This window comes from Nostoc piscinale CENA21, assembly GCF_001298445.1.
Classification (GTDB): domain Bacteria; phylum Cyanobacteriota; class Cyanobacteriia; order Cyanobacteriales; family Nostocaceae; genus Nostoc_B; species Nostoc_B piscinale_A.
In genome coordinates this window covers 5,126,900-6,049,645 of sequence record NZ_CP012036.1, presented here as the reverse complement: position 1 = coordinate 6,049,645, position 922,746 = coordinate 5,126,900, and the positions used below count along the sequence as shown (strand labels likewise).

General features: G+C 40.7%; 747 protein-coding genes, 3 tRNA genes, 72 pseudogenes and 1 riboswitch. Of the genes and pseudogenes, 395 read left to right on the top strand and 427 right to left on the bottom strand.

The genetic code is table 11. The features are described from left to right. The first annotated feature begins 171 nt into the window (after positions 1-171). On the top strand, positions 172-1,500 hold the full coding sequence (locus ACX27_RS25845; protein WP_062296637.1) for a hemolysin family protein: 1,329 nt from the start codon (positions 172-174) through the stop codon (positions 1,498-1,500). Positions 1,501-1,596: 96 nt separating this feature from the next. Here ACX27_RS25845 and ACX27_RS32000 read toward each other — a convergent pair whose 3' ends face one another. The 10 genes and pseudogenes from ACX27_RS32000 to ACX27_RS25795 form a co-directional block, all read right to left on the bottom strand. After that, positions 1,597-3,804 (bottom strand): beta strand repeat-containing protein, encoded by a 2,208-nt coding sequence (locus ACX27_RS32000; protein WP_062296634.1) that lies wholly within the window; start codon positions 3,802-3,804, stop codon positions 1,597-1,599. Between the two features lie 556 nt (positions 3,805-4,360). Further along, a complete protein-coding gene (locus ACX27_RS25835) occupies positions 4,361-5,542 on the bottom strand; it encodes an aldo/keto reductase (RefSeq protein ID WP_062296633.1) in 1,182 nt (393 codons plus the stop codon). Between the two features lie 260 nt (positions 5,543-5,802). Next, entirely contained in the window at positions 5,803-6,051 is a 249-nt protein-coding gene (locus ACX27_RS25830; protein WP_062296631.1) for a hypothetical protein, read from the bottom strand. A 730-nt stretch (positions 6,052-6,781) separates the two neighbouring features. Beyond that, positions 6,782-8,005 (bottom strand): HhoA/HhoB/HtrA family serine endopeptidase, encoded by a 1,224-nt coding sequence (locus ACX27_RS25825; RefSeq protein WP_062296629.1) that lies wholly within the window; start codon positions 8,003-8,005, stop codon positions 6,782-6,784. A gap of 461 nt (positions 8,006-8,466) precedes the next feature. After that, a complete protein-coding gene (locus ACX27_RS25820; protein WP_062296627.1) occupies positions 8,467-9,504 on the bottom strand; it encodes an AI-2E family transporter in 1,038 nt (345 codons plus the stop codon). A 100-nt stretch (positions 9,505-9,604) separates the two neighbouring features. Then, positions 9,605-10,243: a lysophospholipid acyltransferase family protein gene (locus ACX27_RS25815; protein ID WP_062296625.1), complete on the bottom strand. Its 639-nt coding sequence runs from the start codon at positions 10,241-10,243 to the stop codon at positions 9,605-9,607. A gap of 211 nt (positions 10,244-10,454) precedes the next feature. Continuing rightward, positions 10,455-11,336, bottom strand: a complete 882-nt coding sequence (gene fabD / locus ACX27_RS25810) for an ACP S-malonyltransferase (protein ID WP_062296623.1) — start codon at positions 11,334-11,336, stop codon at positions 10,455-10,457. A gap of 88 nt (positions 11,337-11,424) precedes the next feature. Beyond that, the gene (locus ACX27_RS25805) at positions 11,425-12,417 is read right to left on the bottom strand and encodes a beta-ketoacyl-ACP synthase 3 (RefSeq protein ID WP_062296622.1); all 993 of its coding nucleotides are present in this window, start codon (positions 12,415-12,417) and stop codon (positions 11,425-11,427) included. A 77-nt stretch (positions 12,418-12,494) separates the two neighbouring features. Then, entirely contained in the window at positions 12,495-13,520 is a 1,026-nt protein-coding gene (gene plsX, locus ACX27_RS25800) for a phosphate acyltransferase PlsX (RefSeq protein ID WP_062296621.1), read from the bottom strand. A gap of 433 nt (positions 13,521-13,953) precedes the next feature. Continuing rightward, a pseudogene (locus ACX27_RS25795) lies at positions 13,954-15,433 on the bottom strand (leucyl aminopeptidase). A 155-nt stretch (positions 15,434-15,588) separates the two neighbouring features. On the opposite strand from ACX27_RS25795, the gene ACX27_RS25790 reads away from it, so the two are divergent. Beyond that, the gene (locus tag ACX27_RS25790; protein WP_062296620.1) at positions 15,589-16,293 is read left to right on the top strand and encodes a Uma2 family endonuclease; all 705 of its coding nucleotides are present in this window, start codon (positions 15,589-15,591) and stop codon (positions 16,291-16,293) included. Between the two features lie 17 nt (positions 16,294-16,310). On the opposite strand, the gene ACX27_RS25785 is transcribed toward ACX27_RS25790, so the two are convergent. The 3 genes from ACX27_RS25785 to ACX27_RS25775 form a co-directional block, all read right to left on the bottom strand. Continuing rightward, positions 16,311-17,462 carry a hypothetical protein gene (locus tag ACX27_RS25785; protein WP_062296619.1) on the bottom strand — a complete coding sequence of 384 codons (1,152 nt, stop codon included), beginning with the start codon at positions 17,460-17,462 and terminating at the stop codon, positions 16,311-16,313. Positions 17,463-17,740: 278 nt separating this feature from the next. Beyond that, positions 17,741-18,568, bottom strand: a complete 828-nt coding sequence (locus tag ACX27_RS25780; protein WP_062296618.1) for an alpha/beta fold hydrolase — start codon at positions 18,566-18,568, stop codon at positions 17,741-17,743. A 342-nt stretch (positions 18,569-18,910) separates the two neighbouring features. After that, positions 18,911-19,636, bottom strand: coding sequence for a lysophospholipid acyltransferase family protein (locus ACX27_RS25775; protein ID WP_062296617.1), 726 nt, complete (start codon positions 19,634-19,636; stop codon positions 18,911-18,913). A gap of 374 nt (positions 19,637-20,010) precedes the next feature. On the opposite strand from ACX27_RS25775, the gene metG reads away from it, so the two are divergent. The 3 genes from metG to lptC all read left to right on the top strand — a co-directional run bounded on the left by metG (position 20,011) and on the right by lptC (position 23,672). Then, positions 20,011-21,612 carry a methionine--tRNA ligase gene (metG, locus tag ACX27_RS25770; protein ID WP_062296616.1) on the top strand — a complete coding sequence of 534 codons (1,602 nt, stop codon included), beginning with the start codon at positions 20,011-20,013 and terminating at the stop codon, positions 21,610-21,612. 171 nt (positions 21,613-21,783) lie between these two features. After that, complete coding sequence (locus tag ACX27_RS25765; RefSeq protein WP_015112605.1) at positions 21,784-22,416, top strand: LabA-like NYN domain-containing protein; 633 nt, start codon at positions 21,784-21,786, stop codon at positions 22,414-22,416. Next, positions 22,413-23,672: an LPS export ABC transporter periplasmic protein LptC gene (gene lptC / locus ACX27_RS25760; RefSeq protein WP_144427530.1), complete on the top strand. Its 1,260-nt coding sequence runs from the start codon at positions 22,413-22,415 to the stop codon at positions 23,670-23,672. Before ACX27_RS25765 ends, lptC begins: the two co-directional genes overlap by 4 nt. An 80-nt stretch (positions 23,673-23,752) precedes the next feature. On the opposite strand, the gene ACX27_RS34435 is transcribed toward lptC, so the two are convergent. Then, a complete protein-coding gene (locus ACX27_RS34435) occupies positions 23,753-24,040 on the bottom strand; it encodes a DUF4279 domain-containing protein (protein WP_256364410.1) in 288 nt (95 codons plus the stop codon). Positions 24,041-24,099: 59 nt separating this feature from the next. Here ACX27_RS34435 and ACX27_RS25750 point away from each other — a divergent pair, with 59 nt between their 5' ends. Next, positions 24,100-25,122, top strand: coding sequence for an IS4 family transposase (locus ACX27_RS25750; RefSeq protein WP_083468653.1), 1,023 nt, complete (start codon positions 24,100-24,102; stop codon positions 25,120-25,122). 57 nt (positions 25,123-25,179) lie between these two features. Here the strand turns inward: ACX27_RS25750 and ACX27_RS25745 are convergent, their stop codons facing one another. The 8 genes from ACX27_RS25745 to ACX27_RS25705 form a co-directional block, all read right to left on the bottom strand. Further along, the gene (locus tag ACX27_RS25745) at positions 25,180-26,430 is read right to left on the bottom strand and encodes a P-loop NTPase fold protein (RefSeq protein WP_062296613.1); all 1,251 of its coding nucleotides are present in this window, start codon (positions 26,428-26,430) and stop codon (positions 25,180-25,182) included. A 226-nt stretch (positions 26,431-26,656) separates the two neighbouring features. Continuing rightward, positions 26,657-26,914 carry a hypothetical protein gene (locus tag ACX27_RS25740; RefSeq protein ID WP_235526384.1) on the bottom strand — a complete coding sequence of 86 codons (258 nt, stop codon included), beginning with the start codon at positions 26,912-26,914 and terminating at the stop codon, positions 26,657-26,659. Continuing rightward, on the bottom strand, positions 26,914-27,096 hold the full coding sequence (locus ACX27_RS25735; protein WP_062296610.1) for a hypothetical protein: 183 nt from the start codon (positions 27,094-27,096) through the stop codon (positions 26,914-26,916). Before ACX27_RS25735 ends, ACX27_RS25740 begins: the two co-directional genes overlap by 1 nt. Next, on the bottom strand, positions 27,096-27,839 hold the full coding sequence (locus ACX27_RS25730) for a M50 family metallopeptidase (RefSeq protein ID WP_062296609.1): 744 nt from the start codon (positions 27,837-27,839) through the stop codon (positions 27,096-27,098). The genes ACX27_RS25735 and ACX27_RS25730 overlap by 1 nt, the downstream gene beginning before the upstream one ends. Before the next feature lie 132 nt (positions 27,840-27,971). After that, positions 27,972-28,802 (bottom strand): FHA domain-containing protein, encoded by an 831-nt coding sequence (locus ACX27_RS25725; RefSeq protein ID WP_062296607.1) that lies wholly within the window; start codon positions 28,800-28,802, stop codon positions 27,972-27,974. 285 nt (positions 28,803-29,087) lie between these two features. Further along, positions 29,088-29,810 carry a 6-phosphogluconolactonase gene (pgl, locus tag ACX27_RS25720; protein WP_062296605.1) on the bottom strand — a complete coding sequence of 241 codons (723 nt, stop codon included), beginning with the start codon at positions 29,808-29,810 and terminating at the stop codon, positions 29,088-29,090. A gap of 217 nt (positions 29,811-30,027) precedes the next feature. Further along, positions 30,028-32,838, bottom strand: coding sequence for a CHAT domain-containing tetratricopeptide repeat protein (locus ACX27_RS25715; RefSeq protein ID WP_062296602.1), 2,811 nt, complete (start codon positions 32,836-32,838; stop codon positions 30,028-30,030). Between the two features lie 676 nt (positions 32,839-33,514). Beyond that, positions 33,515-34,294 (bottom strand): class I SAM-dependent methyltransferase, encoded by a 780-nt coding sequence (locus ACX27_RS25705; RefSeq protein WP_062296598.1) that lies wholly within the window; start codon positions 34,292-34,294, stop codon positions 33,515-33,517. 121 nt (positions 34,295-34,415) lie between these two features. Between ACX27_RS25705 and ACX27_RS25700 the strand changes: the two genes are divergently transcribed. Beyond that, positions 34,416-35,300, top strand: a complete 885-nt coding sequence (locus ACX27_RS25700) for a LysR family transcriptional regulator (protein ID WP_062296596.1) — start codon at positions 34,416-34,418, stop codon at positions 35,298-35,300. 137 nt (positions 35,301-35,437) lie between these two features. On the opposite strand, the gene ACX27_RS25695 is transcribed toward ACX27_RS25700, so the two are convergent. From ACX27_RS25695 to lepB, 5 genes are all read right to left on the bottom strand, one after another. Further along, a complete protein-coding gene (locus ACX27_RS25695; RefSeq protein ID WP_062296593.1) occupies positions 35,438-37,174 on the bottom strand; it encodes a R3H domain-containing nucleic acid-binding protein in 1,737 nt (578 codons plus the stop codon). Positions 37,175-37,214: 40 nt separating this feature from the next. Then, positions 37,215-38,387 carry a circadian clock protein LdpA gene (gene ldpA, locus ACX27_RS25690; RefSeq protein WP_062296591.1) on the bottom strand — a complete coding sequence of 391 codons (1,173 nt, stop codon included), beginning with the start codon at positions 38,385-38,387 and terminating at the stop codon, positions 37,215-37,217. Positions 38,388-38,626: 239 nt separating this feature from the next. Next, positions 38,627-40,462 carry a two-component system response regulator gene (locus tag ACX27_RS25685; RefSeq protein ID WP_062296589.1) on the bottom strand — a complete coding sequence of 612 codons (1,836 nt, stop codon included), beginning with the start codon at positions 40,460-40,462 and terminating at the stop codon, positions 38,627-38,629. Positions 40,463-41,443: 981 nt separating this feature from the next. Beyond that, entirely contained in the window at positions 41,444-42,241 is a 798-nt protein-coding gene (locus ACX27_RS25680) for an MOSC domain-containing protein (RefSeq protein ID WP_062296587.1), read from the bottom strand. A gap of 15 nt (positions 42,242-42,256) precedes the next feature. Beyond that, complete coding sequence (gene lepB / locus ACX27_RS25675) at positions 42,257-42,898, bottom strand: signal peptidase I (protein WP_062296585.1); 642 nt, start codon at positions 42,896-42,898, stop codon at positions 42,257-42,259. Positions 42,899-43,143: 245 nt separating this feature from the next. On the opposite strand from lepB, the gene ACX27_RS25670 reads away from it, so the two are divergent. Then, entirely contained in the window at positions 43,144-44,466 is a 1,323-nt protein-coding gene (locus tag ACX27_RS25670; protein ID WP_062296583.1) for a dihydroorotase, read from the top strand. 1,037 nt (positions 44,467-45,503) lie between these two features. Then, positions 45,504-45,557 (top strand): heterocyst-inhibiting signaling peptide PatS, encoded by a 54-nt coding sequence (patS, locus tag ACX27_RS35875; RefSeq protein ID WP_418006843.1) that lies wholly within the window; start codon positions 45,504-45,506, stop codon positions 45,555-45,557. 299 nt (positions 45,558-45,856) lie between these two features. On the opposite strand, the gene tsaE is transcribed toward patS, so the two are convergent. Beyond that, positions 45,857-46,312, bottom strand: a complete 456-nt coding sequence (gene tsaE, locus ACX27_RS25665) for a tRNA (adenosine(37)-N6)-threonylcarbamoyltransferase complex ATPase subunit type 1 TsaE (protein ID WP_062296582.1) — start codon at positions 46,310-46,312, stop codon at positions 45,857-45,859. Positions 46,313-46,373: 61 nt separating this feature from the next. Next, the gene (locus ACX27_RS25660) at positions 46,374-47,744 is read right to left on the bottom strand and encodes a gluconeogenesis factor YvcK family protein (RefSeq protein ID WP_062296579.1); all 1,371 of its coding nucleotides are present in this window, start codon (positions 47,742-47,744) and stop codon (positions 46,374-46,376) included. Between the two features lie 275 nt (positions 47,745-48,019). Between ACX27_RS25660 and ruvC the strand changes: the two genes are divergently transcribed. The 5 genes and pseudogenes from ruvC (at position 48,020) to mdh (ending at position 52,831) form a co-directional block, all read left to right on the top strand. After that, complete coding sequence (gene ruvC, locus ACX27_RS25655; RefSeq protein ID WP_062298574.1) at positions 48,020-48,511, top strand: crossover junction endodeoxyribonuclease RuvC; 492 nt, start codon at positions 48,020-48,022, stop codon at positions 48,509-48,511. A gap of 283 nt (positions 48,512-48,794) precedes the next feature. Continuing rightward, positions 48,795-49,400, top strand: coding sequence for a DUF3038 domain-containing protein (locus tag ACX27_RS25650; protein WP_062296578.1), 606 nt, complete (start codon positions 48,795-48,797; stop codon positions 49,398-49,400). A gap of 25 nt (positions 49,401-49,425) precedes the next feature. Then, positions 49,426-51,027 carry a DUF4335 domain-containing protein gene (locus tag ACX27_RS25645; protein WP_062296576.1) on the top strand — a complete coding sequence of 534 codons (1,602 nt, stop codon included), beginning with the start codon at positions 49,426-49,428 and terminating at the stop codon, positions 51,025-51,027. A gap of 186 nt (positions 51,028-51,213) precedes the next feature. Beyond that, positions 51,214-51,498 (top strand): YiaA/YiaB family inner membrane protein, encoded by a 285-nt coding sequence (locus ACX27_RS25640; RefSeq protein WP_062296574.1) that lies wholly within the window; start codon positions 51,214-51,216, stop codon positions 51,496-51,498. A 366-nt stretch (positions 51,499-51,864) separates the two neighbouring features. Next, positions 51,865-52,831: pseudogene (mdh, locus tag ACX27_RS25635) on the top strand (malate dehydrogenase). Between the two features lie 66 nt (positions 52,832-52,897). Here mdh and ACX27_RS25630 read toward each other — a convergent pair. From ACX27_RS25630 to ACX27_RS25610, 5 genes are all read right to left on the bottom strand, one after another. Beyond that, positions 52,898-53,230, bottom strand: coding sequence for a DUF5615 family PIN-like protein (locus ACX27_RS25630; protein ID WP_062296572.1), 333 nt, complete (start codon positions 53,228-53,230; stop codon positions 52,898-52,900). Then, positions 53,227-53,451, bottom strand: a complete 225-nt coding sequence (locus ACX27_RS25625) for a DUF433 domain-containing protein (RefSeq protein WP_062296570.1) — start codon at positions 53,449-53,451, stop codon at positions 53,227-53,229. Before ACX27_RS25625 ends, ACX27_RS25630 begins: the two co-directional genes overlap by 4 nt. A 205-nt stretch (positions 53,452-53,656) precedes the next feature. Then, positions 53,657-56,173 carry a DEAD/DEAH box helicase gene (locus ACX27_RS25620; RefSeq protein ID WP_062296568.1) on the bottom strand — a complete coding sequence of 839 codons (2,517 nt, stop codon included), beginning with the start codon at positions 56,171-56,173 and terminating at the stop codon, positions 53,657-53,659. A 334-nt stretch (positions 56,174-56,507) separates the two neighbouring features. After that, entirely contained in the window at positions 56,508-56,816 is a 309-nt protein-coding gene (locus tag ACX27_RS25615) for a hypothetical protein (protein ID WP_062296566.1), read from the bottom strand. Positions 56,817-56,846: 30 nt separating this feature from the next. Beyond that, positions 56,847-57,341: a hypothetical protein gene (locus ACX27_RS25610; RefSeq protein ID WP_062296565.1), complete on the bottom strand. Its 495-nt coding sequence runs from the start codon at positions 57,339-57,341 to the stop codon at positions 56,847-56,849. A 520-nt stretch (positions 57,342-57,861) separates the two neighbouring features. On the opposite strand from ACX27_RS25610, the gene ACX27_RS25605 reads away from it, so the two are divergent. Continuing rightward, complete coding sequence (locus tag ACX27_RS25605) at positions 57,862-58,518, top strand: Nif11-like leader peptide family natural product precursor (protein WP_062296563.1); 657 nt, start codon at positions 57,862-57,864, stop codon at positions 58,516-58,518. Positions 58,519-58,696: 178 nt separating this feature from the next. On the opposite strand, the gene ACX27_RS25600 is transcribed toward ACX27_RS25605, so the two are convergent. The 3 genes from ACX27_RS25600 to ACX27_RS25590 form a co-directional block, all read right to left on the bottom strand. Then, positions 58,697-60,283: a glucose-6-phosphate isomerase gene (locus ACX27_RS25600; RefSeq protein WP_062296561.1), complete on the bottom strand. Its 1,587-nt coding sequence runs from the start codon at positions 60,281-60,283 to the stop codon at positions 58,697-58,699. A gap of 105 nt (positions 60,284-60,388) precedes the next feature. Continuing rightward, entirely contained in the window at positions 60,389-60,646 is a 258-nt protein-coding gene (locus ACX27_RS25595) for a hypothetical protein (protein ID WP_062296559.1), read from the bottom strand. A 203-nt stretch (positions 60,647-60,849) separates the two neighbouring features. Further along, complete coding sequence (locus tag ACX27_RS25590; RefSeq protein ID WP_062296557.1) at positions 60,850-61,047, bottom strand: hypothetical protein; 198 nt, start codon at positions 61,045-61,047, stop codon at positions 60,850-60,852. A 182-nt stretch (positions 61,048-61,229) separates the two neighbouring features. On the opposite strand from ACX27_RS25590, the pseudogene ACX27_RS25585 reads away from it, so the two are divergent. The 5 genes and pseudogenes from ACX27_RS25585 to ACX27_RS25575 all read left to right on the top strand — a co-directional run bounded on the left by ACX27_RS25585 (position 61,230) and on the right by ACX27_RS25575 (position 69,602). Then, positions 61,230-62,362: pseudogene (locus ACX27_RS25585) on the top strand (branched-chain amino acid ABC transporter permease). Continuing rightward, entirely contained in the window at positions 62,352-63,134 is a 783-nt protein-coding gene (locus ACX27_RS25580; protein WP_062296555.1) for an ABC transporter ATP-binding protein, read from the top strand. Before ACX27_RS25585 ends, ACX27_RS25580 begins: the two are co-directional and overlap by 11 nt. A 313-nt stretch (positions 63,135-63,447) precedes the next feature. Further along, the gene (locus ACX27_RS34430; RefSeq protein WP_250635705.1) at positions 63,448-63,906 is read left to right on the top strand and encodes a serine/threonine protein kinase; all 459 of its coding nucleotides are present in this window, start codon (positions 63,448-63,450) and stop codon (positions 63,904-63,906) included. Beyond that, positions 63,854-65,068: an ATP-binding protein gene (locus tag ACX27_RS34700; protein WP_250635678.1), complete on the top strand. Its 1,215-nt coding sequence runs from the start codon at positions 63,854-63,856 to the stop codon at positions 65,066-65,068. The genes ACX27_RS34430 and ACX27_RS34700 overlap by 53 nt, the downstream gene beginning before the upstream one ends. Positions 65,069-65,267: 199 nt before the next feature. Further along, complete coding sequence (locus ACX27_RS25575; RefSeq protein WP_235526383.1) at positions 65,268-69,602, top strand: AAA-like domain-containing protein; 4,335 nt, start codon at positions 65,268-65,270, stop codon at positions 69,600-69,602. A gap of 24 nt (positions 69,603-69,626) precedes the next feature. On the opposite strand, the gene ACX27_RS25570 is transcribed toward ACX27_RS25575, so the two are convergent. Both ACX27_RS25570 and ACX27_RS25565 read right to left on the bottom strand, forming a co-directional pair. Further along, positions 69,627-71,522 (bottom strand): MAC/perforin domain-containing protein, encoded by a 1,896-nt coding sequence (locus ACX27_RS25570; RefSeq protein ID WP_062296553.1) that lies wholly within the window; start codon positions 71,520-71,522, stop codon positions 69,627-69,629. 235 nt (positions 71,523-71,757) lie between these two features. Continuing rightward, positions 71,758-72,147 (bottom strand): aegerolysin family protein, encoded by a 390-nt coding sequence (locus ACX27_RS25565; RefSeq protein WP_062296551.1) that lies wholly within the window; start codon positions 72,145-72,147, stop codon positions 71,758-71,760. A gap of 693 nt (positions 72,148-72,840) precedes the next feature. Between ACX27_RS25565 and ACX27_RS25560 the strand changes: the two genes are divergently transcribed. Next, on the top strand, positions 72,841-73,497 hold the full coding sequence (locus ACX27_RS25560; RefSeq protein ID WP_062296549.1) for an HAD family hydrolase: 657 nt from the start codon (positions 72,841-72,843) through the stop codon (positions 73,495-73,497). A 13-nt stretch (positions 73,498-73,510) separates the two neighbouring features. Here the strand turns inward: ACX27_RS25560 and ACX27_RS25555 are convergent, their stop codons facing one another. Both ACX27_RS25555 and ilvA read right to left on the bottom strand, forming a co-directional pair. Continuing rightward, the gene (locus ACX27_RS25555; protein WP_062296548.1) at positions 73,511-73,882 is read right to left on the bottom strand and encodes a zinc ribbon domain-containing protein; all 372 of its coding nucleotides are present in this window, start codon (positions 73,880-73,882) and stop codon (positions 73,511-73,513) included. Between the two features lie 138 nt (positions 73,883-74,020). Further along, on the bottom strand, positions 74,021-75,532 hold the full coding sequence (gene ilvA / locus ACX27_RS25550) for a threonine ammonia-lyase, biosynthetic (RefSeq protein WP_062296546.1): 1,512 nt from the start codon (positions 75,530-75,532) through the stop codon (positions 74,021-74,023). Positions 75,533-75,562: 30 nt separating this feature from the next. Between ilvA and ACX27_RS32585 the strand changes: the two genes are divergently transcribed. Both ACX27_RS32585 and ACX27_RS25545 read left to right on the top strand, forming a co-directional pair. Then, positions 75,563-75,706: a hypothetical protein gene (locus ACX27_RS32585; protein ID WP_158507421.1), complete on the top strand. Its 144-nt coding sequence runs from the start codon at positions 75,563-75,565 to the stop codon at positions 75,704-75,706. Continuing rightward, on the top strand, positions 75,679-76,503 hold the full coding sequence (locus ACX27_RS25545; protein ID WP_062296545.1) for a M90 family metallopeptidase: 825 nt from the start codon (positions 75,679-75,681) through the stop codon (positions 76,501-76,503). Before ACX27_RS32585 ends, ACX27_RS25545 begins: the two co-directional genes overlap by 28 nt. A 259-nt stretch (positions 76,504-76,762) precedes the next feature. Here ACX27_RS25545 and ACX27_RS25540 read toward each other — a convergent pair whose 3' ends face one another. Together ACX27_RS25540 and ACX27_RS25535 are read right to left on the bottom strand one after the other, a co-directional pair. Next, positions 76,763-77,332: a carboxymuconolactone decarboxylase family protein gene (locus ACX27_RS25540; protein WP_200929867.1), complete on the bottom strand. Its 570-nt coding sequence runs from the start codon at positions 77,330-77,332 to the stop codon at positions 76,763-76,765. A gap of 23 nt (positions 77,333-77,355) precedes the next feature. Beyond that, complete coding sequence (locus ACX27_RS25535) at positions 77,356-77,931, bottom strand: cupin domain-containing protein (protein ID WP_062296544.1); 576 nt, start codon at positions 77,929-77,931, stop codon at positions 77,356-77,358. 441 nt (positions 77,932-78,372) lie between these two features. Here ACX27_RS25535 and hisD point away from each other — a divergent pair, with 441 nt between their 5' ends. Next, positions 78,373-79,662 (top strand): histidinol dehydrogenase, encoded by a 1,290-nt coding sequence (gene hisD / locus ACX27_RS25530; RefSeq protein WP_062296543.1) that lies wholly within the window; start codon positions 78,373-78,375, stop codon positions 79,660-79,662. A 124-nt stretch (positions 79,663-79,786) separates the two neighbouring features. Continuing rightward, positions 79,787-80,539, top strand: a complete 753-nt coding sequence (locus ACX27_RS25525) for a phosphatase PAP2 family protein (RefSeq protein WP_062296542.1) — start codon at positions 79,787-79,789, stop codon at positions 80,537-80,539. A gap of 206 nt (positions 80,540-80,745) precedes the next feature. Here ACX27_RS25525 and ACX27_RS25520 read toward each other — a convergent pair whose 3' ends face one another. Continuing rightward, the gene (locus ACX27_RS25520) at positions 80,746-81,399 is read right to left on the bottom strand and encodes a hypothetical protein (RefSeq protein ID WP_062296541.1); all 654 of its coding nucleotides are present in this window, start codon (positions 81,397-81,399) and stop codon (positions 80,746-80,748) included. 620 nt (positions 81,400-82,019) lie between these two features. Here ACX27_RS25520 and ACX27_RS25515 point away from each other — a divergent pair. The 6 genes from ACX27_RS25515 to ACX27_RS25490 all read left to right on the top strand — a co-directional run bounded on the left by ACX27_RS25515 (position 82,020) and on the right by ACX27_RS25490 (position 86,573). Then, the gene (locus ACX27_RS25515) at positions 82,020-83,477 is read left to right on the top strand and encodes an APC family permease (RefSeq protein WP_062296540.1); all 1,458 of its coding nucleotides are present in this window, start codon (positions 82,020-82,022) and stop codon (positions 83,475-83,477) included. A 48-nt stretch (positions 83,478-83,525) separates the two neighbouring features. Continuing rightward, positions 83,526-84,161, top strand: a complete 636-nt coding sequence (locus tag ACX27_RS25510; protein ID WP_062296539.1) for a cadmium resistance transporter — start codon at positions 83,526-83,528, stop codon at positions 84,159-84,161. A 73-nt stretch (positions 84,162-84,234) separates the two neighbouring features. Beyond that, a complete protein-coding gene (locus tag ACX27_RS25505) occupies positions 84,235-85,071 on the top strand; it encodes a sulfite exporter TauE/SafE family protein (RefSeq protein ID WP_062296536.1) in 837 nt (278 codons plus the stop codon). 1 nt (position 85,072) lies between these two features. Next, the gene (locus ACX27_RS25500) at positions 85,073-85,612 is read left to right on the top strand and encodes a DUF1634 domain-containing protein (RefSeq protein WP_062296534.1); all 540 of its coding nucleotides are present in this window, start codon (positions 85,073-85,075) and stop codon (positions 85,610-85,612) included. Positions 85,613-85,880: 268 nt separating this feature from the next. Further along, a complete protein-coding gene (locus tag ACX27_RS25495) occupies positions 85,881-86,186 on the top strand; it encodes a helix-turn-helix domain-containing protein (protein ID WP_144427528.1) in 306 nt (101 codons plus the stop codon). 3 nt (positions 86,187-86,189) lie between these two features. Beyond that, the gene (locus tag ACX27_RS25490; RefSeq protein WP_144427527.1) at positions 86,190-86,573 is read left to right on the top strand and encodes a transposase; all 384 of its coding nucleotides are present in this window, start codon (positions 86,190-86,192) and stop codon (positions 86,571-86,573) included. Between the two features lie 22 nt (positions 86,574-86,595). Here the strand turns inward: ACX27_RS25490 and ACX27_RS25485 are convergent, their stop codons facing one another. Beyond that, positions 86,596-86,865 (bottom strand): hypothetical protein, encoded by a 270-nt coding sequence (locus ACX27_RS25485; RefSeq protein ID WP_062296532.1) that lies wholly within the window; start codon positions 86,863-86,865, stop codon positions 86,596-86,598. 347 nt (positions 86,866-87,212) lie between these two features. Here ACX27_RS25485 and ACX27_RS25480 point away from each other — a divergent pair, with 347 nt between their 5' ends. Then, positions 87,213-87,491 carry a hypothetical protein gene (locus ACX27_RS25480; protein WP_062298570.1) on the top strand — a complete coding sequence of 93 codons (279 nt, stop codon included), beginning with the start codon at positions 87,213-87,215 and terminating at the stop codon, positions 87,489-87,491. Here ACX27_RS25480 and ACX27_RS25475 read toward each other — a convergent pair. Together ACX27_RS25475 and ACX27_RS25470 are read right to left on the bottom strand one after the other, a co-directional pair. Then, positions 87,488-87,853 carry a Lin0512 family protein gene (locus ACX27_RS25475; RefSeq protein ID WP_062296530.1) on the bottom strand — a complete coding sequence of 122 codons (366 nt, stop codon included), beginning with the start codon at positions 87,851-87,853 and terminating at the stop codon, positions 87,488-87,490. The genes ACX27_RS25480 and ACX27_RS25475 overlap by 4 nt on opposite strands. Before the next feature lie 189 nt (positions 87,854-88,042). Further along, positions 88,043-88,553 (bottom strand): annotated as a pseudogene (locus ACX27_RS25470) (pentapeptide repeat-containing protein). Positions 88,554-88,567: 14 nt separating this feature from the next. Here ACX27_RS25470 and ACX27_RS25465 point away from each other — a divergent pair. After that, entirely contained in the window at positions 88,568-89,113 is a 546-nt protein-coding gene (locus ACX27_RS25465) for a YraN family protein (protein ID WP_062296528.1), read from the top strand. Positions 89,114-89,294: 181 nt separating this feature from the next. Here ACX27_RS25465 and ACX27_RS25460 read toward each other — a convergent pair whose 3' ends face one another. Beyond that, positions 89,295-89,684, bottom strand: a complete 390-nt coding sequence (locus ACX27_RS25460; RefSeq protein ID WP_062296526.1) for a hypothetical protein — start codon at positions 89,682-89,684, stop codon at positions 89,295-89,297. Positions 89,685-89,904: 220 nt separating this feature from the next. Between ACX27_RS25460 and queA the strand changes: the two genes are divergently transcribed. Continuing rightward, positions 89,905-91,059 (top strand): tRNA preQ1(34) S-adenosylmethionine ribosyltransferase-isomerase QueA, encoded by a 1,155-nt coding sequence (queA, locus tag ACX27_RS25455; protein ID WP_062296524.1) that lies wholly within the window; start codon positions 89,905-89,907, stop codon positions 91,057-91,059. Positions 91,060-91,165: 106 nt separating this feature from the next. After that, a complete protein-coding gene (locus ACX27_RS25450; RefSeq protein ID WP_062296522.1) occupies positions 91,166-92,299 on the top strand; it encodes a tetratricopeptide repeat protein in 1,134 nt (377 codons plus the stop codon). Between the two features lie 15 nt (positions 92,300-92,314). On the opposite strand, the gene ACX27_RS25445 is transcribed toward ACX27_RS25450, so the two are convergent. From ACX27_RS25445 to ACX27_RS25425, 5 genes are all read right to left on the bottom strand, one after another. Next, on the bottom strand, positions 92,315-92,854 hold the full coding sequence (locus tag ACX27_RS25445; protein ID WP_062296520.1) for a hypothetical protein: 540 nt from the start codon (positions 92,852-92,854) through the stop codon (positions 92,315-92,317). Next, the gene (locus ACX27_RS25440) at positions 92,851-93,144 is read right to left on the bottom strand and encodes a hypothetical protein (protein ID WP_062296518.1); all 294 of its coding nucleotides are present in this window, start codon (positions 93,142-93,144) and stop codon (positions 92,851-92,853) included. Before ACX27_RS25440 ends, ACX27_RS25445 begins: the two co-directional genes overlap by 4 nt. Then, the gene (locus ACX27_RS25435; protein ID WP_062296516.1) at positions 93,144-93,884 is read right to left on the bottom strand and encodes a TIGR04255 family protein; all 741 of its coding nucleotides are present in this window, start codon (positions 93,882-93,884) and stop codon (positions 93,144-93,146) included. Before ACX27_RS25435 ends, ACX27_RS25440 begins: the two co-directional genes overlap by 1 nt. Positions 93,885-93,978: 94 nt before the next feature. Beyond that, entirely contained in the window at positions 93,979-95,166 is a 1,188-nt protein-coding gene (locus ACX27_RS25430; protein WP_062296515.1) for a GNAT family N-acetyltransferase, read from the bottom strand. 64 nt (positions 95,167-95,230) lie between these two features. Then, on the bottom strand, positions 95,231-95,926 hold the full coding sequence (locus tag ACX27_RS25425) for a RibD family protein (RefSeq protein WP_062296513.1): 696 nt from the start codon (positions 95,924-95,926) through the stop codon (positions 95,231-95,233). Positions 95,927-96,219: 293 nt separating this feature from the next. Between ACX27_RS25425 and ACX27_RS25420 the strand changes: the two genes are divergently transcribed. The 4 genes from ACX27_RS25420 to ACX27_RS25405 all read left to right on the top strand — a co-directional run bounded on the left by ACX27_RS25420 (position 96,220) and on the right by ACX27_RS25405 (position 103,467). Next, positions 96,220-98,199, top strand: a complete 1,980-nt coding sequence (locus ACX27_RS25420; protein WP_062296511.1) for a sensor histidine kinase — start codon at positions 96,220-96,222, stop codon at positions 98,197-98,199. A gap of 413 nt (positions 98,200-98,612) precedes the next feature. Beyond that, positions 98,613-98,897, top strand: coding sequence for an HAD hydrolase-like protein (locus tag ACX27_RS25415; protein ID WP_335337842.1), 285 nt, complete (start codon positions 98,613-98,615; stop codon positions 98,895-98,897). A 241-nt stretch (positions 98,898-99,138) separates the two neighbouring features. Next, complete coding sequence (locus ACX27_RS31265) at positions 99,139-102,645, top strand: CHAT domain-containing protein (protein ID WP_235526380.1); 3,507 nt, start codon at positions 99,139-99,141, stop codon at positions 102,643-102,645. Between the two features lie 267 nt (positions 102,646-102,912). Then, complete coding sequence (locus ACX27_RS25405) at positions 102,913-103,467, top strand: PEP-CTERM sorting domain-containing protein (RefSeq protein WP_062296510.1); 555 nt, start codon at positions 102,913-102,915, stop codon at positions 103,465-103,467. A gap of 79 nt (positions 103,468-103,546) precedes the next feature. On the opposite strand, the gene ACX27_RS25400 is transcribed toward ACX27_RS25405, so the two are convergent. Both ACX27_RS25400 and ACX27_RS25395 read right to left on the bottom strand, forming a co-directional pair. Beyond that, positions 103,547-105,892, bottom strand: coding sequence for a PhoX family protein (locus ACX27_RS25400; protein ID WP_062296508.1), 2,346 nt, complete (start codon positions 105,890-105,892; stop codon positions 103,547-103,549). Positions 105,893-106,246: 354 nt separating this feature from the next. After that, positions 106,247-107,065, bottom strand: a complete 819-nt coding sequence (locus tag ACX27_RS25395) for a DUF928 domain-containing protein (RefSeq protein WP_062296505.1) — start codon at positions 107,063-107,065, stop codon at positions 106,247-106,249. Between the two features lie 383 nt (positions 107,066-107,448). Between ACX27_RS25395 and ACX27_RS25390 the strand changes: the two genes are divergently transcribed. The 3 genes from ACX27_RS25390 to ACX27_RS25380 all read left to right on the top strand — a co-directional run bounded on the left by ACX27_RS25390 (position 107,449) and on the right by ACX27_RS25380 (position 110,384). After that, positions 107,449-109,152 carry a CHASE2 domain-containing protein gene (locus tag ACX27_RS25390; RefSeq protein ID WP_062296504.1) on the top strand — a complete coding sequence of 568 codons (1,704 nt, stop codon included), beginning with the start codon at positions 107,449-107,451 and terminating at the stop codon, positions 109,150-109,152. A gap of 9 nt (positions 109,153-109,161) precedes the next feature. Further along, positions 109,162-109,458, top strand: a complete 297-nt coding sequence (locus ACX27_RS25385; protein WP_062296502.1) for a helix-turn-helix domain-containing protein — start codon at positions 109,162-109,164, stop codon at positions 109,456-109,458. Between the two features lie 164 nt (positions 109,459-109,622). Continuing rightward, the gene (locus ACX27_RS25380) at positions 109,623-110,384 is read left to right on the top strand and encodes a MinD/ParA family ATP-binding protein (RefSeq protein WP_062296500.1); all 762 of its coding nucleotides are present in this window, start codon (positions 109,623-109,625) and stop codon (positions 110,382-110,384) included. A gap of 75 nt (positions 110,385-110,459) precedes the next feature. Here the strand turns inward: ACX27_RS25380 and ACX27_RS31260 are convergent, their stop codons facing one another. The 3 genes from ACX27_RS31260 to ACX27_RS25365 form a co-directional block, all read right to left on the bottom strand. After that, a complete protein-coding gene (locus ACX27_RS31260; RefSeq protein WP_235526379.1) occupies positions 110,460-113,909 on the bottom strand; it encodes a CHAT domain-containing protein in 3,450 nt (1,149 codons plus the stop codon). A gap of 453 nt (positions 113,910-114,362) precedes the next feature. After that, positions 114,363-118,208, bottom strand: coding sequence for a CHAT domain-containing protein (locus tag ACX27_RS25370; protein ID WP_062296498.1), 3,846 nt, complete (start codon positions 118,206-118,208; stop codon positions 114,363-114,365). 94 nt (positions 118,209-118,302) lie between these two features. Further along, positions 118,303-119,013 carry a glycosyltransferase gene (locus ACX27_RS25365; RefSeq protein WP_062296496.1) on the bottom strand — a complete coding sequence of 237 codons (711 nt, stop codon included), beginning with the start codon at positions 119,011-119,013 and terminating at the stop codon, positions 118,303-118,305. A gap of 251 nt (positions 119,014-119,264) precedes the next feature. On the opposite strand from ACX27_RS25365, the gene ACX27_RS34420 reads away from it, so the two are divergent. Then, positions 119,265-120,053, top strand: a complete 789-nt coding sequence (locus tag ACX27_RS34420) for a tetratricopeptide repeat protein (RefSeq protein WP_062296494.1) — start codon at positions 119,265-119,267, stop codon at positions 120,051-120,053. Beyond that, positions 119,983-121,044: a tetratricopeptide repeat protein gene (locus tag ACX27_RS34415; RefSeq protein ID WP_235526378.1), complete on the top strand. Its 1,062-nt coding sequence runs from the start codon at positions 119,983-119,985 to the stop codon at positions 121,042-121,044. Before ACX27_RS34420 ends, ACX27_RS34415 begins: the two co-directional genes overlap by 71 nt. Before the next feature lie 126 nt (positions 121,045-121,170). On the opposite strand, the gene ACX27_RS25350 is transcribed toward ACX27_RS34415, so the two are convergent. Beyond that, a complete protein-coding gene (locus ACX27_RS25350; RefSeq protein WP_062298565.1) occupies positions 121,171-121,491 on the bottom strand; it encodes an ArsR/SmtB family transcription factor in 321 nt (106 codons plus the stop codon). 129 nt (positions 121,492-121,620) lie between these two features. Further along, on the bottom strand, positions 121,621-122,373 hold the full coding sequence (locus ACX27_RS25345; protein WP_062296490.1) for a PAP/fibrillin family protein: 753 nt from the start codon (positions 122,371-122,373) through the stop codon (positions 121,621-121,623). A 138-nt stretch (positions 122,374-122,511) separates the two neighbouring features. Here ACX27_RS25345 and ACX27_RS25340 point away from each other — a divergent pair, with 138 nt between their 5' ends. Together ACX27_RS25340 and ACX27_RS25335 are read left to right on the top strand one after the other, a co-directional pair. Further along, the gene (locus ACX27_RS25340; protein ID WP_062296488.1) at positions 122,512-123,909 is read left to right on the top strand and encodes an aromatic ring-hydroxylating dioxygenase subunit alpha; all 1,398 of its coding nucleotides are present in this window, start codon (positions 122,512-122,514) and stop codon (positions 123,907-123,909) included. Positions 123,910-124,146: 237 nt separating this feature from the next. Beyond that, a pseudogene (locus ACX27_RS25335) lies at positions 124,147-124,299 on the top strand (IS5/IS1182 family transposase); the annotation flags it as partial. 70 nt (positions 124,300-124,369) lie between these two features. On the opposite strand, the gene ACX27_RS25330 reads toward ACX27_RS25335, so the two are convergent. Then, positions 124,370-125,080: a P-loop NTPase family protein gene (locus tag ACX27_RS25330; protein ID WP_062296487.1), complete on the bottom strand. Its 711-nt coding sequence runs from the start codon at positions 125,078-125,080 to the stop codon at positions 124,370-124,372. A 733-nt stretch (positions 125,081-125,813) separates the two neighbouring features. On the opposite strand from ACX27_RS25330, the gene ACX27_RS25325 reads away from it, so the two are divergent. Then, positions 125,814-127,181 carry an NAD-dependent succinate-semialdehyde dehydrogenase gene (locus tag ACX27_RS25325; protein WP_062296485.1) on the top strand — a complete coding sequence of 456 codons (1,368 nt, stop codon included), beginning with the start codon at positions 125,814-125,816 and terminating at the stop codon, positions 127,179-127,181. A gap of 171 nt (positions 127,182-127,352) precedes the next feature. Next, on the top strand, positions 127,353-128,996 hold the full coding sequence (locus tag ACX27_RS25320) for an acetolactate synthase large subunit (protein ID WP_062296483.1): 1,644 nt from the start codon (positions 127,353-127,355) through the stop codon (positions 128,994-128,996). 109 nt (positions 128,997-129,105) lie between these two features. Here the strand turns inward: ACX27_RS25320 and ACX27_RS25315 are convergent, their stop codons facing one another. Then, positions 129,106-129,933 (bottom strand): hypothetical protein, encoded by an 828-nt coding sequence (locus tag ACX27_RS25315; protein ID WP_062296481.1) that lies wholly within the window; start codon positions 129,931-129,933, stop codon positions 129,106-129,108. A gap of 350 nt (positions 129,934-130,283) precedes the next feature. On the opposite strand from ACX27_RS25315, the gene ACX27_RS25310 reads away from it, so the two are divergent. Together ACX27_RS25310 and ACX27_RS25305 are read left to right on the top strand one after the other, a co-directional pair. Continuing rightward, positions 130,284-130,517: a hypothetical protein gene (locus tag ACX27_RS25310; protein WP_062296479.1), complete on the top strand. Its 234-nt coding sequence runs from the start codon at positions 130,284-130,286 to the stop codon at positions 130,515-130,517. Between the two features lie 114 nt (positions 130,518-130,631). After that, complete coding sequence (locus ACX27_RS25305; RefSeq protein ID WP_062296477.1) at positions 130,632-131,777, top strand: serine/threonine-protein kinase; 1,146 nt, start codon at positions 130,632-130,634, stop codon at positions 131,775-131,777. A gap of 257 nt (positions 131,778-132,034) precedes the next feature. On the opposite strand, the gene ACX27_RS25300 is transcribed toward ACX27_RS25305, so the two are convergent. Next, on the bottom strand, positions 132,035-133,927 hold the full coding sequence (locus ACX27_RS25300; RefSeq protein ID WP_062296475.1) for a transketolase: 1,893 nt from the start codon (positions 133,925-133,927) through the stop codon (positions 132,035-132,037). A 507-nt stretch (positions 133,928-134,434) separates the two neighbouring features. On the opposite strand from ACX27_RS25300, the pseudogene polA reads away from it, so the two are divergent. Then, positions 134,435-137,354 (top strand): annotated as a pseudogene (gene polA, locus ACX27_RS25295) (DNA polymerase I). Positions 137,355-137,653: 299 nt separating this feature from the next. Continuing rightward, on the top strand, positions 137,654-138,820 hold the full coding sequence (locus tag ACX27_RS25290; RefSeq protein ID WP_062296473.1) for a pyridoxal phosphate-dependent aminotransferase: 1,167 nt from the start codon (positions 137,654-137,656) through the stop codon (positions 138,818-138,820). Between the two features lie 114 nt (positions 138,821-138,934). Here the strand turns inward: ACX27_RS25290 and ACX27_RS25285 are convergent, their stop codons facing one another. Both ACX27_RS25285 and ACX27_RS25280 read right to left on the bottom strand, forming a co-directional pair. After that, positions 138,935-140,860 (bottom strand): sensor histidine kinase, encoded by a 1,926-nt coding sequence (locus tag ACX27_RS25285; RefSeq protein WP_062296471.1) that lies wholly within the window; start codon positions 140,858-140,860, stop codon positions 138,935-138,937. A gap of 88 nt (positions 140,861-140,948) precedes the next feature. After that, entirely contained in the window at positions 140,949-142,724 is a 1,776-nt protein-coding gene (locus ACX27_RS25280; RefSeq protein WP_062296469.1) for an SWIM zinc finger family protein, read from the bottom strand. A gap of 510 nt (positions 142,725-143,234) precedes the next feature. Between ACX27_RS25280 and lpdA the strand changes: the two genes are divergently transcribed. From lpdA to nifV, 5 genes and pseudogenes are all read left to right on the top strand, one after another. Then, a complete protein-coding gene (gene lpdA / locus ACX27_RS25275) occupies positions 143,235-144,662 on the top strand; it encodes a dihydrolipoyl dehydrogenase (RefSeq protein ID WP_062296467.1) in 1,428 nt (475 codons plus the stop codon). A gap of 165 nt (positions 144,663-144,827) precedes the next feature. Further along, the gene (gene trpC, locus ACX27_RS25270; protein ID WP_062296465.1) at positions 144,828-145,715 is read left to right on the top strand and encodes an indole-3-glycerol phosphate synthase TrpC; all 888 of its coding nucleotides are present in this window, start codon (positions 144,828-144,830) and stop codon (positions 145,713-145,715) included. Positions 145,716-145,928: 213 nt separating this feature from the next. Continuing rightward, a complete protein-coding gene (locus tag ACX27_RS25265; protein WP_062296464.1) occupies positions 145,929-146,180 on the top strand; it encodes a DUF5340 domain-containing protein in 252 nt (83 codons plus the stop codon). A gap of 270 nt (positions 146,181-146,450) precedes the next feature. Further along, positions 146,451-146,957: a phosphate-starvation-inducible PsiE family protein gene (locus ACX27_RS25260; RefSeq protein ID WP_062298563.1), complete on the top strand. Its 507-nt coding sequence runs from the start codon at positions 146,451-146,453 to the stop codon at positions 146,955-146,957. Between the two features lie 185 nt (positions 146,958-147,142). Then, positions 147,143-148,259: pseudogene (gene nifV / locus ACX27_RS25255) on the top strand (homocitrate synthase). 48 nt (positions 148,260-148,307) lie between these two features. Here nifV and ACX27_RS25250 read toward each other — a convergent pair. From ACX27_RS25250 to ACX27_RS25235, 3 genes and pseudogenes are all read right to left on the bottom strand, one after another. Next, the gene (locus tag ACX27_RS25250) at positions 148,308-148,484 is read right to left on the bottom strand and encodes a hypothetical protein (RefSeq protein WP_062296461.1); all 177 of its coding nucleotides are present in this window, start codon (positions 148,482-148,484) and stop codon (positions 148,308-148,310) included. Between the two features lie 286 nt (positions 148,485-148,770). Then, positions 148,771-149,310 (bottom strand): hypothetical protein, encoded by a 540-nt coding sequence (locus tag ACX27_RS25240; RefSeq protein WP_062296458.1) that lies wholly within the window; start codon positions 149,308-149,310, stop codon positions 148,771-148,773. A 222-nt stretch (positions 149,311-149,532) separates the two neighbouring features. After that, positions 149,533-150,889 (bottom strand): annotated as a pseudogene (locus ACX27_RS25235) (helix-hairpin-helix domain-containing protein). Between the two features lie 466 nt (positions 150,890-151,355). Between ACX27_RS25235 and gatA the strand changes: the two are divergent. Beyond that, entirely contained in the window at positions 151,356-152,813 is a 1,458-nt protein-coding gene (gatA, locus tag ACX27_RS25230) for an Asp-tRNA(Asn)/Glu-tRNA(Gln) amidotransferase subunit GatA (RefSeq protein WP_062296457.1), read from the top strand. A gap of 121 nt (positions 152,814-152,934) precedes the next feature. On the opposite strand, the gene ACX27_RS25225 is transcribed toward gatA, so the two are convergent. Then, positions 152,935-153,783, bottom strand: a complete 849-nt coding sequence (locus ACX27_RS25225; protein WP_062296456.1) for a helix-turn-helix domain-containing protein — start codon at positions 153,781-153,783, stop codon at positions 152,935-152,937. Positions 153,784-153,957: 174 nt separating this feature from the next. Between ACX27_RS25225 and ACX27_RS25220 the strand changes: the two genes are divergently transcribed. The 4 genes from ACX27_RS25220 to ACX27_RS25205 all read left to right on the top strand — a co-directional run bounded on the left by ACX27_RS25220 (position 153,958) and on the right by ACX27_RS25205 (position 163,023). After that, positions 153,958-154,842 carry an alpha/beta hydrolase gene (locus tag ACX27_RS25220; protein ID WP_062296455.1) on the top strand — a complete coding sequence of 295 codons (885 nt, stop codon included), beginning with the start codon at positions 153,958-153,960 and terminating at the stop codon, positions 154,840-154,842. Between the two features lie 158 nt (positions 154,843-155,000). Then, entirely contained in the window at positions 155,001-156,059 is a 1,059-nt protein-coding gene (locus ACX27_RS25215; RefSeq protein WP_062298561.1) for a helix-turn-helix domain-containing protein, read from the top strand. A 164-nt stretch (positions 156,060-156,223) separates the two neighbouring features. Beyond that, positions 156,224-157,396 carry an 8-amino-7-oxononanoate synthase gene (bioF, locus tag ACX27_RS25210; protein ID WP_062296453.1) on the top strand — a complete coding sequence of 391 codons (1,173 nt, stop codon included), beginning with the start codon at positions 156,224-156,226 and terminating at the stop codon, positions 157,394-157,396. Between the two features lie 581 nt (positions 157,397-157,977). Beyond that, complete coding sequence (locus tag ACX27_RS25205) at positions 157,978-163,023, top strand: PAS domain S-box protein (protein ID WP_062296451.1); 5,046 nt, start codon at positions 157,978-157,980, stop codon at positions 163,021-163,023. 98 nt (positions 163,024-163,121) lie between these two features. Here the strand turns inward: ACX27_RS25205 and ACX27_RS25200 are convergent, their stop codons facing one another. The 3 genes from ACX27_RS25200 to ACX27_RS25190 all read right to left on the bottom strand — a co-directional run bounded on the left by ACX27_RS25200 (position 163,122) and on the right by ACX27_RS25190 (position 166,483). Next, complete coding sequence (locus tag ACX27_RS25200) at positions 163,122-164,339, bottom strand: ABC transporter permease (protein WP_062296449.1); 1,218 nt, start codon at positions 164,337-164,339, stop codon at positions 163,122-163,124. A gap of 97 nt (positions 164,340-164,436) precedes the next feature. Continuing rightward, positions 164,437-165,903: an efflux RND transporter periplasmic adaptor subunit gene (locus ACX27_RS25195; protein ID WP_062296447.1), complete on the bottom strand. Its 1,467-nt coding sequence runs from the start codon at positions 165,901-165,903 to the stop codon at positions 164,437-164,439. Between the two features lie 217 nt (positions 165,904-166,120). Continuing rightward, on the bottom strand, positions 166,121-166,483 hold the full coding sequence (locus ACX27_RS25190; RefSeq protein WP_062296445.1) for a four-helix bundle copper-binding protein: 363 nt from the start codon (positions 166,481-166,483) through the stop codon (positions 166,121-166,123). 1,195 nt (positions 166,484-167,678) lie between these two features. Between ACX27_RS25190 and ACX27_RS25185 the strand changes: the two genes are divergently transcribed. Beyond that, complete coding sequence (locus ACX27_RS25185; RefSeq protein WP_062296443.1) at positions 167,679-170,270, top strand: GAF domain-containing protein; 2,592 nt, start codon at positions 167,679-167,681, stop codon at positions 170,268-170,270. A gap of 236 nt (positions 170,271-170,506) precedes the next feature. On the opposite strand, the pseudogene ACX27_RS25180 reads toward ACX27_RS25185, so the two are convergent. Next, a pseudogene (locus ACX27_RS25180) lies at positions 170,507-171,081 on the bottom strand (DUF2808 domain-containing protein). Positions 171,082-171,313: 232 nt separating this feature from the next. Here ACX27_RS25180 and ACX27_RS25175 point away from each other — a divergent pair. Further along, positions 171,314-171,806, top strand: a pseudogene (locus ACX27_RS25175) (hypothetical protein). A gap of 182 nt (positions 171,807-171,988) precedes the next feature. Here ACX27_RS25175 and ACX27_RS25170 read toward each other — a convergent pair. The 3 genes from ACX27_RS25170 to ACX27_RS25160 all read right to left on the bottom strand — a co-directional run bounded on the left by ACX27_RS25170 (position 171,989) and on the right by ACX27_RS25160 (position 174,133). Further along, positions 171,989-172,282, bottom strand: a complete 294-nt coding sequence (locus tag ACX27_RS25170; RefSeq protein WP_062296441.1) for a TMEM165/GDT1 family protein — start codon at positions 172,280-172,282, stop codon at positions 171,989-171,991. Between the two features lie 47 nt (positions 172,283-172,329). Beyond that, positions 172,330-172,746: a TMEM165/GDT1 family protein gene (locus ACX27_RS25165; RefSeq protein ID WP_062296439.1), complete on the bottom strand. Its 417-nt coding sequence runs from the start codon at positions 172,744-172,746 to the stop codon at positions 172,330-172,332. Between the two features lie 115 nt (positions 172,747-172,861). Further along, entirely contained in the window at positions 172,862-174,133 is a 1,272-nt protein-coding gene (locus ACX27_RS25160; RefSeq protein ID WP_062296437.1) for a glycosyltransferase, read from the bottom strand. A gap of 142 nt (positions 174,134-174,275) precedes the next feature. Between ACX27_RS25160 and ACX27_RS25155 the strand changes: the two genes are divergently transcribed. After that, the gene (locus ACX27_RS25155) at positions 174,276-174,908 is read left to right on the top strand and encodes a TetR/AcrR family transcriptional regulator (protein ID WP_062296435.1); all 633 of its coding nucleotides are present in this window, start codon (positions 174,276-174,278) and stop codon (positions 174,906-174,908) included. Positions 174,909-174,949: 41 nt separating this feature from the next. On the opposite strand, the gene ACX27_RS25150 is transcribed toward ACX27_RS25155, so the two are convergent. Further along, positions 174,950-175,300, bottom strand: a complete 351-nt coding sequence (locus tag ACX27_RS25150) for a YkgJ family cysteine cluster protein (protein WP_062296433.1) — start codon at positions 175,298-175,300, stop codon at positions 174,950-174,952. Positions 175,301-175,430: 130 nt separating this feature from the next. Between ACX27_RS25150 and psb30 the strand changes: the two genes are divergently transcribed. Further along, positions 175,431-175,565 carry a photosystem II reaction center protein Ycf12/Psb30 gene (gene psb30, locus ACX27_RS25145; RefSeq protein ID WP_062296431.1) on the top strand — a complete coding sequence of 45 codons (135 nt, stop codon included), beginning with the start codon at positions 175,431-175,433 and terminating at the stop codon, positions 175,563-175,565. Positions 175,566-175,610: 45 nt separating this feature from the next. Here psb30 and ACX27_RS25140 read toward each other — a convergent pair whose 3' ends face one another. The 3 genes from ACX27_RS25140 to ACX27_RS25130 all read right to left on the bottom strand — a co-directional run bounded on the left by ACX27_RS25140 (position 175,611) and on the right by ACX27_RS25130 (position 180,220). Further along, positions 175,611-177,746 (bottom strand): single-stranded-DNA-specific exonuclease RecJ, encoded by a 2,136-nt coding sequence (locus tag ACX27_RS25140; RefSeq protein ID WP_062298559.1) that lies wholly within the window; start codon positions 177,744-177,746, stop codon positions 175,611-175,613. Between the two features lie 254 nt (positions 177,747-178,000). After that, a complete protein-coding gene (locus tag ACX27_RS25135) occupies positions 178,001-178,570 on the bottom strand; it encodes a class I SAM-dependent methyltransferase (protein ID WP_235526376.1) in 570 nt (189 codons plus the stop codon). 336 nt (positions 178,571-178,906) lie between these two features. After that, entirely contained in the window at positions 178,907-180,220 is a 1,314-nt protein-coding gene (locus tag ACX27_RS25130) for a TldD/PmbA family protein (RefSeq protein ID WP_062296429.1), read from the bottom strand. Between ACX27_RS25130 and ACX27_RS35010 the strand changes: the two genes are divergently transcribed. Next, on the top strand, positions 180,219-180,347 hold the full coding sequence (locus tag ACX27_RS35010; RefSeq protein ID WP_256364362.1) for a hypothetical protein: 129 nt from the start codon (positions 180,219-180,221) through the stop codon (positions 180,345-180,347). The genes ACX27_RS25130 and ACX27_RS35010 overlap by 2 nt on opposite strands. Before the next feature lie 158 nt (positions 180,348-180,505). Here the strand turns inward: ACX27_RS35010 and ACX27_RS25125 are convergent, their stop codons facing one another. Next, entirely contained in the window at positions 180,506-181,369 is an 864-nt protein-coding gene (locus ACX27_RS25125) for a Tab2/Atab2 family RNA-binding protein (RefSeq protein WP_062296427.1), read from the bottom strand. Between the two features lie 174 nt (positions 181,370-181,543). Between ACX27_RS25125 and ACX27_RS25120 the strand changes: the two genes are divergently transcribed. Both ACX27_RS25120 and ACX27_RS25115 read left to right on the top strand, forming a co-directional pair. After that, complete coding sequence (locus ACX27_RS25120) at positions 181,544-181,930, top strand: hypothetical protein (protein ID WP_062296425.1); 387 nt, start codon at positions 181,544-181,546, stop codon at positions 181,928-181,930. Between the two features lie 230 nt (positions 181,931-182,160). Continuing rightward, positions 182,161-183,204, top strand: coding sequence for a ferritin-like domain-containing protein (locus ACX27_RS25115; protein ID WP_144427526.1), 1,044 nt, complete (start codon positions 182,161-182,163; stop codon positions 183,202-183,204). An 85-nt stretch (positions 183,205-183,289) separates the two neighbouring features. Here ACX27_RS25115 and ACX27_RS25110 read toward each other — a convergent pair whose 3' ends face one another. Further along, positions 183,290-184,867 (bottom strand): hypothetical protein, encoded by a 1,578-nt coding sequence (locus tag ACX27_RS25110; RefSeq protein WP_062296421.1) that lies wholly within the window; start codon positions 184,865-184,867, stop codon positions 183,290-183,292. Positions 184,868-185,117: 250 nt separating this feature from the next. Between ACX27_RS25110 and ACX27_RS25105 the strand changes: the two genes are divergently transcribed. Beyond that, a complete protein-coding gene (locus ACX27_RS25105) occupies positions 185,118-186,737 on the top strand; it encodes an ArnT family glycosyltransferase (RefSeq protein WP_062296420.1) in 1,620 nt (539 codons plus the stop codon). A gap of 105 nt (positions 186,738-186,842) precedes the next feature. Here ACX27_RS25105 and ACX27_RS25100 read toward each other — a convergent pair whose 3' ends face one another. Continuing rightward, positions 186,843-187,211, bottom strand: a complete 369-nt coding sequence (locus ACX27_RS25100; RefSeq protein ID WP_062296418.1) for a hypothetical protein — start codon at positions 187,209-187,211, stop codon at positions 186,843-186,845. 625 nt (positions 187,212-187,836) lie between these two features. Between ACX27_RS25100 and ACX27_RS25095 the strand changes: the two genes are divergently transcribed. Then, positions 187,837-189,735, top strand: a complete 1,899-nt coding sequence (locus ACX27_RS25095; RefSeq protein WP_062296416.1) for a chloride channel protein — start codon at positions 187,837-187,839, stop codon at positions 189,733-189,735. A gap of 58 nt (positions 189,736-189,793) precedes the next feature. Here the strand turns inward: ACX27_RS25095 and ACX27_RS25090 are convergent, their stop codons facing one another. Continuing rightward, positions 189,794-190,189, bottom strand: coding sequence for an AbrB family transcriptional regulator (locus tag ACX27_RS25090; RefSeq protein ID WP_062296414.1), 396 nt, complete (start codon positions 190,187-190,189; stop codon positions 189,794-189,796). 457 nt (positions 190,190-190,646) lie between these two features. Here ACX27_RS25090 and ACX27_RS25085 point away from each other — a divergent pair, with 457 nt between their 5' ends. From ACX27_RS25085 to ACX27_RS25055, 8 genes are all read left to right on the top strand, one after another. Beyond that, positions 190,647-191,090, top strand: coding sequence for an Rrf2 family transcriptional regulator (locus tag ACX27_RS25085; RefSeq protein WP_062296412.1), 444 nt, complete (start codon positions 190,647-190,649; stop codon positions 191,088-191,090). A gap of 64 nt (positions 191,091-191,154) precedes the next feature. Next, entirely contained in the window at positions 191,155-192,114 is a 960-nt protein-coding gene (gene cbiB, locus ACX27_RS25080) for an adenosylcobinamide-phosphate synthase CbiB (protein ID WP_144427597.1), read from the top strand. 46 nt (positions 192,115-192,160) lie between these two features. Then, a complete protein-coding gene (pyrR, locus tag ACX27_RS25075) occupies positions 192,161-192,697 on the top strand; it encodes a bifunctional pyr operon transcriptional regulator/uracil phosphoribosyltransferase PyrR (RefSeq protein ID WP_062296408.1) in 537 nt (178 codons plus the stop codon). Positions 192,698-192,749: 52 nt separating this feature from the next. Then, the gene (locus tag ACX27_RS25070) at positions 192,750-193,409 is read left to right on the top strand and encodes a PAP/fibrillin family protein (RefSeq protein WP_062296406.1); all 660 of its coding nucleotides are present in this window, start codon (positions 192,750-192,752) and stop codon (positions 193,407-193,409) included. 64 nt (positions 193,410-193,473) lie between these two features. Continuing rightward, on the top strand, positions 193,474-193,665 hold the full coding sequence (locus tag ACX27_RS25065; protein ID WP_062296404.1) for a hypothetical protein: 192 nt from the start codon (positions 193,474-193,476) through the stop codon (positions 193,663-193,665). A gap of 407 nt (positions 193,666-194,072) precedes the next feature. After that, on the top strand, positions 194,073-194,267 hold the full coding sequence (locus tag ACX27_RS35870; protein WP_083468836.1) for a response regulator: 195 nt from the start codon (positions 194,073-194,075) through the stop codon (positions 194,265-194,267). A 37-nt stretch (positions 194,268-194,304) separates the two neighbouring features. Further along, positions 194,305-197,193, top strand: a complete 2,889-nt coding sequence (locus tag ACX27_RS25060; protein ID WP_083468835.1) for an AMP-binding protein — start codon at positions 194,305-194,307, stop codon at positions 197,191-197,193. Positions 197,194-197,245: 52 nt separating this feature from the next. Then, complete coding sequence (locus ACX27_RS25055) at positions 197,246-198,580, top strand: lipase family protein (RefSeq protein ID WP_062296402.1); 1,335 nt, start codon at positions 197,246-197,248, stop codon at positions 198,578-198,580. Positions 198,581-198,888: 308 nt separating this feature from the next. Here the strand turns inward: ACX27_RS25055 and ACX27_RS25050 are convergent, their stop codons facing one another. Continuing rightward, positions 198,889-200,781 carry a hybrid sensor histidine kinase/response regulator gene (locus ACX27_RS25050; RefSeq protein WP_062296401.1) on the bottom strand — a complete coding sequence of 631 codons (1,893 nt, stop codon included), beginning with the start codon at positions 200,779-200,781 and terminating at the stop codon, positions 198,889-198,891. Beyond that, positions 200,747-201,244 (bottom strand): response regulator, encoded by a 498-nt coding sequence (locus ACX27_RS25045; RefSeq protein ID WP_083468834.1) that lies wholly within the window; start codon positions 201,242-201,244, stop codon positions 200,747-200,749. The genes ACX27_RS25050 and ACX27_RS25045 overlap by 35 nt, the downstream gene beginning before the upstream one ends. A gap of 118 nt (positions 201,245-201,362) precedes the next feature. On the opposite strand from ACX27_RS25045, the pseudogene ACX27_RS31990 reads away from it, so the two are divergent. The 9 genes and pseudogenes from ACX27_RS31990 to ACX27_RS25000 all read left to right on the top strand — a co-directional run. Next, positions 201,363-202,398, top strand: a pseudogene (locus ACX27_RS31990) (IS630 family transposase); the annotation flags it as partial. A 168-nt stretch (positions 202,399-202,566) separates the two neighbouring features. Then, positions 202,567-202,845 (top strand): M23 family metallopeptidase, encoded by a 279-nt coding sequence (locus ACX27_RS34410; RefSeq protein ID WP_235526695.1) that lies wholly within the window; start codon positions 202,567-202,569, stop codon positions 202,843-202,845. Positions 202,846-202,870: 25 nt separating this feature from the next. Continuing rightward, a complete protein-coding gene (locus ACX27_RS25025) occupies positions 202,871-203,698 on the top strand; it encodes a glycoside hydrolase family 24 protein (protein WP_062296397.1) in 828 nt (275 codons plus the stop codon). Between the two features lie 9 nt (positions 203,699-203,707). Further along, positions 203,708-205,888, top strand: coding sequence for a DNA translocase FtsK (locus ACX27_RS25020; protein ID WP_062296395.1), 2,181 nt, complete (start codon positions 203,708-203,710; stop codon positions 205,886-205,888). Further along, a complete protein-coding gene (locus ACX27_RS25015; RefSeq protein ID WP_062296393.1) occupies positions 205,878-206,342 on the top strand; it encodes a RusA family crossover junction endodeoxyribonuclease in 465 nt (154 codons plus the stop codon). The genes ACX27_RS25020 and ACX27_RS25015 overlap by 11 nt, the downstream gene beginning before the upstream one ends. Before the next feature lie 21 nt (positions 206,343-206,363). Then, positions 206,364-206,843 carry an AAA family ATPase gene (locus ACX27_RS25010; protein ID WP_062296391.1) on the top strand — a complete coding sequence of 160 codons (480 nt, stop codon included), beginning with the start codon at positions 206,364-206,366 and terminating at the stop codon, positions 206,841-206,843. Between the two features lie 271 nt (positions 206,844-207,114). Then, the gene (locus ACX27_RS34405; RefSeq protein WP_235526375.1) at positions 207,115-207,699 is read left to right on the top strand and encodes a hypothetical protein; all 585 of its coding nucleotides are present in this window, start codon (positions 207,115-207,117) and stop codon (positions 207,697-207,699) included. A 68-nt stretch (positions 207,700-207,767) separates the two neighbouring features. Then, positions 207,768-208,379 carry a hypothetical protein gene (locus tag ACX27_RS34400; protein ID WP_235526374.1) on the top strand — a complete coding sequence of 204 codons (612 nt, stop codon included), beginning with the start codon at positions 207,768-207,770 and terminating at the stop codon, positions 208,377-208,379. Positions 208,380-208,650: 271 nt separating this feature from the next. After that, positions 208,651-209,157 carry a hypothetical protein gene (locus tag ACX27_RS25000; RefSeq protein ID WP_062296389.1) on the top strand — a complete coding sequence of 169 codons (507 nt, stop codon included), beginning with the start codon at positions 208,651-208,653 and terminating at the stop codon, positions 209,155-209,157. Positions 209,158-209,248: 91 nt separating this feature from the next. Here the strand turns inward: ACX27_RS25000 and ACX27_RS24995 are convergent, their stop codons facing one another. Beyond that, positions 209,249-209,701, bottom strand: coding sequence for a helix-turn-helix domain-containing protein (locus ACX27_RS24995; protein ID WP_045873776.1), 453 nt, complete (start codon positions 209,699-209,701; stop codon positions 209,249-209,251). A gap of 515 nt (positions 209,702-210,216) precedes the next feature. Between ACX27_RS24995 and ACX27_RS24990 the strand changes: the two genes are divergently transcribed. The 3 genes from ACX27_RS24990 to ACX27_RS34395 all read left to right on the top strand — a co-directional run bounded on the left by ACX27_RS24990 (position 210,217) and on the right by ACX27_RS34395 (position 214,619). After that, entirely contained in the window at positions 210,217-211,401 is a 1,185-nt protein-coding gene (locus tag ACX27_RS24990; protein WP_062296386.1) for a ParB N-terminal domain-containing protein, read from the top strand. Positions 211,402-211,959: 558 nt separating this feature from the next. Then, on the top strand, positions 211,960-214,161 hold the full coding sequence (locus ACX27_RS24985; RefSeq protein WP_062296384.1) for a hypothetical protein: 2,202 nt from the start codon (positions 211,960-211,962) through the stop codon (positions 214,159-214,161). A gap of 122 nt (positions 214,162-214,283) precedes the next feature. Beyond that, on the top strand, positions 214,284-214,619 hold the full coding sequence (locus ACX27_RS34395; protein ID WP_235526373.1) for a hypothetical protein: 336 nt from the start codon (positions 214,284-214,286) through the stop codon (positions 214,617-214,619). Positions 214,620-214,816: 197 nt separating this feature from the next. Here the strand turns inward: ACX27_RS34395 and ACX27_RS24975 are convergent, their stop codons facing one another. Continuing rightward, entirely contained in the window at positions 214,817-215,758 is a 942-nt protein-coding gene (locus ACX27_RS24975; protein ID WP_062296382.1) for an RpnC/YadD family protein, read from the bottom strand. 316 nt (positions 215,759-216,074) lie between these two features. Here ACX27_RS24975 and ACX27_RS24970 point away from each other — a divergent pair, with 316 nt between their 5' ends. Genes ACX27_RS24970 through ACX27_RS24960 form a run of 4 tightly spaced genes read left to right on the top strand, consistent with a single transcriptional unit; the run spans position 216,075 to position 218,490 of the window. Beyond that, positions 216,075-216,983 (top strand): P-loop NTPase family protein, encoded by a 909-nt coding sequence (locus ACX27_RS24970; protein WP_062296380.1) that lies wholly within the window; start codon positions 216,075-216,077, stop codon positions 216,981-216,983. 23 nt (positions 216,984-217,006) lie between these two features. Continuing rightward, the gene (locus ACX27_RS24965; protein WP_235526372.1) at positions 217,007-217,555 is read left to right on the top strand and encodes a hypothetical protein; all 549 of its coding nucleotides are present in this window, start codon (positions 217,007-217,009) and stop codon (positions 217,553-217,555) included. Next, on the top strand, positions 217,482-217,814 hold the full coding sequence (locus tag ACX27_RS34390) for a hypothetical protein (protein ID WP_235526371.1): 333 nt from the start codon (positions 217,482-217,484) through the stop codon (positions 217,812-217,814). Before ACX27_RS24965 ends, ACX27_RS34390 begins: the two co-directional genes overlap by 74 nt. A 55-nt stretch (positions 217,815-217,869) precedes the next feature. After that, entirely contained in the window at positions 217,870-218,490 is a 621-nt protein-coding gene (locus ACX27_RS24960; RefSeq protein ID WP_062296378.1) for a DUF6753 family protein, read from the top strand. A gap of 4 nt (positions 218,491-218,494) precedes the next feature. Here ACX27_RS24960 and ACX27_RS24955 read toward each other — a convergent pair whose 3' ends face one another. Next, positions 218,495-219,283 (bottom strand): response regulator, encoded by a 789-nt coding sequence (locus ACX27_RS24955; RefSeq protein ID WP_062296376.1) that lies wholly within the window; start codon positions 219,281-219,283, stop codon positions 218,495-218,497. Between the two features lie 257 nt (positions 219,284-219,540). Between ACX27_RS24955 and ACX27_RS24950 the strand changes: the two genes are divergently transcribed. Further along, complete coding sequence (locus ACX27_RS24950; RefSeq protein ID WP_062296374.1) at positions 219,541-219,786, top strand: hypothetical protein; 246 nt, start codon at positions 219,541-219,543, stop codon at positions 219,784-219,786. Between the two features lie 460 nt (positions 219,787-220,246). Here the strand turns inward: ACX27_RS24950 and ACX27_RS34385 are convergent, their stop codons facing one another. The 7 genes and pseudogenes from ACX27_RS34385 to ACX27_RS24915 form a co-directional block, all read right to left on the bottom strand. Then, positions 220,247-220,555: a hypothetical protein gene (locus ACX27_RS34385; RefSeq protein WP_062296370.1), complete on the bottom strand. Its 309-nt coding sequence runs from the start codon at positions 220,553-220,555 to the stop codon at positions 220,247-220,249. A 7-nt stretch (positions 220,556-220,562) separates the two neighbouring features. Then, positions 220,563-228,309: pseudogene (locus ACX27_RS24935) on the bottom strand (hypothetical protein). 506 nt (positions 228,310-228,815) lie between these two features. Continuing rightward, positions 228,816-229,172, bottom strand: coding sequence for a hypothetical protein (locus ACX27_RS24930; protein WP_062296368.1), 357 nt, complete (start codon positions 229,170-229,172; stop codon positions 228,816-228,818). Between the two features lie 169 nt (positions 229,173-229,341). Next, on the bottom strand, positions 229,342-230,019 hold the full coding sequence (locus tag ACX27_RS24925) for a hypothetical protein (protein WP_083468833.1): 678 nt from the start codon (positions 230,017-230,019) through the stop codon (positions 229,342-229,344). 476 nt (positions 230,020-230,495) lie between these two features. Beyond that, the gene (locus tag ACX27_RS34375; protein ID WP_235526368.1) at positions 230,496-231,050 is read right to left on the bottom strand and encodes a hypothetical protein; all 555 of its coding nucleotides are present in this window, start codon (positions 231,048-231,050) and stop codon (positions 230,496-230,498) included. Next, positions 231,016-232,005 (bottom strand): relaxase/mobilization nuclease domain-containing protein, encoded by a 990-nt coding sequence (locus tag ACX27_RS34370; RefSeq protein ID WP_235526367.1) that lies wholly within the window; start codon positions 232,003-232,005, stop codon positions 231,016-231,018. The genes ACX27_RS34375 and ACX27_RS34370 overlap by 35 nt, the downstream gene beginning before the upstream one ends. 42 nt (positions 232,006-232,047) lie before the next feature. Next, complete coding sequence (locus tag ACX27_RS24915) at positions 232,048-232,404, bottom strand: plasmid mobilization protein (RefSeq protein WP_062296366.1); 357 nt, start codon at positions 232,402-232,404, stop codon at positions 232,048-232,050. Positions 232,405-232,920: 516 nt separating this feature from the next. On the opposite strand from ACX27_RS24915, the gene ACX27_RS24910 reads away from it, so the two are divergent. Further along, a complete protein-coding gene (locus ACX27_RS24910) occupies positions 232,921-233,499 on the top strand; it encodes a hypothetical protein (RefSeq protein WP_062296364.1) in 579 nt (192 codons plus the stop codon). A gap of 115 nt (positions 233,500-233,614) precedes the next feature. Here ACX27_RS24910 and ACX27_RS35005 read toward each other — a convergent pair whose 3' ends face one another. After that, the gene (locus ACX27_RS35005; protein WP_256364361.1) at positions 233,615-233,737 is read right to left on the bottom strand and encodes a hypothetical protein; all 123 of its coding nucleotides are present in this window, start codon (positions 233,735-233,737) and stop codon (positions 233,615-233,617) included. Positions 233,738-234,363: 626 nt separating this feature from the next. Between ACX27_RS35005 and ACX27_RS24905 the strand changes: the two genes are divergently transcribed. Then, positions 234,364-235,608 carry a ParM/StbA family protein gene (locus ACX27_RS24905; protein WP_062296362.1) on the top strand — a complete coding sequence of 415 codons (1,245 nt, stop codon included), beginning with the start codon at positions 234,364-234,366 and terminating at the stop codon, positions 235,606-235,608. 93 nt (positions 235,609-235,701) lie between these two features. Here ACX27_RS24905 and ACX27_RS24900 read toward each other — a convergent pair whose 3' ends face one another. Both ACX27_RS24900 and ACX27_RS24895 read right to left on the bottom strand, forming a co-directional pair. Next, on the bottom strand, positions 235,702-236,196 hold the full coding sequence (locus ACX27_RS24900) for a hypothetical protein (protein ID WP_235526366.1): 495 nt from the start codon (positions 236,194-236,196) through the stop codon (positions 235,702-235,704). Positions 236,197-236,253: 57 nt separating this feature from the next. Further along, positions 236,254-236,595: a hypothetical protein gene (locus ACX27_RS24895; protein ID WP_011316729.1), complete on the bottom strand. Its 342-nt coding sequence runs from the start codon at positions 236,593-236,595 to the stop codon at positions 236,254-236,256. Between the two features lie 441 nt (positions 236,596-237,036). Between ACX27_RS24895 and ACX27_RS24890 the strand changes: the two genes are divergently transcribed. Further along, positions 237,037-238,149 carry a PEP/pyruvate-binding domain-containing protein gene (locus tag ACX27_RS24890; RefSeq protein WP_200930001.1) on the top strand — a complete coding sequence of 371 codons (1,113 nt, stop codon included), beginning with the start codon at positions 237,037-237,039 and terminating at the stop codon, positions 238,147-238,149. Here the strand turns inward: ACX27_RS24890 and ACX27_RS24885 are convergent. The 4 genes and pseudogenes from ACX27_RS24885 to ACX27_RS34360 all read right to left on the bottom strand — a co-directional run. Next, complete coding sequence (locus ACX27_RS24885) at positions 238,082-238,408, bottom strand: transposase family protein (protein ID WP_062296360.1); 327 nt, start codon at positions 238,406-238,408, stop codon at positions 238,082-238,084. The genes ACX27_RS24890 and ACX27_RS24885 overlap by 68 nt on opposite strands. 160 nt (positions 238,409-238,568) lie before the next feature. Then, positions 238,569-239,862: pseudogene (locus ACX27_RS24875) on the bottom strand (IS4 family transposase); the annotation flags it as partial. Between the two features lie 118 nt (positions 239,863-239,980). Beyond that, positions 239,981-240,268 carry a helix-turn-helix domain-containing protein gene (locus ACX27_RS34365; protein ID WP_256364360.1) on the bottom strand — a complete coding sequence of 96 codons (288 nt, stop codon included), beginning with the start codon at positions 240,266-240,268 and terminating at the stop codon, positions 239,981-239,983. A 743-nt stretch (positions 240,269-241,011) separates the two neighbouring features. Beyond that, positions 241,012-241,245: pseudogene (locus ACX27_RS34360) on the bottom strand (IS4 family transposase); the annotation flags it as partial. Between the two features lie 281 nt (positions 241,246-241,526). Here ACX27_RS34360 and ACX27_RS24860 point away from each other — a divergent pair. The 7 genes and pseudogenes from ACX27_RS24860 to ACX27_RS24830 all read left to right on the top strand — a co-directional run bounded on the left by ACX27_RS24860 (position 241,527) and on the right by ACX27_RS24830 (position 249,723). Further along, the gene (locus ACX27_RS24860; RefSeq protein WP_235526364.1) at positions 241,527-242,036 is read left to right on the top strand and encodes an SRPBCC family protein; all 510 of its coding nucleotides are present in this window, start codon (positions 241,527-241,529) and stop codon (positions 242,034-242,036) included. Between the two features lie 42 nt (positions 242,037-242,078). Continuing rightward, positions 242,079-242,294 (top strand): annotated as a pseudogene (locus ACX27_RS34355) (alcohol dehydrogenase catalytic domain-containing protein); the annotation flags it as partial. A 206-nt stretch (positions 242,295-242,500) separates the two neighbouring features. Beyond that, entirely contained in the window at positions 242,501-243,670 is a 1,170-nt protein-coding gene (locus tag ACX27_RS24850; RefSeq protein WP_062298554.1) for a zinc-dependent alcohol dehydrogenase, read from the top strand. Between the two features lie 529 nt (positions 243,671-244,199). Then, positions 244,200-244,712, top strand: a complete 513-nt coding sequence (fldA, locus tag ACX27_RS24845) for a flavodoxin FldA (protein WP_062296341.1) — start codon at positions 244,200-244,202, stop codon at positions 244,710-244,712. Positions 244,713-244,886: 174 nt separating this feature from the next. Then, positions 244,887-247,064: a response regulator gene (locus ACX27_RS24840; protein WP_062296340.1), complete on the top strand. Its 2,178-nt coding sequence runs from the start codon at positions 244,887-244,889 to the stop codon at positions 247,062-247,064. A 553-nt stretch (positions 247,065-247,617) separates the two neighbouring features. Continuing rightward, positions 247,618-248,001, top strand: a complete 384-nt coding sequence (locus ACX27_RS24835) for a response regulator (RefSeq protein ID WP_011316742.1) — start codon at positions 247,618-247,620, stop codon at positions 247,999-248,001. A gap of 624 nt (positions 248,002-248,625) precedes the next feature. Further along, the gene (locus ACX27_RS24830; protein WP_062296339.1) at positions 248,626-249,723 is read left to right on the top strand and encodes a glycosyltransferase family 4 protein; all 1,098 of its coding nucleotides are present in this window, start codon (positions 248,626-248,628) and stop codon (positions 249,721-249,723) included. A 57-nt stretch (positions 249,724-249,780) separates the two neighbouring features. Here ACX27_RS24830 and ACX27_RS24825 read toward each other — a convergent pair. Further along, positions 249,781-250,801, bottom strand: a pseudogene (locus tag ACX27_RS24825) (IS4 family transposase). A gap of 104 nt (positions 250,802-250,905) precedes the next feature. On the opposite strand from ACX27_RS24825, the gene ACX27_RS35865 reads away from it, so the two are divergent. Continuing rightward, positions 250,906-251,040 carry a group II intron maturase-specific domain-containing protein gene (locus ACX27_RS35865; protein WP_083468830.1) on the top strand — a complete coding sequence of 45 codons (135 nt, stop codon included), beginning with the start codon at positions 250,906-250,908 and terminating at the stop codon, positions 251,038-251,040. 36 nt (positions 251,041-251,076) lie between these two features. Beyond that, complete coding sequence (locus ACX27_RS32575) at positions 251,077-251,229, top strand: hypothetical protein (RefSeq protein ID WP_153228379.1); 153 nt, start codon at positions 251,077-251,079, stop codon at positions 251,227-251,229. A gap of 92 nt (positions 251,230-251,321) precedes the next feature. Here the strand turns inward: ACX27_RS32575 and ACX27_RS24820 are convergent, their stop codons facing one another. The 3 genes from ACX27_RS24820 to ACX27_RS24805 form a co-directional block, all read right to left on the bottom strand. After that, positions 251,322-253,484, bottom strand: coding sequence for a hybrid sensor histidine kinase/response regulator (locus tag ACX27_RS24820; protein WP_011316746.1), 2,163 nt, complete (start codon positions 253,482-253,484; stop codon positions 251,322-251,324). A 760-nt stretch (positions 253,485-254,244) separates the two neighbouring features. After that, positions 254,245-254,490, bottom strand: a complete 246-nt coding sequence (locus tag ACX27_RS24810; RefSeq protein WP_235526363.1) for a hypothetical protein — start codon at positions 254,488-254,490, stop codon at positions 254,245-254,247. Between the two features lie 259 nt (positions 254,491-254,749). Beyond that, positions 254,750-255,649 carry a hypothetical protein gene (locus tag ACX27_RS24805; protein WP_011316748.1) on the bottom strand — a complete coding sequence of 300 codons (900 nt, stop codon included), beginning with the start codon at positions 255,647-255,649 and terminating at the stop codon, positions 254,750-254,752. A 296-nt stretch (positions 255,650-255,945) separates the two neighbouring features. Here ACX27_RS24805 and ACX27_RS24800 point away from each other — a divergent pair, with 296 nt between their 5' ends. The 4 genes from ACX27_RS24800 (at position 255,946) to ACX27_RS24785 (ending at position 259,586) form a co-directional block, all read left to right on the top strand. Continuing rightward, positions 255,946-256,437 (top strand): hypothetical protein, encoded by a 492-nt coding sequence (locus ACX27_RS24800; RefSeq protein WP_011316749.1) that lies wholly within the window; start codon positions 255,946-255,948, stop codon positions 256,435-256,437. Then, complete coding sequence (gene gnd / locus ACX27_RS24795) at positions 256,410-257,465, top strand: phosphogluconate dehydrogenase (NAD(+)-dependent, decarboxylating) (protein WP_235526362.1); 1,056 nt, start codon at positions 256,410-256,412, stop codon at positions 257,463-257,465. Before ACX27_RS24800 ends, gnd begins: the two co-directional genes overlap by 28 nt. 98 nt (positions 257,466-257,563) lie before the next feature. Then, positions 257,564-258,940 carry a glucose-6-phosphate dehydrogenase gene (gene zwf / locus ACX27_RS24790; protein ID WP_062296335.1) on the top strand — a complete coding sequence of 459 codons (1,377 nt, stop codon included), beginning with the start codon at positions 257,564-257,566 and terminating at the stop codon, positions 258,938-258,940. 385 nt (positions 258,941-259,325) lie between these two features. Next, complete coding sequence (locus ACX27_RS24785) at positions 259,326-259,586, top strand: hypothetical protein (protein WP_011316752.1); 261 nt, start codon at positions 259,326-259,328, stop codon at positions 259,584-259,586. Between the two features lie 194 nt (positions 259,587-259,780). On the opposite strand, the gene ACX27_RS24780 is transcribed toward ACX27_RS24785, so the two are convergent. After that, positions 259,781-259,999, bottom strand: coding sequence for a metallothionein (locus tag ACX27_RS24780; protein WP_062296333.1), 219 nt, complete (start codon positions 259,997-259,999; stop codon positions 259,781-259,783). Positions 260,000-260,369: 370 nt separating this feature from the next. Next, positions 260,370-260,501, bottom strand: a complete 132-nt coding sequence (locus tag ACX27_RS35000) for a hypothetical protein (RefSeq protein ID WP_256364359.1) — start codon at positions 260,499-260,501, stop codon at positions 260,370-260,372. A gap of 89 nt (positions 260,502-260,590) precedes the next feature. Between ACX27_RS35000 and ACX27_RS24775 the strand changes: the two are divergent. From ACX27_RS24775 to ACX27_RS24730, 10 genes and pseudogenes are all read left to right on the top strand, one after another. Next, positions 260,591-261,779, top strand: a pseudogene (locus ACX27_RS24775) (NADH:flavin oxidoreductase/NADH oxidase). 537 nt (positions 261,780-262,316) lie between these two features. Beyond that, a complete protein-coding gene (gene groES / locus ACX27_RS24770) occupies positions 262,317-262,667 on the top strand; it encodes a co-chaperone GroES (RefSeq protein ID WP_062296331.1) in 351 nt (116 codons plus the stop codon). Between the two features lie 309 nt (positions 262,668-262,976). Next, positions 262,977-263,447, top strand: coding sequence for an Hsp20/alpha crystallin family protein (locus ACX27_RS24765; protein ID WP_062296329.1), 471 nt, complete (start codon positions 262,977-262,979; stop codon positions 263,445-263,447). 45 nt (positions 263,448-263,492) lie between these two features. Continuing rightward, positions 263,493-264,035: a DsbA family protein gene (locus tag ACX27_RS24760; protein ID WP_062296327.1), complete on the top strand. Its 543-nt coding sequence runs from the start codon at positions 263,493-263,495 to the stop codon at positions 264,033-264,035. A gap of 244 nt (positions 264,036-264,279) precedes the next feature. Further along, a complete protein-coding gene (dnaK, locus tag ACX27_RS24755) occupies positions 264,280-266,169 on the top strand; it encodes a molecular chaperone DnaK (RefSeq protein ID WP_062296324.1) in 1,890 nt (629 codons plus the stop codon). Positions 266,170-266,354: 185 nt separating this feature from the next. Continuing rightward, complete coding sequence (locus tag ACX27_RS24750; protein ID WP_062296322.1) at positions 266,355-267,128, top strand: ChaB family protein; 774 nt, start codon at positions 266,355-266,357, stop codon at positions 267,126-267,128. 32 nt (positions 267,129-267,160) lie between these two features. Then, entirely contained in the window at positions 267,161-267,832 is a 672-nt protein-coding gene (locus ACX27_RS24745; protein WP_011316763.1) for a BON domain-containing protein, read from the top strand. Positions 267,833-267,981: 149 nt separating this feature from the next. Next, the gene (locus ACX27_RS24740; protein ID WP_062296321.1) at positions 267,982-268,821 is read left to right on the top strand and encodes an aldo/keto reductase; all 840 of its coding nucleotides are present in this window, start codon (positions 267,982-267,984) and stop codon (positions 268,819-268,821) included. A 188-nt stretch (positions 268,822-269,009) separates the two neighbouring features. Beyond that, positions 269,010-269,912 carry a YfdX family protein gene (locus ACX27_RS24735; RefSeq protein ID WP_062296319.1) on the top strand — a complete coding sequence of 301 codons (903 nt, stop codon included), beginning with the start codon at positions 269,010-269,012 and terminating at the stop codon, positions 269,910-269,912. Positions 269,913-270,308: 396 nt separating this feature from the next. Then, on the top strand, positions 270,309-271,367 hold the full coding sequence (locus ACX27_RS24730; protein ID WP_418006457.1) for a YfdX family protein: 1,059 nt from the start codon (positions 270,309-270,311) through the stop codon (positions 271,365-271,367). Here the strand turns inward: ACX27_RS24730 and ACX27_RS31980 are convergent. After that, positions 271,357-271,578, bottom strand: coding sequence for a hypothetical protein (locus ACX27_RS31980; protein ID WP_144427525.1), 222 nt, complete (start codon positions 271,576-271,578; stop codon positions 271,357-271,359). The two genes, ACX27_RS24730 and ACX27_RS31980, sit on opposite strands and share 11 nt — an antisense overlap. Before the next feature lie 111 nt (positions 271,579-271,689). On the opposite strand from ACX27_RS31980, the pseudogene ACX27_RS24725 reads away from it, so the two are divergent. From ACX27_RS24725 to ACX27_RS24675, 13 genes and pseudogenes are all read left to right on the top strand, one after another. Then, a pseudogene (locus ACX27_RS24725) lies at positions 271,690-272,698 on the top strand (DnaJ C-terminal domain-containing protein). Further along, the gene (locus tag ACX27_RS24720; RefSeq protein WP_062296317.1) at positions 272,695-273,012 is read left to right on the top strand and encodes a chaperone modulator CbpM; all 318 of its coding nucleotides are present in this window, start codon (positions 272,695-272,697) and stop codon (positions 273,010-273,012) included. Before ACX27_RS24725 ends, ACX27_RS24720 begins: the two are co-directional and overlap by 4 nt. 44 nt (positions 273,013-273,056) lie before the next feature. Next, positions 273,057-275,680: pseudogene (clpB, locus tag ACX27_RS24715) on the top strand (ATP-dependent chaperone ClpB). A gap of 105 nt (positions 275,681-275,785) precedes the next feature. After that, the gene (locus ACX27_RS24710; RefSeq protein ID WP_062296315.1) at positions 275,786-276,346 is read left to right on the top strand and encodes an HdeD family acid-resistance protein; all 561 of its coding nucleotides are present in this window, start codon (positions 275,786-275,788) and stop codon (positions 276,344-276,346) included. A gap of 186 nt (positions 276,347-276,532) precedes the next feature. After that, positions 276,533-277,087, top strand: a complete 555-nt coding sequence (locus ACX27_RS24705) for a general stress protein (RefSeq protein ID WP_011316772.1) — start codon at positions 276,533-276,535, stop codon at positions 277,085-277,087. 192 nt (positions 277,088-277,279) lie between these two features. Next, positions 277,280-277,528 (top strand): annotated as a pseudogene (locus ACX27_RS24700) (transposase); the annotation flags it as partial. A gap of 10 nt (positions 277,529-277,538) precedes the next feature. Next, complete coding sequence (locus ACX27_RS24695; RefSeq protein WP_199313121.1) at positions 277,539-278,489, top strand: 2Fe-2S iron-sulfur cluster-binding protein; 951 nt, start codon at positions 277,539-277,541, stop codon at positions 278,487-278,489. After that, a complete protein-coding gene (locus ACX27_RS24690) occupies positions 278,476-279,468 on the top strand; it encodes an FAD binding domain-containing protein (RefSeq protein ID WP_011316775.1) in 993 nt (330 codons plus the stop codon). Before ACX27_RS24695 ends, ACX27_RS24690 begins: the two co-directional genes overlap by 14 nt. An 18-nt stretch (positions 279,469-279,486) precedes the next feature. Beyond that, positions 279,487-281,271, top strand: a complete 1,785-nt coding sequence (locus ACX27_RS24685) for a xanthine dehydrogenase family protein molybdopterin-binding subunit (protein ID WP_250635677.1) — start codon at positions 279,487-279,489, stop codon at positions 281,269-281,271. Then, on the top strand, positions 281,271-281,777 hold the full coding sequence (locus ACX27_RS34695) for a xanthine dehydrogenase family protein molybdopterin-binding subunit (RefSeq protein ID WP_250635676.1): 507 nt from the start codon (positions 281,271-281,273) through the stop codon (positions 281,775-281,777). The genes ACX27_RS24685 and ACX27_RS34695 overlap by 1 nt, the downstream gene beginning before the upstream one ends. 57 nt (positions 281,778-281,834) lie before the next feature. Continuing rightward, positions 281,835-282,131, top strand: coding sequence for an XdhC family protein (locus tag ACX27_RS34340; protein ID WP_235526358.1), 297 nt, complete (start codon positions 281,835-281,837; stop codon positions 282,129-282,131). Next, positions 282,125-282,997 (top strand): XdhC family protein, encoded by an 873-nt coding sequence (locus ACX27_RS24680; RefSeq protein ID WP_235526357.1) that lies wholly within the window; start codon positions 282,125-282,127, stop codon positions 282,995-282,997. The genes ACX27_RS34340 and ACX27_RS24680 overlap by 7 nt, the downstream gene beginning before the upstream one ends. Further along, the gene (locus ACX27_RS24675) at positions 282,976-283,572 is read left to right on the top strand and encodes a nucleotidyltransferase family protein (RefSeq protein ID WP_041457394.1); all 597 of its coding nucleotides are present in this window, start codon (positions 282,976-282,978) and stop codon (positions 283,570-283,572) included. The genes ACX27_RS24680 and ACX27_RS24675 overlap by 22 nt, the downstream gene beginning before the upstream one ends. Positions 283,573-283,879: 307 nt before the next feature. Here the strand turns inward: ACX27_RS24675 and ACX27_RS24670 are convergent, their stop codons facing one another. From ACX27_RS24670 to ssb, 6 genes and pseudogenes are all read right to left on the bottom strand, one after another. Then, positions 283,880-284,563 carry a ParB/RepB/Spo0J family partition protein gene (locus ACX27_RS24670; RefSeq protein ID WP_235526356.1) on the bottom strand — a complete coding sequence of 228 codons (684 nt, stop codon included), beginning with the start codon at positions 284,561-284,563 and terminating at the stop codon, positions 283,880-283,882. Then, on the bottom strand, positions 284,535-284,867 hold the full coding sequence (locus ACX27_RS34335) for a ParB N-terminal domain-containing protein (RefSeq protein WP_235526355.1): 333 nt from the start codon (positions 284,865-284,867) through the stop codon (positions 284,535-284,537). The genes ACX27_RS24670 and ACX27_RS34335 overlap by 29 nt, the downstream gene beginning before the upstream one ends. 84 nt (positions 284,868-284,951) lie before the next feature. Continuing rightward, a complete protein-coding gene (gene iscB, locus ACX27_RS24665) occupies positions 284,952-286,235 on the bottom strand; it encodes an RNA-guided endonuclease IscB (RefSeq protein ID WP_011316780.1) in 1,284 nt (427 codons plus the stop codon). 207 nt (positions 286,236-286,442) lie between these two features. Then, a pseudogene (locus ACX27_RS24660) lies at positions 286,443-287,238 on the bottom strand (ParA family protein). Between the two features lie 138 nt (positions 287,239-287,376). Continuing rightward, entirely contained in the window at positions 287,377-287,796 is a 420-nt protein-coding gene (locus tag ACX27_RS24655) for a hypothetical protein (protein WP_053458066.1), read from the bottom strand. 73 nt (positions 287,797-287,869) lie between these two features. Further along, the gene (gene ssb, locus ACX27_RS24650) at positions 287,870-288,253 is read right to left on the bottom strand and encodes a single-stranded DNA-binding protein (RefSeq protein WP_062296313.1); all 384 of its coding nucleotides are present in this window, start codon (positions 288,251-288,253) and stop codon (positions 287,870-287,872) included. A gap of 234 nt (positions 288,254-288,487) precedes the next feature. Between ssb and ACX27_RS24645 the strand changes: the two genes are divergently transcribed. Both ACX27_RS24645 and ACX27_RS24640 read left to right on the top strand, forming a co-directional pair. Continuing rightward, entirely contained in the window at positions 288,488-289,663 is a 1,176-nt protein-coding gene (locus tag ACX27_RS24645; protein WP_062296312.1) for a hypothetical protein, read from the top strand. 41 nt (positions 289,664-289,704) lie between these two features. Next, positions 289,705-290,403 (top strand): hypothetical protein, encoded by a 699-nt coding sequence (locus ACX27_RS24640; RefSeq protein WP_062298551.1) that lies wholly within the window; start codon positions 289,705-289,707, stop codon positions 290,401-290,403. Between the two features lie 3 nt (positions 290,404-290,406). Here ACX27_RS24640 and ACX27_RS24635 read toward each other — a convergent pair whose 3' ends face one another. The 26 genes and pseudogenes from ACX27_RS24635 to ACX27_RS24505 form a co-directional block, all read right to left on the bottom strand. Further along, complete coding sequence (locus ACX27_RS24635) at positions 290,407-291,078, bottom strand: hypothetical protein (RefSeq protein ID WP_062296307.1); 672 nt, start codon at positions 291,076-291,078, stop codon at positions 290,407-290,409. Between the two features lie 78 nt (positions 291,079-291,156). After that, complete coding sequence (locus ACX27_RS24630) at positions 291,157-292,032, bottom strand: AAA family ATPase (RefSeq protein ID WP_062296305.1); 876 nt, start codon at positions 292,030-292,032, stop codon at positions 291,157-291,159. Beyond that, the gene (holA, locus tag ACX27_RS24625; protein WP_235526354.1) at positions 292,029-292,925 is read right to left on the bottom strand and encodes a DNA polymerase III subunit delta; all 897 of its coding nucleotides are present in this window, start codon (positions 292,923-292,925) and stop codon (positions 292,029-292,031) included. The genes ACX27_RS24630 and holA overlap by 4 nt, the downstream gene beginning before the upstream one ends. Before the next feature lie 189 nt (positions 292,926-293,114). Continuing rightward, positions 293,115-293,897: a hypothetical protein gene (locus ACX27_RS24620; RefSeq protein WP_062296303.1), complete on the bottom strand. Its 783-nt coding sequence runs from the start codon at positions 293,895-293,897 to the stop codon at positions 293,115-293,117. A gap of 88 nt (positions 293,898-293,985) precedes the next feature. Beyond that, positions 293,986-295,803, bottom strand: a complete 1,818-nt coding sequence (locus tag ACX27_RS24615) for a 3'-5' exonuclease (protein ID WP_062296301.1) — start codon at positions 295,801-295,803, stop codon at positions 293,986-293,988. Between the two features lie 442 nt (positions 295,804-296,245). Beyond that, complete coding sequence (locus ACX27_RS24605) at positions 296,246-297,061, bottom strand: class I SAM-dependent methyltransferase (protein WP_062296296.1); 816 nt, start codon at positions 297,059-297,061, stop codon at positions 296,246-296,248. A 186-nt stretch (positions 297,062-297,247) separates the two neighbouring features. Beyond that, entirely contained in the window at positions 297,248-298,537 is a 1,290-nt protein-coding gene (gene dnaX / locus ACX27_RS24600) for a DNA polymerase III subunit gamma/tau (protein ID WP_062296295.1), read from the bottom strand. 26 nt (positions 298,538-298,563) lie between these two features. Beyond that, positions 298,564-299,682: a DNA polymerase III subunit beta gene (gene dnaN / locus ACX27_RS24595; protein ID WP_235526693.1), complete on the bottom strand. Its 1,119-nt coding sequence runs from the start codon at positions 299,680-299,682 to the stop codon at positions 298,564-298,566. A 50-nt stretch (positions 299,683-299,732) separates the two neighbouring features. Continuing rightward, the gene (locus ACX27_RS34330; protein WP_235526353.1) at positions 299,733-299,936 is read right to left on the bottom strand and encodes a hypothetical protein; all 204 of its coding nucleotides are present in this window, start codon (positions 299,934-299,936) and stop codon (positions 299,733-299,735) included. A 79-nt stretch (positions 299,937-300,015) separates the two neighbouring features. Continuing rightward, positions 300,016-301,008 (bottom strand): DUF5895 domain-containing protein, encoded by a 993-nt coding sequence (locus tag ACX27_RS24590; protein WP_083468828.1) that lies wholly within the window; start codon positions 301,006-301,008, stop codon positions 300,016-300,018. 619 nt (positions 301,009-301,627) lie between these two features. Beyond that, positions 301,628-302,683: a DNA methyltransferase family protein gene (locus tag ACX27_RS24580; protein ID WP_062296291.1), complete on the bottom strand. Its 1,056-nt coding sequence runs from the start codon at positions 302,681-302,683 to the stop codon at positions 301,628-301,630. Further along, positions 302,646-302,993 carry a hypothetical protein gene (locus ACX27_RS24575; protein WP_062296289.1) on the bottom strand — a complete coding sequence of 116 codons (348 nt, stop codon included), beginning with the start codon at positions 302,991-302,993 and terminating at the stop codon, positions 302,646-302,648. Before ACX27_RS24575 ends, ACX27_RS24580 begins: the two co-directional genes overlap by 38 nt. Positions 302,994-303,056: 63 nt before the next feature. Continuing rightward, positions 303,057-303,674, bottom strand: a complete 618-nt coding sequence (locus ACX27_RS24570; protein WP_235526352.1) for a hypothetical protein — start codon at positions 303,672-303,674, stop codon at positions 303,057-303,059. A gap of 44 nt (positions 303,675-303,718) precedes the next feature. Continuing rightward, complete coding sequence (locus ACX27_RS24565) at positions 303,719-304,576, bottom strand: ThiF family adenylyltransferase (RefSeq protein ID WP_062296287.1); 858 nt, start codon at positions 304,574-304,576, stop codon at positions 303,719-303,721. Then, a complete protein-coding gene (locus tag ACX27_RS24560; RefSeq protein WP_062296285.1) occupies positions 304,564-305,160 on the bottom strand; it encodes a Mov34/MPN/PAD-1 family protein in 597 nt (198 codons plus the stop codon). Before ACX27_RS24560 ends, ACX27_RS24565 begins: the two co-directional genes overlap by 13 nt. Positions 305,161-305,162: 2 nt before the next feature. Beyond that, complete coding sequence (locus ACX27_RS24555; RefSeq protein WP_062296282.1) at positions 305,163-305,885, bottom strand: prokaryotic E2 ligase family D protein; 723 nt, start codon at positions 305,883-305,885, stop codon at positions 305,163-305,165. Beyond that, the gene (locus ACX27_RS24550) at positions 305,882-306,610 is read right to left on the bottom strand and encodes a hypothetical protein (RefSeq protein ID WP_062296276.1); all 729 of its coding nucleotides are present in this window, start codon (positions 306,608-306,610) and stop codon (positions 305,882-305,884) included. The genes ACX27_RS24555 and ACX27_RS24550 overlap by 4 nt, the downstream gene beginning before the upstream one ends. A 285-nt stretch (positions 306,611-306,895) precedes the next feature. Then, entirely contained in the window at positions 306,896-307,078 is a 183-nt protein-coding gene (locus tag ACX27_RS34325; RefSeq protein WP_235526351.1) for a hypothetical protein, read from the bottom strand. 5 nt (positions 307,079-307,083) lie between these two features. Continuing rightward, entirely contained in the window at positions 307,084-307,566 is a 483-nt protein-coding gene (locus ACX27_RS24540) for a hypothetical protein (protein WP_062296273.1), read from the bottom strand. A 2-nt stretch (positions 307,567-307,568) separates the two neighbouring features. After that, positions 307,569-308,562: pseudogene (locus ACX27_RS35505) on the bottom strand (bifunctional DNA primase/polymerase). 67 nt (positions 308,563-308,629) lie between these two features. Then, entirely contained in the window at positions 308,630-308,854 is a 225-nt protein-coding gene (locus ACX27_RS24530; RefSeq protein WP_062296271.1) for a hypothetical protein, read from the bottom strand. Between the two features lie 28 nt (positions 308,855-308,882). Next, positions 308,883-309,464: a hypothetical protein gene (locus ACX27_RS24525; RefSeq protein WP_235526349.1), complete on the bottom strand. Its 582-nt coding sequence runs from the start codon at positions 309,462-309,464 to the stop codon at positions 308,883-308,885. A gap of 266 nt (positions 309,465-309,730) precedes the next feature. Beyond that, positions 309,731-312,451, bottom strand: coding sequence for a DEAD/DEAH box helicase (locus ACX27_RS24520; RefSeq protein WP_062296269.1), 2,721 nt, complete (start codon positions 312,449-312,451; stop codon positions 309,731-309,733). 94 nt (positions 312,452-312,545) lie between these two features. Further along, complete coding sequence (locus tag ACX27_RS24515; RefSeq protein ID WP_083468826.1) at positions 312,546-313,379, bottom strand: glycosyltransferase family 2 protein; 834 nt, start codon at positions 313,377-313,379, stop codon at positions 312,546-312,548. Continuing rightward, positions 313,376-314,566, bottom strand: a complete 1,191-nt coding sequence (locus tag ACX27_RS24510) for a bifunctional 5,10-methylenetetrahydrofolate dehydrogenase/5,10-methenyltetrahydrofolate cyclohydrolase (protein WP_062296267.1) — start codon at positions 314,564-314,566, stop codon at positions 313,376-313,378. The genes ACX27_RS24515 and ACX27_RS24510 overlap by 4 nt, the downstream gene beginning before the upstream one ends. Before the next feature lie 63 nt (positions 314,567-314,629). Continuing rightward, complete coding sequence (locus ACX27_RS24505) at positions 314,630-314,872, bottom strand: hypothetical protein (protein WP_062296265.1); 243 nt, start codon at positions 314,870-314,872, stop codon at positions 314,630-314,632. Positions 314,873-314,907: 35 nt separating this feature from the next. Between ACX27_RS24505 and ACX27_RS24500 the strand changes: the two genes are divergently transcribed. Together ACX27_RS24500 and ACX27_RS24495 are read left to right on the top strand one after the other, a co-directional pair. Beyond that, positions 314,908-315,321, top strand: coding sequence for a hypothetical protein (locus tag ACX27_RS24500; RefSeq protein WP_062296263.1), 414 nt, complete (start codon positions 314,908-314,910; stop codon positions 315,319-315,321). A gap of 231 nt (positions 315,322-315,552) precedes the next feature. Continuing rightward, positions 315,553-315,936, top strand: coding sequence for a nuclear transport factor 2 family protein (locus ACX27_RS24495; protein ID WP_062296261.1), 384 nt, complete (start codon positions 315,553-315,555; stop codon positions 315,934-315,936). A gap of 150 nt (positions 315,937-316,086) precedes the next feature. Here the strand turns inward: ACX27_RS24495 and ACX27_RS24490 are convergent, their stop codons facing one another. From ACX27_RS24490 to ACX27_RS24400, 19 genes and pseudogenes are all read right to left on the bottom strand, one after another. Next, complete coding sequence (locus ACX27_RS24490; RefSeq protein ID WP_235526348.1) at positions 316,087-316,914, bottom strand: hypothetical protein; 828 nt, start codon at positions 316,912-316,914, stop codon at positions 316,087-316,089. Between the two features lie 2 nt (positions 316,915-316,916). Then, complete coding sequence (locus ACX27_RS24485) at positions 316,917-317,372, bottom strand: hypothetical protein (RefSeq protein WP_062296258.1); 456 nt, start codon at positions 317,370-317,372, stop codon at positions 316,917-316,919. A 267-nt stretch (positions 317,373-317,639) separates the two neighbouring features. Continuing rightward, on the bottom strand, positions 317,640-318,482 hold the full coding sequence (locus ACX27_RS24480) for a hypothetical protein (protein WP_062296255.1): 843 nt from the start codon (positions 318,480-318,482) through the stop codon (positions 317,640-317,642). 28 nt (positions 318,483-318,510) lie between these two features. After that, complete coding sequence (locus tag ACX27_RS24475) at positions 318,511-319,857, bottom strand: DUF6884 domain-containing protein (RefSeq protein WP_062296252.1); 1,347 nt, start codon at positions 319,855-319,857, stop codon at positions 318,511-318,513. A gap of 151 nt (positions 319,858-320,008) precedes the next feature. Continuing rightward, a complete protein-coding gene (locus ACX27_RS34995; protein WP_256364358.1) occupies positions 320,009-320,131 on the bottom strand; it encodes a hypothetical protein in 123 nt (40 codons plus the stop codon). A gap of 218 nt (positions 320,132-320,349) precedes the next feature. After that, positions 320,350-320,943: a hypothetical protein gene (locus tag ACX27_RS24465; RefSeq protein WP_235526347.1), complete on the bottom strand. Its 594-nt coding sequence runs from the start codon at positions 320,941-320,943 to the stop codon at positions 320,350-320,352. Positions 320,944-321,244: 301 nt separating this feature from the next. Beyond that, positions 321,245-323,757, bottom strand: a pseudogene (locus ACX27_RS24460) (hypothetical protein). 86 nt (positions 323,758-323,843) lie between these two features. Next, positions 323,844-325,610 (bottom strand): type IV secretory system conjugative DNA transfer family protein, encoded by a 1,767-nt coding sequence (locus ACX27_RS24455; RefSeq protein ID WP_062298544.1) that lies wholly within the window; start codon positions 325,608-325,610, stop codon positions 323,844-323,846. 143 nt (positions 325,611-325,753) lie between these two features. Next, positions 325,754-327,166, bottom strand: coding sequence for a hypothetical protein (locus ACX27_RS24450; protein ID WP_062296250.1), 1,413 nt, complete (start codon positions 327,164-327,166; stop codon positions 325,754-325,756). A 6-nt stretch (positions 327,167-327,172) separates the two neighbouring features. Then, positions 327,173-327,997: a hypothetical protein gene (locus ACX27_RS24445; RefSeq protein WP_062296247.1), complete on the bottom strand. Its 825-nt coding sequence runs from the start codon at positions 327,995-327,997 to the stop codon at positions 327,173-327,175. After that, positions 327,994-329,823, bottom strand: a complete 1,830-nt coding sequence (locus ACX27_RS24440; RefSeq protein ID WP_062296245.1) for a TrbI/VirB10 family protein — start codon at positions 329,821-329,823, stop codon at positions 327,994-327,996. Before ACX27_RS24440 ends, ACX27_RS24445 begins: the two co-directional genes overlap by 4 nt. Positions 329,824-329,847: 24 nt before the next feature. Next, positions 329,848-330,625 (bottom strand): annotated as a pseudogene (locus ACX27_RS35500) (hypothetical protein). A gap of 13 nt (positions 330,626-330,638) precedes the next feature. Then, on the bottom strand, positions 330,639-331,790 hold the full coding sequence (locus ACX27_RS24430) for a hypothetical protein (RefSeq protein WP_010993862.1): 1,152 nt from the start codon (positions 331,788-331,790) through the stop codon (positions 330,639-330,641). 70 nt (positions 331,791-331,860) lie between these two features. After that, on the bottom strand, positions 331,861-332,592 hold the full coding sequence (locus ACX27_RS24425) for a hypothetical protein (protein ID WP_062296242.1): 732 nt from the start codon (positions 332,590-332,592) through the stop codon (positions 331,861-331,863). A 204-nt stretch (positions 332,593-332,796) separates the two neighbouring features. After that, complete coding sequence (locus tag ACX27_RS24420) at positions 332,797-335,625, bottom strand: hypothetical protein (protein ID WP_062296240.1); 2,829 nt, start codon at positions 335,623-335,625, stop codon at positions 332,797-332,799. A 42-nt stretch (positions 335,626-335,667) separates the two neighbouring features. Further along, entirely contained in the window at positions 335,668-336,003 is a 336-nt protein-coding gene (locus ACX27_RS24415) for a hypothetical protein (protein ID WP_062296238.1), read from the bottom strand. A gap of 92 nt (positions 336,004-336,095) precedes the next feature. Further along, positions 336,096-336,692, bottom strand: coding sequence for a hypothetical protein (locus ACX27_RS24410; protein ID WP_062296236.1), 597 nt, complete (start codon positions 336,690-336,692; stop codon positions 336,096-336,098). A gap of 373 nt (positions 336,693-337,065) precedes the next feature. After that, positions 337,066-337,632 carry a DUF192 domain-containing protein gene (locus ACX27_RS24405; protein WP_062298543.1) on the bottom strand — a complete coding sequence of 189 codons (567 nt, stop codon included), beginning with the start codon at positions 337,630-337,632 and terminating at the stop codon, positions 337,066-337,068. 124 nt (positions 337,633-337,756) lie between these two features. After that, positions 337,757-339,395: pseudogene (locus ACX27_RS24400) on the bottom strand (AAA family ATPase). Positions 339,396-339,594: 199 nt separating this feature from the next. On the opposite strand from ACX27_RS24400, the gene ACX27_RS24395 reads away from it, so the two are divergent. Next, a complete protein-coding gene (locus ACX27_RS24395) occupies positions 339,595-340,173 on the top strand; it encodes a hypothetical protein (RefSeq protein WP_062296234.1) in 579 nt (192 codons plus the stop codon). A gap of 163 nt (positions 340,174-340,336) precedes the next feature. On the opposite strand, the gene ACX27_RS24390 is transcribed toward ACX27_RS24395, so the two are convergent. Further along, positions 340,337-340,930, bottom strand: coding sequence for a TetR/AcrR family transcriptional regulator (locus ACX27_RS24390; protein ID WP_062296232.1), 594 nt, complete (start codon positions 340,928-340,930; stop codon positions 340,337-340,339). 72 nt (positions 340,931-341,002) lie between these two features. Between ACX27_RS24390 and ACX27_RS24385 the strand changes: the two genes are divergently transcribed. Next, positions 341,003-342,484 (top strand): amidase, encoded by a 1,482-nt coding sequence (locus ACX27_RS24385; RefSeq protein ID WP_062296230.1) that lies wholly within the window; start codon positions 341,003-341,005, stop codon positions 342,482-342,484. Positions 342,485-342,668: 184 nt separating this feature from the next. Here ACX27_RS24385 and ACX27_RS24380 read toward each other — a convergent pair whose 3' ends face one another. After that, positions 342,669-343,229, bottom strand: coding sequence for a carboxymuconolactone decarboxylase family protein (locus ACX27_RS24380; protein WP_062296229.1), 561 nt, complete (start codon positions 343,227-343,229; stop codon positions 342,669-342,671). A 99-nt stretch (positions 343,230-343,328) separates the two neighbouring features. Here ACX27_RS24380 and ACX27_RS24375 point away from each other — a divergent pair, with 99 nt between their 5' ends. Continuing rightward, on the top strand, positions 343,329-343,901 hold the full coding sequence (locus tag ACX27_RS24375) for a TetR/AcrR family transcriptional regulator (protein ID WP_062296227.1): 573 nt from the start codon (positions 343,329-343,331) through the stop codon (positions 343,899-343,901). 129 nt (positions 343,902-344,030) lie between these two features. Here ACX27_RS24375 and ACX27_RS24370 read toward each other — a convergent pair whose 3' ends face one another. Then, complete coding sequence (locus ACX27_RS24370) at positions 344,031-344,753, bottom strand: LuxR C-terminal-related transcriptional regulator (RefSeq protein ID WP_062296225.1); 723 nt, start codon at positions 344,751-344,753, stop codon at positions 344,031-344,033. Between the two features lie 88 nt (positions 344,754-344,841). Between ACX27_RS24370 and ACX27_RS24365 the strand changes: the two genes are divergently transcribed. After that, positions 344,842-345,522 (top strand): DJ-1/PfpI family protein, encoded by a 681-nt coding sequence (locus ACX27_RS24365; protein WP_062296221.1) that lies wholly within the window; start codon positions 344,842-344,844, stop codon positions 345,520-345,522. A 105-nt stretch (positions 345,523-345,627) separates the two neighbouring features. Here ACX27_RS24365 and ACX27_RS24360 read toward each other — a convergent pair whose 3' ends face one another. The 10 genes from ACX27_RS24360 to ACX27_RS24315 all read right to left on the bottom strand — a co-directional run bounded on the left by ACX27_RS24360 (position 345,628) and on the right by ACX27_RS24315 (position 352,899). After that, positions 345,628-345,870, bottom strand: a complete 243-nt coding sequence (locus ACX27_RS24360) for an A1S_2505 family phage non-structural protein (RefSeq protein ID WP_062296220.1) — start codon at positions 345,868-345,870, stop codon at positions 345,628-345,630. Between the two features lie 260 nt (positions 345,871-346,130). Continuing rightward, entirely contained in the window at positions 346,131-346,499 is a 369-nt protein-coding gene (locus ACX27_RS24355) for a hypothetical protein (protein WP_062296218.1), read from the bottom strand. 183 nt (positions 346,500-346,682) lie between these two features. Further along, a complete protein-coding gene (locus ACX27_RS24350; RefSeq protein WP_062296216.1) occupies positions 346,683-347,132 on the bottom strand; it encodes a hypothetical protein in 450 nt (149 codons plus the stop codon). Between the two features lie 425 nt (positions 347,133-347,557). Beyond that, a complete protein-coding gene (locus ACX27_RS24340) occupies positions 347,558-348,160 on the bottom strand; it encodes a siphovirus Gp157 family protein (protein ID WP_062296212.1) in 603 nt (200 codons plus the stop codon). 398 nt (positions 348,161-348,558) lie between these two features. Beyond that, positions 348,559-348,858 (bottom strand): HNH endonuclease, encoded by a 300-nt coding sequence (locus ACX27_RS31220; protein ID WP_071524687.1) that lies wholly within the window; start codon positions 348,856-348,858, stop codon positions 348,559-348,561. A gap of 336 nt (positions 348,859-349,194) precedes the next feature. Then, positions 349,195-349,734 carry a hypothetical protein gene (locus ACX27_RS24335; RefSeq protein WP_062296210.1) on the bottom strand — a complete coding sequence of 180 codons (540 nt, stop codon included), beginning with the start codon at positions 349,732-349,734 and terminating at the stop codon, positions 349,195-349,197. Beyond that, positions 349,731-350,294, bottom strand: coding sequence for a GNAT family protein (locus tag ACX27_RS24330; protein WP_062296208.1), 564 nt, complete (start codon positions 350,292-350,294; stop codon positions 349,731-349,733). Before ACX27_RS24330 ends, ACX27_RS24335 begins: the two co-directional genes overlap by 4 nt. Positions 350,295-350,321: 27 nt before the next feature. Further along, positions 350,322-350,843 carry a hypothetical protein gene (locus ACX27_RS24325; protein ID WP_062296206.1) on the bottom strand — a complete coding sequence of 174 codons (522 nt, stop codon included), beginning with the start codon at positions 350,841-350,843 and terminating at the stop codon, positions 350,322-350,324. 261 nt (positions 350,844-351,104) lie between these two features. Beyond that, positions 351,105-351,575, bottom strand: a complete 471-nt coding sequence (locus ACX27_RS24320; protein WP_083468825.1) for a hypothetical protein — start codon at positions 351,573-351,575, stop codon at positions 351,105-351,107. 358 nt (positions 351,576-351,933) lie between these two features. After that, positions 351,934-352,899 carry a tyrosine-type recombinase/integrase gene (locus tag ACX27_RS24315; protein WP_235526345.1) on the bottom strand — a complete coding sequence of 322 codons (966 nt, stop codon included), beginning with the start codon at positions 352,897-352,899 and terminating at the stop codon, positions 351,934-351,936. 176 nt (positions 352,900-353,075) lie between these two features. Here ACX27_RS24315 and ACX27_RS24310 point away from each other — a divergent pair, with 176 nt between their 5' ends. Further along, on the top strand, positions 353,076-353,567 hold the full coding sequence (locus tag ACX27_RS24310; protein ID WP_062298541.1) for a hypothetical protein: 492 nt from the start codon (positions 353,076-353,078) through the stop codon (positions 353,565-353,567). A gap of 142 nt (positions 353,568-353,709) precedes the next feature. Here the strand turns inward: ACX27_RS24310 and ACX27_RS24305 are convergent, their stop codons facing one another. Both ACX27_RS24305 and ACX27_RS24300 read right to left on the bottom strand, forming a co-directional pair. Then, on the bottom strand, positions 353,710-354,174 hold the full coding sequence (locus ACX27_RS24305; RefSeq protein WP_062296202.1) for a PIN domain-containing protein: 465 nt from the start codon (positions 354,172-354,174) through the stop codon (positions 353,710-353,712). Positions 354,175-354,340: 166 nt separating this feature from the next. Beyond that, a complete protein-coding gene (locus ACX27_RS24300; RefSeq protein WP_062296200.1) occupies positions 354,341-355,429 on the bottom strand; it encodes a helix-turn-helix domain-containing protein in 1,089 nt (362 codons plus the stop codon). Between the two features lie 89 nt (positions 355,430-355,518). Here ACX27_RS24300 and ACX27_RS33050 point away from each other — a divergent pair, with 89 nt between their 5' ends. The 4 genes and pseudogenes from ACX27_RS33050 to ACX27_RS31975 form a co-directional block, all read left to right on the top strand. Then, positions 355,519-356,238: a multiubiquitin domain-containing protein gene (locus tag ACX27_RS33050; RefSeq protein WP_200929866.1), complete on the top strand. Its 720-nt coding sequence runs from the start codon at positions 355,519-355,521 to the stop codon at positions 356,236-356,238. Between the two features lie 9 nt (positions 356,239-356,247). Next, positions 356,248-357,648, top strand: a complete 1,401-nt coding sequence (locus tag ACX27_RS24290; protein WP_062296198.1) for a ThiF family adenylyltransferase — start codon at positions 356,248-356,250, stop codon at positions 357,646-357,648. After that, the gene (locus tag ACX27_RS24285) at positions 357,645-357,989 is read left to right on the top strand and encodes a ubiquitination-like system serine protease family protein (RefSeq protein ID WP_144427524.1); all 345 of its coding nucleotides are present in this window, start codon (positions 357,645-357,647) and stop codon (positions 357,987-357,989) included. The genes ACX27_RS24290 and ACX27_RS24285 overlap by 4 nt, the downstream gene beginning before the upstream one ends. A 368-nt stretch (positions 357,990-358,357) precedes the next feature. Beyond that, positions 358,358-359,390, top strand: a pseudogene (locus tag ACX27_RS31975) (IS630 family transposase); the annotation flags it as partial. A 1-nt stretch (position 359,391) separates the two neighbouring features. Here ACX27_RS31975 and ACX27_RS31970 read toward each other — a convergent pair. From ACX27_RS31970 to ACX27_RS24225, 11 genes and pseudogenes are all read right to left on the bottom strand, one after another. Continuing rightward, positions 359,392-359,484 (bottom strand): annotated as a pseudogene (locus ACX27_RS31970) (short-chain dehydrogenase); the annotation flags it as partial. 181 nt (positions 359,485-359,665) lie between these two features. Continuing rightward, positions 359,666-360,235 carry a diacylglycerol/polyprenol kinase family protein gene (locus tag ACX27_RS24270; protein ID WP_235526343.1) on the bottom strand — a complete coding sequence of 190 codons (570 nt, stop codon included), beginning with the start codon at positions 360,233-360,235 and terminating at the stop codon, positions 359,666-359,668. Positions 360,236-360,491: 256 nt separating this feature from the next. Continuing rightward, entirely contained in the window at positions 360,492-361,460 is a 969-nt protein-coding gene (locus tag ACX27_RS24265; protein ID WP_062296194.1) for an SDR family NAD(P)-dependent oxidoreductase, read from the bottom strand. Next, positions 361,457-363,274, bottom strand: coding sequence for a GlcNAc-transferase family protein (locus ACX27_RS24260; protein ID WP_083468824.1), 1,818 nt, complete (start codon positions 363,272-363,274; stop codon positions 361,457-361,459). The genes ACX27_RS24265 and ACX27_RS24260 overlap by 4 nt, the downstream gene beginning before the upstream one ends. A 25-nt stretch (positions 363,275-363,299) precedes the next feature. Continuing rightward, positions 363,300-363,953: a 2OG-Fe(II) oxygenase gene (locus tag ACX27_RS24255; RefSeq protein ID WP_062296190.1), complete on the bottom strand. Its 654-nt coding sequence runs from the start codon at positions 363,951-363,953 to the stop codon at positions 363,300-363,302. Between the two features lie 56 nt (positions 363,954-364,009). Beyond that, positions 364,010-364,585: a PqqD family peptide modification chaperone gene (locus ACX27_RS24250; protein ID WP_062296188.1), complete on the bottom strand. Its 576-nt coding sequence runs from the start codon at positions 364,583-364,585 to the stop codon at positions 364,010-364,012. Between the two features lie 149 nt (positions 364,586-364,734). Beyond that, entirely contained in the window at positions 364,735-365,238 is a 504-nt protein-coding gene (locus tag ACX27_RS24245; RefSeq protein WP_062296187.1) for a PqqD family protein, read from the bottom strand. A gap of 193 nt (positions 365,239-365,431) precedes the next feature. Further along, on the bottom strand, positions 365,432-365,956 hold the full coding sequence (locus tag ACX27_RS33045; RefSeq protein ID WP_062296185.1) for a PqqD family protein: 525 nt from the start codon (positions 365,954-365,956) through the stop codon (positions 365,432-365,434). Between the two features lie 30 nt (positions 365,957-365,986). Continuing rightward, positions 365,987-366,835, bottom strand: coding sequence for a phosphoenolpyruvate carboxykinase (ATP) (locus ACX27_RS24235; RefSeq protein ID WP_144427523.1), 849 nt, complete (start codon positions 366,833-366,835; stop codon positions 365,987-365,989). 325 nt (positions 366,836-367,160) lie between these two features. Then, the gene (locus ACX27_RS24230) at positions 367,161-368,396 is read right to left on the bottom strand and encodes a nucleotidyltransferase domain-containing protein (protein ID WP_062296181.1); all 1,236 of its coding nucleotides are present in this window, start codon (positions 368,394-368,396) and stop codon (positions 367,161-367,163) included. A 16-nt stretch (positions 368,397-368,412) separates the two neighbouring features. Further along, a complete protein-coding gene (locus ACX27_RS24225; protein WP_200929859.1) occupies positions 368,413-370,998 on the bottom strand; it encodes a penicillin acylase family protein in 2,586 nt (861 codons plus the stop codon). A 249-nt stretch (positions 370,999-371,247) separates the two neighbouring features. On the opposite strand from ACX27_RS24225, the pseudogene ACX27_RS24220 reads away from it, so the two are divergent. Further along, positions 371,248-371,734 (top strand): annotated as a pseudogene (locus tag ACX27_RS24220) (MarR family winged helix-turn-helix transcriptional regulator). A gap of 193 nt (positions 371,735-371,927) precedes the next feature. After that, on the top strand, positions 371,928-375,950 hold the full coding sequence (locus ACX27_RS24215) for a PAS domain S-box protein (protein WP_062296179.1): 4,023 nt from the start codon (positions 371,928-371,930) through the stop codon (positions 375,948-375,950). 125 nt (positions 375,951-376,075) lie between these two features. Here ACX27_RS24215 and cysW read toward each other — a convergent pair whose 3' ends face one another. From cysW to ACX27_RS24200, 3 genes are all read right to left on the bottom strand, one after another. Continuing rightward, positions 376,076-376,942 carry a sulfate ABC transporter permease subunit CysW gene (gene cysW, locus ACX27_RS24210; RefSeq protein WP_062296177.1) on the bottom strand — a complete coding sequence of 289 codons (867 nt, stop codon included), beginning with the start codon at positions 376,940-376,942 and terminating at the stop codon, positions 376,076-376,078. Further along, positions 376,939-377,817, bottom strand: a complete 879-nt coding sequence (gene cysT / locus ACX27_RS24205; protein ID WP_062296175.1) for a sulfate ABC transporter permease subunit CysT — start codon at positions 377,815-377,817, stop codon at positions 376,939-376,941. Before cysT ends, cysW begins: the two co-directional genes overlap by 4 nt. 119 nt (positions 377,818-377,936) lie before the next feature. Next, the gene (locus tag ACX27_RS24200; RefSeq protein ID WP_062296173.1) at positions 377,937-379,073 is read right to left on the bottom strand and encodes a sulfate ABC transporter substrate-binding protein; all 1,137 of its coding nucleotides are present in this window, start codon (positions 379,071-379,073) and stop codon (positions 377,937-377,939) included. A 66-nt stretch (positions 379,074-379,139) separates the two neighbouring features. On the opposite strand from ACX27_RS24200, the gene ACX27_RS24195 reads away from it, so the two are divergent. Then, positions 379,140-379,445 (top strand): hypothetical protein, encoded by a 306-nt coding sequence (locus ACX27_RS24195; RefSeq protein ID WP_062296171.1) that lies wholly within the window; start codon positions 379,140-379,142, stop codon positions 379,443-379,445. Positions 379,446-379,616: 171 nt separating this feature from the next. On the opposite strand, the gene ACX27_RS24190 is transcribed toward ACX27_RS24195, so the two are convergent. Both ACX27_RS24190 and ACX27_RS24185 read right to left on the bottom strand, forming a co-directional pair. Next, complete coding sequence (locus ACX27_RS24190) at positions 379,617-382,442, bottom strand: bifunctional acetate--CoA ligase family protein/GNAT family N-acetyltransferase (protein WP_062296169.1); 2,826 nt, start codon at positions 382,440-382,442, stop codon at positions 379,617-379,619. Positions 382,443-382,662: 220 nt separating this feature from the next. Next, a complete protein-coding gene (locus ACX27_RS24185; protein ID WP_062296167.1) occupies positions 382,663-383,136 on the bottom strand; it encodes a hydrogenase maturation protease in 474 nt (157 codons plus the stop codon). Positions 383,137-383,435: 299 nt separating this feature from the next. Here ACX27_RS24185 and ACX27_RS24180 point away from each other — a divergent pair, with 299 nt between their 5' ends. Beyond that, positions 383,436-383,828, top strand: coding sequence for an Alr5209 family pentapeptide repeat protein (locus tag ACX27_RS24180; RefSeq protein WP_062296165.1), 393 nt, complete (start codon positions 383,436-383,438; stop codon positions 383,826-383,828). Between the two features lie 68 nt (positions 383,829-383,896). Here the strand turns inward: ACX27_RS24180 and ACX27_RS24175 are convergent. From ACX27_RS24175 to ACX27_RS24150, 6 genes and pseudogenes are all read right to left on the bottom strand, one after another. Next, positions 383,897-384,626, bottom strand: a pseudogene (locus ACX27_RS24175) (HAD family hydrolase). 192 nt (positions 384,627-384,818) lie between these two features. After that, positions 384,819-385,838 carry a 30S ribosomal protein S1 gene (locus ACX27_RS24170; protein ID WP_062296163.1) on the bottom strand — a complete coding sequence of 340 codons (1,020 nt, stop codon included), beginning with the start codon at positions 385,836-385,838 and terminating at the stop codon, positions 384,819-384,821. Between the two features lie 306 nt (positions 385,839-386,144). Continuing rightward, positions 386,145-386,240, bottom strand: a pseudogene (locus ACX27_RS24165) (photosystem II reaction center protein T); the annotation flags it as partial. 87 nt (positions 386,241-386,327) lie between these two features. Then, a complete protein-coding gene (gene psbB / locus ACX27_RS24160; RefSeq protein ID WP_062296161.1) occupies positions 386,328-387,857 on the bottom strand; it encodes a photosystem II chlorophyll-binding protein CP47 in 1,530 nt (509 codons plus the stop codon). Between the two features lie 152 nt (positions 387,858-388,009). Continuing rightward, a complete protein-coding gene (locus ACX27_RS24155) occupies positions 388,010-388,258 on the bottom strand; it encodes a hypothetical protein (RefSeq protein WP_144427521.1) in 249 nt (82 codons plus the stop codon). Positions 388,259-388,462: 204 nt separating this feature from the next. Continuing rightward, on the bottom strand, positions 388,463-388,789 hold the full coding sequence (locus ACX27_RS24150; protein ID WP_062296158.1) for a hypothetical protein: 327 nt from the start codon (positions 388,787-388,789) through the stop codon (positions 388,463-388,465). Positions 388,790-389,441: 652 nt separating this feature from the next. Here ACX27_RS24150 and ACX27_RS24145 point away from each other — a divergent pair. Both ACX27_RS24145 and ACX27_RS24140 read left to right on the top strand, forming a co-directional pair. Continuing rightward, entirely contained in the window at positions 389,442-391,094 is a 1,653-nt protein-coding gene (locus ACX27_RS24145) for an ABC transporter substrate-binding protein (RefSeq protein ID WP_062296156.1), read from the top strand. A 151-nt stretch (positions 391,095-391,245) separates the two neighbouring features. Beyond that, positions 391,246-392,270 (top strand): annotated as a pseudogene (locus ACX27_RS24140) (ABC transporter permease). Positions 392,271-392,374: 104 nt separating this feature from the next. Here the strand turns inward: ACX27_RS24140 and ACX27_RS24135 are convergent. Beyond that, complete coding sequence (locus tag ACX27_RS24135; protein WP_062296154.1) at positions 392,375-393,616, bottom strand: molybdopterin molybdotransferase MoeA; 1,242 nt, start codon at positions 393,614-393,616, stop codon at positions 392,375-392,377. A 34-nt stretch (positions 393,617-393,650) separates the two neighbouring features. Further along, positions 393,651-393,902 (bottom strand): hypothetical protein, encoded by a 252-nt coding sequence (locus ACX27_RS24130; protein WP_062296152.1) that lies wholly within the window; start codon positions 393,900-393,902, stop codon positions 393,651-393,653. A gap of 437 nt (positions 393,903-394,339) precedes the next feature. Between ACX27_RS24130 and ACX27_RS24125 the strand changes: the two genes are divergently transcribed. The 4 genes from ACX27_RS24125 (at position 394,340) to ACX27_RS24115 (ending at position 397,601) form a co-directional block, all read left to right on the top strand. Next, the gene (locus ACX27_RS24125) at positions 394,340-394,897 is read left to right on the top strand and encodes an RDD family protein (RefSeq protein ID WP_062296150.1); all 558 of its coding nucleotides are present in this window, start codon (positions 394,340-394,342) and stop codon (positions 394,895-394,897) included. Between the two features lie 44 nt (positions 394,898-394,941). After that, positions 394,942-395,136, top strand: coding sequence for a 50S ribosomal protein L33 (gene rpmG, locus ACX27_RS31205; RefSeq protein WP_083468823.1), 195 nt, complete (start codon positions 394,942-394,944; stop codon positions 395,134-395,136). A gap of 2 nt (positions 395,137-395,138) precedes the next feature. Continuing rightward, entirely contained in the window at positions 395,139-395,354 is a 216-nt protein-coding gene (gene rpsR / locus ACX27_RS24120) for a 30S ribosomal protein S18 (protein WP_062296148.1), read from the top strand. Positions 395,355-395,540: 186 nt separating this feature from the next. Further along, positions 395,541-397,601 carry a ribonuclease catalytic domain-containing protein gene (locus ACX27_RS24115; RefSeq protein ID WP_062296146.1) on the top strand — a complete coding sequence of 687 codons (2,061 nt, stop codon included), beginning with the start codon at positions 395,541-395,543 and terminating at the stop codon, positions 397,599-397,601. 391 nt (positions 397,602-397,992) lie between these two features. On the opposite strand, the gene ACX27_RS31200 is transcribed toward ACX27_RS24115, so the two are convergent. The 6 genes from ACX27_RS31200 to modA all read right to left on the bottom strand — a co-directional run bounded on the left by ACX27_RS31200 (position 397,993) and on the right by modA (position 403,223). Continuing rightward, a complete protein-coding gene (locus tag ACX27_RS31200; RefSeq protein ID WP_083468822.1) occupies positions 397,993-398,940 on the bottom strand; it encodes an IS630 family transposase in 948 nt (315 codons plus the stop codon). 168 nt (positions 398,941-399,108) lie between these two features. Then, positions 399,109-399,882, bottom strand: a complete 774-nt coding sequence (locus ACX27_RS24100) for a cobalt-precorrin-6A reductase (RefSeq protein WP_062296144.1) — start codon at positions 399,880-399,882, stop codon at positions 399,109-399,111. An 18-nt stretch (positions 399,883-399,900) separates the two neighbouring features. After that, entirely contained in the window at positions 399,901-400,320 is a 420-nt protein-coding gene (locus ACX27_RS24095; protein ID WP_062296143.1) for a DUF1636 domain-containing protein, read from the bottom strand. A 22-nt stretch (positions 400,321-400,342) separates the two neighbouring features. After that, positions 400,343-400,501: riboswitch (cobalamin riboswitch) on the bottom strand. A gap of 312 nt (positions 400,502-400,813) precedes the next feature. Continuing rightward, entirely contained in the window at positions 400,814-401,245 is a 432-nt protein-coding gene (locus tag ACX27_RS24090; protein ID WP_062296141.1) for a hypothetical protein, read from the bottom strand. A gap of 289 nt (positions 401,246-401,534) precedes the next feature. Continuing rightward, on the bottom strand, positions 401,535-402,311 hold the full coding sequence (locus ACX27_RS24085) for an MBL fold metallo-hydrolase (RefSeq protein WP_062296139.1): 777 nt from the start codon (positions 402,309-402,311) through the stop codon (positions 401,535-401,537). 117 nt (positions 402,312-402,428) lie between these two features. After that, entirely contained in the window at positions 402,429-403,223 is a 795-nt protein-coding gene (modA, locus tag ACX27_RS24080; protein ID WP_062296137.1) for a molybdate ABC transporter substrate-binding protein, read from the bottom strand. A 100-nt stretch (positions 403,224-403,323) separates the two neighbouring features. Between modA and ACX27_RS24075 the strand changes: the two genes are divergently transcribed. The 3 genes from ACX27_RS24075 (at position 403,324) to ACX27_RS24065 (ending at position 405,912) form a co-directional block, all read left to right on the top strand. Beyond that, positions 403,324-403,773: a TOBE domain-containing protein gene (locus ACX27_RS24075; RefSeq protein WP_062296135.1), complete on the top strand. Its 450-nt coding sequence runs from the start codon at positions 403,324-403,326 to the stop codon at positions 403,771-403,773. A gap of 212 nt (positions 403,774-403,985) precedes the next feature. After that, entirely contained in the window at positions 403,986-405,338 is a 1,353-nt protein-coding gene (locus ACX27_RS24070) for a GTP-binding protein (protein WP_062296133.1), read from the top strand. Positions 405,339-405,633: 295 nt separating this feature from the next. After that, positions 405,634-405,912 carry a Calvin cycle protein CP12 gene (locus ACX27_RS24065; protein ID WP_062296131.1) on the top strand — a complete coding sequence of 93 codons (279 nt, stop codon included), beginning with the start codon at positions 405,634-405,636 and terminating at the stop codon, positions 405,910-405,912. On the opposite strand, the gene ACX27_RS24060 is transcribed toward ACX27_RS24065, so the two are convergent. Further along, positions 405,909-406,727 carry a TlyA family RNA methyltransferase gene (locus tag ACX27_RS24060; RefSeq protein WP_062296129.1) on the bottom strand — a complete coding sequence of 273 codons (819 nt, stop codon included), beginning with the start codon at positions 406,725-406,727 and terminating at the stop codon, positions 405,909-405,911. The two genes, ACX27_RS24065 and ACX27_RS24060, sit on opposite strands and share 4 nt — an antisense overlap. A 132-nt stretch (positions 406,728-406,859) precedes the next feature. Here ACX27_RS24060 and ACX27_RS33040 point away from each other — a divergent pair, with 132 nt between their 5' ends. The 3 genes from ACX27_RS33040 to ACX27_RS33030 are packed head-to-tail and all read left to right on the top strand — an operon-like array spanning position 406,860 to position 408,775. Beyond that, positions 406,860-407,513, top strand: a complete 654-nt coding sequence (locus tag ACX27_RS33040) for a class II glutamine amidotransferase domain-containing protein (RefSeq protein WP_200929858.1) — start codon at positions 406,860-406,862, stop codon at positions 407,511-407,513. After that, positions 407,434-407,991 carry an asparagine synthase-related protein gene (locus ACX27_RS33035; protein WP_200929856.1) on the top strand — a complete coding sequence of 186 codons (558 nt, stop codon included), beginning with the start codon at positions 407,434-407,436 and terminating at the stop codon, positions 407,989-407,991. The genes ACX27_RS33040 and ACX27_RS33035 overlap by 80 nt, the downstream gene beginning before the upstream one ends. Further along, the gene (locus tag ACX27_RS33030; protein WP_200929855.1) at positions 407,951-408,775 is read left to right on the top strand and encodes an asparagine synthase-related protein; all 825 of its coding nucleotides are present in this window, start codon (positions 407,951-407,953) and stop codon (positions 408,773-408,775) included. Before ACX27_RS33035 ends, ACX27_RS33030 begins: the two co-directional genes overlap by 41 nt. Positions 408,776-408,914: 139 nt before the next feature. Here ACX27_RS33030 and ACX27_RS24050 read toward each other — a convergent pair whose 3' ends face one another. The 7 genes from ACX27_RS24050 to ACX27_RS24025 form a co-directional block, all read right to left on the bottom strand. Beyond that, positions 408,915-409,388 (bottom strand): hypothetical protein, encoded by a 474-nt coding sequence (locus ACX27_RS24050; RefSeq protein ID WP_062296127.1) that lies wholly within the window; start codon positions 409,386-409,388, stop codon positions 408,915-408,917. 302 nt (positions 409,389-409,690) lie between these two features. Further along, on the bottom strand, positions 409,691-410,947 hold the full coding sequence (locus tag ACX27_RS24045; RefSeq protein WP_062296125.1) for a sensor histidine kinase: 1,257 nt from the start codon (positions 410,945-410,947) through the stop codon (positions 409,691-409,693). A 240-nt stretch (positions 410,948-411,187) separates the two neighbouring features. Further along, positions 411,188-413,182, bottom strand: coding sequence for an ATP-binding protein (locus tag ACX27_RS24040; protein ID WP_250635704.1), 1,995 nt, complete (start codon positions 413,180-413,182; stop codon positions 411,188-411,190). 83 nt (positions 413,183-413,265) lie between these two features. Continuing rightward, positions 413,266-413,604, bottom strand: coding sequence for an MASE1 domain-containing protein (locus ACX27_RS34690; RefSeq protein ID WP_083468820.1), 339 nt, complete (start codon positions 413,602-413,604; stop codon positions 413,266-413,268). A gap of 287 nt (positions 413,605-413,891) precedes the next feature. Then, positions 413,892-415,247 (bottom strand): (Fe-S)-binding protein, encoded by a 1,356-nt coding sequence (locus tag ACX27_RS24035; protein ID WP_062296118.1) that lies wholly within the window; start codon positions 415,245-415,247, stop codon positions 413,892-413,894. A gap of 102 nt (positions 415,248-415,349) precedes the next feature. Continuing rightward, on the bottom strand, positions 415,350-416,618 hold the full coding sequence (locus ACX27_RS24030) for an FAD-binding oxidoreductase (RefSeq protein ID WP_144427519.1): 1,269 nt from the start codon (positions 416,616-416,618) through the stop codon (positions 415,350-415,352). Between the two features lie 152 nt (positions 416,619-416,770). Beyond that, the gene (locus ACX27_RS24025; protein WP_062296116.1) at positions 416,771-418,111 is read right to left on the bottom strand and encodes an FAD-binding oxidoreductase; all 1,341 of its coding nucleotides are present in this window, start codon (positions 418,109-418,111) and stop codon (positions 416,771-416,773) included. A 171-nt stretch (positions 418,112-418,282) separates the two neighbouring features. Here ACX27_RS24025 and ACX27_RS24020 point away from each other — a divergent pair, with 171 nt between their 5' ends. Then, positions 418,283-418,501, top strand: coding sequence for a hypothetical protein (locus tag ACX27_RS24020; protein ID WP_062298536.1), 219 nt, complete (start codon positions 418,283-418,285; stop codon positions 418,499-418,501). A gap of 152 nt (positions 418,502-418,653) precedes the next feature. On the opposite strand, the gene ACX27_RS24015 is transcribed toward ACX27_RS24020, so the two are convergent. From ACX27_RS24015 to ACX27_RS24000, 4 genes are all read right to left on the bottom strand, one after another. After that, entirely contained in the window at positions 418,654-419,610 is a 957-nt protein-coding gene (locus ACX27_RS24015; protein ID WP_235526342.1) for an ABC transporter permease, read from the bottom strand. Further along, positions 419,586-420,338 carry an ABC transporter ATP-binding protein gene (locus tag ACX27_RS24010; protein WP_062296114.1) on the bottom strand — a complete coding sequence of 251 codons (753 nt, stop codon included), beginning with the start codon at positions 420,336-420,338 and terminating at the stop codon, positions 419,586-419,588. Before ACX27_RS24010 ends, ACX27_RS24015 begins: the two co-directional genes overlap by 25 nt. A gap of 218 nt (positions 420,339-420,556) precedes the next feature. Further along, entirely contained in the window at positions 420,557-421,621 is a 1,065-nt protein-coding gene (locus ACX27_RS24005) for an ABC transporter substrate-binding protein (RefSeq protein ID WP_062296113.1), read from the bottom strand. Positions 421,622-421,651: 30 nt separating this feature from the next. Further along, positions 421,652-422,122, bottom strand: coding sequence for a tetratricopeptide repeat protein (locus ACX27_RS24000; RefSeq protein WP_062296112.1), 471 nt, complete (start codon positions 422,120-422,122; stop codon positions 421,652-421,654). Between the two features lie 578 nt (positions 422,123-422,700). Between ACX27_RS24000 and ACX27_RS23995 the strand changes: the two are divergent. From ACX27_RS23995 to ACX27_RS23950, 10 genes and pseudogenes are all read left to right on the top strand, one after another. Further along, a pseudogene (locus ACX27_RS23995) lies at positions 422,701-423,958 on the top strand (GTP cyclohydrolase II). Between the two features lie 66 nt (positions 423,959-424,024). Continuing rightward, complete coding sequence (locus ACX27_RS23990) at positions 424,025-425,257, top strand: URC4/urg3 family protein (RefSeq protein ID WP_062296111.1); 1,233 nt, start codon at positions 424,025-424,027, stop codon at positions 425,255-425,257. Between the two features lie 743 nt (positions 425,258-426,000). Further along, a complete protein-coding gene (locus tag ACX27_RS23985; protein ID WP_062296110.1) occupies positions 426,001-427,053 on the top strand; it encodes a response regulator in 1,053 nt (350 codons plus the stop codon). A gap of 32 nt (positions 427,054-427,085) precedes the next feature. Next, positions 427,086-427,464, top strand: a pseudogene (locus ACX27_RS23980) (response regulator). Between the two features lie 4 nt (positions 427,465-427,468). Beyond that, complete coding sequence (locus ACX27_RS23975) at positions 427,469-427,966, top strand: chemotaxis protein CheW (RefSeq protein WP_062296108.1); 498 nt, start codon at positions 427,469-427,471, stop codon at positions 427,964-427,966. A 95-nt stretch (positions 427,967-428,061) separates the two neighbouring features. Beyond that, positions 428,062-430,323, top strand: a complete 2,262-nt coding sequence (locus ACX27_RS23970; protein ID WP_418006456.1) for a methyl-accepting chemotaxis protein — start codon at positions 428,062-428,064, stop codon at positions 430,321-430,323. An 81-nt stretch (positions 430,324-430,404) separates the two neighbouring features. Beyond that, positions 430,405-433,392, top strand: coding sequence for a hybrid sensor histidine kinase/response regulator (locus tag ACX27_RS23965; protein WP_062296105.1), 2,988 nt, complete (start codon positions 430,405-430,407; stop codon positions 433,390-433,392). A 773-nt stretch (positions 433,393-434,165) separates the two neighbouring features. Then, positions 434,166-434,459 carry an acyl carrier protein gene (locus tag ACX27_RS23960; protein WP_062296104.1) on the top strand — a complete coding sequence of 98 codons (294 nt, stop codon included), beginning with the start codon at positions 434,166-434,168 and terminating at the stop codon, positions 434,457-434,459. A 236-nt stretch (positions 434,460-434,695) separates the two neighbouring features. After that, on the top strand, positions 434,696-436,588 hold the full coding sequence (locus ACX27_RS23955) for a TubC N-terminal docking domain-related protein (protein WP_062298534.1): 1,893 nt from the start codon (positions 434,696-434,698) through the stop codon (positions 436,586-436,588). A 131-nt stretch (positions 436,589-436,719) separates the two neighbouring features. Next, the gene (locus ACX27_RS23950; protein ID WP_062296102.1) at positions 436,720-437,592 is read left to right on the top strand and encodes an SDR family NAD(P)-dependent oxidoreductase; all 873 of its coding nucleotides are present in this window, start codon (positions 436,720-436,722) and stop codon (positions 437,590-437,592) included. 18 nt (positions 437,593-437,610) lie between these two features. Here the strand turns inward: ACX27_RS23950 and ACX27_RS23945 are convergent, their stop codons facing one another. The 5 genes and pseudogenes from ACX27_RS23945 to ACX27_RS34990 all read right to left on the bottom strand — a co-directional run bounded on the left by ACX27_RS23945 (position 437,611) and on the right by ACX27_RS34990 (position 445,301). Continuing rightward, positions 437,611-439,815, bottom strand: a complete 2,205-nt coding sequence (locus ACX27_RS23945; RefSeq protein WP_062296100.1) for an EAL domain-containing protein — start codon at positions 439,813-439,815, stop codon at positions 437,611-437,613. Positions 439,816-439,969: 154 nt separating this feature from the next. Then, a complete protein-coding gene (locus tag ACX27_RS23940) occupies positions 439,970-441,487 on the bottom strand; it encodes a hybrid sensor histidine kinase/response regulator (RefSeq protein ID WP_062296098.1) in 1,518 nt (505 codons plus the stop codon). A gap of 120 nt (positions 441,488-441,607) precedes the next feature. Further along, positions 441,608-443,300 (bottom strand): annotated as a pseudogene (locus ACX27_RS23935) (PAS domain-containing sensor histidine kinase). A gap of 237 nt (positions 443,301-443,537) precedes the next feature. Continuing rightward, a complete protein-coding gene (locus tag ACX27_RS23930) occupies positions 443,538-445,070 on the bottom strand; it encodes a SagB/ThcOx family dehydrogenase (RefSeq protein WP_062296097.1) in 1,533 nt (510 codons plus the stop codon). Positions 445,071-445,169: 99 nt separating this feature from the next. Next, complete coding sequence (locus ACX27_RS34990) at positions 445,170-445,301, bottom strand: hypothetical protein (RefSeq protein WP_256364357.1); 132 nt, start codon at positions 445,299-445,301, stop codon at positions 445,170-445,172. 74 nt (positions 445,302-445,375) lie between these two features. On the opposite strand from ACX27_RS34990, the gene ACX27_RS23925 reads away from it, so the two are divergent. After that, positions 445,376-445,585: a DUF6887 family protein gene (locus ACX27_RS23925; RefSeq protein ID WP_418006455.1), complete on the top strand. Its 210-nt coding sequence runs from the start codon at positions 445,376-445,378 to the stop codon at positions 445,583-445,585. A gap of 74 nt (positions 445,586-445,659) precedes the next feature. On the opposite strand, the gene ACX27_RS23920 is transcribed toward ACX27_RS23925, so the two are convergent. Beyond that, positions 445,660-446,541, bottom strand: coding sequence for a DUF4349 domain-containing protein (locus tag ACX27_RS23920; protein WP_062296093.1), 882 nt, complete (start codon positions 446,539-446,541; stop codon positions 445,660-445,662). A gap of 184 nt (positions 446,542-446,725) precedes the next feature. Here ACX27_RS23920 and ACX27_RS23915 point away from each other — a divergent pair, with 184 nt between their 5' ends. Beyond that, on the top strand, positions 446,726-447,166 hold the full coding sequence (locus tag ACX27_RS23915; protein ID WP_062296091.1) for a thermonuclease family protein: 441 nt from the start codon (positions 446,726-446,728) through the stop codon (positions 447,164-447,166). A gap of 273 nt (positions 447,167-447,439) precedes the next feature. Further along, positions 447,440-448,435, top strand: coding sequence for a ketol-acid reductoisomerase (gene ilvC / locus ACX27_RS23910; protein ID WP_062296089.1), 996 nt, complete (start codon positions 447,440-447,442; stop codon positions 448,433-448,435). A 164-nt stretch (positions 448,436-448,599) separates the two neighbouring features. On the opposite strand, the gene ACX27_RS23905 is transcribed toward ilvC, so the two are convergent. Continuing rightward, positions 448,600-448,806 carry a hypothetical protein gene (locus ACX27_RS23905; protein WP_062296087.1) on the bottom strand — a complete coding sequence of 69 codons (207 nt, stop codon included), beginning with the start codon at positions 448,804-448,806 and terminating at the stop codon, positions 448,600-448,602. Between the two features lie 763 nt (positions 448,807-449,569). Here ACX27_RS23905 and ACX27_RS23900 point away from each other — a divergent pair. After that, a complete protein-coding gene (locus tag ACX27_RS23900; RefSeq protein ID WP_144427518.1) occupies positions 449,570-450,163 on the top strand; it encodes a hypothetical protein in 594 nt (197 codons plus the stop codon). 119 nt (positions 450,164-450,282) lie between these two features. Here ACX27_RS23900 and ACX27_RS23895 read toward each other — a convergent pair whose 3' ends face one another. After that, a complete protein-coding gene (locus ACX27_RS23895) occupies positions 450,283-451,920 on the bottom strand; it encodes an alpha/beta hydrolase (RefSeq protein ID WP_062296084.1) in 1,638 nt (545 codons plus the stop codon). A gap of 300 nt (positions 451,921-452,220) precedes the next feature. On the opposite strand from ACX27_RS23895, the gene ACX27_RS23890 reads away from it, so the two are divergent. Both ACX27_RS23890 and ACX27_RS23885 read left to right on the top strand, forming a co-directional pair. Further along, positions 452,221-452,427: a hypothetical protein gene (locus ACX27_RS23890; protein ID WP_062296082.1), complete on the top strand. Its 207-nt coding sequence runs from the start codon at positions 452,221-452,223 to the stop codon at positions 452,425-452,427. A gap of 341 nt (positions 452,428-452,768) precedes the next feature. Further along, positions 452,769-453,422 carry a PEP-CTERM sorting domain-containing protein gene (locus ACX27_RS23885; RefSeq protein WP_062296080.1) on the top strand — a complete coding sequence of 218 codons (654 nt, stop codon included), beginning with the start codon at positions 452,769-452,771 and terminating at the stop codon, positions 453,420-453,422. A 101-nt stretch (positions 453,423-453,523) separates the two neighbouring features. Here ACX27_RS23885 and ACX27_RS23880 read toward each other — a convergent pair whose 3' ends face one another. Then, positions 453,524-454,318: an HAD family hydrolase gene (locus ACX27_RS23880; RefSeq protein ID WP_062296078.1), complete on the bottom strand. Its 795-nt coding sequence runs from the start codon at positions 454,316-454,318 to the stop codon at positions 453,524-453,526. 115 nt (positions 454,319-454,433) lie between these two features. Here ACX27_RS23880 and ACX27_RS23875 point away from each other — a divergent pair, with 115 nt between their 5' ends. After that, positions 454,434-455,216 carry a hypothetical protein gene (locus tag ACX27_RS23875; protein ID WP_200929989.1) on the top strand — a complete coding sequence of 261 codons (783 nt, stop codon included), beginning with the start codon at positions 454,434-454,436 and terminating at the stop codon, positions 455,214-455,216. A 176-nt stretch (positions 455,217-455,392) separates the two neighbouring features. On the opposite strand, the gene ACX27_RS23870 is transcribed toward ACX27_RS23875, so the two are convergent. From ACX27_RS23870 to ACX27_RS23860, 3 genes are read right to left on the bottom strand one after another with little or no spacing between them, the layout of a single operon-like run. Further along, positions 455,393-457,573, bottom strand: a complete 2,181-nt coding sequence (locus ACX27_RS23870; RefSeq protein ID WP_062296076.1) for a tetratricopeptide repeat protein — start codon at positions 457,571-457,573, stop codon at positions 455,393-455,395. Positions 457,574-457,630: 57 nt separating this feature from the next. After that, entirely contained in the window at positions 457,631-458,413 is a 783-nt protein-coding gene (locus ACX27_RS23865) for a PP2C family serine/threonine-protein phosphatase (RefSeq protein ID WP_062296074.1), read from the bottom strand. 50 nt (positions 458,414-458,463) lie between these two features. Next, positions 458,464-459,138 (bottom strand): vWA domain-containing protein, encoded by a 675-nt coding sequence (locus ACX27_RS23860; RefSeq protein ID WP_062296072.1) that lies wholly within the window; start codon positions 459,136-459,138, stop codon positions 458,464-458,466. A 908-nt stretch (positions 459,139-460,046) separates the two neighbouring features. Here ACX27_RS23860 and ACX27_RS23855 point away from each other — a divergent pair. Both ACX27_RS23855 and ACX27_RS23850 read left to right on the top strand, forming a co-directional pair. Beyond that, complete coding sequence (locus ACX27_RS23855) at positions 460,047-461,438, top strand: response regulator (RefSeq protein ID WP_062296070.1); 1,392 nt, start codon at positions 460,047-460,049, stop codon at positions 461,436-461,438. Positions 461,439-461,610: 172 nt separating this feature from the next. Further along, on the top strand, positions 461,611-462,591 hold the full coding sequence (locus ACX27_RS23850; protein ID WP_062296068.1) for an aldo/keto reductase: 981 nt from the start codon (positions 461,611-461,613) through the stop codon (positions 462,589-462,591). Positions 462,592-462,760: 169 nt separating this feature from the next. On the opposite strand, the gene ACX27_RS23845 is transcribed toward ACX27_RS23850, so the two are convergent. The 3 genes from ACX27_RS23845 to ACX27_RS23835 all read right to left on the bottom strand — a co-directional run bounded on the left by ACX27_RS23845 (position 462,761) and on the right by ACX27_RS23835 (position 465,726). After that, complete coding sequence (locus ACX27_RS23845; RefSeq protein ID WP_083468819.1) at positions 462,761-463,441, bottom strand: tetratricopeptide repeat protein; 681 nt, start codon at positions 463,439-463,441, stop codon at positions 462,761-462,763. A 26-nt stretch (positions 463,442-463,467) separates the two neighbouring features. Further along, positions 463,468-464,136 (bottom strand): hypothetical protein, encoded by a 669-nt coding sequence (locus ACX27_RS23840; protein ID WP_062296066.1) that lies wholly within the window; start codon positions 464,134-464,136, stop codon positions 463,468-463,470. A gap of 567 nt (positions 464,137-464,703) precedes the next feature. Next, positions 464,704-465,726: a PEP-CTERM sorting domain-containing protein gene (locus ACX27_RS23835; protein WP_062296065.1), complete on the bottom strand. Its 1,023-nt coding sequence runs from the start codon at positions 465,724-465,726 to the stop codon at positions 464,704-464,706. 790 nt (positions 465,727-466,516) lie between these two features. Here ACX27_RS23835 and ACX27_RS23830 point away from each other — a divergent pair. Then, positions 466,517-467,548 carry an aldo/keto reductase gene (locus ACX27_RS23830; protein ID WP_062296063.1) on the top strand — a complete coding sequence of 344 codons (1,032 nt, stop codon included), beginning with the start codon at positions 466,517-466,519 and terminating at the stop codon, positions 467,546-467,548. A gap of 58 nt (positions 467,549-467,606) precedes the next feature. On the opposite strand, the gene ACX27_RS23825 is transcribed toward ACX27_RS23830, so the two are convergent. The 7 genes from ACX27_RS23825 to surE all read right to left on the bottom strand — a co-directional run bounded on the left by ACX27_RS23825 (position 467,607) and on the right by surE (position 474,339). After that, the gene (locus ACX27_RS23825; RefSeq protein WP_062296061.1) at positions 467,607-468,482 is read right to left on the bottom strand and encodes a DUF3352 domain-containing protein; all 876 of its coding nucleotides are present in this window, start codon (positions 468,480-468,482) and stop codon (positions 467,607-467,609) included. Continuing rightward, positions 468,430-469,326, bottom strand: a complete 897-nt coding sequence (locus tag ACX27_RS23820; protein WP_062296060.1) for a DUF3352 domain-containing protein — start codon at positions 469,324-469,326, stop codon at positions 468,430-468,432. Before ACX27_RS23820 ends, ACX27_RS23825 begins: the two co-directional genes overlap by 53 nt. A gap of 28 nt (positions 469,327-469,354) precedes the next feature. Beyond that, the gene (locus tag ACX27_RS23815; RefSeq protein ID WP_062296058.1) at positions 469,355-469,558 is read right to left on the bottom strand and encodes a hypothetical protein; all 204 of its coding nucleotides are present in this window, start codon (positions 469,556-469,558) and stop codon (positions 469,355-469,357) included. A 343-nt stretch (positions 469,559-469,901) separates the two neighbouring features. Continuing rightward, entirely contained in the window at positions 469,902-470,810 is a 909-nt protein-coding gene (locus ACX27_RS23810) for an AAA family ATPase (RefSeq protein WP_062296056.1), read from the bottom strand. A gap of 108 nt (positions 470,811-470,918) precedes the next feature. Next, positions 470,919-471,974 (bottom strand): bifunctional riboflavin kinase/FAD synthetase, encoded by a 1,056-nt coding sequence (locus tag ACX27_RS23805; protein ID WP_062296054.1) that lies wholly within the window; start codon positions 471,972-471,974, stop codon positions 470,919-470,921. Positions 471,975-472,272: 298 nt separating this feature from the next. After that, complete coding sequence (locus ACX27_RS23800; RefSeq protein WP_062296052.1) at positions 472,273-473,157, bottom strand: MBL fold metallo-hydrolase; 885 nt, start codon at positions 473,155-473,157, stop codon at positions 472,273-472,275. 381 nt (positions 473,158-473,538) lie between these two features. Further along, entirely contained in the window at positions 473,539-474,339 is an 801-nt protein-coding gene (gene surE / locus ACX27_RS23795) for a 5'/3'-nucleotidase SurE (RefSeq protein WP_062296051.1), read from the bottom strand. Between the two features lie 343 nt (positions 474,340-474,682). On the opposite strand from surE, the gene pheS reads away from it, so the two are divergent. Next, a complete protein-coding gene (gene pheS / locus ACX27_RS23790; protein WP_062296049.1) occupies positions 474,683-475,675 on the top strand; it encodes a phenylalanine--tRNA ligase subunit alpha in 993 nt (330 codons plus the stop codon). A gap of 123 nt (positions 475,676-475,798) precedes the next feature. Continuing rightward, positions 475,799-476,395 (top strand): Uma2 family endonuclease, encoded by a 597-nt coding sequence (locus ACX27_RS23785; RefSeq protein ID WP_062296047.1) that lies wholly within the window; start codon positions 475,799-475,801, stop codon positions 476,393-476,395. 57 nt (positions 476,396-476,452) lie between these two features. On the opposite strand, the gene ACX27_RS23780 is transcribed toward ACX27_RS23785, so the two are convergent. From ACX27_RS23780 to ACX27_RS23765, 4 genes are read right to left on the bottom strand one after another with little or no spacing between them, the layout of a single operon-like run. Further along, the gene (locus tag ACX27_RS23780) at positions 476,453-476,848 is read right to left on the bottom strand and encodes a hypothetical protein (protein WP_062296045.1); all 396 of its coding nucleotides are present in this window, start codon (positions 476,846-476,848) and stop codon (positions 476,453-476,455) included. Continuing rightward, positions 476,838-477,206 carry a hypothetical protein gene (locus tag ACX27_RS23775; protein ID WP_062296043.1) on the bottom strand — a complete coding sequence of 123 codons (369 nt, stop codon included), beginning with the start codon at positions 477,204-477,206 and terminating at the stop codon, positions 476,838-476,840. Before ACX27_RS23775 ends, ACX27_RS23780 begins: the two co-directional genes overlap by 11 nt. An 18-nt stretch (positions 477,207-477,224) precedes the next feature. Further along, entirely contained in the window at positions 477,225-477,596 is a 372-nt protein-coding gene (locus tag ACX27_RS23770) for an HNH endonuclease (RefSeq protein WP_062296041.1), read from the bottom strand. Between the two features lie 50 nt (positions 477,597-477,646). After that, the gene (locus ACX27_RS23765) at positions 477,647-479,089 is read right to left on the bottom strand and encodes a RecQ family ATP-dependent DNA helicase (protein WP_062296039.1); all 1,443 of its coding nucleotides are present in this window, start codon (positions 479,087-479,089) and stop codon (positions 477,647-477,649) included. A gap of 107 nt (positions 479,090-479,196) precedes the next feature. Between ACX27_RS23765 and ACX27_RS23760 the strand changes: the two genes are divergently transcribed. Beyond that, the gene (locus ACX27_RS23760; RefSeq protein WP_062296037.1) at positions 479,197-479,658 is read left to right on the top strand and encodes a hypothetical protein; all 462 of its coding nucleotides are present in this window, start codon (positions 479,197-479,199) and stop codon (positions 479,656-479,658) included. 307 nt (positions 479,659-479,965) lie between these two features. On the opposite strand, the gene ACX27_RS23755 is transcribed toward ACX27_RS23760, so the two are convergent. Both ACX27_RS23755 and mnmG read right to left on the bottom strand, forming a co-directional pair. Then, entirely contained in the window at positions 479,966-481,330 is a 1,365-nt protein-coding gene (locus ACX27_RS23755) for a hypothetical protein (RefSeq protein WP_335337736.1), read from the bottom strand. Between the two features lie 225 nt (positions 481,331-481,555). Continuing rightward, positions 481,556-483,478, bottom strand: coding sequence for a tRNA uridine-5-carboxymethylaminomethyl(34) synthesis enzyme MnmG (mnmG, locus tag ACX27_RS23750; protein WP_062296034.1), 1,923 nt, complete (start codon positions 483,476-483,478; stop codon positions 481,556-481,558). A 260-nt stretch (positions 483,479-483,738) separates the two neighbouring features. Here mnmG and ACX27_RS23745 point away from each other — a divergent pair, with 260 nt between their 5' ends. Beyond that, positions 483,739-484,584: a D-alanyl-D-alanine carboxypeptidase family protein gene (locus ACX27_RS23745; RefSeq protein ID WP_062296032.1), complete on the top strand. Its 846-nt coding sequence runs from the start codon at positions 483,739-483,741 to the stop codon at positions 484,582-484,584. Positions 484,585-484,673: 89 nt separating this feature from the next. Here the strand turns inward: ACX27_RS23745 and ACX27_RS23740 are convergent, their stop codons facing one another. Further along, on the bottom strand, positions 484,674-485,768 hold the full coding sequence (locus tag ACX27_RS23740; RefSeq protein WP_062296031.1) for a hypothetical protein: 1,095 nt from the start codon (positions 485,766-485,768) through the stop codon (positions 484,674-484,676). 440 nt (positions 485,769-486,208) lie between these two features. On the opposite strand from ACX27_RS23740, the gene ACX27_RS23735 reads away from it, so the two are divergent. The 4 genes and pseudogenes from ACX27_RS23735 to ACX27_RS23720 all read left to right on the top strand — a co-directional run bounded on the left by ACX27_RS23735 (position 486,209) and on the right by ACX27_RS23720 (position 489,882). Further along, positions 486,209-486,868: a Mo-dependent nitrogenase C-terminal domain-containing protein gene (locus ACX27_RS23735; RefSeq protein WP_062296029.1), complete on the top strand. Its 660-nt coding sequence runs from the start codon at positions 486,209-486,211 to the stop codon at positions 486,866-486,868. Between the two features lie 182 nt (positions 486,869-487,050). Next, positions 487,051-488,079, top strand: coding sequence for a GTPase ObgE (gene obgE / locus ACX27_RS23730; protein ID WP_062296027.1), 1,029 nt, complete (start codon positions 487,051-487,053; stop codon positions 488,077-488,079). Positions 488,080-488,162: 83 nt separating this feature from the next. Next, positions 488,163-488,745 (top strand): annotated as a pseudogene (locus ACX27_RS23725) (Uma2 family endonuclease). Positions 488,746-488,862: 117 nt separating this feature from the next. Next, entirely contained in the window at positions 488,863-489,882 is a 1,020-nt protein-coding gene (locus ACX27_RS23720) for a glutathione S-transferase family protein (RefSeq protein WP_062296025.1), read from the top strand. On the opposite strand, the pseudogene ACX27_RS23715 reads toward ACX27_RS23720, so the two are convergent. From ACX27_RS23715 to ACX27_RS23700, 4 genes and pseudogenes are all read right to left on the bottom strand, one after another. Further along, positions 489,866-490,639 (bottom strand): annotated as a pseudogene (locus ACX27_RS23715) (hypothetical protein). The gene ACX27_RS23720 and the pseudogene ACX27_RS23715 overlap by 17 nt on opposite strands. Before the next feature lie 731 nt (positions 490,640-491,370). Then, positions 491,371-494,112, bottom strand: a complete 2,742-nt coding sequence (locus ACX27_RS23710; RefSeq protein WP_062296022.1) for a GAF domain-containing protein — start codon at positions 494,110-494,112, stop codon at positions 491,371-491,373. Between the two features lie 329 nt (positions 494,113-494,441). After that, positions 494,442-494,928 (bottom strand): annotated as a pseudogene (locus tag ACX27_RS23705) (NADAR family protein). A 120-nt stretch (positions 494,929-495,048) separates the two neighbouring features. Continuing rightward, positions 495,049-496,074 carry a Gfo/Idh/MocA family protein gene (locus ACX27_RS23700; protein WP_200929853.1) on the bottom strand — a complete coding sequence of 342 codons (1,026 nt, stop codon included), beginning with the start codon at positions 496,072-496,074 and terminating at the stop codon, positions 495,049-495,051. 271 nt (positions 496,075-496,345) lie between these two features. On the opposite strand from ACX27_RS23700, the gene ACX27_RS23695 reads away from it, so the two are divergent. From ACX27_RS23695 to ACX27_RS23675, 5 genes and pseudogenes are all read left to right on the top strand, one after another. Continuing rightward, a complete protein-coding gene (locus tag ACX27_RS23695; RefSeq protein ID WP_062296021.1) occupies positions 496,346-497,116 on the top strand; it encodes a DUF928 domain-containing protein in 771 nt (256 codons plus the stop codon). 75 nt (positions 497,117-497,191) lie between these two features. After that, positions 497,192-499,424, top strand: a pseudogene (locus ACX27_RS23690) (CHASE2 domain-containing protein). 97 nt (positions 499,425-499,521) lie between these two features. Beyond that, a complete protein-coding gene (locus tag ACX27_RS23685; RefSeq protein ID WP_062296018.1) occupies positions 499,522-500,925 on the top strand; it encodes a folate/biopterin family MFS transporter in 1,404 nt (467 codons plus the stop codon). Positions 500,926-500,966: 41 nt separating this feature from the next. Beyond that, positions 500,967-502,472 (top strand): carotenoid oxygenase family protein, encoded by a 1,506-nt coding sequence (locus tag ACX27_RS23680; protein WP_062296016.1) that lies wholly within the window; start codon positions 500,967-500,969, stop codon positions 502,470-502,472. A 179-nt stretch (positions 502,473-502,651) separates the two neighbouring features. After that, positions 502,652-503,941, top strand: coding sequence for a Glu/Leu/Phe/Val family dehydrogenase (locus ACX27_RS23675; protein WP_062296014.1), 1,290 nt, complete (start codon positions 502,652-502,654; stop codon positions 503,939-503,941). A gap of 317 nt (positions 503,942-504,258) precedes the next feature. On the opposite strand, the gene ACX27_RS23670 is transcribed toward ACX27_RS23675, so the two are convergent. From ACX27_RS23670 to ACX27_RS31950, 3 genes and pseudogenes are all read right to left on the bottom strand, one after another. Continuing rightward, the gene (locus tag ACX27_RS23670; protein ID WP_062296013.1) at positions 504,259-506,514 is read right to left on the bottom strand and encodes a cation:proton antiporter domain-containing protein; all 2,256 of its coding nucleotides are present in this window, start codon (positions 506,512-506,514) and stop codon (positions 504,259-504,261) included. 120 nt (positions 506,515-506,634) lie between these two features. Next, positions 506,635-506,772, bottom strand: a complete 138-nt coding sequence (locus ACX27_RS34295; protein WP_235526341.1) for a hypothetical protein — start codon at positions 506,770-506,772, stop codon at positions 506,635-506,637. 97 nt (positions 506,773-506,869) lie between these two features. After that, positions 506,870-507,902, bottom strand: a pseudogene (locus tag ACX27_RS31950) (IS630 family transposase); the annotation flags it as partial. A gap of 97 nt (positions 507,903-507,999) precedes the next feature. On the opposite strand from ACX27_RS31950, the pseudogene ACX27_RS23650 reads away from it, so the two are divergent. From ACX27_RS23650 to ACX27_RS23640, 3 genes and pseudogenes are all read left to right on the top strand, one after another. Beyond that, a pseudogene (locus ACX27_RS23650) lies at positions 508,000-508,629 on the top strand (SDR family oxidoreductase); the annotation flags it as partial. Between the two features lie 670 nt (positions 508,630-509,299). Further along, positions 509,300-509,899, top strand: coding sequence for a MiaE family protein (locus tag ACX27_RS23645; protein ID WP_062296009.1), 600 nt, complete (start codon positions 509,300-509,302; stop codon positions 509,897-509,899). Between the two features lie 26 nt (positions 509,900-509,925). After that, positions 509,926-510,333 carry a VOC family protein gene (locus tag ACX27_RS23640; RefSeq protein ID WP_062296007.1) on the top strand — a complete coding sequence of 136 codons (408 nt, stop codon included), beginning with the start codon at positions 509,926-509,928 and terminating at the stop codon, positions 510,331-510,333. Positions 510,334-510,548: 215 nt separating this feature from the next. On the opposite strand, the gene ACX27_RS23635 is transcribed toward ACX27_RS23640, so the two are convergent. Continuing rightward, positions 510,549-510,884: a XisI protein gene (locus ACX27_RS23635; protein ID WP_062296005.1), complete on the bottom strand. Its 336-nt coding sequence runs from the start codon at positions 510,882-510,884 to the stop codon at positions 510,549-510,551. 158 nt (positions 510,885-511,042) lie between these two features. Then, a complete protein-coding gene (locus tag ACX27_RS23630; RefSeq protein ID WP_062296004.1) occupies positions 511,043-511,915 on the bottom strand; it encodes a tetratricopeptide repeat protein in 873 nt (290 codons plus the stop codon). A 375-nt stretch (positions 511,916-512,290) separates the two neighbouring features. Here ACX27_RS23630 and ACX27_RS23625 point away from each other — a divergent pair, with 375 nt between their 5' ends. Next, positions 512,291-513,304 carry a hypothetical protein gene (locus ACX27_RS23625; protein WP_062296002.1) on the top strand — a complete coding sequence of 338 codons (1,014 nt, stop codon included), beginning with the start codon at positions 512,291-512,293 and terminating at the stop codon, positions 513,302-513,304. Positions 513,305-513,411: 107 nt separating this feature from the next. On the opposite strand, the gene ACX27_RS23620 is transcribed toward ACX27_RS23625, so the two are convergent. Together ACX27_RS23620 and ACX27_RS23615 are read right to left on the bottom strand one after the other, a co-directional pair. After that, entirely contained in the window at positions 513,412-514,581 is a 1,170-nt protein-coding gene (locus ACX27_RS23620) for a homocysteine biosynthesis protein (protein ID WP_062296000.1), read from the bottom strand. Positions 514,582-514,682: 101 nt separating this feature from the next. Then, entirely contained in the window at positions 514,683-515,387 is a 705-nt protein-coding gene (locus ACX27_RS23615; protein WP_062295998.1) for a Uma2 family endonuclease, read from the bottom strand. Positions 515,388-515,787: 400 nt separating this feature from the next. On the opposite strand from ACX27_RS23615, the gene ACX27_RS23610 reads away from it, so the two are divergent. Then, positions 515,788-516,657, top strand: a complete 870-nt coding sequence (locus ACX27_RS23610) for a DUF5895 domain-containing protein (RefSeq protein ID WP_062295996.1) — start codon at positions 515,788-515,790, stop codon at positions 516,655-516,657. 46 nt (positions 516,658-516,703) lie between these two features. Here ACX27_RS23610 and mltA read toward each other — a convergent pair whose 3' ends face one another. From mltA to ACX27_RS23595, 3 genes are all read right to left on the bottom strand, one after another. Then, positions 516,704-517,948 carry a murein transglycosylase A gene (gene mltA, locus ACX27_RS23605; RefSeq protein WP_062295994.1) on the bottom strand — a complete coding sequence of 415 codons (1,245 nt, stop codon included), beginning with the start codon at positions 517,946-517,948 and terminating at the stop codon, positions 516,704-516,706. Positions 517,949-517,951: 3 nt separating this feature from the next. Further along, positions 517,952-518,206 (bottom strand): hypothetical protein, encoded by a 255-nt coding sequence (locus ACX27_RS23600; RefSeq protein WP_062295992.1) that lies wholly within the window; start codon positions 518,204-518,206, stop codon positions 517,952-517,954. A 650-nt stretch (positions 518,207-518,856) separates the two neighbouring features. Further along, positions 518,857-521,442 carry a M1 family metallopeptidase gene (locus ACX27_RS23595; RefSeq protein ID WP_062295990.1) on the bottom strand — a complete coding sequence of 862 codons (2,586 nt, stop codon included), beginning with the start codon at positions 521,440-521,442 and terminating at the stop codon, positions 518,857-518,859. A gap of 451 nt (positions 521,443-521,893) precedes the next feature. Between ACX27_RS23595 and ACX27_RS23590 the strand changes: the two genes are divergently transcribed. Continuing rightward, positions 521,894-523,582: a DUF3352 domain-containing protein gene (locus tag ACX27_RS23590; protein ID WP_062295988.1), complete on the top strand. Its 1,689-nt coding sequence runs from the start codon at positions 521,894-521,896 to the stop codon at positions 523,580-523,582. Positions 523,583-524,008: 426 nt separating this feature from the next. Here the strand turns inward: ACX27_RS23590 and ACX27_RS23585 are convergent. Next, positions 524,009-526,187, bottom strand: a pseudogene (locus tag ACX27_RS23585) (ATP-binding protein). A 219-nt stretch (positions 526,188-526,406) separates the two neighbouring features. Here ACX27_RS23585 and ACX27_RS23580 point away from each other — a divergent pair. Further along, positions 526,407-526,727: a YkvA family protein gene (locus ACX27_RS23580; RefSeq protein ID WP_062295986.1), complete on the top strand. Its 321-nt coding sequence runs from the start codon at positions 526,407-526,409 to the stop codon at positions 526,725-526,727. 118 nt (positions 526,728-526,845) lie between these two features. On the opposite strand, the gene ACX27_RS34290 is transcribed toward ACX27_RS23580, so the two are convergent. Then, positions 526,846-527,364 carry a hypothetical protein gene (locus ACX27_RS34290; RefSeq protein ID WP_235526340.1) on the bottom strand — a complete coding sequence of 173 codons (519 nt, stop codon included), beginning with the start codon at positions 527,362-527,364 and terminating at the stop codon, positions 526,846-526,848. 58 nt (positions 527,365-527,422) lie between these two features. Further along, positions 527,423-527,851, bottom strand: a complete 429-nt coding sequence (locus tag ACX27_RS34285) for a metallophosphoesterase family protein (RefSeq protein ID WP_235526339.1) — start codon at positions 527,849-527,851, stop codon at positions 527,423-527,425. A 225-nt stretch (positions 527,852-528,076) separates the two neighbouring features. Here ACX27_RS34285 and rppA point away from each other — a divergent pair, with 225 nt between their 5' ends. The 4 genes from rppA (at position 528,077) to ACX27_RS23555 (ending at position 532,280) form a co-directional block, all read left to right on the top strand. Further along, positions 528,077-528,763, top strand: a complete 687-nt coding sequence (gene rppA / locus ACX27_RS23570) for a two-component system response regulator RppA (RefSeq protein ID WP_062295984.1) — start codon at positions 528,077-528,079, stop codon at positions 528,761-528,763. Positions 528,764-528,775: 12 nt separating this feature from the next. Then, the gene (locus tag ACX27_RS23565; protein WP_062295982.1) at positions 528,776-530,053 is read left to right on the top strand and encodes a sensor histidine kinase; all 1,278 of its coding nucleotides are present in this window, start codon (positions 528,776-528,778) and stop codon (positions 530,051-530,053) included. Between the two features lie 188 nt (positions 530,054-530,241). Beyond that, the gene (locus ACX27_RS23560) at positions 530,242-531,600 is read left to right on the top strand and encodes an APC family permease (RefSeq protein ID WP_062295979.1); all 1,359 of its coding nucleotides are present in this window, start codon (positions 530,242-530,244) and stop codon (positions 531,598-531,600) included. A 53-nt stretch (positions 531,601-531,653) separates the two neighbouring features. Beyond that, the gene (locus tag ACX27_RS23555) at positions 531,654-532,280 is read left to right on the top strand and encodes an SAM-dependent methyltransferase (RefSeq protein ID WP_062295977.1); all 627 of its coding nucleotides are present in this window, start codon (positions 531,654-531,656) and stop codon (positions 532,278-532,280) included. 109 nt (positions 532,281-532,389) lie between these two features. Here the strand turns inward: ACX27_RS23555 and ACX27_RS23550 are convergent, their stop codons facing one another. Beyond that, entirely contained in the window at positions 532,390-535,620 is a 3,231-nt protein-coding gene (locus ACX27_RS23550; protein WP_062295975.1) for a glycoside hydrolase family 15 protein, read from the bottom strand. Between the two features lie 339 nt (positions 535,621-535,959). Between ACX27_RS23550 and ACX27_RS34985 the strand changes: the two genes are divergently transcribed. The 6 genes from ACX27_RS34985 to ACX27_RS23530 all read left to right on the top strand — a co-directional run bounded on the left by ACX27_RS34985 (position 535,960) and on the right by ACX27_RS23530 (position 541,458). Continuing rightward, positions 535,960-536,094: a hypothetical protein gene (locus ACX27_RS34985; protein ID WP_256364356.1), complete on the top strand. Its 135-nt coding sequence runs from the start codon at positions 535,960-535,962 to the stop codon at positions 536,092-536,094. Between the two features lie 342 nt (positions 536,095-536,436). Then, positions 536,437-536,709 carry a ribbon-helix-helix domain-containing protein gene (locus ACX27_RS23545; RefSeq protein WP_062295973.1) on the top strand — a complete coding sequence of 91 codons (273 nt, stop codon included), beginning with the start codon at positions 536,437-536,439 and terminating at the stop codon, positions 536,707-536,709. After that, a complete protein-coding gene (locus ACX27_RS23540; protein ID WP_062295971.1) occupies positions 536,709-537,065 on the top strand; it encodes a type II toxin-antitoxin system PemK/MazF family toxin in 357 nt (118 codons plus the stop codon). The genes ACX27_RS23545 and ACX27_RS23540 overlap by 1 nt, the downstream gene beginning before the upstream one ends. A gap of 361 nt (positions 537,066-537,426) precedes the next feature. Further along, positions 537,427-537,549, top strand: a complete 123-nt coding sequence (locus tag ACX27_RS31185) for a type II toxin-antitoxin system RelE family toxin (RefSeq protein WP_144427517.1) — start codon at positions 537,427-537,429, stop codon at positions 537,547-537,549. A 739-nt stretch (positions 537,550-538,288) separates the two neighbouring features. After that, on the top strand, positions 538,289-539,734 hold the full coding sequence (locus ACX27_RS23535) for a glycoside hydrolase 100 family protein (RefSeq protein ID WP_062295970.1): 1,446 nt from the start codon (positions 538,289-538,291) through the stop codon (positions 539,732-539,734). A 308-nt stretch (positions 539,735-540,042) separates the two neighbouring features. After that, complete coding sequence (locus ACX27_RS23530; RefSeq protein WP_062295969.1) at positions 540,043-541,458, top strand: glycoside hydrolase 100 family protein; 1,416 nt, start codon at positions 540,043-540,045, stop codon at positions 541,456-541,458. Between the two features lie 125 nt (positions 541,459-541,583). Here ACX27_RS23530 and ACX27_RS31180 read toward each other — a convergent pair. Continuing rightward, positions 541,584-542,428 (bottom strand): annotated as a pseudogene (locus ACX27_RS31180) (transposase); the annotation flags it as partial. 79 nt (positions 542,429-542,507) lie between these two features. Between ACX27_RS31180 and ACX27_RS23520 the strand changes: the two are divergent. Further along, positions 542,508-543,332, top strand: coding sequence for an NAD-dependent epimerase/dehydratase family protein (locus ACX27_RS23520; RefSeq protein ID WP_062295966.1), 825 nt, complete (start codon positions 542,508-542,510; stop codon positions 543,330-543,332). 165 nt (positions 543,333-543,497) lie between these two features. Here the strand turns inward: ACX27_RS23520 and ACX27_RS23515 are convergent, their stop codons facing one another. Then, entirely contained in the window at positions 543,498-545,087 is a 1,590-nt protein-coding gene (locus ACX27_RS23515; protein ID WP_062295964.1) for a glycoside hydrolase family 57 protein, read from the bottom strand. A gap of 722 nt (positions 545,088-545,809) precedes the next feature. Here ACX27_RS23515 and ACX27_RS23510 point away from each other — a divergent pair. Further along, a complete protein-coding gene (locus ACX27_RS23510; protein ID WP_235526338.1) occupies positions 545,810-546,367 on the top strand; it encodes a DUF2808 domain-containing protein in 558 nt (185 codons plus the stop codon). A gap of 112 nt (positions 546,368-546,479) precedes the next feature. Here the strand turns inward: ACX27_RS23510 and hemW are convergent. Then, a pseudogene (gene hemW / locus ACX27_RS23505) lies at positions 546,480-547,663 on the bottom strand (radical SAM family heme chaperone HemW). Between the two features lie 244 nt (positions 547,664-547,907). Here hemW and ACX27_RS23500 point away from each other — a divergent pair. The 3 genes from ACX27_RS23500 to ACX27_RS23490 all read left to right on the top strand — a co-directional run bounded on the left by ACX27_RS23500 (position 547,908) and on the right by ACX27_RS23490 (position 550,152). Further along, complete coding sequence (locus tag ACX27_RS23500; RefSeq protein WP_062295962.1) at positions 547,908-548,984, top strand: PIN/TRAM domain-containing protein; 1,077 nt, start codon at positions 547,908-547,910, stop codon at positions 548,982-548,984. Positions 548,985-549,151: 167 nt separating this feature from the next. Beyond that, positions 549,152-549,598, top strand: a complete 447-nt coding sequence (locus ACX27_RS31175) for a Tse2 family ADP-ribosyltransferase toxin (RefSeq protein WP_083468931.1) — start codon at positions 549,152-549,154, stop codon at positions 549,596-549,598. Between the two features lie 26 nt (positions 549,599-549,624). Next, positions 549,625-550,152 (top strand): hypothetical protein, encoded by a 528-nt coding sequence (locus tag ACX27_RS23490; RefSeq protein ID WP_062295960.1) that lies wholly within the window; start codon positions 549,625-549,627, stop codon positions 550,150-550,152. 321 nt (positions 550,153-550,473) lie between these two features. On the opposite strand, the gene ACX27_RS23485 is transcribed toward ACX27_RS23490, so the two are convergent. From ACX27_RS23485 to groES (ACX27_RS23465), 6 genes are all read right to left on the bottom strand, one after another. Further along, a complete protein-coding gene (locus ACX27_RS23485) occupies positions 550,474-550,743 on the bottom strand; it encodes a DUF4351 domain-containing protein (RefSeq protein ID WP_418006454.1) in 270 nt (89 codons plus the stop codon). 80 nt (positions 550,744-550,823) lie between these two features. Beyond that, positions 550,824-552,008: a P-loop ATPase, Sll1717 family gene (locus tag ACX27_RS34280; protein WP_235526337.1), complete on the bottom strand. Its 1,185-nt coding sequence runs from the start codon at positions 552,006-552,008 to the stop codon at positions 550,824-550,826. Next, complete coding sequence (locus ACX27_RS34275) at positions 551,974-553,518, bottom strand: KGGVGR-motif variant AAA ATPase (protein WP_235526336.1); 1,545 nt, start codon at positions 553,516-553,518, stop codon at positions 551,974-551,976. Before ACX27_RS34275 ends, ACX27_RS34280 begins: the two co-directional genes overlap by 35 nt. Before the next feature lie 12 nt (positions 553,519-553,530). Then, positions 553,531-553,965, bottom strand: a complete 435-nt coding sequence (locus ACX27_RS23475) for a hypothetical protein (RefSeq protein WP_062295958.1) — start codon at positions 553,963-553,965, stop codon at positions 553,531-553,533. Positions 553,966-554,132: 167 nt separating this feature from the next. Beyond that, entirely contained in the window at positions 554,133-555,770 is a 1,638-nt protein-coding gene (gene groL / locus ACX27_RS23470; RefSeq protein WP_062295956.1) for a chaperonin GroEL, read from the bottom strand. A 49-nt stretch (positions 555,771-555,819) separates the two neighbouring features. Then, positions 555,820-556,131, bottom strand: coding sequence for a co-chaperone GroES (groES, locus tag ACX27_RS23465; RefSeq protein WP_062295954.1), 312 nt, complete (start codon positions 556,129-556,131; stop codon positions 555,820-555,822). Between the two features lie 1,176 nt (positions 556,132-557,307). On the opposite strand from groES (ACX27_RS23465), the gene ACX27_RS23460 reads away from it, so the two are divergent. From ACX27_RS23460 to ACX27_RS23435, 8 genes and pseudogenes are all read left to right on the top strand, one after another. Beyond that, positions 557,308-557,985: a response regulator transcription factor gene (locus ACX27_RS23460; protein WP_015113911.1), complete on the top strand. Its 678-nt coding sequence runs from the start codon at positions 557,308-557,310 to the stop codon at positions 557,983-557,985. Between the two features lie 644 nt (positions 557,986-558,629). Beyond that, positions 558,630-563,083 (top strand): annotated as a pseudogene (locus ACX27_RS23455) (trifunctional serine/threonine-protein kinase/ATP-binding protein/sensor histidine kinase). A 74-nt stretch (positions 563,084-563,157) separates the two neighbouring features. After that, the gene (locus tag ACX27_RS23450; RefSeq protein WP_062295952.1) at positions 563,158-568,947 is read left to right on the top strand and encodes a trifunctional serine/threonine-protein kinase/ATP-binding protein/sensor histidine kinase; all 5,790 of its coding nucleotides are present in this window, start codon (positions 563,158-563,160) and stop codon (positions 568,945-568,947) included. A 231-nt stretch (positions 568,948-569,178) separates the two neighbouring features. Beyond that, positions 569,179-569,752: pseudogene (locus ACX27_RS23445) on the top strand (heme NO-binding domain-containing protein). Beyond that, positions 569,739-571,139, top strand: coding sequence for a PAS domain-containing protein (locus ACX27_RS34270; protein ID WP_235526335.1), 1,401 nt, complete (start codon positions 569,739-569,741; stop codon positions 571,137-571,139). The pseudogene ACX27_RS23445 and the gene ACX27_RS34270 overlap by 14 nt, the downstream one beginning before the upstream one ends. Continuing rightward, positions 571,129-572,112: a GAF domain-containing protein gene (locus ACX27_RS34265; protein WP_235526334.1), complete on the top strand. Its 984-nt coding sequence runs from the start codon at positions 571,129-571,131 to the stop codon at positions 572,110-572,112. Before ACX27_RS34270 ends, ACX27_RS34265 begins: the two co-directional genes overlap by 11 nt. Further along, positions 572,105-573,640, top strand: coding sequence for a response regulator (locus ACX27_RS34260; RefSeq protein ID WP_235526333.1), 1,536 nt, complete (start codon positions 572,105-572,107; stop codon positions 573,638-573,640). The genes ACX27_RS34265 and ACX27_RS34260 overlap by 8 nt, the downstream gene beginning before the upstream one ends. A 42-nt stretch (positions 573,641-573,682) precedes the next feature. Then, positions 573,683-574,123, top strand: a complete 441-nt coding sequence (locus ACX27_RS23435) for a response regulator (protein WP_062295951.1) — start codon at positions 573,683-573,685, stop codon at positions 574,121-574,123. 1 nt (position 574,124) lies between these two features. Here ACX27_RS23435 and ACX27_RS23430 read toward each other — a convergent pair whose 3' ends face one another. Then, a complete protein-coding gene (locus ACX27_RS23430; RefSeq protein WP_200929851.1) occupies positions 574,125-574,796 on the bottom strand; it encodes a glycosyltransferase in 672 nt (223 codons plus the stop codon). 726 nt (positions 574,797-575,522) lie between these two features. Here ACX27_RS23430 and ACX27_RS23425 point away from each other — a divergent pair. Next, positions 575,523-576,883: pseudogene (locus ACX27_RS23425) on the top strand (hypothetical protein). Positions 576,884-576,969: 86 nt separating this feature from the next. On the opposite strand, the gene ACX27_RS23420 reads toward ACX27_RS23425, so the two are convergent. Then, positions 576,970-577,542, bottom strand: coding sequence for a Uma2 family endonuclease (locus ACX27_RS23420; RefSeq protein WP_062295946.1), 573 nt, complete (start codon positions 577,540-577,542; stop codon positions 576,970-576,972). A 196-nt stretch (positions 577,543-577,738) separates the two neighbouring features. Between ACX27_RS23420 and ACX27_RS23415 the strand changes: the two genes are divergently transcribed. Continuing rightward, entirely contained in the window at positions 577,739-578,353 is a 615-nt protein-coding gene (locus ACX27_RS23415; RefSeq protein ID WP_062295944.1) for a hypothetical protein, read from the top strand. A 168-nt stretch (positions 578,354-578,521) separates the two neighbouring features. Here ACX27_RS23415 and ACX27_RS23410 read toward each other — a convergent pair whose 3' ends face one another. The 4 genes from ACX27_RS23410 to ACX27_RS23395 form a co-directional block, all read right to left on the bottom strand. Continuing rightward, positions 578,522-579,946 carry a WGR domain-containing protein gene (locus ACX27_RS23410; RefSeq protein ID WP_062298523.1) on the bottom strand — a complete coding sequence of 475 codons (1,425 nt, stop codon included), beginning with the start codon at positions 579,944-579,946 and terminating at the stop codon, positions 578,522-578,524. 147 nt (positions 579,947-580,093) lie between these two features. Next, positions 580,094-580,645, bottom strand: coding sequence for an alpha/beta hydrolase (locus tag ACX27_RS23405; protein ID WP_062295941.1), 552 nt, complete (start codon positions 580,643-580,645; stop codon positions 580,094-580,096). A 302-nt stretch (positions 580,646-580,947) separates the two neighbouring features. Beyond that, a complete protein-coding gene (locus ACX27_RS23400) occupies positions 580,948-583,026 on the bottom strand; it encodes a cation:proton antiporter domain-containing protein (RefSeq protein ID WP_062295939.1) in 2,079 nt (692 codons plus the stop codon). 257 nt (positions 583,027-583,283) lie between these two features. After that, a complete protein-coding gene (locus ACX27_RS23395) occupies positions 583,284-583,895 on the bottom strand; it encodes a cytochrome c oxidase subunit 3 (protein WP_062295937.1) in 612 nt (203 codons plus the stop codon). A gap of 107 nt (positions 583,896-584,002) precedes the next feature. Here ACX27_RS23395 and ACX27_RS35860 point away from each other — a divergent pair. Then, positions 584,003-584,355, top strand: a pseudogene (locus tag ACX27_RS35860) (four helix bundle protein). Positions 584,356-584,426: 71 nt separating this feature from the next. Here the strand turns inward: ACX27_RS35860 and ctaD are convergent. The 4 genes from ctaD to ACX27_RS23370 form a co-directional block, all read right to left on the bottom strand. After that, positions 584,427-586,097, bottom strand: coding sequence for a cytochrome c oxidase subunit I (ctaD, locus tag ACX27_RS23385; RefSeq protein ID WP_062295935.1), 1,671 nt, complete (start codon positions 586,095-586,097; stop codon positions 584,427-584,429). A gap of 59 nt (positions 586,098-586,156) precedes the next feature. Next, positions 586,157-587,074: a cytochrome c oxidase subunit II gene (locus ACX27_RS23380; RefSeq protein WP_062295934.1), complete on the bottom strand. Its 918-nt coding sequence runs from the start codon at positions 587,072-587,074 to the stop codon at positions 586,157-586,159. Between the two features lie 92 nt (positions 587,075-587,166). Next, on the bottom strand, positions 587,167-587,772 hold the full coding sequence (locus ACX27_RS23375; RefSeq protein ID WP_062295932.1) for a DUF2231 domain-containing protein: 606 nt from the start codon (positions 587,770-587,772) through the stop codon (positions 587,167-587,169). Continuing rightward, a complete protein-coding gene (locus ACX27_RS23370) occupies positions 587,769-588,269 on the bottom strand; it encodes a DUF2231 domain-containing protein (protein ID WP_062295930.1) in 501 nt (166 codons plus the stop codon). The genes ACX27_RS23375 and ACX27_RS23370 overlap by 4 nt, the downstream gene beginning before the upstream one ends. 1,098 nt (positions 588,270-589,367) lie before the next feature. On the opposite strand from ACX27_RS23370, the gene gshA reads away from it, so the two are divergent. The 7 genes and pseudogenes from gshA (at position 589,368) to ACX27_RS23345 (ending at position 595,244) form a co-directional block, all read left to right on the top strand. Next, the gene (gene gshA / locus ACX27_RS23365) at positions 589,368-590,507 is read left to right on the top strand and encodes a glutamate--cysteine ligase (protein ID WP_062295928.1); all 1,140 of its coding nucleotides are present in this window, start codon (positions 589,368-589,370) and stop codon (positions 590,505-590,507) included. A gap of 394 nt (positions 590,508-590,901) precedes the next feature. Then, positions 590,902-591,363 (top strand): tRNA (cytidine(34)-2'-O)-methyltransferase, encoded by a 462-nt coding sequence (locus ACX27_RS23360; protein WP_062295926.1) that lies wholly within the window; start codon positions 590,902-590,904, stop codon positions 591,361-591,363. A 791-nt stretch (positions 591,364-592,154) separates the two neighbouring features. Beyond that, positions 592,155-592,616, top strand: a complete 462-nt coding sequence (locus ACX27_RS35855; RefSeq protein ID WP_418006446.1) for a hypothetical protein — start codon at positions 592,155-592,157, stop codon at positions 592,614-592,616. Continuing rightward, positions 592,579-592,920: a hypothetical protein gene (locus tag ACX27_RS35850; protein WP_418006445.1), complete on the top strand. Its 342-nt coding sequence runs from the start codon at positions 592,579-592,581 to the stop codon at positions 592,918-592,920. Before ACX27_RS35855 ends, ACX27_RS35850 begins: the two co-directional genes overlap by 38 nt. Then, a complete protein-coding gene (locus ACX27_RS23355; protein ID WP_418006443.1) occupies positions 592,862-594,358 on the top strand; it encodes a peptidoglycan DD-metalloendopeptidase family protein in 1,497 nt (498 codons plus the stop codon). The genes ACX27_RS35850 and ACX27_RS23355 overlap by 59 nt, the downstream gene beginning before the upstream one ends. A gap of 245 nt (positions 594,359-594,603) precedes the next feature. Further along, positions 594,604-594,677: transfer RNA gene (locus ACX27_RS23350), tRNA-Met, on the top strand. Positions 594,678-594,808: 131 nt separating this feature from the next. Continuing rightward, positions 594,809-595,244 (top strand): annotated as a pseudogene (locus ACX27_RS23345) (SufE family protein). Between the two features lie 203 nt (positions 595,245-595,447). On the opposite strand, the gene ACX27_RS23340 reads toward ACX27_RS23345, so the two are convergent. Further along, positions 595,448-596,221, bottom strand: a complete 774-nt coding sequence (locus ACX27_RS23340) for a hypothetical protein (protein ID WP_062295924.1) — start codon at positions 596,219-596,221, stop codon at positions 595,448-595,450. A gap of 510 nt (positions 596,222-596,731) precedes the next feature. Next, on the bottom strand, positions 596,732-598,678 hold the full coding sequence (locus tag ACX27_RS23335) for an APC family permease (protein ID WP_062295922.1): 1,947 nt from the start codon (positions 598,676-598,678) through the stop codon (positions 596,732-596,734). A 429-nt stretch (positions 598,679-599,107) separates the two neighbouring features. Here ACX27_RS23335 and ACX27_RS23330 point away from each other — a divergent pair, with 429 nt between their 5' ends. Beyond that, positions 599,108-600,115, top strand: a complete 1,008-nt coding sequence (locus tag ACX27_RS23330; RefSeq protein WP_062295919.1) for a ribonuclease T2 family protein — start codon at positions 599,108-599,110, stop codon at positions 600,113-600,115. 98 nt (positions 600,116-600,213) lie between these two features. On the opposite strand, the gene kdpC is transcribed toward ACX27_RS23330, so the two are convergent. The 4 genes from kdpC to kdpA all read right to left on the bottom strand — a co-directional run bounded on the left by kdpC (position 600,214) and on the right by kdpA (position 605,071). Next, positions 600,214-600,858 carry a K(+)-transporting ATPase subunit C gene (gene kdpC, locus ACX27_RS23325; RefSeq protein WP_062295917.1) on the bottom strand — a complete coding sequence of 215 codons (645 nt, stop codon included), beginning with the start codon at positions 600,856-600,858 and terminating at the stop codon, positions 600,214-600,216. Further along, a complete protein-coding gene (locus ACX27_RS31170) occupies positions 600,858-601,109 on the bottom strand; it encodes a potassium-transporting ATPase subunit F (protein WP_083468930.1) in 252 nt (83 codons plus the stop codon). Before ACX27_RS31170 ends, kdpC begins: the two co-directional genes overlap by 1 nt. A gap of 22 nt (positions 601,110-601,131) precedes the next feature. Then, entirely contained in the window at positions 601,132-603,264 is a 2,133-nt protein-coding gene (gene kdpB, locus ACX27_RS23315; protein WP_062295915.1) for a potassium-transporting ATPase subunit KdpB, read from the bottom strand. 61 nt (positions 603,265-603,325) lie between these two features. Continuing rightward, the gene (gene kdpA / locus ACX27_RS23310) at positions 603,326-605,071 is read right to left on the bottom strand and encodes a potassium-transporting ATPase subunit KdpA (RefSeq protein ID WP_062295913.1); all 1,746 of its coding nucleotides are present in this window, start codon (positions 605,069-605,071) and stop codon (positions 603,326-603,328) included. Positions 605,072-605,479: 408 nt separating this feature from the next. Between kdpA and ACX27_RS23305 the strand changes: the two are divergent. The 4 genes and pseudogenes from ACX27_RS23305 (at position 605,480) to ACX27_RS34240 (ending at position 608,408) form a co-directional block, all read left to right on the top strand. Further along, positions 605,480-606,590: pseudogene (locus tag ACX27_RS23305) on the top strand (sensor histidine kinase). 1 nt (position 606,591) lies between these two features. Beyond that, positions 606,592-607,272 (top strand): response regulator transcription factor, encoded by a 681-nt coding sequence (locus tag ACX27_RS23300; RefSeq protein WP_062295911.1) that lies wholly within the window; start codon positions 606,592-606,594, stop codon positions 607,270-607,272. Positions 607,273-607,516: 244 nt separating this feature from the next. Continuing rightward, positions 607,517-608,044: an SGNH/GDSL hydrolase family protein gene (locus ACX27_RS34245; protein WP_235526331.1), complete on the top strand. Its 528-nt coding sequence runs from the start codon at positions 607,517-607,519 to the stop codon at positions 608,042-608,044. Further along, on the top strand, positions 608,019-608,408 hold the full coding sequence (locus ACX27_RS34240; protein WP_235526330.1) for an SGNH/GDSL hydrolase family protein: 390 nt from the start codon (positions 608,019-608,021) through the stop codon (positions 608,406-608,408). The genes ACX27_RS34245 and ACX27_RS34240 overlap by 26 nt, the downstream gene beginning before the upstream one ends. On the opposite strand, the gene ACX27_RS23290 is transcribed toward ACX27_RS34240, so the two are convergent. After that, entirely contained in the window at positions 608,377-609,222 is an 846-nt protein-coding gene (locus ACX27_RS23290; RefSeq protein WP_062295909.1) for a methyltransferase domain-containing protein, read from the bottom strand. The genes ACX27_RS34240 and ACX27_RS23290 overlap by 32 nt on opposite strands. Positions 609,223-609,367: 145 nt before the next feature. On the opposite strand from ACX27_RS23290, the gene ACX27_RS23285 reads away from it, so the two are divergent. From ACX27_RS23285 to ACX27_RS23275, 3 genes are all read left to right on the top strand, one after another. Continuing rightward, positions 609,368-610,702: a TrkH family potassium uptake protein gene (locus tag ACX27_RS23285; protein WP_062295906.1), complete on the top strand. Its 1,335-nt coding sequence runs from the start codon at positions 609,368-609,370 to the stop codon at positions 610,700-610,702. A 357-nt stretch (positions 610,703-611,059) separates the two neighbouring features. Continuing rightward, positions 611,060-611,755, top strand: coding sequence for a potassium channel family protein (locus tag ACX27_RS23280; RefSeq protein WP_062295904.1), 696 nt, complete (start codon positions 611,060-611,062; stop codon positions 611,753-611,755). An 84-nt stretch (positions 611,756-611,839) separates the two neighbouring features. Next, complete coding sequence (locus ACX27_RS23275; RefSeq protein WP_062295903.1) at positions 611,840-612,223, top strand: DUF4346 domain-containing protein; 384 nt, start codon at positions 611,840-611,842, stop codon at positions 612,221-612,223. A 50-nt stretch (positions 612,224-612,273) separates the two neighbouring features. Here ACX27_RS23275 and psb32 read toward each other — a convergent pair whose 3' ends face one another. After that, the gene (psb32, locus tag ACX27_RS23270) at positions 612,274-613,014 is read right to left on the bottom strand and encodes a photosystem II repair protein Psb32 (RefSeq protein WP_062295902.1); all 741 of its coding nucleotides are present in this window, start codon (positions 613,012-613,014) and stop codon (positions 612,274-612,276) included. Positions 613,015-613,352: 338 nt separating this feature from the next. Between psb32 and ACX27_RS23265 the strand changes: the two genes are divergently transcribed. Next, positions 613,353-614,543 carry an MFS transporter gene (locus ACX27_RS23265; protein WP_062295901.1) on the top strand — a complete coding sequence of 397 codons (1,191 nt, stop codon included), beginning with the start codon at positions 613,353-613,355 and terminating at the stop codon, positions 614,541-614,543. On the opposite strand, the gene ACX27_RS23260 is transcribed toward ACX27_RS23265, so the two are convergent. From ACX27_RS23260 to gyrA, 5 genes are all read right to left on the bottom strand, one after another. Next, positions 614,540-615,217, bottom strand: coding sequence for a Uma2 family endonuclease (locus ACX27_RS23260; RefSeq protein ID WP_062295900.1), 678 nt, complete (start codon positions 615,215-615,217; stop codon positions 614,540-614,542). The genes ACX27_RS23265 and ACX27_RS23260 overlap by 4 nt on opposite strands. A gap of 177 nt (positions 615,218-615,394) precedes the next feature. Further along, positions 615,395-615,583 carry a DUF6887 family protein gene (locus ACX27_RS23255; protein ID WP_062295898.1) on the bottom strand — a complete coding sequence of 63 codons (189 nt, stop codon included), beginning with the start codon at positions 615,581-615,583 and terminating at the stop codon, positions 615,395-615,397. Further along, positions 615,580-615,756 carry a DUF6888 family protein gene (locus ACX27_RS33020; RefSeq protein WP_200929850.1) on the bottom strand — a complete coding sequence of 59 codons (177 nt, stop codon included), beginning with the start codon at positions 615,754-615,756 and terminating at the stop codon, positions 615,580-615,582. The genes ACX27_RS23255 and ACX27_RS33020 overlap by 4 nt, the downstream gene beginning before the upstream one ends. Positions 615,757-615,827: 71 nt before the next feature. Then, on the bottom strand, positions 615,828-617,438 hold the full coding sequence (gene lnt, locus ACX27_RS23245) for an apolipoprotein N-acyltransferase (RefSeq protein ID WP_062295894.1): 1,611 nt from the start codon (positions 617,436-617,438) through the stop codon (positions 615,828-615,830). Next, positions 617,435-620,017 carry a DNA gyrase subunit A gene (gyrA, locus tag ACX27_RS23240; RefSeq protein WP_062295892.1) on the bottom strand — a complete coding sequence of 861 codons (2,583 nt, stop codon included), beginning with the start codon at positions 620,015-620,017 and terminating at the stop codon, positions 617,435-617,437. Before gyrA ends, lnt begins: the two co-directional genes overlap by 4 nt. Positions 620,018-620,453: 436 nt before the next feature. Between gyrA and ACX27_RS23235 the strand changes: the two genes are divergently transcribed. Then, a complete protein-coding gene (locus tag ACX27_RS23235; protein ID WP_062295891.1) occupies positions 620,454-620,666 on the top strand; it encodes a hypothetical protein in 213 nt (70 codons plus the stop codon). A gap of 337 nt (positions 620,667-621,003) precedes the next feature. Here the strand turns inward: ACX27_RS23235 and ACX27_RS23230 are convergent, their stop codons facing one another. Continuing rightward, positions 621,004-622,299 (bottom strand): chloride channel protein, encoded by a 1,296-nt coding sequence (locus ACX27_RS23230; protein WP_062295888.1) that lies wholly within the window; start codon positions 622,297-622,299, stop codon positions 621,004-621,006. Positions 622,300-622,514: 215 nt separating this feature from the next. On the opposite strand from ACX27_RS23230, the gene ACX27_RS23225 reads away from it, so the two are divergent. Next, positions 622,515-623,183, top strand: coding sequence for a glycosyltransferase family 2 protein (locus tag ACX27_RS23225; protein ID WP_062295886.1), 669 nt, complete (start codon positions 622,515-622,517; stop codon positions 623,181-623,183). Between the two features lie 7 nt (positions 623,184-623,190). On the opposite strand, the gene ACX27_RS23220 is transcribed toward ACX27_RS23225, so the two are convergent. Further along, positions 623,191-623,988 carry an FkbM family methyltransferase gene (locus ACX27_RS23220; RefSeq protein WP_062295884.1) on the bottom strand — a complete coding sequence of 266 codons (798 nt, stop codon included), beginning with the start codon at positions 623,986-623,988 and terminating at the stop codon, positions 623,191-623,193. 254 nt (positions 623,989-624,242) lie between these two features. Here ACX27_RS23220 and ACX27_RS23215 point away from each other — a divergent pair. From ACX27_RS23215 to ACX27_RS23205, 3 genes and pseudogenes are all read left to right on the top strand, one after another. Next, positions 624,243-625,566, top strand: a pseudogene (locus ACX27_RS23215) (ABC transporter substrate-binding protein). Positions 625,567-625,986: 420 nt separating this feature from the next. Then, complete coding sequence (locus ACX27_RS23210; RefSeq protein WP_062295882.1) at positions 625,987-626,646, top strand: PEP-CTERM sorting domain-containing protein; 660 nt, start codon at positions 625,987-625,989, stop codon at positions 626,644-626,646. A 465-nt stretch (positions 626,647-627,111) separates the two neighbouring features. Beyond that, positions 627,112-628,263 carry a pyridoxal-phosphate-dependent aminotransferase family protein gene (locus tag ACX27_RS23205; RefSeq protein ID WP_062295880.1) on the top strand — a complete coding sequence of 384 codons (1,152 nt, stop codon included), beginning with the start codon at positions 627,112-627,114 and terminating at the stop codon, positions 628,261-628,263. 181 nt (positions 628,264-628,444) lie between these two features. On the opposite strand, the gene ACX27_RS23200 is transcribed toward ACX27_RS23205, so the two are convergent. The 7 genes and pseudogenes from ACX27_RS23200 to rpsB all read right to left on the bottom strand — a co-directional run bounded on the left by ACX27_RS23200 (position 628,445) and on the right by rpsB (position 635,252). Beyond that, the gene (locus tag ACX27_RS23200) at positions 628,445-628,672 is read right to left on the bottom strand and encodes a DUF2949 domain-containing protein (protein WP_062295877.1); all 228 of its coding nucleotides are present in this window, start codon (positions 628,670-628,672) and stop codon (positions 628,445-628,447) included. A gap of 487 nt (positions 628,673-629,159) precedes the next feature. Next, positions 629,160-629,663: a DUF192 domain-containing protein gene (locus ACX27_RS23195; RefSeq protein WP_062295876.1), complete on the bottom strand. Its 504-nt coding sequence runs from the start codon at positions 629,661-629,663 to the stop codon at positions 629,160-629,162. A gap of 114 nt (positions 629,664-629,777) precedes the next feature. After that, a complete protein-coding gene (gene recG / locus ACX27_RS23190) occupies positions 629,778-632,252 on the bottom strand; it encodes an ATP-dependent DNA helicase RecG (protein WP_062295875.1) in 2,475 nt (824 codons plus the stop codon). A gap of 3 nt (positions 632,253-632,255) precedes the next feature. Continuing rightward, positions 632,256-633,072, bottom strand: a pseudogene (locus ACX27_RS23185) (hypothetical protein). A 110-nt stretch (positions 633,073-633,182) separates the two neighbouring features. After that, positions 633,183-633,347: a hypothetical protein gene (locus ACX27_RS32565; RefSeq protein ID WP_158507418.1), complete on the bottom strand. Its 165-nt coding sequence runs from the start codon at positions 633,345-633,347 to the stop codon at positions 633,183-633,185. A gap of 8 nt (positions 633,348-633,355) precedes the next feature. Then, the gene (tsf, locus tag ACX27_RS23180; protein WP_062295874.1) at positions 633,356-634,300 is read right to left on the bottom strand and encodes a translation elongation factor Ts; all 945 of its coding nucleotides are present in this window, start codon (positions 634,298-634,300) and stop codon (positions 633,356-633,358) included. A 154-nt stretch (positions 634,301-634,454) separates the two neighbouring features. Beyond that, positions 634,455-635,252 carry a 30S ribosomal protein S2 gene (rpsB, locus tag ACX27_RS23175; protein ID WP_062295873.1) on the bottom strand — a complete coding sequence of 266 codons (798 nt, stop codon included), beginning with the start codon at positions 635,250-635,252 and terminating at the stop codon, positions 634,455-634,457. A gap of 192 nt (positions 635,253-635,444) precedes the next feature. Here rpsB and ACX27_RS23170 point away from each other — a divergent pair, with 192 nt between their 5' ends. Next, the gene (locus ACX27_RS23170) at positions 635,445-636,065 is read left to right on the top strand and encodes a Uma2 family endonuclease (RefSeq protein WP_062295871.1); all 621 of its coding nucleotides are present in this window, start codon (positions 635,445-635,447) and stop codon (positions 636,063-636,065) included. Positions 636,066-636,189: 124 nt separating this feature from the next. On the opposite strand, the gene ACX27_RS23165 is transcribed toward ACX27_RS23170, so the two are convergent. From ACX27_RS23165 to ACX27_RS23155, 3 genes are all read right to left on the bottom strand, one after another. Beyond that, on the bottom strand, positions 636,190-637,074 hold the full coding sequence (locus tag ACX27_RS23165) for a hypothetical protein (protein ID WP_062295870.1): 885 nt from the start codon (positions 637,072-637,074) through the stop codon (positions 636,190-636,192). Positions 637,075-637,142: 68 nt separating this feature from the next. After that, positions 637,143-637,736, bottom strand: coding sequence for a DUF1517 domain-containing protein (locus tag ACX27_RS23160; RefSeq protein WP_062295869.1), 594 nt, complete (start codon positions 637,734-637,736; stop codon positions 637,143-637,145). A 224-nt stretch (positions 637,737-637,960) separates the two neighbouring features. After that, positions 637,961-639,526, bottom strand: a complete 1,566-nt coding sequence (locus tag ACX27_RS23155) for a pentapeptide repeat-containing protein (RefSeq protein ID WP_062295868.1) — start codon at positions 639,524-639,526, stop codon at positions 637,961-637,963. Positions 639,527-639,647: 121 nt separating this feature from the next. Between ACX27_RS23155 and ACX27_RS23150 the strand changes: the two genes are divergently transcribed. The 3 genes from ACX27_RS23150 to ACX27_RS23140 all read left to right on the top strand — a co-directional run bounded on the left by ACX27_RS23150 (position 639,648) and on the right by ACX27_RS23140 (position 642,400). Next, on the top strand, positions 639,648-640,487 hold the full coding sequence (locus ACX27_RS23150; RefSeq protein WP_062295866.1) for a prephenate/arogenate dehydrogenase: 840 nt from the start codon (positions 639,648-639,650) through the stop codon (positions 640,485-640,487). A gap of 308 nt (positions 640,488-640,795) precedes the next feature. Further along, positions 640,796-641,605, top strand: a complete 810-nt coding sequence (locus ACX27_RS23145) for a TPM domain-containing protein (RefSeq protein WP_062295865.1) — start codon at positions 640,796-640,798, stop codon at positions 641,603-641,605. Positions 641,606-641,770: 165 nt separating this feature from the next. Further along, entirely contained in the window at positions 641,771-642,400 is a 630-nt protein-coding gene (locus ACX27_RS23140; RefSeq protein ID WP_062295863.1) for a precorrin-8X methylmutase, read from the top strand. A 181-nt stretch (positions 642,401-642,581) separates the two neighbouring features. On the opposite strand, the gene ACX27_RS23135 is transcribed toward ACX27_RS23140, so the two are convergent. Next, positions 642,582-643,265, bottom strand: a complete 684-nt coding sequence (locus ACX27_RS23135) for a hypothetical protein (protein WP_062295862.1) — start codon at positions 643,263-643,265, stop codon at positions 642,582-642,584. A gap of 114 nt (positions 643,266-643,379) precedes the next feature. Next, on the bottom strand, positions 643,380-644,216 hold the full coding sequence (dapB, locus tag ACX27_RS23130) for a 4-hydroxy-tetrahydrodipicolinate reductase (RefSeq protein ID WP_062295860.1): 837 nt from the start codon (positions 644,214-644,216) through the stop codon (positions 643,380-643,382). 358 nt (positions 644,217-644,574) lie between these two features. On the opposite strand from dapB, the gene ACX27_RS23125 reads away from it, so the two are divergent. Continuing rightward, positions 644,575-644,784: a hypothetical protein gene (locus ACX27_RS23125; protein ID WP_062295858.1), complete on the top strand. Its 210-nt coding sequence runs from the start codon at positions 644,575-644,577 to the stop codon at positions 644,782-644,784. A 55-nt stretch (positions 644,785-644,839) separates the two neighbouring features. Here ACX27_RS23125 and ACX27_RS23120 read toward each other — a convergent pair. Further along, a pseudogene (locus tag ACX27_RS23120) lies at positions 644,840-646,481 on the bottom strand (serine/threonine protein kinase). 282 nt (positions 646,482-646,763) lie between these two features. Beyond that, positions 646,764-648,531 (bottom strand): annotated as a pseudogene (gene argS / locus ACX27_RS23115) (arginine--tRNA ligase). A 110-nt stretch (positions 648,532-648,641) separates the two neighbouring features. Here argS and ACX27_RS23110 point away from each other — a divergent pair. Beyond that, positions 648,642-649,349 (top strand): Uma2 family endonuclease, encoded by a 708-nt coding sequence (locus tag ACX27_RS23110; protein ID WP_062295857.1) that lies wholly within the window; start codon positions 648,642-648,644, stop codon positions 649,347-649,349. Positions 649,350-649,494: 145 nt separating this feature from the next. Here ACX27_RS23110 and ACX27_RS23105 read toward each other — a convergent pair. Then, positions 649,495-649,702 (bottom strand): annotated as a pseudogene (locus tag ACX27_RS23105) (glycogen debranching protein). Between the two features lie 566 nt (positions 649,703-650,268). On the opposite strand from ACX27_RS23105, the gene ACX27_RS34230 reads away from it, so the two are divergent. The 3 genes from ACX27_RS34230 (at position 650,269) to ACX27_RS23090 (ending at position 654,769) form a co-directional block, all read left to right on the top strand. Then, positions 650,269-650,490 (top strand): peptidoglycan-binding domain-containing protein, encoded by a 222-nt coding sequence (locus ACX27_RS34230; RefSeq protein WP_062295856.1) that lies wholly within the window; start codon positions 650,269-650,271, stop codon positions 650,488-650,490. Positions 650,491-650,747: 257 nt separating this feature from the next. Further along, positions 650,748-653,264, top strand: a complete 2,517-nt coding sequence (locus ACX27_RS23095) for a hypothetical protein (protein WP_200929848.1) — start codon at positions 650,748-650,750, stop codon at positions 653,262-653,264. Positions 653,265-654,307: 1,043 nt separating this feature from the next. Next, on the top strand, positions 654,308-654,769 hold the full coding sequence (locus ACX27_RS23090; protein ID WP_062295855.1) for a response regulator: 462 nt from the start codon (positions 654,308-654,310) through the stop codon (positions 654,767-654,769). An 83-nt stretch (positions 654,770-654,852) separates the two neighbouring features. Here ACX27_RS23090 and ACX27_RS23085 read toward each other — a convergent pair whose 3' ends face one another. From ACX27_RS23085 to ACX27_RS23075, 3 genes are all read right to left on the bottom strand, one after another. Further along, on the bottom strand, positions 654,853-656,001 hold the full coding sequence (locus ACX27_RS23085; protein WP_062295854.1) for an ATP-binding response regulator: 1,149 nt from the start codon (positions 655,999-656,001) through the stop codon (positions 654,853-654,855). 26 nt (positions 656,002-656,027) lie between these two features. Beyond that, positions 656,028-657,362 carry an ATP-binding response regulator gene (locus ACX27_RS23080; protein WP_062295853.1) on the bottom strand — a complete coding sequence of 445 codons (1,335 nt, stop codon included), beginning with the start codon at positions 657,360-657,362 and terminating at the stop codon, positions 656,028-656,030. Between the two features lie 247 nt (positions 657,363-657,609). Further along, complete coding sequence (locus tag ACX27_RS23075; protein ID WP_062295851.1) at positions 657,610-658,041, bottom strand: response regulator; 432 nt, start codon at positions 658,039-658,041, stop codon at positions 657,610-657,612. 1,090 nt (positions 658,042-659,131) lie between these two features. On the opposite strand from ACX27_RS23075, the gene ACX27_RS23070 reads away from it, so the two are divergent. Then, positions 659,132-659,854 carry a response regulator transcription factor gene (locus ACX27_RS23070; RefSeq protein ID WP_062295850.1) on the top strand — a complete coding sequence of 241 codons (723 nt, stop codon included), beginning with the start codon at positions 659,132-659,134 and terminating at the stop codon, positions 659,852-659,854. A gap of 138 nt (positions 659,855-659,992) precedes the next feature. Here ACX27_RS23070 and ACX27_RS23065 read toward each other — a convergent pair whose 3' ends face one another. Next, complete coding sequence (locus ACX27_RS23065) at positions 659,993-661,330, bottom strand: lipid-A-disaccharide synthase-related protein (protein ID WP_062298519.1); 1,338 nt, start codon at positions 661,328-661,330, stop codon at positions 659,993-659,995. 208 nt (positions 661,331-661,538) lie between these two features. On the opposite strand from ACX27_RS23065, the gene ACX27_RS23060 reads away from it, so the two are divergent. From ACX27_RS23060 to ACX27_RS23045, 4 genes and pseudogenes are all read left to right on the top strand, one after another. Further along, positions 661,539-663,548 carry a BamA/OMP85 family outer membrane protein gene (locus ACX27_RS23060; RefSeq protein WP_062295848.1) on the top strand — a complete coding sequence of 670 codons (2,010 nt, stop codon included), beginning with the start codon at positions 661,539-661,541 and terminating at the stop codon, positions 663,546-663,548. A gap of 209 nt (positions 663,549-663,757) precedes the next feature. Beyond that, a complete protein-coding gene (locus ACX27_RS23055; RefSeq protein WP_062295846.1) occupies positions 663,758-664,177 on the top strand; it encodes an ester cyclase in 420 nt (139 codons plus the stop codon). Between the two features lie 79 nt (positions 664,178-664,256). Further along, a complete protein-coding gene (locus ACX27_RS23050) occupies positions 664,257-665,243 on the top strand; it encodes an ABC transporter substrate-binding protein (protein ID WP_062298517.1) in 987 nt (328 codons plus the stop codon). 9 nt (positions 665,244-665,252) lie between these two features. Then, positions 665,253-667,074: pseudogene (locus ACX27_RS23045) on the top strand (diguanylate cyclase). Here the strand turns inward: ACX27_RS23045 and tftA are convergent. Further along, complete coding sequence (gene tftA, locus ACX27_RS23040; protein WP_062295844.1) at positions 667,057-668,409, bottom strand: hormogonium tapered terminus morphoprotein TftA; 1,353 nt, start codon at positions 668,407-668,409, stop codon at positions 667,057-667,059. The pseudogene ACX27_RS23045 and the gene tftA overlap by 18 nt on opposite strands. A 281-nt stretch (positions 668,410-668,690) precedes the next feature. On the opposite strand from tftA, the pseudogene dnaG reads away from it, so the two are divergent. Further along, positions 668,691-670,605, top strand: a pseudogene (gene dnaG, locus ACX27_RS23035) (DNA primase). Then, positions 670,602-671,567, top strand: coding sequence for an alpha/beta hydrolase (locus ACX27_RS23030; protein ID WP_062295843.1), 966 nt, complete (start codon positions 670,602-670,604; stop codon positions 671,565-671,567). Before dnaG ends, ACX27_RS23030 begins: the two are co-directional and overlap by 4 nt. A 3-nt stretch (positions 671,568-671,570) precedes the next feature. Here the strand turns inward: ACX27_RS23030 and ACX27_RS35845 are convergent. The 5 genes and pseudogenes from ACX27_RS35845 to ACX27_RS31160 form a co-directional block, all read right to left on the bottom strand. Next, a pseudogene (locus ACX27_RS35845) lies at positions 671,571-677,056 on the bottom strand (trifunctional serine/threonine-protein kinase/ATP-binding protein/sensor histidine kinase). A gap of 188 nt (positions 677,057-677,244) precedes the next feature. Further along, on the bottom strand, positions 677,245-677,979 hold the full coding sequence (locus ACX27_RS23010) for a SagB/ThcOx family dehydrogenase (protein ID WP_062295839.1): 735 nt from the start codon (positions 677,977-677,979) through the stop codon (positions 677,245-677,247). Positions 677,980-678,070: 91 nt separating this feature from the next. Beyond that, complete coding sequence (locus ACX27_RS23005) at positions 678,071-679,381, bottom strand: YcaO-like family protein (protein WP_062295838.1); 1,311 nt, start codon at positions 679,379-679,381, stop codon at positions 678,071-678,073. Then, positions 679,374-680,504, bottom strand: coding sequence for a TOMM precursor leader peptide-binding protein (locus ACX27_RS23000; protein WP_062295837.1), 1,131 nt, complete (start codon positions 680,502-680,504; stop codon positions 679,374-679,376). Before ACX27_RS23000 ends, ACX27_RS23005 begins: the two co-directional genes overlap by 8 nt. Before the next feature lie 193 nt (positions 680,505-680,697). Then, complete coding sequence (locus ACX27_RS31160; protein WP_083468815.1) at positions 680,698-681,060, bottom strand: hypothetical protein; 363 nt, start codon at positions 681,058-681,060, stop codon at positions 680,698-680,700. Between the two features lie 762 nt (positions 681,061-681,822). On the opposite strand from ACX27_RS31160, the gene ACX27_RS22990 reads away from it, so the two are divergent. From ACX27_RS22990 to rd, 4 genes are all read left to right on the top strand, one after another. After that, entirely contained in the window at positions 681,823-683,640 is a 1,818-nt protein-coding gene (locus ACX27_RS22990) for an ABC transporter ATP-binding protein (RefSeq protein WP_062295834.1), read from the top strand. Positions 683,641-684,108: 468 nt separating this feature from the next. Beyond that, positions 684,109-685,422, top strand: a complete 1,314-nt coding sequence (locus ACX27_RS22985; protein WP_062295832.1) for an efflux RND transporter periplasmic adaptor subunit — start codon at positions 684,109-684,111, stop codon at positions 685,420-685,422. Positions 685,423-685,499: 77 nt separating this feature from the next. Next, a complete protein-coding gene (locus ACX27_RS22980) occupies positions 685,500-686,240 on the top strand; it encodes an SDR family oxidoreductase (RefSeq protein WP_062295830.1) in 741 nt (246 codons plus the stop codon). Between the two features lie 418 nt (positions 686,241-686,658). Next, entirely contained in the window at positions 686,659-687,372 is a 714-nt protein-coding gene (gene rd / locus ACX27_RS35095) for a rubredoxin (RefSeq protein WP_062295828.1), read from the top strand. A gap of 235 nt (positions 687,373-687,607) precedes the next feature. Here the strand turns inward: rd and ACX27_RS22970 are convergent, their stop codons facing one another. Further along, the gene (locus ACX27_RS22970) at positions 687,608-687,865 is read right to left on the bottom strand and encodes a hypothetical protein (RefSeq protein ID WP_062295826.1); all 258 of its coding nucleotides are present in this window, start codon (positions 687,863-687,865) and stop codon (positions 687,608-687,610) included. Positions 687,866-688,360: 495 nt separating this feature from the next. Between ACX27_RS22970 and ACX27_RS22965 the strand changes: the two genes are divergently transcribed. Together ACX27_RS22965 and ACX27_RS22960 are read left to right on the top strand one after the other, a co-directional pair. After that, positions 688,361-690,190: a tetratricopeptide repeat protein gene (locus tag ACX27_RS22965; protein WP_062295824.1), complete on the top strand. Its 1,830-nt coding sequence runs from the start codon at positions 688,361-688,363 to the stop codon at positions 690,188-690,190. 441 nt (positions 690,191-690,631) lie between these two features. Then, the gene (locus ACX27_RS22960; RefSeq protein ID WP_062295823.1) at positions 690,632-690,916 is read left to right on the top strand and encodes a hypothetical protein; all 285 of its coding nucleotides are present in this window, start codon (positions 690,632-690,634) and stop codon (positions 690,914-690,916) included. Between the two features lie 166 nt (positions 690,917-691,082). Here ACX27_RS22960 and ACX27_RS22955 read toward each other — a convergent pair whose 3' ends face one another. Beyond that, entirely contained in the window at positions 691,083-691,859 is a 777-nt protein-coding gene (locus tag ACX27_RS22955) for an HD domain-containing protein (RefSeq protein ID WP_083468814.1), read from the bottom strand. A gap of 137 nt (positions 691,860-691,996) precedes the next feature. Between ACX27_RS22955 and ACX27_RS22950 the strand changes: the two genes are divergently transcribed. Then, positions 691,997-692,404 carry a phosphomannose isomerase type II C-terminal cupin domain gene (locus ACX27_RS22950; RefSeq protein WP_083468813.1) on the top strand — a complete coding sequence of 136 codons (408 nt, stop codon included), beginning with the start codon at positions 691,997-691,999 and terminating at the stop codon, positions 692,402-692,404. 70 nt (positions 692,405-692,474) lie between these two features. Here the strand turns inward: ACX27_RS22950 and ACX27_RS22945 are convergent, their stop codons facing one another. The 7 genes and pseudogenes from ACX27_RS22945 to dndE all read right to left on the bottom strand — a co-directional run bounded on the left by ACX27_RS22945 (position 692,475) and on the right by dndE (position 698,663). Further along, positions 692,475-693,233, bottom strand: coding sequence for a HEAT repeat domain-containing protein (locus ACX27_RS22945; protein WP_062295821.1), 759 nt, complete (start codon positions 693,231-693,233; stop codon positions 692,475-692,477). 353 nt (positions 693,234-693,586) lie between these two features. Further along, positions 693,587-694,153: a GNAT family N-acetyltransferase gene (locus ACX27_RS22940; RefSeq protein ID WP_062295819.1), complete on the bottom strand. Its 567-nt coding sequence runs from the start codon at positions 694,151-694,153 to the stop codon at positions 693,587-693,589. 1 nt (position 694,154) lies between these two features. Next, a complete protein-coding gene (locus ACX27_RS22935) occupies positions 694,155-694,334 on the bottom strand; it encodes a hypothetical protein (RefSeq protein WP_062295817.1) in 180 nt (59 codons plus the stop codon). 178 nt (positions 694,335-694,512) lie between these two features. Beyond that, the gene (locus ACX27_RS22930; RefSeq protein ID WP_062295815.1) at positions 694,513-694,917 is read right to left on the bottom strand and encodes a hypothetical protein; all 405 of its coding nucleotides are present in this window, start codon (positions 694,915-694,917) and stop codon (positions 694,513-694,515) included. Continuing rightward, positions 694,902-696,413, bottom strand: coding sequence for an AmpG family muropeptide MFS transporter (locus ACX27_RS22925; RefSeq protein ID WP_062295813.1), 1,512 nt, complete (start codon positions 696,411-696,413; stop codon positions 694,902-694,904). Before ACX27_RS22925 ends, ACX27_RS22930 begins: the two co-directional genes overlap by 16 nt. 369 nt (positions 696,414-696,782) lie before the next feature. Further along, positions 696,783-698,244, bottom strand: a pseudogene (locus ACX27_RS22920) (DNA phosphorothioation-associated putative methyltransferase). A 29-nt stretch (positions 698,245-698,273) separates the two neighbouring features. Further along, positions 698,274-698,663 carry a DNA sulfur modification protein DndE gene (gene dndE, locus ACX27_RS22915; protein ID WP_062295811.1) on the bottom strand — a complete coding sequence of 130 codons (390 nt, stop codon included), beginning with the start codon at positions 698,661-698,663 and terminating at the stop codon, positions 698,274-698,276. A gap of 105 nt (positions 698,664-698,768) precedes the next feature. On the opposite strand from dndE, the gene ACX27_RS34970 reads away from it, so the two are divergent. Then, positions 698,769-698,903 (top strand): hypothetical protein, encoded by a 135-nt coding sequence (locus ACX27_RS34970; RefSeq protein WP_256364355.1) that lies wholly within the window; start codon positions 698,769-698,771, stop codon positions 698,901-698,903. 250 nt (positions 698,904-699,153) lie between these two features. Here the strand turns inward: ACX27_RS34970 and psbA are convergent, their stop codons facing one another. Further along, complete coding sequence (psbA, locus tag ACX27_RS22910) at positions 699,154-700,236, bottom strand: photosystem II q(b) protein (RefSeq protein WP_062295808.1); 1,083 nt, start codon at positions 700,234-700,236, stop codon at positions 699,154-699,156. 197 nt (positions 700,237-700,433) lie between these two features. Here psbA and cofG point away from each other — a divergent pair, with 197 nt between their 5' ends. The 6 genes from cofG (at position 700,434) to gshB (ending at position 708,498) form a co-directional block, all read left to right on the top strand. Next, positions 700,434-701,414, top strand: a complete 981-nt coding sequence (gene cofG, locus ACX27_RS22905; protein WP_062295806.1) for a 7,8-didemethyl-8-hydroxy-5-deazariboflavin synthase subunit CofG — start codon at positions 700,434-700,436, stop codon at positions 701,412-701,414. A 155-nt stretch (positions 701,415-701,569) separates the two neighbouring features. Next, positions 701,570-703,306 carry a GTPase HflX gene (hflX, locus tag ACX27_RS22900; RefSeq protein ID WP_083468812.1) on the top strand — a complete coding sequence of 579 codons (1,737 nt, stop codon included), beginning with the start codon at positions 701,570-701,572 and terminating at the stop codon, positions 703,304-703,306. A 253-nt stretch (positions 703,307-703,559) separates the two neighbouring features. Continuing rightward, complete coding sequence (locus tag ACX27_RS22895; RefSeq protein ID WP_062295802.1) at positions 703,560-704,450, top strand: 2OG-Fe(II) oxygenase; 891 nt, start codon at positions 703,560-703,562, stop codon at positions 704,448-704,450. An 807-nt stretch (positions 704,451-705,257) separates the two neighbouring features. Continuing rightward, positions 705,258-706,616, top strand: a complete 1,359-nt coding sequence (locus ACX27_RS22890) for a hypothetical protein (protein ID WP_062295800.1) — start codon at positions 705,258-705,260, stop codon at positions 706,614-706,616. A 514-nt stretch (positions 706,617-707,130) separates the two neighbouring features. Beyond that, complete coding sequence (grxC, locus tag ACX27_RS22885; protein ID WP_062295798.1) at positions 707,131-707,391, top strand: glutaredoxin 3; 261 nt, start codon at positions 707,131-707,133, stop codon at positions 707,389-707,391. Between the two features lie 132 nt (positions 707,392-707,523). Further along, positions 707,524-708,498, top strand: a complete 975-nt coding sequence (gshB, locus tag ACX27_RS22880; protein WP_062295796.1) for a glutathione synthase — start codon at positions 707,524-707,526, stop codon at positions 708,496-708,498. Positions 708,499-708,894: 396 nt separating this feature from the next. Here gshB and ftsZ read toward each other — a convergent pair whose 3' ends face one another. After that, entirely contained in the window at positions 708,895-710,181 is a 1,287-nt protein-coding gene (gene ftsZ, locus ACX27_RS22875; protein WP_062295794.1) for a cell division protein FtsZ, read from the bottom strand. A gap of 884 nt (positions 710,182-711,065) precedes the next feature. Further along, entirely contained in the window at positions 711,066-711,911 is an 846-nt protein-coding gene (locus ACX27_RS22865) for a cell division protein FtsQ/DivIB (protein WP_062295790.1), read from the bottom strand. Positions 711,912-712,763: 852 nt separating this feature from the next. Between ACX27_RS22865 and ACX27_RS22860 the strand changes: the two genes are divergently transcribed. Next, complete coding sequence (locus tag ACX27_RS22860; RefSeq protein ID WP_062295788.1) at positions 712,764-714,095, top strand: P-loop NTPase fold protein; 1,332 nt, start codon at positions 712,764-712,766, stop codon at positions 714,093-714,095. A gap of 109 nt (positions 714,096-714,204) precedes the next feature. Then, positions 714,205-719,230: pseudogene (locus ACX27_RS36000) on the top strand (WD40 domain-containing protein). Positions 719,231-719,256: 26 nt separating this feature from the next. Here ACX27_RS36000 and ACX27_RS22850 read toward each other — a convergent pair. Beyond that, positions 719,257-719,571, bottom strand: coding sequence for a hypothetical protein (locus ACX27_RS22850; protein WP_062295786.1), 315 nt, complete (start codon positions 719,569-719,571; stop codon positions 719,257-719,259). A 619-nt stretch (positions 719,572-720,190) separates the two neighbouring features. Here ACX27_RS22850 and psbO point away from each other — a divergent pair. The 7 genes and pseudogenes from psbO (at position 720,191) to ACX27_RS31155 (ending at position 727,999) form a co-directional block, all read left to right on the top strand. Then, positions 720,191-721,024: a photosystem II manganese-stabilizing polypeptide gene (gene psbO / locus ACX27_RS22845; protein ID WP_062295784.1), complete on the top strand. Its 834-nt coding sequence runs from the start codon at positions 720,191-720,193 to the stop codon at positions 721,022-721,024. 742 nt (positions 721,025-721,766) lie between these two features. Beyond that, positions 721,767-722,543 (top strand): RNA polymerase sigma factor SigF, encoded by a 777-nt coding sequence (locus tag ACX27_RS22840; RefSeq protein ID WP_062295782.1) that lies wholly within the window; start codon positions 721,767-721,769, stop codon positions 722,541-722,543. Positions 722,544-722,707: 164 nt separating this feature from the next. Beyond that, complete coding sequence (locus tag ACX27_RS22835; RefSeq protein ID WP_062295780.1) at positions 722,708-723,586, top strand: hypothetical protein; 879 nt, start codon at positions 722,708-722,710, stop codon at positions 723,584-723,586. Positions 723,587-723,588: 2 nt separating this feature from the next. Beyond that, the gene (locus ACX27_RS22830) at positions 723,589-723,834 is read left to right on the top strand and encodes a hypothetical protein (RefSeq protein ID WP_062295778.1); all 246 of its coding nucleotides are present in this window, start codon (positions 723,589-723,591) and stop codon (positions 723,832-723,834) included. Positions 723,835-724,149: 315 nt separating this feature from the next. After that, positions 724,150-724,533, top strand: a pseudogene (locus ACX27_RS31945) (hypothetical protein); the annotation flags it as partial. A gap of 135 nt (positions 724,534-724,668) precedes the next feature. Then, positions 724,669-727,746 carry a hypothetical protein gene (locus tag ACX27_RS34225; protein WP_235526689.1) on the top strand — a complete coding sequence of 1,026 codons (3,078 nt, stop codon included), beginning with the start codon at positions 724,669-724,671 and terminating at the stop codon, positions 727,744-727,746. 109 nt (positions 727,747-727,855) lie between these two features. Next, positions 727,856-727,999 (top strand): photosystem I reaction center subunit VIII, encoded by a 144-nt coding sequence (locus ACX27_RS31155; protein ID WP_083468811.1) that lies wholly within the window; start codon positions 727,856-727,858, stop codon positions 727,997-727,999. A gap of 304 nt (positions 728,000-728,303) precedes the next feature. Here ACX27_RS31155 and ACX27_RS22820 read toward each other — a convergent pair whose 3' ends face one another. The 6 genes from ACX27_RS22820 to ACX27_RS22800 all read right to left on the bottom strand — a co-directional run bounded on the left by ACX27_RS22820 (position 728,304) and on the right by ACX27_RS22800 (position 730,593). Next, complete coding sequence (locus ACX27_RS22820; RefSeq protein ID WP_062295774.1) at positions 728,304-728,426, bottom strand: photosystem II reaction center protein J; 123 nt, start codon at positions 728,424-728,426, stop codon at positions 728,304-728,306. 73 nt (positions 728,427-728,499) lie between these two features. Continuing rightward, entirely contained in the window at positions 728,500-728,619 is a 120-nt protein-coding gene (locus ACX27_RS31150; RefSeq protein WP_071989460.1) for a photosystem II reaction center protein L, read from the bottom strand. Between the two features lie 9 nt (positions 728,620-728,628). Further along, positions 728,629-728,766 carry a cytochrome b559 subunit beta gene (gene psbF / locus ACX27_RS22815; protein ID WP_015115279.1) on the bottom strand — a complete coding sequence of 46 codons (138 nt, stop codon included), beginning with the start codon at positions 728,764-728,766 and terminating at the stop codon, positions 728,629-728,631. Positions 728,767-728,775: 9 nt separating this feature from the next. After that, positions 728,776-729,024 (bottom strand): cytochrome b559 subunit alpha, encoded by a 249-nt coding sequence (gene psbE / locus ACX27_RS22810; RefSeq protein WP_062295772.1) that lies wholly within the window; start codon positions 729,022-729,024, stop codon positions 728,776-728,778. 120 nt (positions 729,025-729,144) lie between these two features. Next, positions 729,145-730,167 carry a photosynthesis system II assembly factor Ycf48 gene (locus ACX27_RS22805; protein WP_062295770.1) on the bottom strand — a complete coding sequence of 341 codons (1,023 nt, stop codon included), beginning with the start codon at positions 730,165-730,167 and terminating at the stop codon, positions 729,145-729,147. A gap of 90 nt (positions 730,168-730,257) precedes the next feature. Next, positions 730,258-730,593 carry a rubredoxin gene (locus ACX27_RS22800; RefSeq protein ID WP_062295768.1) on the bottom strand — a complete coding sequence of 112 codons (336 nt, stop codon included), beginning with the start codon at positions 730,591-730,593 and terminating at the stop codon, positions 730,258-730,260. A gap of 195 nt (positions 730,594-730,788) precedes the next feature. Here ACX27_RS22800 and ndhC point away from each other — a divergent pair, with 195 nt between their 5' ends. The 4 genes from ndhC to ACX27_RS22780 all read left to right on the top strand — a co-directional run bounded on the left by ndhC (position 730,789) and on the right by ACX27_RS22780 (position 734,399). Then, on the top strand, positions 730,789-731,151 hold the full coding sequence (gene ndhC / locus ACX27_RS22795; protein WP_062295766.1) for a photosynthetic/respiratory NAD(P)H-quinone oxidoreductase subunit C: 363 nt from the start codon (positions 730,789-730,791) through the stop codon (positions 731,149-731,151). After that, positions 731,142-731,876 carry a photosynthetic/respiratory NAD(P)H-quinone oxidoreductase subunit K gene (gene ndhK / locus ACX27_RS22790; protein ID WP_062295764.1) on the top strand — a complete coding sequence of 245 codons (735 nt, stop codon included), beginning with the start codon at positions 731,142-731,144 and terminating at the stop codon, positions 731,874-731,876. The genes ndhC and ndhK overlap by 10 nt, the downstream gene beginning before the upstream one ends. After that, positions 731,869-732,396, top strand: coding sequence for an NAD(P)H-quinone oxidoreductase subunit J (locus ACX27_RS22785; RefSeq protein ID WP_062295762.1), 528 nt, complete (start codon positions 731,869-731,871; stop codon positions 732,394-732,396). The genes ndhK and ACX27_RS22785 overlap by 8 nt, the downstream gene beginning before the upstream one ends. 281 nt (positions 732,397-732,677) lie before the next feature. Beyond that, positions 732,678-734,399: a DUF262 domain-containing protein gene (locus ACX27_RS22780; protein ID WP_062295760.1), complete on the top strand. Its 1,722-nt coding sequence runs from the start codon at positions 732,678-732,680 to the stop codon at positions 734,397-734,399. Between the two features lie 91 nt (positions 734,400-734,490). Here ACX27_RS22780 and ACX27_RS31940 read toward each other — a convergent pair whose 3' ends face one another. Genes ACX27_RS31940 through ACX27_RS22770 form a run of 3 tightly spaced genes read right to left on the bottom strand, consistent with a single transcriptional unit; the run spans position 734,491 to position 735,511 of the window. Then, complete coding sequence (locus tag ACX27_RS31940) at positions 734,491-734,700, bottom strand: hypothetical protein (RefSeq protein ID WP_144427515.1); 210 nt, start codon at positions 734,698-734,700, stop codon at positions 734,491-734,493. Between the two features lie 11 nt (positions 734,701-734,711). Beyond that, entirely contained in the window at positions 734,712-735,104 is a 393-nt protein-coding gene (locus ACX27_RS22775) for a type II toxin-antitoxin system VapC family toxin (protein ID WP_062295758.1), read from the bottom strand. Then, positions 735,104-735,511 carry a type II toxin-antitoxin system Phd/YefM family antitoxin gene (locus ACX27_RS22770; RefSeq protein WP_083468809.1) on the bottom strand — a complete coding sequence of 136 codons (408 nt, stop codon included), beginning with the start codon at positions 735,509-735,511 and terminating at the stop codon, positions 735,104-735,106. The genes ACX27_RS22775 and ACX27_RS22770 overlap by 1 nt, the downstream gene beginning before the upstream one ends. Before the next feature lie 252 nt (positions 735,512-735,763). On the opposite strand from ACX27_RS22770, the gene ACX27_RS22765 reads away from it, so the two are divergent. Next, positions 735,764-735,994, top strand: coding sequence for a hypothetical protein (locus tag ACX27_RS22765; protein ID WP_335337732.1), 231 nt, complete (start codon positions 735,764-735,766; stop codon positions 735,992-735,994). Between the two features lie 7 nt (positions 735,995-736,001). Here the strand turns inward: ACX27_RS22765 and ACX27_RS22760 are convergent, their stop codons facing one another. Continuing rightward, a complete protein-coding gene (locus ACX27_RS22760; protein ID WP_062298514.1) occupies positions 736,002-736,784 on the bottom strand; it encodes a TrmH family RNA methyltransferase in 783 nt (260 codons plus the stop codon). Between the two features lie 84 nt (positions 736,785-736,868). Further along, positions 736,869-736,950, bottom strand: a tRNA-Leu gene (locus tag ACX27_RS22755). A gap of 348 nt (positions 736,951-737,298) precedes the next feature. On the opposite strand from ACX27_RS22755, the gene murA reads away from it, so the two are divergent. Together murA and ACX27_RS22745 are read left to right on the top strand one after the other, a co-directional pair. Next, complete coding sequence (murA, locus tag ACX27_RS22750) at positions 737,299-738,672, top strand: UDP-N-acetylglucosamine 1-carboxyvinyltransferase (protein WP_083468808.1); 1,374 nt, start codon at positions 737,299-737,301, stop codon at positions 738,670-738,672. Between the two features lie 195 nt (positions 738,673-738,867). Beyond that, positions 738,868-739,743 (top strand): M48 family metallopeptidase, encoded by an 876-nt coding sequence (locus tag ACX27_RS22745; RefSeq protein WP_062298513.1) that lies wholly within the window; start codon positions 738,868-738,870, stop codon positions 739,741-739,743. 157 nt (positions 739,744-739,900) lie between these two features. Here the strand turns inward: ACX27_RS22745 and ACX27_RS22740 are convergent. Next, positions 739,901-741,324: pseudogene (locus ACX27_RS22740) on the bottom strand (DUF3370 domain-containing protein). 184 nt (positions 741,325-741,508) lie between these two features. Between ACX27_RS22740 and ACX27_RS22735 the strand changes: the two are divergent. The 6 genes from ACX27_RS22735 to ACX27_RS22710 all read left to right on the top strand — a co-directional run bounded on the left by ACX27_RS22735 (position 741,509) and on the right by ACX27_RS22710 (position 750,187). Beyond that, positions 741,509-743,755 (top strand): ATP-binding protein, encoded by a 2,247-nt coding sequence (locus ACX27_RS22735; RefSeq protein WP_062295753.1) that lies wholly within the window; start codon positions 741,509-741,511, stop codon positions 743,753-743,755. Between the two features lie 5 nt (positions 743,756-743,760). Continuing rightward, positions 743,761-744,210: a response regulator gene (locus ACX27_RS22730; RefSeq protein ID WP_062295751.1), complete on the top strand. Its 450-nt coding sequence runs from the start codon at positions 743,761-743,763 to the stop codon at positions 744,208-744,210. A 2-nt stretch (positions 744,211-744,212) separates the two neighbouring features. Next, entirely contained in the window at positions 744,213-748,376 is a 4,164-nt protein-coding gene (locus ACX27_RS34220; RefSeq protein ID WP_062295749.1) for a PAS domain-containing protein, read from the top strand. Positions 748,377-748,544: 168 nt separating this feature from the next. Beyond that, positions 748,545-748,931, top strand: a complete 387-nt coding sequence (locus ACX27_RS22720) for a hypothetical protein (protein WP_062295747.1) — start codon at positions 748,545-748,547, stop codon at positions 748,929-748,931. After that, positions 748,931-749,263, top strand: coding sequence for a hypothetical protein (locus ACX27_RS22715; protein ID WP_062295745.1), 333 nt, complete (start codon positions 748,931-748,933; stop codon positions 749,261-749,263). Before ACX27_RS22720 ends, ACX27_RS22715 begins: the two co-directional genes overlap by 1 nt. Positions 749,264-749,548: 285 nt before the next feature. After that, complete coding sequence (locus ACX27_RS22710; RefSeq protein ID WP_062295743.1) at positions 749,549-750,187, top strand: histidine phosphatase family protein; 639 nt, start codon at positions 749,549-749,551, stop codon at positions 750,185-750,187. Between the two features lie 184 nt (positions 750,188-750,371). On the opposite strand, the gene ACX27_RS22705 is transcribed toward ACX27_RS22710, so the two are convergent. From ACX27_RS22705 to ACX27_RS22685, 5 genes are all read right to left on the bottom strand, one after another. Then, positions 750,372-750,803 (bottom strand): NUDIX hydrolase, encoded by a 432-nt coding sequence (locus ACX27_RS22705; RefSeq protein ID WP_062295741.1) that lies wholly within the window; start codon positions 750,801-750,803, stop codon positions 750,372-750,374. An 8-nt stretch (positions 750,804-750,811) separates the two neighbouring features. Then, a complete protein-coding gene (locus tag ACX27_RS22700) occupies positions 750,812-751,264 on the bottom strand; it encodes a DUF3531 family protein (protein ID WP_062295739.1) in 453 nt (150 codons plus the stop codon). Positions 751,265-751,394: 130 nt separating this feature from the next. After that, a complete protein-coding gene (locus tag ACX27_RS22695) occupies positions 751,395-752,330 on the bottom strand; it encodes a Sll0314/Alr1548 family TPR repeat-containing protein (protein ID WP_062295738.1) in 936 nt (311 codons plus the stop codon). 173 nt (positions 752,331-752,503) lie between these two features. Continuing rightward, positions 752,504-752,824, bottom strand: a complete 321-nt coding sequence (locus ACX27_RS22690; RefSeq protein WP_235526329.1) for an SRPBCC family protein — start codon at positions 752,822-752,824, stop codon at positions 752,504-752,506. Positions 752,825-753,026: 202 nt separating this feature from the next. Further along, positions 753,027-753,383, bottom strand: coding sequence for a YdhR family protein (locus tag ACX27_RS22685; protein WP_062295736.1), 357 nt, complete (start codon positions 753,381-753,383; stop codon positions 753,027-753,029). Positions 753,384-753,556: 173 nt separating this feature from the next. Between ACX27_RS22685 and ACX27_RS22680 the strand changes: the two genes are divergently transcribed. The 3 genes from ACX27_RS22680 (at position 753,557) to rsmG (ending at position 756,007) form a co-directional block, all read left to right on the top strand. After that, positions 753,557-754,099, top strand: coding sequence for a TetR/AcrR family transcriptional regulator (locus tag ACX27_RS22680; RefSeq protein WP_062295735.1), 543 nt, complete (start codon positions 753,557-753,559; stop codon positions 754,097-754,099). 402 nt (positions 754,100-754,501) lie between these two features. After that, the gene (locus ACX27_RS22675) at positions 754,502-755,176 is read left to right on the top strand and encodes an ABC transporter ATP-binding protein (protein ID WP_062295734.1); all 675 of its coding nucleotides are present in this window, start codon (positions 754,502-754,504) and stop codon (positions 755,174-755,176) included. An 81-nt stretch (positions 755,177-755,257) separates the two neighbouring features. Then, positions 755,258-756,007, top strand: a complete 750-nt coding sequence (gene rsmG, locus ACX27_RS22670; RefSeq protein WP_062295733.1) for a 16S rRNA (guanine(527)-N(7))-methyltransferase RsmG — start codon at positions 755,258-755,260, stop codon at positions 756,005-756,007. Between the two features lie 74 nt (positions 756,008-756,081). On the opposite strand, the gene ACX27_RS22665 is transcribed toward rsmG, so the two are convergent. Both ACX27_RS22665 and ACX27_RS32560 read right to left on the bottom strand, forming a co-directional pair. Beyond that, positions 756,082-757,167 (bottom strand): acyltransferase, encoded by a 1,086-nt coding sequence (locus ACX27_RS22665; protein WP_144427514.1) that lies wholly within the window; start codon positions 757,165-757,167, stop codon positions 756,082-756,084. A 24-nt stretch (positions 757,168-757,191) separates the two neighbouring features. Beyond that, positions 757,192-757,344 carry a hypothetical protein gene (locus ACX27_RS32560; protein ID WP_158507416.1) on the bottom strand — a complete coding sequence of 51 codons (153 nt, stop codon included), beginning with the start codon at positions 757,342-757,344 and terminating at the stop codon, positions 757,192-757,194. Positions 757,345-757,904: 560 nt separating this feature from the next. Between ACX27_RS32560 and ACX27_RS22660 the strand changes: the two genes are divergently transcribed. From ACX27_RS22660 to ctpC, 4 genes are all read left to right on the top strand, one after another. Then, positions 757,905-759,494, top strand: a complete 1,590-nt coding sequence (locus ACX27_RS22660; protein WP_062295730.1) for a LamG domain-containing protein — start codon at positions 757,905-757,907, stop codon at positions 759,492-759,494. Positions 759,495-759,786: 292 nt separating this feature from the next. After that, a complete protein-coding gene (locus ACX27_RS22655; protein ID WP_062295729.1) occupies positions 759,787-760,167 on the top strand; it encodes a hypothetical protein in 381 nt (126 codons plus the stop codon). Positions 760,168-760,436: 269 nt separating this feature from the next. Continuing rightward, positions 760,437-761,663, top strand: a complete 1,227-nt coding sequence (ispG, locus tag ACX27_RS22650) for a (E)-4-hydroxy-3-methylbut-2-enyl-diphosphate synthase (RefSeq protein ID WP_062295723.1) — start codon at positions 760,437-760,439, stop codon at positions 761,661-761,663. 267 nt (positions 761,664-761,930) lie between these two features. Next, positions 761,931-763,217 carry a carboxyl-terminal processing protease CtpC gene (ctpC, locus tag ACX27_RS22645; RefSeq protein WP_062295721.1) on the top strand — a complete coding sequence of 429 codons (1,287 nt, stop codon included), beginning with the start codon at positions 761,931-761,933 and terminating at the stop codon, positions 763,215-763,217. Between the two features lie 4 nt (positions 763,218-763,221). Here ctpC and ACX27_RS22640 read toward each other — a convergent pair whose 3' ends face one another. Together ACX27_RS22640 and ACX27_RS22635 are read right to left on the bottom strand one after the other, a co-directional pair. Then, on the bottom strand, positions 763,222-763,407 hold the full coding sequence (locus ACX27_RS22640) for a hypothetical protein (RefSeq protein WP_062295719.1): 186 nt from the start codon (positions 763,405-763,407) through the stop codon (positions 763,222-763,224). Between the two features lie 2 nt (positions 763,408-763,409). Beyond that, positions 763,410-763,961, bottom strand: a complete 552-nt coding sequence (locus ACX27_RS22635) for a Uma2 family endonuclease (RefSeq protein WP_062295717.1) — start codon at positions 763,959-763,961, stop codon at positions 763,410-763,412. Between the two features lie 201 nt (positions 763,962-764,162). Here ACX27_RS22635 and ACX27_RS22630 point away from each other — a divergent pair, with 201 nt between their 5' ends. Both ACX27_RS22630 and ACX27_RS22625 read left to right on the top strand, forming a co-directional pair. Further along, positions 764,163-764,795 carry a Uma2 family endonuclease gene (locus ACX27_RS22630; protein ID WP_062295715.1) on the top strand — a complete coding sequence of 211 codons (633 nt, stop codon included), beginning with the start codon at positions 764,163-764,165 and terminating at the stop codon, positions 764,793-764,795. 38 nt (positions 764,796-764,833) lie between these two features. Beyond that, a complete protein-coding gene (locus ACX27_RS22625; protein ID WP_235526328.1) occupies positions 764,834-765,592 on the top strand; it encodes an ABC transporter ATP-binding protein in 759 nt (252 codons plus the stop codon). Positions 765,593-765,657: 65 nt separating this feature from the next. Here ACX27_RS22625 and ACX27_RS22620 read toward each other — a convergent pair whose 3' ends face one another. Genes ACX27_RS22620 through ACX27_RS22610 form a run of 3 tightly spaced genes read right to left on the bottom strand, consistent with a single transcriptional unit; the run spans position 765,658 to position 772,813 of the window. Further along, positions 765,658-766,728 carry a hybrid sensor histidine kinase/response regulator gene (locus tag ACX27_RS22620; protein WP_062295713.1) on the bottom strand — a complete coding sequence of 357 codons (1,071 nt, stop codon included), beginning with the start codon at positions 766,726-766,728 and terminating at the stop codon, positions 765,658-765,660. A 12-nt stretch (positions 766,729-766,740) separates the two neighbouring features. After that, positions 766,741-769,050, bottom strand: coding sequence for a PAS domain-containing hybrid sensor histidine kinase/response regulator (locus ACX27_RS22615; RefSeq protein WP_062295712.1), 2,310 nt, complete (start codon positions 769,048-769,050; stop codon positions 766,741-766,743). After that, entirely contained in the window at positions 769,031-772,813 is a 3,783-nt protein-coding gene (locus tag ACX27_RS22610; protein WP_062295711.1) for a PAS domain S-box protein, read from the bottom strand. The genes ACX27_RS22615 and ACX27_RS22610 overlap by 20 nt, the downstream gene beginning before the upstream one ends. A gap of 779 nt (positions 772,814-773,592) precedes the next feature. Here ACX27_RS22610 and ACX27_RS22600 point away from each other — a divergent pair. The 6 genes from ACX27_RS22600 to ACX27_RS22575 all read left to right on the top strand — a co-directional run bounded on the left by ACX27_RS22600 (position 773,593) and on the right by ACX27_RS22575 (position 779,756). Next, the gene (locus tag ACX27_RS22600; protein ID WP_062295709.1) at positions 773,593-773,889 is read left to right on the top strand and encodes a hypothetical protein; all 297 of its coding nucleotides are present in this window, start codon (positions 773,593-773,595) and stop codon (positions 773,887-773,889) included. A 27-nt stretch (positions 773,890-773,916) separates the two neighbouring features. After that, positions 773,917-774,324, top strand: a complete 408-nt coding sequence (locus tag ACX27_RS22595; protein WP_062295708.1) for a hypothetical protein — start codon at positions 773,917-773,919, stop codon at positions 774,322-774,324. 120 nt (positions 774,325-774,444) lie between these two features. Then, complete coding sequence (locus ACX27_RS22590; protein ID WP_083468807.1) at positions 774,445-777,345, top strand: PAS domain S-box protein; 2,901 nt, start codon at positions 774,445-774,447, stop codon at positions 777,343-777,345. Next, positions 777,335-777,673 carry a sensor histidine kinase gene (locus ACX27_RS22585; protein ID WP_062295706.1) on the top strand — a complete coding sequence of 113 codons (339 nt, stop codon included), beginning with the start codon at positions 777,335-777,337 and terminating at the stop codon, positions 777,671-777,673. Before ACX27_RS22590 ends, ACX27_RS22585 begins: the two co-directional genes overlap by 11 nt. A gap of 143 nt (positions 777,674-777,816) precedes the next feature. Then, positions 777,817-778,551, top strand: a complete 735-nt coding sequence (locus ACX27_RS22580) for a response regulator transcription factor (RefSeq protein ID WP_062295704.1) — start codon at positions 777,817-777,819, stop codon at positions 778,549-778,551. A gap of 110 nt (positions 778,552-778,661) precedes the next feature. Further along, positions 778,662-779,756, top strand: coding sequence for a hybrid sensor histidine kinase/response regulator (locus ACX27_RS22575; protein ID WP_062295702.1), 1,095 nt, complete (start codon positions 778,662-778,664; stop codon positions 779,754-779,756). A gap of 31 nt (positions 779,757-779,787) precedes the next feature. Here the strand turns inward: ACX27_RS22575 and ACX27_RS22570 are convergent, their stop codons facing one another. The 4 genes from ACX27_RS22570 to ACX27_RS22555 all read right to left on the bottom strand — a co-directional run bounded on the left by ACX27_RS22570 (position 779,788) and on the right by ACX27_RS22555 (position 783,826). After that, on the bottom strand, positions 779,788-780,057 hold the full coding sequence (locus ACX27_RS22570) for a carboxypeptidase-like regulatory domain-containing protein (RefSeq protein WP_062295700.1): 270 nt from the start codon (positions 780,055-780,057) through the stop codon (positions 779,788-779,790). A 116-nt stretch (positions 780,058-780,173) separates the two neighbouring features. Next, positions 780,174-782,432, bottom strand: coding sequence for a hypothetical protein (locus ACX27_RS22565; protein WP_062295699.1), 2,259 nt, complete (start codon positions 782,430-782,432; stop codon positions 780,174-780,176). Further along, complete coding sequence (locus ACX27_RS22560; protein WP_083468804.1) at positions 782,429-783,256, bottom strand: fimbrial biogenesis chaperone; 828 nt, start codon at positions 783,254-783,256, stop codon at positions 782,429-782,431. The genes ACX27_RS22565 and ACX27_RS22560 overlap by 4 nt, the downstream gene beginning before the upstream one ends. Before the next feature lie 81 nt (positions 783,257-783,337). After that, entirely contained in the window at positions 783,338-783,826 is a 489-nt protein-coding gene (locus tag ACX27_RS22555; protein ID WP_062295698.1) for a hypothetical protein, read from the bottom strand. A gap of 895 nt (positions 783,827-784,721) precedes the next feature. Here ACX27_RS22555 and ACX27_RS22550 point away from each other — a divergent pair. The 10 genes from ACX27_RS22550 to ACX27_RS22505 all read left to right on the top strand — a co-directional run bounded on the left by ACX27_RS22550 (position 784,722) and on the right by ACX27_RS22505 (position 795,740). Then, positions 784,722-786,545: a response regulator gene (locus ACX27_RS22550; protein WP_062295696.1), complete on the top strand. Its 1,824-nt coding sequence runs from the start codon at positions 784,722-784,724 to the stop codon at positions 786,543-786,545. A 17-nt stretch (positions 786,546-786,562) separates the two neighbouring features. Beyond that, positions 786,563-787,312 carry a cache domain-containing protein gene (locus ACX27_RS22545; RefSeq protein ID WP_062295694.1) on the top strand — a complete coding sequence of 250 codons (750 nt, stop codon included), beginning with the start codon at positions 786,563-786,565 and terminating at the stop codon, positions 787,310-787,312. Then, positions 787,275-789,701: a PAS domain S-box protein gene (locus tag ACX27_RS22540; protein ID WP_144427513.1), complete on the top strand. Its 2,427-nt coding sequence runs from the start codon at positions 787,275-787,277 to the stop codon at positions 789,699-789,701. The genes ACX27_RS22545 and ACX27_RS22540 overlap by 38 nt, the downstream gene beginning before the upstream one ends. Beyond that, the gene (locus ACX27_RS22535) at positions 789,698-790,069 is read left to right on the top strand and encodes a response regulator (protein ID WP_062295691.1); all 372 of its coding nucleotides are present in this window, start codon (positions 789,698-789,700) and stop codon (positions 790,067-790,069) included. Before ACX27_RS22540 ends, ACX27_RS22535 begins: the two co-directional genes overlap by 4 nt. A gap of 191 nt (positions 790,070-790,260) precedes the next feature. After that, the gene (locus tag ACX27_RS22530) at positions 790,261-790,665 is read left to right on the top strand and encodes a response regulator (RefSeq protein ID WP_062295689.1); all 405 of its coding nucleotides are present in this window, start codon (positions 790,261-790,263) and stop codon (positions 790,663-790,665) included. Positions 790,666-790,869: 204 nt separating this feature from the next. Then, complete coding sequence (locus ACX27_RS22525) at positions 790,870-792,267, top strand: AAA-like domain-containing protein (RefSeq protein WP_062295688.1); 1,398 nt, start codon at positions 790,870-790,872, stop codon at positions 792,265-792,267. A 433-nt stretch (positions 792,268-792,700) separates the two neighbouring features. Beyond that, a complete protein-coding gene (locus tag ACX27_RS22520) occupies positions 792,701-793,348 on the top strand; it encodes a histidine phosphatase family protein (RefSeq protein ID WP_062295687.1) in 648 nt (215 codons plus the stop codon). A 123-nt stretch (positions 793,349-793,471) separates the two neighbouring features. Then, entirely contained in the window at positions 793,472-794,497 is a 1,026-nt protein-coding gene (locus tag ACX27_RS22515; RefSeq protein ID WP_062295686.1) for a glucokinase, read from the top strand. Positions 794,498-794,540: 43 nt separating this feature from the next. Further along, positions 794,541-795,137, top strand: a complete 597-nt coding sequence (locus tag ACX27_RS22510) for a hypothetical protein (RefSeq protein ID WP_062298509.1) — start codon at positions 794,541-794,543, stop codon at positions 795,135-795,137. A 249-nt stretch (positions 795,138-795,386) separates the two neighbouring features. After that, positions 795,387-795,740, top strand: coding sequence for a DUF6464 family protein (locus tag ACX27_RS22505; RefSeq protein WP_062295685.1), 354 nt, complete (start codon positions 795,387-795,389; stop codon positions 795,738-795,740). 41 nt (positions 795,741-795,781) lie between these two features. On the opposite strand, the gene fmt is transcribed toward ACX27_RS22505, so the two are convergent. Beyond that, positions 795,782-796,786 (bottom strand): methionyl-tRNA formyltransferase, encoded by a 1,005-nt coding sequence (gene fmt, locus ACX27_RS22500; RefSeq protein WP_062295684.1) that lies wholly within the window; start codon positions 796,784-796,786, stop codon positions 795,782-795,784. An 876-nt stretch (positions 796,787-797,662) separates the two neighbouring features. Between fmt and ACX27_RS22495 the strand changes: the two genes are divergently transcribed. Continuing rightward, the gene (locus ACX27_RS22495) at positions 797,663-798,985 is read left to right on the top strand and encodes a hypothetical protein (RefSeq protein WP_062295682.1); all 1,323 of its coding nucleotides are present in this window, start codon (positions 797,663-797,665) and stop codon (positions 798,983-798,985) included. A 226-nt stretch (positions 798,986-799,211) separates the two neighbouring features. On the opposite strand, the gene ACX27_RS22490 is transcribed toward ACX27_RS22495, so the two are convergent. Both ACX27_RS22490 and ACX27_RS22485 read right to left on the bottom strand, forming a co-directional pair. Continuing rightward, the gene (locus ACX27_RS22490) at positions 799,212-799,508 is read right to left on the bottom strand and encodes a hypothetical protein (RefSeq protein ID WP_062295681.1); all 297 of its coding nucleotides are present in this window, start codon (positions 799,506-799,508) and stop codon (positions 799,212-799,214) included. Positions 799,509-799,715: 207 nt separating this feature from the next. Beyond that, entirely contained in the window at positions 799,716-801,443 is a 1,728-nt protein-coding gene (locus tag ACX27_RS22485) for a S8 family peptidase (RefSeq protein ID WP_062295679.1), read from the bottom strand. 566 nt (positions 801,444-802,009) lie between these two features. Here ACX27_RS22485 and ACX27_RS22480 point away from each other — a divergent pair. The 3 genes and pseudogenes from ACX27_RS22480 to ACX27_RS22470 all read left to right on the top strand — a co-directional run bounded on the left by ACX27_RS22480 (position 802,010) and on the right by ACX27_RS22470 (position 803,872). Continuing rightward, on the top strand, positions 802,010-802,534 hold the full coding sequence (locus ACX27_RS22480; RefSeq protein ID WP_062298507.1) for a hypothetical protein: 525 nt from the start codon (positions 802,010-802,012) through the stop codon (positions 802,532-802,534). A gap of 114 nt (positions 802,535-802,648) precedes the next feature. Beyond that, positions 802,649-803,326, top strand: coding sequence for a potassium channel family protein (locus ACX27_RS22475; RefSeq protein ID WP_062295678.1), 678 nt, complete (start codon positions 802,649-802,651; stop codon positions 803,324-803,326). Positions 803,327-803,331: 5 nt separating this feature from the next. Then, positions 803,332-803,872 (top strand): annotated as a pseudogene (locus ACX27_RS22470) (DUF3124 domain-containing protein). Positions 803,873-804,056: 184 nt separating this feature from the next. Here the strand turns inward: ACX27_RS22470 and ACX27_RS22465 are convergent. Further along, entirely contained in the window at positions 804,057-805,610 is a 1,554-nt protein-coding gene (locus tag ACX27_RS22465) for a cation:proton antiporter (RefSeq protein ID WP_062295677.1), read from the bottom strand. Between the two features lie 230 nt (positions 805,611-805,840). Here ACX27_RS22465 and ACX27_RS22460 point away from each other — a divergent pair, with 230 nt between their 5' ends. Further along, positions 805,841-807,298: a glycoside hydrolase family 13 protein gene (locus ACX27_RS22460; protein ID WP_062295676.1), complete on the top strand. Its 1,458-nt coding sequence runs from the start codon at positions 805,841-805,843 to the stop codon at positions 807,296-807,298. Positions 807,299-807,653: 355 nt separating this feature from the next. Here the strand turns inward: ACX27_RS22460 and ACX27_RS22455 are convergent. From ACX27_RS22455 to ACX27_RS22430, 6 genes and pseudogenes are all read right to left on the bottom strand, one after another. Beyond that, positions 807,654-810,645, bottom strand: a pseudogene (locus ACX27_RS22455) (HEAT repeat domain-containing protein). An 81-nt stretch (positions 810,646-810,726) separates the two neighbouring features. Beyond that, positions 810,727-810,993 (bottom strand): hypothetical protein, encoded by a 267-nt coding sequence (locus tag ACX27_RS22450; protein ID WP_144427512.1) that lies wholly within the window; start codon positions 810,991-810,993, stop codon positions 810,727-810,729. 294 nt (positions 810,994-811,287) lie between these two features. After that, positions 811,288-811,674, bottom strand: a complete 387-nt coding sequence (locus ACX27_RS22445) for an endonuclease domain-containing protein (RefSeq protein ID WP_062295673.1) — start codon at positions 811,672-811,674, stop codon at positions 811,288-811,290. A gap of 202 nt (positions 811,675-811,876) precedes the next feature. Beyond that, positions 811,877-812,353: a hypothetical protein gene (locus ACX27_RS22440; protein WP_062295672.1), complete on the bottom strand. Its 477-nt coding sequence runs from the start codon at positions 812,351-812,353 to the stop codon at positions 811,877-811,879. A 328-nt stretch (positions 812,354-812,681) separates the two neighbouring features. Beyond that, entirely contained in the window at positions 812,682-813,287 is a 606-nt protein-coding gene (locus ACX27_RS22435; RefSeq protein ID WP_062295671.1) for a hypothetical protein, read from the bottom strand. Between the two features lie 166 nt (positions 813,288-813,453). Then, complete coding sequence (locus ACX27_RS22430) at positions 813,454-814,542, bottom strand: D-alanine--D-alanine ligase family protein (RefSeq protein ID WP_062295669.1); 1,089 nt, start codon at positions 814,540-814,542, stop codon at positions 813,454-813,456. Between the two features lie 199 nt (positions 814,543-814,741). Between ACX27_RS22430 and ACX27_RS22425 the strand changes: the two genes are divergently transcribed. Beyond that, positions 814,742-815,590, top strand: coding sequence for a lysophospholipid acyltransferase family protein (locus ACX27_RS22425; RefSeq protein ID WP_062295667.1), 849 nt, complete (start codon positions 814,742-814,744; stop codon positions 815,588-815,590). A 23-nt stretch (positions 815,591-815,613) separates the two neighbouring features. Here the strand turns inward: ACX27_RS22425 and ACX27_RS22420 are convergent, their stop codons facing one another. The 3 genes from ACX27_RS22420 to ACX27_RS22410 form a co-directional block, all read right to left on the bottom strand. Beyond that, positions 815,614-816,756 carry a hypothetical protein gene (locus tag ACX27_RS22420; protein ID WP_062295665.1) on the bottom strand — a complete coding sequence of 381 codons (1,143 nt, stop codon included), beginning with the start codon at positions 816,754-816,756 and terminating at the stop codon, positions 815,614-815,616. 107 nt (positions 816,757-816,863) lie between these two features. Beyond that, entirely contained in the window at positions 816,864-817,631 is a 768-nt protein-coding gene (locus ACX27_RS22415; RefSeq protein ID WP_062295663.1) for an RNA ligase family protein, read from the bottom strand. 60 nt (positions 817,632-817,691) lie between these two features. After that, a complete protein-coding gene (locus ACX27_RS22410) occupies positions 817,692-818,714 on the bottom strand; it encodes an AraC family transcriptional regulator (protein ID WP_062295661.1) in 1,023 nt (340 codons plus the stop codon). Positions 818,715-818,852: 138 nt separating this feature from the next. Between ACX27_RS22410 and ACX27_RS22405 the strand changes: the two genes are divergently transcribed. Continuing rightward, positions 818,853-819,428: a cupin domain-containing protein gene (locus tag ACX27_RS22405; RefSeq protein WP_235526327.1), complete on the top strand. Its 576-nt coding sequence runs from the start codon at positions 818,853-818,855 to the stop codon at positions 819,426-819,428. Positions 819,429-819,499: 71 nt separating this feature from the next. Here the strand turns inward: ACX27_RS22405 and ACX27_RS22400 are convergent, their stop codons facing one another. The 5 genes from ACX27_RS22400 to miaB all read right to left on the bottom strand — a co-directional run bounded on the left by ACX27_RS22400 (position 819,500) and on the right by miaB (position 822,778). Next, entirely contained in the window at positions 819,500-819,733 is a 234-nt protein-coding gene (locus ACX27_RS22400) for a hypothetical protein (protein ID WP_062295659.1), read from the bottom strand. 44 nt (positions 819,734-819,777) lie between these two features. Further along, on the bottom strand, positions 819,778-820,650 hold the full coding sequence (locus tag ACX27_RS22395) for a hypothetical protein (RefSeq protein WP_062295657.1): 873 nt from the start codon (positions 820,648-820,650) through the stop codon (positions 819,778-819,780). A 218-nt stretch (positions 820,651-820,868) separates the two neighbouring features. After that, positions 820,869-821,111: a hypothetical protein gene (locus ACX27_RS22390; protein WP_062295655.1), complete on the bottom strand. Its 243-nt coding sequence runs from the start codon at positions 821,109-821,111 to the stop codon at positions 820,869-820,871. Then, positions 821,092-821,373, bottom strand: a complete 282-nt coding sequence (locus ACX27_RS22385) for a BrnT family toxin (RefSeq protein ID WP_062295654.1) — start codon at positions 821,371-821,373, stop codon at positions 821,092-821,094. Before ACX27_RS22385 ends, ACX27_RS22390 begins: the two co-directional genes overlap by 20 nt. A gap of 40 nt (positions 821,374-821,413) precedes the next feature. Further along, a complete protein-coding gene (gene miaB / locus ACX27_RS22380; protein WP_062295652.1) occupies positions 821,414-822,778 on the bottom strand; it encodes a tRNA (N6-isopentenyl adenosine(37)-C2)-methylthiotransferase MiaB in 1,365 nt (454 codons plus the stop codon). A gap of 101 nt (positions 822,779-822,879) precedes the next feature. Between miaB and ACX27_RS22375 the strand changes: the two genes are divergently transcribed. From ACX27_RS22375 to ACX27_RS22360, 4 genes are all read left to right on the top strand, one after another. Further along, positions 822,880-823,626, top strand: coding sequence for a Uma2 family endonuclease (locus ACX27_RS22375; protein WP_062295650.1), 747 nt, complete (start codon positions 822,880-822,882; stop codon positions 823,624-823,626). Between the two features lie 161 nt (positions 823,627-823,787). Next, on the top strand, positions 823,788-824,912 hold the full coding sequence (gene bchI, locus ACX27_RS22370) for a magnesium chelatase ATPase subunit I (protein ID WP_062295649.1): 1,125 nt from the start codon (positions 823,788-823,790) through the stop codon (positions 824,910-824,912). A 67-nt stretch (positions 824,913-824,979) separates the two neighbouring features. Further along, positions 824,980-825,267, top strand: coding sequence for a hypothetical protein (locus ACX27_RS22365; protein ID WP_062295646.1), 288 nt, complete (start codon positions 824,980-824,982; stop codon positions 825,265-825,267). A 516-nt stretch (positions 825,268-825,783) separates the two neighbouring features. Further along, positions 825,784-828,402 carry a GAF domain-containing protein gene (locus ACX27_RS22360; RefSeq protein ID WP_062295644.1) on the top strand — a complete coding sequence of 873 codons (2,619 nt, stop codon included), beginning with the start codon at positions 825,784-825,786 and terminating at the stop codon, positions 828,400-828,402. A 76-nt stretch (positions 828,403-828,478) separates the two neighbouring features. On the opposite strand, the gene ACX27_RS22355 is transcribed toward ACX27_RS22360, so the two are convergent. Then, the gene (locus ACX27_RS22355; RefSeq protein WP_062295643.1) at positions 828,479-829,321 is read right to left on the bottom strand and encodes a fasciclin domain-containing protein; all 843 of its coding nucleotides are present in this window, start codon (positions 829,319-829,321) and stop codon (positions 828,479-828,481) included. A gap of 426 nt (positions 829,322-829,747) precedes the next feature. On the opposite strand from ACX27_RS22355, the gene ACX27_RS22350 reads away from it, so the two are divergent. The 7 genes from ACX27_RS22350 (at position 829,748) to ACX27_RS22330 (ending at position 835,413) form a co-directional block, all read left to right on the top strand. Beyond that, positions 829,748-830,539: a glutathione S-transferase family protein gene (locus tag ACX27_RS22350; protein WP_062295641.1), complete on the top strand. Its 792-nt coding sequence runs from the start codon at positions 829,748-829,750 to the stop codon at positions 830,537-830,539. A 109-nt stretch (positions 830,540-830,648) separates the two neighbouring features. Continuing rightward, positions 830,649-832,388 carry a helicase HerA domain-containing protein gene (locus tag ACX27_RS22345; RefSeq protein ID WP_062295639.1) on the top strand — a complete coding sequence of 580 codons (1,740 nt, stop codon included), beginning with the start codon at positions 830,649-830,651 and terminating at the stop codon, positions 832,386-832,388. Positions 832,389-833,140: 752 nt separating this feature from the next. Further along, positions 833,141-834,124, top strand: coding sequence for an RNA polymerase sigma factor, RpoD/SigA family (locus ACX27_RS22340; RefSeq protein WP_062295637.1), 984 nt, complete (start codon positions 833,141-833,143; stop codon positions 834,122-834,124). A 122-nt stretch (positions 834,125-834,246) separates the two neighbouring features. Continuing rightward, on the top strand, positions 834,247-834,402 hold the full coding sequence (locus ACX27_RS31145) for an element excision factor XisH family protein (protein WP_418006399.1): 156 nt from the start codon (positions 834,247-834,249) through the stop codon (positions 834,400-834,402). After that, a complete protein-coding gene (locus ACX27_RS35830) occupies positions 834,366-834,449 on the top strand; it encodes a hypothetical protein (RefSeq protein WP_418006842.1) in 84 nt (27 codons plus the stop codon). Before ACX27_RS31145 ends, ACX27_RS35830 begins: the two co-directional genes overlap by 37 nt. Then, entirely contained in the window at positions 834,437-834,772 is a 336-nt protein-coding gene (locus tag ACX27_RS22335) for a XisI protein (protein WP_062295635.1), read from the top strand. The genes ACX27_RS35830 and ACX27_RS22335 overlap by 13 nt, the downstream gene beginning before the upstream one ends. Before the next feature lie 41 nt (positions 834,773-834,813). Next, positions 834,814-835,413, top strand: a complete 600-nt coding sequence (locus tag ACX27_RS22330; protein WP_062295633.1) for a hypothetical protein — start codon at positions 834,814-834,816, stop codon at positions 835,411-835,413. Here the strand turns inward: ACX27_RS22330 and ACX27_RS22325 are convergent. Beyond that, the gene (locus ACX27_RS22325; protein ID WP_062295631.1) at positions 835,402-836,085 is read right to left on the bottom strand and encodes a Uma2 family endonuclease; all 684 of its coding nucleotides are present in this window, start codon (positions 836,083-836,085) and stop codon (positions 835,402-835,404) included. The two genes, ACX27_RS22330 and ACX27_RS22325, sit on opposite strands and share 12 nt — an antisense overlap. A 413-nt stretch (positions 836,086-836,498) precedes the next feature. On the opposite strand from ACX27_RS22325, the gene ACX27_RS22320 reads away from it, so the two are divergent. Beyond that, positions 836,499-837,215, top strand: coding sequence for a hypothetical protein (locus ACX27_RS22320; protein WP_062295628.1), 717 nt, complete (start codon positions 836,499-836,501; stop codon positions 837,213-837,215). Between the two features lie 76 nt (positions 837,216-837,291). Here ACX27_RS22320 and cobO read toward each other — a convergent pair whose 3' ends face one another. Further along, positions 837,292-837,987: a cob(I)yrinic acid a,c-diamide adenosyltransferase gene (cobO, locus tag ACX27_RS22315; RefSeq protein WP_062298504.1), complete on the bottom strand. Its 696-nt coding sequence runs from the start codon at positions 837,985-837,987 to the stop codon at positions 837,292-837,294. Positions 837,988-838,555: 568 nt separating this feature from the next. Between cobO and ACX27_RS22310 the strand changes: the two genes are divergently transcribed. Then, positions 838,556-839,047 carry an O-acetyl-ADP-ribose deacetylase gene (locus tag ACX27_RS22310; RefSeq protein WP_083468802.1) on the top strand — a complete coding sequence of 164 codons (492 nt, stop codon included), beginning with the start codon at positions 838,556-838,558 and terminating at the stop codon, positions 839,045-839,047. 172 nt (positions 839,048-839,219) lie between these two features. After that, complete coding sequence (locus ACX27_RS22305; protein WP_062295626.1) at positions 839,220-840,395, top strand: homospermidine biosynthesis protein; 1,176 nt, start codon at positions 839,220-839,222, stop codon at positions 840,393-840,395. A gap of 57 nt (positions 840,396-840,452) precedes the next feature. Here ACX27_RS22305 and ACX27_RS22300 read toward each other — a convergent pair whose 3' ends face one another. The 3 genes from ACX27_RS22300 to ACX27_RS22290 all read right to left on the bottom strand — a co-directional run bounded on the left by ACX27_RS22300 (position 840,453) and on the right by ACX27_RS22290 (position 844,292). Further along, positions 840,453-842,780: an adenylate/guanylate cyclase domain-containing protein gene (locus ACX27_RS22300; RefSeq protein ID WP_062295624.1), complete on the bottom strand. Its 2,328-nt coding sequence runs from the start codon at positions 842,778-842,780 to the stop codon at positions 840,453-840,455. Positions 842,781-842,982: 202 nt separating this feature from the next. Beyond that, positions 842,983-843,885 carry a phosphotransferase gene (locus ACX27_RS22295; RefSeq protein ID WP_062295621.1) on the bottom strand — a complete coding sequence of 301 codons (903 nt, stop codon included), beginning with the start codon at positions 843,883-843,885 and terminating at the stop codon, positions 842,983-842,985. Positions 843,886-843,920: 35 nt separating this feature from the next. Beyond that, a complete protein-coding gene (locus ACX27_RS22290; RefSeq protein ID WP_062298503.1) occupies positions 843,921-844,292 on the bottom strand; it encodes a hypothetical protein in 372 nt (123 codons plus the stop codon). Positions 844,293-844,514: 222 nt separating this feature from the next. Here ACX27_RS22290 and ACX27_RS22285 point away from each other — a divergent pair, with 222 nt between their 5' ends. From ACX27_RS22285 to ACX27_RS22265, 7 genes are all read left to right on the top strand, one after another. Further along, the gene (locus tag ACX27_RS22285) at positions 844,515-845,387 is read left to right on the top strand and encodes a 6-carboxytetrahydropterin synthase (RefSeq protein ID WP_062295618.1); all 873 of its coding nucleotides are present in this window, start codon (positions 844,515-844,517) and stop codon (positions 845,385-845,387) included. A gap of 125 nt (positions 845,388-845,512) precedes the next feature. Beyond that, positions 845,513-846,601, top strand: coding sequence for an NAD(P)H-dependent flavin oxidoreductase (locus ACX27_RS22280; RefSeq protein WP_235526326.1), 1,089 nt, complete (start codon positions 845,513-845,515; stop codon positions 846,599-846,601). 316 nt (positions 846,602-846,917) lie between these two features. Then, positions 846,918-847,631, top strand: coding sequence for a heterocyst differentiation pentapeptide repeat protein HetL (gene hetL / locus ACX27_RS22275; protein WP_062295616.1), 714 nt, complete (start codon positions 846,918-846,920; stop codon positions 847,629-847,631). Between the two features lie 56 nt (positions 847,632-847,687). Then, positions 847,688-847,774 (top strand): IS1/IS1595 family N-terminal zinc-binding domain-containing protein, encoded by an 87-nt coding sequence (locus tag ACX27_RS35825; protein ID WP_418006841.1) that lies wholly within the window; start codon positions 847,688-847,690, stop codon positions 847,772-847,774. Between the two features lie 347 nt (positions 847,775-848,121). Further along, positions 848,122-848,655 carry a phytanoyl-CoA dioxygenase family protein gene (locus ACX27_RS22270; protein WP_235526325.1) on the top strand — a complete coding sequence of 178 codons (534 nt, stop codon included), beginning with the start codon at positions 848,122-848,124 and terminating at the stop codon, positions 848,653-848,655. Positions 848,656-848,662: 7 nt separating this feature from the next. Beyond that, positions 848,663-848,932, top strand: a complete 270-nt coding sequence (locus ACX27_RS34215; RefSeq protein WP_235526324.1) for a phytanoyl-CoA dioxygenase family protein — start codon at positions 848,663-848,665, stop codon at positions 848,930-848,932. 73 nt (positions 848,933-849,005) lie between these two features. Next, on the top strand, positions 849,006-849,995 hold the full coding sequence (locus tag ACX27_RS22265; RefSeq protein WP_062295613.1) for a glycoside hydrolase family 43 protein: 990 nt from the start codon (positions 849,006-849,008) through the stop codon (positions 849,993-849,995). A gap of 63 nt (positions 849,996-850,058) precedes the next feature. Here the strand turns inward: ACX27_RS22265 and ACX27_RS32555 are convergent, their stop codons facing one another. The 24 genes and pseudogenes from ACX27_RS32555 to ACX27_RS22155 all read right to left on the bottom strand — a co-directional run bounded on the left by ACX27_RS32555 (position 850,059) and on the right by ACX27_RS22155 (position 876,187). Continuing rightward, positions 850,059-850,205, bottom strand: coding sequence for a hypothetical protein (locus ACX27_RS32555; protein WP_158507415.1), 147 nt, complete (start codon positions 850,203-850,205; stop codon positions 850,059-850,061). A gap of 134 nt (positions 850,206-850,339) precedes the next feature. After that, positions 850,340-852,586, bottom strand: coding sequence for a family 1 glycosylhydrolase (locus ACX27_RS22260; protein ID WP_062295612.1), 2,247 nt, complete (start codon positions 852,584-852,586; stop codon positions 850,340-850,342). Positions 852,587-852,635: 49 nt separating this feature from the next. Further along, positions 852,636-854,276 (bottom strand): annotated as a pseudogene (gene glf, locus ACX27_RS22255) (UDP-galactopyranose mutase); the annotation flags it as partial. Between the two features lie 25 nt (positions 854,277-854,301). Then, a pseudogene (locus ACX27_RS31140) lies at positions 854,302-855,020 on the bottom strand (IS1 family transposase). Between the two features lie 145 nt (positions 855,021-855,165). After that, positions 855,166-858,372 carry a protein DpdJ gene (dpdJ, locus tag ACX27_RS22245; protein WP_083468801.1) on the bottom strand — a complete coding sequence of 1,069 codons (3,207 nt, stop codon included), beginning with the start codon at positions 858,370-858,372 and terminating at the stop codon, positions 855,166-855,168. Then, positions 858,281-858,928: a hypothetical protein gene (locus ACX27_RS22240; RefSeq protein ID WP_062295608.1), complete on the bottom strand. Its 648-nt coding sequence runs from the start codon at positions 858,926-858,928 to the stop codon at positions 858,281-858,283. The genes dpdJ and ACX27_RS22240 overlap by 92 nt, the downstream gene beginning before the upstream one ends. Before the next feature lie 23 nt (positions 858,929-858,951). Then, positions 858,952-859,431, bottom strand: a complete 480-nt coding sequence (locus ACX27_RS22235; RefSeq protein WP_062295606.1) for a hypothetical protein — start codon at positions 859,429-859,431, stop codon at positions 858,952-858,954. After that, entirely contained in the window at positions 859,400-859,657 is a 258-nt protein-coding gene (locus ACX27_RS22230) for a hypothetical protein (protein WP_062295604.1), read from the bottom strand. Before ACX27_RS22230 ends, ACX27_RS22235 begins: the two co-directional genes overlap by 32 nt. Next, positions 859,648-862,044 carry a protein DpdH gene (dpdH, locus tag ACX27_RS22225; RefSeq protein WP_062295602.1) on the bottom strand — a complete coding sequence of 799 codons (2,397 nt, stop codon included), beginning with the start codon at positions 862,042-862,044 and terminating at the stop codon, positions 859,648-859,650. Before dpdH ends, ACX27_RS22230 begins: the two co-directional genes overlap by 10 nt. A 36-nt stretch (positions 862,045-862,080) precedes the next feature. Next, positions 862,081-862,473, bottom strand: a complete 393-nt coding sequence (locus ACX27_RS22220) for a hypothetical protein (protein WP_062295600.1) — start codon at positions 862,471-862,473, stop codon at positions 862,081-862,083. Between the two features lie 34 nt (positions 862,474-862,507). Further along, complete coding sequence (locus ACX27_RS22215) at positions 862,508-862,735, bottom strand: hypothetical protein (RefSeq protein WP_062295598.1); 228 nt, start codon at positions 862,733-862,735, stop codon at positions 862,508-862,510. Next, entirely contained in the window at positions 862,732-863,466 is a 735-nt protein-coding gene (dpdG, locus tag ACX27_RS22210; RefSeq protein WP_144427511.1) for a protein DpdG, read from the bottom strand. The genes ACX27_RS22215 and dpdG overlap by 4 nt, the downstream gene beginning before the upstream one ends. After that, positions 863,444-863,641, bottom strand: a complete 198-nt coding sequence (locus ACX27_RS22205; protein WP_062295594.1) for a hypothetical protein — start codon at positions 863,639-863,641, stop codon at positions 863,444-863,446. The genes dpdG and ACX27_RS22205 overlap by 23 nt, the downstream gene beginning before the upstream one ends. Further along, positions 863,638-866,172, bottom strand: coding sequence for a protein DpdF (dpdF, locus tag ACX27_RS22200; RefSeq protein ID WP_062295592.1), 2,535 nt, complete (start codon positions 866,170-866,172; stop codon positions 863,638-863,640). Before dpdF ends, ACX27_RS22205 begins: the two co-directional genes overlap by 4 nt. Continuing rightward, complete coding sequence (locus tag ACX27_RS35475) at positions 866,169-866,909, bottom strand: hypothetical protein (RefSeq protein ID WP_335337731.1); 741 nt, start codon at positions 866,907-866,909, stop codon at positions 866,169-866,171. The genes dpdF and ACX27_RS35475 overlap by 4 nt, the downstream gene beginning before the upstream one ends. A 28-nt stretch (positions 866,910-866,937) precedes the next feature. Next, positions 866,938-869,478 carry a protein DpdE gene (gene dpdE, locus ACX27_RS22195; protein ID WP_335337730.1) on the bottom strand — a complete coding sequence of 847 codons (2,541 nt, stop codon included), beginning with the start codon at positions 869,476-869,478 and terminating at the stop codon, positions 866,938-866,940. Positions 869,479-869,889: 411 nt separating this feature from the next. After that, on the bottom strand, positions 869,890-870,717 hold the full coding sequence (locus tag ACX27_RS22190) for a hypothetical protein (RefSeq protein WP_062295591.1): 828 nt from the start codon (positions 870,715-870,717) through the stop codon (positions 869,890-869,892). Between the two features lie 49 nt (positions 870,718-870,766). Then, positions 870,767-872,362 carry a tRNA-guanine transglycosylase DpdA gene (gene dpdA / locus ACX27_RS22185; RefSeq protein ID WP_062295588.1) on the bottom strand — a complete coding sequence of 532 codons (1,596 nt, stop codon included), beginning with the start codon at positions 872,360-872,362 and terminating at the stop codon, positions 870,767-870,769. Between the two features lie 23 nt (positions 872,363-872,385). Then, entirely contained in the window at positions 872,386-872,910 is a 525-nt protein-coding gene (locus ACX27_RS22180; protein ID WP_144427510.1) for a DUF6884 domain-containing protein, read from the bottom strand. Beyond that, positions 872,903-873,046 (bottom strand): annotated as a pseudogene (locus ACX27_RS22175) (6-pyruvoyl trahydropterin synthase family protein); the annotation flags it as partial. The pseudogene ACX27_RS22175 and the gene ACX27_RS22180, both read right to left, overlap by 8 nt. A gap of 707 nt (positions 873,047-873,753) precedes the next feature. Beyond that, complete coding sequence (locus tag ACX27_RS31935) at positions 873,754-874,059, bottom strand: DUF3155 domain-containing protein (protein WP_144427509.1); 306 nt, start codon at positions 874,057-874,059, stop codon at positions 873,754-873,756. After that, positions 874,028-874,318, bottom strand: a complete 291-nt coding sequence (locus ACX27_RS22165) for a GIY-YIG nuclease family protein (RefSeq protein ID WP_017314034.1) — start codon at positions 874,316-874,318, stop codon at positions 874,028-874,030. Before ACX27_RS22165 ends, ACX27_RS31935 begins: the two co-directional genes overlap by 32 nt. A 96-nt stretch (positions 874,319-874,414) precedes the next feature. Further along, on the bottom strand, positions 874,415-875,524 hold the full coding sequence (locus tag ACX27_RS22160; RefSeq protein WP_062295583.1) for a hypothetical protein: 1,110 nt from the start codon (positions 875,522-875,524) through the stop codon (positions 874,415-874,417). 72 nt (positions 875,525-875,596) lie between these two features. After that, positions 875,597-876,187 carry a hypothetical protein gene (locus ACX27_RS22155; RefSeq protein ID WP_062295581.1) on the bottom strand — a complete coding sequence of 197 codons (591 nt, stop codon included), beginning with the start codon at positions 876,185-876,187 and terminating at the stop codon, positions 875,597-875,599. Between the two features lie 307 nt (positions 876,188-876,494). Between ACX27_RS22155 and ACX27_RS22150 the strand changes: the two genes are divergently transcribed. The 13 genes and pseudogenes from ACX27_RS22150 (at position 876,495) to ACX27_RS22100 (ending at position 884,905) form a co-directional block, all read left to right on the top strand. Further along, positions 876,495-877,436, top strand: a complete 942-nt coding sequence (locus tag ACX27_RS22150; protein WP_062295580.1) for a hypothetical protein — start codon at positions 876,495-876,497, stop codon at positions 877,434-877,436. Between the two features lie 20 nt (positions 877,437-877,456). Beyond that, entirely contained in the window at positions 877,457-878,278 is an 822-nt protein-coding gene (locus ACX27_RS22145; protein ID WP_062295578.1) for a hypothetical protein, read from the top strand. Positions 878,279-878,292: 14 nt separating this feature from the next. Then, on the top strand, positions 878,293-878,478 hold the full coding sequence (locus ACX27_RS34210; protein WP_235526322.1) for a hypothetical protein: 186 nt from the start codon (positions 878,293-878,295) through the stop codon (positions 878,476-878,478). Beyond that, a complete protein-coding gene (locus ACX27_RS22140) occupies positions 878,447-879,145 on the top strand; it encodes a hypothetical protein (protein WP_235526321.1) in 699 nt (232 codons plus the stop codon). The genes ACX27_RS34210 and ACX27_RS22140 overlap by 32 nt, the downstream gene beginning before the upstream one ends. A gap of 145 nt (positions 879,146-879,290) precedes the next feature. Next, complete coding sequence (locus ACX27_RS22135) at positions 879,291-880,535, top strand: AAA family ATPase (RefSeq protein WP_062295576.1); 1,245 nt, start codon at positions 879,291-879,293, stop codon at positions 880,533-880,535. A gap of 5 nt (positions 880,536-880,540) precedes the next feature. Next, positions 880,541-881,128 (top strand): HNH endonuclease family protein, encoded by a 588-nt coding sequence (locus ACX27_RS22130; protein ID WP_062295574.1) that lies wholly within the window; start codon positions 880,541-880,543, stop codon positions 881,126-881,128. 391 nt (positions 881,129-881,519) lie between these two features. Continuing rightward, positions 881,520-881,919: pseudogene (locus ACX27_RS22125) on the top strand (hypothetical protein). Positions 881,920-881,941: 22 nt separating this feature from the next. Beyond that, on the top strand, positions 881,942-882,493 hold the full coding sequence (locus tag ACX27_RS22120; protein ID WP_062295572.1) for a hypothetical protein: 552 nt from the start codon (positions 881,942-881,944) through the stop codon (positions 882,491-882,493). Between the two features lie 8 nt (positions 882,494-882,501). Then, a complete protein-coding gene (locus ACX27_RS22115) occupies positions 882,502-882,750 on the top strand; it encodes a hypothetical protein (protein WP_062295570.1) in 249 nt (82 codons plus the stop codon). 2 nt (positions 882,751-882,752) lie between these two features. After that, positions 882,753-882,970, top strand: a pseudogene (locus tag ACX27_RS31135) (hypothetical protein). Between the two features lie 10 nt (positions 882,971-882,980). Further along, positions 882,981-883,823, top strand: a complete 843-nt coding sequence (locus tag ACX27_RS22110) for a phage terminase large subunit family protein (RefSeq protein ID WP_062295568.1) — start codon at positions 882,981-882,983, stop codon at positions 883,821-883,823. Positions 883,824-883,827: 4 nt separating this feature from the next. Further along, positions 883,828-884,394, top strand: coding sequence for a hypothetical protein (locus ACX27_RS22105; protein ID WP_062295566.1), 567 nt, complete (start codon positions 883,828-883,830; stop codon positions 884,392-884,394). A gap of 22 nt (positions 884,395-884,416) precedes the next feature. Further along, entirely contained in the window at positions 884,417-884,905 is a 489-nt protein-coding gene (locus ACX27_RS22100) for a hypothetical protein (RefSeq protein WP_045873784.1), read from the top strand. Here ACX27_RS22100 and ACX27_RS32550 read toward each other — a convergent pair. Genes ACX27_RS32550 through ACX27_RS22090 form a run of 3 tightly spaced genes read right to left on the bottom strand, consistent with a single transcriptional unit; the run spans position 884,889 to position 886,035 of the window. Next, positions 884,889-885,038, bottom strand: coding sequence for a hypothetical protein (locus tag ACX27_RS32550; RefSeq protein WP_158507414.1), 150 nt, complete (start codon positions 885,036-885,038; stop codon positions 884,889-884,891). The genes ACX27_RS22100 and ACX27_RS32550 overlap by 17 nt on opposite strands. 51 nt (positions 885,039-885,089) lie before the next feature. After that, positions 885,090-885,596 carry a transposase gene (locus tag ACX27_RS22095; RefSeq protein WP_144427508.1) on the bottom strand — a complete coding sequence of 169 codons (507 nt, stop codon included), beginning with the start codon at positions 885,594-885,596 and terminating at the stop codon, positions 885,090-885,092. A 49-nt stretch (positions 885,597-885,645) separates the two neighbouring features. Beyond that, on the bottom strand, positions 885,646-886,035 hold the full coding sequence (locus ACX27_RS22090) for a helix-turn-helix domain-containing protein (RefSeq protein ID WP_062292294.1): 390 nt from the start codon (positions 886,033-886,035) through the stop codon (positions 885,646-885,648). A 62-nt stretch (positions 886,036-886,097) separates the two neighbouring features. On the opposite strand from ACX27_RS22090, the gene ACX27_RS22085 reads away from it, so the two are divergent. From ACX27_RS22085 to bioB, 3 genes are all read left to right on the top strand, one after another. After that, entirely contained in the window at positions 886,098-886,973 is an 876-nt protein-coding gene (locus tag ACX27_RS22085) for an SDR family oxidoreductase (RefSeq protein ID WP_062295564.1), read from the top strand. 500 nt (positions 886,974-887,473) lie between these two features. Then, the gene (locus tag ACX27_RS35820; RefSeq protein WP_062295562.1) at positions 887,474-888,238 is read left to right on the top strand and encodes a WGxxGxxG-CTERM domain-containing protein; all 765 of its coding nucleotides are present in this window, start codon (positions 887,474-887,476) and stop codon (positions 888,236-888,238) included. A gap of 447 nt (positions 888,239-888,685) precedes the next feature. After that, a complete protein-coding gene (gene bioB / locus ACX27_RS22075) occupies positions 888,686-889,696 on the top strand; it encodes a biotin synthase BioB (RefSeq protein WP_062295560.1) in 1,011 nt (336 codons plus the stop codon). A gap of 70 nt (positions 889,697-889,766) precedes the next feature. On the opposite strand, the gene petL is transcribed toward bioB, so the two are convergent. The 3 genes from petL to ACX27_RS22060 all read right to left on the bottom strand — a co-directional run bounded on the left by petL (position 889,767) and on the right by ACX27_RS22060 (position 892,465). Next, positions 889,767-889,862 (bottom strand): cytochrome b6-f complex subunit PetL, encoded by a 96-nt coding sequence (gene petL, locus ACX27_RS22070; protein WP_062295558.1) that lies wholly within the window; start codon positions 889,860-889,862, stop codon positions 889,767-889,769. Between the two features lie 152 nt (positions 889,863-890,014). After that, positions 890,015-890,995 (bottom strand): formylglycine-generating enzyme family protein, encoded by a 981-nt coding sequence (locus ACX27_RS22065; protein ID WP_062295556.1) that lies wholly within the window; start codon positions 890,993-890,995, stop codon positions 890,015-890,017. A gap of 96 nt (positions 890,996-891,091) precedes the next feature. Then, on the bottom strand, positions 891,092-892,465 hold the full coding sequence (locus ACX27_RS22060) for a sulfatase (protein ID WP_062295554.1): 1,374 nt from the start codon (positions 892,463-892,465) through the stop codon (positions 891,092-891,094). A gap of 370 nt (positions 892,466-892,835) precedes the next feature. On the opposite strand from ACX27_RS22060, the gene ACX27_RS22055 reads away from it, so the two are divergent. Continuing rightward, on the top strand, positions 892,836-893,552 hold the full coding sequence (locus tag ACX27_RS22055; protein ID WP_062295552.1) for a hypothetical protein: 717 nt from the start codon (positions 892,836-892,838) through the stop codon (positions 893,550-893,552). 174 nt (positions 893,553-893,726) lie between these two features. Next, entirely contained in the window at positions 893,727-894,830 is a 1,104-nt protein-coding gene (gene aroB / locus ACX27_RS22050) for a 3-dehydroquinate synthase (RefSeq protein WP_062295550.1), read from the top strand. A gap of 290 nt (positions 894,831-895,120) precedes the next feature. Here the strand turns inward: aroB and ACX27_RS22045 are convergent, their stop codons facing one another. Together ACX27_RS22045 and ACX27_RS22040 are read right to left on the bottom strand one after the other, a co-directional pair. Next, complete coding sequence (locus ACX27_RS22045) at positions 895,121-895,678, bottom strand: lecithin retinol acyltransferase family protein (protein WP_062295549.1); 558 nt, start codon at positions 895,676-895,678, stop codon at positions 895,121-895,123. 40 nt (positions 895,679-895,718) lie between these two features. Continuing rightward, the gene (locus tag ACX27_RS22040; protein WP_062295547.1) at positions 895,719-896,213 is read right to left on the bottom strand and encodes an SLATT domain-containing protein; all 495 of its coding nucleotides are present in this window, start codon (positions 896,211-896,213) and stop codon (positions 895,719-895,721) included. A gap of 34 nt (positions 896,214-896,247) precedes the next feature. Here ACX27_RS22040 and ACX27_RS22035 point away from each other — a divergent pair, with 34 nt between their 5' ends. The 3 genes from ACX27_RS22035 to ACX27_RS22025 all read left to right on the top strand — a co-directional run bounded on the left by ACX27_RS22035 (position 896,248) and on the right by ACX27_RS22025 (position 898,565). Then, complete coding sequence (locus tag ACX27_RS22035; protein WP_062295545.1) at positions 896,248-896,793, top strand: CPBP family glutamic-type intramembrane protease; 546 nt, start codon at positions 896,248-896,250, stop codon at positions 896,791-896,793. 527 nt (positions 896,794-897,320) lie between these two features. Then, positions 897,321-897,893, top strand: a complete 573-nt coding sequence (locus ACX27_RS22030) for a Uma2 family endonuclease (RefSeq protein ID WP_062295543.1) — start codon at positions 897,321-897,323, stop codon at positions 897,891-897,893. 204 nt (positions 897,894-898,097) lie between these two features. Then, positions 898,098-898,565, top strand: a complete 468-nt coding sequence (locus tag ACX27_RS22025; RefSeq protein WP_083468799.1) for a hypothetical protein — start codon at positions 898,098-898,100, stop codon at positions 898,563-898,565. 271 nt (positions 898,566-898,836) lie between these two features. Here the strand turns inward: ACX27_RS22025 and ACX27_RS22020 are convergent. Further along, a pseudogene (locus ACX27_RS22020) lies at positions 898,837-899,749 on the bottom strand (polysaccharide deacetylase family protein). 920 nt (positions 899,750-900,669) lie between these two features. Further along, positions 900,670-901,039, bottom strand: a pseudogene (locus tag ACX27_RS34205) (EamA family transporter). Between the two features lie 509 nt (positions 901,040-901,548). Here ACX27_RS34205 and ACX27_RS31130 point away from each other — a divergent pair. Continuing rightward, positions 901,549-902,376, top strand: a pseudogene (locus ACX27_RS31130) (ISAs1 family transposase). Between the two features lie 120 nt (positions 902,377-902,496). Here ACX27_RS31130 and ACX27_RS34200 read toward each other — a convergent pair. Next, positions 902,497-902,688, bottom strand: coding sequence for a hypothetical protein (locus tag ACX27_RS34200; RefSeq protein ID WP_235526320.1), 192 nt, complete (start codon positions 902,686-902,688; stop codon positions 902,497-902,499). A 428-nt stretch (positions 902,689-903,116) separates the two neighbouring features. Here ACX27_RS34200 and ACX27_RS33005 point away from each other — a divergent pair, with 428 nt between their 5' ends. The 3 genes from ACX27_RS33005 to ACX27_RS21990 all read left to right on the top strand — a co-directional run bounded on the left by ACX27_RS33005 (position 903,117) and on the right by ACX27_RS21990 (position 906,143). Further along, positions 903,117-903,338, top strand: a complete 222-nt coding sequence (locus tag ACX27_RS33005) for a hypothetical protein (RefSeq protein ID WP_200929847.1) — start codon at positions 903,117-903,119, stop codon at positions 903,336-903,338. Between the two features lie 8 nt (positions 903,339-903,346). Then, positions 903,347-903,703, top strand: coding sequence for a hypothetical protein (locus ACX27_RS33000; RefSeq protein WP_200929842.1), 357 nt, complete (start codon positions 903,347-903,349; stop codon positions 903,701-903,703). Between the two features lie 178 nt (positions 903,704-903,881). After that, positions 903,882-906,143 (top strand): FdhF/YdeP family oxidoreductase, encoded by a 2,262-nt coding sequence (locus ACX27_RS21990; protein WP_062295534.1) that lies wholly within the window; start codon positions 903,882-903,884, stop codon positions 906,141-906,143. 371 nt (positions 906,144-906,514) lie between these two features. On the opposite strand, the gene ACX27_RS32540 is transcribed toward ACX27_RS21990, so the two are convergent. Then, complete coding sequence (locus ACX27_RS32540) at positions 906,515-906,667, bottom strand: hypothetical protein (RefSeq protein ID WP_158507411.1); 153 nt, start codon at positions 906,665-906,667, stop codon at positions 906,515-906,517. A gap of 83 nt (positions 906,668-906,750) precedes the next feature. On the opposite strand from ACX27_RS32540, the gene ACX27_RS21980 reads away from it, so the two are divergent. From ACX27_RS21980 to ACX27_RS31925, 9 genes and pseudogenes are all read left to right on the top strand, one after another. Then, positions 906,751-907,602, top strand: a complete 852-nt coding sequence (locus ACX27_RS21980) for an STAS domain-containing protein (RefSeq protein WP_062298498.1) — start codon at positions 906,751-906,753, stop codon at positions 907,600-907,602. A gap of 17 nt (positions 907,603-907,619) precedes the next feature. Beyond that, a complete protein-coding gene (locus ACX27_RS21975; protein WP_062295531.1) occupies positions 907,620-908,024 on the top strand; it encodes an STAS domain-containing protein in 405 nt (134 codons plus the stop codon). Next, positions 908,011-908,409 carry an anti-sigma regulatory factor gene (locus ACX27_RS21970; RefSeq protein WP_062295528.1) on the top strand — a complete coding sequence of 133 codons (399 nt, stop codon included), beginning with the start codon at positions 908,011-908,013 and terminating at the stop codon, positions 908,407-908,409. Before ACX27_RS21975 ends, ACX27_RS21970 begins: the two co-directional genes overlap by 14 nt. A 1-nt stretch (position 908,410) precedes the next feature. Next, on the top strand, positions 908,411-909,415 hold the full coding sequence (locus tag ACX27_RS21965; protein WP_062295526.1) for an ATP-binding SpoIIE family protein phosphatase: 1,005 nt from the start codon (positions 908,411-908,413) through the stop codon (positions 909,413-909,415). 113 nt (positions 909,416-909,528) lie between these two features. Next, positions 909,529-909,945, top strand: a complete 417-nt coding sequence (locus tag ACX27_RS21960) for a four helix bundle protein (protein WP_062295524.1) — start codon at positions 909,529-909,531, stop codon at positions 909,943-909,945. An 84-nt stretch (positions 909,946-910,029) separates the two neighbouring features. Beyond that, positions 910,030-912,180, top strand: a complete 2,151-nt coding sequence (locus tag ACX27_RS21955) for an ATP-binding protein (RefSeq protein ID WP_062295522.1) — start codon at positions 910,030-910,032, stop codon at positions 912,178-912,180. Continuing rightward, on the top strand, positions 912,173-912,709 hold the full coding sequence (locus ACX27_RS34195) for a response regulator (RefSeq protein WP_235526318.1): 537 nt from the start codon (positions 912,173-912,175) through the stop codon (positions 912,707-912,709). Before ACX27_RS21955 ends, ACX27_RS34195 begins: the two co-directional genes overlap by 8 nt. 17 nt (positions 912,710-912,726) lie before the next feature. Further along, entirely contained in the window at positions 912,727-914,157 is a 1,431-nt protein-coding gene (locus ACX27_RS34190; RefSeq protein ID WP_418006378.1) for a hybrid sensor histidine kinase/response regulator, read from the top strand. 201 nt (positions 914,158-914,358) lie between these two features. Continuing rightward, positions 914,359-915,391, top strand: a pseudogene (locus ACX27_RS31925) (IS630 family transposase); the annotation flags it as partial. A gap of 296 nt (positions 915,392-915,687) precedes the next feature. On the opposite strand, the gene ACX27_RS21935 reads toward ACX27_RS31925, so the two are convergent. Continuing rightward, the gene (locus ACX27_RS21935) at positions 915,688-918,144 is read right to left on the bottom strand and encodes a PAS domain-containing protein (protein ID WP_062295518.1); all 2,457 of its coding nucleotides are present in this window, start codon (positions 918,142-918,144) and stop codon (positions 915,688-915,690) included. A gap of 225 nt (positions 918,145-918,369) precedes the next feature. Here ACX27_RS21935 and ACX27_RS21930 point away from each other — a divergent pair, with 225 nt between their 5' ends. From ACX27_RS21930 to ACX27_RS21920, 3 genes are all read left to right on the top strand, one after another. Beyond that, entirely contained in the window at positions 918,370-918,867 is a 498-nt protein-coding gene (locus ACX27_RS21930; RefSeq protein WP_062295506.1) for a molybdenum cofactor biosynthesis protein MoaE, read from the top strand. 145 nt (positions 918,868-919,012) lie between these two features. Next, positions 919,013-919,309, top strand: a complete 297-nt coding sequence (locus ACX27_RS21925) for an IS5/IS1182 family transposase (protein ID WP_062295504.1) — start codon at positions 919,013-919,015, stop codon at positions 919,307-919,309. 150 nt (positions 919,310-919,459) lie between these two features. After that, positions 919,460-919,533: transfer RNA gene (locus ACX27_RS21920), tRNA-Pro, on the top strand. 877 nt (positions 919,534-920,410) lie between these two features. Here ACX27_RS21920 and cas12k read toward each other — a convergent pair. After that, on the bottom strand, positions 920,411-922,318 hold the full coding sequence (cas12k, locus tag ACX27_RS21915) for a type V CRISPR-associated protein Cas12k (RefSeq protein ID WP_062295502.1): 1,908 nt from the start codon (positions 922,316-922,318) through the stop codon (positions 920,411-920,413). Positions 922,319-922,480: 162 nt separating this feature from the next. Here cas12k and ACX27_RS35470 point away from each other — a divergent pair, with 162 nt between their 5' ends. Beyond that, entirely contained in the window at positions 922,481-922,642 is a 162-nt protein-coding gene (locus tag ACX27_RS35470) for a hypothetical protein (RefSeq protein WP_015115426.1), read from the top strand. The last annotated feature ends 104 nt before the right edge of the window (positions 922,643-922,746 follow it).

Genomic DNA, 922,746 nt, shown 5'->3' with positions numbered 1-922,746 from the left:
GGGTAAATTCCGCGATTAGTAGTACTTTGACCTTCTATCTCCAAGTCTAGATTTCAGTCTTGAGTCTTTCGCCTTTTTTGGTTAAAGCATGTATGTCAGCACTTGAATAACGTTTAATACTAGATACTAGGGGTTAAGCATAGTTCGCTCCCTATAGCGGCAAATCCAAACATGTCCTCCATCACTTCTGAAATTTTAATCATTTTGCTTCTAATTATTGCCAACGGGATCTTCTCGATGTCGGAGATGGCTGTTGTCTCAGCGCGGAAGGTCAGGCTTCAGCAGCTTGCTAATCAAGGAGATGCTAGAGCCAGAGCAGCATTGAAACTAGCAGAGTCTCCCAATAATTTCTTATCTACCGTTCAAGTCGGAATTTCCTTGATTGGTATCCTGACCGGTGCTTTTGGGGGAGCGACAATTGCTAACCGTCTGGCAATCTATGTAAAACTTATCCCCTTTTTAGCTCCCTACAGCGAACCATTATCTTTTGGGATAGTCGTTTTAATTATTACGTATTTATCTTTGATTATTGGGGAATTAGTGCCGAAGCGGTTGGCATTAAACAACCCAGAAAGAATTGCGGCGTTTGTTGCTATACCAATGCGGGCTTTAGCGGCTATAGCTTCTCCAGCAGTACATTTATTAAGTGCTTCTACAGAATTGGTATTGCGGCTTTTAGGAATTACCCCTTCGGAAGAACCACAAGTCACAGAAGAAGAAATTAAAATCTTGATTGAGCAAGGTACAGAAGCCGGAACCTTTGAAGAAGCCGAACAGGATATGGTAGAACGGGTGTTTCGTTTAGGCGATCGCCCTGTTAGTTCTTTTATGACACCCCGCCCTGATATCATCTGGCTAGACTTAGAAGACACCGCCGAAGAAAACCGTCAAAAAATGACTGAAAATGGTTATTCCCGGTATCCAGTTTGTCAGGGAGGCCTTGATAATGTTCTGGGGATCATCCCTGTCACTGATTTACTCGCTCGCAGTTTTCGTAATGAAGCTTTAGATTTAACAGTAGGATTGCGTCAACCTGTATTTGTCCCAGAAAGCACCCGTGGCTTGAAAGTGTTGGAGTTATTCAAGCAAACTATCACCCACATGGCAATTGTGGTGGATGAATACGGCGTAATTCAAGGATTAGTCACTCTTAACGACATTATGAGCGAAATTGTCGGCGATGTTCCCGCCGATCTCGACGAAGATGAACCCCAATATGTGCAGAGAGAAGATGGTTCTTGGCTGTTGGACGGTATGTTACCTGTAGAAAAGTTTTTTGAAATTTTTGAGATGGAAGAATGGGAATCTGACGAACGTGGTAGCTATCAAACATTGGGAGGTTTTGTCATTACCCATTTAGGCCGCATCCCCGCCGCCGCCGATCATTTTGAATGGGAAGGGATGCGGGTTGAGGTGATGGATATGGATGGTAATCGAGTCGATAAGGTTTTAGTTGTGCCAATGATTGATAAAACACAGGCAAATAAAGAAACAGAATAAAGACTAAAATCGGAAATTTTAGTCTTCATGCTTCATTTGAAACCTTGTGATTTGCGCCACAAGGTTTCAAAGCTTAATGATCCAAATTTCTAGGGATTAGGACACATAACTAAAATAGCTGGCTGTCAAGTTTAGTCCTGAAATTCCTTGTGCGATCGCAATCAATTCATCAGTAGCGTTGAAAGTTCCATTACCATTACTATCAAAGTAAATAGATGTTCCTGTGATGCCAGTGATTGGTGATGTTCCCAGGAAGTAAGAACTTGCTGTACCTCTGAGTTGGATTCTATCTTCAGCAACGTTGAAGTCCGTAATCAAAGCGTAATCATTTAGACCAGCATTGGTGTTATTGCCATCGTTGTAGAAAACAGCACTACTGTTACCCAGGATAAATAAATCGCTGTTGTTACCACCAGTAAGACTGTCTCTTGTTGATCTACCAAGCTCACTACCAAAACCATTGAGGGTATCGTTACCATCACCACCCAAAATTGTATCGTTACCACCGCCACCAATTAAGGTATCATTTCCAGTTTCACCATTCAGAGTATTACTGGCACTATTACCTGTGATAGTGTTGGCTAAACTGTTTCCTGTACCATTGATGGCTGACGTACCAGTTAAGGTCAAGTTTTCCAGATTCGCCCCTAGAGTGTAGCTGATAGATGATTGGACTGTATCTGTGCCTTCGTTGAGGTTTTCAGTTACCACATCACCAGTACTATTAACTACATAGTTATCATTACCAGTGCCACCAATTAGCGTATCACTTCCAGTTCCGCCATTCAGGCTGTCGTTACCAGCACCACCATTGAGAATATTGTTACCGCTATTACCTGCGATCGTATTATTTAAGCTATTTCCTGTACCATTGATGGCGGCTGTACCAGTTAAGGTCAAGTTTTCCAGATTCGCACCTAGAGTGTAGCTAATTGAAGAACGCACAGTATCTATTTCTGTGGCTGATGTCGAGGTTTCAATCACTACATCTCCCACACTATCTACTACATAGGTATCGTTTCCTGTACCACCGTTGAGTATATCGTTTCCTGTACCACCATCAAGGGTGTCATTACCTGCACCAGCCTCAATTGTGTCATTACCTGCACCGCCTCTAATATTGTTATCGGCCGGAGTGGCAGAAGTAAAGCGAATCGTGTCGTTACCACTGCCAGCTGTGACATTCAAGAAAAATTCAAAGCCTTGATAAGTGTCGCCACCAGAAACCAGAGTCGCCAAGGTACTACCATTGATAATCAAGGTTCTACCTGTGGTATCTGCGGAGAAATCGGCATCCACAAGAGTATCAACCCCTGCTCCACCATCGACTGTATCTGCTCCGGCTCCTTGAGTAATAATGTCATTACCCGCGCCACCATTGAGTTCATCATTCCCAGCACCACCATTGAGAATATCGTTCAATACTCCACCAAACAGTTGGTCGTTACCACTACCACCTGTGATGTTGAACTGCTCAATGTTGCTGTAAAATGTGCGGTTACCTGTGGTGATATAGGAATTCCCCAATCTAGTGATGTTGGTTGACAAGCTGGAGTAATCAATGACGACAGTATCAATCCCAATTCCGCCATCTACTTCGTCTGCTGTTCCTAATCCCGCACCCAGGATGTCGTCTCCGGCTCCACCATTAAGTTGGTTATTTTCCTGAATTGTCGTGGCTTGACGAATGTTGTCATTACCACTACCAGCAGTGATGTTGCGTAAAAACTCCAAACCTTGATAAGTGTTGCCACCAGAAACGATGGTGGCGAGGGTGCTACCTGTGATAGTTAAGGTTCTACCTGTGGTGTCACCAGAGAAATCGGCATCCACAAGAGTATCGATTCCTGTGCCACCATCGACTGTATCTGCTCCGGCTCCTTTGGTAATTAAATCGTCACCAGCACCACCATTGAGTACATCATTACCCGCGCCACCATTGAGTTCATCATTCCCAGCACCACCGTTGAGAATATCGTTCAATACTCCACCAAACAGTTGGTCGTTACCACTACCACCTGTGATGTTGAACTGCTCAATGTTGCTGTAGAATGTGCGGTTACCTGTGGTGATATAGGAATTCCCCAATCTAGTGATGTTGGTTGACAAGCTGGAGTAATCAATGACGACAGTATCAATCCCAATTCCGCCATCTACTTCGTCTGCTGTTCCTAATCCCGCATCTAGGATGTCGTCTCCAGCTCCACCGTTGAGTTGATCGTTGCCTCCAAGACCTCTAATAATATCGTTGTCTGGAGTGCCTGGAAGTATATTATTACCACTGTCACCCGTAATAATTGCCATAAATCTACGCAGCCTCAGAAGTATATTAAAAAAAAGTTTGACAGCACCGATCTTTTTTCTTGTGTCAAGCAATCAACTAATTAATTTAATTTTTGATGTCTAAATTAATAAGCTTTTTAAACATGAGACAGTAAGCCTAATTTAGCTCTTATTTGTGCTAAATTAAGCATTTGTATGCTTGGCAAAAAACGTTTTAACGCTTGAGTATCTTATCCTTAATATCGGAAAATTTTCAAGTACTTTTGATGGTGCTATTAATACATTGCTCAGAGAAAAATCAATGTTTTATTTTATAAAAAAAATAAAAATAAATTTAATGTAGTGGCTTTCCAGTGTGTCAGTCACAACAAATAAAGAATTGAGAAATGATTAAAAAATATTTAAAATGTAGAGTGCATCATTTTCTGATATGACGAAATGTCTTAAACTGACGCACTCTACTAGGCGCAATTTTAGGATAATTTAGTTTTTGGTGTTACTTTAACTGCCAGTAGAAGAGGATGGACACAGATCAACTCGGATAATTAGTATTTCAGCAAATTATGAAACGCCATATCTATTGTTGTGACAATCGCTTCACTTCCTCTCCACCCAACATTTCATGGGCTTTTGCCAAAATTCGGGGAATTTTCTGGGCGTGCGGACTCAGGATAAGACACTGGCGTAAATCTACTTCGTGGAGTTTATCTGCTTTGTTTCCTGGAAACCAATGACTAGCATTACCCATGAGGTTGTAACGGGTTTTGGCATAGTCTACCAAATCGTAAGCATTGGCTAAATTCCATAACAACAAAATCATTGGGATATTTATACCGCCGGGAGTGTGTTCCCAGGTTGGTAAGTTGATATGCCAAGTTTTTACCCAATCTTCGCCGAGAGAAGCGATCGCTTCTTCTTCTAGTCTCGCTAAAATTGGTGGTAAAATTTCGGAAGATTCATCTAATAACGCTAAAGTCTTCAAATGTTCATCAAAATCTTGGGGTTTGGCTGCACCTAAACTCAAGGTATGCACCTGAGAATGACTCAGACAAAACAAGTCATTAAACACCATCGGACTCAACGGCGCACAAAGATTCACTAATTTTTGTGGTGGGTTATATAGCTTTCCTCCTTTATCAGAAGGACTAATAATAAATACGCCCATATCCAGGCGATTAGCAGCTAAAATAGCAGGCCAATTCCATTGATTAATGTAGTACCAATGCAGATTTACATAATCAAATTGATTGGTATTAATTGCCTGCATAATTAAATCTGTAGCACCGTGAGTAGAAAAGCCAATAAATCTGACTTTGCCCTCAGCTTGTAATTGTTTTGCAACCTCCAAACAACCGCCAGGACGAATGCCATAGTCTAGTAATTCAGCATTATTAATTCCATGCAAACTAAACAGGTCTACATAATCTAACTGAAGATACTTGAGCGATTTTTCAAATGTTTTGCGGAATTCTTTTGCATCAGCTACTGGTGAAACTTTAGTTTGGACAATTAATTGTTTTCGCGGAAACTTGGGCAGAATTTTCCCCAATTGCATTTCCGAGCTACCATAACCACGAGCAGTTTCAATATGATTAATACCGAGTTCGATGGCTCTGTGAATTGTAGCTTCGATGTTTTTCTGGTTATCTGAAGGAATATCTGACCAAGAAACATCTTGCCATTTGAACTGGTATCTCATACCGCCGCAAGAAAACACCGGCATTTGTAATTCTGTGCGTCCAAATCTTCTGTATAGCATTAGTGGATTGTTTGGATTACCCCTTAGATTGTAAAAGGGTTTATTGGTTAGATGTTCCCCAATCGATAGCATCTCAGTAAGTCATAGAAATAAATGATACTAAAAAAATAGACCAACATATTCCAAGGATTTGTTAGTCTAAAGCTCAAATAACCAACTATTTCAGCAATTGCTTATTGTTCTATCTAGTTACAGTATTTGCACCCAGTTTATATTTGCTATTATGCAACTTTATTACAGCTGTAATCACAAACCACTAATTAATATCTTTCGTAGCGACCAGGAACCCAGCGCCGACCGCGTGGTGTTCTTTCCCAGTGCGCTGGAACCCATCTCTGGCGAACAACTTTGCGGACAACAACAGGTTTACGTCCAACAGGTTTAGGTACAACAACAGTTCGGTAGTTATCACGTCTGATAATCACCGGTGCTGCTGATGCTTGGGTTTGCACAGCAAATATTGAGAGTGGTAAAGCTAGTAAAGCTCCAGCAAGAATACGTTTCATCATTTTCACATCTCCTGAAGTTTCCTTTTGTTGAGTTATCTACAGCCTTATTGAAGAATTTGTAAATTACAACCATGAGCAGACCAGAGAAAATACTTTGAAATAACAGTGTTTCCTTTTACGGAATTTCACTTATAATTAAAGTATTTACACCATAATCCTGGTATAAATTTTTTTCAAATTCTCAATAATATTGCTGGTTAACTTTCATATTCAGTTTAGAAAACTCAGCAAAAATTCGGATGTGAAAAAAGTCCTGATTATAAGGTGACTAAAGTCATAAACCAAGATGGTTCATACTAAGTTGCAGTGACTTGAGAGTAGGGATTAGTAATACTATTTCTGCAAGCAACTTGATTCACATCTTGCACCAAGCGACTGAAGTCGCACGCCAGATGCTTCAAGTCGGGGAACCCGCCCAACGCACTGGGTCGGCTACACGAACAAAACCCGCCTGCGCGGGTTCAAAACTCGTGACTTGACGTTAGTCCGCGTGGTGCGCCAAGCGCAGCGCAAGCGCGATAGGCGGACTTGGTTTTTATAGCCGCGAATTCCATTCCTCAGGGCTAGGTGCAAGATATGTGTTGATAAAAAATGATTTACAAACATCTTTCTTCCTTGTCTCCCTCGTCTCCCGTGTCTCTTTCATTCTTATATCAAAACTGCCATCACTCAAAAAAATATGGGAATAAGCCTGCGCCTACCCCCATTTTCAGATATCTGAAATTAGAACTTACGAAGTAGCGTTTTGTAACTCAGCGGTGCGTACTGATAACTGTTGTGTTTGACTACCTCTTTGGATTTTTACTTGTAAAGCTTGACCAAGATTGCTATTCTCCACAAAGTTTTGCAACTGTTCAGCATTGGTAATTGGTTGGCCCTCTATTTGCAGGATGACATCACCACGGCGAATACCAGCTTTAGCGGCTGGGGAATTGGGGACAACTCGCATCACTAAAACTCCGTTCACTTCTGGAATTTCAAATGTAGAATTTGGGTCACTGTTATTTTGTTTCGCTAATTCTGGGGTTAAGGTAACCATCTGCACACCTAAGTAGGGGTGAGCAACTTTACCATCTCTTTCCAGTTGGGTGGCGATCGCTTTAGCTTTATCAATGGGAATCGCAAAACCAATACCCATCGCATCAGCACGAATCGCGGTGTTAATCCCAATTACTTCACCACGTTCATTCAACAAAGGGCCACCAGAGTTACCAGGGTTAATGGCTGCGTCAGTTTGAATGAAGTCTAGGCGTTTATCAGAAATTCCCACTTGGGCGCTAGAACGCTTGAGTGTGCTGACAATGCCTAAAGTCACTGTATTATCAAAACCTAAAGGATTACCAACTGCGATCGCCCAGTCTCCCACTTGTACAGCATTAGAAGAACCCAATGGTGCAACGGGTAAATCTTTCCCAGCGTTAATTTTGACCACCGCTAAATCTGTCACTTCGTCAATACCTTGAACTTTGCCATCAAAGGTACGACCATCCTTGAGGCGGACTGTGACTCTATCGGCTTTATCTACAACGTGGGCATTAGTTAAAATCAAACCACTTTTATCAATAATGAATCCCGAACCTAAACCACGCAGTTGTTCTGGTGGTAATTGTTGAGAATAACCATCACCAAAAAATTGCCGGAAAAATGGGTCTTCCAAAAATGGGTCAACACGGCGACGCGTAATTGTGCGTTCTGTGTCAATTCTCACCACTGCTTGACCGACTCGATTCACCGCCGCCGTCACAAAACTACTATTACCAATAGCCGCAGTCGCTGGTGATTGTTTTTGGGCAATTAGTTCTGGTGTATCATCAACCTTAACTGAACTGGGTGCAGGTTCCGCCAGGGAAGGTAACACCTGCAAAGTGCTAACCGTGAGCAAGACTCCCAAAAATATGGCGAAAATATGGGTACTAAGTCTACGTATAGAACGGGTTATTTTGGACAATCGCATAATCGCAACCTAAATTTAAGAAGCCGAATTTTTGCTTAGTCGTGACAAATATCTCTAAAGTTTTTACAGCTAGGAGGAAATTCCCGTGTACTAACTTTATTGTTACTGCTTGAGATACTCCATAATGGTGCTAAAGCATGGTCTTTGCTACCTGTAATTTAAATTAATTGAAAATTTCCCTCGATAGCTATTACGGACATTTACCCTGTAGAGGTTCGGATATCACTAGGACTTACGCAAAAAAACGAAAAATTAAGGGTTTGGAAGAGGGTGAAGGGTAAGCTGTTAAACATTTAAGAAATCACATTGAGGCCGCAGGGAACAGGGGGCAAGGGAGAGGGCTTCTTCAGCTTTTATTACCATTAACATGATGCAATTTAAATGACGATTAGCTTATAGCTCATTTTTCACAGACCATCTTTGTGCGTAAGCTCTGAATATAAAGGACAAATGATTCTTGACTAAACCTCAGCTTTCATCTCATCAATTTCAAATAAAGATACAATTACTCCCGTAATGGGAATAGAAATAAAAACTCCTAATAAGCCTGCAACTCTGGCACCTACTAATAAGGCAAAAAATACAACAACCGGGTTGAGATTTAGCGCACCTTGCATAATCCGAGGTGCAATTAAATTGTCTTGAATTTGCTGAAGGATAATACAGGCAATAAATACTTTTAATGCCAGCCAAACATTTTGAGATAATACAATTAAAGTAATTGTACTAACACCTAGAGTTGCTCCTATACCTGGAATGATATCTAAAAAGCCTACAATTACAGATAATAATAAAGCAAAAGGAACTTGCAAAATTACAAAGACAATAAAAGTAGTTATTGTTAAAAATAAACTCAATAATAACTGACCGCGAAAGAAACCCAAAAAACTCCTTCTAATGATATTTGTAAATCTTATGCGGCGTTGTTTAGGTACTATTTTTAAAATAAAATTCCACAGTTTCTCGCCATCTAGCAGCATGAAGAACGCTACAACAGCAATTAAAATAAAAGTAACAAAATTAGTTAATAACTGTTGTAAAAAAGCTAGGCTAGTGACTAAACCTGATATAGCTTGATTCCGCAATTGTTCTTCAATTACACTCAAGTCTATTTGCAGGTTGCGGTTCCGAAGAAATTCTTCTAATCTTTCTAAAAAAGGAGCAAGAGAAATTAAAAATCCAGAAATACTATCGATTAGCTGCTGTCCTTGGGATAAAACCGCTATACCAACTGTGATTAATAATCCGCCTAAAATCACAATACTGAGTAAGAAGACAACAATCACAGCTACCCCGTGAGGTAAAAACCGCCGCAACCAATATACAGGATAACTGAGTAAGAAGGCTAAAATTGCAGCAAATGTAAAAATAACAATTACGACTTCAAAGTATGCTAAAAGTTGTACGAAAGCCCAGCCAGCGGCCACTAACAACAAAAAGCGAACTAACGCTGAATTATTCAAGCGATTCCAAAAATTCTTGGCATCAAAGCCTGTCATATAATATTTTAAAAATTAGTTAGTTTAGCGATCGCTAGTAGACATTAGCAACATATAAAAATACAGTGGCGATCGCTACTACCTAAAAGCATATTTCTCATCAACGTCCTAAATCGTGCATGTCGTTGATTACTTGTGTACACTTTTGGGTTACACGCTCTAATTCGTCTTTGTTAGTAGAACTTGGTGGGTCAATTACCTGTCCAATTCTAATAGTTAGGGGAACAGCACGCGGTATTGATGAACCTTTTTCTAAAATTCCTTCGCTTCCCCACAAACTCACAGGTAAAATCGGTGCTTGAGCTTTTGCGGCTAAGAGTGCTGCGCCTTTTTTGGGGTCAGTGATTTTGCCATCAGGTGTGCGAGTCCCTTGTAAAAACACTCCTACAGCCCAACCATTTTCTAAACATTCTAAAGCGGCACGAATGGCATTGCGATCGGCACTACCGCGACTCACCGGGTAAGCACCATACAACTTAATAGCTTGCGCCAAAACCGGAATTTCAAATAACTCTTGTTTCGCCATATATGCTACCGGACGGCGCACACAATTAGAAACAATTGGCGGGTCAAAGTAACTAGCATGATTACTCACAACTACCAAAGGATCTGATTGCGGCACATTTTCGACCCCATAAATCTTCCCGCGAAAGTAAGCATGAAGCATGGGGCTGACAATCGACCATTTGAAAGCGTGGTAAAGCGCCAGACTGATTAACGGTTCACGACTGCGAGACATAGGTCATTTGGGAGTGGTGAGTGGTGAGTGGGAAGTAGGGACTTATCCCATTATTTAGAAGGGGGACAAGGAAGACAAGGGGGATAGAGGTAGTAAACAAATGGGATAACTTCTTTTTTGGAATACCCTTCACAAACTCAAAATTAAAAATTAAAAGTGAGTATATTTTTTACTTTTGCCTTTTAACTTTTGATTTTTTCGTCCCTACTCCCTATTCTGGTAATTCAGCAGCATTACGAACGTTCTTTAAGATTAAATCAGTAACGGTGCGTTTAATTAACCCAGTTAAAACATTGCCAGGGCCAATTTCTATGACTTGTTCAATTTTGTTAGCTGGTAATTGCAGCGAAATTTCTCGCCAACGTACTGAACCAGTCATTTGTTGCGTGAGACGCTGTTTTAAAATTTCTGCGTCAGTGGCGGGTGTAGGTTCGACATTGGACATTACAGGTACAGTCGCAGGCTGAAATTCTACTGTCTCAAGGATTTCTTGGAACTCATTAGCAGCAGCCGACATTAAATGTGAGTGAAACGCCCCAGAAACTTTTAATGGTGTGGCACGTTTGGCTTTAACTTGCGACATTACCGCTTGTACTGCGTCAGGAGTTCCAGAGATGACCACTTGTCCTGGACTGTTATCATTTGCCAAAACTACATCTGGTGTAGCGGCGATAACTGTATCTAATTGTTCGCGGTCAAAGTTCATCAAAGCCGCCATCATTCCACCAGCAGCACTATCCATCAGTTCAGCACGGCTTTTAACTAAACGTAAGCCTGCTGACCACTCAAAAACCCCAGCAACGTAAAGGGCAATGTACTCACCTAAACTATGGCCAGCAACCAAATCTGGTTGATACCCCCGTTCCCGCATCAAATCAGCGAGAATACTTTCCACTACGTAAAGACAAGGCTGAGTATAAAGAGTCTGTCCTAGCTTTTCTTCTTGGTTTTGGCAGATATCGCTAACAGACCAGCCTAAGATTTCTTCAGCTTGAGTAAATTTTGCTTTAGCACCTGGTATATCTAATAAGTCTGTTCCCATTCCCAGTGCTTGGGAACCTTGTCCGGGAAACACCCATACAGTTTTAGTCATTGGTCAATAGTCAATTAAAAAGTCAAAAGGGAAAAAGCAAAAGTAAAAATTTTTACGTTTTTACTGTTTACTTTTTACTTATTAATACTTATCTTCCCCACTGGAAGATGGCTGCACCCCAGGTCAGACCTGCGCCAAAGCCGGATGCAGCAATGATGTCATTGGGTTTGATTTTGCCTTGTTGCACTGCTTCATCTAAGGCGAGAGGAATAGAAGCGGCGGAGGTATTGCCGTAATTGGCAAGGTTACTAATAACTTTTTGTTCGGGAATTTCTAGACGTTGGGCGACAGCATCTAGAATGCGTTGATTAGCTTGATGTAGAACTAGCCAATCTATTTGCTCGACAGTCAAGTTTGCTTCAAACAAAGCTTTATCAATAATTTCTGGCACTTTTTGGACAGCAAAGCGATAGACTTCTTTGCCATTCATGGTGATGGGTTGGTAAGTGCCTTGAGAAATGTTGATGCCTGGGAGTAGTTCTTGGGGAGACGCTGCATAGCCAAGATTGAGCTGATGATTTAGGGTGCCGTCACTTTTAAGGGCAAATCCTAGCAAGCGATCGCTTTCGGCTGCTTGTAATACTACCGCACCTGCCCCATCACCAAATAACACGCAAGTTTTACGGTCTTGCCAATCTACCCAACGAGAGAGGATGTCTGCCCCAATCAACAGTACATTCTGATATACACCTGTGCGGATGTATTGAGCAGCCGTTACCAGCCCAAATACAAAGCCAGAACAAGCGGCGGTTAAGTCAAATGCTACTGCTTTGGTTGCGCCTAACTGCGCTTGGACTTTACAAGCCGTGCCGAACAAATCATCTGGGGTAGATGTTGCCAGCAAAATAAGATCCAGGTCAGTAGCTTGAATGCCGGCGGCGACGATCGCTTTTTCCCCTGCTGCTGCCGCCAATTCAGTCAATGAACCTAACGAAAGTGATACTCGTCGTTGACGAATACCCGTTCTTGTGGTAATCCATTCATCTGATGTTTCAACCAGTGCTGTTAGTGCCTGGTTGTCGAGGGAAGTTTCGGGAACTGCCGAGCCACTTCCTGTAAATGCTATGCCTAACTTTTGCACTCCTGCTCTCCCAAGCTCTCAGCGTTTTCATCATTCATCCTTTTCAGGACAAATCACGGATGACAATTAAACTATGACTAACCGTTCTCACGCTGTAGGATTTCGTACTGCGATTGAAGTCTTTGCAGCACTTGGTTATCAACTGCTTCTTTTGCCATACGTATTGCACTAAAAATTGAAGGTGCTTGTGAACTACCGTGACCGATAAAACAAACTCCAGCCACACCTAACAGTAAAGCACCTCCATGCTCCGCATGATCCATCCGTTGCTTAATTCGCTTGAGATTTGGTTTTAAAAGGGCAGTCCCAATTTGTCCGTGCAAGCCTTGGGGAAGTTCTTCACGTAAGATTTGCAGAATTACTCCTCCCAGAGATTCGGCAAATTTGAGTAACACATTGCCCACAAAGCCATCACAGACAATTACATCAAATTGGCCGGACAGTACATCTCGTCCTTCGGCATTACCAATAAAATTGATACTAGAATTTTCCCGCAGTAGTTGATGGGCGCGGAGTGCTTGCTCATTACCCTTGGTATCTTCTTCGCCAATATTGAGTAAGCCTACCTTTGGTGCATCCATTCCCAAAACATATTGGCTGTAAATTGAACCCATCACAGCAAACTGCTCTAAAAATTTAGGGCGGCAGTCTACATTTGCACCGACATCCAAAATCAATACTGGCTTGCCAGCCATAATCGTGGGGAAAACTGTACCAATTGCTGGGCGATCAATTCCTGGCAATCTTCCTAAACGCAGCAATGCTGATGCCATAGCTGCCCCAGAGTGTCCAGCAGAAAATACAGCGTCTGCCTGTTGATTTTTGACCAAATCCATCGCTACATTAATCGAAGCCTTGCGTTTGCGTCTAACCGCATTTAAAGGCTCTTCATCCATAGCGATCGCTTCTTCAGCAGGAACTATCTCCACCCGCTCCAAAGTAGTTTTTGGCGGCATGACAGCTTTAATTTGTTGGGGATCACCAACTAGCAATACTTTCACACCCAATTCTTCACTGGCGCGTAATGCACCAGCAACGATTTCTTTGGGTGCGTGATCCCCCCCCATTGCGTCAATTGCTATCCGTGCGCTAGTCGATCCCATTGCTTAGAGCTTATAGAAACCTTACAAATTTTACCAGATTGGCTTTGTTAAAAAACCGTAACTTTTTCACTGCCAAATTACTATGTTGAGTGCTAAGTGCTGATTCCAGTAAAAAGTAGTCAGTACTCCGCATTATTTGTCATTATTGCAACATATTTTGGCGGCAAGCCCAAGATAACACGTGAGAAGTTAAAAGTAAAAAGGTGAGCCAGCGCGGTCATGGGGGTTCCCCCCATGACCGACTGGCGTTAGCTTCAGCGTTAGCGACGTTAGGAGCGTCACCCGAAGGGCAAAAGTTAAAAGACAAAGCCTTTTGCCTTTTTATTTTTGATTTTTTTAGGACTTACGCACAGGCCACGGAAAATCGAACCACAGAGACGCAGAGTTCACGGAGAAATCAGAGTTTGAGAGGTTTTTTGCGTAAGTCCTATTTTTATTGCTCAAGTACCCAGTTAACCAACATCCGCACACCGTAGCCAGTTGCGCCAGGGCCGTTGTAGCCATTTTCTTTATCTGCCCAAACTGGCCCTGCAATATCTAGGTGCGCCCAAGGGGTATCTTTGACGAATTGCTTGAGGAATAAAGCAGCAGTGATGGAACCACCAGGACGCGGCCCGGTGTTTTTCATATCGGCAATCCCAGATTTCAAGCCTTCAAAATATTTTTCTTCCATTGGCATCCGCCAAATTTTTTTCGCCGGATGTGCCAGCAGCTGTTTCTAACTGGGAAGCTAAGGCATCATCAGGGGTGTACAAACCGGCGATATCATCACCCAAAGCAATAACGTTCGCACCGGTGAGGGTGGCTAAATCCACGATCGCATCTAAGCCCAATTTGTCTGTATACACCAAAGCATCAGCCAAGGTTAAACGCCCTTCAGCATCGGTGTTATTCACTTCGATTGTTTTGCCGTTAGAAGCTTTGAGGATGTCGCCTGGGTGCATAGCGCGACCGCTAATCATGTTTTCGGTAACGGCGGAAATGAAGTGAACTTCAGCATCGGGTTTGAGTTGAGCGATCGCTTTTGCCGCACCCAAGGTTGCAGCTGCACCACCCATATCAATTTTCATGGTTTCGATGCCGCTACCTGCACCTTTAATATTCAATCCCCCAGAATCAAAGGTTAAACCTTTACCGATAATCGCTAGTTTCTTGGTGGGTGTACCTTCTGGTTTGTAGGTGAGGTGAATGAATTTTGGTGGTAAATCAGAGGCTTGGGCAACGCCTAAGAAAGCACCCATACCCAATTTTTCACAATCTTCTTTTTCCAGGATTTGTAATTGTAAGCCGTAGTCTTTGGCAATTTCTTGGGCAGTCTCGGCCATTGTAATGGGTGTAACTGTATTGGCTGGGGCAGCTACCAACTCTCTAGCTAAAATGACCCCAGATACAATTTGATTGGCACGCTTGAGCGCATCCTCTTGACCTTCAAAGCCTAGCAACTCGATAGTTTCAACTTTTGCTCCTTTATCATCTGGTTCAGATTTAAAGCGTACATCTTGGTATAAAGCTAACTTTACACCTTCAGCGATCGCTTGGGCTGTGGCTGCTGGGTCGTTATTCCACAAGGGAAAGCTAAATCCGAGCGTTTTGCTTTTTTGTTTTTTGGCTACCTTCGCCGCCGCCGCCGCCGCCCGCCGCAGACTATCTATTTTGAGTGCGTCTGGTTTTCCTAAGCCAACCAAAATTACTTTTTTAACTGCACCACCGCCAGCGACACGAGTAAAGACAGTGCTGTTGGCTTTGGCTGTAAATTCTTCTTCGGCAATTACTTCTTTTAAGATGCCAGCGAACTTTTCATTCAAAGTCGCCAGTTCACCTGTTAACTCTACCGCATCTTCAAATAATCCAATTGCCAAACTATCGCCTGCCCACTCCAGCAGAGGCTGATTACTAAGTTTAATTGTTGCCATTTTGGGATTTTGTTTAAAGATTCCTTCTTGTACCAGTATTGCTCAAAATTCTGAAGTGTGAAGAAAAGTCAGAAGTATGAAGTATGAAGTGTGAAAGGGCAAATCACCACTGACTTTTATAATTGAAACATCTCAACCTTCTGTATGGCATGACTATGACCTCAGCCTTGACTCCAAATCAACGCTCAGAAGTGTTCTATCCTAGTTCCGATGGTGAACCAGTGGCAGAAAGCTATGCTCATTTATGTGTATTACTGGCGACACTAGAAATGCTGCGCCAGTATTTAGCAGGACAACAAGCAACAGTCCTTGCCAATCAATTTCTCTACTACGCTCAAGGTTTTCCTAAGTTGCGCGTTGCCCCAGATGTAATGGTAATTTTTAATGTCGCGCCTGGTGGTCGAGATAACTATAAAGTTTGGGAAGAAGGGGAAGTTCCATCTGTGATTTTTGAGATGACTTCGGCAGGGACGAAAAATCACGACCAGGAATTTAAGAAGACTTTATACGAGCAACTTGGTGTTAAAGAATATTGGCTTTTTGACCCCAGAGGCGAATGGGTGCAGGGACAGTTGCGGGGTTATCGGTTGCGGCAAGATTCTTATGAGTTGATTACCGACAATCGCAGTGAACCATTGGGTTTGCGGTTGCAGGTAGAAGGAGAACTGATTAGTTTTTACCGAGAAGATACAGGTGAAAAGTTGTTGAACCCCACAGAACAGGCGCAAGCACTACGTGAAGCACAACAAAGAATAGATGCAGAAGCTTTAGCTCGACAAGAAGCTGAACAGCAGGTAGAGCAATTAAAGCAACGCCTCCGAGAAATGGGTATTGATCCTGAGCAAATTGAACAGGAATAGAGGCTAGGGACTGGAGGCTAGAGGCTAGTGTTGGAATCAGCAGTATTCAATATTGACTCGACTTCAGTGGTGTTAATGTCAAATTTATTGACGATCGCATTAATGATTTCTTGTTCTACTCCTGTTGTTTGCTTGTCCAGTTGAGCAATTCTTTGGCATTGTGCCAATAGTGGGATCGCAAAATCACGGTTGAGTTGATTGAGTAGTGTATCTAAAGGTTGTGGTGATTTGATATTATTGGCGATCGCATTCAGAGAATTGGGGCTGAGGTTCAATGCTTGCAATTCTGGTAAAATTTCTTCCCAGGTTTTTTCGGGATGGCTGGCAAGAATTACATGAACAAGAATTTTATCCATGATGGCTTGTTGAGCGATCGCAGTTTCTAAGTAATTTTCACTTTCGGCTTTCAAGTTTGCCAAAGTTTCTGGTGATGTCAAGGAAACAGATTCATCTAGTTTGGCTTCGTAAAATCGACAAGCTGCATAGCCTAAAGAGTAGCTTAAGGCAGCATTAGAACTAGTGGCGATCGCTGCACCTGCAAACGGCACATTTCGCAGTAACGCCAATCCTGCGGCTTTCAACAAACGATTACCACCCAAACCCAAACCAAAAATTGTCAAAACTTCGCCTTTCCTGGCTGGATCTTTTAAATCTAAGTCGTAAGCGGCGGCAATTTTATACAGCATTTCTGATTGCAATTTCATGGTTGCAGCTAAATCAACTGCTAATAACGCTGCTGCTACCCCTGGTAAAATGCTACTGGCAAATCCAATCCCCCCAGCTTTTGTGGCTGTGTCTAGCATAATGCGGTGAGAAATTTGGCTAGGCGATTCCTGGGGATGCTGTTGCTTGAGTTTTGTAACACTGGCTGCTGCTTTTTCTAGGTCAACATTTTCACTAGCACCAATCAGCCAATTCAGATTTAAAAACCCAGATAGCCTTCTAATCAGCCAATTTTGACTGAGGCGATCAACAACTTGACCAGTAGTTTGAGTTGCTTGTCCAAATAACTTATGTGTTTGTTTAGCTGCGGCTGCACCCACTCCCAAGGCTGTATCAAAAAATGTTTTACCCGTCGTCGCCAAAGAGTCGAATAACGATGATTTCTCTTTAGCGGATGTTTGATTAGTAATTTCTACTTCGGATTGTTTTTGGGGTTGGTTTGTCATTGTTATGCCAGTCGCTCTAGTCTGGTTGTAGCGAAACTAAGGCTAACTTGACATCTTCCAACAAGTACAAGTTGATGGCATATATTCATATCTTGCACCAAGCGACTGAAGTCGCTGCCACACAAACAAAACTCGCCTGTGCGGGTTCAAAACCCTTTATTTTCCGTTAGTCCGCGTAGGCGGACTTTGTTTTTATAGCCGCGAATTCTATTCGTAGGGGCTATATGCTGAGTGTTGAGTAAACATTCTTCCTCTACCCCCTGCCTTCTGCTATAAGCTCAACCTAATTCCTTCACTGGTAATTTGTATACCTTTTGATTCGGAGTTTCCAAAAAGTTGTTGTTTTGCAGAATCTCATAGAGACTGATATCTTTCTCTAGCAAACAGGCGTGACCGCTATTGGGAAGAATTAAAACCTGAGATTTAGGTAAAATAGCAGCTATTCGCCTCACTTCTGTCACAGAAGGTAAAAGCCGATCGCCTGCACCAGCAATTAACAATATCGGCTGAGTGAGGCGGCGTAATTGGTCATTATCCACTGCAAATTCTCGCAATAAAGCCAATCGCCAATTGACTGTTACTGATGGGACAGAACGCATGGTTTTTAAGAGTTCGTGGCGATCGCTTCTGGTCATACGTTCTAAAGATGCCAGAAATGGCAATAAACCCAATGCACCAATATCATACAAAGATTCTGGGACTAAGCATGATAGCTGGGATGCCCAATCTAAAAATGGACGCAGGCGAAAAGCTGAGGCGGGGTTAATCAGAATAATCCGTTTAAATAAATGCGGGGCTTTGGTGGCTACTTTCATCGCTAAACAGCCGCCAAACGATTCTCCACACAAATAAACTGACCTTTGGGAACTTTTCTCTAATTCTGCATGAATTAAGTCCAAGACGTTATTAGTTAACTCTTCCCAAGTCGTTAAGTCTTTTCTGGGGATCGCCAAACAGCGAACATCAAAGCCAGTTTCTAGTCCCGATGTTTGCGATCGCAATAACTCACCAGTCCCATCCATTCCCGGTAAATAAACAAACAGCGGATACTCTGGTTGGACTCGTTTCGGAGTCAGAAAACATGGCTTTAACTCAACTTCTGGCATTGTACAACTTTAATTTTCTTGAGGACTTTTATCGATTTACCTGCATACAATTATTATCTTTTGATACTAATTTTCAAAATGATCCCCATAAACAAACAGCAATTCTCAGTTGCAAATAGCGAGTTTAAGTTTTCAACAGTATTACAGGTAAAAATCTGTTAAAATCATAACTCAGCTAATAAAAACTCACTTAAAGATTAAATCAAATTATCGTAAATATAACTTAATCTTATACAAAGATTCTGTCAGGTCATATTTAGCAATATATATCTAAAATCAGCAAAAAATTACAAGTACAACGCCAGCAAAGTCATCTCCAAAATTCTGTTTTAGTGTTGTATATCAATAACATCCTTGTTGTAGTAAATTTGCAATTTCACTGTGGCAATGTTGGGTTAGCTCAGATATAACTTTTTTGGCTTGTTTGCCATGATATTGACTTTGATGCTCGTTTGTAATCCAATAAGGGCGACCAATGAGTACAGCTACCCGTTGATATATAACTAATGGATGCCATCCGTATTGGTTAAATAAAGGTTCGGAAGGGTCAAATAAACTCAACAGTTTTAGGGGAAAAGCTGTGGTGTTGACTTCTTCTAAAGAGGCGATCGCAATTGGTAAAATTGCTAAATCTGGTACGCCAGCTCGTAACGCTAAATGGGCAAATCCGCGCTGAAATTCTCCCACTGCATCTGCTGGAGTCGATTGCACCATTGGTTCAGCGCCTTCTGGAAAAACGCCTACCATCTGCTTAGACTTTAATAGCATCTGGGACTGGGCAAAAAAGCTTTGCTGACGATTCTCAACTGTCTCTAACGGAAAACAACCTAATTGTCCTGTGACAATTTCGCGCAAAATCGGCACTTGCCCCATGTAGTGATGGCAAGCAAAACGAATCGGATTTGATAACGCTGCCATTAAAATCATGGCATCCATAAAGCTGCGATGATTGCTCACTATTAACAAACTTGCATCACGAGGAATGCGATCCTCGTAATAGCGAAACATTCGTGTGGAAAAAGTTGCTAAAAGTAAGCGAGAAATGTCTAATGGGCTATTTAGACTCATATCTAAATATATTTTTGGGAAAATATCGTAGTTTATCTTGATTTAATTTTTACATTTCTTTACTAATGCTACGACCGTCTTAGGATAGAAATGTCTTATCTATAAAAGCTGATGATTTTTCTATGTTTAGAGCGTTGTACTTTTGGTCACAATCTATGTAAGAAACAACATCAGATAAACCTTATGAAATTCTCATTTCTGTTTTTAGAGCTGAAATTAGCCAAATTTGTACTTATTACAAAACATTTCTGAACTCTAGAAATTTGCTAATATTAAGGTGAACTTTGAAAAAGAGATAGTAATGTAATATAATTGCGTGGTTTTGCCTTCATAACTAAGTATAAAACGTTTTAATAATTTGTTTTTTATTCTGCATGAACCTAGTGGATAAAACAGACCAAACATTTGCACTGACAACACCCCTCTACTATGTAAACGATGTCCCTCATATTGGAAGTGCTTATACAACTATTGCCGCAGACGTAGTGGCTAGATATCAGAGACTCAAGGGACATCGTGTCCTGTTAATTACAGGTACAGATGAACATGGGCAGAAAATTCAACGTTCAGCAGAGTCTTTAGGCAAAGCGCCCCAAGAATTTTGTGATGGGATTGTTCCCAGTTTTGTCACCTTATGGGAGAAATTAAACATTCAATATGATCGCTTTAGTCGCACAACTGCGCCGCGACATGCAGCGATTGTTAAAGAATTTTTTGGGCGCGTTTGGCAAAAAGGTGATATCTACCAAGGGCAGCAAAAAGGCTGGTATTGCGTAGCCTGCGAAGAATTTAAAGAAGAAAGAGAATTATTAGACGGTAAGCGTTGCCCGATTCATACCAATAAAGAAGTTGAGTGGCGAGACGAACAAAATTATTTCTTTCGCTTATCTAAATACCAAACCCAATTAGAAGAGTTTTATCAATCGCACCCAGATTTCATTCAACCCGAAAGCCGTCGCAATGAAGTTTTAAGCTTTGTCAGCCGAGGTTTGCAAGATTTTTCCATCTCCCGGATTAATCTTGACTGGGGTTTTCCTGTTCCGAGTGATCCTAACCAAACTTTATATGTCTGGTTTGATGCGTTGCTGGGTTATGTTACGGCATTATTAGAACCCGATGCTGAACCAACCTTAGCCAACGCTTTAGCAACATGGTGGCCGATTAACTTACATTTAATCGGCAAAGATATTCTGCGTTTTCATGCAGTTTACTGGCCAGCAATGCTAATGTCGGCAGACTTACCGTTACCAAATAGAGTATTTGGGCATGGATTTTTGACCAAAGATGGTCAAAAAATGGGGAAGGCGCTGGGTAATACCCTTGATCCGATCGCTCTAGTTGAGAGATATGGTAGTGATGCGGTTCGTTATTACTTTCTTAAGGAAATCGAATTTGGCAAAGATGGCGACTTTAATGAAAGTAGATTCATCAACGTTTTAAATGCAGATTTGGCAAATGATTTAGGTAATTTGTTAAATCGCTCCTTGAACATGGTGAAGAAATACTGTGCTGGCAATCAAGTGTCAGTTTCAGATGAAACCATTTCTGCGGCAAATCCTTTGAAAACAATTGGCTTACATCTAGGGGAACAGGTACAACAAGCATATCAAGCACTAGCTTTCAACCAAGCCTGCGAAGCTGTTCTGTCATTGGTACAAGCCAGTAATAAGTTTATAGATGAACAAGCACCTTGGTCACTATATAAACAAGGACAGCAGCAGGAAGTAGAAAAAGTGCTTTATGCAGTTTTGGAATCAGTCAGGCTGTCAGCATATCTTCTTTCACCAGTTATCCCCAATATCAGTAGCGAGATTTATCAGCAACTGGGTTTTGGAATCAACTTTAACGAACAAAATCAAACAACAACTGCTGCCCCATTTTCCATTCATTCCCAATGGGGGTTACTATCTAATAAACAACTGTTGGGGAATCCTCAACCAATTTTTAAACGCATAGAACCTCCGAAAAACGATTAGTTTTTTTAATTTCTTTCAGAACATTTTCTAATCTCTCAAATCTCTCAAAAAATTTATCGGGGCTGAACTTAAATCATTAGCCCCGGAAAATTATCATAAAACTCTCTAACTAAAAGTAAAAGTTGGAAATTTGTATCAAAAATATCAAGATAAAAATGAGGTATGACAACAATGTTGAATAATTTAGAAAACGACTCGATATTTACGCCGGAACAAGTTTTAGAGAATCGAGGCCGAGTCGCTATATTTATTGACGGTTCAAATCTATTTTATGCTGCTTTGCAATTAGGAATTGAAATTGATTACACCAAGTTGTTGTGTCGTTTAACAGGTGGATCTCGGCTGTTGCGGGCTTTTTTCTACACTGGTGTCGATAGAACCAACGAAAAGCAGCAAGGTTTTTTGTTGTGGATGCGTCGGAATGGCTATCGTGTCATTGCTAAAGACTTAGTACAACTCCCGGATGGTTCCAAGAAAGCCAACTTAGATGTCGAAATCGCCGTTGATATGATGGCGTTGGTCGATTCCTATGATACTGCGGTGTTGGTGAGTGGGGATGGCGATTTAGCCTATGCCGTCAATTCTGTAAGCTATCGTGGTGTAAGGGTAGAGGTTGTGAGTTTACGCTCGATGACCAGTGATAGTTTAATTAATGTGAGCGATCGCTACATTGATTTAGAAGCTATCAAAGAAGATATCCAAAAAACACCACGCCAAAGTTACCCCTATCGTCCCTTATCGGGAATGGGTTTTTTGGATGACCCAACAGACCATGACGGACATCTAGAAATTCAGGATACATGAAGCAGCAAGGTAGGCAGATAACAAAAATAAATTTTAGATTTCTGGGGGGAATAACACATAAATCCCCCCACTTTCATTACTTAAGTTTTTTGAAGTTCCAATCACTTAAAACCAAATGGTCTTACCTACTTTTGACTCTACTGTTAATGATCAGTTTAGGGGCTTGTGGTAAACCTTTGACAAACTCCAATCAAAATAATCAAGATTCCTCCCCAGAAGATTCTGAAAGTAAATTAACTTTTTTTGATGTCACCCTAGAACAAGCTGATGAAGTTGGGCGACCGCTTTGGACAGTCAAAGCCAAAAAGGCAAGATACACCAAAGAAAAAGAAATAGCTCAAGCCGAAAATCCTTATGGAGAATTATATCAAGATGGCAAAATAGTTTATCAAATTAAAGCCGACTTAGCAGATATTGAACAAGATGGTAAACGGCTATTTCTCAAAGGTAAAATTGTAGCCACAGATCCTACTAATGGTGTAGTTTTACAAGGTAACGAAATGGAATGGCTACCCAAAGAAGGTTTATTGATTGTGCGTAACCAAATCAATGGTAGGCATAAACAGTTACAAGCAATAGCCCAAGAAGCGCGAGTTAAAACCCGTGAACAAATAGCCGAATTTATCGGTAAAGTCGTTGCTAATTCAACTGATCCCCAAATTAAAATGCGGACAGAACATTTAATTTGGCAGGTTAAACAAGAAAAATTAATTGGCGATCGCCCTTTACAATTTGAACGTTATAAAAATAATCAAATTACCGACCGTGGTCGTGGCAATTCTGCCGAATTTAACTTAAAAACTAAAATCGCTACCATCAAACAAAATGCCCAAGCAGATTTATTAGAACCACCAGTACAAATCATTGGTAACTCGATGGTCTGGAATATGAATACAGAAAATATCAAAACAAATTCTCCTGTGAGGGTATTTCACCGGGCGGAAAAAATGACGGTGACTGGTAATCAAGCTGAGATGAAAATCCCCCAAAAAACAGTTTATGTAGTAGGGAATGTCAACGCCGTTGGTCAGCGTCGTCAGTCTTTAAAGTCTCAGAATTTAACTTGGTATCTTGATAAAAAGTTATTAGAAGCACAGGGAAATGTCGTTTATCGCCAAGCCAGTCCAGCCTTAACATTTAATGGAGATACAGCCGTCGGTAATCTGGAAACCGACAACATTGTTGTCAGTGGTGGGAAAACAGGTAATCGTGTCGTGACAGAAATTATTCCCGAATCACCAAAACCGAGGAACTAAAAGTAAAAAGTAAAAAGGAAAAAGTAAAAAGTAAAAAGTAAAAAAGTGTAGGTTGGGTGGAGGAACGTAACCCAACATTCTCAAGACTCCTTCTCATCATAATTAAAGTAAATGTCTAGACTAAGACTCAAACCTCTGTCACTAATTCGCTGAAGCGTTTGCGGTGAAAAATCAAGTCCACGATTCCACTGCTTCAACCATAATCCGCAGAATAAATCAGCATCAAACTTAGTCGTCAGTTTGTGCCATATACCAAGATCCACAGGTAATTGGTCAAATAAAGTATTGATCTGATATTCAAGACTGACACCTGCACATCTTTTAACACGATATACCCCAGAAGTGTTGAATGTTAAGAAAAACCCGATAGAAATCGCCCAAAGTTTGGTAAAATTTGGGCGATAAACATAAATATATCTGTTTGATAGTGATTATAAATAGATTTCCTAAAATTGTCAAAGATATCCTGAGCCAACTGCCAAAAAATGATTATCCAGTCTTGAACAGCCGTCTGTTTGTCGAGTGCTGGCTATCTTATGTATTGGACAACAGCTTAACAAGTATGCGAGATGTGTTTAAGCGGTTAAATAATACAGGATATCCCGTAGATATTTCGACTTTCTCAAAAGCTAATTTGCATCGAAGTCAACAACCATTTCAAGAAATTTATGAAAAATTAAATAAGTTAGTCCAACAGGTAAATAACAAAAAATTACACGATAAATATGCTATTTGTCCAATTGATTCTACAATTATTACTTTGACGAGTAAGTTGTTATGGATTTTAGGATTTCATCAGGTAAAACTGTTTAGTTCGCTGAATTTAGCTACAGGAACACCTGAAGATAATTTCATTAATTTTGGGCATAACCATGATTATAATTTTGGTTCAAAAATGCTCTCAAATTTGCCAACGGATGCTGTGGGGGTAATGGACAGGGGGTTTGCCGGATTTAAATTTATCCAAGAATTAGTCCAGGACAAAAAATACTTTGTTCTCCGGATTAAAAACAATTGGAAACTCGAATTTCAAGAGTCAACTGGCTTAATCAAAATTGGCGCATCTCATGATGCTAATGCCTATAGAGTGGTGAGTTTTTGCGATTTAGAAACTCAAACCGAATTTCGGTTAGTGACTAACTTACCTGCTACGGGAGAAACGGCTGTTAGTGATGATGAAATTCGAGATATTTATCGATTACGCTGGAGCGTTGAATTGTTATGGAAGTTTTTGAAGATGCACTTAAAGTTGGATAAATTAATTACCAAAAACCTCAATGGCATCACTATCCAAATTTATACTAGCCTGATTGCTTATCTGATTTTACAGCTTGTCTCTATTCCTGAACAATGGGGTAATACATTATTAGATAAATTTCGCTATCTTCAGTCTTGTATGTGTCAGAAAATCAGTTATGTTCATTGGTTTGAAGAGATGATGTTATGTTGACATTTTTTGGCTTCTTAGAATCCGTGTAATTATTTATGTAAAGTTTTATATCATCATTCAACATTTCTGAATTGAAGCATATTGTTCAACTTGTTCAAATTCAGAAATACTTAAATATAAATGATTCTCTTCAAGAAAATTTATAATTCCCTCCCGGATTTCTTGTTCAGAATTTCCAAATGAATTATAATACGGCTTGTGAAGGTTACGCAATTTTTCAATAACTTGATTTTTTTCCTCTCTATCATTAAGAATTTTTCCTCTTTTAATAAACTCTATTTCATTAGAACTAGACAGCGATTTTTCTACTGAATTGATTATAATCTCATCAATTTCTAGAGAGTTATATCCTAGCTTATATAATTGTTTTATAAGTTTAATTTGTTCCTCAAAATTGTCGTTATTTTTATATTTTGAAGAGTCTGTTAAAGATAATATACTGTCTATAGTAATGGAAGAATCTTTACGAAACTCCGTATCGATTATTAATAAATTAATAACAACAATATTTTTTATAACTTGATTACGTAAACCAGGCTGCCAATCTTTTATTAAAGGACTAAGTTCATCAATCAGCCATCTAGTTTTACGGAGAACACGAATGTTGTTTGTATGAGTATTTATAAAAACTGATTTTATTACCTCTTTATCAGGATGATCCTTAAAGATAAAATCTAAGTTTTCTTCTACTGTTGGAGCGAGAGTAAATTCTCTATCAATTACTTTTTCTCTATAAGTCTTTAAGATATCTTTAGAATCGTTATCTAGATTATCATCACTATAAATTAAAATTATTTTACATTTTAATTCCTGAACTAGATATTCAACAAAGCCAAGTATTTCATCTAGTTTAAGCTGAGATTTTCTTTCAATATCGTCAATACATATAATTGAATTCTCGTTTACGTTTAAATTAAAAAATATCTCAAGCAATAAATCACCACCCATAGCAAGTAATGAACCTGATAATCCAAAGTCAAGTTTTGGAGTTTTTTCTAATCTTCCAGAGTTACGGTTGATAAATTCAGAAATATTTTGAATTGGTTTAGGTTTGAGATTTTTCTGGTAATTAGCAACTATTCTTGCTTTCAAGTGTTCAATTGAAGAAATACCAAAAACAGAAGCATACAAATAATAGTTTCTTTGATGTTCATCTAAACAACTTCGTACTAGATGGGTTTTTCCAATACCCCATTTTCCTTTGACAGCTAATACTTTATAGTCTTTATTGTTTAAGAATTTATGAATAATATTTTCTGCTTCTCTTCGATTCACCCCAGAATGAAATATATTTGTACTGTCCACCATAAACGCTTGTAACCTGCGGGAATAACTAAAATTACAATTACTTTATTTATTTTAGAATCATTAATTAGAAGTGTATTTGGTTACATAAGAAAAACAACAAAAAAAACATCACACCTTGCGGCTGGTAATTTTGATTACTTACCTATGAAATTAGTAGGCAGATAAATCCAACTTACCAGCAGTGAACTCACTAATTTTCTCTAGATAATATAATCGCCCTACAAAATCATTCTTCATCGGGTAAATTTTCCATCTCTTGTGCAATCAGAGACTGAAAATCTGCATCACAGTGAGTATGCAAATGAACTGTAGCAGCTAGTAATTCTCCCAATATTTCAGCTTGCTGGTTAGTAGTTAAACTGGGTAACTGGAGTTGATTGATTAAAGCTTGAACTTTACTACATTCTGTACCTAATTCAGCAATTAAAGTACTGAGTGTAGAACTTCTAATTGCTAAAGAGCGATCGCTAATCTGCATATTCATTATTCCAATCTTTTGCGGGCTTGTTGGATTGCTTTTTCAAAAGCACGAATCTCTTTTTCCCAATGTTTAATTAAACCTTCGTCTGGTAAATCTTTTTCTGATTCCAGTCTAATCTTTTCTTGATGTTCCTGAATCCTTTGAGTTAAGGAATCAATCGCCTTTTTGTGATGTTTCTTACCCATTACGCTGAACGATAGGCAATGCGGAGACTTTGAATCAAGATAACCAAAGAAGCGATCGCCATCAAGCCGCCCCAAAACCAATAAGGTAAAAGTAAATATCTTTGCATTTGGGCTGTGTCAGATAGCCCCAAATAACCAGCACTATAACTAAATAAATAATCGAGTTGGTGATAAGTACTCACGCAAGCTTGGACACCCAAAAATTGAATAGCAAAACCCTGCATCCAACGTGGCGCTTTTAAAGAAATACCAAGAATAATTAACCCTAATAAGGGAACTGCCAACAAACCAAACCAAGAACGCACCCAAATTAATGTAGATAACAATAGAAAACTACCTAAAATTTTTAAACTCAAAGATGCGGCTTTAAAACTGCGCGAAGCCAGAATCAAAGCTGCACCAGCAATTGGCGGCCCCATTGGCCCAGCCGCAGCGACTAAACCTGGGCCAAGGGGGCCTAGTGATCTGACGATGCTATAAGTAGCTACACCAGAACCATTGCTAAAAATTTCCAACTTGTGAAACTGTCCGCCCAACACCAGCGCCATCAAACCGTGTCCCATTTCGTGAAACCAAGTTGCCAAAATGGTGAACGGGTATAAAATATAGTCGCCGCCGGGAACTTGCCACAACACAGCCGTAGCGATCGCAGCTGCAACTAACCACGTCAACCCCATACGTTCTACCTCTGGTGGGGCTTCTGTCGAGAGCAAAGTTGCAAAATCTTTACTTGGTTCCTTCATGGCGTACTTTCCTGAATGTAATTACCCCAATGAGTGGAGTGTCTTTTCATCCATCCTAATCTAAGGAGGCAGGAGGCAGGAGGCAGCATCATTCTTTCTCTGTTCCCTGTTCCCTGTCCCCTGTTCCCTTTCTTACGTTAGCTGGAAGATAAATGTTACCAAGTCGCCTTTACCGAGGCTGATGCGATCGCCTGGGCGGAGACGGTGTCTGTTGCCTGGTAATAATGGCAAGTTGTTAATATAAGTGCCATTAGAACTACCGACATCTTCGACATAGAAAGCATCTCCCTCAACACGAATATCTGCGTGGATGCGAGAGACAATTTCTGAATTACTAAACCCGGAAACATCAATATCGGGGGGGATGCGGTCATTAGGTTTACCCATGTGAATTACCGAAAGACTTTGGGGTAATTCAATTTCGCGATCGCTTTGAATGTGAACTAACCGCGCTGTTACCTGTTGTAACTGAGTTCTCGCCACACCTGCGGGTGCTTGTACAGGTACAGGTGCGGGTACTGTTGCTTCTGGTTCTGGTGCGGGTGCGGGTTCTGGTGCAGGTTCTGGTTCTGGTTCGGGCGCAGGTGCAGCAGCTACAGGCGGTGGAGATGGAGGTGCGCTTTCTACTGCTGCTGGTGGTGCGACAGGTACAGGTGCAGGTTGTTGATTAATTCCTAGTGCGTCTGGTTGTAACAGATCCAATAGCGGATCTGGTGTCACTAATGGCGGTACTTGCACAGGAACTTCGGGAGCAACTGTAGGAGCAACAGCCGCAGCAGAAACAGGAGCAGGTGCAGCAGCAGCATGGAGATTAAACCCACATTGACCGCAGAAAGCAGCATCAGCCTGTACCGTTGCTCCACAGTTGGGACAGTTACTAGTCGCTGGTAAAGGCGTATAGCAAGCTTCGCACTGGACAGCGCCGTTGGGATTGGGATGATTGCAATTCGGGCAGACGATCATTGATTTAAGCCTTTGTTGAAGATCAGCGTTAGATAGCACTGGTAAGCAGAAAAAACTCCGTAGATGCTTCTGCTTCTACCAATCGGCAGTTTTGCAAGGGGGCGATTCTAGCTTTCGATTTTAACAACTACTCTTGAGGAAATTAAAAGTAAAAAGGCAAAAGTAAAAAGAATAGCGTTTCTTCGTTTTAAGTGCTGGGGGCTAGAGATTAGAGGCTAGTTAGGATCTAACTCATATAATTGGCGCTATCGACTCTTTTGCCTTTTTACTTTTTACTTTTGACTTTTAAGCTGGCAATTCCGCCCCAGCCGCCGCATCTAGTAGCCACCAAAGTTCCCCTTGGGGACGAATTAAGCGAGATGGATAACTAAAGTCATCGGCTTGGGGGGCAAAGACTTTGGCTAAGGCTGGACGTTTATTAGCACCAGCCACTACAAAAATCACGCTACGAGCAGCGTTGATCAAGGGGTAAGTAAAGGTGATGCGGGGATTGCCATCTTTATTACCCACAGTCACTAAGCGATCGCTCACTTTTAATGCTTCGGTGTGGGGAAATAAAGATGCAGTATGGGCATCATCTCCCATACCCAGCAAAATTACATCTAATGATGGAAACTCGCCGGGAGCAGAATGAAAAAATTCTTGTAAATCCTGTTCATGCTTGGCAGCCGATAAAGCTGGATCAGCGTCTAAAGTTGGCATAGCGTGAATATTGGCGGCGGGGATATCAACACGGTCTAACCATGCACGCCGCGCCATTAATTCGTTGCTATCGGGATGATCTGGGGGGACGTAACGCTCATCACCCCAAAAGACGTGAATTTTATCCCAAGGCAAATCTTTTGTAGCGATCGCTTCATATAAAGGCTTGGGTGTACTACCACCAGATAAGGCAATCGTGAATTGCCCCCGTTGAGCAATGGCGGTTTCCAACTTCGATAAAATTAACTCCAGCGATCGCGCTATCAGCGCAGACTGATCTGATAGAACTTCTACCTGTTTATTCATGGCTTGATAATTACATTGCCGGCTTCCAGCAATACGATACCGAACTTATTACAAACCCTCCTTTGAACTTTTGAAACTTTTAACATCATCAGTTAGGTGGGCAAAATTTAACCTAATTCATGGTTATCATCTGTCAGGTTATTTTGTCCGTAGTCAGTTGTACTAACTGGGAAGAGGGGTGTAAGGGTGTAGGGGTGTAGGGGAATCTGAAAACTGACTACTTTTCCCTCAACGCATTCCAATTACCAGAAGGAACAAACGCCGCCCAAAATCTGGGATGCTGATATTCTTGTGTTTTGAGTAAATCTAACTGTGCAGCACGTAAAGCTTCATGTCTTCCTTTACCTGCTTGCAAATTCTGGTAATACTTCGCCATCAAATCTTTTGTTGCTGCATCATCTACCAACCACAGACTTAAAACTTGGGTTTGAGAACCCGCAATTACCAAAGCCCGACGCAAACCATACACACCATCGCCAACTTTGACATCACCTTTACCAGTTTCACAAGCCGACAGCACCACCAACTGATTAGAACGCAAATCTAAACCAGCAACTTCCAGCGCCGTTAAAATCCCATCATCACTGTTTTTCACCTGATTACGTTTGTTGGCACCAGCCAGGGCTAAACCAGAACGTAATAAGGGGTTTTCTACTGCTAAAATCTTTTCTGGATTTGGTTTTTCTGGTAAATCTAATGATGCGTTGATATCTTGGGTGATGTCAGCGATGAAAAAACCGTGAGTCGCCAAGTGGAGAATTACCGGACTGTGTAATTGTTTAACTGCCGTTTCTGTGGCATTTTTGCCTAATATTAATTTGGCATTTGGTAAAACTTTTTTAATGGCGATCGCTTCAGATTTAGTTGCAGATAAGGGTAAAAATTCCAAGGTTGCTAAATCACCAGAGCGTTGATTTGATATGGTTGGTACACTAGGTTTTTTATTAGCAGTGCTAGTTGGATTTTGGTGGTCGTAGTCAATATCTGCCAACACAACCGGAGTCGTAGCATTACTATAATTTGACTGAAAACGTAATAAATCTCGCCCAGTCGTCAGGTAAGAAAATGAATAACGCTGAATCAGGAATTGGTCTTGCTCATCTTTGAGAGCCTCAAAGGGAATTAATGTTAATTGTCCATCAGGAGAGATTAAAATATGCCGCGCATCACCCAACAAAGGACGAATAGGTGCGATTAACTTTTCATCTAACGTGCGAGCCAGTTTTTTAAATCCTCTACCAATGGCTAACGCTGTGCGGAAATCTATCGCTAATTTATCAATTTCTGTGGCTTCACCTAAATCAACCCATGTTGGTTGACCTTGAAAACGCAATACCGCCACCGCATAACGGGGTTTACCAAATTTTTCTGCTTCTGTTGTGGCTTTGACGTTGAATGGTTTATATTGCACAATTTCTAACAAAGCTGCATCTTGAGGTATTTTGGCTTGGACAGCTAATAAATCGACTGGTTGAATTTGCTGACGAAATTCGGCACTTTTAACACTAATTTTGGCTTCTAGTTTTTCCTTTTCTGCTTCCAATTTTCCTATCTGCTCTGTAGGGTTAGCAGTTTGTTGTGTTGATCGAGAAAAAACTAAGGCTGATAATTGCTGTTGTATTTGCAACCATTGAGTGAATAATTTTTGAGTTTCGGGACTTTTATCTAATTTGCTGCGTAATATTTGGATGCTGTCAGCTACAGCATCTAAAACTAGTCCTTTACGACGTAGTACAGTAGTTAAAGCTAAAGATGCGGCGGCTGGATTATTCTGCGCTTCTTGCAGAGCCAGGGAAACAGTAGCGTCAGTTGTCCCAGCAAAAGTCTTAATATAATCTTGTTTATTTTTTTCTGAGCCGACAGCAAAAATTAAATCAAGATTTTTTGCTTGAATATCTAACCCACGACGCTGAAAATCAACAGCATGAACAATATCACCCTTGGCTTGATACAGAGAAGCCAAATTAGTCAAGTTAATGGCCACATCAGGATGTTGTTTTCCTAATACCTTTTCAAAAATGGCTAAAGCGCGGAGATGCAGAACTTCTGCTTGTTCATATTTCCCTTGTGAACTATATAGTGCAGCCAAATTATCTAATTTGTTAGCAACATCAGGATGTGATTTACCTAATATCTTTTCACTAATAGCTAAAGCCCGAAAATACAGAGGTTCAGCTTTGGCAAATTTTCCTTGGGCATTATACGATGCAGCCAAATTATTTAAAGTAATTGCAATATCGGGATGTTCTTTCCCAAAAACCTTTTCGTAAATAGCTAAAGCACGTAGATGCAGTGATTCTCCTTGTTCATATTTTCCCTGTAAATCATAAAATAATCCCAAATTATCTAAGATAGTTGCAAAATCAGGATGTGAGTTACCCAGCAACTTCTCATAAATAGCCAGTGAGCGGAGATACAATGGTTCTGCTTGTTTAAATCTACCTTGTAGACGATACAGTCCAGCTAAATTATTTAAGCTAATAGCGACATCTGGATGTTCTTTACCAAACACCTTTTCATAAATAGCTAAAGCACGCAGATGCAATGGTTCTGCTTGTTCATATTTGCCCAGTTTTCTATACAGTAAGGCTAAATTATCTAAGCTAGTAGCAATTTCACGATGCGAATTACCCAATAATTTTTCTTTAATAGCTAGTGAGCGGAGATACAGAGGTTCTGCTTGTTGATATTCTCCCTGTGCTTGATATAGTGTAGCCAAATTATTTAAATTAGTGGCAACAACTAGATTTTCTTGACCAAGCACTTTTTCTCTAATAGCTAATACACGTTCAGCTAAGGGGATAGCGGTACTATATTTTCCTTCTTGGTATAGCTTGATGACTTGTTGATTTAGTTCTTCAGCTTCCTTTAAGGCTGCTTGTTGCTCTGCGGAATATGTAGGGGTTTGCTGTTGCGACATCCCTTTGACTGGCATACTTAACACTAAGCCCGGTGTCATTCCCGCTACCATTATCCAAGGTGCTAGACACACACCCGCAGCATTAATCGCACTGAAGAACTTTTTCACAATCAACTCACAAGCATTTTGGTTCGGTTATGACATCAATCATGTCCGCCCTAAGAACTTTTTGCAAAGCTGTTGTAAACAAAACTCAAAACCTTTTCTTCATCTTTGCGCCTCTGCGCGGCAGTCGCTACTCTGCGAGAAGCCGCGCCGAGCGCGTCTACAAGTCGGCAGAGCCGCCTTGCCTCTGCGCGAGAAAATTCCACAAAATTTCCTGACACTTCAACCTCAAAGGTTCAATTTTCAACTTCAGAACTTTAACGTTCGAGTAAAAAGGTTTAACTTTCAACTTCCGAACTTCAATGTTCGAGTAAAAAGGTTCAACTTTCAACTTCCGAACTTCAATGTTCGAGTAAAAAGGTTCAACTTTCAACTTCCGAACTTTAATGTTCGAGTAAAAAGGTTCGACTTTCAACTTCCGAACTTCAACGTTCGAGTAAAAAGGCTGAAACTTTTTATTTTATATTTTGTACCAAGCGACTGGAAGTCTCGGCTACACAGGCAAAACCCACAGTTTCACAAGCTCAGTGACCAGCTACGCGGATTAAAATCAAGATTTTTTGTTTGTCTTCACTACAATATTAGGCGATCGCACGTTTGTATAGCCGCGATTTCTAATCCTAGGGCTAGATGCAAGATGTGGTTCATATCATGTCCGCTAGCTTTTACGGTCACGTTACTACACTTTGATAGAGAGAATGCGAATTCTGCGATAGTCTGCCAGCCAAACATGATTTTTGTAAAGTGTAGGCTTGAGGTAGTCTTCAACATCACGAATCACTTCTGCTTGTTCCACCGCCGACAGGTTGGTGAAAAAAGGACGAGCAAACATTTCCAGCCAGTTTTTGATACCTGCTCTCCCATCTGCTAAGACAGTGGGGCGGGGAAATAAGATAGCATGAGTAACTTCAAAACCTTGTTTTTCAAGTAAGTTACTATACTTACTAATGCTAGGAAAATACCAAGGATTGAAAGCTTGGGGGCGAGAAAAACCAGTTTTTTCCAAAGCCATATACAAGGCTTGAACTATGGATTCTACGTTACCTTTACCACCAAATTCAGCTACAAAACGTCCTCCTGGTTTGAGTGCTTGATATGTGGAGGCGATCGCAGCATCTGCTTCTTTGATCCAATGCAAGGTAGCATTAGAAAATACAGCGTCAAATAGTTTGTCTATTTGCAAGTCACGCGCATCAGCAACTTCAAACCGTAAGCTAGGATAATTTTGTCGCGCCTTTTCAATCATTGTGGCGGCGCTATCAATTCCCATCACTTCAGCGCCAGACTCGGCAATTTTGGCAGCAAGTTGTCCAGTTCCACAACCTAAATCTAAAATCAACTCTCCTGGTTTGGGGTTCAGCCATTGCAGCAAATCTTCGCCATATTGCCACACAAAAGCGTGTTTATTTTCATAAAGCAAAGCATTCCAATTATCTTTGGATGGCGAAATCTGATTCATAAATTTTAGTGAAATTCCGTGTGTTGATTGCTTAATATCCACAGTAAAAAAGATTTTTATTAATGTCCAATATATTTTTATACTGTCATTAATATTTAAAAAATATTAGTTACCCTTACCAATGGAATTACGCCATCTGCGCTACTTTGTGACGTTGGCAGAAGAACTACACTTTGGCAAAGCTGCCGAAAAACTGCATATTGCCCAACCTCCCCTCAGTCAACAAATTCGCCAACTAGAGGCAGAATTGGGATTTGAACTGTTTCATCGCACAAAACGCCATGTGCAGTTAACAGCAGCAGGTGAAGTATTTTTGAGGGAAGTGCAGCAAATTCTTCACCAATTACAACAAGCAATTCAAATCGGACAACAAACCAGTCGTGGCGAAGTCGGAAAATTAGTGATTGGCTTTGTCAGTTCTACTGCGTATAATATCTTGCCATTCATACTCAAGAATTATCGCAACTGTGTTCCTGGAGTAAATCTAGAGTTACATGAATTAACTACAGATCAACAACTAAATTGGTTGCAGGAAGGACGGATGGATGTTGGTTTTATTCGTCCTCCTATTGAAAACAATATATTTAGCTGGGAAACGATTTTTCAAGAGTCGCTTGTGGTGGCGTTACCAGAGACCCATATCCTAGCGAAGCAAGCCCAAATTAGTGTGACATCCCTAGCTAATGAAGGGTTTATTTTATTTCCTCGAAAATTAGCACCCGGACTCTACGATTTGATTATCAGTCTTTGTCAGCAATCAGGTTTTAGTCCCAATGTCGTGCAAGAAGCTATTCAGATGCAAACCATTGTCAGTATCGTAGCAGCAGAAATGGGAGTGGCGATCGTCCCAGCATCATTACAACACTTGCAAAGAACAGGAGTAGTTTATAAACACATTGAAGAACCTACTCCAAAAGTAACAATTGCAATGATTTGGCGTAGCAGTGACGCATCTTCAACTGTGCAGAAATTTGTAGATATCGTCAGACACTATAGTAGGGGATAGGTGACAAGTTATACTATTTTAAATTGAAACAAATTAAGGCTTGAAATAAGAGTGTTGAGGTGTCAAGTATTTAAAACTCTGACATCCCAACACTCAAGTTCAACAACTAACTTTTGTGCGTTAATCCTGAATTAAAATTACGCCGGATAAATCCTTAAGCGACGATTAGGTTCTTCGCCAAAACTATGGGATTTGAGGCGATAATGTTCTACCAATTCATGCTGCATTTTGCGGACTTGGGGAGAACGGGGCAGTAACTCTACTGGTTGTCCTTTGGGAATGACAATTTGCTCGACTGCAAGTCTAGCTTCCTCTAGGGCATCAATTTCATCATCGCTGCCACTGTGCAGAAAAAGTTGCAATTCGCGGTCATCAGCAATTTCTGGGTCGTCGATGTTCAACAAGCGCCGCAGTCCACGGGTAATTTGCGGAATGGTGCTGGCTTTAATCATGTGGATAGGCACATGACGGGCTTTGGCCATTTGCCGTAATTTAGCGTGGTTTTTGACATGCGATCGCAATGCCAAAATTGCATCAGCACTGTCGATATCTTTTGTCAAGACCACAGGCAAAGTCAGCACACTAACTACCTGTTCTAATTGGTGGCGACTTACCCCATAAGGATAAACATGCAGTGGCAAATCTTCCCCATTGGGGCCAGCATTCTTCGTGGCGGCAAAATCAATGGTGTCGGAGTAATTAAAGGACTCTTCTAGCAAGCGGTCAAACTCACTCTGCCCAGTTGTCTTTTCCCGTTCTAGGGTTAATGGCGGAAGTGCCACCATCTGTCCCGATGCACGCCAGCCACCAGACTGTCGCCCAGAGGAGAAAGTGTCTTCCCCACTCGCTACATGACCACCACGACCATTCACCACCGATAGCTGTCGAGTCATGACAACTTTGCCGTTGTCATCCACAGTGCGGGTTTGTGGGCTGGGTTGCCGTCCACGCAATAAAGTATCTACTGTGTCAGCAACACTTTCGTGAACTACCCAACGCTGTCGTTCTAACATCTCTACAGCAATTTCAAAGGTAGGCGGAGCTTTACGCTCTAACACCGTTTTTTGCGAACCGCGCCTCCTGGCTTCGTCGTCTCCCAGTGTCACAGCCTGAATACCACCAACCAAATCAGAAAGTGTGGGGTTTTTGATCAGGTTTTCAATTTGGTTCCCATGAGCAGTGCCTACTAACTGCACACCGCGTTCGGCAATGGTACGCGCTGCTAAAGCTTCCAGTTCTGTGCCGATTTCATCAATCACAATCACTTCGGGCATGTGGTTTTCCACTGCCTCAATCATGACTTGATGCTGAAGTTCTGGATGAGCTACTTGCATCCTTCTCGCACGACCAATAGCAGGGTGGGCAACATCGCCATCTCCAGCAATTTCATTGGAGGTGTCGATAATTACTACTCGTTTGTTTAACTCATCTGCCAACACACGGGCAATTTCCCGCAGGGCAGTAGTTTTACCCACACCTGGACGACCTAGCATGAGAATGGATTTACCTGTTTCTACCAAATCGCGGATCATACCGATAGTACCGAATACCGCACGACCAACACGACAGGTTAAGCCAATTATCTTACCATTCCGATTGCGGATAGCACTGATCCGATGCAAAGTTTGCTCAATTCCTGCTCGATTATCTCCGCCAAATGTGCCGACTCGCTGAATGCAATCATCAATTTGTGCTTGAGTTACGGGTGTTTCACTCAGATACTCAGCTTGATTAGGAAAGCGAGCTTCTGGGCGACGACCCAAATCCAAGACTACTTCAACTAAACTATCTCGCTGAGGATGATTTTCTAGTACTTGTCGCAAGTCTTGGGGCAAGATGTCTAATAACTTTTGGAGATCGTCTTTAATCGTCATGCTTTCTATGGTGACGTTTTGAGAGATAACGAACGAGCGATTATCGCTCTTGCTGTGACTTGATCTGGGAAACGAGAGAACGGGCAAGCCCTACAGCTTCCCACAATAAGTCCGGTTCTGATTCCAGGTGGACATTCCCTTGGACACTGGCGTAATTCACCTCCTTATTCTCCAACTGTTCGAGAATTGGCGACAGCAATACACGGGCATAGCTTCCGTATGCGACTCCTGCAATTGAGGCAGAGGGAGACAAGTCAGAGGGGGAAGACAAGGGAGAAGAGTTTTCTTTCACCCCTGTACCCCTGCACCCCTTCACCCCTGCTCTCTTCAGTAGTCCCATTGCCTTTAACTTAGCAACGGTGTAGCTATTTGTGCCACCTGCTAACTGCACATATCCGGGTAGGTTCGCTGCCAAAACTTTTTGTCCTAATTTGACTGCCGCCATAGTGGTACCATCTCCAATATCACCACTCATTGGACGACCATCGGTTTGCCAAATCAAGGTGCGAGGACGTGGGGTAATTAATTCATAAATTGCTTTTAAGTAATCAATCATGCCGTCGCCATCAGGACAACTGATAGCCAATACCTGAAGTTGTTCAGCCCAAGGTGAAATTACTTGCCATAATTTTTGAAATTCTACTAATCTGCCGACTTGTGTATGAATTTCTACGGCATTTACTCCTGTTGAAATCACCATTGGCGCGATCGCCTCTGGTGTTGATATATATGATCTAGTATAAATTATATCGTAAGGACATAATGGTATGCAACGACCACAACCGTAACATTTCTGAGATTCTACCCCAGAAAAATTATCTGGTTTCCGGTTAAATGCGATCGCCTGTGCCGGACAAATTCGCTCACATGGTCTAGAACAGTCAGAGGGACAATAAACGGCATCAAACTCGGCTTTGCGAAAATGAGGGTCTTCACCATCGTTTAAGCTCACCATTAACAAAGGCGAACTATCCTGATAGTTGAAGCCTCGTTCTTGTGCGGCTTTAGTCAGGTTTTTAGCTACTTGCAGTCCGGCTTTTGCTGCGGCTATCACCGCCGGGTCAGCAGCGACATCTATACAGTCAGCGCCCGCCAAAGTGTAGGCTAAAGTCAAACTTCTGACTGCTGGCAGATGTTGGTAGCTGGCTCCACAAATGAGCTTAAACCAGCGACCGTTTTCCAGGGAATGTAAAGGGGCAAACAAATCAGTCACATCTCTATTATGCTTTTATGTAACTGAAAATAGTAGTCTTTAATCAATAAAATTTTTTTTGACACTATTTTGACTTTCTGAGTAACCAGACTCTCACTTTTGATAGCTAATGTCAATCAACTGCTGCTAGAAATTCTCTTGTCACTGAGAACGAATCAATATATTTTCTATTTTAAATCATGTAAATTTTACTGCCCAGGATACAGAAAACACTCCCTACATTGTATAAAAATATATACTTACCACCTGGGCATAGATGCGATAAAATCAATCACTGCTTCTGGTTGTAAAGCTTGAGAAAACAGATAGCCTTGAGCAAAGTCACAATTCAAACTTCTTAATTTTACTATTTGTTCTTGGGTTTCTACGCCTTCAGCAATCACAGTCATATTCATAGATTTAGCAATACTAATTATTGTTGGTACTAGCCCCAGATTATCTTGATAAAACTGCATTCTAGTAATAAAGGACTTATCAATTTTCAATGAATCTAAAGGCAAACTATGAATATAACTGAGAGAAGAATAACCAGTACCAAAATCATCCATAACTAACTTGATGTTGCGCTGCTTAATTTCTTCAATAATGCTTCTCACAACATGAGTATTTTCCATAATGACACTTTCAGTAATTTCTAATTCTAAATTTTTTGGATTAACTTTGGTGTCATTAATGATTTGATCAATTTGAGTAATTAAGTGGGCTTGGGTGAAAAGACGTGCACTTAAGTTGACACTCATCGTTAAGTTTTTAGGGATATCTGGATGCTCTTGCCAAATGCGTAATTGTTGACAAGCTGATTGTAAAACCCAGATATCAAGGTCGTTAATTAAACCTGTTTCTTCTGCTATGGGGATAAACTCTGTGGGAGCCATTAAACCACGAACAGGATGTTGCCAACGGACTAATGCTTCAAATCCTGCAATCTGACCAGTATTTAAGGCAATAATTGGCTGATAGTAAATAATCAGTTCTCCTCTTTCAATAGCTCGCCGCAGATCGTTTTCAATTTCTAAAAGTTGAATTGCTTCTTGGTACATTGCGGGGTCAAAGACTTTATAACTGGCTTTGCCTTGAGCTTTAGCACGATACATTGCGGTGTCAGCATCGCGTAACAAATACTCTGGTTTTTCATAATCTTTACAACCCCAATTAATTCCAATACTAGCATTCATAAATACTTCATATCTAGACAATTTAAATGTCATAGATAGTTCTTGTAACATTAGTTCGGCAACTTGAATAGCAGAATTAATATCGGAAATATTTTCGAGAAGAATGCCAAATTCATCACCACCTAGTCTTGCTAGGGTATCACCAGGATTCAGACATGATTGCAGACGACGAGCGATCGCAATGAGTAATTCATCTCCCACAAGATGACCGAGAGAATCATTGACAACTTTGAAGCGATCGCAATCTAAATATAGGATAGCAAAATGATAGTTTTTATCTTCTCTAGCCAGGTTAAGAGCTTTGCCTAACTGTCTTAAAAACAAAACTCGATTTGGTAGTCCTGTAAGTGCGTCATGTAGAACTATATCCAGTAATTTATCTTGCAGTTGTTGCCGAGAAACAATTTCTCTTTGCAGTTTTTGCAGAGCATTTTCTAACTCCCAAGTCCGAGATTTAACTCTTTGTTCTAGTTCTGTATTGAGTCTTAATATTTCTAATCTTGCTTGTCTCAGTTCTAGTTGATTTTGAACGCGCACTACAACTTCTTCAAACTCAAAGGGTTTAGTAATATAATCTACTCCTCCTAATCTAAAACCTTTAATTTTATCGAAAACATCATCTAAAGCACTAATAAAGATTACGGGAATATCTGCGGTTAAATCCCAGCTCTTAAACCGCCGACAAACTTCATAACCGTCAACTTCCGGCATCATAATATCAAGTAAAATTAGATCCGGTAAAACAGTTTGACAAGCAGTTAAAGCCATTTGCCAGTTTAACGCTTTACGGACGTTATATCCTTTTCTAGCCAGTAGAGAGGATAAAACTCTCAAGTTATCTGCCTTGTCGTCAATTATTAAGATATCTTTTTTATCCGGGTCTAACTGCTGGTGGTTCATTACATCTTGCTTCTCGTCAATTCCATAGTTTTCTCAAACATTTATTCGCTAAATCGTTGAAAACCCGGCACATTTGATTGTAATCTTATCCTTAAAATATTTTTCTTTGGGAGCGCAGATTTGATTTTCTGCCTGGCATGAGTGAGATGACTTAACTGCTATGCTCAAATAGATACCTTACCTATTCCACAAAAATCATCTGGGAATTCAGTAATACTGAGTTTTCTCACTGGTCTAGCAGTTTTATTATTGCTATACTTTATTTTGCAATCAAAGATAAACCAATAGACTTATCATGGCTCTCATTTGCCAGACAAAGGTCTTAATTATAACTAATCTCATGGGTATTGTGGTATAAACATTGATAATGAGGAGATGAAACAATTGGTCAATCTGAAGTTTAGATAGCATGGTTGTTGGATTTTTCCCTAGCTCGCATTATGGATAACTCAAGCAATTTCAGATACATAATTTTGCTCCGGGTTATTACTATGTGCTACGTTCAAAGCGACAAAGGATATTACTATTTTTAGTATAAAGATTTACTTTTGCCAAGTTCTACGCATACATAGAAGAGGCAATTTCATGATCATACTAAGTCCGAAAACTTTGTGATGACAGGATAGTTTAGACTATTTTGGAGTTTGCGATTTTGGATTTTGTCATGGTTGACTGGTAAATTTTTTGAGCGATTCATCTATTGCAATCATCTGTCAATTTGGCTTTACTGTAGTCTAGCTTGGTGATATATCAAAGTTACTATTTAGCCAAAATCAAAAATAGATGAACACTTGTTTACTCAAGTCTCTGAGATCAAAGTTGAATTTAGATATTTTCAGTAGATAGTTTACAAGTCTCGCACTTGCACCTAAAAACCTGATAATATAAATATTCAAATTTTGCTAGCACAATTGCATAATAGCTTAACAGTCATCCAATTATTTATATAAATAAAATTTAAGTTAACTATTTTAAATTTTATTAATTAATGTCAGAAATTATTGCGATTTCATCACCAATTTGTAATAATTTTCCAGATTCTGATGTTGGTAATCTGGTATTCACACTCAAGCGGTAAAAATGATTAAAGTGTGATAAATTTACAGAGTTTGGTAATGTTACTTGTCGCTTTTGGATAAATATTTTTTGAAAATTTGGATAAACTGCTGCTGAGTCAGGATGCCTTGTTGGTACCACACAACGCTGGCATGGGTTGACTCCAAAAAATCGCACATTTCCCACTCGAAAAGCTACCAATTTATCTGGTTCACTAAATAAATTATCTTCCCAAAAGGGTGGCACGCCTGCGATTTCAATGTTGGCACGTATCCGACGACGCATTTCATCGACAGTGACACCAGGAAACCACGAAGCAACTTCTCTTAAAGTTGCTGTACTAATTACCGTTGGGCCAGGAGAATCTGTATCATCAGGAAAACCCATCAGTGAATTTTGAGCGATGGTAAGGGAAAACCCAAAAAAATCACTTAAAGTGGCGGTTAATTTTTCTCTCTCTGTATTTAAATTAAAAACCAATGGTGAATTCTGGTGAGGGATTTTCAGAGAGATCGTTTGATTGCCAGATGGGTTTGGATAATCCGCCCGCAGTAAATGAATTTTGGGATGACGCTTACCATTGACAAATTTACCTTGTGGATCAAAAATTGCGAACTCGCGATCGCCTTTTAATGCGCCACTAGACAAAACCTCGGCTTGTGCCACTTCTACCCCATCGAGTGACTTCATTGGGTAAATTACGATTTTGGCTAGGTACGGCATTTCCAGATGACTTGGCTAGGGGTACAAGGGTGATTTATCAATGCCACCAACATGGTTTAGTGGCCAAAAGCGCAATACAGCCCGACCAATAATATTATCACGGGGTACAACACCCCAACAACGACTGTCATAACTGCTGTTACGGTTATCACCTAACACTAGGTATGAATTTGGCGGTATTGTCTGCGGTTTAGCTAAGAAAGCTGGTTGCTGTCCAGAGGTGCAAACATCAACCACTGTGCGCTGGCTAGAACTTAAATAAGCTTCTTCATCCAGAGGTTTGTTATTAATGTAGACTTTACCATCACGCAGTTCTACTGTTTCTCCAGGTAAACCAATGACACGTTTAATAAACGCATCTTGATATTGTTCGCGTTTGAGTTCGTCAGTTGGTGAAAAAACCACAATATCTCCCCGCTGGGGGTTGGCAAACTTATACTTCAACTTATCAACAATAATCTTGTCTGCTTCCCACTGGTTTTGAGTCCCATGCAAAGTTGGTTCCATAGAACCAGAAGGAATCCAGCGAGCTTCAGCAACAAAAGTACGAATGCCCAGGGCAAGAACGATACTTAATACAACTGTTCTACCTAGCTCGGCAATCCAGGAATTATCGGGTTTTTGATTAGAATTTTGATCAGACACTTGATTTTGCATGAAAGTACTGAAGTAAGGAAAAGTGTAGGAATTAACTAGGTTAGGGAAAGTCTATCTGTTAATTTTAACGAGAATATTAAGTTCTCTAGGTGAGTTTTAGCATCTTTACAGACAGATTTATAAGTTAAAAATAAACTTTTTTTGAATCAGCTGCAAAAATTGATCATAGAAAGGGCAAGCAAGTTTAATCTAAAATCAAAATTTGCAGTCACACATAACTCCTTGAGTAAAATTTTTTTAGCTCCATGCCATCTTCACAAAGTTTATTAATTCGCCGCGCTCGCATTGTCCTACCCAATGGTGAATTCATGATTGGGGATGTACTCACGCGCGATCGCCTCATCCAAGAAGTGGCACCGGAGATTGCTGGTACCATTGTCACCAGAGAGATTGACGCACAAGGGTTAACTTTGTTGCCAGGAGTTATCGACCCGCAAGTGCATTTTCGGGAACCAGGACTAGAACACAAAGAAGATTTATTTACTGCCAGTTGTGCCTGCGCTAAGGGCGGTGTCACTTCGTTTTTAGAAATGCCCAATACCCGCCCCCTAACTACTACTCAAGCGGCACTAGATGATAAACTCCAGAGGGCGGCGAGTAAGTGTGTGGTGAATTATGGCTTTTTTATTGGTGCAACCGCAGAAGTTTTGCCAGATTTACTCACAGCCCAACCAACACCGGGAATTAAGGTTTTCATGGGGTCGATGCACGGTCAGTTACTGGTTGACCAAGATACTGTTCTGGAAACAATTTTCGCCCAAGGCGATCGCTTAATTGCGGTTCATGCTGAAGACCAAGAACGCATTAACCAACGGCGGCAAGAGTTTGCGGGGATTCATGACCCAGCCATTCACTCCCAAATCCAAGATAATCAAGCGGCGCTGTTAGCCACTCAAAAAGCCTTAAATCTTTCTAAAAAATATCAGCGGCGGCTACATATTTTACACATGTCCACAGCCGAAGAAGCTGAGTTGTTACGTCAAGACAAACCGAGTTGGGTGACGGCTGAGGTGACACCACAACATTTGTTATTAAATAGCAGTGCTTATCAAGATATTGGCACTTTAGCGCAAATGAACCCACCGTTGCGATCGCCCCACGATAACGAAGTTCTCTGGCAAGCGTTACGGGATGGTGTGATTGATTTTATCGCCACCGACCATGCACCCCACACCTTAGCTGAAAAAGCCCAAGAATATCCCAATACACCTTCGGGAATGCCCGGTGTGGAGACTTCTTTACCGTTGATGTTAACTGCGGCAATGCAAGGCAAATGTACTGTGGCGCAAGTTGCCAACTGGATGTCTGATGCAGTGGCGCAAGCATATCGTATTCCCAACAAAGGAGCGATCGCACCTGGTTATGATGCTGATTTAGTCTTGGTAGACTTGGATAATTACCGTCCCGTCCGCCGGGAAGACTTGTTAACTAAATGTGGTTGGAGTCCCTTTGAAGGTTGGAACCTCACAGGCTGGCCTGTGATCACAATTGTGGGTGGACAAATTGTCTATGAACAAAATCGCGTTAATACTGACGTGCGTGGTCAAGCTTTAACTTTCTCTTCATAAACATTCAGGAGTGAGGAGTGCTGAGTGCTGAGTTAAAGATTCTCCCCCTGCCTCCTGCCCCCTGCCCCTTGCTTCTGCCTCCTGCCTGCTACTCTAAATAGCCCAACTACGTATAAACACTAGCTTCCAAATTTGGGAGCGAAAAGTTGAGTGTTTATACGATTTTAACTCGTATAAATACTATGGTACTTGGTTAAAAATATTTGGGCTTTGGGAAGATATATCAGTATGAGCATAAGATTTTCTTTTAAAGAATACTTATTCAAATTAATTTATCTCATAACTTCATCATTAGTTACTTTTTGATTGCAGATTCTGTTTTTAAGTTGGGAATACTAGGTCAGTGGATAGATGACAGGATGACTACTGCGATCGTAAATCTTTTAACCTTTCTCAACTAGTCTTTTGTGTTCAACTATCCGGATTTTTCCGCTAAAAAAAGAAGAGAATTAATAGGGTTAAGTAAACGGGCAAATTTCTGTGAAAACTCAGTTTTATACATATATAAATTTTATATGCACTTAATTTGGACGACCTTAAAACCTATTTTTTACACTTCTGATTGATTGTTTTCTCAGCAGTTGGCACAGCAAAAGCCAGAATTAGCAAAGAAAACGGAGTTAGTCTCAAAAAACTAGCATCCCAATTAAACACACTAAAAGAAACAATTTACTTAGTTAATCAAAGGCAGGTACGAAGAAAAACAGAATACAAGTAATACATCCCAGTACTGACTGGCTAACTAAAATTCATCTGCAAATGAGCCTTCTCAGCAAGATGATTCCCTAAACAACTAATTAAAGTCACTTCTTATTTGAATGTAATTACCCTTGAGTGTCCGCACTCAAAAATCTGGTAGTTTGCTAGATGTCACTCTCCAAAGGATTGTTCCATTCAAAAGCTTTGACTCAAGATTTATCGGCACTTACAGCAATCTCATCTGCGAGCATACACCAAAAATTAGCTAAATGCAGACGCTAGTAAATGTCAATCAAGGACAAACCCTTATTGCACAGTATTCCATTGATTTTTGAATAATGAAGGCAGCAATGTTAGTCAATTTCTTCGATGAACGTGGTAGTGGTAGATAGAACGAGTGTACAATTCCTCCTCGGCTATCAATACATTTTTGTCATCTCATCATGATGTGAGGCTAATTTTGGATTGGACAGTTGTCCTTGTAGTTCATTTATGTAGAACCGCATCCAGAAAATTCTCTCACAACCTACAGCAATGAATTATGAATTCTGAGCGGCAAATTTTGCCGCTCAAACTTCTTTTGAGTGGGATTCTCTACACAACTTTTGCCTACCCAATTTTTTTTTTTTGCTTTGATGCTGCATAATCAGGACTGATCGTATAGTCTAGTCTACAAATCTAAATAATTGATTTAGATTTTAGCAATTAATTCGCTAATGTTGCAATGTAATCCTGTAATATCGGCTTGCCGATTACCATTGTCGCCATAGCTTAAACGGACACACAGATAATGCTCTGGCTGGTAAGGCATTCTCTCTGCCCACTCTATCGCTACAATTCCAGGTTCTATTTCAATTCCTTCCCAATAGCTTTCTAAGTTTAAACCTGCTACTTCTGATGGTTCTAAGCGATATAAGTCGAGGTGATAAAGGGGTATGCGCCCTTGAGTGTATTCATTAATCAAAGTAAAAGTGGGGCTGACAATTGATTCAGTAATTCCTAAACCTTGACCAATGCCTTGCACCAAGGTAGTTTTACCTGCACCTAAGTCGCCTTCTAGTAAAATGACAGTGCCGGGAGTTAAAGTTTGACCTAGTTTGATACCTAAATTGAGGGTCGCTTGGACATCTGCAAGAGAAATTTTCATTATTGGTCATTAGTCATTGGTCATTAGTCATTAGTGTATACACATGACTAATGACTAATTCTCACTTTCCATGATGAGCGCCACTGTACCACCGCAACAAGACTTTTGCGAGTTTTTGGGGATTGTGACGGATAACACCAGTTTCATCTTCATACAATACATTAGCTAAAACAACTCGTCGCCCTAGTAACGATACATCTTCTCTGTCGAGGAAAACTGGATGAGAATTTTGTTGGGCATAACGAATGAGCGACTGGGGAGAAGGAGATTTTTTGTGTACCATGACAGCATCAAATAATCGCCTTTGACCACAGGCTGCATCAATAGCTTTGATATGGTCAGCAACAGTATAGCCCTCGGTTTCTCCTGGTTGGGTCATAATATTACAAACGTAGATGCGAGGGGCTTTGGAGGCGGCGATCGCATTGGCAATTTCTGGTACTAGTAAATTAGGAATCAAGCTGGTATACAGACTACCCGGCCCAATAATAATATAGTCAGCTTCTTTAATCGCTTTAATCGCTGCGGGTAAGGCTAGTGGATTAGCGGGTGTGCAACCAATTCTGACAATTTTACCACCAGCTTTCGGAATATTAGATTCTCCTTCGATGCGGCGGCCGTCGGCTAATTCTGCCCACAGGCGCACATCAGTCAGAGTTGCTGGTAAAACTTGTCCCCGCACCGCCAAGACTTTAGAACTCGCTGCCACAGCGCGTTCTAAATCACCAGTGATATCACTCATAGCGGTTAAGAATAAGTTACCAAAACTATGACCAGTCAAGCCATCGCCAGCCCGAAAGCGGTATTGAAACAATTCTGTTAAAAGTTTTTCTTCATCGGCTAATGCTGCTAAACAATTGCGAATATCTCCTGGTGGTAGCACACCAAATTCTTGACGCAACCGCCCAGAAGACCCGCCATCATCAGCCACCGTGACGATCGCACTAATATTAGCACTATAAGTTTTCAGTCCCCGCAGCAAAGTCGAAAGTCCGGTACCACCACCAATGACCACAATTTTCGGCCCGCGATACAAGCGGCGATGGGCTAACAAAACATCAATGAGTTCTGTTTCACCTTGTTGTTTGAAAGCCGCAGTAATGGAACCCACGGTGCGAGTTTGTCCCCAAAGTAGCAAAAGTAAGCCGCACAGCAGCACTAAAGGGCCGCTGATATAGTTGGGTAGGATGTTGGTAATTACTCCCAGAAAACTCCTCAACAACTCCAACAGCCAAAAAATCGGGGTCAACTTCACCCATATAGCTAACCCCAAACTCGCCAAAAATACACCGCCAACGCTAATAAGTAACCAGCGTTTTACTGACAGTCCTGGAGATAACCACTTAAACCACTGGTTAACCCGATGAGATGTGCGGCTGCGCGACTGCTGTTGCAGGGCGTTGAGGGCTTGTCTGAGAAAACCAATTGACATACCTGATTGAAAGCAGTGCTACAAACGAATGAATAAAAGAAAATCTACACTCCCTGGTTTTAACACCAAGTGTGTCATTATTAAGTATTTCAGTGCTTTGAGACTGATAACAGAAGACAGGAGGCAAAATCCAGGCAGGAGGTAAAAGTATTACTATGCCTAACATTCATGCTTTCCAAATGTCCTAACCTCTCTAACTACAGCTAGAAAACCAGTCATCAAAGTTGCCAGTCTTCCCAGTAAAACAATACCCTGGCTTGGTCAAAGTTAGTTTAATGGAAAAACGAATTTTAGGTTTAGATCCTGGATTAGCCATTTTAGGATTTGGCGCAATTACTTGCAAACAAAGCTCTAGCAAAGTACAAGACGCAACAGTAGATATGCTTGACTTTGGGGTAATTACTACCTCGGCAGATGCAGAAATGGCACAGCGCCTGTGTACCTTGTTTGATGATTTACACACCCTGATTAGTGAATTGCAACCAGACTTGGTTGCGATCGAAAAGCTGTTCTTCTATCGTATGTCAAGCACTATTCTTGTAGCACAAGCTCGTGGTGTTGTCATGTTAGTTTTGGGACAACATCGTTTGCCTTATGTAGAATTTACCCCGGCACAAATTAAACAAGCTTTAACAGGCTATGGCAATGCAGATAAATCTGATGTGCAAGCCGCAGTGGCGCGAGAGTTGAATTTAGATAAAATTCCAAGACCAGACGATGCCGCAGATGCGCTGGCTGTAGCTTTAACAGCATCGTTTCAGTTGTAATTATTCATCACAGAGCCATCAATTATTGATTTATACTTCATACGGAAGCAGTGGTTGAGGCTAGAAAAACTTTTACTTAGGTAGATCATTTTCTCCTCTGCTAAGTGTATGGAAAATAAATTTTCATCTTGTAGAGTAAGACAGTGACAACTGCTGTTTACCAAAGTTCAACCAGCTAGAAGCTAGTTCCAGCCAAAATTTATGTATGGGAAACCAACTTAAATCTTAGAGAGTCTGGTTTCAAAATAGGTAACAGCACCAGCCCCTACCAGCCCGATCACCTATGCTAAAAGTTATGCACTCGGCCGCCGACTCAGCCACACCCAATTCTCAGTGGGAGGAGTTAATTAAGCTTCCAACCCCAGACACAGTTCAATGGGACAATATCAAAACTCAGTTGGACTTGGTACTGTTGGCGCTAGAAACCTTAACTGGGATTGGTTCTGAGGCTATGCTCTCGGCGGCAGTTAACCTAAATTTAGAGTCAAGAGTGCCAGACCGCGTAGCTTTATGGCGGCTACGGCAGTCAAATCCCCTACGCAAAGGTCAAGGAGGGCGAAAAAAGCTAGATGTTGAAGAAGCGCGATCGCTTGTTCTAATCATCTGCTATCTCGCCAAACAGCACCAAGAATTAATTCGTCGTGCTGTTGGGTTACTAGAGCAAATGGCGGAAAATAACCGGGAACCTCATCAGGCTGCTTTACTTGGAGATTACATTGATGCTTTTTGCAACACCTACCAAGAGCGAATGGAAGAGGATGACCAAATTTCAACGGAATTACTCACCCACCTAGCACTTAAATTGCTTGTAAACTTATTGTTTTACAGCGCCCCTGGTGGACACCGCCGTCTCTGGCTCGCACTCATCGACCATTCCGCAAAATATTGAAAACGTCTCCTTTGCAGTTTCTGCCATGCCTGTATTAAATTCTGTCATTCGTCGCTACACACCCCCCACTTGCACACTCGAAGTATTGGCACAAAGTTCGCCTTTGTCCCGTTGGATGGGGAAAACTGTGATTAAGCAACTCAGCTTTGAGTTACGCATTGACGATCCACGACTACCAGAAGAACGCAGGGTTGTAATTCGGGGCGATCGCGACCAACTCGAAGCTTTGTGTGATGCCGTCACCAGCTATGTGCAGCAATTCCTCCAACAGTCGCCAGAAAATTTTTCGTTGGGTTTTTCTGGCTTTTCCGATGTAGGTACAACATCTGATGATTCAGCCCCATCGGCTTTATCTACACAGACTTTAAAATCTTTCACCTCTGATATCCCCAAAAGCAAAATATATTTAGAACCGGGGAGTTCTTTAACTCACAAATTATATCTTGGTTCTTTGTCTGCTCAAGCCTCTAGCCCATTGGTGCAACTCAGTTTATTGCAACTTTTTGATTTAGCCTCAGCTTTGGATGAATACTCAGCTGATGTGATGGCTTTACCATCTTTGAATAATAATAATTCTGTTCTCCGCTTCCCGACTTGGGCCCCTGTCGCCGCAGTTTTGGTTTTAAGTGTTGGTTTGTTGCCAATCACTTTACAATACGCCAATTATTATCGGCAAAATCAGCCGACAACAGCTAAGAAAACTACTTCCCAAGAGTCTGATGTGGCTTTAGCACCTGCACCATCAGCTAACTTGAGTACACCACTACCTGGACTGGCATCTCCAGATAATTTACCCACATTGCCACCCATCGACTCTACTCTGCCTCTGCCAACTTCTCGTTTACCAGCGCAACCTGTCATTCCTCCTGGCGCGGGTATTTCTTCGGCTAACTCCACCACCTCGCTCGGTTTACCATCAACATCTGCTAAAACTGGGCTGAATATACCCCAAGCAAGCATTAGCACCAAAAATAATCCCCCAAGTACCACATCAACAATAATTTCTGGCAAATCAATTGCGCTGAACCCTGCACCGTCCATTACTAAGAGTGAAATTACTTTACCTCAAAGGCGGAGTCTACCTCCACGTCTGTCTTCTGGGGCGGATAATTTACCATCTACTACTATCCCGTCAGTTGTTCCACCACCATTGGCAACTATACCCAATAACAACCGTGGTAATAATCTTTCTCCAGAGTACTCACCAACTAATCAGCAACTAGGAGAAAAAATCAGTTCTTCTCTACCACCTTCAGCAGCAGATAACAATCCATTTGTTGATAGATTAGGCGATGTTCCGCAAACTTCTACACCTTCTAATGTGGCTACCAACAGCACAATATTTGATACAACCCAAATCGCAGAAGCTAGAAGTTTCTTTCAGAAGCGTTGGCAACCACCTGCTGGATTGACACAAACATTAGAATACAGCTTGACTGTGGATGTGGATGGTTCTCTGGCACGAATTTTACCTTTGAATAAGCCAGCAAGAGAGTTTATTGATAATACAGGTATACCTGCAATTGGTAAGCCTTTTGTTTCTGGTAATAAATCTGGTCAAAATATCAGAATTCGAGTTGTTTTCAGTCCTGATGGTAAGGTACAAACATTTTCAGAATCTGAATAATTAAATTCTGTAACTTTATGCCATTTATCTAACTGGTACATAGTTTTGTACCAGTTATTCTTTTATTTAGAGACTTTTTAGCTAACTTTTTACAGTCCAGTTATCAAAGTGGTTATTTTATTGTTGTAATTGACTATACCAATTAATAATATCGCTATTAAATTACTGAATTGAGCGGGTGGAAATATGCACCAACTAGGTTCACAAAAAGATAGTACAGCTTGGATTCTTCAAACATGGGCTGCTTTTATCCTGTCTGTTTCTATGACTAGCTTTGGTATTGTTAATTTGCCTGTAGATAACTGGGTTAAAGGCTTTATGAGTATGGGTTTAGCTTTTTCCGTTGGTTCGACTTTTACCTTGGCAAAAACAACCAGAGACTTGCATGAAGCTAAAAGATTAACAGCAAGAATTGACGAGGCGAAGGTGGAGAAATTACTATCACAACATGATTCTTTGAATTTAAAATAATCTTTCTTATCTAGCAGCAGATTTTTTGAGGATTGAGTGTGGGATGTAAAAGGCGTGATAATAAGTAGTTGGACATAATTATTTAGAAGACGCATTTCGACTTCTCCCCAAGGGAGACGCTACGCGAACGCTCAATGCTCAATCAGTGACTACTATATATAATCTAGAAGTCAGAATTGAGAATCATCAATTCTGACTTTTGAATTTTTCCAGAAGTTCTGCGCTAAGATATTGGCAAAATATCAAGGGACAATACTTGCTGTGAAAAGCTGGCGATCGCAGTTCATCCACAAGAGAAATATTTTTGAAAAAGAGATTAAATAATTGATTTTTTGGATTATCTAAAACCTAAATAAAGCATTAATTATGTTTTCCTCTATTTCTTGCCATTTACCGCGTGTCACTATTGTTGGTGCTGGTAGAGTTGGTAGTACTCTCGCCCAACGTATTGCTGAGAAGAATTTAGCAGATGTGGTTTTACTCGATATTGTTGAGGGTATGCCGCAAGGTTTGGCGCTGGATTTAATGGAAGCCAGAGGAATAGAACTGCATAATCGTCAGATTATCGGGACGAATAATTATGCTGATACGGCTAATTCTGAAATTGTAGTGATTACGGCTGGGCTGCCGCGTAAACCCGGAATGAGTCGGGATGATTTGCTGAGAACTAATGCCAAGATTGTCGTCGAAGCGGCAAAAAATGCGATCGCCCATTCGCCCAATGCAATTTTTATCGTTGTCACCAACCCTTTAGATGTGATGACTTATTTAGCTTGGCAAGCTACAGGTTTACCACGCGATCGCATTATGGGTATGGCTGGCGTGTTAGACTCAGCCCGCTTTGAAACTTTCATCGCTTTAGAATTGGGTGTTTTACCTGCCGATGTGAAGGCGATGGTATTAGGAAGCCACGGCGATTTAATGGTTCCATTATCTCGTTATGCCACAGTTAACGGCATTCCCATTACAGAATTATTAGACGCAGCTACCATTGAACGCTTAATAGAAAGAACCCGTAACGGTGGCGCAGAAATTGTAGAATTAATCCAAACAGGTGGGGCATTTTTTTGCCCCAGCATCGGCGACAAGTATGATGGTTGAGTCAATATTATTAAATCAATCGCGGCTGTTACCAATTGCAGCTTATTTAGACGGCGAATATGGTTTAAAGGATGTGGTAATTGGTGTGCCTTGTCGCTTAGGCTGCGGTGGGATTGAAAGTGTTTTAGAATTAAATTTAAGTGAAAGTGAAATAGCAGCGTTGCATACTTCTGCTAAATCTGTGCGAAAAAATATCGAGCGATCGCAAGAAATTTTAGCAGCAAAATTATAATATTGATGAGGTATTGCTGCGCTGATTAAATTTTTAGTACAGACCAAGTTAAGCTGCTGTTTTAAACTATGCCAGCACTAATATACTTTCTAATTCTCTACTTCCAAATTCAATGATTGTGACGAAATTATCTCTCAAAATCTGAACAATTTTTGATGTTGGACTGTTACCGATACGAAGATAAATGAACTTAGGGGGATGACCGTAAAGTAAACTGCGTTGATGGAAGTCAGAGTCTTTGGAAACAATCACAAAACTATGTGCTTTTGCATATTCCCAGATAATCCCATCATCAGTATTCGTTAGTGACAATGTTTTTACGTGTTGAGAATCAGGATACAAGTCGATAATCCTGCCAACAATCTGATCTGAGAGATTTTCATCTAAAAGTAGTTTCACAACGGTGCCACAAATAACTTTTTCTCACGATCAGCAGCAAATGCAAGACAGGCTTTAATATCTTCAGATGTCAGTTCTGAAAAATCTTCTAAAATTTCTGCTTCTGTCATACCTCCTGCAAGATATTCGAGAATATCGTATACAGTGATCCGCATCCCCCGAATACAGGGTTTACCGCTCCTCTTACCTGGTTCGATAGTAATAATATCTTGGTATTTCATGGTTAGACTTCTTCCCTAGAAAAAACAATTTAGACGGGAATTTATTTCACAATTTTATCTCAGCAATAAGATAAATAATATTGCGATCACAAGAAGTTGTCGCAGATAGATTAGTGAATTAAATTTTCAGTGTAAAGTTAAAAATGTGGACATAAAATTCGTAGTAAAGCTAATTCTATAAAAGATTAGCTTTACTACGAATTTTTCAAGTCTCTGCTACTGAAAAAGGTATCAGATATTCTTCTACCAGTAACTCTGGTTTAAGCTTAGATTGAGCTAAAAATTGTTCACATCTAATAACAAGTTGTTCCTCAGAAACTTTTGATTCACAAAGTTCTTTAATAAGAAGACCGATATCAGTAATGAGTTGATTTAATTTATTTAAGGTTAAAGCTTTGGAATCATTAACGACAATAGCTTTTGTTGTATTAATATTAGGATGAACGGAAACAGGTATACATGAATAAGTGGGATACTCTTTTTTGAACCACTCTACGGAAGTCAATAGTTGACCATAGTTATCTTTATTTAAAGGATTATTTTCGTATTTTCTACTTTTAGCTTCAATAACTAAACCTAGCTTATCATCAAGTAACCACAAAACGTCTGGCCCTTTAGCATATATTTTTTCTGGTCTTTCTGCACGAAATCCTAGCATCAAACCTAAGTATTCTAGAGCTTCCTCAAATCTATTAGCAGGAGCTTCTGGAACTAAATCTGAGATAGTTTGTCGAAACCATAACATATAACCTCGTCTATGAAGTTTGTAATTTGATATCTGATCTACAATTGCTTCTGCTTGTCTACCTGGATTAGTTAATGCCACATACGGTGGAATAACTTGAGGGCGTAACAGATTGTAGTTATCTGCATATGCTTGCTGTTGAAGTTGCTGAGACAGATCAGTTTTTTCCCAGTAGTAAGCTGCACGAGCTGCTTGTTGTTTCAACCAGCCTCTATTTTTGATGTCAAGTTCTGCTGAATCCTGCCAATACTTTTCTAGTTTATGGATAGCCTTTTCAAAATACCCATCACGTATCAGTTTAAATACCTTGCGTTCCACAGCAGCCTGAGTCAAAGAATTTTTATCTTCTTCTTCTGATTCGGTAAGCTCGGCTAATGTTTCTGCATGATACTCAATCCAATCTTTTTCTCGATTCAGACATTGCATAATAGTTTCATACAAGTACTCTTTGTTAGTAGCATTTTTACTTATTTCTACTCCCATCTCTAGCTGTGCGCGAGTACTTCTAGTTAAAAATTTGAGACTAGCTGAACGACCAACCCAAGCAGTTAGCTCTTGACCAGTAAGTATTACAACACAGTAGTCACCAGAACCTCGCGCACCTCTTCCCATACCTTGTTCAATACGTTGTGCTAATGTGCTAGTTAGTTCAGAACCTCCAGCGAACGTATTAGCCCGATATTGATCGTACTCACTACTTCCACGAGGTAATCCTGATAAAACTAATAACCTACATGCTGAACCTGGGAGATCAATTCCGTCATAACGATTAGCAAAAACGAAAGGCCCATAAGATGTACCTTCTTGAAGTTTTTTAACATCAATAGCTACTTTCTCAGGTGTATCTGAATGGATGGCAATATTCTGCCACTGTTGTGCAGCTACTTTAGATGGAACGAGAATTACTGTTCCCATCTTGTTTTTAGGTATTTCTTTAACTAGTTCTTGGAGAATATTCGAGACATCCTTTTCAGAGAAAGACATAAGTTCTGGAGCAAGAATCATTCGCTCACTTACACCAGCTAAGGAGTGAGATGTAATTGGCTTAGATATAGAATCAGGATTTGCATCAAATGTTCTTACAATGGCACTATCATCACTGATAGTTGCTGACATAAAAATGCGTCGCGGGCAATCTGCAAAAGTTGGAATTATATCAACAAAAGGAAAGATTGGTGTAATGACGAAAGTATTTTGGTTAATGAGGCAGTGACAATAATTAAAATTATCACGAAGAAATGGCCACACAAATTTGTAATCATCTGCCTTATAACGTAGCAATTCTCTTGCTTGTTCTGATCTAGCTTTCCAACTCCAATAGGGAACTTCTAAAATGCCACTAGCTGGTTTACCGCTAACAATATCATCAAATGTGCCTAATTTTCCTAATTTCTCAAAATCACTGCGGAATATATTTGTAAGAGAAGCGTAATCTTCTTGATTATTAATTCTTTCAAGACGTAGAGTAAAAATATCGCGCATCGTTGAAAAAGCAACGTGGGCATCATCAAGTATGATTGCTGCCACTGAAAGTGCTGGTTTTATGCCACGAACTCCAAATCGGCTAATACCATTGAATAATGCTTGATACGTACAAATTAGAACACTTTTACCAGAAAGGAACTCTTCAGCAAAATTTTTGCCGTAGCCAACTGCTGGAATGTTGTACTCTTTCGCCTTTGCCAAAGTCTGTTCCACCAGTTGATCTGTTGGAGATAAGTAGATTACTGGTTCACGATGTTCATTTAAGATTGACTGAGCAATAAGTAAGGCAACTAAGGTTTTGCCACCACCTGTGTGCAACTTAATTACTAGATCACGTTCATTTCTACGATTGAACCAATCACTTAATACTTCTGCTTGGCTAGTATAGATATCTTTGAAACCAGGAATAGGTGGCAAGCGTCGGAAAATTGCTATTGGATCTATAACAGTCGGTTGAGTTTTGGATTCACGTAATTTCTTGAAATCCGCCATTATACGCTCAAGCCCCTAGCTAAACACTGTAGTTGAATTTTATGTATAACAGTGTAGCTAATCTAGTGTTCGGTTTTTAGTATATATGTACTAAAGATTATTGTCTACGTTGATAAAACTTTAGTTTGCGGTTGATTCAGCCATATTAATAGGATGATGTATTCATTTCCTATTATAAAAAAGTAAGGGCGATCGCTCTTTCTTCTTAATCCCCCCTATCAAAAATAACTCTGCGCTCTCTGCGTCTCTGCGGTAAAAAAAATAGGCAGTGATAATCAATCCCACCGCCTAAAATCAACACCAGTTTAATCTATCGTCACGACATTAATGATTACTAACGTCCATATTCATCAGCCGGATCGCCGTATGGATCTTCACTCGCTGGGCTGTAATTGCTGTATTCATCAGCAGGGTCGCCATAAGGGTCTTGGCTGGCGGGGGTGACATTGCCGTAATACTGTTCAGCAGGGTCGCCGTAAGGGTCTTGGCTGGCTGGGGTAAAATTGCCATAGTCTTGATCTGCGGGGTCGCCATAAGGGTCTTCGCTGGCTGGACGTACCTCTCGGTCTAAATCTTGTTCAACTTCGTTATTATTTGAGCCTGCGAAAAACTCTTTCGCTCTTTGAAAAAAGCCGTCTACCATAATTATTCTCCTGAAGTTTTTTGGTTAAATCTAGTAAGCTGGCGCTTCCTGGGGAGCAATATCTCTTAAATTACGACCTGTAGAGCGCCCGTTATAGCCTTGAAAATCTCGATACTGCTGCGCTTCCGACTCTGGGACGCGAATTCCTTCTTGTGGCGGTGTTACCCAGTGAGCGCGACCTTGGTTATCGCGGTAGTAAACACGCCCATTTTTAGATAGGTAATATTTACCATTTGGCCCTGCTCCTTGGGCATTTTTGCGCTGTTGATAGAGGTAATAAAGAGCAGCAGCACCTGCTAAAATTGCTACTTTTTGTCCAGTAGATAAGCCTCTTTTAGCTTGGGGTTGGTTGGTAGCAGAGGGATAATTTACGTTTCTACCAACTGTGTCATCTACAGGCGGTGGAGGTGATGCTGTGCGGGAGCCATCACCACAGCTACTTAACAAAGGAACTGATAGCAAAGCTGAAAGAAATACAGCCACAGGTAAGGGAGCTTTTTTAGGTTTTTGATATATGGTGTTCATTTATTTTGTGATCACCTTGTATTTTATAAATGCTGTGTTATTGGCAAATATTTGTAATTTTCATGATTAAAATAATGCAGTAATAATTGCAGTATTTACTCCTGCCTTTGAGAGAATCTGCATTCATTCTCTAGAAATATGTTGTTAACTCAATCAAACCTGTTTTGTGTATCTGCTGATGTAGAACAGTTCATACGTTGCAGTTTCGTTTGTATATAAATATACAAATTTATGTTGAGATGATTACTAAGTTTTGCGTATGAAAATTTCAATAATTAGCTAAAAAATTACTTTGCTTTACAATATTCACTGATCAAGAGCGATCGCCTAGCCTCAGAAGATTACAGCAACCGTAAATACAAAGCTAACTTGTTCTAAAACTTACAAAAATTTTATACTTAGCTACTGTGTAACTTCATTTACATAAATTAGTTTGGTTAATACTGTCGATAAACTCAACTTATACTTATTACACTGGTAATTATCCCTAACAGTTATTAAAACTAAAACCAATAACATTATGTATTATCAACTCTGGAATTTATTCTTGAGTGAGGATAAGTATTCCTATTGGAAGGAGAAAGTCAAATTACTGCCAAAGTTTGACCATTTTACATGGCAGAAAATTATTGATTTTTTATCACTAGCAGAGCAGAATTTTTTCCTAACCACTCAACTAGAAAAAATCGATAGCATTGAAGCATTTTTGCTCTTAGCTAAGGAAAATGGTTACAAATTGACTCAAGAAGCACTGGCGTGGTTTGTGATCACTAGAAAACAAATTTGGGATTTATTGGATACTGCACAGAAAATCCCATCTTTAAAAGAACAATTACTAGCTGCTAAAAATCCACAACAGTTTATTAAAATAGCAGCCGAACATCGGTTTCATTTTTCTGTTGAAGAATTGGCATGGCTATTAACTGAAGTTAAATGTTCGCCAGAATTCGTATCTCTCAATAATAGTGTGGGAGAAATTCTCACAGCCTCAAATTACGGCAGAATCGAAATAGGATACTGGATTTGGTTAGCAGAAGATTGGGGAATTGTGCCACCATTCTGTCATTTGCATAAATCTGATAATCTTGTCAGTGAAAATATCCGCAATCCATTTTTCCTGGATCGCTGCTTTTTACCTAAGAGCTACTTTACTCAAAGGTTGATGAGTATGGTGTGAAGGTAGGAGGCAGAAGGCAGGAGGCAGAAGGCAGGAGGTAGGGGTAATAAAGTCTTTAACTCAGCACTCAGAACTTAATACTTAGCAATTTGCTGTACAATTAAGCACCCTGATTGTTGAAAGTGTGACTTCAGATCAGGATGCTTGATTGTAGTTGAGCTAGAAATTCTAGAACAAATTAGCTAACAGAAGCTTTCAAGCTATTTGGTTGAGCAAAATCACCTTGCAACACTACACCCCGTTGATTGGCGTGTAAGTGACGCAGAATTTTGTAAATTGCTTCTATTTCTTCTGTAGCACCCACTTTCTCGGCAATTTCTGACAAGGAAAGGGGTGTTTTTTCACTTTGCAAAACAGTAACTACTTTAGTTTGCAAATCCAGAATAGCAGCGGCGGCTTTTTTACCTGCTTCTACTCCTGGTTGGTGATAAGCGTTAATGTTTACTAAGTTGCCATAAAAACCAACGGCACGGTCATACAAGGCAATTAAAGCGCCGACTGTGCGGGCATTAACTTGAGGAATCGTTATAGTAATTGAATCGCGCTGATTTTCATAAAGGGCTTCCCGTGTTCCTTGGAGGAAACCGGAGAGATAATCGCCAGATGTCACGCCAGGATCTATTTCTGGGGATTGACCTTGACGGTCTTCCAAAACTTCAATCAAAGTAGCAAAGAAGTTTGGTACACCATCACGCAATTGTTGGACGTAAGCGTGTTGGTCTGTGGAACCTTTGTTACCGTAAACGGCAATACCTTGATGGACAATATTACCGTCTAAGTCTTTTTCTTTACCCAAAGATTCCATGACTAGCTGCTGTAAATAGCGGCTGAACAGTGCCAAGCTGTCTTTGTAAGGCAGAACAACCATGTCTTTTTCGCCTTTACCATTGCCAGCGTAGTACCAAGATAATGCCAACAAAGCTGCTGGATTCTTTTTGATATCAGCAACGCGGGTGGCATCATCCATTTCTTTAGCACCATCGAGTATGGCACGTATATCAATGCCTTGCAGTGCTGCTGGTACTAAACCCACTGTAGACATTTCGGAGGTACGACCTCCCACCCAATCGTACATGGGGAATGTGGCTAACCAACCTTCTGACTGGGCAACTTTATCTAAGTTACTGCCAGGACTGGTAATGGCTACAGCATATTGAGCAAAATCGAGATTGTGGCCAGCGTAGGCTTTTTTAACTTCAATCATGCCGTTGCGGGGTTCTGGTGTACCGCCTGATTTGGAGATGACCAAAACTAAGGTGCTGGCAAGGTTATTGCGTAATTGGTTAAGAATGCGGTCAATACCATCGGGATCGGTATTGTCAATAAAGTGAATTTTGAGGGGAGGAAAATCGGCGGTGAGGGCTTCTGCGACAAATTCGGGGCCGAGTGCAGAACCACCAATACCAATGGAGATGATATCAGTGAAGCGATTAGCTTTCGGCGGATGAATTGCGCCGGTTTGGATTTTTTCGGCGAAGGCTTCAATTTGTTCGAGTGTTTGGACAATTTCTTGGGTGAGTTCTGGCGTGGGTGCTAAATCAGGGTTTCGCAGCCAGTAATGTCCAACCATGCGGTTTTCGTCGGGATTGGCGATCGCACCCTTTTCCAATTCCGCCATATTAGCAAATGCTTTGTCAAATTTCGGACGCAATGACTCCACGAAAGCATCATCAAAACGCATCCGGCTTACATCTACGTATAGTCCCAATCCCTCGTGGAAATATAACCAATCTTGGTATCTTTGCCAAAGTGCTATTGCATCCATAGGGAAATCTCAAGTAAGTTGTTTTTCCATGACAAGTTTAATGTAAGCTCAGGTGCATCCCTGCCTAGCCTTATACAGTTTTAAGTGTTGAGCTAATGCTCTCTTCTAAACATCTGGCATAGGTATGACTCGCAGAAACTTGACAATTTCTCCTCTAATCTCAATCCCAATTAAATAATCATCCAAGGTAAAACGGTGAAAAATGCCTTCATGGTCTAGCTGTCGCAGTTCAGGAAGACCATGTAACTGCCACTTTTCTCCAAATTCAAAAAACACAAAATCATACACTCGCTGATAAGCAGCAGGTTCCAAACTCTTCAGATCCATTAAAAAAGACCTGGCATAGCGCATTTCCACACTCACTAGGCATCACCTCTATTGGGGGTTAGGGGTTAGGGGCTGGAGGCTAGTACAACAAGGCAAAAGGCAAAAGTAAAAAGAAAGAATATTGATACCACAACTTTATTTTGCTCCTACACCCATCTCAACTGACAATCGTTGTGCGTAGTCCTGAGCGATAAACTAGTCCCTAGCCTCTAGCCTCTAATCCCTTTTTCATCATTTCATCAGTAAAACATTAAAATTTGTATCGCTTCTTCCTGAGTCAAGATATCCCAAGGTTGCTGCGATCGCTTGACTTTTTGTATGGCTTTGAGCATATAAAAGTCACAATGTAAGGCGTGAACACTCTCCCAGACGCTTTGGAGTTCTTCGTCACCCAATTGCTCGATTAAATGGTGGATTCTTATACGCAGCAAGTTCATATATCAATAAGCTATGTTCCAAAAGTCAAGGCTATTGTTCCCAAAAATTGGCAATGGTGAACGGGAAGAGGTAGTATCTTGTGCATGACAGGGTGTAAGGGTGTGAGGGGACAAGGGAGACAAGGGGACAAGGGAGATAAGGGAAGAGAAAATAACTATTGACTGATGAGTATTAATTAAAGATGGTTGATTATTTAATTTTTTTGGCGATTTCGACGGCAATTTTTGCCCTGTTTGGTCTGGGGCTGAATTTACAGTGGGGCTTTACGGGGTTAATTAACTTTGGTCATATTGCTTTTATGACTTTGGGAGCTTACACAACAGTATTATTAAGTTTAAAAGGCGTTCCTTTAGTCATATCGGCTGTGATTGGCGCGATCATAGCGGCATTGTTGGGTTTGATTATTGGTTTTGCGACTCTGCGCCTGCGCGAAGATTATCTGGCGATTGTCACTATTGGTACAGGGGAACTGATTCGCTTGGTGGTGAATAACCAAGAGTTACCTGTGGGTGATACTTGGGTATCTGGGGCGTTTGGGGTGCAGAGTTATGTTATCCCATTCTCGACAGCACCTAATTTAGTAGTTCGCTTGTTCATGATTGGGTTGCTGACTTTATTGGCGGCTGTAACTTTTTTTATATTGTGGCGATGGATTCGCACCGCCCAAAGATTGTTAGCGGTTGATACTGCTAAAAAAACCAGCAGCAAGCAAGAATTAGTATCGCGTTTAGGTGTGGGTATTGTTTTGGGTTTGTTAACAGCTGCAATTTATATTTCTGGTGTGATTAGTTTGTATAACTACAACCCCAAAGCTGGTTTTATGTTGTTGTCGTTGTTGGTGTTGGCGTTTGTTTTTTGGCGGTTAGAAATCTTAGTGCGATCGCCTTGGGGTCGAGTCTTAAAAGCAATCCGTGAAGATGAAGAAGTACCAAAGGCTTTGGGTAAAAACGTTTTTGGTATAAAATTCAATCTTTGATGTTAGGCGGTGCGATCGCAGGTGTGGCGGGTGCGTTCTTTGCTTGGCAGTTAAGCGCCATTTATCCTGATAATTTCCAGCCACAGCTCACATTCGACGCTTGGATTATGGTGATTTTAGGCGGTTCTGGCAATAACATCGGCACAATTTTAGGTGCAGTCATTTACTTTGCTTACGATGCCATTACCAGAGAAGTTCTGCCCAGAATCATTCCCTTAGATGAAGCGCGGTTGGGTGCATTTCGGATTATGGTCATTGGTTTAATTTTAATGGTGCTAATGATTTGGCGACCTCAAGGTATTTTAGGGAAAAAGGAGGAACTCACCCTTGGTAAATAACCAATCACCGCCACTTCCCTTATTAGCAGCCTCTGGACTTTGCAAAAGCTTTGGCGGTATCAAAGCAGTCAATGAGGCACAAATTGAAGTTCTCAAAGGTAGCATTACTGGGTTGATTGGCCCCAATGGTGCGGGTAAAACCACTTTGTTTAACTTACTCTCCAACTTCATTCGCCCCGATAAAGGAAGAGTCATTTTTGATGGCGAACAAATTCAGCAGTTGCAACCATATCAAATCGCCCAGCAAGGACTAGTGCGGACTTTCCAAGTAGCGCGGACTCTCTCGCGGCTGTCGGTGTTAGAAAATATGCTATTGGCGGCGCAGAAGCAAACAGGTGAAAGTTTTTGGCAAGTGCAACTCCAACCCCACATAGTTGCTAAAGAAGAAAAGGAATTACAAGAAAGGGCAATGTTTTTGTTAGAGTCTGTGGGGTTGGCGCATAAAGCCCAAGACTACGCCGGAGGTTTGTCTGGTGGACAACGCAAGCTATTAGAAATGGGTAGGGCGTTGATGACGAATCCCAAGTTAATTTTGTTGGATGAACCAGCAGCTGGGGTGAATCCGAGGTTAATTGATGATATATGCGATCGCATTGTCAACTGGAACCGCCAAGAAGGTCTGACGTTTTTGATTATTGAACACAACATGGATGTAATTATGTCCTTGTGCGATCGTGTTTGGGTATTGGCTGAAGGGCAGAATTTAGCTGATGGAACTCCCAACGAAATTCAATCTAACCCCCAAGTTTTAGAAGCATATTTAGGTAAATAATCTTTAGTCAGAATTCTGAATTCTGACTAATACCAATACCTCATATTTGGCTCCAAAACCCTTGATTTTATGTTAGTCCGCCTACGCGGACTTTGTTTTTATAGCTGCGAATTCCATTCGTCGGTACTAGATGCTAAATCAATCAATTAAATCCTTTATTTATCGGCGTATATTTGCGGTTAAATATTTTTATCGAACCGTCTTGCTATAAATCTTGTAGATATATGCTTGTAGTATGTCTCTATTTTAACCAAAACAATCAAACTGCTTAAAATCATGATTCAGATAGCAGGATATGACATTTTAGAAAAAAATTCATGAAGGTACAGGTACAGTTGTTTTTCGAGGTAGGAAAAAACGGCAACAACAGCCAGTAATTATTAAACTCCTCAAGTCTGAATATCCTACATTAGAAGAAATTACTCGTTTACGCCACGAATATAAAGTTCTCAAAGACTTTGTGAGTGAGCGCGTTGTCAAAGCTTATAAATTAGAAAAATACCGCAATGCTTTTGCCCTGATTTTAGAAGATTTTAGTGGTCAAGCTTTAAGTCAAATTCTGGTATCTAGGCAATTAACAATTACAGAGTGTTTAAAAATAGCAATTGCTCTGGCAGAAACATTAATCGATTTAGAGCAAGCAGCAATTATTCATAAAGATATTAAGCCCAGTAATATTATCATCAATGTAGAAACACAACAGGTAAAATTGACTGATTTTGGATTATCTTCCCGACTTTTTTTTAGAAAAACCAACTATCAGCAACCCTAACTTATTAGAAGGTACTTTAGCCTACATAGCACCAGAACAAACAGGAAGGATGAATCGCGCGATTGATTATCGTAGTGATTTTTATTCTTTGGGTGTGACTTTATATGAAATGCTGACAGGAACATTACCATTTACAAATCATGATCCACTAGAGTTAGTTCACTGTCACATAGCGAAACAACCTATACCACCCAAGGAATACCAGCAAATTCCTCAAGCTGTTTCGGATATTGTGATGAAACTGTTAGCGAAAAATGCTGAGGATAGATATCAAAGTCCAGAGGGGTTAAAATTTGATTTAGAAACTTGTCTCAGACAGTTGCAAACAAGTGGAGACATTAAAGATTTTACTCCTGGTCAGCGCGATCGCGGTAATCAGTTGTTAATTCCGCAAAAGCTTTACGGTAGAGAAACAGAAGTTAGCACCTTGATGGATGCTTTCTGGCGAGTTAGCCAAGGCGCAACAGAAATGATGCTAGTTTCTGGTTATTCAGGTATTGGTAAAACATCAATTGTCAATGAAGTTCACAAACCTATTGTCGCAGCCAGAGGATATTTTATTGCAGGTAAATTTGATCAGTTTAAACAAGATATTCCTTATGCAGCTTTCATTCAAGCTTTTCAAGAATTAGTTCGTCAACTATTAACAGAAAATGAACAGCAAATAGCCATTTGGAAACAGAAATTATTAGGTGCTTTCGGTGCTAATGGTAAAGTGCTGATTGATGTGATTCCGGAAGTAGAATTAATTGTTGGTTCACAGCCAGATGTTCCTAAACTGGGTACAACTGAAACCGAAAATCGATTTAACCGCGTTTTTCAACAATTTGTCAATGTTTTTTGTCAACCAGAACATCCATTAGTCATTTTTTTAGATGATTTACAATGGGTAGATTCAGCATCATTAAAATTAATTAAACTGTTGATTACAGATGACAGTAGCCGATATTTATTTTTAATCGGTGCATACCGCAATAACGAAGTTAGCCCGACTCATAGATTAATCCAAACGCTACAAAAAATCCGTCAGACAAACACTGTGGTGCATACCATCACTGTAGAGCCTCTATTATTTACTCATGTCCAACAACTCATAGAAGATACATTAAATCAAGGGAGCATAACTAACAAAGTTGCGTTATTAGCGGAGTTAATTTTTTAATAAAACTCAAGGTAATCCTTTTTTCTTAACTCAATTACTCAAGAGTTTATATAGCGAAAATCTCTTAGTATATCATGTAGCCACAGATAGTTGGCACTGGGACATTCAGCAAATTCAGGCTGTTGGGATTACTGACTACAATATTGTCGAATTAATTGCCAGAAATATTCGTAAATTACCATTAGAAACACAGAAACTTTTGCAGTTAGCAGCTTGTATTGGTAATCAATTTAATTTAGAAGTTTTAGCAGCTGTCAATGACAATTCAGAGGTGATCACAGCTAATCATTTATGGAGTGCTTTGCAGGCAGGTTTGATTCTGCCTTTATCTTCCAATTATAAAATTCCATTGGTCTTTGAAGAAAAAGAATCAAATATCTTCAAAGTTAGTAATGTCAAAATTAATTATAAATTCTTACATGACCGAGTACAACAAGCTGCTTATTCTCTAATTCCTGAAACCCGAAGAAAAACAACTCATTTAAGAATCGGACAACTACTCCTCAAGAATACTTCACCAGAAACCCAAAAAGATAATATATTTGCTCTAGTCAATCAATTGAATTTTGGGATTGATTTACTACAAACACAAATCGAAAAATATGAACTAGCGCAACTAAATCTCCTGGCTGGACAAAAAGCTAAATCTGCTACAGCTTACGACGCGGCTGTGAAATACTTAAATATCGGTTTACAACTGCTAAATGCTGATAGTTGGATAAGTAAATATACTTTAACTTTAAGTTTATATCTAGAAACAGCAGAGGCAGAATACATCAATATTAATTTAGACCAAGCCTTATTTTTATGCAATCTAGCCATCAAAAAAATTAGTCATCTGCTTGATGCAGTCAAATTTCATCAACTAAAAATTAAAATTTATTTAGCTAAAAATCAAGTCGATATTGTTTTAGATATTGGTCAACAACTTTTAGAAATGCTGGGTGTTACTTTAGTAAAATCACCGCCAGCAATTGATATTGAGCAGTTATCGCGTCTGTCACTGATGACTGATCAATATAAATTAGCAGCAATGGAAATTTTAATGTTGCTTTGGCCTCCTGCTTGTTTTGCCGAAAGCAGCATCACAATTCCCATTCTGCACACAATGATTGAGCTTTCGAGACAATACGGTAATTCACCTCCATGTATATTTGCTTATGCTGCTTATGGTCAGTTGATGGCTTGGTCAGTACCAGATATTAATTTAGGCTATCAGATGGGCAAGTTAGCTCTGCAACTATTAGATCAATTAAACGCTAAAAAATATAAATCTCAATCTCTGTTAACAGTTGCCATTAGTCTGACTCATCATAAAGAGCATATTCAAGCAACAGTAAATCCTATTTATGAAGCAATTGAAAGTGGTTTAGAAGTTGGAGATATTGAATATGCTTGCCATGCAGCTAACTTTTATTGCGCTCATATCTTTTTTGCCGCTCAACATTTAGATACTGTTGCCCAAACTCAAACTGAATATATAGAGTTTGTTAGCAAATTTGAACAAAATCATCAACTAAGACTTATTAAAACCTGCGCTCAGTTGGTAGAAAATTTACGCAATTCATCCGTAGCGAAAACTCAATTAACTGGTGATATTTTAGACGAGGAAGAATTTATTAATTATGTAAAATCTACTAAAAATACTTTACCACTATTTGATATTTATGCTTATAAAGTATTGCTTTGTTATTTATTTGAAAAATATGACGATTGTTTGCAGTTTGTAGAATTGACATTGCAATATAGTCTATTCATGCAAACAAGTGTGTTATTTAGATATAATAACTGGTTTTATTCTTTAGCCTTATTAGCTAAAGAGCAGAAAAAGTATGAGCGAGAAAAATACATTAAACAAGTAGAGAAAAATCAGGAAATAATGAAATATTGGGCAGAAAATGCCCCGATGAATCATCTACATAAATATCAATTAGTAGAGGCAGAAAAAGCTAGAGTTTTGGAAAAAACATTGTCAGCAATGGAACTTTATGATTTAGCTATTGCTGGGGCTAAAGATAATGGATATCTTCAAGATGAAGCACTCGCTTATGAATTGGCAGCCAAGTTTTATTTAGCGTTGGGAAGACAAGAAATTGCCCGGACTTATATGACTAAAGCCCACTATAGTTATATCTGCTGGGGTGCAATTGCTAAGGTTAAAGATTTAGAAGCAAAATATTCACAGATAATCCTTGTTTCCCAAAAAGAATCAACATTAGCTAAAAATCAGATTTCTAATTCTTCTACTACTAGTAGTAGTTCACAATTATTAGATGTTACAACAATTATTAAAGCTTCTCAAACACTTGCTAGTGAAATTATTTTAAATAATTTACTAGAAAAGTTAATGAATATTGTAATTGAGAATGCTGGCGCTCAAACTGGTTTTTTAATTTTAAAACAGCAAGAACAGCTAGTGATTCAAGCTAAGGGTGTTGTAGATAATTCCAAGGTAGTAGTGTATGAATCTTTCCTGGCAGAAACTAGTCAACAGTTACCTCATTCTTTAATTAATTATGTAGTGAGAACTAGAGAGGATGTGATTTTAACTGATGCAGTTCATGAAGGAATATTTACTACAGATACTTATGTACTACAAAACCAACCTAAATCTGTGTTATGCACACCGATTATTCATCAAGGTGAGCTTTTTGGTTTATTGTATTTGGAAAATAATTTGGCTGTTGGTGCTTTCACCACTGAAAGATTAGAAGTATTGAAAATTTTATCTTCTCAAGCGGCAATTTCGATTCAAAATGCTCAACTTTATCACAATCTCAAGCAAGAAATTCAAGAGCGTCAACAAGCAGAAGAAGCATTGCGGGAGAGTGAGAAAAAGTTAACACAGATTCTGGAAGCTGTTCCAGTGGGTATATTTGTGGTTGATCCCCAAGGAGAAGCTGATTATGCAAATCAAACTGCACGGAAAATTTTAGCTAAGGGGAATGTTGATCAATCTCCAAATACGGAATTAAGTGAGATATTTCAAGTTTATCTCCAAGGTACAGCCAAACATTATCCGATGGAGAAGCAGCCAATTATGAGAGCTTTGCATGGTGAAAGTATTGTGATTGATGATCTGAAAATGGAGCTGGTGAATAAGGTGATTCCTTTGGAGGTGTTAGCAACACCGATTTTTGATAATAAAGGTGAAATTATTTATGCGATCGCAGCTTTTCAAGATATCACACAACGCCAGCAGGCAGAAGCCGAGCGAGCTAAATTCACGCAAGAACTGGCTCAAAAAAATACAGCTTTGCAACAAGCCACAGAGCAATTAGCAGAGTCTAACCGCAACTTAGAAGCTAAAGTGCAGGAGCGCACTAAGGAGTTAAGTCAAACTTTAGAGATTCTCAAAGCTACCCAAGCTGAATTAGTGATTGAAAATGCTTTACTAAGAAGTACAGAACAAACTCTCGCTTATGAATATCAAGTAGGTGGAAGTTTACCCATAGATGCGCCGACTTATGTTGTCCGCCAAGCCGATAGACATCTTTACAAAGCTTTGAAACAAGGAGAGTTTTGTTACATTTTCAATGCTCGACAGATGGGTAAGTCGAGCTTGCGAGTACAAATTATGAAAAGACTACAAGCAGAGAATTTTGCTTGTGCAGCTATGGATATTTCCGAAATTGGAAATCAGCAGCTAACTTTGGAGCAGTGGTATGCGGGTTTTATCTATATGTTAGCCAGCAGTTTAAATATTTTAGCTCAGGTGAATATTCGCACTTGGTGGCGGGAACATGAATTATTATCACCAGTGCAACATTTGAGTAAGTTTATCGATGAAATAGTATTAGAAAATATTCAGCAAAACATAGTGATTTTTATCGATGAAATTGATAGTCTGCTCAACTTGAATTTTGCAATTGATGACTTCTTTATCCTACTGCGAAGTTTTTATAATAAACGAGCTGATCTGCCAAAATATCAACGGCTCACTTTTGTGTTGTTAGGAGTAGCACATCCTTCGCAATTAATTCTCGATAAGAAACGCACTCCTTTTAACATTGGCCAAGCTATTCAATTGAATGGTTTTCAATTGCATGAAGCTCAACCTTTACTACAAGGATTAACAGAACGAGTGGGTAATGCTCAGAATGTTCTGAAAGAAGTATTAGCTTGGACGGGTGGACAACCTTTTCTCACCCAAAAACTCTGTAAACTCATTCGTAATTCCTCAATCAGTATTCCTCAAGGTAGTGAAGCTAGTTGGATAGAAAACTTAGTCCAAACACAAGTGATTGAGAATTGGGAGGCTCAAGACGAACCTGAGCATTTAAAAACTATCCGCGATCGCCTGCTTAATATTGAATCACAAACTCTTGCCCGATTAACGTTATATCGAGAAATTTGGCATCAAGGAAAAATTGTTGCTGTTGATAACCTGGAAGAAAGAGAACTGCTTTTATCAGGTTTAGTAGTCAAGCAGCAAGGAAATCTCCGAATTCATAACCGGATTTATCAATTTGTTTTTAATGCTGATTGGATAGAGCAAATGGTGTGTAAATATACAAAAAAATCTAACTGTTGATCACTTAAATTACTCAATTTTTACCTATCTAACATCAGCTATTTTCAGAAGTACGTTTTCTACCAAAGCTGAACCAATAAACCCATCGCACTGAACAACAATATCCTCATGGAATGTTTTTATTTGAAATCCACTGATTCGATCCCAAAAAATCTTTATCCAAGCATTTGGATCATCTCCCAGTTGGTAAATCACATAGCCTTCTGTACCTGACATAGCCAATACTTGAATTACTTGCTTCGCTGGCACATCTTTTGGTGGGCTAGACTCATGATTTGGGCAACACTGTTCCGCATAATGATATTCTTTAACCTTTAATATTAAATCACAACGATTATTAATTGTGCAGTATAATTGTAATGATTTAGTAATTCTTTGATTTTTGTTATTATTGTGTGTTGCTGCTGTAGATTTATTATAGTACCCAACTTTATTGATTTTCCAGTAACAGCCACTTTGATGACGACCTTTGCCAAAAGAAAACACTCTTTCTTTTTGTTCTTCAGGAGTAGTGAGGCTAGTTTCTCCTTTTAAATAACCATATTCACCGTCATCATTTTTCCATTGAGTTTGTAGTCTCAAATAGTCTCCATCTACTAGTTCCCGCCGTTCAGCTAAATTAAGCTGCTCAATTTTCCATTTGGCACTAACTAATTGAGGATTATTTTGATTAGCAGAAGTTAAACCCTCACCCGGAAAGTAGGTTTCATCTTTTCCTGATTTAGCATCTAGATAAAGGGTTGAGGCTTGACTTTGCAGGATAACTAAATCATTGTTTCTTACAGGTTGATTAAAATCTTCTTGATTAGTTGAAAAAATCTTCCATCTGTATTGTTGTAAGTGATGATCACCGAGATATTGCAATTCAGATTCAGTCTTAGTATATTTAACTTTATCTGAATAGCAGAGATAGCGAGGCTGACCTTTAGCTGCAATACTCATTTCAATTTCATCACCATATCGGATTACTGATTGTGATGGATTATGACCATTATTTATGATGTATTTATCTATTTCATTTTTGAGATATATTTGTTTTTGTTCAATATTTTCATCTTCAGGAAAATATTCTTTTGTTAATAAATTATAGAGAGGAAATAATTCCACTTTTATGGGTGTGGGATTAGTTTTAACAGATTTAGCCCAGTCATGAAAGTTTTGAAATTGCGTCTCACTGCTATAATTTATTTGCTTATATTGATTTTCAATTTTATCACGAAAATCTTGATCTAAAGTTGAGGCGATTGCAATCGAATTGTCAAATTTTAAAATCTCAAAAGTAGATTGGGATTCAGTTTTAACATTGATATGATTGCTTACCATTGAGATGTAGTCTTCTTTTGTAAAAATTAATTTATGATATGCTTGTCCACCATAAAAAACTGTATGGGCATAGTGTGTGCCAAACTCTTGCAGCAGCAAAGATGATTTATGATAAATATTTGCTACTAGTTTTTGGAAATAGCCATTTAATTTTTTAGCCTTAGTTTTATCTAAATGAAGTTTATAATTATTGATAGTTACTTTAGTGTAAATTACAACTTTTTCGTTATACTCTACTTCTTGAGTGATATGTTCATAGGTACTACTGCGGCTATAAGCAAATAATTTTCCTATGGAATCATTAATATTAAAGTTAACATTTTGATGTAAGAAAGATTGAATATCATAAGCAGAAAAAATTACTGCTGTAGTGGTATCTAATGAACCGCTACTTTCGGAAATATGCAGAACTTCAGAGGACTTGATTCCATTACCGTCTAGGATGGGAATAGTAGCTTCTAGATCGAATACCATTCTCAAACCTGAATTATCAAATAAATGTAATGGATCAATTTCTAAAATATTGTAGCCTCTACTAATTACATCCCAATTCTTCAGAGGACTAATATTATTTGTCGTTAATTCTTGGAGTTGCATATTTAAGTTTTTAACCCTCAATAATAGATTGATGATTTATTGCTACGCTAGAAATTAGTCTTGATATTGGTCACAACTAGTTTATGGGTATTAAAAAAAATAATAAGATTTTATCTCTCTTAATTTTGTGGCGGATGTAATTTTAAATACCATTTCTATAAGAGTTAGAGCCAAAACAAAGCCAAGAAATAGGCTATGCTATATACATTGAATTATCTGAGTTAACTATCTTTGCTTAATCTCTTAAATCAATTACTTTTAAGAGGATATTTTCTACCGAACCAGTTCCTATAAAACCATCGGTCTGAACTATGATGTTTTCATGAGATGTTTCTATTTTAAATTTGTTGTTTGAGTTAGTCAGCCAAGGTACATCCCAATAGATTTTTATCCAGGCATTTGGTTCATTTCCAAGTTGATAAATTACATATCCTTCTGTGCCTGATGAAGAAGCTATGCGACCAGATGAAGCAAATGCTTTAATAACTTGTTTTGCTGGTACATCTTTTGGTTGACTCACTTCTTCTGGATACCATCTTCCTGAACGGTGATAAGTTTCTTTAACCTTTAATGGTACATCACAACGATTGTTAATTATACAGTGAAACTGTAATGAACTAGCCATGATATACATCTTTTATGTTGTTGTATTTTTCCGATTAAAAGCACAAAAAATGCAAGAAAGCAGCATTTTGAATACTGAAGTTTGGCTTCTGAATTATTCCCAAAAGTTAATAGCGAAATAAATCCACTACATGATTAGTAATTATTTATGCAAAAATTACTCAATCAGGATATATATGAATTAGATAAATTGCATAATTTAGTTTTTAAAATTCATGCTTGTTTTACTAAATAAAGATTAGTCTAACAGCGTAATTTTATGAAGGCAATCGCAGTTTAGGCTCTTAAGCAAGAAGTTAATCACTATTAATGGCTAATTTGCCAAAGTCAGCGCCAGACTGAGATGCAGGTTTTTGACAACTAAATTTTGACAAGAACCAACTCTGTTAAGTTCGGATAGACTCTTATCTTCGGAAAAACCCATAGCTTATCTTCGGAAATACTTGGCGAGTTCAGGAATTTCTGACATTGAATTATAACTTTAGATTGACAAAAAACGACAGGTGCATAAAAATTAATGCAAAAAATAAGCGATCGCACCCTAGCTCAATTATCAGAATTATGCTTATGGATCTGTCAGTCAAGCAAAATAGAGGCTTCAGCACTACAATCAGATTGTAATTGAGGAACCCTTTGAGCGTGTTAGGCATCCTGACGGTTCTTTTAACTACTTTATACTCAATAAGTAAAAAATATGCTTGCTAATGCTATCTTGTTTGATTTAGACGGAACACTGACAGACCCGAAGTTAGGAATTACTAGTTGTATTCAGTTTGCTTTATCTGAACTTGGTTATCAACCACCGGAGGCTGATGAATTGAATTGGTGTATTGGCCCACCAATTAAAGATAGTTTTTCTCAGCTATTACAGACATCAGATGAAACAATACTTACACAAGCAATTACTTTGTATCGTAGCCGATTTTCCACAATTGGTTTATTTGAAAATACTCTGTATCCGCAGATAATAGAAACTCTAAAAGCAATTCGCGTGGCTGGTTATCAAACTTTTATAGCGACTTCTAAACCTGATATTTATGCAAGGCAAATTATTGAATATTTTGGTTTATCGCCTCTGTTTGATAATGTTTATGGTAGTGAATTTGATGGAACACGGAGTATCAAAGCTGATTTAATTCACTATATTTTAGTTCAGGAAAATCTGTTGCCTGAGAGTACGATTATGGTTGGCGATCGCAAACACGATATCATTGGGGCCAAGGTTAATAATTTAACGACGATTGGCGTGACTTACGGCTATGGAAGTGAGATAGAATTGCAGGCTCATGGTGCAGATTTTATTGTTCATTCACCAGATGAAATTGCGAAATTGCTAATATTAGAACACTAATGTCATCAAACTCTTAAGATGTTGACAAAGCGATGAACAAACAAATCAACAATAAACCAAGTAATAATAGCCAGGTTTGATTGCGTTTTATCCAACTGTGAAAAGTTGTGCCAAAACTGTTGTCTTGACGCTGTTGTTCTTGCTGTAATTGGTATTCGGCAAGATTTTGATAAAGGGTACAGTCTTTGGCGTAGGGACGCTGGGGAAAGTTGCAAGTGTCATCAGCGTGGTAGGTGCAAGTATCACACAGATATTCGTTCCCGGTAGCGCGATGCAAGGGAATACCGGGATGACCAAAAGCTTTGAGTGTTGTTCGGCAATAAGGACAGGTAATAGCCTGACTCTCAACGAGTTGATGGCAACGAGGACAAGATACAGTAGCCACAACTTAACCACAAATAAGTAAACACCCTGATTTTAGCGAAAGTTTCGTTTATCGGTACAAACAGATAACAGGGAAATCTCCTTCTTACTTTTGCTTTTTAACTTTTTACTTTTGCCTTTTTACTTCTGCGTTGTAGTACTATCCCAAAAATAGTTTATATGCCAAATTCTGGCTTTCATCCCAATACTGATAACCAAGGGTATCGAGAAAGGCTTGCCATTCTTCCATTTCGTGGGGCGGTACTTGCATCCCCACAACAATGCGTCCATAGTCTGCGCCATTGTTGCGATAGTGGAACATACTGATATTCCAGTTGGGACTCATAGAACCAACAAACTTCATCAATGCACCGGGACGTTCGGGAAATTCAAACCGATACAGTAATTCATTGTGGGCGAGGAGTGAATGTCCGCCCACCATGTGGCGTAAATGTAATTTTGTCAGTTCGTCATCAGTTAAATCGATGGTTTTAAACCCACAATTTTCAAAGGTTTCTACCATTTTGGCTTTGTCGGCGCGGTTTTGAATCTGCACACCGACAAAAATATGGGCTTCTTTTTCATCGGCGATGCGATAGTTAAACTCAGTTAAGTTGCGTTGACCGATACATTCGCAAAACTTCCGCAAACTACCTTGTTCTTCAGGGATGGCGACTGCAAATATCGCTTCGCGGCGTTCACCCAACTCGGCGCGTTCGGCGACAAACCGCAGACGGTCAAAATTCATATTTGCACCGCAAGCCACAGCAACTAAAGTTTGTCCTTGAATTTGTTCTCGTTCGACGTAGGCTTTGGCAGCTGCGATCGCCAATGCCCCCGCAGGTTCTAAAATAGAACGGGTATCTTCAAAGACATCTTTAATTGCCGCACAGGTATCATCTGTACCCACTAAAATAATTTCATCTACATATTCTTGGCATAGACGGAAGGTTTCTTCCCCAACTTCCCGCACTGCTACCCCATCCGCAAATAAACCAACTTGCGACAGCCGCACCCGTTTTCCGGCTTTTAAAGATTGGTTCATGGCATCCGCATCAACAGGTTCCACACCAATAATTTTAATTTCGGGACGCAACCGTTTAACATACGCCCCAATTCCCGCAATCAAACCACCGCCACCAATAGCCACAAAAATGGCATGAATGGGTTGCTGATATTGTCGTAAAATTTCCATACCGATGGTTCCCTGACCAGCAATTACATCAGGGTCATCAAAAGGATGAATAAAGGTCAAACCTTTTTCGGCTTCTAATTGTCGGGCATAAGCATAAGCATCATCGTAAGTATTGCCATGTAAAACAACTTGTCCACCCCTAGCTTTAACTGCATCTACTTTTACTTGGGGTGTAGTGACAGGCATTACAATAATCGCAGTTGTTCCCAAACGACTAGCAGCTAAAGCCACACCTTGGGCATGATTTCCCGCCGAAGCCGCAATGACACCCTGTGCTAACAAATCTGGCGGTAAGTTTGCCATTTTGTTATATGCACCCCGCAGCTTGAAAGAAAACACCGACTGCATGTCTTCCCGCTTTAATAGCAGTTTGTTATTCAGTCTTTTGGAAAGATTCGGGGCATACTCCAAAGGGCTTTCTTGGGCAACATCATACACACGGGCGGTCAGGATTTGTACCAGATAGTCACAAAACATGGGTGTCAAAGGTTAGCAGATGCCGGATAAATGTTAATTTTACGGCAGTTGTGTACTCAGATTCCCGAATTGTTGAGAAGTCGGCGATATTTTCATTGGTGCGATCGCTATACTAACTATCAGTGGCACAGCATCATACAAAATCAATGGGTGCAGCAATTATTATTTTTCTAATCTTGGGATTGATTGTCACCGCAATTTTTATCAGTTCCATTTTGACCAAACAGCGACGAAATCGGCTTAAAAAGCGTTCTTTTCCGCCACTGTGGAGTGCCGTTATTGAAAATAATCTCCCAATTTACTTACGCCTAACTCCCGAAGAACGCCGACGATTGCAAGGACATATTCAAGTCTTTTTAGCAGAAAAACAATTTATTGGCTGTCAAGGCTTGCAAGTCACAGCAGAAATGAAAATTACGATTGCGGCTGTTGCTTGTTTACTTTTATTAAATGAACGCGGTGAATACTTTCCGAAATTGCGCTCAATTTTGATTTATCCCAGCACTTATTTTGTCAATCAAACTGTGGCTGTAAGTGATTATGTTGTAGAAGAAAGACGCGATGCCAGACTAGGAGAATCTTGGGTAAAAGACCAAGTAATTTTATCTTGGGAACAGGTACAAAGAGACACCCAAAACTGGCGTGATGGACATAATGTTGTGCTGCATGAATTTGCCCATCAATTAGACCAAGAAGATGGTAAAGCTGAAGGTGTACCGATTTTACCCAAAAAATCAGATTATCTTGTTTGGTCACAAGTAATGACAGCACAATATCAACAACTTTGTAGTGATATTCAACAAGATATTAAAACTGTAATTGATAGTTATGGCGCGACTAATCCCGCTGAATTTTTTGCCGTAGCTACAGAGACTTTCTTTGAAAAGCCGCAGCAATTGTTGGAGAAGCATTCACAGCTTTATGAGTTGTTGCAACGCTATTATCAAGTATATCCAGAGCAGTGGATCTAGATATTTAGAGGGGTGCGATCGCTTTAGTTATTAAATGTGGATAAATATCTACATTAAGAGGCTATAGGCGAGTAGAAAAAAAATCTTGGAGGGCTAGGATATTTGAAATATAGTGTATTTACATTTTGCTCCCTAGGAAGCAACAAAAACTCATGCTTTCACCTTACTTGAATAACTAATCAATCTTTATCTGGCTTTTTATTACTTTTTCAGCAAACCCTAATTAGCGATCGCCCCTAGACACGGCTTTCGTGAGGCTTCAAACATCGGCATCTGGCACTGGCACATCGAAAGCATTCAGCAGCATTGCAATGAGACAGTAGCCGCCAATGAGAAACACGAGTTCGCCGATGCCGTCATGTCCGAGTACTTCGATCGCTCGCGCATAAGTCGATGCAGGCAGGATGTGACCGGCAGTCAGCACGCGGGCAACATCGTGGGCGATGGCTTCCTCGTCATTCAATTCGGAAGGACGTTCGCCAGCTGCAAGTGTCGCAATTTGGGAGCGTGAGAGTCCGACTTCCTCTGCGGTAATCTCGTGAGCGTAGAGTTCGTAGCGTGCGCCGAAGGCTGCGCCAACCGTCAGAATTGCTACTTCACGCACCGTCTTTGGTAGGCGTGCTTCGGAAGATAAGGACTTCTGAAATATCAAGGCCGGAATGCCGAACTGAGGAAAGTGCAGCATGGCTGGAAAAGGGCCGATCAATGCACTTTGTGTGTTGAGAACAACGATTCGCTCCTGTGTGCGTGCAACGAGAGCAGCGATCTCGTCGTGTACTTTACGAAGTTCGGGACTTAAGGTTTCTGGGGCTAGAGGCGGAAGGCGCATGGATGTCTCCTCAGGTTCAAGATTTACAATCCATCGACGAACTGACCATCGATTAAGACAAAAGCGACACGGCAGTTCTTGTCAGACCGATTCGCCCAGGCGTGGTTGGTTCCGCGCTGGATGATAATATCACCAGCTCGGACGGTCGTTTCGCCACGATCCACCACCAGTGTCAGCTCACCCTCCAGGACGATTGCGTAGTCGAGGGTCTGAGTGCGGTGCATCAAAGGATGCGGCGCGTCAGTCCTCGACCGTGCCGCCTCTGCCCCCCCCATTTCGCTGAACTTCTCGGTCGCCTCGGCTGTTGTCAGCCCTCGAATCGCGTCGCCTTCTGGCGGAAAATCCATCACGCGAATTCTGGTACCGCCTTTTGGAGGTGCCAACACCAGGCCGCTCTCCGCAGGTTCACCGGACTGGCGATCAATCACAACCGGCATCTCGCGGGTGTTCCACACCTCGAAGAAGGTCGGCCCACCTGGGCCACCGACCTGTTGCACTCGATTGGGTGGGGCATCGGACAGGATGATGGCGTTCCCATCTTGGTCGTGACCCGTCACGATCCGCCTGAAGACTCTGACTGCTTCGTTCGTTGTTGCCATTGATTGTTTTTCCAGTTGTGCTACGACTTAGCGAAAGCGAGCAAAGATTGATTTAGAAAATTATCTTATTGAGAGTATACAGCTTATGTTGAGATGAGGTAGCAAAAAAAGGAAACCACAAGATATAAGGTAACGACACCATTCCTGGAGGCATCCCAATGAATATGGTAGACGGTTCAACCCTTTTGATAACAATTTTTGTACTGGCCTAGCACGACTATATTTTCTATACCTTCAGTAATAGCGATCGCTAATTCATATAGACGCTAACGTTATAACAACTGCTCTCAGGACAAGTCGCTCGGCGACCGAAAGCAGAGGTGCCGAGAGAGGTTGCAATTATTGTAGTATTTACCAGCAACCCCACCGGGCAATCGCCTCATACTCTACACTAATTAATATCCTGACTGCTAACCTGCACTGATTTCAAAGATATTGTCCATGCAGCTACTTAAAACAACTGACACAGATTTTTCCACCGCGTTCCAAGCACTCGTCAATAATCGCCGGGAAGCCACGGTTGATGTTAGTGGTACAGTACGCGGCATTCTGGCTGATGTAAAAGTGCGGGGTGATGCCGCAGTTAAGGAATATACTAGCCGTTTCGACCATTTCAGCCCAGAATCTTTGCATCTGAGTGCCGATTTTATTGCCACCCAAGCCGCCAAATGTCCTGGTGATGTCAAAGCTGCCCTGGAATTAGCCGCCGAACGCATTAGCCGCTTTCACCAAAAACAACTGCCCCAAGATATTGGTTACACCGACGCAACAGGGGTAAAGCTCGGTTTAAATTGGGTTTCTCTCTCTCAAGTTGGTATCTACGTCCCTGGTGGACGCGCCAGCTATCCCAGTTCGGTGTTGATGAATGCTTTACCAGCCAAAATTGCCGGGGTAGAACGCATTGTGATGACAGTACCCATACCACGGGGTGAAATTAACCCGGCTGTGTTAGCGGCGGCGCAGGTGGCTGGCGTAACAGAAATATATAGTATTGGTGGGGCGCAAGCAGTAGCCGCCCTCGCCTACGGTACAGAAACGATTAAACCTGTAGATAAAGTTGTTGGCCCTGGTAATGCTTATGTTGCGGAAGCCAAGCGGCAGGTATTTGGTACTGTGGGTATCGATAGCATCGCTGGCCCCTCGGAAATTTTGGTGGTAGCTGACGATAAAAATAACCCAGAGTGGATAGCTTGGGATTTATTATCGCAAGCAGAACATGACCCCAGCGCCCAATCTATTTTAATTACTGATTCGGAAATTTTCGCCCAGCAAGTTATTACCGCCGTTGAATTAGTTCTTACCAAGCTGTCTACTCAAGCAGTAGCGAGTGCTAGTTGGCAAAATCATGGTGCAGTTATTGTAGTGAGTGATTTGGCAGAAAGTATACCGTTGCTGAATCAATTGGCTCCTGAACACGTCGAGTTATGTGTAGATAACCCACAGTTACTAGCTAGTCAAATTAAATGCGCCGGCAGTTTATTTTTAGGACGTTACACCCCAGAAGCCATTGGTGATTATTTGGGCGGCCCTAACCATGTCTTACCAACTTCCCGTTCGGCGCGGTTTGCTTCTGGTTTGAGTGTGTACGATTTTCTCAAACGCATTACTTATTTAGAATGCAATCAAGCCGCGTTGCAAGAAATTGGTAAAGCTGCGGTGACTTTAGCTGAGGCGGAAGGTTTACCAGCCCATGCTGGTAGTGTGGCTTTACGTTTGCAATCAAAAGTATGAATTATCCCTAAAGGTTAGTTGTTGAGATTGGGTGTAAGGGTGTAAGGGTGTAAAGGGTGTAGGGTTTGATTCACTTACACCCGACACCCCGACACCCCGATTTTTACAAAGGCACAAAGTTGATATGGATGCAGAGAAAAAAACACCTGTTTCTTTTATCAAGAATCTGCTGGTTGCCCGTTGGCGATCGCTTTTACTCCTATTTCTTGGAGTATATTTACCATTGCAGATATTTCAAGTTTTGGCAGTCCAAGTTTGGCAATATCAAGTTGGCTTCCCTTGGGATGTGCCGATTTTGTTAGCAGTTCACTCTACAGCCAACCCCCAGTTAGATACTCTGGCGGTGGTGCTGACTAAGTTAGGCTCGTTTTGGACTGTTCTGCCGATTTTAACTACAATTGCCCTGATATTACTCTGGCAGAAACGCTGGCGATCGCTAGTTTACTTGCTCATCACTGCCTTGGGAAGCGCCTTCATCAACCGCACAGCCAAAGAATTATGGCATCGTCTCCGCCCAGATTTGTGGAAATCTCTTGCACCAGAGTTAGATTTTGCCTTTCCTAGCGGCCATGCCATGACGAGTACTACTCTGGCTATCATCGTGTTGATTTTAGCTTGGCAGAGTTCTTGGCGCTGGTTGGCGTGGATTGTTGGTAGCCTGTATGTATTAACTATTGCCTGGACACGCCTGTATTTAGGTGTTCACTTTCCTAGTGATATTCTCGCAGGTTGGATGGTGGCGATCGCTTGGGGAACTGGTGTGAGTATGATTATTAAACCCCATCTGGTGAAAACTGTACCTGTCCCTGGTGTGCAGCCTGCTGCGGAAACTACTTTACTCCCAGAAGAACAGGAAAAGTTAGCCGCTAATGAGTGAATCTTTTGGTAAAAACTACTAGTGCAAGTCTGCATCAAAGATGTTGACTGCGCTAGAACTTAAAGCTATGGGTGATATCATTCTCAGTAAGACGAAAAATTAAGGGTTTGGGATAGGGTGTACATGTTTAAAACCCTTACACCCATTCTTAACAGATAACTTTTTTGCGGAAGTCCTGACTTTAATGCTACTCCCAACTTTCCTACTCACCCCTTCTTTGTCGGTGCAGTTGCAACATGAGCTTCAACAATTGTCTGCGACACTTTGGGAATAAACCAGTTGACATCACTAGCTGGGAGAATTGTAGCGCCAACTTGATTAAATTCAATTGCCCCAGTATCAGCATTTGTCTTAAGAACTAAGTTTGTTCCATTCGGAACCTTCAGTACAACATCACCCACAAATTCTTGACCAGGACGGTCAGGATTTAACGCTACAGCATTTACATCTGCGGGTAGATAGATACCTTTGCAATTCCATCTATCTTGAGTTGTTGCGCCATCAGCTAAAAAATAAAGTGCTGCTCCTTTTGAATATTCATCATCATCTAAATTTGGTTCTGGCCCGTAGATAGCTATAGTTTTTCCTGTTTGATTGGTACATTGTCCCCAGTCAATTCCTGACTCAAAAGCGTATTTTTGTAATTCTAATTCATTGATTTTTTGGTCAATTTGTTCTGGTGTGTAACCTTCTAATTGCTCTTGTGTTGCTTTGGCAGAAAGAAATTGATCTAGCTCTTTAGTCAGATTTATATAATCAGGATTTTTGCTAACCTTTGGGCGATCAGCTAAAGCAGGTGGAGCGAATACTAAACTTACAAATAATATAACTGTCAGCAAAAAGTATTTAAATCTTTTCATATCTATGTACCCATTTTTACAAAATTGCAGCTTATGACTATCTCAACCATCTTGTCAATATTTTCATCAACTATCAAAGTTAAATTTTTGATGAGAAATACTGAATTTTGAATTTATTAGCTTGTTTTTCTGGCTAATTACTGCATATCAACTAGACAAATTTATCATTCTATTTTTGAGAATCTCATGTTTTGGTACTGTTTCCTAATTTATCTTTATATTTTCTTTAGATATGTCATAACCTCATAACTTCAGGGGCTAAATGGCACTTATTCCGATGATGTTTGTGGGTATTTTTCTGCACAATCAGCAAGAGAATTTCTGCGGCAATTAAAATACAAAATCTCTCATATACCCATGTAGATTTAGGGATTTGCTCAAATTAATAAATGATTAAATTTAATTTTTTTTGTCTACTTGATTGTAGAAAATACATAGGGTAGTATTAAATCTATCTTGAGAAATAAAACTAACGATAGGCGCTGCCCATTGATAGATATATCGATATCTGTAAGTAAAACTTAGGGCTTGTTTCTTAGTATGGTTCAACTAAAAACTCTCTCCTAATTTGTTATAAAAACTATCGTTTATGCGCCATTCGCTAAACTAAAACTTGCAAGATGAACAAGGAAATTTCTTCTCATCAGAGTCTTCATGGTTTAAAGCCAGAATGTCTTTCTTTTACGGAAGTTCTAGCGCAATCTTTTGCGGTAATTGCACCAACAACAATACCCGCATCTAATATTGGCTTAATCGTTGCACTTTCCGGAAGCGGCACCTGGCTCAGTTTTTTGATTGGCTTAATTGGACTATTATTTGTCAGTATTAATATCAATCAATTTGCTAGTCGAACAGCATCTCCAGGTTCACTTTATTCCTACATCACCAAAGGTTTAGGTGCGACAGCAGGAGTAGTTTGTGGCTGGAGTTTAGTACTGGCTTATTTATTCACTGGGATGTCTGTTCTTTGCGGTTTTGCCAATTTTAGTGGTGTTTTAATTGGGCATTTGGGCATTCATCCTTCAAGTATTACATTACTGGCGATCGGTGCAGGAATTTCTTGGTATGCCGCTTATAAAGATATCCAACTTTCTGCTGTCGCTATGCTGTGGATGGAAGGTATATCAATTGTTTTAATTGCTGTGTTGTGCATAATTATCTGGGCGCACAAAGGTTTTGCGTTGGATATGTCCCAGTTAACTTTGACTGGTGCGACTCCAGGTAGCGTAGCTACAGGACTGGTTTTGGTGATGTTTGCGTTCTCTGGCTTTGAAAGTGCGACATCTTTGGGTGATGAAGCCAAAAATCCTCTGCGAACCATCCCAAAATCGGTAATGGGTAGTGTGATTTTAGCTGGGTTGTTTTATATTTGCACAACTTATATAGAAGTGTTGGGATTCAACGGCGCTGGCGTATCTATTACCAACACAGAAGAACCTTTGGGTTTTTTATCCCGACAGGCGGGAGTAGGTTTCTTGGGTGAATTAGTAGGTTTAGGTGCGTTATTTAGCTTCTTTGCTTGCATTTTAGGCAGCATTAACCCCGCCTCTAGAGTCTTCTTTTTGATGGCGCGTCATGGTTTATTTCATTCATCTTTAGGTACGGCGCACTCAGCGAATAAAACACCTCATGTTGCAGTCACAATGTGTTCTTTGATGACATTCCTCGTGCCGGCGGGGATGTCATTATTTAATATCAAATTATTCGAGTGTATGGGATACTTGGGGGCTATTTGTAGCTATGGGTTCTTGAGTGTCTATATCTTGATTTCTATTGCTGCACCTGTTTATCTGTATAAAATCAAGCAACTGCGCCGCCGAGATATCGTGTTTTCTATTCTTGGCGTTGGCTTTATGATGATTCCGGTTTTGGGTAGTGTCGGCATCCCTGGTAGCAGCCTCTTCCCAGTTCCTGAAGCACCTTATGATGCTTTTCCCTATTTATTTTTGATGTACATAGTCGCTACGAGTGGCTGGTTCATTGTCAAAAGAAGACGTTCTCCCCATTTAGTTGCAGGAATGCACCGAGGAATTGAAGAAATTCACGCCCGATTTAGCGATCGCAGCAAAATTCCTTAAGTTTTTGCATCTTTTAATTACAAAAATTCTGAATTGATTTAAATTGATATGAACGGGTTAGTTACCACAATTAGTACCGGGGCATTTGCCTTTAGCGCCACAAATATCGACGATTTAGTGATATTAACGCTATTTTTTTCCCAGATTAACGCCAGGTTTCGCCGTTGGCAAATCATTGCCGGACAGTATCTTGGTTTTACCGCACTGGTAATGGCCAGTCTGCCAGGTTTTTTTGGTGGCTTAATCCTACCACGTCCTTGGATTGGATTATTTGGCTTAGTTCCCATTGCTATTGGCATCAAGTGTTTGTTGAATCAAGCAGAAGATGAATCAGCAGCCGTTGAACCCCAAACAGAAACATCACCAGACACTCTTTTAGCCAAATTATTCAATTTACAAACTTACAGTGTCGCCGCGGTGACGTTTGCTAATGGTACTGACAACATTAGTATTTATGTGCCTTTGTTCGCCAGCGCCAGTTGGGAAAGTTTGTTGGTAATTTTGGGTGTGTTTTTCACCTTGGTGGGATGTTTGTGTTACTTAGCTAATAAATTAACTAACCAAACTGCGATCGCTAACTTATTAACTCGTTATGGGAATAATTTTATGCCTTTTGTTCTCATGGGATTAGGCGCTTTTATCGTTATCGATAGTGGTAGCTTAACGTTATTAAATTTATCTTAAATAAAACCCAATCGGCAGGAGATTCATTCGCAAAATATCTCAAGATTTCCACATATCAATAGAGGTATGAGATTTGAACATACTAGAATTTTCTCTATTAGTTTGGCTTGGCTCATTTAGTGCTGGCTTTGTTGGTGCGTTGACGGGTTTAGGTGGCGGAGTTGTTATTGTCCCCCTATTAACTTCAGTCTTTGGCGTAGATATTCGCTACGCTGTTGGTGCTTCATTGGTGTCTGTGATTGCTACTTCCTTGGGTGCAGCCTCAACATATATCAAAAAAGGCTACACCAACTTGCGCTTAGGGATGTTTTTAGAAGTTGCAACCACAATTGGGGCAATTATTGGTGCGATGATTGCGGTGTTTGTCTCAGTAAAAATGCTAACAATTGTTTTGGCGATCGTCTTGATATATTCTGCATATCTTTCACAACGCCCAAGAATTGAAATTGATCAAAATCAACCCGCAGATCCCTTAGCAAATTATTTCCACCTTAATGGTACTTATCCCACTCCAGATGGCTTGATGTCTTACCAAGTTCATTCAGTACCAGCAGGTTTTAGTGTCATGTTTGTTGCTGGAATATTGTCGGGATTACTGGGTATTGGTTCAGGCGCATTCAAGGTACTAGCAATGGATCAAGCCATGCGTATACCTTTTAAAGTTTCAACCACTACTAGCAATTTTATGATTGGTGTCACCGCTGCCGCATCAGCCGGCGTTTATTTAGCCAGGGGTTACATCGATCCGGGATTATCAATGCCGGTAATGTTAGGAGTATTACCTGGCGCTTTTTTAGGAGCAAAAGTACTCATAGGTGCTAAAACACAAATTTTACGAATTATTTTCAGTCTTGTGCTGGTGGTAATGGCTTTTAAAATGGTCTACAACAGTCTAATAGGGGGGCTGTAAAATGTATAAGTATGAGGTTAATTCTAGTTTTCGTTGGCACTCATCAGCATCACCAGAAGCTGAAGTGGCAGCAATTACCTTACCACCAGCAGAACCAGATTCTGATATTCAACAATTAGAAGAACAACACAATAGCAGTGAGATTAATGCCAGTCATATAGCCAGCAAAACCCCCAGTGAACAGCAATTAGAATATATACTCAGCAATCTTTTAAAGTATGGTGTATTAATAGCTAGTTCTGTTGTTTTGTTAGGCGGCATTTTATATTTAATTCACCACGGTTCAGAGCCTGCGACATATCAAATTTTTCACGGTGAACCATCAGAGTTTCGCTCACCAAATGGTGTAATCAATGCAGTTTTATCTGGTAGCCGTCGCGGAATTATTCAATTAGGATTATTACTATTAATCGCCACCCCAATTTTACGTGTAATTATTTCTTTATTGGCTTTTACTATAAAGCGAGAATTAACTTATATAGTTGTCACTATGTTGGTATTAGCTAGTTTAACTTATAGTTTGGTAGGAGCTTATTTTTAATCCAATCAACTGCTTTTGTAATAAGTCTAAATTTAAATAAATGGAAATATTGTGGTACAGACTATATGTTTGCACCACAATCTCTAGAGAGCTTATAACAGAAGAAAATTATCATAGGATTACTCTCGAAATCCGCTTATACCAATTAAAAATGAAGCTGCATATAATGGGGAGAAGCAAACTTGTTAAGTTAACCCGACCATGAGCCGCCCATTTAAAATTGAGATCGCCGAGAGCGAAGAGGAACTGAAAAAAACGCCTAAAAACAGTGTCGTCAGGAAACCAGAAAGAAAAGTTACAGATGTTGTGGTGGCTCAAAAGTGGGCAAGTTAAGGAACAACGGGAAATAGGGCAACGTTTGGGTAGAGATACATCAACGGTGACAAGATGGTTGCAAAAGTATAGAGCCAGTGGACTGTCTGGCTTGCTAGAAATTAAGAAAGCACCTGGAGCAAACCGAAAAATTAATGATGAGGTACTCGCTGCCCTCAAGCAGGAACTGGAGACAGGGAAAGGTTTTTATAGTTACGGTGAAATGGCCACGAGACAATTTTTGGATTTATGGTGCCATTGAACCATTGACTGGAGACCACAACATTATGAGTACCCAAAACTGGATGGCGAGTGTTTTCAGCAGTTTTTGGACTGGCTCTGTGTGCAATTAGGTGGCGATTACGCTATTTTACAGGTTGACCAAGCCCCTGCTCATACAAGTTCAGCGATTCGTTGGCCGGAGAATATTATTCCTCTGTTTCAACCACCTTCGTCTCCTGAACTTAATCCTATCGAACGACTTTGGCAACTTCTCAAAAAACCACTTAAAAATCAAATTTTCTCTTCTTTACAAACTTTACGCGAGCGCATCCAAGAAATATTTGACCAACTTACATTTGATCAGGTAATTTCTATCTCTTCTTATAACTTTATCCTGGAAGCTCTATTCTATGCAGCTTCATATTAAATTGGTATTAATTGATTTATAATTAAGAATTGAGCAGTTCGTTAATTTGGGGGATGTTTTGCTGAATAGCCTTTGCCAAATAGTTTCTAATTAAGTCAATAGTTTCTACAGAAAAATTGCTACCTAAAAGGACAAAAGCTAAACTAGCAACCCCGATAATTAAGGCTAATACTCTACCAAAACAGCCTGGGTTAATTTCAATAAATCCTAATTTTGATTGACCTAAGACAGAAATCACTAGAAAAACAATACCTAGGGTTAAAAAAATATTTGATAAAGTAAAATTTGCCATTTTAATTTAGTCAATTACCACTTATTCAAATATCTTTATTATAGTCATTATTAATCTAAGTTGCTGTTATAAATACTGACAAAAGTTAGAATTTAATTGGCTGGATACCTCTACCTAAAGATGTGGATGGGGAAGCGATCGCCAACACCAATCCCAATAAATACGGCATATTTTCAATCGGGTAAAGGTAGAGAGGCTATTTTTCTCCTGAATTCTGACTCAGTTCGGCTGAGGCTCACGGCAAAGCCTGAATTCTGGGGTATGTGTTTCAGTCCACATCAGCTATCATGCAATCTGTCTACCCTATTAGTAAACTAGTAGAGTTATTTGGTTATGGGGATGGAAAGATGAGAGTTTGGATTGCTTGCTTTGTACTATTGTTCGCCTTGGCAGAACTGTTTGACTGGTTACAAGAATTTTCTTTACCATTGCCCATTTATATTTTAGGTGGGGCATTTTTAGCCGTTGCTTCTAATTATGACAAAATTGTAGGTTCTTACTTCAGTGATACGTCAATTGCGGCATCACTCGAAACGCCACAACCGCAATTAGATGTATCAACTCAACCCTTAGCCTCGATTTCTCATGGTGTTGAGGATGTGCAGAAATCGGAAAACCAAGCTTAGTCTGTTTCGATAAGGACTGTCACCGCAGCGATCGCAATTAACATATCATCATTTTTATCATTGAGAGAAGGAATTGCCCGTCCCTGAACCACCATTCCGCCAGATTCGACATTAATCGTTTTGCGTCCAAAGGGTAGTACTGCGAGAACCTCATCTGTTCTCACTTGTTCGGGATAAGGTACTGCTACTTGCACTTCTACAATCATCTCATTGGGATCATTCAACCCAGCCACTTCCCAAACTCCTGGTAAAGCATTATGGGCGATCGCATTGCGGACTGCTCTTGCAGCTGCTACAGTTGGTTCCTGTCCATGCTGATCTACACCCATCCCCATCTCAATTACTAAGCGTTTACGCGCCACAGTCACCTCCTGGAAAAGAACTCACCAACCCTTCGGGGTAGGGAACAGGGAACGGGCAACAGGTAACAGTAAGATTAAATTAACTGAACCGTATTGCTCCATAAGGATGTATGTATTTAAAACCCTTACACCCACATACCCTTAAACCCCTAAACCCATTCTCAAAAAAACCTTTCTCCGTAATTCCTGTTAAGGACAAAACAACGTATCACGAGTGTCTCGTCCTGTAGTGGGATTAGTACCTTTAGCTACCTTGCATAATTTTTTTTTGTTCATCTGGACGCAGCAGAACATCAGTAAAATCTGCTCCATCAATAATTGCACCGTCAAATTTGGCATTAGCCGCAAACGCACCTTCTAAAACTGCATTAGTCAGATTTGCTTTAATCAGACGTGCTGAGTCTAACGTGGCATTTGTTAAGTCAGTACTCTGTAAATTTGCTGATTCCAAATTAGCCGCAAAGAAACTCACGCCACGCAAGTTACTATTGCTGAAGTTACTTTGACGGAGATTAGCTTTGGTAAAGCTAGAATCTGTTAAATCACGCCCAGAAAAATCAGCCTCTATCAAGATTTCTTTGTTATATTCGAGTCCTAAAGCTGTGGGGGTATAACTAAAAATGGCTGTGACGCTAAAAACAGCCCACAGCAATAAACTGAGTATGCTTGCCCAAATGCGATCGCTTAACCTAGAATTCATGGTACTTTTCACCAATGGCGAATCATCCTCCATCCCATTATCTCGATATTGGTCAACTAGGTGAAGACTTAGTTACACAATGGTTACAGTCTACAGGTTGGTTGATACTACATCGGCGCTTTTCTTGTCGTTGGGGAGAGATTGATATTATTGCTCAATATCAAGAGGTACAAGGGGGAGAAGAGGGACAAGGGAGACAAGGGGGAGAAGGGGGACAAGGAGAACAAGAGGGACAGCACTCAGCACTTATAACTCAGTACTCTACACTCGCTTTTGTCGAAGTGAAAACCCGCAGTTCAGGAAATTGGGATGCAGGGGGAAGAGACGCTATCACCCCACAAAAACAAGCAAAACTCTGGCGTACAGCAGAAATGTTTTTAGCTCAATATCCAGACAAAGCTGACTATCCCTGTCGTTTTGATGTGGCTATTGTGGGTTATCAGCAAATATCCAAATTACAAACTCAAATTACATCAGCTCAAGATGCTTTATTTAGTGCATCAATAGGGGATAATAAATTTTTTCTGGAAGAATATATTCCAGCAGCCTTTGATTTATAGCGGTAGTCAGATATGTTAGGACAATTTGAAAGCTTAAATGCCAGAATAGTAAGAATTTTACTCCTGCCTTCTGTTATATAAACTCGCTGATTAAAGTGAGGGCGAATAATAATTGCTCACAACTGAAATATGTTTGTCAGCAATTACAGATTCTTTCTAGTCGCCCTCACGATAAACAGTTTCACGCTAAAGTTTCTGGACAGTAGCCTAATCCACGAACAAACTGTTGCCGGAATGCTTCAATTTCTTCTCTCTCTGGGCTACCATGAGAGACGATCGCTACTTGATAGCGGCGCATTACGTCTACTGGATACTGCCCAGCTTCCAAACTCCAAAGTGCCATTTGTACACGCATAGGTGGCTCGTAGCAAATTCCTAATTCATTTAGAAAAGCTCGAAAGTCTCCATCCTGTTGCGCTGAGATTTGACCTTTAAGTTTGATCCTAACCACCCAGCCATCTATTTGATGAATAACTGTAACGAAAGACACAGGTAACTGGGGCGTGGCGTGCAGATGTTGAACGACCCTCAATGTTAGACTGGCATTTGCCAGATAATACAAATATTCCATGTTGGTGCTTGGGATCAAAGCCAATCCTACACTTCTATCATCCTAAATAGATCACTTTCGCGGTAGGGTAGAAGCCCCCGTCTTTGAATGGGGAGTTTTACCCAATTTACAACCCATCATTAGGTATTACCTAATGATGTCCCTTGGAAAACTCTATGAATGAAATGGTGTTTTCCTTAGAAAATATCAAATAAACCCGTAAAAATTAGCATAACCTTCAATGGAGCCAGCAATAACAAAAGAAAATTTTAATAAAGTTACAGATACAGGAGTAGAAGACAGACAGTTAGATTGTTCCTTAACTGGCTATGACTACATACTACCGCCAGAACTAATTGCTCAAAATCCGGTAGTTCCCAGAGATAGTTCTCGCTTATTAGTCATCAACTCTACCGCTACAGGTAACAATTTAGCCCCGCTACACCACATCTTCCGCGATTTGCCAGAACTCCTGCACCCTGGGGATTTGTTGGTGATGAATAATACAAAAGTTATCCCCGCCAGACTGTACGGGAATAAATCTACAGGTGCAGAAATTGAAGTATTACTGTTAGAAGAGAGGCAAAATAACTGTTGGTTAGCTTTAGTCAAACCAGGAAAGCGGTTTAAATTAGGCTCACATATTATTTTCTCTGGTAAAAATTCCTCTACTCCCCAATTAACAGCTACAGTTTTAGAAAATGATGCGGCGACTGGTGGGCGGTTGTTGCAGTTTGATGTACCGCCAGGAAAATCTTTGGTAGAACTGTTAGATAATTTTGGTGAAATTCCTTTACCACCTTATATCACCACCACAGCCGCAGCTGATGAACAATATCAGACAGTCTATGCCAAACAACCAGGTGCGATCGCAGCACCCACGGCTGGGTTACACTTTACTCCAGAATTACTCAAAAAATTGCGCGATCGCAATATCCATCAGGCATTTGTAACGCTGCATGTTGGTGTCGGTACATTTCGCCCTGTGGAAGTGGAAGATGTCACCACCCACGAAATGCACGAAGAATGGATTGAAGTCCCTGCTGTTACAGTCGAACAAATCCGCGCCACGAAAGCTGCTGGAGGCAGAATTATTGCAGTTGGCACAACAGTAGTACGCTCTTTAGAAGGTGCAGCCCAGTCTGGAGAATTACAACCATTTTGTGGCAAAACCAACTTATTTATTTACCCTGGCTATCAATGGCGGGTAGTAGATGGGTTAATTACTAATTTTCACCTGCCGCGTTCGAGTTTGCTGATGCTGGTGAGTGCTTTAATTGGCAGACCAAGATTATTGCAAATATACCAAGAAGCGATCGCCTCTCGATATCGTTTCTACTCCTTTGGTGATGCTATGCTCATTTTGCCAGAAGGGAGAGAAAAGTATGAAGTATGAAATTTTCAGCTTTCATCTCTAGCTTCTAGCCGCTAACCACTGTAATTTTCTCTGCTGTAGTGGGTACTCTGACATATAGAACTCACTACAATACAGGCTGCTATTTATGTATAAACACCATCAAATTCGTCAGTGGTATTGCGGCTTTCCTCAGATGGCGTTTCACCAAGTAATTAATTGGCGGAAATCGCATTTAACAATCATCTCAGCGGCCTCGGCGTTTTTGGTGTTGGCTGCACCATCAATCATGAATTTACCGGGAAGTAAGTTACTAGCAGAGAATGTCATCTCCCAAGATTTGGATGCAGCTATTTTTTACCAAAAAGGAGTAACGTTATATAATCGCAAAGATTTAGACGGTGCGGAATCAGCCTTCCGTCAAGCATTGGAACGTGATCCAAATATTGGGATGGCGCGGAATTATTTGGGGAATATTCTCTTAAGACAAAATCGCCTGGATGCAGCAGTGCAAGAATATGGTGAGGCGATTAGAATGAACCCCAACCAAAGCGAGGTTTATTACAATTTAGGGTTAGCGTTACAACGACAAGGACAGAAAGAAGCTGCTGTTACTGCTTATCGCCAAGCTATAGTTATAGATCCCAAAATAGCAACAGCCCAGTACAACTTGGGTGTATTGTTACATGAACTAGGACAACCACAAGAAGCGATCGCAGCTTATCAACAAGCGGCTAATCTAGATAGCGGTAATGAGAATACCTTTTTTAACTTAGCTATCGCGCTGCAAGAACAAGGAAAATTAGAAGATGCGATCGCAGCTTATCGTCAAGTTATTCAACTCAACCCCAAAAATACTGTCGCTTACAATAATATGGCTGGTTTGCTAGTAGTCCAAGGGCAGACAGCTGAGGCAATAAATGTTTATAAACAAGCTATTCGCCAAAACTCTAAAGATGCCGTAGCTTACCATAACTTAGGCATCACTTTATACAATCAGGGCGAACTCAAAAAAGCAAATGCAGCCTTGAAAAATGCGCTAAATAACTATCGCACACAAGGTAATACCGAACAAACTGCCAAAGTTGAACAACTAATGCAGCAAATTACCCAGCAAATTGCCCAACTGAAATTACAAGAACAACAACAGCGTCAAGCTGGCAAAAAGCCTGCACCAACTGAGAATGTAGCAACACCAGAACAACCCACCCCCGCAACACCGGGCGAAACACCAGCCACACCTGGAGATGTGCCGGTTTCTTTTGGACAACCGAGTAAATAAAATGATAATCTCTCACTAAAAACGTGGAATCGAAGATGGCAAGCCGACCCGCATAAATAATCTTGCGAATGCTTGAGAAAAGTGTTCTAAGTAAGGAGATTTTAATCGCCACCGACAATCTAGGTCTGTGGCGTATTTCAAAATATATTTGTAAGGTAAGCTGTATATTTCTCTAAAATTGACAACCAATGCTTCCCTATTATTGTCAGGATTACTTGGCGATGCAAGTAGATGTAATCCTTCAATTCTACCGGCTAAAACCTCATTCCATTTGCCCTTTTTTGCAAATGCTGGATTAGCTTCCTCAAATTCTGATATCTGATAAATTGTACATACAACTACTTGATTAACTTTATTATTGTCGAGATCACAACTTTGAGTTAAAACAATTAAATCTAATTCGTTGACTTCTACCTCAACTTCTTGAGTTTCATTATCTTTTTTTCCAAAAGTTGTAGGGTCAAATAATGGTACTGGTACAAGACACCCAGGCAGGTAATCACCTTGCATGAGAGTGGGTTCATTAACCTGCACCCAGAAAGGGTCTATCGTCATTCTTCGTCTAAAAGATACGGCAGAGGTTTTTTACGCCCTTTGAACTTGGCACGCATAACTACCCGCTCTGAGCGTTTTGGTGGAACTGGATTGTAATCTACTTCACCAATATTTTTAATATACTCTAAGTATTCTTGGCTATGAGCCAAAATTTGCAAAGCATTTTCCGTTTTCTCTGCTATCTTTCGTCCTTCTGGACTTTGCAACACAGAAGTAGCTCTTGGCTCAAGTACAATTAATCTAGGTAGTGTAGAAGTGTCATTAGGGCGTAAAGGGATTATTCTAGCCATTACTTAATCAACTCCCTTGTTTGTTCTGTAATGCAAGCTTCAAAAGCGTTGTTCTTTTGTTCGTGCATTTGTTCCACAATCTCCCAAAGTTTTATTTCATCTTTTGGAATATCCCGTTCTAGAAATAGGTCTAAATCTAACAATATAGAAATAAAATTAGGTGCTGGAGGAGGAACTAATGCTTGATTGAGAACAAGCATTGTTTCTAGTTGTTCTTGAGGAATTTGTAGCTGCATAAAGTAGCCACTTAATCCTTGCGGCAAATCAGAGGAAACTTCAGGAAATGTCCTTAAATAATTTTTTAAATCACTAACAGGTAGGGGAATATCTAGCCTGTTAATGTACCTCACTGCTAACCGAGTAATGGCTGCTGGATATGTTAAGGATTGATATATACTCCACAGTCGCTTTGCTTCATCTCGAAAAGTTTCCCAGCAGTCGTAGGGAGCAAGCCGACTGAAGGTGAAGCCGTTCAAACGCACTTGAAGAATTTGTTTTTGCTCGTTACTGAAGGCCATATAGCCGATTTGAGATTGACTTGCTGTTGCTCCAACACTAGCACCAGCAGCAGTCATTTCTCCTTGTAATACAAACATTTCCTCACGTTTGGAGTACTCAGTTTGAATGCTTGAATACACCTGCGCCAAAATGTCAAGTTTAACTTCTTGTGGAAGTTGAACTTGTATATCAATCAATGCTTCTGTAACTGGGGCGCGTGAGTAGTGTTTTCGTGCTTGCATACTAATTATCGTAAACTGCCTGTGTCAACAGGGGCAATTTAAATTACAGTGCCTTTACAATAACTTCAGCTGATTGAAAGCAAATTTCGTCTGTTCATTTATCGTGGACTTTCTGACTAAACGGCATTTCCTCATTAATGGAGGCAATTTCCTGCTGTTCTAACTGATTGACTTCTTTGATATATGGAAGTAAAATTTGCGCCAAACGGTGGTTGTAAAAGCGATGTAGGCTGTAATTGGGTGTAGCCGGAAAGCCGCGCCGTTTTTTGTGTCTACCACCTGCACCGGGATCAAATAATTTGATATTGTTGGCGATCGCCCACTCAATTGGTGTGTAATAACAAGCATCAAAATGCAGGCAATCGATTTCTTGAAAACTCCCCCAATAACGCCCATACAATCTATCGTCTTTGTAAAGGCAAAAAGACATCCCCACTGGGTGACGATTATCATGTTCGCTATAGGCGGCAAAAAACACCACCCGATGGCGATAATCGGTGTGTAGCTGTTCAAAAAATTGCTTTGTTAAATACTTGCTGCCCCACCAGCCAAACTTATCACAAGTATCAGCGTAAAATTGGTACATCAAGGGAAACAAAGATTTAGGAATTTCATCACCAGTAATTGGCTGTAGTCTTAAACCCGCCTTTTCCACGGCTTTCCGTTCCCGCTTGATATTCCGGCGCTGATTGGCATTGAAAACTCCTAAGTAATCATCAAAATTATTAAATCCGGTATTTTCCCAAATATAGCTGTGGTGTAACCAAGAACTAAACCCGTTCCGTTCCAGAACTGGTCGCCATTCGGGATCAACATAAAGAAAGTGACACCCAGAAATCCGGTATTTATTGCAAAAACTGTCAATTTCATGCACCATCATGGCGGTGATTTCGTCTTCATCTTCTCCTGGCGCGATTAAGAATCGATAACCTTCAGCCGGGGTAAAGGGAGCCATACCCAAGAGTTTAGGATAATACTGCACACCGATGCGATCGCTTAATTCTGCCCATTGATGATCAAAAACAAATTCACCATAACTATGACCTTTTAAATATAAAGGCGCAGCTGCAATCAAGGTTTTGTCTCGCCACAAAGTTAAGTGATTTGGCAACCAACCAGTTTTGTCTGTAGCACTATGGGAAGTTTCCAAATTTTTTAACCATTGCCATTCCAAGAACGGAGTTTTCAAGGACAGTGCTAAAGCATCCCAGGCACTTTGCGGGACTTCAGCAATTTTGTTAATCCAGGCAACAGAATAGCGCGGCTTAAGTTGTTCCACCATCTTTTTCAAGGATGAAGTATGAAGTGTGAAGTGTGAAATTGATTTGTCATACTTCACACTTTTCTTAGTCTAATGTCCGTTGCACTTGATAGTGTAAAAAGACTTCTTGCTCAACTTGTTTAACTTCCAAAAGTTTGAGCCGAGGAGCCAAATTCGCTAAAAATCCCTGTCCCTCTACTGGTGTGGGTGCTGTAGTTCCACCCAAAATCAACGGGCAGACAGTCAGCCAAAATTCGTCTATTAAATCTGAGTGAACCATAGAAGCTACTAATTGACCACCACCTAAGACCGCTAGGCGTGTTATATCTATAGATGCCAAATGCTGCAAAAAAGCAGCAGTGTCAATTTTTCCAGTTGAGGTTTCAAAAACAAAAATCTGTTCAAAAAATTCTGAGCGTTTTTGCCAAATCGTTGCTCCCACAGTTGTTGTTAATAACCAACGTGGGATAGGCTGGTTAAAAAACTTGATTTCCGGATTAAAATCCGCAGACTGTGTAATCACTATATGAACCGGTTGGGGGCTCTTCCCCGCTTTAATTCGATGTTGCAGCAGTGTTGGATGTGATACGGTAAGTGTCGTACCGTAAGCACGGAGCGTACCAGCACCGAAGAGAACGGCATCAGAGGCAGCGATTTGTGCTTCTAGGTGTGCTTTATCTGCCCCAGAGCCAAATCGAGCAGGCGATCGCCTAATATCTGCTATTTTGCCATCTGCACTCATTGCCAAAACTACTGCGGTATGAGGACGATGTTGCGTCATTGGGTTGGTTTGATAGTCTGAGGATTTTCTTGCTAGTGTGTCGATTGTAAAAAATCTTTGCACAGCAAGCTACCGTTTACCAATTTCATTACTGTACTGTTATGCAACATAAGCCGCGATTACATCTAGCACATAAGAGTTTTGGTATACGATATTTCTTTTTGTACATTCAATGTTTGATACTGTTAGGGATTGTCAATAAACCCCTCCCAACGTAACAAAATGTCTCATTTAGCTAATCTAATTGCATATTGTTTGCTGTTGTGGTTTGCAGATGTGAAGTGAGACACCCGATGGCTAAGTCCAGTCAATCGTCTTTTAGACGTATTTTAGTAACAAGAATTTTGCTGCTGTTTGTCCCAGTGTTATTACTGGGAGAACTTGTGGCTTTAAATAAAGCACGTTCTAGCTTGCTAAAAACTGCACGCCAAAATCTGACAGAAAGTGCAGTTCTTAAAGGAGAAAAAATAGTTAATGAGATTGCTACTCTCAAAACCAGTTTATTAATTGCTAGTAAAACATCGGTATTGCGAACAGGTTCAGAGGCTGAAGTCCAAAACTTTATCAGTCAGATAATTCAAGAATTACCAACCTACGTTGAATGTTTACAATTATCTGATTTGGAAACCGGCAATATCATTGCAAGTAGTTGTGGTGACAAACCCATCAGAGAACCGAAACTACCCTTTGTAGCTGACAGTCAAGTTGAAATCAATCCAGTACTACCACCCAAAGCAGGTACAACTGGCCAAAGAGACACAGAAAATCAGCTGCAAATGGTTCTCTCTGCCCCGGTTTACAATCAAACCGGGCAGTTAAAGTATGCTTTGAGTATGCAGTCATCGCTATACAAGCACACCAAAAATCACCCAGGCTCACTTACCGGTTCTACATTGGTAATTGCTGACGATGGCACAATCTTGGCACACCCCATACCAGAGAGAATTAACAGCAATATTCAAGAATACCCCGATGCCAATAGGTTGCAAAACATTATTCAAAATGCAATGACAGGTCAAAGCAACTCTGTCGACTTATCGTTTCAAGAAGGTAAAGAATTAGTTGCTGGCTATAGTGTAATTAGTAATCCGATCGCCAAACAGCCGCCACAATGGATTATCTTGGCTGTTACCAGTGTAGATAATGCCCTGTTTGGTTTAGAAGAAATTAAATTGATTTTGATAGTGCTAACAGTGGGTTTGATTGGTGCAACTTTGTTAGCATCTTTATACCTAGCTCCTTATCTGGCAGGGCCTGTAGAAGAATTACGAGATTATGTGCTGAACATTCACAGTCATCATGCAGCCCAAACAGTACCACAGACTTTCAAAATTCGGGAGTTTAATCAACTAGCACAAGCAATTGACCAAATGTTTGACAGGCTGAAAGCTTGGGCGGAAGAATTAGAAAGTGCTTGGAAAGAAGCTAAAACAGCCAATCAAATAAAAAGTCAGTTTTTGGCGACAACTTCTCATGAGTTGCGTAACCCCCTGAACATTATTATTAATTGTGTGCGCCTTGTGCGAGAAGATATGTGCGATAACCGCGATGAGGAAATGGAATTTCTCAAACGCGCTGATGAAACCGCCATTCACTTGCTAGGGATTATTAACGATTTACTGGATATTTCTAAAATTGAAGCCGGGAAACTTTCTGTTGTTTCCGTCCCAATGGATTTGCGACAAACACTATTGGAAGTGATTAATATCCAATCAGTGAATGTGCAGCAAAAAGGCTTACAGTTAAAAACAACTTTGGGTGATGAGCCAATTCCAGTCAAGGCAGATGCAGCTAAACTGCGCCAAGTATTAATTAATATTATTGGTAATGCTACTAAGTTTACTGATGAAGGCAGTATTGCGATCGCCGCTATTATTGAACATAACAATAGCCATTCTCAAGTTGTTGTTTCTGTTACCGATACAGGTTTAGGAATTGAACCATCCCAACAACACAAGTTATTTCGTCCCTTTGTAAGGATAGATGGTGGCTCAACACGTAAGTTTGATGGTACAGGATTAGGACTGGCAATTTCTCGCAACTTAATTGAACTGATGGGTGGTAGCATTTCCCTAGAAAGTGCAGGTCTAAATCAGGGAACCACGGTTAAAATTACTTTGCCAATTATAGATAGTGAGAGTGGAGAAAATTTTAAACCTACCTCTGAAGAAGCGGAAATTCCAGAGGTAGATTCTTGTGAACAAACTCAAGCCGCGCAATCTCAGTCAGATAACTATCAACTACCATTAGTAGAAAATCTCTTCAAAAGTTGAGCCTCTGCAACTGAGAAAAAATTCTATAACTATAGTGATATGGCAATCCTATCTGAGTTCTGAAAAAATATTCTTTTTAATAGACGCGAAGCGGCTTCCCGAAGGGTACCGCATAGACGCGGTAGCGGCTTCCTACAGGGTAGGACGCAAAGGACGCAAAGAAGAGAATAAAGAGAATTTCACAAATGATTTAGGATTGCTATAGCAATACCTTTGCCAAAATAAGAGCCTACAAAAATTTTGGCAAAAACTGGCAAAATTACCCATACAAAAACCTTTAGCTGACAAGGGAGCTTGGACTATCAGAACCTTTATACTTTGGGCAATACACTAAAAAATACCTTGCGGGAAACCTGAACGGAATTTTTAGAACTGATTGTTTTTGCCCAGCTTCGGAGAAATAAGAGTTTGGAATATCACTGCTGTTTGATGGTGTTTATGAGAGTGAACTTGATGGAGTGTGGAGTGTCAAAGCTGATTTAATTCACTATATTTTAATGAGAGAAAATCTTTTACCTGAGACTGTGGTGATGGTAGGCGATCGCAAACACGACATAATTAGAGCCAAACACCATCATATTACTACAATTGGTGTGACTTATGGCTATGGAACTGAGCAAGAGTTACAAACTCACGGTGCAGATTTTATAGCTCATTCTCCAGATGAGATTGCCAATTTTATTATATATTCATCCTAAATTAAGTTGTGAAATTTCTCGTTTAAATAATTTGAGTTTTTATGGATTCAGAAGTAATTGAAAAATTTTATATAAAAAAATTCATTTTTTCTTAACTTTTTGAAGTTAACCAATTGGCAATATGCAAAATTTAATATTTAAAAAGCTTTTAAACGCACACTAACTCATGTATACTTTAAACTGTCAGAAAATCAGTTTACATAGAGTTTTAATTTAAAATAAATATGTTATCAGTTTTTTTTTGCATATTAAATTTCAGAAAATCTCAAGCAAATTACCAATAATTTTTCAACAAAATCAGCAAAAATATTTATCTCAAGTCAAAATATTAACTGCTATCAACATTATTTTAGGATTATATTTAATCCCTGCAAAAGTCCAAGCCCAAAACATCACCCCTGCTAAGGATGGTACAGGCACAACTGTTAACCTCCAAGGTAACAATATTGATATCAGTGGTGGTAAGCTCAGTAGCGACAAAGCCAACCTATTCCACAGCTTCAGCAAATTTGGACTAGATGCCAACCAAACAGCCAACTTTTTATCGCAACCATCAATTCAAAACATTTTAGGCAGAGTTACAGGTGGCGAAGCATCGATAATTAACGGCATCATTCGCGTTAGTGGCGGAAACTCCAACTTATATTTAATCAACCCCGCAGGGATTATTTTTGGACAAAACGCCAGTTTAAATGTGCCGGCATCATTTACTGCTACCACAGCCACACGCCTTGGTTTTGGGAATGATAACTGGTTAAATGCTGTGGGCAGCAACAACTATAACCAACTTATTGGTACACCCAATAGTTTTGCTTTTGATGGGAGTGTCGCCAGTGCCATATTCAATCAAGGTAATTTAGCAGTCACATCAGGGAATAATTTAAGTTTATTTGCAGGTACAGTTGCAGGTACAGGTAATCTATCTGCACCAGGGGGTAACATCACTATTGCTACTGTGCCTGGTAGTAGCTTACTGCGTTTGAGTATGCCGGGAAATCCTTTGAGTTTAGAAATTCAACCGCCCAATTCTAGTAATAATAATCTGGCATCGAATTCTTTACCAGCATTGTTAACTGGTGGTGGTGTTGAGAATGCTTCTGGTTTGGTGGTGAATAATGGTGAGGTGCAGTTAATTGGTTCTGGTTTACAGGTTGAAAATGGTGATATGGTTAGCACCGATAACATTGCTATTCATGGTGCTGCTACTATTAATGCTACAGGTAATATCACAACTGGAAATATCTCCACTGCTGACAGAATTAACGGTGTATCAGGTTTGGTTGCGTTAACAGCACGCGGTAGTATCACGACTAGTAATATTGACACTTCAGCATTCACTCGTTTTGGAACTGCTACAGCAGGTGCAGTCACTTTAACGGCAAGAGGTAATATCACAACCAAGAATATTGATACTTCAGCAGCATTAACATTGGGAATAGCTAAATCTGGTGGAGTCACTTTAACATCTGACAGCAATATTACTGTTGAAAGTATTAATACCACAGCTATGAGTTTTGATGCCCAAAATCTTCGGCTTGTCAGTATATCCGATCTACCTGATCAAGCTATTCCACTCTTTGCTCAAGGTGGTGATGTCAATATCTTGGCAAATGGAACTGTTAGGGTAGTGGGAGAAATTTTGAATCGTGGACAGCCTACAGGGAATTCTATTTTTACTAGTGCATTTAATCAGCCTGGCGCTGTCAAAATTCAGCATGATGGAGGAGTAAATAACGTCCCATTTATTGTTGGTAATGTAAGCTTGAATGGTACAGCAGCAGCAATTAATGTTAGTCAGTTTCGTCCTGTGAGTTTTGATCCGATTAGGGGAATATTATTTCTAGATAGTACAAATTCACAAATTTCTTCCACATCAGCAGTTAATACTTTTCCTGTAATACCCTTAGGGGGAACAGCTGATTTTACTCCTAGTCGGATTTCGATTATTTCCCTTAACACACCGCCTACTTTTTCTGGTAATACCAATTTACTAAAAATTCAACCAAATCAGTCTGTTACATTTAATTTGAATTCATTAAATATCAATACAAATGATCTGAATAATGATCATCGCAACATAATTTTTGATAGGATATTATTGGGTTCTCTTAACTTCCAAGATGGAACCCTAGTTACCCCAGGAACAATTCTGAATGCAAATACAGTTTTGGTATACACGCCGCCACAAGGTTCTCTTGGTCAAATTCCAGCTTTTACTATTAGAGCTAGTGACGGTGTTTCTGAGTCTATACCGCAACAAATCAACATCAATATTACTTTGCCACCAATACAACCAATAATTACAAATAACACTCCTAATCTAGACCAAAATAATCTCCCTACTTTAGAAACGAATAATATTTTCAATCCGGAAACAAATAAAATACTGACTGTAGACCTCAATAATTTTGTCAATTTAGAAGAAGATAAGATAGCTACCAGTTTACCAATATCGGAAAAAGATAAACCTCTTCTAGAAGCAGAAGCAGGTGAAGAGATAGATAAGGAGATATCTAAAATTGATACAAGGTTTACTAACCAGTTTGTACAATACTTAGGTACAGACAGACCTGTAATGAAAACTATTAAAGAAGTCCGTGATACTTTAGCAGATATTGAAAAGGCCACAGGTGTGAAACCTGCTTTAATTTACATTTCTTTTATACCGAAAATTCTAAAGAGCGATGTCTTACCAGAGCAAAATCCCACACCACAAGACGACGACATTTTAGAGTTAATCATGGTGACAGGTAAGGGTGTGCCGATTCGGAAAGTAATGAATGTAACGCGATCGCAGGTATTAGCAACGAGTAAATTATTCACCAGCTACGTTACCAATCCTGGTTCGGCGAAAAACTATATTGCGCCTAGCAAACAATTATATAACTGGCTAATTGCTCCACTTAACTTTAAGCTGCAAGCACGGCGAATTAATAATCTAGTTTTTATCACGGATGCGGGCTTGCGATCAATGCCTACAGCAGCTCTCTATGATGGTCAAAAGTATTTAATTGAAAACTACAGTATCAGTTTAATGCCTAGTTTCAGCCTGACTGATACCAAATATGTGGACATTAAAAAAGCGGAAGTGTTAGGGATGGGTGCATCCCAATTCATGAACCTCGACCCGCTACCATCCGTACCGTCAGAGTTAACTACCATCACGCGGAAGCTTTGGTTTGGTAGAACCTTCTTAAATGAAACTTTCACATTCAGAAATCTCAAAGCTCAACGACGACAAAAAGCCTTCGGAATTGTTCACCTAGCTACCCACGGGGAATTCAAATCAGGTGCAACTGGTAACTCTTACATTCAATTGTGGGATAGTCAACTTCAAATGAATCAGATGCGCCAACTCGGCTGGAATAACCCGCCTGTAGAACTAGTGGTGCTGAGTGCTTGTCGTACAGCCTTGGGTGACGAAGACGCAGAATTTGGTTTTGCTGGCTTTGCAGTACAGTCGGGTGCTAAGTCTGCATTGGCGAGTTTATGGTATGTCTCCGATGAAGGTACTTTTGGTTTGATGACCCAATTTTACGAAAAGTTGAAACAAGCTCCTATCAAAGCCGAAGCCCTCCGACGAGCGCAAGTAGCAATGCTTAAAGGTGAGGTGCGGCTAGAAATGGGTAGGCTCAGAACTGCTCGTAGTGATGTACCTCTACCAGAAGTTTTAGCAGAACTTGGTGATAAAAAATTGACTCACCCCTTTTTCTGGTCTGCTTTTACTATGATTGGTAATCCTTGGTAAAAGCAATACCTTTGCCAATTTACGAGGGTGATTAGATTAGATGTCCAAACTCTTATTTCTCCGAAGCTGGGCAAAAACAATTAGTTCTAAAAATTCCGTTCTAGCCAATCAGATTAGGCAAATGTTGATAGCTGAAAATCTTGATTATAAATGTATCTAAACGGCTTAACCTTTTATTCTATTTTTCTTAACCTCTAAAGATAACTTCAAAGTTTATTTAAGTGATATTGCCACAATATTTACTTTTGAGCTTTGGAGCTTAGTCTGATGAAATCAACTCAATACTTAGGCATTGCTAGTTTGGCGATCGCCTTATCTTTAGCAACTGTTGAAGTTAAGCCAACACAGGCAGCAGTATTTAATTATAATTTCACTGCTGATGTGACTTCTGGTGTTAACCCTGGTCAATATAGCGGTTCATTCAGATATGATGACACCAACTTAACTGGTGTGGGTGCAGAAAATCTCGATGTCAGCAATGGATTGCTATCTGTTGTGTTTGATTATCTTGGTACTCGCTATACAGAAGCTGATGATTTTGATTTTCCCGGCGGAATTGCACCCATCGTTAGCTTTAATAATGGCAATTTTGTTGGACTCAGCTACCTAGTAGAAGATCAGTTTTTCATTGGTGATGCTAATAATCTCTCAACTGGTGGTAATCGATTTTATAGTATTGTCAGTGCTGACTTGACATCTGCTATAGAAACAGGCACAGTGACTTACACTAAAGTTCCCGAACCCTTGGCGCTTGTGGGAACAGCGATCGCTACAGCTACAGGATTATGGGTAAATCGTAAGAAAAAAGCGTCAGTAGCATAATAAAGTAGCATAATAAAAAAGTAGGGTGGCTAGAATCATAGCCACCCCAATCAATAAAACTCCTGCTACTGGAACTTATCTAGACAAATCTGCCATTAATTGGGTTTCTGCGTTGAATCCCAATGACCGATGGGCGAGGAACGCCCTGGGGTTGACCTTGAATATTGCTAGGCCAGCTACTACCACGGGGAACAGTACGAGTCTGATTGAACAGTGTGCCATCCAAAGCCAGCATTTCTATTGAGCGGCTAAGAACTGTACCATCATTAATTGGACAATCTTCGCCAGGATGCTGCACAGAAAGAATGAGTGTATCACCCACAAAAGTCGGCCCTGTCATTTCACAACGCACAGGCCCATAGGCAAAAGGCATAACTTTTCCAGCATTGCTTCCACTAGTGGGGATAAAGAACAACCAGTTGTTACCAAAAACACCTGTAAAATTGGAGATATTACCAGTACTTGTGTGATTGATAGTTGTTGGATTACCTGCTGCACCCACGTTGAAACCATTGTGAGTGCTGGTGGACATATCCGTTACACCCCAAACATTAGCTTGATTGTCAAATACCAAGTTATCGACATTGGCAAAACCAGCACCATCATCTGATCCAGCTTCACCACCTTGAGCAAATCTTTGCCATCTAAAGGTGAGTCCTGTACCATCGGCACTGTCTTCAATAATTTTGTACAGTCCGCCCGATTGTTGAGTAGCATCAACAGCAGCACTTAACTTCGCTACTTGGAAAATCCGAGAATCAGGATAACCATCACTTCCAGGCGCACCATCAGTATAAGAAATGAACACCTCTCTAGTGACGGGATGCACTTCTAAATCTTCGGGACGAGCAGTCGGAGTTCCCCCAGCTAAATTGGCTGCAAGGAAAGCATCGCAGAGAACCGCACCTTGGCTAGTGTAGAAATCTCGGAGTGTTCTATTTTGATAATTTGGTAACGCTGTGGCTTCGTTAGTGCGATCGCAATTAAATGCTCCACCATCAACAGTCTGTCCAGCCACACCATTACGTCTAGGTAGTGGTAAACGACCATTAGTTTGCGCTGTACCCAAGGCCGCAAATTCTACAGAAGAAAGTACTGAAGGAGAAATTGGATTGGTGCGAGTATCTAATAATAAAGGTATCCATTCACCTGTACCATCTGGATTGTAACGAGCTACATATAAAGTTCCTCGTTCCCACAAATCGCTGTTGGCTTTACTAGTTGGCGAAGTGACAATATTTGTACTCACAAATTTCCATGTATGTCCACCACGTCTATCATCACCCATATAGGCGACTAATCTATTACGAGCTTCCGCACGTATAGCAATATTTTCATGGCGGAAACGACCCAACCATGAGTGTTTGCGGGGACGGAAATTCGGGTTAGCTGGGTCAATTTCTACCATCCAGCCATATTTTTCACCAACTAAACCAAAGGTCTGGCCAGTTGTACCATTGGTGTAACCTGTTTGAGTACCATTAGGTTGAACTGCTTCTGTTACACCCACAAAAAAGGCTGAACTACCTTGGAAGTTTTCTTCTGCTGTTAAGATGGTTCCCCAAGGTGTTGTTCCACCAGAACAGTTGTAAGCAGTACCGATAATTCTGTTACCTAAGCCATCAGCACTTAGAGGGAAGACTTGGGTTGCAGCGGGGCCAGTACCAATTAAATAATTTTGGTCGCCTTGCTGGTGGCTGAGATTACCCCAACTTGTGACAGTGTTGTAGCTATCAGTTCTTTCACGGTTGATTCCTAAACCAGATAAACCATGAATTCGGCGATTTCTGTTATCTCCTCGAACTACGGTATAACGTCTAGCACTGTTGCGACGAGAAACACGAATAATCGAACCACCTAAGTTATATAAAAATTCTCCCTCTACTTCGATGTTTCTAGTTGTCGGTAAAGAGCGACCAATGACTGTAGGAAAGGTTGTAGTGAGTGCTTGGACATCAGCCGGAGCTTCGGGTGCAAAACCAGAAAAGGGAAAACTCACATACTCATGGTTAACCCATAAATAGCCTTCATCGAGGGTTCTGCCCAGAGGAATGAAACCAGTGTAATCGCAGTTGTAACCGACATAATCATCAGAGTTAGGAAATACGCGATCGCCCCAACTGACGATGATATAACGCTCATATTCTGGCGGTACAATCACATCATCGATAACGTTGTAGCTTGGCAAATTGGGACTGGTAGAAGCTGCAACTACTTGTCCTTGTCCAATTCCTGTTGGTAAAAAACTAGGCTGAGTTTGGTAAATCGGTAAAGGATGCGGTAATCGTACTGGTGTAAAGCTTAGTGGAGTTGTTGTTGCCTCGGCGACACTGGACAAACCTGTTAAAAGTTTGTCTCCCAATACAGCAGCCGCAGTACTGCCACCAAAAAATATGAGAAGTTGTCTTCGACTTAATGTAGACATCAAATTTTCCTCTGTTGTATCAGGAGAAATTTACTAGTAACCAACTCTTTTCAAGGCTGAAGAAATACTCAATTTATGTGAGTTTTTCTAATTTCAAACTTCAGTAAACCTACTTTAAAGCGAAGGTTAACACTGAGATTTTTGTTTAAGTTTCACACTATTTCCCAGATTTTACTTAAGTTAATTATCAATAATTATTAGTAGGTTATATAATGGTTAACTAAAAATTATCACTGTGTTTATAGGAATAATTCTTAACTTTGCTCACAAAAATATTGACAAAAAAAATCCCAGCTTCTTCAAGAAGTCGGGATTTTGACACTTCATCTGGATTAAGTAAACAACTAGCCTATGTTATTGACTAGCTGCTGTTGTAGGATTTAGGGGAACTAAAGGCTGTTTGGACATTGCTTCTAGTCCGACCGATCGCAAAATATCATCCCAATCTCGAACTAAAGTTAAATCATTGGGATGAGCAGCACGTAAATCAGCCAAGGTTTTTAGCGTGTCATGCCAATAACCATTTTCTGCATAGATAATGACACGCTGTTTAGGTGTTGCTGTTTGTAATTTACTCGCTACTGTTGGGGGTACTTCGACACGTTCAATCCAGCCACTAGCAATCGGATCGCCACTGCGATCGCCGTTGGTAGAATCACACAGTAAAGAAAAACGCCATTGATATTTTTTCCCGACTGCCAACCCCGAAAAATCGGTAGGTAAAGTGTAGCTCATAATGCCACTGCTGGCTGTGATCGGCAGAGTTTTATCAAGTAATTCTTCCCCATTTTCATCCCTAAGTAAAAACTCTGCTTGCTGTGCAGAGGTTTGGGGAACATTGACAAAAAATGTTGGGCGATCGCTCACTGTTAATTCTACAGGAACTTGATTAGCCGCACTTTTGGGCGGTTTGGGAGGTAAAACACCACTAATATCTTGCGGGCTGCATTTTCCCCTGGCTGCACCTGCTTCCAGATTGCGCGAACCACGAATTCCTGGCACTTTAAATTTTAATAGAGAGCGGCGACGCGGAAATAATCTGGGTGTGGAACGCGGAATACCGAATTGAGCGATGCTATTAGTAGGCGCTGCAATTGTGGGGATTGTCCCCAGCAACAAATCGGGAATGAGAATTAAACCTAATGTAATTAATAGTAAGTTTTTGTTGAGCATATTTTTTACAATATGTATGTTTTTATGAATGACTATTTTCGGGTATTTAAAGTTTCATTTTGTGAATCTTTGCTGCTTAAATTTAGTTAATTGAGCATTAAGATAGCCTCAGTGAAAACACTATAGCATTTCTCAATCATTCTGAAATAAACAGATAGCCCGATTATTTGAGAAATCAGGCAGATCAATCTATTGTGTTTCTCGAATCAATTTCATTGAGAAATATTAAATAACCAATGACAGAGTGAAGAAAAACAGGTAATTTGGACGCACATTAGCAAAATATTAGTTACAGCAAACAATTATTACATTCCAAATTTCTTGGGAAAATGGGCTATTTTTTAACATTTACACTTTAGCTAATCAAGAAAGAGGTAACGCCAATGGTCGGTCAAAATTCCCAGCGTCGCAATTTCCGTCAAACAGTTATCACCATTGGCGGAACAGTGGTTGTCACCAGTATAGCGATCGCGGGATTAATTATGGGATTGCGAGAACTAGGTAGCTTGCAGGGGATGGAGTTAGCTGCATTTGATTGGTTAATGCGATCGCGTCCCGACGAAGGGATAGACAATCGCTTTTTAATCGTGGGTGTGGATGATACCGATATTCAAACCCGCAAAGAATATCCCATTGAAGACGGCACAATGGCGCAGTTATTAACAAAACTCGCAGAACATGAACCGCGCGTCATTGGCATAGATATTTTGCGGGATGTGAAACAAGGTGCAGCCACAGGTCGGGCAGATTTAATGCAAATATTATCAGAAAACGATAATATAGCAGCAGTTTGCGTTGTTAGCAAAGCTGATTCTCCTGGTATCGCCGCCGCGCCCGGAATTCCTGAAGATAGAGTCGGGGTTGCAGACTTTCCTGTCGATGCTGGTGGTACAGTCCGCCAAGGGATGATTATTTCCGTTCCCAAAGCTTCTAAACTGCCCAAACCCAGCGAACATATCTGCAATATCGCTGACCCTGAAAACCAACTTCCATCGCTGAGTTTTCAAATGGTGGTGCGTTACCTCGCCGCCCAAGGAATTGAACCACAACTGACAAAATCTGGTGAATTACAGTTTGGTTCCACCGTTCTTAAACGCTTGACACCGAAATCTGGCGGCTACCACAACATCGATACATCAGACTACCAAATACTACTTAACTACCGTTCTGCCAAAAACGCCATCAAGCAAGTTTCCCTCAGTGATGTCCTAGCAGATAAAGTTGACCCAGCTTTAATTAAAGACAAAATTGTGATGATTGGCTATACTGCTCAAATTGTGAAAGATACCTTTTACACACCTTATAGCGCAGGTGCAGCCGATAGCCAAAAAATGCCAGGTGTAGTAGTTCACGCCCAAAATGCTAGTCAGATATTAAGTGCAGTTTTAGATAAACGACCTTTATTTTGGTATTGGAACGAGTGGCAAGAGGGGTTGTGGGTATTTGCTTGGTCATTAGTTGGGGGATTTTTAGCTTGGCAAATTCGGAAACCTTGGCTGTTGATATTGGGTGGTGGTGTAGCGATCGCTGTATTGTTAGGTAGTACTTATATCATCTTTCTCCAAGCTGGTTGGATACCTTTAGTGCCACCAGTTTTAGGTTTGTTAGGCAGTGCTGTTGCTGTTGTTTTAATAGACAGATATGCCGCCACAATTGTGAAAACAGTAAAAGGCTTTCTCAAAATTAATATTGACATTGACGAAGACAAAAAAAATCAAGAAGTAGCAGCAATTACCGAAAGTGATTACTTTTTAGAATTACAACAAAAAGCTAAAGATTTGCGAGGGCGAGATAATTATGAAGACTTACCACCTACAATTTTGCCTGCTGTAAATGATCTAGATACTAATCATCTTTTAGCTGACACCATCATTTCTCAACCAACTAATTTTGAACCCACAGAAATAGATTACCTACAACAAGTCCGCGACAGACGCAACCAACTTAATTCTCAAGAAACCTTACTGCCTCAAAACCCAAACAATAACTTAGAAATTACCACCATACCAACCACAATTGAAGAACCAGACGAACTAGAATACCTAGCAGATTTACAACGTCGTAGTAAAAAAATTGAAAGAAAATAAATAATCACCATGAATTACCAAGAACCAGACCAATCATCACCGCAAAATATTCAATTAGATATCCTCGATTTACCAGACGAACAGCGACAACTGATCAATTGGATAACTCGCCAGCAAAAAGTTACTTTAGCAGAAGTAGCAATTCATTTAAATACGACTGAAGAACTAGCACAACAACACCTAAAGACTTTAATTAACCAAGGATTTATTCAACAGCTAGATGATAGTGAATTGATTTACTACCAACCCTACTTCCGGGAAAAAAAGAAAAGTAAACTCAGTCAAAATATCTGGGATAAACTCTAAAACTGTGTAACAATTCTGAAAAATATAGCAATCCTAAATCATTTATAAATATTTCTCTCCCTTGTCTACCCTGCCCTCCTTATCTTTGTTATTCACATATCAACTAGGACTGCTATATATTACTCTGCTGTCTCTGTGGTTCGCCTACAAAAATCACTTTCATCATGTCAAAAATTGTATCTATCCATTCCTTTCGCGGCGGTACAGGTAAATCAAATTCCACCGCTAACCTAGCCGGAATTGTTGCACGTTATGGTTATCGGGTTGGCATTGTGGATACAGATATTCAATCGCCAGGGATTCATGTTTTGTTTGGTTTTGATGAACAGAAAATGAAATATGCCTTGAATGATTATCTTTGGGGACGCTGTAATATTGAAGAATCAGCCTACGATGTTAGCTCAGTTTTAGGGCAAACAGCAGGAAAGAAAGGAAAGATTTATCTTATCCCTTCTAGTATTAAAGCCAGAGACATTACCAAGGTCTTGCGGGAAGGATTTGATTTTAATTTACTTAACGAAGGCTTTCAAAAATTACTAACTGCTTTACAACTAGATTTCCTCTTCATTGATACTCACCCAGGACTCAACGAAGAAACCTTACTTTCAATTGCTATTTCTGATATTTTAGTTTTAATTTTGCGCCCCGATCGCCAAGATTTTCAAGGTACAGCCGTCACCGTAGAAGTAGCTCGTAAACTGGAAGTACCAAATATGTTGTTGTTAATTAATAAAGCACTTCCAGCTTTAGATTTTGATGCCCTCAAACAACAAGTTGAAAAAATCTACAATGCACCTGTAGCTGGAATTTTACCCCTAGCAGAAGAATTAATTCAACTAGCAAGTAGTGATTTATTCTGCTTACGTCATCCAGAACATCCCTTGAGCCAAGTTATGGATAAAGTTGCACGGATGATTATGCAATAAATGAAATGGGTGGGAGGTATGGGAGGATGGTGAAGAAATCTTTCTCCCCACACTCCCAACTCCCCATATCATTCATTACCAAGGATTTCCAATCATCGTAAAAGCCGCCCAAAAATAGGGATGAGTTAACTTTTGATCACCCAATTCTAGTAAAACTGGTGGTAAAGGAACATCACCACGCGCAGTCCGCAGCCTACCCATTTCTAATCTTACTTGGCCTTTCAGCATAGCAACTTGCGATCGCCGCAAGGCCTCAGCTTTAATAGGCGCTTGTTTCAACTTTTCGTAAAATTGGGTCATTAATCCCAGTGTTCCTTCATCGGAAACGTACCACAAGCTCGCCAATGCAGACTTTGTACCAGCTTGCACCGCAAACCCAGCAAAACCTAATTCTGCATCTTCATTACCCAAGGCTGTACGACAAGCACTCAACACCACTAATTCTACTGGTGGGTTATTCCAACCCAATTGGCGAATCTGATCCATTTTTAATTGGGTGTCCCACAATTGAATATAGGAGTTATTCGGCGCACCGGAATTAAATTCGCCGTGAGTGGCTAAGTGAACAATCCCAAAGGCTTTTTGTTGTCGTTGACCTTTCAGATTTGTTAATGTGAAGGCTTCGTTTAAAAAAGCTTTACCAGGCCAAAGCTTTTGCGTGATAGTAGTTAACTCTGAAGGTACAGATGGTAATGGATCTTGGTTCATAAATTGAGATGCACCCATCCCCAAAACTTCAGCTGTTTTAATATCAACGTATGTAGTATCTGTCAGGCTCAAACTTGGCATTAAGCCAACACTATAGTTTTCTATAAGATACTGTTGACCATCATAAAGTGCGGCTATGGGCATAGTTCGTAAGCCTGCATCCATGATAAAAACTAGGTTATTGATTTGTCGTGCTTGCAGGTTAGATTTTAGAGGTGTAATTAGCCAGTTATATAGTTGTTGAGCCGGAGTAAGATAGTTATTTGACAAACTTGGTTGGGTGATATTGTTGGTAAACTGTTTATTCACAGCTAAAACTTGCGATCGCGTCACATTAATTACTTTCCGAATCGGCTCACCCTTACCCGTAACTAAGACTAACTCTAAAACATCATCGGCTTGAGGCGTGAGTTTTTGTTCTGGTAGAATACTCCGCTTGAGTGTTTTCGGCACAAACGAAACGTAAATTAATGCAGGTTTTACACCCGTAGCAGTTTCAATGTTGACTAACATTTCACTAGCTTCTTTAATACCTTTAATTGGTGGTGTGCCTGTACCTAAATATTGGGCGAACTGGTTAGTAAATCTGGCATCAATTTTAGATATTTCTTTATCTACATCTACATTTAGCAAAGACTGATCTTTTTCTAAAATTGGAATACTAGCTGTTTTCTTTTCTTCTGTCTCCGAATCAACTACATTAGTTAGGTCTATATTTAGCGGATTATTGGTTTCAGGATTAAAAGAATTATTCGTATCTACAGGAGGATTATTTGTTCCAGGATTAGGTGAGGGATTATCTGTTCCAGGATTATCGGGATTAGGCGGAGGAATAATTATTGGTTGTCGCGTAATATTAACATTGATTGATTGTGGTGCAGATTCAGAAACACCATCACTTGCTTTAATTGTAAAAGCTTCTACTCGACCCACAGAACCCCTTTGTGGTGTATAAACTAAAATTGTATCTGGATTTAAAATAGCTCCTGATTGAACTTGTGTACCATCTTCCAAGTTTAAAGAACCAGATAATATTTCATCTATAGTTATTTGGTTAACATCATTATTAATATCATTAGTATTAATATTTAATGAACCAAAGGTAAATGTAACAGGACGATTTTGGCGAGTATTAATTATGCTAGCATTACCTGTTAGAATCGGTGGAGTATTAACAGAATTAATAGAAATTAAACTAGGTGTATCTTCTGCCCGTCCACCTAGTGGAAGTACAGGAAAAGTGTGAATTGGTGATGTTGGCGTAATTTGGGAATCGTTACTATCTATGATGTTTTCAATAGTTGGATTTTCATTAAAAAGACTAAGTTGACTGACATTAATAGCTGCTTTTGTCCCATTCAAGTTAGCATCACCTACAATAAATGGAACGTTATTTACGCCTCCATCATGTTGAATAGTGACAGAACCCGATTGAGTAAACGCACTAGTCAAAATAGAATTGCCAGTAGGCTGACCATTATCAGAAATTTCTCCTACTACCCTGACAGTACCATTGGCTAAAAGATTAACATTACCACCTTGGGCAAAGGGGGGTGTATTGGGCAACAAAATACCAGCTTGATTTGGAAGATTTGCATTGATAAACTCAATTTGCTCAACATCAATACTAATCGCACTTGTATTGATACTGCCCACAGTAATGTTACCACCAGCAATTAAATTCACTGCACCTGCATTCGCAGTCCCCAAAATTAAAGCTGCGGAAGTATCAATATTATTAGTTGTAATATTACCGCCTGCTATTAAATTAACCGCGCCTGCCGTAGCACTTTCAAAACGACTGAAAGCTGAAGCATCAATATTATTAGTTGTGATATTACCGTGTGCTGTTATATTAACTGCGCCTGCCAAACCATTAAATCTATCCGCAGTGATGATATCTTTAGTTACAACAACATCACCATTGCTAACAGTCAAACCAGAACCAGTTAACTTCACCTCACCATTCTCTACAACTAAATTATTGGCATTGCCACCGCCACCACCAGTTAATAACGCCGCCAAATCATTTGATGGCAAATTCTCATAAGTGGAATTTAACGGTTGAATTTCCAAACTCAACGGGTTTCCTGCCAGACTGACTTTGAGTAAGCTACTTCCCGGTACAGCCGCAATTGTGACGTTACCCCCTGGTGCTGATAAACTGCCTGTACTTACCACTGTGCCGCCAAATAAACTGAGATTATTCCCTGACGGCACAGCTAAATTACCTTGGTTGAAAATCGCACTAGCAACACTACTATCAAAAGCAAAACTATTAGGTGTACCAATAAGTTGACTGTAGTTGTTTGTGCCAACAGCATTTAACCAGTTATTATTGCCAAAACCGAGACGAGTGGCTGTGGTAGCTGTAAAAGATGCTGGTACATTTAAACTGGCGTTTTGTCCAAAGATAATGCCTACGGGGTTGATTAAATATAAGTTGGAATTGCCACCTGTGACGCGAATTACGCCGTTAATGATGGATGCGTCCCCACCTGTGACTCTGCCTAAGATGTTTTGAATGGATGGTTGCGATAGAAAGTTGGCTGTTTGGTTGGCATCTAGTCCAAATTTGCTGAAGCTGTGGAAGAGGTTGGCTTTGTCGCTGCTGAGGCTACCTCCACTAATATTGATGTTGTTGCCTTGGCTGTTAACTGTTGTGCCTGTGCCATCATTAGCGGGGGTGATGTTTTGCGCTATCGCTGTTTTAGGTGTTAGATATAATCCTGAAATGATGCTCGTAACTGTTAATATTGTGGCTTTACCTAAAGATAGTTGAAAAGCAGACTGATGTTGTTGAAAAATTGTTGACAATTTGATTGTAATTTTATTAAATTTCCTGCTCAAAAAAAAAACTAATAACATATTTATTTTGAGTAATAACTCAATTTAAGTTTCTACTTTGGTGATTTAAATTATACACAGTTAAGTATATACTTATTCAGGCTGTTTAAGTCAAGAATTGCACAAAATCAATAAAATATTCAGATTTATGTGAATTAATCTTAAAATAGCGATATTTTCAGATTGGAGAGGGATTCAGAATTAATTAGTAGAGGATTGAGACCCACAGCTACCGCTATAACTTTCAAGGTTTATCACAGCATAAATGGGCGTTACTGATTAGCAGAGTGTTTTTTGTTTCGCGCTACTCTTACGAGTTCTCCGAAGGAGTACCCGCAAGGTAAGCGCAAAAAATCGATAATTAACTTTGCTAAAAAGGCTTAATTCATCCCGCATTTATGCAACGCCTATAAATGCTGTAATCTACCAAGGATTACCAATCATGGTAAAAGCTGACCAGAAATAAGGATGAGTCAGGCTTTTATCACCAAGTTCTAGTAGGACTGGTGGTAGTGGTAAATCACCATGAGAAGTTTTAAGTTTACCGTTTTCTAGGCGTACTTCTCCTTTGAGCATTGCTATTTGTGCTTGTCGGAGGGCTTCAGCTTTAATTGGGGCTTGTTTTAACTTTTCGTAAAATTCAGTCATTAAGCTAAATGTGCCTTCATCGGAAACATACCATAAACTGGCCAATGCAGATTTAGCACCAGCTTGCACCGCAAAGCCAGCAAAACCTAATTCTGCATCTTCATCACCTAAAGCTGTACGACAAGCACTAAGTACTACTAGTTCTACAGGTGGGTTATTCCAACCAAGTTGACGCATTTGATCCATTCTCAGTTGGCTATCCCACAATTGAATGTAAGAGTTACCGGGCGCACCTTTTCTAAATTCGCCGTGGGTAGCGAGGTGGACAATTCCGTAGGGTGTTTGTTGTCGTTGGGCTTTGAGATTTTTTAAAGTGAAGGCTTCGTTTAAAAAGGCTTTACCTTGCCAAACTTTCTGAGTGATGGTGTTTAATTCTGTGGGGACTGCTGGTAATGGGTCGAGGTTGGTGAATTGCGATGCGCCCATACCCAAAACTTGGGCTTTTTTAATGTCAACATATTGAGTATTAGTTAAGCTGAGGCTGGGCATTAAACCAACACTATAGCGTTCAACTAAATATTGTTGACCATCATACAGTGCTGCTACGGGCAAAGCTCGTAATCCAGTATCCATGAGAAAAACTAAGTTATTAATTTCTCTGGTTTTGAGGCTAGATTCAATGGGTGCAATTAGCCAATTGTATAGTTGTTGCGCTGGTTTGATATAGGTGCGACGCAGGGCGGGATCTGTGACGGCGCTGGTTAATTGACGACTGGCTGCGAGAACTTGCGATCGCGTTACATTTGGTAATACTTGCCGAATGGGTTCACCTTTAGCCGTTACCACCACTAACTCTAGAATGTCGTTATCTTTAGAGAGAATGGGTAATTGAGCAGTTTCTTTAATGCTTGCAGGAACAAATGAAACATAAATTAAGGCAGGTTTAGCACCTGTAGCAGATTCAATCTTAGTCAAAATATCACGCGCCTCAGTGATGCTTTTAATCGGCTGTTTACCCTCTCCTAAGTATGTTCCTACCTGGTCAGTGAACTTTTCATCTATTTTAGATGTGGGATCTTTCACAATTGGTTTTGTTGGATCAGTGATGATCGGTGGGTCTGATGGTAGTGGATCATCAACATTGGTATCTGGAACAACAGTTACATTCACCTGCTGCGGATCAGATTGAGAAACGCCATCACTGCTTCTGACGGTAAAAGCTGGGATGACACCACTCGAATTTGCAGGTGGTGTATATACTAATACTGTACTAGAAGTTAATACGCTACCAGATGTCACGGGTGTACCATCTTGAAAGGTTAAAGTACCAGATGAAATCGCATCAAAAATGATAGTCAAGTTGTCATTATTGACATCACTAGTAATTGGATTTAAAGATCCAAATGTGAAAGTTATTGATTGATTTGGGATTGTGGAAAACAGTGAATTGGTTGTGATAGTCGGTGGTGTATTAATCGAATTAATTGTAATTCCAGCCGGAGTACCAGATGCAGTTCCACCATTTGGTAGAACAGGAAAAGAATTAATTGGTGAAGTAGGCGTGATAGATGTCGTACCAGTATTAATTGCTCCTAATGTCCCATTTGTAGTAGCATTACCAACAATAAATGGGACGTTATTTGGCCCACCATCATGTTGAATCGTAATTGAGCCTGAAGTTATACCCCCAGTAGTGTTAATTGTATCTGGACTATCACCATTAAAAATTCTGCCTGTGCCTCTTACTAAGCCGTAGGCTAAAACATTAACATTTCCACCAGTACCGCCCACCCCTTCTCCAACAAAACCTTGAGTATTGATACTATTAAAAGTAATGTTCTTACCAAATGTGCCGCTAGTCCCTGCTTGGAGTGTGACTGCACCTGCAATTACATCTCCAAAACCTATTGCAGATGTGTCAATATCTCCTGTGGTAATGCTATTTCCGGCTGTAAGATTTACTTGACCTGCTGTACCACTATCTTCGTTGTTAAATGATGTGTCAATATCACCTGTGGTAATGCTACCTCCGGCTATTAAAGTCACAGCACCACTGGTTCCACCGCTAGCAGTAGTAATATCGTTGGTGTTGATATCACCTCCAGCTGTCAGTTCGACTCGCCCACTGATGTTATCGTTATTTTGAGGACTAGTGATATTTTGAGTAGTAATATTACCTGTAGCACTGATAATTACAGGGCCACCATAGTTACTAAATGAAATATCACCTGTGACATTCACATTACCTGGTGAAGATGTGCTGCCTGTTGATGTGAATGAAACTCCACTGGTAACTTCTTGTAAGCTACTTACACCTGCTCGTAAAATCAAAGCTGGCTGACTGCTCAAAATTTGACCATCAGCAGTAGTACTAGAAAGTAAATTATCTGCATCAGTAATCACAATTTCGCCAGTCGTAATGCTCCCACGGGATTCTACTTTTAAAGATGGCCCAGTATAGTTACCAAAAATAACATCTTGGTTAGAACTAAAAATTGGGTCAACTAAACTAATAAAGTTCGCTGCTTGCTGCTGAGAATTGAGAATTGCAAATTTACCACCACTAGCAAAATGCGCGTCTAAAGAAATCTTGCCATCACTAACTAAAGAGAGATTCCCACCACTGATAAAAGTTGTTTGCTTTAAGTGATTAATCGCAAAAATATCAATACCTTGATTGCCTTGAATTGTGAGTTTATTACCAGCAGTAGCCGAGAAATTTTTAGCGACACTATCACGAACTCTGACTGTATCTTTCGCCAGTAAATTTAAGTTATTTGTGGCGGCAAGTTGACTTTCTGGTAGTGTTAAATTGTGGTTGGCAGCGAGGGTGACATTTTTTCCAGATGCTTGATTGACGACAACATCACCATTGTTAACAGTCAAACCAGAGCCAGTTAACTTCACCTCACCATTATCGACAACCAAATTAGTGGCATTGCTACCACCACCACCAGTTAATAATGCCGCCAAATCATTCGATGGCAAATTATCATTAGTGGAATTTAACGGTTGAATTTCCAAACTCAAAGGATTTCCCGCCAAACTGACTTTGAGTAAGCTACTTCCCGGTACAGCCGCAATTGTGACGTTACCCCCTGGTGCTGATAAACTGCCTGTACTTACCACTGTGCCGCCAAATAAACTTAAATTATTTCCTGACGGTACAGCTAAATTACCTTGGTTGAAAATCGCACTAGCAACGTTACTATCAAAAGCAAAACTATTAGGTGTACCAATAAGTTGACTGTAGTTGTTTGTGCCAACAGCATTTAACCAGTTATTATTGCCAAAACCGAGACGAGTGGCTGTGGTAGCTGTAAAAGATGCTGGTACATTTAAACTGGCGTTTTGTCCAAAGATAATGCCTGCGGGGTTGATTAAATATAAGTTGGAATTGCCACCTGTGACGCGAATTATGCCGTTAATGATGGATGCGTCCCCGCCTGTGACTCTGCCTAAGATGTTTTGAATGGATGGTTGCGATAAGAAGTTGGCTGTTTGGTTGGCATCTAGTCCAAATTTACTGAAGCTGTGGAAGAGGTTGGCTTTGTCGCTGCTGAGGCTACCTCCACTAATATTGATGTTGTTGCCTTGGCTGTTAACTGTTGTGCCTGTGCCATCATTAGCGGGGGTGATGTTTTGCGCTATCGCTGTTTTGGGTATAAGGCATAGTAGCAAAGCGATGTTGCTGAGTACTAATGTTTGCTTTTTAGCTTTGGTAATAGCAGGGAAAGTTATCTTGCTACCAGGAATGAGGGCTTTCTTTTGTAAGCTAGGTTGGATTTGCTGTCGGCGTTTTTTGTGCCTTGATAATTGCTAGTTGAGCTTTTTTGATTTGCTCTTGTCTGCGTTGCTGTGATAAGGTTTCAGGATGGGTGCGGTAGTAGTATAAGGGCTGATAGATATGCTCTACTTCAGCAACTTCTGACAGTCGCAGGCATAAATCATAATCTTCTACTGTTGCCAGTGTTTCGTCAATTCCTCCGGCTAATTCCAACACTTCACGGCGAATTAGCCGAAAATGAAATGTTATGAACCGATTTAAGAGTTCTTCACTACTATAAGGTACAAGACAACGATAGCCATAACTGAGAATTGTATTGTTTTCGTCAATGTCTAAATAGTCGGTGTAAACCCAGCCAATATTGGGTTTAGCATCTAATACTGCTGCTGTTTCTGCCAGGGCGGTAGAGGCGAGTAAATCATCACTATCTAGCCAACCAATATATTTACCACAAGTTTCGGCGATCGCAGCTTTTAAAGCTTTGGCTACTCCCAGATTATCTTGGCTGGCTATTACCCGCACGCGGCGATCGCGCTGTTCATATTCACGGGCAATGGCTAGGCTATTATCTGTAGAACCATCATCCCAAATCAGCAGTTCAAAGTCTGGGCGAGTTTGCGATAAAACACTTTCTATAGCTAATTTCAGATAATTGGCGCGGTTGTAAACTGTGATGATGATAGAAATTACTGGCTGCATAAAAATTAGATTTTTTTAATTTATTTATTGAGAGTTTAAAATTTTAGTTATCTTTTGGAACAATAGAATATAGATTAACTTATTAAGTTGCCGACAATTTATAAAAGTTTGCAGTTTCTCCTAGTTAAAGATGTTAATTTTTGCGAATGGTTGCAAAAATAATTTGTTCTAGATGTGTTTGCTAAAGTTGATGCGGACTGCAATTGATTATTGTCAGCAACGTTAAATATTATTGACAAACTTTAAAAAATATGAGAAATTTTCATGCTAATACCCAGCCAGGACGTAGACAAGCTATTAATAACTGGTTAGGTAAAACAGTCAAATCTAGCAGTATTGTCGGGGGACTAACGGCAGTTATGGTATTAGCAAATTCGTTAGTACCGACAAGTTTGTTTGCTGAAGAAAAGTTAGAAATTAAAGACTTTGACTATTGGGCAAATTTTTGTAAGTTGTTGGGAGAGGAAAAGAAATATGATGAAGCGATCGCAGCTTGTAATCAAGGGATTGCAATCAAACCCGACGAACCAGAAATTTGGATTACCCGCACAGAAATTTTACTCAAGCAAGCCAAATATAGTGAAGCGTTGGTGTCAGCCGATCGCACCTTACGCCTGCAACCAAAATATTCTTTAGCTTTAGCGCAAAGATGTGAAGCCTTATTAAATTTAAACAAAACTGCCGAAGCGATCGCTGCTTGTGATTTAGCCTTGCGTTCTGATGGTAACTGGGGCAATCATACAGAAGTTGTAGCCTTGTATAACCGGGCTTTAGGGCAGAGTAAATTAGGGCAATTAGACGCAGCAATTACCTCCTATCAACGTACCTTGGAAATCAATCCTGAAAATTCTTTAGCCTTAGTCGGAAATTGTCAAGCATTATCAAATTTAAGCAGATTCAGCGAAGCGATTGCCGCTTGTGACGCAGCCATTAAAGTTAACAAAAACTGGGGTGAAACTACACCTGCAATTGCTTGGTATACTAAAGGCTTGGCACAGAAAAAAAAACGGGCAATTAGAAGAAGCGATCGCCTCCTTTGATCAAGCCGTGGCGATGAATCCCAAAGATGCAGAGATTTGGTTAGAACATGGTAGAGCATTAGCAGCTATTGGTAAACCAGAACAAGCGGCAGTTTCTTATGAATTCGCTGTCAAACTAAGTCCTAATTATGCTTTAGCTTTAGCCAGTCAAAGTGCCAGTTTCAACAAATTAGGTAAATTTAAAGAAGCACAAGCAGCCGCAGAACAAGCACTCCAAGGTGATAGCCGCTGGGGAGATATTAGTCCCGCCTTAGCTTGGCAAGAACGAGGTATCGCCTTAGCTGGATTAGGAAATTACGAAGAAGGATTAGCCTCAATCGAAAGAGCTATCGCCCTCAATCCCAACTATGCTGAAGCATGGAATAATCGTGCAGCAACTCAATGGTATTTAGGCAGATATTCTGATGCAATTGCTAGTAGCGATCGCGCCACTGAAATTAATCCGAAATATGCTCAAGCATGGTTTAATAAAGGCAGAATCCTTAAAACATTAGACCGCTATTCTGCATCCCTAGCAGCTTATAATAAAGCATTAGAAAATGTAGGCAAATTCACAGATCAATCACTCATAGCAAATATTTGGGCTAACCGCAGTGTGGTTTTATGGCATTTATCAAGAAATCAAGAAGCCTTGGTATCTGCGGATAGAGCAATTGGTATCAATCCTAATTTACCGCAAGGATGGTACAACCGAGGCATAGTTCTATTTAATTTAGCTCGATATGATGAGGCGATTAATGCTTATAACCAAGCTAGTACTTTGGCTCCTATGGATGCAAATATTTTAGCTGGTAAAGGCGTTGCCTTATTAAGATTGGGTAAATTAGAAGATGCTGTCAATACTTTTACTGCTACCTTACAACTTGATCCCAAAAATACTTTAGCATTAGCTAATCAACCCATCGCCCAACAAAAATTGCAAGCACAAAAAGAACAACAATCACAACAAAAACCTAAATTACCAGTTGTACCAGATACTAAAGCGCGTTAGTGATGAGAGTGCTGAGTTATATCTATAGAAAAATTAAGGGTTTAAAGAAGGGTGTAGTTATTCCAAATCTTTACACCCTTATACCCTTACACCCCTACACCCAGTCTTCACAGAACAAATCCTGATCTAATCACAACAAGAACGTACAGGTGATATCAAACTATGCTGACGATAATCTGCTAAATATTGCTCTAAAACACTAAACTGCGGAATATTTAAACCGTAATAAATCCAGCGTCCTTCTTGACGGGAATTAACTAAACGAGCGTCCTTCAATGTTTTGAGGTGAAATGAGAGTTTTGATTGACTTACACTCAAAGCATCGCATAAATCACATACACAAAGTTCTTGCTGTCGCAATAATTCCAATATATTAATCCGTAGCGGATCGGAAAGTGCATGAAAGCCCGCAGCAATTAAATTTGAAACAGTAGAGGGGGTTTGCATGAGCATGAGTGGGAGTAGAACTTAGGGAGTAGACAGTAGGAATATTATTTTTGAAGCTTAGTATTGTAAATTTCAAATATAGCAGTCGTTTTGACTCCTGCCTCCTGTCTCCTGCCTTCATTATGATTGTTATTGCCTTTCACATACTAAAATGGTTCCCTTTTCGCCATAAGTGATTCGCAACTCCTCATCAAGATAGAGAATTTCTAGGCGACCTTTAGGCGATCGCTCCATGATAAACTTAACCTCTCCAGTCTCAGCATTAATTCCTTGTGGTGGAACCAGACCAAACATTAACTTCAAAAAACCCAATATCAAACTGTCTTTAAAACTGCGTTTGACATTTTGACTCTGCTGACCAAAAACTGCAAGCCATTCATCCATTTTAGTTGGGTCTTGTGGTGCTAAAATTCCCCCAGTAAATTTGACTTGTAGCACAGTATCACTAATTGGTTCACACACACCTAAATTTCGCACAACCCCAGATATCTGCGGATAATTTTCATCAGCCGTCGTAAATTCGACAACAATATCGTGACTGCGCTGTTCGCCATTTCCTAATAAAAAAACAGGTTGTGAAACTCGGTCAATTACTAATTTTAGTTTTGTCGGCTGAAACATATTAAACGCCAAACGACCAAGAGTATAGGCAAACTTACCATTTGCCAAACGTTCACCACCAGGAAAATTAGGCGCACTAATTAATACCCAGTTGCTATCTAATAGCTTACCGTTGCGAGTTGGTGCTGGATTCGGGTTGACAAGTCGCAGATTTTCAATCGCAGCAATTACAGTTTCATCCTTAGTGTTGCCACCGCAAGCAGCCAAAGCCTGACGTAACGCTAGTTTCGCCTCTGCACATTCCCTTGTGTCTACTGCCATAGTGTTGAAATTGTTTTGTGCAACTGCTTGTTAATTTAGACCATTGGCTGATTTCATGCTGCTGGCCTGCCATCATCGTTAAAAAATTGTTACATTTTTGGTGAGTAGACAATTATTACTTGACGCATCTCACTCATTATGTCCAACAGCCTGTTAGAGCCATTATCCCCAACAACCACAGAAAATTTATTTGCTGGTGGACTAGACCCAGAACGCTTTGATTGGTTAGAAGTTTGGTATCCTGTCCACTATGTCACCGATTTAGATAAATCCCAGCTAACACGCTTCACCTTACTAGAGCAAGACTTAGTTTTATGGTGGGACAAAAATGAACAAACTTGGCGAGCCTTTGAAGACCAATGTCCACACCGTTTAGCGCCACTTTCCGAAGGCAGAGTCAACGAAGATGGCTGGTTAGAATGTCCTTATCACGGTTGGGCATTTTCGGGAACAGGCAAATGTGAAAGCATTCCCCAACAAGTACCAGGAACAAAAGCCGAAACATCTCCCCGCGCTTGTGCGAAATCACTCCCAACCACAGTAAGCCAAGGGTTATTGTTTGTTTATCCTGGTAAAGCTGAGAATGCTGCGAAAACTCCGGTTCCCATCGTTGATATTTTAGAAGAAGATCCAGATGGCTGGGTTTGCCTAAATACCTTTCGAGACTTACCTTACGATGCTTTGACATTAATGGAAAATGTTCTCGATTCCAGCCACATTCCTTATACTCATCATCGCACTGTTGGCAACCGCGCCAATGTATCGCCTGTAGAATTGGAAATTGTTGAATCAGGCAAATGGGGCTTTAAAGGACTTTGGCAAGAAGGCCCCCGCAAAGGCACTTTAGGCAAACAAGATACCACCTTTATTGCGCCGGGGTTGATGTGGCATGATCTCACCTCCAAGCAATTTGGTAGAACATTAACAGTCGTTTACGCAACTCCTATACGTAAAGGAGAATGTCGTTTATTTGCACGTTTTCCTTTCAAATTTTCATCAAAATTACCAGGATTATTTATTAAACTCACACCTCGCTGGTACTCTCATCTAGGGCAAAATGGGGTACTCGAAGATGACCAGATTTTCTTACATCACCAAGAGCGTTATTTAGAACAAAAAGGTGGCACTGATAACTTTACCAAGGCGTTTTATTTACCAACTAAAGCGGATATTTTTGTATTTCAATTGCGTTCTTGGGTAAAGCAATATTGTGCAGAATCATTTCCCGGAAAAACCTTACCACCGCCACTACCCAAAGAAGCTTTATTAGATAGATACCATTCCCACACGAAACATTGCAGTAGTTGTCGAACTGCCCTAAAAAACCTCCAACGTTTGCGGCTAGGAGTTGTGATAGCAACAGCATTAATTTGGAGTTTATTGTCTTTATCGGTCTTGCTTCCAGGTCATACTTCTAATCTCACCGTGATTATTGCTAACTTAGCTGTATTACTCGGTGGCGGAATTTGGTTTGGCTTAGGCAAGTTAGAAAAACAATTCTATCAAGGACGAGAAATTCCGCCGCGAAATATATAGCAGAAGGCAGGAGGAAAAGTTTTACTATTCATGGCATTCAAACCTACATTCCGCAGGTGTATCAGGTTAAGAGATAATATTTTCTGCAAGGAGCGCCGAGAAACTGGAGAATCCAACGTCGTTCATCGGTAAGATTAGCAATCTGTTTAAGAGGTGATTCGTCAAGAAAAGATAAAGAGCTTTTGAATGAGCGGGACTGGATTTTAATCTAGATTAGGTGGAATAGTTGTAAAAAAAATGAGTAGTCTACCTGAGATTTCCAATCCCCAAAGGAAACCCTATGCCAGCGATTTGAGTGATGCAGAGTGGGAAGTATTGAAACCACTTGTACCAGCACCTAAAGGGTTTGGTCATCCAGTAGAAGTGGATTTTCGTGAGATTCTCAATGCTAGTAAGTCCTAATTAGGGTAAGGCCACAACACTAAAACTACTTGTGTTGTGGATAAATATCGACTCAATTTTAAGCCTGCTTTACTTCTTCATACCAAATGCCAACTTTTTCAAAAGCAGCGTAAGCCAGCTTGAGAAAATGTACGACTCGCTGTTTGCTCAAAATACCAAATTCTTTGTATTCTCTTGCTTCTGAGAAGGTCATTCGAGTTTGGTCAATGATATTTCTTTCTTTGTATGCCAATTTCGGAAAGTCCACAACCCGAACGTTATGCTTCTGTACTAACTGTTGCATATTCGGGTCAGAATCAACGTGTTCCCAGTCGTCACATAGTCCGCAATTCCTGACGAGGACATGGGGAACTTTCTCACCATAACTATTGATTGACTGAACAAATAAATTGAGGCTGTCATAGCCGCCTGTAGTGACAAACCACTTGCAAAAACTAACTCCTTCGGCGCTTCCGAGTTCGAGTAACTGGTTTTTATCAATCCAGTTTTTGACGGCGCGATGGCTTTGGGCGGCGAGATTGACAATTACTGGCTTAGACATTGCCATTTCAAAGATTCTATCGGCTTTGTCGGCTTGGCGTTCATCTTCGGTAAACACAGCATACTGACACATACCCTTATAAACGCCAGCCACGTCAGGATTTGATCTATCCGTCTCTATGGGTACAAAGGGAATTTTCTTATCTAAGCAATATTGAATCATTGTCCTGGTGACTAGCGACTTTCCTACCCCACCTTTTTCACCATCTATTAAATGAATTGTTGGCATAATAGCTACCCCTAATACTGTTTGAACTTATTTAAAATATCTGCTTGTGTTTTGGAAGGTTTTGGTGTCTTCTGCTGCAACTTTTATACCATCTGTTGAGAAATACTGCTGATTTTTCGTGAAATTAACGTTTATCTATAGAGTTTTTTTAGACTTTGTGCCTGTTATGTTACCGATCAGGGTCAAAATTTAAATAATCCTATCATCAAAGACTGACAAGGTTTCGATACAAACTTTTACATTTGGTGGTGGAACAAGCGGCAAAAAATATCAGACTCTACTTTCAGAGTTTTGCGAGTAGCACTTTGATGTTTTCGGTGTTATCTTAAAATCCTGGCTTGATATCAGGTTGTACGCTTGATTATTTAGCGATCGCACCCACAAACATGATCACAATATCTAGTAATTTTTGCCTAGTAATTGAGCAAACAAATCTTATCCATAGCGTCCCTATTTGATATATGAACAACAGAGACAAGGAGGACAAGGCAGACAAGGGAGAGAGATTTTTATCAATTATTTAGGATTGCTGTACAACCTAATTTAATCTTGTCTGTATCTACCTAAAAATACAGTCGATTAGTGTATCTATTGTTATATATTTAATTGCGAAATTGTAATATTAAGCAACCAATTTTGAGCAAGAAGTCTACAATTTGGGTGGTAGCTTCTATAACTAATTTGTGTAAAAATAGGCGGCTACTTCAAGCTGTTTTTTAATGGGGGTCAGGTAATGGCTATCGCCACCATCAATCCCGCCACTGGGGAGACGCTCAAAACTTTTGAGCCACTCAAAGATACAGAAATTGCCGCTAAACTAAATTTGGCAAATCAGGCTTTTGAACAATACCGCAAAACGAGTTTCCCGCAGCGATCGCTCTGGTTGCAAAAGGCTGCGGAAATTTTAGACCAAGAAAAGGCAGACTTTGGCAAAATCATGACGCTGGAAATGGGTAAACCATACAAAGCCGCGATCGCAGAAGTTGAAAAATGTGCTGCTGTTTGTCGCTATTATGCGGAAAACGCTGCTGATTTTTTGGCTGATGTAGCTGTAAAAACAGATGCTAGTCATAGCTTTGTCCGCTATCAGCCGTTGGGGGTAATTTTGGCAGTAATGCCGTGGAATTTTCCATTTTGGCAAGTGTTTCGCTTTGCTGCACCTGCACTGATGGCAGGTAATGTTGGTTTATTAAAACATGCGTCGAATGTACCGCAATCTGCTTTAGCAATTGCCGATATTTTCCAACGGGCTGGTTTTCCTGGAGGTGTATTTCAAACTTTATTAATTGGTGCGGCAAAAGTAGCTGATTTAATTGCTGATGACCGAGTAAAAGCTGCTACGTTAACTGGAAGTGAACCTGCTGGTGCGTCTTTAGCCGCCAACGCCGGGAAACACATTAAAAAAACTGTTTTGGAATTGGGGGGAAGTGATCCGTTTATTGTTTTAGCCAGTGCGGATATAGCAGCCGCAGCCGCTACAGCCACCGCCGCCCGGATGTTAAATAATGGGCAATCTTGTATTGCCGCGAAACGCTTTATTGTGGAAGAAGCGATCGCTGATCAATTCGAGAAGTTATTGTTAGATAAATTCCTGGCTTTAAAAGTCGGCGACCCTATGCAACCAGACACCGATTTAGGGCCACTCGCCACACCAGATATCCTCCAAGAGTTAGATCAGCAAGTACAAGTTGCCAAACAAAGCGGCGGTAAAGTCTTGACTGGTGGACATCCTATATCAGATCGTCCAGGTAACTTTTATCCACCAACAATCATCACAGATATTCCTCTTGACGCGCCAATTGCCCAGGAAGAATTTTTTGGCCCAGTCGCCTTGTTATTTCGAGTGCCAAATATTGATGCAGCGATTAAACTGGCAAATGCTACACCCTTTGGTTTGGGTGCGAGTGCTTGGACAAACAACGACGAAGAACTTTCACGGTTGATTGCCGAAATTGAAGCTGGTGCAGTCTTTATCAATGGTTTAGTTAAATCTGACCCCCGCCTACCCTTTGGCGGCATCAAACGTTCTGGCTATGGCCGAGAATTAAGCATTCAAGGCATACAAGAGTTTGTCAATGTTAAAACTGTTTGGGTGAAGTGATTTGTGATTAGTGAGTAGGGAGTAGGGAGTGGGGAATAGAAAGGCAAAAATCAAAAGGCAAAAGTTAAAAGAAAACTAGTTTTTTACCTTTTTACTTTTTACTTGATGTATCACTACTCCCCACTCCCAACTCCCCATTCCCTACTTTGTGCATCTGATGAGGAACTTAAAATGAATACAGCAGAATTATTAGTAAAGTGTTTAGAAAATGAAGGTGTAGAGTATGTTTTTGGACTGCCGGGTGAGGAAAATTTACACGTTTTAGAAGCAATCAAACACTCTACCATTAAATTTATTACGACTCGTCATGAACAAGGTGCGGCTTTTATGGCCGATGTTTATGGACGTTTAACGGGTAAAGCTGGGGTTTGTCTTTCTACCCTTGGCCCTGGGGCAACAAATTTGATGACTGGTGTGGCTGATGCCAATCTGGATGGTGCGCCGTTAGTGGCAATTACTGGGCAAGTGGGAACCGATAGAATGCACATTGAATCTCATCAATATTTAGATTTGGTGGCGATGTTTGCCCCGGTAACAAAGTGGAATAAACAGATTGTGCGACCGAGTATTACACCAGAAGTAGTCCGCAAAGCCTTCAAGCGATCGCAAACTGAAAAACCCGGTGCAGTGCATATCGATTTACCAGAAAATATCGCTGCGATGTCTGTAGAAGGGAAACCTTTACAGCGCGATAAAATTGAAAAAACCTACGCATCTTTCGCCAGCATTCGCGCCGCCGCCGCGATGATTTCTCAAGCCGTAAATCCACTGATTTTAGTTGGTAATGGTGCAATTCGCGCTCAAGCTAGTGATGCGGTGACACAGTTTGCGACGCAAATGAATATCCCCGTTGCTAATACATTTATGGGGAAAGGTGTAATTCCTTATACTCATCCTTTAGCGTTATGGTCTGTCGGTTTACAGCAACGGGACTTTATTACCTGCGGTTTTGATAATACAGATTTAGTAATTGCGATCGGCTATGATTTGATTGAATTTTCTCCGAAAAAATGGAATCCAGAAAGCAAAATCCCCATTGTACATATTAGTACAGCTGCGGCAGAAATTGATAGTAGTTATGTTTGTAATGTCGAAGTTATTGGTGATATTTCTGATTCTTTGTTTGAAATCTTAAAAGTCGCAGACCGCCAAGGTAAACCAAATCCTTATGCCATTAGTTTACGCGGTGAAATTCGCGCTGATTATGAACAATATGCTAATGATGAAGGTTATCCGATTAAACCGCAAAAATTAATTTACGACTTGCGGCAAGTCATGGGGCCAGATGATATTGTAATTTCCGATGTTGGCGCACATAAAATGTGGATGGCGCGTCATTATCATTGCCATAGTCCCAATACTTGCATTATTTCTAATGGTTTTGCTGCAATGGGGATTGCAATTCCTGGTGCTTTAGCCGCCAAACTGGTATATCCCAAGCGCAAAATTGTCGCCGTGACTGGAGACGGTGGCTTTATGATGAATTCCCAAGAATTAGAAACGGCTTTGCGTGTGGGTACTCCCTTTGTCACCTTAATCTTTAATGATGGTGGCTATGGCTTAATTGAATGGAAGCAAGAAAACCACTTTGGCAAAGGTAATTCATCTTTCGTCCATTTTGGTAATCCCGATTTTGTCAAATTAGCTGAAAGTATGGGTTTAAAAGGCTATCGTGTGGAATCTAGTCTCGATTTAATCCCGATACTTAAAGAAGCCTTAGCACAGGATGTACCAGCAGTTATTGATTGTCCTGTAGATTACAGAGAAAATCGCCGTTTTACTCAAAAAGCCGGTGAATTGAGTTGTGAAGTGTAGTTCTCAGAACTGACGCACAAAGATTGTCTGTTGAGAATGGGTGTAAGGTTTTTCCACATAAACCCTTACACTCTTCTCAAAAACCTGAATTCTGCTGTCAACAAAGTTTTTATGGTTGATATCGATTCATCCTTACCCAATCTTGAGTCGAGCCGACATTGGGATTTTCACCATAGTCATTCGTACCATATATCTGTCCTTGCCGATTAATCCAATAGTAGTTGTGGTTTGTGGGTAACTCCACGATGGGATAACCATAAGGATTTGTCCAAGTTGTCACATTACCCAAGTTCTCACGGAACTGGAAATTTTGATGGTCTATCGACTCATGGCGTTGACGGGTGACTTCATCCCAGGTATGTTGCGACCATTCGCGGTATTCTCGATATCTCTGTCCTTCAACTTGGGAGATTTGGAGGTTCTGCGCCATAACTCCTTGCATTCCAAAGGCGGCTCCGTTGGTGGCGGAAACTTGAGATGCTACTTGGGGCAACCATGAAGCATAATGAGGCCATTGTGGTTGATGGGAGGCGGCACAAGTCATGACCATTGTACAGACGTTGTAGCTATATGCCACACTACATTTAGCTATGCCTTGACAAAAAATACCATTGTGTAAGTATGTGCAATCAAACTCATAAGCAACGGAACATCCCGCAATTGGTTGCGCTGGGCGGGGCTGGCTGATTCTGAGGTCATAAGGCTGCATAGCCATGAGTTTCTCGTACACAAACTGCCCAGGATTATAATTTACAGGCAATCCAGAATTTCCTACCATAATTGTCAAAGCTGCATTGTCTGGAGAAACTAAGACAACAGCAAACTGGCCATCCTCAACCACTCGCCAACCACTCGGCATTGCATAGTTAAAGTAATTTCCATAGCGAATTTCCAGTGAGCCAGGGGTAGAAGAAAAAGGCTGATTATTGTTATACATTTGGCTTGGTGGCAAAGGTTGGCATTAATTATGGATACATCTAGAGTATGGGGTTTTACGTATGAGATTGCAAAAGTTCCTTGAAGAATTGTGGCGTTGTATAAATACGAGATGAATTGTCTCCTGCAACTTTTGACGATGATTTATCAAAATCAAAGCATCTGTTAGAGCTATGTTGATGGCTGCAACTCCTGAGAATACAGAGTTTTTATTCAGTACTCAGCACTTTGCTATAATTTGGTTTATTCTGAAAATAATGTAAGTGATTAAGTTTTTTTTTGATTTAATAGTATTAATTTAAACAAATAGTGTTTAAGTATAAAGCGATCGCCTAGTCCAAACATCAAACTATGAATTATCACATTTGCGGCTTGGAAGCGACTCCCGAATGGCTAAAAATGGAATCAATTGATTACATCGCCGAATGTTTAGAGGTTTGTGAAACTCTAGAAATGGTGGCTGACTTACGAGAAATCTTTCCTCGTCAGACACTACGTTCAGCAAGTATCCAGGTGTGTGAGGCGCAACGTCAAAGGCTGATTAATTGGTTGCAGGTGTTGAATCAACAGGAGAAAGTCGCGTAAAATTCTCCCCAAGGGTAAAATCAGCAGTTATTTGAATTTACATTTAGCAAATATCAACACTCTTCTGTCAAGTAAAAGGGACAATAAAAACAAGTCTCCCTTAGTTCGCAACGCATGAGCTACTGCCTTAATCCTCGGTGTCCGAAACCAGAAAATCCGACTGATGTTAAGTTCTGTACGACTTGTGGTTCCAAGCTTCTCCTCAAAGAACGCTATCGTGCCATTCGTCCAATAGGACAAGGTGGTTTTGGCAGAACCTTTTTGGCTGTCGATGAAGATAAACCCTCAAAACCGCGCTGTGTGATTAAGCAATTTTATCCGCAAGCCCAAGGTACAAACACAGTCAAAAAAGCGGTGGAGTTATTTAACCAAGAAGCTGTGCAGTTGGATGAATTGGGTAAACATCCACAAATTCCAGAACTTTTGGCATATTTTACCCAAGATGATCGGCAGTATTTGGTACAAGAATTTATTAATGGGTTAAATTTAGCGCAGGAGTTGTCCCAAAATGGAACTTTTAGCGAAACGCAGATTTATCAACTATTGCATGATTTATTATTGGTGTTGCAGTTTTGCCATGCTAGACAAGTAATCCACCGTGATATTAAACCAGAAAATATTATTTTACGTGAGAGCGATCGCAAACTTGTTTTAGTCGATTTTGGTGCGGCAAAATCGGCAACGGGTACAGCTTTAAATCATACTGGTACGAGTATTGGTAGTCCTGAATATGTGGCACCAGAACAAATTAGAGGTAGAGCAATTTTTGGCAGTGATATTTATAGCTTGGGAGCTACTTGTATTAACTTGTTAACTGGGCGATCGCCTTTTGATTCTTATGATGCTAATAGTGATACTTGGGCTTGGCAACAATATTTAGCTACTCCTGTGAGTCCTCATTTAAGCCGTATTCTCAATAAAATGCTAGAAAGCATTCCCGCTAGACGTTATCAAACAGTAGATGAAGTTTTACAAGAATTAAATACCCAGTCTGCGCCAACAAATAAACCACATATACCTGTAAAATCCCAGGTACAGTCATCACCAACTTTACCACCTCAAATTGTGAGCAAAACACCAAGCCAAATTGATTTAGAATTAGAAGAATTAAAAACTCAATTTATGGGCGGGAAATCTCAACCAAATCAGGTACAGCCGAAAAATACCACATCGCCACCTACAAGTAACAGCGAAATAGATCAAGAATTAGAAGAATTAAAAGCTAAATACTTGGGTAATAATAACTCACAAAATCCCTGATGAATTTTAATAAAGCAGGACTTACGCAGAATCATGAAAAAACGAACCGCAAAGGACACGAAGTTAAGAGGATTTGATAGGGTTTTTGCGTAAGCCCTATAAAGTTGTTGAATTTTATTTGATGATTTTTTGATTTAGAAGTCCCTGGGCATTAGCTACTGAGGCCGCAACATTCAGTGATAGATTCAACAAAGACAAGGGAGACAAGGAAGCAATCATTCTACCTTGTCTACCCCCTCAATCTTGTCTAATCCCACTCAGAACTTCGTACTCAGTGGATGTTTAACTAGCGATCGCACTGCGGCAATTATGGCATCAGCATCGATTTTGGCGGCGTGGAGTAATTCTTCTGGGGTTCCTGATGTGGGCATTTCACTCACGGCTAATTTGATCAGTTGTAGTTGTGGCCCTTCGTAGGTTGGCATTTCTCCAACACCAGCGAAAGCATCCAGTACCGCCGCACCTAATCCGCCCTCTAGCCAATGATCTTCAACTACAACTAAGTTACCTTCGGTGTCTTGTGCAGCTTGATGTAGGGTTGACACATCAATGGGTTTAACTGAATAAGCATCGATGATGCGGACTGTGATTCCGTCGTTTTTCAGTTGTTCGTAAGCTTTGAGGGCTTCATGTAAAGTAATGCCGGCACCAATGATAGTGGCTTGGTCTTGGTCAGAACTGCGAATCACTTTACTACCACCAATGGAAAATTCTTCTTCCGCACCATAAATGACGGGTGTAGCTTCGCGGGTTGTGCGTAAGTAAACAATACCTTGGCGATCGCTCATTTGCGCTACTAGTTTGGCGGTTTGATTTGCATCGCTGGGATACAATACAGTGCTACTCCACACAGCCCGAAAAGCGGCTAAATCTTCTAATCCCATTTGCGAAGCTCCATCTTGACCGATAGATACACCAGCATGAGAACCCATTAATTTAATGTTGGCGCGAGACACAGCCGCCATCCTGATAAAATCGTAGGCGCGGGTTAAAAAGGCAGCAAAAGTAGAGGCAAAGGGTTTATATTTTCTGACTTGCAAACCCACCGCCGCCGCAATCATTTGTTGTTCGGCAATGTACATTTCAAAGTAGCGTTCGGGAAAAGCTTCGGCGAAATCTTCGACATAAGTGGAATTACTGACCTCAGCGTCAAGGGCAACTACATCTGGTTGAGCATTGCCTAACGCTTTTAAAGCATCGCCATAAGCCCGACGTGTGGCTACTTTTGCGCCTTTTTCATAACTAGGAAGTTGCAGGGGTTGGGCTTTACCCGTAGGAACCGGTTCTTGGGTTTCTGGTTGATGAACTTGGATAATTATCTGACGTTCACCGCCTAATTCGGCAATTGCTTGTTGTTCTTGTTCTGGTTTTAAAGCTTTACCATGCCAACCGCCTAAATCTTCTAAACTAGCTACGCCTTGACCTTTCTTGGTACGGGCGATAATGACTGTCGGGCGATCATTAACTGCGATCGCGGTACTCATGGCATGATCGATTTGGCTAAAATCATGTCCATCAATTTCGATGGCTTGCCAACCAAAGGCTTTGGCACGCTGAGAGTATGCTTGTGTATTCCAGCCTAATTCCGTTTGACCCCGTTGACCCAAGCGGTTGACATCAATAATCGCAATTAAATTATCTAAGGTGTAGTGTGCAGCGTGGTCAAAGGCTTCCCAAACCGAACCTTCGGCGGTTTCACTATCTCCCAGTAGTACCCAGACATGATAAGGAAGTTGGTCGAGATATTTCCCGGCTAAAGCTAACCCCACAGCAATGGGTAAGCCTTGTCCTAGAGAACCAGTTGCCACATCTACCCAAGGTAAAATAGGTGTGGGATGACCTTCTAAACGACTACCCAATTTTCGCAGCGATCGCAATTCTTCATCGTTAATCACACCGGCCGCTTTGTACATAGAATAAAGCAATGGTGCAGCGTGACCTTTAGAAAAAATCAGGCGATCATTATTGGGATTTTCGGGATGCTCAAAATCGTAATGAAAATATTTGGTCAGTAAAACCGCCATCAAATCCGCCGCCGACATAGATGATGTCGGATGACCAGAACCAGCAATTGTTGTGGCGCGAATACTATCAATACGTAACTGTTGGGCTAATTCATACCATTGATGCAATTCTTCTTGTGTAGTCATAATTGTTTTCCTAACTTAAAATAATTGCAATTAAGATTTGGGATGTTGATAAAAAATTTGTGGTCAGTGATGAGATAAAAATAATTAACTGTCGATATAGACGCGGTAGCGGCTTCCCGAAGGGTACGCCAATGATTTTTTCATCAGCAGATCAAACCGCTATCACTCAATTCATTAATAAGATATGATTGCTATTGTCAAAAATCTCTCTATCTGGGTTTACTTTAGAGAGGAGAATTAAAAAACTCTTCTGACTAAGGGAATAACTAATATTTATATCTAGAAGAAGACTGCAAAAATCACTTTACAAGTTAGGAGTTATTATTCAGAATACAATTAAATTCGGCTGAGGATAAATATTGAAATGACAAACAAATCATTGTGGTGGAATAACACAGAAAACGTCAGACAATAATCAAAAACATTTGCGTTCATCTACGGTTAATTTTATCCTCTAATTCTGACTGATAAACTCTTTAATTCCACATTATTCGCTACAATATAAATATGTCTGAAAATTCTGCTGCTTTAACTACAACACGCCCCACCTTCATCTTAGTTGATGGACATTCTTTAGCATTTCGTTCTTATTTTGCTTTCGCCAAAGGACGAGACGGCGGACTGCGAACTAAAACAGGGATACCGACGAGTGTATGCTTTGGCTTTCTCAAATCGTTGCTGGAAGTAATGACAACGCAGCAGCCACAAGCAATGGCTGTCGCATTTGATTTGGGTTTACCGACTTTCCGCCACGAAGCTGATGATACATACAAAGCCGACCGTCCGGGGACACCAGAAGACTTTGTTCCTGATTTAAAAAATCTGCACGAATTACTCGAAGGCTTGAACCTAAAGATTTTTACTGCGCCTGGTTACGAAGCTGATGATGTGTTGGGAACTTTAGCGCAAAAAGCCACGGCGGCTGGTTATAAGGTGAAAATTTTAACAGGCGATCGCGATTTATTTCAACTCATTGACCCAGACAAAGAAATTACCGTTTTAAACTTTAGTCCCGATGCACTAAAACGCGCCACAAATAGTATTACAGAATTTAGTACAGAACAAGTTAAAGAAAAATTAGGCGTATTACCTACACAAATCGTCGATTTTAAAGCTTTGTGTGGTGATAAGTCAGATAATATTCCTGGTGTGAAAGGCATAGGCGAAAAAACGGCAGTTCAGCTATTAAATACTTATGGTTCTTTGGAGAATATTTATGCAGCAATAGCGGAAATTAAAGGTGCAACCCAAAAAAAACTCACCGAAGGTCAAGAGGATGCTAAAAAGTCGCAATATTTAGCACAAATAGTCACCGAAGTACCTCTCGAAGTTAATTTAGATAACTGCAAACTCATAGGATTCGACACAACTATTCTCACTCCGATTTTAGAAAAACTAGAGTTCAATACCTTTTTAAAAAAAAGTCAACGAAATTCAGCAGAAATTTGGTGGTGAAGTCCCAGAAATTCCCGCCAATGTGGAAGCAATAAGCACCGATGATGACGATGCTGATTTATCATTTTTTACTGCTGCTGAAACAGCAGCATACCAACAGCAACCAGTTTCAGAAATTCAGCCACGGATAATTAGTACTGAAGCTAAACTAATTGAATTAGTAAATATATTGCAACAATTTACCGACCCTGCAAACCCAGTGGCTTGGGATACAGAAACCAGTGATTTAGAACCACGAGATGCAGATTTAGTCGGAATTGGTTGTTGTTGGGGAATGCAACCAGATGAATCAGCATATATTCCCCTAGCACACAAAAATGGGGAAAATTTAATTCCGGAAATAGCACTTACAGCACTACGTCCAATTTTAGAAAGTGCTAATTATCCTAAGACCTTTCAAAATGGTAAATTTGACCGCTTAGTATTTCGCTGTCAAGGAATTAATTTAGCAGGAATTGTCTTTGACCCGATGCTGGCTAGTTACGTTTTAAATCCCGATACGAGCCATAATTTAAGTGATTTAGCTTTGCGTTACTTGGGTTTGACTATCCAAAATTATCTTGATTTGGTTCCCAAGGGAAAAACTATTGCTGATATCGATATTGCATCTGTCGCCAATTATTGTTGTTTGCAAGTTCATGCAACATGGCAACTAGTACCAAAATTGCGTGTAGAACTAGATAAGTTTCCAGATTTATCAAAATTATTACTAGAAATAGAACAGCCATTAGAGGCCGTTCTCGCAGAGATGGAATACACAGGTGTACGTATTGATTCTGCTTATTTGCAAGAACTCTCACAACAATTAGAAGTAGATTTAAAAAGAATAGAAGAGAAGGCAACGGAAATTGCTGGCGAAAAATTTAACTTAGGTTCTCCGAAAAAATTAAGCCAAATCTTGTTTGAAAAATTAGGGTTAAGTACGAAATATTCTCGCAAAATTCAAACTGGTTATTCTACCGATGCTGCAACTTTAGAAAAACTATTAGAAGTTGATAACACTGGGTTTGTAGAAGCGATAATTGAGTATCGTACATTGTCTAAATTAAAATCTACTTATGTAGACGCATTGCCAGCATTGGTACGTCAAGATACTCAACGTATACATACAGATTTTAACCAAACTGCAACATCAACTGGCAGGTTATCTTCTTCTAACCCAAATTTGCAAAATATACCTATCAGAACAGCTTTTAGTCGGCAAATTCGCAAAGCATTTTTACCAGAAAAAAATTACTTAATGGTAGCTGCTGACTACTCACAAATTGAGTTGCGAATATTAGCACATTTGAGTCAAGAACCATTGTTAGTACAAGCCTATCAGCAAAACGAAGATATTCACACAGTCACAGCACGATTAGTATTTGAAAAAGAAGATGTTTCCGCAGATGAAAGAAGAATAGCCAAGACAATTAACTTTGGCGTAATTTATGGTATGGGTTCACTGAAATTCTCACGTTCCACGGGAATAGATAAAAATGTTGCTAATGAATTTATTAAGCGATTTAACGAACGATATGCTAAAGTATTTGCATATTTAGAGGGAGTTAAAAAACAAGCGATCGCACAAGGTTATGTTGAAACTATCCTCGGTCGTCGGCGTTATTTTGATTTCCAAACCAATAGTTTACGCAAGTTAAAAAATACCAATCCCGCAGATATTGACTTGAGTAAATTAAAAAATTTAGGTGCTTTTGATGCTGGCTTACTTCGTTCTGCTGCCAACGCACCCATTCAAGGCTCAAGTGCTGATATTATCAAAATTGCAATGGTGAGATTGCATGAAATTTTAAAACAATATCAAGCACGTTTATTATTGCAGGTTCATGACGAATTAGTGTTTGAGGTTCCGCCTCACGAATGGAAAGAATTGCAACCACAAATTAAATCAGTCATGGAAGGTGCAGTAACTTTAACTGTGCCATTACTGGTAGAAGTTCGCGCCGGTGAAAATTGGATGGAGACAAAATAAATGCTGATGGACATTTAATTTGCATCACATGGGCAGGCAAGATGTCTACCTTACAAGAATTTAATCTATTTAGATATGCAAATAAATAGAGACAAGGGAGACGAGGCAAGGAGGACAAGGGAGAGAGATATTTGTAAATCATTTAGGATTGCTATTTACCCTAAGACAGTGTTGAACATCCTGGTGTAGATTAGAACGAAAAATATAAATATGAAAAGGAATTCGCCAAAAGACAAATCTTGGTAGGGTTTCTGGGATATCCTAAGATAAGTGAGAGATTTGCCAAAGAATAAGTAAGAATGAAACTGGCAGCAAGAGTAAGTCAGGTAAAACCTTCTTTAACCTTAGCGATCGCAGCTAAAGCTAAGGCGATGAAGGCAGAAGGTATAGATGTTTGTAGTTTTAGTGCTGGTGAACCGGATTTTGACACCCCAGCACATATTAAAGCCGCAGCAGCAAAGGCTTTGGCAGAAGGTAAAACCAAGTATGGCCCTGCACCTGGAGAACCAAAGTTAAGGGAAGCGATCGCCCAAAAGCTGAAATCTGATAACGGTTTAGATTACAAAGCAGAAAATGTCATCGTCACCAATGGCGGTAAACATTCTTTGTACAACTTGATCATGGCACTCATCGATCCGGGTGATGAGGTAATTATTCCGGCTCCCTATTGGCTGAGTTATCCCGAAATGGTAACTTTAGCAGGTGGTGTCTCCGTGATTGTCAACACCGACGCTTCCACAGGCTATAAAATTACACCGGAACAACTGCGCCAAGCCATCACCCCCAAAACCAAGTTATTTGTCCTCAACTCCCCATCCAACCCCACCGGGATGGTTTACACGCCAGAGGAAATTAAAGCTTTGGCACAGGTAATAGTTGATGCAGATATCTATGTAGTCTCCGATGAGATTTACGAAAAAATTCTCTACGACGGTGCAGAACATCTCAGTATTGGTTCCCTTGGACAAGAAATTTTTGAGCGCACCTTTATTAGTAATGGGTTTGCCAAAGCTTATTCTATGACAGGTTGGCGCTTGGGTTACCTAGCCGGGCCAGTCGAGATTATTAAAGCTACCAATTCCATTCAAGGGCATAGTACATCTAATGTATGTACCTTTGCTCAATATGGTGCGATCGCCGCTTTAGAAGAATCTCAAGACTGTGTAGCTGAAATGTTGCAAGCTTTCACCAAGCGGCGACAAGTCATGCTAGAGCGAATCAACGCCATTCCCGGTTTATATTGTCCCAAACCAGACGGCGCTTTTTATCTGTTCCCCGACATCAGCAAAACCGGACTCAAATCTCTAGAATTTTGCGACGCTTTGATTGAAGAACATCAAGTTGCAGTCATTCCCGGAATTGCTTTTGGTGCAGATAATAACATTCGCCTTTCCTACGCCACCGATTTAGCCACAATCGAAAAAGGCTTGGATAGGTTAGAAAAGTTTGTGCGATCAAGAATTTAATTTAGGGTCATTTGTCATTGGTCATTTGTCATACGACAGATGACCAAATAATTATAAATGTTGTAGGACAAAAACTTTGGTATCGAAACCTATCGTTATTACCTGTAACCTACTTCAAGCCGCCAGCAACCTTTCTTGACTGATGGGAATTATCATCACAAATTCTGTACCTTTACCGACAGTAGAATGACATTCCATTTTCCCCTGATGTTTTTCAGTCACAATCTGATAACTAATAGATAAAGCCAAACCTGTACCTTTGCCAACGGGTTTAGTAGTAAAAAAGGGATTGAATAGTTGTTTTTGTAAATTTTCAGGAATCCCAATCCCATTATCAATAATGCGAATAATGACTTGTTGATTAGCAGTAAGTTCAGTTTTAATGTGAATTTTACCTGTCCGTCTGTCTTGATTTGGTGACAAATGAATAAAAGACTCTTCTATGGCATCAATCGCATTTGTCAGCAAACTAATAAACACCTGATTTAGTTCTCCTGCATAGCATTCTACCAGTGGCAAATCAGTATATTCTTTGATAACTACAATTTCTGGATGGTTGGGTGTCGCTTTGAGTTGGCTTTGTAAAAACATGAGTGTACTATCAATACCTTCATGGATATCAACCAGTTTCATTTCTGCCTCATCTAAACGAGAAAAATTCCGCAAAGACAGTACGATTTGTTTAATTCTGTCAGCGCCAACTTTCATCGAATTAAGTAAATTTGGCAAATCTTCTATCAAAAAATCCAATTCAATAACTTCTGCTTCATCTTGAATTTCTGGTACTGGTTCTGGGTAGTGATGTTGATAAAGTTCTAAAAATCTGAGTAAGTCTGCAATATATTCTTGAGCAGGTTCAATATTACTATAAATAAAACTGATTGGGTTGTTAATTTCGTGGGCTACTCCGGCAACTAGTTGACTTAAACTAGACATTTTTTCAGCTTGAATCAACTGAGCTTGAGTTTGTTTTAATTCTTGTAAGGCCTGTTCTAAATCTTGTGCTTGTTGTTGTAATGTTTTTTGTTGTTGACTCAGCATTACAACTTGAATTTTGGCTTTTTGAGATAGTTGTATTTGTCGCCAAGCAATAATTGTTCCTACCGCCAGCAGTCCACCTAATATTGAAGTTAGTAAGTTCAGTGCTTGGAGTTGAGATTCGATATTTTCTCGCGGTATAACTAAAGCTATTGACCAATTTGCTTGTTTGAGATGAACATAAGCAACATATTTGTAAGTTCCATCAATAGAAATCAGCTCAATTCTTTCCTCTTTGTTTACCATCCGTCGAGCTAGTTCCGCCAAGCTAGAGTCGGTTGAGTTGAGAAAACTAGGAGCAGGTTTTTCTTGCGTTGACATCACTTTCGGATGAATAATTGGTTCTCCCTGAGAGTTAAGTGCAAAGGCGTAACTCAGATTACCGTAACGCAGTTTGTTAACTACTTGAGCAATTCGGTGTACTTTTAAACTACCGTTCATCACCGCTATGGGACGACTTTTAAAATCGTAACTTTGACGGATAGGAGCAGAAATTGCGACAGAAGGAATACCTGTAGTCCGACTGATGAAGGGATCTGATATATTGCTTTCTCCTGCTAATGCTTTTTGAATAAAATCTCGATCATTATTTTTGGTATTGCTTTTACCTACCTCAGTGTTGTAATAATAACCATCAGGTAGTGAGAGTGAAATTTTAAAAAAATCATCAGTGCGCTTCACTTCTGACTGTAACAATGGTTCAATCAATCTCCAATTTAAGGAACGGGCTGCGTCTGTATTCGCAATAGTTTGAATTGTGGTAGAGCAAATTGCTAACCACTGATCAATCTCATCAGTTCCTTGGCGGACTTGTAATAATGCTTTTTCTTGAAGTTGTTGAATAATTAACTTTCTTACTACCAAGTAACTAGTCCAACCAACAATACCTATTGCTAATGTACAAGCAATCAAAATTAGTGGTGTTCTAATATTAGGTATTGGTGTGGTGGAAGTGGTTTGAGATTGGTTAATTTTGATTGCTTTGGGGAATAAATAGGACATATAGGTATGACTGTAAAGCTTTAGTTAGACTCATTACCTATAGTTCCCATAGCATTAAGCTGATAAACATCAATTGATGAACTCAGAATTATTCCATATCTCGTCCTTGCAACATTCCCATCAATTTGCGCTTGCGGGCGTGGATTTCCATTAATTTGGCGCGATAATTTGACCAGTCGGCTTGTTTATTTGACGCAATGTAAGCCGCACGAGCTTTTCTTAGCCAGTCAACTGCGGCATCATAATACTCTGCTTTCCCCGCATTCATAATTGCTTCGGCCAGGCGACAAGCATGAGTAATTACCCAATGAGGGCGAAGGGGAATGGCAGCATCCATCACCCGATGAATAATGTCAGCATAATAGACATTTAAATCATTAGCGATCGCGATCGCATCATCAATTAATCCTTCATATAAGAAAATATCTACTTTGATGGGGGCAGTTTCCCAACCACTATAAACCCGCAGAATTTTCAATAAATCAGGTTTAATTTGCAGCCATTCTTCCCCAGCCAAATCTTGAATATCTTGATATTCTTCTAAAGAAGGATGTGCTTGAAAAGCTAGTTTTTTGGCTTGCAAAGCTGTGGTTTGATCACCTAATTTTTGGGCTAAATCACTTGTCCATAAACCCAAGTCATATTGACAATTTCCCTTTAATTGCAAGCCAATTTGAGCAATATGCAAAGCTTGTTGTAATGCGCCTTGTTCTTGCAGAGTTTTGCCCAAAGCGAATGCTTCTTCCATTGAATTCATTTCGGTTTGGGCAGCTTCTAAGGCTTCTTCTACTCTGCCGAGTCTACCCAGCATAGTTAAATATTGCCGCGTTTGTCCTTCCGCTTCCGCCAAATATAAATATTCTTGATAACGTTCTTGGCGTTCGAGAATTTTCAACCGAATTAAAGCTAAATCATCGGCATAATCAGGAATAGTTGTTTCCCACACTCCCCGTTCACTCATTTTGCCTTGGAGAACTTCTGTGAGTAGCGGGTAATCCCAGCCTTGGCGCAAAGCTTCTAAACTTAAGCCAAAATCCACATCCCATTCATCTTGCCAAACTTCCAAATTTACTTGGATGTCAACTTTTTCTTCGGGAGTCAAGTCAGCAGTCAGAATAGCTTCACACCAAGCATTATTTAATTCCCAGGCAATTTCATCATAATCTGCACCATATTCAGCAACTTCATACCAATTTTCAATACAGGTAGAAGTAATCGCCTCTAAAACTGCGATCGCTTTATTTCCTTCTCCCCGTTCAATCAAGTCTACCGCCGACTGCACCAAACCCAGCAATTCCTCAGCAATGGGATCTTCTTCACAGCCATCCTCAAGGTAGCGCACACCATCGTGAATAATCTGCCGTACTTGCCGCCGAAAAGCACTGGTATCAATCGCATTTTGCCGCAGAGACTTGAGCTTTTTTGTCTTAGGCAAAGGATTTGTCATCCAGGTAACATGACGATCAATTGTCTCAATCAGTTGGGGATGTTCTGCCACTAATTCTTGTACTAGCCTTTGTGTCTGAACGTGATCCAGCCGATCAAGCAATTGCTCTAACGTCGGACGATGCTCAATAATCTCTGGCTGGCGCACACAAACAAGCAGCGTTGCCACAATGTGTTTACACCATCCATCAAAATTGTAGGCACAGGTGCAATTTGCTGAAGTTAAACTATGGCCATCAAAACTGAGGCTGACACGATAAGGTCTAGCTTCACTGCCATCAACTTCTGCGTGTAATAGATTACCACGGCGAATAATAGTATCTACAGCACCAGACTCGAAATAAGCCTCACCCCTTTGGTAAGACTTAGCGTTGGCATAACGACGGATGGTAAATTCACTGATTTTGGGAATAGACATCGGGCAGACGAAGTGCGAAAATCCTATAGGTAAATGAATTTTAGATCCAGGTTGGCTTTTCGGCTCATACCGATTTTGAATTCCCAGTCATAACCATAAGGCTGGTACTGAAATTTCAAACATTACGATACTAGTACAATAAAGCAGCTGATAAAATCTTTACCTCAAAAGTAGTTTATTTCCACAATTGAGTACTAGTATTTTCTAATACTTATTATCTAAGTTTAATTGTCCAATTTATTGCTAAATCAAAGCACAAGCAGCTTACCAAGGTAAAAATAATCAGTTTGTCTCAACCTGAATCAGCTATTATAGCTTTCCAAAAAAATTAGCCATATCAGTATAAAATTCAATAAGTGAATAATGTTTACTAAAATTGTCAATAAAGTTATCTCTTCGCTTGCTAGGGTGAACGATAATAGTTGATTTAGCCATTCCCAACTCTTTCGGGGTTGTCAGAATAGCTAGTCGAGTTGAGAATAATTAGGCGAAGCACACGGGGAAACTAACGTGAGTCATGGATTTGATTACGATTTAGTAATTATTGGCGCTGGTGTAGGCGGACATGGCGCTGCCCTACACGCGGTAAGCTGCGGTCTGAAAACAGCGATTATCGAAGCAGCTGACATGGGTGGAACCTGTGTCAACAGGGGCTGTATTCCATCGAAAGCGTTGCTGGCAGCAGCTGGACGTGTGCGGGAGTTACGTAATGCCCACCACCTCAAGTCACTGGGCATTCAAATTGGTAATGTAGAGTTCGATCGCCAAGCGATCGCTGATCATGCGGGCAATTTAGTCTCAAAAATTCAAGGTGATTTAACTAATAGCCTCAAGCGTCTAGGAGTAGATATCATCCGGGGTTGGGGCAAAATCGCCGGGACACAGAAAATCACTGTCACGGTTGATGGTAGTGAAAAAACAATCACCGCTAAAGATATTATTCTTTCTCCTGGTTCAGTTCCTTTTGTGCCTCCAGGCATTGAAGTTGACGGCAAAACTGTATTTACCAGTGACCAAGGCGTAAAGCTGGAATCTCTACCGCCTTGGGTGGCAATTATTGGTAGCGGCTACATCGGCTTGGAATTTTCTGATGTCTACTCGGCTTTGGGCAGTGAAATCACCATGATTGAAGCCCTAGATCAGTTAATGCCAGGATTTGACCGCGATATTGCCAAACTCGCAGAACGGGTATTAATTACCCCCCGTGATATTGAAACCAAAGTCGGTATCTACGCGAAAAGAGTCATCCCTGGTTCACCAGTGGTAATTGAGTTAGCTGATTTTAAAACCAAAGAAGATTTAGAAGTCCTGGAAGTTGATGCTTGCCTAGTAGCAACAGGACGCATCCCCGCCACCAAAAACCTTGGTTTAGAATCTGTGGGTGTGGAATTAGACAGGCGGAATTTTATCCCCGTAGACGATCGCATGGCAGTATTGAGTGCCGGGGAAGTTGTGCCGCATCTCTGGGCAATTGGTGATGCCAATGGCAAAATGATGCTGGCTCATGCTGCTTCTGCTCAAGGTATTGTAGCTGTAGAAAATATCGTCGGGCGATCGCGCACTGTTGATTATCGCAGTATCCCCGCTGCCGCCTTCACTCACCCAGAAGTTAGCTATGTTGGTTTAACCGAAACTGCTGCTAAAGAATTAGGACAAGCCGAAGGTTTTGAAGTCGGTACAAGTAAGAGTTACTTTAAAGGCAACTCCAAAGCTTTGGCAGAAAACGAAGCCGACGGGATAGCGAAGGTAATTTATCGCAAAGACACAGGCGAAGTTTTAGGTGTTCACATCTTTGGAATGCACGCCTCGGACTTAATTCACGAAGCCTCAGCCGCCGTAGCAAAACGTGAATCTGTCCACACCCTCGCCCATCTAGTCCACGCCCACCCCACCCTCTCGGAAGTTCTAGATGAAGCCTACAAACGGGCTGTAGCCTAATAAAGGCAAAAGTAAAAAGTGAGCCAGCGAGGTCTTGGGGGTTTCCCCCATGAGCGACTGGCGACTCCGAAGGAGGCAAAAGGTAAAAAGTAACAATATTTACTTTTACCTTTTTACTTTTTACTTTTTACTTTTTACTTTTTACTTACTACTCAGCACTCCAATATGCAAATCCGTCGTCGTCAACCAAGCCCAGCCATTGATGTATCTATATTGCGCTATCAAGTCGCTTTGCCAGATGCCAAACCTAACAACATTCTGGAAGAAATTGTCTGGCAAAAAGAAACTGAAGTTGACCAACTGCGGGAAAAACAGCCTTTAATAGAACTGCAAAAGCAAGCACTTTCCGCACCACCAACTCTGGATTTTGTCGCCGCCCTCAAACAAGGTAAGACAAAACCAGCGTTGATTGCGGAAGTTAAAAAGGCTTCACCGAGTAAAGGTGTATTACGAGCAGATTTTGACCCTGTGGCGATCGCTTTATCCTACCAACAAGGTGGCGCTAGTTGTATTTCTGTGTTGACAGATGTGAAATTTTTTCAAGGCAGTTTTGACAACTTGGCGAAAGTCCGGGCCGCAGTTGATTTACCATTATTATGTAAGGATTTTATTATCTATCCTTACCAGATGTACTTAGCTCGTCTCCAGGGTGCCGATGCCGTTTTATTAATTGCGGCGATTTTAACTGATCAATACTTGCGATACTTTATCAAAATTGCCAAAGCCTTAAACATGGCAGCATTGATTGAAGTCCACAGTCTAGAAGAACTAGACCGGGTATTAGCTTTAGATGATGTCTCTGTAGTGGGCATTAACAATCGCAATCTGGAAGATTTCACTGTAGATTTACAGACAACTTGTCAACTTTTACAAGCTAGGGGTGAACAATTACGCGATCGCAATATCGTGGTTGTCAGTGAATCGGGTTTACACACACCTGATGATTTGACTGTTGTTGAACAAGCAGGTGCAACGGCTGTGTTAATTGGCGAATCTCTAGTCAAACAACCAGATCCAGAATTAGCGATCGTTCAAATCTTGCCCAAGCATTAATCTAGATGAAGCTATCTTGCTCTGTTGAAACAGAGCAATGATAGTATGTTATATAAAAAACATATTATTTACCGTAATTCTCCTAGGGTTTGCAAAAAATTTATCGTTAAAAACACCCACGCCTTAACCAAATATTTGTTTTTTGTGTAACAATTCATGGCAAGAGATAAACTCTAACTAACACAAATTATACATTTGTAATATTAAAGCCACATGGAGCAAATTCCTCTACCGTCACCCATCCACTACGAATTAATACTCCAACTTTTAGAAAGACAAACCTTGTCAGCCGTTAATCAAAATCCCGATTTGCGACATCAGGTAAATCAACTCATCATCACCCTCCGCAAAGCAGCAGTCCAGCAAAAACGGCTAGAAGAAATTTGTGAGGTGACATCTGTGCCTGTAGACCACCGTTGGTCGCTCAACCATCATATTGCTGAGAAAGTGGTTGTACCTGACTGACGAAAATGTTCAGCAATTATTATTTGATTTGTAAATATGAGGTTCTTGTCCCCGACTGCTTGAAGAAGTCGGGGATATTGTTTTTAAATTGAAAAACTAAATTTTGTCAATAAAAATACAGTTTAAAAAATAATTTTTTTGCTGTAGATAACATTACAAAATAACTCAAAATCAGGTTAATAAATCACAAGAAATAGTCAAATATTATTAATTTTTTTATTCTTAAATTGCCTATCATGGAGATAAGTAAATCAGGTTTTGGAAGAAATTATGCCAAAGCGTGTAATTAGAGAAGTGAATAGTTGGTTTGAGCGAGAGCGCATTGTTAGTAATTTAGAAAGATTTCAAGATTTTATTATTATCTCACTCTGCCTTGGCTTATTCTGCGTGATGCTGATTCGGCTAGGGGATATGTTCTTTTCCTTTTTACACCCCTTAGATTTACGAGAAATTACATCTGATATACTGTTTATTTTGATTCTGGTTGAGTTATTCCGTCTACTGATTGATTACTTACAAACTCAACAAATATCGGTAGGTGCAGCAGTTGAAATTACCATAGTTTCGGCATTACGAGAAGTAATTTTGCGGGGAGTATTAGAAATCCCACAGAATCAGCTTTTTGGTATTTCGACATTTTTATTGGTTTTAGCTGTAATTTTCATTACCATACCTTTAATTTCTCGCTTATTTGGTCATGTTACTAGCTACAACCATGACACCTTATCAGATACAGAAATAGTCGCAAGTGGAAATGTAGCTGCTGATGAAATATGATGAGCATTACAGTCTGTAAATACCCCTTAGTCAGTAGGAATTAGAGAATATCTGTTTTTAGTTCAGCAACATAAGTATAAATTAAATACTTATTGAATTTTGCAGTCATTTTTATCGAATTCTGATTATATTGACTCAAGCTGGAGCTAAAAAGATAAATCTCTTTTTTTGGAGAAATTTAAGCAATGAATCAGGTTGTCATCAATGACACAACATTACGTGATGGCGAACAAGCAGCAGGTGTCGCTTTTAACTTAGAAGAAAAAATTGCGATCGCCAAATTTCTCGATGCAATTGGTGTACCAGAAATCGAAATTGGGATTGCGGCGATGGGTGAAGCCGAACAACAAGCGATCGCCACAATTGTTGATTTAAATTTGCAAGCTCATCTGTTAGGCTGGAATCGCGCCGTGATTTCTGATATTCAAGCTTCTATCGCTTGCGGTTTAAAGCGTGTGCATATATCTATTCCCGTCTCTGCAATTCAAATTGGTGCAAAATTTCAGGGAAAGTGGCAATTAGTATTACAAAAGCTCCAAGATAGTCTGAACTTTGCTTTAGACCAAGGACTGTTTGTTTCGGTAGGCGGAGAAGATTCTTCCAGAGCTGATGAGCAATTTTTGTTAGATACAGTACTTGCAGCTCAAGAATGGGGTGCATCACGGTTTCGCTTTTGTGACACCGTAGGTATTCTCGACCCATTCACGACTTATGACAAGGTAAAAAAAATTGGTCACATCCTTGTCTATACCTGTGGAAATGCACACTCACAATGATTTTGGTTTAGCTACAGCCAACGCATTAGCAGGTATCAAAGCTGGTGCATTATCTGTCAATACTACAGTCAACGGTTTAGGTGAAAGAGCCGGAAACGCAGCTTTAGAAGAAGTTGTTATGGCGCTAAAACATTTATCTAAGATTGATTTAGATATAGACACCCGACGTTTATTAGAAATCTCGCAACTAGTAGCCACAGCATCCGGTTATGGTTTACCCCCTTGGAAAGCAATAGTGGGAGAAAATACCTTTACTCATGAATCCGGTATTCATGCTCATGGAGTCATGCAAAATCCCCATACCTACGAGCCATTCGCACCCGAAGAAATTGGAAAAGAACGGCGTTTAGTTGTAGGGAAGCATTCTGGTCGTCATTTATTATTGAATGTGCTGCAACAACATGGGATTATTCTCAATAGTGAAGAAACACAATCTGTTTTAAATGCTGTACGACAAGAATCAACCCAGAAAAAGCGCAGCCTGACAACACAAGAGTTGTTATCTTTAGTCGGAGTAAAACAGTAATCAGCTTTTGTTGGGTTTCGCTATTGCTCCACCCAACTTACTATTGTCTTATCCAAAATATCTTGGGTTAGTGTCAATTATTGCTATTGGTGTTGAGTCAATTTGACCAACAGGCGCAGGTTTCATGTCTCGATAATCAAGAAATTGGACAAGAATTAGATAAGCAATAGCCAACAATACAGAAATTGCACCTGTAATAATGGCAACTATTTTAGAACGATTCATCAGTAATCCTATGATGTAGATATTTGTGCTGTTCTCAATATCCACATTGCCACAAGATATGCAAATATTGTTTCTTGTATTTCAAGTTCCCCTCAGACTGGAAGTCTGGGACTATACAAAAAAAGCCTGCACTTCAACAAGCATCGATTTGGTATTACAGCTATTCAAAGATTTTGAGACCCCGAAAAACATTAAAGACGCGGAAGTTCGCGTCTCTAAAACTGTGATATTAACATATAAATAAAATTGAATAATAATTAAGTGTTAAATCGAAATAAAACAGAAATTAAATGGTGCGTTTATAACTTCTCCGCCACTTTTCTAGCTGATCAATCGCAATTGACTTAGTAACGACATTCATTCCGTTACCTCGCCATTCCACTTCTGAATCAGTTGTAAAAACACCACATTCTAATTGATTCAGTTTAATATCCCAATATTCACTAAATCTATTTTTTAAAGTAATGACTTGTTCAAATACTTTGTTTCTGTGTTTGTTGCGTCTTTTTCTTTCGGTCGCTCCTGTTGCTTCTGTATCAATAAATTTCGTTTCGATGAGAAATAGATTACCTTGTAATGTCAGATAAACAAAATCACATTTTCCTAAATCTGTATAATCAGCAATTGGTGATTTTTCAAATAACAACAATTCACAGCAATCAGGAAATAAATTTTTGATATTTAAAAACAAATAAGCTTGCAAAAGTAGTTCCTTATCGTAAGGAAAAACTATTACCCCTTCAAAAAACTGTTTGATATCTTCTTGGGTTTGTGGCTGAATTTTTTTACAATAAGAGACAAATCGATGTAAATCATTTGCAATCATCAAGCTCTAGCTCCTTCACTTAGCAAATCTCCTACTCTCTCTAGCATCAAAAAATACCATTACAACCAAGAAATCATCATCCGCATAAGTCACTAAAAAAACGAATTTATTACAGTATTACTACGGTGTTATACTGTTGACGAAGCAATATTTAAGATATCAAGTAGTTTCAGTGTTTAAAAATCCGGTAATTTTTCTTACCCAAGCTTTTACAATTTCAAATCAACTACCTGTTAATTGTTTTACATGAGCGAGAAATCTGGCATTTTGTAGTGCTAGAACAGTTGAGCGAGAATCTTGCACCCAAAATTGTCGGCCAAACCGGACAAGTTGCCGAGAACTGCCAGCCTGGACAATTCCAATTACCGGGACTTTAGCTTTTTCTTTGTCACCTGATAGTTCTTTTAAAATTGTGCGTAGGCGATCGCGTTCTTCAATTGTGATAGCTTGTTGGGGAGTTAGCTCTACCATCACTAGTTGCACGGTTTCTACTGGTTCGACATCTTCCACAATTAATTGCACTTGTTCATCGCGTCTATCGACTTTACCCCAAACAATTAATCTGGCATCAACTTCTAGTGCAAGGCTTACACGTTCATAAGTTTTAGGAAAGACAACAGCTTCTAATTGTGCAGTTAAATCTTCTATCTGCAAAATCGCCATTGGGTCGCCTTTTTTGGTCATGACTTTTTTTGACATTATTTAACATCACCACCGCACAAAGTAGTGTGTCTTCTTTCTGCTCACCGAGTTGTGATAAATTAATTGGCGCTAAAATCGATGATGAATGTTTAATTGATTTTAGCGGATGATCTGAGACATAAAATCCCAATAATTCTTTTTCCATCTGCAACTTTTTCTGCGGCGGAAAATCTGGAACAGGTTGAGCTTTAGGGGCAGAATCAAAGACATTATTGGTGGTTTTGTTAGTAGATGTAGAAGCAAATCCACCGCCTAATAAATCAAACAAGTTACCTTGACCACTAGCTCTATCTTTAGCGCGGGATTGCGCCCAATCATAAACAAGTTCTAGGTCTTTAATTAATTGGTGACGATTCGGTTCAAGTTTGTCAAAAGCACCACAATAAATCAGTGATTCTAAAGTGCGGCGGTTAACTGCACGCAAGTCAACGCGATCGCAAAAATCAGATAATGATTTAAACGCCCCTTGGTCTTCCCGCGCTTCTAAAATACAAGCGATCGCATTCTGCCCCACATTACGGACAGCAGAAAAACCAAATAAAATCTTGTCACCCACGGGTGTAAAATCTACACCAGAACGGTTAATATCCGGCGGTTCGATTTGAATATTCATACTCAAACAAGTCGAAATATACTTCTGCACCTTGTCTGTATCACCACTGTTAGCCGTTAACAGGGCTGCCATATATTCTAGGGGATAATTCGCTTTTAAATATGCTGTTTGATAAGTGACATAGCCATAAGCAGTAGAGTGGGATTTATTAAAGCAATTAGAAGCAATGAAATTATTTTTAATGACAAAGTTATGGTCTTGTTCTACTCCAATGTCATAGACATTTGACCGACCAACATATTTACGAGTAATTATTTTGACCATCTCTCTTTTCCCCGACGCAAACTTAATAAAAACGAATAATATTACTTTAATGAGCCATCAACAACCAGACTCAAAAGTTTACTTCCCTAACTGCTACTCATCTCCTCTTACACGACAATAACTGAAATTTATAGCTAAGTTAATAGTCTAAGTTTTATAATTTGCAAACATCCAGTTATCAAGTATATATTTGCTGTTTTGAAAAAGTCTGAAGTATGAACAGGGGGCTGTGACTGGGATGCCATGATTGTGGGTGAAAATTATAACTATAGCGGTTCTAACTACCCTGCATTTGCTGACGCAAACGCTCTCCCTGCTCCTTTTCCCCCAGCCTCTTCCGGTCATTGAGCTTGTCGAAGTGCGAGTTTTGCAGACAGTCCCCTGTTCCTCAACTTCATAATTCACACTTCATACTTCCCCGCAATATGTACTAAAATCAATGACTTGAGTTACCAAGAGAGCAGTCATGGCATCCATACGCGAGTTGCACGAACAGCTAGTTAAAAAAGAACGTTCCGCCGTTGAAATTACCCAAGAAGCTTTGGACAAAATTCAAGCTTTAGAGCCGAAATTACACAGTTTCTTGCATGTAACAGCACAACAGGCGTTAGAGCAAGCTCGTGCTGTAGATGCCAAAATTGCTGCGGGTGAAGAAATTGGCTTGTTAGCGGGGATTCCAACTGGTATTAAAGATAATATGTGTACCAAAGGAATTCCTACTACCTGCGGTTCCCGGATTTTGGAAAATTTTGTGCCGCCTTATGAGTCTACAGTGACACAAAAGTTGCTAGATGCTGGGGCTGTCACGGTGGGCAAAACCAATTTAGATGAATTTGCAATGGGTAGTTCAACCGAAAATTCTGCCTACCAAGTTACAGCTAACCCGTGGGATGTAACGCGGGTTCCTGGTGGTTCATCTGGGGGTTCAGCCGCCGCCGTCGCTGGGGGGGAATGTGTTGTTTCCTTGGGTTCTGATACTGGTGGTTCAATTCGCCAACCAGCTTCTTTTTGTGGTGTCGTCGGTTTGAAACCAACCTACGGACTGGTTTCAAGATATGGTTTGGTGGCTTATGCTTCATCTTTGGATCAAATTGGCCCTTTTGGACGCTCTGTAGAAGATACAGCAATTCTGCTCCGAGCGATCGCAGGCTACGACCCCAAAGACTCCACTAGCCTCAAAGTAGACATTCCTGATTATCTGGCTTCCCTCAAACCAGACCTCAAAGCCCGAAAAAAGCTGCGAATTGGGATAATTACAGAAACCTTTGGTGAAGGCTTAGACTCGGTGGTTGAAACAGCTGTTACCAAAGCCATCGACCAATTACAAATGTTAGGCGCTGAAATCCATACAATTTCTTGTCCGCGTTTCCGCTATGGCTTACCCAGTTACTACATCATCGCCCCATCGGAAGCATCAGCCAACCTCGCTCGTTACGATGGCGTGAAATACGGCTTACGCACACCCGATGCAGATAATTTACTGTCAATGTACAAGAGTACCCGTGCTAGTGGCTTTGGTACTGAAGTTAAACGCCGAATCATGATTGGCACTTACGCCCTATCGGCTGGGTATTATGATGCTTACTATCTCAAAGCCCAAAAAGTCCGCACCCTGATCAAACAAGACTTTGAAAACGCCTTTAAAAAAGTTGATGTATTAGTTACTCCGACTGCTCCTACCACAGCATTTAAAGCCGGAGAAAAAACCACAGATCCTTTGAGTATGTACCTAAATGACCTGATGACCATCCCTGTAAATCTAGCTGGCTTACCGGGGATTAGCATACCTTGTGGTTTTGATGACCAAGGTTTACCCATTGGCTTGCAAATCATTGGCAATGTCTTAAGAGAAGACCAAATTCTGCAAGTAGCTTATGCTTATGAGCAAGCAACTAATTGGCATTTACGTCAGCCAGCACTGTAGTAATGAGGTTGTTTGTGAAGAATGGGTATAAGGGTGTGGGGGCTGGAGGGTGTAAGGGTCTTGAAAACCTACTTCACCCTGATACGCCTATACCTTTACACCCTCTCCCAAACCTTTAAAACTATTGACCGTTGACCTTAGGCTGTTGATTGGTGACTTGGGGAGTGAATGTAACTTCCTTGATTTTCCCTGTAGTTCCCAAGGGTGTTGCTGGTTGATTGTTAACAGAAACTAAGACAACACCTGCATTTCCAGAACGCACAGTCAACTGTTTTTTAGCTGTCCAGGTTTTGCGTTGTCCTTTGTTTAAGTTACCCACAAATTCAGTTTTCCCGTCTACTTTCACTTGTAACCAAGATTTACCTTGAAGTTCTAAAGTAACAGCGACAGCTTGACTCAAACTATCTTTTGGGGGTGCAACCACAGTTAGGGGCGTTGGGGGATTTTCGGCTGGTGCTTGAGCAGCTGATGGTAAAGATTCAGTTTTAGGTAATGGTGCAGGTTGAGATAAGGCTGCTGTTGTTTTTTTAGATGTTCCTAAGTTAAGTTTTTTGACAAGAGATTCGGCAGAAAATTGGGGATTAAGTACATACATAAGCCCACCTGCCGCCACTATTAATAAAACGGTGTAAGGAATGAATAGTGGTAAAGAAAATTTACGTTTCGATGCTGCTTTGTGACCAGAAGTTTTTTCAACCATTGAAGGTTGAACTTCAGTAGAAAAAGTTTTGGCTAACGACGCACCATCTAAACCGATGACATCTGCATAACGACGGATAAATCCTTGAATATATACAGGTTCGGGTAATTCATCAAATTTTCCCGCATCTAAAGCCTTTAAGCAAGCAAGGCGAATATTGGTTTTAATTGCTACCTGCTCTAGTTGAATAGACTTCTCTTGTCTGACTTGTTTTAAAGTTTTACTTATTTCTTGCAACTGTTCTTTTTGAACGTCTTCTAAGAGGCTCACGACCTTCTCCTAAAATTAACTTACGTTTACCATTTCACGGAAGAATTACTAAATCTCTGACTCCTGAATACTGATTTCTTTTTCAAGAATCTCTAATTGTTTTTGACTCTATACTCTATACGAAAAGAACGAAAACTGCTATACAAGTAATTTTTAAAGCATAAAATTACCCGTATGAAAATACGTAAGCAGCAATTGTTATTTTTATTCAAGTTTAGGATGTTACTTGTTTTTGGAATAGTTGTCGCGATCGCCTACTGTAGCATCAGTTTATTTCTGTTTTTCCAGCAACCCAAGTTCATCTTTTTTCCCTCCACTGTCATTGAAAAGACACCAGACTCGTTCAATCTGCCTTATCAAGAAGTCTGGCTACCTGTAAAAACTAGCTTGGGAAAGGTGGAAAAAATCCATGCTTGGTGGATTCCAGCCAACCAGCCCGATGCCAAGGTGTTGTTATATCTGCACGGGAATGGCCTGAATATTGGCGCAAATATAGCGCATAGCCAGCGATTTCATCAACTAGGATTTTCGGTATTGTTGATTGATTATCGGGGATATGGTCGCAGCCAAGGCGATTTTCCTAATGAAATGAGAGTTTATCAAGATGCTGCTACAGCTTGGCAATATCTGACGCAGCAACAGCAAATTCCCCCCCAGCAAATTTTTATTTATGGTCATTCTTTGGGTGGTGCGATCGCTATTGATTTAGCTGTGAAACACCCCCAAGCCGCTGGGTTAATCGTAGAAAGTTCTTTTTCATCCATACGCGAGATGATATCTACTCGCAAATGGTTTTCTATATTTCCCATCGATTTAATTTTGACACAGCGTTTTGACTCAATCAAAAAAGTGCCGCAGTTGCAAATGCCAGTTTTATTTATTCATGGTACGGCTGATTCTACTGTACCTGCTTACATGAGCCAAAAACTTTATGATGCTGCCCCTGAACCAAAACAACTAATTTTGGTTCCTAATGCTGACCATAACAATACAGCTGTAACTGCTGGTGGTAAATATCTGCAATGGGTACAATCATTTGTTCAAAAGGCTGGTATGTAATATTACTTAGTTCTTAATCTTGCCTTTATGCCCCTAAACTAGTATACCGAAATAACCAAAAATAGGCAGATTCATACATAAATATCCTGATGTCATATTTGAAGTACCGGATGATTTATACAATTAGACTTGTTGCGGTATGGGGAGCAATTTGTATTATGACTATGGCACCTGCATATTTATTGAAAATTCTAGGAAATCCTACCATTGAAATTTCACAAGCAGAACTGCGATCGCTACTAGGTGAAATTGAGTCTCAACTTCATCGCAGTCAGGTTTATCGTCAAGCCGTGGCTCAATTACAAACATTACTTGGTTCTTCCGAAGAAGCCAAAAATTTATTTAAAGCTGTCGGTAGAGAAGCCATTAGTTTAGTCTTCCAGAACTTTGCACATCACGCAAAAGTTGCAGATAGCAATCAACAAGCGAACACAGAATTAGAAAAATCTAGTGATGTTGCTAATAGTCTTACCAGCAATCATCTCAATCACCCACAAACAAATACAGATATATTATCAACGTCTTTGGTAACGGAAGATAGAAGTAATCTTGTAACCCAAAATCCAGAAAGTTCAGCTAAAAAACATCCCACAGCAAAACTCATGAACTGGCTGCAACCCAATCAAAAAAAAGCGAATGCTGAACTAGCCGAGCAACAATTAGCCGCACAACGTTTAGCAATCATGAGTCAAATTGGTCAACAACTACGCCAAGCCCGTGAAGCTAGAGGTTTTTGTTTGAGAGATTTGAGTATCTTTACTCACTTACCCCTTCATCAAATGGAAGCAGTCGAAAACGGCGATTTAAAGTCATTACCAGAGGATATTTTAGTCAGAGGATTTATCCGGGTGATGGGTAATGCTTTGGGACTGAACGGCACAAATTTGGCTAACTCGTTACCAATGGTGAATACTGTTCCATCCGTTATACCTTCTTGGTCTCAGCCTAAACATAATAATTCCCCTAGTATGGGGTTAGAACTACGACCAATACATTTATATTTAGGCTACACAGCCCTGGTAGCTGGGACAGTAGGAGGGTTATCTGTCATGTCTCAGCCGGGAAAAATTGACACCACTGTTAATCCTGATGTTAGTCCGTCTTCGTCTATTTCCCACTCTAACCAAAATTCCGAAACTAATACTAAACCTGGTATCAAGTCGAGTGCTGCGGGAATTAGTGTCGGTTCAGATATTGCCCCACCGGAAGCATTGTAATGAAGAGTGCTGAGTGGGAGTAGACAAAGTAGAGGGGGTAGACAAGGTAGGAAGATTGCTTCCTTATTTCCTTTGTCCCCCTTGTCTTCCTTGTCCCCCTGCTCCCTGCTCCCCGCCCCCTGCCTACACAGTGATAGTATTATCTTTGTAATTGGAAGTCCTTTATGACACCAGACCCTTATGCTTGGATAGAAGAATCATTAGCAACCATCCATCGGGCGGACTGGTATCGTAAAGTACAAACTTTAAGCGATCGCCCTGGTGCGACGGTGGTTTTGGCGGGGCAAGAGGTGATTAATTTTGCCAGTAATGATTATTTGGGCTTGGCTGGGGATGAAAGATTAATCGCTGCTGCTACAGCCGCTACTAGAGAATTGGGGACTGGTAGTACAGGTTCTCGCTTACTCAGTGGGCATCGACAATTACACAGAGATTTAGAAAAAGCGATCGCATCCCTGAAACAAACCGAAGATGCGATTGTCTTTAGTTCAGGATATCTGGCAAACTTGGGAGCGATCGCAGCTGTCGTTGGGAAACGCGATTTAATTCTCTCTGACCAGTACAATCATTCCAGCCTGAAAAACGGTGCCATTCTTAGTGGGGCAACCATCAGAGAATATCCCCACTGTGATATTTTGGCGTTAAAAACTCAACTCAGCCAACAACGGCAAAACTACCGTCGCTGTTTAATCATTACCGATAGCGTCTTTAGTATGGATGGGGATTTATGCCCTTTGCCAACATTGTTAGCCATAGCTGAAGAATTTAACTGTATGCTACTAGTTGATGAAGCTCACGCAACTGGAGTAATGGGTCAAACTGGCGCTGGGTGTGTAGAATTTTTTGGCTGTACTGGCAAGCAATTGATTCAAATTGGCACTTTAAGCAAAGCTTTAGGTAGTTTAGGCGGTTATGTTGCTGGCGATGCTCACTTAATTGATTTTTTACGCAATCGCGCCCCGACTTGGATTTACACCACCGGACTTTCCCCAGCGGATACAGCCGCAGCCTTAGCCGCAATTTACATTGTCCAACAAGAGCCCCAACGGCGAACGCAATTGTGGGACAATGTCGATTACCTAAAAAATCTTATGCAGCAGCAATTACCCCAACTGAAGTTATTACCAACAGAATCACCCATACTTTGTTTTCAATTACCTAGTCCTACTGATGCACTCCAGGTTGGTAAGCAACTCAAAGATGCAGGTATTTTTGCCCCGGCAATTCGTCCACCCACTGTCCCAACCAGTCGCATTAGAATTTCTGTTATGGCTACCCATCAAACAAAGCATATAGAAGCGTTAATCGCAGCCTTGAAAAATCGGAATTTGGTTTGATGTTTAAATTTCGTAATCAGCAATAAGAGCAAGTATCTCAAAATAGAAATCATCTAGAATTAGGTAATCAAAAATCAGCGACAAATTGATTTTGCTCCAGCAAGATTTTACATCTCATAGCAAGCAAACTGTTGATAAATTATTTAATATTGCTAGAATTTAAGATAAAAAGGAGTCAGAAGACAAAATTCAGAATTCTCCACCCGTAAAGGGATGGAGTTTAAATGAAGAAGGTTTTATTTTGATTTCGCCCACGAGGGACGAGGTTTTTCACCAAGATTCATCACCCAGTTATCTATAATTCATACTGAATTCTGATTTCTGAATTCTTCTTCATAAATGTAGAAGAATGCGTTTGTTTAAACTTACCAAATTAATGTAAGTAAAATATCATAATATTACAATTTTATTTATTTCATTTAGATATACATACAACATTTTTGAAAAATTGACTACTAGCGAAAGACGTTTTTTTCTTCTAAATAAAGGATCTGTCTCTAGATAAATGTCCAAAAATTGCAAACTAGCTTAGGGTATGTATAGCCCTCCGCCACAAGTTTTGGTTGTTTGCAATTGTTTTCATGCCCTACATTCATTATTCGCATTTACTACGTTATGGCTTTGTGGTGGTAATTGTCGCCACAGCACTAGTAATTATGCTCTTGCTTGACCCTATATTAGATATGAAGGGAACGCCATTCCTACTATTTTTTAGTGCAGTAATGGTGAGTGCTTGGTATGGTGGTTTGAAATCAGGACTGTTAGCAACCTTCTTGTCAGCAATATTGAGCGATTACTTTTTTCTTTCCCAGCATTACACAGTCGGGTTAAGTTTATCTAATGGTATAAAAATACTGTTATTTGCTGTACAGGGATTACTAGTTAGTTTTCTGTCTGAAGAATTAAGGCACGCTAAACGTAAAGCAGAAATTAATCTCCAGAAACTAAAAATTAGTGAGGAAAGATTTCGCGTCGCCCTGAGTAATTCAGATATTGTGGTGTTTCAGCAAGACCGCGATTTCCGTTATCAATGGGTTCATAATCTACAGGGTATAGACACAGTTGCAGCCGTGTTGGGCAGAACAGACTATGAACTGTTCCCGACGGTAATAGCACAACAATTGATGAAAATTAAACGCCACGCGGTAGAACAAGGTGTGTCCACCCGTGAGGAAGTTTGTCTGAGTCTTGGGGAAGAAGTGATTTACTATGACTTGCTAGTGGAACCCCTTACAGGTGGTGAAGGTGGTGTAACTTGTGTAGGCGTAAATATTACAGAACGCAAGCAAACAGAACTAGAAAAAGCCAATTTACAAAGCACACTTCAGCAAGCCCTCCAAAAAAAAGAAGAATCTTTAGCTTTACTGAACACTTGGTTAACTACTTCTCCCATAGCACTGGCATTTCTTGATACCGAATTACGCTATGTGTATGTTAATGAAGCGTTAGCAGCTATCAATGGTATACCTGTGAGCCAACATATTGGTCGCACTTTACAAGAAATCTTACCAGAATGGGCGGGGCAATTAGAGCCTGTTTTTCAGCAAGTGATGCAAACGCGCCAACCATTACTGAATCAAGAAATTAGCGGTGAAACTTATCCGTCTGGGGTGTATCGGCAAAGTTTAGTCAGCTACTATCCCGTTAGCTTACCCGATGGAAAATTGCTGGGAGTGGGAGTCACTGGTTTTGATATCACACCACTCAAACAAGCTGAACAAGCATTACGAGACAGCGAAGCCAAGTTTCGCAGTGTGGTTGAGTCCAATATGATTGGGATTGGCTTTTGGGAAAGAGATGGCAAAATCACAGATGCTAATGATGCGTTGCTGAATATGTTAGGTTACAGCCACGAAGATTTAGTTAATGGAGAATTGGACTGGCGAAATTTGACACCTGCTGAGTATCTCCCACTTGATGAACAAGCACTAATACAACTTCAACACAGCTCCTTTTCGATTCCTTATGAAAAAGAATATATCCGCAAAGATGGTACTCGCCTACCAGTGTTAATCGGTAGCAGTCATTTTGAGGAAACTTCAGATAGAGGCGCTTTTTTTGTTATTGATATTAAAGAACGTAAGCAAGCGGAAGAGCAACTGCGTTATATTGCGGAAATTAGTAGTTTACTTTCTACCTCATTAGATTATGAGGAAACTTTACAGCAAATTGCCAAAATATCTGTACCACAATTAGCTGACTGGTGTAGTGTGGAGATTTTGACGGATGATGGTTCACTGCGGCGTTTACCTGTGGCTTATGCAGATCCTTCCCAGGCAGAGTTAGCGCAACAACTCCAAAAGTATGTGCCGAATTTGTCAGGTATACATCCGATCGCTAGAGTACTGCAAACAGGCAAACCAGAATTAATCTCTCAAGTTACTGAGCAGATGTTAGTTGCCTCAACGCAAAACGCTGAACATTTAGAAATTATCCGTCAGCTAGGGGCTAAGTCGGCAATGGTGGTGCCGTTAATCGCCCACAAACGAGTTTTGGGTTGTATTACCTTTGCGATCGCCCAATCAAATCGTTGCTACGATGAAACTGATTTAAACTTAGCCACAGATGTAGCTTATCGCGCTGCCTTAGCAGTGGAAAATGCCCAACTTTATCGCGATAATCATCAAGCGTTAATCAATTATGCCGAATCTCTAGCACTGTTAGATGCACTGTTAGCAGGCGCACCTGTGGCTGTTTGCTTTTTAGATCAAGAACTACGCTATATCAGAATTAATCAGGTTTTAGCTGACATTAACGGTTTCCCTGTGGAAGCCCATCTGGGGCGGAAATTTAACGAGATGTTCCCCAGGATGGCAGCAAGGTTTGAAGCGCAATTACAACAGGTGTTAGAAACTGGCGAACCTCTGCTGAATGTCGAAATTAGCGGGCAAGTACCAGGAAAGCCAGGAATGTATGGCTATTGGCTGGGTAACTATTATCCAGTCCGCAATGCTTTAGATGAAACTGTGGGGATTGGAATTATTTTCTCGGATGTCACAGCCACCAAAGTTGCCGAAATTGCTTTGCGTGAAAGTGAATCGAGATTCCGCGCTATGTTCAACCAAGCCGCAGTGGGTATTGCTTTAGTAGCGTTAAATGGCAGATTTTTGCAAGTGAATCCAGCATTGTGTGACATCACAGGTTACAGCCAAGCCGAATTAATGCAGATGAACTTTCAAGATATCACCCACCCTGATGACTTAGCGGATGATTTAGCCCAGGCTGGGAGAGTTTTAGCTAAGGAAATTCATGGTTATTCCTTAGAAAAACGCTACATTCGCAAAGATGGTTCCCCGATTTGGGTGAATTTGACTTCTTCGGCTGTTTGGGACATTCATGGACAAGCCAAGTATGCAGTCGGCATTATCGAAGATATTAGCGAACGTAAGCAAGCAGAACTAGCACAAAACTTTTTAGTCGAAGCCAGTAGCCTACTAGCAGCCTCCCTAGATTATAAAGTCACTCTCCATAATGTGGCTAATTTGGTAGTACCTACCTTAGCTGATTGGTGCGTTGTTGATGTGCTTGGGGAAGATTACACGATTCAACAAATAGCGATGATTGCTGCTATTCCGGCTAAACATGAAATACTCACAGAACTGCGCCGACGTTATCCGCCCAAATACGAAAACAACAGTCCGTTTCGCGAAACTTTGCTGCGGGGTGAATCAGTCTTTTATCCCGAATTGCCACCTCAAATTCTGGCAGAGATGGCTGAAGACGAGGAGCATTTACAATTACTCCAAAGCCTGGGTATGGGTTCCTTGATAATCATTCCCCTCCATTTGCGTGGGGAAGTATTTGGCGTAATTTCTTTAGTGAGAGGCACATCTAGTTGTGCTTACAATTCAGCAGACTTGGCATTAGCAGAAGATTTAGCCCATCGTGCGGCGGCGGCTATTGATAATGCTAGACTTTACCAAAAAACCCAGCAGGCAAAACAAGCCGCTGAATTAGCAGTCAGTCGTACTGTGCGTTTACAAAGAATCACCGCCGCCCTTTCCGAAGCTATCACCCCGCAACAAGTGGCTGATGTGGTGGTGAATCAGGGAATTGCGGCTTTAGGTGCGAGTGCGGGTTCTGTGAGTTTGTTAGTGGAACATGGCAGTTATTTGAAAGTTGTGCAAGCCACTGGCTATCCAGAATCAGTGCTGGAAGGGTGGAAAAGTTTTCCGGTAACGGCGGCTGCACCTTTAGCGGAAACTGTGCGAACAGGCAAAGCAATTTTCCTTGAAAGTCCAGCCGCCTTAGCAGCTAATTATCCCCACTTAGCCGAATTGCCATCGGTGACAGGAAATTCAGCCTTTGCTTGTGTTCCCTTGAGTGTAGAAAAACAGGTGATTGGGGCATTAGGGTGGAGTTTTGCAACTACCCAAACCTTTTCGGAAGCAGACCAAGGATTTATGTTGACATTGGGGCAGCAATGTGGTCAAGCGATCGCCCGCGCTCAACTCTACGAAGCCGAACGCCTTGCCCGTTCCGAAGCCGAAACCGCCAACCGCATCAAAGATGAATTTCTGGCGGTGCTTTCCCATGAACTGCGAACTCCTCTCAACCCGATTTTGGGCTGGGCAAAATTACTCCGCACCCGCAGAAATGACGAAGCAACAATAGTTCGGGCTTTGGAAACCATTGAACGCAACGCCAAGTTACAAGCCCAACTGATTGAAGATTTATTAGATGTATCGCGGATTTTGCGGGGTAAATTAAGTCTGCATATCCGCACCGTAGATTTAAACAGCACAATTACCGCCGCCTTAGAAACAGTGCGTTTAGCCGCCGAAGCCAAGTCAATTCAACTGCAAACCTCACTGCCTCAGCATAACGTTGAGGTGATGGGTGATGGCGATCGCTTGCAACAAATTGTCTGGAATTTGGTATCCAATGCCGTAAAATTCACACCGTCAGCCGGACGAGTAGAATTGCGTTTAGAACAAGTCGGGATGGAGGCGCAAATTCAAGTCATTGATAACGGTAAGGGCATTACCCCCGAATTTTTACCCTACGTCTTTGAATACTTCCGCCAAGCCGATGGCAAAACTACCAGAGTATTTGGTGGGTTGGGATTAGGACTGGCAATTGTCCGCCATTTAGTAGAACTCCACGGTGGTATAGTCTGGGCAGAAAGTCCAGGTGAAGGACAAGGGGCAACTTTTACCGTGCGGCTACCTCTGCATAAAAGTGCCGATTCCCTTGTGTTGAATCCTGAAACTGCACAGATGGATTTGGCAACCCAAGATTCATTATTGGCGGGAGTGCGAATTTTATTTGTTGATGATCAAGCCGATGTCTTGGAGTTTTTCACCTTTGCCTTAGAACAATATGGGGCAGAAGTCACAGCAGTCGCCTCCGCCGCAGAAGCATTGGAAACCCTAGTTCAGTTACAGCCAGATATTTTACTCAGCGATATTGGAATGCCCATCATGGATGGGTATATGTTGCTACGGCAGATTAGGCAATTACCCTCAGAACAAGGCGGGCAAATCCCAGCAATTGCTCTCACCGCCTATGCGGGCGAAATTGACTACAAACAAGCAATGGCCGCAGGCTTTCAACGACATATCCCCAAACCCGTTGATCCTGTTGACTTAGCAATTGCGATCGCTAAACTGATTCGGCGAAAGTGAGGAGGGCAGGGGGCAGGGAGCGGGGAGACAAGGAGGACAAGGGAGCAATCTTTCTACCCCTTCTACCTTGTCTACCCCCTCTCAGCACTCAGCACTTCCTAAGCACTCCGCAATGCAACAATCGGGTCGAGTTTAGCTGCACGGCGGGCGGGAACGACACCAAAGAATAAACCGATCGCACCAGAGACACCAACAGCGGTAGTAATAGCTACAGGAGAAATACCCGCGTCTAGGGGTGTCAGACTAGCAACGATCATAATTCCGCTGACACCAACGGCAGTTCCTAATAAACCACCAATTGCTGAAACAATCACAGCTTCAATCATAAACTGGAGCAATATATCTTGCTCGGTTGCACCAATCGCTTTTCTGAGTCCGATTTCTTGGGTACGCTCGGTAACGGAAACCAACATGATATTCATGATACCGATACCGCCGACAAATAGAGAGATACCCGCGATCGCCGCCAGCATAATTGTTAATGCACCTGTGATTTGTCCGACAGTTTGCAAAGCATCTTTTTGGGTGCGGATAGTAAAGTCATCTTCACCGATGATTTTGTGGCGTTGGCGCAGCAAATTGGTAATTTGAAAAACGGCTGCATCTACACTATTGGCGTTCTTCGCTGAGGCGACAATATAAGTTAACTCTAATCCATAAGGAGAAGTGCGTCCGACAATGCGATTTGCCATTGTAATCACTGGGATTAAAGCTGCATCATCATAATCCACACCCAAATTTGAACCTTTGGAAACTAATACCCCAATCACGCGAAAACTAGTATTGTTGATGCGTAACTGCTGTCCCACAGGGTTACTATTGGCGAAAAGTCTTTGGGCTAATTTTGACCCCAGTACCACGACTTGGTTACTGCGTTTCATATCAACTTCCGAAAAGAACCGCCCTTTGTCGGTAGTAAAGTCACGCACAGTTAAAAAGCTGGGAGTTGTACCAATAATATTGACATCGGTGTTTTTATTACTTACTGTCACCACCTGCCGACTATTTAACTCTGCCGTTACATCTGCTATGGTTGGCACTTGAGTAGCGATCGCTGTAGCATCTTCTAAAACTAAAGTTTTCGGGGTATCACGGGAAATCCGCTCGGTTTCTTGATTACCGGGAATAACAAATAACACATTCGGCCCCAGAGATTCTAATTCTTTGGCAATGTATCTCTGTCCACCTTCTCCAATGCCAATCATGGCAATTACCGAAGCGTTACCGATTACTATACCCAACATGGTAAGGGCGCTACGTAACTTATTCGCCAGCAGGGTTTTACCTGCCATTTGTACGCTTTCTAAGAAGTTCATAAGTAGTGGAACTTAGTTATAGTAAAGTGCTGAGTGGGGGTAGACAAGGTATAAAGATTACTCCCGTGTCCCCCTTGTCCCCCTTGTCCCCTCCATCTTAATTTTGCTGCTCTTGCGCCTTCTTGATTTTATAGTCCTTGGGTAAGTCCACAAACACGCGATCGCCTGCTTTTACTCCTGACAAAACTTGAGTTTGGTCTTGAATTTGTGCGCCTGTAGTGATTTCCCGGAACTGGGGTTCATTTTGGGCATCGGGAACCAAGACACCAGTTTTACCTTTTTCGGTGACAATGGCTACTGTTGGTAATACTAAGGCGTTGCTGACGCGATCGCCTAAAAAAGTCAAATCGACATTTAATCCAGAACGCAGTTTATCTGTGCCTGTATCCAAAGCTACCCGCACCTGAAATGATGTCACACCTTGTTCCACAACTGCTTCTGGTGCAATCAAGCGTACATGACCTTTAAACACTTGATCAGGATAAGCATCAGCCACAATTTCGACTTCTTGCCCTACTTTCACTCGCCCAATATCAGCTTCGGGGATTTGTGCTAATACTTCCAACCCTTTAGCCACCGCCACAATCGAACTAGAAGTTGCTGACGCACTGCTAGAAGCAGAGGTAGTTGGTGTCACAAATGCACCGATATTCGCATATTTTTGCGTCACAATTCCCGCAAAGGGGGCGCGAATTACCGTTTCTTCCATTTTGACGTTAGCAGCCGCTAACTGTGCTTGTGCAGCTTTAACTGCGGCTTGGCGTTGGGCAATTTCTTCTTTACGTGTACCATTTTCTAATAAAACTAAAGCGGCTCTGGCTTCGGTAACAGCAGCTTCTTTCATGTCAATTTCTTCGCTGCGAGAGCCACTTTCCATCAGTGACAACCGCCGACGTGCTTCTTCTAAATTAGCCTTTGCAGATTTATCTTCACTGATGGCTTGATCTAGTGACTGCTTTTTTTCTGCGCCTTGTTGGTAAAGATATTGGTAACGTTTAACTTGTTCAGTGGTGTAATTTACCCTGGCTTGGGCTGCATCTACTTGGGCTTGCACTTGAGAAATTTCTTGGGGACGATTCCCGGCACGCGCTTGGGCTAATTGGGCTTCGGCTTGTCGCAACCGCGCTCTGGCTTGAGTGATTTCTTGGGGACGATTCCCGGCTAAAGCTTCATCTAACTGCGCTTGGGCTTGGGCTAAGTTAGCCCGATATTGCAGAATTTGGGCTTGTAAATCGCCTATATCCATCCGGGCGATAACTTGATTTTGCTGTACGCGATCGCCTTGTTCCACATATAATTCTGCCAGCACCCCAGGATTTTTCGGACTGATATTCACACTCTGCACAGGTACAACCTTACCACTGGCTGTAATTTTTAAAGTTACATTTTTTGCTTCTACAGGTACAGTTAGTTGTGTAATATCTTGTTCACTGGCTCCCCGATTCACCACATTAAACGTAGTCGCAACACCCACCACAACAGCACCCGTGGCTATCAACCCAACGAGCCAGCGATATGGGTGATAAACTTTACCAATCACGGGAACTTCTATGTAAGTGTTCATAATCACGGTCTAATCTATACTTTGAGGCTAGGGAATCGCTATTGAGAAAGTTGCCAGAGATTAATTAACGTTCCTTAATACTAGTCTCTAGTAATTTTAACCGCCTTCACCTAAATGGGTGAGATGGGAGATTGCTCCAAACAACTTCAAACGCCCAGACTGATACAGTCTGCGTTTGAATAATAGGTTGCAGAGAAACTTCTGCGAAGTAGTGAAATTAAGCAGGCATCATTTGCATAGAACGGCAAGCTTCGGCGCACTTACGGCAGGCTGCGGCACATTCCATCATTTTGGCATCATCACTCATTTGTTCACAAGTCATTGCACAGCGATCGCACATTTCAGCACACAACATACAAGTGCGTCCCATAAATTCGGAACCACCCATCATCATGTTCATACACATCATGCACATTTCAGCGCAATCACGCATCATCCCCATCATGGCCATATCCATGTACCTACCGCCTTTTGTCATGCAGTAAGTCATAGTTTCCATGCACATTTTCTGACACTCCATGCAAGCGTTCATACAGGTTTGCATTTCCGAAGTCATGGATTCAGTCATCATCATCATCATAAGAAAAATCTCCTGATTTTTTGATGCTTTTATAGCGTCCTTTATTGGACTTACCTATAACGTTAATCTGATATTTTTCAGGGGTCAATAGATTTTTTTTGTCATTTTTTTTAAGCCATTAATTCCGATAAATTTACCGGGTTTCTTCAACAATAACCCCTAAAAAAAGTGATGTTTATTAGCCAATAATTAATATCCTGAGCTTTTAAACTCCGGTATTAAACTAGAGATTCTTCCGCAGAGTCAAATTCTAGCTGTAAAGTAAGTCTAGAGGCATATTACAGACCTCAATAATGTTATATTTCTTTAACAAGCAATTAAAAAGTACTTTAAACTTAATAGGAAAATTTCATTTATCCAAAGATAGATTTCTAGCAACTGACAGATATCTAGATTTCTTCAAAAATCAAAGCTATTTTCTATGCTTGATAAATCAAAAATCTCTAATAATCGGATGTAATTTCCCAATTATAGCAACCCTATATAGCAGTACTCTTTAATATGTGGACAACATAGACAAGGAAGACAAGGAAGAGCCATTGCTCGATTAGGGTTCCCCGACTCCCTCAGTAGCGTGACAGGGTAGACAAGGAAGAAAGATGTTTGTAAATCATCTAGAATTGCTATATAAATTCACAGTATTGATAGTTTCCGCCAGCAAACTTATAAGACTTGAGTTTACCTTGTCTACCTTATCTCCCCTGTCTACCTTGTCCAACTAAGTATCATTGCCACTAGGCAATTTGTACAAAATTGAGTCAGACTCAAGAAAATTCTAAAAATTGATAAAATTACATTAATACAGGGAACTACCATCTTTCCAAAAACTGGGGCTGTTAGTTTAGCCAAAACTTTGGGAATTATCAAAATACTAGTCTCATAGATATTGTTTGCCAGATCATTCACAGCTGACGGAATTTAGTCTCATCCACAAAGATTCCGAATTACAGCTGAGTATTCGCTTTCGTATCTTCAGCAAAGAACATGGCCAGAAAAAGAACTATATTTATTTACGCCCAATTTCCATCAAACCGAGGATTGGCAAAGACAGGGGTAATGCAGGATGACGCTAGCTCCACAAGCGATTAAACTGTGGGTAATGTCACTCCTTGTATGGCTTTGAGCTATACATAAATAAAACTAATGACATTGTTAATTATTCCTAAAGTCTAATTCTTGCTATAAAAAACTACTTATGACAGTGCATCAACGTGGTGTTGGGGAGACCGCTGATTTAATTATTGGTGTTCACAACCAAGAAAATCAACAATTACAACCCAATTCAGCTCCTGTGGGTGCTCTTGCCAGAAGAAAAGGAACTATTTCTACTTTTCTTGCTCCTTTAACTCAGGACACTTTTAAACAAGTGGTGACTGAGGTTGAACATAAGCTACAGATTGTACATCAAACCCTGTCAATGTTGGATTCTCACGGGTTTGAGACAATTCTGCAAGAAATGTTGCAGTCAATTACCTTAAAAACTGGGGAATTATTAGGAGCAGACCGGACGACTATATTTTTGTTAGATGAAGAAAAACAAGAATTATGGTCAATCGTAGCTGCGGGAGAAGGCGATCGCTCCTTAGAAATTCGCATTCCAGCCGATAAAGGAATAGCAGGGGAAGTTGCCACTTTAAGACAAGTAGTGAATATTCCCTATGATTTTTATAACGACCCCCGGTCAATCTTTGCCCAAGCACAAGAAAAAGTTACTGGCTACCGTACCTATACAATGCTGGCCTTGCCATTATTAAATGAGCAAGGGCAGTTGGTCGCAGTAGTACAATTACTGAATAAATTAAAGTCTATTCACGATATCAACGCCCCATTAGCAGAGCGGATTGATACAAAAGGTTTTACCCATAGCGACGAACAGTTATTTCAAGAATTTGCGCCTTCAATTCGCCTGATTTTAGAATCTTCGCGCTCTTTTTACATGGCGACGCAAAAACAAAGAGCGGCGGCAGCGTTGATGAAAGCCATCAAATCTTTGAGTCAAAGCAGTCTGGATTTAGAAGATACCCTGAAGCGGGTAATGGATGAAGCCAAGGAATTGATGAACGCCGATCGCAGTACCTTGTGGTTAATCGACCGCGATCGCCATGAATTATGGACGAAAATTACTCAAGATGATGGGACAAAAAGAGAATTACGTGTACCCATCGGTAAAGGTTTTGCGGGGATAGTGGCTGCATCTGGCAAAACCCTAAATATTCCTTTTGATTTGTACGATAATCCCGACTCAGAAACCGCCAAAAAACTTGACCAACAAAATGGCTACCGTACCTGTAGCTTATTGTGTATGCCAGTGTTCAACGCCGATCAACAATTAATTGGTGTTACACAGTTGGTAAATAAAAAGAAATCAGGTGATTTTCCGCCTTATAATCCTGCCACTTGGCCAAAAGCGCCAGAATGCTTCCAAGCCAGCTTTGACCGCAATGACGAAGATTTTATGGAAGCTTTTAATATTCAAGCGGGGGTGGCGCTGCAAAATGCTCAATTGTTTGCCACAGTCAAGCAACAAGAACAAATGCAGCGAGATATTTTGCGGAGTCTTTCTAATGGTGTCATTTCTACCGATAAATCAGGTTGTATTATTGCTGCCAATGAAAGTGCGAAACGCTTGCTAGGTATAGAAGCTGAAGAACGTTTAGAAGGGAAATTAATTGATGAAGCGATCGCCATTAAAGAAGGCGACTTTAGCAAATGGTTTCAAGACGCTTTACACGGAGACGATATCAAACGCCGTCAGCAATATTATCCAGACCGCACACTCATCAGCACTGGTACAGAACAAGAACAACACAGTATTAATTTATCGATTAATTCCATTGCTGATGTCAGTGACCAACAGCAAGTCCGGGGTGCGTTGGTCGTTATGGAAGACATTAGCGATGAGAAACGTCTCAAGAGTACTATGTACCGCTACATGACTCAGGAATTAGCAGAAGAATTACTCAAGTTAGATGATGCCAAATTAGGAGGCGATCGCAAAGAAGTTTCCATTTTGTTCTCTGATATTCGCGGCTACACCACTTTGACAGAAAACCTGGAAGCGGAAGAAGTGGTGAGTATGCTAAATGAATATTTTGAATCAATGGTAGAAGCGGTATTTAAACATAAAGGTACGCTTGATAAATACATTGGTGATGCCATTATGGCTGTGTTTGGTTCACCTCTACCTTTAGAAGAACATGCTTGGATGGCGGTACAAACATCAATAGAAATGCGTCATCGGCTGCACGAATTTAACCAACGTCGTTACGCTGCGAATAAACCCAGAATTAATATTGGTATTGGCATTAATTCCGATACCGTGATTAGTGGCAATATCGGTTCAAGTAAGCGGATGGAATTTACCGCCATTGGTGATGGTGTTAACCTTGGTTCTCGCTTAGAAAGTGTCAGCAAACAATATGGTTGCGATATTATTTTGAGTGACAATACATTTAAACCCTGCCAAGAATATATTTGGGCGCGAGAATTAGATTACATTCGCGTCAAAGGTAGAAACGAACCAGTATCTATCTATGAATTAGTGGGTTTACGTTCTGACCCAATTCCCAGTGAAAAATTGCAAGTTATTGAACACTATCACAAAGGACGTGAGTATTATCTCAAGCGTCAGTTCACTTATGCTAGGGCTGAATTTGCCAAGGTTTTAGCATTTGACAACCAAGATAAAGCCGCAATGTTACATCTTTTGCGTTGTCAGCATTGGCTACAATCACCCCCAACTGATTTTGATTGGGATGACGGCGTTTGGACATTTAATGAAAAGTAAAATTATCTGTGTAATATGATCAGATACACACTATATAGCAGTCCTACATATCAAATAGGATTGCTATTAAATACTGTAGAGACGTTGTATACAACGTCTCTACAATCAGGCATTAATTACATATTCATAAAGAAATGGTATTAAAATCGCTGGTAAATTAAACTGAAATTATCAAGTTTATTTTGTCATTTTTTAATGGGAAGTTACTGAAAAATAAATTGATTTATGATGATTTTCTAGCGCCAGAAACCAGGCCACCAAACAGAGTCACCGCTACTGTAAAACTGTAATCTACCATAACCTAAAAATTGACCGTGGGATTTTTCGCCTGTAGGAAAAGCTGTGACTCCAAACAGATAAACACCACTACTGCGGGGATTTTGCCAAGGTTTTAAGCCAATGGTAATTGTTTTACCTGGAGACACTGGCGGATCAAATGTCAGGGTGACTGTTCTGGTTTTGCGATCGCTTGTTACATTCTGCAATCCTATCTTTTGTCCTTTACCAGAAGCTTACCTTCAAAAGCCACACTATCGTTTAAATCAAAAGTAATATTGTCTACACCTTCGCGCTGATTAATCGTTAGGCTTTGTAATGGTTCGCCGGCATTTTCTGGCAAACTGATTGTAAAGTAATATGTCGCACCCCAGGCGTAAATCTCCTTATAAGTAGTGATGGCACTAACTAACCGGGGTGGTTGTGCAAAATACACTGTGCCATCTTGTAATTGAATGGCGTAACTTGGCAGGAGATAGCCCTTGATTAAGGTTATGCTGGCGATCGCTGCACCCAATAATACTCTAGGACGCATAAATTTTTGGGATGGTTACTTAATTAATATTGTAAGTTGAGTGCGTCTTGCCTGTATTATTTCCATCATCTTCAGTATTAAACAAGCACAACAATAGATGTTTTTATTACATCTTTGTTACTTGTTTGTTTTCCTAGTTAATACTATTTTGCAAAATTTAATTGATATTTGTTGTCAAAGTTACTCTTAAAGTTAGAAACTAAGAGTAAAGGCACAGCAATTATTTCGTATTATGAATACACTTGCTACAGTTGCATTCAAGCGGTCAATTTGGCAACCCGCCATTATGTTGACCTTGGGTTTTTGGTTAAGTGCTAGTCTGATTTTAGATTGGGTAATAATGCCTACTCTTTATTTTTCTGGCATGATGAATGAAGCTAGTTTTACTACAGCAGGCTACGCAATTTTTTTGGAATTTTAATCGCATAGAATTGTTATCTGCGGCGATCGTTTTAACTGGTGTATTGGCTTTGAGTAAAACCAAACACGACTGGCATCCTAACACTATTGTGTTTGCGGTTATGTTGCTCACAGTATCTCTGCTAGAAACTTATTTTTTAACTCCCAATATGTGCGCGGCTGGAGTTCATCTCAATTTGTTTGAAACATCCACAATTCCCGCAGCAATGGATTTATTACATGGTGGTTACTGGATATTGGATGCAGTCAAGCTATTGACTGGCGGAATATTGTTCACTCAATGCTGGCGGATGCAGGCTGAATGATAGGGAATTCGGAGTCGGGAATAGGAAACTCACCTAAATATTGTCTTTGAATTAAAAAACTAATCCCTCGGTGAAAATTGAAGGTGAAAAAACCCCAGCTTTTTAGAAAAACTGGGGTTCTCATTTTTTAGTCAAAATTTACAGCAGGTTGCAACTAAATGAGGTAAATAACCGGAGAATGTTTATTCCGATTCGGCTGATTCTTCATTGTTAAAAAATAATAACCTTGCAGCCAGAATCGCAAAACCTACAGCCGCGATCGCTTTTAATATCCGAGTAGGTAATAACTCGGCAACTGCACCTCCAGCCAATGCACCTAAAAGGCTGGTTAACAATAGTGCGCCTGCTGTACCAAAAAATATCGCCTTTTGAGATTGACCACGGCTAGAAAGTGCGATCGCCGCCAATTGGCTTTTGTCGCCTAATTCTGATAAAAAAACTGTAATAAAACTTAGTCCTAAAAGATGCCAATCCATAATTATTTGGGGAGTAGGGAATAGAGAGTAGGGAGTAGGGATATAAATTAACCTTGAAATACATCCCAAAACAGCATGACGGAAATTAACAGCAACATAACTCCGGCGGATTTTTCTACAGTTTTGGGACTGAGGCGGCTAGATATCCAACTTCCCAACAGTACACCTAGTAAACTTGTGCTGATTAATGCAGCCCCCGATCCTAGAAACACTACCCAAGGTGCTTGAGATTCTGCACTCATTAATAAGGTTGATAGCTGAGTTTTATCACCAATTTCTGCGAGAAATATGGTAATGAATGTTGTGCCGAAAACAACAAACGCTGATTCCCGCTTTTTGGGACTTTCAGTAATTACAGGTTGCAGAGGCTCAATTGTTGCCGTATTCAGATGAGATTTAGCATTTTCTTTTAATTCTGGCAGGTCTTTCGCAGAAATAACCACAGGTGCAGTGTCAAGTTTCACAGGCAGTATTTTTGTTACTAGGAGTTTTTCATATTCTTCTCATTTTCTCAGATTGTTGTCATAAATTGCAACTGTATTGTAAAAAACTATTCGATAAAGGCTGAGAGAGTAGTCATTAAGCCGCTCTAACATTGTTGATTTCCTCAATAACAGCAACTGCATTGGCAATTCCATCTTCGGCTCGGATTTTTTTTCCTAACTCAGATGCACGCTGACGCATGGTTTGATTAGTCACAACCTGTTGAGTAGCTTGTGCAAGTCGTTCAGCTGTGAGTTGTTTCCGAGGAATTGGTTCCGTCCCAACCCCTAATGTGGCTACACGTTTACCCCAAAAGCCCTGATCTCCAAAGAATGGAATAATAATCGTCGGCACACCTGCTCTTAAACCAGCTGCTGTAGTACCTGCACCACCATGATGCACAACAGCTGCAACACGAGAAAATATCCAGGAATGAGGTATGGAGTCAACCAGATAAACGCTGTCTGGCAAATTTTCTTTATACAGACCACCCCAACCAGAAAGCATCACTGCTCGCTGTTGAGTTTTTCTCAGTGCTTGCAAGATAATATCTGCGGTTTGTTCTGGATTTCGGTTGCCCATACTTCCAAACCCAACATATATGGGAGGTTCACCGCCTTCGAGAAATTCTGTTAAGCCTGGGGGTGGATTCCAATTGGGTTCTGTATCCAGAAACCAGTAACCTGTGATATGAGTATTCTGCCAATCTGATGGTTTGGGAATCACCGATGGGCTGAAACCATAGAGAGTTGGATAGCGATGGAGATGGGGAGCATTGTAGGGGCCGAAGAATGAAGCTGCGGGTAAGTTCAACACTTGTTTTCTAGCAGAAGTATCGGCTATACGAGATCCCTGCCACATTATTTGCCTAATCAGATGATGGGATAACCAATTGACTGCACCTCCAAATCTGGCTATGGATTGGGGAAAGAGAACACCAGGAAATGTTTTTGTAGCTGTAAAGGGAAAAACATAGGCAGGAACTAAGGGAATTCCAAATTTTTCAGCCAGTGAAAGACCAAGATACAATCCCCCAACACCTGCCAGCAATAAATCCATACCCTGACAAGCCACTAAACCTGTTTTTACCCAATTGATAGTTACGCTCTGGGTTAACTTTGCGGTGTGGGAGGTAATGGTCAGAAAATTCCCCTTCTCCAACAGCTCACGCATTTCCTGGGTTTCAATGATTTCCTGCACATTACCGGACATCGGATGAAACTCCAATCCATGTGAAGTAACTAGCACTTCAAAGTTTTCGTGGGTCAATAGACGCACAATGTGACCTGCTGCTTTTAAACCTTTTCCTAGAGCAATATAAGGTTGAACATCCCCTCTACTTCCCAAAGCAATGATAGCTATACGCATCAATGACACTCCTATTCTGTGTGACTAGTATTTATTGGGTGGTTAAATAAATGACATTTTTGTCATTTTGATGCTAACGTCATTTTGATGCTAGTGTCAATTTTAAGGTATGCTGAGTTCATAGGTATGTTTATGCTGCAATATGAAGTCATCTCGTCGAGCATCTATAGGTTTAGAAAAACGGGAACGAACACGATCTAATTTGATTGAGGCGGCCTATCGAGTATTTGCTCGCAAAGAAGCAGACGCAGTGACGATTGACGACATCATTGCAGAAGCTAAAGTTGCCAGGGGAACTTTCTATAACTATTTCCAAACCAGGGAGGATGTGTTAAAAGCAGTTGCGGCATCCTTAAGTGACGAGATGAATCAAAAGATTTGGGCGCAGTCTGTGGCGATTGATGACCCAGCTGAACGAATGGCGATCGCTATGCGGCAATTTCTACATCAAGCAAAACAAGATGCTACATGGGGTTGGGTGATTGTCAGGATTGGATTAGTGGCAGCCCCACTCAGTGAAACAATAGAAAGAGGCGTACTGACAGATTTACAGGCTGGTTTACGACTTGGCCGTTTTCGGGTGGATAGTTTGCAGGCTGCAACTGATCTGATTTTGGGAACAGGGTTAATGGCTATGCGTAGCATTTTGGAAGGACATACAGAGCCAGATTACCCTGAGCAGATTGCTAAAATTATTCTCAAAACACTAGGTGTTGCTGATGCTCATTCAATTGCTTTCAAACTTCTAGATCAGCTTCCAGATAACAGTCCGTAGCTACAAAAGATGCTGTAGATTAAAATTAGCTTTACATAAGTTTAAATCCCAATGGCTTTGTCGAAGCGCAGCATTTCTAAAGAGCGATCGCCATATACCCCCTCAATCTGCTGGCGACAGCAATCTATGGCAAAATCATTCAGTTCTTCTGGTTCAATACCATACATATCTTGAAATATCTCGGATTCTACGCGACAGAAGCGCGGACGGTTGGGGTAAATCCGGCATTCTCTTGTAGTATGGTCGAAATTAATACACCAACCATCTTCACCTACCATACTCAGGTACAGTTCCAACTCTTCTGGCGCGAGATATTCGTCTAAGTCGGGACGGTCGTTAGGGTCGAGATTACAGCAGGCTCCACATTGCTTGACACATTGCCAGTTTGCCATTTTGTGTTTTTTCCTATAATTTTGTTAAGTAAATTAAAAATCACACACCGTTCCCGGATATGATCAATTGCGGGTTTTGCAACTGATTGATTATCGAACTTTTTAAGACAATTGGGAGGAAAGAGAAAAAATGTTAGACGGTATTATTAGCACTTTCACCAGCATCAACTGGGAAGTTATTTTCCAACTGCTTTCTGTTGCATTAATTGTCATTGCTGGCCCAGCTGTAATTTTTGTCTTGGCTTTTCGCAACGGCAACCTGTAAGAGTGTAAAGTGCTGAGTTCTGAGTGCTGAGTGAAACATCAGTATTCATGACTCAGCATTTATGTATGATAATGCTTGCAACGCTGCTTGGATAATGGAATCATACTGTGGTTGAGAGACATCAACCTCTATTGCCGCTTCACGACTGGTTCCCAACAAGCCGATTGTGCGTTCTGGCTGCATAACTAGAATTTTACCTTCAGGATTTTTGATTCTGAGTTCTGGGAAAGAATTGTTTTGATAGATGCCACAAGTATACTGCCGTTGATTGTGTTGAAATGTGGCTCGGAGTGGGTTTGGTGACGAGGTGTAGAAGATTTGAGATGAGGCTTTTTTTAATCTCACGCCGACTAATTCTAACTCGATGGTAGTGTTGCCGTTAAAAGTGTTTTCGCGCAACTTGTAAGCAATATCAACTCGCTGTGGTAAGGGATAATAATCACGCCAACGCCAAGCGATCGCCTTAACTATATACTGCTGATCATCAATAGTTTGGGCTAATGTCACTTTAATATGACCTTTACCGACAGTTTGCTGTTCAATAACTTGGACGTTTGGTGTCCAAAAAACTGGGTCGGGGTTATCGATACCGCAAGGATGCAGCGCATTTAATTGCTGGAACAGTTGGTGATTGATTTGGTTAAAGTTAGCTTGAGCATCAATTTTGAGCAGTGGCTTGAGGTGTTGCGGTTCTAGACACTGGTTAGCAAAATCAATTAAACGCGATCGCACCAATTCTAAATTTTCTGCTGGTAAAGAAAATCCTCCCGCCGCTTTGTGTCCGCCGAATTTGCCTAACAAATCTCGACAATATTCCAACGCTTCAAACACATGAAACTCAGGAATTCCCCGCGCCGAACCACGGATATGTCCCGCATCTTCATACGTACCAATAAATACAGGCACACCGTAACGTTCCACCAAGCGAGAGGCGACAATTCCAATTACACCATGATGCCATTCAGGTTGGATAACTACTAATACTCGGTCTTGTGGTAACGATGCGATAAATTCTGATTCTACATAAGCGATCGCTTCTTGTTCAATTTCCTCGCACATTTGCTGACGGCTAGTGTTCGTTTGTTCACACTGCATTGCTCTTGTCAGTGCAACTCCCATATCATCCGTAGTCAGCAAATCAATCACCGTCTGAGGATCACCAATACGTCCAACTGCATTAATTCGGGGGCCAAGACGAAAGCCGATATCCTCTGGTTTGAGTGACTTAGGAGTAGGGAGTGGGGAGTGGGGAGTAAGAACAGAAGACTCGCAGAAATTTTTCTCCCCTGCACCCCTGCACCCCTGCACCCCTGCTTCCCTGGCTTGCACGCCGGCGATTTGAATTAACGCTTGCACACCGGGTAACTTAGATTTTGGTAAATGCTTCAAACCGCGTTTTACCCAACGGCGATTTACACCAGTTAAAGGAGCTAAATCTGCAATGGTTCCCAGGGTGAATAATTCTAGCATTGGCTGAATTAAACCTCTCGTTTCGCCTAGCTGTTGTGCAAGACATACAGCCAAAATATAAGCTACACCGACACCAGCCACACCGCGATAAGGTGAAGATTCAGCGATAAGTTTGGGGTTGAGGATAGCATCGGCTGGGGGTAATTGTTGCGGGATGTCGTGGTGGTCGGTGACAATGACTTTTACGCCGAGTTCTCTGGCTCTAGCGATGGGTTCATAAGCAGAGATACCATTATCAACAGTGAGAATTAGCTTGACACCTTCGCTGTGAAATTCTTCGACAATGCGTTTGTTGATACCGTAACCTTCGTGCATCCGACTAGGGATAGCATAATCTACCTGTGCGCCTAAAGCTCGGAGACTCCGCAATAATAATGCAGTGCTAGTCATACCGTCTGCATCATAGTCGCCACAGATAGCGATTTTACTTTGAGATGCGATCGCCTCTTGCAACAACTCCACACTCATCGCCAAATCAGGAAATTCTTCTAAAGGCGGAGGTAAAACAATTGATTCTGGTTCTAAAAATGCTTGTGCTTGCGCTGGTGTTTCAATACCACGATTAATTAATAACTGGCTGATGATGGGAGAAAGATTGATAGAAACTGCCAGTTTTCCAGCTAAATCTGTTTTTTGTGGGTAAATTTGCCAACGCTGATTCGGTAAGCGCCTGCGAATTTGTGAACGTTCAGGTAAAGGTCGGTTCAGCACAATCAAAGCAAATATAATCGCAAAATCTATATTAGCGACTATTGACATATTAATTGCATCTGCAAAATCTTTCTTTTACGTCAGTCCACTAGTACAACAAGGTAAAAGTAAAAAGTCAAAAATAAAAAATAGTAATACCACAAGCCTTTTAGCAATTCTAGATGGTCTGTTTATTTCCGCCGACCTGTACTAGTGGACTGTTTCAGCTAAAATAGTCCAGTAGCTTATGACAAAGCTTTTTGACTTTTGACTTTTTACTTTTGACTTCCGCACCGCCACAAACGCAACATTTGATTGCTACCTTTGAGAAATTCCCAAGGTACATTGACAACTTCTGCGGAAATTCCCGCATGATTTAAATCATTAAGTAAATTATCTAACAAAGGATATTTTTGAGCATCTTTACCCTGTAATGGATAAATTCTGACTTCTTGAGAGCAAACTCGATAAAGTTCTAAAATTGTTTGCCAATGAAAAGCATAATCCAAGCAGTCACTATAGAGAAACAACAAATTAGCACTTAATACTAAATCAAAGCTGCGATCGCCAAAGGGCAATTTTGGTAATACAGTGTGAATATAGCGTCCTGCTTGGCGACCATTGGGATAATCTGCCAAAAATTTGTCTAATGCACTTTGGCGATATTCAGTTAACTTGGCAATATTTTGATAAAAGTCCCAATTATAGTTATGGGTGACATCAGCCAATCTTTCCATAACATGAGCTAAATCGGCTTGTCCTTTAGCTTGCAAAGTTGTTGCATCGAAATTGAACACAATGTCACAAGCAACAGCATCAATACCCATTTGATGCAGTTCCGCCACAAAGGAAGCTGCACCAGCCGGACAATCTAAAATTTTCGCTGTTTGCCACTGCGATAAATCTAGATCAAAAAAATTTCACATACTCAGATAAAGTACGACCTAGAAATACAATTCTATCCAGTTGGAGAGCATCATTTATGCTAGTGGCAAAGTTCATAATTTTGGTTGTGTATCGCAAAGTGCTAAATGCTGAGTGCTGAGTATAAATTCAGTTACCTCAAAGCTTTGAGTAATGCGGTAGTCAGTTATGTTAGGACAATTTGAAAGCTTGAATGCTACGAACAGTAGGACTTTTCTTTCTGCCTTCTGCCTCCTGCCTCCTGCCTTCTGCTACGCTTAATAATTTCTGCTAGTAGTAGATAGTCCTTCGACTATTAAAGATGGGGTATAACAAGAACCATTCCAATCCGCATCATTACCTAATTCTAAAACTTGTTTGAGGGCAGTGTAAACATTACCTGCAACCATCGTGTCTTTTACACGGCCAGTAACTTGACCGTTCTGTACACGGTAGCCCAAATCAATATTGATCGAAAAGTCTCCCGAAATCCCCCCACTACCGCCTAACATTTGATCAACAATTAGACCATTATCTAATTTACGAATTAAATCTCGTAGTGGAGTTGTACCAGGCTGAATCAAGAAATTAAACAACCCAGGGGAAGGATAGCTACCCAAACCGGGACGAAAACCATTACCAGTGGAACCGCTACCGAGTTGACGGCCTGTGGTGCGATCGCCATAAAAATGCTGTAATATACCATCTTTGACAAACACTAAAGCCTTTGTCGGTGTGCCTTCATCATCAAACGGGCAACTGTAAGGGCCTGCTTCTGGGTCTTGATAAAGTGTCAAACTAGGTGCAACAACTTGTTTACCCATTCGTTCCGCCCAAGGGGAAGCCGCTTCTAAGACACGTTTACCGTTTAAAGCAGCTTGGGCAGTTCCCCACAGCATATCAGCCGCTTTAGAAGTAAACAAAACTGGCACACGACCGCTAGGCGGTGCAACATTTTCTTTTGCCCAGACTAGCCTTTGTAAAATTTGATAAGCTAACTTTTCTGGATCTAAGGTATTGCGTTGGGTTTGACCATCAGAAACGCTCAAAAAATCATCACCCCGCACCCATTCGGCTGACATATAACAGCTGAGGGTAGTATCTGTGTAGTGACAATCTAGACCTTGACTATTCACAAGTCTAGTAGTTTCCACATCACATTCCCAATCACTATTGCATAGCACATCTGGGTAAGTATTGCGGATAATAGCGATCGCTTCTTTGCCCCAATTGACTAAAACTTCTATTGGTACACTTGTCCCTAAATCTGGGTAAGCAGGCTTCGAGTTAGTGACCAACTCGATTGGTTCTGGTTGATTTAGTTCACTCAAAGCCAAAGCCCGTTCCACCATAGCCTGTGGCGACACATCACCATAAGCTACCGTCAGTCCGGGGCGACCATTACGCCATAACCGCAGCGTTGTACCTTCAGATTGACTGGTTTCTAGCTGTTTGAGTCGGTTAGCCTCAAAAAACACTGGACGAGAAAGCGAATGCGACTGATACACCTCAGCGGCTTCGGCTCCCGATTTGATGGCTAGTTCCAGCAGCTGTTCTGCTAGTGTATCGTGTGAGAAATTTTCAGAACCCATGACCCTTGGTGAATTGTGGATTTCGGATTTTGAACTGCAAGCAAACGCAGATAATTATCCCAAATCATTGGTGCATATCCGCGCAAATCAGCAATTTGCTTTTGACAACGGAGATGGACGCAGATAATTATCCCAAATCATGGGCATCTATCAGCGTGTCATCAATGCAGAGAATTCCCCAAAAATCATCGGTATGTATTAGTTTTTACTGAGAGGTTGGAGGCTTGGGAGGGAGACAAGGGAGAATAACTTGCTGACAATTCCAGCACCCAGCACTCAGCACTCTCAAGGCAAATTCATCTCTTGCAACAGCCAAAACCCAGCAAAAGATTCTGCTTGAGGACTTGACTGTATACCAATAAAATGCACTCCATTGGCTGTTTGTTTCGCTTCAGCAAAACCTTGGGTTTCTGCTAAGATTTTGGGATTTTTGATATTTGCCAAAATCCAACTTTCCGTAGCGCCAGTTTCTAAAATCAACCTTGTACCAGCACTATCATCAACTCTTAAAAACGCCAACTCTAAACCAGACATCCAGCCAGCTAAAGGTAAAGCCCTGGGTGAGAAAATTAAAACTCCCGGAATACGCGTTTCTGGGGATAATTGCGCCATTTCTAGGGGGAAAGCTTCACCAAAACCAATATCCCATTCTGGCATTTCTGCTAATTCCGCCGCCGATAAGCTGACAAACCCCCACTGCTGTCCTTCTAAAGCATCAGGTAAACGCTGCGGTAAAGGACTGTCTAAACGCACAGAAGGGTTAGTTCCGCCTTGATAACCCGGTTCTTGAGGATAAACTTCTTCCATTCGCTGTTGTAGCCATTGGTTCAGCAACAAAGTACGCCGACTGGGTTGGGCTGGAATCCCCAAATCTTGGCAAGCTTTCGTAATCATATTGTTCATTTGGCGGCGGAAAAAGCGGACTTTTATAGGTGCTTCTCCGGCTTTGTCAATGGCTTCCTGCAACGCTGTCCGCAACCAGCCCGAATTGACTTGGGTGCTAGGACAATATTGAGCGTAGCGAAATAACGAATCTGTTTGCGTCCGAATATCCAAGGGACTTTCACAGATGACAACTTCCCAAACTTTTTTTTGATTTTCATCCAAAATTGGACGAGAGTAAAAATCGAGTTCCCAAATACTGCCCATGTTATGCCGTCAAAATCTGGCGAGTTTATATTTTGCTTATATCTTGATCATACGAGGCTTAGGGCAGTAGGGAAACTACAAACTCTTATGTACAATAGCTCAAAACTGTGGCGCTTCAATTATGTCAGGTAGATAATTGAGAACAAATCATGACTAACGACCAGTGTGAATTTTATGAGCAAAATGGGTTGCACTTGTGGTCACAGCATTATTGATCGGACGGATAACGTACCATACAAAGGTCATCTGATTAAGGATCAAGATAAAGATGTTATCTTTGAAGGGATTGCGTCTGATGTCAGTTTATACATTGAATCACTGCTTACGGAAAATCAACAAGAGTGGCTTAACCGCTTTCCCTGGTTGCAAGGTAAAGACCATCGTGCCGTAGTTTGGGGAATCATTACTCAGTATTATTTGAAGTATATTCCTCATATCTATGAGTGTGAAAACTGTGGACGCTTATGGATTCAAGAGAACAGGAAGTCTCAAAAATTTCGCAGTTATCTACCTAGCAATCCAGAAATTAAAGGAATATTGCGGTCTGATCAGTTGAGCTAAGTAATTGGACAAAAATATTTACAGTCATTGTGTAATTAATTATGTCTGACTACTTAATGAAGATGAGGTGAAAGCGATCGCTCGGAAAAATTGTCATAACTTAACATTTCAAAAAATTATCCGTAAATAAATCTTGACTATAAATTGCTTTTTTATCAGTAATATCACGGAAGTCTGAATTTTCAAGCTAAAGCTATCTTGTATCGGAAATATACGGTAATTTCCGTGTATTGACTGATTCCTACCAAAATAGTCAAGGCACATCTATGAGTTTCACCACAACTAAGAACACTTCCATTAGTGAATTATTAAGAACTGAAAGTGCAAATAGAGATATTGACTGGCTGAAAGATAGTTTAAATGCAGCAATAGAACTAGAGTTAGCAACTTTACCGCCATATCTTTGCGCGTGGTGGTCGATTAAAGATAACAATGAAACTGCTGCTAAGTTAATTCGTACTGTGCTGATGGAAGAAATGCTGCACATGGGATTAGTTGCTAATATGCTGACAACTATCGGTGGTACACCAAAAATCAACAGTGTGTTACCAAGCTATCCTGGTCATTTACCAGGAGGTGTCAGACCTCAATTAACGGTATATTTAGCAGGTTTAAGTAAAACTTATTTAGACGAAGTTTGTAAACAAATCGAATATCCTGAAAGTGGGCCAATAGCTTTTTTTGCTGGCGAAACTTACCCTACTATTGGCGCTTTTTATGATGCTATTCTGGTGGCATTTCAAGAACTCAAACCAGCAATGTCTGGTGCTAATCAGCTAACTGATAATTCCATCGGCGGACATGAATTATATGCCATCAATACACTAGCTGATGTCGAAAAAGCCATCACAGAAATTAAAGTGCAAGGAGAAGGAACTGCCCTATCACCAGATGCAGAAGGATTTGGTGGTGAACTTGCCCACTACTACAAATTCGATGAAATTTCTCATGGTCGAAAATTAATTCAAGTCGATGGTGTTTGGCGATATGCAGGTGATGTTGTAACCTTTCCTGATACATATCCAATGGCACAAGTTCCTGAAGGTGGTTGGCAAAATCCATCACCAGAAGTCAGCGCATTGTTAAATCAATTTAATAGTGCTTTTAAAGCAGTTTTAGATGAACTCGAACTAGCTTGGACTACTGGCAATCAAGATAAGCTGGGTAGTGCAATTGGATTGATGTTTAGTTTGAAAACACCTGCTATTCAACTTATGCAAATTTCTTTACCTGATGGTAGTGGTAATTATGGCCCAGATTTTCTAATTTATTAACATTTAGATATCAAAATCTGGTAACACACAGTTAAGGCATGATTTTCGTTGGATGGGTGATGAAACCCATCCTTATTTTTTCGGACTATTCACGATGAGAAACTGCGGGTTTTTTCCCGGAATTACGGACATTGACAACCTTACTCAGTAAATCAAACCAAAAAGGCGCACCCATTGAAATGGCAATTCCACTGACAAACCAGCCGGCAACCATTGTGAAATAGTGTTGGATGAGGGGGGTTGTAAATTGATTATTTCCCGTGGCTTTTGGTAGTTGTTGGTTGAGGTTGACTTGGTTCCAGCCAATTGGGAGAGAAATATCTGTCAAAACTTGGTCGGTTGCTTCTTTGAGTTGTTTTAAATTTTGAGATGTATTAGTTTCGACTATTTGACCAGCACTATTGACAATTGCTGTGCGAATAGCTGTATCTTTCGATAATCTGCTGACAATATGAAATGTATCTGCATTGGCAATAATAGCGATCGCAAAACCAATTAGCAACGCTACACCTTTGGCATTGCGCTTGTAAACACCAGAGGCGCGTTCCATTGAGTTATTAAAGGTTTGCTCAATTTCGCGGCGTAATATATTAACGCCGTCCTCTGTTGATTTAGCTTTCAGTTGAGCGCGTTTGGCTAATGTTGCCATGTTACCCACCACAGATGGCGGTAGTTTTTGACTGAACTGTTCTAATCTTTGGCTGAGATATTGAAATGTTTGATATGCTTCACTATCTTTATCTTGAAACTCCTTGATAAACTCTTGTTGAACGTCACTACCAACACTAATTAACTGTACAACTTCGTTAATCCCAGGGCGTAATCCTTTTAAACAAATTGTCTGTTCTATATCATCAAAAGTATCTGCTCTTAAAACTTTTAAACGCTGAAGAGCATTATTTAATAATTCATGCTCTGGCATATCAGCAGCAAAACAGCCGATATATCTATCGACACTTTTAGCCATACGATTGAGGCTAGTCGATAAATCTATTTTATCTTTTTGAAAATCAGTAATAATTAGTTTAAAGCTTTCGGACACAGTTTGATTAAACTCATCACGAGTATTTGCTAAAAACTGCTGAATATGAGCATCAGTATTATCTATCCTGGCTTCTATCCTAGATAAGATAATTTCAAATTCTGCTAATTGCTGATGTGTAAAATTTATCAGTCTTGATTCTGTTAACTTTTGGACTAGTTTGGGTAAGCCTAATGTATCCATCAAGGTTGTCGCAAAGGTTTCTGCGGGGATGTAAGAAGGCGCACTATGTTTCTGCTTTCTCGCCTCATCTTTACCATTTCTCACATATCCAAAAATACTTTTTGTTCTCTTTTCCCCTGGTAGAGAAAATTTATTCAGAATAGAAGATAATAACCAAATAAACTTCCGTGGTAAGGTTGTTAAAAACCCTTTAGCTTCTTGGTTAACACTTTGCAGCAAGGGATGATTATATATATCGTTTACTAGTTGAATGACATTATCATCATCTGATTTACTAACATCACCTGCAATCAGAATTTCAATGGATTTTTTTAAGTGAACAGCTCGCCATTGCAAGATTGTAGTAATTAGTTCCTGGATTTCTGAAGCCAATAAGCTTAATATTAAGTAAATAAATACTAATCCAATTGTTATATCTAGTATGAAAGGTAGATTCATCGACTGTTTCCCAACGAATAATACACACCTGGTTGGTAACAGTTGTATCATTTTTATCAATTAATGAGTGTTAAATAAAATGAAAAATAATAGTAGGGTTGCTCAAAAAATTTATCGCTAATCAGAGAAAATTGAGTTAACCTGGGAATCTAGTAATTGTAAAGACAAATGTTGTAACAGGGTGCAACATTAGAGATGCGCTTTGGTCTCTATGCAGTCAAACTAGCAAGTAAAATGATGATCGTAGAATATGCAACAAGGAAGCTTTATTTGGGGTCATCGAGAAAAGCAGCATCGGGCGCTGGAAAAATGGATTGATCGCGTTTGGATATTAGTATTGCTGTTGGCGGCGGTGCTACTATTTAGTATCAATCTGGGAAGCTTACCGCTGCGAGATTGGGATGAAGGAACTATAGCTCAAATTTCTCGTGAAATTTGGAATGCACCCGCTGGTTCTCTACGTTGGCTTTATCTCACTTTAGGCGGCGAACCCTACTATAACAAGCCACCTCTAGCTCATTGGTTAATTGCGGGAACTTACGCTGTTGTCGGTGTGAATGAGTGGACAACTCGTTTACCAGGAGCAATTTTAACAGCTTTGTCTGTGCCGTTGCTTTACTGTGTTGGGCGAGAAATCTTTCGTCAACGTTGGGCGGCGGTTTACAGTGCTTTAATTTATCTGACAATGCTACCGGTGGTACGTTATGGCAGATTAGCCATGAGTGATGGCGTAGTAGTCTGCTTTTTGCTAGTGATGATGCTGTGTGTATTGCGATCGCGCCGTGATTTACGCTATTGCTTGGGAGTGGGGATTAGTTTTGGTTTGATTTGCCTCACACAAGGGTTTTTCGGCGTTTTCCTGGGTGCGATCGCCATGATATTTTTATTTTGGGATACCCCCAGGTTGCTAACAAGTTACTATTTCTGGACAGGTATCTTGATCGGTATTTTTCCTGCGGTGGGTTGGTATGTTGCCCAAATCCGGCACTATGGTTATGCTGTTGTGGAAGCAGGCTTACAAAATCAATCTCGTAGCCAAGTTGATACATTTCTCATCAACAGTTATCAAGTACCTTGGTATTACATGATTGAGCTTTTGAAGTGGACATGGCCTTGGTTACTATTTTTACCACAAACTGGGCGTTACGTTTGGGAAAATCGCAATCTTAGTTGGGCGAAATTAATTCAGGTGTGGTGTGGCTTTTACTTGCTAAGTATTTCTTTGTTAGATACCAAATTACCTTGGTATATTTTGCCAATTTACCCAGCTTTAGCTTTAGCCTTTGGGGCGCTATTAGCTGAGACAGAAAACTTACCTTTACTGTCATCTTACCCCCGGAGTTGGGTAGTGGGATTGTCTGTACTGGCGGTTCTGGCTTCTGCTAGTAGTATGTATTTTAGTTGGGGTATACCACCCAAAACTGATTTACAACTGATTTTTGCCGCAATTGCTATCACCATGATTTTGGCAGCAATTTTAGCAGAACGTGGTGATGGACAATTTTTAAGGATTTTATTTTGGGGAAGTTATATTGCGTTATTTTTATTAGTGAAATCTAACTATTGGGCTTGGGAATTATCCGAAGCTTATCCAGTTAAACCAGTGGCAACGATGATATCCCGTGTGAATCCTGCTGTCAAAAAGATTTATACATCGTTTCCTTACCATCGTTCGTCTTTAGATTTTTATAGTGATCGCACTATTATTCCAGCTAAGGCGGACGAACTACAATATTATTGGCAATACAGCAGCAAACCCTACTTTTTACTCAATGGTACAGCACTAAAGAACCTCCAGTTAAAATCAATGAAAATCATCGATCAAGCTGAAGGTTGGAAATTAGTGACAAAAGAAACACCAAGGTTATGAAGTGTGAAATTGTCGGAATTCATACTTCATAACAATTAAATATGAAGCTGCATCTATAAATTCTGTAGAGACGTTGTATACAACGTCTCTACAACAACTAGTTGCTTAGTCTTGAATTCTTTCGTTTTTCGGCAATGCCAACTCATCGTGGTTGGTATTTTGCTGCATAATGGCGATCGCACTAAATAAAACCGCGCCGCCAAGTGCTAGAGTAAGCAAAGGTCGTCTTAGTGGTAGAAAATCCCGGACAATTCTGGCCAAGGGGCTACTTTGGCGACGCAATGCCGAAGCTAAAAGTATATGCTTAAAAGTAAAAGGATCGCGGACATAATGACCGCTTCGACAGACGACTAATCTTTCCTGGCAATAGGGACAGGTAAATAAACCTATGTAAGCCTTGATTGGTTTGGGTCTAGCATTTCTTTGGCAAATTGGGCAAGTAACATAATGATTATCAAATATGGGTGTGTTCATTTACCTTGTCCGCCTAGTCCATCTACTTGCTCGATAAAGATAGGTATATTGAATTTCTGCGTTACGCAATAGTAGTTTTGCTAGTTGAAGATGACGACCTGAAGCCAGTGATTTGGGATTAACTCTGAACACGGGGGTACAGAAGTTGAGGATTTTAAATGGAGGATTTTGGATACTTTCTGCCCAGCAGCGACGACAGATGAACCAAAAAAATCTAAAATCGGCAATCTCAAATCGAAAATCGGCACAGTCAATCATCCTTTAAGTGTTCTACTAGGGATAACTCAATGGTCGCAACACGAGTATAGCTAGATTTGAGAGAGGATGGCTGCTATTTGCTGCTCACTTATGGTACATCTAGTCAATATATTAATAATGTATTTTATCTAAAAAAAATAGCGAAACCTCTAATTTGTACCATACCAGCGATCGCTGACCATTGAATATTAATTTTCTCTCATCTGGCTGTTCTCCTGCAAAACTTTCACCCAATACATTTTTTAATCAAAGCTTGATAAATTCAGCTAATCTCACTTACTTGTCTGGTTGATAAATAATGGCTCACAATGAGAAATAACAGATAATAATTTAAATTTTTTCTTACATTTACCCCAACAACCGTTCAATGACTCTCTTGCCTCCCACCAACGTCAGGAAGGTAACGGAACAACCTGCACTTCCTTCACCTTCTCACCGCTTAACACATCTCATTAACCGTTTTCAACCCACACCGGAAACAGTTGTGCTGTTTTTAGCCATATTAATTGGTGGTGGTACTGGCATGGGTGTAGTGACATTCCACTATTTAATTGAGCTAATTCACCATCTGATGTTAGAAGACTTGATGAGTGTAATTGGTGCTTGGGGCGGCTGGACTTTAGCCTGTGTCCCCATTTTGGGTGGATTAGTTGTCGGATTAATGCGCTGGCGCACCCAAGATTTTGGCCCTGGTTTATCAACTTTAATCGCCGCCTCCCAAGGAACAGCAATTAAGCGCCCCTTAAGGCCAGTCACTAAAATGATTGCCGCATCTGTTTCTTTGGGAAGTGGGGCTTCTTTGGGGCCAGAAGGGCCGAGTGTGGAAATTGGCGCTAACTTTGGGATGTTGTTGTCTCTCATTCTCCAAGTCTCCCAAGAACGTCAGCGTTTGCTGTTAAGTGCTGGTGCAGCCGCCGGTTTAGCCGCCGGATTTAATGCACCGATCGCCGGGGTATTTTTTGCATTAGAAGTAGTTATGGGGGCCACATCTTTTGCCACTTCGGCGGTGAGTGTGGTGTTACTCGCTGCGGTTGTGGCGGCCTTAATTGCCCAAATTGGCTTAGGGGCGCAACCTGCCTTTAATTTACCTGCATACCAAGTCCGTAGCCCTTTTGAATTGCCTTTGTATCTCGGCTTGGGTTTGGGCGCTAGTTTAATTTCTTTGTTTTACACCGAATTAATTCGGTTAGCCAAAGCTGGCTTTGCTGGCACAATTCCTGGCTTGGAATTTTTTCAAAGTATCCCCAAATCAATTCACCCAATTATTGGGGGAGTAATTTTAGGCCTAGTGGCTTTGCAATTTCCCCAAATTTTAGGCATTGGTTATGGCACTGTCCAAGCCATGTTGCAAGATGTGGAATTTTCCTTAAATCTCTTGCTGGCTTTGCTGGTAGTGAAATTATTAATGACAGCCATTAGTGCCGGGAGTGGTTTTGTGGGTGGTTTATTTGCCCCAGCCATGTTTTTAGGCGCTTCTTTCGGCTCGGCTTATGCCAAAATTTTATGTCTCATTGTCCCAGGAATTGACGCATATATGGCCGCACCCCCAGCTTATGCAATGGTAGGGATGGCTGCTGTCTTGGCTGCTAGTGTGAGAGCGCCATTAACTGCGATTATTATGCTGTTTGAATTAACTCGTGATTACCGCATTGTTTTACCTTTAATGGCTGCGGTGGGTTTAAGTGTGTGGTTGATAGATCAAATTAAACCAAATGTTAACTCTAACTCGAAACTGCAACAATTTGGTTTAGCCGATTTAAAAGATGAGCAAGCAGAAATTGTGCAGGAAATTTTAGTGGAAGATGCTGTACTTTCCTGCCCAAAAAAATTACCTGCAACTTTAGGATTGTTAGAAGCCGCGATGGAAATGACCCGCGATCGCACACGCAGTGCTTTAGTAATTAATGAAGCCGAGCAATTAGTCGGGATTATTTCTTTAGAAGATATTAATCGCGCTCTGATTCGCTGGCAAAATTACCAAAATTCTGCCACAGAAAATACTGGTGAATTATCCAATCAAACTCTCATGGATATTTGCACCACGGAAATTCTCTATGCTTGGCGGGATGAACCTTTATCTGAAGCTTTAGATCGGATGGCTTTGCGTGGTTTGCATCAGTTACCAGTGGTAGCTAGAGACAACCAAGAGCGGATTTTGGGTTTATTAGAAAAAGAGCAAATTGCCTTAACCTGCAATTTAGCCGCCACCCGCAAAACACTCCACAAATATATTTTTAGTCAAAAGTCAATGGTCAATGATCAATAGTTAATCGTCATGATTTATATTGACTTTTGACTCTTGACTTTGCACTCTTGACTATTTATTATGCTGAGGCTTCGATTTCCTCAATACCTTCTCTATCTTCTGGATCTACTTGACGTAGGCGAATGTGCTTCTTCCCTAAAGTGATCAGAAACTCGTCACCTGGCTTGAGATTCATCTGTTTTGTGTAAGCAGAACCAATCAGTAAGTTACCGTTGGATTGCACACTAATCCGATAGCTGGCACTGCGTCCGCCACGTCCATTTGCATTTGGCGCACTATCTAATTGAATGCCTTCAGCATCAATGAGAGCATTCAAAAATTTCATCATATTGACACGCTCTATACCATTTTTGGTCACGGTATAGTAGCCGCACTCCTTAGCTTTTTCTTCTTTGCTAAGGTTCTCTAGCTCTTTAACTTTTCTGAGCAGATCCTCCCCAACTAGGGGTTCAATTTTTTTTCTGTTTAGGCATCAACTTAGGTTGAAAATGAATGGTTGAAGTAGTTGAATCGATTTTATTTTAGCTGAGGTTGAGTTGATAGGAACAAAATTCATTCGTTTTTATATCAACCTAGCCAAGTATATTACAATCCTAGCCAGAATTGTTGCACAATTATCAATAATGTCAAGACAATCTATTGTTTAGATATCGACTAATGCTGATGGCTATATATAGTTTGGAAAAAACTGCTAAACTATAATTGTTTAAGTTTTTTAAACTAAGACAAAAAAAGTTTATCTACTCAGTCAGCTTGCTTCTGGGAACATAAGATGATAAGCAACCCTGATTTTTAGTCAATAATCCATAGTCCACAGTCAAAGGCAAAATTTATTTATTAGTAATTTTCTAACTTGTGACTATTGACCATTGAGCATTCACTATTGACTTTTGACTCTTGACTAAAAAATAATGAAACTAACTACCAAAGGACATTACAGTGTCAAAGCATTGCTAGATTTAAGCTTACAACCAGATTATGGGCCAGTATCTGTCAGAGCGATCGCTCAACGCCAAGATATTCCTGCACCATACCTGGAAAAATTACTAATAGAAATGCGCCGTTCGGGGTTAGTTAAATCAATTCGGGGCAGCATTGGTGGTTACCAACTAGCAAGAGAACCCAAAGAAATCTCTATTGGACAAATATTAGAAGCCGTCGGCGAAACCATTACCCATATTCCCGACCGTCACCCAACACCAATACAAGCAGAAGATTGGGTAACGTACACTCTCTGGCAAAGACTCAACCAAAAACTGAAAGAAGCTTTATACAGCATTACCTTGGCTGATCTTTATTACGATGCCCGCAGTTGGCAAGCATCTTTAGGGGAAGAAGCAAATTTTGTGGTTTAGTCAATGGTCATTTGTTATTAGCAACACTCCAGACAAATGACTAATGACAAAGGACAAAGGACAAATGACATTAATCATCGCCGCAATTTTAGATTTCTTAATAGGTGATCCTTGGGGTTGGCCGCATCCAGTCCAAGTCATGGGATGGATAATTTCTCGCTTCACAAAATTTGCATTATCGATATGTCAAAATTCCATAACACAAAGAATCGCGGGAATTGTCCTGGCGATAATTTTAATTATTGGTAGTGGCGGCATCAGCTGGTTAATTATTCGAGTTGCCCAATGGTTACATCCAATATTGGCAATAGTGATAGAAAGTATTATCCTGGCTAGTTGTTTTGCCTTGAGAAGTTTACGAACCGCCGCCACCGATGTTTTACAGCCTTTAATTGCGGGTAATTTATCCCAGGCGCGTCAAGCTTTAAGTAATTATGTTGGTCGAGATACCCAAAACTTATCAGAAGCAGAAATTTTGCGTGCTGTGTTAGAAACAGTCACCGAAAATGCCACCGATGGAGTCATGGCTCCACTGTTTTATGCTGTTGTTGGTGCTTGCGTGCCAAATGTAGGTGCAGTTCCTTTGGCTTTAGCATATAAAGCCAGCAGTACCTTAGATTCAATGGTGGGTTATAAAGAAGCGCCTTACACTTATATCGGTTGGTTTAGCGCCCGGTTAGAAGATTATTTAACTTGGCTACCTTGTCGCTTAACTGTAATTACCTTGGCACTGTTATCGGGTAAGTTATTGCATGTTTGGCGGATATGTCGCAGAGATGCCGTTTTAGATCCCAGTCCTAATTCTGGCTGGAGTGAATGTGCTTATGCGGCAATTTTGGGCGTGCAGATGGGTGGGATAAATTGGTATCGGGGTGTGGCGAAAGCAAAACCCTTGTTAGGCGATGCCATTTACCCAATTACGCCGACTAGCATTGATCAAGCTTTGCAACTAACGCGCTACAGCTTTTTATTGTGGTTAGGAATAGCGATCGCTATACTATTCTTGCTGCCAAACAGGTCATGATAGAAGTAATCAGTCAATTGACTATTGACTATTAACCAAACTTTTTATGTGTGCAAAAGTAGTTGAAATTCTCTCATCAGAAGATTTACGGCGTACCTTAACCCGCTTGGCTTCCCAAATTGTCGAGCGATCGCGCGATTTATCGCAATTGGTACTTATGGGTATTTACACTAGAGGCGTACCCTTGGCAGAATTACTAGCACGGCAAATTGAAACCCTAGAAGGTGTAAGCGTACCAGTAGGAGCCTTAGATATTACTTTTTATCGAGATGACCTGGACAAAATTGGCTTGCGGACTCCTGCTAAAACCAACATTCCTTTTGATTTGACTGGAAAAACCGTCGTCTTGGTAGATGATGTCATTTTCAAAGGTAGAACCATTCGCGCTGCTTTAAACGCTGTGACTGAGTATGGTAGACCGGAAATTATTCGTTTGGCAGTGTTAGTAGACCGGGGTCATCGAGAACTACCAATTCACGCAGATTTTGTTGGCAAGCAATTACCCACCGCTAAAGAAGAAGTCGTCAAAGTGTATTTACAAGATTTAGATGGACGAGATGCAGTGGAGTTAATTGGAGATTAACTCCGTTCTGTACTGTGGAGTCGAAGTATCAAGTAAAGGAAGGTTTTAACCCTTGACTAATCAACTCTTACCAAAAGAAAAATTGCAAGCATCACTCCATAACATCCAAACCAACAGTGATGGCTCTCCCATAACCAATTTGCAGCTAGACAAAACTACAGCCGCAGAAATTGAACAATTAACCACAGAACTAGAAAGTGTTAATCCTTCCCCTCATCCGCTTGTATCTGCTATTTCTTTACTAGATGGCACTTGGCAATTGCAATACTCCACCGCCAGAGAAATTCGTTCTTTGGCTTCCTTACCACTAGGCTTAAAGGTAGGTAGAGTTTATCAAGTGATTGATGTTGCTAATCAAAGATTTTTCAATTTAGCTCAAGTTAAACATTCTCTGGGGCTAGTATCTGGATATGTAAGAGTCACAGCTAATTTCGAGCCTGTAATCGAAGATTCATCACCTGTAGCCAACAAACGCATCAACGTCTACTTTGATAAACGCTACCTATCAGTTGAGAAGATTATTGGTATTGACACTCCGCAACTCAATCCATTTAAGGTGATTCCGGCTAACAATCCTGCTGGTAGAGTTGCCACCCTTGATATTACTTACTTAGATGAAACCTTAAGAATTGGACGTGGTGGTGATGGTAGTTTGTTTATTCTGACTAAATCTGAGCATTTACCAGAAGACTCAGGTGAGGGAATTTTGTAGAAGCGATCGCATTTTTGCCTGTAAATAGTTTGATAAAACAAAGGTAGAGTTTGAGCTACTACTAATGACTACTACCAAAATTCATTTAGTTGTTGGCATTCATCAGATGATTCTGTTGGTGTTTTACACAGAGATTGATTGCTGGCAGTTTCGGTTGATTAGTCCTGGTGGTGCAGTTTTTGGTGAGCGCAAACTTTACTTTACACCCGAAGCGGCGGAGAAAGCAGGGCGGGAGTGGATTCAACAAGGTTATTAATCCAGAAACCCAACACTAAGCTGTTCCACATTTAATTTGCATGATTAGGGCTGGCAAGATGCCTACCCCACAAAAGTTTGATTTAATTTGGTTATGCAATTTAGATGTTTTTCAGCTTAATGGGATGTTGGCACTCCCCTGACTTGACTAAAGTCGCACGGGCCGCTTTGTTCGGTGTCATGTTAACTAAATGTTTATAACATAATATTACATATCTATTAATTAAAAATTAAGAAGACTGGGTATAAACACGGAGAATGGAACAATAATGTATTAAAAATAATTCTCTTATGAAAAATTTTTATATGACGAAAGATACATTAATTGAGCCAATTCGTGTCATAACTGTTGACGATCATGAAATCCTGCGATAAGGTAGCAAATTTCTCTTACTCGCCTTTGATGACATTGAATTAGTAGGAGAAGCGCGTAATGGAGATGAAGCTGTACATATGTGCGAACAATTGCATCCACATGGGGTGCTGATGGATTTGATGATGGTAGGGATGAATGGAGCAGAAACCACAAGAGCTATCCGCAAAAAATACTCAACAATTCAGGTGTTAATTTTGACCAGTTTTTTTCATATATGCCCACAATAACGAAAATATACTTGAAATTTATAATTGCTAAAAATTTATGTCTAACTTTTCGACTTGGATAGAGCTGCTGAATTACAGAGCAATACATCAGCCTGACAAAATAGCTTATATATTTGTTCAAGAAGGAGAACAAGAAACACTCAGTTTATCCTATCAGCAGTTAGATACAATATCACGGGCGATCGCCTCTAAGTTACAATCTTTGGGATTAACGGGTGAACGAGCTTTACTGCTTTATCCACCAGGACTAGAATTTATTGCTGCCTTCTTTGGATGTTTATACGCTGGTGTGATAGCTGTACCAGCTTATCCGCCTCGACCAAATCAGAAAATGACAAGGTTATCAGCGATCGTATCCGATGCCTCGGCAAAGGTAGCACTGACAACTGACTCTCTCTTAAAAGATATCAACAAGAGCTTTGTCCAAGACTCAAAACTAAACACACTGCACATTCTACATACAGATAATATAGATAACCGTCAAGCCTATCACTGGCAGAAACCAGAAATTAATAGCGATACTTTAGCTTTTCTACAATACACTTCTGGTTCTACAGGCACACCAAAAGGAGTAATGGTCAGCCACCAAAACTTGCTCCACAATTGTGAGTACATGAAGCAAGCGTTTGCCTTCACGCCAGAGAGTGTAGCTGCTTCGTGGCTACCTAGCTTTCATGATATGGGGCTAATCTTGGGGATTCTTGAACCCCTGTATGTGGGTGTGCCAGTAATCTTGATGTCACCGTCAGCATTTGTTCAGCAACCAATTCGATGGCTAGAGGTGATTTCACGTTACAAAGCCACTCATTCTGGTGGTCCTAACTTTGCCTATGAACTCTGCATCAACAAGATTACACAGGAACAATTAGAACCCCTCGATCTCAGCACTTGGCGTTTTGCTTACAATGGTGCAGAACCTGTCCGTCGTCATACTTTAGAACGATTTGCTGAAAAATTCCAACCATGTGGTTTCCGTTCTAAATTCTTATATCCCTGTTATGGAATGGCTGAAGCCACATTGATGATTTCCGGAGGATTAGGCGATGCAGAACCCATTTACTGTACTGTGAAAGCAGATAAATTAGCACAAAATCAAATTGTAGAAGCATTATCCAATACCCAAGATGTTAGGCATTTAGTAGGGTGTGGGCGTTCATGGCTCGATACTAAAATTGTCATTGTTGACCCAGAATCCCTAACGCCATGCCTTCCTCATCAAGTCGGGGAGATTTGGATATCGGGACGCAGCGTAACTCAAGGTTATTGGCAGCGGACAGAGCAAACTGAGCAAACTTTTAAAGCACAATTACGAGACACGAAAGAAGAAACGTTTCTGCGTACTGGAGATTTGGGATTTTTAAAGGATGGTGAATTATTTATTACTGGACGGCTCAAAGATGTAATTATTATTAGAGGCCGCAACCATTATCCACAAGATATTGAATTGACAGTGCAACAGAGCCATCCAGCTTTACGATCTGATTGTGGTGCTGCATTTACCGTAGAAGTAGATGGAGCAGACAAACTAGTTGTAGTTCAAGAAGTGCATCGCCATTATCTGCGGGAACTGAATCTCAATGAGATAGTTGGAGCCATCTATGAAGCAGTGTCAGAGCAGCATGAGTTACAAGTTTATACGGTGTTGCTGCTGAAGACAGCAAGCATTTTAAAGACATCTAGCGGTAAGATACAACGCCAAGCTTGCAAAAAAGGATTTTTAGAGAGAAATCTCAATGTCGTGGGAGAGTGGCGACAGAATAATCACGAAATTAGACCTCATCTTTTAGCTAATAAAAATCATATCCATGAGCAATTATTGTCCCCAAAAACAACTCAAACTAAAGAAGCTATACAAGCTTGGTTAATAAATAAATTATCAGATTTGCTCAAAGTTACTTCCCAAGAAATAGATGTTCAAAGATCCTTGACACGTTATGGTCTAGATTCTCTAGCAATAGTGAACCTAGCGGGTGAACTAGAGCAATGGCTAGGACGCAGAATTTCTAGCACTGTAGCATATGAGCATCCCACCATCGTAGCTCTAGCTAACTATTTAGCTAACACAACAGTTGTTAATTCCGAGCTACCCAAGTGTTTAATTCCCCTTCAAACACATGGAACAAAACCACCTTTGTTTTGTATTCATCCACTTGCTGGAGTGGTCTTTCCCTATTATGAATTAGCGCGACTCATTAACGCAGAACAACCATTTTACGCGCTGCAATCAGTAGGAATTGATGGACAAGAGCAACCATTAAACAAGATTGAAGATATGGCATCTCGCTATATTCAGGCTTTGCGTGCGATTCAGCCGCATGGCCCATATTTTATAGGAGGTTGGTCTTTTGGAGCTTACGTTGCTTTGGAAATTGCCACTCAACTTCAAAAGCAAGGACAACAGGTAGCCAAAGTCATTTTGCTAGATACGCCACCGCTTTCTCCTGACAAAACTATTAACTTTTTCAATTTATTAAAATTTTTCCTGACCTCATCATTACAACATAGCTGGCCATACATCTATGATTACTTTTATCTCTGCTTTGCTAAAGATAAATCTCAGCACTCAATGGATTTTTGGCATCTGATGAGTCTGATTAATCCCCAATCAATCGCTAAGGTTGTAGAACATGAGTCAAAATTAATGAAGTTTCGCCAACCAGTATTACAGAGAATTTTGCAAATAATTCAGGCTAACAGTGAAGCTTTAATTAATTACAACCCAAAGTTATATCCAGGTAAAATGACATTATTTTATACCAAATCCCAATTTGGCAATCACGATCAAGACCCCACTAGAGGCTGGCTTGATTTAGCTGCACAAGGATTAGAGATATATCAGATTCCCGGTCATCACTTCAATTTATTAAGATTACCTCATGTAGAAGTATTAGCCCAAAAGCTCACAGCTTGTCTAGATGAAGTTTAAATATAAGTAGTAGCAATTTTGCTATTCTCATTCTCTAAAGTGGTTCAAAAACATGAAAAATCCAACTATAACTCAAAAATTACAATCTGGTTTTAGTTTTAATGAAGCTATATTAATGGCAAAATTTTGTAAGCAAATTTATCATATTTTCCAGCAAGATGATGGCTCTGTAGATGATACTGAAATTGAAGGAATTTATAACTCAATTCACGGTAATCAAGGTTGGGAATTTGCTCACAGTATTCGTAATGACGAAACAAATGTTCGTGGTTTTATCTTGAAAAAAAAAGATGCTGATCAATATGCTGTCGTTTTTCGAGGTTCTATTCTTACTGACCGTGGTAGTTTAGAGCTTACAGATATTGCCACCGATATAAAGTGGGATTTAGTGAAATACGCTAGTATGACAGATCCTAGAATTAAAGTTGTCCAAGGATTATTCATAGCATTTGAGTCAGTTGCAGATGAAATAAAATTATTTTTTAGAACTTTAGCAGGTCAGTTAAAACATAGAGATTTTCAGCAATTGCATCAATTGAGTCCCGAAAGACAATTGGCTTGCGTAACAGCGATCGCTAATGCTGGCACAATTAGATTAGGAATTGATTTTGAGCAAAAAGTCAAGCCACTAATCAAAGAAGCATTATCAGATGGCGAAATTGGTAACGATCAAGAACTCGAACACATTTTAGCCATTGAACAGGAAGCTTTGCTAGAACTAAAAGCTGTGACTGAGCCTTTAGAAGTTTACGTCACAGGCCATAGCCTGGGAGGAGGAGTAGCTCACTTATGTGCCTTAGCGTTGCGGCGACACATCCAAGATTTATATCTAAAGATAAAAGTATATTCGATCGCCTCACCGAAATTAGGTAATGATTCCTTCGCCAAATACTACAATCAGCAAATAGGTGAAGGAATGAGTTATAGGATAGAAAACTGGTTTGATCCTGTACCTAACCTACCTCTACCTGTTCCATTTCCTTTAAATATATTTGCGGGCAATGGTCTGAGAATTGGGGAACTTTATCTAGGTAACTGTGTCCCGGTTGGGGAAGCGCATGGGGTAATTGGTTTAGGTTCTCAAAGTGTTTCTCTTGATTTTGGCGGTGCTTTAGAATTTTTGGGCGGTATTCCTTTCCCTCATAGTTTTGATACTTATATCACTTTGCTCTCAGAAGACCAACAACGCTGGCAAGGCTTTTGGCGACCAATTCAAGATATTTTGGGAGTTTTTATTAGGGGACTTATTCAAGATCATAAAGCTGAAATGCAGGCTTATTTTCAAGAGGAAATTCAGGCTTTGCAAATAGAACTTAACGAAATTAAGAGTGAAATCAAAGCCTTACAAAAGTCGGAAAATAACAGCAAAGTTTATCATCAACAATAACAATAATTACTTTCTCTAACATTTGATACAGATTTAAACCCTAAAATCCTGGCTACATCTAATATCAATTTGAAAAAAGAATGCGACAGATAGAAATCAGGAAAATCTGGCTGGAGCTAGATTTCTTAATTGCGTTAGCGAAGCGGTAGCGAGGCTGCGATAGCGAAGAACGAGCGTCGCGTCATTGCGAATTGCGAATTGGTATTAGTCCGCAAGAGACAAATACTTGAATAGTCTATTTGGGATAGTTATCAAATTCTAACCAATTCTGACTTCTGGATTCTGTATTCTGAATTCTTACTTGAACTTTAGTTTTTATCTTTGATAAAACTAATCGCTTCTAATAACTGATTAGCTGTATAAGGTTTCGACAAAAAAGCTTTAATTCCCATATCATAAGCGGCATTCACCTTATCACTAGAAATCAGTCCACTGATAGCAATAATTTTGACCTCTGGGTTAATTTTTTGCAACGTGCGAATAGTAGTCAGTCCATCCATAGAAGGCATTAGCATATCAGTTAATACCAAAGAAATTTCATCTCGATGTTCCGCATATAAAGCGATCGCCTCAATACCATCGCTGGCGGTAATGGCTTTGTAGTTATAACTTTCGAGAGATGTTTTGGTAATATCCCGAATCGCAGCTTCATCATCAACAATCAAAATTAATTCTCCATTACCACCAGGAAATACTACTTCTACTTCTTCTACAGTTTCCGTGATTTCCTGTGCTGGTAAATAGATTTTAAATTGACTACCTTGTCCTTGTTCACTGTGGACATTGATAAAACCACCGTGGTTTTTCACAATTCCGAGTACTGTCGAAAGTCCTAGTCCCGTGCCTTTACCCAGTTCTTTAGTCGTAAAAAATGGCTCAAATATGCGGTCTAATATTTCTGCGGAAATACCCAAACCAGTGTCAATTACAGAAATAACTATATATGGGCCAACTTTAGAATCAAGGTGCATATTGGCATAATTTTTATCTACTAAGAAATTTTCGGCAGTAATTTTTAATGTTCCCCCATTTGGCATCGCATCACGGGCATTAACACACAAATTCATTAGCACCTGATGTAGTTGAGTTGCATCACCAGATATAACCCACAGGTTTTGCGCTACTAGAGTTGTAATTTCAATAGTTTTGGGAAAGGTTTCTTTGACAATTTGCTGAATTTCGATGATTAAATGCTTGAATTGCAAAAGGCTACGTTCTCCCTCCATTCCCCGCGTAAAAGATAAGACTTGTTTGACTAAATTTGCACCACGTTTAGCGTTAGTTATTAATATTGGTAATAATCTCTGAGAACGCTCATCTTGTAATTGTGCTTCTAAAAGTTGGGCTGTCATCAAAATTGGTGCCAAAACATTATTTAGGTCGTGAGCAATACCACTAGCTAATGTGCCGATACTTTCTAACCTTTGCGCCCGCAGAAATTGGGCTTCTAGTTGTTGTTTTTGCGTAATGTCTGTATTGACGACTAAAATTGCTTGGGGTTGGTGTGCAAAATCAGGTACTAATGTCCAACGACTTTCGACAATAATTTTTTGATTAGCTGCTGTGATTTGCTGTAATTCTCCTTGCCAAGAGCCATGTTTCATTAATAACCGCAGTACTTCTTGCAACTGAAACAAATTTTTCTCTTGCCACAATTCTGGTGTTTTTTTACCAATTACTTCGTCTTTTTGCCAACCGTATAAAGTTTCAGCAGCTTTGTTCCAAAACAAAATTTTGTCGTCTAAATCGCGGACAAAAATTGCATCGGTGGCGACATCAAGTAAGGCGGCTTGTTCACGGATTTTTTGTTCTGTTTGTTTGCGTTCAATAGCGTAGCGAATGGAACGTTCTAACAAAGGTGCTGTTAACTGACTTTTTTCTAAATAATCGGCTGCACCGGCTTTCATGGCTTCGATATCAATTTCTTTATCGCCTTGACCTGTGAGTAAAATAATTGGTGCAGTACAACCATTAGCGACGGCTGCGCGTAAAAGTTCGAGTCCGTTGTGGATGCCTAAACGATAATCTACTAGATATATATCATGTTGATTTTGGGCGATCGCCTGTTGTGCATCTGCATAATTATCTATCCATGACAACTCACAAATTGCTACTTGAAATTCCCCGAACCAATCACGAGTCAAAATATAATCATCTTCGTCATCATCAATGAGTAGAACTCTGATTGGGTTTTTCTTCATTTTCTCCTCCCACTACTCCTAGTGGTAATTCCACAGTTTCAAACCAGTATTTCCCAAAGGTTTCAATTAGTTCTACTAAGGCAGAAAATGTCATCGGTTTGACTATGTAAGAATTAGCACCCAAACTGTAAGTGTGATGGATATTTTCTTCTGCCTTTGAGGTTGTCAGAACAATAACCGGAATTGTTTTTAGTTCAGGATCGGTTTTAATTTCTTTCAGCACCTCCAAGCCGTTTTTTTTGGGCATATTCAAGTCCAATAAAATCAAGCTAGGACGTGGCGCAACTGTGTTGTCAGCATAGTGGCCACGACGATGGAGATAGTCCATCAATTCTTCACCATTGCTGACTGTATGTAAATCGATGTGCAATTGACTCACCGTGATTGCCTCACGGATTAACATACTGTCATCTTCGTCATCATCAGCCATTAAGATAGTCACGGTTGCTTGCCGACCCTTCACTCTGAATTTTCTCCTGAGATATAGGAATCATATTTGATTTTTGAAAAAAAACAAGAGATAATACGGAGACAGGTAATAAGTATAAGGAAGAACAATGCTGAATCAGCACTTGCAGCAGGCGATCGCTGAACTAGAGGAATTTATAGTTCAAAATATAAATGCCCGTGAAGCGAGAAAAGGATTAGCAGTAAAGCTGGTTTATCAAGGTTACTTATATGAGGAAATCAAGAAAATTCTTGGTGTTTCACTTGGTTCAATAACAGGTTGGAAACAAGTATATGAGGAGAATGGTGTTGATGGTCTAAGACTAAATTATAAAGGAAGAAAAAGCTATTTGAGTAATGAGCAGCGAGAGGAAGTATTGAGTTGGCTTCAAACAAAGGATTATTGGGAAATAGGAGAATTAGAGTATAAACTAGCTTTTGAATACGATGTAGTTTACGAAACGAAAAAAAAGTTACTACGATTTGTTTAAAGCAGCAGGAATAAGTTGGAAAAAAAACACGAAAAGTTAACCCAAAAGCCGACCCAGATGCTGTTGATGCAAAAAAAAAGAGATTGAAACATTGTTGGAAAACAACCGGAGCGAAATTGAAACAGGTAAATTAAGAGTGCTACTGATTGATGAATGTCATTTAATGTGGGGAGACTTAAGTGGTTATATATGGGGTAAAACAGACCAAGAAATTATGGTTCCGGTGGTCAATGAACGAGAGAAACAAACATATTATGGAGCCATTGACTATCTTCAAGGAGAATTAATACTTAAAACTTATGATGCTGGAAATTCCCAAAATACGATTGATTATCTACGTTATTTGCTAGATGAGTCTCCTAATCAGCAATTATTAATTTTTTGGGATGGTGCTAGTTACCATCGTTCTCAAGAAATTAAGAATTTTTTGGATGAACTGAATAAAGGACTTTCAACTGACCAGTGGAAAATACACTGCGTTCGTTTTGCTCCTAATTGTCCAACACAAAACCCTATTGAGGATGTTTGGTTGCAAGCCAAAACCTGGGTTCGACGTTTTTGTGCTTTGCTCCCTTCATTTTCTCATTTAAAATGGATGTTTGAATGGTTTATCCGTCACACTACCTTTGATTTTCCCACTCTTCAGATGTACGGAGCTTTTTCAAAAATCAAATATTAGTCCTATAGAACTGTTGTTAGTAATAAGGTTTTAAATAACGGTCGAATTGCCTTTCCTACTGCGGCTGGTACTCCTGTAACTAGTGAGTTTGGTTGGCGGACACATCCCATTACAGGCGATCGCAAGTTTCACAGGGGAATTGATTTTGGTGCAGCCAAGGGTACGCCAATTTATGCGGTTGATGCTGGCCGAGTAGTTTTTGCGGGTGACAAGGATGGTTACGGCAAAGCAGTTGTTATTCAGCATCAGGGAAGTTTATCTACTCTCTACGGTCATGCCAGTCAGCTGTATGTACGGCAGGGACAACAAGTTGTTCGTGGGCAGATGATTGCAGCAGTAGGTAGTACGGGGTTTTCGACGGGGCCGCATTTACATTTTGAGGTTCACGTTGATGGTGTAGCGCAGAACCCCCGTCCTTATTTACAAGAATATTTAGCTAATCGTTGAAGTCATTTAACTATTGGCAAGAGCAATGCAAATTGTACCGATTTTTATATCAGGTGTGGTTGGTGCAGCCTGCTCTGTTGCATTTTCCTATGGAGTAGCTTCACTGCCATGTGGATTGGTATCCAAGGGTGCGGATACTGTCTGTCAAGTGCGTAGTTTCGGTAAGGCAGTTGATAGTTGGAAATTTGGGTTTATTGTTGGTGGTTTAGTAGGGTTGGTTTTTAGTCCTCGTCATCAATTTATATCCCGTTTTCAACCCATTCATTTGTCAACTGCTTCTTTAATTACTTTAGGCATTTATTTCTCAATTTCTCAAGGTAATAGTGTTTCTTCATTGTCGTCAAATAGTTTAAGAAGCAGAGTTAATACAAGTTCTTACTCATCACATCTTTATTCACCACGTTTGAGTGCTTTTTTAGCAACAATTCGTTGGGCAGAAACAGGAACCAGCGAGTCAGAAAGTTATCGCAAGTTAGTATTTAACGGAACTTTTAATGATTTTTCTACGCACCCGTTAAAGAAACAGTGCGCTCCTATTAATGGTAAAAATGTTTGTTCGACTGCGGCTGGTGCTTATCAAATGTTGGATATAAGTTGGTATGACCTTCAGCCAAAGTTAAACTTAAAAGATTTTAGTCCAGCTTCTCAGGACAAGATGGCAATTGAATATATTCGTCGTAATAATGCTTTAAGTGACATTGAAGCAGGAAGGTTTGATACTGCTGTATGCAAAGTAGGTAGAATTTGGGCTTCGTTTCCTTGTAATAATTACAATCAAAATGCGAAATCAATTGTTCAACTAAGAACTTATTATCAGCAACATTTACAAAAGTTTGAAATTTCTAGAAAGTGAAACTTAGTAATGTTACTACCATACAATGACAATAATACTAATCCTGAATTTCAAAAACAACAGCTTTGGACTGCAATTGTACAGGCTAAACAAGATGGTTTAGACAATGAAGAGATTATAGAGAATGTACGGGAAGCTTTACCGGACGCAATGGTTTTTTATGCTGAAACTGTTTTAAAGCAGATTGACTTTAAAGCAAAATTATCACGTTCAGTTGTTGAATTTAACTTAGAATTTTTATTTCAGGTAATATATGAATCAGTAATTGCAGGTACAAACGATGATGAAATATTATCAATATGTGCAGAACACTGTACTTTAAATCAGTACGAATTTGTACGTTATGCGCTTGAGTATATTCACCTCAATCGAATGCCATCACAGTGGGAGCAAAATAACGTATATCAAAAAATGATTGAGATAGTTAGCATCTCGCCAATTGAAGCTTTATTTGAACATATTGAGTCTATAAAAAATATTTATCTCAAGCAGATTGGCTATGAAGTAGTGCAGCACAATCTTTATAATTTATTTTTAAATAATAAATCAATTACTTATTTTACTGATTTAGCTAACAAATCTAAAGATAGATTTATTAAAAACTATTGCTACCGAACGGCAGTGCTTGTTGCCCGTGCTACAGGTAAAGCAATAGATTTAAAGCAGGCTGTAGATGGCTCAATTATTTTAAATGAAACTAAATGTTTAAATAGTGAAATTGCTAATAATGAGATTGCTAGCTCAAATGTTTTAACTATGGGACAAGCAGGAGAACTATTAGTTGATACTTTAGAAGATTTTAATATTAATGCTAAGTATGTTGATGCCAAAAATGGCCCTACTTTTAACCGTATTAGGGTAAAACTCGGACGAGGTGTTAGTTATAAAAAAGTAGAAGACATAGGTAATGACTTAGTACAGCAGCTTGGTGAAGAATTAGGCTTGAAAGTTGCGCCAATGGTGAGTGTAGTGCCTGGGGGAGTTGTATTTGACATACCCAGATTAGACAGACAATTTGCTTATTTCCGTGATTACTTTACTTTTGAGGGCGAACCTGACATTTATTCGGTGTCTATCCCCGGTGGTGTTGATGTTGATGGCACTTATGTCGAAATTCCCCTTTATAGCGATAACGTGACCCATATCTTGGGTGGTGGGCGGACGCGGGGTGGAAAGTCGCAGTTTGAGAAAGCCGCAATCTTATACTTAGTGCGACGATATCCCCCTTCTGTTGTTCGATTGGCACTTTCAGATGTTAAGCGCGTGACCTTTGGTAAATTTGATGGACTTCCCCATCTTGTTGCCCCAGTTGCGCGTGATGCAGAGTCTACCGCTAACTTACTCGATTACTTGGTCGAAGAAATGGAATTGCGTTACCAGGAATTTGAGCGCCACAGCAGTATTGAAACAATCGCACAGTACAATTCACGGTTCGCACCTGATTGTGTCATGCCACGAGTGATTTGTCTAATTGACGAGTGTTTTGACCTACTTTCCGATGATAACTACTGCGATCGCATTGAGACTGCGCTGATGAAGTTGCTTGCAAAAGCGGGTGGTGCAGGGATTCATGTATTGTTATATACTCAGCGACCTGACAAAAACGTGATAGACCCGTTGATTCGCTCAAACTTTCCAGCGAAGACAGCCTTTGTTACAACCCGCCCTGAAGATAGTTGTATTATCCTGGGGGACGATAAAGATAAGCGTGCAGTTTATTTGCTGGGATACGGTGATTTCTTGTACAAGACGACTGAAGTTTTACGACTCCAAGCTTTATATGTAGCTGATGATGAAGACCCTGAATACTTCCAGCAATTACTCTTGGAAGCAAAAAACCAGAACGATCCTTATACAGCATGGAAATATGGGTTAGACTTTGATGAATTTATTGCTAGTCTGTATGGCGAGAATAGTAGTAATGATAATGGTAAATCTAAAGCCACTACTGCTACTAAAACTAAGCAATCTAAGACTGATTTTGAGGGCAGTTTTAGTTTTAAGGTGCAGCTTGACGAAGAAGCAAGAAACTCAATTATGAATTTGCATCAAAAGGGCTATCAACTTGATGAAATCGTCAAAGCAGTATTCAATTTGTCCCGCCAAGATGGTAGGTCATACAAGAAATTTAGAAACGTTGTCGAAGAATTTTTAAATAACCTTAAAGGTGGCGGTGAAGATGATATTTGAACTAACCATGCCTTTACCCCCTTGTATGAACGAAATTATTAACCAGGCACGGTCAAGTTGGCAAGCTAGTGCTGAACTTAAGAAGTACTGGACAAACTTAATTGGTGAATTTGTTAGACAATGTGAATTTTGTTTGGATAGTACAGTGTGGATTGAGTTCCATTGGTATCTCAAAAATTTTGCACGAGATAGTGATAATGTAGCTGCTGCCGCTAAATTTATTATGGATGGGCTAGTTACAGGACGAGCAATTCGTAACGATAACCTGACAGTTATCCAATCACCCGTTGTTCATTATTATCATCGCAGTAGTGGTGATGATGGTGTGCTATTAAGACTTTCACAATCACCTGATTTTTTATTAGATAATTTTATTGTATCTAACAAATTTTCTAGAAAAAGTTTAGAAAGACACAATCAAAAAATCACACATTTAATCTCAAACCAATTATAGTTTCTCTAAAGGATAATAGTAATGTTACGTTATAAAGAATATACTTGGTTGATTGGTAAACTAAATGTAGGCAAGAATGTTAATTTATGGGGTAAACAAGGTATTGGTAAAACTTTTACTGTTAAAAACTGTTTGCTCAAAGATATTGCTTTAAAATCTGTTTATCTTAATCTTGAATATCCTTTTAGTGTAGCTCATCTATTTGATGTTATTCCTATGAGTTTTAATTTGTACTACCAGCAGGATTGGCAAAATATAGTAAGCGAATTATCTAATGGATTAAATAGACTACTTGTGATTGATAATTTTGATAGATTGCACTTTGTGAGCGATAATTTTAGCAATGATTTATTGAGATTACAACAGTTGGCTCAACTAGAAAATTTTTCTTTACTATTAATATCTCGGCTGCCGCTAAGATGTTTTCATTTTACGGGTTTTGCTAACTGTTTTGAAGAATTGGAATTAAACGAAACTAATACTTGGACTTTTGGAAAGTAGATATGGGATTTCTAGATATTGTTTTTTGGTGATATTCCAATTCGGTTAGATTGTTGTTTTAAGCAACAAAGCAAGTTCGACTCTTGCTATCACCATTGGGAATGAAACTACTACTGAGACTGAAAATTAACGAGTACATATCTATTAAATAGTTGTGGAATTGTTAATAGAGTAAGGGGTAGGTTAGTGGTGTAGTTCTCAGCAAATCCCAATTTGTGCCGGGGCGAGAGTAATTAAAAACCTTGTGACCTGCATTTTGGAGGGATAAATTATGTTGAAGAAATTTGCGTTTAATGGCTTGAGAAACCTTAATGCTGCTTTTGGAATGGTGTCTTTGACTGCTATTGCTTTAGGCACTGTAGCAACTTTTTCTGGTTTGGGCTTATTGTGTTTAGCTAAGGGCGGATTCCCAATCGTCGAGAAAGAACGCTCTGAACAAATTGCCTCTATTGGCACTGGTGCTATCGTATTGGGCTTTACCGGAATTATTCTTGCTTCCTTGGGTGGTGCTTTCTTCAGCACTGTTGAAGAATCGGAGGAAACTAATTCGAGTAGAGAAATTGCAAAAAAAGATGACATAAAACCGCTTGTATTAACAAAAGCTGAGAACTCTGAAAAATCTGATTGTTTGCCTTCAATTTACACTTACATGGTGATGAATTTTGAAAGACATTCTGATTCAAAGTTCTTGGTTGTTTGTAGATTTGAGGAAGAACCATATCGAAAATTCGTACTTTACGAAGAACTACGTTCTCACCAAATTGACGACTTGGCAGTAATCTATGATGAAACCGATCCAGACCGATTAATTGGACAAACTTCTCCTCATATCAGCCTTTACCTTGTGAAGCTTTAGAGGAGCATTTAGATATACACCGACGCTATATTAATGCAGTTAATAGCGAAGAATTTAGTTCTTGCTATTTGCGAGTATGTGCTGGGTGTAAGTTACTGCATGGTGCCAATAATATTGTTTGTGGGATTCATCCACATGGATGGTTTGAAAATGGTTGCTGTCCAGATAAACAATGGGATGAACGTAAGGCGTTGTTCCCATTTGAAGATGATGCTGTTGTCGAAAATTTAAATAGAGAAATATCGTCCAATCAAGCGAATATTTACAAATTTTACGGCAATCTTATCTTGTGGGATGAATACGCTAACCGTAGGTTTTCTTTTTCCTATTCCGGTATCTTGCTTAAACATTCTGACAGACTGCTTGAGCTTGATATGGAAGCAAAACTTCTTTCTTACATCCAGTATTTCCGTACTCGAAATGTAGTGGTCTTTGACTATGTAGCATCAGGACGAGTTTTAGAGTTTGCAAAGGAACTCAAGGGCATAGCTCAAATCGAAGTTGATGGAGATGAAATATCTATCTTTTTTGATATATATGCGCCCTGTCATCGCTTTCGTCGTGATGGTGTATCGCTGCATCCCTACTCAACTTTCGTTCCTCAAGAACTTAGATATAACTACAACTTGGTTAGCTACGTTAACTACCTTAAGAGTAAAAAATCTGGAGTGCTGGGATGAATAAGGAAGTTTCTCAAAGCTGCAAGTACAAGTCGGTAAAATCGCATTTTTGCAATTTCTGTATTTTGAATTAATAATCTCTAGAATTCAACATCTGCAAATTTTGGAAAACTTAGTTCATCTAATTGCTTAAAAAGGCAATTTATCCTCCTTCCTCCTGCTATTGGTTGGGATACGTATAAAAGCTTTCACTCAGTACGGGGGTTTCCCCCGCTACTGGGTGGTAAGCCGCTAAACACCGCCCATCAGTAATTCATGGAGGAACTACGCTATGTCTGCTTTTGCAATATCGCCTTTTGTGCAATCTGTTAACGATGTTTTGTTTCCAATCGAGTTGTTTTTGATGGTCTTCCCAATCTTGTATGCGATCTTTGTCCCTGCTCAATCAGTATCACTTCAAGTTAGTAATAGCATTGGGGTGATTTCTGAAGAGTTGCCAGTTTTGGAAACTTATGGGGATTTGACTGGTGTTGATGCTGTTTCTGATCGGGAAGAATTATCCAAACCAGAATCTTCGATTATTGAAACTGCGCCGCCAGTTGTTGAAACTGGGGTTGCGGATGAAGCTAGACAGCTTGTGCTGGTAGACGTTAAGGAAGAAAGGAAGAAGCTTTTGGATTTAGGCGCGCGGAAGTTGCGACAGTTCTGCAAAGAACGCCGAATTCAAGGCTATTCTACCGTCTACAACCGTAAAAAACTCGATGGACTCGTTGACTTTCTGATCGCGCAACAAGTGACCTCTGCTCAAGTGGTCGAGTGTGTGGAAATGCTTGCTTAGAATTAAAATTTGGTGAAAAGCCTCGGTAAAAACTGGGATTGCAAAACTATTCCCTTGGGATAGGATAATACTTGCTTGATGACTCTTTCTATTAAGGTTGAGCTTCTAAAATGCGTCCTATACTTCTTGGCGATAGTGTTGGTAAACCTCTCCTAGCGGCTTCTTCTGCTACCTGCATATGGTAGTGGTGCTTTGAGCGACTAGGTTTTCGGTTCTTGCTCCATTCGCTGATTTCGACAATTTTGCTTGCCTCTGTACTTTTGCACTTCTTAGGTCTGCCTACGTTGACACCCAATACTTCATTAGCTTTTGCGATCGCTGACTCCTGGGTTTCTGACAAGATGGTACTTGATGTCCATCTTTTCTTCCACTTTGCTATTGAGTTTTCGGTTACACCAATCTCTTGGGCTAAAGCTACATATTTTTTGCCTTCGTTTAGCCCTAGCAGAATTTTCGCTCTTTTGCTAACTTCATCGCTGCTCGTTGCCGCTATGTGTTCTAGTGCTTGTTTTTCAAGGGAATTTAATATCTGAAGATGAGGCATCTAAAAATTTACCCCTCTTTACTGTACAATTTTGCCAAATGGAATGAAGCCTGATATACTCTTTTTGTAGCGTTCATTTTTTCTAAAAACCCACCCAAAGCCCTGTTTGCACCAGGGCTTTGAGGAGAAAACAAGCCCACCTGTTAGTAAAACAAGGCGGAACATTGTTTTGTCAATTTAATTAACTAGAGACATCATATCATGAGTTTAACCAGTTTTACAAACCTTTCTTTAGGTAGATGTATTTTTCCCAAAAATAACATCATAAAATCTCTCTTCAATCGCGCTGGTTTTAAATGGGTCAATAATAATATTTCTCTCCTGGAAAAATTTTATTTAAGAGATTGTTTGATAAGTAATTATTCATTATTTACATAAGTTAATTATTTTTTAATAATATTACTTCACTGTAGAAAGTGCCATAAGTTCTGCTGCTTAAGTTTTCCTGCTTTCTGCTGAGGCTTTTCAAAATTGAACTTATCTTTTTTAGGCAATTTGTGACCCGGAGTATCAATATGTCTGAGGTGCATAGTCCGGCAATTGTATATATTTCTCCTGCGGAGTTGGTAGTTCATCCGAAGCTGATAGAAATATACGGTGAAAATGAGAACCGTCCCGCTTTGGAAAAAAGTATCTCAGAAAAAGGGATTTTGGAATCCTTAAAGGTATCTGCACGCACTGGTGTAAATGTCGTCTTGGCAGGCAAGTGTCGTTTGCAGATAGCCCGCCAGTTGGGAATTTCTGCTGTGAAAGTAGAATTTGTCGAGTCTAGTTCGCCTGAAGAAGATTTAAAATTAGTGCTTGACTTTAATCTCCACCGGGAAGGCGGGAAGACTCATTATCAGAAATTTCACGAGGGGCAGTACTGGGAGAGCGTACTTCGTCCCCAAGCGAAAGAAAGACAACGGGAAAGCGCTCGTCGTTTGAATGAATCGAAGTATTCAAATTTGAACACTTCGATAGATGAGAATAAAATTCAATTAAATAAGGGTAAACCTGTGATTCAGGAGGTATCAGAGAATCTAAGGATAAGTGTTGGCAGTTATCACAAGGGTAAGAAAGTATTTGAATATATTTCTCAATTACGTAATTTGCAAAAATATAAGGCAGTTGTGGCACTGGAGGCGGAATTTAACCGAAGTATTGATGCAGCCTACAAGTTCGTTTGCAATCAAGATATCTGTGACCAGGTTATAGACCTGATTGAAGCAGACGAGATAGGTAGTATAAGTGATGGTATCGCTTGGATGCGGAATGGCGATCGCAATCCGTTTCGGCGTTTCCAAATTGGTCAAGTATATCAATTTAAGGAAAGACTGCGGACAGAGTTAGAAATCGTGGGGCGTGTTATTGGTATAACTAATGAATTTGTTGTGTTTGGATTAAGGAATTTAGTAAATATGAACCTAGAAATCGTGAATCTACGTCCGCGACAGATTGATGCAGAGTTGCAAGATGAACCATCTGCTGAACAGAGAGAAAGAATACTTCACTTAATGGAAAAGTTTAGTGATGTTTTCCCAGTTCAGGTATCTTTAGCTGAGTTGTTAAAACTCCCAAATTTAACTGATAAAGAGGAGGTTTTATTGCGGATGTATGAGTCTGACGTATTTGAAAAAACTTGGGAGGACTATAAGAGCCAAATGCAAGCAATGGAAATGTCTACAAATAGAAAAAAGGATAATATTCGTGCTGCATAGGTAGCTGTGAGCAGTTAATCTAGCAGAGAATTTATCCCACAATTTAACGTTACCTAATAGATTAGCATCTCAATACTGATTGCAGTACGAGTTCATATTTTGGGTGCTGAACTCGTATGGATATATTTGACTGTTTTTTGTTGTTAAATTCTTTGGTGGAGAGTAATTTCATCTTCACCTATTGTACTAACCTCTGCCAGTTTTTGGTGACACTTTTAGGTGTTACTAGCTTTGCATTCTTATTCCAAAACTATTTTCTAGATTTAGTCACAACTTCGCTAGAACTGACCTATTTAAATAGCTCTCAAAAAAAAGTTGGGTAGCCGCATTGTTGTTGGTGAAGCGTGTTGGACTAAATCTTAGCCTAAGCCTACGTATGTCTAAGCCTAAACAAGTGTAACCTCTGTTTGCTTTCAAACCATGAGACGATTACCAGTCGCCTCCAACAAGCGGATAACCAACCGCTTCTTAATAAAACAAAAATTTCAAATTTAGGCTAACACATTTTGACCAACAGCGAGGCTACCTGATGCACTAAAACCATCAGGACAGTCACTCATGTTCCAAGAAGATTTCGGGGCAGATGTTGATAACAGGCCCCAATTAAGTCTTTCACAGCCTTTAAAAAAGAAAATCAAACCCCACCTGCCCGCAGAATCATTGGGTAAACGCTACGTAGAGCGTTTTTGGCATCCATTTGGGGCGATAGTTGCCCCTTCTTTAGTGGAAGGTGCAAAACCAGCATGGCGCACTATCGACCATTACCTGCAACCTTCCCAACTGTGGAAGCTGCACCAAGATAAGTCAAAATTAGTAGGTCTGCGTTTTGACAACACAACCCGTTACGCCACAATAGATTTAGACTTTTGTGGCGACTACCATAACATTGAATCCATAAATCGCATCAAAGCGGCACTAGAGGAAATCGGCATAGTCGATATCGTCATTCTCCAGTCCAGCTTTAGTGGTGGTTATCACTTGATTTTAAACTTTGCATCTCCCCTGCCTACCTTTGCCGTAGCCTGCGCCTTAGAAATTACCTTGAGAAATGCAGGCTTTATTCTGCGTCAAGGACACCTAGAAATCTTCCCCAACACTAAACCATATAGTGCCAAACAAATAACCAACTACAAAGCCATCCGTTGTCCCATGCAACCAGGTAGTGGGTCATTTTTACTTGATGATGATCTACAACCAATTAGCGACTCAGTTTCTATCTTCCTTGACTATTGCGATCGCGCAGCAAGTCGGCAAGATTTAACCAAATTAAAACGGATAGCGAACAAAGCCAAAAAACAAATTGCACAGGAGAGATATCGTAAGCAAGAGTCTGCTGATGCTGCACAGTGGCGTGCCAACTGGGAAGAAACAATTGCGATCGGTTGGACAGGACAAGGACAAACAAACACCCTCCTACAAATCTTTGCAGGCTACGGAATCGTCTTTCTAGACTTAAGAGGCGATAAATTAGTCGAATTTTGCCTTTCTACCGCAATTAATGCCCCTGGCTATAAGCAATATTGCCGACACCAATATGAAATCGAAGCTAGAGTACGGCATTGGGTAGAATGCACAATTCGTAACAAATGGTACAGTGCCTACGTTAGTTATCCCGAACGGCTGTTGGGTACATTCGCCAACACATTTGCAGAAGCCATAGCAGGTGTTAGCAGGATCGATCAACCTAAAGATAACGTAATTCCATTTGACCGTCGCCATCAGCAGAACTGGGAACGCAGCCAACAAGCCCAAAGACGCATCCAGATAGTAGTAACAGCAATAGAGTGGAGTAGTGGGTTACCAGCAGGGGCTACTGAACGGGCAAAAGCTATACGTGCTGAGTATAAACGCCGTTTTAACAAAACTGTCTCTCAAGAGACACTACAAAAGCACTTACATTTGTGGCATCCCACACGCTACATTTTAGACCCTTGGGCAGAAAATAGCTTAAACCCTTATCAATCAAGTGAGAACGGGCAATTTTATGAAATTCAAAGCTCATTTGTAAAACAGGATACTCAAAATCCTTATGGAGTAGGTAGTTACGTTCATTCTTTCTATATGAAGGTTTTTTGCAAGTTTTTACCTTCTGCTGCTACAGCCCTCCAAGGGCTGGCGTCAGCAGAGAACGTTGAACAACCCGATGTTTCTCAGTCAGACTCAGCTGTCATCCAGCCTGCGGAAAATCTTGAATTTATAAATTATTCTAATACTGCTGAAATTAATTTAAATAAAACCAGTAATCAATTAGAAAATTCAGTTCATACAAATATTTTACAATCAAATCAATTCAATTCTGATCGGGATTTTATATACCTGTGTAGCTCCGGCACGTTGTCAAAAGTTGATAATCAAAACTTATCTAACACGCAGGATAACGGGCTGGGTGTAGTTTCGATACCTGCTGCGGTTCCACTAGAACAACCACTCCAAAACCCTAACAACGGCTTGCACGGTGCATCTGTTGGTGACGAGACTGCTGATGTTTCCTACCGCATTGAGGAACTCAAGCGAGTGACAAAACTACGGCTAATGGCTTTAACCCAAGCTATGGCTAAGGTGCGCCAATACTGCGTAATCACAGGACATATTCTTAGCACTCAAGAACGCGATCGCTTAGAGCAACGTGCCAAAATGCAATTCTACCTCGATTCCGGTAACGAAACTCTAATTGCAGAAGCTAAGGAGTGGGAGACTGCCAATCCTGGGTGTCTACCGTTTTCCTTGGAGTTGGAGAGCGAAAAATTTTGGAAAAGATGAGGGACATCAGGCGGTAAGATGTTTGGTATTTTAGATTTTAACTGCACAAAAAGAGGTGATTCAGCTTTACAGAAGTTATTATATTTGTGAGTAAAATTGGGTACAAAAATATAGAAGGATATATGAAAGATATCTTAATGGAAAAACTGTTTAATCAAGCAGTTGAACCAATCTTCCAAGCCAATAATTTAACTAAATATTCAGCACTCAAACAAAGAGAGGATGAATTTAAATCACTGTTTAATATTGAATTAACAGAATACGTGGACTCGAAAAGAGGATTTAATTTTTCTCTATTTATCAAAACAGAATTCAGGAGTCAGGAGCCAGAATTCAGAATGAATTTTGTGCGACTGGCGGATGAATCAAGGGGTTTAAGACCCCCACTAAATCGAAGATTTAGTGGTCTTCAATCAGTGGGGGATTCAGACCCACCACTGATTGATTCTGACTCCTGAGTTCTGACTTTTGAATTCTTCTTCAACCGCGACTTTTTAAGTGAAGATTGCTTGCCATACAGGGATGCTATTCGGCAAAAATATGGAGAGCGGGCAGCGAATTTGATTGGGGAATTAATTTGTATTTGAAAGCAAAACAGTTAGCTGGTAGTTAGAATTTTATGCCTGTACGGTCAGCGTTCCATTCAACTTTAACACTATGTATCTGTATTTTCTTGACTTAATTGTTGCCCAAACTCAGATATTGAACCTGTAGTTACGGCTTTTTCTAACAATTGATTCAATAACTCAATGTCATATAATTCATTTAGTTTTTCTACTAATTCAGTAGGAACATCTTTAAATCGAATTGTTAGGATTTGAGCAATATATTTCTGGGTAGCTTTTGCTATACCTATGCGTTCTACGCTTGTTATGTATGTCATTTTCTGTTCAGCCTCAAAACGCTCTAATTCGGCTTGAAAATTTAAGTCTAACTCCGGTGGTAGAGTCATTAATCTATCTAGCAACCGGAAGATTTGCTGGATTTTATCTCTACTATAGCCTAACTCATACATTCGTTTAATTAAGCTCAACTTCCATTGCAATCGGCCTGCTAAATCTTGAGTTGTGGCTTGTGTCCGCAGGTGCGCCATCACCAGTACAGCAAAAGGACTATCACTTTGTTCCAATTCTGACCAACGAGATTCATAGTCCAGTAGTTTCACAATGGGAAACTGAAGACTCAAGCGACATCCCCAACGACCATAACTATATTCTTGTGGTCGCCAGTTGGCTTGATTATCTCCTAGAATTGCCAAGCTAACAACTTCTTGGTTATAACGATCAAAGATTCTGTAGTGGTAAGAAAACATCCGTTTAGGGAAGTTGGTATCTACTTGGCTTTGGATTTCCAGATGAATAAGCAACCAAGTTTCCTTTCCATCTTTTAGCCAAACTTTGATTAGCTTATCGACAAATTGCTTACCAATTTCAGATTCTCTCACCAACTGCTGAAGTTCTTTCTCAAGGAATTCATAGCCCCGTTCCCAATCAATTTCTGCTTGAATCTCTGGAAAAAAGAATGCAAGAAACGCTTCAAAATATTGTTCTACACCTTCCTTCCAAGCACCATCATAATCAGCTCGTACTTCACTCATAGATTATTTTCGTTCAAAATATCATAATGCCTTTTTTGAAAGTCAAGTTACTTTAAACGACATAAAATTTATGACTAATTTACATATCAACAAATGTTGGTTTAATGTGGAATTTTGTTGCTTGGCTTTTTGAGCGAGAGGTTGCATACTCAAAGTAGTTTATTCAAAATAAATTAGGAGAATTTTATTGAGCAATATAGTTGCTGACTTCTCTATTTTATTAATTAATTTATTGATTTTTGTTTACAAATTTAAAAATTTTAGATTGACATTAATCTAATACAACAAAGTTTATTTACTTTGCGGAAAAAATATTATGCCCCAAAAAAATAAAGAACAACCAGCCATGTCAAATAATACTTCCTCTAATACTAATGGTAAGCCTCAAAAGCGACTGATAATTATAACAGGTGATAAAGGTGGCGTAGGTAAAAGTACCTTTGCACGAGTAATATTTCAACTTTACATTAATAAAAATTTACCCTGTGTTGCTTATGAGGCTGACTTAAGGAATCCTCAGATAGAAAGATATTTTCAAAAAGATTACCGCCCTATAATACGTTATATTGATATTTTTCATAGAGGTGGTGCTGACGATTTATTAATTAATCTAGATGAGAGTGATTGTCCTATCACATTATTAGACTTGCCAGCACAATCTGGAGGTTTCTTTGAAAGTTATGTCAAAGAGCTTGCATTTTTTGAAGTTCTGAAAACTGAAATTAATTGTCGAGTAACAATGGTTTCAGTGATTAGTAGAGTTCTTGACTCTATAAATGTTTTAGAAAAACTTCGTGAACTTTGTAAAGACCAAGTAGATTATATTGTAGTCAAAAATCTATTTCATGGTGAAGAAGAAAAATTTGAGCGATATAATGATTCTTCTCTACGTCAAAATCTGCTTGCAGAAGGTCTGATAGAACTTGTAATGCCAGATTTATTCTACAAGTCTTATGACTTTCTTGACCGCCATGCTTTAACCTTTAATGAAGGACAGACTCATAAAGAAACAAATATTGTAATTAAGTCAAGAATTAAATCTTGGCTTGCTGAGTTTGAAGCGCAAATTAAGCCAGCATTTAATTTATTGGGTTTTGATATACAACCAGATGACTGTTACTATCCAGCAGTTGTGGAAAAGTCTAAAGAGCTTAGAGAAAACGAAGAAAAAGAGAAAGCTAAAAACCAAGATGCAAATTTACCATCTCAAGATATAGCTGCTTAATTGAATAAGTTGCTTGATTTATTATGTTTAAAAAGCGTTTTGTAATTACATCGGGTGATGCTCGTGTGGGTAAGTCCACAGTTTCTAGGCTTTTGCTGGAATTGTACTTGAAAAGTAAATGCAATGCGCGTGTTTTCTACCACGGTTATCGTAACAAGCTATCGATGTATAAAACAAAAGGTTTTGAAATAAACCATTTGGGATTGTCTAGGGGCGATTCGGATAGATTATTACTTGACTTAGAAATGTTTCCAAATATTGATGTAGTTTTGACGGATATGCCAGGTCAAAACCACCAAGAGTTCAAGTTTTTTGATAAAGATGTTTCACTGATAGGAAATCTTAACCATCTCGGATATCGTGTTACTTTCTTGCACCCGATATCACATCGTAAAGACTGTGTTGAAGATTATCTTCAGGATTTATACCAGCATTTTGGTAGTCAAGTTGACTATGTTGTTATCAAAAATTATTACTTTGGCAAGCAATTTCGATACTATGAAGGTAGTAGATTCCAAGCTGATATTAAAAAAATTAAATGGCTTGGAGCTAGTTTTGGGCGGGTTGCATAACGACTTTTACCAGTTGCTTGAGGATACTGGTTTACCCTATGCTCAACTTATTGAAACTAACTCGCCTCTTAATACTATTCAGCGTTCAATAGTATTCAACTGGATAGAGAATTTTAATAATTCTATTGTTTCTAATGAGATTGCTTTGAATTATTTAGGATTAGGTAATCACTGTACAGAACTAGCTTCTGTAGGTACAAATCAACAAAATACTTCCAATTTTGATGTAACTGAAAATATTGAATCTGAAGAATGGTAAGTATTAGCTTTACCAAGTTGACAGTGAGGTTTTCAATTAACTGTTTAAACAACCTATGACCAATATTGCAAAAGTTGTTGAAAAAGTTATTGCAGAATATTCTGAAGAAAAGAAAGCAGAGGTCACTGATTGGATACTTAAATTAGGTGTTCGACCTGATGACCCCTTGTTTAACCTATACGCGGAACTAGGTACAACCCAATTTGCGTTGCAGCAGCTACCTGGTAGGCTTGACTCGCTTGTGGTGGGTTGGGCTGACATGGTGGACGATAAGTTAAATAGTGCTTCTAAGGTGGCAATACAGCAACAAAAAAATGCGATCGCCCAAGCCGCTAAGGATTTAATTAAGATGACTAAGCAAGCTGGTGGCGCATTGCCTCTCTTGGGCATAAGTAATTGGCGATTGGCACAAGTAGCGGGAGTGTTGGGTTTTGTACTGGCTTTGGGATCTGCAATTGGTGTTTTTACATACAAGACTATTGCTGGAAGTGTAACTTTTCAGCAGGCGGCTTCTGGATCTGCCATTTTACAACCCGAAGATAAAAAGCTTCTGGATTGGGCTAAGTCCAATGAAGGTAAGGTAGCACGTAGTATTTATGTTAGAAACGCTGCCATTATTAAAACTTGCCGTCGGCAGAAGAAGTATTCAGGTGGCTGCATAATTGCAGTTGATTAATTTTCTAAGCAACCCAGCCTTTGTATCCCTTATTACTCGTTTTAGTTGTATCCTTTTGACTATTTTGGTTGGTTTTGACTCTTGTATGGGTTTCTTGAGTAACTTCTTCTTCGATTTTCATGTCTGCAAAGCTGAGGATTCCCAGGCGCATAGCTTCGCGGATAGCGTTTAATCTATCTTTGACTCCTAACTTGATAAATGAATTATGTAAATATGACCTGACTGTACCTTCGGAAACATACATGACATTGGCAATTTCATTATTTTTCATACCACCAGCCGCTAATTTGAGAACTGTAATTTCTTTATTAGAGAAATCACTTAACAAATCTAGTGAATCTCTATCGGCTGTGTCATTTGACCTCAGATTATCAATCAAAATGCGATTAATAGTTGGGTCAATCCATGATTCGTTATTGTATGCAGCCATTACTGCTTCAATGAATCTTTCTCCTACTTCTTCTCTGGCATTATTTTTACAGTAGTAGCAGTCTGCGCCATTATTAATTGCTGCGTTAATAGTGTCTCTGCTGCTATTTGCAGTCATCACCACTATTTTAATTGATGTGTGTTTGCATTTAATTAAACTTATGACATCAGTGCCATTGATATCAGGTAAATCAATATTTATCACCACGATATCTGGCTTTTGTTGGTCAACAATTTCTATTCCTTTTTTTCCGGTTTTAGCAAGGCCACATACCTGGATTTTACCAGTTTCAGATAATATCGCTGCCGCGCCAACCCTAGATATGTTCTCATTTTCAATGATGACAACATTAATAGGTTTCATATTACACACTGATTTGTTTAGTATTGTCCCTGATAATAATACTTATAGCACTTACTTTTTACTGTTTTTTAATCTTTACAGTTACTATAAATTAATCAGCTTATTTAAAAACTTTATTATCGTTTTTAAAAAATTTACAAAGTGATGAGGGTAGTTTGTGTAGTTTTCATTAAGCAATCTATTTACTGGATTATTGTATTGATAAAATTGAATTTTAATATGTTTAAGTGAATTTATATAGTAATAAATGATTTTTTATGAATATCAATCAAATTTTAGGATGGATAGAAAGTATTGTTGTTTGGTCTTTAATAGTAATGCTATGTTTGGTCGGGTTAGGTAGATTACCTATTAACCCGACGAGTTTGTTTGATTTTACTGCGTCTTTTTATTATTTTTCTGTTGCGGTTGTTATTTGCCCCAAAACTCCCTTGAGTTTTAATAAAAAGCTAGTTTTGGGGTTTATAGCTTTTTCGTATGGTGTGTGTTTTGGGTTGATTTAATCTATCTCTTGAGCAGCATCCTGGTTTTTGAATTGTTGTTGGTTCTGTTCGCAGCGTGCTTGTTGCTCATCGAACAGAGCCTTAAAACGTTCAAATTCATTATGGGTAAGGTTATTGATGATGATAGAGTAATTCTCTGAGCTATTATTACGAGATGCTAGCAGTGCTTCTTGGCTTGCTTCTGAATCAGAAGAATTTCTATCAAGGCAAAGAGTTTGTGAATTTTCTTCTGATTTTAGACTTGCAGTATATGTCTCACTTTTATAAAGGATACTTTGTGTCTCTTTATCTGGTTTTCCAAATATATTTAAGCGGTCTAAAATTACAGGGATAACAAATTGTTGAATTTGGAAATTAGCGATAATAGATTGTAATTTATCGTGTTGACTATCTTCTACTAGGTTGCCATTATTGCCATCATTTTTATCTGTAAAGTTTTTTTAGAACGTCTGTTTCAATTCTATTTTTTTTTAGACTGGCTTACTTCGGGTTGTAAAGATGACTCTTGACTAACTGGATTAACAAAATTGATAGGTTCAATTTCTGTGGAACTTAACTTGACTTCCTCTTGTGCTATTTCACTGATTCTATTCATTTCTGAATTTAACTTTAACACAGCCTCTTGTCGTTCCTCAGCAGTTGGAGGATTTTTTGCATATTCTTCAAATTTCTCATCAGGTATATTAAGCTGTGCGATCAATTCTCTGAGGAGACAAGCTTGCATTGCTGGAGTTAAACCTTCTACTGGAAACTCGATTAGTTCTTTCATAGTAAAATCACCTTTCTACTAAATCTTTTTTGATATCTTTGAGTGCATTATTGATGCGCTCGCTCATAACTTGAAAATCTTGTAATGTTTCATCACTAATGTTACTTACTTGAGTTTTTCCTTGTTTGACATATAGCAAGATATTATCCTTTTTATCTTTAACTAAATAAGTCTGGTTTTGAGTCTGAGTAGCAATCTGATATTTTTCTGTTTGGACTGTCATAATGCCATTAATATCTTCTTGTCCAATTGTCTTAACTACACGTTGAGCAAGACTGGTCATCTCATTAACTTTTTCTAATTCTTTAATGTCTTGTTCCATTGCCTTAAAAGCATTCTCAAGACTAATATTTTCTTGAATGTATAAATTAGTTACCTCCTGAATTCTATTGAGATATGTGTCTGATTTACCGAGTTTTTCAGCTGCTATATACCAGTCTTGGAGATTTTGCACTGTATTAGCTTTCATCCGCTCGATAATGCTATCCATCGCTCCAAACTGCTGTATTTTGGGTTGAGTAGGTGATGCGAGTGCTTGGTCAATATTTGGTTGTTGGCTTTGTTGTGATGAAAAAATGTTCTTGTCTTTAGCAATTAATGAGTTATCTGATACTTGTGTATTGGTAGAAATAATATCGCTACTAACTTTGGTGTTTTCTACAGGATTAAATACTGCATATCCTTGGGAAGTTTGTTCTATTTTGTACCCTTTTTCTTGAAGATAATTTTGAACTAATTGGTCAGTTCCTTGTGCATTTCCAACTAGAAAATAGCTTTTCGCCGCTATTGCCTTATCAAGTAAGGGTTTATAGTGATTTTCAAATGTTTGGGCAATTTGCTCGCTTGTTACTCCACGCCACGGGCCAGATCCGGACACCATAATGATGTCTTCTTTTGAGTAATTTCCTGTGTTGGCGCGTTCCCCCCATGCTTGCTCGTAATTTCGTGTACTTGAAGGTGTACCGGGAGGTGCAGCTGATTTACCGATAAACTGGGTAGCTAATTGGGCCATCGCAATGTCTTTTTTCATGTGTTCAGCGACGGCGGCGTTTATAGGTTCGAGTTGGGAGAGTGGATTTGTGGGCCGCAGAGCAGTCTGTTGGGACTTGTCGTGCTGGGTTTGTACTGTAGTTTGTTGTATTTTTGCAACTACATATATATACGCTTCGCTAAGGGCTTGAATAAATGCGGATTCTTTACCCTTACCCTCCCACTGTTGATCCTGGGCATTAGTAATGCTTGTACAATTCTCTAACCAATCGGCTCCCCCGCGTTTGGCGATCGCCTCAGTTAGCCGGGGGTGTTGTTCGAGTTTAGCTTGAAGCACTTCTACCATTAGCTGGTATTCATCAACTGATGGATGTAACTGCCTTTGGTGATTAAATGCGTGTTCGGCGGATGCGTATGCTACCCCTTTAGGTTTTTGGACATGGGTTTCTAATCCATACTGCCCAGCAGGGGCTTCTGGATCATTGTTGACTGAAACTTGGTAATTGTTTTGCAGCTTGCCTTGTTCTTTAGCGAGTGCAGTGGCAAGGCTGAGTGCTACTCCCAGCCCATCTTTGGAGTCGGGGCTGATATTTACTGGTGTTGCAGGTTGTTTTTGGATGCTTGGGAACGGAACAATTTTGCCATTGACATAATCTCCTAGTGGCTCCATGAATAAGCCATATACCTGACTCTTACTCGCTTGAGTTTGGGTAAGTTCTTTTGGTGAATGCTTCTCCCATCTCGCCCAGGCTTGCTGGTAACTTGGGTCTTGAATCATTTGGGTGGTAATTTTGTATTGCTTACCTACCCGAAAAGCAACTTGCTCGCCGTTTTTACCTTGGGCGATCGCAATATCTCCCTCTTTAATACCATAAGTTTTTTGGTAGTCTACACCTCTGGTAGTGTGTATCCTACCGTGTCCGCGCATAGCATTGATAGTTGTATCAACTGGTACTGTGGCAGCTTGTCCGTGCAGATGCAGCGGATAAACCATTGGTACTGGTTTTCCAGATATAGTCGGGTTGTCTGGAATTTGAGGATTAGCAGCGCGTGCCGCAGTAGAATTCCCGATGGCGATAATTTCTTCAACAGTTGGTTGGTTTGAAGAGTTTGAGGGTATGTTTTGGGTGACTTCTCTGAGGTTGGTATAACTGCGCTCTACTTTAATTTCTCCCCCTGGTGTCCACTCGTTAGCTTTAATGGTGAGGTCGTTGTTGCTTTGGACTACCGCACGCGGAGGTTGGTTTGAGGTGAGGAAGTTCTCAAATTTTTGGCGAACGCTGTTTTCTCTGCCCAGGTCATTTTTAATTGACCAGATGTTGATAGACCATTTGCCAGCCTCAGTATTCAGTGCAGCGTGTTCGTTTTTGCAGTTAAAGCGGGTTACTGTACCCGACTCAAGTTTAAACTCTTGGTATGGTGCGTCCTGATTCTCTTCCCTAGTCCATGCCATTTGTTCCTTAGCAGCACGATAGCCCCAGTCAGAATTTCCGATATTAATGCTGCGGGCTTCCGTCGCGGCGTAGGAGTCATCGCGGTGATAGTTAATCCCAGCACCGGGGTTCTCGGAATAACTTACCAGCACAATCTCAGCGTCAGGATATACTTGTTTGACAAGTTCCATCAAAGAGTCGTCCTGCACCCCTGGCTTAAAGTCTTTATCCTTCAAATCCCATTTTGCACCGACCCAGGCGACTTGTCTCAGTGGTGCATAGTTGGATTTATCATTTTCAAGTATGGGTTTGAGGTGGGTTTCAAGATGCGATCGCAGCTGGTCTACTTTTTCCTCGCTTACCTTACCCAATATTTCGATAGCTTTAGTTGGATCGGCTTGACGCGAGTTGGGTAGTAATATTGGTTGATTCTTAGCTTCTGCTTGTATATCCGTTATTACTTGTATCTCAACCGCGTTTTGATAGACTTGTGAAATTCCTGCAACTGTGGCGTTAGTATTCAATTGAATATTACTTATATTCTTTTCTGGTAAAGCTTTAGCAGGAACAATTGGTACTGGAGAATCTTTTTGATAGAGTTCTTTTGGACGGTTAGGAAGTGCTTTTAGAGCTTTTTGGTAATCACTATTTTCTGGAATTTGGTTTAATTTTAAGAGACTACCTTCAGTTGCAACTTTTTGATTTAACTCTGCACTAAGCTGTTCGTAGCGGTCAAAACCATCAACTTCACCAATATTAATAGCTTTTCCAAGCAAAGTATTTAATTCTTCGGTTATTTTCTCACTAATCTCATTTTTATTAAAAATGAATGTAGCTGTGTTACTCTCAATAAAATAATCGTTTTCAGTAGACTTTGATTCTAACCAAGTCGCTACAGCGATCGCGTCTTGTGCGGGAACTACTAACCCAAGAGCTTCTTGAGTTTCTGCCTGCGCTCCATCGGGGGAACTATATTGTTGATTTGGATTATAAAAATATACAGTTTGTTGGGGAATAATTGGAGTGGGTTGCGAGGGTGTATCTGCACTTTTGATATGACCACCAGCACGGTTAATAAAGGTTTGTCTTAATTCGCTGCTGATAGTAGTTTCATCAAGTACGAATACAGTCATTCCTTTTTTGGCTTCTAACCGAGCTTGTGATCTAGGAAGCTGTTCGTATGATACTCCTACTTTTTCAAGATACTTTTTGGTTTTTTCGGTTAGATTTTCATCAACTGCTAATCCTAAAAGCCCTACTAATTTTTGCTCTTTATCTTGGAACATGATTGTAGGGCGTTCGTTGATTTTACCGAGTATTTGGTTGCGTTTGTCCTGCTGCTCGTTTTTGACAGGCTTTTCATTACTTATAAGCTGACTGCGTTTAACCCATTTGTCAGGATATTGTACTGTTTCTGAATTAATAATTATTTTACAGGTACTTTCATTACTGGTAATCTGTACAGGGATAGTAGTTCGTTGTTGGTTTGGGCGAATAATACCCGTATCAATTAATTTTTGTACAGTGCTAGTTTCTTTCCTTTGCCACTGTTTTTGTATATTCCCTTTATTTAAATCAGCTTCGAGACGTTCATTATGCTGACCAATAATACCGAGTGATTGGTCGCCAATTTTAGCAATATAAACGTGCTTTTTATCAAATGCACGAACCAAAGTTTCTTGAAATGCTTGGTTGTTAATCTCCTGTTTCTTGTATTTTGGATTCGTAATATTAATTCGTAACAGATTGTTCTGAGATGTTTCTGCTATAGCATAGGCATTTTGTCCAGTGATGATAGTTTGAATTTTAAGCTGTAAATGTTGCCCATTCCCAGGCTTTTCTGCTAGCCAGCCTTCGGCAATACCTTCTTTGATTGATTCTTTATCAATATTGCCTAGTTTTTCAGGTTTATTACTATTTTGAAGATAGATAGTATAGTCTTCCCGAATCAGGTCAACCTTTTCGATTGTTAACATTACAGGTTCATTATTAAACCTTTGGGAATTTCCAAACTTGTTAACTTCGCCTACTTTAAAAGTTAGTTCTGGTAATCCGGGTACTTTGGTTGTAACAGAGGTGGTGTATACTTCACCTTTTTCAATACTGCCAATAGCAATAGTGCCAATTGGTAGCCGGGCGTTACTTTGTTCAATATTTCCAAATGTTTCGTAATTACCCTCTTGATTCTGGATTTCAATTACGCTTTTTCCATCTTCAGCTAGATTAAATCGAATACTCTGAGGTTGATTTTTATTAAAAAACTCATTATCTCGGTCAAACCCAGTGATACTAAAATCGGTAAACTTGAGTGTATCTAACTGACTAATAATCTCTTGAGGAAAGGCAGCAAAGGCGAAATTAGAAACTTTATTTTGGCGATCGCTACTTTTATCATTACCAGTCTCACGAGTAGTTGATACTGCCCAGGTGGCAGCTGCCATTGCTAGCTTTTGGTCTTCTGGAATCGAATTATAAAATTCCTCTGCTACTTCGTAAGCTTTTTGGTAAAGAAGTTTAATTTGACCTTCGCTTAGTTCAGGCTGGAATGATATTTTGTTAGATTTTACTTCTTGTCCAAGTATAATTCCTATCTCTTCGAGTTTATTTTCTTGCTCCCTCGCCAGCGTTCCTAATTTTCTAAAATGGGGTTTACCATTCTTGGTTTCATCGTTAATTTGAGCATAAACTAAATATTTATGCGGGCGGTTATTATTGCGTTTATCTTCGGGTATTTCTGATACTTTTATCGTAATTGTGTTAGCTTTCCAGATAAATTCATTATCATACTGTAGAAGATTAGTTATACTTACTTGATTACCATTAGCAAGGGTAATATTTGCAGATGGCCCTTTTTCAGTTTCTTTTTGTTTAGATAGCTCACTTGCTCGGTTGAATGATTTATCGAATTCTTTTTTGATGAGGGTAGCTCTTAATCGCTGTTCTTGAGAAAATTCAACCCCTTTAAATAAAGCTTGAAATTGAACGATTTCACGCGATTCGAGGCGAGCTTTTTCAAAATACTGATTGGTTTGAGCAATTACTAACTCAACAGGTGAATATCCCGTCGGTTGAATTATATTGTCAATATAGACATCTTTCTTCTTATCCTTAATATAGTTGACTTCACGGTGAAGAATCCGACTATTATTGCGAATAATTTCAATTTCGGGTTTTTTGGCACTCTTAAAAAGGTCAACTGCAATTTGATTTTGAAATGCTGCCTCGGCAATCATTTCACGGTACATTTGGGTATTAATGTTCATAGCCACTAGTGTATTGGTGGGTTCTTGTCGAACAGTTTTGATGAACTCTTCCATGTAACTGCGATACTTGCTCGGAATCTCCTTCCCTTCAATACCCTTGGATTTTGCCCAGGCTTCTGTTTTGAATAAATCTTCGTAGTGTTTGGCTACCTGCTGTACGTACTCAATTGAGTCTTTTTCACTACCAAAATTTTTGAGAATCGTAATTTCTGACTCTAACGCCTTCAATTGCGGTAAGGTGATTGTTGATAACACCCACACTAATGCCATCGCTCATGTGGATGGCGATTTCCTCAAATTCTGGCTGACTGCCATCTTCTTGGTAAAAAGATTGTTTTTTAAGTTTGACAGTTGGAGCGTAAGCGTTTTCAGGAAAGTTGCGCTCTTTTGCTTCGATGGTGAGGTTGGGATACTTGGTTGCCCGCTCGAAGCCGATACAATCACCATCGTAGTCGCGTGCTTGACGCTCTTGTTCGGACTCTTGAGGAAGAATATCTAATTCATAACCAGCTGATTTTAGTTCTAAAATATACTGATTAAATTTGTTGGTAAACTCGATTTTATCTCTAGTTTCGAGCTTACTGATACTTTGATTTAAGTAGTTTTCAATACCTTCTAACTGGATATTTTTTCCTTGAGCTTCTGACAGGATAGATTTAATTTGCTCATTGAGGCGGTTGTAAATGCGATCGCTTGTTTCATCCGAGACAGCGATCGCACCAGCGAGAGGTTGGCTATCAGGCCCCAGGATATCTTCTACAATTTTGTTAGTTGAGACGCACAGACCATTTGAGTTGAGGAAAGGGGAGCGGAAGTTGAGAACTTCTTCCCCGTCTTGATAATGCGGTATGGAAATTTCCCCATTTTGCAGGTCTTTGGAGGGGATGACCATTGCTCGCTCAAACGTTAAGGTCTTGCCGATGGCGATTTCTTTCCACTCGTTTTGGACGAACCGGGCGAGTTCGCGCTGTACTTTCTCAGTTTCGAGAAGTTGCCTCTCTCCTTGCAGGTCAGCTTTGATGAGTTTGTAAATAAACGAGTCAGTAGCAATGCGATCGCGCAAAGTTTCTAATTCTTCTGCTATTGTTGGATCTTCTGCTGCTTGTTCTTCTAGTGTGGTTGCTTGTTCTTCAAGAAAAGCTTTCCGCTTCTCGTACTTTTCGCAGTAAAGTTGTGCAAGTTGCCGAGGATCATCCTGTGCTTCTTTAAGCTTTTTGGCTTCAAGTTCTAGCTGTTCAGTAAAGTCTTTCAGTCCGTTAGGGAATGAAGCGAGTAACTGCGATATAGCTGTCTTGCCGAGTTCAGATTGTGATTTTTCACCTAGCCAGATATTTTGTCGGTACAATCCAGGTTGAATTTGAGGCTTTGTTGGGCTATTAGGATTGTCTTTATCAGTTCCCTTGAACGCGGATAAGGGAAGAATGAGGTCAATTTTAGTTGAGTTATTCGAGTTTTGATAATTGAGGATTTGCTCAAGGTTAGTAGGGCGCAGTGTACCTTTACCAAAGCGGTATTTGTTGTCATCTCCGTCTCGATCGGTCCAACCGAAGCGGTGCTGAATTACTCGATATTTATCACCTTTTTGATGCTTGGTTAATTCGTGATACAGTTCTTTTGATATTTGTCCGTAACAGTCTCCTGTTAGCCGATATGCTTGGTCATTACTGATAATGCCGCCATTTTCACCATTATTATCATCAACTATTAGGATGTTTAACTCTTTATTGACAGCATTTCTACATGAACCAAGAAAGATAGACCCGTAAGCACCTCTATCTTTGTTATCAGGGCATAATTGCCTAATTGTATCTAGGCATTCTTCGGGGCCATATAATAACCGAGTTTTTGATGATAATAATAATTTATGACCTTCAGGATGATTAGTTAATTGTTCCACATTAGACTTTTCGTCCATATGCCCAAACGAAAAGTTTATCCCAGGAAAGAAATGTTCTAGTAGAGTATTATTAAGTTCTTCTTTTAACAGCGAATCTGGATTATTTGTATTACCATCTGTATGAATCCATTGATTTAATCTAGTGTCAAAATGTTTAGCTTGAATTGTCATATATGAACAATTAAACTTATAAAATTAAATATAAATTTTTCCTTTTTGGCACTAAAATACCCGTAAAATTAAATTTTACTTTCTTTTTATCGGTAATCTATTCAACAAATTTCTAATTTATACTAACAATTTATTAGTGTTTAAAAGTACTTGTTCATAGAAACTTTACTTAGTTTATTCCTAATAAAGCCCTATTGAACCTAACGCCATAACTTAAGTATGCCAAAAAAGATACTGAGTTATTGATTACTTCTTGCTTAATGCTAAATCAGTAGTAACATTCTTCATGTTTGCCATTGTGGTTATGTTTGCAGTTTGAGACGAAAAGCTAAATTCGTGTGGCAGCACCTTGATAATTTTATGCCTCCCAAATTTTTTACTCTACTGTCGTTATTCAATTTTGAGTGTCTCCTTTGTTCTAGCTATTATTTTTATTTAAAGTAACTAGAACAAAAATCAAACTGCCTAAAAGCTTGATTTATCAGTAATCTTATATTGAGCAAGGTTCAAGTAGGATTTTTATATAAAATACATAATCTTGTATAGTGCTGTAGACGTTCTGCGTAATATTTAGCTTTAAATTGGTTCTCTAATTCTTCCAATTTAGATGTTTCTATAGGTTCTAAACCTAAGTAATTATGATACGCCTCATTAGCTTCATTAAGAACAGCATAAGATTGATATGACGCTTCGTTTTTCACCATAAACTCTATCAAGCTTTCTATAGTTTCACCCTGCCAAGAGTCTGAAATATTATCTTGAAATCTTCCTTTTTTAGCCGATGTGGCATCACTCCATAAATCACCAAAAGGTATATCTTGATTTTTAAATTGTTTGAGCCATTCTCTAAAACTTATGGTCATTTTTCACTTCTCCCTAGTCGATTTAGCCTGTTGGCATACCCATCAGAGCGATTTGATTGTAATCGTCACGTTGTACTGGTAGATAAAGCAGCTTTACACATAATCCTGAAATACAGGATTTATATTTTGTGGCAGTAATGAAGTAAATTTTCCCATTTTGCTGGTTTTATTAGTCGATGGATATAATTTCATCGATGTTGAAAACTTCAACTGTAGCATTTGGACTGTTCATATCTGTAGTTTGTTCGAGTAGACGTGTTGCTTCCTCAAGCAATGCGCTTGCGTTCTGAAGCAGTGTTCGCACCTGGGTTAACTTGTTTCGCCGTTCGATACCAAGTTGTGCTTCTATATACCGCGCATCATTATGATGGCTGAGGTGAATTACCCGTACTTGTTGTTCTTTTTCTGAAGGTGCAAATATTGCGTTTTCGGCGGTCAGTTTATAGTATGAGTACGTACCACTGGGGCGTTTAACATTGTAGATGTGGAGTTCGCAACTAGGTGGTGCGATGTACTGTCCGTCGAAGTTAGTAAGTCCAGTACGAATATTATCTAATGTGGTGGCGATCGCCTCGACGGCGGAGACAATACCTAACGATTCTGGTGACTGTGGGCAACCGCGCCTCATCAGCATCATAATGGCAGCAGAACGACGAGTCAGGCGAATTTGTTCTTGATACTGGCGCATTTGTTCTTCCCGGATACGAACAAGTTCGAGTTCTTCATCAGGGGTTAGTTCAAGCGCACTCCCACAAGTTTTGTAATTTAAGCAGTCGCCAGGATCTATGCCTGGGTGCTGCATCATACTGGCACAGTCAAATCCAATTCCACATTTTTTCTTAGGCATCGGTTATCGCTTTTTGTTCTAGTTACTTTTATAATTTTATATAGCTAGAACAAAGAGGCTTATGGGCGAGATAAACGATGTTAGAATTTTTGCGCCTGAGCAAGATATTGCGTCGTGACAGTCGTTGTTTGAGAATATGGAAGCGCAGGGACTGGTTGAAATTATCCAAAAACCAGATAAATTTTATGAAGTCAGGGGAAGTGAGAAACTTAAACGAGGGTATTTCAAGATTAAGCTGTTGCGCTCTGGTTTATAAAAACATAACATAACTCATGACTTAGAACCAGAAAACAACCTCGAAATCTATTATGACTCGGATGTACAAATTTTGGCACTAATACGTAGTGGAATTGCTTAAAACATCAACCTAGATGTATTAATGCTTTCTACGAAGTATTCAAATTTGAACACTTCGTATTTCATATATCAACAATAGGAATTCTCAGTAGATTAAATTCTCTCTAGTAGCAGGTTTACTACTGCTCAATACCTGTTTGCGATCGCTGTTGATTGATTAATGCTTGTTGGGTAAAGAAACGTAAACTTTCAATTTGCTCAATTTCGTTTGTGGTTAGTCGAGTTGGTATCTCTTCGTACCAGGTTCTCTGACTGTAGCAGGTTTGCATCACAGGAGTATTATCCCCATGACGGTAAACACTCAGAGTAGTGCTATCTAAGCTGGCACTCAACTCCCGTCCTTTGATACGGAAGTTATTGGTAACAAGCATATAGTCGGTGATTATAGAAGGCAAATGTTTGAGAGTAGAAGGGAGAAGGGTAACAGAAGCAGGAATAAGGGAAGATTGCTCTTCCAGGATTTGTTGAGCAGTGGATAGACAGTTCTCTTCTGAAATATCCTGTTGTGGGTGCTGTTCCTTCAGATGCGGCTGTACTTTTTTCTTAACCTTATTTGCTTCCGACGTGGGTTTATCTTCTAATTTTGGTTGTATTGTCGAAATTTGATCTGGATAATTACTATTTAGTACTTTTGTCCTCTCAAGTTTTTTTGGAGTTACTATCGGTATCACCATTGCTATCACTTGTACTGCTATTAGTAGGTTTATCACTATATAAGTAATCATTGTTACTTAAAATTATGCTATTTATGCGAGCAATTGCTTTGGCTTTAGCTTGTTGAATTACTTCTTTATCTTTATCTGGGTCATACATGATTCCATATTCAGATCGCAGTTTGTTCCAGCTATAGGGTTTGTATACTTGATAACCAGCAATTTTTACATTATTATGAGTGTAGCTAAAGCCTAGTAGTTCTTCCCCCTGCATCTTAGGCAATACTCCAATGTTATTTTCCTCCAGGCGTTGAATAAACGTAGAGACGGTGGGACTGTCCTTAATGGCTTCTCCTATTGCTTGGCGAATAATTTCCTTACTTGTTGGGGTTTTGTGCTGACTGTTGACTGCTCTAATGCTTTTTGATCGGTTGGGGCTGGTAAGTGTAATTATTCCGTACTCTTGCTCTAACTTAGAGGCTACAGCTTCATTTGTTGTTGGAGTTACTTCCAATCCTAGTTCCGCCGCGATGCGTCTAGTTGAAACTTGGGAGTTGAAATAATCATAGGAATCATTAACTAAGCTGCCATCTAACCGAATCCGGGAGGCGATTATATGCAGGTGTTCGTGGTTGCGATCGTGGTGGCGTACCGCAACAAACTGACTGGTAGCTGCTACAGATGATTCTTCTTTGGGCAAGTATCCCATATCCTTGAGATATTCTCTTGCTACATAACTGTACTGACTGTTGGATAAATGCTCGTGGTAGTTCGGGCGGTGTGCGATTGAGATGATGAGGTGAGCGCACTGCCGTTTAACCGCTTTGTTGGTGTACTTGATGGTGAGAAACTGCTGGTTAAATTCATCTGGCTTTGTTCCCATCATATTAGTATCGACAATCGCAGCATCATCTTTCCCCAAGACATACTTGAGCGTGTCGAGAAAATTAGGTTTTTTGTAGATGACGGGAATCAAATTGAGACAGTTGAAAGTGGGGGCTATAGAACTTGTAATGCCTTATTTATCTTGGCTTGAGGGTGATTTATCGGGAACGTCTAGGTTAAATGCAGCTGCGATGGTCTGATCTACAAGTGCGATCGCCTTATTAACAGTATCCAAAATTTGCTGGTTGTTTGTTTCTTTCGCTAAGTGAGATAACATCATCAGTTCGCTTTTAAGGTTTCCAGCAGTAGCGCGGATAGTTACCAAATCAGCGGGCGGTTTTGCCGTTAGTACCCGCCTTAATCCACAGGAACGTAAATACTCAGATGCAGTTACCCCTGTGGCGATCGCTTTTTCCTCAATGGTAGTTTTCTCTTCCTTAAAGAGGTATACCTTGATAGATTTAGTTCGCTTTACGGGGTCATTTACCATACATTAGTCATCAAAAAGTAAATATAAAACAGAAGTAATATTTATTAGAACTACATGATAAACGATTGTATTGAATATATTGCCAATTAATCTAATTTATTGCGAATATTTTAAGAATAAAATAACCCCATTGAACATACCTTGTTTTAGTTCTGGATTGTGCGACAACAGTAATGATTTATTGTGGAACGGGACTGATGTAAATTCATATGCAGTGAGGGTTGTAGAGTTTTGTTCTAAGACGATTGATATTTGAAGTAATGCTGAAATAGTTGGGTCAATTTGCCCTCAGAATACCTCAATCATGGGAATTGTAAGAGTTTATTTATCAGTTAACAACATATTTTTATTTAAAAAACGAGACTTAATTTTCAATTGATTGGGGTAATTAGTGTGTGAATTGGGGTAGTTAGGAGTAAATACGGGGGTAAGTTCTCCTACAGTGTGGTTAAAGTAAGAGTAATGACAAATAGCTTATTGAGAAGCTTGGTTTGCAGATTATATAGAAGTAAGAGTATGGCAAGAGCGAGTAAGCCTGCTGATTCTGTTGAGTTGGCGCGAATCATGCGGAGTAAGGATACAGAGGATGGGATAGTAATTAGCTATCTCCAGTCGAAGAAGCGAGGGCAAACTGAGTTAGTATGTGAGGCGCTCCGGGCTTATTACCTACCGTTTGCGCTATCGGCTGCCGGAGTATCTGGTATGGAATTGCAGTCGGCTCTGCATGATGCGATCGCGCAACTTGAAGCCCAGATAATTAAGATGAAACGGACATTTGGGATGGAGGGTTTGCCTCAGGTAGTTCTTGTTAATCCTCATAGTGGAATTTTCTCGCAGGGTGTGATTGGCTTACAACCAACAATTGGAACTAATGCTGTGGGAGTAACTCCTGTTTCAACTAATTTGGTTCCCCCTTCGGTTTCTTTTTTTGATTCCACTAAGCCAAGTCCTGACTCGCTACCTGTTACGGCAGAATCAGTAGGGTCAAATATTTTGGAACAAGATTCTGAAGATGATGGGTTCTTTAATGATGATGAGGATGACCCGATTGCTAAGGCAGAAATAGAAGTTGATGCAGGATTTCGTCTGGAGTAAAGGGATTATCAGGAATGGCTGTTAGGTGTTAGAGAAAAGCGTATTCTTTGCCTACGTTTGTGATACTTATGTAATTCCCTCCTTTGTCCTGTTTGTTGTTGTGGGCAGTATTTTTTTAGATTGCGATCGCTACGCCCGCCGCAGGCATCGCGTTAGGCACTGTTGCTAAGAAGTGCTTTGTGAAGAGGTACAAAGCACATTGAGAAGAAGTTTTTGCCCAAGCACCTGCATTATTCAAAGTTTCGATTAAACCATTTCGTCGTACACTTGTTCAAAGCTTGTGATCGAGTGCATTAACAGTATTTGACCGAACTGGAGAGGCGATCGCATTCTAACTCCGGAGATGCAATTGCCTTCATGATATTTCATTTGTAAAAGTTGCAATCAACAATTTTGCAGCAAAGCAAATTTGTAATAAACCCCATTGGACATACCTTGTTATTGTACAAGACTGCCCAATTGTGGTGCTTTTAGTGAGGTAAATGTGGGGATGATTGAGGTAATACTGGGTGCAATAATCACAATTACATTGTTTATTTGACAAGCCAAAGACAAATATTATTTTGTAATTCAACTTTTAGTTGATACAGAATTAGGGTGTGATTGGGGTAATTTGTTCATGATACAGGACGTAATTTAACCAGCATGTGTTGAAGAAATTTTTAATACATTGATTTACTTAGAATCTACAGTTTCGGTTTGGTATTAGTGTTATAGAAGAAAATGATCGTAATAGTTTTTTCTCTACTTACTTTGTATGTGAAAAACCTGTTAACCCCTGTAAAGAAAATGTTTTGCCATACAGCATTATTCCTATTTCAGTTAAATTAGGAACTATAGTAAAAATTAATAAAATATAAAGATATGCCCAAAACTAAGGAGAAAACAGACGTAAAAAAGATAGTAATTACGATTGATATGGGTGCAAGTAAAACTAAGGCTATCGTTCAGGAGTATCCAGAAGGAAAGCCAGTTGTTTTACTTTTAGATTCAGAAATAGCGGATGTTGCTAAAGCCTCCGTTGAAAGCATCCAACCTGAAGGTAGTCCTGAATCTCATGCTTGGGTAGGGATAGGCGATGAGTATTTCGCCTTGGGAGAACTTGCTCGTCGTCGGTTTGGGGGTATATCGCAACTGAGGGAGCTAAAGTACGAATTGGCAGTCCCCAAAATTTGCGGTGCGTTTTGGCTGGCTAAAGAGAAGTTGAACCTGGGTAATGATGTTGCCGCTTACTTGAGTGTCCTGCTGCCGCCGGGTGAAGTGCAAGATAAGGAACAGTTACAAATTCGGTTGAAGGATACGTTTCGGGGGTTTGATACACCAGCAGGTAAGATGCGGGTGAAAATGCTTCGTTATGATGCAGCTTCTGAGGGTAGTGGAATATTTTTCCACCGTAGGCGAACCCTTGGCGATCGTGTACCTGTTTCGATGTACGTAATGCTTGGTTATCGCAACGCGAGTATTTTCACCTTTCGGAGTGGTTCGATTGGCGCAGGAATAACCAGCAATTTTGGTATGTCTTGGTTAGTAAATAATTTGATTTCCAAAACATCGGGACTGAGCCCTGATAATTCCAATATTATTGAGGTACTGATAGAAGCTGGAGCCAGTTGTGACCCCCAGGTGATGCAAAAACTCTCACGCAAGCGCAAAGGTGATGAGATTCAACTTGATGGAGAGTCGATGTCCAAAGCTTTATTACTTGCTAGAGACGAATATTGGCGTGCGATCGCCAGGTGGTTGCGCTCAAAGATGGATGAGGATATTGAAGAACTAGTATTTTGCGGAGGAACTGCGGATTACATTCGTCCTGAAATAGATGCTTACTTCCAGAAAGAGGGGATGAAAGTATCCTGGCACGCTAATATTTTTATACCTGATGAAATATCTTCTGGTATGGGCAATCGGATGGCGGATGTTTGGGCTTTTCACCAGCACATGATTATTCAGTTTGATAAGTTAACTGGTTATATACGCTCTGAGGTTATACCGTTAAATAAATCTGTTGAAGGTAATACAAATAATACAGGTGAAGAAGTCAAACGTAGGTATAACTTTACGCCTTGTGAGCGGCCTAGTACCTTTATTGCTGTAAACGAGAATGTTTGATAGGTTCAGGCAAAAATAAATGTAGTAAAAAAAAGAATCAGCTAGAGTGAAGTGCTGCATAAAACAGTACTTTCTAACTGATTCTTTGAAATTTTAGTATGGCTGTTGCTCTAGCATTTGGGAGCAATCAACGTGAGAATTGGTAATTTCTGGAATGTGCTGAATTACAGAGTTAATTTGCTCCATGTCTGCATATTGTTGTTCTCGTCTTTTGCGGAGTTCCCATGATTTACGGTTATAAGCTAACAAGTCTTCCAAACTCATGTTGAATTTGTATTTGGCGAAATTCAATAATTGTTCTGTGGTGTAACGACAATCTTCAGGACGACCAAAACAAATTTCAAACTGAAGCTTAAAAGCTTTCCAATCGAAATTGTCAGACCCCAGTTGCCGTTGTGATTCGCATCCGTAAAGGTCACGGATTGAATAGAAAATTGTGTTGTATTTACGCACGTCGAATGATTCAATCTTGAATTGCTCCATTGTTGAATCATCGACTGTAGCAGCTTGAGCTTTAGTAGATTTATTAGCAGCCATAGTTTTTTCCTTGATGAATGCTTCGCTTTTAGCTGCGTCAGCATTAGTCAAAAAATAAATCCCACTCCGTATGAGCGAGATTTTCTGTAAAACTCAGATTATTTGTGATTATTTTGCTAATAAACGTTCGCGTTGTAGCCAAGTACGTTTGTTGACTTCGAGTAGTTCTTCTAAGCCTTTGTTGAAGTGCTTAATGGAATAGTCAACCATTTGTTGTACACTGTATTTGGGGTTTTCGACTGAGCCGAATGTAGCAATAAATCTTGTTTTAAAAGCATCCCATTGTGTTTTATTCCAGTTAGTCTGTGACTGTGCTTGGATAGTTTTACCCCAGGTTTCTTGTAGCCCGTAGTAGACTGCTTTAAACTTACGCTCGTTGTAGTCAGCAATTTTGTAAATACCCATTGCGTTATCATCAATTAAACTAACTTTTTTGGTTTTAGTAGCCATAATTTTTATCTCCTATGTGAGAGTTACTTCTTAAGGATTTGAGCGTTAGCTATAGTGCTTTCTCTTCTTTATTTGAACGTAAGTCCGTGTAAAAAATAACAATCGCCTCGGCTACTATCCTGTTTTCAAAAATTTTCAAATAGCTCTGGTTGTGTCACTATCGCGGTAGCAGCAGCTAGTGAGCGATACCTTCTCCTGTCGGAGACGCTCCGCGTAGCTTGCTTCCCCGCAGGGGTACGGCACACTTCTCTACGAGAGGCTACGCCAACGTGAACGCCGCATAACAACGCCCATGCACACCGATGCCGAGAGTCGATCGGTTATGATACAAAGGCGATCTGCGGCGGGTGATGGACATCGTTAGGTGCTTGAAGTCATATTTAGGAGTTGCATACAAAAATGAAAACTTAGTACTTTACAGCGACAAGTCTTGATGGCTTCATTGCGACTGAGAAAGATGGCGATACGAAAGAACAGGAGATTGAGACTGAACGGCAGAATAGGCAAGCACTGACAGATGAGCAGATTTTGCAGCTTGAGCGCATCGGTGGAAAGATTGAAGAACATTTCGGACACCCCCAGGACATCGAATGGTGTTTGGTGGATGACACATTTCATATTGTCCAGAGTCGCCCCATCACTACTTTATACCCGATCCCGGAAGCGAACGATCGCCAAAATCACGTTTATGTATCTGTCGGTCATCAACAAATGATGACTGATCCCATCAAACCATTGGGATTATCTTTATGGCAGTTAACAGCTGCTCGACCCAAGTATAAAGCGGGTGGACGGTTGTTTGTTGATGTCACCCATGATTTGGCTTCACCTGTGAGAAGAACAATTGTGGTAGACGTTTTGGGAAAATCCGATCCGCTTATCAGGGACGCACTTATGACCATACTAGATCGGGGAGATTTCATAAAATTGTTACCAGATGACAAGCAAGAACAAAGTTCCGGTAACAGCAATAAGGGTGCATCGTCTTTGGTTTTTCAAACGCTGACCGAATACGATCCGGCGATCGTTCCCGATTTGATTGGGCGTAGTCAAACATCGATAGACGAGTTAAAACAGAACATCCAGACGAAATCAGGAGCGGATCTGATTGATTTTATTCTGGAAGATATCCAGAAATTAAAGAAGAGCTTGTCTGATCCACAAAGTTTTGGTGTGATTATGACTGCGATGAATGCGTCATCCTGGATAAATGAAAAAATGAACGAATGGTTAGGTGAGAAAAATGCAGCAGACATACTTTCTCAATCTGCGCCAAACAATATTACTTCGTCTATGGGTCTAGAACTATTGGATGTCGCAGATGTGATTTGTCCTTATGCTGAAGTAATTGATTATTTACAACATGTAAAAGATGATAGGTTTTTGGATGAACTGGTTAAGTTTGATGGTGGAAAGGAAACTCAAGATGCTATCTATGCTTATCTCAACAAATACGGAATGCGATGTGCCGGAGAAATCGATATTACTAAAACTTGTTTTCATCTTTTTGCTGTTGAGTCAGTTCTCGTTTCAGTTTTCTTTTATGAGGTGTAGTGATGTTTTCGCCACCTTGAAATCCTTTATTACCTGAAAAAGGTTGAGATTTATCAAATTTTTGCTGAGATTGACGAAACAATTTTATATCTGCTGTTGGCCCAGGAACACCTACTTCTACCTCAACAATATCTTTTCCTTCTGGCATCCCAATCATTTGGCTTTTCAAAGTATGTTGTCTTTTCTTACCAGAAAAATATTTTTGTTGTTCTTTTTGGTCAGAATGTCTATATATTGGCTGTTCTAGGCTATCGAACAATAGCCTAAAATTAGTTAATACTTCTTGAACAAATAGTAAATCGCTCTTATTATTTGAGACTTGTTCTAATAAACTAGAGGGTAAAATATCTCTCAGAATTGCTATCCAGTCGCATCCGTGAGAGGTTAAGATAATTGCACTTTTGTCAAGGGGGTGCGAAAAAAGGGGCTAGATTCAGCTTGGTGACTGGTTTTCGTAGAGCTTTGACTATACCTAAATCTTGGTTTTCTTTGGCAGCAAAGTATTTAACCGGGTCATCAGCCTTACCTTTGTCATGGGCAACACTAAAATGATAAAGTCCACGATAAATCATTTCCAAAGAAATGCGGTCAAATGGCAGAGATAATTCGTCGGCAACAGCATCACCCAAATCAACTAACACGGCATAAAATAACCAAGTAGCCCAGATTTGTAACTTGATACCATTAATAGAACCAGTCCATAAATAAGATAAACCAAGTAATCTTTTTACAGTGTGAAAAGCCTCTTCAATTCTCCATCTACGGCGGTATAAATCAGCGACAGCATAGGGAGGTAAAATATGTGGGTCAAGGACAGAAGTAATATAAGAATAAGTAGTCTGCTCAATTTTTTATTTCAATTAAGCGTAAAGTAAGAACAGGCGCACCACGCCTGACAGTGCCAAGTTGAATTAATCGGTCTTTAACTCCATAATCATAACTCAAAATTTTTAAATATTTAATAGAGGCTTTAGCTTTTAGACGAGTAATGAAATGAACTTCTTGGTCAATAAGTTGTTGGAAAAATTGAAAGTGATAAAAGCCTCTATCAAGTAGTAATAAAGTTTTCGGCTGTAGTAAATTTAGTAATGGTATTTCAAAATTAGTCTCTGATGCAGCAGGATTAGTGTGAAACCAAACTTCTATTGGTAAACGAGTGACCAAATCAATAACTGTACAAATTCTTCCCGCCAACTGACCTATTTTAGCATCTTCTAGGCTTTTGAGTTTACGGAACAATGCTTCTAATGTAGAGCCATCAACTATCCAGATTCGTTCAAAATTATTCAGTGCAAATTTAACACTATCGGGTAGTGGTCGTTTAAGTCTTTGCTGCCAATTGATTTGTAACTGGGGTAATAAGTCTTTAAAAACTCGTTCAAATAGTTCTGCCGGAAATACTAAAAATCTTTGAGAAAGAGATTGTTGAGCCACCTTAGTTGCTTGGCACCATAATACATCTTCTCTTGCTAAAAGTTTTGTTAATTCCTGTACTCCTGGAACTTGCCGCCATAATAAAGTTAATACGGCTGCTACCATCATGGATAGATTAATAATTCTATCTCGTAATCCTAATTGCTTGTAGTATTTCTCTTGAGCAAAAATAGCAGGAGTTAACAAAGCTTTTAATTGCTGAGAAATTACTTCATTATCTATAGTAGGAGTATTATGTTTGCGTGCGTGGTCAGAGTTCTGTTTTTGTCGCTTGGGCATGGCGGTAGACCAAACTTTTCATCACATTATTTAATAATTGAATCTACCTAATAATCTTACTCACTTCTCACAAAATTATTCTGTCGTAATAATACGTTTTTCTTGAAGATTAGCCCTGTTAAATACTTTCTTGATAATGATAATCAAAATGAAGGGGAAGGAGGCGAGCGACGCTCGCCTCCTTCCCACCCCTAACTACGATTATCATTATCATAAATAATTTTTTGAGTATTTTAGCTGATTGACAAAATGTTCTTTTTCTTAACCTATCACGGATGATCCAGTCGTGAAATGTATCATTGGCTTCCGTTTTTGAAACCCCAAACAACATTCCTAATACTTGAAATGTCGGCATCTGTCTTAAATAAAATAAGCATAAACAAACTTGTTCTTGGATTGATAACAATTCTTTGCGACCTCCACCAGCCGCATTAATTCTTATTTTTCGGCTTTCTTGCTGAATTTTAATTTCCTGTTGACGTTTGCTCGCACAATTTAGTAGTGATTGTAATTGTTCGTAACTAATCCCTAAAATTTGTTTTGTTCTTAATGGATACTTTTGGATATAATAAAAAAACCATAACTAAGTTTGAAAAATGGTATACACTCAATTCAACGTTTTACCATTTTTCTTTTCCTAAGTTAATATTTCGGACAAGTCTATTAAACTCAAACCTGAATTTACTGAAGTGCAGGAATCACAATCATGAAAAAGATTTACCAGACTAAAACCGCAACCATGACACCAAGCCGTTTTGCTAGAAGAGGAATCTCATGAACGATTTAATAAAACCACCTGATTGCCAAACGACAATGCAGCTACAAGACGGTCGTATCCTTGCCTGATTGTCTGCCCCAAACTACACTAATCATTAACAGATTAATACGTCCCTAATTAGTTCGAGCTATAACCACATAAACAACTTCGGTGAAGGAAAAATTTATGGCTCTGCTAGACTAGCTATAAAAAATTAATACTTGATATCAGGTTAAATCCTTACATTGTCTGGGATTCAAGAGGAACAAAGTAAATTTTTATTAAATCTTTGATTCTATTTTAGACAAACCTTGTTATATCAATCGTTTTAGCCATTTTTTAGTGTTAATTTATCAACCCAAGCCTGGGAGAGCCAAATTTATTTCTAGCTAGCTCCTAATAATTGGAAACCAAATTTCTTCAATATTGATGTATTTTAAAGATAAAAATCGCTGAATTCTCTTCCTTCTACTTTCAAAGAGTATTGGCAAAGGTAAAGCAGTAGCCAATGATTCTATGCTGACAGTTTTAATAGATTGTAATAAATTAATCAGGAGTTTTAGTAATAAATATTCGGTGCGTCCCAATTCTCGCTTGAGGTGTGTTTCATAGAATTCAGGTACTATTATCATTAAACAGAGCTTATTGCGAATGAATGCTATTTTTGTTTTACCATAAGTTGCTACACTGATTGCCCTATATCCATTTCAGGGTATTTCGTCCCCCCTTAAGAACTGCCAATTACTACTTTTGTCGTATCAATTTATTGAAAACCTAAGACTATTGAAAGAATATAAGTAATTTTTTTTTTTAACTATAACTCTAAGCAATAGAAGAGTTAGAACAAATCAATTTGTCCCAACTTTGATAATTAAAAGACATATAGCAAGCACAAGAGGCAATGGTCATGAGTACGGTCATGAACCAACGGGTCAAAGTTGAAAAGACTTTAACCATTAACAAACCAGTAGAGGAACTTTATCACTTTTGGCGTAACTTTGATAACTTGCCACGGTTCATCAAGTATCTCAAAGAGGTGAGGGTACACGACGAAAAGCGATCGCACTGGATTAGCAAAGGATTCTTAAATGAAAGCGTTGAGTGGGATGTAGTCATTACCGAAGACCGAGAAAACGAATTGATTGCCTGGACTTCGGTTGAAGGCGCAGCAATTGAAACCTCTGGTCGCGTCCACTTCAAGCCAGCACCTGGGAATCGTGGTACTGAGGTAAAAACAGTCCGAGAATTTACCCCGCCTGGGGGTGAAATTGGGGCTGCGTTGGCGAAGCCCGTCATAGACATCGCTAAATTATTTGGCGAAGACCCAGAACTGCAAATTAAAGAAGATTTACGCGGCTTCAGAATGCTGATGGAAGCAGGCGAGATTGCCACAACAGAAGGTCAACCGCGAGGTTAATAAATATTGCTATGAAATGTTTGTTGGTACGGCACTAACGATGTGCGGGTGGAAACAGTGCCAGACCCAAAAATAATTAACCCCCGCGATGCCATCCTCAAAGTTACATCAGCAACCATCTGCGGTTCTGACTTGCATATCTACAATGGCTACATCCCGACGATGGAACCGGGTGACATTATTGGTCACGAGTTTATGGGAGAAATCGTTGATATTGGCAATGAAGTCAAGAAATTGAAAAAAGGCGATCGCGTATTGAAGGGCGAAGTCGATCCATCTGCTGTGTTCACGCATCACTTACCCCTAACAGAAGCCAAGCATGGCTTCGAGCTGTTCAACCAAAGAAAAGAGCACTGCATAAAAGTTAGGTTACAGCCTTGAGTTGGGGACTGAGAGGAGCAGAGGAGACAAGGAAAATAACCACTGACAACTGACCACTAACTACCGACAAAGGACTAATGGCTATGAAAGCAGTTTGCTGGAACGGTGCCAACGATGTACGGGTGGAAACAGTACCCGATCCAAAAATCATTAATCCGCGTGATGCTGTTATTAAAATCACGACAACAGCAATTTGCGGTTCTGATTTACACCTTTATAACGGCTACGTCCCCACAATGGAAAAGGGCGATATCCTGGGTCATGAAATGATGGGGGAAGTCGTTGAAATAGGCAGTGCCGTCAAAAATTTAAATATAGGCGATCGCGTGGTTGTACCATTCCCTATCGCCTGTGGTAACTGCTGGTACTGTCAACATGACTTCTGGTCATTGTGCGATAATTCTAACCCAAACGCTTGGTTAGCAGAAAAATTCATGGGTTATTCACCCTCTGGTATTTTTGGCTACTCTCATATGCTAGGTGGCTACGCTGGTGGTCAAGCTGAATATGCCCGTGTTCCCTTTGCCGATACTGGTTTGTTTAAGATTCCTGATGGACTAACAGACGAACAAGTAGTGTTTCTAACAGATATCTTCCCCACCGGATATATGGCGGCAGATAACTGTAATATTCAGCCCGGTGATATTGTCGCAGTCTGGGGGTGTGGCCCAGTCGCACAATTCACAATAAGAAGTGCTTATCTACTTGGTGCTGAACGAGTCATCGCTATCGATCGAATTCCCGAACGCCTACAGATGGCTAAAGATCAAGGCAAGGCAGAAATCCTTAACTATGAGGAAGTAAATGTTAGTGAAGCCCTCAAAGAAATGACAGGTGGACGCGGCCCAGATGCTTGTATTGATGCTGTGGGGTTGGAAGCACACGGCACGGGTCTAGAAGGAGTATACGACGAAGTCAAGCAAGCAGTGCGTCTGGAAACAGACCGCCCCCATGTGCTGCGGCAAGTGATGATGGACTGTCGCAAAGGCGGTCACGTGTCAATTCCTGGTGTTTATGTCGGCGTTGTAGACAAAATACCTATGGGTGCTGCCATGAACAAAGCCTTAGTATTCAAAATGGGACAAACGCACGTTCATAAGTACTTAAACACATTACTCGATCACATTCAAAATGGCAGGATCGATCCATCATTCGTGATCACCCATCGTCTACCGTTAGATGAAGCACCCCGAGGTTACGAAATTTTCAAAGACAAGAAGGAAAACTGTATCAAAGTTGTACTCAAACCATAAGGCAGGAGAAAAGACACGGAGAGTGGGAGAGAGAGAAAGAAACAAGTGTATTCAGAGCTATTCAGGTAGTAAAAATTACTAAAACTTTCTCTTTGCTCCCTCTGCTTCTCCTACTCCCCAAGATGAAGTCAAAACTAAAAAGGTGAGCCACTGCGGTGGACGGGAGCACCTGCATAAAGCAAGTGGCGTTAGCGACGTTAGGAGCGTCACCCGAAGCGCAAAAGGCAAAAGAGAACTGATGGAGTCTTGAAATTTAATTCTTAATTCTTAATTCTTTTCTTTTTACTTTTACCTTTTGACTTACTAGCCCCTGCTCCTCACTCATCACTAATTTGGCGATTGGCATTTGTTCAACTTGTCCTGAATCCAAACTCTCAATTTTTTATCTTAATCTTTGAAGGAGGTTGCTAACGATGGCAAAAATCGTTGGTTAGGAAATAATTTTTAGTACATATTTTTTAGTCAGCATTCAAGCCACCTACTTTCAATTTAACCAGCCATCAAGCACACTGCTGTAAAAGGAGTACAAATGTCTAATATTGGTTTATTTTTTGGTACTCAAACAGGCAATACCCAAACTGAATCAGAAATAATTCAGAAGGAGTTTGGTGGTGATAGCGTTGTAACGTTAAATGATGTTTCACAAGCTGAACCAAGTGATTTTAATAACTACGACTATATCATTGTTGGTTGTCCTACTTGGAATGTTGGAGAATTGCAAAGTGATTGGGAAGATTTTTATGATGAGTTAGATAACATTGACTTCACGGGCAAAAAAGTTGCTTATTTTGGTCCTGGAGACCAGGTTGGTTATCCAGATACATTTCAAGATGCACTCGGTATTCTAGAGGAAAAAATTTCAGAAAATGGTGCTGAAACAGTTGGCTATTGGCCTACAGAAGGTTATGAATTCAGCGAGTCTAAAGCTGTTCGTGATGGTAAATTTGTAGGTCTTGCCCTTGATGAAGATAATCAATCCGATTTAACAGAGGAAAGAATCAAAGCTTGGGTTACACAATTGAAGCTAGAGTTTGGTTTGTAAAGCTTTATTCACTAAAATGCTTGTTACCTAATTAGGTAAATTTGAGAATTCTTTGCCCGTCTCAAAGATGAAACTGCGCGAGAGAAATTACTGAAAACCATTCTCTAAAACATAACTTGCTTGCTTCGGGTTGCCTTTGAAATACTTGGCTCAATTGCCTGAAAAATAGGTTTTATGAAACTGCTTATCGTTGAGAATGATCGAGATACGGCGGCTGCTCTCACCACTTCTTTGGTAGCACAGCAGTTTACAGTTGATACCGCTAGTGATAGTCGATCGGCACTAGAGTTAGCTGAGGCAACAGAGTATGACCTGATCGTGCTAGATGTCATGCTACCCGATGAGAATGGAATTCGTCTGTGTCGCCAACTAAGGACACAGAATCAGCAAGAGCCTATTTTGCTGCTCACAAGGAAGGTTAATCCGGCAGATAGAATAGCAGGCTTTGAGGCAGGAGCAGATGACTATATTACCAAACCCTATGAGCTATCAGAACTGCTAGCTCGGATTCGGGCATTACTGCGACGAGGCAGCACAGTATTAACCAAAGTACTCTGCTGGGGTCAGTTGCAGCTCGATCCGAATAATTGCGAAGTCATGTGTCAAGGCAAAGGCTTACATCTCACGCCTAAAGAATACAAACTGCTGGAGCTATTTTTGCGACATCCGCGGCGGATTTTTGACCGAAGGACTCTGCTTGATCGCATCTGTTCGATTGATGAATGTCCCGGTGAAGAAGCTATAACAACTCAAATTCGCGGGTTGCGGCGCAAACTCCAGATGGCTGGGCTGAATTCCGATCCAATTGAAACATTGTATGGGCTGGGGTATCGGCTGAAATCTGTGCCAGAAGAGCGGGAGCAGGGGTCGGAGCAAGGACACGGGGATACGGAGACGCGGGGACGTGGGGATACGGAGACACGGGGACAAGGGGACACGGGGAATATATTTGATAGGCTCTCCGCGTTACCCTTTGGGGCGACCAGTCGCCACAAGTCTTTGCCTTCTGGGTTCGGAAGTGACGCTCCTAACGTCGCTAACGCTGCGCTAACGGACTCGACGGGAAATGGAGCCACTCCCCTCAAGTCGGGAAACCCGCCTACAGGGGTGGCTCCCCAAGTGGAGAATGCGACATCCAAGACTCCGACTTCTTCACCGCAAAGCGGCTCAGTCCAAGGTGCTGGTTCACCGCATCTCCCCATCTCTGCGTTTTCCTCATCCTACCTGCTGAATGCAAATCGATATGATGCAGAGGCGGAGGCAGTGGCGGCAATTCAGCAGATGTGGCAGGATTCTCAGGAGCGATTGCAGGGCCAACTAGCAAAGCTGGAGGAGGCGATCGCCCACCTCTTTACTAATAGTCTCACGCTTGACGGACGGCAGTTCGCCCAGACCATCGCCCATCGGCTGATTGGCTCTTTGGGGGCATTTGGTATGCCGCAAGCAGCAGAACTTGCCCGCCAGATCGAACGCACCTTGAAAACACCAACGGCTGCTGTGCAATCAGAGGAAGCGGTTCAACTAAAATCGCTGCTTGGGCAACTGAGGCAAGTTATCCAGCAGTTGCCCACTTTTACTACAACAGCGCCCACTCCAGTGCTGAAGTCTAGCGATCGCGTGGTTTTGTTGATTGATGATGATACTGACTTGATTGAGCGAATGCAGGCAAATGCTTCAAACTGGAGCATTCACCTGGAAACCGTCACTGACCTTACCCTCGCCCGCCAACGCCTTCAGTACCTCACACCCGATGCCATCATATTGGATCTTACCTTTCCCAATACCACCGAAAGCGGCTTGACCCTACTGGCACAGTTGAAGCACCAATTTTCCACTATTCCTGTGCTGGTGCTGACAGGACTTGGCGATTTAACCAAGCGTGTGGAAGTCACCCGTTTAGGAGCCAACGCCTTTTTGCAAAAGCCTGCCACGCCTACCGAAGTGTTTCAAGCCGTCAGCCAACTCCTCCACCGGATTGACACTATCAATGCCAGACTGCTGATTGTGGATGACGATCCGGCATTGTTGTCCATATTAGAAGCCCAACTGCAACCGTGGGGCTTTCAGGTCACAACCTTGGCAGATTCAAGCCAGTTTTGGCAATACTTGGAAGCCACCACTCCCGATCTGCTATTGCTGGATGTTGCTATGCCGGGGTTTAGCGGCATTGAACTATGCCAGGTAGTCAAGAGCGATCCGCGTTGGAGTCGGCTACCTGTGTTGTTGTTATCGGCTCATGCCGATGCTGATACCCTGTACCGGGCCCTAGCAGCGGGGGCAGATGACTATATCTTAAAACCAATCGTAGAAGCCGATTTGATTCAGCGAATTTTAAATTTCAATTCCTGGTAGGGATTTAAAATAAGCGACTTCCAAATAAAAAAATAACCAATCACTGTGTTAGCAGGGGAGCCAGTGCTGTGGTGTTAGCGTAGCGGTAGCGACGCAGGAGCGTCGGCAGTCCGATCTTGGGGGTTTCCCCCAGGAGGAACTGCCGAAAGGGTTTCCCGACTTGAGCAAACTGGCGTGAGCAGGGGGAGTAAGAAAAATAGAATTATGAATAAATTGGATAATTTATTTCTTGGAAATTCCTAATTAGTAATTGATACTTCATCCCTTAGAGCTGATTCGTAAAGAAAATCTTAAGGGTACTTAACTCATTACTAGGTCTGAGTTTCAGCGAATAAGCGCTTTATTAACTTAAATGCCTAAAACCCTTACTAGACAAGTAGTTTACTTTAGTTTACAAATTAGCTCTCAAGGGATTGATTCAAATAATGATGCTAGCGGCAATGCTACGCGAACGTACTTTGTTATTTTCCATCAATCAATTTAGAGAGAAGTTGGATCGCATGAAACCAGATTAAATCTGACGCCCCTTCATTACGAATAACGAATTGGTATTATGTCCTCTTATACAAATCGATGCATCCTGGTGATTGACGACGAACCTGACCTGTGCAGCATTGTCAAGTTCACGCTAGAACGCCTCAAAAGCTGGAAAATCCTCACAGCTGAGTCTGCACAGGCAGGACTGATGCAGGCAGAAACGCAGCAACCAGACGTGATTTTGCTCGATCTGAGCCTGTGTGGTCAATATAGACTGACTATGCTGCAATCTTTGAAAACTAATCCGACTACGCAGTCGATTCCGGTTATCTTGTTTACCGCCACAGACCCGTCAGACGATTCGCTGGGATTTGACCCCTCTGAATTTGCTGGAGTGATCCTGAAGCCGTTCAATGTCTTGCAGCTTGGCGAGCAGATTATTGAGCAACTGGGGTGGTGAGGTTAGAGTGCAATGCCTTTTTTAGGCTTTGTTGCATGAAACAGAAAAAAGACACACCAACTATTAGCAGAGTTAATGATTATTTTTCCACTTTGTAGCTATCTGGTTTGCTTAATTGAATCATGCGATTAAGTGCAGTACATTGCAGAAATAACTTAACAGCTTGATTGTCAAAAAAGCGCCGTCTTAGCTTACTGCTAAAAATAATTTAATTCATCCCTCTATTATGCAACACCAATATTTAGATGCGTTCGCGCTGTTCTGCTTTTTGGGAGAAGGCTTGCTGGCGTTGTGCTAACACCATTTCTGCTTCTGAAAACGCAACTGTTTTGTAAATTAACTAAGTATTTTTGTATATAAATATGGTAACTGCCAATTACTACTTTTGAAGTATCAATTTATTGGAAACCTAAGACTATTGAAAGAATATAAGTAATTTTTTTTTTAACTATAACTCTAAGCAATAGAAAAGTTAGGAAAATCAATTTGTCCCAAGTTTGATAATTAAAAGACATATAGGGGTAGTGTTACGGAAGCTGCGGTCAAGGGCAAGCGCACACTGTAAAACCCTTTTTAAAAGAAAGACTTTCTTGAAATTCTAGTCTTAAGTTTTTAGGAGTTTCTATGCGGATTGCTCAAATTGCTCCTCTTTGGGAGAGAGTTCCACCTCTTGGTTATGGTGGAACAGAATTAGTCGTGGGCTTATTGACCGATGAATTAGTTCGGCGAGGGCATGAAGTAACGCTATTTGCATCGGGAGATTCAATAACTTTGGCAAAGCTGCAATCAGTTCATCCTTATGCTTTGAAACTAGATTCAAGCATCAAAGAGTGTAACATCTATGAAATGTTGGAACTGGCTTTGGTATATGAGCAAGCCCAAACCTTTGACATAATTCATTCACATATGGGCTGGAGTGCGTTGCCCTATGCAAATTTAGTAAAGACACCGACAGTTACCACATTACATGGTATCTTTACCCCTGATAACGAAAAGATGTTTCAATATGCCAAAAAGCAGCCCTATGTAAGTATTTCCAATTCCCAACGTGAATCTAGGCTAGGGTTGAATTATGTAGCAACTGTCTACAATGGCATTGATATCAGTAGTCATAAGTTTCATCCTCAGCCGGACGAACCACCTTATCTGGCTTTTTTGGGAAGAATTTCACCAGAAAAAGGAACAGACTTAGCAATACAGATTGCAAAAGAGGCTGGTTGGCGTTTAAAGATGGCAGCTAAGGTGGATGTCGTTGATATAGAGTATTTTGAGCGAGAAATTCAGCCCTTAATTGATGGTCAGCAAATTCAGTATTTGGGTGAAGCTAACCATGTTCAAAAGAATGCTTTGATGGGGGGTGCAGTAGCAACTTTATTTACGATTACTTGGCGAGAACCCTTTGGTTTGGTAATGACAGAATCAATGGCAGCAGGAACACCAGTCATCGCCATGAATTTAGGTTCAGTTCCTGAAGTAATTGTTCACGGAAAAACTGGCTTTATTTGTAATAGTATTTCTGAATGTGTTAATGCCGTTAACAAAGTGGCAAAACTAGATCGTCATGCTTGTCGTCAACATGTGGAGAATTGTTTTAACGTACAAAAAATGGTAGATAGCTATGAAGAAGTTTATTGGCAGATTCTGGCAGAGCGCATGACTCAAAATAAAAAAGTTATGCATTTCGGCGATTTTAAACATAAACATCAAATCCAGAAATGTTGAATCTTAATACGAAACTTTACATATCTAGTTACACTAGCTCTAAAAAGCCTAAAATAGTCAATAAAACATAATCTCCTCAAACCAATGAACATAAATGTTCTGACACATACAAGATTGTAAATAGCGGAGTTTATCTAATAGCGTATGTCCCCATTGTTATGGGATAGATGACATCTGTAAAATTAGATAGACTATTAAAGTAACGTAAATTTGTATAGTGATACCATTGACATTCTTAGTAATTAATTTGTCAAGTTTTAAGTGCATCTTTAAAAACTTCCATAACAATTCAACTCCCCAACGTAATCGATAAATATCCCTAATTTCATCATCACTAACTGCGGCATCTCCCGATGCTGGTAAATTAGTCACTAAGCGAAACTTAGTTTTCGTGTCTAAATCACAAAAATTAATGACTCTATAAGCTTGAGCATCATCAGATGTACCGACTTTGACTAATCCAGTTGAGTTCTGAAATTCTAGTTTCCAATTGTTTTTTATCCGCAACACAAAATATTTATTTTCTTGTACTAATTCTTGGATAAATTTTAATCCAGCGAAACCCCTATCTATTGCCACCAACAGAATTTAGCGAGAGATTAGACATCATTTTTGAGCCAAATTTATAATCATGGTCATTACCAAAGTTGATGAAATTATCTGATGGACTTCCTGTGGATAGATTTAAGGAACTGAACAGCTTTACTTGATGATGACCTAGTACCCATAACAACTTACTTGTCAGAGTAATAATTGTTGAATCGATGGGACAAATAGCATATTTATCATGTAGTTTTTTATGACTTTTGTGCTGTAATAGTTCACTTGATTTCTGATAGATTTCTTGAAAAGGTTTTTGTGTGCGATGAGAACTTGCTTTGGAAAAAGTAGAAATATCTAAATCAAATCCTGTGTTATTTAATCTTTTAAATAAATCTCGCATACTGGTTAAACTGTTATCCAGGGCATACGATAGCCAGCACTTAAAGAATAGACGACTGTTCAATATAGAATAATCGTTTTTTGGTAGATTTTTCAGGATGTCTTTGACAATTTTGGGAAATGAATTTATAATCACAATTAAACTAATATCTTTTAATCATTCGCCCAAAAATACTATATTTTGGGCTATTTTTATCTAACTTTTCTTAACATTCAACATTTCTGACAGGATACATTTTTATGATTTGTATATTTTATTTTTTGGAAGTCCCTAACCCAATATTAAGAGGATGGAGAAATTTCTACCGAAATGCGGTCAGTTCTAGGACGTTCTCTTACGTTGATCATAAAGTGTTCAGAATGCTCATTAAATGAGCATATCGAAAACACCGAAACAAAGGCAAGAAATGGGTGATTAAGAAATACTTCCAACCAAATAACAATTGGAAGTTTTACGACATCGTAGTTGATGCAGCGATCGCCCTTGGTGCGACCGAGCAAGAACGGTGCGAGACAATGAGGTTGAGCCGAGATAGCTGTTCTGGGGTCAACGGCTTAGAGTGATTTTCGTGTAGAATCAATAATATTCGCTCTTGATGCCACGTATTAGCCCAAAAATTTAGCGCGACTGACTATATTATTGATGTGACGAATGGCTAAGTAGAGCGAACCAAGTCAGAAATGGCTTGTGCTAACGTTAATGGTTCGATTGGTTTGAATATATGCCGATCAAAACCAGCTTTTAGTGCCTGTTGCTGATTTATTTCACCAGCATAAGCTGTAAAAGCGATGGCTTTTATTTGTCTATATTGCGGCCATAAATTTCTGAGTTGCTGTATCAACATATAACCATCAATATTAGGCATCCCAATATCACTCAGTAAAACATCAAAATTAGACTGGTTAAGTATGGTTAGTGCCTCTTGTGCTGAACAAGCGGCAGTGACGCTGGCTCCATGCTGCTCTAGCACAAACGCAACCAATTCCCTAGTATCAGGCTCATCATCCACTACTAAAACTTTGACACCACTCAAATCAATGGATAAATCAGACAATTTACTATCCTGAGTTGTTGTCGGCTGGGGAGACATTAATGGTAATCGGATGATAAAAGTAGCTCCTTGGTCAACACCTGGACTTTGCGCCTCGATTGTGCCACTATGCAGTTCTACTAAGTGGCGTGCGATCGCCAAACCTAATCCTAGCCCACCGAACTTTCTAGTGATGGAGCCATCTTCTTGGCGGAAGTAGTCAAAAATATAAGCTAGAAAGTCAGGAGCAATACCTTTGCCTGTATCGCTAACAGTAATTTGAACCACATTGCCTAGCTGCTCTAAATGGATGTTCACCTGTCCGCCCGGAGGGGTAAATTTGACGGCGTTGGAGAGCAGATTCCAAATCACCTGTTGCAAACGAGTTGCATCACCTCTAACCTGACCAATATTTGGTTCAAGTGCTGCTTGCAGAGTGATTGACTTGGCTTGGGCTGCCAGCTGTACCGTTTCCATTGCCCCCATAATCGTAGCTGTAAGGTCTACCGGACTGCAATTCAGGTTAAGTTTGCCTCGCAAAATGCGTGAAACATCCAACAAATCTTCTATCAGTTCTGATTGCAATTGAGCATTGCGGTGAATAGTTGCCAGTCCTTCTTCTATCTTAGCTTCAGAGAGCTTGCGTTTTAAAAGAAGACTAGACCAACCTAAGATCGGATTTAGCGGTGAGCGTAACTCATGTGAAAGCACCGCTAAAAACTCATCTTTTACTCGGTTTGCGGCTTGGGCTTCTTCTCGTGATTGGCGTAACTCTGCTTCTGCCAGTTTATGATTTGTAATATCTATCAGTATCCCATCCCATGCGTTGCCTTCTGTCGTTGGCACGGCACGGGAACTACCAACAATCCATTTGAGTTTACCTGATGGAGTAATAATCCGTCCTTCCCACCGCCAGGGTAAAAAATTCTCTACAGCATGAGTGACTGAAGATTTAAACGAGTCTACATCTTCTGGATGAATTAATTGCACAAAGGCATTGCCGTCTTGAACAATTGTTTGTGCCTCCAATTCCAATAGTTCATAACAGCCGGAACTGAAAAAAGTAAATCGATAAGGATGATCTGGGCAGGGTGAGTAACGATATACTATCCCAGGCACATTTGCTACCAGTGCCTCAAACTGAGCTTGAGTGTAATTGAGCTTTGCACGAATTGCTTGCTCTTGACGTACAGCATTCTCTGCCTTTTGATGCCAATAATTAAGACTTTGCAGAGCAGAAGCACTAAAACCTGCTAAACGGCTCATCAGCCGATGATCCTCACCATCAAAGCGTCGTGTTTCCTGATGGGACACAATCCAAAGAGTGCCTAATGGTTGATTATTGATGTATAGCGGAATTAGCAATCCCTCAACAATCGGGAACAGTGGATGATGTAAGTAAGTAAAATAGCGTTCTGGATAAGTATAAAGTTGTACTTGTTTAGCAGAAAGTGTCGTGCCACAGGGACTAAAATTACCGGGAGTCGTGGTTTGTTCTAAAAACTCCAATGCGCCTGCAATTGCTACCCAGCGAAATCTAGATTCGCCATTGGATTGTGTTTCCAGTAAGCTAATTCCGGCTGAATCAGCTTGACATAATTCCAGTCCAATCCGCACTAGAGTTTTGAGTAGTAATTGCGGTTCATCACTCAGGTGTTGGGATAGTGTGTGGAGGGCTTGGTTTTCATCAGCTAAGTCTGCCTGTCTTGTTGGACGACCAGCTAGTTCCTCTGTAATCAAAACTTCCGTTTCTGTGGCTGCTGGAGTAGTGTTTTGAGATAAACGCATACTCTAAATATAGGTAGGATTTCAAAATCACAGCCATCTTTCCTATTTTTAACAGTTAACAAAAAAATTTATGAGTCTTCCTTTACATATGTATATATGTAAAGAGACTTATCACTCACTGTTCGCGTAATCGATTCAGGAAATAAAGAATTGAGCCAAATGGCTAAAAGCTTTGTCATACATGAATGAAACGCATTAAGCATTGGGATATCTAGACTTTGGAGACTTAGACAATCAATACTGCGATCGCTCTCAACAAATCTAGATTCCTGACAATATGTTTTGTGAAAGTTGGTATGCAAGAGACTTATCCCCCAGTTTAAAATATCAAAGCTAGACATAGCAATACTTTCAAGTACTTTTCGGGAATTAATTATTTCCTATTTGGATTACGCGAACGGTGAGTTATCAGTAAAGGATTTAATATTTCATCTTTCAAAATTATTTAATATCTTGCAAAAAGAACGCTTGTATAGCAGCAAAGAAAAAATGGTCGCTAAGAGCAACTGTCCCATTTTCGATGATTGGGGCGACTACAGTGAGCAAGCTGTATCAACGCAAAATCAAGCTAGGACAACTCTACTGTCCCATTTTTAGTCAAAAGTGGGACAGTTAAACCCTTCAAATATCAGAGTAGGCTGAATTGATACTAATTGTTGAAATGCTTGTTATGCCTGGCTTTCAACACCACCAATTTCCTTAGCGACCAAAATTTCTCCATTGCTATACAAAGGCGAAGTTATGGCTCTTTTGTGCAATATTACTTGCCAAAATTGTTAAGCAATGTTTCGCCAACAGTGTCTTCGCTAGTTCCACGCCCGTTTGGATCAACATTTAGCATCAGCAAAAGTATGAAGAGCAACAGTTTGACAATCCAATGACTGATAGCAACTCCCAAAATGATGCAGATCAGCCCGATGACTACTACTAAAACGCGCCACGCGTCGTCAGAGATAGTTTTCAAGCCCCGGCAAGAGATGACTACACCAATCGTAACTAGAGCCAAGCCTATTATTGTCTCTTGCATCATCTCTTCCAGTTCTCGATAACTGAAGGCATAGAGACAATACCATCGGATGGATTGCAGAATGACCTCAGGCAGGAAGTGATACTAATTTATAATTCGTAATGACGCTCTCTACGAGATGCTAAAAGCGAACGCGGGCTTGCTACCGCTACGCTAATGTAATTCGTAATTAAGACATATCGAAAAAGGTTTGATAAAGGCTGTTTACTCATAGTCTTTAAGGATGGGAGACTTTCCTTTAACTTGAGGTAGGAGCCAGCCAGAGGGCTAAGTTTCGCACATAGGCTTTAATATGTTCAAGGGCTTGTGGGTTTTGCTTCATCCCATCTCCAGGGGGTTCGGTTACAAAGCTAGGTGCGCCCATATCAACATCCCAATTGTAGTCGGCGAAATGGTGGAAGCTTGATTCAGCGATCGCACGTCCTAAAATATTTCCTTGTTCATCCTGGGTACTTTCAAAAGCAACTACTAAGTTGAAGTCCCGACCGGAGACTGAGCTTGTACCCAAGGCAATTACTCGTGCATTCTTCTCGTTTGCAGGCACACCTACGGCTCCTTCATGGGGATGAGCCGGAAAGAATTCAATCTCCTCAGAAGGTGATGTAGGATTCTTGAGTAAGTCATGAATGGGTTCTATGAAAGTAATTTTCTCATAGTCACCATTTAACCCAGAATGGAAGTTGGGCCAGGAAATATACTTAGTGTAGATGTCATCAGGGTAGTGGTGCGAGGGATCGGGATCGGGATTCTTACTGTGAAAGTAATGGGCTGCGCCGACACCACCAAGATTGCAAACCGAACAACCTACATCTTGATGGTCACGGCTGACCAATAAACCGCCGCCGCGCTGACGGAAGGCACTGATGCTCTGACACTCTTTTGGAGTTATGCCATCCCCTACATCCACAGCAAACAGCCACAGTTCATCAAAATCTGAATTATCCAGCGTACTTAAAACTGGATCGTTTTTTTCAGCAGTATTTTCTCGATCCCTTGCTGTTACCTGGTACAGGGGTTCCCCAGTGTCACTTTTCAACGAAGCTAAATAGTCCTTTAGCAAAGAAAATCGCCCAATAGACCAATCATCTTCATTGGTGGGAATTGTTGTCTGTAACAGAATTTGAATCGGTTTAGTCATGATCTCACTCCCTAGGGTTCCTCTTGCAGCATGAGCTAATTACTAGATCAACATGGGAATTGTAGCGACATAATCTAAGCAAAAAATGAGGACGTTTAAAGAGCAATGCTTTTGTAAAAGCAGAGATAAGTGTTTCTAAACGCAATTTAGTATCAGTATCTGCTCAGATTTTCCTTAGATTTGCCAACTAACGTTAGGGCAGATTCGTTAAGAAGATAAGGAAATGGGAAAAATTGGACAAATCCTAGATTCAGGCTTGGTTAACTGATTCGTCTTTGTAGAGAGGTATAAGACCTATGGTTAACAAAATTGTAACCACATTTGAACAAGACCATAACCGACCAGAATCAAAAGAATTTTATTGGAAACATTTTCTCTATAGTCTAGTTTGGCTGACGGTGCTAATGCTGGGATTTGGAGGATTGGGATGGACTCTCTGGCTCGATCGCCATTTCTCGACGATTGCAATACCGATGTTCATTTTGGCAATTGCCACAGTCCGTGCCTGCATACTCACTGGCTTTCCCGTCTGGGCGGGATTGTTATCTCTCACATTCGGTTCTGCATGGATTCTAACTGGAGCATCGATATCAAGCGGATTATTGGGCTGGGCAATAGCGATCGCTCTATTCTGGATTGGCATTTTTACCCTGGATATGGCATTAGACCAGTCTGTCGAACATTTGTTGTTAATAGAGTTTAGCCGAACTGAAGTTTTTTCAATTCTAACAGCCATCTGCGGTACTGGCGCTATTGCGGGATGGATACTCCCAATTTTTCTCACTTGAATACAGGGCATGTTATGGAACTGGGAATGATAGGACTAGGACGAATGGGAGCTAACATGGCACACCGTTTAACCCAGGCTGGACATACCGTCATTGGCTACACTCGTCAGCCACAAAAAGCAGAGGTGCTGGTTCAGGAAGGAGCGATCGCTCGTGGTGTAACATCATTCGTTGAACTCATCGAAGCACTCACGCCACCCCGCACCGTCTGGCTGATGCTACCCGCCGCGACAGTAGATGCTACCCTACAGACTCTCATCCCGTTTCTAGACGCTGACGACATTATCATTGATGGTGGCAATTCTTACTACATTGATGATATTCGTCGTGCAGATCAATTAAAAGTCAAAGGAATTGAATACATTGATTGTGGAACTAGCGGTGGCATTTGGGGGGCAGAACGCGGCTACTGTCTCATGATTGGTGGTGCATTGGCGGTGGTGAAATATCTTGACCCCATCTTTGCAGCGCTGGCTCCTGGTGTATCAGCTGCACCGCGCACCCCTGGTCGTGAGTTAATGGGGGGAACAGCTGAACAGGGCTATTTGCATTGTGGCTCTCACGGTGCAGGGCACTTTGTCAAAATGGTTCACAACGGCATTGAATACGGCATCATGGCAGCTTATGCCGAAGGGTTGAACATTCTTCACCATGCTAATATTGGGAAACAATTGCATCAAGTCGATGCAGAAACGGCTCCCTTACGAAATCCTGAATTTTACCAATACGACTTTAATCTTGCAGATATAGCAGAGGTATGGCGCAGGGGCAGCGTGATTAGCTCTTGGTTACTTGATTTAATAGCTATGGCGCTCGTCAAAGATCCCGACTTAACCGACTTTGGGGGACGCGTATCCGACTCTGGAGAAGGTCGATGGACACTAATGGCAGCCATTGAAGAAGCAGTTCCAACTCCCGTCCTTAGTACAGCTCTTTACACACGATTTAGCTCTCGCGGTCAATCAGAATTTGCAAATAAACTCATCTCTGCGTTGCGCTACGAGTTTGGTGGGCATTTGGAAAAATGACACGGGGACACGGGGATTTTAATCAGCTTTTTTCCTCTGTGCCCTTCTACCCCCCTGCTCTCCTGCTTCCTCTGTCCGCGTCGATATGGAGGTTAATCATGGCAGCTTTACTCTCTGATGCCCTGGTATTTTTTGGGATCACAAGTGATTTAGCCTACAAAAAAATCTTTCCTGCCTTACAGGCGATGATTCAGCGCGGTCATTTTGACATTCCAATTATTGGAGTGGGTAGGCGAGATTGGAGCATCGAACAATTACAATCTTATGTGCGTAAGAGCCTGGAGGAACAGGTAGGCGTTGATGAGGCAGCTTTCCAGAAACTGTGTTCATTACTTTACTATATTTTTGGTGATTATAGCGATCGCGCCACCTATGATAAATTATGCCAGGTACTCCAAATAGCTGAAGCTCCTCTGTATTACTTAGCCATTCCTCCCAGTTTGTTTGCGACGGTTGTCGAAGGGTTAGGTCAATCAAGTTGTGTAAAGAATGGTCGCGTTATGGTAGAAAAACCCTTTGGACGCGATCTAGAATCGGCTAGAATACTGAACTGCATTCTGCACTCTGTCTTTCCCGAAAGTCATATTTTTCGGATTGACCATTACTTGGGAAAAGAACCAGTCCAAAACCTTCTCTACACTCGCTTCGCCAATTCATTACTCGAACCTATTTGGCATCGCGTCAGTATTGCCAGCATCCAAATCACGATGGCTGAAAAATTTGGCATAGATGGACGGGGACAGTTTTATGAAGAGACAGGCGCTATTCGGGATGTGGTGCAAAATCATCTACTTCAGGTGACGGCGTGTTTAATGATGGATCCGCCCATCAACGAGCAGCATGAAGCCATCCGAGATGAAAGAGCGCGATTGCTCAAATCCATAGATCCAATCGAACCCTCAAATGTAGTGCGCGGGCAGTACAAGGGCTATCGCCAGGAACCTGGTGTAGCTCCTGATTCCAAGGTCGAAACCTTCGCGGCGGTTAAGCTCAACATTGATACTTGGCGCTGGGCTAGCGTTCCAATTTACATTCGTGCAGGCAAATGTTTACCGAGTACAACTACTGAAGTTGTGGTCAGGCTCAAGCGTCCGCCGCAGGATGTTTTTGGCGAGCGTGCCTTTGGATTAGCAAATTATTTCTACTTTCGTCTTAGTCCAAATGTGCTGACTGCGATCGGCATTCGCTCTAAAACCCCAGGCGACGGAATGGTGGGTAGCGAAGTCGGACTAGTCGCTCAAGTCGAGCATAGCAATGAGATGAATCCCTACGAGCGGCTTTTTGAAGATGCCATGAAAGGCGACTCCATGTTATTTGCTCGCCAGGATGAAGTAGAAGCACAGTGGCAAATTGTTGCTCCTATCCTAGATCGAGCAACCCCTGTTTACGAATACGCACCTCATACCTGGGGGCCTCCTTTAGCGGATCACATGATTCCCCCAGATGGCGGTTGGCATAATCCTAATGAGACGTGATATCTTCCTATACTGTACTTGAAGAGTTGGTATTGGTTTTCAAGTTTACTCATTAATGCATCTCTCCCATGTCTCAAATCGCAATTATAGAAGCCTTCGCCGAACTAAATTTCCGGCAGTCCCATTTTTTTCATCACCTCTAGCAGCAGAACAACATCATCGATTCGTTCTGAAATTATTCGTTGGGGTATGTGTGCCATTTTTCACTCTTACCACCTAAAGTTACTTCACAACAAGTTTTTTGCTGGGACAAGGCTTGGCGAGTGCCTGTTTTCGGAAAGCTTGCTTCTTCACATATCCCCTATTTCATCAAATTCATTCTCTATTACGCGAACGGTGAGTATTAGATAGTCTTCATAGCGGTAGTAATAAAAATCTCACAGACTTGAGCGATGAGGAAAGGTGGTTTGCCCGTGAATACTTCCCGACGCTGATTGACGAAGCCGAATCATCGCCTGAAGATGCCTTAAATCACATAGCTGAGGTGGCTACAGTCCTTACTATGACCAAGTTCCGGCGAATTGTGGATTTCTCCACGCCTCAAGTTAAAGCTGACTTACTGATGATTATCTTGCGTTGTCTGCCCACTGAAGTTTACTCAGACTTTGCCCCACTGCAAGCTGTAACTAACCCGACAGTGACCTGATAAAATTTATCGGTTTTCATTTCTACTGACCTATCAGTAGTAAAAGATGCTCTGCTTCATGATTGTGTACTTAATCATTAGGTAAGCGTCCGGTTCACTATGTCTTGTCACGCTTTTTGAACCCCAGAAAGAGCGTGAGTGCATTAAAATTATCCACTGAATTTTTGATTCAGTGGTGCTTCTAGGTCGTGAGTTCAAGCTACCACTGATTGTAACTGCGAATTGTGAATGGGAAAAAGCGAATTGGATTGACAATCACAGCCTGTGTGACCACAGCCTTGCCCATTGGGATGATTATTGGCACATTCTTCTCCACAGTAAGCTTTACCATCTTTGATGACAGCATCAGTCAGAGAAACAACGCATAGGCAAGATGGACAAGCACATTTCATTTGAGTAACGGTTGTAGTCATGGATAACATCAAATTTGTTTTGAAGTCATATTATTGAATTGTTTAATAAATAACCATCTGTCTCAAGTAACTATTAAGCTGCTTCAATAGCTATAATTTATACAACCTGATTTTTAACGGCTCTAGGAAATAAGATGCGTTCCCCCTGGACTACCTCCTACCTTCTGCCTCCCAGCATCTCCTCAGATTTTCCTTAGATTTACCAACTAGCGTTAGTGTTCAAGTTCAGCAAACAATGTCTATGTTATGGAACTGGGTGGGAGCCAACATGCCACTCTAATTTAGGCTGGGTCATACATCGGCGCACCGCAAGGTTCTACCTATGTCCGTCCCGGTGATGTTTTAATCTTATATGGTCGCTTTGCTGCGTTCAGTGAGCTTGATTCACAACAAGCGGGAATTTTGGGAGAATATGCTCACAAAGATGCGATGGGCTATGCCCCAACCTAGGCGATCGCAAATCAGCAGAGACTCCTTTGAGAACACGATCGTCAAGATTCATAAATACCAGTTTCCACCTATCAGTCTGCCAAAAAAAAGTTGAAAGTCAAACGTTAAGTGTGAGTTCATAAAGCACCGAAAAATCAAATCATGACTACACAGAACATAACAACTTTGTCATCATCTCCAGCCCAGACCGAATTAAAAACCCCAGGTTATCAAGGCTGTCAATCAAGGAGTCTGCACGACTCGGAAATACCCGAAGTGGATTTGTTTACTCCACTAATAATTCGAGATATCACCTTGCCAAGTCGCGTGGCGATGTCACCAATGTGTCAATACTCAGCAGAGAATGGATTTGCTAACGATTGGCACTTCGTCCACTTAGGGAGTCGGGCTGTGGGAGGAACTGGTCTGATTATGGTTGAAGCGACAGCCGTAACACCCCAAGGACGGATTACACCTGGCGACCTTGGGCTTTGGGACGACAAGCAAATCGAGCCACTAACTCGCATTGTGCGCTTCCTTCGCCAACAGGGATCTGTTACAGGGATTCAATTAGCCCATGCTGGAAGGAAGGCAAGTTGCAATGTTCCTTGGTTGGGCGGTACGCCACTGACACCTGAACAAGGAGGTTGGCAGCCTGTCGCACCTAGCCCAATTCCTTTTCAAGAGAACGCTCCTGTACCGATATCCCTCGATGAGTGTGGTATTCAAGAAGCGATCTTCGCGTTCGTTGCAGCAGCGCAGCGTGCCCTGCAAGTAGGTTTTCAAATTATTGAAATCCACGCAGCACATGGATACTTATTGCATTCTTTTCTTTCACCACTCAGTAATCGCCGAACAGATCGTTACGGCGGTTCGTTGGAGAACCGAATGCGTTTATTACTGGAGGTAGTAAGGCGAGTACGAAATGTTTTGCCCAACGGGATGCCACTTTTTTGTACGCATCTCCGCTACCGACTGGGTAGAAGGAGGTTGGGATCTCCAGCAATCAATCATATTGTCCCGTGAACTAAAGACTCTAGGCGTTGATTTGATCGATGTTTCAACAGGAGGTTTAGTACCCCATGCCAGAATTCCTGTGGAGAAAGGCTATCAAGTCCCTTTTGCTGCCAAAATCCGAGAAGAGGCTGGGATCATGACAGGATCTGTGGGGCTGATAAATGAGGCTGAGTATGCCGACCAAATAATTACTCGTGGGTGTGCAGATTTGGTTCTCATCGGTCGAGAATTACTCCGCAATCCATACTGGTCGATTTATGCCCGTTGTAGCTTGGATGAAGAACCTAATTGGCCTGTGCCTTACGGTTATGCAGTTAAACGACAGAGAAGGTGAAAAATTTGGCGTTGCACAACAGTGGGATCAACTAGAGGCGTAAGTCCTAAAACAGCTTAACGCTTGCTTTCAATGGCGATCGCAGTTTCCAGGAAGGCATATTTAGGCGCTTAACCATTGTTAATCTTGGTATTTGACAAAAAAGCGGAAGTAGCCCCCGCCCATTTTTCGATGCCGTTCCATCTATTTACTGAGTCTACAGCAGCAAATCACATTTGCGGTGCTTTGCAACTCAGCCGATCTCTGCAACTATTCAGTACATTCCACCATCGTACTCAATTAAGCTGAACCTCAACAGAAATTCTTGCACGCCCGGTTTTTGCCATACAACTGTTTTGCAACTTCCATGATTTCCTCAAAAAGTCCTTGGATTTTTTGGTTAAGGTAATAAGCACTGAGCAGTACCAATCAATATTTTTGACAAAAAAGGTAGGAGACATACTGCGGGGTACAGAAGAAAGATGACAAAAACTTTAGTTGTGGGTTTAAAGCCCACTCACTAATGTACCTACTGCCTCCTGCCCTCTCAAATAGCCTATGGCAGCCGTATCGCTGAGTATTTCGACAGTAAAACCATTGGGCAATGTCTACGACGGGCTACGCCTACGCATCTTTATTAAGGTCGCGCAAGCGAAAGAAAAAACTGCTGGGGGAATTTTATTGCCCGACACCGCCAAAGAAAAGCCACAGATTGGAGAAGTGGTGCAAGTCGGCCCGGGGAAGCGTAATGAGGATGGATCTCGTCAGCCAATGGAAGTGAAAATTGGCGAGCGAGTTCTCTATTCCAGATATGCCGGAACCGACATTAAACTCGGTAGCGAAGAATACGTGTTGTTGTCTGAAAAAGATGTCCTGGCGATCGTGGAGGATGTGGCATCCAAGACTTGAACTTCCTCACCAAGTGGAGCAACTTCGGAGAGTTTCCCCCGTTGAGCGAACTGGCGTGACTAAGAAAGGTTAAAGGGAAGTGATTTGTTTTTCCCCTTACAATTTTGCCTTGTCCCAATCCCCAATCATCATAATTTCCTCAGAAAGTCCTTAGATTTCTTTTTTATAGTGTAAACAGAGTTCAGCACTGGCATGAGAGCAACGCTGTTTCAGCGACTGACAAAACCCAGTCTAATGCAGAATTCTAAACACCCAAATATAGATCATCAGAAGACTTAACAAGTATAGATGATCAGGAGACTTAAAATTATGGCACTCGTTCGTTGGGAACCTTTCCGAGAAGTTGAAAGTTTGCAGCGGCAGTTAAACCGCTTGTTTGATGACATAGCACCGACAGGTCGTAGAGGAGAGGAAGGCATTGCCTTTATTCCCTCTGCTGAGATAGAAGAAACCCGTGATGCAGTTCATCTCAAGGTAGAAGTTCCTGGTGTAGACGCTGAAGACCTAGATGTGCAGGTATCGCCAGAGGCAGTATCTATTTCCGGTGAGCGCAAGTCAGAAATCAAAACGGAAGAAAGAGGCATCACCCGCACCGAATTTCGCTATGGCAGGTTCCAGCGCGTAATTCCGTTGCCTACCCGTGTCCAGCACGATCAGGTGCAAGCAGAATACAAAGATGGCATTCTCAAGCTGAGGCTGCCCAAGGCTGAAGAAGATAGGAACAAGGTTGTGAAAGTAAACTTAGGTGACGGGCACAGGGGCAACGGGCAAGGGCAGTGACGCAATGTTTTCCAAAGCACTCCCTTAAGAGCAGGAGGTGACAACATGATCACAACAGCAATGGGCGAACTTAGCCTCCCAGTTAGCGAACGCGACCATATCCGAGGGACAAAAAACGCACCCGTCACCCTCGTGAAATACGGCGACTATGAGTGTCCCTATTGCGGTCGTGCCCATTTCATCGTCAAAGAACTACAGCAGTTGACCGGGGATCTCATGCGCTTTGTCTACCGCCACTTCCCGTTAACTAGCGTGCATCCCCACGCCGAGCAGGCAGCAGAAGCAGCAGAGGCAGCCGGGGCGCAAGGTAAGTTCTGGGAGATGCACAACCATCTCTTTGAACATCAACAGGCGCTCGATCGCAAACATCTAATAAAATATGCCGCTAACCTCGGTCTTGATGTGCCTCGGTTTAGTCACGAACTCGCCGAGCACGCCCACGTAGCCAAGATACGCGAAGACTTACTCAGCGGAATCCAGAGCGGGGTCAACGGCACGCCGACTTTTTTCATCAACGGTGTGCGCCACGATGGCTCTTACGACCTCCGCTCATTGTTAGCCGCGATTCAAAACGCAGCCGAATCCTGAGTGCTAAGGAGCCAGAGGGCAGAAGGTTCAAGGATAGATTCTTCCCTCTGCCAAAAGGTCACAAGCCCACGCCAGTTTGCTCAAGTCGGGAAATCCTTACTTTCAGAAGCCGTTGTTAAATCCCCCTAAATTTATTTATGGGGATTCCCGTTCTGCCCTCTGCCTTCTTAATACCATTTATTCAACTTGTCCTGAATCCAAACTCTCAATTTTTTATCTCAATCTTTGAAGGAGGTTGCTAACGATGGCAAAAATCGTTGGTATTGATTTAGGAACTACCAACTCCTGTATAGCTGTAATAGAGGGCGGACAACCCGTCGTCATTCCGAACACAGAAGGCGGTCGCACAACTCCGTCTGTGGTTGCCTACACCAAGAAAGGCGAAAAACTTGTCGGGCAAATTGCCAAGCGCCAGGGTGTAATGAACCCAGAAAACACCTTTTATTCTGTGAAGCGGTTCATCGGGCGCAGGTATGATGAAGTCACCCAAGAGGCAAAACAAGTTACTTACAAAGTGGTACGTGACAGTAATGGCAATGTCAAGCTACACTGTCCCGCTCTGAACAAAGAATTTTCACCCGAAGAAATCTCGGCTGAGGTAGTCCGCAAGCTGATAGATGATGCCAGCACATATCTGGGGGAACCAGTGAGGCAAGCGGTAATTACCACCCCTGCCTATTTCAATGACTCTCAGAGGCAGGCCACCAAAGATGCCGGTAGAATTGCCGGGATTGAAGTTCTGCGAATTATCAACGAGCCAACGGCTGCTGCCCTCGCTTACGGACTTGACAAGAAAACTAACGAAACTATCTTGGTATTTGACTTAGGCGGTGGGACGTTTGATGTGTCTATCCTAGAAGTGGGTGATGGTGTGTTTGAAGTGAAAGCTACCAGTGGCGACACCCACTTGGGCGGTGATGACTTTGATAAGAGAATCGTAGACTGGCTAGCAACCGAATTCCAGCGTAACGAAGGCATCGACCTCCGTAAAGACAAACAAGCCCTGCAACGCCTCACCGAAGCAGCAGAAAAAGCCAAAATTGAACTGTCAAGCGCAACACAGACGAATATTAACTTACCTTTTATTACCGCAACCCCGGAAGGCCCGAAACATCTAGATATGACCTTAACGCGGGTACAGTTCGAGCAAATGTGCGCCGACTTGTTCGATCGTAGCCGCATTCCTGTCGAACAAGCTCTGCGCGATGCTAAACTGAGTCCCGCAGATATTGACGAAGTAATCCTAGTGGGTGGTGCAACTCGAATGCCGGCTGTCCAGCAACTGGTACGGCAGATAATAGGCAAAGACCCACACCAGGGTGTCAACCCGGATGAAGTCGTAGCAGTGGGTGCAGCGATTCAGGCGGGTGTGCTTGGGGGTGAGGTAAAAGACGTACTGCTCCTAGATGTCACGCCGTTGTCGCTGGGTGTTGAAACTCTAGGTGGTGTGACGACCAAGATTATTCCGCGCAATACCACTGTCCCAGTGAAGAAGTCTGAGGTGTTCTCAACGGCGGCTGATGCACAAACGAACGTAGAAATCCATGTTCTGCAAGGCGAACGCGAAATGGCATCCGACAACAAGAGCCTGGGAACCTTCCGACTAGATGGGATTCCTCCAGCTCCCAGAGGTATGCCACAGATCGAAGTTACCTTTGACATTGATGCTAACGGGATTCTGTCAGCAACTGCCAGAGAAAAAGCCACAGGTAAAGAACAGTCTATTAGCATCACAGGTGCGTCTACCCTCGATAAATCTGAAGTCGAGCGGATGGTGAAAGAAGCCGATCGCAATGCGGAAGAAGACCGTAGGCGGCGCGAACAAATTGATACCAAAAACATGGCAGATTCTGTTGCCTATCAAGCCGAGAAACAACTTCAGGATTTGGGCGACAAAGTGCCACCAGCAGACAAGTCCCGCGTGGAAGGCTTAATTCGAGACTTGCGTCAGGCAATTGAGCAGAACAACATCGATCGCATGAAGTCCCTCACCAACGAAATTCAACAAGCCCTGATGCAAATCGGCACTGCGGTCTACTCACAAGCAGGTGCATCTCCAAACGGTGGTACTTCTACAGACCGTCAAGGCGGCGGTGAAGATGTCATCGATGCAGACTTTGTGGAACAAAAGTAACAAGACGCAGTGAACAGTCCGTTGCTTTGGTTCCCAGAGTTAAAGGAACTGCTTTAGCGAGCCTGCGTGCGTCACCCAGAGGGTGACGCAGTGAAATTATCAAATACTCTCTTCCTATCCCCGCGTCCTTAAATCTGCGCCACATTTCGTGATGTTATCTAGTTTTTTAATTTGGAGTAATTTTTATGACTTCTACATCTGAAAAAACCGCCCTCAAAAGTGTCTCTGCTATCTTCAAAGATGAGAAGAAGATGCAAGAAGTGGTTGAGCGTCTAATTGATCGCAGCGTTCCCAAAGATAACATTTCGATTATTGGTCGCGACTTCCACGCCGAAACTCGTATCTCCGGATTTGTGACTAAACAAGATGTGATCTTGGATGGACTCGCCACCGGAGCGATTTTCGGATCGCTGTTTGGTTCTTTGTTGGCTTTACTTACGGGTGTGGGTGTGTTGTTCATTCCCTTTTTGGGAACTGTAGTAGCAGCAGGCCCTTTGGGAGCAGCATTATTAGGAGCGGCAGGCGGTGCTTTATATGGTTCCTTGGGAGCAGGCATTGGATCTGCCTTAATCGCAATGGGTATGCCGGAGGACAAAGCTACTATTTACGAAACACGCCTGAAAGCAGGTGAGTTTTTACTGGTCGCGGAAGTTCCACAAGAACAAGCAGACGAAGTTGTCTCACTGTTAGAAAGTGCGGGTGCGGAAGAAGTCGCTATCACTGACATGAAGATTCCCCGTCAACCAAAAGGTGAACTGGCAGATAATGAGCAGATTTCACCAGAAATTAGAGCAAATCTGTCGGACGACGCACAAAAAACTTTTGTTGATACCTACAATCGGTCGTTCAGAGAAGCCAATGGAAAAGATAATGCCTTGACGAAGGCTTGGGATCGGGTCAAACAGGTGTTCGATCGCGACGAAAAAGGCACTTATTCCAGGTCTAAAGTCAGATCGTAAATTTCCAGAGGTAGCTCAAAGGAGAAACAACCATGACAACTGCAACCGCAACCCGAACTGACGAGGAAATCCAAAAGGATGTGCTGAATGAGTTGAAGTGGGATCCCCGCGTCCAGTCTACCGAAATCGGCGTGGCCGTCAAAAACGGTGTTGTTACGCTCACAGGCTGGGTCGATTCCTTTTACAAGCGCTGGGCTGCCGAAGAAGCTGCCCACCGCGTCCGTGGCGTACTGGCTGTGGCCAACGACATCGAGGTTCGGCTGCCGGTCTCTGCCGAGCGCACTGACGCCGACATTGCCGCAGCCGCCATTCATGCGCTGGAGTGGGATGCCGGCGTGTCCATCGATAATCTCGACGTCACGGTCTCCAAGGGCTGGGTCACGCTCAGGGGTGTGGTCGAGTGGGAGTACCAGAAGCGCGATGCCGAGCGGGTTGTCCGCCGCCTGAAAGGCGTCAAGGGGGTGACCAACTTGCTCACCATCAAGCCCCGCGTGTCGCCGTCGGAACTCAAGCAGAAAATTGAGCAGGCGCTGGTGCGCAGCGCGGAGACCGACGCGCTGCGGATCACGGTCGAGGTGGAGGGGAGCAAGGTCATCCTGAGGGGGGCGGTGCGCTCCTGGGCTGAGAAGCAAGAGGCGGAGCGGGCAGCGTGGTCGGCACCAGGAATCACCTCAGTGGAAAACCGGATCACGATCTCGCCCTAAGCCTGACCGACATCAGGAACGAGCCTGAGGATGGAGAGTGAGGATCGCATCGGCGCGTTCGCGCAGCGTACACAGAGTGTAATCGCGTAGTGTACACGAAGTGTAATTGCTAACTTGCAAAAGAAAAGAATCTAATCAGGAGAACAAGCATGGAACAGCGTCGGTTTGGTTCCACAAAGCGTGAGGTCGCGGTGATCGGTCAAGGGACTTGGTACATCGATCGCTGCGATCGCGCCTCCGCAATCGCCACGCTGCGTCGAGGTCTCGATCTCGGCATGACCCATATTGATACCGCCGAGATGTACGGCATCGCCGAGGAAGTGGTCGCCGAGGCGATCTTCGGGCGACGCGATGAGGTCTTCCTGGTCTCCAAGGTACTTCCCGAGAATGCCTCTCGGCGCGGGACGATGGCGGCTTGCGAGAAGTCGCTTGCTCGCCTCAAAACTGATCGACTGGACTGCTACCTCTTGCACTGGCGCAGTCAGCACCCGTTGGAGGACACAATTGCCGCCTTCGAGCAGCTTCAGCACGAGGGGAAGATTCTCTCCTGGGGAGTGAGCAACTTCGATCTGCCCGACCTTGAAGAGGCCCGGGCGATCGCCGACGAGGGTCGTTTCGTCTGCAACCAGGTTCTTTACCATTTGAAAGAGCGCGCGATCGAGCATGCCGTGATTCCTTGGTGTGAGAAGCATGGCGTCGCTGTGGTCGCCTACAGCCCGTTCGGTCACGGGCACTTCCCAGATCCGCACACGACGGGAGGCCGCGTGCTGCAGGAAATCGCCGCCGCGCACAACGCGACCCCTCGCCAGGTTGCGCTTTGGTTCCTAGTGCGGCGGCCCTCGCTCTTCGCAATCCCCAAGGCCTCTAGCCCCGATCACGCAGCCGAAAACGCCGGGGCTGGGGATCTCCAGTTGACCGAAGCCGAGCTCGATCGGATCGATAAAGCTTTCCCGCCCGGTCCCCGTCCCCACGTGCTTCCAATGCTGTAGCTCGCCTGCAATCAACGAAGAGGCAAGGGAGCAGTCCGAGTGGAGCAGGGGAGAAGCCTCTGGTACAAGACCAAAGGAAAAACTAATGGGCTAGTGAAGGCTTAGAAGTAGATCGAACAATTGTTTGATCGCGATGAAAAAAACACCTATTCCAAACCCAAAACAAATTAACAAACAAGGAGAAGATTATGAACTCTACGACATTGAATCAGCCCAATCCTCAATCTCAGCAGGAGATTGAACAGGAGAGGCAAAAGGCAACGAATGAGGCTCAAAGTTCCCTAGATCAGGACGCAATCGCCGCGCTCGAAGAAACTCGCAATGCAATCAACGCCATTGACCAGGGAAATACTCAAGAAGCACTTCAAGCTCTGGAACGGGCAACTGGAAAACTTGATATTCTCCTGGCACGCTACCCTGAACTGGCTCTGGTTCCTGTGTCAACTCAGATAACCATTATCGATCTTGCCCCTCGGGATTTTGATTTGATTGAGCCAATTCGCGATGAAGCTAAGAGGGCTGTGAATGAGGAAGATTTTCCGACTGGGCGTGCACTGTTGCACAACCTAGTGAGCGAGATTCGCACATCAACCGTCAATCTGCCACTTGAGACGTATCCTGATGCCATGAAGGAGTCCGCCCGATTGTTGCATCAAGGGAGAAACGATGAAGCCAGAGCGGTAATGCAACTGGCACTCTCAACTCTGGTGGTGACAGAACAATCTCGACCCATTCCACTGATTAATGCCCTTACTGAACTAGCTGCTGCAATGGCTTTAGCCGCTCAGGGACAGGATCAACAGAATCAGGACCAGCAAAATCGGGACCAAGTACTGCGGTTGCTGGAAGATGCTCGCACCCAACTCAAGCTGGCGAGAGAACTGGGCTATGCTAGACGCGATCCCGAGTACAAAGAACTTGACCGGGCAATCAGAGACATTGAGCGGCAAATCAGGGCAAAGGAGAAAACAGAAAGTCCATTTGCCAAACTCCGGGAAAAGTTCTTTAGTTTCTTCAACCGGGTGTCCAGAGTCAACAGACCATCTCATGAAAGTCAGCAAACCCAAAGTCAGCAAACAGCTAATGCTTGATTGGGTTTAAACCTATCAAGGTGAGGGTTAGCCATGCTGTAACCCCGATCAACAGTGGCAACTTGCAAAACACCGATTTGGATAAGGTTTCCAAATCGGCAACAATTCTCTACAGCACGCTTGTGACCAAAGAAAGGGTATAAGGGTGTGGGGGTGTGGGGGAGCCACTGCGGTGGTGTTAGCGTAGCGGTAGCGACGCAGGAGCGTCGGCAGTCCGGTCTTGGGGGTTCTCCCCCAATCCCCACTTCGTGGGGGCCCCGAGTCCCCCAGAAGGAACTGCTGAAAGGGTTTCCCGGCATAAAGCACCTGGCGTCGGGTTAAGCGCGTTGTAGCGACTGGCATCAAGTGGCGTTGTAGGGGAAAACCTGAATAATCCTTAGACCCAAAAAGGTACAGATGTTTGATCGCGACGAAAAAGGCATCTATCCCAGGCGCAAAGCAAGTTTACAAACCAGGAGAATGATCGTGAACCAATATCACAGATTCTTTAGAAGGCTGCAAGTCCTGTTAGTGGGTATTCTTTTCTCCACGCTTTTATTCATCGCTCCCGTTCATGCAGTTAGCTCTGCTGCGGTATCTCCTGAAAGATTGAATCAGCTTGATACTAGTCTTCAGCAGGAGATTGAAAAGGAGAGGCAACAGGCAACAGCTGAGGCTGAAAGTAAACTGGATCGAGAAGCGATCGCCGCAATTGAAGAAACTAAAAAAGCGATCGCTGCCATTGAGCGGGGAAAGACTCAAGAAGCAATTGCTGCCCTAGAACGAGCAACTGGAAAAATTGACATTCTAGTAGCACAATACCCTAAACTAGCTCTAATTCCGATGGCGGCTCAGGTAGCGATCGTCGATTTTGCCCCTCAGGATTTTAATTTGGTTGACCGAATTCGCAAACAAGTTAAGTCTGCTGTAAATGCAGAAGATTTTCCGGCGGCTCGCGAACTGTTGAACAACTTGATGAGCGAGATTCGCACAGCAATCGTCAATCTGCCATTAGAGAGATATCCAGATGCTACCAAGCAGGCAGCTCGGTTGTTGAACGAAGGCAAAATTGATGAAGCCAAAGGCGTGCTGCAACTTGCGCTCTCAACTTTAGTGGTCACAGAACAAGCTCGACCCCTGCCGCTAATCAAAGCCCATACCGATCTAGTGACTGCGGTTACTTTAGCACAGAAGGATCGCGACGCAGCACAGAGGTTGCTAGAAGATGCTCGTGCCCAACTCAAGTTAGCTCAAGAACTAGGATATGCCAGAGGCGATCGCGAGTATGCAGCATTTGACAAAGCAATTCAAAATCTAGAGCGGCAAGTTAAGGCACGTGAGAACACAGCAGGCGCATTTGCCAAGCTTCAAGAACAATTCTCTAGTTTCTTCAACCGAGTATCCGAAGTCGTTAAACCAGATGATTCCTCAAATAGGGCAGAAGCCAGAAATGAAAGGGAAAAGGTTAAAGGGTAAAGGGAAATGGCACTAAGAAAAGCGTAAATCCTTGGTATTCCTGGCTTTTGGGTGTGGGGTGTAGGGTGTGGGGAATTAAGAAGATGTTGAACTCCTTGACGCAGTTGCATTCAATTATCTGAAACACTACACCCAACACTCTACCCCCAACACCCTGCCCTGACAAGGTTTCACCTTTTCTTCGTGCCATTCGGGTAAAGGGTAAAGGCATAATAAATTACATTAATATTACTTTCTTGCCCTTTTCCCCTTACCCTTTCCCCCTTACCCCTCATCTTCCTCATGCCCCTGCCCCCCATCGCGTTAATCTCAAGAGGTGCTGATGGTTGCAGCAACCGATTTCAAAGATTATTACCAAATTCTCGGTGTCAGTAAGAACGCCACTCCGGAGGATATCAAAAAAGCCTATCGGAAATTGGCACGGAAATATCACCCGGACTTAAATCCTAACGATAAGCAAGCCGAAGCGCGGTTCAAAGAAATTAACGAAGCTAATGAAGTGCTGTCTGACCCAGAAAAACGCCAGAAGTATGACCAGTATGGTCAGTACTGGCAACAGGCTGCGGCGGGTACACCTCCACCCAGAGGGGCGGGTACACAAGGTTATGATTTTAGCCAGTATGGCAACTTTAATGATTTCATTGATGAATTGCTGGGAGGGTTAGGTCGCAGTGGCGGTCGTACAAGGCAGCGCACAGCTAATTATCGCACTACAACAAGACCAGAAGGATTCCGGGGATACGCCGACTTTGGCTATGGAGAAGACCCTTTCGTCCGCTTCACTGATGTTCCCGCACAGGATACAGAAGCGGCGATCGCTCTCACTTTTTCTGAAGCGTTTCACGGTACACAGAAGCGGCTACAAATTGATGGAGAAACTATCACTGTTCGCATTCCGCCGGGAGTAAAATCGGGAAGCCGCATTCGAGTCAAAGGCAAAGGACAGATGAGTCCTTTTAACCAGCAACGCGCTGATTTGTATCTGACAATTGAATTATTGCCCCATCCTTTCTTCAAATTTGAGGGCGACAATCTTGCTTGCGAAGTACCTGTCAGCCCAGAGGAAGCTGTACTTGGCGCACAAATAGATGTTCCTACGCCCGATGGCAAGGTAACGATGACGATTCCGGCCGGTGTGGATTCCGGCCAAGCACTCCGACTACGTGGCAAGGGCTGGGCGCGATCCAAAAGGTAATCGTACCGCTTTGATCGTGCGGTTAAAAATTGTGACACCCAAAGATTTGAGTCCCCAAGAAAGAGAGTGCTATGAAAAATTGCGGCAGGTCAGTAGTTTTAATTCCCGTCAAGGCTTAACGGAGGTGCGGTTATGAGTTCTAACCTGAGTTTGTCTTGCGTGGTGTGGTCAGAAACAGGCGATCGCCTCTATAGTTTCGAGCAAGCCGCCTACCTCACCCAAACCTCGGTTTTATTACTAGAACGATTTGTCCGCCTGGGACTAATTGAACCTGTAGGAATCATGCTGCGCCGACAGGATATCTTTCGCGTTGTGCAGATTCAAAGGTTGCACCGCGATCTGAACTTGAATTGGGTCGGAGCAGCAATGGTGCTAGATATGGTAACTGAAATTGACCAACTCAAGGCGCAACTGCGTGCCTACCGTGCTGAATTAAAAATTCGTAATTAAGAGCGTTAACAAAATAATTTATTTCTCAGCTAAGGGGCACGATTATGCAACCAACCAATCCCGAGCAATTTACCGAAAAAGCCTGGGAAGCCCTTGTTCGTACTCCCGAAATTGCCAAGCAGTTTCAGCATCAGCAGATTGAGAGCGAACATTTGATGCTAGCGCTACTGGAACAGGAAGGACTCGCCAGTTCTATTTTCAACAAAGCCGGGGTAAATGTTCAAAAACTACACGAGCGCACTATCGACTTCATCAACCGTCAGCCCAAAGTATCGGGGGCTAGCAGTGGTTCGGTATACATCGGACACAGTTTAGAGAGGCTGCTCGATCGCGCCGAACAATACCGCAAAGAGTTTGGTGATGAATATATTTCTATTGAACATTTAATACTTGCCTTTGCCAAAGACGATCGCTTTGGTAAAGGGTTGTTTCAAGAATTTGGACTGGATGAAAAAAAAACTCCGCAACATCATTCAACAGATTCGAGGGAGTCAAAAAAGTGACAGATCAAAACCCAGAAGTTAAATATGAAGCGCTAGAAAAATACGGACGCAATTTAACCCAATTGGCACGTGAAGGCATACTCGACCCAGTGATTGGACGAGATGAAGAAATTCGCCGCACGATTCAAATCCTTTCTCGTCGGACTAAAAATAATCCCGTGCTGATTGGTGAACCCGGTGTCGGTAAAACAGCAATTGTAGAAGGATTAGCGCAGCGCATTGTCAGTGGTGATGTCCCGGAATCATTGCGCGATCGCAAACTAATAGCTTTAGACATGGGTGCGTTAATTGCCGGAGCCAAATACCGGGGAGAATTTGAAGAACGCCTGAAAGCTGTCTTAAAAGAAATCCAAGAAGCACAGGGACAAATCGTCTTGTTTATTGACGAAATTCACACTGTAGTTGGTGCGGGTACAACGCAAGGATCGATGGATGCTAGCAACTTGCTCAAGCCGATGCTCGCTCGCGGCGAACTGCGCTGTATTGGTGCCACCACGCTAGATGAATACCGCAAGTACATTGAAAAAGATGCGGCTTTGGAACGTCGTTTTCAGCAGGTGTATGTCGATCAGCCCAGTGTGGAAGATACCATCTCAATTCTGCGCGGTTTGAAAGAGCGCTACGAGTTACACCACGGTGTGAAGATTTCTGATAGTGCGTTAGTTGCAGCAGCTACTCTGTCTGCGAGATATATTAGCGATCGCTTCCTACCCGACAAAGCTATTGATTTGGTGGATGAAGCTGCGGCTAAACTAAAAATGGAAATTACTTCCAAACCAGAAGAATTAGACGAAATTGATCGCAAAATTCTGCAACTGGAAATGGAGCGGCTGTCACTGCAAAAAGAAACAGACAGTGCTTCCAGAGAGCGTTTAGAACGGCTGGAGAGAGAACTTGCAGAGTTAAAAGAACGCCAAGATGCCCTCAATGCTCAATGGCAAGCAGAGAAGCAAATCATCGATCGCATTCGCCAAATTAGACAAGAGATTGAGCGTGTCAACGTAGAAATTCAGCAAGCCGAACGCGATTACGACCTCAACCGGGCAGCAGAACTGAAATACAGCAAACTCACTGAGCTGCAACGACAACTAGAAGAAGCCGAAGCGCGACTAGCTCAAATCCAGACTAGCGGTAAATCTCTGTTGCGCGAAGAAGTCACCGAAGCTGACATTGACGAAATTATCTCCAAGTGGACGGGTATTCCGGTGAGCAGACTGGTTGAATCGGAAATGCAAAAACTTTTGCATCTGGAAGAAGAGCTACATAAACGTGTGATTGGTCAGGACGAAGCTGTAAGAGCTGTTGCTGATGCAATTCAACGTTCCCGTGCTGGGTTGGCAGACCCGAATCGTCCCATTGCTAGCTTTATTTTCTTAGGCCCGACCGGGGTGGGAAAAACAGAACTGGCAAAAGCTTTAGCGGTATATCTGTTTGATACCGAAGATGCACTGGTGCGGATCGATATGTCCGAATACATGGAGAAACACACTGTTGCCCGTCTCATCGGTGCGCCTCCAGGTTACGTGGGCTATGAAGAAGGCGGACAACTCACCGAAGCGATTCGCCGCCGACCTTATTCTGTAATTCTGTTTGACGAAATTGAGAAAGCTCATCCTGATGTATTCAACGTCCTGCTGCAAATCCTGGATGATGGTCGCCTAACTGATTCTCAGGGACGCACAGTAGATTTTAAAAATACGATCGCGATTATGACCAGCAATATTGGTTCAATATACATTTTGGATGTGGCAGGAGACGATAGCAAGTACGAACAAATGCGCGATCGCGTCATGGAAGCAGTGCGAGAAAGTTTCCGCCCCGAATTCCTCAACCGCATTGATGAAATCATTATCTTCCATAGCTTGCGGAAGGACGAGTTGCGCGAAATTGTCAAACTACAAGTGCAGCGTTTAGAGGAGCGACTGCGCGAGCGTAAACTCTCGCTCAAAATCTCCGACGAGGCTCTCAATTGGATTGTTCAGGTCGGTTATGACCCAGTTTACGGTGCTCGTCCCCTGAAGCGGGCGATTCAGCGAGAACTAGAAACTCCGATTGCCAAAGCGATTCTACGCGGCGAGTTCCACGAAGGCGACACAATCTACGTCCATGTGGAACACGAACGACTGGTGTTGAAGCGCTTATCACCTGAACTGGTCAATGCTTAGAGGGGGCAGAGGAGTACAAGGGAGAGATAACTCTTGGAAAGACTTGGGTTAATCGCGTCTCTCTTTCAAAATTTAACAACATATCAAAACATTTTTTGAAAAGCTATGACTTCTGAAGATTTTAGAGAAACCAGAACAAATTCAGCATTGCCAATTGTCTTAGGTGTTTTGATGATTCTGCTGGGAATTGCAGCGATCGCAGAACCATTTATTGCCACTATTGCCATCACAATCGTATTCTCCTGGACTTTAATTATTGCTGGCATCGTCCGAATTGTTCATGCATTTCAATCACGTCACAAACGAGGCTTCTGGACAACACTAGTAGTTGGTGTTCTATACGTAATTGGTGGGATTCTGCTGCTTAGCAACATCTTTGGTGCTGCGCTCTCTCTCACCTTAGCTTTTGGATTGATCATTTTTATTGAGGGTGTATTGGAGGTGATTGCAGCATTTCAAATGCGTCGAGATCCAAACTGGGGTTGGGTACTATTTAGCGGGATCATGGCTATTATTCTAGGGATTTTGATTCTAGCTCAATGGCCTGTCAGCACAGTTTGGGTATTGGGAGTATTTGTAGGGATTAATTTTTTGTTGACGGGTGTTTGGATGATCATGCTTTCATTAGCTTCTCGTAGTCTTCCTGACCATAGGGCAAGAGTTTAAAGCAGTTATCAGTTATCAAAGTTTGAGTTGGGGTCTAAATCTCCAACTCAAACGTAGCACGCAATAGTGGTGAGGAACTTTGACTCCCAACTGAAAAACAGTTTACTGTTAACTATTTACTAATTTGTTGAAATAACTTTCGGTTTTATTGGTGAGCTAGTGCTGCCTCACTGAAATAAGGATAATATGATTACAACAGATAACAAGCACGCTGTTGGAGTATTTACTAACCGTAAAGCAGTGGAGCAATCAGTTAATGAATTGAAAGCCTCAAGCTTTCCAATGGAAAAAGTTGCGATTTTTGCAAAATTTGCAGATCGCATAAATCCTATTGGCGAAGTATCAGTCAGTTCGCGTATCAACAATCAAAGTGTAGATACAACTGGAGCAGTTGGTGACGCTTTAACTGCAAGTTTTTGGGGAAGCGTATTAGTTGGTCTTAGCAGTTTGGTACTTCCTGGCGGTATTGGAGTAATAATTGCAGTCGGTTCGGTTGGAACAGCATTCATTATCAGTGTAGCGGGTGTTGCAGTTAGTACTATAGCCACAAATCATTTAGTAAAGGTGCTAGCTAGTTTAGGTATTCCTGAAGACCGAGCTAGACGTTATTGCGATCGCATCCAGTGCTGTGAATATTTACTAGTACTAAAAGGCAAAGATGAGGAGATTCAAAATGCTGAAGTCATTTTGAAGAAGCATGATATTAACTATTGGGGTATCTATGAGCTACCACAGGTTTAAATAAGCCTTCTTGGGTGGCCGCCGAGATACGGATACCGTTGGCGAAATATTGCTTAACAAAAAAACGGTGGATTTACCGTGTATCACTTGGAGAAGATAGATATCCCTTTCCGTGTATTACACGGGAGAAAAAAATTAAGTTAGCTGCTTCAATAATCAATAAACCAGAAGGAATACCTGTGGAGGCATTATATGTGCTTACATCCCGAAGAACTTCCTCCTATTCCTGATGAAACGGTACGTGTAGCCAAAGCCGCGTTCCCCAAAGGTAATTTATATATGCGACTGCGTGATGAACTTGGAGTCTTTTATAAGGATGAAGATTTCGCATCACTGTATCCACAACGGGGTCAGCCAGCGCAAGCACCTTGGCGGTTGGCGATGATACTGGTGATGCAATATCTAGAGAATTTATCTGATAGACAAGCAACTCTTGCAGTGTAAGGGCGGATTGAGCAAAGGTGCTTCTGCGCCTTTGGTGGGTGCAGACCGTGAGAAGAGTCGGCGCGAAAAACAAACACTTGTCCAGGGCTTGTTCGAGAATGTTGCAAGGAGAATCATGGACGACAATCAAGAACGACAAGACTTCGATCTAACCGAAAGCGATGAGCAACTCAGCGCGGACGAAAAAACACTACTCGACGAACTCGGTATTGTCGGTGCTGCTCGCCGAAAATTCTTGGAGCAAAACATGGCTGCGGCACTCGGCACCTTCGCCTTCCACCTGCTGGCTAAAGAGGAGGTCTTTGCCACGCTCGCCGCTTCGCCCGACGCAGTGTTCGCTTCGACCGCTGGGGTGGAAAACGCCGTTAAGGTCTTGTTGAAAATCAACGGCTCTACTCAACGCCTGGAAGTGGATTCGCGCACGGTGCTGCTCGATGCCCTACGCGAAAGACTTGGATTGACCGGCACCAAAAAAGGGTGCGATCAAGGACAGTGCGGTGCTTGTACAGTGATCGTTGACGGACGCCGCGTGCTTTCGTGTCTGACACTTGCCGCGAGCTGCGAGGGAAAAGAGGTGACGACTATCGAAGGGCTGGCTGACGCCGACAATCTTCATCCGATGCAGGCGGCGTTCATCAAACACGACGGCTTCCAGTGCGGCTACTGCACGCCGGGGCAGATATGTTCGGCAGTGGCGCTTTTGCAGGAAGCCAAAAACGGCGACGTGAGTCACGTCACTAACAATTTGCGGACGAGTCCCCAGAATTTAGAACTCTCTGATGAAGAAATCAGAGAACGCATGAGCGGCAACATTTGCCGTTGCGGCGCTTATCCAGGAATCGTTGCGGCAATCAAAGAAGTTCATTCCGGGCGCGAAACAGCCCAGACCAGGCATTTTGCAAGCGATGAAGAAATTGCCATTGCATTCAATGAGGGCAAAGCCGATGAAATCGTTTAAATATTCTAGCGCAACCGACGCAGCAAGCGCCGTTGGCACCGTTTCCGCTAATCAAACGGCACAGTTTCTCGCAGGCGGGACAAATTTGATTGATTTGATGAAAGAATACGTCGAGCGTCCCAGCGAACTTGTTGACATCTTAGGTTTGAATCTGGCGGAAATTCGATCGACCTCGAACGGAATTTCTATCGGCGCGTTAGCCAAAAATACTGATACGGCTAACCATGCGCTCGTCCGGCAAAATTACCCGCTTCTGTCAATGGCGATTTTAGCTGGTGCCACCGTACAGCTTCGCAATATGGCGACCAACGGGGGAAATTTAATGCAGCGCACCCGTTGCCAGTATTTTTACGACATCGCTATGCCGTGTAACAAACGCGAGCCTGGCAGCGGATGCGGAGCGCTTCAGGGACTCAATCGCATTCATGCCATTTTTGGCTACAGCGATAAATGCGTGGCAACTTACCCAGGCGATATGGCGAATGCGCTTTATGCGCTTGACGCGGTTGTGAAGGTTCGGGGCACGAACGGGCGAGAACGCACAATCCCGATCCAGGATTTTCATCGCTTGCCGGGCGACACGCCGGAAAAAGATAACAATCTTCAGCATGGGGAATTGATCGTTGCCATCGAAATGCCGAGGAATAACTTCGCCGACAAGTCTTATTACCTAAAAGTTCGCGATCGCACTTCATATGCTTTCGCACTGCTTGCCGTTGCTGCTGCTTTAGAAACAAGAGGCAACAACATCAAACAGGCACGCGTTGTTTTGGGAAGCGTCGCGCATAAACCTTGGCGTTCAGGCGAAGCGGAAAGAGTTTTGATCGGAAAACCAGCGACGGAAGAAACTTTTCGGGCTGCTGCCGAAGTGGCTTTCAAAGATGCGAAACCGCTTGAACATAACGGTTATAAAGTCGAACTCGGAAAACGCGCCATTGTTCTCGCTTTGCAGCGAGCGATGTCGGGCGGTGTTGCGTAAGTAGGGAGAATAAAAGAAATGGCAAGATACATCGGAAAAGAAATGAGCCGCGTAGACGGCATCGCCAAAGTGACGGGCAAGGCAAAATACGCCGCAGAATTTCAGGTTTCCAATCTCGCTTACGGTTTTATCGTGCTGGGAACCGTAGCAAAGGGCACGATTAAATCAATCGACACGGGTGAGGCTGAACGCGCTGCGGGCGTAATTCGTGTCTTCACGCACCTGAACACACCAAAGCTCGATCCGAAGTTTTCTATGGTGCAGGCTCCGTCGCGCGCTACCGATGAGCAAGACAAGTCGTTTCGGGCGCTCCAGTCCGACAAAATCTTCTTCAATATGCAGCCTGTGGCACTCGTCGTTGCTGAGACATACGAGCAGGCGCGTTATGCGGCACGTCTGGTCAAAGTCTCCTACAACACAGAGCCGCACACGACCGACACCGAGGCGGTGCGAGCGATCGCGCGCGTCCCCACCCAAGCGCCGCCTCTAAAGCCGCGCGGTAATCCCGAAGAGACGATGCGTACAGCGGCGATTGAGACTCAGCCGTTAGTTGTTGAACATACTTTAACGCGCGGTAATCCGGAAGAGACGATGCGTACAGCGGCTGTGAAGGTAGAGGCCGAGTACCGCATTCCTATCGAGCACCACAACCCTATAGAGCCGCACGCGGCCATCGCGGTCTGGCAAGGCGACAAGCTCACGATCTTCGACAAGACGCAGGGGGTCTATGGCGTGCGTGCACATTTGGCTTCGAGCTTCGGCGTGCCTGAGGAAAACGTGAGCGTGCTTTCACCCTTCGTCGGCGGGGCTTTCGGATCGTCGCTGCGCCCGAACTATTATCCGGCGCTGACAGCGATGGCGGCCCGGGAACTCAAACGCCCAGTCAAGGTCGTTTATACGCGCACACAAATGTTCACTGGCCACGGCTATCGTCCGTACACGATTCAGAAGGTCGCGCTCGGCGCAGAGCGATCGGGAAAGCTCTCCACGATGATTCATGAAGTCGTACACAACACCTCCAACATCGAGGAGTTCTCAGACGAAACCACACTTTTCACGCGCCAGGTCTACGCCTGCCCGAACCTCTACGCGCCGCTGAAGATTACCAACACTGACCTCCCCACCCCGACCTGGATGCGTGCACCGGGGGCCGTTAGCGGTATGTTTGCGCTCGAATGCGCGATGGACGAGCTGGCCTACGCGCTCAAGATCGACCCGCTCGAACTACGGCTGATCAACTACGCCGAAGTAGACCCCGAGAGCGGCAAGCCATTTTCGAGTAAGGCGTTGCGGGAGTGCTATCGGCTCGGCGCGGAAAAATTCGGTTGGAAGAAGCGCCAGTTTGAGCCGCGCTCAATGCGCGACGGACGCCTACTCGTCGGTTGGGGTATGGCAACCGGCGTCTGGGGCGCTTTCCAGATGCCTGCTGCCGCCCTCATCACGCTGCGGGTGGATGGCACGGCGCAAGTTGCTAGTGCGACCAGTGACATCGGCCCCGGCACCTACACCGTGATGACCATGATCGCTGCTGAGTATCTGGGGCTGAAGTTGGAGCAGGTGAAATTTGAACTCGGCGACACGAAGTTCCCTCGCTCACCGTCGCAGGGGGGATCTTGGACGACGGCGAGCGTCGGCTCGGCCGTGCGCGGCGCGGCTCTGGCCATCGGCACGAAGTTGCTCGCACTCGCAAACCAGGAACCGAATTCTCCGCTCAAGGGGGCAGCCGCCGCCGATGTCGAGATGCTCGACGGGAGACTGCGACTAAAAGCGACCCGTCGCGTTTCGTCAATATCTCTGGAGTGATGAAGCGTAATGGTCTCACCGCAATCACGGAAACATTCGAGTCGCGTCCCTCAGAGGAGCGCGAGAAGTATGCGACGTTGGCGCACGGCGCGCAGTTCATTGAAGTGAAGGTCGATCCAGATGTGGGGACTGTCCACGTTACGCGGGCCATTGAAGTGACTGCCAGCGGCAAGATCATGAATCCGAAGGCCTCGCACAGCCAGGAAGTTGGCGGCGTTGTCTGGGGCATCGGCATGGCACTGCAAGAGGCGACTGAAATCGACCATCGTTACGGGCGGATCATGAACCCGAATTTGCAGCACTACCATGTGCCGGTTAATGCCGATATCTTGGAGATCGAAACGATCTTTGTTGAGGAGGACGATAAAATCGTCAATCCGCTCGGTGTTAAAGGCATGGGCGAACTCGGTATGGTCGGAATTCCGGCAGCGATCGCCAATGCGGTTTTTCACGCGACCGGCAAGCGAATCAGAGATTTGCCCATCACGCCTGACAAACTCTTGTAGAATTTGCTGCCGCAAATTTAGCGCTATTACATAGTTTCGTAAGTGAGCAATAACTATATGAACGAGTTACAGCATATCCTGCAAGCATTTGTACATACCCAAAAGTCAGCACAGCGTAGTGCTTTAGCAATGGTAGTACAAACAAGTGGCTCGGTTTATCGCCGACCAGGGGCGAGGATGTTACTGGTTGAAGATGGACAAATGATTAGTGCGATTAGCGGTGGCTGTTTGGAAGGTGATGTTTTTGAACGGGCGCAATCGCTGATGTTTGGCGGTGGTGAACCGATAGTAGTAAGATATGACACTACATCGGATGAAGACATTGTATTTGGCTTTGGGTTGGGKTGGTGGTGAGCGTTGTCGATGTTTTGATTGAATCTTTAGGTGATGAAACTGCTGCCAGCCAAATGTCTTTCATTCAAGATTGTTTGCAGTCTGGGCAAGTGGGAGCGATCGCTACTGTCTTTAAAATAGAGGGAGCGTCAGATATTACAGTTGGTTCTCGAATGATGCTGAAATCAGATGGCACTGTCATCAATCACGTTGCTAATATTTTCATTGCTCAAAAGATAGAAATAGACACTCACCAAGCACTGAGAAAAAAACAAACTTGCGTACAATCATATACTTTACCTCAAGGACGCGTTGATGTGTTGATTGAAGTAATTCATCCATTAGTACCACTGCTCGTATTTGGTTCTGGATATGATACGATTCCCGTGGTGCATTTGGCGAAACATCTGGGTTGGCACGTTACCGTAATTGACGATCGACCAGGGTATTTGAGGGGCGATCGCTTTCCTCAAGTTGACCAAATTCTCTGGTGCGAACTCAATGATTCCCACTCATACAAACATTTGCTGACACCGCAAACTGTAGCAGTTGTCATGACACACCGCTATCTAAGCGACCTAGCATTTCTCAAGACTCTGATTCCGTCCCAGGTGCGTTACCTGGGAGTGTTAGGCCCAAAACGCCGGATGCAAAAATTGTGGGATGATCTGTCTGAAGAAAATATCATTACCACATCTGCACAAGAACAACGAATTTATAACCCTGTAGGACTAGACATTGCTGCGGAAACACCCCAAGAAATCGCCCTGTCCATCGTGGCAGAAATTCAAGCTGTAATTGGCGGAGGTAGGGGTAGTTTCTTGCGCGATCGCCCAGGCTCGATCCACTCTCTCTTAGAGCAACCATGTCTAACATTGGCATTATAATTTTGGCAGCAGGCGCTTCTACAAGGCTTGGTCAGCCTAAACAGATCCTAGCTTACCAAGGTAAATCACTAATTCGACATATCACGGAAGCGGCGATTAATTCTCAGTGTCGGCCAGTTGTTGTTGTGTTGGGTGCTTACGTCGAAACTATTGAGCCGCATCTGAGAAATTTAGATATCCACATTGTTTATAATCAAAAATGGTCAACTGGTATGGCCAGTTCCATTCGATGTGGACTAAATGCTATTGAGGCGATCGCATCTGAGATTGAAGCGATCGTACTGATGTTATGCGATCAACCGTTTGTTTCCTCCGACCTGATTAATCAACTTGTTACAAGATATCAAGCTACAAATTCGATGATAGTTGCTTCGGAATACGCGGGTATCCTTGGTGTTCCTACTATATTTCACAAAACGTTATTTTCAGAACTAGCTCTTCTTCAGGATGATATCGGTGCTAGAAAAATCATTCGTCAGCATTATTCAAACTGTTCAAGCATTTATTTTGCTGAGGGAGTTATTGATGTAGATACTCTTGAGGATTATGAACAACTTCACAAGCATCATCGTTAACAAGTTAAGCTTTAGGGCTATTAGTCAATAAGCAAAAGTATGCAATAGACTAGCATGAATGCTCATACGACTGTAAGGGATGTAGTCAGAAGTGGGTAGTTGCCCCGGCATACATCTATGCCAAGCGGACAGTTAATGGTTAAGCGTTGAGTACTAGCCAACAACTAGTTTTGACCACACCCGTTTTCAAAAATACTATTAAATCGAGATTTTCACAGTTCTGATTATATTAGTCTTTATAGCTCAGTTAACATACTCTCTAACGATTACTTAATCTATAAGTTGACTTCTAGCCATCCAGTACCTTTTACAAAGAGTTCTCCGAGACTAGACTACCTTGCTGTAAAGAAGGATCATCTTTGTTTTCTTCTTCTAGAAGTGCTTCAATTTGAGCAAAAAGCTTATTAATTTTTTTTAGCTTTTTCTCATCATTCCAAATTTTACTTTTTCTAAGTGCTTTGTATATTTTGTCAGCTTTTTCTTTTTGCTCTTGGTTATGAGATGATGGCTTATTTTCTGACTGTTGCTGAAGAATATTTACTACTAGAATCCTAATTTCAGATAGTGATAAACCTTCTGCGATCGCTTTATTTAAAACTTTCTGTCTTTCATCATCATTTTTTATCCGGTTGATTTCCTTAGCTTTTGTGTATTCAATTTCGCCTTTTTGCAATGCAGTTTGGATATCCAAATGGAGTTTGAGTAAAGGAAGACGATTAGCTACAAATGACTGCCAAGTAATTTTTCCTAACTTCGAGAATACATCTTGTATGATTCGTCCTTCTTCACTAACCATAACGTTATGGTTAGAATTACCTTTGCTTTCATTATTCATGTCATAGAGCAGTTTGACCACTGTCTCTTGGTCAATATCGAGTTCTTCAGCTAGTAATTCGAGAATTCCGATAGTTTCCTCGTAAGCATTGAGGTCTTCCCTTTGGAGGTTTTCAACTAAGCGTAGTTTACGAGCTTTTTTTCTCGTCGCACTCAATAATGACTACGGGTATTTCCTCAAGTTTTGCTATTTCACAAGCTTTGAGACGGCGTTCACCAGCGACCAGTTCGTACTTGTCTTCCTGAATCTTTCTAACGACAATGGGTTCTAGTAACCCTACTTCCTTGATACTGTCAGCGAGTGATTTGAGTTTTATGGGGTCAAAATAGCGACGGGGCTGACTTGGCGGAAGGATAATTTGAGATAAAGGTAAAGTGGAATCAGATAAAGATTGTTCTTCTTCATCTCCAAATAAATTATCAAGTCCAGTAAGTTTTTCTAGTTCGCGTTTTTGGCTCATACAAAATCCTCGGTAAGCGGGAAACTCAGAGGCTTTAGCCCTGAGAGGGAAGCGACAGGAGCGAATTTATTCGCTGAGGTCTTTTTAACTTGAATAACTGTAACCATCTTTTTTGTGAATTGATTTACAGAACTTATAGTTTATTCCTTGAATCAATCCTCTCTGAGCAGAGATATTAAAGCTACCTGTAGAACGTACAGCTACACGTCCAATGTATTCACCAATTTTTTTTCCATTGGTGACAACAGCTTTAACAATATCACCTGTCTGAAAACCTTTGATAAATTTCAGTTTGGGAACATATCTATTAGGAAATCCAAATTTGTCAGTTCTACACATCTGCCTTGTTCCGTGCCCATTAGCGGTAATTAACAACGGTTTGATACCTTTGATAATTAATATTGGAGTTGATTGACCAACACAAGCAGCGTCTAACCAATGAGTTTTTTGTAATTGTTGATTAGTTCTATTGAACTTCGTTAATCCACCAGAACCGCACTCAACGGGTAAGTCAGTTGATTTTAAAACCTCTAGAAGTTTGTATCTAGTGGCATTGACTGCTGCTGCATCAGCTAATGGTTTCTTGGCTTGTGCCAAAATTTTCTGTAATCTAGTGGGATCTTTTTTGAGAAAGTCTTTAATATCTTTAGTCCCTTTTTTGACGTTACATTTTTCGCAACTCAAAGTAAGGTTAGTGATTGAATTAGAACCTCCCTTTGAGCGTGAGTGAATGTGTTCAATCTGTAAAGGTATATCTTTGATACCACAATAGGCGCATTGTCTGTTCCATTTTTCTAGAAGAAATTCTCTGGTTTCATATCCAGCTAACGTACCTTGTTGATATTCCTTACCTTCGATTTCAGGATTACGCATTAATTGCATATCAAACTTGACTAATTCGGTACTAATCGCTGTGATTGGTGCGAATTTGCGTAATCTGTTTACCCATGTTTCAACATTGTGAACCCGACTCATAAGGCTAGGAGCTAACCATCCTTCTGATCTAGTTCTGTTGAGAAATCTGGGTTTTCTGTATCGTGTTTTGCGATTCCTCCTAGTACGTCTTAGTTGCCTTCTGGAAATCAAAGCATCTCTGATAGCGAAGCCTCTATGCTTTAAATCAGCAGCAAAAACTACTTCACCTGTGGAATCATTGACTAATGCTATTCCCGTTATTTTAGCTCCAGGGTCTAGCTTAATTCTCAAGTCAGATACAGATGCATCTGCTCTAGATTCTTTCAGAATAATTGTGAAAGGAAAACGCCGAAATACTGCTGCTTTTTTGTTTCGTAATAACTGTCTAGCTTGCGCCGAATGAATTGGGTCTAAGGGTCTTTTTTCGGTATCTAAAACAAATACTTTGGACATTAGTCCCTCCTTGCGGGTAATGTTAGCTTCGTCAATGTTTTAAGAGCTTTTTACACTTGCAACACTGTTTCAGTGACTTTAAAACTGTTTAATTGCAAATGACAGAGCGGAAAACTAGCTTCGCATTCTCCGGTGTCGTGACTCAAAAAACGTAGTCAGTTAAGACTTAGACTGGTCAGTACAGCTTGCTTGATTTCTCTTACAAGCTCAGTGGCTTTGTCCCTGAGTTACTGACAGTTGAGTAATATATTTTGTAATTTCTTCGAGTATGCTAACTGCGGGGTGGTTTTTCTTGTGGAGTGCAAGTGGTAGATGTGCTTGGGTTGCGTCAGGAAAAGCTGTTGATTTAGGAATGGGGGCAGTAACGTGTATCCGTCCTTCAACCTGTTGTTTAATTTCTTCCAGTATTCCTGTGTCTTGAAGATTACGATTATCGTATTTGGTTGGAATTATACAGGCAATTTGTAATTTCTGGTGTCCTCCTTTTTTAAGTCGGGCAATTGTTTCTAGCAGTTGGTTGGTGCCAAGATAGCACTTATATTGCGTTTCAACAGGAATAATAACGTGTGAAGCGGCTACTAAGCTCATAATGCTTAGGATTCCTAGAGAAGGCGGGCAATCAATCAAAATATAATCATACTGGTCAAGTACATTTGATAGCACAAACTTGAGCCGTTGGCGGTTGTCGATGGTCAAGTCATGAAAAAATTTTTTGCTCCGTACCTGCCAATTGGATATTTGTTGGTACAAGGTGCATCCCGTGAATAGGTTTTTCCCATATATACAGGGGAGTTTCTTCAGCGATCGCACCATAGATAGTTTGTTCAGTTTGCAGCTTGACTTCCCCTAATCCCATAAAAGCTGTTAGTGATGCTTGTGGGTCCATATCCACAAGCAGTACACGGTGTTTTTTAGCAAGGTGGTATCCAAGATTGTGTGTAATAGTCGTCTTAGCTGCACCACCTGACTGATTGAAAGTGGCAATTATTTTGGTTGATGACATATATTAATGAAGCGATTTTGTGAACCCATGTCAGCGATTCTACCAAACAGTGGATTTTTATTTTGGATTTTTGAAAAAAAATAACGCTAGTTCAAACCAGTAAACCTGTCTGGACTAGCATTATTCAGTTAGTTGGTTCTAAAATGGGGGTTCTTCGTCTAGGTCTTCATTTGTCGAAGTAACGTTATCTTCGAGTAGTTCCTTGGCAAAATCGGGAGTTTCGGGCGAGTGAGAATTTTTGCTAACTTGGGTGAGTTCGTTAATCGGTTGTGCTGAGATAAAGTTTCTAATTACGAATGTGGCAATCTTTTCTTTGTACTCACCCCTGTTATCTACCACTAAATCAAGATATCCTTCTGCTGTACCATGTACGCCTTCCCCTTGTTCGTTGATGACGACAGCAGGTGCGCCTTTGGAACGGAATGGTATCTCGTCAGTAACGACTCCTTCCTTGGAACGGTAGTAGAATTCAGCAATCCCAAAAGCAATCAAGGAACCTTCTTTGTCGTGGGTTGTGTTCACTGATTTAAGATTAATAGTTGCAGTATTATGAATCATGGTCGTTTAATTTGTAGATTGATTAGATGGTTAATCGCCTACGATTTATACTGTATAGGCGATTTGTGATTTTCTAGAAATTTGCGTTAGCTACAGCCTGTGTTTCGTTTGGTACAGAAGTAGATGTAGATTCTTCCTTACGGGGTGAACCTAGTAATTCGATGGTGTTGATTGTGATTACAGGCTTTTGCCGCATAGTGCCAGAATTTTTATCAGCCCAACGATCAAATCCAAATTCACCAGTAATTGCAATCTGAGTCCCTTTACGAACGTAATTTCCAATCACTTCTGCTTGATTTCCCCAAGCGACTAAATCAAACCAAAGGGCTTGTTCACTTCTGTAAGGCGGTCTTACTGCAATAGAGATTGAAGCTTTAACTGCGCCCGACTCGAAATATTTCAGATCGGGTTCTTGTCCACATCTGCCAACTAGCATGACTTTGTTGATATAGTTCATAACGCGAGAATTGATATATTTCTTTTATTGCTGCGTCAGCATTAGTTCTTTTAGGATTTATCATTTTGACGAATTGTTTTATTTAAAGCACACTTTTTGCTTCATACTTGTGAGTTATTTTTTATCCCTGTTTCTCATAGCATTGCGGTTTTTACTAAGGAACGACAAGTTATCTTGTGCTATGGTGGTATCGCGATATCGTCGTATGTATCTAAAAATTATAAGTAATGACTTATGCTTGAATATCTTCTCCTGAAGCGAGTAAGTATTTGTAAGCTGATGCTCTTGGCTTTGATGTGGATACAGTTCGATGAAGACAGCCAAAATCAGCTAACTCCTGACTACTCTTCACCTTTGCAAGTAGAAAATCTTACGTGGTTAGCAGAGACATCTGTTGGAGAAGAGGTTGAGCATTTTTGTGATGTTTCTAATACCGCTAGGATAGGCGTTTGGGAAGAAATTTTAGAACTGAAGTTAGTAGATTTAATTCCTGATTTGCCGACTTGTTTGCACGATGCCTCATGGTTTGCTCTACTGGCAATTACTATGATGTTGGTGGATAAAGAATTAGACGGGATATGCGTACACCCACAAGATGAGTTTTTTGCCCGGACTATTGCGCTTGAAAGTTTGGCAGATTTGGGTGATTCTTACTTAGCCAAAGGTCATCCTTATTTAGATTTTCCTTTATCGTTAGAAGACGCTAAATCATTACTGCCAGTTAATAGAAAGCAGGAGCTAGAAATCAAATTAGAGAAATTCCTTATTGATACTTATGAAGACGATTTTAATGATGAAGCACCGGATATTAGTGAATTTTCATCCATTTATTTGAAAGATATTTTAAAAGAGTTTTTTGTTGAATCTGACTGGCAAGATGATATCAATCAAGAGGCAGTTGCACAACTTCAAGAAAAGTATGGTTCACAGTATTCAGAAGGTGCGTTCTCTCCTGAAACTAAGGAACACGAACGCTGGGGCAAAACGCTTGTTTTTCTCAAACAGTTTATAGGTCTGGATTCTAATTTTATCGAAAGCCAAAGCGATTTATTCCTTGATGAATCTCAAGCAGCTGATTTACCTGATTACTTTTGTATCAAGTTTCATTTAGAACGTTGGCAAGACCGAACAGTTGTTTTATCCCAGTTGGTTCATACTTTAGTTCATTTTTTACTGGTAGGACAAAATTATCATCCCAGTCATATACAAGATTTGATGGCTATCCCAACTTCATCACGGGCTATATCCAGCCTACAAGGTTGTTTAGGTGTAGCTGCTTACAGAAGTGGTTATTACATGGCTACTTCAAATATTCCCGAATCAGAAATTGGGCGGAACTGGTTGCTACAAAGAGCTTTCCCTAACCTTCTTGAGTTTTATCAAACAGGTCGTTTGAATGGAAAACAATAATTAATATTCTGCTGTTGGTTAATAAAGACAAATTTATATTTATGAAAAAATATTTATTTATAGGATTATTATTCTTACTGGTTGGATGTTCATCTCCAGAAAAAGAAAATAAAGTTTCAGCTATAGAATCGAATCCTTCACCTACACCTTCATTATCCTCAGCTAATGTTAATAATGCTACGTCGTCACTAAATCCAGAAGTGTTACCTGATTTATCAAATAAAGAGAAGCTTGGAGAAGTTAGTGCAGAGAACGACTTAATTGACTCGTTTTATTTTGATGGTAATGGTGTAAAAGTGAGTTTGACTGTAGCGGCTGATAAAGCTTGTTTTGTCTACGTGCGGCGCAGTACTCCAGACCGAGTTGGTGAGGTTGAAATTGAGTCACTACGGCGCGAAAAGTTAGGTCTATGGCGTTCGTATAACACCCAGCGTCTTCTAACTCAACCTGCGGGCAATAGACTAAGTGTCTATTCATCAAGTGAAGAACTTTCTTCTACTTATGAAAATCCTGCCATATCACCAGAAATTCTTGTAGCAGCAAAAGAATTGAAGGAGCGTGAAAAATCATTTAAATTACTTTTGCGTCAGGACTTGAGGGCAAGTGATTCAGCAAGACGAATTTATGTCAATCAGTGTCAGAAATTAGGCAATTTTTATTACAAGGAAGAACTTCCTCCTCTCACGGACAAAGAGAGGAAGGAATTTGGGAGGAGTGTTGAAAAAAGTACTAACAATTAGTTATTAAAACAGTGACAATTGCTCCATCTTAGTATTACTTTCAGTTGAATTTGCTGTAACAGGGTGTTTATTGTTATTTGAAGACTTCTTACCCCATCCGTCTTTCGCCGCGTGTTTGGCTACACGAGAACGAATATCAACAGCCAGGGTTTCATAATCAGAGCGAATTTTGTCATACGAAACCGGAGTTGTACCAATCTTCTCCCAGAGGTTTTCGTAGTTAAAATTCTTGAAAGGTCTGTGTCTGACAAGGGCATCATAACTTGCCCAGAGGTAAACATCTGTCCATTGGGATGATAGCGGCACTTCAAAAGCAATTGGCATCATCAATGCAACAACTTCGCTACTAGAGGCGAGTTTACCTACTTCTCCCTTGTCTATCTCTTGTAAAGCTGCATCTAATCTATCAACTGCGATCGCGCGCCAAACCCAAGTGGGAATTGACTGTTGCCAGCCGTTCTGCTGAGTAACAATTGGCCCGGCGATGTACTGAACAATTTCACGGCTTGCTCCTGCTAGATCGAGTAGGCTGGCTGTTACAGTTTTGTTAATTCCTTGGCTGGTTAGTAGTTGAAGTATCTTTCTAGTGCTAGGGTTTAATATTTCGCTAGTTTTTTGGTTTTTACTGTTGCGGATGGTTTCTTCGACATCGAATAAGCTGTGCTGCTGGTTCATATCTTTTATGTGTAAACTAATACTGCCAGCTAGAAATACTTCTAACTGGCAGTGCTTTTTGATAATGAGTGGGTTTTGTTATGGCAGAAGTAGGGTATCCCAAACACTTCTGGGCGTAACGTGATGCAGCAATTGCTTTCTTGCTTGAGTGAATTTAGCTAGTAGCTTAGTGCTTTTTAATTTCTGCCACCAGTTGTATTGCAGATAGGTAAGCAACCATAACTGTGTTTGGTGATTCCAGCTTGAGATGGAGTTACTCAAACTGAGTGCCTTGAGGATATCGTCAGGAGGTACTTCCAGTTGACTTGTGATTTCTGTTGAGACGGAAGCTAACATTTGAATATTGGCGATCGCTTGACCAGGACTGCCCAAACTGATAGCTAGTATTTTTTCTGTTGCCTCAATCTGTTGGTCTTTAAGGACAGAAATAACCTCCTCGTCAGTTAACCTTTGGAAAGGTATGATTTGACATCTACTCTTGATAGTGGGTAATAGCTTTTGAGGATAGGATGATATCAGAATAAACGTTCCAGTTTTAGGTTCTTCCAGCGTCTTGAGAAGTTTGTTAGCGGCAGTAGAGTTGAGCATATCTGCTTCATAGATAATCACCACCTTTTGCTTGCCCTCGACTGCACTAGTTGAGAGAAATTCAATTACCTGGCGCACCTGTTCTACTCGGATAGCAGGTACACCTTTCTGCTGGGAGGTGTTTTCGATATAAGTTGGTTTGATTTGTAAGATGTCTAGATGTTTAGATTCTCCTGCGATCGCGGAGCGACTTCCTCTTGAGAGTATTGCATTTGCGAATGCCAGAGCAGTTTTTCCTTTGCCCACTCCCTCAACTTCGCTGCTAAATAGGTATGCGGGAGCAATTTGATTACGTTCGATTGCTTCAGTTAGTAGAAGTTTGGCAGTATGCTGTCCGATGATTTCTGTAAATAAATCGTTTTTCATATTGTGCAAATTTCGATAATTCGGCTAGTTAAATTGTTAGTACCGCTTTTGAGTTCCGTTTCGAGTTGTAAAAGTAAGGTAAGGCTGTTTTTTAGTTTTTGAACGCCTACAAACTTGATTTCATCTTTGAGGTAATACAATCTTTTAGGGTTTTTCAATTCGGCTATTTCTGCAATATTCATGTCAGATAATTTAGCTTCTACACCAGCTTTAGTTATTAGCCAAGTGCGAAAATTTGACGTAAGAGTTGCTACTATTTTGAGTGGATGTTCATTACTATCTAGTAGTTTATCCACCTGCGCTATTGCCAAGTTTGAATGATTCCTTAACATAGCCATAGTAAGCTTTTGGTAGTCAGTATTGTGATTACTAACTAATTGTTTTATCTCCTCAATGGAAATAATTTTTTCACTTGCATAGACAGCAAGTTTAGCAAATTCGCTATCGGCTCGTGCAGTGTTATTACCAATTGCTTCGACTAGAAAATCAGTCACATCTGGTGTAAGTTTAACTTGATGGATAGCTGCATACTTCTCTATCAAATTAACTATCCCCTTTTTATCCCAGCAAGGAACGAGAGGAAACTCTTCTTGTTGAGCATATTTTAGGATCGTTTTTACTACTGTCCTGCGAGAATCTGGCTTTTTATTACCAGTAATTAAAAGAATGTTACTTGCAGGTATTCGAGAAAGCTGATTTTCAAGTTCTTGGTTATTATCCTCATTGGATAAACTTCCAATTAAATGCTCGCTATCTGTATGAACAATTTTATTACTCTCTCCAAAGGGTAACGTCATAACCTCAGTAAAAACCTTGGTAGCAATATTTTTCTCATTTCCAGATAGCTTGATGTAGTTGAAATCTTTCCATTCAGCATGGACATTTTGATTCACTAAATGGTTAATTTTTTTGATTGAGCGAATAGGTATCTTCGCCGTAGTATAGGTATACTGGCATCACAGATTAGATAAACATCTAATTATCATGCGTTAGTTATAAGCAGTGGTTAAAAAAAGAAGAGTTAGTATTAACTCTTTCTACTTGTTTGGTATTTATTATGTAGTGACCAGTAAATACCTTACTTAAGTTTGTGCTGGTTGTACGAAATTTTGAATTGAGTCTTTCTCAATATGGTTCTCTACTGGTTTATTACCCAAGTATTTGCGCCAAGAATCTAACTGTTGAAGATACTCTATCACTCCGCTAGAACCAGCTACCTCGTATAGTTTAATAGCTGTTTCCCATTCCTTTAAGCTGGCTTGTTTCTCTGAGAGAATTTTGACTATAGCTTCGGGAAGTTTAGTGTCTTTACCAGTATCTAAATTTAGGTGTGGGGTGTTTTCTAGTAATATTTTTTGTCCAGATATAGTAACACCATCATCTTTTATATTTGTAGTATGAATTTGAACACTAGTCTCTGATAAAGGAAGAGTATATTGAAGAAATTTTTTAACTTTTTTGGTTTTAGTATTTCTCCTTTTTGGTTTAATGGTAACAGGGTTGTTTGGTTCTGGAACTTCGTAACATTGGGGGAGTTCTAAAGAGAGTTGACCTGTTAAGTGCCATGATGCACTTCGTTTTTCTGGTGGGGTAATGCGATAAGAAAACTCAGCTGTTTTCCTGGGGTCGCCAGACTTTCTTAGTTTGACCCACATGTTGTAGCTGATAATTCCTTGGATGTAAGTTTTTGGGTCTAATATTACTGGGTTTGTGTTTTCCCACCACTCAATTTGAACTACGCGATCGCCATCCAATTCGTAGATAGTTCTAACTCTGGCATTAGGATGAGACGAAAGGAATGAGTTTACCCAAGCCCTTTGCTTTTTATTAAGCCTGGGCTTGCGAGAAGAGGATTTATTTTTCATTAGTTACAGACAAATCAGAATGTATGAATTTGAAAAACCTTTATATTTAGTGCCTTCAAAATTTACCTAAAATCTCAACTTTGTTCATTTAGAAAAGAGATAACTGACGCTTGTTACTTTCTAGTGTTGCAGGAGCAGCTATTTTGAGAATTTCTTCTCGCCTTTTCTCAATCAAGTGAAGATAGTATTGACGTGAATAATTCTCATTACTACTGATATTAGTTATGCCGCTAATTCCGTAATAGTAAGTGACTACATCTCCAGGTTTCCCTAGTTTAAGGATTTCTTTTTCGCCCTCTTTAATTTTGCGTGTGATTGCAAGTTTTTCTTTTGGATATTCCCTTGAGAAAATCTGGGATTTGATGTGTACATAATAATCTTCTGCTGCTGATACATTTTGAATTAGCAGGGTTAAATACTCAATAGAAAATTCTTTCTCCAGTTGAGAGCGATCGCGGTTGCGCCAGTTGCCTTTAGTGATAATTTTCCTGTCTGGAAGCCATAAAAGGTAATTTTTGGTTCCTCGTTCGGGGATAAACATAGCGTCGGCGATAAACTCTAGCTTGACAGTTATCCCTTTAGGCAATTGAGATTGAAGTAAACTACGTACCTCTTCTGGGTTGGGATGTGTGAAAAACACTCCATCAGTGTCAACTTCCACAGGAGTACCACCGTGCCGAGTGATAATTTCAATCATTAGCTTGAGTATTTTTCGACTGTAGGCTGTAACTAATGCAGCAGCCTCCATATCATTGAAGGCGAGTTCAGAGGTTCCTAAGAATCCAAACTCGGAGTTAGCTAAAACCTTGACGGATTCTCTTTTTTCCTTAGCAGCAACATCTCCAGCAGATGCAAGTTGTTCCAACCTAAATTTTTCATTCACCAAATATTGCAGAATACTTAGCCCAATACGTTCTGTATCTTTAATTGAGCAAATACCCTTGTCTAGCATTGCCCAAGGATGCATTGAGCTAATATCTGCATATCCAACCCTTCTATACAGTCCAGGAATAGAGTAAGCCATCCCTCCTTGGAATTTGTACTTGCGATCGGGTTTTGGTTTATAGCCTGGATAATGATGCTTAAATATTCGCTCCCATTTAGTACCATTACCAGCAAGTGTTAGCTGCTGGAGGTTCATTTCCGGTACAATTAGTGCTTCGTAATAGTATGAGGGTACAAGTCTATTCGCAATTAGCCGGGTGTCTTCAAGGTCGTAGACAAGATACTCTTTTAGGCGTTTCCATCCCTTACTGTTGGGGCCATCTTTCCAACAACCGAGGATTTCTTCATAGGGAAGAACTAGCCTAGTGTTCTGGCGCAGTCCCATGTCCAATACAGCTTTTTTGAGCGATCTGCCGTTAGTTAGCTTTTTGGCTATGAAATCCCACCTCAGAACGCAGATATAAATGTCTACGTGTTGGCTATTTCGGATGAATACCTCCTGAATTTTTAGTGGCTCACCCCGTACTTGGGCGGTACGAATAGTCCGAGATTTAGATGCAACTTGAAATGGGTGTTTTATACCGTGCAAGTTGCATCGAGTAATAATAAATGGAATATCAAATGCCATCCCGTTATATGTGAAAATCACATCTGGATTTCTTTTACTGAGATGGTTGATAAATTTGGTCAGTATTTTAGCTTCTGAGATATCCATGAAAATAGTAGAATATCCCCTTGAATCCATACAGCCAATAGCATAAATCCGGCTTTCAAATGGGTTTATTCCTGCCGTTTCGATATCAACAAATATTTGTGAAAGTTCCTGATACGGCTTGAGTTGTATTTTGGGCTGCCAAGGTTTTATTGGAGTAGGGTCTTTCCAATAAATGTTTAGTTTGTCTTCATCGACAACGATTATCCCTCTAGATTTCTTCACAAAATCTCTGTGGTTATAATTCATTAATTAGAAATTTTTCTAATGGTAAATGAGGTTTTTTTTTGAGTCAAGGATGTATTGTGATGCTTGAGGATATTGCTCTCACGGGCGCGTTTTTCGCTCCCGCAAAATATGCAAGAAACACATTCCAATTCAAAACCAAACTCTTAACTTCTAACTCAGCACTCAGCACTCAGTACTGTCTGCTTTTTTCGCACCCTCTCATACCAATTCACGAAAATCTTGATACAGATGTAAGCCCTGAAAGCTTTGCTGCATCTAAGTTTTTTAATTGCGTAGCGCAGCGTAAAGCCTGCGGCATAGCTTCTCTACGAGACGCTACGCGAACGCTTAGAGCGAGCCTGCGAGCGTCATTGCGAATTGTGAATTGGTATCAGGCATTTGTGCAATTCTTCTAACTTCTCACGGTTGGGGTTGTTCTGCCGCGTTATCCGACCTCAACAGTTTAGCTATCTTTGCGGGCAACATGAACAGCAGAAAGGAACGAGAGTTGTACGCTATCTCCAAATTTTTCTAGCTTCTCCCGCAATCCGGCAAATAGTAACTCTTTTGCTTGTGGCTCTAGTCTTCTCAAGGTACTCAAAAGCTTGAAGTAGTCATCAATGCTATAGGTAACTTCACACGCAGTTTGCTCGACAACCAACTCTTTGAAACAATTGGAGTCTAAAATTTCTTGTCCAAACCCCCTCAAAATCTCCGCTTGAATCTCTGCACCTTCATATCGAACAAAGGAAGGTGCATAAGCTTGATACACTTCCTTAATCGCTTGGTAAACTTCGTATTTCGGTTCTGGGGTCAGATTCCATAGCAGGATAAGAGAACCGTTATCGCACATTGCCTCTGCTGCCTTGATATATCTAATCTCTGGCGGTATCCAGTGAAAAGCATTGGCTGATAGAACGGCATTGAACTGTTTTGCTTCTAGTTCCCACTCCTCAAATGATGTATTGCAAATTGTAACTTTTGGATATTGAGCGCAGTTGTGTTGTGCCAAATGACAAAAATCCTGATTTGGCTCAAGACACCTCATGGAAAAACCAAATCCAGCAAAAGCCACTGTCGCATTTCCTGGGCCACAACCAACCTCAAGAATCGATGCATCTGAGTCAAGTTGGGCTAAAGCGATAGACCGATCAATTAGTTCCTTTGGATAGTGCGGTCTTGCGTTGTAATAAACATCAGCAACAGGGGAATACCAAGTCCTTCGCTGTTCCAAATCCATAGAAGCTCTGGCATTTATTTCTTGTCTAGAGTCTTGCATAAGCTAGGGAGTTTCAGCGATGAAAGTCCAATTTTATTTTAGAATCAGCAAGGGGTCTGTCAAAATTATTGTTTTTATTAAGGTTATTGTGAGTATTTTAACTGATTGACAAAAGATACTTTATTTTAACTCTCACGAATGTACTATTGGTGATAGGGTTATAACTATGTATAACCCTGTTTAAAGTTAAGCTTGCTGTAATTGTTTTTGTTGCAGCTTTTGGACAGCTTCTACCCAAGCAGGTGCCTTTTTACCATTAATAGGTGTCAGCTTTTGCCAGTGTTCTTGTAACTGCGCTTGTGTTAAGTGGGGTAACTGTTCTTTCGCCCAGTTAATCGCATCTTGTGCAGTTTTCCAATCTTTCCAGGGTTGTGATTGGTGACTACCCTTGTTGGTTGGCACTATCTCGATAAGTGTAGCTTCCAACCAAAGATGCGCGTCTTCATCCCGCATGAGACTTTGGCGTGCCATTAAAATTGCGATCGCGTTTCGGATCTGGTCGATATTCCACAACTGCGAGATACTTACTAATTCCTCCCAGGTGTCCTCTTCTAGCTGCGTAAGATGTCTGCCATTGAGATTAGTTTTGCACACAAGTAAGTCTTTGAGGAAACTGACAAGACTTGTATGGATGGCAGTTGGCTGTTTACCAGATTCAATCCAATCTTGGAGAATGCCTAAATTGCCCGTAATTTCTCCTTTGCTGATATTTTCACAGACGGTGAGTAAATCGTATTCGGGAATAGTGCCTGATAGTTCCCAAACCCAGTTAGAGGTGATTTCCTCTTCACCTAGTAAGGTTAACTGGTCTAATAGTTTGAGTGAGTCGCGCAGATGTCCCTTGTTTGCTTTAGCTACGGCGGTAACTGCTGATGGCGCAATGTTGATACTTTCTTGGTGAGATATTTGTTTTAGATAGCTTGCAACTAGCGAGACAGGAACTCTCTTAAAGTCAAACTTTTGGCAACGGGAGACAATGGTTTCTGGAACTTTGTGTAACTCGGTTGTGCAGAAGATAAATACTACATGACGGGGAGGGCTTTCAATGGTTTTGAGGAGTGCTTGCCACGATTGGCTGCTTAGGGCATGACATTCATCAATAATGAATGTTTTGAATCTACCCTCCACTGGTGCAAACTGGATAGTGGATATAAGCTCTCGGATCAGTTCTACCCCACTATTGCTTGCTGCATCCAGTTCGGTTACATCAACAGAAGAAGATGCTGTAATTCCCTTACATGAATTGCATTCTCCACAGGGCTTAGTTGTCGGCTCATTGCTTGACTGACAGTTAAGAGATTTAGCGATGATGCGGGCGGTACTGGTTTTGCCCGTACCTTTGGGGCCACTAAATAGGTAAGCAGGTGCAATCTTTTGGAGTGCGATCGCATTTATGAGAGTGCGAACGATATGTTCTTGCCCAATAACTTCACTAAGAGTCTGGGGACGGTATTTGAGATGTAGTGGTTGGTACATAGTTTTAATGATAAAAGGTGTTTTATTTACTCCTTACCAACTGCACTGATAAGGAGTTTAATTTTTAAGCAGTCGCCACTTCTTTTTTTCGTTCGTGACGACCGTGAGGTTGACTTACCTTTAGTAGTATCTTTCGCTACTAAAGATGGTGGTTCTATTTGAGAATTTTCATTATCATCTGTTGCCTGTGCTACATCTGTTACTTCTTCAGTACTAGACTCAGGTTGAGTGCTGGCTTCTGTCTTTGTACTTTGGTTATTTATTTTTTCAAACCCTTGCTTAATTTCTACAGGCATTACCAGATACAGCTGATTGAGCAGTCCTCCCATTGGGCAGATAATGACTGGTTGCGTAGGTTTGTTACACCGCACCACGATTTCATCAGTACTAATGTGCTTTAATCCTTCGAGAAGGTAGTCGATATTTAATCCAATACTGATGTTTTCTGAATGACTAGTTGCTGGTTTCATCAATACCGAGTCAACTGCATCCCCGATATCAGTCGCTTCGGTGTAAAGTGTTGCCTGTGTAGCTTCCAATTCCCAGAGAATTTTGACAACCTTTTGCTTGCGTTCAGCTAGATAACTTACCCGCTTCAGTGCGCTCTCAAATCCCTTGCGTTCTAATGTAAATTCATACTCAAATGTTTTGGGAATCAAACTATTGATTTTGGGGTATTCTCCCTCTAAAAGTCGGGAAATGACCTTTGTATTAGGAAGACTAAACTCAATAGTTTTATTTGATAGAAGAATATTGCACACGCTTGTATCGGCACTTTGAGAGAGAATTTTGTTTAACTCGCCAAGTGACTTACCTGGAACAGTAAAGTCAATTGGTTCAGAATATTCGCTATCAAGTGTTCCTGTGACTAGTGCTAATTTGTGACCATTTGTACTAGCAGCTTGCCACTTATTGGTATCAATTTTGAAGTTGACACCAGTTAAAACTAACTTTGTTTCGTCACCATTGGTGCAATACAGTGTCCCTTCAAGTGCAGCTTGGAGTTTCTTGGCACTTAAATTTACTTCTATTGGATTTTCTCCCTTGGGAAGAGTTGGAAACTCGTCAGGTTTTCCGCCAATCAGACGGCATTTACCGCTATTGTGAGTAATTATGCAGGCTTGGTTTTCTACCTCTAACGTAATTTCTCCTCTGACATTGTTAATAGTGTCAGTTAATAGTTTGGCTGGTAGTGCTACCTGACTGATGTTTCTACATTAGCGGTCGTTGTAGTATGAATTGTGAGGTTAAGGTTTGTTCCTGTTGCTGATACTATCCCATCGTCATTTGCTATCAGTAAGATATTTCCTAAAATTGGGTCAGTGGGCTTAGGACTAATTGCGAAATAAGCGGTTTCTAGAATTTCTGCGAGTTTAGATTGTTCAATGCTTAGTTTCATTTGTTATTTTGCTTTTAGTAGATGATGTTTGAACGGGCGCTATTTCTAGCACCCTTTTCGGTTAAATGAGATAGTTTTTTTAGTAGGGCAATTCTTCCATCTCGGTACTGTATGCTGTATAAGCCTGACCTGCTGTACTAGGAGGAAGTGCTGCTACTGGCATATCAGCTGCACCTACCAGGCGATTATGTTCTGCTACAACAGTTGATGTTTTACCGATGCGGTGAGAGAATTCGGGGTTTGCCTGCATTGTTGTTTGGATATCGATTTCTTTGCCTTCTGAGAAGAATTCGAGAAAATCGCTTCCATCGGGGTTTGGTGATTTGTAGGAAGTGACAACTGCTACCCAAGATTTATCTCTTTGGTTGACTGCTTCTTTAGGTTCAAGAGACGGCGTAAAGGTAGGTTGAAATACACCGAGGCGATGAAACTCTGCACGTTTTTCAGCAACAGTTGCATTAGTAAATCGGGCGAATGCAACCTCTAGTTCTCGTTGGAACTGTTTATAAGCCTCGCCAAATTTTGATGACGCAACGCCTTTAATTGATAAGACAATTGGTACTGAGTGCAGGTTATGATTATTTTCATCAACAAGCTGCAACAAATAAAACCGTCTCAATACTGCGGCATCTTTGCCAAGTGCTTGGTACATTTCGTACCCATCAGGTGATTCGTACACTCCTACAATTTTGCCATCATCGCGTTGCTCAATATATCTGGGAGAAACATCAAGAATGTGCATCCTGGGCGATTGCAGCAATACTCCCATTTCTGGCGTGCCACTAGAGAAGGTGTGCTTGTGTGTAGGTTCTTGTCCTTGCCAGTTAATTGCTGCTAAGTATTTATCTTTGATAAACAACCCGACTTTTTCTGCTTCCATGTGATTGATTACTTGGCAGATGCAGATATTACTAATCGGCGCATTGTACTCAGGATTTGCAAATTTAGAAATAGCTAATTTACGCTTTTGTATGTTTGTATTATTCTGAACTGTTTGTTCAGGGGATTCAGACTGGGATACTGTGCTTTCTTCAGTAGCAGAATTAGTAGGCTTTGTTTGACTTTTTGGCATAATTTTAATTAATGAAAATCAATATTTAATGCGTAAAGCAAAAAGTCGTTGTAAAAAATCAAAGTCGTCTGTTATTAAGACGACTTGAAAAAATGATTGATACTTAGTTATTTAGATAGACTTTTCATCACACTCTCCCCTTAAGCCTGTAAAGCTATCAATGCAATTATCTTCCTGAATAATTTCAGTTTTAGTATTTATAAGTGTCTGGTATATTTGCTGAAGACTGATGATAATTTGTCTAAGAACAGATGTGTTTTCAGTTGTGAAAGTCAGTGACACAGATGCCATGCTTGAATTATGAATTGCGACTGTTTGTTATTCAGGAGATCCGTAAGTAGTTATTTGACTGTCTTTACCAGGAATAAATCTATAAGAAGCAATAGTTTCAATTGCCATATTTATCTCCTTGTTCTTTGGGATTTGATTTCAAGCATTTTGTTACTAAGTTTGGTGATATTACTGACCTTCCAACCAGCAAGCTTGCACTTATTAAGTGCTACTTCTAACTCTTGCTGTGTAAGGATTTTATATCTCATATATTGTCCCCATATAGGGAAAATATACGTGACATATTTAGTTTTATCAATTTGGCAGTATGCCATGCGCTTGTAGTACACTATGGTTTAATGAGTTTAATGATTCTGGTAGCTACGTTCGTAGGATTATTTGAACTCAAAAAGGCATCTTTATCTACCATTTCTACATAGCTATTATTGGCTTTTAGCCAGCCTTTGAAGGTTTTGTACTTACGATTGAAGAAAACCGATTCAGGTATAACTGAAACTAATACGCCACCCGTTACGAGTAACTTCCAAGCCTGGTAAATATGTTGGACAAGTTCACAAAATGGAGGATTCATGATACAGGCATTGTATAAATGACTGGGGTTAAACTCCAGAAAGTTTTTCCCTACGAGATTAAATCCTTTGAGTTCTAGAATTTGTCGTAAATCGTAATTAATCTCAACCACCTCTAGTTGAACATTAGGGTAGGTATTAGTGATATACTCAGCAATATTTCCACTACCAGCACTAGGCTCTAAAATTTGCCAATTTGGTTTAATATCTGCCAGTTGAACAAGCCGTTGACAGACTGGTTTAGGAGTAGGGAAGAAATCTCCATCTTTCATGCCAATGATTTCTAACTCAAGCTTATTGAGTAGTTGCTTGGTAGTATCAATTGCTTCAGGTTTTACTACCCGTTGAATTTCCGTTATTGCGGATATAATTTCGCTTGGTGTATGTAATCCGGCGCGACTTAAAGACTTTACCCAGTCTTGGTAATATTCGCCTGCCAATTTTTCGTGGACTTTCTGAATTGTTTCTCCCATTTGGGAAATTCTAAATAGGGCTTCTACTTGCGATTTGTGAGATATACCGCGTAGTATTGGCGGGATATTTCCTGTTTCCCACATTTGTGCGATCGCAAATAACCAAGACTGGATGCTTTCAAGTTCAATTCCTTCTTGGATTATCCCTTGAGCTATAGTTTTACGACGCTTTGTTACCCTTTGATTTCCAATAGCAGGATTTTTCTTTTGGTCGATTGTTGACTGCATAGAAGCAGCTAAATTACGGAGGAATTCTGCTTTTTCTAAGTTAGGAATATTGAAAATATCTGCTATGGGTGAATTATCATCGTTGTAGGGTAGATTTAGCAGAGATAGTTGCATTGCTTGATTCCTTTAAATCTTTGACGGCGCATTCAAGAATTAGGGAGGTTGGCACATTCCAAGCTTTTACCTCCCATTCAGTAACTAATCTTTCTGAATGACGGATAACTGCACTACTACATTTGTTTTTTTTGACAAGCCAATCTCTAAACTTTTCTGCTTGTTCTTTGGTATCGAACCCGAAGTAGCTGGTTTTTCTATTTTCCAAGGGGTCGGTAATAGTTGCTACCCGACGCGAGAGAATATTGAGCGTCCAACCACTGTTAGGAGTGAGTTCGATTTTCGTGATATTTAATTCTGTTGAATTCATATTTCAACTTCAGGAATTGCTGCTAAATATTCCATAGTTGATATTTCTTTTGCTAGCCATTTATCATGTGCTTCTTGAGAAGTCATTTTGTGGGTTAAAAGTTTTTTTCTCCTTATCATCTTCTACAAAAGGAGTGAGTGTTTCTTCTAGCCGGGCTTTGAAATTCAAATGTTTATCTTCAGAATAAGTAAACTGATAAATACTATCAGTGTTAACGAACAAGTAAACCAGGCTAATTTGCTCCAATGGTATTCCAGTTTGTTCGTATAGGAGAAATAACCTCAGTTGAGTTTGCCATTTGCTCTCAAGAATTTCAAATTTAGGATGTTTTTGAATTGTCCAGTCAAACCCAACTACTTGATTTTCACCGTAGATAATGAGATCGCACTCGCTGTAGAGAAGAATATCGTGGTATAAATATTGAAGTTGTGCGTTCCATTGTTTGTTGCCAGGAATATTTAGAAAAGGTTTTACCTTATCGACCCAGTTATTAATTTGAGGGTATGCCTTCAATAAAGCTTCGACTGGTAGCCCTAACCCAATTTGTTGCATAATGAGGTGAAACTGAGCACCAACAACTTCAGATTCACTTTTAACCGTTAAATTACGATAACTTATTGTTGATAAACATTCTGGATTCTGTTCAACTAGTTCAAGTGTTTTGTAATTAAAACGATTCATAAAAATATATCCCAAATTTAGTTTTTGGGATATATTTGCGTAAGCTATTTGTGGTAATTTGGCTGTGGAATATAGTATTTTTTGAGTTGGTCAATGCTTGTGTATAAACTTCTAGTTGACATTGCTTTGAGGTCAAAATAACTGGCGAACTTTTTCAACCCCCCAGTGAGGGTTAATTCTAGTAAATACTGGGCTGCGATCGCACTCGTCATTTTATTGACGAATAGTGATTGATAATTCCGTGCTTGGATTTCTGCACATGAAAGGTTGTTGTCGCTAAGTTCTTCCGGCTGAGGAACTAGCAGTTCTGGGTGAACCAGCACCGGGGAGGGAAGATGCAACCAGAATTGAGGTTTGTCTGGGTTATTGGAAGCTTGGACTATATCAAAATTAGAGTGCGTTCCAATTACTACTTGTCCAGAGTAGTTGCTGTTTCCGCAATCCAGCCAAAATAGAGATGCTGGCTCATTTGCACTGTTGATTTTAAGAACAGAGTGAATTTTGCTCCTGGCGGCGCTGTTATCTACACAGCCAATAATTACCGTTAGGGTATTCCACCAACTGGCCGTGCGAATCATGTCTTCTTCAAACCAGTCGCAAACGGCTGTAATCTCTATTCCATACTTGGCACTGCATCTTGCAGCCAGTGTTTCTGCCTTTGGTAGACCAATTTCAGCTTGTTGATAATTTTGGCGGCTGATATTCTTGAGTTCGACAGTATCGGCATCAATGATCGCAAAGTTAATGTCTTTCTTAGTGCGCTGGAGTTGCAGAATAATTCGACATAAATCTTCTGCAAGAAACCCGCCTGTTCCTCCTACTCCTACTAAAACAAAGTTGATACGAGTATGATTGCGAGGTAAGACGGGTAAAGCTTGTTGGTAAGTAGTTAATTCAAGCATTTTACCTGTGGCGGCAGTTCAAATATTTGATTGGGGTTGATGTCGAAAAAGTGATTGTATATCCCGATGCGGGTATAAATTGTGGGAATGGTATTCAGCGTGCCAATAATCGCGAACACTCGAAATTTGCCTTTTTCTTCTTGATTGTCTGCACTTGAAGGATAAGCAGCTAGAGTTCCATGACTGTGCATTTCCACAAAGCTATCTGTATAGCTTTTATCAAGTGCGCTTTCTAAAGATAAGACATGAGTAGAGGACGCAGTTTGCAGTGGTGTGTGACACCACCATTGGTTGTTTGTCACTCCCAAATAGAATAGGATTTCTTGTTGGGGGTTGATACTAGCAGCATTGATAATCTCGGCGATCGCTTGGCTGGGGACTTTTGGAACTTTCAAACGAAAGTAGGGTTCAAGGGGTTGGAGTCCAGCAACTTGAGTTTGGGCAATTTGCAAGCAAATCTCTAATTCGCGACGATGCGATCGCAAGAAAAGCCCATTTGCTGCCAGCCAGTATTCCTGGAGTTTTTGACTGTAAGGAGGAAAGTTATTACTTGTAGCGAGGTGATAACCGATAAAAGGATTCATGGTTAACTGAACAAATGATTGATAATGTCTTCTGGGGTTGTGACTTTCCAGCTATGAACAGGAACAAGGTCACTTGAAGGGTAGGATTTAGCTTTAGATTCGTGTAATTTGATGAGCTGATTGCTGATATTATCGGGATGAGTTTTTGACTTGCCTTGAGATAAGTCCTTGTTAAAAGGTGATTTCCAGAACAAATCCCAAACTTGGCTTATGGTTGCAGCACTGCACATACCGAGAGAATTTCCCCCAAAGCAAATACTAGAGTCGTCCCAAATATTAGGTAAAGGAGGCTTGTACAGTTGTGCGTCTGGTTTAAATACCCTGCCTTTAACTGCCCACAGGTAATATTTACTACCGCATCCAGCAAATAAGAATGCTGGCATTGGTACAGTAATTACTTCAGATTCCTGTCCCATTATTTGAATTTGATATTTTTGGGGAGAGTAAAACTGAATAATGGCCTCTCCCTCTGGATTTTTACCCCACCAAATTGTGTTGCTAGAAAGCCATCCAGATGCGGCAGTTTTACTTGTGAAGGCTTTCTCTACTGCTTCAGGAGACAAGAATTTATATTTAGACTCTTTGCCTTCGCGTTCGACTAAAATAAACTGTCCTTTGAGGATAATTAACTGCCCTAGTAAATCATCTTGGGGAATATTGGACAGCAGGATTTGGGAGACATTTTCTAAGTTAATTATCGGTAATATATTTGTGTCTACATTCATGCTTTTGATGCTTGGTTCCAAATTTTGACTGCTGCTTTTCGAGCAGAAATAGATGTTTCTAACAAATGGCTAACCTCATTTGATTTCTCTATCATCGAAACGGCTTCTTGCCACTTTTGAGCTAGAAATACGATATTCTCATAAGTCCATTCCAGCCAATCGCTTGTTTCACACGTAATATCTAGCCAAATATTTTCAGTCGAGTAATCTATAATTCGTATGGCTATATCTAAATATTGCAGGGGATTTTTGTACCGACGACACAGCTTTACGAATTTCTCGAAGTAAATTTCTTCTGCTGGAGCAAGGTAGTCAGGAGTAAAACCAAAATTTAGTTTCCATTGACTGATATTGTACCCTTGACCCATCAATGAAAGTAGGAACTTCTCTGAGTATACCAGTTCATCAAAATCTTCATTCCACCACTCAAGTCTTTGTGGTGAAACTAGAATACTATCACGTTCGGGATTAAACTCGATTTCATCGATATATTCTACTGGGAATAGATTTTCATTCACTAGGTTAATAAATTCAATTTCTCTATCGAGGTAAGCACTAGTTGGATGTGATTGTTTATTAATAGGTATGGTTGATTCTAACCATTTTTCTGGAAATAATCTTTGATACAGACTTAAGATATTTACTCGTTCGGAAAGATTTTCTAAATAATTAATTGCTGTTATACAAGTAATAGGTATTTTAAATGAGTGTATGTTGCCAAGCATAATGAATCAGCCGCTATAACTCGTAGCGGCTATAAATTTGTGATTACAGTACAGGATACTTACTCGTAATAGCAGGTTGCTGTTTAAGGCTTTGAGCAACTTTTTTGGCTGTACGTTTCCCAAGATTGACCGAGCTTGATAGCTTTATCTATCTCAGGTTGTAAGGTAATTAAATTTTCGAGGCTAATTTGACTGTTTATCTCTAGAAGCTTTATCTGCCATCCTAACTTTAGAGCAGGATTTATTTCTTCAAAACTGTTTTTCAATTCTCTAAACTGACTTCCTTTAGTACCTGCTTTTTTTTACTAAACGAATTGAAACTGTATCATCAGTTGTTTGTCGTTCAATTTCGGCATTAGCATACTCTGGAAAGTAGACGCTAATAGCTGTTTTGAGGGTATTGTCATCCTGGGCGATCGCCTCATCCAGAGGAATTTCTTGCCCTTCGATAATAGCAATGTACTTCATGGTAATTAAAATAGTGACAGTTGGTTGTTAGGTGCAGGTTTTTTATCTTTATCTTCAGGTAGGTTACGCTTTTGTACTTGTTTTGATTGTTCCTGTCGATTCTGCTCTGTAGTCTGCTTTTCCATCCTTTGTTTGCAGATATTTAACATTCCTGGGAGAGATTTTTCTAAATCATTTAGCCAGTTATTTATGATAGACTGAGATTTAATCTCAGCTAGGGTAATTATCTTAATAATCGGAGGTGCATCTTGAATTCCAATTGTGACAATTGCTTTCTCAGAATTTGGTGTTAACTGAATTGTTATTATGGCGGTTTTGGTTAAAGTTATATCGTTAGATGAATCTTGAGTTTTAACTTCAGTATTTGCTGATTCATTTAATGTTTCTTCTAAATTTAGATTATCCTGAATATCAGGATTAAAATCTTTACTGCTATAGCTATTTTCAAAGCCAGTTGCATTCTCGTCAAGTGATGTTTGATTGCTCATGATTAAGAGAGATTGGCTAATCTAAATAAAGTGCGGATAGTGATACCTGTCTTGTTAAAAGACTGCCATTTGTAGGCGCATTCGCCTGGTTTGTACTTAGGAGAAAGTTGGCTCCAGGTGTCCCATGCTTTAAATAAAATGGGACTAACACTATGAAGTGCCATCCCGACTTGAATCCACGAATGGTAATCATCTGAAAACCGAGGGTGGATGACTTCGAGTAGTACAAGTGCAGTCTGGATATTGGTTTCTATTGAGGGAATTAAATGAGCGTACCTGTCTACCCCATATCTGCGGTTATATTTTTCTTTGGGTAGGTTAAACTTTCTTGTTTTCTCCTGTTTGGCAAGCATTTGGGCAATTACCCAATCGGGAGCTATTTCTATTTGGCGTTCAGATGGACTACAGCCGGGAAGCCATCTGTAATTTCTACCTTCTGGATGAAAGGACGGGGGGAGGATTGAAGCTAGGTTTTTGCCTCGAAACTCCAGGTGTTCGTCCTTCCCAGTTTTGATTTTGCGAGATTTGACATCGCAAGCTTTTGAATTTGGGATGAGGTATAAGCGTTGGCTGCGATATTTCCTCCCAGAGGTAAATGCAATTGTGGGAGGGAGATATTGTTGAGCGCGATCGTGTAACGACTCCACAGGAGTTTCGCTGATGGGTATTAGCTGGTTAAGTTCTTTTGGTTCTAGGTGTTCGTTAATTTGGATGATTTGTCGCCAGGATGTTTCCCCATCGCAGTCAATAGCTACTAAGTACCCTTGAGGATGATTGAAACCGCAAACCAAGGCTACACCAGTGGGTGTGATAAATCTGTTATTTGTCCAAACTTTTAGCCGGCGGCGGACGAGTTCAGTTTGTAGTTCTTTGGGAGAGTAAGTATTTTTTTTCCCATTCTTTCCCTAGAGGACGTTTACCAAAGGTAGGGACGATTCGCCATTCTTCGGGTAAGTTGTCAAGCGAAGATACCAAATGACGGATTTGGGCGTGCATGAATTCATGTGGCTAATTACTTCGATAATTCATGCACGAGTGCGTTAGTAACCGTAGTGGTTTGAGATTATGACTGTGGTGCTAATTGATGGCCAGCTTCAACTAGCTTAACAAGTGTATTTTGGTCAAACGCTTTAATACCAGATACAAATTGTTGCCACTGCTGCCATTTCTCTTTTGAATAGGTGTTGTTAGGGTCAAAGTTGCAGACTTGACAGAATTTATGAAAATCAGCATTCCAGTGAAACGTACAAATACCTGTTATTAAATAGTTGATTTGTTGCTCGTCCATGATTAATATTTCAGATGGCGATTATGTTTTAAGCTAACCTTTTGTTAAGTGCATTTTCGACTTGATAAGTCCCAAGAGTACAGTTTGCATTGCAAGGAAAGGTAGGAAACTCAAGATAGTTATTCATAGTTTTTGTTACCTTGCACAGTACCATTATCCCCTCCCTCCCCTTCTTTTTTTGATTGTGATAGTAGCTGATCACCTCAAATTCATTATTGCCAGCCTCAAATCTACTTCCTCTATATTGAGAGATAGCCTTGTTCCAATCTGGTTGCCAAAGCATGAGTGTATCTATTGCCATTGCTCTCACAGTTGGGTTATCTAATTTCATTAGGATATCTGGTAAGTAATGACATTGTTTGGCAATTACTTCTCGTGCGTAATTTATCAGCCAATACTCTGCTTCTCTTAAAAGAGCTTTTGATTCAAGGTTTTGGCACACTTCATCGTAAACTTTAGACATTAAATATGCCCTTTGTTCAAAAACCATCCCATTAGTTCGCAGTTTTAAGTTTGATGGATAATTAATTATCAAATCGGCTAGTTCATCACTGATTTTGGGAAGAGGATATTTATTATATTGTTGGGTTTCAGGATGAGATATTTTCACCTGATACCCTAGATTTACAGCATGATTGATAATAAAATCAATATTGTTAGACTCGACAAAATCTCCTATTTGAAAATTTGTTTCTGTAAGTAAAAATGATGGTGCGTAAATAATTTGAAATTTTTTTAGGGTTTGGATGTGAATCAGCTAATAGTTCGACGTACATCGCTTATTCTCAAAACTTTCATCAATCTTGTGCGTAAGCGATGTATGTGGTTGAATTACTAAAAAAATAATCCTACCCAAGCTGGATAGGATTATCTTAACTATTGATTAATAGTTCTTGTCTCTGTGGGATTGATTATTTCCTTTAGTAGAGATAGCCCAACTGATTTAAACAGTGCTTCGTTATCATCAGGACAGCGTTGAATTGTTGTACAAGAAGAGCAGCCGTATTTACAAGGACAATTATCGACTAGAAACTTTGCCTTAATAAAGGCAGTCTCTAAATACTTGATGAGGGTATCACACATACCTGTACCATGTTCACAAGTATCAAAGAAATAGCCAACTATCTTAGGATTAGAAGGTACTTCTACTAACATGAAATCTATATCTCGACTGTTTGCTCCATGTTCGACAAGTGGTAAACTGAGTATAAGGTGATGAGCGAGAGTATGAACGCAAATTTGGGTTTCATTGCTTTCAAATAGTTGTTTCTCCTCATTGGTAATATATTTCTGTTTATTAAGTATTTCTTTTCTGTGATTTTTGACCACAACTGAAAAATATTTTCTTGCATCAGCGTTAATTTCAACCCTGACGCAGAATGTATTGTAGTTAAGAGCAAGAGATTCCTCGTACTTATTTTCCTCCAATAGTTCGACAAAATCTCGTTCAATCAGTTGGGTTTTACAAGCAGGGCAAGTTTGTAAATGTCCAGTTAAATTTAAATTGAAGTTGCGACATCTGTTATTAGTGCAAGTCCATTTTTGTTCCAGCCTGTACAAGTTGTAGCCATAAATTTCTTCTTTGATTTTGGCTGAAATAGGTGTAAATCTAGCAGCCCCTTGGGGAAGATTGATAATTTTGGCTTCCCCGACAATTTTAATTTCCTCGAAATTTAGGCTTCCTTTAGGACGACTAAATAAATTGGTTGCTTCAATTGGCTTGAGAATGGCTTTCCCTTCGGTTAAATTTAGCTCTTGTGATTTATACTGTACGGGGTTGCCATCAAAGTCTTGAGCAAGATATATAGCACCAGGGTAAACTTCTCTTAGTGCAGAAGATGCCGAACTTTCCTCAAACTCTTCTGCGCTATCTTGATTGATATAACTGATGTTTTGGTCAGTGTTGCCTCTAACTTTAATTTTTGAGTGGACATAACCGAGATTTCGATTAGTTGTCAGTCTTTGATTGTAGCTGAATATCAGTTGATTATCACCTATTAACTGTCGGGCGATCGCATTACCAGAACTACCAAAATGTCGGGCAATTTGAGCTTGTGTCGGTTTACTTTCTTTGCAACAAGCGAGAATATGCTGCTCCAAAGTTGTTTCATAATTGTGGTTAAAGTTGATAATTTCTGGAGAATCAGATAAAAGGCGTTCTGGGTAATTGGCGTAGTAAGAATCCATAATCGACCTTTTCGACGGAATAAACACCAATAGTCCTGCTTCCTGCCTCCCCGCACGTCCTGCCCTCTGGCGAAAGGCAAGAATTGAGCCAGGGTAACTATGTACGATAGTTGCATCAATAGACCCAATATCTAGACCCGCCTCCAAAGCACTTGTAGATATAATGAACTTGACCTTCCCGCTTTGTATATCTGCAATAATTTTGTTACGCTGATTTGCCTTCATGCTCCCATAAAATGCTGAGATGGTTTCTCCCAGGTGGGGCAGCTGCATCTCGATTAAAGCTTTACGTATGGCATTAGTTAAAACTTTAACTAGTTCTCTACTATCACAGAAACAAATCCCGACGATGCCTTTACTTACGAGCATAGCTGCGACTTGGGCAGTTTGGTAAAATGTATTGTTTCGTGGTTTGAGGCTAATAAAAGTAATCTCCGAGCGTTTTGCCCCACTTTGGTCAATAATAGCAAGGTTACTTTGTTCTTCTCGATTAGATATCTTCTGGGCAATTTCGCTGCTGTTACTAATGGTTGCAGAAGCGAAGATGTATTGTAATTTTGAAATATCATTGCCGACAGATTCTATCATGAGTTGAGTTCGCCGATTAAGTAGTGCAAAATGCGAACCAAATATGCCTTGATAAAAGTGCATTTCGTCACAGACAATAATTGAAAGTTTTCTGATTGTTTCTCTAAATCCCCAGTTTGAATCGAATTGGTAGTTGTTAAGCTCGTGGTTCCATACATCAGGAGTCACGCATAAAATTGAGGGTTTATTGCTGTAAAGTTGTTTGCGCTCTTGGGGAGGAATATCACCATTAATATTGAGAATTTGGGGGCGAATATTTTCATCTAAGTGGCTAACAAAGGAACGTATTTTCTCTACCTGGTCAAATGCAAGTGCTTTCAAGTTAAAGAATACTAAAGCTGATTTACCCTTTATACACTCGTGAATGATTGGAATGAGAAAAGAGATACTTTTACCACTGCTGGTAGGAGTTTGGAGAATTATATCTTCTCCTTTTTTGTAAGCTTGCCATGCCTCGACTTGATGAGAATATAATTGACTGATTCCTGACTTACTTAGGGCCAGTTTAACTAGAGGGTGAATATCATCTGGGATGGAATAAAGTTTAGCTTCTTGAGCAGGAATTACTTCACAGCTTTGTAATTTTCCAGAGCCATCAAGTATAGCAGCTATCTCTTGGTAGAGAATACTTTTACCTGTTGGTGCTTGGTTTAGAGGTAATAAATTACCGCTATTTACCTCATGCTCCCAGTCAAAAATAATTTGGTTTAAACTACCCTTTTTAAAATAAAGGTTTTTCTCAATGATGGCGGCGATATGGATAACACCATGTTCTTTGGAATAAACCTGCTTGTTTGCTTCTAACCATTCAGGCTGGTTCATAAAAATTTACCTACTTGCTGTTTTAGCAGGTAGGCGTTAGTCCAAAGTAGTGGTTTTGGTTATTGCCATACTATTGATGCTCTGATTTATATTGTCAGAACGCAAACGCTTTTGGCGTTAATGAAATTTGTGCCTTGGTACTATAACTATCTACAAGCTGTTCTAAGCGTTCAACAATACTGCCTTTAAGGATGGAATAGTTAGCTTGATTAGTGACAATTAGCGATAGCTCAGTTGCCCACTGCTCGTAATTAGAACTACCAATAATACCAGTAGAAGACTGGATATAGTTAACAAGAATGCTGTCATTGAAACCAAAGCCACTTTCACCCCAGATGCAAGCAGATTGCAGCAAATACTCGTAGTCTGCGAATACTTGAAACTGAGGGTTCCATCTAGGAGCATTGTTTCGGTAGTGGACGAAACCATTGCTGTCGAATATCTCTTGTTGCCATAAAAGCTGCTGTAAGGAGCAGCAATTGCTAGGTGAAACAAACGGCTTTCCTTGGCGAATAACATTACCATTGCGGATGACATCGCGGCGGCGCTGCTGTCTTGCTATGCTATATCGAATATTGGAATGTTGTTTAAAGTACTGCCGCATTGAGGCAATAAATTCAGGAGCTATACTGTTGTCATCGTCCAGGTATGAAATAATGTCACCACCAGCTGCATCTAGTCCCAGGTTACGAGCGTAGCACAAGCCAAAGCCACTGCAAGGGTCAGGGTGTTCCATTTCAATGTAAGTGATAGGGAAATCAGCTTTTGCCCTAATACTGGTGATAATATCTCTGGTGTCCGGATTAGCACCATCATTGATGACGATCCATTCAAAATTGCGGTCAGTTTGACTTTGAATGCTTGGCAGTGCAGTAGATGCAAGCTGCATAGGTCTATTGTATGTTGCAGTGATGATTGATAATTTCAAAGCTCCATACCTCTATCATTTGATTGCGTTGTTGTTGAATCGATCGCAGCTTGAATTTGTTGCCATCTTGTTACGTCCTCGTTTGTTATACCTCTAGCGGTTTCAATTTGATTACTTGCAAGAGATAGCCGAATTAACGTTAGCTTTTCATTGGTTCTGGCAACAATCAAACTTTGCGTGGTGCTATTGAAGCGGATCTGGTAGTTACTGCCTTCCAAGACAAATAGGTTTTCTCTCTCTGTGCGAATGGATTGAGGGTAGGCAGTTGTTTGTTGTGCGAAGAACACTCTAGCTATGGGGGCTATTATAGTAGCACGTTGCATTTGTTCTTGCTGTAATTGCTGGTAGTTCCATTTCCCAAGTTCTACGCCCAAATCCATTTTTACCAAACGTTCTGCTAAAATTGCCATTTCTATCGGGCCAACACCTCCAGGGACGGGCGTAATGTTCTGGGGGATGCTGTAAGCACTGCGATCTACATCGCCAGCAGCACCAGAAGCAGTAGGTGTAAAGCCACCATCGACAACCAAGTGATGAGACGGGAGTACATAAGGAGTGAAAATTCCTTGTCTTCCGGTGACTGATACCACAATGTCAGCTGCTTGAGTTCTACTCAAGTCATCGCCGTCTTCCAAACAGAAACAGCTGATTCTACTTGCTTCTAAATATTTGATGACACCACTGCCCACAAAGCCACCTCCGCCGACAACTGCAACATTGGAATCCCTTTGTGCGTAGGACTCAACAATTCTGGCGATTCCTTCAGCAGTAGCACAACTTTCAAAGAAATTGTTACTTTGTCTGCGGACGATATCTATATCTTTTTGTGGTTCTAATAGCCCAATTGAACTTGTAAACTTAGCTGGAATTGGGTATTGAACAATAGCAGCAGTCACCTTGCTATTTTCATTAATGGATTGGATAATGTTGCCAAATTGCTCTACTGCAATATTGGGTGACAGCACAATATAATTGGGAGTAATGCCAATAGCGTTGAATGTTGCTACTTTTTGTTCTGCTGAGATTCTGGCTGCTTCATATCTAGCTCTTAGTCCGTTGCTGGCATTTTCTGAAGCCTCAAATCTGATGATTGCTACTTCTTTTTGAGATGCTTGAAAAATGGATTTGTATTTTTGACATTCTTGCTTTACGTGTTCTCGTATTAATTGTCCGTCTATGAGTGTCATTTAATATGGAGTTAAATTTGATCGAGAAAATTGTTTGCACCAGACAATTTTCTGAATTCCTAATTAGAATTCATTGGAACTAGGGCGTTTGGTAATTTCACCAACTTCTTTACCGTTGCAGGAAACCCAGTTGGTGACGTAGCGTTCAGTGTCATGGAAGCCACTAAATTCAATACTGTTACCAGAACACTTATCTTTGAACCATTGTTCTGCTTCTTGTTCTGTATTGAATGTTCTAGCAGTGACTTCTTCTATTGGAAGATCCCAATTTGTATTGCCATATAAATCGCAAACATAATGTGTCATATCTGTTACTCTTTTAACAATATCTAAAAACCACTATGACAATTTTAAATCAACAACAGCAGGCTGAATTAATTATCCAACAAGCTTGCAAGGAAAATTTTACTGATAGCGAGAAAGCTATTTACGATGACTTTATTCTGGAAGCGGGGGTAAAAAACCCAGCTAAGATGACTGAGGCTACTGCTGATGCTTTGATTAGATACCTTAATGGCTGCGAAGCATCTAACGAGTTTGTTGCTAATGTAGTAAATCGCCTCGCGCAAGTTGCCCCGGCTCATATCATGACCAAGATTCTTCTTAGTGACAATGACGGTGATGGTGTACCTTTATACGAGGAATTAAAACTTGGAACAAAGGTTACGGAATTTGATACCTCTTTTGAAATAGCGGCTGCAAGGCAAAGGCAATATCAATTTTCTCCAACTCGGAATTGCGATATGGAGTTGTAAGTATAACCTGAATATTATTAGGAATTTTTATTGAAAATATAGATAATTCATTTTGAAGTGTGGAATGTGGGTATAAAACAACCTTCCTTACAATAGAAGAATTAAAAACGGGAAATCCTCGAAATAAACCTGACATTACGCATGATAGTGTCGATAAAAAAAGCTTCAGCTAAACTCTATACAATAAATTATTAGATTAGTCTTTACTGCATCTGCTTCACCATACCGCTTATGTCAGATCAAAGAGCACCAGAAATCGAGCTGCTCCGTGCGGCGTATGCAGCCTTCAACGCGCGAGACATTGACGCTGCCCTTGCTCTCATGACTCCGGACGTGGTTTGGCCGAGAGCGTTCAAAGGCGGTTTTGTCCGTGGGCCTGAAGAAGTTCGCGCTTACTGGACGGAGCAATGGAGCGAGATTGATCCGCACGTTGAGCCGCAAACCTTTTACTTGGAGGAGGGCGGGCGCATTTTGGTCGATGTACATCAGGTCGTGCGTGACAAGGCTTACGCAGTTCTTGCCGATGAGCACGTGGGCCATCGATTCACCCTTGAACACGGCTTGATTCAAGCTATGGAAGTCTGTCTACCTCCATCGTCCACCCCAAAGCTCTAACCACACGCAAAGAGCGAACAGGCATCTGCGGGCGGCCTTCTTCATATTGAGTATAAAAAATGCGCTACTGTTAATCGTAAGCGCATTCCCGATCGTGTAAAGCGATCGCAAGACTCTTAGCCCCAATAATCAGGCGATTTTCCTGTAAGTTTAACTTTGGAAAATTACGCCAGTATCCTTATCTTCATCCCAAAACCACCAACCTTGGGATAGTTCACAGAGAACGCGCATTAGTGCTAATTGTTGATGTGTGATTTCCCCACTACCGTAGCTGACGTTACTAGTGCCATTCCAGGATTTAAGAATTGATTCTAAATTGTATCCATTGCCCATAATCCAACTGGCGTAGAAGCAGTCTTTGGATATTTCTTCCATGATGGCCAGTAGTTCGAGTGCGGCATCAGGATTGGGTGATTTCATGGCTTCAAGTGCAAGGCGGAGGTTTTCTTCTCTGTCTGCAATAAACTCTGAAAAAGCTGCTCTATTTGATGGTAAATTGTCCTTTTCAAGTGTGATTAATTTTCCATTTACAATCTTGACTGGAGTTATATTTGAGTAGTCAGTTCGGTCATCTTCACTTGCCTTTGCTTTTATAGCTAAAGGATGCCAATGGATGCGTTCAATTTTATTAGTTTGAGGATTTGTCCATGCCCAGAATAGTTTGTGAGATGCAGCACCCTTAACTGTAAGATAAGTTCTTTTATGTCGAATGGGATAGTCTACACCTTCCTCTTTTTTAGCTCGTAAAAAATCTTCTATAGACGGATATTCTTCATTGGTATAAACCATTATCCGTGGTGCTATCGCATATATGTAACCTGATATGCTGCTATCACCATTTTTACATGGTAACAAATTCCATTTTTCGTTTATTGGATTCTGTATCCAAAACTCAACTGATATTGTCTGTACAAACTGATCTAAAATCTGAATTGCACAAGGATAGTAAAGTGTGAGTTGTTGGTTGCTATTATTCATTATTATTCCATCCATTCGATAGCGGATATGGTTTCCTTTTTGGCGGGAAGTATTTTAACTTCATAGCCATAAAGAATTAATTCGTGCAAAGTTGCTAGTAGTTGCTTGAGTGATATACTGTCCCATTGGCTGCACTTTAATATATGTTTCAATACCTGAGCGGGAGCATTAACCACCCAAAAACTATGAATTCTTTTGTTCCTAAATCCAGCACATAATTGAACAATTGGTTGTAACTCAACTGTTATTTTTGGTATATGAATAATTGCTGAACTTATAGGGATTACTGGTTTATATTCTAAGTTGTTAGATTGTGAAAAATTGGGGTCACTGTACCATTGTCCGTCGATTTGGTATGCAATCATTAGGTATGGCAATGCTTTAATCGCATTTATAGTTCCCCATCTAGCAGTTTGTCCTGCATGAAACCAGATATAAGAGCCGTTGTGTATTATCATGTGCAAGTTTTATAATTTTGACTTGAGGCTTTGCTTGTTCAGCTAATTGATAACTTCGTCAAACTTTATACTTAGCTACAACACTTTAGATATTAGTGATTATTTCCTGAATCACTAATCATCAATGTCTACCTTGCTGATGTGTGTAACAGCTGTGGTAATTAATCTACTAATTTGATATGTGTTTGAAAACTAAATGCTTGCTATAAAAGAAAAAGTGCGCCTTTTTAATTCGATGGCGCACTTTTATTGAAAATAAATTGATAGTTAAACGTGGTGAAGGATAATATTTATTGCGTCTTGAGTGCTAATTTTATATTGTGTAGCAAGTTTATTCATGTTGGCTTCACCATTTGCATGATCTTTGATGATTGCTCGAACAATGTTTGGTGAAACATTAATCTCACTATTTGTAACGACTGGTTTAGGTAAAATTTGAGAAATAAATAATTCTTTTCTTCTTAATACATGTATTTGACGATAATGTTCTTTTCTGGGTATCCATAGACAATTTCCGGGGGCAAAGTCACTCTCTTGAGAGATACGAGATATAACTGTTCCTTCGGGTGCTAATCCCATATCTTTTAGAAATTGGGTAAAGTTATCACGCCAGGATGCATCAACTTCAATTCCGCACCCGCCATGATATTTGTACTGATGGTGATTCTTGTTATAGCAGATGCGCTTGATGTGTAACCAGGAGTTATACTCGTGGCTTTTGCAGTGACCGTGGATAGTTTTATCGGTCTTGAGGCTGTCCCGTTGCAAACATCCGCAACTTTGCGTAAGCCCTCTTTTTAAGCTATTTTTACTAACATATTTTTGGGTTCCGCATCTGCATAAGGTAAGGAGGAGTAGTTCACCCCTTTTCCCCTTAACTTCTATATCAGATATCACTGTTAGTCTCCCAAAATTTGCGCCAACTGGGATAGATTCTTTTCTTTTCTTACAACCGCAGTTAGTTGAGCGACCATTGGTGAGAGTGTGACTGTAGACAAGTTTTTGAATTCCACAATCACACTTACATAATACTTGCTTTCCTTGTTTTTCTAATACAGTCCAACTACCGAATTTTCCACTTATATTAATTACTCGCTTTGTAATCTCCATAACTCATTTTGGTGTTATTACTGCTGGGTTAAATATTTAAAACAAGCTGTTTTTCTTGCTCCAGTTCCTTCTTTATCCAAGCAAGTTGTTGTCCAATGGCTAGGTGCTGCATGGGTACTTTTGTCTCGTATCCCTTCGCCTGTAAAATGGGTGTTACCTCCTGTCTGTAAAGCTTGCCCGTCAAAAATACAAACTCTATTTCTAAAGACGCAAATTGTATGAGGTTTTCTGCTACTTGTTCCGCCCATAGTATACGTTCCTGATGAGATAAGGAATAGGGGGATTTATCGTAGGGCTTGATGATTGTTTCTGGGTTAAGAACTTGATGTAAAGGTGACAGGATATACCATCTTGATTCTTTTTCTTCTACGTAGCGACGGCAAGCTTGAAAGTGCTGCGAACAATATAAGTCTTTGGCGGCAGCAGAGTAAGGAAGCTGCTTGCCACATCCTGCAACCAGGTAGATTTTTTCCTTGGGAATGAATTTTCTGTAAGTGCCGATCGCCAGATTGAGGTTGTGGGCTATTCTTCCCATAGTCTGCGTCCGTCCTTTGTTTGTCAGCCGAGGGTCAATCCTATGTCGGTTGAGAACCCTGCAAACATGACAGTTGCACTTTGGCGTGCAGTAAGCTGGCATCCGAATTAGTTTTTCCTCATGACTGACAAACATCCCACCGCCTAGTCCTTCTCGGATAAAAGTTGAACCATCAAAGGATAATCCCATCTGAGTAAAAGCTTTGGCATACTGGGGCGAACATAGTCCAAAAACGTGTAGATGAACATTTGGCTCGTGCGATACTCCTGCGGAGTTGCTGCGAGAGCGCACAACCTCAGTGAGTGTTTTGACAATGTATAAGTTAGTTGAATACTCTCTCGCCTGGGGAACAAGCCCACCGATACCGAGATGGCGGTATCCCAGCCCCAGAAGATATTTAGCTACTTCGAGGCGTTCACTAAGAGACTGCCCGTGGATGACTGCTAAGGGGATTCTATTGGGAAGATAACTTTTAGCAAGTTGGATAAATGTTTTTGCTTGTTGAAGGTTATATTCTTGCCGTTCTCTAATATTTTCCCCTACAAGTAAATGGTCAGGACAAACAATAATATCGCCAACTTTTGAACGTTCTCGATATCTATGAATAGACCAGTGGGCATCAACATATTTACCGTTGAGATTAGGAATATCTTGGTCGCGGTAGTTAAACGATCCGCAGTCATGAATAATCAGACTATCTGGAACAATTTCTGCTCTTGTAGCGAGTGAGTATAGCCAGCCCGCAGGCTGATATTCAAGCAAGTGCCAAATCGGGATTTTTTCACCCTTGCTTCTGAGAAAATCATTCTTACCCAATACTGGATAGAAACCTATTTTCATAGTATTTAAACGAGCAAATTTTGAATTTTATTCGTTAAGTTAACCCTCTGCTTGAGAGGGATAATTGGTCGATTACTGCTTGTATTTATTTGCAATACTTAGAAGATACTGCCGCCAACGATTAGAGACTTTAGTAGCAAGAGAGCTAATATTACTTGCTGCAATTTTTTTCTGCTTCAGTTTCAAAAGCATCATCAAAATGAATCTTGGCGTGATACTCCATGCCATCAAAGTAAATATTGAGGCTAGGGTTAAGTTGAAAATCTTGAATCATATTTTTATCCTTCTTGGGGAAGATATAAACACTTATTTTGTTCTGCTAGTCTATTTGTTTCATAATTATCAAGAATCATTTTCTTAAATTCTTCCCTTGTTGCTCGCAAGTCGCGGAATATTTTGTTAGTGGGATAGAAGAATACCGACTGTTGACGGCTGTAAAACCAGACTAGTTGATTGATACGATAGGTGTCATTACTATCAAGCAGAACATAACTAATTTGTTGGTAAAAAATTTTCTAGAGAGAAGGGACGTTTCTTGGCAGTTGTTCTTACATCAATAAGAGTATTTCCAGCGATTATCTGGCAATCAGCACCTCCAAGATATTCACTTAAAGGGTATGAAGCATTGCAGGTGATATTTCCGCTCACTTGATTAGCTACAGTTTGCCAACTACGGGGTAAAATACCGATAATTTGAGATGTATCTTGGATAGTAGGAAGCCATTTTTTGAAATATTCTGGTTCAAGTTGAAGGGTTTTTTCTCCTTGTAGAAAAGGTTGAATAATTTCATGTATGTTACGGCTGCGTGCATAATTTTCTAACGCACCCAGCAGCATACACTTTAGAGCTTCTTCTTCAAGGGAAGTTGAATTGGTAACGCAGTAATCAAAAGCATATTCTATTTTGAGGGCTTTAGCTCCAACCTGAGCGAGGCAATTAGTAAACCATGTTTTATCTTCATAGATGTTTCCTAGATACTTGGCAAGTGCTTTGGCGATCGCATTTCCTACCAATGGAAAATCTACACCATCAACTGTTTTAATAATTTCTTGATTTTCTAATAGTTGGTTATGGCTAGTAATCATTTTAATAACTGTTTGGTTTAGTCTAGAGTCAAACCATCCCCTGATAGGTGAATTTCTATTTTTTAATTCAGATGTTAAGCTCACTTTTTGATTTTTCGCCTGAAATACTACATTGAGTATCAGCGTGAGCTTTACGTAGTAATTTTTCCTTAAATTGTATTATTTAAAATAATAAACTAATCATTAAAATAAATGAAAAGCTTGTTGAATTTTAAATTTGCAACTGAAGTAAATTTGCGTAACTTCTAAACCCAAGTTTTTATATTGCCAATGCAACTTTGCAAACTTGGTGACGGGTAATTTATAATTCAACTTCTCTTGACTTGGTTTTAGGTGCAGCAGCAGCGACAGTTTGCTTTTGAGGGGAGGGTATGTGTTCAGTAGGGGTATATTGCTGCCGAATTTCTTCTCCTCGCCATGCTTGCAAGTCATTCATAATATCTTTAAGCGGAACAAAATCGACGACTGTTTCTCCTTGCTTTTGTGCCTCAGTTGCCTTATAGGTCATAATCTTGAAGTACATCTCTCGCTGGTCGGTAATTGGTAACTTGCCGTTGTTTTCATTTATCCGTTGTAGAATTTCTTCATTGCCTTGATTCATTGCCCCTCCCCAGTCAGGGCCACCATGCTTGACCATATTTGCCCATTCCTCGGCGATGTAGGGGTGAACTGTGACAGGTAAATCGCCAACTGCTTGTATTACTTGTTTTTTGGGTGCAGATGCGGCGGTGGGAGTAGATTGTTCGTTACCAAAGATGTGTTCTAGGTTGAGTTTGCTGGCGTTTTGGGCAATAAACTTAATTTGGTTGATATCGTACTCAGAGATATTCATCTTGCTGACTTCTTTGGTAATGCCAGCTTCGGTTTTAGTTAGGTCAAACCGGACAAGTTCCTGATTACCTTTTTCTTCGGTAGTTTTAAATAATTGCAAGCTGGCTCGATTTTTTTTCGGGGTTGCGCGATCGCTTGATGGTAAATTCACCTATTGTAAGTTCTTCCTTATCAGCTTGGATGAGGACATTATTCAGGGTGTGCAACATCTCATTTTGTTTAAATACTTCCAGCGTTTTAATTGTGCCGGCAGGTGCAAGACTCCCCAAGCTGTTTGCTACATCACGGATATCGGCATTGTTGAGGTCAGGTAGCTTGCCATTGTCGCCTAAGTATTCTGCCACAATGAGAAACTCCTGACGTTCAACAGGTAACATCTCTGTAGGCTTTTTCGTGATTTTGGGTTCCTCTTTTTTGTTGAGTTTAAAATCCATCAAAGAGTTCTCCCACCCAAATAATTCATCACTGCGGCGATGAATGCTAACAGTGTCTGTCTGTTGGCGAATCACAAATGTATCGCTACGGTAAATACGTGACCCATCTTGTTCAAGAGTGCCGTATTTTTTTTAACATTGCGATCGCCGTTTCAGCAATGTCTTTATTTTCCCCGTTGTAACGTTCTTCCCGCGCTTGTTTATTATTAATTTGATAAATAGGTACTTCAACCTGACGCGCCCACTGTTGCGCTGCTGGCTCTACATCTTGAGAATTAGCTATTTCTTGATAGGTGAATTCAGGTGCATATTTTTTTCGATTATTAGTTGCTTGTGCCTCTGGCTCTTGTGCAAAAAACTGATTGGGATTTACATTTTTATTTACCTTCTCTTCAGCTTGATTTTGAGATTGAGGGTTACTAGTAACTATCCGTTGAATTTGAATAGTTTCTTCGGATTGTGCGATTTCTTCTTGAAGATTATTGACCACATCATCTTCAAAACTGTTATCTACCTCTATTTCAACAGATAAGTTAATTTTTTGATTTATAGACGAACTGTTTTCGCTGTTTTCATCTTGTAGTAACTGTTGTGAAATATTTGATTCTGCTGCTTGAATGTTAGTTTCAGATTGTTTGTTGAGTGTCTGCTCTACTGCTTCAGGATAGTTTTTGACTACAGGAGACTGATAATAATCTACATCTGGTGGGGAGTCAAAATTGGGTGGATTACTAATATCGATATCATCTATAAAACCAACCACAGCTTCCTTTTCTTCATAATCCAAGTTAACTGGTGTAGTTACAATTTCAGAATTTAATGGTTGATTATCTTCGTTCAGTGTTACTGGTAAATTGTCTAATGGTGGAGTTACTTCTGTAATATCTGGTTTTTTATCATCAAATAATAACTCTTTTGTATCTTTATAATTATTAATAATGTCAGCAGATGGAGATAGTAGCTTAACTAGTGGTTCACTTGCCACATCTATTATTTCATCTGGAGTAAGTATTTCAGTGGCCAGATTAGTTGTACATTTACCTTCGCTATTTTGTTCGTAGATAACGATTTGTTTTTCTGAATCATCTGACTCTAGATAAGCTGTAATTTTCAGAGTATTATCACTTGTTTGCTGATAATCACTATTGAAATTGGGTACATCCTCTACTAATCTTGCAGCAATTGTTTGTGCTTGATAGTCAGTAAAAGGTTCAGTTTCTATTGTGTATTGACCTTCTACTAATAAATCGGGCATTAACACAATATTAGTTTCTTGATTGCTTTTTATACTTTGGCTGCTTAAATCTACCTTTTCCCATTTATATGCACCAGGGGTAGATTCATCAGGTACAAGATTATAAATGTCTTTGCCAACCTCAACGGCAATTTTACTTGCTTCTTGAGCTTCTTTGAGTTTTTCGAGAATTACTTTAGCTATCTTAGTAAGTGCATTGATTAGGCTTTTGCTTAATTCTCGACTTGTTTGAATTGCAGTATCGGCTGTACCTAAATATGATTCATTAATTTGAGTGTGCCTGGAGTCAAACATATATTAAATGTGGTGAAAATAATCTATAAATTCAAACAGTCTGACTGTACTTTATAAAAACCAGTTGGTCATTAAACTTAAAGTTTTTAGAAAAAGCTCTTGTACGCATCAACAGGCAAAGGTGCATTGCCCGCTTGTACTGGTGCTTGTGGGATAGGAAACTTCCGATCTACTTCCTTGACTCGTAAATCTAAATCTTCCTGCGTAGGTTTTTTCTGGGTACTTTTCCTAGCAAGCTCTTTGATGAGTTTATCCCAGTTAGTTTCATTTTCTTGTTCTAGTCCAATAATATATTTGGGAATTTTAATGTTTTTTAATAGTGGTACTGAACCTTCATTTTTATTACTATAAGCAGGGTTGATAAATAGACATTTACCAGGTGGTAATTTGAGGAATTGGGCTGGCTCAAATAGCTTGCGAGTCCGTTCTTGTTCGCTGATAGATGTGCTGGCTTTACCCCCTCCCGTTGAGCGGGATTTTTGTTTATATTTAATTTCCTCTTCACCTAAATATGCAGAAAATAATCGTGCTGATTCTTCTTCACCAGGATTAAAAACAAATTTTGTACCGCACGCACCAAGGATAGCTTTAGAGATTTCTTTACCATAAATCTTTTCAAGCTGACCCATATTTTGCCAACCCAGGATACCGCAGAATCCTTCGGAACGAGATTCGTTAAGCCATCTAAATAAATCTGGAAGGAAGATACTTGGCAACTCGTCAAGACACACTACTAATGGGCCGTCTTCCTTACGTTTTTTGGCAATACTGCGGGAAACTACCATGTGAAGAATACTGGTCATTAGGGGGCTGACAGCATCGCGGCGTTCGCGGTCTAACCCGAAGATAATCATCTGTTTGCGTTTTACCTCCAGGGGCAAGGTTGTTTTACCGACAAAGCATCCCAATGTACCCCTTGCCATGAACCGGGTGAACATCAATGAAGCACTACCAGCGATACCCGCTACAGTTTTCTCTGAACCAGCCGAGCTAAATAATTGACCAAAAGCTATCCTAATCCAAGGGTTTAGTTCGGCTGCCATCAAGCGTTCGACCATCTTCTCGCTAGAAAGTATTGCCGCAGCCGTCATAATATCAGCGCGATCGCCGAACTCTTTAGTTAGCATTAAAATAGCCTGCGTCAACTGGTCGCCGGCGGGGCCAAAGAAAGCATCCTCAGACGCATTACCTAACAGGCGGAAGTTTTTGTTAATTACCGTAGCTAACTGCCGTGCGGTTTCAGCATCGCTACTGTCGCGTAAAAAATCGATTGGGTTACATACCTCTGATTCGGGAAATCCCGGTGCAAAGATATGTACGTCATACCCCTTAGATTTGGCATAACTGGCGATTTTGGCTTGACTGGCATACTTAAAATCGTATAATATTATACCAAAACCTTGGTCAATTGCTGAGTAAATCATCGGGTTGATAGCCGAGAATGATTTACCACTACCAGGTGCGCCAATTACAGCAGTTCCCCGTTGGACATCGGGTACATAAACTGGAACTCCCCCACTCCCCTTGGGTAATTTTTGACCATTGTATTTGTGTACTCCAATATATAAACTGGCGCTATCACATTTAGGAGCGACGATTTGCTTGAGGGCTTTTTTCTTAGCTTGGGCGGTTTCCTTGGCTCCACCCCAGTAGCTAGTAGCAAGCTTGCCTTTTTTACCATTACTAAAAAGCTGTAAAAGCAATAATAAGCCAATTCCCCCGGCAAGTGCCAAACCTTGAGGTGACATGAACTTATCTGTATACTTACTAAAGTCAGTATTGCTATTTTTATTGTTTGCTTTTACTTCTCTGATTGTCTTAGCTTTCGCGGTTGCAAACAGATAATTATTCATATTAATCTGTGTTAATTGCATGAGGAAATGGAAGAAATATGCGGTGCAGTGAAGTTGCATATTTCTCCGTTATTTGTGTAGAGTGTCCTCTCCAAGTCAAAAGTAAAAGAGGATAAATTCTTCTGTGATTGCCTTTTTACTTGTTAATTTTTAGGTACGGTGAGAGGCGTACCAAGGATAATTGGGTCTATCTCGCGGTAGGTGAAGAAGGGAACTGGGCCAATGAAATAGGGCGAGCAGCCCAAGTCAACCCATCCCCGCTTGCAGATACGGAAGAACATCGCGGTGGTGATACTGCCGTCCGCTTCGTTAATATCCCAGATGACTTGTTTAAATGATTTCCCAAAGGGGTGGCGACCTGTGGGTTCTTTTCCACCGTTGAGGCTGCCCAAGATGCCAAATCCGCCTTTAACTTTTTGGTCTTTACCGGACATCCATTGTGCGCCAGTCACAATATCGCTACCCGAAACTTCGATGTGACCACACGTTTTCTCGCACGGGACATTAAACCCAGCTTGATAGCTACCACTTATTGACTTCCAACGTCCGCTTTCAAGCGAACCGAGGGGTAAGTCTACTTTGCCGATAAAGCTCACATCGGGGATGGGAACACTGGGGAACCGATCAAACGGTACATCAGCCAATCCCGGAACCTTACCAATTGTTGTGTTTTGCCAGTTAGTAAAGTCCTTTAGCTGTGCATTCTCAATACCAGGGATGCTGGTTAGTTTATATTTATCGAGTTTGACATACTCACCAAGTTCCACTTCTCCCAGTTGGGGATAATTATCCAGCACTTCACCAACAGTTTGGTAGCTTGCGGTGCTGCCTGTAACTTTGGTTACTAGTTCTTGAATTGGTGGGATGGCTGCGATTTCTGAATCTTCTAAATTAGGAATTGCTTCGGCGAGGTCTTCGAGTGTTTGCCAATCGAGTGTTTCAAAATCTGACAGTTTGAAATTTTTAAGTTGAATGCCCGTGATTTCGGCGATATCTTCAAGCGTGAAATCTTCAATATTGAACTCGGTTGCTTCAAAATCACCCAGTTCCATAACTTCAGCAAGGCTTTGCCCAGCACTCCAGCTGCGTGTCTCCTTCATACCAGGGTTTTTGATATTAGGGAATTCAACGCTGCCAGCACCGCCAAATTTCATGTTTCTAAACGTGATACTGCTCCAATCCGGAGTAGGTGCGCCATTGACGTATTTAGTTGCAACCGGCTGTGGCTGTTTGGTTTGTTTTGTCTTATCTATCGAAGTGTTCAAATTTGAATACTTCGATGAAACTGTTTGAGCTACCGCTTTTTCGCCGAATAAGAGACTGCCGATATTATAGCTACCTCCATATCGAATTAATCCGTGTAGGGCAAGCCCAGCAATAAGTCCTGCAACCATTAGGTAGCGTAATTTATTAAATTTTTCCATCCGATACTCAAGCCCTCGATTGGTTTTGTTGTGAGTAGTTTCCTGGCTTGCAGCTCTCACTGGTACGATCGCAGTTACCTCTGGTGTAGTATCTAAAATTTGGTTGTTAGCGGTCAGATGTTCGTTATACATCACTATTTATCTAAAACTTGTTTTACCTGGATTTGTTGTTGTGAGAGGGTTATTGCGCTGTGGTGGTATTTCTAACAAGCGCTTTCCACCCAGTAGCATGAGTTTTTCAACCAATTGCATTGATACTCCGGTGGTGCTGGCGGCGACGACAAGTTCTTCTCCTTGCGATCGCAACTCCACAAGTTGGTTCAGACGCTTCCAGAGCTTGCTGTCTGTCGTAACCCACTGGTTTTTTAGAGCAACTTGCATTCCTTTAGCGATATGTCTGCTATCAGATAATGCGGTATAACTAACCTTTGGTTTTACTTCTTCAGGTTTGCTGGGAGTGTCGCCAATAATTTCAATTTGGCTGTACTCTGGTGTGCCACTGCCCGCTACAATCCGGAAGTGATAGCTTTTCCTTGTTGAGCCAGATTCGGTAATCACCGTCATGTGCGCCCCGTAAGGAGCTGGTGGTAAACCGGGGATTTTGACTGTCTCAATGCGGCGAATGTGAATTAGTCCAGCACCCGTGCTGCTTCCAGAACACTTACTCAAGCCCTCAAGACATCCGTCTACATCAAAAACAAACCTAGATGGGTCATCCAACCAGATTTTCTTGATGATTTCTCTGGTGTTGTAGAACGATATTGATACCCCATGTCCAGGCCAGACCTTAACTGTCTGCAATTGGGCATTTTCTCCTGACACCTGGGACGCTGCAACTTGACGGATAGTACTTGCTAGTACAAGTTGGTTTGGTGCAAGCACGGAGGCGATGGTGAGGCACCCGCTAAAGGCGATCGCCCAAGGCATCCTTAAACTAAAATCGGCTATATCTCTTAGTTTCACAGCTTGATTGACCTATCGACTTTGATTGTGATTTTGGTGTCTTTAGGCACATACCAAACATTGGGACGGCGGTTGATTTCGTCAGTAGCACGTTCTGTCCGCTTGCTGATTGTTTCGCCAAGTTTGCCAAAAGCACCTTCAAGGAAAGCAGCTCCCAGGTTCTGGTTGTTATTGCGGCTGCGGGTTCTTGTCCCACCTAAAGGCAAATCTTCTGTGACTTCTTCATCCGGCTGGTTAATAATTTCCCCTACCTTGGCAAGACCAGCTATTGTCCCTAATGTGGCATCATATTTGGCAATTTCAGATCCCTTGTCGTCGTAAGGTCTGGCGATTAGGGGTGAACCCGCCTCTCCCAAAACTGATATCGTTCCAGGTGATAGAGGATATTCTGTGCCGTCTTTGAGGATGGCCGCGACTTCGGCACGCACACCTGATGTGCTATCAACCGAAATCATAGCGATAGTTACCTGTGTTCCTGCGGGAATGGCTATTTCGCCAGTATTGCTATAAAGCGGCTCGTCCAACCGGGCGACAAACCGTAATGTATTTGTCTGTTCTTGGGAACGAGCGTTATTACTGGTTTGGGGCATAACGAGCGGAGTTACCAGGGTTGCACTTGCAAACGAACCGACAACTAGATACTGCGGTTGTGTTTCTTGGAGTATCTGCGCTTCTTCTGGCAGGTAGTTATTTGCAACTTGTTCGATTTGCTGAGTGGAGTTGTTTTCTTTATTACTAGAAAAACTGGATTCTACGGTCTTTTCTTTGTCAAGTTCTGAACTGGTTTGTGGTTCTTTTACCGAGAAGCTATAAATAACTGGCACGGCTTGATTGTTATCTTTGTCATCAGTATTGCTATACTCAGGAGTACTGTTGTTTGTGGTTACAGGTTGCCAACGCGGGCGCAGTTCTTCAACTTGATTAGGGGTATTGGTAACTGTTTCGGTATTCTCGCTGCGTCGGCTACGGCGACGACGGGAGCGATCGCTATTTTGTTCTGCTGGGCGTAATGTTTCTTCAGTTTTAGCTGTAACTTCTAGTACTGTTGTGTTTGTAGGTTCACTGACAGTGGTACTGGCTAGCATATACTCAACTCGACCAACTGAACCCAGGTTACGCAGGCGTTCGAGTTCAGCTATTGGGTCTTTGGCGACACTCTGGTTGCTAGCAATTGTTTGTTTGGCAAATTTTGGCAGAGGAGCACTAGGACGCAGGGGTGGTATTGGCTGTGAAGCCACTACTCTACGTGTTGGTCTAACAGGTTCGGGTGTTTCTTCTCGGTATACACGTCTTCTGGAAGTAGGGCGAGTTTGTTGAGCAACTACCCTTTGTTGTCGAATAGAACGGGTTTTCTCTTGGTTTTTGGCTTGTTGTTCTTCAGTAGCTTCTTTTTTCTCCTCTTTGTCTCCCGTGTTAGCTTTACCATTTAGGGCATCAAGTTCTTCCTGTTGCTTGGCGAGGGCAAGCTTGGCATAAACATCGCCTTCTTTTTTCTCAGATGCGCTAACCGTGGGAGTTGGAGTAGTAGTTAATTCTGGTTTTTTGGCATTTTTACTACCCCCATTCATCATGCCGTTGAGGACAACAAATATAACTATAAACCCAGCACCAAATGCACCACCAATAATTCCTAACCTTGACCAGGGAGATGTAACAAAGTCGTGTTTAGTTTGGATTAACGCAGGGTCTTCTACTTCAGTTTCATCTTCTTCAACCACCTCAAATTGTGAATTTTCAACTTCATCTTCTTCTGTACTATCGATTGGTAAAAGACTATTGACGGAAGTTATATGTTTATTGGGGGCCTCATTCTCTAGCTGTAACATAGTTCTATGCTTGATTAATGATTTTTATTTCTTGCCGAGGTTATAATCAACAATTTGAGTAATTTCTAAACCTGGTTCTCGTACTAAATAAATTTTCTTATCGAGTTCAGTTGGCTTATTTGGTAATTTGGGAGTATCGACAGCTTCGACAGTAATTGTTTTGTTAAAGGCGATTCCTTTGCCTTGGTTTTCGTTCCTATTAAAGCTTACGAGCGTAGCAATATAATCAACTTCCCACTGTCCATCCTTAATTTTTCTGGGTTCAGAGATATGGCGAGTTACAAGTGAAACTTGAACTTCACCGTTAAATACACCACTTGGAACGATTTCTGCTAATTTCTTAAGAAAGTTTGCCCGGAAATCTTGATTTTCAGATAGTGCAAATGCAGCTTCCCAAGCTCTAGTGGGAATTTTTTTTTCTACTATTTTTTGTTGTTTGAATATCTATTCCCCTATCAGGTTTAGTGACATTTTCACCATTCTCTGTTGCTTCGATTATTCCGTTCCAACCGAACATTTTAATCATGCTATCTGAGATAAAGCGTTTGATAGTTTCGGCTTCGCGTTCGTTGGGAGCAGCAAATTTACCAGGTGAAATAGACCCATCTTGGAGTTGCACTATCGTCATGCCTTTGACATGATGATTTGTGCTAGCACTCATGCCAATATTTATTATTTGCAATAGGGTAGATAAAATAGTTCCTCCTGCTGTTACGGCGATCGCCATTGCAATAGGTGTGGAGGTAGATTGACCATAACTGAGGAGCCGAGCTGGTTGAGATTTAGACTTAGGTTTAAGCATAATTATTTGTTAATTACTTTTTAACTTTGATTTTGGAACTAACAAATTTGGTGGCGTTAACAGCAACCGTAGCAGTTGTACTTGCTCCACCTGTAGCGATTCCTGCTGCAATTTCAGAGCCAAATGCTACTGTTTTACCTAATCCTGTCCAAACAGCTATTCCACCACCTGCGGCTAATGCAGATGCCAGGATAGGAGAAACTAACCCAACAAAAAGCAGAAATATCATCGGTTGATTTTGTTCGGAATTAGCGATAAGTTGTCCGCACAAACCAATAATCATGTTGAAGCAGAGTTTCGCCATTCCAACGGTGAAATAACCAGTTAGCCAAGCGAAAATAGGTTTTGCGCCAAAGGGAAGTAGCGAACCGCCTATTGCCAACGGGCCAAGTAGGGCAGTTAAAAGCATCGTGAATTCGATACCCCATTGGTAAGCGTTATTGAGGGCGAGGAGGATAACTGCGACAAATCCAGTAATCATTGAACCGATTGTACTGGTGATAGTATTACCAATCTTTTCGGCGATTTGACCAGGGGAGAGATTTTCGAGCGCGTCTTTGGCATCAGATAAAGCCTGAAGTGGGTTAAATTCCCAACTACCGCTATCGGGGGCTTCTCCTTTAAATAAATCGGGCGCAGAGGTTTTAAGTTCTGCTTCTGCTTGTTGCAAGCAGGTGATTGAATCTTGCGTGTTACCAGGGATGGAGCGGCATCTTTCCATTGCCGCTCCTACTTGCTGCTGGAGGGCAATATTGCCGACTGCGCGGTTGAATGCTACTTCTAGGTTGGCTCCGGCAGCAGTAAATTCCAGGATGTCATTATTAACAGTATTAATGTATCCCCGGATGGCGAGTGTTCCACTTCTGAGTAAAGTGCCATTATTAGCTAATAGTCCGATAACCAGAATGGGCCATATCCAACTGGAGAGGGCTTTCATATCTTCTTGATTTATCCAGTTTTTGCCTAACTCAACCATAAAAAGGGTGAGTGTGGCGATCGCAAAAAACTGACCAACTTTGCACATCGAGCCGTACAAATTGCCGTTGAGGGTTTCCTGCCAAAGTTCATTGAAACCTTCTGCTACTAATTGCGCTCCAGCTGACGCATTTTCTAAAATGTCTTGCCCGAAGAATGGGTCGGTTGCAATTACAAGATGTTCTAACATGGTCTGTATTATGTACCTGATAGAGAATTGGTCATCTCAATTGCAGAGATGACCAACTAATTAGGGTGAATTATTCACCGGCGGTAGTTTTGAGACTGCTAAACCCACTGATTTCGATATACTGGGCGCTGATACCGTCCATCATCAGGTTTTGACGGCGGCGATCGCTTGCCCCTTGTTCAGCAAGTTGAGATAGCATTAGGTTAGTTTGCTGGGCATCGTGCCGTGTTTGCAGTCCGTCAATGCGAGATTGACCCAACATTGAGACAATTTGCGAGTTTTGGGCAGCAATGACCTTGAGGATGTTTTGTGAAGCATCCATTGGTTGTGCAGATTCTGCGAGTTCTTTGGCCTCAGCTACAGTTTGTTCAGTTGCTTCTATCTCATTTTTGGTACGTTCCTGACCGACTTCCCCTAAGACGCTGGCGATCGTGGCGCGGGTGGTTTCTCTCTCCAGTTCGTTAGCTGCACTGACCGCAGCTTCAACTGTGTTGCTTTCATTCCAGTTACCCTTGCTCTTGAGTTGCTCTTTGAGCTTTTCGGCTGAGTTTACTGGATCTGGCATATCCATACTGCCAGTCTGAATAGCAGTTTTAGCTTCGCTTTTCATCCCACCCCATTTATTAGTTCCTGAAGTGAGTTCCTTTTTGGTTTCCTCAAAATAGCTGTTGAATTTCCCTAAAACCTTGAAGAAATCGTCAATTGAAAAGGCATAGCTAGGTGCTGTGCCGAGTAAAGTAACCAGACCAATTATTGACCCGATTATTACTCCTTTCTTAGTAAACTTGAATTTTGGTTTCATACTTTTCGTGGATAAAATAATCAATGTGGCAATTAAAGTTAAGCCACTTGTTTATGAGTTATTAGACCTCTTGCAAAAGTCCTTCTTTGCGTTCTCTTCTCTGCGCCTCTGCGCCTCTGCGTGAGATAAAAAATTATTTATGCAAGAGGTCTATTGATTCTTATTTTTATAAATCCAGATTACTCTTAGCTTTTCTTCTATAATTTATGCTGACTTTAATTGCTGATTTTTATTGTTATCCAGTAATTGTTGTGCTTCTTGGCTTAACTCATCTCCCCGAAGCATTTGTATGTAACTTTCTGTAAATTTCACCATACCCAGCATTGGATTATCGACATATTTATTGAGAAATAGAGTGCGTAATTCTTGCTCATTCGGGTTATTTGCTACTGCTGCAAGTAAGCAATAAGCAGGATAATATCTACAGAAAGTAAGTTTGCCATTGTCATCAAGTAACCACTGTGAATAAATACTTTCGCGTTTTGGGAAGAATGCTTCGGTACTATTACGCGAGATAATTTCATAAGGGTATTTAAACCTATTCACAAATGGGTCAACTGCCGATGTTTGAATCCGACCGATCAGGCGGGTTGTGATGTTAGCAAATATCTTGGCAGCAGACTTACTTTGGAAAATGCTTTCTGGTTCTTGGGCAGATAAAATTACACGTATACCTGCTTTCGCCCCATTAGCGCAGAGTCTACCAATTAGCTCGGCTATGCTCTCAAAATTGAATAAAATTGGTGCTTCGTCTAAGAAAAATATGGATACTTTAGATGATAAAGCTCTACGTAAAGCTGCTGAATAGGCACTCAGGGCAAGGACTGCGGCATCGGCTTCACTCCCAAGCGATCGCAGTGCGAATACAAGCAATCGAGCATCAGTTCTAAAGCTAGATGGATTGGCGATTGATTGCCCAACTCGTGAATTTAGCCAAAACTTTAATCGCAATCTGATTTGGTCAAGGGCATCGAGAATTTCTTTACTATTATTGGTGATGGAATCGAGCTTGATAAATCCAGGCGAACAATAATTATAGAAATCTTTAAGTGTGGGAATATCTGCCCATTCAGGTGTTCCCAATCCATTTTCTAATGCTAGCTTGTACCGAAGTTTGATATCTTCATCGTTGTAAAAAGTTTCAATTGTGATTGTAATGATACTTTCAATATTTGATACTGTTGTCGGACTTACCCCTACGGGATTTGTCCCTAACACCATAATCATTAATGTGGATTTCAAAAATTCCTTGAAATCGGTCATTCTTTCCTTAATAACTTCAGGCTCATACCCCCTTAAATCAGGTAATTCAAATAGATTGTTAGACTCTTTACTAATATCGAAATATGCCCCTTCCTCTCCCATAAATTTGGTGTAGTCAGTAAACGTGCTAGTACCATCGGGTTTGGGATAATCAAGTGCAATTACGGGAATGTTTTGAGCCAAGGCAGGTGTTAATAGACCTGCTACTAATACAGATTTACCCGCACGGGTAGTACCAAAAATGGCGAGATTTTTGTGCTGCTTGTACAAGTCAAGATGTACTGGGGTTCCTCCCTCTTCAGCAATTAGCTCAAACCCGGATTTATCTCCTGTAGCTGTTCTAACTATCGGCATGAGTCCGGGAACTTCTGATGAGAAATAAGGGAGGCGACGGTTAAAGGGTCTTGTAAGTAGGTTTTCCCAAACAACAGGTACACACTGTAACCATGTTTTCCAGGCATACTCGATTTCTCTCTCAACTACAGCAGGGCGTAAGAAGCAGCTAGAAAGGTATTGACAAGCTTCATCAAGTTTTTGACGACTATGACGATGGACACAAAAAACAACAGCAGTATGAATCGGGAGACTGCCTCTGAGGATAGTTTCTTGTGCCTTAACTGCCTCCTCAATGTTCATATTGGCTTTTACGTCAATTGACCCCTTCTCAGAAGACATGGCGCTGGAGGTAATTGACTGTTTGGTAATCCGTTGCAGAGCAGTTTTGGCGAGTCCCTGGTTGGCTTTAGATAGCTGGCAGATAATCTCAGTGTCCGAGATTTTTTCTTTGGATATTACCTCCCAGAGATATCGAAGCTGGGCGTATTCGTCTACCCAACCCTGGGGCTTTTCGCTGAACTGAAGAACGCCGATATACCTGTCTTGTAGTCTTACCCAGCTGCGATCGAGAAACGGGACAGATTTTTCATTCTCCAGCATCAGGTGGCGAATGTGGAAATCGCTAGTTTGAACTTCTCGAAGTCCCTTTTCATCTAATATGAGGGGATTGGGAACTTTGGGTGCATCGCTACGGTTAAACTGACTCCAAAGAATTGACCATACTTCCTCACTTGTGACTGCTCGTACTGCTAGCCCCATCGAGTTTGTCAAAAGTTGTTCCCAGCGTTGAAACCCAGAGGTAAAACTATCCCGTAAAATTGTTTCGATTCGTTCTTGCCGAACACCGTGAATTTGTCCAGTAAATTGGAACCAGGCATTTTGCAATTGTTTGATAGTTTTTTCAATTGCATCATTTGAGCGACTATCTTCAGAAGCCAGGACACTATAGGTACACCAGAAACGTAAAAACTTATTTTTACGAGTTCCTGCTTTAGTGAGTTCTCTTGCTCGCAGACGTTCCGATCGCACTAATAAAGTTAGTTGCTCTAGGTCGCATTTATCCTCTATCTTTTTTAGTTCCTGCTGCCGGAGAAAATCATCAGTGAACGAACCAAGATGAATTGTTAAGGTTTCGCGTTCCGGAAGTTCTTTGAGTCCGCCCTCAATATTTTCAAAAATCGGGAGAATCTGTTCTTCTGGTAAAGACGGGTGGACTCCTTGTACGTCGAAGCAGAACTTAATTTGAATATCTTCTTTTTTCTGGAGGATGAGTGCGCCGATATCTCTACGACCAGCAAGCGAGATACTTGCAATCCCGGCTAAATGAGTAATATCCTCAAACGGTGTCAGATTTTTGACAACACCTAATTGCTCGGTATCGAGGGATTTTTTACCAATTTTGTCCTTTGTTTTTGTTGAGGCGGTCGAACTCATAGCCTGTAGTTTCGTTCGGTGATATTTTTTACTGGAGCAGCTTTATCTGCGTTTTTTCAGCTGGTGCTTTTTCTGGGATTGAGGTTGTAGAGGATTAACGAGAGAAACAAAAGGTTTATAGCCACGGGTGATGCGGGGCGTGCCGACAAACTTACCGAAGAAGGCTTTGTTGGAACTTACCGTCCACCAAGTTGCCCATCCCCAAGCAGTTACAATTCCGGTTGCGAGCCAGGAAGCTTGCATAAAACCCTTAACTACCATGTAAGAGATGAGAGCGATCGCACTCCAGGGAACAATTTGGTCGGCGGGGAATGGCCCAAGGCGTGGCTGTTCTCCTAATACGCGGTTGACAGTACGAAATTCGCGTTCTCTGGCCATTATTACGAAAGACAAAAGTCAGTTTTTGAAATCTTAATGAGTGGCACTTGTGGAATTGTGCCACTGTGGTGGCTTTTTTGACGAGTGACGTATCAGCCTGTTACCAGTCCTGCAAGCAAGTCTCCGACTACAACTGTGAGGGCAACGATAATTGGTGTACGGGCGATCGTTTGCCAATCTTCGTCATTTCTGGCTGCTTGAACAACCCGGATCAGACCAATACCCAGGTAAATTAGGAACAAACCGCGCAGTACCGCAAATACGTATTTGATAATGTCTGCATTAACACCAGTAAAGTATTCTGTGAAAAAATCCTCTGCGTTTTGCATGAACTGGGCATTTGCAGGTGCAGTGGCAATGTCCAACATAAATACTACACCTACCAAGCAGAACAAGACAGTATAAATATTGATGCCATACTTGCGCTGCCATTTCTCAAAGTTGGAAAGTAGCAAGTTTGCTTCCTTGGGTAGTAACGCTACAATGCCAGTTCCAAACGCGAGTGATGCCATCACCATGTGGTGGAGTGAGATATCTGCAATTATCAAGCCAGTACCAACTGCCATTAGTCCGGCGATACTGGCGTTTTCTTTCCAGTTGCGACGGCGACGGCTGGTAGTAGAGTATCCGTATTCTTCGTAGGAAGGAATGCGATCGCTGCCAAAATCAGATTCGTAGTCTGTTCTCATAAAAAGATTATTTCAGAAATTAGTGGATGAAACTTTGTAGGGGTAATTAAGGCTGAATTACTGCTTTTTACCAAAGTTTTGATTGGAGTAAATATCTGCTCCAACTTCTCACTTGTGAAATTATTTTATGAGATTAATAACCGTGAAATCATCTAAAAAATTTTCTATTTTTAGATACTATGTTTTTCAGTAAATCATTCAGTAAAAACTCAGACAAATTTGCTTGACAAGTTCCAATAATTAAATCAGTGGTTGATTTCATAATGTTTGACCCCCGATATAAGCTATATCGGGGGTCAAACATTGATATATGAGGTAGCGTAATTACGGTTGTTTACCGCTAGGTTGTTGTGATGGATCAACTCTCCGTCAACTAATTCTGCGTTTTATTTGTATTGAAATCGAGTTGAAGTTTCTTGCCTACTTTGAGATTGAGGGTTTTGGTACTGTTAGCAGGTAATTCAATAACCTGATTAACAGGATAGATTGAATCGTACTTAGGACAGGTTTTGGTTTTGCAAGGGGGAGCTGCTTCTACGATTGATTTGATAACTCCATCTTGGAGGAATATCATATCTAAAGGAATATACGTATCCTTCATCCAAAGTTTAACTTTTTCAGGTTTGTTGAGGACAAATAACATTCCGTGATTTTCAGGAATCGAATTACGAAATTTTAGACCGTGGGCATATTCTTTTCTATCGTCTGCTAATTCGAGTTGAACTGTTTGATTGTTACTGGTAAAGGTTGCACCAATAGGTAAATACTGGGGCTGGCGAGTCCAAAAGTATAGCGGTAGGGGTGAGAGGGCAGCAGTAAAACCAGCAATTGGCCCAACAAATTTGATAAATTTGATGAATTTGTAAAATAGGCTTTTTTCTGAATTTTGTGATTGTTTAGTTTGAATGTTGGTTTGAGCAGTTTGTCTTGTAACTTCCATAGTTTTAGCTAAATAAGGTAGTAAAGTGGTTAGAAATGGCAAGCATTATGAACAGTTGAAATGTTTTGGTTACATTTGCTTTCGTCCAAACATGATGAAACTTTGAATTGATTTATGATGTGTGCTAGCTGAAAATCTCAATGTTGCCAACAGCAAACTTGCTTTCGTCTAGGGGACTACTAGGTAAAGCTTGTTGGTCAGCTTTGTTACGCATCGACTCGACTCTATCGGCTTCGCGGATGGCAAGCGGGTTAATCTGACGGCGTTCTTCTAGTAATGCCTCGATTGTTAGTTCAAGTGTGGAGAGTTGGCTTTCTGAGTAGGTATCTTCTGTTATGGTTTCGCAGAATATCGTACTAGCGGCGCGTTCTACAATTGTCTGGATTTCTGCACCTACACACCGATTGGTGGCTTTAAGAATTCTGCGCCACTGTTCTTCACTCCAAGGGTCGCCGCCATTGCGAAAGCGTTTGTCAAACCGGGCAGCGTGCAGTTTGAAGATACTATATCTTTCCCCATTATTGGGCAGGTCTACTTTAAATAAATAGTCAAACCGTCCAGCACGGGTGAGTTCGGGCGGCAGCCATTCCATACGGTTAACTGACGCAATGACCAGTACATCTGACGTGCGCTCTTGCATCCACGTCAACAGCTGACCAGCCAGCCGTTTGGCGAGGTCATCATCCCCGGCGAAGCCTTTATCAAAGTCGTCGAAGTACAAAATTACTTGGTTGAGCCTATCTGCCAGTCGCAACAAGCGTTTGAGTTTCATTTCTGCTTGGTTGCCAAAACTTCTAAAGTTGCCCCAATCGACCATGATGAGGGGAATACCCATATTCTGGGAACAGGCTTTTGCTGAGTGTGATTTTCCCGTCCCTGGTGGCCCCACAAGCATAATTCCCTTGGGTACGCGCAGATTGTATTGTTTAGCACGCGGCGTAAGCAATCGCTTGAACTTTTTGAATGACTGCTGCATGAGTTCTAACCCACCAAGTTGGACTTTTGGTGGAGGTAAGAATTCGATGTCATACAAGCGGTTGAGCAGTTGAATTTTTTTTTGCTAGTAGAAGCTTTGCTATCTCACTGGAATTTCCTAAGTCATGCTTTTTTCTAATATCGGTTAGGCAATAAATAATATCAGAAATATACAACCCAGCACTAGCGTTAGCAATTTCTAAATAGTCTTGTTCAGTATAAATTAAAGGAAATAAATTACTGCTAATTAAACTAGCAATTATTTCTTGTGTATCTGGTAATTCTTGACTCCAAAGGGGTATTTCTGCCGCTATCTCGCTTGCTATCTCGGCATTGGCTCCTAGTAATATGGTAGTCTTATCACTATTGTTTGTATGAAATTTTAGATTAACTAGCGACGACTTAATCCATTCTGATAAAAGAAGAAATTCAGTATCTTTAGTTATGCTTTCTTTTAACCAAGGAAAAATATTCTCAATGATTAGTACTCCAGTGCCAGAATAAACCCTCCAAAAATTGAGTACTTGAAAATAGTCTTCTGTATTTTGTTTGATGGAAGGTTTATAGTCCTCAAATTCTTGAAAAATAAGATTATTTTCGGTGCTGACGGCTAATTCTTTAATACTGTCCTCGCTTAAATTCCATATATAGACTTTTCTGCCTGCTTGCTGACAGGAAGTAGTAATACGAGTGAGGAAGCGGTGGCGTTCTTGGAGAGGGGATTCACAGGCGATGATTGGATAATTGTCCGCAAGCAGGTCTTCTAGATACTCAAAGCTAGACTTCATCTTAGTTGCTTGTAGCGTAATCAGAAGCAATCTTATCTAGAAGAGATGCTGTACGATAACTGATAATTTTCTAATTTATAAATCCAAAAAATTAGAAAAAAGTTGGTTTCTTTTCAGTATTTTGTTGATTGTGTAATGGTGTTATGAATTTAGATAATTGCCAAGAGTTCTGATTTTCCAAGTTTTTCGATTTTCAGTTATGGCCAAAACACCGGAATATCCAATCGTTGTTATTCCAGAGTTAGTTAAAGACAAAAAACAGTTTACCCCTTTAGTTTTTCCGTCTGGGCAAGGAGATGCACCAATTGGGGCAAGTGAGGAACTGTTTGAAAATGTTCTCAAACATTATTTTGGTGAAATTGTTTCTCCTCAGCAGATGATGCTTCCACTGGGGCATCGGCTACCATTTACGGCTGATTTTCTGTTGATTGAACCAAATACTGGCTTACACATAGATTTGGAGGTTGATGAACCTATCTCATTTGCAACTGGCAAGCCCACTCACTGTATCGGCGAGGATGACTATAGAAACAAGTGTTTTGTTGATGCAAACTGGCTGGTTATCCGGTTTGCAGAAGAACAAGTCTCATCTCAGCCAGAACGCTGCGCTCGATTTATTGCTGGTGCGATCGCCCAACTGACAGATAATAATACTTATCGCAAGAAGCTACTTCATGTAGAGAAAGTTACTCCTATGCGTCAGTGGTCTGCACGTCAAGCTTCCAAATTAAAAAAGAGTGATTACCGCCAAGGCTATCTTGTCCAAAGGAAGAACTAAGAGATAATTTGGTAAAAGCGATTAGCTTTAATCAGTTTTGAAATTTATTAGTGAGGGTTTTGTATTGACATAGTTGGTGGGGCGATCGCAAAGATCATCGAGTTGAGTTGTTAAGCTAGCCAGCAAAAACAATTCAATGTCAGTTCAACTCGGTCGTTATACATCATGAGTCAACTTTTTGAATATGTTGGATTGCAACTACTAACGCGTCTATCATCACCTCATAACTAGCATCAGTAGAACGTTCTAATGTCATTAATCCAGCCTGTTCGATCGTGATAAAACCAGTAATTGCTGCGTTAACCATTCGCATTGCATCAATTAATTTTGTTTCGCTGAGATTGTAGGATTGCAGCACACGTTTGAGGAAGCGGAAGACTTCTTGAATTAGTGGGGCAGTTTCTGGATCTTGCAGATTGAGTTGAAATTGGGTCATAACTCGATAGCGGTGGGGGTAAGAGCGCGCAAAGTCCCGCGTTGCACTTCCCCCTGCCCGTAGTAATGCTTGGGGATCTTCCAATCCGTTGGTTTGTTGACGAGACCATTCAATATATTGCTGCCAAATGGTGAGTGCAACTGCCCGTCGCAAAGCTACATTGCCATCTAGATGCTTGTAAATCGCAGGAGGCTTAATACCCAATTCCCTTGCAACCCGATTCACACCTAAAGCCGCTTCCCCTTCTTGATCGAGACAGGCGATCGCAGCATTAATTACATCCTGCTGCGTCAAGGACTTTTCTTTGACTGGACGACCCATAAAGAATTTAGTTAATGCAATTAACTAAAAGTGAATATAATTAACTTTATCAAGAACTACCTGTCTACGCCTATGAGTAGCCTGACGTTTGCTCCTGCCCATCAGCTGGCGCGAATGATTCGCAATCGCGAAGTTTCTGCCGTTGAAGTTCTCAATGCTTACTTGGCTCAAATCGCCAAACACAACTCGAAGTTGAATGCCATTTGCACGCTGGATGAGGAAAATGCTTATCTTAGGGCAAGGCTGGCTGATGAGGCTTTAGCTAAAGGCGAAAACTGGGGTGCTTTACATGGCGTTCCCATCACGATTAAAGACATTTTTGAAACCGCAGGGTTGTTGACCACCGCAGGCTACATTCCTCTCAAAGACTACGTACCTCAACAAGATGCCACCGTCGTTGCCAGACTTCGGACAGCAGGAGCAGTCATCCTGGGAAAAACAAACATGGCGGAACTGGCTGGCGATTACCAAAGTACGAATTCTCTGTTTCCACAAGTCAATAATCCTTGGAATCTTGACTACACTGCTGGCGGGAGTTCTGGGGGGAGTGCTGCGGCTGTGGCAGCAGGGTTATCGTCATTGGATTTAGGCAACGATATTGCGGGTTCAGTGCGTCAGCCTGCTCATTTCTGCGGTGTGTATGGTTTGAAGCCTACGGATCGCCGCATTTCTACAGCAGGGCAAATTCCAGAAGTGCCTGGAATGCCAGTGTGTCTTCGGCAAATGATGACAGTGGGTTGTTTTGCGCGATCGCTCGAAGATATCCGGCTGTGCTTCTCATTAATTGCAGGTTCTGATATTCGCCGTCCTGATGTGCCGCCAATTCCGCTTGATAATCCTTCTGGTAAGTCTTTACAGAATCTCAAAATTGCTTGGCTCGATGAATGGGTAGAGGTTCCTGTTGCGTCTGAAATTCGAGTGGCGATGAGTGCGATCGCACAAACCCTGACTCAAGCAGGTGTCCAAATTGAACGCTGGCTTCCTAAAAATTTTGACCTATCAAAAACACTGAACCTCTACGGGCGGATGGCTGCATACATCAACATTTACGCTCAACCCGTAGATCGATATAACTTGCGTCGCAGTTGGCAGCAGATTTTTCGCACCGCTACCCAAGGGGAAAAAGAACTCCGCAAATTGGGGGATTTTAGCCGCCTTCTACCAGACCTGTTGAACCCGCGTCTGAAAGGATATTTTGAGGTACTTACCGAGCGCGATCGCTTCACTACCCAAATGGATGAGGCATTAGAACCTTGGGATGCGTGGCTCACTCCTGTTGCTGCCACCCCTGCCTTTACCCATCGTCCTGCTTGGAGTGCTATTGAGATTGATGGCCGACCCTACCCTCATGCAGTGGCAAACGGAGCTTACACTATGCCATTTAATCTGAGTGGACATCCTGCGGTAGTGATTCCAATTGGACACACTCAGAATGGTCTACCGATTGGAATGCAAGTTGTTGGCAAACGGTGGCGTGAGATGGAGTTATTAGCGATCGCCCAGGAACTTGATAAAGTAATTAATGCTTTCCGAAGCCCGTTTGAAATTATTTAACTAAAAAGCGCAATCACATCTACGCAACAAATGTACACTACATTGGCTGCTGAAACTCTTGTCAATCAAGCTTTTGAGCAAGTAAGTTCAAAATTAAAAAAAACATTTTGTTGAGCGGCTGCCAATCATCTCGAACTCAGGACTAGAGAACTTTGACAGTCCGCACTCTCAAAATCTGCTCTGATTAAGAAACTGGCGCAGGTTTTGACCAAACGTAAGGTTGAAAAGCCTTATCTAAAGGAGTTTTAGCAATGTGGTTAGTGTAGTTGTGGATAATTTTTACAGCAATTCCTAAAATAACTTCCAAAACCTGCTGCTTCGTGTAACCTGCTGCTAGGAACTCTTCAATTTCTGGCTCACTCACCCAACCTCGCGCCTCAATCATCCGCTTAGTAAACAGCCGCAAGGCCTGTAAATTCTGATCTGCTAAAGGTTGCCCGTGACGCAGAGCTTCAATGTCTTCGGGAGTCATCCCAATCATTTTTGCTAAACCTGAATGAGCTGCCATGCAGTAGCGACAGTCATGTTCGTAATTAGCAGTCAGATAGATGACCTGTTGTTCGATAGGCGTAAAACTGGTTGTTTCAAATAAATCCCACAATGCCATGCCTCCCTTCAAGGTGGCGGGAGATTCCGCAAGAATCCCCTCTAGATTTGGAATCAAACCAAATGTCTCTTTAGCATGGAGCAGAGCTTTTTTCGAGGCTTCTTTTGCAGTTTCAATGGTATAAATCGTAAAATCCATTACTTTACTCCTCTTAATCACCTCCCAAGTAGACAAGATTGTCTACTGAGAACAGGTGCTAGTATATCTCTATGGAGACAAAGTTGTCTACCTAAATTTATGACTACTGAATCAAGTGCTGCACGTCAACAAATTTTAGAAACCGCTTCTCTCCTGTTTTATCAGAAGGGAATTCAACACGTAGGAATAAATGAAGTCATTGCCGCGTCTGGTGTAGCAAAAAGAACCCTTTACCGATGGTTTTCTTCCAAAGACCAACTAATTGAAGAAGTGATGAAATATCGTGCTGCTCAATGGTTACGTTGGTTTGAAAATGCAGTTGCAGATCGAGGAAACACTCCTAAAGAGCGTTTACTGGCAACCTTTGATGTTCTCCAGGGTTGGTACGCTTTGCCTGACTTTCGCGGTTGTCCATTTATCAATGCGGTCTTAGAAATTGCTGATGCTTCTCATCCAGCTCATCAAGTCTCAGTTCAGTTGAGAGAATGTATCCGCACTTACATCATGCAGCTAGCATCCCAAGCAGGTGTGCGTGACCCGGAATCGTTTTCACAGCAGTATTTGCTTTTAATTGGGGGAGCTAGTTTAATGGCAACGATTGAGGGAAATCCCATTGGAGCGCAATATGCCAGAAATGCTTTGTCTGTATTGATTGATGCTAGTGGTACTTAGACACAAAATCTAGAAAAATACTCTCACACTCAATATTTTTCCTAAATCGCTCATGCAAGTAGGGAATTTCTCAAGGATGCGATTGCCCCTCCAGGTGCGCGGAAGCGCAAGTGCTCTAAAGTCCAGTTGTTAATGGCACACCCTACTTAATTGCAGCCGTGCAACCATTTCCGCTCTTGCAGATACATCCAGCTTCCGAAAAATACGTTTTAAAGTCTGCTTGACCGTATTTTGACTAATCCATAACTCGGCGGCAATTTCTGCATTTGTCAGACCTTTGGCTACCAAAGCAGCCATTTGCAATTCTCGTGGTGTTAAAGAAATTTTCGGTTTGGGCACAAATAACTCGTGTTGGGAGCGTAAAAGTGCTAATTTGGCAGAAAGATGGGCGCAGATGGCACTCAATTGCAACAAGTCTTGCGTATTATATGCTGGATTTCCACTGGTGCGGGCAAATTGAACTGTACCAATTAACCTTCCTTCTCCAACAATCGGGCCAGTCATAATATGTTCGTGGTCATATATTTTGCCACAACCAATTTGATACAGTTCACTTTGCTTCCAAGTAGCTTCCGTGAAAATAATTTGTTCGTGGGCGGGTGCATGATGGCAAACAACATACTCCATCACTTTATCTAAAGCTGCACCAACCTTAGAGTAATAATCAATAAAACTATCTGGTAAGCCTTGGAGATGAATAGTACCTTGTTGTCCGGCCCAGTCATGTATATAAATACCCCAATGTTGACTGCCAAACAACTCTCCTGCTGCATCCATATAATGTCCACATAGTTGGTTCACTGATGAAGCATTTGTGACTTTTTGAATCAATGTTGGTAAAGTAACAGACATGAGCCAAAATGTACTCAACTGGGTAATTGGCAGCCAACATATTCAATTCTACGATAACTGTAATCATTACCGGGACTGGAATTGAAGTATGGAAACGATGCCTCAACATATAATTGGTTTAGTCATTTATCCTGATATGACCCAACTAGACATTACTGGGCCACATCAAGTGTTTGCATCTATGCCCAATACTCAAGTTTTGCTATTGTGGAAAACGCTCCAACCGATTGTGAGTAATGGCGGACTCACGATTTTACCGACTACTACCTTTGATGAATGTCCGCAACTTGATGTATTGTGTGTTCCTGGCGGTGTTTTTGGGGCTGTAGAAATGATGCAGGATGCCCAAATGTTAGCTTTTTTGCAAAAGCAAGCACAGTCCGCTAAGTATGTGACTGCTGTGTGTACTGGTTCTTTAATCTTGGCAGCTGCGGGATTACTCAAAGGATACCGTGCAGCTTGTCATTGGGCGTTTCAAGAGCAGCTAAGATTAATGGGTGTAGAAGTAAGTAACGAAAGAGTAGTAGTAGACAGTAACCGAATCACAGGTGGAGGCGTAACAGCAGGAATTGATTTTGCTTTAACTATCGCGGCTATGTTGTGTGGAGACTATACAGCCAAATTTATTGAGTTGATGTTGGAGTATAATCCAGCTCCTCCTTTTGGCGTTGGTTCCCCAGAAAAAGCCCCTTCTAGTTTGGTACAAGCTGTGTTAAAGGTTGCCAAACCTTTGATCGAAGCATCACATACAGCTAGCCATGTGACTTGAATGAAAAAATGGGCTTTTAGCTCACGTTATGGGGTTATGGGGTAGCCACCGAGATACCCGAATAAGATGAAATGCCTGCGGCGTATCGCTAAAGTGAAAGCTCCGCTAACGCGTAGCGTCTCGAAGAGAAGAGAGCGAAGCTATCGCTAAACAGGGCGTAGCCATCGCCCAGGATTGTCTTTGTCGTCCTTGGGGATTACCGTATTCTGCATTGCAGTACTGTCGCGCAAATAAAGCACTTCCAGCACCATGTCTTCCTTCTGTGTTACTGCCAAATACAAAAATCTGGTTTTCTGCTAATTTGATAACTCTATCAGGAATAATTTTGTAGGGATGATTATTTGACATTTGGTTCTTTTACCCAAAAGAAAAGATTGGGATATCTGTGGTTCAATTTTTTTTACTTCTGCTTGAGCAGCAGTTAGGTTATCCCATAATTCCATCTCCCCATAATCACCTCTTATCATTGCTTCTTGTCTAGAATTTGGATGATTGAAAATTAAGGGTGATGCGTCTTTACTAGAATTTTTTCTTCGCCAACAAATACAATACTTGTCCATTTTATATAAACTGATAATAAAAGTAATTACTATCAGTTTATATTTTTATTATGCTGACTGTTTCATCTGGCTTAGAGCTATTAACATTTCTTCTCGATTGAGATGTCGTTTCTTGCCTGTTTTAGATACTTGGATAGCGTAACTCCATTTTATTCCAGCTTGTGAGCATCTTTTCCTTAACTGTTGAACAGTGATATGTTTGTTTGTAGATACTTGATTTTTGTTGGATATCTGAAGTTTGGATTTATCAGTTAAGTTTTCAATTTTACTTACAGTGGGTTTTATCGATGTAGTGCAATTGCAGTGCTTTTCAAAAGCGATAGATATCTCTAGCAAGAATTGGAAAATGAAGAGAGTAGAAAATCCGTAAATAAGAATGTAGAGAAGCCCTGTTAGCATATACTGTGCTAATTCCATTGTTTTAACTCCTGTTGATATAACTAGTAACTGGTTATTTGATGAAGCGGTATACCAGCTTTCTATTGATATCAAAGCGTCAGCTTGTGTAAATTTACTCTGAAGTAAAGATCCGAGAATAAATCAATGGTGTAACAGTGATGAAATATATTGGGCTTGGTTTGCTTAGATAAAGATGTCACTTTACATATATCTAACAACTGTTCTAATATTATCAACTAACTGTATTATCATATTCCAAATAGCTTTCCAGCCAAGTATCATTCCCCAAAATCCGCTAACAAATAGACCAAGTACTGATTTAAGGAAGATAACTCCCCTGTAAGTTATCTCGACATTTGATTCGGCTTTGGCATAGATAACACCATCTCCAATTTTATTTTTCAAATTCCTCATTTCTTGTTCTTCTTCTCTAATCCTTCTTTCTTCTTGTACCTTCCAGCCCCAAGGGACAAATCCCAAAATAATCGAAATGGGAAGATAGAATGGCCAGTTATATATGTAGCCAAGAGAAGCATATATGATGAAAAAAGTTAGCCCCAAACCAGTACGCCAAACCAAACACCAAATAATAAATAAACTGTTGATAATAGCGTTACGGATAACTATACTTCGATTTTGATGATATGACATTTGAAGGTGGCTCCCGATAGCTAATATTTAATTTTTATTTATGGTGATTGCATACCTTAAGATTAAACTTAAGGCTAGTTTGAATTATCATCTTGATAGTTGGGAATTAGAAAATACATAATAAATTGCAATTTATTATTGCACTACACAAATAATGTTAAATTTACCAAACTATCATAACAATGTTTGTACTTAGCCAGGTATAGTTACTGTTGCTAAAATTGATATTTACTGTTTTACCGATTATATCTTCACTGATTTTAAATCTAAGCAAAGTTTTGATGATTTTTTTAATAAGTTTGAAATTGAGGTATAGGTTAAAAAAAATAAAAATGATTAAGATTTGACTCTTAACCATTTGATGATATATTTGTAAAATGATGGGATATACCTGTGTTTGATTTACATGGTTAAGGCGTATGCCATTAGTTGTGGTTTTTCTTGTTGCGCCCCTTAGTAGCTGATTGCACCTTAAACCGTACCTGTTTCCCAATAGTTATCTCAGCAACATCGCTAATATCTTTACCAGATTTATAGGCTTCAAGAATTGCCTTATTATTAGCTTGGTACTTAATAACTCTAAATTCATCAGGAAAATCTTGATCGTCTACCTCTACTAGTAAGTTAGCGACTTTGGGCGGGTTATCCCTGATTTCAATTACCCTTTCCTTACCAATATTTTTGTCACTGATTAATCCAATCTCGTGCAGATGGATCAGGGTACGCTTGATTTGTTCAAGTTGAGTTTTACGACGTGAGATTACCTGATCGTGGAGTTCGGCTACTCGCGCTTTTCTTTCTTCCCAGGTTTCAAGGTCAAGATTTAGCTGGTCAACTACCCAGGCGATCGCATCAATTTTGGTTTCGATACCATCTTGAACACCCATCAGTTCTTGTACGAGTTGTTCTACTTTACCTTCTTCGCCTAACTCGCTTGCTTCTTCTATCTGTGACCAGAGTTTAGCAGCATCTAAGCTTAACTCTTTGAGCGTGAGTTGATTGATTTCGCGTTCAATTGCTTGAGTCATGATTTACTTTTTGATATGAAAAGCCAGTAGCAGTTACCTATTTACCTGCTACTGCTTGTTGACTAGGAAGAGTTGATGCTTGAAGAGAAATTGAATCTAGTACCCGTACCGCAAGTGATAGTAATCTGACTTTTCTTGTGCTAATCCCGCTTCATAGTCGTAGTAATCCGCCTCGCTTATTAAGGTGCTTATTTGTTGAATTTGCTGGGCAGAGGTTACTAATTTTTTGTTAGCTTTTAGATTAGAATTAGTAGTAGTTTTCATGTCTATACAACTTCAATTTTTCAATGAAGTTATTGCGTCAGCAAATGTTGTGATATTGACTTAGAAAGATAATATTTATTTTTTACCTTTCTCATAACTATCTACTACTGATTTGTCTTTAACCACTGGCTTTTCTACCACAAAGATAGTTGTCCTGGTGATATGTTTCCCCGTCGTCGCGTATGGAACAGCAGATGACAAGCTGTGCATAAAGCCGCGAGATTCTCGACTCGATTATCTTCGGGCAGATAATTCCAATGGTGAACCACTAAAGTTTTAATACTGCGTTCTCTACGATTTAACCCATCTCTTTTATCAGTTGGGCGTAAGCATTGTATACCACAGCGCGTGCATTTCCAGTCGGATTTTGATTTAACCTCAAGTGCGATAGTATCCCAGTTTGAAGAATAGCGACTGCGGGTTTTGCTAGTCATTAATCAGTCCTTTTGGGTTACACAAAAATAATTTTGATTATATCGTTAATGTTTATCATAATATACTTAATTTTTTTATATTCAGTTTTGTTTATAAATTTATTTGCGTAGTTAAGGAACTCTTAAATTTTAAAAAAGGATAGATATGCACTGATTATTGTAATTGAATAATGCAGGTTACGCCAAAAAATAAAATATAAGTCTTTGATATTGGTATGGATTTCTAGCGGAGCAAGCTAATGATTGACGCACACAAAGTACCTATTACTCTTGCGGTTGCCCCTTTGATTAATTTGATTTAATTTGATGCAATATTATTGTTTTTATATTGAGTATTTAAGCAGAAAGTTTTTCGGAAAAATTCACCTGCGACATAACTTGTGCGCGTATTGAATTAGCAGCTGTCTCTGCAATTTCTGCTCTATCAGAATCAGTAAGAAGTACTGCAAGTAGCGATTTGAGTGCTTCGCGGTTAGATATAAACTCTTCACCGTATAAATCATCTTGCAGCAGGGTGGCTTCTAAGTAAGGTAATAGCTCAGGCTCAGGAGATAGCAACCGTTCTTTAATGCGTCTCCTTGCAGTCTCTGTTGCCGCTTTTGTACCTACACCTAAATCCCATGTTTCAATTATTAGCCTGATTTCACGGTTAAGTGATACACGCAGCGTTGATAGGCGACCAAATAAAGGAAGGTTAAGCATTAAAGGTGGTAGTGCATTATCCCAATCCAAACCAGCACCAATAGTGCAATTGGCTTCATCTTCGATACGAACAGCTTCATCGAGCCATCCTTCACCAAAAAGTAAATCTATAGCTTCTTGGGTTGTTACTGGCTCATTCACCTGAGAATTATTATTTTGCTGTTGATGATTCATAAATTTTCACCTGATATTCGTCTCAATACACCATACTCAAAATAAACCAAATTATCGTATTCTTCTTCAGGCCCGCAGTTAAACATATTTTGTTTTTCATAAAATCCTACAGACCTTGGTAAAGAATGCAACCCAACTCTACCTTCATACCCTAGCTCAACACTTCTAATTCTGGCGAAATTTAAAAGTGCTTGACCAACACCTTTGAATTGAGGCGGACGCTGAATTTCAATTCGGTTAGTGGGGGCAGTTGCAATACCATCAACATAAACTAGTCTCTTACCAATATTCAACCGGGAACCGTGCATTTGTGTTTCTATTATCATTAATCCTTGAGTTGTGTTTTCGCACTCAACTGCATAACCTTCAAGATTTGCTTGATTGGCAATATATCTTAATTTAAATATCCAGTCCCAGTATTTATCTTCTTGAGTAAATAACCTTAACTTTTCGACCCAATCATTTACATAATCATCAACATGTCTTTGTCCTAAATCTACCAAATATGCTTCAACAGATGTGTTATCGCTACCTCTTTTTAATTCGATTTTTCCCTGCACCTAAAGCTCCTAATTTTCAACTGATTATTAAAGCTTGTGACTGCTATTTGACTGGTAGATAAAAGAGTAAATGTGAATGCGTATATCAATAGCTTTATGCCAACCAGCAAGCACAGCATCATCTGAAATGTCTCCAAGAACTACCAAACTATCTTCTTTATCCACATAGTAAGGTAAAGGTTCAGCCTCTAACCAACCATAAGCGATCGCTTGGGAGTTTTGCTCGTCAAAAACTGAAACTTTTAAGCACTGCTCGTACCTGAAGTAGTAATAGGGTAAATAGCAAGCTGGATATTCTCTTAAAGATTCGCGATTAACTGTGTATGATTGCCAACGTAGTCGCTCACCCTTAATTTCTTTTGGATTAGCTTCTAGCCAATCATAAAGTTTTTTAGCTTGCCGCAATGCATGGTCTTTGCCTTCAAAAACAACGCTGGGAAGAAAAATATCGCCGTCAAAATGCACCGCGACTTCAAATAAATCTTCATCCTCGTCCTCATCTTCTGCTTCTGTTACCTCAATGATTCCAGCCTTATATAGTTCGCTCATTTCCCTGCATTGCTTCGTCAGATATACCCCTACATTATTAAAATTTTAGCTTTCAGTTACAAAATAATCAGAACGCTCCGTTGGTTCTAATCCCTTACCTGGAGGGAAGTTTTGTTTGTGTACACGAGCCAGCACCGTAGTGTTAGCGCAGATCGGCATTATCTCCAGGAGGAACTAAAGCCCTATTCTTTTTCTTACCCGCGATCGCATTAACGGAGCGAATCAGTGTAAATTCAGAAATTATTAAAATTAATAAAAATTCTAACTTGCCGGATGATATAATCTCGTATCCTGATTAAATTCCCACCCTAACCCTGCTCTATCCTTGCCTTTGCACCATCCCACAAAAAGCGGTGGTGGCAGATTAATTCGCTGCTCGCGTATAGTTTCTACACTTACACCAAGTCTTGAAGCTAAACCTTCTTCCGTTAGGGGTTGGATTCGAGGAGTTTGCCCTTGATAATATGAATTATTGTTGTACGATTTCTTCTGCCGTTTCGGTTGGTTGTTGAGATAATTTTGAATTTTAATAATCGCCTCAGCAAATTGTTTCATTTGGGCTGTTATCTCTTCAGTTTTTTGTTCTAAAGAGTCCAGGCGTTTATTTTCATTGCCAGCAATTGTATCAAGGTCATCTAGAGAACCATCTAGGTATAGCTCAATAAAACGGGTGAGCGTCGCTGTTGCCGTCGTGCCTTTCGAGTTGCAACGGGCGATAAACTGCTCCCACATCTTTTGATCACAGTTGAAAGATGCTAGCTTCTTTGTTCTCCCTGTATTGCTCATATCTAGGTAATGTCTAGGTAATATCTAGGTAAACTAGTCCGCGGACAGGAACAACTGAGCGTGTTTCCATCTTGATAACTACCTTGACACTATCATGATGAGCGTACGAGTGCGATGGCCGAACCGCCCAGCGGAGGCGATACCTTCTGGAGTGGCTTCCCCGTAGGGGTACACCTACGTTTTTTATTACCTATGTTTGCTTTTTCTACGCAGTGCGTGAGAAGTCCCAACACGCCCAACATGGTGAATGTACTTTGCAGTTGTCGCTGGGGAAGCATGGCCCAAATCTGCTTGCAAGTCAAAATCAGAAGCTCCATTTTTTTTTAGCCAGCGTTGCGTGGGTATGGCGGAGAAAGTGGGCGCTGAACTTAATTCCCGCACAAGCAGAAATTTCCTCCATCATCAGTCGCAACCCGCGATCGCTTAGAGGTTTACCCCTGTCCCGCCGGCTGGGACTGGGAAACACCGGCCGATCATTGCCTGCATCTCCACGATAATCCAGTAGCACCGCACTAGTCTCCGGATCGAGACTAATAGTTCGGGTTTTATTTCGTTTCCCCGTTACAGTTAACAACAGACAGTCCCCATCCTCCCGAAACTGCCGCCAAAATAACCCCGGCGTAATTACGCGCTTACCATAATCAGAAGTTTGTCGGGCAATTTCTCCTGCCCTCACCCCACTGTAAAACATGAGAGTAAACAGCAGCCAATGCATCTTATTAGTGTTGTGTTGCAAGTCTACTGCCATCGCCGCTTTTTCCAACTTGGCAATCTCGCGTTCCGAGAGAATGCGCTCTGCGAGCTTATCGTCCCACTGGATGCTTAAGTCCTTGCCCAAATCGATAGCAAAATAACCAATAGAAGCTCTAGTACCCCACTCCCACAAACTTTTAATCGCTGCCGTGTATTTAGCCACAGTATTTTTACTAATTCCATAAGTATTTTTCTTTCCGCGTACTGGCTTTTCATCTTTGAGCCAAGCCAGATAAGCGTGTAGATGGAATAACGTTACCATCCTCAAATCAGATATCCCAAACCGCGACTGCATATAATCGACAAGCTCATAACCAATTTGCCGATATGCCCGTCGTGTTTGGTCGCTTTTGATAGTGACAGAATGCACCCATAGCTCAATTAGCTGTTGTGTGGAATTAATTTTTTGGCGGTTGGGAAAATAATAATCCACAAGCGCAACACGAGCTTCATCAAGCGGTAGAGTCACCACCTCCACAGCAAGTGATTCCACGCTTTTGACGGGTAAATTTTCCATAATAAAATTCCCCAACCCCCACTGATAATTATGATGCCGAGAACTGTAATTCCCGGTATCCTTATGATAATTCTTTCCCAAGCACCACAAAATTACTCATCTAGAATCATCTATATCGTATATCCGCGGATATCCCGTATGCGATGATGGTATTAGCCGTGTTGGAATACGTGATGGTGGATTATCCACAGATAAATATAAAACTTCTGTCTGAAGAAGACCGGGAGTTGGTGAAGCAGGCCAAGCAGCGTGCTGAGGAGTTGCGCTTAACTTTTAAGGAGTTTGTGCTGGATTGTATTAGAAACGCACTGGAAGAGAGTCCAGATGGTGCAGATAGTGCAACTGCTGCTGAAATTGAAGCTTTAAAAGCTCAAATCGCCGCCCTGGAAGAGAAGGTGAATATTCCTTCTGCAACCAAAACGGAAGTACATACCCTCCAGGAGCGGTTAAATCAATTGCGGGTGGGGATTTCAAATGAAATTAAGAAGGATAGGGAGCAACTTGCTTCTTTAACGCTGGCGATCTCCCGACTTGAAAGCCAAATTGAACAGCTAATACCTTCCTTAAATCTTCAGGTGGATGGCGAAGGTAATGCCAACAGTGATAGCGACTGGATTTTTGGGGAAGGCTCAGGTAGTTTGGGAGGAGAAGATGTTGAGGGTTTTTGAAATTGGTTATAAGACAATTGTATTCACCAAAAAATAAGTTCCCAACTAATGAATCGGGATGCGTTGGCAGTGGTAATTAATTAGTATCATTTCTTGTCCGTGCGCTTAGGCATTTGGCACAGCACATGGCTATTCCGAGTAATTAGTGCACTTTTGGGGATTTCCGCTGAATGATTTTAAATAAACAATCTTCTGCTTCCTTCCTTAATAAATGACAACGAGTCATTGTAGTAATATTGGACAATCCTTGTTGGAGAAAGTCGTAGCTAATTACTTGACGGTCAAGCATTAACTCAAATAGCAAGCTCAGTGGGTAATATTGGATATGTTCTATTTCAGCTAATTTTCCCAACTCAGGATTAATTATTAAAAGAATAAATTCAGACTTTTGAGCCAAAGCAAAGGCATAACCTTCATCCTGGCATAGAGTTGTATTACTCCGACAGTATTGCATAGCAAAGGTTGCCATTTCTGGATCAAGTGATTGAATTTGTAAACCTAGCTTTAATAGTTTTTGTCCGTCATAGTTTTTTAGTTCACGCTCGTAGAGAAAATCGGTGACATTGACTTCGATAGGTAGGTTGAACAGTGGTTCAAGAAACCCCACTCGCTCTAGCCCTATCAATATTGAAGGATTTGATACCAACAAATGCATCACATTGTACTTATGAGAATGAGCGTTCTAAAGAGATAAAAATTCAGATACTAAACTCTTAAATTTACAAATAGGGTATAATTCTTACAACAATTTTATTAGTAGCATTAACGAAAACCTACTTACGTATATCAGTATTTGGAATAGATTCTTCTTGAGCAGAATCCATCCTGGCTATCAAATCACACACTGTTAGACCTAGCAGTTCTGCCGCTTTGGCTTCAGAGATAGCATTTTCTGATAAAGCCCTAAAGCAAAGCCTTTCAAAGCGGTGTGGTTGTTCTTTAGGTACTGGAAATGGTTCATAGGGAGGAGTACGCCACCCTCTTCGCCCAAATTCAGCAAACAAAGTTTGAAAAGTGGAATTATCAATAATTTCAAGGTCTTTACATCGATAAGTTAATGCTTGCATACTAACTCCTAATAATTGCTTTAACTGAGCAAGCTCTGCAATTGTTAAGCGACTACGACGCTTCCCAATTTCAAGCCATAAAATCGAGGCTGGCATGAGAAATGCACTTGCAACTCGATGAGCGACTTTCTCTACATCAAGGTTGGGCGAAGTAGCCAGCACCATATGCCCAAGTTCATGCATTAGTGTAAAGCGTTGCCGTTCACCATTATCATCTGCATTAATCACAATCACGGGTACCTGCTTACGGTTACGACGTTTTACCCAGCAGGTTAATCCTGAGACATTATTGTCTAGAGATAGAGACAAAATTTTGATGCCTTGAGATTCAAGAAATTCAGCCAAATTAAGAATTGGGTCAGTCCCTAATTGCCAGTAAATACGTAGACGTTCAGCCACAAACTCGGCATCTCTCAGTGAATTTACGGGAAACGGAGCTTCGCGAGGTGAGTCCCATTCCGTACTTGGAGCATAAATAATCTCTTCAATTTCTAGATACCGCTCAACATGGCTCAGAACGGCTGCTACAACGTGAGTCTCCTCTTTCTTACTGGTAATTTTTTTCTTTCTAAATTCTAACCCTTCAAGTTCTAGCTCACTTTGCCCCAGTAAATATGTCTCAGAAACCCCTAAAGCTTTGGCAAGAGCGATTAGTGTCGTCGAGTTCGGCATCATCTCGTCCCGCTCGTATTTGCCAATTGCCTGGGCCGAAACCAAGTTTCCAATTTTTGATTCTAGCTCTCGTAATGATAGACCACTTCCTTGCCTTGCTAGCTTCAATCTTTTACCAATCATAATTTATCCGTAATTCTACTAGTTTACAAATAAAGTTTTTTTGAATTAGTTTGTAAACACGTTGAAATAAATTATCCAATAAGGTCAGCATGATTAAGGTAGATGGTGAACAGCCCTTTGTTGATGAAATTATTGATTTAGAGGAATTTGCTAAATCAGGAAAAGTACCACCTGCAAGGTGTCGTGGTTACAGAATCAGGATTGGCAAGCAATTCTATACTGTAACCCGTTCAACGATGACAGGACGTGAACTGCTAGAGTTAGCAGGTAAGATTCCACCAGAGCGGTTCCGTATTGACCAGAAGTTTCGAGGTGGGCAAACGAAGCGAGTTGGGCTAGAAGAAACGGTCAACCTTGCTACGCCAGGTGTTGAACGTTTCCAAACACTACCGCTTGACCAGACCGAAGGGTATACTGCTCGTCGTCAATTTCGGCTGCCTGAAGTGGATGAAGAATATCTTAATGCCTCTGGTTTACTGTGGGAAACAGTTCTTGAGTCTAGTAACCGACGTGTTATTCTCTATAATTTCCCAGTCCCAGATGGATATAACGTCCGCACAGTTGACTTAAATCTTCGGATTGATACAGGCTACCCTGATACCCAGCTTGACATGGTGTATTTCTATCCCGCTCTGGCGTTAAGTAATGGAAAAGCGATTGCAGCAATCTGCAATGATACTTTTGATAGCAAGATTTGGCAACGTTGGTCAAGACACCGTACACCTGCTAATCCCTGGATACCTGGTGAAGACTATATTGGTACGCATTTAGGGTTGGTTGAACATTGGCTGGAACGTGAACTAAATTAAGGTGAACCAATGAAGTACTCTCTCAGTATGACTGCTGTTCAGCAGGCAGAAATTAAAGCACACGTTCTACCACCTGACGGCAAAGAAGCAGTTGCGATCGCTCTTTGTGGTCGTCGTGCTGGAGCTACAAGCCATTGTCTGCTTGTTCACAAGGTTATTCCTGTTCCTTACGAAGCTTGTTCAATTCGAGAAGTTAATCGCGTTTCTTGGTCAACCGATGTATTGATTCCGTTACTAGGGGAAGCGTCAAGGCGGGGAATGGCAATTCTTAAAATTCATGGGCATCCGCAAAATTACCCCTGGCACTCTGAAGTTGATGATGAATCTGACCGTGAACTGTTTCCTTCCATCTATGGCTGGATGGAGGATGATTACCCCCACGCCAGCGCAATTATGTTGCCTAATGGGCAGATTATTGGACGCATTGTCTTTCCAGACGGAACGTTTGAATCACTCGACGTTGTTAAAGTTGTTGGCGAAGATTTAAAGTTTTATTACGCTAATGCAGATTTACAAACTGTGCCGGAATTCGCGAAGCGAACAGCACAAACTTTTGGTGAAGATACATACGCCAAACTTAAACGCTTAAAAGTTGGTGTTGTTGGTTGCTCTGGTACGGGGAGTTGGGTTGTAGAACAATTTGGACGTTATGGTGTAGGTGCATTAGTGTTAGTTGACCCTGATTATGTTGAGGAAAAAAATTTAAACCGTATTCCTGCTTGGATAACTGATGCCCAAACGAAAATGCCCAAAGTGGAGATGGCACGACGGAACATTGAATTGATGGGTTTAGGAACTCAAGTCGAAATCTTTCCTACCAGCTTATTCAACTCTGAAGCAGTGCGATCGCTGGCAGATTGTGACGTTGTTTTTGGTTGTGTGGATACGATTGATGGTCGTTGGCTTTTAAATCGTTTAGCAACGTTTTATTTGCTACCTTACTTCGATTTGGGTGTGAAGTTGGAAGCTGATGGCAAAGGAGGTATCGATCAATCCTGTGGCGGCATCCAGTATCTTCAGCCAGGACAAAGCCTTTGGAGTCGAGGCATGTTCACACTAGAGCAAGTTCGGGCAGCTGGGTTAAGACGAACTAATCCAAAGGAGTATGAGCAGCTACGTCGTGACAAATATATTGCTGGATTACCACCAGATGAACGACCTGCTGTTATTAGCGTCAATATGAACATTGCATCGTTTGCCGTGCTGGAATTCTTAGCAAGACTGCATCCTTACCGAGAAGAACCTAATTCACAGTATGATTCCTTGATGTTCAGTTTTAGTCAAATGCAACTATACACTGAGCCAATGACAACTCTTTGTCCAACTTTAGTGAAGCATATAGGCCGGGGTGATGTGATTCCTCTATTAGATAATTCTGAGTTAAGTGACACAGAGGCGATTTGTATATGAAGTGGTTTTATTATGCCTGTCGAGTACTAAAGCTATGGCTGTTGAGAAAACCATTACCACTAAGAACTGTATGGGTAATGGATTTACCCGAACAACTGCATTCCAAATGTGTTTACATTGCTGGTGAAGGTGAGTATCTTTGGTACGCTGCAATGTGCTGTCCTTGTGGTTGTGGTGCAACGTTACATATGAGTTTAATGCCAGAAGGTTCACCGAGGTGGCACTTAACAGAAGGTCTAGACGGCACAATTAGTTTACATCCTTCCGTTTGGCGTACAGTTGATTGTCGAAGTCACTTCTTTTTGCAAAAAGGTTTAATACATTGGTGTTCTAACAATTAATCTCAAGTGTGGACAACATAAAGAAATTGATGTGATGAAATTAGATTTTTCCAAGTGTGGAATCAGCCATTTTATTATTGCACCTTATTAAGAATTGCGCGAACTACACCACTTTTGCCCCGACAAGCTAGAAAAAAGACATCACCTGTTAAAGTGCCATCTTTTTTTTAAGTCAGAGACAATTTGACTTAAATCATGACCCATATATCCAGTAATTATTGCAATTAAATTACAATTGCTTATTTGTGCCTGTACGTTACTGCGACTTATATAGGAATCATATTTGATTTTTGAAAAAAAACAAGAGATAATACGGAGACAGGTAATAAGTATAAGGAAGAACAATGCTGAATCAGCACTTGCAGCAGGCGATCGCTGAACTAGAGGAATTTATAGTTCAAAATATAAATGCCCGTGAAGCGAGAAAAGGATTAGCAGTAAAGCTGGTTTATCAAGGTTACTTATATGAGGAAATCAAGAAAATTCTTGGTGTTTCACTTGGTTCAATAACAGGTTGGAAACAAGTATATGAGGAGAATGGTGTTGATGGTCTAAGACTAAATTATAAAGGAAGAAAAAGCTATTTGAGTAATGAGCAGCGAGAGGAAGTATTGAGTTGGCTTCAAACAAAGGATTATTGGGAAATAGGAGAATTAGAGTATAAACTAGCTTTTGAATACGATGTAGTTTACGAAACGAAAAAAAGTTACTACGATTTGTTTAAAGCAGCAGGAATAAGTTGGAAAAAAAACACGAAAGTTAACCCAAAAGCCGACCCAGATGCTGTTGATGCAAAAAAAAAGAGATTGAAACATTGTTGGAAAACAACCGGAGCGAAATTGAAACAGGTAAATTAAGAGTGCTACTGATTGATGAATGTCATTTAATGTGGGGAGACTTAAGTGGTTATATATGGGGTAAAACAGACCAAGAAATTATGGTTCCGGTGGTCAATGAACGAGAGAAACAAACATATTATGGAGCCATTGACTATCTTCAAGGAGAATTAATACTTAAAACTTATGATGCTGGAAATTCCCAAAATACGATTGATTATCTACGTTATTTGCTAGATGAGTCTCCTAATCAGCAATTATTAATTTTTTGGGATGGTGCTAGTTACCATCGTTCTCAAGAAATTAAGAATTTTTGGATGAACTGAATAAAGGACTTTCAACTGACCAGTGGAAAATACACTGCGTTCGTTTTGCTCCTAATTGTCCAACACAAAACCCTATTGAGGATGTTTGGTTGCAAGCCAAAACCTGGGTTCGACGTTTTTGTGCTTTGCTCCCTTCATTTTCTCATTTAAAATGGATGTTTGAATGGTTTATCCGTCACACTACCTTTGATTTTCCCACTCTTCAGATGTACGGAGCTTTTTCAAAAATCAAATATTAGTCCTATATCCTTGTTTAGCTAATTGACGAGAAGCTTCAAATCCCAAACCACGATTTCCACCAGTGACGACGGCAATTTTTTGGTTTGTACTCATAGTGATTTTCTCCACATCAGACTTTTAGGGTGGCAACTTTTAAAATACAAGGGGTAATGCGAGAACACACCCATCATTTGACAGAAACAAATCAATTGAGGAAGGTAGGAGGCTCACTTCAACTGCACTCAGTGACCAGAAAGCGTAGTATGTATACTCAGCACTCAGCACTTTACTATACTTAAATCTGCATCAATGCCCAAATCATACCTGCTGTAACTAGTGGCACACTGAGGTTATCTGTACCGTGGGGCGAGATAGCTTCCACTAAAGTTGCAAAACTTCCACTAACTAACGCTGTTAATAAAGCCTTGCTCACACTCAAAGGTACAGCTAAAGGACTCAGAAAAGAACCAGGTAAAAACATCAGTACCAAAAATATTGCTGTTGTGCTGACTAACAACATCGCCAGTGAACCTTCCCAAGAACGCACAGATGAACCGATCTGGTATTTGTGTTGTCCGAAACTTTTACCAATTAATGCAGCCAAAGCATCTCCCCAAGTCATAGCCATAATTCCAGCAACAGCAATGGGGACATGATCAACTGAATTATCTGGTCGCCAGAATAACCCAAAAAGTAGCGTGACTGAAATCGCAAAATAAACCGTCCCTGGAGAACTATCTTCAGTATCCATTGCACCGATGATTCGATAACGATACAGCAGATAGTTAACACCAATAAAGGTAGCGAAGGGAATAATCCCAATTTGCCATTGTTTAAACAGCAGCAGCACACCAAAAATCCACATTCCAGCACTGATGTGGATAACTTTACGAGTTAAGTCTGGCTTGATACCAAAAAAATTTTCGCAGTCCTTCACCAAGGGCTAATAAACTTATAGCGTAGGTGTAAGAAGCAGCTAGTCCAATCAGATCAGCGTTGGTCATTTGTCACTGGTCAAGGGTCAATGATTAATAGTTATTTTCGCTTTTATTGCCTGTTTCTCGATGACCTTTTTTCAGAGGGGTGTATGTATCCAAAAGCTTACACCCTGACACCCAGTTTTAAACGACAATCTTGGTGCGTAAGTCCTGCATTTGTGGTTGATGAGCAGGGGGAAATAATAAGCTAGTCAAGCCTTGATGAATATCTACGTGGGGAGACCATTTTAAATATCGCATTGCTGTATTATCGGCGCGGCTGTGGTGAATATCTCCGGGAAGACCTGGGCGAAAAATAGGACGCAGATTTTGTTTAGTGATTTGATTTAATAGCGCGATTAACTCTAATAAGCTGGTAGCTTGGCCACATCCAATATTGAGAATTTTACCTGCGGCTTGGGGATGTTTCATGGCAATTAAGTTGGCTTGGACTAAATCAGAAACGTGAATAAAATCACGACTTTGCAATCCGTTACCATAAATGATTGGCGGTAAGCTGTGACGGATGCGATCGCAAAACTGAGAAATCACACCTGTATAATCACTATTCTGACGCAGACCAAACACATTAAAATAGCGCAACGAAACAAACTCCACTAAGCCTTGTTGATGATAAATTTGTCCCAACTGCTCAGAAGCGAGTTTATCTGCACCATAAGGACTAATGGGATGAGTCGGCATTGATTCTCGTTTTGGCAATGTAGGATCATTCCCATAAACAGCCGCACTACTAGCAAATATGACGCGTTTGACTCGACAATGATGGGCTGCTTTTAAGACATTGGCTGTGCCACCATAATTAATTTGATGTGTCCCGACAGTATCTTGGAAGGATGCGGCGATATTAGCGATCGCAGCTTGATGAAAGACATAATCACAGCCTTGAGTCGCTTTTTTTACCTGCTCATAATTGGTCACATCACCTTTAATCCATTCCCATCTTTCTGGAGATACAGCTAGTAGATTTTCTAACTTGCCTGTAGACAAGTTATCTAGCACCCGCACATAATACCCTCTAGTCACTAATTCTTCGACTAGATGGGAACCGATAAAACCACATCCGCCTGTGACTAATACTACTTGGCGATTCATGATTCGCTCGCTCCTAACCACGGTATAGTAATGGCAGAAACTTCTGGCATAGTTTCTAAGCACTTTGTCACTGTTGTGGGTAAAGCAGTTCTAAAACACCGATTTGCTAACCACATTCCTGTCAACAAGGCTTCTTTAGCGGTCATTTGTTCTGCCTGCTGTAACAAGTCATCCCAGGGCTGTGAGGGGTAACGGGCAAGTAAAGCGGCGATTTGGTAAACTTTCCACAGCGATCGCTCCCAACCAATTTTCGCGGCACTAATACAAAGTAAAAGTAAGTAATCTCGCGGTGGTAGGGTCTGGATTGTGTGATTTTCTAACTCTACTGTACACAGGCGTTCGGTTTGCCATTCCCAGCCTAAAAGCTGCCAGTGTAGCTCAATCTGTACGGCGCGTTGGGGATGGGTGAAGGATTGTTGCCCAAGTTGCCAAATCTCTCCCGGCTGATATCCGGCGGCTGTGAGAATTTCTGTGGCGGTGGCGCGATCGCTGGCTGCTATCCACAAATCCAAGGTTTGAAATTGCCAGAGAGATAAATCACCATCTATCAATGCGGCGAGGGCTGGGCCTTTGATGGGAATTGCTGTGACTTGGGCGGCTGCGAGTTGATTTAATAATTGCAGTAAAGTTTGGCTATGAGAACGATTACGCAGGGCATTAGCGTAATAGTATTGTTGCAATTCTCGCAGTGTAGACTCTGGGACAAGGTGAGGAGCAGTTTTGTTTAAACCCCAATAGACCAGTGATAATACACCCAACTCAGAGGCAACATGTACAAAATACTGCCAATCAATCTGCACGAGGCGAGAATAGTCTTTGTCGTCGTTTAACAGAGACTTGAGGCGATCGCTAACTGTCTCGTCAAAATAGACTTGGAGACATCCAGACAGCAATTGCATCGCCCGTTGTTGTTCGTCTTTGATGTATTGTTGCCATTTATGAAAACTCACACCCGCAAATGCTTCGTAATCTGCGAGCGATCGCACATTTCCCAACCCATAAATGCCAAAATCCTCAGTCATCGGTTCCATCTGCAAAATTTGGCGAAATCGCTGTTCGGAAATAATATGGCGCTGGTACCAGTCTTGGTTATCTTCCCAGTTTAGGGGGCGTGGCTTTTCTTGGGTGTCATAGTAATAGTGCCAACAGATAACACGATGGGGATGGTAAATATCCCAACCATTTGTCCAGGCGCGGACAGAATAAGCCACTTCAGTAGCTGAAAAGTACAGCAGTGGATCATGGGGAACTTCCCGCATTAAACGCGCCTCAGCAAACATAAATCCCCCCGCCATAAATGCGCCAGATTTAGGGGCGTGATAGTTGCTTAAATCTTCCACCGCTCTTGGGGTCATCATACCATTGTGGGCAAATCTGCCTGTGGCTGTACCTGTGGGGAAGTTAGACAAAATTACTCTGGGAGGATGATAGCCCGGAGGAAATGCCGTGAGTACAGGCTTTTGGCTAGGACACATCGCCAACATTTCAATTAGTAGGGTATCCCAGCCAGTAGCAAAGCGCATGTGAGCATCTGTTTGCAGGGCGTAGCGTTCTCCTTGCCAAAGTTTTTCAGTTTGGGATCTTGCCCAACCCAAACCGCAAGATTCGGCTGCTGGGACTGTAGCAACCCGACAATTGGGAATATCTTTCAGCCCATCAATGAAGTGTAGTTCTTCATCATTGCCATATTGCCAGCAAATACCAAAACTGATGCGTTCGGGAGATAATGCCTGGGCTAAGGCATCTTTGACTGTGGGGATTAATTCAAAATCGCGGTAAGCCGCAATCTGGACAAAAATGCGATCGCTCATCATATATCACCGCCAAAACAGCAACAAATTACCAATTAGTAGGGTTTGCAAACACTGATTTCCGAATCCAACCGTGAACAGTAAAACGGCTGTCAGCAAACATTTTTGATGGACAACAAACAGGTAACACCTCATGCAGATAACGACTGGGAAACAAAATAATGCTGTTTTGCTGAGGAGTTATCTGTTTTTCTAAGAGTTGATCACTGTCATCTACGCAAAAACGTAACTCACCGCCCGAAAATGCCTGTGGTTCTCGATAAAAGTAGTAAACATAGGAAATTTCTCGGTTGAAAGTATCGTAACTACCGTTATCACTATGCAGTTTGTAATAGTTGCCATCGTTATGTGCAGTAATTTGTGTTTCAATTAACGTCACAAAAAATGGTGGAATATCTAACTGCTGGCAGACTTGGGGCAGTAAGGACTGTACTTTATCAACTATGAGTGATTGGACTTCTGCAACCGCATTCAAACTTTGGGAAACTCGATAGTCTGGCTGATTGGTAAAAGTGGTACTGGGAACAAACTGATTTGCTTGTGTCAGAGTGTAATCGAGTAATGTTTGCCATTCTTGATGATCGATAAAATTCAGCACCTGTATATAAAGTGGAGTATTTACCACTTGTTTGTCATCTGGCTGTTTATCAGTTCCCGGTTCTAGACAGACAATATCTTGCATGATGCTGCTAACAGTAAAAATCTGGGAAAAGCGGTAACAGAAGTGTGTCAATCACACTAAGAGGGAGGTATTGTCGGAGGTATTGTTGGAAATATTATTGTCGGAAGTATTGTTGGAGGTATTGTTGTAGTTGTACTTGTAGATGTAGTTGTTGGCGCTGTTGTAGTTGTACTTGTGGATGTAGATGTTGTTGTCGGTGAAGAGGTAGAGCTAGATCCAGTGGGAGCGGCCATTGCTGGGGTAGGAACAATAATTGATTTAATGGCTGGGAACAAAGAACCAATGGCAAAGCCACCTACTAAACTGACTTTTTTGAGGACTTGGCGGCGGGAAGTTTGGGGACTATTCAGGGGTTCGGTAACGGCTGCATCTAACAGGTGAAACTGTTCTAACTCGGCTAATGTCAATTGAACTAAACCGTGCCAATCAACTGTTTGATTTGGTGGAAACTCGAACTCTTCTTGTAGCAAACGCGCAATGGTTTCGACGGTGTTTTGACCGTTACAAAGATACCAGACACGGACTGCGATCGCACTGAGACAATGGGCAGTATCTCGCGTTTCATCATAAACAATTAGCTCTTCTCCGACTTCTTGAATCAATAAATTTTCGGTGCGAGCAACTGGAATCATAAATTTATTCTCCTTGTATTTAGTCTCTGCTTAAGAAAGAAAGTCCTCTGGCTGTTTATCAGTTCCCGGTTCTAGACAGACAATATCTTGCATGATGGTGCTAACAGTAAAAATCTGGGAAAAGCGGTAATAGAAGTGTGTCAATTACACTACTTGGGAGGCTGTGTGGTAGTTGGCGCGGCTGTAGTTGTAGTGGTGGTGGTTGTCGTTGTAGTAGTTGTTGTCGTGGCACTAGAGCCAGTGGGAGCGGCCATTGCTGGGGTAGGAACAATAATTGATTTAATGGCTGGAAACAAAGAGCCAATGGCAAAGCCACCTACTAAACTGACTTTTTTGAGGACTTGGCGGCGGGAAGTTTGGGGACTATTCAGGGGTTCGGTAACGGCTGCATCTAACAGGTGAAACTGTTCTAACTCAGCTAATGTCAATTGAACTAAACCATGCCAATCAACAGTTTGATTTGGTGGAAACTCGAACTCTTCTTGTAGCAAACGTGCAATGGTTTCGACAGTGTTTTGACCGTTACAGAGATACCAGACACACACTGCGATCGCACTGAGACAATGGGCTGTATCTCGCTTTTCATCATAAACAATTAGCTCTTCTCCGACTTCTTGAATCAATAAATTTTCGGTGCGAGCCACTGGAATCATCAATTTATTCTCCTTGTATTTAGTCTCTGCTTAAGAAAGAAAGTCATCTAGCTGTTTATGAGTTCCCGGTTCTAAACAGACAATATCTTGTATGATGCGGCTAACAGTAAAAATCTGGGAAAATGTCTCACGCCACAAAATTGCAATCTTGGTAACAGAAGTTTGTCGATCACTCTACTAACGAACTGGTGTTTTATTGTTTATTTCGCGCGGTTGTAGTTGGAGCGGTTGTAGTTGGGGCGGCTGTCGTGGTAGTGGTAGTGCTTGTGGTAGTGGTTGTGGTTGTCGTGGAGCTACTAGAGCCACGGGGAGCCGCCATTGCTGGAGTAGGAACAATAATCGATTTAATGGCTGGGAACAAAGAGCCAATGGCAAAGCCACCTACTAAGCTGACTTTTTTGAGGACTTGGCGGCGGGAAGTTTGGGGACTATTCAGGGGTTTAGTAACGGCTGCATCTAACAGGTGAAACTGTTCTAACTCAGCTAATGTCAATTGAACTAAACCATGCCAATCAACAGTTTGATTTGGTGGAAACTCGAACTCTTCTTGTAGCAAACGTGCAATGGTTTCGACGGTGTTTTGACCATTACAAAGGTACCAGACGCGCACTGCGATCGCACTGAGACAATGGGCTGTATCTCGCTTTTCATCATAAACAATTAGCTCTTCTCCGACTTCTTGAATCAATAAATTTTCGGTGCGAGCCACTGGAATCATCAATTTATTCTCCTTGTATTTGGTTTGGGCTTAAGAAAGCAATGTCAATACCTGATCAACTAATTGTGCTGCTTCACCCCGTTGTCCAGCGAAACATGAACTACCGACAGTTGCAGAAGTCAAAATAGATAATGTTAGTTCCGGGTATAACCGAGCAGTTAAAGTGTTATCCAACAGCCCTAGAATGGCTTGTCCTGTGGATATCGCTGCTGGTTGCCATTCCGTTTGCGGATGATACTGCGTTTGTAAAATTACTTTGATTTTTACAGGTTGGCTACCCACGGCTACACCTAAATTTGTGGCAGTCAATCGCTGTCTTTTTTCAGAAGAAGTACGTACAGATACGGCTCTAGGATAGGGATGAACTAATCCCTGGCGATCTAAAACGGCGTATTCATCCGAGTAATAAGTTGCGCCAGCTTGCAAAAAGGCCATGACTAAGGTCGTTTTCCCACTAAAACTACGCCCAGGAATAACGATCGCATAATCACCCCAAGCAACTACGCCAGCATGAATAAATAACCAATCCTGAGTAGCTATCCCAATCGATAAACACAGGTCATTTTCCAGTAGCGTTAAGACCTCATCCAAATCGGGAGAACAAAGCAGTTCGGTTTGTCCTTCATATAGCCGATAGACAGACTCATCATCTTTGTCGGTGCTAACCCACAACGAATAGAGTTTCTGAACAGGTAATCCAGATAATGGAAAGCGGATGGGTGGCAAATACGATTGCAGCGGTTCTAGCAAAGTAGACTTGTTCAGTCTGATGCCAATTCCTATGCCATAACTGCTGAAAAAAATGCGATCGCTCCATTCCAGATTTTCTAAGCAGAATGCCTGTTTATTGGCATCCTGATCAACTGGTGAAGTTGTCAAAATCATCCTAATGCGGTAGTGTCAAACCCTGAAAATAAATATTAAAACAGTTAAATTAGCTCAAAAAAATTTACCACTATGTATCAGATAGGGAGTAGAGGCTAGTATTCTTACTCAGCACTTCCAGTCAGTCAATCATGGTAAACATTTACTATCAAGCACGAAAAAAAAGATTTATACCCTTTACCCCCTATCGATAACACCCTTTTTCTAGCTAGAAGCCATGACTTTGCTAGATCAAATCAATTTATTACATTCGCAGGTGATTCTAATCTGACTTCTTGGCCAAAACGTATGATTGGCAACAAATTGTTACTGAGTCATGTCAAATTTTTTTGATTATCGCTTTAATTAATTGTTTAACAGATAAGCGGATTGGTCTGATGAGGTAATACAAGAAAGAGAGTGAATCTGGAAGGTTGAATAAACGCCGATCGCGCACATTGGGAATTAACAACCGCCAAACAAAATACTGTACCCAATCCCAACTGCGATCGCGGACTCGCAAACGAAACATTGTTGTTTGCCAAGTTGTCGCTAAGGGCAGAGGATGTGAGAATAAGCGATTGATCACTTGTTGACACAAACCAGGTAAGCAAGTGTCTTGGATGATTGCGGTTTGTAAAGATTGGGGAATGGGGGCTTGTAACAAATCTTGAGCCAGTTTCAGCCCTAAAAGTAGCATTCGATGACAGTGTAATATTTGCGATCGCTCCTCAACAGCCTGCCAATTGAGATGTTTGTAAGTTTGCAATAACTCAGCGATATCACAAATCCACTTTAATTGTGACCAGCATTCTTTAGCACCATGAACGCACAATACTAATAGCAAGTCTTCGGGAGATAAGGTAGCAACATTAGTATCTAACAAATTCACTAACTGACGACGTTCCCACAGTTGTTCAAAAGGTATTTCTAAAGCAAAAAATCGCGGTGTTAATCGCCAGTGTAAATCTATAGCTATATCTTTATTTGGCAGTAGAAAATCTCGCTCACTGTCTGACCAAATATTCATTTTTTCTTGAATATTATCCACCGCCAGGGTTTCATAACCATGCTGAATTAGTAAAGCTTTTGCAGCTACTAAATAATCTGGATGGATTAAAATATCCAAGTCACTGAAATAGCGGAGTGCATAACTACCATAAAGTCCCACTGCTAAAGTCGGGCCTTTGTAGGGCAGAACCGGAATTTGATGTGTGTGGAAATCTTGCAATAGTCTGATTAATTCATGACTATAAATCATCCCCTTGAGTATATAACCTTGATAATTTTGCTGGAGTTGATTCAACAAACTCTTGGGTACATTCACCGCATCAACAGTTTGCAAACTCTCCCACAGCAAGCCATCAATTCCATTACGACTTGATAAATACTGTAACAAAGTCCAATTAATCTCTGTCTTACAGAGTTCCTGAATCGATATGTTTAAAGCTGGCGATCGCTGAGTATGAGCGCAATACAAAATTAACTGCACTTCTGGTAAATTCTCAAACTGAGATAGTACAATATTTCTATAGCTTTTATTTGCTTGCTGAGGTAAAAATTCATCTGTTTCCATCTGCGTTAATCCGCGTTTATCTGCGGTTAATTATTCTTGCTTGTACATCAATAGCATGAGATTTCGGAATTAACTTCAAAGTTGTCCTTGTATTAGCTTTAATAGTCTCATTTTCCCAAAGCATCTGATGATATTCAATTTTCTGCCAAGGTTCTACCATATCTACATAATGTTGATGAAAGGCGTGTCCAGATTGTCCGGGAGTATGAATAGCCAGTGATTGATCCAAGTTGCCCAAGTCTACTATCATTCGCAGCGAAGGAATATCGGTAACTTCAAAAGATTTATTCGCTCGCCAACGGTTAGCATTGACAGTTTCGCCATTCCCTGACGTTGCAAAAGCACCACGATTAAATAATGCTTCAATAGGGGGAACACCAGATTTACCTAAGGTTGCATGACGAAAAGTAATGGTGTGCAATTTCCCCCAATTCCATTTTTGTGCATCTTTACCTTGTAGACTTTCTAATTCTGTCACCGCATCTTTTAAGGCTTGCTGCAAAATTTGGTCGCGGTTTTCTCTTTGTGGTGTTTTACTGTTGTCCCACCAAAAACTATCAGGCTGAGTTACTAAATTCTGCACTACAGCATACCAGCGATCGCCCCCATCAGGATAAAATTCAATTGGTAAATTATCATGAAAAGCAGCTACTAGCAAATGTTTCCAAAATACTTCAAATAATGCCGCTGCTGGTGATGACATTTCTAGCTGAAAGTTCCAATCTATTAATAACTTTCTAGCTGTTTCTAAACGCTGATTATCCAAAGATATATTCTGCAAAAGTGGTACTAAAATTTGTGCAATTAAATTTTTATTATCACCTTGAATTTCCAGCACATCTTCAATAGAAATGTCTTGATTGTTTTGGTTGACCATTTCTGTAATGCGTGCCGCCCGATAGCCATATACCCAATCGGTTGTAATCACATCAGGATAATTTTCTGCTACTAAATTGTTAGCGGTGGCTATATAGCCTTGTTGGGGATTAAAGCTATGGGGTAACTTGGCAAAATCAATATAGCTTTGCCATTCATATTCATCTGTCCAACCTGGAACCGGATAACGCCCATTTCCCTGGGCGCGAATTGGCATTTTGCCGGGCATTTGATAGCCAATATTGCCATCTATATCTGCATAAACTAAATTTTGAGCAGCGATATCAAAATCCTTCGCAGCAGCACGAAATTCTGGCCAATTTTGAGCGCGATTTATGCCAGTAATTGAGTAAGCTAATCTTGAAGTTTCTAAAGCTGTCCAACGCAAAGCTACAGCATATTGTTGTGGGATTGGGAGTGATGGCTGCGATGGAAATTGTTGCAAATTGGGTGAAACATCGGAAAGAATTGGCCCGTGTCGCGTGTAGCGGACTGTATGCAGAATTGGCTGACTACCTGCAACTTGGATGGTTTGTGGAACAAGCTGCATATCTACCCATTTCCCATTAACTTCGTATTGATTGGGATTGTTGGGATTGATTTTTTCGATATATAAATCCATCACATCAGATTGTACGTTAGTCACACCCCAAGCAATGCGATCGCTATGACCAACAATCACCCCTAACATTCCCGCAAAGGAAAAACCCGTCACGTTATAAGGACATTCAGCATTCTTATTTGTACAATGCAGTCCCACCTCATACCAAATCGAAGGAATCTGCACAGCTAAATGTGGATCATTTGCCAAAATTGGTTTCTTAGTAACTGTGCGTTCACCAGATATTACCCAATTATTAGAACCGATACCAACTCCCGTCGCACCGATAAGTTCTTCCAACGCCTTGATTGCTGGGATAGTTGACTCTAAAGTAGAGGCGATCGCAATTGGGAAATTAGGTGGTAAATTTTCTTTGACTTTATCAACGGGATCAGTTTGCAACTCTGGCAAAATCACAGGTAAATTTTTTGGGTAAGGCGGAAACAGTTCTTCAACCTGCTGTGGTGACAGACTTTTTAACAAAATAGTCCGTTCAATTTCACTTTGAAAATTCCTCCCCAAATCGTAAGCCATCACCTTACCCCAAGTTAACGAGTGTAGAGGTTGCCAAGGTTCTGGTTTATAGCGGGGATTAAGTAACTGCAACACCGCATATTCTAAACTCAAGGCGCTACCTTGATGATCTGCCAAATAAGCATTCACACCGTCAGCATAAGCTTGCAAATCAGCCTGCATCTGCCCATTCATTTGCTGAATTTCTTGCTGTGCTACCCTGTCCCAACCCATTGTCCGCAGATATCTATCTGTTTCTACCTGGGACTTACCAAAAATTTCTGCCAACCGCCCAGAACCAATATGTCGCCAAAAGTCCATTTGCCAAAAACGGTCTTGGGTATGTATATAGCCCTGTACCATGAATAAATCATGGGTGTTACTTGCATATATATGAGGAACTCCCCATTGATCTCGTTGGACTGTCACCTCTGCTTTTAGTCCAGGTAGATGAATTGTGCCGCTTGCTTGGGGAAAAGAACGCCGGACAGTGTAAATGGCAAATCCCCCTAGCAATACTCCTAACACTAGCAGCGTCATGACAACAAGTCGGAATCCTTGGTATAACCAACGTTTTTTTCTGCTTTTGATATATGAATAGCGTGGATTCATGGAGGAGTTTTGCCAATTTTTAGGTAAGCCTTTTGCTGTGCATCGAACTGGGTTTAAGCACAAAGCTAAATCTTAGATTTAGTGGTCTTCAATTAGAGGTGGTCTGAATCTCCCTCTAATTGGCCTTCTACCTTCTTCAAAGATTTAGTCTGGATTTTACAGTTATCCTACTAACATTAATAATATTAACCCTCATCTGTGGCAAACTTTATCCACAGGTGGCGATGTAACTAGGAGAATAACTCGCCCATGAAGCTCGATAAACCCTCACATGGTGCAAATTCTGAAGAATGTGCAGCCAAAGTTATGGAGACAATTCCATTAGTGATGCGGTTTATCAGGAAGGAGATGCGAGCTCATAACGCCGGGTTTTTGTCAATTCCCCAGGTGCGATCGCTGGCATTTATTAATCGTCATCCTGGTGGTTCACTTTCTGATTTAGCAGAACATCTCGGTGTCACCTCTGCAACAGCCTCAGCAACTATAGAACGGCTAGTACAACGCAACTTAGTACAACGTGAACATCATCCCCAAGAGCGACGAAGGATAGTTCTCAACTTGACTGATGAGGGTAAGTACCATCTCCAGCAATCCCTCAATCATACTCGCGCTCAAATTGCTGACATTCTCAATGGTTTGTCAGCCGAGGAATATTCTCAGATTGAACAAGGGTTAAGCTTCTTAAAAAAAAGTCTTCGATCAAACGGAAATTAACTCCCAACAGCAGTCAGGCTGAAAAACATTGTTAAGAAGAAAATATAAAACTCTTGTGAGGGTTAGGTATAGGGGTGCATGGTGTAAGTTTCACGTTTTCAAGCGTGCCATTCGCCTCTAATCCCCTGATAAAAACCTCAATCTTAAGGTAGATACCAATTAGAAGTTACTTCGGATTGAATATAAGAACCGTGTACGCATACGGATAAATTTAAATGAAGCGCGATTCAACGGGTAAGTTTGTTAACAACTGGGACTCAGAAAAAAAGCAACGATTTAGTATATCTCTGACCAGTACAGCATGGCGATCACTTGATGAAGAAGCGCACAAGCAAGGAATTTCACGTTCAGAATTGATTGAATACTTTGCCCGCAATTTAGGAAATGAGCCACATCCTGATTTTCAGGAAATGCAGGCCAATGCTGAGAATGCTTTATTAAAGGAAAGCTTGTTACAAGCACTGGAAATAGAACATACTCGCTTTGCTGCGGTTTTACAGCAGTTACCGGTCGGTGTATTAATTGCTGATGCGGCAACTGGTAAATTAGTGCTGGCTAATGAACAAGCCAAACATATTGTTGGTTACGACTATGAAGAGTTTCTAGAATTAGAAGAATACGTACCGATTACTCCATTTGTCGCTTTCCGCACGGATGGACAAATGTATCAACCTAATGATTATCCATTAGCGCGATCGCTCCAAATAGGTGAAGTTGTCTCTAACGAAGAATTGCGACTAGAAAATGATGGTCGCCAAACATTTATTAGTGTCAATTCGGCACCAATTTTCAATAGCCAAAATCAAATTGTGGCAGCTGTGGCTGTGCTGCAAGATATAACTGAGCGTAAGCAAATTGAAGAAAATCTGCGGCAAACAGAAGAACGCTTACAATTAGCTTTATCTTCAGCGCAGATCATCGCTTGGGACATGGATTTAATTACAAATCATGTGGTTTGTTCTCCCAATGCCCTTTGGCTTTGGGGAAGAGAAGCAGGTGCAGCAGAAGATTTTATGGCTTTGATTCATCCCGATGATCAGCAGCGAATTGTGCAAGCAGCCCAAAAAGCAGCTGAGGGAGAAATAATTTATCAGCAAGAATACCGGATCATTGCTCCCGACAAAACAATTCGTTGGATTAATAGTCAAGGCAGAGTTTACTTGGATGCAGCTGGACGGGGAGTGCGGATCATTGGCATCACCGTAGATATTACAGAGCGCAAAAAACTGTGGGAACAGGTGCAACACAAAGAAAGGCAACAGGAATTTTTAATTCAATTAAATGATGCGATTCGCCCAATTCAAGACTCAAAAGAAATTATGTGGCAAGTGGTGTGTGCCGCAGGTCAGCATTTCCAAGTGAGTAGGTGTACCTATGGTGAAATTGATTCTACCCAAGAATATGTAATTGTTGAGCGTGATTATTGCAATGGTGTAAGTAGTGTGGTTGGGACTCATCAGATGAATTCTTTTGGCCCAGAAATCATTGCTGAACTCAAGCAGGGCAGAACAATTATTGTAGATGATGTGGATGCTGATCCTCGAACTCAAGGTGCAGGCGCAGCTGCTTTTGATTTGATCCAAACTAAATCTTTGTTATGTGTGCCGTTAGTAAAACAAGGAAAGTTTATCGCTTTACTTGTTTTACATCATATTGCTCCGCGACATTGGCAACAGGAAGAAGTGACACTGATAGAGCAAATTGCCGAACAAACTTGGTTAGCTGTAGAGCGATCGCGTGCGGAAGCGGAATTACGAGAAAGTGAGGCACACCTGCAACTGGCGCTAAATGTTGGACGTATGGGTTCATGGGATTGGGATGTCCAAACTGGTGCATTACATTGGTCAGAAGGACACTTCACGGTGTTAGGTCTGCAACCATATCAATGTCAACCCAGTTATGAAGTTTGGCAGAATCGGGTGCATCCGAATGATTTAGCACAAGCTGAAGCAAAATTTCAGCAAGCTATGCAGGCAAAGCAAGAGTATCATCATGAATACCGTCTGCGTTGGTTAAATGGCTCAATTCATTGGGTAGAAGCCAGAGGAAAGTTTACTTACGATTTGAAGGGAAATCCGAAAAACTCGATTGGCGTAGTCATTGATATTACAGAACGCAAGCAAATAGAACAAGAACGAGAAAGATTACTAGAACGCGAACGCATTGCCCGAATGCGAGCAGAAACCGCACAACGCCAACTAACAACTATATTTGAAACTTCACCAGTAGGAATTGCTCTGTTAGATCGCCAACAGCGATATATTGCGATTAACGAAGCATTAGCCAAAATCAACGGATTAACTCGTGAACAACATCTAGGACATTCAATTAAGGAACTTTTTGGTCAAGTTGATCCGGGAATAGTTGCTATCTTTGATGAAATTTACAATACCGGAGATCAATTTATTTCCCTCAGCCTGGCGATCAATCCTCCTGGTCGGAGCGATCGCACTCCTGGTTACTACAATGTTTACTATCTGCCTACAATTAACTCCAACCATCAAATAGAAGATGTTTTAGCCTATGTGGTCGATGTGACTGAGCAAGTCAGATTAGAGCGGAACCAACGCTTTTTGGCAGAGGCGAGTGCAGTTTTAGCATCTTCTCTCGATTACCAAACTACCCTAGAGCGAGTCGCCCAACTGGCAGTACCGGAGTTAGCAGATTGGTGTACAGTCCACATCGTCAAAGAAGATGGTGTTATTGAACAGATTGCTGTAGCTCATATTGAACCAGCCAAACTCCAATGGGCTGACCAAATGCGACAAAAATATCCTCTCAATCCAGATGATCCTAGAGGCGCTGCCTGGACATTACGCACAGGCAAATCCGATTTCTTACCCGATATCCCTGATGAATTGCTAGTCCAAGCCGCCCAAAACCCAGAACATTTAGAAATTTTGCGTTCTGTTGGGTTTAAATCTGTGATGACAGTGCCATTAAAAACTCAAGATAAAATTTTGGGAGTAATTTCTTTTATTGCAGCAGAGTCGGGAAAACGCTATGACCAAAGCAATTTACAATTAGCAGAGGAACTAGCTCGCCGCGCTTCCTTAGCCATTGATAACGCTCAATTGTATCGCATTGCCCAACGCGATCACGCCAAAGCCGAAGCCGCTAACAGAATTAAAGATGAATTTCTCGCTGTACTGTCTCACGAATTGCGATCGCCCCTAAATCCGATTTTAGGCTGGACAAGGCTGCTGCGGAGTCAACGGCTAGACCCTAAAAAAGCTGACCAAGCATTAGAAACCATTGAACGTAATGCCAAGTTACAAGCACAATTAATCGAAGATTTATTAGATGTCTCGCGCATTCTCCAAGGCAAAATGTCGTTAAACGTTGCACCTGTGAATTTGGCTGCAACCATTGAAGCCGCCTTAGAAACAGTCCGACTCGCAGCAGAAGCGAAAAATATTCAAATCCAAACTACTCTTAACTCGCTTTCTGGTACAGTTTCCGGTGATCCCAACCGCTTACAACAAGTTATCTGGAACCTTATTTCTAACGCTGTCAAATTTACCCCCTCTGGAGGACAAATAGAAGTGCAGCTAGAGCAGGTGGGAATGTATGCTCAAATTAAAGTTCAAGATAACGGAATTGGCATTACTCCAGAGTTTTTACCATTCGTATTTGAATATTTCCGTCAGCAAGATGGCGCAACCACAAGACAATTCGGCGGATTGGGCTTAGGACTGGCTATTGTCCGCCATTTAACAGAACTGCATGGCGGCACAGTTCAAGCCGATAGTCCAGGGCAGAATTTAGGTGCAATCTTCACTGTGAGATTGCCATTAAATGTTGTTGACCAAGCATTATCCTCAATTCGTAGCAATTTGGAGGATGCAGTTGATCTCACGGGTATGCAGATATTAGTTGTAGATGATGATGCAGATATGCGTGACTTAGCCGAATTTATCCTCACCGAAGTTGGCGCACAAGTTACTACCGCTGATTCAGCTTTACAAGCATTGACTTACTTCAATCAATCTATGCCGGATTTACTAATTTCTGATATTGGGATGCCAGAAATGGATGGCTATTCCTTGATTCGGCACATTAGACAATGTCCACCCGAACAAGGCGGAACTATACCTGCGATCGCACTTTCTGCTTATGCAGGTGAAATCAACCAACAACAAGCACTGCAAGCCGGATTTCAACAACATGTAGCCAAACCTATTGAACCAGAAGAGTTAGTCAGAACAATTGCAATATTGATGGGGAGTAGGGAGTAGAGTAAGGGACTTCCAATTAAAGAAATATACAATCACGTTAATGCCAAGGGAGCAGGGGGAAAGACAGAGGTTTTGAAGCCGATAAATTGAATAATTTATTTTTTGGAATTCCCCTACTTCATACTTCATTCAACATCTTTGATGCGCGTTTTCCGTTCTAAAATTTCCTTCAGTACTAATGTGACAACTGCTAACAGTGCTAATAATACAGCAGCAGAAAAGGCGGCTTCGGTTTCATATTGTTTGTAAGCATCTTCCACAAACAGAGGTAAACTTTGGGTTTTGTCAGCAATGTTACCGGAAACTACTGAAACAGCACCAAATTCGCCCATTGCTCTGGCGTTGGTCAAAATTAAGCCGTAAAGTAATCCCCAACGAATGCTGGGTAAGGTGACGCGCCAAAATATTTGCCAATCTTTTGCACCCAAGGTTTTAGCTGCTTCTTCTTGGTCGCTACCAAATTCCTCTAATACAGGAATGACTTCTCGTGCGACAAAGGGCATACTGACAAAGGCTGTCGCCAATACCATCCCCGGAAAGGCAAAGATAATTTTAATATCGTGGGCTTGCAGAAAAGGGCCAAACCAGCCATTGCGACCATAGAGTAAGACAATCATCAACCCAGCAACTACGGGAGAGATGGAAAAGGGTAGGTCGATAATACTTAAAACTATGGCACGACCAGGGAATTTATGCCGCGCGATCGCCCAAGCTGCACACAAGCCAAATACGGTATTTATTGGCACCGCAATTAAAGCCAATATTAACGTTAGCCAAGCTGCATGGAGAAACGCTGGGTGTGTCAAGTTGGCAAAAAACGGGCCGACTCCTTTTTTAAAGGCTTGGACAAAAACGTTAATGGCTGGAATGTATTGAATTAATGCTAAATAAGCAATTGCGATCGCAATTAAAATTGTCGGCACCCAACTTTTTTTTCTGTTGAGTCCTGCCTGTGCTGATATTAGACTCAGATGAGTGAAATCTTGGCTCATTTACTGTCATATCTTCTAGCCCACGCTTGTAAGAAATTAATTGCCAACAGCAGTATTAAAGAAATTGTCAGTAACACCACACCAATCACAGTAGCGCCAGAATAGTCATACTGCTCTAATCTCTGGAAAATCAGCACCGGCGCAATTAAATCTTGAAAGGGTGTATTAGAAGAAATAATTACTGTTGAGCCATATTCACCAACTGCACGGGAAAAACCCAAAGCAATACCCGTCAAAATTGTCGGAAATAAAGGCGGTAAAATGACTTTCCAAAAGGTTTGCCATTGCGAAGCACCTAAACACCAAGCCGCTTCCTCAATGTCATGTTCCATTTCTTGCAATACAGGTTGGACAGTCCTCACCACAAAAGGTAGGGAAATAAATATCATGGCTACGCCTACACCCAAACGAGTGAAAGATACTTTAATTCCCAATGGGCTTAACAATGAACCAATCCAGCCATTATCGCTGTAAACTGTTGCCAATGTTAAACCCGCTACAGAAGTTGGCAGGGCAAAGGGTAAATCTACTGTGGCATCAACTAGCCTTTTTAAAGGAAAGTCGTAACGCACCAAAACCCAGGCGATTAAAGTCCCAAATATACCATTGAGTAATGCCGCCCCTATAGATGTCACAAAAGTTACGTTGTAAGTTGCTAAGGCAACATCACTGGTAGCAATTTCCCAAAATCTAGCAGGTGGTTCTGTACTGGCTTTTAAGAACATAGCTGCTATGGGCACAAACAACATCACTGTTAGGTATGCCAAGGTAATGCGCCATGTCCAAGGCAAATGAATCAATTGATGCAGAAATTTCTTCCAAACAGAAGTTTCAGCAACAAGGTCTTGAGGTGAGGATGGGGAAGATACAGCCATAAATAATATCAATTTTTCCTTTGTCATTGGTCATTGATCATTGGTCATTTGTCATTGAAAAATAAAGTCTTGATCTCCGTTTATTGTTCATTGACTCTTGACCGTTGATTCTTGACTATTTATCTTTTCTTTTGGGCTTGAATCTTGTCAAAAACACCGCCCTCAGCAAAGAATTTCTTGTCAATTTCACTCCAACCACCGTAATCTTTGACTGTGCCTAATGTTTTAACGTTGGGGAATTTGTCTTTGACTTCTTTTGTTTGGGCTACAGTTTCATCAACTGGTCGGAATCCCAATTTGGCAAACTCTTGCTGTGCTTCTGGAGTATAGAGATATTTTACAAAAGCTTCTGCAACTTCTCGATTACCATGCTTATCAACGTTTTTATCTACCACAGCAACTGGGTTATCGATAGAAATATTGACATCAGGGACAATGTAATTTACTTTTCCGCCCTTCTGTTCTGCTAAAACAATTTCATTTTCGTAGTTGATTAAAGCATCACCTTGACCTTGCTTGAAAAATGCGTCAGTCGCTTCGCGGGCATCTTTAGTCAAAAGTGGTACGTTATTATACACTTTGGTAACAAATTCCGTGGCTTTAGCATCATCTCCGCCAGTTTTAATAGCCGAATTCCACAGTGCTAAAAAGTTCCACTTCGCTACACCAGATGTTTTTGGGTCAGCAGTAATTAATTTTACGCCGTCTTTTGCTAAATCTGTCCAAGTCTTGATGTTTTTAGGATTACCTTCACGAGTAACGATCGCCGCAACAGATTTCGATACAATACCATTATTTGGAACTTCAGTTTCCCATCCTGGTTGAATTAGTCCGGCTTTCTGAATCTTTTCTGTATCTCCAGCCAATGCTAAGTGGACTACATCGGCTTCTAAACCATCGATGACGGCGCGAGTTTGAGAACCAGAACCACCATAGCTTTGCTTGAAGGTGACAGTTTGATTATGATCTTGTTTCCACTTTTCTACAAACTTGGGAATAATCGCCTCGTGAGCTGCTTTAGTCACTGCAAAGGAAACTAAGGTGATTTCCACATTGGATTTATTTGCTGCAACGGGACTCGCAGAAGGTGCGCCATCGCCAGAATTACTGCTGCTATTTCCACCAGAGCAGGCGGCCAGCGCCACACTCAAAATAGCTCCTACCAAGGTGAGCGATATAAAACCTTTGAGGGAATTGAGTCTGAACCGATATGGTCTATTCTGAGTCTGCTTTATGGGACGCTGCCAAAATTTCATTCCGTGTTTCCTCTTAATCTACGGTAAGTTGATGTGTATGTGTTTATATAAGATTTATGTTACTGGATGATTGCACGTATTAATCATGTTGATCGCAAATTCAATCAAAAATTCATATTCTCTATCGAGAATAAGGGGATTTTAGCAGTTTTGTTGGAAATTAAAAAATGTAGCGATCGCATTGTTCGCTACATTTGGATGATTCTACGTTTTTGTGTAAGTAAGTCGGTGGGACAAAACAAAATTATATTAAGAAAGGTTAATTTAGCTAAAACCCTCTTCCCTCCTGCCTCCTGCCTTTTCCCAACTACGAATATTTATGTTGCTCTACATTATGCCTTTCCTGATGATGTAGATAGCTTAAATTTGTAATTTTTAATTCTACGCATTTTAAGCTATTTGTGTTGCTACAATCACTTGTGCTTCTTGCAAGACTTTATCGCCCCATAAATAACCCTTGACTACTCCTGAATCACCGTATTTTCTGCCAGAGCGGTTTTGACTTCGAGTCCAATAGCCTACATGAATTGGGAATCAAATAATTTACAAAGCAATTTCCGCTTGCATTACAGTGGAGTCGCTGGTAGGTTGCAGATGAAAGCCTAATTTTTCACAAACTCGCTGCATTCCGTAATTATCAGAGAGGATATTGGCTGTAATTCGGCCGATATGTTCTTGACGACCAACTTGCAGTAAGCGCCTAACGAGTTCTGTACCTAAACCTTGACATTGATAGCGATCGCTGACAATCATAGCGAATTCCGCCGCATCTGTACCATGCAGTTTACTCAATCGCCCAACTGCTAAAATCTGCCGCATTCCGGTTTCTGGGTCTTGATGTTCTGCTACCAGTGCCATTTCGCGGTCATAATCAATAAAGCAAATACGGGTGAGGCGTTCGTGGGTGATGCGTTGACTCAGTTTAATCAGGTGAAAGTACCGAAAATAAACGCTTTCTTCGGAAAGGGTTTGGTGAAACTGTACCATCAATGGCTCATCTTCTGGACGAATTGGACGGATGGTAACTGACATCCCATTTTTCATCGTCCAGTTGTCGATGTATTGGGTGGGATAGGGACGAATGGCTAATTTGGGTAGTTGTTCTTCTGTAATATCTGGTGGGTGGAGGAGAACACGGCCATCTAAGGCAATCAATCCTCCAGAGTGAACGGCGGTTGGCGGAATTGCCAGCAAGGGGTTGATGTCAATTTCTTTAATCCAAGGTTGTTCTACTACCAGTTGGCTAAATGCAACCATTAATTGTTCTAGGGCTGCCATATCTATACTTTGCCGTCCCCGCACACCTTTGAGGGCTTTGTAAATTTTGGTGTGTTCCATCATCCGTCGCGCCAAAGTTGTGTTGAGGGGAGGTAGGGCGATCGCACTATCCTGAAATACTTCTACCAACTGTCCCCCTGCACCAAACAACAGCACTGGCCCGAATTGGGGATCAAGACTACTACCAATAATCAATTCGTAGCCGTCGGTTTTCACCATTGGCTGTACTGTTACGCCGAGGAAGAGTGCTGAGTTTTGAGTGCTGAGTGCTGAGTGCTGAGTTTTGAGTGCTGAGTAGTGGGGGTCTTTTGCTATTTTTTCTTCAATGGAAAATTTGATGGTGCGGTAGGCTTGTCTGACTGCTTCTGCATTCCGCAGATTTAACTGCACGCCGCCAACATCAGTTTTATGGGTAATGACATGAGAATACAGTTTGACAACTACGGGATAGCCAATACTGTCAGCACATTTCACTGCTTCATCCTCAGTTGTAGCCACGCAAGTTTCTACAACTGGGATGCCGTAAGCTGCTAATATTTGCTTCGATTCAAACTCTGTAAGAATGGTTCGCCCATCTTGACGCGCAGAGGCGATAATATTTGTAACTAAGTTACGGTCTGGTATCCCTGATTGGGGATCAACTGCTGGTAAAACTGGAGTTTCATAGATACCCCGCAGGTTATAGCTAGATTGCCACATATAACTAAATATGCGGGTGGCTGTATCTGGATAGCGATAAGTAGGAATAGATTGACGATTTAAAATTGTTTCGCCTGCGGTGACTTCTGCACCACCCATCCAACTAGCAAGAATTGGTTTACCAGGGATTTGGGCGTAGGGTTTCAATTGTTCGGCGGTTTGGGTGGGGTCGGTCATGGCTTGGGGTGTGAGAATGACCAACAAGCCGTCACTATTGGGATCTTGGACTGCTATTTCTAAAGCTTGGGTATAACGTTGGGGATCAGCATCCCCCAGAATATCAATCGGGTTGTTATGACTCCAATGAGTGGGAAGTATTTTATCAAAAGCAGCGATCGCATCTGGTGAAATTGTCGCCAATTCCCCACCAGCTTCAATCAAAGCATCGGTAGCCAAGACTCCTGGCCCGCCTGCATTGGTTAAAATGGTCAAGCGTGGCCCCTTGGGACGCGGTTGTTTTGCCAAAACTTCCGCCACATCAAATAAGTCAGAAATACTATTGACTCGCAACACCCCACAGCGCCGGAAAGCTGCATCTAATACCGCATCACTCCCCGCCAACGCCCCTGTATGAGATGCTGCGGCTTTGGCTGCTGCTTCTGTGCGTCCGGCTTTAATCACAATAATAGGTTTGGTGAGGGCAACTTCTCGCGCCGCAGAAATAAAAGACCGGGCATCCCCAATAGATTCCATGTAAATCACAATACTTTTGGTATGGGGGTCATCACCGAGATAGTAAATCAAGTCACCCCAGCCCACATCCAACATTGAACCGATGGAAACGAAGGCACTAAACCCGACGTTTTCTTGAAAACTCCAATCTAGAATCGCCGTACACAGCGCCCCACTTTGGCTAATAAAGCCGACATTGCCCGGACGCGCCATTGCACTAGCAAAGGTAGCGTTTAACCCACTCAGGGGACTCATCACCCCTAAGCAGTTCGGGCCGATGATGCGAATGTTACCGCGACGGGCTTGGGTGAGAATTTGCTGTTCTAAAGCGATACCAGCCGCGCCAGCTTCTTTAAAACCAGCAGAAATGACGATCGCACTTTTCACCCCTGCATTGACACATTCAGCAATAATCCCCGGAACTGTTGGTGCTGGTGTGGCAATTACAGCTAAATCTACAGTTTCGGGGATATCGGCAATTTTCGGATAGGCTTTGATTCCTAGCACACTATGGCGTTTGGGATTGACAGGAAACACAGTCCCACCAAACGGATTTGTAATTAAATTCCACAAGAGAGTGCGTCCCACACTCCCAGGTGTTTCACTAGCACCAATTACCGCTACAGTTTTGGGTGCAAAGATAGCATCAAGAGGATTAAGCTTCTCTGCCTGCAAGATATCAAAGGCGCGATCGCTTGTGGGCTTGAGAGATTTCTGCATCAATCCTCCTTTACAGTGCTGAGTGCTGAGTTGAAAGTGCTGAGTATTAAACTTTTACGGGACTTACCCCAGAAAATAAATAATTAGGGTTTTAGAGAAGAGTTAAGGGTTTGAAGGTTTATAGAGTACGGGGTGTTCAAAACCTTTATATCCCTACACCCGTGATTAACTGACAATCTTTGTGCGTAAGTCATGTTTGCTTTCAGTCTATGCTTGAGTTTCAGATTGGGTTCATTTGATCCAGAAATTTTTTAAACTTGTCTAAGATTTGCATAATTTTGCCGAGGGCGATCGCTTTGCCGGTTTCGGTGATTTCTGAGAAGCGATCGCCAAATTCAAAGTTAACTGCGGGAACTGTCACCCACAAAGCAGGCGGACAGTGGCCGTAAAGAGTTCTAGTCAAGGCTAAAAGTGATTGGGGATCGGCGGTATGTCCAGCGATCGCATTATCAACAGAAGGCGAAAGTGATTGCACCTGCACATCAAAAGATTCTAAAGGTACATAAGCATCCACAAAAATTGCTAATTCTGCATTTGCTAAAGCATCAGCCAATTCGGGTGTCAGTTGATGGACTGCTAAGGATTTCACCGCCGATAAATGCCAAGAGGCAATTTCATCAGCAATTCTTTGACCAATGCCATCATCACTCCGCAAGTCATTACCGTAACCAATCACCATGACGGTTGCATTCATGTTTTTCGTTTGCTTTAATGCACTCAAAATTAGTGATAAATTTGTCAATTTACAATGTGATGAGAATAAAAAACTAACTGCAAATGGACACAGATAAATTTGTACCTCAACAGATGAGGAAAGGCGATGATTGTTTATTTTTGAACCTATAAAAAAAAATTTGAGGAACTTGTGAGGATAGAAAATATTCCTGTAAATTACTATTACTATAATTTGATAAATTGATGCAATTTCTCTGGTGATTTTTGGCATCAGCAGTTTTATGATGAATTTGAATCAACAATCTTTGAGGCTGTTTTATGTCTGAAGTCAATTATCAACAGCCAATTAATGCGGTGGCTACTCTTTTAGAAAAGTACGCTGAGGGACAACGGGATTTTGAGAGGGCTGAACTTGGTGATGCCGATTTGCAAGGTGTTAACCTCAAAGGGTCTGACTTGAGTTACGCGGATTTAAGTACAGCTAATCTACAAGGTGCAAATCTCCGGGGAAGTGACCTTAGTTATTGCGACCTTTCCCAAGCTAACCTCACAGATGCAGACTTGCGGGGTGCTTTATTAATGTCGGCAAATCTCCGCCAAGCGAATCTTCAAGGTACAAAGCTAGATAAGGCAGACTGCGATCGCAACACCCATTTTCCCCCAAATTTTGACCCAGTTCAGGCAGGAATCACAATTAAATCAGAGTTATGAAACCCCTTAGCTAAATAGATTATGTAATACTTACACCTCCTGCCTTCTGCCTTCTGCCTCCTGCCTTCTTACAAAACTTTAATTTCACTCAGTTGATTAATCACTACATCCGCACCTTGGACATGATCTGATTTACCAATCCATGTAATACCAATGCAACCTGCGGCTTTGGCGTTTTTTGCCATTTGCATATCGCCAACCGCATCGCCAACCATGAGTGCGGCGCTTGGTTCTACTCCCACCACTTCACAAGCTTGCAAAAACAAAGTTGGATCTGGTTTCCCTGGGCCATCATCCACGCCAATTTGGGCTGGAAGATAATCAGCCAAATTATACCGAGCGACAAAGGCTTGTACTTCTGCGGTTGTGGCTGCTGAGATGATCCCTAATTTGAGTCCGGCGACGGAGAGGGACTGTAATAACTCCAAACTCCCAGAGAAAAGCGGTGCGGGAGATGCTTCGAGATATTTTTCGGCTTCGTTTAAACTTTGACAGGCGATTCCCAAAGATTCAAACCATCCTCTACCAGTTTCGGCGATATAGGCAGCTGTGGCGATTTCAGTTTCGCGGCGACTACCCACCGCCATTAAACCAGCAGGATCGAGGGAATTACTATCAATACCGTAAGCCATTAATAATGGTTCACCAATTCCGGGAAATTGGGCATCGATAATTCTAGCTGCTTTTTGCCCCAGCGATCGCAAATAAACGTCTGAGTCTTCTAAAGTACCGTTTTTGTCAAAAAAAAATTGCCTGAATATTATCAAAAGTAACATTCTTACATTGAATAGTTGCCAAATTTTTCACCCCGTTAAAAAATGCCTTGAAGAAGGATTCAGGAGTCAGAATACAATCAATGGAGGAAAAAGACGCACCACCTAGAAGCCAGAATTTCATTCTGAATTCTAGCTCCTGACTCTTGAATTCTGTTTAATAAAAAAAGAGGGAATATCCCTCTTTTTTAAACTTGAATGCAATTATCTATTAATCTTACTCTTCAATAGCTACGGGAATTTCTTCTTCAATAGCTGCTGGAATCTCTTCTTCAATAGCTGCTGGAATTTCTTCTTCAGCTACAGCTTCCTCAGTAGGAGGTGCGGTGATCCCTTGTTGTTTCGCTAACAGTTGCTCACGATACTTAGCTGCCATTTCTTCAGCTTTATCGTAAACCAAATCACGGTTTTTAATCATATCACCGGGTTCTGGTTCCAACTGTTTGGTAGATAGAGAAATCCGACCTCTTTCAGCATCCAAATCAATGATCATCACTTTCACTTCATCATTGACATTGAACACGCTGTGAGGTGTATCGATATGTTCGTGAGAAATTTCCGATATGTGTAACAAGCCACTGACACCACCGATGTCGATGAAAGCACCGTAAGGCTTGATCCCGCGAACTGTACCAATTACTACCTCGCCAACTTCGAGGCGGTTCATCTTACGTTCAACCAGCGCCCGACGATGAGATAAAACTAGGCGGTTACGTTCTTCGTCTACTTCCAAGAACTTCAAGGGTAGTTCTTCACCCACTAATTCTTCTTTGGGTTTGCGAGTACTAATGTGGGAACCAGGGATAAATCCACGCAATCCCTCAATTCTTACCAACGCACCACCACGGTTTGTTGCAAATACACCAGAACGCACAGTTGCATCTTCAGCTTGCAACTGACGTACACGTTCCCAAGCCCGCATATATTCAATACGACGAATCGAGAGGGTCAACTGACCATCTTCGTTTTCATCAGTAAGGATGAAAAACTCGCGTGTTTCGTTCGACTGTAAAACTTCTTCCGGGGCATCTACCCGGTTAATAGACATTTCTTGTATGGGGATATATGCTGCTGTTTTAGCACCGATGTCAATCAGAGCGCCGCGCGGCTCTATACTGAAAACCGTTCCTGGTACAATATCTCCAGGGCTAAAGTGATAGTCGTATTTGTCAAGTAGAGCAGCGAAATCTTCGTGAGTAAATCCAATTTCTGTAGCGGTTAAGTTCTGATTGACCATGCTGATTTGTTCCTGGTTCTAGTCTCCGTAAAGTTTTGTGACATAATGATAATGCCTGTGTAAGCCACTGAAGACCAGTGTAAGCTTACGTCCCTTATTAATCCTAGCGTAGAAAGCTAGTGTTAACACATATCAACTTCCAGATAGAAGATTATATCATATAAAAAATGGCATTTGCCTATCAGCCATAAGTTAGAAGAGATTTTTATACATTGCTAAATTCAGTAAAATATCCGCCGTTATAGCTAGACAACGGCGGATATTTTGTGTTTGCAAAGCTTGGTAATAGTAACCTACTACTCGTCTTTTTTTCTCAATGCGGGGAGGTTCACGGAAGGCGATCGCAAAAAACAGAACGCCTATGCACAAAGTAAAAATTAAAATGTATGCAACGCTTTCCATCTCAAAAGCTCCTTAGAGTAATGAGTGCTGAGTGCTGAGTGCTGAGTTCCAGACTTTACTCATTACTCATTACTCAGCACTAAATAATTAGAGGGCTTCCTTCCGGCGGGTTGATTTATCACCCACTTTCTGGAACAGACCCCATTCGACTTGCTCTTCTAGGTCGGCTTCCACACCAGCAAATACATCTCGGTAGATTGTCCGAGCGCCGTGCCATAAGTGACCGAAGAAGAATAATAAAGCGAATACTGCGTGTCCAAAGGTAAACCAACCTCTAGGACTGGTACGGAATACCCCGTCGGAGTTCAAGGTTTCGCGGTCAAATTCAAAGATTTCGCCGCCTTGAGCTTTACGAGCATATTTCTTCACATCAGCAGGATCTGTGAAGGTCTTACCGTTTAAGTCACCACCATAGAAGCTAACGGTGACACCAGTTTGTTCAAAGCTATATTTAGATTCTGCCCGACGGAAAGGAATGTCAGCGCGGACAACACCATCGCTGTCGGTCAAAATTACGGGGAAGGTTTCAAAGAAGTTAGGTAGACGACGGACAGTCAATTCTCTACCTTCAGCATCTGTGAATACTGCGTGACCTTGCCAAGACTGAGCAATACCATCACCCTTGACCATAGGGCCTGTACGGAACAAACCACCTTTGGCAGGGCTATTACCAACGTAATCGTAGAATGCCAATTTTTCAGGAATTTGTGACCAAGCTTCAGACAAGCTTGCACCGTTGGCTACGCTTGCTTGTACACGACGGTTAATTTCTTGACGGAAGTAGCCTTGATCCCATTGGTAACGGGTAGGGCCAAACAGTTCGATGGGGGTGGTTGCGCTACCGTACCACATGGTACCAGCCACAACGAAAGCCGAGAAGAATACTGCCGCAATACTGCTGGAAAGTACGGTTTCAATGTTACCCATCCGTAGGGCTTTGTATAGCCTTTCGGGTGGTCTAACTGTGAGGTGGAATAAACCAGCAATAATGCCAACAACACCTGCGGCGATGTGGTGAGCTACAATACCGCCGGGGTTAAAGGGGTTAAAGCCATCTGGCCCCCATTCTGGTGCTACTGGCTGGACGCTACCCGTGACTCCATAAGCGTCAGAAATCCACATCCCAGGGCCGTAAAGTCCGGTGAGGTGGAATGCACCAAAACCAAAGCAAAGTAAACCAGATAAGAACAGGTGAATACCAAACATTTTTGGCAAGTCTAGTGCTGGTTCACCAGTCCGAGGATCTCTAAAGAGTTCCAAATCCCAGTAAACCCAGTGCCAAACTGCGGCTAAGAATAATAAACCAGAAAGTACGATGTGAGCAGCAGCTACACCTTCAAAAGACCAGAAACCAGGGTCAGTAGCAGGGCCACCAGTAACGCTCCAGCCGCCCCAAGATTGGGTAACACCTAGACGTGCCATGAAGGGCAGCACGAACATCCCTTGTCGCCACATGGGGTTGAGAACAGGATCGCTGGGGTCATAAATAGCGAGTTCATATAACGCCATTGAACCAGCCCAGCCTGCCACCAGGGCTGTGTGCATTAAGTGTACAGAAATCAGCCGCCCTGGATCGTTCAGAACAACTGTATGTACTCGGTACCAAGGTAGTCCCATCGACTACGCTCCTCCTTGAAGAGTTATGTTTACAAAGCAATTTTGTTTACTGAGTTCTTTAAATTGGCGAAGACCGCTTTTTAAAGAAATCTCTGAGTTTTTTTATTGCCAGGGTTCTGAGTTTAACCACGGCTCAGTCTTTACAAGACAGACTATGTGGCTTTGGCAACACTTAGACGCTGCGGTAGCTTGACCTTTTGGGGTTGCGATCGCTTGTCTTCTCCAAGAATTTTTTCATAAAACTCTCCCTTGTTCTCAGGGAACTCGGCAAATACCGGGTTGGTATTTGGGTAATCGAGCGAGCTACCCTTGTTGGCAGCAGCCTTGTAGTCGTCTACGCGATCGCCATACAAAAATGAGAATGTTTTAAAAAGTGTAACTATTGATGGAATTGTTTGCAAGCGGGTAAATCGATGCGATCAGTATCCCATCTGTGTTATCTTCTCACAAATCTCCGTCACAATTTCATTTACGTAGATTAAGGGAGTAGGAAGTGGTGAGTGGGGTAGATAGGGAGGACAACTCAGTAATTATTCCTTGTAACCAATCTGCCATATACCTACCCAATCTTATCCTTCCTCCCTATTGACTATTGCTACAACAAATTACTGTGTCACCAATTGGATGTTTTGTAGCTGACACTTGGCTTCGGCTGTATTGAGACGTTCAATTACCTGTTCGGCACTCATTAGACGCTTTAGTACTACTTGGCCAATTGTTTGAGTGGCAATTTCTGAGGTTGAGGGTTTAACTTCTATTGTTAAAACAGCTTCTTCTGTACGATAAAGCCAGAGTAATTCATTGTTTTCTACTATACAAATATTCATCCTCTGAATATCTGGTTGCCGTCGCCATGCAGTAATTTGCCACAACCCATCAGATGACCAAACTCTACCAATATTCCATCCTTCCGAAAGAAAAAAATATTTCACGGTTTTATCTCGCTATTTTGACTATAAATTTTGATATCTACACCCACAAATTTGACTCGGTAGATGTTTTAAATAAAGCAGCTTGGCTCATCAAGCTATGATGCCAAGATTCCTGATTATGCTTTTAATCAAGCACTCTCATCAGTTAAAAGGCTAACTTGAAATGTAAAGTATGAGAGCTAATTGAGCAGCTTAACAAATTTTATTTAAAATAATCTTATTCTTTTAAGACAATTTTATCTGCTTTGTAAATTTCAGATTAAATACTGAAATTTTGCGGATTTTCACATATACAGACTGTCTTATAAATTTGCTGGAATTTTAAATTCAAATAGTTCAAAATATCACATTAAAATATGGCTGCAACAAAATTAGTTTTTGTAACATTTTTTGATATAAGTTCAATAATTGTGCTTTTAACCTCTGTAATATCAAATTACGGCAGTCAAAGTATTAGGGAAGGACATTTAAAAAGCACGAATGTCAAGCCTAGTAAGACTTTTACCTCCTGCTTCTTGCTATACATTGATGGTTTGTTTAGTAAATAAGTATTACTGCTTAACCTGAGCCTGTCTGAAATTATAAAAAATTGGGTATTATTGCCAGACATATAGTATGATTACTGACCGCTAATTGGAAAAATTTCAAAGGTATGACTTTGTTTCCCTTGTCTGTACGAAGATGGGGTCGGTTGACTCAATTCGTTTCTCTGTTCTGTCTGTGTTTGTTTTTAGTCATTAGTTGTGGTACGCGACAACAAGCGAATACCACGCCGTCGAGTAATGCCAATACGCCTGGGGGTGATGGTCGTATTACGATTGGGACAACTGCCAAGCCGAGGACATTAGATCCAGCAGATGCTTACGAGTTGGCATCTTTGGGTTTAGTGTTTAATATGAGCGATCGCCTTTATACTTACGAACCAGGTAGCACAGAAATTAAACCCCAACTGGCGACAAGTTTACCTAAAGTCAGCAAAGATGGTTTAACTTACACTATCCCACTACGCCAAGGAGTTGTGTTTCACGATGGCACACCCTTCAACGCTAAAGCAATGGAGTTTAGTATTAAGCGATTTATTGAAAATAAAGGTAAACCTTCTTTTTTATTAGCTGATACAGTAGCTTCCGTAACTGCCACGGGTGAAAATGAGTTAACAATTAAACTCAAAAAACCCTTTGCAGCATTTCCCTCATTACTGGCATTTTCAGGAGTTTGTGCAGTTTCACCCAAAGCTTATGAAATAGGTGCTGGTAAATTCAAACCCAATACATTTGTTGGGACTGGCCCTTATAAATTAGCGCAGTATGGGACAGATTCACTGCGGATGGATGTATTTGATAAATATTGGGGAGAAAAACCCGTAAATCAAGGTATTAATGTCCAAATTCAAACCAGTCCAGTTAACTTGTTTAATGCTTTTCGTACAGGTGCAGTAGATGTTGCTTATTTATCACTACAACCTGACCAAATTCGCAGCTTAGAAGAAGGTGGTAAAAAAGGAGATTGGCAAGCGATTACAGCCCAAGGTAGTGTAGTAAGTTATCTGGTATTAAATCGCAATCAAAAACCTTTAGATAAACCAGAAGTTAGACAAGCGATCGCAGCAATTATCGACCGTCAACTATTAAATGAGCGAGTTTTATACGGTCAGGCTGATCCACTTTATAGTATGATTCCGACTACATTCAACGTTTCCCAACCATTATTTAAAGATAAATATGGTGACGGTAAATTTGATCAAGCCAAGGAATTACTCACTAAAGCTGGCTACTCTAAAGATAATCCTGTCAAAATTCCTGTTTGGTATCCTTCTAGTTCACCGACTCGCAGTTTAGCAGCGCAAACACTCAAATCACTGGCTGATACTAAAATGGATGGCATTGTCCAATTAGAAGTCAACACAGTCGAAGGGCCGACTTTCTTTAAAGACATTTCTAAAGGTTTATATCCCGCAGCTTTGCTTGATTGGTATCCTGACTTTTTAGATCCAGATAACTATGTACAACCTTTCTTAGCTTGTCAAAAAGGGTCTGATGCGAAAGGTTGTGAAGATGGCGGTAGTCAAACTCAAGGTTCGTTTTACTATAGCGAAACCATGAATAAACTCATCGACCAACAACGCAAAGAACAAAATCCTAGCGCACGAGGGCAAATTTTTGCTCAAATTCAAACCCAAGTACTAAATGATGTACCTTACGTTCCCCTTTGGCAAAACAAAGACTATGTATTTGCTCAAAAAGGTGTTAGTAACGTGCAGCTTGACCCTACTCAGAACTTGATTTATAAAACAATCAAAAAATAGTTAATAGTCCTTTGTCATTTGTCCTTCGTCTTTTGTATTCTATTTCACAAATAACGAATGGCAAATGACCAATGACTAATACTTTGGCTTCTCCTGTCGGAGACGCTGCGCGAACGCTCAGTACAAGTGACTAATGACAAATAACTAAAATATGTCTCGCTCAAAAGCCCTACAATATTACATTGTTTCGCGGTTGCTCCTAGCGCCATTACAACTTTTAACTATCATACTATCGTATTTTTATTATTACGCGCGACACCCGGAGATCCTGCTGATGCGATTTTGGGTGGACGTGCGCCAGAAGCAGCAAAGGAAGAATTACGCAAGCAATTAGGATTAAATTTACCTATTTGGTTGCAGTATTTAAATTATTTAGGTAATTTACTGCGGTTTGATTTAGGAACTTCTTTAACCAGTCGCGGACAAAATGTTTGGGACATCATCGGACAGTATTTCCCCGCAACAGTGGAGTTAGCTGTATTTAGTATGGCAGTTGCGCTAATTGTTGGGATTTTGGTAGGTACGCTTTCCGCTTCTCGTCCAGGAACTTATTTTGATATAGGTGGAAGGTTATTTGGAATTATTACTTACGCTTTACCAATGTTTTGGGCGGGAATGCTGTTACAGCTAGTTTTTTCTGTGCAATTGGGTTGGTTTCCTAACTCGAACCGTTTTCCGCCGACACTACCGCCACCATCACCAATTACCGGCTTATATACCTTTGATAGTTTGTTGAGTGGTAATTTGACGCAGTTTTTTGCTTCTTTGCACCATCTTGCCCTACCGAGTTTGACTTTGGGAATTTTGCTCAGTGGCATTTTTGAGCGTATTGTCCGGGTTAATTTAAAACAAACCCTGCGTGCAGACTATGTAGAAGCGGCTAGGGCGAGAGGAATTGCAGAAAATAAAATTTTAGTCTCTCATGCTTTAAAGAATGCCTTAATTCCCGTAATTACGGTGTTAGGCTTGACCTTTGCTTCGTTGTTGGGTGGTGCGATTTTAACAGAAGTGACATTTTCTTGGCCTGGTTTAGCTAATCGCTTATATCAAGCAATCAGCGATCGCGATTATCCCACAGTCCAAGGTGTTTTGGTATTTTTTGGTGCGATCGTTGTGGGGGCAAGCATTTTAATTGATATTATTAATGCTTACGTTGACCCACGTATTAGGTATTAAAGTAAAGCGGCGTGAATATTTGTAGTTTGGAAAAGGCAGGAGGCAGAAGGTAGGAGGGTTTTAGATATGTGTACACACCCAACCGTGAAGTCAAAATTCAAGATTTACACAGCAGCAATTAATAAGACTTGTACTTCTTCGCCTGCTGTAATTAAGGTTTGACCTACTGATAAAACTGCTAAGGCATTAGTTTGAGCTAAGTTAATTAAGTTGCCAGAATTATGAGTACCACCAGCTGTGTGAAATTCGTAAACGTCAGCAACTAAATTTAATTTTCCCCAAATATAAGTTTCGCGTTTACCATTGGCGCGTAGTTCATCATGCGATCGCACCTTAATAAATTTTGCCTCCCAGCCTTCAGAAAGTCCAGCTAATTTTTTAATTGTAGGTTGTACAAATCGCCAAAAAGTTACTAAAGCTGAAACAGGATTTCCCGGTAAACCAAAATAAATGGCTGAATTTTGCTGAGGGAAATTCGCCACAGTTAATGGTTTTCCTGGTGTCATTTCCACAGCGCGAATATGAATTTCTGCCCCTAAATCTTCCAGAATTTTATCTACATAATCATATTCACCAACAGAAACCCCCCCAGAAGAAAGCACAATATCAGCATTTGCTATGGCGTAAGCAATGGTTTCTTGTAAAGCCACAGGATTATCTTTCACAATGCCTAATAATAAAGGCTCTGCACCAGTTTCTTTAACTAAAGTTGCCAGAGCATAATTATTAGAATCAACAATTTGTCCTGGTTGTAATGGTGTATTTGGTGTAACTAATTCATCACCAGTAGAAAAAATTGCAACTTTTGGACGGCGGTAAACTTTGACTTGGGGACATTGTGCTGCTGCTAAAACAGCAATTTCCGCCGCTTTTAATTTGATTCCGGCGGGTAAAAGTTGATTTCCGGCTTGATAATAAGATCCTTTGTGTCTGACATATTCTTTTGGTTGTGGTGCGACTTGAATCAACACACGATTTTCCTCGCGGCTTGTCCTTTCTTGCATAACTACAGTATCCGCACCTGTTGGAATTACTGCACCAGTAAAAATTCGCGCTGCTTGTCCTGGTTGAATTGTGGTTTTTGGTTGATATCCTGCGGGAATTTCTTCAACAATATCTAAAATTGCTGGTTGTTGGGCGTTAGCTTGCTGTACATCTGCGTAACGGACTGCGTAGCCATCCATCGCTGAATTATCCCAATGGGGAAAGTCTAGCTGACTGGTAATGGGGTTTGCCAGAATGCGATCGCTTGCCGCCAATAAATCTACAATTTCTATATCCCGTCTAGGATCTAACGGTTGTACCAAATTTGAAATAACTGCTTCTACATCGCTAACTTGCAACATGGTGAAAGACTCTGGTAATGCAACTTAAAAATATTCAAGCTATATCCTGAACACTTATAATTCCATTACTACACCATGATTGTAGTAGCCATTTATTAGATTGCTGATCAAGGGCTGGTAAGATGCGGAAATTAAAAACATCTTGCCACACCTCAACACCATACTGAGTAACAAAAGTATTTTCTAATTCTTTAAAAAGCTGATAATCACGGTCATCAATAGCACTTAGCATCGGAATGAGGATGCTAACGGGGATTTGATTAGCAGTTGTCCCTGTGGATGTCATTCTGGGTAATCCTCAAAAATACAAATAAATGGTAGCGGCTCATTTCCAGTATTGATAATTTTAACTAACCGCTTTCCTTTACTTCTAGCAAGTGCAAAACAAGCTAATTCTGTGGCTGCTGCTGACCAATCTCTATTATCTGTTGCTGGGTCAAACTTTTCCTCTTATGGTTGATTTTCCTCAGTCATACTGTTTTATGTTTATTAGGCGTGATTTCGGGCTTTTTCCGCAAAGCAAGCACCCAGCTATCACTTTAATATTAAGAAGAGAAGCATAGATTATTTCCCAACTGCTAAATAAAAATAAGTAGAAAGGCGTAAAAAAACCGAAGTATGTAAATAAAAGTAAATTTGCCCTAAACCCTCTTGCCTTCTGCCTCCTGCCTCCTGCCTTTCCCTAACGATAAATATTCATACCCACCTACTTACCTATTTAATATGACTATCGAAAGAACTCCGCAAAAACACTATCCCAAAGCCGAGATTTGGCGGCGAGGTCTGGCTTTGGGGCTGGATTTTTTAGGTGCTTGGTTAGTCAGTTCCCTATTTGGGAGTAGTAGCCTTGGTATTCAATTTATCCAGATTTTAGTTTTTATCTTTTGTTGGCTGATTTTACGGGTAGTGGTGGTATTTAATAATCGAGGGCAAAGTTTAGGACGCTGGGCTTTTGACTTGAAAATCCTAGAAGTAGAAAATGGGCAAGTAGTCGGGAGAATTCCAGAGTTGCTGGCACTGGTGAAGCGAGAAGCTATAATTGGCTTTGGTGCTTTGTTGGTGTCGATCGCCCTTGGCAACCTGAGAGCAAATCCCACTGCTATACTGCTATTACTTCCTCTGGCAATAGACTGTGGTGCAGCTTTCTCCGATCCCCAGTTACGGCAAGCTTTGCATGACCGTTACGCTAGAACTTTTATAGTTTCATCGCGTCGGGGCTACTCGCTCGATATCAAAATCAAGCGTTTAGTTGATACTTTGCAACGAAATGTGCGAAGATAGTCATTTGTGTAAATTTCTCTTCAGGCTTTACTGTTTGTAAGATTATGGCTAAGAGTAAAGGTGTCCGCATAATAGTGACACTAGAATGTACCGAGTGTCGTAGCAACCCTGACAAGCGTTCTCCTGGTGTGTCCCGGTATACCACCATGAAAAACCGTCGTAATACGACCAACCGTCTAGAACTGAACAAGTTCTGTACCCACTGCAACAAACATACCGTTCATAAGGAAATCAAGTAAAGATGAGTTACTATCGTCGTCGTCTGTCTCCAATTAAGCCAGGAGAGCCAATTGATTACAAGGATGTTGATTTACTGCGTAAGTTTATTACCGAACGGGGTAAAATTCTACCTCGGCGGATTACTGGGCTGACTTGTCAGCAACAGCGAGACTTAACATTAGCAATTAAACGGGCGCGGATTGTCGCATTGTTACCGTTCATCAACGCTGAAGGCTAAATCAATTTTAAGATTAGGATTTTAGATTTTGGATTAACAGGAAAAGCTTTGTCTTTCTAAGTCCAAAATCTCTAATCTGAATAATTAAAGTGTAAAATTGGTTCCTACATAAAATTTTCTGGGATTCGAGATTATATAATCTAAAATCCGAAATCTAAAATCTAAAATTATAAGAGTGCGAGAGTTGTGGAGAAGGGGACGCTAGTTGAATTTAGGGTTCAAGGCGATCGCCGTCTGGGTGTGGTAGATCGTCCAGATGGTAAGACCCGTTGGTTTGTGGTAGATGAACGTGGTCAATCCCACAGCCTCGCGCCGAGACAAATTACATATACAGTTAACGGACAAACCTACAAGTCCTCTGAAATTCCAAAATTTCTCGAAGAAGTCAAACCATATTTAGACCCATCTAGCTTAGAAGTGGCTTGGGAATTATTGGTGGAAGATGGAGAAGCAGTCACCCCATCGCAAATGGCGAATCTGCTGTTTTCCGAATCAGAACCAGCCCCTTGTTATGCAGCCCATTGCTTGTTATCAGATGACAAACTCTACTTCAAGCAAAAAGGCGATGCTTATGAACCGCGCACAACCGCCCAAGTAGCCGAACGTAAACATCAGATAGAAGTAGAAACCCTCAAAGCCAAGGGACAGCAAGAATTTTTAGTGCGTGTAGAACAAGCACTCAAAGGTGAAGCGGTAGAATGGCAAAGACACGATCGCCATCGTCTAGAAGCATTAGAAAAATACGCAGCTTTAATGGCTGATATTGTGCGGGAGGGAGTAAAATATGATGCGCTATCTAGGGCGTATCCTCCTCCAGCACCAGTCTTAGAAACGATGAATATGCTGGGGCGGCCTGGAACCCCCCAAGGAGCTTTTCAATTATTAGTAGACCTGGGCTGGTGGAGTCCTTATGAAAACTTGTTCCTGCGTCGTTCGTCAATTCCTGTTCAGTTTACTAGCAAGGTATTAGAAGTGGCGCAACAGCGTTTGGATTCCCCAACAACAGACTTGGATGCAAATCGCCTGGATTTGACTCATCTAAAGGTTTACACAATTGATGATGAAAGTACCACTGAGATAGATGATGGTCTGAGTTGGGAATCACTCAGTGATGGTCAAGAAAGATTGTGGGTACATATTGCTGACCCGACGCGCTGGTTAGAACCAGAAGATGACTTAGATTTAGAAGCCAGAAAGCGGGGAAGTACGGTTTATTTACCCACAGGGATGGTTCCCATGTTCCCAGAAATCTTGGCGACTGGGCCGATGAGTTTGGTACAGGGGAGAATTTGTTGCGCCCTCAGCTTTGGGATTATTCTAGATAGCAATGGGGCAGTAGAAGATTACAGCATTCACGCCAGCTTGATTAAACCGACATATCGCCTCACCTATGAAGATGTCGATGAGATGCTGGAATTAGGCGTGCAAGCAGAACCAGAAATTGCCGCGATCGCAAATTGGGCAATCAAACGCAAATCTTGGCGTTACAACCAAGGAGCCATCAGCATCAATATGCCAGAGGCAATGATTAAAGTCAAAGGTGACGATATTAGTATTGATATCTTAGACGATTCCTCATCACGGCAACTGGTAGCAGAAATGATGATTCTTGCTGGTGAAGTCGCCGCCCGTTACGGTCAAACTCATAATATACCTCTGCCCTTCCGTGGTCAGCCACAGCCAGAATTGCCCCCAGAAGAAGAATTAATTCAACTCCCTGCTGGGTTTGTACGTGCTTGTGCAATGCGGCGGTGTATGCCCAAGAGTGAAATGAGCATCACACCTCTACGTCATGCGGGTTTGGGATTAGATACTTATACCCAAGCCACTTCGCCCATCCGGCGCTACAGTGATTTACTCACTCATTTTCAACTCAAAGCCCATCTGCGCGGCGAAGTTCTGCCTTTTTCCGCCGAACAACTCAAAGAAGTAATGATGACTGTCTCTACCATTACCCAAGAAGTAACAATGGTAGAACGGCAAACTAATAGATATTGGGCATTAGAATATCTCCGCCGTCATCCTGAACAAGTTTGGTCAGTCACAGTCTTAATGTGGTTGCGTGAGGACAGTAACTTAGCACTGATTCTATTAGAAGATTTGGGCTTGCAGTTACCAATGGCTTTTAGACGTTCTGTAACCTTGGGTGAACAGTTATTAGTGAAAGTGAGTATTGCCGACCCACAAAAAGACATGATTCAATTCCAAGAAATCATGTATCAAGAAGCTCAGTCCGCGGCTAATTAATTTTTATTGTAATTCAGCACCAAATCATAGTTTTTGAATCCTCTCTCAAAAACTAAAATAGTTGTGTTTGACCGAAATGACTAAAATGATGGAATAGAGTTTGAATAAAATTAACCGCAGATAAACGCAGATGGACGCGGATAAAATTGCGATTATTTGCACAGATATAGCTGTGTCGGTCTAGTGGAATCTCTCGACTTACAATATTTTTAGTGTAACTTTTATAAGCTAATTACTTTACTTATTGTCACAAATATTACTGCTATTGATGTATCAAATTTACGGATGCTAAATATTACTACTTAAAAATCTTTTATCATGAAGCGATCGCAAGCGCATTTTTACTTAGTCCCCATACTCACAACATTAACAATTACAGCACTTTGCGAGACTAACTGGTACAGTAGCAGCAGTGAGAAAAATAGTTTTGAAGTTGCTGACTGGAGCATAAAAGTACTCCAAGAGCTAAGAGTTGTTCGACGGCAAATTTATTATGTGGAGAAAACTTTCTGATAAATGCCTTGAGTTGCCACCATAAATGTTCGATGGGATTAAATTCTGGGGAATAAGGTGATAAGTAAACGACTCTGGCACCGACGGACTCTATCATCTCCTTGATACCTTTGATCTTGTGTGCCCTCAAATTATCCATTACTACTACTGCTCCGGGCCATAATTGAGGCAATAGTTCTTCTTGAATAAATTGTTTGAAGTCATCACCCGTCATAGATTTGTCTAATGTCTTCATTGCTAGGATGGACTTGTGGCTGATTGCCCCGACGACAGTTACCCGACTTCCACGATAAAATGGCTTGACATCATACACCCGCGTTCCTTTTTTACTTCTGCCCAGTTCCCGCATTAACCCTAGCAATATTCCCATTTCGTCCAGGAACACCAAGTCATCTACAAATACATCCCGGATAATTTCCCAATACTCTAACCGTTTATTTTGTGTTGTTTCTCTGTGACCTTGGCTGCTTTTTGAGTGTTTTTTTTTGACTGTCAATTCTTGTTTTTGGAGAAATCTGCACATTGCACTCTCACTCAATCTGACTCCTGTTTTTTCTCCCCAATATTCACAATATTCGGCTAGGGTATAATCTGGAAATTCCGCCACCATTTCCTCTATCTGGTGTTCATAACCAGACAGTTGACTTGCTTTTCCTCCCGTTGCTGGTCTTGGCTGTAACGTTCCTTGTTCCCGTTTTTGCTTTACCAATCCTTGCACTGTATTTTTACTTACCTTGAATCTTGCTGCTACTTTCCTAATTGATGTATTTCCTGCTTCGTAAACACTAATTATTTTCTCTCTTAAATCTATTGAGTATGGTTTCATCTTATTTTTTACTTTATCTTCTTAAATATTGTGCCTAACTGTTACGCAAAGTGCTGTATTATGGGATTTGTTAGATATCCGACTTCTTAAAAAAAGTCGGGTATCTCGCAGTCCAACAACAAAATATTGATGATATTGACTGGAATTTTTAGCCTTAATTGAATTGTACTACCCTATACTCTTACTTTTTAATTTATCTAATAACCAAGCTACTGCACCATCAACATCTGTAACTTGTTCGCCGGTTGGGACTGAGGAACGCTTGACCATAACAACCTGTACACCCAGTTCTCGTGCGGCAATAATTTTGGCGTAAGTTGCATCACCACCACTATTTTTACTCACAATGGTGTCAATGTTGTGCTGAACCAGAATTTTCCGTTCATTTTCTAGGATAAAAGGGCCGCGATCGCACAATATTATTCCCGGTGGTACTAAGGCATCTTTTCCAGGCGGGTCAATCATCCGCATCAGAAACCATATATCTTGAAGATGGGCAAAAGTGCTGAGTTCTTGTCTGCCAACGGTTAAGAATACTCGTTTGGCTTGGTTTGGCAAAATATCGGCGGCGGCGGCATTACTATCTACTTCAATCCAGCGATCGCTTGTTGTTTTCTCCCAAGCAGGACGAATTAACATTAATCTGGGTATCCCGACTTCATTGGCTGCCGCCGCCGCATTGTATGATATTTGACTGGCGAAGGGATGGGTAGCATCAATTAACACATCAATTTTCATTTGACGCAGATATTCTACCAGTCCATCCACACCCCCAAAACCACCAATCCGCACATTTCTAGAGGGAAGCGAGGGTTCACGGGTGCGACCGGCTAAAGATGCGATCGCTTCAATCCCATCAATAGTTGCAACTCTCGCACCGAGTTCTGTCGCTTCTGTGGTTCCACCCAAAATTAAAACACGTTTATTCTCAGCACTCAGCACTTTTAACTCAGCACTATTTTACAAGGGTGGAATTTTCGCTAATATACCCCGTTTCAAGGGTTCGGGTCGTTCTGACCAAGGCAATACTCCGTCAGTTTTAGTGTAGTACTGCTCGGCACACTCCAAAACAGCCGCCGCACTGTTATCAAAATCTAAATCACCAAACAGATAAGTTAACTTACCTTGAGCAGCAAAAGCAACAACACAAGAACGGTTACAAGCACTCATACATTCAACCGCTTGGATCGGAAATTCTTCGCGTAAATCCCAATCTTGCGCCAATTGCTGAATTTGGTGCAGGAGTTTTTGACCGCCACTTTCACCTACACGCTTACCATCTTGCCAAACACTGGCACAGGTTTGGCAAACAAATAAAGTATGAGTATGAGCAGCAATATTGTCAGAATTACTTGTAATAGCAGTATGGGCAGCAGTCATCCGTACCTCGCAGATGTGATGGACTTAATTTTATAATTCGGCGGGCATCCTGACTGGGAAAGTAGCTTGTAAACATTTGACCTTTCCTTCACAGTTGCGGGACAGCGTCGGATTTGCACCGAACTTTCCCCCTTTCCTTTGGTGGCTGATCCCCACCAAAACCGAATGTTCTAACTATCATAAACTTTTACCCGCCTAAGTTGTACAGCAGGTGATAGGTTACAGAGTTAAAAATCTGTTGCTATCTAATGTTTATAAAGAACAAAATCCCTAACTTATAAACAAAGTTAAGGATATCAGAAAACATTAATTTTCATAGAATAAAAGATACTAGTACAGGTCAGCGTAAATAAACAGACCATCTCGAATTGCAAAAAGGCTTGTGGTATGATGATTCTTTCTTTTTCCTTTTGACTTTTTCCTGGTTGTACTAACCCCTAGCCTCTCTTTCATCCAAAGCTTGTAAGATTTATTTCATTTTTCCTATGTAAATTTAATGAGCAAAAGTTTTTTGTAGAGATGCTAGTTGTACATCAACCTCACTGAGATAGCTGGGATTGTATAAAAATTGATTGGGGATTTTTTTGGCATTAACGGCAGCTTTTACCACATCTTCTGCCTTAACATTACCGTGCTGGTGTTGAAATATCAAAGTCTTGCCACTGGGAATGCCTTGTGATTCTAAATTACCTTGATAAGCAAGATAAACTAGATTCAGCGGTTGCATCACATGAGAATTAGTAACATTACTGGGCGACATATAAGAGTTAACAGATGTGGTGATTACTTGCCCATGTGTTGTAATATTAGCAACATTAGCATTATGAGAGATTTTTTCACCATTCGCTTGAGCCGACGAAATTCCAGCAGACAAAATTACAGCAGCGACAGTAAAAAAAGAAGTTGTGATAGTTGAGATTTTCATAAGCTTATACCTTGGTTCGTTTTAATAGTTGGGATAGAAGTTGACTAGTATTAATATTTTTTTATAACTTAAGACTTTTGTTGCTGAATTCACCTGAATGGTTGAATTAAGGCTTGGTTAATTGAGTGGATAGTTGTAAAGGGTAACTACAGTCACAATATTCTGATTCCAGAAAAGATGAATAAAAATTTAGCAAGTTTACAGATTTTTCTGTGATGTATTTTTAGACTGCTTGGAGAAAATTAGCGATCGCTCTATTTATCATTTTACGCGATCGCTTACACTGAAGTTAACGGGTTAAAACGCGATTTTGTAAGTTTAATTCCAAGCGATCGCCTGGTTTAGGTTCTAACACCTGGGTAGTAAGATTATTCTTCTGGAAAGAAGTCCGCAAATCTTCAGCCGTCCCCACAGCCTTTAAAAAGTTAACCATCAACCCCTCATAGGTTGCATCAGCCTTTGCTGCTGTAGGTAGGATAAATTGTGGTTGCAGCCATTTAGCTACTTCCAAAGCACTGTTTGTTCCGCGAATAATTGCGCCAACTAACGGTAATGTCAAATCAACCGTTGGTGTAATTAGCACATCTACCGGTGCAAATTGTTTTAACTGTGGCGAGTGATAGCCATGCGGCTCATAATAGAGGGTGAAATCAGTAGCTAATTCTTTTAACAAATAACTGTTTTCTATCAAAGTCGGGCCAATAGGAGAACCAGGTAAAGCCCGAATTTCTAATTGATTATTAAAAGTAAAAGTTTCACCATGCCCTAGACAAGTGACACAAGTGTAACCCAAATCTTGAACCACTTTGGTCGCATTAGGCGAAGCCACAACCGGAATTGTATGGTCAAGTTGCTTTAATGTCGGCAAATGTGCATGGTCTGGCAAACCTTGAGACAACAATATTAAATCAATCTGCTCGGAAATTAAGCGTTCTTGTTTGAGAGAAGCTTTAAACAGCCAATCTAAGCCAAAACTTAATTCACCAACTAGCCAAGGGTCAACCAATATCCGTTGACCACTAATTTCAATTAACCAGCTATTGTTGTCTAACCAAGTTAAGTACATAACCAAACCGAAGTAACACCTGCTTTTATTATGACCAGGACTTACCCACAAAGGTTGTCTGTGAAGAATGGGTGTAAGGGTTTTGAACACCTACACCCCTTCACCCTACTCTCTTTTTCAAGGCAGGATGAAGCCGTATTTTTTGAGTACCGCCTTAGCTTGACTGCTGGATAAAAATTGGCTAAATTCCTTGGCTGCACTGGCATTCTTAGTGCGTTTAACCACCGCCATTGGATAAACTATTGCGGAGTGGTATTTCTCATCAGCCGCCACCACTACTTTTACCTTGTCAGAAATTTTGGCATCGGTAGCATATACTAACCCTGCATCAGCATTGCCACTTTCTACAGCCGCTAAAACTTGACGCACGTTGTTGGCATAAACCAGTTTAGAAGTTATCTGCGACCAAATATTTAACTTCTGTAAAACTTGCTGTGCATATTGACCAGCCGGAACGCTTCTGGGTTCACCAATGGCGATGCGCTTGATTTTAGATTCTTTCAGATTGTAAAGGCTGGTAATGCCCGTAAAATTTTTGGGTACAACTAGTACAAGGCGGTTTTTTGCCAAAATCGAGCGTGTACCGGGAAGCAATAACCCTTTTTGTTCTAAAGCATCTACTTGCCTTTTTCCTGCGGAAATAAAAATATCTGCTGGTGCGCCTTGCTCAATTTGTTGTTGCAATGCGCCAGAAGCCCCAAAGTTATAATTTATATTGACATTGGGTTTACTTTGTTGATAAATCGGTTTAATTTCTTCCAGTGCATCTTTTAAACTAGCAGCAGCAGAAACAAGTAAAGTAACATTCGACTGTGCCGTAACAACAGAAGGTACAATGAATGTTGAACAAACAGCAAGTAACAAACTAGCTAGTGCTGTGCCAAGAAAGGAAACAATTTGTCTTCTTTTCATAGAAAAATGGTATAGCAACAGATTCTTCTGCAATTTAATGGCGCTTGGTAGGATCATACCGAGCGTCATTCCAGTCTTTACCAACTGAATTGGTAACATTATGCCAAGAAAAGAACAAGGATGGATCACATTTCAAACATCGGAAGAGGAACGGAAAATTCTCGAAGAGTTTTGCCAGGACTCTCAACGCACCAAAACCGAGATTCTGCGGGAACTTGTGCGTGGTTTAAATAAACACCAAGCATCACATACCTCAGTACCAACTCCACAACCAACTACACTGGTAAGTCAGGAAAATTTGGAAATGCCTACTGTAGAAATTGGTAGTTCTAAAAAGGCTTTAAAAGTTAGCTCCCGTAATATTCTCAAGGGAGTGGTGAAAAAGGTGGTCATTGGAGCGGTTAATTGTGAGGTGACACTAGAAATTGTTCACAAAGTAGAGCTAACCTCAATGATTACTAGAACATCTGCTGAAGAGTTGGGTATAGTTGCGGGAGAGGAAGCCTATGCGGTGATTAAATCTAACGATATTGTGATTGCTAGAGAATAAAAATGATGAGATTCATTTGATATGTGAACAAGGGGAGGGAGACAAGGAGGACTAGAGAGACAAGGGAGATGTTTATTAAACGTTGAGGATTTGTAAAATATATAGTACAACCCCAAAATATCTTTCCTAATCCCGACTCCTTTTCTGTACAGGAATTTGGATGATAAATTTGGTTCTTTGTCCTGTTTTCATCCTTAAATCAAGCAAATTCTGTGCGTAATAACCTGGAAGAAACTCATTTAAACCGCGCCCGTGCTAGTCTCCGACAAGCGTTATCTTGGTATGGATATCTTCGCAAGTCAGGGCAGTTATTATCTAACCCAGAATTGGCAGGTTTGGTCAAGCCAGAATTAGACGCTTTAAATGCCACACTCAGTAAACTAGACGCGAATTTAATTAAAATTGCTGTGTTTGGTTTGGTAAGTCGGGGAAAATCCGCAGTCTTGAATGCTTTACTAGGAGAGAAGATTCTGCAAACTGGGCCTTTAAACGGGGTGACTCAATGGCCGCGTTCTGTGAGATGGCAACCACCAGGCGGTAAAATTATTGTTGAGTTAATTGATACGCCAGGGTTAGATGAAATTGCGGGGGAAGCACGGGCGCAAATGGCGCGGGAAGTAGCGCGTCAGGCAGATTTAATTTTATTTGTTGTCTCTGGTGATATTACACGGACGGAATATCAAGCGTTACTAGATTTACGTCAGGCGCAAAAACCGTTGATTTTGGTCTTTAACAAAATTGACCTTTACCCGGATACAGACAGAGCCGCTATTTATCGCAATTTACAACAACTGGGCGCAGGAAATCCCCAAGCACAGCCTTTGTTACCTGATGAAATTGTGATGGTGGCGGCGGAACCTGCGCCAATGGAAGTGCGGGTAGAATGGCCAGATGGGCGTGTGAGTTATGAATGGGAAACTCTACCACCACAAATTACCGAACTCCAGCAAACATTACTCAAAATTCTCAATCGTGAAGGTAGGTCACTTCTGGCGTTAAATGCACTCGTTCAAGCCAGGGAAGCGGAAGCGACTATTGCTCAAAAAACGCTAGATTTACGCGAACAAGAAGCAGAAGAAATTATCTGGCAATTTACTAAATATAAAGCGTTAGCTGTAGCTTTAAATCCGATCGCAGTTTTAGATATTCTCGGTGGAGCTGTTGCTGATTTAGCTTTGATTCGGGCTTTGGCAAGGTTGTATGGTTTACCGATGACTAGTTATGAGGCGGGGAAAATTCTCAAAACCATTTTAATGAGTTCTGGCGGTTTATTGTTAGGAGAATTAGGCAGTAGTTTTATATTAGGATTAGGTAAAAGTACTGCGGCGATCGCTAGTGGTGATAATCCAGTCAATATTACTAGTTTTGCTGGTAGTGCGATCGCTCAAGCTGGAATTGCTGGTTATGGTGCTTACGCTGTTGGTAAAGCAGCCCAAGTTTATCTCGAAAAAGGCTGCACTTGGGGACAATTAGGCGCAAGTACTGTGATTCAAGAAATTCTTTCGCAAGTTGACCAAAATACAATTCTGTATCGCTTGCAACAAGAATTAGGTTTAAAGTATTGAGAATTTCTAAGAATTATTGATCTAATTGTTGCTGTTCATCAGCCTTTATCAACTTGTATCAAATTCTGCTGATAATTACCCTAGATTGCTAATTTACAATGCACCATAAAAGGGTGAAGAGACTCATTACCTTTTTGCATCAAAAATGACAAGAGGGAAAACCCAATCAATTTAGTTTATTAAAAGAGGGTGTTCACCACAGCAATCTTTTTTGAGCTTATCTAAACTGAAAGTATTGGCTCCTGTATTTCTCAGCAGCGCACGCTCTATCTCAGTAAACAAAGGTAGATTTATCATGACAGCAACCTACGACAGATTCGAGACTGTACAGCAATCTCAGCAAAATGGCTCTAAAACCATCGAGCAAGCAATTTTAGAAGCGATCGCCGAAGCTCGTACAACTTGTGAAACCAACGGCGATGGCTCTCCTAACTGTGCTGTAGCTTGGGATATCGTTGAAGAATTACAAGCTGAAAAAGCCCATCAGCAACAAGCAAAACACCGTAAAACTTCTCTAGAAAGCTTCTGTGACACCCACCCAGACGCTTTAGAATGTCTCATGTACGATGTTTAATTCTCTCGTAAATCAGTTATTGCTGATTTCGTCAATTGCTTAATTAGCTCTAAATTTGGCGGTGGTGTTTCACTTTCCATGCCTAACCATAAAAGATATTCCACATTCCCAGCCGGGCCTGTAATGGGCGACCAAGTTAAGCCTTTGTATTTCCAGCCTAATTGATCTGCGGCTTGTAATACCTGAAAAATCGCATCAGCTTGGTCGTCAGAATCGCGTACTACACCTTTTTTGCCAACACGGGATTTTCCCACCTCAAATTGTGGCTTGACTAATAAAACCGCTTCACGGGGAGCTTGAGTTAATTGCCACAGTGCAGGCAAAATTTTGGTTAAGGAAATAAACGATACATCTACCACCGCCAAATCTGGAATGCGATCGCCTCCAGCGTACAATTGTTGGGGCTGTAATTGGCGTAGATTTGTCCGTTCTCGCAAAATCACCCGCGAATCATTTCGCAAGCGCCAATCAACTTGGCCATAACCAACATCAATACCATAAACTAAACAGGCTCCAGCTTGTAGCAGACAGTCAGTAAAGCCGCCTGTAGAAATTCCCCCATCTAGACAAACTCTTCCCGCGATAGGAATTGCAAATAATTCCAAGGCTTTTGCTAGTTTATCGCCGCCACGAGACACAAAGCGCGATCGCTCCTTCACTTTGATTTGCGCCGCTATATCTACTTCTGTCCCTGGTTTATCAATTATCTGCTGATTAACAGTCACTTCCCCCGCTTGAATGAGTCTTTGTGCTAAAGCACGAGAAGCACATAAATTTAACTCTACTAATAATGTATCCAGCCTTTGTTTAGCCAACGCACTCTACTTTTAAGGATTAGTATTTCACAAAACACTATATCACTCTCCACAAGAAGGATGTTATTTATTTACTGGTAGATATTGTGATGAATATCCAGATAGAAATAGCAGAAAATTATGTGTGGCATAGTGGCATTGTTTTCAGCCAAAACGCCCATTTCGGAATCATCTTTGCAATTGGGGATGGATTGCTTAAAACATCGAGGGCCAGACGGGCAGAAATTTTGGATTTCGCCCAATAAACGAGTTGCTTTAGGACATAGAAGACTGAGTATTATCGACCTCATCGGTGGCGAACAGCCAATGAGTAATCAAGATGGTAGTCTGCATTTAATTGCTAATAACGAATTTTACGATTTTGAACGGATACAACGTGATTTAAAACATCGCGGTTATCAGCTAAAAACGAATTGTGATAGTGAAATTGCATTGCATTTATATGATGAATATGGTACACAATGCCTGCATCATTTACGTGGTGAATTTGCCTTTGTGATCTGGGATGAACGCAACGAAGTATTATTTGCAGCCCGCGATCGCTTTGGTATTAAGCCATTGTATTACGCTATTCATAACGATACTCTCTATGTAGCTTCAGAAGTCAAAGCTTTGTTTGCAGCTGGTGTACCTGCTCGTTGGGATTATGAAAGTTTTTGGCAAGATACATGGGGTGTTTTATCTTCTGGTCGGACTTTATATGCTAATGTCCATCAAGTACCACCCGGACATTTTTTTATTAGCATCAAATACAGGTATTCGTCTACATCGTTATTGGGACTTTGATTATCCCCAAAGTGATAATTCTTTATCTCATAATCCAGAGGATTACATTCAACAATTGCGCCAAACATTAGATGAATCAATTCAATTGCGTCTCAGGGCTGATGTCCCAGTTGGCTGTTATCTAAGCGGTGGTCTTGATTCATCTACAGTGTTAGGAATGGCTGCTGTTCATAGTTCTGAACCTCTCAAGGCTTTTACAATTGCCTTTGAACATGCAGCTTACGATGAAGCTGCGATCGCACAGGAAACAGCAGCACATTGTCAGGCTGATATCCAAGTGATTCCCGTTAATCAAAAAGATATCGCTGACCATTTTGCCGATGCAATTTGGCATTGTGAAATGTTAAGTATGAATGCCAATACTACGGCAAAATATTTGTTAAGTCTTGCTGCTAGAGATGCAGGCTATAAAGTTGTACTGACAGGAGAAGGTTCAGATGAGATTTTTTGGTGGATATGTGCATTTCCGCCAAGATAAATTACTTTACAACCAGGAAGATGAAGACCCAGAAACTATCAAACTTTTATTAGCAGAATTAAAACAAAAAAATCAAGTCTCAGTAGGTTTGTTATTTGCCGAAGAGGAATCTATTCCAGATTTAAATACTATTGAAAAATTGTTAGATTTCATTCCGGCTTGGATGCAAGCTGCGGCACAAAGGCATCTGGATTCTCTGCGGTTCTATTCACAAGAACTGATTGACCAATTTCATAGACGAGATGTGTATCGCCAATTTTTCAACCATATAGATGTTAAAGGACAACTTAAAGGTAGAGAACCAGTAAATCAATCTCTTTATTTGTGGTCAAAAACAAATTTAGCCAATTACCTTTTGCGGATGTTGGGTGATGGTGTGGAAATGGCACATTCAATTGAAGGAAGATTACCATTTTTAGATCATAAAGTAGTTGAATTAGTCCGAAATATGCCTATTTCTTTAAAAATCAATGGACTAACAGAGAAATATGTTTTGCGAGAAGCAGCCAAACCATTCATTACAGATACAGTCTATAAGCGCCAAAAGCATCCATTTATTGCGCCACCTTCTACCTTTAATCTCAAAGAACCATTACAACAACTCATTCAAGACACTCTGCGGAGTTCAGCAATGTCTCATCTACCCTTTTATAATCAATGTGCGATCGTGCAGTTGCTAGATAAACTACCTGCAATGAATGACACTCAACGGGCAACTACAGATTTTCTCTTGTTAAGGGTACTTAGTGCTTACTTTCTCCAAGAAAAATTTGCCTTGACATAAACTAGAGGCGTACAGCTAGTTAACTGTACGCCTCCACAATTTCATACTAGTACAGGTTGGCGGAAATAAAACACCCATGATAAATCGCTGAAAAGTTCACCATCAAGGCTTCTTCATTTCATACTTCAGCCTTTTTGTACTAATCTAAACCATCATTACCTACAGCCGCCCTGACAATTGCTGCAAATTCATCTAGTGTGATATTGCTTCTGAGTCTTTCGACTATGGCTCCTCGAATCGAACCTTCTGGTGTTGTATAAGGTAATGCAAATAATCCTCCTGTGTGGAGTGTAACGCTTGGTGTGGAAATATGAGTGATTGGATCTATATATGACACACCTGTAACTGTGAAACTACCGTTGATTCCTCTAAAAAATGTCCCTATAGGTGGATTTATTTGAGCAGCAGCAGTAGATAAATAGGCACCAGGGGTAACAAATACTACTGCACCAGCAAAGGAACCGGGGTCGCCAGAGGAAAAATCGCTGATGGGACTTTCTATTGCGGTTTGTGCTGATGCTGGGTTAGATATGCAGGTTAAGCAGCTAATTAATCCCGCAAAAAATAGACCTGCTTGCCAAAAAATTCCAGCAGAGCGAGAATTTAAAATCATGTTATGAAACTCCTGATTTTGGATAAATTAAGTCTTGTTTGCTGGATGTTGTCTATACAAATCAATCATTTCGAGTTTTTCTTTTATGCTTGATTTTCAAGGATTGGTATAGCTAATAAGATATAATTTTTTTGGGATTTCAGCTAAGGATTTACAAGCAAAAATATAAATTTAAAAGACATAAAATACTGAAAAAAAAGACATAAAACAGAGTATTTGTCTTGGGCGATAAAATATTTTGATTGTGCTAAATTAGTTTAATCTATAGCCTATGTATCTTGGTAAACAACATCTCATAATTTTTATTGCACAGGCAAGATGATGATAAATTCTGTACCTTGATTTGGAGTAGAATTAACTTCAATTGCTCCACCATGTTTTTCGACTATAATTTGGTGAGCGATCGCTAGTCCTAAACCTGTACCTTTACCAACAGCTTTTGTGGTAAATAAACTATCAAATATATGTTGTTTCACTTCGTCTGTCATCCCAATACCATTATCAAAAATCCGAATATTGATAGATTCCGGACTAGATTTTTCTGTACAGATTTTAATTGCTAAAGAATTATCGACTTGCTTTTTTTCTTGCCAAACATCTTCTAAAGCATCAATAGCATTAGCTAAAATATTCATAAATACTTGATTGAGTTGCCCTGGATAACACTCAATCTTTGGTACAGTTTCATACTGTCTGATAATTTGAATTTCCGGCCGCGCCCCAACACTTTTCAGACGATGGTGCAGAATTAATAATGTACTCTCAATTCCTTGATGGACATCAAACTTAACCTTTGTTGCTGTATCAGCGCGAGCAAAATTTCTTAGCGATACGGAAATATCTTGAATTCTTGCCGTGCTAATCTGCATAGAATTGAGGAGTTTTGGCAAATCTTCTAAGAGAAATTCTAAATCTGTATTTGCGATCACATTTTGAATTACTGCTGGTAATTGCTCATAATTTAGCTGACATAATTGCAGAATTTTCGCCAGTTCAGCAACATATTCTTGAGCGGGAGGTAAATTACTAACAATGCAGCTAATAGGATTATTCATTTCATGGGCTACACCTGCTACCAACTGGCCAAGCATAGATAGTTTTTCTTGCTGTACCAGTTGTACTTGTGCTTGTTTAAGTGCTGCGGTTCTCTCTATCACACGTTGTTCCAGATGATCTGTCAATTGCTTGAGTTGCAAGTGCATTCGCACTCTCGCAATTACTTCTGCTTGTTCAAAAGGTTTAGGAATATAATCAACTGCACCTAAAGAAAATCCTTTTACCTTATTTTCCGTATCCGCCAAGGCTGTCATAAATATAATTGGGATATTTTGCGTTAACGGATCAGCTTTGAGTTTTTGACAAGTTTCAAATCCATCAATTCCTGGCATCTGCACATCTAATAAAATCAATGCAGGTGGTTTATGCTGCACTAATTCAATCGCACTTTCTCCATCTTCGGCTACTCTAACCGCAAAACCTGAACTTTTTAGGGCTTGTGATAATACTGACAAATTAGTTGGATTATCATCAACAATTAAAATAAATTCTGAGTTTGGCATTGTTTAAAATATGTTTTTGGGCAGGCATTAATGCTAGATACTAATCCTATTTGAGATAATAAAAAACCGACTGAAAGAGATGTTTGTAAACTATTTAGGATTGCTATAGTATAAAACATCAATTATGAAATAGCTGAATTAATTACTGAAAAACTGAACAAATGAGAGAAGTAAAAAGCAATATTCTTCATGTATATTATATTTGTCTTAAAAATTAAATCAGCTTACTATTGCAAATATTTAGTTATTTTTTTGATTTATCCATTGCGTTAATAACTCTTTGAGTTTCTTCATTTGAAAATTTTCCGCTAATTGAGTTACTTGTTGGGCGAAATTCCCATAAATAAGGTCATTTGTTTTTAAATTATTGGTTGCTTGCAAAACAGCATCGACATTACCTTCTTTGGCTAACTCTAACAAGTAAGTCAAGAAATCAATAGCAGGTAAAGTCAGATCATTAACATCAGATTGATCATGAATTAGGTTTTTAGCGTTAATTGGCGAACTTGGTGCATAAATCCAAGTTAAATTCAGATGTACCCGCAAAAGTTCTAGTAAAACTTCAGCGACAATCGGCTTCGATAAGAAGGCATTTGCACCAACATCTAAACTCTGATTTTGATCATTGTCAAATACACTGGCCGAAGAAGCAATGATGGCAATATTTTGTAATTGAGGCGATTGTTTAATCTGTCGGATAAATTCAAAGCCATCCATCACAGGCATCATTAAATCAGTGATAATCAAATCTGGTAAAGCTGTCACAGCTTGATCAATTCCCTCTTGTCCATTACTCGCTTCGATTAATACAAATCCAATGGGTTCGAGTAAATTGAGAATTACCGAGCGATTTTGCCACTTATCATCTACTAGTAAAATGGTGCGTTTTTCGCCTTGGTAGCCTGTAATAGTGCCTTGTTGCATCACTCTCGAACTTGTAGCCCATTGTTTGGCTTCGGGTATTTCCACTTCAAACCAGAAAGTACTACCTTGCCCTAATTGACTATCAACTTGTAAACCACTACCCATCAAAGTAACAATTTTTTGACTAATTGCTAATCCTAATCCAGTACCTTCAGCCTGTTTTTTAATTTCTCCTACTTGTTCAAAGGGTAGGAAGATTTTTTGCAATTGTGTTGCAGTCATTCCTACACCTGTGTCTTCAACTTGAAAGCGAATTTTGTAGTTAGTTATTTCTTGTTGTTCTACTTTATTAATGACATTTACTTTTAATGTTACTCCACCTTTATCTGTAAATTTGATGGCATTGCCTAAAAGATTAATTAATACTTGCCGCAGTCTTTTTTCATCAGCTTGAATACCAATGGGAATTTGAGGATCTGACTGATAATTAAAAGCAATGACTTTTTGATCAGCTTTAATGCGGCAGATTTCTACAACTCCTTCTAGAAATGATGGGAAATGAAAATCAATGGGATGTAACTCCATTTTGCGGGCTTCAATTTTCGATAAATCCAGGACATCATTAATTAAAGTTAAGAGGTGAAAGCCGCATTGATGAATAATTTCAATACCTTTGTATCCTTTTTCGGTTAAGGTTTCAGTGCGTTGTAAGATTTGAGTGTAACCGAGGATGCCATTTAAGGGTGTGCGTAATTCATGACTCATATTGGCGAGAAATTCGCTTTTAGCCTGATTGGCAATTTCCGCAGCATTTTTAGCTTCTTGGAGTTCCGCCGTGCGTTCGGCTACACGCTTTTCTAGTTCATCATTGGCTTGGCGGAGAATTGTAGCTGATTTTTGGTTTTCATGAGTTACCGCAGAGATGATAAAAGTAGTGGTAGCAATCACACAAATGAATGATTGCAGTAGAATCAGTGATTCATTGGGTGATTGTTGTTTAGCAAAGGAACCAAAGCCGTTAACAGTACCAAAAACTGCGATCGCACAGACAATGAGTACAGCTACAGTCGAGATCCGCGCGTCAAACCGATATGCTATCCAAATCAGTGGCGGGATAATCATATATTCAATGGGATATCCCCCAGAAAACGCAACTCGAACCACCGCTATCATTAACAGTAAGACAAATACTAATTCGATAATTTGTTGGCGATGAAATTTTCTGGGTGATGACGACTGTTGCAACCATGCCAACAGTAAAGGTGTGACAATTAAAATACCTGCGCTGTCTGATGTTAGCCAAGTACGAAAAACATTACCAAATACTGGCCAAGGTGCAATTCCGCTAACACAAAGCGTTAGTGCAGCCAGAACAGAACTAATGATGGGGCTGGGTATAGTTAAAATGATAAACTTAAAAACATCTTGCGATCGCTCTAAAAAAATAGCGTCGCTTAATAAATCGCTGAATTAAAAAAAGTCGCAATAAAAGGCGTAATTAAATTAACGGCAGGAATAATACTACTAATTAGTAAATTACTTTTAAAATAAATAATATAACTAACAATAAAATCACTGACAAATAAGATAGGCCAAACCCGATAACCTATCAGCAACATTGCTGCAACAAACACACCCAAGGAAGGCCAAAAAGCCGATGCACCACCAACAAAGGTCATGGATAAACCTACGTATCCCAACCCAATGTGAATCAGAGGAATAATCAGGGCTGCTAAGATAAATGGGCGGTCAAGCTTGACAAGGAATTGCGGCTTTATCGTATTTGACTGCATTTTCAGTCTCCGTGCGAATTGCAGAAGGACTGTCACCTTCAACAAATTTTATCTAGCTTATAATTCCCAAATAAATAGGTTGTTATAAATAACGCCTTAGTTTTATTTTATCCCTGCCGATTCCGGATTCTCAATAAGACTTACTAAATGATAAAGACTGACACAACTAAATTTGTACAGTAACCGAAATTCCATCTGCGTTTATCTGCGGTTAATTTTAGCAAAACTCTACTGCATCATTTTAGTCGTGTCAGTCCACTACTTAACATTGATTTGATGAAACAATATTACAACTTTAATTTCACACCTTGAATGGCATAATCTAACAATTCCATTGGGTGCATCACCGCAATATTTTTACCTTGCAATTCTAAATGCTTGGTAATTTGTAAAGTACAACCAGGATTAGGAGAAGCAATTAAATTAGCACCAGTATTTAATAAATTTTGTACCTTTTGCTTACCTAACTCTTCTGCAATTTCTGGTTGCAATAGGTTATAAACCCCAGCACTACCACAACACAAAGCTGCATCTAAAGGTTCTCGTAAAGTCACGCCAGGAATTTGACGTAATAATTGACGCGGTTGCAAACTAATTTTTTGTCCATGTAATAAATGACAAGCATCTTGATAAACCAAAGTTAAAGGTTTATCTGTGAGTGGTGATAGTTTAGCTGTCAAGCCAACAGTAGCTAAAAATTCTTGTGCGTCTTTGACTTTAGCTGCAAAATCCTCAGCCTTTTCACGATACTCTGGATCATCAGCTAAAATGTGACCGTATTCTTTTAAAGTATGTCCACAACCGGCTGCGTTGATAATGACGAAATCGACATCAGTATCAGCAAAACTATCAATCATTTGTCTGGCTAAAGCTTTGGCTTGTTCGGTTTGTCCTTGGTGTTCAGGAAGTGCAGCACAACAACCTTGAGATTTGGGAATTACGACTTCACAACCGTTAGCTGTTAATACTCGCACAGTCGCTTCATTTACAGGTGAGAAAAACAACCGTTGCACACATCCCAAAATCATGCCGACTCGATAGCGTTTTGTGCCTTTGGCGGGAATAATATCTGGTAAATTATCTTGAAAAGATTTGGCAGTAATTTGTGGCAAAATCGATTCCATTGCTGCCAAGCGTGGCGAGATTTTCTGGAGAATACCAGTTGCTTGTAATAATTTAGAAATTCCCAACTTTTGATAAACAAATAATGGCACAAGTAAAATGCGTAAAATGTCTGGGTTGGGAAATAATGCAAATATCAATTGACGGATAAGTTTATCTGGTAAACTGCGGGAATAATTACGTTCAACTTGGTGGCGGGTGGCGGAAATTAATTTGTCATATTGTACGCCAGAAGGACAAGTTGACACACAAGCAAGACACCCTAAACAACTATCAAAATGTTCGACTGTGGCTGTATTTAAGGCAATATCACCTTCATTAATTGCATCCATGAGATAGATACGTCCTCTAGGCGAGTCCATCTCTTTGCCAATGACGCGATAACTAGGACAGGTTGACAGGCAAAATCCACAATGTACACAAGTATCGATTAATTTTGGGTCAGGTGGATGATTACTATCAAAGCCTGGTAAATTTTTAATACTAGCTGTATTGTTAACAGAGTTTTCTGAAACTTGCATATTTCCTCTCTGAGTTGAAAGTGCTGAGTGCCGAGTAAATATACTCTCTTTCGCGTTTGGCTATGAAATAAGTTGTATATGTACTTTTTTGGTGGTAGTGAGTTAAATTCCACCTACAAAACGACCAGGACTTAAAATATTTTGGCTATCAAACTGTGCTTTAATGCCGCGCATTAAGGGCAAAGCATTACCTGTGTATCCCCAAACATCAATATTTTGTTTGACTGTTGTAGGTGCGGTTAAAATAGTTAAGAAGCCTTGATGATTTTGAGTGCGATCGCGCAATTCTAAAACTTGATTCTGCTCCTCTAATTGTAGCCAACCCAAACCACTACTAATATGAATTAAACCAATTTTTACTTGATTTAAAATCTCCACAGCCGCACTTGGTAACACTCCTATTTTGCAGGTAATTGCCGAATCTGTGTGCGGAGATTTGATTTGATTTTGCAATCTCTGCCATATATCGGTATCATCGCCATCGGCGTATAATGCACCATTTAACCCCAATTTTGTCCCAACTTCCAAAAGGCGGTTTGATTGTTCTTTGACACTTTCACTAATACTTTGGAAACGAGCAATTAATCCTAATCCTGTACCTAAACCTAAGTCAGATACAAGTTGTGCAGATAGTAAATCAGCTTGGGTTGGCGTTAACGCCGAACCTCGCAATGTAGAAGCGGCTTGAGATATAGCCTCTGCTGTACCAGTTAACACCACAGTACCCGCTACTTCTTGCATCGGATACACGCGAAAAGTGACTTGACTAATAATTCCTAATGTACCGTAAGACCCAGTAAACAACTTCATCAAGTCGTAGCCAGCAACGTTTTTAACAACTCGTCCACCAGCTTTGGCAATTTGCCCATCCGCACGTACAAAGGTAATACCGAGTAACTGGTCGCGGACACTACCATAACGTTGTCGCAGAGAACCTGTATCACCAGTAGCCACAATACCACCAATAGTTGCTGTTTCTGGGGCTGTGGGGTCAAGGGCAAGAAATTGGCGTGATTTTGCCAAAATTCCTTGGAGTTGGGCGAATTTCATCCCCGCTTCTACAGTGACAGTCAAATCACCAACCGCATGTTCGATGAGTTGGTTAATTCGTTCTGTACTGACGACAATATCAATGCCTTTGGCTAAATCACCCCAGTTCAGTTTACTACCACTCCCACAAGGCAGGACTCGCCACTGATTTTGATAGGCGATGGTCATAACTTGAGATAGTTGTGTTTGAGTGTGGGGATAGACAATACAAGGGGAATTTACAGCAGATGTCGCCTGTTGAATAGATTTTTGTTGACTGGCTGCGAGATTTTCCCAAAAAACAATATTTTCTTCGCCAATAATAGATGCAATACCTTTCATTAGTTTAAGTAGCTCAGTGTTAAAAATTATCGTTATGGCAAGACCAGAGAAGTCAAAAGTAAAAAACTAAAAGTCAAAAGTATTGTTCATTTTTGCCTTTTTACTTTTGCCTTTTTACTTATCGCTATACGGTTGAGGCAGCGAAAGAAAATTTACTCAGCACTCAGCACTTTACTCTTACCAGGATTCATTAACCCATAAGGGTCAACCATTTCTTTAAATTTCAACTGCTCAGGGTCAATTACTTTTCTGCCACCGTCTTCAATAATATAGGTATGAGGATTGGCAATAAACACACCTTTCGCTTCGTGGTAGTGAATAATTTCATTCAGGCGTGCTTCGGTGGTGTAACGTACAAGTTGTAAAGCCGCAGGTATGACTCGGCCTTTGACACGAATAAATTCTAAGTGCATCATCACTTCATCACCGAAATAATGATAAAGCTCTTCTACTAGTTCTAAACCTTTGTCGGCGGGGAAGATAGATTGCAAGTAGGTAATAGAAGTATCGACACTGCGGGCGTGTAAGGTGGTGTGGTTCCAGGTAAATTCAGCTAAATTGAGGCCTTTACCTGCTTCCTGGGCTGGCTTTTGATAGGTAATTTGACCGTTGTATTGCTGTACTAAACCCGGTAATAGTTCTAAGCTGGGTTCTGCAATCATTAATAAGGCTGCATGAGTAGCATCAGGAATATATTGGTGCAAGGCGCTAAAGTATTCTGGTATGGGTGAGGCGAAGATAGAGATTAATTTTTTAATCATCCCATCGGCGTTACCTAATGCCTGACCAAACTTAGCGGCTGTCATGAAGTCGTTAAAGGTGACAATAACTTCCGCCCAAGGATAAGCAGTCCCTAAAGGAATTTCGACTTCGGTGATAATGCCGTTAATTCCCCAAGCATGGTTGACTTTCTGCACATCGTCACCACGCAGTTCTATAACACGGGGTTCCTCTTCTAAAGTTACCACGCGCAATGCCAAAAGATTGCCGCGATCGCCCAGTAACCCATACTGTATCGAACCAATACCACCACTTCCACCAGCAACAAAACCCCCAATAGTGGCTGTGCGGTAGGTTGAAGGTGCCATTCGCATTTCCCAGCCAATTCCCTTTGCTTGTTTATCTAAAGCTGTCAATTTCACCCCAGCTTGGACTCGCGCTACCCCTGGGTTTATCCAGAGAATTTCCTGCATTTTGGTCATGTCTAAAATTACGCCACCGTGCATCGGTACACATTGCCCGTAGTTCCCAGTTCCCGCACCACGCACAGTTACAGGTATGCGTAATTCTGCACATATCGAAGCTACTTTAATTACTTCTTCTTCGTTGGCAGGACGGACAACAATATCGCCGACTTTGCCTGCTAATTTGGGTACAAGCACAGGGCTAAAGGTGTGGTAATCCTGGGATAATTTGGCTACTTGGTTGGGGTCGGTGATGGTTTCAATATCTGAAAAAGCAGCAGTGAGGGTTTCTAAATTGGTAGTTGCCATAGTCTTATTATTAACGCAAAGTAGCGCGGAGGTAGGCTGAGAATTAATTTCTCCGCTCCTCTAGACGCTGCAATAATTGAGTTGTAATGTTATTTATTTAATATAAGGTCTGATAGGTCGCTAACAACAAAATTAAGTTAGCATTATTTTTGTGAGCAACTAAGTATGAAAATGAAAACTGAACAAGAGTGGGAACAATTAATCAAAGCAATCAATGTACTTTTGCATCAAGCTTATGATAGTACTTTAGATGAGATTTACGCTCTGCTGCAAAAAATTGATGATGAGGAAGATGAAAATGATTTAAGAGCCTATTATGCTGCCAAGAGTGATGTTGAAAATAATAGTCTGATTGCTTGGGAGGACATTAAACAAGAAATCGCTAATTAAAAAAGCAAGAGTAATTAACCGCCGATGGACGCGGATGGACGCAGATGAGTTTTTACATTAGCAGACTAGTAAAAGCGATCGCAATCTTCAAGGTTCATATATATTTCTCTCCCTTGTCTTTTTTTACATTCCAAGTAAGACTAATTTATATACTAATTTTCATATTTCACTGCGCTTTCGTGCCATTTACTTAATATAAAATCCGATAGATAACTGAGGCTGACAAATATTAATACACCCAAGCCAGTGGTAAGGAATAAAGCGGCAAACATTCGCGGAATTTGCAGGTTATAGCTAGAAATTAAGATACGGTAGGCGATACCGGATTTTGCACCACCAGTCCCGGCGACAAATTCCGCGACGACAGCACCTATTAAGGCTAAACCACCGCTAATTTTTAATCCGCCTAAAAAATAAGGCATGGCACTAGGTAAGCGGAGATACCAGAGGGTTTGCCAGCGTGAGGCTTTGTAGAGTTGAAAGAGGTTGAGTAAGTTGCGGTCAACGCTGTTGAGTCCGAGGGTGGTGTTAGAGACGATAGGGAAAAATGCAACTATCCAGGCACAGACTACTAAGGCGGCGAAGGTGTTGTTTTTGAACCAAAGGATAATCAGGGGAGCGATCGCTACTATCGGCGTTGTCTGTAAAATAACTGCGTAGGGAAATAAACTTTTTTCTATCCACTTACTTTGGGTAAACAAAATCGCCATTAATAAGCCAGAAACAACAGCAGCAATAAAAGCTACTATCGTAATTTGTAACGTAATTAATAACGAAGAAAATAACTCGTTCCAGTCAGCAATTAACGTTTGCAATACTAATAACGGCCCAGGCAGAATATAAGGCGGTAAATTAGTGACTCGTACCAAAATATCCCACAGCAGCAACACTAACACCCCAACAACCACAGGTGCTAAAGCCTCAGCAGAAATCAACTTAGTTTGAGTCTTCCTATCAAAAATCTTCATCAGCGTCCATCCGTATGGCAGTTGCTTCAAGTCGGCAGAGCCGACGACAGTTGCTACAACGGAGGGAACCTCCGCAACGCACTGTCTCCCCAACGCACTGCCTCGTCCATCTGCGGTTAATTTATAGCTTCGGCTAAACAACGGGAAACCTTGCGGCAATATTCGTTATATAGTACTGATGTCCGAAACTCTTCATCACGGGGATAAGGCACATCAATTGCAATATCCGCCACCACCCGTCCAGGATTTGTCCCCATAACTAAGACGCGATTCGATAAATACACCGCCTCGTAAATATTATGAGTGACAAACACCACAGTCCAATGATATTTCTGCCACAAATCTAACAAATCGCTGTTCAGTTTGCTGCGGGTAATTTCATCTAAAGCCCCAAAGGGTTCATCCATTAATAGAATATTGGGTTGAGTGACTAACGCCCTAGCTATGGAAACGCGCATTTTCATCCCTCCAGATAATTGTCGGGGATAACTATCGGCAAAATTTGTCAGTCCGACTAATGCTAAGGCTTGCTGGACTAAATTTTGAGCATCTTGCTTCGGCACTCCCACCAATTTTAGCGGTAGGCGGATATTCTCTCTCACTGTTGCCCAGGGCATCAGGGCAGCATCTTGAAAGACAAAGGCTAATTTTCGCGCTGCTTGTGGTATGCCCCAGTCAATATTACCGGAACTGACTTTACCTAATCCGGCTATTAATCGCAGTACTGTGCTTTTACCGCATCCCGAAGCACCTACTAAGCTGACAAATTGCGCTTCGGGAATTGATAAGTTTAGGTCTTGTAAGGCAACAGTGCCGTTAGCGTAGACTTTGCTAATGTGACTCAGAGTAATTGCTGTATGGTTACTCATTCTCAGGACTTACGCAAAAGTATGAAAAAACGAACCGCAAAGGACACGAAGTTATAAGAGTTTAAGAGAGTTCTTGCGTAAGTCATAATTCTTTTTAACGTAGACGCGAAGCGGCTTCCCGCAGGGTACCGCAAAGGACGCAAAAAACGCGAAGTTATAAGAGTTTGACAGAGTTCTTGCGTAAATCCTATCACCTGTCACCTGTAACCTATCACCTGTCACCTGCTGTAATACTCCATACCTTTATTGACGAATTGCAAAGTAAAGGCATCTTTGTAGTTAACATTGGGTTTGTAAACCCCAGCCGTTACCATGCTATCGTAGAGTACTTGCCAGCGTTCTTCACTCATTGCCCCGATACCTTGTTTTTCGGCAGTACCAGAAGTAATGATCCCATATTCTTTGAGTTTTTGAATGCCGAAGGCTAGTTGGTCATCGGTCATTTCGGGGTTATCTTTTTTGATGAGTTGATTTCCTGGTTGGGGATTTTCGAGGTAGCTGTACCAACCTTTAATGGAAGCGTCAACAAATCGCTGGACTAAATCGGGATTTTTTTCTACTAGTTCTTTTGTGGTTTCGATGGTCGTGGCGTAGGTAGAGTAACCGTAATCTGCTAGTAAAAAGACTGTGGGTTTAAACCCGCCTTGTTTTTCAATGGCGTAGGGTTCTGAGGTGATGTAACCTTGCTGTGCTGAGGTTTTATCTGCCAGGAAGGGGGCGGGATTAAAGTTGTAGGGGCGTTTTTGGTCGTCGGTAAAACCATACTTAACTTTTAGAACTGGCCAATATGTGACGTTTGCTGCTGCTGAGACGTAAATTGGTTTGCCTTTGAGGTCGGCAAGGGTTTGAATTGCTGGGTTGGGATGGGATATTAGACATTGCGGGTCTTTTTGAAAGATGGCCGCGACGGTAATTTTGGGGATTCCTTGGGCAATGGCGTTAATGGCATCGATGCCATACCCCATAAAAAAGTCAACTGCACCCCCGACTAACAACTGAGTGCCGCTTGGTACTTGTGGGCCACCCATTTTAATGGTGACATCTAGACCATGCTTTTGGTAAATACCAGTAGCGATCGCTTGGTAAAATCCGCCATGTTCTGCTTGTGCATACCAGTTTGTCCCAAAGCTGACTTTATCTAACTGTGAACTTGAATTTGCTGGTTGGTTACTGTTGGTACAAGCAGCAAGCAAGCCGCTACCCATACAGATGAAACCATGCTGAATAAACTGGCGGCGACTAAAGCGATGAATCACTGTTGTTGTGGGTGGTAACGGATTCATAAAACCAAAGAATGTAATCAGACCGATTTTTTAACTGAGTCTGAGTGTACATTCTAAAATCAGTTTTTGATTTACTAAAGAATAAGGTTGAATTGCTAAAGCACGTTTAAAGGCTTTAATTGCATCCACATACTGACCAATGGCGGCATAACACAAGCCCATACCATGCAGTGCGCCAAAATGCACTGGATTAATTTGAATCACCATCTGACAGTCTGCCAGAGATTCTTTATATTTACCGAGACTGTAGTACAGAAAAGCGCGGCGATTCCAAGCTTCGGCAAAATCAGGCTGTTCTTGGATGAGTTTAGTCAACAGTGATTCTGCTTCCGTGGTTTTACCTGCATCTAGCAGTTTTTGGCTTTTGTCGATTTTTTCCAGACCGTGAATACCCTTTTGCTGAAACCAGATTCGCCACAGTTTCTTGGTTGCTTTTTCCCGGACAGAAGCATTAGGGTTCTTCAAATCTTCAAGTAAAGAATTAATAGATAAAGAATCCATGAATTTGAGAGATTTCGAGATTAGTGTTTTTACCTTATTAATAACTTTCGCACAAAATTATCTCCTCAGTGACATTTAATGCCATCTTTAAATTTCTTCCACATTAGTATGAATAAATAACGAATTTTATGTTAGTAATTGTATTAACCAATACTGACAAATACGAAACTCTACATAATAGAGTTGTAAATAATTAGTCACTAAGAAACCGCACATCAAAAACAGAAAACTTACTCAAGATACTTGACAACTACTGAGTTACTAATAAGTCAGAAAAACATTACATAAAGGAGGCAAAAGGCAGAAGGCAGGAGGCAGGAGGTTTTGTATCCTGCGGGAAGCTAAGGTAACAACCATTTTCACGAAAGTTTAGTGGTAGTCTTAAACTCTTCCTCCTGCCTCCTGCCCCCTAACTCCTGCCTTCAAAGATAAATTTATGATTAATAGTTCCTGAGTCGGATAGAATACGGATTTTTCTCTGCAATCAAGCAAAAATCCCAACTTTAGCATTCTCAAGCCCTCATTGGACTGTTGGGCAAATCCAAAATCTCAAATCTCAAATCTAAAATTGTGTGACTATGCCAAAGCCAAATAGTGTTTCCCGGCATATTGTTTTAACATCACATCCAAGTCGTTTCGGCCCCAAGCCAATACCTATTAACTGGGGCGGAAGTGAACCGATGGAACGCGGCCCGGTAATTGCAACGTTGACGAACCAAGGCCATCGCAATGTGATTGGGACTCATTCGGGCGGATATGCGATTTATCGGGCTTTAGCGGTGGCGAGTGGCGCTTTACAAACAGACCACCGCGCTGATTTAACCAATACTTCCCCAATTGAGCAGATCGGCCCCCATCCAAGTTGGGCTGACCCTGATAAAATCGTCTCACTTGATCCTTTGGGAGCGATCGCACCGGAAATTTTTTTCTGCCTATTTACAACAGGGTTACGATATCCGCCCGACAATTGCCATTACCAAGGCACATATTAATATGCCGGAACTGCAAGAGGCGGTGGCGAAAGGGCGCTTGCAGGTGGATGGGCAAATTATGAAACCTGGCGGTGACTTGGTTGTGACGAAAGCAGCCATTGAACCAGTGTGGTATTTACCAGGCGTTGCTAAACGCTTTGGTATTACGGAAGGAGATTTGCGCCGCGCCTTGTTTGAACAAACTGGAGGGATGTTTCCAGAACTAGTAACACGTTCTGATTTAGAAGTATTTTTACCGCCTATTGGGGGTTTAACTGTATATATTGTCGGGGATATCACCGCAATTACCGACCCGAATAAACCTGTGGCTGTGCGGGTACATGATGAGTGTAATGGTTCTGATGTATTTGGTTCAGATATTTGTACCTGTCGCCCTTATTTAGTCCACGGGATTGAGGTATGTGTCCAAACTGCCCAGGAAGGTGGGGTGGGAATTATTGTCTACTGTCGCAAAGAAGGGCGGGCTTTGGGCGAGGTGACGAAGTTCTTAGTATACAATGCCCGGAAGCGTCAGGAAGGAGGCGATCGCGCTGATGCCTATTTTGCCCGGACAGAATGCGTCGCGGGTGTCCAAGATATGCGCTTTCAGGAACTTATGCCCGATGTGTTACATTGGCTGGGGATTACCCGCATTGACCGGATGGTGTCGATGAGTAATATGAAATTCAACGCCATTACTCAGTCTGGTATTGAAATTGTTGAACGCATTGCGATACCGGAAGATTTGATTCCCCAAGATGCGCGGGTGGAAATTGAAGCGAAGAAGGCTGCGGGTTATTACACTACGGGGGATGTGTTGGATACAGATGGTTTGTCGGAGGTGAAGGGACGTTCTTTGGAGTAAACAAGGGGAGTCGGGAATGGGGAGTCGGGTAAATTTTTACTACTCCCTATGATTTGGAGGTGAAGGGTGGAAAAAACCGCAGAGGCGCAGAGTTCACAGAGAGAAATTGAGTATTTGCGATCGCCCAGGGCGATAAGAGAAAGGTGTGGGCAAATTTTGGCGCTGGTGAATGAGGGGAAGTCGTCTTACTTTACTTGTGATTTGTCGCAGTTGGGAAAAGTGGCAGATTATGTAATTGAAGTGATGCGGAGTGAGTATCCCGATTTAAATATTCCCTTTCATAGTCGATGGCGACATTTTGAGGTGCAGGGTATACCGCGTTTGGCAAAGTTAGATAATTTGTTAGCGGGGCTAACGCCTTTGCAACAAGCTATTGCTAAGTTTGATTTGGCAATTGTGAGTGTGTTGTTAGATGCGGGGGCGGGAGAAAGTTGGCGTTATCGTGAACAGTCAACGGGCTTGAGTTTGGGGCGTTCTGAAGGGTTGGCTATTGCCAGCTTTGAGATGTTTTGTGCAGGGGCATTTTCGCTTTCAGGTTTGCCGCAAGTGGATGCTTTGAAATTGCTGAGGTTAACTGAAGCAGAATTAGCAACTGGGTTTCAGGTTAGTGCAGAAAATCCATTGGTGGGAATGAGTGGGCGATCGCAATTATTGCAGAGATTGGGGCGAGTGGTAATTGCTTTCCCTCATTTGTTTGGCGAAGAAAACCCGCGTCCAGGCAATTTAGTTAATTACCTTGTGAGTAAATCCCAAAATGGGCAGTTAGCAGCGACAACGGTATTAAGTGCAGTGTTGCAAGGGTTGAGTGAGATTTGGCCGGGAAGATTAACCATTGCTGGTGTTAATTTGGGTGATGTTTGGCAACATTCTGCTATTAGTGATGATGGGTTAGTTCCATTTCACAAACTTTCCCAATGGTTGACATATTCTTTATTAGAACCATTACAAGAACTAGGTTTAATTATTACTGATTTAGATGAACTGACAGGATTACCAGAATACCGTAATGGTGGCTTATGTCTCGATTTAGGATTAATTAAGCTGAAAGATCCAAATATTTTGGATTCATCTCATTCTGTTGATTCAGAATTAATCATTGAATGGCGGGCTTTAACTGTAATTTTATTAGATGAAATTGCAGCTACTGTCCGCGAAAAGTTAGGTATGAGTGTTGCAGAACTACCTTTAGTAAAAATCCTCCAAGGCGGAACCTGGACAGCAGGACGCAAAATAGCCGCAGCACTCAGAAAAGGCGGTCAACCCCCTATCCAAATCAACAGTGATGGGACAGTATTTTAAAAGCTTAGAATTAAGGATTGGGGAAAGGGTGAACTTTCAAGGGTAGGTATAACGAACACAATATTATCTGTTTGGCGATCGCCTACAAGTCAATCAAACTCAAAATATTTACCCAAGTTTATTGCATCAGTAATTTTATCTGAGTTGACAAAAAATTGTTGAAATACTTACATTTTACTTTATAGTACTACGTGTCAAGCAAATAGTCTAGCAAGTAAACTGTTGAAGTTTCATTAAGACCACCAATAGTTGTACTTTCCGTGGGAATCATATAGACAATTCCACTAACAACGACTAGAGGTGATTGCATCCGATGAATTTATGTAAATTCCCGGTAATCTTACTTAACTAAACATTACATTATATCTGATTTGGGCAAAGCTGATTTTTTTTTAAGTGTAACTACTGAGAAAAATCTAGTTAAATTTTGCTAATTTAGCAGTGTTCTTTAAGATTTGCTTATCTAAAAGTTGATGAAAAGCAAGGGCATGGTTTTAATTTTTACAGTTAGTAAAGTTAACTCTCCTGATGCTGACAATTTCAACAGCAGTAATTAATTTAACTTTTAATTACTCATATAAATAAAGATGTAAATGCCAACAGCCATAACATCAAGTTACGATTTCCTAAATTTCAACTTAAGTATTTGTAGTATTTTTTGACGCAAAAACGAAGTTTTCTGGGGAATAGTAACTAAAAAATGTACCAATTTATATGAAACGTCTTGAATTTCGCTGAAGTAAATGCAAAATCTAACTCCTATGAGTAGTCATCGGTTAATCCAAAAACTACATCCACTATCTTTATTAGCACAGCTAACTAGTCGGCGTGCAACGGGTTGCTTACGTGTATTTACTGGTTCAACCTCATGGTCAATCCATCTCGAAGAAGGTAAACTTACTTATGCTTCTTCATCTGATAAGGTGTTTGAGCGGCTTGATAATCAGTTGCGGCGCTTGAGTTTAAATATTCCCACTCTCAACAGTGCAACTCGTGTACAAATGCGACTGATGTTTGAACCAGCCAATGAGAATCTGTCAATTCCATATCCAGATTACCAAGCTATTTGTTGGTTAGTAGAGCAGCGTTACATTAGTTCTATGCAAGCAGCTACTTTAGTAGATGAATTAGCTAAAGAGGTGCTGGAATCATTTTTAATTTTAAAAGAAGGAACCTACGAATTTTATCCTGACAGTTCTTGGAATGAACTACCAAAGTTCTGTCAACTAGACTTGCGTTTACTAGTGGAATATTGTCAAAGACAATTACGACATCGTTACCATGTGCAGCAACCAACCAATGCTGCTAAAGGTTCGCCAGTTTTACCAGCAATCAATTCACTATCAAATAACAAGACATTAACAAAAAATAACAATTTTGATTCTGGTGAAAATAGCAATCAGAAACATATCAAGCACCGGGAAAGAAGTAGCTTATATACAGTTGCTTGCATTGATGATAGTCAAACTGTGTTAAATTCTATCAAATTATTTTTAGATGAAAATACCTTTTCAGTGGTGACAATTAATGATCCTGTTAAGGCATTAATGCAGATTCTCCGCAGTAAACCTGACTTGATTTTGCTAGATGTCGAAATGCCCAACTTAGATGGTTATGAACTTTGTTCATTATTACGTAGGCATTCATCCTTTAAAAATACACCAATCATTATGGTGACTGGAAGGACAGGATTTATTGATAGGGCGAAAGCCAAAATGGTCAGATCATCTGGCTATTTGACTAAGCCTTTTACTCAATCAGAATTACTGAAAATTGTGTTTAAACATATTAAATAAGACTGTCTTTCCTACAATAAGGAGAATTAGGAGTGAGTTTGACTTTGGTAGGCACAATTTTAATTGTTGAAGATTCGCCCAGCGAATTAGAATTGATGAGTCATTATCTCAGAGAAAGTGGCTATAACGTTATCAAAGCCAGTGGTGCGAAAGAAGCTTTAGAGCAAGCAATTTCACAAACACCAGATGTCATTGTAACTGATGTTGTTATGCCAGGAATGAGCGGTTTTGAGTTGTGCCGTTCACTGAAAAAAAAATCCAGTAACTCAAAAGTTACCCATAGTTATTTGTAGCTCAAAAAATCTAGAAATTGATAGATTATGGGCTATGAAACAAGGCGCAGATGTGTATCTGACTAAACCATACACTAGAGAACAGTTATTAAGAGCTATTAAATCAGTGGTGCTTTAAATTCATGAATAATACTAACGTGATCCTTGCGGAAAAACCGCTTCAAAATCATCTAGGAGATGGTTATCTAAAGTTTCAGCTAAATCAACAAACGGCGGCAATCTTGGCAATGAATCACACTCAAGAAGCCGTGATTTTGCCTGTAGAAGCGATAACGCCAATGCCAAATATGCAGGGATGTATTTTAGGCTTAATGAATTGGCGTAGTCGAATAATTTGGACTATTGATTTACCCCGAATGTTGAATTTAGAAGCGATAGATACCAGAAGGCAACAGTATAATGTCATTGTGATTAAGGTAGAATCACTGCTTTTAGGTTTAGTTGTACAAGAAATTAAAGGAACAACTAAAATTTTGGTTGATGAGATTCATTCCCCAATTGGGCAAGTAGCATCTAGTTTAGTTCCTTATTTGCGCGGATGTGTTGTACAGCAAGAAGAAATTTTACTGGCGTTAGATGCACAAGCAATTGTGCAATCTTCTATTCTCCGCAGTGATTAAGTTATCTATTATTAGATAACTTTAAATATTTTTTGATGTACCTATGCAGGAGAAGTTCAGCATGTTTAATAAGACTGACACGGCTAAGAGTGGTGATGGAAAAAAATCGTGCTTCGTTAATTGCATCGACCAAGGTTTCTGAGAATAAGATACCTTGGAAGACTAGTTCTCAGATAGCGAATGCTGATGGAGAAACACAGCCAAATTTAGGTGGACATTTAAAAAGGCTGAGTTTAGAAACAAAAGCAACAATGTTAGCGATCGCCATCAGTACTATACCAGCTTTATTCATTGGTGCGATCGCCTACCATTTAACTAGTAAATCCTTAACCAAGCAAATTACCCAATCTCAAACGACTGAAGCTGTTGATTTAACTGAAAAAATTAACCGCTTTATGTCCGACCGATATGGAGATATTCAAATACTGGCTAACTCACCTTTATTTGCCAAGGGCAACCTCACTAGCAATACTAATAATCAAGAAAAGCAAGCACTACTCGATAAAATTCTCACAAATTATCAGAATTATAATAGTATTGCGGTCTTCGATACCGAGGGAAATGTCATTGTTCAATCTTCGGGTGAATCGATAGATAACCAAAAAGACAATAGTTATTTTCAAGCGACACTGCTAAAAGATGCGGCCGTCATTATGCAGCCAGAAAAGTCTGCTGATATTTATCTTGCTGCCCCAATTAAAAATAGCATCACAGGTAAAACTTTAGGCGTAGTCAGAACCAGTCTACCAACCAAAGCTTTAGCCGAAACTATCAAAAATTATGCTGTTAATGGTTATCAATATGCTTTAGTCAATAATTCTGGCAAAGTTTTCTTAAGTTCACGCCCAGAATTATTAGGCAAAGAAGCAAAAGCCGAGTATCCTGGTTTAGCCAAAATTCTCGCCACCAATAATATTGCTACACTCACAACCGTTCCCCAAAGCCAGCGTAAACGGCAATTAATTAGTTACGTTCCAGCACCCAAAATTGCAGGTGTATCAGATTTAAATTGGCAAATATTACTCACCAATGATGCGGCAATTTTATACGGTACACAACAACAATTGTTGTGGATTGTAATGATTGGCACAGCCTTGATTGGAATAATTGTAGCAGCGATCGCAGCTTGGTTAGCCAAACGTACCACACAGCCAATCATCAATGCCACCGCCGCCGTCGCCAAACTCGGACAAGGTGAACTCAACATCCGCCTCGCCTCCGAAAGAGAAGACGAGTTAGGCGTATTAAGTGCCAATATTGATCACATGGCTGCCAAATTGCAGGTATTAGTCAACGAACAAGCCGAAATTGACCACACTAAGACAATAATTCAAGCCACTTCCCCAGAAGAACGCCCCACACAAGAAGCCTTACAACTGCAACTCTTAGAACTACTCAACGATATAGAAGGTGCAGCTAGAGGTGACTTAACAGTCCGCGCAGATGTTACAGATGGTGAAATTGGCACTGTCGCCGACTTTTTCAACTCTATTGTCGAGAGTTTGCGGGATATCGTTACCCAAGTTAAACAAGCAGCCACCCAAGTCAACACTGCTATTGGTTCCAACGAAACAGCTATTCAAAAACTTGCAGACGAAGCCCTGGTACAAGCCGAGGAAATTAACCGCGCCTTAGATGCTGTGGATAATATGACTCATTCTATGCAAGCAGTGGCTAATAGTGCGGAACAAGCTGCTACCGTGGCGAATAACGCCGCCCAAAATGCTTCTAAAAGTGAAGAGGCGATGTATTTAACAGTGCAGAACATTCTTTCATTGCGGGAAACTGTCGGCGAAACCGCCCAGAAAGTCAAACGTTTAGGCGAGTCTTCCCAACAAATTTCTCGTGTCGTTTCCTTAATTAATCAAATTGCGATGCAAACTAACTTACTCGCCATTAACGCAGGTATCGAAGCCGCCCGTGCTGGTGAAGAAGGACAAGGTTTTGCTGTGGTAGCCGAAGAAGTAGGTGAGTTAGCAGCCCGTAGCGCCGCAGCCACCCAAGAAATTGAACAAATTGTCGAGAACATTCAACGGGAAACCAGCGCCGTTGTGCAGGCGATGGAAATTGGTACTACCCAAGTTGGTGAAGGTGCGCGGGTAGTGGAAGAAGCCAAACAAAATCTCGGCCAGATTTTTGATGTTTCTCGTCAAATTGATTCTTTAGTACAGTCTATTTCTTCTGCAACCGCATCTCAAGTGCAAACATCGCAAACTGTGAGTTTGTTAATGAAAGAAATCGCGGCGATTTCTCAGCGTACCAGAGATTCTTCTAGCTCTGTTTGCCAATCTCTTAAACAAACTGTTGAAATTTCTCATAAGTTGCAAGAGACTGTTGAAACTTTTAAAGTGAATTGATTTTATCACTTGTCATTTGTCTTTTTTTGACTAATGACAAATGACCAATAACTAATGACCAATGACTAATCATTAAAAACAATGTCACAAGATAAAGAATTAGAAATCCAGATGCAATTTCTGGAAGAAGCGACAGATTACCTCAATACCTTAGAGGGAGTCTTGCTGGAAATTGATACCAGCCATCGCATAGATTTAGAAAAAATTAATGGCGCACTCCGCGCTGCCCACTCTATTAAAGGTGGTGCAGCAATGATGGGATTTCGGGTGTTAAGTGATTTAGCACACCGTTTAGAAGATGCTTTTAAAGTTTTAAAAACCCGTAAAAGTTCGTTAGAAATTGACCAACAATTGCAAAGTTTATTGCTTTCGGCAATTGATTGGATGCGGCAAATTGTGGATTTGCTATCAACCCAAAGTGTTATAGAAGAAGAATGGTTAACGAGTTTTTGTTATCCAGTTTTTGACGAACTTTATCAACGTTTGGGTGATCCTACTCCCGAAGATGCGACAACAATATTGTCTCCAGAAGATGGGCAAAGTATTATTCCTTTGTTATTTGAAACAGAAGTAGAAGGTTGTTTGCAACGTTTAGAATCTGTTTTGGCTGATAGTCAACAACCTTGTTTACAAGAAGAAGTGGCTATTATGGCGGCGGAATTAGGCGGTTTGGGAGAAATGCTGCAATTGTCTGCCTTTAGCCAACTGTGTGATTCTATTAAACAAACTATCGAATCTGCCGCACCAGAACGCATCTCAGACATTGCTCAGATAGCATTGCAAACATGGCGGCGATCGCAAGCTTTAGTTTTAACCAATCAACTCGATAGTTTACCTAGAGTTATTGAGTTGAGTGAAATACCAACTACTTCCACAAATTATAATCAAATTGCGCCACTGTCAACCGCAGATGCAATCGCTCAATTCTTGGCTACAGATAACGGCGTTTACCCAGAAATAGAATTAGTCGAAACACCTGTAATTCACCAAGAAACAGAAATAACTGCAAGTAATTTTATGCCTGTAGAGGCAGATATTCATTCTGTGAATCTGCCGGAAATTAACAATATTATTGCTGAACATAAAACTGAACCAATTACGCCTAGTAAAGACCGCGAACATTCCGAAAATACAGTCAGAGTTCCTAGTAAACAATTAGAACAAATTAATGATTTATTTAGTGAACTAATTGTGCAGAGAAACGGACTGCATTCGCAACTAGAAAAGTTACGTAAACTCTCACGCAATCTCGGACAGAAAGTGCAGAATCTGGATAGAGAAAATCAAGAATTACGTATGGCATATAACCGTGTACTATCAGCTAGTATCCGGCAAAATAACGGCATCATATTAACTGAAAATTCAGAAAATGAAAGTGTTTCTTCCCCAACTCAGCACTTATCCACCACTCATCACTCTCTCGAAGAAATTCATTTGCGATCGCAAGATATAGCCGAAACAATTGTCCAGGTGCAAGAAGTCTCCACCGATATTCAATTAAGTGTCGATGATGCTGACCAAATCGCTCGCAAATTAAACAAAACATCCAAGCAATTACAAACCAAACTCAATCAAGTGCGGATGCGGCCGATTTCTGAATTAGTCGAGCGTTTTCCGAGAGCCATCCGCGACTTAAATGTAGAGTATGGAAAAAATGTCCAGCTAAAAATTGAAGGCGGCAATACGTTAATTGAACGTAGCATTTTAGAAGCATTAAATGACCCTTTAATGCACTTATTAAGAAATGCTTTTGATCATGGCATTGAAGAACCAGCCACTCGCCGCAACTTAGGTAAATCAGAACAAGGATTAATCGAAATTCACGCCACTCATCGCAGCAATCGGACTATTATTAGTATGCGCGATGATGGCAGAGGAATTTCTTTAGAAAAAATTCGTTCTCGCGCCTTAGCAATGGGTTTAGATAGTTCACTATTAGAAAGTGCTAGTGATGATGAACTACTATCGCTAATCTTTGAACCGGGGTTTAGTACCTCCGAAACAGTCACCGCCTTATCTGGTCGTGGTGTGGGTATGGATGTGGTACGCAACAATTTAAAACTGGTACGCGGCGATATCACAGTTGACACGGAACCCGGCGTTGGTACGACTTTCACCTTATCAGTACCCTTTACCTTATCTGTAGCGAGAGTGCTGTTAATCGAAACCAGTAAAATATTGCTGGCATTTCCCACTGATGTCATATCAGAAGTATTTTTACTCCAAAGCGATCGCATCATCTCAATGGGAGGTAGCGAAGTCCTCAACTGGCAAGGTACAATGCTGCCATTGATTCGCCTGGGACAATATCTGCAATTTAACTGTCCCCGCTACGACAGTCCCGAACTGGAAACTCCCGCCGCCATTAACGCCAGCAGTGTCTTAATTGTGAAAGGTAACAATCAAACTGTCGCCATTCAAGTAGACCGTTGTTGGGGCGAACAAGAAGTAGCCATCCGGCAAGTTGAAGGTAATATACCTTTACCAGAAGGCTTTAGTAACTGCACAATTCTTGGTGATGGTCGAGTGGTTGCCTTAGTTAATGCTAACGAATTACTCTATTGGATTGCTACCAATCAAAATACACCCAAAAACAATCAATTACCCTCCGTTAGATTAAAAACACCCTTTCTGTTCGTTGACAGTGAAAAACTTGCGGCCTTACCTCCCAAGCCCAAAGGTAAAATTTTAATCATCGATGACTCCATTAACGTCCGCCGTTTCTTAGCACTTACCTTAGAAAAAGGCGGCTATCAAGTAGAACAAGCAAAAGACGGTCAAGACGCTTTAGAAAAACTCGAAACAGGCTTACAAATTGCCGCCGTCATTTGTGATATTGAAATGCCTCGTCTTGACGGGTATGGATTTTTAGGCAAAGTCAAAAACAATGGTGATTTGAAAAATATCCCCGTTGCTATGCTGACTTCCCGTAGCAGCGATAAACATCGCCGTATGGCAATGCAGCTAGGAGCTAGAGCCTATTTTTCTAAACCTTACAACGAGCAAGAATTACTCCGTACTCTAGAGCAACTCATTGATAATGTCGCCGAAAGCGCAGCTTCTAATTAACAAATCAAGCATAACTTGCTTTCTAATTATTTAATTCAGCAACTGAAACTCCCAAGTATTCTTATGTGCTTGGTTTGATTTTAATTGTAGCGGGTTCAGGCACAGCCCTACCCGCTCTTTATGTTATACCAAGTTGCAATCAAAGATAGTATTTGGGCTGGGAGTAGGGAGTGGGGAGTAGGAATATTATTTCTGAACGCAACTAATACTAATACCATTTCACGAAAAATTTGATACAGATGTAAACCCTAAAAGCTTTGCTGTATCTAAGTTTTTTAATTGCGTTAGCGTAGCGGTAGCGAGCCTGCGATAGCGAAGCGTTAGCGAGGAACGAGCGTCGCGTCATTGCGAATTGCGAATTGTGAATTGGTATAAGTTGCGTAAGTCCTGTTAAATATAAACTTTTTTGAAAAATAGGCTACTTGTCATTCTTTTTAGATTTAATCAATTAATTTTAACCCGAACTAAATTGGAGAAAATACTCTTAAAAAATATCATAGAACACAAATTTAAATTAAAAGTATGATTATTATATGTTAAATTAATCGCAGAGATTGGCAATAATAGTCATCAATTAAATCTACCTTAGTATTAATAAATTAGGGCTATAATTCTACCTTTATCCAGAAGCAGAATACTTTATTATTGAAATCTGCCAGATAGAGATTTTGTGATCATCTGTGTGTTGGTTATCACACTCTGGTCAATTCTGTGTATTCTGAATTCTTACAACACCAAGCACAAAGCAAAATCAAAAAAATCAAGGTCAGTATATGAATTCATCGAATGCAATTCAAACTTTCACTGTTGAAAAAATTCAAACTTGGTTAACATCTCATCTAGCTGAATTACTGGGAATTGAAGTAGCAGAGATAGACATTCAAGCACCTCTTGATAGCTACGGTTTAGATTCAGCACAAGGTATGTTTCTCGTAGCTAAAGGAGGTGAGTTTTTTGGATTTCAACTTTCTCCTTTACTATTATGGCATTATCCTACAATTGAATTGCTTTCACAGCGTTTAGCCGAAGAAGCTCAAGCTTCCGAGTCAGAAATATTTGAGATTTAGATACTGCACATATACGTTTCATAAATGCGGGATGAAAGAAAATATTTAACCAAAGTTAAAGATTGATTTTTCGCGTCTTTGTGAGGCAGTTGGTACTTTATCCGGTGGAAACCCTTTTAAGAAAAAAGTTGGGGAACCTGGGTAACACACTGCCTTGCCTGGGTGCGAAACAAAATTCATCCCATAAATCAGTAAAGCCCGAAAATAATACTGAGTTTAAAAAATTGGAAATAACTATGAACACATCCGAAATTTTAGCGATTCTTAATCAGAAAGGTGTAAAAATTTGGGTTGAAAATGAAAAATTAAATATTCGTTCTCCTAAAGGAGTATTAACACCAGAGATTCAAGCAGAGCTAACTGCTCATAAACCAGAAATTTTAGAATTTTTGCGCGATGTTTCAAGACAAAGCTCTTCGAGTCAATGCAATAGCTCCATCACTTCTACAATAGAATTACCACAAGGTTTAAGCTTACAAACTATTGGGCGTTTAATCGGAGGAATTGGCGATAAACTAAGTTTAGATTGTCAGGAACCAGTTATTGAGCCTAGGCTCATGGCGCAAAAGCTAAGTATCACTTTTAGACCTTTGCCCAGAAAATATAAAAATGTAGAAATTACCAAATTTCGAGCTAAATTAGAACAGAATTTACAAGAATATGGGGTGAATATTATACCTTGGGAACAAGCTACGAGAGAGTTTTACTATGAAATTAATATACCATTTACTAATATCAAAAAAAGCATTAAAACTAGAGTAGTAAAAACTGGTATTAATGCTGTTATTGATGTTGATAGACCAGCTTCAATCAGAAGTCGTGCGGAAACTTTCGTAGCCGAAAAGCTGTATCAGTTGTATTCACAGTTTATTTTGAAAGGTCGAAAAATTTCAGTTACAAGAATTGGCAGTTTGATTGGTTGGGCAGAAGATTGTGCTGCTAAATTTATCGAAGACCCAACAAATACTCAGGTAATTGTTCTCACCGATATAGATAAAGAGTTTGTGAATTTCCAAACTCCTTATCAAGAGAAAATTAAGATGGGATTAAATACTCTTGTGAGAACTTTTTCAGAAATTGTAATTGGAATTTCTCAATCACAATTTTCCATTTTAAATATGAATCTATCTGATTCGATATTTTCAATGGATGAATTTGATCAATTCGTCTTAAAATCACTGATTCCTAAAGTTTATGTGCCGATATTACCATTGCCTTTAAGTAAATTTAAATTAGGCAGCTACAATCCACAGTCATCAATTTATGCACAAAAATTAGTCGGTTTGAGTACAAAATTAGTCGATACAAAGCTTTTTCCTCCAGGTTCAAAACTGAGTGAAGTGATTAAAAGACAATCTCATCGAGATATTGTGAATGTAATTGTTAATGGTAGAACAGGTGTTTCTTACGGCTTTGTCGCTTATGCTGAACCACCACAGTACATAGGTGAAATTGAAATATCAGAAAGTGAGTGGGAAAGCTTAAATTGTGTTAGTGGATTCAGTAGTGATGAAGTCCGTCAAAATACTATTGGTAGACGATATTTAAAGACTAAGATAGGCGCAGAATATAGATTTAAACAGATTCCAGATATCTGGATTTGTAGTGCGCGTTCTGGCTCGAATAAAACCAATTTAAAAATTGAGAGTGACATCCTCAGAATTGGTTTAACAGATAGATTATTGCTAGATTTACCTCAGGGAGTAGACCCAAAACAAGGGGATATTAAGCCTTCCTATGATGTGTATGTAATGTTGGCGATCGCACTATCTACATCTCTTTATGCACCCAACTTAATTAATCATGGGATGCCGATGATTCATTTTCACGGATACCCCGCAATGACGTGGTTACAGGAACACGAATATTTTATGGGAGTTAATAATCCCTCTGTACCTTGTGGCACTTATGAATCAGGAGTTTTCAACTTTTTAAGTATTTATAATCTGGTCAATCAATACGGCACAGATATTAACTTAGCCTGCTTGATAGAACCAGATCATGGCACTAATATTATTGCTCCTGATGTAGAGTATCTTTTAACAAGATTGCAAATAGGTTGTGAACAATCAGCTATTGAGTTAGGGGGCAAACATTTTGCTTCTTTAGAAAAGCAAAATAACTATTAAATGTTTGGTTTTAATTGTTTGCTCTAGTGTGAGGTTACAAAACCATAATCTAACACAGTAATAGAACTTAAATCAGGGTTCATCCTCCTTAGCTAAGACATTTTATAGAATGGAAATACCAGTGAATTAAAATGACCAAGCTCAGAGGGAAAACAATACTTTTGACAGGAGCTTCACGCGGTCTAGGGGTATATCTGGCACAGGCGCTGGCGAGAGAACAAGCAACTATAATTTGCATTTCTCGTTCAAAATCCAAGCTAGATACAATATGCGATGAAATTAAAAATTTGGGTGGACGAGGAATTAGTATTCCCTTTGATATTCAAAATTTGGCACAGTTGCCAGTTCTAGTCCAGCACATTCAGGAATGTGTAGCTCCAGTTGATATTTTAATTAACAATGCTGGCCTAGAAATTCATCGAGCCTTTGTAGATTACTGTCCAGAAGAAATTCAATCTATATTAGTAACCAATCTCTTATCTGCTATGGAATTAACTCGTTTATTATTACCTGATATGAATAAACGAGATAGTGGTCACATTATTAATATTGCTTCTTTAGCTGGTAAAAAGGGAGTTGCCTATAACAGTATATATTCTGCCAGTAAAGCAGGTTTAATTATGTGGACTGATGCTATGCGTCAGGAATATGCGTATACTAACATCCATTTCTCAACAATTTGTCCGGGATACATTTCTGAAATCGGAATGACTGCTGATAGTCATATACCTGCACCCAAATTAGCAGGTATTTCTACCCCAACAAGAGTAGTGAATGCTGTTATGCAAACAATTAAGCAAAACCAGCCAGAGGTAATCATCAACAAAAATCCCATAACCGAAGCCTTAACAAAATTCATGTTTGCTGTTGGACAAATTTCTCCACAATCTATTGATACAATTTATCGCTTATTGGGTGTAGTTGAATTAAATAGACAACGAGTAGAAAATTGGACTCCAAATCGTCATTTAGAAATAGCTACGACTATAAAAACTGATGAATAAGCAAAAAGTGCCATCAGTCTATTCACAGTTAATTTGTGCTATGCAATTTCGCCCTTGGGCTTTTGCCTGATACAGTCCTTGATCAGCAGCAGCAATTAAGGTTGCCGGAGATGATTGATGATTGGGAATGATAGTTGCTACACCGAGACTAAGGGTAATGAATTGATGGACTTCAGAATTGGGATGTGGCAATTGCAATGCACGGATATGAGTTTGAATTTCTGTGGCAACTATGATCGCACCTCCAGCATCGGTATTGGGTAAAATGATGGCAAATTCTTCGCCACCATAGCGAGCTACTAAATCCGCAGGGCGTTTAATTGTCTGAGAAATTGCTTGGGCAACATTTCTCAAAGCATCATCTCCCGCCAGATGTCCATGAGTATCGTTGTAGAGCTTAAAATAATCGACATCACACAAAATTAAAGATAAGTAAGCTTGTTCCCTGGCTAATCTTTGCCACTCGCTGTTGAGTGTGTCATCAAAGCAGCGCCGATTTGCTACTTGAGTGAGTCCATCAGAAGCCGCAAGACGCTGTAATTCTTGGTTTGCTTTTTGTAATTTATGGTAAAGTTCCGATTGATGAATGGCGATCGCGGCTTGTCCGGCTAACTGGTTAAATAAATTAATCTCCGACTGCTGCCATTGTCTGGTTCTACTACATTGATGAGCAATTAATAATCCCCATAAACGCTCTTGTTGCAAAATCGGCACAACCAAGTTTGCCCGAATTTGTAAACTCTGCAACAGTTCAACGTGACAAGGTGATAGTCCTTCATTTTCTATATTTTCAATTGCTCTTGTATTGCCCTGCTGGTAGTAATCTGCGCGGGTAGACAGAAAGCAAGTATCCATCACATTCAATCCCAACAGAGACATACAGCCTGGCGCTAAAGACTCGACAGCGACTAACCCACTCCAGTCTGGTTCAAAGCGATAAATTACCACTCGGTCTACAGCAAACAATTGTCGCACTTCATCGGCTGTGGTTTGCAAAATCTCGTTTAACTCTAAAGATTTGCGGATACGCTGGGTAACAGCAGCAACTATACGTTCAGACTCACTTTGATGTTTTACCTGCTGCTTGATTGGTTGCTGATCCACTGATGCTAAACTTAAAGCGATCGCATCAAAGTGCGGAGTTATCGTCACAGGTTCAGGATGAGGTCTAGCAATTAAATAGCCTTGAGCAAAAGTTGCGCCTCTTTCTCTTAACCAATTCAGTTCCTCAATACACTCAATTCCTTCTGCAACTGTATAAATATTTAACTTTTGGGCAATCTCCAAAATTTTCTCGGTAATTGAAGCTTTATACAAATCTTGATGCACATCTCGAATTAACTCCATATCTAACTTGATAAAGTCTGGGCGTAACTGGTGCAACAAGTTCAAACCAGAGTAACCAGAACCAAGATCATCCAAGGCAACTGAAAAACCTGAATCTCGGTAAAATTGCAACACGGCTTTGAGGTGAGCTAAATCTTGAGGATTATCTGACTCGACAACTTCAAAGACAACCCGTTCATGGGAAATACCTGCTTGATCAATAGCCTCGACTGTACTACGCAGGCAAGAAACGGGGTCATACAATGCGGTGGGTGCAAAATTGATAAAAATTTTCCCGTTGACTTGATGACGGCTAAATTCAGTGATACTTTTGAGGCGAGCTAGTCGGTCTAGTTGTGGTATCAGTCCGGCTTCTGTGGCTAATTCTAAGATTGGTTCTATCGACAATACATTACCTTGTTCATCTAAGCCACGTAACAGCGATTCATAGCCGTAAATTTGGGATGTATTTTGAATTGAAACAATCGGTTGAAAGTAACTTGTGAATTGTTCTTTGGCCAGCATATCTACTAGCCAGTCAGACTGATTAAACTTAATGAAGCGTTGCAACGAAACAATATCACTAAAGTCTTGCAGTTGTGGTTGAATAGCACCACGAACAAACAAAACTTGTGTTTCTTGCAATTCCCTTGGTGCTAGAAATTTAGCTAATTTTCGGGCAATTTCCTGGGCTTGTCCGGGTTTACAGTCTACACTTAACCCCGGACGCTCTTGCATGAGTTCATACTTTAGCTTAGACTGCTGCAACCAATTTGTGACTTTTGTTAAGGTATGGGAAATAGGAAACCAGAGAAAAATTCTGCCTGCTTCCTGGCTTTGACAACGTGCAATATGAGAACAAGCACAAGTTTTGGAAGTAGGACATTTCTGGCTCATAGAAAACACAATTTTTATGATCTGACTTATTTTAGTTTGCCCCCAAATGTGAATTTAAAGGATAAATTGCTCTTGAAGTAAATGAAGATTTGGTAATCTTCATTCAGTCAATTTATTAAAGTTTCTCAAAGCAGCCTTTGTTGATATGTCCAGATTATGCTTCATCAGCCGCATTGGATGAATAATTTATTGGCAAAATTACTGTGAATGTGCTACCAACACCCGCTTGACTGTGAATGCTAATTTGTCCTTGATGCGCTTCTACACACTTTTTCACAATGACTAATCCCAGCCCTGTACCTGGAATTGATTGGACATTGGAAGCTCGATAAAATGATTCAAAGATTCTGGCTTGATCGGCTTCGGGGATGCCAATTCCTTGGTCTTGAACGCAAAAGATAGCTAATTGATGAATTAAGTCGCAAGTTAACTGAAATAATACATTGCCACCGTTAGGAGAGTATTTGATAGCGTTATTGAGTAAATTTGTGAATATATAACGTAATAATTGTTCATCCATAAAGGCATCTGTGCGATCGCTCTCACAGCTAAAAATAATTTCTGCGCTTGTAGGATGAATCATGGTAAATTCGGCTAACAATTCTCGACAAAATTCCTTTAAATTTAGGGGATGGGCATGACACTCCAATTTACCTGCATCTGATTTCCCCATAAACAGCACATCTTCCATGAGTTGTTTCATGGATTGCACGGCACTACTAATTCGGTTTAAATAAGTATTTCTTTTGTCTGTTGTTAAATTTTCTCCTTGTAATTCAATCAATTCTACTGAAGATTGAATCACACTTAAAGGATTACGAAATTCATGAGAAACAGTAGAAATAAATAAAGATTTCAGCTGGTTAACTTCTTGCTCTTTCAGTAATGCTTGTTCGAGTAATTGTGTTTGTCGCCGTTCGCTAAGATCCCAAAACACTACTACGACACCATTGATTTGCCCAGGATGTCGCATAATCGGAGATGCACTATCACCAATAGGCACTCTAGAACCATTTTTTGTAATTAATGATGTAAAGTCATTTAAATAGACAACCTGTTGTTCTCTTAAAACTCTGGTGACAGGGTTTTCTACAGAAGTTTCGGTGACTTCATCAACTAACTGCAAAATTCTAGATATGTCTTTACCCAAAGCATCTGCTTGTTTCCAACCGGTGAGCGACTCCGCTGCTGGGTTAATAAATGTCACAATTCCTTGTTCATTTGTGGCAATGACAGCATCACTCATAGAGTTTAAAAGAGTGGCTAATCTGTCTCGATTTTCTCTTAAATCCTGTTCTAATTGATGTTTTAATAAACCAATTTCAATGGCTATCCGTAAATCTTTTGGTGTAAAGGGTTTAATGATATAGCCAAATGGTTGAGTCGTTTTCGCTCGTTGTACTGTATTATCATCACCGTAAGCTGTGAGAAATATTACGGGTATATCTAACTGCTCACGAATTTGAGATGCGGCGGTAATTCCATCCATCTCACCTTTTAAGATGACATCCATTAAAACTAATTCTGGTTTACCTTCTAAGGCTTTAGTAATAGCAACTTGTCCTGAAGAAGCTGTACCAATTACTGTATATCCTAGTTGATTGAGTTGGTTAGCAATGGTTCTAGCAACTATGACTTCATCTTCAACAACTAAAATTCTCACTGGCTCCATTAGAAATATATTAATCTGGTTGGATTTTTTGACATTATCTGTGCAGGCTGGTAGTGGGAGAGTAGGAAGGAGGATTTCTTGGGTGTACTGTTTTTTGAGAAATCAAATATGATTTCTATATTACTGCAAAATTAACTGGGGAAATTGGATGGTGAACACTGTACCGTGATTACGTTCTAAAGTAATGTTGCCTTCTAGCTGTTCTGTCACTAAGTCATATACTAAAGATAAACCTAAAGAACTGGTAGTTTTCCAATCTAAATCATTTGGTATTCCAACACCATTATCTTGAATAGACATTTTGATATGATTAGGAATTTTTTTCTAGGGTAATAGTGATAGTGCCTTTCTGATTATTGGGGAAGGCATGTTTAAGTGAGTTGGAGATTAATTCGTTAATGATTAAACCACAAGCGATCGCTTGATCAATATTCAGACTAATGGTTTCAATATGAGTTTTTAATTCGATTTTATCTAGCCCAGTTTGGTAAGATATTAAAATGCTAGTTGCTAAACTTTGGATATAATCAACTACATCTAATTGTCCGATATTTGGGGAAGTGTATAAGTTTTTGTGAATTAACGAAATCGAATCAATCCGATTTTGACTATCTTGAAAAACTCTAATTACTTCTGGATCTATGAGAGTCTGAGATTGGAGTTGTAATAAACTCGAAACAATTTGCAAATTATTTTTGACCCGATGGTGTACTTCTTTTAAGAGAATTTCTTTTTCTGCTAAAGCACTCCGCAGTTCTCTTTCGGCTTTTTGCCGTTCTGCTAATTCTGTTTGGGCTTGCTGAAATATACTAGATTGTTGAATAGCGATCGCAATTGTCACGGAAAGTTGATCCAGCAAGTCTAGTTGATTTTCTTCCCATTCTCTTGTACTAGAACATTGATGCGCCACCAGCAAGCCCCAAAGTCGAGAACTTGTATTGTCGCCACCGACTTCTAATAAAATAGGCACAACTAAGTTAGCCTTGACTTCAAATTGCTCTAAAAGTTGAATATGACAATCGGTAAGTCCGGCTGTGTAAATATTGGCGATCGCTCGTTTCCGCCCATGATAATACTCTACGCCTGCCCCGGTCTGAAAACAAGTATCTTCAATTTGGACACCTAACGATTCTCTCCATCCCGCCTCTACTGATTCGGCAACGACTTGACCACTCATATCAGGCGCAAATTGATAAACAACCACACGCTCTACTTGCAGTAAATGTCGTACTTCTTCCACTGTAGCATTGAGAATATCTTGCAAGTTCAAAGATTGGTGAATTCTTTGTACTACAGTTCGCATTAATTGTTCTCGTTCTAACTGAGTTTTTAAAGCCTGTTCTGTTTGCTTGTGATTGGTGATATCTTGACAGATAGCAATCATTTGACAATTAGTCAAAGAGGTATTTAAGATGCGACCATCTTGCACATGAGTTGGCAAGTTTTCTGCTAGGAGATTATGCTCTCTTTTTTTCTCCTGGTTAACATCTTGAATATAAACTAAATGAGCTTTTTTATTTTGATATTCTATGGAATATGTCAATATTTCAACATCAATATATTTACCATCATCACAACGATGTTGACATTGAAAATTAAATTTTAGCTGATTTTGATTCTTCCTCAAAATATCTAATAAAATAGGTTGACATTCTGCATGATATAAATCAGTAACCTGCATTTGCAGAAATTGTTTTTTTGAATAACCATATTTACTAATTGCTGCCGCATTAACATTTAAAAATTGCCAGCTTTGGCTATCGTAGATCCAAATTGGAGAAGGATTATTAGTAAATATGAAATCATCATCCATAACTATAAAGTGATATTTGCAGCATTGGTTATTTAAACTATATGAGTCATATTGAGTTTTGAGAAAAACTTTGGTTTCCATCGGTTGGACATTTACTACTATATTTTACGTCAAGTGATATCATGTCCGACTAAACACTTGTTATGACTTGTCGTAGGGTAGTAAACGCGGAGTGCAACCGATTGGGTTGTTCCACTTCGTTGCACTCACGGCGGACATATCGTCAATCCAATTGTTTTATCTTGGTCTTCCTAACGTAGTAATGTAGATAACAGCTTCATCTGTAGGAATACCCAGCACTTCATTTACTTGGTCATCAAAAAAACCACCAATACCGCTCACGCCTAAATTGAGATGTACGGCGGCTAAATTTAAGCGTTGACCTAAATGCCCTGCATCCATGTGTAAATAACGATAAACGCGATCGCCATACTGAGCAATAGCAGCTTTCAGGTCTGCGGTATGAAAGACAACAGCCGCCGCATCTCTGCCTAAATCTTGACCCAAACACAGATAATGTAATTCCCTGCGGAAGTTTTTAAACCGTATCTGGCGCAATTCTTGGGCTTTGGGTGCGTAATAATAACAGCCAGATTCCAAACCTTTGACACCACTCACAGCAATAAATGTTTCAATTAAGTTGAGGTCAAAGTAGTCGGGATTCCGGTCAAGATGTTGGTCGATGTAATTTTGGGATTGGTAGGTGAAATCCAATAAAGCCTTGAGTTCATCAAAGGTTAAATCATCACCACTGTAAGCACGAGTAGAACGGCGCTTATGAATAGTCGCTTCTAAACTGGAGAGATTTATACCCCAGTCAATTGGTGTGGTAGCAGTGGGAATTTTCAGACAGAAAGGGAAATTATATTTGTCTTCCAAAGACCTTTCTTGTTTCACTGCTGGTAAATTCAACTTACCAGTGATACCCGATTGAATTTGGGTGTGACGGTGGAAATATTTCAGCAACTCACCGTCAGGGATGAGGGGATATTTAGTTTCTGTCGCGGAAGGTAAAGCTGTGCATCCTGTAGACAAATTTTGTTGAATATCTAATAAATCTGCCATCGCTAAGACTGCGATCGCACCTTCTTGCTGCGGATCAATATACAATAAATCATTAACCGCATCATCAACAAAACCGCCAATTAAGTGGGGACGATAATCAGTAATCGCACTTGCTAACTCAATATTCCCCAACAAATGCCCTGTATCGAGAAAAATTCGCCGGTAAGCCCGGTCTTCATATCGCCAAGCCGAACGATAAAATACCGCAGTCACCACAATTGCCAATTGCGTACCTTCTAACGCCGGATGCCAAAAACAAGCATCTTGCAAAGCTCGCCACACATCATTTTCCCAATACAGCATCAATGAATGAGTGCGACACTGATAGTTATAAAGTCCGGCGGGGAGCATGGGTGTACCGCGAGAAACGACATACACTTCTGCGGGATACAACCCACCAGCACTAGGCGCAGAACGCAAATAAACTGCGCTACCCATAGAAGGCATTCTGGCAGTTAATCCGTAACTCCGAAACAGTAAACGAGACAGTCTTTGCCACCACCCTGCATCTGCTTGAGTAGCCAAGGGTTCTAACGATTCTTGCAGGTAAGGTTTCAGATCAAAAGTCGAGCCAATTTTATACTCTTTAAAAGGTACTGGTTGTTTAGCCCAGTCTAGCCTTTGATTTTTCGCGGCTAGGGTTTGAGGGTCATATTTAGTACGTTCGTGGTAGTGCTGTGCAATAGATTGGTGGATTTCTGGCATACTACTTTCAATACCCTAGGGCTTGCTTTTTTGATCTTGGCATTCATTTGGCTCATTATTTCGTGTTAAGCGGTACAATCCCATGAAAGAGTCAGGTTCTTAATTTCTAGTTTCTCCTGGTGTATGGGTGCGCTGCCAACGGAGAAAACCGTAAACACCAGCAGCTAAAATCAACAAATAAGGGGTGTAGACTATTAACCATATACCTAACTTTAATAGCCCAACAGTCAAGCTGCCTAGAGATTGGGTTGAATTATTCCAAGTTTTCCTACAACGCTAGTCACTTCAAAGACACTGGGAGTTTGATGATGACACTGAAGCCTGACTTTCAACAAATGAGTCGAAAAGAACTCACAGCTTATGTTCTGACTCACCGTGAAGATGAAGAAGCTTTACGGATATATATGGCACGACTGCACAATGAACCTGGTGTAATTCGACAAAGCGGCGGACTCAATGAGCAGGATCTCACCCAATTAGAGCAGTTAATCAAGGCACGAGTGAGCGATGCTTAATTTTGTTATGCGATCGCATTGATGATTTCTTGTGATCAACACTCTACTTTTCCCCACTTGCTCACAATTTGTCCTTAGCTTCGGAGTTCATGAGTGCGCCGCCAACGGAGAAAACCGTAGACACCCGCAGCTAAAATCAACAAATAAGGGGTGTAGACGATTAACCATATACCTAACTTTAATAGCCCAACAGTCAAGCTGCCTAGAGATTGAGTCGAATTGTTCCAAGTTTCTTGAATTTGTGAACCTAAAGCACGTTGAGGACTGTTACTAGATACAGCCGCTTCTAGATTTAAGGTAATGGTGGAATAGGCGACTTGATTTTGCAAGCTTTTGAGTTGAGCATCAATTTGCTCAATAGATTCGCGGACTCGACTAAGTTCTTGGGCAACACTTAACACATCGCGCACAGAACCAGCCCTGTCCATAATTTTTTGTAAATTTGCTTCGGTTTTGCGGAGATTAGTCAATCTAGCTTGAATATCCACCAAGCGATCGCCCACATCCTCGGCTGTAATATTACGGCTTTCGATTGTACCTAATTTAGCTAATTCTTCTAAGGTCGATTCCAACAAATTTTGCGGCACTCGCAACTGTATAGATGCAGTGTGACGGGAATTTTGTTTTGTGGGTTGGCGTTCATTTAACCCAATCAAATCACCTTGCTGTTTTGCAATAATCTGTGAAACTGCATCAATGCTGTTTTCAACAGAGTTCACCACAATTGTCATTGTGGCTTTTTTGATTAATTGGGGACGCGCCCTAATGACTGATGCGGCTTCCGCTTGGGCGACGACATTATTATTAAGCGTTGATGCAGCTTGGTCTTGGCTGGCAATTGGCGGTAATGATTTAGTAGAGAAATTTTGTGCCGCACAGCTAGTAACAACAAACCCTCCTAATAAAGCACTCACCAGTAAGGCTGATTTGCGTGGTAATGGTAAATCAAAAGCCATAATTCGACCTCGGAAGGATGAAATTAATTTCAGTATTACCGAGGAAAGTTTTACTGATGGGTTTGTTGCAATTTATGTAACCATGATTATGTCGAATCTGTGTATGTGAGACAAATCACAGGAGCTACCCGACAAGTAAAATACACTCCAATTAACGGTGTAAAAAAATACCTATTTTAAAAGTATGAATTTTGTAGAGTTACTTTTAGTTCTGGCTACCGTGCTGAATGTCGGGAATAGCAATATAATTACCGTCAAAAACGATACAGGGCAAATTCAGACAGTAAAACTTGCTTGTATTAATTTACCGAACGCAACAAAAAAACCAGACAGTCTAGCAGCAACCCAGAAACTCAACCAATTATTACCAGCAGGTAGTCCTGTGGTGATTAGAAGAGTTACAGAAGATGAAGGCGATCGCATTACAGGCGAAATATTCGTAGATAATCAATCAGTCAATCTCCGCTTAGTTGCCGAAGGTAATGCAGTTATTGACCAAGATACTATCTACTACTGCTCAGAAACTAAAACTCAATATTTAATCGCCCAAGCCAATGCTCAAAATAAACGACTAGGAATATGGCAGCAAATTAATCCAGGCACAACTAAAAAAATACCAAGATAATTATTGATTGGGAAGAATTGAGGAGCCAGCATCTGAAATTACAGAGAAATTTTAATGCTTCGGAGCTTAGAGACTTGCAGAAAATAAATTATCCAATTTTCAAGAGAGGGTATTTTTCTTTTTCTCCCTGCTCCCCGCTCCCTGCCCCCTGCCTACACAGTGATAGTATATCTTGTCTAATTGGAAGTCCCTTATCTGTGGTTACACAATTTACGGTAAGATCAAAAACCTGCCTATAAATAATTGTGATGCTTGCTGACAGGAGATGCTTCTATGGCCCGGATGTACTATGACGAAGATGCCAATTTAGACCTTTTGGCTGGAAAAACTATTGCTATTATCGGCTATGGTTCCCAAGGTCATGCTCATGCCCTGAACTTAAAAGATAGCGGTTTGAATGTGATTGTAGGGCTATATCCGGGCAGTAAGTCAGCACAAAAAGCTGAAGCTGCTGGCTTAACCGTGAAAAATGTGGCCGATGCAGCCAAAGCGGCTGACTTCATCATGATTTTGTTACCTGATGAAGTACAAAAAACAGTTTACAAAAACGAAATTGAACCTAATTTAGAAGCCGGAAATGTTGTAGCTTTTGCCCACGGCTTTAATATTCACTTTGGGCAAGTTGTACCACCTGCTGATGTAGATGTGGTTATGGTAGCACCCAAAGGCCCTGGTCATTTAGTGCGCCGGACTTATGAACAAGGACAAGGCGTACCTGCGTTGTTTGCGGTTTATCAAAATGCTAGTGGTCAGGCACGCGATCGCGCTATGGCTTACGCTAGAGGTATTGGTGGTACCCGTGCTGGTATCTTGGAAACCACCTTCCGCGAAGAAACCGAAACTGATTTGTTCGGCGAACAAGCAGTATTGTGTGGTGGTTTGAGTGCCTTAATCAAAGCTGGTTTTGAAACTTTAGTCGAAGCTGGTTATCAGCCCGAATTGGCTTATTTTGAATGTCTGCATGAAGTTAAATTAATTGTTGACTTGGTTGTAGAAGGCGGTTTAGCCACAATGCGCGATAGCATCTCCAACACCGCAGAATATGGTGATTATACTCGTGGCCCCAGAGTGGTTAACGAACAAACCAAAGCCGAAATGCGGAAAATTCTCCGCGAAATTCAATCAGGACAATTCGCTCGTGAATTCGTTTTAGAAAATCAAGCCGGTAAACCAGGATTTACCGCTATGCGTCGTCAAGAAGCAGAACACCCCATTGAAGTAGTTGGTAAAGACCTACGGGCAATGTTTAGCTGGCTGAAAAAAGTCTAACTTCGTTTCTCACACATAAAACAGGCCATAGTAGAGACGCAGTTTAATTGCGTCTCTGCATAAACATAGTATTAAGATAAACTACACCAAAAGACTTTTCAGAATACTCCAATATCTCCCTTGTCCCCCTTGTCTACCTTATCCCTTGACGCAGGAAGTCAATCTTAATCTTCCAATAAACTCATCAACGCTTTCATTTCTGGGTCTTCTGCCTCAGATAGCTGACTGCGTAATTCTAAGATTTGATGGTTTAATGCTTGCGAGGTATAAAGCAGATTTGATGCTTGGGCAATTTTTAATTGACTTTCCTTAATTCTGATTTTTCTCAGCAGTTCATCCACCGCATAGACATCATAATCTTGAGAAATCATAGCCTTAGATTTATGAAAAATTTTCAGTAGTTTAAGTTAAACTTGGCGTTTGTATTATTGATTAATCAGTATTGCTTGAGATTATACATGGTTGAGATGCAGATTGCTCATACGGTTGATTACATTTGATTAAGCTTGTTACTTCGCTTTTACGTATATATTTTTACACCAACTTTATACAAACTTCACTCGCAGAAATAGATTAACCAAGAATGTGAATTTCCTTGGTATTGCTGTAATTTACAGCCATCATCAAGATTAGGTGTGTGATTTACTTAAGTAAATTCCTAGGAGTATTTGTAAAAAATACATGAATTTACGGAAACTGGGTTGATTTTTCTCTCAGCTATTATTTATATTTACTATAGACGGTTAATCATCAAACTAAACTTCTTCAAGCTTAAAGCCTACTTAACTGTGTAAAGTTTATACAAACAAGTCATCTCAATTCCAGATTGAACTAGGAACTAGTAAATATTGCAGAGATGCTATTTTTGGTGTCTCTACAATAATTTATGTGTTCCCAATATTGTTGGACTTATGTGTTCCCAATATTGTTGGACTCGCTCAAGATTCAACTAAATTTTTATTGCCTAGATTACTGATTAAAAATCATAGGTTGACACTATGCAAGATGTTTTAGAATATATTAAACACCAAGAAAAAAAAGTTTTCTCAATTACCATTTTTTCAATTTTTAACCAATAGCAAAATAGACCCAGAACAACGATTAGTGTGGTTCCCTTGTTTGGCTCATTTTGCAATGAGTTTTAAAGATTTAAATCATGATATTCTCCAAGATGAGTTGAGTGATCATCCACTCCAAAAAATTATTAACCAGCAGTCCCTAGAAGATGGTAGTCATTGGAAATGGTATCTCAGAGATTTAGATACGCTGGGAATTGATCAGGTAATGCGCTTCAGTGACTTTCTCAAATTTGTTTGGAGTGAAAAAACCATCAAAACTCGTCGTCTGTCTAATAATTTAGTAGCAATGTGTCGTTATGAAACTGACATTTTGCTAAAAATAGTGATTATCGCCGCAATTGAAGCTACAGGAAGTACCGCCCAACGTGCAATGGCGCAAGTTGGTGACGAATTACAGGCTGTAAAAAATAAAAGATGTTTTTATATTAGTCAGCACCATGTAAATGTAGAAAATGCACATTTTCAATTTGCCAATGAAAATTGTCTGCTCAATATTGAATTAAGTGCAGAACAGAAAACTAAAGCCTTAGTTTTAGTTGATTATGTTTTTGATAGTTTTACAGAATGTATGGATGGACTAATGCAATATGCTAATCAACATAAATTTAAAGAATTGGTAGCTAAACCTAAATATGCCTTACCTAGATAAGTACAAATTTATCTGCGTTTATCTGCGGTTAATTATTTTGATTAGCACTTCACTAGATTCATCAAATTGCTCAATTTTGGTTTTGGAATGGTAAACTACCTATTCGGAAATTTCTATTTTTATTTTTTATTTGTGCCATTTTTTAAAGCCTGTGCTAATTGTTCTGTACTCAGGTTACTTAACAAAGTGATATTGAGAGGAGCTTGATTAATGTATTGAGCATACGATGGTTGCAAATAAGAGCGATATTCTGCATTATTTAAGAGATTGGTTTCCATGAAAGCGACACTTAAGGCTTTTAAATATGAATAAACGGGGGCTGGATCTGGCCCTAATAATCCGGTTGGTACAGGTAAAACATTATTTTCTGGAGCAGATTCTTGTAGTGCGGAAAAATGCGTAGCATTTTCGATTAACACTAGATATTTGTTAGGTTCAGTGAGCCAAGTAAAGGGACGAATTTGTTCGGGAATGGCGGGGGCAAAAATATCTTGGCTACCCGTGACAATCATTGCGGGAACTTTGATTTGACTGATCCCATTTTCGCCTAAAACCGAACTGTTAATTGGATTAATCGCCATCACAGCTTTAATTCGCGGATCTTGTAGTGCATAATCTGTTGGGGATAATTCAGCAGCTTGACATTGCAGCAATAAAGATAAATTCAAGGATCTATTGGGATAACAATCTCGACGCAACTGAGTAAAGTTCAGTTTAGCTCCGGCTAAAGTCAATACTGTATAACCACCAAAAGAATGTCCAATGGCTCCAACTTCCTGAAAGTTGAGTTTTCCTCGCAGCTGAGGATTAGATGTATCTAAACGTTGGAGTTCATCAAGCACAAACTTGACATCTAAGGGACGGTCGATAAATTCTCGCGGTTGTGGTGGCCCTGCTAAACCAGCAAAGTATTTTTGAAAGCGTTGGGCGTTACTACCAGGGTGTTCTAATACAGCGACGGCGAAACCATAGGAAACTAAATGTTCTGCTAGATAAGCTAAAGCATAGCGGTCTGAGGCTAAACCATGAGAAATCACAATTAAGGGAAAAGGTGTTTGGGTTGTGACTTTTGGTATGTAAACATCTAGTGGCAGACGACGATCGCGTTTTGCATCATTTAACTCAAAGTATAGTTTTTGAAACTGCAATTTCCCTGGCTGGCGTAAATCTGGCTTTTGCGAAAAATCTATGTTTGCATTGCTAGTTTCAGCGATCGCTTGTTGTTGCAAATATGCCACAACTGCATCTCTATCTTTGAGCAATTCCGATAAATTGTTGACTATCTTAATTCCTTCGGAGAAATTTAATTTAATGGTGGGCGAAGGAAACTTACGTATTATGTTGACAACAGTTAAACCTTCTTTAGGGTCTGCCGCAGCTAAAATCAAAGCCGCCCGCACAGCATAAAAACCATTTTGACGCGATTCTGTGAGTAATAATTCTCCTAAACGTTGTACAACTTGTTCTCCGATTGGGGAATAAGTAAACTGTGATACTAAAGTAGGTGTGGCACTAAATCGCTGTTGTAAAAGTTCTCTTAGTTGCGCCAGTTGTTCTGGTGTGGCACGCTGGGCATAAATATCTAACTCTCCAGTGATTTTACCTTCTTTGGCGAAGGTTTCTAGTGCATCTGTAGATAACGAAAATTCTCCAAAAGGGGGATAAAATAAGCTAATGCGTTCGGCTCCCCAGCTAGGAGCAGCTGATAAAACAGTGGATAATAGCCCCAAGCCCAGGTATTTCAGCAGTTTTTTCATAAGTTATGGATAAATGGAGAATTATCAAGGTTATAGAGGATGCAATCGTTAATATAAAAGGTTTTGCTAGACAAAAGTGAAATATCATCAGAAATAATACTTCGGTCGTATTTCTGTTAGATCTGACGCAGTCAAAAAAAATCAGAAGTTTGGGTAAGGGTAAAAAGGTGTAGGGGTTTCAGGCTTCGCCGTTCGGTGTTCAAATCCCTTACACCCAGTCTTAACAAACAATCTTTGCGCGTAAGTCCTATTAGTGTCAGCAATAAGCGCGATAATAGATATAGAACTCAAGTTAACCTTATGTCTACAGTTTCCTGCTCCAGTTGTGTCGTAATTCTCAACCAACAACAGGAACAAAATATTTCTCACCAACACCAGTGCCAAAATCAGCCAATCAACCACAGTCAGAATACTAGTAAAAATTCTACAGTGGTAAAAAATGGTCGAGTTGTTGTCATCTCTGAACAAGCACAATCTCAGCAGACTAACGAATCTGAAAACGCATAAAACACGGGTTAGGAAATTTGATATTTTTTAGATTGCGACGTTAGTCTTTACTAAAATCATAAAAATCTCAGTTTGATACTGGGATTTTTGACTAATTCCTTAAATTTACCTTTATAAATTTGTTTTAAAATTACTCTGGGGCTTAAGCTATTACACGGAGACGCACATAATTTACATATCTTTTTGTGTTGGTGGTTAACTGCTTATTATTAACAGTTAATCATCAAATAACATCATGGGCAATTATGTAATTTAAAGCGTAATAGCTGAAGAAAAATACTTTCTCAAGCAGCCAAATTTTAGCTCAATCACTTGAATTCAACTACAACAGAGGCAGATAAATGAAAAGTTTATTGCTGGGAATAGGAGCTACCTTGTTTTTTGCTTCCAATGCTCATGCAGCCAACCTCATCTATGATGAAGCTGATCCTGTTAATGGTGACTTGTCTGGCGACAACTTAAACCCAACATTAGTGAATCTTTCAGTTGGTTCTAACCAAATTAGTGGCTCTACCACTGGTAATCCCAATCTTGACCGAGATTTCTTTACCTTTACTATTCCTGTTGGCCGTCAACTGAGTCAAGTTATCTTAACTAATTATGTTGGGCTAGATGGCACAGGGGCAAATCAAGGATTTTTAGCAGTCCAAAGAGGTTCTAGTATTACCAGCCTAACTAATAATCCTCCATTACTGGGTGCAGCTTTAATTGGTGCAGCGCCTGGAACCCTAGTAGGTGATAATGTCTTAGACGATGTAGGTACAGCAACATCCATTCAAGGAAACAGCTTTGTGGGTTTTCGTAGCGGTAGACTTGGCCCTGGGACTTACACTTTCTGGATTCAGGAAACTGCTGGTGGGATACAGAACTATACTTTAGATTTTGTTACCACAGTTCCAGAACCATCAACTATTTTAGGTATTGGTGCTGTGATGGGTTTGGGTACTTTAATCAAAAGGAAGAAGCGTGGGCAGAGAGCTACAGTAGATCAATAAAGTTTCTCATCAGTGTGGAAATTCACCTTTATTATAGATCCCCTGATTGTAATTCTGGGGATTTTCTGATTCTTGATTGTCTTTGAATGGCGATCGCAGAGTTATTCTGGCTGAGTAGACGATTTTAAAATATAATTTGCTAACTCACAAAATCCTGCGGCTTCAGCTGCACTAGTGACGTAAATTGGTCGATGTTGTAGCCGATTGGCGTATTTTAGAATGTTAGCTACACCCACAGAAACAGGAAAATCATGTGCTGCAAATAGACTTTCATCATTTGGACTATCGCCAACAGTAACAACTTGTATGGGTGAATAGTCAGGCCAATGTGTTTGTAATACTTGTAATAAACCCACAGCCTTATCTTGACCTTGGGGTTTGATATGACACTGTACTGTACTGTAAGTAAATCCCCACCCCATTGATTGACAGAGATTACCTAAAGTTTGTAATTCCTCTAAAGTTAAATCAGCGACATCGAATGTCCAATCTGTGAGGCGAAAACGATTGTCCGCAGATTCTTGAATTTGGGGAAATTTCTGTTTTAATTCAGCAAAAACGGCTGCTAATTGTTGACGGTGCAATGTTAAGTCAGGAATTGCAGTTAAAGCAATGGGCTGTTCACTACCCTTGGGATAGAAGATACCACCATTTTCAGCGATCGCGCCTGCAACTGGCATTAAGCTACTAATCCCACTTACCCACCCCGCCGAACGCCCTGTTACAATTAATACCTCAATTCCAGATGCTGTTAACTCTTCTAACGCTTGTAATAATGCAGTAGAAAACTTCCCTTCCTTGGTCAGAGTCCCATCCATATCAGTAGCAATTAGGCGGATATTACTCCAGCAACTAGATGCAGCTTGAGATATGGGAGCCAGAGTCAAATAATACATATTAAAAACGGTATATACGCATTTTATAAAAAGCTGTTAAAAATACTAATAACACAGCAATATGACATTGAGGATTTGGGCATTCTAAACAATGACAAGTAAAGTTATTGTTACCATGCTAAATCCTATACTTCTGGCACAATCTCCACCAGCAAAAACAAAAAAAGTTACTCAAAAACCAGCAGCCAGCGAAGCGTCCCAAGCACCACCCTTTTTATTAATTACTTCTGGAGGGCTGGCTGTAGCGGTAATTGGGTTGATTGTGTTTGGCAAAATCCAGATGACTAAATTAGAGAAGAAAATTAAATTTGAAAAATTCCGTGCTAGAGAGCTAGAGAAAAAGTTTAAACTGGCACTAGAAACAATCCGCAAAATGGAAACTAACCCGGATTTGGTGAACTCGCGGGACTTTAACTTAGATTATTTGCGGATGCGGATGTCTGAAGAAGTATTTCATTTTGCGATTCTGAACCAAATTAAAATCAGAGTCAAAGATAAAATTTCTCAAGCTTTGCGTCCCAACCAATCTCAACAAGGAACGGTGGGAATAGCCAATAGTGCAGGGCGACAGGTGGATGAGATTTTTGATGTTGAATATGAAAGTGGTACGCCACCAAACATTGCGAAACGGGTGCTATTCCGCATTCAAATTAAGCTGATGAAGTTACCCACCCAAGCAACTTCCGCTACAATTAGCCAAATTATTGATTGCATCGAAACTTATCTTAGTCCGATGGACGATGAAGATACATGGCAGCCGACAATTCAAGGTCGCCTTGCGACTATGCACTGGGATCAAAAAGCTAAACCCACACCATTACTAGTTTTAGAACAATCAAATGATGGCGTAAATGTTACTTTTCGGACTAGCCGCCAAGCCAATGCCCCAGCTAAATAGGGTGGGAGTCGTGAGTAGGGGAAGAAAACGAATAGGACTTACGCACCAAGATTCTGTATGGAGATTGGGTGTAGGGGTGAAAGGATTTTGAACCCCTACGACCTTACACCCATTTTTAATAAACAATCTGTGTGCGTAATTCCTGGTGAAAAAACACTAATGACCAAGGACTACCCCTAATTTGTCCCTACAGTTCCCCAAGCACTAGAACTTTGCAGTAAAGCATTACATTGGCTTTCAATAATCACACACATACTGCTGAGTGCTTGTTGATAATTTTCTGTATCTTCTTGTTCTAAAGCAAGTTTGGCGGCTACTTGTAAATCTTCGACGGCTTTTTGGTTATTTTTGTCTGCTTCTTTACCACCGTATTGAGCGATTTCATAGCGCACCATACCGCGTTTGAGATAGACTTTCGCCAGTTTTTCGTTAAGTTTTAATGCTTGGTCAAAGTCGGCGATCGCATTTTGGTATTGTTGGGCGTATTCGGTGCTGTATTGTGCCATTTGGTAATATACCGAACCGCGTTGAAAATAAGCTTCGGCTTTGGAGGCGTTGAGTTTAATCGCCTCGGAAAAATCGGCTACTGCTTGCTGGAACTCTTTGAGAGATTCACCACTGTACTTGGCGATTTGCGATCGCACAATCCCTCTACGGATATATGCTTCGGCTTCTTTGATATTGAGGCGGATAGCATTGTTAAAATCTGCGATCGCTAGATGATATTCTCGATCTGGATCGTTGCTATACTCAGCCAGCATATAACGAGCATTACCGCGATTCACAAAAGCTTTCACTTCCTGGGGATTAATTTCCAACGCTTTCGTATAGTCTGCTAATGCCCCTTCATAGTCTTTAAGATTGTAACGAGCATTACCTCGGTTAATAAAAGATTTGGCGTATTTTGGTTCTTCTTGGATAGCTTTGGTAAAACTTTCAACTGCTTGCTTGTAGTCCCGCACTTGGTAAGCCGCATGACCTTGTTTGTAGTAATCAGCAAAACTTAACACCTGCCGACTTGGTGCTGTATGTGTCATCAATGTCTGCTGAGTATAGGCATTTTGTGACACCAACGGACGGGTAAATTTCACCATCACATCCAAATAACCCAACATCCCTAAACCCAGACAACCTAAAACAATCGGGTAAATTTTTGATACCTTACGCCGTTGATAAGGAAAATAATTTGGCTGATTATTTGCTTGCCAGGAATTACCCTTAGCAAATGACATGACTGGCTGCGGTAAGCGATGAGGCTGATTGTAGCGTCTGGTGGGGATGGTGGCTGGTCTGAGATGTTCTCGATTTTCAATTGCCCGTTGTGAGGGAAAAGGATCTCGTCCGCCTAAACGCAAAGTCCGTTCACACCAAGGACAGCTATGCAAATGATTGCTGTAGCGATGCTGAGGATTGGTAGTGCAAGTAATTAAAGCATCTTCAGCTTCCGTCAGGGCAGACAACCAAGTTTGAGCATTGGGACGTAACTGCGGGTTGTTGTGGCCAGTTTCAAAACACTGGATAAACAATTCCTGCAAACTAGGATGCAGCATTTCCCAAGGCGGTGCAATGGGAGTCGGCAGGTAGGGAACTTGGTGGTTTTGGCTGTAGGTGAAGTGTCCCGCCGCAATGCGGGCTTCGTAAGCTGGTGGTTCGGCAGTGCCTTGAAAAATCCCAGAAAAAGGATGTGTCCCTTCCATTAATAATTGGAAGATCAGTACTGCTAAACCAAATGAGTCATGATAAACTGTGCGATCGTGTTGGGCGAAGACTTTGTTTTGGAGTTCTGGTGGAGTAAACTCTGGTTTACCCACTGCACAACGGTAGACAAGATTATTGTTGAAATCTGGCACTTGGAAAGAGTCAGTATCTACCAAACTCACCAGTGCTGTGTCGCTGACTAAGATGTTGGACTCGTTGACATCACCCACGCAATAACCACTACTGTGCAGGGCTGCAAAAGCCGCCGCTAAATTCCGCGCTGTCCGCACTAAATATTGATAGTTGAATAACGGGCAGTGCTGGCGACGGGTTCTGGGGTTGTAAAAGTCAATAATTGGCCGCATCCCGCGAATCCGAGGCATGATAAAGCCAATGACAGTTTTACTCCCATCTGCTATTTTGATTAACTCTTGTGGCCAAGCAATGGAAATATGCCCCAAATTAGCTGTCGGGTTTTCTGGTGGGTTAGCCAACATGGCTTGCAGTTTTTTAGCGTGATTGGCTGTAGGTTTGTGATACACCTTCGCCACTAAATCGCCATCAGATGGCACTGCATAAACACAGGCTTCACCACCTCGTCCTAAGCTAACGCTGAGGTTGATAATTTCTGGCTGGGGAAGACAACGTAGTACCTTCATGTTTAAGTCACTGTTAACGGGGGTTAGATAAAAAGACCGAACTTGCAGAATCCTTGTTTATGAGCGGTTGAAGGCAGCAATAATTAGTGTTAAATCATCGTCGGTACGTTGTGTTATCCGCTCAGAACCTAAAAACCTCACGAGTTGCTCTTTCGCTAATGACTTATCCTCGGCGTTTTCGATAAAGTCAAACAAAGGAAAAAAGAAGGGTTTGTGAGGTTCGCCAACAACCATGTTTAAAGCCAGCATTTGTAGTCCATCGGTGAGGATACCAACGTTGACTATTTCTTCACGCCATAATCTCATTTGGGCTGTATCTATAGCATCTAAGGAAGTCAAGAAAGTCGTTTCGTTGATATATTCTCCGTTATTGGGTATGGTTAGTGCAATTAAATTTCCTTGACGATTTTTTGCGACTGCCATCCCGTCACCGATTTGGGCTGCTGCTACCATTTCTGGTGTAGCGATGGTGATTATTAAGGTAGTTGCTAAATCTTGGGGCTGCTGGCTACAAGCTGCGGCTTCTGCTTCTACGGCTTTTTTGGCAGCCAGCAAGGCATCACTCAACAAAGATTGCACGTCTAAATCATCAGCTAAAACAGCGCGAGAGACTTCTTTGTGCGATAAATGTTCTACAGCTGCTTCTGTCGCCACCATTGCGCCAATTTTCCCCTGACTGGCAGAACCTGCGCCATCTGCTGCTGCGGCTACTAATATATTGTCTGGCAATAGCTGCCAGTTGTGAGCATCCTGACACAGCTGCTTATTTCTGATGTGGCTAGTACCACATACAGATGCGGCGACTACCCGCCAATGAGAAATCTGTTTTGATGTGTTCATAGATTCTATGTCTGGGCTAGCTGTGTAAGTATGAAACCGCGGGAGAGCGATTAAATGGAACCCCAGCCAATGGGTGGTAAGGCTACTTGCTCATCCACTTGGGAGTGAGAAACAGCCGCCATACTCGCTGACAACCACATAAACATTTCCACAAAGTTTAATCCGCGCAATTTCAGTGGTGTCCTCACAGCTAACTGATTGAGCGTTGTCATGTTGGCATTTTCTACACCTACAGAGAAAAAGGCTACGCGCTTGTTGGCTTCATCTCCTTGAACTCTTTGGGCAGCTTGGGCTACTAAATGTTCTTGTTCACCTTGTGGTTCACCATCGGTAATCATGAATACCCAAGGGCGATAGTAAGCAATGCCGTTTGACCGATATAAGGATTTGCGCTCTTGCACCATGTCTAAGGCTTTGTGAATGCCTGCACCCATGCTGGTGAGTCCTTGGGCGGTGAGAATTGGCGGGTTAAATTGATCGGCGGTTACAAAGTCTTGGACGACATTTACTTGGCTATCGAAAGTAACTATTGCTACTTCAACCCGACGAGATGCTAAGGAATTTTTGACTAATTCATCTTTTAAACTCAGCAAACCTTGATTTAATGCTTCTATGGGTTCGCCTTGCATTGAACCAGATGTGTCTAGTAACAATACACAAGGACAACGGGGTTCGGGATTTTCCGCAAATTCTACTACTTCATCTAGGGTTAATGTATCTTGCATAACTTTTTGTGTTATGTTATAGTCCAAAGCTTTATTTTCCTTTTTTCAAAGTATATATTTCAGTTTCCGGAGCCTCACAGGGAATAAGCAAATTTTTGGCGATCGCCAGCCGAGTCTTTATGTACTATTAAACAAATACTTTTCCCTAAATTCTCTACACATTTATTAAAGTTTTCATCAAGTTACCGTTGCAAAACCGCAAATTTACCAAGAGTTCTTGTTTACAGCCTTCTTAGAACTACAAAGATTGATGTAGAGCAACCGATAGAATATAATAAACATCAAAATTTGCCCAGATAAAAATTTAAAGATTTCGTGTGGAACATATTCATTTTTGTCTTTGACAAAATTGTTAACTCTTTCAATCGCTCATTAAAGTCACCCTGCAAGCTGGTTTTTAGCTAAATACGGAATTGAGCTAGTAAAATTTTTGTTTTTTATTAATTTTCCTCAAGGTTGCTCAAAAATGAAGAATCTATCTTATGACAGATGTATTTTTCTGAGCTTGAATCTAGGGTGTGGGTAACTCTTAGTCAAATATCAAATTTAAATTGATCTAGGGTAGTGTCTTGGATCTGTAAGTACTTGAGCCTCCTAAAAAAAAATTATTCTGGGTAAAAATTGGTAAAGCGCCAGCTCTGACTCATGACTGAGTAAAAATACTAACTTCAGTTATGACTTTTCAGAAATAGTAATGAAAAGTATTTTATAGTTATTGCCGTTTTGTCTTCGTAGATTATCAAACTGACTGGGTAAGGCTTTAGATTTCCATAGCTGTTAATCTCAATTTATTTTATCTTTTGAGAGAATAATTATCTGGGAGACATATTAAAACTAATAAAGTAAAACATACATAAGAATCCAAATTTGCATAGATTCTGTATAATTTTCTAAAACAATTTTTTAAAATGTCTAATTTCGGTACATTTACAGTTTTACGTCCTCATAGTTTATTAAAACAACTGTCTCATAGTGTCGAAACTACTTGTTTACAAGCATTTAGTAACTTAGTAACATGGCTAATTTATTTAGAACAGGGAAACATCACCTACGCGACCAACTCAGTTGAACCCTTTGATAGATTAGAACGCCATCTGCGCCGCCTGAATTTTCTCAGTAGCGAAATTCGCGTAGAATTACGCATGAATTTTGAAGCTGATGTGTTTAATCATGCAATTGCTGATAGCAACGATTTATCAACTCAGCCTGCTGACTATCAAGCAATTCATTGGCTAATTAATGAAGGTTATCTGGATGATGCACAAGCGACAATTTTGATTCAAGAACTTGTCAAAGAAGTGATGGAATCATTTTTATTGGTAAAAACAGGTACTTATGCTTTAAGTAATGCAACCCAAACAGTGACAAAAATTTGTCGCCTGGATGTAGAAAAAACTCTAGAAATTTGTCACATTAGACTACAAAATTGGCAATCTTTCGCTCCCCAAATTTCTTCACCTTATCAGCGTCCGTACCTGTTAATTAACAGGAATTTCCACAGCAAGAACTTACCGCCATTACCACGAGAATTAACAGCTTGGATGAAAGGGTTTAGCCTGCGACATCTGGCGGTAATTATGAATCAAGATGAAATGCAACTGGTTCAACATTTATACCCTCATATTGTGCAAGGAGGGGTAATTATGCACGAACCAGATCCACCATTTGATCAATTACCAAAGTATCAGCCAGAAGTTTCAGGATCTGCTCGATATACAACAGCATTACTCAACAGACAATTCATCGACACAGTAGTAGAACCCAGTAATCGCTATCTGGATGTAGAAACGGCTCTGGCTGTCGAAGATTTTAACCTTGTGGTGCGATCGCCACAAGCAACCTCACCATCAATTCACAATCTTCAGGAATTAACAATACCAAATACCATAAACTCTGCGCCCGAAAGAGTAACGACTACTACCGTCACCGCCAAAAAGACTTATAAAATCATTTCTGTGGATGATAGCCCGACAATTCTCAAAGAAATTAGTCGTTTTTTGGAAAGTGAGAATTTTTCTGTAGTGACAATTGATGATCCACTCAAAGCTGTAATGTCAATTATTCGTCATAAACCAGACTTAATTTTGTTGGATCTCAATATGGCTGGAATTGACGGTTATGAATTATGCAAAATAATTCGGAATAATTCTATGTTTAAACATACTCCGATTATTTTTGTCACAGGTAATAAAGGAATTGTTGATAAAGTCAAAGCTAAATTAGTCGGAGCCTCTGGTTATTTGACTAAACCTTTTACCCGTGCAGAACTGCTGAAACTTGTGTTTATGCACTTAGCTTGAAAGAAGGCAGGGGGCAGGGAGACAAGGGAGCAATCTTTCTACCTTGTCTACCCTCTCTACCTTGTCTACTCCCACTCAGCACGCAGAACTCAGCACTCAACACTAGCACTCAGAATGAAATTAAAGGCCGATGTATGCCGATAATACAGATGGTGCGTGATTGACAATCAAAATGCAAATCAGTCGAGAACTATCCCTGTCAAAAATGGGTTGCGGAACTTGGGCTTGGGGAAACCAACTGCTGTGGGGATACAACGAAAATATGGATGAGCAGCTACAGGCTGTGTTTAACTTGTGTGTCAGTAATGGTGTAACTTTATTTGACACTGGTGATTCTTACGGTACTGGGAGACTAAATGGACGTAGTGAGTTACTCTTGGGGCGTTTTTCTCAAGAGTATCAAGGTTTAAACCAGGACAAGATTTGCATTGCAACAAAGCTGGCTGCGTATCCTTGGCGATGGACAAGCCAGTCGATGATTAAAGCTTGTCAGTCTTCCGCCCAGCGTCTAGGTAGAAATGTTGATTTAGTACAAATGCACTGGTCTACAGCTAATTATGCACCTTGGCAAGAAAAAGGTTTGTTGGAGGGTTTGGCTGACCTTTACGAACAAGGTTTGGTTAAAGGTGTTGGGCTGTCGAATTATGGGCCAAAACGCTTAAAAATAGTGCATCAAAGATTTGCTGAACGAAGTGTGCCAATTTCTACCTTGCAAGTTCAGTATTCTTTGTTATCTACTTATCCGGTAACGCAACTAGGGCTAAAAGATGTGTGTGATGAATTGGGTATTAAATTAATTGCTTACAGTCCTTTGGCTTTGGGGATATTAACAGGTAAATATTCAAAGACAGGGACTTTCCCCAAAGGTATTCGTGGGTTGTTATTTAGACAGTTATTACCAGGAGTGCGATCGCTGTTAGCATGTTTACAAGAAATCGCCCAATCTCGCAATAAAACTATGTCACAGGTAGCCATTAACTGGTGTATCTGCAAAGGTACTATTCCCATCCCTGGTGCAAAATCTCTCGCCCAAGCACAGGAGAATATTGGTGCGTTAGGTTGGGAACTCGATGCTGGTGAAATAACAGAGTTGGACAAAGCTGCCAGCAGTACAGATAAAGTGATGGTGCAGAATATTTTTCAGACTAAGTGAGGGTAGGGGCGACAATCAGTGCAAAAGCCAGCCAGATAAAGCTTCTGGAGGTACAGACCTCTGGAAAAATTTGGATGATGATTGAGAATGAATTTACTTCAACCAAAATGGCGATCGCAAATCTACATTGTTTCTTTTCTGGCAAGAATGATTCAAGAGGGTTTAATTGTCACTGTGCAAGTTTGCTAAGAAGTTGTTGTGTCTTTTCATATCCAGTTTTATTTTTCTGTTTAGAAAAAATTTGTGCCGCCTTTTGTAAATCTTTAAGTGCGCCCTGCTTGTCTCTCAACTGAAAACGGGTAGCTCCTCGGTTATAATAAACTTCGGCAATATCTGGCTTGAAACGTAAAACTTGGCTGTAATCCTCTATTGCTCCTTGATTATCTCCTAACCGAGAGCGTACAATTGCCCGATTACCGTAGGCTGGAAGATAGTTAGGATTGAGTCGTAAAGTCTCGTTATAGTCTTTAATAGCTTTTTCTGTTTGGCCTAGCCTATGGTAAGCATAACCACGATTATAGTAAGCCTCTGCTAGATTAGGATTGAATTTTAGAGCCTGATTGTAGTTTTGAATGGCTTGTTGCTGGTCGCCTAAGACAAAGTAAGTATTACCACGATTGTTGTAAGCTTCTGCATATTTAGGATTTAACCGTAGTGCTTCATCGAAGTCTTTAACTGCCTCCTTTAAATTTCCTTTTTTTACCTTTTCTAACCCTTGATAGTAAAGATTCTCAACTTTTTCTGAGTTTGAGGAAGTTTGTGGTGAGTTGTTAGTACAAGCAAAGGACGTTCCACTAAGAATAATGAAAGTTCCTAACAAAGAGATGGCTTTATAAATTTCTTGTTTCATATATCAGACTTATGTTTATCTTATGTTTATTGTCCTAGCCGACGTTGTTTTCCACTCCATATATCTGGGTCAATTAAAGTAACGGCAATGAAGAAACACGCCATACCAAGAGAACCAGTCGGTGGCACATGAGATAGACCAAACAAAATTCCCGAAAAAATTAGGAGAATAACAGACCAGATCGGTGCGCCAGCACGTTTTAGAGCAATGGCTGCCGCTATCACTCCTATTGTCCAGCCACCACCACCTAAAACACCGATGACAGACAAAGTAGCACCGCCAAAAATCGGGTCGAAGAGGAACACGTTAAACTGCGTTGAAGCAAAAATTTGAATATTAGAAGATAATTCTCGCGTACTGCGGATGAGCAAGCCACCGGCTATCCCCATAATTGAATCAAGGGCATTATAAAAAATGATGAAACATATTATGCCAATACGACTGATGATCACTATCCATCCATGTAGGTTGTTAACCAAAAAAATAACTGCCAACCCTAATAAGCCAAATAGAGGCAATTGTAGCAGATGAAGAACAAGCCACCAATCAACCACAGGCAAGACAGATTCATAAGGTGTTTTGCCTGGTAGTCCAACGGGATGCCAGATTTCTAAAAGACCTAAGATTAGTGGAGTAGCTACTATAATCAGGCGTTGTACCAGTATTTGTTTATTCAAGGTATTTTTAACATTCATGAACAAGACCTAAAGTGTCAGATAAAAAAAATATTTTTCCTATTACTAATTAATATCATTAATTAATTAAATCAATTTAACTACAATTGCAGCTTAATTTGTTAAGGATCAATAATCTTTTAATTAATAATAACTATGGCTCTCCTAGACTAGTTATGGCAAACTAATACTTGATATCAGGTTAAATCCTTATATAATAAGGTATTCAAGAGAAACAAAGTACATTTTTATTAAATATTTGATGTTATGTAAATCGTTTTAAAGGTTTTTTAGTATTAATTTATCAACTCAAGTCTGGGAGAGCCATAATTATTAATTATTATTAGCTTGGCTTGATCCATTTTTGCATCCTTACTAATAAAAGTAACCAGTTAAACAAAGTGAAAGTTATTTAAAACTCTTCATTAAACATTAGCTAAAAACTATTTTAGCTTTAAGTAGATATTTGAGAAATATAAATATTCAGCTTGGTAACATTTTAAAAGAAAATAATGCAATATCTTCAGATGTTACCGTGATCAATTATAAATCTCAAACATCCTCCCAAAGGGGATTAGACTATTTATGCTATGCTCTTTTGCTTTTTAGGAAATCTTTTTTTTGAAAAAAATTTCCGAAGCCAAATGCAACAGCTAAACTCATAATTGTTGTAGGTTCAGGGACAGGTTCTGTGTTAATAGCAACACCAGGATTATCATTTGGGTTTTGAAAAGGAGCAGTAATCCCAGCACCAAATTCCGCAGCTAACTGTGTACCATCACCTAAATCATATATTCGATCATAGAAAAGATTCGGCGATTGGCTAAAACCAGTGTTTCCTACTAATACTCTTCCTGGTAAAGGACTTCCTGAAGTAATACGAGTAATGTTTACTGTACCGAAACCATAAGCATTTCCTCTACCTACACTCCCAATAGGAACATCATTTACATCTTTGAGGAACCAGTTAAATGAAAGAACTTCTCCTATATCAAAGTCATCAGCTGTAAATGTAAACCCATCAAGAACATTGTCTCCGTTATCGATTGTTTCTGGATCATTAGGGTTAATGAAACTAGGTCTTGTTCCACCTAATAAATCAATATTATTGATTGGTGTTCCTGCTCTCCATTTAATTGCTGTTTTCTCTAACTCATTACCTGGAGTAATAGAATCTACACGCCAATCATTAGTAATATTCAAGTTACCAGGAGGAAGACCATCGTCTCCCGCTCCAATGGGTCTACCATTAGGATCAATACCCGCTCCTGCAAAGAATGGTTTAGCTTCTCTGACGCTGCCAAAGCCATTACCTTGGTTTAAAGCAATATCTACACCAGATGCTTTTGTGTTTGTCCAGTTTAAAACCTCAAACTCGAATTCTATGCGGTCATTACCCGCGTCTCCAGGAACTAATTGGCTATCGGTGAAACGAAAACAGAAGACTGTGGGTAAATCTGGAAAAACAGGATCTGGAACTGGATCAGCAAGAGCAGGGGCTGAGGCTGCTCCAGCAAGTATGACAGTACATATACTAATATTTACTAAACTACTTGAAACACTGGCTGGAGAAACTAAAACTATTTTGGATAGCTGTCTGTTGGATTTCATGTTATTACCTCTTAAATTTGTTAGATATTAAGAGAGATAAACACCCAATCTTGCATCTGCTTATTTATTAAGTTTTTATAGCGTTTCTTATTCTAGTGAAGTACAAGCAATAAGAGTTAACCGCCGATGTAGAAGCAGTATCGGCTTTCCGAAGGGTACACAGATTGATGCAGATAAATTTGTACCTCAGCAGACCAGGAAAGACTATATCAGGTTTCAGATGAAAGATTTGCAATCATCTCTCCGAGGCAAGAGTTAATTAACTAGGAACTCACTTTCTCGATATCTAGAATTCACAAATAACATGAACTCCCTACGCCAGCATATCTGCGTGAATAAATTTACGAAAAATTTATTTATTCTTAGGCATAAAATTCAATACATAAAACTGTAAGTGTTTAAATAATTTATTGATGAAATTACATTTCAATATTTATTGACACTTATTTAAATATCTTAAAACCTACTACCTCGACACCAAATCAGCAATCACTCTAACAACAAAGAACCTGATATAGCAATACTTCCCGGTTAATAATTCATAAGTGGTTTAACCCGAATTTCTCACGTATGGGTAGCGGGTGTGAAAAGTGTGGGGAGTGTGGGGGGAAAGATTTCTTCACCATCCTCCCACTCCTCCCACCCTTCCCACACCCCTGGATTTCTCACAAGAGAGAAATCCAGGTTTAATATACCTATTGATCAAGACTGTTCTCTTTCAACAGTTAGATGTAGCTTACTCTGCACCGTGCAAAGCTATGAGGATGTAATAGTTTGATTTCAATGATTTATGGAAATCAGTAGACGAGATTTACTGAAAATAGCTTCTGCCTCTGGTTTAGGAACAGTCGGACTAGCAGCGTCAGCAGGAATTGGCAAACAAGCTTTAGCTCAAAATCAACCCACTCCAATTAAAAAAGGCGAAATGATTTATCGTCAGTTAGGTCGTACTGGGGAAAAAGTTTCGGTAATTGGTTTGGGCGGACACCATATTGGTAGGCCAAAAGACGAAGAAGAAGGTATTCGGCTGATTCGCACTGCCATTGATCGTGGTATTAACTTTATGGACAATAGCTGGGACTATCACAATGGCGGGAGTGAAATTCGGATGGGTAAAGCACTCCGGGATGGTTATCGGCAAAAAGTGTTTCTGATGACAAAGATTGATGGTCGCACAAAAAAAGCCGCAGCCCAGCAAATTGATGATTCGTTGAAAAGATTGCAGAGCGATCGCATAGACTTATTACAGCATCATGAAATCATCCGTATGGAAGACCCAGACAGGATTTTTGCTCCTGGCGGTGCAATGGAGGCGGTTCTAGAAGCCCAAAAAGCTGGCAAAATTCGCTACATTGGCTTTACTGGCCACAAAGACCCCTTAGTTCACTTGAGAATGCTGGATGTTGCTGCTCAAAACAACTTTCGTTTTGATACAGTACAAATGCCATTAAATGTTATGGATGCCCATTTTCGCAGTTTTGAACGTCAAGTTTTACCCAGACTTGTGAAAGATGGAATTGGTGTTTTGGGAATGAAATCAATGGGTGATCAAAACATTCTCAAAAGCAACACAGTTAAACCCATCGAATGCTTACACTATGCGATGAATTTACCAACATCCACAGTGATTACAGGCATTGAAAGTATGAAAATTTTAGACCAAGCTTTTGAAGCAGTCCGCACATTTGAACCTATGAGTCAAGCACAAGTTCAAGAACTATTAAACCGGACTCGTCAAGCGGCGGCTAAAGGTCAATATGAATTGTTTAAAACTACTAGTCAATTTGATAGTACAGCACTTAATCCTGAGTGGTTGGGTTGATGTCTGGCAGAGTTCAGATTTACTTTATAAATAATCTCTGAGCTTCTGCCTCACACAATTACTCTTTACCCACAGGATTAATTGGCCTTCTAGTAGGAGCTAATACCATTAAGAAATCAACTTGTTCTTTATCTGGTGTCGTAGAACTTGTGGCACTTAAACTGTAGATTGAACCAATGATTGATTTCCAAGGTCGGAAGTTTTTATCATCAAAGAAACTGGGAGCAAATCCATAAATCCAAGACAAGGTAGATCCCCCATTCAAATAAAAATAGCCGTAGTTAGGTCGGGGTAAAGAATTAGTTGCAGTTTGGAAATTATAAGTTGCAGGCAAGGGAATATAAGGTTGTGGTACTAAATCTTTAATTGCGCCAAAACCTGTTGAAATTACAAGGGTTTTTTCGTCTACCCAATTATAAGCAAGTAAGCTTTGAGAAGATTCTCCGTTGATATCCCAACTCGTAATGTTTTGACCTTGGATATCATGAGTATTAACTACAACTTCTCCTTCTGAGAAAGATTTGATCAGTTCATCTAATTTCTTGAGCGTAGTTTCAGCAGCAGCTCGATTATTTGTTTCTAAGGCGATACCGATGCCTAAATTCAAGTTAGGAATTGAGCCTAATAACCCTCCCTTAGAAGGAAACAAAAAGAAAGCATAATCACCGTCCATCCAATTGAGGATGTCTTTTTCTAAATCCAGTTTAGTATTATTCAGGACAAAAGTCCGGAGTTGGTCGAGATACTCTTTGAGTTTTGGTTCTGTACTCAAAGCTTGTGCTATTAGTAGCCATTTCTGATTGAGATTGCGACCTGTGGCAGCAGAGTAAGTAGCACCTGGTAATCTTGATACTATCGCCTCTGGTTGTTCAGTTTGAAATTCATCTGTTTCTGATTTTGGAGTTTGGCGATAGGCTATAGCTTGAAGACGCAATCCTTCTGGTTCTACTGTTAAAAAACCATTGATGCTCCCAAATTTTTTTTAATTCATCAACGTTAATTGATTCACTACCAACAATCGGAAAAGGCAGACTTGGATCTTTGCTGAGGTCGTTAATTAAAGGAACAAAATTTGCCAAGTTTTCATACATGGCAAACAAAGATTTAGCATACTGGGGATGCTTAATTATTGCCTGAAATTGGGGATTTTGAGCAAGATTATTCTCTTTTTGCGAAGCATCAATAATTTGCTCAATGGATTTACCCGTAAATCCACTGACAATGTAACCTGGTAAAGTAGCGATCGCCAGTCCTCTTGGACTTCTTTTTAACCAATCTGGATTACCCAAAATCGGTGGAATCGCCGCTAATTTTGATTTCTTCAGAGAATTAGTTGGTGTGATTTTTGATTTATTTTCGGTTAGGGGTAGTTTTATCGGCTTTGTCGGTAATTTGGGAAGTTTGTCTAAATTAGATTCTGGTGATGCTGCTGGTTCAGGTGCTTTTGGTAACTCTGGTAATGGAGTTGTTGATTCCGTCTCTGGATTTGATTCTGGTGATTCTGGTAATTTTGGCGGTTCGGCTGGTTCTGGAACCTGGAGTTCTATAATAGTTACACCTTTGTACTCACTTACCTTGACCCGTTTTGGATCACCATTTTTCAGTAAGTCTAAAAAAGGCTGGATGCGGGACTCATCTTTCAGAGGAGCCAACATTACAAAATTATTCTCTATAGTTGCGTTTGTACCTTCAACCTTGGGTAGAAACGCCACCGCTACTTGTTCACCCAACAAAGATTCAATTTCTCGCACATAGTCGAGTTTAAAAGAAGGTGGCAAATATTGAGCTACGGCGGAAAATGCTCTGTCAAATAAATAAAAAACGACTTAAGGCTGCCCAAGCATCTACCTTCGTGTTAACTAAGCCGACTAATGGTGTGTCTGCTGGTAAGATGTTAGCGATCGCCGGGACATTCAGGGTAGTAGATGCCTCAGCCTCGCTTTTTTCAGCCACAGGAGAAGCCACTGCTAAAACTGATAATAGCGATACTGTAATAATCGGTGATACCATTTTGAATTTTAGATTTTCGATTTTAGAATTGCAACCTAGCAACTAAATGTATAAGGCATAAAATACAATTGTGCAGGTTTCTTTTTTATATTTTTATTACTAGAAAATAAATAGATTTTGCCAAAATTTAAAATTAAGTATTAAAAAATAATCTGTTTTAACAATAGTGGTTAAGAGTTATATAGATGGGAGTAGGAAGTAGTGCTTTGGCTCCTTTCGGCTTCTCCTGACGGAGACGCTGCGCGAACGCTCAAGGAAAGTCACTCACCAAGAAATGGCCAGGGGCAGAGGGCAGGAAAAATTACTTCTGCCTGCTGCCTCCTGCCTTTCTTGGTAATTTGAATTAAGGAATAGGCTGCGATCGCAATAATCTTTCCACCACAGTTCTCGCATTACGTCCTCCCCTAGGAATGAGGCGATGACAGAGAACGTAAGGCACCAAAAACTTTACATCATCGGGGATAGCATAATCACGCCCAGAAATAAATGCTAATGCTTGAGTTGCTTTTTGTAATGCGACAGTTCCGCGCGGACTGACACCCAAAGTAATTTCTTCATCATGTCGCGTTGCCCGTACTAATTCTAAAATATACTCTTGCAAAGAAGCTTCTACTCTGACTTGAGAACAGATTTGACGCAATTGTTGTAATTCTGCCAAGCTAATACAAGGTTGCAACTCCGCTACATTCATTCCTTGTTGGAGATTTTGCAACATTTGCAATTCTTCTTGTGCTGAAGGATAACCCAAACTCAAAGACAGCATAAATCTATCCATTTGAGCTTCTGGTAATGGGAAAGTCCCTTGATACTCAATGGGGTTTTGGGTAGCAATCACAAAAAATGGCTGGGGAACTGACCGAGAAACACCATCAATTGTGACTTGATTTTCTTCCATTACTTCTAATAAAGCTGACTGAGTACGAGGTGTAGCGCGGTTAATTTCATCAGCTAGAAGTACATTAGCAAACACTGGCCCAGGCAGAAAGGTAAATTCACCAGTTTTGGGATTCCAAATATTCGTACCAGTAATATCTGTGGGAAGTAAATCAGGAGTGCATTGTAAGCGTTGAAATTTGCCATCCAACGAACGCGCTAAAGATTTAGCCAGCAGCGTTTTACCAACTCCAGGAACATCTTCTAATAGTGCATGACCACCACTTAATAAGGCGACTAAGACCAAGCGAATTGCTTCGGTTTTACCGACAATGGTCAGAGCGAGATTTTGAGTTAAAGCTTCAATTTGTTCTCTCATGCACCACAGAATGATTGAGGAATTGGCGATTAGGAACTGGAATGGAGAATAACCTATGCCTCATTCCCCACTCCCTAATTTTCAGTATTCCCACTTCATCATCGGAAGTTAGCATTCTCCCGATAAAATTTTTTGAGCAATGGTACAGTCTTGCTGAATTTGGGTTTTCAAGGCTTCTAGAGACGCAAATTTCTGTTCTGGGCGTAAAAATTCGATGAGTTCTACAGCCAATTGTTTGCCGTATAAATCCCCAGACCAATCAAATAAGTGTACTTCTACAGATGAATTTGTACCATTTACTGTGGGGCGATTACCAATATTCATTACTCCCAAAATCAATTGTGGAGTCGTAGCGGCCGTGTCATTCAAAATATATACCTTGACTGCATAAACGCCGTGACGTGGTAAGAATTTATCGCTAGGTATTTGGAGATTAGCCGTAGGAAAACCAATGGTTCTACCGAGTTGTTGACCTTGAACCACAGTACCGAAGAGAGTGTAAGGTCGTCCAAGACATAAATTGGCGTTTTTAATATCGCCGCTTTCCAGACATTGGCGAATTAAGGAAGTGCTAATCGGAGGTAGGCTGACAAATCCACTGTCTGACAAGTTATCTGTATGTGTTTGTAATGGAACAATAGTAACGGGAATATTGTGCTGGGCTGCCAGTAATTGCAAATCTTTAGCAGTACCTTGACGCTGTTTACCAAAACAAAAATCTTGCCCAACACTAATTCTTTGACACTGTAATTGTTGGACGAGAATTTTATCGACAAACTCTTCAGGCGACAAAGCTGATAATTCCTTGTCGAAGGGTAATAATACTAGTTGTTCCACTCTTAGCGAGCGCAATTGTTGAACTTTTTCATCCAGTGGTGTTAACCAAGTACGGGGTGTTCCCGTAAAAAATTCCTGTGGATGGGGACGAAAAGTTACAACTGTTGAGTATATGAGTTCTGGTGTTGGGGGTTGGTTGGGATCGTCTTGGCAAATTCTACTATCCCCATCTTTGTTCGCTGCTGGCTGTAGAATCGGCTGAATTACCCTTTGATGGCCAAGATGTACGCCATCAAATTTGCCCAGCGCAACATTAGTTGGCCTGAGAACCTCTGTGGCTGAAGCAGCAACCCATACAGAACATCCATTTTGAGACAAATTTAGCACGTAGATTCTGGAATTTGAGGTTTATTTCGCCATAAATCGCAAGCAACCTGATGGAACACCAATGAGTAGAAGACAAGCTGTGTATGGGTATAGAGGTGTAAAGTTGATGAACACTTAACACCCAAACCGTTGATTTTTCGTTTTTATACTATGAGTAGTTCTAACATTAATAAACACACAACTTTGTCTCCAGTTTTCATAGTGTCTTTGTGAGGTACATTCTCGCGTTTATAGCTCTTGATCACCAATCTAATCTAAAATCTACAATCGCTTGACAGGCAACTTTTACCCAGACAACTTATCTAACAGGAAAAGATTCTGATAATGGGACAGATGTAGACACTTGTAGCACCATTCTTTCCCGTGCCATAATTGCGCCTGGAAATTGCTGCGCCGCTTCTTCCCCGACAGCATCTAAAAAATCATCATTGTGAGCTGGATCATGGTGGAAGATTACCAAAGTTTTGACATTGGCAGCTTTGGCTATTTTTACTGCTTCTTGCCAAGTGGAATGTCCCCAACCAATTTTCGGCGATTTTGGCGAATAATATTCCTCATCGGTGTAAGTACAATCGTAGATGAGGATATCGGCATTGCGAGATAGCCACAGCACATTTTCATCTAACCTATCCGGAAAATGCTCTGTATCGGTGATATATACAGCAGCACCACCGCGCCAGTTAACTCGATAGCCAACGGCTTCACCGGGATGATTTAATGATGCCGTTTCTATGGTAATGTCATGAATATGAATGGGTTGCCCTGGTTTGACATCGTGAAAATGCAAATTGGCTTGCATAATCTGCAATGGCACTGGGAAATTTGGGTGAAGCATCTGGTCGTTGAGGCGTTGCTCAATGGTTGAACCATCAGGAGCGATCGCACCATAAATGTGAAAATTATTGCCTCTGACAAACCCAGGTACAAAAAAGGGAAAGCCCTGCATGTGATCCCAGTGGGAATGCGTGAATAACAGATGAGCTTCTAAGGGCATTTGGCGCAGTAAAGATTGTCCTAAAACATGCAGTCCTGTACCACCATCGAAAATTAAGCGTTTGTCGCCCACTTGCATCTCAACGCAAGGGGTATTACCACCATAGCGGACAGTATGTGGCCCTGGACTGGGGATGCTGCCACGAACACCCCAAAATTGTACGGTAAATTGGTTCTCTATCCTAGACATGGGTGTTGCTTGCTGGACTGAGCGGGCGATCAAGAACAAAAATGTTACTTGTTTGGTTAAGTCTATGCTGTTTTACCACATTTGGTAGAGAATGTTTTTCTTGGTACAACAGCATACCTTGTTTGGGGTAGATTGTGTGAACGTCAAAGAAATCCTGCAAAAGAGTTACCTGAATATTTCCCACATTATATGTATCAGTAATATCAAAACGCTCCTACTTTATAACCTAAATTTTGCTGTGATGCCTTTAACTGATCAGAAAAAGTCCAAGGGCAGGAAAATGAAGGCTCTGAGCAGCAGGGTAAAATGCTCATCATGACTTTGCCAAATTGGTAGATGAATTTAATTATGTAGTTGCCTTTAGATGGAAAGTATATAAATTTACTTATCTAAAGGAATTTCCCAGTGGGATAATTTATCTAGTCCAGTTGGATAGGTGAGATTGTACTGCAATGGCGTAATACTGATATGGTTTTTGCGGATGATATGCACATCAATGGGTATATTTTGCGGTAAATTTAAACCAATTGGGGGTTCCACATCTTCTAGAACTTCACCAGTTAACCAGTAATAAGTTTTGCCACGGGGATCGATGCGCTTGTCAAACACATCAACATAGCGCCTGACTCCTTGTCTGGTAAAAGTGACTCCGGCAATTTCTTCCCACTTCACCGCAGGCACATTAACATTCAGCAACATTAAATCTGGTAAGGGTTTGGCGGCTAGTTGCTCAACTAAAATTTTGGCAAACTTAGCAGCTGGTTGAAAGTCTTTGTAGAGATGACTAGTCAGGCTAAAAGCAATGCTGGGAATGCCTTCGATCACTCCTTCCATCGCTGCTGAAACAGTTCCAGAGTAGAGAATTTCGGTTCCGAGATTGGCACCTTGGTTAATGCCAGACAGCACCAAATCTGGAGGAGAATCTAATAAAGCCCATAGTGCTAATTTGACACAATCTGAAGGCGTGCCATCACAAGCCCAAGCTTTGATGCTGGGATGAAAAACTGATTCGACAATTTCCGCACGAATGGGCTGGTGTAAAGTTAATCCATGTCCGGTAGCCGATCGCTCCCGATCTGGACAAACTACAGTTACATCATGGCCAGCTTCTGCCAAGCAGTTGGCTAGTGTACGCACACCCAAGGCAAAAATACCATCATCATTACTAATAAGTAATCTCATGGGTCATGTAATTTTAGATTCTGGATTTTAGATTTTAGATTGACTGCGCTCATTTTGGGGATGCAGTCTGGGGATTTTTAGATTTGTTCTGCCCAAAAGATTATGGGGTATGAACTGACAGAATCATCCAAAATCTAAAATTCACAGTGTCAAGAGTCCATAGTCAACAGTTAAAGCTAAATTGTCAATGGTTGACATCACAAATACCAAAGAAAAAATCCTCCCTGGCGCGATCGCTTATAAAATAAGGTTATTTGTCTTTCGTCATTAGTCATGAGTAAAGAGTTCTTACTATTGACCAATGACTAATGACCAACGACCAATGACTAATGACTATTAACTAATGACTAGCAATTTAGAGACTCAACTTTTAGCATTACAGCAGGAAGGAGAAAATGCGATCGCAGCTGCTGATACCCTAGAACGCCTAGAAGAACTCAGAGTCAATTACCTGGGGAAAAAAGGGCAACTAGGGGCATTGTTACGCAGTATGGGGCAGATGAGTGCAGAGGAACGTCCTAAAATTGGAGCGATCGCCAATACAGTTAAAGAGTCCCTGCAAACTAGTCTAGATAAGCAACGTGCTGCTTTAGAAACCGCCAAAATTCAGGCGCAACTAGAGGGAGAAACCCTGGATGTCACAATGCCAGGAATTTTCCGTCCCCAAGGTCGCATTCATCCCCTCAACGGCATTATTGACCGGGCATTAGATATTTTCGTCGGGATGGGTTACACCGTAGCCCAAGGGTCAGAAATGGAAACCGACTATTACAATTTTGAAGCCCTGAATACACCACCCGACCACCCCGCCCGTGATATGCAGGATACCTTTTACCTGCCAGATGGTAACTTACTGCGGACTCACACTTCCTCGGTGCAAATCCGTTACATGGAAAAAGAAGAACCACCAATTCGCGTGGTCGCACCAGGGCGAGTTTATCGGCGTGATAATGTAGACGCAACCCACTCAGCCGTTTTCCATCAGATAGAACTGTTAGCCATTGACGAGGGACTGACTTTTACAGACCTTAAAGGCACAGTCAAGATGTTTTTACAAGCAATGTTTGGCGACTTGCCAATCCGTTTTCGTGCCAGTTACTTCCCATTTACCGAACCTTCGGCTGAAGTGGATTTGCAGTGGAATGGTCGCTGGCTAGAAGTTATGGGTTGCGGTATGGTTGACCCAAATGTGCTGAAATCTGTAGGCTATGACCCAGAAATTTATACTGGGTTTGCTGCTGGTTTTGGTGTAGAACGCTTCGCAATGGTGTTACATCAAATCGATGATATTCGCCGTTTGTATGCCAGTGATTTAAGATTTTTACGGCAGTTTTAAAATAGTCAAAAGTCAATAGTCACTTTATTTTGACTATTGACTACATTTTGGATTATTGGTTCTGCAATTCTAGATGTGTCAGTTACCAAGGTTAAAATATCAATATGCAAATCCTGTAAGACTATGAGTGCAACCACTGGTAAAAAACTGACTATTGAGGAATATTTGCAGTATGACGATCGCACTGATCATCAGTATGAACTAGTGGCTGGAGAATTAGTGAAAATGCCACCTGAAAGCCCAAAAAATGTTCAGATAGCTCTGTTTTTACTAGTAAATTTCCTCAAGTTTGTGCCAGTCAATCGCGTGAGTAATAAAGCTGAAATTGTGATCAGTGGTTTTCGTGCAACCACGCGCGTTCCTGATTTAGTTGTGCTGACAGAAGAACTGGCAACAATTCTACAAGGTACAACTAGATCCACAATTACTCTAGATATGCCACCACCCGCACTAGTTGTTGAAGTTGTTTCTCCTGGTAAAGTGAATGAAGACCGAGACTATCGCTACAAACGTTCTGAGTATGCTGCTAGGGGAATTGCTGAATATTGGATTGTTGACCCGCAAGCTCATAAGATTACTGTACTCATATTAGTTGATGGGCTTTATGAAGAAACTATATTTGTAGGCAATGCTCTCATCGTTTCTAAAGTTTTCCCAGAATTACAGCTAACAGTAGAACAAATACTCACAGCCGGATATAGGAACACATCAAAGCAGTAGTTTTTTATCAAGTGGCAGCGATTATATTTCCTAACAATCATAAGTAATCAATGTTTGCTATTTATTAGCAACCATTTTCCTTGCTTGGCTCAAAAGCCTCGAAGTTTCTTCTGTCAGTATTTTTTCTTCAGTTTCTAGTTCTTGGAGACGAGTGCAAAGCACCTCTATTCTTCTTTCAGGAGATAATCCTTTAAGAAAATCAACTGGAATGACATTAGATTCTCCACTAAGCCAGGTCAGTACTCTCTGGAGTTTTACTCGATTTTCTGTTTGAATTTTAGGATTGGCTAACCTTTCTTCAATAGAAGCTACTAAGGCAGGCGCAGCATATTCCTTTAATCCTCTCTGAACTGACACAGTATTTAAACCCTTAACAAGTTGTTTGATTGTGTAGTTAGAAAGACCAAAAGCTTGTAGATGTAGCTTTGTCAGCTTTTCAGTATCATTGCCCATTGCTACCTCCTTGGTTTTTTCCTGAAACTTGATTAAGAAGATCGGCGATATATGCTGCCTGTTCAATTATTGTAGCCCTCAATGTCGGAACTAGCTTGGCAGCATAAAAGTCCTGAATATTTGTTAACTGCTCTATTAAACCCTGAATCATCTCTTTTTGGCTAACATTGACTCTCTTTTGTGCTGCAAGTTCATAATTTCGCTTTTTTAAATCTGAACCAGCGTAACGAATCATGCACAGAATTGCTTCATCCCTAGTTGTTACATTATCTTGAGATGCTTCGATAGCTCGTTTCACATCGGCTTGTGTCCACCCAAACTCATCAGCCAGTTGTTTGATTAATTGCTTATCAGCCATATAGAACCTTTTCCAAAATTACGAAAAGTCAACAATTTTTGTTCCAATTTCCAGATTGCAGCCTGGATGTAGCAATCTGAAATTTTCAGGTTTGTTAGCAGCAGATCCAAAGTCTTTTAATGGAAGAACATGATGTACGACTGCATCCGCAGAACGAAGAGATTCACCACAAGCAGCACATTTACCTTCTTGATATTGAAATTGCTTCTGTTTCCAGGTTTTGCCTGCATTACTTTGTAGCCACTTATTGAACTCCTTACGCGGATCAATGACTGATTTTGCTCTTGCTAATTTCTCCTCTGTACTTTTACGAATTTCTTCTTCTTGCGCTAGAAGCACTAACAACTCACTGTATAACCGAGCTAAATTATCGGCAGAACCAGTACTCATACTTTTTTTTAGTATGTTTAATAGGTATTTTATACTGTTTATTTTCATCATTAACGACAATTATCGCAATGTCCACAACGCCAATTAGCAGCATCTTGAGAAAAACCAAAGGCATTTAATAAAAACTGCCAACGACATTGTTTTGTTGTTAAATATTGCTGCATTTGTTTGACAGCTTGCAGTTGTGTGGCTGGCTGTTTCTGCACTTTTGATTCAATTTTGTAATGGAAAGGATCAAGCCATTTTAATTGTCTGCTACTGTGGAGTAATGCTAATGCGACAACTGCATCGGGAAATTGTCGCGTGACTGTATTAATATCGCCTTGTTTTGGTAATTTTTTGACTAATTGCTGTGCTGTTTGCAGTTGCGATCGCATTTTATCAGCAAAAAACTGTTGTCTTTGCTTATCGCCAGAATCTAGCCATCCTGTAGGTTCACTCACCAGTGTCAATGCTTCGGCTGGTTTACCATCTCTTCCGGCGCGGCCGATTTCTTGCACATATTCTGATAGCAGATGTGGGGCGTGATAGTGGACAACCCAGCGCACGTCAGGCTTATTTATCCCCATCCCAAAGGCACAGGTACAAACCACAAATGGTATCTTACCACCCAACCAACTGGCTTCGACTGCACGGCGTTCGGCTGCACTTAACCCTGCGTGGTAACTGGCTGTCGGATAACCCATCTCGGCTAACCATACTGCTAATTCTTCGCTATCGCGGCGGGTGCGAACATAAATTAAACCAGCTTGTGGCGATCGCTTTTGAATAAACTGGAGTAACTGCTGTTTTCTCCCCCTTGGTGTCCAAGCGATACGAACACTAGGATGCAGATTAGCACGGTAAGGATTCAGCCGAAAGATTTCAGGTTGCTCTAATTGTAAAACAGTTTGAATCACATTTTGCGCTAATGGATCAGCTGTTGCGGTAAAAGCAGCAATACTAATTTTAGTTCCTGGTGGTTTTGATTTGAGTAATGCCGGACGCACCGCCCCTAATCTGCGGTAAGCTGGTCGAAATGTATCTCCCCATTGCACCAAACAATGTGCTTCATCCAAAATCAAGCCATTGATTTGCAATTTTGGCTGAGATAATCTTTCCCACACTGGTGGACTTAATAAAGTCTCTGGTGATAAATAAAGTAATCGCAGTTGTTGTTTTTCCAATGCTTGCAATGTTGCACGGCGTTGAGATGAAGGTAGTTCACTATGCAAAAGTGCTGCACTCAGATGGCGTTGATGTAGTTCTTTCACTTGGTTTTCCATCAACGCTACCAAGGGAGAAATTACTAATGTTAATCCTGTTTGTAATAATGCTGGCAATTGAAAACAAATGGATTTACCACCACCTGTTGGCATAATAATCAGAGCATCTTTTTGTGCTAATAAAGTTCTGATTACTTCTCCCTGTGGTGGACGAAAATCATCGTAACCCCAAATTTTTTGAAACGCTGCATGAACATCTTGCCAAGTGGTTTTTGTGGGTTGATTCATGCTGAGAAATAGTAGATGCGCCCTTGGTTTTCCACATTGAATATGAGGTTACTATGAATATAACTGCTGTTATTTAGCCCCAGCTTCAGTAATTTCCCCATAATTTTATGACGCGAGCCTTTAAAGTCGATTTTAGTTATCTCGAACATGGTTGGATAACTGTGGAAATGTTCAGTCAGGAACAGCAATTGTTATTTCCCGCTTCTCATATACCTGATAACTCTTTGTGTGAACTTTTGGATGCACTCATAGCCCTTTTAAATGGTCAATATAAAGCAGTGGTTAGGTGGAATACAGAACCAATTAGATATGAGTTTCTCTTTGCCCAAAATGACAAAAAGTTAACTTTGGATGTTGTTAAGCTTTCAAATTTACCAATTAACCAACAGCGAAATGAATTAGTGTTTAAAGTCAATAGTTCTTGTATATCTATGGTTTTATCTTTCTGGCGTGCTTTACGTCATCTTGAAAGTTATGAAAATTTTGCACTGCACTGGGGACGAGTTTTTCCTCAACGGGAAATGAGATTATTAGAAAAATTAATTTTAGAGTTTAGAGGAAGAGCCTAACCAAAAATTTTGATGTGCAGAAATTTGGGAATACTACCGTAATTATGAGGAATACACTCATTTTTATATAAAAAAATATTACGGTAATTTTACTGGATAAATAAAAAAAGCGTGTTATACTACTAAGCAGGATCACACAAAATAAAAAACCTGCACAAGCAGGCTAAAAAAATTTATTGACGCTAAAAAAAGCATAGCGATGTTTTTCCATGTTGAAATTAGAGTAGTTGGGTAAGAGAATCTACTCTGAGAGATTTAGGAATTATTTAATTGTGATATTTGGTATCAACGAAATTTGGCTTTCAGCTTATAGCTTTTGTCCTGTATAAATAGAGCGAACTTCACCATTTCGACGGACAATTGCTTCTCCGTTGTTGACCTCTACTAAAGTCCAGCCACTAGTACCAATTATTTCGCCAATATTGATACGCCGAGTTACGCCATCAACTTGAAATAAAGCCGCAGATTTCTTACCTAGCTCTAGTACACCTTCTAATGTATGACCGGGAGCAGGTTGAGGGTTGGAGGTTAAATATACTTGTTGGGGGGTTTTTGGTGATGCAGCCACACTCGCTACAGGAGGTGAAGCAGCCCGCAGTGGTGCAACTGGTAACGCAGGAAGGGGACTGGCTGATTGCCTGACAGTAATTGGGGCTGTACGTACAGCTACAGGTTTGAGATCAGTACGCACCGCAGCAGCTAACATATTGACACTAACAGGTTTACCTGGTTGCTTGACAGTGTTTAAAGCTGTTTTGACTGCATTCGGCTGAGTTGTTTGTTTGGCGTTGGCTATGGGCGGTAGGGGTAAGGGAGTTCCGGGAAGCCTTGGTAGCCCGTAGCGCATAGGTGAAGGCGCTTGATAGACAGGAATATAGATGCGTTCAACAACACTGTTTGCTGAACCGTTAGAGGTGGGGGCTGTATTGTTAGCAGTGAGCGGAGATGGTAAGTTACCAATGGGTGAACTACCCGCATAAGCAATGGTATTCGGGTTAGAGGTTATGCGGTTGCTGATGCCGTTGCGAAAAGATGCTTGATATGTTTTTCCGCTCTGTTGGTCGATGATGGCTAACGACCCCAGCATATAGTCGGCTAAATCTGACTCAATTTCTGCTTTTGTCGGTAATTGGGTTCCTGACATTAAGCCGTTTTGCTGTGTCCATCTGCCAGTGATCAAAGAGAAAACTTCTGCGCGTAGTAGATAAATCGTACCAGCGATCGCAATCCCAATGGCGGTTCCTAAAATCACCAGCTTGCTGAAAGCCCGTTTGATTTTCTTCGGTCTTCTAATTCCCGAAGCCATTGCGGGAGTATCGACCACAACTGTACTAGCGTGCTGATTTCTAACTTGAGGTACACCCTGTACAGTGCTGACCATATTGGGCAGAACAATCTGCGGTATATTCAGCGTTTGCAGAGGCTCATAGTCTGAGTAATACCAATCGTTTACAGATGTTTCCTCTCTAGAATGCTGTGGTATGCGACCACCATACCTCACAGTATGGGAGGATAAAGTGCCACTGCCATCTAAAATATCGTCAATATCGGCAAACAAATCATCCATCAAGCCATCAGCATAAATTTCGATTGACCAAGGCTCGTTGCTAATTAATTCTTCTGATGGTTCCGGAACGATGAGATGGTTGTTGAATTCTTGTAACATAGGCATGATTTTGGGTTTTGTTTGCCAGGATTAAGTAATGCTCTTAACGCCTGGAAATCAGGATTTTGCAAAAATATCAAACTGCCAGCCTAAACTTGACGAGTTTATTTTTATGTGGTATTAAATTCAACGTAGTCTGGAGATAGTTGGTGATGCCAGCAAAAAAATTCGTGTCATCAATCATACCAATCCCCTCCCTTCTACTATACTCACGCTTGTTAAAACTTTAACTTACGTTAATGCCGGAAAGTCGGTCTGGTGTTTGGTTTTACGCAATTCCAAATATATTAACAGTGCGTTAATATCCGCAGGATTCACACCCCCGATACGGGCAGCTTGACCAATAGTCAGTGGTTTTACCTTAGTTAATTTTTCCCGTGCCTCTTTAGAAAGAGTATCAATTTTGCCATAATCTAAATCCGCAGGTAGCTGGCGGTGGGCTTGACGGGCGGTTTGTTCAATTTGGTTTTGTTGTCTGGCGAGATAGCCAGAATACTTGATATCGATTTCTGCGCCTTCTCTCTCCGCCTGGGTGAGACTGGAATTACCCAAGCCGTATTTATGCAGGTCAACATAATGAAATCCTGGTCGCCGCAGTAAGTCAGCAAGGGTGATGGAACCTTTGATTGCTTGTTGGGTATCAGAGGCGATCGCTTTCCCTACTTCATCATGTTCTTTAATGCGGGTGGTGTATAGTCTTTCTTTCTCTGCTGTGATTTGGGCTTGTTTAGTGGTGAATAATTCCCAACGGCGATCGTCAACTAAACCAATTTCCCGTCCCAAAGGCGTTAAGCGTTGGTCTGCATTATCCGAACGCAACAATAGACGATACTCAGACCGACTGGTTAGCATCCGGTAAGGTTCTCGCAGGTCTTTCGTACACAAATCATCTAGTAACGTGCCGATGTAACTTTGCTCACGCGGAAATACAATCATTTCCTGATCACGTACAAATCGCGCCGCATTAATTCCTGCCACAATTCCTTGGGCTGCGGCTTCTTCATAGCCTGTTGTACCATTAATTTGACCAGCACAAAACAACCCCGCAATTTTCTTCGTCATCATGGTGGGATAACACTGGGTCGCAGGTAAGTAATCATACTCTACCGCATAAGCCGGACGCAGCATCACACAGTTTTCCAACCCTGGTAGACTCCGTAACATTTGCAATTGCAGAGTTTCTGGCAACCCAGTAGAAAAACCTTGAATATATAGTTCAGGAATATCTCTTCCTTCTGGTTCAATAAAGATTTGATGGCTTTCCTTATCTACAAAGCGCACAATCTTATCTTCAATACTGGGACAATAACGCGGCCCTTTCGCCTCTACCCAACCACCATAAACGGGCGATAGGTGTAAATTTTCTCTGATTAAACGATGGGTTTCGGCAGTAGTGCGGGTCATGTGACAAGGCATTTGTTCCCTTTCTACCCACACTTCTGGGTCAAAGCTAAACCAGCGAACTTCCGCATCTCCTGGCTGAAGTTCCATCTTACTGTAATCCACCGATCGCTTATCTACCCGTGCCGGTGTCCCAGTTTTTAATCTTCCTGTTTCAAAACCCAAACGATTTAAAGTTGCAGTCAAACCTTCAGCAGCAAATTCTCCTGCACGTCCCGCCGCCATTGATTTGTTACCAACCCAAATCTTGCCACCCAAAAAAGTACCAGTGGTCAAAATAACTGTTTTACATTCAAAAGCCACACCGAAATAAGTTTCGACACCAACCACTTCATCGTTAGCGCCCAAAACTAAGTCTGTCACCATCCCTTCCCGAATGGTCAAATTTTCTTGATTTTCCACAATGGCTTTCATCACCGCCGCATATTCCCGCTTGTCTGTTTGGGCGCGTAATGCCCAGACCGCAGGCCCCCGTGAAGAATTGAGGATGCGTTTTTGCAAGTATGTGCGGTCTGCCATTTTGCCAATTTCCCCACCCAAAGCATCTACCTCATGGGTTAACTGCGATTTAGCCGGGCCACCTACGGCGGGGTTACAAGGTTGCCAAGCAATTTTATCTAAATTCAGTGTTAATAGCAGAGTCCGACAACCAAGACGGGCAGCGGCCAAGGCGGCTTCGCAACCGGAGTGACCTGCACCGACGACAATCACATCATAAGCGTCTTGGAATTCAATAGAATTGTGCATGGTCATACTTATACAACAGCAAGCTAAGATTCATTGATATTTTAGCTGATCCAGTGCTTTCCAGGATGCGCCTTGTTAATAAAAAAAGCTATCAAAAGAACTAGTCATATAGTAGTAGAGAAATTTTCAAATTTAGAAATTATAATTATTAACTAAGTTCTGCCCAAGAATTTAGTTAAATCTAGCTTATATGTTACCAATGCAACTATTTTTACCATAGTTGTACAGACTATGCTATTCAATATATTCACAAATTTAAGCAATTAATGAAACGCCTAATTAAACCAGCAAAATTTATATTGACTGCTATTTTTATTTGTTTGGCATTGGTGGCTAGTAACAGTCTGCAACGCTATCAATCATTGAATAATTTACCGTCCACAAATCAATGCTTAGTTGCAGCAGTATCTGGTTGTAGTGCTAATGCCCAAGAACCCAACTTACCGCAACCTGTTACTAGTGAACCATTAAGCCCACAAGAAAATTTTGTGGCTACCATTGTGCAGAACTTAAAGGTAATGCCCGCACCAGGAACTTATGAATATACTTTACTCCGTTCCTATGGGGCAGCATTTATTAATTCAACTAGTAATGTAAAATTACCGCAAAAATTGATTTTTGATAGCGAAGCAGATACTAAAGAATTTCAGTCACAACTAACACTAGAAAAAGTTGTTGATACCAGGGATTGTTATTTACAAAAGTCAGCCGCCGATGCCTTAAATAAAGCCAGGTTACAGTTTAATATCCCTCTCAAATCAGGCTATGGTGCAAGTGATTGTCTGCGTAGTTATGCCACGAATTTAAGATTTTGGCATAAATATGCTAATAATAAAACTTTAGAAAAAGTCAAAGAAGGTAAAGAAACAGCAATTCTAGGCGTAGTTGCACCACCCGGAACATCCCAGCATCTTTGGGGGTTAGCAATTGATTTAGGTGTATCGAATGCAAAGCAAAGACAAATTTTAAATCAAAATGGCTGGTTTCAAACTGTAGTTAAAGATGTACCACACTGGACTTATCTTGGTGTATCAGCAGAAGATTTACCTAAGTTGGGTTTTAAAAATCAAGTAATTCAAGGAATTACTTATTGGTTAACACCTTTGGCCTAGTGAGTATTAGATTCTCGGCTTCTACAAAAAAGTCGGGTATCTGAGCGTATTCATCAAATCAGAATCATCTATTTGCTAATTTTTCCATCTTAATAAGTTTGTCGTAGCACTTCTTCTATCGAACCTAAATTTTGAAACTTCTCAATTAATTCATGAGATTTACTTTTTCGCTGCTCTAGTATTATTTTTAATGGTGTGAGCAACTTAACATCTGGGTCATCATTCAAAGCCAACTCAGAGGCTTGTAAAACTTTTTTGGCATTAGCAAAAATTTCTTCATTATCAAAACCTGATTTAGCAGAAAGCTGGTGCAAAGCAGTATCGGGTACAGTTAATCTCCCCTGTAAAGTTTCATCTAATATCAAACCTTTTAATAATGCTAATAATGCTGCATAAAGATTAAATTCATCACAACTATCAAAAGCTTTAAATTCAATACGCCCAATTTCTGCGGGAATACGGGCGACTTTAGTTAATGATGGAACACTAGGAATTAATTGTTCTTTTTTTTCCACAAAAACCAGTGTTGCTGAACGTTTACCTGTTCTAATAAAAGTTCTGACTGATAGTCCTTCCCATAAACTACCATTGTAAAAAGGTGAACTATAAGTAAAAGGGACAATATAAGGACTGTAATAAGTTAGCTTGCGACCAATATCAATTAACTTCTCTGTAGACATATCTGCTACAGAAATATTTAAATCTGGCCCGTAACTGACCATGTAAATATTAGCAGTTTGCTCGTCGGGATAAGCTTGTAGTTGTTTGATTTCAAAATTGTTTAATGGAGGTTGGGGTTCAAAAACTGTTTTGTAAGGGTTAAAACTCGCTAAAACTGGTGTATAGCCAAAGCTAACGGCTAATTCTTGCAGTAAACGAAAACTTTCTGATAGTTCATTCACAGCACCTTGAATATCGGTATGTATGGTGGTTCTAATTTCAATACCTTTGGCTAAACAATCTATTGGTTGATCAGAATCAGCAAATCTTTCAAATCCTTCGATATACCATCTTTTCTTTTTAATTCCAGCATCACCTACACGCAATTGAGGATAATCACTGGGGTAGGTAGGTAATCTTTCGACAATTTGAGCAAAATCGGCAAATTTAGTGTGGGTAAAATCGGCAAATTTCCCTTCTTGGTTTAAGAACGCGACTTCATGTTCAATACCAAAATAAAACATAGCTGATACCTGAATTGCTAATTATGTGTTTGGCTTTAAGAATTTTGATAAACAACCCTTGCTGACGGTGTTGGAGGTAGGTGTCTGCTTACCTATTGATGGTGATTCTGTATGAATCTCTAAATATTTGAGACTTCTTCTCAATAATTAATGTGTCAAAGTCAAATATTTGAGTATGCTGTGAGCAGCATTCAAAAGTCACAAGTTAACAATTGGTCAGTACCTCCACCACCTAGATTAATTATCCTAGTACAAATTTAAATAGAAAGATTCTCAAGATTATTTTAAGAGTAGCTTAACTTGCAATGTGATCAGGAAGCGATCGCACTTTACTTGTAGTTAACAAAACAGCAAATCTTAAAAGCCTGTGAGTTAACTGTGCAATCAGTTACCTTCAAGTTAGCCTAGTAATCACCGAGAGAAGTTTGAGGAGTCAATGTATGACTAGTGTTGTACAATCCCCATACAGTAGCGAACAAATAGCAGCTTGGTTGCGTGGACTGCTAACCATTGCTTGGGCGGATGGCAACTTTGATGACCATGAACAGCAGTTTATTGCTAGTTTAACCAAAGAAGAATTAGTCCCTAGTCTAAAATGGGAGTCTTTAGAAGTCATTACACCAGAAGACTTAGCCGCAGCCTTGGGTAAGGGTACACCAGCAGCCGAAAATTTTTTACGTACAGCAGTGATGGTAGCGATCGCTGATGGTACATATTCTCCTAGCGAAGATCAAGTACTACATCAATTTTGCCAAGTTTTAGAACTACCAGAAGATATTATCCAAGCCCTGCGTCACACTCTAGAAATTCAAGACCCGCTAGTTTCACTCAAAGCCCCACCCCACTTACCACTCGACTCGCTGCGCGACTGGCTAGATGGGCTAGATGTGCAAGACCCTAGAGTTGCCCGCTTTTTATGTAAAATGATTCCCTCTCAATGTCCGTTTGAGCGAGATGTCACCTTATTTGGACGTAAAATTGTCCACATCCCACCTTTGTGTAAGATTAATCCACTTTATGAACAACTAGTTGGTTTACGTTTCCGCGCCCTCTCCTATTTGGCAGATGACTGCGGTGAGGATGTTACGCCATATATTTGAGTGCTGAGTCACCGAAGTTTGCTCAACGGGGGGAACCCTCCGAACTTTGCTCAACGCGGGGAACCCGCGCACGCAAGTTCTCTCCGCACGCAACTTCTCGCTGAGTTAAAAGTAGAGAATAAAGATAAAGCATTGATTAAAAAACTTATAATTTAGAACTCACAACTCAGCACTGTAGAAATATGCAATTCATTGATCAAGTAGAAATTGAAGTTGAAGCAGGTAAAGGTGGCGATGGTATCGTCGCTTTCCGCAGAGAAAAATATGTGCCGGCTGGCGGCCCTTCTGGTGGAAATGGCGGACGCGGCGGTTCTGTGATATTTCAGGCTGTAGAAAACCTGCAAACCCTCCTGGACTTTAGATATAACCATCTGTTTAAGGCGGAAAATGGTGGTCGAGGCGGCCCTAATAACCGTACTGGCGCATCTGGGAAAGATTTAATCATCGAAGTTCCCTGCGGTACAGTGATTTATGATGCGGAAACGGATGAAATCATCGGCGATTTAATTGCACCAGAACAAACTTTAGTAATTGCTGAAGGCGGTAAAGGTGGACTAGGAAATCAACATTTTTTAAGTAACCGCAACCGCGCCCCAGAATACGCCCTCCCTGGTTTAGAAGGGGAAAAAAAGTCTCTCCGTTTGGAGTTGAAACTATTAGCAGAAGTCGGAATTATTGGTTTACCAAATGCTGGTAAATCGACTTTGATTTCCTCATTATCAGCAGCCAGACCCAAAATTGCTGATTATCCTTTCACTACTCTGATACCAAATTTGGGTGTCGTGCGGAAACCCACGGGTGATGGTACAGTTTTTGCCGACATTCCGGGACTCATTGAAGGTGCAGCCCAAGGTGCCGGTTTGGGACATGATTTTTTACGCCACATTGAGCGCACAAGGGTACTATTACATTTAATTGATGCAACTAGTGATGATGTCATCAGAGATTACACTACCATTCAACAAGAATTGCAAGCTTATGGACGTGGTTTAGCAGAGCGTCCGCAAATTTTAGCACTGAATAAAATTGACGCAGTTGATAGAGAAGAAGTTGATTTAGATGAGTTAGCTACTCAATTAAATCACCTTGCTTATGCTCCAGTTTTCGTGATTTCTGCGGTCACTCGTACTGGTTTAGAACCCATGTTACAAGAAGTTTGGAATGTTATTGACCAAATTAATGCTATTGAAGCCGAGCAAGTATTGAGTTGAGTTAACTTAAAATAAAACAACCAATATACCCAGATAAATTGTTTGTGTTTATCTGCGGTTAATTACTGATTATTTTGGTAGTTATGCAGTTACCAGAAAAACGCTACTATTCGCCGGAAGAATATTTAGAATTTGAAGTTAATTCAGAGGAAAAGCACGAATATATTGACGGGCAAATTATTCTTCAGGCAAGTGAAATACCAAAACATAATACCGTTGTTGGTAACTTTGGTGCTAATTTATTAATGGCTTTGAAACGCCAGCCTTATCAAGTGTTTATGCTCAGGCAACGTCTTTGGATTCCTCAAAAAAGAATGTATGTGTATCCTGATGTAATGGCGATCGCAGATAAACTAGAGTATGCAGAAGGAAGACGAGATACTTTAATTAACCCAGTGTTGATTGCTGAGATGTTATCAAAATCTACTAAAAGTTATGACCGCGATGAAAAGTTTGCTGCTTATCGGACAATTCCTAGTTTTCAAGAATATATTCTGATTGACCAATATAGAATCTACGTTGAGCAGTATTACAAAACAGATAATAATTAAGTGGATATTTTCTGAATATGAAGATGTAAATCTGTTGTTAAATTTATTTTCTATTCCTTGTCAGGTTTTGCTGGGGTATATTTACGATAAGGTAGATTTGAGTGTAGCGGAGTAAAAAACTCACGCAGAGACGCAAAGGCACAGAGAAGAGAAAGAGCGTTAGAGTTGTAATTGAGCATAAATGCGTAGACGCAATTAGTAGCTTGTCCTAGACATTGGTTTCTACTCAACTATGACTAATACCAAAATTAAGAAAAAAGGTAAATCTCTACCGCCAAAGCTCATTATTGGTTTAGGCAAGTTTGTCTGGACGACTCTTTGGCATATTATGATGTCCCAACTCGCCCCCCGCAATAAATCAGGGGAATATATTCGTCCCGACAGTCAGTTTAGAAGTGTTGTTAGTCAAGCTGAAGGTAACATTTACCAACCAGCAGCAGGACGTTATAAACTTTATGTTGGCTTAGGTTGCCCTTGGGCGCATCGCACACTAGTTGTCAGGGCGCTCAAAGGATTAGAAGATGTGATCTCAGTCACAACAGTTGAACCTTCGGCGGAGTCTGGGGGTTGGGTGTTCACCAGCGAAGATGAAGGTTTCCAAACTCTAGCTCAATTGTATCAGCTTGCCCAACCTGGTTACACTGGGCGCTGTACAGTTCCAGTTTTATGGGACAAACAAACCAAAACCATTGTCAATAACGAAAGTGCGGAAATTATTGTCATCCTGAACTCAGAATTTAATCAGTTGGCGACAAATCCCACACTGAATCTCTACCCAGCCGAACTCAAAGAAAAAATTGACTGGTGGAATCAAAAGATTTACACAAATGTTAATAATGGTGTTTATCGCTGTGGCTTTGCCCAAACTCAAGCTGCATACAACCAAGCTTGTGATCAATTATTTGATACTCTGGATGAAATTGATGCAGCATTGAATACCAGTCGATATCTTTGTGGCAACAACGTCACTTTAGCGGATGTTCGTTTGTTTACAACGTTGTTTCGCTTTGACATTGTGTACTATGGGTTGTTTAAGTGTAACCGCCACCGCATTCAAGACTATCCCAATTTGGGAGGTTACTTACGCGACTTATATCAATTACCAGGTGTGGCTGGCACTTGCGATTTAGAAAGTGTCAAGCAGGACTATTATGGTAATCTTTTCCCGCTTAACCCTGGTGGAATTGTGCCGACTGGCCCTGATATGGCATTTATGTTAAAACCACATGAGCGTTTTAGTAAAATAACTTAAACCTTGCTAACTGAACTTCTAAGGCTTTGATGATAATTTTATTGAGTTCGGTACTATTTTTGAATTGCAGAATTTGTTGTGTAGGTAAGTCAAAAGGAATTTTACCTTCTAACTCTGGGCGCTGCATGTGTGCTAACAAAATTTGTTCGGAGCGTTTACTTTGAATTGCATAGCCAATTTCTACGCAAACATTAGGACTAGGAATTAATTGCTGACTTTCTTGGCTGTCAATGCTGGTAATGGCTGTAGTGTCGGCTATAAACAACAAACTCTTGCGGATTTTTCGCATCATTGCTTTATTTAAGCGCAGAATTCCATCACTCGGTCTATAAGATTCTACTAATGTTAAAGGCAGACGCGATCGCATATTCAAAATTTCCAAGCTTTTTTGCAATCCCTCGCGCAAGGCTTCGCTGGCTGCACTATACTCAGTTTGGTAACAGAAAAAAAATGGTTGGGTCTAATTGCGCTAATAATGCTTGTTTGGTGAAATAAATTTCATGACTAATCAAGTCAATATTAGCTACACAATAACCACCACTACCTTCGATATAAAATTCTATATTTTCCCCTTCTAAATAACGCTCAAACCACACAGATTTTTTCACGTCATCACTATCTTCTAAAAAGTCTGCTCGCAAGGCAGAACGCAGCAGACTTTTTTTTACTGAGACGAATGTCTGCTGGGCGTTTTTTCCAATTGTGAAATCGGTTCGTAATCTTGAATGTACCATGCTCTGAGCGCAATAATTGACATAAGGCGCTATTTGAATTATTAAACTGTTTATTTCCATAGAATTCAGAATTTGCTAGGCGAATTGCCATTTGAGCTTACAGAAGTTATGAGTCTGAAGAAGTTACATAACCCCCACTCAATAACTTACTGCTAAATTCTGGATTCTACATTTTCCTGCAATTAGCTGGCTACTAGCTTACACTGTTTTACCTAAATACAACAACACCCAAGCATCTACTAACTAAGATTATTTCCTCCTCTTGTTTTTTCTAGCCAGGGATGTAACCTCTTTCACCACTCAAAACAAGCAATGAAAACCAGTTTACAGCGCCCCCTGATTTTCAATATTTGAGGAAATATCAGCGTTCACGTTGGGTGTTGTTGGGTTTGAACGAGACAGACATAAATTCAACAGCGTTTTACCTCTTCTTTTATTGCAATCTAGCTGTTTTATTTGCCAGGGAAGCTAAGTAGCTTCATTTATTAGATTAACATCACTATATTAATATGGATATTTCTGCAATTAAACTTTACTTTTAAGCTCGGATTTATTAATATTTATAACTGATAAATATTGGATTTATAGTAATGAAATTACTTTCTAATTTCCGACTAAATAGTTGTTAATTATTTGTTGCTGAAACAACATAATTATTAAATCAACACTCGCCTTAAGTTAAGTTTTATTGAAATAAATTAAGACTGAACAGCTATTGTAAATCTATTGCTATAGCCTATTCTACTGTCCGCTTTTATCTATTATTTATGTGACGTAGCAACCTAATGGGAATCTCAATCCAAAACTCTGTTCCTTTGCCAATTTCAGAAATACAGTCCATCATCCCACCATGTTTTTCGACAATAATTTGGTAACTAATTGCCAACCCTAAACCTGTACCTTTGCCTACAGCTTTGGTGGTGAAAAAGGGATCAAAAATTCGCTTCCTGACATCTTCTGTCATTCCTGGCCCATTGTCAGCAATGCGAATCAATATACGTGATGTATCTGTAGCTAATCTAGTAGAAATTGAAATTTTGGGCTTAGGAAGCTGAAATTTATCCTGTGCTAAATCTCCTTGATTTTCCAAGACATCAATAGCATTTGTCAGAATGTTCATAAAGACTTGATTGATTTGTCCTGCATAACATTCTATCAATGGTAAATTACCATAATCTTTCAGAATATCAATGCCTGTAAAATTAGCTGTGGATTTCAGACGATGTTGTAAAATTAATAAAGTATTATCTATGCCTTCATGTAAATCAACGGGTTTATTTTCTGCTTCATCTAAGCGAGAAAAATTGCGTAAAGATAAGACAATCGAACGAATGCGATCGGCTCCAATTTGCATTGAAGAAATCATTTTTGGTAAATCATCCGCCAAAAATTCTAAGTCAACACTTCTGGCTGTGGACATAATTTCAGGATGTGGTTGAGGATAGTGTAATTGATAAAGTTCGATAATTTTTAACAAGTCTTGAGTATACCGATTTGCATAGTGTAAATTACCGTAAATAAAGTTAACTGGGTTGTTAATTTCATGGGCTACGCCTGCTACTAACTGACCCAAACTAGACATTTTTTCAGTTTGAATTAATTGCGTTTGTGCTGCTTGAAGTTCTATTAAAGTTTGCTCTAATTGTGTAGCTTTTGCTCTAGCTTCTGCTTCAGATAGACAACTTTGTTCATAAAGTTGAGCTTGCTGAATAGCGATCGCAGCTTGATCTGCCAACTGTTGTAGTAAATTTATTTCTGTATCTTGCCATTCTCTGGGCTTTGCACACTGATGAACAATTAGTAAACCCCAAAGTTGCAAACCTATATTGATGGGAACAGTTAAGTTAGCTTGTACCTGTATACTCTGCAAAAATTCTCGGTGACAAGCACTTATAGAATCAGTATTGACATTATTAATGGTTTTAACTTGACCCTGCAAGAACAAAACTGTTGATTCATTGGGGAGACAGCCTGCTGGTGTTGTAATTCCCAAAGTTGATGACCAAGACCCGTTAATTTCTTCAACAATCACCTGACCCTCAGATTCACTAGTTCTTTGATAAATTAGAACTCTATCAGAATTCAGCAGCGAACGCACTTCATAAACAATAGTTTGTAAGGTAGTTTTCAAGTCTAATGAACGGCGAATTTGTTCAGAAACTTGCTTAGTTACCTTAGTAAACAATAAGGATTTTTCTAGTTCGGCTGTTTTCTCTTGTACCCGCAGTTCTAAATTGGTGTTGAGTGTTTGTACTTCCTGGTACATTTGTTGTTGCTGAATAGCAATCGAAAAGCTACGAGACAAAGCTTGGGCGAGAGAAATTTCTTCATCTGTCCAAGCAATAGCTTGTCCTTTTTTTTCTTCTCGCCAAACATCAAAAGAAATTTGTGGTAACTTTTGTTGGGGATTTTGTTCACGTCGTCCAGCCCACAAAATTTCGGTGTTGAATTCTGGACGAAACACACTCAACACACCGATAAATTTTTGTCGGTAGTGCAGAGGTATGACTAACATACCCCGAATTTGGGTTAATTGAAACGCAAATGCCAAAACACGCAAATGTGCTTCATGGTAAAGGTTGGTGGTCATCCAAATTTGACCTTGTTTGCATTCATCCATCCATTTTTGCCAAACAGGATGTTGTTCGATGATGCTAGTTTCTAGCTCGAATGGAATTTTTGGTTGCTCGCCAAAGGTGTAAACTTCTGTTGCTGGTTCAATGTAAAGGCGGCCACCTATGCCATCTAGGGCTGTGACAGTTTCTTTTAAAGAAGCCTGTAATTCCAGCTTTGGTAATTGATGTAGTAGGGTAGTAACATGATTAATCGTCTCTTCTCGCTTTTGTCTCGCTAAACTTTGGGTATACAGATTACTTTGTACAATGGCGATCGCTACTTGATCAACAACTTGCTGGACTAAAGTCAGTTCTGCTGGCGAAATTTCTCGTGGTTGACTGTGATGTGATACTAATAGTCCCCAAAGTATTGGTTTGAGAGAATCACCTTGGACTTCGCTATGTAAAATCGGCACCACTAGCGAAGACTGCACCCCCATTGCTGTTAAATATTGAATATGACAAGGATCTACTCGTTGATAGTAGGTATTTTCGCTTTCTACAAGTTGTTCTGTGGCGTTAGACGCTGGCAAAGATAACCCTAATTTGCCCCTAGATACATCAACAATTACACGTTGCTGTCCTAATAACAGCATTTTTCTGCTTTCCAGAGGAATATCTGAATCTGGAAAGTGTAACCCCATTAATGATGGTAGTACTTGATCATTCAGAGATTCAGCAATAACTTCACCACTACCATCAGCATCAAACCGATATACCATCACTCGGTCTGTAGCCAAAAACCAACGAACTTCGGCAACGGTAGCGGTTAAAATATCTGCCAGTTCCAGCGATCGCCTAATCCGGTTGATGATCCGGTGCAATAAACCCTCTTGACCAAAGGGAGGCTGCGAACCGCTTGGGTTATCAGTATATTCCATTGCCTACTAAACCTATAAAAAATAATTAAACTATGTTAAAAAATGCTGCTTGCTATACCCAGAGCCGCCATTTCTATCTTTGACTTTTAATAACGACGAGAAAATATTAATTGTCAACTAATTTTATACCTACTGCAAAATGATGTATTCGGTAGGATTATGTAAATCAACCAATTCCAAAATTGTCTCTATGAATCTAATTTTTTTTTATGATTTTTTAATTTTTAACCACATCAATTAAGTAAATCTAGTGAGATAGCCTCTCGATTTTGTTGATTTAGGGAATGTCAGCATTCCCCCTGTCAGCATTCTGATACTTTTATATGTATCTACTCTTGGCGACAATCACTGGTAATTACGGAGTAAAGGCGTAAGTGACGAATTTCTTCGCGCACCTTCATCAGAATTTTACCTAGATGGTTATGGCCAGTTTTATCTTGACCACAACCCCAAAAATAGTCAGTCGGAGAATTTTCCACAATCGTCTCATCTCCTGTTGCTAGTAAAACTTCTCGAATATCAGCATGGGTGAGAAATTTTTTTGAGTACTGCTTCACGCATTACTTGAGTTTTCACCAAATCCCAATCTAAACGTACTGTCCTTGAACTACAGCGTCCTAGAGCGGCGGCTTCTTCTGGTGTAGCAGCAGCATGAATTATAGGTATAATTGCTGCATCTTTGCTGCTCACAAACTTTTGGGCTTGATAATAATGCTCAACTGTTGACCAATAAGTGCCTTGGATTTGGATGGGATGGGAAGAAAAGTTAGAAAAACAACCGTAAGGCTGCCACACTTTGTAAAAGTAAATAGTCATTTGAAAATTTATGTTCATATATATTCAATCTATAGCAGTCCTAAAACTTTCTTGAAAAATTCAGATCCCCAACTACCTCAAAAAAGTCGGGGATCTGAGTAGAGATATTTTCAGAAAATTTTAAATATTGGTTAAAAAAACAGGTTTTCCACCTTGATTGAGAGATGTGGTTAAAGCTGCCAGAATTTTGACTAACTCTGTACCTACCCAACCTGATGACACAACCGGCGGTTGATTTTGGAGTATGGATTGAATAAAGCGATCGCACACTTGTTGTAAAGGTTCACCTGGATTTAGTTCAATCACTTCTCGGCTTTGATTTATCGGAAGAAAATGATTTCCTTGGCGTTCAAACTCTCCGTGTAATAAAGTCAATGGTGCATTCGGTGACATTTCATCAAAAATTAAACTACCCAGACTACCCACCACAGCCAAACGTCTTTGTTTATCAGGGTTTAGCCAACACAAATGAATGTATGCTTGAAAGTTATTCGAGTAGGTCAGCGTCACCCAAACTAAATCTGCCAAACCGGATGGTGAATTTTCTGCTGTTTGCAACCAAACTGTCCCTGTTGCTTGCACCTTCACAGGTGCTTGTCCCAGCCAATTGTTAAAAATTGCAATATCATGAATCGCTAAGTCCCACAGTGCATCAACATCTTGACGAACTGGCCCCAAGTGAGTGCGAGAAGCATAAGCATAACGTAATTCACCTAATTGATTCGCCTCAACTACCGCTTTTCCGGCTGTAACGGCTGGGTGAAATAAATAAGTATGGTCAACCATCAAGATTAACTTTTGTAACTCTGCTAAATAACAAAGTTCCTCACATTCTTTGGGGTCTAAAGTTAAAGGCTTTTCAGCTAAAACATGGTATCCCTGCTGGAGAGCATCTTTGATTAAATGATAGTGAGTTGTGGCTGGTGTGGCGATCGCGACTGCATCTAAATCTGATATTTCCTGTAAAGCTGACCATTGAGTTGTTAATAATACATTCTCATCTAAATTAAATTGCTGCTTGGCTGCTGTTAATCTTTCAACATGAGGATCTAATACTGCTGCGACACTTACTTGGGGATGTGCTAAAAAATTCCGCAGTAAATGTACGCCCCAACGCCCAACCCCAATAACTGCGATTTTAATCATTGGTTAACCGTCAAAAATCAATAGTCAATAGTCAGCGTTAAAAGTGCGATCGTCAACAGTAAAGATGCCAAATTTCTCATTTTTACAAAATTTTTATGTATTTATTTATACAAATAACCATTGGTGATTTTTTGTGAGTGCAAACTCCAAGGTGATTTTTGGGAACACTTAAGTTTAGCTGACTGCCAGGTATGACTAAATTCCTGGAACAAGCCAGTAAGTAAAAATTTATCAGTTTTGGTAAATCTCAAACCAAAGCAATATCATCAATATGAAATGGATTAAGTCATCTGTATATTTTGCCGTCTTGTCCATATTGTGCTTAGAGGTTCTGCCAATTTCTAGTCTCACAGCACAGGTAAAAGCTGAATCTATCTCTAAAACACAAGGATGGCAAATTAGCCAAGCATTTAAGCCACCAAAACGAGGAGATCCACCCGCCAGTGCTGGTGGTTCAACTCGTGGTTCTAGTTGTTTGAAAGGCAAGAAACAAATAGTCCCTCTCTTACCTCCAAATAAACTAGGTTTGACATTAGCTGAACGTCCAACATTGTTCTGGTTCGTACCTGAATCTTCAGTCAAAACAGCCAAGTTTGTGCTTTTAACTGATCAAGATGAAAATTCTGTTTACGAAACAACCTTGAAGCTGCCGAATAAACCTGGAATTATCAATTTTACCTTACCTAAGACTGCCCCAGAATTAGCAGTGGGAAAAACTTACCATTGGTATTTGACTGTTGTTTGTAATTCTCAAGATGCCAGCACAAATCCTTGGGTAGATGGTTGGGTAGAACGCACTGAAGCGGAAGCCTCATTGTCAGCAGCATTAGCCAAAGCACAACCACGCAAATTACCTAGCCTTTATGCTGAAGCTGGGATTTGGTATGAAGCACTAGCAACTTCAGCACAATTACGGCGCAGTGAGCCGAAAAATGTGCGAGCCAGAATTGATTGGTGGACATTATTGAAATCAGTGAATTTAAATACACTGGCTTCTGAGTCATTTGTTGACTGCTGTAAGAATGAATTAGTAAATAGGTAACAAAAAATACGGATAGGTAACTGGGGAGTGCGAATTGAATGAAATACTAATTTGCTATACCCAGTTCCTAAAATTATGATGTGGTCAAAACTTAAGCCGCAAATTTGGCAATGGCGGGGTGTTTTATTTGCTGTTCCTAGTATGACAGCCTTAGTGATTGGCTTAAGGTTGATGGGTTGGTTGCAACTATTAGAGTTAGTAGCGTTAGATCATTTTTTTCCAAATGCGTCCTTCAGAATCAGTTGATAGCCGCATTGTGATTGTCGAGATTAATGAAGCAGATATCCGTCGGCAAACGCAATGGCCAATGACTGATGCTGCTTTAGCTAGTGTGTTAGAAAAAATCAAGCAACAAAAACCCAGGGCGATTGGTTTAGATATTTATCGTGATTTACCAGTTAATCCTGGTCATCAAGATTTAGTGAAGATATTTAAATCGACACCTAATATTATTGGAGTCCAAAAAGTTTCTGATACTATTGATAGTTCTGCTGTGAATGCGTCGCCTGTATTGAAGCAACGCAATCAAGTTGGGTCTAATGATTTACCGATAGATATTGATGGTAGAATTAGACGAGGATTGCTCTACGTTAATTTAAAAAACGACGAAGTTTTAGAAAGCTTTGCTTTGAAGCTGGCTTTGTTATATTTAAAGCCTGAAGGGATTACCGAACAACCATCAGCAAATAACCCAAACTATTTACAGTTAGGCAAAGGTATTTTTCCCATTTTTGAGGCGAATGATGGCAGTTATATTCGGGCGAATGCTGGTAGTTATCAAGTGCTGCTCAACTATCGAGGACGAACACAAAAGTTTCAAAAAATTTCTTTAACTCAAATCCAAAGCAATGCAATTCCGGCAGATTTGCTGCGGGATAAGGTGGTATTAATTGGCGCAACGGCTGAAAGTTTAAAAGATTTATTTTATACGCCATATAGTAGTAGTGTGTTTGCTGCACCAGAGCGTATGGCTGGTGTGACGATTCATGCAAATTTAATTAGTCAAATTTTGAGTGCTGCTCTAGATGGTCGTCCACAAATTCAGAGTTTACCTGAGCCTTTAGAATATTTGTGGATTTTGAGTTGGTCGATCGCAGGTGCAACTTTATGTTGGGTACAACGCCACAATAGTCATCAAAAAATCCGTTTACCTATTAATGTGGTGTTAACGACTAGTACTTTAGTCGGCACTGGTTTTATAGCTTTTTTAGCTGGTTGGTGGATTCCGATTGTACCGCCATTTTTAGCATTAGCTGGTTCAGCGATCGCAGTTACCTACTACATTGCAGAAACCGCCAATGGAATGCGGAAAACCTTTGGACGTTACCTGACTGATGAGGTAGTGGCTAATTTACTAGAAAATCCCACCGGCTTAACCATCGGTGGCGAGCGCCGCAAAGTCACACTGCTATTTTCTGATTTACGTGGCTTTTCTGCGATGTCTGAACAGTTACCACCTGAACAAGTGGTATCAGTTCTCAATTATTATCTAGAGGCGATGACTGATGTGATTAATCAGTACAAAGGTACGATTAATGAGTTTATGGGTGACGGTATCTTTGTGATGTTCGGTGCGCCTGTGAATCGTCCTGATGATTGTCAAAGAGCGATCGCTTGTGCAATTGCGATGCAATTAGTAATGCAGCAAGTCAATGAACATAATAAAAAAATGAATCTCCCAATTCTAGAAATGGGAATTGGAATTAACACAGGGGAGGTTGTTGCTGGTAATATTGGTTCTCAAAAACGCGCCAAATATACAGTTGTTGGTAGTCATGTCAACTTGGCTTCTCGTGTCGAAACTTATACAGTTGGAGGACAAGTTTTAATTTCAGAAAATACCCTCAAAGATGCTGATATTGAACTACACATTGGCAGCCAAATGCAAATCCAGCCCAAAGGCATCAGAGAATCAATTACTATTTATGAAGTTCACGGTGTTGGCGGGCAATATAATTTGTTTCTGCCCAACGACAACGAGGAAATGGTGACTTTAACTCAGCCAGTTTTAGTTGAGTATACAATTTTACAAGGTAAACAAGCCGTTGGCGCAGCATTTCCAGGGGAATTGATTAGCCTTTCCGAAAAAGTTGCACAGATGCGATCGCTCAATTCTTTAGAAATCTTAAATAACCTCAAACTGAAATTACTCAATACCGAACTCACCACCGAAGAAGATATTTACGCCAAGGTGATGAAAAAATCTGAGGTTGACGAACATATTGTAACAATTCGCTTTACATCATTGCCACCAAAGGCGATCGCAGTTTTGGAGGCAGAAGGCAGGAGGCAGAAGGCAGAAGGTTAAAAGACCTCAGTTCATACTTCATACTTCTCCACGCTTCACACTTTATGAGAAATCGATATTATAGAAAAGTAGACAAAACTTAAAAAATATTTATCAAATGCTCATTGACTCGTCTGGCTTGTCCAAGGTCAAAGACTCGATAACTGAAAAAATCTTCTTCGGCCATGAACCCAGTGCCGAGTTAATTGCTATTCTTAGCGTTTACTTTGTCCAAGGAATTTTAGGACTGGCGCGTTTAGCTGTTAGCTTTTTCCTTAAGGATGAATTAATGCTGAGTCCGGCGCAGGTATCAGCATTATTTGGTGTTGTTGCCTTACCTTGGATGATTAAGCCGTTATTTGGCTTTATGTCTGATGGCTTACCAATTTTTGGCTATCGTCGCCGCCCATATTTAGTATTGTCTGGGATATTAGGTGCTATTGCTTGGGTGAGTATGGCCACAGTAGTTCATACTAGCTGGGCTGCAACCGCCGCGATCGCCCTCAGTTCACTGGCTGTAGCTGTCAGTGATGTCATAGTCGATTCCCTCGTTGTAGAACGAGCCAGAGTCGAATCCCAAGCAGATGCAGGCTCATTACAATCTTTATGTTGGGGTGCATCGGCTGTTGGGGGTTTAGTCACAGCATACTTTAGTGGCATCTTACTCGAACATTTCACCACACGCACAGTATTTTTAATTACCGCTTCTTTTCCGTTAATTGTATCTGCGGCGGCTTGGTTTATAGCTGAGTCTCCTGTTAATCAAGAAACTAACGATACTAATAACGCTCAAGACCTAAGTATTAAACATCAACTTAAACAACTACGCCAAGCAGTCAGCCAAAAAACAATTTGGCTACCAGCAGCTTTCGTCTTTATTTTGCAAGCTACCCCAACCGCCGAATCAGCCTTTTTCTACTTCAGCACCAACGAACTCCACTTTGAACCAGAATTTTTAGGAAGAGTCCGCCTAGTTACAAGTCTCGCCTCTTTATTCGGTATTTGGATTTTTCAACGTTTTCTCAAAAGTGTTTCATTCCGCCTGATTTTTGGTTGGAGTACAGTGATTTCGGCAGCTTTAGGCATGACAATGCTGCTTTTGGTAACTCACACCAACCGGACTTTAGGTATAGATGACCACTGGTTTAGTTTGGGAGACAGCCTCATACTCACTGTAATGGGACAAATCGCTTATATGCCAGTTTTGGTATTAGCCGCCAGACTTTGCCCCCCTGGAGTCGAAGCAACCTTGTTTGCTTTATTAATGTCCGTCTTTAACTTAGCCGGTATGGTCTCTTATGAATTTGGAGCCATCATCATGCACTGGCTAGGTATCACCGAGAGTAATTTTGACTCACTGTGGATTTTGGTAATTATCACAAACCTCAGCACTTTATTACCACTAGCATTTCTCAATTGGCTACCAAAAGACGACACTCAACCCCAAAGCTTACCAACTAACAGCGAACCATTCATCCAAAATTTAATACTCCAAGAACAAGAATCACAAGTCGTTGAATAAAAAAATCTCTTTGTGTCTATGCGCGAAATCAATCCTAAACTATGCAGAATTTAACAAACCAACCAACACCAACCTCAAAAAAATCCTACACTCTGGAAGATTGGCAGAAAGGATATGAATCTCTGCCCCAAGAATATGACTATTGGATTGATGATATAGAAGGACAAATCCCTCCAGAACTCCAAGGTACACTCTTTAGAAATGGCCCTGGATTATTGGATATAAATGGACAACGCATTCATCACCCCATTGATGGTGATGGAATGATTAGCCGCATTACTTTCAACAAAGGTCGCGCTCATTTTCGTAATCGCTTTGTTCAGACTGATGATTATTTAGCAGAACAAAAAGCCGGAAAAATTCTGTATCGCGGTGCTTTTGGGACTCAAAAACCCGGTGGTTGGTTAGCGAATCTTTTCGATTTAAAAATTAAAAATACTGCCAACACCAGTGTTATTTATTGGGCAGAAAAACTTTTAGCATTGTGGGAAGGTGAAGACCCTTATCGCCTCGACCCCTACACACTAGAAACCTTGGGTAGAGAAAATTTTCATGGCTTCTTAGCAGAGCGTCAACCTTTTAGCGCCCATCTCCGCATTGACCCTAGTAGTTATCAAGATGGTGGCGCACCTTGCCTGGTAAATTTTTCCAGCAACCCAGGACTATCAACTAAACTGAGTGTTTTTGAACTTAACCAAATCGGTAAAGTTCTGAGAAAATTTGATTACACTATTCCTGGCTTCTGCTTTATTCACGATTTTGTTATTACACCCAATTACTACATTTTCTTTCAAAATCCTGTCACCTTTAATCCCATATTATTTGCTTTGGGTATTAGCAGTGCCGCAGAAAGTATCAAGTTTCAACCCAACAAGCCAACGCGCATTTTAGTAATTCCTCGCACTCCCCAAGAAGGACAACAAAACATCCAAGTATTAGAAACTCAGGCGGGTTTTATTTTCCATCACGCAAATGCTTTTGAGATGGGAAATGAAATATTCATTGATACTATTTGCTATGAAAACTTTCCTGAACTAGAACCAAACAGCGATTTTCTCCAAGTTGATTTTGAGCAATTTCCCCCCGGTAATATTTGGCGATTTCACCTGAATCTTGATAGTCAAACGGTACAAAAGAAATTAATCACAAATCACAGTTGTGAATTTCCTAGTGTAAATCCCAGTAAAGTTGGGCGTTATTATCGCTATTTGTATGTAGCTGCGGCTCATGCAGAGATGGGACATGCTCCTGGACAAGCAATTCTCAAACTAGATTTAGAAACAGGAGAAAAACAACTTTGGAGCGATGCACCCCGTGGTTTTGTAGGCGAACCAATTTTTGTACCCCGTCCTGGTGCTGAACAAGAAGATGATGGTTGGATACTTACTTTAGTTTACGATGCGGCTCATCACCGTTCAGATGTGGTAATTTTAGATGCCAGTAATTTAAACAAAGGTGCGATCGCTCGTCTACACCTAAAACATCATATTCCCTATGGCTTTCATGGTCATTTTACTTCTGAGGTATTCTGCCCAATTGATCCCTGATGTATAAATATTGATTATTCACTGTTTATAAAGCACATTTCACTAGAACTGTGCTTTTTTTAACAAAAAAATAAAATTGTAACAAAAACTACAGAAAATATTCTCTTTTTGAATATAGAGGATAAGCTAGGCATATATGTATCCGGTTCGCAAAGATACCGCGATGAGGAGAAACTTTTATGATTGCAACACCTACAATACCGCTAGAAGCCGCTACGCCAGCCCATATATGCCCATTCGATCAAGCTTGTAGCTACTTAGAAGCAGCCGGGAAAGAACTCAGGTTAGACCAAGGTGTGCTGGAAATTCTCAGCCACCCGCGCAAGGTGGTGACAGTTTCCATTCCTGTGAAACTAGATAATGGTGAAGTGCGCGTATTAGCAGGACATCGGGTACAACACTCGAATATTTTAGGCCCCTACAAAGGCGGAATCCGTTATCATCCGGCGGTCACACTGCGGGAAGTTTCCGCACTCGCTATGTTGATGACTTGGAAATGTGCGTTGTTGGGTATTCCTTATGGTGGTGCAAAGGGAGGAATTGCCATTGATCCACAACAATATAGTGTGGGAGAACTAGAACGCATTACCCGTCGTTACACCAGCGAATTAATCAAAGATATCGGCCCTTCCCTAGATATCCCTGCGCCAGATATGGGTACTTCTGCCCGTGAAATGGCTTGGATGATGGATACGTATTCAGTTAACGTTGGTCATGCTGTCCCAGGGGTTGTGACTGGTAAACCGCTATCTGTAGGTGGTTCCCTTGGTAGAGAAAAGGCCACCGGACGCGGCACTATGATTATTGTGCGGGAAGCTTTAGCAGACCAAGGCAGAACTTTAGCCGGAGTCAGAGTTGTTATTCAAGGCTTTGGTAATGTTGGTGGTGCAGCCGCCGAACTACTGCACCAAGCAGGCGCGAAAGTCATAGCAGTTTCCACTGGGACAGGTGGGGTATATGCGGCTGATGGGTTGGATATTCCCGCTTTAAAAGCTTACGCCGCCGAAAATCGTCACCATTTGGCTGGTTTCCCCAACGCTACAGTTATTACCAACGCCGAATTACTGACTTTACCTTGCGATGTCTTGATTCCGGCTGCTTTAGAAAACCAAATTACGGAAGATAACGTCCATCAAATACAGGCGCAAATTATCGCCGAAGCCGCTAACGGCCCTGTCACGCTGGAAGCCAACCGTGTTCTAGAAGCGCAGGGTGTAACTGTGCTACCAGATATTTTGGCCAATGCTGGGGGTGTGGTGGTGAGTTATCTGGAATGGGTGCAAGGTTTGTCTTACCTATTTTGGGATGAAGAAAGAGTCAACCGCGAAATGGAACATTTGATGGTGCAAGCTTACCGTCAAGTGATGCAACAATCTAAAGTGCGCCAAGTTCCTTTGCGTTTAGCCGCCTATACTTTGGGTGTAGGAAGAGTAGCACAGGCATTGAGCGATCGCGGTCTTTATCCTTGATAATTGCATAAAGCAGAGACGTTGCAATGCAACGTCTCTCCAGCAGAAAGGCGTAAAGTTGTGATGGAAGTTCAGTCATCTTAGAATCAGATGAAAGCTCTTGCTATCCCCATTAATTTGACAGTTGTACAGTGACTTTTTATTTGTCGCTGTGCTAAATTAATGCCATCAAAGCTATAAAGCTTGAACTCTCTAGCGTTAAGCTTATAAGCAACATAGGAAATTTACAAATTGACGTTTAATCCAGCAGTCAAATTCTGCAACGGATGTTCATCCAATAAACGTTCAAAAGTATTAATGTTATTTGTGCAAAACTGTTAAGGGATGGTAATTGTAGCTACTGGGCATTGAGCTTTACTAAGAATGGCATCAACTCTATGACCAAAGAAAGCCCGACCTGTAACCATGCGGATATTGCTAGCTAGTACAATTAAGTCCACTGCATGGATTTGAGCAAAAGTGAGAATCTCTCTTTCTGGGTTGCCGTGGAGAATATTAATTTTGACATCAGCACCCAGACTGCGACCAATTGCTGCTTGTTGTTCTAATAAATCATGAGAAATTTCCCTGGCTGTGTCAAAAGATCGCTGTTCGTAAACTATGTACTCTACTTGTGGCACATTAATCACGTTGACAATAGTAACTAATGCCCCTGTTTGTGCTGCAATCGTACTTGCCACTTCTACGGCATATTTGCTAGATTCTGTACCGATTGTTGGGACAAGAATATGTTTTAGCTGTTGTTGAGCAATCGTGCAACTATCACCTTGTGGCAGAGGTAGATGCGATTTAACTACCATTGTTGGGCAAGGAGCTTCTTGCACTACTCGGTCAACTAATAAATTGAATAAGGCTTCTTTGGAAGGAAGACGTTCTGATGCTCCCAATACAATTAAGTCATAGTTTTTCTGGGCTTCGGTAAGAATTACCTCAGCTTTACTACGTCCTGCTAGTGTTTTAGTTTGTAAAGTAATCCCAGCAGGTAGTTGCATTTCCGCTTCTACAGCCGCAAGAGCTTGTTTATCTGTAAAATTCTTTGCTTTTGTCAACTGGCGACTTGTTTTTTGTAATGGCTTGTCACTTTGAACGTATAAAGCTGTGACTTCTATGGGATTTTGATGTGCAATATATCCAACTAACTGGGCGGCTAGTTGAATATTACTGCCGCCACTGGTAGGTATGAGGATACGATGAATCTGTTTGATAAAACTACGGCTGGCTTGTTCTTCTTGCTCTAAGCGTTGAGCTTCTTCTTCACCGATAACTACTTTTGATAATGACCAACGTAACAAGGGAGGAGCCATCAGGGAAGTGACAATCGCTACCATAACGATGATTGAATACATCTGGGGATTGAGAACGCCCAAAGATAAACCGATAGTGGCAACGACAATTTCCATTGCACCACGCGCATTCATCCCGGAACCCATCGCTAATGCTTCCCAATGGCTTAAACCCCCGACACGCGAACCCATATATGCACCGATAAATTTTCCAATACAAGCAACAGCTAGAACAACTAAGCCAAATATCAAAGTTTGGGGAACAAACAAAGTCAGTAAATTAACTTTCAACCCCGCCGTGGCAAAGAAAATCGGTGCGAGAAAACCTGCGGTGATTACTTCTAAAGTATGTCCGGCTTGACTACTAAAACGTCTCGATTGTCCAGCTAAAATGCCCATGACAAAAGCACCTAATGCCGCTTCTAAACCCAAAGCATGGGTAAGGGCTGCGGCTGCCAGTGCTAAAATGACCACAATTGATAAACTTGTGGTCATGCCACCAATGTAATCATCTGCCCATCGCAAAATCTGGTCTACTACAGTACGCCCAATCGTGAATGCGATCGCTAAAAATAATATAGCCGCACTGACTGAGTGAAAAACTGTACTGAAGTTGAACTGTCCGCTACTGGCTAGACCGGAAACTACTGACAGCAAAATCCAACCAATAGTGTCATCAGTCATTCCTGCGGCTAGGGTAACTTGACCGATATCACGACGAATCAGATTCAAGTCCATTAGTACCTTAGCAATGACTGGCACTGCTGAAATACTCATGGCTGTAGCAATAAATAAGCTAAATACTAATCGCTTGCTCGGCTCGGCTAAAAACGTCTCTGGTAATAACCACCCTAGTCCAAATCCTGTAATAAATGGAACTACTATTCCGCCTAGCGAAATTAACAGTGCTGTTTTACCTTTGCGAATAATTAGCTTTAAATCTGTTTCCAGCCCGGTCACAATTAGTAAAAATAATACCCCAAGCCAAGAAATGACTGAGAGTAAATCAGACTGTACCTGGCTATGGGGAAAAATCTGTGCCTGTAAGTTTGGCAGTAGCCAACCGAATAATGAAGGGCCAAGTAGCACGCCTGCTAATAGTTCCCCTACAACGGGCGGTTGGTTAATTCGGCGCATCAACTCACCCAAACCTCGTGCTACTAGCAGCAATAATGACAACTCTAGCAGCACTAACAGTAGCTCATGATGACCAAGTGGTTTAATTAAACCATTACTTGTGGTTTGCGCTACAGATAGCAGATGTATGACCATCAAGGGTAAGTTTTGCATAAAGGCTGGCGAAATTTCAGATTTTTGAAAAATTTTCTAGGCAATGTTTCTAGTTAATCCCGTGCTATGGCAGCTTCACATCGGTCTAGAAGACTAATTCTGCTTGATGCAACCAACAACTCACCCCATCCACTGCGCCCAATCGGGAGCCGCCACCAACTGACCAAACAACTGCGGCTGCACTTCCTCAAATGCCACCATCACCCCCCAACGCTCGTCCGAAGTGAGAGTAGAAAGAAACTCTTTGATTGATTCCAAAAGGACTCTACACGTTTCATGAACTTTGCACTATGAAATTTAACCTGCTGTAACCAAAAATCAGTAGCATTTTCCTGTCCGTCTCGTCTATATAGGACTAATATTTGATTTTTGAAAAAGCTCCGTACATCTGAAGAGTGGGAAAATCAAAGGTAGTGTGACGGATAAACCATTCAAACATCCATTTTAAATGAGAAAATGAAGGGAGCAAAGCACAAAAACGTCGAACCCAGGTTTTGGCTTGCAACCAAACATCCTCAATAGGGTTTTGTGTTGGACAATTAGGAGCAAAACGAACGCAGTGTATTTTCCACTGGTCAGTTGAAAGTCCTTTATTCAGTTCATCCAAAAATTCTTAATTTCTTGAGAACGATGGTAACTAGCACCATCCCAAAAATTAATAATTGCTGATTAGGAGACTCATCTAGCAAATAACGTAGATAATCAATCGTATTTTGGGAATTTCCAGCATCATAAGTTTTAAGTATTAATTCTCCTTGAAGATAGTCAATGGCTCCATAATATGTTTGTTTCTCTCGTTCATTGACCACCGGAACCATAATTTCTTGGTCTGTTTTACCCCATATATAACCACTTAAGTCTCCCCACATTAAATGACATTCATCAATCAGTAGCACTCTTAATTTACCTGTTTCAATTTCGCTCCGGTTGTTTTCCAACAATGTTTCAATCTCTTTTTTTTGCATCAACAGCATCTTGGGTCGGCTTTTGGGTTAACTTTTCGTGTTTTTTTTCCAACTTATTCCTGCTGCTTTAAACAAATCGTAGTAACTTTTTTTCGTTTCGTAAACTACATCGTATTCAAAAGCTAGTTTATACTCTAATTCTCCTATTTCCCAATAATCCTTTGTTTGAAGCCAACTCAATACTTCCTCTCGCTGCTCATTACTCAAATAGCTTTTTCTTCCTTTATAATTTAGTCTTAGACCATCAACACCATTCTCCTCATATACTTGTTTCCAACCTGTTATTGAACCAAGTGAAACACCAAGAATTTTCTTGATTTCCTCATATAAGTAACCTTGATAAACCAGCTTTACTGCTAATCCTTTTCTCGCTTCACGGGCATTTATATTTTGAACTATAAATTCCTCTAGTTCAGCGATCGCCTGCTGCAAGTGCTGATTCAGCATTGTTCTTCCTTATACTTATTACCTGTCTCCGTATTATCTCTTGTTTTTTTTCAAAAATCAAATATGATTCCTATATAAAGTAATTCTCACCAGCCGGGATGAGGCTAAAGGTCAAGCCGCAGCGCAAAAGTTACAGGCTGAGGGTTTAGATGTCATTGCTTATCCTTTGGATGTTAGCAGTGATGAAAGTAGTCAAAGTTTAGCTGAGTTTATTCGGCAGCAGTTTGGCAAAGTTGATGCACTAGTAAATAATGCTGGTATCTATATTGATAGTCAAGCTGGAAGCAACAGCATTCTGAATACAAAAATTGATACTTTGCAGACAACAATTGATACAAATGTTTTTGGTGTAGTGCGTGTTACTCAAGCATTAATTCCCTTAATGAAAGACCATAATTATGGGCGAATAGTAAATGTTTCTTCAGGGATGGGACAGTTAACAGATATGGAAGGAGGTTCTCCTGGATACCGCATTTCTAAAACAGCTTTAAATGCCGTCACCCGAATTTTTGCTAGTGAATTAACTGGCACAAATATATTAGTTAATTCTGTGTGTCCTGGTTGGGTAAAAACTGATATGGGTGGCGCAAATGCACCACGTACACCAGAACAAGGAGTTGACACAATCGTATGGCTGGCAACCCTTCCAGATGATGGTGCTACTGGAGGATTTTTCCGCGATCGCCAACCAATTGCTTGGTAAAATTTTGTATTTAGTTATGAATCGATACAGAAAATTAATGATAATTAATCAGGCAAACTTGGCGAAATTATACAGTTTTGTTGACATGGGGATCGTTAGACAAAATTTAGTCAGTAATCTCAAAAACTGTGCGGGCTGATACAGTAATTTCTGAATGGCTATTATATTCTTTAAAAGCCCTTTACTTTTACCCTTATGGCGGAAATATCCGCTACAAAAGCACCAAAGCATATATATAATTTCTCCTAAGAAAGTAGGATTGATAAACTTCAACCACAATGTTTCTGTAACAACATAGGAAAATTACTATGCTTTGGTGATTTACTTAAAATTTTGCCAACATTCAATAGAAATCTGTTATTCTTCGCCTACCTCTTTGATAAGCATAGGTTTTGAATAACAAAATAGTAATAAAGAATTAACTTAAATCAACCCCTACACCCTTACACCATTTCACTAAAATTCTGATACAGATCCAAACCCAGAAACCCCTGTCAAGTCAGGATTTATCAATTGCGAATTGCGAATTGCGAATTGTGAATTGGTATTACACCCCCGCACCTTTATACCCAGCCTCTTCAGCGATCGCACACCCTAATTCACCCCATTCACTATTACAATCGAGTTGCTGGGATACTCAGCAGGATTGCCATTTTTATTGTTTTAGCCTGTGCTTACTTCTGGATTACCGACTATCAACACCCTCAAGCAACCCACCTCTGATGCTTGGATAGAACAAGCGATCGCAAATTTAGATATTATTTTGCTTGACCATTCCCACTGCGAACGCAAAGCCGCCGGAGTGGCGTTAAATTTTATGTTTCGCTATCCTTCTAATACTAAAATGGTCAGGGAATTAACTGCGATCGCTCGTGAAGAATTAGAACACTTTGAACTCGTCAACCAGTGGCTAGAACGTCGCAACATCCCCCTTGCACCCTTATCACCGCCTCCCTATGGTGCAGGTTTGAAAGCCGCAGTCCGTCCCAACGAACCAGACCGTTTTTTAGATTCTTTACTCGTCACCGGCTTAATAGAAGCCCGCAGCCACGAAAGACTAGGACTGTTAGCCACACATTGTCCAGAACCAGAATTAGCTAAATTTTATAAAAGCTTAATGGCATCAGAAGCCAGACATTTTGGTACATACTGGGTTTTAGCAGATACTTACTTTGAGCGCGAAATCGTTCAGCAAAGACTTGATGAGTTAGCAATTATTGAAAGCGATATCCTGGTAAACTTGCATCCAGAGCCAAGAATTCACAGTTAGTATATTCACTAATAGATATTTTATTTATCATGCTTCAATTAACACATATCAGGCTGTTAGTAAACAACTACAAAGATTGTTTCTTCTTCTACCGTGACGTATTAGGCTTTTGGATTGATTGGGGCGATGAAAATAGTGGCTATGCTGAGTTACACACCGGAGATAGCCTCAAATTAGCCTTATTTAGAAAAGATTTCATGGCGGAAGCAATTCCCAGTGCTTATTTACCTTCCGCTTCAGACTGTCACAATAAAATGGCTTTGATTTTCGCCGTTGACAATGTTGATGACGTGTACGAAAAACTCAAAGAACGCAATGTTGTAATTGTCACCCAACCTTTAGACCGCCCAGCGTGGGGACTCCGCACCGCTCATTTTCGTGACCCCGATGGTAATTTAATTGAAATCTTCAGCAATTTAGGAAGTGTAAATTAAGGTTGTCATTTGTCCTGGGTCATTTGTAATACCAATTTGAAAAATAATTATCTACAAATGGAGTGCAGAAAAGCTTATCAATAAGCTCTTTCAAAATTCAAAAGGGTAATAGTACAGGTCGGCGTAAATAAACAGAGCATAAAAAATTGCTAAAAGGCTTGTGGTATCGTTATTCTTTCTTTTTCCTTTTGCCCTTTTACTTTTGCCTTGTTGTACTAGCCGACTGCAAACTCGGTGAATTGTCGTTTAAAAGGAGAATGAAAAGCCAAGACAATATCTTGTTTAGGTACACCTCGGCTAGTCAGTTCATAAGCCATCCCGCCTTCAGTACCGTCATGCTGAATCCAGATTTTTTCGTTTTTAATATCTAAATGTAAAACACAACCATATACACGCCGTTTGTTTGACCAGCCGACATGAACTAATTGATAGCGATCATGTTCTTGATCAAAAATAACCTCAGCGTCCACTTCTTCATTACTAGATTTAATTTCGCTATAAGCTTGTAAAAGTTCTTGAATAAGTTGCCGATATTGTTCTACTTTTGCCATTTGATAATCGCCTCGTCATCTGGAGAAAAAATAATTAATCGCACTTGATAGCGTTGAATTAACAAGCGCGGGGAAATTTTGGCATTTATTAGGGGTTCCGTGTGACAGAAACCCCCCAAAAATTTATTTTTTACAGTTATCTTAAACCACCTAATTTCTTATGGCTTGGGAGTACTTGCAGGTGCGGCAGATGCAGCAGGCGCAGAAGTTGGGGAAGCGGTTGCGGCTTTGTTAATTTCGTCTCGGTATTGAGCAGGCGCTAAACTGGCTGCATTACTAAACAAAGGTTTAGCTTCGGTTGTTTTGCCTTGTTCCTTTAACAGCATGGCTTTAGCCAAGACGGGGCGAAAATCCTTGGGATCTTTTTTAATCGCTTGGTCATAGACATTCATCGCTTGCGGAAAGCGTTTTTGGGCTGCATAGACATTTCCTAGTAGCACCTGCACAGCAACTACATTCACGCTTCCCGGCTGGATGGTGTTAGCTTGGGTAGCATTATTTAAAGTTTCTTGTAATAGACCGATCGCAGCTTCTGGGCGTTTTTGGTCTACGAGCAGTGCTACCATACCTTGTAAAGCTTTCAAATCGCCGGGTTTAGTATCCAGAATTGTGCGATATGCTTGGGCGGCTCCTTCTTTATCGCCAATTTGCTGCTTGGCTTGGGCGAGGAGGACTCCATATTCTGATCTTTCAGGGTTGAGTTTAGCTAGTTTTTCTAAAGGGGCAATTACTCCTTGAACATCACCTTGATTCAGGCTTAAAAGTTGTAGACGTGCTTGTAATAAACCTTTCAGGGCAGTTTGATTTTCAGGTTCCCGTTGTAAAACTAGTTCATAACCCCGTACTTCGTCTTGTAATTTGGTTTTTTGGTCAGAGGAAGCTAAGTTACCTGTAGGATTTGCAGCATTCTGGTTTGTCGATGTCGGGCTATTGAATGCGCCAATAATAGGAACTATAGATACACCCACAAACATGAGAACTGCTAATGCCAAGATGACCCGGACTATCCAACGATTACGCGCTTCAGACACAGTTTTATAATTCTCCAGAACTTTAATGACATTATCATTGACACAAATTGGAAAGTGAAAATTTCCAAAACTTTGCGGAATACCGCCAATTGTCTGTGAATTTTATAACAAATAACTATTTACGCTGCTAAAGTAATTGATGACTTTAGGGGGAGCCGTCAGAGTTTTACCTATGATATGCTTCCGAAACTAGTGTCTAGACGCTAGATTAAACATTTAGAGTATAAATGTAAATTTAGCGTTTTTAGGATTGTATTGGGCGTTGTCGCGTGTCTTGGTGGAACACAATATACTTTCATCAGCCGCACAAACGCGCTTTCCAGTTGCTTTAGTAAAATCCCACAATGGGATGTGTCTCCGCCGCAAGGAGTTTTTATGAATTCCGACCTGATGCCTTCGCCTGAATCTTCTAATTTGCCTGAGTCCAATCAACCTGAAACCGAAACAGATACGGCTCTTGATGTCACAACAGTAGTAGCTACTGTTTCTGAATCGGAAAATTCGCCTACTGACCCTAGTGAGATTGCCAACGATGCTCATTTAGTCAATCGACAGCAACCAATTCCACCACCCAGCGAACCAATGCAGTACAGAGCGATCGGGTTAGTCCGGGGTCGCTACATTGCAAGCAGTGAACAGTTTACTCAAGGAACGCTCCTGACTGCGGATGGTGTGGAAATCCAAGCTGTTCTGCTTGGTCGAATTATGAGCTTAGTCAAGAATCACCTTGATTTAGAAAAAAATCATCTCTGGGTAGTTTATCCTCGTACTAAGCAAGAGACTGATGCCTTACATCTGCAAATTGTGGGTGTATGGGAACCCGAAAATTTAGCCAAACAGCAAGCACAAGATTCGGCTGATGATGAATTGCCTCAAGCCGATGCTGCTGTAACTGATAAAAGCGACATTAAACCTTCATCAGATATTCCCGATGGCGGTTTTTCTGTGCGTGGCGAAGTAGTTTACCAATCTTTTGATGACAAAAATTTAGTTGTCAAAATTAAGCAGGCTGCTCGCAAACAAGATGAAAAAGCAAAATACTTTAAATTAAAACTCAAAGGTGTCCTAGCGACTAAAGCTGTGGGCAAGTTTTGGGATTTCCAAGTCAAACGAGATGGTGATTTATTAGCCATAGAAACAGCAGAAGCGATCGCGGATTTACCCAAAAAACGCAAACCACCCCAAAGAGGTGGCCCTGGTGGTTTCCGTGGTGGTGGTGGCGGTGGTCGACGACCATTCCCGCCCAGACGTAGCTCTGGAGACAGTTCCAGCCCACGCCCAGTCAAAAAGATCGGCGGCGGCGAAACCTCAGCAGTATCCAAGCCTCTGCCGAAATCTTCTGCCCCAGTTCCTAAGCCAATTAAAAAACAAAAGCCACCACAAGAGTAAGGAAAAAGTTAAAAGTTAAAAGTAAAAAGGTAAAAGTAAAGAGCTAATTCTTTTCTTTTGCCTTTTGCTTTTTTACTTTTGCCTTCTGCCTTTTGCCTTTTGCCTTCCTAAAAATCTGTCCAACGGTCTTGGGGTAAAAACGATCGCTCCATTGGAATGGGGGTGACTGGTTCTGTAAGAGTAAAAGTGCCGGCTGCAATCCATTGTTTTAATTCGGCGGCGACTTGCCGAGATAAGGACATACTAGCTAAAGGTGCAGCACGCACGGTTTTATTTTCGATGGTGAGTCGCCCGGATTTCAGTTGGGCGTAACTCACCAACCCAAAGGTCGGACGCACGCGCCGGGGAATGGAAAAATCGACGATGGGCGCGACTAAATCTTTATCTTGTACTGCACAGTGTTCAACGACAGTTTCATTTAATACGGGGAATGGTATCCCCACACCCAACATCAACGAAGGGCCATAACTTTTAAAGTAACAACCACGCACCCAACGGGCTGACATTTGTTTAGCATCACCAATTAAGGCTAAGGTAGCAGCCGGGCCAATTGGTGTACGATTAGCTAACCGCTTTTGTAAAGGGAAGTGTTGCGTTCCTTCCCAAGCGATATAGCCGATGCCGCCACCTAAGAAAATCCGTGTCCCAATACCAATGAGTTGCAAATCGGGGTCGTTGAATAAAGGCGAAATTGCCCCAGGGTTAGAGTAGACAGCGTTACCGAGATGGGGTTGTAAAGGGCCGAGATAAGTAAACAGTGGGCGATCGCCACCATTCACACCCACGATAAAATTTTGATAAAGGTTACGCGGATTGAATAAATAAAATTGATTGATAGTATCACGGGTGATCGTAGTTTCAAAAGTTGCCCGTGGATAACAATCTGTGACTTGCCCTTGCGCCCTAACTTGTACTTGTTTCCCGGCAATTAAATCTTCAATCACATGACCACCGCCACGTTCGCGGATTTCTTCACCGTCCATTGTATCAACAGCACAACTAGCACCCAAGTATAAATCTACCGCCCCAAAACCTGTATATGCTGGTACGCCATCTATCCAACAACGACGAATTTTAATCGGGGGGTCAGTGTGTCCGAGATTAAGAATTGCACCGCTAGACTCCATTGGCTCAAATGTGCCGGTCGTAATCACATCAACTTCTTTAGCAACTTTGCTGACACCAACTTCTGCGACTCGTGCTTTGACTTCTTCAACTGTTAAAACTACTGCACGCTGGCGGCTGATTTTTTCATTAATTTCGGCGATCGTTCGCATAATAATCAAAATTAAGGGTGTAAGGATATGAGGGTGTACTTCGACTTCACTCAGTAACCTTTACTATCACCTGTAACCTGTAACCTGTAACCTATCACCTATTAATCAATCGTCTCTGGGTCGATATTTAATTCCCGTAGTTTCGCTGCTAACTTTTCGGCTCGTGCTTGCGCTAGTTCTTTTTGCTGACATTCAAATTCTGCGGCTTCTTCTGGTGTTGGAACTAATAGCCCTACTGGTGTAAAAAATCGCAATAGTCCTTCATGAATCCCCAAGTATAAACCTAACTGCTGACTCCACAAATGTCCTTGTGCATTGGGTTCTAGAACTTGGTATTGACCATCAACTAAATGAAATCCGGCAAATTCTTGAGTTTCTGGGTCGAACCAAAAATAATCAGGTGTGCGAAAAGTATCTTGGTAGAGTTTTTTCTTTAAATCTTTATCTGTTTTCGCCGTTGATTCCGAAAGAATCTCTAAAATTACATTGGGATATTTCCCTTCTTCCTCCCAAACGACCCAACTTTTGCGAGTTCTACGCTCTGTATCCAGCACGACGAAAAAATCTGGCCCCCGGAAGTGTTCATCTTTGCGTTTATTCCAACTGTAGTAAATAGTCAGATTTCCAGCCGCGTAGAAATCGTTTCTGTCTCGCCACAACCACTCTAAGCATTTAAAAAGTAAAATTATTTGCCGGAGATGCAGTTCTGTTTCCAAGGGAGGTTCGTCGCTGTATAAATCACCTGGAGGAACGATAACATCTTCTGAGGTTGCTTGAGGAGTTTCTAGTTCTTTGGCGAGGGACATGAGGAGATGACTGCATCTGGTAGTGATGGGTTTATTTTAACGTTTAGGTTGAAAATAGAGGTTAGAGGCTAGGGGCTAGAGTTTAGGTGCTAGGGGCTAGAGAAGAACATTTTTCAGATTTGGTTGTGAGATTTTCTTATGAGTGGCTGTCTTGAAATAGGGTGTAGGCGTGTCAGGTAAAAACATTTTTTACTTATATTGGGTTGTGAGATAGTATCACTCCCCAAGTCTCTAATCCCTAACCCCTAGCCTCTAATCCCTAGCCTCTAGCCCCTCTTGTTAAAATCTACTTCATAATGTGCAGAATGTACCATTTGAATGGTACAAATGGGAGATACAATTCCCACATCAGCGCACAACCATAAACTTGTCTAGCAAAACACACCTACAGCACAAAACGATGAAAGCATCTGCTAAGTTCGACTTTGAGGACGATAAATTTAATGCGCCGCCTTCTCAAGTCATCCCTTGGTGTCAGATGATTAATCCTCGATACGGCACGGATGGTATGCAAACTTATGGTCTCGCCATCAAGTTAGATAATGCTAATGCTGTGGGTTTTCAGCCGGATGAGAATTGGCAGCAAGTAGAGCATGAGTTTAGCTCTGGTGTTGAAACAGTTTATATCTCTACTACACCGCGTTTGGTGATTGTGCGCCGAGGGCCTTTATCAGTCAAAGACAGAGAAACGGGAATTAAGTTAGGTACGCTCAAAGAAAATTATGATGCTTTTTTAGCGGATAAACTGAAGTTTAAAACTTTTACGCGCTATTTAATTTTCTTAGTCAGTGAAGATAAGAAATTTTTACATGACTTGCCGCTACAATTAACCCTGAATGGTGCAGCCGGAGCAAGTTTCAGCAAAACTTATTGTGAATTTCAACAAGGCAAAGTGGTGAGTGGTTTTGTTGCTGAGTTAGAAAGAGCTTATGCTGTATATCGCAAACAACCTGTAACGCCAAAAGGGCCATTGTTCCACGCACATGGAATTTTCTGCCCAATTATTGAGTGTGAAGAAAGAGGAATTGAGCCGAACACGGTGCTGGTTGCTTCGACTGTAGATTACAAGCATCCAACAGTGGGGACACTAACACAATACCTAATTGCTTCGGATGCGCCTGAGTCGGCAATTATTTGCAAGTATTTTGAAGAATACAAAGAATTCGGCAAGGAACCTGTGAGAACAGAAACAAATAAACCTGCTATGGCGGGTGTTTCCAGTTCCTATATCTACGCTGATGAAGATGATTTTGGTTATCCACCTTACTAAAGTATGAAGTATGAGATTTCAGACTTCACACTTCATACTTTCTTCTCTATTTTTTCAGTAGCAAATAATATAGTGAACCATTGCCACCTGTAATTCCAGCACGATCGCCTGCTAGTTGACCAGTTCCCATAAAATAATCTACCCTGCCTGGGCCTTTAATGGCACTGCCTGTATCTTGGTCTAAAACAAAACGGCTAACGGTACGCGGTTGTAATTTGCCACCAGCAGCCGGATAAGGGAATGAACCGTTAATTAATGCTAGTGCGCCATGAGGCATAAGCGATTTATCAGTCGCAATTGAACGTTCTGGTGTAACTGGCACATTAGTACTACCTGTAGCTTTTCTCCCTGGAACTTCTTTAAAAAACACAAAGCGTTCCCAGCGAGGCAAATAATTATTTAACTCTAAGGGATTTTGTCGGAAGTAGCTGATAAGACGCGGCATAGTTAAGCCTTCTAGTGGCAGTTTGCCATCTTTGGCGAGTTCTTTGCCGATACTAGTCCAAGGATAATCAGTACCACCAGCGTAACCAACAGAAGTAGTTTTGCCATTGGTTAACCTGATTTGGGCAGAACCTTGGATGTGTACCATGTATGCGTCTAAGCGATCGCGGAACCACAACAATTCCAAACCGCGCAACTGGCTTTTATCTCCGAGTAAACCATCTTTGCCTTCCAAATCAATGCGTTTTGGGTGTGGTTTAGCCCATTGGTCAAAATTTGGCGGTAGTCGATAAAGCGGATACTTATATATAGAAGTTTTAACGCGACTGGCCTGATAAATTGGCTCATAGTAAGCAGTAAATTTAACAGTACCCTTGCCATCATTGCCGACGGACTTGTAAAACACAAACTCACGCTGAATGGCAGCTCTGAGTTGACTGGCAGATTTGGCTGTTGCGACTAATTGCCGGAAACGCAGTAAACTGCGCCGCACGCGATCATGGGTAATTCCTGGCACCGGATAATCTTTATAGGCGGCGATCGCACTATCTCTTGCCAAATAACTTAAACTATTGTCAATGGCGGCTAAGAGAGCTTTGCGATCGCCACTTTTGCCTGGACTACCAAAAATTTGCTCATCCCATCCCAAACAAGTAGATACAGGAGTACAAGTATTACTAATTTCTACTGGTTCGAGTGGTATTTGTAACTCTGGGGAAGTGCTTGGCTGTGTAGGTAACGGTACAGGTAACGGTATCGTTGTCGGAACTTGAGCAACAGCTGGCCAAATTGTGTGAACAAGGGCAATTCCTAGACTCAAAGAAGCCAAAGCAAGGGTTTTTCTCATGATTTAGTCGAATCTTTCAACACTAGAACTAAACAGTGGTTCTACCCGGATTGCCACAATCCGAGATGGGCGGATAACCATATACTCTCCCTGAATATTCTTGATCGGTACACTGATAAAATCATTCGAGGTAGACTTGGGTACTAGTTCGCCACTATACCATTTTTGAAATTCTTGAATAGTTGGAAACCGCACTTCTTCACGATGACCAGTTTCCAGCAACAGGTGTACAGCGTACTCATTCGGTGTTCTAGGCATAAAGTTGAATCATTAAAAATATGTTCAACCCATGTTAACCACGTCATCCCAGAATGAAAAGGGTAAGCATACGGGAGCAAGAAAAGCTTTCCGGAGAGTTTTGCATTAATTAACCATGAGCTACTACTCCTAAGTCTTGACTTTTATTGTCCCTCTAGACGGCCAATAGTTAAACCTGTTCCTTATCCCTCTTCTGTCACTTTCCGGGAGGCTGATCGCTAGAAGCCTCATGAGGTCATCAATACAAGCTATACTGTTAGAAAAAAATGGGTCTTGTATTTGTTATTAGAAGAAAATTGAGCGATCGCTTGCTGTACAAAAGCTCTAGGATTCAGAAATGGTAAATGTTTTCGGAGAGTGACAGAAGAGGCATAAATGAAAAGTTTCCATAAAATATATACTTTTATCAGTTCCCATATATGTAAGTAAGCATTAAAAATAGACCTTGTTAGAATACATAGACATCTTTAGGTAGTATGGAGGTTTTATCGCCTTCAACATAACTGCTTTGCATGTCGCATAAATTCTTGACGATTTAAAAAAAATTTACTGCATACATTAACTGCCTACGATTAATTCAAAAAGGTGCGTGAATAAAATGTCACGCACCCTACAGGTATAACTAACCTCTAACCCCCAGCCTCTAGCCTCTACTTAGATTTCGCCTCTAAGTTTTCTAAACGGCTTTTGAGTTCTTGGTTTTGTTTTTTAACTTGGTCGAGTTCTTCGCGCAATTGACGCAAGGCGGTTTCTGGGCCGATGTGTTTTTGGACATTGGCAATTTCTTCGTCAGCATAGCGACGCACACGACCATCGGGGGTTTGTTCGGAAAGCGATCGCAAAACGCCAATTGCTTTGGGTGTTTCCATTTTGCCCAAGGCTGTAACTACTGCTACTTGGGTTAAGAAGAAGGTTTCTTTGGCGAGTTCAGCTAATCTATCTAAAATCCGTTCTAAGTTCACTGGTGTTTGACCGACGGAAATTTTACCTAAAGCCCGAATTGCTGCTAAACGTAAGGCTTGGGGAACTCCTTGTTTGGTGTATTCCAGCAACAGATTTAAAGCGGCTTCAGAAGTTTTGAGTTCTGCTAAACCGTTAACTGCACCACTGCGGACTACTTCATTCCAACCAGCTTTTTCTTCTAGAACTGACTTCAGTAGCTTGATGACCTTTTCTTCTTTGGGCTTTTCATCCAGATTAGCAGCTGCGATCGCACCAATGGCTGTAGCGGCGGCGGCTTCTACATAATAACTGCGATCGCCTTCTTGCACTATTTCTTTCACGGCCTTATAACTATCATGGGTTTTGATCGTCGCCAGTGCATTCACAACCGCACGCCGCACATAAGGATTTTTATCTTTTAATCCCACCACTAAACCGTCAAAGGCTTGATCTAACTTGACTTCTGCTAGTTGTTTGGCAACTTCCACCCGCACACCCCAAAATGGCTCTTTTGTCAATGCTTTAGATAATGCTTTGGTTGCTTCCAAGCCGCCTTTTTTTGCTAAAGCCGTCGCTGCATAAATCCGGGAAATTGGGTCAGGGTCAGATTCTAACTGCGCTTTTAATTCAGGAAGGGGATATTCTAAAGTGGCAGTTTTTAAGAAATGATTGCCGACATCAAAGCTAATAAAATCCGGCTTGGCTGACAGTGGGAAGTAGAAGCTTTGTTCTGGTTGATTTACTCGGACTGTGAAAGTTGTCAGTTGTACAGGTTCTCCCGTCTGTACAAAGCCGAAACCGATGGGTATTTTTAAGTCAAATAAATTTTTACTGCTATTTTGATCAGCTTGAGTTTGGGTAACTGTGACCTTGGCTAAATTTGCATCGCCATCCCAAGAGTAAGCCACTTTAAAATCAGGATGACCGCCACGATAAACATATTGGTCGAATAAGAAAGCTAAATTCCTTCCTGTCGCTTTATCAATAGCGCGGAGTAAGTCAATTGTTTCCACAGTTTTATGGGCATTATCCTGCACAAAGGTTTGAATGGCGTGCCAGAATAATTCTTCACCTAATTCCGCTCGAATCATGTGATAAACACAAGACCCTTTTTCGTAGATGTGGCGGTCATAAAGTTCAATAGCTTCACGGTAAACATGAGTTACCATTGGTCGGCGGTAACGGCTGCTATCTTCGCTTAAGTAACTCCGCGCTTCTATTAACCGATAATATGCTGCTTCTTCGGCGCTATATTCATGTTCTGTCCACATGACTTCGGAGTAAGAAGCCATACCTTCTTTAATCCAAGCATGAGACCAATGCTTAATCACCAGCAAATCACCAAACCACTGATGCGCGAGTTCGTGAACAACTAAACTTTCGGTATTGCGGTTATCGTAAGCGGCGCGTTCATCTAAAAGACAACGGTCTGTTAATAAGGTGGCGGAAGTATTTTCCATCCCCCCAAAGATAAAGTCATCAACGCAAACTTGGGCATATTTGGGAAAAGGATACGGATAACCATACTTTTCACTCAAAAATTCGACCATGCGGGGAGTTTTGCCCATGCTGCGTTTAGCATCTGCTTCCCGGCCTTTTTCCACGTAGTAAGTAACTGGTTTACCTTGCCATTCGTCTCGAATTTCAGCAAAGTCTCCCACAGCCAGAGTCATTAAATATGTAGGATGAACTTGCTGCTGTGACCAATGATAAATTTTTTCGGCACCTTCTTCGATGGTTTCGATTAATTCACCGTTGGAAATCGCTACTAATGGTTTGGGAACCCGCACACGAATTTCCGATGTCGAGAGTTGTCCGGGATAGTCAAAGCAGGGAAACCAAAAACGCGAGTCTTCGTCTTCTCCCTGAGTCCAGACTTGAGTGGGTTTGTGGGGATAGTGTTTGTCTGGTTGGATAAAGTATATACCGCGTTGGGGTTTTTCGGCGGAGTAGGCGATCGCAATTAAGATTCTTTTCTCCAGTTCTGTGGGTTGGTCAAGCTGAATAGAAAGCTGTTCACCGTCATAGTCAAACTTTTGCGCCACCTCATCTACTTGTACAGAGTGGATATTTAAGTTGACTGCATCCAATACTAAACGGTCAATTCCACTGCGAATTGGTAATAAGCGAATGCTACAACTGCCTTGATAACTTTGCTTGGGAATATCTAAGTGCAGATAAAGAAAAATATGCTCTACCTGTCCAGGACGATCTGGATTATAGTGTGGTCTGGCTCCCGGTAACTCAAAAGATTTGCGTCCGTTATTTTCTGTATCAAAATAGGAATGCGACATTGATGCTGAATGACCCTTTAATCTTAAAAAATCTAAGTAAATTTACGAAAATCATACTATTTGTGATGTTTACTCATCCAAATAGGGGATAAAAAATATGCCATCTTTGCAATTTTGGGGAGATTCTCATGAACCTTTTTCTGCTGCTACGGGGATATTCTTGATGATTTTTCCTTGAGTACCAAGACTCGGCAAATTTGCTGATGAGATTAGGATAGCTTGCAAATTTACCACAGGCTATCTCTCAAGATGAATAACCTAGCATTTACGGATTTTGCTTTGCTCTCATTGAAGTATTTCTTTGGTGTTCTTTTTACTGCTTGTGTGTAGATTTACTAATTTTAACAGTGAAACCCGAAGAAATCGTGAAGTTTATCAATAATTCCGAGAACTCAACAATGACGTTTTTACTACCCTCGGTAAAAATCTGAGGAAAATGAGGACAGTAACAATGCCTGAAAGTAAGTTAAAGTTTGTAGTACCTGCAATTGGCGCAGTTGTCGCTGTAGTAGGGGGTGTAGCAGTCTATACCTATTTGTTCAAAGGGCCTGTTGGAGATATTTCTGGAGCTGTTGGTAGTGCTAAATTAGTTCCCGAATCAGCCCTGATGACTACCTATATTTCTACTGATGACCAAGTTTGGGCAAAATTACAGCAGTTTGGTACACCAGAAGCCCAAAAGTTACTGGTAAAAAGTTTAGAAGACTTCAATAAAAATACTTTTAAAGGTAGTGATATTTCTTACGAAAAAGATATTAAACCTTGGATTGGTGGCGTGATGATTGCTGTTTTACCACCAAATAAAACTCAACCTGCTCAGTTACAAATTCCCACTAATCGAACCAATCAACCATTAAAAGTACAACAAAGTACAAACATGCTGATGGTAATTGGGATCAAAGATAAATTAACTGCTTTGAATTTTGCGAGTAAATTAAAAAATCAAAAAGGAGTGAAAAGTCGAGAAATTGACTATAAAGGTGAGAAAATTACAGAAACTATAGAAAATGGCAGACCAACATATAGTGTAGTTGTTAATAATAGTCATTTAATTTTAGCTCCTGAAAAACAAGCTGTAGAAAAAGCGATTGATACCTATAAAGGTCAACCTTCTTTTGCTAGTAAGGAAGGTGCTAATCGTTTACTCAGCCAAAATGTAAATCTGCAAAATACTCTCGTGCAGGTTTATGTCCCAGACTACTCTGGGATGGTACAACAATTAGCAACAGCCAGCGCCCAAGGTAAAACTTTGCCGCCCCAAACCTTGTCACAGTTGAAGCAGGTAAAATCAATGGTGGCTGGTGTTGGTGTTGATGATCAGGGAGTGCGGGTAAAAGCGATCGCTAATTTAGATCCACAACTCAGCAAATTTCAGTATCAAAACACACCAGCTAAGATATTAACGCAATTTCCTGGCGATACCTTTGCATTAATTAGTGGTAACGGTATCAGTCGTGGTTGGCAAACATTCACAGAACAATCAAAAGATTATCCCGAAGTTCAACAAACACTCCAACAAATCCGCACTCAGCTAAAGTCTGCTGATATTGACTTAGATAAAGAGATTTTTGGCTGGATGGATGGCGAATTTGGGATTGGTGCAGTTCCATCTAATCAAGGTGTGTTAGCAAGTGTGGGTTTTGGTGGGGCGCTGGTGTTTGATACAAGCGATCGCAAAACCGCAGAAGCTACCTTTACAAAACTTGACAACCTAGCCAAAGCCCAAAGAATTAACATCGCCAACCGTAACATCGGCGGTAAAGATGTCACAGAATGGCAAATACCCAGACAAGGCGCATTATTATCTCATGGTTGGTTAGACCAAGATACCGTCTTTCTAGCACTTGGCGGCCCTGTGGCTGATGCCTTAGCTGCTACTAAAAGTCCATCCCTGGCTCAAAGCGATACATTTAAAAATGTCACAGGTTCATTGCAACAACCCAACGGTGGTTATTTCTATTTAGATATGGATAAAACTGTGACTTTTGTTAACCGCTTTGCAGGCCAAGGTAGACCAATTCCACCGGATGTTAATGCCATTTTAAGTTCTATTCGTGGTTTTGCCGCCACCGCCACTAGCCCTGATAAATCCACCAGTCAGCTAGAAGTTTTGTTAGCACTGAAGCCAAGCCAGAAATAGGGAGTGGGTGTCAGGGCAAAATTAAGTCAAAAATCAAAAGTTAAAAGTCAAAAATTCTCTGACTTTTGAATTTTGATTTCCCATTTGGGGTGTAGGGAAAGATTGCTAATTTTTAAATAATGGTCGTTTTTATTCTTTCCCTTATACCCCAATACGGTTCAGTTAGTAATCTCTTCTTTCTCTTTGCGCTCTACCCTGCGGGAAGCCCTGACGCTCGAAGACTCGCTACCGCTTCGCTAACGGGTTCAGCAGTGAGGGAGTCGGGGAACCCGCCCAACGCACTGCTTCACCGCTATCGCGTCTATGCGTTCTTTGCGGTTCGTTAAAAAAATTGACTTTAAACAAGAGTTTGAGATTTAACTGAACTGTATTTCCTTATGCTTCTACCCTCTTACACCCACTTACCACTCCCTACTCCCTATTTAATTACTGTTTTACCGGGATTTGAATTTTAAACTCAGTTCCTTCACCTGGAGTAGAGACACAATCTAACTTACCGTGATGCTTTTCGGTAATGATTTGATAACTAATTGCCATACCCATACCTGTACCTTTACCAACAGGTTTAGTCGTAAAGAAAGGGTCGAATATACGGTTTTTGACTTGTTCAGACATTCCAGGGCCATTATCTGCGATCGCAATTTCTATCCATTGATTATCAAAGGCTGAGGTACGAATAGTAATTTGTGGTTTTTCTGCTGAGAAGTTTTGACTATTAAAAAATGACTCTTCCAAAGCATCCATCGCATTTACTAATATATTCATCAATACTTGATTCATTTGCCCCGCAAAGCATTCTACTTGGGGTAAATCACCATAGTCACGAATAACTTCAACACCTGGATAGTCTTGTTTTTCCTTGAGACGGTATTGCAAAATTAATAATGTACTTTCAATACCTTCATGAATATCAACTGTTTTAAAATCGGCTTCATCCATGCGCGAAAAAATTTCGCAGCGATAGGACAATATTCCGAATTCTTTCAGTTCCCATTTTCATAGAAGGCAGAATCTTATCTAAATCAGCAATCAAAAAATCTAAATCAATTTCTTCTGCTAGTGCTTGTATTTCTGGGACTTCATCAGGATAGCGTTCTTGATAAAAATGAAGCATTTGCACCAGACTTTGAATGTAGTCGCTTAGGTGAGTAATGTTACCGTGGATAAAATTGACAGGATTATTAATTTCATGTGCAACGCCAGCTACTAATTGGCCAAGACTTGACATTTTTTCATTTTGAATAACTTGTGCCTGGGTGCGTTTTAATTCGCTTAAAGTTGTTTTCAGTTCAGCAGTACGTTCTTCTACTCGGTCTTCTAATTGTGCTTTACTCGCTTCTAAAGCAGTAAAAGATTGACGCAGTTGTTCAGCCATATAATTAAAAGACTGAGCTAATGTATTGAGTTCTTCTATTTTGCTAATATTTACAGTTTGTTCTAAGTCACCTGATGCCATTGCCTGACTAGCGCGATTGATTCGCAAAATTGGTTGTATAACCCAACTAGAAGTCAAATAACCAATAATAATTGCCACTATTAATGCGGCTAAACACAGCAAAACCGTAATTTGAGTGTTCGTAGTAATCTTGGCCATAAAAGCTTTTTCTGGCACACTCATGACTACTAACCAATCTAGTCCATATTGATCACGCCAAGGAGTGACATATACAAACTTTGTCTCTTTTGGCAGGTGCAATTGAAGTTTTTTTTGTTCAGTGATTGACTGAAAGCCATTAAATTTATTTTCAATATATTTGGCAGTATTTTTAATTACTGGATCTGGACTTTCTGTAGCTTTGATTTGCTGGACTTCATTCTTAACTATTGCAAAAGTATCTTGCTTAGTAGAACTGGCAATTAACAGACCATTGCGTTCTACAATAAACACCTGTCCAAAGTTGCTAATATCTAAACGCCGCAGAAATTCACTCAACTTCAACAAATGAATGTCTGCACCAACCATACCCAATAATCGCTGATTTGCGTCATATATAGGACGACCAGTAGCGGCAGTTATATAAGCACCATTAGGAGAATTCCAGGTGTAAATGCGTGACCAAATTGGTTTACCAGCTTTGATGGGTTCGGTATACCAACTTTCTTTAAAGTTATTGTATTCAAAAGTGTTATTGATGCGGAGGCGATCGCCACGGGCATCAGTGGCGTAGTTGCGTCCATTGTTGGGTAATTTAGCATTCCAGTCGTCAATAGTAACTGTTTTACCATCGTAGCGAGCCGCTCCTAGTCCCTCACCTGTGGTTAATGCCATACCAATATAAGTGAGGTCATAAGCCTGCATTTCCTTCCAGAAATACTTACCAATAGTTTTGCGATCACGTACATCCAGTAATCCCATTGCGATCGCATCTGCATTAATCTGGTTTACCTTATGGGGAATAGATAAATAAGCATCTAAATGCTGCTGCACTATACTATTCGTCCGATTCATTAACTGATCTGCCAAGTCATTAACGGCTTGTCGTCCATTTTTAAATGACAAGTAGCCGACTAAACCCACCGCACCAAATATTTGTAAGGCAAAAGGAATAATCAACACTAGTTGTAATGGAAAAGCTTTAACTTTGCAAGAGTCAGTTTTATTCATTCAATTTCTTTCTTCCAACCCTAGATGGAGGCAAATTTATACTTTGTGACATAGTATTCCCACAGGCAACGACTAACTCAACATTTAGAGAGAAAAATTAATTTTTGTAAATTACGGATGAGTTGATGTAGCATCTTCCAGAATCATCTAGGACGGTTATTCCCACCGGAAATTATCAACAGAATTTGTCAGAATGAAAAGTAATTTGAGGGCTAAAAAATGAAATTTTCCATCGACTCTGTGTACAATTGGTATCGTAATTTAATTCGTAATCCTAAGTATCGCTGGTGGGTAATTCTAGGAACACTAGTTTATTTCATCAGCCCTATTGATCTTGTTCCTGATATTTTTCCTATCGTCGGCGAAATTGATGATGTTTTACTGATGACACTGTTAGTAACTGAAGTGTCTGGGTTAGTCATTGACGGTTGGAAAGCACGTAAAGGTGTAGAGACTACTACTACAAATCCTACTGACACTTCCAATGATACTGATTCCGCCGCAAAAACAGTTGATGTTGATGCTGTGTCGGTTAAATAGGTTTTTACAAATAAATAAATCCTCTGTTTGGTTTAACAAGCAGAGGATATTTTTTTACCGTACTCAGTACTCAGCACTTTCAACTCAGCACTCTTCATCCTACAACCCTTCATTAAAGCTAAATTCCCAAATCCCTCATTACCTGCAACCATTTGTCTGGTGTTTGTAGAGTTCGCTGGAGAAATTTGCTTGTTAGATTGCTGGAATTAGCTTGATATAGCAGGGTGGCATAACTAAAATGAATAGCTGGTTTTTTGAAATTATCTTTGCCATAAATAGAAATCAGTTCCGCCAGCTTTTCTTCTATTTTCAAGATTAGTTGGGGTGCGAGGGCAAGTAAATCTTGCATCCACTGTTCTTTTTGGGCAATAAAAGCCGATAGCTCTGGATTTGAGGAATTTCTAAACTCATCACAAATCGCCTTAATTTTTTCCCATTTATAACTACTCCAAGGTTTAGCCATCATTACTGGCAGTTGCCATTTAACTATTTCTTCTTGCCAATAATCTTTCGGTGCTGGCACTTGTAGAATTTCAAAATTAGGTAAAATTAGGGCGGTCAATTTGCCACCGTGACAGGCTCCTGTGTCGATACCATAAGCTTTTTGTGTAATTATGAGTGGATAATCGCCAACCACACGATGACCAAAAATTACTGGTTTAATGCCAGTATATAATTGACTCCAAGATATATCTTTATATTTTTTTTTCTAGATGCTTTTCACCTGCATTACAACCACATAAAACTTCTTGTCTTTGTTCTTCAATGGGTATACCATCTTCTACCGCAGCATGAACAAAAATTGCCTGATCAGTTTCGTAATAGTAAGGTAAATGACTAATCCAATCTAAAAATTCGTCATAGCGATCGCCAAATTGTAATTTAACAATTTCCTGGGAGTAAGAAAGAGTTTGCCTTAGATGTTTGCGTTCATGATTTCCCATTAACACTACTGTGTTGGGGCGATTTCCGAGAAAGTCATATACTTTGACCGAATCAACCCCCCGATCAACAATATCTCCTAAACAGATTAAACAATCTTCCTCTGTAATTTCTACTTTGCTTAATAGCTGAAGCAGTTCTTCATAGCAACCATGAATATCACCGACTGCAATCGTTCGCATTTTCCCAAATTCAATCGAATAATTTCAGTATACTACAAATATGTATTTTTTGTAGTATGTAGTTGCATAGGATTTAGATCAGTTGAAGACTGACGCAGAAAAACGAAAAATTAAAGGTTTGGGGTAGAGTGAAGGCTAAAGTTTGTTAAAAATCTCACTGATGGCAGAAGTTTTACTGAGTCAGCTTCTCTAGAATCAGCTATGAATAACTGAAGCTAGCTAACAATGCGAATACTTCTGGTAGAAGATGACACAGCCCAATTAGAACCTTTGCAAACAGCATTGTCTCAAGCTGGACATATTGTAGATGGTGTAGAAAATGGTGCGATCGCTCAATGGGCAATTACCCAGCGCGACTATGATTTATTAATCTTAGACTGGATGCTACCAGAAATCAGCGGCTTAGATTTATGTCGGCAGTATCGCAAAGCAGGCAAAACCGCCCCTGTATTGATGTTGACGGCAAAAGATACTACTGGTGAAAAAGTCACAGGTTTAGATGCTGGTGCAGATGATTATTTAGTCAAACCTACAGATTTATTTGAATTATTAGCCAGAGTGCGGGCTTTAGGTAGGCGATCGCCTGTTTGGCAAGGAGAAAAACTCCAACTGGCGGATCTGCAACTGCACATTTCAACACAGATTGTAGAACGAGGTGCAGCCAAAGTAGAACTATCTACCCGCGAATTTCAGTTACTAGAATATTTGATGCGTCATCCATATCAAATTTTAAGTCGCAATCAAATTGAACAAGCTTTATGGGAATGGGGTAGTGAACCAGAAAGCAACGCTACCACTACTTTAGTACGCCGTTTGCGCCAGCGTTTACAGTTGCTAAATGCAGCAGACTGGCTAGAAACTATTTATGGGATGGGTTATCGTCTCAATCCTGAACGGAAAAATAACATTTAATTTTTCTGAGTTATGTTCAACCGTAGCCGTCGTAACTTGGCTAGTTGGTTCACTCTCTCAATGGGTAGTATTCTTGTAATTTTTGCTGGGATTCTTTATTATCAAGAATCAGTCCAGCAGCTAGAAGTTGTCGATTTGATTCTCTATAAAAAATCTAGAGTAATTACATCTAGCATCAAGTACAAAGATTATCAGGGAGAAAAACGAGTATTCCTCAAGAATTTACCAGTTTTAGGGAATAACCCACCACCAGATGATAGTGATATTATTTATGCTCGTTGGTATGATCCTGACGGTAATCTCAAGCGTTACTTTGGTTTACTTACCCAGAAAAAATTAACCAGAAACTTTTCTTATCAAACATTAAAAATTCCGAATAAATCTGATTTGGCATCACCGGAAACTTGGGTAAGAGAAATTACTTTACCAGTGCAGCATCAAGGTGAATTAATTGGCTATTTGCAAATGGCAATGCCAATGACTCGTGTTCATGAAATACTTAATAAGTTTTTAATTTTACTCATATCAACAGTATTTATCGCTTTAGCTATCACAAGTTTAACGGGATGGTTTCTCAGCGGTATAGCTATGCAACCTATCCAATTAAGTTACAAACAACTCGAACGTTTTACCGCCCATGCTTCCCATGAATTACGTACTCCGTTGGCTGCGATTTTAAGTAATGCTCAAGTTGGTTTACTCGCACCAATGGAAGATAGTCATAGTAAACATTTACGTCTAGAAAAAGTGGCGGAAGTTGCTAAATCAATGAATACATTGATTGGCAATTTACTATTTCTGGCACGTCGGACAGGGCGATTAACTCCCGAATCTTTAAAAGAAGTTGACTTGAGAGACTTACTGGCGGAATTGTTTAACTCACCTTCTGTAAAGACTGCTGCTAAAGATTTAAATCTCCAGAATGATTTACCAAAATCTCCAATTATGGTAAAGGTAGATGCTGATTTGATATGTTTGGCTGTGATGAATTTGCTGGGTAATGCTTGTAAATATACTCCGGCTGGCGGAATGGTAGAGTTACGTTTATTTAGTAGATACAATCAGGCATTCATTGAAGTAGAAGATAATGGAATTGGAATTGCTGCCGCACATTTGCCACATATCTTTGAGCAATTTTATCGAGTAGAACAACATCAGACAAATTCGGCGAGTGGGTTTGGCTTGGGATTAGCGATCGCTCAACAAATCATTGAAGCACATGGCGGATATCTCAGTGTAAAAAGTGAACAAGGTAAGGGTTCTGTCTTTCAAATTAAACTGCCTCTTTAAGAGTAAATAGAAACCGATAAGTTCAGATCCCGACTTCTTTAAGAAGTCGGGGGTGTTTTAATTCACAAAAGATGAACAATGACGAGGGTTGTCACTTTTATGTCACATTTATCCTGAATCATAAATAAGTAATTGATATTTTGTTCGCCAACATTGCTCATTACACTCAAGACTAAGCAGGAGTCGATGTGAGTAGACATGAAAAGTACAAATTACTGGAAGGTTTAGCAACTACAGAAGCCGCACCTAAGCCATCACTGACATTATCAGATGCTGTGGCGTTGATTGTCGGTATTGTGATTGGTGCAGGCATTTTTGAAACTCCCGCCTTAGTAGCAACCCAAGCAGGTAGCAGTCAAGCAGTATTGCTATTTTGGTTCATCGGTGGTGTGGTTTCTTTGGTGGGCGCATTGTGCTATGCCGAGTTAGCCACGACATATCCCGATGTGGGTGGAGTTTACTATTATCTCAAACGTGCCTTTGGGCGAGAAATTGCCTTTTTATTTGCTTGGGCGCGGATGAGTGTGGTTCAAACAGGTTCTATTGCTTTGTTGGCATTTGTTTTTGGTGATTATGCTTCGCAGATTTGGCGGCTAGGCAACTTTTCACCTTCAATTTATGCCGCAATTGCGATCGCATTTTTAACGGCTTTAAATATTGTCGGCTTGCAACAAGGTAAGTGGACACAAAACTTACTCACCGCCGCCAAAGTCCTCGGTTTGTTGCTAGTGGTGTTAATTGGCTTAACAGCAACCCCTAATCTTCCCACCCCTGTGGAATCTACCTCAACCGGAACCTGGGGACTAGCAATGGTGTTTGTTTTGTTGTCTTATGGCGGTTGGAATGAAGCCGCTTATATTTCCGCCGAAATCCAAAATCGTCAACGCAACATAGTGCGATCGCTTTTGTGGAGTATTGGCACAATTACTGTAATTTACTTACTCATCAATCTGGCTTATCTGCGGGGATTGGGGTTAACAAACATGGCTAATTCCCAAGCTGTCGCCGCCGATTTAATGCGAAATGTTTGGGGCGAACCGGGCGCTTTGTTCATCAGCTTATTAATTGCGGTTTCGACTTTGGGCGCACTGAACGCCACTGTCTTTACTGGGGCGCGGACTAATTACGCTTTAGGGCAAGATTTTGCCATCTTTGGTTTTATGGGACACTGGCGGCAACGTCCTAGCACACCTAGTTATGCTTTAGTATTACAAGCTGCGATCGCTTTGGCGTTGGTTTTGTTAGGTACGTTCACCCGCAAAGGCTTTGAAACAATGGTGGACTATACCGCCCCAATATTTTGGTTTTTCTTTTTACTTTCAGGTGCATCGCTACTAGTGCTACGTAATCGAGAACCACAAATTAACAGACCATTCCGCGTACCATTTTATCCCTTGACACCATTACTGTTTTGTTCAGTTTGCGGCTACTTACTTTATTCCAGTTTGGTATATACCGGCGTGGGCGCGGTTGTCGGTGTTTTAGTTGTCGCCGCAGGTATTCCGCTATTGCTGTGGAATCGTTACCGCCAAGTTCCCAGAGGTTAAGGATTTTTTTTTTCACCATTTTTGCTTTAGGAGTAGATTTATGTTCCAAAAAAATGTTGCTTTTATTCATTACAGGCGTTAGTGTCACCACTTTCGGAATTGCTGGATGCACCGCCCAACAACAAGACTCAGCCGCAGAAGTGCAACCACCTGTTTTAACTGCTCAAACCGAAACACCAACTCCAACAACTCAACCGCAAGAACGCCCTGGTGATGTTCCTTATGTACCCACACCACAACCTGTAGTTGATGCGATGTTGCAAGTAGCCAAGGTAGGTAAAAATGATGTGCTTTATGACCTTGGTAGTGGTGATGGGCGAATTGTAGTAACAGCAGCCCAAAAATATGGTACACGCGGCGTAGGTATAGATATCAGTCCCGAACGCATTCAAGAAGCGAACGCCAACGCCCAAAAAGCCGGAGTTACAGACCGTGTAGAGTTTCGTCAGCAAGACTTATTTAAAACTGATTTGAGTCAAGCTACTGTAATTACACTCTACCTACTGCCGGAAGTTAACCTCAGACTCCGCCCCGAATTATTAAAACTCAAACCCGGTACAAGAATTGTCTCCCACGCTTTTGATATGGGCGACTGGAAACCACAACAAACACTGCAAGTAGATGGAAAAACTATTTACTATTGGGTAGTGCCGAAAGAAGTACCAGCGAATTTGCGATAACTCATCTTACGAGGCTGGGTTTCAGGGTATATGGGTGTAGGAGTGTAAGGGTTTTGAATACCTACACCCATATACTTTTTCCACAAGTTTAAGGTTGGGGAATGTGGGTTTAATGTTCTCTGACAAATTGTGTTAAGAATCTGAAGGCGTTGAGAATGTAAGTCGCGCAATCTTGTGGGGAAGTATTGTAGAAAGATCGCCAAGCGTTTGCTTTATCTTCATCATAGCGATCGCCGCGTTCGGGATGTACATCTAACCATGCTAAACGCACAGCATGACCAATTAACACGTCTAACACGATATATTCTTCGATTTGCAAGTTGGGGTTTTTCGAGGCGATCGCGCCTAGTTCCATTAATGCTTCAATATTAACTTGGCGGTATTCTGGCGCTTCAATTTTATTTAATAAATGCTCCACTCGCAAAGCAAAATTCTTTTCGCCCGCCGTCATTTCTGATAACATCAATTCGCTATCTAAACGATTACGCCGCTCTAGTTTGTCACCAATAACTAAGCCTTTACAACGTTGCATTAATAGCCAAACTTGCTGAAAGAAGTTTTTCGGGACACGGTTCAGCGCCCCTTCAGCTTGGCGGAAACGTCGCCAACCACCCACAGGTACTTCGATTTCTTCCGTAATTGTTGGTTGCACTACCCATTCAATATCACTTTCTTTTTGCTTAACGTGTAATGATTCTTGCTGGCGTAACAAATTACTCATCCCTGTGTAACCAGTTAACACCTGACGCAAGCGCATTTTAATTTCAAAGGGCGAAAGTTCCATTAACTGTTCATAAGCTTCATCTTGGGTGACACGCAATTCTTGGGCTAGTTCGCTGGTAATTAATAGAATGAGATAGCCAACTCTTAAAGTTAACAGTCCTTGAAATAATTCTGGCTCCGAGCGAATCAAAGTCCCAAGATAAAGTATGATTTCTTGTGTCAGTACGCGATCGCGGATATCCTCACGACAGAAATTATTGATTTTCTCGGCAATTTCATTGGGAGGCATAGGTACAGTAATTAATGATGCTTCGCTGTATGCCCTCCCCACAGCCGCTTGCTTACCCCGAATCAAAATACTCGTGACTGCATCTGATAAAGCAATATCCACCATTTGCAATAAACCCGCAGCCCGACGGACAATTGCCCAGATTCCTAAATCACCGGCTTTGATATAAACTTCATTCAGCAAATCTCCGACTGTGACACGAGTATTTGGGCCACCAAATCCTGTATCAAAGTCTAATCCTTGCAAACGGGTTAAAGTCTGCAATAGCTCAATTTGTTCATAGAGATTTTCTGAACCCCGCAGCGAAGAAAGCAACAATCCCAAGTTGGTTTCATACTCCATTTGAAATTCTTGGGTATGTCCTAAGCGCCAACTCTTTCCAGGATGGTAAGCCAAATAACAGCAATGTGGTGCAGCATCGTGCATTGCTGACTGATAAAATTCGGCATCTTGCAGAAAATCAATTCTTTGAATAGCGCCTGTGAGCATTAATTGATTGAGTCTACCTAGTTTAACGCGTACACCATTGCAAACACCATCTTTGAGTTCTTGCATCAATTCCAGTAATGCTTCCGCCCCAATTTCTAACATGGTGTGAGTCAACATTAAAGTTAAAATGGGACGACCTAAATCACTCCAATATTTTTGGATATAAGCAAGTTCGCTTCTAATTTGATCAATTAAAAAATGGTAATCAAGAGTTAAATAAAACTGTTGAGCGTCTAAGAACGATGGTAGAAATACTACTGTTTCACCAGAAATTCTAAAGATCCGCGATGTGGTTAAACTCCGCAATCTTCTGACTGGTCGCCCTGTTAAACCTAGTTTATCATTGCGTCCAATTTGAGTGTAGATAGCTGATAGTTCTCCAGCTTTTCTGACTTGAATTGGTTCTACTTGCTTGGGTGTTTGAGTTTCAATGCCATGCACTTCTAGTTTTGCTTGTAAGTCATCATCTTCGGCTAACAAAGCAATTTGTACCAGAGCTTCTCGATTTTTACCAATACTTAAATATCTCCCTAACGGGTCAATATCGCCAACCGCCAGTAGACCTTCACTTAACATTAACCCCAGAAAATATAAACTTTGCGCCCAAACTAAAGGGATATTTTCATTAGGTAAACGCTTTTGACTTTGGGGCGTTAATTTTTCGGCTTCGATGTTTTCGGCAGGCACATAATAAAGTTCTGGTAATAAATAGCAACCATCCCGTTCTACTAATAATGATGCTAATAGTTCTTGGTATTGTTGGACTTGCTTTTGATCATTGCGAAATAAGCCATCAAGTAGTAAATATGTGAAAAATAATGGCCATTCGCATTCAATATGCTCAAATTGCTTTAGTTCCCAAGGTTCGTAGTGTAGACGCTGGTGATCTTCTAAAACAGTTTGATGTCCGTCACGCAAGAAGCGTTTGCAGCCGTACTTGCCTTGGAGTTTGTTGATGATATCGTTAAAAGTGCGATCGCGTAGCGTCTCCTTGGGAGAATCGCGTAGATTAATATCCTCCACCGCAAACGCCGGATAGCTAATAATACTCAACAGTGCCGCATCAATTTCTTTAGAAGCCGATTCTCTCGGTAATAACGATTCTAAAGTACTCCGGGCGCGAGCAATTTCATCAGGTAGTACATGAATTACCGATGCTTGACTTCCCCGTACCCCAAATAAATCTAGTTCATTAATGGCCTCTAGTGCGGCTTTCGCCATTCCCACAGAACTAGCGTTTAACTCCGCATTACCATGATTGATTTTATTCCCCCGTTCCCAAATACCATAATCTGGTGTGCGGTAAGCGCGGCCTATATAGTAAACCAAATTCTGCACGAAATTTACTTCATCAATCGTATAAATAATCTGCAATCCCGAAGCCGTCATTTGCGCCAGCATCAATATAAATATAGAGGTGGCATCAAGTTGCAAATGTCCCCACTCATCATCACCGACTACAATATCGCCAGTTGCAGTGTTGTATTTAGCGTGTAAACCATCTAAAGGTGATTGAGTATGTTTAAAGCGTTCAACCTTATGCGCCTGTCGCATCATCGCAAACAGCAACCCACGCATTAGCTTAATCACGCTGTGTTCTAGTTCGTAAGTGCGTCCTTTATCTTCATCCACTTTGCGATACGCCAGCGCCAAACCCCAAACCGCTAAGATGCTGTAAACATTGTCTCTCACCCAAGCATCTGTATAATCACCGTGAGCCGTAATGGCTGTACTCGCAGGTAGCAACCCAGTAATTGGATTTTGTCGCACTAAGATAATAGTCTTGATTTGCTGGTAGTAATGCTCCAGTCGAGTTTGTAATTCGGTAGCTGTTTTCATACTCATTAAGGGATGCTTGCAGAATTCCAACCTATAGCTGTGAAGAGAACGGTTTTGTAATGGACGCGGGGATTTACAGCCAAGAGTAGTAGAGACTACTTATTATCTCGCGTTAGTAGCCATTTAGTTACACAGTTGTAAATGAATTCTCAATGGAAATGGAGATTTGTTGAAATCTTTATAAATACTGGGCTTATTTTATACTGAGATTTTAAACTTCTTTGCTAAATATAGAATCAGCATCATAAAAAAAAATTACAGTTCACCCAGAACCAATTAAGTACATAGCAGCTATTCAAGAATTTGAAGCCAACAAATTTTTAACCAAGGGGTTTGATTATGTCTTTGCGTTACAACGAAAATCATGCTCAGTTAGTGAAAGTAGTTTATTCTCAAGTGAAAGTTAACGGCAAAATCGAATTGGTACCGCTTGAACTTTATGCTGATGGTTCACTCAAAAAAGCTGTGAGTTAAGCAAAGTCACAAAAAAAAATTTTATTTTCTGCCGAATTACTGACTATCATCCACAAATAACTCTTCCTACGTAAGTAGTACATAGAAGTGTATTTCTCGTCCAGATGCCTAAGATAGCGATGGAATCTGGACTTTTAGCTATGGCTAAATTTTGTGAATCAATGTGTAATGTGAACATACCTTTGCGGAGACAAAAAGTCTTTTCTATTACTGATTCGGTACTACTGTGGGCGCAAAATTTTAGTTGCTACATGGTCTTCGGTAGAACTCCAAGGGTCGGAGTGCGATTAAGAGTGATATCATAGAAGTCGTCACTGAAGACATCAAAATAATCATCACTACATGAAAGCCGAATCCGTTCGCACTACACTAGCAATACCACGAGAACTTTTAGAAGCAACTGACAAGGCAGTTTTAGAAGGCAAAGCAAGAAGTCGTAATGATTTTATGGTGCAAGCAATACGTCGAGAATTAGCAGCACAAAAAAGAGCCGCCATTGACGCTGCTTTAACAGAAATGGCCTGCGATCCTGATTACCAAGCAGAGGTACTCAAGCTCGAAACTGAATTTGCTGCTGCTCAGTGGGAGGCTTTTCTGTTAGAGGAATCTTTGTAATGAGAAGGGGTGAGGTCTATGATGCTCGCCTAGAATCAACTGAAGGTTCAGAGCAAGGAGGGACTCGCCCAGTAATTATTGTCAGTCGTGATGCAATTAATTCGTCGAGTCCAGTTGTTTTAGCCGTTCCCTGCACTACGTATCAATCAGGTAAGCGAGTTTATCCTACTCAGGTGTTAATTTTAGCACCCGATGGCGGACTCAAGCGAGATTCGATCGCAATGGCAGATCAAGTGCGGGTATTATCTAAAACCCGCTTTTTGCGTTTAAGAGGTGCAGTTTCGCAATCGGTAATGGCTCATTTATCTCAGGCTTTGTTAATAGCCTTAGATTTACCTATCCCAGAAGAAGAGTGAAGAGAGTAGATTGGGGAGCCACTGTGTTGCTTTGGTTTCCCAAGTTGAAGCAGGTGGCATTAGAGGCGCACAAAAGATATGGGCAACAAGATGGTAAATCTATAAGTTGCGCCGTAACCCAACACCAAATCATGAATGTCTTTCAGTAGACTTGTTGCAAAAATACTTAAAATGTGATTTTTTGGATTCCACTGCGTTTCACCTAATCTACGAAGTGGTATTACTTATTCACAAAATAATGCTCTTGAAAGTAATCGATGACATCTCTGGGAGTATGCTGATAATCAGATTCTCTGCTGTGGATGAAAACGACTGCTTCACAACCTTAGATGCTATTGTTGCCAGATGCACAGATGAATGAGTGAACCTTAGCGTTGACACTGGAGAATATAGAATTCTCTACACCATTGACGATGAACATCAACTAGTAGACGTGTTTCGTGTTGGTAAACGAAATGATGATGAGTCTACAAAAAATTTGTGATCAAGAAGACAGCATAAGCTCCTGAAAAGTAGAGAAAACTGCAAATATACTTAATGCTTACTTGAGCTAGACGAAATGGCATCTCTGTTCACAAGTTACTCAAAACTGACAATGGTGAAAAGGCCGGGATGTTATTCAACTTTATTAGCTTTATGATATAAATTTTGCCGGAAATTGAGTATTTTTTCTCAATTTATAGTTCTTATTTAGCTGATAAATCTAACTGTAGTCAGGTGTTTATCGTTCTTTTGAGCTATTGACACCTGAATTTTTGATCGCAATTTATCTTGCAGATTCTTAAAAAAGGTTATAAATTATTAAGTTATAGGGGAAAATAAAAATTGTAATTTCTAGAACAAAAATATTATACGTAATTCTACCGTAACTATTTAACTTTTAAATAGCTTACAAGATATATTTTGATTGATATAACTGGTTCTAGATAGAATACAGAACTGTCATTAATATCAGGCTATATTTTGTCTCAATATTTTTAGTATGAATTTTTGAATAAGGTGAAAAAATCAAAGTAATTCACTGAAATATATCATTAAATTATCGGAAATTAATAAACTGTAAAATCGCTCCAAAACTGTTAATTAAAATCAGCAAATCAACTTTAAGAAGATAATTATTCTGCTGTTTATTAAAGGTTGTTTGTTATGATGAGTATGGCGGAAAATCAGCATATCAGGAGCATTTACCACCAATATACACCCTGTAAGGAGTTTACCTGGCAATGCAAATAGAGAATTTAGTAACAGATGAAATTGCACAAAAATCAGCATGGGAAGCACTAGAAAAATCTATTCTCTATTATCGAGGGCGACCGATTGGTACAGTCGCAGCTTATGATAATTCTGTAGAAGCACTCAATTATGACCAGTGTTTTATTCGAGATTTTGTCTCTTCAGCACTAATTTTTCTAGCTAAAGGTAGAACAGATATTGTGCGTAACTTTTTGGAAGTAACTTTAAAGTTACAACCAAAAGAAAGGCAATTAGATGCTTATAAGCCAGGGAGAGGTTTAATTCCAGCCAGCTTTAAAGTTATTGTTGAGAACGGTGAAGAATATTTAGAAGCAGATTTTGGGGAACATGCGATCGCCAGAGTCACACCTGTTGATTCTTGTCTGTGGTGGATTATTTTGTTACGTGCTTATGTTGTAGCGACAAAAGATTTTTCTATAGCTTATCAACCAGAATTTCAAAATGGAATTCGGTTGATTATGGAAATTTGTTTGGCTAATCGTTTTGATATGTACCCAACTTTGTTAGTTCCAGACGGTGCTTGTATGATTGACCGTCGTATGGGTATATATGGCCATCCTCTAGAAATACAAGTTTTATTCTACACAGCACTCAGGGCAGCACGGGAGTTATTAGTTTGCCAAGGTAATCAAGATATTGTGATGGCGATTGATAATCGTTTACCACTTTTATGTGGACATATTCGCCAGCATTATTGGATAGATATTAATCGCTTAAATGCTATTTATCGCTTCAAAAGTGAAGAATATGGTAAAGCGGCGGTGAATCTATTTAACATTTATGTAGACTCGATTCCCTATTACGAATTAGATAAATGGCTACCTCGAAAAGGTGGTTATCTTGCAGGTAATGTCGGGCCATCGCAGTTAGATACTCGCTTTTTTGCCTTGGGTAACTTGATGGCGATAATTTCTGATTTAGCCACAGAAGAACAGTCACAAGCAATTATGACTTTAATTGATGAAAGATGGGACGATTTAGTAGGAGATATGCCGATGAAAATCTGTTTCCCAGCTATAGAAGATGAAGAGTACAGAATTGTAACTGGATGTGACCCCAAAAACATACCTTGGTCTTATCATAATGCTGGTAGCTGGCCTGTGTTGATGTGGATGTTAACAGCGGCAGCCGTTAAAACTAATAGAACCAGTTTGGCAAAAAAAGCGATCGCAATTGCAGAAGCCCGTATTGCTGAAGATGAATGGCCGGAATATTACGATGGTAAAAAAGGCAGATTAATTGGTAAACAAGCTAGAAAATATCAAACTTGGACAATTGCAGGTTTTTTATTAGCGAAAGAATTAGTTACAGATGCTTCTCATTTACCGCTAGTAAGTTTCGATAAGTTACCACCAGAGTTAGTATCAAGAGCTTGTGAGTTTGAAATTGGTAGTGTAGACCCTTTTAGCTCTTAATATTTATCTTCTCAAGAAGGTAATTATACTGCTTATAAAGTCAGAAAACTGTTCATAATTAACAATAAATAAAAAACCCTTTATAGCTAATAAAGGGTTTTTTATTTACTGATTTTTTATCACTCATAGCTTCAAGAAGATATCATATAAGAAAAGATAAAAGCAGTAATTTTAGTTTATTCAAATATTACTGGTTATGAAAATATGCTCATCATCAGTAAATATTACAACATAAGATAAAACTTTTTTTATAGCTAAATCAGAGTATTGTTCACTAGCAAATTCCAGATAGACTGGAAGTTTTTGTAATGTCAAGGAAGGAATTAGTGATAGTTGACAAGATTGAAAAACAAGCATGGCAATTACTAGAAGACGCAATTGTTTACTATCAAGGTCGTCCTATAGGTACTGTAGCGGCTAAAGATAGCTTAGAATTTCCACTAAACTATGACCATTGTTTTATCCGTGATTTTGCGGCTTCAGCCTTATTATTTCTCATTCAAGGTAGATATGATATTGTTCGTAATTTTCTAGAAGAAACATTAAAATTACAGCCGAAAAAACAACTATTGGATGCTTATACCCCAACTAAAGGTTTAATCCCAGCCAGCTTTAAAGTTGTATCAAATAATAACAAAGAATATTTAGAAGCAGATTTTGGTGAACATGCGATCGCCAGAGTCACACCTGTTGATTCTTGTCTCTGGTGGATCATTATATTACACGCTTATGTGAAGGCTACAAAAGATTTAAAGTTTGCTTTACAACCAGAGTTTCAAGAAGGAATTGCCTTAATTATGGAACTCTGTTTAGCAACTCGGTTTGATATGTCGCCAACACTATTAGTTCCAGATGGCGCTTGTATGATTCACCGTCGTCTCGGAATTTATGGTTATCCTTTAGAAATTCAAGCCTTATTTTATACAGCCTTACGTGCAGCACGTCAGCTATTAATTTGTGCGGGTGATGAAGATATTGTAATTGGGATTGATAACCGTTTACCTCTGTTGCAAAATCATATTCGTTATCATTATTGGATAGATATTAAGCGTTTAAATATTATTTATCGTTTTAAAGTTGAAGAATATGGACAAAGTGCAACTAATTTATTCAATATATATCCTGACTCAATTCCCTATGCTGATTTAGCAACTTGGTTGCCGAAAAATGGTGGTTATCTTGCAGGAAATGTTGGGCCTTCACAATTAGATACTCGTTTCTTTTCCTTAGGAAATTTGATGTCAATTATGACTTCTTTGGCTAGTGAACAGCAATCGCAAGCAATTATGAATCTGATTGAAGCACAATGGGAAGATTTAATTGGCACAATGCCGATGAAAATTTGTTTTCCAGCCTTAGAAAAAGCAGAATACAAAATTTTTACTGGCTGTGACCCAAAAAATATTCCTTGGTCTTATCATAATGCTGGTAATTGGCCTGTTTTGTTGTGGTTTCTCACAGCAGCATCTCAAAAAACAGGCAGAATAAATATGGCAAAAAATGCGATTGAACTAGCTCAAACCCGTCTTTTTGAAGATGAATGGCCAGAATATTATGATGGTGCTAGAGGAATGTTAATTGGTAGGGCTGCTAGAAGATATCAAACTTGGACAATTGCTGGTTTATTGTTAGCTAAAGAATTGATACGTAACCCTAGTAATTTAGAATTATGCAGTTTTGCAGAATTTGATGGTGAAAATGCTTCCCAAGCTTGTGATTTGTGATTTTTGATGCTTAAATTAACTGATGCTCGCCACAGCAAAACCGAAATTTATCCGAAATAATCGGATATACGTAGATAACCCTCTTCTGTCACTTTCCGGAATAAGCAAGTAGTTCAGAAAAGAAATTATCCAGAAGCATAACAGGGTTTAAATTGATTCATTGTAGCAATTAAATGATTGAATCCCAGTAACAAATCTGAATTGGGGAAAATACTTAACCAGGGATAAATCAACCAAAATAGTAAAAGTGCTTGGATAATAAGACGCAGATTATTTAAAGTATTCTTCCATCCAGATTCATGATTCCATTGTGGATGATTAGAAAAATCAACATTACTATTTTCTTGTGTTTTAGTCTCAATTTGACGAGATTGATTGAAGCCTAAGAAGACTGGAGAATTTAAACTAATCATTGTATAAACACTAAAAATAATCTCCCACCCTTCGGGTTCGCCAGTCACTACAACGGGGGTAACCCCCGCAACGCGCTGGCTCACCATCTCTCAATATGTTGGAAATTAGTGAAACGGCAATCTGTCCAACCCAATTCTTGTTTACACTGTCGAAAACCATATTCTACCCATGTCCTTAATCCATAGAGGTCGCCTAAAGTCTTCTTCAACTTCCCTTGCAAATTTGTGATCACGAAGGAGGTAGAATTTTTCGGCATAGTTTCTGGGTCAGTAGTTATTTCCCAGTAAGTTATGGCTCTTTTTTTACCATAAATTATTTCCCTAATGTATCTAGTTTCTGATTTTTGATTGCTAAATGTTCTGGTAAATTTACAGCACTTATTCGCTCTAACGCTTTGCCATGAAGGCAACCAGACTCCATGATTAGTTCTAATTGATACCACATAGCATAAGTTATATTCATCCAATTTTCTAATGAATTGGCTACTTTCACCATATAAACTATCAGCCAATACCAATTCAATATTGAAGCCTGATTCCATTAACTCTGTAATGAGCGATAGAAGAGGGATATTTGGTATTCTAATTAAGAGCATTGTCTTAAATTAAGATAGTATCAAAAAATAAAATTTGTCTATGAATATTGCTATCATTGGTTGTGGTTATGTCGGTTGTGCAGTGGCTAAATATTGGCAGCACAAGATGACTTTTATTGTTACCGCCACCACCACTACCCCCGAACGCATTCCAGAACTTCAAACTGTAGCACAAAAAGTTGTCATTGCTAAAGGAAACGATGCTGAAACAATGCAATCAGTTTTGCAAAATCAAGATGTAGTTTTGTTGAGTGTGGGGGCAAAAGGCGCAAATTTATATGAAGAAACTTATTTAGAAACTGCGAAAACTTTAGTGGCAATTTTGCCGCAATTACCTAATATTCGTCAAATTATCTACACGGGTAGTTATTCTGTATATGGCGATCGCAGTGGTGCTACAGTCGATGAAAATACTCCAGTAGAACCAACCCATACTTCAGGCATAATTCTGCACGAGACAGAAAAACTTTTACTTTCAGCCACTAGTGAGAAATTGCGCGTTTGCATTTTGCGCTTGGGCGGGATATATGGAAATAATCGAGAACTAATTAAAATATTTAGCCGTGCATCTGGTACAACCCGTCCAGGTAATGGCGAAGATATCACAAATTGGATTCATTTAGATGATATTGTCGGATCAATTGAGTTTGCCCGTCAACATCGCTTACATGGTATTTATAATTTGGTCGATGATGCACATTTAACCAGCCAAGAATTGCTAGATACTTTATTTGCGAAACACAATTTACCTACAGTGCAATGGGATATTTCCCAGAAAAGTAATCGCCCATATAATGCTAAAGTATCGAATCAAAAAATCAAAGATGCAGGATACAAACTGATTCATCCTCAAATGATTTTTTGAATTTAATTCATCTTACTCAGTGCTGAATTATCAAAGTTTGCTCAAAGCGGGGAACCCGCGCACGCAACTTCTCGCTGAGTGCTGAGTAAGAAAAAGAGTAATCAACACTTTCTCACTTCGTAAATTCCATATACTCAGCACTCAGCACTTTCAACTCAGCACTCTTTACAAAGGACGATAAACGCGATAGTTAATTTCTGGGAAGATATTATCCATGACTTCGATTTTTTCTAGCCAACCACTGTCAACTTTACCGATTTTGACATCTTCATAAAGTTTATTAAACCGCATCAGGTGCGATCGCGTCCGGCGGACTGCATAAGGAACCATTGTCCCTGTCCGCATAATAAATGCCCAGTCAGAAGATTGTGCTAATAACAGTTCTCTTGCTGCTTGGTTTAGCGCCCGCCATTGCAACTCATCAGCAGGTTCCAACTTCGAGATTTCAATCATCCGTTCTGCGGCTTTGTGCAGATGGGGATAAATCCAAGCATTTGTCTCATTTAACCAATATTCATGGAAACCTTTGTAACCCCAACTCGACTGAGAAGGACGGCAAACTTGCTGGCTGGGTTCTGCTCTGAGATAATCTGCCAAGTGAGTCATTTTATATGTACCTTGGTCGTACCATGACTTACGGAATAAATAGTCAATAAACCAAGGGCCTTCATACCACCAATGTCCGAATAACTCAGCATCGTAGGGCGAAACAATAATCGGTGGACGCTGCATAATCCCGTAAAGATGTTCAGCCTGCCGTTCGCGGTTATACATAAAGTTAGCAGCGTGTTCTGCGGCTTTTTCTCTTGCCCAGTAAGGATCATACAGTGCCTTATCTGATAACCCTAAACCGCGTCCGGTAATTTTATGGTATTTAATCCCCGTATTTTTGCGCTGACCATTGGGCATGATATAGGGTTTGATGTACTCATACTCTGCTTCCCAGCCCAAATCTTTGTAAAATTCTCGATATTCGGCTGCGCCAGGATAGCCCACTTCCGAAGACCATACCTGTTGTGAAGACTCATGGTCTCTACCAAAAGCTGCTACCCCTGTTTCGGTAAAAATCGGCGCATAGCTACCAAAACGCGGACGGGGACGGGCGTAGAGAATACCATGACCATCGGTGAGGAAGTAACGCAACCCAGCATCAGCCAGCATCCTCTCCAGCCCTTCATAGTAAGCGCATTCTGGCAACCAAATACCTTTAGGCGGACGACCAAAGGTTTGTTCGTAGTGTTCACAGGCTACTTGAATTTGCGCCCATACAGCTTGGGGATACATTTTCATCAATGGCAAGTAGCCGTGAGTCGCGCCACAAGTGATAATTTCTAAGTTATTGCTATCTTGGAATTGCTTAAAAGCAGTTACCAAATCACCTTTGTAGCGTTCCCACATTTCCCGCGCTTCGTTAAACTCGGTGGCGTAGTGTTCTGCTAAATAACGAATATGCCCATTGTTAACGTTATGCTCAATTTCTAGTTCTGTAAGTTCCTCTAATTTGGCTAAGTGAGCATCATAGCGTTCTTGCAGTAGGGGATCACGTAGCATTGACACCAAAGGTGGTGTCATACTCATGGTGATTTTAAAGTCGATGCCGTCTCGCTTTAAGCCTTCAAAGACTTTTAGTAAGGGAATATATGTTTCGGTAATGGCTTCATAAAGCCATTCTTCCTCCAGCACATAGTCACTTTCTGGGTGACGAACGAAGGGCAGGTGTGCATGAAGTACAAGCGCGACGTAGCCAATAGCCATAGTAATTTTGGGGTGATACTTGTAAATTTAAGGTGGAGGGGTTTAGCAGAAATTAACAATATTTTAAGACCTTCTGGGTATCGTCGTAGTCTGATTGTATTGAGAAAGTTGGCTGTGGCAAATGGGCAAATCAGGCAGAACGCTGAAATTAGAAGCAGAAATGAGAATGTGAAGAGTCTGTGTATCTGGTAAGACTTATGCACGAAGGTTATTTGTTGAGTATGGTTGTAAGGATTTTTAACATCTACACCCTTACTGCAACCCTAGATTTTGCGTATCACCGTGTAAGCCCCGTAGTATTACGTCTCAGCTCCTGGACTTCTTGAAGAAGTCCGGGATCTCTTAGTTCACAGATGATTTAGTCTTACCGTGAATTCTTTAGTTCTTTGAAACGAAAAACTCTAGTTTATCACTCAATTCAATAGTAATTGCTTGAAGTAAATTTCCTGAATAAAAGCACACTTAAGATAGAGGTATTTTCGTGATTTATACATATTTATACACCTATAAAACTATTGTCTTATGGGACATATAAACCGTGAAAATCCTGAATAAGGACTATTCATTTTTAGCTATTCCTAACATAAAAAAAATAATTGCTATACTGAAAAAATCTTGAAATAAATAGAAATTATTCAGCAAATTTCTAGACAGTTGCTGAGAGTTAAGTATGGGTAAGAGAACCCATTTAATGAGTTAACGAGTTAGACAAAAATAAAATTATGAAGTACATCAGCAGCTTTTTAAGCACGCTGTTTGTTGGTGTAGGCCTTTGTTCCTTACCTCAGTTTGCCGCGAATGCAGTGACTTTAGGCAATGGTGCGATCGCCTTTACTCAATCACCACGTTTAGTTAGTGCTAGTACACCACAAAATGAAACCAATGTATCTGATACAACATACTACTTTACAGTCAAAATACCAACTGCTGCCGGAGAATCATTGCAACAGGTGACTTTTACTCAAGTCTTAGGTACAGAAAGAATTGAATTTAATCCTAATGATACCGTTGCGTTTGTGGGTACACGCGATCGCCAAGGCAAAAATTTAGCAGTCAAATCTGTGGTTAGCAATGACAAACAAAATTTTACAGTCACCTTTGCTAACCCTGTACCACCAGACCAAACAGTAACCATTGGTTTGCGGACTTACCGTAATCCTTTTAATGATGGTGTCTATTTATTTGGTGTAAAAGGATTTCCCACCGGAAAGCAAACCATCGGTCAATTTCTCGGCGTAGGTCGTCTGCAATTTTATCAAGACACTTACTCTGAAGGATAGGAAGTGAGGATTAGGGAGTAGGGAATGGGAATTTTCTACTATTCCCTATTATCTTTTTCAGGTATAAGCCAACTAGCCTCTAGTCCCTAATCTCTCACTTCAACAAAAATAATTAACCCAACTGATTAAATAAATCAGCCAAAATTACATTAGAAAATAAAAATCCTTCTGGGTCAGTTAATTGCAACCTTCCTTCTGTAACTTTTACCCAACCTTTCTCAAGGTAAGGTTGCAAACATTGATAAATTTCCCCTATTTTCTCTTTGCCAAACTCTGCTTGTAAGCGAGAAACACTCACACCTTCAGCCAAGCGCAACCCCAACATTAAAGTTTCTAACAATACTTCGGCTGGTGGAGTTACTTCACAGTCAATTGTGCAACCAGCTTGCACCCATTGATAATATTCCTGAGTTTTGCGGGGGCGTGTGAAGCGTTTTTTTTGCTGTGTAACTTGCTGCGCCCATCCCAAAGCCATAATAATGGCGGTTTTCCCAATAAACTCGATTATGCTGACACTGGTGTCCAGGTCGGGCATAATTAGAAATTTCATAATGTTCATAACCTGCACCAGTCAATACTTGCTGTCCCATTTGGTACATTTTGACTGTGGTTTCATCTGTTGGTAGAGGATGATCTCCTGGTTTGTAGTAGCGATTAAAAGCTGTACCTGGTTCAATGGTTAAATCATAGATAGATATATGCGTCGGGTTGGTAGATACTGCTTTTGCTAAAGAATCAGACCATTGATCTAAAGACTGATGTGGCAACCCAGAAATTAAATCTAAACTAAATTCGGGAATCTCGACTTTGTGAATTAATTCGATAGCTGCAAAGATATCTTTAACTGAATGCGATCGCCCAGCTACTTTTAACAATTCTTCTTGAAAGGCTTGTACACCCAAACTCACCCGATTTACACCCAAACTCTGATAGCCAGAGATATGCGCTAAATCAAATGTACCTGGATCTACTTCCATTGAAATTTCGACTTGCGGCGCAATTCCAAAACGTTGTTCTAAAGCTTCTAGTATTTGTGCTAACTGCTTAGTTGATAGCAGTGAAGGAGTACCACCACCAAAAAAAAATTGTCTGCAAAGATTGACCAAAACTAGGCGTATTGGCAATTTCTTGACATAACACCTCTACGTAATGGGAGATTGTACCAGATGTTTCACCCCGCAAGCGATCGCCCACGACAGACACAGGGAAATCGCAATAAAAGCACCGTCGTCTGCAAAAAGGAATATGTACATAAGCAGAACTGACAATGCTAGAAATAGCAAATTTTGTGTTCATTTCCAGCAATAATTACTTAACAAAGCATTACAAATTGCCCAAATAAGAAGTTTGTTTATGGTTTTTTATCGTTTTACAACAAAACCATGCAAAATATTAAAATAAAGCTCTTTAGTTATAATATTTGCAGATATTCCCTGCTTCAGCCCTTAGTCTAAGTCAATATTCATTATTGGCTTTTAGCGATGAAATCAAAAACATTTGATTTTATCGGGTAAAACAATTGCAGGAAAACAACACAACCATGCTTGATGCCATTATTATTCTCTCATTCATTTTGGCAGCAGCAGGCATAGGTTTCTACAGCACCGATCTGCTACCAGATGGCACGCTAGATCGAGTGACCAACCTAGAAGCTTTACGCCTCACAGTTGCCGTCTTTGCCGCTATTATTGGCGGTGCAGTTGGACTGAGTTTCCAGACGACTTATCGTCGCCTAGAGTCACAAGTCCGCGAAATGCCACTGGAAGTTATATTAACGCGTGCCATAGGATTAGTCATTGGCTTACTACTGGCAAACTTAATGCTGGCTCCGTTATTTTTGCTACCTATACCGCCAGATTTTAGTTTTATCAAACCCTTGGTGGCAGTTGTTGGTAGTATTATTTTAGCCGTTACTGGCATGAATTTGGCAGATACCCACGGGCGAGGATTACTGCGATTAATTAATCCGAATACTGTGGAAACAATGGTAGCAGAAGGTACATTAAAGCCTGCCAATACCAAAGTTTTAGATACTAGCTGTATAATTGATGGTCGTATTGAAGCACTACTAGAAACAGGGTTTTTAGAAGGGCCAATCATCGTGCCACAATTTGTTTTACAGGAATTGCAGCAAGTAGCTGATGCCAGTAAAGACCAAAAGCGGGTGCGAGGAAGACGCGGTTTAGAGATTCTGAACCGGATTAAAGAAGCTTACCCAGAACGCATTTTAATTAACCCCATCGACTACGATGATATTGCCACCGTAGACGCGAAATTAGTCCGCTTTGCCCAAGAAATCAACGCGACATTGCTAACCAACGACTACAACTTGTCGAAAGTAGCCAGCGTACAGAAAGTACCTGTATTAAACGTCAACGATTTAGTTAACGCCGTCCGTCCGACTTATTTACCAGGCGATAACCTCGACCTCAAAATTCTCAAAGAAGGCAAAGAACCAAGTCAAGGTATTGGCTATTTAGATGACGGCACAATGGTTGTCGTTGAAGAAGGTAGCGGTTATGTAGGGGGTGAACTGCGCGTAGTCGTCACCAGCGCCTTGCAAACCTCAGCCGGACGCATGATTTTTGCCAAACCCCAAGCTTCAGCATTAGCGTGAGGGAAATGTCTGGTTCAATCACAATTAAATCATGCACAAGTAATGCGATCGGTGTAGCAAACCTGCACCGATTATTTTTTTATTCATAATTTCGCTCATAATTTTTTGTGAAAAGTATCTCTATGAAACGCATACTGATTATCTTTAAATTTTGCATTATTTTATGTATGGTAAAACTCTACTATCGTGGGATGATGGCGCAAAATGGCAAACCCAAAATAGGTCGAAGTGCAAGACTATTAGGAATTAGACCAGGCATTGATATAAACATTGAGCAAATGCCTATAGGTTATCTTGATGAGCAAGGCTATTTGTTAGCAGAGTCAGAACGTGAGGTTAAAGGAGAGCTTGTTACTGTCGCTATCAAAGATACAAAGGGAATGTCTGTTTCTTTATCCATTGAAGCTTTACCAGCTTTTCGTAAACCCCCTCAATTTGGTGGAACTGGAAAAGATTCTCTGTGGCAAATTGATGATAGTAATATCACTGGAGACTTACAAGCTATTCAAGATAGTCCAACCCACGTTAGCATTGTACCGAGAGTTACAATGTCTTTAGAAAGGTACGAATTATCATTAGCAAACACCAAAAACTATTGGCAGAGAGTAGATTAAAACTATGAAAATAGGAAGCTAAAAACATGGCATGGATATTTAGTTTATCAGCAGAATGTGGTTCTGATGAAAGCACTGCTCATAAATTTGCTCAACATTTTATAGGGCAAATATTTATACTCTCAAATGGTAGTTCATGCCTATGTCACGTAGACACCTTTCAAGATATAGAAAGCAATTGGTGGTGTCGGGTTTACCCAAATAATATTAGTGAAGTAGGAATCAATAGCCCAGAAAGTGCTTATTTAATGACAGAGTTAGGTATTTTACTTTACCAAAAACTACGCCTTGCTCCTCCATTTCGTTATGCTTTAGTGGGTGTAGAAGTTGATGAATTTAGAACATATAGTGAATTAATTGAAGACTTGCCTAATTTATCTATTCCTGGATTAGTTTTATCGCAAATAATTGAACAGGAAGTAGCAACATTACCTATTTTCAGACAATTTAGCTCTGGTTATATTTGGCAACCTTATCAGGGAGAAATTTATAATCCTCTAATGGTATCTCCAGAGTTAAAAACCAAACTTGATGAACTTTTTGTTATAAGTTGAATTTCAGCTTTGATTTATCAAATAAAGAATGATTCGTAAACTTCTTTCGTTAAGCGAAACGGTAAATCTCGTACTTTTTCTTCAATCTCCTCATAAGAAAGCCCGGATTGTAGAGCAGATGCGGACAATGCTTTATGCTGCTGTAACTAATTTAGAATCCTATCTAAAGCATCTATTAACCCTGACATAAGACGTAAACACTCATAGCAAAATTAGCTTTAAGTGTAACTTTACTTTCTACTCCCTATCCTTTGCGTCTATGCGGTTCCAATAAAAAACAGCCACCTTCAAAAAGTAGCTGTTTTCATATATTTATGCAAACTAATTTTGCTGATTTAACCAAACTTCCAAATCAGCAACTTCCGAAAAATCTAATAAAGCCTCTCCTAATTCTTCTAATTGTTCAGCCGATAAATTACGAACCCTCTCCAGTAATGGTGTATTGATATCTCCAAAACGGCGTTTTAGCTGACGGCTAATTAGTTTAAATGCTTCCTTCTGAACAATATCTTGATAAATTACAGAATCTTTCATGATATCTTCCCGTAATAATTGACGAATCAAATCTTTTTCAAACCGCAAACCCGCCAAAATTTCTACGCAACCAGCAATATTTTGTCGTTCTTCTCTATCCGAGATTGTAGCGACTTGAATTTCTCTAAAAAATATCTTTATACAGCACCTTGGCGAATCATTTCAAAACCATATACATAGATATCAGCAACTTTATAGCGTTTCTCTTTTTCTCGCCATTCAATAATGCCAATTTCACTTAGAAAAGACGCAAATTCTTCAAAATCTGCTATATCATGAGCTGATTCTTTCCATACTGTTTGTAACTGTTCTTTAGATAAGAAGGCTAATTTCCCCTTCAAGGAATCAAAAAACTTAGTCAAGTCAGGATATTCCTCTTTAATTTCTTCACACCGCTTTTCAGATGCTTTTTTCAAACCATATTCTAAGGATTTTCCTTGAAGTAGGCGGTCTGTACGAAATTTGCTTGATGATTGTCCCTTATAGGTTAGTTCATGTTCCTTTGCCCCTTTAAGTAATATACTTAAACTTCGAGGAAAAGTAGTACCACTTGAGTCTGTTAATCGCTCATATACCCATCGAGATACATTTTTAGCTCTGTTTCCACCTCGGCGACGACTTCCCCAAAGTATTTCTAAAGCTTTATCAATCGCCTCTTCAGTAGCTTGATCAATACTTTCAAAAGCAACAGGCGATATTCTGTCAACCAAATTCTTGAAATCTTCAGATTGTATTGCTTGACGAAGTGCTAATCGAAGAAAGTCAATCATAGTCCACTGTAAGATAATATCTCGTCCAGTAAAATGACTTTTATTGTCGAAACTTAAACGATTCCATATATCTTCTCTTAAGAAGATTTTAAATCTAATTTCTGTTAACCTATTAGCATCACAAGATTGAACTAATTGAAATAAGCCAGTGAGTGCTTGTTGCCTTACTCCGCCTACTTCAGGAAAATCTTCATCTAAATCATCGTAAAGAAACCACATTTTTTGAGAATTACTTTTGGCTGCTTCATTCAGATGAATATCTATGGCATCTTTAACTATAAGCCTGAGTTCAGAGTTAATAGACAATAATACCAGAGCTTGAGTGGATTCAGACTGCCATCTTTCTGTAGGTAAATTATTAATAATTTTTTTCAGGTCACTAAACTTTGTACCTTTCTTACCTTTAGGAAAAGTAAATAAATTTTCCTGATGACATCTAAGCAGTAAATAGGCTCTCCAAAAAGCTTCCCATGTGCCACTATTTTGCTGCAAATTTTGATGGATAATCTGGAATTCATCACGAGATGGGCGACTTTTTTTGGAATCTACCATGTGCTGACAAAAAGATAGTTTTGTCCAAACGCCCGTGAGCTAGTTTCTGAGCAACACTTTTGTGTTGTAAAAAAAGCCAATAAAGGGCGGTTTTACCTGTACCTTTTCTCCCTCTAATTAGGCAGGTTGTATCATCTAAAAATCTTTCAAAATCAGTAGTACGCTGAAATAGTAGGTTTAAATCTTGTCTTTGATCAGCAGCATTGACTTCAGGAAAATGCAGACTTTCAATAATTTTCCATCGCTGATCTATTGTATTTAAAACATTACTGCGTTTAAGTTCGTCAGTTTTTTCATCAATTAAATTAGCAATTTTTGTATAGTAATCTTGTGTACCTTGTACAGGATAACTATCAGCTAAAGCAATTGGCAAAAGATAAGGTATTACTAAAAGTTTTTCTATTGGAGGTTGAACATTATCTAAATCTTGCTCATCTTCATCTGTTTCATAATTTTCATCTGTTGCTGTATTTATTTTGTTGAGCAGTGATTTCCAAATTTGTTTTACTTTAGATAAACCAATAGGGGTAACATCAGGAACTAAAGAAAAAACAAAGTTAATTGATAGTTTCTTCAAACCTTGAAGTGATTGTATTAACAGTTCTATTCCTTGTTTATTTTGCTCATTAGGAAAGAGAAATATAATTGCTTCATCAGCTGCTTGAATTAATGATAAAGCTCCCCATTGATTGATTCCCGTTCTTGAATCAATTAACAGAATATCTGGTTTTAGTTGTTCGTAAATTTCATTTTTGAAAATTGACCAAAGACTATGTTGCCCATCAATAATAGTAGTAGCATGAAGATCATCAACCTTAGAAACATAATCAAGATTAAGAGAACCAGCAGGAACAACAAATAATCTTCCGGTAGCATTAGAGAGCCTCACTTCACCAAATATTTCAGCAATTGAAATACTTGGTTCTACTCCTTGTGGTAAATAGGAACGCTCATAAAAATAGTCAACAATTCCATATTCAGGTTGTGGTTTAAGGTTGAATGCTGTACTTAAACCAGGTGCTTCTAAATCTAAATCAACTGCTACTACTTTAAGACCACGCATCGCCAAAATCGACGCAACATGAGTTAATGCAGTAGTTCGACCTACTCCTCCTTTAAAAGAATAAAATGTCACTGTTCTGGGTATTTGAGGTTCATTTTGGAGAATTTGAAGTTGATTATGCGGATTTGCTGCTTGAATTGCTAAATCATGCCAAGTTTGTAGTGAAGCTATATTAGAAGCCTGTGGTGCTGAAAGATTGAGTGAATCTGCTTCTTGAGGTGTATATAAGGAAATAAATCCAGGAGATAAACGAGGAACTTGTGATTTAAGTAAGCTATAAATTTGTTCTTTGCGTTGAAAAATAGATAAATTAATAAAGCTATCACTTACAATAGTTATATTTAATAAACCTGATGTAGAAATATTAAAATCAACCCATTCTTGTGAATTACGCACATACTGGTTGATAAGTTCTTGCTTGAGCGAAATCTGCCAATTTTCCTGCATTTGACCACCTTTTTAAAGTTGAGTAGTTTGCTTCTGTAACCATCCTTTGAGACTTCGATAGGCTTTTAACCAGCGTTTATAACTTTCATCATCAGGCTCAAGGCCAGAATAACGCATATCTATAAAATTTTGACTATTTGGATTTTCAACTTCATCAAGCCACTTTCGCACTTCAGGAAAATTAGCAATTCTAGATTTAAGTCGATTATGCCGATTTAATGCTTCTATGTAACTATGTCCTGGATTGGTAATAGTATGCCCAGGATTAGTAGAATCCGTCTTCCATTCCTGAGTTGTACCCTTTGGTAAGGTTGCAAAAATCATTGCTTTTAATAAACACTCAATAGTTACACCTCCAAAGTGCATAGCGGCTACTTTTCTTCCAGACTGACATAGTGTTTCAGTATCTAGGTGACGGTGCATGAAAGCGGCTTGGTAATCTTCCATTCTTAGTAAACTAGAGTTAAAGTTTGACCAGTATATTATTAAATAGCAATTTTTTTTAAATTATTAATTCGTTATTTTATTGTTTAAAGCACCTAAAACTTGACATAAAAAAAACAGCCGCCTCCACGAGGGAAGCAGCTGTTTTTTATTTATGTGACTACAGAATATTAGTAATCGAAGTCACCGCCACCCATACCAGCACCAGCAGCAGGTGCAGCATCTTTGGGTTCTGGTTTGTCAACAACGATGCACTCGGTTGTTAACACCATACCCGCGATGGAAGCAGCGTTTTGCAGTGCAGAACGGGTTACTTTAGCGGGGTCAACGATACCAGCAGCTAACATATCTACAAATTCGTTGCTTGCAGCGTTGAAACCAATGTTGAATTCTTTCTCTTTAACGCGTTCAGCAATTACAGCACCATTCTGACCTGCGTTTTCAGCAATTCTCTTCAGAGGTGCGGGTAATGCACGAGCGACAATTAAAGCACCAGTCAACTCTTCACCTGTGAGCTTGCCGTTTGCCCACTCTTCCAATTGAGGAGCGAGGTGAGCGAGGGTTGTACCACCACCAGGAACGATACCTTCTTCTACCGCAGCTTTGGTAGCGTTGATAGCGTCTTCTAGGCGCAGTTTCTTGTCTTTCATTTCGGTTTCGGTGGCTGCACCAACTTTGACTACAGCTACACCGCCAGCCAATTTAGCCAGACGCTCTTGTAATTTTTCTTTGTCGTAGGAAGATTCGGTTTCTTCCATTTGACGGCGAATTTGTTCGATGCGAGCTTTAACGCCAGCTTCGTTACCTTCAGCAACAACTGTGGTGTTGTCTTTGGTGATGGTGATGCGGCGAGCTTTACCTAAACCATCTAGCTTGGTGTTTTCTAGCTTCAGACCAGCATCTTCGGTGATAACTTGACCACCGGTGAGGATAGCGATGTCTTCTAGCATAGCTTTGCGGCGATCGCCAAATCCAGGAGCTTTCACAGCAGCTACGTTTAATACACCACGCAGGCGGTTAACAACCAAGGTTGCTAAAGCTTCTTTTTCAATATCTTCAGCAATAATTACCAAGGGTTTGCCTTGACGTGCAACTTGCTCAAGCACGGGTACTAAATCTTGTACCAAAGCAATTTTCTTATCGGTTAGCAGGATGAAAGGATCATCGAATACTGCTTCCATCCGCTCAGGATCGGTTGCGAAGTAAGGAGAGATGTAGCCTTTGTCAAAGCGCATCCCTTCGGTGATTTCCAATTCGGTGGTCATGGATTTTCCTTCTTCCAAGGAAATTACACCTTCTTTACCCACCTTATCCATTGCTTGGGCAATCATCTGACCGACTTCATCGTCGTTACCGGCAGAGATAGAACCAACTTGAGCAATAGCTTTGGAATCTTCTACAGGACGAGCGTGTTCAGCAATTTTATCTACCAAGAAGTTGGTAGCTTTATCAATACCGCGCTTCAGCAGGATGGCGTTAGCGCCAGCTGCTACGTTCCGCAAGCCTTCTTTAACGATCGCATGAGCCAATACGGTCGCGGTTGTGGTACCATCACCCGCAGCGTCGTTGGTTTTAGAAGCAGCTTGACGAATCAAAGATACGCCAGTGTTTTCAACGTGGTCTTCTAATTCAATTTCTTTAGCGATAGTCACACCGTCATTCACGATTTGCGGTGCGCCAAATTTCTTCTCTAGAACTACGTTACGACCTTTGGGGCCGAGGGTTACAGCTACAGCCTCAGCTAAGATGTCCATGCCTCGCTCTAGGGCGCGACGTGCGTTTTCGTTGTAAATAATGCGCTTTGCCATAGTTGTTTAGCTTTTAGTTACTCAGTTGTCAGTTTTCTGTCAGATTTGACTAGGCAACGATTGCTAGAATGTCTTTTTCAGACAACAGCACATATTCGTCGGTGCCGAGTTTCACGTCGGTGCCAGCGTACTTGGAGTACAATACTTTGTCTCCAACTTTGACTTCTAATTCTTGACGGCTACCGTCATCGTTACGTTTGCCAGCACCAAGAGCAACAACTTCCCCTACTTGGGGCTTTTCTTTGGCGGTGTCAGGCAAATATAGACCACCAGCGGTCTTTTCTTCTGATGCGCTTACTTTGACAAAAACGCGATCGCCTAAAGGTTTAACTGTAGATACGCTTAAAGATACAGCTGCCATAAAAATTTCTCCAGAGTTAGCACTCTCAACTCCTGAGTGCTAATTTACCGAAGGAAAGCCTGCAATGGCAACATTTTGTGATGTACGGGTTTCCGAACTCTGGGAAGAAGGCAGAAGGCAGGAGGCAGAAGGCAGACGTAATACACTTCTGTCTTGCTTTTTTCTCTTCCCTACACCCCTAAACCCCTCTTTTACCCACTCCCTACTCCCCACTCCCCAACCTTCAGTAATCGGAAGTTCACTTAAGTATTAGTACCTAATTAGGTTTAATTTTCTGATTTCCATCCGTAAGTTACGAATATTTTTATATGGTCAACTTTATTTGCAAAGCTTGGAAATTGTTATAGAACAGTAAACAGGGAGCCACAAATGAGTAACAATACCAAGATTCAACAACTATCACATCAACCAAACCATTAAATATGTAGACCACAAGAAAACCTTAAGTAATTGTGTAAAAATTTTAGGAATTGCCAAAAATCAGCGACATATTTTTATGTATGCTGACCACACAGTTGCTAACTATGGTTAACAGCAAGTTAGTTGGTAGTTTTGGGAAAGCTTAAATCAGCTAATCAAGAACTTAAACTTGGTTAAAAGCTATAAAAGTTTACCCCCCTGCATCTTGACAATTCAAGACAATTGCTTGCCACTTTGTTGTTCTAGACAGATAATGGTTTTCTGCTCGGATGGTGGTGTCTGGTATCGCCAAGCAAATTTGCAAGTTACTGAGAGGATCATCCAAACATACTTGATCGGCATAATGGTGGTAGAAGAATTTGCATTTTTAACCCATCTTTGCCGGAAATTCCCCTACTTGCTTGTTAACATCTGATAAGGCTTCACATCCGCAGGATATAGTAAAGCAGTAAGCTGATGAAAGTGCAGGTTGTTATAAAGCTGGGGTCATCGCAAGCCAATACTTACTAGTGAATGGCAGATGATTATTATTCAATCAGTGTTTTTTCACCCGTACCTTTCAAAGCGATATATAATAGCGCATTATAATTACTACTGCTCTACGTATCCTTACCGGACTTTTGCCAATGAGCTAGTGGTCTTAAATAAGGTGAGAACCGCTTTTGAGACTTCGAGGACGCAAAGGCAAGTTAAGTGGGAAAAAAGACAACATCTCGATAAATCCACCATTATTAAGGATAACCATTCAAGACCTTGATGGATCGAAGCGCGACAAGTGCCACTGCTATGAAAGAGCCCAGCATGAAAGATCACAAACGCCTTCTACTAATTGATGACGACCCTAACCTCATCTTGCTGGTAAAGGATTACTTGGAATTTCGAGGATATGAAGTCGTCACTGCTGAAAATGGACGCGAAGCTCTGGAAATTCTAGAGCATGACGTTCCAGATATGATCATCTGTGACGTAATGATGCCGGAAATGGACGGTTACACTTTTGTGGAACAAGTCCGGCAAAACGAACGCACTAGTTGGATTCCTGTTTTATTCCTATCAGCCAAGGGACAAAGTGCAGACCGAGTGAAAGGTTTAAATAAAGGCGCTGACGTATATATGGTCAAGCCTTTTGAGCCAGAAGAACTCGTAGCACAAGTAGAATCTTCGCTGAAGCAAACTATCCGTTGGAAGGAACACCAAGCCAAAGGCGGGGAAAACGGTTCTCGGATTCAAGTTCCTTTTGATGTGCAGCTAACTCCGACTGAACTGAAAGTAGTACAGTTTGTAGCTAGGGGTTTAGCGAACCGAGAAATTGCTGAAGAATTAAATGTTAGTCAGCGTACTGTTGAAAGTCATGTGTCCAATATGTTGGGCAAAACCAATCTCCATAACCGCACTGAATTAGCGCGGTGGGCGATTGAAAATCAAATGGCTTAAAAGGCTTTCAGCATTCAGCCGTCAGCTTTTTACTGTTTCACTGACTGCTGATAGCTGAAAGCTGGTACATCAGCTAGTACTCATGAAAGAGAGACTAGAGACTAAGGACTAGAGGCTGGAGACAAAAGAGCAGTATTTTTACTCAGCATTTAGCACTTAGTACTCAGCACTTTTTTCTGTTCGGCACAACTGCTTTTCAAAAGTTAAATAAAAAAGCAGCTAAATTCTGATAAAACGCGCCAATCTCAGCAATAGCGCACCCCATTGAACAATCAGTCATCCCAAGAGTAAGTGACTTCAGCAATTATTACTGGCTAATAGTTGAAAGTACAGCACAAATGGCATGATTGCATCTACCCTCCTTGGGGTAATCTTAGATTGGGATCGGCTTTGCATCAGTGCTAAGACATAACAAAAATGCGGAAATGGTGAATCCTGCAAGCAATCCACTGCATCACTTTACCCAAAGATTAAAAGCGATCGCTCTAACATCATACAGGCGATCGCTTTTAATTTGAATAAACGTGATTCTCGCACCGAAGCACAGGTTTTATAAAGTTTGACACCACTTGGCATTTGTGAATTTATTTCATCATTGTGGGAAAACTAAAACCAGAATTTGTCAAGATTATGGTGATAAAATCATGACTTCAGTAAGTATTTCTGGATATAAAGTCAGCGAAGAACTCTACCAAGGTTCGAGAACAAGAGTTTATCGAGGATATCGAGAAACCGATCAAAAACCTGTAGTGATTAAGCTGCTGAGAAATGCTTATCCTAGTTTCCATGAACTCTTGTCGTTTCGCAACCAGTACACTATCGCCAAAAATCTCAACTCACCTCTAATTATCCAAATTTTTAGCCTCGAACCCTTCCAAAATGGCTATATGTTAGTAATGGAAGACTTTGGCGGGATTTCTCTGAAAAATTATTTCGCTAACTATGTAACATCTCTACATGAATTTTTGCAAATAGCAGTAGCACTCTGCAACACATTAGATATACTCTACCGCGAGCGCATTATTCATAAAGATATTAAACCCGCCAATATATTAATTAATCCCGCAACCAAGCAAGTTAAATTAATCGACTTTAGTATTGCCTCTTTATTACCACGAGAAACACAAACTCTAGTTAATCCCAATGTTTTAGAAGGGACATTAGCTTACATTTCTCCCGAACAAACAGGGAGAATGAATCGCGGTATTGATTATCGTACAGACTTCTATTCCCTGGGTGTCACTTTTTATGAATTACTCACAAAAGAACTACCTTTTGCGTCAAATGACCCAATGGAATTAGTGCATTGTCACCTGGCTCAAACAGCACCATTAGTACATGAGATTAATTCCGAAATTCCTGTGGTCATTTCTAGAATTCTCAGCAAATTAATGGCGAAAAATGCTGAAGATAGATATCAAAGTGCATTGGGATTGAAATACGATTTGGAAAATTGTTTAGCACAACTGCAAAAAACTGGTAAGATTGAGAGTTTTGAAATAGCAACAAGGGATGTGTGCGATCGCTTCCTGATTCCTGATAAAATCTATGGACGAAAAGCTGAAGTTCAAACTCTGCTGCAAGCATTTGATAGAGTAAGTTTTGGTGCAACTGAAATGATGCTCGTTGCTGGGTTTTCTGGAATTGGTAAAACTGCGGTTGTCAATGAAGTGCATAAACCAATTGTCAGACAACGCGGCTATTTTATCAAAGGCAAATATGACCAATTTGGGCGCAACATTCCCTTCAGTGCTTTTGTACAAGCATTCCGGGATTTGATGGAGCAATTATTAACAGAAAGTGATGTCCAAATTCACCAATGGAAAAATAAAATATTAGAGGCTGTTGGCGAAAATGGGCAAGTCATTATTGAAGTAATTCCCGAACTTTCAAGAATTATTGGCGAACAACCACCAGCAATAGAGTTATCAGGAACAGCAGCAGAAAATCGCTTTAATTTATTATTCCAAAAATTTACCCAAGTCTTTACCAGTGAATCACATCCCTTAGTAGTATTTTTAGATGACTTGCAATGGGCAGATTCGGCATCGCTGAAGTTAATGCAGCTATTAATGGCTGATACAAGTCATCTTTTCATCATTGGTGCGTACCGTGATAACGAAGTTAATCCAACACATCCATTGATGTTGACTTTAAATGAAATCACTAAATCACAAGCAAAGATTAATACGATTACTTTAGCACCATTGAGTCAAGTACAAGTAAATAAATTAGTGGCTGACACACTCAAATGTTCAGAAGATGTGGCGTGGCATCTTTCTGTATTGATTTATCAAAAAACTAAAGGAAATCCATTTTTTGCCACACAATTTCTCAAAGCATTACATCAAGATGGATTAATTCAATTTGACTTTGAAATCGGCTGTTGGCAATGCAATTTATCAGAAGTGACGGCTCAAGCAGTTACAGATGACGTTGTAACTTTTATGAGTTGGCAACTGCAAAAATTACCGCACTCAACACAAGATGTCTTGCAGTTAGCTGCTTGTATTGGTAACTCTTTTGATTTAGCAACTTTGGCAATTGTTTCGCAGCAATCAGAAATTGAGACAGCAGCGGCTTTATGGAAAGCTTTGCAAGAAGGGTTGATTTTACCAATTGGTGATATCTATAAGTTTTATGTCGGGCAAGAAAATCAAGCACGTACATCGGAAAATCAACTGATTGTTACATACAAATTCTTACATGACCGAGTACAGCAAGCAGCTTATTCTCTGATTCCTGATGACCAAAAACAGACGACTCACTACCAAATTGGACAACTGCTGCTAAAACAGATTTCTGCACAAGCAAGAGAAGACCGGATTTTTGAAATCGTCAACCAATTAAATTACGGCACAGCTTTAATTAGCGAACAAACTCAACGCGATGAACTAGCACAACTGAATCTGATTGCATCTCGCAAAGCCAAAAATTCCACCGCTTATCAAGCAGCACGTGAATATGCCACAGTAGGATTGTCTTTACTAGGACAAAATACTTGGCAGCAGCAGTATGAAATGACCCTCGCCTTGCATGAATTAGCGGCAGAAGTAGCACTGCTAAATGGTAATTTTGAGGCGATGGAACAGTTTATTGATACTGTCATTGAACAGGCACATTCTTTATTAGAAAAGGTTAATGTTTATTGCATTAGAATTCAATCTCAGATTTTTCAAAGTAAATTGACTTGTGCGATCGCACTTGCTCAACCAGTCTTACAACAGCTTGGTGTTACTTTTCCTGAAACACCCACACCATCAGACCTGCAACAAGAAATCCAAGAGATTCAGGAACTTATTGGAAATAGGCAAATTGCCGATTTAGTTAACTTGCCACAGATGCGAAATGCCGAAAAACTCGCTATTCTGAAGATTGCCAATATCATCAGCCCAGCAGCTTACTTCACTGGCTCACTGTTGTACTCATTGCTGAATACTTTGTCCGTTAAACTCTCGATTCAGTACGGTAACACATCGATTTCTACTTTCGGCTATGCGAACTATGGCAATATTCTCTGCAATTTCTTCCAAGTCATAGATACAGGAACGCAGTTTGGTTCTCTGGCACTCCAGATTATCTCAAAACTCGATGCCAAAGCAAGTAAAACAGATGTTTTGATGATTTTGGGGTTGTTTATTGTACACCGCAAATCTCACATTCAAGAAACACTACCCCTGTTGCAAGAGGGTTACACCAGTGCCTTAGAATTTGGCAACCTAGCACTTGCTGGGTACAATGGACACAGTTTTTGTCTCAATTCTTTTTGGTGCAGTGAATCCTTGGCTACCTTAGAGCAGGATATCAACGCCTACTGCCATAGTTTGATGCAAATAAATCAATTGACAACCGCAAATTATTGTCGGATTTATTGGCAACCAGTTTTAAATCTGCTGGGTGTTGGAGAACATACCACATTTTTGTCTGGAAAAGCCCTTGAAGAAACAGAATTTCTCCAACAGCTACAGTCTGCCAATGATGGATATGGATTGTATATTTTCCATTTATATAAATTAATGCTTTGTTTCTTATTTGGAGAAATTGAGCCTGCGAAAAATCATGCTATTAAAGTCAGGCGCTATTTTATGGCTGGTGCGGGATTAGTCACCGAACCAGTATTTTATCTTTATGATTCGCTGCTGACTTTGGCACCATTGAATCCACAGTTAGATGCAACATCAGCAGCATTGCAGAGTGTTACAGAAAACCAAACTCTTTTACAGCAATGGGCACATCATGCACATATCAATTACCAGCATAAGGTGGATTTGGTAGAGGCAGAAAAATACCGAGTATTAGGCAAGAATTATGAAGCAGGGGATTATTACGATCGCGCTATTTCGCTTGCTAAAGCCAACGGCTATATCCAAGAAGAAGCCTTAGCTAACGAACTGGCAGCTAAATTTTATCTTGACTGGGGTAAAGCCAAAGTTGCCGCCGGCTATATGCAAGAAGCTTACTATTGTTACGCCAAATGGGGTGCAAAAGCCAAAGTTGCCGATTTAGAAAAACGCTATCCCCAATTACTTGTCCCCATTACAGCAAAAGGCTGAAAAATATCAGCACTAGTTTACGTACTTTTTCTCGTGGCGATCGCGATTACAAAGTCTTGTTTAATATCCACGAAGGTATTGATAGCACTATTCTCATTCTCAAACATCGTCTCAAGGCAAATGAACAACGTCCGGCGATTGAAGTTGTCACAAACTACAGCAATTTACCGCAAGTTGAATGTTTTTCCGGACAATTGAATCAGGTATTTATGAATATTCTTGCTAATGCTATTCATGCTTTAGAAGAGTCGAATATTGGACGAAGTTTTGAAGATATTCAAGCCAATCCCAACCGTATTACTATTAGCACTTCCATAATAGATAATCTCGTGCAAATTGCCATTACTGATAATGGTAAAGGGATAAGTGAAGCAGTCAAATCAAAAATATTTGACCATTTATTTACTACTAAGGGAGTCGGTAAAGGTACGGGCTTAGGATTAGCGAGCGCCCGGCAAATTGTCGAAGAAAAACACTGCGGTAAAATCACAGTCAATTCTATTCTGGGAGAAGGAACAGAATTTATCATTCAACTACCAGTGTAAATTTTTACGTCACTATAGAGTGCAGTTGATCGTTTGGGAATACTAAATCAAGACATTGTGAAGATTTAGGGATTATGATTGATACTCCTGTGAAAATTCCTGGATATAGCATCAGCGAACAACTCTATAATGGCTCCCGCACACTGGTTTATCGCGCAGTCAGAGAAAGGGACTCAGTACCAGTAGTGATAAAACTACTGAAAAATCCTTATCCCAGCTTTAGCGAACTTTTATTATTTCGCAATCAATACACCATCGGCAAAAATCTCAACTCACCTCTAATTATTCAAACATATAGCCTCGAATCATTCCAAAATGGCTATATGTTAGTCATGGAAGACTTTGGGGGTATTTCCCTCAAGGATTATTTCAGTAAAAATCCGGGTGTCACATCTCTAGAAGAATTTTTAGTAATAGCGATCGCACTCTGCAACATTTTAGATTTACTCTATCATGAGCGCATTATTCATAAAGATATTAAACCTAGCAATATATTAATTAACCCCGACACTAAACAAGTTAAATTAATTGACTTTAGTATTGCATCGCTCTTACCACGAGAAACCCAAACCTTAGTCAATCCCAACGTATTAGAAGGAACACTTGCTTATATTTCTCCTGAACAAACCGGAAGAATGAATCGGGGGATTGACTATCGCACAGATTTTTATTCCTTGGGTGTGACTTTTTATGAATTACTCACAGGTGAGTTACCATTCCAGTCTCAAGATGCGATGGAATTGGTACATTGTCATATTGCCAAAACATCACCTTTAATCACAGAAAGCAATTCCCAAATTCCATCAGTACTTTCAGAAATTGTCAGCAAGTTGATGGCGAAAAATGCTGAAGATAGGTATCAGAGTGCATTGGGTTTGAAATTTGATTTAGAAAAATGTTTAATTCAGCTAAAAGAAACTGGTGAAATTCCAAGTTTTGAGATTGGACAAAAGGATGTGTGCGATCGCTTCATTATTCCCGATAAACTGTATGGTAGAGCCGCAGAAGTAAACACCCTACTAGAAGCATTTGATAGAGTCAGCCAGGGCGCAACAGAAATTATCCTGGTAGCTGGATTTTCTGGAATTGGTAAAACAGCAGTTGTTAACGAAGTACATAAACCAATTATCAGACAACGTGGCTATTTTATCAAAGGTAAATATGACCAATTTAATCGCAATATTCCCTTTAGTGCCTTTGTGCAATCTTTCCGAGATTTAATAGGGAAATTATTGAGCGAAAGCGATGTTCAAATTCAGCAATGGAAACATAAAATATTAGAGGCTGTTGGGGAAAATGGACAAGTAATTATTGAAGTGATTCCCGAATTAGAAAAAATTATTGGTCAACAACCACCAGCTACAGAACTATCAGGAACAGCAGCACAAAATCGCTTTAATCTATTATTTCAAAAATTTACCCAAGTCTTTACAAGCAAAGAACATCCCCTAGTGATGTTTTTAGATGATTTGCAATGGGCTGATTCTGCATCATTAAAGTTAATGCAGCTATTAATAGCCGATACTGGTCATCTTTTTATTATTGGTGCATATCGTGATAACGAAGTCAATCTTGGACATCCATTATTGATGACATTGAGTGAAATTCAAAAGACACAAGCCACAATTATCACAATTACCTTAGCACCATTAAGTAATGTGCAAGTAAATAAATTAGTGGCTGACACACTCAAATGTCCAGAAAATTTGGCATGGAATCTTTCTAGATTAATCGCTCAAAAAACTCAAGGGAATCCATTTTATATAACCCAATTTCTCAAAGTATTGCATCAAGATGGACTAATTCAATTAAATTTTGAATTGGGCTGTTGGCAATGCGATCTTTCCCAAGTAACAATGCAAGTGGTTACAGATGATGTTGTGGCTTTTATGAGTTTGCAATTACGTAAACTGCCACCATCAACACAAGATATATTGAAGTTAGCTGCTTGTATTGGCAATTCTTTTGATTTAACAACTTTGGCAATTGTTTCATCACAATCGGAAATCGAAACAGCAGCCTGTTTATGGAAAGCAATACAAGAAGGTTTGATTGTACCAATTGGTGATGTTTATAAGTTTTATGTCGGACAAGAAACTCAAACATCTACTTCAGAAAATCAACAAACTGTTAATTACAAATTTATACATGACCGAGTACAGCAAGCGGCTTATTCCCTGATTCCTGCTGACCAAAAACAAGCCACTCATCTACAAATTGGACGCTTACTCCAGCAACAATTGTTAGAGAATGAGCAAGAAGAAAGACTGTTTGATATTGTTGGGCATCTGAATCAAGGACTAGGACTAATCAGTCAAGCAGATGAGCGCCAAACCCTAGCCCAATTAAACTTTCAAGCAGGAATAAAAGCTAAAACTGCCACTGCTTATAACGCAGCCACCGGATATTTCCAAATTGCGATCGCTCTTTTAGAGTCCGACTGCTGGCAAACACAATATGAATTAGCCCTCAATTTGTATGTAGCAGCTGCCGAAGCCAGTTATTTAAGTGGTGACTTTGAGAGTATGGAACAACTTGCTGCACAGGTATTGCAGCAGGCACAGACGATTTTTGACAAAGTGAAGATTTTTGAAATTCAAATCGTAGCCCAGACAGCTCGTAGCCAGATGTTAGAAGCGATCGCCCTTGCCAGAGACGCACTAAGAGAATTTGGCATAGATTTACCCACACAAGCAGACGAAGCGAAGATTAGCAAAGCCTTACAAGACTTGCAAACTCAACTCAACGGTAGAGAAATTTTGTCACTCATCGACTTACCTATAATGAGTGAACCTAAAGCGATCGCAGCAATACAATTGTTAAGAATTTTATTTGCACCCGTATTAATTGGTAATCCGAGTTTATTACCCCTGTTGAGTGCAACAATGGTGCGTTTGTCGCTGCAATTTGGTAATAATTCCGCCTCAACCGTAGGATATGTAATTCATGGCATGATGTTATGTGCTTTTTTTAACGAAGTTGAAACTGGCTACAAATTTGGTTATTTAGCTATCTCGTTACAAGAAAAGGTGAACAATCAGGCAATGAAATGCCTTGTTTCCAGTATTTTTGGAGGTTTTATCCAACATCGTCAGCGATCGCTTTTAGCAACGCTATCGGTGATGAAAGAAAGCTACACAATTGGTATGGAAACTGGTGATTTTCTCTACGCAGGCTACAGTATCCAAGGTTATGCCTATATGTCACTGTTCGCTAATGTAGACTTAGATACTTTGTCCGCCGAATTATCTCCTTATAGTCTTGTTTTGAACCAAGTGAAACAAGATGCGGCTTGTATTTTAGTAAACTTAGTACGTCAAGTAGTGGAGAATTTACAACAAACAGTTACTCAACCTGATAGCTTAATTGGCACTTTTTACAATGAAACACTAATGCGGTCAAAGCATCAACAAGATAACGATCTCGTGCCTATCGCTTTTGGCTATATCTACAAATTGATGCTTGCTTACTTGTTTAGCAATTATCAGGCCGCCCTTGATTATATTCACCAAATCCAGCCCTATTTCATGGCAGCCGCTGGGGCATTGCATATTCCCATTTTCCACTTTTATGCTGCACTCACACATCTAGCACACTTGTCCAGTCAGTCGCCAACCGAATCAGCAGATATTCTGGTTCAGATGCAAAGCCATCAAACTATTCTGCATCAATGGGCGCAACAAGCAACCATGAATCATTTACATAAATGGTATCTAGTAGAGGCGGAACGTTATCGGGTTTTGGGTGAAAAAATCGCAGCAACAGAATTTTATGACAAAGCAATATCGGGAGCGAAAGCCAACGAATATCTCCAAGAAGAAGCACTAGCCAACGAACTCGCCGCCAAATTCTATCTTGATTGGGGCAAACAGCGTATAGCTCAAGAATATATGATTGAAGCCTATTATTGCTATGCACGTTGGGGTGGAAAAGCGAAAGTTGCCGACTTAGAAAAACGCTATCCTCAACTACTTGCACCCATATTACAGCAAACCCGCGCCGCCCTCTGTGTCAACGAAACCGTCTTTGCTTTGGGAACTGTCACATCCACCAGTTCTGCCACTTCCAGCACTAGTGTCTCAGATAGCCTAGATTTAAAAGCCATTCTCAAAGCTTGTCAAACTATCTCAAGTGAAATTGAACTGTCCAAACTGCTGGCATCGTTGCTTAAGATCGTCATTGAAAATGCCGGAGCTGATAAGTGTGTGTTAATGCTATTGCCAGAGGAGCGCCTGCTGATTAAAGGCTCCATGACTCTGGGAACAGAACCAGAGGTGTTGCAGACAATTCCTGTGGAGGAGAGTCAAGATGTTCCTCACAAGCTGATTTATAAAGTTTTGCACAACAAACAAACAACTGTGTTGCTGGATGCGACAGCAGATCCCACTTTAGCCAACGACCCATACATCATACATCAACAGCCCAAGAGTATCTTGTGTAGCCCGATTTTGCATCAAGGCAAGTTACTGGGTATTTTATATCTGGAAAATAATTTAGCAACGGGGGCATTTAGTGGCGAACGCGTCGAACTTCTCAACTTACTTTGCGCTCAAGCGGCAATTTCTTTAGAAAATGTCCGATTTTACGAACGTTCCTTAGAATCGCTGTCGGAGTTGAATGCAGCCCAGTCTCGCTTCCACAACTTAGTAGACAACGTGCCTGGGGTGGTTTGTCAATACCAGATGAGTGCTGATGGCATCCTCTCGTTAAACTACATCAGTGCCGACTGTTACAGCTTGTACGAAATTACCCCAGAACAAGCTGCTGCCGATCCCGATTTTCTCGACAAAATCATACATCCAGATGATGTGGCTTCTTACCTGCAAACTTACACTGACACCGTTCAAGCTCGATCTTCCTGGTGTTGGGAGGGGCGAATCGTCACTCCGTCAGGAATCGTCAAATGGCTTCACGGCGAATCTAGAGTTGAACAGCGCCCGGATGGCTCATTGGTTTGGGATGGATTGTTTTTAGATATTAGCGAACGGCAAGCCGCGCTGCGCGAACGCAAAGAGGCAGAACTAGCCTTACAACAAGCACAATTACAGATCGTACAAAGTGAGAAAATGTCTGCGTTGGGTAACTTAGTTGCTGGTGTCGCTCACGAAATGAATAATCCTTTGGGTTTTATTTCTGCCAGTATAAAACAAGCTAAACCAACATTTACTGATATTGTTGACCACTTAAAACTCTATCAAGAAACTTTCCCCGATAAGAACGAACAAATTCTTGACCATGAGTCAGAAATTGACTTGGAATATAGCATAGAAGACTTGCCTAAAATGCTCGATTCTATGACAATGGCTTGCGATAGATTAAAAAACATCAGCACTTCCCTACGTACTTTTTCCCGTGCTGACAGAGATTACAAAGTACCATTTAATATTCACGAAGGCATCGATAGTACAATTTTAATTCTCAAACATCGTCTCAAAGCCAACGAACAACGTCCGGCGATTGAGGTAATCACGAACTACGGTAATTTACCCCAAATAGAATGTTTTCCTGGTCAATTAAATCAGGTATTTATGAATATTTTGGCAAACGCCATTGACGCGTTAGAGGAATCGAATCACGGACGTAATTTTGAGGAAATTAAAGCTCATCCTAACTCTATTACAATTACCACATCAATAGTAGATAAATCCGTTAAAATCTCCATTGCTGATAATGGTAAAGGGATGAGTGCAGAGATACAACAAAAGATTTTTGACCATTTATTTACCACCAAGGAAGTCGGTAAAGGTACGGGCTTAGGATTAGCGATCGCCAAGCAAATTGTCGAAGAAAAACATGACGGTAAAATCACAGTCAATTCTGTTCTGGGTGAGAGGACAGAGTTTATGATGTCTCTTCCTATCTAAATTTGTTTATAAGCGCATTGTTGTGCGCTTGTAGTACAATACTTGCTTCTGCTTCAAGAATGTTTATTTTATACTATGTTCTTGATGTGGACAAAAGGTCACTTCAGAAGCTATAAATTTTAACAACTTTGTTTGATAAGGCATACTCCATTTTTTATCAGATCAGAGTCTTGGTAATACATAATATTACTGAAGTATTTTTATGAAAAACTATACATTTATATTAAGAGTATGTACGGACTAGTTAACAAAGCAATTCAAGACATGATTTGTGAACGCCACGGGGAGGAGATATGGGAAATTATTAAAAGCAAGGCAGGCTATGAAGATATAGACTTTTTTTATCGGTATGGATGGTTATCCCGATGAAGTCACCTATAGTTTAGTGGCAGCAGCTTGTGACGTATTGAATATGCCTGCACAGGACATTTTGCAAGCTTTTGGTGAATATTGGGTTAACTATACTGCCGAAGAAGGCTATGGGGATCTGTTAGATAGTGCTGGCAACTCTTTACCCCAATTTATCGAGAATCTGGATAACCTTCATGCCAGGGTAGGTTTGAGTTTCTCCCAACTGCGTCCGCCATCGTTTGAGTGTGAACATACCAGTGAACAATCATTGGATCTCCACTACCAATCAACTCGCCACGGATTAGCGCCAATGGTGATTGGTTTACTCCACGGATTAGGAAAACGCTTTCACACCACAGTAGATATTACCCAAACGAGTTTTCGTGATCAAGGAGATTCTCAAGATATCTTCACTATTAAATACACAGATTTTGACTCCGATGACCAAGAATGATGCGATCGGGTTAAGACAATTCAGCCTCAGTGCTGACCAATTTGCCGCATTGTTTCCCTTCCATCTAGTGATCGATCAACAGATGCAGATCATCCAAGTGGGTGGAGTGCTTGAGCGAATTCTCGCACCGATTCAGATCCTCAATAGTCCTTTAGAAGCACATTTTTGCATCAATCGTCCCAACTGTGCAGTTACCTTTGAAGCTATATGCCAACAAACGCGATCGCTGTTTCTTATGCGATCGCTCCACAAAGATATGCAGCTCAAGGGACAGATAGTATGTGGAGAAAATGGTGATCAATTAATATTTCTCGGCTCTCCTTGGATTACAGATATTACTAATCTCAAAAATCTAGAACTGAGTATTGATGATTTCCCTTTATATGACTCAGTTTCAGATTATCTATTTCTCTTGCAGGCGAAGAATTCCGCACTAACAGATGCTAAAAAACTCACCACAAAACTCACAGAACAACGTGCCGAATTAAGAGCCACAGCCTCCAGGTTAACAACACTAATTGAAAGTTTACAAATTGGGGTTTTGCTAGAAGATGAGAACCGATGTGTGATTCTGGTAAATCAAGAATTTTGCAATCTATTTGAGATTCCCGTACCTCCAGCAGCTTTACAGGGTATGGATTGTCGCCAAGCATCCGAATCCAGTAAAGAACTATTTGTTGAGCCAGAAAAATTTATCCGACGTGTAGATGAGATTTTGAACAAAGGAGAAATAGTTGTCAATCAAGAATGGCAACTACAAGATGGGCGAACTTTAGAACAAGATTATGCCCCCATTGTTGTTGATGGCAAATTTTATGGCCACCTATGGAAATATCGTGATATTACCCAGCGAAAACAATCAGAAAATGCCCTGAAATTAAGTGAAGAACGGTTAGCCTTGGCGCTGGATGCGGTAGAAGAAGGGCTTTGGGACTGGAATTTGGCCACTGGAGAAATTTATCTTAGCCCACGCTGGTATACAATGCTGGGTTATCGTCCATACGAATTAAAAGAAAATATTAAAGTTGTCGATAAATTAATCCATCCAGAAGACCAAAAGTTGATGCGACAAAAGCTGATAGCCCACATCAAAGGTTATACAGCTTTTTATGAGGCTGAAGTGCGTTTTCTCACTAAATCAGGAAAATGGAAATGGATTTTGGATCGGGGTAAGTTGGTTAACCGCGATTTTCAAGGCAAATTTCTGAGAATGGTGGGAACTCATACAGATATTACTGAACGCAAAAAAGCAGAAGAAGAACTACAACAACAGTACCAACGCGCTCTTTTACTGAAGCAAATTACAGAAAAAAATTCGCCAGTCTTTAAAACTAGAAAAAATTCTCCAAACAACAGTAACAGAAGTACAGCGCATTTTGCAGGCTGATCGCATTTTGATCTTCCAGATTAATCCTGATACTTCCGGGAAAGTTGTACAGGAGTCCGTAATTGCGGGATGGTCATCTACCTTAGAACAGGATATTTACGATCCTTGTTTTCATAAATATATAGACTTATATCGTCAAGGACGAATTAGTGTCATTTCCAATATAGAGGAATCAGAGTTAAGTCCTTGCCATATAAAATTTCTACAACAGCTTCAAGTTAAAGCTAATTTGGTTGTCCCGATTTTGGTGCGGGAAGATTTATGGGGTTTATTGATTGCTCATCAGTGCGATCGCCCTAGACAATGGACAGAATTAGAATTGGATCTCCTCAAACACCTAGCCGATCAAATGGGTATTGCTCTCACCCAAGCTCAATTACTACAGCAGGAAACCCACCAAGCGAATCTATTAACACAGCAAAACAAAGAACTCAGTCTTGCCAAACAATCAGCAGAAGCGGCCAATCTGGCCAAGAGTAATTTCCTCGCCACCATGAGCCATGAAATTCGCACACCCATGAATGCGATCATTGGAATGACGGGATTACTTTTGGATACTCCTCTCAAACCTGAGCAAATTGACTATGTAGAAACTATCCGTAACAGTGGCGATGCTTTATTAACAATCATCAACGACATTCTTGACTTTTCTAAAATCGAGTCTGGCAATTTAGAGTTAGAAGACCAACCTTTTGACTTGCAAGTTTGTGTAGAAGAAGCCCTGGATTTACTGGCTCCCCAAGCAGCCCTCAAAGGTATCGAACTTTTATATCAATTCCAACCCCAGACACCGACTTTAATTATTGGTGATATTACCCGCGTACGTCAGATTCTCTGGAATTTAGTCAGCAATGCAGTGAAATTCACCAATGTGGGAGAAGTAGTTGTCACTATCACCATGCAGCCAGTCCAGCAACCAGAAGCCACAACTGCTGATTATATGTATTACGAATTTTTTGTTTACGGTGAGTGATACCGGAATAGGCATTCCGCGCGATCGCTTAGATCGGTTGTTTAAGCCCTTTAGTCAGGTTGATGCTTCCATGACGCGACGTTATGGTGGTACAGGCTTAGGATTAGCCATTAGTAAGTGCCTAAGCGAAATTATGGGGGGCAGAATGTGGGTAGAAAGTGAAATAAGTCAAGGATCAACTTTCAATTTCACACTCACACTGCAAGTTGATCCTTCAGTAATTGATAATTCATATAGTATTTATCCAGAGTTGCTAGGCAAGCGATTACTGCTGATCACAGATCATACCAATTTACAGAAATGTTTAACCTGGCAACTTCAGAGCTTGGGAGTTGATGTCCGAACAATCGAATTCAAGGCTGTTCAGCAGTGTTTAGAATTACAGCCTACCTTTGACTTAGCTATCTTAGATGTCGATAGCCCTCATCTAGATATCCTAAAATTAACAACGCAAATTCGCGCCATACCCCAACAGCAAAGTTTGCCTTTGATCATGTTGAGTTATAAAGGCAAGCAAACTTTAGCGGTGAAGCAAATAGCAGCTGAATTTACTGCCTTTTTGCATAAGCCTGTGCGACAGTACCAATTACAAAATACGCTCTTACAAATTGTGCGTGGTAGTTGGTCTACCCGCCGCGTCGATCATCAAATTATCATTCCTTCCTATTCCCGCTTACCTGCGCCACATTTACCAACTATTGATAACCAACTTGCCCAAAGTTTACCACTCAAAATTCTCTTAGTGGAAGATGTGTTAGTGAATCAGAAAATCGCGCTGAAAATACTGAATCGGTTAGGTTTTCGGGCTGATGTGGCCAATAATGGTCGTGAAGCTCTAGAAGCTTTACAACGGCAACTCTATGATGTTGTATTTATGGATATCCAAATGCCAGAAATGGATGGCTGGGAAGCTACAATGCGGATTCGTCAGGAATTCTCCCCGCAAGTCCAACCCTGGATAATTGCCATGACTGCCCATGCTCGCCCAGAAGACCGTCAGGAGTGCTTAAGAGTCGGGATGAACGATTATATCAGTAAGCCAATTCGTCTAGAGGCGCTAGAAGCAGTTTTGAAACAGTTGAATATTCAACAATATCAAGATTCTCTACCACCTCAGCCAATAGCAGCCACTAAGTATGTTTTACCTTTTCTAGCTTCCGATGCTGATGTTGCAGCAGCCATTGACCCCAGTTTTTTAGAAGAGCTAAAAAATATGGCAGGTAGTGATGGTGAGCATTTAGTCTCGGAACTGATTCAAGTTTACTTAGAAGATACTCCAATGAGAATAGAAATGATTCAAACAGCCATTGCCGTGGGAGACAGAATCAAGTTACAAAAAGCGGCTCATGCTTTGCGCTCTCCTAGTGTGAGTATTGGTGCTGTTAACTTAGGAGATATCTGCGAAACTTTAGAAAATTCTGCCCCCCACCAATCATTAGAGTCCCTTGCTCTCCTGATTAATCAATTAGAAAGTGAATATAACAAGGTCATTACAGCTTTACAAAATATCTCTGCATTTGCACATTAAACAAATTATTTCACTCATAAATATACTTATCGGCTAGAAAATATGTCTGACAATGCAAATTCTTCTGTAAAAATTTTAGTGATTGATGATGACCGTCTGATTCAAATACTTTTAAAACAAGCTCTGCAAAGTCAAGGATATGAAGTAATTCTGGCATCAAGTGGCATACAAGGATTAGAACAAGCTCATAAACACCATCCAGCATTGATTATTTCAGATTGGCAAATGGATGAAATGGATGGCTTAGAACTATGTCGTAAAATCAAATCTGAACCCTACCTATCATCAATTTTCTTTATTTTGCTCACCTCCCATAAAGCGGTGGAAGACCGAGTAGAGGGTTTGGATACAGGTGCAGATGATTTTTTGAGTAAACCCATTGATGTCCATGATTTAAAAGCTCGTGTGCGAGCCGGAATCAGTTTATATCAGGCCAAGCAAGAACTCAAAATTACTGAATATAGCAGTGGTCAGAGTTGTTAAGCTACCATGCAAGCCGCGTATATCCACTAGTGTGATAAGGCAAAAATCTGTACTCTTCGTTGAGTTGATGAATAGTTTCGCTATGATTTGAGTCAGAATGTTTGTTTTCTGGCTTGAGTCGCAGAGATAACCCCAATGCTGCTTCTAGATGATTGAGTAAACGAGTAATAGTATCCGGCTTGCTAATTCGATAGTAAACAACTCTGTTTTTCTGTATTTCTTGCAATACAGGTACATCGCTCACTAAAGGTACATCCAAACTTTCGCCGTCGTTGGTGATTAGGACTATCGCCGCGCGTTGATAAAGCTCTACTAAATCTTGGTGTTCTAATTGTGAGAACAACCGAATACCATAACGAATGCCTAATCGCTCGATTCGCGCCTGCATTTCTGGTTCCCATTCTGGGCCGACTCTCACTAATAATAATTCTGGGTGATAATATCTGAGACGAGCATAGGTTTCTAAGAGAATATCTAACTGTTTGCGGGGCAGATTTTCACTGATATTTAATACAAAAGGCCGATCGCCTATTTGTTGCTGAATAGTCTGGTGAGTCTGAAATTCAGGATTTAGGTGATTCATAAAATTATCGTTCGCGGAATAGATTGTCCAAATGGTTTGCTGTGGCGATCGCATTGTTCTACTTCTTTGCACTCGCGGCGGAAATATCACAAGTAATTTGCCGGAAATGATATGACTGGTAGATGCTTGATATCTGATTCGCTAAGTCTCAGTGTGAGGGTTAAATTCCTACACTTGTTGATACACCTGATTTTACCTGAGCGTTGCATAAACCCTAACTCCTTCAAGCAACTAGTAGCTAACTTGAGGATAAGTTCAGGTAGGCAAAACGAATGTATTTTTTTTTATAAACCATTTTTGAATATTTGTCTAATATTTTTTTGTATATTTTTTTTTCTAGTATTTCTCTTCTACGGAGATGAAAAAAGTAGAATTACATAGCTTTATGGCTCAAACAAAAGCTATAGACGTTATATTTATTAACCAAAAACCAGAAGCTTTTTATACATGACTTAAATACCTATCCTGATAATATAGTTAGCTTGAATAAAAAAGAAGTATAGATTTTGACTGATAAGCTTTGGTATAAAGTTTTGAATGCCAGGAATAGTAACACTTTTCCTCCTACCTTGAAAGTGCTGAGTCACCGAAGTTGGCAAGGGTGAGGGGAACCCGCGCACGCAACTTCTCGCTGAGTGCTGGGTAAAAATACTAGTGCCACTTTCATGGTTGGCTATGAAATAAGTTTTATTGAGACTGCCTTCTGCCTTTTGCCTCCTGCCTTTTAGAATACCCTAAAAGAAATATGGCTATTGCTAGATGTGGTTCTCTGCCAAAACGCTATAGGCTACAACTGTTGAGCAGAGAGATTCGCTTGTGGATGTCCTAGTAAAACGATCGCAAACACTTAAGCAAACCTTGGTTGATTTTGTCCTAGATGCTGAAGGTGAACTGGCACAAGCTTTAGAGGTTTATGCAGCCGCACAGTCGCATCGGGGAAATGGCGATAATACGCAACAAGATTTAATTATTGATCGGTTTATTACAGAAGGGAAAGTTGGTAAGCATTCACCTATAGAGTTATTTATTGCCAGTAATGCAGATTTAACTGATGGCGATCGCAACTTACTCAATAGTTGGCATCGTAGTTTTATTGGCTTATTTACCATCACCCAAATTTTACCTGATGGTTTGGAACTGATGAACTGGCTGACGGCTAAACATTACACAGTCCTGACAGCAAAAAATTATATTGTCAAGTCTAACGGTACTGAAAAACAACAAGGCGTATCTCGTTTCCAAATAGGAGATATTTTACTTACCCGCATTTCTCCTTTAACTGAAAATGAGTGGATATTTTCTGGGCCTCACACTTTTATGGGTAAACTTGGTAAGCCAAAACTTGCTGTCGCCATCGGTAATTTTAAAGATAATTATAAAAGTCATCTTTACAGCGATGCTCCCGACTTGCTAGAAGAAGCATGGCACTCAGTCGAGCAGTATCATCAGCAGTTTGTTGATTTTTTTGGTAGTGATGAAGTTACTTTACCCGGATATCAATTAAATAAAAAAATAGTTGAATTCCAGGAAATTATCAGTGAGCAATATCTCAAAGCTGCTGGATTAGATACCTCTAAATCTTTAGATGAAGTAGCAGCAGAAGCAGGCATTAGCCAAGATGAAATCGCCGCAGCAGCAAAGGAAGTTGGTGTGGACTCTAATGTAGTTTCGCAAATGCTGAATGGTAAAAACGGCAAACAAAAAATGGTTGCACCAAAGGTTGATTTACCTGCTGAGTTGCGAAAAGCCGAACAAGTCACAGCCATTTCTCATCCACGTTGGGGTTTGATATTTTTACCAACATACACTAAGTTTAAAACCATTTTATTAGCTGATGATTGGCGCAAAATTGAAGGCGCAGAAAAATTAATGCGTTATTATCTAGAAGATAAAAGTATCAATGCTTATATTTGGCATCGTTTAGCACAACAATACCCGAATCAATTAGAAAAAAGTCTTGCAAGATTTTTTTGCAGCGTCCAGATTTTAACTTAAGTAATGACTTAGATGAACTCTTGCAAGAGAATGGTAAACTTATAGAGCCAGAATTACCAGAAATTGCCAGTGTGCCTTTACATTTGCATAACTTATTTCAAGAAGCACTGGCAGAAGTTAATAAATCTAAACCCAAAGCTAAGGGACAAAAACAAACAGCCAAAGGTTTTCAACGAGGTTAAGTAGAGACGTTGTATACAAAGTCTCTAGCTGGGATGGTAGTAGGGACTAGGAGTAGAAATATTATTTGTGAAAATCTGAAAGCAACTTAGTATAAGATTAATTGCATTTCAAATCCAGGTAATACATCTTCTCCAGAAAGAATTGTCGGTATTTGTATTACTTCGACAGCTTTTCCTTGTCGATAAATTTCCACTGTGGCATCTTGATAATTAATCAGCCATCCTAAGCGCAAACCATTTTCTATATATTCTTGCATTTTCTCTTGCAGAGATTTGAGCTGATCTGTTTCGGAACATAGTTCAATAGCAAAATCTGGTACAAGTGGCGGGAATTTTTTACGCTGTTCTGGTGTTAAAGCTTCCCACCTTGCCAATTTTACCCAAGCCGCATCAGGAGAACGTTTTGCGCCATTCGGTAATATAAAGATAGTTGAAGAACTAAAAACTTTGCCTAATTTAGCCTGACGATTCCAGATTTCTAAATCAGTTATTAATCCAGCTTCTTGATTTCCGCTTTCTCCTCCGACTGGTGGCACAATAATCAACTCTCCTACTGCATTCATTTCCAGGCTGAGATCACGGTTGGCAAGACACAATTGATAGAATTGTTCATCACTTAAATGTGCTATCGATTCTAAATTGAGAACCACAGTATTCATTTAGCTTTTCCTCGTGCCTTTTTTGCTAACTGGTAGCGAGTGAGTTGAGTGGAGCGATCGCAAAAACTTAATATTACTATATAAGTATAGCTTTGCTAAGTCTGAGGATAAATTCACTTCACGCTCCAGATGCAGAAAAACCGTAAAATTTAAGTTTGATATTGTATAACTTGATATAAGTTTTCAGGGTTAGAATATGGCAAGCTTAAATCGCATTCTATTTACTCAGGATACAATTCTTAAACAAGAACCAGTGCAATCCAGTCAATTGCCAAGTACGAAACAACAAAATATTCCAGTTGGGACTTTACTAGTGTTGAAGTCTTACGAAATCCCGGCTGCTCATTCTGAATACTATAAATTATCTTTAGAAGATATTCAATTTAAAGGTTTTAGTAGTAACTGGTATGCCTTTGGGAAACACGCCAAAATTATTCCAGATGAAATTACAACTGTGACAAATATTCAAGCTATCGCTACTAAACAACAAGCCAAGAATACAGTAAATATAACTGTAGATCGCCAGTCTGTCGGCAATCAACAAGGTTTTCTCAAATTAGTGTTTAACGCAGATACCATCATTAAGCGTCAACCTGTAGATTCTAAAGTACTGAATGATCAATCCAAACAGGTAATTCCAGGCGGTACAGAATTAATTTTATTAACAGACAAACCAGACAACAATAATATTGTGAAATTTACCCTCCAGGATAATCATCTCAAATTTAATTTGAAGGATATTGAGTTTAAAGGTTTCTCGAAAGATTGGTTTGTCTTTACACAGCACGTTGATATTCAACGTGTTGATTAAAAAATTGTAGAGACTGAATTTGTTGCTGATTGATGTAATATCATCAGGACTTACGCACCAAAATTTTCTGTAGAGATTGGGTTTAGGGGTGAAAGGGTTTTTGATACATACTCCGCAGTATATAATCCCTACTCCCCACTCCCACCCCAGGTTACTTGCAACTTGGTATTAATTATTGATCTTTTTAATATCGCCATAGACGCGATAAAAGCCGCCTCTGGCTGACTCGCGGATTTCTTGGACGAGATAGCGATCGCCTGCTTGGCGAATATCTTTAGGAAACTGCACATTCCAGTTAGAATTGTAGCCTGGGGAAATAACTCTGACGCGCAGTTTACTGCCATCTTGAAAACACTCGACAATTACCCCATTACTTGTATCTGTGGTAGTTTCCAGAACAGCCGAAGGAGTGACTCCCTCAGTTTTTGGTGCTTTAATCACATTTGCTTCGGGAATTGTACCAGCTTGAGCAGAGGCGATCGCATTTTCACTAGCATCAATACAAGCTAAACTTCCATCGGTAGTGACAATATAAATTCGAGATTCGTAAAACTGCATAGATAAAGCAGAACCACAACCAGTCCCCAACTTCCACAGTCTTTCCCCGGCTTGGTTAAAGCAGTAAATCGAAGAATTATCGTCACCAGCAAACACATATTTACCATTTTGGGCTGTAGCGCAAGAATAAACCGAGGAATCACACTGATATATTGTTAGTGGTTGACCTTGCTTACTAAAACTATAAATTTTGCGATCGCTTGCACCTGCGTAAACTGTCGACGCTTCTTGCCAACCAAATAATACACTCCCGGCAGTTTTTTGATACCACAACATTCGACCTTCTTGGTTATCGTACATAGTCACCCCTTGACTATGACCGTGATAAATTCCCACTTCATCACAGCGAACCATCCAACCAGAACTACCTTGACTCAACCGCGTCCATTGTGATTCATCATCATGATCTATAGTTGTCACACCACCGTTGGCATCAGAGACAGCTAATAAACCATCTTTAATATCAAGCCAGAAAATATCAACATTTTCATCAATTTTGTAAGCAACACGGGGTAACTTCCCAGTTAAATCGTAGACATTACCATCATCACAGCCAGCGTAAATCCAGATATCATCAGCAACTAAACATTTCACCCCATCAGGTAGCTTAAACTGATTGCTCACTTTCCCTTCATGGTTCAAAGCAAAAACTTGACCAGCTTGATTACCCAGCCAGCAACGGTTAGCATCAATAAAAATCCCAAAAGCCGCAGAATTAGCCGCAAACTTCCACAAAATTGGCGCTTGTTTTGCTGTCGAAGCAGTACTACTCACTTGGCGGCGAGTTACAGAACGCTTTTGACGCACACCCATCACAGATTTTTCATAGCCTTTTTTCAGCTTTTCGTTAATTTTTTTCGCCGCTTCTGCTTTTGCTTTTTCTGATGTCGGGTAGGTTTTTGTTTGGGTTTGTCCTGTGTCACCAATACGACCGTAGCGGATGCTTACTTGAGTATCTTCAACAATCACCTCATAAAACTTGTGAGAACTTCCACTATCTTCTGATAACTCTAGGTAGGTTATTTCCTTAGCCATGACATTTTCTCGTGAGAACTGAATGTAAGCGTAACCCAACAAAATCATAAAAAATGTTGGGTTTTACTGCGTTACACCCAACCTACCTGGAATGTACTGACGATTTGCTTGATAAATTGTCTCTGAGATTGATCATGCACTCAGTACTTAGAGAACTTTTGCCAAGCTGCTCAATCTTTCATAAACTGGAATGAGGCGATCGCCTTCTATTTCCACAGTCTGATCTGGATAATGACGAATTGCGCCTAACAGAGTAATTTCTCCATCTTCTTGAATAGATTTATTCAAAGATGTTTCTAACGCCTGTGCATCTAAATCTTCCCCTGGCGGATGCACCACATCACCAACTTGAGCTAGTAAAATCGGACCTGTCCAGCCAGACAGCAAGCTATTTAAATAAGCAGGTTCAGCTTTAATACCTGCGACTAAAGCCTTACGCGCTACATCTGGGTCTTGTTTAGCCGCTTGTAAATAATTGCTAATTGTTGGGGTAGTCTTACCTGTTTGCACAAACTGATTCAATTCTGCAACCGAAACAGGCCCTTGAAAACTCCCATACTTTAAAATCACTTGTTCAGCAGCGTTAGCACTAGCACTGAACAACAAAACACCAGCACCAACTCCTAAAGCCAATGTCTGACTTAATAATTTGCTAAACTTCCACCTGGTTAATTGATTCCAAACTTGAAAACTCTGCATTTAATGTAACTTCCTAGTACTGTAGAGCGTACAAAAGTCTAAAATATCTAAGCTTTATGATCACGACAACATATTAACTAGGTTATCTAATATAGATTCAGTTTGGGGAATCTACTGAGGTATGACCAACGATAGAAATTAAACTTTCAACATACAGCAGTTTGCACATTCATGAAACGCTGTATAGATGTGATATTTCAATACCACTTCAGTTAAGCATTTCTCTCTTCTTTCTGCGTTCTCTGTGCCTCTGTGGTTCGTGAATAACATTTAAGATACGCTGTCAGTAGATTAACCATAGCTTACGAGTGAGGCTCACCTAGTAATACAATCGAGCATTTCAACTCTCTCAAGATTTGGGTCGTTACTTGACTTACACCTAAACCACCGGCTGTGCGATAACGCACAGAACGCAACACTGCTAAATCAAAAGCTTGAGCTTCTCGAATAATTACTCTAGCGACATCATCACCTTTAACTGTTTGGATGTTAGTTTTCACCTGTAACTGACTTTTTGTCGTAATTTCCAACAATTGGGATGTAAATTTTTCTACTAAAGCTGGGGGAGTTTTGCGATCGCTCACATGCAACAATACCACTTCTGCCTGATTTACATCAGCTAAAATTTGCGCGAACCTAACAGCACCGATAGTTTGTCGCGTCAAATCACCAACAGGTACCAAAATTCTTTGAATACTGGTTGGACTACTCAACAAACGTGTCACCGCTACCGGACAATGTGAAGACCAAAACACACTATCAATCACACTTCCAAACAAACGAGCGCGAAAACCTGTAGTCTGTGACCAACCCATCACCACTAAATTCGCATTACGTTCTCGACTTGCACGACTAATTCCCAAAGCCGCATCATCATCAATCCGAATTGCTGGCGACACTTCCACATCAAATTCTTGACTAATTTCTTGTGCCAACTTCAATCTTTTTTGACTTTGATCAAGCGCCATCACCAATTGCGGATCATCCATTTGAATCAAAGCTTTAGTAATCGCTAATGGGACAATTCTCCCCCCTTCATGACGCGCCAATAATGCCGCCATTTCTATTAAATAACGCTGGGTTTGAGGATTGTAAATCGGCACTACTACAGTGAATTGATGTTGTTGTTCTTCTACCTCAGTTTCATGACTTTCCCACCAAGTTGCCAGACTATCTGTTCCCAAATCTGCATCACTAACTTGTAAAGCAGTAGCAGACCTCGCTGTAATTACAGGCCCTAAAATAGCAGTCACCAGCATCAAAACAATCACACTGTTTAAAACCCCTTCACTGATTAACCTTTCGCCAGTCGGGTTAACAGTCTGATAAGCCACTAATGCCGCCGCTAGTGTAGCTGCTACCTGCGGTAGAGATAACGACCACATTGTGAGCATTTCTGCGGTGTTATAGCGGTAAAATAATTTTGCTAAAAATGCTGCAATAAATTTACTGCCAATTAAAGCTATAACGATAACCGCAGCCAACCAAATTGAACTCAGAGTCTTGAGAAACGCCGGGATATCAATCAGTAACCCCATATCCACAAAGAAACATGGGATAAATAAAACACTTCCAATAAACTCAACTTTCTCTTTAACTGGGCTACGTCCTAAAACATCATTAACAGCTAAACCTGCTAAAAATGCCCCAACAATTTTCTCAACCCCAATAACTTGTGCTCCCACAGAAGCCAAAAATAATGCTAGTAAAATAAACAAAAACTGATTGCTTTGTTCATCTCCCGAACGCCGAAAAAATTCCTTACCAGCCCAGTCAAAGCCAAACAAAACCACAACCGAATAAATTGCCAATCCACCCAAGAGTGTGGCTAAACTCAAGGCTGTAAATTCTCCACCATGAATTCCCACACAAATTGCTAATACCAACAAAGCACCTGTGTCAGTAAAAATCGTTGCACCAATTGTTACAGTCACAGCTTCATTTGTAACCACGCCCAAACGACTAACAATTGGATAAGCCAATAAAGTATGGGATGCCAGTAAAGAACCAATCAGAAAAGAAGAATTCCAACCAAAGTTAAATAACCGCCCAACCAAAATACCAGCTATTAACGGCACTAAAAAAGTCAGAGTTCCAAATCCAATAGAACGATTTTTAGTTTTGCGAAACTGCTCTAAGTCAATTTCTAAACCTGCGACAAACATCAAATAAATTTTGCCAATATCTGATAGTAGTTTGATGGTATCTGATTCAGAATTGAGTAACTTTAAACCATTTTCTCCTAAAATTACACCAGCTACTAGCAAACCCACTAATCCAGGCAATCGTAATTTTTCAAATATTGGTGGTACAGTAAAAATTACTGTGAGCAGAATAGTAAATGCAATAATTGGGCTTTCTACTAAAGATTGGATTGCCATTGGTAAATTAAATATTTCTGGGGAAGTTGTATCTGCTGAATGTGTTTAGCTCAGTAAAATTAAATTTTCTACATTAAGCCTTCCAATTTTTATCTTGGAAAGAGATTTTTTCACATCTATACAGAGATAGAGTGACATAATTTGCTCACTAGGCATAAAATACTTTTGAGAATATCTCAAAATGAAAAACAGAGGAAAAGATAAATTATCTGACTCTTCCCCTGAAAATTGGCTTTGTTTTTAGACAAATTTAATATTTACTGCCAAATATAGAGCAGAACAAACAATACAATCCAGATTACATCTACAAAGTGCCAAAATAGTGAAGTAGCATTCACACCAAAGTGGCTAGATTCGTAATTGCCAGGAATGAAAGAACGGATCAAAATCATTAATTGCAACAGAATACCTGTTAAAACGTGCAAACCATGAAAACCAGTTAACAGGTAGAACATCCCGCCAAAAGTTCCAGATGTGAAACCAAAAGCCAAGTGACTCCATTCAATAGCTTGTCCGACTAAGAAGTAACTGCCCATTGCCATTGTTGCCAGCAGATACATCCGAAAACCAGACAGGTTTTGACGTTGCAAAGCGCGTTCTGCCAAATAAATCACAAAGCTACTAGCAACCAGCACAACAGTATTAATGGCTGGTTCTCTAACTTCTAATCCTTCTACACCAGCTGGTAGCCAGTTAGGATTTGTTAACTTATAGACAATGTAGCCGGCGAAAAAACTCAAGAAAATCACACTTTCTGACAGTAAGAAAACAATAAAACCAAACATTTTATTGCCTTCTTCGTCATGTCCATGCTCACCACTATGATGAGAGTGATTCTGCAACTGATAGGAATCTAGAGAACTGTCCATAGGGATCTCAGGGTATAAGGGTGTAGGGGTTGTAAGGGTGTAAAAACTTCTAGGCACTTCTATTGACTGTGGAGTAAAACGAAGTAACACTAATATCCGAACCGTTAATGCAGTCTTATCGAGATTTGAAAGTTTGGCAAGAAGCTATGAATGTTGCTGAATTCTGTTACAAAGCAACAAAAGCATTTCCCAAAGAAGAAACTTATGGAATGATTGCTCAAATTCGTAGAGCCGCAGCATCAGTTCCAGCTAATATTGCTGAAGTTATGGAAGAAGAACACGTGGCGAGTATATTCAATTTTTATACATCGCCCAAGGTTCCCTCAAAGAGCTAGAAACACATTTGTTATTGTCTATTCGTGTTGAACTAGCTTCATCACAAATTATTATTCCTGTCGTTAATCAATGTGAATCAGTTGGGAAGTTATTGTTTTTCCTGATTCGTTCGTTGGAGAAATAGGGGTGTGAGGGTGTGAGGGTGTAAGGGTTTGAGGGTTTGAGGGGTGTTAATTCCCTACACCCCTATACCCTTTACACCCCTACACCCTTCTCTTCTGCTACCAAAGGTTCTGATTTGCCGTAACCGTAAGGTTCAGAGATGACTACAGGAATTTTTTCAAAGTTTTCAACAGGTGGTGGTGAAGAAACTAACCACTCTAAACCAATTGCCCGCCAAGGGTTATCAGTCGCTTTTTCGCCTTGCATCCAAGAAATCACCATGTTGAAGATGAATGGCAAGGTAGACATACCTAACAAAAATGCACCCAGACTCGCAATGATATTCCACTGTTCATACTCTGGTGCATAGGAAGAAACCCGGCGTAACATCCCTTGCAAACCTAGTGGGTGCATAGGTAAGAAGTTGAGGTTAGTACCAATAAATGACAACCAGAAATGTAATTTACCCCAGCCCTCGTAGTACATCCGACCAGTCATTTTGGGGAACCAGTGATAAATAGCAGCATACAAGCCCATTGTCACTGTGCCGAAGAGGACGTAGTGGAAGTGTCCAACCACAAAGTAGGTATTGTTAACGTGAACATCCACAGGTACAGAAGAAAGCATAATCCCTGTGATGCCAGCGAAGACAAACATGATTAATCCACCCAAGGCAAATAACATGGGTGTATTCAAGCGCAACTTACCACCCCAAATTGTCGCTACCCAAGCAAATACCTTAATGCCGGTAGGCACAGACACAAACATGGTTGTTAACATGAAAATCAACCGCATCCAAGCAGGTGTACCACTGACATACATGTGGTGTACCCAAACAATGGCGCTGACGACAGCAATTAACAGTGATGAAATTGCAACGACTTTGTAACCGAATAAAGGTTTGCGAGAGTAGACAGGGAAGATTTCGGAGAAGATACCGAAAACTGGCAAAATAATTACATACACAGCCGGGTGGGAGTAGAACCAGAAGTAATGCTGGAACATGACTGGGTTGCCGCCGTTGCTGGGGTTAAAAAAGCCAGTACCAACGGTAAGGTCAAGTAACAACATAACTGCACCTGCTGTCAGGGCAGGTAAACCAAACAATTGGATGATTTGGGCGCTGAGGACTGCCCAGACAAATAAAGGCATCCGAAAGAAGGTCATACCGGGCGCACGCATCTTGACGATGGTGGTCACAAAGTTGACAGCACCCATAATTGAGGAGACACCAGAAATGGCGACTGCCAACAGCCATAAAACTTGACCGTTAATCAAGTTACCTGTGGGATTTTGTAGACTAACGGGAGGATAAGCCCACCAACCTGCTTGAGCAGGGCCACCAGGAACAAAGAAGCTGGCCATCAACAAAATCCCAACTACGGGAACCATCCAAAAGGCGACGGCGTTGAGGCGGGGGAAGGCCATGTCTCGCGCCCCAATCATTAAGGGGACGAGGTAGTTAGCAAAACCCACTAGTGAGGGAAATGTCCACAAGAACAGCATGACTGTGCCGTGCATGGTGAACATACCGTTATATACGGTGCGGTCAATTAAGTCGGCTTCGGGGGTGATTAATTCTCCCCGCAGAATCATGGCGAAGATACCGCCGATGAGAAAGAAGAAAAAGGAAGTAACAAGGTATTGAATACCGATTACTTTGTGGTCGGTGCTAAAGCTGAAATATTCTTTCCAGCCTCCTGGGGTTTCGTGGTGTGGTTTCTCAGCCGGGAGGCTAAGACCATCAATAGGGATGTTAGTCATTGTTCTTGTGAAGAAACAGGGGTGTGAAGGATGTGAGGGTGTAGGGAATTAGTTTGCTGTCAACCGGAATAATTGACCACAGGAGGTGCGGCGGGTACAACAGTATCCCAACCATTTTTTACGGGTTCGTTGGCTGTTTGGGCGTATTCAGAAGCAGCTTGATTATTAGCGGGGGCGGGTTTTTGTGTGGCGATTTTCGCCAACCATTTGTGATAGTCTTCGTCAGATTCCACAACGACGTTTGCCTGCATGGTGGCAAAGTAAGTGCCGCTATATTGGGAGTCTGTGAGGCGATATTGGCCCTGGCGAATGGGGGTAAATTCAAAGTCGATGGTATGGCTGGGAATGATGTCTTGTTTGAGGCGGAATGCAGGAATATAAAAGCCATGCAGTACGTCTTCTGATTGCAGTGCTAAACGCACGCGGCGATCGCTTGGTAAATGCAGTTCGGTACTGGTAACATTTCTCTCAGGGTAATGAAATACCCACGCCCATTGTTTGGCGATGACATCAATTTTTTCTACAGGTTCACTCATCACACCCTCTTGGGGTGCAGCATAAGCTGATTCCATCCCCACGGGGTTATGCAAATGTACTAGTTGGGTGGGGCCTTGAATACCCATTTGTTCGTAAACTTGGGAGCTATAGCCAGCAATCCACAGTACCAACATAATGGGGATGGCTGTCCAGACAACTTCCAAAGTAACGTTACCTTCGATGTGGGGGCCATCGCTGAGGTCGCCTTTTTCAGCACGATGGAAAATCACAGAATACATCAAAGTGCTGGTGACACCCAGAAAAATAAACGCACCTAATGTCACCAAAAAACTAATCAAATCATCAATCAGATGAGATTCGGCCGCCGCTTGGGGAGGTAGCCAGGAATAGGCTTGTTTACCTATCCAGATACTGGTGATGCTAATTGCGATCGCACCAGTAATTAATGTTAATACACTTAAAATCTTTGAGAGTTTCATGGGTTTTGGTCATTAGTCATTAGTCATTGGTCATTGGTCATTGGTCATTAGTCATTAACAAATGACAAAGAACAAAGGACGAATGACAAAAGTTATTTGAGCATTGTGTTCAGGTCTTCGCCTAATTGCAGTAGTCTATCTGCGGTGTTGTGAACGCCAAATTCAGCTGCTAACTGCGCTCCTAATGTGCCGTGCAGGAACATCAAAAACATAATTGCGACTCCTGCAAATAAATAACTCCACTGCACTTCTACGTCGTAATCTTTACTCCAAGAAAAGCGTTGCCATCCTCTCCACATAGTCATCCCAACAAATAAAGCCAGGATGATGACCCCACCAATACCGTGCCAAAGCATGGTTTCCATTGCTGGCATTCCCCATGCACTCTTCACATCTGTTGGTGGAGAAGCTAAGAACATTTCGTAAAAGCCAGCAGCTACAGTAAAAAAGGTAATGCCAGTTGCCGCCACCATGTTGTACCAGCCCACATCAAAGAAGTTGGCACGTTCAACAGTAATCGCTAAAAATTTGAACACCCATTTTTGCATGGGGAACAAAACACCGACGATATCAAAGGTAATACCAATGATGAATAGACCGATGGTCAGATGCACCAAATTTGGGTGAATAGGCAGAGTGTAAGGTAGTCCGTTAGCGCCTATTTCTACATTTAATTGATGAATTAGTTCTGAATTCATGGCAGCATCCCATCCTTGACAGCTTCAACAACTGGTACTGTGTGCAATCCATATACCCAAACCAATTCATCACCTAAATAGACTTGCAAACCGACAATTGCAACTAAGACAAATCCCACTGCTAAATAATGAATTGGTAATTTTTGCGGGTTATGCGAACGAATTACATAGCGCCAGGCAGTAATTGTGGCGATGAGGCCAGACAGTGACCAACCAATCAGAGTATGAATATTTAAAACTGATTTAGCTACGTCGTAAGGCTGGGCTAAACCGGCTTCAAACTGTCCAAAAATAATCGCTACGAAAATGGCGATCGTAGCGACAAACATATTCCACCAACTCACCTCAAATAAGCGAGATTTGCCAGTAAAATAACCTACTAAGTCACAGAAAAATGCAAACAATACCATTGCAATTACAAAGTGAACAACAATGGGATGTAGTGTATCTGGATAGGGGAGATTATGGTCGTTCAACGATGTAAAAAAATCAAGCATAGTTTCCTGCACCTTAGCCAAAGTTTCATGTTTAACAGACAAGCATGATCATCACTACAAACATTTCTACCTGAATGGATTCTCTTCAAAACCGCGCAACGCTATCCAAGGAATCAGGTATTAGCTTTGTTTTAGCTCAATTTGTTGAAGTTACTATTTATCGTCAATGATTGAGTTCAATTCATTTGTTCATGCTGATACTTTATAACAACGATTTTGAATTTACCTCACAAAATCGCAGTTATTTGGTTGATAGTTGGCCATCTATCTATTAGCTTAAGGATTTTTTTTAGTAGTTGTCAAAAAAATAATAGAAAGCTATAAAAATCACGGCTTTAACAGAAAAACTATTATGATGATGTAGCTTATCTACCTTTTATTTTTAGATATTGCATATATAAAAATCTTTGTATATATGATTCTGCACAATTATCAAATATCTCTTTGTAATACAATTAACAGAAGATTTTTGACTAGAAGTTATCAATAAACATAAAAATAATAAATAATATATTAAAATAAAAAATTCATTGCAATATCCACTGCTATTCTTGATTTTAATTTGCATTAAAAGCAAAGCTTATATATTTCAATTCTGGCAAAAATCTGAGTGGAAGTTTTGACAAGTTAATCTTGACTTGCTCAGTATGACAAGTATTACCAGAATTCAGCATTGTAAATGTAGATATTTCCTACACTACAGCTATTAAAACTTGTGTTAGAGATGAACTAATTGATACTGGTATTTTTTTGTAAAAAAATGTAGTTTTGGGTGTCTGTTATCCAGTAGTATGTGTCATTGGTAGTAGTTATATCTGGCGAGATTTACTCTATTGTGTAATTACTCAGATCAACATGCAAACAAGGTAGAAAATCAAGTACGGTTTTTTCACCCTAATGTAGTATGTGAATCTCCATACCAAGACAGAAATATAATTGATACTTTTGTTTTAAGTATTTACTAAGGGATAAAACAAATCTTTGAGTGTATTTCATCTTCTGCTAAAAGATTCTTAACGTTTCCAGAACGGCAATTTTAACCCAAAAAATAGTCTAATTCGATACAATTGAAAGGCTGGGAGAGCCAAGGAGAATTAAGTGGTACTGCTAAAGGGCTTTGAGATTGAGATGTACACTGGCACACCTCAAGGTGAAATTGTTGGTCTCTCCGATAAAATTGTTGCCGACTTAAATGGGTTTATGCGAGAACCAGACAGTCGCAACGTGGAATACATAACAAAGCCATCCACAAGTTACGAAAATCTTTTGTGTGCTTTATTAAGTCCGCGCCGAGAATTACGCAAGTACCTCCAGCGTTTGGGTAACTACACTTTGATACCTGGAAGTACTTTGTCTTTAAGTGGGGGCGATCGCTTCTTTCGTTCTGACCCAAGCAATCCTTATCATGATTATATTGAGCAGACCTACGGCACAAATGTAGTGACTGCCAGTGTTCACATTAATGTGGGTATTAATGACCCAGAAACATTAATGCGGGCTTGTCGAGTTATTCGCTTAGAAGCACCCTTGTTTCTGGCGCTAAGTGCTTCATCACCCTTTTTCAATGGTCAAGCCACTGGCTATCACTCGACTCGTTGGGGCGTATTTCCCCAAACTCCCAGCTACGTACCATTATTTACCAGCCATGCCCATCATATTCAGTGGGTAGAAGAACAGTTAGTAGCTGGAACAATGCAAAATGTCCGGCATTTATGGGTATCAGTCAGACCAAATGGCGATCGCCGTCCTTATGATCTCAATCGTCTCGAATTGCGAATTTGCGATTTAGTCACAGATCCCATTGCTTTACTCGCAATTACCGCATTGTTAGAAGCACGTTTATTGCAGATCATTGATAACCCTGATTTAGATCCTTTAACTAACAGTAAATTATCACCAGAAGAATTAATTGCACTAACTACTAACAATGAAATAGCAGCTGCTAGTGGTAGCTTGGATGCTCAACTACAACATTGGCAAGATGGCAGAACTATTTTAGCCAGAGATTGGATTGCAGAACTATATCAAGAAGTTTGGGCGATCGCTAAACAACAAGGTTTTAGCTGTTTCTTGTCACCATTGCATAAAATTTTGCGTGAAGGCAATGAAGCCCAGCAATGGCTACAACTTCATAGCGTCGGTTTTGACTGTCAGCGCGTTATTTCCCAGGCGATTGTGGCAACACAAGAACGAGAACTGGAACTAGAACATAAATTGTGTTCTTCCTTACTGGCTTAAAGAGAAACTCAAGTGATTCAATATCATTAGTCATTTGTGAATACCAAGGACAAATGACTAATGACACAAGACAAATACTCAGCCAGAAAACTCCCCATAGCCCAAAATCATCATGTATGGTCTCATACATAAGATAGATTTTCTAAAAATAGCCAAAGCATGAGTTTAGGTCTGGTTTTTAGTTTTTCAAGGACAAAATAGTTGTATTGACAAGTTATTCAGATACATTTTCTAAAAATTCCTGGGAAAATGTAGCAATTTTTTTTGTTTTAAAAAAACTAATCGATGTAAACTACAAAATGGTTATTAATAAAACCTATAGATAACCTCTACCTTTTGACAGATTTTTTATTGTCAATATAACTTTTTATACAAAAGCTCAGTTCCATGTCAGATGCCCCAAGTTGTTTTAGTAAATCCGCAAATTCCACCCAATACAGGCAATATAGCGCGTACTTGTGCAGCTACAGGCACAGAATTACATTTAGTAGGGCCGTTGGGGTTTGAAATTAGCGATCGCTACCTCAAACGAGCCGGTTTAGATTATTGGCCTTATGTCAAACTCCACAATCATGAATCGCTGGCAGCTTTTAAAGACTTTCATCAACAGCGTGGAGGTCGATGTCTAGGTTTTTCTGTGAGGGGGAGTAGTAATTACACACAATTTCAATTTGATTCTAATGATTGGCTACTGTTTGGTAGCGAAACCACTGGCTTATCACCAGAAGCATTATCAATTTGTGATACAACCCTTTATATTCCGATGTTTGAGCCAGGGGTTCGTAGTCTGAATCTGTCAGTCAGCGTTGCCATCGGCCTGTTTGAAGCAAGGCGACAACTCGGTTATCTAGTGTAGTTTTTGAACAATCAACTTATAAGTATATATACTCGTGCTGTCTTGGAAATCAAATTCCCACAGGATTTCCGACAGATAATAATTCTATCGCTAACAAAAAATACTTACACTTTTTATACGTTGGCTTAAAAAAATCAGTAAAATACCTGAAAAACCTAGTTAACTAGACAGGTTTTATATAAGAAATTTCTATATTAATTTTGAGAATGTACCAAATTTGAATGATAGATTTTGATGAATTGGATTTATTTGGTTTCCAAAAACAAAAGGCTGCAAATCCATACGGATAAGGCATTTGTACTATTTTGTCTGAATAAGTATATTTCAGGAGGACAAAAGTACTGGAGAGTTTGTACGGTTGTCTTTTAGGGAAGAATCAACGTAAAGTCTCCTGTTGGGAAGACGGATCGGTTAAAAAAACCTTGAAGATATTTACAGCAGGAGGCATCGCTTTTTTAAAACTTATAGCAACTAAAATTGCTGACAATAAAAGCAGATTCGGCTAATATCAACTTTTCCAATCCCAGCGATTAAATTTAAATTAGGCGCTGAAAACTGTAAAGAGCGAAAGTTCTAGGGTGTGAGGAGTGGAGCGGACAAGTAAGCACAGCAACTTTATGTTCTGCTAACAGGTGTAAACTTGTCTAAATCAGAGAAGCAGGTTAATCTTGCCTAAGTATCTCTGGTGAATGTGATCCAGGTCTATCGTCAGATGTGATCTAAATCATTGACTAGTATTCCGACTGCAAAATCGAGGTCAGTTAAGCGCTAGTGATCATAGGAGGTCGTCTTTGAAACGAGCATTGAAAAAAAGAGTAAAAGCTGTGCTGAAAAATACCCCCAGCAATGATGGTGTCCCTAGTGAGCAGTTAAGTGTGGTAAATTCCAAGGCTAATCGTCGAGTTAGCACACAAGCAGCCATGATTGGCTTGGCTATTTCAGTTGGAGCGACCAGTCTTTTAGTGACTCGACAAAGCGATCAAGCCCAAGCAGCAGCGCCTGTAGGCAGCCAAAAAGTAGCCTCAAACCTGCCTGTTGCCCCTGACACTGAAATGAAATTTGTTCCCACAAAGCTGGAGACTCAACTAGTCTCAGCAGCAACCATGCCAGAAAATCCTGTCATTGTTGAACCAACAGCAATTTCACAGTTGCCTGGGCTTGAAGCTAAATTACAAGTGGCGGCAAATGGAATTGTGGAAGTTCCAACACCAGAGAATGTTGCTCAAACAGCAGCCGAAAAAAAATGCCATTAACCAGTCGCCATTAGCCAAAAATGGCGAAGCACAGGAAATCCTGAAAGCTAACGACGCATCTGACATCAAAGTTGCTAACGATGAAGTCAAAGCTAAATTAAAAGCACAGCAAGAGTTCGCCCTATATCACTTGCAAGAAAAGTCGAACCGTTTAAGAGCAAGTCTGGCGGAGTTACGGTCTGGGGAGTCAAAAAAATTTAGCGAAAGCCCCTGCATTGAAGCAAGAGGTAGTTGTAGCAGAAAAATTGCCACCTCAAAGCATCAGTCAAGAAATTGGGCAACAGTTACCTGCATTAGTGGATGAAGACAAAACCAAGTTCTTTCCTGAAATCAAGCAAACAAAACTCCCAAGTGAACAGGTACAGCCATTAGCAACAACATCTGCACCTGCTACACCAGAAATTGCAGCACCAACGGATACTGATACCGCTTACGAAGTTAAGCCGGGAGATACTCTAGCTGCGATCGCTAACCGATACAACACCACGGTTGCAGAACTAGCCAAGCTCAACAATATCAGTAATCCAAATCAGCTCCAAATTAATCAAAAACTCATCCTGCCATCGGTCAATGTTAACCGTAATGGTGCAATCTCAATACCTGTGGCAGTTAGTCAGCCTAGTGTACAGTTGACCAACAATGTCAAAGTTGCTGGTGTACCTGTCAACACTGCCAGCAGTAACCCCAATGTATCTTTAGCACCAGTTTCACCGGTTTTTGTCAACAACAATACTGTTAAACCAACCGCAGCAACAAACAACCCAACACAGACAAATACTACTAACGGTGTAGGTGGTGATACTCCCGTACCCAAAGTCTTTACTGAATTACAGCCAGGTAGTCAAACTCAAAGGGTCGCAAGAAACAGAAACAACGAGCGTCTTCAGAGTTTACAGGCTGAAATTCAAAGACTACAGGAAAAATACCGCAATCAAGAGTCTGGTAATGGTGGTAATGTAGTTGCCCAAGCGGTTACTGATACAGACAAAAACAGTATTGCTATTCCAGTTCCTGTAGCTGTTCCTAGCAACTTGGCAGTTACTAAGCCAGTATCTGGAAATAAGACTTTTGCTGTACCCATCCCTGTTCCAACACCAATTTTACCGAGCTACAACGCTCAACCAGTTAAGCCCGAATTTAGTGCTATTCGCAGCACTACTGACGAGCCAATTAACCCAGAGTTCTTGCCTAATCGCGCTAGGGTAACAGTACCACCCATTGGAGTCAATGCGGCTGATTCTCCTAGAAGAATGCGGGGAACGAAAGTATCGCCACAACTACCGCCTTTGGCAGCAGTCGATCAATACTTGCCCAAACCAATTGATGAAACCATTCCTCCGCCTTCCACCTCATCTGTAGCTTATATTTGGCCAGCCAAAGGTGTATTTACCTCTGGATATGGTTGGCGTTGGGGCAGAATGCACAAAGGTATTGACGTTGCTAACGCCACTGGTACACCAGTTTATGCCTCGGCAGATGGCGTGATTGAAAAAGCAGGCTGGAACAAAGGTGGCTACGGTAATCTTGTGGATATTCGTCACCCTGATGGTAGTATGACCCGCTATGGTCATAACAGCAAGATTTTGGTGCGTGCAGGTCAGCAAGTGCGTCAAGGCGAAACTATTGCTTTAATGGGTAGCACTGGTTTCAGTACTGGGCCACACACTCACTTTGAAATTCATCCATCAGGTAAGGGCGCAGTTAACCCAATTGCCTTCTTACCACAACAAAACCGCATTTAGTCCTTGTCTGTCTCCAACCCAGTTATTTTCTTGTCAGAAGAGGGAGTTTTTATCCCTCTTTTGCTTGGATGGGTGAACTGCCTGAAAAATGATTGCGACAGCTAGATGGCTGGAAAGTTTGCCAATCAACCCTTACCTAATCTAAAATCCAAAATGGTATTAGCTTGTGGATGAAAATTAATTGCCAGAAAGACTAGTCATCAACAAATGTGTATGCTATATTAAGAATTAATGTGGAAATGTTTGGCTCAGTAGCTCAGTTGGTTAGAGCACGGGACTCATAAGCCTGGGGTCGTTGGTTCAAATCCGACCTGAGCCATTTAAAAAGTAAATATCTAACTTAGAATATCTGGTTTACAGGTATTATTCATCGACTTGCTCATGGTGAACGCGATCGCCCTCCAGATAATTTAAACTCAAGGTGAGACCGAATTAATTACAGCTTCTGTTATGTCTTCTAGTTTAGATTCTTTACCACCTGCTTTGGCTAAAATCGTCCAACGCTTTCAACGTGCATCCGATCCGAAGCGGCGTTATGAACAACTGATCTGGTACGCCCAAAAGCTTCCAGAGTTTCCCGAAGCTGATAAGATACCAGAAAATAAAGTTCCTGGTTGTGTGTCTCAGGTGTATGTTACCGCCGCCTTAAATGATGGGAAAGTTGTATTTCAAGGAGAATCTGATTCTCAGTTAACGAAGGGATTAGTGGCGCTGTTAATTGAAGGGTTAAATGGGTTAAGTCCCACAGAAATTGTCCAATTAACACCAGATTTTATTCAAGCAACCGGTTTAAATGTGAGTTTGACACCTTCCCGTGCTAACGGTTTTTACAACATATTTAAAACTATGCAAAAAAAAAGCATTGGAGTGCAAGTTAGAACAATAGTAAAAAGTGCTGAGTGCTGAGGAGCCAGCGCCGTGGGCGAGCCTCTTGACTTGAGGCGACTGGCGTTGCTGAGTAAATAGACTAGCTTTGACGCAGGGGGTATAAGGATGTGAGATTATATGTATTCAAAACCCTTACACCCCATACCCTTTTACCCTTACACCCAATCCCCGTAGACAATTTTGGTGCGTAATTCCTCTTACCTAAGCTGTTTTGAAAAAGCGGATAATTTCGCGGACGTGATCGAGAAATTGTCCATCAGTAGAAAGTTGAGCGATCGCGTTTCTGGATTCTCTTACTAAACGTTCATGTTCTGTTTGATTTGTGGCGCGTAATTCTTCTAAATTCGCTAAAATTCTGGACAGTTCTTTGCGAGTTTCTTCGGCAAAACGTTGTTGGGTGGCTGGTAAAGAATATGATTCTTCTGGATTGAGTTGTTCTTCTATATATTTGACTTTTTGTTCTAAGTCAGAGAAGCGATTACGCAGTTCATAAATATCTTCGCGGGGATATTTCCATTCTTGGCTAATCATAGTTAGCCTTGCATATAAATATTCGTAGGCGCGAATTGCGGGACGCAAAATTGTTAATAATAAAGCTGCACCGGAACTGATATAACCTACTGCACTAATTCCCGTGGCGGCAAGGATGTAAAGTCCAATGGCAGAAAATACATGTAAAGCAAGAGCCAGCCACAGCGATCGCTTGGCTAATAATTGCACATATTTGACTTGTTTCCCATCTACAGGAATGCCTTTTTCAGAAGATTGTGCTGCTTCTGCTAAAACTTCTTTGGCTTGAAAATGGACATTCCAAGGTACAGTTACAATTACTAACAACCACCAAAAACTTGCACCACCAATTAACCAATCTAGAAAGTTACCAGCAGGTACATGAAACCATTGCAACACGCCAAATGCTAACAGTACTATAGTGAAAATTCCTAAGATAGAACTGATAAAAAGGTTAATATACATCTTGCCCTGTCTCCACTGAAACTATCATCTTCATCATGGCGGTGGCTGGGCATTTATACGGAATGATTGTGCTGGTTTAACTATTTGCACATTTTGTATTGGTAAGCATTAGTGTTAGAAAAAGACTCTTGCTATAGTAAAACTATCACAGGAATTATGCACAAAGATTGTCTGGGGAGACTGGGTGTAGGGGTTTTAAGATACGGGGTGTAAGGGTTTTGCAGACATACACCCCTACACCCTAAAACCCTTGATTTTTCGCCTCACTGCATCAGCTCCATATCACTTTCATCATAGCTATGGCTGAACATTGATCAGAATGTATGTGATAGTTTGACTAACTGCACATCTAGCTTGAAAGTGCTGAGTGCTGAGGAGCCACTGCGTTGCGGAGGTTTCCTCCGTTGAAGCAAGTGGCGTTGCTGAGTGTTAAGTGCTGTACACTGAGCATAGTCGAAGTGTAAGTTCTAAGTTATCTTCCTTGTCTCCCTTGTCTCTGCCATTCATATATTAACCACCAACGTGAATCCCCGGCCGCCTGTGGGGATTTTTCTCAGCACGACGTAGGACTTCACGGGTAACTACAGCAATGTCACCTTCACCAAACAAGATAAACCGCAGTAAGTACTGGATGGGATTTCCTTCTACCCAACCGAAGTAAGCGTGAGGAATTTGACCAGTTTGGTCACGAATATAAAGCAACAAAGCGGCGATCGCATTTGGGACTGCGGCGCTTTCTGCACGTAAAATCCTATACTCCCCAACTTTTACGCCTTTGACTCTGATCACATCAGTAAAATCTGACGCATCTGATATCAAAATCTCAAGAAACAGCACTGGATCTGTCGGTGGAATATGGTTGTCTTCACGTACCTCTTTTTCCTTTAATAAATATTCTTGTTCATTACCTACGTTTAAGCGATTTGCAATGATTCTGATCGCGCCCTGGCTTTCTTCTGCAATAAATTCACGGGCATTTTCATCAACTTCTATTTGTTCTACCCGCAATTCCGTTGAGCGCCAAACACGGGAAACTAAGGAAGTAAAGATGATTGCACCAATGAAGAACGTAGCGATTTTAATCCCTTCTGGCCTCTCAATGATGTTGACAATGGTCGTATAGATAAAGACCAGTGTAATTAAAGCAAAAACAATTCTACCTTGTATAGAACGATGACGATGGGCTGATAAAGTAACCGCAAAGGCGGCGGAGCTAATTAGTACCAACACACCAGTTGCATAAGCACCACCTTGCGCTTCTACATTTGCTTGGAAAATAATTGTAACTACGAAGGCGATGGCTGTATATACTAATACAAGTGGACGTGTTAATAGCGCCCAACTTGGTGCCATCCCATAACGTGGTAAGTAACGAGGCACAATATTTAGCAGTCCTGCCATTGCTGATGCCCCAGCAAACCACAAAATCGAAATGGTGCTTAAATCGTAAATTGTACCGAAGCCATTGCCTAAATAAAGATGTGCTAGGTAAGCCAAGGCGCGACCATTAGCTTTTCCGCCTGTAGCAAATTCTGCGGCTGGAATCAATAGAGTAGTGACAAAACTGCTAGTCAGCAAAAAGAAGCTCATAATGACAGCCGCAGCCGTCAGTAGCTTGCGGGTATTGCGAATTCGTCCTCTGGGCATTTCTGGGGTATCGCTACTGCTACCTTGAACTAGGGGCATGACTGTGACACCAGTTTCAAATCCAGATAAACCCAAAGCCAGCCGAGGAAACAACAAGATAGCCAAGCCGATGAGGAGAAAGAAATTGTTATTTCGGGCGAAAAGTGCTGTCTGCCAATTTGCGATCGCACCTGGGTTAATTGCAATATGATATAACCCAATGCTAATGACAACTAAATTTAACAGCAGATAAACTGCCACTAAAAATACCGCAATCCCAATTGCTTCTTTAAAGCCTCTCAAGAAAACTACACCGAGTAAAGCAATTAACATTAAGGTAATAGCAATGCTTTGACTGTGCAGCAGACTTGGTGTCAGCGGATTTTCAATGATATGGGCTGTGGCATCAGCGGCAGACAGAGTAATAGTAATAATAAAGTCAGTTGCCACAAAGCCAAGTAGACACAATACCAGTAATTTGCCTTGCCACCAAGAAAGCAAATGCTCCAACATAGCAATAGAACCTTCACCATGTGGGCTTTTAGCAGCAATACGGCGGTAGATGGGTAAAGCACCAAAGAGCGTTAATAAAACCAAAATCAGCGTAGCAATAGGAGAAAGCGCACCTGCTGCCAATGCTGCAATTCCCGGTTGATATCCAAGAGTAGAAAAATAATCTACACCGGTTAAGCACATAACTTGCCACCAAGGATGCTGGCGGTGTGCTTCTTCCTTCTGGTAAGGCCCTTCCTTTTCGCGGCGGTTTTCTGCCAGTAACCAGCGCATAAACCGTCTATTGAGCCGTTTTGTTGAGAACATTGATTTAGCCATCAAATCCGATTTGTTATAAAAGTAGCTGGTGTGAGTGCTTTGAGTTTGGTAGTTTTATTCAAAATTTTGAACTACAAATCCACCCACAAACTAAAGAACAACAAGTTTTTACATTTTTAATTTTCTAGAAATAAGTTATCTAAATAAACTAGAAGACGCGAACGGTCAAAAGTTGTAAATACTATTTTTTACTCAGTACAAGCAATTCAAATCTTTTAATTTGCTAACATCTTGATTAAGTCAGCAAGATATAAAGTTAATAATTTTATTTTGATTCAAGTATTAATACTTATGAATTTCTGTGCTGTGCATTTATAATCGATCAGATTCTAGCTACAAACAATACGACAAACATAGTAATTGCCAAAATCAGGAAAGGCATTACTTATCTGTGGATATTAATTCAGTCTCAATATTCAGGAGTATATTATGGTGCGATCGCTCAAACAAACGCTTGCATTAGTACTTTTATTGGTATTTTCGTTTATTTTATTTCCTCACCCGGCTCTAGCATTGGTTCCGCTGGAGAGTCAATTTACCACCGCCGTTGGTGCTTGTGAAGCCGTAAGCTCGATTAAAAAAGGCACAAACCCCGGCAATGTCAGATTACAGCCGGGACAGACTTATCAAATAGTTGGTCAAAATAAAGATAACCCTACTCACTACCTGCTAGAAATTGCTAGTGCCAGTCCCTCTCGGCGTTGGGTTCCTGTTAGTTGCGTTAATGCTGAGGGTGTGCCTTCCGACACAACTGGAAAAATCCCGCCTGTAATTCCTGTGGCTGTAGGTAATGACTATTTACTTGCAGTAAGTTGGCAACCCGCTTTTTGTGAAAGCAAACCCGAAAAAACTGAGTGTCAAACTTTAGCCAAAAACCCAGACCGTCCAGAAGCTACCAACTTCGCCTTACACGGTTTATGGCCTCAGCCAGAATCTAATATTTATTGCGGAGTCAGCAAAAGTGACATCGGTTTTGATAAGGCAAAAACTTGGTCAAAGTTGCCTCCTGTAGAATCAGAACTGTCGCCTGAGACTTGGGCAAGGCTACAAGTAATCATGCCAGGAACAGCTTCCAATTTGCACCGACATGAATGGATTAAGCATGGTACTTGCTATCAGGGTACGCCGGAGGAATATTTTTCTGAGTCCATTGCTTTAATTGATGCTTTGAATAAATCGCCTATTCAAGCATTAGTGGCTAGTAATATTGGCCGCCAAGTTACCCTCAAAGATATTGATCAAGCCTTGTCATCTTTTGCGGCTGATGCTGGGGATAAGATAGAAGTTAAATGCACAAATGCAATATTAGGTGAACTGTGGCTTAACCTCACAGGTGATATTACTCCAAGCAGCTTGATTGGTGACTTGTTAACCAATAGTCCCAAAGCCAAGCTTGAAAAGTTTAAATCTTGCTTAATTGATGATGCACGTAGTTAATTAAATCATTGGGTTACGTATAGAATAATGAGGCGATCGCACTAACTAAGTTTGGTTGCGATCGCCTCATCAAATGAATATTTTTATATAAAATCTGACTAACTCGCAGACTTCAACGCATCCAAAGCTAAATTCAATTTCAAAACATTAACTCCTGGTTCACCAAAAATACCCAAAAAGCGATTATCGATATTTTGAGCAATCAAAGTTTCTAACTGTTGGGGTTGGAGTCCTCGCGCTTTGGCTACACGGTTAACTTGTGCTTTGGCAGCTTCCGGGGTAATGTGGGGGTCGAGGCTCGAACCAGAGGTGTAAACTAAATCGGCGGTAGGTTGGATACCTGCTGTTTTTAACCGATTTAAATCACCTTCAACCCGTTTGCTGGGGTCAGGATCATCTTTACCTTTGATACGTTCAATTAAGGCTGAATTACTTGGGGCTAAATTACTCGCACCAGAAACCCCAGTTTTTAACACTCCCGCTTCATCTTTTTTTGGATCAGCAGTGCTGTAACTGGTGGTACTAGGACGACTATTAAAGTATCTTTCGGAAGTGAAAGGTTGACCAATTAAACTAGAGCCAATCACTTGACCTTGGCTATTTTTAATCAGACTACCGTTTACTTGAAATGGCAAAATAATCTGTCCAATACCGAGCATCACAAAGGGATAAATAATAGCGCCAATTACCCAAAGAACGAAAGTAGAACGAATGGCTCGGTTAACTTCGCGTGCAAAACTCATTAGAATTTCTCCGGAACAAACATAACAAAAAATAAATAAGTAGAAAGGCTCAAAGTTACTAGTCCTAAAAGACCTAATGACCAAGCTTGAACATGGGAAAAACTTTCTCCAGTAGCAGCATAAACAACAGGTGCAACCAAAAGGTTGAAACACATTCCTAGAAAAATATACAAAGGCAGTTTTGGAATGCGGTAATCAGCAGTAAAATCAATTATTTCTGCCGATATTTGAGGTAAACGAAAAGTTTTCATAACATTGATAATTCGTAAAAAATTAAGCCAAAGGTAGGATGACATCAATTAATTTGATGGCGATAAAAGGGGCAACAATTCCGCCCAAACCATAAATAAAAATGTTGCGCCTTAATAATTGATCTGCTGTTAGGGGACGGAATTTGACTCCTGTCAGTGCTAAAGGAATCAGTACCGGAATAATTAGGGCGTTGTAAATTAGTGCTGAGATAATTGCTGATTGGGCGCTTTTCAGTCCCATAATGTTGAGTGCGCCAATTCCCGCCGCCGCAAAAATAGTGGGAATAATGGCGAAATACTTAGCAATATCATTAGCAATAGAAAAAGTAGTTAACGCCCCACGGGTAATTAATAACTGTTTACCAATAGTTACCAAATCAATTAACTTGGTGGGGTCAGAATCTAAATCCACCATGTTAGCGGCTTCTTTAGCGGCTTGTGTTCCAGAGTTCATCGCTAAACCTACGTTAGCTTGAGCTAATGCGGGTGCATCATTCGTACCATCTCCAGTCATTGCTACTAACTTACCTTGAGATTGTTCGGCGCGAATTACACCAATTTTGTCTTCTGGTGTGGCTTCAGCGATAAAATCATCAACACCTGCTTCTTGAGCAATCACACCAGCTGTAATGCGGTTATCACCCGTGAGCATAATTGTCTTTACACCCATCCGCCGGAGTTGGTCGAATCTTTCACGCAAACCGGGTTTGACAATATCTTTGAGATAGATAACCCCAAAAATTTGATCATCTTGACAAACGGCTAAAGGTGTACCGCCTAACCGCGAAACTCGCTCGTAGGCTGCATCAACATCACTAGCAATATGGCCTCCACGAGAGCGAACAAAGCTTTTAATTGCATCTACCGCCCCTTTACGAACTTGTTTACTGTTGGGGAGATTTGTCCCACTCATCCGGGTTTTGGCAGAAAATTCTACACCTTCTGCTTGATTGATATCGAAATCTACACCAATGTGATAAGTTTCTGCCAGTTTGACAATTGATCTACCTTCTGGTGTTTCATCAAATACACTGGCAGCGCGGGCAACTCTGGCGACATCTTCGATGGTGTAACTGTTAACAGGGATAAACTCATCCGCCATTCGGTTGCCCAAGGTGATTGTACCTGTTTTATCTAGCACCAGCGTATTGATATCACCACAGGCTTCGACGGCGCGTCCAGAGGTGGCAATCACATTAAATTGCGCTACTCTATCCATCCCCGCAATGCCGATCGCACTCAGCAAACCACCGATGGTTGTTGGTATCAAAGCAACCAGCAAGGAAATCAAAATCGCAACACTCGCACCCGCCCGTAAGCTGTTGCCGGCTTCCGCACCAAATACTGTACTGATAAAGTTAGCAATATAGTTAACAAAGGGCGGCATTGTTGCCACCACAATTAAAAAGACTTGGGTTAACACTGCTAACAGTACTGTTAAGGCAATTTCGTTGGGTGTTTTGGTGCGTTCTGCGCCTTCCACCAAAGAAATCATCCTGTCAATAAAGCCTTTACCAGGATCAGCCGTAATCCGAATTGTTAATTCATCAGAAAGTAAGCGCGTACCGCCTGTAACTGAACTGGCAATATCTGTACCTGGTTGTTTGAGTACCGGTGCTGATTCTCCTGTGATGGCTGACTCATCTACAGAACCAATTCCTTGAATCACTTCGCCATCGGCGGGAATCATGTTATTAGCTACTACTTTGACTAAATCGCCGCGTCGCAGTTCTGTAGAATTGACTGTTTGAATTGAACCATCGGGGAGAATTTTATTAGCAATGGTATCAGAACGGGTGGAGCGTAAAGAATCAGCCTGGGCTTTACCCCGTCCTTCGGCCACGGCTTCGGCAAAGTTGGCAAACACCACGGTGAAAAACAAGATGAGTGTAATTAACCCGTTTAATAAGCGTTGTTGGTTAACATCTGCCTGAATTGTGCCGAATAAATTAGGGTCGAGGGTAACGAGGAAGGTAACAATTGTTCCTACCCAGACAATAAACATGACTGGGTTACGGACAGCTATTTTTGGGTGGAGTTTGACAAATGACTCTTTAATCGCTCTTTGGTAGAGTCCCCGCATATCTGCTTTGGGGGTATGTTTGCGCGAGTCACGGATTCCTTGAGGAAGACGAGGTGTTGTGTTGGTTTTCATAGAAAGAGAGAATGTTTTCACGCAGAGACGCGGAGGCGCAAAGGAGAGGAGAAAAGGAATATTAGCCGATACCTTTAGCTATCCAGAAGGCTTCACCGATGGGGCCAAATGCGAGAACGGGAAAGAATGTGAGTGCGCCGAGAATTAAAATTACGCCTGCGGTTACGCCTGTAAACAGTCCGGTGTCGGTGCGTAATGTGCCAACGGTAAAGGGGACTTGGGGTTTGCGAGACATACTATCGGCCAGTAAGAGTAAGCCGATGATGGGGATATAGCGTCCGGCGAAGAGGCTGAAGCAAGTACTGAGGTTCCACCACAAGGCGGTGGCGGTGGTTTTTGCGCCTGCTGCAATGGCGATGGGTGATGGTTGGGAGTCGCCTAAACCTTCAAAGCCTGAACCGTTGTTAGCCGCAGCCGAAGCATATTCATAAAGGACTTGGGCAAAGCCATGAAAGCCAGGGTTGCTGATTCCTGCTAGTTGGTCGGGGAAGGCTAAAGCGATACCAGCAGGAATCATAATGGAGATGGGGTGAACTAGGAGAATCAAGAAACTTGCTAGTACTACCTCGCGTTTTTCGATTTTGCGTCCGAGAAATTCTGGTGTGCGCCCTACCATTAAGCCTGTGACGAATACTGCCAAAATCAGGTAGGCAAATAAATAAGCTGTACCTGTACCTTGTCCACCCCAGATGATTTGCAAAAACATATTGGAGAGGGTGACAAAACCACCGTTGGGCATGAAGGAGTCGTGTAAACTGTTGACTGCGCCGCACATGGTTCCGGTGGTACTGACGGCAAATAAGGCTGATTGCGCCCAGCCAAAACGGACTTCTTTACCTTCTAAGTTGGGTTGGGTGCTACCTAACAGTGTGTTGACTGCGGGGTTGCCGTTATATTCACCAATGGCTGTGATGATAATAAATACGATGTAAATTACACCCACCATCCCGTAAACTAACCAGGCTTGTTTAGTGTTATTGGCAAACAAGCCGTAGGTATAAATCAAGGATGTGGGAATTGACAACATCGCCACAATTTGAATTAAGTTAGAAAATCCGTTGGGATTTTCAAAGGGGTGGGCTGAGTTGATGGCAAAAAAGCCGCCGCCGTTTTCTCCAAGTTGTTTGATGATTTCAAAATGGGCAACAGGGCCAAGGGCGATCGCTTGACTTACACTAGAATCTTCTAAGGTGGGAAATACAACTGGCCCTGCCAAGGTTTCGGGAACTCCAGCCGCCATCAAAGCAATTCCGCCAACAATACAAATAGGTAATAAAATTCGCGTAATTGAGCGAATCAAATCTACATAAAAGTTACCTAATGGTCTACCTGTTAACCCACGAATAAACGCAATTCCCACTGCTAAACCAGTGGCGGCTGAGGTGAACATGTGATAACTAAGTCCCCACATTTGACTGGCGTAACTGAGGTAGGTTTCACCAGAATAATGTTGTTGGTTGGTGTTAGTAATAAAGGAAATTGTTGTGTGTAGGGCTGTGTCCCAAGTTGGTGCCGGGATTTTTGTTGGGTTAAAGGGTAGCCATCCTTGATTCATAATAATCAAGAATATCAGCAATCCCATAACGATATTGCTGTAGAGAATGGCTCTGGCGTATTGCCAACCTGTCATTTCTGCTTTAGTCTGAACGCCAACTAAAGAGTACAGTATGTGTTCAATCGGGTTTAAAATTGGGTCGAGAAATGTGCGTTGTTCTTGATAAACACGCGCCATATATCGCCCAAAAAATGGAGTTATGGCTACTACAATTAGTAGCGTTAGTCCAATTTGAATCCATCCCTGGAGCATAAATATTAATTATTTAGACTGTTTGTAATTAATTGGATTAATTTAGATCATCGATTTTTTATGAGAGAAAAACAAGGGATAAAGGATATAATTTTATACTTATACAGCGTTTATTTTTTTTCTATATCTAGCGTTTAGTTTGTTTCTAAACGCTGCTAATTTATGATAAACGAACCGCCAAGACGCAGAGAGCGCAGAGAAGATAAACTATTGTAATGAGGTATTAATCAAAAATATATTAGGACTTACGCAGACTCTACGATTTCTTGGCGTTCTCGGCGACTTGGCGGTTCGATAAATTAAGCTTTTCGGGAATTTTTGCGTAAGTTTTATATTGAAGATAGCAATACTCACTGTTGTAGGTACGGAAACAAAAAATTAACCGCCGATAGAAGAGGATGAACGCCGATGAACGCAGATAAATTTGGAGTTAAAAAGCATAATAAAAGTTATAAATTAATCAGATTTATTATTATACTGTGTTTATTTATTGGTGTAATTTCAATGGAGTTTGAAACACCAACAGAATATGTATTTGGATATCTTTATACAGGGGCAATTTTATTAACAAACTATTGGTTTGGTGGAAGGGCAACTTTTTTAGCGACTATGGTGGCGGTGTGTTTGACGCTGTTGAATTTGGTTGTACCTGGAAATGAATTAGTTAAAGTCTCCACGGTAGCCAGTCGCGTAATTGCGGTGATGGCTTTAATTGTGACTGGTATTTTAAGCGATCGCCTGCGTCGTTCTCAAGAGGCGATCACAGTAACTCGCGCTAAGTTAGAATCGCAAGCGGAATTGGTCAAGGTACGAGAAGATTTTGCTTCTACACTGACTCATGATTTAAAAACCCCGTTGTTAGGGGCGATTGAAACTATCAAAGCTTTTCAACAAGAAAAATTTGGCCCAGTTGTACCAATGCAGCAACAAGTCTTATCGACAATGGCACGGAGTCATGAAACTTCCTTACAATTGGTAGAAACTCTGTTAGATGTTTATCGCAACGATACCGAAGGTTTAAAACTGGACTTAGCACCAGTCGATTTAACTATTTTGGCAGAAGAGGCGGCTGGTGATTTGATGGAATTAGCTGCAAATCGTCGTGTTCATCTTTCGGTTAGTTATGGTGATTCTAATTGGCGACAATCATTGTGGGTTCAAGGTGATGCGTTGCAACTGCATCGCGTGTTTAATAATCTGTTAGTTAATGCCATTAATCATTCCCGCCGTGGTGGAAAGGTGGAAGTTTTTTTTAGAACCACAAACTTCTTATCAAGTCGTGAAAATTTTAGATACGGGTGCGGGTATTCAATCAGAACAGTTTTCTCACCTATTTGAAAGATTTTATCAAGGTCATAGCGATCGCCAAGCTAAAGGTTCAGGATTGGGGCTTTATTTATCACGGCAAATTATTGAAGCCCACGGGGGTATAATCTGGGCAGAGAACAAAGTGCCGACTGGTGCTGTGTTTGCTTTTAAACTACCTGTTTATCCATTTCCATCTCCGCCAGCTGCGTGAAATGTCTTCTACCCCAATCAAAATTCTACTAGTTGAAGATGATGAACTTTTTCGCTTAGGTTTGCAAGTACGGTTGCAGCAAGAACCTGGGTTAGAAATTATTGCTGAGACTGAAGATGGTGAAACAGCTATTGAGTTAGTCAAAGAACATCTGCTAGATATTGTGTTGTTAGATGTGGGCTTACCGGGAATTGGTGGAATTGAAACTTGTAGACAAATTAAGCAGCAAAATCCGGCATTGCCAATTTTAATTCTCACTTCCCACTCGCAAAAGCCTTTAATTTCACGGTTAATTGAAGCAGGCGCTCAGGGTTATTGCCTGAAAGGTATTGCTGCGGAAAAATTAGTTTTAGCATTGCGTTCTGTGGCGGCTGGCGCGTCTTGGTGGGATGAAATTGCAACAAGAGAAATTCGTTCTTCTTTTATTTCGGAACCGCCTCAATTAGAAAATATCTCAAAGATTGCTAATCCCTTAACTGGGCGTGAACAAGAAATTTTATCGCTGTTAGCAGCAGGTAAAACCAATCAAGAAATTGCGACTGCACTATATATTGCACCGGGAACAGTGCGAGTGCATATCCATGCCATTTTACAAAAGTTAGAGGCGAGCGATCGCACCCAAGCGGTGATGATTGCTTTACAAAAAGGATTAATCAACAGCGACATCATTGTGAAAGATTAGCAAAATCCACACCTGAAAGTATTCGGTTACACTCAAAAATCCTTTTAATTGCCTTGTTAGCCTAGAGAAGCAATTCTAGCAGAAGGCAGGAGGCAGAAGGCAGAAGGCAGGAGGAAAAGTCTTACTATGCCTAGCGTTAAAGTTTTCAAATTGTCTTAACATATCTGACTACCGCTATAACTATCTGGGCAATCTTTAGCCAAGCAAATATTAGTTGAAAGATTGGCAATCAAACCACAGATTCATGCCAAAAAAATTGTTTTTAGCCATAGGACTGTCATTTTTAATTTTTATCATGGTTGTACTCACAAATTCTTTTGCTAGTACTCATCCGATCGCTGGACTTTATGTATTTGGTGATAGTCTTTCGGACACAGGAATGGTATTCCAAGCAACGGGGGGAATGTACCCGCCTAGTTCAACATACTTTCAAGGGCGTTACTCGAATGGTCGGGTTTGGGTGGAGTATCTCGCCGATCGCCTGCATTTGTCAAGCAAGCATACTAACAATTTTGCTTACGGTGGTGCAACTACTGGTAATGTTGGCAATAGTTATGTGCCGAACTTATTAACTCAAGTCAAGTCATTTACCCAGACACATCAAAAGACTAATCCCAATGCCTTATATATAGTTTGGGCGGGAGCAAATGATTATTTACAGGGGGTAAATAATGCTAATGTCCCCATCCACAACCTGACACAAGCGATCGCTTCTTTAACTGATGTCGGTGCGAAAAAAATTTCTGGTGGCGAATCTACCAGATTTAGGTAAGTTACCAGCCACAAGTAGCAACGCCAATTCTAGCAGCCTCAGTTCCTTAACCCAATCGCATAATCAAGGTTTGCGGCGATCGCTGAAAATACTAAGTCAGCAGCATTCTGACTTGGAAATTGTCAGTTTGGATGCTAACACCTTGTATCGCAATGCGATCGCTAATCCGGCTACATTTGGTTTTACCAATGTTGTCAGTGCATGTGTGTCTGGTTCTCAATCCTGTGGTCATCCAAATCAATTCTTATTTTGGGATGGTATTCATCCGACAACTGCGGCGCACCGAATAATTGCAGACGCAGCTTTTTCAGCGATTCAAGAAGCTGGAATTTCTACTTCTGTCCGCACACCAACCCAAACTTAATTAACCCACGTTCATAACCGCGACTCATTAACCCTAGTGCTAAGGCTCCTTGAATGGTACTCCAGCCAGAACGCAACAAGCCAAAAATTGCACTAGATGTGATTGCGGAATCAATTACGACATTCCAAAATGGTGCAACCGCAACTGACCAATCAGCAGTGCGGATATTTTTTAATGGTAGTTGATGAGCGATCGCTTCATACTCCGGTAACGAAATTACATAAGGCAGACAATACACGCGGTAAATATCTTGTAAATGCTTTTGTTCATCTGCTGTTAATGGTGCATCATCTGTTGGTCGATGGCACCAAGTCGCCATAATTAAAGTCCCACCCGGTTTTAATACGCGATAACATTCTTGTAAAAACTGGGTTTTATCAGGCATGTGTTCGCCACTTTCTAGCGACCAAACCAAGTCAAAAGTATCATCTGCAAAAGGCATTGCTTGAGCATCAGCCACTAAAAACTTACTTCTGACCTGTAACAGCATTTCCTGAGCGCGTTCTGTGGCTCTCGCCGCCTGCACCGGACTTAAAGTAATACCAGTAGTCCGAGCATGAAACTTTTCCGCCAAGTATAAAGAACTGCCGCCAATACCACAACCTACATCCAAAATGTTAGTTGCTGTTTTAACATCTGCCCAATTCAGTATTTCTTCAATTAAATCAATTTGCGCTTGACGACGCTCTTTTTTTTTTTGCGTGCCATCTGCACCGTAGTAGCCGTGGTGCATGTGTTCGCCCCAAACTTCTTCCCATAAACCAGAAGAAGCATCGTAAAACTGCTGAATTTGCTGATATAGTGTTGTACTCATAAAACAAATAATGCTAAGACAAAACAGAGTTTAAATAAACATACTGGTAAGCTACCATGTTTGTTTTTAATTAAATAAAGATGTTTTTCCTTTCCAGGAGAAATGAGTAAACCCGCCTGGAAAAATCAAGAGGCTCTACCTTAATATGACTGTTTCGCGGACAATTTGCTTGGGATTTCTGGCTGTCATCACTGTTGGGACGATTTTGTTGATGCTGCCTTTTTCAACTAGCGCCGGCAGTTGGAATAACATAGTTGTGGCATTATTCACCTCAACATCTGCCGTTTGTGTGACTGGTTTATCAGTAGTTGATCCTGGGACTTATTTTTCTTTTTGGGGGCAGTTGTTTATTGCCTTGTTAGCTCAAATTGGTGGTTTGGGCTACATGACAACCACTACCTTTTTGATTTTGCTGATTGGGCGCAGATTTGATTTACGGCAAAAAATAGCGATTCAACAAGCATTAGACAGACCAGGAATGCACGGTAGCGCCCAAGTGATTCGCTCAATTATTGCCACGACTTTAATTTTTGAAATTACGGGGATATTTTTACTTTTGCCTGCTTTTGTGCCGCAATATGGTTGGTCACAAGGGCTATGGTTAGCAATATTTCATAGTATAAATGCTTGGAATAATGCGGGTTTTAGTTTATTTAAAGATAACTTGATTGGTTATCAAACATCTGTGTTAGTAGTTTTCACAGTCACGACATTAATTATCTTTGGGGGAATTGGCTATCAAGTTATTTTAGAGATGTATCTTTGGTTGCGCGATCGCTTCCTCAAACAAAAGACAAATTTAGTCCTCTCTTTAGACTTTAAAGTTGCTACCAGCACAACTTTAATTCTTTTAATTCTCGGTACGATTGCCTTTTTCTGTATTGAATTTAGGAACCCAGCAACATTTGGTAACTTAGATTTAGGTGGTCAATTCTTAGTAGCTTGGTTTCAATCTGTCACCCCTAGAACTGCTGGATTCAACACTATAGATATTAGTAAAATGACCACCGCCGGTCTATTCATCACAATCGCCCTCATGTTTATTGGTGCTAGTCCTGGTGGTACAGGCGGGGGGATAAAAACTACAACTTTACGAGTGCTAACAAGTTGTACAAAAGCAATTCTTCAAGGTAAAGAAGAAGTTTTATTATATGACCGAAAAATCGCGATCTCTTTAATATTGAAAGCTGTGGGTGTATTGGTTGGTTCTGTAGCTACGGTAATTTTGGCAACGGTTCTCATATCTTTAACAGATCCAAACCTAGACTTTATTCAAATTTTATTTGAAGTAGTATCCGCCTTTGCCACCGTTGGTCTTTCTACAGGCATTACAGGTACAGTCTCCACCGCCGCTAAACTGATATTAATTATTACCATGTACATTGGTAGAGTTGGGGTTCTCTTGTTAATGTCCGCGATTTTAGGCGATCCCCGCCCTACTAGAATTCACTACCCTGAAGAAAACTTATTGGTGGGATAGCTGGCCAAAAGGCAAAAATTAAACATACCAATTCCATTGGATTTGTAAAAATTGAGAGACTCAGATCCCCGACCTCTTGAAGAAGTCGGGGATCTTTTTAGATATAACGAAAACTTACTGATGATATAGCCCTTCCGAAGTACAAATTTATCTGCGTTCATCTGCGTTCATCCTCTTCCATCGGCGGTTAATTATGGTTTGTGTAACTAACCAATGAAGAAAAAGAGAAGGCATCAATACCATGAACTGAAACTGATAGAATATGAAACACTAGGCAAAAAATAAAAATTGATACTTCAAGTGAGATTTCAGAATTTTTTGTCCTAAATACAGGGAGCGTTAATAAGGAAAGCAACTGTGAATCTTGCATCACTGGGTTTTTTTCGCAGTTTACGTAAAGATAATCAGCAATTTGCAGTCATTGGGCTAGGTCGCTTTGGTCGGTCTGTATGTTCCACCCTGCATAAATTTGGTTATCAAGTACTAGCAACAGATGTTGATGAAAAAAGAGTTTGTGAGGCGTTGACAGAAGAAATCGTAGGTCATGCTTTGCAATTAGATTCCACAGAACCAGCCGCACTGAAAGAAGCGGGGATTTTTGAATTTGATACAGTAATTGTAGCGATCGGTAATTACGTTCAAGAAAGTATTATTACTACTCTCAATGTCAAAGAAGGTGGTGTACCTCACGTTGTGGCTAAAGCTTCTAGTGAAGTTCACCGCAAGTTATTGCATAGAGTTGGTGCAGACCATGTTGTTTTCCCTGAGTATGAAGCTGGCTGTGCTTTAGCACGTACTCTCACCAAACCATCTATATTAGATAGATTTGACCTCGACCCAGACCATAGTATTGTTGAGATGATTGTTCCTGATGAGTTTCATAGCAAAACCATTACCGAAATTCAACTACGTAATCGTTATGGTTTAAACTTACTGGCTGTAAGTCAAGATGGCAAATTTGTAATTAACCCAGACCCCCAAAAGCGCCTAGAACGTGGTTCAGCAATGGTGGTAATTGGCTGTAATAAAGATATTAATCGCTTACCAATTTAATGCTCTGATTGAGGAACATAGGAATTACACTTAAGTATATGGTGTAAAAACCCTGAAAAAAGAATTTTGTTTTTGATCGCAGTTATGGATTTAATAGTTAAAGATTTAGCAGCAATAGATGATAGACTTTCTCAGCGTCATATTGACCTTGACCCGGCTGGCTATTTCATCATCTATTTGGATAGAGGCGAGGGATTAATCCATGCCAAGCATTTTACTAATGTAATTGATGAGCATGGTTTAGCTGTAGATCCCGAAACAGGCAAAGTCATTCCGGCGCGGGGTAAGGTGGAAAGAACTCACAGCACAGTTTATAGTGGTAGAACTGCCAAGGAACTCAGTGTAAAGATTTTTGAACAAACTCACCCTTGTCCAGTTTCGCAATTAGACCATGCAGCTTATTTAGGACGAGAGTTTGTCCGTGCTGAAGTGGCTTTAGTGACAGGACAAGAATATGTTCAAGACTAAGAAAAGTATGAAGGATGAAATTTTTACACTTCATACTTCATACTTCAAAGTTAGCCGTTAGATGGTGGCTGTGGCTGATTTACTTGATATATGTAGTAAGTCGCCATCGGGATGACGGTTGCTGCAATTAACAGACCTATCACCCAAGCAGTTGCACTACCTTGGTCGGTATCTTCTGCTTTGGTAAAGGTGCCTTCTACCGTTTCTCTATCAACAATTTGTGGTGGGCCTGGGTCGGGTTCACCAGAGAGAACTTTCACTAAGCGATCGCTCGCATCCAAAAATGCCTGATTATATTTATCACCGTCCCGTAATGGTGCAGCTAGGGTTTCTGTAGCTACACTCTCGGCAATAGCATCAGTCAGCAAAGACTTGACTTGATCCCCGGTAATAATTGCAGTGTTGTTAGTAACAGTATCTAGCACCAACAATGTTTGGTTTGCTTGCGCCTCTTTGGTGGGAAACCATTTTTCAAACAGCCCTTTAGCAAAGCTGTCTGATGTTTCACCATAATCTAAACGGCGAATTGTGACAAATCGCACTTCATTGCCAGTTTTCTTGGCTAAATCCTCAAAGGCACCACTAATCTTACCTTCGTTGATGCGACTTAGCACTTCACCTTGATCTACAACCCAGTCACCACCGGGGGTTAAATTCGGAATTTGATACACACCAGTAGCTAACGCCGGGGTAGCCAAAAGTGATGCACCAAGAATAATTGCCAGTATTGGTGTAAGCAGCCAAATGATGTATTTTTTAATGCCAAATACTGTTCTGAGGAGCTGTTTCATTTGATTGATCCTAAGACAGACTAGCACCAAAAATACTACACAATCAATGACAAAATCACCCTGTTCAGGAATTTATCTATAGCAAAGTGTCCGTCCCACGCTGCCATTCCGGTTCAGGTGTGGGGCTTCTTTCGGTTTTAGCTAAATGTTGAACGTGGACTTTGCCAATTATTCCAGAACTTTATGATATAACCGAAATTCTGTCTTAGCAGCTACCTAAAGAAACTAATATCTGGCAAAAATACTGTTTTTTGGAGAAACAGGGTGGTTTTCTGGGTTTCTGATGCAGCAATAAAGACAGAATTATACAAAGTAACAATTTGAATAGATACAAAAGTATGCCGCAGAAATCAGCCGCTTTGAAGTTTGTGATTTTACTGGGTTTTGTTAGCCTTTGTGCCGATGCCACTTATGAAGGCGCACGTAGCATTACAGGGGCTTATTTGCAGGTTTTAGGTGCAAGCGGCACTGTGGTAGGTTTGGTAGCGGGTTTTGGTGAACTCATTGGGTATGGTTTGCGCCTAGCCATTGGTTATCTCAGCGATCAAACGCGCAAGTATTGGGGAATTACAACTTTAGGATTTATTTTAAACACTGCCGTTGTCCCATTATTGGCTTTTGCCGGGAGATGGGAAGTAGCCGCAGGTTTGATGATGGCAGAACGCACAGGTAAAGCCGTGCGGACTCCCCCGCGAGATGCACTCCTGTCTCATGGTGTGAGTCAACTTGGCAGAGGTTTTGGCTTTGGTTTGCATGAAGCAATGGATCAAACCGGCGCTGTGATGGGGCCTTTAGCAGTAGCAGCAATGGTTTATTTCCAAGGAGAGTATCGCAACGGCTTCACGATTTTGATTGTACCTGCGGTGTTGGGATTGATTGTGTTATTGGTTTTGCAATTTTTGTATCCCAACCCCAGCGATTTGGAAATTGAAGATGAAATAAGTCAAGAAGACGGAATACCGCGAGCTTTTTGGATTTATCTGGGTGCGGTGGCGATTATTGCGGCTGGTTATGCAGATTTTCCGTTAATTGCTTTTCATTTCCAAAAAGGAGATATTGCTTCTGGACAAACAATCCCCTTATTTTATGCCTTAGCAATGGGAGTTGATGCCGTAGCTGCACTGATATTTGGCTATTTATTTGACCGCGTAGGTATTTCGATTTTGATGGTTGCGGCTTTTGTTTCATCGTTGTTTGCACCATTGGTATTTTTAGGTAATACCCAATTGGCACTGTTAGGTATAGCATTTTGGGGTATAGGTATGGGGGCGCAAGAGTCAATTTTAAAAGCTGCGATCGCTGGACTCGTCCCCAAACACAAACGCGCCACAGCTTATGGTATCTTCAGCACAGGCTATGGTTTTGCTTGGTTTGTAGGTAGCACTTTAATGGGTGTTTTATATGATCGCTCCATCACCTTATTAGTCATCTTTTCGACTGCAACTCAACTACTCGCAATTCCCTTCTTTGCTTGGGTGCAATTGCAAGCGAATAAATCTCAACCAGAGTTAACAGATAAACCTATTTAAATCACAGAATCTGGGTCTATACCCAGATTTCTTAATCGTTCTGCTAATATTTGAGCGCGTTGTTCTGCTTGTTGTACCCGTTCTTCTGGTGTTAACAAACGCTTTCCTGACTCGTCATACCAGTAAAGCCACTCTCGCGTAATTCCTAGATAAGTTCCCCGTTCATACCCTATTTTTAAACCAATTTCTGGTAGCCAAACGGGATTTCCTGGGAGTAATTTATATTTACCATCTGCTAAATAATAGACTTCCAAACGCGCTTTTTGCCGCCGCAGAGGATTGTAAATCACATAATACAAAATTCCCAACTGGGCATAAAATTCTTTTTTACTAGAATACTCTCCCCGACGTTTGTGCGAAACTACTTCTAACACCATGATTGGTACGCGCCGTTCTTCCCAAAGCACATAGCTAAGACGCAAGTTTTCATCTAGTATTCGTTCTACTCCCAGGCTTAAAAACCCGTCTGGAACAATGGCTGGTTCATCAGGATCGTAATAAATCCCCATATCAACGCCAAAAAACCAGTCCATACGCTCTGGCCAAGCCATAGCTAAAATAGCTTTGAGTAATCCGGGAATTAAATCTTGTAGTTCGTTATCCACAGGGGTATCGTCTGAGTCGGGCAAATCCTCAGCCGAGGGTAAGCAATCCAACGGATCGTACTGTAGCATAATTGAATAGCCGGTTATCGCCTAGTTTTAGTCTAATTAAATTAGGCTGGAGTCTGCATAATTTTCAAAGTGCGTAGAAGCTCTGCTTCTTGTCTTCAGACATCGCCTTTGATGATGTTATTAAATTAAAAAGCGTTATGCTGCAAACACAACGCTTTTTCTCAATTCAATGTTGATTTAATCCTGCTGTGCCTGTATTCGTCTGCGTAACTCTGCTTCTATCTCTTCATCTGTAGTACAAAGCACTCCTGGACGTTGAGCTAATCTATCCATTAAGGCGTGAAATGCTTCAATATCTTGCGGATGATATCGAACATAATCCCTTAACTGCTCATCCGACATTGTTTGATAATTTTGATTGCTCATGGATGATGAACCTCCCCGTTTGGGTAGATTTCTATTTGTATTGTGTCACCAACTAAAACGTATATTCGCTTTTTCCGTTCGTCCATCCTAACTACGTTGATTGCTTGAAGCAGGTTACTAGCACTTACCGCTACACGGTATAAACTTCGTAATTGTTGTACTGTTGGTTCCATTCCTCCTAATTCCCTCAAATACACTCCTCTTCCTTTGCGTTCCTCTGCGCGTACTTTGCATTCCTCTGCGTTTAAAATGCTTTCCCCACAAACCAACCCACAACACCCAAACCCAACAACAACGGTGTCAACCAATCACCCCAACGCACGTATAAAGTCTGCGTTTGACGGCGATATATAGTCTCTGCGTGAATTTCATAGATGTTATAGCCAGATATCCACAATGTTCTACCGTGGGGATCTACAAAAGCTGAATAGCCTGTATTTGTTGCCCGTGCTGACCATCTATCAGTTTCAATTGCTCTCATGATATCCTGAGCATGATGCTGGAATGGCATAGCTGCACTGTAATGGGCATCGTTAGAAGAACTGAGGATAAATTGCCCACCCACCGCAGCTTGACGGCGAAATATTTCAGGAAATGCAGATTCGTAACAAATACCAACTATAGCCCGTCCAAAAGGTGTATCAAATGTCTGGTTGGCTGCACCATGAACTTGATGTTCATCCAACGGTGACAAGCGACTAATTAATTTACCTAAAATCTCTTCAAAGGGAATAAATTCGCCCAAGGGTACTAATTTAGATTTATCGTAGCGACTAGTAACTTCACCCAGACTATTAACGGTAAATAAACTATTTGTATAACTGCGTCCTTTTTCCCCAAACGCACCAACCCAAATTACTACGCCTTTTTGTTGGACTGCGGAAATTAAGGGCGTATCTCCAAAATTGCGTTCAAAGATAGGTAATGCACCTTCGGGTGTTAGGACTGCATTTACACCTTGTTTGGTGAGATTTAAATAGCCGTTGGTGTAGCCTGTAATGGCGCGGCGATAACCTTCGGGCTTGACTTTGATTTTGTTGGGGATATTACCTTGAATGATGCCAATTTTTAAGGCTGCTTCTGGTGGTTGGGCGATGGGTTGGCTATATAGGTAAAAGCCTAGCAGGTGTAGGGTGATGAATAGTCCTGTGGCTAAGGTTAAATATTTATTTACGAACTGCCGAGGCGCAGAGAACGCGGAGGATAGGTAGGATTCGGCGATGAGTCCATTGATTGAGGCGATCGCAGCTGTTACAGTATTAGGGCCTGAGAGTTGACCGAGGTGTAAAATTACCAAGTTATGCGGTGATTGAGTGTAAGCCAGCGAACTCCACCACAATGAACCAGAACTCCACAGACTTTCTAAACCACACCATAAGGCTGTACCAATCAGCACACGTAACCAAGGTTTTGACTGATTCAGGCGTGCCATCACCGCACCCCAAATAGTTACAAATAACCCTCCCCAGAAGCTAATAAATCCCCAGCAAAACACGGTAATAGCTAAACTCGGCCACCAAGGTACACCCAACCAGTCCATCGGGTGTATCCCAGTAATCCAAAATAAGGCGACGCTGTGATAACCGACACCCCAAAATAAAGGTAAAAGGTAAAAAGTAAAAGGTAAAAGGAAGGGTTTTTGCTTTTTAGCTTCTAAATAAGAGTTACTTTTTTGAACAACTATGATCCAAAGTGGGGCTAAGGCTATCCAAGCCAGAAACCATGCACCCACAGGCGCAACGGTTAGCCCCATCAAAACGCCACTAATCAGAGAAAGCAAAAGGTAAAAGGCAAACGTTAAAAATGAATTATCGCCTTTTCCTTTTTCCTTTTTACTTTTTACTTTTGCGTTCATTCCGCTTCTTCTGCATCACCAGTATCAGGCGGTACGATCGCAACTCCGGTAATGGCATCATCCTCATCCAAGCGTTGCACTCTAACACCTGTTGCCGATCGCGATTGGATTGAAATCGCATTAGTAGCCTGCCGGATAATAATACCGCGATTTGTGACCATCATGATTTCGTCGTCGTTGTTGACGATTTGCAAGGTAGCTAGTTGGTCTTTGGTTTTGCGGTTCTTGAATTTGGTCGCCATTAAACCTTGACCAGCACGGTTTTGCAAGCGGAATTGCCCGACGGGAACACGTTTTCCGTAGCCGCCCATTGTAATAACTAGCACCCAAGGGCCGATACTACCGTTAGCTGGGACTTCTGCGGTTTCTTCGAGAATTTCGACTTCTTCGGTTTCGATTTCTTCAACTTCGACTTCTTCGGTGTTGAGTGTATCAAGGATGGCGGCTGGTAAAATATCCATCCCCACCAGTTCATCGCCGGTTTTGAGTTTCATCGCTTTTACCCCGCGTGTCGCCCTACCTAAAGGACGCAGTTGTTCGTGGGTACATCTAAAGTGAATAGCCATCCCCAGACGGGAACCAATGATGATGCTGTCTTCAACTCTGGCGCGGCGTACCCACCGCAGTTGATCCCCTTCTTCTAAGGAAATAGCGATTAAACCATTGGCGCGAATATTACTAAAGGCGGCTAATGCAGTTTTCTTAATGTTGCCACCTTTGGTTAGCATCACTAAATATTCGTCGTCGCTGAATTCGTCAACGGGGACAATAGAAGTGATTTTCTCTTCTTTGGGAATGGGTAACATCTGGACGATGGGTGTACCGCGACTGGTACGAGAACCCACAGGAATTTGATAAGCTTTGAGACAGTAAACTACACCGCGATCGCTAAAGAATAAAACACTGTCGTGGTCGCAGCAAGTTAAGAAATGCTCTACAGTATCATCATCTTTGACTTTGGCGGCGGCTTTACCTCTGGTGGCGCGGCTTTGCGCTTCAAAGGTGTTCACTGGCATCCGTTTGATATAACCTTGTTCTGTTAACAGAATAATTGCCTTTTCGTTAGCAATTAAGTCACGTTCATCAATTTCGCCTTCGGCGTGGGTAATGACCGTGCGTCGGGGTGTAGCGAAGTTAGTTTTAATTTGGGAAACTTCGGTTTCAATAATTTCTAAGATTCTTTCCCGCCGCGCCAAGATATCTTGTAAATCAGCAATTTGTCTTTGTAAATCTTCGTGTTCTAAGCGAATTTTATCTGCTTCTAGGGCTGTTAATCGCCGTAACTGCATTTGTAAAATTGCGTCGGCTTGGACTTCCGAAAGTCCGTAGGTTGTAATTAATTCCCCTTTGGCTGTCGGTGCATCTGGCGCATGACGAATTAAGTTAATAATTGCATCTAAATGGGATAGTGCAATCAATAACCCTTGCAAAATATGGTCGCGTTCTTCAGCTTTTCGCAGTTCATATTGGGTGCGTCTGGTGATGGCTTCGATGCGGAAATCAAGGAAGACTTCTAAAAACTGCTTGAGGGTGAGAATTTGCGGTTCGCCGTTCACCAACGCCAGCATATTTGCCCCAAAGTTGGCTTGCAATGGGGTTTGTTTGTAAAGGTTATTCAACACCACGCGGGGATAAGCATCGCGCTTGAGTTCGATGACAATTCGCATCCCGTCGCGATCGCTTTCGTCCCGGATATCTGCAATGCCTTCGATGCGCTTTTCGTTCACCAATTCGGCGATTTTCTCAATTAATGCCGCTTTGTTGGTTTGATAAGGCAATTCAGTGACAATAATCGCTTCCCGTTCGGGACGACCGCGCTGTTCAATGGTTTCAATGTTCGCAACACCACGCATGGTAATCGAACCGCGCCCAGTAGTGTATGCTTCTTTAATTGCCGACGTGCCGAGAATTTGCGCCCCAGTGGGAAAATCTGGGCCGTGGATATACTGCATTAACTGGAGGTCGGTGATTTCAGGATTGTGAATCAACGCCACCAACCCGTCAATCAGTTCGCCTAAGTTGTGGGGCGGGATATTCGTCGCCATCCCCACCGCGATTCCCGAAGAACCATTGAGTAGTAGTTGGGGAATGCGTGATGGTAAAACTGTGGGTTCTTGTTGGGAACCGTCGAAGTTATCTGCAAAGTCTACGGTTTCCGATTCAATGTCTTGTAATAAAGCGGCGCTGGTTAAAGCTTGCAAGCGACATTCTGTGTATCGCATTGCAGCTGGGGGATCATTATCTACCGAACCAAAGTTACCATGTCCGTTGATTAAGGGCGATCGCATGGAAAAATCCTGCGCCATCCGCACCAAGGCATCATATACTGCTGTGTCGCCGTGGGGGTGATATTTACCCAACACTTCCCCTACCACACGGGCGCACTTTCTAAACGGGCGATCATGCGTTAAACCTAGCTCGTGCATAGCGTAGAGGATACGGCGATGCACAGGTTTCAGACCATCCCTGGCATCTGGTAGCGCCCGACCCACTATTACGCTCATGGCGTATTCCAGATAAGACCGGGACATTTCGTTCCGCAGATCCGTGGGGATAATCCTCTCCTGTGAGGTTGTCATAACCGAAAAAACTCCAAAAATCGTAGTATTTAGCCTTTACAGTTGGCAAAGCGTAAAATTATTCCAAATTACTCTTGAATAATTGACATATTTTGATACAATTCTAGCACGTATTGTTTTTTTTTTGCCCGAAGAGTTATCATCAAGCACCTTGTTTCATAGGTGTTGCGAACGTGCAGAATTAAGCTGAAGTAAGAAAGCCTGAGTTAAACAAAATAATTTCCCAAATTTATCTCAAAATAAAGTCAATTTGCCGTAATCCTAGTTATCCTCAACCTTGCTCAACAAGAGGTCAAGAATAAGCAGCAGTTAATGCTGGAGATAGAAAAAACCAACAGCAATCACGGCAATGTAAAGGGATTTTAATATCATATTTGGTTATTAGTTTACCGGGACTATCATAATAAAGTTCAATCATCAATATTGAGTTTCACAGATGACATTTCAACAATTAGCGATCGGTAGTTATTTTCGTCTGCCTGGAGTAAGTTACGGTTGCGTGTATCGCAAAGCCAGTTATTCTTATTGCAGTCTCAATAAACTATTACAACCAATTCGTCCCACAACAAAAGTTATTCCTCTAAATGCCAAAGAAATTGCTAAATATATTGCAGAGCAGAAAGAATTTCTAAATCAACTCAAGAGATGAATAATTAATTATATAGCCATCCTAAATCATGCGTGAACAAATTCTCTTTTGCGTTCCTTTTTGGACTTAGCGTTCTTAGCAGTTAGTTCTCATCATTTTTTGTTCACGACCTATCTAGAATTGCTGTATTAATTCGATTTAATTTTTGAAATTATCTGTCAAGGTAGAAAGCAGGGAGCAGGAAAGAGCCTTTTTTAGGTGTACTGTATTCTTTCAGAAATCAAATGTAAGTCATATATATTTTTGAAATATAACGGTTAATACGAGCTAAAAATAGATGACTGCAACTGTTCCCTGTTTACTACCATCAACCAAGGACTTTTTCGACAATTTCTAATTAATGAATTGCTTCTTGCTGTGACTTCATCTGAGCCGCAATTAAAGGCACTTTAGGAGCGAGAAAAAAGCCCACCAAACTAGCAAATAAAATCGGTGTAAATGGACTGAAACTAGTGAGTTTTGATAGCAATAAGGTTGTACTGATGGGTGTACGTGTTACTGCTGCGTTAATCGCCGCCATTGTACAAATCATTGCTAAAGCAGGATTAATCCCCGGCATCAAAACTACCACGGCTTTACCAATACAAGCACCAGTGAAAAATAAGGGGATAATAAATCCACCACGCCAGCCACCTGTGACTGTCATACTAATAGCCGCCATTTTACCCAAAGCCAGTGTTAACAGAAAAATCCCCGAAAAACTAGTTGTCAGCAAAGTTTCTAACTCTTCATGGCCAAAATAACGAGTGATAGGTAAAAAAGTCGCTAAACTACCAATTCCCAATCCGGCTAATGTAGTGCGTACATAAATGAGACCAGAAATACGGTGAAAAACGCTGTCGCAGGTGCGAAAAATCCAGATGAAAATCCATCCTGCGATCGCCCCAATGATCCCAAATAAGATAGCAAAGGCAAAATCATCGATGTTTTCCAGGCGATATTGGGGAAAATGCCAAGTTGGTGCAATTCCTAAATGAGTAATCGCCGTAAATACCAAATAACTAGCACAACTAGAAACAATCGCCGGCATTAAGGCTTCGTAGTATTCCACAATATGCTGATGATGCAAGATTTCTAAAGCAAACATCGCCCCACCCAGAGGTGCGCCAAACAAAGCCGTAAAACCAGCCGCCATCGCCGCCAAACTCATCGATCGCAAATCTTCACCTTCAAGTTTCAGGCGATCTCCTAGCCAAGTGCCAAAGGAACCTGTAACCTGAACCAATGGCGCTTCTGGGCCAGCACTTCCACCAGCCGCAATACTAACTAGAGAAGCTAGAATCATCGAGGGGTTTTTTCGCCCATCCAAGCGTCCACCACGAAAATGAATATTATCCACAATCACGGCAATTTCCCCAGGATTGCCTAAAAAATGAATCACTAGCCCCACAATTAAACCAGCCAGTGGCATCACAATTAACAAACTTAAACCCTGAAATTTTTGCAACTGATGAGTTAACAGTTCTAAAATATTCCAGTACAATCCTGCAAATAAACCACTAACCGTCCCTACCACCACCCAACGCAGCACCCAGCGAGAAATCATCAAAGGATTACGCCTTGTCAGTCCGAACAGTTGCGTTAATGCCCAACTTTGGGGTTGATTGTTTGGGGGTAGTGGATTTAATGGCACTTGTGGATATCCTTTTGATAAAAACTAAAATAATGAAGATTTACTACTATCTTGTACAATATTTCCGTTATACTTGCTTACTTTAGCAGTCATAAATCACTTAAAAACTAATCCACTGACTTAGCCTAGTCTCTTTTTCTGCTGAAATGAGTAGTTTATAAATCCCATAAGATTAGTATATTATTGAGCATTTTAGATTTTTGAGGGATTGCATCATGACTAATGTAATTTTTGACTTACTGCCAGAAATATCAATTATTATTTGTACCTACAATCGCGGCAAATATTTAAATCGTTGTATTAATAGTGTGCTTGCCCAAACTTTTCAAGATTGGGAATTAATTATAGTAGACGATGGCAGTACAGATAATACCTTTGAAATTGTAGATCAATATATTAATGTTTTCCCCAATATTCGTTATCTAAAACATCAAAATAAAAAACAGTGTCATGCCAAAAATGCTGGTATTCAAGCATCTTTTGGGAAGTACATCACATTTTTAGATAGCGATGATGCTTATTTACCAGAACATCTAGAGACTCGCCTTAAATATCTACGACAGTATCCAGAAATTGATTTAATTGAAGGTGGATTTCTTACAGATGAAGAGATTTGGGTTGCAGACTATTTTCAACCCGGTAAAATCATAAATCTGCGAGAATGCGTACTTGGCCCGACCTTTTTCGGTAAAAGACAAGTATTTTTTGATTTGCAAGGTTTTAATAATATGACTTACGGAGAAGATACTGATTTTTGGGAACGGGCGGAGAAATTATTTAGAACTCAAAAGTTACCTGAGTTGCAAACATATATTTATACAAGAGCAGAAACTAGTGTGACTAAAAGCTTCTTAGAATCAACTTCCCAATCCCCATTACCATAAACAATACTTAAAGACTAGCATGAGTATCATACCAAGGCTCTTTTAGTTGCAGACTTTCTAATAATATTTTTCCTAAAGGAAATTTTAAAATCCCATTTGTACCCAAAAGTCTATATTCCAGAAAAACCCGTTTGTAGACCTTGAGTACTTCAGTTTCTGACAACCAAGCTCCAGGTGCTTCTTCTCCAAAAAGTCCACTAGCACCGTATTCAAATTTGTGATTAATATATTGACCTTCTTTCGCTGGAAAGGGACAGATTTGTTGAGGTACATCTGGTTGTCTGATAGCTTTGAATTTCTTGTACCCAAGTTCTTTTAACAGCGTAAATTCTTTTAGCAGATCATTCCACGATACTTTTGTAGATTCTATGGATAGAAACTGCGGTTTGCTTTCAACTTTCTGTAAACCCTGTAAGCATAATATATCAGCACCTTCAATATCAACTTTTAGATAATAGGGAGTGCCAAACTCCTGTAAAATATCTTCAAATCTTCGCCCTTCTACTGTTATAGGTGTAGAACGTGTACCAAAAAACTCGTTACGCTGGACAAAATCGGGTGAAGTTGTACTCCAAAAACTTCTGTCTAGGTTGACATAAAGAGTAATTGGTTGATTTTGAGGTGATACAGCAATATTTAAAAGTAGCAACTGACCAGTTTCTATATAGGAATTTAGTCTTTGCTTAGTGTCATGATAAATATTGGGGTTAGCTTCAATACCAATAACTCGAAATCCTTTTTTGAGATAAAACTCAGTATCTTCTCCTGTATGAACACCAACATCTATGACTAAATTTTTATCCATATTTGACCTATCCTAATTGCAAATACGTAATATTTTAATCTAAATTAGTATTTTTAGGGATATTTTAGAAAGTAAAGCTTAAATTTTAGGGTGCGTTATAGCCATGCTTAAAATATCAAGAGATAAATTGCGTTAAAGCTAATTCTCTGTTTCAAAGCAACAAAGCCTGATATAGCCGTAACATACCGTACTTAATATTTACTTTATAAATAGGCGTTTAGCGATCATACAGACTGTATATAACGGAAAGTTCTATGAAACTTACTATTTTTACCTTCTCCAATCTTAAAATTCTTCATCAGTTTCTTGGTTCTATTTCGCGAATTACTATTTTCCTGTTTATCTTGAGTATCAGCATTATTTTGTTATCGAGTTGTGAGGTAAGAGAAACCCAAAATGAGCAAGTTACTCGCATCACACTATGGCATGGAATTAATCCACCTGTAAATCGTGATGTGTTTCAAAAATTAGTAGATAAATTCAATCAAACTCATGTTGATGTCCAGGTAGAATCTATTTACGCTGGTCAACTGGGTCAACAACTACCAAAAATCTTAACAGCAGTTGTTGGTAAAGTACCGCCCGATATTCTCTGCTTTTACCCCCAAATTACTGGTCAGTTAGTCGAACTTAGTGCCGTTCGTCCGTTAGAAGATTGGTTTGACAAACTACCTTTAAAATCAGAACTTAGCCAGAAGCTTTTAGACGAATTAAAGTTAGATGGACATTTATGGTCAGTACCACTGTATACAAGTAATATTGGCATTTTTTATCGTCCCACACTTTTTCAAGCTGCGGGAATTACAGATACACCCAACACTTGGGAAGAATTGCGGGAAGTTGCCAAAAAATTAACTGTAGACCGCAATGGGGATGGACGGCCAGAACAATATGGAATGTTGCTACCTATGGGTAAGGGAGAATGGACGGTTTTTAGTTGGTTTCCCTTTTTATCGAGTGCTGGCGGTGAAATTGTCAGCAATGGTGTCCCGAATTTAAATAACCCCCAAGCAGTCCACGCGCTTCAGTTTTGGCAAGACTTATTAAAAGATGGTTCCGCCACTCTTTCGCCGCCAGAACGAGGATATGAAGAAGATGCTTTTCTTCAAGGGCGTGTAGCTATGCAAATTACTGGCCCTTGGACTTATATCACTAAGTCTCAGACAGACTATCAAGTTTTCCCTATACCCAGAGATGTTGAACAAGCAACTGTCACAGGTACGGGTAACTTTTATGTGATGAAAACTACTCCAGAGAAAGAGCAAGCTGCACGGAAATTTTTAGAATATGTTTTAAGTGAAGAATTTCAAACAGAATGGTCTATTGGTACAGGTTTTTTGCCAGTTAATCTCAAATCTGCTCAAAGCGAAGCTTATCAGCAATATATCAAGCAAAAACCTTGGATCAAAGTTTTTTTTAGATCAAATGTCTGTAGCACGCTCTCGTCCCACTTTAGCTGGATATAGTCGGATATCTGAAAGTCTTGGTCGAGCAATTGAGGCGACTTTGCTAGGTGATTCTCCCCAAACTGCGCTTAACCAAGCTCAAGAACGTTTAGAACTGATTTGGGAAAAATGAAACAGAGCAAATTTACACCAATTTTATAGAAAACCGTGATTAGTGAGGTCTCTAATCGCGATCGCCTTAATACAGCGATGAATGAATATTGTATTTACCAGCAGTGGCTTTGAGAATTTGCCGAGCTATTTGATTTTCAGTTTCTGCCCTAATTGATGATGGCTGATAGCAGCTTATCTAAAAACATGATTTATGTTTTTAGATATAAAAATTTTATGAAGCTTCAGTAAAAACACTTGCTTCGGATGGTTTTTTAGAGAAAAGTGTTGTGTATCAACATCAATAGCATAACTTACGTATAAAGATTTTCGAGTGAGATGAGAAGGAGGTAAGAGTTCTGCACACCTACACCCCTTTAAAACCTCATACCCTTATACCTTTCTGCGTATCAACTTTGTCATCTTCACAAGCGTAAATACAATGAAGAATTTTAGTTTGACAAATACTTTACTAGTGGCTGGTGCGGGAGCAGTATTTGTTTTTACTGCTAGTCCATCTCCCGCAGCAGTGATCAATATTTCAGATTTTACAGAATGGCAGAGTATTGGGAATGTTAACTTGAGTGATGAGCAAGCTGCTCTGTTGACTGATGGCGGCGTTTCTGACACTAATCTAGAGTCATTCTTGGGACTAGCGCCTGGAACTTTAGATGCTTTTAATAGTCAAAATGTTAACAATGGTTCTGCAATTAAAAACACGCTGACAGTCCAAGCTGGAGATGTTTTGACATTTGATTGGCAGTTCCAAGCTGGTGATTATTTACCTTACAATGATTTTTCTTTCTACTCTATTGGCACTTCTCTAAATAGACTGGCTGATATACGTCAGGTAGGTAATTTTGGACAAACTGCGTCTCGAACTGCTTACACATTCATCACAGGCGGCACTTACACTATAGGATTTGGGGTGGTAAATACATTTGATCGATTTTTGGGATCAAATCTCACGGTTCGGAGTTCTGAGCGTGATGAGCCTGTTCCTGAACCTGCAACTATTGTCGGTTCATTAGCAGCAGGTGCTTTTGGTGTGGCTTTACGCTATAAAAAAAAGCAACAACAAAAAGCTAACTCGGATGTATGACCAAACAATCTCTATGGTTGTGTGTATTAATGCAGTTAAATGTAAATAAATACTAATATGAGAGCGATCGCCCATCGCTCTTTATTTATGTCAAACTAGAGACTACAAAATTTGATAAGTCATTGTACCTGTACCCAATTTGTGAGATTCTAGATAATCGCTGCTATCAAACTTCAATTCACTGGGTAATAAACTTAGATGTCTTCTTCACGTTAGCTACAGATCAGCCCCTACTAGACCTATCAGACGTGGGTATTGATGCGTCTGGAGAGATTACTTACAACCAGAGTTTCAGGTTATCGAGAATTCTCAAGCATTGGAAAAGGTCAAACTGACCCATAATTTTAGAGATTTGGAGAATACAGAAAATACTGGTGCAACCCGCAAATAAATATGTGTCAATTTTGCTCCAGAATTAACCATCCCCTAAACTTTTAACTTTTATTTGACTATCAGGACAAAGATATGGAAGATAAGCTGATGCTGATGATTCCTGGCCCCACACCAGTGCCAGAAGCTGCTTTACTTGCTTTAGCTAAACATCCCATCGGACACCGTACCAATGAGTTTAGTAACATTTTGGCAGATGTGACAGCTAACCTCAAATGGCTGCATCAAACCGAAAGCGATGTGCTGATGCTGAATGTTAGCGGTACAGGTGCAGTAGAAGCCGGGATCATTAATTTTCTATCGCCTGGCGATCGCATTTTGGTTGGTAGTAATGGTAAATTTGGTGAACGCTGGGCAGAAGTCGGCCAAGCTTACGGGTTGAATGTGGAAACCATTACAGCCGAATGGGGTCAACCTTTAGACCCAGCGCAGTTTGCGGACAAACTACAAGCCGACACAGCCAAAGAAATTAAAGCTGTCATTGTAACCCACAGCGAAACCTCCACTGGCGTTCTCAACGATTTGGAAACCATCAACCGCCACGTTAAAGAACATGGTGAAGCTTTAATTATTGTGGATGCTGTCACCAGTTTGGGTGCATTTAATTTACCTGTGGATGCGTGGGGACTAGATGTCGTCGCTTCCGGTTCTCAAAAAGGTTACATGATTCCCCCTGGTTTGGGTTTTGTGGCTGTCAGCGCCAAAGCTTGGGAAGCTTACAAAACAGCTAAATTGCCGAAATATTATCTAGATTTAGGCAAATACAAGAAATCTGCTGCCAAAAATACCACTCCTTTCACTCCCCCAGTAAATCTGATTGTGGCACTGCATACCACCTTGGGAATGATGAAAGAAGAAGGTTTAGAATCTATTTTTGGCAGACACGAACGCCAAAAGAATGCGACTCGCGCCGCTATTAAAGGTTTAAACTTACCTTTATTTGCAGCTGATGACTGTGCTAGTCCAGCTATTACAGCCGTAGCACCACCAAATATTGAAGCGGATAAAATTCGCTCGTTGATGAAAAAACGCTTTGATATTGCCTTAGCTGGTGGTCAAGACCATTTGAAAAATAAAATTTTCCGCATCGGTCACTTGGGTTTTGTGAGCGATCGCGATATTCTTAGCTGCATAGCATCCCTAGAAGTTGTACTGCTAGAACTCGGTTATGAAAACTTTACTCCGGGTGCTGGTGTAGCGGCAGCAGCTAAAGTATTGAATGGTTAATAGTCAATAGTGATTGGTCTATAAATTAAAAGAGCGAGTAGAATTACCATCTTTAACTCGCTCTTTCAACCTGGACTTACATAAATAGGCTTGGTAAAAGTCAGTTTTCCTGTATATCAGCCTTGGAACAAGGCCGTTTGGATGTGACATACCTGATTTTCTCCTGCAAGAGTTTTCATACTTAAACAGTTTCTAACCAATCGTAAATTTGTTCTAACTGTTCCATCGTAATCAACCCATACTGCCAAAGAATCATCGGTAAAGGCCCTGGGTCTTGTTCCCGATGCCGTAAAGCTACTGCCAAAGATGCTGCCGAAATTGACAAATCTTCCTGTAAAAAATGAATCAGCCTTGAATATGTTGATGGTGACATTTGTAACTCACCTCCTTGTCTAGTTTGTATGCTCATAGATAAATTCACCATTCCTCTTTTGTCCGCAGCTACTATTTCAGTTGAGTCTGTGCAATTACCGGATTAATATCCCAAAATATTGCTTGATAATCCGCAAATAGAACACTTACCCTAAAAAACCACGAAATTCCCGTGTTTAAATCATGGGTTTGCTCAGTTTTCTAGTAGCACGTCGGCAAGTCAAATAAGTGTCATACTGAATTTGCCTGAGTGTTCTATTTAATTACACCTTGAGTAACAAACATTCCATAGCCTATGCTCCCTTATGCCACACTGTTTACACTTACGCCAAAAGGCAGATTTTTCGCTATGAAACCTTAAGATTGTTATTTTACCTCTTAAGTAGTTTTTTTTACTATTTTTGTCATCATATTAGATGCTTGAAAAATAATTTGCGAGTTCACATCTACTTAACAGTTTTTTTACAGAAAAATTATTGATGAAATGTTGTTATGTCTAATTACACCAAGGTTTTTAAGTCTTATTACCGTAAGGTACTGTGATTTAAAAATTTAATTTTGACATTATCTCCTGGTTTAAGTTTCAATTCTTTAGCTCGTCCTGCACGCAATTCTATGACAGTATCAATAGGTACATTTGGCCCATAAGTTGCACAAGGCTCACTAGCACAAGGTGGTGCAGAAGCCTGAATATACTTGATTACGCCATTTTGTAAAAAGACCATATCCAGTGGTACAGGTACATTTTTCATCCAAAACTGCACAGGCTGTGCAGACGGAAACTTGAATAACATACCGCGATTATCTGGCAATGCAGGTCTATTCATCAAACCTTTTGCTTGCTGTTCTTGAGTCACTGCCACTTCTAACTCAATCGTTGTACCGTTGGGAACAACTGCTTTAGCCGCAATTGGTAGTGTTTGACCAGTTTGCTGCACTGCAATGGGAGTCTTGGCTGTTGTTTGCGTAGAACATCCCATGAGAAACAGACTGAGCATGATTGGCAGTAAACTTAGCCAACGTATCATAAAATTTGCCATTTGGTTATTTAAATTTTGATTTTACAGAATTTCCCCCAGAAAGCCCACTTCTTTTAGTATCTTTTTTGGTCTTATGGGCAATTATGACTTCATAATCCTGAGTCAAGTTAAAATAGCGCCTCCCATTAATCTGTCATACCGATATTTCAACTCTTCTTTCATCAAATACCAGCGTTCTAGGGTAACATCAATCTCGATAACTTTCTCTGCGGCTTGCCGTGCTAGTAATAATACTTCTTCATCTTCAACCAAACTAGCTAAGGTAAAATCTGGCACACCCGATTGGCGAGTTCCCAACACTTCACCAGGGCCACGAAAACGCATATCCATTTCCGAAATGAAGAAGCCATCCTGTGATTGTTCCAAGACCTTCAACCGTTGTTGAGCATCAGGACTTCTAGAACTACTCATCAACAAACAATAAGACTGAGCCGCACCCCGACCTACACGCCCCCGTAGTTGGTGCAGTTGAGATAAACCAAATCGCTCTGCATTTTCAATGAGCATCACAGTAGCATTAGGTACATCTACACCAACTTCAACTACTGTGGTAGATACTAAAATTTGGGTTTTGTTATCTCGAAAGTTGGTAATGGCTTCGTCTTTCTCGGCGGAACTCATGCGCCCATGCAGTAACCCGACTTGAAATTCGGGAAAGACGGTTTCTTGTAACTTTTGATGCTCCTCTACTGCTGATCGCAAGTCTAATTTCTCAGATTCTTCCACTAAAGGCAACACCACATAAGTTTGCCTACCTTGGGCAACTTCGCGGCGGATGAGGTCGTAAGCATGGTTACGCTGCTGGCTAGTTAATGCAGTGGTTTGAATTTTTTGCCTTCCTGGTGGTAATTCATCAATTTGGCTGACATCTAAATCTCCGTGAATTGTCAAGGCTAATGTCCGGGGAATGGGAGTCGCGGTCATTGTTAAAACATGGGGTTGTTCACCTTTTTGTTGTAGTAACGCCCGTTGCTTCACCCCAAAGCGATGTTGTTCATCAATGACGACCAAACCCAAGCGGTGAAAGTTTACCGGGTCTTGAATTAAGGCGTGAGTGCCTACTAATAAAGGTAATTGCCCTGTGGCTAATAATGAATGAATTTCTCGACGTTTGGCAGTTTTGGTGGAACCTGTGAGCAATTCCACAGGCAAATGTAATAAATTAAACCAGCTAACTAACTTACGATAATGTTGTTCTGCCAAGACTTCTGTAGGAGCCATCAAGGCGGCTTGGTAGCCAGATTGAATTGCCGCTAAAATTGCTACCACAGCCACGACTGTTTTCCCAGAACCAACATCGCCCTGTACCAAACGATTCATTGGTGTGGTTTTTTGCAAATCATTCAAAATATCATTCAGGACTCGTTGCTGTGCGCCAGTCAGTTGAAAAGGTAAGATTTCGTAAAATTTTTCAATTAATTGTCCTTTAGGCGCAAGTACGGCGCTGGTTTGAATGGCTTTGGCTTGTTGCTGACGTTGGAGTAAACCGAGTTGCAGGTAGAAAAACTCATCAAAGACCAGACGACGGCGGGCAGCTTGTAAAGTATCGCTATCAGAGGGAAAGTGAATATTAGCGATCGCATCTTTCAATTCCATCAAATTATACTTTTCTCGCAAACCCTTGGGTAGTGGGTCTTTGAGAGCAGCCGCAGCAGGTAAAGCTGCTATCACCGCCTGACGCATCATATTCGCCATTATCCCCTCGGTCAGGGCATAAATTGGCACTACCCGCCCAATAGTCAAAGATTCAATGGTGTCTCCTGGATTTGCCAAAACTTCCAATTCTGGGTTATCTAGTGTCAAGCCGTATTTACTTTCTTTCACCAACCCACAAGCCGCCACCACACTCCCGACTGGATAGCGGCGTTTCATACTTTCTTGCCAACCACGGCTGGTAAACCGCGCCCCCGCCGAAAAGCGACCGACTTTAATTTGTCCGGTATTATCTTTTAGCACCAGTTCTAAAATTGATAATTTTTGATTTTTGGGGCTAGTGAAACAATTGCAACGCTTTACACTAGCCACAATAGTGACCGTCTCACCCGCCTGTAACTCGCGGATATTGACTTGACGCGCATAATCAATATGGTCGCGGGGATAGTAAAACAGCAAATCTCGCACCGTGTACAAACGCAAAGCTGCTAATTTATCAGCTTTGCGAATACCTATTTCTGGCAAGTCGCTGAGTTTTTGGTCAATTCTGGGTGCTAGTCTGCGACTGACTTCATTCACCACAGGCGTAGAATTGGGAATTTTTGATTTATAATTTTTTCCCTGCTTCTCTAACTCCTCTGGATCTTCTAGTTGTTTTTGCAGTTGGTCAAGATACCTGCGAGTGGTAGCAATTAAGTTTTGTCTGTCTTTGACTGCCAAATTGGGATAGTCGGCAAATTTTGTTGCTAATTCTTGCCAACGGCGACGCTCAATAGCAGGCAAAGCCGCCGGAAATTTCCCAAAAGTCAGGCTGAGAAATTCACTAAAGCGGTATTGTCTGCCCATCAAGTCTTTAAAGCCATTTTCTGCCTCTACAGCCAAGGCTTTATGTAAGCGTATCCAATCTGGTGTGTCATTAGTCATTGACTAATCCTCATACCAACTTGAGCGCCAAGCTGCTTCGGCTTCTGCAATTGAACGTTCCCGTTGTTTTTTTTGATATTCTCGTCCGAGTTTTTGGAGTTGTACTAAGATATTCCGAATTTGTTTACGGCTAGATGCTAGGGTCGCATCGGCAAATTCAATTTCTCCTAGCCGCAAATTAATTGTCATAATCTGTGTCAAACTCGATTCTTCCTCGTCTTGCTCGTTGTCAATTTCAATGACCAAGTTAAGGAGATTTGGCGGCCCTGGCATAACTTCGGCGGCTGCTTCTGAGGCTGCGGCGGCTGCTTCTAAAATTGGTTCTGGGACTTTTTTTGGGCAGAATATCAGCTTGTTGCAACAACACATTTGTATCATGAGAAACTCTTTTGAGCGCCTGTTGTGTTAATTCTTCCAAGCGATTTTGCCATTTGGCTATTTCTACAGGGTTAGAAGAATCAGGAGGATTGAGTTTTGGTTTCTCACTCACCAGATATCCTTCTGCTGCGTTCTCCTCATTTTCATCTTCTGTAACTATTTCACCATTCATATAGGTGAGTAATTCTTCAGATAGCTCTTTTCCGAGTTTGCGGATGGCTTGTTGTAATTTTTGCCGTTGACTTAACGACAACTTTAAAAAATTTTCGGGATACCCCTGAGTACACAGATGATAACTTGCCAGAATTAACTGCTTCCGCACAGCTTCACCTAAGAGGGTGAGATAAACAGTATAAGCACTTTGGAGTTCTGCTGCGATCGCACGTATCGCTTCTTCCAGCATCGCCAAATCCCGTTCAATTCGCTCAATTGCTCTCGCCATATCTTTTCGTAATTGCCCATCAGAACCTGCTTATGGTACAAATGTACGCAGCTATTTTCTAATAATAAAATACAGGTCAGTTTAGTGTAACTGACCTGTCTTAAAAAGAGTTATTGGTTATTTTTCTCTAATGAACCTTCGGGTGACGCTCCTGCTGCGCTAACGCCAGTGAGGGAGTCGGGAAACCCGACGACAGTTGCTACAAAGGAGGGAACCTCCGCAACCCACTGTCTCCCCAACGCACTGGCTCCCAATGACAAATAACCAATGACCAAGGACTAAATTACTTCGCCCCGATTTGAGCTGCAACTTCATCAGCAAAGTTAGTTTCTTGTTTTTCAATACCTTCGCCGAGGATGTAGCGCACAAAGCGACTAACTGTTACTTCTGCACCAACTTTAGCCTTAACTTGCTTGACTAATTCTTCTACAGAAATACTTTGGTCGCGGATATAAGGCTGATCGAGCAAAGTCATTTCTTTGAGACGTTTTTCAATCCGTCCTTGAACAATCTTTTCTCGGATGTTCTCTGGTTTGTTTGCCAAATCATCCTTGCCCATTTCAATGTCTTTTTCTTTTTGGACAATGTCGGCAGGGATTTGGTCTACGCTGACATACTCAACGTTGGGACAAGCTGCAACTTGCATAGCAGCATTCCGTGCCAACCCTTTGAATTCTTCATTACCCGCAGCCGACTCAGAGGCAGATTCTAGCTCAACTAATACACCAACACGACCGCCAGTGTGAATATAGCTATCTACTACTCCGGTTGTACCGTCTGCTATTGCAAAGTTGACAAAACGGCGTACTTGGATATTTTCACCAAGTGTAGCAATGCTTTGCTTGATGAATTCATCTACAGTTACACTGTTATCTCCAATGTAAGGTTGAGCCAGCAAAGACTCAACACTCTCAGCAGTGGCGGCTTGCTGTGCTAGGCTCTTAACCAAAGATTTAAAAGCGTCATTACGAGCAACGAAATCAGTTTGGCAGTTAACTTCTATTAGTACACCTACTTTACCATCAGGCTGAATGTAGGTGTCTACTAGACCTTCAGCTGCAATGCGATCGCTTTTTTTGCCCGCAGAAGTAATACCTTTTTTACGTAGCCAATCTATCGCTTGTTCGATGTCGCCGTCAGTTTCTTTCAGCGCCTTCTTACAGTCCATCATGCCGGCACCAGTTTTTTGGCGTAGCTCTTGGACGAGTTTTGCAGATATTTCCGCCATGTTGCCTCAATTCCTAACTTGACCTAGAGTTTTTATCGCTTACGGGCGTTGAGTATTTCTATCTTACTCAGAAAGTGAAGACACTCTGAAGTCTGAAGTCTGAAGTCTGAAATTTAATCTTTCTTACTTCATACTTCATAACTTCATACTTTATTTATTCGTCTTCATCTTCGTCGTCAGGAAGCAACGAGTCTGAGTAATCACTTTCGTCGTAATCGTAATCTTCCTCAGCACCTTCGTAATCGTCGTATTCTTCTTCTACATCCAGTTGGCCATGACGACCTTCGTAAATTGCATCCGCCAACTTACCAACTATCAGCTTAATGGATCTAATAGCATCATCATTTGCTGGGATAGGAATATCCACAACATCTGGGTCGCAGTTGGTATCCAACATGGACACAATGGGAATTGACAGTTTTTGACATTCTTGAACTGCGTTATATTCCCGGCGTTGGTCTACAATTACTACCACATCAGGGACTTTCCGCATGGTTTTAATCCCACCCAGGTATTTTTGTAGCTTTGCCATTTCCCGACGCAGCATCGAAGCTTCTTTTTTCGGCAACAAATCTAAAGCGCCGTTTTCTTCCCGACGTTCTAAATCCTTCAGCCTTTCTACACGTGTTTTAATAGTTGACCAGTTGGTGAGCATTCCACCCAACCAACGCTGGTTAATATAGTGAGCGCCACAACGAGATGCTTCTTGAGCAATAATTCCTGCTGCTTGACGCTTAGTACCAACAAACAAGAATTTCTTACCTTGCTCCGCTTGGGTTCTCATGTAAGTGTAAGCATCTTCCATCAACTGGGCTGTTTGCACCAAGTCAATAATATGTACACCATTGCGGGCAGTATAAATGTACGGAGACATTTTTGGGTTCCAGCGACGGGTTTGATGCCCAAAGTGAACTCCTGACTCCATCATTTGAGCCAATGAAACGACTGGCATATATTCTTAACTCCTATTCGGGTTAAACCTCCACCCAGGCGTATTTTCATAAGAAAACACCCGAACTCCTGGATGTGCGGAATTTAGACAACTCTACTAGGGTAACACAGTTGTGTTAATTGTGAATAAAAGCAGGGGTAAACCTTCTGAAATTAGAGATAATATTTCCAGCACAACAATTTTCTGTCATCTATGACTCAAGCCATACCCAAGCTAGTAACCTTTGATGAATTTGTGGATTGGCTACCTGAAAACTCAGGAGTACGCTACGAATTACATAATGGAAGTATTGTTGAAATGGCACAACCAGTAGGAGATCACGAAGAAATTAAGGGTTTTGTTGCAAAAAAAGTCACCGTTGAGTTCTCTCGATTAGACCTTCCTTTCTTGATACCTAACCAAGCGATGGTTAGACCTCTGGAAAAAGATTCTGGTTATTTTCCTGATGTGTTAGTGATAAATCAGGCAAATTTGGCAAATGAACCATTATGGAAAAAAGCATCTACCATCACTTTGGGTGCATCAATACCTTTGATTATTGAAGTTGTATCAACTAACTGGCGAGACGATTACCACTTAAAATATGCTGACTATGAGGAGATGGGTATCGCTGAGTATTGGATTATTGACTATGCGGCGTTGGGTGGACGTAATTTCATTGGTAATCCCAAACAACCGACAATCTCTGTGTGTAATTTAGTTGATGGAGAATATCAGATTAGTAAGTTTAGAGATAGCGATCGCATGATCTCTAAAACTTTTCCTGAATTACATCTGACTCCAAATCAAATTTTTCAAGCTGGGTTGGTATAAATTTTGAATTTGTAATTCAACTGAAAAAATTAAGATAAAAAATGCGTAGATTGGATTTTACTCAGTACCCTTCAAAAAGCCAGCAAAAATCCAACCTACACAAGTTTGACACTAACTGAATTGATTAACGTCGTCTACTACCAAAACCACCGCTACGGCTAGGAGTCCGACTCCGGCCACCACTACCAAAACTACTACCGGAATTACGTCTGGTAGTACTAGATTTACCTGATGGTTGCAGTTCACTAGCGCCATAACCAGAACCACTAGGACGGTTAACTGTAGTTCTGCGAGGGGTGGTAGTGCGAACATTAGAACCACTAGGATAAGTACTTCTAATATTGCCTGTAGTACGGAAAGCTGTACGATTTCTCACAGCTGCGGGTGGTGCATTATAGCGGCTGCGGTAACTGCTAACTGCTTGGTCGTAGCTGGAACCGTAACCACCAAAACCAGTTAATCCGCCTGGTTGATAAACAGGGGGTACATAATATTGGGGTCTAAATAACAGACTACCGATTGCCTGACCTGCTATACTCCCAGCTAGAGAACCAGCAAATGGTGACCAAAAGCTGTTTTCTCTGCGGACGACAACTGTTTCCTGTTGTCCAGTTTGGGGATTATTTTGGGTTTGAGTCACGTTGTGGACGTACTCAATTTTGAAATCTTCTGTCAGGTATAAAGCTGGCTGGCCGTTTTCTACTTTCAGGTAAGATTTTTTACCTGCTTTAATTTCGTCATCGGTCAGCCTGGCCATTTGCAAGTTTTCGGTTGTAAAAGTAGGAGGTGTACTGTTTAGTAAAAACAGTGTGTACTCTCCTGTACCATCATCATAGGTCGCTTGTTGTACTTGATACTGACCATCATTTAATTTGGTGGCAGTAGAAGTTTGGCTAACATTCCGGCCTGTAGGAGTAGTTTGCTCGCCACCGCCGCAGGCAACAGTTGTTATACACAAACTCAAGGCTAAAACAACAACTGTAAATTTACGTAATATGGTCATGATCATTGCAGTATTGTCTTATCTCCGAGCTTAACAACTTCTCAAAATGGTTGGTGTGCGGACAACCCAACAACTTACAAAGGTATCAATTCTGGGTAATATTGCAACAATTCATCGTTGTTCAATTCATCACCTAACTGCGCTGGTGAAAAATGTACTTGAATCGCTTTGAATTTGTGTTTGTAGTGCAGATTGATTAGGGCTTTTAAACCTTCTTTGAGTGCTTGAATATTCGATAGGTCGGTTTCTAACTCTGGTACTTCGCCTTCAAAGGCTACGGTAATCATCACCACAACATTGCGTGTCACTGGAAGAGATAAAGGTTCATCAAAGTCCGAAGGAGAATCCCAATCTATATCAGCACCGTATCTTTCGGCCGAGTCTGTAAATAACTCGTTGATATAATCACCTGCTTCGCCTTCACTCCAAAATACATCGCCTTCGTTGGCAGCAGACATCCAATCCTGATCGTAGCGCAGAAGCGTTTCGCACAGTTCGACTAATGTTTCTCCTAAAACCTGCATATCGCCTTCAGAATCGATCGCATCTCTGGCACCACGATTTAATACGCCTAAAATTGGTGCAACATCTGACCCACCCAAGTGAATAAATAACCGACAGACTACATAGCGAGTCCGACCAACCATTTTGTTAAAGGTATCACGCATTTGCTACCTCCAAAAATTCGTTTCTGGCAAAACCTGTGATTTTTTAATCAAAACAGAATTTAGGAGCCAGGAGTCAGAAGTCAGTATAAATTCTGGTCAAGCAGTACCGTTTTGGTGATGTCCTCGATAAGTGGCTGCATCCAGCCGCAGAACAGATGAATAAATAAATTTAAAACGCCCACTTTCTGATTCTGACTTCTGAATTCTGATTCCTGAATTCTCCTTTAATCATTGATATAGTGAAAGCTTTTGAGAAAATCTACAACTATATTTAACGAAAGTGATGTAATTGTGGCAGTATCAGAAGTCTTATCTGCTAAAAATGCGGCATCGAGTTTTGAGGTATGAATAAATTTTTTCCCAAAGTAGGGATTATCATATACTGTCAGAGTTTGGGCGCTGGAATTGGTTAAGATTGTTTGCGTAGGCGCTCGGAAGAAATTTAATTTTGCTGCTAATTCCAGATTTTTTTTCATTTGCCGAATCGTTTGAGCCTGACTAATAGCTTCTTCGATGAGTGTAGTCAGTGGCTTCACCCGATGGAATATTTTGGTGTCTAAGTCAGGAACATCTTTTTTATTCAAAATCTCTATCACTTGATAAATGCTTTTGTGGGTATTAGTAGCATCTCTAAAGGGGAGAATTGCCAGACAGGCTGTAGGTAACAAAGCTTCATCGCTGTCGACTCGGAATGTGAATACAGTCCGGCGACGGCCAATTTCCATACTGGGGGGTTGTTTGATGATGCGATATTCTTGAGCGATATGGAAATAAGCACCAGCAAGGGCAAAGTTAGCTTCTGGTTCTAAGGCTGCATCGACGATAATTCTAATGGTTGGGGGGGTTTCGTTAAAAAATTCCCGTGGGTCGTCGGCTTCAAATTTTTGGATGATCGAGCGATCGCCTTTTGGGCTAAGATCAACCCATTCACAAATCATTCCTTCTGTTTTTAACCCAAACCGAGAGGCAGAATGCAGTTTTGCCCCAGTTAAGGTTGCGCCTGTTAAATCAGCACCAACCCATTCTGCTTTAATTAATGTCGCCTCTGTCAAGTTGGCATGGACAAAACTTGTATTGGTTAAATTAGCATTGCTTAAGTTTGCCCCCATTAAGTTCGCCCCACTCAATTTTGCGCCGCTTAAATCAGCCCAACTGAGGTTTGCGCCACTTAAATCAGCCCAACGCAGGTTTGCACCACTCAAATCAGCCCCACTGAGGTTAGCATGAGTGAGATTTGCCTGTTTAAATTCTGCATCACGTAAATTAGCACCGCTGAGGTCGCTACGATGTAAGTCGGCGGCGTTTAAGTTCGCCATCTCTAAGTTCGCACCAGCCAAGGTACAACCTTTTAAAATTGTTTCATGTAAGTTAGCGCGACGAAGATTGGCTTTACGCAGGGTGGCTTCACGTAAGTCAGCATTACTGAGGTTAGCTTCAAATAAGTCAGCACGACTCAGTTCTGCCCGAATTAACTCCGCACGTACTAAAGAAGCACCCCGCATTTGGGCGCGGCTGAGGTCAGAACGAATCAAGTTTGCCACATTCAAACTAGCGTGATTCATGTTTGTACCCACGAAATTCACGCCACTCAGTCTGGCGACATTCAACTTAGCATGGCTCAAATCAGCCTCGCTGAGATTTGCTCCACTGAGATTAACTACACTCAAATTAGCTTGACTCAGATTGATACCACTGAGTTTGACACCACTCAGGTTTGCTTCGCAAAGTTCGACTCCGCTAAAATCTGTAACCCCTGCTGCGTATTGTTCGAGTAATTCCTCTACAGTCATTGATGCTACCCATAAATATTAAGTAAAAAGTTAAAAGTCAAAAAGCAAAAGAATTAAATTTATTTCCTTAGTTGATAAAGTATGCAGAATATACGTAAAAAATAGGCAGTCTAAATCAATTATGAATATTGGTATTTTGGGTTTGGGATTGATAGGCGGTTCTTTGGGTTATGATTTGCGATCGCAAGGTCATCATCTCTTGGGAGTCAGTCGCCGGGAATCTACCTGTCAAACAGCCGTAGCCCTTGGCAGTGTGGATGAAGCATCTGTGGAAATGAATTTGTTAGCAGCCGCAGACGTAATTTTTATTTGTACGCCTATCGCCCTTATTGTTCCCCAAGTTGAACAGTTAATTGCACATCTTTCTCCCGCTACGATTATTACTGATGTGGGTTCGGTGAAAGCACCAATAGTCGAGGCAATTTCACCGTTGTGGGAACGGTTTGTTGGCGGTCATCCAATGGCGGGAACGGCAGATAGTGGCATAGAAGCGGCGCAAAAAAATTTATTTGTTGATAGACCTTACGTACTCACACCAGATGCGAATACACCCCAAGATGCGATCGCTATTTTAGAGGAGATTGTGCGATCGCTGGGCGCAAAAATTTACCATTGTCAACCAGCACAACATGACCGCGCTGTGAGTTGGATTTCCCATTTACCTGTGATGGTGAGTGCTGCTTTAATTACTGCTTGTATGGGCGAAACTGACCCCGCAGTTTTACAATTAGCGCAAAATTTAGCTAGTTCTGGGTTCCGTGACACCAGCCGAGTCGGTGGTGGAAACCCTGAATTGGGAGTCATGATGGCAAAATATAATCGCCAAGCCTTGTTGAGTTCATTGCAACAATATCGCCAAAACATTAATGAAGTTATTAACTTGATTGAACAAGAAGATTGGAAAACCTTAGAAGCAAAATTGCAGTCAACCCAACAAGCAAGACCTTTTTTTACCGAGTAAGCAGGAATTTGAATTTTCGCATTCCAAAGCACTGAACCAACAAACAGCGATCGCTATCATGGCCTATGAGTAGAAGGACTAAATTAAACCTAACTGAAGATTACCGGGTTTAAACTCCGCTCAACCTTCTTCTAGCATTTTTCTTTTTCCCCCTGCCCCCTGCACCCCTGCCTCATTTACTACTTCCCACTTTTCCTCGACCCTAATATTAGAGTAAAGTAAACAAGTGTAAAGAAGTATCACTTTTCTCTCCTACTTTTTAAAACAACTTGTTCACTTTTAGTGTTGATATTTGTATAAGAGAATCCATGCAGTCTTGTTTTTGGCGACGAATTCTAGTATCTATTGGCATATTTTTAGTGGCTGGGTCAATTTGGTTAACAAATCCTTCCTCAGCACTGGCTTATGACAATCCTGATTTATTACCGAACTTCCAAACTCCGGTTATTGACTTAGCGAAAACGCTCACTGATATTCAGGAAGACAAGCTAGTTTCAGATATCAAGCAATTTGAAACCGATACTGGCTGGAAACTGCGAGTATTAACTCAGTACGACCGCACCCCTGGTCGAGCAGTGATCAATTATTGGGGTTTAGATGATAAAAGTATCCTGCTAGTTGCTGATTCTCGTGGCGGTAACATTCTCAGCTTTAGTGTGGGTGATGCCGTTTATGAGCTTTTACCCAGAACATTTTGGATAGAATTACAAACTCGTTTTGGTAACTTGTACTTTGTGCGGGAACAAGGCGAAGACCAAGCAATTTTACAAGCCCTCGACTCAGTTAAAGGCTGTTTACTCAAAGGCGGTTGTAACGTTGTACCTGGACTGCCCAGAGAACAGTGGATTCTCACTCTAGTAACCTCAGTCATTGGTGGGATAATTTGTGGATTTGCTGCCCAACCCCGCAACGACAAACAAATTGTTGCTTGGCAATGGGCATTAATTTTCTCGCCATTATGGGGAATTTTGTTTATCGCCTTCGGTATTGGGCCAGTAGTAACTCGCACTAGTGATTGGCTACCCCTAGTCCGAAATATTTCTGGCTTTTTCATTGGTGCTTTAGTGGCTTACCTGTCCCCTGTGTTCAGTCGTCCTTCTTCGAGTGCGGAGTTGTGATTGTTGGTAGTTATAACCAAGGGTGTGAAGGTTTAGAACACCTACACCCTTACACCCTTACACCCAGTCTTAAATGATAACCTCGTGTGTAAGTCCTGTTGATTTTGACTCAGCACTCACTCTTAGCTGATAAGCTGAAAGCTGGTATATCGGCGCTGAATAGTGATGGAATGGCACGTAACTGATGCTCAAAGTTTAGCAATCATCGACAGTGAAATTGGCGATCATGTCTTTTCACCAGCAGAGTATGAAATTGTGCGACGGGTGATATACGCCACTGCTGACTTTGAATATAAATCTTTAATTCGGTTTTCGGAACATGCTTTGCAAGCTGGTGCCGCAGCATTAGCAGCACGCACCACAATTGTAGTAGATGTCCCAATGGTACAAGTAGGTATTGCTTACGACATCCAAAGCACGTTCGCTAACCCAGTCTATTGCAGCATGGAAACTGTCACACGTCCGCAAAAGGAAAAAACACTGGCAGCATGGGGAATTGAAACTCTCGCCAAGCGTTATCCAGAGGGCATTTTTGTAGTTGGTCAGGCGCAAACAGCACTAACAGCACTAGTAGATTTGATTGAAGCGGAAGAAATTCGACCAGCTTTAATTATTGCAACTCCAGTCGGATTTATTGATGTAGATACGGATAAAAGTCGCCTGCAAGATTCTCTAGTTCCCTATATCACTATTGAAAGTCGCAAAGGAAATGCCGTTGTTGCTGCTGCTGTTGTTGATGGACTGGTAGATTTAGCTTGGCAAGCTTATGGACAAAATGCGAGTCGGGGAAGTTAGGAGGAGGCAGGAGGCAGAAGGCAGGAGGCAGAAGGGGAAATATTAAATTTCACACTTCATCCTTCACACTTCACACCATTTCACGAAAAATATAATACAGATGTAAATCCTGAAAGCGTTGCTGCATCTAAGTTTTTTAATTTTGAATTGCGAATTGCGAATTGCGAATTGCGAATTGGTATCACTCTGTTTTCCGTCGTCGTCGGCGTGGTCTGTCTTGTTGGTCTTCGCGGATGCGGCGACTGGTTTCTGAAAAGAAGTCTCGGCGGAGATAGGGATAATCGTTAACCCAGATGTCGCGGCTGGGAATGTAAACATCGCTGAAATCTTCAATGGTGCTTAAATCAGCACGATTGGACATGACAATCATTTCCGCTATTTGACCACGGGCGATCGCTTTATGATAAGGCCGCAGAGGTGCATCTAACTCAACGCTAAACCCTGTATCATCACCTACCTCTAGATTTATTCGTTTCTCTCGGTTTTCAACAATTACCAATTCGCCTTTGCTGTTGACAGTTTCTTGTTTACCAATCAATCTGTCTGTAATCCACCAATCTAATATTCGTCCCCGGAAAAAGCCACTGTACTTATAACGACGACATTTAGCATTCCGCACACTGGCTTGAAACACTGGGAACCACAGCCAAAACATCGCCCCAATTACCCCCAAGAAAAATAGGATGGGGCCAAACTCCAGTCCAAACAGGGCTTTCACTAGTAAAACCACAACTACAGAAACTACCGAAACTAATAGTCGCTGTAAAAAATTAGAAAATTTCCCCCAGTAGTACTTGTACTGCTGACCAGTAGCAATGAGGGGGATGATTTGTTCAAATTTCTGGCGAGTCAGTGGAACAAGCATGGGTGCTGGGTATTGAGTGCTAGTGTTTACAGGAGTCAGGAGCCAGAATTCAGGAGTCAGAATATTCTGGATTCTGGATTCTGGATTCTGAATTCTGAATTCTGCATTCTTCTTTTAGAGTATCTTTTCTAAACCATACACTAACGACTTTAACTGTGAGACTTTGCGAATTGCCAGTAATACACCAGGCATATAGCAGGCGCGATCGCTTGTATCATGGCGTAAAGTATAAATTTGACCAGCCGCACCAAAAATTACTTCTTGATGGGCAATTAATCCTGGCAAGCGTACACTATGAATTCTAATACCTTCATCAGCAATGCTGCCTCTAGCTCCAGGTATTTTCTCGGTTTCATGGACAACTGCTGGGTTAAAAGTTTTACCCATTTCTGCTAATAACTGAGCAGTTTGAATTGCTGTACCACTGGGTGCATCAGCTTTTTGGTTGTGGTGCAATTCGATAATTTCTACATGGTCAAAATATTGTGATGCGGTAACGGCGGCTTGTTGGAGTAACACCATCCCAATGGAGAAATTAGGAATAATCAAGCAACCAGTACTGGCTTTTTCGGCAAAGTCGGCTAAATCTTGAATTTGTTCGGGACTTAAGCCTGTAGTTCCGACAACCGGACGAATCCCATAGGCGATCGCACTTCTTACGTTGTCATACACTGAATCAGGGTGGGTAAAGTCTACTATTACACCAGGCGGTAGCTGTCGCTCACCCGCCACGTACCCTAACATTGGTTCTAATTGGTCAGTAATTGGTACTTCTAAAGGTTCACTTAAACCAGCAAGTTCCCCAGCATCTTTACCTTGAAGTTCGGGGTTGCGGTCAATTGCACCCATCAGAGTTAAATCAGGTGCTTGGGCGACTGCTTTGACTACCTCACGACCCATTTTGCCAGCAGCACCGTTAATAATCACCGGAATCGGAGTTTGATTTGTCATAAGTCAATGGTCAATGGTCAATTATCCATTGTCCATAGTGACATGAAAGCAGCACTAATGTAGCAGGAGGCAGAAGGCAGGAGGCAGGAGGTAAAAGTTTTATTATTTCTGGTGTTCAAGGTTTCAAGGACTTACGCACAAAGGTTATTCGTGAAGAATGGGTGAAGGGGTATAGGGGTGTGAGGGTGTAAGGGTTTTGAATACATACATTCTGATGGGGAAGTCAAAATTCAAAAGTCAGAGAATTTTTGACTTTTAACTTCTTACTTTTTACTTGATTTCGCCCCTAAACTCTTACACCCTTGACTAGTTTTGGTTTTGTTGCAGTAAACTAATACAATCTTTTGAGGAGTGCATTATGGCAAACCAAAAATTGATGCAATTACTTTCTTTTGGTTTTATTAGTTTTTGCTTTTGTTTTGGCTTGGGAATTGGTATTTTCATTCGTTTTGGACAGTTGCAACCATCTAATGCTGCAACTACAGCTGAACCCCCCCAGATATTACCTTTTGTTATCCCTGCCCCTACACAATCACCAGAGGATAGCGTTTTCACTTTAAACCCTTAAGTTGAGTGCTGAGTTGAAAGTGCTGAGTCAAAATTTTCGTGTTAATAACCATTACTTAGTTACTAGTGTTACTTTCTGTTGGTGACTTGTCATCTTTCGGGGATGGGCTGTCAGCAGCAGAGTTTTGCTTATTTTCTACAGTTGGGACAACTACTGCTGAAGAATCTGAGCTTTTTGATTCTGTGGTGGGCGGTGGTACTGGTATCACCACAGGATTTGATCGCTTGCCTGATGGATTGGGTGTAGCTTGATTAGTGGTAACAGGTGGGGTATTATTTGGCGATCGCTTGACTGCACTTTCCCGATTAGTTTCTCGATTGGAACGATAGGCTCTCAGTTTATCTACTAATGAAGGCGTAGGTGAGGTATTTAGTATAACAGCAGCTTGTTCGGGGTTTTGCTGAGGTGAAGTTTCGGAGTTGGTGGCGGCAGTATTTTCTGCGGTAGGGTTAGTTGTGGCTTGTGGTTTAGGTTCTGAGCGGTTTTGTCGGCGGCGTTTGGGAATATACGCTGATTCGGTTGCAGTGGTTGTTTGAGTATTTTTGTTAGTGTTATTTGCTTCCGCCGTTGACTGTGAACCCTCAGTATTAGAATTATTGTCTCTTGATTGTGTGACTGGGTTAGTAAACAGTGGTGTGGCAGATGAATTTGGCTTGGTTTGGGAGGACAATAAACTAGTGATGCCAAAACCCGCACTCGCGGCAAATAAAGCCACAACTACACCAACTAAGGCTTTAGAATCTGCAAGTGTTTTGGTAAATGCGGCGATCGGGTTTTTTGTACGATATTCCTTGTGTTTTTTGCCAAAAACCCCCCGTCCTGGCTGCATTGATAAATCAACGGTGGCGACTGTATTAGTGGCAACACTTTGGGTAATACTCTTGCTTTCACTACCCGGTAATAGTTGTAACCATTCGGCCACAGTTGACGGACGGAAGCGGGAATCAACCGCCATACCGCGCATCACAGCTTGATTGACGGCTGCACTCAAGTAGGGTTGTAATTCTTTGGGAGATGCCATTTTTTTCGCGATCGCGCAATAATGCTGGCATGGGAACCTGTGCTGTTAACAAAGCATACAAGGTTGCTGCCAAACCATAAACATCTGTAGCTGGTGTGCGCGGCGCTTGTGTCAAGTATTGTTCAATGGGTGCGTAGCCTTCCGAAACAATGCCGGTGTGAGTTTGTTTCACACCACCATTGAATTCTCGTGAAATCCCAAAATCAATTAGTATGACTTCTTGAGTGCCTTGGCGAAGGATGATATTATCTGGTTTGATATCGCGGTGTAGCAAACCATTATTGTGGACTACTTGTAGTGCTGCACCAATTTGGCGGATGTAGTGAATAGCTGTTGCTTCCGGTAAGGGTATCCCTGGTAGGACAAAAGCATTGCCCAAAGTTTCACCAGGAATGTATTCCATCACCATGTATGGTAGACCATCTTCAATAAAGAAGTCACTCACCCGCACAATATTGGGATGGATACAAGTAGCTAGTCGTCTAGCTTCATCTTGGAATTGGCGCTCGAACTTGGCAAAATCTGGATGTTGCCGCAAGCGTTCGTTAATAGTTTTCACCACTACATCTTGACCCAAGTAGTGATGTGTAGCTTTAAAGGTAATACCAAAGCCACCATGTCCGATTTCTTGGGTGAGGGTATATTTTCCACCCTGCAAAATTTTGCCTGCTAACATAGATGTTCTGCGTTTTGAGTCCTAAATCCTGAATGAGCAGATATATGCCACCCGAAATTGAACAGCCTCCACCTCATTGCCACAGCTTAATCTTTTTCATGATACAGTAGGCTCACACATTGCATCTTGAAAATTAGGTGAAGGTGAAGAAGAAGGCAGAAGGCAGGAGGCAGAAGGTGAAAATTTTACGCCTGCGGATATTTACGCTTTGAAAACGTCATTTTTCTGCCAAACATTAACAAGGTTTATTTCCTACTCCCCACTTCCTACTCCCTTTTTAACTTACATTCTTTCTAAGACTTGAATTCCCAACAGCGATAATCCGAGTTTTAAGGTTCTGGCGGTTAAATCGCACAATACTAAACGAGATGTACGCTGTGGTTCTTCTGCGTCTAATACCCTAACTCCATGATTGCGATCATAGAACACATTAAACTTTTTACTCAACTCGTACAGATATTCACATAAACGATTTGGTAACAAGTCTTGTTCCACAGTACTAATCACTTCGCCCAATTGCAGTAAATATTTAGCGAGAGCAAATTCGGTTTTATGCTCTAATACAAGCTGTGCTTGATCTCCTAATTCTTCAAAGTTAATCCCACCCTTACGGCTAATACCTTGAATTCTGGCGTAGGCGTAAAGCATATAAGGCGCGGTATTACCTTTGAGATCCAGCATTTTGTCATAGCTGAAGATGTAGTTACTGGTGCGGTTTTGGCTCAAGTCAGCATACTTAACGGCACTAATACCAATAACTTGGGCAACATTGGCAATAAATTCTGCTGTTTCAGTGCGATTATCGTCTTGTAATCTCTTTTCTAAGTCAGCACGAGCGCGAATAATTGCTTCATCCAGCAAATCTCGTAACCGGACAGTATCTCCAGAACGGGTTTTGAATTTTTTACCATCTTCCCCTAATACCAAACCAAAGGGAACATGTACTAGTTCTACATCATCAGGAATCCAGCCGGCTTTGCGTGCGACTTGGAAAAATTGAGCAAAGTGATTGCTTTGTCCCGCATCAGTCACATAAATGATGCGTTTGGCTGCATCTTGTTGAATGCGGTAGCGCAATGCGGCTAAATCTGTGGTGGCGTAGTTATAACCACCATCGGATTTCTGCACAATTAACGGTAACGGTTCACCTTCTCTGTTGGTATACCCTTCTAAGAAAACAACTTTTGCGCCTTGGTCTTCTACAAGTAAACCAGAGTTGGCTAAATCTTCCACAACTTCGGGTAGTAAGGGGTTGTAAAAAGATTCACCGCGTTCATTTAAATGGATATCCAGCAAGTCATAAATAACCTGAAATTCTTTGCGGGATTGTTCACACAGCAGTTTCCACGCATGAATTGTATCTTCTGCGCCTGCTTGTAATCTCACGACTTCTTGGCGTGCTGTTTCTTGGAAGGTTTCATCAGCATCAAATCGCTGTTTCGCTTGGCGATAAAAGCTAACCAAATCGCCGATATCTAAGGCGTTGGCGGTGGTTAAAGCCTGGGGGTAAACTTCGCGCAGGTAAGTAATGAGCATTCCGAATTGTGTACCCCAATCACCCACATGATTTAACCGCAAAACATCATGTCCGCGAAATTCCAAAATCCGGGCGATAGAATCACCAATAATGGTGGAACGCAAATGTCCGACGTGCATTTCTTTAGCAATATTCGGACTGGAAAAGTCAACAATTTCTCGCTGTGGTGTTTGTGCTGGCGGAACACCTAACTGGGAGTCGGCGTGAATTGCTTTGAGTTGTGCTTCTAGGTAAGCTGTTTTAAGTCTGAGATTGATAAAACCGGGGCCAGCAATTTCTGGTGGTTCGCAGATTTGGGCAACATCTAACTTGTCAACTATAGCAGCAGCGATCGCTCTTGGTTGCTGTCCTAATTTTTTTACTCAGGGATAAAGCCACATTCGCTTGATAGTCACCAAATTTCGGATTCCCCGCAGGTACTAAAATTGGGTCAACAGTGGCGTATTCATTACCGAAAGCAGCTACCATTGCCTGCTCAAATTTGATTTTTAATTGTTCTTGTGTAGCATTCATATATAAATGTTATCTGTGACAGGCAAAACGCGGCTGCGGAGAAAGAGATTCTCAAAGGCTTGATTATTTTAACCTTAAAATATAATCACCTAATCTAACTGAGGATTTTCATGGTAAAGTACAACCCCCTCAGCTGCCTTCCATCCTCGGCAGAATTGCCCGACTCCGATGATACGCCAGTGGATAACGAACTACAAAACCTGATTCCCAATTTACTGGATGCGATTTTAGCTTTAGCCTGGAGTCAACGCACCGATTGGTTTTTCGGTGTTGATATGGGGATTTATTATGCACCCAACACTCCGCAATTAGTACCTGATGGTTTTCTCAGCATAGGTGTAGAACGTTTTATTGGTGAAGAGGGACGTTTAAGCTATGTTCTCTGGGAAGAAGATGGTATTGTTCCTATTTTTGCCTTAGAAGTTGTTTCACAAACCTACGGTGGCGAATACGAAAAGAAAAAAATCGACTACGCCAACTTAGGCATTTTATATTATGCAATTTACGTACCCAGCCGGAGATATCGGCGTAAACGAGAACCTTTAGAAGTTTATCATTTAGAAAATAGTGAATACATCTTACAACCAGGTTCGCGGGTGTGGATGCCAGAAATTGGTTTAGCACTTGGTAGAGAACGCGGTACTTATCTGGGGCGGACGCGCGAGTGGTTATATTGGTATGACGAAGCTGGACAAAGATTACTTACACCAGAGGAGTTAGTGCAGCAAGAAAGAGAACGCACACAACAAGAACAACAACGCGCTGAGAGACTAGCGCAAAGGTTACGGGAGTTGGGTATTAATCCAGATGAGATTTAAATATGGTTCAGGGGTGTAGGGGTATAAGTGTATAAATGAGCAAAACCCTTACCCCCAGTCTCAACAAGCAGACTTTCTGCGTCAGCTGTGATTCTCACAAGCCTGATTATTTTAACCTTAATATATTCACCTAGCCCAAAAGCCATTAATTGAGCTTTAAGGCATTAACTGGTACTTCATCCCAAGAATCAACAATCCGTAATCTAGCTATCCAACCATCTGCTTTTTGCTGCGCTGTCAAATTTTTTTTCAAACGACTCATGACAATCTTTGGCTTGAGACTCATTACAACAAGCAATGCAGGCATATATCATACCCGATGGATCAATTTGCTCATTTACCCAAATAGTCATGGCGTATCCTCTCGAAAGCTATACATTAACAAGGCATTTGGTCATTTTAGAATACTAGCAAAGCGAAAAACCCATTCATTATTAGGCTGATGCCAAAAAGTTATCTATCTTAAGTTTCTTAACCGAGCTTTTTCTATTCTGCTTGCTTAGTCATATCATGTCCGGCGAATCATAAAATTCTTTTTCTCCCTGCTCCCTGCGGTCTTTATGATAAGTCTTTTACTGGACACGATATTGAGTTGTGTCTAAGTCTACGAATTAGCTACTAGTTTCATCAATTGCAATATGTTACACGATACATTTCTTGCGTAATTTAACTGATGACATTCGCTGATTAGCGAACAAAAATATACTTAATTTCTTGAAAATGAAATTCCAAATCATTCACAATATCAAATCTATATCGAGTAATTTTGATGAGATTTGATGGGTGGATTTGGGATTGGCAATCAGTCAAATTTTGTGATTAATAAATTATTTTTTCAATTTCTGGAATAGGGAGATAAAAAATATCATTAGTCATAAATATTTGACAAAAAATTCAGATTTGAAACATAGGAGAGAAAATGTCTTATCCAGGTTATTTTTTGCAACAAGGCTGTGAAACCGCAGATGTATATATGGTGCAGCAAACTTTGCAAGCATTAGGCTATTCTATCTCTGCTGATGGTATATTTGGCCCGATGACAGAAAATGCTGTCCGACAATTTCAAATGTCTAATGGTCTGGTGGCTGATGGTGTTGTCGGCCCTAATACTTGGTATGCGTTAATGAACCAAGGCTGCTAAATAAGTAGGTTTTTTAACAGATAATTGGAGAGGTGATTCACCTTTATTCTGATTTTGGCAGCGCCCTAAAAAATAAAAGGTAAAGCATTTACTGTGGCAAATATAGATATTAGTGTCATCGTTACGGTGGCACTAATATTTGTGATGTTTTTAAAACGGATGCTTTTGAGTAAGCAGCTAAATGCTAAAAAATGCAAAGTATATAAAAACATAGAATCGCTCATACAAATATAACTTAGTTAAGGAATATCCAAATAATGGTTCATACAAATGGTCAACCTTCAGTATCTGCAAGGTCGCAATTAGATACAGCACTTGATGTTTATGAAGAGGCTTTAATTGCATTAGAAGAAGTATCATCGCAAGCAACTTTTGACAAAAAAGTGGCTGTGTTAGTAGCGCGTGATGGGGTAGAGAAGAAAAGGCAAATAGATCAAAACCCTACTGGTAGTAGTTACGCGAGATTATTAAGTTTAGATGAGCGCCTGAAAGCACAAGCCAGAGTGCTGAGTGAAGATGATGAATTAGCGCAATGGAAAGATAGTTTAAATGCGCCGCCGAATATGTGGTGGTGGCATTTAAAATATCCGTTAGCGATGTCACCAACTCAAGTGGCAAAACGCTATCAACAAGCTATCTCTGCATTATCAGCGGCGCTTCCAAATCCGACTCAAGAACAAATTTTAGAAGTATTACTAGCACGGGACGCGATTGAGACTTCCCGTGATAATCAACCTTTACCAGAGCATATCGCTAAAATTGTCATTGATTTAGATGAAAGTTTGCGATCGCTCGCCGATGTAATTACTAAAGATGGTAAATTAGAGTACTGGAAAAAAAGCTTAAGTAAAACTACACCTAATACTTGGTGGTGGGAACTTAGCGACACTGAACCACTACCAGCACAAGCAATTCAACGTTACGAAGCTGCTTTGCAAGTGATGGAATCTCCACCACATGCGAATTCGGAAGAACTCTTAGAAGTACTACTAGCAAGGGACGCAGTGGAAAAAGCTTGGAATAAGCAACAGCAACCACCACGTCATTTAACCGAAAAAATTATTGAATTAGACAAGCGGTTGAAAGCGCAATCTTGGTCTTTTGCTAACGACGATATTGTTGATGAATGGAAAAATAACCTGAAACCACCCGAAATGAGTTGGTGGTGGTCTTTTACCCGTTCTGTTGCTTTACCAAATGAAGCGATCGCACGTTACGAAAAAACAGTTGAAATCGTTGAAACTAGTAAACCGCCTTCTTCTGATCAACTTTTAGAAACGCTCTTGGCGCGTGATGGAGTAGAGGAAGCCATCGAACAAGCATATCGAAATAAACCCGTTCCCGAAAAACTAGCAAGACAACTCATTACTTTAGACAACAAATTAAAACAATATCGCCTTGATTTCAATAAAGATAACCAAATCAGACAATGGAAAGATAGTTTAAAACGCCAAAATCGCTGGTGGTGGGAACTCAAACCTGCGATCGTCGGTTCGGAAGAAGAACCAGGGACACGCCGTGACTGGTTACTCAATACTTTGGCTGTAATTTGTTTAGGTGTTGGTGCGGCGTTTACAGCCTATAGCAGCCAAGTATTTTTCCAGAAAGTCGAAGGACAAGAAACTCAACAAGCCGACTTATCACAAAACATGGCGGCTGTATTGCAAGTCATTGGTTTAGGTGCAGGTGGTGCAGCAGCTTTAACTAGTGGTGGTCGAAAAACCCTCGAAAAACTCTTTACTAACTTACAGTTACCCCCCACCAAACAAGCACCCACAGCCTTAGCGATCGCAGCTGGTATGACAGCTATTACAGGTTCTGTGGCTGCATCATTACCCGCCTGGGGAAAAGTTTATATTGCTCAAGGCCAAGGATACTTACAAAATACTAACTGGCTGAAAGCTCAAGATAGTTTTCTTCAGGCCAAAAAATTCATCAATAGTGACGAAGACAAAGCAAAAGTAGAAATTGGTTTAGGAGATTCTGCGGAACATTTAGGAGATATAGTCAAAGCAAAAGAATATTACAAAAGAGCAGCAGCTCTGGACAATATTGAAGGTATGACTCGTTATGCGCGACTCAGTATGGTTGATTTCTTTCTCAAAAATCCACCTGATTCCAGGATTCAACCTTCAATCACTGATGAAAACCTCAGACAAGCTCATCTGTTTAACCAACGTGCTTCGCTGAAAATCTTCAAATTGTTAGCTAAAAATGAGCAAACCCCCGAAAAAATCAACAAAGAGTTATTGAATTTGACGCAATTAGCTCGCACAAATGGCGCAATCATCGCCGCCGTTAAAGATTTAATGGTATCACCAAAAGACAACGCTGTTTTTCAGGATGAAGAATATCGTCAGCGTTATTGGACTGAAGGTGTAGCAGGTTTATTCAAGTCCAATTTGGATGAGTTGAACTATCTAAAAATTTCTGACAAGGATGCTCTGAAGATTCGAGCTTTGTGTTTTGCACACATCACAACTGAGCAGATGAGATATACAGAAAATATTCAGAATGTTCCCGAAGCACTCACAAGTCTTGTACCGGAGATGATGACCAAATCTCCTGATGCTCCTAATTGTTACGATGATAAAGCTTTGAGCGTCTATGATTTTTCGTTGATTGAAGCCTTGGCAAAAATATATAAGATGCCGAAATTCAAAGTTGCTGTGACAAATAATAATCAGCCACCGCAGACAAATACTGCTCCGAACCCGGAAGCAGAAGCTTATAATCAAAATCCGCCAACTCCTGAGAACCAGCCGCAATATTAAATGTAGGGGTGTAAGGGTGTAAGGGTTTTGAAAACATAGACCTTTGCACCCTTTAAATTTTCAGGGACAAGGCGGACAACGCAGATAGAGCTAATACGATTTCACGAAAATCTTGATACAAATTCATTGGTTTTTAATTCTTTCCCCCTGTTCCCTGCTTCTCTGCTGCCCATTTGTATCAAACTTAAAGTGAAACGGTATCAGTCCTGATAGTGTCAAAGTTTGATGATAGCCACGGTTAGATGTACTCTGGATATTCATCACTGTGTTGTAGTTCTCAATACATTGGCGAATTAGATTGATGGCTGAGTTTTATTCGTACTGAGTGAGATAACATATTGCTACTGTTAAGTGTGCTGAATGATTCCATTGTGAATTTATTGAACTGCATTGATTGAATCTGGGAATTAAGTTTTCAATTGCTTTTATGGATTGTTATATCTGATTTATCTGGTTCGTTATGTATTAATAGTCAAATTTTTCTTTTATCAATGAAATTAGAATGTGAGATGCAGATATGAGTGAATTTATGCGAACTCACAAATCGAGATATTGAGTTTTTCTACTGTGAATATTGAGTAAACAATATTGGCTAATTTTAGAAGAGAATGTACGAAATATTCTCTGACTAACTCGGATAGCCGTAAGATGATGATTGACTTTTTGTAGCGAATTAATAGCGATCGCTCTCAGCATTACTGAGCAACTATACCTATGAGTTTGTATCTTTAAATGTGATAGCGATCGCCTCAAGTATAGACCATAGTCTAAATTAGATTTTTTTTTATATCAAATTATGATAAGCTTTTCCCAAAAAAATTATGTAATTTTGCGTATAATCGAAAAGTGTATGCTCAACCTATAAAAGTCTGTTAATTTGATATTTTAGATTTGAGATTGTAGATAGACTGTACTCACAACTCAACTGGTAAAAAATAATCTAAACACTAATTCTCAATTCGCTCCATCCTATCCCTTGTGGGATGGCTCGTCTGCAAAATCACAAGAGACGATAAATCCCCATTGATTTCTCTGGAGAAAAGATGTATCTAGCACATTCATTAATCAGTGATAGCAAGCAGCACCACTCTCAGCAGCCTTTAATTTTGGCAGTGGAAGATAATGATGATAATCTTTTGCTGATTAGTTATGCTCTTGAGTCACTTGGCTGTCAATTCATCTGTCAATCAGACAGTTCCTCAACATTTTTGGTAGCTAAAGAGTATCAGCCAGACTTGATCATGTTAGATATTTTGTTACCTAGCCTCAGTGGAATTGAAGTTGTACGTTATTTGAAGGAAGATTCCCTAACTTGTAAAATTCCCGTACTCGCAGTGACGGCTTTAGCCACTAGAGAAGACAGAGAACGTATTCTTAAGGCTGGATTTGATGACTACATTAGCAAGCCATTTTTGATTGAAGATTTAGAAACTGTAGTTCGCCGTCTTTTGAGGGGAAAACTAGAGCCTTGTTTCAATGATGAGCGACTAGAGGCTAGGGAATAGGAAAATAAGTCTGAATTATATTCAGCACTCACACTTCGACTTACCTCGACTCCGCTCGGTACAAGTCGCTCAGTGTATAGCACTCAGCACTCAGCAGTTTCTTCGATACTTTTTGGTAGTCGCACTGTAAACACGCTGCCTTTACCTAGTTCGGAAGCAACGGTAATATTACCACCGTGGGCTTCAGCAATTCTGTAGGAAAGATGCAACCCTAAACCGCTACCAGAGCGTTTATTTCTCCCTTGACGAAATCGCTCGAATATACCTGCTTGGTCTTCGGGGGCGATACCATAACCAGTATCTTCCACGGCAATGATTACCCAGGTTTTGTCTTTGGGGTTGTCTGCTTGCTCAGAAATCCGAATTGTAATTCCGCCTGTATCGGTAAATTTGATGGCGTTACCCAGGAGGTTGTTGAACACACGGCGCAGTTCTAAAGGATCACCCATCACCACGCCGGGATTTGTGGGATTGTTGGCTAAACCACTGGTGTCTACTGTGACATTTAAATTTTTCTCATTCGTCAGGGGCGCTAACTCACTGACTACTTCTTGAATGATTTCGGGTAAATTGCAAACATCATCGTTGAAAGTCTTTTTCCCTGCATCCATACGAGACACTTCTAGCAAGGTATTGACCATTTGCATTAAGTTTTTGTTGCTGCGAATCATGACGGAGATGGCTTGTTTCATTTCCGGCGAAATTTTGCAGAATGTCTCTTCCAGAAACAAACCCAGCATTCGATCTGCTGCTACTAAGGGAGTACGCAAATCATGGGTAAGACGCGATACAAAGTCTTCCCGTTGGCGAGCCATTTTGTCTTGTTCGTCTAAACTGCGCTTGAGTCGCAACAGCGATCGCACTCTTGCTAATAGTTCATCTGTATCAAAAGGTTTGCGAATAAAATCATCTGCACCTGCATCTAGTCCATCCACTACACTAGATTCATGAAAGGCTGTAATTAACAGAATGGGAATATAAATTTTAATCGCTGGGTTCTTGCGAATGCGATCGGTAACTTCATAACCATCCATCCCTGGCATCATCACATCCAGCAGAATCAAGTCCGGCGGAGACTTTTCCACATATTCTAAAGCTGATTTCCCGTCAGTTGCTAAATCGATCTGATAGCCTTCACTTTCTAGAATTGTTTGCACCAAGATCAGGTTATCTTTAGTGTCATCAACGGCAAGAATGCGATCAACTTTTTGAGACTTTTCCACAACAGACATGATTGATTTACTTTTGTGCTAGGGATTTATAGTTTTAAATTGGGATACCTCATCGATGAGCGACGAGATGGGGGGGAAGATTTATGGGGATTATGGGCCGAGAAAAAAATATGTTCACCATCAACATTTAAAGCCGGGATTTTTCCGGCTATATCTTTGGCTAATATTTGTCTGGGTAACTCGATTTTAAACATTGAACCGACTCCTAATTGGCTCTCGATCAAGATTTTGCCATTCATCATTCGTACTAAGGAATCGACAATTGCCAAACCCAAGCCTGTACCGGGATATTTGCGCGTCAGGCTTTGATCCACTTGGCGAAAGGCTTCAAAAATGTGTTGAAAATCTTTGGGAGCGATACCAATACCTGTATCACGAACTGCGATCGCTATGCGATTTTCTGGCAGTTCTTCAACTTCTAACCAGATAGAACCTGTTTCGGTAAACTTGATGGCATTCGACAGTAAATTTACTAAAATTTGCCGCAAACGTACTGAATCATTAAATACCCAAGGATTTTCTAAATCTATCTGGACTTGCAAAGCTAATTTTTTAGCTTCTGCTAGAGATTGCATTTCTTTGACAGTGCTATTTATGACTGTCGTTAAATCAAATAATTCGGCTTTTAATTCCAGCCTGCCTGCTTCTAATTTGGAAAAATCCAGAACTTCATTTAATAACATTAATAAATGCTTCCCATTATTGAGAATGCGCTCGACCATATCGGTTTGTTGAGGCGATAATTGACCGAATTTTGGTCGCAATAAAATTTGTGAAAACCCAATAATTGCATTCATTGGTGTCCGCAATTCATGGGACATCGTAGCTAAAAATTGCGTTTTTAGTCTTGATGCTTCGATTAATTTTAAATTTTGCAGTTGAATTTGTTGTCTTTGTCTTTCGAGTTCTTGATTTTTGCGGATCAGTTGTTCATGACTTTCTTTTAACTGTTGCAGTGCTAAATTTGCTTGCATTTCAGCACGGTATACCCGCATAGCATTGCGTAAAATTTGCGCCAATGTTTCGGAAGATACCCGTGATTTGGCCAAATAATCTGTCGCGCCAGCTTTCATCAATTCAACAGCAATTTGTTCATCACCTTGTGCAGTCAAAACCACTAAAGGAACTTTGATTTCTGATGCTTGTACCCGACGAATCAGTGTTAAACCATCTTGATCTGGCAAGCGATAATCTAGGAAAACACAATCAAAGGTAATACTCGCCAACGCTAATAGTGCTTCATGGCCATTATCAGCCTCTGACAGTTCCATTTTGACACCTGCTTGCATCAAAGCACGGCGTACTGCCATCCGGTCTACTTCATCATCGTCTACAACCAAAATTCTCAGCGTTTCTTCCATTTGTTTTTATTTTCACTGTCCAATGCGGTTTATTGTCTATCATTTTTATTCTGTGTCTATCCAAATAAAAAATTTTGAGATGTTAGTTACAGGTTTGGATATACGAATTCAAGGAACATCTTTTAAATGGACATTATTATATTGATTAACAAAATAATATCTCAATTCGGTAATTATCTTGATTCTGATTATTAGTCTTTGTTTAAAAAATTTAGTTTGTACATATTTCCTATCAATTTTTAGTTATTTAAGGCATTTCGCACAATATCCAGTATTTATTCAATGTAGTCATTGTCTCAACGAACTTATTGAATGTGAGTGGTTTGAGGATATATCCTGCAACGTTTAAGTTGTAGGCTTGTACCCTATCTTGATCCTGATTTGAGGTAGTCATAACTACTACAGGCGTGGTACATAATTTTGGATCAGAACGCAATTCTTGCAGAAATTCGATACCACTCATTTTCGGCATATTTAAATCTAGTAAAATCAAGCGACGCTCATTTGGTACACTTGGGTTTTGATCATAGTCATTCCGCAACATCTCTAGAGCTTCTAAGCCATTACTTGCTAGATACAGGGGATTAGTAATATTAACTTTTTTAAAGGCACGCTTGACATTCATCACATCAACTTCATCATCCTCCACTAGTAATATATTAATCACTCTTTCCAGCATGTTTTTCGGAAACCACTCGACTTTTTGTGATTATGAGTTAAATCACTTATGAAAATAAACTTGATTATTAATAATTAATTAATTACAATAATTTTATTATTACTAATTAATAACTTAATAATCATAAGCGAAAAAGCCTGATTTAAGCTCACTATCATTGTAAATGAGCCTATTAATGCCTGTCCTCAGCCATTAGTGAGAGTTGTAAACAAATGTTTTGCACCATCAGCTTGAGCCGTTTGACTCTCTTATTCCATCTTGGCTAATCAACAATCCTGGCAAATGACCTGCTAATTCACACTATTATTCCTTCTGAGGCTATTTATAAAGTAAATATTCAGTAGGATATGTTACGGCTATATCAGGATTGTGGTACTTAAGAGCTTGAAAACTAGCCTGAACGCAGAATCTTTCTCGGTGCGTTTAGCGTTGCTACAACGCAGTCTACAATTTAAGATTTACTATAGCAATCCTATTTGATATGTGAATAACAGAGGCAAGGGTGACAAGGTAAACAAGGGAGAGATGTTTGTAATTCATTGAGGATTGCGATATTGTTCGTTCAGAATCAAGGTCTTGAGTGGAAAAAGTAAAATTTAACCAGCCGCTTGTTTCTCAATATTGCCACTTGATGATCTACAGATTTACTGATAATAGCAAGGGTGATCTAGCAGTCCTACTTGATATGTGAACAAAAGAGACAAGAAAAACAGATTAGACAAGAGAGAGATGTTTGTAATTCATTGAGGATGGCTATACCAATTCTAGAATAAACTGTACTCTGTAAATGATGTAGAAATGTTGTACACAACCTCTCTACAATAACTATCAATGATTACGCTAAATATTACGAAAGGTTATTAAAGGCGAGAAATTGAGATAAATATTTCATATTTGGTTGTAGAATATCCATACATCTTTGGCTAGATATTTGTATCTATCCATTTTAAAAACTGGGAAAATCATACTTCTATCGGTGGATGCAAAGGCATTGGCAGATCATCTATCTTTGGTTTGGAAAAACATAGATTAATTTATTGACAAAAGCGTACTTCATAAGACGCGAATAGTACGAAGAGTGAGTATAGTGATGAACGAAATCAGCATTATTTTAATTGAGGATCACGATTTAACCAGAATGGGGCTAAAGGCTGCATTACAGTCGCAAAGCGGGTTGAAAGTAATTGGAGAAGCTGCTAACGCCACCCAAGGAATGAAACTGTTGGAAACGGCAAAGCCAGATGTTGCAGTAGTAGATATTGGCTTACCTGATATGGATGGGATTGAACTCACCCGCAAATATAGACGTTATCAAGCTGAGACGGGACAAACAGCTACCAAAATCCTGATTTTGACAATGGATCACACAGAGGATGCAGTATTGGCGGCTTTTGCGGCGGGTGCAGACTCTTACTATATGAAAGAAACTAGTATAAGCAAGTTAACAGAAGCCATCCAAGCAACTTACAGTGGTAACTCTTGGATTGATCCAGCGATCGCTAATGTAGTATTACGCAAAATGCGCCAAGGTATTCCCGGTGAAGCCCAAAATGGTGACAAACCCAAGACCGTGAAAATTGAAGCCTTAGCCACAGAATACGAACAAGTTCTCGAAACCTATCCCCTGACTCAGCGAGAATTAGAAATTTTAGAATTAATCGTTGCCGGTTGCAGTAACGGCCAAATTGCCGAAAAACTATACATCACCGTTGGTACAGTTAAAACCCACGTCCGTAACATCTTAAACAAACTCTGCGCTGATGACCGTACCCAAGCCGCCGTGCGTGCGTTACGTTCTGGGTTAGTTGCCTAAGTAGTTGCACAAAATTAAATTCATTCGTGGAGGTAGGGAACAAGGAACAGTAAGAGAATGTGTGTAATGAATTCTGTGTGAATATCCACCATCAACTGTTGGCTATTGCTTATACAAACCAGAATTCGCCGCCCACAATCACCCCAACCTTGACTGCAAAATCTCAGTAATTCGCCTAGCCGCACCTGGTTGACCCATTCGCCGCAAACCATTTTCGGCGATGATTTGTAAGCTGTCAGGATGTTGTAGCAGCGATCGCAACACCTTCGCTGCTTGTGATGGTTGCTCAACTAAAATTAAAGAAGAGCCTAAAAGACGGCTTTGGGCTTCGGCAAAAGCATAATTATATTGTGGCCCCTGGCCGGGAATTGCGATCGCAGGCTTGCCTAGACCAACAAATTGTTCTGTAGCAGTCCCCGCCATTGCGATCGCCACATCTCCCAAATGTATACAATCGTTATAAGCTTGTTGAGAGATTAGTAAATAAGCATTGCGTTGCTGATAAATTAAAGTATTGGCATCAGGTAGAGAAATCGGGGCTGTTGTGTGGGGTCGCCAACCTTGGACTTGTAAGCTAGAGGTGAATTGGCTGGTATCTAGACTGGGTGCGATCGCTGCTAAAAACACTACATTACCAGAACTATGCCCTGCTGCATCTCGTTCTTGAAAACTAGCCAGCAGTGCAGATACAGCTTCTAGAATTAATTGCCAATTTTGATAAGCTTCTGGTGGGCGAGAACCAGGAAGCAGCGTGACAACTAATGGTCTTGCGAGTTCTTGTTGTTGGATATCAGCAGTGTAAAATCGTTGCAAGGGAAAACTAGGTTCTAAGTTATCCATCATCGGATTTCCCACATCAACAGCCGGAATCGGCCATTGTTTTAAGATTTCCGTAGTCAAACTATCTCTGGGAAACACCGCCCGACAACGGCGACGACTCATCAACCAACGTTCCCAAGGATGGTAAATTGAACCAGAAAAATTTTCCCACCGTGCAGATTTAGATTGGCGTGGTAACAATCCTGTTTCATCCTGCACATAATACTCAGATTTTGCTGTGCCAACAAAAGCATAATTCGCGCCGCTAAAATAGGCAAACAACAACGGGACAATATCTCCCACCGCTAAAATTGCTGCTTGTTTACCTGATTTTTTTTGCGAACTCACCCACCGCCGCATCGCTTGAATTTGACTGAGAGTCAACTGTACTAAACCGCCGCGCACATCCCGCATCAGTTGGCGGTTATCCATATATATGAAACCACCAGAAGGCATTGTCTGTACTGCACCAATCAAAGGAATACCCAAATTTTGATAAGCATGTCCCTCACCCACCAACGGTAAAGCAAACATCTCTGGTGGTTTTGATTGTTGCTGGAATGCTTGCACAATTCGGACTGCGATTATATCTTCGCCATGACCGTTACTTAAAAATAGTAAGCGTAACCGAGAACTTGCAGATGGTGAATGACTCATACGAAACAAAACATCAAGATTAACTGTCAACATAATTTGTAATTGATAATTCGTAATTAACCCATAGAAGTTAGCTAGGGGTTTGAAGCTTATTACTTCCGTCAATAAATTGAGGGAACTACTGTGGTTTTGGTTAAACCCAATCAACACAGTAGTAGCGTAGGCTGGCATACTTCAATTACGAATTACGAATTAGTAATTATTTGTTATGCAAATTTCTAAAACCGCAATTTTAACTTTAGCTACTTTAGCGGCTAGTAATGCCACTCAACAAGCACTAGCTGTACCAACTACCCCAGCCAACGAGACTAAAAAAGATGTCGTAGTTCCGGTAATTGAAGAAACTCCCATACGCACAGAAGCCATTTCAGCGCCGGAAACCGTCGTTACACCGCAATTTTCCCAAAAATCCATAGTTATTAATAAAAAATCTCCTGTAGTACTGACTCCAGTTAATCAAAGCAAGACTACTTTACCGACAGATAATAACTTAGTCGTCACTGCTACAGATGTCCAGATAGTAGGCGCAACTGCGGAATTGCAAGAAATTGTCCGCCGCGTGATTAAAACCCAGCCTGGGGGAGACACCAGCCAAAACCAGCTACAACAAGATGTCGCCGCAATTTTAGAGACTGGTTTATTTACCAGCGCCAATTTTAATAGCCGCAGCACAGCCGCAGGGTTGAGTGTAACTTATCAAGTGCAACCAGTAATAGTGCGATCGCTGCAACTTTCCGGTGCAAAGGTACTAACTTATCCAGTCGTTCTCGAACGTTTTCAACCACAATTTGGTAGCGCCATCAGCCCCGCCGGACTGCAAAAAGCCGTGGAACAGGTCAATAAATGGTACGCCGACAACGGTTATAACTTGGCGCGGGTGCTATCAATTAAACCCAGTCGGGAGGGAATACTTAACATCAACGTCGCCGAAGGTTTAGTAGGCGATATTAAATTCCGCTTTGTCAACGATGAAGGTCAAACTGTAGATAGTAAAGGTAATCCCGTTACTGGACGGACTAAACCAGAATTTTTACGGCAGCAAATTAAACTGCAATCAGGGCAAGTATTTCAAGAAAAATTAGTCCAGCAAGATATTCAACAACTATATCGTACAGGTTTATTTTCGAGTGTAAATGTTGCTTTAGAAGGTGATGCCAATAAATTAGATTTAGTTTATGAACTTAAAGAAAATGGCGCACGAGCAATTAATTTGGGTGGAAGTTATAACGCTAATCAAGGCATTATAGGTACTGTTAATTATCAAGACCAAAATGTTGCCGGGAAGAACAATATTTTAAACTTGAATGTGGGTGTTAGTAGTCGTGATTTGCAATTTGACGGGAAATTAATTAATCCCTATCGTCCCAACAATCCTGACACTTTAGGTTACACCATCAACGGTTTTCGTCGCCAAGAACTTTCCGAAACCTTTGACGACACTATTAAGTTAGCCAACGGTGATAAAGTGCGGGAAGGGCAAATTGGCGGAAGTGTCAGCTTGCAAAGACCGATTGATGGCTGGGATGCTTCCCTCGGATTGAATTATACTCGGACAACAATCCGCGATCGCCAAGGTAATATCAATTCAACCGATGCCCAAGGTAATCCCTTATCTGCCAGTGGTACAGGGATTGATGACTTAACTACTGTATCTTTTACGGCCGCTAAAGACAAACGCGATAACCCACTCAACCCGACTCAAGGTTCCTTACTCAAATTAAGTACAGAACAATCAATTCCCATCGGTGAAGGTAATATCTCCCTCAACCGTGTCACCGCCAATTTCAGTCAATATGTGCCTGTCAAAGTATTTGACAGTAAACAACCGCAAGTATTCGCTTTAAATGTCCAAGCTGGTACAGTCATTGGCGATTTACCACCTTACGAAGCCTTTAATTTGGGTGGTTCCAACTCTATACGCGGTTACGATGCAGGCAAAGTCGGCAGTGGACGCAGTTACGTTTTAGCTTCCGCAGAATACCGCTTCCCCATCTTACCCATTGTTGGTGGTGTGGTATTTGCTGACATCGGCTCAGATTTGGGTTCTGGTAGCACCGTTTTAGGAGATCCGGCGGGTGCGCGTGATAAACCCGGTTTTGGTTTTGGTTATGGTGCAGGTGTGCGCTTAGATTCCCCACTAGGGTTAATTCGGGCTGACTATGGTATTAACGACCAAGGCGAAAGTAAAGTGCATCTAGGCATAGGTCAGCGATTTTAAAATAGGACTTACCCACCAAGATTGTCTGTGAAGATTGGGTGCAAGGGTGAAAGGGTTTGGGGTGAAAGGGTTTTGGATACATACATCCCTACATTCTTTCATCCTTGGCTAAATTCTTGATTTTGTGGCTAACTGCGTAAGTCATAAACTATTGACTGTGGGTAAATATAAGGGTATTTAAATGCTTAATATCCTGTCAGTCATCAACCATGTCTACCGCACAAAACAAAGCCATTGCCCTGGAATTTTACCAAGCCTTTGACAATGGCAGTGTTGAACAAGCCAAAAAAATTATCGCCGCAAATTTTATCGCCCATACAACAGGCGCATCGCAACCTCTCGATTTTGATGGTTTTATCGAGTATGGGTTGATGATGCGTAATGCTTTTCCTGATGGAAAGCATACATTTGCAGATGTGATTGTGGAGAATGATAAAGTCGTTACCCGTGGCACATTTAGCGGTACTCATGCGGGAGAATTACTAGGTTTTCCACCCACAGGTCAGCAAGTGGAATTTGCCGTGATGCACATAGACCAGATTGTTGACGGCAAAGTTGTAGAACATTGGGGACAAGCCGATATCATGGCTTTGATGCAACAACTGGGTATTCTTCCGCCATCAATGTAATCAGCACTTTCAACTCAGTACTTTGCTATATGAGCAATCACAGTAATAGCGATGATTTATGGACGTAGTTCCAAATTTGATGTTTAAACTACTGAGATACGTAAGTCTTTTTTTCATTACAGCTTGTTTGCTATTGGCTTGTCATAGTTCAGCGCCAACAAAATTACAACGTCCGCCTTTGAAAGTGCTATTTGGCTCTTTTGTTGGGGAGTATCCAGGAATAATTGCACAAGAAAAAGGATTCTTCCAAGCCCAAGGGGTAGATGTAAAAATCGTTTATAAAAGATACGGATACGCCAAATTGGAACAAGCAAATTTCAGTGCAGGTAAATATGATGGCATTTCATTATCATTAGGAAGTTTCATCATTTTGAATGCCACAAATCCTGATATTCAAGGAGTGATTGTGATCGATGAATCAACAGGTGCAGATGTGGTAGTTGCCAAATCACAAATTAAAACTGTTGCTGATTTGAAAGGGAAGAAGCTAGGGGCAAATCTCGGTGGTTTTAGCGAAGTTTTTGTGACGGAAATGTTGAAAAGTGCAAACTTAACTAGTGATGATATCAGCTTCGTACAATCAGAAGCTTTAGACATTCCTCAACGTCTGAAGAATAATGTGATTCAAGCCGGACATACTTGGCAACCTCATCTTGCAGAAGCTGTGAAATTAGGGGGACATATTCTATTTTCCAGTAAACAAACCCCTGGCTTGATTTTAGATATGATGGTCTTTCGTAAAGATATCATTCGCGATCGCCCCGAAGATATTCGTGGATTTGTGCGGGCTTGGCTGCAAGCCTCGACTTATTGGGAAGCCCATCTTCAGGAAGGAAACGCTATCATTAGCAAAGCCTTAAATATTCCCAGTCATACTCTGTCTCTAGAGGGAATAAACCTCACTGATTTAGCCGAGAATCGCAAATTTTTTCAATCTAGTAACCCTCATTCCATCTACAAAACTGCCAAGATATATGCAGACTTTTTTATTCGCGCTGGAAACGTCACACGCCTTCCAGAGTTAAAAGGTTTGTTTAATTCTACCTTTGTGAACCCTCCCTCATAATTTAAAGCTATGCAGCGAACATTTTTGGGTGGTATTCGGAGTAAGTTAATTGCTTCGTTTCTGATTGTGGCTTTGATTCCCTTGCTGTTATTGTCTTGTATCAACAAACAAACAACAGAAACAGCACTGACTGAAAATGCAAAACAGGCTTTATCTGCGGCGGCTAACGAAACAACTAATAGAATCGATGCCTTTATTGATGCCAATCTGAATGCGGTGCGGGTAGAAGCAATTTTACCAGGATTGGCACGCTACCTGAGCTTAACTCCACAACAACGAAATAATAGCCAGGAAATGCAATTGGCGACAGAAACTTTAATTCGTCTCAGTCGCAAAGATATGCTGAATATTCTCTCGTATTCTTTGCTCGATTTAAATGGGAAAAATGTCTTGGATACCCACACATCGAATATTGGCACAGATGAATCAGCCGCAGATTATTTTCAACAACCACTGCAAACTGGCTTATCTTTTGTTTCTAGCATGAAGCGATCGCCGCAAATTCCTGAGCTTGTTACCCTGTTTTTTAGTAGCCCAGTCCGCAATGCCAAAGGTGAAATATTGGGTGTATTGCGTGTTGCCTACAATGCAACTGTGGTGCAGCAATTAGTTACGAGAGAAACTGAACGGGCTGGGGCTAAAGCCTTTGCGATTCTGTTAGACGAAAATCATATTTATCTGGCACATAGTACAGCACCAGAACTACTATTTAAATCAATTGTACCTCTGCCTTTGGAGGTTGTGACGCAACTCCAAAAAAAAAAGTCTGTTGCCTAATGATCCTGTCGAAAAATTAGCAACTAATGAGTGGCAACTCAAGCAAGCATTGGATAATAAACAGTCGTATTTAATTACATCTTTATCAACAACAGCCAATCAGGTAAATTTGATTGCGATCGCTCATTTAAAATATCAACCTTGGTCTGTATTATTTATTCGCCCCCTAGCAATTGCCCTAGCACCCGTAGACAAGCAAATTACTGATGCTATGTTGCTGTTTGCTTTGATTGCTTCGACAGTAACAATCATTGCCTTTGCGATTGGTCAACTATTCACAAAGCCAATCATATATCTGACCAAGATTGTTGCTCAATTTACCGCAGGTAACTTAGATATCCGCGCCAAAATTAACTCTAAAGATGAAATTGGTCAATTGGCGACATCTTTTAATAATATGGCACTTCAATTACAAACATCTTTGGCAACTTTAGAACAACGAGTCCAAGAGAGAACTGCCGAGTTAGTCATTGCTAAAGAAAATGCGGAAGATGCAAATCGCAAACTCGAAAAACTAATCAATCTTGATGGCTTGACTCAGGTAGCGAATCGACGCTGTTTAAATATAAAACTACAAGCAGAATGGAAGCGCCTTGCACGAGACCAACAATACCTATCACTAATTTTATTTGATGTTGATCAATTCAAACTTTACAACGATTATTATGGTCATCTTGCAGGTGATGATTGTCTGATCAAAGTAGCACAAACCGTTCAAAATGTTGTTTATCGTCCGGCCGATTTGGTAGCACGTTACGGTGGCGAAGAATTTCTCGTCATCCTACCCAATACTGATATAACAGGAGCGATAAATGTAGCCCAAAGAATTCAGCAAGCAATTCATGATCTGGCTGTTCCCCATGTCAAATCTGATGTTAAGAAGATTGTTACTGTGAGTTTGGGGATTAGTTCTATGATTCCCAAGTTAGACATCAAGCCAGATACACTCATCGCTGCGGCTGACGAAGCACTGTACAATGCTAAAAAACAGGGACGCGATCGCTATTGTAGCGCCGAGGTGGGAGATAGTTCACAGTTACATAAATCCGGCTGACTCGTATAATCTCTGCACCATTGCCGTAATTCTTGCCCCATAATCTAAATCTGCTGACCAACGACCAGAAAGTTGACTAACTAAAGGTGCAATTCCCCTTGTGACAAAGCGAAATCTAGGGTCAACCACTTCATTTACCAACGGTTCTAAACTGGCGTAAGCTTTTAAATGTTGAATATGCGCCCTGACTCCAATTCTGGCACTTTCAAACGCAGCTGCATCAGAACCACCGCCAATGCTACCAAGTCCAGCAAAGTTGTTTTGTTCTGGTCTAATATCACCACCAAAGCGTAAAAAACCTGTTTCAACACACATTTGGCAAAAGGCGATATCGTAATTCACACCTTCAATTGTGGCTTCTTCTCGATACAGTTTTGGAATGTCAGGAAACTTAGCTAAAGCAGTTTCATTGTTATTTCGCAGAAATAGTTGTAGCTGCACTTCGGAAGTATTGCCACGGGAGATAATTTGATCAATTTGACCAGGGCAAATTACTAAATTTGAACGTAATTTAACAGTACGTGTGGCGCTATCCCAAGCAACAGAAATATTAAAATCTCGGAGTTCTACAGCTTTGACATATACAACTCGGCGATATGTAATTCGGTTGACATTTTGGGCTGTTGTTAAATCAATTCGCAAGCGGTCTACTAAATCAATGGGAATATAAGCATTACCATTAACTAATATTCCTTGTTCTGAGTAGTTCTGACCGTTGATGTTGATATTAATCGATGGATAGGTTTGTTCCGTGGGAGTTCCTGGTGTGGGGTCAATAACACGACTCCAAGAAGCCAAACCATCAGCGATACCCAAAGCAAAATCACGGCGGCGGTTTTGCAGCAAGGCGCGGTCATCGGGGCTGCTGAGAAATCCCACCTGCATTAATAATGAAGGCAGTGTCGTTTGACGACAAAAAGCTAAACGTCCCAAGCCACTATCGGTATCTGGTTTGACTCCGCGATTGGGTAATTGGGGAACACGGCGTAATAAACCAACTAACAGCAGTTCACCATTACTTTTACGCTCATTATTACTGGCAATATAAAATACACTAGCTCCACGCACCGTTGGGCTACTAGCTGCATCAGCATGAATTTCCAGGGCGACATCTCCGCGACGACCACGAGAATTAATCCAAGTGATGGTGTCGGCGGCGCTTAAATCATCAGGAACAGCCAAAACTTCAAATGTCCGCGCCCGCAGTTCTGTAACAATTAAATCTCGCAGCAGAATCATTTCTCTGGCTTCCGTAGTTCCCCCAGCAATTGAACCTGGATCGATTCCTCCTGCTTCTTTGCCTCCGTGTGCCGCCGAAATAAAAATACGCCCCATCTTCAGTATTTCCTCTTAAAAAGTTAAGCGTAAGCAATTCTATACATAATTCTTCGTCTAGCAACAAGAATATAATAGCTATCAGAAGTATTTTGTCATTAGTCATTTGTCCTTAGTCCTTGACCCTTTTCCTCTTGTTAACCAAGAACTAATAACTAAGTAAGTCGATGCAATAAAACCAAACTATGTAAAGAAAAGTAAATAAGGCTCAAACGCTTTCTCCCCTTGCTCCCTGCCCCCTGCCTTATTCCAACAATAATTATTTACACCGACCTACTTGTATGTACATTCCCCGCTTGCACCCAGACACAATTGAGGAAATTAAACAACGTGCTGATATTGTGGATGTGGTATCAGAACACGTAGTTTTACGCAAGCGTGGTAAAGATTTTATCGGTTTGTGTCCCTTCCATAATGAGAAAAGTCCTAGCTTCACCGTCAGTCAAACTAAGCAAATGTATTATTGCTTTGGCTGTAATGCTGGGGGAAATGCAATTAAGTTTTTGATGGATTTGGGTAAACAGTCGTTTACAGAAGTGGTGCTGGATTTGGCGCGGCGCTATCAAGTGAATGTCCAAACCCTGGAACCTGAACAAAGACAAGAATTACAGCGTCAATTATCGTTGCGGGAACAATTGTATGAAGTTCTCGCAGCCACAGCCAATTTTTATCAACACGCCCTGCGTCAAACCCAAGCGCAAAAGGCATTGCAGTATTTATTGGTGAACCGGAAATTAAAAGAAGCAACTATTCAGCAGTTTGGCTTGGGTTACGCCCCGGCTGGTTGGGAAACGCTGTATAGATATTTGGTGGAAAATAAACATTATCCTGTGCAGTTGGTAGAAAAGGCAGGCTTGATTAAGCCTCGCAAAGAAGGGGGCGGTTATTATGATGTTTTCCGCGATCGCCTGATGATTCCCATCCGCGATATTCAAGGGCGGGTGATTGCGTTTGGTGGGCGCACTCTCACGGATGAGCAGCCAAAATATCTCAATTCACCGGAAACAGAACTATTCAATAAAGGTAAAACTTTATTCGCCATTGACTTAGCCAAAACTGGAATTGCTCAAGTTGACCAAGCTGTGGTAGTAGAAGGATATTTTGATGCGATCGCTCTCCATGCGGCGGGGATTAACAATGCTGTGGCTTCTTTGGGTACAGCCCTGAGTTTAGAACAAGTCCGGTTAATGTTACGTTACACCGACTCAAAACAGTTAATTCTCAACTTTGATGCTGATAAAGCCGGGACTAACGCCGCAGAAAGAGCAATTGGAGAAATTGCTGATTTAGCCTACAAAGGTGAAGTCCAACTCAAGATTCTGAATATTCCTGATGGTAAAGATGCTGATGAATACTTGCATACTCACACCACAGAAGATTATCAAAGTTTGTTGCAAAATGCGCCACTGTGGTTAGATTGGCAAATTCAGCAAATTACCAAAGACCGCGATTTAAAACAAGCAACTGATTTTCAGCAAGTAACCCAGCAAATAGTTAAGTTACTCAAAAATATAGTTAACACCGATACTCGCAACTATTATGTTTCGCGTTGTGCAGAAATTCTCAGCTTGGGAGATGCGAGATTAATACCCTTACGGGTGGAAAATTTGCTGACTCAAATTGCTCCGAATGTAGTTAAATTTTCTCAACCAACCCCCACAAAAAGAGAATCGAGTAGTCACAAAAAAGCCCCAGTCCCACAAACAGATAAAAGTCTGTTAGAACAAGCCGAAGCTTTGTTATTGCGAATTTATCTGCACTGTCCCGAACAGCGACCAGCGATTATTAACGAACTTGAGGAACGAAATTTAGATTTTAGTTTGTCTCATCATCGCTTTTTGTGGAGACAGATTTTAGAATTAACCAATGAGCAAGTTAATTTAATTTCTATTGTGCAAGACAGATATTTAGAATTAGATGAAGAAATCGAATTAATTTCGCATTTGTTTCATTTAAATGAAACCAGTAAAAAAGAGATACTCCGCACCCCGCAAGTTGTCCAAGCCGCAACTGCTTGTATGGAAAGAGTATTGCGTGAAAAAACGCTATCGTCACTTTTTAGAATTATGGCAACAAACAGATCCAGAAGTAGAACCAGAAAAATGGCGGGCTTATTATGAGGCATTTTATAACGAAAAAATTAAACTGCAAGAACTCGATCGCCAGCGCCAATTTTCCATCACTGATTTGTTATGAAAGTTCGAGCATTTTTCCAAGCTGCGACAGTTGAAGATATTTCGCCACCATATAACAGTATTCACCTCAAGGTTTTCTACCCAGAACTAGAACAAAATTTAAGTCTTGTTCCTGCTGAAGCTCAAGCATCTACGTTTCCAGTCGTGATTTTGTTCAACGGGATTAACTGTGGCCCCGAAATATATCAATGGTTGGCGGTGAGATTAGCCGAGTTTGGGCTGGTAGTTGTGACATTTTCCTGGATTGCGGAAAATATACCTGGGTTTGTGGCGATGACTCCCGGTGTTGATTTGAGTATGCTGGCTCCGGGTATTTATGGTCAAGGGGCGACAGCTTCAGCTTTACCCACATTGCTGCGAACCTTGGAACGTTTGCAAGTGGAAGGGATTTTGGCTGGCTTACTTGATTTAGACAAAATTATTCTGGGTGGACATTCGGCTGGTGGTAGAGTTGCAATTGAAAGTGCAGATCCTGGATTTTGTTCACAGGTAGTAGCCGCCTTTGCTTATGGCGCACATACAGCAGCAACTGTACAACTGGGATATAAAGCCGGGACAATCTTACCCTTACCAGACTCCTTACCTTTACTCTTGATTGGCGGAAGTTGCGATGGCGTGATTGCGAACAGTAGCCATAACTATGGCGTAACTTGGGAACAACCAACAACTCCTATTATCAGGACTTTCCAAGAAGCGATCGCAGGTGATAGAGATGATAGTTATTTGCTGATTCTAGAAGGCGCAAACCATTTTTCTGTTACCCATCCCTTTGATACCACTATTAGTAGACCAGTTCCTGACTTTCCTGCGACACAGCCAGAAGCAGAACTTCGAGATTTAATTGCCCAAATTCTTGGTTTATTTATTGATGCTCATGTTCGTGATCAAAAAACCGCGCTGGAAGCACTCAATCAAATGTTAGTTACTCAAAATCCGTTAATTGCATTATTTAATCGCAAGTAAATTTTAAACTTGGTGCGTAACAAAGTTAATAGGTAGAATAATTTCAAATTCTGTTTCTTCGTTTAGCTGCGATCGCACACTCAAAGAGCCGCCATGTTGTTTGATAATTGAATAGCTGACAAATAAACCCAAACCTGTAGCACGACCAAAGGGTTTTGTGGTAAAAAATGGTTCAAAAATGCGGTTTTGAATAGCTAAGGGAATTGTACTATCTGTATTGGCGATCGCAATGCGTAAGTGCTGATTGTCGATGACTTCGGTGCGAATGCGAATTTGGGGGTGTTCACTGCATTGATGATTATCTCGAATTGCATCGATGGCATTGTTAATAATATTTAAGAAAACTTGATTTAATTGGCTAGGATAGCAAGTTATCAGAGGTAGTTTGCCATATTCTTTAACTATCTGGACTTCGGGTTGAGTTGCCGAACTTTGCAAGCGATGTTGCAAAATTAGCAAAGTACTTTCAATCCCACTGTGTAAATCTACTGCCTTAATTTCGGCTTCATCCAAGCGCGAAAAGTTGCGTAAACTCAAAACAATCTGGCTAATACGATTACTCCCTGTCTCCATTGAGTCCAGAATTTTATTCACATCATCAAAGATAAAATCAATATCAATTTCTTGGCTTTTATTTGTAATAGCTTGACTGGGTTGGGGATATTCTTGCTGATAAAGTGTCAACAAACTCATTATGTCTTGAATATAACCTTTAGTATAAGTTATATTTCCTTGAATAAAACTGACTGGGTTATTAATTTCATGGGCAATTCCGGCAACCAACTGCCCCAGAGATGACATTTTTTCTGTATGAATTAATTGAGCTTGAGTTTGTTGTAATTGTTTAATAGTTTGCTCTAAATCTTGGGCTTTTTGGTTCAGTGCTTTGGTTTTTTGTTCTACTTCTGCTTCTAAAGTGTAAGAATAATTTTCGACTTGTTGATATAAGCGAGCATTTTCTAAAGCAATGGCAGCTTGAATACACAAAAAGTTGAGAACCAAGATGCGATCGCTCGTAAATACTCCACTGGTAGAATTATTTTTTAAATACAAAATCCCGATTAAATCTCCTTGATTGAGAATTGGCAAGCACAATAAACTTTTTGGTTGGTGTTGCCATAAATATTCATCAATTATAGGTAAATCTGTTTTAAGTTCATCAATTACTACCACTTGTTGACTGTTTTTGACATAGTGAATCAACTTTACAGGTAAATTAGGATTATCTTCTAAAGGTTCGGCAAATAGTTCTGTGTTTTCTGATGTAGCGATCGCTCTCAATAACCATTCTCCTTGATTATTTGGCAAAATCAACGCACAGCGATCGCCGCCAGAATTTTGGAGAATCATCTGCGTTAGTTGGTGTAGCAATTCATTCAGTTGAATTTTGCCAGAGATGGCTTGAGAAGCCTTGAGAACAGTTACAAAATCAAGAGTTGCGTTAATACTTGTACTAGAAGAGTGAGAGGTTGTCTTTTTACTATGAGTCACGCCATTCACAGTTGCAAGACTCGCCAGTGTTTCTAATGGGTTCCAGTGTTGTGTGGTTTTATGCAGAATGGGACGTAATAAATGAGGGTAGCGTTTTTTCTAAATCATCAATTTTGGCTGTCGCACCCCAATGAGCATAGCAATAGTAGGCTTCCTGCATATACTGCGGCGATTTTTTTCTTTGTGGCGTTCAAGGTAGAATTTGGCAGCGAGTTCATTGGCTAATGCTTCTTCTTGGATGTAATGATTTTCTTTTGCTACTGCGATCGCGCGATCATATAATTCCATTGCGGCGTAAGGTTTGCCTAAAACACGGCAAAGTTCGGCTTCTACTAAGTGGAATTTGTGTAAATGATTAGTGGGAACTAAATCTGCCCATTGCTGAAGTTTTTGTTGATGAAGTTGCACACGCTCTAAAATAGCTGATGCTTCAGGTTCTGCAATTTGGTTAAAGATGGCTAACTGCGCTAAAGCATCATAAAAAGGTAGCAAAACGCTGACAAATAAACCAGGAACACCATCTAAATATTCTGTAGCAATCTCAGCCTCAGCGATCGCTTGCTGATATTCACCAAACAAGTAGCAGAGAATAATTTTGTTAATTTTGGCATGATAAACAGCCGGACGATCATTAACTGCTTGATGTTGGGGTAACATCTCATCTTCGTTGTAAACATCCCCTACTAACAAAAAAGGCGTTTCACTAAAGCCGAGTAAGTTTAAAGTCGCTTGGTAATAAGTTTTTTGATAATTCAGGGCTGTGGTTTGCTTGAGTTGGGCGATCGCCTTACTATATGTAGCTAACTCTTGTTCTAATGCTGTTAGTTCTTTACCAGAACAATAAGAATGGAAGCTATAACCAAATATGCACCATACAGCCCATTCTAAATCTCCTGTTTCTAATCCACTTTGGTAGCCTTGCAAAAAAGATGTTAGCGTCGCTTTCAGAGGCTCTTGCCAATGTCTAATACAATTATTAAAGACTGCTTCTATCTTGGCATGTAGTTGTTGGGCGGCAAACTTTTCCATTAAGTTTAAACCCAGTTGTCCAAATTTGTAGCTGGTTTCTACCGCACCAGTAAAAGCACAAAGAATTAACCCATAACTGGTATATGCAAAAGCCGATAAAGCTGTATTACCGTATTGAATTGATAAATTAACTTGTTCACAAATTGTCAAAGGTAACATTTCTGGACAGCCATTATATGCAGCCCCAAACATACTTGCTAAAATTCGCATTGCAGCTTGGGCGCGAATATCTGTCATTACAGGTAAATCAATTATTTCTGCGGTGTTTTTTTCACCCAAGATTAAACTTGTTTTTTCTAGTGCTTGGTTAACATCTTGATATATAGGCTGGTTTGGTAAATCTATCCCTAATTGATGCAGAATTACCAAGGCTGTATCTAAGCCTAAGCGTAGTTGATTTTGAGCAATACAAGCCTGAATTTTAATTTCATAGATAGGTATAATATCCCAAAGATTTTTCGCCTGATTTAATACTATTTTAGATAGCTCCTCCATCTGCTCAAAATTTGTATTCAGATAAGCAGCTTCTGTTGCTTCTGTATAAATTGCCAGCATTAAATTATAAGATGCTTGCCAATGATGATTTGCTAATAATTTTCTGGCAAATTCATAATACTCGACGGCAGCAGCATAAGCTGTAGAAATTTTCGCTCTACGTCCGGCGATTAAATTCAATTCAGCTAAATATTTTTGTTCTTGGGGATTAATAACTAAATCAATGCCTAGTTTAAATTGATTGACTAAATCAAAAATTTTTTTCCTCTTGTTCTGTTGGGGAAGTATGCTGGAGTAATAGTTGCCCAATTTGATAGTGAGTTGCTGCTTTTTGTTCTTGGGGAATTAAACAGTAAGCAGCTTGTTGAACGCGATCATGTAGAAATTGATAGGCAACATTTTGAATATACCCATGATTACTATTCGTTTGTGTCTGGTGCAAATAAAATTTATAAATTTCACTTTGGGGTAAAATCAATCCCTCTTGTAATGCTTTCCATAATGCTGTTGCTGTATCAGTTGGTGACTGCTCAGAAACAATTGCTAAAGTAGTTAAATCAAAGGAATTACCAATACAAGCAGCCAACTTCAAGACATTTTGTGTTGCTTCGGGTAACTTCTGTAACTGACTAGCAATGAACTCTACTACATCCGCAGTTACAGCTAGTCTATTTACTGCCGCTAAATCACATTCCCAATCACCTTGCTGGTAATTAAATTTAATTATTCCATCTTCATATAATGCTTTGAGAAACTGGGTGATAAAAAAAGGATTACCGCTTGTTTTGCGCTCAATTAATGCGGTGAGGGGTTGCGATCGCGCAGCTACTTCTTTGGAGTCTCGCTCAGTAGTACAATGCAATGTATCCGCCACTAACTGATTCATATCCGCCCAAGCCAGAGAAGTTAAAGTGATTGTATTCACTGTCTTACCAGCCTGCTTTATCTCCTCCACTGTCAATATTAATGGATGTGCGGAAGACACTTCATTATCTCGATAAGCCGCCAACAACAACAGAAAATGCTGATTTTCCATCAACAGTTTAATTAATTGCAAAGAAGCCAAATCTGCCCATTGTAAATCATCCAAAAATATCACCAAAGGATGATCTGATGTAGTGAAGACAGCAATAAACTTCTGAAACAACAAATTAAAGCGATTTTGTGCCGCAGTTCCTGATAATTCTGGTGCAGGTGGTTGTTTCCCAATCAATCGTTCTAATTCGGGAATTACTTCAATTAAAACTTGACCGTTTTCCCCCACCACTTCTAAAATCTGGCTCCGCCACTGTGCCAGTTTTGCATCCGATTCTGATAACAATTGCCCCATCAAATCACGCAACGCTTGGACAAAGGCCGAGAAAGGAATATTTCGGTTAAATTGGTCAAACTTTCCTTTGATAAAATAACCTTTTTGACGGGTAATTGGCTTATGAACTTCGTTAATAACAGCCGTTTTCCCAATTCCCGAAAATCCTGCCACCAACATCATTTCTGATGTGCCACTAGCTACACGTTCAAATGCTTGTAATAAGCGATTGACTTCTGCTTCTCTACCATATAATTTTTCGGGGATGAGGAAGCGATCGCATACATCCTGCTCACCAATTTTAAAATCAATAATTTGCCCTGTATCTTGGAGTTGTGTTAAACAAAGTTCTAAATCATACTTTAATCCCAAAGCACTTTGATATCTATCTTCGGCATTTTTTCGCCATTAATTTCAACACAATATCTGCTACTACTTGTGGAATTTCTTTCCTGTTTCCTATCAACGTTGGCATTTTTGCTAAATGGCAATGTACCAACTCCATCGGCTCATCGCTATTAAATGGCAATTCTCCTGTCAATAATTCATAAAATGTCACACCCAGAGAATAAAAATCGCTGCGGTAGTCTATACCGCGATTCATTCTCCCTGTTTGTTCTGGGGAAATATAAGCTAAAGTTCCTTCTAAAATATTCAGACTTTTAATTTCTTGAGTTTCTTTTGGGAGTAATGAAGCAATACTAAAATCAATTAATTGAACTTGTTTTGTTTGCGGGTGAATTAAAATATTTGCTGGTTTAATATCTTTATGAATCACGCGATTTTGATGTAATTCATAGAGACTAGTACTTAATTGAATAGCAATATGCAAAAATTCTGCTAGAGATAAAGTATTGCTTTGAATATATTCTCGTAATGATATTCCTCCGGTATCTGCCATCACGAGAATATAACCGTTGTTATATGTTTCTAAAGATAATGGCTGAATAATCCCAGCAATGTTGAGATTTTTGCTAATGGTGTATTGATTGCGGAGTTTGAGTAATTCTTGAAAGGTAGGATATTCTGAAGTTAATAGCTTGATGACGACTGGAAGTTGATCTGATTCGCGGATAGCTCGATATACAATCGTTCGGAAGCCAGCATATAGTTGTGAGCTAATTTCATATCCGGGAGTGATGGGGTTAGCATTGACTGTCGCCATCTATACATACCTCATGCCACAAGTTAGTTTCTGTTGTTTTTCAACAAGCAATGCAGAACTTGTCTGCACTCCGCTAGTATTCCCATCAGCGAGATGTAGACTAACAGTATGCACAGGTATGAACAAAAAACTAAACGATGTTAAGAACAGTTAACTAGGGTTTGCTGAAAAAGTTACCTGAGAGGACATCAAATTACGACACCAGTACCGACAGCAACACAGTAAAGCGCCGCATGACGTTTGCCATCAATACCCAACATCCGATTGAGGCTGAGGTCATGAAAACCACCGATGCAAAGACTACCTAGACCTAATTGCACAGCCATCAGACAAATATTTTCTGCTTGATGACCAGCTTCTAAAAGTGCAAAACGGTAGCCCCGCGCACCATATTTGCACAGTGATCGCATAAAAATAGACGTAAAGATCAACAAAGCATTTGCATTCACAATGTAATCTTGTTGCAATAAAGCTTCTACAAAATCATTTGGTACTGCCTGATTCACTGGATGTAAGCCATGACCACGCGGTTCATAATGATAGAGTCCATCAGCTAAATTTTCCACCGCTTGCGTTGAGACAAAAACTTCCAACGGATACAGCCCTCCCGCCGATGGTGAGTTTCGCGCTTCATAAGTATAATCATCCATCTGACGCAACCCATTTAACCCACATCCCGCATCCAACAATTGAGCTAATTTAATCAATGGCATAGTTGTATTAGCAAACGATCGCACAGAAGACCGTTGCTCTAAAAGCTGGCTCAAAGAATTGTCATGTGGTGCTTTGGGCAATTCCAAAAAAGGAGCCTCTGGCATATACCGCATTTCCGTAGCCGGAACACGCTTGACATAACTTTTCGGTACTGGGGAGTTCAAATGATAGAGAAGAGCTAATTCCAGTGGCTCGTTGACTGTATACATAGTGATTTAAAAGATGAGTAATGAGTATTTACTGGGACTTACGCAAGAACTCTCTCAAACTCTTTTTCCCCCTGCCCCCGCCCCGACCTATTTAAGCCATAGGATGCGGACAGGGATTTAAATCAGCCTCGCTGCGTCGCCCACCATGACCTAACCTGTGTGGCACTTCAAATAACCGCCGATTTCCCAATGGTTCTAACCCATAACCAAAATATATCGGCACTAATTCACTCGCCAAAGTCCGCACGACTCGAAAACCAAGTGGTGCCACATCAGGAGTTGTAATATCAACTAAATATGGTTCAGCCCCCACAGAATGCAATCTTGTGATGACAGTCTGCAATTTTTCTGCCTCTGTGGTGTGGGTGTAGGTTGGTAAATCTTCAACGGCTATGCAATTATCATGCTCAAATAAAAATTCCAACTCACCTAGGCGAGTGGTTGTGTAGAAAAAGGCGCTGTGATCATCTAAATGCTGTACATCTTGATATTGATGGAGATGAGAACCAGCACCGTTAGCTTTGCGTTCTATGTCACCGAAACGGGCTTGGCAGACTTCAAAAATTGCCTTACGCAGCGCCGTTGAACCATCCAGATGACATCCTAAACCAGTGGCGACAGCAGGAGTTCTGCCGGAACAGTCAATTAACATCGCCATCACCACTGGGATGTTAATATCAGTAGTCAAATAAAAGGTAACTAATTCAATCCCAAATCGGGCGTAGTGGCGGAAAATTTCTGTTTCAATTCCAGGACGGTGGGCGAAATAAATCCTGGGCGCAGGTAAACGGTTTAACCAATTAATAATGAAAGCATCACGCTCAATTAATTCACACAAGCCGCTGTAAGCCGCAAACTCAAGATTTGGGCCACTAGCCAGGCCATTGGAAGTCACAGGTAAAATGTAATCTCCTGGTTGATAGCTATCCCAGTCAAAATAAACCATGAATGCTGGGACTAACACTGGTTGGTTACTGGTGAGAGATATGGCAGTTATCCACGAAGTCTGCGTTGTTTTATCAAAAGTGAGAAAAGGAAAATTTGGGTCAGAGTACTGGGTATCAGAAAATGAGAAAAAACTTGGTGGCGGGACAGCAGGATAAGTTAAATCTGCGTAGCTACTAATTATGAGTTGGCGATAATTAACAATACTGCCACAGTATCGCTCTACGGCTTCTCCAACCGCCCCAAAAATTGCTTGTTCATCTGTCATTCCTCTGCCGACACCGTAGCGTAAATCATCTGGCTGTTTACGCAACTGAAAATTTGCTAATTCGGCTTGCCAGAGAACTGGAAAATCAAACTCTGTATAAGGCTTGGTAAATCTATCGATGGCGCGGATAATACCTGTATGGGGACTAACTAAATCACGCCAACGTGGACTAGCGATCGCACTATTCACTGATTCTCTCCTGTTGTGAACAATGGGGGCAACCAGGTTTTTTCAGCACAACATTGTGAGTGAGTTTTGTACCCAGTAAGTCTATATGTACTAATTTGCCATCCGTAGCGATGGGTAAACCGAGAAACATTTTAATGGCATCCAGGGCTAAGTAACTTCCTACTAACATCTGGGCGATGGGTAAAGTTTCTTGCAATCTTGGTTGAGAACGGCGTTCTCGGTCAAGAAATCGCTCAATTGCTAATTCTGCCTCTGGTAGTTTGGCGCAAGCTATCGACCGCATCCGATAGCAGAGATAACAAGGGCCATCAGCAGCCAAAACTAACGGCCCAAAAGTGCCTTCCACACCAGCCGCACCACCTGGTAATAATGGGCGTTGCATCTGCCAGCATAATCTATTCAAACGATAAGCAAGATTGACAGAGACAGCATCGGTGGCGACAATTACCAAGTCTACATCTTCTAGTAAAGCATTGACTGTCGTATCGTCTGTGAAATTATCGGTCACAATTTCAGTTTCGGTGATTTCTGCGATCGCGGCAATTTGTCTTGCAACTTCCACACCCCGCAAAGCACCGATTTGATTAAATACTGAGTCTGACATCATCATCACATCAGATGTCAGTGTGCAGACATCATCACATAATCTCAAAAAACCAATCCCCGCACTAGCCAAGTTGATTGCCGCTATCAACCCTGAACCCCCCAATCCAAAAATAGCAATTCTCGCTTTTGCTAAGTGTTTTTGGGCATTCTTTTGCTGAAATCCCAACTCATGATAAAGACTAATTTGAGGCAGTAAATCAGCCCGCACGTCTAAATCAGTAGCATCTTCTAATAATTCTTCAACTAAACGATTTTCCATCAAAAACTGTAAACATTGATTGATTGAAGCATCTGTTAATTTTTCTCCAATTGCTAGCCGAATTTCTCCGATTGTTCGAGAGCCATCTAGCAAAGGTAATACTATACTTTCCACATCACGCAGTGCTTGACCTTTTACTGTTAGTGTGCGCCGCGTTGTATGAAAAATCATTGTTTCATCACCGCTACAATCTGACGGCATTACATGAACAACAATATGTTCTAATAAACGCAGACGTTGAGCATCATTTAATTGCATAGGCTATATTTGATTATTTCAAGTTCTCAAAAATAATCTCAAAACTGTTTTTTAGTATTTATCAGGTATTTTTTTGCTGTTATAGCAATTCTATTTGATTGGTAAAAATTATTTGTTTTCACATAATCTGATTTTAGATCCCCGACTTTTTTTCAGAAGTCAGAGATCTAAAATCTATATATTTCCAAATAATTTAGTATCCAAATCCAAGCTCCTCTATGTCGTCTGGAACACATGAAATTGAGCCAGCTTCACTGACTCTACATCCACAGCCACGACATCCACAGCCACGACATCCACAGCCACGACATCCACAGCCACCACATCCAAAACAGCCAAAACATCCACGACATCCCCGACATCCACCACATCCACCACATCCACCGCAATTAGCAAACCATCTTTGCTGAGTTTCAGAGTCTAACATTCCTGGCATTGCTAATTTTTCTAAAGCTGCTATTTCTTCATCAGACAACAAAAGTTGTTCTAATTTATCAGCTTTATCTTCCAAACGCATATCTATTGTTTGTTGGGTCAGTGTCTTTTCTGCAAGCATTGTCAATTACTCCTTGTAACTTCAATTCATGAGCCTGTTAGCAAATCTGCATTCAAGTCGCCGAAAAACTTTGCTGATGTTTATCCATCAACAAGTTGGATGAAATTACAGATATGGGAACAAGCAAATGTGAAGGATGAGCCGATAATCAGACAGTAGTTGATGTTTAACTATATATGCCAATAAAGACATAGTTAAACAAAAATATTCAGATTTCCACTAATCCACAACAGGCCAAATCACTTTGCCATCAGTGATGGGAATTTCCATAGAGGATTAATCTTCCCGAAAACCTTGTCTTTGATAAATCTTTTGTGATTGTTAGCGACAGTTTGTCCTGTCTTGATCATCTAACTTCTCTAACATTATCTTTTTCTAGAGTTTTTTATTCTTGCTAAAGTAGTATACTTTTGACTCGTGATATTTAGATTTTTCTATCTTAAGTAAGATGGTTTTGAGTTGAAATAGAATCTAATATTACTGCCTGCAATGAATTGAAGAAGGCAGGAGGTAAAAGTTTGATTATTTGTGGTATTCAAGCTTTCAAAATGCCCTAACTTATGTGACTACCACTATATATACAAACTCATCTGAATACATATATCTTGCACTAGGCGAATGGAAAGCGGCGAATTCCATTTGTCGGAGCTAGGCCTCTAGTTACACTTTCATACTTAGCTATAAAACTTGTTTCATCAGGACTATCTCCTGCCTCCTGCCTTCTGCCTCCTGCCTTCAAATATCAATAATTAGGTTTAATTGATGAACGATTTTAGAGTTTGGTTTGCAGACTACGCTAACGCTTTATTTCGTTCTCTACCTTTGTTATGGCAAGCAGCACCAAGAGAAATGATTTTCTTAATTGCTGTGACTTTATTACAAGGGATTCTGCCAGCTATTAGTGTTTGGATTACTAAGTTAGTGGTAGATACTGTAGCAGTAGCCTTAACATCTGGGAGAGAATTAGGGTATGCAGTTCTGATACCTTTGGTATTAGGATGGGTGGGAGCTTTGCTATTAGAATCACTGCTTTATCCTTGGATATTGGCACTTCAAGGAAATCTTAATGATAAGTTAACGGCACATATCAGCTTATTGTTAATGCGTAAAGCAGATAATTTTGCAGATTTAAGCCGTTTTGAAGATTCTTTATTTTATGATGAACTACAACTATTGCAACAACAAGTCGCCTATAAACCGTTAGGTTTACTAGAAAATTTAGTGGAATTAAGTCGCTCTTTTGTGACTTTGATAGTAATAGTTGGGTTACTAGTTCCCTTAGCTTTTTGGATACCATTGGTAATTGCGATCGCCACTATACCCCAAATTGTCGTTTCTTCTCAATATGGCAAAGCAATTTGGCTGACTTTATTTGAAAATAGTCCGCAAGCGCGGCGAATGGAATATTACACTTCACTCATGCTAACTGATAGCTACGCGAAAGAAATCAGGTTATTTCAACTAAGTTCTTTTTTTATCGAGCGTTACTTACAAGCATTTCAATCTTTACATCAAACCATGCGTTATCTGCGTGGTAAGCAAGCATTTTGGTCATCAACTTTAGCTATTCTGAGTACTCTAGGTAATGGTTTTGCTTTTTATTGGGTGGTACGGCAAGCTTTTCGTGGTAATTTCAGTCCCGGTAGCGTACTTTTATTTGTGCAATCATTAACTTACTTTCAAAATAATCTCGAAAGATTTGTCGCTAACTGGGTAGAGTTATTTGAAAATATTCTTTATATGCAGCAGTTTTTCAATTTTCTCGACAGTCCCATCCCAATGCAAATCAGCATTCCTGGAGAAAAAGTACCAATGCCGATTCGTTCTGGTATTCTCTTTGAGAAAGTTGACTTTTACTACCCAGATAATCGATTAGCTCTACAAGATATTTCTTTTACTATTTACCCTGGACAAACTGTCGCCATAGTCGGCGAAAATGGCGCAGGAAAAACAACTTTAGTAAAGCTTTTAACTAGGCTGTATGATCCAACACAAGGTTGTATTTTAGTAGATGGTATAGACCTGAGAAATTTAAATTTACAACAGTGGCGACAACAAATTGCTGGCGTTTTTCAAGACTTTGGTCATTACGCGCTAACTCTGGGAGAAAATATCGCGTTAGGAAATTTGGCGGCTTTAGAAAGTCCCGATATTCTCAGGTATGCAATCGAAAAAGCAGATATCACCACACTCGTTGATCATTTTCCCACAAGAGAAGATACACCATTAGGTAAGCAATTTGGTGGTACAGAACTTTCTGGTGGACAGTGGCAAAAGTTAGCTTTAGCGCGTGCTTTTGTACGGCGAGAGGCACAGATATTATTATTAGATGAACCAACGGCTGCACTTGATCCGCGTAGTGAATATGACCTCTACCGACGCTTTATTGAATTAGCCGAGGGTAAAACAACAATTTTAATTACTCATAGACTAGCTTCAGTACGAATGGCTGACCGAATTTTAGTCATGAAAGCTGGTCATTTAATTGAAGATGGAACTCACCAAGAACTTTTACAGCTTGGTGGTGAATATACAACTTTGTGGAATATGCAGGCACAACATTATGGTATATCTGAATAAGTAGGAGGACTCAATTAAACCTAACTTGAGATTACCGGGTTTCGACTAGTCCGCGTAGGTGGACTTTGTTTTTATAGCCGCGAATTCCATTCGTCGGGACTGGGGATGAGGTCAAAAAGCACTCATTGAATTCACGTTAATTCAGAAATTATGTAACATTCTCTACCAAGTATAATTTCTGCAAAAAAACATACATAAAAAATATTTTTTCTTACTGCCAACCAAAGATAAACAAATTATCTTAGCAGGCTTCCAAGATTTTAAACAATGACTAACAAGACAGTTAAAAAACTTATCACAATCTAAATTTTTATCATTAACCTTTTGATAGATTAGTGCTGCTCTAGAAAAGCTATATATTGAGACAGAGCTAACCTAGAATTTATGATTGCTCTTCATGCTGTATCAGTAAATTGCATCTAAAAAGACCGAAAATTATTCACTTTATTTTTAGTAACCTGATAAGTCATGACATCCCCTGAGCCTCAAATTGATTTTGACAAAGAACTTACAGAACCATCATCACCACCTCAAAAAAATTGGCGATGGTGGCGATTATTGTTAGCGTTAATACTAATAGTAGGGGGTGGAATTGCGATCGCTTGGCGTTTACTTACTCCGGTACAGCCAACAAAACCTATTCATGCTCAAACACCAGGGGTAAGAGCAAAAATAGCACCTGTACAATTAGGCACAATTGAAGAAAGTGCAGACTATATTGCCACTTTAGAGTCCCGACGTTCTATCAATCTCCTACCGAGAATTCCTGGCCAAGTTACCCAGATATTTGTCAAGCCAGGAGAGACGGTTGCCATAGGTACACCCATTATTCAAATAGATTATAAAGCTCAACAACCTAGTAACCTAGGCAATAATGGTGCAACTCAAGCAACCGCAGCCCTACTAGAAAGCGCCCGCGCCACACTCCGCGCTTTGGAACTAGAACGCATATCAAAGTTAGGTGAAGTACAGTCAAATCAATTAGATTACGCGAAATCTGCCAATTTAGCAGACCAAGGTGCAATATCACGCCAAGCCAAGGATTTAGCTGCTAATCGGTTGGCGACAGCAAAAGCTAATCTAGATGCTGTCAATTCTCGTATTCAAGCCCAAAAAACTAGCATTCTGCAAGCTGAAACTGCCCTCCAGCAAGCCAACGCCAACAATAGACAACCACCAGCACAACTCCAGTATGACAAAATTACGGCTCCCTTCGCTGGTACGGTGGGCGATATCTCGGTAAAAGCTGGTGATTTTGTCACGACTTCTTCACGGCTGATGACTGTTGCCGAAACCCGACCTTTAGAAGTTGCTTTAACTTTACCACTAGAGCGCGGCCCCAAATTACGTAAGGGAATGCCTGTGGAAATTCTCAACACCCAAGGGCAAGTTTTGGGTACAAGTCGAGTGTTTTTAATTGTTCCCAATGTCAACACTGAACAACCATCGATATTAATTAAAGCATTGTTCAACAATACCCAAGGGCAATTCAGGGCAGGTCAATTAGTCCGCACAAGGGTAATTTGGAATCAGCGTTCTGGAGTTTTAATTCCAACTACAGCAGTAACTCGCGTGGCGGGTGAAACTTTTGTTTATGTCGCCCAACAGCAAACCACTCCCCAAGGAATTTCTCAGTTAGTAGCGCAACAAAGGCGAGTCAAGTTAGGTAATATCAAAAATAACTACTACCAAGTTTTAGCGGGGTTACAGCCAGAAGACAAAATTATTATCTCTGGATTGCTGAACATTCGGGATGGTGTGCCTATAGTTCCTGAGTCTTAGGGAGTGTGGAGTAGGTAAATTTAACCTTTGTGCGATAGGTTAAGAGCAACTCATAAATAGTAAAGCAGGATTTACTTATGGCAGCTTTAACAGGCAAAGTTGCAATTGTCACTGGTGCATCGCGTGGAATTGGTAGAGCGATCGCTTTAACATTAGCCGAAAAGGGTGCATCTATCGTAGTTAATTATGCGGGGAATACAGCTAAAGCCCAAGAAGTTGTTGCAGAAATCGAAAAACTGGGAGTACAAGCAATTGCTATCCAAGCTGATGTGGGTAGTGTGGCTGATATTGAACAGCTATTTCAAAAAACCATTGCCCATTTTGGCAAAATAGATATTTTAGTGAATAATGCTGGCACAATTATTTACAAACCAGCTACAGAAATTACAGAAGCAGAGTTTGACAAACTCTTTGCTGTCAATGTCAAAGGAACTTTTTTTGCCTGTCAACAAGCTGCACAACATATAGCCGTAGGCGGCAGAATTATTAACTTTTCTTCATCCACCACAGCTATGATGTTGCCAACTTACAGTGCTTATGCTGCAACAAAAGGCGCAGTGGAACAAATAACGCGGGTGTTAGCTAAAGAGTTAGGTGCTAAAGAAATTACTGTGAATGTTGTTTCTCCTGGCCCCACAGATACAGAGCTATTCCGTGAAGGCAAAACTACGGAACAAATTAATCGTTTAGCTCAAATGTCCGCTTTTAACAAGCTGGGTGATGTCCAAGAAATTGCCGACGTGGTAGCTTTTTTAGCCAGTGAAGAAGCACGTTGGATTACTGGGCAGAACATTCGCGTTAACGGTGGGGTTGTCTGAGGCTTTTACTTCTCAAATATCTTTTTCTTAGTTTTATAGTTATGCAGTTTCAGGTTTGAGATTATCTGTGCAGATAGGGAGTAGGAAAAAGTATTTTTTAGGTCTACTGTTTTTTCAGAAATCAAACATTAGTCTTATATAATCTTCCTGGAACGGCAGACAAAACAAGTAAAGAAAAATGGGCGAAAAAAAATTTGTGTAAAACGTTTTCTGTTATACAAAATTAGTTCCTCAAACTGATTTATAACTTGTTTTTTTGCTAGTAATTCTCAGTTAACCAATAATTCCTTGATAGTGAAATTATCTAGTTTCATTTGGGGAATTAACAGGAAATCTGCAATTATCCATCGTTTTGCTTTGGGGACAACCCAAAAGCAAAAACCTACAATTAAAATTTTCTGACAGGTATTCTCAAACTATGGATTTATCCAACATTACTACTCTGCATAACTTAGAAGCAGCCTTCGGTGGTGAGTCGATGGCTAATCGCAAATATTTATATTTTGCGAAAGTTGCTAGTAAATTGGGGTTTTCGGATCTAGCAAAACTGTTTCGTGAAACCGCAGAACAAGAAACCGAACATGCTTTTGCTCATTTTGAGTTGCTGCATCCAGAACTGGTGGTAAAAGATCCAGCAGGTTTAACTGATGAACAAAAAAAACAAATCGTTTCTCGTTGCTTATCTTTAGCGATTGAAGGTGAGACTTACGAATACACTACAATGTATCCCGAATTTGCTGAAGCTGCAAAAAGCGATCGCGATAACCCAGCCGCCGCCGAATTTCTCAAACAAGCACAAGAATCTGGCGAACACGCTAATACATTTCGAGAAGCTGCACACCGTTTTGGCTTGCTCAAGTTTATCGAACATTACCACGCCGATCGCTACACTGAAGCATTAGAAGTTTTAAATGGTGGACAAGCCGCCACTAGAGTAGCTGGCGATGATCCCCAAACTCGTAAATGGATTTGTCGTCAATGCAGTATGATTTATGACCCCGTAGCTGGCGACCCCGATTCAGGAATTGCGCCCGGTACAGCTTTTGAAGATATTCCTGATGATTGGAAATGTCCAATTTGTGGTGCTACCAAAAAGACTTTTAAACCTCTAGAAGAAAAAGTTGCGGCTTAAAAATGGGGGCTTGTAGTCTGCCAAGATAACTTTGCGTGGCGGCAGGCTTCGGGGCAGGGAGCAGGGAGCGGAGGGGAAAGATTCTCTCCCTTGCGCTCTGTCCCCTACGCCCCTGCGGCCTCAATGTCCTTTCTTAAATCTTTAACAGCTTATCCCTACACCTTTATACCCTTCCCCACCAAATCTTCTGTGTGCGGTGCTTAATCCAGAATTACAGTAAAAATACTCATTAACTCTATTTTTCAATTAAATCAAAATAGTTGTCATATTTTTGATGATCACACCCCTCAACCATTGAGCGATCCCTAAATGTTTGACAACAAGTATTATCATCTTCTATCGTTATTCTTTGATTTATGTCTGCGGGACGATGCGAATTTTCTTCTATTAGTTTCAAGTTGGTGTTAATGACTTCCTGGGTATTGGTAAATTTTGCCAATTCGAGACGCAATTTATCTAGTTGCTCATCTTCAGGTGTTACCAAAATATTCATTGGTGAAGTACCTCTGTTATCTGTTATCAAATTTTACTGTGTTTTGCTATAAATAACCTTTTGAGTAATTATAGAAAATATCAGTAAGTTGTTTACAAATCTATTTATTACCTGTCCGGTTTCTATCTCTTGATGAGTCAGTTAATCAATCAAATGGGTCTTTCATCTTACAACAAGATAAAAATACAAATGACTTATGTAAGAAAACGAAAAACTTAGGTTTGAAACAGGCGATCGGGTAATGAATCTTTAAGTGATAAAAGCTAAAATAATTACATATATAGACTCATTACACTTATGCTCAAAAATAATCTTGGTGCGTAAGTTCTGATTGATTCACTACAAGTAGAGTATTACACATCTTTCTGCTGTATGAGAGTCTTTGCTAACTTATATTTACAGAGAAAATTGTGAAAATCCGCTGAAATCAATTGATACAAAACAGCACCCATCTTAAAATTAGGGGGCGGGAGTTTTACAGCCCATTGAACTTAGATGAATGCTGACGACTTTTTTAACCAAGGTTTTAACAAAAATTTGCAAGGAAACTTTCCAGGTGCGATCGCAGATTATACGGAGGCGATTCAGCTAAAACCTGACTTTGCAGAAGCTTACTATAATCGCGGGAATATTTTGTATACCTCACTCCGAGATTATGATGCCGCACTGGCAGATTTTAACAAGGCAATCCAAATAAATCCTCATTTTGCTGAAGCCTATCATAATCGCGGCAACACTCGTTATTCGCTGGCAGATTATGAAGGAGCGATCGCTGATTACGAGCAAGCATTAGCGATCAATTCCAACTTAGCAGAATCCCATCACGGACGGGGTAATGTTTATTGTGCGTTGGGTGATTATGATCATGCGATCGCAGATTATCACCAAGCAATTGAAATTAATCCGGCATTAGCAACATATATAGATTTTGATATAGCGCGAGCTTTTCATTATCGGGGTATCGATCGCAGTGAGAATGGTGATTACCAAGGCGCATTAGCAGATTTTCAGCAAGCCTTACAATGGTATCCCCAGTATGCTGCCGTTTACAGCAGTCGCGGGAATATTTTCCATATTTTAGAAGAATATGAGCAAGCACTTGCCGATCATGAACGGGCATTACAGTTAGATCCACATTTGGTAGAGGCTTATCATTACCGGGGTAATACCTGTTATGTTTTAGGAGATTATGCAGCCGCAATTGCTGATTATAATCGCGCCTTACAAATTAACCCCAATTTTGCCCCAGCGTACTACAATCGCGGACTTGTTCGTTCTTATCTGAAAGATTATCCAGCTGCAATTTCTGACTTTAACCAAGCTCTGCAATTCAATCCTGAAGATGTGCAAGCATACTACGAGCGGGGATTAGTCAAAGCAACTTTGGGCGATTTTCCAGGTGCGATCGCTGATTATGAACAAGCTTTAGACAGAAATCCGACTTTAGCTTTAGTCTACGGTTTTTTGGCTTATGCGCGTTGTCAGTTAGGTGACTACCAAGGTGCAATCGCCGATAGCAATCGTGTCTTACAAATTCACCCGGAATATGCACAAGGATACTGCGATCGCGCTACGGCTCGTCGTTGTTTGGGTGATTACCAAGGAGCAATTTTAGATTACAACCGCGCCTTACAACTCAATCCCAACTTAGCCACAGCATACTATGGCCGTGGTTTAGCTCGTGAAGCTCTACAAGATTATTTAGCGGCGGTGGAAGAATACACCCAAGCAATTAGACTTGAGCCTGAATTTGCTCCAGCTTACTGTAATCGGGGTAACGCTTTGCGGCTTTTAGAAGCGGAACAAAGAGCTTTAGCCGATTACAATCAAGCAATCAAAATTAACCCCAGTTTAGTAGAAGCATATTACAATCGGGGTTCCTTGCGCTATGCTTTGCAAGACTATCACGGCGCAATTGCTGATTACACCACAGCTTTGCAAATCAACCCCAACACCGCAGCATTTTACAGCGATCGCGCCAGTGTTTACTATGCTCTGCAAAATTATCACAGTGCGATCGCTGATTATAATCAAGCCATTGCCCTTGACCCTAGTTTTGCCGAAGACTGGTATCATCGTGGGCGCAGTCGTTTGCTGTTGGGAGACTTGCAAGGAGCATTAGCAGACTTAAACCAAGCTTTGCAACGTCAACCTCATTGGGCTTCCGCTTATATGTTACGCGCCGATGTCTACCGCCAACTCGAAAATTTTCCCGGTGCGATCGCTGATTTTCAACAATCTGCCAACATCTATTATCAGGAAGGCAACATTGAATATTATCAACAAATTCTGACTGCGATCGCTCAACTCCAGTCTCAAGTCTAAAAGCTCCATTCAGGTAGTTTTTACATAAAAACCATGTTGCTTTAGCATAATAGCTTGACATAAATTTCTGAGCTGTCATGATTGATTGACATATAGTTTTGTTGTTTTGGGAAAGGCGGATAGCAAATATCAATCAAGCATCCGCCATTTATTTTTTGTGCAGTTTGAAGTAGAAATACTCATTCAATCTGGGAGTTGAGCCAGTGCGTTGGACGGGTCGGGTTTACCGGTTTGAAGCAACTGGCGTTGCGTGGGCGGGTTCCCCGACTTGAGCAAACTTTTCAAGACGGATTGGGAATTGCAGTCTAATTTTATCGCTGGCTTTGGACGCAGATTACCTTGTATTATTTCCTGTAATCACGATTAAGTATTTTCCCTGTTGCACCAAGTTGTTATCCCCAAATAGTATTTACCACATTGTTTTTCATCATCTAAATTATTGTGAAATCAATTCTACAAAGTTACTTAGAACAAGAAATTTGGCTATTAATACGAGATAAGTGGTATTTCGCAACAATTATCAATGTTTGTGATGATTTGTTATGCTTTAAACACAGAACGCATAACAAAGATACAGAAGAAGATACTTTGTGGGAAATGGTTGTCAAAACCAGTGAAGTAGTTGCTATTGATAAAGTTATTTCTGTTATGAGTCGAAAACCTGATGTGTTTATGTCCCGTCTGTTAGAAACTAATAGACAAAATGATAATCAGCAACAAGATTGAAGAAGAATTCAGAAGTCAGAATTCAGGAGCTAGAATGCAATCAGTGAAGGAAAAATAACCGCCACAGATTGAAAACCACAAAATTTAAATTCTAAATTGCTTTTAAATTCTGACACTTCGACAAGCTAAAAGTATCACTTCTGGCTCCTAAGTACGGAATTCCTAGTTATTCTTCCTGACCAAAAGTCACACATGGGCTATCAATTTCTTTCGCAGGTTGAAAAGAACTGCAAAAAGTCACAACAGCACAATTAACTGCCAATTCATCGGGGTGAATACACTCTATTCCTGACTCATTTTTGAGATGAAAAGCACAGTCATTGCAGATAGTTTCACAAGGCATAAAATTACAATTATTTCTTAAACTTTCTATAGCTTGAAATATCGATTGAATCTGTGGTGTGACAAATGCTTGATGAGTAGAAGTAAAAAATTCTGAGAGATTAGCTAATCCTTGGTGTTCATAAACACTAGCTTGTAAAATCATTTCTAATTGATCAATCTGTCGTACAAATTGAGACTCAGGTGTATTACCTTGCTCATATTCTTCCCATAAATCAATCCAGTCTGAACAATTAGGAAGTTTATCCAGTATCTGGGAAAGCGCATTTCTCTCTAATTGATATTTTGCTTGTTGATAAACTCCATCCCTGGGAGTCAAATCACCAGCATAAACTTCTCCTAAATCATGGATTAAAGCCATCTGCATAATTTTAGTTTTATCCACCTTCAGAGAATAAAAATCGACTATCAATAATGCTAATAAAGCCACAGCAAAAGAGTGTTCAGCAACGCTTTCACAACGCTGAGGGTCAATGCCTTGTTGTAACCAACCTTGACGATATAATTGCTTGAGATGATTGAATTCAAAATAAGCTTGGATAATGGGCAAAGTATTTTTGCCTGCTAAAAGCGTAATTGGTAAAGCAGCTTTTGTTTCCATCTCAAATTTATCAGGCTGGGGTTGGTGACTGGTTAATGTGTTTCACTACTTAGCAGTAGCGATTATGGCAAATTGTCAACTAATATACGCTAAATTACTTCACAATATTGGTAGTCGTTTGGTTGAGCAGTTTGGTTATGAATCAAAATGAGAACAACGAGCAATCTAATAGCCATGAATTGTCCTCACATTCCGGTGCAAGATACTGGGGTAACGTGGAGGTAATCGAAGAAGGTGATACTTATAGAATTAGTCGTGTGGAAATTAAGCCCAGGCATGGTATTAAACCACAAATCCATTACCACCGCAATGAACATTGGGTAGTAGTTTCTGGGGTAGCTAAGGTAACTTGTGGCGATACGGAAATTTTGCTGAATCGCAATGAATCAACTTATGTTCCAGCCGCAACTTTACACAAAGTAGAAAATCCCGGTTTGATTCCCTTGGTAATTTTGGAAATTCAAAACGGTGAGTATTTAGGCGAGGATGATATCGAACGTCCCTATGACCTCAACTTAATTAAGCCAACATCCGAAAATAAGTGAAGTGTGTCAATGGTCAATGGTCAAGAGTTAATAGTCAAAAATTACTTTTGACTTTTGACCTTTGACTTGATCAAAACCATCCTTCTTGTTCTAAAGTTTCGATTAGCTGTAAGCCACGGGGGTCGCCTACGCCGAGTAGTGCGGCTTTAGCATCTTCTCGCACGCCTAAATCTTGGTCTTCGGCAAAGGCTTGAATTAAAGCATCAATGGCTGTGGCGTAAACAATATTAGAGGGTAGTTCTTTGCATAACTGTCCAATTGCCCAGGCGCTATTACTACGAACTGCGGGAATTGGATCTTGGACTAAGGCTTCAATTAAAGCGGGAATTGCCCCAATCACTGCTTCGTAACCCACTTCTGCCATTTGGGCTAAAGCACTCGCTGACCACAAACGCACTGCGGAAATGTCTGTTCTTAAAGCATCGGCTAGGGGTGCTAGACAACGGCGATCGCGGCAATTACCCAACGCCCAAACTACACCTTTACGTACATAACCGTTCCAATCTTGGTTGAGTTGGACAATCAACGGTTCTACTGCGTCTTTACTGGGATTGCGACCAATACCATAGGCGGCACTCACTCGCACCAAAGGACAGGAATCTTTTAACAGGGCAATGAGTAGCGGGGTAGCCCTTTCATCTTCAATATCACAAAAAGCACGCGCCGCCAACATTCGCTGCTGGGGTTGAGAGTTTTCCAAAAGTGCTAACATCACTTCTGGATCGGGCTTTGCCACTTCTGACTCGGCAGTGAGTGGCTCCATTTTATCGAGAGGGCTTTCTAGCTCTACATCGGGATCGAGTAGGCTTAGGTCATCGTCGTCATACATACGTCATTTAAATGCCGAGTGGGATTTGTAGCAGGAGGCAAAAGGCAGGAGGCAGAAGGCAGGAGGTAAAAGTCTTACTATACCTAGCATTCATGCTTTTTTAATTTCCTCACCTATGCTTCGACTACTATACAGATAACCCCCCGTGCCAATAATTCAGCGCCTGATAGGTATTTGCTAGATTATTGTACACTTTATGTTCGACATGATTGAGATTTGTTTGGGAAAAAGAGGCTAGGGGCTAAAGGTTAGGTACTAGGGAGATAACTATTGACTAATGACTAACTGTTCCAAGTGTTTCAGAATTTTTAGTACGGTAAATAAATTGTTGCGGTACTGCGATCGCAAAACTGCTACTCATGGCTGTCACCAACGAAATAACCTGACAGTTCTTTCAGCATCCACAAAGATTGAGTTTGATAACCCAGTTGATTATAGAGATTTAAGGCGGGTTGATTAGATTCAAAGACTTGTAAACCGATTTGTTTATCGCCTCGTTTAATTGCCCATTTTTCTACATACTGCATCAAAGCTTTACCAATACCTCTGCGCCGATGTTCTGGGACGACGTAAAGCAAAAAAATATGAGCATGGCGATCGCCACTAACTTGATCTACGGCATTTCCCACCCAGAGGCAGGCAATGGGGGACAAGGGAGACAAGGGGGAATTAAAGTTATTTGCTTGCTCATTTCTTCTAACTTCCCCTACACCCTTACCCCCCTGCACCCCTAGTTCCACATCTACCCACCACAAGGGCGTATCTTGGGATAAATACTGCTCGACTGTGCGGGCGAGGTGGGCAAAATCTTGCTGGGGAAATCGCTCCTGGTAAGTGCGTTGCATAAACTTGACAAGGAGCGATCGCTCTAATGTTGAACCGCGACGAATTAAATACCCTGCTAGTAATTGCTCAGACACTTTATTTGCTAAAGGTGAAGAAATCTACAGATGTAGCTGGCAAAATTACCCCAGTTTCTTCAATAGGTGCGGGTGCTGCCATATCAGCAGGCAAAAATATCCGGGCGCTGACTGCTACTAAAGCAACGAGAAATACTAAAAGTACAAGTAGTGGAGCGATGTATTGACGAATTATAGCCATATTTAGTAAGTCAAAAGTTAAAAGTCAAAAGTCAAAAGAAAGAAACTGAGTGCTGAGTCACCGAAGTTTGCTCAACGCGGGTTCCCCGCGCACGCAACTTCTCGCTGAGTGCTGAGTTGAAGAATTTTCCTCTGCTTCCTGCCTCCTGCCCCCTGCCTCCTGCCTCTCTTCTTTAACCTTAACGCCGATCGCGTTCTAAATCATCCATAACTCGCTCGCAATACCAACTTTCTGGCATACCGGGATAATTTTGCTTGGCTTGTTCAATTAAGCGTTCAGCCGTGGCGGTATCACCGTCTAACTTAGCAATCAGCCTGTTTTTGAGTTGGTTGTCGGTGATGCGATCGTTAATCTCCGTTGCGGACATACTTTCCGGCACAACACTGGATTGTTCTCGGCGTAACTGCCAAAATAAAACGTAATACAGTGTACCGAAAATTAAAATTAGGCTGAGTGTACCGAAAAAAGTAAAGAGATTAAAAGTCAAAAATCCCAGTACTAACTGTGACAGGACATAGCCAAGTAACAAGCCTGTAAGTAAAAGAATAAATGTACCAATAACAACAATTACTTGGCTTCCCATACATCCTCATCTTCTTCCTCTAGTCCTGGTCTAGATATTACCACTGGCTTTTGATTCCAGGGAGCAACAAACGGTAAAAGTAACAATCCTGGCAAGGCTGCTACTAAGGTTAACAAGAAAAACACAGGCCAACCTGTGGCTTTTGCCCAATCGCCTGCCGGTGCTGAAAGAACGTCTCTACTAATCGCCATTAAGCTAGAAAATAATGCAAATTGAGTGGTTGTAAAACGGTGATTGCAGAGGTTCATTAAAAATGCCACTGTAGCAACTGTGACTAATCCGGCACTAAAATTTTCGATATTTACTGCCAAAATTAATAACGAGTAATTTTTGCCAGCAACAGCTAAAGCATAATAACCCAAGTTACTCAATAATTGCAGTATGCCAAATATCCATAAACCGCGATTGAGGTGAATTTTGGTTAAGATTACCCCACCAGCTAATACACCGACAGTCGTAGCGAGAAAGCCTATTCCGGCTTGAATTGCCCCAATTTCAGTTTTAGTAAAGTTGATTTCTCGCAAAAATAAATTAGCTGTGATACCGACTAAAGAATCGCCCAGTTTATAAAGGATGATAAATATCAGAATTACACCAGCTTGAGTTAAGCCAAAACGATGAAAAAATTCTTTAAAAGGCAGAAAAATTGCTTGTTGTAAATTTTGTGGGGATTGATTTTCTTGAGCTTCACCCAGTAATTCATCAGGCAATAATAATGATGAAACTATCCAAGCGACAATCAAACCTGCTAATAGCCAATAAAATACAGGCAAAGCAATATAGCCCAGAAAAACGCCTCCCAGTAAGCCAGCTACCAAGACTGTGATCAATAGTACGAATATCACATCTTTGACAGACACAGGTGCGGTTTCTCTGTGATTACTTACCTGTGGTTCTCTGGGGGCTGATAAGCTGACAAAGATACTCCCCGCCATCAAAGCAGCCATCAGTAAGTAAACACTGTTCCAAGGTAAACGATCAGCTAAAACTAAAGCTAAGGAACTAGTGACAAACAAAGCAACACGATAGCCGAGTACCCAAACCGATGCGCCTGCTTCTGCTTCTAGCGGATTTAAGATATCGGTACGGTAAGCATCACCGGCAATGTCTTGGGTGGCACTTAAAAAGGTGATAATTAAACAGTTGATTGCCAAAATTTGCAATACTTGGTCACTTTGGGAAGGTTGTTGTAAGGCGAGAGTGGCGATCGCAATTGCTAACCCAATTTGAGTTAAAATCAACCAACCCCGTCTCGCTCCTAAAAATGGCGGTACAAATCTATCTAATAAAGGCGACCACAAAAATTTTAGGGAATAAGGTAACGCCAACAAACCAAATAAAGTAATTTTGCCGATATCAACCTTGGCATCCTGCATCCACAATTGCAATGTTCTACTAGTTAAGAACAAAGGCAATCCCGATGCAAAACCCAGCAATAACAAAGCCCCCATTTTGCGACTTTGGACGGCTTGACGTAGTGCTTGGATTTCTTTCATCGTTTCGATATTCCTTTATATAATTCGTAATTTGTATAGCAGAAGGTAAGTGGAAAAGGTACTAGACACTAATAATTAACCGCAGATGCACGCAGATGAATTTGTACCTCAGTAGCAGAGAAAAGGCTATACCTTTCTTTGCGCCTTTGCACGGCAGTCGCTACAAGTCGGGAAACCCGCCCAACGCGCTGCCTCGACTTTGCGTGAGATAACTTAATGTTTTCAATAAGTTACATCAAATTAGGAATTAAAAATTACCAATTAAGTAAGTCGATACAATAAAACCAAACTATGTAAAGAAAAGTAAATAAGGCTCAAACGCTTTCTCCCCCTGCTCCCTGCCCCCTGCCTTATTCCAACAATAATTATTTACACCGACCTACTTAAATAAATTTGATGTCCTCTAATTTCTACCCCATGATCAGCCAGACATTTTAACCAACCTTCACGGGTACCAATATCACTTTTTTGTTTGAGTAAACCCAATTCCTGTTCTTTTTGGGTGAGTTGAGCAAATTCTTCGTATTGGGGATAATTAGGTGTGACAAAGGTTTCTTTCCGGTGCAGAACAGGCGGGTTTGCCCGATTTGCATAATCTCGATGAGTGACGTACAAGGTTTTTAAGTCAATGGTGATGCTGGCTTTTAAGGCTGGATGAGGATCTGTGTCGAAGTCTGGATAAAATAAGTAAGATATTTGCGGTTGCTCAAGGTTATATTTAATCAGCGTCGCATCATCAACACGACCAATGGTACGACTGGCGCAACCTTCGTAAATGCGGAGTAAGGGATCGAGGGCGGCGAGGGCGGAAACATGAACGTAAAGTGCGCCGCGTGTATGTTTGCCAATTTTGCTTTTTTCGCAGGCTGTTTGGACAACTTTTGGTCTACCCAAACTAAATAATTTTTGGTCAGCGACTTCGCAAGCTTCTTCGTAACTACCAAAAAAGGCTTTGATGTCGTGGCGCATTTCTGGCGCAAGTTGGGAAAATCTGGGGCGTTTATCAAAGTGGGTGAGAGCAAGGTAAACTTGAATATCTAAAGAACGACGATAAGCGATCGCATCCCATTCTGCTTCATCTGTGGCTTGCAACACAACCCCAAAGGCGCGGCGAAAGTTACCAAATTCTGTTAATAGTTCTTGTTCATTAGCTAATTCACCCTTGACAGGTAATCTCCCGCGTTTGGTGAAAAATGCCATCAAGGGTGCAAGTAGTTCTTGATAATCTTCAAACCGCTTGATCGGGATACGAACTCGCGGTGTATAAGTGCGCGAAAAGAAGCGAATAGCTTTGAAGCTTTCTTTTTCGGCTTCGTCACGGAAGACAAAGTAAACCCCAAGTGCCACTGGGACTGCATCGACGTTTAAGACTTCATCAATATATTTTTTGAGTTCTTCTTGCTCGTAATATTTTTGAAAAGTATTACGGCTAGTCACAATGCCGTCATTGTAAGCGAGTTGGGCTTTACTGGGGGCGTTAATTAAGACTTGAGCCGCGACAATTAAAACTTTGCGGGTAAGTTCCCAGGCTTTTATCAGGCTTTGGTTGCGTTCTTCTAAATCTTCGATGACGTTGACAACATAACCCAAGTTAACCACATCAGCCGGAGTAATCTGTTGATGGGGGTAGTAGTAAGGATCCCAACCTGCACTGGCATAGCCGAGGGTTCCGACTCGCTGCACATCGCCACCATAACCGCAGCCGTAGTCAAAAAAAACTGGTGTCCTGATTCAAGATTGACCATTCTATGGCTAATCTTACAGGGCGAGAGATTTCTGTACGAGCGATCGCAGCTCGATGACGCTCAATTTCTAAGTAGCTCTCCGGCATAAAAATATCAAGAAGAACTACATTAATCCTTATATCTTCTCTAGGGCGATCGCAATTAAATCTTCAATTTTCTTGATATTTGGGTCGCCTGCTAAATAACCAATCCCACGATGTAAATGCAAGCGAAATTGAGTGGCGAGTGTTTCTTTATCTGTGGGGTAGCCATCATTATGACAGCGTTGCTTGAGGGCGAGGAGAAGAATATCAGACATTTCGCCACCGAAAACCCGCCAAGTCATTTCCACATTACTATCTTGGGGAATGGGTACAGGTGAAGGTGGCGTGGGTTCAGCCAGAGAACGACACAACGCCCAACGACACAGAATATTCCATTGGTCGATTTTGGTGTTGCGTTTGAGTTTTTGTAGTTGGTCTTTGGCTGTTTGGGAAAGTTTAATTCTTTCAATTGGGGCTTCCATATCTTTGTTAATAATGATTTTTATACAAATTCGGCTAGTTTTCCGTTCTACTCTCCAAAGCTTGTTGCATCTATTGTAAGTAGCCCAGTGTTAAAAATCATCGTTATGGAAAGGCAGGAGGCAGAAGGCAGTCCCGATGAAAAAAGTTTCATCGCCAAGCATGAAAGTGGGACTGGTATTTTTACTCAGCACTTTCAAGTCAGAAGGGAAGAGGATGGTAGCCTTGTTGACCTTTCTTAACTTAGTTTTGTTTTTTCACGCCGACTTATTTAAATAGACAAATTTATACAAATTGCTCAACCTCATTTTCTCAAAGCTATCTCCTACCAAAAATATTGATTTTCTATCACGGTAGTTTGGCGGGTGGATGAGTCGTATTTGAGGAGATATTCACGAGCGATCGCTCCCAATACCCAATCAACGCAAACAAAAGCGCCCTCCATCAGGAGAGCGCCTTTGATTAATTAGTTATGACTTCTATCTGAGCAAATTAGCCATTGATAGCAGGAGCAGTCAGAGCAACAGGAGCTTGCTCACCAGCAGCCAAGTCTAAGGGGAAGTTGTGAGCATTGCGCTCGTGCATGACTTCCATACCCAAGTTAGCGCGGTTGATGATGTCAGCCCAGGTGTTGATGACGCGACCTTGAGAGTCAATCACTGATTGGTTGAAGTTGAAACCGTTGAGGTTGAACGCCATTGTGCTTACGCCCAACGCTGTGAACCAGATGCCGATTACAGGCCATGCTGCCAGGAAGAAGTGCAAGGAACGGCTGTTGTTGAAGGACGCGTATTGGAAGATTAAGCGACCGAAGTAACCGTGTGCTGCAACGATGTTGTAGGTTTCTTCTTCTTGACCGAATTTGTATCCGTAGTTTTGGGATTCGTTCTCGGTTGTTTCACGAACTAAGGAGGAAGTTACCAAGGAACCGTGCATTGCGGAGAACAGAGAACCACCGAATACACCAGCCACACCAAGCATGTGGAAGGGGTGCATCAGGATGTTGTGTTCTGCTTGGAACACGATCATGAAGTTGAAGGTACCACTGATTCCCAAGGGCATACCGTCAGAGAAGGAACCTTGTCCGATGGGGTAAATCAAGAATACTGCGGTAGCAGCCGCTACGGGAGCGGAGAATGCTAGGCAGATCCAAGGACGCATTCCCAAGCGGTAAGACAATTCCCACTCACGTCCTAAGTAGCAGAATACGCCAATCAGGAAGTGGAATATTACTAGTTGGTAAGGGCCACCGTTGTACAACCACTCATCAAGAGATGCTGCTTCCCAAATTGGGTAGAAGTGTAATCCAATTGCGTTGGAGGAAGGAACAACTGCACCGGAGATGATGTTGTTTCCGTAGAGTAAGGAACCAGCTACTGGTTCACGGATACCATCGATGTCTACTGGAGGTGCTGCGATGAAGGCGATTACGAAGCAGGTGGTTGCAGCTAGCAAGGTTGGGATCATTAATACGCCGAACCAGCCAATATATAGGCGGTTGTTGGTGCTGGTGATCCAGTTGCAGAACTGCTCCCATACGTTGGCGCTACGGCGCTGTTGTAAGGTTGCTGTCATGTCTTTATGATTGCTTTGTTATGTATGTTTCAGGTGTTTTCACCTGTTGTTACATATCTTAATCAAGATTGTTGCGGTTTGTAAAGTATTCTGAGGAAAAATTTTTAACTCACCCTGTGGAAAGCTCTGATACCTAGTTAAAGTCAGGGTTTCGCAGTAAATTGATACGTTTACAATTCTTGAAGAAATTCTATTTTATGACCGATGCTAATTCTGCCATTGTTACCTACAGCCCAGCTTACACAATCGTTCCAACCTATGATTGCTTCAATCGCTGTACTTACTGCAATTTTCGTACCAACCCCGGCGAGAGTCCTTGGCTGACGCTATCAGCAGCAGCAGAAATCTTAAAACGACTTAAAAATGAGAAAGTTTGTGAAATTCTGATTCTTAGTGGCGAAGTACATCCCAATTCACCACAGCGTCAGACATGGTTTCAGCGAATTTATGATTTATGTGCATTAGCATTGGCGATGGGCTTTTTACCGCACACCAATGCAGGCCCACTGAGTTTTGCAGAAATGCAAAAGTTAAAAAATGTAAACGTTTCAATGGGTTTGATGTTAGAACAGTTAACACCAGCATTGTTGAAGACTGTACATCGCCAAGCACCCAGTAAAGTTCCAGAACTGAGACTGCAACAATTACAATGGTCAGGAGAATTGCAAATTCCCTTCACCACGGGTTTACTTTTAGGAATTGGCGAAACCGCAGATGATTGCTGGGAAACTGTAGAAGCCATATCTCATATTCATCAAAGCTACCATCACATTCAAGAAGTGATTTTGCAACCCCACAGTCCGGGAAATCAGCAAAAATTTGACGCACCACCATTTGACCCCCATCAATTACCAGCAGTTATTAGCAAAGCACGTCAAATTCTACCAGCAGAAATTACAATTCAAATTCCGCCAAATTTAGTTAAAGATGAGCAATGGTTACTTGCTTGTATTGAAGCAGGAGCGAGAGATTTAGGCGGGATAGGGCCGATAGATGAAGTGAATCCCGATTATCCACATATTCAGGAACAAGAGTTGAAAGAAATTTTACAACCTGCCAGATGGGAATTAGTACCACGCTTACCTGTGTATCCGCAATTTGATAGCTGGTTATCGAAAGAATTGCAAATAGTAGTTAGTCACTGGCGGAAGATTTTCACCTCAACTTCTGTTTTATAAGAACAAGAGAGTCGAAATTTGCTTATTGTCTATGATGTAGCGATCGCTCCCACTCAGCCACGCACCTCCCAGAAGACAGAGCTTACACCCTAGCAACTGTTGTAAAATAGACAATAGACGGATTCGGAGGGCCAGTTAACTGGTCATAAACGCCTATAGAGACTATCTTCGGAAATCTCCAAGGTTTAAAGTCCAGCCAGCTGAAACAACTACAGCGGCTGTACCACCAGCGTATACCAGGCGATCGCATCACAACGCCTGAATTTTCTCAGCGTCTGGCTGCTATTAGCACAGAAATCAATCAACCTGTGTGTGCCTATCTCAACCGTCGCGGTCAAGTGATTCGTGTTGGGGTAGGCACACCGCGTCAGACGCAAATTCCACCGCTAGAACTGCCCCGTTACGGTGCAGAACGTTTAAGCGGTATTCGCTGTATTGCTACCCATCTCAAATCAGAACCGCCCAATGAGGTGGCGCTGACTGCTATGGCAATGCAACGGTTAGATGCGCTGGTAATGTTGAATATCACAGGCACAGGATTTACCAAGCGTGGTGGTGGCGCTACAGGCTATGTCAAAGAAGCTTATTTAGCTCATTTAGTATCTGATACGAAACAACTAGTAACAGTCCCAAACTCAGAACGCAGTACGCAAAACTCAGCAACCTACTCCAGCATTTCCCCACCAATGAGCTTGGATATGCTGGCAGAACAGGATTTCATCGATTTGGTGGAAGGACTAGAAGCAGAATTCCGGCGGGAATTTGTCGCTCAGGAAGTAGATGCTGATCATGACCGCGTGTTAATTGTGGGAGTGATGACCGATGAATTAACTCTGCAACAATTCCACGACACCCTAGCCGAATTAGGACGACTGGTAGATACTGCTGGCGGTGATGTACTACAGACAGTACAACAAAAGCGATCGCGCATTCATCCCCAAACAGTCATCGGAGAAGGTAAGGTGCAAGAAGTCGCCTTAACAGCCCAAACTCTCGGATGTAATCTCGTCGTCTTCGACCGCGACCTTTCACCAGCCCAAGTCCGCAACTTAGAAGCGCAAATTGGAATTCGGGTAGTTGACCGCACAGAAGTAATTTTAGATATCTTTGCTCAACGCGCTCAATCCCGCGCTGGTAAATTGCAAGTAGAACTAGCACAGCTAGAATATATGCTGCCGCGACTAACTGGAAGAGGTCAGGCAATGTCGCGGTTAGGTGGTGGTATTGGGACTCGTGGCCCTGGTGAAACTAAACTAGAAACAGAACGTCGGGCAATTCAACGGCGAATTTCTCGACTGCAACAAGAAGTCAACCAGTTGCAAGCCCATCGTTCGCGCTTACGGCAACGACGGCAACATCGAGAAGTGCCTTCAGTGGCTTTGGTTGGTTATACTAACGCAGGTAAATCTACCTTACTCAATGCTCTGACTAACGCGGAAGTTTATACTGCTGACCAGCTATTTGCTACCCTTGACCCGACCACACGTCGCTTGGTCATTCCCCATGCAGACACCAATGAACCTCAAGAAATTCTGATTACAGATACTGTAGGGTTCATTCACGAACTACCTGCATCCTTGATGGATGCCTTTCGTGCAACCTTAGAAGAAGTCACAGAAGCGGATGCGTTATTACATTTAGTGGATTTGTCTCATCCTGCTTGGTTAAGTCACATTCGCTCAGTACGAGAAATCCTCGCAGCTATGCCTGTGACTCCCGGCCCAGCGTTGGTTGCCTTTAACAAAATTGATCAAGTAGACAGCGAGACATTAGCCTTAGCTAGAGAAGAATTTCCCCTAGCTGTGTTCATTTCGGCAAGCGAACGTTTAGGTTTAGAAACCTTGCGTTTACGTCTTAGCCAATTGATTGCATACGCTGTTGACTCTCGGTAAATACCGACAATAAATTTTGAATATATGACATGAATGCCGTGGTTAAGGAAACTACGGCTTTAATTTTTCTATATGGCTATTACTGTGGTATTTCCTGAATGACAGGATGCTCAATGACATGCTAGAACCAATAATTAATAAATATTTTTATTTTGGTACTTGATATAGAAAGTAACTCAAGTTTTAGGAAAACTTACATTACTTTTCTTGTTACCAAATTTATCGGCGATCACTATCCCTGGCACAATTATTCATGTCAACAAATTCCCAGCAACTAGAACCAACAAAAGTCAAAGTTCAGCTTCTTTTAACAGGAGGACATCAGTATACAGTTTATTTAAATCCAGATGACCCTATATTACATAGCCTGTTAACCACTGTTGTCGCTCGTGCTTATAAACAAGAAGCAGCCAGTCAAGGTTTATTTCAAGTACCTATTAATGAAGGGCATTCTGCTTTATGCTTTGCTAGTGACCATCTTGTTGGGTTAGTTACAGAACCACCTTTTTGGATACAGCAGACTGAAAATGTCCAACCTGTAACCAATGATATTTTGAATTCTAATTATGTACAAATAGATAATTTTTTCTCACCTAGTGAGCATAAAAGACTTATTAAGTATGTACTAGCTAACAAGTCAAAGTTTGTTTCTACTAGTACTTCGACTAATGATAAAAACTATCGTCGCTCAATGGTTCTGTACGCATTTCCAGAGTTTTCTGAACTAATTGTCAATAAAATTCAGGAAATTATGCCTGATGTTATGAGCAAATTGGGAATGACACCCTTCATAGTAGACCAAATTGAAAGCCAACTCACAGCACATAATGATGGCAATTATTACAAAATTCATAATGATAATGGTAGTTCGGATACTGCTACCAGAGAACTAACCTATGTTTCTTACTTCAATCGAGAACCTAAGCAGTTTTCTGGAGGAGAATTATTAATATATGACAGTAAAGTAGAAAATAACTTTTATGTCAAAGCAGAATCCTTTAAAATTATCGAACCGTGCAATAACAGTATTGTCTTTTTCTTCAATCGATATATGCACGAAGTTCTACCTGTGAAGTTTTCATCTAAGGCATTTCCCGATAGTCGCTTTATGATTAATGGCTGGGTACGTCGAGCAGCATCCTAGGGAAAATTCTTTATTTATATGTACAGGAGCATAATCAGATGAGCCAATTTTTATTAATTCAGTTGATTTTTGAAAATCTAGTTTCCAATTGTTTTAAATCTTGAAAACAAAATATTTCTTTTTTTGGGAATAATTTTCTAATAAATTTTAATCCAATAAATTCACTCATTTAGTTTTTGATAAATTTCTTTAAATTACTTTTAACTTCTGATATAAATTAACTTTGAATAAAGTCGAAGTATCTACCGAAGTTTCGTATTTTCATATTATTCAATTTTCAAAAAAAATATTTCATACTTGTTAAGCCGTTATCCAGCACATTAAGATAGCCAACACTCCAATAAACAACTGTTATTCAAAACTGGATAATCATTATTTGCCAGTTTTCTCAGGATACCTTTGACAATACTTTTAAACGATTTTATAATCATTTTCAACCAGATATATTTTCATTATTTGCCCAGAATATACTAAGTTTTGGGCTATTTTTTATAAAATTTTGATTAAGATTAAACATCTTTAAAATTTTAACAACTCTCAAATAATTCCGTATTTATTCTATAGACATTAGAATAAATAAAGAATATAGAAAAGTGAATAAAACTATGCCTGCGTTTTCTTCATTTTATGTCATCAGCAATTATCTGGACTTACAAATAAATTCACTAAATAAATATGTAGAAAGAATTATTATTAAAACATAGATAAAAACGCTTATTTTAAATTGACAACTATTTATTGTGATGCCTACAGTATGACAGAAACTGTGAATTTTTTTGACATTACTAGTGAAGGTTGCAATGAATAATGAATAGAAAATGTTCTTCTTTAGTCAGCTATTCTGTCCTGGCTGCTGGTGTTACATGTACATCATGGTTAATAGCTACCCCAGCACAAGCTGTTACATTCAAATTTGATAACATTACTCATAACAGCCTTGTAAATGAGACTGCTGGTGAGTCACAGTTGTTTTTAGATGTCACCAACGCTAGTGGCAACGATACTGGTACTGCACTCTCTGCTTCTCAGGTTTTGTTTAAGTTTAGTAATCCAGTGGGAGGAGCAGCATCTTCGATTACTCAAATTTACTTTGATTACTCGAAATCTTGGACAGACCTTTTTAAAGGTTTAGCAACTACTAATGGAATTACTAGTAGTGGTTCTGGTGTCAAGTTTGAGCAAAGTACTGGTAACCTCAATCTCCCAGGAGGAAATAATGTTAACTTTTCGGCAGATTTTGGTGTAGAAGCTAAATCTCAAGGAGGTGTAGCAAAGAATGGTGTAGACCCAGGAGAGTATGTCAGTGTCCTGTTTGATTTGAAATCAGATAAAACGCTGCAAGATGTTTTGAACAGCATGAACAATCGTTCCTTACGTGCTGGTTTCCACGTTCAAGCTTTTGCTAATGGTGGTAGTGAAGCTTTTGTGAATCTACCTAGTACAACAGGTACTGGTACAACAGGTACTGGTACAACAGGTACAACAGGTACTGGCACAACAGGTACTGGCACAACAGGTACTGGTACAACAGGTACTGGCACAACAGGTACTGGTACTAGCAGTAGTTCATCACCAACTTCTGTACCAACTTCCTTAGTCTTTAATTTAGACTGTGTTATTTCTGGAACAGTAGGTAATAATAATTACTCTGGAGGTAGTAATTGCGCTAATGCTGGTACTTCTTTTGGAACAATTACTCTAAAGGAAAATACTAGTGATTCTAAGAAAGTAGATGTATTCGTGGATTTAGCTGGAAACAATGTCCATAAACTGCTGGACATTAACTTGAATTTCAATGACAGCCTCTTTCCAGTTGCAGGACAGAATTGGAATGTCACGGCAGGTTCTGGATATGATGTTAAGAGCTTTACGAGCAGTGAAAATAACATCAAGCCAGGTGGATACCAAGGAAAGCTAGACTTCCAGATTAGTCCAAAAGCTACTGGCCCAAGCAATGATGGTTATACTGCTACAATCTCACTGGGTAGTTTTGATTTAGATATCAAAAACTTTGATTTCAAAGATACCCTCAATAACATATTTGCAGCAGTTCACATTGGTAATTACGGTAATAACCCTGGAGTTTCTGGTGGTAATTCCATTTGGGTAGGATCAAGCTCTTATTATAAGCCTTCCACCTCTACGCCACCAAAAAAAAGTTCCTGAGCCTAGCGGGACTTTAGCTCTTGGCTTATTTGCCATAGTTGGCTTGAGATCAATGAAGAAACATAAAAAGCATCTTTCCTAGAGTGAAAATAATCGGTTGCATCTTTACTAGATTTATCTTAAACACAGGCTGAAAAGTGTGTTAGCGTTTTTCAGCTATTTTCTATAATTATTTAGTCTAAAAAGTAAAAACAACTATTAACTCAATAGATAGATGGGACTCATATTTGATTTTTGAAAAAATGTAAGTATTTGGAAGGTCAGGATTAAGTAATATATTCTAGGTTGATTGAGGATTTTACTGTTAATACCAACTCTGCCTGTAGGTCTGGGTTGGCTAAAAGAAGGATGCTCTCACAGCATTAAAAAAGCTATAAAATTACAATATATTCATTAAGCTTGATAATATAAGCAGATTTATCAGTTGCTGATGATGCTCAAATACAAAATGAGCGTTATACAGCCAACTGTAAGAGCGTAAAACAGAAAATTATTAAATTTCAATGAGGACATTATGGCTGCTAATGTAGAAATTTACACTTGGAGGACTTGCCCATTTTGCATCCGCGCCAAAAGTTTACTAACCAGTAAGGGTGTTGACTTTATCGAATACAGTATTGATGGTGACGAAGACGCACGGGATAAAATGGCTCAAAGAGCAAATGGCAAACGTTCTTTACCACAAATTTTTATTAACGATCGCCATGTAGGTGGTTGTGATGATATTCACGCTTTAGACCGTCAAGGTAAGCTAGATGAGCTACTAGCTAGTTAGAGGTAATTTATAAAACAAGCAAGTGTTGGAATTACGCTAATTTCTGCTGCCAAGGTTTGTAAGTTAGTTAAATCATCAGGAGTTAATCTAAATTGAAGAACTTAGAATTTCCTGGCGATTGAGGCAAATAGCGTGAAACTGGCTTTTATTATTGATCCCATCCATCTGCTTGACCCTTGTCATGATACCAGTGTTGCTCTGATGGAAGCAGCACAAATTTTAGGACATGAAATCTGGATAACTCAGGCAAACTGGCTAAGTGTGGTAGAAGGTAAAGCTTGGGCGATTTTGCAACAGGTGGAACTAGTACCAATAGATTTGGTAGAAGGACGTTGGGTAGCAGCTAATCCTTGGTATCGGTTGCAAGAACGCTCCTTGATTTCTTTAGAAACAATGGATGCTGTATTTATGCGGACAGATCCACCAGTTAATGACTCTTACCTGTTTGCTACCTACATTCTCGATTATGTTGACCAAAATAAAACTTTGGTGATTAACAACCCCGATGGGATCAGGAGGGCAAACGAAAAAATGTATGCCCTCCAATTTAGGGAAGTGATTCCAGAAACCATTGTCAGTGGTGATAAGCAGTTGATTCGGCAATTTGTCGAAGCCAAAGGAGCAACGGTTCTCAAACCACTGGGAAACAAAGCTGGGGAAGGGATTTTATTTTTACAAGCAGGCGATCGCAACTTTAACTCAATTGTGGAACTCAGCACCCATCAAGGCAAGTTACCAGTGATGGTGCAAACTTATCTGCCAGAGGCTAAGGATGGAGATAAGCGCATCATCTTACTGCATGGTGAACCGATTGGTGCTTTAAATCGTCTTTCTAGTGGTAGTGATTTTCGCAACAATATGGCTGCTGGTGGTACGGTTGCGGAAACAGAAATTACCCCCAGAGAACATGAAATTTGTACTCAACTGGCTGATAAATTACGTCAAGATGGGTTAATTTTTGTCGGGATTGATGTAATTGGTGGCTACCTCACAGAAGTCAATGTCACCAGCCCTACAGGAGTGCGGGAAATTGACAGACTGAGTGGTACTCGTTTAGGCCATCAGGTAATTCAATGGGTGGAACAGCGTTTGCAAGCTAAAAAATAAAATAATTGCAATTCTTTTGAATATTTCCCGGTCAGCCTTGGTGATCTACTGTCAAGTCACTCTAGAATCAATCAAATAATTTGAGCGATCGCACCTGTCAAGTAAGGCTCATAGCTTTTGAGACAGGTGCTAATTACCTGAAAATTAATCGTTACTCTGCTCAAAATTTTTTTCTAAATACAAAACTAGGACATCAAAGCCAGCAGACTTTTGCCCAAACAAATTTATTCTGTAAATAGTGTGGACGAGTGTTTTCACCAATTCGCCAAATCAAAAATAGCAACAGAATAGTTTCTGTTCCTGACCTGATGCAATTTAGTCATTAACAAGTTTTATACAGTACTCAGTGCCATCTGAGACTGCAAATTTGATCTCATATCTCGAATCTAAGATACCTCAATTGCGTGGTGGTGTACGCCGTCTTTGCAGAAATTCTGGAATATCTAAACCGGATTTTTCTTTCGGTTCTGCCACTGGTGTTGATGGATTAGCTGTTGGTGATTGTGTAGTTGATTTTTTGGGTGGTGGTGCAACGCGGGGGTTGCTGGCATTTTGTGGTGGTGCTGTTTGGCCTTCACCAGTGAACCCTGTCGCAATTACAGTAATTCTGACTTCGCCTTGCAAACGGTCATCAATTACTGCTCCAAAAATAATATTGGCGTTGGGATCAACTACCTCATAAATTGTTTCTGCGGCTGCGTTCACTTCATGTAAGGTCAAGTCACTGCCACCAGTAATGTTAAAGACTACTCCTCTAGCACCTTCAATGGAAGATTCTAATAAAGGAGAAGAAATTGCGGCGATCGCAGCTTCCCTAGCACGTGATTTTCCAGAACTAATCCCAATTCCCATCAGTGCTGATCCCGCATCGGCCATTACAGCTCGCACATCTGCAAAGTCAACGTTGACTAACCCAGGGATGGTAATAATATCAGAGATACCTTGTACCCCTTGACGCAACACATCATCGGCATAGCGAAAGGCTTCTTGTACAGGTGTCTGTTCAGGAATTACTTCTAATAATTTATTATTGGGGATGATAATCAGTGTATCTACCCGACTTTTCAGTCCTTCAATACCTTGTTCGGCTTGGCTAGTACGGCGGCGACCTTCAAAGACAAATGGCCGTGTGACCACACCAACTGTCAAAGCACCCATTTCTTTGGCTACTTCTGCCACAATTGGCGCAGCACCTGTTCCTGTTCCACCACCCATCCCAGCCGTGATGAATACTAAATCAGCGCCCTCTAAAGCTGTAGCAATTTCATCGCGGGATTCTTCCGCAGCTTTTTGACCGATGGCTGGATTTCCCCCAGCACCTAAGCCTCTGGTTAACTTCTGCCCAATTTGCAAGCGACTGGGCGCTCCAGCTAAAGTCAAAGCCTGAGCATCAGTATTAATTGACCAAAACTCTACACCACTCACATCAGACTCAATCATCCGGTTAACGGCATTGCCACCACCACCACCAACGCCAATGACTTTGATGTTGGCGACTCTACCTGGAACAATCTCGCCAATACGGCTATTTTCTACTGATATTTTTTTACTGTCTGGGCCTTGAGCAAAATTCAGCCCAGAATGACTAAAGGGATTATTTGAGTTTACTGCCAGTGAAAATCCTGGCTGTCCCACAGATTGGGAGTTTTTATAGGTAAGCCCTTGGTTATTATCAAGCGTCATTGGATTTGTGAAAGGTAGATAAACGACTTTTCCGGGTGCTACTCACCTCAGAGTCAACTATAGTTTGACACTGCCAAAATCTATAGGTACTGCTCTTGTATTTTGATCATGATTGACAACCTTAACAAGCTTGTCAATCTGCTAGTTCGCTATGAAAGCCAGCGATCGCACAACTAATTCTAGAGAAGTATACCTACATTTACCTAAAGTTGATCTGTCTAAATTCAACAAGCTATTAATAGCTTTCCTACTATGTTGCCGATTTGGCACAGTATACATTTTGCATACTGAACGCCCTCCCGTGATTTTTGTTGACGATTTAAGTTGGTCATTAATTTTACAACTACCTGTAATGTTTTTTTGTGCGTTAGATTTCGCTTTTCTTGAGTTTAACGAGTAAATTTTATGATTTCTTAATATCAAATAATACTCAAAACTATGATTACTTTTACTTCTATCATATGTAGTCTTGACTAGTTTTACGTTGTCAAATACAAGCTCAATGAGCTTATAAAGCACACTCAGCTTATATAATTGTGCAAATAACATAATTGCAAAAGACACAAGGTATCGTGTCTTATCTGCTTTAATAATATAGTTGATAGATTTCACCATTGGCGATAATTACAACCTAAAATCTGAAATTTATCTTATATCTACCTATCACTAGATTTGACAGCGCCAGGGAACTTTAGAATGATAGCGACAAAGGAGACTTGCGAATTAAGCCTCCTGTCACACTGCATTAAAATTTCATCCTAATATTTTGAGTGTATTGTCAAAAAATTCAAAATTATCAATAAACTTATATATTTATCTATTAGCATCAAATTTCTTGATTTACTGAGAGGGATTGATACACAAAAGTTAATATAGATGATTTGTTAGGGAGTTTGAGAGTCAACCTTTGGGCTTTTTTGGATCATATGTACTATGGGAGAATCAGGATTTTTGAGATCAATATACTCTATTTGACTAGGATTAATTTTGGCTGGTAAATTTCGCAGTTGCGACAGTATCTTGATTTGTTTTGGTAATAGAGAACTAGGAGTACCCAAATGTACATTGCCAATTTCAGTTTTCAGGATTAAATTTGCCAAATCTTGAAAATTAACTTCCATAATTTTCACAGAACTTTGACTTAGCAAAGGATACAGTTGACTCCAAGATTTTTGGTACTGTTCTGGTGTGCCAATCACTTTCAGGCTGGGCAACTTCAACTTAGGATTCACCAATGTGTATTTTTCTAACGGTATCCAAACACCACTAGCATCTAGTAACCCAGTAGATGATTGTTTATTTTTAGGTTGATTATTGATTGGTGTAAGTCTTTGGGCGATGGCTACAGGTACTCGTTCTTGGATTTCGATGATTAATCCAGGTGGAAATAGACTACGAGTCACAGTGGCTTGAGCAATAGTTGATTGTTTTTTCAAGGAATCTGCGATCGCCACAGGTTCAACTTTCCATAAAGATTGCGGATACGATAGCTTCAACATCGACTTAATAGCTGTTTCTGGGAGGACTTGATTCCCAGTTTTGATCACAATTTGTTTGGGATCACGAAGTACCCATACAGGTTGCAGTGCTACCCAAAGTAATCCCCCAGCTAAACCACTAATAGCCGAAGTCCGCCAAATCGCTTGAATAACTTTCATTTGTCGCTGCCGACGTAGTTTTTTGCGGCGCTGAGACAAATCTGTTTGAGAAACGGATACAATACCTGCCATTCTCACCTCGTGTGGATTACATCCTCAATTTTTGGCTATATTTATTAACCCCTTGATCATCGGGATTAGCTATGAGAAATTTTGCCTATTCTATTTTGCAGTGCAGAGCTGTCATTGAGTTAAATTGATTTTGGTGAACTACGTCACCGCGATCGCCTAAACTTGGCTAGAGAATAAATATTGACAAAAATATTATTCTATGTATGCAAAATATATAACTGCCTTACAGTAGTTATGCTGTTATGTGATGTAGATCGCACTGAGTGTCAAAAAATCTAGCTAATTTTGTAGACACAGATGTTTTGTGGCAAAAGCAATCTTTTTATCTACATTTAACTCAACCGGCACAACACAATCTTGAGTCCGACATTATAGCAATTTTATTGGATTTGTAAACATCGCCCATCATTAAAAAGAAGAGCGATCTAGATTCTGGCTCATATTCAACATAAAAAATGTGACAAGCAATAAACGGTGGGGCAGTATTCAAATAACACTACGCATAATTACGCAATTTGTTAGTTATATAAAAACTTGGAAATTCTTGCTTTTTAGTAAATTTATTGACTTCCTTCATAACCAGAGATTTAGTTGATATTCAGTTGGTTAGAAGCTTAAAGATTATCAAAAGCTACACATAATACAAGTAAAAGATAGATATACTGTAAGTATCAGGGACAATAGTGGCTCTAGTCATGTTCTGATAGTTACTGGTAGCAAAAAATTACAAACTGCTATTTACCTACAATTCACAACCCAGAAGTGAGTTAAGACAATAACTATCATTTGCTAGAGACAATTTGTATATAAATAGACAAACAACACCGTATATCCAACTGCATCTACATCTCAATGATCAATACAGATTATTTGTCACGCTTTTATAAAGCATGTAACCCCAGCTATGCGCTCAATATGAGCATTCGCAGTGATCAGCAGTACTATATAGATTTCGCTGATGTCCGTGGCTGCAAGATTGTGGAAGAATTGCAACGTACTATCAGCCGTATTTCTCCGGATGAACCTACCTGTCAGTTATTTACCGGTCATATTGGTTGTGGCAAGTCTACGGAATTACAACGCCTCAAAGCAGAGCTAGAAGCAGTAGGATTTCACGTAGTTTACTTTGAATCCAGCCAAGACCTAGATATGGCTGATATTGATGTTAGCGATATTTTACTGAGTGTAGCTCGTCAAGTAAGTGCTAGTTTAGAAGCAATTAAAATCAAAGTTCAACCACACTATTTCATCAACCTCTTCAAAGAAATTGGAGATTTTCTGCAAAGCCCCATAGAACTTTCTGGAGAAGCCGAATTATCTTTGGGGATTGCCAAAATTACTGCTAAAACCAAAGATAGCGCCCAAGCCCGAAATCAACTCCGGCAATATTTAGAACCACGCACTAACAGCATTTTGCAAGCAATTAACGAAGAGGTTCTAGAAAAAGCCGTTGAGCAACTGAAACTCCGTGGTCAAAAAGGTCTAGTTGTGATTGTTGATAATTTAGATCGAGTCGATATGCGTCCCTTAGCATCTGGGCGGACACAACCAGAATATCTCTTTATCGACCGAGGTGAACAATTACGCCGGCTCAAATGTCATGTCGTCTACACAATTCCCCTAGCGTTAATTTTTTCTAATGAGTATGAAACACTCAAAAACCGCTTGGGTGGAGGTATTTCGCCGAAAGTGTTACCAATGGTGAGAGTTAAGCAAAGAGATGGTAGTGATTACGAACCGGGGATGTTGCTACTGCGCCAGTTAGTCTTAGCTAGGGCATTTCCAGAAGTTTCTTATAATGAAAGACTTTCATTAATCACAGAATTATTTGAGCATCCTGAAACCCTCGACCGTTTATGTCGGGTGAGTGGCGGACATATCCGTAACTTATTAGGCTTGCTTTATAGCTGTTTGCAACGACAAGATCCGCCTTTTTCCCCACAATGTTTAGAAGCCGTCATTAAAGATTACCGGGATGATTTGCTATTAGCCATTGATGAATATCAGTGGGAACTATTGTTTGAAGTAGTGCAACAACAAAGCGTTAAAGGTGAGTCTGAATATCAAAGTTTACTGCGAAGTATGTATTTATTTGAATACCGCGATCCTGTGGGTCGTTGGTTTGGGATTAGCCCAGCATTAGCAGAAACAGAAAAAGTCCTGGCTTGGCAGCAAAAAAGGTAATCGGACTGAGCAAGCAAATAATTATTAGTATCAGTCATTAGTCTAGGTGAATTTGACTAATGACTAATTTATAATGAGCAATTTCTTTTGTTGAGGCTGTATTCCAGATATGACAAAATCCCCATTCACAGTAGAGAGCGTGAATCAGAATCGACATTCTCTACAAAGATTAGTTCGCTCAATCAAACTTTCTAAAGGGCAATTTGCTCTGATTTTGGTGCGATGCAATTACAGCCACTTAAGAGAGCAAATGCTAGAAATTATTCGCTCTTTGACAAAAGATATCAATTTAAAAGAAATCTATTTACAACCAGAAACTAAAGCTTTACATACAACAATCATCACAAAATTATCGCTAGATAATCCTGCTGTCATTACTGATTCTTTACCATCGGCAGTCATGGTTTTTGGTCTAGAATCAATTCTGGCACTGGAAGATTTGTTAACAGGTCTTAATCAAGCTAGAGATATTTATACAGCGACTTTTCCTTTTCCTGTGGTGTTGTGGCTACAAGATGAAGTAGCAACAATGCTGACGAAACTCGCACCTGATTTCAAAAGCTGGGCTGCTACCACCATTAAGTTTGAGCTAGCTAAGGAAGATTTAATTGCCTTAATTCGTCAAGAGACAGAATCACTATTTGCTAAATTTTTAGAAGCAGGGGTCGAAAAATTTCTCTCTAATGCTGATTTGAATTTAGCTCCAAAATCGCAACATCGTCATGAAATTGATGCGGCTAGAAATGATTTATTACGTCTGTATAATGTGCAGTTAGAGCCTGGTTTAGAAGCAAGTTTAGAATTTGTCTTAGGTCGAGATAAATATGCTAATGACCAAATTAATAGCGCATTAGGTCATTATCAAAGAAGCTTAAGTTTATGGCAGAGAGATGGGAAAAGAGATAATGAAGCTGTTTCAAAATTAGAGAATGTTGATGAAAAGAATGAATGTAATTCTGCTTATCGGATTCGGCAGGCAATAGTTTTATTTCATCTTGGTTTGTGTTATCGCCGTATGGCTGACTTACATCAAATTACGAATAGTAACTATTGTCAACATGCTCTTTCCTGGTTTCAGAAGTGCTTAGATTTATTAGACAAATTACAAAGGCAAGATTTAGTAGCGAAATTTATTATCCCTGCTTGTGAAATGCTACAACGCCTAAAATATTGGGACGAATTAGAAGTATTAGCCCAAAAAGCCTTACGGCTACATGAAACCTATGGTAATACCGCTAAAGTTGCCCAAAGTTATGGTTTTTTAACAGAGGTAGCAGCATCGCGCAATAACTGGGTAATGGCTCATGAATTAGCTAATACAGCTCTTTCAATTGGAGAATTAGCTACAGAAGTTTCTCGTCAACAAGAAAGTTGGTATCTTTTATTATTGGCTCGGACACAGAGACATTTAGGACAGTGGGAAGAAGCTATTAGTCATTTAGAATGGGCAAGGGTTGTTTGTGAATTACAGTATGAACCATCGCTGTATTTAGAAATTTTAGAGGAATTGCGATCGCTCTACTTTTTTGAGCGTCATGATTATGCCGAAGCCTTCAATCTCAAGCAAGAAAAAATTCACATCGAGCATCAATATGGCTTTCGTGTATTTATTGGCGCAAGTCAGTTACAGCCCAAACGTTATCGAATTAACCCGGTTTTAGATACACAAACAATTCCCTTTATTCCTGAAGATATTGCTCAAGAAATCGCGGCTTCAGGAAGGCTGCAAGATGTGAATCGGTTAATTGAAAGAATTACTCGTGCTGACCATAAATTGACCATCATACATGGACAGTCAGGAGTTGGTAAAAGTTCAACGATTAAAGCAGGTTTAGTTCCTGCTTTAAAGGCAAGAGTGATTGGTGAAAGGATTCCTTTACCCATTGTTTTATCAGGATACACAGATTGGGTCACAGCTTTAGGACGCAGTATCAATCAGGCTTTAGCACAATCAGAATTACCAATCGCTGTAGAGTTTAATTCGACTATTTTACTAGAAAAGTTACGTCTAGCAACTGAATGTAATCATATTATTGTGATTATTTTTGACCAGTTTGAAGAATTTTTCTTTACTAGTAATGCTGACCAAAGATTAGAGTTTTATAATTTTTTTTAGCGCCTGTTTAAATATTCCCTATGTCAAAATAATTATTTCCTTGCGTGAGGATTATTTGCATTATTTATTAGAGTTTGAGCGTTTAGGCAAAGAAAATACAGATAATTTATATGATTTAGGCGTAATTAATAAAAATATTTTGGATAAAGATATTCGTTATTATCTAGGAAAGTTTTCTATAGAAAATACGACAGGCATTATTTATAGTTTTATCAAACGTTCTCACTATGAAATGAGTGATGACTTAATTCATCAACTAGTCCAAGATTTAGCCGGGGAAGTCAAAGAAGTCAATCCGATTGAACTGCAAATTGTTGGAGTACAGTTACAAGCAGAAAATATTACGACACTAGAACAATACAAAATTTGTGGTGGTTCTGCCAAGCTAGTAGAGCGGTGGCTGGAAGAAGTTATTAAAGATTGTGGCCAAGAAAATGAAGAGTTGAGTTGGCAATTATTATTTGAGCTAACTGATGAAAAAGGTTTTCGTCCTCTCAAGACCAAATCTGATTTAGCCATTGCGTTAGGCTCACATATTTATCCCACATCAGGAACCCCATCAAACTGGGAGCTAATTCTGGAAATTTTGGTAGGCTCAGGGTTGATATTGCGCTTGCGTGAAGAGTTGGGCGATCGCTATCAATTAGTTCATGATTATTTAGTAGAACCAATTCGCCAACGCAATAGCTATGGCATAGTTGCAGAACTAGAAAAAGTCAAATCCGAAAAAAAACGTGCTGAAGTCGCCCAAAAGCTTTCCCAAGAACATCTGAATTTGATTTTGCAACGGCGGTTGCGGGAAGCAAGGATAGCAGGTGTGATTTTGGCACTTATGGGTGGAACGATTGCAGCTTTATGGTGGCAAGCTGACCTGCAAAAAAGAGCCGCTATTCGTCAAACAATTCGGGCAGAACGTAGTGAAACTAATTTGAAAATTAGCGCGATCGCGGCCACAAGTGAAGCTTTATTCGCCTCTAATAAAGAGTTTGATGCCCTCCTAGAAGGGTTACGCGCCTGGAGAAAGCTCAAACAAGCCAACGAGGTGTTACCAGAAACTCGAATGCGTGTAGTAACTGCTTTACAACAGGCAGTTTATGGCGTTTCCGAATTAAATCGTTTGGAAGGACACACTGATATTGTTTGGGGTATCGCTTTTAGTTCTGATGGTAAATTATTGGCATCGGGTAGTCGCGATCAAACCGTCAAACTTTGGCGACCTGATGGCACTTTACTACAAACCCTCAAAGGTCATACTGAATCAGTTACTAGTGTCAGTTTTAGTCCTGATGGGCAAAGTCTAGCATCTTCCAGCCTTGATAAAACTGTGCAAATCTGGCAGAAAAACCCCGTAACTGGTGAATTTGACTTACAACCAGCCAAGACTCTAGTAGACCAAGACTGGGTTTATTGCGTAACTTACAGCCCTGATGGCGAATTGTTAGCAACAGGCAACCGAGATGCCACAGTCAAACTCTGGCGTAAGGATGGGACTTTAGTCAAAGTTCTCAAAGGCCATAAAGGCTGGGTGAATTGGGTCAGCTTTAGTCCTGATGGTCAATTAATTGCCTCTGCTAGTGACGATCGCACCGTAAAAATCTGGCGGCGTGATGGCACACTCGTCAAAACACTATCTGGACATCAAAATGGAGTCACTGTTGTGGCTTTCAGCCCGGATGGGCAAATGATTGCATCAGCAGGTAGAGATAAAATCATTAAATTGTGGCAGCGCCAGCAAAATAGCGATAATAACTTTGACTTTCAAGCTTATAAAGATTTAGAACAGCATACCAGTACAATTTGGAGCTTGAGCTTTAGCATTGATGGACTAAAGTTAGCGTCAGGAAGTGATGACAATACCGTTAACCTCTGGAGTAGTACAGGTGCATTAATTAAAACCTTTAAAGGTCATAGTGATGCAGTGGCCAGTGTGGCTTTTAGCCCAGATAACAAAATATTGGCATCAGGTAGTTATGACAAAAGTGTCAAACTCTGGAGTTTAGATGCTCCCTCGTTACCAATTTTGCGGGGGCATCAAGATCGAGTTTTGAGCGTGGCTTGGAGTCCTGATGGGCAGATGTTGGCTTCTGGTAGCCGCGATCGCACCGTTAAACTCTGGCAAAGAGAAATTATCAATGGCGAAGCTACCACCAGACTTTACAAAACTTTAGTCGGGCATACAGAGAAAGTTCCTAGTGTGAGTTTTGACCCCTTCGGTGAATTAATCGCATCCGGTAGTTATGACAAAACAGTCAAACTCTGGCGGCGCGATGGCACTTTACTCAAGACTTTACAAGGACATACAGATAGCGTCATGGGTGTGAGTTTTAGCCCTGATGGCCAGATATTAGCATCAGCGAGTAAAGATAAAACAATTAAACTTTGGAGTCGTGATGGTCAATTAATCACAACCTTGGTCGGACACCAAGGTTGGGTTAATGCCGTTAATTTTAGTCCTGATAGCCAGTTACTGGCCTCCGCTAGTGATGATCAAACCGTCAAACTCTGGCGGCGCGATGGTACCTTGATCAAAACATTTTCACCCCATGACAGTTGGGTATTGGGTGTCAGCTTCAGCCCTACTGACCAATTGATTGCTTCTGCTAGTTGGGATAACACCGTGAGATTATGGCGACGTGATGGCACTTTGTTAAAAACTCTGTTAAAGGGCTACAGCGATAGTGTGAATTCCGTGACATTCAGTCCGAATGGTGAATTATTGGCTGCTGCTAGTTGGGATAGTACAGTCAAATTGTGGAGTCGTGATGGCAAGTTAATTAAAACCTTGACTGGCCATCGCGCCCCAGTTCTAAGCGTGAGTTTTAGCCCCGATGGCCAGACATTAGCATCGGCAAGCGATGACAACACAATTATTTTATGGAATTTGCATTTGGAAGACTTACTGCTGCGTGGTTGTAACTGGGCCGAGAATTACCTCAACCACAACTACAATGTCGAGGGGGGCGATCGCTTTTTGTGTGATGGAATTAATCGCAGTCAATCAAAATTTCCCTTGAGGTAAGTCAGTGCGATCGCTCCTCAAGTTTTTTAATCGTCGTTTTCTGCCATCACCTCTGGTTGCAAATTTACTAAAAAAGTATGCAGTCTCATTCTTTCAATGTAAGGCCAGCCACCTTCAGACTCAATATCTTTCAGCAGTGAGTAAAGTTGCTGGCGATTATCGGGTAGACTATCCTGAAAAGCACCATCCCGAATTGATCGATGTAAATATTCCAACTGCCGCAGCAAGGTCAGCAAAGCCAATGGATTTCCTTGGCAATCTCTCGCTACATCATGTACTGCTGTGGCAATCTTCTCCAACTGCTCGACAAAATCTATTGATTCAAAACTTTTGTTGCTCATGCAACTCTCTCTGTCAAAATTAGGTCTACTCAAATTTACCGAAGATTGTCGGCTTTCAGGCGCGATCGCCTCTTACCTATACATAATCCTCACAGTCACAAAGATACGCCTTCTGCAAGCTTCTAGGAGTGGCTGATGAATCATTTTCAGTTGAACTCCTTACACCCAATCTCAACAAACAATCTTGCTGCCTCAGTCCTAAACTAATTTTGCTTACTCAACACAAATCGCAGAACATCGCAATTCCTTGCAAAAGAGAGTGGTGGCTTTGATTACAGCCTCTCAAGAAGCTAGATAGGATCAAAGACTTCTTACTTTAAACTAGAGTGCTTTGATTTTGAGTTAAAAAAAAATCGTATGATCTGGCTGATTTCCCTATAAAGCAATGGGCTGTATGTAGTGACAATACATACATCATACAGAACGGCTTCAAAACACCTTGCAAATGCCTATGGTAGTTGCAAGGTGCGAGGTCGGAGCGATGTTAAAAGCGTCATTGATGCAGCAAAGCCTAACTTTCGGGAACAGCTTGCTGTCAATGAGGACTGCTTTTCGTCAGAGATCAAAACTTCGTGCAGTTTTACAACTTAGATATTAATTTTTGACATTGAGGTTGACCATGAGGTATCGCGCTTTAATTGTTGCATTCTTGGCTTTATGCCTGGGGCTATTAACTGCTTGCAGTGATGCTCCAGAGGCTAGTGTTAGAGAAGTACTCACCTATGAACAAATTCGTGGAACAGGGTTGGCTAACAAATGTCCTCAATTGACAGAAACCAGCCGTGGCTCCATTCCCCTTGACAGTAGCCAGTCTTACGCCATTAAAGAACTGTGCTTGGAACCTACTAATTTCTTTGTCAAAGAAGAACCAGCTAATAAACGCCAGGTAGCTGAATTTGTAACTGGCAAATTGTTAACCAGATACACTTCTACCATTGACCAAGTACAAGGGCCACTGAAGTTCAACTCAGATGGTAGCTTGACTTTTGTTGAAGAAGATGGTTTAGACTTCCAAGCGATCACAGTTCAACTTCCTGGTGGTGAGCGAGTACCTTTCCTCTTCACCATTAAAAACTTAGTGGCTCAAACACAACCTAGTTTGACCAGCATCAATACTTCTACAGACTTTGAAGGTGAATTTAAAGTGCCTTCTTACCGTGGTGCTGCCTTCCTAGACCCCAAAGGTCGCGGTATTGTGACTGGCTATGATAATGCTGTGGCTCTTCCTGCTCAAGCAGATGACGAAGAACTCACCCGTGCAAATGTGAAGCGTGCTGATATTCTCAAAGGCAAGATTTCTCTGCAAGTAGCTAAAGTAGATAGTTCTAGCGGTGAAATTGCAGGTACTTTTGAGAGCGAACAACCATCTGATACTGACTTAGGAGCCGGTGAACCCAAGGAAGTGAAGATTCGCGGTTTATTCTATGCCAGAGTTGAACCAACTCGTTCTTAAACTCAGCACGTTGCTGGCATTTAAGATCACAATTTAAAGCCATTAGGCTGCATCACCCAATTTCATATCAGTCTTTAGGAAATGGACAGGTGGATTTTGAGCTAAATTGACCTAAATGGCAACATATTTCACAATTAAAGGGCTTTTCGCCCTTTTTTTATTACTTTTCAGGACTTACGTACAAAGATTGTCGGTTGAGATGGGTGTATGGGGGTAAAGGTATAGGGGTGTAAGGGTTTTACATACACACGCCACTCGACTCAAGTCAGTAAACCATACGCCGTATTGGCTTCCCTACTCCCCACTCACTACTCCTAATTCCCTACCTTTAACTTATGTCCACTAAATATTTGTAAAAATTGTATTAATTATTTGGTTGTATACCGTAACTATACTGGAAATACACAGTTTATTTAGGTAAAAAAATCATCAGAAACAAACTTTATCTCCAGGTAAACAAATTAAGTACAATCTCGGTTTGAAATTAAGTAAATTATTTTATATTTTGTCTCTATGTAGTTTTTGATTAGCTACAGATAATACCAAATCAAAATAACTAAAAAACAATTTTGCCGATTTAAATACTGCTTGATTGTTCAAAATTTCATAGTAGTAGCAGTGCTGTATGACGACCAAGGCCTTTACTTGTGCATATAGCTAGTTACTTGCTGTGAAATTTTGTAATCTTAGCTTGTTTAAAGGCATTTCCCTTACTGTTTATTTGCTAAATAAATGCGGTGCTATGCCTACCACAGCCACCAATGAACTGAAGCATGAAATTTGGCAGTTGTTGAGAGAATATAAGCAATCTCGCTCAGAAAATATTCGCAATCAACTGGTAAAACTCAATTTTGGACTGGTAAGAAAAGAAGCTCATTACTGGATTAATCAATGTCGTGAAAGCTATGATGACTTACTCCAGGTTGGTTGTTTAGGTTTAATTCGAGCTATTGAAAGATTTGATATTTCTAAGGGTCATGCTTTTAGTTCCTTTGCCATTCCCTATATTCGTGGTGAAATTCAACACTATCTGCGGGATAAAGGCGTGACAGTGAGAATTCCCAGACGCTATTTAGCAATACAACAGCAAGCAATTGGTGTTTCTCGTTCTTTACGAGAAAAATATAATCGGCAACCTACAGACTCTGAATTAGCAGCAGCATTGGAGATTACTCTGAGTGAGTGGCAAGAAATCAAATTAGCGTGGATTAATCGCGCTCCTCTCAGCTTAGATGTGCCAGTTCAAGACTCAGAAGAAGGCGCGACTAGTTTAGGGGAATTAGTTCCTGATCCTCATTACCGCAGCTTTCAACTGGCTCAAGAAGACCAACTGCGTTTACAACAAGCGTTGTTTCAACTCGAAAAGTGTACTAGAGAAGTTTTAGAATGTGTCTTTTTACAGGATTTGACACAAAAACAAGTAGCAGAACACTTGGGTATTAGTGTTGTGACGGTTTCTCGGAGAGTTAAAAAAGGGTTGGATTTATTAAAACATCTGATGTGTACAGCAGACGATTGATATTCAGCAAAATAAAACCGTATTTGTACTGGTTTAATTATATATAAACCAACCCTTAAAATTTAATAATTTAGGTTGTAAATGGGAAATACTTTGTCTGAAATAAATACAGGCTTAGTTAATTTCCACAAACAAATTTTCCTATAGCTTTATGAGAACAGCCAATGGGCAGAAAATCAAAAATTGCAATTGCAACTATTCTAACTTTGGCGATCGCTGGATGTGCATCAGAAAGCACACCACAAGCTAGTACTCCTGCACCGACTCCAGAGGCTCCAGGAACACCAGCACCACCAGTACCACCCGCCGTAGCGCCACCTGCTAAAGCACCACCAGTCACCCAGGCGGTTCAATCATTTAATAACCCTGTAGTGTCCACAAAAAAGGTCACTAACGTTGCTTTTACCCCTCCTACATTGATTCAACCCACTGATGGTAAAACCAGGATAGATTTAGTAACTAAAGGAAGACCAGATCCATTTGCCCAGATTGTTACCCCATCTAGTGCTGAAGTTGGCAAAAATCCTAACGCCAAGCAAATTCCCCGCTTACCTCCTTTATCGGTAGCTATTGTCAAAAATCGCAAAGTGCCAATCAACAGTGCTAGTACGAAAAAAACTTCTATTGCATTGGCAGGAACTACCACTATTCTGCCCAAGGTTTTGCCGCAGGTTGTTCCCAGCAACCCTTTTGGTTCTGTATTACCTTCTACACCCCAACCAGATTTAGCTAAAGCAGTGGTGGTGACTGGTGTGGTTTTGATTGGTAGAGAACCCCAAGCTATAATTCAAATTCCCAATGAGCCTTCTAGCCGCTATGTACAAGCGGGACAGCGATTAGCAAATGGTCTGTTGATCAAACGCATTGAAATGAATCAGGGTTCAAATCCGATCGTGATTCTGGAACAATACGGTATTGAAGTTGCCAGAATGGTAGGAGAAGCCCCGACTAACTCAACACCATCAGTCACATCGGCTGCTCATGGCAATGCAATTTCATCAACTCTACCAACCCAAAATCTAAATGCTGTTGGAGCATCTTAAGGATGGATACTCAAGAAAAATTTGAATTTGCTGGTTTACCTCTAGCTGTCTATCGAGAGATAGCTGCTCATTTACGTCAAGTTGAAGGAGTTGAGGCGGGTTTAATTCCCCAGTCATCTCAACAATTTGATTACAACCAAAGTCAAATTGATGGTTTGTGGATATCTTGGTCGCCTAATTCTCGTCCTGCAAGCCGACAACGTGTGCAGCAAATTTTGGCTTACTATCACAGCCTTTATGGAGTTTGACGGCTGAAATTTCCGTAAATTGCTTAATTATATCAATAAATTTTAATTAGCTGGGTGAAGTCAATCTATCCCATCAAGTTTGTAGTGATTGGGTACAGTTTGTCTTGACCCTGTTTAATTATTTGGATACTATCTGGTTTCTTGCTGACTATTGGCGTTTGATCTGTTGTGATATGTGCCGATTGATAAAAAAATGTTAGTGTTTAGCTCAAAACATGATATTAAGTGATGCAATTATAAATTGCTGAGGTAAACTTGCAAGCAAAGTAATGCAAAATATTACTCAGCTGCTCTTCGGTCTGGGCATCACTCAAAATGGAACACTGGCAATTTCTCATCCAGAAACAGGGCGATCGCTCTTGGCACACTTTAGAATCGCCAAATATACAAATCATGGAAGGTCGGTACAGAGTTTTAGCTCGTTCTAACCTGCCAAATACAGATGTGGAAGTACGGGTAACTCACTCTACAACTCAGGAAGTTCCCCCAAAACGGCGAATTCAAAAGTTATCGCGGCGCACTAATTCAGAAGGTTTAATGGCGGTGATTCCCTTTACGCTGCTTAAGCCAGGACTATGGGAATTACGCTGTTCTGGCGATTTAATGTCAGATATTTTTGGTAAATCTTGGCAAGAAAGTGTTTATCTACAAGTTTTGTCTCAACAGGCAGAGGTTGAAGTAAATAAATTACCTGGTGGTGGGAATTTAGAGTCAAATTCTCTTGACTTTTTCATAATTCCATTACCGGATGCTCCTAATATTCATCAGGTTGATATCAATGCTGGTAATCAGTTAATTTCTTCGTCCGCAGAAGTTAAGACAGATAGCGACTTAGTGACTAACGAACTTTCGGCGGAAATTGCGTCAATTGCTAGTGACAATGCTATCGCTACAACGGCAGAAACAGTCTCTGAGAGTAATTTAGAGGAATTGCCTGTAGAAGCAACTTTAGATACGAGCGATCGCACTTTATCAGTCACCGCAGCAGAAATTCCTGATAGCAACTCCCTAAACAACGAACTGGCGGCGGAAACTTTATCTACAAATGATGAAACATTTGCTGTCACTACTGAGGAAATTCCTGATCATCACTTGGTTGTTAGTGAAGTGTCAGGAGAAATAACTTTACCTGTAAGCGATCGCACTTTATCCGAAACCACAGATGAAATTTCTGATGATGACTTGCATGTAAGTGCAGTTTCGGTACAAGAAACTGTCCCCACAGATGAAATTTCTGATGATGACTCTTTGGTACAAGAAACTTTACCTGTAAGCGATCGCACTTTATCCGAAACCACAGATGAAATTTCTGATGATAACTCTTTAGTACAAGAAACTTTACCTGTTAGCGATCGCACTTTATCCGAAACCACAGAGGAAATCCCTGACCATAATTCGCAGGTAAGTGAAGTGTCTGTACAAGAAACTTTACCTACAAGCGATGACACTTTGTCAGTCACCACAGAAGAAATTTCGACCTCTGACTTAGTTGTGAGTGAATCGGCTGTTGGGGAAACTCCAGCAGCAATCCCTGATGGTAGCTTGGTTATTGCTCAATTTTCTGGAGAAAAATCAGAAGATGGCATTATTGATCAACCTGTAAGTCCGGTATGGCTGAAAGGTGAAACAGCAGAACAAATATTACAAAGTTTAATAGATCAAGCTTTACCTACTTTGTTGTTAGAGGATGAGCAGCTAGAAGAGGTGGAAACAATACAACCATTACCACCACTCAAGCTGACTTTAGAACAAGACAACTATGTGGCGCGATGGGGACAAGGACTCAGCATTAATGCCAATGTGGAGTTACAAACACAGCCTGATCTAGAAGATGAGCCACAGTATCCGACTACTTTTTATGCACTAGAAGCCAAAATTGAGCTACGCTCACCTTTAAGTTCGGAAGTGTTGGCTCAGGTAAGGCAACCTTTAGCAGATAATGTACTGCCTTTTGCAATTAACTCTGCTATTAATATTCCTATTGATTGTGAATCTAAGCTGCTTTTGGGTGAACTCAGTTTATATGGCGCAATCAGTGATTTTGATGATGTCACATTGTTAGCTAATAGTTCTTTTACAATTACGGCGGATGTATCAGAATTATTAGCGATCGCTACAGTGGCGAAATCTTATCAGCAGAACTTGTTTGATAACTCTAGTACTTTAGCAGTTTCTCTACCAAGTCAAGAGCCAGAAACATCAGTAAGCTTGGGTTTAGAACTGTTTAACCTAGTTAAAACTACTTCTACACAACCGCAAACTATTCTGTCATCACCCAGCCAGCCTTTACCGCCGCAAATTAATTTGTTGTCGCTGAAAAAATCAGGAGATTGGCGATCTCCTCAATTGCCGAAGTTACCAGAAAATCAAACAAGTGCGATCGCAATTAATGATCAGTTAACAGAGGTTCCGTCAGAAGTTGATCTACAAGATCATACGCCTCCCATTCCTTTAGCACCCATCAACTTAGAACAGCTAGAAATTAAAAGTCGTCCAGGGTGGATGGCGGGGAATGTCTTTCCTTATCTCAAACGTCGGAACACTGCACCGACTGAGACAACAGATTTAGAAGATATTTCTGATCCTCCGCTAATTGAAGAGTCACTGGTAGTTGAGCCAGAAATTGAAAACCCAGAGACAAATAATGCTGTGCTGGAAACCTTGGCTTCCCCAGTTTCGGAACAGGAAAATCTTGATTTAGATAATTCCGTAGTCGAAACCTTAACTTCAACCGATTCTTCGGAACTGGAAAACCTAGATTTAGATGATTCCCTAGCTGAAACGTTAACAGCAAGCAATTCTGAGCCAGAGAACCCAGATGTAGATGATTCTGTGGTGGAAAAATTCACGCCAGCTAGTTCTGAGTTATTTGCTGTGTCGATGCTGGAAATGCCTGTGACACCAAGCTTGGAATTTAGTGATGACTCCATCTTAGAACCAGCTACTCCTTTCAACTCAGAATTGATGGCAGAAGTTAATCCTTATTCCTCGCCATTGATTAGAAAGTGGATGCAGAGTCAAGGCTATGTTGTACCTGAACTTCCGCCTTTACCAAAGCAACGTCGTAACACGGAAGTTTTAGAGCCTGTTCCTGTGGACGAGGATTTCATAGAGCCTGATTTACCAATACCAAATTTTGATGTTGATACAGAGTTAGCAACTCTTGATAGTGAATCTGAGACTAATGTAGAAGTCGAGAGTAGTTTGAACTTTTCGGAAGTTGAGGAAATTACGGAGCCGGACGTAACTATAGCCGAATCTGAATTTGAGGAAAATACAGAGAACAGCATAATTACGGCAGAATCTGAGGAGCTAAATATCTCGGCGGATGTGGAAACAGAAAACATTACACAAGAGGAATCTAACTCTTCATTGCCATTAACGGAGTTACCTTTAAATCAAAAGATTAAAATACCCAGAGCTTGGTTAGCGCAAGAGATTGTTGTTGATGATACTGATAGTGAACCTATCGAAGAATATTCTGTCGAGCAACCACAGCAGTCAATCCCTGCTGTATCGTCATTCCCCTTAGATGGAGAAAAGCTGGAGCCTTTACCTATTCCGCAATTACATATACCCGCAGGTGAACTGATTGCTGGTCAGTCGGTTCGTGTGCGTGTAGAACTACCAGAAGTTCCTGCGCCAGTGGTGGTGAAATTATGGATTGAGGATTGCCAAACTCGTGGTTTATTGGATGGCCCTCATGTGTTAAAAGATTTGCTACCTAAAGCCTTGGGTGGTGTAGAGGTGATGACTCAGATCAATATTCCCTTTGGCTGTGTGGAAATTCGTTTAGAAGCGATCGCCTTTAATCCATCTACTCAACAAGAAAGTCACAAAGCCTCGGCTATCAGGACTGTAATTCCACCAGATTTACCAAATTATCAGTTAGATGAGTTGTTGGGTTTGTAAACATCAGCTTTACATAACTGTGTTAAAAATCTTTAGAATTTAAAAAATCTGACTGAATTTGCAGTAAGCTCATTTTGAATTGTAGTGTGATTTAACAGGAACCTTTACCATGTCCACTGAACTATTCCCCCACATTTTGGCTTATTCTGCATCTTACTTGTCTCCTATCTTTGTACCTATTATTGGTTGGGTTCTACCAATAGCAACATTCTCGTTTCTGATGTTATACATTGAGCGTGATGACATTGCCTAAATAGGTATTTAGTAATAATTAATTGGCTACTAAAATTTTTACCAATTAATTATTACTTATTGACAATTCACCAGATTGTGCAATCAATTAATGCTTAAAATACCGCCTGTCTCTAGGAGACAGGCGGTTTTCTTGTACTATTTTCTAAACAAGTAAGTGCTAGAAAATTCAGTGGATATATAGCGGTAGTCAGATATGTTAGGAAATTTTGGAAGCTTTAACATTAGGAATAATAAAATTTTTACCTCCTGCCTTCTGCCTCCTGCCTTCTGCCTCCTACTATATTATGAGGTTCAAACCACTTTTATAGTGAAGAACCAATACCAGCGTAGGCTCCATAGAAGAAGATACCTACAACAGTAATTACGCCTAAACCTGCGATTGTAGCGACAACCCACAGGGGAATTCTTCCAGTTCCAGCAGACACAGATTTTCCTCCTCCCTTAACAACAAATCAACACAGATTTTAGATAAACAAATTTTCCCAAAAACAGTTCCAGTTAGTTAAAGAAGTAACTGGAAAAGAGAATACCTAGAACAAAAATCAGTAACAATCCCAGGTATAAAGAAGTACGGTTAAGTTCAACCGGTTGGTTATTGGGATTGGGCGTTCTTTCCATGATTTGCTCCTAGCGTTGAATAAATTGCATTGCGGCGATCGCGCCCAAGAAAAACACGGTTGGCACACCCAAGGTATGAACTGCCAGCCATCTAACTGTAAAAATTGGATAGGTAACTGGTTGATTGATGTTATTTCCGCTAGTCATGATTTCAAACTACTTTCCAATAAATTTTTCAACTTGTTTCTTGGCTTCATAACGGTTATTCACAATTGGCAATTCCTGCCGTGTTTGTGTGTAATACTCGTTAGGGCGAGGTGTGCCAAATACATCATAAGCCAGCCCGGTGCTAACAAATAGCCAACCTGCAATAAATAATGCTGGGATGGTGATGCTGTGAATTACCCAGTAACGAATGCTGGTAATAATGTCCGAAAACGGACGTTCTCCAGTGGTACCTGACATTTAGATCCCTACCTTCACAAAGACTGTTATTGAGTTTATTATCCTACAAAGTTTAGAAAGAGTTACAACTTGCAACGCTGTTCTCATAAATCAGAATTAACACTTAAACTTCGGTTATGTCTAAGCTGCTTTTTCTGACGCAGTTTTTTCAGCCCCAGCGTTATATTTCAGCAATACACCGCGATCGCCAATGATAAATCCTTGGTCGGGAGTGAGAAAGACTATCTTATATAGATTAGCGGCTACCTGTTCCACCTCACGGTCTTTTTCCCAGGTTTTACCACCATCAATACTCCGCAGCAAGTTACCGCTACCACCGCCTATCCATAATTCTTCGGGCGTGCGATAAGCCAAATCCAGTAAACCCCAACTGGTGGACAACTCTGGATATAAAGCTTCTTGCCATTCTTCGGTGTTATTGGGTTCACTAAACTGCACTAAACCACCTCTGGCTAATAACCACAATTGGCCGTTTTCATTGAAACCCATGTTTTCCACACGGCGCGAACTGTTGCGGTTATGAGGAACCCAAGCATTTTGTCCTGGTTCCCAAGTCGAGTAAAAGCTACCCTTAGCCGAAACTGCGACATATTTACCATCAGCAGAACGCTGCATATTCCGTACCACACCAACAGCAGCTTCGACTTGGGCTTTCCAATTTTTACCACCATCAGTAGTTTTGTAAATTGCGCCCACATCTGTAGCCATTTCTGCTGAGTTGCTTCCCAACGCATGAACAGAAATGGGATTACCGGGTAACTTTTCGCTCAAAGGAATACGTGACCAAGAACGACCTTCATCGGTGGTATGCAGTAATAGGGAAGGTTCGCCGACTATCCAACCTTCTTTGCCAGAAAAACTGACAGAATCAAAGCGATATCGAGAATCATCCAGTGCTAAGGACAAGGGTTGCCACTTTTTCCCACCGTCTTGGGTTTCTAATAGGGTAGAGTTGCTTCCTACTAAAAAACCATGTTGAGAATCTTGAGTAAAAGCAATATCTAGCAACTTCTCGTTGGTTGGCACAGTAATAATTTCCCAAGGGTTGAAGCTAGTAGAAGGCACTTTGCTACAACCTATACACAAAACAACTACTATCAAACAGGCAATTATGCGTTGCCAACTTTTCACAATGGATTGCATCAGTATTTCTTAGTGTTTTCTAAATTCGTTTAAGTTTTACCTTAAGAGATGCGATCGCTCTCTAGAATCGGTAAAGCAAGATAGCGGGTCTTATTGTAAGCCGTAAAGACTGATAAAGAACAAGAAAGCCAGAGCTAAAGCCCCAAAAATTAAGATATTCTTCTGCCCTGGAGTCAGCTTGTTGACACCCAAACCAAAGCCAAGATTTTCTTTAAAACCGGATGCTGTACCAGCCGGGCCAATGTTAGTAAAAGCAGTTTTCTTGGCACTACAAACTGGACAGCGCCAGTTTACAGGCAAGTCGGTAAACAGTGTCCCAGAAGGGATATCATGCTTATCATCTCCCTTCTCAGGTTCATAAACATAACCGCAGGCGCGACACTCATAGCGGTCTAACGCTGGAGTCTCAACAGCTTGTTCGCTCATGGCTAAGGTCTCCCAGAGGGGAATTATTAAATATACGTTAAAAATTATGACATAACTGTTAGACTTTTCTATCACTCATACAAACGAATCAAATACCTGAAATCCGTCTGTTTCCCAGATTTCAGAAAACTCGAAAAGATATAATGTAAAAGAAAGTAACAGCGTTATTTACACCATAAGCGGTAGAAATTCATTGTGTTTGTCCTTAGCGGTTACGAGTACTTCCTAGGCTTCTTAATTATCTGTAGCCTAGTGCCAGCCCTGGCGCTTTCTGCTTCCAAGCTTCTCCGACCCAGTGGTAACAGCCTGGAACGCCGCACAACTTATGAATCTGGGATGGAACCCATCGGTGGAGCCTGGATTCAGTTCAATATTCGCTACTACATGTTTGCGCTGGTTTTTGTCGTCTTTGACGTAGAAACTGTGTTCTTGTATCCTTGGGCGGTCGCTTTTCACCGTTTAGGGCTATTAGCATTCATTGAGGCGCTAATTTTTATTGCAATTCTCGTAGTTGCTTTAGTTTACGCATGGCGTAAAGGAGCTTTGGAATGGTCTTGAATTCTGATTTAAGCACCCAAAACAAAGAGCAAATCATCAACCCGATTGAGCGTCCGACAGTCACTCAAGACCTTTCAGAAAATATTATCTTGACAACGGTTGATGACCTCTACAACTGGGCTAGGCTTTCAAGTCTTTGGCCTTTGCTGTTTGGGACAGCTTGCTGCTTTATTGAGTTTGCAGCTTTAATTGGCTCTCGGTTTGACTTTGACCGCTTTGGTTTAATTCCCCGTTCCAGCCCCCGTCAAGCTGATTTGATTATTACCGCCGGCACAATCACTATGAAGATGGCACCCCAGTTGGTGCGTCTTTATGAGCAAATGCCTGAGCCAAAGTATGTGATTGCAATGGGCGCTTGTACAATTACTGGCGGGATGTTCAGCGTGGATTCTCCCACAGCTGTACGCGGAGTTGATAAGTTAATTCCGGTGGATGTGTATTTGCCTGGTTGTCCTCCCCGTCCCGAAGCGATTATTGATGCGATCATTAAGCTGCGGAAGAAAATTGCTAATGATTCCATGCAAGAACGCGCTCAAATTAAGCAAACCCACCGCTTCTACAGTACGACTCACAACTTGAAGCCAGTCGCAGAAATTTTAACTGGCAAGTATATGCAGTCAGAAACTCGCTTCACTCCACCCAAAGAATTAACAGAAGCAATTGGTCTACCAGTACCACCTGCGCTGCTAACTTCTCAAACCAAGGAGGAATTGAACCGTGGCTGATGAAGAATCTAAACCAGTACCCGCAGGACAAGATGCTTTAGTTCCGGCTGGGCCGATTTCTCAATGGTTAGCAGAAAATGGCTTTGATCATGAATCTTTAGCGCCGGATAAAAATGGTGTAGAGATTATTAAAGTCGGGCCAGAATTTTTACTACCCATTGCTACAGCTTTGTATGCTTATGGGTTTAACTATCTCCAGTTTCAATCGGGTATTGACCTTGGCCCAGGACAGGATTTAGTCAGTGTGTATCACTTAGTCAAAGTTGGTGATAATGCTGATAAACCGGAAGAAGTGCGAGTTAAGGTATTCCTCCCCAGAGAAAATCCCCGAATCCCTTCAGTTTACTGGATTTGGAAAACCGCAGACTGGCAAGAACGCGAAACCTACGATATGTTCGGCATAATCTACGAAGGACATCCCAACCTGAAGCGGATTTTAATGCCGGAAGATTGGGTGGGTTGGCCTTTGCGGAAAGATTACATCTCGCCTGATTTTTACGAGTTACAAGACGCTTATTAGCAATTGCTGAGTGCTAAGTGTCAGCTAGTGGGAATTTTAATGTCTCATTTCTAACCCCTCTCCGGCGGCGGAGGGGGGTAATGTTTTTGTGTTTTAAAAAAAAATTAAGTTAGTTCAAGAAAATTATAGGAACTCATACTCTAGTCTTTAATAAATTCTAAAAAATTGGGAATTATATCAATTAACAAGTACTAAAGCGTTCTCCTGAGTGGAGACAATCTATTAGCTTAATACTATAGTAATCAATACCAACCTTTCTTGTAATTCAGGGTGTAAAATCAATGAAAATTGAAGCTAATGATAAAGAGGTTCAAGATATATTTGCTCTAGGTTATTTTAAAATTCCTAGATTTCAACGTCCATATTCATGGACAGATGAGGAAGTTACAAATTTCTGGGAAGATGTTATTAGAGATTATGAGCATTATTTTATAGGTTCAATGGTTGTTTATCAAACAGAAAAACCATACTATGGGATAGTTGATGGTCAACAAAGATTAACAACTATTACATTAATGCTGGCTGCTATAAGAAATGCTTTTCTTGAGTATGGAGATGAAAATTTAGCTAGGGGAGTACATCAATATATTGAGAAAGCAAATATAGATAATATAAATGAATATGTTTTAAACTCAGAGACATCTTTTCCCTATCTACAAGGATATATACAAAGTTTTAACAAAGCAGAAATAAAATATAATGCAGGTAATGAAGAACAAAATCTTAAATCTGCGTTTGAATTAATCAATAAAAAACTTTATGCTATGATTCCTAAATTTGATGCTAAGGAATCTTGTAATGATTTATTTACTGAACGGACACATCAAATTTTAGAAACTCTAAAATCTTTGAGAAAGAAAGTTCTTTCCTTAAAACTAGTATTTATTCAATTAGATAATGAAGATGATGCTTATTTAATCTTTGAAACTCTTAATACTAGAGGTAAAGACCTTACTACGCCTGATTTAGTAAAAAATTTACTTTTACAGAAACTAAGATCATCTAATGTAACATTAGATACTTATAAAGTGATATGGAATGGGATTTTAGAAAAGTTTGATAATAATGGATTAGAGCAAACTGTTGTAGAGTCTTTTCTATATCATCATTGGCTTTCTAAATATTGGGATACAACTCAAAAGCAATTATTTGGAGAAATAAAAAAACACATTGATTCTTCTACTAGAAATGACTCAGAGATTAAATCTAGTTTATTGTTGTATGAATTTCAAAAAAACTCAGATTATTATGTTTCCATTGTATCTCCAGATAACCATCAATGGAGTCCCGAAGAAAAAAATAGCATTTATCAATCATTAAAAGCATTACGCCTTTTTAATGTTAAGCAACAAACATCAATGATTTTATCTCTTATTAGGGCATATAGAGAACGTAAAATCACATTGAGGATATTACGTCAAATTCTATGGAAAATTGAATGTTTCCACTTTATTTTTAATTCGATCACATCTCAAAGATCCTCTGGTTCAATTGCTCCACTTTATTCCAAATATGCACAAGGGCTTTCTAATACAGATAATCCAGATAAAATTCAGTCAATTATTAGTGATTTAGTCAGAAAGCTCAAAGAGAAACTACCTAGCTTTGAGGAATTTGAAGTAAACTTTATGGATTTATTTTATACGAGGAATAAACAAAGAGATAAAAAAGTTATCCAATATGTACTAGAAAAACTTATGGGTGAAACCATTAATGGGCTACCCATTGATTACAATTCTGCTAGTATTGAACATTTACTATCAGAATCAAAAGGAGACGAAGCAATAGTAGGTAAAATAGGAAATCTAATATTAGTAGATAAAAAAACTAACGGCGAAGAATTAAAAGACTTTGAATTTATAAAAAAAATTAAAATTTTAAGAGATAAAAACTATCCGATTGATGAGCATTTGTTGAATGCCACTCAATGGACTGATAATGAAATTGAAGCGCGAGGTAAATCTATGGCTTATAAAGCCTACTATGAAATTTGGAGTTTGTAACTTCAATATTCATATAATAATTATGGGGTTGTAAAGGTTATCGCTTCACCTTTTTACTTGATGTTTCGTGTTCTGAGGTGGAATGATAGGGTTATGAGGGCGATCGCTTGACATTTTTACTCGAAGTTTCGTGTTCTGAGGTGGAATAATGGAGTTGTAAAGGCGATCGCTTGAGCTTTTTACTCGGAGTTTCATGTTCTGAGGCGGAATGATGAGGTTCTGAAGGCGATCGTTTGACCTTTTTGCTCGAAATTTCGTGTTCTGAGGTGGAATGATGGAGTTCTGAAGGCGATCGCTTCACTTTTTTACTCTCTATTCCAGCAATATAATGCGATCGCTAAACTTAGCCGCTAGTTTTTGATCGTAAGTTAGCACCTGAGTATCATATTTAATTGCTCCTGCCACGAATAACGTATCGTAGAATGAATGACTTGCCTCAACTGCCAGCCTTAAAGCGGCATCTCGAATCTGAGAACTAGGAATCATTACATCAACTAGTGCCTCAGCATCTTGTAGCGTATCTAAACCTAGTTGTAATGGCAGTTGCCTAAATTGTATCCACTGCCAAATTACATTTCCCAACTCGGCAAACAACGAATCTAGCACTACAATTTGGTCTACAGTTTCTAAAGCTGCTATTGCCTGTTCATACCTGTCCTCTACGTGTAAGAGTGCATAGGCAAACACCATCGTATCAATCACCATCAGGATTGTCCTGCTGATTTCCAAGTCTGTATATGGCTTTCTGTTTCTATTGGTAAAGCCTCGACTCGTTGACGAATACGACTCAGCACTTCATCACGTTTTCTATAGCGTTGTGGTAACAATTCGCGGATTTCTTTTTCCAGTTCATTGAGAAAATTTTCTGCTTTTTCTCCTTGTCCTGACTGCATTTGTTTCAAAGCAAGTTTAATTTCCTTTAAGGTTTCTACTAATTCAGCAGCATCCAAAAGTTCTTGATAAGATTCCGCATCTTGAACAACCAACTCTGCTTTCCCGTTGACAGTCAGAACTAACGGATGTTTTGTTTGTTTGATGCGTTGCAAAAACTCAGTAGTATTACGCTTAAACTCGGTAAGAGAATTTATATCTTTTGATAAGTTTATTAGCATATAAACATTGAATTAGCACTTAATTAAATGCTAATTAGTGTATGTGGAGTTTGTCAATCTAATTCTGGAATGTTTGCAGTTTATCGAGGAATGCGATCGCCTAATCCGTTGATTTTGCGGATTCATACTTAAGTGCTAAATGTGTAAAGTAGATACAGCAGATAGCCATAAGGGTTGTATATATGCAAAATAGAGATTTGTAGGAATTGCAATTTAAAACTAAAGTTAGTAAATCAATATTTTTCAGTCAGTATGATGGAGCAAAATGATCATCAACAGCGCCGCGCCGCTAATCAAGAGTTTGAACAATCTCTCAACCAGTTGGAAGGTATTCTACAGCCAGGTTTGACGGAAGAGGAAGAAACCCAGACTGAAGAACCAATTGATATTGAACTAGCTGATGATTTAACAGAAATTGATTTAGCCGCTTTTGAGGATGCGGTGGCTGATATAGAACAATATCTGGAAGAAAAGACAAAGTAATTCTGCTTTAACCTGTGGTTATTTGTCGCCGAGCTTCGTATAACATTAAAGCAGCTGCGATCGCCACATTTAAAGACTCGACTCCAGGACTCAGGGGAATATTGACTTGTTTATCTGCCATCTTTGCCAAGTCTGCTGATAAACCCGCGCCTTCATTCCCCAATAAAATTAAACTGGGTTTGCGCCAATCAATTTCCCAATAAGTTAATTTTGCTGTCGGCAAAGTTGCTATCACCTGCATTCCCGCCTGCTGACTTTGCCTGACTGTGGTTAATAAATCTTCACTCACTGCCATATTTAAGCGAAACCATTGTCCAGCCGTCGCCCGCAACACTTTGGGATTATCTAAATCCACACTATCACCAGTCAACCATAATCCCGATGCCGCCGCCGCAGCAGCTGTACGAATAATTGTGCCTAAATTTCCAGGGTCTTGGATGGTTTCTAAAGCTAAAACAATGCCATCAAAGGGGACTTGATTGATAGATTCCCTACGTCTGGCTGTGGCAACTACTCCATCTGGTTGTATTGTAGTAGCGATCGCACCTAAAACTTCCTCACTGACAATTTCTACCCTTTCACAACAACTACATAACTTCTCCCACAATGAAGCATGAGCCGCTTGCCAGTCTGGTGTACAACAAACCGTCACCAACGGATAATTCACAGCACAAGCTTCTTCTAGCAAATGCGTCCCTTCTAACAAAAACAACTCCTGCTTGTGACGCTCCTTAGTAGAGTGCAGCTTGCGAATTTGCTTAACGAGAGAGTTTTGTAAACTAGTTAACACAATTAAAGGCAAAAGTAAAAAATCAAAAGTAGAAAGTAAATGACTTATATTTTTGCCTTTTACCTTTTACTTTTTAACTTTCAATGCGGAACCCGGGACTTGAACCCGGAAGCCTTGCGGCACTAGAACCTGAATCTAGCGCGTCTGCCAATTCCGCCAGTTCCGCTGGCATTTTTTAATCGACAATTTCTGATTATTACTCAATTATTTATTTTTGTCAACTTATATTCAAAATATCTGTGACGTAGATATTTTAAATTGCAGATTGGGAACTATGATGGGTGGTTGAGTTTCCTACAACTCACAGACCATCCCTAAAAAACAGCGCCTATAGTCTACGAAGTATTGAAATTTACCATTACACCTGAGATTAATTACCGTTATTTTTTGCCCTCAGTTCACGAGCCAAAAAATATATTGATTAATCCAAAATGTAGACAAATGAAATCTTTACTGTAGAATCAAAACCAACTTCAACCCTTGAAAATTAAGTATTATTTTTGGAGGTAGGCTTATTAATCCTTCTACCAGCTTACCAGATGCCAAGCTTGCACCTCAAGCAGACTCCTCAGTCTTGCAAATTTTCGGTGGGCATCGTTTGCACGGTCATGTCAAAATTAGCGGGGCAAAAAATTCAGCACTGGTAATCATGGCTGGAGCATTGCTCTGTTCTGGAGATTGTCACATCCGCAATGTTCCCTTGTTGGCGGATGTCGAAAAAATGGGACAAGTTTTATCAGCTTTAGGTGTAAAAGTCTCACGCCAAGGCGATATTTTAGACATTAACGCCAGTAATATCACCACATCTAAAGCTCCCTACGAACTCGTAACTCAGCTACGAGCCAGTTTTTTTGCCATTGGTTCCATTCTGGCTAGGCTAGGGGTGGCACAAATGCCCTTACCTGGTGGTTGTGCAATTGGCGCTCGACCAGTTGACTTGCACGTCCGGGGACTGCAAGCAATGGGAGCCGAAGTGCAGATTGAACATGGCATTTGTAATGCCTATGTTCCCAATGGTGGCAGATTAAAAGGAGCCAAGATTTACCTCGACACTCCCAGCGTAGGCGCAACCGAAACATTGATGATGGCTGCTACTCTGGCTGATGGCGAAACTATCATCGAAAATGCGGCGCGTGAGCCAGAAGTTGCTGATTTGGCGAATTTCTGTAACGCAATGGGAGCCAAAATTCACGGTGCTGGTAGTAGTGTGATCACCATTGAAGGTGTTCCGCAATTGCATTCTGTTGACTACAGCATTATCCCCGATCGCATTGAAACTGGAACTTTTTTGGTAGCTGGTGCAATTACACGTTCGGATATCTTATTATCCCCAGTTGTCCCCGACCATTTAATTCCCGTAATTGCCAAACTCCGGGAAATTGGCGTGCAGATTATTGAAGAAGCCCCAGACTGCTTGCGAATACTACCTGCGGAAACTCTCAAGGCGACATATATTGAAACCTTGCCCCATCCTGGTTTCCCCACAGATATGCAAGCACCGTTCATGGCGTTGCTCACCTTAGCAGAAGGTGACAGCATCATTAACGAGTCTGTCTTTGAAAATCGCTTGCGCCATGCTTCCGAGTTAAACCGCTTGGGTGCAGATATTCGCGTTAAAGGTAACACAGCTTTTGTGCGCGGAGTCCCCAACTTATCGGGTGCGCCTGTCATTGGTACAGACTTGCGAGCATCAGCCGCCCTCGTCTTAGCTGGCTTGGCTGCTGATGGACAAACAACTTTCCAAGGTTTGCATCACCTCGATCGCGGTTACGATCGTCTTGATATCAAGTTGCAGCAATTGGGAGCTAAAATCAAGCGCGTCAACGAAGTCTCAACGCCAGGAGTGACTTCTAATGGCAGCACTCCCCCAGTCACAATTGCTAATTAGAGAGGGTATAGGGGTGTAGGGGTATATGGGTATAGGGGTGAAAGAGTTTTAGATAAATACACTAATACACCTACACCCATACATCCTCACACCCTTACCCCCTTCTTCCACTGACTGAATCGTTATACTAGCTTGTGGATGGCTGTTCAATTAACAGCCAAATTTTTACAGTCTTTTTTTCAAGCTGGCTATATCATGTCATTCATCAAAACCCCGCTAATTGGTTTAAAAGCTGACTCCTTTCGTCATCCCTTAGACTTGGAATCGACCAAAGCTCTCAAACAAATACCTGGTATTGATTTGATGGTGCGAAATTGGCTGGGGCCGATGGCGGAGCAGATTTTTTATGTAGAAAACATTGCTTCTAGTGTTTTAGTCAGTGAAAATCAACTACCAGATTTACATAAATTATTATTAGAAGCTTGCAAAGTTTTAGATATTGAACCGCCGCAATTATACGTCCGGCAACATCCAGCACCCAACGCTTATACTTTTGCGATGCGGGGTAAACAGCCTTTTGTAGTGCTGCATACTTCTTTGATAGATATCCTCACCCCAGAAGAAATACAGGCGGTAATTGCCCATGAGTTAGGGCATCTCAAATGCGACCATAGTGTTTATTTAACGCCTGTAAATTTACTGGTATTAGCGGCGGCAATTGTGCCGAATGTCGGGAATTTTTTAGCTCAAGCCATCCAAACACAACTTTTAGAATGGGTACGTTGTGCTGAGTTTACCTGCGATCGCGCCGCTTTGCTAGCCACCCAAAACCCCAAAGTGGTTATGTCTGTCTTGATGAAACTGGCTGGTGGTTCACCCACACTGGCACCACAACTCAACCTCGATGCCTTTGTTGCCCAAGCCCGTGCTTATGATGAGATTAGTAAAACAGAATTGGGTGAAATGGTGAAAGCCGCCCGTACAGCCCAATTAAGTCATCCTGTACCAGTGCTACGCGCCAGAGAAATTGACCGTTGGGCGAGTAGTCAAGAATATCAAACTTTACTGCAAACTCATGGGTTGAAAAATTCTGGTGAAGTATCAGCAAAAGGCGGCTGGCGGAACTGGTAAATGTAGGGAGTGAGGGAACAAGGGGGTAAGGGTGTATGGGTGTAGGTGTATTAGTGTATTGACCCAAAATCCATACACACCTATACCCCTCCTACACCCCTATACCCATATACCCCTACCCCCATTCTTCACAGACAACCTTGATGAGTAATTCTGATTACTGTTCCAAAGTTCGGACAGTTAAAACCTGCGGTGGTGTTGAGTCTGGCGGATAAATCACGTCTACTTTGAGATTTCTTTGGCTGGCGGGTGGAAGAACAAACTGCACCAATGGTTCTAAAACCTGACCAGTTCTGTGCCATAAATGCACATACCGCGTTTTCTGTTGTCCTTGGTCATCAACATAACGCAGTCGGACTGTACCTCGAAAGAAGGGAAAATCAAGAGATGGTTTGCGGAAACGAATCCCACCTTGAGATAATTTGTCTTCTTTTAAAGGTGTTTCTAGGGTAATGGTAACTTTTTGAGTTTGGTTTGTCTGATTTTTTAACGGCACACTCAGGTTATATTCCACCCCATAATTACCGTGTGCTTCGTAGGCGGTATCAGGGTAGCGCACCAACATTTTAGCGGTTTGGATTTGGTCAGTACCCAATATACCACCCCGGAGAGTAACTAAAGGATAGGAAATACCTTTACCGCGTTCAGGAATACTTAAGTACTGGGCTTTGGGATTATCTACTAAGTTAGCTTGCCATTGGGAGCCTTGAGAAACACCAGCCACGCGTCCGTAAATGAGTGAACCGCTAGTAGCATTGGGTGGGGTTGGGGTTTTATCTCTTGGCCCGGCAAAACTACCATTGTTTAATAAAGCTTGCCATTCACTCAAAGTTGGCGCACGGTCGGAATTATCGGCATTTTTTTTTAGCAAACATCGCTAGACTAGCCGCGTATACCTTACCGCTACTTTGCAAGCGCAAAAAACTAGAACGACCATTCACAGGCTTGGCTAAATTTCTCACAGGAATTGGATGATTTAATAACATCCGGCTACCACCAGGAGGAATGACAAACTTAGCAGGGAAATCTGCTTGACGCACACCCCGCAATACATCACTGACAGCCCTCGCCCCTGGGCCAGAATAAACCTTGCCATCATTATTTTCTAGGTAAGGCGCTAAAGTCACAAAGGGAGCATTCTGCATTAAATAACTTGCGCCCTGCAAGACATTGACTGTCACAGGTTTTTTACTGGGGTTGTGCAGTATGACACCGATATATAGGGTTTGTAAATCTTTGGGAGTGTGGGTGTAATGATGGGCAAATAAATCAAAGCGTCCCTGAAAGGGAAAATTGAGGTGGGCGGCGGGAACTTTTTTTATTGTCACTGGGAAAGGTAGAAAGTAAAATCCCTTCGTTTTTAATCCATTCAGGGCTGTTACTGTTAAACACTGGGATGGTATCTAACTTACCGGGTAAGGCACGGACTTCTCCTGGTTGGATGATTTCTTGGGGTGCTGATTTGGGGGAAGTTTGGGCGACAACTGTGGAATTATTTTTCCCTGTTGAGCAGCCGACGGCTTGAATAATAGCCAGTCCAAATAAAAGTGTGAATATTGGTAATGCTAGTTTTTGGGGCATAAATTCAGAAAATGGAAGTATTGAGAATATTTCTGGTAACTACAATGTGAGTTCAACGAATTAAAAAAAAATACAACAAAAATCGTTTAACTCACAGAAAATTGGGGTTAAATCCCAGCAAGATACAATAAGAGAGATTACGGAGATCAGTTACGGACAGTGGCTGGAGTTGAGCGGGTAGGTTATGGCTGATGAGAAAATAGATTTAACAAATTGCGATCGCGAGCCGATTCACATTCCAGGTTTAATTCAGCCTCACGGAGTTTTGCTGGTTTTGCAAGATGCTCACCTCGAAATTATCCAAGTTAGTGATAACACTGAAAAAATCATTGGTCATCCACCAGAGGCACTTTTAGGCAAACATTTATCAGTCTTACTTGATGCCCAGCAAATTCAGAAAATTCAGCAATGCCTCACCGCAGATTTTGAGACAATTAATCCTCTGGATTTATCAATTAAGCATTTAAATAAATCGCGGTATTTTGATGGCATTGTCCACCACTCAGATACAGTGATTCTTTTGGAACTAGAGCCGAAACAAGTTAACCAAAAAACTGAATTTGTTGATTTTTATCATCAGGTAAAAGGCACAATTACTCGGATGCAAAAAGCAGCCACACTGCGAGAAATGTGCCAAGTTGTTGTCCAAGAAATCAGACGGATTACTGGCTTTGAGCGCGTGATGGTTTATCAATTTGATGCTGAAGGTGCAGGCTGTGTGATTGCCGAAGATACGAATCTGGAAATTCCTTATCTAGATTTACACTACCCGTCTTCAGATATTCCCAAGCAAGCGCGACATCTTTACACTCTCAATTGGCTACGGCTGATTCCTGATGTCAACTACCAACCTGCATCGTTAATTCCTAATAACAATCCTCTGACAAATCAACCACTCGATTTAAGTTTGTCAGTGTTGCGGAGTGTGTCTCCAATTCATTTGGAATACTTACATAATATGAATGTGACTGCTTCGATGTCTATTTCGCTGTTGCAAAATCAACAGCTTTGGGGATTAATTGCCTGTCATCATTCATCACCTAAATATATTCCTTATAACATCCGTACCATTTGCGAATTTATTGGTCAGGTGATGTCTGTCGAACTGGCGAATAAAAAAGCTAGTGAAGACATTGGCTACAAAATGCAGTTGAAGTTGTTACAAACTCAATTTGTCGAGGCTTTGTCCCAGTCTAAGTATTTTCTGAATGGGATGGTGCAGTTAAAATCTCAATTACTGAATCTGGTAGACGCTACAGGCGCAGTAATTTGCAGTGGTAATCAATGTATCCCTGTGGGGGAAGTGCCATCGGAAGCAGAGGTAAATGCTTTATTGAATTGGATGAAACTACAGCTGCATCATGGTTTATTTGCCACCCGATCCCTCTCTCAAGATTATCCCCCAGGAGAGTCGTTTCGTGCGATCGCTAGTGGTGTGTTAGCTTTAGAAATTTCACGGGTGCAGCACAATTACCTGATTTGGTTTCGCCCAGAGGTCATTCAAACTGTCAATTGGGGAGGCAACCCCCACAAACCTGTGGAAGTATTATCTGATGGCAGTTTGCGAATGTCGCCGCGCAAATCTTTCGATTTATGGCAAGAAACGGTGCGGGGTTGTGCCTTACCTTGGAAATCCAGTGAAATTGCCGTCGTTACCGAACTGCGAAGTTTAATTGTGGGTATTGTCTTACGACAAGCCGATGAACTCGCCTTGATGAATTTTGAATTACAACGCAGCAATGAAGAACTTGATTCTTTTGCTTACATTGCTTCTCACGATTTGAAGGAACCCCTGCGCGGAATTCACAACTACGCTAACTTTTTGATGGAAGATTATGCCGAGACGCTGAAGGATGATGGGGTGGCGAAACTGCAAACCCTGGTGCGTTTAACCCAGCGTATGGAAGATTTAATTAATTCCCTGCTGCATTTCTCCCGTTTGGGACGCGCAGAAATTATGCGGCAAACAGTCAACCTGAATGAGTTAGTCCAGCAGGTAATCAATACCCTCAGCATTACTCGGCCGCAAAGTGAAATAGAATTTCGGCTTTCCCAAACACTGCCCAGTATAGAATGCGATCGCGCCCAGGTAAATGAATTATTCACAAATTTAATCAGCAACGCCATGAAGTACAACGATAAAGCCCAAAAATGGGTGGAAATTGGCTGTATTCCCCAACAAGACACCTCCCGACAGCCAATTTTCTATGTGCGTGATAATGGCATTGGCATTTTAGAAAAGCACCTCGACAAAATCTTTCAAATCTTTCGCCGCTTACATGGACGAGATGAGTTTGGCGGTGGAACTGGTGCAGGCTTAACCATCGCTCGCAAAATCGTGGAACGCCACGGTGGTAGAATTTGGGTAGAATCTACACCCAATCAAGGTAGTACATTTTACTTTACATTAGCAGCAGAGGAAATCACTTAAAGATCATGATAACTTCGCCCATCCCCCTGCTGTTAGTTGTGGAAGACAGCAACGAAGACTTTGAAGCCCTCCAAAGATTATTGGAGCGATCGCCCATTCAAGTGCCGATTCAGCGATGCGTCAATGGAGAGCAAGCCTTGGCTTTTCTGCATCGCACTGGTAACTATAGCGACATTGGCTTTTTTCCGGGCTTGATTGTCTTGGATTTAAATCTGCCGGGAACCGATGGCCGAGAAGTATTGCGCCAGATTAAGCAGGATGATAATCTAAAAACCGTTCCGGTTGTGGTGTTTACCACCTCTAATAATCCCAAAGATATCGAAGATTGTTACCGATACGGAGTCAACAGCTACATCATTAAACCAATTAATTTTGAGCAGCTAAAACGAGATGTGCAAACGCTGATCCAATACTGGTTTGAGGTGACAACACTTCCTGAACACCTGGGGTATTAGTCATGGTTCAAGCTCGACGCAACGTCTTAATTGTCGATGATTCTCCAGAAGACCGGGAATTTTATCGGCAATGTTTGTTGCGCGATCGCGATTACTCCTACGATATTTTAGAAGCAACCTTGGGGAGTCAAGCTTTAGAACTTTGCCAGCAACAACCCGATGTCATTTTGCTGGATTATCGCTTGCCTGATTTAGATGGCTTAGAATTTCTCGCTCAGTTAAAAGCCTCCAGCCAACAGCTTGACTTACCCGTAATTATGGTAACAGGCCAGGGCAGTGAAGCGATCGCTGTCCAAGTCATGAAAGCAGGCGCACAAGATTATCTCGTCAAAGAGCAAATTACACCAGCAAGCTTGCAACGAGCAATTCAGGGAGCCATTGAAACAGTCCAGTTGCGGAATCAATTACAACAGCGCATCAAGCGAGAAAGATTAGTAGCACAAATTATCCAAAAAATTCATCAATCTTTAGATTTGCAGGAAATTCTGGAAACAACAGTCACAGAGGTAAGGCAATTTCTCCAGACTGATCGAGTCGTGATTGTCCGTTGGCAGTCTGATAATAGCGGCATTGTCACCAACGAATCAGTCGGTACAGCATGGACACCACTGTTGTCTACTTGCTTGTATGACCCTTGTTTCAAAGAATACTACACTGAATTTGCTCGTCAGGGATTAATCTCTGTCAAACCGAATATTTATGATGGCAGTCTGAATTCCTGGCACATCGAATTGTTAGCAAATTTACAAGTCCAGGCCAAAATAGTCGTGCCGATTTTACAAGACCAGCAATTATGGGGAATGCTGATTGCCCATCATTGTCAAGCTCCTCGCCAATGGCAACCTTTAGAAATCGATTTGCTCCAAGAATTAGCCACTGCACTAGGTATTGCCCTGCGACAAGCAGAATTATATCAGCACACACAACATGAATTAATTGAACGCCGACGAGTAGAAATAGAACTGCGAGAAAGTGAAGAACGGCAGCATATCACACTGTTAGCGGCTCGCATTGGCACCTGGGACTGGAACATTCAGACAGGGCTAATTTCTTGGTCAGATAACCTAGAAGCTTTATTTGGGTTGCAACCAGGAGAGTTTGACGGTTCCTTTAAGATGTTTCTTGAGAAAGTGCATCCTGATGATCGCGATCGCGTCCTCACAGCTGTAAATCATGCCATTGCTACAGGCGAAAACTATGAGATTGAATTTCGGGTAGTCTACCCCAATGGCAACATTCGCTGGGCATTGAGCCAAGGTAAAGTATTTTACGACCAGAACGGTCAACCTCTGCGAATGACCGGACTGGATATAGACATCACAGAACGCAAACAGTCAGCCGAAGCTTTACATGAAAGCGAGCTAAGGTTTCGTCAACTTGCAGAAAATATTGATGCAGTTTTCTGGATTAGGGAAGTTTTAGAAGATCGCGTCAGCTATATCAGCCCTGCCTATGAGCGTTTATGGGGATTGAAAGCCCAGGATTTATATACTAATCAAAGTAACTGGGTTAATTTAATTCATCCAGAAGACAAAGAATCTGTTGCTAGGGCTTTTGAAGAAAAAGCGATCGCCAATCAATTTGATGAAGAATACCGCATCATCTTACCAAATGGCAGCATTCGTTGGGTCAGAGACCGATGCTTTGGGTTAAAAGACGAAACAGGCGAAATTTATCGCTTTACAGGTATCGCTGAAGACATCACTGCCCGCAAACAACGCGAACTTAACAAGCAGTTTCTTACCCAACTAGATTTGCGCTTGCGTCATCTCCAAGATGCTCAAACAATGATCTGGGAAACAGTCAACAGCTTGGGACAGTACCTCAATGTCAACCGATGCACCTTGGGCAGAGTTGATTTACAACAAGGTCTTTATACTTTAGAGCAAGTATGGTCTCGCAATTTTGAGAATTTTCCGATAATTCAACCAATTTCAAATTTTGCCACCTCGGAAATGCAAGCTATATTTGCTACCAATCAAGCTTTAGTTGTGCATGATATCACCAGAGATTCTCGGACAATTGCTTTTGCTCAAAATTACGCTTCTTTTCAAATTCAAGCACTTGTTTGCGTTCCCTGTATTTATCAGGGGCAGTTGGTCGCAGTATTAACTGTTTCTTCGCCAAATCCGCGAGTCTGGAGTGCTGATGAAGTTGCCTTATTGCAAGAAACTATAGTAAGTATCTGGCCATTAATTGAGCAAACGAAAGCTATACAAGCATTGCGTGAAAGTGAAGAACGCTTCCGCACTTCCGTAGAAAATATCCTAGATTGTTTGGGAATTTACTCTGCTATTAGAAACGAGCAAGGAGAGATTATCGATTTTCGCACTGAATATGTCAATTATGCAGCTTGCGTCAACAATCAAATGAGCTATGAACAGCAAATTGGGCGGGGGCTGTGTGAATTATTGCCAGGACATCGAGACGGTGGGTTGTTTGCGGAATATTGTCAGGTAGTCGAAACCGGACAGTCACTCGTTAAAGAAAACCTGATTTATACCGATAAATATGGGGAGAAATATTTAACCAGAGCATTTGATATCCGCGTGGCGAAATTTGGTGATGGCTTTGTTGCCACCTGGAGAGATATCACCCATCGCAAACAAGCCGAACAATCACTGCAAGATAGCGAAGAACGCTTCCGCACCCTGGCTGATAATATGTCGCAATTTGCTTGGATGGCGGACGCAAGCGGCTGGATATTTTGGTACAACCAACGCTGGTTTGATTACACAGGTACAACCCTAGAAGAAATGCAGGGATGGGGCTGGCAAAAAGTCCACCATCCTGAGCATGTGAAGCGTGTGCTAGAACACTTCCGCCACTGTTTAACAACAGGTGAAGCCTGGGAAGATACCTTTCCCCTCCGGGGTAATGATGGGCAGTATCGTTGGTTTCTATCCCGTGCTATTCCCATCCGTGATCAGCAGGGTCAAATATTGCGTTGGTTCGGCACAAATACTGACATCACTGCCCAAAAGCAAGCCGAAGAAGAACGTAGTTTGCTATTGGAAAAAGAGCAACTAGCCAGAGCCGAAGCCGAACGCGCCAACCGCATCAAAGATGAGTTTTTAGCCATTCTCTCTCACGAATTGCGATCGCCCCTCAACCCGATTTTAGGTTGGGCGAAACTGATGCAAACCCGCAAATTTGATGCCGCGAAAACTGCCGAAGCTTTAGCTACCATTGAACGTAACGCTAAATTGCAGTGTCAATTAATTGATGATTTGCTAGATGTGGCGAAGATTTTGCGGGGCAAACTCAACATAGATGAAGCTCCCGTAAATTTAGTATTTGTCTTAGAAGCCGCACTTGATACAGTCAGAACAGCCGCCGTTGCCAAGTCAATTTTATTACATTCCGCTTTATCCCAAATTGGGCAAGTATCCGGTGATTCGGCACGACTACAGCAAATTTTCTGGAATCTGCTATCGAATGCGATTAAATTTACCCCGGCTGGTGGACGAGTAGACGTAAAATTACAGCGAGTTGATAACCAAGTCCAAATTACCATCAGCGATACAGGTAAAGGCATCAGACCCGATTTTCTGCCCCATATTTTTGAATCATTCCGCCAAGAAGATGCTTCGACAACTCGTAAATATGGTGGGCTGGGGTTGGGGTTAGCCATTGTGCGGTATTTGGTGGAAGCCCACGGCGGCACAATTCATGCTGACAGCCCAGGGGAAGGACAAGGCGCGACATTCATAGTTAAACTGCCCTTGTTAGCTACTGAGTCACTGCAAAATCAACCTGATGATTTATCCACACCCGAACTAGATTTAACGGGAATTAAAGTCCTAATTGTGGACGATGAACCGGATGCGCGGGAATTAGTCACAGCTGTACTAGAGCAATACGGCGCAGAGGTATTAGCTGTTACCCGTGCAGTGGAAGTTTTAGCTTCCTTGGAGTCGTTTCAACCTAATGTCTTAATCAGTGATATTGGAATGCCAGATATGGATGGCTATACACTTATGCAACAGATTCGCTCCTTACCAGCAGACAAAGGCGGTAAAATAGGTGCGATCGCTCTTTCTGCCTATGCCAGAATGGAAGACCAACAGCGTTCTTTATCTGTCGGTTTTCAACACCACATTTCTAAGCCAGTTGATTTAGATAAATTAATAGAAACAGTCTCCGAACTCGCTCACAAATATTAGTGTTGATTCCACTTAAAATTTTGAGCAAGTTAACCAAACAGATTTAGCCTCTAAAGTTTATGTATTCTGCTTTACGCTATTTACAACCGCTACCAATAACACTTCAATTATCTATAATTATCAGCTATATTAAACTCAGTTTCGTATTCTGATTCAAGCATTAACTAAATGGAAATACTCATTGAATCAACTAAAGAATTTGAAAAAGACTTGGAAAAATTTAATAACAGAGAAAAATTTAAAATTATTAAAAAATTAAATCGGTATGTTGACCTAATTTCTAAAAATAGAAATTTACTAGAAAATCAAGCATTTAAACTAAAAAATATTAAATTTAATACTGAGTATGATTCTTCTCTTTATGCCTTAATAATCGATAAAGAGATAAGAATCATACTTACCATAGATGATGACCCGATTTTTGATACAACAGTCATCACCTTATTTAGAGTTGTCAGTACAGAAGATGCTACTCAAGCATATAATTCCATAGCTGAGTATCTCTACCAAGATTTTAGTATGCAAAATCAAGAAATTGAGGTTCACTCTAGCTGATGCCACAGATTAAACCACTTTTTGATGAGCATGGTGTAATTTATGAAGCTATGAAAATCTTGCCCGATGAATTAAAAATTGATTTTCTCGAAGCCTTAGCAGAATTAGAAGATAATGAATGTCACCGAACTAGAACTTTCCCTAAAACCAGACTGCGGAAAGTAAAAGGTATTAAACAAGCAATTTATCGCGCTGATATCGATAAATTATCTGGATGGCGGATTCATCTGCAATATATTGAAGGCAAAATTCATTTAAATGATATTATCGAAGGTCAACGTCATGATGATGTGATTGAGGTGATTAAATCTAAAAAACATAGATATGAATAAATATAGGAAGAGGCAGTGGTTCGGCTTCGCTCACCAAACAAGCAGGAGCTAAAAGTTTCATACCATTTCAGATTTTAGATATAAGATTGTGTTTGATTAACTTTTCTGATTAATTACTTTGTTCTGGTGTTACATACTAACACAGAGTTAATTGCACATATTTTTCCTGTTTCTTACAACCATAAAGAATTTATTAATTTTGTGCAAATACTTACACACTCGATTACAAAATTAATGGTACTTTATGTGTACACAAACTCTTTTATCTCAAACACAATATAAGTTATGACACTCAATTTATATTTACTGCGACATGGCGAGACTACTTTTAGTCAAAGTGGTAATTTCTGCGGTGAAACTGATGCAGAATTGACGAAAGAAGGAATACTGATGGCAGAAAGTTTCGCCAATGTTTATCAAAAATTGAAGTGGGAAGCGGTTTATGTTAGTCCGATGAAGCGCACAATAGCAACTGCCAAACCATTTTGTGATGCTACTGGTATGGATATGCAGTTGCGTGATGGACTCAAAGAAGGTAGTTATGGCGAATGGGAAGCTAAGAGTAAATCTTTTGCTCAAGAAAATTATGCCCAAAACTATGTAAAATGGTTGACAGAACCCGCTTGGAATGCGCCCAAAGGTGGAGAAACGGCGGTAGATATTGCTAACCGTTCTATGCCTGTAATTGCGGAAATTCAAGAAAAGCATCCCGAAGGTAATGTGTTAGTAGTTTCTCATAAAGCCACGATTCGGATTTTGCTTTGCAGTTTACTGGGAATTGATTTGGGACGCTATCGCTATCGGGTGAATATTTTGGTCGCGTCGGTAAGTATGGTGAAATTTGACGTTCATGGCCCGTTGTTAGAAATATTAGGCGATCGCCATCATATCCCAGATCATCTCCGCTCTCGTCCAGGAACATAAATTGCTACAAATTGTAGATTGGTAAAGTAACAAAACCCAACATCATCCAGACTTGGTTGGGTTTTGCGATCGCTTGTAAATACTCTCGAAAAAATCTTGGCTTTATAAAGCGGTAGTCAGAGATGTGAGGACAATTTCAAAGCTTGAATATCAGGAATAGTAATACTATTACTCCTGCCTTCTGCTATAAATAATTAAAAAATTCCTCTGGAACTAACCGGAGTTCACCAGATTTGAAACGGGCAATATCTACCCACAATGCCCGATGATGATGGGTGACTGATTCCGAAAATATTAAACTTTCTAGTTGATAAAACTTAGAATCAGCAAAATCGCATTGATAAAGTTGAATGATTTCATGCCCTTGCCGATTGTTATAGATAAATAAGTTTTCAATACAGCCCAAATAGCGAATATTAGTTAACTCAGCTTGAATTTCTTCTTGAAATTCTCGCTGTAAAGCTGCATAACTAGTTTCGCCAAAATCAACGCCACCACCCAAGGCGCGATAAAATATGGACTGCTTTGCTGGGTCATAGCCTTCAGAAACAAAAATACGTTCGCCATCCCGAATTAGTCCTAAAACTATGACCCGAATTTCCCCTGATTTATTCATTCTTGTCACTAATTATCGTATATGGAATAAGAACGGCTTTCGCTATCTTCTACAGGCCAATCTTCATTTTCGCCGCCAATATACAATTGTTCAATAGTGACATATTCTTCACTCAGCTGGGTGAGGGCGTTGATTAAAATATCTAAAGCGATCGCATCACTCGTTCCCAAATCGAACCAGCAACGCGCCCATTGTCCTTCGTACTCAATCTCACCCATGTTGTGCATCAAGGCTAACAAGCTTCTGTCATAGCCTTGTGAGTCATAATCCATATAGCTAATTTCTAACCCCGTTTCTTGGACTTGTAGATTTTCAGCATTAAACGCACCCAATTTACCCAAGTAAAACCAGGAATTAAAAACTTCTTCTATATATTCTTTTTCTCGTTGCGAAGGAATGGTACTAAACTGCAACCAAATCCAGACATCAAACGAATTAAATTCACGAAACTGAATGTACATTCAACTATCTCAATTACTGTCGTTCAAAATAAGCATATCAAACAGATGGCTATTCAAGAATGAAGCCCAAAGGCTGAGGACTGAAGCATAAAATTTCAGACTTCAAACTTCAGACTTCAAACTTTTTTGATTATCTACCGGAATTATTTAGCTGATTAACTGCACTATTGCGTTCCCGCTCAATTTGTTTGACTAAACTACCGGGTAATTGGGATTTTTTGGTCAAAGCTTTGTCAAAATTAGCGATCGCATCTCGCAGCAAGTCTTGATTTTTTTCGCGTCTTCCCTTTTCCTTGAGGATTTGGGCTTTGAGATAATACAATTCTGGGTTATCGGGTGCGCCTTTGATTGCTTGATTGGCATAATCTAAGGCTTGAGTGTATTGTTTCAAATCTCGGTAGCCAATAGCAATGCCTCGATCTGCCAAGTATCTCGGTGCTGCACTTGTCTCTAACCGCCCAATCGCCTCATCAGGATTGGCAAATGGTAAGTTAACAGAAAGCATTAAATCCATGTAGCCTCTGAGTAAATTCAGTTCGGGATCTTTTGGCGAAATCGCTTCGGCTTTATCTAAATACTCGTAAACTTGGCGCAATCGACCTAAAGCTTGGGTAGCACCTTTCGCCGCGCCTTCCCGCGTTACAATTACCGCACCCTCAAAGAAATGCCCAACGGCAGTGTATAAATTACCACGCAAAGGGTCATTAGCAACTAATTTCTGCCCAGCGTCTAAAATTTGCTGGCTGTATTTATCCAAACCTGTAAAATCGCCCTTGGCATAAGCTAACGATGCTTGCATGGCATAAGCTAAAGGTTCATTTGGTTCTTTTGCTAAAGCTTCTTTGAGGTGACGTTCGGCTTCGGGATAATTACCTTGTTGGAAAACAGCTTTAAAAGCGGCTTCTGTATGATCGCCAATTTGATGTGCTTCGTTGCGACCAAAGGGATCGCCAGCTAAAGAAGGAGTCACCCAAAGATGAAATGCGATCGCAGCTGTAAAACTTACCTGGGCAACCTTAGTTAATTTAGTAAATACTATTTGTGCAGTGGGAAGTGGTTGAGTCATCAGCACCCTCAGAATATGTAGGTGGAAAATAGCTTTGTATACTATCCATAATGCAAAATTCTGCACTAACTATTTTGTCTTAATTGACAACTTTTAGGTTCCCTTGACAAATAATTTATGGTGAGCAACTATTCTGATGAGTACGGTGTTTGATCAAGTTACCAATTCTTTGATTACTGTCTTAATTCGGCAATTTGCTTTACATTCTGCATAACGCTCGGTAACACTGCTTGAAATTGTCGCCCTAAGATTTGACCAAATAAAAAAGCCAGCAACCCTTGAAATGCTATTTCATGAGTAAAATATGTGCCATCTGATTGAACATTAAGATAGCGATGTACATTTAAACTACACAATGGCAAGTTAATTGTAAAAGTATAACTTTTGCTTGGAATTAATTGTGAGATTTTAAATGTGGAAACTCGCCCTTTTCTGGGCGTAAGTTTACCTCTGGCTCCCAGTGCAAAGGGACTTTCTAAATAAGCATCAGACAATTCTGTATCCCATTTTGACCAATGCTCTACATCTGTCCAAATTGACCAAATTTTTTTCGGATGAAGCTGATGTTTTCAGAGTATGACTAAATTTCATTGTTACTTTTCCTACCTATTTTTTTACTAAATTGGCCCTCGCGTAATAGCAGTAGGCTCTTGGAGAATCTCAAATTTTTTAACCACAATATTGCCTACTGTGGGATTATTCCCCATACCAACAAAAAAAAACATTATCGAGATAATTGTTTAATGCAATTTCATTTTCAAATAAGTAATAGCCATTGGCTTCTCTATTTGTCTCATCAATTGACCAAATTTTCCATTTCAATCCTTTGACAGCAGCAAGACGAGGCGCATGTTCAAGCATCTGCTGTTTAAATTCAGCAGTGGATGTTTTATATTTGAAGTTGATTTGTAAAATACGCATAGAATTTGTCATTGTTTGTGCCATTGCTTGATCCTTTGATTGCAGTTTGATCCAAGGGCTAGTGTGACCCAGCAGCCATCCGGTGATTGCAGATATAGCGATCGCCACAAAACAGAGAATCTTCTGATTCATAAAATTTGGGATTTTCAATTTTGCAAAAAATTTTGAGTTATTGCTTTCAGTCTTTCCTACAAGAACAGACTGTTTTGCTGTAAATGCTGGACACTCAATCAGTCAATCAGTAATATATTGACACTGCCAATATAAAACCAAAATGTTGACAGTGTCAATATAAAAATAAAAATATGGCTCAATATCATCATGGAAACTTACGCAATACTTTGCTGGCGATCGCTATAGAACTGTTAGCGGAAGATGGGGTTGAGGCGCTGAGTTTACGTAAAATGGCGCAAAAAGCCGGAGTCAGTCACAATGCGCCTTATATGCACTTTGCAGATAAAGAAGCTGTACTGGCGGCGATCGCCCAAGAAGGCTTTCGTCTGCTGACAGTTAACGTAGAATCCGCCATAGCTCAAGCTGGAAAAAGTACTCGTCAAAAGTTAATTGCAGCTAGTCAAGCTTATGTCGAATTTGCCATCAATCATGCCAATCATGTGCAAATCATGTTTCGTCCTGTAGATGTAGCCAAATATCGCAACTTAGAAGAAGTTGCCCAAGCCTCACTCAACCAATTATTTGAGCTAGTGAAAGCTGGTCAAGAAAATGGAGAACTGATTGTTGGTGATACTTACGAAATCACAAAAGCAATCTGGGCGATGGCGCATGGAGTAGCAATTCTGTCCATTGCTTACCAAACAACTAATCTATTCTCCGAAAAAAACTTCTAGAGGAGATGTTGTATCAGTATTTGTCAATTTATTATTAGACGGAATTGCCGTATATAGCATTTCTGACTCTAGCAAGGTGCTAGACAGGAATAATTAACCGCAGATGCACGCAGATAAATTTGTACTTCAGCAGGCTAGAAAAGGCAATAAAAACTCAAATTATCTTGAACTCAGTATTTTAGGAACAAAAAAAGTAAATTCACGTATTTTAGTCAGACAGCTTGCACAATTTTTGAATTAAGTAATTTTAGCCGCCTGATTCATGAGTTGTTCTGCCAAAATGGAGAGATAGCCTAGCTGTGAGATTAAGCTTAAAGCAGGCAACACAGCATGAATCGGTGCAGACTTGTCCAAGTGTACTTATTGAGTTAAGCTATTCGCCAATTTTGGTAATTTTAACAAATGCTCTATCTGAGAAATTTAATTTATCATCCCACAGCTTGCCCAACCGCGATTTTGAAGTCAGTTGACCTGGAATTACCGCCTCAGCAATTAGGTTTAATTATTGGCCCTAGTGGTTCAGGGAAAAGCACCTTACTTGAAATCTTGTCTGGACTAGCCGAACCCACTTCTGGCGGAGTGTTTTGGCGAGAACAAGAACTCATCGCCGAACAGCTACAACAACTAGCGGGAATTGTATTTCAGTTTCCTGAACGGCACTTTTGCGGCGGGACAATTTTAGAAGAATTGCGTTTAGGACATCCAGAGTTAGGTTCAGAACGAGTTAAGCAAGCCCTCAGTGAAGTGGGATTAGAGCATTTATCCCTATCTGCTGCACCTTATGCTTTAAGTGGAGGACAGCAACGGCGTTTAGCTTTAGCAGTGCAGTTAATTCGTCAGCCAAACGTCTTGTTATTAGATGAACCTACAGCCGGGTTAGATTGGTCAATGCGCCAGCAACTAGTCAACTTATTGGCGAAACTCAAACAAGACTGGACATTGTTAGTAGTAACACATGATGCTGGTGATTTGTTAGCGATCGCGGATCGTTGTTGGACACTCAATCACGGCGAACTGCAATCAGTTGATCCAGCGACACTTAGTAGTAAAGTGAAAGAACCCCAACCAGCAGCATGAATCAAAAATCAGGGTGTAGGGAGACAAGGAAGAAAAGAAGAACCAATAACTATTGACTATTTACCATTGACCATTGAACTAATGACAAATTCCACCACTCCCTTGCTGCCAGAAATGGCAGAAATTTGGCAGCAAACCCTCAATTGGCAACCAACTACACAGCAACAGACACAATTCCAGCAACTTTATGAATTGATTCTGGAAGGTAATAGCCAATTAAACTTAACTCGCATCACCGCACCCCAAGAATTTTGGGAAAAACATCTCTGGGATTCCTTACGGGGAACTTTGCTGAACAACCAATTTATTGCATCTCTCCAAACAGGTGCATCAGTCATTGATATTGGCACAGGTGCAGGTTTTCCCGGCGTTCCCGTAGGCATGATTGCACCCAACAGCACAATTACTCTGCTAGATTCCACCCGCAAAAAAATTGCTTTTATCGATAAAGTACTAACTACATTAGAACTCAGCAATTGCAAAACTCTTGTTGGCAGAGTTGAAGAAATCGGTCAACAAACTCAGCACCGCCAAACCTATGATCTTGCCCTGATTCGCGCCGTCGGTACAGCTTCCGAATGTGCAGAGTACAGCTTACCATTAATTAAAAAAGGTGGTTTAGCTGTAATTTACCGAGGTACTTGGACAGAAGAAGAAACCACAGTTTTGAAAAATGCTGTAAAACAGTTAGGTGGTGAAATTGCAGCAATTGAACAATTCACGACTCCCCTAACTAATAGCATCCGCCACTGCTTATATTTGCGAAAGATAGCAAGCACACCGCCTCAATTTCCCCGCGCGGTTGGTGTCCCTCATCAAAAGCCATTGTGATTTTGCAATACTTCTGAGAGATGAAAGGTTGACAAAGATATCATAAGGCCTCCGGTTAGCCAGGTTATTTCCTTCTACATTCCTAAATATTTCTGCGAAAACTGAACACTTGTAACTTTTCTTACAGCAGCAATTACAAGACAGCATAAAGCTATCACTCCGCAAGAATTTATCAATAATTGTGCTATCCAAAAATTTTGAAAGCCAAACTTATTAGTTATTCTATTCATCAAATCAAGTACTGGTATATGAAATAAGTAGATACCAAAAGAAAATTCACCAATAATAACTAAAAATCTTGGCCAATTATCAGTTTTTTTTCGCATTACCAAGAATAATAATATTAATGAAAATGAAGAGAAAAAGGATGAAGCCTTAATTTGGGAGTCTGCAAAAGTAGTGAGACTGCAAACTCTCCAAAGATAAAATGCCTCAAGTATAGCTAAAAGTATAGAGCCTATATAAATTAAAAGAATTTTTCTGAAATTTTTATTTTTAATAGTTAGTTTACTTTGAGTTGCTAGAATGCCCAAATAATAAAAACTAATCCATATAGTAAAAGGAAGCGCGTACCAAGGAAATCGAACATCATAATGAAGATACAAGCGAAAAAAGTACAATCCTAGCAGTGATAAAGGAGACAGTGATAACCATAAAAAGTTTTTAACTAAGCTTTTTGTAGACGTAACCATTAAAGGTGTCAACAAAATTAGCTGCACAATAACGATTATAAAGTAATAAGGGACTAAAATCTGACCTGTTATTACATCTATAATAATTTTGCTCCAATTCCATTGATAATTATGCTTATAAAATAAAATTATTAAAATACACCATGAAAAATAAGGGATCAGTATCCTGCTAAGTCTTTTCTGATAAAAATCTAAATAATCTGATAGTTTCGTAAACTCATAACTGGGTGTAAAATAACCAGAAATGAAAATAAACACAGGAACGGCAAAATTAACCAATTGCCTAAAAATCATGGATAAACCATAATTCTGCTCAGTCTCATTATTAATACCAGATGCGTGAATTGCAACTACTGCTATAATTGCTATTCCGCGCAAAGCTTGAAATGATAAATCTTTATTCTTCATTTTTGTAAAAACTTTAGAGGCTGATTTTGAATGTACCAAAAAATGGTCTATCAAAGCCAACTAGATTATTCAATAAAACGGCGTTTACCAATTTTTCTGAATAACAAAACGGCCATAAATTATGGTTAATTCAAAGATTTCTGTAGTGATAATAGCAGCTTGCTGATAAGATTCTGTACCGATAGAAAAGCCGATGAGGTCAGCTTCTACTTCATGTACTTCCTCTGGGCTATGCACACTCCAACTGATATCACGACAATCCTGAAAAATTAGTACATAAGGTAAACGATACTCGGTAGGATCATATACGCATTCAACTGTAACTTTGTTACCTCATAGAAAAATATCTATACTTTTAATTAGCGAAGTCAAGCCACCAAGTTTTAGTAGGTGATAATCATTCAGGCATATTAATTACTCATCTTAACTATTTAACTCATAGTAATAATAACGTCCTTATTTTCAGTAGATTTTCAGAGATTTCAGCAATTATACGTAGGACGATCAGTAAATAAGTAGATATCTTGATGAAGTGGAAATGAGTATCGTTAATTTTCACTAGAAATTCCCCCATTTTAACCCATTGTTGAAGCATCGGACTGCAAAACATCTCCAGGACTTACGCACAAAGTTTGCCTATTAAGAATGGGTGTAAGGGTGTGAGGGCTTGAGAGTATATAAGGTAAGGGCTTTGAACATCTACAACCCTATACTCATTCACTCTACATCAAACCCTTATCTTTCTTTTTTGCGTAGCTTCAACAGATCATTTCAATCAACAACACAGGGAAATAATTATGCAAACTGCTGAAAAACTGAGCAAAATTGTCAGCAATTCTGACGCATGGATTTTGAGTAGTGCAGAGTTTCAAGAATTAGCAACAGAACTACTCAAACAAGGTTTAGTCGCTCATTATCCATTTAACGGCAATGCAGATGATAGCAGTGGAAATGGACTTCATGGATCTGTTTACGGTGCAATACTCACCAAGGATAGATTTGGTAATCCTAACAGTGCTTATCAATTTGATGGCATTGATGACTATATCGAAATTCCCCACAATGACCTGCTCAACCTTACAGATAACTTTACTATTGCCCTCTGGATTAACCAGCCAGAAGATAATTCATTAAAAGGTTACAGACTAATTGACAAAACTACAGCAGGTGTCAACGATGGCTATAATTTTGATACCTACGATGGCAGTACTGGCAGAAGATTACGTCTCACTGGCGGAAAACAAAATGTATCTGCCCACACTGCTTATTCTCTCAACGAGTGGCATCACGTAGCTGTAGTTTTTTCTAAAGGTGTATCAACCTTTTATTTAGATGGGAATCTTGATGGTTCAGGGCAACATCTTAGTGAGACAGTTAGTACCAATTCTTTAACTTTAAAAATTGGTGCAGCCCATAACTCTCATACTGAATTTTTCAAAGGTATGATAGATGATGTGCGGATTTATAATCGAGCATTATCTGAAAAAGATATTCAAGAACTTTATGAATTTCCAACTGCACTTAGACAGTGTGTTTTAGAATTTAATGGTCAAAATAATTATGTATCTTTACCTGCGGCAAATATTGATTATTCTCAGGGCTTTAGTGTAGAAGCATGGGTACGCTACAACAGCTTTAAATATTGGTCAAGAATTATCGATTTTGGCAATGGTGTAAACAGTAATAATATGGTTTTTGCCAATCCAGAAACCACTAATCAACTAGCAATTGATGTCAAAACTAGCGCCGGTGAAAGACGAATTACTAGCGCCGCAGTTTTAGAAACTGGCAAGTGGATGCACTTAGCTGCCACAATTGATCAGTCAGGTATGGCGAAACTTTACAAAAATGGTGAGTTAATTCAAAGCGGACAGTTACAACTCCCAGCAACTATTAACCGGACACAAAATTACATCGGTAGAAGTAATTGGCCGCAGGATGGTTACTTTGATGGTCAAATTTCAGAAGTGCGTGTTTGGAATATTACTCGTAGCCAAGCAGAAATTCAACAGCATCTGCACAGTAGACTTACAGGAAATGAGGCGGGTTTAGTTGGCTACTGGCAGTTAAATGAATGTTCTGGTACTGTAGTAGCCGACAAGACTAGTCGCGCAAATCACGGTACAGTTAACGGTGCGATTTGGCAACAACAAGAACTACTCATCAAACCTGCACCCGCACCCAACCTTGAATCTGTAAAACCAGTAGAACCAGCAGTAAATCTACCAGACAATAGCAAAATCAAGCTGCAATCTTGGAAAGGTGATTACTTACACCGTCCAGACTCTCAACAAGGTGTCACCACTTGGGGAACTGGTATCGGTAATGAGTGGCTGGTGGAGTCGGTAAGCGATCGCATCATCAGACTAAAAATCTTGGAAAGGTGATTACTTACACCGTCCAGATTCCGAACAAGGTGTCACCACTTGGGGTACGGGTGTTGGTAATGAGTGGGAAGTTGAGTCGGTAAGCGATCGCACCATCAGGCTAAAATCTTGGAAAGGTGATTACTTACACCGTCCAGACTCTCAACAAGGTGTCACCACTTGGGGTACAGGTATCGGTAATGAGTGGAAACTGGAAGTTATTCCTCCTGAAGATAGCAAATCGATTGCGGAACAAGTTACCCCAGTTGAACCAGTCACACCGCAACCACAACCAGAAACCAATAATCTTCCAGTGACGGAACAAGTTACACCTGTAGAACCAGTCACACCACAGCCAGAAACCAATAATCTTCCAGTGGCGGAACAAGTCACCCCTGTGGAACCAATCACACCACAACTAGAAACCAATAATCTTCCAGTGGCGGAACAAGTTGCACCTGTGGAACCAGTCACACCACCACAACCAGAAACCAATAATCTTCCAGTGGCGGAACAAGTTATACCTGTGAAACCAATCACACCACAACCAAGACCAAAAACAAATAATATCAAAGCTAACAACAATCAGCCTCAGACCCCAACCAAGGCTAAATATAATAAAACCGACCTAATTGTTTATTTGTTTCTGATTTTGCTGGTATTACTGATAGCTTGGCAGCTATTTAAGCAGTAATTAAGCACAGAACTAAAATAGTTAAAGATAAAGAGCGATCGCATCATCACAGCGATCGCTTTTCATTGTATAACCCCAGTACATAGAAAATCAGCGAATTTTATCTCTATCACCTGTAACCTATCACCTGCTATATATGATGAGGTATGGCGATCGTACATCTGCTTTTTTCCCATCTCATCGCCAAAAAAAAGCCCCCATTGTGGCACTCTGAGAGACAGGATTGTTTAGTCTGAATATTTTAGCTACAAAAATTTACTGAATGAGTTATGCAAACTCTGCCTACACCTACAAGCTCAAACACCACAACTAGTCAACCCACCTTTGATACTACAATCAAACGGCGTAAAACTCGCCCAGTCAAGGTAGGCAATGTCACCATCGGCGGCGGACACCCTGTGGTGGTGCAGTCAATGATTAACGAAGACACTCTTGATATTGATGGTTCTGTCGCCGCAATTCGTCGCTTGCACGAAGTTGGCTGCGAAATCGTTCGTGTCACAGTGCCTAGCCTCGCTCACGCTGTAGCATTGGCAGAAATTAAGCAAAAAATCATTAAAAATTACCAAGATGTGCCTATTGTGGCTGATGTACATCACAATGGTATGAAAATTGCTTTAGAAGTTGCCAAACACATCGAGAAAGTACGGATTAATCCAGGCTTGTATGTGTTTGAAAAACCCAACGCCAACCGCACAGAATATACCCAAGCCGAATTTGAAGAAATTGGCGATAAAATCCGCGAAACTCTAGAACCTCTAGTAGTTTCCTTGCGCGACCAAGGTAAAGCGATGCGAATTGGGGTAAATCATGGTTCACTGGCAGAAAGAATGCTATTTACATACGGTGACACCCCAGAAGGAATGGTGGAATCGGCTTTAGAATTCATTCGCATTTGTGAATCATTAGATTTCCGCAACTTAGTGATTTCTATGAAAGCCTCTCGCGTTCCTGTCATGGTAGCCGCCTATCGTCTGTTAGCCAAGCGGATGGACGAATTAGGGATGGATTATCCTTTACACTTGGGTGTAACAGAAGCAGGTGATGGCGAATACGGCAGAATCAAATCTACCGCAGGTATTGCCACCTTACTAGCAGATGGTATTGGTGATACCATCCGTGTCTCTCTTACAGAACCACCAGAAAAAGAGATTCCTGTTTGCTATAGCATCTTGCAAGCTTTGGGATTGCGGAAAACAATGGTGGAATATGTCGCCTGTCCTTCCTGCGGACGCACCTTATTTAACCTAGAAGAAGTGCTACATAAAGTCCGGGAAGCCACCAAACACTTAACTGGGTTAGACATAGCTGTGATGGGTTGTATTGTCAACGGCCCTGGTGAAATGGCAGATGCTGACTATGGCTATGTGGGCAAAACTCCTGGTTACATTTCTTTATATCGCGGGCGAGAGGAAATTAAAAAAGTTCCAGAAGACCGAGGTGTAGAAGAGTTAATCAATTTGATTAAAGCTGATGGGCGTTGGGTAGATCCATAAGAAGTATGAAATGTGAAGTGTGAAGTATGAATTTATATAAAAACCCTTGGGGTTGCTGTTCTGCAAGAAGCGAAGCTCATCACTACCAAGGAATAGTAGCAGCTCAATTTCATACTTCATCCTTCATACTTCAGACTTTATACTTCCCAACTTCACCGGATTGTCAAGTATTTTCATGAAATTAGAAATACATACCCGGTCTTTGCAGAATACCTGTGTTAGATTGGGCATACTGACTATTATTTTCCCTCTGACACAGCTGTCATTATGGTGATTACAAAAAGTAGGCTTGTTTTGGGTGCTACGGCAGTAACACTCTCCACAATTGCTGTTACTAGCTTGGGCATTCACTCGCGTGGTCAGGCTTTATTTAAAGCAAGTCCCAAGGAAACAGTAGATGAAGTTTGGCAAATTGTTAACCGCCAATACGTAGATGGCACTTTTAACCAAGTAGATTGGCAGGCTGTTCGTAAGGAGTACCTGAACAAGTCCTACAGTAATCAGCAAGAAGCCTATAAATCTATCCGGGAAATGCTGAAGAAGCTTGGTGATCCTTACACCCGGTTTATGGACCCGGAAGAGTTCAAAAATATGCAGGTTGATACCTCTGGAGAACTCACAGGTATCGGTATTACTATCAGTCAGGATGAAAAAACCAAACAATTGGTTGTGATTGCGCCTATTGAAGATACACCAGCATTTAAGGCGGGAATCTTAGCCAAAGATATCATCCTGAAAATTAATAATAAAAGTACTCAGGGTATGGATACAAACCAAGCTGTATCCTTAATCCGTGGTGAACCAAATACTAAAGTTACACTCACAATTCAGCGTAATGGTGCTATCAAGCAGTTCAACATCACACGCGCCAGAATTGAAATTCATCCAGTACGTTATTCGCAAAAACAATCACCAGCAGGTAATATCGGCTACATCCGTCTGAATCAATTCAGTGCTAATGCTGGTAAAGAAATGCAAAATGCTATCAAAGATTTAGAGTCGAAGAAGGTTGCTGGCTATGTTCTCGATTTGCGTGGCAACCCTGGTGGCTTGTTATTCTCTAGTGTCGAAATTGCCCGGATGTGGCTAGATAAAGGCACAATTGTTTCTACCATTGACCGCCAAGGTGAGCAAGAAAGAGAAGTAGCCAATGGACGCGCCCTCACCAATAAACCATTAGTAATATTGGTAGATAAAGGTTCTGCTAGTGCTAGTGAAATTTTATCTGGAGCTTTAAAGGACAATAAACGGGCTGTTTTGGTAGGTACTCAAACCTTTGGTAAAGGATTGGTACAGTCTGTGCGTCCCTTAGATGATGGCTCAGGATTAGCGGTGACAATTGCCAAATATCACACTCCTAGCGGTAAAGATATTAATAAACACGGTATTGACCCCGATGTGAAGGTAGATTTGACCGATGCTCAACGGCAAGATTTATGGTTGCATGAGCGTGACAAACTAGCCACTATGGCTGATCCACAATATGCTAAAGGTGTAGAAATTTTAGGTAAGCAGATTGCTGCCAAAGGTATCACTAGCGCGGAGAAAAATTAAGGTTTTAGATGGGTTGGCATTTACCAGCCCTGATTAATCCAACTCTGTGGGCGATCGCTTCTTCTTGAGAAGCATAAGTCCCCCACTTTTCAATAATTTCTGGATCATCGTCTCTAACTAAATTGCTGGGGACGATTTCGCAATTTTGGGCTTTACGCTTGACAATATACCAAAGTTGTGTGTTTTCCATTGTTAGTTATTAATAATTTTCTCCACTGCAACATTAATATCGGGAAATGCTAGTGGCTGAATTGTACCAACCGTTAATGTTTGTTGTGAGGTATATTCTCCATTAAGAATTTCTCGGAATATGATGAGATTTTGCTTTTTTAAATTCACAACCCAATACTCTAAAATACCTGCTTGAGCGTAGATTTTAGTTTTTATCCCTAAATCTTTTTCTAAACTAGAGTTAGCATATTCAATCAACCAGAAAATATTTTCTGGAGATGGATGATGTTGTCGATATTCACGTCCCAAACGTTGAACAATGGCAATATCTGGTTCTGGTTCGGAATTGTTGGGTAAGGTAATTGGTTTAGCTTCACGAATTGAGGCTCTCTCACCCAGTAACTTTGCTAGATATTCACCCGCTTCATCACTAGAATAAGCATGAGGTTCGCTTTCTGGTGACATTTCGACAATTTCTCCTTGCAAAAGTTCAACTTGGCGATCGCTTAAAATGCCAGCCTCAATCATGCGATGATATTCGTCAATCGTCCATTTAGCCACAATCACACTCATGACGATTGATTCCTCCCATGTCAATCATGATGTTATCTTAGCAAGAGGACTGGAAAAGGGATTAGGGGCTAGAGGCTAGTACAACAAGTCAAAAGGAAAAATGATTTACAAACCTCTCTCCCTTGTCTTCCGTGTCTACCTTGTCTCACTGGTATCGTTTGTTCATATCTCAAATAGGACTGCTATATTTCTGCATAACTTATGAATACAGTAGTGACATCAGAAAAAATTCATCTCCCTGCTGGTGCTGTCCTCAAACTTTTGGGAAACTGGCAAGACTATCAAAAAATGGTATCAGTTTTAGGCGATCGCGCCATACCTCGGATTAAATACAGACAAGGGGAAATTTTATTGATGGCACCATTACCAGAACATGGCAGAGATGTAAGTTTGGTGGCTGATGTTGCTAAGGTTTTGCTTGATCATTTGAACCTTAGATATGACTCGTTTACACCCATCACCATGAGTTTGCCAGAGGTTAGTGGTATTGAGCCTGATTTTTGCTTTTATATTGAAAATTGGCAATCAGTAGTAGGTAAAAGCCAGATTGATTGGCAAAACGAGCCGCCGCCAGATTTAGCCATTGAAATCGATGTTACTAGTTATACCAATATTAATGATTATCTTGTTTATAAAGTGCCGGAAGTCTGGCTATTGAGAAATAAACAGTTGTTAATTTATAGATTACAGGGAGAAAATTATACACTGAGTGAAAGCAGTTATTTCCCTAACATTCCAGAAATTGTACAGCAATGTTTCCGAATTGCGAGGGAAGAAACGACAAGCGAAGCAATTAGATGGTTGCGGAACTTTCTTGTATCCACACAAAAATGATTCACAAAGGTAGATAATTTTTTATAGATATTTTTGAGATGCAACCGCCGATGAACGCCGATGAACGCCGATATGAAAATACACAAGATTTTAAAATTTTGGATGTTCAAAATTTGGATGTAAATTATGGCGGGATTCAAGCACTAAAAAAGATTAATTTAACTATTAATAAAGGTGAGGTAGTTACTTTAATTGGTGCGAATGGTGCTGGTAAAACTACTACACTCAGAGCTATATCAAAAATAGTCCATCCTCTGCGTGGCGAGATTATTTATAGTGGACGCAATATTACCCGCCGTCAACCTCATGAAGTCGTGAAACTGGGGATTGCTCATTGTCCTGAAGGGCGGAGAGTATTAGCAAAGCAAACCGTTTTTGATAATTTATTATTAGGTGCTTATATACGTTCTGATCAAGTAGAAATTAAAGCTGATATTCAACGTCAATTTGAGTTATTTCCGCGATTATTACAGCGCCGCAATCAATTAGCCGGAACTCTCAGTGGTGGTGAACAACAAATGTTGGCGATCGCACGGGCTTTAATGAGTAGACCACAACTGTTATTGTTAGATGAGCCAAGCTTGGGTTTAGCACCAGCAATTGTCAAAGAAATCTTTGCAATTATCGAAAATTTAAGGGCGACAGGCGTAACTATTTTATTAGTTGAGCAGAACGCAAATTTAGCCTTACAAATTGCTGACCGGGGATATGTACTCGAAGCTGGTTCTATTACTTTAACAGGTGCAGCATCAGAGTTAATTAGTGATGAGCGGGTAAAAAAAGCTTATTTAGGATAATCATTAATGTTTAATAATGATGCGTCAAAGTCGAGTAAATAGAGATAGATTAATGCTGAATTATTTTAAATTATGACTGTAAAGATACTACCCCTAGATTGATTATTTTCAATGCTAATTGTGCCGCAATGTGCTTCAATTGCCATTTTACAAAAAGCTAATCCTAAGCCAATTTGTGTAACTTCGGGCATTAGAGTGCCTACTTCATATTTTTCAAAAATAATTTTGCGTAAATCTTCAGAAACGCCTTTACCAGAATCGATGACTTGTAATTTTGCCCCGCCAGTTGGTAAATATTCAGCACGCAAAGTAACTTGCGAGTTGGATGGGGAAAACTTAATGGCATTAGTGAATAAATTATCTAAAACACGACGGAACATTAAAGCATCGATTTCAATTGTGTCGCCTGGTTCTGGTAATTCACTCATCAAGGTGATTTTCTTTTGGGCGGCGATCGCTTCGACATCAGATAATGCTGACTTACACAAAGAATGTAAATCGACTGGACTGTAATTGAGAACCATTTTGCCTGATTCCAGCTTCGCCATCAGCAACAAGCTATCAATTAAAGATTGGAGTTGTTGTCCAGCCAGTAAAACTTGCTCGACTTTGCCTTGTTGCTGTTGTTGAGATAAGCCAGGAAATTTCAGCATCTCAGCCCCTAAAACAATACTAGCCAGTGGATTTCGCAAATCATGGACAATCATGTTTACCATGTCTTCGCGCAGTTTGAGCAATAATTGCAGGCTGTCATACTGCTGCTTAATCCGCAACATGGAATTAACTCTGGCGCGTAATTCTACACCATTAACGGGTTTACTAATAAAGTCATCTGCACCTGTAGCCAGACATCGAGCTAAATCTTCTTTAGCTGTTAATGCCGTCACCATAATAATTGGTACTGCTTGCCACTTGGGTTGGGACTTGATGCGTTTGCAGACTTCCATTCCATCCAGATCAGGCATCATCACATCGAGCAGAATTAGATCAGGCTGAAAACTATCAAGCCGACTTAGGGCTTGTTGACCATCAGGAGCATAGTGTAACTGGTAGTTTTCACTATCCAGCAAAGTTTCAACAACATCAAAGTTATCCGGTTCATCATCAATGACTAAAATAGTGGGTTGAGTATCCATTGAAAATTTTTACTATCTTTCTAAAAGTTTTTGAATTGTGACTACAAGTTGTTTAAGTTTTACAGGTTTAGTTAAATATTCATTTGCTCCAGCAGCTAAACAAGTTTCGCGATCGCCTGGCATAGCTAAAGCTGTCAGCGCAATCATCGGGATATTCACAAACGGCTGATCACCACGGATGCGACGCATAGCCTCTAAGCCATCCATTCCCGGCATTTGAATATCCATCACAATTAAGTCAGGGCGTTGAACTTTCACCAGATCAATAGCTTGTTGTCCATTGTTGGCAAAAATCAAATCATAACCACGACTAGCCAGATAACCAGACATCGTATCAATATTTGCTTGATTATCTTCTACCAGCAAAATCACAGGATTTGCTAAAGCTGCTTCTGACGATAAATTGAGATTTTGGGCTGCCGAAACAGGAGAATTTCGCAGTTTGTTGATAGTTGCCTGGAGTTGCTCGCGGGTAATCGGTTTCACTAAATATTCAAATGCACCCTGAGCTAGTCCTTTAGGGCGCTCATCAACTACAGAAAAGATAATCACGGGAATATTTTGAGTTTGGGGATGAGTCTTGAGTTGATGAAGCACATCCCAACCTGATAGGTTAGGTAGTTGCAAATCCAAGATGACTAGGGCAGGCTGAACCCGTAGCACTTCTTCTACCGCTCCTTCGCCTTGGGGATAGGTAATGGGTTGGATTCCCATTTCCTGGAAGTAGCGAGTAATTTGGTCTGCTGCTGCAACAGAATCTTCGACAATTAAAACCTGAGCATTCTCAGCAGGCCAGCTATGGCTGGGTAATGGAGCCGTAATTGGTGTTGTAACTATATGCTCACTGGTATGGCAGGGAACGCGGACAGTAAAACAACTTCCTTCGCCAACTTTACTGCTAACTGAAACTGTTCCTCCATGCAGCGTGACAATGCGCTGCACTAATGCCAAACCTAAACCTGTGCCATTGTAATGGCGGTTCAGACTACTGTCAAGCTGAACGAAGGGCTGAAACAGTTTGCCAATTTCTTCTGAGGCAATGCCAATGCCAGTATCAATCACATGAAAGCACAGATGGGCATTATTTGTGGCTGATGTGATTTCTGTTGTTTCCTGCCGAACTTCAATGGTGACAGAACCTCCTTCTGGGGTGAATTTGACTGCATTGCTTAGTAGGTTGATCAGTACTTGACGTAGACGACGCTCATCTACTTGGATGCTGTTGATATTGCCATCAATGTAAGTATTGAGGCGGATATTCTTTTTTAACGCCATTTGTTTGACAAAGGTGAGACTGGCATCACACAAACTTCTGACGGAAACATCACTTAATTGCAATTCCAGTTTGCCAGACTCGATTTTTGATAAGTCGAGGATGTCATTGATTAGTTCGAGTAAATGTCTGCCACTGCGTTCAATGGTAGCGATCGCTTTGACTTGACGCTCATTTAGTAAGCCAAACACATTTTCTTGTAAACCCTCCGACATCCCCAAAATCGCATTCAGGGGTGTTCGCAATTCATGGCTCATGTTGGCGAGAAATTCGTCTTTGAGACGTGTGGCGCGAGCCAGTTCAATGTTAGTGTTCAGCAGTTGCTTATTAGTTTCTCGTAGTTCTTCTTCGGCTTGTTTGCGATCGCGAATATCAAATAAGGTGGCACGATTATATAAATAATTGCCATCAGCATCTTTCACCGCTGTGGCGTTAATCAAAACTGGCAAAACTGTGCCATCTTTACACACCATTTCATACTCTAAATCTTTAACCCAACCCTGCTGTTTGAAGTGGGGATAGTTCTGCTCAAAGGCCAAGCGACTATCTGTGGTAAAGAAGTTGACCAAGGGTTGATCAATCATTTCTGCACGGCTGTAACCCAACCATTGCAATTCTGTCTCGTTAACTTTAATAAATCGACCTTCTTGATCTAGGGAATGATAACCACAAGGAGCATTATTGTATAAGTCTTCAACTTCATGGGCATATTTCGCCAGGGCTTCTTGGGCTTGTTTGCGATCGCTAATATCAGTTATCCGCACTATATTCATCGTACGTCCGGCGACAGTAATTGGTTTGGCGGCAGCGTTTCCCCAAAAAATCTTGCCTTTTAAGGTCACATATTCAATTTCGCGGCTCCAGACTCCTTGCGACTCCATTTCTGCCATAATCGCCTCTGTTTCCTGAAGAGTGAATGGTTGGCGCTGGAGTGTCTGACCATTGATATTAATTAATTCAGTTTTGTCAGCCGCTTCAAATAATTCCACTGCCCGACGATTACAATCTAAGGTGAGTAGCGTTGACGAATCAACTAAAAAAAATTGCATCGGCCGATTCGTTAAAAATGGCTTCCCGCAAATCTCGGTTGCGGATCAGTTCTTGTTGAGCTTGTTTGTGATCGGTAATGTCAAAGTTCACACCAATAACTCGTACTGGTTCACCATACAAATCACGCTTGAGAATACCATAGCCTTTAAGGAAACGAATTGCTCCACTTGGTTGGATAATCCGAAACTCAACATCATATTCTTGCTTGCCTTCAATCACTTGCTGAATGTTCGCTAACATATAATCCCAATCTTCTGGGTGCAAGAAATTCAACCAAGCTTCATAAGTACCACTAAATTCCCCTGGACTTAACCCGTACAGTTCATACATTTGGTCATCCCAAATTTGTTTTGCTTGGGTAAAATCATATTCCCAAATGCCAAATTTGCCTGATTGTAGTGCTAAGGTCAGCCTTTCTGAGAGATGATGCAGTTGTTCTTCGGTTTGTTTGCGACTGGTAATATCTGTGAGTGTGCCAATATAACCAATTACTTCACCACTGGCGTTAGTCTCGGCTAACACATAACAGTGAAACCACTTCACACTACCATCGGGAAGTAGATGTCTACCTTCGTTGTAAAAAAGTTCATTTGGTGCTAATTCTGCTTCAAACCATTCCCGGAAAATGCGATCGCTGTCTTCTGGGTGTATGGCATCCATCCAACCTGTACCCAATCCGTCCGATGTTGGTCTACCTGTCATTTCACTCCAGCGATCATTAATGTAGACACAATTACCTGCGGTATCTAGTCGGAAAATAGCTACAGGAGCGGCTTTGGCTAAAGTGGCATAACGGTGTTCACTGTTCCGTAGAGCTTCTTCGGCTTGGCGGCGATCGCTGATATCTGTTAATGTGCCGATGTAGCCACTGATGTTACCATTGATGTCAATTTCAGGCACTGCCTGGACATAAAACCAGCTGATGCTACCATCGGGACGCAGATGTCTACCCTCACCCTCATAGTATTCTCTGGGGTCAACAATACCCTGCTCAAATTTAAGTTCCCATTCTTGCTTTAAGCGGCCGCGATCATCTGGGTGTACGGCTGCTATCCACCCCATCCCTAACCCGTCCGGGATTGGTCTACCTGTCATTTCGCTCCAGCGATCGTTGACGTAAATACATTGACCAGCAGCATCCAGTCGAAAAATGCCCACAGGAGCAGCTTCTGTTAAATGAGCATAGCGGCGTTCGCTGTCGCGCAGGGCTTCTTCTGCTTGTTTGCGTTCCGTGATGTCGGTAAAGGTACCAATATAGCTAATAACAGTGCCGAAAGGATTGGTTTCCGTTAGGAGTTGCAAGTAAAACCAAGTAATACTGCCATCTATATGTAAATACCTACCTTCTTGGCGGATTTGCCATAATCCTTGGGATAACTGCATCCACAAACAATCGCGGTCTTCTGGATGCAAATTCTCTAACCAACCCATTGCCATTGCCGCTGATGTTGGTCTACCTGTGAGCTTGCTCCAGTAATCATTCACGTAAATACATTGACCAGTAGTATCCAGTCGGAAAATCGCCACAGGTGCGGCTTCTGTTAAAGTTTCATAACGACGTTGGCTTTCTTTGAGCGCAGTTTCTATTTGTTTCTGCTCGGTAATATCTTTGGCAATCCCTAAAAATCCAATGTTGTTGCCTTCTATATCGAGCAGGGTTTTTACTGATATAAATACAGGGAAGCGAGAACCATCTTTGCGAATGTAAGTCCATTCATTTTCATAGGTGTTGCCATCTTGAGTGACGGTTATAAAAAATTCTGTACCGGGTGCAATTTCCCTACCTAGTTCCAAAGACAACTCAAATGCTCGTTGTTTGAGTTCTTCAGGATCGTGAAAGATACTCGGTTTGATTTGATGATTGACAACTTCATCGGCGGTGTAGCCCAACATTTTTTGAGCAGCCGCGTTGAAGATTTGAATGCCATTGGCGTTATTGTGAATAATTGCATAGTCACTGCCATCTAAAATTGCTTGTTGCAACCGATTGACAGCAATTAATTGGGCTTCGATTTGTTTGCGTTGGGTAATGTCAACGTGGCAACCAATCATTCGTAGCGGATTACCATTTTGATCCCAAGCAATGACGCGCCCAGAACAAATGACCCAAACAGTAGAACCATCTTTATGTTGATACCGTACCTCGCAATGATAAGGAACTTCTCCACGACTTTGGATATGTTGTTGGAACAATTCTAGGACATTGGCTAAATCTTCTGGAAAAATCAGCCGTTGCCATGTTTCTGGTGTGTTGGGCAACTCATGATCTTCGTAGCCAAACATTCGCTTGAAGGTTGGGCTGAGGTATTCCTGATTGTTGGGAATATCCCAGTCCCAATAACCTGCTAGACTGACTTCGAGAACTTGTTCTAGGAGATTTAATTCCATCCGCAGCATTTCTGATTGCTGCCGTTCGGCTTCTGAGTGTTTGCGTTCGGTAATGTCCATCAAGACGCCTAGCACTCTGAGCAGTTGGCCAGTCTTGTTGTAGATTCCCCTACCCTTAACGGATACCCAGTGAATACTGCTATCTTGCCAAATAACGCGGTATTCCACAACATAATCGGTTTGGGTGGCGATCGCCTGTCTCAATTCCTGCTTTACCCATTGCCGATCTTCTGGATGTACCTGACTCAACCACTGTTCTAAAGTCAATAGTACATTTTTGGTACTATTTATAACTCCGTGAATTGCATTTTGGCTGGCAAGTATTTGATTAGTAATTGGATTCCACTCCCAATAGCCAATCCCCGTAAAATTTAAGGTCAGCTTGAGTTTCTCTTCACTGGTTTTTAACGCTGCTTCGGCAAGTTGACGTTCTGCCAGTTCTGTTTTTAATTGTTCATAAGCACTCGCTTGTTGAATGGCGATCGCAATTTGCACCCCTAATTGATCTAACAAGTCCAACTCTACCGCTTGCCAGTGGCGAAAATTACTGCATTGTTGAGCAATTAATAATCCCCATAATTTGTCTTTGACCAAAATCGGGACTACCACATACGCTTTGACTTCAAATTGTTCTAAAAGATGTAAATGACATTTGGTTAAGCCTGCTTGATAAATATTATCGATGGCTCTTTTTTTACCTTGGTGATAATCACGCCCTCCTCCCTGTTGAAAGCAGGTGTCCTGGATTTGCCTTCCAAAAGCAATTGTCCAACCAGGTAGCACTGACTCGGCTACAATACTGCCACTCATATCCGACTGAAATTGATAAACAAGTACGCGGTCGGCTTGTAAAAATTGCCGTACTTCTGTGGCTGTGGTACTAAGAATTTCTTCGAGTTGCAACGACTGACGAATCCGTAACGCGATCGTCGCAATTAGTTGTTGTTGTTCCTGAATTTGTTCTAGCTTGCGAGTCAGATGTATTCGTTCTACTGCATGATGAATCGCACTGTGTAAGGCTTTGGGCGTGAAATGATTTTTCACCAAGTAATCTTGAGCGCCATGTTTCATAGCGTTAACGGCAATCATTTCATCGCCTGCGCCTGTCAGCATAATCACAGCAGATTGCCGATTCTTCAGCTTTTCTCTCAGTCGTTGCAAAAAATCTATTCCATCTCCATCAGGCAATAAATAATCCAGCAAAATTACATCTGGTGTTTGTTGCTCACAGCATGTCATCGCTTGTGCTGCTGTCTCAAATTCTAAAATTTCATAAGACTGCAATCTGTCGTGCTGTAAATACTGACGATATATATAACGATCTACAGCAGAATCATCAATTAAGAAGATAGTAAGGAAAGAGCGATCGCTCATAAGTCAAAGATACCGACGCGATAAAATTATAGACCTTGATTAATCCAGTCCACTCTCAACAGGGAGGCAGAACAGTCGCAATACCTCTTTTATGTTTATACTTCCCAAAAAACCTCATCTTCATAATAAACTTTTGTATCCCAATCCTCATTCAGTGCTATGCACAAATGAGTTTCGCAAACATACTTAAGAACTCACGCACAGCTTTCCGTAGACAGGACTTACACACCGAGACGAACAATCAAGGGTTGAGGTAAGGGAGAAGGGGTATAGTGTAATTGCTTAAAATCCTTACACCTCTTCACCTTTGAAGCCTTACACCCATTCTCAACAGATAACCTTTGTGTATGATCATCAGGCGCTACATCTCCTCTAACTTGCGGATCATCCAGTAAAACACCTCCGTATTCTCGCTCTAATGCAAAATTCCTACACAAGTAAATTCTCTCAAATTCATCAGTAACAAATTTCCTGTTTTTCCTCGATTCTTTTTTGCTCAGAAACTTGAATAATAAAGTTATGGTAAAGACAAAGGAGCGAATCACTTCCTGATGTAATTGCCAGAGGTTTTTGAATTTTTAGTTATCTCAATTCAAAAACTCAAATCAATTCTGCATCTACCTTAATGTTTTTTTATTCTCCATTAACACTAACTCCCAATTTTCAACTCTTTCTCCTCCTAGCAAATAGCTAGACATAAGAATAGATTTTCTGTAATTGTCGTTAGTTTCTTGGAGAAAAAGTAAATTCAGATAAAATCATCAAAGGAGTGTAGAATTATGTCTTTCGCAGGTATCCCAAGTCATGCTTCCAAAAAACTACACACACCAAAAAACACCAAAACTTTCGCTAATCCCATTAATATTGTGTTTTTTGTAACTTCCTGCATCATTCTATCAACTTCTAGCTTGATGATGCTCTCTTCTGTTATTCCTTCAGTTACTTCTGCTATCTCATCACCTAATGCTTATCCGACATCGATTCCTTGGATTAATAATGAGTCCGAATGTCAACATACTGGCAGAAGTTGGCAGGATAATAAGTGTTGGGATAATGAACATAGTTTAATGTTTTAATGCTCAGTCACAATTCTTAATAGAGATATGTATTGCCATAGCTTAATCAATAACACTAACAAAAATGATGCTTTTTTAAAGCAGTTTTTAGCTAGTATTCCTCCGCAAACGGCAGCAACTTTTACGGAAATCCAATTAGCAGCCATCAAACAAGCATTTCAACAAAAATTTAGTAATTGTTCGGCTGTGGATATCAAATTCTCTATTCCTTTACCTAAGCAACATTTTTTCCTAATATTCAGGTTTGGCAAAGATAAAAAATTTAAAAAACGCCTCCAATACCCAATTTATCAGCAACTAAATCAAGTAATAATTACTAAATCTGGTTTAAGAATTATTACAGCCTTGATGGGGACACTTTGTATGATAGAGGTAGTGCCATCAATTACCACAAATTTATTCCCTGCAAAAAGGTTGATATATTACCATCCTTGACTGGCAAGTTTAAGATTACTTCTGATCATAGAAAACACTGAGGTGTATTAAATTTTTGTAAGCAAAAATATTAATGATACCTGATATCCCATCATCTATCTTGTTCCAGATATCTATATAATGCTTCTCAACTATCACAGCCCTGATCATGTACACCAGACTATCGTCCGTCAGCCTCTAACTGTTCATTCCAAGATGCGGCTTCTGGATGTGATTGCACTCATAAATGAAGCACAAGCTAATTTTCGGGATGTGCCTAGCAAAAATAATTCTTCATCAAACAACTTCACTAAAGATATCAATAATATTGCATCTCAAGTTGCTAGTTGTGTTTTAGTGGTTGATGACTCGCAGTTAGTCGGGATTCTTACCCAGCGAGATTTAATTAAAATGGCAGCCGAAAGAAAGAATCTAGAAGGTATCAGTGTTGCTGAAGTGATGACAACAGAGTTAGTAACGCTGAAGATAGAAGATTTTAAAGATGTTTTTACAGCGTTAAATTTGCTGAGACAACATCGTATTTGTCATCTACCAATTATCGGGAATCAAGGGGAATTGATTGGATTAGTGACACCTACGAGTCTACTGGCAGTTACTATTCAACAAGCCGGACTATATAATTATGCGCGAGTCAAACTAGCCGAACGCCAACGTATTGAGGCTGAGTTGCGTTTAGAGCGTAATTTTATTTCGACAATTTTTAATCTGACAGATGCTTTAGTAGTTGTCTTAGATAGTCAAGGAAGAATTGTTCGCTTTAATCAGACTTGCGAACAAGCTACAGGTTACGCATTTGAAGCGGCTCAAGGAAAATCTGTTTGGGATGTGCTGATGTTACCGGACATCACAGAATGTCTGAAAGATATTTTTCAAAATTTGGCAGCCAGAGAATTTCCGCAACGTTATGAAGCTATTTTAATTAATCAGGATGGCGATCGCCGCTTAATTTCCTGGTCAAATAAAGTTTTACTGAATCATGACGACCAAATTCACTATATCGTCTGTACAGGTATAGACATTACCGAAAGTCGCCAAGCCCAAGAAGAACTGCGACAAGCCAAAGAACAATTACAAACAGTCTTAGATGCTGTACCTGGGTTTGTGTCTTGGGTAAGTGCGGATGGCTATTATTTAGGGGTTAATCGTCATTTAGCGGAAAGTTTCAACTTAACTACCGATGATTTTGTGGGACAAGAATTGGGTTTTCTGCAAAATAGCCCCCAATTTACGGAGTTTATGCACGACTTTCTACATCGACAAGATGTGGCTGATTCTAATGTTGTCGATACCCAAATTAACGGTTTGACACGTAAATACTTAGTCATAGCGCAAAAATATCAGCAAAACACTGCGGCTGTGGCTGTGGGAATTGACATTACAGAACGCAAGCAAGCAGAAATGGCCTTAGCAGAATCAGAAGCTATGTTGCGCTCTGTCTTGAAAAGTACACCCAGCATGGTACGAGTTGTCAATGCTGAAGGGAAAATCTCTTTTATTAACCAAACCACACCCCATCTCTCCTGGGAGGACGTTGTGGGTACAAGTATTGATGACTATGTATTACGGGAAGACTGTGAAATTCAGCGTTCTGCTTTAGAGAAGGTTTTTGCCCAAGGAGAAGTTGTCAGCTACGAAACCCGTGCTTTAGACAAGCAGACCAATTTGAAATATTATCATTCTCAGATTGGCCCCATTTGGCATAACCAACAAGTTACAGGCGCGGTAATTATTACCAACGATATTACAGATCGCAAGCAAACAGAAATTGCTTTACAACGAGCGCAAGAAGCACTGCAACAACTGAATCGAGATTTAGAAGCTAGGGTTGAGCAGCGCACTTTAGAATTACAAGAAAGTGAAGCTGAACTCAGAGCCATTTTTAATCAAGCTGCTGTGGGAATTAAACTAGAAGCTTTAGATGGGCAGTTCCTCAAGGTCAATCAAAAATTATGTGAACTTTTGGGTTACAGCCAAGCAGAACTGATGAATAAGACCTTTAGAGATTTGACTCATGCAGATGATATTCCCCATCATCAAAAAAATTTAGAAAAATTAATCTCAGGGGAGATAGAAACATTTTCCATAGAAAAGCGATGTTTACATAAAAATGGTCATCTGATTTGGATTAATCTCACAGTTTCTTTAATTCGAGATGTGGTTGGTAAACCACTTTATTTGGTGGGAATAGTTAAAGATATTCGTAATCAAAAACAAGCCGAAGAAGATTTAAAACGTCAATTTGCCACAGTAGAAGCTGCTATAGATGGAATTGCAATTTTAAGTGGCAATGTCTACACTTATCTCAATCAAGCTCATGTCGAGATGTTTGGCTATACTAATCCAGAAGAATTGATTGGTAAGAGTTGGTCAGAAATTTATGAGCCACAGGAAATTCAACGTTTTCAAAACGAAATTTTTCCCACTTTAATGCAGCAGCAACATTGGCGAGGAGAAACGATCGCCAAACGCAAAGATGGGAGTTACTTTGCTGAAGAAGTATCCTTAACCATTTCCGAGCAAGGTGATTTAATTTGTGTCTGTCGGGATATTAGCGATCGCAAAAAAGCCGAGGCGGATATTTGCAAAGCATTAGCTAAAGAAAAAGAACTCAGCGAGTTAAAATCTCGGTTTATTTCTATGACTTCCCACGAGTTCCGTACTCCTTTAGCTGTAATTGCTTCTTCTGCTGGTATCTTAAAAAGTTTCAGCCATAAACTTGATGAACAACAAAAGCAAAAACATCTCCAGTGCATTCAAACTTATGTACAGCATACTACTCAACTTTTAGATGATATTTTGCTAATTAATAAAGCTGAAGCTGGTAAATTAGCTTTTGAGCCAAATTATCTAGATTTAGTCAATTTCTGTCATATCTTAGTAGAAGAAATTCAACTGAGTTCGCCTGAACATCATTTAGTTTTTTGCCAGCCACCTCAACATAGCCTGTCAGATGGTGAGCCAGTCATGGCTTATATGGATAAAAAAACTACTGAGACAAATTTTAAGCAACTTGCTTTCTAATGCAGTTAAATACTCACCAAATAATAGTCATATTCAAATTAATTTATTAATTCAAAATCAAAACGCGGTGTTTCTCATTCAAGATGAAGGTATTGGCATTTCTCCAGAAGAACAGCAAAACTTGTTTGAGCCATTTTTCCGAGCTAGTAATGTGGGAAATGTCCCCGGTACAGGATTAGGCTTGGCAATTGTGCATAAGTGTGTAGACCTACATCAAGGCAGAATTACCATCGCCAGTCAAGTCGGAGTTGGGACAACATTTAGAGTGGAATTACCATTGGTAGTTAAATCGGTAAATTTAACTCTTCCTGATGTTATTCACAGATAATTTTTGGGAAATATAAATATAGAGATTCTATGTAGAAATAAGTCTAAGTTTGCTAAACGTTAAATCTAGCAAAATTCCTCGTAGTGTTTCTTCTGTGTGGATGAATATGGGGCAACTTTTTAGATAATTTTTTAACAAAATTAATGACTAAGAAAATATTAGTGATTGAAGATGAAGTTCAAATCTGCTCGAACATTCAGCAGATTTTAGGTTTATCTGATTTTCAGACTGTTAGTGCCAATAATGGCTTAGATGGATTACGCCTAGCTAAATCAGAAAAACCAGATTTGATATGTTGTGACATTATGATGCCTGATTTAGATGGTTATGGAGTACTTAAAGCCTTACGCCAAGACCCAGAAACTGATTCTATCCCTGTAATTTTGCTGACTGCAAAAGTTGAGCGTAGTGATTTACGTCATGGGATGGAATTAGGAGCCGATGATTACATTACAAAACCTTTTTCTCCAGAAGAACTGTTGAAGGCCATTGAGATGAGATTGGCACGGGTAGCAAAGCCCAAATTGATGAAACAACAGTATGAAAAAGAGCGTCAACAAAATATCAAACTCAAACAAGAAATTCAAGTTAGCCAACAAAAACTAGAAGAAACTAAGCAGTTAGCTGATATGCGGAATGAGGTTTTAGAAAAGCTTTTACAAGATTTAAGTAATCCGCTTTCTAATATTAATATGGCGGTGCATATGCTCAAGCAGGTGCAATCAGACAATGACCGCGATCGCTACTTGAAGATTTTACAAGAAGAGTATGACCGGGAAATAATGCTTTTAAATGAAATGAAAAATTTACAAGCATTATTAACTCCAGAAAATGCCAAAATCTTGCAGAAGTTCAATTTACTTCATCACAGTAAATAAATCTTACTTGATGTCTGAGAGCATTGATTCCAATACCTATGTATTTTTAAGGCTATCAGGGTTGTTATTCTATTTCCAAAAACAATAATTTATCTTTTTAAATTCTTTAGATGAACACAATTTTGATTATAGAAGACGAACCCCAAGTTCGAGAAAATATTCTGGAAATTTTACAACTTTCCAATTTTGAAACTTTGGCAGCACCCAACGGCAAGATAGGATTAGAAATTGCCCAAACACAATTACCAGATTTAATTATCTGCGACATTATGATGCCTGAGTTAGATGGCTATAGTGTGCTGTCGGCGCTGCGTGAAAATGAAGCAACTATTAATATTCCTTTAATATTTGTGACGGCAAAAGCGGAACGTTCAGATTTTCGTCTGGGAATGGACTTTGGGGCTGATGACTATTTAACTAAACCATTTACTCCCGAAGAACTGCTGAATGCAATTGCTGTACGACTGAGCAAAAAAGCTGTGGTTGAGCGTCAATCGCAAGCCAAGGTAGATGAGTTACGGATGAATATTATTCACTCATTGCCCCATGAAATTAATACGCCTTTAAATGGCATTATTGGGATGACTCAATTATTAATTGAGCATTCAGATATGATTGATGAATCTGAAGAAATTGAAATTGTTGAATCGATTTATACATCAGCTAATCGATTGCATAAATTAGCGCAAAGATTTTTATTGTATAGTAATTTGGAATTAGTTGCTAGAAACCCAGAAAAGGTGCAACAAATTCAAGAGGAATTAGATAACTGCTTGAGTAAAACAGTAATTAGTGAGATTTGCTTTCAAAAAGTGAAAGCAGCAAGTAGAGAGAAAGATTTAAAGTTAGAATTAACCGAATCTCTGATAAAACTGCCACAAGAAAAATTACATATTATCGTTGAAGAACTGCTCGATAATGCCTTGAAATTTTCGCAACCCAGTAGTGAAGTGCAAGTGTTGAGCCGAGTAAATGGTTATAAATATCAATTAGATGTTATTGATCATGGTAAAGGGATGACATCTGAAGAAATTGAGAAAATTGGGGCATTAATTCAATTTAATCGCAAGTTATATGAACAACAAGGCTCTGGTTTAGGATTAGCGATTGTGCAGCATATCGTGAGATTGTATCAAGGTGAATTTATAATTAATAGTACTCCCGGTCAAGGAACCAGGATTAGTGTTAATTTACCTTGCTTATGAATTGTTAGTAGGAACAGACATTTGTCTGTTCCTATTGTTTGAGGTTTAGTTCTTGGAAATGTTGAGAAGATTCGTTCAAAATTAATGTATCGGGTTTTGCTACTTGCTCATTAATTTTGATGTGATAAGTACCTTGTGGCAACCGCTCTAAATAGTAAACTCCAGCATCATTAGTCACCGAAAAACGGCGTTGTTGTGTTTGAGTGGCAATTGCTTCGACACGCGCACCCGTAATGGGAGTACCTGATTCATTTGTAACTATCCCAGAGAGACTATAGCAGAGGTGAAAAGGTACAAGCACAGGAGTATAACTACCAGCAACGACTTCAACTGCATAGCTATCAATTGCAGTTTCCCAATCTATCGGGAATCCTGAAGGATCAATGTCCAGACGATAAGTTCCAGGTACTAGTGAGACTAGAATGCGTTTTTTTTTTGGACATCAGGACGAAATGATTTGATTGGTAAATTATTCAGGATGAAGAGTAAATCAGAGTTTTCTGTATATATTGGTTCACCGCGATCGCGTTTGTTATTATTATTTTTGTCAAAAAATGGTTGAATCAATAATCCTCCCACAGAACGCAATCGATCTGATTGGCGATCGCCAGGAAATATCCCGTCATGAAAATTCAGACTAGAGACAATCTCTAAACTGTAAGAAGTTTGATCAGAACTAATAGAACCGCCTTCATATCTTCCTCGCATTAATAGCCCTGGAATCACCGCAGTTTGCACAGTGACGATTAACCCTGAATGACGAGAACCAATACCATATCCCAATTCCACATCCCAAAGATTTCTACCATCAGCAGTTCGTTCTGGAGTGCGATAACGCCAAGCTAAAGTCGCTAAGTTATCAAAGTTATTTAAGTTGCGTGTTTCATAACCCAGTCTGAGAGAATGTCCACTTTGTAGAACTGTATCACCAGATAAGTTGTAATTTAATTGGGATCTGGTAGCAATTTCATTGCCTTGGTGACTCAAAGATAATAACCCTAAACGTTGATCAAGGCTCCAATGGCAATGGTTTTCTGCATCCAAGCTAAAACGACCTAAAGAAAACCATTCTCCAAAACTAAATGATGTCTGCACACCAGTTTCCCAACCATGACGACTGTCATAGTTACCCAACAAAGTTAAATGAGGCGAAAAGCGCCAATCTAAATTCAATCGGCTGGAAAATTTATCAGTATTCAATTTGATAGTTAAATTCTGCGTGGGAAAAAAACGCACATTCCCATCAATATCCCACTTACCATCTTGATCGGCTGAAAGCACAGAAGCCGCTACTTCTAGAGGAAAATTATCTGGGCGAAAAAATATTTCTCCTAATGCTTGGAGATTTTGATCATAGATCAAGCCAGCGCCTAATGTTAAGTTTTCTGACACACCCCACCTACGGGCGATTCCCCCTTGAAATTCCCGCAAATCTCCGAAAAAATTTTGACTTGGTTCGCCAGATAATTTTCGTCGCCAGCCACCAGAAACAATTGTTGCTGATGCGCCTGGGGGAATTTGTCCGGGGATATTGGAGAAAGTTGCAGCGCGAATTTCGGGTTGTGCTGTTAGTCTGCCTTGGGGATACAGAAAGACACGATAGTTACCTGCTGATAATTGTCCGCTAGTTAAATTTTCAAAGCGGTATATCCCAGAAGAATCTACTAAAATTTCGGCAATTGGGCGATCGCCCAAACCTTGCATTAACCTGACTAATGTTCCTGGTGCAGCTTCACCAACAATTGTGCGGCTAATTTTTTCAGCTTGTAAACGTTGAGTAGGACTAAAACTACCACCTTCTTGGGGGATTAATGCTTTAAATCCCTGTCGTTGAATCGTAGTTAAACCCCAATATTGTTCGCTGCTGTGACTACGCCAAAAAGTTGGTTGAGAACCAACAATATAATCAGCTTGGTCTGTTTCTCTTAAATATTGAGCTTCAGCTAAATTCCAAGTCTGGGAATCTGTTAAGTCTTTTTGCTGCCCACGCAGGAAGAAACTACCATTAAAAATGGTACCAACAGCTATAGTTTCTCCCACAAAAGTAGGAGTTAAAGTACCAGAACCACTGGTATTGACTCTTTGCTCAATGGCAGTAATATTTTGTTGAGGAGCTTTAACAGTGGGTAATCCAGCTAATTGCAGTGGAATTGTATTTTTCTGCTCAACAGAAGATACTGTTTGATTTAACCAAGACGGATTTAAGATAATGGCATAATCATTAATATCAAACTCTGCTTTTACCCCAAACAAAGTTTGTAATTGTTGAATCGAAAATACTAAGCCTAATTCTGGGTCATGAATTAATTGCTGGGAGTCAAGGCGAATTACGAACCCAGGAGAACGTACTTCTATCTGACCATCGCCTAAAGATGTCACAGATAATTTGAGAGCTTGAATTACAGCATCATAGGTAATCAGCCAGTGTTCTAAGTTAATGGCTGCTGTTCCGTTTTCTTGACCACGAACAAATACACTGGGAAGTACATTCTGTTTGCCGACATTGATTCCTACGGGAAAAATAGAAAATTCCTCCGTTACCCCAATTTGTGGTGCAGAGGATTTTGTGTTTTGGCGGAATAAACTTGGGTTAGAATCTGCCGCAAACACTTGGACAGAAGTGATTGGTAGTAGAGAAAAACTAAAAAATACTAGCACCCAGGGAAATTGATTCATTTACCAGAAACGGTATGCACAGGAATTATGAAATTGACATTGAATTTCTGCTGATTTTGTTGCTTATCACCCCAGAGTAATTCACCTATTAGCTGATATTGACCAGCAGCTAAGGCTGTTTTTCCTGGCTGGAGATAATTGATGGGAATGTAGCGATCGCTTTCAGCAATAATATAATTAGACTCGGCACTACCTTGTTTAATCACTTTATTATCTTGCAGCAAAGTCCACTTAACTGTTGTTTTAGCTGAGACTTTACTAGAATTTTTAATTAATAATTGAATTTGCTGCTGCCCTTGGTTCCAAACTGCACTATCAACTACTAAATTGGGAGATAAATTACCTTGGCGGACATAAATTGTTGCGCCTATTCTTGTGGCAATATTAACTTTATTACCACTGTTGTCTTTCACTTCATCCAATTTTTCAGTAAAAATTACCGCACGATATTCTCCTTCAGGAAAATTAGGCGGAAAGCGAGTTATCAAACGCACTTTTCTGGTGACTCCTGGAGGTATGACTAACTCTCGCGGTGAGAATTGCAGATATGGATTCAGGTCATTGGAACTAGAAGTTAAAGTTGTAAATCCCGTTACGCGGTCATAGGTAAAAGGTTGAGCATAGACGCGAGCGCGAAAGGGCTGATCGCTAGTATTACTAACATTAATACTAGCTTGGGCTTGACCACGATTAGCCTGCAACTCAACAATCATTGGTGAAAGATTTACTTGTGACTGTGCAGGAATATTCGCTAGTAAGGTTACTAATAAACTCCAACTTGCTAGTTTTAAAGTTGATTTAATGAATAAATTTTTGGTAATCATTTTCAAAAATTAGCAAAAAATTAAAGCTCCTAAAAAAGTTTTTAGGAGCAGTTAACCCCCCTACATCAAGTTCAGAATTATTTATGGTGCAACTGTTAAAGTGACCGTGTAATTGTATGTACTGGCTGGAATAATAGTCGAACCATTACTGACACTCATCCCAATTGACAGGTTTGTGGCTTCACCAGTAACTAAAGTCACAGGAGTACCAGCGTTTGTCGTTGTGTTATTTGAAGTTAAAGAGGTACTATTTGCTGTTACTGTACTAGTCTTTGTGGCACTACTTAAAGCAACAGTATCACTACCACTTTGAGTTGGTGCAGAGATACTCAGTTTGGCATCATAGTTACAAGTTACAGTGGTTGAACCAGTACTACCATTAGCTGTACTAATAGAAGTTGAGTTGGCACCCGCGACTCCTAAAGTACCTGCGGTAGCACTTCCAAAAACACAAGTCGGAGAAATAGTACCGCTTGCAGAAATATTTTGAGTTTCGGCAAAGGCTCTGGGAGCAGCCAATAAAGTACCTGTAGCCAATAAAACAGCAGTAACTAAAAAACGACGAACCATAGTAAATTCCTCCCTAGCTAATAAATTAATTGAATTGATTTATCAAAGAATTCAATTTTTCAAAATCTAGCATTCAGTTAATATTGATTAACTGAAGTAGTCAACCAAATCCAAAACAAATTGCTGATATTCAGTGATATGAAAAGCAAGCAAAAGTAAGATTTTTTAGGTATTTTTTCTTCAATTTTGTTGCTTTCGATATTGTTAATTTAACAGTTTCATCAACTATAAATAAGCGAAAAATTACCAAAATTCTAATAGATGTTATCCAAGTGAAACTACGACAAAACTTTCAGTACAGGAGTAAGTGTTTGTTCTGAATCCTCAACTTTCCAATCAGGGTTTATTCACGTAGAGGGATAAGGGGACAGGGTAAGCTGTTAAGCATCTAATTTGCACATTGAGGCCGCAGGGGAGAGGGTTTGCAGCTTTTGCTACCATAAACATGGTGCAATTTAAATGACGATTAGCTTAAACAAGGGAGTAGAGAAGTTTTGTTTGCGAAACACTCGAACCCTTACATCCATTCTTAATAGACAACCTTTGTGCGTAAGTTGTGATCCAAAATTGTATAAGCAGTATCCCAGAGCTTTGCAGATAAACTTGTGTATATTTGCCTGTATACTTTTAGAGGTGTCCGTAGTTGCTGCAATACTACATATCCTTTCACCCTGAGACCTCTGTGTTGCTTAAAAGACTCACTTAACTGGATATAAGACATATTGATACTTGCTCTATCAAGCAAATAGATGTATCTTAAAGAGTGTCTGCTAAATAACTTCATAGCTAAAATTATCTGAGGCAACTTAGCCGTATGAGCTTAATTCTTTGAGATTAAGCGTTTTTTTTGCTGTGCTGATTAGTGTGGATCATTGGTTAGGAAATCGTAGAAGTTGTGAAAATTCTGCTGGTAGAGGATGATGTACCAACTGCGACCTTACTGAGTGAGGTTCTCAAGGCGGAGTACTATACAGTTGAACTGGCAACCGATGGTCAAAATGGACTGGCTTTAGCAACCTTGTACAGTTTTGACTTGATATTGTTAGATTTGTTGATGCCCAAACTCGACGGAATTAACCTTTGCCGTCAACTCCGCTCTCAGGGGGTGCAGAAGCCGATTCTGTTGCTCACGGCGAAAGACCACAGTCATGATGTGGTTACGGGATTGGATGCAGGTGCAGATGATTACGTCACGAAACCTTACGATATCTCAGAGTTGTTAGCCAGAATAAGGGCTTTGCTGCGGCGTGGACAAACAGAACTGACACCAAGTTTGCTGCGTTGGGAAAATCTCTGCATTAACACCGCCTCGGCAGAAGTGACATACCAAGGTAAGCTGATATCTTTAAGCCCCAAGGAATATAGCTTACTAGGGCTGTTTTTGCGTCATCCACAGCGCGTATTTAGTCGCAGTGAGATTATTGACCGTCTTTGGTCAATAGATACGTCACCCAGTGAAGGTGCTGTGACTAATTTGATTAAAGACTTGCGACATAAGCTGAAAACAGCAGGAATGTCTGCGGAATTATTAGAGACAGTCTATGGTTTGGGTTATCGGCTCAAGACTGTGCCACAAACTCAGCAGATAGACACCACAGTAACAGCAAAACGGCAAACTGCGATCGCTTCTATCAATAAAACTCTAGAACGCTATAAAGATACATTTCACCAACGAGTTAGTGTGCTAGAACAAGCCGCACAAGCCTTACATCAAAGAAGATTATCATCTAAACTGCGGCAGCAAACCAGTCAAGAAGCACATAAACTAGCAGGAACATTAGGCTCTTTTGGCTATACTACAGGCTCAAAGTTAGCTCAGTCTATTGAACATTTGCTGATTCAGGATAAAAATCTCACCTCACAGGATGCAGTTAAATTATCACAATTAATTGCTCAAATCAAAGAAACACTAACTCAATCACCAATATCCAGCACCCTTGATCAATTTGCCAAGATCCAACTTCCTCTCGTACTGGCTATCAATGATCAATCTTTTAATTACCAACTCAAAACAGAAGCTGTGAATTGGGGGATGCAGATAGAAGTAGCAATGAATTGGGAGAGTATTCAACATCAAGTTTCACAACTGCCCAAGGTGATTTTGCTTTATTTAAATGAGCAAGCATCAATGCCAAAGAGTTTACAACTGCTGAATAAACTCAAACAACAGTTGCCAAAAATCCCAATTTTTGTCATCGCCGAGCAGGAAAATTTAATGCAGCGAGTTGCTGTAGCCCGTGCTGGTGTCCAAGGATTTCTCACCAACCCCAATATGAGGGAAGTTTTTCAGGTAATCACCCAAGTTTTACCCAAAACTCCAGCTAATCCAGCTAAGGTGATGATTTTAGACGATGATCCGATGATGCTGGAGATTTTGAGCAACATACTGCTATCTTGGGGATTACAAGTCAAGACATTGCAAAATCCGCAAAATTTTTGGGAAGTACTGGTTGCAACTCAGCCTGATTTATTAATGATTGATTTAGAAATGCCGACTTATAGTGGTGTAGACTTGTGTCGGGTAGTCAGACAAGATCCTCATTGGGGAAATTTGCCAATTTTAGTAGTAACTGCCCATACAGATATGAAATCAGTCCAACAAGTTTTAGCAGCAGGAGCCGATGATTTTATTGGTAAGCCTGTGGTAGGGACAGATTTAATTCATCGCGTCATGAACCGAATTGATCGTTATCGTGTACAGCAACAACTCCCAACTTAAAAGCGGAGGATGCACAAGTGAGGCTGGCTGATCTGGTTAGGAAAAAACAAGCTAACAATCAAAAGCTAAAAATTTCCTTACGGCTGATCCTCACCGTTACCTTTTTGTTATTAACTGGGGGAACCACAGGTTTAGTCAGCTATATATCATTCCAAAATTCGCAGCATTCAGTTAATAGTTTGGCATATCAGCTAATGACTGAAATTAGCGATCGGATTCATTTATATCTGAGTAATTATTTAAATACACCACACTTAATTAATCGGCTGACTGTCCAAGCGATCGCCCTCCAAAAAATAGATATTAACAATCCTCAAAGTTTAGAACGCTATTTATTAGGACAAATTCAAGAATTTGACTATCACAGAATTCATTTTATTAATCCCCAAGGTGGACTGGTGGGAGCAGGTAATGATGAACGCGGACTGAGCATTGCTTTAACTAAAAATTTTCGCAAAGGCGAGCTTTATGTATATAACGTTAATCGTCAAGGCAAGCGGCAAAAATTATTAGTTCATCAAAACAACTATGATGGTACTCAAAGACCTTTCTATCAGCAGGCAATATTAACAGGTAAACCCACATGGACACCAATTTATTTATATGTACCAGCTTCTAGAGGTTTAGGAATTGCTGCTAGTTACCCCATTTATAATCAAAAACAACAACTGCTCGGCGTTGTCGCCAGCGATATAGACTTAGTAAGTATTAGTAATTTTCTTAAAAAAATTGCGGGTTGGTACTCACGGACAAGTTTTTATTATTGACCGTTCAGGAATGATGGTTGCGTCTTCAACATCTGAACAACCTTTTCTCACTGATGTTACGGGAAACCTCAAAAAACGGCTCAAGGTAACAGACTCTCAAGAATCCCTCATTTGTTTAGCAGGAGAGTATTTACTTTCGCGCTTTGGCAATTTAAATCAAATTCAAACTACACAACAACTCAAGTTTGATATAAAAGGTAAAAAGCAATTTTTATTGGTGATTCCTTATCGTGATCAATTAGGGCTTGACTGGTTAATTGTCACAGTCGTACCGAAATCTGACTTTACTGCCAAAATTGAGGCAAGTACTCGTCTGACAATATTTTTGAGTTTAGGGGCTTTAATTGGAGCGATCGCTTTAGGATTGTTATTGACTGAATTTATTACTCGACCTGTGCAGAAATTGGGTCAAATTAGTTTAGCCTTGGCAAATGAACAATGGCATCATCATCTAGAACAAGATAGCTTAATTGCAGAGATTCAAGTTTTACAACATTCATTTTATTGGATGTCTCAACAGTTAAAGCAATCATATAATTCTGTCCAAACCGCACTACAAAATTCCGAGGAACGCTTTAGTAAAATATTCTTGACTTGTCCGGAAGCAATGGGAATTTTTACCCTCAATGGTGAATGTTTGGCTGTCAATGATGCTTTTATGGATTTGTATGGTTATGCCAGAGCAGAAGTAATTGGTTGTACTGTCGCCACATTTCAATCTTGGGTAAATCAGGGCAAAGAGCAAAGTTATTTGCAAGATTTACTAGCAGGTAAAAAAGTGCGGAATCAAGAATTTACAGTGATGCACAAAACAGGTAAAGTGATTCCTGTATTGGTTTCGGCTGATATTATCGAGCTACAAGGAGAACCACACATCATTGTAGTCACGAAAAATATTAGCGATGTTTACGAAGAACTCCGCTTACGCAAATTAGTCGAATTAGAACTGCGACAGCAAAAAGACTTGCGTGAGAGTATTTATCACGAATCGACTGATGCTTTATTCTTGGTTGACCCAGAAACACTATTAATTACTGACTGTAATCATCGAGCCGTAGAATTATTTGAAGCCAGCAGTAAATTACAGTTAATTGGTATCCCTGGTCATACCCTTCAGCTTCATCTATTTACTGAGGAGGAATTAACAGAAATTACTGTCCAAATGCAGCAACAAGGTGTTTGGAGTCGAGAAATTCAATATATTAGTTGTCAAAGAAATGTGTTTTGGGGTAATTTAGCAGCCAAGAAAGTAGCGATCGCTCATCAAGTAATTTATTTAGTACGGATAACAGATATTACGGAACGTAAACGAACTGAGATCGCGTTGCGTGAAAGTGAAGAACGATTCCGTCATGCCTTTTATAATGCTCCCATTGGTATGGCACTGTTGGGATTAGACCAACACTGGCTGCAAATCAACCCGATGTTATGTGAAATACTTGGCTATTCCGAGTTAGCGTTTGCCAATTGGCAGAGTTTAGACATCATTCACCCAGAAGACATCCATCAGTTTCAGCACGGCATTGAACAAGTATCGTCTCCCACAAATCGCAATGCTCAAATGGAGTTACGTTACTTGTGCGATGGCGGACGCATTGTTTGGGGACTGACAAGCTTGTCACTGGTGAGAGATTGTCAAAATCAGCCATTATACTATGTGCTGCAAATTCAAGATATCACCGAACAGCAAGCCATTGAACAAATCAAAAATGAGTTCATTTCCATTGTCAGCCATGAACTGCGTACTCCACTGACAGCCATCCAAGGATTTTTGGGGCTGTTGAATACGGGTATCTATGACAACCGACCAGAAAAAGTTAAACACATGATTGGGCAAGCTTTAACCAATAGCGATCGCCTCGTGCGTTTAGTCAATGATATTTTGGACTTAGAGCGATTATCTTCTGGACGAGTCCAACTAATCAAAGAAGTCTGCAATGCCGCAGATTTAATGCAACGAGCCGCAGAAGAATTACAATCCATCGCTCTAGCGGCTGGCGTTACCATCTCTATTACTCCTACCACTGCTGGCATTTGGGCTGCATCCGATTTAATTATTCAAACCCTCACTAATTTGTTGAGTAACGCCATCAAGTTTTCCCCTCGTAACACCGAAATTACTTTATCTGCCCAAACTCAATCAGACTGGGTGCTGTTTGTTGTCAAAGACCAAGGTAGAGGTATCCCCAGCGATAAACTAGACACAATATTTGAACGTTTCCAGCAGGTAGATATTTCTGATGCTCGTACCAAGGGAGGTACAGGTTTAGGCTTGGCCATTTGTCAAAGTATCATTCAACAGCATAATGGTAGTATTTGGGCAGAAAGTACCCTCGGTCAAGGTAGTACATTCTATTTCACTTTGCCAATTGCAGTAACAGAACAATGAGCAAACGCATTCTTGTCATCGATGATGAAGAGTCACTTCGAGATTTAGCCTGCACATGCTTAGAAGATTTAGGTGGCTGGGAGACAATACCCGCCCAATCAGGTTATGAAGGACTTTTACAAGTTCAAAATGAAATTGTTGATGCCATTTTACTGGATGTGTCCATGCCGGACATGGATGGATTTCAATTTTACGAGCAAATCAAAGCTAACCCCAAAACTCAAACAATTCCGATAATTTTGCTCACAGCCAAAGTCTTACCAGACGACTACAAGCGTTTTGCTCAATTGGATATAGCAGGCATCATCAATAAACCATTTAATCCCGTCCTGATTTGTGAACAAATAGGTCAAATGCTTACCTGGTAAGGTAATTAGGAGAGTGGCTAGTAAGCCGCTATCAACCAATACAGTTCAGATCAGCCGATTTTTGCTGCTGCTGTTTCCCGTTCCCTTACCTCTACAGAAGAACTTTCTTAACTTAACTATATTGCCTTATAAGTTTCTTATTTTCTTGATTTAAGCTGAGTTCATCACTATTCATTCGGCGTTTTTTGTGCATGACAATCAAGACAATATTGTTGATTGATGATGAACCGACTATTCGAGAACTTGTACAAATTTGTTTACACGATTTGGTGGGATGGAAAGTCATAACTGCTGCTTCCGCCCAAGCCGCCCTTCAACACTTAGAGATAGAATCTCCTGATGCTATTCTGCTAGATGTTGTTATGCCCGGTATGGACGTTAATACTTTTTTGTATAGATTTCACGAAAGACATTCAACTAAATTAATTCCAATAATTTTCTTGAGTGTAATTGCAGATTGGTTTACATCACAACAACTCCAGCAACTTGGTGTGGTGAAGGCAATTGCTAAACCTTTTAATCCCTTAACTTTACCTGATCAAATTATTTGCGCTTTAGGCTGGAGTGTACAGTCTGAATGTGAATCTGTTCTTTAAACCATAGATAAATCATGAATAGTATCATGTTTTGCCATCTCAGATATTGTGGACTTAATCACATTTACTTTGCTAAATGACTCTTGACACTTAGAGAAAGGAGACCAAAATAAATACTAGTTTCCCTCTAATTCTCGGCATAAATAAACCATCACAATTTATCCATTAGATTTTATGTACGCCAAAAATTTTGCTACAAAGACCATGAATTTACAGCAACATAAAACTAAGAGAAGAAGAGGCGTTGTACTCACTTCTACAGGTATACAACGTTTACAAGAAGCAATTATATCTTGGGAAATTCTTAAAAATCAGGGATATCGTTTAACTCTAGAGCAACTGAGTAGACAAGTAAATATTTCTACAAAAACTTTAAGCCGATTATGGTCTTTGAGTAAAGGCGTAGATCAAAAAACTCTCAAATTATGTTTTAGTGCATTTAATTTAAAACTACAAAAAGAAGATTACACAGTTTTAAATGAAGCAGAAGAAACAGGAGTATTAGGTTTTTTGTCAACAAACTCATCCTTACAAAAAGACAATTTTGCTCAATTTTCTCATAACCAAGAACAGTATTGGTCATATCCAAATGGCCCTGTAGCTTTAGATTCTCCCTTATATATTGAACGTCCACCAATAGAAGAACTGGTTTGTCGAGAAATTACTCGTCCAGGTTGTGTGATTCGGATTCGCGCTCCGAGACAGATGGGTAAAAGTTCTTTAGTATTGCGTCTTTTAGCTTTTGCAAATCTCAAAAAATATCGGACTGTTAATGTTAATTGCCATCAAATAGATAACCATTGTTTGACTGATTTAAATAAGCTTTTACGTTGTCTTTGCTGGAAAATTGCCCAACAATTAGACATTAAGCCTAACTTGGATGATGAATGGGATGAAGAAGTTGGTTATAAATTAAGCTGTAGTTTCTACTTACAAAAGTATATTCTTCAACAGAGTGAGAACCCTATAGTTTTGGTATTGAGTGATGTTGATCGGTTTTTTGATTATCCTCACATAGCTCAAGAATTTTTTGCTTTGTTGCGTTCTTGGTGTGAGGAAGCACGTCAAAATCAGGCTTGGCAAAAGCTGAGATTAGTAGTGGTATATTCTACCGAACAATATGTTTCTCTAGATATTAATCGTTCTCCATTTAATATTGGCTTACCTATACGTCTTATTGAATTTACTCAAAGCCAGGTGGAAGATTTAGCCAGAAGATATGAGTTAGACTGGAGTCCTGGTCAAGAATCTACTCAATTGATGTCTTTGGTTGGTGGTCATCCAGCTTTGATTCAACTGGCTTTGTATAATCTAGCTTCTGGTATTCTCACCTTACAAGACTTAATCACAGATGCGATCGCCAACGGTGGGATATATCGCCATCATCTCTGGCGACACTGGATGAAACTGCAAAGCAATCCTAACTTAGTTAAAAAATATACTGAAATAGTCTGCTCACAGGCAAGCATGTCTGTTGACCCTGTGGATGCTTATAAACTCGAAAGTTTAGGATTGATTTGTTTTGATGGCGATCGCATTCTACCTCGTTGCGAACTCTACCGTAATTATTTTCAAAGACAGCTACATACAACAATGCTATAACTTCACCATTGCCCAAATAAATAAGAGATGATTTATAAAGTAAAAATAGAATTTCTCATCTTTACTTTATAAATGGTCTTTTATCGCAGAATCAGAAAAATAAGAACAGCTAAGACTTCTTAGCTGTCCCGGCTAAAAGGTTCTATTACTTGCAGGTTAATAAATGGTTAGGCACAATGCCCTCTTTCGCCAGAAAGATTAATTCATCTGGTTGGATATTAATAAACTTAGAGCGGTGTGCGGAGATTGCTGACCCGTATAGATGGAATTTGACTTTGTGGTGCAAAGTAATGAATTGATTAATTTAATTTATACTCGTGAAAACATTTAATTATTACAAAACATTACAAGATTTGTCATAATATTGGGTTTGCAACCATCTTTTAGCACCTGAATTTTTTGTAGGTGTAAACTTTATTGGCCTGAAAAACCCATGAGTCAAATAGTCTGGATCGCAAGACACGCCAACCGCCTCGACTTTGTAAATCCTGATTGGTTCCTTACCGCCGAACGACGTTACGATCCGCCTTTATCTGACGATGGTTTCGTGCAGGCAAAACAATTAGCCCAACGCTTGAAAAGTGAGAAAATTACCCATATTTTTGCGTCTCCCTTTTTGCGAACGGTGCAAACAGCTAATGCCGTGGCCGAAGCCTTGGATTTATCTATTAAATTAGAAACAGGTTTGAGTGAATGGTTAAATCCTGAATGGATGACAGAAGAACCAGAAAGACTCTCCACGCCTACCTTAAAAAAACTATTTCCCAAGATTGACCATAGCTACACACCACGCATCGCAGCTAAATATCCCGAAACTCACGAACAAGTACGCGCACGTTCTGGACAAACAGCCAGATGTTTAGCAACAGAATGTTTTCCCGAACAGATTTTATTGGTAGCGCATGGTGCTTCTGTGTTGGGGGCTGCAATGGGGTTAGTGGGTGAAGTTGCCAAAACCGAAGTTAAAGCTTCTTTATGTTCTTTAGTTAAGGTTGTACTTCAAGGCCCAGAATGGTTATTAGAACTCAAGGGGGATACTTCTCATTTAACTCAAGTAGAGGAAGTGATCCGATTTGCGTAAATTCCGCAACAGGGGAGAAGACTGGGGTCATTAGCCGTAAGAAGATGAAAGATGAAGTCTGAATCTATTCTCAGGTGGGAATTAATTCTACAAAACAATAACTAGACTACTAAGTAATTATTTATGACTTTGTTACTAGCAGGAGATATCGGCGGCACAAAAACTATTTTGCGATTGGTGGAAACCTCAAATTCATCAGAGTTGCAGACCGTTTATGAGGAAAGTTATCGCAGTGGGGATTTTCCTGATTTAGTGCCGATGGTACAGCAATTTTTTCTGAAAGCGAATACAGCTACTCCCCAAAAGGCTTGTTTTGCGATCGCCGGGCCAGTGGTCAACAACACTGCTAAACTCACTAACCTAGCTTGGTTTTTAGATACAGAACGTCTGCAACAAGAATTAGGTATCACGGCAATTTCCTTAATTAATGACTTTGCGGCTGTTGGCTATGGCATTTTTGGTTTGAGTTCCCAAGATTTGCTGACTTTACAACCAGGTAAACCCAAACCCGAAGCACCCATCGCTGTAATTGGTGCCGGTACAGGATTAGGACAAGGCTTTTTAATCAAGCAGGGAAATCATTATCAAGTATTTCCCTCCGAAGGTGGTCACACCGACTTTGCCCCCCGTAACGAGTTAGAATTTCAACTGCTGAAATATTTGCTGGATAAACATGATATTCAGCGTGTTTCTGTAGAAAGAGTGGTTTCTGGTTTGGGTATTGTTGCCATTTACCAATTTTTGCGCGACCGCAAACATGCTACTGAATCTCCAGAAATCGCTCAAGCTGTGAGAACCTGGGAACAAGAAGCCGGACAACCAGAAAAAAGTGTTGATCCTGGTGCTGTGATTGGTAAAGCCGCAGTTCAAAAAAGCGATCGCCTCTCGGAACAAACACTACAATTATTTGTTGATGCTTACGGTGCAGAAGCCGGCAATCTCGCCTTGAAACTTTTACCCTACGGTGGCTTATACATTGCTGGGGGAATTGCACCAAAAATTCTGCCGTTAATTCAAAATGGTAGTTTCTTATTGAACTTCACTCAAAAAGGCCGAATGCGTTCTCTTTTAGAAGAAGTGCCAGTATATATTATTCTCAACCCCCAAGTAGGATTAATAGGTGCAGCTTTGTGTGCAGCTAGGTTATAACACTATCATCATCAGTGATATCTGCATCAATAAAGCTAAAACTATGACATTCCCCAAATTATTACCTTTGATAGCTGCCACACTTGTTTGTGGTAGCTGTTTTGTTGTAGAAGCACGTCAACCCCAAACAGCAGTTAAAAAACCAGAAACCACCGCGCAACCAGTCCAACCAAAATGGAGATTATTCCGTGCGCCTGATGGACGTTTTACAGTATTAATGCCGGGAACACCCAACAAAGAAACCCAAACCCAAAAAACCCAGATGGGGGAAATTGACTTAGAAATCTTCTTTGCTCAACCACCAAAGCAACAAGTTGCCTATGTAGTTGTTTATAATGAGTTTCCCCACAGTTACGGCACATTGACCAATCCGCAAACCATATTAGACCAAGCACAAGCTATGGTGCTAAAAACTACAAAAAGTAATTTAATTCGTCAGCGCAATATTCGCAGTTCCAACGGTCATCCCGGCAAAGAAATTGAGTTTATTAATCCCGGCGGTAAAATTACTCGCAGTCGAATGTATGTTGCCCAAGGTAGGCTGTATCAAGTGATGGCAATTACTACGAAAAAGCAACAACAAACCCTCAACAAAACTATTACCGGGTATTTGAATTCTTTCCAAGTCGTTTTGAAATAGCAAGACAAGTAGTCAGTATTCAGGAGTCAGAATTCACAATCATGAATGCTAGATAGAAATTTTCTTAGTCTAGCAGTATTGATTGTCATACTCTGAATCATTCTGACTTCTGGATTATCTCACTTTGGAGCGATCGCATCTGGAAGTGGATCACCATGAAAGCGGTCATTAATTATAGTCGAAGTCAGATCAGCAAAAGTAGGCTCCTGCGATACTATTTTTATAATGTAAATCACATCACATAAACTTATGGAGCCAGACTCTTTACCAACCGAGGTGATACTGACGCACCCGCGTCAGTCCCTCGGTAAAGTGCAACTTGACTGGACACCCCAACCAGGAAACTATCTTGATTTTCAAGGTAAAACCTACGCTGTTCTAGAACGTCGCCATAGATATCAATTTAAATCGGGGCGTTATCGACTGCATAATATAGCAATCTACGTCCAATCTGCTCAAAGACCAGCAGAAAAAAGTTTACTAAATGGACGTTGGGTGGTTGGTGATGCTACTTGTGTTTATAACGCTCATTCTGAAATTGTCCGCTGTGCAGTCAACCCCCAAGGCCCTTGTCAAGACTGCCGCTACTATGAAAAAGTATGAAGTATGAATTATGAAGTATGAAAAATTTCAGATTTCAGACTTCACACTTCAGACTTCAGAATTTCCCCCACTGTTAACCGCGTACCATTAACAAAATCCCATCCCGACTGGGGACGTTTACCCGCTAACTGAACTTCCCGTAATAATAATAAACCTGCTCCAGTTTGGGCGATCGCACCTATTCCCTTGGCAATGCTTACTATTTCTCCAGGAATACCAGACATATCAGATAAATCAGGTAATTTTTGGCGTATTGTTGCTAATTCTGGTGGTATTTCCTCAGCGTCAGCAGAACCAAGGGGAAGGGTAGCTGTAATTTTCAGAGTCTGGTTACGAAAAGTTGTCCAACAATTAGGGTAGAAACCCCGAATTTGATTGTGTAATTGGATCGCACTCTTTGACCAATCTAACTGGTAATCTTGCTTTTGAATCAAAGGTGCGTAAGTAGCTTCTGCGTTATTTTGCGGAATTGGTTGAATCTCTTGACGTTTCAGTTTTAACAGAGTTTCTATTAACAAATCTCCACCCATTGTTGCTAATCTAACAGCTAAATTGTCAGCATTATCTAACAATTCAATTGGTGTGGTTGCTTTAAGCAGCATATCCCCAGTATCCATCCCCGCATCCATTAACATTGTCGTAATTCCTGTTTCTGGTTCACCATTACAGAGGCACCACTGAATCGGAGCCGCACCGCGATACTTCGGTAAAATTGACCCATGTACATTAATGCAGCCTAACTTGGGCATATTTAAGATTTTTTTGGATAAAATCTGCCCATAAGCTACCACTACAAACGCTTCTGCTTCTGTTTGTTGCAATTTAGCTAAAGTTTCACTATCTTTTTTAACTCGCTCTGGTTGCCACACTGGCAAATTATGCTGGAGAGCCAGAGTTTTTACAGGTGAAGGAGTAAGTTTGTTTCCCCGTTCTCGACGTTTATCTGGTTGAGTAACCACTGCCAAAATTTCAAATTCTGGATGATTCAGTAATTTTTCGAGAGTAGGAATAGCGAATTCCGGAGTACCAAAAAATACAACTTTCATTAATCAATAATCAATAGTTAAGCATCAATAGGTAATATTTACTTAGTTATTTATTATTATCCTCCTTACTCACTATTTTCTACACACAAGTTGGCGAAATTGAGTTTTATTGATAAACTAAAAATAATTTACCCCAATATGTTGATAAATTGATACCAGCTTGACACTTTATCAGTCGGCTGATTCCGCTAGAGACCATAAACAAGCTTTGCGAGGTTTGCCAAAACAAAGCTGTTGAGCAGTTTTTTTGCCAAAATGCAGTTATTAAGTTTAGCTGCTTTTTTGCAATTGTTACAGTTAGATATTAATTTACTCCTAGGGGTGGATACTAACTCGATTTTTCGAGTATTATATGTTGTGCGTCAACTTTCCCAGCTTTTAAAGTAACGCCTCACTCAGTTTCATCGTTACAGGGGTCTGCACTGTTGTAGCAGGGATAAATAGGGGAGCCTCCTGCGGCTTGGCAGTTGCTAAAGTCTATCCCAACAGTTCAGTTTTTCGCTCTACCTTTAGGTTGCAAATGCCTTGTAGCCAACATAATGCGCCGGATGCTGTTAAATCAAGCACCATTTTTTTGGTGTGTTTAATTGCTGGTTAAAGGCGTGAAAATTGGGTTTATGCAGTAATTATGTTGTTCATCTGCATTAACTTTGTGCTGGCAAAAATGTCGCCAATCAATAGTAGTTATTAAGCAAAAAGGTGCAGGCAATGATAATAAATTTTTGTGACAAGGTGCAAGTTTAAAAAAAAATATTTCTCACAATTACTAGTTAAAACTGTGAGTTTATTGTTATACCTGTAGTCATCACTTTTCTTCCTACTACATAAGCATCGATTGCTCCTCACACAGCACCCGCACTTCTAGAGAGTCAACAAATGCTCAAACCCCTCTTGCTGTCAGGATGGTTCCGTGTGCAACCATTTCTCAATTCTGTTGTTCTAGTGATGCTGATTGCGCCTTTATTTGCAGCATCAGGTCACTCTACCTCTGCTAAACAATCCAAAGTAGTAGCTAAAATTACTCCTGAAGTGGGAGAATCGGAAGCTGTACCTCAAGAAACAGCTAATGAACCTGATTTAGCAGCAATGTTTCAAGATGCTCCGAATAACTCCACCAACGGAGAATCGATTTCAGTATCACAGAATCTAGTTGGAGTGGGGAAACAGCCAGTTTTACCAGCACAAAAAATCGAATCTTTAGTAGTAGCAGATTATGCAATCGGCAATGGCTCTCAGACAAGTGGTGTTGATCCTTTCGCAGCAGTAGAACTGGCTCCTGCTCCCAATATTTCTAGCCATAACCCCAAGTTAGCAGCAAAAGGCCAGGCGGCTGAAATTGAAGCGTTAATGCAAAAAAATAATTTAGCATCCGCTAAAAATTCTCTTGTTGGTTCATCGAAATTAAATCGCATTCCAGGGGTTGAAGCAATTCCCGAAGCACCAGAACTGGAATCTCCAGATGATGTACCCGCAATGGAAGTACCTAGTGAGGAGCAAGCAGAACAGGTAGATCCTATTGGTAGTCCCCATCCTATTCCTTGGAAATGGATTGTGGCGACTCAAGAAGCGATTGGCTCGAAGGGTAATTCTGGGGTGCGTTATTACCGGAGTCTACCTGTGGTGTCTCCCGATGGTAAGTATGCTGTTTATAGCCGGGTGCAGATGGAAATTCAACCGGAAATGTATAACAGCCGCGTGAGTAGTACCATGTTTGTTGAAGACAGAGAAACCAAGAAATTGCGGGTGATGGCTTCAACTTCCAAGATAAAAGATCCGTTATTACATAATCAAGTTGCACCTCCAGAGCAGATGCCAGAAAACGGCCAAATCGGGGTATTGGTTCCGGTTAGTTGGTCAGAAAAAAGCGATCGCTTTTTAGCACGCAAATTTGAGGGTGTATTCAATACTGGGGATGCTACAGATCGTGCAGTGATTTGGGATCGACAAAAAAATCATACCAACACCGTTGCACCCGCACGTCAAGACGATGAACATGAAAAAATTGCTGTATTGCTAGGCTGGAGTAAAAACCAACCAGATCATGTGCTGTTCCGGGAAGGTGAAATGGGTGAAGAAGACTGGCCTTTAGTACAAGTTGCTACTGATGGTAAAACAGTCAATACAACCGAGACTGATCAGCCTGTGACTTTCGGTGAACACAAAGAAGTATGGTCAGGGCCACAAGTGGCTACTCGCTAATTGCTAAATCTAAATATTGATTAAAAATTATATTTCTTCCCGTTATTACTAGAGCTAATAACGGGAAATTTTTTTGATAGGCGATCGCTTGATTTATTAATATAGCGGTAGTCAGATATTTTCTACCAATGTGAAAGCTTAAATACCAGAAATAGTAAGACTTTTCCTCCTGCCTCTTGCCTTCAGGTGTAGAGTTATTAATGTGATTATCTGCTGAATTAAATCTTTACATTTTGAAACTCTGCATTTTTTTCCCGCCATTCAGTAATCGCAATTGTTGGGAAAGTTGCAAAGATTTTACCCACGGTTGCTCTGAAAGTTGAGAAATGGCATTTGCAGATAATGTAGCTGTGAAGGTATCTTTGTCTGGAGTTACATCATTAACACCGACACTTTGTAAAACTGCGATCGCTGCATCTGTAATTTGTTCTGTATGAATAAATACAGTTAAACTCGGTGTGGTTGAGTCTTGAACATCATTAAGTGCCATTGCCAATGCCGCACCTAGCTTCTGATAGTTCATAAGTGTTTCCTGAGTAAAAGGGTAGGCAGTTGCAAACTGTCCTAAGATTAACCTATCAAATTTTTAGTTTTTGATTACCTACCCTGATACAGACGTAATACACAAATCTATACGTCTTATTGTATAGCAGTAGTCAGATATGTAAGGACAATTTGAAAGCTTGAATGCAGCAATAGTCAGAATTTTCCTCCTGCCTCCTGCCTTCTGCTACAGATTCTCAGTATTAATTAACCCGTAACCCCATTTATTATCAAAGGTTCCAGCTGGTTTGCCAGGAATTGAGCTATTTTGGCGGAATAACTCTTTGATGGTGTTGGGATCTAAATTGCGATCGCGCTGTAATAATAACGCTACTAACCCAGTAACAAAAGGTGTGGCCATACTAGTACCAGCCATCGCCAAAAATTTAGAATTAACCGTCATCGAACGGTCAGAATTCGCATTAGAAGAAAGTGCAGCCACAATCATCGCCCCTGGTGCAGCAACATCCGGTTTTTGGGCATCATTACGTAATGGCCCTTCACTACTGAAATCAGAAATACTGTTCAGTTCTAAACCCACTTCGCGTACTTGGTTATCAATATCGGTATACTTCACTTTGGTAGTGTAAGCCGCAACTGTCACGGCAGTGCTGGCAGCTCCTGGTGAACCAATTTTTACAGCATCTTTGACACTAGTACCTGTAAAGAATACGGAAGAAGTATCATCTAGTGTCCATACATCTAGGCGAGTATCCTGAGAAGATGTGTTGCGGACTCGTAACTGCCAAATACCGCCCATGACTGGCGAGGGGCCGTTACCCCGAATCTGCACAAAGAAATTATGGTCGCCGTTGGCTTGATCTGGGCCTGGCGTGACAATTTGTACTCGTGCGTCAGGCAATTGATGATCTACGGACGGGTTGCCGTTAGTAATAATTTTTTGGAAAGGAGTGACAAAGCCGTTAGGACTGCGTAAGGAAACTTCCAATTCGCTGTCTTTGGCATACCAAGCATTTAACCAAACAATGCCTACTTGATTTAGCGGCACATTAAAGCGCATTCCTTTCATGCGGCCGCAGGGAATATTTGCTTGACCATGAATATTGTCGTTACCTTCGTTCCCAGCTGCACAACAAACAATTTTGCCAGGGCCAGTTTCTGAGTCAATTATTTTAGAAAGGGAGTCAGTACCATCATGGGCATCAGCATGTCCACCCAAGCTGAGATTTACAACTGCGGGTCTGCCTAGTTCAGCCGCTACTCGAAATACGTAACGAACAGCATCAGCAATGTGGGCATCTTGGAGGTCAGATTTGATAATAATTAATTCTGCGTCTGGTGCGACACCACCATAAGTAGCATCAGCACCAGACGCGATACCTGCGACGTGTGTACCATGACCGTCAGTATCTTGAGAAACAGATAGTAGGGCATCGGTTAATTCCGCACCATAAGCGCCTTCTTTGACTCCTGGCCCTGGTATGGTTTGATCCCATAACCGTAAAATTCGCCCAGCAAAGGCAGGATGTTTGGCATCAATACCACTGTCAACTACACCAATAATTACGCCTTTGCCAGTTAGTCCAGTTTTATTTTTAAATTCTGGTAACTTTACTGCTTGCGGTGCAACATCCATTCGTAGCTTGAGTTTGCGTGATGGTTTAATTCGCTGGATGGCAGGTTCTTCAGATAAAGCATCTAAACTATCAATGGGCAGGAAAGCAGTACGCACATGGCCGGAATTTTGATTAACTTCTATGCCATATTGTGCCAAATGGCTTAAATCTGCATCATCATCACAGTAGATAAAAACTAGACTCTTGGTCGGTTTGACAATACTTTTGGGTGCCATAATACCAAGCGATCGCTTGTGTGTCATCAAAGCTGGCAAACCCTCGTGTTGATAATCTTCAAATGCCAACAGCAACCCAGGAGAAAGTTTTTCGTGTCTCATTTTGGCTTCAACCTCTATTCAATTCAGTAATAAAATTCACCATATACTAGTGAATAAATAGCTTGAGAATGTGTGAATAACTCATAAATCTTAAGGCTAAAATTTTTCTTTCTCGCTGATTTTTATGAATTATTTGTTTCCTGATTTGAGTTGTTGTAACTGCTGAAATACTCTGATGTTAAGAAAAATCCTAGAGATGATTATCTGGTTTCATCAGTGAACAGCATCTAAATTAGCTGTTTTGCAGCAATTCTTTTCATTCATACATCACCTAATATCGTGATTACGGAAAAATTTATAATTTTAATCTTTTTATTGAATTTTCTTTTGTTGCGGTCGATTGTTAGAGTCTAGGTTAAATTACAAAAAATCGTAAAATTTATCAAGAAATATCAAGAATCTTAAAGCTAATAAGTTGGGATAAATTTAGTAATTGAAGTCAAAATTTACTTCCATCAATCACGCCTGTAGATAGTCATTTTTTGGTCATATTTGTTGGTAAGACTAAAAACAAACCCACCAAAGATAACAGCCTTGAAGATTCATCAAGATTTTGGGGAGGCAAAATGGCTTCAGGTAAACGGCAACATGCTATTGGTATATTTAGCGATCGCCAAATTCTACTACAAGCGATCGACGAGTTAAGAAATACTGGCTTTTCGATGAATAAAATTTCTGTCATTACTCGCAAGCCTGAACTGGAGGATCATCATACACCGCAAAATCATCTGACTCAATCTGAAGGTGCAACTATAGGTGCATTAGCAAGTGCCAGAACAGCAGGTTTATTGACATTGGTTGCAGGTTTTGGGATTTTACTCATTCCTGGGTTTGGCCCAGCTTTAGCTGTCGAGTCTGCTTTAGCAACACTTTTAGGCAGTGGTGCTAGTGCAGCCGCAGGTGGAATTATTGGTGCGCTCCGGGGTTGGTTTTTGCCGGAAGAAGCAGCGCAACTTTATCATGAGCAAGTATACCAAGGCAATTATTTGGTCACAATAGAAAGCACAGAAGCAGATATTCGTCATGCTGCACCAATTCTGCAACGTTGGGGTATTCAGGAGTGGCGTGTGGTTGATGTGCCAGAGAATTGAAAAAGTTTAAGTAGCGCGAGCCAAGTATGAAAGAGTAACTAGCATGTTTACTCAGCACTCAGTACTTTCTTGTTAATCTGTAAAGTAGAGAGTTTTTGAGTATCAGGAGTAGCCATGTACGTGCTAGTGGGTGGAGCAGGATTAGTAGGGCTTTCTTTGGCTCAAAAATTAGTAGAACTAGGACATACGGTTGCTGTCATTGATATTGACCCGAATGCTTGCCGTTATGCCCGTGAACAAGTAGGGGCAATGGCGTTTGAAGGTAGTGCTGTCAGTACAGAAGTGTTGTTAGAAGCAGGAATTCGCAAAGCAGATGCCTTAGTAGCAGTCTTGAGAAGTGATGCTTTGAACTTGGCGATGGTGACTTTAGCGAAACATTATGGTGTACCGCATATTTTGAGTCGGCTACGTCATGGTGATTTTGCAGAACCGCTACGTTTAGCAGGAGCGAATCATGTTATCAGCACCGTTGAACTATCAGTTTCCACAATGGTAAATGCCATTGAATATCCCCAAGTAGAATCAATGATGCACTTTGAGCAGGGACAGATTGAAGTGTTAAAACTGGCGATTCCCAATAATTGCTATGTAGTGAATCGCAGCGTGGCTGAAATTGCTCAAGATGCTCGATTTCCGACTGGCTCTTTGATTATTGGCTATCAACCTCATCCCCACGAAGATTTGATGATTCCGAATGGTAGTACAGTCCTTGAAGCAGGTTCGACTGTGTTGATTGTAACTAAGCCAGGTTCTTTACATCAAGTCATCGATTTTATCGAAGGTTGCCAGTAATTTTCATGAAATTTTATTTACAGATTATTTTAGCGATCGCAGTGATTTTCCTATCTGCTTGTCAAGCATCCGAAAATTCCCTAAATTCACAACCTAAACCAAACCCAACTAATCAAACATACAAAATAGTGAATTTAGAACCGAATTTTAAAATAGCAATGGGTCAAACTATTTATGTTCCCATCTATTCCGAAATTTATCATCACAATCGCCAAGAAATTTTTAATTTAGCAGCTACACTCAGTATTCGGAATACAGATTTGGATAATCCTATAATTATTACTTCTGTGCGCTATTATGATTCCACTGGCAAATTAATCGAGCAATATTTAGAAAAACCAATTCAACTAAATGCCCTGGCTTCTACAGAATTTTTTGTGAATCGCAATGATAGCCGAGGCGGTGTCGGGGCAAATTTTATTGTCGAGTGGGTATCATCAAAAAAAAACATCTGAGCCGATAGTTGAAGCAGTGATGATTGGTACAGACTTTCAGCAAGGTATTTCCTTTATTAGTCCTGGGAAAGTTATCAAAAATAAAAAGTGATGAGTGCTGAGTGCTGAGAGGTTGTTGTAAAAGTGGTTTGTTGTGTTTATCGGCACTTACAGATCCCCCTAAATCCCTTTTTCAGGGGGTTGGGGGGATCTAAAATGTTTGGCTACCAACAATAAGACTTTTAAAACATCCTCTGAGTAAACATTTTTTCCCTGCCCCCTGCCTCCTACCCTATTTAATCATCATCAAGTTGCAGCAATTGTTCATCAATAGATTGTATCCGCACCTGCACAATTTCTTCCGAAAGAATGCGCTTGCGTAGTGCTTCACTCAGAACGCCTTTTTCTGCTAATAATAAACGACGACGAATTGCATCCAATTTGCTTAAATCATTATTTTTGCTATCTGAATTATCAACACGGCGATTGTACAAATCTCTCAAAGATTTTTCCGCACCAGCCACTCTGACTTGATAAGCCGATCGCATTTCCTCGTAAACTGATTTTGGTAATACCCCTGTTTTCAACAAACTGTCCAATTCATCCTGGGCGGCTTTCCCTGTCATCAGTTGGGCTTGTAATTCTTCAACTTGCTGCTGAGTTGCAGAGAATTTCGATAATTTTAAGCGTTTGACTAGCCAAGGCAAGCTTAAACCTTGTCCGACTAACGACACCAGCACACTGCCAAAAACTAAAGCTATTAAAACATCTCTACCCGGTAAACCAATAGGTAAACTCAAAGCCAAAGCCATTGAGAGTGAGCCTTTGATGTTGCCTAAAAAAAGTAAATGTTGCCAACGCAGAGGAATCGGGCGGTCAAACCAACGAACCGTTGCCAGTAGTGGATACACTGTTAATATTCGCCCAGCTTGATAAGCTAAAACAGCCAGTAAAACGGCAGGTAAGGTTTTCCAAAATGTGGCTAAGTTGATTTCTAAACCAATCAACAGAAAAATAAACGTATTCACCGTAAAACTGGCATATTCCCAGAAACTCAATAAAGTGATGCGACTGGAAGCCGAAGTATTGCGCGAAAGTCCCAGATTCCCGAAAATTAAGCCAGCGACAACCACCGCCACTGCACCTGACACGCCGAGAAACTGCCCGACTTGAAAAGTACCTAATGCAATTGCAACCGTTAGTAACAGACTACTCAGAGGATCATCTAAACGAGCGAATACAGGTATGCTCAAATAGCCTAATACTAAACCAACAACGCAACCACCTAAAGAAATAAATAGCAGTTGTTGGATTCCTTCTAATAACGTGATTGAGCCTGTGGAATATACTTGCGAAATCAGGTTGAATGAAACTAACGCCGCCGCATCGTTGAATAAAGTTTCGCCTTCAACAATTGTAGACAGTCGAGAAGGTACGGGTATTTCCTTAAACACCGCAATCATCGAAACGGTGTCTGTGTTTGCCAAAATCACACCGACAAGTAAAGCTGGTATCCAAGCTAATCCCAGCCCTAGTTTTAACACTACAGCAATAATTCCACTAGAAATGACAGCCCCAGGTAAAGCTAACAGGGCAATTGGTTTAAAAGTGCTGCGTAAACGACTAACATCTGTATTGATCCCCGCTTCAAAAATCAGAATTGGCAAAAACAAATTCAAAACCAAAGCAGGGTCTAAACCAATGCGGTAGGATAATAATTCAGTTATCGGCAAACCCGCCAGCACCAAACCCGTGACATAAGGAACGCGCAATCGACGGGATACTAAAGCTACACCAGTGGCAACTAGTAAGAGAATAATGGAAATTTTAACTAATTCAGTAACATTCACTGTGAATACGAAAAATTTATTTAAATGTCATAGAGAAAAGTTGCAAAAAGATAATACCACTGTCAACTAACTTTAGATATTAAATTGAATCATCTGATCTACAGCAATCTAAAAAAAATTTCAAATCTAAAATTAACAATTAAAATCTTTGGTATTTTTCCATCATAGGTGAGAGTCATAAATGGAGAAATATTTGTCACAATCTCTCCTGAAAGTAGAAATAATTACTTATGCAGATTCAAACACCAGACTGGGTTAAGCACGCTGTCTTCTACCAAATTTTTCCAGACCGCTTTGCCAGAAGCAAACAGCCGCGTAAACGATTGTTACACGAAGCCCGTTGGGAAGACTGGGAAGCAATGCCGACACTCCAAGGTTATAAAGGCGGTGATTTGTGGGGCATTATGGAGGAATTAGACTATATCCAAGGTTTAGGAATTAACGCGATTTATTTCACGCCGATTTTTCAATCTGCGAGTAATCACCGTTACCACACCCATGATTATTATCAAGTTGATCCTTTGTTGGGAGGAAATGAAGCCTTTAAAGAATTGCTAGAGGCTGCCCATCAACGGAATATAAAAGTGGTTTTGGATGGGGTGTTTAATCATTCCAGTCGTGGGTTTTTCTTTTTTCACGATGTTTTAGAAAATGGCCCTTATTCGCCTTGGGTAAATTGGTTTAAAGTTCACGGCTGGCCACTGTCTCCTTATAATGGTGAGTTTCCGGCTAATTATGAGGGTTGGGCAGATAATCGGGCTTTGCCAGTGTTTAACCATGACAACCCAGAAGTTAGGGAATATATTATGGAGATTGCCGAATATTGGATTAAATTTGGCATTGATGGCTGGCGGTTGGATGTGCCGTTTGAAATTAAAACTCCTGGTTTTTGGCAAGAATTTCGAGAGCGAGTCAAAGCCATTAACCCCGAAGCTTATATTGTGGGGGAAGTGTGGGGAGACTCCAGTCAGTGGTTAGATGGAACGCAATTTGACGGCGTGATGAATTATTTATTTGCTGGGCCGACAATTGCTTTTACCGCAGGCGATCGCGTAGTCTTAGAACAAGTCCAAAGCCGCGATTATCAACCTTATCCACCTTTATTTGCGGCGGAATACGCCACTAAAATCCAAGAACTATTGCAACTATATCCTTGGGAAATTCAGCTAACGCAACTCAACTTACTTGCTAGTCACGATACCGCACGTTTAATGAGCATTGCTGGTGGCGATAAAGCCAGTATAGAGTTATCAACTTTACTGTTACTCACCTTTCCTGGTGCGCCCAGTATATATTATGGTGATGAAGTGGGTTTACCGGGTGCGATCGATCCCGACTCTCGACGCGGCTTTCCTTTAGAAGCGAATTGGGATCAAGAAATTCTGCAAACTCATCGCCAATTAATAGAAATTCGCCATACTTACCCAGCTTTGCGTACAGGCGACTATCAAGTTCTCTACGCCCAAGGAACACTATACATTTTTGCCCGCACATTAGACACAGAAGAATTAATCATTGCAGTGAACACTGGTACAGCATCAGTCAAAGCCAGCATAGATATTGCTAGTTTGCAAACTCAACCCAGCAAGCTGCTATTTGGCTATGCAGAATTTGAGTGGAATAACACAGGAGAAACAAAACAACTTTGTCTCACAGTTTCTCCCCGCCAAGGTTGCATTTTGGCTTAAATATAACGTGAATTTGACAGACCTCTCCCTCCCAGCTTCCCCTAATACCAATTCACAATGACGCTCGCGGACTCGCTACCGCTGCGCTAACGCAATTCGCAATTCGCAATTAAAAAACTTAGATACAGCAAAGCTTTTAGGGTTTACATCTGTATCAAATTTTTCGTGAAATGGTATAACTCCCCTTTTTAAGGGGGGAATTTTCTTCAAGTCCCCCTTCTGAAGGGGAGCCACTGCGTTGCGGGGGTTCCCCCCGTTGAAGCAAGTGGCGTGGATTTAGGGGGATCAGATAACTTGTGTGTACACGGTAGCCTGCGGTCTACACTGCAAATTAGGTGCTGAATAGCTTATATGTTTACCTAGTCCGTAACAACTGCACAAAGGTATTACTCACCGTATTGTCTTTAGTATCCGCCGCGTATTGAATCAACTTCTCCCGCAGTTCCTTGGCTGCATCTAACGGTAACAAGGTGGCTAACAAGAAATACACGCCACGAAAACGGGGGTCGCCCATTCTATCAACTAACAGTACTTCCGCTTCATCGCTGTTGCCCAGGAAGTTCTGCACTAAGAAAAAGTCCATGATTTTATCGTGGCGGAAATACCATTCTTGCTTGGCTTCCCCTTTTTCATCTTGCCATTGACGGCTGACGACCATTTTGTATTTCTCGTCTTCTAAAGATTTCACAACTTGGAAAAATTCATCAGCGGGTAAGGCTTGTTTGTCTTGCATTCGCATTTCATAGACGGCGGCGGCGAATTTCTTCAAAGGAAATTCTTGATTCCATTCTTTGAGGTATTCTGCTGCCATCAAATTATATTGCTGTTCTTGCAGGCGGAATAAGTTGGGATGTTTGCCTTGGGATAACATCAACGCCACTACAGTTAAATCCATTGGGTTGGAGAGAATGCGGCGGGCGGCGTTTAATTCTTCTTGGGGTTGCTGGGTGGTGAGGACTTCTTTTAAGTAATCGATGCAGGCTATCTCATAATCTTGACCTTGGACTGTGGCATCTTTGGGCAGTCGCGGCTGACGGGAAAGGAGAAACTCTTGAATTTGGCTTTGTTCCAGGGGTTGCAAGTAATAGGTTTTGGCGGTGGAGGGTGGTGTCCACTCTAGGGGCTGAGTAGTCATAATAATGTTGCCCCGGAAGTAGCTTTCCACAAACTGGCAGATTTTGGCGCGTGTTTCGGCGGTGACTTCGTTGAGTCCATCAATGCAGATGTCAATTGCACCACTGTAAATCAGGTTTTTCAGGAAGTCCGCATCTTGGGCTTGGCCGTGTAGCTTGTCTTGAATGGCTTCAATTACACCCTTATGGCATTTTTGGGCGGGGAGATAAACAACAATGCGCTGGGAGTTTGTCAGCAGATGGCGGAGAAACATCGACTTGCCCAAGCCGGAATCACCTTGTAAGATAACTTGTCCGTGAATTTTGGGGAGGGCGGCGGTAACTGGGAAGATGTCGCCTGAAGGAACCTTGACTTGCGACTGGGGGAAGTATGATTGGTCATGAAAATTATCTAACCCAGCATCGGCGAGGAGGGAAGGCTTGAAGGGTTCAAATAATTTGCGGCGGAAAAAGGGAACCCAGGTGAGGAGAAAGCCGACGTAGCCCACGCCTAAGATGCGGCGTACCCAAGGGTTCCAGAAGAAGATGGCTTGGACTTGGGGGAATTTGGGGTAGGCGAAGATGAGGGCAAGCCAAAAGGCGGCGTGAGTGAGGATGGTGATTCTGGCGTTGAAAAACCACTGCCAACCTTTGAGGTTAACTATGACTGATTGCAGTGAGTCAGCTTCGCTATAGTTGGCGTTTTTGAGGTTGTGGTAGTGCGTTTCTAAAATTCCAATATCTTGCGGTTGCCAAGAGACTTTTCTGGCGACTGCGGCGATTTGCTTGGCTAAGTCTTCTCGTAATCTTGTTAAATCTTGGCTGGGTTCCCAAGCTTGGGCGAAAATTGTGAGAGTTTTTACCCCTTGCTCGTAGCTTAATGACGCAGGAATTTTTTTAGGAAACCCCAGCCATGTGAGCAAGGTTTTGACTTCATCTGTACCACCACTTAGGAAATAAGTTAAAAACCGCCACTTTTCAAATTCCGATTGACCTGCGTAATAGACGCTATCCAGAATTACAACAATATTATTCAGGTTGAGTTGTTCTATCTTTCCCAATCCCACTGCTACATCGTAACGAACATAACTGTTAACGGATTGATCCTTGAGGAAGTCGAGGATGTCTTTGACGTAGGGTTTGGCAGCATCGCCCAGATTTCCCAATGCCAATGCTGCACCGTAACGAAAAAAACTGTCAACGGATTGATCCTTAAGGAAGTCGAGGATATCTTTGACGTAGGGTTTGGCAGCATCGCCCAGATTTCCCAATGCCTCTGCTGCACCGGAACGAACATTACTGTTAACGGATTTATCCTTGAGGATGTCAGCGATATCTTTGATATAGGGTTTGGCAGCATCGCCCAGATTTCCCAATCCCAATGCTGCACCTCTACGAACCCATGAGTCAACGGATTTATCCTTGAGGATGTCAGCGATATCTTTGACGTAGGGTTTGGCAGCATCGCCCAGATTTCCCAATCCCACTGCTGCATCGTAACGAACATCACTGTTAACGGATTTATCCTTGAGGATATCAGCGATGTYTTTGGACGTAGGGTTTGGCAGCATTGCCCAGATTTCCCAATGCCAATGCTGCACCGGAACGAACATCACTGTCAACGGATTTATCCTTGAGGATATCAGCGATATCTTTGACGTAGGGTTTGGCAGCATCGCCCAGATTTCCCAATCCCACTGCTGCACCGGAACGAACACTACTGTCAACGGAATTATCCTTGAGGAATTCGAGGATGTCTTTGACGTAGGGTTTGGCAGCATCGCCCAGATTTCCCAATCCCACTGCTGCACCAGAACGAACATAACTGTTAACGGATTTATCCTTGAGGATATCAGCGATGTTTTTGACGTAGGGTTGGGCAGCATCGCCCAGATTTCCCAATCCCACTGCTGCACCGGAACGAACATAACTGTTAACGGATTTATCCTTGAGGAGTTTGGCAGCTTTTTGTGTAATGTCCCGTGGTTTGTCAACTGTCAATCTTAAATCTTTGAGGTCATATTTAACTAATTGGTCTAAAGCATATCTTTTAACTTGGTCATGTCCATCATCAAGGGTGGCTACTATGCCGTTAATCTGCCATGCTTCCGGCTTGGGTTTGGGCTTTTCTTTCGCACTTACCCAAGGCAGGGAGAGGCAGAGAGTTAACAGTAAGGTGAAGCAGAAAAGGAAAAACAGCGAAAGCTTCTGAGCGTGGCGGGGTGTAGTGAGCATAATTTGGGGCAAGGCAGCAGATTACACGCGGCTATCGGTATAATATCAGCCTTGCAATATGTAATTCCTGATTGAAACACTTTAATACTTACTCATGATGATTAAAAGTTCATTAAAGAAGCTCTGAGGCTCATTGGCAAAGCTCAGAGGTTCATTGCTAATGTTCAGAGGTTCATTGGCAAAGCTCAGAAGTTCATTCGCTAACCTCGGAGGTTCATCGCCAATGCTTTGAGGTTCATTTGCTAATCTCAAAGGTTCATCGCTAATGTTCAGAGGTTCATTTGCTAATCTCAAAGGTTCATCGCTAATGTTCAGAGGGTCATCCACTAACCTCGGAAGTTCATTCACTACAATCTACATCTCGTTTTCCAAATTCAGAGGCTGTTTTAAAAGCCCATTTGTTGATAACCAAACATTTCGATCCCCCTAAATCCCCCTTTAAAAGGGGGACTTTGAGAAACTCTTAGCCCCCCTTTTGAAGGGGGGTTGGGGGGATCAGAGAGTTTGAAAACAGTACCTAGCTGTTCAAACAAGGGACTTTGAATCCTATTCCCCCTTTTTCAGCCGCCGTGTATATACAAGTTATTCGATCCCCCTAAATCCCCCTTAAAAAGGGGGACTTTGAATCTTATTCCCCCCTTTTTAAGGGGGGCTAGGGGGGATCAAACCCTGTATCTGCTCACACACGCTCTCAAAGTGATTTAAAACTTGACTATTTGTAAACCTAATAATTTTTAAACAATACCCTTCTAAAATTCTTGTTCTTTCTCTGTCATAGTCTTGACCTTCATCTGTAAAATGGCTATCCCCATCAATTTCAATTACTACTTGCAAATTAGGACAGTAGAAGTCAACTATAAAATGATGAATTGGTCGTTGCCTTAAAACCCGAAATTGGAAAGCCCTTAAATAATCACACCACAGCTTTTTTTCTGCTGGAGTCATGTTTTTGCGAAGTTCTTTTGCTCTTTCTACAAGCTTTGTATTGTAAGGTAAATGGAAATCGCTACTGTTAAGGTTGTTCGTCATCTTTCAGACAGTTTATATCTTTCAACTCCTTGAAAATGTGTGAAATGAAATTAAAGTCATCATTTTGATTCCCCTTAAAAGCTACGGTGTACACACAAGACTTATCAAGTTGTTTACTAGCATTTAGATCCCCCTTAGCCCCCCTTTTTAAGGGGGGATCTAAAATGTTTGGCTACATCTCTAAAGACTTTTAAAAAATCCTTTAAGAATCAGATGCAGGTTTAGCAGGTTTACTTTTAATAGCTTTAAACTTTTCGCCCATCTGTTCAGCAATGGTTTTTAACCCTGGAGTTTTCTTAGCCGCAGTCTTGACGTAATCATAAACCGTTAAACTGCTGCTCATGGCTTCGCTACCAACTGCCATTAAGGTATCATCTACTTGTTCTGTGAGTTGTCGCAGTCCAATTAACAGTTCGGTAAGGTTGGTAGCTAATTGATAATCCCTAACAAATTCATCTAAATCAAAGCTGGCTGGTAAAATATCGCGGTTTGACTGGGCAGCAATTAGGCTAGTGTTGACAAAAGATAGTCTTTTATCGCCCATTTTAAATAAGCTACGTCGTTCTTCGGTACTCAGGGTTACAAGAAAAGGCAACTTTGCTTGAATGGTTGCAAAGGCGGCTTTAATTTCTTGGATATCTTCTGGGGAAAGGGAGGCGGTGATGTTTTGGTAAGCCATTTTATCTTTACCGTAGGGAATTTTTGTTATGATTCCCACTGGTACATGCAATCAATCAAAAAACATAGCAATACTCTAAGTAGGTCGTCGTGAATATTTATCGTCAGGATAAGGCAGGAGGCAGGAGGCAGAAGGCAGGAGTAAAGAGGCTTTTAGCTTAGTTAATCTTTCGTAACATAGTTAGGTTTTTTCCCATCGACTTACTTATAACAAAATAGTTGAAGTATGAAACGAAGAAACTTTGATAGCAAGCTAAGAAGGGTATAGCAATGCTGTACCCTTCTTGGTTTAAAAGTTGTATTTCAAAAGTTTTTGTATTACGGCAACATTAATACTTTTGTAAAAGTGCTGACAATGAATTTTCCTTGCGAATATCCATCAAGTCTGCGAGTGATTCTTTACCTTTACCGAGGCGGTATTGTTGTGCTGATGGTAGAACTTCAACCAAGGTTTTGCTTTTGACTTTGAGTGGTTGCAAAGGTGCAAATACTGGTAAATTCCGGGATGTTTGCGAAATTGGTTTTAAAGCCTTGGGACGGCTAGAGGTAGATTTAGGAAGTTTCTGTGCTTGGCTTGGGTTAAACAAGCGAAAAATTAGATAGCAACCACTACCACAACTGAGCGCGATCGCCATTACCATCCACAAAGGTAGAGGATTGCTATGTTCCATCGTAATTGGCTCTTCTACAATCACTGGGATGGGTTCTGATTCTGCTTGTTTTGTATGATCCACATGACTGAGGCTATAAAATGCCACAGCAGCCGTACCCACAAACATTGTAAAAACTCCACATAACAACACCAGTGGATGCTGTGTGAGTAAAGCCATCAGCATGTTTGAGCGACCGTTGGAACCCAATTTAGTCTTAGGTAATTCTAGATTGGGTTCTATCAGTTGGGTTGGCTCATGGTTGAAATTTTGACGATTTTCCATGATCACTTTGAGATGTATACCCGTTCAGACCCATGATTATACTTAAGGTGTAAGTTATCAAGTATCCATAGCCAGATTTTGGCATAAACTAGCTCTTGTCTTCGTCGTTAGCCACTAAATCTCATCTTTTCTTTAAAAAAGAACAAATGACTAATGACGAACTGATTCACTCAGCACTTGCAGGCGAATGTCTTTCTAAAGCTAGTTGTACTAATCTATCTACCAATTCGGGAAAAGCTACGCCGCTATGCGACCAAAGTTGAGGATACATACTAGTAGCAGTAAAACCCGGTAAGGTATTAATTTCGTTGATTAAGATTTCCCCAGTCGCTTCTACATAGAAAAAATCTACTCTGGATAACCCTGCTGCATCAACCGCCGCAAAAGCTTGTAATGCCATATCTTGAATTTTACGGCTGATATCATCTGGAAGTGATGCCGGAATGACTAAGTCGGCTCTACCTTCGGTGTATTTAGTTTCGTAGTCATAAAAGTCGCTATCAAAGGTGATTTCGCCAATAACTGAAGCTTGGGGTTGGTCGTTACCTAATACAGCACATTCTACTTCTCTGGCGACTACTCCGGCTTCTACAATGATGCGGCGGTCATAACTAGCAGCTTGGTCTAGTGCAGTTTCTAATTCTGAGCGCGATCGCACTTTGGCAATACCTACTGATGAACCCAAGTTAGCAGGTTTGACAAAGCAAGGATAGCCCAATGTGGCTTCTATTTCATCGCAGAGTTTAGGGAAAACGCAAGGATTTGACCAAATTTGCGCTCTGGTTAATGCTTTATATTTAACTTGGGGTAAGCCGGCTTGCTCAAATGCCATTTTCATCGCAATCTTATCCATCCCCAGTGCTGAACCTAGCACCCCAGAACCCACAAAGGGGACTTGCATCAATGTCAGCAAACCTTGAATTGTACCGTCTTCCCCGTTGGGGCCGTGGAGAATGGGAAACCACACATCCACTTCTGCAACTTGGGAAGGAAATTGCCAACGTTCTAGGGTTTGGGTTTGAGAGTTTGGGGAATTTTCCGATTCTAGTAAAGCCTTACCAGAACCTAATACTTGTTGTGGCGCGTCCCCAGCTAACCAACGTCCATCTTTTTGAATGTAGAAAGGCAGGATTTCGTACTTATTAGCATTTTGTTCTGCATTTAAGGCTTTAGCGATCGCTCTTGCTGAACTAATCGACACTTCATGTTCGCCAGAACGTCCGCCAAATAACAATCCCACCTTGAGCTTAGTCATGTTCTGTACCTCTACACTCCTATCGCAGATAGCGTATCACACCCTGTCGAAGTTGCTATATTTTCCTTTGACTAATAAATTTTCTGCCACTATGGATGAGCTAAAATCACCCCATATTTAGGTATGTTTGTTTTACAACCCCAAACAGCCGCATAAAAGGCCGTGATCAGACTTTTACAAATACTGTTAAGATTTTTGAATGTTACAAAAGCGACATACCTTGGAAAAAAAACTCGGTTGGTCTTTGGATGAGCGAGATCCACAGTTCATCAAATCGATGATGCCTTTATTGGGCTTTTTCTATCGTTACTATTTTCGCGTGCAAACAAGCGGGTGGCATCACATCTCACCACAGCAAAAAGTCCTGTTTGTCGGTTCTCATAACGGCGGACTCTCAGCCCCGGATATGCTGATGATGATGTACGACTGGTTCCAACGTTTTGGTGTAGAACAACCAGTATATGGTTTAATGCACCCCAGAGTTTGGGAAGTTGCACCACCTTTAGCGCAACTAGCTGCCAAAATGGGAGCAATTATGGCTCATCCTAAAATGGCATACTCAGCTTTGCGTTCTGGTGCAAGTGTGCTGGTTTATCCCGGCGGTGCAGAGGATGTATTTCGACCCCATTATTTAAGAAATAAAATTTATTTTGCTGGCAGACAAGGATTTATTAAACTGGCACTGCGGGAAAATGTACCGATTGTACCAGTGATTTCTACGGGAGCGCATGACACCTTAATTGTGTTGGCGGATATCTACAAAATTGTCAACCAATTTCATGAATGGGGAATGCCTTGGTTATTGAATATTGATCCGGTGGTGTTTCCTATTTACTTGGGTTGGCCTTGGGGGTTAGCAATTGGCCCACTGCCGAATATTCCCTTCCCAGTATCTATTCATACACAAATTTGTCCACCAATTATCTTTGAACGTTATGGTAGGGAAGCAGCAAGCGATCGCAATTACGTTGATGAATGCTACGAATTAGTAGTGAGTAAAATGCAGTATCAATTAGATCAGCTAGTCTTGCTCACCGAAAAACCTTGATTCCCTGTACCACAAATAAACTTCTAACTAAAATTAATGCCCCATTTCTTAAGCAGTATTGGGATCAATTTCTGAATGATACCAATTACAAGAGGCAGCAGTGGTGCAGAAACAGTTAGCAAGAATTGACGAAAAGTCTGAACATCAAAAGGCCAAACTGGAAATTTGTCAGTTAAAGAGTAAAAAGCTCGTAGATTCTTAATTTTTTCCGTACCCTGTTTTAGAGCTTCGGCATCACCAGTCAGACTGGCATGAATCTGGCCATAATCAGCTTGAAACTGCCTGGCAATGTCATGCAGAAGTTCTTCTTTTGCTTTCTTCATACCTCTGTGAGCAGCTACTAAAGGGCCGAAGAAACAGACAATAGATAATAAAATATCTAATGGAACAACTAAGTGAACAAACCATAAATTTTGTCCAGTGCCTCGCGTGATAAACTGGTACTCAATAAAACCAACCATCAGACCTAAAACGGCAGCTAAATATGCAGTTTTAATTGCATAATCACTCAGAGAACGAAGTCCACCACAACGGTCAGGATGTAGAGGGTTAACGTTAAATTGTTTTTTGGCTAATGCTCTTTTGAGAATACTGTGTAGTATCCAGATATTCGTAATCAGATTAATCACTAAAATACTACCTAAATAAACCAAGCACAAGGTAGAGATACTAACAATTAAAATTGGTAGAGGATGTGAACTTGTCCAACTATTTTGTAATTTGAAGCGTGTACCAAAAACAAAAAAACTAAAAATAATCCCACTACTAAGAGCTAAAAAAAACCGCCATTTAGGTTTATAAGCATTGAACGAAATTTGATTAATTGCTTGAATTTCTGATTCGTCAATTTCTAAAACATCAGATTCTTCGAGTTCAGAAATTACAGCATCTATAGCCTGAAAACTCCATAAATAATAGCCTAGAACAACTGGGTTAATGAATAATAACCATATCCAAGGAAATATATCTTGTAGTAGTCCTATTTGACCCTTTGGTAACCACAATGTATTGCTGATCCAAGCAGTAATTAAATAAATGCTACTACCAATCAAAATGCCTAATAGCCCAAACACCAAGGGAGAAAGTTGAAATTTCTCTAGTAATAAATATGCAAAAGGATCAAAACGATAAAGATTGCGTTTTCGCAATGATTTGATAATTGTCATTTTTGGTTAAAATTTTTATGTGTATCCCAGCAGAGATTGTAATATAAAAAACTCAGCTTTTTCTAGTAGAAATCTACTGGGTCACTTTTGACTTGTCTAAGTTTTTCTTAATTACGGCGTTTAGCATGACGTTCGTAATCTTCAAAACGCAATTTAGCGATCGCACTCCGCGAAATAGTTCTTGCTACAATACCCTCGGCTCTACCCTTCGCACCTGCATCTAAGGCTACATTGGTTTTTGGTAGAATTTCTAAAAGAAATTCGTGGGTTTCTTTGATGCTAGTTGGTAAAACTGGAACTTTTGCTAGTCGCGGCGTGAGTTCAAGTCTGTAATCTTTCGCTGTTTGGTTCAGTTGTGCTTCATCTAAAAACAATTGCTCCCCATTGTCTCGCCACGCAGAAAGTTGCTTGGTAGACTTGGCAAATAATGTTTCAATCTCTGTCAGAACAGCGATATCAAATAGCCGCCAGCCAACTCTTTGTTCGGCGGTATATTGTTTACTCGCAGAGGTAATCTTACCACCGTACAATTCCAGATAAACCACAGTGATATAATCCTGAGATGGCGGTAAAGAATCAGCCACATCTTTGAGTGAGTTGACTATTCCCAGTGCAGGATTACCAATCAAGTCACCTTTGGCAAATAAAAGCTCTTCTCGACTGCCTAAAACAAAGTTCCCATCAGGGAGCAAAATTATCCGCGAGTTTGTGCCATCGACTTTTTCCGTCAAAATTACCTCACCATCAAAAATGACGGTTTCTTCCAACAATACGCCTTTGTCTCCCAGTGTGTGATAAGTCGGAATGCTGGGATATTTAGTCATCGAGTTGAGTTTATCTAAGTCACAACTCCGTAATGAAAAATCGTCACTCATACAATACTTGTAGTTTTAAAATACAATTGTAGTATATTGATTGGGCGATCGCACTTGATGTCAACAATAGGATAAGCGATAATTTCTCGGAGTTTGCCCCGTCCATTTTTTAAAAGCACGGTGAAAGGCACTCGGTTCCGAAAAACCTAATAAAAATGCCACATCCTGAATTGGTGTAGCGGGATTTTTTAAATGTCGTAGAGCTAATTCTTTGCGAGTATTATCTAAAAGTTCTTGATAAGATGTACCTTCAGTTTGTAATTCTCGCTGCAACTGACGAATACTGATGGCTAAATTCCGCGCCACAGTTTCTATAGTGGGGAGATTAGCTTTGAGTTGTTGTAAAATCTCTTGTACAACTTTTCTAGTGTAATTATCTTCTTGATTCATCGCATCGAGCATTGTTTGGGCATGTTGTTCAAACATCAAAAGTAAGTTTGAGTTGGCTGATAACACTGCCCAATTCAAGCAATTAGCATCAAAGATAATGCGATTTGTTGGCATAGAAAAGTGTAAGCCTGTTTGAAATATGCGTTCATATTCTGAAGTATCAACAGGACGCGGATATTGAAACCAAACTGTATGCGGGTAAAGTTGCTTTCCTGTCAAAAATTTTGTGGCGGTTAACAGTGAGCTAAACGTACTTTCAACAGCATATTGCGGCTGTTCTAACAAGTAATTTTTTAATTCTTGTACAATGTCGCAGTCACAAAATACTAAACCATCAGCAACCGTAAAATGAATATATGCTCCCTGGCTGAATAGGCGTGTGTAGCGAGAAAACTTTTCTAAAGCTTCCCCAAAGGTTTGACAGTTGACTAGTACATAACCCACAATCCCAAAAGTTGCCAAATTAAAGGCTTTACCCAGATGTAAAGCAAAGTTTTCATCACCAGTGCGCTTGATAACCTCTCGCCATAAAGCACTGTGTAAGCTTCCCGCAATTTGCTGGTCTGGCATTTTCAGCAAAATCGGGTCAATTCCCACATCTTTACACAAGCTATTTGCATCAACTCCGTATTTCGCAGCAGCAAACTGCACAATACCTCGCGTGAGGTAAACAGAAAAAGTTGCTTCCTTCATAGGTAAAGAGTGCTGAATAAGAGAATGTCAGAAATGGCGTGATTGGTCAATTTCTTGGCGGGACTTGTCAATTCAGAATTGAGTAGAAAATTTATTGTTGAAGTGTAGTCAAACCGCACCATACAAAGAGTTCTGCACATGAATACATCAATGTTAACTACACAACAACAGCCAGAAGTAATTGTAAATCCTGTGACTGGCGATCGCATGACTATCTTAGAAACGGGTGAAGCATATAGCAAAATCCGCTTTGATTTACCGCCAAAAGCTAAAGGTAGTCCGCTACACTACCACACCGAAATGAGCGAAACCTTTACCGTTCTCCAGGGTTGTCTAGAAATGGAGTTTGGACACAAGGGAAATCGCCGGACTCTGTATGCAGGAGAAAGTCTGCACGTTCCCGCAGGTGTGCATCACAGTTTCCATAACCCTTCTGATGATTGGGTGGCGTTTACCAGTGAAAATAAACCTGCTGCTGGATTTGAGCAGTTTATCCGCTCAATGTATGGTTTAGCTATTGATGGCAAAGTTAACCACGAAGGAATGCCCACTAATTTACTGTACTTTGCCTTGTTGTTGAAAAAAGCCGATATAGTTCTTGTCGGTATTCCGCGAGTGGTGCAAACACTGTTAGTTAATGTGTTAGTGCGCCTGGGTGATTTGATGAGTGTTGAGCGATCGCTTGTGAAATACTGGAATAAAGATGTTAAATAAAGCGATCTCATCTAGTTATAAGCAAAGGGATGTTTGGCTAAATGTCCCTTAAAACTTACACATCTCTCACTTTATATAGATTCAGCTAATCTGATTTTTTTTCGTTTAAAAGTCTTTTTCAAATGCCTTAGTAAAGTTGGGAGATCAAGCTCAATAAACTCCCAATTAAATTTTTTGATAGATAATACATCACCGACAATAGATTCTTTATCTTCTTTTTGCTCTTTATTCTCTTGCATTGATTCAACAAGAATTTGACCTGAAAGCAATTGCTGTTGAATTAAAGATTGTTGTTGTTGAATCAATTGACTTTCTGTTGTATTACTGCACTTGCCAGCGTTAGCTGACCCTACAAATGGTAGATGTTAGCAACTAAACGCTGTACTTCAATATTATGTTCTGGAAATGTTAGTGTATTTAAAGTTGGATTAGTAGGTAAACGTAAGTAAATACCTAAAGCAATTTTAATATTTTCCAGAGCTTCTTCTTTATTCTTAGGAATGACAGAAAACAGAATACTTTCAGCTTGTTCTTTGAGTTCAGCAGTAGCTTCTATCCCAATATCATGTAAAAATTGAACAAAATATAGTAAATATTGTTCACAAGCAACTTTGACTTCATCAGGAAAATTAAACTTAACTACAACAGCATTGGATTGTGCCTTAAGAGTAAGGTTTGTTATAGTTTTCTCATGAATTTGTTCTAAAACTGATAATATTTCTTCAAGTTCAGTTTGAATAGGAAGACTTGGGTTTTTAATCTTAAAAGATACTGCAAAACCACCTAAAATATGTTCGTCATACCATCTTTCCCATTCATAACCCGTTAAACATTTATAATTGAGAACTGATATGAATTCTTCGCCATGTTCAGGCATACTCCAAAGTTGCTTCCAATTTCCGATTATAAATCCAAATCCAAAGATAAATTTGAAAATATTTTCATCAGTGCGAGTTACGGTAATATCTTCTATAGAAAAACTTTCAAAACCGCTTTCCCAAGAGAAAGGGTAGTCAAATCTGAACTCACTGAATAAATGAAGAAGTTCTTCGGAACACAATGATATAATTTTTTCATATAAATCTACACTATATATCCGAGCTTCAAGTACACCATCATGTTCATAAACACAAGCCTTTTCTTGATCTATAGAAACTCCATCTATAGTCAGTATATGTTTTTTATATGACTCTGAAGTCTCTTGAAGAATATACCCAAACACCCTATTTTCCTTAATGAATAATCACTTTACTGCTGAGTATAACCTGGAAAAAATAATAATTTGTGATAAGAGTCACTCAGCAAGCATTAAAGAAAGCCTGACAAAACCTTTAATAACAGTTAGTGTACTCTAATTTATATAAAAGAAAATTAATGACCGCAGCAAAAAATACATCTGTAGCAGCCTAATGCTTAACAAGTTGTTTTCTGTAACAAATGTTAAGCTGTTTCGCTCTTGGGTGTTTGAGGCATTGACTCAATTAATGCTCGTAGAACTTTGTTAACTGATTCAGGAGTTTGGAAAACTTTTGCTACATCTTCATCCAAAACTACAACTGTTAGGCTTTGTGTTCCACTACGGTTAGCAAAACGGTTTGGTTTTGCTTTCTGGTAATCAAAGTTGTACTCAGCCAAAAGTTCGTCATCAGAATTTTGTGATTCTTCAAAAGGTGTTTCGTTCATAATTTTCACATTCCTTTCGAGTTGCTAAACGGGCGCTAATGATACGAATATTATTGGAACGCTCGGTGAATGAAATCAGCAGTAAACGATTTTGTCTGGAGTGACCAATAATGATTTCTCGCTGCTCATTTATAGAAGAGTGCGTTTGATCATTAAAGATAACAGCTAACGGATTATCAAAAACAGTTTTAGCTTCTTCAAAGCTGACTCCGTGTTTCTTTAAATTCGTAGCAGCTTTAGACTCATCCCACTCGAACTCCATATCCCAATAATATCGAATCTTTAATTAAAACATCACCTAATTAAACTGTCAAAGCTTGCCGCACTTCTATGGGTTCACCTGTCAAGCTAAAAGCACGAATTTCGGTAATTTTAACTTTCACCAATTGCCCTTTTAATTCATTAATATCGCCTGTAAAAAATGTGAGACGATTACCACCTGTGCGTCCCATAACTTGAGTTTTGTCTTTGGGGTTTTGGTCTTCAACTAATACTTCTTCGATGCGACCAAAATAACGCTGCGATCGCTCGGCGGCTTTAATTGCCACTAAATGATTTAATCTTTGTAGGCGATCGCTTTTTACCTCTTCACTCAGTTGATTTGACCACAATGCCGCAGGTGTCCCCGGACGCGGAGAATAGGCGGCTGTATTTAATTGGTCAAAACCAATATCTTCAACCAGTTTCAAAGTATTCTCAAACTGTGCTTCTGTCTCACCGGGGAAGCCAACAATCGCATCTGCACTAATTGACGCATCCGGCATATACTTGCGAATTGTATCAATGATGCGGCGATATTTTTCGTGGGTGTAACCCCGTGACATCGCTTTTAAGACATCGTTATCCCCAGACTGAAACGGAATGTGGAAGTGTTCGCATACCTTGGGTAATTCCGCACAAGCTTGAATTAATCTTTCTGTGAAATAACGGGGGTGACTGGTAGCAAATCTTAAGCGTTCCACTCCCGGCACATCATGGACGTAATAAAGTAAATCTGTAAAGGTGTGCAGATGTCGTCCTTCTGGTGTGACTCCTGGTAAATCTCGACCGTAAGCGTCAATATTTTGACCGAGTAAAGTTACTTCCTTGTAACCTTGTCTGCCTAATTCTTCCATTTCGGCGCGGATGGCTTCGGGGGTGCGGGACTGTTCTACACCACGCACGTTTGGAACTACACAATAAGTACAGCGTTCGTTACAACCATAAATCACATTCACCCAAGCCGTAACTTTACTATCCCGGCGCGGCTGGGTGATGTCTTCCATAATATGGACTGGTTCAGTGGCCACAACTTGATTACCGCCAAACACTGATTCCAGCAAATCTTTTAAGCGGTTGGCGTGTTGTGGCCCCATAACTAAATCTAATTCTGGGACGCGGCGTAGTAGTGCTTCGCCTTCTTGTTGAGCGACGCAACCAGCAACGACTAATGTTAAATCTGGTTGTTCGTGTTTGCGCTTGGCTTGTCTGCCGAGATAAGAGTATACCTTTTGTTCGGCGTTATCTCGAATGGTGCAAGTATTGTAGAGAATTACATCTGCATTATTGGGATCTTCGGAAAACTCAAAGCCCATGTCTTCTAAAATGCCAGCCATGCGCTCTGAGTCGGCTTTATTCATTTGGCAACCGAAGGTAGTAATGTGATAGCGGCGTTTAGAAGTGGTCATGGGAATTGTGCTTAATTAGCGTGATTAAATATGCTTGGTTTCTGTTTCTATTCTATTAAAGTATAGAAAAGACTAACTGATGGAGGAGGCGATCGCTTTATATGGTTCAAGAAGCTGTATCATCAGAAAACCTAGCTCCCGCACCAGACATCAGCCACATCGTTATTGAAGATGATACACCTGTGGATAACTTTCGCTCAGAAAAACAACAGCGTTTGTTAACCGAAGTTTTATACACCTCTTGGAATCATCCCACAGGTTCCGAAAGATTTATTGTAGCTGCTAATGTAGGAGTTTTCTATAGTATTGGTTTACCACCTTTAGTCCCAGATGTCTTCTTGAGCTTGGATGTGACTATGCCAGACGACTGGCGGGAAAAGAAAAATCGTACTTATTTTACCTGGGAGTTTGGGAAAGCCCCTGATGTCGTAATTGAAATTGTTTCTAACCGCGAAGGGAATGAATTAGGTAGTAAGTTGCAGGACTATGCCCGAATGGCTGTAGGTTATTACGCTGTTTTTGACCCACTGCAACTTTTAGGAAATGAGATACTACGCACTTATCAGTTAGCAGTTAGACATTATGTTGAAATGGACACGAGTTGGTTAGCAGAAGTTGGTTTAGGTTTAACTCTCTGGGAAGGTGTGTTTGAGGGTAAACAAGATATTTGGCTGCGTTGGTGTGATATTGACGGAAATGTTTTGCCTACAGGTGCAGAACGCGCTCAAGCTGCTGAACAACGTGCCTTAATTGCCGAAGAACGCGCCCAAACGGCAGAACAAAGGGCTGAACAATTAGCTGCACAATTAAGAGCATTAGGAATAGACCCTGACCAATTACCAAATTAGTCAAACACAGAGTAATTCCATCAGCCTAATATTATATCCGGCGAATCAGAAAAACTCTTTCTCCCCTGCCCCTAACTCCCCACTCTCAATTCCCTATTCCCCCCGCCCCCAACTGTGGCACAATAAAGAACTGTAATAAAAAAAATTATTAAGGTAATTTAGTGACTCCAACTGCTCAATCCACGGCAAGTGCGCGTCGCGTGGTATTTCCATTTACGGCAATTGTGGGCCAGGAAGAAATGAAACTGGCGCTGCTGTTGAACGTGATTGATCCCAAAATCGGTGGTGTCATGATTATGGGCGATCGCGGTACCGGCAAGACAACTACTATCCGGGCGTTAGCGGATTTGTTGCCAGAAATCCCTGTAGTTGCTAATGACCCCTTCAATAGTCACCCCAGCGACCCCGACTTGATGAGCGATGAAGTCCGCCAAACAGTAGCACAAGGTGGAGATGTTCCTGTAGACCATAGAAAGGTGCAAATGGTAGACCTGCCTTTGGGCGCTACAGAAGACCGGGTATGCGGTACTATCGACATCGAGAAAGCTTTGTCTGAGGGTGTGAAAGCTTTTGAACCAGGACTGCTGGCGAAAGCTAACCGTGGTATTCTCTACGTGGATGAGGTCAACTTGCTTGATGACCACCTCGTAGACGTGTTACTCGACTCGGCAGCTAGTGGCTGGAACACCGTAGAACGGGAAGGTATTTCCATCCGTCACCCAGCGCGGTTTGTGCTTGTTGGTTCGGGAAACCCGGAAGAAGGTGAATTACGTCCCCAGCTACTCGACCGTTTTGGAATGCACGCCGAAATTCACACAGTCAAAGAACCAGCATTGCGGGTGCAAATTGTCGAACAACGCTCGGAATTTGACCAAAACCCGCCAGCATTTTTAGAGCAGCATAAAACTGAGCAAGAAGCTCTACAACAAAAAGTAGTCAATGCTCAAAAGCTGTTACCAGAGGTGAAAATTGAGTATGATTTGCGGGTGAAAATTTCTGAAGTTTGTTCAGAGTTAGATGTGGATGGTTTACGGGGTGACATTGTTACCAACCGTGCAGCCAAAGCCATAGCCGCCTTTGAAGGACGCACCGAAGTCACCCTTGATGATATCCGCCGCGTGATTACTTTGTGCTTGCGTCACAGGTTGCGGAAAGATCCTCTAGAATCGATTGATTCTGGCTACAAAGTGGAAAAAGCTTTTGCTCGCGTTTTTGGCGTAGAGTTGCCAGAAGAAGATTCTGCAAAGAAAAACGGCACAGGACAAATTAAAACGGGTGTGCGCTAGTTTTGCCCGAAAATAAAAAGTAGGGGCGTGTAGTACTGCGCCCTGAAATTTATTTGCTTGATTGAGTATGAGATTTTGGCGCTTTTGGTTCAACAGTGTGTTTCTGTCTAGTCAATACGAACCAGCCCGATTTATCGAGTTTGTCATGCTATTGCTGACGTTATTACTGCTCGGTATTTGGGGGTTTACCCAAGAACTACCTTATATGCTCTTATGCTTGAGTTATGCCATTGGAGCAGCTATTTCTATGTTAGTCCGAGAAGCGATCGCACCCTCACCAGAAGCCCAAGTTTCTCGCCTCACTGCCTTATTATTACTGTTAATCAGCCTCTACGGTTTCTTTGATTTTCTCTAAATATTTTACTTTCTTAGAAGATTTTGCCAGATCGTAAATAGCATTAATCGCAACATCAATACATTTTCTGCATCAGCAGTACTCCAAACCTCCCTTGTCTCCTTTATCCTCCTTGTCTCCCCTCCCTTATCCCTGACAGATAGGATACTTTTTCGATTGGAAGTTTTTCATAACAAACTCCAATAGAATTCACATCAGGCGTACAATTTAAACAATGATTTGTAAAGTTGTGTTGAGCAAATTGCTTGACTAAGCTGATAAATTTGGCACAAATATTTAAAAATTTAGCAAAATTCTTGCTTGACAAAAGTATTATTATCTTTACTTCCAGTAATCTTGATTTTTCAAATAGAGTCGGATCTATATACTTCCTACTTACTTATTAATTTATACCAATAATTATGGTGTCAAGAATATCAATAAGACAAATAAACTTAGGCACCACAAGACTTTAAATTATCTCACCTGTAACTTGCTCTAAGTAACAGTCCAGTCAATTGAGGAAAGATTTTATTCATGACTCAGCGTTCTACCAAGAAACCCATTATTCATATTGTGAATACCGAAGTTGACCCTACTCTAACCAGAGTTAGTAATTTTCATCGTCATAGTGTAAACAGTAACAATTCTTACGGTCGTCTTCAGTCACTGTTGCCTTGGAGTTTAAAATTGAAAGTTACTGGTTGGGCGATCGCACTGAGTATATTACCAGTGTTAGGTATCGGTGCAGCCAGCTACCTTGGCAGCCAGTCAATTACACAACAAATTCAGCAAGCAAACTCAGTCAATTCCGCAGATTTAGCTATAGCAGAAACTAGACTCAGGCAGTATCAAACATCTTTATTATGGAAAACTGGGATCATTGCTGTCATATCAGGTGCGATCGCATATTTGCTTTCTCAGCGTCTCACAAGACCAGTTCTATCGGCGGCGGAAATTTCCACAGTCTTAGTCAATAGATTAAGTCGTCGAGAAGAAATAGAAACACAAACTGATATTCCAGAACAAGATGAATTAGTCGCACTCAAAGCCAACATTAACCAGCTACAACTCCAGTTACCCGCCTTACTCTCTAAACAAGAAACGGAAACTGAACGTTCTCAGTTATTAATTAACCTGACTCGCCGAATGCAGGAAGCACTTTCCCAAGAAGACTTGCTCAGAACTACAGTGGAAGAAGTGCGAAAAGCTTTGCGAATCGACCGTGTGGTGATTTTTCACTTTGACTCTAATTGGAATGGCACATTTTTAGAAGAATCAGCCGCACCCGGTTTACCCAAGATATTATGGGCGACTGTTAGCGATCCTTGCTTTCAAGAAAGATACATCGAACAGTACCGCCAAGGAAGAGTCCGCGCCATCAATAACATTTACCAAGCTAACCTGACAGATTGTCACATTGGTTTGTTAGAAAGATTTGGCATTAAAGCCAACTTAGTTGCACCCATCCTCAAAAATCATCAGCTATTTGGCTTGCTCATTGGTCATCAATGTTCTGCACCTCGATTTTGGCAACAGGCTGAAGTCGATTTATTTGCTCAAGTCGCTACCCAACTAGGATATGCCCTTGACCATACCAGACTTATAGAACAAATAGACAAAAGAGCCGACCAAGCCTATTTAGTAATTAATATTACCCGCAAAATTCGGCAATCGCTGAATGAAGAAGATGTACTGAAAACCACCGTTGAAGAAATTCGCAAAGCCCTCAGTACAGACCGAGTAATGGTTTATGGTTTTGATGCCGAGTGGTACGGGACAGTGATTGCGGAAGCTGTAGTTCCAGGTTTCCCGAAAGCGTTACGTGCCAAAATTAAAGACCCTTGCTTTGCCGAAGGTTATGTAGAGCAGTACAGAACAGGTCGAGTCCAGGCAATTAATGATATTTACAAGGCAGGTTTGAGTGCTTGTCACATCAGTCAGTTAGAACCTTTCGCCGTTAAAGCTAATTTAGTTGCACCGATACTCAAAGATGACAAGTTATTCGGTTTATTGATTGCCCATCACTGCGCTGCACCGCGAGAATGGCAACAAACCGAGATTGATTTAGTTACGCAGTTAGCTATGCAGGTGGGATATGCCCTTGACCATGCCAGATTACTCCAACGCATTGATGCTGAAGGGGTACGCACGCAGCTAATGGTAGATATTACCCGCAAAATCCGCCAATCACTCAACGAAGAAGATGTGTTGAAAACTACCGTTGAAGAAATTCGCAAAGCCATGAGTACAGACCGGGTAATGATTTATGGTTTTGACGCTAATTGGTACGGAACAGTGATTGCGGAAGCTGTAGTTCCCGGTTTCCCAAAAGCGTTGCGTGCCAAAATTAAAGACCCTTGTTTTGTGGAAGGCTATGTAGACCAATACAGAGCAGGTCGAGTCAAGGCAATTAATGATATTTACAAAGCCGATTTGAGTGCTTGTCATATCAGCCAGTTAGAGCCTTTTGCAGTGAAAGCCAATTTAGTTGCACCGATACTCAAAGATGACCAATTATTTGGCTTATTAATTGCCCATCAATGTGCTGCGCCACGAGATTGGCAACAGCCAGAAATTGATTTGTTTGCTCAGTTAGCGATGCAGGTTGGATTTGCCCTTGATCATGCAAGGTTGTTAGAGCAAGTAGAGCAAGCATATCAATCGGTAGAATCTGCTTTGCAACAGCAAAATCTGCGTCAAGGCACATTGCAAGCCCAAGTATCTCAGTTATTGCAAGAGCAGCAAACTGTGGTAGATATTCTTTCTTGTCAGGTAATTAGCCAGATGGATGCTGTGACTAATGCAAATCAGCAAACTCAGGCCTTAGCTAGTGGGATGCAAGAAATTTTGCGGTGTGTGCAAGAACTATTTAGTGAAATTTACTGGTTAATGGGTTTAGAAGAACAACAAGCGATCGCATCTCTTCACCCAGCACTCAACCAAATTACCACCAAAAGTCAACAAATAAACATACTACTGCAACAACTGATGCAAACTACTGTCAATCAAGTAGAAATTGCTACATTTGTTAATCAATCTCTGCGGGAATTTGCTACTACTTCACAACAGACATCTGCAAAAACAGCTAACTTAGCTCAGGATTTAACTAAGTTAATTGCGATCACTCAAGAATGGACAGAAAACAATGTATAAGGTGTGAGGTGGAAATTTGTAGCTTTCTACACCCCACACTCTTATACTCTTATACCCAGTCTTAACACCCTGGAAACTACAGGCTAGGAGGTAAAATCACGTTGTCAATGGCATGAATTACACCGTTACTGCCTTGAATATCTGGCTGAATTACTTTGCCATCATTGACTAGTACCCCATTTTCATCAACTTTCACAGCAATGGGATCTCCTTGCAGACTAGTAACTTGACCAGATTTCAAATCAGAAGACAATACCTTGCCTTGCACAACATGGTAAGTCAAGATTTTCACCAACACTTCTTTGTTTTCTGGCTTTAACAAGTCTTTTAAAGCCTCTTGGGGTAATTTAGCAAAGGCAGCATCCGTTGGCGCAAAAATGGTGAAAGGCCCTGCACCTTGTAAAGTATCTATCAATCCAGCCGCTTTTAAAGCTGCTGTCAGGGTTTTAAAAGAATTGCTCGATTCTGCCAGTGCGACAACTGTTTTTTTAGAATCGCTGGTTTCGTTGGTGGAAGATGGCACTGGTGTTTCAGTAGCTGGTACTTCTGTTGCGGGAGGTTGAGCGGGTATTTCTGCTGGTGGTGTGGTAGGAGTTGGTTCAGTCTGACTACCACGGTTATAGGGAGGCTCATTAAAAATGCTGGGGCGAGGATTTAAACCTCTGTTTGGGGTTTTTTGAGCAACTACAGTTCTGGTACGAGCGTTGTTTTTATCTGTGGCGATCGCAGGCTGAACAGGTGTATAACTAACATTTGCCTGTACTCGTTGACTGCGATTGTAAGGAGCTTCGCTAAAAATGCTGGGGCTAGGGTTTAGTACTTCTTTAGCTTGTGATGGTAAAGTAACAAGGAAACTCATCCCTGCTAATCCTGCCATACTTGCTATATTAGTCAATAACTTGCTGTAATTCCCCTTCATAAATTTTGTTTGTTTTGATTTATCACAGTTTACATAAAGACTTATATCACTTTGCTACCCAAAAAATCTAACCTGAAAAGGAAGATTTTTAAGATAAACTTTATCTTTTGTACTATTCATCTGTCAGCAAATAAATATATTAATAGCAGAAGTGGCAAATTTGCAAATCATTCAGGAACGATTATAGATATTTCACTTCTATAATAGGTCGGGGATATGATACAGAATAACTTATCTAATTTAGAAGAATAGCTCACCCTGCAAAATATTGACCAGAAAAATTAAAAATTTCCTCAAAATCTATTAGCCAAAATTACCGCTTATAGCCATATTTCTAGGAGAGATTTTATTTTTACTTGCCAAATTTTCGAGAAGTGAAGATAAAATTAGAGAGTTATTTTCTCCCTCAGTGATCAGAGATATAATATGCTGGAATTATACCAATGGGAACTGTCGCAATACTCAGAAAAAGTGCGGTTAATTCTCGATTACAAAGGTTTAGAGTATCGGAAAATTGAAGTCACACCCGGTATTGGACAAATAGAATTATTTCGGCTGACTGGTCAAAGACAAGTGCCAGTATTAAAGGATGGTAATCGCTATATTGTTGATTCTACAGAAATAGCTAAGTATGTAGACGCAAAATATCCAGAACGCCCACTCATACCACAAAATCCCAAGCAAAAAGCTTTAACCTTATTAATTGAAGAATGGGCAGATGAATCAATCGGGATTAAAGGTAGAAAAGCTCTTTTTGCAGCGATTAGTCAGAATCAAAATTTTCGCAAATCCTTATTACCCACATCAACACCAGATATATTCCGCAATTTAGTTGAAGGCGTACCCAGTGATATTTTGACAGTCTTGGGTTTGGGTGTAGGATATAGCCCAGATGTGGTGAAAGCAGCGATCGCTGATTTAAAACAAGACCTAGAAGCACTAACTTTATTATTGACAGATAGTCCTTATCTCACAGGCGATGAACCAACTTTAGCTGACTTAGCCGTGGCTGGTTTATCAATATTATTGAAGTTCCCCGAAGGCGCTTATCTAGATTTACCCGCCAGTTTAAGAGGTCAAGGAGTGCCAAGCATAGCAAATAACCCCGATTATCAATTATTCTTTGAATGGCGCGATCGCCTTTATGCTCAATTTCGTAAGCCATTAATCGGTGCTTCTCCTGCTGGTTCAGCACCAACTTCGATTCAAATTGATTAATTTTGAGTGCTGAGTGCTGAGTAAAAGAAATAGAGGATGTGGTGGCGAGGAGAAGAATAAATGACAAATGACCATTGACTTTTGACTCTTGACCATTGACCATTAACCAATGACAAATGACAAATTGGTAAAACCATTAGGTTCGGTAATCCAAGGCTCACTAACTGGTGGATTAGAAGTAAGACTACACCCGGATATTTCTGTAGAAGATATGCGGGTGGGTAAGTTTTTAGTTGTTCAAGGGATGCGATCGCGGTTTTTCTGTATGCTGACAGATGTATCCCTCGGCACAGCTAACGCCCGGATTATTGCTAATCCGCCCAGTTGGGAAGACACTTTTTTACGAGATGTCTTAGCCGGAAGTGGTACTTATGGAACCATCGCCTTAGCGCCGATGTTGATGTTTACCCCCGAATCTAATGAGTCTTTTTCTTCCACTAACGGCAAATCTGCAAATCCTTTTGTCCCATCAACTACGGGTTTGGCTTCATTTCAACCCCAAACTAGTACGACGATGGAATTACTTCCAGTCAAAACTATTCCCAGTCACTTTAGTCAGGTTTTTGACGCGAGTGAAGAAGATTTTCGCCGCGTCTTTGGTTGGGAAGATGACATCCAAAGAAAGAATTTTGCCATCGGTAAACCATTAGATATGGATGTACCTGTGTGCATTGATTTAAATCGGTTCGTTGAACGCAGCAACGGCGTTTTTGGTAAATCTGGGACAGGTAAATCCTTTCTCACCCGCTTGTTGTTGGCTGGTGTGATTCGCAAAAACGCGGCAGTAAACTTGATCTTTGATATGCACTCAGAATACGGTTGGGAAGCCGTCGCGGAAGGTAAAAATGTCAATACTGTTAAAGGGTTAAAGCAATTATTTCCGGGGAAAGTTGAAGTGTACACCCTTGATCCTGAATCAACTAAGCGGCGGGGTGTGCGCGACTCTCAAGAACTATATCTCAGTTATGAACAAATCGAAGTTGAAGATATTAAATTATGTAGCCGCGATTTAGGACTTTCAGAAGCCGCACTAGATAACGCCAACATTCTCTATAGTGAATTCAACAAAGCTTGGATTGTGCAACTGCTGAACATGACGAATGAAGAAATCGAAATGTTCTGTGAAGAAAAGCGGGGACACAAAGGCTCAATTATGGCTTTGCAACGGAAACTCTTGCGCCTAGACGGTTTGAAGTATATGCGGGCAGTTTGCCCCCAAAACTACATTAATAAAATCTTACAATCTCTAGAGGCTGGTAAGAATGTAGTGGTAGAATTTGGTTCCCAGTCCAATATGCTCTCTTATATGTTGGTGACAAATATGATCACCAGACGTATCCATGAGCATTATGTCCGCAAAGCTGATAAATTCTTGCAAAGCAAAAACCCCAACGATCGCCCCACACCTTTGATGATTACCATTGAAGAAGCGCATCGTTTTCTTGACCCGGCCATTGTCCAAAGTACCATCTTCGGCACGATCGCGCGGGAACTGCGGAAATATTTCGTAACGTTGCTAGTAGTTGATCAACGACCGTCGGGGATAGATAATGAAGTTATGTCCCAGATTGGTACTCGAATCACAGCCTTACTCAACGACGAAAAAGACATCGATGCCATTTTTACGGGTGTATCTGGCGCAGGTGGGCTGCGATCAGTACTGGCGAAATTAGACTCCAAGCAACAAGCCTTGATTTTAGGTCATGCTGTTCCCATGCCAGTAGTGGTGCGTACTCGTCCTTACGATGCTACTTTCTATGCCGAAATCGGTGATCCGGCTTGGGACGAAAAGCCAGACGCAGAAGTATTCGCCGCAGCAGAACTAGCTAAAGCTGATTTGGGATTTTAAAAAGTCGGAAGTATGAAGTCTGAAGTATGAAATGAGTATGAGGAAAAAAGTTGAAAGACTTACCAAATCTGGAATTTGATGTATAACGATATGGCTTTTAGGGCTGGAGCGTTGAATTTTCAGTATGATGACGAAACTTCACACTTTATACGTCACAATTCATACTTCAGACTTCCATTCGTAACATCCCTCCAAAAATATGCCTAGAGAGTTCGGTTTTCTCCCTAACGATAGGCAACATAAGAGGGGATTTTGCCGTCACTATAGATATAGTAAGCACTCTAAGGAAGTTTAAATTTTTTTGTAATTAACTACTTTTGGATTATAATCTTCTCCTTCTGTAGACTACTTTACTATCCGCCTGATTTGTCCTAAGATAAAAGCAAGTAAAACTCATACCGACTTCGGATTTACCAGCAGCTGTTTGCAACTGAAGATAAAGAAGAATTCTTGAAAACAACCCAGTGTGCTTTTAAAAAGACCTAACAATTTAGGAAGGGTAGGGGGAACCTATCTCAAACACTCATCTTCTGGAATCTCAAGTATGTGAACTGAATTATTCTTATATAGCCGTTCATCAGCTATGGAAGCCAGAACGAGGGAGCAGCAAGTAGAGGAGCAGAGGGAACAAATTTCTAAATCAGCCATCCCTAGAAACCACCTGAGTTCGGTTTTTATAGATAGCCTTTCCTAATTAATTTTTTTAGTTATTAAAGATTCATTGTGTTTACGGAGTAGAGGACAACGCACCAATGCCTACTGTTAACACCCAAACCGAAAACCTGAACACCAAATTCACGGCTGATATGGTGCGAACCTATCTGCGGGAAATTGGTCGTGTGCCACTGCTAACCCGTGAGCAAGAAATTGTCTATGGGAAGCAGGTGCAACAAATGATGACACTGGTCGAAGCAAAAGAAGCTTTGGCGAAAAAATTGCACCGCGAACCAAGCTTACCAGAATGGGCGAACCATGTAAAACAATCAGAAACCGATGTCAAACAAACGGTAGCTCAAGGTAAACGCGCCAAGCAAAAAATGATCGAGGCGAACTTGCGTTTGGTAGTAGCGATCGCGAAGAAATACCAAAAGCGTAACATGGAATTTCTCGATTTAATCCAAGAAGGAACACTTGGGTTAGAACGAGGCGTAGAGAAATTTGACCCCACACGCGGCTATAAATTCTCAACCTACGCTTACTGGTGGATTCGCCAAGCAATTACCCGTGCGATCGCTCAACAAGGCCGTACCATTCGCTTACCGATTCATATTACCGAAAAACTGAACAAAATCAAAAAAGTGCAGCGCGAACTAGCTCAGACTTTAGGCCGTTCTCCGACACCTGCGGAAATTGCCAAAGAACTGGAATTAGAACCAGCGCAAATTCGGGAATATCTGAATATGGCACGTCAACCAGTTTCTTTAGATGTGCGTGTTGGTGATAACCAAGACACCGAACTGCAAGAAATGTTGGAAGACGAAGGCCCATCACCAGAGTATTACACCACCCAAGAGTTCTTGCGCCAAGACCTCAACACCCTGCTCGCCGAACTCACACCCCAACAGAGGGAAGTCGTAGCCCTGCGCTTTGGTTTAGAGGATGGAAATGAATTGTCTTTGGCAAAAGTAGGTGAGCGATTAAATCTCAGCCGCGAACGTGTTCGTCAACTCGAACATCAAGCCTTAGCTCATCTGCGCCGCCGCCGCGCCAACGTCAAAGAATACGTTGCTAGTTAATAATTAAATAACGGTGATGCGCCTCCTGAATTCAGGGGGCGATTTTTTTGTGCCAAAATTAAGGTGCGATCGCCTGTAATCTTTGTATTATTATTTGGGTAAAATCACTATATTTTAAGTTAATGGCTGCTAAAGATATTTTTCATGATGCGGTTAAGAAAGGGTTAGAAAAAGAAGGATGGATAATTACGAATGACCCTCTCAAATCGGAGTTTATCAAGCTTTTTTTCAGTTACAGGTTATCAAAACAGTTATTCAACGTTATCAACTTAAATTAATAATTTATGATCCAATTCAGGAGGTAATTGTAGAATGGAAAAGCTAGAGCAATATCAAAAATATATCCAACAAGCCATAACAGAATATGCCAATCTAGATTCAGCCAAAGATGAAATCGAACAGCAATTAATTTTTGATACCGTTTGCAACCACTATCAATTGATGTATGTTGGTTGGAAAAATAGACGACGGCACCACGGCTGTGTTTTACACATTGATATCAAGAATGACAAAATTTGGATACAGCATGACGGTACTGAAATTGGTCTGGCTAATGAATTAGTTAAGCTAGGAGTTCCGAAAGAAGATATTGTACTAGCATTTCATGAACCATTGGTGAGGCAGTATACTGGTTTTGGCGTTGGTTAAATTGAGCTTTAAGTTTACATCATCCAGGGAAAGAATAACTTATGCCATACAGTGACTTTACTATCAGAAAAGTCAAACAAACCTTTGGCATAAACACCATTGAAGGTGAAAAGTTTTTGCCAGAAATAAAACCAATTGCTGCTAGTGATACCCTGTCTAATTTTTTGGCAGAAAGCTTGCCATTAGCTATAGCAACAGGCAGTGAAAAAGCCCGTTCGGAATTCATAATAAGTCCAGTTTTATTAGAAGTACGTAAGATTTTACAGAGAAAAATTAGTTTATTTTCTGGTGCTGACTTTACTGTAGTTCCCGCTTTAGGATTGACTGGAGTTTGTGATTTTCTGTTAAGTCGTTCTCCAGAACAGCTAGAAATTGAAGCACCAGCCGTTGTTATTATTGAAGCGAAAAAAGCAGATTTGAATAGTGGTATTGGTCAGTGCATTGCTGAAATGATTGCAGCACAAAAATTTAATGAAATTAATAATCAAGCTATTTCTACAATTTATGGCAGTGTGACTAATGGTACTGCTTGGCGGTTTCTGCAATTAACAGAGCAGAATGTCACCATTGATTTGACGGATTATCCCTTACCACCAGTGGATGTAATACTCGGAATTTTAGTTTGGATGTTAACTAGATAACTTTTCAACAAAAGTCTGATGTTCTGGGGTAGATAATCCCTGTTGTAAAGTGGCTAATACTTGAGCTAAGTCTCCTGATAACAATGCTGACTTTGCTAACCATAAACCCGGAAAAACTAGAGAGCAAATAACATCATCTGAATTCGGTGTAAGTTGAATATACTCACCCTCATTTAATCTAAACCAATCAAATTGGCGATCGTAAACTCGCCATACTAAATATTCTTGAACTTGATTGCGGCGATAGACTTTTAGTTTTTCATGCAAATTATAGGAAGCACTAGAAGCAGCAATCTCAACAATTAATTCTGGTGCGCCTTCCAGATAATCTTCTTCGGTAATTCGTGACTGTCCACCTTGTTCGACTCTGAGTAGTGCGTCTGGTTGTGGTTCGTTATCAGAATCTAATAAAACAGTGGTATTATTTGCACAACCTACGCCTGGTGTCGCTGCTTTATAAACTCCTAACCAAGCGATAATGTAGGCATGGGGTTCTCCATAACTTTTGATTCTTAATGGGGATACCACGTAAACAACTCCTTCAATCAATTCTGCTTTCTTGAGATACGGCATAGCGTGGTAGCGGCGCTCAAATTCCGCACGGGTGAGTTTGTCGCCGTTTTCTAAAGGTGGAGTTGTTAACAGTTCAGTAGTTTTGTCAGCAAATATCATACAAGTAATTTCCTTAGCCTCTAGCCTCTGCTTTTCCGTCACTCTACACCCGACACATCAAATTTTCATCGTTTGCGGAATGCAGAGCTTGGCTGTTGTAGCTAATTATAGTTAAATCAATCAGTGAGCAAAATATCAATATTTGTAAAGGAGAAGCTCTCAAAAATCATCGAAAGATTGCATTTCAGATTTACATCACCCGATTGGGTGATTCTGTTGGGTGAAGAGTCATTTATTTAAGTGGTGATAATGTGAAATTATCGTCAAATATTCTAAAAAGCTTCTTTTTTTGACGAGTTTTTATTTTGAGACATTTAAATCAAACCATCGACAGAACCTTGAACGATAAACAATTGGTTATGGTTTAAGTGAGTCGTAGAGGAGACAGTTAATTTCGTAACAGGAGTGGTCGGGTGCTTAACAATATTTCTAAATTCTTATCCCCTCGGCAGTTAACAATTTCTATTGTTGGCTTAGTTTTAACCGTTGGTGTTGTTAGTGAGCAGACTAAACCTGTATTCAGCAAACAGTTACAAAATGTAACAAATTCCGCATCTTTGAATGGTGATTTTTCTAGGTTAACAAATCATCACTATGTTAGTTCTGATAATTCTTTGTTGTCGCGGTTGAGAGAAATTCGGGAACAGCGAACCCAACAGCGAACAGTAGCTTTTGAAGGTGAAATTATCGAACCAGAATCTAGAGATTTATCGCCTATCAAATATCAAAAAGCTGGTAAAGAATCTGGAGTAATATCTCAAAGAAATATTCCCACCAGAGATGGGGTATATCTTTATGGACAAACACCAACACCAAACCAAATCGGTCAAGGTTATATCGTCTTTCAGAAACGGCAAGGTAAAGTAGTTGGTGCTTTATATATGCCTAGTTCTGAGTTTAGTTGTTTTCAAGGCACAATTGACAAATCTGGTGAGTTAGCAATGACTGTGAATGGCTCCCCAGATGAAGTGAGTGCATCAGATGTGGCTACAACTAGTACAATTCCATCGGTTTCTGATGATGAATTCAATAATTATGCTTACTCTGTAGCATTACAAGATTATCATCCCATTCAATCTATCAGTCCTAGCGATCGCCGCATTCTACAGATGTGTCAAAATGCAATATAGAAATATGAAGTATGAAATCTGAAGTAAGAAATTTTTGATGTAATAAAACATTTCAGACTTCAGGTTTCACACCTAATTAGAATTCGATTCCTGGTTGCGCTTTTACGCCTTGGTCACGGAAGGGATGTTTAATTAATGTCATTTCTGTTACTAAGTCTGCACGTTCAATTAAAGCTGCGGGTGCGCCTCTCCCCGTGAGAATTACGTGTTTATGAGGCGGTTTCTCTGCTAAACCTGCTAAAACTTCTTCTATTTGTAAATAAGCCATTTTTAAAGCAATATTAATTTCATCTAACAGCACCAGATGAAAGTCTGGGTTACGGATATATTCTAAAGATTTTTCCCAAGCTGCTTGTGCTTTTTCGAGGTCGCGATCGCGGTCTTGAGTTTCCCAGGTAAAACCTTCACCCATTGCGTGAAACTCAATTTGGTCTTCCCAATCACTGAACACTCGTTTTTCTGAGGGTTCCCACGCGCCTTTGATGAATTGGACGATCGCTACTTTATAGCCATGACCAAGCGATCGCATCACCATTCCTAACGCCGCCGTGGTTTTGCCTTTACCGTTCCCAGTATGAACAATAATTAAACCCTTCTCTGGGACAGCTTGTGCTATCCGCCGATCTTGGATTTCTTTACGGCGCTGCATCTTACGGCGATACTGCTCATCAGTCAGCTTAGAATCATTATTTATGGATGAGGACATTACTTCATCAATCAAGCGTTCGATTTCTTTATCTGATTCTAATTCGTCTGGTGTATCTTGACTCATCAGCATTTTATCAAAGTAACGACTAGAGGAAATAGGAATGTGGTGGATAAGGGGGACAAGGGAGACAAAGAGGACAAGGGAGAGAGATGTTTATAAATGCTCTACGATTGCTATACAAGACGTTACTGATGGGATAAGGCGCAGAGATTTTATCTAAAATGACAGTAAATTTCTAATTTATTTGATAATAATGGTTGAAAATTTATTACAATTATTAGTCATAGAAGTTTAATTTTACGGCTATTATCAATAATTCAATAGTTTTATTAAAGCATTTTTAATATAAAGTTTTGTAGTAGCTTTGACGAGAGTTATATCCTCAACTTTATTAAGAATTTTTGGGTATTGTTATTAATAACTGATAATATTGAAAATGGTTACTGGCTAACAATTTCAGAACTTTACGCTAAGTTGTGAAAAAATTAACCGCAGATGAACGCAGATAAACGCGGATAGAATTTTAATTTAGCTGTGTTAGTCCATGAGTAAGCTGTAACGCATCAAAAGCCTTGCGGTAGATGTGTTACGCTGTCGCTAAAACATCCTACTTGTATTTCCAAAATCAAATATGAGTCTGATAGAAATTATTCAGGGTGATATTACTCAGTTATCGGTAGATGCAATTGTTAATGCTGCTAACGAAGAACTAATGCCTGGTGGCGGTGTTTGCGGTGCTATTCATCGTGCAGCAGGTATAGGACTGTGGGAAGAATGTCGTCAGTTAAGAGGCTGCGAAACTGGTGAAGCGAAAATTACCAAAGGTTATAACCTACCAGCAAAATGGGTAATTCATACAGTTGGGCCAGTGTGGAAAGGCGGAAATTATAGAGAGGATGAGTTACTAGCTAGTTGTTACTGTAATAGTTTAGCTTTAGCAGCACAATACGAAATTAAAACTATTGCGTTTCCGGCTATTAGTACAGGTGTTTATGGTTTCCCGATGGAACGCGCCTGTAAAATTGCGATCGCAACGGTCAAAAAGTTTTTTTTCACAGTCAAACTCCTTAGAACAAGTGATTTTCGTCTGTTTTGGGCAAAGTGCATTCGATTTATACACTAAAACGATGCAAGAATTTGCTGAAACATAATGATACTCGTAATCACATAGATGAGGACAGTATTGATTACTCCAAACCTTGAAATGACTGGGTTTCTACTCAGCACTCAGCACTCAGAACTCAGCACTTTGCTATAACATTAGATTCGGCGCGTTTACTGTTCGGGAGTGCAAAATGTCAAAACAGCGTGGTCAAAAAATCGCACCTACACCCATACCATCTAATATTGGGGTAGTTGACTTAATCAATAATTACTTCACAGCCTACAACTCAGCACGTCTGCGGGAAGTTTGTCAATTGCTGAGTAAAGATGTATTTCAAGATGGTGTAACGGTGGGAGTTAGTCTTTCTGGTGCGATGACACCAGCCGGATTTGGGGTTTCTGCATTAGCACCCCTCATTCGTAACGGTTTCATTGACTGGATGATTAGCACTGGGGCGAATTTATACCATGATATGCACTATGGCTTAGGGTTTGAGCTATTTGCAGGTAATCCATTTGTGGATGATGTCAAACTGCGGGAAGAAGGTACTATCCGCATTTATGACATTGTATTTGGCTACGATGTATTGTTAGAAACCGATGCTTTTATTCGCAAGATTTTGCAAGCCGAACCTTTCCAAAAGCGGATGGGAACAGCAGAGTTTCATTATCTTTTAGGTAAGTATGTGCGGGAAGTGGAAAAGCAATTGGGTGTGCAGCATTCTTGTTTGCTGGCGACGGCTTACGAGTGTGGTGTACCGATTTACACTTCTTCCCCTGGAGATAGTTCGATTGGGATGAACGTTGCAGCTTTGGCGTTAGAAGGTTCGCAATTAATTTTAGATCCTGCTATTGATGTGAATGAGACAGCTGCGATCGCTTACAATGCCAGAGAAACAGATGGTAAAAGTGCGGCGGTGATTCTGGGTGGTGGTAGTCCCAAAAACTTCTTACTGCAAACTCAACCGCAAATTCATGAAGTACTAGGGTTAGAAGAACGCGGACATGATTTCTTTGTCCAGTTTACTGATGCGCGTCCTGATACTGGTGGTTTGTCTGGGGCGACTCCATCAGAAGCAGTAAGCTGGGGTAAAATTGACCCAGAAGAGTTACCCAGCACAATTGTTTGTTATACCGATAGCACGATCGCTTTACCGTTAGTGACAGCATATACATTAAATCAATGTTCGCCTCGGCCGTTAAAACGGTTGTACGATCAACGGGAAACAATGTTAGCCACACTGCAAAAAGATTATCTCGCAGCTAAAACGCAACCATCTGACAAAGTACCTGCGGCTGTGGTTGGAGATGCAGAACAAGGTGTTGCAACTTATCCTTGCGGTAGACTAATTCCGAATAGTCCATAAGTAGAGGCTAGAGGTTAGGGGTTAGAGGCTAGAAAAGAATTTATCCAACCTCAATCCCTATTCCTTTTTTTGTCCACGTAATAAATATGTTGTTATTTTCTTTTGATGGGAAATTTCTATTTCATTATGTGGTGCTAGGACAAATTCATTATGTATTTCTTCGTAAGCCGTGGCGCTGACTTGGATTGTATCAGCTAAACTTTGAGTTTGGAGGACTCTAGCAATATTGATAGTGTCTATTAAACCAACTGCTGTTGCTGTAACAACTCCAGTATGGATACCAATGCAAATTTTCAGGTTTTGTTGATTTTCTAGATTAAATGTGGCGATCGCCGCTTGCATATCCAACGCCATTTGGGCTATAGCTTGGGTATGATCTGGGCGTTCTGTGGGTAATCCGCCAATGACTATATAGGCTTCATTGATAGTTTTAACTTTTTCTAAACCGTAACGATTACAGAGACGGTCAAAAGCTGCAAAAATTGGGCAAAGTAAATTAACTAATTGCATCGCACTTCCAGAAGCAGCAATTTCATTTAACCCAAAAATATCTGCACATAAAACAGTCACGTTGATTAAATCTGTAGCTGCATCGTCTATTGATGATTTAATAGTGTTAGATGTTGGTATCCTTGCTTGCCAGAATTGTTCTGTCTGTGCTTGCTGTTGCTGCAATGCTATTTCTAAAGCAACTCGCTGGGTAATATTGCGAAAAATCCCTCTAGTTGCTACTGGTACACCATGAGCAAATTTACAGTTGATATTGCCTTCTAAAAAAACTGTTTGACCATTTTTAGCAATAAAAGCTGTTTTTACTTGGGCTAATTGTTCACCAGACATTAACCGATAAAACATTTGCCGACAATGTGCCTGAAAATCAGGATGGATGATATCAAAAACATTCATCTGTGTCACTTCGGCGGCGCTATAGCCTAATGTTTGATACCATGTTCGATTGACATATAAAAATCGTCCATGCACATTCACAGACTGAATTAAATCATTGGCATTTTCACAAATATCTCGATAGCGTAATTCACTTTCTAACAATTTTTCTTCTGCTTGTTTTCGTTTCATAAATTGCGCGATTTGACTACCTACAGAAACCATCATTTGTAATAAATCTGGGTCTTTAGGTTGGACATCACGGCTAAAGAAAGTCATCACTCCTAAGATTTTATTGTCATCTAAGATGGGGAAACCAAAGGCTGAAGACAGCCCGGCGTTGATGGCAGTTGGCGATCGCTGTAAATCTCCATAGTCTAAAATATTTTTGATCCATAAAGCCGAACGTCTACTCCAAATTTGCCCAGGTAAGCCCACATTCGGTAAATATGTGGTCTGCCAAGTCACAGCCTTAAATTCCCGCGCAGATATCAGCCGACTTGTCCACATTTCTACACATCTTAATACGGCATCGTCATTTTCTGTTGCTACATCAGTAGTAATATATTCACTGGCTGTCCATAATTCCCCAACATCCCACTCTAAACTTTGACAAATTGCCTGTAAAATTCCTGTTATTGCTTTTTGAATACTAGGTGCATCTGAAAGAATTTGCGTGATTTGATATTGAGCAACATTTCGCTGTTCTCGACGCTGGCGACTGGTAATATCTCGCCCAATGTAAATAATATCTTCTAAAACTTCATTTTTTCGCTGCATGACTGTACAAGAAAAAGCCACGAGGATTTTTTCTCGTGTTTTTTTGCGACAGACAACCTCAAATTGCTGTAAATCTCGATTTAACTTACTGTAATGATTAATAATTCTCAGTAATAGAAAATTATCTTCAAAGAGTAAAGATATTGGTTGATTAATTAATTCAGATTCGGAAAATTCAAATAATTTTTGGGCAGCTAAATTAACTTGCTTAATTTTGCCTGTATTGGTAGTTATCAATAAAGCATCTGCCATTGAACTGATAACTGTTTCCATATAATTTTTATATGTTACCAGCGTCATGGAGAGGATATTAGTAGCGTTAGTGATTTTGGATAAATCTTGTTTGATTTTGATTTTTTCTGTGACATCTTCCAGAAAAACCATCAATTTTTTAACAGGTGATTTTTCTTGATGTTCACAAATAATATATATATTAATATAGATGTTTGATTGAGTTTCAGGTGTATGTCTAATTATCTCTAATTCAAATATTTCTTGCTGCCCTTGGATGATAGATTTTAAGATATCTTCTTTGCCAACAAATTCAGGAAAAGCGACACGAATATCTGTGCCGAACATGACCGCGTTTGGATACATGGCAAAAAGATGCACTTGCTCAGATTTATCCACAATACGGAAATGAACATCTAGTTCTAAGTATTCAAATTTACGTAAAGTCGAATATTTGTTGAAAATCCGCTCGACTACCTCGTATTTCATTATATTTTTGCGTAAGTGATGCAACGGTTTTGACGATAACTTTTAAGTATTATAGCCTCTGAATACTTATGTTCTAATTCTATAGTTTATTTGTACAGAAACTCACGCTCAGATACACTATCATTAACAAGCAGTGTCAACAATAAGTGGCTAAAAATCTCGACCAGTTTGGCAGCAAAATATTCCAAAAATATTGTACAAATTAAGCAATGGTGGAGAAGCGATCGCGCAACCAACGTAACCGAACTTCTAACCGTTGTAGACTCTCTGGATGTTGTTGTCCGATAATAAAATTCCACAACACGCCTTGAAAAGTCCGCGCTGCGATAAACAAATCTAATATTTCTTGATCTATGGCTAGTCCATAACCATATAAAGCTGCCGTTGTACGTTCCATCTCAGTGCCGAAAACATGGCTAGAAGCAATTAAACAGGCAATATCCCAAGCAATATGCCCAATAAAAGTATCTTCCCAATCTGTCCACAGTACGCCGCCTGTTGTATTCAGTACATTAGAAAAATTGGAGTCGCCATGAAGAGGTTGCATTGGTAACTGAAGCTGCTGAAATTGACTTTTGAGGTGATGATTGACTGCTTGTAACATTTCGCTATCTTCGAGGCTGAATGCGTTTTGAGATATGAGATTACACAGCAGAGTTTCACACTCAGTTAACGGCTCTAAAACTGTCAAATCACCTGCAAAGTTGACTAAAGCTTCATGGCATTCTCGCAAAGTTTTTCCAACAACAGTCGCATCTGGTAATTTATCTATTTCTTCGACAAATTCCCAAAAACTCAGAACTAACCTATTGTGCTGATGAGTACCTGGTTGAATGAGCTTGCTGGGACTAACCACAGGTGCGCCTGCGGCTGCTAAATAGCTGGCTACGGCAATTTCTTTAGCAAACCAAGTATCACCGAACCGCACTGTACCTGTTGTAGTGGCGATGCGTGCAACTACAGGTGCAGGGCGTAAATGGATGACTAAATTACTTCTGTCTTGCAACACCACCGCTTCAGTAAACTTCAGCCCTTGTTGCTTGGCGACTGCACAAGCAGCATTGATGGCATTTTCCAGACGAGCATTTTCTGGTGGACTAGTCATGATGGCGATCGCAAAAAACTTTAGTTAGCTGGATGCTATTTCAGGATTTCGTCTAAAAGGTTTCTTGCGGGTTGCGCTTTTGCTAGTGCAGTTTGATGATCACCATAAGCCCGGACTAAACGTACTAAACCGCTTACTCCAGTTTTGAGTAATTCTAGTTCTTCACCCGCCAATAATTCACCATCTAGCATTCGTTGAACTAAAGGCTTGATGTCGCCAACTTCTTGACGTACCTTTTGCAGTTTTTCCACGCTGCTAAGTAAAGCTTTCAGCGAGTTGAGAATTTCATCAATATCTTGGCTACTTTCGGCTGGTGCGGGTGCATCTTGTACTGTGTCTGTGTCTTCGGTATTGGTAACTACATCTTGAGCAGTTGTTTCGCCTTTAGCACCGTTTGACTTTGCCATGAAGGTTTTCTCCAGAATTTTTCCCAGTCTATCGTTAAAACCCGTCATCTAGTAGCCTGCCCAGAGAACTTGGTTCGGGATAGAAAGCAGCTGACAGATGTAGGTTTAGGGTATGAGTATTCATTCTAAAAGCTAGAAAATGAAAGCCACAGACAAAGAAATTAGTTTATGCTGGAAAAAGTGAAAGATTAAGAAAATTTAAATTTTTCTCCCAGTGTACTCATGCAATGTATCGTAAATCGCCGCGCTCAATTTTCGGCTAGTCATCGCTATTGGCTACCCGAACTGAGTGAAGCTGAGAATTTTGAGAAATTTGGTGCTGGCTCAAAATTTCCTGGACATGGACACAACTATGTCTTATTCATTTCCCTGGCTGGGGAACTAGATAAGTATGGTATGGTGCTGAATTTGTCTGATGTCAAACAAGTCATTAAACGCGAAGTTACAAGCCTTCTGGATTTTTCTTATCTCAATGATGTCTGGGCAGAATTTCAAGAAACTCTACCCACCACTGAAAATATTGCACGGGTTATCTGGCGGCGGTTAGCACCCCACTTGCCTGTAGTCCGCGTACAGTTATTTGAACATCCTGAACTTTGGGCAGATTATATGGGAAACTCAATGGAAGCTTACCTCAGTATCAGTACTCACTTCAGCGCCGCGCACCGCTTGGCACATCCTGATCTCAGCTTAGAAGATAATACTGAGATTTATGGTAAATGCGCTCGGACTAACGGCCACGGACACAACTATCATTTAGAAGTGACTGTAAAAGGTGAAATTGATCAGCGCACCGGGATGATTGTTGATTTGGGTGCGTTGCAGAAAGCGATCGCAGATTATGTGGTAGAACCATTTGATCACACCTTTTTGAACAAAGATGTGCCTTATTTTGCTGAGGTTGTACCGACTGCGGAAAATATCGCCCTGTATATTAGTAATTTATTGCGATCGCCAATCCAAAATTTAGGAGCCAAGCTTTACAAAGTCAAACTCATCGAGAGTCCCAATAACTCCTGCGAAATCTACTGCACAGATACAGAATCAGATGCTGTTGGTGCAGTAGATAGCCAACCTGTTTTAGTTAGGTTGTAGTTTTGTTAGAGACGCGGAATTTTGCGTCTCTAATTTTTCATCAACAGAAATTCACGCAAAAGGATGACTATCCAGGAAAAGTCACACGGAAATGATAAAATTACTCCTTAGCTATTTAGTTAAGAATGAGTAATAATCAAATGCCCTCGATGCTTCATCCCTTGCAGATTGGTAAACATATCGCCCGTTATCCCATCATGCAAGCGGCAATGGCAGTCAGGGTTGCTGGCGCACAACTGGCTGGCGCAGTTGCTAATGCTGGGGGCGTGGGGATGATTGCTTCGCTGGGACTGGGTTTAGATTCTCCCTACTTTAATCAACGCAAACCGAGTAGTTTTTTTAGTGCCAATCGACTCGCACTGATTGATGAATTGTCTAAAGCAAGACATATCAGCCCTGATGGGGTGATAGGTGTGAATATTCTTGTAGGTACGAAAGATTACGCCCAATTAGCCACAACTGCCGCAGCCGAGGGTGCAAATTTAATTGTGACTGGGGCAGGAATGCCTTTAACTTTACCAGAATACACGGCTGATTTTCCTGATGTTGCCCTTGTACCAACGATCGCTAATTTTGATGCAGCCCAGTTTCTTTGCCAAACTTGGAAAAATCGATATAATCGTCTACCAGATGCCTTAATTGTGGAAAATTGCCAGAAAGTAGGCGGACATTTTACCCAATGCGAACAGATAAATGTTCCAGGGTTTTCGGTTGGCTGGGTGATTTCGCAAATTCGGAATTATTTAGCCGAGACGATGGGTGCAAGGATACCTGTGATTGTGACAGGTGGGATTAGCGATCGCCACGATATTGATCAAATGTTAGCAATTGGCGCTGATGGCGTGCAGATGGGTACTCGCTTTATCACCACAATTGAATGTGATGCCAATCAGCGTTACAAAGAACGTCATTTGCAAGCGAATTTAGCAGATATTGTCACTGTACCCAGTCCCGTCGGCAAACCGAGTCGTGCTTTACGCAATGCCTTCGCCGAGGAAATTATGACCGATTCATCACAGAAAAGGTTGTGTATTGCTAACTGTTTGGAAACTTGTTTGTTTCGAGACAAAGGCAAAACCTATTGCTTACTCAATGCCCTAGCGCAAGCTGCCCGTGGTGATGTGGAACATGGTTTAATTTTTTCTGGTGCTAATGTTAGCCACCCTGGGCGCATTATGTCTGTTGCAGAATTGATGGCAGATTTGACGGCTTAATATCAACAGTAAGTATAGCGACGTAAATATTTGTAGTTGGGAAAAGGCAGGAGGCAGGAGGCAGAAGGCAGGATTAAAGAGGGTTTTAGTTTAATTCACCTTTATTCATATAGTTATGTTTTTTCCCACCGACTTACTTACGAGTAACTTATCGCCAAATCTGCGTTGTGGCTAATGCTGCGCTTTAATTAACTTGAGTTCGACAAACATCACCACCAAGGCGAAAGGAAGACGAAAAATAATTCATCGAACTCACATTTAATTACAATAAAATTTTAAAGTAATTGCTGAAACTAGGAATTTTTAACATTAATTTATGAACATAAATGACATTCTCAAATCTTATACTGCTGGCAAAAGAAACTTCCAAAAACTGAATTTGCAAGAAGCTGAATTAACTAGTGCCAATCTTACAGGTGCAGACTTTAGCTATGCTGATTTGCGTCAAACCAGACTGGGCAGAACTAATCTTAGTCAAGCTTGTTTACGAGAAGCAGATTTGAGTGAATCTATTCTTTGGGGTATAGATTTAAGTGAAGCAGATTTATATCGTGCTGTTTTGCGAGAAGCTGATTTAACGGGTGCAAAATTAGTCAATACTCGGTTAGAAGAAACTAACTTAATTAAGTCAAGTTTGTGTGGTGCTAATTTGCATAAAGCAAACTTATCGCGTTCTCTACTGTTTCAAGTAGATTTGCGTCCCAGTTCTAACCAGCGCACAGATTTAGGATATGCAGTATTGAGTGGTGCAGATTTGAGTTACGCTGACATCAGAGCGGCTTCTTTGCATCACGCTAACTTAGATCAAGCCAAGTTGTGTAGAGCTAATCTGAGTAAGACAATACAATGGGGTAACTTAGCCGCAGATTTAAGTGGGGCGAGTTTACAAGGTGCAGATTTGAGTTATGCCAATTTAGAAGGTGCTGTTCTGCGAAAAGCCAACCTCCAAGGTGCAGACTTAACGGGGGCTATTCTCACCAATGTTGATTTTCAAGGAGCAATTATGCCTGATGGTAGCATTCATGATTGAATAGGAGCGATCGAGTAGTAGTCCATAGTCAGGAAGTGTTGTTCAATACCAGAGCTATGTGCTGTCCTAAGTGCGGCTCAAGCAATATCTTGAAAAATGGACACACTCACTATGGAAAACAACGCTTCAAGTTTAAGAAGTAAAAGGTAAAAAGATAATCCTCATAAATAAATTCAGGGACTTGTAATACCAATTCGCAATGACGCTCCTTCGTCGCTAACGTAATTAAGAAATCTAGCTCCAGTAAGACTTTCCTGATTTTTATATGTCCCATTCTTTTTTCAAATTGGTATAACCATAATTAAATAAGAGACTGACAGTGAATACATGAGTTCGCTTAAATTATTGAATTACTAACACTAATTGTTATTAAAATTAACAGGTTAAATATCAATAACTTGCGTTATTATCGACTAGCAATTATCAAAACTGCTGTGTGAGCCTGATTTAAATGTGGCTCTAAATATTTCCATTGGAGAGGTTAAGAAAAATGGTGCAAAGTATAGGCGGTATAGCTAAATATTCAGCTACCGACCTAGATAGATTTGCTCAAGAATTGAATAGAGATGGAATTTGTGTGATTCCTCATGTTTTTGAGCAAAAATTGATTGAAGAGTGGTTAGAAGCTTTTGAAAAGTTATTTCATGATCGTCAAAATCAACCTGGTGGTTTAGCTCCTCGTGAAATTTCTCGCTACTATCTAACCTTGCCTTGGATTTACCCGTTTGCTAATGAGTTGGTTTTTGCTAACCAAGTAATTATGGGTATTCTTCAGCGCGTGTTTTATCAAGAATACGTAATGGTTCAGTTAGGGGTTGATGTCCCTTTCCAAGGTTCAGATTTTCAGGAAACTCATCGGGATTTTCGTCCATTGTTTTGCGATCGCATCGTTACACCTCTTTACGCCTTAGCAGTTAACTTTCCGCTTGTGGAAGTCACCGCAGACAACGGCCCGTTTCAAATGGCGAGAGGAACTCATGTGTTAGGGCGTGAAGAGGGATTACAAAAAAATTGCTTCAGGTGAAATTCCGATGGAATCATTTTATATGCAGCCTGGGGATGTGATGGTGCGATCGCCTTTAGCACTACACAGGGGTTCACCAAACCGGACAAACCAGCCCAGACCAATGGTAGTCATGGGTTACGTTATGCACTGGTTACACACACCAAAAGTAGATTTGACTCTGCCACAAGATTATTATGATATTCTCCCAGAAGAACTAAGGCAGATGCTACGGTGTGAGGTGGTAGAGCAATTGTCTAGGAAAAAAGTCGAAACTTATATCAATTTCAAATATTAGTTGTTTGTCATTAGTCATTAGTTATTAATGACTAATGATGAGGCTGCTAATTAAGAACTTTTGACTATTAACTATGGAATATATTAATCCAGTCTACCAAGGTTATTTTGCCGATCCATTTGTTTGGCAATACGAAGGCGTGTATTATGCGATCGGTACTGGTGCAGCAGAAGCAGAAGGTGCCGTAGATGATATTAACAGTAATAAAAAATCCCGTGTCTTTCCTTTGTTGCGCTCCTTCGATTTTGTGAATTGGCATTTTGTTGATAACGCACTGCTACGACCAGACCCAGCCCTTGGCAATAATTTTTGGGCTCCTGAAGTTGCTTACCATAATGGACAATTTTATCTCTACTACTCTGTAGGACATGAAGACAAGAATCATCAACTGCGTGTAGCTACCTGTGATAGTCCCTTGGGGCCTTATCAAGATATTGGCGAACCACTAGTAGATCCAAATTTTTGTTCCTTTGCCATTGATCCACACCCATTTCGTGACGACGATGGGCAGTGGTATTTGTTTTATGCTCGCGATTTTTTGGATACAGAAGATGGTGTGCGTGTAGGTACAGCATTAGTTGTAGATAGACTACAAAGTATGACACGCCTTGCTGGTGAGGAGAAGGTTGTTTTACGGGCGCAGTCTGATTGGCAAAGGTTTTTAGCCAACCGTTTGATGTATGGTGAAATTTATGATTGGCATACTTTAGAAGGCCCTTGTGTTCGTAAGCATGAAGGTAAATATTACTGCTTTTATAGTGGTGGACGCTGGGAAACAGAGAACTATGGTGTAGATTATGGTGTTGCTGATAATGTAATGGGGCCTTACTCTGATGCTGGTAACGAAACTGGGCCACGAGTATTAAAGTCTGTGCCTAATTTTGTGAGAGGGCCAGGACATAACTCTATTGTTGTTGGGCCAAATGGTCACACAGAATATATCGTCTACCATGCTTGGACTCAAAACATGGATATGCGACAAATTTGTTTAGATAAACTCATTTGGACACCACAGGGGCCTCGTTGCCAAGGCCCTACCTGGACAAGGCAGACTATTACTTAGAATTTATGCCATTGCCAAGCATGGGTAATAATTTCATGCAAATTTGGGTATTGAGGAGGGGAATTAAAGAATACAAGTTGGTGAATTGCGATCGCGGGTCAATGCAATGTTAATGTGAGGCGACACATTATTGATGTGAAGCGATGCAATGTTAGTGTAAGGCGACACATCGTTGATGTAAAGCGATACATTATTAATATGAGCTGACACATCGTTGATGTGAGGCGACACATTACAATTGCAGGGCGGTGAATTTCTCCCTCCCCACAACTCTTTCCCTTCTTACTTTACTTGGACTGGTGTGTACACCGTAGCTCTGCTTCAAAGAAGGGCTGGGGGAGAAGTTAAAACAAACTTGTCGAACTTAGGTTAGTTATCTCTTCAAAGTAGCGGGACATTGCACTGTCGAGGCAAGGCATGATTTGACCGCGATCGCTACCAAGTACACTATAAGTTGGGCGAGGAGCAATTAAACCAAGTTGTTGTGTAGGTAGAGCAACTAAATTCTTGATGCTCACACCTGCTTGTTTTGCGGCTAATCGAGCTAAATCAGCCCAAGCGATCGCGCTTTTGTTAGCCAAATGCCATAAACCGCTTTCACCATCAATTAATAAATCGAGACTCGCGTGAACCAAATCCGGCACATAAGTAGGCGAAACAACTGCATCTTCAGCCGCTACAAAAGTATTACCAGCACTCAGTTCACGTAAGGCAATTGTCACAAAGTTATACTCATCCCAAGGGCTGAAAAATGCACTAGTACGAATCACTAATGATGCAGGATAAGCTTGCAATACTAACTTTTCTGCCAACACTTTACTACAACCATATACATTGAGGGGGGCAGCGTTATCAGTTTCTACATAAGGGTTAGTTACAGCACCATTGAATACTAAATCTGAGGAAAAAGTTAACAGTGCTGCGTTATGTTGAGCGCAAGCAGTAGCTAAAATTGCTGCTCCTTCAGTATTGATTTTTAAACAAATATGAGGCTCGCGTTCTGCATCATCTACGCGCACATACCCCGCAGCGTTGACAATTGCCCAAGGCTTTAACTCGCCCAGCACTGCATCAACAAAAGCAGGATCTGTAATATCCATTTCTTGCCGTGACAGTAAGCAATATGTAATTCCGCGAACTTCACACAACCGCGCAAAAGCTTTGCCTAATGTTCCTCTTGCGCCAACTATGATTAAAGGGTGAGTAGGGAGTTGAAAGTTGGGAGTGGGGTAAGTTTGTTTTCCACTGACTATTTCCCAGTCCGTACTCCCCTCATTAATACAACTAACTGCTGGATAGAGCAAACGCTCTGAGCGATGCCACCATCCTGGTGTATTTAATAAGGGATGATTAGGTTGATGACCAGTAGCTAAATCACAAACTAATTTAGCGATCGCAGTTGGTCTAGGATGGGGAGAACGTAAATCAAATACGCCTGATTCATAATAGCCGACGGCGCGAGTTAATAAACTATTCCAGTCGTAGCTACCTAAAAGCGCCCAAGCTGTAATCGCACGAATATCTATACCTTCATTTTGTAATTTCTGAGCAGCATTCCAAGCTTCATAAAACCAGCGCAGTTGCTCCTCACGAGTGCAACTAAGATGAACTTCAGTAACAGCTATTGGTAGATTGTAGCGTTTCCATGCTTCTTGCAGTAATGTATACACGCCTGCCACACTATCAGCACAAACTCTCACAGCCTCGACATCGGCATAATTATCCCGCCCATTACCACCATGTGTGCAAGCTGGATAGTTTTCTAGATTTTCATCTAAAAAGCGATCGCTTGTTAAGTAATGGTTAATGCCAATGATGTCTGGTGGACAATAAGAATTTACACAAGCTGTTTGCAGCTGGGTTTCACTCATGCCACTTTTACATAAGTAATCCCAGATAAAATGATTTTGGTTGATGCGACCACACAATAAATCAAAGCTTAACCAACGGCGTTCGTTTTCAAATTCTGTTTGATAAGCTAGTTTTGCTGTACTGTAAGTCTTACCCAAATCTTCTGTTTGCACCAGTTGAGCATTAAGATTAACTTCTCGAATTGCTTTCATAGAAAGTGCGATCGCTTCACACTCCACCAACAAAGCACGGATAAAAGTTAAATTGTCTCGTCCATGAGGATACCAGTGACCGTACATTCCACTAAATCGTGCTGTTGTCAGTGGTTCATTGACAGGCGTGTAATGTTTGATCCAAGGATATCGCTCTGCAACCGCACGGGCAAACACAGCTAATTTTTGCGGAAATGCTGGATCTATCAAACTAGTATCACGCGGCCCACTGCCATGATGTACCAAGCCCACAATCGGAGTCATACCAAGTTCTTGCAACCTTCCCAGTCGCTCATCTGACCATGACCAATCAGCATTATCTAATCCATTAGGTGCAACTCTTTCCCACAGCACCGGGTAACGAATTTTCTTGATCCCAAGTCCAGCAAATAACTCCAAATCATCCAACCGGACTGCATGACCATTGCGTTCTAACTGGTCAAAATATTTTTCACCCACACGATTGACTGTACACTCAACACCAGCCCAAACTTCCAGGGGATGTTTTAAATTGTCAGTAAAAGTCATAACTTATACTAATTTGTTTAACCGAACCGTATTAGCTCGGCAGAATTATTTAAGCCTGAACAGCAATTTGCTTGTAAACAGACAAAGCTTGAGCAACACATTGATCCATGTTGTAATACTTATAGGTTGCCAGCCGTCCTACAAAATATATTCCTGGTGTAGCATCGGCTAATGCCTTGTATTGCTTGTAAATCTCCTGATTTTCCAGACGTGGTACGGGATAGTAAGGATCGCCTTCAGCTTTAGGAAACTCGTAAACAATACTAGTTTTAGAATGTTCCTGTCCAGTCAAGTATTTAAACTCAGTCACACGGGTATAAAGATGTTCATTGGGGTAGTTAATAACTGGCGCAGGCTGAAATACTGGAGCGTTGTGTGTTTCGTGCTTGAAATCAAGTGAACGATAAGGTAGCTTGCCGTAACGATAATCAAAAAACTCATCAACTGGCCCGGTATAAACCATCTCTCGACAAGGTATTGCCTTTTCAATTTCTTGATAGTCAGTGTTCAGCATTACCTTGATGTTGGGGTGATTTAACATATTTTCAAACATCCGGGTAAAGCCATGTAGTGGCATTGCTTGATAAGTATCGGTAAAATAGCGATCGTCACGATTGGTACGTGTAGGAATTCTGGCTATTACTGATTTATCAAGTTCTGATGGATCAAGTCCCCATTGCTTCTTGGTGTAACCCCGGAAAAACTTTTCATACAATACTCGACCAACTTTGCTAATCACCACATCTTCTGATGTGTGTATGTATTCTTTCGGTTCAGCCAGTGATTTAAAAAACTCTTCCGCCTCAAAAGCATTAAGATTCATACCATAGAGTTTGTTAATCGTGTCCAGATTTATGGGAATGGGAACCAATTGTCCATCCACGCTGGCACGAACGCGATGTTCGTAAGCACGCCACTGGGTAAAGCGCGAAAGATATTCAAAAACTTCGCTGGAGTTGGTATGAAAGATATGCGGCCCGTATTTATGAATTAAAATTCCATCTTCGTTGTAATGGTCGTAGGCATTGCCGCCGATGTGGTTGCGTTTATCTACAACTAAGACTTTCTTACCGGACTGAGTAGCTAAACGTTCAGCAATCACACTGCCAGAAAATCCTGCACCAACAACTAGATAATCAAAGACAAAATCTCTGGTAATAAAATTTGGTGCTTGTTTACCTGCAACTGCACCATTGGAGTTCATTTTATCTTCTTTGTCGTGAATAGCGATCGCTGAATCTATCAGCTTAATCATTGATGCCAAAGTCCGATCCCAAGAAATCTTTTCTAAAAAAGTATCGACTCGACTCAGCCATCCTGATTCTGCATTATCTTCTTGCATCGCCTGTTGGGCGGCGGCGACAAACTCATCAACTGTGTCTGCAATTCGCACCAGTTTCGACTCTCCGTAGGGACGAACTACATCTCGAATCGAAGTAGAAACTACAGGTTTAGCGGCGGCTAAATACTCTGGTGTTTTCGTAGGACTAATAAAGCGGGTTGCTTCATTGCGCGCAAATGGCAACATCGCTAAGTCCCAGCCTGACAAATATTGAGGTAGTTCTTGATAGTCTTTACTACCGAGATAATGAATATTTTCAGACTGGGGTAGAATTGTGGGATCAATTTTCACCACTGGGCCAATAATCACTAAATGCCAGTCGGGACGCGCTTGGGCAACCCCACGCAATGGCGTTGCTGAATCACAAGATGAATTATGCGATCGCTATATCCTCGCGGGGGCTTTGCTCCCGCATTGGAATACAACGATGCTGGAGATAATAAACTAACAATCTAATAGAGAGTTCCAGCATTTCTACTGACTTAGAATAACAAAAAGTCTTTCTATGTAATCGGGCTAAATAATGTCTTAATCTGCTATTTTCACCTTCTACTCGTGTCATATAAGTTTTACACACAAGATGGTCTTCTTGATTAATAAAACATGGATAAACCGGATAGCCATCCGTTACATAAAAATATGAGTTCCACGCTTTAATCCTCTGCCACAACTGTTGAAAAGTTTCTGAACTTCTATCTCCTAAAACCCATCCTAAAATCCCCGAAGTCTTGTGGTTGACTACACTCCATACCCAAATTTTGTTTTTTTTGACCCGACAAAAGTTTCTAATTCATCAATTTCAGTTATTTCAGGTATTTCAGCTGTTTCGGGATGTTCTGGTAACTGACCACCCATTTGTTTCACCCAATAAATTACTGTTGTATGATGTACTTTTTTTACTCTTTCTATGGCACGGAAACCAGAACCATTAACATACATTTCTAAGCATTCTCGTTTAATTTCGTCACCATAACCCTTTTGATTGTGATATTCAATAAATTGACGACCACAATCTGCACAAATGTAGTTTTGTTTACCTCTTTGTCTACCGTTCTTACGGATATGAGAGGAATTACAACGCGGACATTCCATGAAGATTCACCCTAATTCATATTCTCATTATGCAACGCCTAATTCACCATATCCTGCGGCGAACCGCACATCTGCCATTGCATCGACAACATCTGCACTAGTTTGAGTTAACTCCAGTAACCGCGTCAATTCCGAGTCCACAATCTCAAAATCCGCAGGTGACAATGCACTCCCCGCCAAGCGGAAAAAAATTCGCCGGGTCAGCAGCATAGCGCCGCAAGATTTCCTCAATCACCCCACCGCCACCAATCGTAGATTCAGTTATCCAAATTTCTTCTACTCCCTCGGAAATAGCAGGTGCATCTGGTGGACGCGGGCCAGGATCGATATCTAAAATCAGGTCGCCCAAGTCAAAATGAGGACACAATTGTCCGCAAGCATCCAGCAGCGCACCTCCCAAGGTCGCTTTAAAACGTAAAGCTGCCCAAGAATGCCACTCCTCATCAGGTTCTGACCAGAGAATCGGTGCCAGGTCATTTAATATAGTTTGGATGATATCTGCGTTGCCAAGTGCCAGCAATCTATCATGTACCCTCTGCCGTCCCTGAATTTGTTCCGGTGCAGATTCCCCTTCTTCTAGTAAAGTTTCCTCAACATTCAATGTTTGGAAGATATTGTCCAGAACCCTTGCCATTTCTTGACCCATATTTTCACCCAAAAGCGCCTCAAAAGCTTCAAGTAGGGAGATTTTGGCTGTCAATGCGTGGTCGGTAAGCATCGATATATAAATTTGATAAAGCCATTCCCGTTGAAAGACATTTGTTAATTCACACAATCTGTCATCTGTCAATACCCGATAGCGGAAATATGCCGTGCGAAACCCCCGAATTTTCTCTTGATTGGCATCGCTGGGACTAATAGTAAAATTAGGCGGAATCCGAAAGCGAAATACTAGACCGTCAACAGATTGGGCAAATCCCACAGCCGCCGAACTACCATCCTGTTTCTGGGTGAAGCGAATTGTTGTATCAAGTTCCTGCCCATTGTCGAAGCGGATGTTAGCATGGGATGCGATCGCAAACCGCCGCACTTCAAGGGGCGATTGTTGAGTGTGAGTAAAGCAACAAACTTCTGTGATAATTTTGCACCAGGGAGAACCTTGAGGCAGTTCGAGTTTTATTCCTAAGTCGGGTGGTATGATTTGACTGCGCCATTCCAATTGGGCGTTAGAGGTAATTGAAATATCGGCAGGAACTTGGGTAGGATTAATTGCCCAAGGGCGAATGCAGCGAATATCTACAATTTGCCTATCTTGCCACAATTGAAAATACCCTGCTTCTTCAAACTCAGCACAATAATCTTCTACGGGGAATTCTTGTTCTCTTTGTTGCAAATCTGACGGAGCAATCCAGTGGGTTGCATAAATATGCTGCACCCCAAAACGGCGCGTCGCCCTGCCTGGGGTAAAGGTTTTCAGGGCTTGGACAATTGGCATAGAATTAACATCTGGCTCACTGTGGTGCGTTTGTGGTGGTGTAGTAATCGTTACTTCTGGCAACAGCAGGTCACTAAATAAGTTCGGGGGAACAAAATCAGGTAAGGGGTCACGGGTTTGATAGTCTTTGTCTGATTCATCTTGCTGAATCGGAAGGCGCTTCCAACCAGACTCTAAACGCCGTAGCAAAGTCGGAAGTACCGCCATCATTAATGACCTGGGTGGTTCCCAAAGAACTGCTTCGACTTCATCTTTGGTAAGGTGTAGTGCTGATTGCAGATATGTTTCTAAGTTGCGTTGTCCTGCTTCTGTTTCCAGGATGTTTTTGATCAGTTTTATTTCTAGTCGCTGACGGTTAATTAAGTATAAATCAGTAGTAGCAAAGTCTCTCCAGACACTTCCTCTAGTTGCAGCTAATTGCTGTCCAACCCAATCCATAAAGGCGAAAACTGCTTGAATGCGGATAACATAGCGGTTGGCGATGGGAAGCGATCGCTTTTCTAAAACCGGATTAAACAGCATATCGTAGCCTTGATAGGCGATTCTGTCCCGTCCGTAATCAGAAAGCACAACCACTGTCCAAGGTCGCATAGTTCTGCGTCGTCCCGCCCGTCCCTTCCTTTGCAAGAAAGATGCCATATCTCGCGGTGCTTTGTGCTGGATGACACCTCCAACTTCTGGGTCGTTAAATCCCACTTCCAGAGATGCAGTAGCCACAATCACATCTGCATTTGGCGTAACTCCGGTATCTTGGGAACTGGTGCGCCCAATGCTTAAAGGCAGTTGCAAACCGTGACCGATTTCTTCACACAATAGCCAGGATTGTGCGGCAATCAGCCTTTCTCTACCATCAGTTGCACTATGCGATCGCAATGCTGCTAATGGTTGTCGTCCTCGCAAGGGACGACCCCAACTGTCTCGACCTTCGGCATCCAAAAGGTTGTGGAATAAGCGATTGGTAACATCTAAGTCATCAGTGAAAGCGAAAACACGGGAACCATAGAAACCTCTGCTAGGGGGGTCTTCAGATGGGTCGAGTACGCGCCGCAGCAGCATCGCCGTTTGGATGCTGGTAGATAAAAGACTTGTCCCTGATACTGGGTCGCCTCTAAGAACTAATTGATACTCCATCCCCTCAGCAATTTGGTCTTCACCAGGAGAAATTTCCTCCACTGAACCAGGGTTTAAACCTGTGAGTTGACTGAAAAATTCTGCTGCACTTTGTAGAGTTGCTGAAAGTCCGGTAAATTGGACTTTCTTGTTAATGATTTTCTGCCAACGCCGCAGCAGGTAAGCAACTTGTGCGCCGTGGATACCTGTATAAGTATGCACTTCATCCAACAAAACTAGCTGAGGCTTTTTCGCCGCCGCGATGCCAAATACATGACCGTAACGGGAGTCTCCCATAGACCGATTGAGCATTTCTGTGCTGGTAAAAACTAGGTCTGGGGGAGTTTTCGCCATGCGATCGCGCGTCAAAATTACTTCATCTTCTTGGATAACAGCACCGCAGGATGGGTTGAGACAAGAAAGTTTTTCTCTACCCGCTTCCACATCAGCCCGTCGCCAAGATAGCGCACCTTCACATCTGGGACACCGCAGGTAAGGACAAGTAAAGCCACCACTTTCAGCTTCCCATTTATCTTGTACCCGATCTAAAGTTGCGCTTCTGGGAGTTAAGCCAAAAAATGCACCAATGAGAATTTTACGCTTACCTTCTGCCTTGAGGACAGCATCGAGACGACGTGCTTCTTGATAGGTTTCAGAAAATTGGTCTTTGAGGAGTTCGTTACGGGGATAAATTGCTAGTCCCTTACTCCAATACTCATCCTTTTTCAACAAAGCTGCAATATGCGCCAGCGCAGGTAAGTAAAAAGATAAAGTCTTTCCGGTTCCTGTCCCAGCACAGACAATCATCCCACGACTTTTTTGTGCTGTTTAAATCCTGCAACATCCGCCTTGTAGCGCGTAGCTGGAAGTCTGCAAGTTGAACTTCACCGCGATCGCGAGAACATAGTATTGCTGTAACCGCTTTCTGCTGTAAGGGAGTTAGCAGTTTGTCTGCTGCCAACTGCTGAATTACTGCTTCTGGCGTAATATACCTGTTAGGATAAATTCTCGGACGGATTTGTAAGCGATAATCAGCAACTAAGGTAGGAGATGTTTGCCAATTATTATTCGGGAACAGTTGGCGAAGACGAGCAAATAATCTCACTGCTTCCGCCATCCGGGTGCGGAAAAGGCGATCGCCTCTAAGATTCAATTCAAACAACAATTTCCGTTCAAGGATTTGGTCTAAAAAAGCCCAAACATCCTCATCAATTTCGCAAGTATTTAGAAAATCTTCCGCAAGTTCTACAATTTCATTTTCAGAAAATCCACCATCAACGATTCCCCACGTCAAAAGTTGGACTTCTTGGCGTTCCAAATTATCTAAAAACTCTCTAATTATTTTATCCCAATTAGTAGTCACCCTTACTCTGCCCCTACCTTCTCTTAAATCAAGCGAATTTTTAAAGAATCAGAAATACCATGTTGATTAATCCAATCTTGAACTTCTGGAGTTAAAAGATTTAAAGGCGCTCCTTGATTGGCTGCTGCTCGCAGGAAATGCAATACCGCTTCCGGGACTTCATCAGAACTGAGAGTATTCCAATAATATTTTAATTGTTCAATTTTACGTTCATATATCGCAAATTCAGCATTATTTTTGGGATAAGTAACGTTTTTTATTTCTCCATCTATAATCTGAATTTGCAGAACTGTATGTTTAAAAGCTTCTACTTTAGCTAGTAAATTGAGTATTTCATTCTTAGTGCTAGGCATTTGTTGGTCGCGGTAGCTTTTCCATGCTTCGCTCAGTTGCTGTTCTAGCGTAGTTTTTAGACTATCTATATTTGACTTTAAAAAGCTACCTTTAAAATTTTTATTATCAAGAATCCAATCAGAATTTTTTTTGTAAATTATCCTCAGCATTGAGAATGAAATTTAATACTGACTCTGCTTTATGAGTTAAATCAATATTGTTAATACCCTTTTGGCGAAAAGCTTTTAATGCTTCCACAAGTGGCTGAATGGTTACAACAGCCTCAGTTATTTGCTTTTGCCTAGTTTGAATAATTTGAAGATTAGCTGCAAAATTTTGCAGAGATTTTTTACGTTGAGATAACTCTATTAGTTCCTGTGATTTTTCTAAGAGCATTTTGTATCCCCCTTAATTTCATTCATTAGATTCCGTAAGTTGGCTAACCCCTCACAAATTTCTTGAAAACTTGATTCTACTGTTGCACCTTCAGATTTTTCTAATTCTGCAATACGACTTTTTGCTTCAAGAATCGAAGCATCTAGAAAATTATTAGTGTTCTTAAGAAATTCTGAAGAATCAGTAATGACTTTTTGATAATCTTCACTCAAGTACTGAAGTAATTTACCGATGTTACCTTCTGGGTTTTCTTTTTCAGTTTGTACGCGTTTCATTGTATCTTTGTAAGGGTTAATTGCTGTACGCCTGAACTGTTCTAACTCAGTTGTTATCAAGTCCTTTTTAGCACCAAATACACCTGCATCTTCTGCTGCTTCCATTGCAGATTTAAGAACGTCAATCACATCCTTTTTCTTAACATCTTCTCCAAATTCAGATATGAGACGCTGATAAATATCTAGCTGTCGTTCGTACTCTTCTTGGATGGCTTTCTCTAGAAGTTCATCGACTTGTTGACGTACCTTTTGTAACTCTGGAAACTTATCGCTGACATCTTCAGGAATTTGCTGTTGAGGTTGCCAAGATTTACGTACTTGTGCTAAAGGCTCAACAATTTGAATAGCATCAATAATTTGAAATGTTGAATTACTACCTTTTGTACAAGCAATTCGACTTTTAACAATATCTAATAATGCTTCTCGGTTTCTCTTGAAACTAAAAGTATCAAACAGCTTTTTCCAACTAGATGCACGAGTCGTATCATCGTTTTTATCTAAGTCGATAAACAAAGAATTAATCAAATTTTCGAGCGTATTAGTAGGATACCCTGCCATTGTGGCACTAATCGCTAACAATTCCACCGCAGCAGGTACGGGGTTCCAAGGTTCACCAGACTCTCGGGGATAAAGGCGAATTTTTTGGATGACGTACTGACTCCAGCATTCTAGATACTTTGCGTACATACGAAAATAGCGATCGCCATTTTCAAACTTCCAGTTACCGAATTTATTGTACTTTAATATACCTTGAATTACGTATACAGTTTCTGTAAATTCCTTATCATCATCTGGGTTAAGAGGCAGCGATACAATAATTCCAGAATAACGTGTTCTCTTAAGTTTCTTTGGGTTATGGAAAATGAGATTTTCTTGCTTAAGTAACTTACCACCACTACCGATGAAACTACCCTTCAGCAGCATTTCCGTATCCCATTCGATTTTTTTGATAATAGCGGGGAAAAGTAACTGACGAATATGTTGTGCAAGCGTATCTGAGAGTTGTCCTTGATTATTCCAACTGTTGAGTTCTTCCAGCTTTTCTTGTAGCGAAGTATCAATCTGATATTCCCCTGAAGGTTCTACAACCCTTGGCGGTACTCGACGATTTTCGGGTATAACCTGCGGAATTTCTTTCGGTTTAGTCTTGACATCAAGCAGAGGTAAGTTAAACGCAGTATGAACTTCTGGAGACAAATTGCAAAGTTCATTACTATCATCCCACAAATCTAAAAATATCTCCCGACGCTTTGAATTTTGTGGATCTTTAGTTTGAATATGTAACTTTACATCAGTACTCAATCTCATGTTACCAAAGTAGTTTCCTAAAGTAACTGAAGGAAAAGTTCCATTTTTAATATCATCAATAGAATTTTCTAGAGTGTGTTTTAAAACATCTCTGATTAAAATTCGGGGATTAAATTCACCTGGATTTACCCTACTAAACATGTGCGCTAAAGCTTTAGAATTGAAAGGATAAAGACCCATTCCCTGAACATGTCCAAATCCTGTATGACAAGCGTGGGAATGTTCGCATTCGCTACAAGCACTTGGTAGTTCATCTCTATTTTGAGAATTTCCCCAATTTTCAATTTCCCTTTCTTCTAAACGAACAGCATTCAAATATCTCGCAACAAATACCTGAATATCATTCTGAGTAATTAAAGATTGTTCACCAACTGCATCAATATTAAGATTGACACTGAAGGTAACACGCTGTTGTACTGTATCAAATGTTTTAATTAACCCTTCAAAGTAACCTGTAGTACAAGCTAAAGCTGTACGCATAGCACATAAAGGCTTATTTTCTGCTTGCTGCGGTCGTGCTAAAACGGCTTCTAATACCTCTCTATCAATACCTTGTAATTTCGCAAAATCTTCAATTAAAAGCACTAATTCAATATTTTTATCCGCTAATGTCTCTCGAACTTCCCGCATTAATTGTTGCAAGTCTTCTCGACCAAAATTTAAAACTTGGGTGATGGCTTCATCCAAGTGTTCGTTCAACCAAATTACAGTTTGCTTCTTTAGATCCTCATCATTTATTAATAAACTATAAAATTCTCGTGCCTTTTCTCCAGCTTTTTGAATATCTAAAATATTAAGTGGCAAATCTTCGATAGAAACTCACGACGTTCGTTAATATCTTCAATAGTATTTTGATATCCCAGTGTATGAATTACCAAACGATGAATAATTTTTCCATCTTTTAATAAATGTTCTCGAAAAAAAATTATCATATAACAAAGCAGGTAATTTTTCAATTAGATAGTCCTGAGTCTCTTTATCAGCAAGTTTAGCCCGTGTATGTTGTCCGTTAATACCAACTTGAAAAGCTAAATTGTTTAATAATTGTTCTCTTGCACCTTTATCTGTAAAAGTACGACTCGATTGATTTAAACGTTTACGGTACTCATCTAATTTATCTACCTCAAATTCCGCAACATTTAAAATTTTTTCAATGATATCTTTTAAATTTGTCCCAATTCTGGGAATTAGCAGTACCTTTCGTTTATCAGTTGATTTTATATTAGCTTGCAACCAACGAATCAGGTGAGATTTTCCAGTACCTGATTCACCTAAAACGGGTACAAAAGCAAAATTTTTTTTCAGCTAAAAAATCATGAAAAAACTGCAATTCATTGTATTCGCTCTTCGATAATGCCTTAATAGAGTCCTGGCGGTACATTGCAATCGGATGATGTGTAGCCAAAAACAAATGATTTGCAGTTTGGGTTGCTTCTACATTCATCACCTGACGAATCATATCCAGATGCCAGCAGACAAACTTTTCAAAAGTCATGATTTTTCTCCTTTCCAAATAATGTGAGAAATTCGCCCATGATCATCCACTTGGTTATTGACTTTTGGTAAAATCATCAAGGCTGCATCAGATTTTCTCTCAAGCTGAATCTCACCCTCATCTTGAAGTCTGAATAAGGCAAAAGCCGTACTTGTAGAAAGAAAATTAGGTTCCCGTGTGCCAATTTGGTTTTCTACTTCTTCTCGAAACTTTCCGGTTTCAAATAAAGGGCATCGTTTTGCTAATCTATTAATAAAATCTTGAATTGTAATTTCTTGTCGTCCATTAAACAAATGCTTGAGATTTCGTTTAAAATAAGCAGTTGGATCTGGAACTGTTACAGGTTTTCCTCCTAAAGTATGACCCCATGCAAAACCCAGGTAGCGCATCCAGTCATCCATTTGGACAAAAAGGCGACTGCTTGACATTTTCAAAAAATCGCCTACTTTTTGTTCGCTAACCAGATTTTCTACTTCTTCCCAAGTTCCAGGCGCATCATAAATATTCTGTGCTAAATACCAAGCACAAACTCGACCAAAGTCTTCTTCATCTTCGTTATCAGATGCAAAAAATAGATAAGTGAAAGTATCAGGTAATAGCCTGTCACCAAGCTGAGGATTTATTGCGTCTTGTGGTAAATTTGGATTAATTGCAACTTCTTCATCCTCTTCAATTAAAAGTTTACATTTTATACTTTCCCTAAGAGCATCATTGAACATGGGATGTGACATTTTTTTTGTCTTTCAATTTCTCCTTATTTTCTGGCACATGTTCAACTAATTTATCAGGAGATAATATGCTTTCTAATACGTCTCTATTCTCTCTTTGTCCTTTAACATGGAGTAAATATTTAAATATTCCTCGCATTCTACTGGGGTGAGCTAAACCTGTTTTTAAAACGCTCATATACTAATCTCCGTACAAAATACATCAAATTTAAAATATCTGCCAGAAAAAACATTAATTAGTCGTCTGTCTTCTCTGTTTGGATCTGGTGTGTTTATAGGAAGTAAAATAATGCGTGTTGTAGTTGACGTACTGTAATTTGATAAATATTTTAATGGGAGAGGCATCCCTGGAAGATGAAAAATCAGAGTAGGAATACGTGGCATGAGTACAGGTTCGTAACTATCAAATAGAAATATAAATGAGTTATGTATTCTACTAGGTTCTTGCAAAAAATAATGATAATCTGGAGAAATTACAATATTCCTCATTCCCTGTTCTATTAACCACCTAAACAATTTTTTACCTCTTTGAAACTTATTCAATTGTTCCAGGGAGTCATAGAAAATAAGCAAGATTCTTTCATCTGCAATCACTCTTTGCATTTCTTGACCGAGAATAAAATTGGGTTTTTGCCATACAGGTCTGGAACTAGGCATAATTCCTGGAAATGGTGTAACGCCATTTTCTCTACAAACGGGACAACCCCCACAAGCGCGAGAAACTATAACCGGATTTCTGGTTTCTGGAGTTTGACGGGAGGGAATGCCATAGGCCTCCGCAAATATTTCTGAAATACAACGTTTAGCGTTTAAAGCTTCTTTCATCAATTGCAAGTTTTTATAACTCCAGCTTTGGCGTTTCTGGCGCACTGGTTCAACTTCAGTTTCCCAAGTTAATTTTTTATCGTGCAATTGATTACAGATACGAATAATGCGAGAATTGCGGTACAAATCCCAAGCTGCTTGATAAGCTTCTTCTGATTGTGATTCAAAGTTTTTCCTCTGGGGAGGTTCTGCTGAGTCAATTTCAATTAGATTTGCTTGGTTCATCAGCGTCAAAGTACGTATATTCCAAGCCCTATTTTGGTAATTTATTTTATCAATAGTTTTGTCTTGAAATGAACGAGGCGTTTCTATTGGTACACGAAAGCGTCCATCACCTATAGTTTCTTTTTTATAAAACATAGTTTGCCAACGTTGCAAACCCAATTCAATAGTTATTGCTGATTTATCATTTAGCCCTTCAGCAATTCTGAAGTCTTCCTTTGTATATAATGTGAGTGATAATGAAGCTTTCCCGTCTCGTCCTCCTCGTCCAACTTCTTGATAGAAACGGTCAATAGTTTCGGGAATACAAACATGAATTACCGCTCGCACATCTGCTTGGTCTATACCTAATCCAAAAGCAGAAGTAGCAACAACTATATCAATCTTTCCTTCCCGCCATTTTTCAATTAATTGCTCCCGTTCCTGAGTAGTAGATTTACCTGTCATCAGATCACATCTTTTAAATCCGGCGCGGGTTAATTCTCGTTTCCAATCCTCGACATCTTTAACTTTAGTCCCGTAAATAATTAACGGGCGAGGAAGATGATAAACTGCTTCAATTAGCCTTTGTTGTCTAACTTCTTCACTGGGACATTTGTTAAACCAATAAGCAGGTTCTGGTCGCAATTGTACAGCAGATATAACTTGTAAATCTTGACCAAATAATGTTTCCAGGGTGTCTAAACAAGATTCAGTTAATGTTGCTGTTAGTAATAAAGTATTAAAAGAGCTAAGACGTAATAAATCTTTTCGCAAGCCAGGAATTTCTTGAAAAGCTGGACGAAAATCATCACCCCATTGCTCTACCATGTGTGCTTCATCGATAATGAAATACCGTAAAATTCCCAGTTTGGCTGCTTCGTACAGAGCAGGTGCAAGGGAATCCATTAAACTTTCAGGAGAGGTAAAAATTATTCTTTGAGTTCCAGCGCGAATGCGATCGCGTATCCCTTCCCTTCTTTCTTTACCCTCCACAGTATCATCGCTATAATACGCTGTGGCATGGTGTACAAAAGATTTCAATGCCCGTTCTTGGTCAATAGCCAACGCAGTAGTCGGGACAACTACCACACTGACACCATTATTGTTTCTGGAGTTCAGCAATGCAGGTAGTTGAGCGCAAAGGCTTTTTCCCGCACCTGTAGGTAAGTTAAGGATTAAAGTTGAATTATCAGGAGCAGTCAAAACTGCACGAATTGCTTCACGCTGTCCGATACTACGATAAGCATCTAACTCTACGAGCTGCAAAAACGGATCGCCCGCAACTGGTTCATAATTCCGTCGGTTTTCTTCTTGAAATAAAGGTGCATCTGGCGGATATTGGTCAGCAAGATCAAGCCATTCCGGTTGCCAAGGACGGGCACTGATGAGATAGTGTTCTTTATCTTCACCCCATACGGTTATACTAGCCTGCTCCCAAATAGTGCTATCGAGAAAAGGCGGTTTTCGAGGTATTTGGAGATAAATTGGAGAACTTCCACCCTGTTTTTCATCTTCCCGTCGCAACACATGACGCACTAGGCTAACAATATCCCCAGACCCAGGCGAGTTTTGCAGCGCATCCAATAAGCGACAATGACAAGGTTCTGTAACATTACTAATATCCTCAGGAATTTTACCTGTTTTGAGAATTTCCCGAAGTTCTGAGAAGGAATCATTCATAAATCATCCTCCTGGGATTGCACTGGAGTTCGCCCAGAAACGATAATAAAGCCAACAGAATCAAGACGAATACTAGGATGACGAATTCCTTCGATAATTAGTTGATTTAATGTCGTTTCGTTATTGAGTTCTTGCTCCAGTACCTTATTAGAAATATGCTCTTGGTTAATAAGTCGGTTTAGACGCAGGCGCAATTGGTCTAATCTCTTACCTAACTTTTGTTCAGCACGGGTGGCGCTATCTTCACATAATGCAATAAATTCGGGACGTTGGCTGAGTAATTCTAAAGACTTACTACGCGCCTGATAGCAAAATTCTGGCCAATTGCTCGAATCTATAAAGTTATCAAGAATAGATAAACGACTTTTAGCTAAGTTGTAATCTCGGCATTTACTCCCTTTGCCTTTATAAGACCGTTTCAGGATATTTAATAGAGTCTCATCTTCAACAGCACACATTGGTTCATATCTGGCATCAATAAATACACTTTCTACAATTGGCGGGAATAACCCATCGACACGTCTTTGCAAAATTTTAGATTTTGTAGTAGTTTCTTTGTAATTTGTTAAATTTGTTTCAATAACGTAATTAAATCGGAAACCATACCACTCTTCACCTTCGCCCGCGTCCCAAGTTTCTTCAACTCGCCACATCGCAAAAGCTTTACCTCGGTCGTCCCAATGGATATAAGATGATAGTGCTTCGATAAATTTTTCACCAATACGGTAGAGTTTCACATCAGGCTGTTGATTTGCTACCCTACGGTTAAAAGTCCCAAATTTTTTCTAAAACCCCGGCAAAATTGCTGCTCAAATCATTGGCTGGAATTAATGTATTTCCGGTAGGTTGATAACGCTTTATTGTCGATAAATTAGGATTAGCGATCAACTTAAAGTTCAAGGCTTGACAAATCCAATTTTCAGTTATTTCCTGGATTTCTTGATGACGGGCATCATAATCGTCTAAAGCTTGAAAATATTGGGTAGCATTGTCCTCCAAAGCATCTATTTCATCTAGGGCATTTTGTTCGCTGATTTTGACTTGTTCCTGCTCAATTTCTTGCTGAATTACATTGATACTTTCTAAAATTCCATCTGCACCAGATTTAAACAATATTTCTGCTAATACTGGTAATTTTTCATCTACATAAAACTGGAGACTAGCAATGGATTGCCCAAAGATATTAAACCCTTCTTTTAATAAGCGATACCAAGCATCATGGAGACTATCCGGTAAGTCTACGCCAGCAAATACTGTCAACTCAACTTTCAATGCACGGCCAATCCGGTCTATCCTACCAATTCTTTGTTCTAGGCGATTTGGCGACCAAGGCAGGTCAAAACATATCATGTAGTTGGTAAATTGTAAGTTACGGCCTTCTTCGCCGGAAGAATCGCAAACTAAAATAAAGCATTTGGGTTCTTTTTTAAATCGATTTAAGTTCTCCTCTACTTGAGAGGGAGTTTGTCCAACTTGATGACTGACAACAGTCCCCTCACCAAAACGATCGCTCAAGTAACGGACAATTTCGGTGCAAGTTTGCACAAAGCTGGTAAATACAACAATTTTTGGTAGACTGTCTCCGGGTATCGGTCTTTTGATCCGTTGTTGAACCTCTGTAAGCAATTTAGGGAGGTTGAATTTCAAGGATTGTAGTTTTAAAGGTTCGCAAAGTTGATAGAGAATTACTGTCTTGAGTAATTCTAGGCGATCGCCATCCTCTGACGGTTGTTCTAAAATTCGCAGCAAACTTTGCAATATCTCTGCTTCCCCAGCAAATTTAGGAGTTTCCGTCAGAGTACGAACGCTATCATTGCCAAACTCTTGAATGACTTCCGCAGTGGACACACCGTTTAAACGTGCTTGAATTACTTGTTTTAAAATACCCAGCCAAGTACCAGAAGCACGAAATAACAAAAGAAAAATTTGGTGATATTGTTTGTCATCAGGAGCTACTTCACGCCACTCCTCAATTAGTTCGTGGATGTCAGGCGATCGCTCATCTAAATCGTATTCGGCTCTGGGTGTAATATTACGGTCAAAAATCACATCTTCTACAGAAGCACGACGATTGCGAAGCATCCTTCTGTGAAGTCTGTAGGTATCGCTAATATGGGTACGAATTGCCCTGACCATTTCAACTGTATCGCCAGTCTTTGCTTGTAAACTATTTTCTAAATTGTCTACCAATTCCAGTAAATACTCATCTTGAGCAAACAGGTTACGGAGATTTTTGAGATTAGTTTTCAGGACGAAGGGGTTTGCACCTTCTTTAAATGACAGCAGAATTCGACCAATCTCTTGGCGTTTTACTACCCTTTCCCGAAAACCTGCTAAGTCATTAAGTTGATAAGTTGTCGGATCGAGCAGATGTAGCATGGCGAGAAAATCTTGCTCGTGGTTGAGAACCGGGGTAGCCGATAATAGAAGCAGGCGATCGCTTTTATGGGCAAGATGTTTACAAGTATCAAAACGCTGGCGCACTGCTGCATCGCTAGAGGTCGCCATTGCTGCGATGTGCTGTGCTTCATCTAAAATTACCAAGCCGATATTCGCTTTTGGGTTGATTTTGTAAATATCCTCAACCGCCAGCACTTCCACTCGCTTGTGAAAGTGGGAGATGTAAAACTTATTTTCTAATTCCTGCTGCCATTGTTCCAGTAAATATTGCGGAACTAGCACTACCGCATATCCAGAAGGTTCATCCAATAGGTATTGACGAAGAATCGCGCCAGCTTCGATGGTTTTTCCGAGTCCAACTTCATCCGCTAGTAGATAGCGTTGAATTGGGTCTTCAAGTACACGACGGACAACTTCAACTTGATGTGGATAAAGCTTAATATTGGCGGAAATTAATCCCGTCATTCCCCGACTAACAGCACGTTGTAAAATTAAGCTCTTAACAAAAGCGAAACGTCTATCGTAAAAATAGGGCGTTTCTTGACCTTTCATAGCCAAAGTCTCAATCGGGTCTGGTTGAGGTAAACTACAACGCACATAGACTTCCTGCTCACTTACTGCGATCGTCTTTTTATCAGGTAAGTCAACGCGATACTTGTAAAGTTCCTCATCCCATTCATAAATTCTGCCGATCAGCCATGCTTCTTGGCTTTCTAGGTAAATATAGCATCGAGTTTGGCGCTCCAGTTTACACTGAGATAGCGAACTTAAGGGTAAATTTCTTTCTATGCGCCGATTTATTGAGCAAAAATACTCAACTGTTGCTTGAGTATCAGATATATCAATTACCTTCCCTATGCCCAAGCTGTTATTTCGGGAACGTACCAACGAACCAAGTGTTATCATACTCCAAGTCTGCTCAGTACGTTAGCATTAACCTTCCCATAGCACCCATATAGCTGACTGTATCCCCTGGCTATTGGCTTTTTCCAAAATAGCTTCTCTAAGACAGAGACAACGTTAACGCGAAGCCTAGCATAATCTAGACTGAAGCAACAGCATAACTCTAGGTGTCCTAGCACCGTGGTAAAAGGTGAGTCCCAGACTAACTTGTCAGCTTGTATTTTCCAATTTGCTAATTTTTTGCAGCTTGGTATGTAAGAAAGCAATTCGCATCACAATAAATTTACCAGTAGGGCACCCAGAGGCAGATAGGTATATATTTATTATGCTTCTCTGAGAAAAGAAAAACCAACACCTGCAATTTATTTTTTACATTGGAATAAGTAAAAATACTGTAATACTAATAAGTAGCAGCTACATTAAAACTTCCTGGAAAGCATTGCGATCGCGAAATTTAGTGTCATATTTCTCATTCCACCACAACCAACCAGTAGAATCTGCCCAGACATTGTGCTTTTTCAAGACTTCTGCACGGGTTAACGCTAGTCCCCCTAGAACAAATTCCGGTCGGCTCCAAGCAAGAAGTTCATCTAATTCCTGTGTGGACAAACCAAATTTCAAGCCTGTAGTTCGGGTTTTATCAACTTTTAATAATCCTCCCAAAGCAATATAATCATAACCAATCTCCCGGTAAGCACTGATCAAAGAAGCTAAGAAACTTTTGGGTGAATAATAATGGGGAGGAAAAGAATTTAATTGGGGAACTAAATTTTGTTGCCAATTATAAATTGAATACCCTACTTGAACAACACCAATCAAAGTATAGTTTCTTGGCTTTTTCCAATACTCTTGCCAGGTTAGTCTTGCTAAATACAGTGATAGTAATGGCTCTCCAAAAATATCTTGGGTAAAAACAAAATTAGGTAAAAATTGATCGCAGTGTTCTAGATACTCTCTGACTTTAAGTCGCAAATTCTCTTCAGAAGCGAATTTCCGTTTACGCACCCAACGTTTATCAAGGTACTCAGAATGCATTTCATAATACCAAGGGCAATCCTGATTCCCAAAAATGCCACTATCTATAAAAAATAGTTTTCCCATATCTCGAATATTTGTCAACAGACTTTTATTAGAAGAAATCGGTGCAAGAATTCCATAATTTCCTTCTAAATTCTTTAATCTATTGAGTAAACCTAACCAGTCAACCGAAAAAACTGGGAGGAACTTATGTTCAAAATTCATATTGACATTTATCTTAGAGTTATAAAGCTGATTTGCTCATCACTCTATATTAGATTGATTCTCCAGTCCTATCAAGATTAGAACTTTCAAGATGATTTTCAGTATTTAAAAATTCTTGAAACCTCTGAAAAAATACATAAGTATTGTGAAAACCACGTCTGCGGTTACGGTCATTACCACGAAAAATAGCTGTTTCTACTCCATAGTCTTTGCAGATTTTACACTCACATTCCTGCCAAGGTTTTACTTCTAATAATTCTCTATATAATTGAGTGTGTTGTCTTAAACGTCTAGCTTTCGCTGTTGGGGTTACTTTACCGTCGCGAGGTAATTCTAATAACTCATCGTAAGCTAGTAATTTCTCAAGAGATTCATCTAGCGATATATTGCCTTTATCATATTCCCGAATAGCTTTTAATGCTTCTTGCTCAAGCTGTCTAAGAGTTTCACGCTCATAACCTTCTAATAGCAAATGTTTAATTCGTGGCGATTGCTTATCTACAAAAGGAATACGCACAGCAGCATAAGCTTTACCACTTAAAGTATGATAGTTTTCTACTGCATCAAACCAAGCTTTACGTAATGGACTTGCTGAATCAAAACTGGTTACTCCCAAATGGCGGAAATAAGGAAGAGCATCAATACGCCCTACGCCAAATAAATGTAATCTGGTATTCGGTGTTAAATGTTGATAAACTTCTTTCAAGATTTCTAGAATTTCTATAGTTGGGGTTCTGGCAACTCCCCCTATAGCGATATAGTCATATCCCATTTCAACCAGTTTTTTTACTGCATCAGCGTAAGTTTCTAGGTTCCAACCTTGAGCTACACCAATAGGAGTAAAAGTATATCCAATTTTTTGATGTTTGGATATAAATTCCTCTGCATTTTGCAAAGTCAGATCATATCGCTTCTCTCTAACTCCAGGTTCGGCAAATGGCCCTACAATTAAATGGTCAATACTTACTCCGTAATCGAATTTTAATTTTTCATAATAATCTAAGATTTCTACAGTATTATAAGGAGGTGCTTCGAGTTTAATATATCCAAAAGCTCCGCAATCTCCCATAATTTCACCTGGGAATCTTACAAAGTTACGGATACCTCCTAATTTCTCTATATCTGCTCTTTTATTTTTTATCTTATCAACAACTACTTTCGATACCAGAATCCCGTCATAATTAGGCTGTGAATATATTTCATGAGCATATACATCATCTCTATATGCATTTCGATTTAGACTAGATTCGTCTAGTAAAAAATTATATCCAATATCTACCTTATCATCCCATTCTGGAATGAAATATTTCATTCTCAAATGTGTATTAACTGCTCTTGGTAAATTCAAAAATTCATCTAAGTCTGCTATTGCTCTTTTCGGTTTTTTATTTTTAATATTTGATTTTTTTGCTGTAGCAACAGAAATCCCTAAAGGAAGTTCTAATTGTTGGGGCTGATTATTTAAAAGTTTCTCTAATATTTTTGGGTTGTTATATATCTCTGACAATAAGTTAGGTTCTTGTCTAATTTCATTAGCAATTAACTTAAATAATTGTCCTTTTAATCCTACTAAAGCACAGCCAAATCGTGATGCATCTGCATTAGAAAACGTTAATAATTCAAAATTTGCATCTCCTAAAACCACAAGATTCTTACTTTTATTAGATGCTAAGAAAATAAAAGTCTGTTTGGGATTAGTTTCATTGGTAAGTTTAAAGCGCGTATGTATTTATCTCCTAATAAGACAAATATTAAATCATATCCAATAACTGCTTCCTGGAAATCTTTATGTATTCCGATAAAATTTGCCCATGAAGAAATTTCATCATTTTTCATTGAGTTGAAAGTAACCGTATAAGGGACAATAACTTTGTCTTCAGAGATTAGTCCATAAGCTGCTGAGATGATTTTTACATCTACCACTGCTCTTCCAAAGCGCGATCTCAGGATATCCACCCCCTCCATTAGCCGTAGATGTTGCAGCCCTGTGTACATATGGCCAGACGGACAGGAGAATTCTAAAAGTGATTGTGTGCGTTGTCTTAATCTCTCTGTGTCTTTAAAATCTTCTATTATTAGCTGATTTGTTGGGTTATGAAGCTTTTTTCCAGTACAAGAAGTAATAATTAGTGTACGAAGGCGTGAAATTGTGCTAGTTGAAACCAAGGTTTTTGTTGGAATAGATTTAGTCATCTTCATACTCTACCCAAGAATTAGGAGTTTCTGACACTGCAACCTTTAGCTGCAAATCAGATGGTACTTGCTTCTTGGTTACGTCATAAATGTATTTGGCCATCATCTCCGCTGTCGTTTCGTACGAATGAGGCAAGTAAGTCATGCAATCCTTTGCTTGCGTGCCCATCTGAACCAAGCGCTTACATCAGAATTCACTTGTGCCACACCACTCCGGCTTTCTACCTCCTTTACAAGCCGCAACAAATACAGCCTCCGGAGATTGAATTTTCTTACTCGTTCGGAGTGATTCTTTGAGAAAGGCGGTCGCATTCGACCAGTAACGCTTCACTGTATGTTGGATTTGCGAATTTAGGCGGAATTTTAGCGTACAAAACATTTCGTATAACTCTTGTAACAATTCTTGAACTTTTGCCTGGCTTGATTGGGTTGATTTTTCCACAGGCTCTAACTCTGCGTCCGAATAATTATCCGTAATTTGGGGATAATTCCATACGACTTGTTAACAAACACTGTTGTTGTGCCGAGATTCAGTAAGGATGAGTCTTAGAACTTATCCCACTATTCTAAAAATGCCTACTTCTTATAGTAAAATGTGCTAGAAAAGCTTAATCTTTCGTTTCTAGTTCTCGATAAGCTGAAGCTTTTTAGCACAAATCTTAATTAATGGGATAGATACTAGAATTGCTTGGTCTTCTTTATCCGGTTTGTAATACTCGTACCAGTAAGGCAAGATGATATTATTGGCAACCATCTCTAAAATTTCTGACTGGCTGAGGTCACTTACTAGTTCATTTTTAGCTTGCTGGAGTTGACCAGCTATTAAAAAATTTATTTTTTGATTTAACTAGCGATGTCTGCTATTTCCAGTGAGAATAGGTTGTGATTTTCAATCGCATATTTATAGCTAAACAATCCATTGTTTGACAAGAAAAATTTTTCTTCACTACCCGATATCTTGAGTACGGTGATAACGCATGGTGTTTGAATATTGTTATTGCGAATGAATTTCCTTGCAGTTGTACAGGTTTTTTCTTGATGGTTTTGTTGATAGCAACTAAAGCTTGTAACCTTTGATAGCAAAACTTTCCCACTTAACTTACGTCTCAAATGGTATCTACCTAGTTTTTGTCGAATTCGTTTTGGCATTTTGCACTCTCCTTAATAATTGTGCATGGTTCTTATATCGTTTAAGTTGAATTTCAAGCTGACGGGCTTCTTGTTTACTTGAGGTTTTCCATACGTAAACAATTTTGAATTCAATGCCGCGTTTTATCGCAGCACGAGTAAATGCTGCTCCAGATCCTTGTAGATGCTGCTGAAATCTTTTCTTGAGGTTCGCGCATGAACCTAAGTAATAACGAGCTTGATGTTTCTCATTTCCCAACGGACGAGATAGCTCAATCATGTAGCAGCAAGGAATTGAGGGTATCTTTCCTGACAATTCCATTTATGCTTTTTTGGGATTATTTTGAAAGCTGAGGCGTTAGCTGATTGTGGTGGTTTACGTAGTTACGCAGTTGAGTCTTTCTTGTTCTTGTACCCAACTAATTACATTTGATTTACTAATGCTTACAGGCTTATCTTCACCTGCAATAAATACTTGAAACCAGCCAGTTTCTAACTCATAGTAGTCAATAATTAAACCTGCTTCTCTGGCTGTTGTTAGAGCTAATACTTCCTGGGGCAACAATTTTTCAATTCTTAACTGAACTTCTGGAAAAAGCTGCTTCCAAGCTTCATCTTTAACAGCCAGATGCCTGTAGATAGCACTTCTAATTTGATAATAACTGGTAGCTGATTTGAGTTTTTCTGCCAGCATTAACACTTCTTCCCCAACTGACTGCTGTTCTGTAGCGTTACTGGTGCTGGTTTGTTCGTTTTGTTTTAGCCTGGAGTTAACTTCTATAGCTTTTTCGCTCTCTGTTGGGGATGTTTCTAATTGTGGAAGCATACTCGACTGAACCACTTCAAATTCAGCAGTCTCTTCCTGGGGCTGCTCTTTTTCTTGGGATTTAATTTTGGCGTGATAGTCTGCGATCGCTTCGCGGAGAATTTGCTGAGGGAGTAGTCCATATCCGTCAATTAATTCCTGTGTGAGTACCCCTGTTTGGTGGTCTTCTTCCCACTGAGGAGGGAATTGACAGTAGCGATCGCCTTTTGGAGTTCTGCGCCAGATTGATATCTGCTTTTGTTGTTCCTGCTTTTGGGTTTTAAGGAGGGCTTTCCTCTCTTCGATTAACTCCAGTACCAGTTTGCAGGTCAATCCCCCAATTGGGTAATCTTGTAGCTGAGTGATGATTGGCTTGTATTGAGGAGAACACAGCCTGAGAAGTATTGTTACTGGAATTGCGGCTAGGTGTTGAGGACAAGTTAAAAATTCTTGGAAGTTTTCGGCTATTTTGAGCGCTCGTTTTTCCTCAGAACTTCCTTTATCCCAACCGTATGTATCGAGCAAGGTTCGGTATTCTTTCTTGTTGTAGGTGGTTTTGTATTCGTAGAGTAGGAAAGCGGCGTGCAAATATTCTAGACTGCTGGTTTCGATATGTGCGGTTGGATTCGGATCTAATTGATGTTTTTGGAGATAAGAGATTGATGTGATAGTTCCTGGCATGATAAAATTCTCTTTGCATTAATTTCGTTGGTCTTAAAAGACCACTTACCTATTTAATTCACTGCAAATAATTCAGGCTGCTTGTTTGTCCCAAGCTTTTGATGATTTGGAGATAGCAGCCAAAGCATAGCCCAAGGTGTGCTTGTGAATTTTGGGCATTTTGTGAAACGACATATCCTGACCCCAATCTTGAACTGATTTGGTGCCAATATGTAATACTTGCGTGAGGGTTTTGACACAAGTTGCACGAAAATTGGCGTGGGAAACAGTTTGCAGTCTTTGCTGTTCAGTTAACCCTTCAAGGAGTATTTTCTCTAGAAAGGTTTGAGCATTTACTTCCGGTGCGTTGTATTCTCCTGTCAAGATGCTATTTAGCTGGTTTGGTACGATTTCGGCGGCGTGAATGTAAGCAAGTGAAATTTTGCAGTAGTTGGGTATTCCGTCAAAGTTGAGATCGCTTCCCCACTTACGAACTGTCGGTCTTTGTACACCTAAGACTGCACATAGTACAGTGATACATTTTTTGCGGTATTGCGAGTCTGTTTCTTCTTCGAGAAGTTCGGGGGGGCTGAGTTCGGCTATACCGAAGCAGTAGCGTAGAAATTGTCTGGGTTCTAATCCTTGCTTTGGTAGTATTTCTACCACTTTGTAGTTCTTTTGCATCTTTATTAGCTCTTACAGGATTTTTTACCGAATTAGCTTGATTTATCTCAAGCCCTTGTTTTGTGCTTTTTAGGTAAAGTTTACCGATTCGCAAAGTTAGTGATGTATTAACTTAATATTATTTAATATTTAGTGATGCACTAATTTAATTTAGTACATCACTAAATTCAAAGGGTTTATTGAGGGCAAGTCATTTAGTTGTTGTAGTGATATGGGTTTTGATATAAAAGTTAATATTTGTAACTAAACACCCTGTTGTTTCTATAAACTTAAGAGAAACCTAGATAAACCAAGTTCAAAAAAACGTGTGTCAAATCAGCGCGAACGCTTTTCTGGAGGGGATACTGACCGGGTATCCTTTACCCTTGCACCCGGTGTGCGGCAAAAGGTAGATGATGTACTGCCGATATTGGGTGGCACTTTAGCAAAAACTCTAAGGCGTTTAGTTGATTTGGGTTTGGATTTAGTTGACCTAGCTCAAAAAAGTGGTAAACCAGTTCCTCAACCGGGTAATTTGGAGCAAATGTTTTCGGGCTATACCTCTTTAGGTATAGAACTGATATTTGCGTGCGAATCCTTGGGTTTACCTGTACCTGAAGTGGGTCAGATGGGGGTTTGGTTTGTAGATCATCTCTCTTTTGGTTTGGGTGATATTGAGGGGATTAAGAAAGATAATGATTTTCGGGCATCACGTATATTTCGCTTAAGTCGAGAAATTCAGAAGTTTTTTCAGCAGCAGCTTAATGTACTATCAGAAGATGAGTATGCTGCATTTTTGAGGAATTTGCATCGGGAAGCTATTATTGGGCAAGAGTTTGTAGCTGCTTGTCAGACGCTGGGTTTGCAGTTACCAGAGACAGGAATACAGGAATGGTTACAAGATTTGGTGGAGCGATCGCGCAGCCTGTCTACAGTAGAATCGCAATTATCAAATGAGTTATTAGAAGAATGTGAGCGATTGGGGATAGATCCGCCAAAACCTGGTGAGGTTGGAGCGTGGCTACAAAATACCCGCCCTGCGGTATTTGAGGAGCCAATGCACGAACATAGGTTACCTTTTACAGATGATGGTTTGCCTTTAGGGGGGTCACAACCGTTTTTGGAGCATTTACTGACACTAAATGCACCGCCAACAGAAGATGAGGAGTATGACATCGCTCATAGGTTTGGTGTAGACCCAGCGCATCTGAAGGAACTCATATCCCGTATGAGATTTGATAGGAACGGACAGACAAATAATTGTCATTAATAAGCTTCGGGGATAAATGCATGGATGCCATTGAAGATTCCTCAACATTGTGGACTTTATTATCTAGACCTGGATGGGAGATTAAGCCGAACCCAGTAAAGCATTTACTCAAAATTAAAGCTCCTGACTATCAGGAAGCATTAATACTTTATACTAACTATCGAAAATTTCTAGCGACGTGGGCAGCGTCTCTCAACTGTACCTGTGCTTTGATTGGAATTCAGGGGATGCGTGGGGCTGCATTCAAAATTCTTGCAGCAACGCCAGCATCGCAGCAGAAGTTATACGAAGACTTAATTTTTGCAAGCTTACAAAAGTCGGTTCGTCTTGAATCTAATGGACTGGCCGGAAGCGATGGCTACGCCCGCCGCAGGCATCGCTACTTTGAGGATAATATCTACGAATCTCCAGGCTTTTACATTGCCGAAACTTTTTTGTACCCTGAACTCAGACCAATTGTTGATGAAGTATTTTCAAACCCAGAAAAGAAACTTGCTTTAACACGAATGTCTGACAATTTTCAATTGATCGTGTCTGCATCAGCAGCACGGGCAATGAGTTCTGACTCACAAGATGTGGTGCGTCGTCGAACCACAGATTTTTGGCACGCTAGAGACTACCAGATTTTTATACAGAAGTTTAAGCAAGATGGTAGCACAGGTTTTGAAATCACTTACCAGGCAACGACAAATCTGCCTAAGACTAATCCTTTAGCAGTATGGGCACAGTTTACTACGAGCTATAGGTTTTTTGAGATTGATATAGGCGGGTACAGGGAAGTGTACCGTTTGGGCGAAGGTAAGGATATTACACCCATCAGTCGTCCCAAGGTTGTTTCATAATATAGTGAGGTTTTATGGCAGTAAGATTCCTAGAAAATAAGGGCAGTGGCAATATTCTAGAGATTAGTAAAGCTAGGCTTTTAGAACTTACTCCTAATGTTTATCCCCTTACTTGGGAAGCCATTCTTTCAGGTAAAGGTGGTAGTGTAGCTATTTTGGGTGCAGGTTTTGCCGAACGTGAAGTTTTTTTTTGGTTTTGAAGGAGTTGACTTAACGCGCTACCAACTTCCGACTATCGACTGTTACGACATTGCTACTAATCCGCCAGAAAAGTTTTTAGCTTTACGCAGCCAATACCCAAATCTACAGTTAAATTATTTTTGCGATCGCAATCTAGCAGAACTAGAACTGACAAAACTTTACGCTCCTAAAACATTACGGTTAGTTTCAGTACATGGAGTGTTAGATTATTTACAACCGGATGCCGTTATGCGGTTGTTACTCGATATAGTGAATGTGCAACCAGAGGCGATGTCAGTGCGGCTATTTTTAATTGGAAACCCGTGGTCGCGGAATTTTGCAAGTACAAATCAGTTAGCTGAGGAAGTAAAATCAATTGAAATTATTACAAGTAGTTTGGTTGAACCAATTGATTTTAATCTATTTTGTCGTACAGGTATTGTTAGATTAGATATTTCAGATGAAGATAAAATTGCACATAATTTATTACCAACATATGGTGCCTCCCATATAATCCCTGATAAGTTAGTTGGATATCTTAAAACTCAAGGATATCAACTTATAACCAGCGATGTGTACTCACTTACTAGTCAAGATTTACAAGGATATGAATCGCAACATTCTAATCTTAATGAAGATGAATGTACGAATTATCCGCACGGAATATTGTTATTTTTCAAACGATAAAATAGCTAGTTCCATAAAATTTATATGTGTAATTAACTAAATTTATCTAAAAGCGCAGTTAAAGAAATAATGTTAATAATTAAAGTAAGGTTATCTAATTTATAAGAGGTTATTTGATAAGTATAAAAGTGTTTAGGAGAGCAAAATGTTAAAAGAACTTCACCTCCAGCAAGTTGGCCCTGCTGCCCACTTTAATGTCGCATTTGCCGATAGGCTCAATATATTTACAGGTGATAATGGTTTAGGTAAAAGTTTTTTACTAGATATCGCTTGGTGGGTGATGACTACAAATTGGGTAGAACAACCAGCATACCCACAGCAAGTTAGAGGTGAAAATCCGCAAATTACAGGAATAGTTAGCAATAAAAAAGATATAAGAGAATATCGGAGTTACTTTGATTTCTCTGAACAAAAATGGCGTAGTTTACAAATGCCTCCTTTATTAAAAGAGGTCGTTATTTATGTACGGGTTGATGGTAGTTTTTCTGTTTTTGACCCAGCTCGTCAACGCGATATTGCTTATAATTTTAACCCAAATACACTCTGGAATGGATTAAAATCAAAAAATAAAGTTCTTTGCAATGGTTTAATTCAAGATTGGGTAACATGGCAAAATCAACCAAGTAAATATCCATTTCAACTATTTTCTAATGTTATTAAAAAACTTGCACCTCACCCTTCAGAATGGATAGAAGTGGGAGAGCCAACGCGAGTTTCTATTGAAGATGTGCGCGATATTCCTACAGTTAACCTACCTTACGGGAATGTTCCTGTCACTCAAACATCAGCCGGAATGAAGCGTATTTTGGGACTAGCTTATTTACTAGTGTGGACTTGGTACGAACATAAAAAAGCTGCTGAATTACGGCAACAAAAGCCAGTAAATCAGATAGTTTTACTAATTGATGAAATTGAATCTCATTTACATCCTCGTTGGCAGAGAGTGATTTTACCAGCTATTTTAGCTGTAGTGAAAGAATTACAACCCAGGATGAAGATCCAGGCTTTAGTAACTACTCATTCTCCACTTGTTCTTGCTTCCTTAGAGCCAAATTTTAATGAGCAAGAAGATCAACTATTTTTATTTAAATTACAAGATAGAGAAGTTAGCCTTGATGAAGTACCTTGGTCAAAACAAGGGGATACAGTTGGATGGTTAACCTCAGAAATTTTTGGTCTCAAACAAGCCCGTTCCAAAGAAGCAGAAATCGCAATTGAAGCAGCAGAGGCTTGGATGCGTAATGATGATATGAATGCGTTTCCAGAACACTTGAGAAGACCAACACAAATCCATCAGGAACTTCAAAGAGTTTTACCAGGACATGACCCATTTTGGCCCCGTTGGATAGTTACAACGGAGAAAAGAAATTTTGGGTTATCAGAGGTATAACACAGATGATGCCATTTAATCCTCCTCCAGAACCGCCTGATTTTGATGAAAAAGTACGACAACCGGGAAATGCTTGGTTGCAAAAAAATCCTGATCCCAAAAAAGGAACAAGAGATTATTGGTCGCCCTTCAAAAGTTATTTAGCCGATGGATTTAATAATCTGTGTGGCTATAGCGTCATGTACGAACCAGTTGGGACAGTAGATCATTATCGCAGCCGGGAAAATTATCGCTATTTAGCTTACGAATGGAGCAATTTACGCTTTGCTTCCGCTTGGATAAATAGTAGTAAAGGGACGCTTGACGACCAAGTGCTTGATCCTTTTGATTTGGGAGAAGATTGGTTTGAAATTTTACTTCCTTCCCTACAATTAGTATTAACAGATAAAGTTCCTCCGCAACAACTTCAAAGGGCAGAATTTACTTTGGAAAGGTTGCGGTTACGGGATGATGAAAGAGTCCTGCGCCAACGTCAACAATGGTATCAACTTTATTTGGATGGTGATTTGACTCTACAAGGATTAGAGAAAAAAGCCCCTTTGATAGCTCGCGCGGTAAAGAAACAGCAGCAGGCTATTTCTCAACAAGGGTAAGCTTTGCAGTTATTAGATTGTGAATGCAAGTATTTTCATAACATGAGACTGCAAGATAAATGGGTAAAAGTTCAATGAACTTCTCACAGGCTATTAAGTCCCATATTTCGTTATATATTTCTGTTAGAGTAATTTTTTATTAAAAGAGTAATTTTTTTATTTTTTTTACTCATATATACAAACGTGCTTGCATTATCAACAGGCAGTATGTAACTTGGCTAGTGTGCAGTTTATTCGGAGATAGGTTGAAATATAGGTGTATTTGAGTTGAGCTATACCTGTACTAAACTGGCATATTTGGTAAATTATTTTCTAATTTACAAACAATTTAGTAATGTGCTAGTTTAATTCGCTTCTCATTGATGTTGTCTTTCACTTGGAATTGAGTTTGATGATATGTGAAAACGTTATCTACACCCAAAAAACACTTGCCGAAAGATACGGGATTTCAATCTCTGCTTTACAAAAGTGGTATCCCTATGCCGGTATAGTAAAACCGCGAAAGCGGGGAGGGTATTTTGATGCAGCAACAGTTGAGATTGCTGATGTTTTTTACGTTGCTACCAAAATTCGACGGTTGACGTATAAGGAATATTTACAGCAAGTAATTCCTGCTGGTGGCTTAGATGCTTATTTACAAAAAGTTAATGGTATAACCCTTTATAACTTTTTGACCAAGCATATATCTGATGAAGAAAAAAAACAACCCAATTGTGCAATCAGTAATTAGGAGAATCGAGCGCAATGAAGCATATCAACAAAGTGGCAGAGACTTTGCAGGTGTCGCCTGATGTAGTACGCACCTGCTGTCGGTTGCTAGATTTAGCTTTACAGGCAAATGATACGCTTGACGAAACAATCGAACAGCAATTAGTTCAACTTAAAGAAATAGCTTCTCGTGAAGGTATGTCCTTGGAAGAAGCTGCCCAGCACTTGATTGCAATGCGCGATCGCAAATCAGAAGTAGGCGAACATAAGTTCGATAAGCGCGAGTATATTAAACAGCGATTTGGCGTAGACCCAGAACAGGCTTCCCCCGATAGTTTTGTAGGAATACTTTACCGGGATGCAGACAGGGGAATTCAGTTAGGAGAATTACGCCATAAAGTGGTGCTTGAATCTTCCACACTTGCTCTAGAAGAATTTGTTTTTCATGGCAGTAGTTCGCTGGCTGAAGGTAATACTTCTGTTCCATCTGGTTACGACCAGGCGCAAGAGCGAATCAATTCGCGCATTGATAACGATTTTTTCGGCAAAGTGAACTGGGGGGAAGAGACTCATCCACTATTGGTCAGTACATCGACACCGCAGCCCAGACAGTTGAAGTCCTCGCAGCCGAAAACCGGGCAATCTCCGAAGAAATAGTTAGCCAGATGCTACCCATCTGCTATCGAATACGGGATGAGAGTTTACTTAATTTGAGAAAAACATCTACCCAAGCAGTTGGTATAAATTTACTTTCGGTAGTAGCTGGTACTGTGGTTGGGACATGGGTAGCGATTCCCCCAACGCAGGATAAACAGGAGATTTACAGCATCCAGCCAATTTTGGTGGGTGTAGGCATAGGTGAATTAGTTGGTTTAGTTCTGGCACTAGTAGTTATTTGGTTTACCAGGGAGTAGATATGAGTGCAGCATTTGACTTTTTGGTTAATACTGCGGGTGGTTTGTTAATGAACTTGGGTGTTTCCGGGATGGTAGGACAACTTTTGGGAGTGGGGGCACGCTTGCCTTGCACCCTCTGTTGCTACTAACCGGAATAGTTGTGGGTGGTGCGGGAATTGCGATCGCGCGCGAGTTAAACAAGCGCCCTCAGTTGCAGTTGGTTGTTGATAATACGTGAGGGGTAAATTATGTTTACTCCTACACCTGTGCGAAATAAACAACCAAATCGAAGAAGACAAAAGGTAAATGTCACCCTGTGGACGGTTTGTTCGACTGTTAGTGCGCTGTCTGTTATTGGGGCAGTTGCATTAATGGTTGGATGGAAGCAACAAATTCCAGGTAATCAGATATCGGAGGTACAGCAAGTAAAGGCGCAAGTTGCCCAAATTCGAGAAGTGTACTTAGAAAAGCTTTCCCGTACTGACTACAATATAGACCATCTATCCAGTTACTCCTCGGTAGAAGGTGCGCCTACTCTTACAGGCTGGCGACAGTTAGCGGCGGCATTGTGGGGACAGCAATTGCGGGGTGAAATATCCAGAATGCAAGCTAATGAGAAATCTGGATTTTACCGCCTGCACTATATGCCGGCACTGGAGATAGTTAAATTCAACTCGCTGGATGTTTTACTAGAAGCGGCTTCTGGAAATAATAGTTTTTATTGGGGATACCGCAAAACCGATGGTACAAAAGTTGAGGAGAAGATACCAACTGGGGCTGCTGCTATTTTGATCTTGGGTAAATTAGAGGCGATTGATTACGCTCAAAACTTGGAATCTCAACCATCGGTCGATCTGAATCAAATGCTAATTCAGATTAGGAATGCTCAAGAACCATACTCGCTTGCACAGGCGCAGCTGTTACGGGCGCGGGGGTATTTAGACCCAGTAGAGCAGATGGCACAGGTGGCAGACATCCGCGAGAAAATACGCCAAAAAGAGGAGCAAAGGCGAATATATCTCCAACAAATGAAGAAGCAATTACCTAATCCAATTCCTAATAGAAAGCCTGTTAATAAATCAGGGGAGTGATGTCATGTATGTCAAGTTTGCTGCTGCGATAATTTGCATAGCTTTGTGTTCGCTCAATGTTGTAGCGGCAGTCAAACGTACCCCTATTCGTACTACCCTGGAAGGTTCAACTCGGACAACGGTTGAGATGATGCCATCTCCCAATTCAGAAGTGCATTGGATGAGTGCAGTTATATTTCTGGCTGGGTTTGCTTGTTTCTTGAGTTGGGGAATTTCTGACTATAACAATGCAGTTGAAGAAACAGATGTAGTGTCTGATAACTTGGGCAATTCTGGCAATCAACAACTTCATGTTGGTGTTTATAATACTGATATTCAGCCTTCCTTACCTCCCCCAGTTTCGCCTCCTGGGATGAGATTTAATAATGAGTTTTCTGCTAAAAATGTCGTTCAATTTTCTCCTCGTTCTGCTGTTTCTGGATTAGGGCGAATAGATAGTAGTCAGTTTGTTGAAGATGGAGTGCAAAATCAACCTGGAATCTTATCTCCAGAAGAGTTTTACGCCCAACTTCAAGATGAAGATTTTTGGGAAGATACTAACTCCCAAATAAATAATAAACCCGCCAGCTAGTTAGTTAATTTGAGGTCATATTATGAGTAGAAATCAACGCCGTAATTTTGATGTTGATTATTCTGAAGGTGGAGCAATTGTACCTGCCAATCGGTTGCAAAATATGTTGCAGCAGGTACAGCAAGGAGGAATGGTAAATCAGCAACCTAGCGTTTCTCCTATGACAACTTATGATACTCAACCTGTAGAAGTTAGGTATATCAATGCACCTACTGCTTATAAGCCGAGAGTTCCTCAGATCGAAATTCCCTATATTGAGACTTGGAAAGCACATAGGTTGCATCCACAAAATCCCTGGAGATTTGGCTGGTATCCAGTATATTTTTTATCTGATGTAATTAAATCTCCTGTGGGTGTCGCTGCCGTAGGAGTGTGGTTGTTAATAATGCTGTTGAATTTTCTCCTTAATGGCAGTTACACCGGGCCAGGATATGCAGCTGGGAAGAAGATTGAAGTTGTACCCAAAGAAGTTCCTTCTTTTGCCCTGCCTGTGGTTAAGCAGTTGGAATAATGTGGGTAAAGGCAATTTTTTTGGTTCGTACTGCTGGTGTGGATTGCAGATATCTTGCAACCAGGATATTTGCAGTTTTATAACTGGCGTAATGCTGTGGCATTGGCACAAAAGCTTCAATTTTTATCGCCAACAGTTGTTTCCACTGCTGCACCTAGCGTGAATAATACAGCACTTTGCGAGACTAACTGGTACAGTAGCAGCAGTGAGAAAAATAGTTTTGAAGTTGCTGACTGGAGCATAAAAGTACTCCAAGAGCTAAGAGTTGTTCGACGGCAAATTTATTATGTGGAGAAAACTTTCTGATAAATGCCTTGAGTTGCCACCATAAATGTTCGATGGGATTAAATTCTGGGGAATAAGGTGATAAGTAAACGACTCTGGCACCGACGGACTCTATCATCTCCTTGATACCTTTGATCTTGTGTGCCCTCAAATTATCCATTACTACTACTGCTCCGGGCCATAATTGAGGCAATAGTTCTTCTTGAATAAATTGTTTGAAGTCATCACCCGTCATAGATTTGTCTAATGTCTTCATTGCTAGGATGGACTTGTGGCTGATTGCCCCGACGACAGTTACCCGACTTCCACGATAAAATGGCTTGACATCATACACCCGCGTTCCTTTTTTACTTCTGCCCAGTTCCCGCATTAACCCTAGCAATATTCCCATTTCGTCCAGGAACACCAAGTCATCTACAAATACATCCCGGATAATTTCCCAATACTCTAACCGTTTATTTTGTGTTGTTTCTCTGTGACCTTGGCTGCTTTTGAGTGTTTTTTTTGACTGTCAATTCTTGTTTTTGGAGAAATCTGCACATTGCACTCTCACTCAATCTGACTCCTGTTTTTTCTCCCCAATATTCACAATATTCGGCTAGGGTATAATCTGGAAATTCCGCCACCATTTCCTCTATCTGGTGTTCATAACCAGACAGTTGACTTGCTTTTCCTCCCGTTGCTGGTCTTGGCTGTAACGTTCCTTGTTCCCGTTTTTGCTTTACCAATCCTTGCACTGTATTTTTACTTACCTTGAATCTTGCTGCTACTTTCCTAATTGATGTATTTCCTGCTTCGTAAACACTAATTATTTTCTCTCTTAAATCTATTGAGTATGGTTTCATCTTATTTTTTACTTTATCTTCTTAAATATTGTGCCTAACTGTTACGCAAAGTGCTGTAATATATGAAAAAATTATTGATTACCGGAGCCAGTGGCTTTTTAGGATGGCATCTTTGCCAACTAGCAAAACAAGAATGGGAAGTTTATGGTACTTATAACTCTCATTTGCTAGAGATTCCGGGAATCAAAATGGTAAAAGTCGATTTAACAGACTTTCAAGAATTAAAAAAACTATTTAAAACAATTAATCCCACCGCAGTTATTCATACAGCTGCCCACTCACAACCAAATTTTTGCCAAATTCATCCTCAAGAATCACACCTCATCAATGTCATAGCATCTTGCAACATTGCTGGACTCTGTGCAGATTATTCGGTTCCTTGCGCGTTTACATCCACAGATCAAGTCTTTAACGGCTTAAATGCTCCTTATCATGAGGCTTCACCAGTATGCCCCATCAATATTTATGGTGAACAAAAAGTCATGGCTGAAATGGGTATGTTAGAGCGATATCCCATGACCGCAGTTTGCCGAATGCCATTAATGTTTGGTAGCGCCACACCCACAGCCCAAAGTTTTATTCAACCATTTATTAAAACTTTAAAAGAAGAAAAAGAATTAAATTTATTTATTGATGAATTTCGTACACCAGCCAGTGCGACAACAGCCGCTAAAGGGCTATTGTTAGCTGTACAAAAAGTGAATGGCATCATTCACCTAGGAGGTAAAGAGCGAATTTCACGTTATGACTTTGGGAAGTTATTAGTAGAAGTATTAAAACTACCGTCTACGGGCATCAAAAGCTGCCAACAACAAGATGTAAAAATGTCTGCACCCAGACCAGCAGATGTTTCTTTAGATAGTTCTAAAGCTTTCAGTTTAGGATATCAACCTTTATCTATCAAAGAAGAATTACAGATAATTGCTCAGTACGAATAGCTGAACTTAGCTAACTAACCAAATTATTGTTAATAAATTCAACCCTTTGAATAAATTAATTAGTCAATTTGAGGTGGAGGATTAAAAATTTAATCCTCCATTTTGCTGTTATTTTACTCATTTCAACTTATATCTTAGGAAAGAGGTTACGTACTTACCTGTTTGCAACAATTTAATTATTCCAAAGCATTCTATAGTTTGACATTTTTTTTGTGTAAGCCAATAACAAAATGCTCATAAATAATTGATGCTTTGGAAAAGTAACAAAATAATGTTTATTACTCAAGTTTTGATAGTTGGATTTGTATGACTGAAAAAGCAAATAAATGGTTTTAACGTACTTTATACCTAGGGATAAAACTAGTTTGTAGCTGATGAAAATAAGTTTGATTTTTACATATTTAGCATCAGTTTAGATTCGTAAAATTAAGCAATACCTAGCCTAGGAGTTGAGAAAGTTAACAAGCAAGAATATTTCGAGACAACAAGGAATTAAACGCATGAAATCTCTTAATTTGTCCAAGTCTGTTTTAGTGAGTCTATTCGCTATCAGTTGTGCAGTTTCACTATCCACGCCTATTTATGCTCAAACAGGAGGCAGTGGTACAGGTAGTGCAGGAAGTAGCGGAACTGGAACCAGTACAGGCACTACAGGTACTACAGGCACCGGAACGACAGGAACCGGCACAGGCACTACAGGAACAACAGGAACTGGTACTACAGGTACTGACGGAACAGGCGCTGGCACTACAGGTACTTATGGTACAGGCACTGGAACCACTGGAACTGGCTCAGGCACTACGGGTACTTATGGTACAGGCACTGGAACCACTGGAACTGGCTCAGGTACTACAGGTACTGACGGTACAGGCACTACAGGCACTTATGGTACAGGCACTGGAACCACCGGAACTGGCTCAGGCACTACAGGCACTTATGGTACAGGTACTGGAACCACTGGAACTGGCTCAGGCACTACAGGCACTTATGGTACAGGTACTGGAACCACTGGAACTGGCTCAGGCTCAGGCACTACGGGTACTTATGGTACAGGTTCCGGCACTACAGGAACAGACACAGGAACAACCAACAATACAGGTACTACATCTTACCAAGGAACTAGCGATGTGAGGGGCGATCGCAATTCCAATTGGGGTTGGTTAGGTTTACTTGGTCTAGCAGGTTTAGCGGGTTTAGCACGTAAGCGCCAAGAACCCACAGCATACCGCGATCCTAATGAAGTACGTTCTGGCTCTAGATATTAGATAGCTTCACCTTATAGCTAACTCGAACAATTCAAATTTCCAGATTCCATAACCCCGACTTTTAAAAAAAGTCGGGGTTTTATGTTCTTAGTATATTTACAGTCTCAATTTTAGCTATAGAGCCTATTCTGATTCTGAATGCTAATACCATTTCACGAAAAATTTGATACAGATGTAAACCCTAAAAGCTTTGCTGTATCTAAGTTTTTTAATTGCGTTAGCGTAGCGGTAGCGAGCCTGCGAGCGTCATTGCGAATTGCGAATTGTGAATTGGTATAAATCCTGAATTCTTCTTTAATTATTCTTGATGTATTCATCTGCCATCCAAGCAAAATCTTGATAAGCTGATGTCTAATGTCTACGGCCTTGGGATTGAAAGCAGTACTTCAACAGATCCAGCAACAAGACAGATATTAATCAATCCAGTCAACAAGAAGGATTTATTGAATGTCGGTGGGAATACGCTACGATTGGCAGGAAACTGAAATTCAGCAGATTTACAACATGCCATTGCTAGAGCTTGTTTATCAAGCTGCTAGTGTACATCGCCAATATCATGACCCAAAAAAAATACAGGTCTGTAAACTGATCTCCATTAAAACAGGCGGTTGTCCTGAAGATTGTGGCTACTGCGCTCAGTCTTCTCATTACAAAACAGAAGTAAAACCACAAGCACTTTTGGACAAAGAAACAGTAGTAAATATTGCCCAAACAGCCAAGCAAAAAGGTGTCAGTCGTGTTTGTATGGGTGCTGCTTGGCGAGAAGTGCGGGATAACTCTCAGTTTGAAAAAGTATTGGAAATGGTCAAAGAAGTGACTGATATGGGTTTAGAAGTGTGCTGCACTCTGGGGATGTTAACAGCCGACCAAGCCAAGCGATTAGAAACAGCCGGATTGTATGCTTACAACCATAACTTAGATACCTCAGAAGACTATTACAGCACAATTATTACCACAAGGACTTATAGCGATCGCCTGAATACAATTGAGAAAGTCCGTCAAACTAATGTGACTGTCTGCTCTGGTGGCATCTTGGGCTTGGGTGAAACTGCCGAAGACCGTGTATCCATGTTATGTACTTTGGCAAATCTCAACCCACATCCAGAGTCAGTCCCGATTAACATTCTTTCCCAAGTTGAAGGTACACCCTTAGAAAATCAACCAGATGTCCCCATTTGGGATGTAGTGCGGATGATTGCTACAGCACGTATTGTGATGCCAACTTCTGATGTGCGTTTGAGTGCAGGTCGCGCCAGACTCTCTCAAGTTGAACAAGCTTTTTGCTTTATGGCAGGAGCTAATTCTATCTTTTCCAGCGACGATAATAAAATGCTGACTGTCACCACACCTTGTCCAGATTATGATGCTGACCAAGAAATGTTGAACTTGCTGGGCTTAGAAATGCGTCCACCTGTCCAAAGAGCAAATCAGGTGGCTAGTCCTGCGACTGTGGGATAAATAAAGAGGGTTTAAGGGTGTAAGGGAATTCTGCCTCAGTTCTACCCTTACACCCCCATACCCTTAATTTTTAGAGGATTTTAGCAGAACGTAGACCGAATAATAAACCTGCTGCGATCGCAGTAAATAAAGCCAAAAAACCGATGTAAGCAACTACTGCAAACATTTTAATGCTTCTCCACAATACTTCACTAATTCTATTGAACCATTAGTTATTGGTCATTGATCAATGGCTACTAAGCTGTTAAGCATTTAATTTGTATATTGAGGCCGCCGGGAGAGCCAGCGCAAACTGCGGGTTTCCCGACTTGTAGACGCTTAATTGGATAATACACAACGAAATCCAATATGGCACGTTGAAGTATCTACTGTTTCTGCGTGACGAGCTGCGGGACGATAGCGAAAGCAATAATTCGCAGCACAAAGAAACGACCCACCTTTCAAAACTTTTCTAGGAATGCGGATTTCTGGGAAGTTGGGATCATAGCTTTCTTCTGAAGTCCCACCTCTGGGATTTACTGGAATACAACAAGCTTTTGGTTTAGATGGCAGAGGTGGCGATCGATACCAATCCATTGTCCATTCCCAAACATTACCCGTCATTTCATACAAACCATAGTTATTAGGAGGATAAGAACCAACGGATTCAGGACGGGGTGGGTGAGATTTTAAGTTTTGCCAAGGAAATTCCCCATGCCAGATATTAGTTGGTAACTTGTTGGAGGAAAACTCATTACCCCAAACATAAATAGCACCCTCTAAACCACCACGGGCTGCAAACTCCCATTGTGCTTCGGTGGGTAATACTTTACCAGCCCATTTGGCATATGCTTCAGCATCCTCATAAGCAATATGTACAACTGGACAGTTTTCCCGTCCTTTAATTGAACTACCAGGCCCTTCGGGATGTCTCCAGTTTGCACCAGGAACATAATTCCACCAGCCACAGGATTGTAGATCAACTGGGTGAAGCGGTTGCTGAAACACTAACGATCCAGGAACTAGCAACTCTGGTAACGCTCCTGGATAATCTTGTGGATTTGGCGATCGCTCGGCAACAGTAATATATTTAGTAGCCTTGACAAATCGCTGAAACTGTTTATTTGTCACGGCATATTTATCCATCCAGAATCCAGTGACAGTAACAGGCCGGGTAGGCGCTTCTTCTGGGTAATGATCATCAGATCCCATTGTAAATGTTCCACCCGGAATCCATACCATCTCTTTATCCGGTGCTTTTCTGGGAGATTTAGGAGTTGATTTAGCAATGGCTACCTCAGTTTGTCTGCGTTGTTTCATGAACAGCTATCTAAACGTAATTAACCCAAACTTGAAAAAGGGAGTAGAGGCTATAAACATAAGAAAAACGGATCTTTCTCTACTATTTCTTAAAACTTAAGCTCCATAAGGCAACATTTGTAATTCCCAATGTTGAAATTGGTTGCGTAGTCGTGTAAATACCTGTGCATTACTAGCCTTGAGGTCTGTTGTTTCACCTGGGTCAGTTGCTAAATTGAATAAAGCCTCTTGATTTCCCTGTCTCCAATACTTCCAATCACCGCTTCGCACAGCTGTTTGCCTTGTTGCTAACCCCGCCCCATAACGCCAAAATAGGGTTCGAGAGAACTCACTGCGTTCACCCCGCAGCAAAGGAAGTAAATTTTGACCATCTGGTGGATAGTCTGGATGGAACTTTGTATTAGTAGCAGCAAGAATGGTTGCAGTTAAATCAAAGGTGATAATTACTTGGTTACTAACTTGATTAGTTTGAGTCACCCCAGGATAGCGAATGATCGTAGGTACTCGGATGCCACCTTCGTATAAACTACCCTTTCTACCCCGGAATGGCCCAAAGAAAGAGTATCGTTCGCCACCATTATCACTGGCAAAAATTACTAAGGTGTTATTAGCCTGTCCGGTTGTCTCCAATGCCTGCAATACTCTTCCTACGCCGTCATCTAAGTTCTTCACCATAGCAGCATAAATAGCTTGTGAGCCTCCCGCTGTGTAACCATTCGTGTTATAAAAATTGCGGCTCAATTCTTCATCTTCTGGCCCTTCCCAAGGCCAATGGGGCGCATTGTAATGCAGACTTAGATAAAACGGGCGGGAGCGCGGACGTTGAATAAATTCGACGGCTTTGTCTGTGTACAAGTCTGTAGCATACCCAGGACGATCTACAAGCAAATTACCTTCATAAAAATCTAGTACACGGCTACCGTCTCTATGGTTAAAGTAATCAATGCCACCGCTTAAGTTGCCAAAATACTCGTCAAAGCCACTTCTGAGAGGCCCAAAGTTAGGTGGATAACCACAATGCCATTTACCAACTAAGGCAGTTTCATAACCATTGGCTTTCAGTAGTGAGGCAATGGTTGGATGACTGGGTGGTAATCCGACGTTAGGATCAGCTTGCGAAATATTAGCCAGGGGTTCTCTCAATCCAACAGGTAGTCGAGCTTGATAACGTCCTGTGTAGAAAGCTATCCGTGTAGGAGTACAGACTGTTTGATTCGCATAGGCATTAGTGAAGCGTACTCCCTGTTGTGCCAGCCTATCTATATTGGGAGTTGCATAATCTGTGCGTCCATAAATGCTCAGGTCACCCCAGCCCATGTCATCAACTAAAATAAACACTACATTCGGGCGACGAGATTGAGCTGTCGCTCTTGAGAATAAATTCGCACCGGCTGTAGCCATCAGAGTACTAGCAGCCGTCATACCTAAAAACTTACGACGATTCATGCTGCTATATGTATGCTGTGTCATTGGTTAATCTCCTTTCAAGCATAGAAACTATCTGAATTCGATGAGGCATAAAAATATGCACATAGCAAAATCACTCCCAATCAACTCTTTCATCAGCGTGGGAAGTATAGAGTTCGTTGGAGAGTTATCTACGGTAATTTGATTGATATACCGGGTTAGTATTATAGCTAGGAGTATCACACGGGCATTAAAACAAAGTCAAGCACTTGGATTGTCAGAATTGATTATGAACACTGTGTTTGCTAGGGAGATTGCTAACTATCAGAAAAATTATTTTTACGGTTTATCGGTAGACAAGCAGTATTATAAATGGTAGTTTTTACCAAGGATGGAATATTGACTCAATCATTTACCTATTAAAGTTCCGCTTATGAAAGCTTTAACTCAAACCAAAATAGTATCTGCGATCGCTAGTGGAGTGGCAGCATTAGCGGCAACTGCCACTTTTTCTCTTACCTCACCCTCTCCAGTTAAAGCTGCAACAGTTACTCCAGGACTAGCATTTTCTGTCTCTAGTGGCCCTGATCCCAACGGATATGGTGTTTACTTTAGCTCCAGCACTAACAATCCATTTGGGAATCCTCTCGGTAAAAATGAAGTTGGTAACTATTACAACGAAGATATTCGTGGTCTTTCTGAATACAATCTTGCAGGCTTGTCTACTACATCATTAGCGACAGTCAGTTTTAATGTTTTTCAGGCAGGCGGACTGTTTTCTGGTCAAAATGATTTTCCTTTTACGGGAAATATTAAGGTTCTCAGCTACATTGGCAACAATGCTGAAAACCTCTATGATTATCAAGCCCCATCTATTGGAACTGTGAGAACTTTCAGTACGGCAAACTTAGCAGTGGGAGACACTCTAAGTTTTGATGTCACTTCAATTTTCAATAATGCTATCAGTAATGGATTTTCGTCTTTAGGTTTTCGTTTGCAAGTTGATGATGGGACAAATCCAGATGGTGGAGCTTTGACATTTGATAATTTTCGCCTAACTACAGTTCCTGAGCCTAACTTCACATCAGCATTGTTGGTTGTGATTTTTGGTAGTGGTGTCTTTCTTAAGACGAGAATCAAACAAAGCTAAGTCTCATATTGTAATCATCACATACAAAATTAATTCGCCACTGATTGGACGAAAGTGTGTATTTTTCCGTGCCATACAACGCAGCCTTCCTGTGCTTCCTTGGTTCCTCTATCTCTCATTTGTTACTAGATTGCGCTAAAATACAAGCCCACGGGCGCTTTTTAGGGTTGGGCAATGACTTCTACCATTAACGTTAATTTACCGCAGCAGTCTTATGAGATTGCGATCGCACCTGCAAGTTTAGATCAACTTGGTCAAAGTCTGGCCAATCTCAAGCTAGGGCAGAAAGTAGTTTTAGTTTCTAATCCTGTTATTTTCAAACATTATGGCGAAAGAGCGATCGCATCACTCAAATCGGCAGGATTTAACGTAGTGAGTTATTGCTTACCAGCCGGGGAACGCTACAAAACCCTCAATTCTATCCAAAAACTCTATGATGTTGCCTTAGAAAATCGCCTGGAACGTTCCTCCACAATGGTAGCTTTGGGGGGAGGCGTAATTGGTGATATGACTGGTTTTGCAGCTGCAACTTGGCTGCGGGGAATTAACGTTGTCCAAGTGCCTACTACTTTGTTAGCAATGGTAGACTCTGCTATTGGCGGCAAAACAGGCGTAAATCATCCCAATGGTAAAAACTTAATTGGCGCATTTCATCAGCCGCGTTTAGTTTTAATTGACCCAGAAGTGTTAAAAACTTTACCTGTGCGTGAGTTTCGTGCAGGTATGGCAGAAGTGATTAAGTATGGCGTGATTTGGGATGCGGAATTATTTACCCAAATGGAAGCCAGTAAACATCTCAATCAACTCCGTTACATGAAGCCGGAATTGTTGAGTGAAATATTAACTCGTTCTTGCCAAGCTAAAGCCGATGTTGTTGGCAAAGATGAGAAAGAAGGCGGACTCAGGGCAATTCTCAATTATGGACACACCATCGGTCATGCTATTGAAAGCTTGACAGGTTATCGATTAGTGAATCATGGCGAAGCAGTTGCGATCGGTATGGTAGCGGCTGGACAAATTGCTGTCAATTTGGGTATGTGGCAACAAGCCGAAACTGACCGACAAAACGCCATCATTCAAAAAGCAGGTTTACCCACAAAATTACCTGCGGGTGTAGATATTGCTGCAATTATCGATGCACTGCAACTAGATAAAAAAGTCAAAGCAGGTAAAGTGCGGTTTGTGTTACCGACTCAAGTTGGTGTAGTCACAGTCACCGACCAAGTACCAGCAGATGTCATTCAGCAAGTATTACAAGGAATGCAATGGATGAGCTAATTAACCTATATGAGATTTAGGTGCTTTACCCCATACCAATAGCGAGGAAAAACAAAAAGCTTTCCGCGCGTGATCGCATATCACAGATACCCTTTGATTACGCTCCTCACCAACGGTTGCGATTAGCGGTTGCAAAGATATTCAACTCAGCACCAATTTTTTTTTCAATCTACTGCATCGCAGTTGTTATGCCGTTCAACCGCAGTAAATACAATGAATCCGTATCTGCAACTGTTTTATATATTTGCTTTTCTTAAAAGGTTTATACATGGATGATGTCCTTTAGAGCCTCAAGCCTCCGGTGGCTTACTCGATTTTCTTAAAGCAGCTTGCAGAGGAACAATGGCTAAACCGCCGAGGATCACACCAATAAATAAATTGACTGGCCAAGGAACAGTTGCTATCGCTAAACCGCCCAGAATGATCCTTGAGAAAACTTTGATCATTACATTATCGATTTGACTACTTACCCAACGACCAGTTTTGCACCATACTGCAAAATGCTCACAGTTCCGTCTCCCAAGGTCATACTGTGATTTACCCACTAAGGTCTCTGCTCGTTCTATCACAGTATCGGCATCAGACTTTAAGGCACGAGATTTAAGGAAACTATTAAAGATTTTAAGGGGAGCAAGAAATCTCAAAGGATCACGATAATCAACAATTTTGATACAAGAAATATCGAAAGGTTTAGTGAAATCACTTAAATTACTTTTCTTAATAGTTTTAGTATGACCATCAAAATGAATGGCATACCCATTGCCACAATAAATTCCATGATGGCTAACTCCTGGAATTTTAGTTTTTACATAAATGTGATCACCTCTATTCAGTTCTTGTCTTGCCATTTTCCCTCCTCAAAACTTGTTAATTGAATCATTTAATTTTTCAAAATTTGAACTTTCTTTCAGCTCTTTTTTCGGCAATTCTACAAACCCATTCAGGTACCTGAGGACTAGTTTGCAATGCTTCAACCATACTTACTGACAATGTATCCACTTTGTCTTTAAGCTGCTTTAAGAACTCATCAGAATCCCCTGAATAAGCATCAATGGCAATTTTACGAGCCTCTATATTAATAGCAATAAATCTATCCTTAGCTTTTTTATGTTGAGAAGCTCTATCAGCAGGATTTAAGAATGTTGTTATTGCAGATAAAATGGCTACAGATGCCGTCAATATTGCAGCAGGAAGACGACCAAGAGCCTCTAACAAAGCTGAGATACTTGCTACTGAAGCAATACAAGTGTTCAATATGCCTATGTATAAATACCAATTTGTCCAAAAGTTTGCCATGTAATTATAAGCTTCACTTTGTGTTAAAGAATCTTTTGCTAAGTGCTTCAGGTTGTCTAGAAGTTTATCTTTCAAAGAACTATTCATTTTCTCAACTCTATAAACCTTTAAAGTCAGATCAATGGAATTTTTAATTCAAATCTACGAGAAAGTCATTTCAGCCGTGCTAACTCTTCCGACTATGAAAGATTGGATAGTAGCAATAATTTTAGTAGTGATCATCATAGTGACCTGCTTACCTTTAGGACTCTGGTATAGATTTCTGGAACTGAAAATACCACAGTTGTCAGCTACAGAAGTTATTAGTATTTTAGTTAACCGTTTTCTTTTTCCTTGTTTTGCTGAAGAACTCATATTTCGTGTTCTATTACTCCCTGAAAAAAATAGCTATGCTCCAATAACAACTCAATTATTTTTAGGTATAGCGAGTTTAATTGCTTACGTGGTAAGTCACCCTCTTAACGCGACTCTGTTTTATAAGAAAGCTTTAGGGATTTTTACCAATCAATTTTTTCTATTCTCGACTGCAATCTTAGGAATTACTTGTACCCTTGCATATGTGACATCTGGTTCAATCTGGACTCCTACTACGATTCATTGGATTACGATTATAAGCTGGTTGCTTGCACTAGGTGGATACTCAAAACTAGGGTTTACTGAAAAATAAGGATTTTTACTAGTAGCCTCATCTTAATTTGATATTGGATATCGGCAAACTACTCTACCTTTGTCTCCCGTTACCTTGCGGCATAACGACGGAGTTGAACTGCACCTTCGGCCAATCGCCCGAAGGCGATTAACGAGGTGTCGGTTCCAACGAAGTGTTGTTGTTACGACGCTTCGCAGATTTTAGCATATAATGTCAATTTTTATACTGAGTCGTCATAACAACTATATTATTATACGGAAAGTTTCTGTATAATCCTTTTTTTTCAATCCTAATATATGAAGTATTACAGCCAATTATTATCACAATATATGGAAAACTTTTTTTTTAACGTCTTTATTCGGGTATTATACCGAATTTCTCCGTATATCATCCTATAGCTCAATGCTCAAAAAAAGTTACTCAAACAAGTGCAAGATGTTATCTGAACTAAGCATTATTCTTACCAAGAACGATATAATTAGGGTTTTTGCTTATCCCGAACTCAGGTTAATTACAATTAAACTAGCTAAAAGCTGGGTTGCGCCATGATTCTTCAAACCAAACATCAATTAACTTTACAAGAGTTTTTACATCTTCCTTCTGGTGAGGGAGATACTACCTATGAACTTGTGGATGGTCAAGCTATTTCTAAAATGTCACCGAAAAAATTTCACTCCAAACTGACTCGCGTCTTGCTCAACTTGATTGAACAATTATGTGGCACTAATGGAGAAATATGCCCAGAATTAGCTGTGTCTTTAACTCGTAGAGGAAAAGATTGGGTTCCTGTACCTGATATTTTATACATCTCGAACGAGCGTTTGCCTTCAGACTGGGAAGAAGAAGGAGTATGTCCAGTTCCCCCAGATTTGGTTATTGAAATAATTTCACCAGGCCAAACCTTTGGTCAGATGATGGCTAAAGCCAAAGATTATTTAGATGCAAAAGTGCTGCGAGTGTGGGTAGTTGATAGCAAAGCCAGAAGTATTACTGTGTTTTTCCCAGATGCAGCACCACAAACATATATGGGGGATGAAATACTCAAGGATGAGCTGTTCCCAGGGTTAGAATTTACAGTTGAGCAAGTATTTTTACAGGCAAAAATACCGTTAAAGTAGTTATTTTGCAGTTATGAATTATTAGTAAAGTGCCAAATTCCCGATTTTTCAAATAATTCGGGGATCTGATATATGCAAACTCAGTACAATTACTAGTACCAATAAAAAGAAATGATTAATCACCCTATATTTAAGGTGATGACTGTTACCCTAGTGTATATATGACATGAAGTGAACGACAGCATAACACTCAGGGATTGCTCCATGAAAAGATTCATTTGCTTACCGATAATGTCTTCTTTATTGATGAGTGTGGGATGCCAAGTAGCTCTTTCTCAAAATTCCAACTATGATGTTAAAACGGGGTTAATTACCGCACAAACATTATCTGAGTTAAATCCAGCTAATATTGTAAAAATTGCTGAATTGACTAACAAAATTGATGAAGAAACGGCTTTGAATTTAGTTTGGAAGTTGCCACAAGTACAACGCAAAGCCAGGGAAATCGTCAGACTTTCTAAAGGGACGATTAAATTAGGAGTGGTAGTTGATGGCTCTCCTACTGCTAATGAGCCTTACTACACAGTTCGCATATTTGAAAACCAATCAGACTATGATTCAACAATTTATTGGTTTCGTGTGTTTAATAACAATGGTCTGATAGAAGTTCTCGATGTAATTGAGAATAAATATATCAGTTTAGATGAATGGCAAGAGCAATTAAAGCGATAGAAATAAACTTATTTATGGGAACTTACCTGTTCCCTTTTAAGTTTACTAAACAAAGCTTTTCTCTTCCTTGTCCCTGAATTTTGCGATAGCATTCTATAGGTTTAGAATAGGATTCATATTGGATTGTTCAAAAAACTTAGATATTGGTAAGGTGGGCATTTGTCAATGCACTCTATTAATAGAAGCTTATCCTGCACATGACCACCTTACGCGTAATTTAAAAATCAAATCAGATTACTATATTAATAATCACTAATTAGTAACTTAACTATTACTTTTTCTGGGCAATTATACTTTGTGCTTTATCTTCCATTTCTAAAAGTTCTGGAACAGTTACAAAGCTGTATCCTTGCTTCCGAAATCTATTAATAATTTCTGGTAAAGCCTGTACAGTACGGGAGCGATTTCCACCACCATCGTGCATCAGAACAATCCCACCTGGTTTAGCTAGTCGAAAGACATTATCAATCAATTTGGGTACAGCAGGCTGAGAATAGTCTACAGAATCAGTTGACCACATCACAACTGCATATTTTGCATTTTTAGCATAAGCGGCTACGCCATTGTGCATGATTCCTCCAGGTGGGCGAAACAAATTTGTTTTGACACCTGTAATTTTATAAATCAAGTCTGTTGTATGCTCAATTTCATAGGCGGCTGCCTGTTGATTCATGACATGATACCAATGATGCCAAGTGTGGTTAGCAACCACATGACCTTCCACACTCACCCGCTTGAGTAAGTCGGGATAATTTTTGACGTTTTGACCAACAACAAAAAAATGTGGCTTTGACATTATTCTGCTTGAGAATGTCCAGTACTTGAGCAGTACTTTCAGGCCAAGGGCCATCATCGAAAGTTAGTGCAATGACTTTTTGATTAGCACTAAGTTTAGCCTCTTTAATAACTGCTCCTTGAAAGCGTTTTGCTAAAGCATAACCAAGACCTTTAGCTTGTGCTTCTTGTTGCCAAGTCGTCAGCATTGCAGCTTTTAATCCTTCAATGCGCTTTTGCGTACCCACTTTGGCAACTAAATTATTATTGATATTTACATTCTGGCTGCTTTGGGCTTCAGAAGCATTTGGCCTAAGAAGCATCATCATAGCAATGCTTAATGTAGCACCCAAGGCAAGTAAAGCAATTAATATACCTTGTGGCCAAAGTAACGATTTATTATTTTCCACTTCATAGCTCCTTCAAGGGTCGAACCATTGTGTATGGTTCTGACGGTAATTTATAGCACACTTTTCTCTAAAAGTTAGATTCCCAATTACTTTCTACTAATCCTGAAAATTTGCCTCAGTTTTACAGAATTTTATCTGAGGGTTTTCCCGCTTATGAGGCGGGTTATGTTACCAGTAATCCTTCTGAGAGCGATCGCTCATAACTACTTGAGATACTTACGTATTTTTTAGCTTGTATCATTATATTAATACTGTCTATATTGATAGTACTAACAGTCTGCTTGTATTCGGCTACTAATCAATTTATCTAAATCAATCAGCCTCCTGTAAAACTTAATACAAACAAAAAACCATCGGTTACACAATTTTATCTATAGTTACTCACGTTTTGTATAGGTTACTAGTCCTATACAGGTTGCATTTAATATTGTATATTTTACTGCTAAAAAATATTCTTTTTGTTTGAATAAAAAATTAACCTTTTCCATAAAAAATAGTTTTCCCTTGCTTTTTTTGATTGATATAGTGGTCATCAACAAAAGCTAGTTTCTCATTATCAAGCAATATTAAGCCGTTAATTTCTATACTCTTTGATTATTCATTTAAGATGATATGATTAGTTCCTGATTTTAATCACATTTTAGTACAACAATGCTACGGTTTAAAGATAAGTTTTATAAAAAAATTTAAATAAAATTTAATATTGTTGTATTCTATGTATATAATTATAGAAATCCATGATTATTATTAATAATTATCAAAAAACGATTTAGTCTATTATCGTACAATAAACTGATAAAATACAGAATCTGTGTTAATTATTGAAATACTTTGTCTAGGCTGCAAGTAAAAAGTATTGAAAAGTACGTTTTGCAGATAAATATTCATTTTAGCCATCAAATATCAACTAAATAAACAGTTTATTTGCGCCAAACAACTAAGATTACACCCACAACAATCAAGCTTAAACCAACTAAGCGAATTAAAGGTATAGGCTCTTTCAATATCCAATAGCCAAGCAACACAGAAAAAAATGTAACCTATAGATACAGATGGGCCAGCAACGCTCAAGTTCACTCTAGAGAGTAGCAGGATATAAAACATAGCACCAAAACCATAGCAAGTTAATCCAATCAATAGTTCTGGTATTGTGATAATACCAAGGATATGAGTGATTGCGTTGCCTAAGTTAACTCTGCCTAGTTTATTTGCGCCTATTTTCAAAAAAAATTGTCCGGCTGTGCTGATGAGGATTGATACAATTAATAAACTAAATTCTTGCGGGGTCATAAGCTGTTATATCGTGTTCGGTGAAATAATTATCATTAAGATCGCAGAGGGAGCAGAGGAGGGGATGTTTACATTTCTGCACAGATTTCCGGAATTATAACTAATTACCCGAACTTGATATTACACCTAAATTATACATTCAGCGTATATGAATTTTGGCTGACTAGAACTGGAAAATGATCGTTATTTTGAATAGACCTCTTGCACGAATCAAGAAAACAAAGCAAGTTCATAATTGAGAAGTCCAGCAATCAAGTTGCAACGTAAGCCAAAACGTCTTCTACGGTTACGATATTGTTATTTGTTCAGTTACAGAATCTTTGCCTCAATTCCCTACCCATCAACCTCTGGTATAATGGGCGACCCCTTCAGAGCGAACGCATCTAAATATAGTACATATACACTAAAAGACTGAGAAAGGTAGCGATCGCTGATGATATGGAGATTGAGCAATGAGGCTTTGATGGCAAAGTCATTGTAAAACGTAGAAGAAGAAAGTCCCAAAAAGCGTGAAGCTCAAGCCCAAAATCACGATTACTGAGTACTTTGCACAGATGGAAGATCCAAGAGTAGAGCGGACAAAGCGACACAAGTTAATTGATATTTTAAGCATTGCAATTTGTGCAGTAATTTGTGGAGCAGATAGTTGGGTGGCAATTGAACTGTATGGCTGCACAAAATATGAGTGGTTAAAAACGTTTTTAGAACTACCAAATGGCATCCCGTCGCATGACACATTGGCAAGGGTATTTGCACAATTGAATCCTCAACAATTTCAAGAATGTTTCTTGAACTGGATGAAATCAGTACAAAAGATAAAGGATGGTCATGAAATCAGCAATTATGCGATGTTAGCAGGAATTCAATCTTAGGTTGATCCTGATTCAGTTTGGTCAAACTTTCATAGTATTGGGATGGTAGAGTCCGTCCGGCAAGTAGATGATAAAACAACAGTGGAGACTCGTTATTTTATTAGTAATGATGCCAAACAATTTACTAACTCTGTTCGCCATCTCTGGGGAATAGAAAATTCATTACATTGGGGCGGCAGCGCGTTGCGGAGGTTCCCGCCGTTGTAGCGACTGCCGTTATTGGATGTAGTTTTAAAAGAAGATGACTGTCGGGTTAGAAAAGATAATGCTCCACAAAATTGTGCACTCATGAAGCAGATAGCAGTAAACCTGTTAGGTAAAGAAAAGCGGGTCAAACGCGGAATTAAAAATAAACAGTTTCTGGCAACAATGAATAATAACTATTTAGAGAGAGTTTTATCATTAGCTGTGTCCAAGGACAAGCCGCAAAGCGTCTACGCATCCAAAATTGGAATATGGAACTAGAGCAAACAAAATCTACGCTCAAATTAAGCTCATCTTAGCTTAGTAGCATGGCTCGTACAGAAATTTGCTAAGATGTAGCTTTTGTTTGATCAATTGATTGTGCCAAAAAAGCTGGGAATTTTAGTCGATATAATCTGTTGGCATTTGTTTTTCAACAGTACTATCGGAAATTGGACGACTCCCATCTATTTCTATCGTGTCTTGAATTTGAAAGCTATTCTTAGTAATTGGACGTTGACCGTCTATCTCAAGAATTTCCTCCACCTCTAAATCATTAGGATCAATTGGTCGTTGTCCGTCTACGATTAACATCTCATGGTCTTGGAGATTGCTCTTAGCAATTGGGCGTTGACCATCTATATTTATTGTTTTCTCAGCATAATTTTTAGCTTTTACAATTGGCCTCTGTCCATCTACATCAATCGTTTCCTTAATTTCAATATTACTTGAGTCAACTGGACGTTGACCATCTATCAGGATTTTTTTTCCTCGTTTGTGTCAGTTTGTTAGGTGATGACTCTGAAGGCATACTAATTTGCTACCTATTAATTTAAAAAATATTTTCTTAACAGCTTGTTTGAAATCATTAATCACTTTATTAAATAAAAACATAAAAGTCTTCTGCCACAGCACAGAATATATCTCTTACTTGAGAGCGAGTCGGTATCTCTCTAACAGCACTTTTGTATCTCTTTCTCAAGATACTGCTATGAAAAGGATGTGATTGTTATTTTATAAAAATGGCACTAGTTACACCAAGATATCATAGAAAATTAGTAGAATCATCCGAAAAGTTGACTCACAAGCATTTGACAGCCGAGCGAATGCAAGATATTCGTTTGTTACTACAAAACTTAGTTAATAGTGAGGAAGCAACTCTTAAGCTTGTGCTGGATTGTCTTTATGATATTGGTGCAGTCAATCTCATCTCATTGATCAAAAGTTTCGTCTTCGTTTTTTAAATAAAACGATGAAAATGATTGTGCGAATGTCCAAGCCTATATTTAGAGTTTACGCTTGGCGTTGGTTTAGGAAAAAAAGTCCTCTGCTAATTGCTAATTGGTTACAAACTCAAGTAGCGTTTGTGACTCCAACGATTAAACCAAAAAACGTAGTTGTTGAAGTTCCACAAGGAAAACCATATTCTTCAGTAGAGGCAGATAGCCTAAGAAAAGAAATTGTGTATTTACGTCAACAGATGAAATGGCTCACAGTAATTACAGTAGTTGCTCTTTCAGCTTTAGGTATAACAGTTATTACATTAAACTATAGCCCAATACCACCACTACAAAGCAGGCAACCAATTCCATTTATTCTGCCTGATTAGAAGTTATTTTATTAAGTATTTCCGTCTCAAATACTTAAGAATAAGCAGAAGGTTTTGTCAGAGTGGGGATTTTGTCCCATACTTGTAGAAAGCGCGAAAATCTACCTAATGAGGAATTCTCGTGTCTAGTAAATTGCGATAAGTTGCACAAAATGAACCGATTTGTTGCTGCAACCAGATGGATACCAACCCCCAGCCCCAACCGCCCTTCCACGAAACCAATGAAAATACCCCAGAGATTGGTGGTGGGTTGCCTGTAATTGAGTATTGGGCAAAGCACACTCTCTCACCAGAAGGGCCACATCTTTGGAAAACCCTGTTTCACAAGAGTGCTTGCCTGTCATGCTCCTGGGGGACTGGTGGACAAAAAGGTGGATTCACCAATGAAGCGGGTGAGAAATTACAACGCTGCATGAAAAGTGTAGAAGCAATTTCAGCCGAAATCCAACCTCCAGTTCCAGTCCACTTCTTTGATGACCACAAGATTGCTGACCTCCAACAGCTATCTTCTATGGAAGCGGATCGATTGGGAAGACTGAGCTTTCCTGTGATTCGACGGGCAGGTCGTGACCACTATGAGCGCATTTCTTGGGATGAAATTTATGCGATCGCCACAGATGCCTTTAAGAAACCACCAGAGCGAGTTGCATCCTACAGTTCTGGGCGCGGCTCTAACGAAGCGGCATTTTTACTACAACTACTGCTGCGAACTTTGGGTTCAAATAATTTGGCAGATTGTTCAGATTTGTGCCATGCTCCTTCCACAACCGCACTCAAGGAGATGTTTGGCACAAACACCTCAATCGTCAGCCTGGAAAGTTTGAAGCAGGCAGATTGTGTAGTGTTAGCAGGGGCAAATTCTGCTTATAACCATCCACGTTTGATGAATGAGTTGATCAAACTGCGAGACAGGGGTGGCAAAGTGATTGTGATCAATCCGGTGATGGAAATTGGATTGGTGAAATTTGGCTCTCCGGCATTCCCAGTTAAGTCTTTGATTCCTGGTTCTGAGATTGCTTCGCTGTATCTCCAACCGATTCCCGGTAGTGATGTGGCACTGTTTGTGGGCATTCAGAAGGCGTTAATTGAACAGGGGTTTGTGCAGTACGACTTTTTGCAAGCGCATACCCAAGGGTGGGAAGCGGTATTAGAACAGGCGCGATCGCTTTCTTGGGAAACTATCACGACTACCTGCGGTGTGTCCCAGCCAGAAATTGCCGCCGCCGCAACCATCATCGGCACATCAAAAGGTGTGGTCTTTGGTTGGGCAATGGGAATTACGCAACATACCAATGGTGTGGATAATGTCTATAGCATCGCCAATACAGCATTGATTAGCGGTCAGATTGGCAAAATGGGAGCCGGAGTTATGCCAGTACGGGGACATTCCAACGTGCAGGGCTTTGGCTCAATGGGTGTCACTGTGAAGCTCAAAGAAGAGATTAAGCAGGCGTTGGAGCAGTTGTTGGGGCGATCGCTCTCTTTACCCAAGGGTTATCATACTCGTGACCTCATCGAAGCAGCAGAAGCGGGCAAAGTAGATAGTCTCATGTGTGTAGGTGGTAATATATATGGTGCTAATCCTGACTCAGCACAGGCAAAACGGGCATTGGGTAACATCGATACCATCATCTATCTCGCTACTAAACCCAATATTGGGCACTTTCACGGATTGGCGAAAACTCACACAATCATTATTCCCGTCCTCAACCGATTTGAAAACCCACACAAAACCACTGTTGAATCCGGTAACAACTTTGTACGCCTCAATGATGAAGGCAAAACTCACCTCAAGAATGCAGATTTAATTTCCGAAGTTCAGTTTTTAACTGAACTGGCCCATCGGTTGCTGGGTAAGTATCCTGTCGAGTGGCGTAAACTGCAAGATACTCGCTACGTGCGGCAACTGATTGCCACAACTATTCCTGGCTATGAAAAAATTGCGACGATTGACGACACTAGCGAAGAGTTCATCATCTCTGGGCGCATCGTCACCGAACCCCATTTTAAAACACCGTCAGGCAAGGCAAAAATGTTAACTACGCCACTGCCAAATCTAGCTCTACCTCAACCTCAAGACTTTGACATTGATCAAAGAGCAAATAGTCTTGTACTGGCATTAATGACTGGACGCAGTTATTCCCAACACAACACTGTGGTTTACAAAATTGACGATCAGTACCGGGGAATGCCCCATCGCCACTGCATTTTGATGAATCGCTTGGATGCAGAAAAGATTGGGTTAGCCCAACATGATCTCGTTACAGTACAGGGCGATGCCGACAAACTAGAGAACGTGGAAGTGATTTACGGGGCTGTGCGAGAAGGTGCAGCGTTGATGTTTTATCCGGAGGTGAATGTCATTTTTAAAGCCAGAACAGAAACACGCTGCGGTACGCCTGCTTACAAACGGGTGCCGGTGGTAGTTTATGGAAAATAGCGATCGCCACATTGAGCGGCTATTTCAACCTGGAGACCCACTATTAGTCAACCAAAAGGACAACAGTTGACGAATTTCTGTTAAATACTCCAGTTCGCAATTTATAGATAACGCTTCGAGGTTTTGAGGTGCTTGTATTTAAAATAAATTACTGACATTGGGTTCTCAATTGCAAATTGCGAATTGCGAATTGTTCTTGGAAAGACTGAATCTGTTGCAGTTGCTTACATCTGGAGAGCGGTTGCGGGGTTCTGATGAACGGATGCAGGAGTTTAAGGTTCGCGCACTACAGCATCTGTACCTGATCAAGAATTACCTGAACGTAACTATTTCGGAGAAACTGACTCCGGTAGCGATCGCACAGAAGTTACTCAATAAGGTTGATCTGCGGCTGTCGCGTATGTGGGGCGGTTGGGGCCGAGGGGTAAGCGGGAGAGTGTGTATAAGTTTGTTGCGCCTGATGATGGACGGGATGAGATTTTCCAGAAGTGGATGATTTTTATCGAAAAACGAGCATAACTCAATTTCCAACTTCAGCTATTAGGTTCAGCTGAATCGTCATAAACTAAATTGGGAACTAATGAAAACTGTTGCCTTTAGAGGAACAATGAGTGAAAGTAAGATACCGGCGATCCTAGAAACCTTTGAGGCAGACTTGCTGTTGGAGTGGACTCAGGAGTTAGCTACTATCAATATTCGCAGAGGCTTGATCAAAGAAGCAGAGCTACAAGAGGAGTGCCGGGAATTCCTGAGCTTGTTTCGGCTCGCCGTTGGACAGGGAACGTTGAGCAATATTCAGGCAGGGGAGTGGCAAGAGATGCGCTCGATGCTAACCGGCATCTCTCGATCGCGATCGCAACAAGGTTTCACACCCTCGGAAACAGCTACATTTGTCTTTTCGTTCAAGCAACCCCTGTTCAACCGAATGCGTCAGCAATTACAAGACCCCATTGAGTTAGGTGAAGAGATATGGTTAGCCACCAACCTACTAGATCAGCTGGGATTGCTGACAATGGAAGCGTATCAAAAAGCGCGCGAAGAAGTGATTTTGCGGCAACAGGAAGAGTTGATGGAGCTGTCTACCCCAGTAATTAAACTCTGGGAGGGAATTTTGGCATTACCCATTATCGGCACTCTGGATAGTACGCGGACTCAAATGATGATGGAGTCGTTATTGCAGAAAATTGTGGAAACGGGGTCAGAAGTTGCCATTATAGACATTACCGGGGTTGCAACCGTGGATACTCTCACTGCTCAACATCTACTTAAGACAGTTACAGCTGCCCGTCTCATGGGAGCCGATTGTATGATCAGTGGCATTCGTCCTCAAATTGCCCAAACGATCGTTTATCTCGGCATTGATTTGACTGATGTTACAACAAAGGCAACGTTAGCCGATGCCTTTCTCTCTGCACTAAAACTTTTGGGAGCTACCATTACCCGATCTCAACCCAAATAGGTAGGCAGGAGAAAAGAATGGAACACATTCCGATACTCGAAATGGGCAATTTCCTGCTTGTGACAATCCAAGTGGATATGCACGATCAGCTTGCTATGACACTACAGGATGACTTGACCAACCGCATCTCTCAAACTAATGCTGACGGTGTATTGATTGATATCTCTGCGTTAGAGATTGTTGATTCTTTCGTTGGGAGGATTTTAGGAAACATTGCCAGAATGTCAAGGGTGCTGGATGCCCAAACAGTTGTCGTTGGGATGCAGCCTGCTGTGGCAATTACCTTGGTAGAATTGGGGCTGTCGCTGACGGACATTTGGACTGCCTTAAACGTAGAAAAGGGTATGGCACTGTTGCGCTCTTCGCTGAATAAAACCAAAAATCAGGTCAAATGGCGTGCAGATGACGATGCAGCAGACTGAAACGCTCAATATTCAAACTTCTATAGATATAGTATTAGTTCGGCAAGCTGTGCGCCAGATGGCCGTAGAGATTGGCTTAAGTTTAGTAGACCAAACTAAAATTGTGACCGCAGCCAGTGAGTTAGCCCGCAATACCCTAGAATACGGGGAAGGTGGCACAGTCAAGCTAGAAATGCTTCAAGAAGGAAGAAAACGAGGACTCCGGTTAACTTTTGAAGATCAGGGGCCGGGAATTCCCAATATTGAGATGGCACTGAAGGATGGATTCACCACTGGGAGCGGGTTAGGGATGGGACTGGGCGGTGCCAAACGACTGGCAAACGAGTTTGAAATTCAGTCTGCGGTGGGAGAAGGAACACGGGTAATAATTGTACGATGGAAATAAAATGAGAGAATCTGTCGCTATTCCAATTACTGAATCTAGCCAGACGGGAGAAGCGCGACGGGTAGCGATCGCTTTAGCAACTCGGCTCGGTTTTCAGGAAATCCAACGGGGCAAGGTTGGTATTGTGGTGACAGAGGTGGCGAATAATCTGATCCAGCACGCTCAGGGCGGTGTGTTATTGCTAAGATTGCTCGAACACGAATCAGCCATCGGGATTGAAGTCTTGTCCTTAGATAAAGGACGGGGAATGATTGATGTGGATGAGTGTTTGCAAGATGGCTTTTCCACAGCCGGAACCTTAGGCAATGGATTAGGGGCAATTCGTCGCCTGTCTGGTTTATTTGAAATTTACTCTATTCCCAACAAAGGTACGGCTGTCCTCTCTCACCTTTGGTCAAACTCGGCACTCCATTCGCCCCACAAAACTTTAGACATTGGGGTGATCTCTTTGCCCAAGCGAGGGGAAGAAATTTCTGGAGATGCTTGGGCATATCAAATGGATAATTGCCGTAGCCTATTGTTAGTAGCCGATGGCTTAGGGCATGGTTCTGCGGCGGCTACTGCTTCCTTAAAAGCCGTAGAAATTTTTCAAGAACATCATCGCTCTCCTGGTGCGATCATTGAAGCTGCCCACGCTGCCTTGCGAAGTACGCGAGGAGCAGCACTCGCCATTGCCGAAATCGATTTTGAACAACAGTCTGTCCGCTTTGCCGGAATTGGTAATATCGCTGCCAGCATTTTCTCTTTCGCTAAACGCCACCATCTGCTGTCTCACAACGGCACGGTAGGACATGAAATCCGCAAGATTCAAGAATTTAGCTACCCCTGGTATGCAAACGGACTTTTAATTATGCATTCTGACGGATTAGATCCTAAGTGGCAGCTTGATCGCTATCCAGGCTTGAGTCAAAAACATCCCAGCCTGATTGCAGGCGTGTTATACCGGGACTTTAACCGAGAGCGGGACGATGTGACGGTGTTAGTGGCTAAAGGAATGGGCAGTTAAGGCAGAAGGCTAATAAGTAATGAGTAATAAGTAATGAGTAATGAGTAATAAGTAATGAGTAAATACCTCATTATTCATAAAGTAAAATTGAATTATCACATTCTTTTTTACTTATGATTAATTATAGCGCAAATATCAGTATTCAAGAAAGAACAGAAAATTTTGCAATCAGAGTTATCAAAGCTTATTCTGAGCTAAATAAAAGACCTTTTGACGACGCTGGCAAAATCTTGTCTAAACAATTTTTAAGAAGCGGGACATCAATAGGTGCAAACTGTTCAGAAGCTACGCCAGTTGCTTCAAGTCGGCAAAGCCGCCCACAGCACTGGCTCAAATATGCACAATCAAATAAAGACTTTATCAATAAGTATTCTATAGCCTTAAAGGAAGCCAATGAAACCCTTTATTGGATAAAAATAATGATAAAATCGGAGTTTGTGTCAAAATCAAAATTTCAAAATCTGATAGAAGAGAATGAAAGAATTATTAAAATATTAACAACTTCAATCAACAAATTGAAAGAAAAATAAAAAATAATCCACTCATTACTCATTACTCATTACCCATTACTCATTTAATTTGGTTCTAATTATAAATGATTAACCGGACTTGATATGACAACTATTTTCACCGTCGAAATCCAGTACGAACAGGATGTTGTGCAAGCTCGGCAGCGAACTCGTGAGATTTCCGAGCAATTGGGGTTTGCTGCCCAAGACCAGGCAAGATTGGCAACGGCAGTTTCAGAAATTGCCCGTAACGCTTTTCAGTATGCCAGAGGTGGAACAGTTGAATTTTCTGTGGCAGGAGAACCGCAGACATTTGTGATTCGGATTCAGGATCAGGGTCAGGGAATTCCTCATTTGGCAGAGGTTTTGGCAGGACGCTATACCTCTAGTACAGGCATGGGGCTAGGCATTATGGGTAGCCGCAAACTGATAGATGTCTTTGAAATAGAATCGCTGCCGGGACAGGGAACAACGGTGGTGATGAGCAAAAAATTGTCGAAGCGTACACCTAATTTTACCGATTCGCAATTGCAGCAGATTCGCGAAACTGTGATGGAGCGATCGCCCCAAAATCCCTATGAAGAGATCCAGCGACAAAACCAGGAATTACTACGGGCAATGGCAGAGCTACGCAAGCGCGAGGAAGAACTGACCCAAATCAATCGGGAACTGGAAGATACTAATCGGGGTGTGGTTGCCCTCTACGCAGAATTAGATGAAAAGGCAAGCTCTTTGCAAAAGGTAAATGAGCTAAAAACCCGCTTTCTCTCGAACATGAGCCATGAGTTTCGTACACCCCTCAACTCGATTCTGTCGCTTTCTCGGATGCTGCTAGCCCAGATGGATGGTGATTTGACCGTCGAGCAAGAAAAGCAGGTGACATTTATCCAAAAGGCGGCGAACGGATTATCAGAACTGGTCAATGACCTGTTGGATTTGGCCAAGGTGGAAGCGGGAAAAATTGAAGTGCGTCCTAGTTCCTTTGAAGTTAGCGACTTGTTCGGCACGCTGCGGGGAATGCTACGCCCATTATTGGTTCAAGAATCTTCTGTTGCGTTGATTGTGGAGGAACCTGAAGGCATAGCTCCCCTTTATACTGATGAGGGCAAAGTCGCGCAAATTCTGAGAAACTTGGTCTCGAATGCACTCAAATTTACCCAGCAGGGAGAAGTGCGCGTGAGTGCTGTGCAGAACGATCATACCGTGACATTCTCTGTATCTGATACGGGCATTGGCATTGCGATCGCCGATCAAGAACGCATTTTTGAAGATTTTATCCAAATTGAGTCTTCGCTGCAAAAGCAGGTGAAGGGAACTGGGTTAGGATTGCCGTTATCACACAAGCTAGCGGAGCTACTGGGCGGTAGTATTTCGGTTAAAAGTGAGCTAGGTCAAGGCTCCACCTTTACGGCATCAATTCCGATCACTTATCCTTATACAACCGAATTTCCAACCCGACTGCAACCGATCGCATCCCTTGAACCAACTCGGCTGCCAATTTTAGCAGTTGAAGATCATCCAGAAACGCTATTTATTTACGAAAACCACCTTCAGCAGTCAACCTATCAATTAATTGCTACCCGCACCTTAGCCCAGGCAAGGCAAGTATTACAACAAGTCCGACCGATGGCGATTCTGCTAGATATTATGCTAGAAGGGCAAAACGGCTGGACGTTCTTGCGAGAACTAAAAGGAGATGAAACGACCTCCACCATTCCTGTACTCGTAATTACGATCATTGATAACGAGAAGCAAGCACTGGCACTAGGAGCTAACGGTTTTCTGATTAAGCCCGTAGACAGATTACAGCTATTAATCAAACTCAATACGCTAATTAATCAGAACAAGCCTCAAAAAATTTTGTTAATTGACGATGACCCTGCCTATCGGTATCTGATGAAACAGTTGTTAGTAAATACACCGTTGAGTATTTTAGAAGCTACGAATGGACGGGAAGGATTAGCGTTGGCACAACGCGAGCAACCGACTGCGATCGTGCTTGACTTGGAAATGCCAGAGTTCAGTGGGTTTGATGTACTCAAGGAGCTTAAACATAATTCAGTCACTTCGTCAATTCCCGTAATTATCCACTCATCGGCCCAATTAGATGCCCAAGCGGACAGATGGTTAGCAAAACAAAGTATTGCTATTCTTTCTAAAGAAACAGGATCTCAAACGGCAGCGATTGCCCAACTTCAAGAGGCCCTCGTCAAAGCCGGACTTGTTCTAGAGGTTTCAGGGGAAAGTCATGTCTGAGTCACAGGTTACAATTCTCCATGTGGATGATAACGAAGCCAATCGTTACGTTGTGACCCGGATTTTGCAAAATGCCGGCTTTAGGGTTGTGGAAGCAGCAACCGGAGCAGCAGGATTAAAGGCAGTTGTTGAGCATCTACCGGCTCTGGTAATTTTGGATGTCAAATTACCAGATATCAGGGGCTTTGAAGTTTGTCGCCAAATTAAGGCAAATCCCGAAACTGCTTTTATTCCTGTGCTGCACCTTTCGGCAAGTTTTATTCAAAGTCAGGATAAAGCAGAAGGCTTAGACAGTGGTGCTGATGCTTATCTTGTGCAACCGATTGAACCTATTGAACTGCTGGCTACAGTGCGATCGCTGCTGCGAATTCGACAGGCAGAAGAAGCAGCTTTATCTTCAGCACGAGAGTGGCAAACGACTTTTGACTCTATCAATGATGGTGTATGTCTAGTAGACCAAGAAGGCAGAGTGTTGCGCTGTAATCGAGCGATGATGCAACTGGTTCGCAAGCATCTAGCGAAATTTTAGGTCGCACCTACTATGAATTGATTAACTTAGAATGGGGAATCGGAGACGGAACTTGCTTTCACCATGCTAAAGAAACTCATCAACGACAGGTTTTAGAACTTCATTCTCAAGACAGATGGTTTGCCAAAACCATTGACCCAGTTTTTGATGAACATGGGAATCTCACAGGTGCTGTTTTCATCCTCTCTGATATCACCCAACGTAAGCGAGCAGAAGCTTTACTGCAAGAGCAAAACGCTCACCTTAATCGGCTGATGGTCTCTTTACAGGAACAGACCCAACAAGCGCAGCAAGCAAACCGCATCAAAGATGAATTTTTAGCAGTGCTGTCTCATGAATTGCGATCGCCTTTAAATCCGATTCTGGGATGGGCAAAAATCTTACAAACCAACCACCAGGACGCAGCTAAAACTCAGTATGCACTGGAAACAATCGAGCGCAATGCCAAGCTGCAAGCACAACTAATCGAAGATTTGCTTGATGTGTCGCGCATTCTCCAAGGCAAGTTGAGCTTGAAAACAGTTCCAGTCAGCCTAACTTTTACTATTAAAGCTGCCCTGGAAACGGTGCGGCTTGCTGCTGAAGCTAAATCTATTCAGATAAAGACAATATTTGAACCAAACGTTGGGCAAGTGTTGGGTGATTCTGGTCGCCTGCAACAAGTTGTTTGGAATCTGCTGACCAACGCTATTAAATTTACCTCACCGGGTGGTCAAGTCAAGGTGCAGTTAGAGACAGTAAAAGAATCAGATACTCATCCTGCGGAATACGCTCAAATCACGATCAGCGACACTGGTAGGGGGATTTCTGGTGACTTTCTGCCTTATGTCTTTGACTACTTCCGCCAAGCCGATGGGACGACAACCCGAAAATTTGGGGGGTTAGGGTTGGGGTTAGCGATCGTGCGTCATCTGGTTGAATTGCATGGGGGAACTGTTCAGGCAGCCAGCCCTGGAGAAGGGCAAGGAGCAACGTTTACAGTCAGGCTGCCACTCATCCCGACAGCAAAATTGAATCACAATGAGATTGCGCCTCATAATTTCTCAGACTTTAATTTTCATGGATTGCAAGTATTGCTAGTAGACGATGACACAGATTCACGAGAGTTGATTGCCTTCTTGCTAGAACAATATGGCTTTCAAGTGACTCAAGCTCAATCAGCACATGATGCTCTGAGCATTTTGGAGCAAGCAAAATTTGATCTGCTAATCAGTGATATTGGTATGCCCAATATGGATGGTTACACACTAATTCGTCACATTAGAAAGCTTTTACCCGACCAGGGCGGACAAATTCCGGCGATCGCCCTCACAGCTTATGCTGGAGAGGTTGATCAACAGCTTGCAATAGCCGCTGGATTTCAAGAGCATATTTCCAAACCAATTGAGCCAATGGTACTAATGCAGATTATTTTAACTACGGTAGGGGTATCTTCAAGGAGTTGTTAAATCGGGAGTGGGTGTTAGTCACTAAATAATATAGATATACAAAAACAAGTGAGTGACACAACATCATTATTTACACTCACCACTAATGATAATTGCAGGAATATAGGAATCATATTTGATTTTTGAAAAAAAACAAAGAGATAATACGGAGACAGGTAATAAGTATAAGGAAGAACAATGCTGAATCAGCACTTGCAGCAGGCGATCGCTGAACTAGAGGAATTTATAGTTCAAAATATAAATGCCCGTGAAGCGAGAAAAGGATTAGCAGTAAAGCTGGTTTATCAAGGTTACTTATATGAGGAAATCAAGAAAATTCTTGGTGTTTCACTTGGTTCAATAACAGGTTGGAAACAAGTATATGAGGAGAATGGTGTTGATGGTCTAAGACTAAATTATAAAGGAAGAAAAAGCTATTTGAGTAATGAGCAGCGAGAGGAAGTATTGAGTTGGCTTCAAACAAAGGATTATTGGGAAATAGGAGAATTAGAGTATAAACTAGCTTTTGAATACGATGTAGTTTACGAAACGAAAAAAAGTTACTACGATTTGTTTAAAGCAGCAGGAATAAGTTGGAAAAAAAACACGAAAGTTAACCCAAAAGCCGACCCAGATGCTGTTGATGCAAAAAAAAGAGATTGAAACATTGTTGGAAAACAACCGGAGCGAAATTGAAACAGGTAAATTAAGAGTGCTACTGATTGATGAATGTCATTTAATGTGGGGAGACTTAAGTGGTTATATATGGGGTAAAACAGACCAAGAAATTATGGTTCCGGTGGTCAATGAACGAGAGAAACAAACATATTATGGAGCCATTGACTATCTTCAAGGAGAATTAATACTTAAAACTTATGATGCTGGAAATTCCCAAAATACGATTGATTATCTACGTTATTTGCTAGATGAGTCTCCTAATCAGCAATTATTAATTTTTTGGGATGGTGCTAGTTACCATCGTTCTCAAGAAATTAAGAATTTTTTGGATGAACTGAATAAAGGACTTTCAACTGACCAGTGGAAAATACACTGCGTTCGTTTTGCTCCTAATTGTCCAACACAAAACCCTATTGAGGATGTTTGGTTGCAAGCCAAAACCTGGGTTCGACGTTTTTGTGCTTTGCTCCCTTCATTTTCTCATTTAAAATGGATGTTTGAATGGTTTATCCGTCACACTACCTTTGATTTTCCCACTCTTCAGATGTACGGAGCTTTTTCAAAAATCAAATATTAGTCCTATATATACTTATTAGTATGGATTAAAGCTTGAGAAAAAACCTAAATATTCTGATATCTTCGACAGTTTGTCAAATTTCAACCATGATTCGAGGTTAAATTGCTAAACTTCTGATTTAAAGTAGATATTCGCCTCCTGGATTTATGCTTAAGCTTATAATAGCTATTCTAGATTCTGGCTTTCAAGACATCAGTTCTCTGGTTTGGCTGAGAAATTGTTGGTAGTTTCTGGATGTGTTTGTCCAATCAACCCTATTTTTCAGAACTGGAATAATACTTCTGGTAGAAGAAAAATTATGCAGGAGAATTAATTGGCAAAGAGACAATAAATTTTGTGCCTTTCCCTAGGGTACTTTTGACGGTGATTTTGCCAAAATGCCGTTCGGCAATTTTGCGACAAATAGTTAAGCCAATGCCTGTCCCTTCATATTCTCGCCGACCATTTAACCTTTGAAAAATTTGAAAGATGCGATCGCTATACTTTTGTTCAAATCCAATACCATTATCTTCGATGATAATTTGACAAAATTCCAAACCCACGGCTAATTGGGCTGATTGATTATTTAAATGTTGACTATATATTTTGACAATAGGTGTGATTTGGGTGTGATGAAATTTCAAAGCGTTGCCAATGAGATTTTGCATTAATTGGCGCATTTGCAAGGGATCAGCTTTGATAGTTGGTAAATCTCCAAGTTCTATGGTTGCGCCTGTTTGTTGAATCAGCACTTCTAAATCAGATAATACCTCTTGGGTAATTTGCGCTAAACTTACAGATACAAAAGGCTGCGCTCTGGTTGTTACCCGTGAGAGTGTTAACAAACCTTCAATTAAAGTTTGCATTCTCAAAACAGCATTCTGCATTCTTTCTAAATAATCAGACGCAGCTTCAGGTAAAGAATCACCGCAAGTAATCATCAACCTTTCGCTAAAAGTTTTGATTTTGCGTAGCGGTTCTTGTAAATCATGGGAAGCGATAAAGGCAAATTCTTGTAGTTCTTCATTAGAACGGCTAAGTTCTTGTCGTTGACGAGTTTCTGTTTCTAGAACTTTGCTTTGGGTCAAAGCAATGCCAATTTGATCTGCCAGTTGTTGCAAAAGTTCAATTTCCCAGTTATTCCACTGTCGGGGATGTTCACACTGATGGGCAACTAATAAACCCCAGAGTTGATTTTGCAGAAAAATTGGTACCGAAACAATGGCTTTGACACCCAATTTTTGCAGCATTTTCAAATGTGTTGGTGAGATGTCTGCTGCTTGTTCTTGGTCTAAATTACTAATGGCGTTAGTTTTTCCCTGACTGTATTTTAAAAGGTACATTTGTCCAATAGTTGGCTCGTTACATTCCAGACTTGAGGCCATTGGTAAACCAGGAACCACGGCTTCTTTTAAAATCAAGATTGAGCCATTAGAACGTATTCGTAAAATCACAACTCTATCAGCACACAGTAATTTTTGTACTTCTGTGACACTGGTTTGCAAAATTTCGTCAATTTGGAGAGACTGGCGAATTTTTACAGTGATATCAGCAAATAATTGCGATCGCAAGTTTTGCCATTGCAATTGTGCCTGTACTCGCTTACGTTCGGTAATGTCCATCATCGCACCAATCATCCGCACTGGTTTACCTGTTTGGTCATGGACAATGTAAGCCCTGTCTAAAATGTAAGCATAGGAACCATCATAACGACGAAAGCGGTATTCATGTGACCAATATTGTTGACCGCTATTGATAGCAGCCCACATATCAGTCTCAATTCTTTGTTGATCTTCTGGATGTATGCGTTCATACCACCAACTTAAATCAGCATTCAATTCTGCCAATGGATAGCCAAACAATGTTTGTACAGCTTGATTCCACCATACTTGATTCGTCAGCAAATCCCAATCCCAAATCACATCATTAGTTGCACGGGTAATAATTTGAAATCGCTCTTCACTTTGCCGCAGTTCAGCTTCTGCTTGTTTACGCTTGGTAATATCTATCACTATCCCCAACATCCGCACAGGTTCGCCAGCCACGTTGCGAAAAACTACACCTTTGCTCACTAACCAGCGAATGCTACCATCCGGTAAAACAATCCGAAATTCTACATCATACTCGGCATTTGTTTGAACTGCTCGGATTACGGCGATATTGACAGATTCGCGGTCTTGGGGGTGAACATAGTGCAGAAAAGTTTCATACTGACCATCAAAACTACCAGATTCTAAGCCAAACAGTGCTTCTTTGTTGTCTGACCAACTAACTTGATTGGTAATTATATCCCAGTCCCAAGTTCCCATTCGAGCAGCTTCTAAGGCAATTTTCATTTGGGCTTCTCGTAATTGCGCCTGTTGATTTTGCTGACGTAATTGCTTGATGGCGCGAGATGCTGCTAAAAGATGTCGGATTCTGTGAGATAATACGACCCATTGAATTGGTTTAGTAATGTAGTCGGTTGCACCAACAACAAAAGCTTGCTCTACAGATGCTGGGTCATAGGCCGCTGTAATCATTAATATTGGTGTATCCTGGATATCAGGTAATTTTTTTAGTTGATTGCAGCAAGTAAATCCATCCATGACTGGCATAATGGCATCTATAATTACCATATCTGGATGTAAGTCAGTGTAGATAGTAATAGCTTCGCAACCATTACGAGCTTCTGCGACTCGATATCCTACACATTCCATCAGTTGACGCAATTGAACTCGCGTCACATAGTCATCATCGACAATCAGAATCAGCGCCGAATCTTGATTAGTCATAGTGATTAGTAGTTTGTCATAAATTTTCCTACCTCCCCTACGATGTGTTTATTGATTTATCATTGTTCATTCAGAATTTTATGCAGAACTTGCAGTAATTCTGGGGTAACGTAGGGTTTGGGTAAAAAGACTATAAGACTTACGCAACTAAGATAAAAGATTGTTTAAAAAATTACCAACTAACTGTTTTACAATCCAAAATCCAAAATTATGATCAACTCCATTATGACTAATACATTGACTGCTACCGTTAAACCAAGAAGCGAAGATAGTTTTGCAATTACCTTTGTCCCATTATCCTTAGAGGAAATCTACGCCAAGGCTGATGATCCAGCTAACGGGGCTGTGGTAGTGATGAGTGGTATGGTCAGGAATAATACTGACGGACAAGCCGTAATTGCTTTAGAATATCAAGCCTATGAACCAATGGCAATGCAGGTGTTTTATCAAATTGCTGCTGATATTCGCACCTTTTGGCCTGATATCAACCGAGTTGTGATTCATCACCGTATTGGACGTTTACAAGTAGGCGAAATCAGCGTTTTAGTTGCAGTTGGTTGTCCCCATCGCAGTGAGGCGTTTGAAGCCTGTCGCTATGCTATTGATACTCTCAAGCATAACGCGCCAATTTGGAAGAAGGAGTGGTATAGCGAGCTAGATGGTAAACTATCTAGCAGTTGGGTGAGTATTGGTGCTTGTGAACAGTCAGGACAAAATTGCTAAAATTCCCGATGTAGTTGCCTATGCCCGTGTTTAGTCTAGAGAACAGGCATAAAATTCGGCGGCATTAGATCAGCAAATAGCTCATCTTCAGGCGGCAGGGAAGGTAGTCAACCAAAGTTAAGTGTAGAAGATCAAAAATACCAAAGTGCATTTTGAGCGATCGCAGTTATGTTTAGCTGATCAAGGCTACCAAGGTATCACTAAACTCTATACTCTTAGCTGCATACCCTGCAAAAAACCTCGTGGTGCCAATTTACCAACTTCACAACGTCAGCATAATCGCTTGTTAGCTAGATTAGGTGTTGTTGGGGAACATATCAACCGCAGCTTAAAAATTTTTCGCATCCTTAAAGAAAAATATCGTAACCGCAGAAAAAGGTTCGGTTTACGATGCAATTTGATTGCTGGACTTCTCAATTATGAACTCGCTCTTTTTTCTTGATTCGTGCAAGAGGTCTATTGTTTCTTTTGCCTTTTAAATTTTTACTTTTGCCTTGTTCGGTCATCTATACAGTTCAGTAGCAGCTGATTTTTATATTTCCTTTTTTCAGATATTTATGGTACAATCATAAAAATATTGTCTTTTTTTTAGCGGGATGTAGCGCAGCTTGGTAGCGCACTTCGTTCGGGACGAAGGGGCCGCTGGTTCGAATCCAGTCATCCCGATGTGCATGTGTCGATGTACATTCGCAGATTATGTGTCGCAATATGCAAATTAATGTCGTTTTTTTGCAAATTAGCGTCGCTTTGACTTATTTTTAGAGTCAATTTAATTATACTGATTTTTCGCAAATTAATGTCGCAACTGTGATGTGGTGGAGTGATCCCACTACACTTGTAGAATATGCTAAAAATTTCAGAATATTCCCGAACGAAGTGCGCCTTTCAACCCTCCTAATTGAAACAAATATCTCACCTAGTAACAACAAAAATTTCCTTTCAACCCACCCTTAGCCGGGATGCTTGTTGAAACTTTCGCCTTTTCAATCCCGTCAACCTGTTCCAAAGCCTTTCAACCCACCCCTAGCCGGGATGCTTGTTGAAACTCGACCCGTCTAGAACCCTTGCTATCAAAGCTTTCCATACACATACTTTGGCAGGTCAGCTTAAAATAGTCTCGATCTGAAAATTAAAATACTAAATTTATTGACATACTAGTTTCTTAATTCAAGACTGGATAAGGGTTTTAAAGTTTTGGCGGGACTCCGGGGATTTTGCCCCCACTTTGACACGCCAAAAAAATATTTGGGAGGGTTCCCCCGACGAAGGGGGTGATTTAGTAGCCACCACTGTGGTAATCCACACCGTTATGAATAACGGCTACAGCTAAAAGCCTTACTCCTTATTGCTGGGAGCGCACCTATCCCACCTATAGAATTCTAAAGATGGCAGCATCAGAAGCGGGCAGCTACCAGGGTCAGAAAGCATGACGGTCTTCCAACCGCCAAACTAACCCAGATTTTTCGCAGCACATTGGCTCAAAAGAGCATGAACTACGGCGCTGTTATAAAAATATTATATTTTCAAGGTTCAGATTAGTGAATTAAATTACAGAGGCTTGACGTTCTTGGTAAGCAAAGACGGTTAAATCTCGCGCTTTTTCTTGTGGACTACCTCTGATTGGCTGTGTACCAATTTCAGTAAAAATTCCGGTTTTTGCAGCTTGGGATTTAATACTTTCAATTAATCGACCGTAACTCCAGCGATGAACGCTCATACGATATTCTTTGGCGTATTTTTTTTGAACTTCCTTATTACCAGGGCATTTCTTCTCTGCTCTGGATTGAATTTCGCTAGTGATTTGCTCACGCATATCGCGGAGTTTTGGAATAACTATGCTGCTTGCTTGATAGGTTTTGGCGATCGCCAAAATTGCATCAGCCAATAATCTATCCACGTATTGTCCTAACTCTGATTCACCAAAGGAGTTTGGCGCATTCCGTTTCTGAGCTTTGTGACGTTCATGAGATAGGCGTTGCTGTTGTTGTCGCTGGCGATTGAGAAGGTTGTAGTTCTTGCCAAGTAGTTGTTTGACACTGCGATAAGCTAGAACTTCATTTTTAATAACATCGACTACAGCTACTGTGACTGGCTTTTCTAGACCGAAACTAACACCTACTAGTATTGAGGGCTGACCTTGATAATTAGGCTTGCTGGGACGAGGGAAAGGGTTATTAATCCTATCTAGCGTGGATTGCTGACGAGTGATAAAAGCTTGCTGTTTATCATTGAGTTCATCTTTCTGTTTCGCTTTTGTTAAAGTTTCGGTTATTTTTGTGCTTTTCTCATCAGCTACCTGTTGAGTTCCTTCAATAGTCCACATCCGAGTATCTAAAGAGCAGTAAAGATGTAGTTGATTGACTTTCCAGGGTTCACCTCTGTCTTCTCCTGGCGACCAAGCAAGCCTTCCTGAACGCAGAGTAAACAAACTGCTTGAGTATTGGTTTTTACTATTGCGTTTAATTTCTTGATCTTCTAGGAAGCGTGTGAAGTAGTGCAAATGACGTTTATCGCAGTAAATCTCAAAGGTTAGTTTTCCCAAGCCATTGAACCGAACGAAGAGACGACCTTTCTCATTTTGCAACCATGTCATATCTTCGTTAGATTCGTAAGCCACAGGAAAGGGGACATCAGCAGATTTTCTTAATAGTGCTGCTTGCCAAGCTTTTGCATCATTTTCATTTTGAGGTACATTGGCTGTAGAAATTTCTAAAGTCTTTAACCACTCTTCCCCTTTTAAATCTCTACCTTTAGGTATGCGACTTTGGAGTTGGTCTTTTAATCGCTCAATTTCTATTTCTTTTTTGCGTCTATTTTTAGTAAATTCTTCTGAGTCTTCTTCGAGTTCACTAATTTGACAGTTATTTTTGAGCAGATATGCGATCGCACAATGAGTAAGAGTCTCTTGTGTTTGTTCGTAAGTGTTTAAAAGAATTTGAAAAAGTGAAGATTTTTGTAACTTTGCAGATTTTTTAGTTTTTTTGCTCTTTCTCTGGTTTTTATTCTGCTCGGACTGGGGAGTAAGTTTAGTAAGGATTTCGTTGGCTTTAGTACGAATTGCGTTTAAGCTACATTGGCTTTCTTGTTCGAGTTGTAGATCACTTTTGAGGATTGTCAGCCAACGTTCTTTCCCTTCTATTTGCCGCTTTCTTCGTTTTTGTAAGGCGAACCAAGATTTATATACATAATCTACTAGAGCGATCGCTGAGGTGTAAAAGCGTCCAGGTTGATCGGCAAAACGTTCTTGAGTTTTGAGGGAGTTAACAAGTGTTTTGAGGAATTCAGTAGGTATTTTGCCTTTTTCTAACCAGGGTTCAAATTCTGGGTGTTTTCCTACCTGTGCCAATAATTCATTGACCAATGGTGTATTTTTATCAGCCATGAGTTCCCACAGCGTGCGTAAGGTGTCTTCTCCAGCAACCAGGCGACATTGAATGGTAATAACGCTCATGGTGTCCTCAGCTTTGTGGTTTCGGTAAAACTGACAGGGTGACTAATTGTTTTTTTACTTACTATATTATAGCGCAATACCGCAATAGCGCAATGCCGCAAATGTGTTTTTCCTGAGAGGCTGTGCAAAAATGGAGGCCGCAAGCTTTGGCTTCAAATTAGGATGGCAGAAGAAACTAGAGAAGTTCGGGGGAGACTCCCTAAAGACTTAAAAATCGCGTTTGAAATTGCCTGTGCGCGTCTGGAATTGACGCAGACTGCGGCTTTGGAGGAGGCTATCAAGGAATGGTTGAAAAAACATGAATCTACGTCTAGTGACAAATAGATTGAGTTATAAGCAATAGGATTTGTTTGTGGATTAACTAATTCTTAGTAATGGCGGTTATATTCTGGAACATTTTTGGTTCCGGTATTTCTTATCAAAGTCCT

What these genes read in the sequence shown, in the direction of transcription:
- ACX27_RS22780 (WP_062295760.1), top strand. Translation starts at nt 732,678, where the DNA reads ATGAAAATTGAAGCTAATGATAAAGAGGTTCAAGATATATTTGCTCTA.
- ACX27_RS34695 (WP_250635676.1), top strand. Translation starts at nt 281,271, where the DNA reads ATGAAGCGTAATGGTCTCACCGCAATCACGGAAACATTCGAGTCGCGT.
- ACX27_RS25645 (WP_062296576.1), top strand. Translation starts at nt 49,426, where the DNA reads ATGCCTGTATTAAATTCTGTCATTCGTCGCTACACACCCCCCACTTGC.
- ACX27_RS22355 (WP_062295643.1), bottom strand. Translation starts at nt 829,321, where the DNA reads ATGAAGGGGAATTACAGCAAGTTATTGACTAATATAGCAAGTATGGCA.
- ACX27_RS22615 (WP_062295712.1), bottom strand. Translation starts at nt 769,050, where the DNA reads ATGCAATTTTTTTTAGTTGATTCGTCAACGCTACTCACCTTAGATTGT.
- ACX27_RS34275 (WP_235526336.1), bottom strand. Translation starts at nt 553,518, where the DNA reads ATGCAGGAAAATTGGCAGATTTCGCTCAAGCAAGAACTTATCAACCAG.
- ACX27_RS25390 (WP_062296504.1), top strand. Translation starts at nt 107,449, where the DNA reads ATGGTCGGTCAAAATTCCCAGCGTCGCAATTTCCGTCAAACAGTTATC.
- ACX27_RS24125 (WP_062296150.1), top strand. Translation starts at nt 394,340, where the DNA reads ATGACTATCGAAAGAACTCCGCAAAAACACTATCCCAAAGCCGAGATT.
- ACX27_RS24570 (WP_235526352.1), bottom strand. Translation starts at nt 303,674, where the DNA reads ATGAATCGTTTTAATTACAAAACACTTGAACTAGTTGAACAGAATCCA.
- ACX27_RS23915 (WP_062296091.1), top strand. Translation starts at nt 446,726, where the DNA reads ATGAATTTTGTAGAGTTACTTTTAGTTCTGGCTACCGTGCTGAATGTC.
- ACX27_RS34195 (WP_235526318.1), top strand. Translation starts at nt 912,173, where the DNA reads ATGTCTGAGTCACAGGTTACAATTCTCCATGTGGATGATAACGAAGCC.
- ACX27_RS23375 (WP_062295932.1), bottom strand. Translation starts at nt 587,772, where the DNA reads ATGAATTCAGAACTAATTCATCAATTAAATGTAGAAATAGGCGCTAAC.
- ndhK (WP_062295764.1), top strand. Translation starts at nt 731,142, where the DNA reads ATGGTCTTGAATTCTGATTTAAGCACCCAAAACAAAGAGCAAATCATC.
- ACX27_RS23745 (WP_062296032.1), top strand. Translation starts at nt 483,739, where the DNA reads ATGAAACGCCTAATTAAACCAGCAAAATTTATATTGACTGCTATTTTT.
- rsmG (WP_062295733.1), top strand. Translation starts at nt 755,258, where the DNA reads ATGACAAATTCCACCACTCCCTTGCTGCCAGAAATGGCAGAAATTTGG.
- ACX27_RS24020 (WP_062298536.1), top strand. Translation starts at nt 418,283, where the DNA reads ATGAAAACTGAACAAGAGTGGGAACAATTAATCAAAGCAATCAATGTA.
- ACX27_RS22965 (WP_062295824.1), top strand. Translation starts at nt 688,361, where the DNA reads ATGAATGCTGACGACTTTTTTAACCAAGGTTTTAACAAAAATTTGCAA.
- ACX27_RS23950 (WP_062296102.1), top strand. Translation starts at nt 436,720, where the DNA reads ATGACCAAGCTCAGAGGGAAAACAATACTTTTGACAGGAGCTTCACGC.
- ACX27_RS22145 (WP_062295578.1), top strand. Translation starts at nt 877,457, where the DNA reads ATGGATGCCATTGAAGATTCCTCAACATTGTGGACTTTATTATCTAGA.
- ACX27_RS22630 (WP_062295715.1), top strand. Translation starts at nt 764,163, where the DNA reads ATGAATACAGTAGTGACATCAGAAAAAATTCATCTCCCTGCTGGTGCT.
- ACX27_RS23710 (WP_062296022.1), bottom strand. Translation starts at nt 494,112, where the DNA reads ATGGAATATACTGATAACCCAAGCGGTTCGCAGCCTCCCTTTGGTCAA.
- ACX27_RS25060 (WP_083468835.1), top strand. Translation starts at nt 194,305, where the DNA reads ATGTCTAACTTTTCGACTTGGATAGAGCTGCTGAATTACAGAGCAATA.
- ACX27_RS34220 (WP_062295749.1), top strand. Translation starts at nt 744,213, where the DNA reads ATGGTTCAAGCTCGACGCAACGTCTTAATTGTCGATGATTCTCCAGAA.
- ACX27_RS25560 (WP_062296549.1), top strand. Translation starts at nt 72,841, where the DNA reads ATGCTTGCTAATGCTATCTTGTTTGATTTAGACGGAACACTGACAGAC.
- ACX27_RS25095 (WP_062296416.1), top strand. Translation starts at nt 187,837, where the DNA reads ATGACTCTCTTGCCTCCCACCAACGTCAGGAAGGTAACGGAACAACCT.
- ACX27_RS25400 (WP_062296508.1), bottom strand. Translation starts at nt 105,892, where the DNA reads ATGTCTACATTAAGTCGAAGACAACTTCTCATATTTTTTGGTGGCAGT.
- ACX27_RS24270 (WP_235526343.1), bottom strand. Translation starts at nt 360,235, where the DNA reads ATGTGGATTTTTGGTGTGCTGCTGCTGTTTAAACAATGGCAAATTGGG.
- ACX27_RS24955 (WP_062296376.1), bottom strand. Translation starts at nt 219,283, where the DNA reads ATGAAACCTATTAATGTTGTCATCATTGAAAATGAGAACATATCTAGG.
- ACX27_RS23150 (WP_062295866.1), top strand. Translation starts at nt 639,648, where the DNA reads ATGAATATTGGTATTTTGGGTTTGGGATTGATAGGCGGTTCTTTGGGT.
- ACX27_RS22480 (WP_062298507.1), top strand. Translation starts at nt 802,010, where the DNA reads ATGGCTTCAGGTAAACGGCAACATGCTATTGGTATATTTAGCGATCGC.
- ACX27_RS24225 (WP_200929859.1), bottom strand. Translation starts at nt 370,998, where the DNA reads ATGAATCCACGCTATTCATATATCAAAAGCAGAAAAAAACGTTGGTTA.
- ACX27_RS24250 (WP_062296188.1), bottom strand. Translation starts at nt 364,585, where the DNA reads ATGATTCCAGTTGCTCGCACCGAAAATTTATTGATTCAAGAAGTCGGA.
- ruvC (WP_062298574.1), top strand. Translation starts at nt 48,020, where the DNA reads ATGGAAAAACGAATTTTAGGTTTAGATCCTGGATTAGCCATTTTAGGA.
- aroB (WP_062295550.1), top strand. Translation starts at nt 893,727, where the DNA reads ATGACTTCTACCATTAACGTTAATTTACCGCAGCAGTCTTATGAGATT.
- ACX27_RS23780 (WP_062296045.1), bottom strand. Translation starts at nt 476,848, where the DNA reads ATGGGCAATGATACTGAAAAGCTGACAAAGCTACATCTACAAGCTTTT.
- ACX27_RS22720 (WP_062295747.1), top strand. Translation starts at nt 748,545, where the DNA reads ATGGAAATACTCATTGAATCAACTAAAGAATTTGAAAAAGACTTGGAA.
- ACX27_RS23540 (WP_062295971.1), top strand. Translation starts at nt 536,709, where the DNA reads ATGAGAAGGGGTGAGGTCTATGATGCTCGCCTAGAATCAACTGAAGGT.
- ACX27_RS23500 (WP_062295962.1), top strand. Translation starts at nt 547,908, where the DNA reads ATGCTTGATGCCATTATTATTCTCTCATTCATTTTGGCAGCAGCAGGC.
- ACX27_RS21965 (WP_062295526.1), top strand. Translation starts at nt 908,411, where the DNA reads ATGAGAGAATCTGTCGCTATTCCAATTACTGAATCTAGCCAGACGGGA.
- ACX27_RS33045 (WP_062296185.1), bottom strand. Translation starts at nt 365,956, where the DNA reads ATGATTCCAGTGGCTCGCACCGAAAATTTATTGATTCAAGAAGTCGGA.
- ACX27_RS22945 (WP_062295821.1), bottom strand. Translation starts at nt 693,233, where the DNA reads ATGTATGACGACGATGACCTAAGCCTACTCGATCCCGATGTAGAGCTA.
- ACX27_RS25050 (WP_062296401.1), bottom strand. Translation starts at nt 200,781, where the DNA reads ATGAAGAAAAACCCAATCAGAGTTCTACTCATTGATGATGACGAAGAT.
- ACX27_RS24840 (WP_062296340.1), top strand. Translation starts at nt 244,887, where the DNA reads ATGAAACTGCTTATCGTTGAGAATGATCGAGATACGGCGGCTGCTCTC.
- ACX27_RS23695 (WP_062296021.1), top strand. Translation starts at nt 496,346, where the DNA reads ATGAAATGGATTAAGTCATCTGTATATTTTGCCGTCTTGTCCATATTG.
- groL (WP_062295956.1), bottom strand. Translation starts at nt 555,770, where the DNA reads ATGGCAAAGCGCATTATTTACAACGAAAACGCACGTCGCGCCCTAGAG.
- ACX27_RS24215 (WP_062296179.1), top strand. Translation starts at nt 371,928, where the DNA reads ATGAAGCGCGATTCAACGGGTAAGTTTGTTAACAACTGGGACTCAGAA.
- ACX27_RS34335 (WP_235526355.1), bottom strand. Translation starts at nt 284,867, where the DNA reads ATGAGCCAAAAACGCGAACTAGAAAAACTTACTGGACTTGATAATTTA.
- ACX27_RS22135 (WP_062295576.1), top strand. Translation starts at nt 879,291, where the DNA reads ATGTTAAAAGAACTTCACCTCCAGCAAGTTGGCCCTGCTGCCCACTTT.
- ACX27_RS23285 (WP_062295906.1), top strand. Translation starts at nt 609,368, where the DNA reads ATGACTGTTTCGCGGACAATTTGCTTGGGATTTCTGGCTGTCATCACT.
- ACX27_RS34245 (WP_235526331.1), top strand. Translation starts at nt 607,517, where the DNA reads ATGCCAAAAAAATTGTTTTTAGCCATAGGACTGTCATTTTTAATTTTT.
- ACX27_RS23205 (WP_062295880.1), top strand. Translation starts at nt 627,112, where the DNA reads ATGGAAGATAAGCTGATGCTGATGATTCCTGGCCCCACACCAGTGCCA.
- ACX27_RS22890 (WP_062295800.1), top strand. Translation starts at nt 705,258, where the DNA reads ATGAATAGAAAATGTTCTTCTTTAGTCAGCTATTCTGTCCTGGCTGCT.
- ACX27_RS25010 (WP_062296391.1), top strand. Translation starts at nt 206,364, where the DNA reads ATGTTACGTTATAAAGAATATACTTGGTTGATTGGTAAACTAAATGTA.
- ACX27_RS24185 (WP_062296167.1), bottom strand. Translation starts at nt 383,136, where the DNA reads ATGAATGCAACCGTCATGGTGATTGGTTACGGTAATGACTTGCGGAGT.
- hisD (WP_062296543.1), top strand. Translation starts at nt 78,373, where the DNA reads ATGCAGCTACTTAAAACAACTGACACAGATTTTTCCACCGCGTTCCAA.
- metG (WP_062296616.1), top strand. Translation starts at nt 20,011, where the DNA reads ATGAACCTAGTGGATAAAACAGACCAAACATTTGCACTGACAACACCC.
- ACX27_RS23970 (WP_418006456.1), top strand. Translation starts at nt 428,062, where the DNA reads ATGGAAAAAAATCGTGCTTCGTTAATTGCATCGACCAAGGTTTCTGAG.
- modA (WP_062296137.1), bottom strand. Translation starts at nt 403,223, where the DNA reads ATGAAAAGAAGACAAATTGTTTCCTTTCTTGGCACAGCACTAGCTAGT.
- ACX27_RS25170 (WP_062296441.1), bottom strand. Translation starts at nt 172,282, where the DNA reads ATGGATTGGCATCTTTTAGGACTAAGTTTTATTACAGTTTTTTTATCA.
- ACX27_RS22085 (WP_062295564.1), top strand. Translation starts at nt 886,098, where the DNA reads ATGAAAAAATTATTGATTACCGGAGCCAGTGGCTTTTTAGGATGGCAT.
- ACX27_RS22730 (WP_062295751.1), top strand. Translation starts at nt 743,761, where the DNA reads ATGATAACTTCGCCCATCCCCCTGCTGTTAGTTGTGGAAGACAGCAAC.
- ACX27_RS24430 (WP_010993862.1), bottom strand. Translation starts at nt 331,790, where the DNA reads ATGTTAGAACATCTTGTAATTGCAACCGACCCATTCTTCGGGCAAGAC.
- ACX27_RS31155 (WP_083468811.1), top strand. Translation starts at nt 727,856, where the DNA reads ATGTCCACTGAACTATTCCCCCACATTTTGGCTTATTCTGCATCTTAC.
- ACX27_RS24965 (WP_235526372.1), top strand. Translation starts at nt 217,007, where the DNA reads ATGTTTAAAAAGCGTTTTGTAATTACATCGGGTGATGCTCGTGTGGGT.
- ACX27_RS23965 (WP_062296105.1), top strand. Translation starts at nt 430,405, where the DNA reads ATGTCACAAGATAAAGAATTAGAAATCCAGATGCAATTTCTGGAAGAA.
- ACX27_RS31150 (WP_071989460.1), bottom strand. Translation starts at nt 728,619, where the DNA reads ATGGAAAGAACGCCCAATCCCAATAACCAACCGGTTGAACTTAACCGT.
- ACX27_RS24195 (WP_062296171.1), top strand. Translation starts at nt 379,140, where the DNA reads ATGATTGCACGTATTAATCATGTTGATCGCAAATTCAATCAAAAATTC.
- ACX27_RS23080 (WP_062295853.1), bottom strand. Translation starts at nt 657,362, where the DNA reads ATGGAAGAAACGCTGAGAATTTTGGTTGTAGACGATGATGAAGTAGAC.
- ACX27_RS24510 (WP_062296267.1), bottom strand. Translation starts at nt 314,566, where the DNA reads ATGACACTCATAGACGGACAATTAATACGAGAACACGTAAAGCAAGAA.
- ACX27_RS23135 (WP_062295862.1), bottom strand. Translation starts at nt 643,265, where the DNA reads ATGCTTGTTCCACTGACTCGCCAGAAATTTGAACAAATCATCCCCCTC.
- ACX27_RS25150 (WP_062296433.1), bottom strand. Translation starts at nt 175,300, where the DNA reads ATGGCAAACTGGCAATGTGTCAAGCAATGTGGAGCCTGCTGTAATCTC.
- ACX27_RS35470 (WP_015115426.1), top strand. Translation starts at nt 922,481, where the DNA reads ATGGCAGAAGAAACTAGAGAAGTTCGGGGGAGACTCCCTAAAGACTTA.
- ACX27_RS24505 (WP_062296265.1), bottom strand. Translation starts at nt 314,872, where the DNA reads ATGACACATTATGTTTGCGATTTATATGGCAATACAAATTGGGATCTT.
- ACX27_RS22490 (WP_062295681.1), bottom strand. Translation starts at nt 799,508, where the DNA reads ATGAACTATCAGAAGCTAGGTGCGGCATTGGCAATGGCACTTAATGAT.
- petL (WP_062295558.1), bottom strand. Translation starts at nt 889,862, where the DNA reads ATGTTTGCAGTAGTTGCTTACATCGGTTTTTTGGCTTTATTTACTGCG.
- ACX27_RS24820 (WP_011316746.1), bottom strand. Translation starts at nt 253,484, where the DNA reads ATGCGTTTATCTCAAAACACTACTCCAGCAGCCACAGAAACGGAAGTT.
- ACX27_RS25385 (WP_062296502.1), top strand. Translation starts at nt 109,162, where the DNA reads ATGAATTACCAAGAACCAGACCAATCATCACCGCAAAATATTCAATTA.
- ACX27_RS25700 (WP_062296596.1), top strand. Translation starts at nt 34,416, where the DNA reads ATGGAATTACGCCATCTGCGCTACTTTGTGACGTTGGCAGAAGAACTA.
- ACX27_RS23635 (WP_062296005.1), bottom strand. Translation starts at nt 510,884, where the DNA reads ATGGCAAAAGTAGAACAATATCGGCAACTTATTCAAGAACTTTTACAA.
- dnaK (WP_062296324.1), top strand. Translation starts at nt 264,280, where the DNA reads ATGGCAAAAATCGTTGGTATTGATTTAGGAACTACCAACTCCTGTATA.
- ACX27_RS23030 (WP_062295843.1), top strand. Translation starts at nt 670,602, where the DNA reads ATGAAAGTTCGAGCATTTTTCCAAGCTGCGACAGTTGAAGATATTTCG.
- ACX27_RS25545 (WP_062296545.1), top strand. Translation starts at nt 75,679, where the DNA reads ATGGGTGCAGCAATTATTATTTTTCTAATCTTGGGATTGATTGTCACC.
- ACX27_RS24365 (WP_062296221.1), top strand. Translation starts at nt 344,842, where the DNA reads ATGGAAACGATGCCTCAACATATAATTGGTTTAGTCATTTATCCTGAT.
- ACX27_RS24290 (WP_062296198.1), top strand. Translation starts at nt 356,248, where the DNA reads ATGAAGTACTCTCTCAGTATGACTGCTGTTCAGCAGGCAGAAATTAAA.
- ACX27_RS24415 (WP_062296238.1), bottom strand. Translation starts at nt 336,003, where the DNA reads ATGGCCAGAGAACGCGAATTTCGTACTGTCAACCGCGTATTAGGAGAA.
- ACX27_RS24390 (WP_062296232.1), bottom strand. Translation starts at nt 340,930, where the DNA reads ATGGGTCGTCCAGTCAAAGAAAAGTCCTTGACGCAGCAGGATGTAATT.
- ACX27_RS22030 (WP_062295543.1), top strand. Translation starts at nt 897,321, where the DNA reads ATGATTCTTCAAACCAAACATCAATTAACTTTACAAGAGTTTTTACAT.
- ACX27_RS25000 (WP_062296389.1), top strand. Translation starts at nt 208,651, where the DNA reads ATGTCTGCTTTTGCAATATCGCCTTTTGTGCAATCTGTTAACGATGTT.
- ACX27_RS23835 (WP_062296065.1), bottom strand. Translation starts at nt 465,726, where the DNA reads ATGAAATCCAACAGACAGCTATCCAAAATAGTTTTAGTTTCTCCAGCC.
- psb30 (WP_062296431.1), top strand. Translation starts at nt 175,431, where the DNA reads ATGTTAGACGGTATTATTAGCACTTTCACCAGCATCAACTGGGAAGTT.
- ACX27_RS23400 (WP_062295939.1), bottom strand. Translation starts at nt 583,026, where the DNA reads ATGGCAATCCAATCTTTAGTAGAAAGCCCAATTATTGCATTTACTATT.
- ACX27_RS24550 (WP_062296276.1), bottom strand. Translation starts at nt 306,610, where the DNA reads ATGCTTGGCAACATACACTCATTTAAAATACCTATTACTTGTATAACA.
- ACX27_RS23200 (WP_062295877.1), bottom strand. Translation starts at nt 628,672, where the DNA reads ATGAGCATACAAACTAGACAAGGAGGTGAGTTACAAATGTCACCATCA.
- ACX27_RS24970 (WP_062296380.1), top strand. Translation starts at nt 216,075, where the DNA reads ATGCCCCAAAAAAATAAAGAACAACCAGCCATGTCAAATAATACTTCC.
- ACX27_RS22805 (WP_062295770.1), bottom strand. Translation starts at nt 730,167, where the DNA reads ATGCAATCCATTGTGAAAAGTTGGCAACGCATAATTGCCTGTTTGATA.
- ACX27_RS24450 (WP_062296250.1), bottom strand. Translation starts at nt 327,166, where the DNA reads ATGTATAACGAACATCTGACCGCTAACAACCAAATTTTAGATACTACA.
- ACX27_RS25020 (WP_062296395.1), top strand. Translation starts at nt 203,708, where the DNA reads ATGTTACTACCATACAATGACAATAATACTAATCCTGAATTTCAAAAA.
- ACX27_RS22675 (WP_062295734.1), top strand. Translation starts at nt 754,502, where the DNA reads ATGCTCTATCTGAGAAATTTAATTTATCATCCCACAGCTTGCCCAACC.
- ACX27_RS24085 (WP_062296139.1), bottom strand. Translation starts at nt 402,311, where the DNA reads ATGTACTTAACTTGGTTAGACAACAATAGCTGGTTAATTGAAATTAGT.
- ACX27_RS23815 (WP_062296058.1), bottom strand. Translation starts at nt 469,558, where the DNA reads ATGGTATCACCGATTATTACAGTATCGCTATTATCAGTTTTAGCAGTG.
- ACX27_RS23830 (WP_062296063.1), top strand. Translation starts at nt 466,517, where the DNA reads ATGGAAATCAGTAGACGAGATTTACTGAAAATAGCTTCTGCCTCTGGT.
- psbE (WP_062295772.1), bottom strand. Translation starts at nt 729,024, where the DNA reads ATGTCAGGTACCACTGGAGAACGTCCGTTTTCGGACATTATTACCAGC.
- groES (WP_062295954.1), bottom strand. Translation starts at nt 556,131, where the DNA reads ATGGCAGCTGTATCTTTAAGCGTATCTACAGTTAAACCTTTAGGCGAT.
- ACX27_RS34995 (WP_256364358.1), bottom strand. Translation starts at nt 320,131, where the DNA reads ATGATTCAAGATTTTCAACTTAACCCTAGCCTCAATATTTACTTTGAT.
- ACX27_RS25065 (WP_062296404.1), top strand. Translation starts at nt 193,474, where the DNA reads ATGACTACTACCAAAATTCATTTAGTTGTTGGCATTCATCAGATGATT.
- ACX27_RS25125 (WP_062296427.1), bottom strand. Translation starts at nt 181,369, where the DNA reads ATGGGCAGTATTTGGGAACTCGATTTTTACTCTCGTCCAATTTTGGAT.
- ACX27_RS34690 (WP_083468820.1), bottom strand. Translation starts at nt 413,604, where the DNA reads ATGCAGTCAAATACGATAAAGCCGCAATTCCTTGTCAAGCTTGACCGC.
- trpC (WP_062296465.1), top strand. Translation starts at nt 144,828, where the DNA reads ATGCAAATCCGTCGTCGTCAACCAAGCCCAGCCATTGATGTATCTATA.
- ACX27_RS24340 (WP_062296212.1), bottom strand. Translation starts at nt 348,160, where the DNA reads ATGACTCAAGCAATTGAACGCGAAATCAATCAACTCACGCTCAAAGAG.
- ACX27_RS22205 (WP_062295594.1), bottom strand. Translation starts at nt 863,641, where the DNA reads ATGAGCGTTTTAAAAACAGGTTTAGCTCACCCCAGTAGAATGCGAGGA.
- ACX27_RS23300 (WP_062295911.1), top strand. Translation starts at nt 606,592, where the DNA reads ATGTCTTCTACCCCAATCAAAATTCTACTAGTTGAAGATGATGAACTT.
- lnt (WP_062295894.1), bottom strand. Translation starts at nt 617,438, where the DNA reads ATGAACGCAAAAGTAAAAAGTAAAAAGGAAAAAGGAAAAGGCGATAAT.
- tsaE (WP_062296582.1), bottom strand. Translation starts at nt 46,312, where the DNA reads ATGAAAATTTCTCTTGCAGATGTCCAAGCGACCCTCAATTTAGGTATC.
- ACX27_RS22230 (WP_062295604.1), bottom strand. Translation starts at nt 859,657, where the DNA reads ATGCTCTTAGAAAAATCACAGGAACTAATAGAGTTATCTCAACGTAAA.
- kdpC (WP_062295917.1), bottom strand. Translation starts at nt 600,858, where the DNA reads ATGAGTTTTGCACGCGAAGTTAACCGAGCCATTCGTTCTACTTTCGTT.
- ACX27_RS23870 (WP_062296076.1), bottom strand. Translation starts at nt 457,573, where the DNA reads ATGAAGGTACTACGTTGTCTTCCCCAGCCAGAAATTATCAACCTCAGC.
- ACX27_RS22290 (WP_062298503.1), bottom strand. Translation starts at nt 844,292, where the DNA reads ATGGCAAAGTCAAACGGTGCTAAAGGCGAAACAACTGCTCAAGATGTA.
- ACX27_RS32000 (WP_062296634.1), bottom strand. Translation starts at nt 3,804, where the DNA reads ATGGCAATTATTACGGGTGACAGTGGTAATAATATACTTCCAGGCACT.
- ACX27_RS22835 (WP_062295780.1), top strand. Translation starts at nt 722,708, where the DNA reads ATGGGCAGAAAATCAAAAATTGCAATTGCAACTATTCTAACTTTGGCG.
- bioF (WP_062296453.1), top strand. Translation starts at nt 156,224, where the DNA reads ATGACACCAGACCCTTATGCTTGGATAGAAGAATCATTAGCAACCATC.
- ACX27_RS24475 (WP_062296252.1), bottom strand. Translation starts at nt 319,857, where the DNA reads ATGAAAATAGGTTTCTATCCAGTATTGGGTAAGAATGATTTTCTCAGA.
- ACX27_RS23360 (WP_062295926.1), top strand. Translation starts at nt 590,902, where the DNA reads ATGCCCCAAGTTGTTTTAGTAAATCCGCAAATTCCACCCAATACAGGC.
- ACX27_RS23330 (WP_062295919.1), top strand. Translation starts at nt 599,108, where the DNA reads ATGGTGCGATCGCTCAAACAAACGCTTGCATTAGTACTTTTATTGGTA.
- ACX27_RS24320 (WP_083468825.1), bottom strand. Translation starts at nt 351,575, where the DNA reads ATGTGGGAGCAGTTTATCGCCCGTTGCAACTCGAAAGGCACGACGGCA.
- ACX27_RS23985 (WP_062296110.1), top strand. Translation starts at nt 426,001, where the DNA reads ATGCAAAATCTAACTCCTATGAGTAGTCATCGGTTAATCCAAAAACTA.
- dpdJ (WP_083468801.1), bottom strand. Translation starts at nt 858,372, where the DNA reads ATGATTGTCTGTGCTGGGACAGGAACCGGAAAGACTTTATCTTTTTAC.
- ACX27_RS33030 (WP_200929855.1), top strand. Translation starts at nt 407,951, where the DNA reads ATGAGATTTTTTGGTGGATATGTGCATTTCCGCCAAGATAAATTACTT.
- ACX27_RS25620 (WP_062296568.1), bottom strand. Translation starts at nt 56,173, where the DNA reads ATGGCGGATTTCAAGAAATTACGTGAATCCAAAACTCAACCGACTGTT.
- ACX27_RS34420 (WP_062296494.1), top strand. Translation starts at nt 119,265, where the DNA reads ATGAGAAATTTTCATGCTAATACCCAGCCAGGACGTAGACAAGCTATT.
- ACX27_RS24575 (WP_062296289.1), bottom strand. Translation starts at nt 302,993, where the DNA reads ATGAATTCAACAGAATTAAATATCACGAAAATCGAACTCACTCCTAAC.
- ACX27_RS25280 (WP_062296469.1), bottom strand. Translation starts at nt 142,724, where the DNA reads ATGTCTATTCCCAAAATCAGTGAATTTACCATCCGTCGTTATGCCAAC.
- ACX27_RS23545 (WP_062295973.1), top strand. Translation starts at nt 536,437, where the DNA reads ATGAAAGCCGAATCCGTTCGCACTACACTAGCAATACCACGAGAACTT.
- ACX27_RS25450 (WP_062296522.1), top strand. Translation starts at nt 91,166, where the DNA reads ATGTATAAACACCATCAAATTCGTCAGTGGTATTGCGGCTTTCCTCAG.
- ACX27_RS24555 (WP_062296282.1), bottom strand. Translation starts at nt 305,885, where the DNA reads ATGAATGTAGACACAAATATATTACCGATAATTAACTTAGAAAATGTC.
- ACX27_RS24440 (WP_062296245.1), bottom strand. Translation starts at nt 329,823, where the DNA reads ATGTTACAGCTAGAGAATGAGGCCCCCAATAAACATATAACTTCCGTC.
- ACX27_RS23225 (WP_062295886.1), top strand. Translation starts at nt 622,515, where the DNA reads ATGACTAATGTAATTTTTGACTTACTGCCAGAAATATCAATTATTATT.
- ACX27_RS23275 (WP_062295903.1), top strand. Translation starts at nt 611,840, where the DNA reads ATGGATTTAATAGTTAAAGATTTAGCAGCAATAGATGATAGACTTTCT.
- mnmG (WP_062296034.1), bottom strand. Translation starts at nt 483,478, where the DNA reads ATGACCATGCACAATTCTATTGAATTCCAAGACGCTTATGATGTGATT.
- ACX27_RS22430 (WP_062295669.1), bottom strand. Translation starts at nt 814,542, where the DNA reads ATGACTAAGCTCAAGGTGGGATTGTTATTTGGCGGACGTTCTGGCGAA.
- ACX27_RS23930 (WP_062296097.1), bottom strand. Translation starts at nt 445,070, where the DNA reads ATGCCAGAAATCCACCAATCTATTGCACAGCACTACCACGAACGTACT.
- ACX27_RS25120 (WP_062296425.1), top strand. Translation starts at nt 181,544, where the DNA reads ATGAGCAAAATGGGTTGCACTTGTGGTCACAGCATTATTGATCGGACG.
- ACX27_RS22130 (WP_062295574.1), top strand. Translation starts at nt 880,541, where the DNA reads ATGATGCCATTTAATCCTCCTCCAGAACCGCCTGATTTTGATGAAAAA.
- ACX27_RS22285 (WP_062295618.1), top strand. Translation starts at nt 844,515, where the DNA reads ATGCAATGTATCGTAAATCGCCGCGCTCAATTTTCGGCTAGTCATCGC.
- ACX27_RS23850 (WP_062296068.1), top strand. Translation starts at nt 461,611, where the DNA reads ATGCAAATCAGTCGAGAACTATCCCTGTCAAAAATGGGTTGCGGAACT.
- ACX27_RS25320 (WP_062296483.1), top strand. Translation starts at nt 127,353, where the DNA reads ATGAATACAGCAGAATTATTAGTAAAGTGTTTAGAAAATGAAGGTGTA.
- ACX27_RS25825 (WP_062296629.1), bottom strand. Translation starts at nt 8,005, where the DNA reads ATGCGATTGTCCAAAATAACCCGTTCTATACGTAGACTTAGTACCCAT.
- ACX27_RS24960 (WP_062296378.1), top strand. Translation starts at nt 217,870, where the DNA reads ATGACCAATATTGCAAAAGTTGTTGAAAAAGTTATTGCAGAATATTCT.
- ACX27_RS25640 (WP_062296574.1), top strand. Translation starts at nt 51,214, where the DNA reads ATGCACCAACTAGGTTCACAAAAAGATAGTACAGCTTGGATTCTTCAA.
- ACX27_RS22895 (WP_062295802.1), top strand. Translation starts at nt 703,560, where the DNA reads ATGTCAACAAATTCCCAGCAACTAGAACCAACAAAAGTCAAAGTTCAG.
- ACX27_RS22035 (WP_062295545.1), top strand. Translation starts at nt 896,248, where the DNA reads ATGGAATTTTTAATTCAAATCTACGAGAAAGTCATTTCAGCCGTGCTA.
- ACX27_RS25345 (WP_062296490.1), bottom strand. Translation starts at nt 122,373, where the DNA reads ATGGCAGTAGACACAAGGGAATGTGCAGAGGCGAAACTAGCGTTACGT.
- ACX27_RS25745 (WP_062296613.1), bottom strand. Translation starts at nt 26,430, where the DNA reads ATGGTGGACAGTACAAATATATTTCATTCTGGGGTGAATCGAAGAGAA.
- ACX27_RS23490 (WP_062295960.1), top strand. Translation starts at nt 549,625, where the DNA reads ATGGCATGGATATTTAGTTTATCAGCAGAATGTGGTTCTGATGAAAGC.
- ACX27_RS25190 (WP_062296445.1), bottom strand. Translation starts at nt 166,483, where the DNA reads ATGATGATGATGATGACTGAATCCATGACTTCGGAAATGCAAACCTGT.
- ACX27_RS23920 (WP_062296093.1), bottom strand. Translation starts at nt 446,541, where the DNA reads ATGGCTTTTGATTTACCATTACCACGCAAATCAGCCTTACTGGTGAGT.
- ACX27_RS23550 (WP_062295975.1), bottom strand. Translation starts at nt 535,620, where the DNA reads ATGAAAACAGCTACCGAATTACAAACTCGACTGGAGCATTACTACCAG.
- ACX27_RS23865 (WP_062296074.1), bottom strand. Translation starts at nt 458,413, where the DNA reads ATGAACACATCAAAACAGATTTCTCATTGGCGGGTAGTCGCCGCATCT.
- ACX27_RS25790 (WP_062296620.1), top strand. Translation starts at nt 15,589, where the DNA reads ATGACCTCAGCCTTGACTCCAAATCAACGCTCAGAAGTGTTCTATCCT.
- ACX27_RS24025 (WP_062296116.1), bottom strand. Translation starts at nt 418,111, where the DNA reads ATGGCAACTACCAATTTAGAAACCCTCACTGCTGCTTTTTCAGATATT.
- ACX27_RS23860 (WP_062296072.1), bottom strand. Translation starts at nt 459,138, where the DNA reads ATGCAAGATACATTAACCCTAGATGAAGTAGTAGAATTTGCGGAAAAT.
- cas12k (WP_062295502.1), bottom strand. Translation starts at nt 922,318, where the DNA reads ATGAGCGTTATTACCATTCAATGTCGCCTGGTTGCTGGAGAAGACACC.
- ACX27_RS22160 (WP_062295583.1), bottom strand. Translation starts at nt 875,524, where the DNA reads ATGCCAGGAACTATCACATCAATCTCTTATCTCCAAAAACATCAATTA.
- psbO (WP_062295784.1), top strand. Translation starts at nt 720,191, where the DNA reads ATGAGGTATCGCGCTTTAATTGTTGCATTCTTGGCTTTATGCCTGGGG.
- ACX27_RS23940 (WP_062296098.1), bottom strand. Translation starts at nt 441,487, where the DNA reads ATGGAGCCAGTGAGAATTTTAGTTGTTGAAGATGAAGTCATAGTTGCT.
- ACX27_RS22685 (WP_062295736.1), bottom strand. Translation starts at nt 753,383, where the DNA reads ATGAATCAGAAGATTCTCTGTTTTGTGGCGATCGCTATATCTGCAATC.
- ACX27_RS24540 (WP_062296273.1), bottom strand. Translation starts at nt 307,566, where the DNA reads ATGAGCAATCAAACATCACTTGACGAGAATGCAACTGGCTTTGAAAAT.
- ACX27_RS23195 (WP_062295876.1), bottom strand. Translation starts at nt 629,663, where the DNA reads ATGATACGTTGGCTAAGTTTACTGCCAATCATGCTCAGTCTGTTTCTC.
- ACX27_RS24745 (WP_011316763.1), top strand. Translation starts at nt 267,161, where the DNA reads ATGACAACTGCAACCGCAACCCGAACTGACGAGGAAATCCAAAAGGAT.
- ACX27_RS22970 (WP_062295826.1), bottom strand. Translation starts at nt 687,865, where the DNA reads ATGAATATTTTGGTAACACCTGAAGATGAGCAACTAGATAAATTGCGT.
- tftA (WP_062295844.1), bottom strand. Translation starts at nt 668,409, where the DNA reads ATGGGGCGTATTTTTATTTCGGCGGCACACGGAGGCAAAGAAGCAGGA.
- ACX27_RS24200 (WP_062296173.1), bottom strand. Translation starts at nt 379,073, where the DNA reads ATGAAATTTTGGCAGCGTCCCATAAAGCAGACTCAGAATAGACCATAT.
- ACX27_RS23125 (WP_062295858.1), top strand. Translation starts at nt 644,575, where the DNA reads ATGGCAAACCAAAAATTGATGCAATTACTTTCTTTTGGTTTTATTAGT.
- ACX27_RS23885 (WP_062296080.1), top strand. Translation starts at nt 452,769, where the DNA reads ATGAAAAGTTTATTGCTGGGAATAGGAGCTACCTTGTTTTTTGCTTCC.
- ACX27_RS35825 (WP_418006841.1), top strand. Translation starts at nt 847,688, where the DNA reads ATGTGCTGTCCTAAGTGCGGCTCAAGCAATATCTTGAAAAATGGACAC.
- ACX27_RS23075 (WP_062295851.1), bottom strand. Translation starts at nt 658,041, where the DNA reads ATGCTGGAAAGAGTGATTAATATATTACTAGTGGAGGATGATGAAGTT.
- ACX27_RS24180 (WP_062296165.1), top strand. Translation starts at nt 383,436, where the DNA reads ATGTCTGAAGTCAATTATCAACAGCCAATTAATGCGGTGGCTACTCTT.
- ACX27_RS25205 (WP_062296451.1), top strand. Translation starts at nt 157,978, where the DNA reads ATGCCCTACATTCATTATTCGCATTTACTACGTTATGGCTTTGTGGTG.
- ACX27_RS22390 (WP_062295655.1), bottom strand. Translation starts at nt 821,111, where the DNA reads ATGAACGAAACACCTTTTGAAGAATCACAAAATTCTGATGACGAACTT.
- ACX27_RS24580 (WP_062296291.1), bottom strand. Translation starts at nt 302,683, where the DNA reads ATGCAACTATCTCTGCTAAATCTACCCTACAACGATGATAATTCACCC.
- ACX27_RS22565 (WP_062295699.1), bottom strand. Translation starts at nt 782,432, where the DNA reads ATGAATCAATTTCCCTGGGTGCTAGTATTTTTTAGTTTTTCTCTACTA.
- ACX27_RS24805 (WP_011316748.1), bottom strand. Translation starts at nt 255,649, where the DNA reads ATGACTAAACCGATTCAAATTCTGTTACAGACAACAATTCCCACCAAT.
- ssb (WP_062296313.1), bottom strand. Translation starts at nt 288,253, where the DNA reads ATGAACTATATCAACAAAGTCATGCTAGTTGGCAGATGTGGACAAGAA.
- ACX27_RS24300 (WP_062296200.1), bottom strand. Translation starts at nt 355,429, where the DNA reads ATGATTGGTAAAAGATTGAAGCTAGCAAGGCAAGGAAGTGGTCTATCA.
- ACX27_RS22475 (WP_062295678.1), top strand. Translation starts at nt 802,649, where the DNA reads ATGTACGTGCTAGTGGGTGGAGCAGGATTAGTAGGGCTTTCTTTGGCT.
- ACX27_RS25590 (WP_062296557.1), bottom strand. Translation starts at nt 61,047, where the DNA reads ATGAACTTGCTGCGTATAAGAATCCACCATTTAATCGAGCAATTGGGT.
- cofG (WP_062295806.1), top strand. Translation starts at nt 700,434, where the DNA reads ATGACCGATGCTAATTCTGCCATTGTTACCTACAGCCCAGCTTACACA.
- ACX27_RS22360 (WP_062295644.1), top strand. Translation starts at nt 825,784, where the DNA reads ATGACTCAGCGTTCTACCAAGAAACCCATTATTCATATTGTGAATACC.
- ACX27_RS22990 (WP_062295834.1), top strand. Translation starts at nt 681,823, where the DNA reads ATGAACGATTTTAGAGTTTGGTTTGCAGACTACGCTAACGCTTTATTT.
- ACX27_RS25405 (WP_062296510.1), top strand. Translation starts at nt 102,913, where the DNA reads ATGAAATCAACTCAATACTTAGGCATTGCTAGTTTGGCGATCGCCTTA.
- ACX27_RS22375 (WP_062295650.1), top strand. Translation starts at nt 822,880, where the DNA reads ATGGTTCAAGAAGCTGTATCATCAGAAAACCTAGCTCCCGCACCAGAC.
- ACX27_RS34385 (WP_062296370.1), bottom strand. Translation starts at nt 220,555, where the DNA reads ATGAAAGAACTAATCGAGTTTCCAGTAGAAGGTTTAACTCCAGCAATG.
- ACX27_RS23070 (WP_062295850.1), top strand. Translation starts at nt 659,132, where the DNA reads ATGAACGAAATCAGCATTATTTTAATTGAGGATCACGATTTAACCAGA.
- ACX27_RS22420 (WP_062295665.1), bottom strand. Translation starts at nt 816,756, where the DNA reads ATGACAATTATCAAATCATTGCGAAAACGCAATCTTTATCGTTTTGAT.
- ACX27_RS23095 (WP_200929848.1), top strand. Translation starts at nt 650,748, where the DNA reads ATGGTTCATACAAATGGTCAACCTTCAGTATCTGCAAGGTCGCAATTA.
- ACX27_RS22100 (WP_045873784.1), top strand. Translation starts at nt 884,417, where the DNA reads ATGAGTAGAAATCAACGCCGTAATTTTGATGTTGATTATTCTGAAGGT.
- ACX27_RS22715 (WP_062295745.1), top strand. Translation starts at nt 748,931, where the DNA reads ATGCCACAGATTAAACCACTTTTTGATGAGCATGGTGTAATTTATGAA.
- ACX27_RS23925 (WP_418006455.1), top strand. Translation starts at nt 445,376, where the DNA reads ATGATGACACTGAAGCCTGACTTTCAACAAATGAGTCGAAAAGAACTC.
- ACX27_RS23735 (WP_062296029.1), top strand. Translation starts at nt 486,209, where the DNA reads ATGACTAGTGTTGTACAATCCCCATACAGTAGCGAACAAATAGCAGCT.
- ACX27_RS22165 (WP_017314034.1), bottom strand. Translation starts at nt 874,318, where the DNA reads ATGATTGAGCTATCTCGTCCGTTGGGAAATGAGAAACATCAAGCTCGT.
- ACX27_RS24685 (WP_250635677.1), top strand. Translation starts at nt 279,487, where the DNA reads ATGGCAAGATACATCGGAAAAGAAATGAGCCGCGTAGACGGCATCGCC.
- rd (WP_062295828.1), top strand. Translation starts at nt 686,659, where the DNA reads ATGGATTTATCCAACATTACTACTCTGCATAACTTAGAAGCAGCCTTC.
- ACX27_RS22525 (WP_062295688.1), top strand. Translation starts at nt 790,870, where the DNA reads ATGAATTTACAGCAACATAAAACTAAGAGAAGAAGAGGCGTTGTACTC.
- gyrA (WP_062295892.1), bottom strand. Translation starts at nt 620,017, where the DNA reads ATGACAACCTCACAGGAGAGGATTATCCCCACGGATCTGCGGAACGAA.
- ACX27_RS25815 (WP_062296625.1), bottom strand. Translation starts at nt 10,243, where the DNA reads ATGTCTCGCAGTCGTGAACCGTTAATCAGTCTGGCGCTTTACCACGCT.
- pgl (WP_062296605.1), bottom strand. Translation starts at nt 29,810, where the DNA reads ATGAATAAACAGGTAGAAGTTCTATCAGATCAGTCTGCGCTGATAGCG.
- ACX27_RS25440 (WP_062296518.1), bottom strand. Translation starts at nt 93,144, where the DNA reads ATGGCTAGAATAATCCCTTTACGCCCTAATGACACTTCTACACTACCT.
- ACX27_RS22950 (WP_083468813.1), top strand. Translation starts at nt 691,997, where the DNA reads ATGAATCAAAATGAGAACAACGAGCAATCTAATAGCCATGAATTGTCC.
- ACX27_RS24000 (WP_062296112.1), bottom strand. Translation starts at nt 422,122, where the DNA reads ATGGATTCTTTATCTATTAATTCTTTACTTGAAGATTTGAAGAACCCT.
- ACX27_RS24930 (WP_062296368.1), bottom strand. Translation starts at nt 229,172, where the DNA reads ATGACCATAAGTTTTAGAGAATGGCTCAAACAATTTAAAAATCAAGAT.
- ACX27_RS24740 (WP_062296321.1), top strand. Translation starts at nt 267,982, where the DNA reads ATGGAACAGCGTCGGTTTGGTTCCACAAAGCGTGAGGTCGCGGTGATC.
- ACX27_RS24405 (WP_062298543.1), bottom strand. Translation starts at nt 337,632, where the DNA reads ATGGAAGTTACAAGACAAACTGCTCAAACCAACATTCAAACTAAACAA.
- ACX27_RS34405 (WP_235526375.1), top strand. Translation starts at nt 207,115, where the DNA reads ATGTTGAAGAAATTTGCGTTTAATGGCTTGAGAAACCTTAATGCTGCT.
- ACX27_RS25515 (WP_062296540.1), top strand. Translation starts at nt 82,020, where the DNA reads ATGAACAAGGAAATTTCTTCTCATCAGAGTCTTCATGGTTTAAAGCCA.
- ACX27_RS25195 (WP_062296447.1), bottom strand. Translation starts at nt 165,903, where the DNA reads ATGAACACTTACATAGAAGTTCCCGTGATTGGTAAAGTTTATCACCCA.
- ACX27_RS24730 (WP_418006457.1), top strand. Translation starts at nt 270,309, where the DNA reads ATGTTTGATCGCGACGAAAAAGGCATCTATCCCAGGCGCAAAGCAAGT.
- ACX27_RS23160 (WP_062295869.1), bottom strand. Translation starts at nt 637,736, where the DNA reads ATGCGTGATACCTTTAACAAAATGGTTGGTCGGACTCGCTATGTAGTC.
- ACX27_RS22595 (WP_062295708.1), top strand. Translation starts at nt 773,917, where the DNA reads ATGTATTGCCATAGCTTAATCAATAACACTAACAAAAATGATGCTTTT.
- ACX27_RS25300 (WP_062296475.1), bottom strand. Translation starts at nt 133,927, where the DNA reads ATGACTACACAAGAAGAATTGCATCAATGGTATGAATTAGCCCAACAG.
- ACX27_RS22695 (WP_062295738.1), bottom strand. Translation starts at nt 752,330, where the DNA reads ATGACTCAACCACTTCCCACTGCACAAATAGTATTTACTAAATTAACT.
- ACX27_RS25520 (WP_062296541.1), bottom strand. Translation starts at nt 81,399, where the DNA reads ATGAAAAGATTTAAATACTTTTTGCTGACAGTTATATTATTTGTAAGT.
- ACX27_RS31200 (WP_083468822.1), bottom strand. Translation starts at nt 398,940, where the DNA reads ATGAAACCATACTCAATAGATTTAAGAGAGAAAATAATTAGTGTTTAC.
- ACX27_RS21980 (WP_062298498.1), top strand. Translation starts at nt 906,751, where the DNA reads ATGAGTGAAAGTAAGATACCGGCGATCCTAGAAACCTTTGAGGCAGAC.
- ACX27_RS25835 (WP_062296633.1), bottom strand. Translation starts at nt 5,542, where the DNA reads ATGCTATACAGAAGATTTGGACGCACAGAATTACAAATGCCGGTGTTT.
- ACX27_RS23675 (WP_062296014.1), top strand. Translation starts at nt 502,652, where the DNA reads ATGATTGCAACACCTACAATACCGCTAGAAGCCGCTACGCCAGCCCAT.
- ACX27_RS24285 (WP_144427524.1), top strand. Translation starts at nt 357,645, where the DNA reads ATGAAGTGGTTTTATTATGCCTGTCGAGTACTAAAGCTATGGCTGTTG.
- dpdE (WP_335337730.1), bottom strand. Translation starts at nt 869,478, where the DNA reads ATGATAACACTTGGTTCGTTGGTACGTTCCCGAAATAACAGCTTGGGC.
- ACX27_RS25680 (WP_062296587.1), bottom strand. Translation starts at nt 42,241, where the DNA reads ATGCCGTACCTAGCCAAAATCGTAATTTACCCAATGAAGTCACTCGAT.
- groES (WP_062296331.1), top strand. Translation starts at nt 262,317, where the DNA reads ATGGCAGCCGTATCGCTGAGTATTTCGACAGTAAAACCATTGGGCAAT.
- ACX27_RS24385 (WP_062296230.1), top strand. Translation starts at nt 341,003, where the DNA reads ATGAGTAGCCTGACGTTTGCTCCTGCCCATCAGCTGGCGCGAATGATT.
- ACX27_RS34210 (WP_235526322.1), top strand. Translation starts at nt 878,293, where the DNA reads ATGGCAGTAAGATTCCTAGAAAATAAGGGCAGTGGCAATATTCTAGAG.
- obgE (WP_062296027.1), top strand. Translation starts at nt 487,051, where the DNA reads ATGCAATTCATTGATCAAGTAGAAATTGAAGTTGAAGCAGGTAAAGGT.
- ACX27_RS24090 (WP_062296141.1), bottom strand. Translation starts at nt 401,245, where the DNA reads ATGAAAATCTCAACTATCACAACTTCTTTTTTTACTGTCGCTGCTGTA.
- ACX27_RS24495 (WP_062296261.1), top strand. Translation starts at nt 315,553, where the DNA reads ATGTCAGATCAAAGAGCACCAGAAATCGAGCTGCTCCGTGCGGCGTAT.
- ACX27_RS25430 (WP_062296515.1), bottom strand. Translation starts at nt 95,166, where the DNA reads ATGGTGGAACAACTTAAGCCGCGCTATTCTGTTGCCTGGATTAACAAA.
- ACX27_RS23290 (WP_062295909.1), bottom strand. Translation starts at nt 609,222, where the DNA reads ATGAGTACAACACTATATCAGCAAATTCAGCAGTTTTACGATGCTTCT.
- ACX27_RS31160 (WP_083468815.1), bottom strand. Translation starts at nt 681,060, where the DNA reads ATGCTTGCAGAAAAGACACTGACCCAACAAACAATAGATATGCGTTTG.
- ACX27_RS24480 (WP_062296255.1), bottom strand. Translation starts at nt 318,482, where the DNA reads ATGGAGATTACAAAGCGAGTAATTAATATAAGTGGAAAATTCGGTAGT.
- ACX27_RS23785 (WP_062296047.1), top strand. Translation starts at nt 475,799, where the DNA reads ATGAGTGCAACCACTGGTAAAAAACTGACTATTGAGGAATATTTGCAG.
- ACX27_RS23755 (WP_335337736.1), bottom strand. Translation starts at nt 481,330, where the DNA reads ATGCCTATGTTACAAGAATTCAACAACCATCTCATCGTTCCGGAACCA.
- ACX27_RS24375 (WP_062296227.1), top strand. Translation starts at nt 343,329, where the DNA reads ATGACTACTGAATCAAGTGCTGCACGTCAACAAATTTTAGAAACCGCT.
- ACX27_RS24990 (WP_062296386.1), top strand. Translation starts at nt 210,217, where the DNA reads ATGTCTGAGGTGCATAGTCCGGCAATTGTATATATTTCTCCTGCGGAG.
- ACX27_RS22620 (WP_062295713.1), bottom strand. Translation starts at nt 766,728, where the DNA reads ATGGATACTCAACCCACTATTTTAGTCATTGATGATGAACCGGATAAC.
- ACX27_RS23610 (WP_062295996.1), top strand. Translation starts at nt 515,788, where the DNA reads ATGAAAGCATCTGCTAAGTTCGACTTTGAGGACGATAAATTTAATGCG.
- ACX27_RS23700 (WP_200929853.1), bottom strand. Translation starts at nt 496,074, where the DNA reads ATGATTAAAATCGCAGTTATTGGGGTTGGGCGTTGGGGCGTACATTTA.
- ACX27_RS22410 (WP_062295661.1), bottom strand. Translation starts at nt 818,714, where the DNA reads ATGAAGGAAGCAACTTTTTCTGTTTACCTCACGCGAGGTATTGTGCAG.
- ACX27_RS24675 (WP_041457394.1), top strand. Translation starts at nt 282,976, where the DNA reads ATGTCTAACATTGGCATTATAATTTTGGCAGCAGGCGCTTCTACAAGG.
- ACX27_RS31175 (WP_083468931.1), top strand. Translation starts at nt 549,152, where the DNA reads ATGGTAAAACTCTACTATCGTGGGATGATGGCGCAAAATGGCAAACCC.
- ACX27_RS33005 (WP_200929847.1), top strand. Translation starts at nt 903,117, where the DNA reads ATGGCACTAGTTACACCAAGATATCATAGAAAATTAGTAGAATCATCC.
- queA (WP_062296524.1), top strand. Translation starts at nt 89,905, where the DNA reads ATGGAGCCAGCAATAACAAAAGAAAATTTTAATAAAGTTACAGATACA.
- fmt (WP_062295684.1), bottom strand. Translation starts at nt 796,786, where the DNA reads ATGAAAGTTGTATTTTTTGGTACTCCGGAATTCGCTATTCCTACTCTC.
- ACX27_RS23670 (WP_062296013.1), bottom strand. Translation starts at nt 506,514, where the DNA reads ATGCAAAACTTACCCTTGATGGTCATACATCTGCTATCTGTAGCGCAA.
- ACX27_RS22530 (WP_062295689.1), top strand. Translation starts at nt 790,261, where the DNA reads ATGACAATCAAGACAATATTGTTGATTGATGATGAACCGACTATTCGA.
- ACX27_RS24395 (WP_062296234.1), top strand. Translation starts at nt 339,595, where the DNA reads ATGGCCAAAACACCGGAATATCCAATCGTTGTTATTCCAGAGTTAGTT.
- rppA (WP_062295984.1), top strand. Translation starts at nt 528,077, where the DNA reads ATGCGAATACTTCTGGTAGAAGATGACACAGCCCAATTAGAACCTTTG.
- psbB (WP_062296161.1), bottom strand. Translation starts at nt 387,857, where the DNA reads ATGGGACTACCTTGGTACCGAGTACATACAGTTGTTCTGAACGATCCA.
- ACX27_RS25650 (WP_062296578.1), top strand. Translation starts at nt 48,795, where the DNA reads ATGCTAAAAGTTATGCACTCGGCCGCCGACTCAGCCACACCCAATTCT.
- ACX27_RS24800 (WP_011316749.1), top strand. Translation starts at nt 255,946, where the DNA reads ATGGTTAACAAAATTGTAACCACATTTGAACAAGACCATAACCGACCA.
- ACX27_RS24590 (WP_083468828.1), bottom strand. Translation starts at nt 301,008, where the DNA reads ATGCCAAAAAGTCAAACAAAGCCTACTAATTCTGCTACTGAAGAAAGC.
- ACX27_RS24995 (WP_045873776.1), bottom strand. Translation starts at nt 209,701, where the DNA reads ATGCCTCATCTTCAGATATTAAATTCCCTTGAAAAACAAGCACTAGAA.
- ACX27_RS23810 (WP_062296056.1), bottom strand. Translation starts at nt 470,810, where the DNA reads ATGAGAGAACAAATTGAAGCTTTAACTCAAAATCTCGCTCTGACCATT.
- ACX27_RS25830 (WP_062296631.1), bottom strand. Translation starts at nt 6,051, where the DNA reads ATGATGAAACGTATTCTTGCTGGAGCTTTACTAGCTTTACCACTCTCA.
- ACX27_RS23590 (WP_062295988.1), top strand. Translation starts at nt 521,894, where the DNA reads ATGCCTGAAAGTAAGTTAAAGTTTGTAGTACCTGCAATTGGCGCAGTT.
- ACX27_RS24915 (WP_062296366.1), bottom strand. Translation starts at nt 232,404, where the DNA reads ATGGTAAATGACCCCGTAAAGCGAACTAAATCTATCAAGGTATACCTC.
- ACX27_RS22365 (WP_062295646.1), top strand. Translation starts at nt 824,980, where the DNA reads ATGAGATTTTGGCGCTTTTGGTTCAACAGTGTGTTTCTGTCTAGTCAA.
- ACX27_RS24075 (WP_062296135.1), top strand. Translation starts at nt 403,324, where the DNA reads ATGCCAAGAAAAGAACAAGGATGGATCACATTTCAAACATCGGAAGAG.
- ACX27_RS24520 (WP_062296269.1), bottom strand. Translation starts at nt 312,451, where the DNA reads ATGAACCAGCCTGAATGGTTAGAAGCAAACAAGCAGGTTTATTCCAAA.
- ACX27_RS23450 (WP_062295952.1), top strand. Translation starts at nt 563,158, where the DNA reads ATGATTGATACTCCTGTGAAAATTCCTGGATATAGCATCAGCGAACAA.
- ACX27_RS22745 (WP_062298513.1), top strand. Translation starts at nt 738,868, where the DNA reads ATGTCATTCATCAAAACCCCGCTAATTGGTTTAAAAGCTGACTCCTTT.
- ACX27_RS24975 (WP_062296382.1), bottom strand. Translation starts at nt 215,758, where the DNA reads ATGAGTGAAGTACGAGCTGATTATGATGGTGCTTGGAAGGAAGGTGTA.
- ACX27_RS31935 (WP_144427509.1), bottom strand. Translation starts at nt 874,059, where the DNA reads ATGCCAAAACGAATTCGACAAAAACTAGGTAGATACCATTTGAGACGT.
- ACX27_RS34285 (WP_235526339.1), bottom strand. Translation starts at nt 527,851, where the DNA reads ATGCGAACGATTGCAGTCGGTGATATTCATGGTTGCTATGAAGAACTG.
- ACX27_RS21930 (WP_062295506.1), top strand. Translation starts at nt 918,370, where the DNA reads ATGACTAATACATTGACTGCTACCGTTAAACCAAGAAGCGAAGATAGT.
- ACX27_RS22935 (WP_062295817.1), bottom strand. Translation starts at nt 694,334, where the DNA reads ATGGCTATAATTCGTCAATACATCGCTCCACTACTTGTACTTTTAGTA.
- ACX27_RS25055 (WP_062296402.1), top strand. Translation starts at nt 197,246, where the DNA reads ATGAAAAATCCAACTATAACTCAAAAATTACAATCTGGTTTTAGTTTT.
- plsX (WP_062296621.1), bottom strand. Translation starts at nt 13,520, where the DNA reads ATGGGATCGACTAGCGCACGGATAGCAATTGACGCAATGGGGGGGGAT.
- ACX27_RS24645 (WP_062296312.1), top strand. Translation starts at nt 288,488, where the DNA reads ATGCTTGAATATCTTCTCCTGAAGCGAGTAAGTATTTGTAAGCTGATG.
- ACX27_RS25705 (WP_062296598.1), bottom strand. Translation starts at nt 34,294, where the DNA reads ATGAATCAGATTTCGCCATCCAAAGATAATTGGAATGCTTTGCTTTAT.
- ACX27_RS22330 (WP_062295633.1), top strand. Translation starts at nt 834,814, where the DNA reads ATGCCATACAGTGACTTTACTATCAGAAAAGTCAAACAAACCTTTGGC.
- ACX27_RS23615 (WP_062295998.1), bottom strand. Translation starts at nt 515,387, where the DNA reads ATGTCCCTCGCCAAAGAACTAGAAACTCCTCAAGCAACCTCAGAAGAT.
- ACX27_RS22840 (WP_062295782.1), top strand. Translation starts at nt 721,767, where the DNA reads ATGCCTACCACAGCCACCAATGAACTGAAGCATGAAATTTGGCAGTTG.
- ACX27_RS24560 (WP_062296285.1), bottom strand. Translation starts at nt 305,160, where the DNA reads ATGAATCCTTTTATCGGTTATCACCTCGCTACAAGTAATAACTTTCCT.
- ACX27_RS22770 (WP_083468809.1), bottom strand. Translation starts at nt 735,511, where the DNA reads ATGCTAATAAACTTATCAAAAGATATAAATTCTCTTACCGAGTTTAAG.
- ACX27_RS24565 (WP_062296287.1), bottom strand. Translation starts at nt 304,576, where the DNA reads ATGCTTGAATTAACTACTTACCAACAAGCTTTACCCGTCTTACCTCGC.
- ACX27_RS23900 (WP_144427518.1), top strand. Translation starts at nt 449,570, where the DNA reads ATGAGTTTTAAAGATTTAAATCATGATATTCTCCAAGATGAGTTGAGT.
- ACX27_RS24255 (WP_062296190.1), bottom strand. Translation starts at nt 363,953, where the DNA reads ATGCAAGATATTGTCTGTCTAGAACCGGGAACTGATAAACAGCCAGAT.
- ACX27_RS34390 (WP_235526371.1), top strand. Translation starts at nt 217,482, where the DNA reads ATGAAGGTAGTAGATTCCAAGCTGATATTAAAAAAATTAAATGGCTTG.
- cobO (WP_062298504.1), bottom strand. Translation starts at nt 837,987, where the DNA reads ATGAGTCAAGATACACCAGACGAATTAGAATCAGATAAAGAAATCGAA.
- ACX27_RS31220 (WP_071524687.1), bottom strand. Translation starts at nt 348,858, where the DNA reads ATGACTAGCAAAACCCGCAGTCGCTATTCTTCAAACTGGGATACTATC.
- ACX27_RS24065 (WP_062296131.1), top strand. Translation starts at nt 405,634, where the DNA reads ATGACAGCAACCTACGACAGATTCGAGACTGTACAGCAATCTCAGCAA.
- ACX27_RS22155 (WP_062295581.1), bottom strand. Translation starts at nt 876,187, where the DNA reads ATGCAAAAGAACTACAAAGTGGTAGAAATACTACCAAAGCAAGGATTA.
- cysT (WP_062296175.1), bottom strand. Translation starts at nt 377,817, where the DNA reads ATGGCTGTATCTTCCCCATCCTCACCTCAAGACCTTGTTGCTGAAACT.
- ACX27_RS24135 (WP_062296154.1), bottom strand. Translation starts at nt 393,616, where the DNA reads ATGTTGCAAGTTAGCGATGTAGAAGCAGTTATTTCAAATTTGGTACAA.
- ACX27_RS22680 (WP_062295735.1), top strand. Translation starts at nt 753,557, where the DNA reads ATGGCTCAATATCATCATGGAAACTTACGCAATACTTTGCTGGCGATC.
- ACX27_RS23855 (WP_062296070.1), top strand. Translation starts at nt 460,047, where the DNA reads ATGTCTAATTTCGGTACATTTACAGTTTTACGTCCTCATAGTTTATTA.
- zwf (WP_062296335.1), top strand. Translation starts at nt 257,564, where the DNA reads ATGGCAGCTTTACTCTCTGATGCCCTGGTATTTTTTGGGATCACAAGT.
- ACX27_RS23530 (WP_062295969.1), top strand. Translation starts at nt 540,043, where the DNA reads ATGTCAAGGAAGGAATTAGTGATAGTTGACAAGATTGAAAAACAAGCA.
- ACX27_RS23255 (WP_062295898.1), bottom strand. Translation starts at nt 615,583, where the DNA reads ATGAGCAATCAAAATTATCAAACAATGTCGGATGAGCAGTTAAGGGAT.
- ACX27_RS23050 (WP_062298517.1), top strand. Translation starts at nt 664,257, where the DNA reads ATGTTTAAACTACTGAGATACGTAAGTCTTTTTTTCATTACAGCTTGT.
- fldA (WP_062296341.1), top strand. Translation starts at nt 244,200, where the DNA reads ATGTCTAATATTGGTTTATTTTTTGGTACTCAAACAGGCAATACCCAA.
- ACX27_RS22215 (WP_062295598.1), bottom strand. Translation starts at nt 862,735, where the DNA reads ATGACTTTTGAAAAGTTTGTCTGCTGGCATCTGGATATGATTCGTCAG.
- ACX27_RS25305 (WP_062296477.1), top strand. Translation starts at nt 130,632, where the DNA reads ATGAGCTACTGCCTTAATCCTCGGTGTCCGAAACCAGAAAATCCGACT.
- ACX27_RS25540 (WP_200929867.1), bottom strand. Translation starts at nt 77,332, where the DNA reads ATGCGCCTTCCGCCTCTAGCCCCAGAAACCTTAAGTCCCGAACTTCGT.
- ACX27_RS24265 (WP_062296194.1), bottom strand. Translation starts at nt 361,460, where the DNA reads ATGAATCGCCAAGTAGTATTAGTCACAGGCGGATGTGGTTTTATCGGT.
- ACX27_RS24910 (WP_062296364.1), top strand. Translation starts at nt 232,921, where the DNA reads ATGGCAAGAGCGAGTAAGCCTGCTGATTCTGTTGAGTTGGCGCGAATC.
- ACX27_RS25525 (WP_062296542.1), top strand. Translation starts at nt 79,787, where the DNA reads ATGGATGCAGAGAAAAAAACACCTGTTTCTTTTATCAAGAATCTGCTG.
- ACX27_RS23110 (WP_062295857.1), top strand. Translation starts at nt 648,642, where the DNA reads ATGGTAAAGTACAACCCCCTCAGCTGCCTTCCATCCTCGGCAGAATTG.
- ACX27_RS24860 (WP_235526364.1), top strand. Translation starts at nt 241,527, where the DNA reads ATGAGTACGGTCATGAACCAACGGGTCAAAGTTGAAAAGACTTTAACC.
- ACX27_RS25250 (WP_062296461.1), bottom strand. Translation starts at nt 148,484, where the DNA reads ATGAATCGTTCTAAAATAGTTGCCATTATTACAGGTGCAATTTCTGTA.
- ACX27_RS24630 (WP_062296305.1), bottom strand. Translation starts at nt 292,032, where the DNA reads ATGAAAAACGATTTATTTACAGAAATCATCGGACAGCATACTGCCAAA.
- ACX27_RS23010 (WP_062295839.1), bottom strand. Translation starts at nt 677,979, where the DNA reads ATGTATACAGTCAACGAGCCACTGGAATTAGCTCTTCTCTATCATTTG.
- ACX27_RS23220 (WP_062295884.1), bottom strand. Translation starts at nt 623,988, where the DNA reads ATGGATAAAAATTTAGTCATAGATGTTGGTGTTCATACAGGAGAAGAT.
- ACX27_RS25685 (WP_062296589.1), bottom strand. Translation starts at nt 40,462, where the DNA reads ATGAACCACCAGCAGTTAGACCCGGATAAAAAAGATATCTTAATAATT.
- ACX27_RS23475 (WP_062295958.1), bottom strand. Translation starts at nt 553,965, where the DNA reads ATGGAAGATTACCAAGCCGCTTTCATGCACCGTCACCTAGATACTGAA.
- ACX27_RS22925 (WP_062295813.1), bottom strand. Translation starts at nt 696,413, where the DNA reads ATGAAAGAAATCCAAGCACTACGTCAAGCCGTCCAAAGTCGCAAAATG.
- ACX27_RS24720 (WP_062296317.1), top strand. Translation starts at nt 272,695, where the DNA reads ATGAGTTCTAACCTGAGTTTGTCTTGCGTGGTGTGGTCAGAAACAGGC.
- ACX27_RS24145 (WP_062296156.1), top strand. Translation starts at nt 389,442, where the DNA reads ATGACTTTGTTTCCCTTGTCTGTACGAAGATGGGGTCGGTTGACTCAA.
- ACX27_RS22505 (WP_062295685.1), top strand. Translation starts at nt 795,387, where the DNA reads ATGGAGCCAGACTCTTTACCAACCGAGGTGATACTGACGCACCCGCGT.
- ACX27_RS25510 (WP_062296539.1), top strand. Translation starts at nt 83,526, where the DNA reads ATGAACGGGTTAGTTACCACAATTAGTACCGGGGCATTTGCCTTTAGC.
- ACX27_RS22610 (WP_062295711.1), bottom strand. Translation starts at nt 772,813, where the DNA reads ATGAGCGATCGCTCTTTCCTTACTATCTTCTTAATTGATGATTCTGCT.
- ACX27_RS23235 (WP_062295891.1), top strand. Translation starts at nt 620,454, where the DNA reads ATGACATTTCAACAATTAGCGATCGGTAGTTATTTTCGTCTGCCTGGA.
- ACX27_RS24735 (WP_062296319.1), top strand. Translation starts at nt 269,010, where the DNA reads ATGAACTCTACGACATTGAATCAGCCCAATCCTCAATCTCAGCAGGAG.
- ACX27_RS25350 (WP_062298565.1), bottom strand. Translation starts at nt 121,491, where the DNA reads ATGCAAACCCCCTCTACTGTTTCAAATTTAATTGCTGCGGGCTTTCAT.
- ACX27_RS24245 (WP_062296187.1), bottom strand. Translation starts at nt 365,238, where the DNA reads ATGATTCCAGTGGCTCGCACCGAAAATTTATTGATTCAAGAAGTCGGA.
- ACX27_RS22485 (WP_062295679.1), bottom strand. Translation starts at nt 801,443, where the DNA reads ATGAGACACGAAAAACTTTCTCCTGGGTTGCTGTTGGCATTTGAAGAT.
- ACX27_RS22180 (WP_144427510.1), bottom strand. Translation starts at nt 872,910, where the DNA reads ATGACTAAATCTATTCCAACAAAAACCTTGGTTTCAACTAGCACAATT.
- ACX27_RS25765 (WP_015112605.1), top strand. Translation starts at nt 21,784, where the DNA reads ATGTTGAATAATTTAGAAAACGACTCGATATTTACGCCGGAACAAGTT.
- ACX27_RS22190 (WP_062295591.1), bottom strand. Translation starts at nt 870,717, where the DNA reads ATGAATTTTGAACATAAGTTCCTCCCAGTTTTTTCGGTTGACTGGTTA.
- tsf (WP_062295874.1), bottom strand. Translation starts at nt 634,300, where the DNA reads ATGGCGGAAATATCTGCAAAACTCGTCCAAGAGCTACGCCAAAAAACT.
- ACX27_RS22345 (WP_062295639.1), top strand. Translation starts at nt 830,649, where the DNA reads ATGACAAATGACAAATTGGTAAAACCATTAGGTTCGGTAATCCAAGGC.
- ACX27_RS24420 (WP_062296240.1), bottom strand. Translation starts at nt 335,625, where the DNA reads ATGAGTTCGACCGCCTCAACAAAAACAAAGGACAAAATTGGTAAAAAA.
- ACX27_RS22625 (WP_235526328.1), top strand. Translation starts at nt 764,834, where the DNA reads ATGCAACCGCCGATGAACGCCGATGAACGCCGATATGAAAATACACAA.
- ACX27_RS23260 (WP_062295900.1), bottom strand. Translation starts at nt 615,217, where the DNA reads ATGCTACAGTACGATCCGTTGGATTGCTTACCCTCGGCTGAGGATTTG.
- ACX27_RS25435 (WP_062296516.1), bottom strand. Translation starts at nt 93,884, where the DNA reads ATGCAAGCACGAAAACACTACTCACGCGCCCCAGTTACAGAAGCATTG.
- ACX27_RS24950 (WP_062296374.1), top strand. Translation starts at nt 219,541, where the DNA reads ATGAATATCAATCAAATTTTAGGATGGATAGAAAGTATTGTTGTTTGG.
- ACX27_RS33050 (WP_200929866.1), top strand. Translation starts at nt 355,519, where the DNA reads ATGATTAAGGTAGATGGTGAACAGCCCTTTGTTGATGAAATTATTGAT.
- surE (WP_062296051.1), bottom strand. Translation starts at nt 474,339, where the DNA reads ATGAGATTACTTATTAGTAATGATGATGGTATTTTTGCCTTGGGTGTG.
- ACX27_RS23405 (WP_062295941.1), bottom strand. Translation starts at nt 580,645, where the DNA reads ATGCAGAGTTTTCAAGTTTGGAATCAATTAACCAGGTGGAAGTTTAGC.
- ACX27_RS22660 (WP_062295730.1), top strand. Translation starts at nt 757,905, where the DNA reads ATGCAAACTGCTGAAAAACTGAGCAAAATTGTCAGCAATTCTGACGCA.
- lepB (WP_062296585.1), bottom strand. Translation starts at nt 42,898, where the DNA reads ATGCAAAATCAAGTGTCTGATCAAAATTCTAATCAAAAACCCGATAAT.
- ACX27_RS23420 (WP_062295946.1), bottom strand. Translation starts at nt 577,542, where the DNA reads ATGAATACTGTGGTTCTCAATTTAGAATCGATAGCACATTTAAGTGAT.
- ACX27_RS24760 (WP_062296327.1), top strand. Translation starts at nt 263,493, where the DNA reads ATGATCACAACAGCAATGGGCGAACTTAGCCTCCCAGTTAGCGAACGC.
- ACX27_RS33035 (WP_200929856.1), top strand. Translation starts at nt 407,434, where the DNA reads ATGTCCATCAAGTACCACCCGGACATTTTTTTATTAGCATCAAATACA.
- ACX27_RS22575 (WP_062295702.1), top strand. Translation starts at nt 778,662, where the DNA reads ATGAACACAATTTTGATTATAGAAGACGAACCCCAAGTTCGAGAAAAT.
- ACX27_RS24500 (WP_062296263.1), top strand. Translation starts at nt 314,908, where the DNA reads ATGACAATTTTAAATCAACAACAGCAGGCTGAATTAATTATCCAACAA.
- ACX27_RS24035 (WP_062296118.1), bottom strand. Translation starts at nt 415,247, where the DNA reads ATGCAAGTTTCAGAAAACTCTGTTAACAATACAGCTAGTATTAAAAAT.
- ACX27_RS25425 (WP_062296513.1), bottom strand. Translation starts at nt 95,926, where the DNA reads ATGACGCAACATCGTCCTCATACCGCAGTAGTTTTGGCAATGAGTGCA.
- ACX27_RS24780 (WP_062296333.1), bottom strand. Translation starts at nt 259,999, where the DNA reads ATGACTACAACCGTTACTCAAATGAAATGTGCTTGTCCATCTTGCCTA.
- ACX27_RS33020 (WP_200929850.1), bottom strand. Translation starts at nt 615,756, where the DNA reads ATGGAACCAACAGTACAACAATTACGAAGTTTATACCGTGTAGCGGTA.
- ACX27_RS24835 (WP_011316742.1), top strand. Translation starts at nt 247,618, where the DNA reads ATGTCCTCTTATACAAATCGATGCATCCTGGTGATTGACGACGAACCT.
- ACX27_RS25785 (WP_062296619.1), bottom strand. Translation starts at nt 17,462, where the DNA reads ATGACAAACCAACCCCAAAAACAATCCGAAGTAGAAATTACTAATCAA.
- ACX27_RS34325 (WP_235526351.1), bottom strand. Translation starts at nt 307,078, where the DNA reads ATGAAGTACATTGCTATTATCGAAGGGCAAGAAATTCCTCTGGATGAG.
- ACX27_RS22555 (WP_062295698.1), bottom strand. Translation starts at nt 783,826, where the DNA reads ATGGTTCGTCGTTTTTTAGTTACTGCTGTTTTATTGGCTACAGGTACT.
- ACX27_RS23055 (WP_062295846.1), top strand. Translation starts at nt 663,758, where the DNA reads ATGTCTACCGCACAAAACAAAGCCATTGCCCTGGAATTTTACCAAGCC.
- ACX27_RS24905 (WP_062296362.1), top strand. Translation starts at nt 234,364, where the DNA reads ATGCCCAAAACTAAGGAGAAAACAGACGTAAAAAAGATAGTAATTACG.
- ACX27_RS22105 (WP_062295566.1), top strand. Translation starts at nt 883,828, where the DNA reads ATGTATGTCAAGTTTGCTGCTGCGATAATTTGCATAGCTTTGTGTTCG.
- ACX27_RS25260 (WP_062298563.1), top strand. Translation starts at nt 146,451, where the DNA reads ATGCCAAAGCGTGTAATTAGAGAAGTGAATAGTTGGTTTGAGCGAGAG.
- ACX27_RS22510 (WP_062298509.1), top strand. Translation starts at nt 794,541, where the DNA reads ATGACATTCCCCAAATTATTACCTTTGATAGCTGCCACACTTGTTTGT.
- ACX27_RS24830 (WP_062296339.1), top strand. Translation starts at nt 248,626, where the DNA reads ATGCGGATTGCTCAAATTGCTCCTCTTTGGGAGAGAGTTCCACCTCTT.
- ACX27_RS25725 (WP_062296607.1), bottom strand. Translation starts at nt 28,802, where the DNA reads ATGATCGTCTGCCCGAATTGCAATCATCCCAATCCCAACGGCGCTGTC.
- ACX27_RS23170 (WP_062295871.1), top strand. Translation starts at nt 635,445, where the DNA reads ATGACTCAAGCCATACCCAAGCTAGTAACCTTTGATGAATTTGTGGAT.
- ACX27_RS23370 (WP_062295930.1), bottom strand. Translation starts at nt 588,269, where the DNA reads ATGCTTGATTTTTTTACATCGTTGAACGACCATAATCTCCCCTATCCA.
- ctaD (WP_062295935.1), bottom strand. Translation starts at nt 586,097, where the DNA reads ATGACTAACATCCCTATTGATGGTCTTAGCCTCCCGGCTGAGAAACCA.
- ACX27_RS25290 (WP_062296473.1), top strand. Translation starts at nt 137,654, where the DNA reads ATGAAACTGGCAGCAAGAGTAAGTCAGGTAAAACCTTCTTTAACCTTA.
- ACX27_RS24750 (WP_062296322.1), top strand. Translation starts at nt 266,355, where the DNA reads ATGACTTCTACATCTGAAAAAACCGCCCTCAAAAGTGTCTCTGCTATC.
- ACX27_RS22800 (WP_062295768.1), bottom strand. Translation starts at nt 730,593, where the DNA reads ATGAGCGAACAAGCTGTTGAGACTCCAGCGTTAGACCGCTATGAGTGT.
- ACX27_RS25105 (WP_062296420.1), top strand. Translation starts at nt 185,118, where the DNA reads ATGCAACAAGGAAGCTTTATTTGGGGTCATCGAGAAAAGCAGCATCGG.
- ACX27_RS35010 (WP_256364362.1), top strand. Translation starts at nt 180,219, where the DNA reads ATGACCCTTGGTGAATTGTGGATTTCGGATTTTGAACTGCAAGCAAAC.
- ACX27_RS23875 (WP_200929989.1), top strand. Translation starts at nt 454,434, where the DNA reads ATGCTAAATCCTATACTTCTGGCACAATCTCCACCAGCAAAAACAAAA.
- ACX27_RS22865 (WP_062295790.1), bottom strand. Translation starts at nt 711,911, where the DNA reads ATGGCAGGTATTGTATCCGTTTCTCAAACAGATTTGTCTCAGCGCCGC.
- ACX27_RS25445 (WP_062296520.1), bottom strand. Translation starts at nt 92,854, where the DNA reads ATGACGATAGACCCTTTCTGGGTGCAGGTTAATGAACCCACTCTCATG.
- ACX27_RS25735 (WP_062296610.1), bottom strand. Translation starts at nt 27,096, where the DNA reads ATGGGTAAGAAACATCACAAAAAGGCGATTGATTCCTTAACTCAAAGG.
- ACX27_RS22270 (WP_235526325.1), top strand. Translation starts at nt 848,122, where the DNA reads ATGGTGCAAAGTATAGGCGGTATAGCTAAATATTCAGCTACCGACCTA.
- ACX27_RS23155 (WP_062295868.1), bottom strand. Translation starts at nt 639,526, where the DNA reads ATGACTGTAGAGGAATTACTCGAACAATACGCAGCAGGGGTTACAGAT.
- ACX27_RS21990 (WP_062295534.1), top strand. Translation starts at nt 903,882, where the DNA reads ATGGATACCAACCCCCAGCCCCAACCGCCCTTCCACGAAACCAATGAA.
- ACX27_RS23395 (WP_062295937.1), bottom strand. Translation starts at nt 583,895, where the DNA reads ATGGACAGTTCTCTAGATTCCTATCAGTTGCAGAATCACTCTCATCAT.
- ACX27_RS32585 (WP_158507421.1), top strand. Translation starts at nt 75,563, where the DNA reads ATGTTAATTTTACGGCAGTTGTGTACTCAGATTCCCGAATTGTTGAGA.
- ACX27_RS22520 (WP_062295687.1), top strand. Translation starts at nt 792,701, where the DNA reads ATGAGTCAAATAGTCTGGATCGCAAGACACGCCAACCGCCTCGACTTT.
- ACX27_RS34985 (WP_256364356.1), top strand. Translation starts at nt 535,960, where the DNA reads ATGTCTTTGCGTTACAACGAAAATCATGCTCAGTTAGTGAAAGTAGTT.
- ACX27_RS24315 (WP_235526345.1), bottom strand. Translation starts at nt 352,899, where the DNA reads ATGGAAAATTTACCCGTCAAAAGCGTGGAATCACTTGCTGTGGAGGTG.
- ACX27_RS24985 (WP_062296384.1), top strand. Translation starts at nt 211,960, where the DNA reads ATGTTCCAAGAAGATTTCGGGGCAGATGTTGATAACAGGCCCCAATTA.
- ACX27_RS25215 (WP_062298561.1), top strand. Translation starts at nt 155,001, where the DNA reads ATGACTATGGCACCTGCATATTTATTGAAAATTCTAGGAAATCCTACC.
- dapB (WP_062295860.1), bottom strand. Translation starts at nt 644,216, where the DNA reads ATGACAAATCAAACTCCGATTCCGGTGATTATTAACGGTGCTGCTGGC.
- lptC (WP_144427530.1), top strand. Translation starts at nt 22,413, where the DNA reads ATGAAGCAGCAAGGTAGGCAGATAACAAAAATAAATTTTAGATTTCTG.
- ACX27_RS23580 (WP_062295986.1), top strand. Translation starts at nt 526,407, where the DNA reads ATGAAATTTTCCATCGACTCTGTGTACAATTGGTATCGTAATTTAATT.
- ACX27_RS23625 (WP_062296002.1), top strand. Translation starts at nt 512,291, where the DNA reads ATGAATTCCGACCTGATGCCTTCGCCTGAATCTTCTAATTTGCCTGAG.
- ACX27_RS22055 (WP_062295552.1), top strand. Translation starts at nt 892,836, where the DNA reads ATGAAAGCTTTAACTCAAACCAAAATAGTATCTGCGATCGCTAGTGGA.
- dnaX (WP_062296295.1), bottom strand. Translation starts at nt 298,537, where the DNA reads ATGTACCAACCACTACATCTCAAATACCGTCCCCAGACTCTTAGTGAA.
- ACX27_RS23765 (WP_062296039.1), bottom strand. Translation starts at nt 479,089, where the DNA reads ATGAATCAACCCACAAAAACCACTTGGCAAGATGTTCATGCAGCGTTT.
- ACX27_RS25740 (WP_235526384.1), bottom strand. Translation starts at nt 26,914, where the DNA reads ATGAATATGCAGATTAGCGATCGCTCTTTAGCAATTAGAAGTTCTACA.
- ACX27_RS22040 (WP_062295547.1), bottom strand. Translation starts at nt 896,213, where the DNA reads ATGAATAGTTCTTTGAAAGATAAACTTCTAGACAACCTGAAGCACTTA.
- ACX27_RS25085 (WP_062296412.1), top strand. Translation starts at nt 190,647, where the DNA reads ATGAAACTAACTACCAAAGGACATTACAGTGTCAAAGCATTGCTAGAT.
- ACX27_RS24605 (WP_062296296.1), bottom strand. Translation starts at nt 297,061, where the DNA reads ATGCAAGACTCTAGACAAGAAATAAATGCCAGAGCTTCTATGGATTTG.
- ACX27_RS22110 (WP_062295568.1), top strand. Translation starts at nt 882,981, where the DNA reads ATGTTTACTCCTACACCTGTGCGAAATAAACAACCAAATCGAAGAAGA.
- ACX27_RS24350 (WP_062296216.1), bottom strand. Translation starts at nt 347,132, where the DNA reads ATGTCATATCATCAAAATCGAAGTATAGTTATCCGTAACGCTATTATC.
- dpdF (WP_062295592.1), bottom strand. Translation starts at nt 866,172, where the DNA reads ATGAATGATTCCTTCTCAGAACTTCGGGAAATTCTCAAAACAGGTAAA.
- ACX27_RS25185 (WP_062296443.1), top strand. Translation starts at nt 167,679, where the DNA reads ATGACAGTGCATCAACGTGGTGTTGGGGAGACCGCTGATTTAATTATT.
- ACX27_RS23210 (WP_062295882.1), top strand. Translation starts at nt 625,987, where the DNA reads ATGAAGAATTTTAGTTTGACAAATACTTTACTAGTGGCTGGTGCGGGA.
- ACX27_RS24635 (WP_062296307.1), bottom strand. Translation starts at nt 291,078, where the DNA reads ATGAACCAGCAGCACAGCTTATTCGATGTCGAAGAAACCATCCGCAAC.
- ACX27_RS25325 (WP_062296485.1), top strand. Translation starts at nt 125,814, where the DNA reads ATGGCTATCGCCACCATCAATCCCGCCACTGGGGAGACGCTCAAAACT.
- ACX27_RS25695 (WP_062296593.1), bottom strand. Translation starts at nt 37,174, where the DNA reads ATGACGATTAAAGACGATCTCCAAAAGTTATTAGACATCTTGCCCCAA.
- psbA (WP_062295808.1), bottom strand. Translation starts at nt 700,236, where the DNA reads ATGACAGCAACCTTACAACAGCGCCGTAGCGCCAACGTATGGGAGCAG.
- ACX27_RS24130 (WP_062296152.1), bottom strand. Translation starts at nt 393,902, where the DNA reads ATGACATCCACAGGGACAACTGCTAATCAAATCCCCGTTAGCATCCTC.
- ACX27_RS23775 (WP_062296043.1), bottom strand. Translation starts at nt 477,206, where the DNA reads ATGGCTGATAAGCAATTAATCAAACAACTGGCTGATGAGTTTGGGTGG.
- ACX27_RS35820 (WP_062295562.1), top strand. Translation starts at nt 887,474, where the DNA reads ATGAAATCTCTTAATTTGTCCAAGTCTGTTTTAGTGAGTCTATTCGCT.
- ACX27_RS35000 (WP_256364359.1), bottom strand. Translation starts at nt 260,501, where the DNA reads ATGAATCTTGACGATCGTGTTCTCAAAGGAGTCTCTGCTGATTTGCGA.
- ACX27_RS25315 (WP_062296481.1), bottom strand. Translation starts at nt 129,933, where the DNA reads ATGTATAACAATAATCAGCCTTTTTCTTCTACCCCTGGCTCACTGGAA.
- ACX27_RS22980 (WP_062295830.1), top strand. Translation starts at nt 685,500, where the DNA reads ATGGCAGCTTTAACAGGCAAAGTTGCAATTGTCACTGGTGCATCGCGT.
- ACX27_RS23520 (WP_062295966.1), top strand. Translation starts at nt 542,508, where the DNA reads ATGAATATTGCTATCATTGGTTGTGGTTATGTCGGTTGTGCAGTGGCT.
- rpmG (WP_083468823.1), top strand. Translation starts at nt 394,942, where the DNA reads ATGGCTAAGAGTAAAGGTGTCCGCATAATAGTGACACTAGAATGTACC.
- ACX27_RS22830 (WP_062295778.1), top strand. Translation starts at nt 723,589, where the DNA reads ATGGATACTCAAGAAAAATTTGAATTTGCTGGTTTACCTCTAGCTGTC.
- ACX27_RS23515 (WP_062295964.1), bottom strand. Translation starts at nt 545,087, where the DNA reads ATGGCTATTGGCTACGTCGCGCTTGTACTTCATGCACACCTGCCCTTC.
- ACX27_RS22705 (WP_062295741.1), bottom strand. Translation starts at nt 750,803, where the DNA reads ATGAATAAATCAGGGGAAATTCGGGTCATAGTTTTAGGACTAATTCGG.
- grxC (WP_062295798.1), top strand. Translation starts at nt 707,131, where the DNA reads ATGGCTGCTAATGTAGAAATTTACACTTGGAGGACTTGCCCATTTTGC.
- iscB (WP_011316780.1), bottom strand. Translation starts at nt 286,235, where the DNA reads ATGTCCAAAGTATTTGTTTTAGATACCGAAAAAAGACCCTTAGACCCA.
- ACX27_RS22310 (WP_083468802.1), top strand. Translation starts at nt 838,556, where the DNA reads ATGAGTCTGATAGAAATTATTCAGGGTGATATTACTCAGTTATCGGTA.
- ACX27_RS24380 (WP_062296229.1), bottom strand. Translation starts at nt 343,229, where the DNA reads ATGGATTTTACGATTTATACCATTGAAACTGCAAAAGAAGCCTCGAAA.
- ACX27_RS22860 (WP_062295788.1), top strand. Translation starts at nt 712,764, where the DNA reads ATGATCAATACAGATTATTTGTCACGCTTTTATAAAGCATGTAACCCC.
- ACX27_RS23340 (WP_062295924.1), bottom strand. Translation starts at nt 596,221, where the DNA reads ATGTATATTAACCTTTTTATCAGTTCTATCTTAGGAATTTTCACTATA.
- ACX27_RS23905 (WP_062296087.1), bottom strand. Translation starts at nt 448,806, where the DNA reads ATGATTTCTCAAGATTATGATGTCTATGCGGTGGATGAACTGCTGAGA.
- ACX27_RS24050 (WP_062296127.1), bottom strand. Translation starts at nt 409,388, where the DNA reads ATGATTTTAAATTCTCGCTCTGCTGGAATTTTTTGGCAAGCAGGTCTA.
- ACX27_RS22445 (WP_062295673.1), bottom strand. Translation starts at nt 811,674, where the DNA reads ATGACGAACAACCTTAACAGTAGCGATTTCCATTTACCTTACAATACA.
- ACX27_RS24465 (WP_235526347.1), bottom strand. Translation starts at nt 320,943, where the DNA reads ATGATTACTAGCCATAACCAACTATTAGAAAATCAAGAAATTATTAAA.
- ACX27_RS24190 (WP_062296169.1), bottom strand. Translation starts at nt 382,442, where the DNA reads ATGCAGAAATCTCTCAAGCCCACAAGCGATCGCGCCTTTGATATCTTG.
- ACX27_RS23840 (WP_062296066.1), bottom strand. Translation starts at nt 464,136, where the DNA reads ATGAATGTTAAAAATACCTTGAATAAACAAATACTGGTACAACGCCTG.
- ACX27_RS22640 (WP_062295719.1), bottom strand. Translation starts at nt 763,407, where the DNA reads ATGGAAAACACACAACTTTGGTATATTGTCAAGCGTAAAGCCCAAAAT.
- ACX27_RS24710 (WP_062296315.1), top strand. Translation starts at nt 275,786, where the DNA reads ATGACTTCTGAAGATTTTAGAGAAACCAGAACAAATTCAGCATTGCCA.
- ACX27_RS35850 (WP_418006445.1), top strand. Translation starts at nt 592,579, where the DNA reads ATGTTGCTCAAACAGCAGCCGAAAAAAAATGCCATTAACCAGTCGCCA.
- ACX27_RS34200 (WP_235526320.1), bottom strand. Translation starts at nt 902,688, where the DNA reads ATGTTAATCGTAGACGGACAACGACCAATTGATCCTAATGATTTAGAG.
- ACX27_RS22385 (WP_062295654.1), bottom strand. Translation starts at nt 821,373, where the DNA reads ATGGAGTTCGAGTGGGATGAGTCTAAAGCTGCTACGAATTTAAAGAAA.
- ACX27_RS24170 (WP_062296163.1), bottom strand. Translation starts at nt 385,838, where the DNA reads ATGGTCAATCAGAACTTAACCGCTACAGAAATTGGATTTACTCACGAA.
- ACX27_RS25660 (WP_062296579.1), bottom strand. Translation starts at nt 47,744, where the DNA reads ATGTCAATTGGTTTTCTCAGACAAGCCCTCAACGCCCTGCAACAGCAG.
- kdpA (WP_062295913.1), bottom strand. Translation starts at nt 605,071, where the DNA reads ATGCTCCAGGGATGGATTCAAATTGGACTAACGCTACTAATTGTAGTA.
- pheS (WP_062296049.1), top strand. Translation starts at nt 474,683, where the DNA reads ATGACTAGCAATTTAGAGACTCAACTTTTAGCATTACAGCAGGAAGGA.
- ACX27_RS25570 (WP_062296553.1), bottom strand. Translation starts at nt 71,522, where the DNA reads ATGCAACTCCAAGAATTAACGACAAATAATATTAGTCCTCTGAAGAAT.
- ACX27_RS24045 (WP_062296125.1), bottom strand. Translation starts at nt 410,947, where the DNA reads ATGCCAAACTCAGAATTTATTTTAATTGTTGATGATAATCCAACTAAT.
- ACX27_RS23975 (WP_062296108.1), top strand. Translation starts at nt 427,469, where the DNA reads ATGAATAATACTAACGTGATCCTTGCGGAAAAACCGCTTCAAAATCAT.
- ACX27_RS24925 (WP_083468833.1), bottom strand. Translation starts at nt 230,019, where the DNA reads ATGCCTAAGAAAAAATGTGGAATTGGATTTGACTGTGCCAGTATGATG.
- ACX27_RS24705 (WP_011316772.1), top strand. Translation starts at nt 276,533, where the DNA reads ATGATTACAACAGATAACAAGCACGCTGTTGGAGTATTTACTAACCGT.
- ACX27_RS24335 (WP_062296210.1), bottom strand. Translation starts at nt 349,734, where the DNA reads ATGAATCATCAACAGCAAAATAATAATTCTCAGGTGAATGAGCCAGTA.
- ACX27_RS22440 (WP_062295672.1), bottom strand. Translation starts at nt 812,353, where the DNA reads ATGGCTTACCAAAACATCACCGCCTCCCTTTCCCCAGAAGATATCCAA.
- ACX27_RS22425 (WP_062295667.1), top strand. Translation starts at nt 814,742, where the DNA reads ATGTTACAAAAGCGACATACCTTGGAAAAAAAACTCGGTTGGTCTTTG.
- ACX27_RS23555 (WP_062295977.1), top strand. Translation starts at nt 531,654, where the DNA reads ATGTTGCTTTTATTCATTACAGGCGTTAGTGTCACCACTTTCGGAATT.
- ACX27_RS24490 (WP_235526348.1), bottom strand. Translation starts at nt 316,914, where the DNA reads ATGAATAATAGCAACCAACAACTCACACTTTACTATCCTTGTGCAATT.
- ACX27_RS24485 (WP_062296258.1), bottom strand. Translation starts at nt 317,372, where the DNA reads ATGATAATACACAACGGCTCTTATATCTGGTTTCATGCAGGACAAACT.
- ACX27_RS25670 (WP_062296583.1), top strand. Translation starts at nt 43,144, where the DNA reads ATGCCATCTTCACAAAGTTTATTAATTCGCCGCGCTCGCATTGTCCTA.
- ACX27_RS25610 (WP_062296565.1), bottom strand. Translation starts at nt 57,341, where the DNA reads ATGAACACCATATATCAAAAACCTAAAAAAGCTCCCTTACCTGTGGCT.
- ACX27_RS23685 (WP_062296018.1), top strand. Translation starts at nt 499,522, where the DNA reads ATGCTCATTGACTCGTCTGGCTTGTCCAAGGTCAAAGACTCGATAACT.
- ACX27_RS23065 (WP_062298519.1), bottom strand. Translation starts at nt 661,330, where the DNA reads ATGAGTCATTCACCATCTGCAAGTTCTCGGTTACGCTTACTATTTTTA.
- ACX27_RS25460 (WP_062296526.1), bottom strand. Translation starts at nt 89,684, where the DNA reads ATGGAATATTTGTATTATCTGGCAAATGCCAGTCTAACATTGAGGGTC.
- ACX27_RS25220 (WP_062296455.1), top strand. Translation starts at nt 153,958, where the DNA reads ATGAAAATACGTAAGCAGCAATTGTTATTTTTATTCAAGTTTAGGATG.
- ACX27_RS24005 (WP_062296113.1), bottom strand. Translation starts at nt 421,621, where the DNA reads ATGAATCCGTTACCACCCACAACAACAGTGATTCATCGCTTTAGTCGC.
- ACX27_RS22305 (WP_062295626.1), top strand. Translation starts at nt 839,220, where the DNA reads ATGTCAAAACAGCGTGGTCAAAAAATCGCACCTACACCCATACCATCT.
- ACX27_RS23960 (WP_062296104.1), top strand. Translation starts at nt 434,166, where the DNA reads ATGAATTCATCGAATGCAATTCAAACTTTCACTGTTGAAAAAATTCAA.
- ACX27_RS34270 (WP_235526335.1), top strand. Translation starts at nt 569,739, where the DNA reads ATGACCAAGAATGATGCGATCGGGTTAAGACAATTCAGCCTCAGTGCT.
- ACX27_RS23890 (WP_062296082.1), top strand. Translation starts at nt 452,221, where the DNA reads ATGTCTACAGTTTCCTGCTCCAGTTGTGTCGTAATTCTCAACCAACAA.
- ACX27_RS24690 (WP_011316775.1), top strand. Translation starts at nt 278,476, where the DNA reads ATGAAATCGTTTAAATATTCTAGCGCAACCGACGCAGCAAGCGCCGTT.
- ACX27_RS21960 (WP_062295524.1), top strand. Translation starts at nt 909,529, where the DNA reads ATGATTAATTATAGCGCAAATATCAGTATTCAAGAAAGAACAGAAAAT.
- ACX27_RS22260 (WP_062295612.1), bottom strand. Translation starts at nt 852,586, where the DNA reads ATGACTTTTACTGACAATTTAAAACATCCCCTGGAAGTTTGGGCTGGT.
- ACX27_RS25605 (WP_062296563.1), top strand. Translation starts at nt 57,862, where the DNA reads ATGTATTATCAACTCTGGAATTTATTCTTGAGTGAGGATAAGTATTCC.
- ACX27_RS24620 (WP_062296303.1), bottom strand. Translation starts at nt 293,897, where the DNA reads ATGAAAAATAAATCCTCTTCTCGCAAGCCCAGGCTTAATAAAAAGCAA.
- ACX27_RS22235 (WP_062295606.1), bottom strand. Translation starts at nt 859,431, where the DNA reads ATGCTGAGGATAATTTACAAAAAAAATTCTGATTGGATTCTTGATAAT.
- ACX27_RS22280 (WP_235526326.1), top strand. Translation starts at nt 845,513, where the DNA reads ATGAGTAATAATCAAATGCCCTCGATGCTTCATCCCTTGCAGATTGGT.
- cbiB (WP_144427597.1), top strand. Translation starts at nt 191,155, where the DNA reads ATGACATTAATCATCGCCGCAATTTTAGATTTCTTAATAGGTGATCCT.
- ACX27_RS24360 (WP_062296220.1), bottom strand. Translation starts at nt 345,870, where the DNA reads ATGTCAAATAATCATCCCTACAAAATTATTCCTGATAGAGTTATCAAA.
- ACX27_RS23760 (WP_062296037.1), top strand. Translation starts at nt 479,197, where the DNA reads ATGACGCGAGCCTTTAAAGTCGATTTTAGTTATCTCGAACATGGTTGG.
- ACX27_RS23895 (WP_062296084.1), bottom strand. Translation starts at nt 451,920, where the DNA reads ATGAAAAAACTGCTGAAATACCTGGGCTTGGGGCTATTATCCACTGTT.
- ACX27_RS25330 (WP_062296487.1), bottom strand. Translation starts at nt 125,080, where the DNA reads ATGCCAACAATTCATTTAATAGATGGTGAAAAAGGTGGGGTAGGAAAG.
- ACX27_RS25200 (WP_062296449.1), bottom strand. Translation starts at nt 164,339, where the DNA reads ATGAACTTCTTAGAAAGCGTACAAATGGCAGGTAAAACCCTGCTGGCG.
- ACX27_RS24410 (WP_062296236.1), bottom strand. Translation starts at nt 336,692, where the DNA reads ATGAGAACAGACTACGAATCTGATTTTGGCAGCGATCGCATTCCTTCC.
- ACX27_RS23720 (WP_062296025.1), top strand. Translation starts at nt 488,863, where the DNA reads ATGACTAATACCAAAATTAAGAAAAAAGGTAAATCTCTACCGCCAAAG.
- ACX27_RS22335 (WP_062295635.1), top strand. Translation starts at nt 834,437, where the DNA reads ATGGAAAAGCTAGAGCAATATCAAAAATATATCCAACAAGCCATAACA.
- ACX27_RS22045 (WP_062295549.1), bottom strand. Translation starts at nt 895,678, where the DNA reads ATGGCAAGACAAGAACTGAATAGAGGTGATCACATTTATGTAAAAACT.
- ACX27_RS22765 (WP_335337732.1), top strand. Translation starts at nt 735,764, where the DNA reads ATGATGGAGCAAAATGATCATCAACAGCGCCGCGCCGCTAATCAAGAG.
- ACX27_RS34970 (WP_256364355.1), top strand. Translation starts at nt 698,769, where the DNA reads ATGGAAAGGCAGGAGGCAGAAGGCAGTCCCGATGAAAAAAGTTTCATC.
- ACX27_RS23945 (WP_062296100.1), bottom strand. Translation starts at nt 439,815, where the DNA reads ATGAGCCAGAAATGTCCTACTTCCAAAACTTGTGCTTGTTCTCATATT.
- ACX27_RS25845 (WP_062296637.1), top strand. Translation starts at nt 172, where the DNA reads ATGTCCTCCATCACTTCTGAAATTTTAATCATTTTGCTTCTAATTATT.
- ACX27_RS23600 (WP_062295992.1), bottom strand. Translation starts at nt 518,206, where the DNA reads ATGCCTAGAACACCGAATGAGTACGCTGTACACCTGTTGCTGGAAACT.
- ACX27_RS25110 (WP_062296421.1), bottom strand. Translation starts at nt 184,867, where the DNA reads ATGAATCTACCTTTCATACTAGATATAACAATTGGATTAGTATTTATT.
- gatA (WP_062296457.1), top strand. Translation starts at nt 151,356, where the DNA reads ATGGCATCCATACGCGAGTTGCACGAACAGCTAGTTAAAAAAGAACGT.
- ACX27_RS25600 (WP_062296561.1), bottom strand. Translation starts at nt 60,283, where the DNA reads ATGGATGCAATAGCACTTTGGCAAAGATACCAAGATTGGTTATATTTC.
- ACX27_RS31145 (WP_418006399.1), top strand. Translation starts at nt 834,247, where the DNA reads ATGGCTGCTAAAGATATTTTTCATGATGCGGTTAAGAAAGGGTTAGAA.
- gnd (WP_235526362.1), top strand. Translation starts at nt 256,410, where the DNA reads ATGGATACTCCCAATTTTTCTCACTTGAATACAGGGCATGTTATGGAA.
- ispG (WP_062295723.1), top strand. Translation starts at nt 760,437, where the DNA reads ATGCAAACTCTGCCTACACCTACAAGCTCAAACACCACAACTAGTCAA.
- ftsZ (WP_062295794.1), bottom strand. Translation starts at nt 710,181, where the DNA reads ATGACGCTTGATAATAACCAAGGGCTTACCTATAAAAACTCCCAATCT.
- ACX27_RS21970 (WP_062295528.1), top strand. Translation starts at nt 908,011, where the DNA reads ATGCAGCAGACTGAAACGCTCAATATTCAAACTTCTATAGATATAGTA.
- ACX27_RS22590 (WP_083468807.1), top strand. Translation starts at nt 774,445, where the DNA reads ATGCTTCTCAACTATCACAGCCCTGATCATGTACACCAGACTATCGTC.
- ACX27_RS22635 (WP_062295717.1), bottom strand. Translation starts at nt 763,961, where the DNA reads ATGAGTGTGATTGTGGCTAAATGGACGATTGACGAATATCATCGCATG.
- ACX27_RS25130 (WP_062296429.1), bottom strand. Translation starts at nt 180,220, where the DNA reads ATGGGTTCTGAAAATTTCTCACACGATACACTAGCAGAACAGCTGCTG.
- ACX27_RS23800 (WP_062296052.1), bottom strand. Translation starts at nt 473,157, where the DNA reads ATGTCTAGGATAGAGAACCAATTTACCGTACAATTTTGGGGTGTTCGT.
- ACX27_RS22060 (WP_062295554.1), bottom strand. Translation starts at nt 892,465, where the DNA reads ATGACACAGCATACATATAGCAGCATGAATCGTCGTAAGTTTTTAGGT.
- ilvA (WP_062296546.1), bottom strand. Translation starts at nt 75,532, where the DNA reads ATGTTTTGTGACTATCTGGTACAAATCCTGACCGCCCGTGTGTATGAT.
- ACX27_RS31980 (WP_144427525.1), bottom strand. Translation starts at nt 271,578, where the DNA reads ATGCCTTTACCCTTTACCCGAATGGCACGAAGAAAAGGTGAAACCTTG.
- ACX27_RS21935 (WP_062295518.1), bottom strand. Translation starts at nt 918,144, where the DNA reads ATGACTAATCAAGATTCGGCGCTGATTCTGATTGTCGATGATGACTAT.
- ACX27_RS23415 (WP_062295944.1), top strand. Translation starts at nt 577,739, where the DNA reads ATGGCAAGCTTAAATCGCATTCTATTTACTCAGGATACAATTCTTAAA.
- ACX27_RS22985 (WP_062295832.1), top strand. Translation starts at nt 684,109, where the DNA reads ATGACATCCCCTGAGCCTCAAATTGATTTTGACAAAGAACTTACAGAA.
- ACX27_RS25420 (WP_062296511.1), top strand. Translation starts at nt 96,220, where the DNA reads ATGGCTAAGTCCAGTCAATCGTCTTTTAGACGTATTTTAGTAACAAGA.
- ACX27_RS25565 (WP_062296551.1), bottom strand. Translation starts at nt 72,147, where the DNA reads ATGGCTAGTTCATTACAGTTTCACTGTATAATTAACAATCGTTGTGAT.
- ACX27_RS23740 (WP_062296031.1), bottom strand. Translation starts at nt 485,768, where the DNA reads ATGTTTTATTTTGGTATTGAACATGAAGTCGCGTTCTTAAACCAAGAA.
- ACX27_RS22065 (WP_062295556.1), bottom strand. Translation starts at nt 890,995, where the DNA reads ATGAAACAACGCAGACAAACTGAGGTAGCCATTGCTAAATCAACTCCT.
- ACX27_RS24615 (WP_062296301.1), bottom strand. Translation starts at nt 295,803, where the DNA reads ATGAATTATAACCACAGAGATTTTGTGAAGAAATCTAGAGGGATAATC.
- ACX27_RS25465 (WP_062296528.1), top strand. Translation starts at nt 88,568, where the DNA reads ATGGCGAATCATCCTCCATCCCATTATCTCGATATTGGTCAACTAGGT.
- ACX27_RS25775 (WP_062296617.1), bottom strand. Translation starts at nt 19,636, where the DNA reads ATGAGTCTAAATAGCCCATTAGACATTTCTCGCTTACTTTTAGCAACT.
- ACX27_RS22265 (WP_062295613.1), top strand. Translation starts at nt 849,006, where the DNA reads ATGGAATATATTAATCCAGTCTACCAAGGTTATTTTGCCGATCCATTT.
- ACX27_RS23410 (WP_062298523.1), bottom strand. Translation starts at nt 579,946, where the DNA reads ATGGCTAAGGAAATAACCTACCTAGAGTTATCAGAAGATAGTGGAAGT.
- ACX27_RS24355 (WP_062296218.1), bottom strand. Translation starts at nt 346,499, where the DNA reads ATGGAATTAGCACAGTATATGCTAACAGGGCTTCTCTACATTCTTATT.
- ACX27_RS21955 (WP_062295522.1), top strand. Translation starts at nt 910,030, where the DNA reads ATGACAACTATTTTCACCGTCGAAATCCAGTACGAACAGGATGTTGTG.
- fabD (WP_062296623.1), bottom strand. Translation starts at nt 11,336, where the DNA reads ATGACTAAAACTGTATGGGTGTTTCCCGGACAAGGTTCCCAAGCACTG.
- ACX27_RS23380 (WP_062295934.1), bottom strand. Translation starts at nt 587,074, where the DNA reads ATGAAACTCTCAAAGATTTTAAGTGTATTAACATTAATTACTGGTGCG.
- ACX27_RS23060 (WP_062295848.1), top strand. Translation starts at nt 661,539, where the DNA reads ATGCAAATTTCTAAAACCGCAATTTTAACTTTAGCTACTTTAGCGGCT.
- ACX27_RS34215 (WP_235526324.1), top strand. Translation starts at nt 848,663, where the DNA reads ATGGAATCATTTTATATGCAGCCTGGGGATGTGATGGTGCGATCGCCT.
- ACX27_RS23595 (WP_062295990.1), bottom strand. Translation starts at nt 521,442, where the DNA reads ATGTCGCATTCCTATTTTGATACAGAAAATAACGGACGCAAATCTTTT.
- dndE (WP_062295811.1), bottom strand. Translation starts at nt 698,663, where the DNA reads ATGGAAGCCCCAATTGAAAGAATTAAACTTTCCCAAACAGCCAAAGAC.
- ACX27_RS34395 (WP_235526373.1), top strand. Translation starts at nt 214,284, where the DNA reads ATGAAAGATATCTTAATGGAAAAACTGTTTAATCAAGCAGTTGAACCA.
- ACX27_RS24030 (WP_144427519.1), bottom strand. Translation starts at nt 416,618, where the DNA reads ATGAAAGGTATTGCATCTATTATTGGCGAAGAAAATATTGTTTTTTGG.
- hetL (WP_062295616.1), top strand. Translation starts at nt 846,918, where the DNA reads ATGAACATAAATGACATTCTCAAATCTTATACTGCTGGCAAAAGAAAC.
- ACX27_RS34330 (WP_235526353.1), bottom strand. Translation starts at nt 299,936, where the DNA reads ATGAAACTAAGCATTGAACAATCTAAACTCGCAGAAATTCTAGAAACC.
- kdpB (WP_062295915.1), bottom strand. Translation starts at nt 603,264, where the DNA reads ATGAAAACCAACACAACACCTCGTCTTCCTCAAGGAATCCGTGACTCG.
- ACX27_RS23460 (WP_015113911.1), top strand. Translation starts at nt 557,308, where the DNA reads ATGGATCGAAGCGCGACAAGTGCCACTGCTATGAAAGAGCCCAGCATG.
- ACX27_RS24370 (WP_062296225.1), bottom strand. Translation starts at nt 344,753, where the DNA reads ATGTCTGTTACTTTACCAACATTGATTCAAAAAGTCACAAATGCTTCA.
- ACX27_RS25625 (WP_062296570.1), bottom strand. Translation starts at nt 53,451, where the DNA reads ATGAAATACCAAGATATTATTACTATCGAACCAGGTAAGAGGAGCGGT.
- ACX27_RS25500 (WP_062296534.1), top strand. Translation starts at nt 85,073, where the DNA reads ATGTATAAGTATGAGGTTAATTCTAGTTTTCGTTGGCACTCATCAGCA.
- ACX27_RS24640 (WP_062298551.1), top strand. Translation starts at nt 289,705, where the DNA reads ATGAAAAAATATTTATTTATAGGATTATTATTCTTACTGGTTGGATGT.
- ACX27_RS23165 (WP_062295870.1), bottom strand. Translation starts at nt 637,074, where the DNA reads ATGATCATGACCATATTACGTAAATTTACAGTTGTTGTTTTAGCCTTG.
- ACX27_RS23565 (WP_062295982.1), top strand. Translation starts at nt 528,776, where the DNA reads ATGTTCAACCGTAGCCGTCGTAACTTGGCTAGTTGGTTCACTCTCTCA.
- ACX27_RS22955 (WP_083468814.1), bottom strand. Translation starts at nt 691,859, where the DNA reads ATGGAAACAAAAGCTGCTTTACCAATTACGCTTTTAGCAGGCAAAAAT.
- ACX27_RS22735 (WP_062295753.1), top strand. Translation starts at nt 741,509, where the DNA reads ATGGCTGATGAGAAAATAGATTTAACAAATTGCGATCGCGAGCCGATT.
- ACX27_RS23000 (WP_062295837.1), bottom strand. Translation starts at nt 680,504, where the DNA reads ATGCAATTAAATGATGCTCAACGTCTGCGTTTATTAGAACATATTGTT.
- ACX27_RS35865 (WP_083468830.1), top strand. Translation starts at nt 250,906, where the DNA reads ATGATTTGTATATTTTATTTTTTGGAAGTCCCTAACCCAATATTAAGA.
- ACX27_RS22700 (WP_062295739.1), bottom strand. Translation starts at nt 751,264, where the DNA reads ATGTACATTCAGTTTCGTGAATTTAATTCGTTTGATGTCTGGATTTGG.
- psb32 (WP_062295902.1), bottom strand. Translation starts at nt 613,014, where the DNA reads ATGAAACAGCTCCTCAGAACAGTATTTGGCATTAAAAAATACATCATT.
- ACX27_RS23845 (WP_083468819.1), bottom strand. Translation starts at nt 463,441, where the DNA reads ATGAAACAAGAAATTTATAAAGCCATCTCTTTGTTAGGAACTTTCATT.
- ACX27_RS23335 (WP_062295922.1), bottom strand. Translation starts at nt 598,678, where the DNA reads ATGGCTAAATCAATGTTCTCAACAAAACGGCTCAATAGACGGTTTATG.
- ACX27_RS25015 (WP_062296393.1), top strand. Translation starts at nt 205,878, where the DNA reads ATGATATTTGAACTAACCATGCCTTTACCCCCTTGTATGAACGAAATT.
- ACX27_RS23510 (WP_235526338.1), top strand. Translation starts at nt 545,810, where the DNA reads ATGAAGTACATCAGCAGCTTTTTAAGCACGCTGTTTGTTGGTGTAGGC.
- ACX27_RS25310 (WP_062296479.1), top strand. Translation starts at nt 130,284, where the DNA reads ATGAATTATCACATTTGCGGCTTGGAAGCGACTCCCGAATGGCTAAAA.
- dpdG (WP_144427511.1), bottom strand. Translation starts at nt 863,466, where the DNA reads ATGTCACATCCCATGTTCAATGATGCTCTTAGGGAAAGTATAAAATGT.
- ACX27_RS23680 (WP_062296016.1), top strand. Translation starts at nt 500,967, where the DNA reads ATGCAGAATTTAACAAACCAACCAACACCAACCTCAAAAAAATCCTAC.
- ACX27_RS24010 (WP_062296114.1), bottom strand. Translation starts at nt 420,338, where the DNA reads ATGAGTAACCATACAGCAATTACTCTGAGTCACATTAGCAAAGTCTAC.
- ACX27_RS25285 (WP_062296471.1), bottom strand. Translation starts at nt 140,860, where the DNA reads ATGTCCTATTTATTCCCCAAAGCAATCAAAATTAACCAATCTCAAACC.
- ACX27_RS25615 (WP_062296566.1), bottom strand. Translation starts at nt 56,816, where the DNA reads ATGGTAGACGGCTTTTTTCAAAGAGCGAAAGAGTTTTTCGCAGGCTCA.
- pyrR (WP_062296408.1), top strand. Translation starts at nt 192,161, where the DNA reads ATGTGTGCAAAAGTAGTTGAAATTCTCTCATCAGAAGATTTACGGCGT.
- ACX27_RS24655 (WP_053458066.1), bottom strand. Translation starts at nt 287,796, where the DNA reads ATGATTCATAATACTGCAACTATTAATCTTAAATCAGTGAACACAACC.
- ACX27_RS22115 (WP_062295570.1), top strand. Translation starts at nt 882,502, where the DNA reads ATGCTACCCATCTGCTATCGAATACGGGATGAGAGTTTACTTAATTTG.
- ACX27_RS25025 (WP_062296397.1), top strand. Translation starts at nt 202,871, where the DNA reads ATGCAAATTGTACCGATTTTTATATCAGGTGTGGTTGGTGCAGCCTGC.
- ACX27_RS22300 (WP_062295624.1), bottom strand. Translation starts at nt 842,780, where the DNA reads ATGAAATACGAGGTAGTCGAGCGGATTTTCAACAAATATTCGACTTTA.
- ACX27_RS25730 (WP_062296609.1), bottom strand. Translation starts at nt 27,839, where the DNA reads ATGAAGGAACCAAGTAAAGATTTTGCAACTTTGCTCTCGACAGAAGCC.
- ACX27_RS23770 (WP_062296041.1), bottom strand. Translation starts at nt 477,596, where the DNA reads ATGAGTACTGGTTCTGCCGATAATTTAGCTCGGTTATACAGTGAGTTG.
- ACX27_RS25100 (WP_062296418.1), bottom strand. Translation starts at nt 187,211, where the DNA reads ATGAACACACCCATATTTGATAATCATTATGTTACTTGCCCAATTTGC.
- ACX27_RS22600 (WP_062295709.1), top strand. Translation starts at nt 773,593, where the DNA reads ATGTCTTTCGCAGGTATCCCAAGTCATGCTTCCAAAAAACTACACACA.
- ACX27_RS22515 (WP_062295686.1), top strand. Translation starts at nt 793,472, where the DNA reads ATGACTTTGTTACTAGCAGGAGATATCGGCGGCACAAAAACTATTTTG.
- mltA (WP_062295994.1), bottom strand. Translation starts at nt 517,948, where the DNA reads ATGAGAAAAACCCTTGCTTTGGCTTCTTTGAGTCTAGGAATTGCCCTT.
- ACX27_RS23090 (WP_062295855.1), top strand. Translation starts at nt 654,308, where the DNA reads ATGTATCTAGCACATTCATTAATCAGTGATAGCAAGCAGCACCACTCT.
- ACX27_RS24850 (WP_062298554.1), top strand. Translation starts at nt 242,501, where the DNA reads ATGAAAGCAGTTTGCTGGAACGGTGCCAACGATGTACGGGTGGAAACA.
- ACX27_RS23435 (WP_062295951.1), top strand. Translation starts at nt 573,683, where the DNA reads ATGTCTGACAATGCAAATTCTTCTGTAAAAATTTTAGTGATTGATGAT.
- ACX27_RS23535 (WP_062295970.1), top strand. Translation starts at nt 538,289, where the DNA reads ATGCAAATAGAGAATTTAGTAACAGATGAAATTGCACAAAAATCAGCA.
- ACX27_RS22495 (WP_062295682.1), top strand. Translation starts at nt 797,663, where the DNA reads ATGCTCAAACCCCTCTTGCTGTCAGGATGGTTCCGTGTGCAACCATTT.
- ACX27_RS23085 (WP_062295854.1), bottom strand. Translation starts at nt 656,001, where the DNA reads ATGTCTGTTGTGGAAAAGTCTCAAAAAGTTGATCGCATTCTTGCCGTT.
- ACX27_RS22535 (WP_062295691.1), top strand. Translation starts at nt 789,698, where the DNA reads ATGAGCAAACGCATTCTTGTCATCGATGATGAAGAGTCACTTCGAGAT.
- ACX27_RS31170 (WP_083468930.1), bottom strand. Translation starts at nt 601,109, where the DNA reads ATGAAAACTTTTCGTTTACCTCAAATATCGGCAGAAATAATTGATTTT.
- rpsB (WP_062295873.1), bottom strand. Translation starts at nt 635,252, where the DNA reads ATGCCAGTCGTTTCATTGGCTCAAATGATGGAGTCAGGAGTTCACTTT.
- ACX27_RS22930 (WP_062295815.1), bottom strand. Translation starts at nt 694,917, where the DNA reads ATGGGAAGCCAAGTAATTGTTGTTATTGGTACATTTATTCTTTTACTT.
- cysW (WP_062296177.1), bottom strand. Translation starts at nt 376,942, where the DNA reads ATGAGCCAAGATTTCACTCATCTGAGTCTAATATCAGCACAGGCAGGA.
- ACX27_RS34230 (WP_062295856.1), top strand. Translation starts at nt 650,269, where the DNA reads ATGTCTTATCCAGGTTATTTTTTGCAACAAGGCTGTGAAACCGCAGAT.
- ACX27_RS25485 (WP_062296532.1), bottom strand. Translation starts at nt 86,865, where the DNA reads ATGGCAAATTTTACTTTATCAAATATTTTTTTAACCCTAGGTATTGTT.
- ACX27_RS25535 (WP_062296544.1), bottom strand. Translation starts at nt 77,931, where the DNA reads ATGGCAACAACGAACGAAGCAGTCAGAGTCTTCAGGCGGATCGTGACG.
- ACX27_RS25240 (WP_062296458.1), bottom strand. Translation starts at nt 149,310, where the DNA reads ATGATTGCAAATGATTTACATCGATTTGTCTCTTATTGTAAAAAAATT.
- ACX27_RS22405 (WP_235526327.1), top strand. Translation starts at nt 818,853, where the DNA reads ATGAATACATCAATGTTAACTACACAACAACAGCCAGAAGTAATTGTA.
- ACX27_RS25155 (WP_062296435.1), top strand. Translation starts at nt 174,276, where the DNA reads ATGAAGTCATCTCGTCGAGCATCTATAGGTTTAGAAAAACGGGAACGA.
- ACX27_RS25160 (WP_062296437.1), bottom strand. Translation starts at nt 174,133, where the DNA reads ATGCGTATAGCTATCATTGCTTTGGGAAGTAGAGGGGATGTTCAACCT.
- ACX27_RS22025 (WP_083468799.1), top strand. Translation starts at nt 898,098, where the DNA reads ATGAAAAGATTCATTTGCTTACCGATAATGTCTTCTTTATTGATGAGT.
- ilvC (WP_062296089.1), top strand. Translation starts at nt 447,440, where the DNA reads ATGGCCCGGATGTACTATGACGAAGATGCCAATTTAGACCTTTTGGCT.
- ctpC (WP_062295721.1), top strand. Translation starts at nt 761,931, where the DNA reads ATGGTGATTACAAAAAGTAGGCTTGTTTTGGGTGCTACGGCAGTAACA.
- ACX27_RS25820 (WP_062296627.1), bottom strand. Translation starts at nt 9,504, where the DNA reads ATGACAGGCTTTGATGCCAAGAATTTTTGGAATCGCTTGAATAATTCA.
- bioB (WP_062295560.1), top strand. Translation starts at nt 888,686, where the DNA reads ATGTCGGTGGGAATACGCTACGATTGGCAGGAAACTGAAATTCAGCAG.
- rpsR (WP_062296148.1), top strand. Translation starts at nt 395,139, where the DNA reads ATGAGTTACTATCGTCGTCGTCTGTCTCCAATTAAGCCAGGAGAGCCA.
- ACX27_RS25380 (WP_062296500.1), top strand. Translation starts at nt 109,623, where the DNA reads ATGTCAAAAATTGTATCTATCCATTCCTTTCGCGGCGGTACAGGTAAA.
- ACX27_RS24230 (WP_062296181.1), bottom strand. Translation starts at nt 368,396, where the DNA reads ATGGAAACAGATGAATTTTTACCTCAGCAAGCAAATAAAAGCTATAGA.
- ACX27_RS24765 (WP_062296329.1), top strand. Translation starts at nt 262,977, where the DNA reads ATGGCACTCGTTCGTTGGGAACCTTTCCGAGAAGTTGAAAGTTTGCAG.
- ACX27_RS22850 (WP_062295786.1), bottom strand. Translation starts at nt 719,571, where the DNA reads ATGAGCAACAAAAGTTTTGAATCAATAGATTTTGTCGAGCAGTTGGAG.
- ACX27_RS24095 (WP_062296143.1), bottom strand. Translation starts at nt 400,320, where the DNA reads ATGACTGCTGCCCATACTGCTATTACAAGTAATTCTGACAATATTGCT.
- psbF (WP_015115279.1), bottom strand. Translation starts at nt 728,766, where the DNA reads ATGACTAGCGGAAATAACATCAATCAACCAGTTACCTATCCAATTTTT.
- ACX27_RS22710 (WP_062295743.1), top strand. Translation starts at nt 749,549, where the DNA reads ATGACACTCAATTTATATTTACTGCGACATGGCGAGACTACTTTTAGT.
- ACX27_RS25780 (WP_062296618.1), bottom strand. Translation starts at nt 18,568, where the DNA reads ATGCCAGAAGTTGAGTTAAAGCCATGTTTTCTGACTCCGAAACGAGTC.
- ACX27_RS22350 (WP_062295641.1), top strand. Translation starts at nt 829,748, where the DNA reads ATGCTGGAATTATACCAATGGGAACTGTCGCAATACTCAGAAAAAGTG.
- ACX27_RS34280 (WP_235526337.1), bottom strand. Translation starts at nt 552,008, where the DNA reads ATGGTAGATTCCAAAAAAAGTCGCCCATCTCGTGATGAATTCCAGATT.
- ACX27_RS24325 (WP_062296206.1), bottom strand. Translation starts at nt 350,843, where the DNA reads ATGAGCGAACTATATAAGGCTGGAATCATTGAGGTAACAGAAGCAGAA.
- ACX27_RS23955 (WP_062298534.1), top strand. Translation starts at nt 434,696, where the DNA reads ATGAACACATCCGAAATTTTAGCGATTCTTAATCAGAAAGGTGTAAAA.
- ACX27_RS23880 (WP_062296078.1), bottom strand. Translation starts at nt 454,318, where the DNA reads ATGTATTATTTGACTCTGGCTCCCATATCTCAAGCTGCATCTAGTTGC.
- ACX27_RS23145 (WP_062295865.1), top strand. Translation starts at nt 640,796, where the DNA reads ATGCAGTCTTGTTTTTGGCGACGAATTCTAGTATCTATTGGCATATTT.
- recG (WP_062295875.1), bottom strand. Translation starts at nt 632,252, where the DNA reads ATGACTAATGACACACCAGATTGGATACGCTTACATAAAGCCTTGGCT.
- ACX27_RS33000 (WP_200929842.1), top strand. Translation starts at nt 903,347, where the DNA reads ATGAAAATGATTGTGCGAATGTCCAAGCCTATATTTAGAGTTTACGCT.
- ACX27_RS25480 (WP_062298570.1), top strand. Translation starts at nt 87,213, where the DNA reads ATGAGAGTTTGGATTGCTTGCTTTGTACTATTGTTCGCCTTGGCAGAA.
- ACX27_RS23620 (WP_062296000.1), bottom strand. Translation starts at nt 514,581, where the DNA reads ATGCGAACGATCGCCGAAATTAATGAAAAAATCAGCCGCCAGCGTGCA.
- ACX27_RS22295 (WP_062295621.1), bottom strand. Translation starts at nt 843,885, where the DNA reads ATGACTAGTCCACCAGAAAATGCTCGTCTGGAAAATGCCATCAATGCT.
- ACX27_RS22460 (WP_062295676.1), top strand. Translation starts at nt 805,841, where the DNA reads ATGCAGATTCAAACACCAGACTGGGTTAAGCACGCTGTCTTCTACCAA.
- ACX27_RS22415 (WP_062295663.1), bottom strand. Translation starts at nt 817,631, where the DNA reads ATGAGTGACGATTTTTCATTACGGAGTTGTGACTTAGATAAACTCAAC.
- ACX27_RS25365 (WP_062296496.1), bottom strand. Translation starts at nt 119,013, where the DNA reads ATGCAGCCAGTAATTTCTATCATCATCACAGTTTACAACCGCGCCAAT.
- ACX27_RS21975 (WP_062295531.1), top strand. Translation starts at nt 907,620, where the DNA reads ATGGAACACATTCCGATACTCGAAATGGGCAATTTCCTGCTTGTGACA.
- ACX27_RS24455 (WP_062298544.1), bottom strand. Translation starts at nt 325,610, where the DNA reads ATGAATAATTATCTGTTTGCAACCGCGAAAGCTAAGACAATCAGAGAA.
- ACX27_RS23265 (WP_062295901.1), top strand. Translation starts at nt 613,353, where the DNA reads ATGCCGCAGAAATCAGCCGCTTTGAAGTTTGTGATTTTACTGGGTTTT.
- ACX27_RS24260 (WP_083468824.1), bottom strand. Translation starts at nt 363,274, where the DNA reads ATGATGAGCGATCGCATTTTTGTCCAGATTGCGGCTTACCGCGATTTT.
- ACX27_RS22090 (WP_062292294.1), bottom strand. Translation starts at nt 886,035, where the DNA reads ATGAAACCATACTCAATAGATTTAAGAGAGAAAATAATTAGTGTTTAC.
- ACX27_RS24425 (WP_062296242.1), bottom strand. Translation starts at nt 332,592, where the DNA reads ATGAAACCAAAATTCAAGTTTACTAAGAAAGGAGTAATAATCGGGTCA.
- ACX27_RS24530 (WP_062296271.1), bottom strand. Translation starts at nt 308,854, where the DNA reads ATGGACGAGCAACAAATCAACTATTTAATAACAGGTATTTGTACGTTT.
- ACX27_RS22435 (WP_062295671.1), bottom strand. Translation starts at nt 813,287, where the DNA reads ATGGAAAATCGTCAAAATTTCAACCATGAGCCAACCCAACTGATAGAA.
- ACX27_RS25265 (WP_062296464.1), top strand. Translation starts at nt 145,929, where the DNA reads ATGGAGCAAATTCCTCTACCGTCACCCATCCACTACGAATTAATACTC.
- miaB (WP_062295652.1), bottom strand. Translation starts at nt 822,778, where the DNA reads ATGACCACTTCTAAACGCCGCTATCACATTACTACCTTCGGTTGCCAA.
- ACX27_RS22560 (WP_083468804.1), bottom strand. Translation starts at nt 783,256, where the DNA reads ATGATTACCAAAAATTTATTCATTAAATCAACTTTAAAACTAGCAAGT.
- ACX27_RS23140 (WP_062295863.1), top strand. Translation starts at nt 641,771, where the DNA reads ATGGAATGGCACGTAACTGATGCTCAAAGTTTAGCAATCATCGACAGT.
- ACX27_RS24895 (WP_011316729.1), bottom strand. Translation starts at nt 236,595, where the DNA reads ATGGCTACTAAAACCAAAAAAGTTAGTTTAATTGATGATAACGCAATG.
- ACX27_RS22775 (WP_062295758.1), bottom strand. Translation starts at nt 735,104, where the DNA reads ATGGTGATTGATACGATGGTGTTTGCCTATGCACTCTTACACGTAGAG.
- ACX27_RS34375 (WP_235526368.1), bottom strand. Translation starts at nt 231,050, where the DNA reads ATGGTGATACCGATAGTAACTCCAAAAAAACTTGAGAGGACAAAAGTA.
- ACX27_RS22340 (WP_062295637.1), top strand. Translation starts at nt 833,141, where the DNA reads ATGCCTACTGTTAACACCCAAACCGAAAACCTGAACACCAAATTCACG.
- ACX27_RS22325 (WP_062295631.1), bottom strand. Translation starts at nt 836,085, where the DNA reads ATGATATTTGCTGACAAAACTACTGAACTGTTAACAACTCCACCTTTA.
- ACX27_RS25340 (WP_062296488.1), top strand. Translation starts at nt 122,512, where the DNA reads ATGTCCAACAGCCTGTTAGAGCCATTATCCCCAACAACCACAGAAAAT.
- ACX27_RS25395 (WP_062296505.1), bottom strand. Translation starts at nt 107,065, where the DNA reads ATGCTCAACAAAAACTTACTATTAATTACATTAGGTTTAATTCTCATT.
- ACX27_RS22580 (WP_062295704.1), top strand. Translation starts at nt 777,817, where the DNA reads ATGACTAAGAAAATATTAGTGATTGAAGATGAAGTTCAAATCTGCTCG.